Here is a 922,746-nt window from a genome sequence, read left to right on the forward strand (position 1 = left end):
GTGCGCTGCTCTGGCGTCAGGCCGCGAGCGATCGCGCGGAAGTGATCATCCGTCCACCGGCTAGGTGGCTCGGGAGCGCCTTCTGGCACGGAACCGTCCAGCGCGCGGGTCCACCGCAACGTGCTCAACCACATGCACGCGGGCTCGTCAGCGGCCACGCCCTCGTTGGCCCATTCGATCGCTTCTAAGAGGCCATCGAGCACAGCGAAAGCGATCACCGTCTCGGGAAGAGTCTCGTGAGTGGCCTTGGCCGCCAAAGCTGGCAGAACGGAATGGGCTGGGTGTGGAGTAGCGCTAGAAGTCACCCCGATAGCCTATCGAGTTTCCACGGATGACAGGTTTAATGATCTAGGTGTCAGGGGTACTGCGTAGGGTGGAGGTATGAGATTTCTTCACACCTCTGATTGGCATTTGGGCCGGTCCTTTCACGGCGTTGACGTGATTGATCACCAGCGGGACGTTGTCCAGCAAGTCAGCAAGATCATTGCTGAGCATCATGTTGATGCGCTCCTCATTAGCGGCGATGTGTATGACCGTGCCTTGCCAGCGGTGGCTGTGGTGGAAATGTTCAATGAAGCGCTCGGCCTGCTCATGGACGCAGGAATTCCCATCATCATTTCTAGTGGTAACCATGACTCGGCGGTGCGGCTCGGGTTTGGAGCGCGCGCGTTTGAGCATGCGAATGTTCACATCCGGGCGAACGTGGCAGACCTCGACCGTCCCGTGGTGATTCCCGGCGAAGATTTTGATGCCGTGGTCTATGCCTTGCCGTATCTGGAACCGCGGCTTGTGGCGGATGCGCTGGGTGTGGAGACCTCGGGGCATGAACCCATTATTCAAGCGGCGCTTTCTCGAGTGCGTTCCAACCTCGAGTCGCGCCGTTCAGGTACTGACAGGCCGCAGATTCCGCTCGTCATGTCTCACGTATTTGCCGCCGGGGGAGCGCCGAGCGAAAGCGAGCGAGAACTCAGCGTGGGCGGCTTGGACAAGGTTCCGCACGCGGTATTTAGCGACTTCGCCTATACCGCGCTAGGTCATTTGCACGGCCGTCAGACGCTCGCGCCAAATGTTCGGTACTCGGGATCGCCGTTGGCCTATTCCTTCTCGGAAGCGAACCACCGCAAGGGCGCCTGGCTGGTTGACGTTGACGCCACCGGACTCGTGGAAGTTACTGAGGTGGACTTCGCGCAGCCGCGTGCGCTCAAGACGGTGAAGGGCACCATTGACGATCTTCTCCATGACGCGCAATTCGCGTCTGCGGAGGACGCATGGGTGCAGGTGACGGTAACGGATGTCGATCAGCCGCAGCGTGGCATGGATCGGCTCCGGGAACGCTTTCCAGGGATCCTTGTCTACCGCTGGGAACCCAGCGAGAAGCGCGAGCAGCGGCGATACGCCGAGCGCGTGAAGCCGCAGGCCTCTCCGGAAGAAGTCTGCGGTGAGTTCTTCGAACATGTGAGGGCTCGCTCGCTGGACGAGAGCGAAACACAAATCATGCAGCGGGTGCTCTCGCAAGCACTGACGGAGGGAACGAATCTATGAGAATTCATCGTCTAGAACTCAGCGCGTTTGGTCCCTTCGCCGGCAAGGAAGTCATCGATTTCGATGCCTTGGCAGATGCCGGCCTCTTCTTGCTCAATGGTGAGACTGGCGCCGGTAAGACCAGCATCTTGGATGCCGTCTGCTTTGCGCTCTATGGTTCGTTTCCGGGCGCCCGCGAGACGATGTCCAAAGAGCGCGTGCGCAGTGACCATGCCTCGGATGTCCCCGCCGCGTACCAACCCACCTATGTGACGTGCGAATTCTCGGTGGGAAACAAGCGTTTGCGGGTGCAGCGCACGCCTGCCGTCAAACGTCCTAAACTTCGCGGCGGTGGATTCACCACGGACCAAGCCAAGACCCTGCTTGAAGAGCACCGCGAGGGATCCTGGGTCTCGCTGACCAACCGTAACGATGAAGCTGGTCAACAGATCACCTCGTTGCTGGGACTGCAACGGGACCAATTCACAAAGCTCGTGATGTTGCCGCAAGGGGAGTTCGCCGCGTTCTTGCGCTCCAATGCGAATGAGAAAGACGCGATCCTGCGTCAGCTCTTTGACACACGCACCTTTGCGCGCGCGGAAGATCTGTTGTGGCAACAGTATGTACAAGCTCGCGATGCCATCAGCGAGGACGAAATCCGTTTGAGTGCGGATGAGACTCGACTGCTAGAGGCAGCCCGTAACGCCCTCGATGCTTGGAAGAAAACGCGACTTTCCGTGGGAATTACGGACGAGCTTCCTGTTCCTGATGAAACTGAGGCAGCGAGCCTGGACTTCTATGCAGGCCAACTGGAAACCGTCGAAGTCACCGCGAAAGAGTGGGCCAAGACGCTAAACAGCGCCTATCAGGAGGCTCAGAAAATCCACGAGCAGCGCAAGGAGCAGTTCGCTGATGCTTCGGCTCATGAGGCGTGGCAGCGGCGTCGTCAAAACGTCGCGGAGCGCGAAGGAAACGTTGCGGCACTGCGGGTAATTCTTGACTGGGACGCGAAGGCGCGTTCCCTCATTCCTGCGCAACAACAGCGGGATGCGGCATGTACGGCACAAAGTGTTGCAGAAGCAAAATTCGAGGCAGCGCGGGCTCAGCGCGCGAAGTCTCCGGTTGCTAGCGCCATGTATGAACGCTACAAAGGCCAACTGGACGAGATCGTGGAGGACTTGGCCCAGCAAATCGCTGTCCTCACCGAGCGGGCCAAGCAAGAAGAAGTTCTTCTGGAGAAGATTTCCAAGAAGCGGCAGGCCAGTGCATCTCTGGAGGCTTTGGGACAGAAGATTGCTGAACTGACCAAGGTCCGCGAGACGGTTTCGGCCACGTTGCCTGAGCTTCAGGAGCAAGAACTCTCCGCACAAAGCGGTGTGCTGAGCGTAGAAGCAGCACAGATCAAGCTCACGCAGGCTCACGACGTCTTGAAAGCAGCCACCCAGCTGGACGCCGTGCGTACCGAAGTTCAGCGGCTTGCCACTCAGTGGCAGAGCAAAAGCGAAGCGACTCGCTCGGCCCAAGAGTTCGAACGCCAGCTCACGGCGACGGCTCAACAACAAGTAGCGGCACGGTTGGCCTTGAGTCTTGAAGACGAGCAGCCTTGCCCGGTCTGCGGATCTGCGGATCACCCAGCACCAGCCGTGCTAGTGGACGGACGCATCGTTACGGATGAAGAACGGGAAGACGCTGCCGCACGCTCTGAAGAATGCCGTCAAGCCGAATCCTCTGCCGAAAAGGCACTGAGAAGCGCCCAAGATCGTGAAACACAACTGGCGGCGCATGCACGTGAGCAATCGCTTGAAGACGCGACGGCTGCGGTCTCAGAAGCCGAGCTCGCGGTGAAAACCGCCAAAGGCACCGTCGCTGCTCTAGAAGTGGCCAAGAAGAAACTTCAGGATGCACAGCAATTGCTCGCCAGTACTGACATGCAGCTGGAAACAACGCGCGTTCGTGAAGAGTCTGTAGCCAAAGAAGTTGAGACTCTCACCATCGAAGTGGCCGAGATAACGGAAGAGGTCGCTAAGGATCGCGGTGACTACGCGAGCATCAGCGAACGCGTTGCCGAAGAGAAGGCCGCTCGAGCACTCTTGGTTGCGGAAATGTCAAGCAAAAGCGAAGCCGACCGAGCCCTCATGGACATGGCGGAAGCCGGGAGGCTGTGGGGTGAACGTCTGCACGACGCAGGTTTCGTTGATCTGGGATACGGAAGCGAAAAGAAATTCCTTGAAGCGCTTCTTGACGAATCCGTGCGTGCAGCACACACGGGCGAGGTGACCTCATTTACGGATGAAGTCTCTCGAATTGCGGAGCTCGAAGGTTCTGCGCCAGTGGTTCGTCATAAGGCTCGTGTGGAGGCAGGGGAATCCTCAATCACCGCAGAAGAGCTCGAGGCCTCGTCGCAAACTGTCAACGCCTCCTTGAAACTCGAAAACATCGCCTCGAAGGCTCGAATTGTCTTGGTGAATCAGCGCGAGGGGTTCGTTTCTGGCGTGGCCCGCAATGCAAAAGTTCGTGAGGAGCTCGAACCTCGCCGTCTGGCAATGCGGGAGCTGGAAGGCCTTGCAAAGGTAGCTCGTGGTGAAGGCGATAACCGACTACGCATGCGCCTCTCATCCTTCGTTCTCGCGGCGAAGTTGGAGGCCGTCGCGGCGGCGGCAACCGTTCGGCTTCACGAGATGTCTGATGGTCGCTACCAACTGATTCACGTCGATGATCGTCAGGGACGAGGAAAGGGCGGCCTGGACTTGGCCGTGCTCGACTCCTGGACGGGACAACAGCGCGACACGAACTCGCTCTCCGGCGGCGAGACCTTCATGGTGTCGTTGTCGCTAGCTCTGGGTCTCGCGGAAGTGATTCAAGAAGAGTCCGGCGGAATCTCACTCGAGACGCTGTTTGTGGATGAAGGCTTTGGAACTCTTGACCAGAGCAGCCTTGAGCAGGTCATGAGCGCCATTGATGATCTTCGTGAAGGTGGCCGCGTGGTGGGCCTGGTCTCGCACGTTGAAGAGATGAAGCAGCGTATCCCAGCTCAAATTCAGGTGCGCAAGACTCCTCGAGGATCTACTACCAAGGTGGTACTGGACGGAGTGGCCTAAGGAATCGGGGTAATTTGCCAGAGAGCCTATAATGGGAGTTGCTTGAGGGTTGGGCGCGCCGGGAGGCTGGGACGGCGTGCACGTTCAAAGGAAAACCCAAAATGTCTGCGTCACACGTAGATTCATCTGGCCCTGCGCCTGAAAACTTCTCCCATGGCAACAGCGCCGGCCCCAATGATCGCGCTAAGAAGCCATCTGGGTCCGCATTCTCCGCACTCGGCAAACTTGCCGGACCTATCTTCTTCCCGCTTGCTCTCGTAGCGCGGCTGCCGCTCGGAATGCTCACCATCGGTTCGATTACCTTCGTGGTCTCCACGACGGGTTCCTACACGGCTGGTGGCATTGCAGCGGCGCTCGTGGGTATTGGCTCCGCAGTTGGTTCTCCGCTCTCCGGCGCCATTACTGATGCGCGCGGTCAGCGTGGAGTCCTCTTAGCTCTCGCGGTTCTGCATGTCGTTTCATTGGCGCTCTTGCTGGTATTCGGCTTCCAAGAAGGCGCTGCATTCACGGCCTCCGGGACTACCGTAGCCACTCCATGGATGACGTGGCTCGCTTCGCTTCTTGCTGGTGCTACCTGTGCCCAAGTGGGTCCCATGTCCCGGTCGCGCTGGGTAGGACTCACGAACGGCCGCGTTACTCAAGGCCGAGAACTCAATGTAGCCCTGGGCTATGAATCCACGGCTGATGAGATCACGTTCGCGCTAGGCCCGGCTATTGTGGGCCTCGTTGCCGCACTCGTCACGCCGTGGATGCCACTGGTCATCTCGGGTGCCATCACAGCGATCTTGGTTCCAGCATTTGCCTTGCACCGCACGGCTCTTGCCGCGCCGCGCCGCCAAAAGGGTCAAATGGCAGCAGCCTGGACCACTCGCCAAGCACTTGGCATAAGCCTCGCGACCATCACCATGATGGGCCTGGGAACCATCTTCGGCTCCACGGCGTCTGGCACGCTCGCCTTCGCAGATCACATGGGTATCCCTAGTGGTGGCGGTTTGATCTACGCCGCACTTGGCAGCATTTCCGCAGTAACGGCCCTCTCGGTGGTCGCATGGCCTGCGTCCTTCAAGCTCACCTCGCGATGGCTGGCGGCTGCGATCGTGCTGGTGCCAGCGACGTTGTTTTTGCAGTTCGCACACTCGGTACCGCTGGTGCTGATTGCTCTCGCCTGCATCGGACTGCCGATCGGCCCGATTCTCGTCACGATGTTTGCCTTCGGAAACACCATGACACCTCATGGTCGCTTGGGCTTCGTCATGGGACTACTCGCGTCAGGAATCACGATCGGTACTTCGATCGGCAACTCGTTGGCCGGGTTCTTCGCGGATACCTCAGGCTATGAAGCGTCCTACCAGATTGCCCTCGTGGCGGCCATCGTGATCCTTGCGGCAGCCGCGGCCGGCGTCGTAATTTCTGGAAAATATCGCCGCAAGGAACACGCCTAAAGAATCGTAAAACGCATTCTTCAGAAGCGGGCTACCATGGTGCAGGATGAATTTTCCTCGGTATGGTGAGGACCTCGCACCGCTCCGCCACACCTCTCATTCAAAATTGAGAAAGTAGTCAATGAAGCGCACTGTCTCCGCTCATCTGCTCGCCACGGCACAACCGGGTACCAAGCTGGTGTATGCCATCGCGCCGGTTAAGGATCCGGGCTATGACTCTTTTGAAGAAGAGTTGATTGCCACGGTTGATGGTGTGCCCATTGAGGTGAAAGAGGTTCCGGATTTCCATGGCGGACGTTTCCACGTGGTGGAGACGGAAGAAGGCGGCGTGATCCAGCTGGATTACTCGGCCACCGTGGTCGGCCAAGCCGAGGTGCCGGTCGTAGATGAGGCGGATCTGATTCGCTACATTCGCCCGTCGCGGTACTGCGAATCTGACACCTTGTTGCAGACTGCCTACGCAAACTTCGGAAAGATGACTGGCAAGGAACTCTTCAACGCCGCCCGCACGTGGGTGAATGAGGAGCTTGCCTACGTGTCTGGTTCATCCAGGGGCACGGATAGCGCCGTCAATACGTTGTTGGCTCGTCGCGGCGTGTGCCGGGATTTCTCGCATTTGCTCGTCTCGATGCTGCGCGCCAAGAATGTGCCTGCTCGTATGGTGGCCGTGTATGCGCCGCAGCTCACGCCGATGGACTTCCACGCAGTGGTGGAGGCCTACATTGATGGCGAATGGCGGGTAGCTGACGCCACCGGTCTGGCGCCGCGTCAGGGCCTCTTGCGCATTGCCACTGGTGAGGATGCCACAGATACGGCGTTCCTCAGCACGGTGCGCGGATCCATTGTCTTCGACAAGATCCGCGTCACCGCCGAGGCTGACGAAGAATTGACCGATCCGCCTCTCGACGAATTGGTCATCCTCCGCTAATTCGCGGAAGTACCTTACTCGGTGCACGCTTGAGCGTGGCTGAAATCAGCGTCCGCGATGATGGAGTTCAGCTGCTTGATTTGCTGCAGCTGCTCCACCGTGAGTAGCGGCTGCAAGAGCCGGTGAATGTGCCGCACGTGTTCGCGCCCCACGGAGGCTTGCTTGGCACGTCCCTCATCGGTCAGCGTGACCAAAACGGCTCGAGAATCGCTCGGATCCTTTTCGCGCGTGACATAGCCGCGCTTTTCAAGGCGTTCGGCTGTGCGTGACAGGCTCGGCTGGCTGATGAGCAAATGCACATTCAGATCAGACAGTCGTGAGGAACCGCCTGGACAGCGCGTCAGATTGAACAGAATGTCGTATTCGGATGGCGACAAGTCTGAAAACGCGCGGCCTTTCTGCAGTTCGCGCATGACCTTCACTTGCGCGCGGAAAATCGCTTCCCAGGCGTCGGCGCTTGCTCGTACGCTTTTTTGCTGGTCGGGACTCACGGTTGGCTACTCCTTGACTTCAGATTTTTCGGAGGACGACGACGCAGCTTCAGCCTGCTTCGCGGCTACCCGGTTGGCGTGGGTTGGGGGAGCAGGGTGGTCAGCTGGGGTGCGCGATTCCAGTTCCTTGCGGAGTTCCGGAAGCACTTTCTCGCCGAAGAGATCAAGCTGCTCAAGAACGGTCTTCAGCGGAAGGCCGGCATGGTCCACCAAGAACAACTGACGGTGGTAGTTGCCGAAGTACTCTTGGAACGTCAACGTCTTCTCAAGGACTTCTTGCGGGCTACCCACGGTCAGTGGGGTCTGTGACGTGAAGTCTTCAAGCGACGGGCCGTGTCCATAGACGGGCGCGTTGTCGAAGTACGGACGGAACTCCTTCACAGCGTCCTGCGAGTTCTCCCGCATGAAGAACTGGCCTCCGAGACCCACGAATGCCTGATCGCCGCGACCATGGCCGTAGTGCTCAAAGCGTTCGCGGTAGAGGTTGATGAGCTGCTGGTAGTGCTCCTTCGGCCAGAAGATGTTGTTCGCGAAGAAGCCGTCGCCGTAGTACGCGGCAATTTCAGCAACCTGTGGCGTGCGGATAGAACCGTGCCAGACGAACGGTGACACGTCATCAAGTGGCCGTGGGGTGGACGTGAAGGACTGCAGCGGCGTGCGGTATTTGCCCTGCCAGGAGACTACGTCTTCGTCCCACAAGCGGCGCAACAAGTGGTAGTTCTCCACGGTCAGCTCAACGCTGTCTTGAGGATTCTTGCCGAACCACGGGTACACCGGTGCGGTGTTGCCGCGACCCAGGACCAAATCCACTCGGCCATCGGACAAATGCTGGAGCATGGCGAAGTCTTCAGCGATCTTCACCGGGTCATTCGTAGTGATCAGCGTGGTCGCCGTGGAAAGAATGACGCGCTCGGTCTGTGCAGCGATGTACGCAAGAGTGGTGGTGGGCGAAGACGAGAAGAATGGGCGGTTGTGGTGCTCGCCAATGGCGAAGACATCCATGCCGATCTCTTCGACCTTCTTGGCAATGGCCACCATGGCTTTGATGCGCTCGTGCTCCGTTGGGTAGGCACCAGTGTTGGGGTCTTGAGTAATATCTGAGACGCTAAATACGCCGAACTGCATGTTTTTCTCCTAAGTTCCATTCCAGTTTATATGCAACTGAATATAAAACGAAGGATCGGCGCCGAATATTCCGGTGGCTTACATCACCCCTGAGTCTCAGGCTTCGGAAGCGAATCTCTTTTCACGGCGTTCACGGACGCGTTCCACAAGCTGGTAGAGCACAGGAACCAGAATCAGCGTCAGCAGTGTGGAGCTGATGAGTCCGCCAACCACCACGACTGCAAGCGGCTGCGAAATGAAGCCGCCGCCGCCGGTGAGACCCATGGCCATGGGGATGAGGGCAAAGATGGTCGCGGCAGCCGTCATGACAATGGGACGTAAGCGCTGGCGAGCGCCCTGCTCAATCGCCTCGTCGAGTGCCATAGCCGGTTGCCCGTCTCGCGGTCTGCGATATTGGTTGATCAGGTCAATCAGCACGATTGCATTAGTGACCACAATGCCGATAAGCATAAGCATGCCGATCAGCGAGGGGAGACCTAGCGGTACGCCGGTGAGGAGCAGCAAGCCGATGGCGCCAGTTGCCGCGAAGGGCACGGAGACCATCAGGATCAGGGGCTGAATCAATGACTTGAAGGTCGCCACCATGATGACGTACACAATGGCAACAGCTGCAATGAGTGCCAGGCCCAGGTCTCGGAAGGAATTGGCCTGCTGAACGGCCGCGCCACCGATCTCCGCGCTCGTGCCTGCTGGCAAGTTCATGGTTTCTAGGCGCTTATTGATTTCCGCGGAGACGGACCCCAAAGCATTTTCTTCGGGAGTGACCGAGACGGTGGCTATACGTTCACCGTTCGAGCTTGTGATCGTCGAGAGCGTGGTGGTCTCCTTGACGTTCGCGATATCGCTGAGACGAATGGTGCCGGAGGCCGTAGAGATCTCGATGTTCTGCAGCGTTTCTACAGAGCGGACCTTGACGTCGCCGACGATGACCACCGGATAGTCGTTGTAGCCAAAACGAACGGTTCCCGCAGGAACGGCTCCTAGCGTGGACGCGGCCAGGCCGCCGACCTGTTCCTCGGTCAATCCGTGCTTGGCGGCCTCGGCGCGGTCGACCTCTACCGTGACGACCGGAGTCTTGGTGCTCAAATTGGACTCGAGCGACTTCACTTGGTCGATCCCGTTGAGCCCATCCATGACAGTCTTGTTGGCTTCTGCCAGCAATTCAGGAGTTGGCGCGGAGACGTTAATGCTGACGCTGGAACCAAACCCTTGGCTCTGGTTGGAGCTGAAGTTGATGTCTCCAGCCGCGTTGGCTTTGCCAATGGCTTCGCGAGCAGCATCCTGGACGGCTTCCTGATCAGCGGACTCGTCCGTAGTCACGGTGAAGCTGGCTTGATCAGCAGTGGATCCGCCACTGAAGGCAAACAAGCCGCCGCCGGAGCCGATGGTCAGCTGGACGTCTTGAACACCCTCGACGCTGCGCAGGGCATCTTCGACTGGTGCGGCAAGTTTGGTGGTCTCTTCGAGTGAGCTACCTGCAGCTACTTTTTGCGTGAGGCGGAAAGAGTTCTCACCCGAGCTGCCCAAAAGGTTGGTGGGAACCAGCGGAATCATGGCCGCGGTGCCCACCAAAATGAGTACAGCCGTGGAGATCGTGATGACTGGATGCTTTTGCGAGGACTTCAGAACCGGGAGGTAACCGCGCTGCAGCCAGGACTTGCGCTCCTTGGCGTGGGCTTGAGCCACAGGGTCCGCATCGTCGCCAGGAAGGGAACCGCGGTGCTTCCCGTAGATAGCCTGTGAGGTACTGGCTGCCGCGGTGCGTCGGCCCAAGAACCAGTAAGCCAGCACCGGAACAATCGTGAGGGAAACGAACAACGAACCCAAGAGCGCGATAGTCATGGTGATCGCGAAGGGGCGGAACAATTCGCCCGCGATGCCCGTGACGAACGCAACCGGCAAGAACACAGCTACGGTAGTCAACGTCGCGGCGGTCACCGCGGTGGCAACCTCTCGCACGGCACGAAGAATGGCTGTGCCCTTGGCTTCACCGTATTCAAGGTGTCGCTTGATGTTTTCGATGACAACAATCGAGTCATCCACTACGCGGCCGATCGAAATCGTGAGGGCGCCGAGCGTCAACAGGTTCAGTGAATAGCCGAACGCCTGAAGACCAATGAAGGTCACGAGCAAAGACAACGGGATCGAGATGGCCGTCACCAGTGTCGAGCGCAAGGACATCAAGAAGACCAAAATCACGATCACCGCAAAGCCCAAGCCCAGCAGGCCTTCAACGGTGAGGTCCTTGATGGATTTCTCGATGAACGGCGCCTGATCAAAGACCGTAGTGATCTTGGCGTCATTGCCGAGCTCCGTCTGCAGCTCATCGACGAGATTCTGAACGGCATGGGAGATGCGGACGGTGTCGCCCTCAGGCGTCTTGGTGACGGACAGGCTCAGCGTCTCAACACCGTTGGTGCGGGTGATGGAGCTGGCCGGTGCATCTTCGAGTACTACCTCGGCTACATCCCCGATGACCGTCGTCTCGAGCAGTGGATCGGAAGGATCAAAATTTACGGTCGCGGGATCTTGCCCAGCAATTGTTTTGGCAGCAAGCGGAATCTTTTGGATGTCCTTGACGGAATTGATGGTGGTGCCGGCTTGCACGGGCAACGTCCGTTTTTGCTGGTCTAGTGAGCCCACCGGAAACAGGCCCGCGTTCTTGCTCAGCGCTGTCGTAATATCCTGCGTGGTGAATCCGCGGTCCGTCAGCTCTGCTGTCTTCGGGGTGATGGAAATGCGCTGATCGGCGCCGCCGGTCACGCCGACGGAACGCACGCCATCGATCTTGCTCAGGCGAGGAACGGTCAAGCGCTCAAGATCTGCTTTGAGCTCGCTGAGGCTCTTGTCTGAAGAAACCGCCATGTAGACCACGGGGAAGTCGCTGACGGAGCCGGAGAATGACTGCGGGTTGGCATCGTCCGGCAGCTGGCTGCGGACGTTGCTGATGGCGCGGTCTACTTGGCTACGCGCGCGGTCCAAGTTGGTGCCGTAGACGAAGGACAAGGACACGGTAGAGACGCCCTGGCGGCTCGTCGAAGACGAACTCTCAAGTCCCTCAACCGCCTGCAACGCAGACTCGAGTGGCTCGCTGACCTGCTTGTCCACTACTTCAGGCGAGGCGCCAGACATTTGCGTGATGACCGCAACCTGCGGGAACTCCAAGCTGGGGATGATCTCCTGCTTGAGTCCACCCATGGCGAGGACGCCAAAGACAGAAATAAAAACGGAGACCAGCGCGATGAGCGCCTTATTGCCGAGTGAAAATTGGGCAAGACGGTGCATGCGCTGGTCTCCTTGAAATCAACAATCGTGATAATTGAGGATGATCCTCAATTAGGCGAGTTCAAGAACCTTGTTGGTGTGGTTCGTGATCTCTTCCAGAAGCTGAACGTTGTCATTGAGCTTCTGGCCGTGGCTTGGAACGATCTCTTCGATCTTCTTTTCCCAGCCACCGAATTGCGTTGGGAAGCAACGCTTCAACAGACCAATCATGATCGGTGCTGCAGTGGAAGCTCCCGGGGAAGCGCCCAACAGGCCAGCGATAGATCCGTCGGCGCTGGTCACAACTTCGGTACCGAACTGAAGGATGCCGCCCTTGGCAGGATCCTTCTTGATGACCTGAACGCGCTGGCCAGCGGTGATGAGCTCCCACTGATCTCCGATGGCTTCTGGGTAGTAATCCTTGAGCGAATCGTCCTTCTTGCCGCGAGTCTTCAAGACTTCACTGACGAGGTAGGAGACCAAGCTCAAGTTGTCCTTGGCCACGTTGAGCATCGGGAACAAGTTGTGCGTGCGGATCGACAGCGGCAAGTCCATGATGGAGCCGGTCTTGAGGAAGTTCGTAGAGAATCCGGCGTATGGGCCGAACATGAGCGAACGCTTGCCATCCACAAAACGGGTGTCAAGGTGAGGAACGGACATTGGTGGAGCACCCACGGAAGCCTGGCCGTAGACCTTGGCATGGTGGCGTGCAATCACATTCTCGTCCGTGCAACGCAAGAACTGACCGGAGACTGGGAAACCGCCGAAGCCCTTTGCCTCGGAAATGCCCGAGTTCTGCAGCAAGTGGAGTGCTCCTCCGCCGGCACCGACGAAGACGAACTTGGCGTTGACCGTGAAGTCCTGCTTGGTGGCGCGGTTCTTGACGCCAACGGTCCAGCCCGTGCCGGAGCGCTCGAGCCTCGTGACGCGGTGGCCGAAGTGAAGATCAGCACCAGTGGTGCCCAAGTATGCGGTGAGCTGACGGGTCAGCGAACCGAAGTCCACGTCCGTGCCGCCTTCAACGCGAGATGCAGCAACGCGTCCGGCGCCGCGACCCTCGGCGACGAGTGGGGTCCACTCGCCAATCTTTGCGAGGTCTTCGCTGTACTCCATGGTGGAGAACAGTGGCTGCGCGCTCAAAGACTCGTAGCGCGTGCGCAAGTAGTTCGCGTGATCATCGCCCAGCACAAAGCTCATGTGCGGCAGTGCGTTGATGAAAGTCTTAGGGCTTCCCACGAGTCCTTGCTGGACCATGTGGGCGTAGAACTGACGAGAAATGTGGAACTGCTCGTTGATGCTCAGGGCCTTGGCAGGATCAACCTTGCCGTCTGCACCCATTGGCGAGTAGTTCAATTCGCAGAGGGCCGCGTGTCCCGTACCAGCGTTGTTCCAGGGGTCAGAGGACTCGAGACCCGCCTGGTCCAAGTTCTCGAACAGACCGATGCTCCAAGTGGGCTCGAGCTGCTTGATGAACGTTCCCAAGGTGGCGCTCATGATGCCAGCGCCGACCAATACGATGTCGTAATTTTTTGCAGGTGCTTGTGAGGACAAAATTCGTCTCCCTTTTATCTCTATTGGGCTAAGGCTATCGCGCCGCGTTGTCTCTCATATAATCCCGGGCGTTTGTGAGCAGACGGTGAGCGCGCATGAAACGGTCAGTGGGTCACGGGCTCGTAGGAGTCACCTCAACGCGTGTGAACGGTTCATCGAGGATGGGACTAACGGGGTATCGCACAACATCGTTGTTGAGCGCCAAAGCGGAAATGGGGTACAGCAGGGGATAAGCGGGCAGGTCAACGGCGAGAGTCTCGACGATGCGCGAATAGGTTGCAACGCGATCAGGGCCGTTTGCTAGCGAGCGGGCGTCTCGAATGAGAGTCTGAACCGAAGGCGAGGTATAGCCGAATTCGGGGGAGGACTGCCCAAAAAGAGAGGAGAGGAAATAATCCGGATCCCGGAACTCACCGGTCAATCCCAGGAGATGAAAACCGGGATTCTTTCCCGAGGTGACGCTCAGGACGTAGTCGCTTTGCCAGTCCAGCGGAACCGGCTTGATATTGAAGCCTGCCGCGGTGAGCTGCTTGCTGATGGCCGCATAAATGCGCTCAGGCTGAGGCAAGTAAGCGCGCGCGGTGTTGGTCGGGTAGGTAAACGGGATGGCTTCGCCGCGATAGGAGCTCGTGCTCAAGAGCTCCGTGGCGCGATTGAGATCAAAGTTGTACTGCGTGGTGGGGTCGGGAATCGCCAAGCTCTGCGGCAAGAAGCTACGGGCTTCGTTGGTGCCACGAAGGAAGAACTGGCTGGCGAGGCTATTGACATCAATTGCGTAGGCCGCGGCCCGTCGAACCTGCTGATCCTGAAGAACCGGATTGAGCTGATTCATGCCCATGTACAGCACCGCGAAAGGATCGCGCTGCAACATTTGCCGTCCTTCTTGAACGATTGTCTTGAGCTCTTCAACCGTCACCAGGTCGTAGCCGTGCACTTCGCCACGCTGCAGCGCATTAAAACGTGCGTGGGCCTGCCGGAATACTTTCACGGTGGCTTGGCCTACGGTCGGCTTGGTTCCCCAGTACGACGGCGCCGCGTTCAGGACAATTTCTTGTTCCGTTGCGGAGCCAATGCGGTACGGGCCAGATCCGTTAGGGAACTTGCTGTCCCAGGTTCCCGGCTCAATGATTCCGAATCCGGGATGCGTCAGAGCTTCGATCAGCAAAGTGAGTGGGCGACGTAGCGTCAGCTCAAATTCATGTTCGGACACAGCACGCGCGCCGGAGTAGAAGGAAGCGTTAGTTCCTTCGGGAGATGCTGTGGAAGAAGGAATTGCCGTCGAAGCGGTACTTGAGGATGCAGATGCACTCGGGGTTGCCGACTGATCGAATCTAGGGACTTGGTCTACAGGCAGCGTGGCGTGGTGATGGAACACCACCTCGAACGCTGTGCGGTTCGCAACGTTGGCAGCGGCCGGTGCTGCGGCCCAACGCTCGAAATTCTTCACCACAGCATCCGCGTTGAAGGCAGCTCCGGAATGGAACTTCACGTCGCGGCGCAAGGTAAAGCGGTAGGTCAGCCCATCTTGGCTGACAGTCCAGGACTCGGCGAGCTCAGCTTTGGGTGCTCCCGTGTCCGGATCTACGCCCACCAAGTTGTTAAAGACTTGGCGGGAAATGCGGAATGACTCAACATCGAGAGCCTGAGAGGGGTCAAAGGAACGGGGGTAAGACGGGACCGCAAACTGAAAGCGGGTGGTGCTTGGCGCCGTCGTACTGGAAGAAGAATTCACCGGTGACTGGGACGGCGTGCATGCCGTCAACGCTAGGGCCGGAAGTCCTAGGGCCGTCCAAGACAACACCGCCCGGCGGGGTACGCCTTGTGGCCGGGGATCGTCGCTGGACACCGCCAAAACCGACCTTTCCTTCCGAAAAGAGCAGCCCCCGGCAACCAATTGTTGACTGGGGGACTGCCATGAGTGCGGGCGGAGGGACTTGAACCCACACGTCCGAAGACACTGGAACCTAAATCCAGCGCGTCTGCCAATTTCGCCACGCCCGCAATTCTTGAACTCTTTCGATGCTACGACAATCAGTGATTGAAGCGCTCATCGTGATTCAAGCTCGTAATAGTCTAACCGAGACTTTTGAGGTCACGGAGCAACTTCTCAACGTGTCCTTTTGCACGTACGTTGTACTGAGCTAGTTCGAAGGTTCCGTCTTCGCCGATCACGAACGTTGAACGGATGAGACCTTGGTACGTGCGGCCGTAGTTCTTCTTTTCACCCCACGCGCCGAACTTTTCAGAGACTTCATGCTCTGGATCCGCGAGCAGTGTGAAATTGAGCGAATGCTTGTCCGCGAACTTGGAGAGCACTTCAACCGAGTCTGGAGACACTCCGTAGACCGGCAAGTCCTGAGAGCTGAAGTCCATCGCGTGGTCGCGGAAATCACATGCTTGCTGATTGCAGGCCGGCGTGTTCGCGGCGGGGTAGAAGTACATGACGTAGCGCGTGCCCAGAAGGCTCTTCTTTGAGACCTTGTTGCCTTGCTGGTCAACGAGCTCGAAATCGGGGGCTTCTTCGCCCACCATGAATCGAATGTTTGTTGGCTCTGGTGTTGCTGTCGTCATGATTTCCCCTTTGATGTTTGACCATGTTGGATAAATGACCGCGTAAACAAAAATTCCCCGATCAGTTGCCTGATCAGGGAATTCTCTGTTGTGTGCGCCCCCCGGGACTCGAACCCGGAACCTAATGATTAAGAGTCATTTGCTCTGCCAGTTGAGCTAGAGGCGCATTTTCTCCGTTGCATTTTTCTCTTTCAAGCGTTCCTGCAACGACAGAAAACTCTACCGGAAGATTGCCGAAAATCAAAAATCAAGGAGGGGGTGATACTGCTCACGCCGTTTATTGGTCTGATCTGGGGGTTTATGAAAGTGCGCTCATGAAGTTATCGACGAACATTCCAAAGTCCGCAGCGTCCGAAGTTTGCTCGAGCGGGATGAGGACTTCGTGAGGAGTGGAGTTGCTGGAATCTAGCCAGCGGACCAAGGGGACCGCTGGCACCGTGAAACGGAAAACTTTGCCCGTGGTGGTGGAGAGCTGCACTTGATTCATGCCGTCCACACCAATTTCGTTGATATTAGTGAGGCTCACAGTGCGGGCCACGCCGAGCGGTTCGCCGCTGAGCGGGTCAATGGGCGCAACAATGCATTCGAGCGGTTGGCTCCGGTACCCAATCAAAAAACAGCCCCCTGAACCGGCAAGTCCGGTGGCGTAAACCACGTTGTAGCTGCCGTAGTTGGGGATCTGAGAATCGAAGGATTCCCGGAGTCGACGTTTGAGTTCAGCGTCTGAAAATGACTCGTTGTGGGGATCCGTCATGCGCTCAATTCTAGGGGGAAGCGAATGCTTCATGAATTGGTCACACGTTCAGAGTGGTCAATCGGCAGACGTAGGATCGTTGCATGACGCAGGAACCTACAGTAGATATCAAGCCCCGAAGCCGGACCGTTACGGACGGTCTTCACGCGGCTCCAGCCCGCGGAATGTTCCGCGCAATCGGCATGGGAGACGACGACTTCGCCAAGCCTCAGATTGGCATCGCGAGCTCTTGGAACGAGATTACGCCGTGTAACTTGTCGCTGAATCGACTCGCCCAGGGCGCCAAGGAAGGCGTCCACTCTGGCGGCGGCTACCCCATGCAGTTCGGCACCATTTCCGTCTCTGACGGCATTTCGATGGGCCACGAAGGCATGCACTTCTCGCTCGTTTCACGCGAGGTCATTGCTGACTCCGTGGAAACCGTCATGGAGGCCGAGCGCCTCGACGGCTCCGTCCTTCTCGCTGGTTGTGACAAGTCCCTTCCCGGCATGCTCATGGCAGCTGCCCGTTCAAACCTTTCCTCCGTGTTCCTCTACGCGGGCACCATCATGCCGGGCTTCGCGAAGCTCGAAGATGGCACTGAAAAAGAAGTCACCCTCATCGACGCTTTCGAAGCTGTTGGCGCTTGCGCTGCCGGCAAGATGAGCAAGAAGGACCTTGACGCCATTGAGCGCGCCATCTGCCCAGGCGAAGGTGCATGTGGCGGTATGTACACCGCAAACACCATGGCGTGCATCGGCGAGGCCCTCGGCATGTCCTTGCCAGGCTCGGCAGCCCCACCATCAGCTGACCGGCGTCGCGACATGTTCGCCCGCCAGTCCGGCGAGGCCGTAGTTGAGTTGCTCCGCAAGGGCATCCGCGCTCGCGACATCATGACCAAGAAGGCTTTCGAGAACGCCATCGCCGTCACCATGGCTTTCGGTGGTTCCACCAACGCTGTCCTCCACTTGCTCGCGATCGCTCGTGAAGCTGAAGTTGATCTCACCCTCGAGGACTTCAACCGCATTGGCGACAAGGTTCCTCACTTGGGCGACCTCAAGCCATTCGGCCGCTACGTCATGTATGACGTGGACAAGATCGGTGGCGTTCCAGTAATCATGAAGGCTCTGCTCGACGCAGGCCTCATCCACGGCGACGCTTTGACAGTGACCGGCAAGACCGTTGCTGAGAACCTGGCCGGCATCAACCCACCAGATCCTGACGGCAAGGTGCTCCGCGCCATGGATAACCCGATCCACAAGACCGGTGGCATCACAGTTCTTCACGGCTCGTTGGTTCCAGAAGGTGCTGTCGTGAAGTCCGCAGGCTTCGACGCTGACGTCTTCGAAGGCACTGCTCGCGTGTTCGAGCGCGAGCAGGGCGCACTGAACGCTCTGGACAATGGCGAGATCAAGGCTGGCGACGTCGTCGTTATCCGTTACGAAGGCCCTAAGGGTGGACCGGGCATGCGCGAAATGCTCGCGATCACCGGCGCCATCAAGGGTGCTGGTCTCGGCAAGGATGTGCTTTTGCTCACGGATGGTCGCTTCTCCGGCGGCACTACGGGCTTGTGCATTGGCCACGTAGCTCCAGAAGCTGTTGACGGCGGACCTATCGCGTTCGTCAAGGACGGCGACAAGATCCGCGTTGACATAGCTGCTCGCACCTTGGACCTCTTGGTTGACGAAGCCGAGCTCCAAGCCCGCAAGGTGGGTTGGGAGCCGCTTCCTCCTCGTTACACCAAGGGTGTGCTTGCGAAGTACGCCAAGCTCGTTAACTCGGCAAGCAAGGGTGCTTACACGGGCTAAGGTCCGCGATCCGCAAGGAATGAGCGCAGGCTGAGCGGCGTCGTCGTCATTATTTTTTGATTACGACGACGCTGCTCGCCCAAAGCGTGCGTCCACAGAATGGACGCCGTGTCCAAATAATGAGATCGATGTAACGTCAATTGACGCGCTATCGATCGCGGGGGAAACTAAACACATGCAAAACCATGGAGTCGTCGTCCTAGTCATTAGCGAGCGCGTCGCTAAATGACCACTTCGTCGTAACCCGGTGACGCGCGAACCCCAACCGCCCAACGGCCGGAGGGGTTCTTTTTATGTGCAGGTCACAGAACAAGAAAAGGAAGAACACATGAGTCAGGTAAAACCTGTGAGTCCGCAGCAGGCAGCGAAGGCTGCCGGGTGGTCCAAGGAACCGACTCCGGTCTCTTCCGCCGTGGAAGCGTCGTCCCTTATCCAAGGGCCGAATAATATCGTTGCTCCCACGGAGATGACTGGCTCACAAGCCATCGTCCGCTCATTGGAAGAACTGGGCGTCACAGACGTCTTTGGGTTGCCAGGTGGGGCCATCCTCCCTACCTACGACCCGCTCATGGACTCCACCAAGATCAACCACATCTTGGTGCGTCACGAGCAAGGAGCCGGCCACGCAGCGCAAGGCTATGCCATGGTCACCGGACAAGTTGGCGTGTGCATCGCCACGTCTGGCCCGGGCGCAACTAATCTCGTCACTCCGATCGCTGATGCCCATATGGACTCGGTGCCCCTCGTGGCTATCACGGGTCAGGTCAACAGCGCTTTCATCGGCACTGACGCCTTCCAAGAAGCGGACATTGTGGGCATTACGATGCCCATCACCAAGCATGCATTCTTGGTGACTAACCCCAATGACATTCCGCGCATCATGGCGGAAGCCTTCTACTTGGCTTCTTCCGGACGTCCCGGACCTGTCCTCGTGGACATCTCCAAGGACGCTCAGCAGTCCAAGATGACTTTTGAATGGCCACCGAAGATCGATCTTCCGGGTTACCGCACGGTGATGCGCGGTCACTCGAAGCAGGTCCGTGAAGCTGCCAAGCTCATCGCGCAAGCCGAACGTCCCGTGTTCTACGTGGGCGGCGGCGTCATCAAGGGCCACGCTTCGCAGGAACTCCTTGAGCTGGCCGAATACGTGGGCGCCCCTGTTGCCACCACGTTGATGGCTCGTGGCGCGTTCCCGGATTCCCACGAACAGCATGTGGGTATGCCAGGCATGCACGGCTCCGTATCGGCGGTGACTGCACTGCAGCAGTCTGACTTGCTGATCACGCTGGGTGCTCGCTTTGACGACCGCGTGACGGGTGTCTTGAGCACCTTCGCTCCGAACGCCAAGGTCATCCATGCTGACATTGATCCGGCAGAAATTTCCAAGAACCGCACGGCCGATGTGCCGATCGTGGGTTCCGTCAAGGAAATCATTCCGGAGCTCCGTGAGGCCGTTGAGGTTGCTTTCGAAGAGTCCGGACGCCCGGACTTGAGCGCTTGGTGGTCCATGCTGAACCGCATCCGTGAGACCTACCCGATCGGCTGGACCGAGACGGCAGACGGACTTACGGCTCCGCAGAAGGTCATTGAGCGCATTGGTGCTTTGACCGGACCGGAAGCTGTCTATGTTGCAGGCGTTGGCCAGCACCAGATGTGGGCTGCGCAGTTCGTCAAGTACGAGCGCCCTCACCAGTGGCTCAACTCCGGCGGCCTCGGAACCATGGGTTACTCCGTACCAGCAGCAATGGGCGCCAAGGTTGGCAACCCAGACCGCGTGGTGTGGGCGATCGATGGCGACGGTTGCTTCCAGATGACCAACCAGGAGCTTGCTACCTGCGTCATCAACAACATCCCCATCAAGGTTGCTGTCATCAACAACTCCTCCTTGGGCATGGTGCGCCAGTGGCAGACGTTGTTCTACGACGGCCGCTACTCCAACACCGATTTGAACACGGGCCACGGCACCATCCGCGTGCCTGACTTCGTGAAGTTGGCTGACGCCTACGGCATGGTTGGTTTGCGGTGTGAGCGTGATGAAGACATCGACGCCACCATCCAGAAGGCTCTCGAAATCAATGACCGCCCAGTCCTCATTGACTTCGTGGTCAGCGCGGACGCCATGGTGTGGCCAATGGTTCCGGCCGGCGTGTCCAATGATGAAATCCAGATTGCCCGCGGCATGACTCCAACGTGGGAAGAAGAGGACTAAATATGTCTCGTCATACTTTGTCCGTCCTCGTGGAGGACGTGCCCGGTACGTTGACGCGTGTTTCCGGCTTGTTTGCTCGCCGCGCGTTCAACATTCACTCTCTTGCGGTGGGACCCACCGAAATTAGTGGCGTTTCCCGCATCACTGTTGTGGTGGACGCTGAAGGCGATTTGTTGGAGCAGGTAACCAAACAGCTCAACAAGCTCGTCAACGTTATTAAGGTCGTGGAACTTTTGCCGGATGCGTCCGTGCAGCGTGACCACATTCTCGTAAAGGTACGTGCGGATTCCGCTTCACGCTTGCAAGTAACGCAAGCGGCGGATTTGTTCCGCGCCCAGGTGGTGGACGTTTCTAACGATTCGCTCGTCATCGAAGCCACCGGTGGAGCCGAGAAGCTCAATGCTTTGCTCTCCGTGCTGGAGCCTTTTGGAATTCGCGAGATTGTGCAGTCTGGCACGGTTGCGGTGGCACGCGGCTCGAAGTCGATGTCTGATCGCGCGCTTCGTCAGGCTTCCGCGTAACTCCCGCGCGAATCTTCGACACGAATTTTTACCCTGTAAACAAATCTCAATAGTGTGTTTGGCAAGTGCTGACACACGCAAGATGAAGGACACATACTGTGACTGAATTGTTCTACGACGACGATGCTGATCTCTCGATCATCCAGGGCCGCAAGGTTGCCGTTATTGGATACGGCTCCCAGGGACATGCCCACTCTTTGAATTTGCGCGACTCCGGTGTTGACGTCCGCGTTGGTCTCAAGGAAGGCTCCAAGTCCCGCGCCAAGGCTGAGGCTGAGGGTCTGCGCGTTGTCTCCGTGGCAGAAGCTGCTGCAGAAGCAGACGTCATCATGATCCTCACCCCAGACCAAGTTCAGGCCAAGGTCTACGCAGAAGAGATCGCTGACAAGCTCGAAGAGGGCAACGCACTCTTCTTCGGCCACGGCTTCAACATCCGTTTCGGCTTCATCAAGCCCCCAGCAAACGTTGACGTTGCCTTGGTTGCTCCAAAGGCTCCAGGCCACACGGTTCGCCGCGAATTCGAAGCTGGCCGTGGTATCCCTGACTTGATCGCTGTGGAACAGGACTTCACCGGCAAGGCAAAGGAATTGGCTCTGTCCTACGCAAAGGCTATCGGCGGCACCCGTGCAGGCGTCATCGAAACCACCTTCACGGAAGAGACCGAGACGGACCTCTTCGGCGAGCAGGCTGTTCTCTGCGGTGGCGCTTCCCAGCTCATCCAGTACGGCTTCGAGACCCTCACGGAAGCTGGCTACAAGCCAGAAATCGCGTACTTCGAGGTTCTTCACGAGCTCAAGCTCATCGTTGACCTCATGTGGGAAGGCGGCATCGCCAAGCAACGTTGGTCCGTTTCTGACACCGCTGAGTACGGCGACTACGTTTCCGGCCCACGTGTCATCACGCCACAGGTCAAGGAAAATATGAAGGAAGTTCTTGCCGACATTCAGTCCGGCAAGTTCGCACAGCGCTTCATGGATGATCAGGCCAATGGCGCCAAGGAATTCCTTGAGCTTCGCAAGAAGGGCGAGGATCACCCGATCGAGTCCACGGGCCGCGAACTTCGCAAGATGTTCAGCTGGGTTGCCGCTAACGATGACTACCAAGAGGGTTCCGTAGCTCGCTAAGGCAGGCTCGATAATCGCATTTAGCGTTCCATACAGTAGTCAATGACGACGCCGCCGCTCCAGAAATACGGAAGCTGCGGCGTCGTTCTGTCTTGATTTTTTGAACCCCACCACCCCACAACCAAAGGTTTTCCCTCGTGACCGCAAAACCCATTGTTTTGATCGCCGAAGAACTCTCGCCCGCCACCATTGAGGCGCTTGGTCCAGATTTCGAGGTGCGCAACACGAACGGTGCAGACCGCACCGAACTCTTGCGCGATATCGCCGATGTAGACGCCATCTTGGTGCGTTCGGCAACGCAAGTTGATGCTGAGGCTATCGAAGCCGCTAAGAACCTCAAGGTCATCGCCCGCGCCGGTGTGGGCCTGGACAACGTTGATATCAAGGCCGCCACGGTTGCCGGCGTCATGGTGGTCAACGCTCCTACCTCCAACATCATTTCTGCGGCTGAACTCACGGTGGGACACATTGTGTCTTTGGCTCGCAACATCCCAGCTGCGAACGCCTCGCTGAAGAACGGTGAGTGGAAGCGCTCCAAGTACACCGGCGTTGAGCTCTTTGAGAAGACCGCAGGCATCATCGGCTTGGGCCGCATCGGCGCTTTGGTTGCCGCACGCTTGCAGGGCTTCGGCATGGAAATCGTTGCGTACGATCCCTACGTCACGCCAGCCCGCGCCCAGCAGTTGGGTGTGAAGTTGCTGTCCCTCGACGAGCTGTTGGAAACCTCTGACTTCATCACCATCCACATGCCAAAGACCCCAGAGACCCTAGGCATGCTCGGCGAGGATGCCTTCAAGAAGATGAAGAAGTCCGCGTTTGTTATCAACGTGGCCCGCGGTGGCCTCGTGGATGAGCAGGCGCTGGAAGCTGCCCTCGACGCTGGCGAAATCGCTGGCGCCGGCATCGACGTGTTCGTCAAGGAACCAGCAACGGATGTTCCTTTCCTTGGCCGCGAGAACGTCACCGTGACCCCGCACTTGGGTGCGTCCACGGATGAAGCACAGGAAAAGGCAGGCATCGCCGTTGCCAAGTCCGTGCGCCTCGCCCTTGCTGGCGAATTGGTGCCGGATGCTGTCAACGTCGCCGGTGGCGTCATCGCTCCAGAGGTTCGCCCGGGTATCCCGCTCATCGAGAAGCTTGGCCGTATCTTCGCCGCTCTCGCAACGGACCGCGTGGTCAACGTGGACATCGAAGTTGCTGGCGAAATCGCTGCCTTCGATGTCAAGGCTCTCGAGCTGTCCGCACTCAAGGGTGTCTTTATGGACGTTGTCTCCGATTCCGTTTCCTACGTCAACGCTCCTGTGCTTGCAGAGCAGCGCGGCATTGCTCACCGTCTCCTCACCACCTCGGTGTCTGAAGAGTTCCGCAACGTTTTGACCATCTCCGGCGCTCAGGCCAATGGCGATCAGATCTCCGTCTCCGGCACTTTGACCGGTCCTAAGCAGGTCGAGAAGCTTGTCGCTGTCGATGGCTACGAACTCGAAATGCCGTTGGCTGAGCACATGATTGTCCTCCAGTACCAGGACCGCCCAGGCGTGATTGGTAGCTTGGGTTCCTTGCTGGGCAGCGATGAAGTGAACATTGCTGGCATGCAGGTGTCCCGCAGCAAGGCGGGGGAGGCCCTCGCAGTGTTGGCCATCGACAACGCCCTTCCTGAAGGACTTCTCGAGCGCGTTCGCGAAAGCGTTGGCGCCACGGTGGCTCGCGAAATCAACCTGAGCGAGAAATAGCTACCTCGGTTCTTCGCTGAACGCTTCTTGTCAGGCCCGTTCTCGCCAGAACACTGAAGGCGCGGTGTGTACCGCTTGCCCAAAATCCCACTCTGTGAGCTGTGGGACGGACGGCATCCGCATACCGCGCCTTTGGCGTTTAAGGACCCTAAATTGAGCAGGTATGTGATGTTGCGGTCATGTGCGGCCTGAGCCGGGTGAAAATCCCTTTCCGGCCGCGCAATTGCGGTAGATTCTTAGGGTGACTGAGCAGCAAAAAACTTCCGCGCCAGAGCCGTTCTACATTACGACGGCGATTTCCTACCCGAATGGCGACCCTCACTTGGGCCATGCCTACGAGTTCATCGCCACGGATGCGATGGCTCGTTTCAAGCGGCTGGACGGCTATGAGGTGTTCTTCCTGACCGGCACGGACGAGCACGGCCAGAAGATGCTCCAGACGGCCACCAAGGAAGGCCTGACTCCTCGCCAGTTGGCGCAGCGAAATTCGGATCGCTTCCAGCGCGCTCAGCAGGGCCTGGGCATTAGCTTTGATCGCTTCATTCGCACCACCGACGATGACCACCAAGTGGCCTGCCAGGAAATTTGGCGCCGCATGGAAGCAAACGGCGACATCTACTTGGACAAGTACGCCGGCTGGTACTCGGTGCGCGACGAAGCCTTCTACATCGAAGATGACACGGAAGTGCGCGACGGCGTTCGGTACTCGAAGGAGACCGGTACCGAGGTTGAGTGGACTGAAGAGGAATCCTACTTCTTCCGCCTCTCGAAGTACCAGGACAAGCTTTTGGAGCTCTACCGCGACCAGCCTGACTTCGGCGCTCCCCGTTCGCGTTTCAACGAAGTCATCCGCTTCGTAGAGCGTGGCCTCGAAGATCTTTCGATTTCCCGCACCACCTTTGACTGGGGCATCCCGGTACCCGGTAATGACAAGCACGTGATGTACGTGTGGGTGGACGCGTTGACGAACTACCTCACGGGCGTGGGCTACCCAGATCAGGATTCGGAACTGTTCAAGAAGTTCTGGCCAGCGGACGTTCACGTCATTGGCAAGGACATCTCGCGCTTCCACGCCATTTACTGGCCAGCATTCTTGATGTCGGCCAAGATCGAGTTGCCCAAGCGCATCATGATCCACGGCCACCTGCACAACAACGGCATCAAGATGTCCAAGTCTTTGGGCAATGTGGTCTCGCCTGAAGATTGGGTGCGCTCCTACGGGCTAGACCAAATGCGTTTCTTCTTGCTCCGTGAAGTTCCTTTCGGAGCTGACGGCAACTACTCGCATGATGCCATTGTGGGCCGCATGAATTCTGATCTCGCGAACAACTTGGGCAACCTCGCGCAGCGCTCCTTGTCCATGGTGGCTAAGAACTTGGACGGCGTCGTGCCGGAACCTGGGGAGTTCACCACAGCGGACCAGGAGATCTTGGACAAGGCCGCCGAACTTCTTACGATCTCTCGTGGCTACTACGAGACGCAGGAATTCAGCCGTGCGCTCGAAGCAACGTGGGCTGTCCTGGGCGATACGAACGCGTACTTCGCCGAGCAGCAGCCGTGGGTACTCCGCAAGACGGATCCTGCACGCATGGCCACCGTGCTGTACGTGACATTGGAAGTTCTGCGTCGCGTGTCCTTGCTCGTTCAGCCAGTCATGCCAGATTCTATGAGCCTACTGTTGGACGCACTCGGTCAGGCCGAGGGTGCGGGACGCACGTTCGCTTCCTTCAATATCCCGCTCGCTGCCGGCACGCAGCTTCCTGCACCGCAGCCGATCTTCCCCAAATATGAGGAACCTGCTGAAGCAAAGTAATTATTGCTGACCTAGCATCATGAGAAGGGCCTGTTTACCGCGCCGTGAGGCGAAGCAAACAGGCCCTTTTCTTCGTGCACTGGCTCAGGCCACAGCCTCCCGCATGCCTGCGACGGGGCTGAGACGCACCGCGCGGCGGATCGGAACGACGGCCGCGAGCAATCCGGCGATCATTGCGCCCACGAGCACGAGTCCCAACATGAGCCACGGCAGGCTGATGACGAGCGGGGCAAAAGATCCCATGGCTGCTTGAGCTCCCGCGAGGCCGTACCCCACGCCCAAGAGCACTCCCAGGACGGCTCCGGTGACGCTGACCAGCAACGCCTCACGAGCAATCATGGAGCGCAGCTGGCGCGTGGTGAGTCCCAAGGCCCGCAAGAGCGAATTTTCTTGGGACCGTTCAATGACGGACAGGGACAGCGTGTTGGACACGCCAATCACGGCAATCAAAATCGACACCGCTAGCAAGCCGCTGACGATCATGAGCAGCATGTCGATGGTACCGCCAATCGAGGCGCGCATCATGGCCGCACCGCCGATATACATGGGTGGGATTCCCACAGCAGCAGAAATGTCATCGCGCAATTGGTTGATCGAGTTGGCGTCCAGTCCCTGCGCTGCCCGTGCATAAATCGTTCCGGAGTCACCGGCGGTCGGATCCGTAAACTTCATGGGTACAGTGAGTCCCAGGGCGCGAGCGGTTTCAGTGCTCATCATGGGTTGCAAGTAGTCTGCGCCAGCGTGAACCACCGGTACAGTGACCGAGCTGCCGTCGGTTTTCAACACGTCGAGGGTGTTTCCCGGCACCAGCTCCTTGCCAACAACCACGGAACCCTGAGGGGGAATGGTTGCTGGATCGTTGAGAACTTTCGCGAGATCGGTTGCAGACGCGGCCAAGACATTTCCCGAACCATCGGTAATCCCCACGGTTTGCATCAGAATGGCGGCTTCAATTCCTCTGATCTGTGTAAGTTTCTTGGCATCCGCTTCTGTCAGTGGTGTCTGTGTCGGGTCAACCGTTCCGAGGCTGAAATCGACGGGGTACTGACTGGACACGGAGCCGTCGAGGGTTGCCTTGGCCACGGTGCCGCCCGTTAGGAACATCGTCACCAGTGCTACGCCAATGATCAGCGCGGTTCCGGTGGCGGAGGTGCGGCGCGGTTGGCGCACGGCGTTGAGCGCGGCGAGCTGCGCGGGTGCGGACTTGCGTCCGGTCAACCCTCCCAGCGCGCCAACGGCACGCGGGATAAACACGGGAGCCAGTACGACGACGCCGCTCAAGGACACGATTCCGCTGAGGAAGGCGATGGTCAGGTTTGGGAAGAAGACCGAGAACACCACGAGGGCAGCCGTTCCCACCACGAACAACACGAGTCCGTAAGCAAACGTCCCCTTCGAGAGCCCCAGCGAGGGCCGCCCACGGTTGGAGCCATGAGCGAAGTCATGGGAGTCGGTGGACATGTCTTGCGGGCGCAAAGCTTCGAGAGGCGCGACGTTGGTAGCGCGACGCGCAGGGGAGCCGGCGGCCAAGACAGTCAGGATGGTGCCAACGAGTACCGGAATCCAGATGGACTGATGATTCGCCGCAAAAGTTGTATAGGCCGCGCCAGGAAGGGTCTTAGCCCATGTCACGAGGCCAAACATGACTGCCATGCCTGCAGCGACGCCGAGAATGCTTGCTATGAGTCCCAGCGCGAGTGCTTCGAGTCGCACCATGCGGCGTACTTGCTTTCGATCCGCACCGAGCGTGCGCAAGAGACCCAATTCGCGCGTTCGCTGAGCCACGATCACAGCAAAGGTGTTGCTGACCACTAGCGTCATGACGAAGAGCGCTACACCTGCGAAGATCAGGAGCACGGGGGTGAGCACATCGGTGCCACCGGAGAAGCGCGCAATGCTGTCCTTGACTGCGGCTTCTGGAGTCTTGAAGGTCACGAACGTGAGGTTTTCGTGCTGTGCAAGAGAAGTCAGGTTACCTTGAGCGGTGCTTGGCTGAATGCCGGGTGCTAGCTTGAGAGCAATGGCTTCAAAGCGGAGATCTTCTTTCTGCAGAGACTTGACGAGCGAAAGGTCTGCCCATACTTGTACGCCAAAGGAATTCGTGGGGTCGTTGCTGTTCGCCGCGATTCCCGTGACTTTCGCGGAGAGCCCGTCGAGCGTGAGAGTGTCGCCGATAGAGAGCTTGAGCCGGGCTGCTTGAGACTCGGGGACGGCAACTTGGGCGGCACCTTGAGGCGCTTTACCTTCAATGATCTTCATGGAGCCGAACTCAGGGTTCGACGGAGCAATGTTCACCGAGGCCATGTCAATAACCGTGCGCTGACCGCTTGAGCTGGCGGGATCCGGCTGGGTGATGTGAAGCTGCGCGGACGACGTGCCGATAGGCTGCGCCACACTCACCAAGGACGTTCCTTTGGCGAATGCAATAGAGGTCTCGTTGAGGGCGGTATTTCCGTCGGTGCTGACTGGTGTGCGTTCCAGTGCTTCAGCGTCAATCTGCATGACCAGGTCTGCTCCGCGATAGTTCTCACCGAGGCTGTTGCCGAACGAAGCCTGGGACACGGACTGAACCAAGAGGGTGGCGGTCAGGAAGGCGGCGCCCACCATAATGGCCAGACCCACGGCGACGTAACGTCGCCAATAGGCATTCAGTGTTGAAAGTGCAATGAGCTGCATGTTAGACACCCACTTCCGTGAGCGCGCCGGTGACGGACTGCACCGTAGGGGAGGTGATGGTGTCAACCAAGGAGCCGTCACGCATGACTAAGACTTCGTCGGCATAGGTTGCCGCAGCGGGATCGTGAGTCACCATGATGATGGTCTGACCTTCGTCGGCGCACGTCCGCAAGAAGCCCAAGACGCTTCGTCCCGAGTTCGTGTCGAGATTACCCGTGGGCTCGTCCGCGAAGAGCACGGCTGGGTCAGTTGCCAGCGCGCGAGCAATCGCCACACGCTGCTGCTGACCGCCGGAGAGTTCGTGGGGCTTGTGGCTCAATCGTTCCTGCAAGCCAAGCATCGTGGTGATGGATGCGATGCGTGAAGCATCCGGCTTCTTGCCATCGAGCAAGAACGGCAGCTCAATGTTTTGGCGAGCGTTCAGCGTGGCCACCAAATTGAAAGCCTGAAAAACAAAGCCGACGCGGCGTCGTCGTAATTCAGTTAACTGCTGGTCCTGCATCGCCGTGATGTTCTGGCCCTCAATGTAGACCTCGCCACTGGAAGGATTATCGAGGCCAGCGAGGCAATGCATAAGCGTGGACTTGCCAGAACCCGAAGGGCCCATGATCGCCACGAAGCGTCCCGAAGGAATCGACAAGGAAACATCGCGGAGTGCAAACACCACGTTTTCCCCGGAGCCGTACGTTTTAGTCAGTTGATGAGCGGAGACAGCGAGAGATTCAGTCATAGCATTCACACTATGAAGCTGTGCCCCCTCTAGGGATCAGCTCGGAGTTCCCTCTTGCTCGGAACTTTTGTCCACCCTTGGTATGAGAACCGCGGAGAGACCCCTAAGGGGAAACCACGCCTGCCTGATATGCGATGACCACTACGTGGACGCGATCTCGAGCGTTGAGCTTAGACAAAATGCGCCCCACATGGGTTTTTACAGTGGCCATGGACAAGAACAGCTCTTCAGCGATCTCAGGGTTGGACTTACCCTCAGCCACTTTGACGAAGACGTCATACTCTCGCGGGGTCAGCATGCTGACAAGCTCAGCAACGCCATCGGAGCACGCCTGGTTGCGAGACAGCAAGGGGGATACGTGCTCCAACAGTCGGCGCGTGGTACTCGGCGCGATGACAGCATTGCCCGTGTGAACCGTCCGGATACCGGACAAGAGATCCTCCGGTTGCACGTCCTTGAGGAGGAAGCCGCTAGCGCCAGCCTGGATGGCAGCGAAGGCGTACTCGTCATGGTCGAAGGTCGTGAGGACCACGATGCGCGGGGGAGTCGGGCGGCCATGAACAGAAGGCAAAGACAAGAGCTTCTCAGTGGCCTCGATGCCGTCCATTTCCGGCATGCGAACGTCCATCAGGATGACATCGGCGGAGAGGATCGCGGGGGACTGCAGTGCTTCACGTCCGCTCCCCGCTTCGGCGATCACCGTGAGATCCGGCTGAGAATCAATCAGCATCTTGAAACCGCTACGGACCAGCACTTGATCGTCCACAAGCGCCACACGAATGACGTCTGCGGCAGAGTGTTCATCAGTGGAAACGGTCATGAATTTAGCCTCGCATATGGAACTAGAACTTCTAGCCTGAACCCGCCCGCAAGATCCGGACCAGCAAAGACAGTGCCACCAAAGTGTTCCACGCGCTCGCGGACGCCGCGCAGTCCTTGGCCCAAACTGTCAGTGGAGGCAGTGAGTCCGCCGCGGCCGTTGTCCCGCACAATGAGTCGCACGCCGTCCACGCCCCACCGGATGATGACACGTGCGCTCGCAGCCGGTCCGGCGTGCTTGATGACATTTGTTAGACCTTCTTGAGTTGCCCGGTAGAGCGTGAGCTGGGAGCCTGCGGGCAACGAATGACGGCTGCTCGAATCGCGCAAGTGTTCTTCTTGGAACTCCACTTTGAGTCCGGATTGCTCGGCGTTGCGCAACAAATCTGGAATGTCCGCAAGAGTGGGCGCAGGACGCAGGGCGGCTTCGTCGTCGTCCTGTCTCAGAATTCCCAGCAGGGTACGCATCTCAGTGAGTGCACCGCGACCCGTGCTGGCGATAGTTTCGAGGGACTGCTTGGCGAGATCCGGGTGGGAATCGATCCCGTAGCGCCCGCCGTCTGCCTGGGCGATCATGACGGACAACGAGTGCGCCACGATGTCATGCATTTCGCGGGCAACGCGGTTGCGCTCATCCGCAGCGGCCAGTTCGCGCTCTACTTGGTTTTCGCGTTCCAATCGCTCGGCACGAGCATTGAGCGTAGCTACCATCTCACGACGATGCCGTGTCATTTCTCCCACCAACCAAGAGAGCCCCACAATGACGGCCAGTGCGCAAAAGATCACGACGGACTGCAGTAAGTCCGTCCGTGCAACCGGGGCATAAACGATCGTGGCAATTACTGCACCCAGAAGACCCAGACCTAGGCCTAACCACGACGCGAAGCGCGAGCCGTGAGTAGCTGCGGAGTAGACGGCGAGGGGAACTGCAATTTGAGACGGCAGCACTGTGAAGAGCGCAGCCACTTGAATGAGGCAGCCGGCCGCTACTAACAGCAGCATCAGTAACGGATACTTTCGGCGAATAGCCAGGGGTAATACTTGTAGTGTCACGGCGAGGGCGGTCACGCGGCTCACGTCATCCGTCCACCGCAGTCCGGCGCTCAGAATCAACACCACAAGCCACAGCAACACGGCGACGATCGCATCCAGCCACCATGGCCGGTGAGTCATCAATCGATCGAAAGTAGCGCGCCATCCCATGGGAATTAGCGTAGCGAACCCAGAAGCCACGGCGACGCGTTGCGCGAGTGAGAAACAAGAAGTTCACATATTGAGATCGGTTGCTCAGCATACGGGACGCAGTTCTAGACTTGAAGGCATGACGAAGAGCATCGATATTGCAGTAATTCCCGGCGATGGCATTGGCCCAGAAGTGATTGCGGAGGCAGTCAAGGTCCTCAAGGCGGCTGCGGCCGTGGATCAGCTCGATCTCTCTTTCACGGAGTACAAGCTTGGCGCCGCACACTGGCTCGAGACCCAAGAGACGCTCAGCGATGAGACCTTGGAGAAGCTGCGTGGCCACGAAGTCATCTTGTTCGGCGCCGTCGGCGCTGACCCGTCTGACAAGCGCGTGCCGTCCGGAATTATTGAGCGCGAACTGCTCTTGAAGCTTCGTTTCAGCCTGGATCACTTCGTGAACCTGCGCCCTGCCAAGTCCTACGACGGCGTGCCGACTCCGCTGGCAAACCCCGAAAAGATCGATTTCGTGGTGGTTCGCGAAGGTACTGAAGGACCATACGCTGGCAACGGCGGCGTCTTGCGCGGCGGCACCCCTCACGAGATCGCCACTGAAGTTTCCCTCAACACCCGTCACGGCGTGGAGCGCGTCGTGCGCGATGCTTTCCGCCGCGCTTCATTGCGTGAGCGCAAGCACCTGACCTTGGTTCACAAGCACAACGTGCTGGTTAATGCCGGCCGCTTGTGGAGCCGCACGGTGGAAGAGATTGCACCTGAATTCCCTGAGGTCACGCGCGATTACATGCACGTTGACGCCGCCACCATTTACATGACCACGGATCCGGGACGCTTCGATGTCATTGTCACGGACAACCTCTTCGGCGACATCCTGACGGACCTCGCGGGCGCCGTTACGGGCGGCATCGGCTTGGCTGCGAGCGGCAACATCAATATGGACCGCACCGCCCCATCCATGTTTGAACCAGTTCACGGCTCCGCTCCGGACATTGCCGGCAAGGGCATCGCGGATCCCACAGCGGCCATTTTGTCTGCTGCATTGCTGTTGGAACACGTTGGCCAGCACGACGCCGCAGCTCGCGTCGAGCGCGCCGTCGAAGCGGACATTGCTGCTCGCGCAGGCGGCGAACAGCGATCAACGTCACAAATTGGTGACGCGATCGCTGCACGCGTGGCGTAATCTGAACGTACTTAGAGGAGGAACCGTGGAAACACTGACATTTCGTCGCGACCTCTCGCAACATCCCAAGAGCGAGACGGAGCGAGCCGAAATCCTGGACAATCCAGGATTTGGCAACTACTTCACGGACCACACGGCAGTTGTCGATTACAGCGTCAATGCACAGGGCGAAGGCTCTTGGCATGATGCACGCATTGAACCGTATGGCCCCATTGCACTAGACCCATCCGCTGCCGTGCTGCACTACGGCCAAGAGATCTTCGAAGGTCTCAAGGCGTACCGCCACGCAGACGGAAGCATCTGGACTTTCCGTCCCGAAGCCAACGCAAAGCGCTTGAACACTTCTGCGCGACGTTTGGCGTTGCCGGAACTTCCAGAGTCCGTCTTCTTGGACGCTCTGCGCGAGCTCGTATCTGTGGACGCCGCTTGGGTGCCATCAGGTGATGGCGAGGCACTGTATTTGCGTCCGTTCATGATTGCCACGGAACCGTTCTTGGGCGTGCGCCCAGCGCGTGAAGTCTCCTTCCGCGTGATCGCTTCCCCTGCTGGAAACTACTTCGGCGGCGAATTGCACCCGGTCTCCATCTGGCTGTCTGAGCACTACGCTCGCGCTGGCCGTGGCGGCACGGGTGAGGCTAAGTGCGGCGGTAACTACGCTGCATCCTTGGCTGCGCAGCTTGAAGCGGAAGCCCATGGTTGCCAGCAGGTCCTCTTCTTGGATCCGTTCAACGACAACGCCGTGGACGAACTCGGTGGCATGAACGTGTTCTTCGTGTTCAAGGACGGACGCATCGTCACCCCTGAACTCAACGGCAACATCCTGCACGGTGTAACTCGTTCCTCCGTACTGGAAATCGCCAAGGAACGCGGACTCACCACGGAAGAGCGCAAGATCACCCTTCAGGAATGGAAGGACTCCGTCGCCGACGGAAGCCTTGCAGAGGTCTTCGCTTGCGGTACCGCTGCTGTGATCACGCCGATTGGTGAGCTCAAGACCACCACCGGATCCATCGTGACTCCGGAACCTGACGGCGAACCTCACTGGAAGGCAATTCGCGAAGAATTGCTGGGCATCCAGACTGGAACGCGCGAAGACACGCGCGGATGGCTCACGCGATTGGCCTAGCTTCACTTCGAGTGAAACTCCCATGATGAGCGCTTATCGCTAAGTGATGGGCAGACATTGTGTCGTAGTCGGTTCTTTCCATGCGAAAGAGCCGACTACGCTTTTAATGTGCGTATTTTAGTTACTGGGGGAGCTGGATACATCGGCTCGCATACTGTCCTGCAATTGCTCGTGGCTGGACACGACGTATGCGTCGTGGACAACTACTCGAACTCTTCGCCAAAAGCACTTGAGCGCGTCTACGAACTGGCCAGTGCTGAAACGGCAGGGGACCCGTCGCTACATGTCGCCGAGATTGATCTGAACGACGCCGACGCGCTGGATCTCTTGTTTGCTGATGTCACGCCGGAAGCGGTCATCCACTTTGCTGGCTTCAAAGCCGTGGGTGAGTCTGTGGCGGAGCCGTTGAAGTACTACCGCAACAACATCGTTGGAACCATCACGCTTCTGGAGACGATGTCTCGCCACGGCGTGAAGAATCTGGTCTTTAGCTCCTCAGCCACCGTCTATGGTGACGCGAAGGAGCTGCCAGTCGCCGAGGACGCGCCTCGCAGCGTGACTAACCCATATGGACGCACCAAGCTCATGATCGAGGAAATTCTCGAAGACTTGGTACAGGCAGATCCTGAGTGGTCTGTGGGAATTCTGCGCTACTTCAACCCCGTTGGTGCTCATCCATCAGGACAGATCGGCGAAGATCCGCAGGGTATTCCAAACAACTTGATGCCGTTCATCGCTCAAGTAGCGGTGGGACGCCGCGAGGCCGTCAACGTCTTCGGCAACGATTACCCCACACCAGATGGAACCGGCGTCCGTGACTACATTCACGTCGAGGACCTGGCCGAGGGGCACTTGCAAGCAGTCGATTACGTTGCCAAGAATTCGGGCTGGCGCGCCTGGAACCTTGGAACTGGCAAGGGCGTCTCGGTGCTGGAACTTATCGCTTCGTACTCCAGGGCATGCGGCCGCGAACTGCCGGTCAACATCACGGACCGCCGTCCAGGTGATATCGCAGAAAGCTACGCGGACGTGTCCCGAGCCGAGCGGGAGCTGGGCTGGGAAGCAAAGAGAAGCGTCGACGAAATGACCGTGGATTCGTGGCGCTGGCAATCTGCGAATCCGCAAGGTTACCGCGAAAGCTGAGCGGCGTCGTCGTACTAAATTTTTCACCGCATAGAATCTAAGCCATGCGTATTGCTCGATTTGTTGTTGACTCTGATCCTATGTACGGCGTGATTGAGGGGGACGAGGTCACCCAGATCGCGGGCGATCCCTTCTTCAACGGCGTTCAGCCCACCGGCCAAAAGTTTGCCCTTGACGATGTTCGCTTGGTGGCTCCCATCATCCCGCGCTCCAAGATTGTGTGTGTGGGTCGCAACTACGCCGATCACGTGAAGGAGCTCGGCAACGAAGTTCCAGCGTCACCGTTGCTGTTCTTCAAGCCCAACACCTCCGTGGTGGGTCCGAACGAGCCTGTCACCTTGCCTTCTTTCTCGGAAGAAACTTCCTACGAAGCAGAACTTGCTGTGGTCATTGGCCGCATTTGCAAGGATGTTCCGGTCGAAAAGGTCAACGACGTTATCTTCGGCTACACCTGCGCTAACGATCTGACCGCTCGCGATGCCCAGCGCTCCGACGGACAATGGGCGCGCGCTAAGGGCTGGGACGGCTCCTGCCCGCTGGGTCCATGGATTGAAACCGAACTGGATACGGATAACCTCCGTGTGACGTCGCGTCTTGATGGCGAAACCCGCCAAGACGGCAACACCGCAGACATGATTTGGGGCATCCCGGAACTCATTTCCTACATCTCCGAAGCCTTCACGTTGTTGCCCGGCGACGTCATCCTCACCGGCACTCCTGCTGGCGTGGGACTGGTGCGCGAAGGCCAGCGTTGCGAAGTGGAAATCGAGGGAATCGGCACGCTTCAGAACGTGTTCCGCTCGCACTAAGTCACTCTTAGATGACGACGACGCCGCGGTGTCGGGGATTTCATGTCCCTGTGCCGCGGCGTTGTCTGTTCTAGGGGACTAGAATGGCGAACATCATGGCTTCTGAAATTTCAATCCCCACCGTTGATGAATCTACCCCCGTGCGCGTGCGCTTTTGCCCGTCGCCAACGGGAACCCCACACGTCGGACTGATCCGCACCGCGCTGTTCAACTGGGCCTACGCCCGGCACACCGGCGGCAAGATGATCTTCCGCATCGAAGACACGGACCAAAAGCGCGACAGCGAAGAGAGTTACTTGCAGTTGCTCGACGCGCTGAAGTGGCTTGGTATCACGTGGGACGAAGGCGTGGAAGTGGGCGGCCCGCACGAGCCGTACCGTCAGTCGCAGCGCTCTGACATCTACCAGGACGTCATCGCCAAGCTTGTTGCTGGCGGACACGTCTACGAGTCTTACTCCACCCCAGAGGAAATCGAAGCCCGCCACAAGGCGGCCGGCCGCGATCCGAAGCTGGGCTACGACAACTTTGACCGCGAGCTCACCGCCGAGCAGATTGCTGCTTTCAAGGCCGAGGGTCGCGAGCCCGTCTTGCGCGTGCGCATGCCAGACGAGGACATCACCTTCAACGACTTGGTACGTGGCGAGATCACCTTCGCCGCCGGCACGGTTCCCGACTTCGTGGTGGTGCGCGCCAACGGGCAGCCGCTCTACACCTTGGTGAACCCGGTAGATGATGCTCTCATGGGCGTCACGCACGTGCTCCGTGGCGAGGACTTGCTCTCTTCCACGCCCCGTCAGATCGCCTTGTACCGCGCGTTGTACGCCATTGGCGTCGCGGAGTACATGCCGCTCTTCGGTCACTTGCCATATGTCATGGGTCAGGGCAACAAGAAGCTCTCCAAACGCGATCCAGAATCAAGCTTGTTCTTGCACCGCGAGCGTGGATTCATTCCAGAAGGCCTCTTGAACTACTTGGCACTTCTAGGCTGGAGCCTTTCTGCAGATGAAGATATCTTCACCGTGGAGCAGCTCATTGAGCACTTCGATATTCACGACGTGTTGGCGAACCCAGCACGTTTTGATGTGAAGAAGGCAGAAGCCATCAACGGAACCCACGTGCGCATGCTCGACGCGAAGGACTTCCGTGACCGCTTGGTGCCATACCTCCAGCACGAAAAGCTTGTGGGGGAGACGCTCACCGATCGTGAGAACGAAATCCTCGACGCAGCCGCTCCGCTGGTTCAGGAGCGCATTGGTCTGCTGGGCGAAGCTCCACACATGATGGCGTTCTTGTTCACCGCCGATGAAGACATTGTGGTGGCTCAGGACGCTCTGAAGGGCCTGCCTGGAAACACGGACGAGATTCTGGCTGCCGCTACCGAGGTTCTCAAGGGAATCGAAACCTGGGACGCTGCAAGCCTCGAAGCCGGACTGCGCGCCAAGCTCATCGACGAAATGGGCACGAAGCCACGTTTGGCCTTCGGCCCGTTGCGTACCGCGATCTCGGGACAGCGCATTTCTCCGCCGCTCTTTGAGTCGATGGAGATCCTGGGCCGCGAGTCCTCGATGAAGCGCATTGCAGCCTTCGGAGTGGACATCAACGAGGTTTAGGTCACATCTTTGCGGAGCAGGGCCTCTCGGTTTGGAATTGAGGCTCTGCTCCTGTAAAGTAGTTTGTCGTGCCGGGGCGCTGAAAGAACGGGTTTAGACCCACTTTCAAATTCGATTCCGGCGCATTGGGATATGGTGTAATTGGCAACACTACGGTTTCTGGTACCGTCATTCTAGGTTCGAGTCCTGGTATCCCAGCGATGAAGTTCCTCGGGATTTCACCGATAACGGGAAAGTAATTGAGTCTCCAAAAGATTCGAATACTTTCCCTTAATATATCGTGACGGCCCCATCGTATAGCGGCCTAGTACGTCGCCCTCTCACGGCGGTAACGCGGGTTCGAATCCCGCTGGGGTCACGGTCATATGCAGGACTTCGGTTCTGACGTATGTGTATCTTGGCCCCATCGTATAGCGGCCTAGTACGCCGCCCTCTCACGGCGGTAACGCGGGTTCGAATCCCGCTGGGGTCACTCTACAAAATCCTCCGGTCGCCCGGGGGATTTTGCTTTTGCGTAGCGCTTTTTGAATTCGCCACGCAATCTGCCTGAACATCTGGCGCATAACCGGGGTTATAGGACATTAAAGTGTGTCTGATGGGGCTTGGTTGCCTTTATCGGCGCGGCTAAACGGGTGTTGGCATACTTTTCGTTGTTTATTCGGGAAGCGTGGTTGACAACGAGCGTTTATGCGTCCTGTGTGGTGGCGGGCTGAAAAGGAACGGTTCCACGAGTGCTGGAGCTACCAGGTATCGCTGTAAATCGTGTGGCGCGAGTAGTTCTGAACGGATACAACGCGTCGACGTGCGTCGACGCCACGAGCTCTCCCGATTCCTGGAATGGCTGCTGGGAAACAAGACTCAATCCCAAGTCGCTCAGGGCGTGGATCCACGCTCGTTTCGTCGCTCCACACACTGGTGCTGGAACATTACTCCCGCGATCGAGGTCACCGGAGAGATCTATCCGGAAGTCCAGCTCGACGGCATCTATCTCGGTTCCTGGTGTTGCTTGATCGCGATCGCTGGCGAACACGTCATCGGTTATCAATGGTGTGACACGGAAAAACGCGTGGCGTGGGAACAGCTCCTAACTCGTTTCCCCGCACCAGATTTGGTCGTGATTGATGGTGGTTCCGGGCTGGCATCCGCGCTGAAACATTGCTGGCCCGAGACCCCTGTTCAACGCTGCCTGGTGCATATTCAACGCAACGTGCGCGTGCTGATCACGATGCGCCCCCGCACGACCGCGGGCCGCGAACTACGGGCTATTTCCCTTGCCCTGACACGGATCACGAGCCAGGATCAAGCGCGTGCATGGCTACTTGCACTCAACCAGTGGCACGGAAAACATCACCAGATGCTGAACGAGAAAACCTACCGTTCGCACCACCGTGGTTCGCTGCCGCAAAGCGTGAGGCCGCACCAGCGCTGGTGGTTCACACACGACCGGCTACGCAAGGCCTACCAACTCCTCGAGCGCGCCAGCCAACAAGAAGTCCTGTTCACCTATCTCAAAGACGAGCACCGCTCACGGAACGCCTCATCAACAACGAACAGGATCGAAGGAGGCATCAACGCGCAGCTACGCAATCTTCTACGCAACCATCGCGGACTGACCCCTGAGCACGCTAAACGAGCCGTGGAATGGTTCCTCTACAAGCACTCCCAGAACCCAGCACCAGCCCACCAACTCATCAAAAAAGAACACTACGAGCCCGTCGCCTACACGCAAGAAATCGAGGAACACATCGGACCCGCAGAACTCGGAACAGGACTCAACGCAAACGAAGGACTCTGGCACCGAAAAGGATGGGCCGGCCGCGCCTCCTAAAAAGACACGCCCGACCCAGACACACATTTATGTCCTATAACCCCATAACCGGGGCTGTCCTGACGCCGAGTTGCCACTTTAACGTCGTTATCCATGTCTTTACTGCGTTAAATTGGCAACTGGATGTGTCAAGAGTGGATTGCTGGACGCGTTGGATGTATTCGTCGTCTGTATGCGTCTCTCCTGGCACTTCGATCTATTTCAGAGTGCCAAGTCGGCGCAGGTCAACAAATGCCTTCTTTCCAAGCGCTCTAGTAATCTGATCTGGTGAGCTCTCTTCTTGTCACCGGCGGTGCCGGCTTCATCGGTTCAAACTTCGTCCGCTACGTTCTCGACAACACCGATCACCACGTGACGGTGCTGGACAAGCTCACGTACGCAGGGCACCGTGAGTCCTTGAGCGGCCTGGATCCGCAGCGTTTCACCTTTGTTCAGGGTGATATCTGCGACGCACCCCTCGTCGGTGAACTCATGACGCAAGCGGACGCCGTCGTGCACTATGCGGCTGAAAGTCACAATGACAACTCGCTCAACGATCCGCGCCCGTTCCTCGACACCAACATCATCGGCACCTACACGCTGATCGAAGCGGCCCGTAAGCTCGGCAAGCGCTTCCACCACATTTCCACAGACGAGGTCTACGGCGACCTTGAGCTGGATGATCCGGAGCGTTTCAAAGAGACCACGCCATACAACCCATCGAGCCCGTACTCGTCCACGAAGGCCGCCTCTGACATGTTGGTGCGCGCGTGGGTGCGTTCTTTCGGTCTCCAGGCAACGTTGAGCAACTGCTCCAATAACTACGGCCCTTACCAGCACGTCGAGAAGTTCATTCCTCGTCAGATCACGGAAATCATTGATGGACGCCGCCCCAAGCTGTACGGCAAGGGCGAGAACGTTCGTGACTGGATTCACGCAGATGATCACTCGTCTGCTGTGTTGACCATCTTGGATCGCGGAACCATTGGTGAGACTTATCTCATTGGTGCGGACGGTGAAAAGAATAACCGCGAAGTCGTGGAAACCATTTTGACGGCCATGGGCCGCGATTCTCAGGACTTCGAGCACGTGACGGACCGTGCCGGCCACGACCTGCGCTACGCGATCGATTCCACCCGGCTGCGCACCGAATTGGGTTGGCAACCGCGCTACACCGACTTCCAAGAAGGCATCTCCCGGACAATCGCCTGGTACCAGGACAACGAGCAGTGGTGGCGTCCGCAAAAGGAAGCCACCGAGGCGTTTTACGCAGCCCGCGGTCACTAATAACTCGCTATCACTTATAAGGGAATCCCCGTGGAATTTTCGCAACCATTGACGATCACGCCTGTCCCAGAGATCCCTGGCATATTTCTACTGAAGCTGCCCGTCCACGGTGACAACCGTGGCTGGTTCAAGGAGAACTGGCAGCGCGAGAAGATGCTGGCTTTGGGCCTCCCGGACTTTGGCCCGGTCCAGAACAACATCTCGTTCAATGACAAGACGGGCACCACGCGTGGCATCCATGCTGAGCCGTGGGACAAGTACATCTCGGTTGCTACCGGCCGTATTTTTGGCGCGTGGGTCGATTTGCGCGAGGGGGATTCCTTCGGTCAGGTGTTCACGGCCGAGCTGGATCCATCCACCGCGATTTACGTGCCGCGTGGCGTGGGCAATTCCTACCAGACCCTCGAAGACAACACGGCGTATGTGTACTTGGTCAACGATCACTGGTCCGCTGCAAAGCAGTCTGAATACACCTTCCTGAATCTGGCCGACGAGACCGCTGCGATTCAGTGGCCGATCCCGTTGAGCGAGGCGGAGCTATCCGCCAAGGACGAGGCGCACCCGCGTCTGGCTGACGTCACGCCGATGAAGGTTCCTTCGCAGAAATACTTGGTGATTGGCTCGAACGGCCAGTTGGGCCGCGCGTTGCGTGTTGCATTGACCGAAGATCAGGCCGTGTTCACCACTCGTGCGGAGCTTGATCTTGAACAGCAGGACGCGGACGCCGCCAATTCGCTGGCGCAATGGAACCTGAGCGATTTCGCGGCCGTGATCAACGCCGCCGCTTACACCGCGGTGGACGCTGCTGAGACCGCTGAGGGCCGCGTCGCCGCGTGGGCCGCCAACGCTGAAGCTGTGGCCCGATTGGCGAAGGCCTGCGCAGTTGCCGGGGTTCCGCTGGTTCACGTGTCTACGGATTACGTGTACGACGGCGCCGCTTCCGGAGAGCTGCCAGAGCAAGGACACTTCGCTCCCTTGGGGGTTTACGGGCAAAGCAAGGCAGCTGGCGAGCTTGCAGTATCCGTGACGGACAAGCACTACATTGTGCGCACGAGCTGGGTGATCGGCGACGGCAAGAACTTCGTGGAAACCATGAAGCAGCTTGCAGGCCGCGGCATCGAGCCATCGGTGGTGTCTGATCAAGTGGGGCGTTTGACCTTCACGGAAGACCTAGCCGCGGCGATCCTTCACTTGCTGAATTCAAAGGCGCCATATGGCATCTACAACGTGTCCAACGGTGGCGAGCCATGGTCTTGGGCCGATATTGCGCGCGAAGCTTTCGAAGCTGAGGGTGTCTCTCGCGACGCGGTCACAGGCATCACCACGGAGGAGTACTTTGCGGGAAAGAGCGCAGCTCCGCGTCCCCTCAATAGCGCCTTTGATTTGTCCAAGATTAGGTCCACCGGATTTGAACCGCGCGACCAACGCGAAGCTCTGAAAGCCTATCTAGGCGACTAGCCGTTAATTATTAAGGCAAGATAAACGAGTGACTACTTATAGTTCCTCGGAAGAGCACGAGTCGTTGGCACAGACGGCCATGCACGCGGTGACCACTCTTGAGACGGCGCGCGCTGAACTTTATGCAGCGTCATTCCCTCTTGAGCTAGGTTCCGCCGATCAGGCACGACGCGAACGCACGGCAACCATCCACCAAGTGGATGACTACGTGTTGCCACGCTACAGATCTCTCGATGCCCCACTGCTTGTGGTGGTTGGTGGTTCTACGGGTGCGGGCAAGTCCACGCTGGTCAATGCGCTGGTGGGACACCCTGTCACGCGTGCCGGAGCGATTCGCCCCACCACACGGCAGCCCATTCTGCTGCACCACCCGAGCGAAGAAGAGTGGTTTGCCACTCAGCGCGTGCTTCCTGGCCTCAAGCGCGTCAAGGGACGCCGGGCTCAGCCGGATGAGCGTATTCGCGCAACCGAGGCCGGCGACACGCCAGATCCGAAGGCCATTGGCTCCGTGATTCTCTTGGCCGAAGATCGAGTTCCTCAGGGCGTCGCACTGCTCGACGCGCCGGATATTGATTCCGTCTCCGATGACAACCGCGCACTCGCGAGCCAGCTTCTTGCGGCCGCAGACTTGTGGCTCTTCGTCACTACGGCAAACCGCTACGCCGATGCCATCCCATGGCGCCTGCTTGTTGATGCCGCGAGCCGCGACATCACCGTAGGTGTGGTGCTGGACCGTGTTCCGGCCGAAGCAAGCCAAGAAATCAGCACCCACTTGCGTTCCATGCTGAGCGCCGAGGGACTCGCGGACTCGCCACTTTTCGTAGTGGAAGAAGCTTCGCTTGACGCTCAAGGAATGCTTCCGGCAAGCACCGTGGCTCCGATTCACGACTGGCTGACCGAGATCGCCCAGACATCATCGGGTCGCGCAGATTTGGCCCGCAAGACGCTCAACGGCGCGGTACGCCATCTGGCAGATCGCATCAAGGTCATCGGCGATGCCGAACTGGATCAGGTCAATGCTGCCCAGCGTCTGCACGAGGATGTTGTCACGGCATACCAAGACGCCGCCGTGGAAATCGAAGGTGCTACCAAAGACGGCACGCTCTTGCGTGGCGAAGTACTGGCACGCTGGCAGGACTTTGTGGGAACGGGCGAGTTCTTCCGTTCGCTCGAGACGACCATCGGTCGACTCCGCGACCGCATTGGTTCGTTCTTTACCGGAAAGCCTGCTCCTGTCGAGACGGTAGAAGAGGCCATTGAAACCGGCCTCCACGCCGTGATCGTCAGTGCTGCTGCACGAGCCGCCGAGGTCTCCGAACAGCGGTGGAAGTCTGAGTCTGCTGGCCGTGCACTCATCGGCACCGAGGACCTCGCCACCGTATCGCCAGGCTTTAGCGAGAAAGTTGCCGAGGAAGTGCGTCTCTGGCAGGGCGACTTACTGGAGCTCATTCACCAAGAAGGTGAGGGCAAGCGCATGACCGCGAGAATGGCATCCTTCGGCGTCAACGGCGTGGCTGTTGCTCTCATGATCGTGGTGTTCGCTTCTACAGCTGGCCTAACGGGTCTTGAAATCGGCATCGCCGGCGGCTCCGCGATAGTGGGTCAAAAGCTTCTTGAAGCCATTTTCGGTGAGGACGCAGTGCGTCGCTTGGCGAAGACGGCCCGCGAGCAGCTGAACGGACGCGTCGACCGCTTGCTCAGTGAGGAATCTTCTCGCTTCACGCGTCGTCTTGATGACGTTCGCTCCGAGGCAGAGGTGAAGCAGCTGATTCAGGCAGGCCGCGAACTCACCGCGCTGTCGCAAGGCGCGGCACCTAAGTCGACGTCCGCACCGCTGAAGGAGAACGATGGTCAAGCATAGAGATCAAGTTCAAGACCAGTCGCCGCTCACTCTGCGGCTCGAGGCGCTCAATGAGGCTCGCGAGCTTGGTGAAGGACGCGTACAGGAAGCCACGCTCGAAGCGACGCTGGCGGTTCTGGAACGTGCTGCAGCGCGCCGTTCCTTGAGCGCCGAGCACACCGTCGTGGGCTTCTTCGGCGCCACGGGCTCCGGAAAATCCACGCTTTTCAACACCGTCACCGGTGAAAACATCGCACGCTCTGCAGCGACCCGCCCCACCACGAGCCAACCACTGGCTGGCATCTGGGGTTCCGAAGGCGCAGGTCCGTTGCTGGACTGGTTGGACGTTGCGGAACGTCACGTCCTCGATGACCCAGCGGTGGGAACTGGAGGTGGGGCGGCGTCGTCGTCCTCGGAAAATTCTGCGCAACCCACGAAGCGCGGCTGGTTCCGTAAGGATCCGGTAGCCCCCGGCGGTTTGATCCTGTTGGATCTTCCGGATTTCGATTCCACCGAGCTCAAGCACCGCGAAATCGTGGAGCGGCTGGCCGGCATGGTGGATGTCATTGTGTGGGTGCTGGATCCGCAGAAGTACGCAGATGCCACAGTGCATCACGACTTCATGCGCAAGTTCAGCGCGCACGGCTCCGTGACCATGGTGGTGCTCAACCAGATTGACCGCCTCGATGCTCGCGAGGTGCCGCACGTGATTGATTCCTTGCGTGGCATCATGGCCGACGACGGCCTGACCAAGGTGGATCTTTACGCGGTCAGCGCGCGCACAGGCGAGGGCGTGGACAAGCTTCGTGCCGCGATCCGTGGCGTCGCGAATGAACGCGCAGCCCTCTCGTCTCGTCTCCTGGCGGATGTTGAACGCACCTCGAATGCGCTGGCGGAAGGTGCCACGGGGGAGAAGCTCGCCAAGATCGAAAGCGTTGACGAGCAGCGTTTGGCGCGACAGCTCGCGCATTCTTCCGGCGTTGACGTGGTGGTTCGTGCCGTTGAGCGTTCCTATGCCCTGGATGCGGGTGCCAAGACTGGCTGGCCGGTGACGCGTTGGATGTCCCGGTTGCGTCCCGATCCGTTGCGCCGCTTGAACTTGAAGTCGAAAGACGTCAACCCGATTGTGAACCGGACGTCGCTTCCGAAGGCAGGGGCCGCCCAGCGCGCCGAAGCCGACGGGGCTGTGCGTGAATTCGCCGACCGTGCCAGCGCTGGCGCCCCAGACGCATGGCGTTCGTCCATTCGCCGTGCCGCGCGCGGGTCCGCGGAGATTCTGCCGGATCGCCTAGACCAAGCCATCGCCAGCACGGATCTGTCCGCGAATAAGGGCTCGTGGTGGTGGCCGGTTCTCTCGGTCATCCAGTGGATCGCGTTGCTTGCCGCCGTCGTTGGATTGGGTTGGCTCGGCGTGATCTTTGGCCTGCAGTACTTCCAAATTCAGCCGCCGGAAACGCCAATGGTTGAAGGGTGGCCAGTTCCCACACTGTTGGTGGCGTTCGGCGTGCTGCTGGGTATTGTTATCGGCATCGCGGGAAGCGTGTTCGCGCGTTTCGGGGCGAAATCGCGTGCACGGACGGCCCGCAAACGCTTGCAAGAATCCATTCGCGCCGTGGCCCACGAGTATGTTGCCGCCCCGGTCAGCGCTGAAATTGATCGCTACAACAGCTTCATCAGCGCAGTTTCGCGGGCCCGCGGCGAGAAGGATCGGCGCCGCTAGCGGATGACCACTTTTGAGAACGACGACGCAGCTCACCTCCCCGAAGAATCCTTAGCTGCCGCTGTGGTGCCGGATGCTTCGGTGGAGGACTCGGGTGAGGGTCGGCTCATTGGCCGCCTGCTGTCACGGTATCGCTCTGCTCCCGCGCTTTTGGGCCCGGGCGACGACGCTGCCATGATCGCCGCGCCCGATGGACGCTTCGTGATTTCCGTGGACACGCTCGTGGAGAATCAGGACTTCCGAGTTGTCTGGCCGAGCGGTATGCAAACTTCTGGGTACGACGTGGGCTGGAAGTCCGCGGCCCAGAACTTGTCAGACATCAACGCCATGGGTGCCGTTGCTACAGCTGCGGTCATCAGTTTGAGCCTGCCCACTGACACACCGATGGACTGGGTGGAAGGCATCGCGGAAGGATTCTCCGATGCTCTCGAGACATTGGGTGCTCGGCAGTGTTCGATTGCCGGCGGCGATGTGGGCCGGTCTGGTGAAATCTCCATCACCGCTGCGGTGACGGGAACTCTCCAAGGTGCCGATCCACGCGTACGTTCCGGTGCGCGGGCGGGGGACATCGTAGCTGTGGCCGGGAATTTGGGCGCAGCAGCCGCGGGATTGTCCTTGCTGGATCAGGCTCCGGTGAACTCTGTGGCAGTTCCCGAGACGTGGAGCGAAACCGAACGTCGTTGTGTGGAGCTGCAGTTGCGACCAGAACCGCCGCTGAGCCAGGGACCTGTTGCCGTTCAGCATGGTGCCACGTCTATGATGGACATTTCCGACGGCCTGCTCCGGGACGCGAAGCGAATTGCCCGCTCGAGCGGGGTGGTGATGTCCATTAGCTCCGAGGGCGTGGATTTCGACGCCGCCCTATTGAAGGACGCCGCGGCACGGTGTGGAGTGGACTCTCGTGCGTGGTCATTGACCGGGGGAGAAGGGCACGCTCTTCTCGCGACCTTCCCTCGCCTCACGGACGTACCGCAGGGGTGGAACGTGATCGGCGAGGTTCTTGCGGGCGAGGCGAGCGTGCTCGTAGACGGTATGGCGCCTCAAGAGCTCGGCTTCGACCACTTTTCGTCTTAGTGAACTTTCCTAGCGGTCTTTCAAAGCGTCGCTGAGATTGTGCGCTGCCTGGACAACCACTTCTGAGTACAACCGACCGGGCTGACGGGTCAGACGTTCAATCGGTCCAGAAATCGAGACGGCCGCAACTACTCTTCCGGACGGACCTCGAACCGGCGCAGACACCGAAGAAACGCCGGGCTCTCGTTCGCCCAAACTTTGTGCCCAACCGCGGCGGCGGACCGCCGAAAGAATGGTCGGCGTGAAGCGGGCGTTGGTCAGCCCTTCCAAAAGACGTGCATGGTCTTCCCACGCCAGCAGCACTTGCGCCGCCGATCCAGCTCTCATAGAGAGCTTGGTGCCCACAGGAATGGTATCTCGCAAACCTACTGGACGCTCAGCACTCGCTACGCACACGCGGAAGTCGCCTTGGCGGCGGAACACCTGCGAGGACTCGCCCGTGGCGTCTCGCAAGCTGATGAGAATAGGTCCGGCAGCCGTGGTGAGCCGGTCCTCGCCGGTAGCGGCGGAAAGTTCAACGAGTCGCGGCCCCAACATAAAGCGACCCTGCATGTCCTTGGCCGCCATGCGGTGGTGGACTAGCGCTTGAGCAATACGGTGCGCGGTGGGTCGGGCAATCCCTGTCGCCGACACCAATTCCGCGAGGGAGACTGGTCCTGCTTCGAGTGCGTTGAGGATCGCGATCGACTTATCCACAACGCCTACGCCGCTACCGCGAGTGAGCGCGTCCAGGCCCTCATCGCTAGAGGTGAGCTGCGGCGTCGTAGTTTCATAAGGGAAAGTCATACCGCAATTGTCGCTTCTCAAAATGTGAGATGCAAGTCCGAATACTGGAATGGAGCCAAGAATTGCGAGACAGTTAAACCAAGCAATTTCACTCTGGAGGAATCATGTCTGGCATTCAGCAGCCCAAAACCTTGGCTGAGAAAGTCTGGGAACAACACGTCGTGATGCACGGTGAAGGCGAGGGCGACGCACAGCAGCCTGACCTCATCTACATCGACCTGCATCTGTTGCATGAAGTGACTTCCCCGCAGGCTTTTGAAGGCTTGCGCCTTGCTGGACGCCCGCTCCGCCGACCGGACCTTACGATCGCTACCGAGGATCACAACACCCCGACCTTGGACATCGACAAGCCGATTGCCGATCCTATTAGCCGCAAGCAGATCGAAACCTTGCGCGCGAACTGTAAAGAATTTGGCGTGCGACTGCACTCGCTCGGTGACAAAGAGCAAGGCATTGTTCACGTCGTGGGACCGCAGCTTGGTCTGACGCAGCCCGGCATGACCGTGGTGTGCGGTGACTCCCACACCTCGACGCACGGTGCCTTCGGTGCTCTCGCGTTCGGCATCGGTACCTCCGAAGTTGAGCACGTTATGGCGACGCAGACGTTGAGCCTGAAGCCGTTCAAGACCATGTCCATCACGGTCAACGGAACCTTGCAGCCGGGCGTTTCCTCGAAGGACATCATTTTGGCGGTCATCGCGAAGATCGGTACCGGCGGCGGACAGGGCTACGTCCTGGAGTACCGCGGCACGGCTATCGAGAAGCTCTCGATGGATGCTCGTATGACCATCTGCAACATGTCGATTGAAGCCGGTGCTCGCGCTGGCATGATCGCTCCGGATGAGACCACTTTCGAATATTTGAAGGGCCGACCGCACGCTCCTGAAGGCGAGGATTGGGACGCTGCGGTTGCCGCGTGGCGCGAATTGCGCACGGACGACGGCGCAACGTTTGACGCTGAAGTGGAAATCGACGCCGACACGTTGGAGCCATTCGTGACGTGGGGAACCAACCCAGGCCAGGGTGTTTCCTTGTCTGACCGCGTTCCTTCGCCAGAAGACTTCGCCGACGAGAACGCCAAGGCATCCGCCGAAAAGGCCCTCGAATACATGGGCCTCGAAGCCGGAACGCCAATGAAAGACATCCGTGTAGACACCGTGTTCTTGGGCTCTTGTACGAACTCCCGCATGGAAGATTTGCGCGCCGCCGCAGACATCATCAAGGGACGCCAGAAGGATCCTAACGTTCGCATGATTGTGGTGCCCGGCTCCGCGCGTGTTCGGTTGGAAGCTGAAGCTGCCGGTCTGGACAAGATCTTCAAGGACTTCGGTGCAGAATGGCGCTTCGCCGGTTGCTCGATGTGCTTGGGCATGAACCCGGACCAGCTGGCACCGGGGGAGCGTTGCGCATCTACCTCAAACCGTAACTTTGAAGGACGTCAGGGCAAGGGCGGTCGTACCCACCTTGTTTCTCCTGTTGTCGCCGCGGCTACCGCCATTCGCGGCACGCTGTCCGCCCCGAGCGACGTGGCATAGTCCGCCGGATCTTGTTTTAGAAGAGGAATTATCACCATGGAGAAATTCACTACTCACACCGGAATCGGTGTCCCACTGCGCTCTAGCAACGTCGACACGGACCAGATTATCCCGGCCGTCTACCTCAAGCGCATCACGCGTACGGGTTTTGAAGATGCGCTGTTTGCCGGGTGGCGCAACGACCCCAACTTCATCCTGAACAAAGAGCCATACTCGTCCGGCACAGTGCTGGTGGCCGGACCTGACTTCGGTACGGGTTCCTCACGCGAGCACGCCGTGTGGGCGCTCAAGGACTACGGCTTCAAGGTAGTACTGTCATCCCGCTTCGCCGACATCTTCCGAGGTAACTCGGGCAAGCAGGGGTTGTTGGCCGCGCAGGTGGCTCAGGATGACATCGAGATCATTTGGAAAGAGATCGAAAACAACCCAGGCACTACCGTCACGGTTGATCTGGAATCGAAGACCGTGACGTGTGGCTCCGTATCCGCGCCTTTTGATATCGATGACTACACTCGCTGGCGCCTGATTGAGGGCCTTGACGACATCGACCTGACGCTCAAGCAGGAAGCGGACATCACGGCTTACGAAGCAACCCGCCCGGCGTTCAAGCCGACGACGTTGCCAGCGAAGAGCTAGATACTCACAGGTAATTTTAAGAAACATATATGTGTTTCGCTATGATTGGTCAGGCGTCAGTTGGCGCCTGACCTTTCTTTTTGGGTTATGGTGTTTCGCGTGGGGGAGAAATGTGTGGTCATTCGTATGAATGGATTACGAAGGTCGGGGTGTGCTCTCAGCCTGGCAATCGCAGCTGGGATTGTCCTGCCGGCGGTAGCAATCGCTGCTCCTCTTGACCCTTCCTCGACACTTTCCACCACTGTTACGAGCCCTTCACCCGATCAGCCCGCTCCCGTTGAGACTCTCGAACCAGCGCCGAGTGCGGATCCCACTACTGCTCCTGCAACGACTTCAGCGCCAGCAACGTCGCGTGCACCCGTGATTCGCCCCACGCCGAAACCTACCTATGTTGCGCCCGCTCCAGCGACAAGATCAACGAGCGCGCCGCAACAAAACAACACCCGGTATGACGCCACGACTGGCTTCCAGATCGATAGCGCCACAGGGTGGCAAATTCACCCGCGTACGGGTCTGCTTATTCGTCCGTCTGACGGCCGCCTCATCGAGCGCGGGACAATGGCACAGAGCGATTATTACTATGACTTTTCAGTGCGACTGGTTAAAGCTGTAGTTCCTACGCCTACACCGAAAGTGGCGACTAGCAGCGCTGCAGCACCCACTTCCGAGGCGCCAGCGACCGAGTCCAGCCTGAGCGCGTCACCGTCGTCTAGTGAAAGTTCAAGTGCCGACGCGTCAGCCTCCAGCACAGAGTCTTCGGTGGCGTCTGAGTCGGGCTCAGCAGCGGCTTCTAGCTCTGCAACCTCGGAGGTTGTCGCGACTGACGCATCTGCGGCCCAATCTGAAAACTCATCTCAAGTAGTTGTGAACCTTTTGGTCGGCGCCCTAGTAGTGGCGCTGGGCGTCTTCTACTACTCCAAAGTTTTCCGTAAGAGGCGTCCTTGAGGGTATCGCAATGGGCGTATAGAAATCACTGTCTAGCATTGAGGCCTGCTCAACTTGGGTTGGCTTGCGAAAGCGCAGTGTCATGCTAAAGACGTCGAAGACTTCTAAAAAGCAGGTTCGCATTAGCGCCGCCACTGACTGGCCATTCTCGCTGAAGAATCTGTGGGCTATGAGAGGTCCGCTGCTGGAGACTTGGCGCGCGGAACCAGTGTCGATGATTGTCAATTTGCATAGGCGCCGAGGGAATCAACGCACGGCCGCCGTTATTGACTTTGTCAGCCAGCGAAGCTCTGGTTTTCCCTTGGTCGGTGTCTCCGCGTTGACAGCGTTGCTAGCTGAAGATGCCGCAACGCTGGAAAAGCGTTTGAATGTGGCCAAGAGCGTTAAGCTCACCTCCAGAGGTGCAAAGGTCCTCGCTGACATAGCTATCACTGCCGGCCATGTGGGTCTTGCTGAAGTGTTTGCTGCGTCGATGACTAACTCAAACTCGGGTGCACGTGTCACTCGCGCAAAGCTTCTCTGGCATAACGGCGAGCTCTCGAAGGCTATTGAGCAACTTTCAGGCTCCAATCATCGGGAGAGCCGGTTACGCGAGTTCTACTCAGCCGAGCGGGAAGTTTTCGGAGGCTGGCGGCCACGGCTCGAAAGTCTTGAAGATTTCTCGCCGATTCCCAATGTTGTCCTTCATCTATTGACGAATTCGTTGCCACATACGGAGTCTGGATATACGCAACGCTCGCATTCCATTCTCTTGGAACAAGCCAAATCCGGTGTGGAAGTTCATGCTGTGACCCGGCTTGGTTACCCGCAGAGCATCGGCGTCCCACATGCTCACGGTGTCGACATTGTTGACGGCATCAAATATCACCGAATGTCTCTTGATGGTCCACGACTTAACCTGCGGGATCATCATCAGCAAGAAGCCGAAAAGCTGTTAGATCTCGTTAGTACCATTCGGCCTTCTGTGATCCACACCACCACCCACTTTGTTAACGGTCTAGTAGCAGGTGCTGTCTCCAGAGCTGCAGGTATTCCCTGGATCTACGAAATCCGGGGGCAACTCTCTGATACTTGGGCCTCGAAGCGAGGACCAGAAGCGGTAAGAAGTGAGCGGTACCTCTCGTTCAAACGAGAAGAATTGGCCGTAGCTCGTTCGGCAGACGCGGTGATCACCATTGGCGAGCAAATGAGAGAACTCTTGATTTCCCGTGAGATGGACTCCAGCTCCATTTCCATGGCTCCGAATGCGGTGGGGGAGTCGTTTCTTGTCTCTCCGAGAAGCGCGGAGATGGTACGGGCTGAACTGGGGCTTGAGGTGTCCCCGATATTCATGGGGACCGTGAGCTCACTTGTGGAGTACGAGGGTCTGGAGACCCTGATTCAAGCCTATGCCCTCCTTCGGTCTAGGAGGGACGATATTCGTCTCCTGATAGTGGGCGATGGCGCATCGGGGCTGCGTTTGCGACGCGCAGCCACAGAACTTGGACTCGATCCCGCAACGATCTTCACTGGACGGGTGCCTCGAGAACAAGCAGTTAAGTATCACCAGGCACTGGACATCTTTGTTGTCCCGAGACAGGACCTCTTGGTTACGCGCGCAGTTACCCCGCTGAAACCAGTTGAAGCAATGGCCATGGAACGGCCTGTTGTAGCTTCCGATCTGCCCGCCCTTCGCGAAATCGTCACCGACGGAGTGACTGGTGTCCTCGTACCTCCTTCAGATCATGTAGAACTCGCAAAGGCTCTGGAGGAATTGGTGGATGACTCGGAATTGCGCCTTCGAATGGGGCGCGCCGGGCGAGAGTCGGTCTTGCAGAATCGCACATGGCGCAGCAGCGTACAAGCTAGCCTCAAGCTGTACAAACAATTTTCTGAGAGAAACACCAGCACAATAAATGACTGAACAACAGAGTCAACCCAGTGAGTTCAATCAGGTGCACCTTGATCTTTCGGGAATGCGCCATCTTTACCACCGTCCGCGGCTTGGCGACTACATTTCGCAAATGTGGCGCGCACGCACACTGGCGTTCAGTGAAGCTCGAGCAAGCGTTTTGCTCAAGAACCAACGTAGCTATCTAGGTGGCGTCTGGCTGGTTCTGAATCCAATCTTGAACGGGCTCGTCTACTTCGCTGTTTTTGGGCTTGTCTTGCGTGTGGGATCCCGTGTGGAAAACTACTTAGGTTTCTTGTTTATCGGAATGTTCATGTTTCAGATGACTTCCGGAACTATTACCCAAAGTGCTGACTCTATTTTCTCTTTGCGAAGAGTAATCACGAGCCTTTCCCTGCCGGTAGCTATGGCGCCTAGTATCAATACGCTTCGGCGGTGGCTCGATGGCTTGCCTTCGTATCTTGTTATGGTGCTTTTGGTATTGCTCATTCCTCCAATGGAAACGCTGAGTTGGAAAGCACTGTTCATCATCCCTCTCATCGCTCTCCAATTCGTTCTGTCTCTGGGAATGGCTTACGTGGCCGCCTACGTTGTGTCTCGTGTCCACGACTTCACCAATATTTTGACTGTCGGAATACGCGGCTGGATGTTTGCATCGGGGGTGATGTTCCCTGTTACGGATATCTCCAATCTGCATCCAACGTTGGGGGTGCTTGTGCATTGGAACCCCTTGCATCACGTTCTCGAAATCGCACGAAGTGTGTTGTTATATGACACTTTTCCGAGCTGGGGTTCGTGGGAAATTCTGGGAATTTGGGCTATTGGGACGCTCGTACTTGGACTTTTCTTGATTTGGCGGAGGGAAGGAAAGTATGACTTCAATGACGTCTGATTCTGCCGAGAGACGGCCCACACTCGTTGTTAAAAACGTCTACGCAGAACACCGACAGAAAACCTCAGGCCGGCAGCAATCCGCAGGAGGTCCGCGACTAGAGGACGTTTCTTTTCACGTCGTTGAAGGCGAGTCGATCGGCATTCTTGGAACGACGGCCGACGGAATCGGGCTACTGAGCGAGGTGATTTGCGGCCGCCTAGAACCGGTCCAGGGCGACGTCTATGTTCGGCCCGGTGCCTGTCTTCTTGAAGCTCCGACTCCTGCTGAACTTCAACAGAGTCTTTACGAAACAATTGAACGTTTTGCAATGACGCAAGATGTTAATGGGCGTGCGCTCAAGAAAGCTGTCCAACGAACTGTTCGTCAATCAGCGCTGGATGAAAACCAATTGTTGACTCGAGTGGCGGATCTAGAGGCTTCGGTCGTAGATCTCGCAAAGGTTTCAGCAGCGTTGAACACATCCCCTTCCGTGTTACTTGCGACCTCAAGTGTTGCCACCGGAAACGCGCTTTTAGCCGACCCGGGCAATGTTTGGTTCGAGAGATACATAGCGCGTGGGGGAGCGGCTGTTATCTTCGGACAGACGACTCGAACCATGGTTCGTGCGTGTTCCCGCATCATTTGGTTACATGAGGGCCGGGTCTTGATGGACCGACCAGCCGTAGAAGTACACCGAGCAAAGGCTGCGCTCGACGAGAATAAAACCAATAAAACCCTAATGGGCCAATATATTCGGCGCTATCAGCAAGAATATGTAGCCCCAAGATTCGGCACTTTCTAGACGACTAATTGAAATTGGAGCCAAGGTAGTAGATGTCCCAGGAGATAGATGACTTGTCCCTCGTCGAGCGAGCGACAAGATATGCCGTTGTCCAGCAGCATGGCATTGAGGACAAGGGCCAAGAGGAGCTTCAACAGGTAGTCACGGAGCTACATTTTGAACTTGAGCGTTTGAAGCAGGAATTAAGCCAGACTGAAGACGCGCAGAGTCTTTCAGCTTCCCAGTTGGCTCAGTCGCAAAAGCAACTGGCGGACATGCAGCGAAAGATGCAGAAGCAGCTTGAGCGTGCCACGAAGTTTAAGGTTGCGTACGAGAATCTTAAGCATTCCCCAGACGTGCGTATTGGACGCGCAGTCGTTGGACCAATGCGCAAAATTCGTGCCCTTGCCTCAAGTCCTGCCAAGCCTGAACTTGAGCAGCAGAAGACCCCAACTAAATTTGTGGTTGCACATGCTGACACAGCTAAGTCCAAAAAGACCGAACCAATCGAATCGGCGGTAAAGCAGAGAATTGCAGAAGCTAAAAGGCGCTATGTTCGCAGCGGCGACGTGAGTGAGCCACTCAGCATTCTCGAAGAACTAACGGATCACCTGACATCGGCAGATAAACGATTGTTGGCTCAGATTCGGGGCACCGAGCGTGTTATGGAGGCGTCGCTTCCGGTTCCACCGCGCCAATTTACACCCGGATATATTCCGAAGAAGGGCCGAATTCTGTACTGTGCCCACAGCACAGGCCATTTCAATTCCAACGGGTACTCCACGCGCACGGCTGGACTGACAGGAGCGCTTTCGAAGATTTCCGACATTGTAGTTGCTGCGCGACCGGGGTACCCTTGGGACTCTTCAACACACCATCCCGCGACTCGGAATCGACGATTCATCAAGAATATTGATGGCGTTACCCATGTGTTCAACCCAGGACCGTCGCTTAAGAGCGATCCAATAGACGTCTTTCTGCATCGTTCAGCGGACATCTTTGTTCGCGAAGCCATTGCACAGCGAGCCTCGCTTATTCAGTCGGCTTCTAATCATCTGACCGCGTTACCTGCACTCATCGCCGCCAGACGACTGGGGCTTCCCTTCGTTTATGAAGTCCGGGGGTTGTGGGAAGTCACAGAGGCGTCTACAAACATCGATTGGTTGGACTCCGAACGATACTTGGCTGCAATTCAGCTGGAGACCCAAGTCGCTAAAGAGGCGGATAAGGTCCTCGCAATTACAAGTCAATTGAAGGACGAGCTTGTTCGCCGCGGGGTTTCTTCCGACCGCATTGAACTCTTGCCAAACGCTTCGGATCCGTTCGATTTTGTTCCCTTCCCGGCTTCGAAAGCGCTGAAGAAGAAGCATTCAATATCAGATGAAGATATCGTTGTTGGCTATGCCGGATCGGTCATCGCTTACGAGGGGCTGGAACTTTTAGTCCATGGTTTCCATCAAGCGCTTTCGACCGCTGAAAACCTTAAGCTTGTTGTTGTTGGCGACGGTGCTGGACTGTCGAAGGTCCGTGATCTCGTATCAGATCTTGGTATTACCGGGAACGTCCGTTTCGCAGGTAGAATGCCCGCTTCGAAGGTTCCTGACTATGTGAATCTTATGGACATCGTGGCGTGTCCACGACTTTCCAACCCTGTCACGGAGATGGTGTCTCCGATTAAGCCACTCGAGGCTTTTGCTGCAGGAAAGCCAGTGCTTGCTTCGAACGTGGCTCCGCTTGTGGATCTCATCGGTCCTGATCAAGAACGAGGTCAACTTTTTGAAGCAGGAGATGAATCTAGCCTTTGTAACGCACTGCTTGAACTTGCTGCAGACAGTGAACTTCGTGCCGATAAGGGCAGGTCTGCTCGAACCTGGGTCGAAGCGAATCGCAGCTGGGAAGTCACCGCGAGTTCACTAAAACTGATTCATGACGAACTGCTAGGCCTGGAGCGCAACGATAGCATCATTGGCACCATCGAAAAGAGCCAGAAATCGCTGAGTGAAGTAACAATTGCGCTCATCTCTGACGAATTTACTCGTCGTTCAATTGAGTCGGAATGCAACATTGTTTTCCCGGAACCGAACACATGGCGAGAAGAACTCGAAAAGCAATCGGTTGACGCATTGCTGATCGAGTCGGCGTGGGAAGGAAACGGGGGAGCCTGGCACCGAAAAGTTGGCTACTACGATGACGAATCTTTCGCCGATCTCACTGAATTAGTCGACTGGTGCCGTACGCAAAAAATTCCCACCATCTTCTGGAACAAGGAAGATCCGGTGCATTTCCAGCGATTCAAGAAGACAGCTGCTCTTGCGGATCATGTATTCACGACAGATGAGAACATGATTCCCAACTACTTTGCGACCTCCACAGGCCTAACGAAGACCTACTCTACTTTGCCATTCTGGGCACAGCCGTCGCTCCATAATCCTCTCCCGCCGGCCGGTGAACGAACTGAGACTATTGCTTATGGCGGCTCTTATTACGGTGATCGATATCCAGATCGCTCGCGTACGCTTTCGAGTTTGCTGGAGTCAGTCTCGTCCTTCGGCCTGACGATTTATGACCGTCAGGCAAATTATGCAGATTCTCCATATCACTATCCGGAGAATCTGCGCGCATTTGTACAAGGTGGACTGAGCTACCCGGAAATGGTTGATGCATACAAGCGTCACCCGGTTCATATTAACGTCAACTCGGTAGTCGATTCACCCACCATGTTTTCGCGTCGAGTGATGGAACTAGCTGCCTGCGGAACGCCCACCATTTCAGGTGCCGGTTTGGGCGTGCATAACATCATGGATGGACTGATTCCAACGACGTCCGCGCGAGCAACTGTAACGGCCATCGCTAATCTTTGGATGACCAATGAAAAGGAACGTCTGCGCGACGCTTGGAAATTGCACCGCCACGCTTACAGTGCTCATCTTTCTGAACATCGACTTGCACTGATGCTGCGCACGGCAGGTCTGGAGATCCAGACAAGTGAAGTTCCTACTTATTGCCTTAAACTAGCCCTGCTCACGGAGCGTGAGGCGGACCATATTCTGGCCCAATCGCTTCTGCCAGCCACTGTGCTGGTTTCTTCGATAGATGAAGCTGATCAATCGGCGGTCGACCGTCTTCGCAGTAACGGAATAGAGATAGAAGATGCTCAGAATGGTAACTCCTCAGAGCTCCCAATTCTAGAAGCTGACGGCTATATTTCTGATCCACTTATTGCAGAAGACCTGGTGAGAACAAGCAAATATTGGTCGGGTCCCATTGAAGCTGTTGCACCCACGAACTACAGCCAACGTTTCTCTCTGTGGGAACCGCTGTCCGCAAATGCTGAGCAGGCACACGAAACCGGTCGCGGGATCAGAGCAGTACTGTCTGGAAGCAACTTAACGGGAAACAGATTACGACTTTGGCGGCCCAACTTTGGTTCGCAACTTGTTCCGGACAACAAGAAGTCCAGAATTGAGGTCTTCAAACCACAGCGCATTGTGATCGCCGGCCATGACTTGAAGTTCGCATCTCAACTCATCAGTCACCTTGAGATGCAGGGTCATCAGGTGCGGCTGGATGAATGGACTGGACATTCTTCTCACGATGAGCAGAAGAGCAATGAGTTGCTCCAATGGGGACAAGTGCTGTTCTGTGAATGGTCGCTTGGCAACCTCGAATGGTATGCAGCACGTAGAAAGCCAGGACAACGATTAATAACGCGATTCCACTCGCAAGAGCTTTTCACGCCACATATGCAACGGCTAGATGCTAGAAGTGTCGACAAGTTCGTATTTGTTGGTGAACTGGTCAAACAGGTAGCTATCCGGCGGTTTAATATTCCGGAGGAGCGAACTGTCGTGATTCCCAATACGCTTGGCGTCGCTGCCGAGAGCTTCTCAGCTGATGCTTCACGTAGATTTACCCTCGGATTAGTGGGCATAGTGCCGCAACAGAAACACCTTGATCGTGCTCTTGATTTGTTATCAAAGCTTCGGACAATTGACGACAGGTTTATGCTGCGAGTCAAGGGGAAGCAGCCCGAAGACTACCCGTGGATGTCTAACCGGTCAGCCGAAATGGAATATTACGAGGCACAACGTCAACGAATTGCGGGAGAACCTCTCTTGAAGGGTGCTGTGTTGTTTGATCCTCACGGTAATGACATGGCCGACTGGTACAAGCAAATTGGAGTTGTACTTTCAGTCAGCGACTTCGAATCATTCCACCTCACCATTGCAGATGGTGCTGCTACTGCGGCATACCCGGCGTCTCTGGCCTGGCCCGGTGCGAAGCATATTTACCCTAATTCGTGGCTCAGCAATGATATTCACGAAATGGCGCAGAAGATTCTGAGCGTCACAGGAAACGAAGACGACTATCTGTCTGCGGCTCACAGCGCTCAACGCGTTGCAAGTGAATCGTTTGGCAACAACGTTACTGTGCGTGCATTGTCTAGTCTTCTCACAGACGACCAGTAGTAACTTGGGGCTACTTCTACGCATTAAATAGATATTCCTGGTGTGGTCTTTAAAGGACCACACCAGGAATACGTTTAACAGACTAGATCTCTGTCAACATATTTCGGACTTCTTGCACAAATACCGGAAGATCATAATTCTCTGAAACATAATCTTGGCCGCGTTTTGAAGATCGTTCAAAGTACTCAACATTGCGACCCTCAAGAATTTCATCCCGCATTGAATATATGTCCGCGTGAATGTACTCACTTGGGTAGATATATTCAACTCCTGGCCAAGGAAGAAACAGAGCTTGATTTCCGCTGGCGAAAGCCTCTGCCGGTGCAACATGGAAACTCTCGAAATCACTAAGCGACAAAACATATCCGTAGTCGCACAGTGACTCGCGGGTATCCACCCACCCACCTACATGTAAGTGCTGTTCCAAGTTATTTCGCTTTATGAAGTCATCACACTCTTCAAAATAGGCGCGTTCAGCCGGATCGTTATAAACCCACGGAAGCTCCTTGGGCATCTTGCCAAAAACCGTCAATGAATATCTGGAATCTATTCGGACAAGCGAAGCGAGTAATTCTAGTGCTTTCCGATATCCCTTCCTTGCTGGCAGAATTCCGACAATGGCGAGCCGGAAGACGCGGTCGGGATCTTCGCTAGAGTTATAGGCGTTTACATCAACAAAGTTCGGGATGACACGCACTTTCTCACGCGGAAAACGGAAGACCCGCATCATGTCCTCGGTCGTCGGGACAGAAACTGAGAAGAAACTGTCGACTTTGCGATTGTCGATCTTATTTCCAAAGTCCCGGGTAAGTTCAAACAGGTGGAGCCTAACAACTAGCTTTTGGTTCCATCGCTTGTGCGACGCATACCAGACAGCGTTTCCAAGCAACCACTCACACCAGACTATTTCGGCCCATCTAAGCAACTCAAGACTGTGCTTTTCATCATGAATGTCGTGACCCTTCCATTCATCGACACGCACTTGATAGTGCTGCTCCAAGTCAGGCACAGCAGCCAGGATGAACTTGAGATCATTCCCGGCGATCAGAAGGCGCGGCTTGATGTCCAATAGAAAATTGGCATAATCGCCAGCCATGATAAAGCGGAAAGTTCCCGCAATTCGTGGCGCAAACTCATAGTTCGCCGTCACGTCGGAGTGCTGGTTCAAGAAGCGGGAAAGTTGCAGAAATGACTCTTCGCTAATGTCTCCAACATAGTGCTTGTGAAGAGATTCAATAGCGAATTTGAGCGCGACCTGCCCCCGAATCTTTAGATAGCTGGATCCGATAGAAGACAACAGAGACTCTGCCGTCTGCCATACATTGAGATGGGACTCTAACTCCCGCGCTCCATATTGCTGGGTTGCAGATTTCGTTTCCGTTATTGCCCGGTTGTAGATGATCGCTGGCTCTTCAACATAACCAATCTTCTCGGTATGTGAGAGCGCATTCAGCAGGAAAATTGTGTCTTCGCCCATATGAAGATGTTCGGGCCATCGAATATCCGAATCTAACAAATGAGAACGACGGATAAGCGTTGAATTGGTCGTGCTCTGGTGACGGACAATCGATTCAATTTTTTCAACCGCGTCACCGTCGTGGGGGAATGACGGAATTTGATTTGTTTCAAAAGGCAATTTCCCTCGTTCGCTGACGACTAGAGGTGCCCTCACAACATCCAAATTGAGTTTCTCTGCCACCTCTAGCTGGGACGACAAGGAGCCCGGAATGACTTCGTCGTCGCAATCAAGGAAGAAGATGTATTCACCCTGCGCAACACTTGTTCCGACATTTCGGGGTTTTGAAGGGGACCCACTGTTCTCATCCAACTTGATGAGTCGCCAATTGCGATGCTTACGACAGACATTTGATAGAACTTCCGCAGTTCTGTCCGTAGAAGCATCGTCTACGAATATCACTTCGAATTCGTTGGGATCGAGCTCGAGTTTTTCGAGCGAGCGAATAGACGCGCCGACTTTTCCCTCGGCATTGCATGCGGGAACGATGATACTAAGTTTCATTTATGCGCCTACTCCTTAGACAAGATAGAAGCTGCCACGAATCTCAGTACCTGCGTTGAGTATCGCAGTTCCGAGATACCAATTTGGGGCGACGATATTTGCCACCGCAGCACGGGTTTCAAACTGATATTTCTTTGTGGCACCGTGAATGATCGGGCCATCAACGTAACTTAGATGCAGCGACGCTTTTCTAAGCACTTCCTTATCAGGGAAGTCATGCAGGCTGACCAACGCGAAGTTAGACGTCCCGAGCACGGATTCAGGCCGTACCGTCTGTTTTCGCCACAATGAACGAGAAACGACTAAGGTCCCAAGTTTGTTGTATTTCGTGTAAAAGTGACGAACTTCGGAATCTGGCACGTCGTCGACTAGGACTAGAACCAACTTGCTCGCAACATCTGAGTAATATCTGAAGCGAGTGATAAGTGATCGTATTTCGTCTTCCGTCGATACCAGGCTTACGAGCGCGATTTGATCGTCTTCTGGTTCATAGACAAAACCTATTTCATCGAGAATCTGCTTGAATCTTTTCGTGTAAGTGTGCTCACTGAGAACGTGGTGAAGATTTTCGTCTCGAATGCGTTCGACATCCTGATCTTTCAATTCGCTAAGCACACTAGAGTCGTCGCGAACAGTAATTACGTTGTCACCGAAGAACTTCTCAATGCCCTCTGCATAGTTGGATATGACAAGTGTGTTGCTAGACATCAACTCGAAGACTCGTCGAGCAAACATAGTTGTGGATTCGGTCACCGTATTGATGTTTAGGCCGAAGACGCTCGATTTGTATACCCGAGCTAATTCAGTATGTGAAATCGCCGGTTTTGTGTACTTGGTGAAGCGCTCAGGGAATAGGTGATGTTCATCTGTTGTGCCAAAGTACCTATCGAATATTTCAAGATTCAGACCCGAGTCCAATATCGAATCGAAAATCGCTTCCATATCTGCGCTTCGTTCAACGTGATTTGCATACCAGCTTCCGGCGAAGATTACATCGCTTGAGCGAACACCGTCTGAAATTGGATTGAATAGACGCGGCTGAGTAGCAAAAGAAAGCGCCGACACATTCTTGAAATTATGTTCCGACTTATACCGTTCTACACAGTCAGCGTCGGTTGTGAACGCAAAATCGAATTTTGAAGCAGTGTCTACGAAGTTATGTACTTTGTCATCGAAATGAGAAGGGTCCTCTTTGTTCCAGAAAACTGTGGGAATTCCTTTGTCCTTGCAGTACTCAAGAATCTTGAGCAGCTCGGTCCGATTTTCCTTGTCAAAATTGATGCTTGAGTAGATCTGACCTTTCCAAGGCCGCGTTTCAGAATCCACGCCCGACCAGGCCGATTCACAAAAGAACAAGTCGGGCTTTTCATTCTCAAAAGTTTCAAGCCACGTTTTCGGCTCCAGAATGATTGGCCGGAACTCGTACTTGAAGCTGTTATATGTGAATTCGTCACAAATAAGCGCAACTTTGAGTTCGTGCGCACGTTTCGGCTGTGACTTCGCTACTTTCCGTGCACGCGAAGTGCTCACTTTTGAAGCGTTCGACTTAGGCTTTGAAACGTTCGATCGTTTTGCTCTATGGCTGATGGACAATCTGTTGCGCAAACGAATTGTCAGAGGTTTAGCGGCCCATGTTTGAAAGCCTAACCGTACTTTGACGCACCCTTGAGGCGTTGTAAGTTCGTATTTGTATGTCTTCGGCTCAGTTGCGTCAACATATATATAGTCACCGACCCTGTCGCTGCGCTTAATAGGCGCTTCACCGGGGATGATGGCCCCATCAGCGCTGAGAAATTCAATGCGAACAAGGGCGCTCTTCAGCCGCCAAGAGTCGTGGGTTCCTTCGATGTTCAGGCCAAAGCGGAGATCATTGTTTTCAACCGGGACGGTCACCCACCGCGGCTTGCTGGTGAGCGGCAAGTATGAGTCCTGGCCGAGAGATGGCGCCAGCTTGTAGATCGAATCCGTTGGAACGGAGGCATCCTCAGTCGTTTCTAAATTGAGATATTTCTCGTTGAGTAGGCGAATGCCAATCTTGCTAGAAATGGTGACGGCACTTTTGTTCCAGCTCGATACGCCAGCTCGTACAAAGGCGGTGCGTGGTGGCGTTGTAAATGTGACTAAGTTTATTGCAGGTCGCGCGGCATCAACATAACGAAAATATCCGAATTTTCCGCTGGATAGCTGCCCTGGAACGGCAAGTGGCAAATGATCTGCGTCAAAGAAATTGAGCCAAACCACGGCTGTCTTTTCACGAAAATCACTCTGAACCTTCAGCGACTGAATTGAAAGTTCGATGTCAGCATCGGCCGGCGCTTGGAAGCTTGCCCACATAGGTAATTCGTCAAGAATTACCTCATCTTCAGCGCGAGGGGTAGATAGCTCGATTTCGCCAGTATTGTGAACGCCGTCCACTGGCTGTTCGATAAATTTGGAAAGCGACAGGTGGTTCGTGACTTTAACTAGGCACCCTTCGCGACCCCACTTTTGGAAGCCGATTTTGATCGTTACAGCATTTGGAGGTGTCGAAAATCGGAATTTCCTTTCGGAAGCTTCTGTATCGTCAATATAGAGAAAATCCTCATGAATGCCGCTGTAGAACCCGCCACCTGATCTAATTCGCTTTCTTGAGCTGTCAAAGAACTCAAAAAGTACTAACGCGACCTTTTCTGACAATTTGTGCAACTTAGGGGAAATGTCTGCAGAGAAGGATAATAAGTACTCAGACGAGCCGTCGACTGCGAATTCAGCACATAAGGGATCTTCATCGACTACTAGCCATGCATCCCCAGGTTCACTTGGCCTTATCGGCGAAACGGCTATTTGTGCCACTTTTGACTCTCCACATCCGTAGAATCAACAAACAAGATCTTGCTGGCACCAAACCCGTACAGATGAGACGATTGATACCAACTGTTCTCAAGCAGTTCTTCGACTTAGTCTTCGTTTGGTTAACTTCCTGCAGAAGTTTATGCCGAAATAAAAAGAACGAATGAAAACGTTTGTCTTGACTTTACGTGAATGGCTGTGCTGCTATTCGCTAGAAATTGGCCTTAGGGGAAAAAGTGACATTGAATAAGTCTTCTGTCGAAGGACTTGGGGAGATAAATCAAGATCTCACCAAGCTTGAACTTAATAGCCTGCACAATCGTAAAGTCACCATCTACGGTGTCTCCGACGACCACATCACAAAGACAATTCAAGAATCAAACACGTTTTATGAGTGGTTCCTGCTTACCGCGCTCCAACCATTTGTCAGCGCTGGAGGACTCGTTGTTGATGTCGGAGCAAATATTGGAAATCATTCGATTTATTTCGCTGCTTCAAAAGGCGCGAAAGTAGTCGCTTTTGAGCCTCAGCCTCAGATTGCCAGAATTCTCCAGCGAAATATCGAAGTGAACTTCCTGGACAACCTCGTAGAGATTCGTCGGTGTGCGCTAGGTGAAGCTCGGGCGGTCGCACATGGTCAACTTTCGAAAGGGAACTTCGGAGCGACCAAAATGATTCTTGGAGAGGGGGACATTCAGGTTTCAACCCTTGACGACGAGAATTTCAACGATCGTGTTCGAATACTCAAAGTTGATGCTGAAGGAATGGACCTAGCCGTCCTAAGGGGAGGGGAATCGCTAATTGAACGAGATCGCCCAGTAATCTCATGCGAAGTTTCTAGCGCAAGCGATCTCTCGGAACTGACTAAGTGGGTGGGGGAGGTCGGCTACACTTTTGCGGGAAAGTACAACGCAACACCTACTTTTTTGCTTCTACCTTTTCGTTCAGCCACGGAAATCGCGGCATATAACCGATATGTCAGCACCAGTATGGTGAACAGTAACTTGATGGCAAGAGATCAGGCCTACCGAATTAACGTTCTTGCAAGCCGTGTTTCGGCTTTGGAAGAGCGGATCAAGCAACTGGAAAATCGGTGATTGTTTTTGGTGCGTCTGGAGAGTGATTCATCTTCGAAACGCTCCCTTATCTTGGCCAACTTGGTTCGAGGATTGACCGCGAATAAACTTTTAGATTTATCGCGAGAAAATTCACAGTTCGCAACCAAATTGAGTAAGGAAGTAACTTGTCTTCATGACAACCTTCGCCAGTAACGATTACGAAGTCTGGGATCAACCGATCTTCGACTGGGCTTCCGCAGACGCTTTCGACGACGCAAGCGTAATTCAGAATGGCATTCATCGGATTGGCATCGGAGGAGGCCCTTCACTGGACTATCTCGTTTCTGTCAGTCCAGAAACTGATGAAAACGGACCTCTCTTAGTATTTTTCAACGCGGCGATTGCGAATCGTGATCAGAAGACTCCACCGTTCTTCTCCGGCAAGGTGCTGGCTAACCGGCTAAATATGGATTTCCTATCGATTTCGGATCCATCCACTTCTTTGGACGATTCTCTCGGTTTGGCTTGGTACACAGGGAATCAGTACGGCAACGTTGTAGGTGCTCTCGAACAGTCGCTTAAGACTATTGCGCACAGATTCGGTCGCCGTTTACTTTTGATCGGTGGCTCCGGGGGTGGATTTGCCGCCATTCATTTGGGTGGGCTCCTCGGCGAGTTGGCTACGGTAATCGCTTGGAACCCCCAAACCGATATTTTTGAGTACAACGCAGATTTCGTGCAACGCTACCTCGGGATTGCTTTCCCGGAGGAACTGGGCGATTCGCTTGATCAGTCTGAATGGAAGGTCGAAGCTAAGGAACGGTTGAACCGCAGGGGTGTTCAGACAAACTTGCTCTCAGTTTCTTCGAAGCCTATGCAAGCCATAATCTTTCAGAATTCAAGCGATTGGCATGTCGCTGCTCATTTAGCCCCACTAATCGAATCATGGGGAATGGAGAATTTAGGTCGCGGTCTTTACCGAACTGCTCCAGATGTCATCGCGCTAATAGCTAACTTTGGGGAAGGTCATGCTGCGCTTCCCGCTGAGTTGCTGATTCCAGCCATTCATGCTCTATCTGGAAGCAATACCTCAGTGATGGACGTTTTCAAGAGTCAGGAAGTGGTGACTAAATTGTCTGTCGCGGACACTCGACTTTTGCCTCGTGACCTGCGCGGTATCTCTGACGCAATTTCTGAAGATATGTCGTTGGAACTGCAGTTCCTCCCAACTGGAATACTCAAGGTTGAAGCATTACATCGCCATTCGCCGCAAGGCATTGGACGTATGCGCTACAGATACTTTACGGAGAGTCAAACAGGTGAACGTACCTATAGGGCTAATTCATTTGCAGCATCGGCCAACATCAAAGTCGATGGGACCGATGTTTGCGCTGGTGTTGAATTATCAGACGGATTCCAGCATCATCTCATCGAACTAAGTAGTGAAATTCCTTGGGCGCGTCAACAAGTATTTATTCTTGGATCATGTGTTTCTCGCGACTCGTTTGAAGATCCGCGTGCCCCAAAACTTGCGGGATATGTGGCTCGTACTTCCCTGGCTAGCGCATTCGCTGAACATCCGCATATCGCAGTTGACTTGTTGCAGAATCCAAGTCCTTTTCAACGGCGCATGGTCCAGACGGATATCAATAAGGAACTTAAGGATCGACTCCAATCGACGCATTTTGACCTACTTCTCGTAGATCTCATTGATGAACGATTGGGTCTAATGAACGACGCAGGGGGGTATTACACAGACTCCCCGGAGCTGCGTGCTTGCAAATTCATTCCTAGCCGCGAAAACAATATCCCGCTCGGTTCGCAAGAGTATTACGACGCCTTTGATCGGGGTCTAGGGCAATTGCTTAAGGCCGTTCCCAGCACCAAGATTGTTGTCAACGAGGCATATTGGGCGGCGGTAGACACAGTGAACCAGAGTGTTGCAGACCCCGAAGTCGTTGAATTCAATAATGGAGTTCTTAAAGTGCTCTACGACAAACTTAGGGCGATTCCAGGCGTTCGTTTTATCAGCCACGAAGCTGAAGTCATGCGCGCCGACCCAAGCCATAAATGGGGCGTTTCTCCTTTCCATTTCGGGAAGGACTTCGAGTCGAGTCTGATTGCAGGTCTACGCACGATGTCAATCAGCTAGTAGGAGTCTTTCGAGCTGAGGCGTAACTGCAACTGATGCGGTTACGCCATTGGCCGAACGAGTCTCCACACGAATAGGGCCGTCGCAACGTATCCTTAAGCGTGCTCTAGATCAGGGGCAGAAATTGAGGTTGTTCATTCAATGCAAAAGGTACTTACCATCCAGGGTGGCAAGCCACTAAAGGGCACTGTTCACGTTCGTGGTGCCAAGAACCTTGTACCGAAAGCAATGGTTGCAGCGTTGCTTGGTGACGGTCCATCGGTTCTTCGGAACGTTCCGGAGATCAAGGACGTCGAAGTAGTTACTTCGCTCCTTACTTTGCATGGAGTTCAGGTCACCAAGGATCCTGTGTCCGGAGACCTCACCTTGGACCCTTCAGGCGCGAAGACGGCGTCTGCTCGCGAGATTGACGCCCACGCCGGCGACTCTCGCATCCCGATTCTTTTGTGCGGTCCATTGATGCACACCATCGGTGAAGCCTTCATTCCAGATCTCGGTGGTTGCCGCATCGGCGACCGTCCCATCGATTTCCACCTTGATGCCCTCCGCCAGTTCGGCGCGGTTGTTGACAAGGTTGACGGTGGTATTTCCATCTCTGCCCGTAAGGGATTGCGCGGCACCAAGCTCGAGCTCGAGTACCCATCGGTGGGTGCAACGGAACAAGTTTTGCTGACAGCCGTGAAGGCTGACGGCATTACCGAGTTGAAGAACGCGGCAGTCGAGCCAGAGATTCTTGACCTCATCGCCATCTTGCAGAAGATGGGCGCACTTATCACTGTCCAGACTGATCGCGTCATTCGCATCGAGGGCGTCAAGCGTTTGGGCGGCTTCAACCACCGTGCGTTGCCTGACCGCAACGAAGGTGCAAGCTGGGCTTCGGCCGCGTTGGCGACCAAGGGCGATATTTACGTCCAGGGCGCAGACCAGCAGGACCTCACCTCCTTCCTCAACACCTACCGAAAGATCGGTGGCGACTTCGAGGTAGACGACAACGGCATTCGCTTCTTCCACCCAGGCGGCAAGCTCAATCCGCTGGTCGTTGAGACGGACGTGCACCCAGGCTTTATGACGGACTGGCAGCAGCCTCTCGTGGTGGCGCTGACGCAGGCTGAAGGCGTCTCGATCGTCCACGAAACCGTCTACGAGAACCGTTTCGGATTCACTGACGCTCTGGTGCGAATGGGCGCAACCATTCAGTTGCACCGCGAGTGCTTGGGCGCTGTTCCATGCCGTTTCGGCCAGCGTAACTTCCTGCACTCTGCAGTCATCACCGGTCCTTCAAAGCTTCACGGAGTGGACTTTGTGATTCCAGATTTGCGCGGCGGTTTCTCGCACATCATTGCAGCTCTGGCAGCAGAGGGCGTCTCAAATGCTTCCGGCATTGACATCATCAGCCGTGGCTATGAACACTTCATGGATAAGCTGCAAGGACTAGGCGCAGACGTCACCCTGTCCTAACGCGAAGGAGCATCATGGCAGAGTCGATCAAAACCCGGGCTGTCTTCGGAGCGTTGGCAGCAATTGTGCGCCCTTCGATGGCCGCTCTCATGTCCCAGAAGTGGACAGGGTTCGAAAAGCTTCCGAAGGACGGCTTTATCGCATGTCCTAACCACACGTCCGAGATTGATCCTCTCGTCGTAGCGCTACCACTGTATGTAAAGGGCTACCTTCCTCGGTTCCTTGCCAAAGACTCGCTTTTCCGCGTGCCTGGCTTGGGACAGATCCTGCGAGCCACAGGCCAGATCCCGGTGGAACGTACTGGTCTCAGTGCCAACCGCTCGCTCAAGGCGGCTCGTAACGTCCTGGACAACGGTGGCGCCATCCTCATCTACACCGAGGGCACGCTCACACGCGATCCTGACCTGTGGCCGATGCGTGGCAAGACGGGCGCTGCTCGTCTTGCGCTGCAAACGGGCGCTCCTGTTGTGCCCATCGTCCATTGGGGCACGAACGATTTCCTTCCTCGCTACTCCAAGAAGTTCAGCTTGTTCCCCCGCAAGACCGTTCGCGTTCATGCGGGTGAGCCGGTAGACCTTTCCGATCTCCGGGACCGTCCTCGCACGAAAGAAATTCTTGAAGAGGCGACAGCGCGTATAACTCGTTCGTTGACGACGGAATTGGCAAAGCTGCGTGGCGAAGAACCGCCGGCGGTCGTCTGGGATCCTGAACAGCACGGCCAAGCAGCAGTTGGGCGTGGATCGTTCGACCGTGAGACGCGTGAGACGCGTGAGGCGGGCACGCCGAAGGGTGTTCAACAGTGAACGCACCAGCGCGCCGCATCGCGGTTCTCGGCGCAGGTAGCTGGGGGACGACGTTTGCCAAGCTAGCGGCAGACTCAAACCGCGACGCACAGGTGATTTTGTGGGCACGACGCAACGACGTCGTGCAGGAAATCAACTCGAAGCATACGAATGCCCAGTACCTTGGCGACACCGTTCTGCCCTCAAATATTGTGGCGACTGACGACATCACGGCGGCCTTGAAAGATTCGCCGTTAGTGGTCTTGGCAGTGCCTGCGCAGTCTCTCCGGGAGCAGTTGCAATCCGTCAAAGGGCATCTCGCGGACGATGCATGCATCGTGAGCTTGATGAAGGGACTGGAACGCGGGACCGACCTTCGCATGTCAGAGGTCATTTCCGAAGTCTTGGAGATACCCATGGACCGCATCGCGGTCCTGTCCGGGCCAAATCTCGCGATGGAAATTGCACGCAAGGAACCCACTGCCTCCGTGATTGCGTGTTCCGACACCGATCGCGCTGCATGGATTGCCTCATCCCTGGTTCCCGACTACTTCCGCCCTTACACGAACAGCGACGTTATTGGCGTGGAGATTGGTGGCATCGTCAAAAACGTGATTGCCCTCGCCGTGGGAATCTGCGACGGCATGGGCATGGGGGACAACACCAAAGCTTCCGTTATCACGCGTGGTCTGGCAGAAACCACTCGATTGGCCATGGCCCTTGGCGGCAAAGCAGAGACGCTGTCCGGGCTTGCCGGGCTCGGCGACTTGGTTGCCACGTGCGCTTCGCCGCTGTCGCGTAACCGCACCGCTGGCCGACTTATTGGGCAAGGACACGCCGTCGATGACTTGGCGAACCACATGACACAGACAGCCGAAGGCACAAAGTCTGCTGCCGCGGTTTTGCACCTAGCTCGAAAAAATAATGTAGACATGCCTATTACTGAAGCCGTGGTGGCGGTACTAGAAGGTACTCTCACGGTGGACTCTATGGCGAACCGGCTTCTTGGTCGGCGATTGAAATCGGAAGGTATTCCCTCATGACCACAGCGAGCACCCGTGTCCTTTTGTTGTTCGGGGGCCGCTCGTCTGAGCATTCGGTCAGTTGTGTCACCGCTGCCGGTGTCTTGCGCGCAATCGATCGCGAACGTTTCGATGTCATTCCCGTAGGCATTACTCCCGACGGAGAGTGGACCCGCGTCGACTCGAACCCTGATGAATGGACGCTTCGTGGCACCACCATGCCCGTGGTTCCTCACAGCGGTGAAAGCATTCGCTTGTCAAAGGTCGGCAAGCATTTTGAGGTCTTGTCTGACCAGCTGGACGAGAATCATGAGAACGTTGTCTCGACTACTTCGCTCGGCACAGTTGACGTGGTCTTCCCACTCCTTCACGGGCCATACGGAGAAGACGGCACGCTCCAGGGCCAGCTTGAACTGTTGGACATTCCTTACGTGGGTTCCGGTGTCGCGGCCAGCGCCATTGGCATGGACAAGCACTTCATGAAAGTAGCGTTCGAGGCTGCGGGACTGGAAGTGGGGCCATACGAGGTCATCACGAATAAGCAGTGGTTGCGTTCGCCAGAAGAAGCCCTTGATCGCTTGGACGAACTTGAGTACCCATTGTTCGTCAAGCCATCGCGTGCAGGATCATCGGTGGGCATCACTCGTGTGGAATCCAAAGAGCAGCTCACTGCAGCCATCGAAGAGGCTCGTCGCTTTGACCCAAAGGTCGTCGTCGAGCAGGGAATTGTCGGTCGAGAAATCGAGTGCGGCGTGCTCGAAGGGCGTGGAAGCGATCACGCTCGAGCCTCGTTGCCAGGCGAAATCGTGGTTGAGGCCGGCGCGCATTCCTTCTACGACTTTGAGGCAAAGTACGTAGACGGCGCGGCAGCAAAGTTGAGCTGCCCAGCTGAACTGACGGAAGAGGCCACTAAGTCACTGCAGGAACTTGCCGTCAAGGCGTTTGACGCCGTCGATGGTGAAGGCCTTGGCCGCGTTGACTTCTTCTACACCCCGGATGGCCGTTGGGTCATCAACGAAATTAATACGATGCCCGGATTCACACCTGTCAGCATGTACCCGCAGATGTGGGACAAGACCGGAATGAGTTACCCAGAGCTGATCACCGAACTGATCGATCTCGCCCTGAACCGCAAGTTGGGCTTGCGCTAAGGAAGCGTGACGTCCTTATCAACACTCAGGCAACGAGCCTGTTGAGGTAATTTACTCGCCGCCGTCGTCAGTGCTACAAGCGCCGAGCTGGATGAGACCTTATTTGGATCCAGCAGGACTTCGGCGGCGGGAGTACGCCCATAAGTCGTGAGAGTCCACGCTGGGGAACCTTCTCGGGTCAGCCAATCAACCCCGTTAACAGTGGCGCAAGGATCAGTCGACGGTGGGGGAGACGTCACTCCGCACCGAATGATGATGCTGGCAGGGTCGCCATAAGCCGCTGTTGCTTGGCTGGTGGTGTCGCGTCGTTCCTCGCCAGCAAGTTCATCCGGGAGCATCACCATGAAGTCTGCACACGTCGGATTATTGGCATCTGGTGCGGAATCGACGCTCACGGCGCTTGCGCAGCCGCTGACCGTTAGCGTCGTCGCGACAGTTACGCAAATAAGTAGGCTCAAGCTCCGCCGTGTATCTCTCACCTAAATACTCTATCGATTCTCGGTAGACTAAAGCCGTCCCCACACGCCCCGCGGTGAAACCAACGTGAAAGTGCACCATGTCTCCATTTGAAGATTCGTCGAATACCGATCCGCAGAATATGGACGGTTCTCGTCAAGAACCGAGGCAGCGTCGCCGCAAAAAGAAAACTGGTCGAAATGTTCTTTTGGTGTTTGGTTCCATCGTGGTGATCGCGGCGTTGGTGGCAGGCGGGTTCGTCTTCAACCTCATCAACAGTTTCGACAACAAGTCCGGCAAGATTGCTGACGCGTTTCCAGTTGAGTCCTCACGACCCACGAAGAATGCGGACGCTAAAGATGCTGTGAATATTCTGCTTTTGGGTGCTGACTCGGGCGGCGGCAGCGGAGAAAATGAAAACCTAGCCAACGTTCCCAACGCGGGCCGTTCGGACACCATGATGCTGGTGCACGTTTCTGGTGACCGCAAGAATGTGTACGTCACCTCGATCATGCGTGATACGTGGATCGACATTCCCGGTCAGGGCACTCACAAGATCAATGCGGCCTTCTCGTACGGTGGCGTCGCACTAGCGGTGCAGACCATTGAAACGCTGTTGGGCACTCGTATTGACCACGTTGCTTCCGTGGACCTTGCCGGTTTCAAGGGGCTCACTGACGCGGTGGGCGGTCTAGACATTGACGTCCCGCTCACTTTCAAGTCGACGCATAATCCGGGATACGTTTATCAGAAGGGCGTTCAACATATGGACGGCGAAACAGCCCTTGCCTTCGTGCGAGAACGCTACGCATTTTCTGATGGCGACTACCAGCGTGTGCGAAACCAGCAGGTTTACATGAAGGCACTGGTCAACAAGATGCTGTCCCGGGATGTCCTCACCAACCCTGGAACCCTAACCGGTGTTGTTGACGAATTGTCTCCGTTTATCCAGCGAGACGATAGCTTGAACGCGGCAACACTCGGCCAGCTGGGGCTTTCCCTCTCCAACCTCCGGAGCAAGGACCTGCACTTCTTCACGCTTCCCACGAGCGGCGTTGGCCGTTCGGCGGATGGCCAGTCCATCGTGCTGCCCAACGAGGCAGCCATTAAGGAACTGGCAGATGCGCTCCAGAATGATGATGTAGCGACCTTCGTGTCCAAGCACGGACTCTAAGGTGTCATGAACAAACATAAGATCGTCAATGGCCCTGTCGCTGCGAAAGCGTGGCTCAAGAAAGTCGTCCACGAGCTCGGAAATCACTCCGATCGACTAGACGCCATCAACATTTATCCCGTCGCTGACGGCGACACTGGATCCAACATGTTCAACACGGCTCAAGCCATGTTGATTGCGGTGGATGAGGTGTCTGACACCGAGCTTGCGGACATGGACCTGGGCGCAATCTTGCGGCTAGCGAGCCGAGCTGGCATGGAAAAGGCGCACGGCAACTCGGGCACGTTGTTGGCTGTTTTCTTGGCCGGATTCGCGGAGCCACTCAACGGCGTGCCTCGTCTCAACGGTCCGGCTCTCGCCGACGCTTTGGAATCTGGCAGCGTGCGAGCATGGTCGGCACTCTCTGAGCCCGTACCTGGAACCATGCTCTCGGTCATTCAGGCGGCAGCGAAGTCTGCTCGTCACAGCCTGCGCGAATCGGTGGCTGATCCGTCGAGCCGCGCATGCCTGATCGAAGTCATGACCGCCATTTATGACGATGTGCTCGCAGCAGTGCTGGCAACGGAAACACAATTGCCGCAGCTCAATAACGCCCACGTGGTGGATGCGGGCGCCGTGGGAATGATGTTGGTCATGGATTCACTCTCTGCGGTGGTGCTCGGTGAGCACGTCGTGGAAGCGCGCTACCAGCCGCTGCACGGGTACGGAATTCAGGACCCCCACATTCATGCCGAGGCTACGCATGAAGAAGGCTTTGAAGTCATGTGCACTCTTGAAGTGGGGGCACTCGAGGCGGCAACCCTGCGCGCCAAACTGGACGCCATTGGCACATCGGTCATCATGAGTCCTATGAGCGCGCCGATTGTCGGTACGGAAAGCTACCGCTGGCGTGTCCACGTCCATGTTGAGGATTCCGATGAAGCGTTAGAAGTCATTCGCTCGGTGGGTGAACCTTCCGCCGTCACGGTCACCGAACTGTCCTCGGTGCATCACGACTAATGACCTCAACCTTTAGTGGCCTCGAACCGCTGTCACCGCTGGCACGAGCACTCGCAGACAAGCGCAACACCTTCGAGAAGACCTTCGGCTACACGACCGTTGAAGATCTCCTCTTCCACTTCCCGCGCCGATATTTGGACGTCGCGGATATCTCGCCGATTTCAGCATTGGAGATCGGTGAGGATGCGTCGGTTTACGCGCGCGTGGAGCGAGTTAGCGAACGGAAGATGAACACCCGCAAGGGCTTCATCTTGGAAGTGATTGTCACTGATCTGCATCCCACCTCAGACTCGTTGCTGGGGGAGTCAGAGGAACTGTCGCTTACGTTCTTCAATGGCTACCAAGCCCGTAAGGATCTTGTACCAGGCGCCGTCGGCGTGTTCTCAGGCGAACTGTCTACCTACCGCAACCAGCGCGTACTCACTCAACCCGAGTACACCTTGCTGGCTGACGAAGAAGAAGCCGCAGCGCGGCCATTCCCCATCTACGCTCGGAAGCAGAACATTGCGCAAGAGCGGATCCGTGCGGCTGTCTCCACGCTGTTGGATCAGATTGATCAGGACTCGTTCCCAGATCCGATTCCACAGGAAGTGCTCAGCAAACATGGATACCCGGATCTCGTGACGGCCCTCAAGACAGTTCACCGGCCGGACAACGTCAAGGACGCCTACCGCGCACGCCGTCGCTTTGCTTTCCAAGAAGCCTTCTACCTTCAGGCCACGCTCGCTGAACGCCGAGCAGCGAACAGCGAAGAGCGAGCCGTTGCCCGTGAGCTGAAGTCTGGTGGAGTGCTCGAAGCATTCGATGCCTCCTTGCCGTACCAGCTCACTCCGGGGCAGCAAGAGGTCGGCGACATCCTGTCGAGAGACCTAGCGAACTCGAAACCCATGAACCGCTTGCTGCAGGGTGAAGTGGGTTCTGGCAAGACACTTGTGGCCTTGCGCGCCATGCTCCAGGTCATCGACGCCGGCGGACAGGCCGTCCTCGTGGCACCCACCGAAGTTCTGGCGCAACAGCACGCCCAGTCCATCGCAGCAATGCTGGGCCCACTGGGCATGGACGGCCAACTCGGCGGAGCGGAGACAGCCACGAGCGTCGAGCTGCTGACCGGTTCCATGGGCGCGGCTGCCAAGAAGAAAGCACTCCTGAACATCGCGAAAGGTGACGCCGGAATTATCGTCGGCACGCACGCACTCTTCAGCGACAACGTCTCCTTCTTCGACCTCGGCCTCGTGGTGATCGACGAACAACACCGCTTCGGCGTGGAGCAGCGAGACACGCTGCGCAACCGCGCTGAAGTCACCGCTCACATGCTCGTCATGACGGCCACGCCGATTCCCCGCACCGTCGCCATGACGGTCTTCGGCGACCTCGAGCCACTGGTCCTCCAAGGCCTCCCTTCAGGGCGCAAACCCGTCAAGAGCTTCGTGGTTCCGACCTGGAACAAGAAGTGGCTCACCCGCATGGTGGAGCGCATGAGCGAGGAAGTCGGCGCCGGGCATCAGGTTTTCGTGGTCTGCCCTCGCATCACGGAGTCAGACTCGGCTAGCAAGAGCGCCGAAGGCAAGGGCGGAGACGCTGCTCAGGCCCAGCGCACCACGGTAGACCAGATGGTCGCGTACCTCTCGAGCCGCCCGGAGCTCAAAAGCGCCCGCATCGCCGCTCTGCACGGCCAGCAGCACAGCGAGCTGAAGTCCACCACTATGGACCAGTTTGCGCGCCATGAAACGGACATTCTGGTCTCCACCACCGTGATCGAAGTGGGCGTGGACATCCCGAATGCCACCATCATGGCGATTATCGACGCCGAAAACTTCGGCACGGCACAGATTCACCAGCTTCGTGGTCGCATTGGTCGTGGCGGCTTGGACGGAACCTGCTTCCTCGTGACGAGCCTCGAGCAAGACCACGCGAGCTTCGAACGACTCGATCGCATTGCGAGCATCAGCGACGGCTTCGTACTCGCCGAGGAAGACCTCAAGGTGCGCCGTGAAGGAAACGTCCTGGGCACCGAGCAGGCAGGATCGCGCTCCACGCTGAAAGAGCTTCGCGTCATGCGAGACGCCGCGCTGATCAGCCAGGCCCGCGCGGATGCAGAAGAGCTCATCAGCCGCGGTAGTTTGGATAGCTACCCTGGCTTGCGCGCGGCGATTGACCGCTGGTTCGATCAGGACACGCAAGAATATTTGGAACGCGGATAAGGAGAACAGATCATGGGACGCATTATTGCTGGCGCAGCAGGCGGCCGTTCGCTCTCCTCGGTCCCCGGCACCGCCACCCGGCCCACCACGGATCGCGTCAAAGAAGCCCTCTTTTCACGCCTCGAAGCGTGGGATGTGCTCACCGACGCACGCGTGATTGATCTCTTCGCCGGGTCCGGCGGACTTGGCGTTGAGGCAGCTAGCCGGGGCGCGCGCTCCGTGGTTCTCGTGGATCAGGCGGAGGCGGCGGTCAAGGTCTGCCGTGCGAACGCGAAGATTGTGAACCAAGCTCTTGCGCGCGACGCCGTGACGGTACATCGCGGGACGGCGAAGTCTGCGCTGGACTCGTCCACCTTGGGCTCGAGCTTCACGCTGGCCTTTCTGGACCCGCCGTACCCTATGACCGAGGAAGAGCTCGCGGACATCCTCGAGCGCCTCGCGCTTCGCCTTGAGCCGGAAGCCACGATCGTCGTGGAACGCTCGCAGCGATCCCCGGAACCGCGCTGGGCCGCCGGAATGCAACGCCGCGCGGAAAAGAAATACGGCGAAGCGCGCGTCTGGTTTGCCGACTTTGACGCAACAGAGGACGACGACGCAGCTCGCTAAAGCGGGTTAGCTCGGCTTCTCCGCTACTTTAGGAAATCCAGCTCTGCTCCCGAGAGCACGACGCCGGGGTGTGGCCCCCGTGCACGCACGCGGGCCAGGACATCGCTTGACCACGGAACATCGGTGGCCATGAGGATCATGTTTCCGGGATAGCGGCGCGTGAGCATGTCTTGAGACGTGGACATATACACGCTTCCGAAAAGGCTCTCGAGATGAGCCACTTGTTGAGCAGCGAAGGTCAGCGGTGGATCGTCACCCACATTCAGCAGCATGATGCCGTCCGGCGCTAGATGATCCTTGATGGATTGGTAAAAATCCGTGGTGGCCAAGTGCGGCGGCGAATCCCAGCCCGTAAAGATGTCCACGAAGACCACGTCGAACACCTCATCGGCGAGCTCATCGTCAAACGCAGCAGCGGCATCATTGACCACTAATCGCAGGTCCGTGCCAGCCGGCAACGGGAGCTCTTCGAAGACGAAGTCCATGAGTTCGCGCTCGATCTCCACCGCTACCTGACGGGAACCGGGCCGCTTGACGCTCGCGTACCGAGCGAGGGTCAGAGCTCCCGCACCGATGTGCGCAATTGAGAGTGGTGCGCCGGGCGTCTTGTCAGCATGGTGCTCGTCGAGCAAGTGCGCCACTCGGGCCAAATACTCATAAGCGATCTCGGTGGGCTGAGCGAGATTCACATGTGACTGCTCAAAGCCACCCATCGCCAAGATCTTGGATCCGGGCCGCAATTCGTCGTCGTAGATCTCGGCGTGGAGACCGCCGAGGGACAACCACCGGTGCACTCCGGGATGCGCAGAACCGGCCACTACTTGGGGCTCCGCTCTGATACGTGCCGCTGGGAATCCCGCAGTACTGCCGCTGTCCGCGGGAGGCCCACCTTAAGGCGAGCTACGGCGTCGTACAAGATCTCGGGACGTTTGCAGAACGCGAAACGCATCCACGAAGCCAAAGGTGCTTGATGCTCAGGGATCGCGAAGACTTCCAACGGAATTCCGGCGACGCCGCCATGCTCGGGCAATAAGCGTGCCAAGTCCGCAGCGCTGCTGACCCCTAGAGACCGCGTATCGGCGATCGCGAAGTACGTTCCCTCAGGTTCAAGGACCGTGAGGCCGGCTTCGCGAAGTCCAGACACCAAAATGTCACGGCCGGCTTGAAGCTCGGCTTTGAGGGCGCTGAACCAGGCATCGCCGTTGTCGAGTCCATGCGCCACGGCTGGCTGGTACGCCGGGCCGGAGCTGTAGCTCAAAAACTGCTTAACGGACTTCACCGCCGCGATGAGCTCTGCCGGACCGCTGGCCCAACCCACCTTCCAACCGGTCATCGAAAATGCCTTGCCGGCGGAGGAGATGGTGATGGTGCGCTCAAACGCGCCGTCGAGAGTGGCGATGGGTACATGTGGGACGCCGAAGGTGAGGTGCTCATAGACCTCGTCAGAAATGATGAGGCAATTGTGCTCAATCGCGGCGTCCGCAATGACGCGGAGCTCTTCAGCCGTGAACACCACACCGCAAGGGTTATGCGGAGAGTTGAGCAGAATGATGCGGGTCTTGTCCGTCACGGCTGCGCGGAAACGGTCAAGGTCCGGACGCGTTCCCGTCTCAGCCAGGGTGAGTGGAACCGGTACCAGCTTCGCGTTGGCCAGAGCGGTAATGGCGGCGTAGGAATCGTAGAACGGCTCAAAAGTCACTACTTCGTCGCCGGGGGAGAGGAACGCAAGCAGAGACGCTGCCAGCGCCTCTGTCGCACCCGTGGACACGAGGATGTCCACCGCCGGATCCAGCTGAATTCCGTAGTAGCGCTGCTGATGCCGCGCGATGGCTTCGCGCAACGGAAGTATCCCGGAACCGGGAGCGTACTGATTGCGTCGAGCTGTGGCGTCGTCATTCACGATGAAGGAAGCAGCAATGTCCGCAAGCTCCGCGGGTCCGTCCGTATCCGGGAAGCCCTGGCCCAGGTTGATTGCGTTATGTTGCATCGCGAGGCCCGTCATTTCCTCAAAAATGGTGGGACGCAACGCGCCGTGCGGATCCACTAGATTGGCGGCGGCGGAGGTTCGGAACCATGGGGAATCGGCTGGAGAAAGCGGTAAAACGGACATTTGATCAGTGTAGTGTTCTGAATCCTTGCGCAAGCGTGCGTGTAATGTTCACAGCATGCGACGCGCTGTATGCCCCGGTTCATTTGACCCTGTCCACAAAGGTCACATCGAGATCATTGCTCGTGCATCAAACCTCTTTGATGAAGTGATTGTGGCGGTCTCCACCAACTACAACAAGAAGCACCTGTTTTCCGAAGAGGAGCGGGTGAACATTTTGGCTGAATGCGTGGGGGGACTTCGCGGCGTCACCGTGGAGCCGATGGGTCAAGGGTTGTTGGCTGAGTTCTGCCGAGACCACGGTGCTGAATCGATCGTCAAGGGACTTCGTTCCGAAGCCGATTATCAGTACGAAGTTCCTATGGCCACCATGAACCGTCACCTTACGGGCGTTGAAACGGTGTTCCTGCAAGGCGACCAAACCTACGCGCACGTTTCTTCATCGCTGATCAAGGAAGTACACAAGTTGGGCGGCGATATTTCAGATTTCGTGCCAACGGCGGTCCTGAAACGGCTTGAAAGCCAAAAATTCGGCTCCTAAGTGCTCATTTGTGAGCAACGTCCCAACACGCCAATCGCGTGTATTTGGGGCGATGCGAGATAACCAGCTAAGATGGTTAGTCGGTCAACGTTCTAATAGGTGGTCTCATGAGTGGCAAAAATTCGGGCACTGTGTCTCATGGCACGGTAGACCGGACGTCCCCTCTTGTGTTTCAGGTTAAAGACTTGGTTCTGAACCCGGGAACCATGAGAGAGCTCAAGGAGCGAGTTGCAGCCCCCGCTGAATTGGGGACGGCGATGATCGGCGTACAGGAAAATTCAGATCTCGATCTGGACCTGCGCCTGGAGGCCGTGCACGAAGGAATCCTGGTATCGGGAACCGTTTTCGCCGAACTTGCTGGCGAATGCGGCCGTTGCCTTGAGCCCATCGCGGATGACCTCGAAGTTGATCTTCAAGAACTTTTCTACAAGAACGCATCTGAAGTTGAGGGTGCGGACGAAGAAGAGATCTTTGAGGTAGTCGATGACTTTATCGACCTGGAACCGGTAGTTCGGGATGCCATTGTGACGGCACTTCCGTTCCAACCTGTGTGCCGGGAAGATTGCGCTGGATTGTGTTCTCAGTGTGGCATTCGTCTTGACGACGAGCCCGGGCACCATCACGAAGTACTTGACCCTCGCTGGCAGGCCCTTGCAGGGCTCGCTGGCACTCCGAATCACGGTGGCGACACCAACGATGCGGATGAACCCCTAAACGACGAGAAAGAAAAGAGATAACCGTGGCTGTTCCAAAGCGGAAGATGTCTCGCGCCAACACCCGCGCACGCCGCTCCCAGTGGAAGGCTACCGTGCCTACCTTGGTTAAGACCATTGAAAACGGCAAGGTTGTTTACAGCCTTCCCCACCAGGCAAAGGTTGTTACCGACTCTGCTGGTACGGAATTGTTCCTTGAGTACAAGGGACGCAAGGTAGCGGACGCCTAATTCGTCCTATGCCTCAAACTGAAGAGCTTTTGGAGCGTCTCGGGGTCAACATTGATCCCGAGACGCTTCGTCTTGCACTCACACATCGTTCTTACGCGTATGAGAACGGTGGCATCCCCACCAACGAGCGCCTTGAATTCTTGGGTGACTCCGTACTGGGCTTCACTGTCACCGATCACTTGTACACGAATTACCCGGATCTTCCGGAAGGCGATCTGGCGAAGAAACGATCCGCCGTGGTGTCTACTCGAGCGCTTGCTCGGTTGGCTCGCGAGCTTGAGGTAGGTCCTCATATTCTGCTGGGTCAAGGAGAAATCCTGACCGGTGGTCAGGACAAGTCCTCCATTTTGGCGGACACCATGGAAGCCCTCATTGGTGCTACCTATCGCTCCAATGGGTTGAAGGTTGCGCAAGAGCTAGTGCTTCGCCTTGTATTGCCGTTGTTGGTTGAGGTTGAAGACCACGGTTTGGGAATGGACTGGAAGACCACCATTCAAGAGACCGCGGCCGGCCGCAAGCTCGGCCCCGTTGAATATCTCGTGGTGGGTTCCGGCCCAGACCACGCACGCCAGTACGAAGCGACGCTGAAGATCGGCGAAAAGACGTACCAGTCCGGCACCGGCCCTTCGAAGAAGGAAGCCGAACAAATGGCCGCTGCTGCATCCTGGCCAGAACTTCAAAACGAAGGTTTGTAGGTACCGATGCCTGAGTTGCCCGAAGTAGAGGTTGTTCGTCGAGGACTTGCTGATCATGCTTCGGGCCGTTCTATTCATCGGGCCATCGTCTACGACCGCCGCTCCGTTCGCCGTCACCCCGGCGAAATGGAAGCCTTTGAAGCCGAGCTCTTCGGCACGCGCCTCGGCAACGTGGTGCGTCGCGGAAAGTACCTCTGGTTTGAAATCCCGTCCGGACTACCGGACGAAACTCCCCGTGCCGCGCTCGTGGCGCACTTGGGCATGAGCGGCCAGTTCCTCGTTAAGAGCACGAAGGATCGCCGCGAGCCGCACCTCAAAATTTCCCTCGCGCTGGATCCGCTGGACCAGCTACCCAACGTGGTGCGCTTTATTGATCAGCGCATTTTCGGGGGCCTCTTTATTTCCCCTCTCGTTCCCACGCACGACGGCGCTGCTGGCGGCCTGGGCACGGACCTTGCGTTGGTACCGGATGCGGTAGCGCACGTTGGGCGCGACGTGCTGGATCCCGTTTTCGACGGCCCGTATCTTGCTTCGTTGTTGGCCTCGAAGCCGTCCGCTATCAAGCGTGTTTTGTTGGATCAGAGCGTGGTGTCAGGGGTTGGCAATATCTACGCTGACGAAGCTTTGTGGCGCGCGAAAATTCACTATTTGCGCTCTGCGAATGCTCTAAAGAAGTCGCAAGTTTTTGCTCTTGCGGAAGCTTTGAAAGACGTCATGAATGCGGCGTTGGAGGCTGGCGGTACGAGTTTTGATGCGCTCTATGTGAACGTGAACGGCGCTTCGGGCTACTTTGATCGATCCCTCAATGCCTATGGACGCGCTGGAGAGCCGTGCAAGCGATGCGCAGCAGAAGGCCGAGAGACTCTCATGAAGAGAGACGCATTCATGGGCCGCGGCTCCTATTGGTGCCCTAAGTGCCAGCCGAAACCTCGCCCACGATTGGGCGCTGATCGTTAGTGCCGACCCGGGCGTGTTCTTCAGCCGCCATGCAGGTTCTTCCCAAGAAAGAACAATAATATTGATCGGCTCCTGAATCTCTGGGGGACCGTCCTCACTGTCTGATTGCAGCTGCCCGCTGTAGTTACTGCGGGACGGGACAACGCAGTGAATGATCAAGCGGAAAGTAACCATCGCCCATGACGAATGAACCAGACGAGTTCGGCGCAGCGCAACCCTTGGCGTCGCCGGATCCGGATGCTCAACTGCCAATGCGCCCGCGCAAAAAGAAGAGCCGTCGTATTTGGTGGATCGCTGGAACGGCGATCGTCGTCGCCGTGGCAATTGTTGCTGGCTACTTGCTGAACCTTGCCAATACTTATTCGTCTAAGACCACCACCATCGATGTGCGTACTCAGGGACAGCTTCAGAAGGACCCTAACGACCACTCGCTGAACATCTTGCTCTTGGGCTCAGACACCCGCGGTGAGGGTCAAGACACGGCAGAGAACAAGGGCGAAGATGGGGCCCGAAGTGACACCATCATGCTGGTTCATGTCTCGGCAGACCGTAAAAAGATGTACGTCATGTCCGTGGTCCGCGACCTGTGGGTTGACATTCCGGGGCATGGCGAACGCAAGATTAACGCCGCGTATTCGCTCGGCAAGTACCCGCTTGTAGTGAGTACGTTTGAGAGCCTCTTCGGCGTCCCGATTGACCACGTGGTTTCCATAGATTTCGAGGGCTTCAAAGGACTCACGAATGCTCTGGGCGGCGTGACGGTCAAGAACCCCATCGCCTTCTGCTCTGGTCAGGTGAATCCATCGTGCTTTGAAAAGGGCACCATTGAACTGAAGGACACCGCGGCACTTCGTTACGTTCGCGAACGCAAGGCCTTTGATAACGGTGACTTCCAACGAGTGCAGAACCAGCAGCGCTTCTTGCGCGCTGTGGCTCGAAAGCTGTTGAATCAGGCCACTCTCAATAACCCGATTACCGTGGCGAACATCGTCAACGAAGTCAGCCCGTACTTGAGCGTTGATAGCAGCCTGGACGCGCAGACGGCTGGCTCGCTGCTTCTGCAGTTGAAGGACATCAAGCTCGATGACGTGAAGATGTTCACTCTTCCAACCGGTCCAGCGGCAACGGGTCCTGGCGGTGCGTCCATCATCGAGCAGGACACCGCAGCGATGACCGCAATATCCGAAGCGCTCAAGAAAGATGACGTTCAGGCTTTCTTGGACGATCCAAATCACGGCACGAACGCGTTCGGCGGATCGATCACGGATGAGAGCGACTCGAGCGATCCAGCTTCGCCGTCGTCGTCCTCAGCCTCGCCCTCTCCCAGCAACTAATGCCGGATGACCGCGCCAGTGTGCGCGCCGAACCCGCGGCGAGCACGGCCGCAGTTTAGGATCGAATGGTGCGTCTGCTTCTGATTACCCACTCATATTCGCCGGAAAACACGCCTCCGTCGCGTCGCTGGATAGCGTTCACGAAAGCGTTGCGGGACTTGGGCTGGGACGTTGACGTGGTTGCCCCGCACCCTTCCCAGTACGACGCCGCAGCTTCCGCCGAGCAGAAAGCGTCGCTTACGCTGGGTGAATTTGGGGAACGGATTCACCGTGTTCCGTTACTGGATTTCGGTGGGTCACGGTCTGGGAAGCTCGCGTCGAATCTGTTGAGCGCGGGCTTGAGCGTCCCTCTTTCACTGATTTTCACCAAGCCAGACGTGGTGGCAGTGACCGTACCAGCGCTTCCAACAATCGCCGCCGGATATGTGGCGTCACGTCTTCGCAATGTACCCCTCATCGTTGACATGCGTGACGCGTGGCCAGATCTTGCGCGCGAAGCTCGAATCGTCACTTCCGAGTCCCCAGGCATCATGGAGCGCGTGGTTTCGGGAGTTCAGAAACGCGCCGACTTGGTGATCACGGTGACTCAAGGATTTGCCGATGTCATGCGTGCGCGCGGATCGCGTCGCGTCATTACCATCCCTAACGGAGTGCACATCCACCAGTTACCGGCGCTCGGTGCTCCCGACCCACACGAAGGTCCGTTGCGGGTCCTCTATATGGGCAACCACGGCGAAAGCCAGAATCTCCAGCTACTGATTGATGCTGCGAAACTCGCTGGTGATGACGTGCATGTGCGCATCGTGGGACAAGGTACTCAGAAGAAGTGGCTGCAGGACTATGCGGCATCCATTGGCTCGCCCGTGGAGTTCTTGCCACAAGTTGATTCGGCTGGGGCCGTTGAAATGTATCGCTGGGCGGACACGTGCGTTGTGTCGTTGCGCCCAGACTGGCCAAGCTTTGAATTGACAGTTCCTTCCAAGACATATGAATTGCTGTCCATCGGCCGGCACATCACGGCGATCGTGAAGGGCGAAGGCGCAAACATCATTCAGGAAGCCCAGGCCGGCGACGTCGTCCCCGCGGAAGCCGATGCCGTGGTGGCGCTATGGCGAGAGCTAAAGAACGATCCATCGAAATTGGATCGGGGCGTCCGGGGACGAGCTTGGGTGCTTGAGCATGCCAACTTTGCGTCCCTCGCTCAGCGGTTCGCTCACTCCGTCGAGGAACTTGTGTCGCCTCAGAAAGTAGCCATGGTGGATCAATCTTCGACGCGCTCGTCTATCAAAGGTCTTCAGGGCAAGGCCCGAACCCTTGCTCGAAACGCGGCCGTCGCCGCGCGGACAGTCTCACAGCACGTTGCAGACGATCCCATGGTGCTGGCCCTTCAAGTAAGCCGACGCTTGCCCCGCACTGCGGTGAGCGCCACGGCCAAGGCGGGACTGAAGATTTTCACGGCTGACAATTCGGTGCCCGGAGCTCTGTTGCGCGCCATCGATGGTGATGAAAAGGGACTCGCGACACGCCTTGAACGGGTGGCGCAATCGCCAACCGACGGCAGCTACCGGGACGCTTTGCAACGTGCTCTCTTGGCGGACGCGGCCGTTGCTTCTGGGCTCCCTCAGCATGCGGATCGTTTGCTGGACGGTGCGCCCCAGAACAATAACTGGGTGCGTGCCGCCGTTGCGCGGCGCGCTGCCTTCCGCGGAGATATGGATGCTGCCGCCCAGGGCCGCGACGAGCGATTAGCCGCAGAACTTCGCGTGTTTGAAGGCTCCAAACTGGAACTTCCAAAACAACCGAATTACCGGCCGCTTGACCACAAAACGGTGCATTTTTTGACGAACTCGTTGCCGCACACCGGCAGCGGGTACGCGCAGCGTTCGCACTCCATCTTGCGGTCGCTGGTAGGCGCTGGCTGGGATGTTCGCGCCGTGACGCGCATTGGCTACCCAGTGGTGGTCGGGAAGCTGCTCGCCCAAGACGAAGACCGTGTTGGCGAAGTGACATATCACCGGTTGATGCCGCCAAAGTGGTGGGGGACCACGGGCAACGGACTCGAGGAGCAGCTTCAGCTCAGTGCCGAAATGCTCCTGGAGTACGTGCTGAAAGAACGTCCAGCGGTACTTCACACCACCACGCACTTCGTCAATGGCATTGTGGTGCGCGCCGTTGCTGAAGCAGTGGGAATCCCGTGGGTCTATGAAGTGCGTGGGCAACTGGCTGATACCTGGGCATCCACCCGCGAAGAGTCCGCACGCGAGTCACAGCGCTACAAACTGTTTGTAGAACGTGAGCAGGAGATTGCTCGAAGCGCGAGTGCCGTCGTGACGCTTGGCGCCGAAATGCGAGACACACTGATTGCTCAAGGCGTTGACCCGGAGCGCATCATCCTCTGTCCTAACGCTGTTGGCGGTCCGTTCCTCGAGGCCCCTGGCACACACGAGGATGCTCGGCGTGCACTCGGTCTGGACCCGGACGCTCAATACATCGGCACCATTTCTTCGATCGTCGGCTACGAAGGCCTTGACGATCTGGTGACAGCCTTCGCAAAAGTTCGCAAAACGAATTCCCGTGTGAAACTACTCATAGTGGGCGACGGCGTCGTCCTCCCTGCCTTGAAGCGCCAAGCGCAAGAGCTGGGTGTCAGCGAGCACTGCATCTTCCCTGGCCGAGTGGACCGAGCGCTGGCGCCGACGTATCACCAAGCCATGAATATTTTCGTTGTTCCGCGAAAGGACCTGGACGTCACGCGGAATGTGACCCCGCTTAAACCCGTGGAAGCGTCGGCAAGCGAAAGGCCCGTTATTGCAAGCAATTTGCCGGCTTTGCGCGAGCTGGTTCATGACGGCGATAACGGAGTTACGGTTCCCGCGGAGGATCCTTCGGCCCTTGCTGATGCAATCACGGATCTGCTCGAAGATCCCGCGCGCCAACAGGAAATGGGAAGGGCTGGACGCGCGTGGGTCCTTGCGGACCGAACGTGGACTGCGAATGCAGAAAAGTATGCCGCGCTGTATACCCGGCTCACAGCACAATAGCCGTTGCCTATACTTGCTCTAGTTGAACGCCCGGAGGAATGCCGGGAGATAGGTGAAAAATGAAATCATTTTCTCGAGTCGTTGTCGTCGGACTCGGCTACATTGGTCTGCCCACCGCAGCGATTCTTGCATCTCGCGGTATCAAGGTATCCGGCGTGGATGTCAACGAAGCAACCGTTGACGCCGTCAACGCTGGACGCGTTCCCTTCGTAGAGCCTGCACTGGGTGACTTCGTGGAGAAGGCCGTTGCAGATGGCATGCTGAGCGCATCTACTGAGACGCCAGCTGGCGAGGCATACATCATCGCCGTGCCAACTCCATTCAACGCTGACAAGTCGGCAAACTTGGACTACATCAAGGCAGCGGCCGGTAATGTTGCTCCACTCTTGCAGGGCGACGAGCTCCTCATTCTTGAGTCGACCTCCCCTCCAGGTGCCACCGAGATCATGGCCGAGCACATCTACTCGATCCGCCCGGACCTTCGCGAGAGCAACTTGTTGTTTGCGCACTGCCCAGAGCGCGTATTGCCAGGTCGCGTCATGGAAGAGCTCGTGACCAATGACCGCATCGTTGGCGGTATCACACGTGAAGCTGCTGAAGCAGCTCGCGATCTCTACTCCGTATTCTGCGAAGGCGAAATGCTTTTGACGGATGCGAAGACCGCTGAGATGGCAAAGCTCGTGGAAAACTCTTACCGCGACGTGAACATTGCATTCGCAAACGAACTTTCCGTGATTTCCTCCCGTTTGGGCATCAACGTCTGGGAACTCATTGAGTTGGCTAACCACCATCCACGCGTCAACATCTTGCAGCCGGGCCCAGGCGTCGGCGGACACTGCATCGCCGTTGATCCTTGGTTCATCGTGGCAGCCGCTCCTGAAGAGTCCTTGTTGATTCGCCAGGCTCGCGAGACGAACGATGCCAAGCCAAACTGGGTTATTGAGCAGGTTCGCCAAGCAGCTGCTGGCCTTTCCCGCACGCCGAAGATCGCTGCTTTGGGTCTTGCATTCAAGGCAAACATCGACGACTTGCGCGAATCCCCAGCGCTCTCCATCGCTGCTCAGCTGGCTGATGAGTTCCCTGAGAGCTCCATCCTGGCTGTCGAGCCACACGTTTCCGCAATGCCAAAGGCTCTCGCCGGGAAGTCCAACGTGACCCTCGAAGAGACGGACGCCGCTTTGGAGAACGCTGACATTGTGGTGCTCTTGGTTGACCACGATCAGTTCAAGGCTGTTCCAGCAACCGCACTTGCTGGCAAGGCAATCGTCGATACTCGAGGACTTTGGCGCTAATGCTACGTCGACTGCTCCAAGGAACTACACGAGCAACATTAGGTTCCTATGTCCTCATAGCCGTTGCTGGCCTGCTTTTCTTGGTGCAGTTCTTGGTGCTCGGCTGGTGGTTTGCTGCGATCGCGGTCATTCCACTAGTCGGCTCCGGGATTATCAATACCCGCAAAATCCATGTGGCGGCGCGTGCCGGTGCCCCGTCGAACCTGTCCTTCCGATCCGCGCCTCAAGCTGGCGCGTCGCGTCCAGCCGGGGGCGCAGTTGCTCGATCACACGCCACATCGGCCGGTCGACTCGCCGCCGCAATGGAAGAAGACCCAGAACGGTCAGCTCGGTTGTTTGAAATGACTGGCGGGATGGGTTCGAAGTCGGCTGCTCAATCAGGGCAGACGGTGCTTGGCGTTGCTCGAGACTCATTGGCCGTTGCTCTCAAGTCGTCTGATCTCACTTTCGTTCCGTTGAATCCGTCCATCGCATCCACCCAAATTCAGGAGCTGGAGCCGCGCTGCATCGTTGTCGATCTCGGCGCCTTTGCTGTTGGTCCGTGGGGTGGCACTCTGGACGCCGGTGGCACGCCGCTCATGCGCGAACTCTTACAGGCGTTGGACGTCGCAAAACGCGAGGACGTTGACGTAGTAGTGGTCTCGAGTGATGAGACGAACGATCACGTTGGTAGCGAATCGCTGCGCCAGCGCGCATCCCGAGTCATCCATGATGCAACTGACGAATCCGCACTGGCCGCATCCGTGCAAGCAGTTGCAAACGCAAACTAAGGAATTTCCTTCATGCCACGAGTTGTTCTCTACGGAGACGTCAATCTAAACGTTCTTGACGGCTCGGCAATCTGGCTTCTTTCGATGGCAGAAGCGTTGTCTCTGGGTGGCTGTGAAGTCACCATTCCGCTCAAGTCAATTGTCAAGACTGATCGACTCAGCGCAAAGCTCGCGTCCATGCCGAACGTGAAGGTCATTCCGGCCAAACCGACGCGCGGCCGTGACTCCATCATTCGTTCTGAAGTTCGAGCAATCATTGAGAACTTGATTCGCAAGAATCGACCGGATCTGGTGATCGCGCGAGGCATTGATGTCTGCGACAAGCTCGTGGAGTCGGACCCGATCTCCGAGATCTTGTGGTCCTACGTCACTGAATATCACTACCCCATTTGGGATATGGATGATCAGCAAGTGGACAAGATTCAACGAGTCTGCAGCCGCTCGCAACGTGTATTTGCGCAGACTGAAGAAGCGCGTGCGCACCTAGAAGCCACCATCCCAGAAGCCGCTGGCAAGACTCTGATCTTGACTCCCATGGTTCCTGACGAGTTCTTTGCAGATCTGTCAGCCGTTTCTACGCAGGTCTCTACTCAGGAGAGCCCACGTGTCACTGGTGATCCACTCCGACTCATTTACTCGGGCAAGTTCGCCAAAGAATGGCTGACGCTTGAAGCTCCGGAGCTAGTCCAGGCTTTGGCTGAGCAAGGTGTCAAAGCTAATCTGCGCATGGTGGGGGATAAGTTCCAAAAGTCCCCAGTGGATCCAGAGTGGCCCTTGCGCATGAAGGCTTTGGCGAATACGCCTCCAGACGGCGTGACTTTTGAGGGTGGCGTGTCGCGTGAAAAGAGTCGCGAGCTCATTTCCCATGCAGACGTGGGCCTGTCTTGGCGCTCTGCTGCTCTCGATCAGAGTGTTGAGATTTCAACGAAGGTTCTTGAATACTCAGCCTCCGGCGTTCCACCGCTGCTCAACCGTACTGCTGCGCACGAAAAGATTTTCGGGGCAGACTACCCTTTGTTCTTGGGCCCGAATGAGCGTTCCGTGGATGGTGCCGCGAAAGTTCTGGCGGAAGCCGTCAATGAGCTTCCACAGTTAAGATTGCGCGCACAGGCGGCCGTTGAGCCGTATCGACTGAGCAATCGCGCGAAGGTGATCCGCGGTTACATTGATCGTTTCTTGGGTTCCTACCTCAGCGCCCATGGCGTTGCCCAGACCGGTCCGAAGAAGCACAAGGTGCTCGTTGCCGGACACGATCTCAAATTCGCCGGTGAGCTTCTGGACATGCTCAAGGGGCGCCCTGATGTCGAGCTGCGCATTGACCACTGGGAAACCCTTCACAAGAACAATGAGGCAGAGTCTCAGAAGCTTCTTGACTGGGCTGACACGATCTTCTGCGAATGGGCCGGACCAAACTCTGTGTGGTACTCGCAGCGCAAGAAGAGTCATCAGCGTCTCGTGGTGCGCCTGCATATGTTTGAACTTGGTGGCCCATGGTTGGGCAACATCAACTTTGATGCGATTGATCAGCTCGTGACCGTGTCAGAGCTTTACCGTGACATCACGGCGGAGCAGACCAAGTGGGACAAGTCCAAGATTGTGGTCATTGCAAACGGCATTGACGTTCTAGATTTGGACCGTCCAAAGATCGAAGGCAGCGAATTCCGCATTGGGCTTGTGGGCATTGTGCCGTGGCGCAAGCGCCCGGACCGTGCCGTAGAAGTCTTGCGCCAGCTCCTGGACAAGGACCCTCGCTTCACGCTTCACATCAAGGGCCGCATGCCGTGGGACTACGCTCACGAGTGGAAGAAGGAAGACCAACGCAAGGACTACGAGACGTTCTTCAAGGGCCTCGGTACTGATCCTCGGATCGGCGAGCGAGTGGTGTTTGAACCATTCGGTGCTGACATGGGTAACTGGCTCTCCAAGATGGGATTCATCTTGTCGCCGAGTACTTCTGAGAGCTTCCATCTTGCGCCGGCCGAAGGCATGGCATCCGGTGCGGTTCCTATTCTGTGGGAGCGTGACGGCGTTCGTGGCATCTTTGGGGATCACTTTGTGGTGGCGGATAACGACGCCGCAGCCGCACGGATTCTTGCACTGGTTGCAGACCCAGCGCTCTACGCAAGCGAGTCTAAACTGGCCAAAGAAAGCGCCAAGAATTTTGATATTGAGTCAGTCAACGTCAAGTGGCAAGAAGCTCTATTTCCCACGCGATAAGTCCTCCCGGTGGTAGTGTCAGTACTAGTTTTAGCATCGTCATAAGAATGGAAAATCCGTGAAAATTGCCGTCATCGCCCTCGGTAAAATTGGGCTTCCACTTGCTGTTCAGTTTGCGTCCAAGGGACACGAAGTGGTTGGCGTCGACGTCAACCAGAACACGGTTGACTTGGTCAACGCAGCGAAAGAACCATTCCCGGGTGAAGCGCACCTGCAGGAGAAGCTCACCGAGCTCGTCGCTTCCGGCAATCTCCGGGCCACCACGGACTACAGCGACGCTGTTCCCGGTGCGGACGCCGTCGTACTGGTTGTCCCGCTCTTTGTTGACTCTGAAGCCCGCCCCGATTTCGGCTGGATGGACGCAGCAACGAAGGAACTGGCCAAGCACCTGACCCCGGGTACGCTGGTTTCCTACGAAACCACGTTGCCTGTTGGCACCACGCGCACGCGCTGGAAGCCAATGCTCGAAGAGGTTTCCGGCCTGACGGAAGGCAAAGACTTCCACTTGGTCTTCTCCCCAGAACGTGTCCTCACGGGCCGCGTATTCGAAGACCTTCGCAAGTACCCCAAGCTCGTAGGTGGCCTCTCGCAAGAAGGCGCTGACAAGGCCGTGGAGTTCTACAACGCCGTACTCGACTTCGACGAGCGTGCGGACCTCAAGCGTGCCAACGGAGTCTGGGATCTCGGCAGTGCCGAGGCTTCCGAGCTAGCAAAGCTCGCCGAGACCACGTACCGCGACGTCAACATTGGCCTCGCGAACCAGTTCGCCGTCTTTGCTGCGAACAACGGCATTGACGTCTACCAAGTCATCGAGGCTTCCAACTCTCAGCCATACAGCCACATCCACCGCCCAGGTATCGCCGTTGGCGGTCACTGCATTCCGGTCTACCCACGCTTGTACTTGTGGAATGACCCAGAGGCGACGATCGTTCGCACGGCTCGTGCAGCGAACGCCGCAATGCCGAGCTACACGGTGGGACTGCTTGAAGGTGCCCACGGCGCCCTCGCTGGTCAGCGTGTTACCGTGCTCGGTGCCGCATATCGCGGTGGCGTGAAGGAAACCGCATTCTCCGGTGTCTTCGACGCCGTCAACGCTCTTAAGGCTGCTGGCGCAGAAGTACTCGTTGAAGATCCGATGTACACGGATGAAGAGCTCGAGAAGTTCGGCTTCACCCCGTACCACTTCGGAGAGCCTGTCGACGCCGCGATCTTGCAGGCTGACCACGCGGAGTACAAGACGTTGACCAAGGAACAGCTTCCGGGCATCCGTACTTTCGTTGACGGCCGCAAGATGATTGATTCGGCCAACTTCGAAGGCGTGACGTTCCGCTCGATCGGTATCCCTTCGGATTCCAAGGCGTGAGCGCTAACGTGAGCCAAGAATTTTTTGCTGCTCCCGGCGCGGACGTCTCTGACAAAGCGAACATCGGGAACGGCTCCAAGATCTGGCATCTCGCTCAGGTTCGCGAAGAAGTCCAGATGGGACGCGATTGCATCGTCGGACGCGGTGCCTACATTGGCACTGGCGTTCAGATGGGCGACAACTGCAAGGTGCAAAACTACGCGCTTGTCTACGAACCTGCTGTTCTTGAAAAAGGCGTGTTCGTGGGTCCAGCCGTAGTTCTGACTAACGACACGTTCCCGCGGGCCATCACTCCTACGGGTGAGCTCAAGAGCGCTTCTGACTGGGAAGCAGTCGGCGTGACGCTCAAGGAAGGCTGCTCCGTCGGTGCACGGTCGGTGTGCGTAGCCCCCGTGACTGTGGGCCGCTGGGCTTTGATCGCTGCCGGCGCGGTGGTGACGAAGGACGTACCGGACTTCGCGTTGATGGCCGGCGTTCCTGCGAAGCGCATTGGCTGGGTTTCACGAGCTGGAAAGCCTCTGGTCGCCGATGGGGACAACCTGAAATGCCCTGACACGGGCGCGCTATTCCGCGAAGACAACGGCATTTTGATTGAACTTGAGGAGACGAACGCATGAGCGAGCTTGAATTCATCCCACCGGCAAAGCCGATTATTGGCCAAGACGAACGGGACGCAGTAGATCGCGTTCTTGCTACCGGCATGTTGGCTCAGGGCCCTGAGGTCAAGGCTTTTGAAGAAGAGTTCTCTAAGGTTCTTCTCGACGGACGAGCAGCCGTTGCCGTGAACTCCGGAACGTCCGGCCTGCACTTGGGCTTGGCGGCCTCGGGCATTGGACGAGGCGATGAAGTGATCGTCCCTGCGTTCACGTTTGCAGCGACCGGCAATGCCGTTGCTTTGACCGGCGCTACTCCGGTGTTCGCTGACATTGATCCGGACACTTTCTGCCTTGATCCGAAATCGGTCGAGAGCCTGATTACGGACAAGACCAAGGCCATCATGCCGGTTCACCTCTACGGACACCCGGCAGACATGGTGGCTTTTGAAGCGCTTGCTCAGAAGCACGGCTTGATGCTCTTCGAAGACGCCGCTCAGGCGCACGGTGCAGCTATCGACGGCCGCAAGGTGGGTACGTTCGGTACCTTCGCAATGTTCAGCTTGTACCCCACGAAGAACATGACCTCCGGTGAAGGTGGCATGGTTTCCACGGGTGACGCTGAAGTTGAGCGTCGTCTGCGTTTGCTTCGCAACCAGGGCATGGAAGTTCAGTACCAGAATGAGCTGGTTGGCTACAACAACCGCATGACGGATATTCACGCTGCTATCGGACGCGTTCAGCTCACCAAGGTGGGGGAGTGGACCGAAGTACGACGCCGCAACGCGGCATTCCTTGACGCTCACTTGCAGGGGGTCAAGACTCCGAAGATTGCCGAGGGCGCGGAGCACGTGTACCACCAGTACACCGTTCGTCTTGAAGGCTTCTCTGTTGCTGATCGCGATGCTTTCGGCAAGGAACTCAAGGAACGCTTCGCTGTGGGCTCCGGTGTCTACTACCCGGTGCCAACGAACGAACTTCCGTCCTTCCACCAGCCAGCTGACTTGCCTGAAACGGCGAAGGCCACGCACGAAGTGTTGTCCTTGCCAGTTCATCCGTCCTTGACTCAAGAACACCTGGACCGAATCGTTGAAGCGGTCAACACGGTGGCAGGAGCAGGAGCGTGAGCGAAACCATTCGCGTAGGACTGATTGGCCTCGGCATGATGGGACGCCACCACGCTCGCGTGGTGCGTGAAACTGAAGGCCTCGAGCTGGTTGCCATGGCTGATGCTATGGGCGATGCTCACAAGGTTGCCGGCAAATTGCCGCTTTACAGCAATGTCAGCGACCTGATCAAGCACGGCATCGATGCAGCAGTCGTCGCTGTTCCCACCGGCTTGCACGAAGAAGTGGGACTGGAGCTTGCAGCGGCCGGTGTTCACACGCTCGTAGAGAAGCCAATTGCTGCTTCCACCGAAGCTGGTCAGCGTATGGTCGACGCTTTCGAGGCGGCAACCCTCGTTGGCGCCGTTGGACACATCGAACGATTCAACCCGGCTCTGCAAGAGCTGCGCCGTCGTATCGACGAAGGCGAACTGGGACGAGTTCTGCAGATTTCCACTCGACGCCAAGGGCCATTTCCAGCCCGCATTGCAGATGTGGGAGTGGTCAAGGACTTGGGCACACATGACATCGACCTGACCGCTTGGCTTGCTCGCTCTGAGTATGTTCAGGTAGCGGCTCAGACGACGCTCGCGTCAGGTCGTCAGCATGAAGACATGGTGGTTGCTGTCGGAAAGCTCGCTAATGGCATCATCACGAATCACCAGGTGAACTGGCTTTCCCCCATGAAAGAACGCGTGACCGTAGTCATTGGTGAAAAGGGCGCGTTCGTCGCTGACACTTTGACGGCTGATCTGACGTTCCACGAAAATGGATCCGTCGCTACGGAGTGGGCCAGCATCTCCAACTTCCGGGGAGTTACGGAAGGAAACGTAACGCGCTACGCATTCCCTAAGGCTGAACCGCTGAAGACGGAACACGAAGCTTTCCGCGATGGAATTCTGGAGATCGACCAGCGATATGTGACTATGCGCGAAGGGCTACAGACGCTTCGTATTGCCGAAGCGCTGATCGAGTCCGCTCGTGAAGGCCAAAGCGTCAGGATCTAACGCAACGTAGTTAACAAGAACCGAACTAATAGAGAGTCTCGTGAAGAAGCCTAAAGTAATCGCCAAAGGAATTGTCCGCGAAGCTCGAAAGCACTTCCCAAAACCTACGGATAAGTTAGTTCGAACCTCAAAGGAAGTTCTCAAGCGTTCGCAAGAGACGGCCGCACTTTGGAGTGCGCCTGTACCGCATGATTCAGGCAAAGAATCCAGCAAATCACAGGAAAAAGAACGCGTTCAGCGTCATATTCCGCTTGACTTGTTTGGCTCAACGTACACAGACGAAGAACGTTCAACGATTCTTCTGACTGAACACGCCTACTTGCTTGAAGCGCATCTCGAAACGCTTAGAGAACAAGAATCTGAGCGTTGGGAGACTGTGTTTGCCGAGGCAGAGCGACTTCGTGAGACGCCTCAGGCAGCTCTCGTTGGTGGGATTGATGGCACCAGCGACGCCACGATCGAAGATGAACAGAAACTTACTCCTCAAGAGCTGACGACTCTGTATTTGGGACGTCGTGACTCTAAGAGGGATGGAGCGCGGCGCTTGCTTGTGGTGTCGCCAAGTTATCCGGCACCAGGAAACGAATACGGTGGAGGTTTCCTTCACCGGCGCATCAAGCATTACCAAAAGTCTGGCGTAGCGGTTGACATGCTCAAGCTTTCCCGCAACGAAATGCGAGGCTTCTACAGCTTTGACGGTGTGAACGTCCTGGTCAGCAATGGTCTGGAGGGCTCACTTCTTGTTGAGCAAGGAGAATACGACGCCGTCGCAGTGCATTTCCCGTCTGCATTTGAATGGACATGGCTGCGTAAGCACGCCAAAGATAACCGTTTCTTCTTCTTCATTCACGGTTTTGAGGCTCGACGTTGGGTGCGTGAGATTCACAACCTGACCTCCTTTAGCGCTGCGAACGCTAGCATTCTGGCGACTTTTGATCGGCAACGTTTCTGGCGAGATGTTTTGGCCGAACCATATGGACCGGAGAAATTCATTTTTGTGTCTGAACATGCTCGGGCGAACACGCTTGAAGATATGCACGTTCAGATGCCAAACGCGAGGTCAGCTGTCATTTCCAACGTGATTGACACGGACCTGTTTACCTTCCAAGAGAAGCCTGCTGAACAGCGGTTCAAGGTCTTGTGGGTGCGGTCTGCCGGAAACATGAACTATGGAGCAGACCTCGCTGTCAAAACTGTTCAACTCCTGCAAAAGAGAGAGATCTTCAAGGATCTTGAATTCCGGATTATTGGCGACGGTCGACTCTTTGGCCAGTTCAAGGAAGCACTCGGTGGGCTCGACAACGTCCAGATTGAACAGCGGTTTGCCACGCAAGAAGAGATTGCCGTTCTCCACAAGGACTATGGAATCTTCCTCGTTCCATCCAGGCTAGACACTCAGGGTGTGAGCCGAGACGAGGCCATGGCATCAGGACTTGTTCCTGTGACTAACCGTGTGAGCGCTATTCCAGAATTTGTCGATGATTCGTGCGCCATCATGGCCGATCCTGAAGACGCCCAAGGACTGGCCGATGGAATTGAGCGACTTGCATCCGATGCGGCTCTCTTCCAGCAGATGTCTAAGGCTGCGGCCGCACGGGTGCGTTCTCAAACCGCGCCCGAACACACAATTGCGAAAGAACTCTCAGTGATGAATTTGGTTGATCAGGAGGTGACGCGTTCATGAAACTAGCATTGTTTGCCGAGGGCGTTGGCCCTGCAGAGGCGATGATTATCGACAACGCGAAAGCGAACGGTCACGAAGTTAGTATTTTCCGGCCTGCCGATAACTTCTGGCTCACCTTTGCACGAGGTCGTGCTCCGCAAGTACACCCTCAAGTTTTTCAGACCATCGCAACGCTGCCGTCGTCCATAATCCGGCGGACGGAGATCCAACGAGCGTTGGAGACTCTCGAGGTCGACTTCGTGATTGGTACCGGACTGGCTGGTGCGTCTGTCACCGCGGCCACGGTAGCTGGACCTAGCGCTTCGGTCCTCTTCAGAGGCGACTTGGACTTCTCAAGCGCACGTGGAAGCTTGTCTTCAGCGTTTCAGATGCTCAATGACAATGGCACTCGAATCTTCTTGGACGATGAATTCGAGATGGACAAGGCTTTGGGGAAGGGCTCGCGTCTTCCTCATCTGCTAAACCCAAGACCTATTCTGGGCCGGTCTCGAGTACTGGCCCGTCGTGTCGGCAAGCATGTGGGCATTCTCTTTGATCCTCAGCTGTCAGAAGAGTCCATTGATATCTTTGTCGACAACTTGAAGGCTGTCGTTGGCGATGAAGTCGACGAGATCACACCGCTCGCCATTTCTTCTTTGTACTCTCGCCACGAAATTCGACGCAAGAATTCCTTGAGCGACAATTTGCACTCGCGCCTTGGGCAATTCACCCACTTGGTGTTCCTTGGTTCATCGCGAGATGCCGGCCCAGTGCTGGCCGCGCTGAAGCCTGATTGGGACAAGATTGCCGTTGAGGCAACCGTCGGTATGCGTGGTCTGTGCGAGCGCATTGGGTTCACCAACCTGGCTCGTGGAGTGCGCCTCGTTCAAGTAACGGCTGACGTCCTGCACCAGCCAGAAACAGATCTCGGCGACCTTCCCCCGGCTATCGAGGATTCGTCCAACGAAGTCTCTCGTGACTTTGCTCAAGAACTTTTTGAACGATGGGCAAAGCCAGTCTCCTGGGATTACGAAGAGCTTGCGGCGCTTCAATCCGATCAACCTTTGAACGTCTTCTACTCAGTGGGTAGCCTCAGCGACGACTCGTCTGGAGCTCGTCCACAGCGTGTCCGCAACATGGCGCGGGAGATGGAAAAACTTGGTCCCACCATTCGCATGTTTTCTACCGGAAACAACACTGCTCGTAGGAGCCGACTCGTTTCTCAAGCTCTGGCCAAGGGGCGCAAAGCCGGAGTGTTCTACGGCGAAAATTCCACGTCACCGCTTGCTGAAGAAGATGTGCTTGAAGATCTCGTTTCAACGATTTCCAAGTTCCGAGCGGCCGGCGGCCAAACGGCATGGTTTGTTCGCGACATGCACTGGCTTGAAGAAAAGTTCGATATTTGGACGGACTCGAAGCGGGCGGCACTGGTCCGTAGCGGCCGCCGAGAACTTGAACGCCTAGAGAGCGTCGTTGAAGTTCTAGCAGCACCAAGCAAGGACTCCGGCGAGGGCTTTAACGAAATGCTCAAGGAACACAATCATCAGGCGATCGATTGGCTGCCGTTGCCCCCAGGGGTGGCGTTGGAGAATGTTCCAGAGGGTCGAACAGCTATCAAGCGCGAAGGTACCACGTTGCTCTATGCAGGTGGCATCGGCGACATCTACGGTATGGATAATTATCTTGAGGCAGCAGCCAAGTTGGCTCAAGAAGGATATTTCCTTGATTTCGTTGTCCGTGCTCGTGAAGTAGATTCGCTCTTCGCACGTCTCCATGAATTGGGGCTCAAGGACGATTCTGCAGTGAGAATCATTCACGCTGATCTAGAGAACTACATTCCGCGTACCGAGCTGTGCATCGGCACGATTCTGCTGGATTCTGACTATGCGCGATTCGCTTTCCCATACAAGACGATGAGCATGATTGAGCGCCGATTCCCGATTCTGACCTATGCGGATATGAGTATCGCCTCATTCGTCGAAGAGGCGTCTGTAGGCGTGAAATGCGAGCGATCTGTTGAGTCCATCATGGATGGTGTGAAACGAATCGAAAGCAGCGACCACAACTTCACATTCGAAGAGGCCCAGAAATTGAACTCTTGGGGCGAGCGACTTCGGTCGGTCTTCCAGAGCTAGACCATTGAAACACCAGAAGCGCGTCGAGAAACAGGTTGTTACCTTTTCCGGACGCGCTTCTGTGTCTACGACTGCAGCCAATTTCGGTGTGGCCTGCAAGCACTGCGGACTCTAGAAAGATCCAAGGATCACGTCCGCCAGTCGTTTCGATACTCGGGATTCCTCAAAGCGCGATGCAACGAACTCCCGCGCTTCAGAACGTCGTGCATTCCAGATGTCTTCGTCACGGGTTGCGGCAATGATCTTGGCGCATAAGTCTGAGGCATCTGAAGCAAGCCAGGAGGCGGGATAAATCAGGTCGGCGCCGGGCCATGCGATAGACAGCGGAACTGCTCCGCGCACGGCACCTTCGGGGAGCGAATAGTGAAATGCCTCGAATTCACTCGTAGAAAGCACCACGCCCTGAAGTTCGTACCATTCAAATAGTCCGTCGCCGTAGGGAACGAAGTTCACGCCGTCTCGGAGCAATGGGCTGGACTCAATCCGGGCGAACTGTTGTTCGTAGTATGTCCGTTCGGCGGTCCGGCGGTTCATCCATTCGTAGCTAGATGGCAGACGTCCCCGAATGTGGAGACGATAACGATCATCGACCGCTCTTAGTTCTTCGAGAGTGTCGAAAGCCGTATGGATAGCCTTATTGACCGGCACCATGCCTACCAAGGCCAGGCTGAATCTCTGCTCTGGCGTCGATGAGAAGTTCTGTGGGGGCACCCCAACCATGTTTGGGACCACGAGTGTCTTTTCGGCCTCGACGACGTGATCGCGCAGAATCTCTTGACGTGCGTGCTCGGCAACGAAAACGAGTGCGCTCAATCGTTTCCAGTCCAGCTGATCAACATAGTGTACGGATCGCTCCTGCATGTGAAAACGCGAGGTCACACGAACGCCTGCCGGAGCGTGCTTCGAGTACCAGGATGCGTTTCCCAAAGTCCATTCGCAGAACACGGCGTCGGCGTGCCGCAAAAGTTCGCGGGACCGCGCTTCGTCATGCCGTGCATGACCCGTCCACTGATCGACTTCGTAATGGACTTCGCGCCTATCTAGTTCGGCCAAGAGTCCGTCTGCAAATTTGAGATCGTGACTTGCAATCACCAGTCGAGGGGACTGGCGAACACTTAGTCGGTCATCCTTGAAGCGCGGGGGAACGCGGAGTTCATCGATCTTGCCAGCGCCACTTTCCAGTCCAGCAAGGGTGAGGGCGGCGAGGCGCTGGGCACGCCCTAGGGCCTTGAGCTTTGCGGGGTTACCTGCAATCGACGCAATTGTTTCGATGTCCTGTGGGTCAACAATTGGCGTTGCGCTGGCCGCGGCAATTTCAGCCCAACCCGGTACACGGGTACGCGTAACGTCAAAGGTCAGCGGCGAGATGAAGAGCTTCGCGAGAGAGAACAACGCGGCACGCTTGAGCGCATCCAGGGGGTCAGGGACCACACTTACGTGTTGCCCTAAGCGGCGTGACTTCAGATCCGAAATGGTCGAGTCACCCGTTCCGACAACCAGCCAGGTGTGCTGCGTCAGCGCTGATTCTAGGCGGATGAATTGGTCCACGGTGAGCGCGCCCGGAGTCTGTGTTGCGTCAGCAGGACCAACAACAGCCAGTACAAGGCCCTCGGCCGGCACCGTTGATTTGAGCGCACGAACGAGCGACTGAGAAGGAGGCAGATCCTGAACTTCTTGGAACAGGTCTATCTGCGAGCTTGAGGAACTCAGATGCTTTCGTAAGCCGATAGGCCAAGCGCTTCGAGGTAAGTCGGACCCTAGGAAACCCGGTAGAACTCTTTCAAGCGGAGAAGACCTCAGTTGCTTCGATACGCGCGAGTACTCGTCAACCAAAAGACGTTTGGTCTTGCGTGACTCGTTTGCCGCGATAGCCGTGACTCGTTGCGTGGCTGATCGTAAGCGGGATGTGAGACTCGTCATCAGGATCAACGAGGAGGTGCAGATTGCCAGTTGATGACTGTGGGCTTGAGCGTTGCTTGCGCTTCCTCGCGAAGAATGCGTGATGCTTTCACTCGATTTCGGCCCATGGCGTTGCTGTACAGCTGATACTTCTCGGTGACTTCTTCAGGGGAGCCGTCCATCAAGAGCTGCCCACGCTCAATCCATAGGACTCGCGAACACATCTGCTGAATGGTGCCTAGAGAGTGTGAGACCAAGAAGACGCAACCGGCTTGTTCCCGGACTTCATCCAAGCGAGCCGCAGTGCGGTCACGGAACTGTGCGTCGCCCGTGTTCAAAGCCTCATCGATGATGAGGATTTCCGGATCAACGGACGTAGCAATGGCAAACTGCAATCGCGCAGCCATGCCCGAAGAATAGGACTTCAGTGGCAAATGCAAGGAATCTTGCAGCCCGGAGAGGTCAATAATGCTCTGACGCTTCTCCTCGACTTGAGCCAAGGACATGCCCATGGCAAGGCAGCCCAAAGTGATGTTGTCGCCGCCGGAGAGGGTGGAGACCAACGCCGCATTGACGCCCAGCATAATGGGCGTGCTCGTTGCGTAGACAGCGCCCTCAGTCGGAAGTATCTGGCCCGTCAGGATCTTCATGAGCGTGGATTTTCCGGAACCATTCGTGCCGATGACACCAATGCTTTCGCCTCGCTCTGCAACAAATGAAATGGGATTCAGTGCTTTGACCTGAACCGTATTCACACCTGATGCGGACCGGAAACGGTCCATCAGGCCTTTCTTCTTTTCTGAGGCGTCTTCGCTGGCTTTGACTGTGTACGTCATACCAGCGCGGTCAGCAACGACGGCGATTTTGGACTGGGAATCCATACGTGATGTTGATTGAGTCATGAGTTCTAGCTCTCCCGCCCGTAGGATTCCTCAGCTCGCCAGAACACCCAGGATCCGATGATGAGAAGAACTACAGTCCAAGCGATGAGCACAAGCCAACGGTTGAGCGCCGGCAGTGTGCCGTAGAGAAGTGCGTCTCGAGCAATCTCTAGAACGCAGTACATGGGGTTTGCGTGCATGAACGCCATCAGTACGGGGTGATCAGCGAAACGGTCTGCGGCGAAGAATACAGCGGACAAGTACAGCCAGATTCGCGTTCCAAACGAAATGATGTGGATGAAGTCGCTAAAGCGAGTGACGATGCGAGCAAGTACTAAAGAGAGCCCCAGGTTAAACAGGAACTGAACAGCAACGAGCGGAATGAACAAAAGCCATAGCCAGGTGATCTTCTCGACCGGGGGAATAGCGAGAATGAGGATGATCATCACCACATAGGCGGGTACATTCGCCATAAATTCACGGAGGTTCGCGGCGACCGGAAGTGTTGCTCGTGGGAAGTTGAACGCCTGAACAACTGACTTGTTGTTGTTGATTGAGCGCGCGCCGCTGATGATGCCCTGCGTGGTGAATCGGAACATGAATGTTCCGATGATCAGATACCCGAGGAAGTTTGGAACTCCGGAGCCGGTTCCCAAAAGGAGTCCGAAGACGAAGTAGTACGTTGCGCCGTTCAAAATCGGATTGAGTACCAGCCATACTTTGCCCAAGCGATCCTCGTCGTGTCCTGCTGCCACGCGAGCTTGCGAATCGAAGTAGATGAATGAGCGATAGCGCCAGATTTCTTTCAAGTAGGCCCAGAAACCGGGGCGTGCACCAACTCGAAGCAGCTTCGCCGGGTCAATCGAGTATTCCTTCACAGACGAGTTTGAAGATGACTCGTCTGGTTGGGAAGTGGTGGGGTCTTGACCCGTAGGACTCATTGATGAACCTTTCACGGAAATGAAACTGCCGCGCAGGCAACAGCCTGATGATTCTATCAGCGGTATGTCATCCGAACAGGGAAGCTCTGGCCTGCTGAGCTATGATCGAGTCGTCGCTTATCACCACTGTAGAGGATGAATCTTGCTCAAAGTCATGCCGATTTATGGCACGCGTCCGGAAGCTATCAAGATGGCACCTATTGTTAAGGCGCTTCAAGAGTCAGAGCACTTTGAGTGCATTGTCACAGTAACTGGTCAGCACCGCGAGATGTTGGATCAGGTGAATGACCTTTTCGGAATCAAGCCTGATCATGATTTGAACATCATTCAGCCGCGCCAGACGCTGAACGGTGTGATGACTCGGACGATCGAGGGCCTCGACAAGCTTTTCGAAGAGGACAAGCCCGACGCAGTCATTGTGCAGGGTGACACCACCACCTCGACGGCTGGAGCTATCGCGGCGTTCTACCGCGGCATTCCAGTGGTTCACGCAGAAGCCGGTTTGCGTAGCTTTGACATCTTCTCGCCTTTCCCTGAAGAGGCGAACCGCAAGATGACCAGCCAGATTACGTCCCTGCACTTGGCACCGACCAGCACCAGCCGTGCCAACCTCGAGCGCGAGGCAATTGACCCCAAGACCATCACCGTCACCGGAAACACGGTGATCGATGCTTTGCTGAACGTGGTAGAGAAGAAGGTTCCATACTCGGAACCAGTCTTGGAAGAGATCGAGGCATCCGGAAAGAAGATTGTCCTCATCACCACGCACCGTCGCGAAAACCAGGGCGAGGCAATGCGCGGTGTAGGTCGCGCGCTCGGTCGCTTGGCCGACGAAAACCCAGATGTTGTCTTTGTGCTCCCAGCACACAAGAACCCAGTGGTTCGCGAAGCAGTGCTTCCGTTCCTCGAAGGCAAGGCCAACGTCACCGTGACCGAGCCTTTGGCCTATGGCGAGTTCACCCGCATGCTGGCCGCGGCAAACGTCATCCTCACGGACTCCGGTGGAGTTCAGGAAGAGGCTCCAAGCCTCGGCAAGCCGGTACTCGTCATGCGCGAGAATACCGAGCGCCCGGAAGCACTCGAGGCCGGTACCGTGAAGTTGATCGGTACGGACGAAGAGCGCATCTTTAGCGAGGTTTCCGCTCTCTTGCACGACGCCGCAGCTTACGAAGCCATGGCAAATGCCGTTAACCCATATGGTGACGGTAAGGCCGCGGCGCGTACCGTTGCAGCGATTGCCGAATTGTTGGGCGTCGGCGAGCGCCTTCCTGATTACGGAGCGTGAAACTTTCGGAGCGTAAGACTCACGGCGCATAAGAGCTCCGGAGCATCGAGCTCCAACATGAATTACGAGTTGCTGTAGCTACTCACCACGAGATCAGAGACTTCGGTCCACAGGGGTTGTGCCCATGGACCGAAGTCTCTGTCCGTTAACACCACGGTGGCAACGCCGATGACTGGATCCACCCACAAGAACGATCCGGACTGCCCGAAGTGCCCAAAGGTTTCGGGGGAGTTTGACGTTCCGGTCCAGTGTGGCGACTTGTGATCACGAATTTCAAAGCCCAAACCCCAGTCATTTGGCTTCCGGGTGCCATAGCCGGGCAGCAGTCCATCGAGGCCCGGGAATTGCACTGTCTTTACCTCGTTGAGCAAAGACGGATCGAGAAGCTTGGGTGCCAAGAGCTCGGAGGCGAAGGCGGAAAGATCGGCGACAGTGGACACGCCGCCAGCTCCAGGAGCGCCTTCAATGGTGGTTGAGGTCATGCCTAGCGGCTCAAAAACGGCCTCGCGCACATAGTCGCGCCAAGGGATCTCAGTAGCGCGCTCAAGAGCCTCAGCGACGTACACGAACCCCTGATTGGAATACATGCGGCGCTCGGCCAATCCATACCGGACGCGCTCGGAATCGAAATCAAGGCCCGCCGCATGCGCAACCACGTGCCGGACGGTAGCGCCCTCCGGGAAGGGGACGGCGTCGTCGTACTCTAAGGCACCCTCTTGGACCGCCAAGGCGAGGGCGTAGGCAACCAGCGGCTTGGTCACGGATGCCAGAGCGAAGGTTCGCTGCTGCTCGCCGGTGGTCTCAACGACCTGCGGGGAGCCGTCCTTGAGGAGGAGCACCGAGGCGGCGCTGTGGTCTACGGGCCAAGTGGAAAGAGCGTCTAGAGCAGTCACCGTTCCAGCTTAGTGCCGGCATCAGTCAGCGCCCGGCCTTGCCGCCATAATGTTGGGCTAGCCGTGCGAATCCTTCGTCAATGCTGACGCGCGGCGACCACTCGAGAAGCTCTTGCGTCTCACGCTGATCAAACCAGTGGGACGTAGAAAGCTGTTCGGCGAGGAACTCGGTCATCGGCGGCTCGTCCTGCACCCAGCCGCGCTTGAGTCCTTGCAACCAAACTTTTTCCACCACGGATCCAGCTACACGCGCCACGCGCCCCGGAACGTTGCGGTGCGGAGCGTCGATGCCCGCCGCAGCACAAATGCCGGCGAGCATTTCGGAGACCGGTCGTGGTTCGCCGTTGGTGATGACGAGCGCGCGCCCGTGCACTACATCCATGCGTTCCAGCCCGCGGACGATGGCTTCCGCAGCGTTATCCACGTAGGTGGTGTCGATGAGCGCCCGCCCGCCATCAAGCAACGGCAAGCGGCCTTGAGCGGCGCGGTCCATGACGCGTTCGACGAGTTGCGTATCTCCCGGACCCCACACGATGTGCGGACGAAGTGCGACGACACGGAGCTCAGGCGAATCCGCGGCTAACGCCTCGAGCTCGGCGCTCGCCTTGGAGCGTGCGTAGAAGCCTCGAGCGTGAACGGGATCAGCAACGTCGGCGCCAACACCTGCAATCGAGGTACCAAGATGCGCCACGGACGGCGAGGAGACGAATACGAGATCGCGGACGCCGTGCTCGCGGCACGCAGCGATGATGTTTCGGGTGCCCTCAATGTTGGTGGAGACGAAATCTGACCATTCGCCGGTGAAGGAGACCTTTGCGGCGAGGTGGATGACGGCATCCTGACCGGCGATAGCTGCAGAGACGGCTTCAGCGTCAGCTACCGAGCCAGCGACAACGCGTGCGGCAGAAGCTCCGCGTGATGGGGTAACGCTGTGCGCTTGCGTCACGCCACGTTGGAAAGCCGTGACCTCGTGATCACGTTCCACCAAGAGCTGCGCCACGGCTCCGCCCAGCATGCCGCTAGCGCCGGTGACAAGGACTTTCACGAGCGAATCCCGCCAGCTCGCGGCAAACGGCGAGGAACTTTCCCTCCCGAGAGCGCTTCCGTGGCCCAAGCGGCAACTGCCGTCCGGTCCACTTTGGAGTTATGACGGATATCGGTGGGAATTCGGGTGGTAACTACAGCGGACACCGGCGCCGGATCCGCGACGTGCTCCGCAATAGCCGCACGAATTTCAGCGGCCAGCGCTGCAGAGGCAAGGCCATCTTTCGCGCCATCAACTTCCACGGCGATCACGAGCGCTTGCGTTCCCGCAGGTCCCACACCCACAGCAGCAGCGCGCTGGACTGAGGGCACACTTTCGGCGGCCAACTCATACGCAACCGGCGTGATGGGCCCAGATGCTGACGTCACCACGTGCTGGAGGCGACCTTCAATCCAGAGGCGAGCTGCGTCGTCGTAATGTCCAACGTCACCGGTGCGGTGCCATCCGGGAATCCGCGCGCTTTCCGCTTGCGTGAGCGCAAGGCGGTCATAGCGCTCCTTGATATGCGGCGCTTGCACCACCACTTCGCCGCTGACGCCTGGCTCGCTAGTGAGCGCGGCCTCGGCGATCTCGGCGTCGGGCGTGCCAAAAGGCAGAATCGCGATGGTGGCGCCGGAAACGGCAGTGCCTACGCAAACACCGTTGGCTTGATTTTTTGAGGACGACGACGCCGCTCGCAAAGCCTGCAGGTCAATGTCCGCGATCGGCAAAGCCTCTGTCATTCCGTAAGGAGTGTGCAGAGACGCCTTCGGGAAGATGGTCTGGACCTTCTCGAGTAGGGGAACGGGGATCGGCGCACCGGCGGAGAGCACCAACTCGACGCCAGGAAGTGAGGCTCCCTGAGCAGTCGCCACGACGTTTTCGAGGGCTGCGGGGGAGCAGAAGACGGCCGTCGCATCGATGGCGGCGACCGCATCGGCGAGGGCCCTGGCGGTCAGCGTGCGCGGTGCGGTGACGTCCATGTCCGGAGTGACGGAGACAGCGCCGAGCGCTGGTCCCAAGAGTGCGAAGGGCGCGAAACCCGCGACGAGACCTGTGCCAGCACGCAAGCCATAGGTCTGTTGGATGGTGTCTCGCAAGCCGGCGAGGCGGCGGTGAGTGTACACGACGCCCTTGGCAGGACCCGTGGAGCCGGACGTGAACAGCACGGCTGCGTCAGCGTCAGGATCGAGTTGCGGAGGCGTCCAGCCGTTCGCGATAGCGTCCTGGCCGCGGCGTTCGAGATCCGCGAGGTCCGTCTCAGCATTGAGGGCCCTGCGCTTCGCCGTTCCCTTGACGCCCTCGGGAAGCATGGCGGCGGCAATCTTGCGACCGGGCCAGCCGAAGACGCGAGCACCGCTCAGTGCACGGTCGATGCCAATCAGGAAGTCCGGCTGGGCGCCCTTGATGGCGCGACCCATGCCCTTGGTTCCCAGGCCGGCGTCGGCGACAACGATGATCGCACCGATTTTCAAACAGGCGTAGACCACGGACGTGAGCTCCGTGCCCGGGGGTACCAGCAGGCTCACACGGGATCCGGGACGGGCGCCGAGTTCGTAAAGTCCTGCGGCGAGACGATCTACCCGAGTGGACAGATCCGCCCAGCTCACTCGCTGGACGTTGCCGTCCGGAAGAATGTCGGCGCAGGCCGTGGTGGTGTCGCTGCTGCGATTTTCCAGCTCGGCGCTCAAGAATCGGAGTGGCTCCTGCGAAACAGGGAACTGCGAGTTCTCACGCGATGTTCCCAGACCCTCAACCCACTCGAGAAGCGGCGTGGCAACGTCCCGATCTTCGGGCAGCATGTGGCTGGCGCCTTCGTAGCGGTGCACCTGCGCGTGAGGAATGCGGTCGATGAGGTCGTTGAGATAGCGATCTGAAAAGACCGGATCCTTAGGACCCCATTGGAAGAATGCCGGAACCTTGAGGTCGCGCAGTCCCTCAGAGACCTCGATGAGCTTCGCGTGGGACGGATGCGCGGGCGTCGCCGGAATGTCGGCAACAAACTGGCGCACCGGACGGCGTCGTTCACGGCCACGGTACGGAGCCTTGTATGCGGCGCGGATGTCCTTGGAGAGCGTGGGCTGCGCGAGCGCGAGCGTTACGTCAATGAACGCTGAGGTGTCCTGAGTTCCCCAGCGGTGAACCGCCGGGTGAAGTGCCAACTGCAGAGCGGGTGGAAGCTGGAACCCAGCGGGATGCACAGCGGTGTTGAACAGTGACACCGCCTGCAAATTCTCGCGGTGCTGGAGTGCCCATCCCAAAGAGATGATGCCGCCCCAGTCGTGGCCGACTGTGACTACAGGTGAGCCGTCGATGCCCAGCGCGCGGCTAAGGTCACCAAGATCGTTGATGCGATCAGGCAGCGTGCGGTCTTGGTGGGTGTCTTCGGAATAGCCCATGTCGAGCTGATCCACGGCGATCACTCGCACGGACGGGAAACGCTCGTTGGCTGCGGCCAACACGGACCGGTAGAGGTAGGACCACGTGGGATTTCCGTGGACACAGAAAAGCGTGACAGAGACGTTCTCGATGGCCTCGGCAGACGCCTGCGCGTGCGTGTCCAGAACATGCCAAAGGTAGGTGGAGTTCTGGGGATCCACACTCGAGGTCGAAGGAACCGCGACGTAGCGATCCCACGCCGGGTTGACGCCAGGCAGATTCACTGAGGGAAGATGCGCGGCCGGGCTCACCAGGCAAGCTCCATCATGGTGGTGTTCAGGCCGGAGCCCACCCCCATGCACAGCACGCGATCTCCCTTCTTGAGAGTCGCAGATTCCTGAGCAAGCGTCATCGGTAGCGAAGCCGGTCCCACGTTGCCCCACTTCGGGAACGTGATGGGAACGCGATTGCGCACCAAATCGACAGCCTTGATGATGGCGTTGGTGTAAGAGTTCGAGACTTGGTGGGTGACGTAGCGGTCCATGTCGCGCCAGTTCCAACCGCTGTCCTGAGCTTCCGTCCAGGCATCCACTACGAGCTTGAGGCCGTTATCCAGCAGGCCCTTGGTGTCGGTGAACATGCCGTTGGGTCCGCCCACGCAGAGTTCGTGGAATTCGGTACCTGCCCGGGACACGCCGCCCACAATGCGGTGAGAATCAGGGTGAAGATCGTGGCGGCCAATCACGGCTGCCGCGGCGCCACTGCCGAGCGTCAACGTGGCGAATTCGCGCAAGTAGTCTTCGCGAGTAGAGGTCTCGCTGTTGAGACGCTCGAAGGTCAGTTCTTGAGTGGGGCGGGAATCTTCGGACGCCACAATGAGTGCGTAGTCGATCTGCCCGGAGTCGATCATGCTGGCAGCCAAGGTCATGCCGTTCACGAAGCCCAAGCACGCGTTAGCCACGTCGAAGTTGATTGCCGAAGACGGCAAGCCCACACCGTGGTGGATGCGCACAGCAACGGAGGGCTCCAAGTTGCGGCGGGTCACCGAGGTGTTGATCATGAGACCGATCTGGTGCGGTTTAATGCCCGCCTTCGCGATCGCGTCCTTGCCAGCCTGAATAGCGCCTTCTTCGAAGTCCACGTCCTCGGGCCACCAGCGGCGTTCGGAGACGCCAGCAACGCGCTCGAGCAGTCGCCTCGAAAGGTGAAGTCGCTTGAGGCTAGGAGCAAGCCGTTCGTCGAAATGGTTCGACGTCATGACAAGAGGAGCTTCGACTGCGCTTACAGAAACGATCGCCGCGTTTTCATGTCGAAACGTCGCATTACCTACCAACAGAGTGCCTCAAATCCGTTTTCGCCTTGCACAAGAGCTTCAGTCTAGTGCTCTTAAAGAGCCCAGCCGTTCTTAACTATGCCCTGTTTGCCCAGAACTTAAAGCATTGAAACGGTGCGGGAGTTGTTGGATTTCACACTGAATTGCTCAATTCTGGGGCGAAATCAAGGTATCTTGATTGCCAATACCCACCGCCAAGAAAGCCGGAAGAGTGCACCTCAAGACCCTGACGATTAGGGGATTCAAGTCCTTCGCTTCTGCGACGACTTTTGAATTCGAACCTGGCGTCACCGCCGTCGTAGGTCCTAACGGCTCTGGAAAATCCAATGTGGTGGACGCGCTCGCCTGGGTCATGGGTGAGCAAGGCGCCAAGCAATTGCGTGGCGGCAAGATGGAAGACGTCATTTTTGCCGGTACGACGGCGCGTGCTCCCTTAGGGCGCGCACACGTTGCGTTGACCATTGATAACTCGGATAACGCGCTCCCTATTGAGTACTCCGAAGTGACGATCTCGCGCACCCTGTTTAGGACTGGCGGATCCGAATACTCCATCAACGGCAATGCGTGCCGACTGCTGGATATTCAAGAGTTGCTTTCCGATTCCGGTCTGGGCCGCGAAATGCACGTGATCGTGGGCCAAGGTCAGTTGGACCGCGTGCTTCATGCGACCCCCGAGGAACGGCGGGGGTTCATTGAAGAAGCGTCCGGCATTCTCAAGCATCGGCGTCGTCGTGAGAAAGCGGTTCGCAAGCTCGATGCGATGCAAACGAATCTGCACCGTGTGGAGGATCTGACCAAGGAAATTCGTCGCCAGCTGGGACCCCTCGGACGGCAGGCTGAAGTAGCGCGCCGTGCTCAAACGGTGCAGTTCGATGTGCGAGACGCAAAAGCACGTTTGCTGGCCGACGACATTGATACTGCCGTCAACGAGCTCATGGACATTGAAGAGCGCAGCCAAGGTGCCGCTCTCGCTAGTCAGGAGCTTGAAGCGAAGCTCCGTGCAGCGCAGGCTGAACTGGAGGCCGCTCAAGCGAAAGTAACTGCGGCGAGCCCAGCTGTATCTTCCGCACGAGCTACCCACGAAGCCCTCAAGGTGCTGGGGGAGCGTTATGCCGCTCTGGTAGCCGTGAGCCAGGAACGCGCAAACTCTTTGCAGCAACAGCAAGAAGCGCCGCGCCGCGATGAGCTCCCACAACTTGAAGCAGCTGTAGAGAGGCTCGTCGCTGAACTCGAGAACCAGCAAGCGGACCTTGAGACGGCGCAAGCGCACCTCGAGTCCATGATTGCGTCCCGTGGTGCGGCTGAGCATTTGGCCGCCGAAGAGGAGAAGCGGCTGACCAATGCGTTGCGCGCGCAGGCCGATCGCCGTGAAGGACTTGCGAAGCTACGCGGAAACCTCGCAGCTATCGAAGGACGCCTGCAAGGAATTACCGAAGAGGAAGAACGCCTCGCGGCTGATGTCGCGGACGCTAATCAGCGACGGGTAACGGCCGAACAAGAATTCCAGGTGCTGGAGAACAGCGCCGTCACCGTGGAGTCCGGCGAACGAAACCTCGACGAGGCGTTTGAAGCGGCCGAAGCCGAATTTGTTGCCATCGATAAGGAACTGCGCGAGGAGCTTGAACACCACACCGCGAGCGAGAAGCAACGCTCTGCGCTGTTGGCGCGTATCGGTGCTCTCGAAGAGAGCCTAGAACGTGCTTTGCCAAAGACTGCTCAAGAGGTCGAAGGTGCTCGCCGGCTCGCAGCGGAGCTGACCGTTACTGCCGGTTGGGAAAAGGCTGTTGAAGTAGCTTTGGGTCCTGCCGCAGGTGCGCTTATCGCGGATACCCAAGCCACTGCGATTGATCACTTGAATCGGGCGACGGCCGATGGCGCGTCAGCAAAGTGGGTTGTTCAGCACAAACCCGCTGAGGGACTCGGCGCGGTATCGGGCAAGTCAGCCACGCCAGAAACGCCGCCCGGTATTTCGCCAGCACTGACTCACGTCACGGCGCCCGCGGAAGTGAGCGGCGTCGTCGTGCTCCTCTTGGAAGACGTCTATCTTGCGGACTGCCTGGAATCCGCCGTGGCGTTCGCAGCGGAGCATTCCGGGGCGCGCGTAGTGACACGCGAGGGAACGCTCGTCACGAAGGCCTTGCTGGCGACGGCGGCCGGGGGAGCGGGAGACGGCCACGGCGCGCTGGAGCTGAAGAACGCCATTGCGGCTTCGGGCGCTGAATACGATTCCGTCACTGCGACTCATGAACGTCGAGCCTTCGCGCTCGCAGGACTCAAAGACCGTCAAGCTGCCGCTCGAGAGCGTCGCGATGACGCGCTGTCCGCACTGCATGAATCAGACGCTGAAATCTCTGCGCTCGAGGAACGGCTTGCCCAGCTGGGTGCCATGATTCGACGCGCCATCTCCGACGCCGAACGCGCGACCGCCGCTCAAGAGCGCAACGCCCTACGTGCCGCCGAGGAACAAGATAAGCACCGCGACATCACCGAGCGACTGGCGCTCGCAGAAGCCGGTCCAGCGGACGATACCGAAGAGCCATCACGTGCTCGCCGTGACGAACTTGCTGGTGCCGCAGCTCAGGCCCGTGCCGCTGAAGTGGAAGCGCGTCTCGCCGTCCGCGGTCAAGAAGAGATCGTGAAGAACATCAGCGGTCGCCTGGACTCCGCGCGCCGTCGTGTTTCTGCCGAACGCATTGCAGCATCCGAAGAGCAACGACGCATTGCCGCGCGCACCCAACGAGCTCAGCGTGCCGCTGATGTTTCCGAAGCCGCACGTGTGATTGAAGAATCCGTGCGTGCCTCCATCGCGGAATCTGAGACCGCGCTCGCAGCAGCGGAACAGACTGCGGCAGCCCAGCAGGCTCAGGTTCAAACCCTGCGTCAACGCGTTGAGGATGCTCGCGCGGAGTTGGCTCAAGCATCGCAGTCCATCCATGCGTTCGAAGTGGACATCGCTCGATTGCGGGCCCGGACGGAGAATTTGGCAGAGCGCGCGCTCGAGGATCTGAGTATGAGCGCCGACTACCTCGTGGACAACTACGGTCCGGAGCAGCTTGTTGACGGCGCACCTTACGTCCGCGCTGAACAAGAAGCGCGGCTCAAGCGTGCCGAAAAGGATCTGGCGTCGCTCGGCAAAGTCAATCCTCTGGCTTTGGAAGAATTCGCGGCCCTCGAAGAGCGACACACATTTATCTCCGAGCAGCTCGCCGACCTTCAGGCGAGCCGGCGGGATTTGCTGGACATGATCAAAGACGTGGACCGGCATGTGGAGGAAGTGTTTGCCGAGGCGTACGCGGATACCGCTCGTGAGTTCGAGCGAATTTTCGCGCGTCTTTTCCCGGGTGGCGAGGGTTCCTTGCAGCTCACGGATCCTGACAACATGCTCACGTCAGGCATTGAGGTCAACGCGCGGCCCGCAGGTAAGAACGTCAAGCGGCTCTCGCTCTTGTCCGGTGGCGAGCGTTCACTGACGGCGGCAGCTCTGCTGGTTGCGATCTTCAAGGCGCGACCATCGCCGTTCTACGTCATGGACGAAGTGGAAGCGGCTTTGGATGATGCCAACTTGGGACGCCTCATCACGATCTTCGAAGAGCTTCGCGAATCCAGCCAGCTGATCATCATCACGCACCAGAAGCGGACCATGGAGATCGCCGATGCTTTGTACGGTGTGTCGATGCGCGGCGACGGTGTGTCTGCCGTGATGAGCCAGCGACTATCCCGTGACGAGGAAGTTTCCGCCTAGGTACTTTCCTGCTTGTGAGCTTTCCTGCTTGTGAGCTTTCCCGTTTACGCGCTCTGACGTGGTGGGGTGCGCACCCAGAACCACGTAGCTGCTCCCGCCAAGGCCAGAAGGCCGGTAATCAGGAAACCGGTGGAGTAGTTGGATGCTTCGGCGATCACGCCCACCAGGATCGGTCCAATAATGGATCCGAAGTCCATGGACATTTGATACATGGCCATGACGCGTCCGCCGTTGCGCTTACTGCTGATGGTGTCAGCCACTGAGGCCATGAGGGACGGATTCATGATGCCTGTACCCATGCCAGCGACGGCGCAAAGCACCACGAAAACAATTTCGTTCGAGACATAGCCCATGGCGATGGTGGACAAACCGCCGACGGCAAGACCAGCCATGATGGGGAACTTACGGCCATAGGTGTCAGAGAGCTTGCCCGAGACAGTAAGCGCGAGGGCATTTCCGGCGGCGAAAATCGCCAATGCAAAGCCAGCGATGGCGTCACCATGCGTGAACGCTTGAGCCGCGAAGAGCGGAATGATGGCCACACGAACGCCGAAGTTGTTCCAGCCGTGCGCGAAGCCGGAAAAGATGGACGAACGGAAGGATGGCACTTGCCATGCCTCGCCCAGCTTCATGATGGTGCGGTTGTCTGGTTCGCGCGCCACTCGACGCTTGCCTACGCCCGCCAAGAAGAAGAACACGGTGGCTGCGGCGATGATGAGTGCGCCGCCGTAGATAAAGAAGGCGAGGCGGTAGCCGAAGCCCGCCAATGCGGCGCCCAGTACGGGACCGGCAATGTTTCCGATCAAGAACGATGCGGAATACCGGCCCGCAATCCGGCCGCGCATGTTGTCGGGAGACAGCCGAGCGATCAAGGCCATTGCCGAGACGGTAAACATCGTTGATCCGACGCCGCCAAGGGCACGGAAGATCATCAGCTGTGTGTATGACTCCGCAAAACCGCAAAGAATGGTGGAGGCAGCTACGATGCTCACGCCCACCACATAAGTCACGGGCTCGCCCCAACGCTCCGTCAACCGGCCGCTCACCGGAGCAAACAGCAAACGGAACAGCGCAAAGATGCTGACGATCGCGGCGGCCGCAGCTGGACCTACGTCAAAGGACGCTGCGAACTGGGGGAGGATCGGCGCAATGATGCCAAAGCCAAGGGCAATGACGAAGGCGGCCACAATAATGACCCGAATTTGCGCCGGAATTTTCTGTTGGGATCCCTGTAAGGATTGGCCACTCGGAGTACTCATCGCTTCGGAGTGTATCCCGTTTATGAGAAGCTGGAACCGTGCCTATGGACCAGTTGATCATCATCATTGTTGTTGCAGCCGTCGTTCTCCTTGTTGGCGTGGGAGCGGCCTTCCTCTTGCGGGGCCGTAAAACTCCGCCCGGAACCTACACTTCTACCCGTGATTCGGACGATCCACCGCTGATCTCGAAGCCCGGATCCGCGCAGGGATCAGTAGATACCCTCGAGCGTCCTGGTGCCCCTGGCTCAACGGACACAATCACCGACGACGGAACGGAACTCGTCGATGATCTGGGTGGCAAGGTTGATCTTGACGTTGAGCGTCCAGCCCCGGTTCTTGGCCGTCTGGCACGCTTACGTGAGCGCCTTGCACGCTCCAACAACGCTTTGGGCAAGGGACTTCTTGCACTTCTGTCCCAGGACAAGATCGACGATGACGTTTGGGACGAAATCGAAGAGACTCTCCTTTTGGCGGACCTCGGAACCGAACCAACCCTCGAGCTCGTTGATAACCTCAAGCGCCGGGTGAAGGTTGAAGGCAGCCGCGATCCTGAGCAGGTGCGTCGCATGCTCAAGGAAGAACTCCTGGCACTTGTGGATCCCACCATGGATCGTTCCCTCGCGGATGATCGCCATGACGGCCGCCCCTCGATCATGATGGTGGTTGGTGTCAACGGTGTGGGTAAGACCACCACCATTGGCAAAGTTGCTCGCGTTCTCGTGGCCGAAGACAAGGATGTTCTTCTGGGCGCGGCTGACACCTTCCGTGCCGCCGCTGCCGAGCAGCTTGCGACCTGGGGTGCCCGTGTTGGTGTTCCAACCGTGAAGAGTGACATCGATGGCGCCGATCCAGCATCGGTCGCGTACGAAGCCGTGAAGGCCGGCATCGACCAAGAAGTCGACGTAGTCATGATCGACACGGCAGGCCGCTTGCAGAACAAGGTTGGCCTCATGGACGAGCTTGGCAAGATCAAGCGCGTCGTCGAGAAGCTTGCCGAAGTCGACGAGGTCCTTCTGGTGCTTGACGCAACCACCGGTCAGAACGGTCTCAACCAGGCCAAGGTCTTCTCGGAGGTCGTGAAGGTTACTGGCATCGTATTGACCAAGCTGGACGGTACCGCCAAGGGTGGCATCGTGGTGGCTATTCAGCGCCAGCTCGGCGTGCCGGTCAAGCTGGTAGGTCTGGGCGAAGGCCCTGACGATCTGGCGCCATTCGATGCTCAGGGCTTTGTTGACGCACTGATCGACTAAGGGTCTGTCGGCAAGATATTTACGGGTGTGGCGTGAGCGAGTATTCGCTCACGCCACACCTCTTTTGTTGACTCAATGAAGAAGACCTAAGCCATAAACAACCCGGTCGGGTACCAACGGGTTTATCCTCGGAGCAGAATAAATGTCTCACGATGGAGTAGAACATGGCTCGCATTCTGCAACGCAGCCTGACGACCGCGATCTTGTCCTTATCGCTCGTAATGACGCTCTGTCCCGGCTCAGCAGCCGAAGCGAGCACTGGGAGAGCGGCTTCAAGTACGCAGGTAAATTCAGCCACGATGGCCGGTGGCACCACAGCATCTAGTTCCCCTGCCGCAGACGACGACTTCACCCCTCGAACTGTCGAGCCTCGCTATGATTCGGTGCCCGGGGAAATTTCTGCGCCGGAGGACGAAATCGCGCCTCCGATAGTTGGCTCAAAGCCAGAGCAAGAGAGCCCGGACAGTTCGGAGAGTCCGACCGCCACGGCAACCCCTGTGTACCAATGCGACAACTATGGTCAGTTGCCTCGTTACAACTCCGTGGCAACGAATGCAGCCGACTATTACAACTGGAACATCTTCCCAAACACCAAGGTCGGTGATGGGCGGGGAAACATCAATTGGAAGTTAGATCCCTACGCTGATTTGGGCTGGACGCTATGGTTCAGTTCCCTGCGATGGATCGGCCCCAGCATTGAGGCCGCCCGCAAAGGTGATGGCACGGCCTTCATCAAAGCCGAAACGATCATCAAAGACTGGATCAGGGATCACCCAGTGAGCTGGCTGAGCGACCTGGATGACATTGAAGCGAATACGCATCGGCTCAACGTGTTGATTTGTTTCCGCGAAGTAGTGATGCTTCGCAACGGAGGCATCTTTCCCTCCAGCTACCAGTGGTTGCTTGACTCCCTGAATCTTCATGCCAAACACAACATTGCACGCTGGTCAGGCGCCCACAATCATGGAACATCCGAAAACAAGGCGCTGCTGGGTCTTGGCTGTCTCATCAACCGCAAGGACTACCAAGAAATCGCGGTGTCTCGAGTGGAAGAGGCATACCCGTATCAAGTGGATTCGCAAGGGCTGAGCAACGAAGCTTCGCCGATGTACGCAGACTTCAACTATCGACTTTTCCGGCAGGTTCGAGACCTCATGACTCGCTGCGGATGGACCTCGACTCTGGTCAACAGCCGTTTGGGGCTGATGGGAGACGCGATAGGTCACATGGTCAACGGCACGGGAAAGTTCTTCCAATATGGGGACACCGAAGTGTCCAAGCCCTTGTCACCAGGCACGCCAGGAATGCTGTGGGCAGCAACCAACGGCCTACATGGCAGCCACTCGACGCCCCGCATTCGGATTTTCAAAGCTGGCCCTGTGTTTGGTCGGTCGTCATGGGGTACTCGAGAAACAGGGTTTGCCAATGAAGTCGCCTGGATGCTTCGTGGCGGCACCGGAAAAGAAAAGAAGGCCCATCGCGGGGATCTTCTCCAGTTACTCTTCACCGCACGTGGCCGAGACATCGTCATTGATGCCGGACATCCAGGAATCGTCGGTGCGCCCTGGGAGCCGTGGGGTAGGGGAACGCTGGCCCATAACACCATCAACATCCCCACCCTCGATATGACCATTGGTGGCACCGCTAGCGTGACGAGATACAGCTTCCCGACCAACGGCAAGGGCGACTACCTGGAAATGACACAGAGCTTCGGGGCGAAAGGAAACCGCACCCGAGGCATCCTCATGATGAAGGGACCCGATGCTGCGGTGGTTCTGGACCGAACGGTCATTGTGGACTCGACCAAACGCCACACCATTCAGACGCAGTGGGCGGTGCCTGCGGACCAGACAACGACCGTTCCGGGACGGTCCGTGGCTCGCTCAGCTGCCCCCTCCAACACGCTGACCACATTTGTCCACATTCCCTTCTGGGGAGTTCAAGAGGTGCAGCGTGGAGAAACCCAGCTCTATCGCGGCGTCGTGGGGACTACGCCACGTGGCCACTGGTACCCCCTTCAACAACAACGGCAACCAACGGACCAACTGGTCTTTAGTCGGTTTGGAAATCGTGTGGGCACCATCTCCGTGATTGTCCCGGCGCGAAAGACCGCCGGAGTGGGAGTTACACGAAGCAAATATCCGGACGGAGCCACCAAACTGGTGATCCGCATCGGCACAGATGTCATCGAAGTGCGGATTACAGCAGGTGGTTACATGAGCCAAGTGCGCTAGTCAGAGCTAAATTATGCGGAATTGCAAGGGGATTCAAGGCAGCCGGAAACAAGGCTGAAATATTTCCGGAACCTGCTTTTTACGTGCAGCCCCTCCTTCGTCACATCGCGGTAACAAGCAAAGGAACTTGCTGAAACAAACCTGCCGGAATCTTGAAGTACGTAAAACACGTACCTCAAAAGAAAGGCGAGGCGATGGAACTAACTGCCACCCACATATGGATGATGGTGAGTGCGGCGTTGGTGTTCCTGATGACACCGGCGCTCGCGTTCTTCTACGGCGGCATGACGCGCGCAAAGAGCGTGCTGAACATGATGATGATGAGCTTCATCTCTCTCGCAATTGTGGGCGTCGTGTGGGTCCTCTGGGGCAACTCGATGGCCGGTGGCGGAAGCAGCATCGGCGGACTGGTCGGCTCTCCTTTTGAGCAGTTCGGACTCAGCGGCCAGATCGGCACCGAGGACTTGATCTCCATCGGATACGGCTCCACCTTCGCGATCATCACGGTCGCCCTGATTTCCGGTGCTGTTGCAGACCGTATGTCTTTCGGCGCTTGGAGCCTGTTTGTCCCTGTTTGGGTCACGTTCGTCTACGCACCCATTGCCTTCTGGGTTTGGGGTGGTGGACTTCTCAGTGCAGAAGGCGCAATCGGCTCATGGGCTGGCGAAGCAATTGACTTCGCTGGTGGCACTGTGGTTCACATCAACGCTGGTGTTGCCGGCTTGGTCTTGGCACTCATGGTTGGCAAGCGTTACGGCTTTGGCCGCGACCCAGGACTGCGTCCGCACAACATCCCATTTGTCATGCTTGGCGCTGCTCTTCTCTGGTTCGGTTGGTTTGGTTTCAACGGCGGCGCTGCAGGCACCGCTGAGCAGGCTGGCCTGATCTGGATCAACACGCTTGTTGCACCTTGTGCTGCGGTCATCGGCTGGGTACTCACCGAAAAGATCCGTGACGGCCACCCAACGTCCTTGGGCGCTGCTTCGGGTGTTGTTGCAGGCCTCGTAGCTATCACCCCAGCGTGTGCTGACGTTTCCCCACTCGGTGCAATCGCACTCGGTGTAGTCTCCGGTGTAGCTTCGGCACTCGCAGTTGGACTCAAGTACAAGCTCGGATACGACGACTCGCTCGACGTCGTTGGCGTTCACTTGGTTTCCGGCATCATCGGCACGCTGGCCTTGGGCTTCTTGGCTCTGCCAAACGAGGAATCCGCTGGCGGCCTGTTCTACGGCGGCGGCTTCGGACAGCTCATCGCTCAGACAGTTGCCGTGATCATTGCCGTTGCTTACACCGCGGTTGCTACCTGGATCATCGCACTGATCATCCAGAAGATCGTTGGACTGCGCGTCACCCATGAAGCAGAAACCAATGGCATCGACTTCCACGAACACGCGGAGACGGCCTACGAATTCGGCGGCTTGGGCACCACGGGTCAGTTTGTCCCACACCCAGCCACTTCCGGTCACCTGAACACCCGCTTGACCAACCGCTCGGAAGGAGCCTCGGCATGAAACTTGTGACAGCAATTGTCCGCCCAGACAAACTCAACGAGATCCGCAACGCTCTGGAATCCTACGGCGTGCAAGGTCTGACGGTCTCTGCAGCAAATGGCTACGGACGCCAGCGCGGACACACGGAGGTTTACCGCGGTGCTGAATACACCGTGGACCTGCTTCCAAAGGCCCGCTTGGAGATCTTGGTTTCCAACGAATGGGTAGATGACATCGTGGATGTCATCATCGCCACCGCAAACACGGGCCGAGCCGGCGACGGCAAGGTCTGGGTCACCACCGTTGACGAAGTCGTTCGAGTTCGCACCGGAGAACGCGCAGAAGCCGCGATCTAAAGCACCAAACAAAACTGAATAACAGTCAGCACTTGTGGCCAGAACGATTCACAACGTTCTGGCCACAGTTGCGTCTACCCCTATGCATTGCACTAAAAGAGGCGGACAATTCGACGTAAGCCTTCTTCGGTGACGCAAGCTGCGTCGTCGTACTCATTCAGGAGACCAGAATGTCCGCAACGTCGCAACAATCTCATCCTCAGTCTTCTTGGTGGCGCAAAATGCGCACCTCGCTTGCCGCGCTCAGCGCGACGGCACTATTGGGTGTCATTCCGGCAGCGCCCCCGGCTCAAGCCGCTGATATGTACGGTCATGACATTTCATGGCCACAGTGCACGGCTGCGGAGGGAGGCTACGCATTGCCGATGCCGCCGGAAAGCACCCAGTTCGTGATTATTGGGCTGACCTTCGGTCTGGCCTACACGGAAAACCCGTGTGTTTCGCGACTGAATTCGTGGGCTAAGGATCGCGGAAAGCCCACGCAAGCCTACGGAATGGCGACCTACCCAACGGCAGCGCAACTGAGCACCTATGGAGCGGCTGGACCTTGGAAGGGAACCGGGCTGCAGGCGCGATTGGCGAACGCCGGATACGCACAAGCCAAGCAAGCCATCGGCACACTCGCCAAAATTGGCTGGAAGCCGTCCACGGTGTGGATCGACGTGGAACCACGACCCAAGCAACCGTGGCCCGCGGGAACAACGCCAGCGACTGCGGCCAACAACCGCGCTGTGGTTGAGGGCTATATGCGCGCTCTGCGGGACAACAACTTCGCCTACGGCTTCTACTCGTACACCAACGGTTGGAAAGAAATCGTGAGTACGTGGCGAGTGCCAGCTGTGCCCGTCTGGGCGACCGCGGGAACCTTGGATTACCCGAACGAAGCGTTGGATCGGTGCACGCAGCCCAGCTTCTCGGGCGGCAAGGTCTTGATTTCGCAGTGGTACAACACCACTCAGGATTTCGACCGCACGTGCCCCGGCTATGCCTTCACCACGCCAACGAACGTCCGGAACACCGAGCTGTTCATGGAGAAGGACTTCGATTCCACCAAGACCAATGACATCATCGCTCGAACTCCGGCCACGGGGGAGCTGTGGCGGTATCCCGGCACCGGAACCGGCAGCGTCACTGCCCGTGTCAAAGTCGGCACCGGATGGAACGGCATGGGACTCGTGACGTCAGCCGGCGACTTCAATGGAGACGGCATCCCTGACGTCATTGCCCGCGCCAATGCCAGCGGCGAACTCTTCATGTATCCCGGCAACGGAAGCGGCGGCTGGAAGCCACGGGTCAAGATTGGGACGGGGTGGAGCGCCATTAACCTCTTGAGCGGCGGCGCTGATCTGACCGGCGACGGCAACATTGATATTGTCGCCCGACACTCCCAAGGCCAGTTGTACGTCTACCCGGGCAATGGCAAGGGTGGCTTCGGCACACGAATACTGGCCGGAACCGGATGGGGCGGCATGAAGGACATCGTGTCGACGGGAGATTTCTCCGGTGACGGAAGAGCGGACATTGTCGCTATTCGTAAGTCTGACGGACTGATGTTCCGCTACAACGGAGTTGGCAATGGCAAACTCGCGTCCGGCGTGCAGATCGGCAGCGGATGGTCCACCATGACGGAGCTCTTCTCGCCTGGCGACTTCAACGGAGATCGACGCGCGGATCTGCTGGCACGCCGCTCTACCGGCGAGTTGTATTTCTACCCAGGAAATGGAACTGGGAGCGTCGGCGCCCGAACACTCGTCAGCACCGGTTGGAATATCACCAACGTGCTGGACTAGTCAGCACTAACGCTCCCAGTGAAATCGGCAGAGCAGCCTACTTAGGCCGACGCGCCTTTCGTGAGCGGCTTCGTGGTGCCGGTCAAGCTGGCTTCCTCATAGGTCACCCAGTCCGTGGGGCCCTCGGAGCCGGCCGGGTATTCCTCGAGAGGAACCTCGTTGGCCTCCCACGCGGCAAGGACGGGCTCCACAATGCGCCAGCATTCCTCGGCGGCATCCGCGCGCACGGACAACGTCGGCTCACCCGAAAGCACGCCGAGCAGGACTTCACCGTAGGGCAGCATGCCCGCCTGATTGAGCTTCGCCGAAAGCGTCATGCGGTCTAAATGGAACGGATCGCCGGGGCCGTTGACGTCGATTTCGAGCGCGAGCGTGTCCGGACCGAATCCGATGCGCAGCTTGGTAGGGAAGTCACAGCCTGTGAAGCCGGTAGGTAAGTGGCTCACGGGCTTGAACGTGACAATTGCTTCCTTGCGAACCCGTTCCATGGCTTTGCCAGAACGAAGCACAAACGGCACGCGGTTCCAGCGCGCATTGTTGATGTTGAACGTCACTTCGGCCAGGGTCTCCGTATTCCGCGCAGGATCAACGCCCTCTTCTTCGGCGTATCCCACGATGCTGCGGTCAAGAGACGTCCCGGCGCTGTAGCGAGCACGGCGCGTGTTTTCCGCCGACGGTCCCGCGATCTTCGTGGCGCGCAGGACTTCCGAAATCTTGTCGCGGAGATCTCGCTCACCGAGCGTGGCCGGCGGGTCGATGGCAATCAGTGCCATGATTTGCAGCAGGTGCGACTGGATCATGTCCCGCAGGGCACCGGCTTTGTCGTAGTACCCGGCACGTCCCTCGAGCGCGAGTTCCTCGTCATAGATCAGATGAACCGATTCCACATGGTCTGCGGTCATGAGCGGCTCCAAGAAGCGGTTCGCGAAACGCAGACCCAAAATATTGAGGACCGTTGATTTGCCGAGGAAGTGATCCACTCGGTGAATATTTTGCTCTGGAACCAAACGCGTGAGCTTCTGGTTCAGGGCCTTGGCGGCCTCAAGATTAGAGCCGAACGGCTTTTCCAACACCAGCACGGTGCCCTCGGGAAGATCCTCCGGGGCGGCGGCCACGAGCGCCTTTTCCGTCACGGCTGGGGGAAGCGCGAAGAACACGGCTACGGGCCCGGGCACGGAAGAAACGAGCTTGCCTAATTCTCCGGGGGCGGTCACGTCCGCAGTCTCGTACGACGCCGCAGCTTGGGTCTCGCTGAGAACCTTGTGTCCGGCGCTACGTGCGACATCAGACGCGGTGGCTGCGAGGCTTTCGGCGAACGCTTTCGCAACGCGTGTCGAGAACTCTTCGGCAGAAACATCCGGGGTTCCCACTCCTTTGACATGGAGCTGATCGACTTTGCCCGTGGCCAGAAGGCTCGCCAGACCAGGCAAGAGGAGGCGCTGGGTGAGGTCACCAGAGGCGCCGAGAATCAGCAAAGATTTGATCGTTGTGTCGCTGTTTTGAGTGCTCACATGGATACTCTGCCACGCATGGCCCAAGGAATTGGTAACCTAGAATGCTGAGTCCTATTGCGGCGCCGTCATTTGTTCGGAAAGCTCTTGCCGCACACCGAGAACAACAAGGAAGCACAATTCACTGTGTTTAACTCTCTGTCTGACCGCTTGACTGCGACGTTCAAGAACCTTCGTGGCAAGGGTCGTCTCACCGAAGCCGATGTCGACGGCACCGTCCGCGAGATTCGTCGTGCCTTGCTCGACGCTGACGTCGCCGTGCCCGTGGTCCGTGAATTCACGGCCGCCGTCAAGGAACGTGCGCTGGGTGCAGATGTCAGCCAGGCCTTGAACCCGGGCCAGCAGGTCGTCAAGATCGTCAACGAAGAACTCGTGACGATCCTCGGTGGCGAGACCCGCCGCATCACCATGGCCAAGTACGGCCCCACCGTGATCATGCTCGCTGGTCTGCAGGGTGCCGGTAAGACCACCCTCGCGGGCAAGCTCGCGAAGCACTTCAAGTCTCAAGGTCACACTCCGCTCTTGGTGGCGTGTGACTTGCAGCGTCCAAACGCTGTGAAGCAGTTGCAGATCAACGGTGAGCGCGCTGGCGTTCCCGTCTACGCGCCGCACCCTGGCGTGTCCTCCGAATTTGAAGAAGCTACGGGCGATCCCGTAGTCGTTGCCCGCAATGGTGTTTCCGAGGCTCGTCAGAAGCAGTTCGACATTGTCATCGTTGACACCGCCGGCCGCCTTGGCGTTGACGCGGAGCTCATGAAGCAGGCGCGCGATATTCGCGAAGCCATCAATCCTCAAGAAGTTTTCTTCGTCATTGACGCCATGATTGGTCAGGACGCCGTCAACACGGCGCTCGCGTTCCAAGAGGGCGTTGACTTCACGGGTGTTGTCCTCTCCAAGCTCGACGGCGACGCTCGCGGTGGAGCGGCATTGTCCGTGGCTTCCGTGACTGGCAAGCCAGTCATGTTCGCGTCCACCGGTGAGAACCTGGATGACTTCGAGGTCTTCCACCCGGACCGTATGGCTAGCCGCATCCTGGACATGGGTGACATCCTCACGCTCATCGAGCAAGCGGAGCGCTCGTGGGACAAGGGCGAAGCCGAGCGCATGGCCCAGAAGTTCGTTGATCAAGAGGACTTCACTCTCGATGACTTCTTGGCTCAAATGCAGCAGATCAAGAAGATGGGCTCGCTCAAGAAGATGCTCGGCATGATGCCGGGTGCAGCGATTTCCCGTCAACAGCTTGAGCAGTTTGATGATCGTCAGATGGACCGCATCGAAGCGATGATCCGCTCCATGACGCCTCACGAACGTGTTGCCCCGAAGATCATCAACGGTTCCCGCCGTGCGCGTATCGCCAAGGGTTCAGGCGTCTCCGTTTCTGAGTTGAACCAGATGCTGGTGCGTTTCGGTGAAGCTCAGAAGATGATGAAGAAGCTCGCTCAGGGTGGCGGCATGCCGGGCATGCCAGGCGGCCGTCGTCCGGCTAAGGGCACCAGCAACAACAAGAAGAAGCAGAAGTTTGGTAACCCGGCAAAGGCTGCACAGGCGGCGCAAGAGGCAGCCAACCGCAAGGCGCAAGCGCCAACTGGTGCCGCCTTCGGTCAGGGCATTCCTAAGGACTTCGATCCATCCAGCATGAACCTGCCTAAGGGCTTCGATAAGTTCCTCGGTAAGTAAGCCAGTGAGGTATTCCACACACTCGCCGCAAATCGATGTGGCGAGTGTGCACGGAAGCGTGACTTTTCTGGCATAATAGACAGGTACTCGATGACACCGGCCCCTCTCTCCGTGTGATCATCTTGTCCTCAGAACCCCCAAGTATGGCCCGCCCCACGGGAGCAGAACGGCTGGTTCGGCAATTTTTACAGAAACAGGAGTGACCACAACCGTGGCCGTAAAGATCCGTTTGAAGCGCTTCGGCAAGATGCGCGCACCGTACTACCGCATTGTCGTCATGGATTCTCGCGTAAAGCGCGATGGCCGTGCGATCGAAGAAATCGGCAAGTACCACCCAACTGAAGAGCCTTCGTTCATCGAGGTCAACTCTGAGCGTGCTCAGTACTGGCTCGGCGTTGGCGCTCAGCCAACCGAGCAGGTTGCTGCGATCCTCAAGATCACCGGTGACTGGCAGAAGTTCAAGGGCATCGAAGGCCAGGAAGGCACCTTGAAGACCAAGGTTGCTAAGGAAGCTTTCGTTGCACCTGAAAAGGGCTCCGTCATCATCCCAGAAGCAATCACCAAGAAGGCTGACAAGGCTGAGGAAGCTTCTGCTGAAGAAGCACCCGCAGCTGAAGAAGCTCCAGCTGAAGAAGCTACCGAGGCTAACTAATGTTGGCTGACGCTCTCGATCACTTGGTTCGGGGCATCGTAGATGCTCCAGATGATGTAGACGTTCGAGTCCGTAACGGACGCCGCGGTGAGACCCTTGAGGTTCGCGTGCATCCTGAGGATTTGGGTCGCGTCATTGGCCGCCAGGGCCGCACCGCACGTGCATTGCGCACCGTGATGGGCGCGCTTGATGGTGGTCGCGGCGTTCGTGTTGATGTTGTCGACACGGATCGTCGTTCGAACTAGCGAAAGCGATCGACAGCGCAAGAGAGCTTCTCTCAAGTAACGTAGACGGCGGTTTGGTACCTCGAAAAGGTGACCTGACCGCCGTCGTACTTTAAACAGCCAACCCTTAACCGCAAGGAAGAAAAATGCGCGTTCGCGTTGCCAGAATCGGCAAGCCCCACGGAATCCGCGGCGAAGTCACTGTGGAAGTCATGACGGATGATCCTGCCGCACGCTTTGCTCCCGGCTCCGTCCTCGAGGCGGAAAAGGGACCTCACGATCGTTTGACGGTTGAGGGTGCCCGCTGGAACAAGGAAATTCTGGTGGTGGCGTTTGAGGAGATTCTGGACCGCAACGCGGCAGAAGCTGCTCGCGGCACCGTGTTGTTCTTCGATGGCGACCTGTCTGACGACGACTCCGAGGGCTACTACGAACACGAGCTCGTTGATCTGCCCGTCCTCATTGGCGAGGAAAAAGTTGGCGTGGTAACTGGTCTTCGCACCGGCGCTGCCCAGGATCTGCTGGTGGTCAAGGATAACGAGGGCGAAGAAGTCTACGTTCCGTTCGTTGAGCAGATTGTTCCTGAAGTGGATCTTGAAGGCGGCTTTGTTCGCTTGACCCCGCCAGATGGATTGTTCACCGTCAACAAGGGCCAGACTGAGCCTGACGACGGCCTCGAGGAGCGCTAATGCGCATTGACGCTGTCACTATTTTCCCGGAGATCTTCAACGTTCTCGACGTGTCTTTGCTCGGCAAGGCGCGCGAATCAGGGCTGATCGATTTCACCGCCCACAACTTGCGCGACTTCACCTCCGACGCACACCGCACTGTGGATGATTCACCGTACGGCGGCGGCGCCGGCATGGTCATGATGGCTGAGCCGTGGGCGCTGGCGCTGGAAAGCATCCGTTCCTCCGCTGCTACCGAAAGCACAGAGGACGACGACGCCGCCCCGGCTCCCGTACTCATCATTCCGACGCCGTCTGGTCACGTTTTCAACCAGAAGCTTGCGCGCGCTTTGGCGCCTGAAGAGCACTTGGTCTTTGCGTGTGGACGCTACGAAGGTATTGACGAGCGCGTTTACGAGTGGGCGGCTCCGCGGTTCCGCGTCCTGCCCGTCAGCTTGGGCGATTACGTGCTCAACGGGGGAGAGGTGGCCGTGTTGGCGATGATTGAAGCCATCGGCCGTCTCATCCCAGGAGTCGTGGGGAACCCAGAGTCTCTAGTGGAGGAATCCCACGAGGATGGACTGCTGGAATACCCCGTCTACACGAAGCCATCCACATGGCGCGAGCTCGAGGTTCCTGAGGTGTTGCTTTCGGGCAATCACGGGAAGATTGCACGCTTCCGCCGCGAGACTCAACTGCACCGCACGGCCAAGCGTCGCCCCGAGCTTATTCTGGACATCGATCCTGCCAGCACCAACCGCAAGGACCGTGATTTGCTGTGGCACGCAGGGTTCATGATTGAGGACGGTCGGTTCGTTCCGAAACCGGAAAGTATGGCAGAATAGACAGCTGTGCTTAGCACGTCGTTTTCTGCCGCAAGGGAAGACGGTTCACCTGCTAAGACGCTAGAAGATCATTCGATCAACTAGAAATCTCACTTCGGTTCGGCCGCATCCACTTTTGTGGACAGCGCTATTGCTGCAGCTCCTCGGAGCCGGCTTGGAACCGCGATGACGATGGTTGACTTGCGGCGGCCTCGTAGGAGTAGCAACTATGCATATTCTTGACTCTTTGGACGCAGCAAGCCTGCGCAACGACGTCCCAGACTTCCGTGCCGGTGACACCGTCAAGGTTCACGTCAACATCATCGAAGGCAAGAACACCCGTGTTCAGGTGTTCCAGGGCTTCGTGTTGGGTCGTCAGGGTGGCGGCGTTCGCGAAACGTTCACCGTTCGTAAGGTTTCCTTCGGCGTTGGCGTTGAGCGTACCTTCCCAGTTCACTCCCCAGTGATTGAGAAGATCGAGCTTGTGACCCGCGGCGATGTTCGTCGTGCCAAGCTCTACTACATGCGCGATCGCCACGGTAAGGCTGCTCGTATCCGCGAGAAGCGTGACTTCGGCCCTTCCGCCAAGTAAGGAACGCTGTAGTTTATGGCAGAGCAGGTTTCTGCCGCTCCGAGGCGCCGCTCTCAGTTTCGAGGGTGGCGCCTCGCCATTTTCTTACTCGCCTTCGCGGCGATTATCGCGATCATCATCCGTGCGACCGTCATGGATTTCGTGTACGTCAGTTCGGGTTCCATGGAGCCAACGCTTCAGATCGATGACCGCGTCTCCGTCAACCGGCTAGCGTACAAGAGCGAACCCATTCAGCGCGGCGACATCATTGTTTTTGATGGCCGCGGCTCCATGCTTTCCTACGGCACCTCGAACTTGGTGCTCGACGCTATTCGTGCCGTGCGCTTGGCCGGGGATGACACGCTCTTCGTAAAGCGCGTGATTGGTACCTCCGGCGATCACGTTTCATGCTGCACCGCAGATGGGCGCGTGAGCGTCGACGATCAGCCACTCGACGAGCCTTACCTTTTCCCTGGCAACGCGCCCAGCGAACAGAAGTTCGACGTGGTGGTGCCGGAGGGTCGTGTGTGGGTCATGGGCGATCACCGCGAGATTTCTGAAGACTCCCGGGCGCTTTTGGGACGTCCGGGTGGCGGCATGATTGACGTGACTCGGGTCCTGGGGCGCGTTGACCGCATCATCCTCCCGTGGGATCGGGCTCGGGACGTGAACCAGTAATGGCAAGTGAAATCGTTGCCGAGCACAATCACGAGGCGCGGCGTTCCCGTGGTTTCCTCGGCGCGCTGCGCGAGCTCGCTCTCATCCTCGTGGTGGCGCTGCTGTTGTCCTTCCTGGTGAAGACCTTCGTTTTCCGCACGTTCTTCATTCCGAGCGAATCGATGGAACCGACCCTCCAGGTGAGCGATCACGTTGCTGTCGGGATTCTAGGATTCTCGCCGGAACAGCTTTCGCGAGGCGACGTCGTCGTCTTCCGGGACGATCGCCAATGGCTTCCGCAGCTGCCATCCCAGCCTCACACCCCGCTCACATCCGCACTGCAATTCGTGGGTCTCGCGCCGGAGAATGCTGACCAATATCTCGTCAAGCGGGTTATAGGGCTGCCGGGCGACACGGTCAGTTGCGACGGTGATGGCGGACCCGTTCTCATCAACGGGCAACCCGTCGAGGAACCCTATTTGGAAGCAGGAGTATTGCCATCCACTATGGCCTTCGAGGTGACCGTTCCGGAGCATGAGCTGTGGGTGATGGGGGATAACCGGACTGACTCGGCAGATTCGCGATTCCACCGCGCTGAGAACGGCGGTTTCATTGACGATTCTTCTGTGGTGGGACGCGCGCAGGTCATCTTCTGGCCAATAGACCGTTGGGGTGCACCCTCATGACCGGTGCAGCGAAGCCGTCCTTGCGCGTTGAACGCGCGTGGGGGCGTGAAGGTGTAGATCTTGTCATCGGCTGCGATGAAGTGGGGCGTGGCGCCATCGCTGGTCCCGTTAGCGTCGGCATGGTGGCCGTCAAACCGCTAGCCGCGAAGTCTTTTCCGGGTATTCGCGATAGCAAACTCATGACGCGTTCCGCACGCGAACACATGTATGACATTGCCGCTTCGTGGGGCCTCGCTTCCGCAACGGGTAGCGCCACTGCCGCCGAAGTCGACGAACTCGGCATCATGGAAGCGCTTCGCCTCGCAGGCCTACGTGCGCTTACTGGTCTCTCCGAGAACCCCGAGTTCACTGAGCTAGTACTCAGTTCTCGCGTGCGGATTTTGCTGGATGGCAGCTTCAATTGGCTGACTCCCGGCCCACGCCAGGCGTCACTTTTTGACTTAGATTTCTCCGAGGACGACGACGATGCCGAGCGTCCCGATGCCGTCTTGCGGGAGCGGGGAATCATGCTTGAGGATTTGGAAGTGACCGTCCGGCCCAAGGCGGACCGTGATTGCACCTCAGTGGCCGTGGCTAGCGTCATTGCAAAAGTGGAACGAGACGCCTTCATGCGCGAGCTTGCTGTGGCTCATCCGGAGTATGGTTGGGACTCCAACGTTGGATACGGTAGTGGAGCGCACTATGCGGGGATTGAAAGCTCCGGAGTGACGCCCTATCACCGCGTTTCATGGCTCAAAAACGTGGCAACAGTGCAAAAGGAGGACTCATGAGTGCGGAAGATCTCGAGAATTACGAGACCGACATGGAGCTACAGCTCTACCGCGAGTACAAAGATGTGGTCAATCTTTTCACGTACGTCGTCGAGACGGAGCGCCGCTTCTATCTCGCGAACTCGGTTGATTTACAGGCTCGCTCAGCAGACGGCGAAGTCTATTTTGATGTCACGTTGAACGATGCGTGGGTTTGGGACGTGTACCGCACCGCTCGGTTCGTGAAGAACGTCCGCGTCATCACGTTCAAGGATGTGAACGTCGAAGAGATCGCGAAGTCTGACGAGCTGACCATGCCGCGGGACGGAAGTCTCGGCAACTAGTTTTTTTGACTTGATTTTCACCCACAAGGGGTCGTTGTTTAGATACAACGGCCCCTTGTGCACATGTGAGCGCTATTGCTGCGGTGGGTGTGCCGGAGTGCTGAATCCTGAATGCAGACAACTGCAGGAGGGCACATGGCACACAATCAACGCCTTGGCGCGCACGGCGAAGAGCTCGTCACCGAGCTGATCGAATCGCGCGGAATGCGCGTTTTAGATCGAAACTGGCGGTGCTCCGCTGGTGAACTCGACATCGTCGCGGAGCAGGACGGCGTAGTGGTCGCCGTAGAAGTGAAAACCCGCAATGGGGTGGGGTACGGGCACCCTGCGACCTCCGTTGGCAGAGTGAAGCTTGGCAGGCTGTATCGACTCGTGACCCTATGGTGCTTGGAGCACGAGAGGGAGCGCTCACGCCGCCGGATAGATGTTGCCGCCGTGACTCTTCGTCCGGCAGCGGATCCTGTGGTTGATTACTACGCGGGCGTGACCATATGAAGCTCGGCAGAAGTTTGTCCGTGGCGCTGGTGGGGCTCAACGGATATGTCATTGAGATTCAGGCGGATATCGGCGGGGGATTACCAGCGTTTGTTCTTTTGGGACTGCCTGATGCGTCGCTGACCGAGAGCCGCGACCGGGTGCGCTCAGCAGCGAGAAATATCGGGCTGCCACTGAGCCCTCGGCGTCTCACCGTGAATCTCATGCCGGCGGGTCTGCCCAAACGTGGAACTGCATATGATCTCCCCATTCTTTTGAGTGCGTTGATGGCTGACGGAACGGTTCACGTTCCACCGGATGTCGTGTTTCTCGGGGAGCTGACCCTCGACGGTTTCTTACGCCCCGTGCCTGGTGTGTTGCCCGCCGTCGTGGCTGCGCGTAAGGCAGGTGCTCGGCACTTCGTGGTGCCCACCGAAAATCTTGTGGAAGCCCAGCTAGCGGTAGACGTCGAGGTTCGTGCTTTCAGCCATGTGAGTGAGCTGCTGGTGATGCTCGGTGTCGACGAGAAGACCCTGACCTTTCCTGTCCGCCGAACCCAAGACTTGCTCTCACAACGCGTAGAGCCAGCCAATGGTTCGTCAGTCGAGGCCGTGCAACCTGACCTGGGAGATGTTCTTGGACAGGCACATGCGAAGTTTGCGCTGCAGGTAGCCGCAGCTGGTGCTCATCACTTGCTCATGGTGGGTGCTCCCGGCTCTGGGAAGACGATGCTGGCCGAAAGACTGCCTTCGATCTTGCCCGATCTAGACCATCCTGCATCCCTCGAAACAACATCCATCCACTCCTTGTCAATGGGTGGGCAGCCATTGCCGGGTCTGATTACCCGGCCACCCTTTGTGAATCCTCATCACTCGGCAAGCATGGCGGCGATGGTCGGTGGCGGCTCCGGGATTCCTAAACCAGGTGCCATCTCTCGGGCTCACAGGGGCGTGCTGTTTCTTGATGAGGCACCCGAGTTTCAAGCGCGAACCTTGGACGCGCTGCGTCAGCCCTTAGAGCAAGGGAAGCTGACCATCCACCGAGCCACTGGCGCGGCGGAGTATCCCGCACGATTCCAGCTGGTGCTCGCGGCGAATCCGTGTCCGTGCGGCCTGTACTCAGGCTCTGGCAAAGACTGCACGTGCCGCCCAGATGCGAGACGCCGCTACTTTTCACGGCTGTCCGGACCGTTGCTGGACCGCATTGACCTACGCGTTGACGTTCAACCCCAATCCATCGCTCAACAAAAGGTGGCCGCTAAGTCATCGTCAAAAATCACGTCGAGCCAGATCCGAGAACGTGTGAAATTCGCTCGCGACGCTCAGGCTGAGCGATGGGCTCCCTTCCAAATATCCACCAATTCGGAAGTTCCTGGAAGCTTCCTTCGCGGAGCATTCGGACTTGCGCCCAAAGCACGGAGCTCCCTGGATCAAGCGGCAGACCGTGGGTTGATCACGGGCCGTGGATACGATCGCGTGCTGCGCATCGCCTGGACCTTGAGCGATCTTGATGGCACGGAACGACCGGATCCTGACCATGTTCAACAAGCACTCTCACTTCGACAAGGAATGACGGCATGAATCCATCTCTATCGACCAACGTTCAAGAGCACCTATCCGCGAGACCACAACCGTCCGCTACTTCGATCGCGGCCGCTGGGCTGTCGCGGATGATCGAACCAGGTGACGTCATTGGTAAAGCACTGGTTGAAGTATCAGGGATGGTGGACGCCTACGCGTTCATCACGCATTCAACGCAACCAATCTCTGGATCCTTGTTACAGTCCATGTCAGAGCTGCTGGAAGCCTGGGGTCACCGTAAGGGGATTAAGTTGCTGCGCGAAGCAACAGAAAGGTGGCGGACCCGCACCAATCATGAGGCTGTCCTGCAGTCTTTGCGCTACATGGAGCAACTCGGGGGAGGGCTGCTCACTCCGGATGAACCGTTGTGGCCGCAACAGCTCTCAGACCTAGAGTTCAATGCACCTTTCTGTTTGTGGTGGCGCGGTAGCAAGCCGCCGCTGCTTTGGCCGTCGGCGGAACGAATGGTCAGTCTCGTGGGTTCGCGTGATGCAACGTCCTATGGAAACTCGGTAGCAGTGGAACTCGGAAGCGGTCTTGCACAGGCCGACGTCACCGTTGTCTCAGGTGGTGCATACGGTATCGACGCTATGGCGCATCGAGGAGCGCTCACGGCTGAGGATCCGGAAGCAGCGACATTTCCCACCATTGCCGTTATGGCGGGCGGTCTGGATAGGTATTATCCGGCTGGCAACACTGATCTGATGGACGAGATCCGCACCTGTGGTGTGCTCATCTCAGAGACTCCGCCCGGAACAGCACCTACGCGGTGGCGCTTCTTGCAGCGTAACCGGTTGATTGCTGCTCTGACCGCGGCGACGGTGGTCATCGAAGCGAGGTGGCGCTCGGGAGCGCTGTCCACTGCTCATCACGCGCTGCTATTGGGAAGGGGCCTCGGCGCTGTTCCAGGACCCGTCACATCAGCAAGTTCTCAAGGGTGCCTCAAACTGCTCAAAGATGGAGCAGAGCTGATACGCGACGCTCAAGACATCCGACTGTTGATGAATGACAGCGATGGTTATGCGCCTCAGGAAACGGACCAGTCCTTCATGAAATCAGAGCCACGAGCGCACGATCAACTCAGCGTGAATGACCTCATGCTGATGGATGCCTTGCCGATCCGCGGGTGGTCAACAGTGGATCACCTTAGCGAAGTGGCTGGACTCAATATTGGAGGCGTCCTGAGCGGTCTGGCTCGATTGCAGATTCAAGGGTTGGCCGTCACCCGAGAAGGAAGCTGGCAAAAGGCGAAGTGATCGCCTGAGTGTTGGGAATTCACCTCCCGCACTGACCTGCCCAAGATGGCTAGAGTGAAACGGTGAGAGAAAATGCAGAGTCGTGGCTCGTGGGATTCGAGAGGTTTCTATCGCTCGAACGCAACGTGAGTGCCAATACTGCCCGAGCATACTTGGGCGACGTCAAGCACTTTCAGTCATTCCTGCAGACTCATGACCGTGGTGCCTTCACCACTGTTTCGCTGACAGATCTTCGCGGTTGGCTCGCCGTGCAACAGACGTCCGGAGTTTCTCGGACCACGCTGGCACGCCGTCAATCATCGATTCGTAGATTCTTTGGGTGGGCCAAGCGCGAAGGATTCATCGAGCTCGATCCGTCCCTGCGGCTGCAGTCTCCCAAACTGGACAAGAAGCTGCCGCCGGTCCTCCGTGCAGATCAAATGACGCGCCTCATCAACGATCAAGAGCAGGCTCAACCGCGGACTCAGAAGCTCGCAAAGGAAGGCCAAAAGCCGACACCACGAGCGCTGAACGCCGTGGACCATTCGCCTGCAGAGCAGCAAGCGCCCTCTGAAACGGATCGGGCGGTGGCGCTTCGCGACCAGGCGATGATCGAACTGCTGTATGCCACTGGTATCCGTGTGGGTGAACTCGTGGGAATCGACATTGATGATGTGGATTTAGAACGCTGCGTCGTCAAAGTCACTGGCAAAGGCAACAAACAGCGGACCGTACCGTTCGGTCTTCCAGCCCGTGATGCGATCGGAGACTGGTTGGCCCGTGGTCGTCAATTCTTGATATCTGAGCGTAACTCTGAATCGTCGGACCGATTCGCACTGTTCTTAGGCAAGCGCGGCAAGCGAGTGAATCAGCGGCAAGTTCGTGAGGTCGTTTCGCGTCGACTCGAGCATCTCGGCGACACTTCAGCACGTGGTCCACACGTGCTCCGACACACCGCGGCAACGCATCTATTGGACGGCGGCGCGGATTTGCGTGCTGTTCAGGAGCTTCTTGGTCACAGCTCTTTGGCAACCACGCAGCTCTATACTCACGTTTCCATTGATCGATTGCGACAAAGCTTTTCTCAGGCGCATCCGCGCGCTTAGTCATACCTCGAGGAACCAACTTAGCCTATAGCGCATTGAGAATGCTCAATGTGAATTCAAAGTTGGTGATTTTTCTCATCTTCAGGCAGAATGATTACTAGTTCATTCTGATTCCATCCCAGAACAGTGGTCGTAGGGGAAGACGCACCACCGGTTCACAGGAGGAAACATGAGTGATGTCAAAACAAGGGGAGTGCTGTTTATCCACTCGGCCCCTACTGCGTTGTGCCCTCATATCGAATGGGCCATCGGTTCTATTACCGAGCAACGCACCCATCTCACGTGGACTCCACAACCTGCTGAACCTGGATCTTTCCGTGCCGAAATTGGCTGGACTGGACCGCAGGGCACTGGTGCTGTTCTCGCTTCTACCCTTCGCGGCTGGGCTCAGCTTCGTTATGAAGTGACCGAAGAGCCAAGCGCTGGCGTTGATGGTAGCCGCTGGTCACACACGCCTGAACTCGGCATTTTCCATGGCACCACGGACGCTGCCGGCAACATCATGGTGAGCGAAGATCGCATCCGCTACGCCTATGAGTCTGGCGCAGGTCAGCCTGCCGTCGTTTACCAAGAGCTGTCGTTGGCTCTCGGTGAAGCATGGGATGAAGAACTCGAACCATTCCGCCACGCTGCAGACGGTGCTCCTGTTCGCTGGTTGCACCGCGTCGGCTAGTCGATTCCTTACCCATCTGCTGAACGAGTAGGAACAAATATCCCGGTTTCTATTCGACTAGGTTTGTGAACCCCTAGTTGGATAGTCCACTAGTTCTACGGGTGCGCGGAAGCGCAAGAGGAAGACTCGGAGAACAAAAAGCGGAGGGCCTGTCCTCACCATCAAGGTGAAGGCAGGCCCTCCGGCTATGTAAGTGCTACTACTTCTGTGCGTAGCTACGAATCGCTACCACCGCGTTGTGGCCACCGAAGCCAAACGAGTTGTTGAGAGCAACGATCTCGCCTTCAGGAAGCTCGGTTGGACCCGTGACAACCTTCAAAGGGATATCTGGATCCTGGTTCTCCAAGTTGATGGTGACAGGAGCCTTGCGGTGGTAAATCGCCAAAGCGGTCAGCACGGATTCCACAGCACCGGAAGCACCAAGAAGGTGACCCATCTGGGACTTGGTGGCGGACACCCACACGTTATCAAGGTGGTCACCCAAGGCAGCCTTGAGGGCCGTGTACTCGGGACGGTCGCCTACTGGAGTGGACGTTGCGTGTGCGTTCACATGAACAACGTCGGTTGGCACGATTCCGCCATCTTCCATAGCGCCCTTGAGTGCACGGGTGGCTCCCAACCCCTCTGGGTCTGGAGCGGTGATGTGGTAACCATCAGAGGTCACAGCAGCACCAGCAAGTTCTGCGTAAATACGTGCGCCACGTGCAAGAGCGTGCTCTTCTGATTCGAGAACCAGTGCGCCTGCGCCTTCACCCATGACGAAACCATCGCGGTCCGTATCGTACGGACGGGATGCACGCTCTGGCTCATCATTGCGCTTCGAGAGTGCCTTCATTGCTGCAAAGGAAGCCATTGGCATCGGGTGGATCGCGGCTTCAGCGCCGCCCACCATCACTACGTCGGCTTTGCCGGAGCGAATCAATTCAAGTCCTTGCGCCGTGGCTTCGGTGCCAGATGCGCAAGCGGAAACTGGGGTCTGTGCGGAGCCGCGGGCTCCCAAATCAAGGCTGACGGCTGCTGCAGGGCCGTTTGGCATCAGCATCGGGACGGTCATCGGCATGACGCGACGAGGGCCGCTTTCACGCAGGGTGTCCCAGCCGTCAAGAAGCGTCCAGACGCCACCAATACCGGTCGCGAAAGAAACGGAGAAGCGATCGTGATCGATCTTCTCGGTGTCGATGCCGGAGTCTTTCCAGGCTTCACGTGCGGCAATCACGGCGTACTGAGTGGACGGATCCATGCGCTTCATTTCGACGCGCGAAAGGTAGTCGCTTGCTGGCGAAGAAGTCTTCGCGGCAATGCTTACGGGAAGATCGTATTTCTCCACCCATTCATCGGTCAGCTTGCGGACACCAGACGTGCCCTTCAGCGCGTTTTCCCACGTGGTGGGAGCGTCACTTCCAATGGGCGTGAAAGCCCCGAGGCCGGTAATGACCACCTTGCGTGTCATGGATTGTTCTCCGTTGTCTGGAATCTGGCTCGAGCTAGGGGTCGAGATGTGGGAGTGACGAGTGCGGTGCGGAGATAGACGAAGCTAGAGCCCCGCACCACACGCGTCTGGTGGGCGGTCGAAGGCCCGGTATGAGGGGAGGATGCCTTAGGCGTCCTGTGCCTTTGCGATGAAGTCAACTGCATCGCCGACGGTCTTGAGGTTCTTGACCTCTTCATCGGGAATCTTCACGTCGAACTTGTCTTCAGCATTGACGACGATGGTCATCATCGAGATGGAGTCGATGTCGAGGTCATCGGTGAAGGACTTGTCGAGCTGAACATCGGAGGTCTCGAGACCCGTTTCTTCGTTGACGATCTCAGCGAGGCCGGCCAAGATTTCTTCGTTGCTTGCCATGTGTGTTCCTTTTCTTGGGCCGGTTTCCCGGCGGTCTTGCGCCGAGGTCCGGCACGGATCCATTCGCGGTTGCGACATGGACGGTCATTTAGCGGTTTTCACCAAGCGTTATGGGAGAACCACTACTTGAGCGCCGAACACGAGTCCAGCGCCGAAGCCAATTTGCAGTGCGAGCTTTCCGGAAAGCTCAGGGTGTTCCTTCAAGACTCGGTGCATCGCGAGCGGAATCGATGCGGCGGAGGTGTTGCCGGACTCTGCGATATCGCGAGCCACAACTACCGTCTCAGGGATCTTGAGCTGCTTCACCATCTCATCAATGATGCGCATGTTTGCCTGGTGCGGAATGAAGGCGGCCAAGTCAGCGGACGTAATGCCTGCTTCTTCCAAGGCCTTCTTCGCCATCTTGGCCATTTCCCATACAGCCCAGCGGAAGACCGTCGGTCCGTCCTGGCGAAGCGTCGGCCACAACTTTTCGGTGCCTTCGGCCGCGATGGCCTTCTCACCAGGGTTTGCTTCGGCTTCGAGGGCGATAGCACGCAAGTCAATCATGGAATGGGTCATGCTGATGGTGTCCCACTTGGTTCCATCGGAACCCCACACGGACGGTGAGATTCCAGCGAAATCAGACTTACCAACGACGACGGCGCCTGCGCCATCGCCCAGCAAGAAGGAGATGGAACGTTCCGTGTTGTCAATGAAGTCAGAAAGCTTCTCTACGCCCACCACCAGGACATAGTCCGCCATGCCGGAACGAACCAAAGAGTCGGCCTGAGCAACGCCGTAGCAGTAGCCAGCGCAAGCTGCAGAGATGTCAAAGGCAGGAGCTGGGCTTGCACCCAAACGGCCAGCGAGTGCTGCAGCGGCAGAAGGCGTAGCGAAGGGGAACGTGACGGTTGAGACGATGACAGCGCCGAGCTGAGACGCTTCGATGCCAGCCTTCTCGAGAGCTTCGCGAGCTGCGCCTTCAGCCATGTCCAGGACCGAAGTCTCTGCATCGGCGCGCATGCGGGTGATGATGCCGGTACGTTGACGGATCCACTCATCAGATGAATCGATAGCTTCAACCAAGTCGTCATTCGGCACGAGGTTCGACGGGCGGAAAGCACCGACGGACAGAATGCGCGAATATTCGTTGGCTTTTAGCTGCTTGAGAGTAGCGGTCACTCTAGGCTTCTTTCTCTTGGTGTGCGGTGTGTTCCGCAGCAAAGGCCTCAGCGGCCTCCAAATCTTCTGGGCTCTTGAGCGCCATGGAAGCGACGCCCTTCATGCCGCGCTTGGCGAGGCCAACAAGCGTGCCTGCCGGTGGGAGTTCGATGATGCCGGTGACGCCCTGTTCCAGCATGGTGTTCATGCACGAGTCCCAACGAACGGGACGGGACACCTGGGCCACCAACGACTCGAGGTTCGCGGCACCGCCGGCAACGGCCTTGCCGTTGAAATTGCTCAACAGCGTGGCGGCAGGATCGGCAGGGGAGAGCGACTTCGAAAGTTCTTCAAGAACGCTCACGGCCGGCTGCATGTGGGAAGTGTGGAATGCGCCGGCAACCTTGAGCGGGATCACGCGAGCACGAGCAGGAGGCTCTTCGGTGAGGCGAGCAAGCTGCTCCAGCGTTCCTGCAGCAACCAACTGACCGCCACCATTGGCGTTTGCTGGCGTCAGGCCAAGGGATTCGAGGTGTGCACGGACTTCGGCGTCGTCTCCGCCAAGAACAGCGCTCATCCCTGTAGGCGTCACGGCAGCGGCAGCAGCCATGGCGTTGGCACGTTCGCGGACAAAAGTCACGGCGTCAGCTTCAGACAGCGCTCCGGCGATGGCGGAAGCAGTGATCTCGCCAACGCTGTGTCCTGCGACGATCGCGGACTTCACGATGTCCGAGTCTCCGCCAAAAAGGGCACGAGCTGCGGCCAAGCCAGCAGCGACGATCAGCGGCTGCGCGACGGCGGTGTCCTTGATGGTCTCTTCGTCAGCTTCGGTTCCGAGCTGAATCAGATCGCGGCCCACGACGTCTGAGAGTGCTTCGAGGTGTTCTCTAACGCCGGGGACCTCCAACCATGGCTGAAGAAAACCGGGAACCTGGGACCCCTGTCCGGGGCAAACAATCGCGAGCACCATTTCACCTTCTCAAATTTTGAGCTTGAAGGCGTGCTTTTCGGGCACCAAGCTCGTAAATACAGTTTGTAGCTTACCTACAATTTCGCAGTTTTCCCGATACGGGCGTTCTCATTGTTGCGGAAGCGCTAAACGACCCGCCGTGAGCGCGCAATGAAGCACAAATGCGTCGCGAGGAATGAGTGGATCCCAGCTCGTGATGTCCAGCACGCGCTTGAGTCGGTAACGGACCGTATTGGTGTGAATGAACAATTCACGAGAAGCCGCTTCGAGCGAATGGCCCAGTTCGATGTAGGCGGCGAGCGTCTCAATGAGTCCATTGCCGGCGGCTTGCAGCGGCTGATACACGGCCTCCACCAATGCTGTTCGAGCGCTAGCATCACCATTCATGAGGCGTTCTGGCCATAAATCCGTAGAAGAGACAGGACGCGGAGCTTCGGGCCAACCGTGAGCGGCGGCAAGCGCAGCCAGTGCTCCCTGTGCGGACTTGGTGGCATCCTGCAATGTCTGAGCGATGGTGGAATGTACCACTGGTCCCGGGCCAAAGTAAGTGGCGAGACGGACGTAAGCTGCGGCGTCGTTCACTCCGCCCAAAAGTAGAATCAGGCGGTCGCCTTGAATACCAACGAGGCAATCTCTCGCGTATCGCGCGGCGGCCCGGCGCACGTCATTGACGAAGCCGGCCCCGGGATTTTCTGGCGTGTCGCCGATCATCACCACGATGTCAGATTGAGATTTCCACCCAATGGCAGAGATGCGTGAACGCAAAGAATCGGGATCCTCGCCGCGCATGATGGCGTCCACCACGAGGGCCTCGAGACGCGAATCCCAGGCACCGCGAGACTCGGCGGCACGCGCGTAAACATCGGCCGTGGCAAAGGCGACCTCGCGCGAATAGATCAGCACGGACTCGCGTAAAACGGACTGCTCGGCCTGAGGAGCCAAGTGCGGAACCTGGCTCTCCACCACGTCAACGATCGCGCGAATGAGCTGAAGAGCCATCTGGAGACTGATCGAGCGAGTGAGCTCGCTCGGGGCGGCGCCGAAGACGTCGTTGACCACCCACTGAGGCGCGCTGGGGGACTCGAGCCAAGAAACGTAACTCGAAATACCCTGCTGGGCTACAAGTCCCAAGGCAGATCGTTCTTCCGGACGTAGACCGCGATACCACGGCAGCGACTGGTCCATCTGGCGCAAGGCAACGGTGGAAAGCTGCCCCAAGTTTGCTCGCAAGCGTGCAAGCGTCTCTTTGCTGGCAGTCGGGGCGGACGTCGCGACGGGGTTCGGCCTGTCAGTGGATCGAGTGGGAGGCCGCGTGGAAGTCATACTTCACAAGGATACGGATGTGAATCGCGGATCCAAATTTGTGGGAAGTCTACAAAGAAGAGGGCGGAACCACTGTTCGTGACTCCGCCCTCTTCAGGTGCGTCAGCCTAAGCCGCGCGATTGACGATCTTAAGCGTCGCCGCCTGCGTTTCCGCTGGTTCCAGCGTTGACGTTGTTGAGGTCGTACTTCTCAAACGCCTGGCGTGCCAAGTTCGCGTCGATCTCGCCGCGGCGACCCAGCATCTGCAAGGTCTTGACCACCATCGAGTGAGCGTCGATCTTGTAGTAACGGCGAGCCGCTGCACGGGTGTCAGAGAAGCCGAAGTCGTCGGCACCCAAGGTGGCCCACTCGTTCGGAACAAACTGACGAACCGAGTCAGGAAGCGCGGTCACGTAGTCGGTGGAAGCCACGATCGGTCCCGTAGCGCCAGCAAGCTGCTGAGCGATGAACGGAACGCGAGCCTCAGCACCGGGGTTGCTGAATGCTTCCATCTCTGCGGCTACACCATCGCGGCGAAGCTCGGTCCAGCTCGTGACGGACCAAACGTCAGCGGAGACACCCCACTCTTCGGCGAGGATCTGTTGTGCTTCGAGAGCCCATGGAACAGAAACGCCGGATGCAAGGAGCTGTGCGCGTGGGCCATCGATCTTGGCAGGAGCCAAGAGGTAGATGCCCTTGAGCAAGCCGTTGACGTCCAAATCTTCTGGCTCAGCAGGCTGAATGATTGGCTCGTTGTAGACGGTGATGTAGTAGATCACGTTTGGATCTTCATGCTGTCCGCCGTACATGCGCTCGAGACCATCACGCATGATGTGACCGATTTCGTAACCGTAGGCAGGGTCGTACGTCACTACAGCCGGGTTGGTGAGCGCCAAAAGTGGCGAGTGACCGTCTGCGTGCTGCAGACCTTCACCCGTCAACGTGGTGCGGCCAGCGGTAGCGCCGATCATGAAGCCACGGGTCATCTGATCGCCAGCTGCCCAGATCGAGTCACCCGTGCGCTGGAAACCGAACATCGAGTAGAAGATGTAGATCGGGATCAGCGGTTCGCCGTGCGTCGAGTAGCTAGAACCGGCGGCAATGAATGCAGCCATGGAACCGGCTTCGTTGATGCCGGCGTGCACAATCTGACCCTGAGGGGATTCCTTGTACGCGAGCACGAGCTCACGGTCCACCGAGGTGTAGTTCTGACCCTTCGGGTTGTAGATCTTCGAGGTCGGGAAGAAGGAGTCCATACCGAAGGTACGAGCCTCATCCGGGATGATCGGCACAACGCGCCTGCCGAATTCCTTGTCACGCATGAGGTCCTTGAGCAAACGCACAAATGCCATGGTGGTGGCAGCCTGCTGCTTGCCGGAACCGCGCTTGGCCACGGCGTATGCCTTGTCATCAGGCAACGCGAGCTTGGTGTGGCGGGAGCGACGCTCAGGAACGAAACCGCCCAAAGCGTGGCGACGCGTCATCATGTACTGGATCTCTGGAGCGTCCATCCCTGGGTGGTAGTAAGGAGGAAGGTAAGGATCCTTCTCGAGCTGCTCATCGGTGATCGGGATACGCAAGTGATCGCGGAACTGCTTGAGGTCATTCAGCGTGAGCTTCTTCATCTGGTGGGTCGCGTTGCGGCCCTCGAAGTGCGTGCCCAAGCCGTAGCCCTTGACGGTGTGCGCCAAGATGACGGTTGGCTGGCCCTTGTGCTCAACGGCCTGCTTGTAGGCGGAGTACACCTTGAAGTAGTCGTGGCCACCGCGCTTGAGGTTCCAGATCTCTTCGTCGGTCATGTCCGCAACCATTTCCTTGGTCTTTGGATTCTTGCCGAAGAAGTGCTCGCGAACGAACGCGCCAGACTCTGCCTTGTAGGTCTGGTAGTCGCCATCCGGGGTCTGGTTCATGATGTCAACGAGTGCGCCGTCTTCATCCTTTTCGAGCAGGGCATCCCACTCGCGTCCCCAAACAACCTTGATGACGTTCCAGCCGGCACCACGGAAGAAGGCTTCAAGTTCCTGCATGATCTTGCCGTTGCCGCGAACCGGGCCGTCGAGGCGCTGCAGGTTGCAGTTGATGACAAAGTTCAGGTTGTCGAGCTTCTCGTTGGCAGCAAGCTGCAACAAGCCGCGCGATTCTGGCTCGTCCATTTCGCCGTCGCCCAAGAAAGCCCAGACGTTCTGGTCAGAGGTGTCCTTGATGCCGCGGTTGTGCAGGTAGCGGTTGGACTGTGCTTGGTAGATCGCATCCATTGGGCCAAGACCCATGGACACGGTTGGGAATTGCCAGAAATCTGGCATGGAGCGTGGGTGCGGATAGGACGGCATGCCGTTCTTCTTGGACTTTTCCTGACGGAATGCGTCGAGGTCGTCCTCGCTCAAGCGTCCTTCGAGGAAGGCACGAGCGTACATACCTGGGGAAGCGTGTCCCTGGAAGAAGATCTGGTCGCCGCCGCCTGGGTGATCCTGGCCGCGGAAGAAGTGGTTGAAGCCCACTTCGTAAAGGGTGGCCGCACCGGCGTACGTGGAGATGTGTCCACCGACGGAGATTTCGGGGCGCTGTGCACGGTGCACCATGACAGCTGCGTTCCAACGAATGAATGCGCGGTAACGGCGCTCAAACTGTTCGTTGCCCGGGAAGTGTGGTTCCTGGTCTACCGGAATCGTGTTCACGTAGTCGGTGGTCGTCACCATCGGGACGCCAACACTCTTTGCGCCTGCACGCTGGAGAAGTGAGCGGATGATGTATTGAGCACGCTCAGTGCCCTGAGTTTCGACGAGATCGTCGAATGATTCAACCCACTCTGACGTTTCTTCCGGATCCACGTCCTTGAACTGGGACGTCAATCCACTGCGGATGTCAGAGATATGTGGTTCTTCGTTGGCCACGCTGAATTCTCCTTGGTACGGGTAGTCGTGGAGGACACTTCTTCACAACCGATGGGCGCAAAGATACGTTGGTTTCCTACTCTAGTCTCACGCAGGATTGTTCACAGAGGAAATAGTCCTCTCTAGAGTGAATTACGACACGCATCATTACCTGAAGTTGTGCTCTATGACCGCGTTTCGCTTGATAAGGGACGAAAATGGGTATTGGCTTGTTACGAATACTCACGAGTGTTAAGGAGATGTTGTGGGCGACGCCGAGAGCGCGCAGGTAAACGTTGCGTCAAAGATGGGGTTTAAATCGGGCGACATAGTGCAGGAACTGGGCTATGACGACGACATTGATTTTGATTTGCGCGACGATCTTGAGGACATCATCGATTCGGAGCTACTGACCGAGGAAGACCATGACGTCGCAGACGCCGTCATCCTCTGGTGGCGCGCCGAGGACGGCGATCTAGTGGATGGGCTGGTTGACTCGCAGACCACGCTAGATGAGGGGGGACCCATCTGGTTGTTGACCCCGAAAGCTGGCCGCGCCGGACACGTGTCCCCGGCGGATATTCAGGAAGCTGCGCCTACCGCGGGCCTGCACGTCACCAAAACCGAAGGCGTGTCGTCTGAGTGGGCAGCCACGCGACTCGTAGCGCGCCGTAAGAATTAGCTGGAAACGAAAAAGGAGCCACCGAAGTGGCCCCTCATATCGTGGGTCCTACCGGGATCGAACCGATGACATCCACGGTGTAAACGTGGCGCTCTACCAGCTGAGCTAAAGACCCATCTTGTTGGCTTCATCAGCGCAACGAGTAATTACTATACATAACAATTAAGGAAAATTGCGAATGCTTGCAAACATCGGTGTCACGGGCCTTGCCGTGATGGGGGCCAACTTGGCTCGAAACTTCGCGCGAAATGGCTACACCGTTGCGATCCACAACCGTTCCGTGGAGAAGACCGACGCACTGCTTGAAGCACATGGCGAAGAGGGCAATTTTGTCCGCACCGAGTCCCTAGAAGAGCTAGTTAACAGCCTTGAGAAGCCTCGCCGCGTCCTCATTATGGTGAAAGCTGGCGCCCCGGTCGACTCCGTGATTGAGCAATTGGTGCCACTTTTGGACGAGGGTGACATCGTCATCGATGCAGGAAATTCGCACTTTGATGACACGCGTCGACGTGAGGCATCTCTCGCAGAAAAAGGTCTCCACTTTGTCGGTGTCGGCGTGTCGGGCGGCGAAGAGGGCGCATTGTTGGGCCCTTCGATCATGCCGGGCGGCTCTCGCGAGTCTTACGACGCGCTGGGCCCCATGCTGGAGAAGATTTCCGCTAAGTACGACGGCGAAGCGTGCTGCCGCTGGATCGGCACGGACGGCGCCGGCCATTTCGTCAAGATGGTTCACAATGGCATCGAATACGCGGACATGCAGGTCATCGGTGAAGCCTTTGATCTCTTGCGACACGCCGCAGGCATTGAGCCAGCTGAACAAGCTGCCATCTTTGCTGACTGGAACAAGACCGAGCTTTCTTCTTACTTGATCGAAATCACGGCAGAAGTTCTCGCGCAGGTGGATGCGAAGACCGAAAAGCCACTCGTCGATGTCATCGTTGACTCCGCAGGACAGAAGGGCACGGGCCGCTGGACCGTTATTTCGGCACTCGAACTCGGCTCGCCGGTTTCCGGCATTGCTGAATCGGTCTTTGCGCGCGGATTGTCCTCGCAGCGCGAACAGCGGGCCGTGGCACAGACTGCTCTTTCTGCAGGCGTGGAAGAGATTCGCGACTTGCCAGCAGACTTCGTCGAGGACGTTCGCCAGGCTCTGTTCGCCTCGAAGCTCGTGAGCTACGCGCAGGGCTTGGACATGCTTAGCTCCGCTGCAGGCCACTACAACTGGGACCTCAAGCTGGACGAGATTGCATCGCTCTGGCGCGCAGGCTGCATCATTCGTGCTCGTCTCTTGGACGAGATCATGAAGGCCTACGCCGATGGAGAAGCTCCCAAGAACTTGCTCTTCGCCCCAACGTTCTCCCGTGTCATCGCTGACGCTGTGCCAGCATGGCGTCGCGTCGTATCCACCGCGGTACGCCTCGGTATCCCGGTACCGGTGTTTGCGTCATCGTTGTCTTACTACGACGGTTTGCGCCGCGACCGCTTGCCGGCAGCGCTCACGCAGGGACTGCGCGACTACTTCGGCGCGCACACCTACCAGCGTGTGGACCAAGAGGGTACGTTCCACACGTTGTGGAGCGGAGATAAGAGCGAGATCGAAGCAGTAGACACGCACTAATCAGCGCACAAAAAGGCCGCGTGCCGAAGTCACTCAAGACTTCAGCACGCGGCCTTTTTATATAAGAACTTAGATCCACATAGCCGGATCGATGTACTCGGCTGGGTCAACGGCAGGCTTGTGCTCGTTGGCCAAACGTGGACGGTTCGTCGCCGGAATTCCGGTGATGATGGAGTTCGCAGGGGAGTCCTTCACCACCACAGCGTTGGCGCCCACGGCCGAGTCCGCGCCGATGGTGATCGGCCCCAGAATCTTGGCGCCGGCACCAACCACCACGCGGTCTTCAAGCGTCGGGTGACGTTTGGTCTTGGCTAGCGAGCGGCCGCCGAGGGTCACACCGTGATACAGCATCACATCGTCACCAATTTCGGCGGTTTCACCGATCACCACACCCATGCCGTGGTCGATGAAGAATCGCTTACCAATGGTGGCTCCAGGGTGGATCTCAATGCCCGTGAGGAATCGCGCAAACTGCGAGATCAAACGGGCTGGAAACTTGAGCTCTTCCTTTTGCCACATGGCGTGGGTCAAGCGGTGCGCCCAAATGGCGTGGAGGCCGGAGTAAGAGAGAAAGTTCTCGAGATCGCCTCGAGCGGCGGGATCATGCGCCCGTGCCGCTTCGAGGTCCTCTTTAATGCGTGAAATGAAGGACATTATTTCCTTGTAAAAGGTAGATTAGCCGCGGATGTCGTCGTACAAGACGGTGGAAATGTAGCGCTCACCGAAGTCAGGAACTACAGCCACAATGAGCTTGTCGCGGTTTTCTTCGCGCTTGGCAACCTCGAGGGCGGCCCAGACGGCTGCTCCGGAGGAGATGCCGCCGAGGATACCTTCAAGAACGCCCATGCGACGAGCCGTTGCAACAGCCTCTTCAAGAGGTGCATCCATGACTTCGTCGTAGACGTTCTGATCAAGGATTTCTGGGATGAAGTTTGCGCCCAAGCCCTGGATCTTGTGAGGACCTGGCTTGCCGCCGCTCAAGATGGGGGAGTCCTTAGGCTCAACAGCAACAACCTTGACGCTTGGCTTGAGCTCCTTGAGCAAGTTGCCAACGCCGGTGATGGTTCCGCCCGTGCCGATGCCGGCAACGAAGATGTCTACCTCGCCGTCCGTGTCATCCCAGATTTCCTGGCCCGTGGTGGCGCGGTGAATCGCAGCGTTTGCTTCGTTGGCGAACTGACGTGCCCAAATGGCGTTGTCGGTGCTGGCCACGATTTCCTTGGCGCGCTCAACGGCACCACGCATTCCATCGGCACCTGGCGTCAAAACAATTTCGGCACCAAAAGCACGCAACATCACGCGACGTTCGGTGGACATGGTTTCTGGCATGGTCAAGATGACCTTGTAACCGCGAGCCGCGCCAACCATCGCCAAAGCGATGCCCGTGTTGCCGGAGGTGCCTTCAACAATGGTTCCGCCTGGCTTGAGTTCGCCAGCCTTTTCAGCGGCGTCAACGATGGCCACGCCGATGCGGTCCTTGACGGAGTTAGCTGGGTTGTAGAACTCGAGCTTGACGGCAACGTTGCCCGGGAGACCCTCGGCAATTCGGTTCAGGCGCACCAACGGAGTGCGGCCAACAACTTCAGCGATGTTGTTGTAAATATTGCCCATGCGGACATCCTCCAATGTTCTTTGGAAACTAACTACTTTGGAAAACTTCGTGGAGAGCAGCGATGCGTACTGGTGACGCAGCATCGTGGGAACGTCTCATTATCACTAGCCTATCTATGCACTGGCATTTGAGCGCTAGATCAAGCCACGGAATGTAACGTCCGATTATTGGGCGGTGGCCGGTTCCGTGATCCACGGAGAGAATTTCTGACGCGCCTTGGCGAGCTTCGGGTCAATGATGACCTGGCAGTAGCCTTCGCCCGGCTGCCGTGCGTAGAAGTTCTGGTGCACGTTCTCTGCAATGTAGAACGGTCCTACAGGCTCAATGGTGGTGACGATCGGGTCAGCCCACAGCTCGGAAACGCGCTCAATGGCGCTTTCAAAGTCAGCCTTCTGGCCGTCGTTCAGCGGGAACATCGCGGAACGGTACTGAGTTCCAATGTCGTATCCCTGACGGTTCAAAGTGGTGGGGTTGTGCATCGTGAAGAACATGTCCAAGATGACGTCGCCTGGAATCACGGACGGGTCAAAGCTCACGGCGACGGCTTCAGCGTGTCCGGTAGTTCCGGAGCATACAGACCGGTAGTCAGGATTATCGAGGTGACCGCCCGTGTAGCCGGAGACCACTTCAGCTACGCCGCGCACCTTTTGGTACAAAGCGTCAAGACACCAGAAGCAGCCACCTGCCAGAACATAGGTCTCGAGGTGTTCGGTTGATGTTGATTCGTCAATAGGCACGTCTATTACAAGTTAAAGTCGCGCCAAAAGATTCCTGAGATCCTCGACTACGTTAGACGTATGACTTCCCAGGCACCTTCAACTCCCACGCTGCGCCAGATTATGGATGGCATTGAACAGCTGTGGCCAGCGTCTTTGGCTGAGACATGGGACGCGGTGGGACTCGTTGCCGGACGGCCGGAACAACCCATCAATCGGATCATTTGGGTGGTGGATCCAACCCTCGAGGTAGTTGAGGATGCCATCGAGCGTGGAGCGGATCTGATCATTGCCCACCATCCGTTGATGCTGAAGCCTGTCAATGGCGTTTCGGCGCTGACTTCCAAGGGACGCGTGGTGCACCGACTGATCGAGAGCCAGTGCGCGCTCTTGACTGCCCACACGAACGGCGATTCGGCAGTGGGCGGCGTGAGCGATGTGCTTGCGGACATTCTTGGGCTCGTGGATTGTGAGCCGTTGACTCGCGCGGCGAATGGGCTTCCCGAAGAGGGGATTGGTCGTGTGGGACGGCTAGAGAGTACGACGACGCTGGGCGACTTCGCGGGCAAGGTTTACGGAATACTGCCGAAAGTTGCCGGTGGCGTGCGGGTTTCCGGGCCGCGGGACGCGATGGTGAGCCGTGTGGCAATCTGCGGTGGCGCGGGGGATTCGCTGTTTGATGCGGTGCGTGCAGCCAACGCGGATGTTTACGTCACTGCAGACTTGCGCCACCACCCAGCACTCGAAGCCAAAGAGGCGACGCTTGATGGCCGCCCCTACCTCGTGGACGTCTCCCACTTCGCGAGCGAATGGATGTGGCTGCCGGCGGCAGCGCAGTCCTTGATCAATTTTGCAGAAGACTCCGGCTGGGAAGTGGACATCCTGGTCAGCAGCGTGAATTCAGATCCTTGGGACTTCTGCCTCAACGGCTGATACTCAGTTGCCTTTGCCGAGATGAGCCCGGAAATTGACCCTCTCTTTCTGAGTCAAACGAGGCTATGGTTGGAGAAGGTTCTTGCATAGGAGGCATCATGGCCAAGGCACCAGTTGAAGACCAATTTAGGCTTCTCGAGCTGCAGCAGCTAGACAACGTTCTCGATGTAGCAAAGCGGACCTTTGAACAGACCCTCAAGCATCCGGACTTGGCCGCCGCTCGCGAAAAGTTGAGCGAAGCGAAAACTGTTTTGGACGCCGCTCGCGCGAAAGTTGCCGAAGAAGCACAAGCGGAAAAGGATCTGGAACATGAGATCGAGACCATCCAAGCTCGCATCAACAAGGATCAGACTGCTCTAGACCAAGGCAACGGTTCTGCATCGACGCTGACCAACTTGCAGCACGAAATCGAGACCCTGCGCGCCAAGAAGGCGGACTTGGAAAGCTCCGAGCTGGAGATCATGGATTCCTCAGAGAAGCATCACGAGGAACTGAAGAAGGCGGAAAAGCATTTCGCGGACGCGGAAAAAGATCTCAAACTCACGGAAGACAACTTGAGGATTACGTTGTCAGAAGTCCAAGAGCGTGGTCGGCATGCTCAAGAAGAACGCAAGCGACTCGCTGACACCATCGACTCCGGCTTGTTGACCATCTATGACAAGATCCGTGCTCGGAACATGGGCTTGGGCGCAGCGCGACTCTTCCAAGGCGTTTCCGAAGGCAGCAATGTGCGATTGCCACCGGGAGATCTGGCCGAAATCGCGAAAGCCGCGCCGGACGACGTCGTTCTCTGCCCAGATTCGGGCGTTATCTTGGTGCGATCTGAAGACTGGGAGTAATCCCTAGCTACTCGGCGGCCGGAAGCACAATGTGAATCTTGTGCTCGGCTTTTGCCGTGGCAGGTTCCAACGTGGAGTCTGGCCACACGGTCTTCACGAGCGCCAACAGTTCCTTCGGCGTGGTGGGCTCCTTGCGACGCGACGTTGCTAATTCCCGGACCAATTCACCGCGCGTGAGCTTGGCGGCGTGCGTGATGACCTTGAGCTTTCCGTCATGCCACTGCTTCACGCCGATGCTCACTGTTTGCTCGAGGGGCGCTTTCCACGCTGCCGCGTAAGAACTCGAGCGGCAGTCAATGATGAGCTGTCCTACGGCCCGGCGATCCATCGATTCCTTCATCTCCGAGCGCCAGTAGCTCGAGAGATTTTCGATGCGTCCCAATTTCGTCCCCATGGACAGGCGATACGCCGGGATACGGTCGCCGAAACCCACGGCTCCCCACAGCGCAGAAACTACGACGACGCTGCTCACCACTCGCTGTTTAGCTTTCGGACCCAGCGAACTCATGCTGAGCGCGTCGTAGAGAACGCCGTTGTAGATCTCATATGCTGGCGCCGCGGACGCTTCATGCAGCTCAAGATTGCGCCGAACCTCTTCTTCGAGCGACGCTCCCACACCCAAGAGTTTGAGTGCTTCCGGGTGCCGCGAAATCTCTTGAAGTTCTTCAAGGACGCGATGCCTGGCGGCGGAAAGCTCTGGAAATGAGAGCTCGTTCATTTCAAACGCTTGGCCAGTAGTGGCGACTTTCTTGGTCTCAGAAGGAGGAAGCAGGATCAGCACTGAGCCAGCTTAGTAGTTGACTAACGTAAACTAGGTGGTCGGATGGGTTGAGTGGACGGTCGCGTGTCGTAAATAACGACCCGAGGAACGTCCGGGCTCCACAGGACAGGGTGGTGGGTAACGCCCACTCGAGGTAACTCGCAGGAAAGTGCCACAGAAAACAAACCGCCGTTTCGGTAAGGGTGAAAAGGTGGTGTAAGAGACCACCAGCAGTTTGGGTGACCAGATTGGCTAGGTAAACCCCACTTGGAGCAAGGTCAAAAAGGCTGCGTTTGAGGGCTGTCCGCCCGAGCAACCAGGTAGACCGCTCGAGGTTGTCGGTAACGGCAATCCTAGATGGATGATCGTCACGGCTTCGGCCGAACAGAACCCGGCGTACAGCTCAACCCATCCATTCACCGGCGAGCCGCATCAAGGCGCCATGTTGTCATCATGTGAGCAAGAACTCACCTGATTCTTCAAAAAGCAGCGACTTCTTCTGAATGTATTTATCGCCTACGCCACTGGGTTGCCTATGATAAACGTGGGCTGTCAACCGAAACCCATCGGCTTGACCCCACCGTATGTGCAATGGTGCTTTCACGGTGCCAACCGGGAGATCCCGGCTGAAATGGAAGGATTGCCAATGACCGAGCAGTCTGCTGCCGCCCTCGCTGAGTGGAGCGGTCGCGAACAAAGCGCTGAAGAGATGATTCCGGTAATCGGCCGTCTTTACCGCAATAACAACGTCGTGTCGTCGCTTTACGGCCGCAAGCTCATCAACAAGTCCGCCGTCGACATCTTGAAGGCCCACCGTGCGGCCCGTCGCGTAGACAACGTTGACTTGCCAATTGCTGACACCCTCGCGCTGCTCGAAGGCATCGAAAAGCTTGATGTTGGAGCTGCTTCTGTTGACTTGGCGCGCTTGAACCGCAAGTTCAAGGAATCCGGTCAGAGCGATCTCGACGCCTTCTTGAAGGAAGAGTTCGCAGATGTCGCTGGTAAGAAGGGCGCTCACGAGGCAGAGCCTGTTGACGTTGTGCTTTACGGCTTTGGTCGTATTGGCCGTCTGCTGGCCCGCATCCTCATCGAGCGCGGCGGCTATGGACTTCGCCTTCGCGCCGTCGTAGTTCGCAAGGGCTCTGAAGATGACCTCGTCAAGCGCGCTTCGTTGCTCCGCCGTGACTCCGTGCATGGTCCTTTCGAGGGCTCCATCACGGTTGACACCGAGAACAACACGATGCTTGCTAACGGCACGTTGATCCAGTTCATCTACTCGAATGATCCAACGTCCGTTGACTACACCGAGTACGGCATCAAGGACGCCATCGTCGTGGACAACACGGGTAAGTGGCGCGACGCAGAAGGACTTGGCCAGCACCTTCAGGCCAAGGGTGTTTCTCGCGTTCTCTTGACTGCTCCAGGTAAGGGCGACATCAAGAACATCGTTCACGGCGTCAACGACTCTGACATCACCGACGATGACAAGATCCTCTCCGCAGCATCTTGCACCACCAACGCCATCACTCCAGTTCTCAAGGTTTTGAACGATGAGTACGGTGTGAACCACGGACACGTGGAAACCGTTCACTCGTTCACGAACGACCAGAACTTGATCGACAACTTCCACAAGGGCACACGTCGCGGCCGCTCCGCAGCACTCAACATGGTGCTCACGGAAACCGGTGCTGCTAAGGCTGTCGCGAAGGCACTTCCTGAGTTCGCCGGCAAGCTCACGGGTAACGCTATTCGCGTACCAACCCCGGACGTTTCCATGGCAATCTTGAACCTCAACTTGGACAAGGACGTCACGAAGGAAGAGCTCAACGAGTACCTTCGCACCACGTCGTTGCAGAGCGAGCTTCACCGCCAGATCGACTACATCGATTCCCCAGAAGTTGTTTCCACTGATTTCGTGGGATCCCGCCGCGCAGGCATTGTTGATGGTCTCGCGACCATTGCCAGTGGCAAGAACGCTGTTGTCTACGTTTGGTACGACAACGAGTTCGGCTACTCCTGCCAGGTAGTTCGCGTCGTTGAGACGATGGCCGGCACTAACGCGCCGACCTTCCCGAAGGCGTAACTTCATCAGGTTCAGGTCTTAGACCTCTCAAAAGAGAACTCCTCACGTTGCTCAACTGAGCAGGGGAGGAGTTCTCTTTTTTGTTGTGGAAAGTTTTAGTGGCCGAAAGGATCCGGATCGACGCCAGGCATCCAGGTCTTGTTGGGGACGCCCCAGCCGAGATTCCGCTTGGCCTTGGCCCAGCGGCGGTTCCACGGGCTCACCAAGCGGTCAACGTAGAGCGTGCTGTTGAGGTGGTCGAACTCGTGCTGCATGATGCGAGCGAACCAGCCAGTTGCCTCGAAGTCCACAGGATTGCCGTTACCGTCAAAACCCTGCACGCGGGCGTATTCTGCACGCTTGAGGGGGAAGCCTAAGCCAGGGACGGACAAGCAGCCTTCTTCTTCCTCGTCAGGATCAGGAGCGGCGCCGGAAACCTTGGAAAGAGTCAGCACCGGGTTGACCACCACGCCACGCGGAGCCACGCCGTCTTCGTTCTCATACTCGTAAGTGAAGATGCGCAGGCCAACGCCGATCTGAGGCGCTGCCAGACCCACGCCGTGGGCGGCGTCCATGGTCTCGAACATGTCGGCAATCAAGGCACGCAGCTCGTCGTCGAATTGGGTGACTTCTTGAGCGCGAGTGTGCAAAACAGGCTCGCCGTAAATGGTGACGGGACGAATACTCATGGATAAATCCTAACTAAGAAGAATCCTTGATTCGGGGGTTATAGGCACGAATGTGTGTACAGATTAGGCTTGCTTGCCTTGTGGGAGTAGGCGTGTAGGGTCCTGCTTATGCTTTGAAAGCATATGGGGTGCCTGTTGCTTCTCATCGGCCACGTTGTGGTGTATGTGATTGTGTTCTGGTCAAGAACGGTAAGACCTCGGCTGGTCGTGCTCGGTGGCGGTGCAAGTCGTGTGGTGCTTCGCAGGTTCGTTCACGATCTGATGTCACTCGTAAGAGCGAACTGACTCAGTTCTTGACATGGATCCTGGGTACTCAGTCGCAGGCAGCCATGGCAGGTTCAGCGCGTGGTTTCCGGAAGCGTATTCAGTGGTGCTGGCGCGTTGAGGTTCCACCGCCTGTGCCCACCGGCGTAGTGCATCATCAGCTCATGCTTGATGGCACCTATTTCAACGGGTGGTGCGTGCTGATCGCCTATAACGGCAAGTACGTGGTGGATTGGCAATGGTGCGATCGAGAGAAAAAGATCGCCTGGCAAGTCCTACTCGAGCGGATCCCGGCACCGGCGGTGGCGATCATTGATGGTGGTACCGGGCTACGTGCCGCGTTGAAGGAAACGTGGCCGGAGTCGAAAGTTCAACGCTGCTATTTTCATGTGTTCCAGAACATCCGTCGCGAGCTCACCTTCCAGCCACGGCTACCAGCCGGTAAAGAACTCGCAGCCCTGACGAGGGTCTTGATGAAGGTCAGCACCCAAGACGAAGCCATTGCGTGGTTGCGTGAATACGCCGCGTGGGAGGCGAAATGGGACGAGTTCCTCAAGCACCGAACCAAAGCGAAAACCGGTCAGGAACGCCCCTCAAGCGTCTCGAGAAACAGTCACTGGTGGTACACGCATCAACGCTTACGCCGAGCCCGGAACGTGTATCGACGCCTCATCCAAGAACACTGCTTATTCACGTGGTTAGACACTGACCTGCAACCAGACACCGGCGAGAAAATTCACCGGACCACATCCCCGTTAGAAGGCGGACCGAACAAAGCGATCAAAGAGCTCTTACGGCTGCATCGAGGACTCCCCGAAGAGCACGCCAGAACCGCTGTGGACTGGCTCCTCGAATCCCTCACCGAACACCCCAGACAACCCTGGAGCCTCGTGAAACCAGAACACCTCAACCCGGCCCAACGGACCAAAAACGCATCAATGGAAAGCGATGAATCGCAAGCCCCAGAAACCTACAGCAACCACTTCAGCTGGGAAGACGGAAACGGCATCCAAACCGGCTGGGCCGGCAGAAACCAACCATGACACGCCGAAACCTGTACACACATTTGTGCCTATAACCCTGATTCGGAAGAGATTCCGGAAACACAAAAGGTGGGAGGCGACTGCCTCCCACCTTCATCGTGAGGGTGAGTAACGGGGGTTGAACCCGCGACCTCCTGGACCACAACCAGGCGCTCTGCCAACTGAGCTATACCCACCATGGCTCTCAAAGAGCCGTTGTCAACAGTAGATTTTTGATCATCCTCTGTCTGAGCAACAGAGAATATCTTACACAGTTTTTGCAGGAATTTCTAAACGAGACTCCGCTGGGCCTGAGATGTCCGTCACGAACGCAAGCTGCGGCGTCGTCGTCATCAGGAATTCGCGTCCTCACTGGGCACCATAATGGCGCCACGGTAGTACGCCAATTCGGCAATGGAATCCTGAATATCGCCGAGCGCGCGGTGACCGCCTGTCTTCTTCGGGGACGCAGCGTAAGCGGCCGGGTACCAGCGTCGAGCTAGTTCCTTGATGCTGGACACGTCCACGATTCGGTAGTGAAGGTGCTCCATGACTTCTGGCAAGTCCCGGGTCAAGAACAACTTGTCTTGGCCTACGGAGTTGCCGGCAAGCGGAGCAGTGCGAGGCTCCGGAACCCATTCCTTGATGTAATCGAGGACCTGGCGGGTAGCTTCCTCCATGCTGATGCCACCTTCGAGCTCCGTGATGAGACCGGAGGAGGTGTGCATGCTGCGGACGAAATCGTCCATGTTCTCGATCGCAACGGCGGACGGCTTGATCACCACGTCAACGCCCTCACCCATGACATTGAGCTCTGAATCGGTCACCAACACGGCAACCTCAATCAGGGCGTCCTCGACAGCGTCGAGTCCAGTCATTTCACAATCGATCCACACGAGCATTTCTGAAGAATTGGCCATATGGACAATTTACCGTGCCGGGGGAGTGCCGCGGCCTGAGGAGAAGTGGCCGGTGCTAGCATTTGTAAAGACTTTGTGGCGGTGAGGAGGCGGTTTGGGGACCAGCAATGGCGCAGTGGCTCGCCCGAAATTAGCAACCGCCGGTAGTTTGCGCTGGAACATTGTTGAAGGATTCATCGGCGCAGTCCTCATCTTGATCGGTTCTTGCGGAGTCGGCTGGCTCGCCATCGTTTCGCCGCTCAACCGTCAACCATGGCTCATTAACCTGCGCACCGAAACGTGGGGCGTGGCGCTGTCCACCATTCTGCTCACCCTTGGCTGTTGGGTACTTTTCCGTGCTTGGCTCCGTTTGCGGCAGCTGCTGAGCGGCTGGCCAGAAGGAAGCCTGAAAGCGGTCACTCTTGCGGGCGGCATCTGGACCATACCAATGCTGTTCTGCGTGCCGATCTTCAGCCGCGACGTCTTCGCCTATATCGGTCAGGGTCGCTTGGTGGCCTCCGGGCAAGATCCGTATGTGGACGGCATCTCGACGTTGTCCAACTGGTTCCAGCTCGGGGCCGACCCACGGTGGGCGCAGTCTGAAACTCCGTACGGACCGTTCTTCTTGTGGATCGAATACCTGGTAAATCAGGTGGCCGGTACCTCGCCGGATATTTCCGTCTTCCTGTACCGCCTAGTGGCGCTGCTTGGCGTGGTCCTCTTGGCAATCTACGTGCCGAAGCTCGCGGCCCTGCACGGCGTTGAAGGCGCCAAAGCTCAGTGGATTACGGTGGCGAATCCGTTCTTGCTGGTGAACTTCGTAGCGTCCGCCCACAACGACGCACTCATGGTGGGTCTGGCTGTCGCCGCAACGTACTACGCGGCGACGAAGCGCGGATTCCTCGGTGTGGTGCTGTTGACGGCCTCGATCGGCGTCAAGCTCATCACTATTGTGCTGTTGCCGTTTATTGGACTGTTGTGGGCCGGTGCAGGCGCTAGCTGGTGGAAGAAGTTCCGCTATTGGGCGTACACAGGCCTCATTGTCCTTGCCCTCATGACTCTCACCGGAATTTTGAACGGCTACGGTTTCGGCTGGCTCAAGGTCATGCTGATTACCGGAACTGGTTATACCGTCTTCGCCCCGTTGGGCATGTTGGTGATGTTCTTCGAAGGCGCGTTCAACGCTTTGGGGTTGGACTCGAGCGGTGTCCTTCCCACCATCAAGCTCATCGGCCGCCTCTCTTCAGTCCTCGTTGTGCTGTTCGTAATTTTCCGTGGCAAGCACTCTCACTTGGTGCAGCGCATGGGCATCGCTTTTGCGGCTCTCGTGGTGCTGTCTCCGGTGATTCAGCCGTGGTATTTGCTCTGGATTCTGCCGTTCTTCGCCGTGACCGGGATTCGCGACGACTGGCAAATGGTCTTCACCATCTTCACGAGCGCGTTCATGCTTGCCTACGGCGCGGCTGACCAGATTTTCGTCTGGCAGTTCTTGAGCGATTCCGAGTCCTGGATCAAGCACATGTCCACGCTGATTTCGTGGGCGGGGATGGCGTACCTCGCGTTCCTGGATCCGCATACCAAGCACATGTTCCGAGGGGTCTTGCCGCCGCTGCGCCGGCCTAAATCAGAGCGACCCACCACCATCATTTCGCGCGATCAGGATTCCTGAGACCTCATGCCCCAGTTCCTGACTCAGCTCACTGATGCGCTCACCCGCGCCGAAGAGTGGCTAGCAAGTCGCCCTGTTTTCCGTCGCATTGCAGGTGGCGATGAGTCACATGCGGCCGTCGCGATTGCTCAGGGCATCATCGCTTCGATCATGGTCACGTTGGGCTCGTGGGGCGTTGGCTGGCTTGCTTCTGCGCAGAACTCGCTCTTTGCCCGCACCACGTTCCTGAATCCTCTGCGCGTTGAGCCTTTTGGCGTGATTGCGTGTGCGTGTCTCTTGGCGCTGGGTTCGCTCATTTTGGTTCGCGCGTGGCTACGACTAGGCCAGCGTTCGGGCAAGGATCACCAGCATTCGGTGCCAGTGATTCGCCGGGCGATCCTGTGGTGGTCGCTGCCCATGTTCTTTTCATTCCCAATTTTTTCGCGGGACGTGTACTCGTATTTCGCGCAGGGCCGGCTCATGCACTCGCGTCTCAATCCTTACGAGAATTGGGTGTCCCAGCTGCCGGGTTGGTTCGCGGAGGGTTCGGACGGTCTGTGGGCCGAGTCCGCTAGCCCGTATGGCCCCATCTTCTTGCTGTTCGCTCAGTTCGTCTTCTGGATTTCCGGCGGTATTCCGGAGATCGGCGTCTTGCTGTTCCGCGTCTTCGCAGTTGCTGGCGTGGCGCTGTGCGTCTGGGTAATTCCGCTACTCGCCGAGCGCCTGAAATCCAATCCAGGCTGGGCCCTGTGGGTGAGCGTCGCGAACCCCTTGTTCCTACTCATCATGATTCCCGGCGTCCACAATGACTCCTTCATGATGGGGGCCATTCTGTTGGCATTTTGGTATGGATTACGACGACGCCACGCGGCTTCCGTGATCTGGGCACTGATCGCTATTGGCATCAAGCCGATTGTCTTGATCGGTTTGCCGTTCTTGGGCCTCTTGATGGCTGGACAGGGTGCTTCATGGGGCCGCCGGATCAAGACGTGGGTGCTGTTGGCACTCAGCGTGGGTGTTGGACTCACGATCATGGGAGCCGTGACGCGTCTGTGGTTCGGTTGGATTCCCGGCATGGCGAGCTCCGGCTCCGCAGCCTTTCCTTTTGCACCCATCGGTTTGGTGGGGCAGGGACTGGGCTGGGTGGCATCGCTCTTCGGTCTGGACCATGCCGTGGTGGCTGGCGTGTTCTATACGCTGTGCCGCGTCCTCGCGGTCTTGTTCATCCTGTACTTGGCGCTGTTCCGCAATGATCTGCACCCGATGTTAGGCTTCGCATTAGGGCTGAGCGCAGTGGTGCTACTGGCGCCGATTATTCAGCCTTGGTACTTGCTGTGGATTGTGCCACTCTTTGCCGTGTACCGCGTGTATCGCGGGCTTATTGAAGAGCTTTTCTTCTTGCTATCCGCGATCCTGGTGCTTGTGGGAGTGGTGGATCAGCTCAGCGTTGCACAGTGGATTGACTTGACCCTCGTTCGCATCATTACGGGTATCCTAGGTCTCGTCTACATGGCGGTGTTGATCTTCGTTGATCCGAAGACGCGACATCTGTTCCCGTTCAACCGCTCCTCTTGGCTTCAAGCGCGGCTTAGCGCCACCGAGGAACGCCTCTAGGGTGCTGGTGTTTCGTCTGCTTCGGCAGCGACTTGGCGCTTTCGCCGATTGCCGACAGCCGGGATGAAGATTAGGGACAAGAGCAGTGATAAGGCTGGAAGCCAGAGCCCCGCAAGAATTCCCCAAGAATGCGCAAAGAGGCCCAAAATTGGAGGACCGGTCAACATGGAGGCATATCCGAATACGGATACCAGCCCCACGCGACGAGCGGAATCGGTGGGATGACTTGCAGCAGCAGAGATCCCGAGCGGGAAGCCAAGCGAGACTCCGAGTCCCCACATGACGGCACTCATGAAGAGCGTGAAGACATCGCTCGAGAAGATGAACAGAGCAATTCCGGCAATTCCTACAATCGTGAGCGCAAGCAGTGCAGCGGCGCGGCCCACGAGGTCCACAAAAGGCCCACCGAGTAGTCTGCCAACCATCATCGCGCCAACGAACGCGCCATAGACGAGGGCGGCGTCAGCGTCTGGTCGCTGGTGTCCTTCGTGAGCTGCGAGGGCAATCCAGTCGTTTCCAGCACCTTCAGCAAAGGCCATGAAGAGAATCAGCATGGCGATCATCCAGAGACTGTAGTCGCGTTTCAACGGGGTCGGCGCGGAAAAATGTTCGTCTAGCGTCAGGGGAGTGACGGTGAATGAATGAGAGGAATTGAGGGCAGGGACTGCCAAGATCGCAATCAAGATTCCCAGCGCAGCGATGATGACGAAGTGCGCAAAGACGCTGATGTGCTGCATGCCGACAAACCAGCCGATTCCAGCGCCAACGACGTTTCCGAAGCTATAGAAAGCGTGGAGTAGGGGGAGGAAGGTGCGCTTCAGGCTGCGTTCAATGCGGGCGCCTTCAACGTTCATCAAGACGTCCGTGCAGCTAAGACTCGCTCCATAAAAGAACAGCACAATGCAGACCAGGATGACGTTGGCCCAGAGCGTCGCGGCTCCGAGAGCAAAGATGAAAAGTGAAGAGATGAGAACGGTCCAGGCCAGTCCACGCTGGGCACCAAGGGAACTCTGCACTTTTCTGGCGACTAGGAGGCCGCCAACAGTTCCGGCTGCCATGCAGAACAAGAGAAGACCAATTTGGCTGATGTTGACGGACAAATCACTCTTGACGACTGGAAGTCGTGCGACCCACGAGCTAAAGAAGATGCCAAGCAGCGTGAAGATTGCGATGATCGCGCGAACTTCGAAGCGGATGGGGATGGTCGGATCAGCCGGTGTCGCAGAGCGGTATTTCTCATTTTGAAAGCGCAACAACAGGACGAATCTTAGAATAGAGGTGCGAGACGTAAGTAGGGGGCTCTCATCGGTATTACGCGAAGGATTACCGGACATCGATTCCACTAAAGGTCCGCCAAGCTGTCGTTTATCTAAGTCGCTTTGACAATATCAGGGTAATTGAACGATCGAATTGTGGTGCCCCCGGCGCGGCTCGAACGCGCGACCCGCAGCTTAGAAGGCTGCCGCTCTATCCAACTGAGCTACGGAGGCCAGTGCCAAAGGCACCCGTACATTGTAGAACATCACGCACAGGTCTTTGACACTTCGTGAGTTCTCGTGAGTTATCCCCAAAAACTGCCGTCCTCCCAAACGCCGTGCTGACCGCTTCGCAGACTGGTCATGTACCGCAAAACGTGCGGCGACAACTTGAGAGGAAAAAGCAATGAGTGAAGTGATGACGGTCCGCGGTTTCGTCGCGACGGATCCACGGTTGAAGAAGCTTGAAAACGGAACAGATGCCACTGACTTCCGGTTGGCCTGCAGCGAGCGCTGGTTTGATCGCGAGAAGAACGAATGGGTGGACGGCCAGACCAACTGGTTCTCTGTCACGGCCTACCGTGAGCTCGCAAAGAACTCGGTGTCGAGCATCAAGAAGGGTGAAAAGGTCATTGTGGTGGGACGGCTCAAAGTGCGTACCTTCACGCGTGAAGACTCAACCGTTGGCGCCTACGTCGGCTTGGAAGCCCAATCCATTGGCCATGACCTCACGTGGGCCAGTAGCGCCGTGATTCATAAGTCCTATCCACCGAAGTCATCCAACGACACAACTCAAGCGTCTAGCCCAGAGAGCGCCGGCGCTGCAGAAGAAGGAAACAGCATCACTGCTGAAGAAGAGTTGTGTGCCGACGCCGACCAACAGTTCGAAGCGGAGGACACCGACGATCGTGAATTGGCCATGCGCTGAACCCGCCTAGGCGGTCCTGCCCGTCACCAGAAAAGGGCTAAAAAGTCTTTCAAACCGGGGTGAGAACGAATTCACCAGGCCGGAGTGACCGTAAAACGCTCTCTAATAGGCTGCCGAATACAACTAACCCCGGTTTGGAAGATAGCCTAGAAGGCATGGCCGAATTTATTTACACCATGACCAAGGCGCGCAAAGCTGTTGGCGACAAGGTCATCCTTGACGATGTGAGCATGTCGTTCTTCCCTGGCGCCAAAATTGGCGTTGTGGGTCCGAACGGTGCTGGTAAGTCGACGATCCTTAAGATCATGGCGGGACTCGATACCCCGTCCAACGGTGAAGCACGTTTGAGCCCCGGATACTCCGTGGGAATCTTGCTGCAGGAACCACCTCTCAATGAGGAAAAGACTGTTCTTGGCAACGTCCAAGAAGGCGTGGGCGAGATCTACGAAAAGATCACTCGCTACAACGAGATCTCGGAAGAGATGACCCAGCCCGATGCTGACTTTGATGCTCTCTTGGAAGAGATGGGCAAGCTTCAGGAAGCAATCGACGCCGCTGACGCGTGGGACATCGATTCCCAGCTCGAGCAGGCAATGGACGCGTTGCGTTGCCCGCCAGGGGATAGCCCAGTCACCAACCTTTCCGGTGGTGAACGCCGTCGCGTTGCTTTGTGCAAGCTTTTGCTGCAGAAGCCTGACTTGTTGCTCCTCGATGAGCCTACTAACCACTTGGACGCCGAGTCCGTGTTGTGGCTCGAACAGCACTTGCAATCCTACCCGGGCGCTGTCCTTGCCGTCACCCACGACCGGTACTTCCTCGACCACGTCGCGGAATGGATCGCTGAAGTGGACCGCGGCAAGTTGCACCCATACGAGGGCAACTACTCGACCTACCTTGAGAAGAAGCGCGAACGTCTTGCAATCCAGGGCAAGAAGGATCAGAAGCTCGCAAAGCGACTCGCTGACGAACTCGACTGGGTGCGCTCCAACTCCAAGGGTCGCCAGACCAAGTCGAAGGCTCGTTTGGCACGCTACGAAGAGATGGCTGCCGAGGCGGAGAAGACTCGCAAGCTCGACTTCGAAGAGATCCAGATTCCACCAGGACCACGTCTTGGCTCTCTGGTGATCGAAGCCAAGAACTTGCAGAAGGGCTTCGACGATCGCACCTTGATCGACGGACTCTCCTTCACGTTGCCACGCAACGGCATCGTCGGCGTTATCGGCCCGAACGGTGTGGGTAAGTCGACGCTCTTCAAGACCATTGTTGGACTTGAAGAACTCGACGGCGGCGACCTGCGCGTTGGTGAAACGGTCAAGATTTCTTACGTTGACCAGAACCGCGCCGGCATCGACCCAGACAAGTCCCTGTGGGAAGTTGTCTCCGACGGTCTCGACTACATCAACGTTGGACAGGTTGAAATGCCGTCCCGCGCTTACGTTTCTGCGTTCGGCTTCAAGGGCCCAGATCAGCAGAAGCGCGCTGGCGTGCTCTCCGGTGGTGAGCGTAACCGCTTGAACCTCGCGTTGACCCTCAAGCAGGGTGGAAACCTCTTGCTCCTTGACGAACCGACTAACGACCTCGACGTGGAAACTCTTTCCTCGCTCGAAAACGCGTTGCTCGAATTCCCGGGCTGCGCCGTCGTGATTTCCCACGACCGTTGGTTCCTTGACCGAGTGGCTACCCACATCCTCGCGTACGAAGGCACCGAGGAAAACCCGGCCAACTGGTACTGGTTCGAGGGTAACTTCGAGTCGTACGAGCAGAACAAGATTGAGCGACTCGGCCCAGACGCGGCGAAGCCTCACCGCGTGACGCACCGCCGGTTGACCCGCGACTAAGCGCGAAACCAACGGTTGGCTGAAGTAGCCAACTAAGAGCAAGGCCCACAGGAGCATCGGTTCAACCGAATCCTGTGGGCCTTTTGCTGTCTGCAGCGTATTTTTGGTGCCGAATTAGATGCCGGCTTACTCGCCGGTGGCTTGTTCCTGCTCATCGGAAAGCTGAGGGATGCGAATCATGCCTTCCTGGGCAACCGTTGCCAACAATTCACCGTTGCGGGAGAAGATACGTCCCGTTCCCAAACCTCGTGCCTCGGAAGCGCTCGGCGATTCCTGCACATAGAGCATCCACTCATCGACGGCCACAGGGCGGTGCCACCACATCGCGTGGTCCAAGGACGCAATGCTCATGCCCGGCGTGGTCCACACCAGCTTGTGGCGACGCATGACTGACTCGAGCAGCGTGTAGTCAGATGCGTACGCGAGAGCAGCGCGGTGAACTGCCTGCGGTGTACCGGCTGGCAGGGGATCGCGAGTCTTGATCCACACCACGGTGCCTGCGAACGGATCGGCCGCAGGCTTGAAGAAGATTGGCTCGTCCACATAACGGAAGTCGAAAGGACGGTTCTCGCGCCAGTCCTTCGCCATCGGGTGGTCAATTCCCTCAAGCCACTTGGACGCAGTCGGCAAAGTCTCCGGATCCGGAATGTTGGAGGGGAAATCCATCTGGTGCTCAATGCCAACGGCAGGCACCTCGAAGGACGCGATCATCGAGAGGATCGGCACACCATCTTGATAAGCGTGAACCCGGCGAGCTGAAAAGGATCGGCCATCGCGCAAGCGCTGCACGCCGAAGGTGATGGGCTTGGAAATATCGCCTGGGCGAAGGAAGTAACCATGCAATGAGTGAATGGCACGGTCTTCCTGAACCGTACGCGAGGCCGCAACTACCGACTGGCCCAATACTTGGCCACCGAAAACGCGACGGTTCGGTTGTTTTGGCGAGTGACCTACGAAGATGTCTTCGTCGGTGCGCGCTTCAGGATCTCCATCTACATCCAAAAGATCGATGAGTCGTTCTGTTGGATTCATATCCGACACTATTTCGCTCCTTGCAGCTCAAACTACCTCGCGAGGCACAACACTTTCCCTAGAGATTATCCGTGGGATCCAGTGTCACCAAACATATTCACCGAGGACGTCGTCAACTGGTGGCAAGATTGAGGGGTGCCTTTCCCAAATCTCGAGTTCATCGACTCCGAATCCGTCCGTGACCTCGGTCAATTTCTCGCCCGTGCTCGTTCCATCAATGATGACGGCGTCATGCTTCAAACGGTCGGAACCGCGCTAGCAACCTATGTTCCGCTTCTTTCCGTGGGCAACTTTGGCCTTCAATTACTGGGAAAGAACGACGACGCAGCTTCAGCAGGAGAGCAACCAACGGACGCGATGCTCCTGTTGGGCATGCGAGTTTCTCGACTGGCTCGCGATCATGAGAGCCAGATTGGTGTTTACAGCATCGGCGATATTACGGATAGAACTGCACGGTTGGATGATCCGGTGTCTGCCGGTGCAGCGCCGGTCATCCCCGCTCCACCCGCAGAAAAGGTGGCATCATGGGCTCGACATGTTCCACCTCGCAGTGGCTGGGAACTGGTAGCGGAATTCTCAAGCGAGGAAATCGAAGAGCACGCAAATCAGGCGATTGAAGCGGTTGCGAAAGCTTTGCCCGCGAACCCGGGCGGCGCCGTCGTACAAACTGTGCGTGAACGCATTTGGACTTCCCGGCTGGAACAAACCTCGCTTGCGCTGGGAGCCGCAATCGCCATGAAAACTCTGGGATTCCTCACGCCCGGGGAGCCGGTGAGGCACACACGAACTGGTGCATGGCAGCGGTTGAGCGCCAGCAAGGGTCACGTGCTGGTTTTCTCGCGTTAACCGGGAATTCGCCTAGATTTTTCTTCGCGCAAGTAGCTTTCGATCATGCGTAAATCACTCACCGCCGCTGTAGCGGCGTCTCTCGTACTGTCCGTTCCTTTCGCCGCAACCGCTGCATCCGCGGCACCTACAAACAAGAATGCCGAGAAATCTGCTGCCAAAGCTGACCAGCAGCAGTCTCTCAAGGTCGCTACCTATAACTCGTCGCTCAACCGGAATGCCGAAGGCGATCTGGTTCGCGATTTGTCGACCCCAGACAATGTGCAGGCTAAGGCTGTGGCTGAAGTGATCCAGATGAATCAGCCAGACGTGCTGCTCATCAACGAATTCGACTACGACGCCGAACACCGTGCCGCAGATTTGTTCCGCACTCATTACCTTGCAGTCTCTCAAAACGGTCAGCCAACCGCAGATTACCCGTACGTGTACACCGCGCCGGTGAACACCGGTGTGCCTTCGGGTTTTGATTTGAACAACAACGGCGCTGTGGCCGGTGGTGACGATGCGTGGGGATTCGGACTGTTCCCCGGTCAGTACGGCATGGTGGTCTACTCGAAGTATCCGATCCTCGAAGATCAGGTGCGCACCTTCCAGAACTTCCTGTGGAAGGACATGCCAAACCACGCCATCCCTGAGAACTGGTACTCCGCGCAAGAGCTCGAGCAGTTCCCTCTGTCTTCCAAGAGCCACTGGGACATCCCGGTTCAGGTGGACAACAAGGTAGTCCACGCGCTGACCTCGCACCCGACCCCACCCACCTTCGACGGTCCCGAGGACCGCAATGGCCGCCGCAACCATGACGAAATCCGGTTCTGGGCTGACTACGTCGCCACCTCCAAGAAGCAGTCGTCATACATCTACGACGACAACGGAGAGTTCGGCGGACTCAAGGCTGGCGAGCGCTTCGTGATCCTTGGCGATCAGAACGCGGATCCGAAGGATGGAGATTCGTTGGATCAGGCGATTCAGCAGTTGCTCAACCACAACCGTATTCAGGATCCGTTGCCAACGTCCGAGGGTGGCCCGGAAGCGGCAGTCTTGCAGAACGGCGCAAACCTGACTCATGAGGCTGATCCTGCCTATGACACGGCTGACTTCGCAGATGGCGCTCCGGGCAACTTGCGTGCCGACTACGTTTTGCCATCTCGCAATTTGGTAGTTGAGGATGCCGGCGTTTTCTGGCCTAAGAAGGGCGAGCCTGGCTCAGAGCTAACTGGCGAATACCCGTTCCCGACGTCCGATCACCGCTTGGTGTGGGTTGAAATCAAGAAGTAGTTCAGCACCTTAAACCAAAAGCTGCGGAGGTCCTCGCCATGAGAACCTCCGCAGCTTTTAGTTGTCTGGCGTGTTCTGCAACGAATGCGCGGCACGCTCGAAGTAATCCCACAACGTCGCGTCCTGAAGCTGGGGGAGTGCCATCTCGTCAAGGGCTGTGCGCATGAACGCAAGCCACTTATCGCGGTTTATGGAATTCACCGGGAACGGGTGATGGCGCATGCGCAAGCGCGGGTGACCGCGGTGCTCACCGTACGTGGTGGGTCCGCCCCAGTATTGCTCCAAGAACAATTGAAGTCGTACTTGAGCGGGACGCAGGTCTTCCTCCGGATACATGGCGCGGAAATCGGGATCCTTCTCCACCTCGCGGTAGAAGATCTCCGTCAATTTCTTGAACGTTTCCTTGCCGCCCACGGAGTAATAGAACGTACCGGCGTAATCCTCGAGGCGGTACTCCTCAGCTTCTTTGGAAGCGCCCGCAGAGCCTGAACCAGTGGGTCGCAATTGCGAAATCTTCTGGCCCATATCGTCGCGGCGGGGGATCAGTGGAACATCATTCATGATTCGAGTTTAGGAGGTGCTTGCTTGCTTCCCGAATCGTGAGTGGCGAGAGTTCGTCACGGTGGGTTTTCAGGAAATCCTTGACCCAGGGCTCATTTGATTTGGCGTATTCACGCAGCGCCCAACCTGCGGCTTTGCGGATAAAGAAATCCTTATCAGCCGCATTCTCGGTGATGGCGTAGGCGAGGAGCTCGGTATCAGTGGATTTCTTGAGCTTCAGTTGGGCGATGATAGAAGTACGACGACGCCACTTATTTTCGTGGTGCACCCACTCCCGTAGGAGTTTAGTAAGTGCTAACTGGTGGGTGGTCAAGAGTTCGGAAAAATGGCCCTGAACTGCGTCCACCAATTCCCACCACTGGCCTGTGTCGATCATGTGGGTAAGCAGCGGAAGGACTTCGATGTTCCCGCGAATGGAAGCGATATCCAGCGTGTCTTGGGCGGCATAGAGGTGGTCGCGATGAGTGGCCTTGTTCCAGACGAATTCCGCGGCGGCAATGCGCTGCAGGGGATCGGTGCCGAAGTGCTCTTTCGCCAGCTGCATAGTGAGCTTGCGGCTCTGCGGTTTCGGGACGCCGAAATGCGGAATGTCAGACTTCATGTAAGCCTGCATCTTGGCAGCACGTTCTGGGTCTTGAAGAGCTAGGTGAGCCTCGGTGATTGCCTTGTAGAAGTCCTCAAGGGCTTCGTCGGATGGGGCTGTCGGCGCTGTAGGTTCTGTGGCCCTGTTGCTTCTCATGCCGGTGGCGATTCTGGCTCATGGTGGACGGGGAAATTCACGGATCGGGCGATGAAACATACGTCGCGTGCTTGATCGTGAAGTGAATCGGCGAGGGCACGCTGGGATTCATCGGCCAAGGAGACTCGTGGTCGCAACGTCGCGGAGGTGAGCTCACCGCTGCCGTCAGGATTCACGTTCAGTGTTGCGGTTGCATGGTCGTCGTACGCGGTGACCACCACGTTGTTCATCACGGCGACGTGAAGGTAGGACAGCATGTGGCACTGTGCCAGGGCAGCAAGCATGAGCTGCTCTGGGTTCCAGCGTTCTGCATCTCCCCGGAAGGGTCTAGCCGCACTACCCAGAATCTCGCCGGGACCGTCAGCTAGGACGTTGTGGGAGCGCGAGTAGTCACGGTAACCAGAGGTGCCAGTTCCCTGGTTCCCGGTCCAGTGCACGTCGAGTTCAAAATGATGCTCGTTAAAGGACATGTCTTCAGCCTACTTTCACGCTTATTACTCAGGTGACTGAGACCAAAAAAGAACTGCGCCGGAGTGGTGTCGTTGCGACGTCCACTCCAGCGCAGTTCAGATGTTGACTAGTTACCGATGTGGGCTGTGTCCAGATTGCCGAAGGATCGGTTATCTGGATAGCCGTACTACTTAGTGGTCAGCGGCACGAGCCGTCAACGCACGAGCAATTCCATCGCGGCTCTCGAGCACCAGGCGACGCAATGCCGGGATCTCGTCTCCGAGGTTCTTCAAGAACTCATCCGCGCTAGCAAGCGTGGATTGTGCAACTTGCGTGACAGGGAACAGGCCGAGGACGATCTGCTCTGCCGTATCAAACGACTTGGATTCCCAGACCTTGCGGATGGAACCGAAGTATTCCTCGGCAAAGCCAGCCAGCAGCTGCGAGTCGTGTGCTCGGTTGAAGCCCATGATGGCAGCACGTGACTGAGCGTTGGAGAGCTTCTCGCCGGAGCGAATCTCCTCGAACATGGCACGCTTTGCTTCAAGAGTTGGAAGTGCAGCACGAGCCGTGTGCGCGGACAAGTCACCGTTGGCGGTGTCATCCGTGGCCAACATCGCATCGATGTCGGCCTGGCCCTTGCGGCCGCCAGCAACAAGCGCGGTCAAGAGTGCCCACTTCATGTCAACGTCGAGGGACATTCCGTCGAGCTCTTGCGTGCCGTTCAACAGTGCTTCGACAGTGTCGAGCTGCGATGTCGTGCGGGAGCGCAACGCGAATGCCTTGACGAACTGAAGCTGAGCGTCGGATCCTGGCTGAGCCTGCTGAGACAGTTCCCACAAGCGGTCAGCGGCGCGTTCGGAAAGTTCCTTGCGAGCGTCGTCCGCAACGTAGGAATCCAACGTGGTTCCCAGCTGGCGCAAGAGCACCATGATGACGGTCGAGTCGCTCTCGTTGCCGATGTTGTTGAGCACAAGCTCTACATACTGGCGAGCTGGCGTCTCAGCGTCACGCGTGGCATCCCATGCGGCGCCCCAGATGATGGTGCGGGGGAGTGAGGATTCGAAGTCCTTCAAGTGATCAACTGCGAAAGCAAGAGACTTTTCGTCGAGACGAATCTTTGCGTACGCGAGGTCGTCGTCGTTCACCAAAATAAGTGCGGGACGTTCGATGCCTTCGAGCTCCACCACGGTGGTGTCTTCGCCATCCAAGTCCAACTCCACGCGGTGCGTACGAGTCAGCTTGCCGGAGGCATCCAGATCGTACGTGCCAACAGCCAAGCGGTGTGGGCGTAGCGTGTTGTGGTTTTCCGGTGCGGACTGGCGAATGGTGAAGGAGGAAATCTTTCCTTCGGCGTCCTCTTCAATCCTTGGCTCTAACTTGTTGACGCCAGCAGTCTCGAGCCACTGTGCGCCCCAGTTAGAAAGGTCACGGCCCGAGGAAACCTCAAGCTCGGAAAGCAGATCCTTGAGCTCGGTGTTCTTCCATGCGTGCTTTGCGAAGTAGGAACGAACGCCGGCCATGAACTCTTCCTGACCAACCCAGGCAACGAGCTGGCGAAGGACGGAAGCGCCCTTGGCGTAGGTAATGCCGTCGAAGTTCACCTGCACGTCTTCAAGATCGTTAATAGGAGCAACGATCGGGTGCGTGGATGGCAGCTGGTCCTGAGCGTAAGCCCATGACTTCTCGAGCGAGGAGAAGGTGGTCCAAGACTGCGTGAATTCGGTGGCTTCTGCTGCCGCGAGCGTGGACATGAACTCTGCGAAGGACTCGTTGAGCCAGAGATCGTTCCACCACTTCATGGTCACCAAGTCGCCGAACCACATGTGAGCGAGTTCGTGAAGGATGGTGATGGCGCGGCGCTCAACAAGCGCATCCGGCACCTTGGAACGGAAGACGTAGCTTTCCAGGAACGTGACAGCGCCAGCGTTCTCCATAGCGCCGGCGTTGAACTCCGGGACAAAGAGCTGGTCATACTTCTCAAATGGGTACGGTGTGCCGAACTGCTTCTCGAAGAATTCAAAGCCCTGACGGGTGATCGTGAAGATGTTGTCAGCGTCCACGAATTCCATGAGGGACTTACGCGCGAAGACACCGAGTGGGATGACTCGTCCGTCAGAGCTGGTGAGCTCGGAGCGGATGTTTTGGTACGGGCCGGCAATAAGTGCAGTGACGTAAGAAGCCAAACGTGGAGTCGGTGCGAAGGTCCAGGTCTTCTTGGTGTCATCAACAGCAACAGGCTCAGGAGTGGTCTGGTTTGAGATGAGATCCCAGTGAGCAGGAGCGGTCACGGTGAACTGGAACGTTGCCTTGAGGTCCGGCTGCTCAAACACAGCAAACATGCGGCGCGAATCTGGAACCTCAAACTGGGTATAGAGGTATACCTCTTGGTCTACGGGGTCCACGAAACGATGAAGGCCTTCGCCGGTGTTCGTATAAAGGGCGTCTGCCTCAATGGTGACGACGTTCTCTGCTGCAAGCTCTGGAAGCTGAATGCGGACGCCATCAGAGTTCTGCTCTGGATCAATCTCAGCGCCGTTGACTGTAATGCGGTGAACTTTGTCCGTCACAGCATCGATGAAAGTAGAGGCTCCAGCTCGCGCGGAGAAGCGCACGGTGGTGGTCGAGCCAAAAATTCGCTCGCCACGGGTAAGGTCAAGGGAGACTTCGTAGCTGTCTACAGAAATGTGTTCTGCACGCTCGCGAGCTTCCTCGCGGGTGAGATTTAGTCCGGGCACGTTTGCACCTTTCGAAATGAAAGAGATCTTTGAGACTTTTATTGTGTCACTCGTCACGCGACTTTGAACAGTACGAAACGAACAATGGATCCAAAACGGTAATCTGATGGGAAATATCAGAACCATTCGAAAAGGATCACTATGCGTATCCACATTGCCACGGATCATGCTGGACTCGAGCTAAGCCACCACCTCATTAAGCATTTGACGGAAGCCGGCCACGAAGTCACGGATCACGGACCGCAAAGCTACGACCCACTCGACGACTACCCAAGCTTCTGCATTAACGCTGCTCTTGCGGTGGCCGCAGACCAGGCAAATGGCGTTGAGGCACTAGGAATTGTCCTTGGTGGCTCCGGAAACGGCGAACAGATTGCTGCAAATAAGGTCAAGGGCATCCGTGCTGCATTGGTCTGGAACCAGAACACGGCAAAGCTTGCGCGTGAACACAACGATGCAAACGTTGTAGCTGTGGGTGGACGTCAGCATTCTCTAGAGGAAGCAACTGCCCTTATTGATGCCTTTATTGCTGAACCATTTTCAAATGACGAGCGTCACGTTCGTCGAATTGGAAAGATCGCAACGTACGAAAACACGGGCGACGTGGTTTTGTGACGCGATAGCTTCATGAAAGATCCGTCTAGGCCTTGAGTAAAAGTTCTAGACGGATAAACGAAAAGAGCGGCCAAATGGCCGCTCTTTTTTCTTTATTTATATGGAGGGGACGACGGGAATCGAACCCGCGTAATCAGTTTGGAAGACTGAGGCTTTACCATTAAGCTACGTCCCCATTCCCGGATAAGTTCCGGAAAGGACTTGAAAAGATTAGCAGGGCTCAGCGTCGCCAGCAAATCGGAGATCAGGCGACGCGCCGAGACATGCCCGATTTCTTTTTTTGGGCAATGTCTGCGTAGACTATTCAAGCACCGAAACGGGGTGTAGCTCAGCTTGGCTAGAGCGCGCGCTTTGGGAGCGTGAGGCCGCAGGTTCGAATCCTGTCACCCCGACTCTGAACAAGACACCGCTCGGACCCTTCAAACGATGTGGTCCGGGCGGTGTTCATGTTTGGTCGTGTAGTTATCAACTATCCCAATCTCAGGAGTACTACGCCGTGAAGAGCGCCGTTGAAACACTCAACCCCACCCGCGTCAAGCTCGAGGTTGAGGTTCCACTAGAAGAACTCAAGCCGGAAATCGACAAGGCGTACAAGTCGATCGCCACGCAGATCCAGGTTCCTGGTTTCCGTAAGGGCAAGGTTCCTTCTCGTTTGATCGACCAGCGCGTTGGCCGTGGCTACGTCATTGAGACGGCCATCAACGAAGGCCTGAACGGTTACTACCAGCAGGCAGTGCTTGAGAACGAACTCGTTCCACTGTCTCGCCCAGAAGTTGAGATCTCCGAACTTCCTGATCCAGAGAAGAACGAAGGCCAGCTCAAGTTCCACGTTGAGATTGACGTTCGCCCAACCATTGAACTTCCTGACTACAAGGGTCTTGACATCGAAGTTGATGCAGCCAAGACCTCTGACGATGATGTTCAGGCTCAGCTCGACGAACTTCGCGGCCGCTTTGGCACGTTGAAGAACGTTGATCGCCCAACCGCCGATGGCGACTACATCACCATCGACCTTGGCGCTTCCGTCGAGGACGAAGAAGTAGATTCCGCAACGGGCCTTTCCTACCTCGTAGGCTCCGGCACTATGCTCGACGGCTTGGATGAGGCTGTTATCGGCCTTTCCGCTGACGAGGATGCAACCTTCACCACTGCTTTGGTGGGTGGCGAGCACGCCGGCAAGGACGCAACCGTCAAGGTTAAGGTCACCGCAGTCAAGGAGCGCGAGCTTCCTGAGGCAAACGACGACTTCGCCCAGTTGGCTTCCGAGTTCGACACGATGGACGAGCTCATGGCTGACCTCAAGCGCGTTGCTGACGAGTCCAAGGTGACCGAGCAGGGCATCCAGGCTCGCGACAAGGTCATGGACCGCCTCGTGGAAATCATCGAGGTTCCAGTTCCTGAGTCCGTCATCGAAGAGCAGGTTGCTTCTCACTTCGGCGACCACCAGCACGATCAGGAAAACGATCACGACACCCCAGAGCACCGCGCTGAGGTTCGTGAAAACACCGAGCGTGCTTTCCGCAACGAGATCATCCTTGACGCTATTGCTGAAAAGGAAGAAATCGGTGTCGAGCAGGCTGAGCTCATCGAATACATCGTTCAGGCTTCCCAGCAGTACGGCATCGACCCGAACCAGTTCGCTCAGATGCTTGACCAGCAGGGTCAGGTCTCCATGATGGTTGGCGAAGTTCGCCGCCGTAAGGCACTTGCTCACGTTCTTGAGCTTGCAGCCGTCAAGGACACCGAGGGCAACGAGGTTGATTTGACCACTTTCGTTCGCCCAGCCGGTGAGCTTGCTGAAGAGAACGACGACGCAGCTGAGGTGTCCGAGGAAACTGAAGAAGACGCAAAGGCATAAGTCTTAGCCTCATAATTTCTCACTCGCGAGAGTGAAATGTCCGACGCCGTGGCCCGCGAAAGCGAGCTGCGGCGTCGTTCTTTATTCCCCAAAATCACCCACAGCTGAACCATGAAGCGGGGGTATGCGCCAACAGCGAACAGTAGGCGCGGAAACCCCACATCAGGCGTGGATATGAGTAATGTCAAAGTCAATCAATTCGTCCGTCACGAGTGGTGTGCGGACACGATGGAAGAGGTACTCGGATATGTCTACGGAATCCCGTCCCTCGATGGCGTCGGTCGATCCGGCCGCGCGCGAGGATTACATTTACAACCGGCTACTCAAGGAGCGCATCATTTGGCTGGGCTCCGAGGTCGCTGATGAAAACGCAAACGCCATTTGCTCGCAGTTGTTGCTGCTCTCGGCCGAGGATCCTGTAAAGGACATCTACCTCTACATCAACTCGCCTGGCGGCTCCATCACCGCCGGTATGGCCATTTACGACACCATGAAGTTCATCCCGAACGACGTGGTCACCGTGGCAACCGGCTTGGCTGCATCCATGGGACAGTTCCTTTTATCCTCGGGTACGAAGGGCAAGCGCTACGCAACCCCGAACGCACGTATTTTGATGCACCAGCCTTCTGGTGGCATCGGCGGTACGGCTTCTGACATCCGTATTCAGGCTGAACTGATCCTTCACATGAAGAAGGTCATGTCTGAGCTGACGGCAGAGCAGACCGGCCAGCCACTCGAGCGAATCCTCAAGGACAATGACCGCGACAAGTGGTTCACTGCTGAAGAGGGTCTCGAATACGGCTTCTTCGACAAGATCGCAACGCACTCGACCTCCGTCTCTGGCGGCGGCGGAGTGAAGTAGCAGCGGCACACGGTTTATTAGGAGCAGGAATGAACTTCAATCCATCAAACATTGGCACCTCTGGTGCCTCTAACATGCCGTCGGCTCGTTACGTTCTTCCACAGTTCGAAGAGCGCACCCCGTACGGTTTTAAGCGCCAGGATCCTTACGCGAAGCTCTTTGAGGATCGCATTGTGTTCTTGGGCAACCAGGTTGATGACGCGTCTGCAGACGATGTCATGGCGCAGTTGTTGGTTCTCGAGTCCATGGACCCAGAGCGCGACATCACGCTGTACATCAACTCCCCAGGTGGTTCTTTCACCGCGATGACGGCCATCTACGACACCATGTTGTTCGTGCGTCCCGAGATTCAAACTGTTTGCTTGGGCCAGGCTGCATCTGCAGCTGCTGTGCTCTTGGCAGCCGGTGCACCAGGCAAGCGCTTGGCGCTTCCAAACGCTCGCGTTTTGATCCACCAGCCAGCAATGGGTGGCGGCGAACGCGGCACCGCAACGGATCTGCAGATTCAGGCTGAAGAAGTTATGCGCATGCGTTCATGGCTCGAGAACACCTTGGCGTTGCACACCAACCGTGCACCTGAGGAAGTCGGCAACGACATCGAGCGCGATCTCTACATGACCGCCGAAGGCGCTAAGAACTACGGCCTGATCGACGAAGTGTTGGCACCTCGCAAGGTCAAGCCACAGGCAATCGCAAAGTAAGCGCTCGGCATTTCGCCCACGGGTAAGTAATGAACGCGAAGGGGCGTGTCTTTTACAGGCACGCCCCATCTTTTTCACCTAAGTGTCCGTGTCCTGATCTACAGTTGAAGATAGTTTCCGCGGGCTCACGCTCGTTTGACGAGTCCGCACCATTTTTTGGAGGTTGAACCACATATGGCACGAATGGGTGAAAGCTCAGAACTGCTCAAGTGTTCCTTCTGTGGCAAGAGCCAAAAACTTGTTCGCAAGTTGATCGCCGGTCCAGGTGTCTACATTTGTACAGAATGTATTGAGCTGTGCAACGAGATCATTGAAGAAGAACTCGGTGAAGTCACCGAGCAGGGGGAGATGACCCTCCCTTACCCCAAGGAAATCTTCGACTTCCTACAGGAATACGTCATTGGTCAGGAAGGCGCCAAGCGCGCTCTGTCTGTCGCTGTGTACAACCACTACAAGCGTATCCAGACGCTCAATAGCTCCAAGACCATGCAACTGGGAGAAGAGCCTCATCCACTGGATGAAGTGGAAGTCTCCAAGTCCAACATTCTTCTGATTGGCCCAACTGGTTGCGGTAAGACGTATTTGGCGCAGACCTTGGCTAAACGTCTGAACGTGCCGTTCGCGGTGGCAGATGCAACGTCGCTTACCGAAGCAGGCTACGTTGGCGAAGATGTTGAGAACATCCTGCTCAAGCTCATTCAGGCTGCTGACTATGACGTCAAACGTGCCGAGCAGGGCATCATCTACATTGACGAGATTGACAAGATCTCGCGTAAGTCGGAGAACCCGTCCATTACCCGTGACGTATCAGGCGAAGGTGTTCAGCAGGCACTGCTCAAGATCCTGGAAGGAACGGTCGCCTCCGTACCACCACAGGGCGGACGCAAGCATCCTCACCAGGAATTCCTGCAGATAGACACCACGAACGTGTTGTTCATCGTTGCCGGCGCTTTCGCTGGTCTCGAAGACATCATTGGTTCGCGTGCTGGCCGCAAGGGGATTGGCTTCGGAGCTCCGCTCGCAAGCCTATCCAGCGAGACCGCGTCTTACGGCGACGTTCGTCCAGAGGACCTCTTGAAGTTTGGTTTGATTCCAGAATTCATTGGCCGTCTGCCGATCATCACCACCGTAGAAAACCTGGATAAGGAAGCTCTCATCCAGATCCTCACGGCTCCTCGCAATGCGCTCATCAAGCAGTACCAGAAAATGTTCATGCTGGACGGCGCTACCTTGACGTTCACAGAGGACGCGCTGGACGCCATTGCTGACTTGGCAATGGACCGTGGCACGGGTGCTCGTGGTCTGCGAGCAATTCTCGAAGAGACGCTCGGCCGCATTATGTTCGACCTTCCGGGACGCACAGATGTGGCAGAAGTGATCATTGACCGAAACGTCGTGATTGACCACGCAGAGCCAACCTTGATTTCACAAGAAGTGGCACGCAAGCGTCGGAATAAATCTGCATAATTTTGAGCTATTGCTCATAACGGGGGCAGGATGAGCAAACGTTCATCTTGCCCCTTTGCATGACGTCGCTAAACGCGGCGCACTATTTTTGATCAACCTCTGAGGAGAGACTTGTGACTGAGACCGTAGCTACAGAGCATTCCGTTGTTGATTTCTGGTTTGACCCAACCTGCCCGTTTGCCTGGGCCACCTCGCGTTGGATGCTTGAAGTGGAAAAGGTCCGTTCGGTCAAAACGAACTGGCACGTCATGAGCCTTGCCGTATTGAACGAGGGCCGCGACGAATTGCCAGAGGACTACAAGGCACACTTGAAGACCGCATGGGGACCAGTTCGCGTTTTGATCAAGGCTGCTCAAGAGCACGACGATGACGTCATCGGCAAGCTCTACACGGCCATGGGCACGCTGATTCACCAGGAAAAGGTTCAGGACCGCGACGAGGTTGTCCGCCGCGCACTCGAGATCGTCGGACTTCCGGCCAACCTCGCTGACGTCGCTCACACCGACGAGGTTGACGACGCCCTTCGCGTCAGCCACTCCGAGGGTATCAGCCGTGTGGGACAGGACGTTGGAACGCCAATCGTTGCCTTCAATGGCACCGCATTCTTCGGTCCCGTCATCACGCGCGTTCCTAAGGGAGAACTCGCTGGCGAGCTCTTCGATGCTTCGGTGACGCTGGCTTCGTACCCGCACTTCTTCGAGATCAAGCGCAGCCGCACCGAGTCCCCAGTGACTGAGCTCTAGTCACTGATCATTATTGACTGAGGTTTAGTTACTGATCTCTATTCACTGAGGTCTAGTCTCTGAGATCTGTTCACTGAGCTCAAGGTATTGAGGTCGACAGCAAAAAGTCGCCCGCACCTCCTCTTTCGAGGAACGTGCGGGCGACTTTTCTATTGCAGCCTGTGCGCGGACTGACTACTCGGCTGGAACTTCAGCCTCAGCCAAGACCACGTCGGAGATCGTCAGTTCTCCGTCAACGTTGGCGAAGTGCAGATCCTTCGCGTTACCGGCGGCAAGCAGATCGCCCAAGCCGTTGCGAATACGCTCGACCTGTTCGGCCGGAGCATTCACGGTGGCGCTGGTAACTTCGGTGCGCTGCTTAACCTTTGCCTCGGACTTGGCCTTACGCAGGCCACCCAGGGCCAACGCGACATCGGTCAAGACACGAGCGTCGGCGTCGGCAACGGCGTTCGCGAACGAATCGGCGGTTGGCCAAGCGGCACGGTGTACAGATCCTGCACGCCACCAGCCCCAGACCTCTTCGGTCGCGAATGGCTGGAACGGTGCCAAAAGACGCAAGAGTGCATCGAGCGTCGTGGCCAAGGTGGCAAGCACGCTGGCTTGCTCCTCTTCACCACGAGCACCGTAAGCACGGTCCTTGATGAGCTCCACGTAGTCGTCCGTGAAGGACCAGAAGAAGGACTCGGTGATCGCAAGGGCGCGAGCGTAGTCGTACTGCTCAAACGCGCGGGTGCTCTGCTCGATGACCTCGGCGAGGCGCACCAAGAGCGAGCGGTCCAGAGCGTTCGTGACTACGGCGGCGTCGTCAACAATAATGTTGGCTTCGGTGGCGCCGAGGTTCAGTGCGAACTTAGAGGCGTTGAGAAGCTTGATGGCCAGACGACGACCAATCTTCATCTGAGCCACTTCATACGCGGTATCCGCGCCGAGCTTGGCAGATGCTGCCCAGTAGCGCACGGCGTCAGAACCAAACTCGTCAAGAATCTCGTTCGGGACCACCACGTTGCCCTTGGACTTGGACATCTTCTTGCGGTCCGGGTCAAGGATCCAGCCGGAGAGTGCCGCGTGCTTCCACGGTGCGCAGTTGTGCAAAGAATCTGCACGAACGGCGGTGGAGAACAACCACGTACGGATGATGTCGTGGCCCTGTGGACGCATGTCGAACGGGAAGACCTTCGAGAAGTAGTCCTCGTCAACGCCCCACTTGCCCACGATCTGCGGGGTCAAGGAAGAGGTAGCCCACGTGTCGAGCACGTCAGGATCGCCCATGAAGCCGTTCGGCTGGTCGCGCTGAGACTCGTCAAAGCCTGGAGCAGTCTGAGCAATCGGGTCAACAGGAAGCATGTCTTCGGTTGGAAGAATCGGAGCCTCATAGCGTGGCTCGCCGTTCTCGTCCAAGGCGTACCAGACAGGAATCGGGACACCGAAGAAGCGCTGACGGGATACCAGCCAGTCGCCGTTCAAGCCAGCAACCCAGTTCTCGTAACGGGAACGCATGAAGCTTGGGTGGAACTCGATCTCGCGACCGCGCTGGATCATCTGGTTACGGCGCTCTTCGGAGAGGCCACCGTTGCGGATGTACCACTGGCGAGACGTGACAACCTCAAGAGGCTTGTCACCCTTCTCGTAGAAGTTCACGGCGTGCATGATCTTCTTTGGCTCTCCGTCAAGGAGTTTACGCTCGGTCAGCATGGAAACCACGGCTTCCTTAGCGGAGAACGCCGTCTTACCAGCCACCTGCGCGTACGCTTCGCGGCCGGCCTCGGTGGTGATCCACTCAGGAACGTCGCCGCTGACGCGACCATCGCGGCCAATGATGGCACGCGTTGGAAGCTGAAGTTCACGCCACCAGGTCACGTCGGTCAAGTCACCGAACGTACACACCATGGCAATACCGGAGCCCTTATCAGCCTTAGCCAATGGATGCGGGTGAACCGTAACAGGAACCTCGAACAACGGAGACGTCACCGTCTTGCCGAAGAGGTGCTTGTAGCGGTCATCGTCCGGGTTAGCTACGAGAGCTGCACACGCTGGCAAAAGCTCAGGGCGCGTGGTCTCGATGAAGACCTGCTCGCCGTCTTCAGCAGTGAAGGGGTAGCGGTAGTAAGCGCCAGCAACTTCGCGGTCCTCAAGCTCAGCCTGAGCCACAGCGGTGCGGAACGTGACGTCCCACAGCGTTGGGGCCTCGGACAAGTAGGCGTTTCCTGCGGAGATGTCACGCAAGAACGCGCGCTGCGAGGTGGCACGCGAGTGGTTGTCAATGGTGCGGTACGTGATGTCCCAGTCCACGGACAAGCCGAGGGTGGTGAACAAGTGCTCGAAGACCTTCTCGTCTTCAGCAGACAACTTTTCACACAGCTCAATGAAGTTCTGGCGGGAGATAACATCCCAGTCGCGCTGGTTCTTGGCTGGCTGCGCTGGTGGCTGGTAGTCAGGATCGTACGGCTTGGTTGGCTCGCAACGGACACCGTAGAAGTTCTGCACGCGGCGCTCGGTGGGCAAACCGTTGTCATCCCAACCCATGGGGTAGAAGACGTTCTTACCGGTCATGCGCTGGTAGCGCGCCAAAACGTCAGTCTGGGTGTAGGAGAAGATGTGTCCTACGTGAAGAGAACCAGACGCCGTTGGCGGGGGAGTGTCGATCGAGAAGACCTGCTCGCGCGTGGTGTTCTCATCGAACTTGTAAGTGCCCTCTGAACGCCAACGGGCGGTCAAGGACTCCTCAAGCCCTTCAAGAGCTGGTTTGTCTGGAACGGATACGGAAGTGGGCGTGTCTGTGCCCGGAATATTGGAGGACATGCCTTCTATTCTTCCACGTTCACATGGCGAGACTGGCAACCGCTCGCGCGCTAGGGTGGATTTATGAGTGAGACCACGTCAAATCTTGAAAACACTTCGTCCACCCGTGCAGCAGTTGTCACGGGAGCAAGCTCCGGAATCGGCGCCGCCAGCGTTCGTCAGCTGACCGCACAGGGCTGGAAGATCTTCGCTTTTGCACGCCGCGAAGACAAGCTCAAGACAATTGCCGAAGAGACTGGCGCCATCGCCGTGGTGGGCGACGTCAGCAAGCAAGAAGACGTAGACAACCTCCTCGCAATCGTCACGGAACAGGGCGGCGTAGACACCGTCATCAACATCGCCGGCGGAGCACTCGGCGTGGACACCGTGGGCAACGCAAAGGACGAAGACTGGGAGCACATGTACGCCAGCAACGTGCTGGGCACCATGAAGGTCACCCGCGCGTTCTTGCCCATGCTTCGCGCTAACGGCGAAGGAACCGTGCTGAACCTGACCAGCATGGCAGCGCTCGTCTCCTATGAAGGTGGTGGCGGATACAACGCTGCTAAGGCTGCCGAACGCGCAATGACGCAAGCACTCCGCCTCGAAGAAGCAGAGAACAACGTCCGCGTGATGGAAGTTCTCCCCGGAATGGTTTACACGGAAGAGTTCTCGCTGGTCCGTTTGGGCTCCAAGGAAGCAGCGGAGAAGGTCTACCAAGGCGTCGAGAAGCCGTTGCTTGCCGAAGACATCGCGGACATTGTTTCCTACGCCGTCAACGCACCTCATCACGTCAACCTTGATGAGATCGTCGTGAGGCCTGTAGCACAACCGGCGGTGCATAAGGTGATACGCAAAAAGTAGCGGTATCATAAAGAGAACTGCGTTGACCCGGCTATCACCGGTGAGCATTCGGAAGAACGGAAGCGCTCGCGTTTCTTATTAGACCCGAACGGGATCGCCCGACATAGCGAAAATCAAGCGGCGTCGTCGTACTCAAATATGGGTACGCATGACGCAAGCGGGGTGGTACCGCGACCCTTTCGCCAATGCGAAGGGAGCTCGTCCCCGCATCGAAGCGAAGACCCCACCGGGTCGCCGATGCCAGGACCGATCATGAGCTTTTACCCCAAGGCCACTACAGATCCCGAACGTGGAACTCCCGCGTCCCCACGATTCCCAGCGATGGAAGAGCGCACGCTCGCATACTGGGACAAGGACGGAACGTTCCAAGCCAGCATTGATCAGCGCGCCGCCGGTGAGAATGAGTTCGTCTTCTATGACGGACCTCCCTTCGCCAACGGCCTTCCGCACTACGGTCACTTGCTGACCGGCTACGTCAAGGACCTCGTAGCGCGCTACCAGACCCAGCAGGGCCGCCGCGTTGAGCGCCGCTTTGGTTGGGACACGCACGGTCTGCCTGCTGAGCTCGAAGCGATGAAGCAGCTGGGTATGACGGATAAGAACGAAATCCTTGCCATGGGCATCGACAAGTTCAATGACGCTTGCCGCGCGTCCGTCTTGAAGTACACCGACGAATGGCGCGAGTATGTCACGCGCCAGGCGCGCTGGGTGGACTTCGACAACGACTACAAGACCCTCAACGTTGAGTACATGGAATCCGTGCTGTGGGCGTTCAAGAACCTCAGCGATCAAGGCCTGACCTACAAGGGTTTCCGCGTTCTTCCATACTGCTGGAAAGACGAAACGCCGCTGTCAAACCATGAATTGCGCATGGATGATGACGTCTACAAGAACCGCCAGGACCCTACCGTTACGGTGGCTTTCGAGCTGGCGGGGGAGAAGGCTGATGCGCTGAGCCTAGGCGGAACCTACGCGCTCGCATGGACCACGACGCCGTGGACCCTTCCTACGAATCAGGCTCTCGCGGTTGGTCCTCAGGTCACCTACGTGACCGTTCCGGCTGGCCCCAACGGCGCTGGCATTGGCGAAAACTTCGCACCGAAAGCATTCTTGCTTGCGAAGGATTTGCTGGGTGCGCACGCGAAGGATCTTGGGTACGACGACGCAGCTGCCGCAACAGCCGCTGTCACTGGCGAATTCCAGGGCACCGACCTTGAAGACGTGGCCTACACGCCGCTGTTCGATTACTTCACGGACGACGAGACCTACGGCACGGGAACCGCTTGGCGCATCCTCGTGGCTGACTACGTGACCACCACGGACGGTACCGGCATTGTTCACCAGGCTCCAGCCTACGGTGAAGATGACCAAGCCATCTGTGAAGCGGCCGGCATCCCTGTGGTGCTGTCCGTAGATGAAGGCGCGAAGTTCCTTCCGCTCTTCGCCAAGCCAAGCCCCTCCGGCTCCACCGAGCTCGCCGAGATTGCTGGCGTGCAGGTGTTCGAGGCGAACAAGACCATCATCCGTGTCCTCAAGGACAAGGGTGTGCTGGCTCGTCAAGCAACCTACGAGCACTCCTACCCACACTGCTGGCGCTGCCGCACGCCGCTCATCTACCGCGCGATCTCCTCGTGGTACGTCTCCGTCACGAAGTTCAAGGAGCAGATGCTCGAACTGAATGAAGAGATCAACTGGATCCCGGGCAACGTGAAGCACGGCCAGTTCGGCAAGTGGCTCGAGAACGCTCGCGACTGGTCCATCTCCCGTAACCGCTTCTGGGGTTCGCCAATCCCTGTCTGGGAATCTGACAACCCTGAATACCCACGCACCGAGGTCTACGGCTCTTTGGCTGAGATCGAAGAGGCGTTTGGCCGTTTGCCGTTGAACCATGAGGGTCGGGTTGACCTGCACCGTCCGTTCATCGACGATCTGGTGCGCCCGAACCCGGACGATCCCACGGGACAGTCCATGATGCGCCGCGTGGAAGATGTCTTGGACGTCTGGTTTGACTCCGGATCCATGCCATACGCGCAGGTGCACTACCCGATGGAAAACCGCGAGTGGTTTGATACCCACAACCCGGCTGACTTCATCGTGGAGTACATCGGACAGACGCGTGGCTGGTTCTACACGCTGCACATCTTGGCTACTTCTTTGTTCAAGCGTCCTGCGTTCAAGAACGTCATCAGCCACGGCATCGTGTTGGGATCCGACGGACAGAAGATGTCCAAGTCCCTCCAGAACTACCCGAACGTCAACGAGGTCTTGGACCGCGACGGCTCTGACGCCATGCGTTGGTTCCTCATGAATTCACCGATCCTTCGTGGCGGCAACTTGATTGTCACGGAAGAGGGCATCCGCGAAGGCGTGCGCCAAGTGCTCTTGCCGCTGTGGAACGTGTGGCACTTCTTTAGCCTGTACACGAACGCTGCGAACAACGGCGCCGGCTACGAAGCCAAGCTGCGTTACACCTCGAGCGATCCGCTGGACTCTTACATGCTCTCCGCCACCGGAAACTTGGTGCGAGACGTCAAGGCCAACATGGACGCCTACGAGGTTTCGAGCGCTACCGAAGCCATCCGCTCCTACATGGAAACCCTGACGAACTGGTACGTGCGCCGTTCCCGCGAGCGTTTCTTTGCCGAAGACGAGCAGGCCTTTGACGTGCTCTACACGTGCTTGGAAACCTTGTGCCGCGTGGCTGCACCGTTCTTGCCACTCGTCACGGAAGAAGTGTGGCGTGGCCTCACGGGCGAGCGCTCGGTGCACCTCACGGATTACCCGAACGCCGAAGACTTCCCGCAGGACGTGGCCTTGGTGGAAACCATGGAGCTCACCCGCACCATCTGCTCCACGGGCTCGTCCTTGCGTAAGGCCTCCAAGCTGCGCGTGCGTTTGCCATTGCAGTCTTTGACGGCAGCCGTTCCAGAACCTGCACGCTTCGGCGACACGTTCGCGAACATCATCGCCGAAGAGCTCAATGTGCGCGCCGTGTCATTCGTGGACGCTGCCACCACGAGTGCCGCAGACTTCGGTCTTTCTCAGCAGCTCACCGTCAACGCTCGCGCGGCCGGCCCACGTTTGGGCAAGGACGTTCAGCGTGCCATCAAGGGCGCCAAGTCTGGCGACTGGAGCGTTTCTGACGCTGGTGTCGTGACGGCTGGCGGCCTGGAGCTTCAGGAGTCCGAGTACACGCTCGAGTCCGTGGCTGCCGAAGGCCCTGGAGCTGTGGCTGTTCTTCCTGCAGGTGGCTTCGTGGTCCTTGACACCGACGTGACCCCTGAACTGGAAGCTGAAGGCACCGCTCGCGACATGGTTCGCGCCATCCAGAGCGCGCGTAAGGAAGCTGACCTCGCAGTGAGCGACCGCATCCGCACCACGCTCACCGGACCGGCCAACGAGATCGGTGCAGTACGCGCCAACGAGGACCTGGTGAAGGGCGAAACGCTCACGCTGGAACTCGAATTGGTGGTTGAGGATTCCTTGGAGAAGACCGAGGTTTCTGTTCAGAAACTGAACGCACAGGTCAATGCCACGGAAGCTGGAGTCTAAGTATGAGTACGTATGACGAATACTCGGTAGCGAGTGTCTACACCGAACTCCTGGGCCGCGCGCCGGAGAACAAGATCGAGCCTCGCATGGAGCCGATGTTCCGTGCCATGGAGATCTTGGGGGAGCCCAACAAGGCCTTTCCGATCATCCACATCACGGGAACGAACGGCAAGACCAGCACGGCTCGCATGATCGAGTCTCTGCTCATGGCCCACAACCTCCGCACGGGCCGTTACACGAGCCCGCACTTGGCGAAGGTCACCGAGCGCATTGTCATTGACGGTGAGCCCGTGGACGATGAAACGTTCGTGCGCATTTGGGACGAGATTCGTCCTTACTTGCTCATCGTGGACGAAGAGCTTGAGGCTCGTGGCGAGAACAAGCTCACGTACTTCGAGGCCGTGACCATCCTGGGCTTCGCGATCTTCGCGGATCAGCCCGTCGATGCAGCGGTTATCGAGGTGGGCTTGGGTGGCATCACCGATGCCACCAACGTGGGCGATGGCCAAGTATCCGTAGTGACCCCAATTTCCTTGGATCACACGGATCTCTTGGGCGACAGCGTTCGCGACATCGCACTCGAGAAGGCCGGCATTATCAAGCCGGGCGGCTTCTTGGTGTCCTCCGAGCAGGATCCAGAAGCTGCACAAGTCCTTCTCGAGAAGGCCCGCGAAGTCGGCGCCGAGTTCCGGTTCGAAGGTGTTGAGTTCGGCGTGGAGCGCCGTGACGTGGCCGTGGGCGGCCAGGCGGTCTCCATTTCGGGACTGGCCGGACGCTACGAAGACATTGCTCTGCCACTCCACGGCAAGCACCAAGCTCAGAACGCAGCTGTGGCTTTGGCGGCAGTCGAAGCGTTCATCGGCGGCGGCGAGAAGATGCTCAACGAGGATCTGGTTCGTGCCGGCTTTGAAGCAGCTTCCAGCCCAGGACGCCTCGAGCTAGTTCGCAATTCTCCGTCCGTCCTGGTGGACGCCGGACACAACCCGGATGGCATTCGCGTTTCGGCGGAAGCTGTCAAGGAAGCTTTTGGCTTCAGCAAGCTGGTGCTGGTGGTGGGCATTCTTCAAGAGAAGGACGCTCGCTCGATGCTCGAGGAAATGTACCGTCAATACGGCGAACTGGTTGAGGACATCTGCCTCACGCAGTCCAACTCGCCTCGCGCTATTCCGGCAGGCGAGCTGGCCACGATGGCCATCGAGGTGGGCTTTGACGAAGATGATATGTTCGTCACCGAAAAACTGGATGACGCCATTGACTGGGCCGTTTCACGCGCTGACGAGGCTGAAGATTTTGGTGGGGGAGTTCTCATCACCGGATCCATCACGCTAGTAGGCGAAGCTCGAACGTTGTTGGGAAAGTAGGCCATGGCAAGAGAACGAAAGCCACGTCCAGCTCCGGGCACTCCTAAGCCTCGCCGCTCCACGCGCGTGCTCTTCGCATCCACCATCCTCACTTTCGAGGCCTTTGTGATGTTCTTCGCAGGCATCGCGATGGCCGGAACTCACCGAGACCAGCCAAGTGCACTTTGGATTCTTGGGGGAGCGTTCTTCATCGCGGCACTGTGCATCTACACGTGCACGCTGTTGAAGAAGCCTCTTGGCTACTGGATTGGTTGGTTGATCCAGATCGCCATGATCCTCTTCGGTTTCGTAGAGCCCATGATGTTCCTGATCGGCGTGCTGTTTGGCGTCACCTGGTGGTACGGCGTGACCAAGGGGCGCGCGGTGGATATCGAGAACAAGGAACGCGACAAAGCCCAAGCTGAGTGGGAAAAGGCCCAGGGCCTCAACACTCAGACCTCCGGGCCAGCCAGCACCGAGTCCTAACCCCGAAGCCAGACCCACTAGAATTTCCAGTAGAAAACACTATTCGTGAGGAGTTCAGCCATGTCCGCAGAACAATCCGTAGAACGTACCCTGATCTTGGTGAAGCCAGATGGCGTCAAGCGCCAGCTCAGCGGAGCCATCTTGGCTCGCGTTGAAGCCAAGGGCTACGCCATTGCTAACTTGAAGATGGTCAACGCTGACCGTGCACTCTTGGAAGAGCACTACGCAGAGCACCAGGGCAAGCCATTCTTCGAGCCACTCGTTGAGTTCATGCTTTCCGGCCCAGTCGTTGCCGCTATCGTCGAGGGTCACCGCGTCATCGAGGGCTTCCGTTCCCTCGCCGGCACCACGGATCCAACCACGGCAGCTCCAGGAACCATCCGTGGCGACTTCGGTCGCGACTGGGGCCTCAAGGTTCAGCAGAACTTGGTGCACGGATCTGACTCGGTTGAGTCAGCCGAGCGCGAGATTGGCATCTGGTTCAAGTAACCGCCTGGCCAAATTCGGCCAAGCATATATAAGAAATGCCCCGAGCAATACGCTCGGGGCATTTCTCGTTTCCGCAGCTATTCAGTCACCAACACCAACGAATTATGACGCTGGGAAAAACGCGTTCATAAAGCGGAAGAAAATGCTGGCCATAACAGCAATTGCGAGCAGCGCCACCAGCATCCACGTCCAGCCGGTGAAGAACCGCTTCACGCCATCGCCGGAGGGAATGACGTCCGTCAAAACATTGCGCGCCATGGTGGTGAAGAACAGGATGATCATCATGGCCCACACGATCATGCAGTAGATGCAGAGGGCGTTGATTTCGTAGACAGCTTGGCTCCAGAGCCACACGCAGAAAGCGAATGCCAACGTGATGCCGGTCTGGAAAGCAATCCAGTACCAACGTGGGAAACGCGCGCCGGAAAGCAGGGACATGCCGATAGAGATGACTACTGCAAAACCAATAATGCCGATGATCGGGTTCGGGAATCCGAAGAGCGCAGCCTGCCACGAACGCATGACGGTACCGCAGGAAACCCACGGATTAATGTCACAGCTCGTGACGTGACCGGGATCCTTGTACAGCGCAAAACGCTCGAGCACCAGGATGAACGACGCGATGAAGGACACGATTCCGGTGATCGTGACGATCCACCCAAATCCCTTGTCGCTAGCCCAAGCGGGAAGCGAGTTGTACGAAGAACGCACGCCGGCGCCGTCGTCCTCATGGTCTTGATACGTATCCGCTGCGCTCAAAGGCGTGGCATTTACGGAGTGAGACAAACGAAACTCCTCAGTCATCTTTTATCAATTGACAGGCTTGTTGATTGCCGCTGATTCTAGGTGATGAAGCTGGGCTTTAGATGGAAAACTTGTGACGTTATTCGATTGGTGATGCGAATAACTTGCAGGTATGTGAAAGAATAGCTCTTGGTCAGCAGTGGCCCCACACGTCACCACTGATCCAGCGACAGGCTTCCAGGATCCCTTGCGATGCAACGATTGAGCCGACGGACGAAGATTGAGGTCCGTGGCCCCGAAGACCGCAGGCATCCGCCGCATTTGTATCGCGGCCGGAAAAGCGCCGCTGTTCCTACGGACGGCCCGCGCCCACGAGTGAGCGCGAATCCGATGGAAAACCCAGACTTCCGAGGGTCGGAGGACATTAGTCCCGACCTCTCGACCGAGATGCCGGTGCTCTTGATGTGGCAAGGGTAACGGTAAGGAGTGCTATCCATGGACGAACAGTCCAACAGCTTGACCACACCCGAAAACGCTGAAGAATCAGCGGAAAACGTGAGTGTCGAAGCTACAGATTCCGTTAATACTGAAATTTCTGAGCACGACGACGCAGCTTCCGTTGCGCAGGAACCTGCGGAGACGACTGACGCGGCTTCCGAAGAAACCGTTGCCGAAGACGTTGCTGTTGAAGAAGCGCCAGTTGAAGAAACTGCCGCTGAAGAAGAGGCTGCTCAAGAAGATGCAGCTCAAGAGGCCGTCGCCGCAGAGACTTCTGCAGAGGCTTCGGTAGAAGCTTCTGCAGAAGAAGCAGAAAAGCCAGCGGACGAGGAAGCTGACAAGCCAGTAGATCCCGTTGCTGCTCTTGCTAGTCCTTTCGATTTGCCGGTTGCCCCAGGTGGCCTGCTGTTCCACGCTCCAGACTTGAGCGCGCTTCCACCGCTTCCATCCCGTGCGCCACAGTCGGCTAATGATGATGATGACGAAGACTTTGAGCCACGCGCCCCTCGCTCGCGTCGCCGTTCACGCGGTTCATCCAACCGCAGTTCCGCTGCGAAGGACAACGCCGTAGAAGGCAACGCTGACGCACCGGCGATCGATGGTGCTGACTCTGACGAGAACGAAACTGATGAGGCTTCCTCGAACGTGACGTTGCGCCGTCGTCGCCGTCGCCGTCGTGGAGACGCTGACATTGAACTTGAGGGTGGCTCGCAGGACGATCCGCCAAACACGGTTACTCGTGTGCGCGCTGCTCGTAGCGCCGCCGATTCTTCGACCAGCCAGCGGGTGACCGCTGTCAAGGGCTCGACGCGTCTCGAAGCAAAGCGCCAGCGCCGTCGCGAATCCCGTGAGGTGGGCCGCCGCCGTCACGTGATCACGGAAGCCGAGTTCTTGGCACGCCGCGAGTCCGTTGACCGCCAGATGATGGTTCGCCAGAACGAGGACCGCATCCAGATCGCCGTCCTCGAAGATGGCGTATTGGCTGAGCACTTTGTCTCCAAGACGCAGCAGGATTCCCTCATTGGCAGCGTCTACGTGGGCAAGGTCCAGAACGTTTTGCCTTCCATGGAAGCCGCTTTCGTTGACATTGGACGCGGTCGTAACGCCGTGCTCTACGCCGGTGAAGTGAACTGGGACGTCGCTGGACTTGATGGACAGCCACGCCGCATTGAGCACGCCTTGAAGTCCGGCGACACGGTCTTGGTGCAGGTCACCAAGGACCCAGTGGGCCACAAGGGCGCTCGCCTGACCGCGCAGATCAGCTTGCCTGGCCGCTACTTGGTGTTCGTGCCAGGTGGTTCCATGACCGGCATTTCCCGCAAGCTCCCAGACGTGGAGCGCAGCCGCCTCAAGAAAATCCTCAAGGATCACTTGCCAGAGAACGCCGGCGTCATTGTGCGCACGGCAGCTGAAGGCGCTAGCGAAGAAGAGTTGATGAATGACATCAACCGTCTGCGCGCGCAGTGGGAAGAGATCGAAGCCAAGTCGAAGTCCACCAAGACGCTCGCTCCTGAGCTGCTTTACGGTGAGCCGGATCTAACCATCAAGGTGGTCCGTGACGTGTTCAACGAGGACTTCTCCAAGCTCGTGGTCCAGGGTGAAGAAGCCTGGGACACCATCGAGGCATACGTTACGTACGTTGCTCCAGACTTGGTCAGCCGCCTCGAAAAGTGGGACGGCGACAAGGATATCTTCGCGAAGCACCGCATCGACGAGCAGATCAGCAAGGCCCTCGAGCGCAAGGTCTTCTTGCCTTCTGGTGGTTCCTTGGTGATTGACCGCACCGAAGCCATGACCGTGGTTGACGTCAACACGGGTAAGTTCGTCGGTTCCGGCGGCAACCTCGAAGAGACCGTCACCAAGAACAACCTCGAAGCTGCGGAAGAGATCGTGCGCCAGCTGCGCTTGCGCGACATCGGCGGCATCATCGTGATCGACTTCATTGACATGGTGCTCGAATCCAACCGCGACCTCGTGTTGCGCCGCTTGGTGGAGTGCTTGGGCCGTGACCGTACTAAGCACCAGGTTGCTGAAGTGACCTCGCTTGGCTTGGTCCAGATGACCCGTAAGCGCATGGGCACCGGCCTGCTTGAAGTGTTCTCCGAGAACTGTGAGGCCTGCGCTGGCCGCGGCGTCATCACGTATGACGAGCCAGTTGAGCACCGTCACCACTCGTCCCAAGAGCAAGTGAACAACTCCAGTTCGCGTCCTTCCCGAGCCGAGCGGCGTCGTCGTTCGCGTGAAAAGGACAGCACGACGGAACCGGCAAAGGACAACGCAACGCAGTCCGCTCCTGCAGGATCAGCTTCCAACAAGCCTGCAACTGAGCAGGTTGAAGCCGAGGATCCGGAGAAGACCGCACGCGCTCAGGCTGCCCGTAAGGCTCTCGCAAGCATTGCAGCGGCGACGCACGCAGCTCACGAGCACGAGGGTGAAGAGGCGCCAGCTGAGGAAGCTCAGGAGGCTCCAGCAGCTGCCGAGGCTCCTCGCTTCACGCAGACCTCGCGCCGTGGACGTTCGCGTGCCGCGGCTCAGGATGTTGCCAAGGCTATTGAAGTTCTTGCAGAACGTGGCAAAGATCGCACTGCGGATTCTGAAGAAACTGAGGATGCAGTGGAGACCGTCGTGGTCCATGGCGAGAAGATCGCTTTGCCACGCCGTCGCCGTAGACGTCGAGTTGCAAGCGTTCCTGCGCAGACACCGCAGCTCACTTTGGATGCCCTAGCAGCCGCTTTGGACGCCGTCACCTCGGCGCACCAGGATGACGCTGAGAACAAGGCGGAGGACAGGGCAAAGGACGACGCCGCAGCTCCAGCCGAGCGCGCTAGCTCGGTCACGCCTGAGCCGGCTAAGAACCCAGTTCCGGCAGCTGAAACCCCAGCTCTGGGCAAGGTTTCTGCGCCTGTAACTCCCGTCGTTGCTGAGAATTCGGGAGATTCGGCGGTACGCAAGCCTCGTCGTCGTCGTGTTGCCTCGAGCCAGCAAGGCGCCGGGGATACCGAGATTCGTCGTCACGATGGTGAGCTGTACGCACAGGGCTCTAGCTTTACCGCAAGCGTGGAGTCCGTCGGGAAAGATGCGAGTCCCGAAGCTCAGTCCGGACCGCAACCACAAGTATTGGGCACTGGCGTGCCAGCAAGTGAGCTGGCGAAGTAGTGTTCCACCAGGTGGCTCCGTCTGAAGCGCGGAGCCACCGCGTTACTTGCGGCGCGCCGGGGCGTGTTGTATTTGCCCAGGTGGCCGTCAGTAGCGTAAAGTAGAGCTTCGGTGCAAAGGCCTGGGCGCGAATTTTTCCCCTCGGCATTACGCACAAACCATTCCATTTTCCTCCATAGGTTTGGAATGGCGCGCATAAACGTTGCGCTGATTATTAGTTATAGATGTCGAGAGAAGTGAGTCCCAAGTGGTGTACGCGATTGTCCGCGCTGGCGGCCGCCAGGAAAAGGTTTCTGTGGGAGACCTCGTAACCCTTGACCGCGTCCCCGCCGAAGCAGGCAGCACCATTGAGCTTCCCGCTCTGTTGCTGGTTGACGGTGACAAGGTCACGTCTGCAGCGAGTGACTTGGCAAATGTCAAGGTTACCGCTGAGGTTGTCGAGAACCTCCGTGGACCGAAGATTGTTATTCAGAAGTACAAGAACAAGACCGGTTACAAGCGTCGTATGGGTTTCCGTTCCGCTTTGACCAAGGTGAAGGTGACCTCGATCGCCTAAGGCGAATCGAGCATCGATCCATCGATTCTTAAGGTAGGCATAATCAATGGCACATAAGAAGGGCGCAAGCTCCACCCGTAACGGTCGTGATTCCAACGCACAGCGCCTCGGCGTGAAGCGCTTTGGTGGTCAGACGGTTTCCGCAGGCGAAATCATCGTTCGCCAGCGTGGCACCCACTTCCACCCAGGCGAGAACGTAGGACGCGGCAAGGATGACACCTTGTTTGCACTCGCTGCAGGCGCAGTCGAGTTCGGCACCCGCCGTGGTCGTCGCGTTGTGAACATTCTCGCTGGCCAGTAATTTGGCCCGTGACTCAAGTGTCGCGTAAGCGGTAGTTGAGACAAGATTTACTAAACTGGAGGGTGGACTACATGTCCACTCTCCAGTTTGCTTTTTAGCTAGGTCTTGCGGAGATTTTCCGCCTGACTCGGCACCATTCTTTGATTTATAGGAGACACACTCATGGCAGCATTCGTGGACCGCGTGGTCCTTCACGTGTCAGGCGGCACGGGTGGCCATGGCTGCGTTTCCGTCAAGCGCGAAAAGTTCAAGCCACTTGGCGGACCAGACGGCGGCAACGGTGGTGATGGCGGCGACGTCATCCTGCGCGTTGATGACCAGACCACCACGCTTCTTGATTACCACCACTTGCCACACCGCCACGCAACCAATGGCGAAATGGGCCGCGGCGATCTGCGCCACGGCAAGAACGGCGAAACGCTGATTCTTCCTGTGCCAGATGGCACCGTGGTAAAGACCCGCGATGGCGAGATCATCACTGACCTCACGGGTGTTGGCGCAGAATACGTCATTGCCCGCGGTGGCATGGGTGGCCTCGGCAACGCGTCCTTGTCCTCGCAGAAGCGCAAGGCCCCAGGCTTTGCTCTCTTGGGCATCGATGGTGACTCGCGTGACGTGGTTCTTGAACTCAAGACCGTTGCTGACGTTGCTTTGGTGGGTTACCCCTCCGCTGGCAAGTCCAGCCTCATTGCGGCGCTCTCGGCAGCTCGTCCGAAGATTGCTGATTACCCATTCACCACCTTGACGCCGAACCTCGGTGTTGTTCAGGCCGGCAACGTCCGCTTCACCGTGGCTGACGTTCCTGGTTTGATCGAAGGCGCGTCCGAAGGCCGCGGTTTGGGCCTGGACTTCTTGCGCCACGTTGAACGCTGCGCCGCGTTGGTTCACGTCTTGGATACTGCGACACTCGAAGCGGACCGCGATCCTATTTCTGACCTTGAGACGATCGAAGCTGAGCTCGCGAACTACGCCGTTGACATGAGCTTTGCTGGCGCCGACGGAACCGTGGTGCCGTTGAACGAACGTCCACGCCTCGTTGCTCTCAACAAGACCGATATGCCTGACGGCGCTGACATGGCCGAGTTCGTGCGCAAGGAACTGGAAGGCCGCGGCTACCGCGTCTTTGAAGTTTCCGCATTGACGCGTGAAGGCCTGCGCGAGCTGTCCTTCGCCATGGCCGAGCTGGTCCAGAATGCTCGTGACGCTGCACAGACCGCACCAGCTGTTGCTCCGGTTGAGGTAGTGCGCCCACGCTCCGTGAACAAGGCTGAGTTCGTGATCCGCAAGGAAGAGCGCAACCTCGAGCCACTGTTCCGCGTCTTGGGTGAAAAGCCTGAGCGTTGGGTCAAGCAGACTGACTTCACCAACGATGAAGCTGTGGGCTACCTTGCTGACCGTCTTGCCAAGCTCGGCGTGGAAGATCAGCTCTTCAAGTCCGGCGCCAAGCCAGGCGACGCCGTAGCTATTGGCGAGGACAACGCTGTGCTCTTCGACTGGGAGCCAACCATGGCTGCCGGTGCCGAGCTCTTGGCTTCGCCTCGTGGTACGGACCTTCGCCTCGGCGAATTCACGCGTCCAACCCGTGACCAGAAGCGTACCGAGCACCAAGAGCGTCGCGATGCGAAGGAAGCCGCGCGCATGGAGCTCGAAGCGGAACGTAAGGCCGGCATCTGGACGGAGTCCGTCAACTACAAGCACCAACAGGGAAAAAAGTCCGAATGAGCGTAGCGAAGAAACGTCCATCGCCCGTAAGGTCTCGACTGGACATTCCTTCTGCCGATCTTGTGGTGGTCAAAGTTGGATCAAGCTCCATCACTAGCGTGAGCGGCGGCATTGATTCAGACGCCATCAAGCGGCTTGCAGACAACGTAGCTGCTGCCGTGAAGAACGGCACCAAAGTGGTTCTCGTTTCTTCGGGCGCTATTTCCGCTGGCCTGAAGCCGCTGGGTTTTGATTACCGTCCCGGTGATCTTGCTACCCAGCAGGCTGCAGCCAGCGTGGGTCAGGGCTTGCTCATGGCTCACTACACCGGTGCCTTTGATAGCCACGGACTTACCACCTCTCAGGTCTTGCTGACCGCCGAAGATCTCATTCAGCGACAGCAGTATGCGAATGCTTTCCGTGCTTTGACTAAGCTCTTGCAGCTTGGCGTGGTGCCGATTGTCAACGAGAACGACACCGTGGCGACCCATGAAATCCGTTTCGGCGACAATGATCGCTTGGCTGCTTTGGTAGCTCACCTCGTGAACGCCGACGCCTTGGTGTTGCTCTCTGACGTTGATGCTTTGTATGACGGTCCGCCGTCCGAAGGTGCGCAGCGCATTCCACACGTGAAGTCCGCGAAGGACTTGGCTGATGTTCGCATCGGTTCTGTGGGATCCGCTGGAGTAGGTACCGGCGGCATGGTCACCAAGGTTCAGGCCGCCACTATGGCCTCTGAATCTGGCATCCCGGCACTCATCACGTCCACCACCAACGCGGGTTCCGCTTTGGGTGGTCAAGACGTGGGCACGTGGTTCGACGCTTATGGAAAGCGCCGTCCGCTGCGTCACTTGTGGTTGGCACACTTGGCCAACACGCACGGCCGACTCACCTTGGACGCGGGCGCAGTGCGTGCCGTGGCCAAGGGCAAGGCATCTCTGCTGGCAGCTGGCGTGCGCGAAGCTCACGGTGCGTTCGAGGTGGGCGACCCCATCGAACTGGCTGACATGGACGGCGTCGTGTTTGCACGCGGTTTCTCGAGCTACTCTTCGGACGACATTCCGGAGATGCTGGGACTGACCTCGCAGCAGCTTCGCGAGAAGTTCGGTACGCAGTTTGAGCGTCCTTTGGTTCACGTGGATGACCTCGTGATTATGACGAACGGCGTTCGGAAAATCTCTGCTCCTAAGGCAGCCCACTAAACTAGGTGTCATGACTGACGCAGCACTTGAGAATTCACCTGAGACCGTGGCCGCAACTGCCGAGGAATCTCAGAACCCAACCCCGGTTGAAGAATCTCAGGCGTTGTCTCCGGAACAGGTCGCCGAGATGGTTGCAGCCCTCGCCGACCGTGCCCGCGTTGCCTCTCGTGTTCTCGCTAAAGCTGACCGTGATTGGAAAGACTTGGCCCTTCGCGAGATTGGCGCTCAAGTCAACGCTCGCCGTGCAGCCATCCTTGCCGCTAACGCACTTGACGTGAAGCGCGGTCAAGAAGACGGCACCTCCGACGCCATGATCGACCGCCTGCGCCTTGATGACGCTCGCATCGACGGACTCGTGGCGTCCCTTGAAGAACTTGCTGGCCTTCCTGATCCTGTAGGAGAAGTTCTCCGCGGACAGACGCTTCCCAACGGACTGCGTTTGCGCCAGGTGTGCGTGCCTTTGGGCGTTATCGGCGTCATCTACGAAGCCCGTCCCAACGTCACGATCGACATCGCGGGCCTTGCCCTCAAGAGTGGCAACGCCGCAATCTTGCGTGGCGGAACGGCGGCCGCCGAAACCAATAAGACCCTCGTTGGAATCATCCGCGATGCTTTGGGCAAGGTCGAACTTCCTGAAGACCTGATTCTCAGCACGGACGAATACGGACGTGAAGGCGCCAACGCCATGATGGGCGCACGCGGCAAGATCGACGTGCTCATTCCACGCGGTGGCCGTTCCCTTATCCAGTCGGTGGTCCAGAACTCGAAGGTCCCTGTCATTGAGACCGGCGAAGGCAACGTGCACATCTACGTTGACGAATCCGCGGATCCCGAAATGGCAACGGACATTCTGGTCAATGCCAAGACGCAGCGTCCTTCGGTCTGCAACACTGTGGAGACGTTGCTTTTGCACGAAAACGCCACCACCGCGGGTTACGAGATTTTCCGCGAACTGAACCGCCGCGGCGTCGTACTCCATGTCGACGAGAAGGCGAAGGAAATCGCGAAGGAAATCCCTACCGTCCCAGCCACGGAAGAGGATTACCAGACCGAGTACATGAACCTGGACATTGCGGTACACGTGGTGTCTGACATGGACGAGGCTATTTCTCACATCCGCAAATACACCACGGGTCACACCGAGGCGATCCTGACGAACGACCTCAAGAACGCCAACCGCTTTGTGGAAGAGATCGACGCCGCAGCCGTCATGGTCAATGCGTCAACTCGTTTTACCGACGGCGGCCAGCTAGGACTCGGCGCTGAGGTTGGCATCTCCACCCAGAAGATGCACGCGCGCGGCCCTATGGGCTTGCGCGAACTGACCACCACCAAGTGGATTGTGAACGGTGACGGACACGTCCGCAACTAGAACAAAGAGTTAGATACAGCGAAGGCCGGCCAAAAGAACTTGGCCGGCCTTCGCTGTATGAATTTTCAGAAGCGCGTTACTGCAGCGCCTTGATGACTTCCTTGGCAACGTCCTCGCTGGACTGTGGGTTCTGACCCGTGATCAGGTTGCCGTCACGAACAACGTTGGAACTCCACGGCGTGGAATTCTCGATGACTGCACCCTTGGCAGCGAGCTCGTCCTGAACGAACCACGGGGTGTTAGGACCGGTTCCTCCGCCGAGTTCTTCATCGTTGCTGAATACGGTGAGACGTCGGCCGGCAAAAGCGAAGGCGCCGTCGTCGTCTATTGCGCTCAACAAAGCCGCAGGACCGTGGCAGAACGGAGCAACAATCTTATCGTCCTTCGTGGCAGCAATCAGCAGCTTGCCCAAGTCCTTGTCCTTGAAGAGATCCTGCATAGGGCCGTGGCCGCCAGGGATAACGATGCCATCGAAATCAGCAAGATCAACGTCAGCCAAAACGAGCGGGGACGAAAGTTCGGCGTCGAGAGACGCGATGTAATCACGGAAGCTATCGGCACGCTCCTGACCACCTGCGGCTGCGCCGGAAAGGCTGACCTGATCGACGGTGGGCTTGACGCCACCGGGGGTCGCGATGGAAACGGTGTGCCCGGCTTCAAGCAAGGTCTTGTGCGAGACGACGAGCTCTTCGGCCCAATAGCCGGTGGGGTGTTCGGTGCCGTCGCGCATGGTGAGGGAATCAGCTGCGGAAACGACCATCAAAATGTTTGCCATGGTGTTGCTCCTGTCTTCGTGGTCTAAGCGGATCCATATGATCAACTTTCGACTGACGTTGATCACGGTATCCCGGGTCCCTAAAGGTGAACTGAAGAATACATCGGAAAATTTCCGAGTGTGGGGAGTGTGGTGCGGAACTCACCTGAATAGCCGCCTAAAGCCACGACACAATCCTGTGCCCGGTGCGTTGGAGTACTTTGGGCCGATAACATAGTGTGTATTCAATAAGAGCCGGTGTAACTGGCATGCTTTTTTGCACTATAGGGAGAAAAATGTTGAATATTGTCACCGCTGCAACGGCCGCAGCCGAAACTGAGAGCAACGAATCGTTGGCGTACTTGGTAGGCGGCGGCATCTTTATCTTCTTCATGATCCTCCTCTTCGTCACGTTGTCTTTCTCCCGTGTTGGCCTTCGCCATGACGCGCACACGCAGTTGCCTGACCCGCACAAGCCTGTCCCTCACCACCACCAAGACCAGGTTGAAAAGCGCGACGGACACTAGGATTCGCGGGATGGGCGCCAAGCGCCAGCGAATTGGTGTGATGGGCGGAACTTTCGACCCCATCCATCACGGACACTTGGTGGCAGCTAGCGAGGTTGCCGCCAAATTCGACCTTGACGAAGTGGTATTCGTGCCAACCGGTCAGCCGTGGCAAAAGAGCGGGACAAATGTTTCCGACTCCGAGCACCGCTATCTCATGACGGTCATTGCCACCGCATCGAACCCGCGGTTCACGGTGAGCCGCGTGGATGTGGACCGCGAAGGTCCTACCTACACGATTGATACATTGCGAGATCTGCACCGGCTCCGCCCCAACTCGGAGCTCTTCTTTATTACCGGCGCAGATGCCATGGCTCAGATCATGTCCTGGAAGGACGTTGACGAGCTGTGGTCCTTGGCTCACTTCGTGGGTGTCACGCGTCCGGGGCATGAACTCAACAGCATGGGACGCAAAGACGTTAGTCTTCTAGAAGTGCCGGCAATGGCGATTTCTTCTACGGACTGCCGTGCACGCGTCAAGAATGCACTGCCGGTCTGGTATCTGGTACCGGATGGCGTAGTGCAGTACATCGCCAAGCATCGGTTATACAGGTCCGCTTCAGATAGCGAGAAGGGGAATCCGGAAGGAGCATGAGATGAGCGGCGAAGAACCACAACCACTCACTCGACGCGAACTGCGTGAGCGTCGTCTTGCCGCGGAAGCAGGGAAGGACGGCGCAAAAGCCGCGCCCAAATCCACGGTCAGCACTCCCGAAGAAAAAGCTCCTAACGCACAACCCGTATTTTTTGCTCCGGAGGACGTTCGTCCTTCGGAACCTGAACACAATTCTGGTCCGGCCACCCGCCGCCAACGCCGGATCGATGCCGCCAAGGCCAAAGCTGCCGGAGCGCCGCCTCGAGCCGACAACGCCGAGAAGTTGGATGCCAGCCACGTTGACTTGTCCAAACTCAAGCAGGACGGTCCGGTCACGAATCACTTTGCCAAGATTCGCGAGAAGTCTCGTGGCGATGAGCCGAAGAGGATCGTGCCGGCGAATGACGAAGACGGTCACGACTCTGACCCGAAGGCCACGCCAACACAGGCGGAGAAGGACCTGTTCAACACGGGGCTGAATTCGCCGGACACGCGTTCCGTGCATGTGGTGATGCCAAAGCCTTCGGCGGCGCAGCAAAACTTCGACGCCGAGGATGACCCAGAACCATCGGACGAATTCGGAGCATCCAAGGCTCGCTATGAGACGCGCGCCCAGTTGCGCCAGCGTCAAGCAAAGCAGAACCGCAAGGACCTCAAAGCGTCGTCGACTGCGCCTGATCGTACAGAGACGGCAACGCCGTCTCCCGCTAAACCCGTTGCGGTAACGAACACAGGAACCCCAGAGCCTTTCAAAGCATCTGGCGCTCAAGGTTTGGAACCGCTTGGCTTCATGGACGGTGGGGGAGCGAGAGCTCGCCGCCAGTACGTGTTGTCCGTGTCAGCGCTCAGTCTGGGCGTTCTGACTTTCATCGTGGGTCTCATCATGATGTTGACCCGCTAATAATCATCTCTATTCAAGGAGTTACGTGACTGCTGCGCAATTTTCTATTGACATCATGCGAGTCGCCGCTGATGCCGCTCGCGACAAGAAGGCCAACAACATTGTGGCCGTTGATGTCAGTGAGCGCTTAGGTATCACGGACGCATTCCTCATCGCTTCCGCTGACAACGAGCGTCAAGTGAACGCTATCGTTGACGGCATCGAGGATGTCATCGCCGAAAAGTTTGACCTTCATCCTGTGCGCCGTGAAGGCCGCGGCGAAGGTCGTTGGGTGTTGCTCGATTACCAGGACGTCGTTGTTCACGTCCAGCATGACGAGGACCGCGTGTTCTACGCGTTGGATCGCTTGTGGAGTGATTGCCCGCTCATTGACGTCTCAGAGAGCACGACGACGCCTGCTTCCGTTTCAGAGGAGCCTGCGGAAACGCCTGAGGCTGAGTAAGTACCGATTAGTTGCAAGATCGCTAGTTCGCTGTTGCGAGCGCGGCTTGATGTTGTCTTCTTGAGAAGCCCCCTTCGTTGGAACTTCCACGAAAGGGGCTTCTGTGTGTCCAGAGTCTGGCAAGATGATGCCGCCACCATGCAGCCACAATGGCGACACGCCGAGTTTGAACGACACGCATGTGAATTCCGATTGTGCATTGCGAACACACAGCCTGTGGATAGTCGCCTTAAAAGGGTCTTAAACCGCAGAAAGACGCGGGTGCTTCATCCACAGGTCTTGTGGACTTCCTGTGGGCACGAATAACATTGATGTAAGACATGATGTTGGGGTTGATTGCGCAAGCGACCACTAGATGTAGTATTGAATCCAGTGAGGCGGTCAGCCGCTCAACGAAATTTTTTCGCTTCAGATGTTGTTTTAACTAGTGTCTGAGCGGCCCACGGATAGCAACCAAGGAGAAGGTCATGGCAGTAACGGTTTACACGAAGCCGGCATGCGTTCAGTGCAACGCGACGTACCGCGCCCTCGACAAGAAGGGTGTCGAATACAAGAGCGTTGACATCTCCCAGGATCCCGAAGCGCTTGAGCGCGTTCGCGCTATGGGCTACATGCAGGCACCTGTTGTCATCACGGACAACGATCACTGGTCCGGCTTCCGCCCAGACAAGATTGCTCAGATCGATGAGTCTTCAGCTGCAAGCTCCGTCGCCTAATAGCACGAAGCAACTGCCACCTTCTGAAAGCTTTACGGCGTCCCAGCTGGTCTACTTTTCCTCCATCTCGGAGAACACCAAACGGTTTGTAGACAAGCTGGGACACGAAGCGGCTCGGATCCCGCTGTATTCGAGCGAACCGCATCTCGTCACCACAGCACCCTTTGTCCTCTTGCTCCCAACGTATGGGGGAGAAGAAGGCAAGCACTCAATCCCACCCCAGGTCATGAAGTTCCTGAATGATGTCAGGAATCGCGAGAACATTCGCGGAGTTATTGGGGCGGGTAATACGAACTTTGGCACCGCCTACTGCCTCGCAGCGCGAAAGATCGCTGCCAAGTTAGGAATCCCGGAGCTGTACCGCTTCGAACTCATGGGGACGCCGGATGACGTGCGTCGCGTTGATGAAGGATTGGAAGAATTTTGGAAACAACAGTAATGGACAGCAACACCATCACGGATCCCAAGGAGTTGCCGGCCGCTTATCAGGGTCTGGGGTACCACGAGCTCAACGCTATGTTGAACTTGTACGACAACCAGGGCCGCATTCAGTTCGGTGCTGACCGCGCCGCTGCACGTCAGTACTTCTTGCAGCACGTGAACAACAACACCGTGTTCTTCCACGATCTTGACGAGAAGCTCGAATACCTCGTGAAGAACGACTACTACGAGCGCGAAACGCTCGATCAGTACACGATGAACTTCATTCGCGATCTCTACAAGCGCGCGTACCAGAAGAAGTTCCGCTTCGAGACCTTCTTGGGTGCGTACAAGTTCTACACCTCTTATACGCTCAAGACGTTCGACGGAAAGCGTTACCTCGAGCGCTATGAAGACCGCGTCTGCATGGCCGCTCTCCACTTGGCTCGCGGCGACGAAGATCTCGCCATGAAGCTCGTCGACGAAATCATCGACGGTCGCTTCCAGCCAGCTACGCCTACCTTCCTCAATGCAGGTAAGAAGCAGCGCGGCGAATTGGTCTCCTGCTTCTTGTTGCGCATTGAAGACAACATGGAATCGATTGCTCGAGCCATCAATTCCGCACTTCAGCTCTCAAAGCGAGGCGGCGGCGTCGCACTCTCCCTCACGAATATCCGTGAGCACGGCGCACCAATCAAGCAAATCGAGAACCAGTCCTCCGGCGTTATTCCGGTGATGAAGCTTCTTGAAGATTCCTTCTCCTACGCAAACCAGCTCGGTGCGCGCCAGGGTGCCGGTGCCGTGTACTTGCACGCTCACCACCCGGACATCTACCGCTTCTTGGACACCAAGCGCGAAAACGCTGACGAGAAGATCCGTATCAAGACCCTGTCTCTTGGTGTAGTCATCCCGGACATCACGTTCGAGCTCGCGAAGAAAAACGAGGACATGTACCTCTTCTCTCCATACGACGTGGAGCGCGTGTACGGCGTACCTTTCTCTGACATTTCCGTCACTGAGAAGTACTACGAGATGGTGGATGACGCTCGCATCAAGAAGAGCAAGATCAACGCTCGCGAGTTCTTCCAGACTCTTGCAGAGATTCAGTTCGAATCCGGTTACCCGTACATCATGTTCGAGGACACCGTGAACCGTGCGAACCCGATCGCCGGCAAGGTCACCATGTCCAACCTGTGCTCTGAGATCCTTCAGGTGTCGACCCCGTCGATCCTCAACGAAGACCTCACCTACGGCACCGTGGGCAAGGACATCTCCTGCAACTTGGGCTCGATGAACATCGCCAAGACCATGGATTCGCCGAACTTCGGCCAGTCCATCGAGACCGCAATCCGCGCTCTCACTGCTGTTTCTGACATGTCCTACATCAACTCGGTGCCATCCATCGCTGAAGGCAACGCGAAGAGCCACGCCATCGGCCTGGGTCAGATGAACCTTCACGGCTACCTTGCTCGTGAGCACGTCTACTACGGCTCCGAAGAGGGCATCGACTTCACGAACATCTACTTCTACACCGTGCTGTTCCACGCTTTGCGCGCTTCCAACGCCATCGCGATCGAACGCGGCGAAGTGTTCGGTGGCTTCGAGAACTCCACCTACGCTTCCGGCGAGTTCTTCGACAAGTACGTCAACCAGGAATGGGCACCTCAGACGGATCGTGTGAAGGAGCTCTTCGCGAACGTTGAGATTCCTACCCAGGCTGACTGGGTTGCGTTGAAGGAATCCGTCATGAAGCACGGTATCTACAACCAGAACCTGCAGGCTGTTCCGCCAACTGGATCTATCTCTTACATCAACAACTCGACCTCGTCGATCCACCCTGTTGCTGCCAAGATTGAAATCCGCAAGGAAGGCAAGATCGGCCGCGTGTACTACCCGGCTCCGTACCTTACGAACGAGAATCTGGATTACTACCAGGACGCGTACGAGATCGGCTACGAGAAGATCATTGACACCTACGCCGCTGCCACGCAGCACATCGACCAGGGCTTGTCATTGACCTTGTTCTTCAAGGACACCGCAACCACGCGCGATATCAACAAGGCACAGATCTACGCATGGCGTAAGGGCATCAAGACACTCTACTACATCCGTCTGCGCCAGCTTGCACTCGAAGGCACTGAGGTTGAAGGTTGCGTCAGCTGCATGCTCTAAGCATGTGAACCACTGACTCACACCATTCACCACACAGGACAAAGGGAACGAATCATGACTGAGAAAGTCAAGCTGCTGAGCCACGTTGAGGCCATCAACTGGAACCGCATCCAGGACGAAAAGGACGTAGAAGTCTGGAACCGTCTAGTCAACAACTTCTGGTTGCCAGAAAAGGTGCCGCTCTCTAACGACGTACAGTCTTGGGCAACCTTGACGCCAGAAGAGCAGCAGCTCACCATGCGCGTCTTCACGGGTCTGACCTTGTTGGACACCATCCAGGGCACTGTTGGTGCCGTGTCGCTGATTCCAGATGCGGTTACCCCGCACGAGGAAGCTGTCTACACGAACATCGCGTTCATGGAGTCCGTCCACGCTAAGAGCTACTCGTCGATCTTCTCGACGTTGGCCAGCACCAAGGACATCGACGCTGCCTTCCGTTGGTCGGTAGAGAACGAGAACCTTCAGAAGAAGGCCCAGATTGTCACCGATTACTACTACGGCGACAACCCGCTCAAGAAGAAGGTTGCCTCCACGTTGTTGGAGTCCTTCCTCTTCTACTCGGGCTTCTACTTGCCGATGTACTGGTCTTCACGAGCCAAGCTCACGAACACCGCTGACCTCATCCGTCTCATCATCCGTGACGAGGCCGTGCACGGTTATTACATTGGCTACAAGTACCAGAAGGGTCTTGAGCAGGTTGACGAAGCGACCCGCCAGGAGCTCAAGGACTACACGTTCGAGCTGCTCTTCGAGCTCTACGAGAACGAAGTTCAGTACACCCACGATCTCTACGATCCAGTGGGCTTGAGCGAAGACGTCAAGAAGTTCTTGCACTACAACGCCAACAAGGCACTCATGAACTTGGGCTACGAGGCCATGTTCCCGTCTTCAGTCACGGACGTGAACCCAGCCATCCTTTCGGCGCTGAGCCCGAACGCGGACGAGAACCACGACTTCTTCTCTGGCTCAGGATCTTCCTACGTGATCGGCAAGGCCGTGAACACTGAGGATGAGGACTGGGAGTTCTAGATCGTCCGGACTTTGGATTGGGTTTGAGCTGAATATTGCTCTGGACCCGCAACTCTAAGCGGGTCCAGAGCAATTCTGCTTAACCGAAGAGGCTATGTCCCTTTTAATTGATAATCAGGGCTGCGCGCAGTGCATTGACCTGCTGTTGCCAAAAGTCTTTGACCACATTTGCATCAGGAAAAACTTGATCAAAGCCGTGGGTCGCGCCAGGAACAACAAACGACTCGCAAGGCACGCCCGCATCATTGAGCCGACGGGCGTACTCGATGTCCTCGTCTCGGAAGAGATCGAGCGTGCCAACGCCAATCCATGCCGGCGGCAAGCCAAACAAGTCCTCGCGGCGGGCTGGTGCCGCATATTCGGAGACACCTGAGCGGCCAGGCACGCCGCCAGTGTAGGTGGTCCAGCCACGTTTGTTAGCCTTAGCGGTCCAGGCTCGGAGGTACTTTGAGGCTGCCTCTGGTTTGAGAACTGTTCGGTCGTCGAGCATCGGGTAGACCAACAGCTGAAAGACGGGCTGAATGCCGCCCTGATCAAGTGCATAGAAAGCTAGTGCGGCAGCCACACCGCCGCCTGCACTGGCGCCTCCCACGGCTATGCGCTCTGAATCGATTCCCCACTCTGAATCACGATCGGCAAGTGCTTTGAGGGCGACATAGCAGTCTTCAACTGAGACGGGTGCAGGCGCGTCGGAGCCGAGGCGGTATCGGACAGCTGCGACAGCGATTCCGAGCTCACGCACAAATGCAATGTTGTTCCGGTCATCCTGTTCCGGCACACCGAATAGGTGGCCGCCGCCATGCATCCACAACAGTGCAGGGATGGTTCGAGAAAACCTAGCAGGACGGAACAGACGGATGGAAACGGTGGGGGACAGAACGATCTCATCAACGGTGACGTCCGGACTTGGATCCAGTCCACGTGGCATCCGGCTTCGGATGAACTTCACCATCAGCTTGTTCGTGGGAATGCTTGGCATGAACCGGACTCGCGCGAGTTCCGGGTGATAGGGGAAACCCGACACGATAAGTCCTTAGATAGTTGTGGGGATGTCTGATTACTCGACGAAGACAGCTTCAACGCCGGAGGGCTTGAGCATTCCGGTGATCATGGCTTTGGTGTTCTCTGTGGCGCGGTCACGCAACTCAGATTCTTCTGCTGCAGAAGCGATGCGAGTCTCGGCCATCTCAAAGAACTTTGACTGGTCTGGAGTGGAGAAGGCATCGGAGATCGCCTTGCCTACGCCACGGCGCTGGTCGTAGATGTATGAGTCTTTGACGTTGAGGTTCGGCTTGTCCAGCTGTGCAGCAGGAAGCCGAATAGATGCCTTCTTGCCGTCCTCAGAGAGCTGGTAATTCTCACCCGTCAGGCCGCCAAGATCTACATACGCATTCACGGTTCCTTTGGCAAGGAACAACGTGCGCTCGCCCGAAACGAAATCAGGCAACCAGGAAATACCGTTCTCTTGGGAATCGATGATCACTTCAAAGTTGCCGACGGCCGCGTGATACTGGCTCATGTCCTGAATGGAGACCAGGAGCGATGGACGCTCAGGCTCTTTTGCTTCTGCAGCTGGACGGAACGGATTGACGCCAAAATAGTTGGCCGCCAGCAACGCCAGAAGGAGAGCAAGGGCTATCAAGCCAAACCCGCGCGAACCACGCCTTGAAGATTTTTCTTTCACTCGCTCATGCTAAAGCGTGAGTTGAAAGTTTCACGTATTCGCGTAAAAGAATTCGGGCGTCGCCTCAGAGGCCTCTAGTTAGAGCCGCCCAGTTCGCCTGAGAGCTTCGCATGGAAGCTTGAAGAGAACTCGTTCATGCCCACAAATTCAACGGTCTTTCCGTAGCGCTGATACTTGGTCTCGATGGCATCGAGCGCGGCCACGGTAGAGGCATCCCAGACATGGGAACGTGAGAAATCGATAACCACGTGATCGGGATCTTCTGAATAGCGGAACATTGTGGTCAGGTCATTGCTCGAAGCAAAGAGCAGCTGTCCTTCGACGGTGTAAGTAGCGACGTCCTGCCCGTCTCGCTCCACGACTGTCCGATCCACGGAGACCAAGTGCGCCACCCGGCGGACAAACATCACGCTGGCAACGAGAACGCCGAAGATGACGCCGGCGGCTAGGTTATGCGTGAGGACAACAACCAGCACGGTGGACAGCATGACCGCGGTCTCGCTCTTGGGCAATCTCTTCAGCGTGGACGGCGCGATGGAGTGCCACTCGAACGTCGTAATGCAGACCATGATCATGATGGCCACGAGAACAGCCATGGGGATCTGGGCAACGACATCGCCGAATGCCACCACAAACACCAAAAGGAAGAAGCCGGCCAAGAATGTGGAGATGCGCGTCCGCGCGCCGGAGACTTTTACGTTGATCATGGTCTGCCCAATCATCGCGCAGCCACCCATGCCGCCGAATGCGCCAGAGACAAGGTTAGCTACACCCTGACCCCAGCTCTCTCGAGTCTTGTTGGAACGGGTATCCGTGATGTCATCAACCAGCTTCGCGGTCATGAGAGATTCCATGAGTCCCACCAAAGCCATCCCGAGAGCGTACGGCGCAATGATCTGCAGCGTCTCAAGTGTCAACGGAACCTGGGGAATGAAGATCTCGGGCAGGCTGCTGGGCAGCTCGCCCTTGTCACCCACGCGCGGGACGTTGATGGCGAAGAGGATGACGGGCACGGTGACCAAGACGATGGCGATGAGCGGCGCGGGAATGACGGTGGTGATGCGCGGCATCAGAATCAGGATCACTAAAGAGACAGCCACCAGCGGATAAACCATCCACGGGACGTTAATGAGCTCCTTTAGTTGAGCAATGAACACCAGGATGGACAGCGCATTCACAAAACCAACCATGACGCTGCGCGGTATGAACCGCATGAGCTTTGCAACGCCTAAGACAGCCAAGAGGATCTGGAAAACGCCAGCCAACAGCACGGTGGAGACGAAGTAGTCCATTCCGTAGTCCCGCATTACGGGCGCAATAACCAAGGCAACCGCGCCGGTAGCGGCGGAAATCATCGCAGGGCGTCCGCCAACGAAGGCAATGGTCACCGCCATGATGAAAGCAGAGAACAGCCCCACTTTGGGGTCCACGCCGGCGATGACGGAGAACGCAATCGCTTCGGGGATCAAAGCCAGCGCCACCACCAGTCCTGCGAGAACTTCACGCGTCAACAGTCGCGGCGAGCGCAGCGCGCTCATCACGGAGTCGGCGGAGACTCGTGGTGTATGTGGCGCGATCGGCGAAGTCAAAGACGGCATGAAGAGGCTCTCGGAGAGGTGGGAAAGACGGTTGGCTGCAAAGCAATGAGGTGCAAAAACTTCGCCGCCAAGAGGATGGAGCAACTGACGTGCGCCGGAATCAATTTTAGGTGAGGTCAGGCGCCCAAAGACGCGCAGATACAGTCCAAATTCACTGAAACGCCCAGAATTGATATGTTGCAAGTGTGACTGCTACCACTTCAGAACTTCCAGAACTCGCGGTTGGCCCTTTCTTCTACGAAGACTTGGGCAATCACCGCTACCGCTCCACCGTCCACGCCCAAGGCGCTTGGAACGAACACGAACAGCACATGGGTCCAGCTACGGGCCTCCTCGTTCATGAGCTCGAAGCCTTCCAGCCCCGCGAAGATTTGCGGATGGCACGCGTGAGCCTGGACATTCTGGGAATCATCCATGGTGGCGAGTTTGAAGTGCAGACCCGCATGATTCGCCCCGGCAAGACCATCGAGCTGATCGAAGCTGAGATGATCAGCGGTGGCCGGACTGCAATCATTGCGCGGGCTTGGCGCTTGAAGACCGGCGATTCCACGCCTGTCGCCACCCTCGAAGATGCATCCGTAGAGCACCCTGAGAATCTTCCAGAGTTCACGGGTATGCAGGTGTGGCCCGGTGGCTACATTCAGTCTTTAGAGTTCCGTCAAGTAGACGGCCACCGTCCGGGCAAGGGCGTAGTGTGGCTGCGCAACCCGTACAAGATGGTTAGCTCGGACACCGTGACGTCTGACGTCGTGCGGATCCTTGGCATGGTGGACACTGCCAACGGTGTTGCGCCGCGCGTTGAGCCAGGACCGGAGTCCTGGATATTCCCCAACGTGGATCTACAGATTCATATGCACCGGGCGCCAGCCGGTGAATGGCTAGGACTCGAGGTCCAGCAAAGCTACGGCGATGACGGAATCGGCCTCACATCGGCAATCCTTCATGATGTCCACGGTCCCTTCGGCCGCAGCGAACAGATTCTCACGGTCCGCCCCATGCCAGGGTCAAAGAGAGCTAACGGGAATTAGGCAGCGAGGAAAGATAGGACTTCAAGTCCGGCTTGTTCATTTCCTGGAACCCCGCGCCCAAGTACCGGTTGCGCACGGAAGCCTCAGCCCGCCACAGGCTCAACCCCCGCTTGACGAGGAACGGCACTGGTTTGCGGCTTTCGGAAACGTCGCGCGCGAAGCGACGCAGCGCCGTCGTACTGGAAGGTTCTCGCACGTAAATTCCCTGCACCGGCACCTCTAATTGGCGCAACGGCTGCAGGATGCGGTCCGCGAAAATGCCTTCGGCAATGATGGGTCCTCCTGCGAGTTCCACTACTTCGGAGCCCACGTAGGAGGACGTCGAGATGTCGTAGGCGGGCACCGTGGTGCGGCCGTTTTCGAGCAGTTCCATCATGGAATCGAGCGCGGCGGAATCGTTCCAAGTTTCGTGGTGATCCCAGTCAATTTCGCCGTATGGGGTGCGCGGGAACGGGCGGTGCGCGTCCTCCGCGATCTCCCGGTAGTAGTTGTCCAGCTGAATATGGGGTGCGCCAAAGCGCTCAGCGAGGTAGGACTTTCCTGAACCGGAAGGGCCGCCGAGGATAATAAATTGAACGCCACTGGACTCAGACACGTATTCCATTATGTCTTGCCCCCACCCTTCGTTTTAGGATCGACTCATGTCTGTCACCGTTGATCTTGATCTCCTTCGCGAAGAACCTAGTGCTGATCCGGTGGCGGATCTAGCGCGCGGCATCGATTTGCTGAACGAGGTCAAGGGCAGCGAACGCGGCGCCACACTACGCATTTACCGGCCCTCACCCACCCTCGCTTTTGGGCAGCGTGACGTGCGCTTGCCCGGTTTCGAGGCTGCCCGAATGGCCGCATTGCGCCACGGTTTTGAGCCGGTGGTGCGGAAGGCCGGCGGGCGCGCGGCTGCGTACCACCAGGGCACCCTCATCATCGATCACGTGCAGCCTGAGCCGGACGCAATGCTGGGTCACACCCGCCGCTTTCAGGACTTCGGGGCGCTCTTTGCGGACGCGCTGCGCTCCCTGGGCGTCGACGCTCACATTGGCGAACTGCCCGGCGAATACTGCGCGGGCGAATACAGCGTCTATGGCACTTCTCACTCGGGTACCGCTAGCCAGTACGACGACGCAGCTTCCGTTAAGTTGGTCGGCACCGCTCAGCGGGTGGTCACCGGGGCATGGCTGTTCACCTCAGTTTTGGTAGTCACTGACAGTGCGCCGCTACGCAGTGTATTGGACGAGGTGTATCAAGCCATGGAGATTCCCATGGACCCGCGCACCGTGGGAGCCGTGGAGGATCTTGTTCCCGGGGTGAATGTGGACGCCGTGACGGAAGCGCTCTTAAACACGTATCGAGGCTCCGGAAAGTGGAACCTCGATACGTAGTGCTGTGATCACCAGCGGTGGTTAGTGTCTGCGGCGCTAGTGACCCCGGCTCTAGTGACCCCGTGCGATCCATTCTTGAAGGTGCGGCTTCTCTGCGCCGATGCTCGTGTCATCGCCGTGACCCGTGCACACTCGCGTGGTGTCCGGGAGGGTGAGGAGCTTTTCGCGGATGGACTCGATGATGGTGCCGAAGTCGCTGTAGGAGCGGCCTGTGGCGCCTGGTCCGCCGTCGAACAACGTGTCGCCGGAGAACACCGTGTCCAAGTCCTTCGCATAGAAGCACGTGGATCCGGGGGAGTGTCCCGGCGTGTAGATGGCATTGAGCGTGATGCCGGCGATCGGGAACTCTTCACCGTCCACAATCTCGTGATCCGGTGCCTGATCTGGGAACACTGCGTCCCAGAGCATGCGGTCCGCGGGGTTCAAGTGCAGTGGTGCGTGGACCAGCTGTGCGAACTCCTGAGCGTAGCGAATGTGGTCATCGTGGCCGTGGGTCAGCAGAACTGCAACTACCGTGCGCTCGCCCACCTTCTCGGCGATAGCCTGCGGGTTGTGGGCCGGGTCAATGACGATCACCTTGGAGTCGTCGCCGACGATCCACACGTTGTTATCGACGTCCCACGTTCCACCGTCAAGAGAGAACGTTCCGGACGTGACGAGGTTTTCGATGCGTGCGCTCATGCGATTTCCACCACTGAGCGAAGCACCGTGCCGTCGTGCATCTTTTGGAAAGCGTCTTCAATCTGGTCCAAGGAGATGCGCTCGGTAACGAATGCATCCAAGTCCAGGCGGCCCAAGCGGTACTGGTCCACGAGCATCTTGAAGTCGCGGGAAGGGAGGCAGTCGCCGTACCACGAGGACTTGAGGGAACCGCCGCGGCCGAACACGTCCAGCAATGGCAATTCGAGGGTCATCTCCGGGGTAGGAACACCCACCAGAACTACACGGCCGGCAAGGTCGCGAGCGTAGAACGCCTGCTTGTAGGTCTCAGGGCGGCCCACGGCGTCGATAACAACGTCTGCTCCGAAGCCGTTAGTGAGATCCTGGATGGCCTTGATGGGATCCTGTTCCTTCGAGTTCACGCCGTGCGTTGCGCCGAGCTTCACGGCCTGGTCAAGCTTGTTCTGGTCGATGTCCACGGCAATGATGGTGGTGGCACCGGCAAGTTTTGCGCCCATGATGGCGGCTACGCCCACGCCACCGCAACCGATGACGGCCACGGACTCGCCACGCTTGACCTCGCCGGTGTTGATGGCTGCGCCAATACCTGCCATGACGCCGCAACCCAGCAATCCAACCGCAGCAGCATCGACGTCGTCGTCAATCTTGGTGCACTGTCCCGCAGCAACCAACGTCTTTTCCGCGAAGGAACCAATGCCAAGCGCAGGGGAGAGCTCAGTGCCGTCCTCGAGGGTCATCTTTTGGGTGGCGTTAGCGGTGTTGAAGCAGTACTGCGGCTGGCCCTTTTGACATGCGCGGCACTCGCCACACACAGCGCGCCAGTTGAGGATCACGCGATCGCCCACCTTGACGTTGGTGACGTTTTCGCCGATCTGGGAAACAACGGCAGTGGACTCGTGGCCCAAGAGGTACGGGTAATCGTTACCGATTCCACCCAGCTTGTAGTGAAGGTCCGTATGGCAAACACCGCAGGTCAACACGTCTACAACAACTTCGCCCGGACCTGGATCCGGAATGATGATGTTCTCGACGACCACTGGGGCGTCTTTGGCCTTCACAACAACAGCACGTACGGTTTGTGGCACTTTTTCTCCTCTAATGGGAACGCTCGGGCAACGGTTGGTCACTGTCGCTTCGCGTTCGGCTACACAGTGGGGCGTATACGTTCCAGTCAATCACGAGCGCCCAAGGTGAGGTGACCTCTTGCTACTTTGTGTCACTCTTTAAGCATGTGTGGACGGTATGTCATGGCTCGGGCCATCGGTGACTTGGTAGCGCTCGCGGAAGCCGAAGCGGATGAGAATCTGGAACTTCGCCAATCGTGGAATGTTGCACCCACCACTGATGTGCCCATCGTGTTGGAACGTTTGGTAGATGACAAGATGACTCGCCGCATCGAGGTGGCGCGCTGGGGATTGATTCCCGGGTGGGCCAAGGATCCATCAGTGGGCGTGCGGGCTTTCAATGCGCGCAGCGAGACCATCATCGAGAAGCCCACGTTCCGTTCCGCCATCAAGTCCAAGCGCTGCGCCGTCCCCGTGGATGGCTATTACGAATGGCTCAAGCCAGATACGCCCAAGGGCAAGAAGCGGCCGTTCTATATTCACCCGGCAGACGATTCGATGATCTTCTTTGCAGGAATCTACGAATGGTGGAAGGACAAGTCCGCCGAAACTGTAGAAGGCGAAGAAGCCTGGGTGCTCTCGTGCAGCATCATGACCATGGCATCGCCATCTGCTGACGATGCTGATCCCGTCCTTGCTGAGCTGGGCAATCTCCATGACCGGCTGCCGGTGCCTCTGGGGGCTGAGGCCATGAACGAGTGGCTCAACCCGGCGAACAAGGATGCCGTAGCCCTGGTGGAACTGGCGACAAGCCAAGCCTTTGAGGTTGCCTCCGGCTGGAACCTGCGCGAAGTTGATCCTGCCGTGGGCAACGTTCGCAACAATTCTCCCGAGTTGATCGAGCCTCTTCAGAGCCTGTTCTCGGAGTAATCATCCTCCGCAGTCTTCAGAGGAAGTCCTAGCCGAGTGATTCCATCTTCCCGCGAGGAAGAACCTTGATATATGCCAAGATCGCGGCAACAAAGAACCCTAGGAAGCCAAGCAACCCGGCGCCCACCGAAGCATCCGAAACGTCGTCGGGGGAGAGCCCTGCCGAGCTTAGGATCGTAGCCAGCGCTCTGCCAATCACCCCGTACCCCACGGCCAGAATGCTGACTGCGATTCCCGTTTCCTTTTGATTCCAGTGATCGGACGTCAGGAACTCCCGCGCGGTAGCCCCTCCAATTGCGAGCGCAGCGGCCGCAACAGCCCACATGATGAAAATGATCAATCTTGTGGAGCTATACCCCACGCCGTCCGGCCCCACATGCAGTGCTAGGTGTTCGGGGATCTTGCGGACCGATCGTTTTTCAATTCAGTCATTTGACCCGTTCACCGCTGTGAGTACATGTGCAGAGTCCCGAGTACGCTTTAGCTGCTGAGCCTGTTTTCTTAGTCACCCACCGTACGTACGCAGTTTTGCGTATAGAAACCAGGCGGCCGCATCGCTTGACTTAATACATCCGCACATTCCTGTGAACGGCACGTCACTTCAAGGATGAAAAATGTTCAAGCCATCTCGCCGAAAAATAATGCTAGCTGGCGCTAGCGCCACTATGGTCGCCGCTTTAGCTTTTGCCCCATCTGCCTCTGCCCACGAATGCTTCAAGAAGCAATGGAGCGATGCTGCCTACGCGAAAGCGAGCACCAGCGATAAGTACATTTCGCTTGCCACCATTGCCGATTTTGCTTTCGTCAACTCAATTGCACCGGATTGTGTTGGTGTTCTCGACTATGACAGTTTGTGGGCCACTTGGATGGAAGAGAACGGCATCTCTCATATTCCTTTGATCTGGATCAAGGAGAATCCAGAAACGTCCTTCAAGGCGTGGGAAAACGAGAACGGTAATTCCGGGCCGGGTCTGCTGGGAAGTGGTAAAGAAAGTTCTGCACTTGGATATCTGGGAAACCATATCCCGGTGTTGGAATCCACCATTATCGCCGGACTTCAGGAGGCCGTCGCGAGTGACCTCTGCGAGTTCCCCGGGGACTAGCTCATCGAGTTCGGCCGTTGGGGGTCTGAACTCTTGAGAATTCCCATCGATTGGGCGCGCAAGACTGCTGAAAGGCGGTCCTGGGCGCCCAGCTTTCTATATAGATGCTCTTGATGCTTATGAACCGTACGCGGCGAAATAGCCAAACGAGCAGCGATGCCCGTGGCTGTCTTTCCCTGCGCAATCATCTCTAAGATCAATATTTCGCGAGTGGTCAGACTCTGGTGTGGCGCGTCCTGCGCTGTGTTGGCCTGCGCTGCGTCCGTGGGTCGTAGGTCCTGCAATTCCCGCACCAGCCGGATGTGCGTTTCTAGCCCCACAATTAGCCGTTGCAGTTCTTTTGCGTCCTCGACGTCGCGTTCCTTGAAAGGCTCATCGCGGACCAGTCCGTAGGACGTGGTGTAGTGGCGAGTGACTACTGGCAAGGACAAGTGGTGCCGCCCTAGGTGATATTCGTCGAAGAGATCACGAGCGGTTTGAGTCATGTCTTTGCCGCGGTGGGTGACGTCAATCAGCAGGCTCGGTTCGAGGTGGCGTAGATCCATGTGAAATTGGGTCAGAGGATGATGCGGGGCCACGGTGCGTACGGCCGCATCCCAGTGTGGAGCGCGATTGAAAGAACTCGTGTCCGCGATAACAGCGGGGGATTGTGCGGTGGCGTTTCTCCAACTCACTCGTGCACCCATGAACACGTTGAAGGTGTCCGTGAGCCCGGTCGTGAGATGTTCCAAGGCGTGCGCGGGTTCTGGTGAGGCGAGTATTTCCGCGGCGGTGTCTAGCCACGTTCGCCGGGCGGTTTTATCCACGATGTCCTGCCTTGAAAGAACGCGAGTCTTTCCTGCCAAAGTCTACGGTTCGCGGGAGTTTTTCACGAGGGGTAGGGCACCCAGTTCTAAGTGTCAGGGGCGATTTATAGCTTGTTGGTTGTCGAACAAAGGTTCGATACACTAGTGAGTGACCGCCCACCGCTTCCCGGGGCGGGAACTTCCCACCAAAGCCGAGAAGGCTCACGCTCGGCTATGCGATGGAGGTTTTCATGGGTCTTTTTACACAGTCGGTCGAGGTCGAATGCACCCCGGCAGGGCAACCGCTGCGAGTGCATTGGCAGGGCCGTGAGTACCGTTTAGCTGCTGAGCCGGTGCGTTGGTTTGAACGCCGCAAGTGGTGGGCTGAGGACGTCCGCGCAGAGCGCGCTCGCGGCGCGGGCATGGTTGATCATGAGATCTGGCGCCTCCAAGTGCGCCTCGTAGGACGCGGCCCGTTGCAAACCCTTGAACTGAGCCACCACGTAGAAACCGGCCGTTGGCGATTGATTCAGGTAGGTGACGCCGCCCTCCGGCAATCGGCATGACCTTTACGCACCTTCACGTTTCCTCTGCCTACAGCGCCCACTACGGCGTCTCGTGGCCCAAGGATCTTGCAGCAGCTGCCGCGTCTCATGGCGCGGACGCTCTTGCGTGCACGGATCGCGATGGCCTCTACGGTTCCATCAAACACCTCAAAGCTTGCATGGAGCACGGTCTCGATCCCATTTTGGGGGTGGACTTGGCGCTCATTGAGGACGAAGAAATCCGCACCCCGCACGGCACGCAACTGGTCCCGGTAACGGTAGGCCGCGTCGTCGTACTGGCAAAAGGACACAGCGCCGGAGCCGGGTACCGCGCGCTCTGCCGCACGGTGTCCGCCGCGCATGAGGGCAGCGGTTCCGGGTCCAGCCGCACGCGGCCCGTGGGGATTCGGCTGGAGGAGCTTGCACGGCTGTCCCGAAATGACGACGGCGAAGCGGTGCTTGCCATCCTTGTTGGCCCGCGGTCCGATGTAGGGCAGGCTGCGCAGCGCCGCCAATACGGGCGAGCGCGCGCCTTGTTGCAACGGTGGAAGACGCTTTTGCCCGCGGGCAGTGTGTACGTGGAGGCCGTGTCTCATTTGAGCCGTCCGGGGGAGCGACTCAGCACGGCGCATGCGGTACGGATGATCAAAGCCGCACGTCAAGTGGGTGTTCCGTACGTGTTGAGTAATGCCGTGCGGTACCTGGACGTGGAGGGTGCCGCGACGGCGGATGTGTTGGATGCCGCGCGCACGCTGACTTCGCTGGATACGTTGCCGGAGAGTCAGCCCAACGGCCAAGGGTGGCTGAAGACGCCGGAGGAAATGAAGCATTTAGCGCGGGAGATCGGACGGGATCTCACGGATGCTTCCGGCGTGGCCAGCACCATGCTCAGCACTACGGAAGCGCTCGCAGATTGGTGCCGCATAGATCCGGTGGCGGACTGTGGCTACGGCATTCCCGTGGTGCCTGAAGCGCGCATCATCGGCATCACAGGTGACGCCAACCGGGAGCTTGCGGCGCGATGTGAAGCCGGGATTACCAAGTTCTTCCCGCCGCATGCGGGTCAGCAGGTCTTCGGTAAGCGCGGCCGGGTGGAATTGCGGGAACGGCTGGATGAAGAACTGTCCGTCATTCAGGATCTGGGTTTCGCGTCTTACTTTTTGACGGTCGCGGAAGTCACCAAAATGATCAACGGCATGGGGGTGCGTACGGCGGCGCGTGGCTCCGGCGCCTCGAGCCTGGTCAACTACCTCACCGGCATCAGCCACGTGAACCCGCTCATGCATGAACTGCTCTTTGAGCGTTTCCTCTCCCGGGACCGCAGCACGCTCCCGGACATTGACGTGGACGTGGAAAGCGCGCGGCGCCACGATGTCTATCACGAGATCTTCAAGCGCTTCGGCGCGCAGCGGACCTCGCTCATGAGTATGCAAAACGGGTATCGGGCGCGCGGTGCCGTGCGGGACGCCGGGCTGGCACTGGGGATGCCGGAGCCGGAAGTGGACGCCATCGCAAAACAGCTCTGGCGCTTCTCCGCGTCCAGTTTCCGCGAAGCCATGGAGCGCATGCCGGAGCTCAAGAATTTCTCCGAGCGCGTGGAATCCGGACGTTTGAGCGGCAATCAGCAACTGGATTTGTTGGTTGACCTCACCGAACGCTTGGACCGGCTGCCGCGGCACATCTCGATGCACCCCTGCGGTGTGATCCTGGGGGATGCCACCTTGCTGGATCGCACCCCGGTGGAAGCCTCCGGGATGGGACTGCCCATGAGTCAGTTCGATAAGCACGACATGGACCCCATGGGCATGCTCAAGCTCGATGTGCTCGGGGTGCGCATGCAGTCCGCGATCGCGTACACCCTCGAGGAAATTCAGCGCATTCATGGCACCGGTGAAGCGGTGGCGGAGGCCGGCGTGCACGGGGCTGCGGATTTCGTAGCCAGTGACGGCAAGATTGCGCTAGAAAAGGTCCCGTACGACGACGCAGCTACCTTCGAGCTCATACGCTCCACTCATACCTTGGGTTGCTTTCAGATTGAATCTCCTGGGCAGCGGGAGCTGATTGGCAAGCTGGCGCCGTGGGAGTTTAACGACCTCATCATCGATATCTCGTTGTTCCGGCCTGGTCCTATGCAATCGGACATGGTGCGGCCGTTCTTGGAGCAACGCCATGGTTTCCGCGAAGCTGTGTACCCGCACCCGGATCTAGAACCCGTGCTCGCGGAGACGCACGGCGTCACGGTGTTCCACGAACAAGTGCTGCGGATGATGCACGTCATGACGGACTGCGGTCTCGCGAAAGCGGATGTGTACCGGCGCCTCTTGGGGAACCCAAAAGCCGAACCTCAAGTGGAGGCGTTCTTCCGGGAGAAGGCGCTCGCGAAGGGGTATCCGCTCAGTGTCATCGACAAGGTCTGGCAGACCCTGCACGCGTTTGGCAGCTTTGGTTTTTGCAAAGCCCACGGCGCGGCCTTTGCCGTGCCCACGTACCACTCGGCCTGGCTCAAAGCGCACCACCCAGAAGCGTTTCTTGCCGCTCTCTGGGAGCACGATCCCGGCATGTATCCGCGGCGCCTACTAGTGGCTGAAGCCCGGCGCATGGGGATTCCCATCCTTCCTCTCGACGTGAACCGCAGTACCTCGCACTTCCGCGTAGAACGCGTGGGTCCCGAGGGAACGGATGGCCGCGGCAAGGACGCTGGCAAGCTAGGCATCCGCATGGCGTTCACCGTGGTGCACGGACTGAGCGAGATCGAGGTCAAGCGTCTCGAAGCGCACCAGCCCTATACGTCTGTAGCTGACGTGAGAGACCGCGCCCGCCCTACGCGCACCAACTTGCGTCGCCTCGCCGAACTTGGAGCGCTAGATCGCTTCAACAAGAAAGAACGCGTGAGCCGCACGGACCTGGTGCATCACCTGGATATGCTGCGCCGACCCATCAAGGGCAAAAAGGTTCCCGTGCTCGAAGGACAGTTGCCGTTGCCGTTCGAAGAAGACGTGGAGACCTCCAACCTCACGGCCGTCTTCCCCGAACCCACCCAAGCTGAAAAGGTGCGCACCGAGCTAGACCTCACCGAGATCGACGTCTCCGCACACCTCATGGAATCTCACCGCAAACTCCTAGACGCCTACGGGGTCACCTATGCGCGCGACCTCTTGAGCCTGCGCTCGCAGACACGCGTGCTGGTGGCCGGCGTGCGCGTGGCCACTCAAACGCCGCCCATGCGCAGCGGCAAGCGCGTAGTGTTCATCAGCCTCGATGACGGGACCGGCTGCGTAGACGCGTCCTTCTTCACCGAAGCCCAACACGAAAGCGGCGAGATGCTGTTCTCCACCCGACTCATGCTCATCGAAGGCACCACGCGCCGTACCGGCCCACGCGCCGTCTCCCTCCAAGCCATCCGCGCCTGGAACATACACCAACCTGAGACCCTGCCACCCGTGACCTACTTGAAAGACACCGAAGAGAAGTACTGGCAAAAACGCCGCGAAAGCGCCCGAAAGTTCCGCGAAGAAAAAGACCAAGAACGCTTGAGCGAACTAGCACGCGCGCTCGCAGGAACCCGTGCGGGAACCCCCGGAAGTAAGAGGGAGATTCCGCATCATGACACGGGATGGCCGGTGCGGGGGATTGAGGCTACGGAACAAGCGCCGTCGTCGTCCTCAAAACCGTACTTCCCGCCGGTGCCGGTACCGCACCCGGAAACGTGGGAGCTCATGCCGACGCCCCAACGGTAGCGGCGCCTGCTTGCCATGCAGACCGCACGCCACGTGCGCCGATGAAGAAACGATTTCACGTAGAATCGTGAGCGGCTGGCTGTGATCAACGTACGTCACAAGCTATGAAGCCGATACTGAAAAGAGGAATACGTGTCTGAGCAAATCTCGATCGTCGTCGACGGGCAAGAAAAATCCGTAGACGCCGGCACCACCGGAGCACAACTGTTTTTTGAACAGCGAGAGGTGGTGGTGATGCGAGTCGACGGTAGCCTCCAGGATCTCAGCCGCGAACTCGTCGCCGGAACCACCGTTGAATCCGTAGACATCAGCTCCGAAGATGGCCTCAACGTTCTCCGCCACTCCACGGCACACGTCATGGCGCAGGCCGTTCAGCAGCTCCGTCCCGACGCAAAGCTCGGCATTGGCCCGTACATCAAGGACGGGTTCTACTTCGATTTCGACGTAGCAGAGCCATTCACTCCTGAGGATTTGAAGACCCTCGAGAAGATGATGCTCAAGATCGTCAACCAGAACCAGCAGTTCCAGCGCCGCGTGGTGACCGAAGAGCAAGCTCGCGAAGAAATGGCGAACGAGCCATACAAGCTTGAGCTCCTCAACAAGTCCAGCGAAGCGGACACCGCAGGCGAAGGCGTCAGCGTTGAAGTGGGCGCCGGCGACATCACTATCTACGACAACGTGGACCGCAAGACCGGCGAAGCCGTCTGGTGTGACCTCTGCCGTGGCCCGCACTTGCAGAACACCAAGATCATCTCCAACGCTTTCGCGCTGACCCGTTCCGCTGCCGCCTACTGGTTGGGCAGCGAGAAGAACAAGCAGCTGCAGCGCATCTACGGCACGGCATGGCCTACCAAGGAAGACCTCAAGGCATACCAGGAGCGTCTCGCCGAGGCTGAGCGTCGCGACCACCGCAAGCTCGGCGCCGAGCTGGATCTGTTCTCCTTCCCGGATGCTTTGGGCTCCGGTCTTCCGGTGTTCCACCCCAAGGGCGGCATCATCCGTAAGGCCATGGAGGACTACTCGCGTCAGCGCCACACTGAGGCTGGCTACGAGTTCGTCTACACGCCGCACATCACCAAGGGTCATCTTTACGAGATCTCCGGCCACTTGGATTGGTACAAGGACGGCATGTTCCCTGCCATGCACGTTGACGAGGAACTGAACGAGGACGGCACGGTTCGCAAGCCGGGTCAGGATTACTACCTGAAGCCCATGAACTGCCCCATGCACAACCTCATCTTCGATTCACGCGGCCGTTCGTACCGCGAGCTTCCGCTGCGCCTCTTCGAATTCGGTAGCGTCTACCGCTACGAGAAGTCCGGCGTGGTGCACGGCCTGACGCGCGTGCGCGGTATGACACAGGATGACGCTCACATCTACTGCACCAAGGAGCAGATGAAGGATGAGCTCACCTCAACGCTGAACTTCGTCTTGGGCTTGCTCAAGGACTACGGACTCGATGACTTCTACTTGGAGCTCTCCACGAAGGATCCTGAGAAGTACGTGGGCGGCGACGAGATCTGGGAAGAAGCTACGCGCACCCTCGCCGAGGTTGCTGAGGCTTCAGGTCTTGACCTGGTTCCGGATCCAGGTGGAGCTGCGTTCTACGGCCCGAAGATCTCGGTCCAGGCTCGCGACGCCATTGGCCGTACGTGGCAGATGTCCACCATTCAGTTGGACTTCAACTTGCCAGAGCGCTTCAACCTCGAATACCAGGCCGCGGACGGCACGCGTCAGCGTCCGGTCATGATTCACCGTGCACTGTTCGGTTCCGTGGAGCGCTTCATGGGCGTTCTCACCGAGCACTACGCTGGAGCATTCCCGGCATGGTTGGCTCCTGTTCAGGTGGTCGGCATTCCGGTGGCGGAGGCGTTCAACGACTACATGCAGGGCATTCTTGATGACCTCAAGAAGCGCGGCATCCGCGTGGAGGGTGACTACTCCTCGGACCGCTTCCCGAAGAAGATCCGGAACGCGTCCAAGGACAAGACTCCGTTCGTACTCATCGCCGGTGGCGACGACGCGGACGCGAACGCTGTGTCCTTCCGCTACCGCGATGGAAGCCAGGACAACGGCGTGCCCGTGCAGGAAGCAATCGAGCGCATTGTTGCCGCCGTTCAGTCCCGAACCTTGCAGGACGGACCAGTTCGTTCTTCGGAGAACGACGACGCCGCTGCAGTTGCGCAGGCCGGCTCGGAAAGTGCCGCTGAGGCAGCAACGGCCGACGCGGTTGCCAGCTCAGCTGCGGTTGAGTCCTAAATAGCTACGCTGGTGGGGGAGTTCAGAGGAGATGGAGACGAGATGAGTAACCACGATCAGGACGTCACGGACGATTTCGAATCAGCCGGAGTGCCTGACTCATTCGGCCGCCTCTGGACCCCCTACCGCATGGCGTACATCAAGGGCGGTCAAGACCAAGTCAAGACTGAAGCTGACTGCCCGTTTTGTGCAGGTCCATCCCGGACCGACGAAGAGGCGCTCATAGTTCACCGTGGTGAACACGCTTACGCGCTCTTGAACCTCTTCCCATACAACCCTGGGCACTTGTTGGTGTGCCCGTACCGTCACGTTCCTGACTACACGGACCTGACGCAAGAAGAGACCATGGAAATCGCGCAGATCACGCAAAAGGCCATGACGGTCATTCGCGCGGTCTCGTATCCTCACGGTTTCAACTTGGGCATGAATCAAGGTGCTTCCGGTGGAGCCGGCATTGCCGCTCACTTGCACCAGCACTTGGTGCCGCGCTGGAGCGGTGACGCAAACTTCTTCCCGATCATTGCCCAGACCAAAGCAATACCCGCCACCTTGGGCGAGATTCGTCAGCAGATCGCCGAGGCTTGGGACGAGGTTCATGCTTAATCGCCATGCTCGTGAGTTCTTCACGAAGCTGTTTACGCCTCTGGCCAAATGGCTCCTCAAACGCGGAGTGACTCCAGATACCGTGACCGTTGTGGGCACGTTCGGCTCCGTGCTCGGTGCGCTCATCCTGTACCCCATGGGCTACCTGTTTTGGGGAACCGTGGTCATCACCGCCTTCATCTTCTCCGATGTGGTGGACGGAATCATGGCGCGGTTACCCGAGCGGAAGACCACCAACGATGGTCGCTGGGGAAACTTCCTGGACTCCACGATGGACCGCTTGGGCGACGGCGCAATCTTCACCGGCGTAGCCATCTGGTTCTTCACAGGTGGTCACAATCTGGCCATCGGTATCGCCGCCTTGACGTGCTTGATCAGCGGTTCCTTGGTGTCCTATGCCCGCGCCAAGGCGGAAGCTTTGGGCTTCGATGCCAATGTAGGAATCGCGGAACGCGCGGAACGACTCGTGGCAACGCTCGTCTTCACAGGATTGACGGGACTCGGTCTCAACGAATGGGTGCTGTTTGGCGTCTTCGTGTTGCTAGCTCTTGCTAGTGTTGTCACGGTGCTCCAGCGAGTCTGGAAAGTACGCACTCAGGCTCTAGTATGAGTCGGTAATAAAAACCCCTCGAATTTGTGAAAGGACCACTCGTGTCCGCAAATGAATCCAACGCTTCTACGGGCGTGACCGGCAGCTCGCGCGTCAAGCGCGGAATGGCAGAAATGCTCAAGGGCGGCGTCATCATGGACGTTGTTACGCCTGAGCAAGCTCGCATCGCTGAAGATGCTGGCGCTGTTGCTGTCATGGCTCTTGAGCGCGTTCCGGCTGACATCCGTGCTCAGGGCGGCGTATCGCGTATGTCTGATCCGGATATGATCGACGGCATCATCGAGGCTGTGTCGATCCCCGTCATGGCCAAGGCGCGTATCGGCCACTTCGTGGAAGCTCAAATTCTTCAGTCGTTGGGTGTCGATTACATCGACGAGTCAGAAGTGTTGACCCCAGCTGACTACTCCAACCACATCGACAAGTGGAAGTTCACGGTTCCTTTCGTCTGTGGCGCCACCAACCTCGGTGAAGCATTGCGTCGCATCAACGAAGGTGCCGCAATGATCCGCTCCAAGGGTGAAGCTGGAACCGGCGACGTTTCCAACGCCACCACCCACATGCGCCAGATCCGCGCCGAGATCAGTCGCCTCAAGTCCATGGCAGAAGACGAGCTGTACGTCGCTGCTAAGGAACTTCAGGCTCCTTACGAACTTGTCAAGGAAATCGCCACTACCGGCAAGCTTCCAGTGGTGCTCTTCACCGCCGGTGGCATTGCAACCCCAGCTGACGCTGCAATGATGATGCAGCTCGGCGCCGACGGCGTTTTCGTGGGCTCCGGCATCTTCAAGTCCGGCAACCCTGCCGAACGCGCTGCCGCAATCGTCAAGGCCACCACGTTCTTCGACGATCCAGATCAGCTCGCCAAGATCTCCCGCGGTCTCGGCGAAGCCATGGTGGGCATCAACGTGGATGAGATCCCTCAGCCACATCGCCTCGCAGAGCGCGGTTGGTAAATAGAGCGCAGCTGGTAAACAGAGCGCAGCTGGTAAACAGGGCGCAGCTTGTAAACACTCCAGCTCGAAGCTCAAACAAGCTCAAGCCATAAGGAGCGACGCCCGGACGGATTGAAAGATTCCGTTCGGGCGTCGCTGTGTTTGGGTGATTTGTTCCACCAAGCGCCTCGCCCCAAACGCACCTAGTATGCGCGGCCAATTCTCTACAAGTTTTTTGAATTTTCTTGTAGAGAATTGGCCTCACATGGTGGGGCTTGGGGGCTCAGACGTCTCTTGGCGCGCTAGCGCTCTGACGTTCTGGCGATCAATCGCTCTGACGTCATAGCGCTGCTTTGGCTCTAGCGCGGGATGCGGAGCTTGAGCTGACGGCCTACGCCTAGGGGCTGGAGGCCCAAGGAACGAAGAAAGGGCTGCGCGAGTGGTCCGGCGGCCGCGACAATCGGAAGCCTCGTGACCGAGTTTCCTGCGTCGGCGCCGTTCAAGGACTCGCCGTTGGCCTCGTCCGTAGAACCGAACTCGTTCAAGAGCCGCCGCACGAGAGCGGTACCTACGCGGCGTCGTCGTACATCGGAGGCCACGGCGATACTGTGCAGCGAAACCAGACCGGACGGCCCGCGTCGCGCAAAGCCGCGACCCACTGGCTGGCCAGAAGCGTCCAACGCGAGTGCATGGCGAACGGGCCACGCGCCGTTGGCGACATCGAGTTCATCAACGTCAGCACCGCGAGCACCAGGCACCGACGAAGCGATGGAGATGTTGAAGTCGGCCAACTTGTCCGTCGGCGTGGGCTGCAAGAGGCCATGCGTCCACATGAGCGGGGGACCGGGCTGGAAGCCAAACTCCTCAAGCACACCCGGGCGGACGCTCGCGTTGACCCACGCATAGACATCGCGAGCGCCGAGACGCACGCCTTCGGCAAGTCCCGGGCGAAGGCTCGAAGCCGTGGGCTTCTCGGGGAACATCAAGTGCAGGCGATTGCGTGCAGGCAACCACACCCATTGGCAGCCGCTGCTGGTGTAAGTGCGGCCGCCCGTGGCTGCAGCAAGATCGCCGTACCAAGCGGTCAGCGAGGATTGAGCATCGCGAATTGTGGTCACGCGACAAGCCCCCGGCGTTCAAGAAGGAACTGAGGGTTGACGTCGCGGCCGCGCAGGTTGCGGAACAACGAGAGCGGATCCAGGGAGTTGCCCGGTGCCAAGAGGACGTTGCGGAAGGTGTCTCCGGCGTCGCGGTTCAGTCCACCGTTTTCGGTGAACCATTCCACGGTGTCAGCGTCCAGCATTTCGCTCCAGATGTAGGAGTAGTAGCCGGCCGAGTACATGTGCACAAAGATGTGCTGGAAGTAGCCGGTGCGGTAGCGCGGCGCGATGATGGATGGATCGAAGCCCACCTCGCGAAGTGCTTGCTCTTCAAAGGCCAGCGGGTCCTCGACGGTCTGGCCGGGAGCCAGCTGGTGCCAAGCCCAGTCCAAGATTGCAGCGCCCAAGTACTCGGTGGTCGCGAAGCCTTCGCCCCATAGGGATGAGGCCTTCAACTGCTCGAGGATTTCGGTAGGAAGTGGCTCGCCGGTTTCTACGTGGTGGGCATAGTTCTCAATGACCTCTGGCCAGTGTGCCCACATCTCATTGACCTGGGACGGGTACTCCACGAAGTCGCGAGGAACGGCCGTGCCGGACAGCGATGGGTACTTGGCCACGTTGAACAGGCCGTGCAGAGCGTGCCCAAACTCGTGGAACATCGTGTTGACTTCGTCCAACGTGAGCAAAGCAGGCTGTCCTGCTGGCGGACGAGGAATGCCCATCGTATTGGTGACCACCGGCTTGTCGCCCACAAGCTGGGAGCCACCACGAATGCTGTTCATCCAGGCGCCACCGGTCTTGGTGGAGCGGGCGAAGTAGTCGCCGAAGAAAAGTCCTAGCGCCGATCCGTCAGCGTTGGAAACTTCCCACACGCGGATATCCGGGTGGTAGACGGGGATGTCATTGCGTTCGGTGAACGTGAGGCCGTAAAGCTTGTTGGCCGCGAAGAAGACGCCCTCGGTCAGGACCTTGTTCAGCTCAAAGTAAGGCTTGAGCGCGGCGGAGTCTAGCTTGTATTCGGACGCGCGAACCTGCTGCAGGTAGAACGGGAAGTCGCTCGCTGCAATCTCGCCGCCAGCAACGTCTTGGAGCTTCTCGCGCTCAGCAAGCGCATTGGTCCATGCGGCCTTTGCGAGAGTCTTGAGCTGCTGGTCCACGGCTGCGGTCGAGGGAGCCGTCTGCTTCGCTAATGCCAGTTCGGCGTAGTTCGCGAAGCCCAAGAGGCCTGCCTTCTCCGCACGCAGCGTGGCGATCTCCTGAGCCAAGGACAACGTCTCCGTCTCCTCGGTAGCGTCACCCACAGGCTCAATGCCGCCAGAATTCGGCAAGCCACGCGCAATGGAACGCTCAAACAAGCGAGCGCGCACAGCGGCGTTCTTCAACGAAGACAATGCAGGCTGCGCAGAGAACAAGGACAACGTCAGCAACCAGCCGTCCAGGCCCTTGTCTTGGGCAGCATCGCGAGCTGCAGAAATCTGGGACGCATCGAGGCCATCAAGTTCGGCCTCATCCGTCACCAACAAAGCGTGCTGATTCAAGCCAGCCAATACTCGCGCAGAAAACAGCGCGGACAACTCAGCAACCCGATCATTGATGGCACGGATTCGATCCTTCTGCACCTGATCAAGTCGCGCGCCGGCCAGTTCAAAGTCCCGCAACCGCTCGCTCGCCAAACGAGCATCCTCGCCGGTCAAACCCGAAGTGTCTACGGCAGAAATGCGCTCAAACAGCGAGGCGTTCTGCAGCACATCGTTCTGATGAGCCGTGGTCAGTGCGCTGATCTCTTTGTACGCGGCCTGGATCTCCGGCGTGCTGTGCGCTGGGTAGACATTTGAGAACGCCATCTCGGCATCCCGCAACAACGCACCCGAGCGCTCGAGCGCAACAAACGTGTTCTCAAAAGTCGCTGGCGAACTATCCGAAGCGATGTCAGCAATCTCGGCACGCTGGCGCCAAATGCCTTCCGTGATGGCTTCCACGTAGTCAGCGGCAAATAGTCTGCCAAAATCTGGAACCAAATAGTCGTTGGTGGGTGCTTCGAAGAACGGGTTGGTCATAAGCTCCAGCTTTTCACACAGAGTAGACACGCGCCATGAACGCCACAGGCCAGCTTGCATCGGACTACCCTCGGCAGTGTGACTGTCACCTCTCGCGCCGCCCTCGCCACCGCGGTTCTCCTCACCACAGCGCTCACGGGATGCTCTGCGGGGACGCAAGCTGCGCCGTCGTCCTCCGGAATTGCTACTCATTACGACGCCGCCAGCTCCGCTCCCAGCGCGGCCTCCGCTACCAGCCCAGCCGCGGAGGATTGCGCGGCCAGCTCGTGTGTCGATGTGGTGCTCTCCGGGGATGTTTTGCTTCATCCGGCGCTGTGGGAGAACGCCAAACAGTCCGATGGCAGCTACGACTTCGCGCCGCTGCTGGCCGGGTTGAAGCCGTTGCTCCCGGAGAATGCGATTGGCGTGTGCAACATGGAGACCCCGCTCGCGGAACAGGGCGGGCCGTATCGGGGCTATCCGAGTTTCACGGTGCCGCCGGAAATTGCCACGGCGTTGAAGCAGGCTGGCTATGACGTCTGCTCTACCGCGTCCAATCACACCGTTGATGCGGGCACTGAAGGGGTAGTGAGAACTCTAGAGACGCTGCACGAGGCCGGTATTGCGACGACGGGTTCATACGCGACCGCTGAAGAGGCATCGAAGCCGCTTATTGTCGAATCCAACGGCGTGAAGGTGGCGTTCGTGGTGGGCACCTACAGCCTCAATGGCTTGCGGGCGGATACCTCGTGGCGCGTGGACATGATTGATACCGAAGCGATGATCGCGAAGGCGAAAGCGGCGCGTGCGGCCGGTGCGGACGTTGTGCTCGCGGGTACCCACGATGGCACGGAATATGTGTCCATGCCTTCGGCCTCTCAAGAGCGCACTATGAAGAAGCTCGCGGACTCGGGCGAATTCGATGCGATCTATGGGCATCACACGCATTCGGTGCTGCCGATTGAGAAGTATGAAGACACGTGGCTGGTTTATGGCCTGGGAAATTCGGTGGCTCGGCACGCCACGAATCTGGCCGTTAACCGCGAAGGTTTGACGGTGCGATTCCGCTTCGCAAAGGATGCTTCCGGCGCGTGGAAAACGGATGCTCCGGCGTGGACGCCGCACATCATGGCGCGTCAGCCGGACCGCTGGTGCGCGCTGGGAACCTCGACTGTTTGTACCTCGCCAGAAGAGGACGCTGCGAGCCTCAAACGCACCACGGATACCGTGAACAAGCTCGGTGCAGATAATGACGGCGCGAGGAAGGATAATTATTCTTCATGACCACCATTGGAGTACTCGCTCTGCAGGGCGATTTTCGCGAACACATTAACGCCATTGAGGACTTGGGACTTTCTACCGTTCCCGTCCGGCGCGCCCGTGAACTACACGGGCTGGATGGACTCATCATCCCTGGCGGGGAGTCCACCACCATTGACAAACTGAGCCGCATCTTCGAGATCGCCGAGCCCATCAAGGAAGCCATTGCGGGCGGATTGCCGGTCTATGGGTCCTGCGCAGGCTTGATCATGCTGGCGGACCGCGTGGTGGATCCTGCCTATGATTTGCAGGGTAATCCGCAACAAACCTTTGGTGGAATTGATATGTCCGTGCGGCGAAATGCGTTTGGCCGTCAAGTGGATTCTTTCGAAGAAGACATTGAATTCAAGGGACTGGATAAGCCATTAAAGGCCGTCTTTATTCGGGCGCCGTGGGTGGAATCCGTGGGGGAGAACGTCGAGATCCTCGCGAGCGTCCAGGTACCGTCGCTCGATGCGACTAGAATTGTTGCAGTCCGTTCGCGGAATTTGCTCGCGACGAGCTTCCATCCCGAAGTTTCGGGGGAGCGCCGCGTTCACGAACTATTCATTAAGATCATACGAGGGGAAGCTTAGGCATGTCAGGCCATTCCAAATGGGCAACCACTAAGCACAAGAAAGCTGTTATTGACGCGAAGCGCGCCAAGTCTTTCGCCAAGCTCATCAAGAACATTGAAGTTGCAGCACGCGCCGGTGGCGCCGATATGGCTGGCAACCCTGCGCTCGAATTGGCAGTGCAGAAGGCGAAGAAGACGTCTGTTCCCAATGACAACATTGACCGCGCCATCAAGCGCGGAGCTGGTCTGACCGGCGAGTCCATCGACTACCAAGAGATCATGTACGAAGCACGCGGCCCACAGGGTTCCGCGCTCTTGATCGAATGTTTGACGGACAACAAGAACCGCGCTGCATCCGAGGTTCGCGTGACGGTTACCCGTAACGGCGGATCCATCGCTGACCCAGGTTCTGTTGCCTACCAGTTCACCCGCAAGGGCGTTGTCGGCTTGCCGAAGAACGACTTGACCGAAGACGACTTGCTCATGGCAGTCCTCGACGCTGGTGCTGAAGAGGTCAAGGAATCCGGCGAGAACTTCGAAGTTCACTCCGAGCCACAGGACTTGCGCGCCGTAGTTGCCAGCCTGGACGAAGCCGGAATCGCTTACGAGTCTGACGAAGTTGAATTCGTGTCCTCGATGAACGTCGAGCTCGACGCCGATGCTGCCCGCAAGTTCTTGAAGCTTGCCGACGCTTTGGAAGAACTGGATGACGTCCAGAACGTCTACTCCAACGTGGACATTTCCCCAGAGGTTATGGCCGAGTTGGAAGAAGACTAATTCAGTGACTCTTCGAGTGGTCGGGGTGGACCCCGGTCTCACTCGCTGCGGTTTAGCGTGCGTCGATGTCGAAACGAATCGGCGCACGCAACTCGTTGGAGTGGAAGTCATTGGCACCTCAGCCAATCAACCTTTGGATGAGCGGCTCTTGCGCATTGATCAAGGCATTGAGGCGTGGCTAGATAAGCACAAGCCAGACGTCGTGGCTATCGAGCGCGTCTTCGCCAGTACGAATGTCTCAACGGTGATGGGTACGGCTCAGGCCTCCGGCATTGTGATTGCCGCGGCCGCTCGCCGCAAAATCCCGGTGGCTCTTCATACGCCGACCGAGGTCAAAGCTGCCGTCACAGGCAGTGGCCAGGCATCCAAGGATGCCGTGGGAAAGATGGTCACGAAGATTCTTCGGTTGACCGAAGTCCCTAAACCGGCTGACGCCGCGGACGCCTTGGCACTCGCCATTACGCACGGTTGGCGAGGCGCGGCCCCTGGTTCTCAAGCAAGCGCATCCTCACGATCAGCCAGTGCGCAAACGCCTGCGCAAAAGGCCTGGGCTGCCGCGGAAGCGGCGGCGCGCCGCACACGCTCCCGCTAGTGGACGCGTTGTTGCAGTACCTTTTTCGTAGATGTGTTCTAAACTCTTGAGTGAGTACTTTCGAAAGGTGAACGGGTGATTGCAACGCTGACAGGCACGGTGGCGCACGTTGGGCTGTCCCATGCAGTGATCGATGTCAACGGTTTTGGAATGTTCGTCCACTCTGTTCCCAGCACTTTGGCCTCCCTGCACGTAGGGGAGAGCGCCACTCTTCACACGCACATGGTGGTTCGCGAAGACTCGATGAATCTCTATGGATTCGCTGATGCAGGTTCCCGAGATGTCTTCGAAGTCTTGATCAGCGTCTCCGGCGTGGGACCCCGCATTGGCTTGGCCATTCTTGCGGTGCATTCCGCCGAAGCCGTCCGCGTGGCCACCACCACCAAGGACGTCAATGCCTTCACTAAGGTCCCCGGCATTGGTCCTAAGGGCGCGCAGCGCATTGTCCTGGAACTGGCTGGAAAGCTCGCACCCACTGGCGAAGACCAGGGTGCCATTCCGTTAGCCATCGGCGAGAACGTGTGGGAGCCACAAGTCACCGAAGCGCTCGTTGGATTGGGCTGGTCTGAGAAGGACGCCAAGCGCATGCTCGCCAAGTTCCCAGAGACAGAACCAGAACTTGCCGAACGCGGTTCGGTCCCAGAAATTCTCCGCGCCGTGCTGCGCACGCTCGGTAACTCTGTAGCAGGTCGTAGCGCATGAGTGGAGAAGGTCCACTCACCACTGCCGGTGCTGAGCCAGACGAGCGCATCATTGAGGCCGCTCTTCGCCCAAAGAACCTGGATGACTTCGTAGGCCAGCCTCGAGTGCGTCAGCAGTTGTCCTTGGTGCTCGAAGCCTCGAAGATTCGCGAACGCGTTGCCGACCACGTGTTGCTTTCAGGCCCTCCAGGCCTCGGAAAGACCACGCTCGCCATGATCATTGCGGCCGAGATGAACTCGCCGCTACGCATCTCGTCCGGTCCTGCGATTCAGCATGCCGGCGACCTTGCAGCAATTCTGTCCTCGCTCAGCGAAGGCGAAGTGCTGTTCTTGGATGAAATCCACCGCATGAGCCGTCCTGCAGAGGAAATGCTCTACATGGCGATGGAAGACTTCCGCGTGGACATTGTGGTGGGTAAGGGCGCTGGCGCCACGGCCATTCCACTGGATCTGCCGCCGTTTACGTTGGTTGGCGCCACTACGCGAGCCGGCTTGTTGCCTGGCCCACTACGCGACCGTTTCGGTTTTACTGGCCACCTCGAGTTCTACTCCGTTGAGGAACTCGAACTCGTGCTGCGCCGTTCCGCGATGCTCATGGATCTCAAGGTCAATTCGGCCGGATTCTACGAAGTCGCATCCCGCTCGCGTGGCACGCCCCGTATTGCCAACCGTTTGCTGCGCCGCGTTCGCGACTGGGCGCTGGTTCACGGCATCGAACAGATTGATGCACGTACGGCCTCCGCCGCGCTCGACATGTATGAGGTCGACGCCAGGGGTCTCGACCGTCTTGACCGAGCCGTTCTTCATGCGCTCTGCACGAAATTCGGCGGGGGACCGGTCGGTCTTTCCACACTCGCCATTGCTGTGGGTGAAGAGACCGAAACCGTAGAAACTGTTGCCGAGCCGTTTCTGGTGCGTGAAGGCCTCTTGGGCCGCACACCACGTGGACGTATCGCCACCCCGCAGGCCTGGGAACACCTTGGCCTCACCATGCCGAAGGACGCGGTCTTCTCAGGTCAAAGCTACATTTCCTTTGACGACGAAGAATCGCCCATCGTTAGCGAGGACTAACCGCAGGCGGTGCGCGTGGCCGAGTTGCGTCGTCGTACTAAGTGAGCCTTCAAGGAAACTGTGAGATAAGACCTATAGAATGGCGAAGGCCGTCCTCTGCTTTTTGACCCGGACGGCACGCCGACGATTGACGAATAGGTACATTCTTGACTTCCCTTATGGTGGCGCCACTCGCCGTTGTAGCCCAGGCTGCTCAGCAGCAAGCAACCGGATTTGATCCTTTTACCTTGGTGCTTTTTGCCGCGCTGGCACTCATGATTTTCATGATGTTCCGCGGACGCAAGAAGGCTCGTGAGGCTCAGGAAAAGATCAAGTCCAGCTTGGCTCCGGGCGCACAGGTCATGACGACCTTCGGCCTCTTCGGAACTGTTGTTTCCGTGGATGAAGCCAACAACAAGGTGCAGCTGGAACTTTCCCCTGGAAACATCGCCACCGTGCACACGCAGGCTGTTGGCCAGGTTGTTACGCCTGACGAGGCCGCCGCTGTTGCTCAGGATGAGAACGTCGTTGTTCCGGATGACGCCTCTTCGCTGGATGCAGCACCGCGCACCGAAACCCCAGCACCGCGTGCCCAGGAAGACCAGCCACTTGATGGAACCCTCAACGACGAACAGCGTCGAGACGGCGACAACAAGTCCTTCTAATCTTTGAACCGAGCGCACTGTTTACCCAAGCAGTGCGCTCGTGTCCGTAATTGTGAAAGTTGTTTCTAGATGGCATTGACTCAACCAGTCCGCCACGCGCGTGCCGGGCTCACCTGGTTGGTGGTCATCCTCGTTGCTTTGAGCGGTCTGCTCACAGCGGGAGTGCTCACTAACCAGACCACGTGGGCCCCGAAGCTCGCGCTGGACCTTGAAGGCGGCACCCAGATGATCCTGGCTCCGCGCGTTCAAGGCAATTCGCAAGTCTCTCAAGATCAGCTGGACCAAGCTGTTGAAATTATTCGCCAGCGTGTGGACGGCACGGGTGTTTCCGAAGCGGAAATCACCACGCAGTCCGGCCGCAACGTGGTGGTTTCGATGCCCGGTACTCCGGACACGAAGACTCGCGAACTCATTCAGGCTTCCGCCAACATGGAGTTCCGCCCGGTCATCACCGGCGCAGCATGGACTGCAACTCCTGAGGCATCCCGCACCGCGGACAAGGACATTCCTGCTCCAACGGCTGAGCCGAAGAACGCCTCTGACACCAACTGGGTCTCCAAGGATCTGTTCAAGAAGTTCGAGGCCTACGATTGCCCCACTGAACTTGCCAAGCCGGAGCGTCCGCAGAACGATCCCACCAAGCCTGCTATTACGTGTGATCCCAACACGCAGTACAAGTACATTGTGGGACCGGTAGAGGTTCCTGGTACGGATATCTCCAACGCTTCCTTCGGCATGGCCAGCAACTCGCAGGGTATGAGCACGGGCCAGTGGGCCGTCAACCTTGAGTTCAACGGCGAAGGCGCCACGAAGTTCCGTCAGGTGACGGAGCGTTTGGTTGCAGCTACCGGCTTCCAGAACCAGTTCGCTATCCTCTTGGACGGCACTGTTCTCTCGGCTCCTACCGCCAACGCAGTGATCGCTGATGGCCGCGCACAGATCACCGGTAGCTTCACGGAAGAGTCCGCTCGCGCGCTCTCTGAGCAGCTCAAGTACGGCGCTCTTCCTATTAGCTTCGAGATCCAGTCCGAGCAGCAGATTTCTGCAACCTTGGGTCAGGATCAGTTGAAGATGGGTCTCATCGCAGGCCTTATTGGTCTGCTCTTGGTGGCTATCTACTCTTTGTTCCAGTACCGCGCCCTCGGCTTCGTGACCATTGCGTCGCTCATCATCGCCGGTATCTTGACGTACTTGGCTATCGCGATCCTCGGCTGGCTGCAGAACTACCGCCTGTCACTCGCTGGCGTCGCCGGCATCATCGTGGCAATCGGTCTGACTGCCGACTCCTTCATCGTGTACTTCGAACGTGTGCGTGACGAGTTGCGTAACGGCCGGCCGCTCACCGCCGCCGTGGAAACCGGCTGGGACCGTGCTCGCCGCACGATTCTAGCTTCCAAGGCAGTGAACCTTTTGGCTGCTGTGGTTCTCTACATCGTGGCCGTGGGTAACGTGCGAGGCTTCGCCTTCACTTTGGGTCTGACGGCAATCGCCGACCTCATTGTGGTCTTCCTCTTCACCCACCCGATGCTGCAGTTGCTGGCCCGCACGAATTTCTTCGGCAATGGCCACCGCCTCTCCGGCATGGATCCGCGCCTCTTGGGCGCTGAGCCGTTCTACAAGGGAGCGGGCAAGTTCCGCGAACCGGTCACGGTACCTGCAGGCAAGGGCTCTTCGGAGGACGACGGCGCAGCTTCAGTTGCGAAGGAATCGTCCCGCAAGGCTCGTGGCGCCGCAACCAACGGTGAACGCCTGACGATCGCCGAACGTCGTCGTCTTCAAGAAAATCAATCAGCGTCCGCAACCGCGGATCACGAATCGGGAAAGGGGGCTGACAATGCCTAGTCTCGCTCAATGGGGAAATGATCTCCACTCCGGCAAACGCTCTTACCCGTTCGTTGAAAAGCGCAAGCTTTGGTTCATCATCACTTTGGTGCTGGTGGCACTGTCCATCGTCGTTCCGGTGATCAAGGGCGGCTTCAACTTGGGAATCGATTTCCGAGGTGGATCTGAGTTCACGATCTCGCAAGTGCAGCACACCGATGTTGCACCGGGCGAGGAAGTGGTTCGCGCAGTTGCTCCGAACGTGGAGCCTCACGTCACGAACATTGCACCTGGCACCATGCGCGTCCAGACGGACCGTTTGTCTGACGACCAGACGCTCTCCGTCGCAAAGTCCCTAAGTGACGCCTACGGCGTTCCGGCATCCAACGTGACCTCGACCTTCGTGGGTCCTACCTGGGGACAAGACGTTTCCCAGCAGGCGCTCCTTGGTTTGGTGGCGTTCGTGGTGCTCGTGACCATCTTGATGGCGCTGTACTTCCGTACGTGGAAGATGTCCGTAGCTGCTGTGGTGGGACTCTTGGTAGTCGTCATCATTACGGCCGGCATCTACTCGCTGTCTGACTTCGAAGTGACGCCTAGCGCGATCATCGGCTTCTTGACCATCTTGTCCTACGCCTTGTATGACACCGTGGTGGTCTTCGACAAGATTCGTGAGAACACCGAGGACTACGAGAACCAGACGGAACACACGTTTGCTGACCGCGTGAACCTCGCGATCAACCAGACCTTGGTGCGTTCCATCAACACCTCGATGGTAGCGGTCCTTCCAGTGGCTTCCATCTTGTTCATCGGTGCATACTTGCTAGGCGCCGGTACGTTGCGCGACTTGTCCCTGGCACTGTTCGTGGGCATCATCGTGGCAACTCTGGCAACGATCTTTGTGCAGGCTCCGTTGTACGCAACTTTGCGTAGTGGCGAACAGGCCGTCAAGGATCAGGCTGCACGAGTCAAGGCTGCACGCGAGAGCTGGCCTGCTGAGGCATAGGCATTACTGCTGAATCGCAGGGGCTGTTTCACTCCGTAGTTTTCGGGTGAAACAGCCCCTTGTCTTTTAAGCGTCCGTTCTGGGGATGTTGGTCCCAGGCGGCAGATTTTGAGCGCCGTAGCCACCCGATTCCTGCGGCGATCATGGTTGTGCTTGCGGCGACCCACGCCACCAGTGCAACCCAGATCATGACGTGTCCAATGTCCGTCATGAAGTCCAACCCCTGGACGCTTCAAAATTTCATGCTGGCACTTGCATACATCCCCAGCGGGAAGACGATGCTCCAATAGCTCATCTCATAGCGCAGGGACTGACGCTTCATGAGGTGTCGCCAGACGCCGAAGATCAGGAGCAGTGGGATCAACCAGAGTCACAGCGCCCACAGCATGTAGCTGATACCTGAAACTATCGGCGCTGTTGCGGCCATAACCGGAAGCTCTGACGGTAGATGCAAGATCTGCGCTCCTGCGAGAACTGAGATCGCTGTGGCGCCCATGTAGATCCAATAAGTGGGGCTCAACGGCTCTTGCTCGATGGCATGAAGAAGCAGCCTGATGGTCACCAAGGTAGCCAAGATCAGATACAGGGCGACGCCCACGGCCCACAGGCCTACGGCTGCAGCAGCCATGAGGGCTGATTCGTAAACGCGTGCTGCCATGGTTGCGGTCAGCGCAACGGACTGCGTACCGACGGCCCACAGAAACCAGCTGCCGTTGATGTCTTCGATGATGGATCTCTGGCGCTCCGCGAAGAGCAACTGTGTCGGTACAGCGTAGGTGAGAATAAACCAGAGCAACGCGCCGAGAACCGCTTGCGTCAAAGCGGGAGCGCGCCATCCGAAAAGATCGAACCTGGTGCTCAGCATATTCGCCGCGGCAACGAGGGTGAAGAATCCAAAAGCTCGAGCTGGTGCGCGGAGGTCCGCCATCACGTCGCCGAATGATCGACCGAGCCGAATCATCAGTCCAACGGCCAAGATGGCGGCACCAAGGACTGCGATGACAAAGAGGATTCGCGAAGGTAACTCTGCATCAGCGAGCTTTAGTCCCGTAGACACAATTCCGGTGGCCATCACGAAAGCGAAGGACGCCGGAGGCATGCTGGCGAATGAGCGAGCTATTGACGTCTTACCGTCACTACTCAGCGTGCTGCGTGAGCTGAGTGGTCCTTGAGTAGAAGCGTCTGGCGAATGCATGACTTCACTTCAAGCGGCTAGCGGGACTCGTGCTCATACTCGCGTAAAGACAACTCTCATCTCGAGAAAGTGAGATATTGTTTCACCTATTCATGAATAGTTGAAACAGTTTTCGCGTTTGATAAGGGAAACTGCACAGCGAAAGGGTGTGATGTTCATGGCTGAGACCAGCTCGCCTACGAATCCGCCTCGCCGCGCGACCGGCCTGTCACGATTCGTTCGGTTCGCCGGACGCACCGCGCATGAGACGCCTCCTATTTTGGAACCTCTGTTGCGAACCGTCCGTGCCAACAGCCCGCGCGAAGATCTCGATCTCATTACTCGTGCTTACACGGTGGCTGAAAAGTGTCACACGGGCCAGAAGCGCAAGAGCGGCGATCCCTACATCACCCACCCTGTAGCGGTGGCTACCATCCTTGCGGAAATGGGCATGGGTGGAACCACTCTCGCGGCCGCGCTTCTTCATGACACCGTGGAGGACACGGAGTATTCACTCGAGAATCTCAAACGGGATTTCGGTGAAGAAGTGGCGATGCTGGTTGATGGCGTCACCAAGTTGGACAAGGTTCAGTTTGGTCAGGCCGCTCAGTCGGAGACTGTTCGCAAAATGGTCATCGCGATGTCCAAGGACATCCGCGTCTTGTTCATCAAGCTTGCCGACCGCCTACACAACGCCCGTACGTGGCGCTACGTGTCCCCGGAGTCGAGCGCCAAGAAGGCCCGCGAGACCCTAGAAATCTTTGCACCGCTGGCTCACCGCTTGGGTATGAACCAAGTGAAGTGGGAGCTTGAAGATCTCTCGTTCGCAGCGTTGCACCCCAAGGTTTATGACGAGATCGTCCGCTTGGTGGGGGAGCGAACCCCCGAGCGCGAAAAGTACCTCGCGAAGGTTCGTCGGGAAATCGACGATGATCTTTTCCGTGCCAAGATTCGGGCAACTATCACTGGCCGCCCCAAGCACTACTACTCCATCTACCAAAAGATGGTGGTGCGCGGAAAAGACTTTGATGAGATCCATGACCTCATGGGCGTCCGCATTCTGGTGGATACCGTCAAGGACTGCTACGCCGCTTTGGGTGCGTTGCACACGCGCTGGAATCCTTTGCCTGGGCGGTTTAAGGACTACATCGCCATGCCCAAGTACAACACCTATCAGTCGTTGCACACGACCGTGGTTGGTCCTGAGGGCAAGCTCGTAGAAATCCAGATCCGTACCCATGACATGCACCGCCGCGCTGAGTACGGCGTCGCCGCGCACTGGAAGTACAAGCACCGCGTCAGTACTAGCTCGGGCGACACGAACGACAGCGCGAACATCAACTGGTTGCGGTCGCTCGCCGACTGGCAGCGGGAATCGCGTGACCCGGAAGAGTTCCTCGATGAGCTTCGTTACGAGATCGGCTCGGACGAGGTTTATGTTTTCACGCCTAAGGGCGACATCATGGGTCTGCCAGCCGGTTCCACCCCGGTGGACTTCGCTTTCGCCGTGCACACTGAAGTGGGTTACCGAACCATCGGTGCGCGCGTCAACGGCAAGCTAGTTCCGCTGAGCTCAACGCTTCATCACGGCGACTGGGTAGAGATCTTCACGTCCAAGGCCGAAGGCGCTGGACCTAGCCAGGACTGGCAAAACTTCGTCAAGAGCGCCCGCGCTCGCACGAAGATTCGTCAGTGGTTCACCAAGGAACGCCGCGAAGAGTCCATCGATCGCGGTAAGGAGCTGCTGACCAAGGCACTCCGTAAGTCCAACATGCCGCTGCAAAAGATCATGTCTCATGACACGCTCACCGCGGTGGCTCACGAGCTACATCTCAATGACATCGCGAGCCTCTATGCGGCTGTTGGCGACAACAATGTCTCCGCGCAGAACGCCATTGAGCACCTTCAAATGTTGGTGGGTCAGCAAGATCCGCAAGAGGCCGAAGAAGAGATCTACCCGGTCGAGGCACCGAAGCGTCCCCGCATCGAGTACTCAGACTCGGGCGTCATGGTTCGTGGCGCAGGCGATGTGCTGGCAAAGCTTGCTCGCTGCTGTACTCCGGTCCCACCGGATCCTATTCGTGGATTCGTGACGAAGGGTTCCGGCGTCTCGGTGCATCGCGAGGATTGCCCTAACATCCTCCAGCCAGGACTCGATCCGGCACGTCTCGTGGACGTCGAATGGGCTCCTACGAAAGAATCTGTGTTCCTCGTGGAGATCCAGGTGGAAGCCTTGGACCGTAAGAGTCTTTTGTCTGATGTCACGCGCGTTCTCTCCGAGAACCACGTGAACATCCTTGGTGCCAACGTGCACACCACTCGCGAGCGTACTGCCTTGTCCCGCTTCTCCTTCGAGATGACGGACACGAAGTATCTTGACCACGTGCTCAATGCGGTTCGTCGTATCGACGGCGTGTATGACGTGTATCGAACCTCCGGCGGTACCAGGCGCGCGTAGACAAGCTCTGTCTGTCGCTGAGGCTCAGTTACTCGGTGAATCGTTGTGAGTCGCGTACAGCTGCGATCAGGTGCTTGTGAATCGATGCTCTGCGCTGCGTCACGAGATTTGAGAGCAGCCGGTCCGTATCGAGCGTCTCCGGGTACTTCCTGATCAGCCGTACCAACGCTTGGTGGCTATCCTGCCCCTCAGGGTAGGCCGCCAGGTCTAGAGCTGTACGCCGCAAACTCGTGACGGACAGCTCTCCTAGCACCCGTTTGCCCCTCACACCGACCGGCGCTTGCAACGTCAACAGCGGCAACGGAGAGTTATTCGGCAGGGGCCGGTGATATTGCTCTACATGGAGCGTCAACCGCTCGGGCAAAGGTGCACACCCAAAAACCCAGGAAGCCGTCAGTCGCGCAAAGACGCCTGCTCGTGCCGCCTTGAGACCCACAGAAGCACCAAGCGCGCGAAGCCGGACGCTCGGGTCTATCTGTGTATGACTAGCGACGAAGGTTCCCGGCAAGATTTCGTAGACGTGAGCATCAAGGGACAGCGCGGCCAATTCATGGGAGGTGTGCCCGTGCTTGGACGCGGCATAAAGCTCCACCGGTTCGGCAGTCATTGCCTCACCCGCGGATAGTGCGTGAACAGTCATGGTTTGCCCTTCGCCCCAGAAAGCTTGTTGCCCTCAACCATGCCAAAAAGAACCAGACGTGAGGCCAGAGCCGGCAAATGTGTTGATAACTCACGAAGACGGGGTGGCTTGTGAAAAAGTGGAATATCCGACGCTAAGGTTTTGTCGAGTGAAGCGCACTAGGTTTTTTGCCGCTTTCATGCGGGTTGCGGCTCTCGGTTGAAGGTCGCGTAGTGGGCGGTTTCGAACTCCATAGGGGGAATATATCCCAAGCTGGAGTGGAGGCGTCGGTTGTTGTACCAATCGATCCAGCCGGCGGTGGCGTATTCGACGTCGGCGAGGGTTTTGTAAGGAGCTGAGTGGAAGATCGTGGTGCGGATGCACTCGGCCTTGTAAAGGCCGTTGATGCTTTCCATGAGCGCATTATCGTAAGCGTCCCCGACGGACCCGATCGAGGGCTGGATCTGCTCGAGCGCAAGGCGTTCGGTGTAGCGCAGCGACGTGTACTGGGACCCGGCATCGCAGTGGGCCCGAAACGAACGGGGCTGGATCGGGTGACCGTCTCGCTCACGCTGCCATACAGCCATCCGTAACGGGATGAGCACCAGATTCGTGTGCATGCTGGTAGCGGCATGCCAGGCAATAATGCGTTGCGAGAACACGTCAACGATGAACGCGACGTAGCAGAATCCTGCCCAGGTCCTCACGTAGGTAAAGTCCATGACCCAGGTGTGGTCTGGCCGTGGGGCGGTGAAATCCCGGTCGAGCAGGTCACCGGCCCGAGTGCCGTCTTTGGCCGGTATCGTGGTGCGGATTCCCTTGTCCCGGCGTACCCCAGCGAGCCCCAGAAGGGTCATCGCCCGATCAACAGCCCCTGCGGAAGCGTTCACGAAACCGGGCTGACGGCGCACCAGTGCGGTCATTTTCCGCCGACCGTAGAGGCCCTCAGGCGTCATCGTGCGCTGCCCGGACGCAGTGGTGGTCCATGCCAGGTCGCGGACCTTGTCGACCACGAGCGCGTCGGCCATCGTTCTGGCCGCCACCGCATCCTGTTTCCAGTAGCGGTAGGTTCTCGCGGCGATCTGGTAGCCCTGCTCGCGCAAGACCCGGCAGATCGACTCGACCGCGAACCCAGCTGCGTTCATCTGATCAATGCACGCAGCCATCAACGGTTGCGGGGGTCGAGTTCCCCCGCGAAGAAAGATGTTGCCGCTCGAAGGATCGCCACGTCTTCTCGCAGCCGCCGGTTCTCGGCCTTGAGCCGCTTGATCTCAGACTGCTCGTTCGTTGTGACGTCTCTGCGTTCGCCGGTATCGACTTGGGCTTGGATCACCCAACGACGCAACGACTCCTTCCCCACACCGAGCTGCTTCGCTACAGCCGTGACCGCGGCCGTCAACGACGGATACTCCGGCGAGTGCTCCGTGACAAGACGCACGGCGCGCGCTTTCACTTCCGGATCGATGATCTTAGACATACTGCTCATTCTCCTAGACTCAAACAGGAGCGGCATCAAACCTAGGACGCTTCACCCTTGGCGGGGTTCGGGTCGATTCCGGAACTCATCGCGAGGACTGCCGCCAGCGTTGGCCCGATGCAGGGAGCCCAGCCCAGGCCGAAGGTCACCCCGAGCACCGGCGCCCCCCAAAGCCCTGCGGGTGGTTTGCGATGGATTTTCGCATCGCGTTGCATGAAGGAAAAACCGCCCATGAACACCACGCCCATGAGGATCACCAGCACGCCCAGGAGTTGGGTGACCCAAGAACCTTCGAATCTCATCCAGACGGCGATCTGTGAAAAGACCACGCCCGCCAGGACAAAGACGGCAGTGAAACCGAGGATGAACAGCCCAATGCCCGCGACCATGCGACCACGCTTCTGTTCGGCGAGGTCGGCGCCGGACAGGCCGGTGACGTAACCCAGGTAGCCAGGCACCAAGGGCAGCACGCACGGGGACAGGAAGGAGACCAGTCCCGCAAGGATGGCGACGGGGACCGCGAGGATCAGCGAACCGTCCTGCACAATCTCTGCAAACTGGTTGCCCCCCTGTGCAGGAATTGCGAGGCAGGCAACGAGCGATGAAAGCATCACAGGGCCTCGGTGAGGGCGGTATCGATCAGGGCCTTGAGCGTACTTTTTTCTGCAGCACCCAGAATGCGTGCCGCGACCCTGCCCTGCCTATCCAGCACCAGGGTGGTGGGCACCGCTTGCAACGGAACGTACTGGGTCATGGCCAGCTGGATCGCGCCCTGGGTGTCCTGCACCGAGGGGTAGGTGATGCCGAAGGTGCGCTCGAACGCCTCGGCGGCCTCCTTCTCGTCGCGCACATTGATGCCAATGAACTCGACCTTGCCCTCATATTCGCTGCTGAGTTCCACCAAGTGCGGGGCCTCGATCCGGCACGGTGCACATGCCGCGTACCAGAAGTTCAGCACCGTTGCCTGGCCCACCCAGGTGGCCGAATCAATGGTGGTTCCGTCGTAGGCCACCGCGCTGATCTTGACCGGTGCGGTGCGGGATTCCGGACCGTATTCCTCCACCGAGCCATCGCCGGCTATGTAGTTCTTGTTGTTTCCCTCCCGCGCCTGCTTGGCCAGGGAGTCCTCATCTCCCACACATGCCGCCAGTGGCAGGACAGCGGCGCCAAGCACGGCTGCACGCAGGAAAGCGCGGCGTCCCGCATACTTCAAGGGGGACGGAAGGTGGTCGGCCATGATTTCTAGCTCCTGGGATGTTAGCAGCGTTGGCCAAGAGGTCCACGCTGGGTATATACATTGCGGACTGCGAGGCGGGTTCCGGTATTACCGGCACCGTCCCCACCGTGGATTGCTGGGGTTATGTGGCAACCTGTTCCAGTTCGGTTTCGGGGTTCGGGGATTGCGGTGACGAAAGCGTGCCGGCCCTGTCCTTGCCGGAGGTGGACTTGTTAGAGTCCAAAGGCCCCTCCCTCGACGAGGATGAACACCCCGAGGCCGATGAGGACGAGAGGGAACAAGATGTCTTCCCAGCGTTCCAGGACCTCGGCAATCGGCCGGCGCGTGGCAAGGAACTTGGCCAGCACCACGAGAACTGCAACCAGTGCGAGGAAGGCGATGCAGTATGCCACCACGGCGGTCGGTCCCACGCTGAGGAAAACCGGAACATAGACCCCGATGTTGTCCCCGCCGTTGGCGAAGGTGACAGCCGCGACAGTCAATACCCCCACGTTCTTGCCAGCGACTTTGGCATCATCGTCGTCGTCGGCTGCCCGCCAGGCTCGCCAGGCTCGCCATGCCGCCCACAGGCCGAGGAACAGGGGGATGAGGCCGAAGTAGGGGATCGCCTGGGGAGGGAGGAATACCCCTGCGCCTAGCGCCACGAGGACGGCCGCGGCGAGGATTCCGCCAAAGCCGAGATACTGGCCCGCCAGGATCCGGGCCGTTGTCCCGCGCTGTCCGGCACCGCGGGCGAAGAACAATGAGAGCACGATGATGTCGTCGATGTTGGTGGCCATGAACAGGCCGATGGCCTGCAGGATGGAGGGGATGAGATCCATGGTGTCCTTTCAGGGTGGGGGATCGGTGGCGCCACCGGTATTTTGTCCGCGCTGCGCCGGATTGCGGCAGGGCGAGTCGGACGGACTATCCGGGATTTTCTTCCGGTTGGCGCCTGAACGCCCCGAGGACCATCAAGGCGGCACCCCCGGTGACGAAGACGTCTGCGAGGTTGAAGGTGGGGAACCATCCGCTGTGCAGGAAGTCCACGACCCCGCGCCCGTCCAGCCGGTCAATGAAGTTCCCCGATGCGCCGCCGAGCAACAGGGCCGCCCCCGTGCGGGAGAGCCCGGTCATGGCCGGTTCGGAAGCCAGCAGGAACCAGAACAGGGCCGCGATAATCAGCCCGGTCGCGGCCGCGACCGTCCAGGGCGGGAGGGACGCGCCGAGGCTGAAGGCCACCCCGGTGTTGTAAAACAGCCTGATGTCCAGCGGCCCCAGGCCCAGGGACTCGCCCACGGTCAGGTTTCTCTCCGCCACCCACTTCGAGACAAGGTCGGTGGCGGCGAGCAACGCCGCCCCGCCCAGCATCACGGTCCGGGACCGGGACCGGAAGTGGCCGGACCGCCCTCCTGTGGTCCGCTCGGCTGCCGCGCTCATGCCGCAGGCTCCAACACGGGGCCGGGCTGCCGGGCGTCAAGCTGGTTTTTCCGTGCTATCCGTCCGGCACGAACGCCGTTGGCGATGACAAGGATCTCGGCCAGCTCGTGGATCAGGACCACGGCCGCCAACCCGAGGATCCCGAACAAGGCAAGCGGGATCAGGAGGGCGATCAGCAGCAGGGACAGCCCGACGTTTTGCAGCATGATGCGGCGGGTCCGCCGGGCGTGGTCCAGCACCTGGGGCAGGTGGTTCAGGTCCTCGCCCATCAGTGCGACATCGGCGGTCTCGATGGCGACGTCGGTGCCCATGGCACCCATGGCGATGCCGGTGTCGGCCGTGGCCAGGGCAGGGGCGTCGTTGACGCCGTCACCGACCATGGCGGTGGGCCGGTTCGCCTTGAGCCGGCGGATGATGTCCGCCTTGTCCTCGGGGCGCAGATCGGCGTGGACCTCGGTGATGCCGGCGTCCTTCCCCAGGGCGTTGGCGGTGATGGTGTTGTCGCCGGTGAGCATCACTGTCGTGTAGCCGGACCGGGTAAGCCGGGCGATGACTTCTCGGGCTTCGGGGCGAAGCTCGTCGCGGACCGCCACGGCTCCCACTACCTGGCCGTCCTGTTCAATCAGCACCGCCGTGGCACCGGCCCGTTGCATGCGCTCCACATCCGCGGCCAGTTCACCGGGCTCGATCCAACCCGGGCGGCCCAGGCGCACCTTTTGCCCGTCGAGCAGGCCTTCCAGTCCGGCTCCGGGGACCGTGTCCACGTCGGTGACGTTGGCCCGGTCCGGGGTCGCGGCGAGGATGGCGCGCGCCAGCGGGTGCTCGCTGCGTTCTTCGAGCCCGGCGGCCAGCGCCAGCACCTGCGTGCGGGTCGCCGGGCCGGCGGTGGCGACGTCGATGACGGCCGGTTGGTTGCGGGTGAGGGTGCCGGTCTTGTCCAAGGCGATGGTGCGGATCCTGCCCAGGGTTTCCAGCGCCCCGCCGCCCTTGATCAGCACGCCGATGCGGCTGGCCGCACCGACGGAGGCCACGACGGTGACGGGCACGGAGATCGCCAGCGCGCAGGGCGAGGCGGCGACCAGCACCACCAGGGCGCGTTCGAACCAGAGCACGGGTTCCCCGACGATGAACCCGAAGACGATGATCAGGCCCGCGACGATGAGGATACCCGGGACGAGCCGCTTGGCGATGGAGTCGGCCAGGCGTTGGCCGGGGCCCTTGCGGGACTGTTCGGCCTCCACGATGTGCACGATGCGTGCCAGGGAGTTGTTCTCCGCGGTGCTGGTGACCTCGACCTCCAGCGGGCCGGTGCCATTGATGGAACCGGCCCAGACCTCGGTTCCCGGACCGGCTTCGACCGGCACCGATTCGCCGGTCAACGCCGAGGTGTCCAGGGAGGTGCGCCCGGTGACGATCCTGCCGTCCGTGGCGAGCCGTTCCCCCGGGCGCACGACCATCCGATCCCCGGGGACGAGTTCTGCCGGGGATACGGTGAACTGGGTGCCGTGGCGCAGCACCGTTGCCTCGGCCGGGACGAGGTCCAACAGGGCGCGCAGACCCCGCCGGGTCTTGGCGAGGGAATATTCCTCCAGGCCTTCGGAGATGGCATAGAGGAAGGCGAGCATCGCTGCTTCCTCGATTTGTCCCAGCAGCACCGCGCCCACCGCGGCGATCGTCATCAGGGTGCCGACGCCGATCTTGCCCCTAACCAAGCTCCGCAGCGTGGAGGGAACGAAGGTCCAGGCCGCGACCAGCAACGCGATGATTTCCAGCGGCAAGGTCAGCCACTGCGGGCCCCCGACCAGGGAAGTGATCCAGCCAGCCAGCAGCAGCACCCCGGACACGGCGGCGGCACGGACCTCTCTCACCTGCCAGAAGCCTTCCGCTTTCTCTTCGCCTGCCGTGCCGGGGGCCATTGTTTCGTCGCTGCAGCCGCAGGCGTCGCTCATCGGGCACTCTCCTGGATGGTGTCGTTTTCCCTGGCGGCGGTGCCATAGGTCGGGCACAGGCTCACCGCGTTGCCGGTCGCGGCCAAGAGGATTTCGGCCTGGGCCAGCATGTCCATGAGCTCGGGACGCGTCAGCGAGTAGTAGACACTGCGGCCCTCTGCGCGGCCCTCGACGAGTCCACAGTCCCGCAGGCAGGCCACGTGCGTGGACACGGTCGATTGGGCCAACCCCAGCTCATGGGTCAGTTGGCTGACCCTGACCTCACCATGCGCCATCCGCTTGACGATGGCGAGGCGGGCTGGATCGCCCAGGGAATGGAACAGGGCGGCTGCCGGGTCAAGCCCCTTGCAGCCGTCTTCACCGCTATATTCAATCGTCATACATCGATCATATCGTAAATTACGATATATCGAGTTTGATGAACGCAGTGGAGGCTTCCAGGGCACGCTCCTGACCTCGACTGACGGGAGCGTCGGGGATCGAGAAGGCGTAGTCGGGCCGAATGCTGGATGCCGAGTGAGGTGGCTTTCACCCGACCTCGGAAATGGATCACTATACATTGGATCATGTACCGTGGTGTTTGATGAAAAGCGCAACCCCCACGCATACCTCGGCCTTGACGCAATTGGGCCACGCCCTGTCGGACGGGACCCGGACCCGGATCCTGTTGGCCCTGCGTGACGCCCCCGCGAGGCCCTCGGACCTGGCCACGGAGCTGGGCGTCTCCCGGCAGTCGATGTCGAACCAACTCACCTGCCTGCGCGGATGCGGACTGGTTGCGGCCCAGCCGGAGGGCCGCAACACCTGGTACCGGTTGGCCGACCCACGGCTCGGATCGGCCTTGGGTGATCTGCTGGAACTCGTCCTCACCGTGGACCCGGATTGCTGCACCCCCGAAGGATGCACCTGCCGGTGACGGGACAGCCGATCATCAGGGAACCGCATTCCTCCTTGCCACGGTGCACCGAACAGCCGCGCCCGGCTACGGCCATTCCACCCCACACTCCCCACCCGTCCGGCCTGCCCTAGTGCACGCCGGCCACAGAACGGAACACCACGTGAGCACTCCGATCCCTCCCAGCACCCGATCCCCGAAGAAACCCAAGATCGTCGTCTGGATCCTGCTGGCCGCCGCCGTTGTCGCTGCGATCATCGGCTACGCCGTCGCCCAGGGAAACTCCAAGGCCGCTTCCCCCCAAGCAGCCGACGCCGCCACCACCGAACAGCAGGTCGTCCGGGAGAACAGCCGGGTGCTTTCCCAAGCACCAAGCGAGAAGGCGGTCCTGGTGGAGTTCCTGGACTACGAATGCGAAGCCTGCGGTGCGGCCTACCCGTTCGTCGAGGAGCTGCGCGCCGAGTACTCGGAGAACGTCACCTTCGTCCACCGCTACTTCCCGCTGCCAGGGCACCTGAACTCCACGAACGCCGCCGTGGCCGTGGAGGCCGCAGCCCAGCAGGACGCCTACGAACCGATGTACAAGAAGATGTTCGACACCCAAGCCCAGTGGGGCGAATCCGCCGACAATAAAAGCGCCCTCTTCCGCACCTATGCCGAAGACCTGGGACTGGACATGGCCGCCTACGATGCCGCCGTCGCCGACCCGGCCACCGAGGAACGCGTGAAGCTCGACATCGCCGACGGCAAGGCCCTGGGAGTCAGCGGGACCCCGACGTTCTTCCTCGATGGAAAGATGCTCAATGTGCAAACCCTGGAACAGTTCAGGGCCGCCGTCGCAGCAACGGCCGCCAACTAATCCGCCGTCGCAGCAACGGCCGCCAACTAATCCGCCGTCGCCAGATCCGGAAGAAGACTCCATGAGCACACCGGCCACCGCTGATCCCGTAGCCGGCCCCCGGGACCCGGCGATCCGGGTACCCAGCTTCGCCCGCCCCCGCACCTTCGGCCTCGTGCTGCTGGTCACCGGGGCCGTGGGCTGGGTCGCCTCGGCCATCCTCGTCCTGGAACGCCTGGCCCTGTATGAGAACCCCGGCCACGTGACCAGCTGCGATGTGAACCCCTGGGTGTCCTGCGGGCGGGTCATGGGAACCTGGCAGTCGGAACTCTTCGGCTTCCCCAACCCGCTGATCGGCATCGTCGCCTTCGCCCTCATCCTGGCCACCGCCATGATGGTGCTCTCCGGAGCCTCCCCGGGGCGCTGGTACTGGGCCGGGATGCAAGCCGGAGTGACCTTGGGCGCGGTGTTCGTGGCCTGGCTCTGGAGCCAGGCCCTGTTCGAGATCTACATCCTGTGCCTGTACTGCATGGTGGTGTGGGCGGCGATGATCCCCTTGTTTATCCTGCTCACGGTCCGCAACCTCGTCCACGGCGTCATTCCCGCGCCCCGGGCCGTGACCAGGCTCGCCGCCGAGTGGGCAGGCACCCTCGTGGCCATCGCCTACGTCTTGGTCGCAGGGTCGGTCTTTCTGCGATTCCTGCCCGCTTTCATCGGCTGACCGGTCAGCCAGACAATCGGGGCCGTCAACCGCATTTTCTGCCAACCCATGGAGAGCCTAGAGATGTCCGTCGAATTAAACTCCGTGGTGTCGTGCCCGTCGTGCGGCGTAGCCACTTCCGTTCAGATGCCGACCGACGCATGCCAGTTCTTCTGGGTATGCCCCGGCTGCGGGGAGCGTCTACGCCCAGCGGTGGGGGACTGCTGCGTTTTCTGCTCCTATGGAACGGTTCCCTGCCCACCCAAACAGCAGGAGCGGGGTCTGCTCTAAGCGGGATACACCGCGACTGGACGTAGCATGTCGAGAAACGGTCATTTGACGACATCCCGAACCTGTCGGCGACACGCCGCGGAAACAATGTCTGAAATCCGTGCCGGAAATCAACGTCGTCAAACCATGCAGCACCGGTATTATCGACACATGTTGATCGGATACGCGCGGGTCTCCACCGCCGACCAAAACCCTGACCACCAAACGGATGCCCTGGCCCGCGCCGGCGTCGACCCGGCAAACATCTACCTCGACCATGCCAGCGGTGCCAAGGCCAGCAGGCCCGAGCTCGACAAGGCCCTCGCCTCGGCCAACCGCGCAGGCGACCAGCTGGTCATCACCCGCCTGGACAGGCTCGGACGCTCGGTGCTCCACCTGGTGACCCTCGGTGCGGCCCTCCGCGAGCGTGGTGTGGGATTACGTGTCCTTGAGCAGGGCATCGACACCACGACCGCGGAAGGACGTGCGATGTTCGGAATGCTCTCAGTCCTGGCCGAACTGCAACGAGAACTCATCGTCGCCAACACCCGCGACGGACTCGCCGCCGCCCGCGCCCGCGGGCGAACAGGAGGAAGACGCCCGAAACTCACCCCCGACCAGGCCCACCACGCCCAGCAGCTCTACGACGCGGGGACCCATACGGTCCAACGCATCGCCGACCTCCTCCAGGTCCCGCGCTCCACCATCTACGGGCACCTCGACAAGGCAAGCATCGGACGGCGCCCCACCGCCAAAGCGACCCTGGAGGCTTAGCGCTCAATCCGTCCCCATTACTACCAAGACCCCGTGTCAGCCTCGGTGAAGGCGGGACAGTTCCCCATGGTCCAAGACGTGCCGTCGCCGTCCCACTGGACCGGAGCACAAGGGTTTTTTCAGTCTGGACGAAGCACGACGCGTGGGACGCAGCGGGTCCCAGGCGCGGCATGAATCAACAAACCATCCCAGAAAACCCACACAGAAGCAGCCGCCTAACTCCCACTGGCCCCATTCACCTTGAGAAATTCCGTAGCGCCGCACTCCACTCCGAACACGCCTAGGGGCTCATGTTTCCGCGTCGGGCGCCAGCTTTTATCACTAAGCTGGCAATGACCATACCTACGAAGGCGTATGAAAGCATGGATTGCGAGCTCGCTATTACGACGATTTCCCACCAGGGCACTACCCCGATATTGCGGTAGTACTGCTCGTCGTACTGGAGTCTTCCCACGACGATGACGGCTACTGTAATCGCTCCCGCAGTGATACGTCCGGCGACGGGCGCCCACCAGATTTCCTGTGATGCAAACAGGAGGGCTGCGGCAGCACAAACGACCAAAGCTGGCACCACAGCTGGAGCAGAGCTGCTAATCGTCTAAGTACCATTTGCACAAGCTCCATGAGTTGCTATAAGGAGCATGCGTCATGGTTACCGGTCCTCCATATTGGCCTACGGCATAGGCAAGGATGCTGTAGGTGCTGGCGGATCGGGTCTCGACTTGCGCGTACAAGAGGGATGCGTTGCCAGAGACGAACCCCCGCCCACCAGTGTGCGACCCAATTATGCTTGAAGCGGCGTATGAATCTTCAATACGAGATGTTGAATTTGCGTATTGTGACTCTGCAGCATATGCGGCTATTGGAGCGGCAAAAAGGGATAAGGCGAGAGCGCTTGTCAAAGCGATTGACGCTCGACCGGGCTTTGATCGCTTGGGTTTTTCGTTCACGTCCTGAACCACTGATCCCCCTCATCATGTGATCCACCTCACTGTGGATTGGAACTGATTACCTTCTGAAGTGGCAAGTCTTGTCAAGGCGATTGGATGAGGATGTTCCCGCGGTCCGCAGACGATCGCATGGAAGACGCCGCCCGAGGCGCGGATGTAGCCCTGGATTGTAGAGGTTCTTGATGTATCGCCTGTCGTGTACGCCAAAGTAATGGCCTCCGGGCTTTGCAATAAACAAGGCCTACGAAGATCAGGCCCAGCGCTACAAGCCGGAAAGAATGCTGGTCAACGGCTGCACTTGGCAGGAAATCGCACTATCGTCGGATATTTCACTTTTTCACAAGCCACCCCAAGACAACGCCGCGTTGGAAACAGGGTGTGCATAGACAAAAAGAAGCGGGCCCACTCAATGAGTGAACCCGCTTCCGCAGTAGCTAAGTGACGCTGACGTCTCTTGCTACAGGACCTCTAATAAGGCTTAGGCAAGATCCTTGGCAGAACGCGTCAAGGTTTCCAACCAAGAACGGCGAGCGGCAAGAGCCTCTTCTGCCTGCTTGATCTTCTTCTCGTTGCCCTGAGCCTTAGCCTTCTGCAAATCATCTTCAAGATCTGCAATGGCATCTTCGAGCTGGGACAGCATGGAGTTGCTGCGAGCCTTCTTCTCAGGGTTGGAACGGCGCCACTGGTCGTCTTCGACGCCCTTGATTTCGGCCTCAACCTGGCGAAGGCCGGCTTCGATGCGCTGAATGTCCTTACGAGGAACCTTGCCAGCAGCTTCCCAGCGCTCACGCACGGAATCAAGCTTCTTCTTGGCCTCGTTGAGGTTCTTCACGGGAAGGATGGCGCGAGCCTCTTCCAACAACGCTTCCTTGACCTTCAAGTTGACTTCGAACTCTGCCTCGACAGCCTTGTTGGCAGCCTGGCGAGCCTCAAAGAAGACATCCTGCGCTGCGCGGAAACGGGACCACAAAGCGTCGTCGTCCTTGCGGGACGCACGCTTGGACTGCTTCCACTCATCCATGAGCTTGCGGTACTCGGTTGCCGTAGCAGCCCAGTCCGTGGAGTTCTGGAGAGCTTCTGCGCGAGCAATCAAGGATTCCTTCTTTTCCTTGGCTGCCGTGTTGTCAGCATCGAGCTGGCTGAAGTACGCGCGGCGGTGACGGTCAAACGTGGTGCGTGCACCACGGAAGCGCTTCCACAGCTCGTCCTCGGTGGCCTTGCCCAAGCGCAGGCCGGACTTCTGAGCCGTCTTCCAGGCATCAAAAAGCTCCGTCATGCGAGCGCTAGCGTTCTTCCACATCATCTGCGATGGGTCCTTGCCAGCAATCTCTTCAGCCTCGGAGACGATTGCTTCGCGGGACTCAAGTTCCTTCGCGCGGCGCTCTTCAAGATTCTTGCGCTCTTCGTTGTGAAGGTTGGAGATCGCCAACTTCACATTTTCCAAACGAGATTCGAGAGCGGCGATATCGCCAACCATCAAACGCTCTGCCACCAAAGCGGACAGGTGCTCGGCTGCCTTGTTCATGTCGCCAGCTGGAGCCTTGGCAACAATGCGCTGCTCCAACAACATGACCTGAGAAACGACGTCGTCGTGCTTACGCACAAAGTAAGCGAGCGCCTCTTCCTTGGTTGCGTCCGGGTACTGGCCCACAGGGAATTCCTGACCATCGACGATCACGAAAACGTGGCCGTCCTCGGTAACGCGGGCGAACTTCTCTGCTTCGTCAAGAGGCGTGGAGTAAGCCGGTGGTGCGGCCACGGGTGCCTGCGCGGGCTTCTCTTCTGCTGGCTTGACCGCAGCAGGCGACGGGTGAGGGGTTGCAACTGGCTTCGCTGCAGGCGCCTCGGTCACCTCTTCAGTTGCGGTGGCCTCTTCAGGCTCCGTCGCTACGGGCTCCGCCACAGGAGTCGCCTCTGGTGCAGATACTTCTTCGGGGGAGGACGACGCCGCAGCTTGCGTTTCCGCTTCTGCCGTTACGTTGGTCTCTTCTGACGTCGGCGATTCCGTCGACGAAGCTTCGTTCGACTGGTTGAAATCGTCGGATTGCTGACTTGTAGTCACCGCTATAACTCTCTCATTCTCGGAAGGCTCACGAGTTCGTGTGCCAACTAACACGCCCACTTTACCGATTCTCGGCGCTTTATTCTCGCTTGTTGTGAGAACAGTCTTTAGTTCGTCACCGGAAGTGCCAACTTCAAGAACAATCGCAGGCTGGACATAGAATGGGGAGGCCGAAAGACGACGACGATAATGTCGCATGTAAGGAGCATCAATTTAATGGCACGCAAAGCCTCCCTGTCAGGATTTCCCGAATGGTTGCCAGCAGAGCGCCTCGTGGAACAACATCTCTTGGACGTCTTGCGTCGCACCTTTGAGCTCCACGGTTTCTCCAACATTGAAACTCGAGCAGTGGAACCCGTTGGTCAGTTGCTCCAAAAGGGCGAGATCGACAAGGAAGTGTACGGAGTTGGCCGTTTGCAAGCCGGCGAAGGCGAAGCGATCTCGGCAACGGACCCGAACGCTCTCGCCCTCCACTTCGACCTCACGGTGCCGTTCGCCCGTTACGTCGTAGAGAACGCCGGCTACTTGGCGTTCCCGTTCCGCCGTTACCAAATGCAGAAGGTGTGGCGTGGCGAGCGTCCTCAGGATGGCCGATTCCGCGAATTCACGCAGGCAGACATCGACATCGTGGGTGACGGCTCGTTGCCATTCCGCTATGACGTTGAGCTCGCCCTCGTCATGATCGAGGCGCTGACCAACCTCAACATCGGTGACTTCACTGTTCGTGTGAACAACCGCAAGCTCTCCGAAGGCTTCTATTTGGGTCTTGGTCTCACTGACACGGCGGGCGTGTTGCGCAACATCGACAAGCTCGAAAAGATCGGTGCCGAGAAGGTCAAGCAACTCTTGATGAGCGAAGTCGGTGCTACGGACGAGCAGGCTGAGAAGGCTCTGGCCCTCGCAAGCATCCGCACTCCGGACACGAGCTTCGTAGAGCGCGTTCGCGAACTCGGCGTTTCCCACGAGGTCTTGGATCAAGGTCTTGCCGAGCTGGCTGAAGTGGTGGGCTCCGCCGCTCAGCGTTCCCCTGGACGCATTGTGGCCGACCTCGCGATCGCTCGCGGGCTGGACTACTACACCGGCACTGTGTACGAGACGATGATCACCGGTCACGAACAGTTGGGCTCCATCTGCTCCGGTGGACGTTATGAGTCCCTCGCCAGCAAGGGCAGCAAGACGTATCCAGGTGTGGGACTCTCGATCGGCGTGTCCCGTTTGGTGTCCCGCCTCTTGGCTACTCAGACGCTCTTGGCGAACCGTTCGGTTCCAACCGCCGTCTTGGTGACGCTCGAAAACGATGACTCATGGAACCAGGCTCAGGATGTAGCGACCGCTCTTCGTGAACGCGGCATCCCGGTTGAGGTTGCCCCGAGCGCCGAGAAGTTCGGAAAGCAGATCAAGTTCGCTGACCGTCGCGGCATTCCGTTCGTCTGGTTCACGAGCGCTGAGAAGGGCCACGAGGTCAAGGACATCCGCTCGGGTGAACAGGTTCAGGCTGACCCGGCCACCTGGATGCCTCCAGCTGAGGACATGCACCCGCAAATCCTTCGTCCAACCACGGACTCGGCCACGGCCTAGACCATTGACGGACTAGACCGCTGACGGTTTAGCCCTCTGTCGGTTTTGGGCTGCGTTGCAAAAGCCAGCGCAACCCAAGACCGACCGCAAAGACCATTACCATCACCAAGATGCTGGTCAGTGGCAACGTGATCACGAGCGCCAAACACAGCGCCAAGCCCAGAACATTGAGCCACTTCGGCGAGAAGCGTGGACGTTCGCTGCCCGAGAGCTTGAGCGCCGAGGCATTGGCAATCGCGTAGTACAAGAGCACGCCGAAGCTTGAGAAACCAATGATCGTGGTGGGATTCGTGGCAATAATCAGCACTGCCGCAAGAAGTGCCACCATGATCTGTCCAAACCACGGCACATGATGTGACGCGCTAATGCCGCCAAACGCTTGAGGGAGATCTCCCTCGCGAGACATTGCAAGTGCGGTTCGAGAAATACCGGCAACAAGAGCCAACAAAGCCCCGAAAGCCGCAACGCCAGCAGCGACCGGTACCAACCACTCGGGCCAGCCCACAGCGCGGGAGACTTCTACCAATGGGGCCTTGCTCTCTCCAAGAGCCACGATGCCCACCCGGTGCACCGACGCTATCCACACCAGCGCATAAATCACGAACGTGATACCCAAGGCGCCGAAGATGGCCCGCGGAATGTTCCGGCTGGGATCGCGCACTTCTTCACCCATCGTGGCAATACGTGCGTAACCGGCAAATGCAAAGAACATCAACCCCGCGGCCTGGAAAACCAGCCACGGCGATCCGGCCAGTGAGGCAGTGAGTCGAGCTGCGTCGTCGTACTGGAAGGAAGGCCCTGTCAGCGCTACGAGAGCCAAGGTCAATAGAAGTAGGAAAACCGGGATCACCACGAGGCGGGCGGCGAATGCGGTGCGCGTGATGCCGAGCAAGTTGATGGCTGTGACCACGAGGATGGCCGCAAGGCCGAGGTAAACGGCATAGCCTGGCGCCAAATAGAGGCCAACCGTGTAGGCCATCGCGGCGCAAGAGGCAGTTTTGCCGGTGACGAAACCCCAGCCCGCAATGAATCCGGCAACCGGGCCGAGTTCACGGTTGCCATAGAGGTACGCGCCACCGCTACTGTGGTGCTTCATGGACAGCGCCGCCACGGCCAGTGCGTTCGCCACCGCCGTGACCGCAGCGAGCAACACGGCGATCCACCAATTCCATCCAGCCAGTGCAGCGACCGGCGCGAGCACCACGAAGATGCCGGCGCCCACCATGGACCCCACCCCCAAATTGACGGCGTCGAAGAGTCTCAGGCTGCGGTCGAGGGAGGGAGATGTAGTGGTCACGAGGGTCATGATACGGAGTAAGAGTGGCCCCAAAGTGAACCGTGGGAGACTTACGGGTCCTCGAGAACCGGTAAACTCATGGGAAACTACTGCAACGGCAACTTGCGCGCGCCAATTTTGCGCCCTGTTGCTTCCACTGTTTCGAAAGGACAGCTTTGCTGCGCACTCATGGCCTGGGCACACTCCGGGCGGAGAACATTGGGGAAACCGTCACTCTTGCGGGCTGGGTAGCCCGTCGTCGCGACCATGGAGGTGTGGCCTTCATCGATTTGCGCGACGCCAGCGGTGTGGCTCAGATCGTGATTCGTGATGAGGCGGACTTCCACCACTTGCGCAACGAGTTCGTTCTGAAGATCACCGGAAAGGTGGAGCGTCGCCCAGAGGGCAACGAAAACGCTGCCCTCGCTTCCGGTGACGTTGAAGTTATCGCTGACGAAGTTGTGGTGTTGAACACTGCAGCTCCATTGCCGTTCCAGGTGGACGAGCACGTAGAGGTAGGCGAAGAGGCTCGCTTGCGCCACCGCTACCTCGACTTGCGTCGCCCCACCCCGCACCGCAACATGTTGCTTCGCTCCGAAGCCAACCGGGTGGCACGCAACTTGCTCCACGAGCAGGGCTTCGCCGAAATCGAAACCCCAACGCTGACCCGCTCCACTCCAGAAGGCGCTCGCGACTTCTTGGTTCCAGCTCGCTTGGCTCCGGGATCCTGGTACGCGTTGCCCCAGTCTCCACAGCTGTTCAAGCAGCTCTTGCAGGTGGGTGGCTTCGAGAAGTACTACCAAATCGCTCGTTGCTACCGCGACGAAGACTTCCGTGCAGACCGTCAGCCAGAATTCACGCAGTTGGATATTGAAGCCAGCTTCGTGGATCAAGAAGACATCATTGCTTTGGGCGAGTCCATTGTGAAGGCACTCTGGAAGCTCATTGACGTTGAGATCGAAACCCCGATCCGCCGCATGACCTACGCCGAGGCCATGGAGAAGTACGGCTCTGACAAGCCAGACCTCCGCTTCGGACTCGAGCTCACCGAGCTGACCGAATTCTTCAAGGACACCACCTTCCGTGTGTTCCAGGCTCCATACGTTGGCGCCGTGGTCATGCCAGGCGGCGCTTCCCAGCCTCGCCGTACGCTCGATGCGTGGCAGGAATGGGCCAAGCAGCGCGGCGCTAAGGGCCTCGCATACGTGCTCATCCAGGAAACTGGTGAGCTTACGGGCCCAGTGGCCAAGAACCTCACCGATTGGGAGCGCGAGAACCTCGCCGCAACCGTTGGCGCCAAGCCAGGCGACTGCGTCTTCTTCGCAGCCGGCGACGCTTCCAGCTCCCGTGGCCTCCTCGGCGCAGCCCGCGTGGAGATCGGTCACCGCACCGGTTTGATCGACCCCAAGGACTGGGCATTCGTATGGGTTGTTGACGCACCGCTCTTCGAAGCTGCTGACGCTGCTCGCGCCGCTGGCGACGTTGCCGTGGGTGCTGGTGCATGGACCGCTGTGCACCACGCGTTCACGTCCCCGAAGCCAGAATTCATGGACACCTTCGACACCGATCCAGGCTCCGCACTGGCCTTCGCTTACGACATCGTCTGCAACGGCAACGAAATTGGTGGCGGTTCCATCCGTATCCACCAGCGCGAAGTTCAGGAACGCGTCTTCAAGGTCATGGGAATTGACGAGGAAGCAGCGAATGAGAAGTTTGGCTTCCTGCTCGAGGGCTTCAAGTTCGGTGCTCCTCCTCACGGCGGCATCGCTTTCGGCTGGGACCGTGTAGTGGCTTTGCTCGCTGGCGAAGAATCTATCCGCGAAGTCATCGCCTTCCCGAAGACCGGCGGTGGTTACGATCCGCTGACCGCAGCTCCAGCTCCTATTACGCCACAGCAGCGTAAGGAAGCCGGCGTTGACTTCAAGCCTGAGGTCAAGAAGTCCGTCAAGACGGACGAGGCTCCAGCAGAAGCAGCTGACGCCAAGTAGGCATAAATGATGGGCAGGTTCCCGAGTTCATAGTGAACTTGAGAACCTGCCCATTGTTGTCTCTTGATACTTTGGGAAACATGGCGGGCTATGCCGGAAGGTCGTCCGTATCCACAATCAGCGTGAACGGCCCTGAGTTCACGAGTGACACTTCCATCTCGGCGCCAAATACGCCGGTTTCCACGCGCGCGCCGAGCTTGCGCAGGTATTCCACAAAGTATTCGTACAGCGGTTCCGAGTGATCGCGCCCGGCGGCCTTCGTCCAGGACGGCCTGCGGCCCTTGCGCACATCGCCATAGAGCGTGAATTGGCTGACCACCAGCAGGGGAGCGTTGGTCGAGGCGCACGATGCCTCATCCTCCAGCATCCGCAGATTCCAGATCTTCTCCGCCAGCACTTCCGCCTGACGTTGCGTATCCGCGGGCGTCACGCCCAGCAGCACCAGCACGCCCGGTTCATCGATCGCTCCAACAACTTCTCCCACCACGTTCACCGACGCTTGGGTCACTCTTTGGGTAACAGCTTTCACCCTGACACGGTATCGAATATTTTCCGTGCGCCGGTGCCGATAGGGTTGAACGGTGAGTGATTTGTTTTCGTCGGATATTGAGGATGAGGATTACGACGACGCCAGCTCGGCTTCCAGCGCCAGCACTACGTCCCGTAGGCCTCGCTTGCCGCTGCCTGTGCGCATGCGCCCCAAGTCCATGGACGAAGTTGCGGGCCAGCGACACTTGCTCAAGCCAGGCGCTCCGCTTCGCCAGCTAGCGGGTGAAGACACCGGGGGACCGGCAGGACCGACGAGCGTCATTCTTTGGGGTCCTCCAGGCACGGGAAAGACCACGCTTGCTCACGTCATCGCAAACCGCGAAGGCCGTAAGTTCGTTGAGCTCTCCGCCATCACCGCTGGTGTGAAAGATGTTCGCCGCGTCATGGATCAGGCGCTCCAAGACCGCGACCTGCGTGGCATCACCACCGTGCTGTTCCTCGATGAGATCCACCGCTTTAACAAGGCGCAGCAAGACGCGTTGCTTCCGGGCGTCGAGAACCGCTGGGTGGTTTTGGTGGCGGCCACGACGGAGAACCCCAGCTTCTCCGTGATTTCTCCCTTGCTCTCGCGTTCCCTGCTGCTCACACTCAAGCCGCTTGAAACTGCAGACATTCATGAACTGATTGAGCGCGCCGTCACGAGCGAACGCGGGCTAGCGGGAAGCGTCCAACTAACTCCCGAGGCGCTCGAACACATTGTTCGGCTCTCCGGAGGCGACGCTCGACGCGCCCTGACCGCGCTCGAAGCCGCGGCCGGCGTCGCGTGGGGCGAGGCCCATGCCAACGGAACGCCTAAGAGCGCGGACGCGAGTGGCGTCGTCGTAGTGGAAGTCACCGCCGAGCACGCCGAGCGAGCCATGGATGCCGCCGTGCAGCGCTACGACAAGAACGGGGACGCGCACTACGACACCGCAAGTGCTTTCATCAAGTCCATCCGCGGCTCTGATGTTGATGCGGCGTTGCACTACACGGCGAAAATGCTGGAGGCGGGGGAGGACCCGCGCTTTATTGCGCGGCGCCTCATGATTAGTGCTAGCGAGGATATTGGCATGGCTGATCCCACCGCACTGCAAACAGCCGTTGCGGCGGCCCAAGCGGTACAGCTGGTGGGCATGCCCGAAGCACGGATCATTCTGGCGCAAGCCGTGGTTCATCTGGCCACCGCGCCGAAGTCGAACGCGTCCTACAACGCCATCGGTGAGGCCATCAGTGATGTGCGCGCGGGGAAGGGCCGCGGAATTCCGGCCCACTTGCGGGACGCGCACTATCCGGGTGCCAAACAATTAGGCCACGGGAAGGGCTACATTTACTCGCACGATGAGCCTCACGGCATCGCTCATCAGCAGTACGCGCCGGACGATTTAGTGGGCAAGGACTACTACCAACCCACCGCGAATGGAGCCGAACGCGCCATTGGGGAACGGCTCGAGCGCATCCGCCAAATCCTGCGTTAGTTTCTGGTAAGATTGATCCTCGGCTGGCAAGCAAATCCCCTTTTTTGAAGGTGGCATTGTGCTGTAGTACGAGGGCAGCGGTTGTCCCTCACTCTCCGTACGGGAGGCCAGATATGACACACACCGCAAGTACAGAAAAGGAAACACGTGGCTAACAACACCCGTGCCCGCCGTAAGGTTCGCATTTCGCGTGCCCTCGGTCTTGCCTTGACTCCTAAGGCAGAAAAGTACATGGAGCGTCGCCCCTACGGTCCCGGCCAGCACGGCCGTGCCCGCAAGAAGGCTGACTCCGACTACGCAGTGCGTCTTCGCGAGAAGCAGCGTTTGCGTGCTCAGTACGGTATCCGCGAAGCTCAGATGACTCGCGTGTACGAAGAAGCAAAGCGCACCGCTGGCTTGACTGGTGAAAACATCATTGAGCTTTTGGAAATGCGTCTCGACGCCTTGGTGCTTCGCGCCGGCTTTGCTCGCACGATCTCCCAGGCTCGTCAGCTCGTTGTGCACCGCCACATCATGGTTGACGGCGCACGCGTGGACATCCCGTCCTTCCGCGTCAAGCCAGGCCAGATGGTTCACGTTCACGAACGCTCTGAGACCATGACCCCATTCCAGGTTGCTGCCGCCGGTGCACACCGCGACGTTCTTCCTGCAGTTCCGGGTTACCTTGACGTCAAGCTTGAATCCCTTCAGGCTACGTTGGTTCGCCGTCCAAAGCGCTCTGAGGTTCCTGTAACCTGCGAAGAGCAGCTCGTGGTCGAATACTACGCTCGCTAAAACTGAGCTTTTTAGCGTCATCTTTGATGATGCAACCCTGATAATGGAGTTCGTGGCACGTGCCGCGGGCTCCATTATTATTTTTACTAAAAACCTGCTGAACCCGGAGGCGGTAAGGTGGGATAGCTACAAGTGTGCCCGCGCGCGCTGAGCTGGTTTTGTTTAACGATTGGGTCCCGACCCCCGAAGGATCACGACTACACATGAAATCGCAAGAAATTGCACAGCGTTGGATCGACTTCTTTGTCGCTAACGGACACCGTCACGTGCCAAGTGCCTCGTTGGTGTCTACGGACCCTTCGTTGTTGTTCACGGTGGCGGGCATGGTTCCGTTCATCCCTTACTTGACCGCACGTGAAGAGCCTCCGTACCCACGCGCAGTTTCGGTGCAGAAGTGTATTCGTACCGGCGATATCGACGAAGTGGGTAAGACCGTTCGTCACGGCACCTTCTTCCAGATGGCCGGCAACTTCTCCTTCGGTGATTACTTCAAGCGCGAAGCCATTACTTTTGCCTGGACCTTGCTGACCACGCCGGTCAGCGAAGGCGGTTACGGTCTGGAAAAGGACCGCTTGTGGGTGACTGTTTACCTCGACGACGACGAAGCAGCCGCACTCTGGCAGGAAATCGCCGGACTCCCTGTTGAGCGCATTCAGCGCATGGGCATGGAGGACAACTACTGGTCCACCGGCCAGCCAGGCCCTGCAGGTCCTTGCTCCGAGATTTACTACGATCGTGGCCCTGAGTACGGTCAAGACGGCGGCCCTGCCGTTGACGACACGCGCTTCATTGAAATCTGGAACCTCGTATTCATGCAGTACCAGCGCGGCGAAGGCACCGGTAAGGATAACTTCGAGATCCTGGGCGAGCTGCCGAAGAAGAACATCGACACTGGTTTGGGCCTTGAGCGTCTCGCCATGATTCTTCAGGGTGTCGAGAACATGTATGAGACGGACCAGGTTCGTCCCGTGCTCGATAAGGCTGCTGAGCTGTCCGGCAAGACCTACACCTCCACCGAGGATCCAGCCGATCCGAACCACGCCGACGACGTTCGCATGCGTGTGGTGGCTGACCACGTTCGTTCCTCGCTCATGCTCATCAGCGACGGTGTTGTTCCATCCAACGAAGGCCGTGGTTACGTGCTGCGCCGCTTGATGCGCCGTGCCATCCGCGCCATGCGGCTCATGGGTGTGCAGGACATGGTGATGCCGGTTCTCTTGCCAGCATCCCGCGATGCCATGAAGGGCGTCTACCCACAGGTGGAGACGGACTTCGAGCGCATTTCCCGCATTGCCTACGCCGAAGAACGTGCCTTCTTGCGCACCATCGCTTCCGGCACCACGCGTCTTGAAGAAGCTATTGGCGCTTCCAAGTCCGCTGGCACCAAGCTTTCCGGCGAGGATGCGTTCACGCTTCACGACACCTACGGCTTCCCGATTGACCTGACGTTGGAAATCGCTTCTGAAGCTGGCTTGTCCGTGGATGAAGAAGGCTTCCGCTCGCTCATGAAGGAACAGCGCGAGCGTGCACAGAAAGACGCCAAGTCCAAGAAGGCCGGCCACGCCGACCTCACGGTCTTCAACAACCTTCACGCCACCGGCGACACCGTCTTCACCGGCTACACCGAGTTGGCTACCGAATCTAATGTTCGCGGCATCGTTCGCAATGGCGAGCTCGTTGACTTCGCAACGCAGGGTGATGAGATCGACTTGGTCTTGAACGCCACGCCGTTCTACGCCGAGGCCGGTGGCCAGGCAGCTGACGTGGGACTCATCAAGGGCGACGGATTTGTGGTGGAAGTTCTTGACGTACAGGCACCTATCAAGGGCCTGAGCGTTCACAAGGCTGTAGTCCGCGAAGGTGAACTTCCTGCAGACGCTTCGGTGCTGTCCGAGGTTGACCGCATTCGCCGCATGGCTGGCGAGCAGGCTCACTCCGCAACGCACATCATTCACGCCGCTCTCCACGAGATCCTCGGCCCCGATGCTTTGCAGTCCGGCTCCTTCAACAAGTCCGGATACTTGCGCTTCGACTTCACGTGGCAGGACCAGATCTCTGCGGCTGCGAAGAGCGAAATTGAAGAGGTCGCCAACCTCGCCATCCGTAACAACTTCCCGGTGACCACCAAGGTCATGAGCCTTGATGAAGCAAAGGCCATGGGCGCTATGAGCCTCTTCGGTGAAAAGTACGGCCAGACCGTGCGCGTCGTCGAGATCAATGGCGAGTGGAGCCGCGAACTCTGCGGTGGTACCCACGTGGGTGCCACTTCCCAGATCGGCTCGCTGACCCTCTTGGGTGAGCAGTCTGTGGGCTCCGGAAACCGTCGTGTGGAAGCACTCGTGGGCATGGAAGCATTCCGCCACGGCGCCGCAGAACGTGCTCTCGTGAGCGAACTCTCCGAGATGTTCCGTGCTCCAGCTTCCGAACTGACGGACCGCATCGGTCAGACCGTTCAGAAGCTGCGTGCCGCTGAGAAGGAACTTGAGCGTTTACGCGCTGCCCAGTTGGTGGCTCAGGCTGGCGAACTCGTGGCTTCCGCGAAGGATGCCAATGGCGTCAAGATCGTGACCCACCATGCGGGCGAGATCTCTTCCGCAGATGACCTCCGCACGCTTGCCATGAACTTGAGGGATCGCCTCGGTTCTGAACCAGCTGCTGTTGCCCTCACCGGCGTCTCGAAGGACCGCCCTGTGGTTCTCGTGGTCACCAACCAGGCTGGCCGCGATGCTGGTCTCAAGGCTGGCGCCTTGGTCCGTACCGCATCCGGCGTTCTTGGCGGCGGTGGCGGCGGCAAGGATGACATGGCTCAGGGTGGCGGACAGGATGCCACCAAGGTTGAAGATGCTTTGCAAGCTATCTACAACGCCGTGCGTGATCGCTAAGTCCTCGAGACAGCAACGATGACATCATTTTCCGCGAACGGTCGAGGGGACGAATCACTGTCCAGTGAGGTCCTCTCGACCGACGCTCGCGCTCCACGCGCTGGCGTTGACGTTGGCCTCGCCAGAGTAGGCGTCGCCTTCAGCGACCCCGATGGTCTCTTGGCCAACCCGTGGAAAACGTTGAAGCGTAACGCTTCCAAAAATCAGGACGTACACGTTCTCGCGCGCGAAATTCGGGCTCGAAACGTCAATCGCGTTTATGTCGGCCTGCCGCGCTCTCTCAAGGGCAACGACACGGCTTCCACCGAGATGGCACGTGAATATGCCAGAATTCTTAACGAATACTTGAATTCCCCTTCAAGTGTGTTGAGTATGGGGCAGAGCGCCGAAGATGATAATCTCCCGGCACAAGATCACGATGAGGCGCAAGCCAGCGTCGTCGTCATTCCCATTTTCTTGATAGATGAACGCCTCTCGACAGTGTCCGCACACAAGACACTTCGCGAAAGCGGCATCGAAACCCGTAAGCATCGTGCAATTATTGATCAAGCCGCGGCAGTCAATATCCTTCAGCAAGCCTTGGATATGGAAAAGTCGCAGCACCGCATTCCCGGCGAGAGAGTTCCTTCTCCCGAGATTGCGGGTGTGAGGCATGATGCGCCTGAAGCGAAGGACACTTAACTGTGAGCGATCCGAATGCTGACGAAAGTCAGTTTGTGAGCCGACGAGAGCGTCGCGAAGCTGAACGTCTTCACCGTGAACGCGATGCTGCACGCTCTGGCGCTCCCGAGGAGCTCAGCGACGCAGTGGTAGCACCGTTGCCCGACGATGCTGCTGAAGAACTCCCGCACGACGACGAAGCGCGCACGGAACTTCATCAGGTGGTCTCATCAGCTGATTCAGAAAAGCATCCTGCCATCGAGCCTTATATTGAAGCCGACGAGCGCCAGTACCCTGAGCGCGAAGACGTTGATCACAACGAGGGTCACGTCCTTTTCGACAAACTGCCTCCAACGGTAGTTCCAGTACCCACGGGAACCGCTCCCACCACGAACATTCGCCAGCAGCGCCGCAAGCGCCGCAATAAGATCATGAGCATCACCTTCGGCATCTTTGCCGTGGCGCTGGTTGGCGTGATCTTCCTAATCCAGAGCCTTGTGGCTGGCACGCAACCCGCTGACTATGCCGGCCCTGGTACCGGTGACATGACCTTCGAAGTTAAAGAGGGTTGGGGTCCTATCCAGATCAGCCGTCAGCTACAGCAAGAGGACATTGTTGCTTCTGACAAAGCGTTCCTGAACGCACTCGAAGAAAACACTTCTGGTTCCAGCGAAATCCACCCGGGTACTTACGATCTCAAGAAGCAAATGAAGGCTTCTGACGTCGTCGGCGTCCTGACCGCGGTTGGTCCGAAGTTGAGCTACATAGCTCTCAATGAAAACTCGCGTAAGAACGAAGTTTTCCAGAAGATTTCTGAAGCTACCGGTGTCCCAGTTGAAGACATCAGTGCTTTCGATACAAAGGGCACCGAGTTTGGTCTGCCTGCAACCGTCAAGACCCTTGAAGGGTACTTGCACCCAGGTGAGTACCGCTTCCCAGTGGATACGCCGATCAAGGACATGCTCCAGCAGATGATCACGGCGACCACTGACGAGCTCAAGCGAATTGGCATCACGGATCCAGCGCAGCAGTACCGCGTTCTGACGATCGCTTCCATCCTCCAGGGTGAAGCCACGGCCAAGGATTACCCGATTGTTGCTGGCGCCATCGAGAACCGTTTGAATCCAAATAACCAGGAGACCTACGGTTTGCTGCAGCTCGACTCTACGGTGACCTACGGTCTTGGTACTCGTAGCTTGCAGTTCACGGAAGAGCAGAAGAAGGACGCCAGTAACGAGTACAACACCTACGTTCACAAGGGCTTGCCTCCAACGCCAATCGGTAGCCCGGGCAACTCGGCTATTGACGCCGCTGCCAAGCCACAGTCGAACGAGTTCTACTACTGGGTCACGGTGAACATCGAGACCGGTGAAACGAAGTTCGCGAAGACGTATGCCGAGCACCAGGGTTACCAGCAGCAGTTCCGCGACTACTGCGCCGCGAACCCAGATAAGTGCAAGTAGTGGCGGGACAGGAATTGCGACGGGCGGCCGTGATTGGGTCGCCCATCGCTCACTCCAAATCTCCGCTTCTTCATAACGCCGCCTACCGCGCTTTGGGCGTGGAGCTCGACTATTCGCGCATTGAAGCGACCGAAGGCGATGCTGCGAAGCTCAATGAGATGCTGCGCAATGAACCGGGCTGGGTGGGTTTGTCTTGCACCATGCCCATGAAGCAAGCGCTCATTCCATTCATGGACTCGCTGTCACCACGCGTGGCTGAACTTGGTGTCCTCAACACTGTGGTGGTTCACCGCAGTGAAGACGGAACTGTCACGCTGTCCTGTGAGAACACCGATGTTGATGGCCTCATGATGTCCATCGCTGCGATGGGCGCTCACAAGCTCGAGCGCGTCGTCATTTTCGGAGCTGGCAACACAGCTTATGCGGCAATCATGGCTATGGCCGAAGCTGGGGTCTCCCACGTTGACTTCGTGGTGCGCAGCGTCGAGCGTGCAGCCAGCGCTATTGAGCTCTCGGAGCACTTTGGCATGACGGCGTCCGCAATCTTGGTCCCTGAGTTCGCGCAGAGCGTCTCCCACTATGACGCCGCCATCAGCACTCTGCCGCCACACGCGGCGGATGGCTTTGTAGCGGATTTAGGTCTCGAGAACCTGACGCCTGGCACGCCGCTCATGGATGTGACGTATGACCCGTGGCCCAGCGCCCTCGCTGATGCATGGATGAGTAACGGGGGAGTAGCCGCAAACGGGCTGACCATGCTTTTGTACCAAGGAATCGGGCAGGTAAAGCTTTTCTCAGGCGTGACGGAAGCCGATTGGGCACACGTCACAAATGTGATGTGTGACGCAGTAGGCTTGCCGCGTCCCGTCAACTGACCGTTGAACGTGGCAAGATATGACGCATGCTTCGTTGGTTAACTGCGGGTGAATCACACGGTCCCGCACTAGTAGGAATCATTGAGGGGATGCCAGCCGGCGTCCCCTTAATCACGGATGACGTCAAAAAGGCGCTCGCTCGCCGCCGTCTCGGCTATGGCCGTGGCGCCCGCATGAAGTTTGAGCAGGACGAAGTCACGTTCCTCGGCGGTGTCCGCCATGGCCTCACTCAGGGCGGCCCCATCGCCATTCAGGTGGGCAACACCGAGTGGCCCAAGTGGGAAAAAGTCATGTCCGCTGATCCAGTGGATCCCGCTGAGCTCGCCAACATGGCACGCAATGCGCCTTTGACGCGTCCTCGCCCTGGCCACGCCGATTTCACCGGCATGCAAAAGTACGGTTTTGATGACGCACGCCCAGTGTTGGAGCGCGCCTCGGCTCGTGAAACCGCTGAACGCGTTGCCCTTGGCACTGCCGCCGCAAACTTCTTGCGTGAAGTGAGCGTTGAGTTGGTTTCCCATACGACGGCGGTGGGTACCGTTGCTGCACCTGTTGACGCCGCGCTCCCGCTTCCTTCGGATGTTGAGGCGTTGGACGCTGATCCACTGCGCTGCTTCGATGCCACCACCTCGGCCGCAATGGTTGCTGAAGTGGACGCCGCTCACAAGGAAGGCGAAACCCTCGGCGGTGTAGTCGAGGTACTTGCCTACGGCATGCCTCCAGGAGTCGGCTCCTACGTACATTGGGATCGCCGCCTTGACGCGCGTCTCGCAGCAGCTCTCATGGGCATTCAGGCCATCAAGGGCGTTGAAGTTGGCGACGGCTTCCTCACGGCATCTCGCCGTGGCTCTGCCGCTCACGACGAATTGCAGCGCAACGAAGACGGCACCATCGTTCGTACCTCGGGCCGGGCCGGAGGTATTGAAGGCGGCATGAGCATCGGAGAAACCCTCCGCGTGCGTGCTGCGATGAAGCCAATTGCAACCGTTCCCCGCGCGTTGAAGACCATTGACGTGGCCTCTGGTGAAGCCACCACGGCTCACCACCAGCGGTCGGACGTCTGTGCGGTGCCCGCTGCGGGTGTCGTAGCAGAAGCGATGGTGGCTTTGGTTCTTGCCCAGGCGGTGCTCGAGAAGTTCGGCGGAGACAGCTTGGCTGAGGTCAAGCGCAACATCGACTCTTACCGGGCAGCCATCCCAGGGAACCTTTCGTCGTTCGGCATCGCTTCTGAGGACAACGAAGAATCGTGAATCGCGGGCCCATCTTTTTGATCGGACCCATGGCGAGCGGCAAGACGTCTGTTGGCAAGGCTCTTGCCAAGCTACTCGGCTGCGAGTTCATCGACACCGATAAGATCGTGGTGCAACGACATGGCACCATCGCGGAAATTTTCGCGCGCAGCGGGGAAGCCGAGTTCCGACGTCTCGAAACGGAGACGCTCAAGGAAGTGGCGGCGTCGTACTCCGTTATTGCTACGGGAGGCGGCTCGATTCTAAGCCCGGAAAACCGCGCGCTCATTTCGCACAGCGGCACCCCGGTGTACCTGGAGATTGACGAGGCAGCTGTTACCCCACGCTTGCGAGGACAGGGCGCCCGTCCGTTGCTGGCCGGAGATGATCCGGTGGTCCGGTGGGTTTCCATCTTTGCGGAACGCGAGCAGATCTATCAGGAGCTCGCGGAGCTAGTGGTGGATGCGCGCCGTAAGCCGCCGCGCGTACTGGCCCGAGACATTGCCGAGCGCTTGGATCTTTTGCCCGGCACGGATCTGAACACCGATGCTGACCTGGACAACGCGGCGCCTGCTGGCAATGACGAACAAACGAACTGAACTAACGAGGATTTTTTGATGACTGACGCGGTAAGCACTATCAAGGTCACGGGCAACCTGCCCAACGAGAACTACGACGTCTTGGTAGGCAGGGGATTGTTGGGGCGCTTGGCTCCGTACCTCGGTGAACGCGTGCGCCGTGTTCTCATCATTCATCCACGTGCCTTGCGCACCACCGGTGAGGCCGTCCGCGAGGATCTTGCGGCTCAAGGCTTCCAGTCCTTCACGGCAGAAATTCCTGATGCCGAAGAAGGCAAGCACCTTCAGGTTGCCGGCTTCTGCTGGCAGGTTCTGGGCCAGAACGACTTCACACGTTCGGACGCGATTGTCACGGTTGGCGGCGGCGCTGTCACCGACTTGGGTGGCTTCGTAGCAGCGACGTGGCTTCGCGGTGTCAAGGTCATTCACATTCCAACGAGCCTTTTGGGCATGGTGGACGCAGCCGTTGGCGGCAAGACCGGCATCAACACGGCTGAGGGTAAGAACCTCGTGGGCGCTTTCCACCCGCCGGCTGCTGTGCTCGCGGACTTGGACGCTCTCAAGACGTTGCCAGCCAACGAACTCGTTACCGGCATGGCCGAGTCCGTGAAGAGCGGTTTCATCGCAGACCCACGCATCCTCGAGCTGATCGAAGAGGACTTGGCAGAAGCAACGAACGCAGAGTCTGACCGGCTGCGCGAAATCGTGGAACGCACCATTCAGGTCAAGGCAGACATCGTCTCCACGGACCTCAAGGAAAGCGGCCGCCGCGAATTCTTGAACTACGGCCACACGATGGGCCACGCAATTGAGCTCACGGAGCGTTACCAGTGGCGCCACGGTGCTGCGGTTTCCATTGGACTCGTTTTCGCCGCAGAGTTGGCACGCACCATGGGCCGCATCGACGATGACCTCGCAGCCCGCCACAAGAACATTCTGGACATGATGGGCTTGCCGACCACGTACCGCAATGACCGTTGGGCAGCTCTTCTGGACGCCATGCGCCGCGACAAGAAGTCCCGCGGCGACTTGTTGCGCTTCGTGGTGCTCGATGGTCTAGCCAAGCCAGCCATGCAAGAAGTGCCTGACACCGCCATCTTGTTCGCGACATACCAGGAGATCGCCTCCTAGTTTTAGCGCTTTTCATGTGGTGTCCGCGAGGATTTCCGGCATCCTGTAGAATTGCGTTTGGTTTTTTGACACAAAAGGTCAGCGCTTGCCCGCAACTTCCATACTGTGAGTCGATTTCGTGACTGTGAGATCGCGGCGGGGCAGAGCCTGACGTTCAACGGAAAGGTGCCTCGTGGCAACGAGTAACGACATTAAGAACGGTACTGTGCTGAAGATTGATGGCCAGTTGTGGACCATCACGGAATTCCAGCACGTGAAGCCGGGTAAGGGTGGCGCATTCGTCCGCACGAAGATGCGCAATGTCGTTTCCGGCAAGGTTGTGGACAAGACCTACAACGCTGGTGCAAAGATTGAGACCGCGACGGTCGACCGCCGTGACTACACCTACCTGTACCAGGACGGCGCTGACTACGTCTTCATGGATACCTCTGACTACGATCAGATCACGGTTCCTGCTTCCGTAGTGGGCGACGCAGCAAACTTCATGCTCGAGAACCAGCAGGCAGTTATCGCTATGCATGATGGCGCTCCGCTGTACATCGAACTTCCACCATCGGTTGTTCTCGAAATCACCTACTCTGAGCCAGGCCTTCAGGGCGACCGCTCTTCCGCTGGCACCAAGCCAGCTACCTTGGAGACGGGTTACGAGATCCAGGTTCCACTGTTCGTTGAGCAGGGCACCAAGGTCAAGGTTGACACCCGTACGGGCGACTACCTCGGTCGAGTCACGGAGTGAATGCCCGCACCAAAGCGCGAGTCCGCGCTGTCGAGGTATTGTTCGAGGCCGAGGCTCGCAATGTTCCAGTGGTCGACGCCATGGAATTGCGCCGCCGGGTAACGGACCAGCAGATTGCTCCTTACACGGAGAGCATCTTGCGCGGCGTTGATTCGATGTTGGATCAGATCGACGAGTACTTGGAAACTTATTCCAAGGGCTGGTCGCTGGATCGCATGCCGGCCGTGGACCGCGCCATCTTGCGCGTTGCCACATGGGAGCTCTTCTACAACGATGACGTTCCTGACAAGGTTGCCGTAAAGGAAGCTGGCGACATCGCTCGCGAGTTGTCCACGGATGACTCACCGGAGTTCGTCTCCGGCTTGTTGGGCCGTTTGCTGGAGCTCAAGCCAACGCTTTTGGCCTAGGTTTAGGCTTGCCTAGTTTGTAAAAACCGGAGGGTGAAGCGATTCGTTCGTTTCACCCACCGGTTTCTTTTTTTAAGTACGACGCCGCCGCCTAGCGTTTAGTTCCAAAGCTGCGGTGCGCTTGTACTTGCGCAAAGAGCTGCTGCCGTTGACGGACCAAGAGGCTGAGCATGCGCTGTTCCTCGGAGGCGTCTTGCGGTAGCGCGTGACCTCGCACGATGCGGTGCCGCGTGGCACCCAAGCGAGTGGCGGTACTCGTGAAGTCCTTCATAATCCCGCCTGCGCCAGCGGCAACTGCCCACAGCCGCGCACGGCGGCGACCCTGCGGCGTCGTAAACATCTCCACTTCCTCACCAGAGAGCCAACCGGCCTGTGCGTAGTCAGCGAGGCGCGTGGCCAGAAGCTTGCGCTCCACGCGGCGCATGTACCAGACACCCACGATCGTCAAGATGAAAAGCGGCACCTGGAAAAGGAAATAGAAGGAGAGGAAGTCAGAGAAGAACAGGCTCAGCCCGCCGTTCCAGAAGAAGTGGGCGATCATTGCAGGGATCAAGCCGGCGAGGAAGTACCAGAGCCAGTGAGCGCGCTTTCCGCGTTGCACAGCCAGACCCAGCATGAAGCCCGTCCACGCGGTGAAGAGCACGTGTGCGAACGGCGAGAAGAGACCGCGAAGAATAAAGATCTGCATGAGGCTCGCGTCATGGTCTTCGAAAGAGCTCATGAAATAGAGAATGTTCTCGGTGAAAGCGAACCCAGCGCCCACCAGACCTCCGTAGACAACGCCATCCACGGTGCCGTCGAAGTGGCTCTTGCCGAGCATGAAGATCAACAGGACGCCCAGGCCCTTCGAAATTTCTTCGATGATGGGCGCTTGAACAATGGCGCCGAAGAGTTCTGGATCTTCAAAAGGGGAAAGGCCGCCGAACGCCGCTTGAAAAACGCCGCCGAAAACCAGCGCCATAATCACCGAGACGCCAGCGCCCCACAGCAAGGCGATCGTCACAAAGACGCGTGGTTCCGGATCCCACCGGTCCACCCAGCGCAGACCCACGAGGCAAATCACGAGAGGAATCAGTGCCAGCAAAGTCGTGAGCGTTAGCCCGGTGGTCCCGTAGCTCGACCACAAGAAGAAAGCCACAACACCCAAGAACATGAAGAGCGCAATGAGAGCGATGGTGACAGCGACACCGGATCCGGCGGGTCGCGGAGATTCTTGCAGAGATGAGTAAGGCGATTGTGAGGGAAAGCTCATGATACCTAGCGTAGTGTCCTGCTACCGAGCTCTTGCCACGTGGTAGTTTAGAGGTCGTCAGACAACCTTTAAAGTCCGTCCTGTGAGGCGGGGAAGGAGTCGGCATGAAGGAATACAACACCGAGTCCACGGATTCGAGTGCACCCTCGCCGCGCAGTGAACGAGTAGTACTCAACGGCTCAGATATTGAGCGCGTTTTGAAAAGAATCTCCTACGAGATTATCGAGGCCAATAAGGGCGTCGATGACCTCGTCATTCTAGGAATCCCACGCCGCGGCTTCCCGTTGGCACAGCGCATCGCGCGCAACATCGCTGCTGAAACCGGAATCGATGCAGAGTCCCTCGTGGGACAGCTCGATGTCACGATGTATCGCGATGATCTTCGCCGCAGCAAATCCCGCACCCCGGCACCCACAAAGCTTCCTGCTCAGGGAATTGACGGTAAGACAGTAGTTCTCGTGGACGACGTCCTGTTCTCCGGTCGCACCATCCGCGCCGCCCTGGACGCCATGGTGGACTTGGGCCGTCCCCACGTAGTTCGCCTAGCTGTCCTAGTTGACCGCGGCCACCGCGAGCTTCCTATCCGCGCGGATCACGTCGGCAAAAACCTTCCCACGGCCCAGTCCGAGCGCGTGGAAGTTCATTTGGAAGAGACCGATGAGATCAATGGCGAGCCCGTCAACGAAGTGGTCATCGTGAGCGCAGGGGAGCAGCACTAATGAAGCACCTGTTATCCACCAAGGATCTGTCGCGCGATCAGGCCATCAACATTCTGGACGTCGCCGAGGAAATGGCCGCCGTCTCTCAGCGGGAAGTCAAGAAGCTTCCCGCCCTGCGCGGCCGCACCGTGGTGAACCTCTTCTTCGAAGACTCCACCCGTACCCGCATCTCTTTCGAAGCTGCGGCAAAGCGCCTCAGCGCAGACGTCATCAACTTCGCCGCCAAGGGTTCCTCGGTCTCCAAGGGCGAAAGCCTCAAGGACACTGCACAGACTCTCGAAGCTATGGGCGCTGACGCCGTGGTAATTCGTCACTCGGCATCTGGTGCACCAGCTCGCTTGGCTGTCACGGACTGGATCTCCGGTGCCGTGGTCAACGCAGGCGACGGAACCCATGAGCACCCAACCCAGGCACTCCTGGACGCCTTCACGTTGCGCCGCCACTGGTCACAGAAGTCCGGGAACGCGTCCACCGGAAGCGCCCTTGAAGGCATGCGCGTCACGATTGTCGGCGACATCCTTCACTCGCGCGTGGCTCGCTCCAATGTCTGGTTGCTGACCACCCTCGGCGCCAAGGTGACCCTGGTTGCTCCGCCAACCTTGGTTCCGGTGAACGCACAGTGGCCATGCGAGATCAAGTTCGATCTCGACGAAGCTCTTGCCGAAGAGCCGGACGCAGTCATGATGCTGCGTGTTCAGGCCGAACGCATGAACGCAGCGTTCTTCCCGAACGAACGTGAATACTCACGCCGTTGGGGACTCAGCGATGACCGCTTCACGCAGTTCATGAATGCCACCCAGCAAGAGTCCATCATTTTGCACCCGGGTCCTATGAACCGTGGCTTGGAAATCTCCTCTGCCGCGGCGGATGCCAAGCAGTCTCAAGTCCTTCAGCAGGTCACGAACGGTGTGTCCGTGCGTATGGCCGTTCTCTACCTCTTGCTCAGCGGCGAGCTCGACGAATCGTAAAGGTGAATCAATTGACCACGTACCTCGTACAGGGCGCCTCCATTCTGGACGGCGAAACCCAAGACATTCTCATCGCTGACGGACAGATCCTTGCTGTTGGCAGCGAAGCAACAAACCACAAAGACGCTAAGAACGCGCAAGTCGTCGACGCTGCTGGACTCGTCGCCCTCCCAGGCTTCGTTGACCTGCACACCCACTTGCGCGAACCAGGCCGCGAAGACGCAGAGACGGTGGAAACCGGAACTCGCGCTGCGGCGCTGGGTGGCTTTACCGCCGTGCACGCGATGGCCAACTCCCTCCCGGTGGCTGATACCGCCGGCGTCGTCGAACAGGTCTGGAGCCTTGGCAAGCGCAGCGGCTGGGTGGATGTCCGCCCGGTTGGTGCTGTGACCGTTGGCCTCAAGGGCGAGCGCTTGAGCGAAATGGGCGCCATGGCTGATTCCCGTGCTCAAGTTCGAGTGTTCTCCGACGACGGCATCTGCGTCTTCGACCCCGTGCTCATGCGCCGCGCGCTCGAGTACGTGAAGGCTTTCGACGGCGTCGTCGCGCAGCACGCTCAAGAGCCACGCTTGACCGAGGGTGCCCAGATGAACGAAGGCACCGTGAGCGCCGACCTCGGCCTCGCCGGATGGCCTGCAGTCGCGGAAGAAGCAATCATCGCCCGTGACGTCCTGCTCGCTGAGCACGTGGGATCTCGCTTGCACGTCTGCCACGTCTCCACCGCCGGTAGCGTCGAGATCATTCGCTGGGCCAAGTCCCGCGGCGTCAACGTGACCGCGGAAGTCACCCCGCATCACTTGCTCCTCACGGACGAACTCGTCCGCACTTTCGATCCTGTCTACAAGGTGAACCCACCGCTTCGTGCGGACAAGGATGTTCAGGCACTTCGCGCTGCTGTCGCCGACGGAACCATCGACATCATCGGCACGGACCACGCACCGCACCCCAGCGAATCCAAGGACTGCGAATGGGCGCAGGCAGCCATGGGCATGACTGGTCTCGAGACGGCCTTCGCGATCGTCAACGAGACGCTCGTGAAGACTGGCCTCATTGGCTGGGATACGGTTGCCCGCATCATGTCCGAAACCCCGGCAAACATCGGCCGCGTGGCCGATCAGGGCCGTCCGCTCGCAGCTGGCGAGCCAGCCAACATCACGTTGGTTGATCCGCAAGCATCCTGGACGGTCGATCCAGAAGCTATGGCAACCAAGGGCCGCAACTCACCGTTCAGGGACATGGAAGTTCAGGGCGCCGTCCGCCACGTGTTCTTCCACGGTCACCCGACGGTGCTTGATGGCGCGCTCAATGATCCGCATCCTGCGGCTACTCGCGAAGGGACGTCCGCGTGACGGAACCAAATTACGGTCCCGCGATCTTCATAACCCTCGGAATTATCGTGGTGTTGATCGGGCTCATGGCACTTGGCTGGCGAAATCGCCTCAAGCGCCAGGCTGACGTTACAGCGCCACCGGCAGCTCCGGCTGATCTTGGTGCCGCTATCGCAACGGGTGAAGGCACCTACATTACGACGACGACTGCTCACGATTACTTGGATCGGATCGCAGTACACGGCTTGGGAATTCGGACGACTGCCGTCTTGTCCGTTCATGAAAGCGGTGTGATCTTCGACCGATCCGGAAGCGACGCCCTGTTCATTCCGCGGGAGTCGCTGCGAGACGTTCGTCTTGATTCCGGCATGGCTGGAAAATTTGTTGAAAAAGACGGCCTGATCGTGATCGAGTGGAACATTGGCGCGCACGAAGGTGCCGCAGACTCCGCAGAGACCAACGTGGACACTGGATTCCGCGCTCGGTATCACGAGCAACAAGCAGAACTTTTCGCGGCAATTGAATCCATCTTGCCGCGCACCACACAGAACGAGAGGAAGTCGGCATGAGTACCGCAACCTTGCAACCAGCAGTTTTGGTGTTGGAGGACGGCCGCACTTTTCGTGGACAGTCCTACGGCGCTACCGGCACCACGTTGGGAGAAGCAGTCTTTAACACCGGCATGACCGGCTACCAGGAGACGCTCACGGACCCTTCGTACGCTCGTCAGATCGTGGTGCAGACCGCGCCACACATCGGTAACACGGGTGTGAACCAGGTCGACAACGAGTCCCGCAAGATCTGGGTGGCAGGCTACGTGGTGCGCGATGCAGCGCGTCGTCCTTCCAACTTCCGCTCAGAGGGTTCCCTCAATGACATGCTTCAGGCTCAGGGCATCGTAGGAATCCAGGGCGTCGATACGCGCGCTTTGACCCGTCACTTGCGTGACCGTGGCGCGATGAAAGCCGGAATCTTTTCCGGCGAAGCCGCTCAGCGTGCGGAAGCCGATCTCCTTGAAGAGGTGCGTAACCAGCCAGCGATGGCCGGTGCCCGCCTCGCGGAAGAGGTCAGCGCTGACGTAAGCTACGTCGTCGTACCTTCTGACCACGGATGGGAAGGCGAGCCGATCTTCAAGATTGCCGCCCTCGATCTGGGCATCAAGGGAATGACGCCGCAGCGTTTCGCCGAGCGCGGCGTCGAAGTCCACGTACTTCCTGCGAACTCCACCCTCGCCGATATCGAAGCCATCAACCCAGACGGCGTCTTCATGTCCAACGGGCCTGGTGACCCGGGAACTGCCGACGCTCAAGTCGAGCTTCTTCGCGACGTCTTGCGCAAGGATCTGCCGTTCTTCGGTATTTGCTTCGGCAACCAGATTTTGGGCCGTGCACTCGGCTACGGAACGTACAAGCTCAAGTTTGGACACCGCGGCATCAACCAGCCCGTCATGGATCACACCACGGGCAAGGTGGAAATCACTGCGCAGAACCACGGCTTCGCCGTCGACGCGCCGGTAGGGGAGCCCACCACGGCACCACTCGCCGAATTTGGACGCGTACAGGTCAGCCACACCTCGTTGAACGACAACGTGGTGGAAGGCCTCAAGTGCCTCGACATCCCAGCGTTCTCGGTGCAGTACCACCCAGAGGCCGCAGCCGGACCGCACGACGCCGCCTACCTTTTTGATCGATTTGTAGACACGATGCGCGCGCATCACACCGCCACGAATGTTTCTGGCCAGCAGGAGGACAAGAACTAATGCCCAAGCGCAATGATTTGAAGTCGGTTTTGGTCATTGGATCCGGACCGATTGTGATTGGCCAGGCCGCAGAGTTCGATTACTCCGGCACCCAGGCACTCCGCGTTCTGAAGGAGGAAGGCATCCGTGTCATCCTCGTGAACTCCAACCCCGCCACCATCATGACGGACCCAGAGCTCGCGGACGCTACCTACGTTGAGCCCATCACGCCAGAAGTGGTGGAGAAGATCATCGCCAAGGAACGCCCTGACGCGATTCTTCCAACTCTGGGCGGCCAGACCGCGCTGAACACGGCGATCGCTCTGGACAAGTCCGGCGCGTTGGAAAAGTACGGCGTGGAACTCATTGGCGCCAACATCGCTGCCATTGAGCTCGGCGAAGACCGCGAGAAGTTCAAGGGTGTTGTAGAGCGTTGCGGCGCCGAAAGCGCGCGCAGCCACATTGTGCACTCGATGGAAGAGGCTCTCGTAGCCGCTGCAGACCTCGGCTACCCGCTGGTGGTTCGTCCGTCCTTCACCATGGGCGGTCTCGGTTCAGGCATGGCGTACAACGAAGAGGACTTGCACCGCATTGCCGGCGCCGGCATCCAGTACAGCCCAACCTCCGAGGTTCTTCTCGAAGAATCCATCTTGGGCTGGAAAGAGTACGAGCTCGAGATGATGCGCGATAAGAACGACAACGTAGTGGTTGTCTGTTCTATCGAGAACTTCGATCCGGTAGGTGTTCACACGGGCGACTCCATCACCGTGGCTCCTGCCATGACGCTGACGGACCGCGAGTACCAGAACCTTCGTGACATCGCGATCGCCGTGATCCGCGAAGTGGGCGTTGATACCGGCGGCTGCAACATTCAGTTCGCGATTGAGCCGTCCACCGGCCGCGTTGTGGTCATTGAAATGAACCCGCGCGTGTCCCGTTCGTCCGCGCTGGCTTCCAAGGCCACGGGCTTCGCCATCGCCAAGATCGCCACGAAGCTCTCCTTGGGCTACACCCTGGACGAGATCCCGAACGACATCACCAAGAAGACCCCCGCGTCCTTCGAGCCAACCCTCGACTACGTAGTGGTCAAGGTTCCACGCTTCGCGTTCGAGAAGTTCCCGGCAGCTGACCCAACGCTGACCACCACCATGAAGTCCGTTGGCGAAGCCATGGCCTTGGGCCGCAACTTCACCGAGGCTCTTCAGAAGGCACTGCGCTCGCTCGAACAGAAGGGTTCCGAACTCACGTTTGATGCCCCAGCTGCGGAAGAGATTCCAGAGCTCGTTGCCAGCACGCGCATCGGCACCACAGGACGCTTGCGAAACGTTCAGCGCGCGCTCTTGGGCGGAGCTTCCCTCGAGGAGCTCTACGAAGTCAGCGGCATTGATCCATGGTTCTTGGATCAGTTGGTGCTCATCAACGAAGTCGCTGCTGAAGTTCGCGCCGCACAGAACCTCACCCCAGAGGTCCTGCGTCTTGCCAAGCGTCACGGCTTCTCGGATGCACAGATCGGTGCTCTCACCCACACCGCAGAGGACGTGGTGCGCGGAGTGCGCCACGCTCTCGGTATCCGCCCGGTCTTCAAGACGGTGGACACGTGTGCTGCTGAGTTCGAGGCCTACACGCCGTACCACTACTCGAGCTATGACGAAGAGACCGAGGTTGGTCAGCACGAGGGCAAGTCGGTCATCATCTTGGGCTCCGGTCCAAACCGTATTGGTCAGGGCATCGAGTTCGATTATTCATGTGTTCACGCCACGCTCGCTTTGCGCGAAGCCGGCTACGAAACCGTGATGGTCAACTGCAACCCTGAAACTGTCTCCACGGACTACGACGTCTCCACGCGTCTCTACTTCGAGCCGCTGACCCTCGAGGATGTCCTCGAAGTCATCGCAGCTGAAGAAGCAACCGGCGGCGTCCTCGGCGTCTTCGTACAGCTCGGCGGTCAAACTCCGCTCAAGCTTGCACAGGACCTTGCAGACGCTGGCGTGACCATCCTTGGTACCAGCCCAGAAGCAATCGACCTCGCAGAACACCGTGGCGCGTTCTCTCGCGTTCTCGAGCGCGGCAACTTGGTATCGCCTCGTAACGGCACGGCAGTGTCCTTCGAGGACGCCAAGAAGATCGCTGACGAGATTGGCTACCCAGTCCTCGTACGCCCGTCCTACGTACTTGGCGGCCGCGGCATGGAAATCGTCTACGACGAGGCCAACCTTTCCCGCTACATCGAGAACGCCACGGAGATCACCCCAGATCACCCAGTTCTCGTGGACCGTTTCTTGGAAGACGCCATCGAGATTGACGTTGACGCGCTCTTCGACGGCACCGACCTCTTCGTCGGCGGCGTCATGGAGCACATCGAAGAAGCCGGCATTCACTCCGGCGACTCGGCGTGTGCACTTCCGCCGATCACCTTGGGCCCAGACACGATCGCCCGCGTGGTGCAGGCAACTCGCGTCATCGCCGAAGGCGTTGGCGTCCGCGGTCTGATCAACATTCAGTTCGCTCTCGCTTCTGACGTTCTCTACGTCATCGAGGCCAACCCTCGCGCGTCCCGCACGGTGCCGTTCGTTTCGAAGGCAACGGGCGTTCAGCTCGCGAAGGCAGCGGCTCTCATCGGCGTGGGTGCAAAGATCGCCGAAATGCGCGGCAGCATGCTCCCAGTAGTCGGCGACGGCTCCACCTTGCCTGCCGATGCTCCGGTTGCTGTCAAGGAAGCCGTGTTGCCGTTCGCTCGTTTCCGCACGATCGATGGCCGCGCCGTTGACTCCTTGCTGGGCCCAGAAATGCGCTCCACGGGCGAAGTCATGGGCATTGACGAGAGCTTCGACATCGCCTTCGCGAAGAGCCAGGCCGCAGCGAACAACCCATTGCCAACCTCCGGCAAGGTCTTCGTCTCCGTCGCTAACCGCGACAAGCGCGCCATGGTCATGCCAGTCAAGCGCCTAGTGGATTTGGGCTTCGAAGTTGTCTCCACCGGCGGCACCGCCGAGGTTCTGCGCCGCAATGGCGTCAAGGCCACGGTTGTTGCCAAGGTCCACCAGGAGACGGGCGAGCAGACCATCGTTGACCTCGTCACGAGCGGTGAGATCGACATGATCCTCAATACGCCATCCGGTGGCGATTCCCGGATCGACGGCTACGAGATCCGTGCGGCAGCCACGAGCGTGGGCACCCCGATCATCACCACGGTCGCCGAGTTCTCGGCAGCCGTCCAGGCGATCGAGTCCATGCGCAAGACCGAATGGGACGTGCGGAGCCTTCAGGAACACGCAGCCCGTCTGGCCGCCTCCACCGAGGCAATGCTGGCAGGAAAGCAAGCCTAATGAGTAACTCTGCTAGCGAGCGGCGTTCGTTCGGTGCCCGGCTGACGCAGGCAATGCAGGATCGCGGCCCACTGTGTGTGGGCATCGATCCGCATCCAGCCCTGTTGGCACAGTGGGGATTAGCGGACGACGCCGCCGCCTTGCGGACATTTTCACATTCCGTTTTGGAGGCCACGGCTGATATCGCTGCGGCGATCAAGCCTCAAGTGGCCTTGTTTGAGCGGCATGGTTCGCGCGGTCTCGGCGTGCTGGAAGAAATTCTTGCCGAGGCCCGTGAACTTGGAGTCTTGACCATTGCCGACGCGAAGCGTGGAGACATCGGTTCCACCATGCAGGCATACGCCGAAGCATGGCTGGCTGATGGCTCTCCGCTGGCCGCCGACTCGTTGACGGTCAGCCCGTACTTGGGCTTTGAGTCTTTGCGTCCCGCACTTGATCTTGCAGCCGAAACTGGCCGCGGCATCTTTGTGTTGGCGCTGACCTCAAACCCTGAAGGTGCCTCGGTACAGCATGTTGGGGGACAGGACTCAGTTGCTCGGCGCATCATCGAGGCCGTGGCCCAGGAAAACTCGAGGGTGACAGCAGGTCTGGGATCCGTGGGCCTCGTGGTGGGCGCCACAGTGGCTGCAGTAGCTCGGGATCTTGGAATCGACTTGCCTGGCTCATTTGCTCCGCTTCTTGCTCCAGGGCTCGGAGCGCAAGGTGCCACCGCAACGGACATGCGTGAAGACTTTGGTCATGCTTGGAGCCAGGTTCTGGCCAGCAGCAGCCGCGGAATTCTCAAAGCGGGCCCCTCGGTAGAGGGCTTGCGAGCAGCTACTTTGGAGACAATTTCGAGCCTCCAAGGCTAGTGAAATCAGTGGTGTACTGGCGAGTTCAATAAATTAGACCTGAAATTCCTAAAATTGTTCGGAAAATGGGTTGATTAGGGACGATGAATTCGCTAGGTTCAATTCATGCTTTGACGTACGCAGTACTTTGCGTTATTGCATCACCGTACCGTCACCACGGATTACATTTGAGGAGCTGCCAATGGTACTTAAGGACCTCTCAGACGAGGACCGCGCCAAAGCTCGTGCTAAAGCATTGGAAGCGCGTACTCGGCGGGCAAGCATCAAGAATGAATTTGCTACCGGAAACCTCACAATTTCCCAGATTCTGGAATTGGTGCCATCGGATGAGGCAGTTGGACGGCTCCGTGTCGGCGAACTACTCGAAGCACTCCCTGGCGTCGGTACCGTTCGCGCTTCAACCATCATGCACAAGTTGGGAATTTCAGAGTCCCGGCGCATGCGTGGATTGGGTCGCAAGCAAAAGAATGCGCTCACCGAGTATTTCAGCACCGATTCGAAGTCGAATTCCCGCGCCCGCTAGCGTACTGTTGACGATCTATAAGTTCGCGTCAGTAAGAGCGCGGTAGGTCTATTGGTGCGCGCCGAGGAGTAGAAGTGAGCCAGCAGGATTCCACAACGTCACACCCCGATTCTTTGCCTCAGGATTCTTCACAACAGGGTGAGACGTTGCCCACGGACACTTCTGTATCTCGGCGCGTGCCAGTGACTGTTCTTGCCGGACCCACGGCCGTGGGCAAGGGCACTATTTCTACCTATATCCGGGAGAACTACCCGGAAGTGTGGCTGTCCGTTTCAGCCACCACTCGTCCAGCACGACCAGGAGAAGTGGACGGCGTCCACTACTTCTTCGTGGGACACGATGACTTTCATCGCATGGCCGAGAACGGTGAGATGCTCGAGTGGGCCGTGGTTCACGGCCGCAACTCCTATGGCACTATTCGCAAATCCGTTGAGGACGCAGCCACTCAAGGCAAGGCCGTTCTCCTGGAGATCGATCTCCAAGGCGCACGGCAAGTCAAAGAGACCATGCCGGAAGCCAAATTTGTCTTCCTCGCCCCTCCAAGTTGGGACGAATTGGTCCGCAGGCTTGTGGGACGCGGCACGGAAACGGCCGAAGAACAGCAGCGACGGCTAGAAACAGCTAGAATAGAACTCGCTGCTGAGCCGGAGTTCGATGTCACCATCATTAATGACGACGTTAAACGCGCCGCTGATGAACTGGTCACCCTCATGGGATTGACTCCGAAGAGCGATCACGAAGAACACTCAAAGTAGCTAGCAGCGTGGTTCGCCGCGGACTGCAGCAGCACGAAACACACTAAAGAAGGTATGGAGACGTAGTGCCCAACGAACTTGAAGGCATCATCAACCCGCCGATCGACGATCTCTTGACTCGCACTGATTCCAAGTACGCCTTGGTGATCAACTCTGCGAAGCGCGCACGTCAGATCAACGCGTACTACTCGCAATTGCACGAGGGACTCTTCGAGTATGTTGGACCGCTCGTAGACACCAAGCTCAACGAGAAGCCACTCTCCATTGCACTTCGCGAACTCAACGAAGGCATGCTTGACGTCAAGCCCAAGGCACCTGTTGCCGAGGGTGAAGAGTCCAACGAAGCCTAAGAGTCTGTAGACGTATCGTGGCGGCTCGCATTGTCCTAGGTGTAAGCGGCGGTATTGCCGCTTACAAGGTTGCTTCATTGCTTCGCTTGTACCGCGAAGCCGGCCACGAAGTCGACGTCATTCCTACCCCGAACTCTTTGGAGTTCGTGGGTCGTGCCACGTGGGAGGCCCTTTCTGGCCGCCAAGTCACTGAATCCGTTTTTCAGGAGATCGATTCCGTGCGTCACGTGCGCTTGGGACAAGAAGCTGACCTTGTGGTGGTTGCTCCGGCAACCGCTGACATTCTCGCGCGAGCAGCGACCGGCCAGTCCAACGATCTTCTGACGGCTACGTTGTTGACCGCGCATTGCCCGGTGGTCTTTGCACCCGCGATGCACACTGAAATGTGGTTGCACCCGGCCACCCAAGCGAATGTCGCCACGTTACGTTCACGAGGAGTGACGGTTCTTGATCCTGCCGACGGTCGCCTCACCGGTAAGGACTCTGGCCCAGGGCGTTTACCCGAGCCAGCTGAACTGTTTGAGAAGACGTCCGCCATCTTGGCAGCGTCGCTGAACCAGCGCGCAACGGCGACGCACAATCAGTCCGGGGCTGCGTCGTCGTCCTCAGGGATCGATGGCGCTGAATCTTCTCCCGATGCGGCACGTCCGCTAGAGGGCAGAATCGTCACGATTTCCGCAGGCGGTACGCGTGAGCCGCTGGATCCAGTGCGATTCCTCGGCAACCGTTCGTCTGGTCGTCAAGGTGTAGCAATCGCGCAAGCTGCACGGGATGCTGGCGCGGACGTACGTTTTGTTGCGGCGCACATGGATATTCCTACCCCAGATGGCGTGATTCTCACCACTGCCTCCACGGCGCTGGAGCTTCGAGATGCTGTCTTCGAAGCGGCTCGTGGCGCAGATATTCTCATCATGAATGCGGCCGTCGCGGACTTTAGGCCCAGTGAGTACGCAGATACGAAGATCAAGAAGAAGGATGACGTGGCTGATCCCGTCATTCACTTGGTGCGTAACCCGGACATTCTGGCAGAGGTCGTCGCCGAGCGAAACGCGAATGATTTCTCAACGCTTCCCCCGTTAATTGTGGGTTTTGCCGCGGAAACTGGCGACGCTGAAACCTCCGTTGTGGAGCATGGTGCCGCGAAATTGGCACGCAAGGGCTGCGAAATGCTGGTGGTGAATCAAGTTGGTTCGTCGCTGGTCTTCGGTCAAGACACTAACTCGGTGACCATTCTCTCGGCTGACGGCACACAACCCGTCGAGTTCTCGGGAACCAAAACTAGCGTGGCTCAAGTTCTCATCGAAACGATCGCGGCACGGGTAGACTCGCTGGACAAGTAAGCGACTGTCACGCCCACTTCTTCCACAGCCGCGATCTATCCACATTGTTGGTGACCTCAAACAGAGGTTGCTATCTGAGCTATTAGGATTGGTTCGTGATTTCCCAAAAGCAAAACCTGCGATTGTTCACGTCCGAATCGGTGACTGAAGGTCACCCGGACAAGATCTGCGATCAGATTAGTGACGGCATTCTTGATGCCCTCTTGGCACAAGACCCCGAGGCCCGCGTGGCCGTTGAAACGTTGACCACCACTGGGTTGGTCCATGTTGCTGGTGAAGTCACCACGAGCGCTTACGTAGAAATCCCGCAAATCGTCCGCGAGACCATCCTCGGCATTGGCTACGATTCTTCCGCCAACGGATTCGATGGCGAGCGATGCGGCGTTTCGATCTCTATCGGCCAGCAGTCCGCAGAAATTTCCGACGGCGTGACCCACTCTTTGGAAGTCCGCGAAAGCGGCTCCGTGGATCCTATGGATGCACAGGGCGCTGGCGACCAGGGCCTCATGTTCGGTTTCGCGAGCGATGAGACGCCGACGCTCATGCCGATGCCGATCTTCTTGGCACACCGCCTTTCTGAGCGACTCACGCATGTCCGCAAGCAGGGCATCCTTCCTGAACTGCGCCCCGATGGAAAGACTCAGGTCACCATCGGATACGACGGCGACAAGCCTGTCAGCATCGATGCCGTCGTGGTGTCCGCTCAGCACGCCACCTCTTACGAGCTGGATCGTCTCAAGGCAGACCTCAAGGCTGAAGTCGTTGATCCCGTGATCTCCCAGTCCGGACTGGACATCAGTGACACCAAGATCATTCTTAACCCGGCCGGCCGCTTCATCATTGGCGGTCCCGTGGGTGACGCTGGTTTGACCGGCCGCAAGATCATCGTTGACACCTACGGCGGATTCGCTCGCCATGGCGGCGGTGCGTTCTCCGGTAAGGATCCTTCGAAGGTGGACCGCTCTGCTGCGTACGCCATGCGCTGGGTAGCAAAGAACATCGTGAGCGCAGGCCTTGCTCGTCGCGCCGAGGTTCAGGTTGCCTACGCCATTGGCCAAGCCGCTCCTGTGGGACTGTACGTCGAGACGTTTGGCACAGAGCAGATTGACCCGTTGCGGTTGCCAGAAGCAATCCGCAGTGTCTTCGACTTGCGCCCGTTGGCGATCATCCGCGACCTTGACCTCAAGCGTCCTATTTACCAGCGCACGGCAGCTCACGGTCACTTCGGCCGCGAAGAGCCTGACTTCACGTGGGAAAACACGGATCGCGCCGACGATTTGCGATCCTTCTTCAACGCATAGTTGTGGCACTCGAGGCGCGCGGTACACCGGAGTCACTTCCGGGGCTTGACGTCGTTTCCACCACCCCGGAAACGAAGCAGTCGACCTCCGGTGTAGCGCTCGCGCCCGAACTCCCGTATGCCCGGGTGGTGCTGGATCAACCGGTTCCGCACTTGGACCACCCCTTTGATTACTCGGTTCCGCTTTCCATGCACGACGACGCCGTTCCCGGCGCCCGCGTGAGCGTCCGGTTCGGTGCCCAGAAATTGAATGGCTACATTCTGGAGCGTCGCGCTGACGTTGAAGCCGGAGTGTCGCCGATCCCGCTGCTCAAAGTCCTCACGCCGTTCCCAGTCCTAAATCCTCTCGTGGCAACGGCGGCTCGGGCCGTCGCAGATCGCTACGCAGGAACGCTCTCTGACGTGTTGCGTGCGGCAGTACCGCCGCGCGCCGCGAGCGTTGACAAAGAATTTCGTACGGAAGCCGAGGTCTCTGAAGCGGAGGCTGGTAGCCGAGCTGCGTCGTCGTCCTTTGATAGTTCCGAATCCGCATGGCGGCACTATGAAGGCGGCCCGGATTTCCTGGCCCAACTGGCGGCGGGCGAATCTCCGCGAGCCGTGGTGACGGTGCTTCCGCAAGCGGCGGGGGACTGGACTCAGCTTGTCACCGACGCGCTGACGGCCACTCATGCCTCCGGTCGCGGCACCACAGTGGTGGTGCCCGACGCCCGCGATCTTCAGCTTCTCGAAACGCGCCTTGCCGAACACGAGCCTGCGATCGATGTTGCCCGCTTGAATGCGGAAGATGGGCCGACGCCGCGGTATCGAAATTTCATGAGCGTCGCGCTGGGACGAACCAATGTTGCCATCGGCACGCGATCTGCCGCGTTTGCGCCGCTGAAAGCGCCGGGGCTGTACATCTTGTGGCAAGACGCGGACCAGAGCCTGAATGAGCCGCGAGCTCCGTATCAGCATGCACGCGAAGTACTGCTGCTGCGCGCGAGTCTTGAGGGCGCTGGCCTGTTGATTCTGTCTACCAGCCGAAGTGCCGAAGCCCAACGCCTCGTGGCGACTAAGTGGGCGCTTGAACTCGCTGCTGCGCGCGACGTGCGCCGCTCGTTTTCGCCGCGCATTGTGGTGACCGGTGATGACTTTGAGCGTGAGAAAGATCCTTTCCTGCACGCCTCACGTCTGCCGCGTGCGGCGTGGACTGCTGCGAAGGACGCGCTCGAAAAGGGGCCCGTCTTGATTCAGGTGGCCCGGACCGGGTTTGTGCCCACGACCTCGTGTGAGCGATGCCGTGCTGCCGCTTCGTGCAAGCACTGCCACGGGCCGTTGTCGCTCTCACACGCGTCTGCCGTGCCGACGTGCCAGTGGTGTGGCCGCGTGGCCAACGCCTGGAGTTGCGATGTCTGCGGCTTTACCAAGCTACGCGCTCGAGCTATCGGCGCGGACCGTACTGCCGAAGAATTGGGTCGGGCCTTTCCGAAGTTCCCGGTGGTCTCGGCGACCGGCGCGCAACCCAAGTATGAGGTCTCGGATAAGCCCCAACTCGTGGTGGCCACGCCTGGTGCGGAACCACGCGCACATGGTGGCTATCAGGCCGCTTTGCTGCTCGATGGCGATCGATCCCTCATGCGCGAAGGACTGCGTGTGAGCGAAGAAGTGGTGCACCGCTGGTTTGATGCGGTGTCTCTCGTGAAGTCAGCCTCCGAAGGCGGACGAGTGGTCATTGCTGCGTCACAGACGGACGCCACTCAGGCACTAGTTCGAATGGATGCTCCGGGGTTTGCGTGGCGCGAATTAGAGCAGCGCCGCGACGTGAATCTGCCGCCGGCATGCCGTTCGGCTGTTCTTGAGGGCCCTGCGCGTTCGACGGATGAATTCGTGGAGTCTTTGTCTCTGCCGGAGACCGTGTCCGTCTTGGGACCAGTAGCGTTCGAGAACCCAGGAACTTCGGGGGACTACCTGCACCGGTGGCTGCTGTTCTTCACGTACGCGGACGGCCCCAACGTTGCCAAGGAACTCAAGAACGCGAAGATTCGATCCAGCACGCACCGCAAGCCTGTAGTGTCCGTGCGGGTGGATGATTCGCGCGCGCTCTAGTTTGTTTGGCAGTTGCTACTGCAGGAATCCGCGAATTGCGGCAGCGGCTGAAAACGGGGTCTCGTAGTGAATCAGGTGTCCCACGTCTGGGATCACGTGTAGCTCTGAACGTTCAAAGAGGGTGGCCAGGTGCTGTTGCTTCGCGACGCTTCCCAGCTCATCCAACGCACCCGCGATGAGCAGGGTGGGGACTGAAATATCGGCTGCGAAGTCCTTCACCGAGTCAGTAATGGATGACTCGTAGCATTGGCGCAATACGTCCAAATTGGCGAAGCCGCCAAAGTACGTGCGGTGCTGATTGACCACGTACTTGCGGATATCTGGATCCTTGGACTTCGTCATGGCCAGCGACGTTAAATCCGTGGCCACTCGCAAGCGAATGAAAGCCTCGCCCAATTCTCGGGGGAGCAGGCTCGCGAAACCGTAGTACCCCTGTGCCACGTAGCTGAGGAGCCTTTGATCGCTCTCCAGCGCGGGCTCGCAAATGGGGTTGATGAGAATCAGCGATTGAAATGCGTCCGGGTGCTTCGCCATATAGGACGAGGTCACGATGGAACCGTAGGAGTGTCCCAGCAAAATTGAATTGTCGCTGATGCCGAGGACCTTCTTGAGGGCCGTGATGACCAAGCCATATCCGTCGGTGTCATGGTTGGTTCCCCAAAACGCGCTCGAGGCGCCGAAGCCTGGGAGGTCGGGGACCACGAAGGTGTATTCGGGAAGCGCGTTGATGACGCGGCGCAGCCCGTGGTGATCTCCGCGGAAACCGTGGATTGCCAGAATCACGCCGTCGCTGTGGGCCGCGAAGGTCTGCGTCTCTTCGTTGAAGCGCGCTACCGGGTGTTGAACAGTCGCGGGATAGGTGAAGACGCGGACATCCGATTCTTCGATCCTGATGGTCGTGGCGAGAGCAGGTCGATCGTCGTTAAGAGGCTGATCAGGTTCCACATTCACAGCCTACGGTGTTTCTGTCGTTGACTCACAGGCGTGCTCCGCATAGTTTCGGAAGTATGTCCTCCTTCATGCTGGCGATTGATCAGGGAACCACTTCCACGCGTGCCGTCATCTATGACGTCGCTGGTGAATCAATTGCGAGCGGTCAGAAAGAACACCGCCAGATCTTCGCGCATCCAGGTTGGGTTGAGCATGACGCCACCGAAATCTGGAACAACACCCGCGCCGCCGTGGGACTGGCACTAGCGCAGGCCAACCTCACGCGCCACCACATCGCAGGCGTGGGCATCACGAATCAACGCGAAACCACCGTGGTGTGGAACAAACTCACGGGTGAGCCGCTGGCACCCGCGATCGTGTGGCAAGACACCCGCACACAGGGCTTCGTAGCGACCCACGAAGCAGACGGTTTGGCGACAGTCATCAAGGACATCACCGGTTTGCCGCTGACCACCTACTTTTCCGTTTCCAAACTCGCATGGATCCTAGAGAACGTTCCCGAAGCACGGGAGCTTGCCAATAGCGGAGCGGCGCTGTTTGGAACCATCGATTCATGGCTGCTGTGGAACCTGACGGGCGGTCCTGATGGGGGAGTGCACGCAACGGACGTCACCAATGCGTCCCGCACTGGCCTCATGGATATCTACAGTTGCCAGTGGTCCACAGAGATTTGTAGCGAGCTGAACATTCCGCTGTCGATGCTCCCGGAGATCAAGACATCGTCCGGTCACTCTGGAATCTGCCACGACGATCAGTTGCTTCGCGATACGCCCATTACCGGCATCCTTGGCGACCAGCAGGCGGCAACCTTTGGTCAGGCCGTCTTCACCCCGGGCGCCGCGAAGAACACGTATGGCACCGGCTGCTTCCTCAACCTTGTCACCGGCAATGAGCCAGTGACGTCGTCCGAGGGTCTTCTGACCACCGTCGCGTATCAACTTGAGGGTCAGCCTCCGGTCTACGGTCTCGAAGGATCCGTAGCGGTAGCGGGTTCTCTGGTCCAGTGGCTGCGCGACAATCTCGGGATCATCTCGACGTCCGCTGAGGTTGAAGAGCTCGCCGCGTCCGTCCCGGATAACGGAGGCGTCTATTTTGTGCCGGCATTCTCTGGCTTGTTCGCGCCGTACTGGCGTCCTGAGGCGCGCGGTGCCATTCAGGGGCTAACGCGCTTTGTGACGAAGGCTCACATTGCGCGGGCGGCTCTGGAGAGCACTGCGTATCAGGTGTACGACGTCGTAGCTTCCGTTCAGACGGAACGCGGAGAGGACACTGGGGCCCTGAAAGAGCTCCGTGTTGACGGCGGAATGTGCGTGAACGATGGACTCATGCAGTTCCAGGCTGACGTGCTCAATCTGGACGTTATTCGGCCAAAAAATGTTGAGACAACGTCCTTGGGTGCCGCGTATGCCGCCGGTTTGGCGATCGGTTTTTGGGACAATCTTGAAGCCCTTCAGAGCCTCTGGAAAGAAGAACGCCGCTTCACTCCCAATATGGATGCGGATCATCGGAAAGAACTGTTGGGCCGGTGGAATCGCGCGGTGGGGAACACAGTGGGATGGCTCGAACCGCTCGCGTGAGACAGACTTTCGCGAAATAGCGCCCTTCACCCTAGTATTGAAGGGTGAATCGACACGTCCTTCTACCGTAAAGCGCGCTTCAACGCGTGCATGCCCTTGCACTTTCTGCTTAGCGGAAGGCAGGGGTTTTTCTTTGGATAAGGATTGCGGCACCTACGGCACGTCATTTACCAGCACCAAAGTGAACGAACACTCGTTCTCAGGATTTTCAGGAGTCACACGTGAGTACGGAAGAGACCGGCACCTACGATTTCAAAGCGGCCGAGTCCAAATGGGCACAGGTTTGGGACGATTTAGGCGTCTACAAGCCGCTAGATGACGGGTCTAAAGAGCGTCGCTACGTGCTCGATATGTTCCCGTACCCATCCGGTGACTTGCACATGGGCCACGCAGAAGCTTTCGCTATGGGCGACGTCGTAGCTCGCTACTGGCGCCAAAAGGGATTCGACGTCCTGCACCCCATCGGCTGGGACTCCTTCGGTCTTCCCGCAGAGAACGCCGCTATCAAGCGCAACGCTCATCCTGCCGAGTGGACCTACAAGAACATCGATACCCAAGCTGCGTCCTTCAAGCGTTACGGCATTTCCGTTGACTGGTCACGCCGTCTCCAGACCTCTGATCCGGAGTACTACCGCTGGACCCAGTGGCTCTTCATCGAGCTCTTCAATCGTGGTTTGGCGTACCGCCAGAACTCTCCGGTGAACTGGTGCCCAAAGGACCAGACTGTGCTCGCAAACGAGCAGGTCGTCAACGGAGCGTGTGAGCGCTGTGGCACCTTGGTCACCAAGAAGGAATTGAACCAGTGGTATTTCAAGATCACTGATTACGCGCAGCAGTTGCTCGATGACATGGAACAGCTCGAGGGCCACTGGCCAGAGCGCGTGTTGGCCATGCAGCGTAACTGGATCGGCCGTTCCGAAGGCGCCCACGTGAACTTCGTGATCGAAGCTCTCGAAGGCTCCGAGGACACCGGGCGTCAGGTCACGGTCTTCACCACGCGCCCAGACACCTTGTACGGCGCAACCTTCTTCGTGGTTGCAGCTGACGCTAAGTTGGCGGCCGAGATCGTGGCTCCTGAGCAGGCAGCTGCCCTCGAGGAGTACCGCGAGCAGGTCAAGGCTCTGTCTGACATTGATCGTTTGGCCACGGATCATGAGAAGACCGGCGTTTTCTTGGGTCGTTACGCTATCAACCCGCTCAACGGCGAAAAGTTGCCTGTGTACGCAGCGGACTACGTGTTGGCCGACTACGGAACCGGCGCCATCATGGCCGTTCCTGCACATGACCAGCGCGACTTGGATTTCGCGAAGGCCATGGGCTTGCCTGTTCGCGCCGTCGTAGATACTGGCGAAGAGGATCCTGCCGTCACCGGCATCGCAACCTCCGGCACTGGCACCCTCATCAACTCGGGCGATCTGAACGGATTGACCAAGGAAGAGGGCTACGCGAAGGCCATCGAAATGGTCCGCGAGCAGGGTACCGGCGACGCTTACATCAACTTCCGTTTGCGCGACTGGTTGGTTTCGCGCCAGCGCTTCTGGGGTGCTCCGATCCCGATCATTCACTGTGACTCCTGTGGCGCAGTGCCTGTCCCAGACGAGCAGCTTCCAGTTCGTTTGCCTGAAGACATGCGTGGTGAGCAGCTCGCTCCGAAGGGTCAGTCGCCGTTGGCGTCCAACGCCGCTTGGGTTAACACCGAATGCCCAAGCTGTGGCAAGGCTGCCACGCGCGATACGGACACCATGGACACGTTCGTGGATTCCTCGTGGTACTACTTGCGCTATATGTCCCCGAACAACTCGGAAGCGGCATTTGACCAAGAAGCCATGAAGAACTGGATGCCGGTTGACCAGTACGTGGGCGGCGTGGAACACGCCATCCTGCACTTGCTGTACTCCCGCTTCATCACCAAGGCGCTTGCCGACTTGGGACACATCAACTTCACGGAGCCTTTCAAGGCGCTCTTGAACCAGGGCCAGGTCCTCAACGGCGGCAAGGCGATGTCCAAGTCGCTCGGCAACGGCGTGGACTTGGGCCAGCAGCTGGACGAGTACGGCGTTGACGCCATTCGTTTGACCATGGTCTTCGCTTCTCCTCCAGAGGATGACGTGGACTGGGCCGACGTTTCCCCGTCCGGTTCCCAGAAGTTCTTGGCCCGTGCCTGGCGTTTGGCTCAGGACGTGACGAGCGCTCCAGGCGTGGACTTCGCAGCGGGGGATAAGTCCCTGCGCTCCGCGACTCACCGCACCGTCGCCGAAGCTCAGGAGCTCTTGGACGCCGGCAAGTTCAACGTGGTGATCGCACGCATCATGAGCCTCGTGAACGCGACTCGTAAGACGATCGACTCCGGTGCTGGCGCAGCGGATCCTGCCGTCCGCGAAGCCACCGAAGCCGTCGCCATCTTGCTGAGCCTTGTCGCTCCGTACACCGCGGAAGACATGTGGGCGCAGTTGGGTCACGAACCATCCGTCGCGCTCGCCGGCTTGCCAGCAGTGGATCCTGCCCTCTTGGTTGAGGACACGGTCACGGCTGTCGTCCAGATCCAAGGCAAGCTTCGCGATCGTCTTGAGGTCTCCCCAGATATCTCGGAAGAGGATCTCAAGGCTGCAGCTATGGAATCGGCGAACGTGCAACGCGCGCTTGAGGGCAAGGAAATCCGCACTGTGATTGTCCGTGCTCCAAAGCTCGTGAACATCGTGACGAAGTAACTAGCGCAGCCGCGAAAGTAACTGCGTAGGCTTTTACGATGACCGAGAAGAACCCTAAGACTCGAGTACCGAGCTGGCTTGAACGCCTGCGTCAGTCTCGAGCTACTGGGCCGGACAATTCTGATGGACCAGAGCATCCGTCACCGCGCATTGCCGTGGTGACGGACTCTGGTGCGTCGTTGCCGTCCGAATTCGTGTCACAGCATGCTGACCGTCTCGTCGTCGTGCCAATGCCGCTCATGATTGACGGGCAAATCTACGCTCACGATCCAGAGAATATCGAGCGCGAACTCGCGTTGGCTCTCGCCCTGGGAAAGCCCGTCAAGACCTCGCGTCCGGCACCGGGCCAGTTCTCGCAGATCTACGAAGAGCTCGCGAATCGCGGCTTTGATGGCATCGTTTCGCTTCATCTTTCAGGAGAGCTGTCCGGTACCAGTGATGCCGCGCGGCTAGCTGCGGAGTCCGCTCGCATTCCCGTCCAGGTCATCGACACCCGCACCGCAGGTCTTGCGGAGGGCTACCTGGTCATGGACACGGTGGATTTCTTAGAGAATTACGACGACGCAGCTTTCGCAAGCGCCACATCCCCAGGAAAAGGTGCTTCTGATAGCGAGCCGTCTGAAGATGCTCGTGCGTCTTCGAAGTTGCAGTCGTCTGAATCACAGGCGTCAGCTACGTCTGTGCCGACCGATGTTTCCGGAGCATCGCTCGAAGCGGCAACCGTAGCCGATCAAAAGAACCAGCCAAGCGATCCTGTTCAGCGTGCGTTTGCTGGCGTTCGGGCTTTGACTGGTTCGCTGGTTCCAACCATCGACTTCGCCGTTCCGTCATTGGATCAGCTCCGTGCGGGCGGTCGTATCTCCATCGCCGCCTCCGTGCTGGGGTCACTTCTTTCGGTCAAGCCCATCCTCAACATTGTTGATGGAAAGCTGCAGGTAAGAGAGCGCGTGCGTACCGCTCCCAAGGTCTTTGCCCGCTTACTGGAACTGGCGGTTCAAGAGGCTGAGAAGCGGGGCGTTCCGTGCCGCTTTGGCGTGCAGTCTTTTGGCAACGAGGAGATGGCTCGCCAGCTAGTGCGAGATCTCGAGGCTCACACCACGTACCCGGTGCTACTCACTAGTGTGTCGACGGTTCTTGCTGCGCACACCGGCGCCGGCGTGCTCGCCATTTGTTGCGCCCCTGCGCGGTACTGATACCCCGCAAAACACGTCAAAAACACCCACAGGCAATCCTTTCGCGCGCCGTGGGCGGACTTTTCAACATTTCATTAGCTCCAGGGCATCTGCCTCTTCCATGACTCCTAGCCTTGAAGCATGGGGCGACATCTTTGGGAAGAATCCAGACCATCATCAGCAGTCCAACCACCTCCAGACGACCACCAATCAGCCGATCTCGACGAGCACACTCCTGTCCTCTTCACGACGGGCTCACGGTTCGCTGGCTTGCGCGATCGTCTCTCTGCGCTCTTTCGGGTTGCTCCACATCAGGGAGACGAACCCCGGGGCGTTGACATCGCGTGGCGGGTCAAAAGAGGGGCGGTTCTATGCCTTCTGGTCGGAGCTTTGCTGTGGATTGGGGTGAGCTTGTGGATTCGTCCCCTTCCGCAGGCTCAGGACCTCGGCAGCATCAAACGCGATGACCCGCCCATAGTTTCTGATGCCCCAGAAGATCAAGCGTCCGCGGCAACAGCAGCAACAGCAACAGCAACAGCAACAGCGTCGTCGAAAACAAGCGCAACCACAAACGCATCCGCGTCTGAAAATGCGTCCGCCTCCGCACCAGGATCTTCATCTGGCTCTGGCTCCACGGTGACGGTTTCTGTTCAAGGATCGGTGAAACATCCAGGCCTCTATACAGTTGCGAGTGGAGAACGCTGGGGAATGGTGCTCACAAAAGCAGGCGGTGTTCTCAAAGATGCAGACATCCGATCCATCAACCTTGCCGAGCAGGCACAAGATGGCCAGCAGCTCTACGTTCCCAAGGTCAACGAGACCGTTGCACCCGCTGCTGCGCCCACTACGGGATCGCCCGCCCATGTACCAGGCGCACCAGCGGCTGCGGATGCTACTGTCGGCGCCACTCGTCAGGTGACGTCGACGGTAGTCAACATCAATCTTGCTACTGCAGCAGAGCTGGAAGCCTTGCCCGGCGTGGGTCCCGCGTTATCCCAACGCATTGTCGAGTTCAGAGAACAAAATGGCCCGTTCAAATCAGCTGCTGAACTCGATGCCGTCTCTGGCATCGGCCCCGCGATGCTGAAGAAGCTCGAAGGCCTCATCGGTTTCTGATGAAGGAGAAACTTCCCAAGCTCGAGCTGCGGACTGCATGGCTGGCCATCGGCTCTTGGATCACGGCGCTCATACTCTTACCTTCGTCGCTAGAAGTCACCATCGCTGTCTTCATTGGGGGAGCTCTTTCCAGTGCGCTGTCGATCTGGGTTCTTACTCGTGGAGTAGGGCTCGTTTCATGGTTCGCTCCGCTGTGGTCGCCGATGGCACTAGCTGTCGCCGGAGCTACCGTCATTGCCGGAGTCATTTGCCTGCATCAGCAGGATGCCCGTAACTCGCCGCTAACTGGGCTCATTCAGAACTCAACCGTGGCGCGTCTTGAGATCGAACTTCTGGATGCTCCACGAGCCACCACTATGAACACTCCAGGTGGCAGGGAAAGCACGGGGCTCGTCAAGGAGCTCTCCGGCAATGATTCTTCAACGCTGTCGGGAGATCCGCACCACGATAGTTCGAGTCCAGCACGTGCCGGTGAAGGAGCCCACGCCGGTGAAGGAACCCGTGCAGGTGAAGAAGCCCGTACAGGTAAAGCAATGAGTCCCGGCACGCAAAAGAAGCCGAACGCGTGGCTCGCAAACGTTCGAGTGCAGAGGTTCTCCCAAGAGGGACGGTGGTTCTCCGCTCATCAATCGGGAACGATATTGCTCTCGGGTGCGAGCATCCGAAATCTCGATGCTCAGGACCTTAAAGTTGGGGATCGTTTCGAAGTACTAGCTAAGCTCTCAGCGGCTGAGCCCGGAAGTCGAAGTGCGATGTGGATCAGGCCGCAAACGGAACCAGAAGCACTCGGACGAAATGAACCATCGAGCTTTCAGACGTGGGTCGAAGGGATTCGTTCCACCTTCGGCACGAGCTCGCAACAACTTCCCGGAGATGCTCCTGCACTCTTACCAGGAATGGTCATGGGGGACAGGTCAGGCCAGAGCGACGAGCTAGAACAAGCAATGAAGGACGCAGGACTAGCTCACCTCACTGCCGTCAGCGGTGCGAACTGTTCGCTCATCCTCGGTTTCATCGCGCTCTTGTTGCGATCCATGTCCTTGCCGCGGTGGGTCGTCGTCCTCGGCTGCATGCTGGGTCTGTTGGCGTTCGTGTTCATCGTGTACCCCGAACCAAGCGTCGTTCGAGCAGCGGTCATGGGCAGCATTGCCGCCCTCGCCGTATTCGCGGGCCGTTCTCAGCAAGCTCTAGCCGCATTGAGCGTTAGTGTGACAGTTCTGCTGATGATCGATCCTTTGTATGCCAACGAACCTGCATTCCAGCTCTCCGTGTGTGCAACGGCAGGCATCGTCATCATAGGTCGCCCATTAGCCGCACTCATGGCCAGATTCTTACCCGACTGGCTCGCACAAGCACTCGCGGTGGCCCTAGCGGCTCAGATTGCTTGCCTTCCAGTACTGACGCTGCTCGCTCCGCAGTTTTCTACATGGTCCACCGTCGCCAATATTGTGGTGAGTCCACTCATCCCCTTCATCACGGTACTTGGAACGCTTGCTCTGCTCCTTGGCGCACTTTCGCCGGCTCTGCCGCTACCGCTCATCTGGGTGTCCGGGATTCTTTCAAGCATCGTGGGCGCCATCGGCAGGTGGTTCGCTGGACTCCCATTTGCCGTACTGGAATGGCCGGAAGGGACACCAGGAGCGCTCGTCGCGTGCACCATCACGGCACTTCTGGCGGTGGGACTCTGGAGTGTTCATAGACCAATGCTCCGTGCCCTCCTGATCACAGGATCCGCCGCAGTGCTCCTTGCGGCACTCGTGCCGCTGTCGAAACTCGTTCCTGTATCCGTTGGGGAGTGGAGCATCGCGATGTGCGATGTTGGTCAAGGCGACGGGTTCGTCATCAGGACTGGCCTACAAGAAGGAATCGTGATTGATTCTGGCCCGGATCCGGCGCTCATGGATCAATGCCTCAAACAGCTGGATATCACCACCGTGTCAGTGCTGTTCATCACCCATCTGCACGCCGACCATGCTGGAGGCATCAGCGGTGTCATGCATGGACGTACGGTCGAGAGGATCTATTACTCGACGGCAGAACCGCTTGGGCTCGCGTCAAACGAAAAGCCAGGCACCACCGTGATTGAGCAGATCCACGCAAGATCTCAGGGAGGAATCGCAAATGTTTCATGGACGGTGATCTCGCCAGAATCACCCGCCAGCACTGAAAACGATGCCTCCTTGGTCATCCAATTCAGCATCAGAGGTTGGCAACTCTTGGCTACTGGGGATATCGAGGCGGACGCCGTGCAATCGATCATCCGGAGCCAACCGGATGGAACACTGAAAACCAACATCTTGAAGATCAGCCATCATGGGGCACGAAATGGGGGAACAGCAATCTTGGAGGCGGCCCATCCTGGGTTGGCGCTCATCTCGGTCGGCGCCGATAACACCTATGGACACCCGGCACCCAACATCTTGGAGAAACTCGAACAACTAGGAATCCCAGCAGTTCGAACAGACCTTCAAGGGTTGGTCTTGCTGACCATCAACGATGAGCAGAGTCTGAATTATCGCTCCGTCCCAACTCGAACTAGGATCGAATAACACCAGTAGAGGAGAGCTTTCGTGACACCCGCGCCCGCTTCACGCGGCAAAGCTAAGGCTTCTGATGCCATGAACTGGCGCCAGGCAAAGCCAGCGCCGATCATCTTATTGAGTGGCTCTGATGACTACATCGTCTCGCGAGTGCTGGATCAGTTGCGCAAGGCTATCCGCGAGTCCCATGAAGATCCTCAACTCGTCTCTCTCGACGCGAGCAAGTATCAGTCCGGTGAGATCCTTTTGTCGGCCTCGCCGTCGCTCTTCAACGATTTCACCATCATGGAAGCCAGTAACGCAGCGACCATGACGGACGCGTTTCTTGAGGATGCTCTCGCTTATCTCAAAGCACCGTCTGACGATGTCATGTTCGTCGTTCAGCACAGCGGAGGAAACCGCGGAAAGAAGTTGCTGGACGCTCTCAAGAAGGCCAAGACTCCAGTCATCGATTGCACGGCCCCAAAGTCGGATGCCGAGAAGTTCGACTTCGTCGCCCAAGAGTTTCGAGCGCATCAGCGGCAAATCCATCCAGAAGCCGTCCGCGCGTTGGTTGCAGCATTGGGCAACGAGCTTGGTGACCTAGCGGCCGCGTGCCGTCAGCTCGCCGAAGATGTGGGACGCGACATCACTCTGGAAGATGTTGATAAGTACTACGGCGGACGCGTCGAAGCCACAGGGTTCAAAGTAGCTGACGCTGCGTTGGCCGGCCGCTCCACGCAGGCGTTGAGCACTCTTCGACATGCACTGTCTACCGGAACTGATCCGGTTCCGATCATCGCATCGGTGGCAATGAAGCTTCGTCAGGTGGCGAAGGTTGCCGGGCGTCGAGTCAGTAGCGGCGAACTCGCCAGTGAGCTCGGAATGGCTCCATGGCAGGTTCGTCAGGCACAAGAGCTTGCCAACTACTGGACTCAAGAAGATCTGATCAAGTGCATTGCTCTGGTCGCCGAAACCGATGCGATGGTCAAGGGGGAGTCCCGCGATCCTGAGTACGCGGTGGAACGTCTCGTCACGCAGATCGCCCTCGCCGCACGTCACTGACCCTTCTCCGCTTCGTTTATCGGATAGGACTCGGTCCAACGAAATTCAGTACCTACAGAAGGTCGTTGATTTATAGACAATCTGCACAGAGAGTCGGCGCAGCGCTGATGTAGGACGCCAAACAAAAAGTGACCGCCTCCCGAAGGAGACGGTCACTTGAAGTTCTAAAGAACGTAACTGCTTAGAGAGCAGCAACCTTCTTGGAGATCGCAGACTTGCGGTTAGCAGCCTGGTTCTTGTGGATAACACCCTTGCTAACAGCCTTATCAAGCTTGCGGTTAGCAGTGCGCAACGCCTTCTCGGCGGCTTCCTTGTCAGCGGCAGTTACTGCTTCGTTGACGGCGCGGACGAGGGTCTTGAGTTCGGAACGAACTGCAAGGTTGCGAACGCGGGACTTCTCGTTGGTGAGAATGCGCTTCTTCTGGGACTTAATATTGGCCACGAATGAATTTCTCTCTGATGATTCGGACAGGATCGTGAGGGTTCCAAGCCGACACTGGACCGGCTGCGTGGGGATGCAGTTGAAAGGTCGGCTCGGGTGCCCGTCGATCTGCGCGGACACACAGCTGTCAATATTAGCAGGAATTACCCACGGTTTCCACTGAAACGGAACGCTTGCGGCGTGTCAGCGAAGACTGCGCAAGGCGTGAGCAACGTCGTCGTACCGTTCTTTGCCCAAGACCGCACCTTCGCGACGAATGCCGTCCTGACGAAGTCGAATGACGCGATCAAGCTTCGCCTCGCTCGGTCGACCCTTGGAATCCCAACCGCCAGTGCCTACATCCATGTAGTTGCTGTTGTGACTTTGCGAGTTATCGCGGTCCTTCGTGGTGAGCATGAGACCCAGCAACAATTCGCCGTCGCGTCCCACGATCAAGACCGGACGATCCTTACCGCGGGAGTAGTCCTCTTCATAAGGAACCCAAGCCCACACCACTTCACCAGGATCGGCGTTGCCGTTCGGGTTAGGGGAGTAGCTCGCCACCGAGTTAGCGGCGTCGTTCGCGGAATAATCACCGGGGTAGCCGCCGAATTGCCAAGAACCGCGGGGAGCGTCGTCGTAATTAGAGGACGACGACGGCGCTGAATTGGGCGTCGTCGATTGAGGCCGCGAGGTTGGCGCCGAAGATCGCTTGCCGTCGTTCATCCGCTCCCGAATGATCGGTTCGGCAATGCGGAAAATCTGGCGGGCCACGCGGAAGATGGCGTTCGCATCAAATTTCATGTCATCACGGTACCAGCGGTGCAACGAACAGATGGTGCTTCATGGGACAATAGGAAATCTGCCACCTCCACAACGGTGCGCGGAATCCATCAAAAATTCGTCGCAAGCGAGGCTATTTACGTGTCACCTCAGGCCCGCACCGCACCGGTGCCCGCCGCCACCGATCCGGCGCTCATTCGAAACTTCTGCATCATCGCGCACATTGACCACGGTAAGTCCACCCTGGCCGACCGCATGTTGCAGCTCACCGGCATCGTTTCGCAACGTGACATGAAGGCTCAATATCTTGACCGCATGGACATCGAGCGCGAGCGTGGCATCACCATCAAGAGCCAGGCCGTGCGCATGCCGTGGGAAGTGGATGGCACCGCTTACGCCCTCAACATGATCGACACGCCGGGCCACGTGGACTTCACCTACGAAGTCTCTCGTTCGCTGGCCGCGTGCGAAGGCGCCGTATTGCTGGTGGATGCAGCTCAGGGCATTGAAGCCCAGACGCTTGCCAACCTGTACTTGGCGATGGAAAACGACCTCACCATCATTCCGGTCCTGAACAAGATTGACCTTCCGGCAGCGCAGCCAGAGAAGTACGCGGCTGAATTGGCCAACCTCATTGGTGGAGATCCTGAGGACGTGCTCCGCGTGTCTGGTAAGACCGGCGAAGGCGTCGAGGCCTTGCTGGATCGCATCGTGGGAACGCTGCCAAGCCCTGTGGGTGACGCCAACGCGCCGGCCCGCGCCATGATTTTTGACTCCGTCTATGACACCTACCGCGGCGTGGTCACCTACGTTCGCGTGGTCGACGGCAACCTATCTCCGCGCGAGCGCATTCAGATGATGTCGACGCGTGCTACCCACGAACTCTTGGAGATCGGCGTCAGCTCGCCCGAGCCCGTCCCGACGAAGGGCTTGGGCGTTGGCGAAGTGGGCTACCTGATCACGGGCGTGAAGGACGTACGCCAGTCGAAGGTGGGCGATACCGTCACCAACTTCGCTAAGCCAGCCACGGAATCCCTCGGCGGCTACGAAGACCCGAAGCCAATGGTGTTCTCCGGCCTGTACCCGATCGACGGCTCTGACTACCCAGCACTGCGCGATGCACTGGACAAGCTCCAGCTCAACGACGCTGCGCTTGTCTACGAACCAGAAACCTCTGTGGCTCTGGGCTTCGGCTTCCGCGTTGGCTTCTTGGGCTTGCTGCACCTTGAAATCACCCGCGAACGCCTCGAGGCAGAATTCGGCTTGGACCTCATCTCCACCGCACCAAACGTGGTGTACCAGGTGAAGACCGAGGACAAGAAGATGACCACCGTGACGAACCCCAGCGAGTTCCCGTCCGGCAAGATTTTGGAAGTCCACGAACCAATGGTGGCAGCAACCATCCTTGCCCCGAACGAATTCGTGGGCGCCATCATGGAGCTGTGCCAGTCTCGTCGCGGCATCATGCGCGGCATGGACTACCTGTCTGAAGATCGCGTGGAGATCCGTTACCACTTGCCGTTGGCTGAAATCGTCTTCGACTTCTTCGACGTCTTGAAGTCCAAGACCCGCGGCTACGCCTCCCTGGACTGGAAGGCCGACGGTTCGCAGATCGCCGACCTCGTCAAGGTGGATATCTTGCTTCAGGGCGAGCAGGTGGACGCCTTCAGCGCCATCACCCACAAGGACAAAGCGTATTCCTACGGCGTCATGATGACCGGAAAGCTGCGTGAGTTGATTCCACGCCAGCAGTTCGAGGTGCCCATCCAGGCTGCCATCGGTTCCCGCATCATTGCCCGCGAATCCATCCGCGCTATCCGCAAGGACGTTCTTGCCAAGTGCTACGGCGGTGACATCTCCCGTAAGCGCAAGCTGCTCGAGAAGCAGAAGGAAGGCAAGAAGCGTATGAAGATGGTGGGCCGCGTCGAGGTTCCTCAGGAAGCCTTCATCGCAGCACTCTCTTCCAGCGACAGCTCCAAGGACAAGAAGAAGTAATAGCGAATGCCATCCATTTTGCCTGACGGGGATCCGGCTCCATCTGACGGTCGGCTCCCCGAAGGCACTGCCGCGCGCTCAGCCGGTCGCGACTTCTCGCTCTACGTGCACATCCCTTTTTGTGCGGTTCGTTGCGGCTATTGCGACTTCAACACCTACACAGCTAGCGAGTTGGGCGGCGGCGCGTCTCAAGCGACGTACGCCAACGCGGTCAGCCGTGAACTGGAGTTTGCTCAGCGTGCGCTGACAGAATCTGGTATCGAATCGCGCCATCTGTCCACGGTGTTCTTTGGTGGCGGTACGCCAACCCTCTTGCCAGCCAATGACCTCGCCAGCGTGCTGCGCACGGCCAAGGACCTGTGGGGCTTCAAGGACGGCGCAGAAATCACCACCGAGGCCAACCCTGACTCCGTAACCAAAGAGTCTCTGAAGATTCTCAAGGACGCCGGCTTCACGCGGGTTTCTTTTGGCATGCAGTCGGCCGTTCCTCACGTGCTGAAGGTGCTTGACCGCACCCATCAGCCCGAAAACGTGGGTCTCATGGTTCAGGCAGCCAAGGACCTTGGACTGGATGTCAGCGTAGACCTCATCTACGGAACGCCGGGGGAGTCGCTCGAGGACTGGAAGACCAGCCTCGAGACCGCCATTGGCTACGAGCCGGACCACATCTCGGCATACTCGCTCATTGTTGAGCCCGGAACGAAGCTAGCGGCTCAGATGCGCCGCGGCGAAGTGCCGGAAGTGGACGAAGACGATCACGCCGAAAAGTACGAACTGTCTGACCGCATGCTCGCGGCAGCTGGCTTCACTTGGTACGAAGTTTCCAACTGGGCCAAAACTGAGGACCAACGCAGCGAGCACAACCTTGCCTATTGGCGCGGCAACGATTGGTGGGGCGCAGGCCCTGGCGCGCACTCACACATTGGTGGAACGCGCTTTTGGAACGTCAAGCACCCGACTGCATATCAGGGGCGCGTTGACGCATTGGTGTCGCCTGCGGCTGCCCGGGAAATTCCGGACGAAGATGCCCAGTATCTGGAAGAACTCATGCTGAAGGTGCGCATCGCCGAAGGCTTGCCACTGTCTGCTTTGCGGGATGATGCACGACGACGCGTGGCCGGCTTGATTGCCGATCGCTTAGTTGAGCCGGGGCCTGCATTGGGTGCGTCGGGGGAGAAGCGTTTGGTCTTGACGCTCAACGGTCGCCTTCTGGCGGACCGCGTGGTCAAGATTCTTGCCGACTTCTAGTCGATCAGTCGCAGGTTGAAGCGGTAGCGGTAAGGGCGACCCTTGTTAACCTCGATGCCTGCGATGACACCGTTGATGGTCAAGAAGAGCCACAGCAGAACTGCGATGAAGGCAAAGAATCCACCGATGATGGGGATCATCGACAAGAGGTTCGCGACGATTGCCAGAAGGGTTGGTGGAAGCGTGAAGTTGAACGCTTCCTTGGACTCCTGAGCCGTGAATGGTCCACGATCGCGGAAAACATAGTGAATGATGCCGGAAGGCACACATCCCAAGATCGAGCCGAAGTGAGCAATAGTGGCCCACTGGCGATCTTCACTTGGAGTCAAGTGGCGTGGCTGTTGCGCAGACGCTTCAAAGCGGGAATTGTCCTGAGGATTCCTAGGGTTCCCACCGCCGTTGTTTGGCCCGCCGTTCACCGTTGTTGACTCCTTGAAAGTGTTTTCATGTATCAAAAATGCTCGGCAGGTGCCGATGAATTCTCGCCCATCTTAACCTGCCAGCACCGCAATAACCGCATGGCTCGCGGAAACCAGGCGCATCTTTGCCTCAATTGCCGCGGGAAAGCACGACGACACATAGCCGCCGCCTTTTGGATAAGGACATGCAGATATGTGAATATCTACAAGTGAAACTTGTTACGGCACTTCAATCTGAAGCTGAATCCAGCTGTTCGAGCCAAATGGTTCGGGCCGCCGTGGATGACTCAGCATCCGCAGATCTCGCAAACACCTTTAAGGCATTGAGCGATCCTTGCCGCGTCCGGCTCCTGTCCATCATTGCCGCCCACGAAAACCAAGAAGCCTGCGTGTGCGACTTGAACGAGTCCTTCGAGCTTTCGCAACCCACCATCAGCCGTCACTTGAAGATTCTTGCCGACGCTGGTCTAGTCACTCGCGATAAGCGTGGTGTCTGGGTCTACTACCGCGCTAACAACGACGCGCTCGTCAAGCTGGCCGACTTCCTCTGGCCAAGTCAGCCTGCCGAACCGGTATCGAACCGTCGTACAGCTGCCCCTGCAAAGTTGGCGGCAAGAGCGTGACACCTACGGGCCTTCAGCGCGTCGTCGCAGAGTTCCTCGGCACAGCCTTCCTCGTGATGGGCGTGATCGGCTCGGGCATTTATGCCTCGAAGCTATCCACTACCGATGACGGACTAGCGCTTCTCGAAAACAGCATCGCCACGGGTGCAATTCTGGTTGCCTTGATCATCGCGTTCCAAGGAATTTCTGCCAGCTTCAATCCCGTAGTGACCTTGGTGGACCGTTTCCTGGGACATCTGGACACGAAACTCATGTTTGCCCTCATGGGTGCGCAAATGGCAGGTGGAATCACCGGCACGTGGCTCACGCACACCATGTTTGAAAAGCCAGCGTTCACCATTTCCACGAATGATCGCTTCGGCGGACATCTTTGGATTTCCGAAGTCATTGCGACGATAGGGCTCTTGCTCATCATCTTCTTGACGATCAAGAGTGACAACGCGAGATATGTCTCCGTGGCCGTGGGTGGTTACATCGCTGCCGGGTATTGGTTCACGTCATCCATGAGCTTCGCCAACCCAGCCGTGACGTTCGCTCGCGTTTTCACGGACACCTACGCCGGAATCACTCCAACTTCCGCGTGGCCCTATATCGCTGCGCAGCTAGTGGGCGCCGCCCTCGCAACCGGCCTCATTGTTTTCCTCATCAAAAAGCCAACCCACTCTTCGAAGGAACTCTCATGACTGACAACTCTGCAACCGCTGAAACCGCTAACCAGGCTGACCGCCCCAGCGTCCTTTTCGTCTGCGTGCACAACGCGGGTCGCTCGCAAATGGCCGCAGGCTACTTGGAACATCTCGCCCAGGGTGCCATCGAGGTTCGTTCGGCAGGCTCTGAGCCAGCAGACAAAATCAACCCTTCTGCAGTAGAAGCCATGCTCGAAGAGGGCATCGACATCCGCGATCAGAAGCCGAAGATCCTGACCACTCAGGCCGTCAAAGACTCAGACGTGGTCATCACCATGGGCTGCGGCGATACGTGCCCCATCTTCCCGGGCAAGCGCTACGAGGACTGGAAACTGGAAGATCCAGCAGGCAAGGGCGTCGATTCCGTGCGCCCCATCCGTGACGAAATTCGCGCGCGCATCGAGACGCTGATCAGCGAACTTCTTCCCACGCGCTAGTTATCCACTTCCGTCAGGAAGTCGATAATCTCCTCGACGCGACCCAGCAGGGCGGGTTCAACGTCGGCGTAGTTGGTTACGCGCGACAGAATGCGCTGCCACGCCAGGCCCAGGTCTTCGGGCGTGGAAGCTGGCCATCCAAACGCGGTGACGATTCCGTTCTTCCAGTCTTGGCCGCGGGGGATAACTGGCCAGGCGGGAATTCCCAGAGCGCTGGGCTTGACCGCCTGCCACACGTCAACGTACGGGTGACCCACAATCAGGACATTGCCGGCCGCGCCGGGAACTTTCATGGCGCGCTCGGCGATCTTCTGCTCCTTGGTGCCCATGACCAAGTGGTCTACAAGAATTCCCAAGCGACGCTGTGGGCTGGGCGCGAAGTCGGCGATCACCGCAGCCAAATCGTCGACGCCGTGGAGCGGTTCCACCACAATGCCTTCCACGCGAAGGTCGTGGCCCCACACTTTCTCCACCAGCTCGGCGTCGTGCTTACCTTCAACCAAGATGCGGCTGGCACGTGCGGTGCGCGCTTTCAATCCCTGGACCACTACGGATCCGGAGGCAGAGCGCGCGACGGGAGGCAGCGTCGTCGTCTTCACGGGAGCAATGATGCGGACGGGTTCGCCATCCAAGAGGAAGCCGTAACCGGCCTTGAAGGAACGGGTCTTTCCGCCGCGGCCCTCCAAGTGGAGCACCAACATGCCGCCGGATTTCTCAATCCGCATAATTTCACCCACAAAGCCGGTCTCGACGTCCTCGATGACCATGCCTTGCGCGGCGGGCACTTCTCGCAATGATTTCCGAACCGGCTTTCCAATTGCTTGCGGTCCCCATGAGCTGTAGTCCACATCTCTCCTCTCCGGCCCTTGATGCTAGCAATGCCTCAAGAAGTATTAGACTTAGCACTTGATCGTGTCGAGTGCTAAAAGTATGAGCACTAGAGGGAGGTGCCGCATGGATCAGTTCAAAGCTAGCCGACGAGATACGTCCAAAACGGAACCTCGTCGCCTCGAAGTTCTCCGGGCGATCGTTGAGGATTTCGTGCAGACCCGTGAGCCAGTGGGCTCCAAGGCTCTCGTGGAACGTCATCTCTTGGACGTCTCTGCTGCCACCATTCGTAATGACATGGCGGCGCTTGAGGACGAGGGCTTCATCGTTGCACCACACACGTCGGCCGGCCGCATTCCCACGGAAAAGGGCTACCGCCATTTCGTGGACATGATTGAGGAAGTTCGCCCGCTCTCGGCGGCGGAGCGACGTGCCTTCCAGGTCATGCTCGAGGGCGCTGAGGATGTTGACGAAATCCTGGACCGCACGGTTCGCATGCTGGCTCAGATTACGCAGCAGGTTGCGGTTTTGCAGGTTCCCATAGTGAACGACGACGCTGTTCGGCATCTCGAGCTCGTTTCGTTGGGTGCCACTCAAGCATTGATCGTGCTCATTTCTTCGACCGGCAAGGTGGAGCAGCGCGTCATTGTGGCTCCAGCGAGCACCACGGACGAGTTGTTGAGCGAAGTACGCACGGCCATCCTGAGCACCATTCAGGGCAAGCCGATGATGGTCGTGGGAGCCGAGGCTCGCGTGGGCGTCACCACGTTGCCTTTCCCACTGCGAGAGCTTGGCGAGCTGGTTGCCGCCGGGCTCGAAGTCATGGCGAATCAGGGCAACAGCTCGCGCTATTTGGTAGCTGGCACTGGAAACTTGGCACGCTCTACAAGCGACTTCCAGCAGACCATCACACCGATCTTGGACACCCTTGAGGAACAAGTTGTCCTCTTGCGGTTGTTGTCAGAACTAGAACAGGACGCGCATGGAATCGCTGTGTCCATTGGACACGAGAATTCCTACGGAGGACTCTCCGAAGCTTCCCTCGTGACGTCCTCCTACGGACCCGGGCAGCTCGCGAAGCTCGGCGTCCTTGGCCCGACGCGCATGGATTACCCCGCAAGTATGGCTGCCGTGAGAGCGGTAGCCCGATACTTGTCACGAATTTTGGCCAGCTAGCACCTAGCTGAATCGCTAGAAAGGAAACTGCCACCACATGGCAACCCACTACGAGGTATTGGGCGTCTCCCAGGACGCCACCGCGGAAGAAATCAAGAAGGCGTACCGCAAGCTCGCCCGTAAGCTCCACCCGGACATCAACCCGGGCGCTGAGGCTGCTGAAGAGTTCAAGCTCGTCACGCGCGCGTATGAAGTGCTCTCCGATCCGGATAAGCGCAACATCTACGATCAGACGGGTAACGAGAACGGCACGTCCCAAGGCTTCGGCGGCGGCGCTGGTGACTTCGGTTTCGGCGATATCTTTGAGCAGTTCTTCGGTGCTGCATCCGGCGCCGGTCAGGGTCCCATCCCACGCACCAGCCGTGGACGCGATGCACTCATCACGGCAACCATCGAGCTCAAGGACGCCGTGCAGGGCACGGTTTACCCCTTGGACATCGAAACCGCCGTCACCTGCCCGGTCTGCGATGGCTCGTGCTGTGAAGCCGGCACGCAGCCGGAAACCTGCACCATTTGCCGCGGCCGCGGTCAGGTTCAGCGCCCGGTTCGTTCCTTCTTGGGACAGATGATGACCCTCGAAACCTGCTCCGCTTGCCGCGGACACGGCACCATCATTCCTAGCCCGTGCCGCGAGTGCCAGGGCCAGGGCCGCATCCGTGAGCGCGTCACCAAGCAGCTCAAGATTCCAGCAGGCGTCAGCACGGGCACGCGTATCCGCTTGGACAGCCAAGGCGAAGTCGGCCCCGGCGGCGGACCAGCCGGTGACCTCTACGTGGAAATCGACGTCAAGCGCCACGCCGTCTTCGAGCGCGAAGGAAACGACCTTCACGCCGAAGTCACGTTGCCAATGACCGCTGCTTCGCTCGGAACCACCGTCAAGTTGGACACCTTCGATGGCTCGAAGGACGTCACCGTGGATCCAGGTACGCAGACGGGGCACACGGTCCGCTTGCCAGATCTTGGTGTGCCTCGTTTGCGTGGCTCGGGACGCGGAAACATCGTGGTTCACATCAACGTCGAGACTCCTACCAAACTCGACGACGAACAGCGCGAGCTCCTCGAAAAGCTCGCCGCACTGCGCGGCGAAGAGTTCGCTGAGGGCCGCGTGGAACAGCGCGGTGGCTTTTTCTCCCGCATCAAGGATCACCTGAACTCTCGCTAGAGCCTTCTCAAGAGAAGAGAATCATGAGCAACCAGGCATTTTGGTTCGGTTCGTCGCTGGAGGACGTAACCTCCGGCGACGAGCTGGACCTTGAAGGCCCCGAAGGACACCACGCCGCCACGGTGAAGAGAATTACCGTGGAGGAATTGGTGGACCTCTTGGACGGTGCCGGTCACCGCGCCGAGTGCACGGTGTTGAGCACGTCCAAGACGGGCCTTCACTTGCGGGTTGAAGAACTTCGTACCGAAGACCCACCGCGCTTTCCCATCACGCTCGTGCAAGCACTAGCTAAGGGAGACCGCGATCTGCAAGCCGTGGAGTCCGCGGTGGAGCTCAATGTCAGCCACGTAGTGCCCTGGCAGGCCGAGCGCAGCATTGTGAAATGGCCAGCAGATCGCGCCGCGAAGGCACTCGCCAAATGGGAATCCCTCATTTTGGCTGCCACCAAACAGTCGCGCCGCAGTTTCCGACCCAGCATTGAATCAGCGCTGACGACGCCGCAGCTCACCCGCCGCATCGAGGATTGGGTTGCGAACGGCTCACTTGTGGTGGTGTTGCACGAGGCCGAAGAAAATGCCTTGGGCGCGGTAGTTGGCACTTACGTGCGCGAACCGCGGGAAACGAGCGGCGGCGTCGTACTCATTGTGGGTCCTGAAGGCGGTGTCTCACCGCAAGAAATCGAAAAATTCACCCAAGCGGGAGCCGTTCCAGCGCTACTCGGCAAGAACGTTTTGCGCAGCTCGAGCGCCGGTCCGGCGGCAATGGTGCTAGTGCGACACCTCGCCGGTGAGCTCTAGACGCTAACGAGCTCTAGACCCTAACGAACCGTGAAGGTCTTGGTGTCCGTTGCGATATGGATGTCAGAATCCTTGTTCTGCCCCCACACTGACAGCTGGTAGGTGCCCGGCTTCAGGGTGACTTCAAACCGGAATTCGCCATCATTAGGAAGCTGATCTGGTTCAGCAAGGACGCCGTCTGCAACTTGAGCGCCCACCGTCCCGTTGTTCACCGTCGCCACGCTATAGAAGGAACCGCCACTGAACTTGGAGGTAACGCCGAAAGCCTTGATGGGGGAGCCGTAGGAGGAAGCCTCGGACGGATCGACCAGCCAGACCGGCGCACGCATGCTGTCGGTGCGGGCCAATGGACGGTCAAGTTTCACGAGGCCCCACGCGTCATAGCCTTGGCGGCCATCCACCACAATGCTCACGGCTGGCTTTTGCTTGCCGGTCAACAATCCCGAGTTCGCGGCAGCGGCAGTGGCCGTGTACACCAGCTGCTGAATACTGCGCTCGGCGAGGCCCTTGTCCACGGACTTGTCGAAGGCATCGGAGGAAATGTCCACCGTGATCACGTTCTCGGCAGAAATGGTGGCGCCAATGCGCTTTGCGGAAGACCAGACGTTGAAGTAGTCCGGATCCGCGGGCTCCGCCTCAAGCATGTGCTTGACGCTGGTAACCACGGGATCGCCTTGGTCCGCTACCGGCAAGAACTCGCGGTACAAAAAGACGTTGTCCCCGTTTTCGCCCAACCAATAGACAGGCGAAAGCTGATTGACGCCGAGATCTTCGAGCTTGGCGTCCGTCGCCGTTGGGACGGCAACCGATCCTGACGCAGAGGATTTGGTAGGCATCGAAGATTGGCCACCAGGCAGGGTTGAATCGCTGATTGAGCAACCGACAGCAGCAAGCAGCACTGTTCCGGTAGCTACCGTTCCCGCAATCACAATGCGGGCACGGCCTTTCAACGATGGCATCAACAAATAATCCTCTTTAACGGTCACTGCGCTGGGGGAGGCGCGTCCTTTAGGCTACACACGAGTAACAACCAGAAACAGTGTTATCTGTAAACGTAATCATTCCTTAATCAATTCTTGACCGTTTGAGCATTGCTCCAAGTGCGCACTTGCCCAGTGAACTACAATCAAAAAGGCGCGAATTTATTCGTTAAATCAGAGAAGATAGGTGTCCATCACGCATGGCAGATGAGCTCGAAACTCCAGAGAGCTTCAGTGTTCCATTCGATTCCACCGCAGAAATGGTTGCGGCACTCGGTGCGCAAGACCAACTTTTGAGGGTGCTCTCGGGCGTATACCCGAACGTCAGCGTTACCCCGCTTGACCAAGAACTCACCGTTAAAGGACCTCGCTCTGACGCCGCTATGGTGCAGTCAGTCTTGGAAGACGCGCGGCAATTGGCCCGCACCGGCACCACGGTGACGCTGGAAATTATTGAAGAGCTCGTCCGGCACCGCACGCGATCAGCCGGTTTTGCCCCTGAGACGACGTCTCGCATCAAGCACGACGCCGCAGCTCACCTGCCGACGACACCTTCGGCTTTCAGCGGGCTTCCGACCCAAAGCTACGGCCTGAATATTTTGACAAGTCGCGGCCGAAGCATTCGCCCAAAGACAGTGAACCAGCAGCGCTACGTCGACGCGATTGACGAGAACACGGTCATCTTCGGTATTGGCCCTGCAGGTACCGGCAAGACCTACTTGGCTATGGCGAAAGCCGTCCAAGCATTGCAGGCCAAGGAAGTCTCGCGCATTATTCTGACGCGACCGGCCGTTGAAGCCGGCGAAAAGCTGGGCTTCTTGCCGGGCACGCTCACGGACAAGATTGACCCTTACTTGCGGCCTTTGTATGACGCGCTACATGACATGGTGGATGCGGAGACGATCCCACGGTTGTTGGCGGCCGGAACCATTGAAGTGGCCCCGCTGGCCTACATGCGAGGCCGCACCCTCAACGATGCGTTCATCATCTTGGACGAAGCACAGAACACCACCCCTGAACAGATCAAAATGTTCCTGACGCGTTTGGGCTTCGGAGCGAAGATGGTCATCACGGGTGACATCACTCAAGTGGATTTGCCGGGCGGAACTCGCTCGGGGCTGCGCGTGGTCACCGAGATTCTTGAGGACGTGGACGGAATTTCGTTCCAGTACCTCGAGGCATCCGACGTGGTGCGACATCGTCTCGTCTCCGAAATTGTGAGCGCGTACGAAAAGTGGAATGACCAGCAGGGTTCTCTGCCTGGACCAGGATCACGAGGAACACGGAAGAGCGGGATGAAAAATGTCAATTGAAATCAGCAACGAGACGTCGGTTGACATGGATCTCGACGAAGTCCGCAAACTAGCTCGCTTTGTCCTCGACAGCTTGTGGGTTCACCCCGAAGCTGAAGTGGGTATCACGCTCGTGGATGAAGAGGCTAGCGCCCGCCTTCACGTGGAGTGGATGGATCTTGAGGGACCAACGGACGTCATGTCCTTCCCCATGGACGAGCTGACTCCCGGCACTCCCGGCAACGTGAGCAGCGCCGGCATGCTGGGCGACATCGTGATTTGTCCTGAAGTGGCAAAGCAGCAGGCCCAGGCCGGCGGCCACTCGTACCTCGATGAAGTCCTGCTCTTGACCACGCATGGTCTCTTGCACCTGTTGGGCTTCGATCACGAGGAAGCGGAAGAGCGCGAGGAAATGTTCTCCTTGCAGCGTGAGCTCTTGGAGAAGCACTTGGGCCGCCCTGCGCCCAAGGAGACCATCGCATGAGTCCAGCATTACTCGCACTCGGTGCAATTGCTTTCCTATTGATTGCCGGTCTACTGACCGCCGTTGAAGCTGCCTTCCTCTACTTGAGCCGCCAAGAAGCCGAACAGCTGCTAGCCAATAGGCCCAAGCACAAGCTACGTGCCATCCTGGATGATCCAGTGCCACACACGAATGCATTGCGTTTGTGGCGACTGTGGTTTGAAATGGCATCTGCGGTTGCTGTGGCGCTGTTCTTCTATTTCGTCATCGCGAACATGTGGATTGCGGGTCTCGCCGCCACACTCACGATGGCTGTCATGGCCTTCGTAGTGGTGGGCGTATCGCCACGACGAATTGGCCGGAACCGTGCTGCATCCTTCGTTTCCGGAACCGCATCTCTCATCCGCTTCTTGCGCGTCATTCTTGGACCAATTCCACAGTGGCTCGTCGGCATTGGAAATCAGCTCTCCCCAGGGGAGACCGCTGCAGACGAAGCGTTCTTTTCCGAAGAGCACTTCCGCGACATGGTGGACCGCGCCAACGAAGCGGACATGATCGAAGACGTGGAAGCCGAATTCATTCACTCCGTGTTTGACCTCGGCGATACCCGAGTTCGCGCCGTGATGGTGCCGCGAACAGACATGGTGACCGTGGACTCCGGCACCTCGCTCGCGGAGTGCATGACGCTCTGCTTGAAGTCCGGCTGCTCGCGCATCCCCGTCATTCAGGAATCGAGCGACCACATAGTGGGCATCGTTTACCTGAAGGACATCGCTCGGGAACTGCACTTCCACGACGATCCGCAGTCTCCCGTGGACAACATCGCACGCGATGTTCGCTATGTCCCTGAATCCAAGTCCGTTGCTGAGCTCTTGAAAGAGCTACAGATCGAATCGACCCACGTGGCCATCGTCATTGACGAGTACGGCGGAACCGCCGGTCTTGTGACGCTCGAGGACCTCATCGAAGAAATCGTGGGCGAGATCGACGACGAATACGACCGTTCGCGGCCAGACATTGAAGAAGTACGTCCCGGCGTCTTCCGCATTAGCGCACGCACGCCGTTGGACGATCTTGGTGAACTCTTCAACAAGGACCTCGAAGACGACGAAGTCGACACCGCTGGCGGTCTTCTCGCCAAGCACTTGGGCCGTGTGCCGATTGTGGGCTCCGAAGTTACTGTTGAAGGCATTCACTTGCATGCAGAAACCCTCGAAGGTCGGCGCAACCGTATTGGTTTCTTGCTGACGTGGTTTGAGCCAGACACTGAAGACACTGACGATGAACCGCAAGGGTCCACGGGACGCCGTGACTCTGATGACCTCCACCAGCACGAAAGTGGGCAACACTCATGAGCTTGACGCCAGAAAATTACCCGAAGGATTACCGGGCGGGCTTCACCTCGTTTGTGGGACGTCCGAATGCCGGAAAGTCCACCCTCACCAACGCACTCGTGGGTCAAAAAGTAGCGATTACCTCGAGTAAGCCACAGACCACGCGCCACACGATTCGTGGCATCGTGCATCGTCCAGAGCACCAGCTCGTCATCGTCGACACTCCAGGCCTGCACCGTCCGCGCACGCTTCTTGGTCAGCGCCTCAACGACCTCGTGGCCGAGACCTTGGGCGAAGTGGATGCGGTGGGCTTCTGCTTGCCAGCAAACGAGAAGATCGGCCCCGGCGATAAGTTCATTGCCCAGAAGCTGGGTGGACTGCCACCACGCACTCCGATCGTCGCGCTCGTCACCAAGACTGACCTCGTGACCCCGGCGCAACTGGCAGAGCAATTGCTTGCCGTCAGCCAGCTGGGAGACGAACTCTTGGCACCTAAGGGATTTGCCGCCGTCGTACCGGTATCCGCGAAAGACGGGTATCAGGTAGAGGAAGTCATCGGCGTTCTTGCGAAGCTCATGCCACAGTCGCCACCGCTGTACCCAGACGGTGAACTCACGGACGAGCCTGAGATGAAAATGATCTCGGAGCTCATTCGCGAGGCCGCGTTGGAGGGCGTCCGTGACGAGCTTCCGCACTCGCTCGCCGTCGTGGTGGAAGAAATAATTCCGCGCGAAGACCGCCCGGCTGACAATCCGATGGTGGACATCCACGTCAACGTTTTCGTGGAACGCCCCAGCCAGAAGTCGATCATCATTGGCAAGGGCGGATCGCGTCTGCGCGACGTTGGAACTCGTGCTCGTAAGGAAATCGAAGCGCTTTTGGGCACCAAGGTGTACCTGGATCTCCATGTGAAGGTTGCCAAGGAATGGCAGCGCGACCCGAAGCAGTTGGGTCGTCTAGGTTTCTAGCGAGAATTCAAACCGGTTTCAATTTTTACGACAAGCGACCGTCAATAAATCGCTAAAAGGCGGTAGGGGAGTGTTAGGGTCGAACCATGCTTTCGGGATTGCTACTTCTTAGCCGCCGCGGCGGGGCCTAACGAGCCATTGTGCTCGGGCCGAATCCCCGTTGCGGAGCCTGCGTACCCGGCCATCGCCTCGAGCGATCGTAAATTTCTCAGAAATAGAAGAAGGCAAAGCCATGCAGAATTTTCAAAAGCCCTCCGGAATGCCCATCCACAAGTATGTGCCGTTCCAGGATCAAATCTCCACGAATCTTCCTGACCGCACGTGGCCAGACAAGGTCATCACGAAGGCCCCACGCTGGTGTGCGGTTGACTTGCGTGACGGCAACCAGGCTCTGATTGAGCCCATGAGCCCAGAGCGCAAGCACAAGATGTTTGATCTCTTGGTACGCATGGGCTTCAAGGAAATTGAGGTCGGTTTCCCGTCCGCTTCCCAGACTGACTTTGACTTTGTTCGTCAGCTGATCGAGCAGGATCGCATTCCTGAGGATGTCACCATTCAGGTGCTGACGCAGGCTCGCGAGCACCTCATCGAGCGCACGTACGAAGCGATTCAGGGATCCAAGCAAGCGATCGTTCACTTGTACAACTCCACTTCGATCCTGCAGCGTCGCGTGGTCTTCGGCGAAGATCAGGACGGCATCATGGACATCGCCACCTCGGGTGCGCGCTTGTGCAAGAAGTACGAAGAAGAGCTCGCTGGCGACACCAAGATCACCTACGAATACTCGCCGGAGTCCTTCACGGGAACCGAACTCGAGTTTGCTGTGCGCGTGGCTAACGCCGTCGCCAACGAATTTGGCGTCACCCCTGAGAACCCAATGATCTTGAACTTGCCGGCAACGGTGGAAATGGCGACGCCTAACGTCTATGCCGACTCCATCGAGTGGGTACACCGCAACATTGCCAACCGCGAGTCCATCATCATCTCGCTGCACCCACACAACGACCGCGGAACCGGCGTCGCCGCTGCCGAGCTCGGCTACATGGCTGGCGCAGACCGCATTGAAGGCTGCTTGTTCGGCAACGGTGAGCGCACCGGCAACGTTGACTTGGTGACCCTCGGCATGAACTTGTTCAGCCAGGGCATCGATCCAGAGCTGGACTTCTCCGACATGGACGAAATCCGCCGCACCGCCGAATACTGCAACCAGCTGCGCATCCCAGAGCGTTCGCCATACGGCGGCGACTTGGTGTTCACTGCCTTCTCCGGCTCCCACCAGGACGCCATCAAGAAGGGCTTCGAGCACATGGAGCGCGATGCCGCAGCGGCCGGCAAGACCGTGGATGAGATCGTCTGGGCCGTTCCTTACTTGCCGATCGACCCTAAGGACATCGGACGTAGCTACGAAGCAGTGATCCGTGTGAACAGCCAGTCCGGCAAGGGCGGCGTGGCGTACTTGCTCAAGAACGAACACCAGCTGGACTTGCCACGTCGTGCGCAGATCGAGTTCTCCTCCGTAGTGCAGCGCCGTGCTGATGCCGAAGGCGGAGAAATCTCCGGCAGCGAACTCTGGGGCATCTTCAAGGATGAGTACTTGCCATCCGCTGATGCTGACGCGCAGTGGGGCACGTACCGCCTCGGCGGCGTGAAGACGGACACGGGAGAAAACGGCGAGTTCGAGCTCTCTGTGAAGCTGTTCGTCAATGGCGAAGAGTCCGTTCGCACCGCCACGGGCAACGGTCCTATCAGCGCATTCGTGAATATCCTGACGGAAGACGGCGTGGACATTCGTGTCCTTGACTACTCCGAGCACGCACTCAGCCAGGGCGGAACCGCACAGGCTGCCGCATACATTGAGGCAGCTGTGGGCGAGCGCGTCCTGTGGGGTGTTGGTATCGACACGAACACGGGGACTGCTTCTTTGAACGCCGTCATCTCTGCGGTGAACCGCGCGCTTCGCGAATCCGCTTCCACGGCATCGTCGAAGTAAGTAAGGGCCGTACCGCCCTCAGTGACCACCTCTGTAATGTCTCGCAACGCGTCCTTCGCGGCACGCTCTTATCGAACCCACGGGATTGTGCTTCGCACCTACAAGTTAGGCGAAGCTGATCGCATCATTGTGATGCTCAGTCCCGAGTATGGGCAGATTAGGGCCGTCGCGAAGGGCGTGCGGCGGACATCCTCCAAGCTGGGAGCAACGCTAGAACCGTTCATGCTGGTGGACGCGCAGATTGTGCATGGCCGGACACTGGATATCATCACTCAAGCGCAGCTTCAGCGGCCCTACGGTCAGTTGATAGCCGCGGATTACACTCTCTTTACGACGGCGAACGTCATGGCCGAGACCGCCGAGCGTCTGACCCAGACTGACGACGAATCCTCTGCGGTCCAGTACCGGCTCTTCCACGGCGCCTTGGCCGCCTTGTCTCGAAACCAGCACAATCCTTCACGCGTGTTGGACTCTTATCTTTTGCGTGCGCTTGCCGCCGAAGGCTGGGCGCCGAACTTCTCCGAATGCGTCAAGTGCGGACGCCCTGGACCGCATGCTTCCGTCAACATCGTGTTGGGCGGCAGCGTCTGTGTAGATTGCAAGCCATCCGGTTCGTTGTCTCCTGGTCCATCCGCGGTAATGCTGCTCGCGGCGCTCTTGGCCGGCGACTGGGATCTGATTGACGCAGCGGACATGGCTGACCAACGAGCTGCCTCCGGAATCGTCACAGGTTACGTACAATGGCACCTCGAACGCGCACTGACGTCGATGCGTCATATTGAAAGGACCACCTGAGTGACCGGCACCTACCAAGCTCCTTATACGCATCCTTCGGGTGCGACGGTGCCGAAGATGGATCCACGCTTCGTACCTCAGCACGTGGCAATTGTTATGGACGGCAACGGTCGTTGGGCTAATCAGCGCGGCTTGCCACGCACCGAGGGTCACCGCGCCGGCGAGGCCGCTTTGCTCGACGTCATGGCCGGTGCCGTGGAAATGGGCATCAAGTATGTCTCCGTCTACGCGTTCTCCACCGAAAACTGGAAGCGCAGCCCTGAAGAAGTCCGTTTCCTCATGGGCTTCTCCCGAGACGTCTTGCGACGCCAGCGCGACACCTTGAATTCGTGGGGCGTCAAAATTCGATGGGCTGGTCGCAAGCCGCGCTTGTGGTCCAGCGTCGTCAAAGAACTGCAAGACGCTGAGAAGCTGACCGCAAACAACACCGGCACGCAGCTGACGATGTGCGTGAACTACGGCGGACGGGCCGAGATCGCCGATGCCATCTCCAAGCTGGCCGAAGACGTCAAACGTGGAAAGCTGTCTCCCAACGGCATCACCGAACGCACGCTAAACCGATACTTGTACGCGCCCGAAATGCCGGACGTCGATTTGTTCTTGCGAACCTCGGGGGAGCAGCGCACTTCCAACTTCCTGCTGTGGCAGTCGGCTTACGCCGAAATGGTGTTCATGGACGTGCTGTGGCCAGACGTTGACCGCACCACACTCTGGGCGGCCGTGGAACAGTACGCTCAGCGCGACCGTCGCTACGGCGGGGCCGTTGACCAGGCGAGCCAAAGCTAGCGTAGGTAGCCGTCCGCCCACCTCGTGATTTCTTCATAGGCGCTTTCTCGAACGAGAGCGGTTGAGCTGAAGATGTCATGCATGCCGTCAGAGATACGCACCACCGTCACCCTGCGGCCGAGGCTGAGCACCCGTTTGAGGTTCACGTCCACATCCAGCACCGAATCCGCTGACATCATTTCGGGGACAAAACTGAGCCCCAGCTTGGACCGCTCCGCGTAGAGCGCCAAGATGGGCACCTCAATATTGAGACCTTTACTGACGAGCGTGTGCCCGTTGAGAATCGCCAAGAGCCACCCTGCTCGAATGGGGAAAGCCAAGCGCGGTCGCCAAAGTGGATGAAGGTCCCATTCACCTTCTGCTTCTTTACTCAAGGAACGCCAATAGTGGTCCACTTCGGGAAGTTTCACGAGCTGCCGCGGATTCCTCCGCGCTAGGGGAGTCAGCACGGAGGCCACAGTGTTTCGCAGGGGACTGGAGCCATAGAACTCGAGCCATGGCGAGTTGAGGATCAAGGCTTTAAAGATCTCTGGATGTCGCGAAGCAAAGAGCGAAAGCACTAGTCCACCGGTCGAATGCGCCATGCCAACGATTTCCACCGATCCTTGGTCCGCGAGACTCTCACGAATGGCGGATATGGCTGCGCTCAGATCCTCGTCGTACTCGCTGAGGTCCGTGATGAAGCCGGGCGTGGACCACTCCCGCAGACTCCTTCCAAAACGGCGCAAGTCCAGCGCGAAGAAGTGATAGCCACGCGCATGCCAGTATTCGGCGAGCCGCCGGTGGTAGAAGTAGTCGCTCCATCCATGGATGTACAGAACCGCCTGTACACGTGTGGAGTCCGTCTCTTGCGGTGCGTCCGGACGGTACCGGACGATCGTTGCGGAAACCGGGCCTTCGTCGTCGTCCTGAAAATGCAGTGAACTGTACTCAAAATCCTCACCCAAAATATCGGGGCGCCATTCGCCCGCAAGAGTGTCTGCGGCAAAGCTTCCGCCGACAACCTCCTCAGGAACGGAGTTTGCATCACTGGAATCTGACATACGTTGAGCCTACTGGCGACGGCAACGTATTTGGATGCATTCGGGCCCGCTGGAAGAATACAGAGCATGCGTTTTTATCCCACGTTCTTCAAAGTTTTCTTTTCCGGCATGGATCCTGAAAAGGCTCACCACGTGGGATTCTCCATGGTCCGCGCAGCAGAGAAAGCTGGCGCTTCAGCAGTGCTGCGCCGCCTGACCTCACCAGACCAGTCCCTCGAGCGCACCGTCATGGGCCTGCGATTCCCGTCGCCTTTCGGGTTGGCCGCCGGCTTCGACAAAGAAGGACACGGAACCACCGCCTTGTGCGATCTCGGTTTCGGCCACATCGAGGTAGGCACCGTGACCGCTATTGCGCAGCCGGGTAACCCACAGCCACGACTCTTCCGCCTCGTCGAAGACAAAGCCGTCATAAACCGCATGGGTTTCAACAATCCAGGTGCCGTCGCTGTAGCCCCGCGCATCAAAGAGTCCCTCAAGCACCTCTCACGCCGTTTCGGGGGAACCCGCCCCATCATCGGCATCAACATTGGCAAGAGCAAGGTGGTGGAGCTCGAGGACGCCGTAGAAGATTACCGCCAGAGCACTCGCACTCTCGCTCCGCTCGCCGACTACATGGTGGTGAATGTTTCGTCGCCGAACACTCCCGGTCTTCGCCTCTTGCAGTCCGTGGAAAGCTTGCGTCCCATTCTCGATGCTGTGCGCGAGGAGTCTTCGCGCAGTGCCGGCCGACACGTCCCGCTGCTCGTGAAGATCGCTCCGGACCTGGCCGACGAAGACATTGCGGACGTCGCACGCTTGGCAACGGAGTTGGAGCTGGATGGCATCATCGCCACCAACACCACCATTTCTCGTGAAGGCCTGAAGAAGGACGCTCAAGAGGTAGCCGAAATCGGCGCCGGCGGACTCTCCGGTGAACCGTTGAAGGCCCGCTCGCTCGAAGTACTGAAGCAACTCCGCGCCGTTCTGCCACGTGAAACCACCGTTGTCTCGGTTGGTGGTGTCACGAGTGCAGAAGACGTGATTGAGCGCCTGCAGGCCGGCGCCAACTTGGTTCAGGGTTACACCGCGTTCCTCTACGAGGGTCCATTCTGGGCATGGCGCATCAACGCCGGACTCAAGAAGGCGCAGCGAACCGGACGTCTCAACAGCAACAAGGCGCTGTAGCGGCGCGAGGCAGCGTCGTCGTACTCAAAAAATTAGCCGGATCGCTCATCAACGAGCAGGTCCGGCTAATTTTCTATCGAGCCAAATAGTTACTGAGGGTATTCGCCGCGCGCAACCTGTGGCTTCGGCAAACGGAGCTTGCGGAACTGCATGCCGCGGGTAGCCGCGTACCAGAGGACGCCGCGCTCTACCTGGCCGAACTTCTCGATCAGGCGCTTCTTGAGCTTGCGGGTCATGATGAACGTGTCCACCACGGTAATGAGCAAGACAGCCCACATAGCCAACGTGATGTAGGTCTGGACGTTGATGTCCTGAATAACCAAAGCAACGATGATGAACGCCAAGAGAACGAACATCAAGTACTCAGAAATCATGTAGCGGGCGTCAACGAAAGCACGCGCGAAACGGCGCTGCTCGCCGCGGTCCTTAGGCAAGAGGTAACGCTCGTCGGCGGTCTCGTTCGCGAGGCGGAACTGGCGCTGGCGCTCTTCGCGTTCCTTGAGGCGCTGCTCTTTGCTGAGCTTGCGATCGCTTGGAACCAGCGGACGCTTGTTTTGAGCCTGCTGCACAGAGCGCTTAGGCGTGGGTGCACCCTTTCCAGCCTGGGCGTCACGCTGCGTGACTACCGGCTCAGGAGTGACAGGGGAATCGGTCTCATTTTTCTTACGTCCAAACACCCGGCAATCCTACCGGTCAGTGGATAGAGTGAAGAAATGGCATTGAATCCTGTTAACCCTGACACCACTGTAGATATTGACGCCATCCGTCAGATCGTGTCCCAAAATTTCCCTGAGAGCTTGGACCAGCTCATTGCGCTCGCGCGGATTCCGTCCGTCGCGTGGGAGTCTTTCGACGCTTCCAAGGTGCAAGAGAGCGCCGAGGCCGTTGCCGCCCTCGCGAAGTCCGTCGGCTTTGACGATGTCCGCATTGCGACGGCCCCTACTGACGAAGGCAAGCAGGGATACCCCGCAGTCCTCGCTCGCAAACCAGCCGCAGAGGGCAAGCCCACCATCCTGCTCTACGCGCACCACGACGTGCAGCCGCCGGGGGATCGCGCCCTCTGGGATTCCGAGCCCTTCGAGCCAGAACTCCGCGGTGATCGCTTGTTTGGTCGCGGCGCGGCTGATGACAAGGCCGGCGTCATTGCTCACATTTCTGCGGTGCGAGCGCTTGAAGTTGCGATGCCAGGCCACGGTCTGGGCATTTCACTCTTTATCGAGGGTGAAGAGGAAGCCGGCTCGCCGTCCTTCCGCAATTTCTTGGAGGAGAACCGCGCTGACCTCGCCGCTGACGTCATTGTGGTGGCCGACTCCGCGAACTGGGCCGTTGGAACGCCGGCACTGACCACCTCGCTGCGCGGAATGGTTGCCGGGGAGTTCGAGATCCGCGTCTTGGAGCACGCCGTGCACTCAGGCATGTTTGGCGGTCCCGTTTTGGACGCGCCGCTACTCGCCGCGCGTTTGGTTGCTTCCTTGCACGACGACGATGGCAACGTCGCGATTAAAGGCTTGCTTTCGAAGGAAGAAGCGGACGTTGATTACGACGACGCTCAGTTCCGTTCCGATTCATCCGTAGTGTCTGGCTATCAGTTGGCGGGCACCGGAAAGCTCACGGACCGCTTGTGGAATAAGCCAGCGATCTCTTTGATCGGCTTGGACATGGTGAGCGTCGCAGAATCAGCAAACGCATTGATTCCGAGCATTCGAGGCAAGCTCAGCATGCGCCTTGCCCCCGGCCAGGATGCCGCCGCAGCTGGCGCCGCATTGAAGAAGCACATTGAGTCCTTGGATCTGCGCGGCGCTCACGTGTCGTTCAAGCTGACGGAAGAGGGCAGCTCCTACTTCCAGGACGCAGAGAACGACGCCGCAGCTCGCCTCATGAACGACTGCTTGCGGGACGCTTGGGGAACCGAGCCCGTGAACACGGGTATTGGCGGAAGCATCCCGTTCATCGCGGACCTCAAGGAACTGTACCCGTCGGCGCACATTCTGATCACGGGCGTTGAAGATCCGGACTCGCGTGCCCACAGCGCTAACGAGTCGTTGCACGTTCCGGAGTTTGAGAAGGCGATCGTCGCGGAATCACTCTTGCTGGCGCGTTTGGCCAACAACGGTCTCGGCGAATAGTTCATCCCAGAACTAGCGCGAGCTAGTACGGGAACAAGCCGCTGGGTCGAGGTGTTACACACTATGCGAAGGTTTGGTGCGGCAACTCGACCCTTGCGGACGTAAGATTGATGCAACAACGCGGCCTTTGATTTATGGGCCGTGAGAAAGAGAGTGAACTAGATATGAGTACTGTCACCAACGATGTTCAGGCCTCCGCTGAGGAGATGCCAACTCACGAAGTACAGCTCTCCGAGGTAGCAGCTGACAAGGTACGTAGCTTGCTCGAGCAGGAAGGTCGCACTGACCTCCGCTTGCGTGTAGCTGTTCAGCCTGGCGGCTGCTCTGGCTTGATCTACGAGCTGTACTTTGACGAGCGCGTCTTGGATGGCGACGCCGTTCGCGACTTCGATGGCGTAGAAGTCATCGTGGACAAGATGAGCGTTCCGTACCTCAACGGCTCATCTATTGATTTTGAGGACACGATCAGCAAGCAGGGTTTCACGATTGATAACCCGAACGCAGGCGGATCGTGCGCTTGTGGTGACTCATTCCACTAAGCGAACCTGACTTGGGACTACGCTCCGGAATGTCATTTAGGCGTGCCGGAGCGTTGTTTTCCTTTTTCTGCGCGCAGAAGAGGGTAAGCTCTACAGGGAGTAGTAGAAGAACAACGAACGATTGAAGATTCCAACGAGTCAGGGAGTGGGAAAGTTCCCACGGTCTCGCTGGGAACTTCATCGGAATCGCCGCACCAACGAAGAGGAAGGGCCGTCTGTGAGTTCGCAAGATCGAACCGGTAGCCGCCGGACGGTAGCAAAGGTCACCGCCATTGCCGCCGCGGGCACGCTGCTGTTGACGGGTTGTTCGGAAGAAGTTCAGCGAGGCTGGCTTCCGAACGTCGTAAAGGACACCACAAACCACACTGGAGCAATTCAAGAGTTATGGGTTAACTCATGGATCGCGTCTTTGATCATCGGTTTGCTCACTTGGGGTTTGATGCTCTGGTGCATCATCGCCTACCGTCGCCGTAAGGGTGACGAAGGCTACCCACGCCAGTTGAGCTACAACCTGCCAATGGAAATCTTCTACACGGCAGTTCCGATCGTCATCATTCTTGCTTTCTACAGCTTCTCCAACTCGGTTCAGCACAAGATTGACGCTCCTGTTGACTCGCCGCTCGTCATCGACGTTCGTGCAAAGCAGTGGGCTTGGGACTTCAACTACAAGTACGAAGGCGAAGAGAAGTACTTCGCTGGCGTACAGGCACACTTGGATGGCACTGAAGGCACCAAGGAAAAGCTCCCAACCTTGTACTTGCCAGTGAACGTCCCAGTGACTTTCGAGTTGAACTCGCGCGACGTCATTCATTCTTTCTGGATCCCGGCCTTCTTGCAGAAGCTCGACATGATCCCAGGCAAGACCAACCACATCTACCTCACTCCTCAGACCGAGGGTACGTTCGACGGTAAGTGTGCAGAGCTTTGCGGTGAATACCACTCGGAAATGCTTTTCAACGTCAAGGTTGTCTCTGAAGAAGAGTTCAAGCAGTACTTGGCAACGCTTCCTGACGGACAGATCGGTGAGGAATACGACCGTAAGCCGGACGTCGTCAACAGCACTACCCAAGGCGAAGGGGAGTAGACACAATGACTACTTACGAATACGCCACGGATGAAGCGAAGGCCATCTCGCCTCGCGTTGTCCCGGTGTCGAAGGGTCGTATCGTCGTTGACTGGATCACGACGACAGACCACAAGAAGATCGGTTACCTCTACCTGATCACCTCGTTCTTGTTCTTCTGCATCGGCGGTGTCATGGCTCTCATGATCCGTGCCGAGCTGTGGGAACCAGGAATGCAGATCCTTCAGACGAAGGAACAGTACAACCAGCTCTTTACGATGCACGGCACGATCATGTTGCTCATGTTCGCAACGCCATTGTTCTCGGGCTTTGCCAACGTTTTGATGCCACTTCAGATTGGTGCTCCTGACGTTGCGTTCCCACGTTTGAACGCTTTGGCCTACTGGCTGTACTTGTTCGGCTCTGTTATTGCAGTCGCCGGCTACATCACCCCCCAGGGTGCTGCATCGTTCGGTTGGTTCGCATACGCACCGCTTGCCTCCACCACCTTCAGCCCTGGCGTGGGTGGCGACCTCTGGGTCTTCGGTCTGGCACTGTCCGGTTTCGGTACCATCCTTGGTTCCGTCAACTTCATCACCACGATCATCACGATGCGCGCTCCTGGCCTGACCATGTGGCGTATGAGCATCTTCACGTGGAACACGCTCATCACGGCATTCTTGATCATCATGATCTTCCCGCCGTTTGCTGCTGCACTGTTCGCGCTAGGTGCTGATCGCCGCTTCGGCGCACACGTCTTCGACCCTGAGCACGGCGGTCCAATCCTCTGGCAGCACTTGTTCTGGTTCTTCGGTCACCCCGAGGTTTACGTGTTGGCCCTGCCGTTCTTCGGTGTGGTTTCTGAAATCTTCCCGGTCTTCTCTCGTAAGCCAATCTTCGGCTACAAGGGTCTGATCTTCGCGACGATTTCCATCGCTGCACTGTCCGTATCCGTATGGGCACACCACATGTACGTCACCGGCGCCGTCTTGCTTCCGTTCTTCGGATTCATGACGATGCTCATCGCAGTTCCAACCGGTGTGAAGTTCTTCAACTGGATCGGCACCATGTGGCGAGGATCCATCACCTTCGAAACGCCAATGCTTTGGTCGATCGGCTTCTTGGTGACCTTCCTCTTCGGTGGTCTGACCGGTATCACGCTCTCGGCTCCGCCACTCGACTTCCATGTCTCTGACACCTACTTCGTGGTTGCACACTTCCACTACGTGGTCTTCGGTACCGTGGTCTTCGCAATGTTCGCTGGCTTCTACTTCTGGTGGCCAAAGTGGACGGGCAAGATGCTCAACGAGCGCCTTGGCAAGATCCACTTCTGGCTCTTGTTCATCGGCTTCCACATGACGTTCCTCATCCAGCACTGGTTGGGCGTTATCGGTATGCCACGTCGCTACGCCGACTACATGGTTGAAGACAACTTCACGGCAATGAACCAGGTTTCCACGGTGGGCTCCATGATCTTGGCGCTCTCCATGGTTCCGTTCTTCTGGAACGTCTACACCACGGCTCGCAATGGTCGGAAGATCGAAGTTGATGATCCATGGGGCTTCGGTGCCTCGCTGGAATGGGCAACGTCTTGCCCTCCACCACGTCACAACTTCCACTCCATCCCACGCATCCGCTCAGAGCGTCCTGCGTTGGATCTGCACCATCCTGAGTTGTCGGCTTTCCGTTCGACTCCAACGAACCCCGCCGCGAAGATCTTCGGCCCAGCTGATCAGGGAGACAAGCGCTAATGAAAGTTGAAACTGGCATCTTTTTGGGTGGAGCCCTCTTCTTCCTTCCGATCGGAATCGTTTACGGTTTCTTGACGGACTTCAAGGAATGGGTTGGCTTCCCGGCCATCTTGATGGTCTCGATCATGTCGGCCTTCATCGGCTTCTACTTGTACAAGACCGCCAAGAGCGTCGGAATGCGTCCAGAGGACCGCGCTGACGGCGAGATTCACGAGAATTCGGGAATCGTCGGCGCGTTCAGCCCTTGGAGCTGGTGGCCAATCGCCCTCGCCGGCGGTGCAGCTATCGGATTCCTCGGATTGGCAGTTGGCTGGTGGATTCTCTTCATCGGCGCTGGCTTCTCGGCGATCGGTCTTGTCGGCTGGGTTTACGAATACAGCCGCGGAGATCACGCACACTAAGAATTCCGCAGTAAAGGGTGGGGCCCTGACTCAATAACGAGTCAGGGCCCCACCCTTTTTCGTACCCCGACAAAGTCAACTGCCATCCGCCAGAGAAGCAGTCCTTCAGTCACACGTCCATCGCCACACGTGGGCTGTAGATGATCAATAAAAGGGGAACGCCACTAGGGGAGTAGGTGCCCTTAGGATTGATGCATGCCATCCTCAATGCCGAAGTATCAACGTATTCGCCTTGAGCTCAAGCAGATGGCCGAGGAGCGCGCTACAAGTCGCGATCCCATTCCCAGCGAGCGTGATCTCAGCGTTCACTTTGCTGCAGCCCGTATGACCGTCCGCCGAGCTATTGACTCACTTGTTGAAGAAGGCGTCTTGGAACGTGTGGTAGGCGTTGGCACGTTCGTCTCCAGACCGAAGGTCGATCTACACGCGCGACTGACCTCGTACTCCGAAGAAATGCAACGACGTGGCATGGTGCCCACGGCTCGAGTGCTCCATTTCGACGAACGGTCCGCAAACACGGTTCTAGCGCGCGAAATAGAACTCACCGAGGGTGAACCCGTAATTCGCCTCCAGCGCCTTCTACTGGCCGATGGAGAGCCTATGAGCCTCGACGAGAACTATCTGCCGGCCAAGTACGTGCCGGGGATCCTCGATGAGCCTCCACCGTCGTCCCTCTATAACCTGCTGGAGGTCCGCTACGGCATTGTTATGCAGTGGGGTGAGGATCAGGTCGAGGCGACCGCTGCAACGCCCTCAGAGGCGCGTTTGCTGGGTATCGACGTAGGCATGCCACTCATGCGCATTCAACGCCATGCATTCGTGGGCCAACGGCTCATGGACTATTCCGTATCGCTGTACCGGGCTGACCGCTACAAGCTCTGGGTGCCACTCGAGCGCGTGAGGACAAGCACGCGGCGGCCTGCAGCCAGCCGCGATCTGTAAGCCCGTCTCAGAGCTGTATTTCTAGAACACGAGTCTTCCCTGACCCGCTTCGAGTATTTGTTGGTGTTGAGCTACGCCGGTGCAACGTAACGGGGTGGCTTGTGAAAAAGTGAAATATCCGACGATAGTGCGATTTCCTGCCAAGTGCAGCCGTTGAACAGCATTCTTGCCGGCTTGTAGCGCTGGGCCTGATCTTCGTAGGCCTTGTTTATTGCAAAGCCCGGAGGCCATTACTTTGGCGTACACGACAGGCGATACATCAAGAACCTCTACAATCCAGGGCTAGGGGTCTTGGTAGTAATGGGGACGGATTGAGCGCTAAGCCTCCAGGGTCGCTTTGGCGGTGGGGCGCCGTCCGATGCTTGCCTTGTCGAGGTGCCCGTAGATGGTGGAGCGCGGGACCTGGAGGAGGTCGGCGATGCGTTGGACCGTATGGGTCCCCGCGTCGTAGAGCTGCTGGGCGTGGTGGGCCTGGTCGGGGGTGAGTTTCGGGCGTCTTCCTCCTGTTCGCCCGCGGGCGCGGGCGGCGGCGAGTCCGTCGCGGGTGTTGGCGACGATGAGTTCTCGTTGCAGTTCGGCCAGGACTGAGAGCATTCCGAACATCGCACGTCCTTCCGCGGTCGTGGTGTCGATGCCCTGCTCAAGGACACGTAATCCCACACCACGCTCGCGGAGGGCCGCACCGAGGGTCACCAGGTGGAGCACCGAGCGTCCGAGCCTGTCCAGGCGGGTGATGACCAGCTGGTCGCCTGCGCGGTTGGCCGAGGCGAGGGCCTTGTCGAGCTCGGGCCTGCTGGCCTTGGCACCGCTGGCATGGTCGAGGTAGATGTTTGCCGGGTCGACGCCGGCGCGGGCCAGGGCATCCGTTTGGTGGTCAGGGTTTTGGTCGGCGGTGGAGACCCGCGCGTATCCGATCAACATGTGTCGATAATACCGGTGCTGCATGGTTTGACGACGTTGATTTCCGGCACGGGTTTCAGACATTGTTTCCGCGGCGTGTCGCCGACAGGTTCGGGATGTCGTCAAATGACCGTTTCTCGACATGCTACGTCCAGTCGCGGTGTATCCCGCTTAGAGCAGACCCCGCTCCTGCTGTTTGGGTGGGCAGGGAACCGTTCCATAGGAGCAGAAAACGCAGCAGTCCCCCAACCGCTGGGCGTAGACGCTCCCCGCAGCCGGGGCATACCCAGAAGAACTGGCATGCGTCGGTCGGCATCTGAACGGAAGTGGCTACGCCGCACGACGGGCACGACACCACGGAGTTTAATTCGACGGACATCTCTAGGCTCTCCATGGGTTGGCAGAAAATGCGGTTGACGGCCCCGATTGTCTGGCTGACCGGTCAGCCGATGAAAGCGGGCAGGAATCGCAGAAAGACCGACCCTGCGACCAAGACGTAGGCGATGGCCACGAGCGTTCCGGCCCAGTCGGCGGCGAACCTGGTCACGGCCCGGGGCGCGGGAATGATGCCGTGGACGAGGTTGCGGACCGTGAGCAGGATAAACAAGGGGATCATCGCCGCCCACACGACCATGCAGTACAGGCACAGGATATAGATCTCGAAGAGGGCCTGGCTCCAGAGCCAGATCACGAACACCGTCCCCAGGCTCACCCCAACCTGTAGCCCTGCCCAGTACCAGCGTCCCGGGGAAGCCCCGGAGAGCACCATCATGGCGGTGGCCAGGATGAGCGCGAAGGCGACGATGCCGATCAGCGGGTTGGGGAAGCCGAAGAGTTCGGACTGCCAGGTGCCCATGACCCTCCCGCAGGAAACCCACGGGTTCACGTCGCAGCTGGTGATGTGGCCAGGGTTCTTGTACAGGGCCAGGCGCTCCAGGACGAGGATGGCCGAGGCGACCCAGCCCACGGCCCCGGAGATCAGCAGCACGAGGCCGAAGGCACGGGGGAGGGCGAATCGGGGAACCCGGACGGATGGTTCCCGGGGGCCTGCCGCGTGGTCATCGGTTCTCGGTGTGGTCATGGTGTCTTCTTCCGGTTCCAGGGACGGGGTTTAGTTGGCGGCGGCTTCGGCGATGGCGGCCTGGAACTGTTCCAGGCTCTGGACCGTGAGCATCTTGCCGTCGAGGAAGAAGGTCGGGGTGCCGGTCACGCCCAGGGCCTTCCCGTCGGCGATGTCGAGCTTTACGCGTTCCTCGGTGGTCGGGTCGGCGACGGCCGCGTCGTAGGCGGCCATATCGAGTCCGAGGTCTTCGGCATAGGTGCGGAACAGGGCGCTCTTGTTCTCGGCGGATTCGCCCCACTGGGCTTGGGTGTCGAACATCTTCTTGTACATCGGTTCGTAGGCGTCCTGCTGGGCTGCGGCCTCCACGGCCACGGCGGCGTTCGTGGAGTTCAGGTGCCCTGGCAGCGGGAAGTAGCGGTGGACGAAGGTGACGTTCTCCGAGTACTCGGCGCGCAGCTCCTCGACGAACGGGTAGGCCGCACCGCAGGCTTCGCATTCGTAGTCCAGGAACTCCACCAGGACCGCCTTCTCGCTTGGTGCTTGGGAAAGCACCCGGCTGTTCTCCCGGACGACCTGCTGTTCGGTGGTGGCGGCGTCGGCTGCTTGGGGGGAAGCGGCCTTGGAGTTTCCCTGGGCGACGGCGTAGCCGATGATCGCAGCGACAACGGCGGCGGCCAGCAGGATCCAGACGACGATCTTGGGTTTCTTCGGGGATCGGGTGCTGGGAGGGATCGGAGTGCTCACGTGGTGTTCCGTTCTGTGGCCGGCGTGCACTAGGGCAGGCCGGACGGGTGGGGAGTGTGGGGTGGAATGGCCGTAGCCGGGCGCGGCTGTTCGGTGCACCGTGGCAAGGAGGAATGCGGTTCCCTGATGATCGGCTGTCCCGTCACCGGCAGGTGCATCCTTCGGGGGTGCAGCAATCCGGGTCCACGGTGAGGACGAGTTCCAGCAGATCACCCAAGGCCGATCCGAGCCGTGGGTCGGCCAACCGGTACCAGGTGTTGCGGCCCTCCGGCTGGGCCGCAACCAGTCCGCATCCGCGCAGGCAGGTGAGTTGGTTCGACATCGACTGCCGGGAGACGCCCAGCTCCGTGGCCAGGTCCGAGGGCCTCGCGGGGGCGTCACGCAGGGCCAACAGGATCCGGGTCCGGGTCCCGTCCGACAGGGCGTGGCCCAATTGCGTCAAGGCCGAGGTATGCGTGGGGGTTGCGCTTTTCATCAAACACCACGGTACATGATCCAATGTATAGTGATCCATTTCCGAGGTCGGGTGAAAGCCACCTCACTCGGCATCCAGCATTCGGCCCGACTACGCCTTCTCGATCCCCGACGCTCCCGTCAGTCGAGGTCAGGAGCGTGCCCTGGAAGCCTCCACTGCGTTCATCAAACTCGATATATCGTAATTTACGATATGATCGATGTATGACGATTGAATATAGCGGTGAAGACGGCTGCAAGGGGCTTGACCCGGCAGCCGCCCTGTTCCATTCCCTGGGCGATCCAGCCCGCCTCGCCATCGTCAAGCGGATGGCGCATGGTGAGGTCAGGGTCAGCCAACTGACCCATGAGCTGGGGTTGGCCCAATCGACCGTGTCCACGCACGTGGCCTGCCTGCGGGACTGTGGACTCGTCGAGGGCCGCGCAGAGGGCCGCAGTGTCTACTACTCGCTGACGCGTCCCGAGCTCATGGACATGCTGGCCCAGGCCGAAATCCTCTTGGCCGCGACCGGCAACGCGGTGAGCCTGTGCCCGACCTATGGCACCGCCGCCAGGGAAAACGACACCATCCAGGAGAGTGCCCGATGAGCGACGCCTGCGGCTGCAGCGACGAAACAATGGCCCCCGGCACGGCAGGCGAAGAGAAAGCGGAAGGCTTCTGGCAGGTGAGAGAGGTCCGTGCCGCCGCCGTGTCCGGGGTGCTGCTGCTGGCTGGCTGGATCACTTCCCTGGTCGGGGGCCCGCAGTGGCTGACCTTGCCGCTGGAAATCATCGCGTTGCTGGTCGCGGCCTGGACCTTCGTTCCCTCCACGCTGCGGAGCTTGGTTAGGGGCAAGATCGGCGTCGGCACCCTGATGACGATCGCCGCGGTGGGCGCGGTGCTGCTGGGACAAATCGAGGAAGCAGCGATGCTCGCCTTCCTCTATGCCATCTCCGAAGGCCTGGAGGAATATTCCCTCGCCAAGACCCGGCGGGGTCTGCGCGCCCTGTTGGACCTCGTCCCGGCCGAGGCAACGGTGCTGCGCCACGGCACCCAGTTCACCGTATCCCCGGCAGAACTCGTCCCCGGGGATCGGATGGTCGTGCGCCCGGGGGAACGGCTCGCCACGGACGGCAGGATCGTCACCGGGCGCACCTCCCTGGACACCTCGGCGTTGACCGGCGAATCGGTGCCGGTCGAAGCCGGTCCGGGAACCGAGGTCTGGGCCGGTTCCATCAATGGCACCGGCCCGCTGGAGGTCGAGGTCACCAGCACCGCGGAGAACAACTCCCTGGCACGCATCGTGCACATCGTGGAGGCCGAACAGTCCCGCAAGGGCCCCGGCCAACGCCTGGCCGACTCCATCGCCAAGCGGCTCGTCCCGGGTATCCTCATCGTCGCGGGCCTGATCATCGTCTTCGGGTTCATCGTCGGGGAACCCGTGCTCTGGTTCGAACGCGCCCTGGTGGTGCTGGTCGCCGCCTCGCCCTGCGCGCTGGCGATCTCCGTGCCCGTCACCGTCGTGGCCTCCGTCGGTGCGGCCAGCCGCATCGGCGTGCTGATCAAGGGCGGCGGGGCGCTGGAAACCCTGGGCAGGATCCGCACCATCGCCTTGGACAAGACCGGCACCCTCACCCGCAACCAACCGGCCGTCATCGACGTCGCCACCGCCGGCCCGGCGACCCGCACGCAGGTGCTGGCGCTGGCCGCCGGGCTCGAAGAACGCAGCGAGCACCCGCTGGCGCGCGCCATCCTCGCCGCGACCCCGGACCGGGCCAACGTCACCGACGTGGACACGGTCCCCGGAGCCGGACTGGAAGGCCTGCTCGACGGGCAAAAGGTGCGCCTGGGCCGCCCGGGTTGGATCGAGCCCGGTGAACTGGCCGCGGATGTGGAGCGCATGCAACGGGCCGGTGCCACGGCGGTGCTGATTGAACAGGACGGCCAGGTAGTGGGAGCCGTGGCGGTCCGCGACGAGCTTCGCCCCGAAGCCCGAGAAGTCATCGCCCGGCTTACCCGGTCCGGCTACACGACAGTGATGCTCACCGGCGACAACACCATCACCGCCAACGCCCTGGGGAAGGACGCCGGCATCACCGAGGTCCACGCCGATCTGCGCCCCGAGGACAAGGCGGACATCATCCGCCGGCTCAAGGCGAACCGGCCCACCGCCATGGTCGGTGACGGCGTCAACGACGCCCCTGCCCTGGCCACGGCCGACACCGGCATCGCCATGGGTGCCATGGGCACCGACGTCGCCATCGAGACCGCCGATGTCGCACTGATGGGCGAGGACCTGAACCACCTGCCCCAGGTGCTGGACCACGCCCGGCGGACCCGCCGCATCATGCTGCAAAACGTCGGGCTGTCCCTGCTGCTGATCGCCCTCCTGATCCCGCTTGCCTTGTTCGGGATCCTCGGGTTGGCGGCCGTGGTCCTGATCCACGAGCTGGCCGAGATCCTTGTCATCGCCAACGGCGTTCGTGCCGGACGGATAGCACGGAAAAACCAGCTTGACGCCCGGCAGCCCGGCCCCGTGTTGGAGCCTGCGGCATGAGCGCGGCAGCCGAGCGGACCACAGGAGGGCGGTCCGGCCACTTCCGGTCCCGGTCCCGGACCGTGATGCTGGGCGGGGCGGCGTTGCTCGCCGCCACCGACCTTGTCTCGAAGTGGGTGGCGGAGAGAAACCTGACCGTGGGCGAGTCCCTGGGCCTGGGGCCGCTGGACATCAGGCTGTTTTACAACACCGGGGTGGCCTTCAGCCTCGGCGCGTCCCTCCCGCCCTGGACGGTCGCGGCCGCGACCGGGCTGATTATCGCGGCCCTGTTCTGGTTCCTGCTGGCTTCCGAACCGGCCATGACCGGGCTCTCCCGCACGGGGGCGGCCCTGTTGCTCGGCGGCGCATCGGGGAACTTCATTGACCGGCTGGACGGGCGCGGGGTCGTGGACTTCCTGCACAGCGGATGGTTCCCCACCTTCAACCTCGCAGACGTCTTCGTCACCGGGGGTGCCGCCTTGATGGTCCTCGGGGCGTTCAGGCGCCAACCGGAAGAAAATCCCGGATAGTCCGTCCGACTCGCCCTGCCGCAATCCGGCGCAGCGCGGACAAAATACCGGTGGCGCCACCGATCCCCCACCCTGAAAGGACACCATGGATCTCATCCCCTCCATCCTGCAGGCCATCGGCCTGTTCATGGCCACCAACATCGACGACATCATCGTGCTCTCATTGTTCTTCGCCCGCGGTGCCGGACAGCGCGGGACAACGGCCCGGATCCTGGCGGGCCAGTATCTCGGCTTTGGCGGAATCCTCGCCGCGGCCGTCCTCGTGGCGCTAGGCGCAGGGGTATTCCTCCCTCCCCAGGCGATCCCCTACTTCGGCCTCATCCCCCTGTTCCTCGGCCTGTGGGCGGCATGGCGAGCCTGGCGAGCCTGGCGGGCAGCCGACGACGACGATGATGCCAAAGTCGCTGGCAAGAACGTGGGGGTATTGACTGTCGCGGCTGTCACCTTCGCCAACGGCGGGGACAACATCGGGGTCTATGTTCCGGTTTTCCTCAGCGTGGGACCGACCGCCGTGGTGGCATACTGCATCGCCTTCCTCGCACTGGTTGCAGTTCTCGTGGTGCTGGCCAAGTTCATTGCCACGCGCCGGCCGATTGCCGAGGTCCTGGAACGCTGGGAGCACGTCCTGTTCCCGATCGTCCTCATCGGCCTCGGGGTGTTCATCCTCGTCGAGGGAGGGGCCTTTGGACTCTAACAAGTCCACCTCCGGCAAGGACAGGGCCGGCACGCTTTCGTCACCGCAATCCCCGAACCCCGAAACCGAACTGGAACAGATTGCCACATAACCCCAGCAATCCACGGTGGGGACGGTGCCGGTAACACCGGAACCCGCCTCGCAGTCCGCAATGTATATACCCAGCGCGGACCTCTTGGCCAACGCTGCGAACATCCCAGGAGCTAGAAATCATGACCGACCCCCTTCCGTCCCCCTTGAAGCATGCGGGACGCCGCACCTTCCTGCGAGTCGCTGCCCTGGCCGCCGCCGCACTGCCCTTGGCCGCATGCTCCGGTGGCGAGGACTCCCTGGCCAAGCAGGCGCGGGAGGGAAACAACAAGAACTACATAGCCGGCGATGGCTCGGTGGAGGAATACGGTCCGGAATCCCGCACCGCACCGGTCAAGATCAGCGCGGTGGCCTACGACGGAACCACCATTGATTCGGCCACCTGGGTGGGCCAGGCAACGGTGCTGAACTTCTGGTACGCGGCATGTGCACCGTGCCGCATTGAGGCCCCGCACTTGGTGGAACTCAGCAGCGAATATGAGGGCAAGGTCGAGTTCATTGGCATCAATGTGCGCGACGAAAAGGAGGCCGCCGAGGCGTTCGAGCGCACCTTCGGCATCACCTACCCCTCGGTGCAGGACACCCAGGGCGCGATCCAGCTGGCCATGACCCAGTACGTTCCGTTGCAAGCGGTGCCCACCACCCTGGTGCTGGATAGGCAGGGCAGGGTCGCGGCACGCATTCTGGGTGCTGCAGAAAAAAGTACGCTCAAGGCCCTGATCGATACCGCCCTCACCGAGGCCCTGTGATGCTTTCATCGCTCGTTGCTTCCCTCGCAATTCCTGCACAGGGGGGCAACCAGTTTGCAGAGATTGTGCAGGACAGTTCGCTGATCCTCGCGGTCCCCGTCGCCATCCTTGCGGGACTGGTCTCCTTCCTGTCCCCGTGCGTGCTGCCCTTGGTGCCTGGCTACCTGGGTTACGTCACCGGCCTGTCCGGCGCCGACCTCGCCGAACAGAAGCGTGGTCGCATGGTCGCGGGCATTGGGCTGTTCATCCTCGGTTTCACTGCCGTCTTTGTCCTGGCGGGCGTGGTCTTTTCACAGATCGCCGTCTGGATGAGATTCGAAGGTTCTTGGGTCACCCAACTCCTGGGCGTGCTGGTGATCCTCATGGGAGTGGTGTTCATGGGCGGTTTCTCGTTCATGCAACGCGATGCGAAGATCCACCGCAAACCGCCCGCAGGACTCTGGGGTGCCCCGGTTCTCGGTGTCACCTTCGGCCTGGGCTGGGCACCGTGCATTGGGCCCACGCTGGCGGCAGTCCTGGCGATGAGCACAGGCATTGATCCCAACCCCGCCAAGGGCGCCTTGTTGACGTTCTTCTACTGCATGGGCTTGGGCCTGCCGTTTGTTTTCATCGCACTTGGTCTGCGCCGCGGAATGGGCACCATGAAGTTCTTCCGCCGGCACCAGCTGGCGATCATGCGCTTCGGCGGCGGCATGTTAATACTGCTGGGACTCCTGATGGCCACCGGCCTGTGGGGTTCGTGGGTCACGCAATTGCAGGACTGGTTCACCAACGAGGTCAGGTTGCCCATCTAATGGCGAAAAAAGTTTCTAAAAAAGACATTGCGGTCCCGGCCCTCGGGTTCCTTGGGATGCTCCGCTGGGCCTGGACCCAGCTCACCAGCATGCGCACCGCACTCTTCCTGCTGCTGCTCCTGGCGGTGGCGGCGGTGCCCGGCTCGCTCTTTCCCCAGCGCTCGGTGAACCCGGAGCAGGTGACCACCTATCTGGCCAACAAGCCGGTGCTTGGCCAGTGGCTTGACCGCTTCCAGCTCTTTGATGTCTATTCCTCGGTGTGGTTCTCGGCGATCTACCTGCTGCTGTTCATCTCCCTGATCGGGTGCATCCTGCCCCGGGTCAAGAAGCACGCCAAGGCGCTGCGCACACCGCCGCCACGGACGCCTTCGCGGCTGGACCGCCTGCCGCAGAATGGAGCCATCCGGATCCAGCCGGCCTCCGAGTCCGGTCTCAGCGACGCGCAAATCGCCAGGGAAGCCGCGGCGCTCTTGAAGAAACGCGGATACCGCTCCGAAGCCCGCACCGAGGGGGCCAACCCGTCGGTCGGCGCGGAACGGGGATACACCCGGGAAATCGGCAACCTCCTGTTCCACACATCTCTGGTGGGACTCCTGGCCTCGGTGGGTATCGGTGGGGCGTTTGGCTACAACGGGCAGCACCTGTTGGTCGAGGGGGACACGTTCGTCAACTCCCTGGTGTCCTACGACGCTTTCACGCCCGGCACTTGGTTCCAGGAAGACTCCTTGGACCCCTACTCGGTGAAGCTCGAGAAGTTCAACGTCACCTTCGACCGCGAATCGACCACGCACTTCGGCCAGCCCCTCGATTTCACCGCCGAGGTCGAAACCCGTCGCAGCCCCGGTGCGGAACCCGAAAAGGAAACGATCCGAGTCAACCACCCGCTGCGCATCGATGGCGCGGACATGTACCTGGTCGGCAACGGCTACGCACCGGTGGTCACCGTACGTGACGGCAACGGTGACGTTGCCTTCAGCGGCCCGGTGGTCTCCGTGCCGCAGGATGGCATGTACACCTCCCTGATGGTCATCAAGGCCCCCGATGCGAAGCCGGACCAGCTGGGGTTCCAGGGATTTCTGCTGCCCACCGCGATGACGGACGAGACAGGGTTCGCGATTTCCGGGGACCCGAACGCCATTAACCCGCAGCTCCAGCTGAATTCCTACTATGGGGACCTGGGGCTGGATGACGGCATGCCGCAAAACGTCTACGTGCTGGAAACCGACCGGCTCACCGAGATGAACAACCGCGACCTCGAGGCCGGCGGCATCGTGCTAGGTGCCGGGCAGACCTACGAATTGCCCGACGGCAAGGGAAGCATTTCCTTTGACGGACTCAAGCGCTATATCGGCGTGGACATCGCCTACGACCCGAGCAGGCGCCCCGTCGCGGTCTTTGCAGCCCTTTCACTGTTGGGATTGGGCATCTCGCTCTTCACCCCGCGTCGCCGTGCTTGGGTGAAAATCAAGACCTCCGTTGACGGCTCGGGCCGTGAAGAGCGGGTCATCGAATACGGATTGCTGGCCCGCGGAGAAGACCACGGACTTGAATCCGAGGCCAAGGAGCTGCGCAAGCTCCTTGAACAGCAGTGGCCCGCCGTTGAGCGAGCCGGAGTCTAGGAGACCGAATGGAAAACGACATGCCCACGATCAACGTGGCCCTGGGACAATACAGCGACCTGTTCATGTTGCTGTCGGCTCTTGTGTATGCGGCAGCCTTCGTCGCCTTCGCGTGGGACCTTGCGAAGTCAAGCAAGCTCATCCGGGAGATCGACGCCGCCACCCTCGCCTCGGAAAAGAAGGTGCTGGTCGCGGCCGGGGCGACCGACTCCCCGCCTGCGGACAGATCGACCCATGAGTTGGTCAACGATTCCATGGACTACACCGTCGCTTCCACAAAGCGCATGGCGGCCAAGGTCGCGGTCTCACTGACCTGGCTCGGTGTGCTCATGCAGGGCTTTGCCGTGGTTGCCAGGGCCATTGCGGCGGCCCGGGTGCCGTGGGGCAACATGTACGAATTCTTGTCCACCGGCTCCTTCCTGGTCGCCCTCGTCTTTTCGCTGGTGCTGGTGAAGAAAGACCTGCGCTTCATGGGCACTTTCGTCATCGGCCTGGTCACCGTGATGCTGTGCGGCGCCACCATGGGCTTCCCCACCCCGGTTGCCCACCTGGTGCCCGCCCTGCAGAGCTACTGGCTGATCATCCACGTCTCCATTGCGGTGTTGGCCTCGGCCCTGTTCACCATCACCTTCGCCATGAACGTCCTTCAGCTGGTGCAACACGCCAGGATGGATGCGCTGGCTACCGGCAAGAGCGACAAGCTGCCGTTCATGCGCCTGGTCCCCGGTGCCGCCGCCCTCGAAAACTTTGCATACCGCATCAATGCCGTGGCGTTCGTGATGTGGACGTTCACCGTGATGGCCGGTGCCATTTGGGCCGAGGCCGCATGGGGTCGCTACTGGGGCTGGGACACCAAGGAAGTCTGGAGTTTCGTCATTTGGGTTGTCTACGCCGGCTACCTGCACGCCCGTGCAACCGGCGGCTGGACCGGTGCCCGCTCGGCATGGCTGAGCATTATTGGCTACCTTTGCTTGGTCTTCAACTTCACCGTCGTGAATCTCTACTTCAACGGGCTGCACTCCTACGCCGGCGTCTAAATGCCCTCGCAGCGCTCACCAGGGGCTCCGGATCCCCCGACAACGGGTCCGGGCCCATCGGTGCGCGAGGCCACGCTCCCGAGCGTGGCCTCGCCTAGCAATCGCAGGCCAATCAGCATCATGCCTTGGTCCCCTTGGTGGACTTCACCGCCCGGAAAAGTGTCATGACACAGCGAGCGTAGGCAAAGCTGTCCCGTTCAAGGTTCCCCTTGCGGGACTGGTTACTTTCAGAGCAACGTTGGTCCATACCAGTATCAGACCCCGCTACCTATGGTTCAGTCAGCACTATCAGGGGAGATACGCAGGGGGCGGAGCCCGCTTGGTGTGGTGGTGGTGAAGGCGTAGCGACCGAGCATGTTGACGTGTTGATCGCCGAGCGGGGACAGGCGGGCGATATCGGCGTCGTCCACGAGGTTGCCGGCCTCGCGCAGTGCATTGATGGAGGCATCGGTGTAGCGGGTGTTCCAGAGCACGATGGCGTTCAGGACCAGGCCGAGTGCACCGAGCTGGTCTTCCTGGCCTTCACGGTAGCGCTGGTAGATCTGTCCGCGCCGCCCGTGGAAGATCGCGCGTGCCAGGCGGTGGCGTGATTCCTGGACGGTCTGCTGCGTATGGGTCGTTCGTCGGTAGGTTTCCTCGAGTGGGTCGATGAGGGCGAGCAGGTGGATGGTCTTGTCCATGCGCCCATATTCGGTGATCGCGGCACCGAGTGGGGACGGGCTGCCGTCACGGGAGAGCATGCGCAGCAAGTCGTAGGCGCGCACCGTCCCTGTCGCCAGAGACGCAGCGACGCGGGTCATGTCATCCCAGTGTGCGGCGATCCTGGCTAAGTTGATCCGGTTGCGGGCGACATCGTTCAGCGACCCGTAATCGGAGTCCGTGGTGCCACGCGGGGTTGCGCGCCAGAGGCGTTGGTCGGACAGGTTGGCGATCCGTGGCGAGAACCGGTAACCCAGAAGGGCGAAGATCCCGAAGACCATGTCGGAGTAGGAAGCCGTGTCCGAGGTGATCGTTTCTGGTCGGGGACCGCCGTCGAGGTTCAGTATCGTGTCCAGCGCGTAGAGTGAATCACGCACGGTGCCGGGCGCGACAGTGGCGCCGATGCCGGCCACCTGGTCGTTGACCGCGTTGAACCACGTCAGCCCGCGTCCTCGGCCGAAATACTTCGGGTTCGGGGCAGCGTTGATCGTGCGTACCGGGACCACGAACCGCAGACCATCGACGGAGGCCAGCAGCCCACCACCCCACACCTGGGCGACAGGGATCTCACCCTGGGCCTTGATTAGGGTCGCGTTTGCGGCGGAGTGGGTCTCGCTGCGCAGGTAGTTGGCATCCACGTGTCCGAGCCGAGCGCGCGTCAGGGACGGGTGTCCCTCGGCAACCACGGGTGTCAGGCCAACTTTGCAGGCCTCTGCGACCAGCAGCGCCGCAACCGAGCGCGGCAGATCATCCATGCGGGCCTTGGACTGCCCGATGTGGGTGTAGGCGTCGAGGAACCCGGTCCAGGAATGAACCTCCAGCAGCAGCTCGGGAAGATCCACCCGTGGCAGCATCGAGGCGACCTGCCCACGGAGTTCACGCAGCGAGTCCGGGATCTCCAAGGCATCCAGACGGTCAACCTTCAAACGTGTGCGCCCGTCCGTACTTGAGGGTTCCAGCCGTACCGAACCGTTCGGGCCCACTTCCTCGAGGCTTGCCGTCAAGCTCCTCCAGGCCGTATCCAGCACCTCAACACGATCGTTCATGTGCTCGGCAGCCGGCCCTTCCAGGCCCAAGCTGGTCAGCGCCCGATCGCGTACCTGCTCCCACTGCTCACCATCGAGCAGCTGGGCGCGTGGGTCGCCCCACCGGGTCGATGGTGTGGCAAACACGTCCCGACGGCGCAGGCAAACGCGTAGCTGCTCCAACACGCACAAAACCCATGCTTCCCGGTCAACTTCTACCCCGTCGCGACAGAACACCGCCGCGCGCCAGGCAGCCGGTACCAAGGCCTCGGTAACGTCGTCCTTGTGGAGCTGCCGGCGGCCACGCAGGGCTTCCAATCCGGCCAGGGCATCAAGCACAGGCTGTCCCGTTGCCGTTGCCCGCAGTGGCAACACGGTAGCCAACAACCCCAGGAATGGGGCAACCGTCCGGTATCGGCGGGCCACCTGCACACGCATCGCGCCCTCCAGTCCCGAGGCGTCCGGGATGAGAGCACCGACCGTGTCGGCGTACTGCGCGATCTGATCCCTTGCGGCGACCTTCTCCAGCCGGGCCCATACCGTCGCTACATCGACTTGCTCGCCCGCTTCCTCCAGCAGGCAGACCAATTCACGCCCGACACGGGCAAGAACAGCCGAGGCTTTCTCCAGCTCCGGCAGTGTCTCCAACCGTGCCGCGACCGCAGCCCTCTTCGAGGGTCCCAATACCTTCGAGGCCATCAGTGCATCGAACAAGTCCAACGCATCATCGACCGCCGCCACTGACAACGCTTCCACTGTCGCAACCAACGTGGCCGTGCGGCGCGGCTCCGCCAACCGGCGCAGCGACTGCGCCTTTGCTTCCACCCCATACCGTGCCAGCGCCCGTAACCGGGATGCCGGCATTCCTGAAGTCTCCACCGCGCCAATACCCAGGGCCCTGACTTGCTCGACCCGCGCCAGGGCCTTGTTCAAGGCAGGCCCGGACAACCTCACAGGCCCTGCGCGTAATGCTTCTAACCTGGACCCACGGGCACCCTCATCAACGGCCAGCAATCCAAGCAAACGTCCCGGCAACTGAGGATCCGCGGCCATTGCTGCCCCAGCCAGTCGCTCGTACAGCTCCGACCCTGCACGTTCACGGGCAGCCTGAACCGACTTCAATAGTCTCGTCACTCCAGGAAGGAGTATCTGTTTCCGACGCAACCAGGCCACCGCATGGGCGAACAACGCCTTCGGCCCCTCACCGTGCGTCCAGGCGCGCGAGTAAACGAACTCGCTCAGATCCTCGACCGCAGCTCCCGAGAAGTCCCCATAGCCATAGAGCCGGCGGATCTCCCGCGCATGAGCGTTCGGAGTCGCAACCCGCTCGGGGTACCGCTTGATCACCGACGGATCATTGATTCGGAGCTGTGCCGCCAAATATTCCACCACGGACCACGGAACATCCAGCGGATCCGACAGGAACGCCCCCAGGAACCGCACTGTCCCAACCTGAAGCGCAAAACCGAGCCGATTATGCTCACCGCGACGCTCAGCAATCCCTTCCAGGTCAGCCGCGTCGAGATAGAAGAACTGCTCCAGCTCCGCCGGAGATGGTTCGCCTACGAACCGCCCGAACACCACCGTTTGTTCCTCGGTCAAATATTGATCAGTCGGCATATCACCACGCTACCTCGCGCCCGAGCAGGGCTTAGCGCTCAATCCGTCCCCATTACTACCAAGACCCCGGCTACATCCGCGCCTCGGGCGGCGTCTTCCATGCGATCGTCTGCGGACCGCGGGAACATCCTCATCCAATCGCCTTGACAAGACTTGCCACTTCAGAAGATGATCACTTCCAATCCACAGTGAGGTGGATCACATGATGAGGGGGATCAGTGGTTCAGGACGTGAACGAAAAACCCAAGCGATCAAAGCCCGGTCGAGCGTCAATCGCTTTGACAAGCGCTCTCGCCTTATCCCTTTTTGCCGCTCCAATAGCCGCATATGCTGCGGAGTCACAATACGCAAATTCAACATCTCGTATTGAAGATTCATACGCCGCTTCAAGCATAATTGGGTCGCACACTGGTGGGCGGGGGTTCGTCTCTGGCAACGCATCCCTCTTGTACGCGCAAGTCGAGAGCCGATCCGCCAGCACCTACAGCATCCTTGCCTATGCCGTACGCCAATATGGAGGACCGGTAACCATGACGCATGCTCCTCATAGCAACTCATGGAGCTTGTGCAAATGGTACTTAGACGATGGAAAAACAACAGCGGGCACACTGAATCTGACTTGTTGGAGGTCATACTAATGAAGACACGAAGAGTTGAGGTAGGGGGTAGGCGAATAGTGTTCGCAGGCTGCGCGCTCCTGGTCGGATCTTGTCTTATCTGGGGTGGGGCGAGCGTAGCAAGTGCCAACTCTCGATCAGCAATTAGTGAGAAATTCACTGTTCTGAACGAGGCGCGGAAAACTGTAGATATTCCTCCAGCGTCGGTTTTCCAGGAACAAGGCCACGGTCAAGGCGGTGTGAAGTCCGACACCGCCCGGTTGATAGGCGAAGTTCAAACAACTAACTTCTATGTCGCTACAGATGTCGTAAATAACGTCTGCCTCATAGTGGTCGACGATATTCAGCAGTTCACAGCGTCGACCTGTGCACCCCCCGACTTTGTCTCTCAGGAAGGACTAGCCCTAAAGTCCGTGTACCTGGGAAAGAGCACCGAGGCGTTCTTGGTCCCTGATGACGTGACCGTGCAACTTCCCGCTATGTGGAAGCGCATCAGCGAAAACCTTGTCGTAGTGACTGGCGCAAACTCACAGGACCGCCGAGCGACAGCGGCTACCTCTGACGGGAAAAAGTTCGAACTGAAAAGGTACGACGACCCTGCCTCGACTGAGAAGCTACCAATACCGGCAAAGCCATGACCACGATGACGGGCCGAAACCGGAAGTTTCCGCTGTATGCATTGTGCGCTGCCTTAGTCGCGTGCCTACTGATACCCGCAACCACTGCATTCGCGTATACCGAGGTTCAATACGCGTATGGCACTCAGTCAGGATGGGGGGTCATCCGTGCCTCTACACAGGGCACCATCGAGGGCGGACGAGTTTACACTGCGGGCTCGCTCTGGACCGTTCAGGTCGACACATGGAGACCCTTCCCTTACGACTCGGTTGCGTGGTCTGCCGTGGGCATCCGGTCAGTAGCGGGAAGCCACCTCCCTGTTTCATCTTCTAAGAGCCGCTGCTGGTGGACCTACGGACACTACGTCTCAGGTACTCAGCCGCTCTTTTGCTGGAAACGGGTTTAAAGCCCGTGAGTGAAGACCGAACCGTGGAAGCAAGCCCGACCTCGGAGAACCGTATAACTACCACTAGGGCAATCCTGGGTGGGGCCGTGGCAAGCCTCGTGATTGCTGGAGGCTTCGGAATTGCCGTACTTATCGCGACGGGACTCAATATGGGGCTCGTGTTAGGTATCGACGGTAGAGCCCAGTCGGTTAGCAGCTCTGCTCCAGCTGTGGTGCCAGCTTTGGTCGTTTGTGCTGCCGCAGCCCTCCTGTTTGCATCACAGGAAATCTGGTGGGCGCCCGTCGCCGGACGTATCACTGCGGGAGCGATTACAGTAGCCGTCATCGTCGTGGGAAGCCTCCAGTACGACGAGCAGTACTACCGCAATATCGGGGTAGTGCCCTGGTGGGAAATCGTCGTAATAGCGAGCTCGCAATCCATGCTTTCATACGCCTTCGTAGGTATGGTCATTGCCAGCTTAGTGATAAAAGCTGGCGCCCGACGCGGAAACATGAGCCCCTAGGCGTGTTCGGAGTGGAGTGCGGCGCTACGGAATTTCTCAAGGTGAATGGGGCCAGTGGGAGTTAGGCGGCTGCTTCTGTGTGGGTTTTCTGGGATGGTTTGTTGATTCATGCCGCGCCTGGGACCCGCTGCGTCCCACGCGTCGTGCTTCGTCCAGATTGAAAAAACCCTTGTGCTCCGGTCCAGTGGGACGGCGACGGCACGTCTTGGACCATGGGGAACTGTCCCGCCTTCACCGAGGCTGACACACGCCGCCTGAAGGCTGGGTGTGGGTTGGGTCGGTCACTCCAGCTCCCCCAGAGGAGGAGTAGGGGCGCCTTGTAAAAAAGTGAAATATCCGACGTTAAGGTTTCGCCGCGCGTCGCAGCGGCCATTATTTACCGGACTTGATCTGGTTGGCCCGTGAACGTATCCAAAATCGCCGCGCACTGTTAGACATGATCCGCGTCACTGCGTCCCTCGCTATCGGGACAGCGCGCGCCGATGACTTGCTCCGCATTCTCTCCCGTGACGGCAGCGCGCCTCCGCCCGATGAAATATACCGACGAATGGACTACACACAGCAGACAATCCAGGAGTCCCGCCACCGACTGGCCCCTGCGATCTTCCACGGTCGCTGCGGACAGATCTACCCAGCGCTGCCGTGAAGGCCAGGAATAAGACCAGTTCTGCGCGCTGGGCCTAGTACCGAGAACCATCGTGCTCTGGAGCACCCTCTACACCGACGTCGCCATCATTACGCTGCGAGGTTGGAAATCACGTTGATGAAACCGATGTCGCTCGTATATCATCGCTCGGCGACCAAAACATCAACATGCTAGGGTGCTATGCCTTCACTGCATCCCCGTCGACCGGACTCCGGCCTCTCCGTATGTCTCGAGTCAGCTTGCAATTACACCGTACCGTCTCAATTCCAAGTTCTGCGCGGTGTCGTTGGCTATGTCGATTGCCTCTTCAACATGTACGGAGAAAAGTCTCAGTTTTCCCTCCAGAGGTGAGGGATCGTCAGGTTGGGATAGGACTTCACCATCGGTTTGCTCCACAGCTGCGTAGAGTTCATCGAGGCTCGCCAAGAAGGTGAGCCGGCGCCCCAGAGGCGTCACAAAAGCAACCTTGGCTTGACCGTTACTGCCGTCGACTTCGATGGCACCTACTGGAGAAAGTACTGCCTTTAGGGCGCGTACGAAATAGTCATAGTCTCGCACGCCCGTTACCTGACGTTACTCGGGTAGGCGGTGATGATTCGATAGTCACCTGCGGAGACCGCAACGACTGGGTAGAAGGTGTGTACGGTGCGGCCGTCAAAGCGTCTCAGCTCTACGACGCCGCGGTATTTGTATGTCTGGTTAGTTGGGTTGTAGACGCCACTGTAGACGTGCTGGAGCGCATCAGTGATGGCAAAATCAGCCATGTCACGCCAATTCGCACCCACATAGATAGCCTTGTTTGCCCAGTCATTCATGTGAGCGTCTTTGATGTGGCGGTATCCCCACCCAGTGGTCCCGCACTTCAGATAGATGGCGCGGTAAGCATACGGAACCGAGTTCAGGTAAAAGGTTCTGACATTTTTGGTAGATGCGTCGAATGCGCCACAGGCACCCCAAGTAGTTGGTACATATGCTGCTGTGGTGGACATTGCTGAAATGGAACGGATACCACCAGGTGCCGACGCTTGCACGGACCCGGGATCGAGTTGTTTTCCGTTCACCCAAGCGGTCAGTTCGCCGTTTTCAAGTTCCGCATCAAGGCTCTCCAGTTCATCTTGGGAGAGGCCGCTTTCAGTAGACGCTTCTTCGGAAAGCTGGTCGGCAATTTCTGTCATTTCCCGGTCCGTCAGCGGGTGAGCAAGTGCCTCACTGTCCGCCTGCGCGATGACTTCCGGCGTGATGGGGACGACCTCGGCGGCCGACGCTTGCGTAGCACCCGAAAAGGTCAGTAATCCGGCCAAAAGCGCAGCGGCAAGTGATGTCGCAAATCTACCTGATTTCAATTACTTCTCCTCACAGTATTCGTATTATTACTGCACCGCCAATGAGGTGTGATCAGTTTCGCATAAGTTGGTCGCAAATCACTGCATTGGCGGTATAGATCTCCAAAGCCGGATATGGTGGACTGCAGATTCTGCTGGCGATCATGAATACTGGTGGGTAGTCCTGGTCGTTGTCCTATTCCCGCGGGCTTGCCAGCCGTCATTCCAGCTTTCAAGGAGCTGCACCCCCCGGCGGTCGGCCCGAAACGCTAATGCCATCCGGCTCTGGCGACGAGCACTGCCCTGCCAAGTCGGCCTTCCTCGCCATGCAACCACAAATCCGCAAAAGCCTCGCCTTCGGCAAGGCGGTCATAGAGGCGGCGTGTGAATCCTTCGGATATCCGACGCCAAGCCTTCGCGATGTCCGGTAACGATGCTCTGTGCGCCAATCCTCGGATTCACGACGCCCATCGCCAGGGTGCACAAAAAAGTCCGCCCCCACATCAACTAAATGTTGAGTGAGGGCGGACTTTCTAGGTGACAGAAGAACTGTTAGTGCTTCAATTCCTTGGCGTCGTCGTGGCCAGCTTCAACTGCATGGTGACCATGAGCCTTAGCTTCCTGGAGTTCGCGTGGAGTAACTGGAGCAACGCGATCTTCGAAGAAGAAGCGAGACAGCTTGCCGCGTTGCTTCTCCCAGAAGGTGACCTTGCCATCAGCGTTTGGAAGGGCTGGGATGACCTCTGGGGACTCCCAAGCAACCAACTTGTAGCGCTTGTACTCATCCAAGTCCTCGTGACGCTCGGAGTAGCCACCAACTGGCGACATCTCGATGATGCCAGCCTCGCGCCCGTGCAAGACGATCTCACGATCCTTGCGCTGCAGCGAGAGGCAAATGCGACGAGTGATGATGAAGCCGAGGATCGGGCCGAGGAAGAAGAGGACGCGCAACCAGTAGGTGACGTCATTCAAAGCAACGTGGAAGTGCGTTGCGATCAAGTCGGACGATGCAGCTGCCCACATTACGCAGTACCAGATGAAGCCAGCAACGCCGACGCCGGTACGGAATGGAGCATTACGTGGACGTTCTGCGAAGTGGTGTTCGCGGTTGTCCTTGGTAACCCAGCGTTCGATCCATGGCCAAGCCATCATCGTGCCGATGAGGATTGCAGCCGGAATCATAGGAGCCAAAACGTTCAGGATGAGGTTGTTGTGTCCCCATGGAAGCGGAAGGATCCACTCGAAGGAGAAGTCACCCAGAACACCTGGCATCAAGCGAAGTGCGCCGTCAACCCAGCCGATATACCAGTCAGGTTGCGTACCTGCGGAAACAGGGGATGGGTCATATGGACCGTAATTCCAGATCGGGTTGATGGTGAAGAAGCCCGAGATAAGAGCAACAACACCGAACACGATGAAGAAGAAGCCGCCAGCCTTCGCACCGAAGACAGGACCAACAGGAGCGCCAACAACGTTCTGGGCGGTCTTGCCTGGGCCTGCGTACTGGGTGTGCTTGTGCAAGACCACGAACATCATGTGCAAGACGATCATCAAGATGATGAGAGCAGGAACAACCATGACGTGGAGAATGTACAAGCGGCCGATGATTGCCGTACCTGGGAACTCCCCACCGAAGAGGAAGAACGAGATATAGGTACCAACAACCGGGATGGCCTTGATAACACCGTCGATAATGCGCAGACCGTTACCGGAAAGCAGATCATCGGGGAGGGAGTAGCCGGTGAAGCCAGCTGCCATGCCCAGAATCAACAAGACGCAACCGATAACCCAGTTGAGTTCACGAGGACGACGGAACGCGCCCGTGAAGAACACGCGCAACATGTGCACAGACATTGCTGCAACGAAGAGCAGAGCGGCCCAGTGGTGGACCTGACGTGCGAACAAGCCGCCGCGGATCTCGAAGGAGATATCCAACGAAGATGCGTAAGCAACAGACATCTCTACACCCTTGAGTGGGTTGTAGGAGCCTTCGTAGATCGTCTCTGCCATCGAAGGGTTGAACCAGAACGTCAAGAACGTACCGGAGAGCAACAACACGACGAACGTGTAGAGAGCAACTTCACCGAACATAAACGTCCAGTGGTCAGGGAAGACCTTGCGGCCAAATTCCTTGACGAGTCCAGAAGCCGCGACACGCTGATCAACGAAGTTCGCGATCTTGCCTGTCTTGGTCTTCGGCTCGAAAACCTGGGTGCTAGTACTCACCGCTCACCACGCTCCCAATAGCTCGGGCCAACAGGGGACTGGAAATCGCTCTGTGCAACCAAGAAGCCATCTGGATCGACGGTGATTGGGAGCTGTGGAAGAGCGTGACCGGCAGGGCCAAAGATAACCTTGCACTCCTGGGTCAAGTCAAAGGTCGACTGGTGGCAAGGGCACAACAAGTGGTGCGTCTGCTGCTCGTACAAAGCAACCGGGCAACCAACGTGCGTGCAGATCTTGGAGTACGCAACGATGCCGTTGACGTGCCAGTTTTCACGACCTGGAGAGATCTGCATCTTGGAAGGATCGAGACGCATCAAGAGGACGACGGCCTTAGCCTTTTCGTTCAGCTTGCCCTCGTGCATTTCATTCAAGCCCTCTGGGATGACGTGGAATGCAGAACCGATCTGAACGTCAGACGCCTTGATCGGGAGACCGGAAGGGTCACGGACCAAACGAACGTCCTTGTCCCACATGGTGTAACGCAGACGATCAACCATCTCGTTGGCGCTGAGCTTGGAGGTATCCAAGTCGCGGAACATGAAGATTGCCGGAATCGGCGCAAGAGCCATAGCACCGATCAAGGTGTTACGGATCAATGGACGACGCTTGATGCCAGACTCGTCAAGAATGTCGTTGACCATCTGTGCTGCTTCAGCACGATCTTCTTCTTTGGTGATCTCGTGACGCTCTTGTACCCACTCGTGGTCAGGCATCAAGGTCTTCGTCCAGTGGACGATACCTACACCAATGCCGAGCATTGCGAACGCGGTGCCCAGACCGAGCAACATGTTCTGCAAGCGAAGGTCAGCAATGGAGGTGGTGTGTCCAATTACGAAGTAGGACACAAAGAAGAGGAGTGTGCCAAGAATCGAAACGATGAACAACAGGGAAACCTGACGTTCTGCTCGTTTCTCGGCTACTGGATCGGTGTCCGCAAGCCGAGGCCGGTGCGGCGGAAGACCCGGATCCCGGAACTGCTCCGGGTTATCCTGGCCAGCCGTAGCAACGGTGCCAGGCTCGTTCGGCCCCCCGTGACTATGGTTGCCCATATTCTGTCTCATCCTTCTCTCAATAGGAATGTTTTCAAGTGATGTTGGTAGTGAGACTACCGAAAGTGCAAGGAATTACGAGGAGCGCGAGGTGATCCAGATGGTGAAACCAATGATCATCGCAAGACCAGCAGTCCAAATGAAGAGACCTTCAGACACTGGGCCGAGCGATCCGAGCTTTTCTCCGCCGGGGGAGCCCTGAGCTTCAATTTCCTTCAAGAAGGTGATGACGTCACGCTTCTCTTCAGGGGTGATGTTGGAGTCATTGAAGACCGGCATGTTCTGCGGGCCGGTCGCCATTGCTTCGTAGATGTGCTTTTCCGATACACCAGCAAGGGTTGGAGCGAACTTACCGCGGGTCAATGCACCGCCAGCAGCTGCTGCGTTGTGGCACATTGCGCAGTTCACGCGGAAGACGGTTCCACCGTTTGCCGAGTTACCGCCGTTGTCCAAGTACTTCTCCTCTGGGATGGCTGGGCCAGCACCGAGGGAAGCGACGTATGCAGACATCTGGGAAATCTGCTTTTCATCAAACTGAACCGGCTTGGCCTGAGCCTGCGGTCCCTGCATCTGCATCGGCATACGGCCGGTGCCAACCTGGAAGTCAACAGCAGCAGCGCCAACGCCAATGAGCGAAGGTCCGGAATCAGAGCCTTCGGCGTTCAGGCCGTGGCAGGTAGCGCAGTTTGCTGCGAAGAGCTTTCCACCCTCCTCGACATCCTGAGCGGAGGCCGTGGTGGACGCTTTGGCGCCACTCAAGCTTGTTGCGGCGAAATACAAACCACCGGTGACCAACAGACCAATCATGAGAAGCGCAAATGCGGCGAGCGGGTGGCGACGCCGTTGCGAAATAGCCTTCACGAGCTTTTTCCTTACCTAGTGCGAGCGATAGCAGTCTTGAGTGGGCTTCTACTTCAAGAAGTAGATGATTGCGAAGAGCGCAATCCACACCACGTCGACGAAGTGCCAGTAGTAGGAGACAACGATGGCTCCGGTTTCCTCAAACTGGCCGAAGTTGCGTGCCAAGAACGCGCGGCCGATGATCAGCAAGAACGCGATCAAGCCGCCAGCAACGTGAATTCCGTGGAAGCCAGTGGTGAGGTAGAAGGCAGATCCATAAGCGTGGGAGCTCAGGGAGATGCCATGGCGTACGAGTTCGACGTATTCAAAAGCCTGAACAGATACGAAGATCGAACCCATAATGAAGGTGAGTACGAACCATTCGACCATTCCCCATTCCTTGAACTGGAACAGGCCGCCAGAACGGCGAGGCTTATGACGCTCAGCTGCCCACACGCCAAACTGGCATGTGACAGAGCTGAGAACAAGGATGATTGTGTTTAGAAGAGCGAACGGGACGTTCAGCTTCGCCGTTTCCGATGCCCACAATTCGGGCAGGGCTGCGCGCAAAGTGAAGTACATAGCGAACAGGGCGGCGAAGAACATCACCTCGCTTGAAAGCCAAACAATGGTGCCTACCGAAACGAGGTTCGGACGATTAGGCACCGGATGGGCCGGGGCATTTAGGGCATGAGTTGCAGTGGTCACCCACCTATTATGGCTGTGACACGCCCAAACTCCCAACGCAATTTGCTTCGCGTCGTGTGTGTTTCTTCGCTTATATGGGGGTAATCCGCGAAATTCCGCGGGAGAAACAATTCCTCTGTTTCTACGAAACGTAGATAACCTATCGGTGTGTCAACGATTCAAGCCGCTCAGAAGTTTCCGAATTGGTCAACCATCATCACTCGATTGATCTCTCACGACGATCTTTCGACAGATGAAGCCAACTGGGCAATGGCCGAGATTATGGCCGGAAATGCCTCAGATGCTCAGGTTGCTGGCTTCCTGGTTGCCCTGCGGTCTAAAGGCGAGACGGTAGACGAGCTCACCGGTTTGGTCGAAGCAATGGTTGGCGCCGCCCGGCCTCTCGATATCGGGGGAGAGAAGCTGGACATTGTCGGCACCGGTGGCGATCGACAAAACACTGTGAACATTTCCACAATGGCTTCACTCGTGTGCGCAGGCGCAGGTGCGCGAAATGTTAAGCACGGAAATCGCGCTGCTTCATCTTCGTCGGGTTCAGCTGACGTCATGGAGGCACTTGGCATTCGCCTCGACGCCCCGGTTGAACATCTTGAATCCATCTTGGATTCCTCGAATATTACTTTTTGCTTTGCTCAGGTATTCCACCCGTCAATGCGATTTGCGGCTCCTGCACGTAAGCAGCTTGGCGTTGCGACCGCATTCAACTTCATGGGTCCATTGACGAATCCTTCCCGCCCCACGGCCTCTGCCATTGGTTGCGCAGACGCCCGCATGGCTCCTCTAATGGCTGGCGTGTTGGCGAAGCGCGGTTCACGCGCACTGGTCTTCCGCGGTGCGGACGGGCTTGATGAACTCACCACCACGGCCGAGAACACGGTGTGGGAAGTTCGCGATGGCGCCGTTCAGGAATCCACCTTTAACGCTCAGGACATTGGAATCGCTCGCGCAACGCTCGATGATCTGCGCGGCGGCGACGCTCAGCACAATGCCCAGGTAGTTATTGACGTGCTCAAGGGCGCCCACGGACCGGTGCGAGACGCCGTCGTACTCAATGCCGCCGCCGGACTGGTTGCTTTCGATGAAACCGCAACCGGAGGCCTGACTGAGCGACTTGCCGCCGCCGCTGACCGTGCCCGAGACGCGATTGACTCCGGTGCCGCGCTTCAGGCCCTTCAGCGCTGGGTTGAGGCCTCTTCAGCCGCAGCTCCCACCTCGTAGCTACAAACTCTAGGGCTTGTAAACCTTAATACAAGGTTTTAGACTTGTTGAATGATTGTTCTGACGATCGACCAACGAGGCTCCCGTGCGAGCGAAGATAAAGTTCAAGCACTTCTTGAACAGCTTCGTGGAGTTCAGACGGTACGGCCCTTCCAGCGAACTGCCGGCGACGAACTCCAGGCAGTCCTCAAATCTGCCCCTGACGCGATGGGCATTGCCCTGCATCTCGCGCAATCAGGGGACTGGAGCGTCGGCATTGGCGTTGGCCCGGTGAATGAGCCGCTCCCGAAAGAGACTCGCGCCGGTTCCGGCGATGCCTTCGTGTATGCCCGCAGCGCCGTCGAGGCCGCAAAGAAGAGTCCCGCCAACCTCTGCCTGCGTGCCTCAGAGCATGAGTCCGCAGGGGAGCGGCTTGATGCCTCGCTCCAGTTGGTTTCGCTTCTAGAACGACGACGCAGCTCGCCTTCCGCGGAAGCCGGTAGATTGCTCGCTAGTGGACTCACGCAACGCGAGATCGGCGATTCGCTAGGAATTTCACAACAAGCCGTTTCCTCGCGGCTCTCGAGCGGATTGTGGAATGAGGTCGAGCGCATGAAAGCATGGATCGCCGACGACCTTCAGGAGCTCAGCCAATGACGTGGATAGCGCTAATCATCTTCGCCCTCATCATCCCGGCTTCCATACCGCTGGTTCTCAAGCGCTATCAAGAGTCTTCTCGCATCTTGGTCTTCGGAAGCGCCTCCCTCATTCTTGCGCTGGGCCTCGCTGCCGCGGCTCTTGGCGCGCTTGACCCAATAGCCTCAAATATCCCGCTGGCACTACTCGTCGTGCTGGGTGTCCTAGTGTCAGCCTTCGGCGGCGGACCCATGACGGTCGCCATTTTGCGCGCTTCGCATCGCGTTGACGTCGAGCAGAGCACTGAACCCACGGTTCCTGCGGTGTCTCAAACCGTTCCTGGCGCCGAAAGCATCTCCGTTCCAGAACTCGAGTCTCTGGCCGAAGACAATACGGAACACGACCCTGTGCTGCGCGGCGGACTCTGGATCGGACTCCTGGAGCGAATTGCCGTCACCACCACCTTATTCATGGGGTGGCCCGAAGGAATTGCGCTAGTCCTCGGCGTCAAAGGCCTTGGACGGTACAAGGAACTCGGCAAAGAAGGTGCCGCAGAACGATTCATTCTGGGCACCTTCGCAAGTGTGTTGTGGGCGTGCGCTTGTTACGGCATCGTCCAGCTTTTGATTTAGGAATAGTTCTTTTGGGATCTGAAGCTGAGGGCTCGTCTTACTCGAGGCCCAAGGAGAAGGCAGCTTCGAGATCGTGCTGGGAGTACGCGCGGAAAGCGATCTGAGTATTCGTTTCCAGCACACCCTCGGCCTTCGACAACTTGTTTGCAATGACCTCAGCGAGATCTTCATGCTTCCGAACGCGTGCAATGGCAATCAGGTCCCAGTCGCCAGCCACTGAATAGACCTCGCTGATGCCCTGGATCTCGGAAATTTCCTGCGCGCACTCTGGAATGCGATCTGCCTCAACCTGAATCATGACAAAAGCGGTAATCATGAGAGAGCCTTTCTACGTCGAAAAATCTACTTCGAGCTTATTGCAGAACGGCGAGATTTCGCCCGAATAAGCGCTCGTATTGCGGCATGCCCCACGAGGAAGAGACCCAAAGTCACAAAAGTGACGATCTGGAACGCCGGAGCCGCCGTGGCACCAAACAAAACTCGAAGGATCAAGCCGAGCCCCGCCGTCGTAATCCATACAACGACAGCGTCCGGCCAAATTGAACCCACGCGCGACGGCCACGCAAAGTGTCCCACCACGCGGATGATGAGATAGGCCAAGAGGAACGGGGCGGCCGTCTGTGCAATGCCTAGGGGAGTGAGGCCGTGTTCGTGCGTCTGACGCCCAAGCATCGTGAACACCACGATCAGCACGACGTCGATGAGATATCGAGATCCTTGAGAAAGCTTCATGACTCAACTCTAGAGAGCAAAACATCACCGAAGCTGACAGCCCCACTCAGTGCTAGCACTTAACACGGTTATGTTACTCATTAGTTCGATCCGCCGAAGTAAAGAATTAGTGGTCAGGCTCTCGAAAATGTATTGACTGCGCGAAATTAAGGGCGCACCATGGGCATGTTGATTCGTCTCTCACATTGCACTTTCGAGGTATCACTTCACCGAAAAGAGGCAGCGATGCGTATCGCTTCCACCACGGTTGGCACCACCACTTCACCCAGCCTTCCTCAACGGCCACTGCTGATAGTCACCTTCTTCGCTGGACTTTGGATTGCGCTCGGCGAAGTAGATCGACTCATCACTATGGTTCCGGCCGGAGTTTTCTCAGTCAGTTTCAATGCGGCCAGTTCGTTTCGCCTCTCACTCTCAACTCCCAGTGAAACGGCAAGCCCGTGGGCGAATTTTCCTGCGCTCGAACCCATTGCTCACCCGTTCGTATGGGCTTATTTCTGGCTCGATCTGCTGTTCATCCTCACGTATGTCCTGGCATTAGTTCTTGCCGCGCGATTCGTTCGCGCCCTGACGCCTGGCAGCCCACGGTTCACTCTGCTCACCCGACCGCGGTGGCAATTTGCGATTGCCGCCGGAGCCATGGACCTCGTAGAGAACATCGCGCTGGTGCTGTTGGTATTTAGTGATCCCACCATACCGGCGCCACACGCATTCATCATCATCGCGTCACTGTCCACCACGCTGAAGTGGATCCTCATTCTGCTGGCACTGCTTCCGAGTCTTCTGGGTCTCCTCGGAACCCGCGAAGGCAAAAAGTGGATGTCGCCACGAGCCAAAGCGCTGCTGGCTCACCGTTACTCGTTGCTGGCCTTCCTTCCCATCGCGGGAATGGGGCTTATTCCGGCTTCTGGGGTTCTCGAGCAGCTACCCGACGTGCAGCGTTCTTGGTTCGACTTCACGCAGGGAACCGGCGACTACGTTGGACTGCAACACGCGGGCGCTGCCGTCATCACGCTGCTCATGGTCATATTGGGTGTTTTCATCATGGGTCGCATAGTCACTGACCTCATAGTTCGCCGCTCGGTGTCCACAGAAGTCCGCCGAGAACCCACACCACTTTGGCAGTGGCTCTACGCGCCTTTGATTGTCGGTGGGCTGGCGCTCCTGGTACTTGCCTCCGGTCGCGGCGATGTTCGGTTCCTGTCGCTCGCTGCGTTTCTCCTCATGCCACTTGGGATAGCCGGTCTCTCTAGAGTTCTTCGTGGTCGCCTCGGTTTTCGTCCAGAAAATGGGCCGGATCCACGGCGATATACAGCCGATGAAGCACGCCTTGTCTGGATCGTGGGGGGGCATGCTGGCGTTGGCTACCGCCGTCGTCGCTTCCCTGACTCTCATTCGATCCCACGCAGTGTTTACGATGCTCGGCCACGGCTCCCTTTTCCAGGCGATGATTCCCGTTCTTGGATTCGCTTTGGCCGTTGCCGCGTGGCCCTCAGGCCGGCCTGCACTCGAAAAGGTCTGCGAACTGGCCCACATCACGGCGCTGACTGATCCCAACCAACGCCCAGACATCACGCTCAACATGCCTCACGGCGATACCTCTGGCGCTCTTCGCATTCCCGCCCAGCGTCAGCAAAGGAGAATGTGGGGCACGGCGTGGTCACTCATCATTCTCAGCACTGTGGGCCTCGGCGCGGTGTATATCCGGCCTGTCGACGTTGCTGATTCTCTCGGTGTTTTCGGTTCACTCATGTTTGCGTTTTCACTCGTTGCGCTTCTGATTGGAGCCACGGTGATTGTTCACACCTTCTACGCTCCGCCGGAGGTGTTCTGGTCCAAGTGGTTCCGGCTTCGCGAATCGCCAATCGCCACCCTGTTTGGTGCGTTCGTCGTCGTGGCCCTCTTCGCCGGTAGTAATACAGAGGTTCACGGAGTTCGAACCTTCTCCGAATCTGCAAGCCCTCAATCCGCAACCATCCAGCGACACACCCCGCAAGAGACGATTGACGCATGGTGGAGCCGGACCGAGAAGTGTCGCGTTACGCTATCTGACGGTGTGACCAGAGCTCGGCCGCTTGTCATGGTGGCTTCGAAGGGTGGTGGCATTCGGGCCGCTTATTGGACTGCTATAGCTCTTCAGCGCATGTCTGAAACGAATCCCTGTGCTTTGGCTTCGATTGCGGTGGCATCGGGTGTATCCGGTGGCTCGATGGGACTTTCCATCAGCCGATTCAACGGGGCTGGTCAGGCTAACGCCGTGGACGAAGTCCGTTCGATGGGCCAATCGAGCGCTCTATCTCAAGCGACTCTTGGTCTTCTCCTGCGAGACCCTCTGTACACCGCTACGGGCGTTCCTGCGCTGACTGGTTTCGGTCCGAGCGATGGCGGATGGAATATCACCGACATACCTGAAGCTCGGTGGGTCGATCGAGCCGGACTGATGGAACTCGACTGGGAAAAGCGCTCGGCAACGTCTCTATCGCAGGATTTCTGGAACCCACCCACCGAAAACCGCGAAGACAAGCTCAGCGCAGACCTGATCCTCAACTCAACTGACGCCATTACCGGTTGCCGAGTCTTGGTCTCCCACATCAACGCGACAGAGCCTCAGCGCTCAGCCGATGAAGTCGCCACCACTACGCGAGGGTGCTCAAACAGCTCGGCTCCGTTGCCTTTTTCCATCGATTTCTATCGCCAATTCGTGCAGAGTCCCACGCAGGTGCTGGATCGCTGCAACGGAACCCTGACGGCCGCCACGGCTTCCATGCTGTCCGCTCGTTTTCCATACGTGACCCCCTCGGGCGTCGTTGGCCCATGCCACAGCAGTCCTCAAGCGCAGCTGATTGATGGGGGATACGCGGAGGTGACGGGCTTGGGATCCATTATTGACTTGGGCCCGGAGCTCCTTGAGGCCGCCGCGCAGAAATCACAGGTCGAAAATGGTGACCCGGTCATACCGATCGTGATCTATCTGGATAACGACCGTGGCGGAGACTTGCTCCCTGCCCCACCCAACGCGATCTCCGAATTGATGATCCCGATTACTGGCAATTCGAATGCCGCAACCTCGCAGGTATCTGCCGCTTCGCTGCTTCAGCGGGCCGCACACTTGGTTGGTTTTCAGTCCCAGAACGACGACGCCGCTAAGGTCAGCGAAACAGCTTCGGCATTATTGCAAGGCAGCGTGATTGTGGTTTCGCAGCGTTCGGAGCCATCGGTTGCCGCACCCTTGGGCTGGATTCTTTCCTCCGCAAGTACGAAGCAAATGGATAAGTCACTCGAGCAAGAAGTCACTCGTGGCTGCAGCGTTGAATCGAACAACGTGAATGGATATCCGAGCCTCGGTTATCTCGTGAATCTCTTTGGAGCCTGCCCTGCTGGGGTGCCAGATGGGGGCGCGGGGAGCGACACTGCTATCGAAATTTGGCCCCCTAGTGCTTTTTTTGTCCGCAAATACCCCCACTGAATTTGAGCACCCCATATAGGCACTCGCTTTTTTCGACTCAATGATTTCCACATGTCAGAAATACGAGCGAAAAACCATTGCCGATCTACGGGAAAACTGCTTGGATCAGTTAAGTCCCTATGGGTTTAGTGAGATTCATAGCGGGCTGATCTATTAGTTCAACAATGGAGTTGTCATGACACAGCAGTTGGCAGGTCAAGCGGTCCACACAGATCTTTACATCAACGGAGAGACAGAAGGCGCGGAAGGCGGACTGACGATCAAGGATCCCGCGAATCCAACAGAAGTCGTTGGTGTTGCAGCCGCAGCGACGAGGCAGCAAGCCCTAGATGCCGTTGCAGCCGCAAAGAAGGCGTTCCCAGCTTGGTCGGCATTGGAACCCGAAAAACGTGCTCGATACCTCAGCGAAGCAATCAAGGTTCTAGCGGAATTCCAGATGGAAGACGCCGAAGTATTGTCTCGAGAGAACGGAAAGATCCTCCAAGAAGGCATTATCGATCTCATCGTCTTCAACATTCGATTCCAACTGGCCTGCGGCCTTGCCGATAAAGTCAACGAAACAACCGTGCTTGCAGGCCCGCCCACCGAGACCGTCGTCGCCTACAAACCACTTGGCGTCGTGACGTTGATCGTGCCTTTCAACTGGCCGCTCGCAATTTTGGCCGCTTCGCTTCCTTACGCCCTGGTCGCCGGCAACACCGTGGTGGTCAAGCCACCACCATCTGCACCACTGGCAACAGCGCGTGTACTTCAGCGCGTGGCGCAGCAACTTCCCGCAGGCGTTCTCAACGTTATTACCGGGGAAGATGCCGTCGTTGGAGAACCTCTCATTGCTAATGATGATGTGGCCAAGGTGTGCTTCACCGGAAGTAGTAACGGTGGAAAGCGCATCATGGAAATGGCCTCACGAAACCTCACGCGAGTGGCGTTGGAACTCGGAGGAAATGACCCTGCGCTCATCCTTGAGGACGCCGAAATTGACGACGCCTCATTAGACCGCTTGTTCCACGGCACATTCGACACCACGGGCCAGGTTTGCATGGCAGTGAAACGCCTCTATGTTCACCGGTCTCGTTACGAGGAAGTCGTGGAAGGATTGAAGGCACGGCTCGAGAACACGGTTCTTGGCCGCGGCACCGACCAAGGAACCACCATGGGACCACTGCATTCGCCACTCCAGAAAGCACTCGTTAATGAGTTGGTTGAAGAAGCTAAAGCCTCCGGAGCAGAGGTTTTGGAGTTCGGAAGTCTGCCCGAAGGTGAACTTGCCGCAGGCAACTTTGTTCGCCCATCATTGGTGCTGAATCCAGACCCATCACTGCGAATCGTCACTCTGGAGCAATTTGGGCCAACACTACCGATCTTGGTCTTTGACGATGTTGAGGAAGCAATAGCTGCCGCAAACGACACCTGGGCAGGACTCTGCGCCTCAGTGTGGACCAAAGATGACGCGAAAGCACGCAGCATCGGCTCTCGACTCGAAGCAGGCTATGTCTTCGTCAACTCACACGGTCCAGCCACGCTTGATGAGAGAGCCCCATTTGGAGGCTTCAAGGCGTCTGGCATGGGACGAGAAATGGGCACAGAAGGCCTCCGCGAATTCATGGATACTCGCAGCGTAGGTATCAACGTAGGGGGATTCGAAGCCCACTAAATGTGCATGGGAGCTACACGAACCTAAATTGTGTAGCTCCCGTCCATCTAGACAGGTAAGGATCTGGGGGAGCGGCGCTCATTTCAAGATGCCCCAATCAGCAGTTCAAGTGGTCTGACCAAGGCAGCCCGATACTTGGGTCCCACACAAGAAAACTGCTAGCAGTGCTGCACAAATGAACAGCTGAGTTCTCAAGATTGTTTGAGGTGCTTTCATCCGGAGAGTCATGAGTTATTGACGGCGTCTAGGAACCGACAAATGCAAGGGGACAAATGCGTGGGTCTCGGTTCCAGCGCCTCGCAGAAGATATGGAATAGGGGCTACAGGTCAGCCGACCCCACTCAGTCAGATTCATGCTAGTTGACATAATGTATATTATCGGCGCTCCAATATAGTCTCTAGACATGTACAACTAAGTGGCTTGGATGCCGGTTACTCTAAGTGAATCTAACGTCTTACATCGAGCAAAGACTGAGCAACATCACCATGGAACTTCGACAGATCGAAGCATTCATCGCCGTCGCCGAAGAATTGCACTTCGGACGCGCAGCTCAACGCTTGCACATGGCTCAGTCGCCACTCAGTCAATCCATCAAGAAACTTGAGAAGGATTTAGGCGCACAACTCGTTGAGCGCAATACACGGACCGCCTCATTGACTAAGGCTGGACAGTCTTTTCTGCCACATGCTCGAAATGTACTCACAGAGCTGGATCTCGCGCGACGATCCACGAACTCTGACGATGGTGCTATCTACGGTCAGCTGTCCATCGGATTCTCCGGCGCGTTGAACCATTCCACATTGCCACCTCTGACAAGGGCTTTGCGCGCCTACTACCCCGGCCTGGATTTAATTCTAAACGGTGGGCTTTTGACTCAGGATGCTCTAGATCAATTGCGCCAAGGAAGCCTCGATCTTGCCTCTGCGCACTAGCCCAGCTGGATGCAGGTGCCTTCAGAAATGACGGTTCGTTCTCCGTTCACCACCGAGACGGCCGACTGGTCATCGAGCGCATATGCGTCATTGTCGATCTGCTGAAACCATTTCTGAGCGGCGTCGAGGGTGTTCGTCGGCATGTCCGGATGATTCAGATGTGGGAAAAGTGAGAAATTCACAAGGCCCAGAGTTTGATCAGCGGGCGCCGACGGATCCTCGACGCTTGCTTCAAGGCCCTTTGATCCAGAGGTGACGAACTCGCGCCCAATGCGCGGCGTCAGAACCATACTGCCGGCGCTCACGCCGACCCACACGAGGTCTGGGAAATTCAGCAGCTCTTCCCACAGGCCGGATGCGTGCAACCAGTGACGCAAGTACACGGCGTCGCCACCATCCACCAGCAGGACGTCGGTGGCATCCAGCCATGGGAGCCACCGACTCTTGTTCATCGTCGGCAAAGCCAGCAGCTCCAACAAGCCCACAGATGACCATCCGAGCCCCGTCATATGAGTCGCTTCCTGGCCCGACACAAAATTCCACATGGTCTTCGGCGTGCACCACGGATGCCCGTATTGAGCGGTAGGAATGCACAAGGCTGAAGATTCAGAGATGGTCTTCCCTAAGAGGTTTTCGAGTCCGGTGCGAATGCTGCCGTTCGTCACTCCACCCGAGGTCAACAGCAGTTTCATGCTGCACCACCTTGAAAAATCGAGTCCAGCTGGGAGCGGCATTCGCGGAAGACCAGAATAGGATCCACGGCCTCACCCTCAGCCGCCAACTCCCCCCAGCGAATCCAACTCGTTCGCCACAGCGCCAGGTAAACCTCGGCTACCAAAAGTAAGCGAGCGTCGTCGTGCTCCGGAAAATTTCTTTGGAGTGCCACCCTCAAGGCCTTGCTTAAGTCTTGCTCTTGCGCCGCGGCGAGCGAGCGCATGTCACCTTCCATTGCAAGGAGACGGGCAATGCGACGGTGCTCCCCCAGGCTCGCCGTATTTTCAGAAAGCATCACGCGTTCAGCAGCATCGGCAATGAGATGCATCGGATCGACAGGACGCGGCATGGCGCTCACATCAAGGGACTCAATGACGTCCAACATGCGGCGATGTCCAGGCAACGCGGCCTGATCTTTGCTCGCAAAGTATCGGAAGAAAGTACGCGAGGAAATGCCGGCGCGGTCCGCAATGTCCTGAACCGTCGTTGCGGCGACGCCCTTCTCTTCAAACAGAGAAATGGCCGCCTCGTGGATCTCGGCCTCCGTCTGAAGACGACGCCTCTCACGCAATCCAAGTGGCGCGTCCTCAACTGCTCCGGGGCGCATTGCCCCTCCCCTCACATCGTTGTGTTGAAAAACACTATTCTATGACACTTATGCCAAACTGTCACAGTATGCCATAATTTCGAAGCGGAAACTTTCGTTGTAACCCATGATGACACCCCTTTGCACAGAAATAGGTAACTGTATGCCCTCGTCCCTCGCACAAGAGGAATCCGCTCCACCACAAACGAAAGCGGAGCAGCAACTCAGCACTAAGGGTGTCACCACCATCATCACCGTGCTGGCGCTCTCCGCGTTCTTGATGATTCTCAATGAGACCGTGCTCTCCGTGGCACTTCCCAACCTCATGGCCGAATTCAACGTGAATGCCGTGAGCGTTCAATGGCTGACTACCGGCTTCTTGCTCACGATGGCCATCGTCATTCCCACCACGGGTTTTTTGATTCAGCGCTTCACCACTCGAAGCCTGTTCACCGTGGCCGTTTCACTTTTCCTCGTGGGCACGTTCGTGGCCGCCATTGCACCGAATGTTGGTGTGATCCTGGTGGGCCGCATCATTCAGGCAAGCGGCACGGCCATTGTTCTTCCGTTGCTCATGGTGACCACGTTGACGCTCGTTGCACCCGCCCGTCGCGGTGCGGTCATGGGATTGAACTCCGTGGTGATTTCGGTTGCGCCGGCTATCGGCCCCACCCTTTCCGGCCTCGTTGTTGAAGCCTGGGGCTGGCGTTGGATCTTCGGCGCGCTGGTCCCTCTGGCTGCCATCTTGCTTATTGCGGGTTTCGTAGCGCTCAAGCACAAGACTCCAACCCGTCGCGCTCCGCTGGATATTCTTTCCGTCATTGTTTCGGCTATCGGATTCGGCGGCTTGGTCTACGCACTCGCTTCTATCTCCGAAATCATCCACGGCTCGATAGCTCCTCTGATCGCCTTCGTCGTGGGTCTGGCTGCTCTCGCCATCTTCGTGAAGCGTCAGATCGCACTGAACCGCGACAACGGCGCCACGCTCTTGAACTTGATGCCTTTCACGCGTCACAACTTCCGCCTATCCGTGGCACTTCTCATGATCGCGATGGGCACCATGCTGGGAACCGTCATGATTCTGCCAATCTATCTCCAAAACGGACGAGATATCAGCGTTCTCGAAACTGGTCTCATGCTGCTCCCGGGCGGCCTGATCCAAGGTATTGCTTCGCCGTTCGTCGGCCGCATCTTCGACAAGGTGGGTGCACTCCCCCTCGTTCTGCCCGGCTCGATTCTGCTTGCAGGAAGCATGTGGTGGCAGACCACTTTGAGTGCTGACACTCCCCTTCGTCTGGTCATCGCGATGAACGTGGTCTTCTGCTTGGGTCTGGCCCTACTGATGACCCCATTAATGACGACGGCGTTGGGTGACCTTCCGCGCAACATGTACGGACACGGTTCCGCAATTTTGAATACGCTCCAGCAGTTGGCTGGCGCGGCGGGCACGGCGGCTTTCGTCGCAGCGCTCTCGATTGGTTCGGCTACCGCAGCGATGCGCGGCTCGAGCGATGCCGATTCCGTGATTGCCGGCGCTCACGCCACGTTCACTTTTGGTGGCATCTTGGCCACGTTGGCAATCGTGCTGGCGTTCTTCATCAAGAAGGCGGCTCCAGCCGAGAAGCACTAGTCCGTTATTTCAAGGACACAGCTGAAATAGAGCAGACAGAAGGGATCTCCACCCTCCGTCACCAGAGCGGATGGGCCGGAGATACCTTCTGTTTAGGCCATAAAAGCCAGCCGATAAAGGAAGGCTAAGCGCCCACATACTCCTTCAAGTACTTACCCGTGAGCGTTGACGCATCTTTGACGATCTCAGCCGGGGTTCCTTCGAAGACCACCTTGCCGCCTTCGTTACCTGCACCCGGACCCAGATCAATGATCCAGTCCGCATGGGCCATCACCGCCTGATGATGCTCAATGACAATCACGGACTTCCCGGACTTTACGAGTCGATCAAGCAGTCCCATGAGCTGCTCAACGTCTGCCAAGTGCAGGCCCGTTGTGGGCTCATCCAGAACGTAGATCTCACCCTTATCCGCCATTTGGGTTGCGAGCTTGAGTCGCTGGCGTTCACCGCCAGAGAGCGTGGTGAGTGGCTGGCCCAGGCTCAGGTAGCCGAGACCAACATCGGCCAAGCGCTGCAGAATCTTGTGCACCGCCGGAATTTTCGCGTCCCCGGCTCCAAAGAACGCCTCGGCCTCATCCACTGGCATGGAAAGAACTTCGTCGATGTTCTTGCCGGCCAAACGGTACTCAAGGACCTCGGGCTGGAAGCGCTTGCCCTCGCAGTCTTCACACGTGGTGCCCACGGTCGCCATGAAGCCAAGCTCCGTGTAGACCACGCCGGCACCATTACAGGTAGGGCATGCCCCTTCAGAGTTCGCACTGAAAAGCGCGGGCTTCACACCGTTCTCTTTGGCGAATGCCTTGCGGATGGGTTCGAGCATCCCGGTATAAGTCGCGGGATTGCTGCGGCGCGATCCACGGATGGCGGTCTGGTCGATAGATACAACGCCCTCATTCTTGGCGATTGAACCATGGACCAGCGAGCTCTTTCCCGAACCAGATACACCGGTGACAGCCACAAGAACGCCCAACGGAACGTCGATGTCCACGTTCTGCAGATTGTTCTCCGAAGCACCACGAATCTTGAGCGACCCCTTGGGCTTATTCACGTTCGGCTTGAGCTGAGCACGATCATCCAGATGCTTGCCGGTGACAGTGCCGCTCTTCCGAAGATCCGCCACAGAACCCTCGAAGCAGATCTGTCCGCCGTGAGAACCCGGGCCAGGACCCATGTCCACTACGTAGTCGGCGATCTCGATCATCTCCGGCTTGTGCTCCACCACGAGGACGGTGTTGCCCTTGTCCCGAAGTCGTTGCAACAGCTCGTTCATGCGCTGAATATCGTGTGGGTGCAGTCCCACTGAAGGCTCATCAAATACGTACGTCACGTCCGTAAGCGCGGACCCCATGTGGCGGATCATTTTCACGCGCTGGGATTCACCGCCGGAGAGAGATCCAGAAGGACGGTCAAGGGTCAGATATCCCAAGCCAATCTCCACGAACTGATCCAAGGTGTGCTGCAGGTTCTCGATCAAGGGCGCCATCGACGGTTCCTTGAGATCACGAATCCAGGCAGAAAGTTCATTGATCTGCATGGAGCACAGATCGGCGATGCTCTTGCCGTTGACGAACGAATTGCGGGCCGGTTCAGCAAGTCGAGTGCCATCGCATTCCGGGCACTTCTTGAAGGTGGCAATGCGGTCCACGAAAGCTCGAATGTGCGGTTGCAGGCCGTCGCGATCTTTGGACAGAAAGGACTTCTGAATCTTCGGGATCAGGCCTTCGTAGGTCAGGTTGATGTTGTCGACCTTGACCTTGGTTGGTTCCTTGTGGAGCAGGTCGTTCATTTCGGTGGCGTTGTACTTCACGATGGGCTTGTCCACATCGAAGAATCCGGAGCCAGTGAAGATCCGCATGGCCCAGCCGTCCGCCGTGTAACCGGGGATCTTGAACGGTCCCTCGGCCAGAGACTTCGAAGAGTCGTAGAGCTCGTCGAGATCAATGTCGGAGACCTGACCGCGGCCCTCGCACTCGGGGCACATGCCGCCGGTCTGCGTAAAGGTCTTCTTTTCGGCGACCTCCTTGCCGCCCTTCATGACCTTCATAACACCGCTCGCGCTGACGGATGGCACGTTGAAGGAGTAAGCGTTGGAGGAACCAATCCGTGGCTCCGCGATGCGGCTGTAGATGATGCGCAGCATAGCGTTCGCGTCCGTCACGGTGCCCACGGTCGAGCGCGGGTTTGCACCCATCCGCTCTTGATCCACGATGATGGCGGTGGTCAGGCCTTCGAGCAGATCAACGTCCGGCCGGCCAATATTGGGCATGAAACCTTGCACAAACGAGCTATAGGTTTCGTTAATCATGCGCTGGGATTCCGCAGCGACCGTCCCAAACACAAGCGATGATTTACCGGATCCAGAAACACCCGTAAACACCGTGAGCCGGCGCTTGGGAATCTCCAGTGAAACATTCTTGAGGTTGTTCTCATTCGCTCCGTGAACGCGAATCATTTCGTGGCTATCCGCCAAAGGCACGGTGGTCATGGACGCTCCAAAAGTTCAGCTAAAACGCGGTCTGGTCTGGGGAGTGATCCTACCGGCAGCCACCCTGAGATCTCACCATTCACCCGCATAAACAACCACCGGAATGCCGGTTCGGCTGACAGTCTCACGATCAACCTGCATGCCAACCTTTTCCGCGACGCGGCGGGAGGCGATGTTGTCTGGATGAATGATTGAAATCAGCCGTCGATGACCTAGCGAAATCGCGAGATCACGGCTCGCTTGCGCGGCTTCCGTCGCAAGCCCTTGCCCCTGTAGTTCCGGCCGCACGTGATACCCGATTTCGAGATCCTCGTCTCCGTCGATGCGCTGCCAGGTCAGTCCGCAATCGCCTATAAAGTACGACGACGCAGCTCGGCTTTTCGAGTTCTCCTTCAGTGCCGCGAGACGCGCCGAATTCACGGTGTCGCTCGCGGGATCTTTCAAGCGCAGAGTCCAGAGTCCCAGCCCATCACGGGCGTAGTTGCGTTGATTCCAGCTGATCCAGTCGAGCGCTTCGTCGCGAGTCCTGGACCGCGGATAGAACTGCATGGTGGTTGGATCGCCCAAGAGTTGCGCCAACTCGTCGAGGTCCGAGTCCTGCATGCGCGAGTATTCAATGCGTTCTGATTCCGGCAACACGATGGACTCGCTCATATACCGAATGCGGCCGCGTAACGGACAGTTCCGCACGGGAATTCTTCCTGGTCTTGCAGGCTCAGGACCATGAACGCTTCTTCTGGGATTTCGATGGAGAGACGGACTCCGTGGTCCACCGCCCGCTTGAAGCCAAAACGTGGGTAGTAGTCCGCATGGCCCAGGACCACCACGAACTTCTCCCCCATCGCTCGGGCTGCGTCGAGGGCACCGTTGATCGCTGCCGTACCCGCACCCGTGAATTGGAACTCGGGCAAGACTGCGCACGGCGCCAGCGCCAGTGCCGGAACGTCATCAATGTAGCAACGCGTCAACAGCGCATGACCCACAGGACGGTCTCCATCAAACGAGAGCATCGATAGCCCGTCGATCCATGCATCAGGATCGACGCGAAGGGCGTCGACGAGCTCAGCCTCTTCGAGCGTAGGAAACGCTGCGGCGTTGATCCCGTGCACGTTTGCTTGGTCGCCTGCCTGTTCTGGACGGACGGACCAGATTTTGTGCGCGCCTTCTTCCACGAGGTCCTCGCGATGGAGCATCGCTTTGGCTGATTCGTCGTCAATCGGTGCCGAGGTGTGTTCGTGGACAATGAGCCACTGCCCGTCCACGCGTTCCAGCACCCAAGTGATCCGGTTGTCCTGATGCCGGACGGGAGTGAAGTGACCGTTCGCATCAGGCGTGCAACCGCTAAACCGGACGTAGGCACTCACTAAGGCAGCGTCGTCGTACTCCCGAATGTGAACGTCATAGAAGGAGGCCGCGACCTTCTCCCCTGCCGGAATGCTCGCAAACCAGACCGATGAAAGCGTTCGCGCGCCGTCGTGGCCCAGCAATTCCCAGGCCTTCCACATCTCAAAGATGCGCACGTTCGGGCTATACAGGGCGATGAAAGCATCGACGTCCTGGTCGTACACCGCATCGCGGTATCGTGCCAGGACGTCGTGAACTTCTGTGATCATCACACCACAGTAGCGATCTCTGCCGAGGCGAGCACCTAAGCCACCGGCAGGTGACGGTTCCACCACTCAAGAATTGCCTCGAAGCGCTGTTTACGGTGCCATGGCGTACCGGCGCGTGAGAGCTCGTGGTTCTCGCCCGGGAACACCAAGAGTTCAGCCTCGGTGCCTTGGAGCTTGAGCTTGGCAAAGTACTGCTGAGCCTGCTCAAGCGGACAGCGGTAGTCCTCTTCGGAGTGGATGATGAGCGTTGGCGTCTGGTTTTCGTCAGCCGCAGCGAAGGGGCTCTGCTGGCGCTGCAGCTCAGCGTCGCGTCCCATGTATTCGCCCAAGAAGAACCATCCGATGTCTGAAGAACCCTGGAACGCGTACGGTTCCAAGCATCCGCGCTCCACGATGGCCGCCTTGAAACGGTGGTCATGACCGATCAACCACGCGGAGAGATAACCACCGTAGGAACCACCCATGACGCCCAAGCGCTCGCCGTCCAGCGACGCATTCGAAGCAACTGCCTGTTCCAAGAACGCGAGCACATCGCTCGCGTCCACGGTTCCCATGGCGCCCTTGATGGCCTGACCGTGCTCGATGCCGTAACCGGCGGACCCACGCGGGTTGCAGTGAAGCACTGCGTAGCCGGCGTTCGCGTAAACCTGGGGCTCGTCAAAGTAGGCCCAGTCATGCGCACTGAATGGACCACCGTGAATGTTGAGCAGAACCGGGTGTGGCCCATCTCCTTCTGGCACGAAGATCCAGCCGTGGACCTCATGGCCGTCGGCCGCAATTGCGGTGAATTCCTGAGGTGCGATGACGGTGCTCTGTTCGCGGAGCTTGGCACCGAAATCCGTGATGCGTGTGAAGGCACCATCTTTCACGAGAGCCAGATCGCTTGGCGTTTCAGGATCTGAATACGTCACCGCAACGCCTGCCGGCGTCTCCACGGCGGCCTTCACCACTCGCTGTCCCACGTCGAGTCGCTGAGCACCCTCCGCCGTCACGTGGAGCGGCGACGAGCTTCCCCGGTGGCGGCTCAGCGCCCAAACACCGGCGGTGGCTCCACGTTCCAGCTTGGGGGTTTCCGTGGCATCGTCTTCACCAAGATCCGTCAGGAGCTTCAACTCGGCACCGGGCGTGCCGTCGCCCAGCGAATACACGCCCGCTGGCTTACCGACGAACTCGACGCCCGTAGCCCCAAGGTCCCCGCCCAGCCCGTACAAGACGCCGTCAACTCCAAAACGGACCGCGTCAATAGCGACGTCGCCGGAACCTGTGGTCACCAATTCTGGATGAGTGAAAGTTGCGTCAGCCGTTTCGGAGCCACCGAGCACACCGGAGACATTCACGCGGTAGACATCGGCGCGAAGGTCGGCCTCGGAGCCCTCGTGAAGTTCGGCGGTGAAGTACAGCCACTGGCCGTCGGGGCTAAATTCAGGAGCCGAAGCATCCGCATCAATGCGCGTGACCAAGGTTGCCTTCGGCATGCCCTTCTCGCCACCCAAAACGCCCAAGTGATACTCGGCCTTGGACGCAGCATCCGCGGATTCGTCAGCGGCGTTGCCCTGATCTTTGCGCTGATCCTTCCCGAGCTTGGCTGCACGGCCAGTTGGCTTCACGTACGGCACATCATCAACGGCGGGAATTTCCATGACGTAGATTCCGCTGCGCTTGTCCACGATGAAGCCGGCACCATTCATGCGGTATTTCAGCGTGGTGATGTGCCGCGGATTCTCTTGAGCACCGGAAACACCTTCCGTGGTGCCATAGCGATCCTCTTCGGGTCGGGCTGCCTCAAAGGCGATAAAACGACCATCGCGGGAAAACGTGAACGAGCTAATGCCGAGCGGCGCCGTCGTAATGATGCGAGCTTCTCCCCCGGTGCCGGGCGCGATCGCAATCTGCGGCTTGCCGTCCGCGTCGCGGCGTACGAAGGCCAAAATGCTGCCGTCTGGCGAAAATTGTGGCGCACCGTCCGCGGTTCCTTGCGTGATGCGGCGTGCGCCCGAGCCGTCCAGCGCCACATCCCACAGCTGACCTGTGTAGGAATCGTTGTCAAAGTTTGGACGCTTAGCGGCAACCACTGCGCGCGTTCCGTCCGGATGCACGGCTGGCGCGGATAGGGTGGTCAGTAGATCGATGTTCTCCGGTTTCATGTCGCGAGCCTACTCGATCACCACCATTTATGAAACAGTTATTGAACGGTATTTTGTGACTTCTTTGAACGTGACCAACTGGTCCGATTGCCTCGTCTGCCCCGTGTGTGGAGATGAGATGTTGCTCAAGGGCGAACGCACCTTGCACTGCGTCAATGGTCATGAGTACGACGCCGCTCGTCAGGGATACTTCAATCTCTTGACCGGCCGGGGTACAAAATTCCGCGAGGACACTCCCGAGATGGTTGCCGCGCGCTTGCGGTTCCTCGAAGCCGGGCACTACTCCCCCATTGCTGATGCGATCGTTGCCGAGGTGCCTCGCGAGGCTCAGTTCGTAGTGGACGCAGGTTCCGGTCCCGGCTATTACCTGAATTCCGTCGTGTCTTCGCTTGAAGATTCCGGGCAGTCGTCGCAGTCTTCAACTCAGCCGCGAGCAGTCGCCCTGGACATTTCCCGTGCCGCCGCCAAGCACGCCGCGAAGATCTCCAACACCCTCTCCTTGGTGACGGATTTGTGGAGCGTCTTGCCGCTCGCGGCCAACACGGTCGATGTAGTCCTCAACGTGTTCGCTCCGCACAACATTGAGGAATTCCGGCGCGTCCTGAAGCGCGGTGGCCGAGTCATCGTCGTGACGCCGGCACCTCACCACTTGCAAGAACTGCGCGACGCTGAGACAGGTCTCTTGGGAATGCAGTCAGGAAAGCAGGAGAAGCTTCACCACACCTTCAGCGAGGGATTTACGCTGCTCCACGAAACCAATGTGGATTTCAGCCTCAGCCTTGATACTCAAGCCATCGCCGATCTCGTCGGCATGGGACCTGCGGGCCATCACACATCGGCGTCGCCTGACGAGGAATCTCCCACTGAAAGTGCACAGGCAACTGACGGCGAACCGCGCACGGTGAGCTGCGGCGTCGTCCTTTCTGTCTTCCAGAAATCCTGAACCTCAGACGCCCCTTTTTGAGAACTGCAGGATAAATACGCCCCAAGGCGGACGGAATCGCGCGCCTGAAACGGCATAGTAGAAGCAATGACCTCAATCTCGCGGGGTCGATTGATGCAAAGGACCAAAATGTTTGAGTGGATTGTCGCCAACGGATGGGTGTTTTGGCTTGTCCTGTTTTTGGTGCTCGCCGTGATCGAGATGATGTCCCTCGATCTGTTCTTCCTCATGTTGTCCATCGGCGCTTTGGGCGGCGTGGCAACGGCACTCATCGGTGGCGAATTTTGGCTTCAGACAGTCGTGTTCTGCGTCCTGTCATTGCTCCTGATTTTTATGCTCCGACCGGTCGCTTTACGGCACCTGCGGAAGGCTCCGGAATCTCACCGCACCAACATTGACCGGCTCATCGGCGAAGAGGCCCTCGTGCTCGAGCCCACCAGCCGTCTCATGGGCAGCGCCAAAATCGGTGGCGAAGTCTGGACGGCCCGTGCCGAATCAGGCGCACCACTCCAGCCCGGAACTTACGGTTCCGTGGTTCGCATTGAAGGTGCTACCGCGTACCTCGCGCCCCGCGACACCCACTAATTTTTCATCACCAACAAACAATCGAAAGGGGGACGGATGTTTCAGAACGGAAACGGTACAGCTACCGGCATTGTTCTAGCGGTACTTGCGATCTTCGTGATCGTGGTCCTCATCCGGTCAGTTCGAATCATCCCGCAGGCGCGCGCAGGAATCGTGGAGCGCCTCGGAAAGTATCAGCGCACGTTGGGCCCAGGCCTGACGCTGCTCATTCCATTTGTGGACCGACTCTTGCCACTGTTGGACCTGCGCGAGACCGTTGTGAGCTTCCCGCCGCAGCCCGTCATCACGGAAGACAACCTGGTAGTCAGCATTGACACCGTGGTCTACTTCCAGATCACGGAGCCACGGGCCGCCACGTACGAAATCGCGAACTACATTCAGGCCGTGGAGCAGTTGACCACCACGACGCTTCGTAACGTTGTGGGTGGTTTGAACCTTGAAGAGGCACTCACGAGCCGCGACCAGATCAACGGCCAGCTCCGTGGCGTTCTTGACGAAGCCACAGGCAAGTGGGGCATCCGCGTGTCACGCGTGGAGCTCAAGGCCATTGATCCGCCACTCTCCATCCAGGACTCGATGGAGAAGCAGATGCGCGCTGAGCGTGATCGCCGCGCCGCCATCTTGACCGCTGAAGGCACCAAGCAGTCTCAGATCCTCACGGCCGAAGGTCAGCGCCAGGCGGCGATCTTGGCCGCTGAAGGCGACGCCAAGGCTGCGATTCTGCGTGCAGACGGTGAAGCTCAGGCCATTCAGAAGGTCTTCGACGCCATCCACGCTGGACGCCCTGATCAGGAACTTCTGGCCTACCAGTACTTGCAGACGCTCCCGAAGATCGCCGAGGGAACCGCAAACACTTTGTGGATCATCCCGAGCGAAGTCGGAGATGCTCTCAAGGGCATCGGCGGGGCTCTAGGAAACTTTGGTGGTGTCGGCGGTGCTGGCGCTACCAGCGGTGCGGGTGCTACGGGCGTTGCGGGCAATGCCGGTAACGCAGGAACCACAGGCAATAATCCGGCCGGTTCTGCCAACTCATAGTCACGCAAGCTCAAAGGCTCTTGCTTTATCGGCTTACATACCCGGTAAAGCAAGAGCCTTCGCTATACTTGAGTGTCTTTGCGGGAATGATTCCAGGATCTTGCTCGTTGACTAAGGACGAGTAGTTTATCTATCGGAGGGAAGACAGTGAGCGATCGCAGTTTGCGAGGTATGCGTCTTGGCGCACAGAGCATGGAGACGGAAGCTGGCGTAGAACCAGCTCCACGCCAGCGCGTTGAATACCGTTGCGAAGACGGAGAGCAGGTCTTCGTGATGTTTGCAGCCGAGGCTGAGATTCCGCCGACGTGGACCTCTAAGACCGGCAAGGAAGCCGTTCTTGTCAATGGCGAAAAGCCAGTTGATAGCAACGAAAAGCCAGTGCGTACGCACTGGGACATGCTGTTGGAGCGTCGTTCTGTAGACGAGCTTGAGCAGATTCTTGAGGACCGCCTCAACAAGCTTCGCGAATCGCGCGGGGAAAAGGTTTCTGCAAAGAAGTAAGACTTCTCTGCAGTAGGTAGCTAAAGAAGCAATAAAGGAAGGCCGGGGCATTTCGCCCTGGCCTTCCTTTTGCGTATGTGTCGGCTACGTACTACTTGCCGAGCTTCGACTTGATCTTGGCGCTCAGGGTTTCTGCACGTGCAGAAAGTCCCCAACGAACCACGTTCACCATGGCTTCGGTGACAATGTTGCCGCTCATCTTGGAGACGCCAAGTTCGCGCTCCACGAAGGTGATGGGAACTTCCACGATGCGGCGGCCCATACGTGCCACACGGAAGGTCATGTCCACCTGGAATCCGTAGCCCACAGAATCAATCTCGTTGAAGTCCATAGAACGGAGGGTGTCAGCGGTGTAGGCGCGATAGCCGGCCGTGATGTCGCGCAGCTTCAATCCCAACATGATGCGGGAGAACTGGCTGCCACCCAGGGAGATGAACTTTCGGTGGAGTGGCCAGTTCACCACGGAGCCACCCTTCACCCAGCGGGAACCAATGACCAAGTCGGCGCCGCGAGGAATCTCCGCCAAAAGACGTGGGAGCTGTTCTGGCTGGTGGGAGCCATCGGCGTCCATCTCTACCAGGACGTCGTAGTCGCGATCGAGTCCCCAACGGAAGCCGGCGATGTACGCCGCGCCCAGTCCTTCTTTGCCCTTGCGGTGCATGACATGGATGTTGGAGTCCTGTGCAGCCATCTCATCGGCCAGCTGGCCGGTGCCGTCCGGCGAATTGTCATCGGCGATCAGGACATGAACGTCGGCCGCAGCGGCGCGAAGACGGTTCACGGTAATCGGCAAAGACTCCCGCTCGTTATAGGTGGGAATAATCGTCAGTACCCGCACGGGCGGAATCCTCCTGATGAGACAAATACACTTCGCCCGGCAGCGTTAAACCAAGACAGGGCACTAGATACCCTACAGGTTGAAACGAGGGAGTCCGCGAAACTTCGGGCCAAGGCGTGACAGTGTGACACAACTTGTTTTCTAAGGTTCCGCGGACTTCCTCGTAGATTGCTGGCTTTTTCCAGCTTGGAAAGCCAAAAAGGCTTCCCGTGAACTTCCACATTAGTGGCTCTGTGGAGCCTGTCAACCCTTGGCTGACTAGGTGATAAGTAAATACCACCTAGTCACCACGGCGTGGCGATGGGATTTAGTCTATTACTTCTACAATTTATCGAACAGCGTGACGCCGTTCTTGACCGTCCGGAGGCACTCAGGGCTTCCGTGCTCAAGAGTTGGCAGCACTGGCGTGCCTGCGCGCGTGTCCGTGCTCCATGCCGAGACGCGCTCATCTGGCGTCTGGACGGAAAGCTCCCACGGCTCCCAGATTGCAAAAGTCGCTGGCGAGCTTGGACCCAACTGGCCAAGCAACGGGTTGCTTTCGCGCACCGCACGGTAGCCAGCACGAGTCTGGGCAATGAACGCAGCCTTCGACGAAATCCGAGCGCTCGAGGCGTGCAGGTTAAACGCCGCGGCCGCGATTTCCCACGGGCTGTGATTGGTCACTGGCGCATCGGATCCGAAGGTCACCGGAATGCCAGCAGCAAGCATGGTTCCTACGCGGTTCATGATGGACGCGCGCTCTGCGCCAACGCGTTGCTCATACATTCCACCGGGAACGCCCCAGTAGGCGTCAAAGAGCGGCTGCATGGACACCGTCACGCCGAAACTCGCGAGCGCTTCGATGTGGGCGTCGTCGGCCATCTCCACGTGCTCAAGACGGTGATTAGCACCCTTGAGCTTCTCAATTCCCACAATTCCGGCAGCCTTCTCAAGCGCCTCGATGACTACGTCCAAGCCACGTTCACCGATGACGTGGAGGCCGCCCTGGACGCCGGCCAAGGTGCAAGCAACGAAGTGAGCTGCGGCGTCGTCCGCGGAAACGTACAACTGGCCGGTCTCGCCGGGTGCGTCAACGTAAGGCTCGCGCAAAGCGGCCGTGCGGGAACCGAGCGATCCATCGATCCGCAGGTCGCCAGCGAGGCCGCGCACCACGCCAGGTCCGAAAGAGTCCACGAGTTCGCGAGCGTGCTGTTCGTCGCGAGCCAGCTCGCCCCACAGCGCGTACACGGTGGGAAGGCTCTCCCCTGATTCGCGAGTCAGTGCTGCCAGAGATTCGAGGTCTTCACAGCCAGCAATGTGAGGCGCGGCGTTCTCCACGACGGCGGCAAAGCCACGCGAAGCGAAATGCTCCAGAGCCAACTTCTGCATCTGTGCGCGCTCGGCGGCGGTGTAGTTGGCAATGGACTGACGTGCAGCCACGTGCTGCTCGCCGGTCAGCGAACCGGTGTCCGTGGGAAGGCCCAGCTTGGCGGCAAAGCCAGCGCTGGCGATTCCGGAATGTGCATCAACGCGGGTCAGGTACACATCCTTGCCGCCCGAAGCGCGCTCGAGTTCTTCAGCGGACGGCACACGGGCTTCGTCCCAGCCGGATTCATCCCAGCCACGTCCCACGACGCGCTCATGCTGAGCTGCATGCGCGGAAACGCCATCCAAAACGTCCTGGACGCTACGCGCAGAGCCGAGGTCAAGACCAGAGATGGAATGCGCGGTCTCCGTGACATGCACATGCGAATCCACGAACGCCGGCGTAATCAAGGCGCCGTCAAGGTCGATCACATTCATGCGCGCATCTTGTAGCGAATCCGCGGCCGCTTCCCCACCAATCCACGCTACTTGACCGTTCTCCACGATCATGGCGGTTGCATACGGGTCCACGGTCGAATAGACGGAACCGTTGCGGTACAGCGAAATCTCACTCACTTTTTTCTTGCATCACTTTCGTTAGGTGGCTTAGTCCACTTCACCTAAGCCGGTATGGGTTACGACGCCGCGGCGCACCAGATCTACTGCCTTGCGGCAGGTCTTGGCGAACTTCGGCGAAAGACCGGGCACCTTCGCGAGCTGGTCGAGCGAATCGATGACCTGCTTGGCCCACCGGACAAAGTCGCCGGCAGCGAGGTCAGTGCCGTTGAGCGCATCGCGCAAATCCTTGCCGCGCGCCCAATGGAACATGGGCCAGACGAGGCCCAGCTCAGGGGCGGCCGTCTGCGGCAAATGGTGTACTTCTTCCAAATCAGTCAGCTCAGACCACTCGCGGACGGTGATGTCCCACGCGTCGTGGATGGCTGGGCTAGGAAGCTTGACATCCACCAAGCGTTCTTCGCGCTTGGCCTGGAAAACAAGGGTGGTGATGAACGCGGCGAGTTCTTCTGGATCCAGGTTTTCCAGCACGCCGGATTCAAGAACCAACGAAGTGAGCATGTCGCGTTCGCCGTAGATACGACGCAAGCGCTGCCCGGCCTGAGAAATCAGTGCGGCACCATCGGCAGCCAAAGCGGCCTCCGCCGTTGCTGCAGATTCCTCTGCTGCACCACCGGGGTTGTTGAGCCCCAAGTAGCCTTCGTTGTCGAGTTCGTGATCGAGCTTCAAATAGCCGTAGTGGTTAAGCACGGCGCACACACGATCATAGGTTTTCGCGATGGTGTTGGTGCGGCCGCCAATTTGAGCCTTGATCTGGTCCGTTTCTTTGCGCAGCGTCCACCAGCGTTCGGCCCAGCGAGCATGGTCCTCTCGGTCCGAGCAGCCGTGGCATGGGTGCTGGCGAAGTGCCCTCTGAAGACGCGCGATTTCGGCGTCGTATTGCTCGGAACCAGAGAACTTGAACGCACGGTCAAAGTTCTTCGGGGGGCGCTTGTCTTGCAGGAGGTTGCGCAGACTTGATGCGAGGTCGCGGCGCTCGCGCGGCGAACGGCCCGTGAAGTTCTTGGGCATGCGCAAACGCTCATGGATCACCACGGGCCCGTCGATGTCCATGGGGCTCAATCGCTTGATCTTGCCGTCGTCCGTAAGCACGGTGGGGCGTGGGTCCCGCAAAGACTGCGAAGTCTCAATGACTACACAACGTACGACGCCGCGTGGTCCCTTTGCGAGGAGAACGTCGCCTCTCGAAACACCTTCGAGGCTTGCGGCTGCCGCTCCCCTACGAATCCTGCGTTCCGAAGAGCTTGCGTTCTTTTCAGCATTGCTCAATTGGCGGCGCAGCTCTGCATACTCCGAGAAGTCTCCGAGATGGCACTGCATGGACTCCGCGTAGCCAGCCAAAGACTCCTCGCGGCTGCGTACCTTGCGTGCAAGGCCAACCACGGATCGGTCGGCTTGGAACTGAGCGAAGGACGACTCAAGGATCCCGCGACCGCGTTCACGGCCGAACTGCGCCGTGAGGTTGAGGCTCATGTTGTAGGTAGGGCGGAAGCTCGAGTTCAACGGGTACGTACGCTTCGAGGCAAGACCGGCGACAGCGGCAGGGTCTGTGCCTGGCTGCCACAGCACCACGCCGTGGCCTTCCACGTCGATGCCGCGTCGGCCAGCTCGGCCAGTCAGCTGTGTGTACTCACCAGGGGTGATTTGTACGTGTTCTTCACCGTTGAACTTCACGAGCTTTTCAAGGACCACAGAGCGGGCTGGCATGTTGACGCCGAGCGCCAACGTTTCCGTGGCAAAAACGGCGCGGATGTAGCCCTCAGCAAAGAGCTTCTCCACGACTTCCTTGAAGACGGGAAGCATGCCTGCGTGGTGGGCGGCGAAACCATTGATGAGGCCGTCGCGCCATGACCAGAAGCCGAGGACATCGAGGTCGCTCGGGTTGAGGTCTTTTGCCGCGTCGTCGACGATGGCGGCAATCTCGCGAGACTCGCGATCAGTCGTGAGCTTGAGTCCGGAACGGACGCATTGGCTCACCGCTCCGTCGCAACCCTTACGGGAGAAGATGAAGACAATGGCTGGGAGCAGTCCTGCTTTGTCGAGCGCACGAATCATCTGCGGACGCGACACGTTGAATCGTGGGGACTCTTCAGTGGCCTCCCACGAATTGCCGCGCTCGCCCTTGTCATAGCGACGATCGTTGCCAGGGCGTCCACGGTCATCTCCGCGACCGCCTCCGCGTCCCCCGTTCCGGGAACGGTCATACGCTTTTCCACCACGCGAGGCGCGGAATTCTTCACGGTCTCGGCGGGACGATCCGCCACGGCCACTCCGCGTCAGTGTGGTGGCACGGTCATGACGGGCAATGCGCAGCAGCTCTGGATTCACCGTCAGGGACTCACGGCGTTGCTCCGTGCCGGCTTCGTCGAAGGAGACATCTTCAGCGAAAAGATCAACAATGCGTCCGCCCACCATGACGTGCTGATACAGCGGAATGGGGCGGTGCTCGGACACGATAATCGCAGTGTCGCCGCGGACGGCGTCGAGCCAGCCACCGAATTCTTCGGCATTGGAAACTGTCGCGGACAGCGATGCCACCTGCACGGTCTGTGGCAAGTGGATGATGACTTCTTCCCAGACGGCGCCACGGAACTTGTCCGCCAAATAGTGGACTTCATCCATCACTACGAAGGACAGGCCGCGAAGCGTGTCAGAGTCTGCGTACAACATGTTGCGCAGCACTTCGGTGGTCATGACAACAATGTCGGCTTCGGAATTGATGGACGTATCGCCGGTCAGCAGGCCTACGCGGTCTGCGCCGTACTTCTCCACGAATTCCTGGAACTTCTGGTTAGAGAGCGCCTTGATGGGGGTGGTGTAGAAACACTTTCCGTCCCGTTTGAGAGCAAGATAAACAGCAAACTCACCGACGACGGTCTTACCGGCACCAGTCGGTGCAGCAACCAGAACGCCGCGGCCCTTCTCGAGTTCTGTGCAGGCTTGAATCTGAAAATCGTCAAGCTCGAAAGAGAGTTGTTGGCGGAAACCGTACAGTTCGGTTTTGGCTTCAGCAGCGCGTTTTTTCGCAGCTGCGTACCTTTCGGCCGGAGAGGACATGTGTTTCCCTTTCCGGTCCGGGCGAGGACCTGATGTGTGCGCGATCCATGAAGTGATCGCTGTAGTTTGACCCTACCCGTGGCCACGCGAGGTTGAGGGGATTCACTCGCGGGCCGCGGCTAGTTAGTCAATTGCTTCCGGTGCCGGAAGGCTGGAACCTTGGCCTTTAGCCATGCGCTCATTCTCTGCTTCTTGAGTGGCGCGCTTCTTTGCAACACGCTTATCACGAACCAAGCAGAAGACGGTGGCGCCGAAGAAGAGCAACAGCAGCGGACCGGCCAAGACAAACATGGTGAGCGCGTCGCCGCCTGGTGCGGCCATTGCTGCAACCAAGCAGATCAGGAAGACCGTGATGCGCCAGTTTTTGACGATCACCTTGCCCGGCAAGATACCAATCATGTTCATACCGACCATCAGGACGGGAACGATCATGGCCAAGCCGAAGGCCAAGAGAAGTCGGAGGACAAACGGCAAGTAAACGTCGATACCAATGATGTTCGTGGCGTTTCCAGGCGTTAGACCCATGAAGAACTGCAACGCATGAGGCAGTACCCAGAATCCCAAGTACAAGCCCAACAGGAACAGCGGCAACGCTGCAGCGATGAAGCCGAGGGCATACCGCTTCTCGTTCTTGTGTAGACCCGGGACAATAAATGCCCACACTTCATAAAGCCACACTGGAGCCGAGAGCACGACGCCCAAGAAGACGGAAACTTGGATCATCGTGTCAAAAGGCGACACGGCGGTGGTGAAGTTAACTTCGCCGCCGAAGCTCTTGACAGGCTGAATCAGCAAGTCCAATACCGGGAAATACAGGAAGAACCCGGCAATCGTTGTAACAAGAAGCGCACCCAGAGAGACGAATAGCCTGTTGCGGAGCTCAATCAAGTGCTCCTTAAGGGCCATCCGCCCTTCGGGGTTATCTACACGCTCTTTACGCGAGGCCACCGAGACTTAGAGGTTAGGGGTGTCGCGCTTGCGCTCAGGGTCAAGAACTTCGCCCTGAACGGTTTCGCCGTTCTTGGCGCGGGTTCCATCTGAGTCCACGCCGTCCTTTTGATCTTCGTCCTTCATCTGACGTACTTCAGACTTGAAGATGCGGAGCGACTGGCCCATCGAGCGAGCTAGTCCTGGAAGTTTTGGCGCGCCAAAAAGCAAAAGTGCCAAAACGATGATGATGACCAAATGCCATCCCTGAAGTCCACCCATTGCGCAGTCCTTTCGTCGTATTCAGTTTACGCCACAAAGCTATGTCTAAATAACGTACGCGCTCCGTGGTGTAACGGTGTTGTGATTCAGCTCTCGGCGTGCGTCGCCAGTGCAATCTCAAGCCATTCGATGATTTCCGCGCGTTCTTCGGCGGGCGCAATCACTTCAAAATGTCCCGCGTGCGAGGTCACCAGATCTCGCATCGCCTGGTCCCCCGCGCTGGAGATTTCGGCGATCACGGAACCGTCCGGCCGTTTCGTGGTCACTCTGGTCGGAGAGAATTCCGGCAACAGAGGACGCAAGCGCGCCGCAAATTTCGCCTCAATCAAGTCTGCATTCGCAAGCGGCGAATACAGTTCGGTGGGCACCTTAGCCAGCTCGGCGGCGTCGTGCTCAAAATGTTCATCCTGAACCGTCAGCGAACGCACCCGATCCATGCGGAAGACGCGCGGGGCATTCGCCGTGGTGCACCAGGCCTGGAGGTAAATGCGGCCGGTCTGTTCTTTGAGGCGCACCGGCCAAATGACGCGTTCGGTCAGGGCGTCGCGGCCACCCACGATGTAGTGAAGTTTGACCACCCGATGATGTTCAATCGCATCATGCAGCTGCGCCCAGCGCTCCGGCTCTTCGCTCGCCACAAACCGTGCGGTCACGGCGTTGGACAAGTTACTGAAGTGACCCGTCGCGACCTCAATCTTGGCGCGCGCACTCGCCACCACGGAATCGTCGCCGACCCCGGGCACCGCGCTCATGAGATCCAGCGCCACCATGAGCGAAAAAGCCTCTGCCAAGTTCAAGCGCACCTTATGGCTCAAGTGCTCGGCATTTTCGATGTTGACGTAGTCATCGTCGATGATCACGTCAAGAAGCTCATCCGGCAGACCTTCAGGTAGACCACAGAGCGAGAGCCGGTCCAGCTCGCGTTGCAGCGCTTTGCGATCCAGGTCAAAGCGCTCTTGAAGCTCCCCGAAGGTCGCGCCGCCGCGATCATGAATGAAGGAAACCATGTCCAGCGCGCGGGCGACCTTGACCGTCTCTGGCACTTTGCCTGCGGCTTTCTTCGGCTTACCCAGTTCGTAAGCGGGCACCGGCTCGCGGTGCGCTTGAAGGGCTCGTTCCAATAACGACGCCGCAGCGCGCCTCAGATTTGTCGGCTCGAGGACACGCACATTACTTCCGAGCGCGGCCACGTCTTTGGCCATGTCCTCAAGGTTCACGTAGGAGACTTTGACGATGTCCCATGACTCGTCGAGAGCCTGAATTTCCTCGGCACGTGTGCGTAGCGCGTAGCCGCGACCCTCGCGCAGGTGCAACGTGGCGGTGCTCGTGACTGAATCCAGCTTCATACGATTGAGCGCTTCACTCATCGAGAACTGGGCTGGGCGATCGACGGTAGGAGCACCGTCAACGCGTTTGACCTCATCGAGGATGCGCGAAAGCCGAAAGATGCGCTGAGCTTCACGATCGCGATCAAAGCCCGTGACGTACCAGTGACCGAAACGCTGGCCGAGGCCCCACGGTTCAATCACTCTCTTGCTTTGCTCCCCCACGGGATTGGCGTACGTGAAGGTGACTGCGAAGCGTTCCGTGATGGCATCCAGAAGCTGCCCGAAGGCCGGCTCCGAGCTCGAGACACGTGGCTCAAAAACCGAGTTGTCGAGTTCAGTGGCTGCCACGCCCAGTCGAGCGAGAGCTCGCTGAGCGGCGTTACCCAAAGCATCTTCACCCCAATAGCTGGCGGCCATGGCAATAGCGGCGGCCTCTGGCGGGGTGAACTCGATTTCTTCGAGGCGATACTTCTCCGGCAAGATCCGGTAGTACGTGGTGTTGGTGCCGGCCGCGTCTTCGCGAATGACTGTCTCGATGGGAATTCCCAGGCGTTCAAGTTCTTCTTTGTCGCGCTCGAAGTAGCGCTTGAAGGTCTCGGACTCGAGGCCCTTGTAACGATCAACGCGCGTTCGCAAATACTCAGCAGAGAAGCCGTTCTTCTTGCTGAGCAGCGTATAGACGAGGCTTACTAAAACCTCAGTTAAATCAGCAGGCACGGATCCCACCTTACTAGGGATCCGTGCCTGACTAGGCTTATTTACGCCTTCGAAATTAGCGCACGTCGACGAGGTCAACCACGAAGATCAACGCTTCGTTCGGGCCAATAGCAGCGCCGGCGCCACGGGAGCCATAAGCCATCTCGGAAGGGATTTCCAGACGACGGCGTCCTCCGACCTTCATGCCCAAGAGGCCCTGATCCCAACCGCGGATAACCTGGCCGATGCCAACGGTGAAATCAAGTGGTGCGCCACGATTCCACGAAGCATCGAATTCTTCGCCGGTGGACCAAGCAACACCCACGTAGTGAGTGGAAACGGTCTTCCCTGGAACTGCTTCAGCACCATCGCCCACGATGATGTCTTCAATGACGAGTTCTTCCGGTGGGTTCTCCCCCGGGAACTCGATTTCTGGCTTCTGGCGATCGTATTCACGCTGACCGAAGGACATGTTCACTCCTAAGTGGGTGGTGTTCTAACTTTGCTACGCAGGCAAGATTACTTGACGTCGGTGATGTCCACGTAGAACACCAGCGGGCCAGCCGGACGGCCGTTAGCGCCGGAGTCTCCGTAAGCCATCAACGAAGGGATGGTCAGCATGACCTTTGCACCCTTCTTCATACCGGTGAGGCCCTGGGTCCAGCCCGGGATCACCTGGTCAAGGCCGAACGAAGTAGGCTCGCCGCGGTCGTAGCTCGAGTCAAAGACTTCGCCGTTGGACCACTGAACGCCCGTGTAGTTTGCGGTCACCGTCGAGGTTTCCGTGGCAACTACATCGCCGGTGCCTTCCGTGATGACCTGAACTGCGAGGTCCTTAGGAGCTTCCTTGCCTTCAGGAATGGTGATGGTTGGTTTGCCCTTGGAATCCGTCTTCACGGTAGGAAGAGCGCCTTCGTCAGAAAGCTTCTTCACATCTTCGTCAGACATCTTCTTGGCAGGATCCTGGGCCGCAGTCACTTCCATGATCAGCACCTGAGTAGCTTCTGGAGAAGCGCTGGCAGATGCCGAAGCACTTCCGGATGCGCTACCTGAAGCATCGGCGGAACCACTCGGCGCGACGGAGGACTCAGCAGCTGCCTCGGTGGGACGCGTGTAGGCGATCCATGAGCCGACCTTGCTACCTACCAAAACGTTGTAAATCTCAGGGTCAGCAGCCTTAAGTTCTTCGCTCAACTCAATCTGATTAGCGGCCTGGCTAAAGGTGTTGCCAATCTCGGAGCCATCTTCGGTCTTGTATCCAGCGAGCTTGTAGGAAACTAGCTGTCCCGCTTTGATCTCTGCACCTTCGCCATTCTTGATCACCTTGGCGCCGGCCTCGGTGGCCTTGAGCGGGGTATCGAATTTCACGGCGGGTGGAGTGGTGGCATTCGCGCTAGGCGAGGTGATCTCCACGGAGTTCAATGGCGTGGGATTGCCTGCGGTCTTCGTCTCCTGGGCAGCACAAGCCGTCAGGGACAACATTCCAATGACGACGGCGGAAGCGAGAACTTTTCGCACAAAAACAACTTTCGACGGGGACGGTTTCGGCCAAAGGCCTCATTAAGCGTAGCGGCCAAAACTGTGTATGACCTGAGCAGCACTGCTACCGCAAGGCATCGATAAGTTCAGTGGCCGCAGCATTTTCTGTCTCGAAAGGATCCTTCAAGACCACGGTGGCGCCTTGAGCGTCGTTGACTTTCAAGTGCAGCCAATCAGCAGTCACGTCTCGGCCGGAGGCCCGTGCCACCTTCATGAATTCACCGCGAATCTTGGCGCGCGTGGTTTGAGGGGCAACGGTTTTCGCCTCTTCGATGCTCTGTGGATCCACCACTTGAGTGGCAGCCCCACGGCGCTCCATTACATGGAACAAGCCGCGTTCCAATGAGATGTCATGGTAGGTCAGGTCCAGTTGAGCCACGCGAGACGAATTGAGTTCCACACCGTTCTTGGCCATGTAGGAATCAATGAGGCGCTTCTTGATAGCCCAGTCAATGTCTCGGTCAATCAAAGAGAAGTTCTGCGTCTCGATAGCGTCGAGAGCGCGACCCCAAATTTCGAGAACACGGGACACGTGATCGTGGTGCGCACCGTTCTTCTCTACAAAGGCAGTCACGGCGTTGAGGAAGAAGCGCTGGATTTCCAGGGCCGTCATGGTGCGCCCGGATGCCAACCGAACCACTTGCTGTCCGGTCAGGTCACGAGAGATTTCACGAATGGAACGAATGGGGTTCTCGAGCTTCAAATCGCCGAGAATCGCACCGGATTCAATGAGTCGCAGCACCAAATCGGTGGCCCCGACCTTCACGAGCTGCGTGGTCTGGGACATGCTTGAGTCGCCAACAATCACGTGCATGCGACGGTATTTCTCGGCATCGGCATGCGGCTCGTCGCGCGTGTTGATGATGGGACGGGAGCGCGTGGTGGCGCTTGAAACGCCTTCCCACACATGATCAGCGCGCTGGGAGAAGTTGTATCCGAAGTACTCCCCCGCCACATTGACCTTGCCCGCGCCGCAAATGAGCTGGCGCGTGACGAGGAACGGGATCATGAGCTCAGACAAGCGAGAGAACTCGAGCTTGCGCGGGATCATGTAGTTCTCGTGGCAGCCAAAGGAGTTTCCGGCCGAGTCGGAGTTGTTCTTGAAGAGATAAATAGAGCCTTGGATGCCATCGGCATGCATGAGCTCCTCTCCGCGTTTCACGAGGTCCCGCATGATGGACTCGCCGGCGAGGTCTTGAGCGATGAGGCTCAAGAGGTCATCGCACTCAGCTGTTGCATATTCGGGGTGGGATCCCACGTCCAAATACAAGCGGGCACCATTGGTCAGAAAGACGTTCGAGCTACGCCCCCACTCCACTACTGGCTTGAACAAGTAGCGAGCGATTTCTTCAGGCGTGATGGAACGAGCACCCGGGTGCGAGTGCGCAATTCCATATTCGGTCTCAATGCCAATGATGCGACGATCCAAAACTTACTGACCGCCCTTTTGCACGAAGCCACGCACGAATTCTTCGGCGTTGGTTTCTAGCACTCCGTCGATTTCAGCAAGCAAGTCGTCAACTTCTTGCACTTGTGCCTGTGTGGCAGCGGATGCTGGGGCTGGAGTCGGGATTCCCGGCTCAGCGACCTCGTCCTGCTTCTGCGGCTGAGGCTTGATTTGTTCTTGTGACATCGTTGCGTACCTTTCCTAGACCACCATCATGCCCCGCGGTCACCGCGCGGCAAAGCATCAACAAATTCGGCAATATCGTTTTGCATCTCAAAGAGCTTTTCAACGGTCGCGCGCGAACCCCAGTACGGATCCATGAGCGAGCGGCGCTGAACGCGAGCTCGGCCCGGAACGCTAAAACTCAAGGCGTCCCAGTTCGCTCCCACCACATGATCCGGGAACGCGCTCACGGCACGGCCGCGCAAATACGCGCGAGTGTCCTCTGGCGGGTTCCCGACGGCTCGCTCAATCGCGGCGTCGTCGAACAAGCGCTCCACGCGACCACGGCCGGCCAGTTTAAAGAACAGTCCCTTGTCACTCCGTAGATCAGACCACTGCAGGTCCATCATGGCGAGTCGGGGATCGTCCCAGTCCAGCCCATTTCGGTCACGATACGCGGACAGCAATTGGTACTTAGCCACCCAGTCCACTGTGCTGGCGACTTCGAGTGGATCACGCGCGAGAGCATCCAACGTGGCGCCCCAACGCTGGAGCACGTCCGCCGTCTGGGGTTCCGTGTCCGCGCCGGTATCCGCACACAGCGAGGCTGCGGCGTCGTAATAAATTCTCTGGATATCGATGGCAGTCAGCCTGCGGCCGTCCTTGAGGCGTACGACGGTGCGAGCTTGCGGATCGTGGGAAATCGTTTGGAGCGCTTCGACCGGGTCGAGCAACCCAATTTCTGGTGCTCGGCCAGCCTCGATGAGCGCGAGCACCAGGCTCGTTGCGCCCACGCGAAGGTAGGTCGAGACCTGACCCATGTTGGAGTCGCCGATGATCACGTGGAGGCGGCGGTATTTTTCCCAGTTGGAGTGCGGTTCATCGCGCGTGTTGACGATGGGGCGGCGGACCGTGGTCTCAAGGCCGATTTCGGCTTCAAAGAAGTCCGCGCGCTGGCTGATCTGAAATCCGGGATACCCGCTGCGCATGCCGATTCCCACGCGTCCCGACCCACAGAAGACTTGGCGGGTTGCGAAGAACGGAATGAGCGCAGCTGCAGCCTTATCGAAGTCCACCGAGCGAGGCATGAGGTAGTTCTCGTGGGCGCCATAGGACTGGCCCTTGCCGTCAGTGTTGTTTTTGTACACCAACAGCTCGCCGAGACCCCATACGTCCCGCACGTGGTCGGCGGCGCGGCGGGCAATGACGTCTCCCGCTTGGTCCCAGAGCACCGCGTCCGCTGGCCACAGCGTTTCGGGTGAAGAGTATTCGGGGTGCGCATGGTCCACATAGAAGCGCGCGCCGTTGCCGAGCACCATGTTCATGCGGACATGCCCCACATCATTGGCGTCTTCGCGATACATCGCGGCCAGCATGGAGGCTTCTTCTTTGAAAATTTTGCCCGGTTGAGCATCCGTGCTCAGCGCAATCTCCTCGGCCGTCAGTTCGCGCGGGGTATCCGTGAGCTGGCTGGGGTGCGCTTGATCGCGATCCATCTCGAAACCACGCGCGTCCTGCAACGGGCGTTCGTCCGTGTAGTCCCAACTGGTCGCTGCGACGTGATGGCGCTCGCGCGCCACCAAGTCCGCGTGCGCGTTGATGAGCCGCGCCGACAGCACGGTGGCGTTCGCGGTCAGGTCTTGCGGGGCCAGGATCCCAAATTCGGTTTCGAGCCCCGCGAACCGTTTGACCGTCACGGCGTGACGACCGTTGGCTGATCGGCGGCGTTGACGGCCGGATGAGCAGCGGGTTGCGAGTGATCGATAGTGCGCAAGTGCGCAATGCGCTCACCCTTGCGGCCCGAGATACGCGCCCATTCGTCCGGGTTCGTCGTGTTGGGCAGATCCTCATGTTCGCGGAATTCGTCCGTGACAGCGGTCAGCAAGTGCTCGCGGGTGATGCCGTGTTCGCCGGTAGACAGCAAGCTCTTGATCGCGGACTTTTTGGCGCGGTCCACCACGTTGCGAATGACCGCACCGGAGGTGAAATCACCGAAGTAAAGCATCTCGTGGGAGCCGTCCACATAAGTGATTTCAATGAACTGATTCTGCTGCGTCTCCGCATACATCGCGTCCACCGTCTCATCGATGAGCGCGTTGATGGCCTGCTGCTTGTCGCCACCGAAGCGAGCAATTTCCTTCTCATGCACCGGCACCGCTGGAGTGAAGTGCTTCGAGAAGATGTCCGCTGCGCCGTCACGGTCTGGGCGGCGAATCTTGATCTTGACGTCCAAGCGACCCGGGCGAAGGATCGCCGGGTCAATCATGTCTTCGCGGTTGGAAGCACCAATGACAATGACGTTGTCCAGCTTTTCGACGCCATCAATTTCGCTCAGAAGCTGCGGGACAATCGTAGTTTCGACGTCCGAGGAGACACCGGTACCGCGGGTGCGGAACAGCGAATCCATTTCGTCGAAGAAGACGACGACGGGGCTGCCGCCACTGGCCTTTTCACGCGCGCGGCTGAAGATGAGGCGAATATGACGTTCGGTCTCGCCCACGTACTTGTTCAAGAGCTCTGGGCCCTTGATGTTCAAGAAGTACGAACGAGCTTCGCCAGTGCCTTGGATCTTGGCGACATTTTCAGCGAGCGAGCTCGCGACCGCCTTGGCGATCAACGTCTTACCGCAACCCGGAGGGCCGTAAAGCAAAATGCCCTTGGGCGCTTTGAGGCCGTGATCGCGGTACACGTCTGCGTGCAAGAACGGCAGTTCCACAGCGTCGCGGATTTGGTTGATCTGCGGGCCCAGGCCACCGATGTTCTCGTAGGAGATGTCCGGAACTTCTTCGAGAATGAGGCTCTGGACTTCGCTGAGGTGCAAGCGCTCCACGGCATAACCAGACTTCGGTTCGAGCACCAGGGAATCGCCCACGCGGATCTTTTCACCCTTGAGGGCGCCACCGATCTTGACCACCTTCTGGTCATCGGCTTTGCCGACGGTGAGAACTCGATCAGCGTCGAGAACTTCCTTCACGGTGGTGACTTCGCCGACCTTTTCTGGGTCAGCGATAGCCACAATCACGAGTGCTTCGTTGAGGAGAACTTCAACGCCAGGCTGCACGGCGTCCCACGAAATCATGGGGCTCACGCCGACGCGAAGCTTTCGTCCGGCCTGAAGAATGTCGACGCTCTTGACATTGGCAGCGTCGATCGAGTGTGTGGATTTGGCGTGGCCGCGCTCATGCTTGGCAATGACCGTTCCGTACCCGAAGGGGAAATCACCGTCGCGCTGCAAAGCGCTCTTGAGTTCAATGATTTCTTCACGAGTACGCTCGAGAAGCTCAACCATCCGCTTGTTGTTGACGCCGGCTGCCTGCAGCTTGGCGTCAATCTCTCGCGTGCGGTCTCGCTGTTGAGCAAGCTGTCGCTCGGCAACGATGATTTGGTTCTCTAGTCTTGCGAGCTGATCCACCTTGGGGTTCCTCTCACCGTCACCGTTTGTAGCGGGTTGGTTATCGGCCATCGCTATCACCCCTTCTTCAGTTGTCCTTCAGAATTCACGCGTCGTGAGGACTAGTTAATCCTAGTCATCCTGTGGCTCTTCGAGATGCCTCAAAGCGCCACGTTGCGTGGTGGACGCGGCATCCTTGGCGGCGCGACGGAGCTTTCGATCCGAGACATTACGTTCGCCGAGCCCTTCGGCGTTCCATGCCTCGGGGTCGTGACCCGCGGTCCAGGATGCAAGATCCTCTGCAGAAAACTCGGTGTTCTTCACGCGCTTCTGACCTGGAATGCCGCTCATGCCATCGGCCAAGCGACGCGTGGTCATCAAGAAGCCCGTGTGAGCCACCATGCGGTGATCCGGACGAACAGCAAGACCTTCAACGTGCCAACCGCGAACCATTGACTCCCACGACTCAGGCTGAGTGAAGCGACCATCCTGGCGGATAGCTTCAACGGTGCGGGACAACTGCGTCACGGTAGCGACGTAGTTCACCCAGACGCCGCCCGGAGCCAAGACTGTGGCCACTGCGTCAACGCACTCCCACGGTGCCAACATGTCTAGCACTACGCGGTCGATGCTGCCGGGTTCTTCGAGTTCAACCACACGGTCCTGGAAGTCGCCGATGGAGATCTGCCATGCAGGATGTGGACCGCCAAAGATGGTCTCCACGTTTCCGCGTGCGATGTCAGCGAACTCTTCGCGGCGCTCGTAGGAGTGCAGGTAGCCCTGGTCTCCCACTGCACGGAGTAAAGAAATGGAGAGCGCACCGGAGCCAACGCCGGCTTCCACCACGCGAGCACCCGGGTAGATGTCACCCATCGTGACAATCTGACCGGCGTCCTTCGGGTAAACCACGGTGGCGCCGCGCGGCATGGAGAGCACAAAGTCTTTAGCCAACGGGCGGAGTGCTTGGTAGCGCACGCCCATGGAGTTCTCCACGATGCTTCCCTCGGGAGCGCCGATCAACAAGTCATGCTTGAGGACGCCCTTGTGGGACTCAAACTGACCATTTTCCGTGAGGGTAATGGTGTTGATGCGTCGTTTTTCATCCGTCAACTGCACGCGATCGCCCGCGCGGAATGGACCGCGTCGGTGTGCTGCGCCTACTGGCTCGCTAATGAGAGTCTCCTTATTTCTTTCCAAGAACGGCATCAACAATACGTTCTTGCCGCATGAGTCCGCATACTTTGCCCGCTTCGTCCACGACTGCAATCTCTTGAGCATCGAATTTCGCGAGGAAATCCACCATGCTGCGCCCCGATGAGGCCGCTGGAACTACTGGAATGCGGGACGGGAAGCGAGAGACTGATGCGAGCGGCGTCGTCGTCCTCAATGCTGTGGGAACGTTGCCAGCGGCAGAGGGATCCACCACTGCAATGGGTTGATTTTGCGGGCTGACCAAGAACACCGTTCCGGCAAATGCCCCGTAGTTGGCGTCCAGCTGGGCCAGCGAAACGTCTTGAGAAATACCGACAGCCGGTTCCATCAGGTCGGCGGCACGAATGCCATCCACGCGGCCGCTGATTCCTGCGAACTTGATCGCCTGGCCAGCGCCCATCCAGAGGAAGCCGCAGACCAGCAGCACGATCAGCAGGAACTGCAATTGAACTGGCTCATTCATCAGTAGAGGCCAGACCAGGAAATATCCCACCAACCCCACCACGATGACGCGACCTGCCCAGCCAGCCGCCACGGTGCCCTTTGATTGGGAGCCCGTAGCGCTCCAGACAATCGATTCCACGAGGCGTCCACCATCGAGGGGAAGACCGGGAAGCAGGTTGAAGATCGCCACCAAGAAGTTGGCCCACACCAGTACGCTCAGCAACAAACCGCCCGGACCCGAAGGCTGCACGGTAATGCTGACCAAGTGGCCAATGCCCGCGAGGACCAAGTTTGCTGCCGGACCAGCAAGAGCCACGGCGAGCGACTTCCACGGAGTGGCATGTGCAGAGGTGAATTGAGTGTGGCCGCCCCACAACGTCAAGACAATCTCCGAAGCGCGCCAACCGAACGCACCCGCGGTCAGCGCGTGTGCAAGCTCGTGAATGAGCACAGAGACAGCCAAGAAGACCGCGTACAAGAACGCAATTCCGTAAGCGCCCACGCCCAACGTAGGAAAGAGCCGCTGGATGTCCGGTCCGAACATGAACACGATGATGGCCGCGATCACGAACCATGACGGTGCCAAATACAGCGGGACAGAGCCAACTTTGCCCAGCGGAATATTGAAAGATCTTCTTTCGACGGTCTCGCTACTCACTAGCAACCAAACCTGCGCGGGAGCGCACCAGTTCGTCGAGGTCAGCGATGGTCTTGCCATCCAAGGTGTCCCACGTCGACCAGGTGTCGCCCGCTGGAACAGGAACGTGGTGAGGTACGCTCACGGTCACTACGCCGCTGGCGACTGCGGAGGCTACGCCTGGGACCGAGTCTTCGATCGCCACCACGGTGTCCTTGGTGATCTCGTCATGAGCTTCAGAGAGGAGCTCGAAGGCGGTGTTATACGGCTCTGGGTCAGGCTTACCCTTGGTCACCTGTTCACCGGTCACCAAGAACTCAAAGGTTCCATTAGGAAGCGCTGCGGCAATGATGCGCGCGAGCGGGCCTTCGGACATGGTGACCATGGCGCAAGGAACGCCAGCCTGGTAGAGCTCTGCCAGCAACTCACGGGCACCCGGACGCCACGGAACTTCAACCGCAACATGGGCGCTGACGCGATGAGTGAGCCAGTCGATGATCTCGCGAACTTCCATTTTGACGCCGTGAGCCTGCAGGTACTCGGCGCTCTTGGGCAAGGCGTTGCCTACCAATTTGAGACCGTCTTCTTCGGTCCACGTTCCACCAAACTGCTCTACAAGTTGGCGTTCTGCATCGATCCAATATGGCTCGGTATCAACGATTGTTCCGTCCATATCCCACAACACGGCACGAACTTCACTCATGACAGGTCCTCTCCGTGAGGGTCCAGTGACGGCTGGGTGTCAACCGTCTGCTTGGCAAAAGTCTACGGTGGGTTACCTAGGACACGCCTGTGCTTTGACTCTAAGTGGACAAAAAGGAGTTGATAGTCACAGGGAGTACTAGTGTGGATATCGTGGCAGATGAATCAATGGATAGCACTGATTTCCTCGCTTGGATTGCCGGACGCGGCACGGAAAGCGAGAAACGAGCCGCCGTCATGTTGGTGGCGTTTGAAGGCTGGAATGACGCCGGTGAAGCCGCATCTGATGCCGTCCGGGCGTTTTCCGACACGTGGCACGCCCAGCTCATTGGGCAAGTACCTGCCGATGATTTTTATGACTACCAGTTCTCGCGACCAACGGTTCGGCGTGACCGACACGGCAAGCGTGTGGTGTCTTGGCCTTCTACTCAGGTCTACCGCACCACAATCCCAGATTCGCCCATTGATGCCGTGATCATTCGAGGAGTCGAACCTACCTACCGCTGGCAGGCATTCACTTCCTACCTGTTGGGCATTGCGCAAGAACAAAACGTTCAAGCCATTATTTTCGTGGGCGCGCTCCTTGCGGACGTTCCCCATTCGCGACCTATTCCGACGACGCTGTCTAGCGAAGAGCCCGAGCTGCGGGACATGCTGGGTGCGCAAGAGGCAACCTACGAAGGACCTACGGGGATTATTGGGGTGCTCGCCGAAGCATCAACGAACGACGGAATACCTGGACTGTCCTTGTGGGCAGCAGTCCCCCACTATGTGGGTCAGTCACCGTCTCCCAAGGCCTCGCTCGCACTGGTCAAGAAGATCGAGAAGATGCTGCACGTCAGCATCGATGAGACCGAAATGCGTGAATACGCGGAAGCATGGGAACGCGGCGTCAACGAACTCGCGCGCGAAGACCCAGAGGTCGCAGCTTACGTCAAACAGCTCGAGGACAATCAAGACGCCACTGAACTCCCCGAGGCCAGCGGTGAGTCGATTGCGCGCGAATTTGAGCAGTACTTGAAACGACGCGACAAGAATCGGCGTGACAATTGGGGAGACAACGGACCGGGCGACACCCGGCCGTCGTCGTAATCAGTTTTCTCTCGAAAACTAAGCCCTATCCCTCTACAGAGCCAAGCCCAACAGGGAATCGAGTGCCGTGCGGACCACGGCGCTGCCCTCGGAATCTGGCACTTCACTGGAATCAACCGAAGATGCCCACGCATCGATCGCGGCCAAGGCTCTTGGAGCGTCCAAGTTGTTCGCCAAAGCTCCACGAACATCAGCGATCAGCTGGTGAGCAATCTCTACGCTGCAACCCTTCTCCATGGCGGCACGCCAGGTCGCGACGCGCTGCTGCCCCACAGCCAACTTCTCGCCAGTCCAGAACCAGTCACTTGCGAAGTGCTCAGCCAGCAACGTCGCACGAATAGCCACAGGCTCTACGCCTTGCTCGCGAAGCTGCGAGACGAGGACCAAGTTGCCCAGCGACTTGCTCATCTTTTCGCCGTCGAGGCCCACCATTCCGGTGTGCACGTAGTGGTTTGCGAGCGGCTTGCCATCAGATGCGGACGCATGGCCGGCGGAGAACTCGTGGTGCGGGAAGATCAGGTCACTACCGCCACCTTGGATGGTGAACGGCGCTGGCAAATACGTGCGAGCAATGACCGAGCATTCAATGTGCCAACCGGGACGTCCTTCACCCAGCTGTCCACCCTCCCAGTAAGGCTCTCCTTGACGGGCTGCGCGCCACAACAGTGGATCGAGCGCATCATGCTTGCCTTCACGCTGCGGGTCTCCGCCGCGCTCCGCGAAGAAGCCCATCATTTGCTCTCGGTCGTAGCCGCTGACGTCCCCCAAGGTCCAGCCTTCGGAGGCTGCTCGCTCTGAATCGAAGTAGAAGTCGTTGGCGCCTTCGTGCACGGCAGTGCCATTCGTGACAGGCACGGCGTAGGCGATTCCACGGGAAAGCAGGTCCTCGAGAACCGGTGTGATGGTGGGGATAGCTTCAACTGCGCCGATGTAGTGGTTTGGCGCGATGATGTTCAGCGCCTTCATGTCAGTGCGGAAGAGCTCCGTCTGATCCTCGGCGAGCTCGCGCCAATCCAAGCCACGATCGTTAGCACGTTCCAACAGAGGATCGTCGATGTCCGTGACGTTCTGGACGTACGTAACCGTCTTGCCCTGGTCCATCAGCTGACGGATCATCAGGTCAAAATTCAGGTAGGTCGCAGCATGGCCCATGTGCGTTGCGTCGTAAGGCGTGATGCCACAAACGTAAACGCCAGCAGTGTCCCCCGAAGTCTGAATTTCGGTGACGGCCATTCCGCGCGAAGAGTCCTGAAGTGCGAGCGCCGGAGCAGTGCCCTCCACCTTAACTACCGGTCGAGTTTCCCAAGCGTGCACGATTTTCCCTTCGTAGAAAGAACAAGTTGACGGAGGTGATGCTGGCAAAACAAAGCCGCACCCCTTCCGTCGTGAGGAGCGCGACTCAGTCTAATGACTAATAAACAAGTTATCCGATTACGCGGAGATGACGCCGGTCGCCAACAAAATGTAAAGGATGACGCCCAACGCAATGCGGTACCAGACGAAGGCCTTAAACGAGTGCGTGGAGATGTAGCGCAAGAGCCATCCGACCATAACGAAGCCCACAACGAATGCAATCGCGGTTGCCAAGAGGGTCTCGCCCATGCCGTACGGCCCCACGATGCCCTCGCCTGACAGCGTCTTGTAGAGCTTGTACAGACCTGAAGAGAAGACTGCCGGGATGGCAAGGAGGAACGAGTACCGGGTAGCGGCTTCACGGGTGTAGCCCATCAAAAGTCCACCGGTGATGGTGCCGCCGGAGCGTGACACACCCGGAATCAAAGCTAGGGCCTGGAACAAACCAAAGAAGATGCCGTGCTTGAAGGTCAGGTCCTGGAGGTGACGCTCTTGCTTGCCGATTGCATCCGCGACAGCCAAGAAGAGGCCAAAGACAATGAGCATGGTCGCCGTGATCCACAACGAGCGGAAAGACGTGTCAATGAGGTCCTGCAACAGGATGCCCAGGATGCCGATGGGAATGGAGCCGATGATGACCAGCCAGCCCATGCGTGCGTCTGGGTCGTCGCGAGAGACCTTTCCGGTCAACGAGCCGAACCAATGGCTAATGATTCGTACAATGTCGCGCCAGAAAAAGATGATGACGGCCAGTTCAGTACCCAGCTGCGTGATTGCAGTGAACGCGGCTCCTGGGTCCTGCGCTGAAGGCAAGAACTCACCAACAATGCGCAAGTGTGCACTCGACGAAATGGGCAAAAATTCTGTCAGGCCTTGTACTAGACCCAAAATAATGGCTTCGATCCAACTCACACGTGAACACTACTGCACAACCATGGAGAAATCGTTGACATAAACCACAGTCAGAAAAATGCTCGGGGTGTCTTCGCGCACAGTCTGCGAAAACACCCCGAGGTACTACCTAAAAAACTAACAAGTGACGCTAGGCCTTGACGTCTTCGTCGAACAAATCATCAGGTTCGTCGAGCTCATCGACGTCGTCAGAGTCGTCATCGTCCGATTCGTCGTCGTTCTCATCCGAATCGTCATCATACAAATCCAACGGCGTGACTTCTCCATACGCCTCGTACAGTGCGTCCTCATAGTCCTCGAAGGCGTCAGCAATTCTCAAGAACGCCGCGTCAACTGCCGGGTCATCTTCGGCTCGACGCGAAACAATTGCCGAGAGATGCTCTTCAAGCGAGGACACTAGTACTTCTAAAGCAACACGCGGATCCTTGGTCATGTACTAGACGTTACTAGGGTTTTGGGCAGAATGGACAGGTAATGAAAGAAATTGCTCATCCACAGACGCAACTGAAACGGGATCCTTCGAAGCCGTTTGAGTATTTGATCGTTACTGCGCGCCCCGATCACGACCTCGAAGCGGTGCGTCGACAGCTCGCGGAATACGCCGAATATGGCAAGTGGGATCTACACCGAACGCGTTTGTACATGGGCGGCGCACGCCGTTATTGGATGCGCCGCCGCATTCTGCGCGTCGAACGGACGCTACCTCCTATTCAGTAACAATGGGGCCTACGAGCCAGTTCGCGATCGTATTGTGAGCGGACTCGGCATCTGACGGATGATAAAGGCTCGCTAGAACGTCGCGGTAGAGACGTTCCAGCTCGCTGCCACGGTAATACTGACCGCCTCCGGACACCTGCAAAGCCAACTGCACGGCTTCGCGTGCCTTGTTGCCTGCATCCGTACGGAACGCCACGAGTCGCGGGAACCAGGATGCGCCATGGTCCACGCGGTCGTCGAGATCGCGCGCGATCATGCGAGCGTGAGCGTCCAGCGCCAGCTTGAGGAGTCCCGCATCCGCGATTTGCCAGCGTATCGTGGGATCGTTTGAGTAGGCCGCTCCCCCATTGACTAGAGAACGACGACGCCGCGGGATTTCCGCTGCCAGCTCGGTAGCGCGGTCCACAATTCCCACATACACGGAGGCCGTCAGCGTCAAGAAGGATGCAAAGATTCCGAAAATCAACGGATCAGCATTGGGACCCACCGGCAGTTTCGAGTGAATGCGACCAGCGGGGACTCGCGCGCCGTTGAGCTTGGTGGAGTGCGACTGGCTAGCGCGCATGCCGAGCGTGTCCCAGTTTTCGATGGTTTCGACGCCTGGATCTTCACGATCAACGAAACCGTGAATCAAGCGTGGTTCGCCGTCCTCCTCGGACTTTCCAAAGATTCCCAATTTCGTCCAGGCCGGGGCAAGGCTCGTAAAGATCTTGAGCCCAGTAAAACTGTAGGAGCCATCCTCGGCGAGCTGCGCCGTCGTCATGGAATCAAACAGCACCGCATCATTTCCGGCCTCAGAAATGCCGAACGCCATGATCTCGCCGTCCGCAACCCATTCGTTGACCATCGCGAGCCGGGAATCCCCGCGCTCCGCGAGCAAACGCGCAACGCCCGTCCACACCAAGTGCATGTTGACCGCCAACGCGGTAGCCGGCGCATGCGAAGCGAGCAAGCGCTGGGACTCCACCACTTCGCTCATCCCCCAGTCGAACCCGCCCATGTCGGTGGGCAACATTGCTTTGAGGTAGCCGGCGGCTTTGAGTTCCTCGAAATCCTCCGTGGGGAAAACGTTGGCGGAGTCGTAGCCCGCCGCGCGTTCGCGGATTCCGTTGAGGAGTTCAGGGGTCAGTACTTCGGAAATTGGTCTCCGGGAATTCACAAGTGCCTCACTTCGTAGTGTCTCTAGTAGGTGGACAACAAGCGATGCAGCACTCGCATTCCAAAGCGCAAAGATTCGATGGGTACTCGTTCGTCGACGCCATGGAAGAGGCCCGTGAAATCCAATTCCTTGGGCAGACGCAACGGAGCAAAACCGTAGCCAGTAATTCCCAATCGCGAAAGTGACTTGTTGTCCGTGCCGCCGGAAAGCATGTACGGAAGGACTACCGCGTCAGGATCCTCCTTACCGAGCGCAGCCACCATGGAATCCACGAGGTTTCCGGAGAACGTCGTTTCCAGAGCAACGTCCTCATGCACTGAACTCAGGTCAACGCCCTCGCCGGCCAGCTCGCGAATCTTCGCAATCACGAGTTCTTGCTGCTCCGGCAGAGTGCGAGCGTCAATGAGCGCCTCTGCGGTTCCTGGAATGACGTTGTGCTTATAGCCAGCCGTCAGGACCGATGGGTTTGCCGTGTTCTGCAGGGTCGCGCCGACGAATCGGGCAACCGTACCGAGCTGATCGAGCAAGACCTGCGGATTGGACTCGTCGAAGGCCACGCCCGTGAGCTCAGAAACTCCCTCGAGGAAAGCACGGGTGGTCTTCGTGTAGGACAGCGGCCATTCATAGGCGCCGATCCGCGAAACTGCACCAGCGAGCTTCGTCACCGCGTTGTCGTCGTTGACTTGCGATCCGTGGCCCGCACGCCCATGTGCCGTGAGCTTGAGCCAAGCTATGCCCTTCTCAGCAGTCTGCAAGAGGTAGGTGCGCTGACCGTTGATATCGGCTGAGAATCCACCGACCTCACTGATGGCTTCCGTGGCGCCCTCAAAAAGGTGTGGATGCTTCTCCACCATGTAGCCGGCGCCGTACTCACCGCCCGCTTCTTCATCAGCAAAGAACGCAAGGATGAGATCTCGGCGCGGCTTTTCCTGGTTTCGAACCATGTGACGGACGGTGGCCAGCATCATGGCGTCCATGTCTTTCATGTCCACCGCGCCACGGCCCCAGATCATGCCGTCTTTGACTTCAGCCGCGAAGGGATCAACGCTCCAGTCATCTGCCATGGCAGGGACAACGTCGAGGTGACCATGAACAATCAAGGCCGGAAGAGAAGAATCCGTTCCCTCGAATCGTGCGACAAGTGACGCGCGGCCCTTCTCAGACTCCTCGATGGTGCACTCAAAGCCAACCTCGGAGAGCAACTCTGCGACATACTCAGCCGCCTTGCGCTCACCCTTGGTATTATTTCCACCAAAATTCGTTGTGTCATGACGAATTAGTTGTCTACAGATATCAACAACTTCATCATCAGCAATCGAATAGTCTGTTTGGTTCTCGGCCATCGGAGCACTCCTTCGATCAAGCGGGGTATCCCTAACACTATCGAGCTTTTGCCTGACTAGGTCTTAAGACGCAAATGTGCCGCTTTTCGTGATGTGCAGCACAAGTAGCCCCAAAGGGACTCCTCGAATTGGAACCTCACCAAAAGCTGTGTTAGAGTTTTACTCGCTGCTTTCGAGCCGCAGAGTTGAAATAAACAACTCCACGGAACGAAAATCATCACCTGCGCGGGTGGCGGAATAGGCAGACGCGCTAGCTTGAGGTGCTAGTCCACGTATAGTGGGTGGGGGTTCAAGTCCCCCCTCGCGCACAAATGAACGGCCTCCGATTTTGGATGAAATACCCCAAGATCGGGGGTCATTTTTGTATTTCCGGAAGTTTTTAAAGACTTTTATGGGTTATAGGCCAAAATGTGTGTAAATGTCTGGCGTGTCATTGGTGGCGTCGGCCTCCCCATCCGTTTTGTAGGCCGTTTCCGTCTTCCCAGCTGAAGTGGTTGTCGTAGGTTGGTGGCGTGTCAGTTTCTTCGTTGACTGCTTGTTTTCTTGGTGGGTTGAAATGCTCTGGCGACACTAGGGTCCATGGTTCTCGTGGGAATTCGGTGAGTGAGTCTAGGAGCCAGTCCACCGCGGTTCGTGCGTGGGCCTCGGGTAGCCCGCGATGAAACCGTAAGAGGTCTTTGATGGCCTTGTTAGGGCCACCCTCTAGTGGGGAGGTCGTGCGGTGAACTTTCTGCCCCGAGTCTGGTTGAAGGGTGGTTTCTAACCACGTGAACAAACACTTGTCCTTGATCAAGCGTCGGTAAATGTTCCGGGCTCTGCGGAGGCGTTGATGCGTGTACCACCACTGGCTGGTTTGGGGAACGCTCGAGGGTCGTTCCTGCCCGGTACGCGCGTAGGTGCGGTGGCGTAAGAACTCGTCCCATCTCGCTTCCCATCGCGCGTATTCACGCACCCACGAGGCGGCTTCTTCCTGGGTGCGTACTTTCATCAGCGCGCTCGTGAGAGCGGCAAGCTCTTTCCCGGCAGGTAAACGTGGCTGGTAGGTGAGTTCACGGCGGATGTTCCGAAAGATATGGAAATAGCAGCGCTGTACCCTCGTGCTCGGCCATGAATCCTTCAACGCAGATCTGAGCCCGGTACCACCGTCAATGATCGCGATTTTTGGTGCTGGGATGCGTTCGAGTAATGCCTGCCACGCGATCTTTTTCTCGGTATCGCACCACTGCCAATCAATCACGTGCTGACCGTTGAATGCGATCAGCACGCACCACCCGTTGAAATACGTGCCATCAAGCATGATCTGATGATGAATCTGTCCCGTCGCGGCCGGTGGCGGTACCCGAACATTCCAGCACCAACTGGTGTCGCGTCGAAAAGAGCGGCTCGAAGACCCAAAATCGGATTGAGAGCGGGAGCTCAAGATCCAGGACATGAACGCAGCCAATTCGGCCTTACGGGATACATCAGAACGAGTTCGAGTCGTTGACGCCCCACAGTCCAGACAACGCCACCGCGTTCGGCCGGCCGTCGTTTTCCCGTTTTTGACCAACACACGATCACATACACCACAACGTGGCCGATTCGAAGCAACAGGCACCCCATATGCTCCCAAAGCATATGCACACCCGTCTTGCCCTACTCACACAAGGGAAGCAAGGCTATTCGTTACACACTTTCTGGCCTATAACCCACTTTTATAGGTTCGCTGCGTTTTCGTCCAGCCAGTCTTATCAACAAAACGGTTGATCTCTTTTTCAGTCGACTTTGCGATGATGTTCGGCGCCATCCTTGATGAACTAGATGCATTGGTAATAGTTCTGCTTGGAAAGGCACCCACAATGCGTCGACTCTATTTCGCTTCACTCGCCTACATGATCACTGGAGTTCTCTCCGGATTGTTCTACCGCGAGTTCACCAAAGCCAATGACTTCCCTGCAGGTCAGTTCACGCAGCTCGGTTTAGTCCACACGCACTTGTTGACGCTCGGGTTCATCGTGTTGCTCATCGTGCTGCTGCTCGAGAAGGTCTTTGCTCTGAGCCAGCACGGCAAGCTCTTTGACTGGTTCTTCTGGCTCTACAACGCCGGCCTCATTGTCACCTCCGGAGGCTTGGTATGGCACGGCACCCTGACGGTCCTCGGCCGTGAGTCTTCTGCAATGACTTCGGGAATTGCCGGCCTCGGTCACATGCTTCTGACCGCCGGAATGGTCATCTTCTTCATCATCCTGGGCCGCAGCCTCAAGACCACCACCATCGCCGCCCCTGCCGCACAGCGAGTGGAGGCCTAGCAAACATGTCTTCACCTGAAGGATTGACGATGGATCGCCAAGCGGCGCCTTCACGTCGCGACTGGTTGGGACTGGGTGTTCTCTCAGCCGGATTGGGACTAATCGTCCTCGACGGAACGATCGTTGGCGTTGCACTTCCCAACATCATGGCTGATCTTCGCTTGACGTTGAGCGATGCTCAATGGGTCAGCAGCATCTACGCCGTGATTTTGGCGGCGCTGCTTTTGACCACCGGTCGCCTCGCGGATCGCTGGGGCCGCAAGCGCGTCTTTCTCGCAGGCCTCGTGGTCTTCGCGGCGGGTAGCGCCTTAGCTGCGGCAGCGGCGTCGTCGTCCTTCCTTCTCTCTGCCCGCGCCCTTCAGGCTGTCGGTGCGGCACTCATCATGCCGTCGACACTGTCCACTGTGAATGCGGTCTTCCGCGGCAAGTACCGGGCAACGGCCTTCGGCGTCTGGGGTGCGGTCATCTCTGGCGCCGCGGCGATTGGCCCCCTCGCGGGCGGTGCGCTGACGCAGTGGCTTTCGTGGCACTGGATCTTCCTCGTCAATATCCCGCTCGTTGCACTGATCATCGGGCTCGCGATCTATGCCGTTCCGGAAACATCCAGCGATCGCAGCGAACACGGCACGGATGTCCTCGGCGCGGCACTGAGCGCCCTCGGTTTTGGACTCCTAGTCTTCGGCATCATTGAAGGACCGGATATTGGATGGTGGGCACCTACCGCTTCCCTCCCAATTTTCGGACTTGAATGGAGTACGACGGCGCCGCTCTCCCCCGTGCCTATTGCCCTGATGGGTGCCGCCATCAGTTTGGTGACGTTTGTAGCTTGGGAGTCGCGTCGAGCAGAGTTTTCACGCACAGCGATCCTCAACGTTCGTCTCTTCAAGTTGCCGACGTTCTCGTGGGGCAACCTCACCGCAACGATCGTCACTATGGGCGAATTCGCACTAATCTTCGTATTGCCACTCTTCCTCATCAACGTTCTGGACTACAGCGTCCTCAAGGCCGGCGCCGTTCTCGCTGCATTGGCCATCGGCGCTTTCTTGTCTGGCGCAGCTGCGCGTCACTTGGCTGCGAAGTTCGGTGCACCCGAAACCGTCCTAGTGGGTCTGGCACTCGAAGTAGCCGGCGTGGTAGCGCTCGGCCTGTTCCTCTCCGCTGAAATGTCCGTGTGGGTGTTGGCCGTGACGCTGGCAATCTATGGGCTGGGGCTGGGGCTGGCTTCCGCTCAACTGACCGGAACCGTTCTTCGTGATGTCGATGTTGCAGAGTCGGGTCAGGCCTCGGCAACGCAGAGCACCGTTCGGCAAATTGGTTCAGCAGTGGGAACGGCAATTTCTGGCGCGGTCCTGTCTCTTGCCCTAGCACTCGTGGTGCCGTCTGCACTTGCGAGCGTCGCCGTCGCCGATCCCGTGGCGAATCAACTGACGGACACGGTGCGCCAGTCTGCTGGAGCCGTCATTGTGCAGCTTCGGGCGCAGGGGTCAGCTAGTCCATTCGGCGATAATTCCGGCGACGTGATTCGCGTCCTTTCGGATGCATTCGCGAGTGCAACTCAGTGGTCTCTCGCGGTATCGGCCATCATTTTGTTCATCGGTTTGATCGGTGCTTGGAAGCTTCGTCAGGCCAGCCGAATCGGTGCCACCGAAAGTTAACGGTTTTGTCATCAGACATTCATCAAATCGCTACCTTTTTGTCGACGGGAAGCATAAGCTGGGTGAGTCGGGCCGGTCGCTGATCAAGTGAGCGACTGGACCACGAATACCGGGAATTCAGCCGAATTCATGGGGCCGGAGATGTTGGGACACTGCAGAGATGAATGAGTACGTCGCCGTCACGGACGCGACCACCTCAGTACGCATCAGTCGATCGCGAGCTTTCATAGTTACTGGCGCCATCGCTTTGGGTGCACTTGTCCTCCCCGTGACCGCAGTTTCGGCACCGTATCTCTTTTCAGAGCAGTCCCGCCGCGATGTCCTTCCGGAACCAGAAATCGCAACCACTAACCTTGTCTTCAACACTCTCGAGAGCGCCCCAAATCTCCAAAGCGGCGTGGACAACAGCTATCTTGATCCGCTGCTGGGACGCAGTAGCGTTAGCTCCGCCGCTGCCGCAGCCGCCGAAGTCAATTCGGATGGTTCGGCGGCGGACGGCGAAAGCGTGGTGCAGGCCGCGAAGGTCAAGGTGGATCTCAGTCCGCAAGTGGCGGATATCGGCGATCATGGTCGGTTCCAGCACCCGGTCTCTAACATTCATCTCACGAGCGTTTTCGGTTGGCGGCATAACCCCACCGGCACCGGTGTTCAGTTGCACATCGGCCAGGACTATGGAGTTGCCTGCGGAACTCCCGTCACGGCAGCGGCGGATGGAAAAGTTATCCAATCCGCATGGGCAGGTCACTCCGGAAACCGCGTCACCCTGCAACACAAGGATGATTTCCGGACTGCGTACAGTCACAACACCACGTTGTTAGTTCGTGTGGGCGATACCGTCCGACGCGGCGATGTGATTGCACTTGCTGGCACCACGGGAAACTCCACGGGTTGCCACGTTCACTTCGAAGTACAGAAGAACGGCAAGTGGGTGAACCCAGCGCTCTTCTTGCCAGTGGTTCCCGGGCAGCCGGTCTCGTTGGAGACTCCTGAGTCGATTTCCATGGGTGCCGCCTATAACAATCTCGGCGAGTATGGCCGAGATTCTGGCAAGATCATCAATCCCGAGGACGACGTCCTGGCTGCCAGCAACAAGATCGAGAAGAATCCAACGAGTCGTAGCAAGAAGGACGTAGCCGCGTCCGCTGCGCCAGTACCGCCAAGTGCCGCGTCCAACGCTGATTCTGATGTTCTAGCTAGCCCATCGTCTGTGATTCCGAGCGCCACGAATTCGCCTGCGTCTGAAGCTCCGGCATCGCAACAGCCTGCTGAGCCAAGCGCAAGTCCTTCTCCAAGTGCTTCCCCAACGCCTTCGCCAACACCAACCCCTTCGCCTTCTCCTTCGCCGTCGCCAACTCCAGCTCCGTCTCCGAGCCCAACTCCGGAGCCAGAACCGACACCCGCGCCTTCACCATCTCCAACACCAGCTCCGGAGCCGACTCCAAAACCTGAGCCGAGCCCAACGCCAAAGCCTGCTCCTTCACCGGAGCCCGCACCGGCGCCTAAGCCTTCACCGAGCCCAACGCCGACTGCCAGCCCTTCTCCATCGCCAAGCCCGGAGCCAGTGCCAGTGCCAGAACCATCGACGACACCAGCCCCTTCGCCGAGCCCGACGCCTGCCCCTTCGGCAACGCCGACTCCCAGCGCTACAAATGATCCTTCTCAGCCAGCAAAGGATCAGCCAGCAAAAGTTTCACCCGCTGAGGTCTTGAGCCCGGCTGTTTTCGCAAATCAGTGCGCGGCGTTGGAGGCAGCATCGCCAAGTGACCAGTTGGCCATTCATGATGCGTTTTCGCAGGAGTATGGCTTGGAGTTCAGCTTGAAGGCCTTCTTACGCGCGTGTGGTCTAGCCTGAGTCTCACTCAGAATTTGAGTGGAAGTACCTCTCGTCACGATCCTTCCTCTCAACGTATACAACACTTCAGGTGGCGTGAAGCTGAGATAGTGTCTAATCGTGAATGATTCGGGTGAGCTACCAACATTGCGCATTGCCATGGTGTCTCTCCACACGTCCCCTTTGGATCAGCCAGGACGTGGGGATGCGGGCGGACTCAACGTCTACGTCCGTCAATTAGCCACGGCCCTGCATGCTGCTGGCCACCACGTTGAAATTTTCACGCGCGGCGAGGGCGATCCAGACTTCTTGAGTCCAGAGATCCCCGTGCACTATTTGCCGGCCGGTCCCCCAGGTCCGCTCGAGAAAGAACGACTTCACGAGCACCTCGACGAATTTGGTCGTGCACTCTGCGCCGCCACTCACGGCCATTTCGATGTCATCCACACGCATTACTGGATGTCAGCGGACGCAGCCCTTTGTTGCCGCGATTCTTTTGCGATCCCCATTGTTCACACCATGCACACTATGGGCCGGGTCAAGCTTCACGATCATCCGGAATCCAGCGAGCTGCAGGAACGGCTCGACGCCGAAGACAACATCGTGGACCTAGCCACCAGGCTGACCGCAAATACTCCTGCGGAACGCGCCGAATTAGTGCGTTTCTACAACGCTCCGCTGGCCAAGATCGACGTGGTCCCGCCAGGTGTCAACCTCGAAATTTTCAATCCACACGGCGACCGCGCCATCTGGCCTTCAGCCTCGAGTTCTTCAGCCCTCAAGGTACTCTTTGCCGGACGCATCCAAGAGTTCAAGGGCCCGCAGGTTCTCTTCAACGCGCTCCTCTTAGCCAAGACGAAGAGCCCGAATGCGTCCATCCACGCGGTGTTCATTGGAGACAACAGCGGTCCGGAGCAACTCAACCTGCCGCAGATGGTTGAGCGGCATCACATGCACGACGCCGTCTCCCTCCTCCCAGCGCAGCCTCCAGAACGCTTGGCTGACTGGTTCAGGGCTGCGGATATCGTTGCCGTACCTTCGTTTTCTGAGTCCTTCGGATTGGTGGCGATGGAGGCGCAGGCCTGCGGCGTACCAGTAATCGCACATGCGTCTGGCGGGCTAGCCCACACGGTGTTGAACAACGTCACGGGCGCACTCATTATGGACCTCGATCCGAATCACTGGGCGGACAAGCTCGTGGAACTAGAAAGCGACGGCATTCCGGAGACTTGGTCTCAGAATGCCGCCGCTCACGCACGCGATTTCAGTTGGGAACGAACCGCAACCAGCGCTGTTGCCAGCTACCGGCGTGCCACCCAACCCACGAAGTGACGTCGCTGGTTCTTGGCGTTCCAACCTGAGAATTCGGTCTTCCCAGCCTCACCTGACGCGTGTGCTTCAAAAGCCACAATTGCGGGGAGGAACACGGGAGCCTCGAACTCGATGGACCACTCGTATGGCTGTCCATGTGGAGCAGTTGCAGCGAGAGCCCTGCCCGCGGAATACATGCCGTGGACAATCGCACCCTTCATGCCAGCGATCTTCGCCGGGATGGTTCCCAAATGAATCGGGTTGAAGTCACCGGATACCTCTGCATAATCGCGTCCCGTGTCACCCGATAGTTTCCACGTAGCGATGGACTGAGGAGTGTCGGTGTCCCGCGCTTCGCGCTCCGGGCGTTCAGGCTTGCCTGCGAGGAACGTGCCCTTAGACAAATACGTCGAGACACCACGCCACACAACCTCATCCCCCACCGAAATCTCGGCGACGGCATCAAACTGCGTTCCGGCATAATGTGCCTGAAGGTTTTCAGTCCATGCGGAAATATTGAGAACTTCCTCAGGAGCAACAACACGGCGATGCTCCACCACGTTCTTGAGGTGAACCATACCCATGAGCGGGAGCGGGAAGTCCGCCGTGCTCATGGCGGCCAGCGCCACCGGGAAAGCGGCGGCGTGCAAGAACACCGATGGGAGTTCATCGCGCACGGTGTCCTTCATGAGTCGCTGGTAGCTTACGAGCTTTTGGCGCTCGATCGAATGACCCGAAACGCTCACGCGCTCGGTCGGCAAGACTGCGTTTCCGTGAGCTTTGGAAGATCCACCCAAGGGAACCTTCTTGAGCAGGCCGCCAAGTGGCGTTCCCGTGAGAGCACTTTTGAGTTGATGGCTTGCACCCTTAGCCGCCGCTTGTGCGTACAGCTTGGGGATGGATGGCATCGACGTCAGTTCAGCCATGTTTAGGCTCCGATCAGGCTCTGACCACACACGCGAAGCGTCTGGCCGTTGATTCCGGATGCTTCGGGTGAGGCTAAGAAGGAAACTGCTTCAGCTACATCCTGCGGCAATCCGCCTTGCATCAGCGACGGCATGAGGAGGCGACCCACGGCACGAGTAGCCACCGGGATCTTCGCCGTCATTTCAGTCTCGATGAAACCTGGAGCGACGGCATTCATGCCACCGCCGCGAGCTTCAAGAGCCGGTGAAGTTGCCGCGACAACGCCCATAAGTCCGGCCTTGGACGCCGCGTAGTTGGTCTGACCACGGTTGCCTGCAATGCCACTGGTGGATGCAAGGGTCACGATGCGCAGACCCTGAAGATCAGCTGCCAAGAATGCTTCATTCATGCGCAACTGAGACTCGAGGTTCACGGCAATGACGGAATCCCACTTCGCCTGATCCATGTTGGCGAGCAGCTTGTCGCGCGTAATGCCGGCGTTATGGATGACGATGTCCAGTCGTCCGTGACGGCCCAGAGCATGCTTGAGGATCACGTCGCCGGCATCTTCACGCGTGATGTCCAACTGCAATGCGGTTCCGCTGAGCTCGTTCGCGACCTTCGTGAGAGCGTCGCCTGCGGCCGGAACGTCCACCACTACGACCTTCGCGCCGTCACGGTGCAAGACGCGAGCAATAGCAGCGCCAATACCGCGAGCTGCACCCGTGACCACCGCAACTTTGCCCGCGAGAGGTGCGCTGGCGCCGTCGTAATTGAGGGTGCGCACATCCGGAACCGTGGATCCGGACGCTTCAACGCTCAAGAACTGGCCGTCAACGTACGCGCTCTTTCCGGAGAGGAAGAAGCGGATAGCGCCGAGCAGTGACGCGTTGTGTCCGTCGACGCCGTCGCCCAAGAACAGTCCGTTGGCCGTTGCGCCGCCGCGTAGTTCGCGAGCCACGGAGCGGATGAAGCCCTCGAGGCCGCGACGTACTGCAGCTACGGATGGCTTGTCCTGCTCGGTGGCCTGCTTGGACAACGAGATCACACGAGCCCCTGGCGCCAGAGTCTTCAGCGCGCGGCCCATTTCAAGTGCTGGCTCGCCCAATTCGCTGGGCGATTCGAAGGAATCAGCCACGAGGAAGACGGCACCGTAGCGCACGTTGTCCGTGAAGTGGCGGCGGACATCCAGTTCCCATCCCAGCAAGACGTCGGCAAGCTGTTGAGCCGTGGCTCCGCTACCGAGCAACAGGACAGGTCCGGGAGCAATCGGCTCACCGCTCTGGTATCGACGGAGTTTCGGCGGCTGCGGCAAGCCCAGCTGTTTCGCGAGCACCTTACCGAAACCGCTGCCGACAAGATCCATGTATGCGTCTGCCATTTAGCGTGCCTCCAAAATTGCGACGACGCCCTGGCCACCGGCGGCGCACACGGAGATCAAACCGCGTCCGCTGCCCTTTTCGTGGAGCATCTTGGCGAGTGTTGCCACGAGGCGTCCACCGGTTGCGGCGAAGGGGTGACCTGCGGCCAACGAAGAACCGTTGACGTTGAGCTTGCTGCGATCGATCGAGCCGAGTGGCTGATCCAAACCGAGCTTGGTGCGGCAGAACTCTTCGTCTTCCCAAGCGGCAAGCGTGGAGAGCACGGTGCCAGCGAAGGCCTCATGGATCTCGTAGAAGTCGAAGTCCTGCAGGGTGAGGTTGTTGCGCTTGAGCATGCGGGCAACGGCGTAGGCCGGAGCCATGAGGAGGCCCTCTTCGCCACTGACGAAGTCAACGGCAGCGGCTTCGAAGTCAACGAACTCAGCAAGGATCGGTAGGTCCTTGGACTTCGCCCACTCTTCGGATCCAAGAAGAACTGCCGAAGCGCCATCCGTCAAAGGCGTGGAGTTGCCGGCTGTCATGGTGGCCTTGTCGCCGAGGGACTTGCCGAAGACCGGCTTGAGCGTGCCCAGCTTCTCAACCGTGGAGCCCGGACGCATGTTGTTGTCCTTGGTCAGGCCCGCGTACGGGGTGACGAGGTCATCGAAGAAGTGGCGATCGTAAGCGGCAGCGAGGTTGTTATGGCTTGCTGCTGCCAACTCGTCCTGAGCTTCGCGAGTGATGTTCCACTTCGCGGTGGTCAAGGCCTGGTGCTCGCCCATGGACAAGCCGGTACGTGGCTCGTTGGTGCCCGGAGCAACCGGAGCAAGATCCTTAGGGCGCACCTTGGAGAAAGCGGCAAGCTTCTGTGGAAGGGTCTTTGCGCGGCTTACTTCGAGGAGTGCGTGGCGCACGCCGTCAGAGAAAACGATGGGTGCGTCAGAAATGGAATCAACGCCGCCGCCGATCGCGGATTCTAGCTGGCCCAGCTTGATCTTGTTCGCGAGGGAACCGAGGGCTTCCATGCCAGTTGCGCAGGCCATCTGGACGTCAACCGCTGGAGTGTCCTTGGCAAGGGCGGTGCCCAAGACGGACTCGCGGGTGAGGTTGAAATCCTTGGAGTGCTTGATGACCGCACCGGCTGAGACGAGGTCAATACGCTCGCCCTGCAAACCGAAGCGGGCCACAAGGCCATCGATGGCTGCGGTCAAAAGGTCCTGGTTGCTGGCGTTCGCGTAAGCGCCATGCGAGCGGGCGAAAGGAACGCGGTTACCGCCAATGACGACGGCGCGGCGTACGGTCTGCGGGGAAGCTGGGGTCTGGTTCTGCTCGGTCATGAGTAACCCTTTCGGCGAGAGTTGTTGGCGACTTGCCAGAAGGTCTAGCGAGGCGGTGCCCCACTAACCAACGTACCAAGGTCGGTGTGACTTTAGTTACTGAAACCAAGCGTACCTGATACGCTAGGTATCGTGAACTCCGCCACAACAACTACTTATCCTTATTCACGTCCAGTGGATGGCCGTTCTTCCCGTTGGGAAGAGCACCGCGCCCAGCGCAGGCTCGAGCTCATTGCGAGTGCGCGCAAGGCTGTGCACCGCATTGGACCTTCCGCGTCGATGGAAGACATCGCCGCCGCCTCACACACCAGCAAGTCTGTGTTCTACCGATACTTCGGCGACAAGGACGGACTGCGGCACTCCATGGGTGAAGTGGTCATCAATCAATTGCGCGAAGCAGTGATTGAAGCCGGTGAGTCTAAGGACAGTCCGGACGAGGCACTTTTCAGCATGGTTCACGCCTATTTGGCTCAAGCAGAACGTTCTCCGAATACCTACGAGTTCGTGACCGCCAATTTGGAAACCGGCGCCTCCGGAGCATTGGCGCACTTTTTCAATGAGCTCACCGTCATGATGCGCGAACGCATGGCTGACTACCTTCGGGTCAATCGCACGCAGAACGCGTCTATGGAGTCCTTGAAGTACTGGCCGGACGGCGCGCTCGGGATGATCCGCTCGGTCGGCGAGTCCTGGTTGCGCGTTTCCCCTCATGACCCCGCACGTCCCAACGCCACTGAGCTCGCTCGCCAAGTCACCGCCTGGCTGGTCTACGGCATCTCTAGCGTTCATCGCACAGCGCGACAGCCGTAAACGCTGTCGACCCACACCCATCAACAAATCTTCTTTTAGACATTCACAGCGATTTGAAAGGTCTCACGATGTCACACCCAGAAGCCACTATTCCGGTTCCCGACCTAGCCCACGGTTCCATCAATAAGGAACTGTTGGCCGAGGCCCAGCTTGGAAAGTGGGGAGATATTCGTAAGCAGGCTCGCGCTATGGCAGCCAAGCCGGAACTCCATAAGGCTGAGGGCGCCACGATGGCAGAACAGCGCGCTCGCGTCTTTGAGCAGCTCGGCATCCTGGTTGAAGCCCAGTCCGTACACCGTGCTTTCCCGAAGCAGTTCGGTGGCGAGGACAACCACGGCGGCAATATCGCCGCTTTCGAAGAATTGGTGATCGCTGATCCTTCCCTCCAGATCAAGGCTGGCGTGCAGTGGGGCCTCTTCGGCTCCGCCGTCTTGCACTTGGGTACGCAGTCCCACCACGAGCGCTGGTTGCCCGGCATCATGTCGCTGGAAATCCCCGGCGCCTTCGCCATGACGGAGACGGGTCACGGTTCGGACGTTGCGAGCATTGCGACGACGGCGACCTACGATGTCGATGCTCAAGAATTCGTTATCAACACCCCGCACCGCGCGGCGTGGAAAGACTACTTGGGTAACGCTGCGATTCACGGCAAAGCCGCCGTCCTGTTCGCACAGCTCATCACCAAGGGCGTCAACCACGGCGTGCACGCGTTCTACATCGACATTCGCGATGCAGAAGGAAACTTCTTGCCCGGAATCGGCGGCGAGGACGATGGCCTCAAGGGTGGCCTCAACGGCATCGACAATGGCCGTCTCCACTTCAGCAACGTGCGCATTCCACGCGACCACCTGCTCAACCGCTACGGCTCGGTCGACGAGGACGGCACGTACTCCTCCCCCATCGAATCCCCGGGTCGCCGCTTCTTCACGATGCTCGGTACCCTGGTTCAGGGCCGCGTTTCCCTCGATGGTGCTGCAGTGACGGCCTCCAAGATGGGCCTCGCGATTGCCATCACTTACGCGAACCAGCGCCGCCAGTTCAACGCGAGCTCTGACACGCATGAAGAAGTCCTCATGGACTACCAGCGCCACCAGCGCCGCCTGATCCCACGCTTGGCTCAGGCCATGGCGGCGGGCTTCGCACACGAAGTACTCCTCGAGAAGTTCGATGAGGTCTTCTCCGGCGCTCACGACACGGACGAGGATCGTCAGGACCTCGAAACCCTGGCGGCAGCCCTCAAGCCATTGAGCACTTGGGGCGCATTGGACATCTTGCAAGAGTGCCGCGAGGCGTGTGGCGGTTCCGGCTTCTTGGGTGAAAACCGCATGACGAGCCTGCGTGCTGATCTGGACGTCTACGTGACCTTCGAAGGCGACAACAACGTGCTCTTGCAGCTCGTCGCTAAGCGTTTGCTCTCCGACTACGCCGCGGAGTTCCGCAACTTGGACGCTGGCGTTCTGGCCCGCTTCATGGTGCGCCGCGCAGAGAGCCTCGTCATCAACCGCTCCGGTTTGCGCCAGCTTGGTCAGACCGTGATTGACTCCGGCTCCGAGAAGCGCTCGGCAAACTTCCTCAAGGAAGAACGCAGCCAGCGTGAATTGCTGACCTTGCGCGTTCAGGACATGATCGCCAACGTTGCTGATGACATGCGCGCTGCTGCGAAGTTGCCACAGGCAGAAGCCGCAGCAGTCTTCAACGAGCACCAGGACGATCTCATCGCTGCCGCTCGCTCCCACGCTGAGCTCCTCCAGTGGGAGGCCTTCACGAAGGCCATCAGCACCATCGATGACAAGACCACGCGTCAGGTGATGACGTGGTTGCGCGATGTCTTCGGTCTGACCGTGATCGAAAAGAACCTCTCCTGGTACTTGATGAACGGCCACTTGTCGATGCAGCGCGCACGCACGCTCACGCCATACATCAACCGCTTGCTGACCCGCTTGCGTCCGCACTTGCAGGACATCGTGGATTCGTGGGGCTTCACCGACGATCACTTGCGTGCTTCGATTGCCAGTGGCGCCGAAGCAACCCGCCAGGATCAGGCAGCCGAGTACGCTCGCAAGATGCGTGCATCCGCTGATGCGCCTATCGAGGAAAAGGTCTTGCTGAATCGTCGCCGCGCCGAGCGCAAGGCCTCTGAGAAGGGAACCGTGAAGGCCTAACCTGGCCCCACACGCTTTCTCACCAACTCAATACAACAACGACGCCAGCTGCGGATTGTCCGCAAGCTGGCGTCGTCGTAATAACTATGCTGAGGCGATGGAATCCGCCTCAGGGGGCTACTTCTGGCGGTCGGCGAATCGAGCCTGCGCCGCGCGATAGACCTCAATGGTCTGATCCGCGATCGCGTCCCAGCTGAAGGACTCGATGGCGCGCTTGCGGCCGGCCTCGCCCATTTCCTGAGCGCGAGCCGGATCAGCCAAAGCCTTGTTGAGCGCCGCCGCGAAAGTGGCCACGAACTCGGCCTCGTCGAGCGGCGTGCCCGTGCCATCCTGAACCTGTTCGAGCGGGACCAAGTAACCAGTCTCGCCATCGACGACCACCTCAGGAATGCCGCCCGTGGCGGAAGCGACAACGGCGGTACCGCATGCCATGGCCTCAAGGTTCACGATGCCTAGCGGCTCATAAATCGACGGGCACGCGAAGACCGTGGCGTTGGTGAGGACCTGCAGGAGCTCGCGACGCGGCATCATCTTCTCAATCACTACGACGCCTTCGCGCGTGCTCTTGAGTTCTTCGATGAGGCCATTGACGTGCGCGGCCAGTTCCGGCGTGTCCGCGGCCCCAGCGCACAGTACGAGCTGAACTTCGGGCGCGAGTTCACGAGCGGCCTGGAGAAGATACGGGACACCCTTTTGGCGAGTGATACGGCCGACGAAGACCACGGAAGGCTTTTCCGGATCAATGCCGTAGCTCTTGACCACATCAGTACCCGTGTCCGGCTTCCACGTCTCAGTGTCCACACCGTTGTGCACTACATGGATCTTGGACGCATCCACCGTGGGGTAAGCGCGTTCGATGTCTTGGCGCATGCCATCGGAGACAGCAATGATGGCGTCGGCTGCGTGATACGCCGTGGACTCAACCCACGAGGACAGCGCATAGCCGCCGGCCAACTGCTCGGCCTTCCACGGACGCAGAGGCTCCAAAGAGTGCGCAGAAATGACATGCGGAACGCCATGCATCAAGCTGCCCAGATGACCGGCGAGGTTCGCGTACCACGTGTGCGAATGGATGACATCGGCCCCAGCCAGATCATCCAGCATCAGCAAATCTGTGGCCATGGTCTGCACGGCTCCATTGGCGGCGTCGAATTCCGCAGGCGCCGAATAGCTCGAGACTTTGGCCCCGTGGTAATCCTCAGGACGTGGATCTCCGAAGGCCCGCACGTGAAGATCTAGCTTGGGAGCTAGCACTCGCGAGAGCTCAGCGACGTGGACTCCAGCGCCGCCATAAATGGTCGGCGGGAATTCTTTGGTAATAATGTCAGTTCGCACGCTTCCAACGTAGTCGCAAAGTGAAAGTTGTCATAGTGTGAAAGCACAAGGTTAACCCGTTGATTGTTGGCTAGAAAAGGCGCGCAGTCGCGCCGGTTGCACTATGAGGGGATATAAATGTCCGGCCGTAAAGTACTAGCAATCGTTCTCGCCGGTGGAGAAGGCAAACGCCTCATGCCACTCACCGCCGACCGCGCGAAGCCCGCCGTGCCATTTGCGGGTAATTACCGTCTCATTGATTTTGCGCTCTCCAATGTTGTGAATTCCGGCTTCTTGAAAGTTGTTGTACTGACTCAGTACAAGTCGCATTCTTTGGACCGCCACATTTCCGAAACCTGGCGCATGTCCACGTTGCTGGGCAATTACGTCGCTTCCGTGCCGGCACAGCAGCGCTTGGGCAAGGATTGGTTCCTGGGCTCCGCGAACGCTATCTACCAGTCCCTGAACTTGATCCATGACGCGCGCCCCGATTACGTCGTTGTAGTGGGCGCCGACCACGTGTACCGCTTGGACTTCTCAGACATGGTGCGCGAGCACATCGAATCTGGCTTCAGCGCCACCGTTGCCGCCGTCCGCCAGCCGATGCGCATGGTGGACCAGTTTGGCGTGGTGGAAACGGATCCGAACAACCCTCGCAAGATCCAGCGCTTCGTAGAGAAGCCGAAGACCACTACCCCGCTGGCTGATGATCCAGACTCCTTCCTGGCGTCCATGGGTAACTACGTCTTCAACGCCGATGCCCTGGTCCAAGCGCTCCACGAGGACAATCAGCGCGAAAATACCAAGCACGACATGGGCGGAGACATCATTCCGTCCTTTGTGGAAAACGGCGACTGCGGTGTTTATGACTTCTCGGCGCACCCGGTTCCCGGCGAAGCGCCGACCACCAACCGCTACTGGCGCGACGTAGGTACTCTCGATTCCTACTACGACGCTCACATGGATCTCATTGCGCCGATCCCAGAGTTTGACCTCTACAACCGCGAGTGGCCACTCTACACTCGCCAGCACAGCTCTCCCCCGGTGAAGCTCGTGCGCGGCGAAGACGGAACTCAGGGTGAGTCCCACAACTCGATCCTGTCCCAGGGCGTCGTCATTTCCGGTGGTCTCGTCGAAAACTCGGTGGTCTCCGTAGACGTCACCGTTCGTCAAGGCGCCCACGTAGACGGCTCCGTCTTGCTGGATAACGTCTACATCGGCGAAGGCGCTCAAGTGCGCAAGTCCATCATCGACAAGAACGTCATTGTTCCTCCGGGAGCTCGCATCGGCTTTGACCGTGAGGCTGACCTTGCTCGCGGTTTCACCGTGACGGATTCCGGACTGACGGTCCTTTCAAAAGACCAGATCATCGCGCCATAGCGGTACGAAAAGAGACCGGTGGATCGCGGCCAGCTTTCCACCGGTAAAATTGGTGCGCTATGCACAATGACTTATCCAACGTCTCCTTCGACGATGTCCCCTTTAATCGCACTGATCTCGAGGCGTGCCTCCGAGTCCTCGGTGGGATCCACACGCTGGACAATGAAGATCCCCGCTTCATCGCCGTGCGGCGAGCTACCTCCAGCATGTTCAAGGACGTCAAGAAGCATCGGCGTCGGGAAGCGCGCGAGGCCATTCTCGTTGCGGACCGCGAGACGATGGAGCGCACCGCAACTGGTGCGGCGGATCGCTTGGACGACGAGACCCACGGTCGCGACCTGCATAGCTCGCTGCCGGACGAGGTCGCCGAGCGCGGCGCCACGGTAGGCACCTATATTCAGCCGCGCGGTTGCTACATCTGCAAAAAGGACTTCGTCGAGGTGGACGCGTTCCATCACGCACTCTGCCAAGACTGCGCGACGTCCAACCGTGCGCGCCGCAAGGATCACGCTGATCTGACTGGAAAGAAGGCCGTTCTCACGGGTGGCCGCGCGAAGATCGGCATGCATATTGCCTTGCGCCTGTTGCGCGACGGCGCGCATTTGACCATCACCACGCGCTTCCCCAAGGACGCCGCACGTCGCTTTGCGTCCCTCGAGGATTCCGCCAATTGGCTGCACCGCTTACGGATTGTGGGCATCGACTTGCGCGATCCAGGCGCCGTCACCGCTTTTGCGAAGCGGATCGCCGCCGAGGGTCCGCTCGACATCCTGATCAACAACGCGGCTCAGACGGTGCGTCGCACGGCCGGTTCCTACTCGCAGCTCCTTGCGGGCGAAGACGTTCCGCTCACCCCCGAACTCGAACCCGGAAACGGCGGACCGGAAATTTGGGGCGCGGAAGCACCCCCACAAGAACACCCGCGCTCACTTGCGGCAGCTTTCCATCTGAGTACGACGGAGCCGCAACTTTCCAGCGGGACTCTTGCGGCGGCGTCGTACTCCATTAATAGTCCCGAAGCGCGAGCGAGCGCAGACCGCGCGCAGCAGGTCGCCGATCTGGCCATGACCCCGGGTGCGGCTTCGATGGAGCGCATTGCGGCTGGTACTGCGATCGACGCGGGCGGGCTTATTCCGGACATCGTGACGCAGAATTCGTGGACGCAAGTGATCGGCGAAGTGGACGCACTCGAGATGCTCGAAGTGCAGCTGTGCAACGTCACGGCACCGTTCTTGCTGAACTCGATCCTGCGGCCAGCGCTCGCTGCATCGCAGGCACGACGCAAGTACATCGTCAATGTGTCTGCGATGGAGGGACAATTCTCGCGGCGCTATAAGAGCGCGGGACATCCTCACACCAATATGGCAAAGGCAGCCCTCAACATGATGACGAGGACTGCCGCCGAAGAACTTTTTGAAACGGACAGAATTCTCATGACGGCCGTGGATACCGGGTGGATCACCGACGAACGTCCGCACGATGCGAAGCTTCGCAAGGCGGACGAAGGATGGCACGCACCCCTTGATCTCATCGACGGAGCCGCCCGCGTCTACCATCCGATTGTGGATGGTGAGCGCGGAATCGACCTCTACGGATGCTTCATCAAGGATTACGTGCCATCACCGTGGTAAACATCTGGGCCTAGGCGACCCTCGTCACGAGAACGGAAACCGTCAGTGACGAGTGGCGTCCGCCCGTCTGAATGCCCTTCAATGGGGTGACGTCGCGATAGTCGCGGCCACGAGCCACAGAAACGTGCATGTCAGAAGCGGCTTTGTGGTTCGTCGGGTCCCACGAGCGCCATTCACCATCAAACCACTCGAGCCACGCGTGCGACTGGCCGGCAACTTCTTCGCCGATCGCAGCGTCTGGGCGCGGGTGAATGTAGCCGGAAACGTAGCGGGCTGGAATGCCGAGCGAGCGCAAAGCACCGATACCCACGTGGGCAAGGTCCTGACACACGCCACGCTTTTCTTTCCATGCCGACTCAGCGTTCGTGTGCACGCCGGTCACGCCCGGGACGTACTCCATGTGCTCGCGCAAGAAGCTCATCACCGCGTGTGCTGCAGCGTGCGGGGTGGGCAAGGAGCGGTATTCCGCAACGATTCCCCGAACGTCTGCTCCGGGATCGCTGAGCTTTGACTGCGGCAAGAAGTCAGACTGTGCGTCCTGGGTTTCATCCGAGGCAAGCTCTTCCCAGGACAAGGTCTCGTCCGGGTCAACAGCCCGTTCTACGCGGTGCACCTCAACCGTTGCCTGTGCGTCCACTTCCAGGTAATCGTGAGATCCGGACATGTCGAATCCGGTCACGCGCGTACCCCAATAGTCACGATAATTGCTGACCACCGCGATGTTCGGGCTGACCTTGATGTTGCTTTCCAGCACCACCTGATGGGTGTCCGTGAGCGGGGACATGCGCGCCTCGTTGTAGGACAGTGAGACGCGGCCCTCGTAGTCGTAGCGCGTGCGGTGACGAATGCGTAAGCGGGTCATGCTTTCTCTCCAACCCATGCGTTGTCTGCCATATGCGAGAAGTAGCGACGCGTGACGGCGTCACTGGCCTGAGCAACGGTGCGCTGCACGCGCTCCATGTGCTCCGGCAATTCATCCAGGATGTTCTCCGAGTGGTGGAACTCCAAGAAGGATCGAGCCTGACCCACAATGCGGCGTGCGTCGTTGTCGAAACCGACGCGGTGCACGCTGGGATCCAGCTTGATGAGGCAATCTTCGGCCATCGCGAAAGAAGACACGATCGAGCGTGGGAACCAACGGTCCATCAACAAGAACTCGGCCGCGCTCTTTTCACCGAACGCCACATCCGGAGTGCGCAAAAACGACTCGTAGGCACCGGCAGAGCGAAGCATCGTGACCCAAGACAGACCGCTGGACTGCGTATCCACGGCGGCCAACATACGGGCCGTCATATCGGCGGTCTCGAGCGAACGTCCCAACTGCAAGAACTGCCAGGAATCGTCCTTACTCATGGTCGAATCGCTGAAGCCACGCATCATGGCGGTGCGTTCCAGAACCCAGTGGCAGAAGCGGAACGCGCCTACGACGTCCTTACGGTGCTGATTCAGACCGTAGTAAGTGGTGTTCAGCGTTTCCCACAAGTTCGACGACACGGTTTCGCGAGCACGGCGCGCGTTTTCACGAGCCTGAACTAACGCGCCAGCAATGGACGCGCCGCTCTTGCGGTCATACGCCATGTACTGGAGAAGGTCCTGCAATCCGTACTCTTCATCTGTAGGCCACGAGCCCATGATGGTGAGCATTTCTTGAGACGCTTCGCGCTGCTGAGATTCCGGCAGCTGGTTCAAACGTTCCAAATGCACGTCGAGAATACGCGCGGTTCCGTCGGCACGTTCTATGTAACGGCCAATCCAAAAGAGAGATTCGGCAATACGGCTCAGCATCCTGGGACCTCCTGAATCTCTTGCTGCTGCTGTTCTTCTTGAACTTGGTTGCGGGCGGCGCGACCACCCGTTTCAAGCGGCCAAACCTTGGTGCGTTCGCGCAAGTGCGGGACGCGCTCTTCGCTGTTGTTGCGTGGCAAGCGGTTCTCGCCGTCCACCACCCAGGTGTCCTTCGAGCCGCCACCTTGCGAAGAGTTCACAATGAGTGAGCCCTCCGTCAATGCGACACGAGTCAAACCACCCGGCAAGACCCACACGTCTTCGCCGTCGTTCACGGCAAACGGACGCAAGTCCACGTGACGCGGCCCGAATTTATCGTCCGCAACGGTAGGTACGGTGGACAGCTGCAGCACCGGCTGAGCAATCCAGCCACGCGGGTCCTTGATGACTCGCGCGCGCAACTCGTCCAGCTCCTGCTTAGACGCCTGCGGGCCAATCACAATGCCCTTACCGCCGGAGCCATCTACCGGCTTCACTACGAGTTCGTCGAGGCGGTCGAGGACTTCCTCCCGAGCTTCCTTTTCCTCAAGGCGGTAGGTATCCACGTTAGGAACAATCGGCTCTTCGTTCATGTAATAACGAATGAGGTCCGGCACGTAAGAGTAGATGAGCTTGTCATCGGCAACGCCGTTGCCCACTGCGTTTGCGATGGTGACGTTGCCGGCGCGGGCCGCGTTCACAATGCCCGGGCAGCCCAACACGGAGTCTGCGCGGAATTGCTGAGGATCCACGAACTCGTCATCAATACGCTTGTAAATCACGTCAACACGGCGCTCACCCGAGGTGGTGCGCATGTAGACGCGGTTACCGCGGCAAATAAGGTCGCGGCCTTCCACGAGTTCAACGCCCATGAAGCCTGCCAACAGCGTGTGCTCAAAGTAAGCGCTGTTGAAGACGCCCGGCGTGAGCACTACTACCGTTGGATCATCGATGCCGCCGGGAGCGGTCTTGCGCAGAGCCTGCAGGAGCCGGCGAGGATATTCCTCAACTGAGCGGATATTCTGTTGCACAAACGCTTCGGGAAGACCCTTCTGCATAGCGCGGCGGTTTTCGAGAACGTAGGACACACCAGACGGCACGCGCACGTTGTCTTCGAGAACTCGGAAGGTACCTTCTTGGTCTCGCACCACGTCAATACCGGAAATGTGGACACGCACACCGCCGGCGGGCCGGAAGCCTGCTACTTCGCGGTGGAAGTGGGCTGAAGAGGTGATGAGCTTGCGCGGCACCACACCGTCAGAAACCACTTTCATGCGGTCATACACGTCATCCAAAAACAGCTCAAGAGCTTTCACACGCTGTGCGACGCCCCGCTCCAGCACTTCCCATTCCGTACTAGGAATAATGCGGGGCACGAGGTCCAGTGGGAACGGGCGCTCCTCGCCAGCAAAATCAAAAGTGACGCCTCGGTCAAGGAACGTACGCGCCATCGAATCGGCGCGAGCCGCTACGTCATCTGGTCCCAGTTCTCGAAGCGCCGCCGCCACATGCGTGTAGGCGGGACGCACCGAATGATCGCGGTCGAACATCTCGTCCCACGCCTCGGATCGCCCTTGAGCGGCTGGATATCCTTCGAATAGATCTGCCATTCCCATACCTTGTCATGAAGTTACTCAGCAAGAAAAACCAACCATCACGTGGCAAGCTACTCACCATGCATCAAAATGTACCGGGAGTCATCGCCGCCGCCGTTGGAGTGACGTGCGCGTTCCTGGTACATCAACTCGTTCCTGCCATCCCTGCGATGACGTGGTGCGTCATCGTCGGAATGCTTGCGTCCAATGTTATGGCTTTAGTGCCAGCTAACCTACGTTTTCGCGATTTGTTGACTCCCGGTATGTCATTTTCCGGAAAACGATTGATGCGCTGGGGAATTGTGTTCCTCGGTTTCCAACTGGTCTTCGCGGATATTGTGCAGTTGGGCTGGTTATCCGTTGCCCTCATTGTCGCTTTGGTGGCCGTCGCTTTCGGTCTGACCTACGGAATTTCGAAGCTCTTCCGGCTCCCCGGAGACGAGCCATTTCTCCTCGCGAGCGGTTTCGCTATTTGCGGAGCCAGCGCCATCGGAGCTGTCTCTCATGCGCGCGGAACTGAGAAGGACGCTCCGCTGCCCGTAGGTCTCGTCACGCTCTGCGGAACGCTGGCGATCTTCGTCTTGCCCGCCCTGAACGGGTTCCTCGGTCTGAGCCCGCAGGAGTTTGGCTGGTGGGCGGGGGCGTCCGTACATGATGTCGGGCAAGTCGTGGCTACCGGCGCCACGCTGGGCTCGGTGGCGTTGAGCACCGCCGTAGTAGTTAAGCTCGTTCGCGTCCTGACCCTAGCGCCCGTCGCAACCCTTGCGGCCCTTTCAGTACGACGACGCAGCTCCACTCACGCTTCCGCAGCTACTTCCAGCGGGGCAGGAAAGATGCCGCCGCTAGTACCTGTCTTTATTGCCGGTTTTATCGCAGCTTTTGCGGCACGCTCGTTGGGACTGGTGCCAGAGGCCGCTCTCCCCTTCCTGAAAATTGTTCAGGAGGTCCTTTTGGGCAGCGCACTTGTTGGATTGGGTTTTGGCATCAACCTCCGCACGCTCTTTACGAGCGGAGCGAAAAGCACCGCCGCGGCGCTTACTGCGTGGTGCGCGCTCATGGTGGTTTCTTTGGGAGCTCTCCGGTTGGTCTTTCCGAATTGATGCGTTCGTGACTGTTAGTATCGCCACGTGCGTAACGAAAATTTGACTCGAGACGAAGCCGCTAGCCGATCCCGCAGCCTTGAGGTGTCCACTTATGACGTCACTGTCGACGTCAGCAACGCGACCCAAGCGTCCGAAGAAACCTACCCATCCATCTCCCGCATTTCCTTCACGTGCTCGGCCCCTGGTTCCAGTACCTTCCTGGACTACATCCACGGCGGCATTGAGTCCGTCACGATCAACGGCACCGAGTATGCAGGCGCGGAGCTGAGCGACATCGTCGACGGCGCCCGGATCCATCTGCATGATCTGCAGGCTACTAACGAGGTGGTGGTGACGGGCCAGTCCGTCTACAGCACTTCGGGTGAGGGCCTCCACCGCTTTGTGGATCCCACCGATGAGCTCACGTACCTCTACACGCAGTACGAGCCAGCCGACGCTCGCCGCGTCTTTGCCAACTTCGAACAGCCTGATCTCAAGGCAGAGTTCACCTTTCACGTCCGTGCCCCGAAGGAATGGCACGTCGCCTCAAACGAGGCGATCGTGTCCGTCGATGAACATGACGACGGCACCTCGACTCGCCACTTCGCGCCGACCAAGCGCATGTCCACCTATATCACCACGATCCTCGCCGGTCCGTACTTCGAAGTGCGCGACGAGTGGCGCGGAACCGTCAACGGCGGCGAAGAGCTCGTCATTCCGCTCAATGCCACCGTGCGTCAGTCGCTGGCTCGCCACCTCGATCACGAGGAAATCTTCACCGTCACCAAGCAGGGACTGGACTACTACCACCAGAAGTTCACGTTTCCTTATCCATGGGGCAAATACGATTCCGCCTTTGTTCCGGAATACAACTTGGGCGCCATGGAAAACCCGGGCCTCGTGACCTTCACGGAGCAATACATCTTTGAATCTCATGCCACGGAAGCTCAGCACGAAGGCCGCGCGGGAACCATCCTTCACGAGATGGCGCACATGTGGTTCGGCGACCTGACCACCATGACCTGGTGGGACGATCTGTGGCTCAAGGAGTCCTTCGCGGACTACCTCGGTACGCTCGCAACGGACCGAGCCACCGACTTCGAAACCGCGTGGATCAGCTTCGCTAACCGCCGCAAGGGTTGGGCCTACGTTCAAGACCAGTTCCCCACCACGCACCCAATCGTCGCTGACATCACCGATCTTGAGGCCGCGGACCAGAACTTCGACGGCATCACCTACGCCAAGGGCGCTTCCGTGCTCAAACAGCTCGCTGCGTTTGTGGGCGAAGATGCGTTCTTCGACGCTGCGAACACCTACTTCGAGAAGCACGCTTTCGGGAACACCTCGCTTCAGGACTTCCTCGACGCGCTCGCCACGGCATCCGGTCGTGACATGAACGCGTGGACCGAGGCATGGCTGAAGACCAGCGGCCCGTCCACTTTAGGAATCGAGCTTGAGGTTGAGGGCGAGGGCGCTGGCGCCGTCGTATCCCGAGCCGTCCTCAAGCAGCACGGAACGGACCCCGCAACCGGCAAGGACATCGCCCGACCGCACGTCATCAAGGTGGGACTGTTCTCCCCTCAGCCCTCGCACGGCGGAATGCTTGAGCTCACGGAAACGCTCGATGTCCGCCTTGAAGGAAGCGAAATAGAGCTTCCCGAGCTCGTGGGTAAGCCGCGTCCGGCGCTGATTCTGCCGAACCACGAAGATCTCACCTACGCGCTACTCGAGCTCGATGAGGCCTCCCAAGCTGCGTTCATCGAGAACGGCGTCGACGATGGTCTTGCCCGCGCCACCATCTGGGCAAGCCTTTGGAATCAGGTCCGCAGTGGACGTCTAGACCCGGTGATGTTCGTTCGCACCGTGGCTCGCCATGGCGCGATGGTTCCCGAAGCCGGCATTCTCAGTGGCATCACGCTCAACGCCACCACTGCCCTCGAGAACTACGTCGCCGCAGATCGCGTTGGCGAGGTCGCCGCGCTCTTCAACGACGCAGCATGGGAACTCACGCAACGTACCTCCGGTGACATCCGCCGTATTTGGGCCCGCACTTTTGCCCGCTCGGCCAAGGCTGTCCCGGAAGCCACGGAAGAATTGGTGCACCGCCTCGAACTCATGGTCAGCACGGATCAGGACTTCGCTCCGGACGAGCGCGCCGACTCGGAACTGCGTTGGTTGGCTCTCATCACGCTGAGCGTGCACGGTGCGGCCGATGTTCAAGATTTCGAGCAGGAAATTGCGCGCGAAGATTCTGCGAAGGCTCGTGTGAACCGCACGCACGCCGTCGCAGCGCTCCCCGATCCTCGTTCGAAGACCTCGGCATGGACGCAAGCCATGTCCGGTGTTGATGGATCCGGCGCCAAGCTATCGAATGATCACCTCAGCGCGGTAGCAGCAGGCTTCTCTGAAGGATCGTGGACCCTTCGTGCTCCGTTCTACGCGTCCTTCTGGTCCCGTTTGGAAGAAGTCTGGGACACCATGACTCAGTCCAACGCCACACGCGTCATTGAGGGTCTCTTCCCGCAAGGCGTCGAAGGCGACCGTGAACCGCTCGAAGCAGCGGGTGCATGGCTCGATGAGCATCAGGATGCCCCTCAAGCGTTGCGTCGCATCATCATCGAGGAAAAGGACGCTCTCGAGCGCGCGCTCAAGGGACAACAGTTCTCCGAAGCCTAAGAAAAGTGGCCCCTAGTCCCCCGCGTCACAGCGGAGGCTAGGGGCCACTTCTTTTCAGTTCTGAAACGCGCACCGCCGCTACGGCAAACGGTACGTCCATTCGTGGGTACCGAACTTGGATTCCACGAGTGCCTCAGCCTTCGCAAGGGATTCTTCGCCAATGGTGGATGGCGTCGCGTCGTAACGCTCCGTGAAAGTCTCCATCATGACGTCTATGATGGCGTCTCGCGTCATGCCCGTCTGTCTCTTCAAAGGATCCACGCGCTTCTTGGCGCTCTTGATGCCCTTGTCTGAAATCTTCTCCTCGGAGACTGTGAGGACTTCGGACATCTTGTCTGCGTCGATGTCGTAGCTCATGGTGACGTGGTGCAGTAGCGCACCTGAAGCCAAGCGCTTCTGAGCGGCTCCGCCGATCTTGCCCTGCGGCGTCGCAATGTCATTGAGCGGCTTGTAGAAGGCTTCAATGCCCACGCGCTCGAGTGCTTCCATGACCCAGGCATCAAGGTATGGATAGGAGTCAGCGAAGGATTTTCCGTCTACGAGTGACGGAGGAGCGTAGAGCGAATACGTGATGCAGTTGCCCGCTTCCATGAACATGGCGCCACCGCCCGAGATGCGGCGAACCACGCGAATACCGTGGTGCTCGGCTGCCTCGAGGTTCAGTTCATTGTGAACGGCTTGGAAGGATCCAATGACGACGGCGGGAGTGTCCCAGTTCCAGAAGCGGATCGTCGGCGGACGGGTGCCTGCAGCGACCTCGCGAGTCAGTACTTCGTCGAGGGCAACGTTCATTTCAGGAGACATGACGGACTGCGGAATGATGTGCCAGTCGTGATCGCGCCAGCGGGTTGCATGACCCAACGCGCGGCGCACGCCCATCGCGACAGCTTGAGCGTCGAAGCCAATCAGGTGGGTGCCTTCGGGCAAACCGTTGTGGATTGCTTCGCGGATGGTCTGGTGATCAGCGTTGACGCTGAGTCCAATCAAAGACCGGTTGAGATCTTCAAGGGCAGTGTCCGGCTCAAGAAAAAAGTCGCCGTTGATGCTCGCAGCCGAAATCACACCGGATTCCGACTCGAGATCAACGACGACTAATTTGCCTCCCGGAACCTTGAATCCACCGTGGTGTTTTTGAGGTTCTTGTGAAGAGGCGTTTGAAGTCATTACCTCAGTATATTTACTTCTTGCCGCCGAAGCCCTTGAAGCGCTGGTTGAAGCGCTCAACGCGACCTGCGGTGTCCATGATGCGCTGCTTACCGGTGTAGAACGGGTGCGATGCAGCGGAGATTTCCACGTCAACGAGTGGGTAGGTGTTTCCGTCTTCCCATTCGATGGTGCGGTCAGTAGAAACCGTCGAGCGGGTGAGGAACTTTTCGCCGGAGGCAAGGTCGTGGAATACAACCGGGCCGTACTGCGGGTGGATATCAGCCTTCATTTTTAAACCTTCGCGTCAAGGCCACTGGATTTTGCCAGTGGCCATTGGGGACGATACTGCCCTACGAGTGCAGGGCCAGCTAACAATCTTACACGAAAATGCCCTGCAGAGCGCATCTGCGCGCCGTGCCTTAGCCCGTTGGATTACCGCGGTATCGCAGCTCCCACATTGCAACGGACGACGCCGCAGCTACATTGAGCTAATCAACGCCCACTCGCATGGGGATTTGGAGGGCAACGTCCGCCAGGTCTAGCGTGCGTTGCGAAATTCCCGCGCCTTCAGTTCCGAGAACGAGGGCCAAACGTTCGACGACTCCGGAGTCGAATTCATCAATGTTGATTGAGTGGGGCGTGAGCTCCATGGCGGCAATGACGAAGCCAGCGTCTTTGAGCTGGCTCAGTGCTTCATCCCACGGACCGGTGCGCGCCCACGGGATCTGGAAGACGCCGCCCATACTTACGCGGATGGAGCGACGGTACAGAGGGTCTGCGCAGCGTTCACTGACGAGGATTCCGTCCACCCCAAGCCCGGCCGCACTCCGGAAAACAGATCCCAGATTGGTGTGTTCCACGATGTCCTCAAGTAGGACGATCCGACGAGCGTTGGCCAAGACATCCTGGACCGTCAAAGGCTCGGGCCGATTCATCGCTGCCAAAGCGCCGCGGTGCAGATTGAAGCCTGCGATCTCTTCCAGGATCTCTGGCGACCCCATCAAGACGGGCACGTCCGGGAACTGCTCGATTTCGGTACGAAGTTTGGGCAGCCACTTCTCTGTCAGAAAGAAGCTACGAGGAGTGTGGCCGGCGGCGATGGCACGCTTGACCACGTTCGTGGACTCGGCGATATAGAGGCCGCGTTCAGGGTCCGTCTTCTGGCGAAGGGCCGCGTCAGAGAGGGCAACATAGTCCTTCACTCGCGGATCCGCAGCCGATTCCAAACGCACCACGTTAGGCGGCATGAACGGTTCCCCGTCCGCCTGGACGATGGTGGGATTTGGTTCGCTCATGGACTAGGAACCGTTGATGAGCTTGATGATCATGTTGATGAACGCCACGGTTCCGAGTAACACGATCACGAGGCGCAAGAGATTCGGAGAAAGCTTTCGGCCGATCTTCGCGCCGACGAAACCGCCAATGAGGCTGCCGACAGCAATGAGCAGGACGGCCTCCCAGTGAATACGCTCCCACGCGAAGAGCAAGTACGAGATCGCAGCAACGAGGTTCACCACGAGGGAGAGGATCACCTTGACGGCGTTGGACTGTTGCAGGTTCGCATGCAAGAACACGCCAAACAAGCCCATGAGGATGACGCCCTGCGCCGCTGTGAAGTATCCCCCGTAGATACCCGTGAGAAACACCAGGATGTAGAGGATCAAAGGCAACTTTTGGCGGTCCGCATCTGCCGGGTCAAAGTTCCTCTCACCGGCACGCTGTCGCGCCCAGGCAGAGAGCGCTGGCTGGAAAATCACCAAGAGCACTGCCAACAAAATCAGTGCGGGAGCCACGTATCCGAAGACGGTGTCCGGCAAGTGCAAGAGCAAGTAGGCGCCAATCAAGCCACCTACCAAGGACACTGGCAAGAGCTTCAACAACACCGTCTTGACGGACGCGGCTTCGCGCCGGTAACCCCAGGCGCCGGAGAAGCCGCCGGCGACGAGACCCATGGCGTTAGAGACCACGGCGTTAACAGGCGCGTAGCCCAGCGCCACCAAAATCGGGAATGTCACGAGTGAGCCGGAGCCCACGATGGTGTTGATGGTTCCTGCCCAGAGTCCACCGAGCAGGATGATGAGTTCGCGCCAAAAATCCATTACTCGGCGGCGACCGCCATGAATCGACCTTCGGTCTGCATCAAGCGCAGCTTCGTATCAAAGGTCTTCGAGAGGTTCTCTTCGTTCATGACCTCGCCGAGCGGTCCTGCCGCGACAACTTCGCCTTCACGGATCATGAGCGCGTGCGTGAATCCCGGTGGGATTTCTTCGAGGTGGTGCGTGACCAACACGAGAGTCGGCGATGCCGGATCCTTGGCAAGCTGGGTCAAGCGCTTCACGAGGTCTTCACGGCCAGCAAGGTCAAGGCCAGCGCCTGGCTCGTCCAAGAGCAAAAGTTCAGGGTCCGTCATGAGTGCGCGGGCAATCTGCACACGCTTGCGCTCACCCTCGGACAACGAACCGAACGTGCGGTTCATCATGGTGGACATGCCCCATTCGTGCAGCAAGCGGAAAGCACGGCGCTCATCGAGCTTCTCGTACTCTTCACGCCAGCGGCCGGTCATGCCATAAGCAGCCGTCAACACCACGTTGAGTACACGCTCGTCTTCACGAATGTGAGTTGTGAGAGCTGCAGAGCTCAGGCCGATCAGCGGGCGAAGTTCAAAAACATCAACCTTGCCGAGCTGCTCTTCAAAGACGGAAACAGTGCCGCGAGTCGGGTGCATTCGCGTGGCAGCAAGCTGCAAAAGCGTGGTCTTTCCGGCGCCATTTGGGCCCAGAACTACCCACCGCTCACCTTCGGCAACATCCCATGATAGGGACTTCAGGATCTCTTTGCGGCCACGGACCACGTCAACGTCAGCGAATTCAAGCACTTGCACCATGATCAAAACAGTAGGCTAGTTGGCACCCATACCGCGAAATTTTGAGGTGCGGGTCATAAATCTTTTATGCAGATCACATGCACCGGAGAATGAATTGATGAGCACCGATACCAACTTCACCGCACCTCGCACGCCGCAAACCATCGTGGCCTGGAAAATTTCGGAGGTTGGGGAAATCTCCGGCACCCGTTGGGATTACGACGCCGCAGCTAGCGACGCGCAGATCACTTCGGCTCTCGCAGAATTTGGGGTGGGCGGAGAACATTCCTCATTCGACGGCTTCGCTCAGGTGCCGACGAGCCTGCTTGCCGCCGAGAAAGTCCTCGTGGTGACGGACGTCGACTCCACGCTGATTGAGCAAGAAGTCATTGAGATGCTCGCAGCTCACGCTGGCAAGGAAGCCGAAGTCGCTGCCGTCACGGATGCTGCCATGCGTGGAGAGCTGGACTTTGCAGAGAGCCTGCGTGAACGCGTCGCAGTACTGGCCGGGCTTCCTGCGAGCATTATCGACGAGGTCGTGGCCAAGGTTGAATTCACCCCTGGTGCTGCACAGTTAGTACAGGCGCTCCACCTGCAAAACAACAAGATTGCCGCTGTATCCGGTGGTTTCAATCAGGTCTTGGCTCCCCTTGCCAAGAAGATCGGTCTTGACGCATTCGCCGCCAACGAGTTGGAGATTGTTGATGGAAAGCTGACCGGCCGCGTGGTGGGTGAAATCGTGGATCGCGCCGCCAAGGCCCGCTACGTCCACCAATGGGCCGAGGAATTCGGCACTCCATTGAGCGCAACCATCGCGGTAGGCGACGGCGCCAACGATATCGACATGATCGAAACTGCCGGAACCGGTGTGGCGTTCTGCGCTAAGCCTGCCCTCGAAACGGTAGCCGACGTCGTCGTACGTCAACGACGCCTCGATATCCTGCCGCTACTCTGGGGAATCTAAGCGAACCTCCCGGGAGACCAAAAAATAACAGTGTGGTCTCATTTGGGTGGCACCCGGCAAATTGACACGGATCGTTCGTTACAGGGTTTTATCCTGAAACGAACTGGACACCTCGCCGTCCCCAATCTGTAGAAAAGCGTTTGTAACAATATGACTTCACACAACAATGCATCCGATGCCGCTGCTGGCGCTCCGGGGCAAAAGTCCGAAGCGTTAGGTACCAACGGTGACTACGGGCGCGGATCGCGCAAAAAGAGCGGCTGGATCATTGCCGGTGCCACCATCGCACTGCTAGCTTGCGGTTATGGCGGTGCCGCCTACGCGCTGCAAGACCGCGTACCTACCGACGCCAAAGTTGAAGGCGTCGAAGTGGGTGGCATGTCTCGGGCGAAGGCCGTCGAAAAGCTCCAAGAGTCTTTCGATCCCGTCACGGAAGAGACCTTTGCCGTGGTGGCTGGGGACAATCGCGGGTCAGTCACACCAAAGGATGCTGGCCTCAGCTTTGACTACTCCGGCACGTTGGACGGACTCACTGGTTTCACGCTGAATCCGGTCACGCTCTATCAGCGCGCTTTCGGCGGTGCGGAATTGCAGCTCAAGAACGCCGTTGACACTGCTGCGTTGGAGAACTCGCTCAAAGAACTTTCTGGCAAGCTCAATCAGAAGGCAGTTGAGGGCTCGTTGTCTGTGGCCGGCGCTCACGTGACGTACAAGGCCCCCGTTCCAGGTCATCAGGTTGATCTTGAAGAAACCAAGGACGCCATCTCCCAGCAATGGGGCACATCTACTGAAGAGATTGAAGCCGTGGTGGACACGTTGAAACCCGCTACCCCGGAATCCGCTTTCACGGAGGCAAAAGAGTCTGCTGAAAAACTGCTCTCCGGGAACATTACCGTTGCCGCAGGTGACTACAGCTCCGTGCTGACGCCTACAGCTCTCGCCAATGCCACGTCCTTCACCACGAAGGACGCTGAGGTGAATTTGGTGCTGGACAACACGAAAATCAATAACGCCGTGGTTGCCGCCAATTCCAAGCTCAAGTCAACGGCGCGCGATGCCTCCGTACAGTTCAAAGATGGCGAGCCCGTTGTTGTTCCTGGCCAAGTAGGACGTGCCATCGATAGCGACGGCCTCAATGAAAAAGTCTTGACCGCGAGCACTACTAGTGAGCGCAAGACCACTGTTGACTTCAAAGAAGTGAAGCCAGAAGTCACTACTGAAGAGGTTGAGAGATGGGGACTGACCAAGAAGATCGTGGAATTCTCCACGCCGTACCCCACCTACGACACCACTCGCACCAAGAACCTCGTTGCCGGTGCCAAGAAAATTACAGGCGACATTGTCCAACCCGGCGAAGTGTTCTCTTTGTCTAAGGCTTTGGGGCCAATTACCAAGGAGAATGGCTACTTCGAATCCGGTGTAGTGGAAGACGGTTTCTCGTCCAAAGCTGTTGGCGGCGGTTTGTCTCAAATCTCCACCCAGATGTTCAACGTGGGATTCTTGGGCGGCATGGACGATGTCACTCACCAGCCTCACTCGCGCTGGTTTGATCGTTACCCCGCAGGCCGGGAGGCCACCTTGTGGTCCGGACAGATTGATATGAAGTGGCGTAACTCCACGGACCACCCGGTACTGATCCAGACCTTCGTCACGGACTCACGCGTGGTGTCAGTTCTTTGGGGAACTAAGAAGTGGGACGTCAAGGTCTCCTCGTCCGGTCCGTACAACCAGACCAACCCCAAGACGGTCTACAACTCCTCGGACAAGTGCGTTCCGGAAAGTGGTGGCCAGAAGGGCTTCACCATTGACACCACGCGAACGCGAACCAACGGTTCCACGACGTTGCCTAAGGACAGGCTCCGCTGGACCTACCAGCCATGGAACAAGGTGGTCTGCGGCGAGGACCCCAACAAGAATTAGCGTCTTCGCTCCCTAACGAAAAAGTTCTTTAACGAACTGTGGGGCGGTGTTCACCCATCAAGGTGAACACTGCCCCACTCGTTTGAGAAGCAGAAAGCTCTAGAGCTACTCGGCGGAGTGCTGCTTCAAGAAGTCCTCTGCGCCACCCACGTATTCGGTATGTCCGCTCTGAACGTCTGCCGTGACCATCTTGGCGACCTCAGCAGCGAACTCCTCAACAGAGTAGAGCTTGCCGGCAGCCTTGCGACGCTCTTCGATAGCACCTGGCTCGGCACGGTTCAAGAGAGTCGCGGTGATGGTTCCTTCGATCATGTCGCCGGAGACAACCACAAGCTTGACGCCAGCCTTCTCGAATTCCGGAGCCATATTGCGAAGTGCAACTTCGCCGGCACGCTTGGAGCGAGCAACTGGCTCGTAGGCATCCATCGTGGCGACCTTGTCAATGAAGTGCGCCTGGTGGCTCGTGACGAAAACAATGCGTCCGCCGCTCTTCAACGCTGGAAGAGCCGTCTTCACCATGGCCACCTGCGCGTCGCGGTTCAAGCGCATTGCGTAGTCTTCGCCAAGGTCAGATTCCATACCGCCGGAAGCGTTGAGGATCAAGATATCCAAGCCACCGAAGTTCTTCACGGCAGCGTCAACGAGTGCCTGCGAACCTTCGGGAGTGGTCAGGTCTGCACCCACGGCCACGGCGCGGCCGCCAGCCTCGGTGATTTCCTTGACGATCTTGTTGGCACGCGGTGCCTTCTGGCGGTAGTTGATGACCACTGCTGCGCCGTCCTCGGCGAGAAGCTTCGCAGTTGCGGCGCCAATGCCGCGCGAAGAACCAGTGATGATGACGGACTTGCCCTCGAGAGTGCCCATGAATTTCCTACTTTCTTCAGTCAAAAATTTGCCGCAGTGCGGGTGTGGTTAGTGGCCCATTCCCAGTCCGCCGTCAACAGGAATCACGGCCCCGGAGATGTACGAGGCTTCATCCGAAGACAACCAACGCACCACCTTGGCCACCTCGGAAGGATCGGCAAAGCGACCGGCTGGGATGCTCTGCATGTACTGCTTCTTGGTGTCTTCTGGCAGAGCAGCCGTCATATCCGTGTCGATGTAACCCGGAGCCACAACGTTCGCCGTGATGCCACGGGAGCCAAGCTCGCGGGTCAAGGAGCGTGCAATACCAATGAGGCCGGACTTTGACGCCGCGTAGTTGATCTGTCCTGGTGAACCAAAGAGTCCCACCACGGAGGAAATGAGCACGATGCGGCCCTTCTTGAGGCGAATCATGCCCTTGGAAGCGCGCTTGATGACGCGGAAAGCGCCGGTGAGGTTGGTGTCGATGACCGAGGTGAAATCGTCCTCGCTCATGCGCAACAACAAGGTGTCCTTCGTGATGCCAGCATTCGCAACCAGCACCTCAACGGGGCCGTGCTGTGCTTCGACTTCGCTGAAAGCTGCGTCGATCGACTCGGCATCCGTGACGTCAGCTTTGACGCCGAGCATGCCTTCTGGGACGTCGCCGGAGCGGTAAGTCACTGCCACCTTGTCGCCGTTCGAGAGGAACGCTTGTGCGATCGCGAGACCGATTCCGCGGGTTCCTCCAGTGACGAGGACGCTACGCCCCGATTGCTCTTGATCGTTAGCCACAATTTCCTCCTCTGAGTACCGCAGTCGCGGCGATTCACTGAGCCATCCTACAAGTTGAGGACTTCACACGTGGTGAAAGTGCGCGGTGGGTTAAGAGAGTGAGACAATGGATACTCACAGTTGGAAGGCCCATGAACAGAATTTCACGACCGATACGCGCGCGCTCCGCGGAGCAAGACTCGGCATTTCTGATCACAGATGCCCGTCCTGGTGCTTCCGTCGACGAACATTCGCGAATCGTCAAGTACAGCATTTCCATGGGCGTTCGTGTGCTCTGCTTCGTCTTGGCGTTCTTTGTCCATGGCTGGCTCCAGATTCTGTGCTTGGTCGCCGCAGTGGTGCTCCCCTATTTCGCCGTCATTATTGCGAACGGTCGTCCCAGCGTGGGACCGGAAGAGCGGAACGCTCGCTTCATGGATGAACTTCCTGAAGAGGACGACGACGCCGCGGCTCACGAAATACTCGTTGGCGAAGTAGTGCCGCCCTCCGAAGAATCCCGTCAGGACAAAGCATGAGCTCCTTCGATATTTTGGGTTCGCTCGGATCCCTCGGATCTTTAGACGCGCCTCTACCGTCAGCCCCCGAAAAGTGCAGCCGCAAGGGTTGCCGAGCGGCGGCGTCGTACCAAATTTTGTGGAACAACCCGAAAATTCACACGCCCGAACGCCGCAAGGTGTGGCTTGCTTGCGCGGAGCATCGGGACTGGCTCGCGAACTATTTGAAGCAGCGCGGCATGCTTAAAGACGTTGTGCCTTTCGAGGCATCACCTGACACGGAAGGAAACCAGGCGTAGGTGTACCGGTTTTTATTATCGACTCGCTGGTTTGGCTGGTTCATTCTGGTCTGCATTCTGACGACGATTTTTGTTTCCCTTGGAAATTGGCAGCTTGACCGACGCAACTCGGTGGTAGCCGAAATTCAGAAGGTCGAGAACAACTACAACGCCAGCCCTGTTCCGCTGAGTAGTGTGCCAACGATTTTCGAATCGCTTCCGGCCGAGAAAAAGTGGACGCCGGTGACGTTGCGTGGTGAGTACCTCACCGAGAAGACCACCCTCGTGCGTAACCGTCCGCTCAACGGAACCCCGGGCTATGAAGTGCTGGTGCCCTTCAAGACCGAAGACGGCACCATCATTGTGGTGGACCGCGGATGGCTGCCGATCGGTAACAACACCGCAGGCCAGCCGGACACCGTGCCTGCTCCACCGTCCGGAACCGCAACTGTTGTGGTTCGCGCGAAGGAAGGCGAGCCGTCTGTGCCTCGCGAGGCTCCAGCCGGTCAGATTGCTTCCATCGAGCTCCCCAAGCTCGCTGAGCAACTCTCCCTGCCCATCGAAACGGGTGCGTACGGAATCGTTGTCTCCGAGTCACCTGCCGTGTCCAACATGCCGACGGCGCTCCCGAAGCCGGAAACGAGCGAGGGCACACACTTGTCCTACGCTGCTCAGTGGTTCGCGTTCGGTGTCTTGGCGTTCATCGCCCTGTTCTACGCGGCACGCCAGCAAGTCCGCATCAATCGTGAGGACCGCGAGGAAGCCGCGTTGGCAGCAGAACTGGGCGAGGAAGCTCCCGTGGTGCACTCGGCCTACCGGACGCGGCGCAAACCCACCAAGGCACGCCGTGATGGAAAACTCTCTGATGAAGAGGCTGAAGATCAATGGGTGGAAGAGAACTTGTCTTCCTAGTACTTGAGCCCACACAACAGAAAAGCTCCGCGAGCAGTGCGTCGCGGAGCTTTTCTGTTTCCTCGGCCTTTAGGCGAGGGTTACCAAATCGAGGTAGTCGTCGTTCCAGAGGTCCTCGGCGCCATCAGGCAAGAGGACCACGCGTTCTGGATTGAGAGCTTCCACGGCGCCTTCGTCGTGGCTCACCATGACCACAGCGCCGGTGTAGCTGCGCAAGGCACCCAGGATTTCGCGGCGCGATGCCGGGTCCAAGTTGTTGGTGGGCTCATCGAGGAGCAAGACGTTGGCACTTGAAGCCACGATGGTGGCCAAGGCCAAACGGGTCTTCTCGCCACCGGAGAGCACGCCAGCAGGCTTGTCCACGTCATCGCCGGAGAACATAAAGGAACCCAAGATGCCACGCACATCTGCGTCACCCAGGGACGCCGGAGCGGCGGAGCGCATGTTTTCCAGAACCGAACGATCATGGTCCAGGGTTTCGTGTTCCTGCGCGTAGTAGCCGATCTTCAGGCCGTGACCCGGAACGAGCTTTCCGGTGTCCGGCTTGTCCACGCCAGCCAGCATGCGCAAAAGCGTGGTCTTACCGGCACCGTTGAGGCCCAAGATCACAACGCGTGAACCGCGGTCGATCGCCAAATCCACGTCCGTGAAAATTTCGAGGGAGCCGTAGGACTTCGAGAGACCTTCGGCCACGAGAGGCGTCTTGCCACACGGTGCTGGATCCGGGAAGCGCAGAGCTGCAACGCGATCGGTGGCACGCTCTTCCTGCAAACCGGAGAGCATCTTCTCGGCACGCTTGATCATGGACTGAGCCGCAACAGCCTTCGTTGCCTTGGCACGCATCTTGTTGGCCTGGTCCATGAGGACCTGAGCCTTCTTTTCCGTGTTGGCACGTTCGCGCTTACGCGCACGCTCATCCGTCTCGCGCTGCAAGAGGTAGCGCTTCCAGATCATGTTGTAGATATCGATTTCGCCGCGGTTAGCGTCGAGGTGAAGCACCTTGTTGACGGTGGCTTCGAGGAGGTCGGTGTCGTGGGAAATCACGATCAATCCGCCCTGGTAGTTCTTCAAGAACTCGCGCAGCCACGTAATGGAGTCAGCGTCCAAGTGGTTGGTGGGTTCGTCAAGCAGCAGCGTGTCGGCGTTCGCGTACAAGATTCGCGCGAGTTCAACACGGCGTCGCTGACCACCTGAGAGAGTCTTCAACGGCTGCTCAAGGATGCGATCCTCAAGGGCCAAGTTGGCGCAAATCGTTGCTGCTTCGGACTCGGCAGCGTAACCGCCGCCCGCAAGGAACTCAGCTTCCAGCCGGTCATAGCGGCGCATGGCGCTATCGTGAACTGACTTGTCATCGCTAGCCATATCGACCTGCGCCTGGCGCAGATCGCGAACTACACGGTCCAGACCGCGCGCCGAAAGAATACGGTCGCGAGCGAGCTGCTCCATGTCTGGCGTGCGAGGGTCCTGTGGCAAGTAGCCGATGGTGCCCGTGCGAGTGACGGTGCCGTTAGCCGGCAACCCCTCGCCTGCGAGCACTCGCGTCAAAGTAGTTTTGCCTGCGCCATTGCGGCCCACGAGACCGATTTTGTCGCCTTTGTCGATTCGGAAGGAAACATCCTCCATCAACAAGCGCGCACCAGCGCGCAGCTCCAAGCCGGAAACGGAGATCACAATATGCCTTTCGAACGGAAGTCAACCTGTCTAGTCTACCGAGCGCAGCCCCTTACCACTTCTCCACGTGTCATAGGGCACCTTTTGCTTCTCCGTCACCTCGGTCATCTGCTCGGGGAATGTGCCACATCTCATTATTGAACAGTGATCAAGTATGCTTTCCGCATGACTTCAAGCACTCCTTCCACCACGCGATCTTCCGCTACGAACCGCCGCCGTTTCGGCGCGCAGGACATCGCCCTCATCGCTGTTTTCGCGGCGCTCATTGCCGCTCTCACCCTGGTTCCCGCCATCCCCGTCGGCCCACTCGGCGTACCCATTACTTTGCAGACCTTCGGCGTCGCCGTGGCCGCGCTGGTTCTCGGCGCGTGGCGTGGTTTTTGCGCCGTGGGCTTGTACTTGATTGCCGGCTTCGCTGGCCTTCCGGTCTTCGCGAAGTTCTCCGCTGGTCTCGGCGTTCTTGCAGGACCGTCGGCTGGCTACCTCATTGCGTTCCCCATTACCGCTTTGATCACGGGCGCCTTGGCGACCTACTACTTGCGCCGCACGGGCTCCCTCAGCCGCATCATGCTATTCGTCGCAGCGATCGCCGGTTCCATCATCTCCACGCACCCGCTGGGCATTCTCGGCATGAGAATCAACGGCCACATCCCCTTGGACAAAGCATTCCTCGTGGACATGGCGTACTGGCCAGGTGACATCATTAAGTCACTTCTCGCGGCATTGATCGCCGCGATGGTCTTCAAGGCATTCCCGCGATTTGCCCACCGTACCTTCAGCTAACCCCGCGGCGAAAGCCGCTCAAGGATCATGAGTCACTTTAGATTTTCCGGAGTTTCTGTCACCACACCTGCAGCAATGGACTCCCCCACGTCCGGCGATACTTCCGTTCGGGACCAGGTCATCCTCGCGCCCTTCGATCTGGAACTGACGGAAGCACGCGTCGTCGTACTGGGTCCTAACGGCTCCGGAAAATCGACGTTCCTCCGCCTCCTGAACGGGCTGAGCGCGCCGTCAGCTGGCACGGTATCGGTAGACGGCTTCGACACCGTGGACGCGGTGCGTGACGTCCGCCAACGCGTCGCGTTCCTCTTTACCGATCCCATGTCCCAACTCGTGATGCCGCTCGTTCGCGAGGACGTGGAGCTCTCACTCAAGGCCACCATCAAGAATTCCGCGGCTCGGCGCGAGGCTGCGCTGGCCGCGCTGGATTCCGTGGGAGTCGCGCACTTGGCTGAACGCAGCGTCTATGACCTTTCTGGCGGCGAACGGCAACTAGTAGCGCTCGTGAGCGTGCTGGCGGCCGGTCAGCGCGTGCTCGTCGCGGATGAACCCAATACGCTGCTGGATCTGCGCAACACAAATCGCTTGCGCAGGATCTTCCGCTCACTCCCCCAGCAAATTATTTTTGCCACGCATGACTTGGACTTCGCGCAAGATGCGGACCGCGCTTTAGTTTTTGACGGCGGAAAGATCGTGTACGACGGCGCCGCGCCCGGCGGGCTTGCCGCTTACCGTGATCTGTGCTCGGCTGAGGACCTCGATGCGCGGTAACGCTATGAAGATCGGGCTGTTTGTGCCCGGCAACAGTGTGGTGCACCGGGCGCCGCTCTGGCACAAGTATGTGTTCGTGCTTGGCGTTGGCGTGCTGTTGCTCGTGTGGCGCAACCCGTGGGTCTCTCTGGCCCTCGTAGTGCTGTCCTACGTTTTCTTCGCACTCGCTGGCTCGCGGATTCGCCGGAGCTGGTGGGTACCGATGCGCGCACTCTGGTGGATCTTCGTCCTGTTGGGGATCTACCAATGGTGGCTCAACGGTTGGCAAGACGTGATAATGGTGCTCGGGACCATGATTGCAGCTATGCACTGGGCGCGACTGCTGGTCCTAACAACACCGCTTTCAGAACTCATGGAGGGACTGGAGCGAGTGCTCTCGCCGCTGCGCTATGTAGGACTGCGTCCCGCCGTGTTTTCGTTGGCCATCGCCATCATGATCAGATCTATTCCGATGATCATTGGCGCGGCCCAAGATACGGTCGATGCGGCCAACGCTCGGGGACTCGGAAAGAACCCCATTGCCCTCGCCGCCCCGACCATCATCACCACTATTGCCACCGCTCGCACCACGGGCGACGCGCTTGCGGCGCGCGGAATTTTAGAAAGCGATTACTAATAGGTAGTTTGGCCGCTACTCTTTCATCATGAGCTTCAATGACAATGCACAACTAGACCCGGGACGTGTCAACGATTCTCGTGGCCGATCTGGCGGCAAAATTGCTGCCGGCGGTGGCGGAATCTTGGTGCTTATCTTGGCTGCACTCTTTGGTATCAACCCGCAGGTTCTGAACGATTTGGGACTGGGCGGTACGTCTTCGTCGCAATCGCAGACGCAGAGCACTGATGGCGCACAAAGCCAGGACTGCAAGACCGGCGCTGACGCCGACCAGCGTTCTGACTGCCGCATCATCGGTACCGTACAGAGCCTAGATGCCTTCTGGGGCCCCTACCTCGCAAAGTACAAGGTAGAGCACGCTGATCCAGACATCGAGATCTTCTCCGACGCCGTCAACACTGGCTGCGGTCAGGCCTCCTCTGACGTTGGACCGTTCTACTGCCCAGCTGACCAGACCGGCTACTTCGACGTAGGGTTCTTCGATCTCTTGCGTGATCGCTTTGGCGCAAGCGGTGGACCGCTCGCCGAAGAATACGTAGTTGCCCATGAATACGGCCACCACATCCAAAATGAGATCGGAACGCTCCAGTACTCACAGCAGGGCGGCACTGGCCCAACCTCTGGCGCCGTACGCGTAGAGCTTCAGGCTGACTGCTTCGCTGGCTTGTGGGCCGCCTACGCTTCCGAGACAAAGGACTCCCAGGGCAATAGCTTCTTGGAGCCGTTCACGAAGGCTGACCTTCAGGACGCACTATCCGCAGCTCAAGCTGTTGGCGACGACCGTATCCAGGAAGCATCCACCGGCCGCGTGATGCCGGAAGCGTGGACGCACGGCTCAGCAGCCCAGCGTCAAGCATGGTTCATGCAGGGCTACGAAACCGGCGACATCAACAAGTGCAACACTTTGGAATCCAAGGATCTCAACAATCCTGCCTAATAGCTTGTCTTGAGTCTTGCATAAACTGGGGCGCTGCATCCGAGAAAACTCGATGCGGCGCCCCAGCTTTTTTGTGTCTCGATTGGGGCCCGGTTCGACACTGTTTAGTAGAAGTGTGAACCGTGATGGCTCTTAAACCACTTCGGGCTGGTCAACACTCGCGAAAGTGCTGACCAGCCCGAAGGATGAAACGATGGACTTAGATGTTGAATCCAAGCGCGCGCATCTGATCACGTCCGTCATCAGTGATGCGCTCCGGACCCCATGGTGGCATCCAAACCCAGTTGAGACGCCATTCGTCCACGAGGGACTCAATGTTGGAGCCGACCTGCTCTTCGATCATGTCCGTCAACGGGCACGCGGCCGTCGTGAGGGTCATGTCGATCAGCAGCGCGCCATCCTCGGCGTACTTGAGGCCATACAACAGGCCCAAGTCCACCACGTTGACGCCCAATTCGGGGTCAATAACTTCTTTGAGAGCCTCTTCGATGTCCTCGAGAGGCGTCTGCTTCTGTGCAGTGTCACTCATTGATTAGGCCTTTGCCAAGTAACGGTCGTAGCCCTCTTCTTCAAGACGGTCGGCCAGTTCCGGCCCGCCTTCTTCTGCGATGTGGCCGTCAACGAACACGTGAACGAAGTCAGGCTTGATGTAGCGAAGAATGCGGGTGTAGTGGGTGATGAGCAAGGTGCCCATGTTGTTCGCTTCGTGAGCGCGGTTGACGCCTTCGGAAACGATGCGCAGTGCGTCAACGTCAAGGCCGGAGTCGGTCTCGTCGAGGACTGCGAACTTCGGCTTGAAGAGTTCGAGCTGAAGGATTTCAACGCGCTTCTTCTCGCCACCGGAGAAGCCTTCGTTCACGTTTCGGTTCGCGAAGTCGGCATCGATCTTGAGGTTTTCCATGGCGCTCTTGACGTCCTTGGTCCAGTGACGCAAAGAAGGAGCTTCGCCGTCGATGGCCGTCTTGGCGGTGCGCAAGAAGTTGGTCATCGTGACGCCTGGAACCTCAACTGGGTACTGCATGGCCAAGAAGAGGCCGGCGCGAGCACGCTCGTCAACGGACATCTCGAGGACGTTTTCGCCGTCAAGGAGGATTTCTCCGCCGGTGATGTTGTAGCGAGGGTGGCCAGCGATGGACGAAGCCAAGGTGGACTTGCCGGAGCCGTTAGGGCCCATGATGGCGTGGGTCTCGCCGGACTTGATCGTCAAGGTTACGCCCTTGAGGATCTCCTTCGGGCCCTGCTCGGTGTCGATCGATACGTGGAGGTCTTTGATTTCAAGTACAGACATTGTGTTCTTTCCTCAGGTCTGAAAGTTAGTGAAGTGTGCTTTAGGCCTTGGCAGCTGCGGCAGCGGCGACGGCGTCAGTGGCTTCCAATTCCTTATCGAGCGAAGCAATGATTTCTTCCTCGATAGAAGCAACACCGATCTGCTGAACGATCTCGTTCAAGAAGCCACGGACCACCAAAAGGCGGGCCGTCTTCTCGTCGATGCCACGGGCCATGAAGTAGAACAAGTGCTCGTCATCAAAGCGGCCGGTGGTGGATGCGTGTCCTGCACCTTCGATAAGACCGGTTTCGATCTCAAGGTTAGGCACGGAGTCTGCGCGGGCGCCGTCCGTCAACACGAGGTTGCGGTTGGCTTCGTAGGAACTCGTGCCTTCAGCCTGCTTCTGGATCAGCACATCGCCAACCCATACCGTGCGTGCGCCAGCACCCTGGAGAGCGCCCTTGTAGAGGACGTTCGAGGTGTTGCGTGGAGCGTTGTGGTCCACGAAGCTGCGGTGCTCGAGGTGCTGGTGTGCGTCTGCGAAGTAGAGGCCAAACAGCTCGGCTTCGGCGCCTTCGGCGGCAAAGCGAACGTTGGAGTTCAAGCGAACCACTTCGCCACCCAGGGAAACAGCGACGTGACGGTAGGTCGCATCGCGGCCCACAACCGCATCCGTCTGTCCTGCGTGCCTGGCGGTGTCATCCCACTGCTGCAGGGTGACGACGCGAACATTGGCACCGTCGCCGACAATGATTTCCACATTTTCGGTGAGGTTTGCGGAGCCACGGTGATCGAGTACGACGACGGCACTTGCGTGGTTGCCTACCTCGATGACATAGTGCGCATTTCCGCGACGACCAGCGCCCTGACCCGTAGCGGTGATGATGACAGGCTCGGTGAGCTCGGCATCCGCTGCGATCTTGACGTGGAGAGCGTTTTCAACGTTCTTGGAAGCAACAACAGCCGGGCGATCCGCAGGAACCAAGACGGTTCCGCGCGGTGCTTCGCCGATGGCGAGCGTAGAAACGCTCACGCCATCGATGTTTTCGGAAACAAAGTAATCAACTGCTTCCTGGCCATCCTGAACATCCGTAGCGGCGTCTTCGAACAACGGAGCAAGCTTCTTGAGAGGGCTAAAGCGCCACTCTTCTTCGCGGCCCTTCGGCAACGGGAAGTCTGCAACGTCGAAGCTTTGCACGCGCTCAGCACGCGAGTTCATGAGTTTGACGGCTTCCTTGGAGTTGCCGATCAGACGCGCTGCCGGATTGTCTTTTGCGGCATGCTCGATATCAACATTCGCCGAGTTGAGCTTCTCGCCCTCTTCGGTCATGCCATCAATCATTGGCTTTGCGTGAGTAGTCATGTCCTTCTCTGCAATAACGTTCGTCATTGTTAGCCCACCGACCCTTCCATCTGAAGTTCAATGAGTCGGTTGAGTTCAAGCGCGTATTCCATTGGAAGCTCGCGAGCGATTGGCTCGATGAAGCCACGGACGATCATCGCCATTGCTTCGTCTTCGGCCAGGCCGCGGGACATCAGGTAGAACAGCTGCTCTTCGGAGACGCGGGAAACCGTTGCCTCGTGGCCCATGGTGACATCGTCTTCACGAACGTCAATGTATGGGTAGGTATCGGAGCGCGAAATGGTGTCCACCAACAAGGCGTCACACACTACCGAGTTCTTGACACCCTTGGCGCCTTCGCGAACCTGGACCAGACCGCGGTATGCGGAACGGCCGCCGTTACGAGCCACCGACTTCGCCACGATGGAGGAAGAGGTGTTCGGAGCGATGTGGACCATCTTGGAACCGGTGTCCTGGTGCTGATCCTTGCCGGCGAATGCAATCGAGAGGGTTTCGCCCTTCGCGTGCTCGCCAACCAAGTACACAGCTGGGTACTTCATGGTGACCTTGGAGCCGATATTGCCATCGATCCATTCCATGGTGGCGCCTTCTTCGCAGATGGCGCGCTTGGTCACGAGGTTGTATACGTTCGTGGACCAGTTCTGGATGGTCGTGTAGCGAACGCGAGCGTTCTTCTTCACGATGATTTCCACAACAGCAGAGTGCAAGGAGTCCGACTGGTAGATCGGAGCCGTGCAGCCTTCGATGTAGTGCACGTAAGAATCTTCGTCAGCAATGATGAGCGTGCGCTCAAACTGACCCATGTTCTCCGTATTGATACGGAAGTATGCTTGGAGTGGGATTTCCACGTGAACGCCCTTAGGGACGTACACGAAAGAGCCACCGGACCAAACGGCCGTGTTCAGCGAAGCGAACTTGTTGTCGCCAGCAGGAATCACGGAGCCGAAGTATTCCTGGAAGATCTCCGGGTGCTCGCGCAGACCGGTGTCGGTGTCAAGGAAGATAACGCCCTGAGCTTCGAGGTCTTCACGGATCTGATGGTATACAACCTCAGATTCGTACTGGGCTGCCACACCAGCAACCAAGCGGGAACGCTCAGCCTCGGGGATGCCCAGCTTTTCGTACGTGTTGCGGATGTCTTCCGGAAGGTCTTCCCAGCTCTGGGCCTGCTTCTCGGTAGAACGCACGAAGTACTTGATGTTGTCGAAGTCGATGCCAGAGAGATCTGCGCCCCAGGTTGGCATTGGCTTCTTTTCGAAGTACTTCAGGCCCTTCAGACGAAGATCCAGAATCCACTGGGGCTCGTTCTTCTTCGACGAAATGTCGCGAACAACTTCTTCGCTCAAGCCACGACGAGCATTGGCGCCGGCGTCGTTCTTGTCAGCCCAACCGTATTCGTAGGTACCCAAGCCCTGTAGCTCTGGGTTCTTCTCAAGGATTTCGGCGATAACGCCAGGATCCTGAGTGTCCTGTGCCAACTGATCAGTCATCTCAGTTTCTCCTGCCTGGTGGACTTCACTCTGACTCTCTTCTCCCGCGCGTTAGCCGTGTAAAAGCGCCCGACGGGGATATGGGTAGTGCACACATGTCCCCCGGTGGCTAACGTGGAGAGTCTTCTCACGTCAACACCAAGAAGCCGGGAAAACATCCCCGTTTCGTGTTCACAAAACTGTGGGAACTCTTTCGCGAGTCCCAAAACCGGGCAATGCCCTTGGCACAACTGCACGGCAGCCATGGCCGCTTGCAAGGCCGGGTTGATGGGTTGATTGAGGTTATTGAAACCGATCAACCCAGCTTCGCGGGTATAGCCCACAAATCCATCTGCGGACAGTAGTTCCGCGAGTTTCGTGGCCCGATCCTCGAGAGAATCGATGCCTTCAAGCTCACGAGCGTAACGCGTTTCGAGATCTTCAAACCGCCTCGCGACAAACTCGTCAACTGCTTCTGATCCACCATACTTTTGGAGGTCCCGCAGAGCGTCGACCGCGATATGGAGATAATCGTCACCAAGGCGGGCTTGACCACCCTGGGAAACCACGTAGCGACGTGCTGGTCGACCAGCACCGCTCGCTTGGCGAGCCATAGATTTCACTTCAACCAGGCCAGAATCCGTCAGTGCATCAAGGTGCCTGCGGACTGCAGCGGGAGTCAATCGGAGGGCTTTGCCTAATTCGGCTGCAGAAATTGGTCCGTCTTCAAGCACCATCGAGAGGACGCGATCGCGAGTGCGATCCTCCCCCGCGGGCGCGTCAGTGGAGCCCTGAGGGCTGTCTGCGGCCGAGGCTGAAGATGAATACACAACACAAGTATGATCTATTTGCCCTCAAAGTTACTAGTAAGGCGTCGCTAACCTCACTACTACGAGAGGTAGAAGACAAATTAGTCAATCTCTACGTCACGTAGAATCGATGGGTGCTTCAACCGTCTGTACTCGTCCGGGACCTTCACAAGGACTTCGGGCCAGTCCCCTCCCTCAATGGCCGCATGGTCAAAGTCCTGCGTAGCGTGAATTTCGAAGCAGCAGCTGGCGAGGTCACCACGCTTCTAGGATCCAACGGCGCCGGTAAGTCCACGACGCTCGCTTGCGCTCAAGGTTTGCTCAAGCCTGATGGTGGGACTGTCTCTGTCCTCGGCCAACAGCCGTATCGCTCTGGAAGCGCCTTGCGCTCCCGTGTCGGCGTCATGTTGCAGGACGGCGGACTGCCGCCGTCGGCCAAACCGCTCGCTCTTTTGGGCCTGGTTGCCAAGATGTATCAGAACCCGGCGTCCATTGATGATCTTGCCGAGCGTCTCGGGATCACCGGCTTCGCGCACACCAACATCCGTCGCCTCTCGGGTGGCCAGAAGCAGCGTGTCGCCTTTGCAGCCGCCTTGCTGGGCCGTCCAGAAGTCTTGTTCCTGGATGAGCCGTCCGCCGGCCTTGACCCACAGTCGCGCCAAATTGTCTTCGACATGATCCAAGAACAGCGTGCACAAGGCACGTGCATTGTGTTGACCACGCATCTCATGGATGACGCAGAGCGACTCTCGGACCGCGTGTTCATCATTGACCGCGGCCAGACCGTCGCCGAAGGCACCGTTGCACAGCTGACCTCCTGGAACGCGGACGCCGCTGATTCCGCTGAGTTGGACTTCGAGGCACGTCCCGGTCTTCCGGTTGCCGAATTCACGACGCCGTCCGGTGGCGTTCTCACGGAAGTTTCGTCGGGTTGCTATCGCCTATCGCGGTTCATGGCACCGTCCGATCTCACAGCGTTGAGCTCGTGGCTCGAGACCGAGCACGCCATGGTGTCCTCTATGTCCATGCGCAAGCGCACGCTTGAAGATGTCTTCTTGGAAATCGCAGAAAAGAGTCGCCATGAGTGAGATTGCCGCAACCACTCAGAATTCAAGCAACGCCGCTTCCTTGCTCAAGCGCATCGCGGCTCAAGGTGGCTACGAAGCCGGCATGATGTTGCGCAATGGCGAACAGCTGTTGCTTGCGATTATCTTGCCGCTGCTCGCCATGATCGGCTTGGTTCTCACGCCACTCATTGACGGCGTCTCTGACACTCGTATCAACGCCGTGGCGCCAGGCGTCCTGGCGCTGTGTGTCGTCTCTACGGCTTTCACAGGACAGGGCATCACCACTGGTTTTGATCGCCGCTACGGCGTGCTGCGCTTCTTGGCAACCACTCCCCTTGGCAAAGCCGGTCTGATTGCTGGCAAGGCACTCGCTGTTCTTATGGTCGTAGCCATTCAGGTCGTCGTTCTAGGCGCCGCCGCGTTGATCATGGGTTGGCAGCCATTCGCCCACGGAGACCCAGTTTCCATCATCGCAACGGCGATTGTCTTCATTCTGGTGGGGGTCCTGACGTTCACCGCACTGGGACTCTTGATCGCCGGATCGGTTCGACCAGAAGCCACCTTGGCCATCACCAACTTGGTGTGGGTTCTCTTGGCGGCTGTCGGCGGATTGCTCATGCCTGTCCGTCACCTCGGCGGTATTTGGGGTCCGATCTTGGAGTTCCTCCCCTCAGCTGCGCTCGGCGACGGATTGCGTTCGGCGTTCTATCACGGGGAATTCAACGGGATTGCATTACTTTCCCTCGTTATCTGGGGTGCAATCGCTACCCTTGGAGCATCACGTTGGTTCAAGTGGGACTAACAACCATGCCCACTGAGTCACGCATGAAAAAACAACTAGGAGTCATCCGATGAGTACGGTGTCAGCGAATCGATCCTCGTGGACGGACCGATTGCCGCTCGAAATCACGCGAGTCAATCACCGTCTCGCAATCGCTTCCCTCGTTTCACAGATCGGCATCATCATCACTGGTGGTGCCGTGCGACTCACGAAGTCCGGCCTCGGTTGCGCCAACTGGCCCAACTGCATGCCCGGATCCATGACGCCTACCCCCGAGATGGGCATTCACGGTGTCATCGAGTTCGGCAACCGACTTTTGACCTTCGTGTTGATCGTCATTGCCGTTGCGATGATCATCTCTGTGTGGCGCATGCGCCGCACACAACGCACCATCTACTTGTTGTCGCTCTCACTTCTTTCCGTCATCCCGGTGCAGGCTGTGATCGGCGGCATCACCGTATGGACCAAGCTCAACCCGTGGGTCGTGTCTTTGCACTTCCTGGCGTCTGCCGTACTCGTCGGCCTGGCAACGCTCTTGGTCAACCGCACGGGCATGCAGCTCAAGGGTGAGCGCGAAATCATCGCCATACCTTCGTCCGGAACTCAGCGTGCTCTCGGCTGGACGATTTTGATTGCCGCGGCAGCCGCCGTCGTACTGGGAACCATCGTCACCGGAACCGGACCGCATGCTGGCGACGCCGCCGCCCCGCGCCATAATTTCAGCGCGGATCTCGTGACGCGCATTCATGTGGTGCCCGTGTATCTCCTCGTCGCCGCGACGGCTCTGGCTGTCTTCACAGCCTACCGCTACAACACTGCTAAGCACCTCAAAACTGCACTTTTGCTGTTGGTTGCGACCGTCCTCGTGCAGGCCGCGATTGGTTACATTCAGCACTTCAACGGACTTCCGATTCTCCTAGTGCTCTTCCATATGCTCGGCTCCGCGCTCCTGGTCAGCGCCGCGACCAACGTGTGGGATCGCTCTACGGGACGCTTCCCCGTCTAGGCGGGCACAACTGCCCTGAAGCACAGAGAGCGGCTGCCCGGACTTGAATCCGGAACAGCCGCTCTCTTCTTTGTGCGGAATTACTTCGCGAGGGCACCCTCGAAGAATGCCGTGAGCCCCGCGGTATCTTCAAGGCTGAAGACACCAGAAACATACTGATCAGGGCGTACGACGACTACCGCACCGGAGCGCGAAATTCCTCGCTTTTCAAAGATGTCATCTTCCGGAAGCGCCGCATACACGTTTTCGAGAACGTCCAGCTTGAACGGGCCACACTGCGGGACGAACGCCTTCGGCGCACTCGTCACTTCAATTTCCAGGTGAGGCTGCTGGTAGATGACCTTCGTGTCGAATATCGCATCCTCATCGCCATCAGCCGGCGTGAACTGATTCAGCGGCGACGTGGCGTCTTCCTTGAACCACTTCGCCCACGCATTGAGCTTGGAGGTTTCGTCCGTTTGAGTAGCGTCGTCAGCGAAGACGTAGATACGCCAGCGACCGTCAGCCGTGTGCTGGTGGCCGATCTCGAGCGGGTTGGCATCTCCCCTGCGCACGGCACGAGCCGAATGGAAACGCTTGCCCACTGGGAATCCGGAGGCCAACTCTTGGTGTTCCTTGGTGCCGGTGATCATGGACTCGGTGTATTCAGTCATGAAGCCAGCGGGGAACTCGGCCGTCTTGACGTAGAACTCTTCAAGGTACTGAGGGTCTGGAAGGTCCTCAGGCCGGGTAGCCATGAGCGTGGACCATTCCTTGTCGAAGTCAATGAGGTTCTTCGCGATGACCTGACGTTCGCGCGAGTAGGTGTTCAACAAGCGCTCCGAGCTACGTCCGGACAAGACGTTGCCGAGCTTCCACGCGATGTTCCAACCGTCCTGCATGGACACGTTCATGCCCTGGCCGGCCTTGGCGGAGTGCGTGTGGCAAGCATCGCCCGTGATGAAGACGCGCGGGGTCTCGTCATCGGTCGAATCATTCGGGAGGTCATCGAACTTGTCCGTGAGGCGGTGGCCCACCTCGTAGACCGAGTGCCACGCGACGTTCTTCACGTCGAGCGTGTATGGCGCGATGATCTTGTTGGCGCGGGCAATGATCTCGTCGATGGTGGTCTGACGGATGGTCTTGCTCTGCTCTTCAGTCACCACACCGAGATCCACGTACATGCGGAACAAGTGGCCGCCTTCGCGTGGGATCAACAGGATGTTGCCGCCCTCGTGGGACTGGATGGCGCACTTAAGGCGGATGTCTGGGAAGTCCGTGTTGGCCAAGACGTCCATGACGCCCCAGGCGTGGTTTGCCTGGTCACCTTCGAGCTTGCGGCCGATCGCGCGGCGAACACCGGAGCGAGCGCCGTCGCAACCGATCACGTACTTTGCGCGAACGGTGCGCTCCTGACCCTCGTTGGGGCCCGCGGTGTAGCGCAAGCGAGCCTCTACCGGGTATTCCTGGCTGCGATCGATCGTCAGATCCAGGAACTCGTAGCCGAAGTCCGGCTCCATGCGGGTCGGTGACATCTTCATGTACTCAGCGAAGTAGTCCAAGATGCGAGCCTGATTCACGATCAAGTGAGGGAACTCGCTGATGCCCGTGGGGTCATCCTTCGGCTGAGCCGTGCGAATGATGTTTTCTGGGTTCTCTGGATCTGGCTTCCAGAACGCCATCTCGGTGATCCAGTAAGCCTCATTGATGAGCTGGCGAGCGAAGCCGAAGGCCTGGAACGTCTCCACGCTTCGAGCCTGAATGCCGTCTGCCTGACCGATTTCAAGGCGGCTAGCGCGGCGCTCAATGATGCGCGTGTTGATGTTCGGGAACATGGACAACTGAGCTGCTGCGATCATGCCGGCAGGACCGGTGCCAACGATCAGAACGTCCATTTCATCCGGCAACTCTGCCGAACGATTCAGACCGATTCCTGCGGCTGGCTGGACTCGTGGGTCTGTTGAGACGTACCCGTGATGGTGAAACTGCATTGTTACTCCTCAAGGTGTGTGGCGGAGCCACTAAATCTTTATGTATGTCGCCTATTCGCTACGGAAATCGGCCAATAATTGCTGCGAAGCCTTCGCCAGCAACTGCACGTCCGCGGCGATCAGGATGAAGTCAACGCCCATGTTCACGTAGTCGCGGGCTTGAACGGGATCAAAAGCGTTGATGCCCACCTTCTTGCCTGCGTCTTTTGCGACCTGGATGCAGTGACTAATGGTTTTCACGACCTCCGGGTGGTTTTGCTGGCCGAGGTAACCCATGGACGCCGCAAGATCAGAAGGGCCGATGAACAGCGAATCCACGCCCTCGAGGGTAGAGATCGCCACGATGTTGTTCACGGCTTCCACCGACTCGATCTGTAGCGTGAGCGAAATGAACTCGGGTGCCCGGTTCAAGTAATCGTTCACCAGATTCCAGCGGGACGAGCGCCCCAGTGCACTACCCACCCCACGGATGCCATGAGGCGGATAGTTCACGGAAGCGACCGCAAGCTCGGCTTGCTCCACGTTGTCGATCATGGGAATGACCAGGTTCTGCGCGCCAAGGTCCAAGAACTGCTTGATCAGCACGGGATCGAGCGCTGGCAGCCGCACCACTGACGTTGCAGGGTACGGTGCCATGGCCCTCAGGAGGTCGAGGGTCGATTCCAAGCCAACTGGTGAGTGCTCGGCGTCGATCATGATCCAGTCAGGTCCTGAAGCAGCCAGAATCTCCGCCGTCGTAGGGGAACCGGCACACGCCCACATACCGACGAGCGGTCCGGTGGCGTCTTCGAGGCGCTGTCTGAAGTTCTGCGGAAGTTCTACACGAAACGACATGTCACACTGCCCAACTCTCGGTAATCGGCGTGAACGGTGTCGCCTGGATAAACCCACATGGGGCGGGTGAACGAACCTGCAAGCACGATTTCTCCGGCTTTTAGCGAATCGCCGTGCTGTGCAAGTTTGTTGGCCAGCCACACCACACCGGAAGCCGGGTGGTTGAGCACGGCTGCTGCCACGCCCGATTCCTCGATCGTTTCATTGCGATACAACAAAGCCGAGACCCACCGAAGATCGACTTCGTCAACCTTCACCGGCCGACCGCCCACCACCATGGCTCCCATGGCAGCGTTGTCGCTGATGGTGTCCACGATGGTGCGGCCCTGCATCTCGATGCGAGAGCTCAAGATTTCCAGAGCCGGAACCACGTATTCGGTGGCTCGCAGGACGTCGTACAGATTGACGTTCGGCCCGGCCAGCTCCTCATTGAGAACGAAGGCTAGCTCCACTTCAATGCGCACGCCGGTGTACTGGCCGTGTTCAATGACGGAACCGTTCTCGTACACCATGTCATCGAAGATGGCGCCGTAGTCTGGCTCCGTGATTCCCGTTGCTTCTTGCATGACCTTGGAGGTCAAGCCGATCTTGCGTCCCACGAGGCGGCGACCCGCGGCTTCACCGCGACGTCGCCACTCGTTCTGGACGGCATAGGAATCTTCGATGGTCATCTCTGGATACCGAGCGGTCAAGCGCGGAACCATGCTCCGATTGCGCTCGGCTTCCGCGAGCTCGTCGGCGATTGCAATGATCTGATTCTGATCCATGTGTGCTTCTTCCCAGCGCCAAAAGGCCTAGAGCTGATTCCCCAGCTTGTATTCGCCCTTCTTCCAGTCTGGCATTTCCTCTTCGTCCGTAGCACGGGTGTAAGAGAAGCCATCTGCACCGATGGTGACAGCCATTTCGGAAGCGTCTTCGCGCTTTACGACTGGGACTGGGTTGCCGTCGAGGTCAAGCACCACCGAGGCTTCGGTGTACCAGGACGGGACAACCGGAGTGCCCCACCAATCACGACGCTGGTTGTCATGAACGTCCCACGTCACCACGGGATTGTCAGGGTCACCGGTGTAGTAGTCCTGCGTGTAGATTTCCACGCGGTGCCCATCGGGATCACGCAAGTACAAGTAGAATGCGTTCGAGACGCCGTGACGACCTGGACCGCGCTCGATGTGGTCAGACATGCGCAGCGCGCCGAGCTTGTCGCAGATGGCCAGAATGTTGTGCTTTTCGTGGGTTGCGAATGCGACGTGGTGCATGCGCGGGCCGTCGCCACCGGTCATGGCCGTGTCATGCACGGTTGGCTTGCGACGCATCCATGCCGCGTAGACGGTGCCGTTTTCGTCCTGGATGTCTTCCGTGACACGGAAGCCCAAGTCCTGCATGAACTTCGTGGCGCGTGGGACATCCGGCGTGACCTGATTGAAGTGGTCCAAACGCACCAAGGCGCCTGGGGTGTAGAGGTCGTAGCGCCAAGCCAAACGCTCCACGTGGTCGACGTCGTAGAAGAATTCGTAAGGGAAGCCCAACGGATCTTGCACGCGAACCGAATCACCAATGCCCTTGGTGAAGCCATCAGCCTTGCGTTCCACGCGGCAGCCGAGCTCCTCATAGAAAGCAATAGCCTTGTCCAAATCCTCTGGAGTGCGAACGCGGTAGGAGAACGCTGCCACCGCGGCAATGTCACCCTTGCGAAGCACGAGGTTGTGGTGGATGAATTCCTCGAGCGAACGAAGGTAGACAGTGTTTTCGTCTTCTTCAGTCACCGTGAGGCCCAAGACCTCCACGTAGAACTTGCGAGACTTCGCGAGGTCCGTGACGACAAGCTCCATGTAGGCGCAGCGCAGGATGTCTGGCGCTGGCACAGAAGGGGTCTTCACCGGATTGTCGGTGTGGATGGGAGCTTCTTCCGTGACGTAGAAGCCGGATGAGGTGGGGGTTCTATCAAGCATGTTCAGCGTCCTTGCTATCGATGAGTTGGCTCGTCAGTGAGCGAATTAGTGTGAGGAATCGGCGTCGGCTTTGCCGAACGTCGGGTTATGGACCTTGCCCAGGGTGATGTGGACTGCCTGCTGGTCCGTGTAGAAATCAATCGAGCGGTAGCCGCCCTCATGTCCCAGACCAGAAGCCTTCACGCCACCGAATGGAGTGCGCAGATCACGGACATTGTTCGAGTTGAGCCAGACCATGCCGGCCTCGACCTTCTGCGAGAAGTTGTGGGCCCGCTTGAGGTCGTTCGTCCAGATGTAAGCGGCCAAGCCATACTTCGTGTTGTTCGCAAGGGCGAGTGCTTCTTCGTCGGTGTCGAACGGGGTAATGGCGACAACGGGTCCGAAGATTTCCTCTTGGAAAATGCGTGCGTCCGGCGAGACATCTGCGAAGACGGTAGGTGCCACGAAGTTACCGGTCTCGAAGCCTTCTGGACGTCCGCCACCGGCGACGAGGCGGCCTTCGGACTTGCCGATCTCGACGTAGCTCATAACCTTGTCGTAGTGCTCAGGGTGTACGAGCGCACCGACTTCCGTCGCGGGATCGCTTGGAAGACCAACCTTGACGCGCTTTGCTTGGGCGGCGTAGCGCTCCACGAAATCGTCGTAGATATCGCGCTGTACCAAAATGCGTGCACCAGCCGTGCAGCGTTCGCCGTTGAGCGAGAACACACCGAAGATCGTGGCGTCCACAGCTGCTTCAATGTCAGCGTCGGCGAAGACAACAGCTGGAGACTTGCCGCCGAGTTCCATCGACAGGCCCTTGAGGAATGGAGCGGCGTTGCCGAAGATGACCTGGCCCGTGCGGGACTCGCCGGTAAAGGAAATCAGCGGCACGCCTGGGTGCTTCACGAGAGCGTCACCAGCGGTCTCACCAAAACCATTGACGAGGTTGAAGACGCCCCGCGGAACGCCAGCCTCTTCAAAGATTCCGGCCCACAAGGATGCGGACAGCGGCGTGAACTCTGCAGGCTTCAACACCACGGTGTTACCGGTTGCCAGAGCAGGTCCCAGCTTCCAGGACTCCAACATGAACGGGGTGTTCCATGGGGTGATGAGGCCGGCGACACCAATTGGCTTGCGGTTCACGTAGTTGATCTGGCGGCCTGGCACTTTGAAGGTGTCATCAGACTGGGCAACGATCAAATCTGCGAAAAAGCGGAAGTTTTCTGCGGCACGGCGAGCCTGGCCCAATGCCTGCGCGATTGGCAGACCGGAATCAAAGCTTTCCATTTCGGCGAGCTGCTGGTCGCGGGACTCCACGATGTCTGCAATCTTGTGCAGAACGCGGGAGCGTTCGCGTGGCAGCATGGTCGGCCATGGGCCTTCCAAGAAGGCAGTTCGAGCTGCAGCAACGGCTGCCTCGATGTCTTCCTTCTTGCCGGATGCCGCCTGAATGTAGGTCTCGTTTGTGACCGGATCCAGCACATCAAAGGTCTCGCCATCGATCGAGTCAACAAATTCACCATTGATGTAGTGACGGATCTTATCTGGCAGGTTTGCTGGTCTTACGGAGAGGTTGTTTTCCAAGATGGTCTCCTAGATTTCTGCGGAATTGGACTTAGTGTTTTGGCGGCTTGCGAGGTAACTGCGCAGGGTTGCCGCGCGGTGCTCTCGAGCCAAGTTTTCTATGACCGCTGCCGGGGATCCGGCGGTGATGGCATCAAGAATGAGGTAGTGCTCAGCGACAGAGTTTCGGGCTCGGCCAGGAACGAACGAGAACGTCGACTCTCGAAGATTTCCCAGACGGTCCCACTCGGAAGCGACGAGATCGCATAAGCGGTTGTTGGGGCAACGGTCGAACAACACTTGGTGGAGTTTGTGGTTGATCTCGGTAAACGCATGGGCGTCGAAATCATCCAAGAGCGTTTCCAGCTGCTTGTTCAGCTCTCGCGCTAGGGCGATGTCTTCTGCGGTCACGAACGGGGCCGCCAAGGCCGTAGCCGCTCCTTCCAGAATTCCGAGCGTCTCCATGCTGTGCTCGTAAGCGGAAGCATCCAGCATCGAGACGTGGGCGCCAATGTTCTTCTCGAAAGTGACCAGACCTTCGGCCTCCAGCTGGCGAATTGCTTCGCGCACTGGAACCACGCTGATATCGAGCGAATCGGCGATCGTGCTGAGCACCAAACGGTGACCCGGCATGAATTCGTGAGTGGAGATGCGCTCTTTGATCCACTGGTAAGCAAGCTGAGCCTTGCTCAACCGTGGATTCACCAAGTCCTGCACCGAGGATTTCGAGTCCATGGTTAATTCCCTGACTGCTGGTCGCGGTAGGCCTCGAACTGTGCTTTCCACTCACCGGTCGGCGGGAAAAGTCCGTCTACTGGGTGGCCTTCAGCAACACGCTCGGCGACCCACGCATCTTCAAACTCCTTGGCGTGAGCGGCCTCAACGACTTCCTCGACCATGCCTCGTGGAATGACGATGACACCGTCGTCGTCGCCCACGATCACGTCACCCGGAACCACCGTGGCGTTGCCGCAGGCGATAGCGATGTCGTAGTCCCAAGGCACATGCTTCCGGCCAAGCACTGCAGGATGAGCGCCGCGAGTGAACACCGGCAGGCCGATCTCCGTGACAGCTGCGACGTCACGAACGCCACCGTCAGTCACGACGCCGGCGGCACCATTGAACTTGGCACGAATCGCGAGGATATCCCCCAGCGTTCCTGAGCCAGACTCGTTGCGAGCCTCAATGACCAGAACTTCACCGGGCTTGACCGCATCAAACGCGCGCATTTGAGCGTTGTAGCCGCCACCATGTGACTTGAACAGATCTTCACGGCCCGGCAAGAAACGCAACGTCTTGGCGAGACCTACCAGCTTGGTGCCCGGAGTCAGTGGGCGGACTCCTTCGATGACAACCTGGTTGAGGCCGCGAGCACGCAGCTGAGCGGAGAGGCCGGCCGTGGGGGTGGACTTCAACTTCTCAAGAATCTCTGGAGACAAAGCGTCTTCAGCCGAAGCCGCGGTTTCTTGATCAGCCGACGTCTCATCAGCTGCCGCAACAACTGGCAATCCGGCAGCTTCGCGTGAACCCCATGCCTCTTCGCGCTGCTTGTCGTCGACGAGCGGCAGGTTGCCCAGCGATTCATCGAACTGAGCAGGGGCTTCCACCACAGCGGTCACCAACTTTCCGGAGGAAAGTCCCAAGTCAGGAGCGTCAACTTCGACTTCCACCACGTCTCCGGGGACCACCACGGATGAGCCGGCGGGGGTTCCGGTAAGAATGACGTCTCCCACTTCAAGCGTCATGTGCTGGGACAGATCCGCAACGAACTGCGCAAGCGGGAAAATCATGTTTTCGGGACGAGTGACATCTTCTTGAGCGATAGCACCATTGACCCACGTGCGAACCCGAAGATTGTTGGGGTCTACCGACTGGGCGTCGATCAGCGAAGGCCCTACAGGCGTGTAACCATCGCGCCCTTTGGATCGAACATTCGAACCTTTATCTGCTGCGCGGAAATCGTATATTCCAAAGTCATTGGATGCAGTCACCCAACCAACATGGCCCCACGCCTCGTCGAGCGAAACATTACGAGCGGTTCGGCCAATGATGAGCGCGATTTCGCCCTCAAAGGCCAATAGTTCGGTGCCGGCCGGACGAGCAATGACATCGCCAGACCATGACAATGAACTTGAAGTTTTCAGGAAATAAGAGGGTTTTTCGGGTCGGCGTCCCCGCTGAGCAGCCCGGGATTCGTACGCGACATGAATCGCGATGATCTTGCCTGGGCGGGTAGGCAGTGGGCCGAATGCGGCCGAATTTTCTGCCTCTGTGAACTCAGTATTCATGGAGCCTCCTCGTTGATGCTCTTGCACGTTTGGAAAGATCGTATACGATAGTTCACGAATGAACAAGTGCTCCATTTCACATTTTGAGGCGCGCAGTTACCCCTGCAAATTCGCCCTCGAGCACCAATCCCGCCACCCATCTCTTGGCAGTACATTCACCACGCTCAATCCCCCGCTCGCAGATTGAACTCATCAATAACCGCGCCTGACAAAGGAGTCTTCGTGCCAGAAATCTATTCGGCCGAGTCCAAAGACATCAGCCCATCCAGTCCCAAAGAACAACGACGCGTCATTTTCAGCACCGTTGTTGGTACCAGCATCGAGTGGTACGACTTCTTCCTCTACGCTTCAGCCGCCGGCCTCGTCTTCAATGAGCTGTTCTTCAAGGGTCTCGGCGCCCAAGGCTCAGTCATCGTCTCCTTCGTGACGGTGGGTTTGAGCTTCCTGTTCCGCCCTCTCGGTGCGTTCCTCGCCGGACACTATGGCGACAAGATCGGCCGCCGCAAGGTTCTCATGATCACGCTCATCATGATGGGTGTGGCCACCACGCTTATTGGCGTTTTGCCAACCTTCGGCCAGGTCGGCGTTATCGCGCCGATGCTGCTGATCCTCCTTCGCATCCTCCAAGGCATTTCGGCAGGTGGCGAATGGGGAGGCGCGGTCTTGATGGCCGTCGAACATGCCCCAGTGAACCGCCGCGGTCTCTTCGGCGCGAGCCCACAGGCTGGCGTACCTATCGGGTTACTTTTGGCTTCCGCAATGTTGGCAATCATGGCAGCCGTTGCTCCAGGGGAAGCCTTCATGCAGTGGGGCTGGCGCATTCCGTTCCTCTTCTCGATCGTTCTGATCGTGGTGGGCTACTACATCCGCCACGGCGTCGAGGAGTCACCCGTCTTCAAGGAAATTGCCGCTCGCGCTCAGCAGACCAAGCAACCAGTGGGAGTTCTCTTCAAGAACCACTGGCTTCTGGTGATCATCGCTGCGCTCGTCTTCGTGGGAAACAACGCCGTGGGCTACATGACCACCGGCGGCTTCGTCCAGCGCTACGCAACGGATCCCAACGGCCCAGTTGCCATGGACCGCGGTTCAGTTCTGTGGGTCGTTACCGCATCCGCCGTCGTATGGCTCATCACTTCGGTGCTTGCTGGTTGGGTTTCTGACAAGATCGGCCGCCGTAATACGTACATCCTCGGCTACGTCATGCTGTTCGTGGGCGTCTTGCTGTTGTTCCCACTCGTGAATGGCGCAACCACCACGTCCCTCTTCTGGGCACTCGCAATGCTGTCGGTTGGTCTTGGCTTCACTTACGGCCAACAGTCGGCGCTTTACACCGAGCTCTTCCCAGCGTCGATCCGCTTCTCCGGCGTTTCTATCTCCTACGCCATCGGCGCCATCTTGGGCGGCGCTTTCGCCCCGACCATCGCAGCAGCACTGTTGACGGCCACAGGTTCCACGACGTCCATCACCATCTACTTGGGCATAATGGTGCTCATTGGACTGGGTGCCGTCCTGATGCTTCGCGACCGCACCGGCATTCCGCTGGGCCCGGACCACGAAGCCGAACAAGCCCAGAGCCCCATTCGTGGAGTATCCCGCGTCTAGGGTTCGCGCCATCAGTACTTAGACTTCCCACGTAGGAAGCACAGCGGCGAGGCTGGGATTTGTCCCCAAGCCTCGCCGTCGTACTTTAAGCGGGAACCAATCCCCCGCTTACATAAATTCGCGCATGTACGGCGCAACAATGTCCTTCGAAACGCGGCAATCCAGCACAAACACGCCGTCTTCGTCCAGCGCCAGCCAGCGCTCAAAATCAGCGAGATCGCTATGGCGGCGGATGATCGAGGACCGCGCGCCGAGGGCTTCCAACATCCCCGCGAAGTTCACATCCGGAATCAGCACCGGCCGTTCCGCGAGACCCTTCGAGACATACTGGTGAACTTCCGCGCCGTACGCGCCGTCGTTGATCACCACTACTACGCCGCGCTGCGTCAGCCGAATGAACGTCTCGGCATCCGCGATTCCCATCAGACCGCCGCCGTCACCGCAGAAGAGGACGGGAAGCGAATCCGGACGGCCAATCACTGCGCCGGCTGCGGACGGGAACCCCAGCCCAATCGATTGAAACGCCGTGCCCACCATGACCATGTGATCAGCGTCCGGCAGATCCAGATAAGTGTTTGGCCAGCCAATAAAGTGCCCGCCGTCCACAATGACCGTGCGCTCTCGCGGCAAAGCCTCATTGAGCTGAACCATCAGTCCGCGCGGATCCAGCCGCCCGTCCGGCGCCACTTCCTGACCCGGATCGCGTTGCGTCAGTTCATTTGTCTTTGAGTACGACGACGCTGCCTCGCGCCGCGCTTCAAGCGTCGCGGTATGCGATTCATTCGTCAGGCGACGGGTGTGGCTCAGAATCGCGGTAGCGGCGAGGGCGGCGTCGCTCGAGTAGAAGTTGGTCACGGAATCGTGGGTGGCTTCGTTCTTGAGGTCGACCTGGATCAGGGTCGCTTGGGGCGAGAACGCGTGACCCAGAGCGCGGGTGAACTGGTTGAGACCAGCTCCCACCACCAGCACGAGGTCCGCGCTGTGAATTTCGGCGGCCGATTGCTCTGCGGCGAAACCGCCACAGACCCCAAGATCGAGGAACGTGTCTGATGGCTGCTCAACGTTGAACAGTCCCCTTGCCGGAGCGGAGGTTGCGACACCAGCACCGAGGTGCGCAGCGAGTGCACGAAGTGCTGCTCGAGCTTGCTTGGCGCCACGACCCGCAAGGATCAGTGGACGGTCAGCTAGGAGCAGTTGGCGTGCAATGTCAGCGGCCTGCGCCTCATTGAGCGAGGGCTTTGGAGCAACGGCTGGAAGTTCGTGCTGCGGAGTCTCGGTGCCGGAATAGGTCGCTGCCGGAATGTCATACGGGATGGACAGAACCACGGGAACGCGCTCGTCCCAGGCAACCGTGAGCGCTTCGCCGGTGACGCGAACGGCGTCTTCGCGAGTCACCGTCAGGAATCGAGCCCCTACGGATTCGGCAAGTCCGCGCTGGTCAACATCCCATGGACGGCGTCCCGTTCCTGGCTCATCACCCACCACCAAGACCATGGGAATTCCGGCCTGCGCAGCTTCTGCGAGAGCCGTCAAAGTGTTGGTGTAGCCGGCACCGTAGGTGGTGGTAGCGACGGCAAGCTTGCCGGAGACACGGTAATAGGCGTCAGCCGATGCGACGGTTGCTACCTCGTGACGGACCTCGATAATAGGCTGACCGATGCGCTCTAGCGCATCAACAAAGTAAGCATTTCCGTTGCCCATGAGCCCAAAGAAAGCATCAACATGCTGCGCGAGAGTTTGGGCAATTGCCTCGGATACAGAAATCAAAATGAGCCACCTCGATGACAAATATGAGCTAAAAATCGTCCATATTTGTCTCCCCGCTCAGACGTGCTGAAAGCGGTTAAGGTCCCCTTTTGAGAGCCCCAGCGTCAGTGACGCCGGACACCTCAAAAATAGGTTGTCGCCGTGATTTTGGCAAGCTGGCTAGAGCAAGGGGATCCGGTTGACCCGGTGGCGGACCGAGGTGCTGCCCTGTGTCTTGGTGACCGAAGTCTTAGTGACCGACGCCTTAGTGCCCGAAGAGCGGCTGTCCTACGAAAGGATCGATTGCGAGGGCCACAAAGAGAATGGTCAGGTAGGTAATCGAGATGCCGAATACTTTCATGGCCTTCTTGTTAATGACCTTGGGTTCGTGATCGCGCTGAGCCTCGCGGTACAACACGTGGGACTCGTAGATGAACCACGCGCCGGCAACTGCGCCGAGCACGGTGTAGACGATGCCTGCGTAGCCAAGCGGCGTCAGCAAGAGCGAGCACACCACGGTGGCCCATGCGTAGAGCACAACCTGAACGGAGACGGTCCGAGCGTTAGCGATGGCGCCAAGCATTGGCACATCAGCGTTCTGGTAGTCGTCTTGGTACTTCATGGACAGCGGCCAGTAATGAGGTGGCGTCCACAAGAAGATGATGAGGAACAGGATGATGGCTGGCCATTCAATCTTGTTCGTGACTGCAGCCCATGCAATAAGCACTGGCATACATCCGGCGAGGCCGCCCCACACAATGTTCTGAGAGGTACGGCGCTTCAAGATGAGCGTGTACAGCACTACGTACAAGAGAATGGCGACGACGCCGAGAGCAGCCGTGAGTGGGTTGGTGCCGATCCACAACACCGCGATCGAGATGATGCTGAGAACCCAGGAGAAGACCAGAGCTTCGCGGTCCGTCACATCACCTGTCACCAGAGCACGCGTCTTGGTGCGGTCCATGACCTTGTCGATGTCGCGGTCAATGTAGCAATTGAAGGAGCTAGCTGCAGCTGCAGCGAGAGCGCCACCGACCATCGTGGAGAGGATCAGCCAGATGTCTGGGAAGCCACGCTGCGCAAAAATCATGGTGGGCAACGTGGTGACGAGCAAGAGCTCCACCACGCGAGGCTTGGTCAAGGAGATGAATCCGTTGAGTCGACGCTTGGCATAAGCGCCCGCCGATTCCCCGGGTTGACGCACGTGTCGAGCCCTCTCAGCTGGAGAGTGCGTTTCCTCGACATGAGGAGCGGGGGAATTTACAGACATTAAACTCACGGTTTCGCTTGAAATAAGTCAGACCTATCCATCATACCCAGTCAAAACGAAGCAACATCAAAGCTGTGACTCACGTTTCGTGTGATAGAAGGCATCACTGGCCAGATTTCAGTCTCTCCATCACTCACATTTCACAAGTTCGCCAAAGCGTGAAGAAAAGTATGCGTCTCGTGTCCATCAGGGGCGTGAGTCACGCTAGTGTTGAAGACGATCAATAAAGATCCACTCCACCGCCTGTATTTGTCGGCGCTTGGACGTGCGATCTCCGTCGCGTAGGTATGGAACCTCCGTAGGAAAGTAGGAGCCTCAGTGCAGCAACCCGCCAGCGAAACCCCATTCGAATGGACGGAACTCGACGAGCGCGCAGTAGACACCATTCGCGTCCTCGCCGCTGATGCCGTTGAGAAGGTCGGATCCGGACACCCGGGTACCGCCATGAGCCTCGCTCCCGTTGCCTATCTCTTGTTCCAGCGCCACTTGCGTCAGGACCCTACCGATCCTGAATGGATTGGCCGGGACCGCTTCATCCTCTCCCCCGGTCACACCTCGTTGACCTTGTACTTGCAGTTGTTCTTGTCCGGCTACGGCTTGGAAATGAAGGACATTGAGGCTCTCCGCACGTGGGGCGCTCTGACTCCAGGTCACCCTGAGTACAAGCACACCAAGGGCGTTGAAATCACCACCGGTCCTTTGGGCCAGGGCTTGGCTTCAGCTGTCGGCTTTGCGTACGCCCAGCGTCGCTACCGCGGCATGTTTGATCCAAACGCTGCTCAGGGCACCAGCCCGTTCGACCACACGGTCTATGTCATTGCTTCCGATGGCGACCTTCAAGAAGGCGTCACGAGCGAAGCATCCTCGCTTGCTGGCCACCAGCAGCTTGGCAACATGGTGGTCATTTACGACTCCAACCACATCTCCATTGAAGATGACACGGACATCGCGTTCAGCGAGGACGTCCTCAAGCGCTACGAGTCCTACGGCTGGCACGTCCAGACTGTTGATTGGACCAAGACTGGCAAGTACGTCGAAGACGTTGCCGAGCTCGATGCCGCTATCCGAGCCGCAAAGGCCGAGACGGATAAGCCGTCCATCATCTCCCTGCGCACTGTCATTGGTTACCCTGCTCCGAACAAGCAGAACACCGGCGGCATCCACGGCTCCAAGTTGGGCACGGATGAGGTCAAGGCGCTCAAGGAGCTTTTGAACTTCGATCCCGAGCAGCACTTCGCTATCGAGGACAACGTTTTGGCTCACGCTCGCGAGGTCGTGGAGCGTTCCAAGGCTGCCCGCGAAGCGTGGGAACATGATTTCTCCGCTTGGAAGACGGCGAATAACGACGCCGCAGCTCTCCTCGAGCGCGTCGAATCCCGGACACTTCCCGAAGGTTGGGACAAGTCCCTTCCGGTCTTCGAAGCTGGCAAGGCTGTTGCCACGCGCTCGGCATCCGGCAAGGTCATCAACGCAATTGCCGAAGAACTTCCTGAGTTGTGGGGCGGATCCGCGGACCTCGCTGGTTCCAACAACACCACGATCGAATCTGCAAAGTCCTTCGTTCCTACCTCGCACAGCACCAGCACATGGTCCGGCGATCCGTACGGCCGTGTGTTGCACTTCGGTATCCGCGAGCACGCTGCCGCTGCCATCGTCAACGGCATCACGCTGGGCTCCAAGACGCGTGCCTTCTCCGGCACCTTCTTGATCTTCTCGGATTACCAGCGCCCAGCCATCCGCTTGTCTGCTCTCATGGGCATTCCGAGCATCTACGTGTGGACGCACGACTCCATTGGTTTGGGCGAAGACGGTCCAACCCACCAGCCAGTCGAACAGCTTGCAAGCTTGCGCGCCATCCCGAACCTCGACGTGGTTCGCCCAGCTGATGCCAACGAAGTTGCTGTCGCTTGGAAGACCATCCTGGAGAACACGGAAAACCCTGCGGGCATCGTCTTGACGCGTCAGAACGTTCCGACGTTCGACCGTTCCGAAGAAGGCGGCTTTGCTAGCGCCGATCTCGTAACTCGCGGCGGATACATCTTGATCGACGCTCAGCGCGATGGCCAGACCGTCACTCCAGACGTCATCCTCATCGGCACCGGTTCTGAAGTTCAGCTCGCTGTGGAAGCACGCGAAAAGCTGGCACAGGAAGGCATCGCTGCTCGCGTTGTCTCCATGCCAACCGTGGAGTGGTTCCACAAGCAGGACGAGGCATACCGCAACGAGGTTCTGCCGGCAGAGATCACGGCACGTGTATCTGTTGAAGCGGGAATTTCCATGCCATGGCGTGAGTTCTTGGGTTCAACGGGACGCGCTGTAGCCCTCGAGCACTACGGTGCATCCGCTGATTATGAAACGCTGTACCGCGAATTCGGAATCACCGCAGACGCCGTCGTCGCAGCTGCCAAGGAATCCATCGCCGCCAGCAACACCTCGAAGTAAGTCGAGTCAAGGAGAAAACATGAGCAACAAGAACACTCAGGCACTGTCAGACGCTGGCGTTTCCATCTGGATCGACGATCTTTCTCGCGGACAACTCAACGATGGCTCTTTGCAGAAGCTCGTTGACGATTACAACGTCACTGGCGTGACCACCAACCCCACGATCTTCGCGAACGCGCTGAAGAACGGCCATGATTACGCGGAGCAGGTTGCAGAACTCGCTTCCACCGGTCTGTCCCTCGATGAAGCCGTCGTGGAAATCACCACTCGCGACGTCGCCAACGCCTGCGATCTCTTCTCCGGCATCTACGCCTCCACGAAGGGCGTGGATGGCCGCGTGTCCATCGAGGTCGATCCTCGCTTGGCTCGCAAGACGCAAGAGACCATCGACGAGGCACAGAAGCTCTACGCGAAGGTTGCCAAGGAAAACGTCCTCATCAAGATTCCGGCAACGGTTGAGGGCCTCGAAGCCATCACGGCAACCACGGCCGCTGGCATCAGCGTCAACGTGACCTTGATCTTCGACCTCGAGCGCTACCGCGCCGTCATCAACGCCTACATGCTGGGCCTCGAGCAGGCTCGCGAGGCCGGCCATGATCTGTCCAAGATCCACTCCGTGGCATCCTTCTTCGTTTCCCGCGTGGACACCGAGATCGACAAGCGACTCAACGAGATCGGCACGGATGAGGCAAAGGCTCTCTTGGGCAAGGCTGGCGTTGCTAACGCGCGTCTCGCGTTCCAGGTATTCGAGCAGTCCCTCGAGACCGAGCGTTGGAAGACTCTCGCCACACAGGGCGCAAACCCACAGCGTCCGCTCTGGGCATCCACTGGCGTCAAGGATCCTTCGTACTCAGACACGCTCTACGTAGATTCCCTCGTTGCTGCGGGCACGGTCAACACCATGCCTCACAAGACGCTCATGGCTGTCGCCGACCACGGTGGAGACGGATCTGACGCGGTTGCCGGTTCTTACGAAGAGTCGAACGATGTCTTGGACTCGGTGGCTCGCGTTGGCATCAATTACGACGACGTCGTGTCGCTTCTTGAGGCCGAAGGCCTTGAGAAGTTCGATGCTTCGTGGGAAGAGCTTTTGGACGGCCTCCAGCAGTCGCTCGACGCCGCACGCTCCAACTAATCCCGGCTCTGGCCTAGGTCTTCTTGACCTAGGCCATCACGAGCTAGCTCATTACTAGTCAGTTCGAATCAGATGGTTGGTCAAATGAAGGGACCTGTCATGGCATCACTCGGTTTCAAAGCATCCGGTGCCGCACAAGTAGCTGTCGAGAACAATGTTTCCCATATGGTGGCCGATCAGGTTGCCAGCAAGATTGCCGCAAAGGACGCCACGCTGTGGGGTCCCGAGGCTGAGTCCGAAGCATCCATTCGCTTGGGCTGGGTTGATCTCTTCGAGGCATCCCGCGCTTTGGTTCCATTGATCGCTCAAACGCGTGACGAGCTCGCTGCTCAGGGCGTGGACCGCATTGTGCTTGCTGGCATGGGCGGTTCCTCCTTGGCTCCCGAGGTCATTACCAAGACCGCTGGCGTCACGCTCCATGTGCTCGATTCAACTGACCCTGACATGGTGTCTTCCGTGCTGAGCCAGGACCTTGAGAAGACCGCCCTCGTGGTCTCGTCAAAGTCCGGCTCCACGGTAGAAACCGATTCACAGCGCCGCGTCTTCGAAAAGAACTTCAAGGACGCCGGCATCGATCCTGCCGAGCGCATCATCGTGGTGACGGACCCAGGTTCGCCGCTCGAGGCATCCGCTCGCGAAGCGGGCTTTCGCGTTTTCGTTGCTGACCCCACTGTTGGCGGACGTTACTCTGCGCTGACGGCGTTCGGTCTCGTTCCTTCGGGACTGGCCGGAGTCGATCTCGATACCTTGCTCAACGAAGCCGAACAGGCGTCGTCGTCCTTCGGAGAAGACAGCGAAAGCAACGTAGCGCTGCAGCTCGGCGCCGCTCTCGGCGGCACCCGTCCGCTGCGCGACAAGCTCATCTTCGTCGACGAAGGATCAGGAATCGTAGGATTCGCCGACTGGGCCGAACAGCTCATAGCGGAATCCACCGGCAAGGAAGGCACCGGTCTGTTGCCGGTCGTTGTCAACGCCACCGATCCAGAGTCGCTTCAGCCACAGGCCGATTTCCTTGAAATCCGTCTGGTAGCGAACGTCGATGATCACGAAGCCGCCAACGAAGCCGCGGCTGCAGTCGAAGTATCCGGCAGCCTCGGCGCGCAGCTGGTGCTCTGGGAGTACGCCACGGTCATCGCTGGCTACCTCTTGGACATCAACCCGTTCGATCAGCCAGACGTTGAGTCCGCAAAGATCGCCACGCGGGGTCTCCTCGATGCGCAGCCTGGACCTGAGCAGCCACTGTTTACCGACGGCGGCATCGAAGTTCGCGCGACCAAGGGACTGCTCCCAGAAGGCGCTGCCACGGTGACGGATGCCGTCAACGCGCTCCTTGGAGAACTGTCCATGAGTGGGTACCTCGCGGTTCAGGCCTACGCCGATCGACTCCACATGACGGATCTCGAGAAGATCCGCCCTGAGCTCGCTCGCATCTCGCGCCGCCCGGTCACTTTTGGCTGGGGACCACGGTTCTTGCACTCCACCGGTCAGTTCCACAAGGGTGGACCGGCAGTTGGCGTGTTCTTGCAGATCACCGCTGATAGCGACGCAGACATGGAAATTCCAGGACTTCCGTTCACGTTCAGCACGCTCATCAACGCTCAAGCCACGGGCGATGCTTCGGTTTTGGCCGAGCTCGGTCAGCCGGTACTTCGCCTTCACTTGAAGGATCGCACGGGCGCCGTCGCACAACTGATCGCCGCTATTTCCGCAGCGCAGGCAGCGCGCGGTGAGCAGGCGTCGTCGTAATCAATATCTATTGAGGGCCTGACGCGTACGCTTCGGCGTCGCGTCAGGCCTAAACTCATGGGGCGGACCCGCCTCCCCCTCACAGTGAAAGCCGTATTAGATGCCTTCGAGCTTCAACCGCTCCCCTCTCGGAACGAGCTCCTCCATTACCGACAATCCGCTCAGAGACACGCGTGACCGTCGCCTGAGCCGCATTGCCGGCCCCAGTGCCCTCGTATTTTTCGGCGTAACCGGTGACCTCGCGCGCAAGAAATTGCTGCCCGCCGTCTACGACCTCGCACATCGCGGACTATTGCCTCCAGGATTCTCGGTGGTCGGCTTCGGCCGCCGCGACTGGACGAATGAAGACTTCGTCGCGCAAGTCCGCGAGTGGGTCACCAAGAGCGCGCGTACCCCGTTCAACGAAACCGTCTGGCGCCAGCTTTCCGCAGGCTTCCGTTTCGTGTCCGGCGGATTCGACGACGACGCCGCCTTCGAACAATTGTCAGAGGTCCTCGACGAGCTCAAGCAGTCCCGAGGCACGCGCGGAAACCACGTCTATTACCTGTCCATCCCACCAAACTCCTTCGACAAGGTCTGCGGAAAACTCTCCGAACACGGCCTTGCCTCGCGTGACGATCTCGCCAAGAGCGACGAGATTCCGGACGAGGGCGAAAGCGGCTGGCGCCGTGTGGTCATCGAGAAGCCATTCGGACATGACCTCCAGTCGGCGCGTGCGCTGAACGAGATCGTGGAGTCCGTCTTCCCGCCTGATTCGGTGTTCCGCATTGACCACTACCTCGGCAAAGAAACCGTGCAGAACCTCTTGGCGCTGCGCTTTGCGAACCGGCTGTTCGAGCCGCTGTGGAATTCCCACCACGTGGATCACGTCCAAATCACCATGGCGGAGGACATCGGCATTGGCGGACGTGCGGGCTACTACGACGGCGTAGGCGCGGCTCGCGACGTCATCCAGAACCACTTGCTGCAACTCCTTGCCTTGACGGCCATGGAAGAGCCCATTTCTTTCGATGCCAATCACTTGCGCTCCGAGAAAGAAAAAGTGCTCGCGGCCGTCAGCTTGCCGGAAGACCTGTCCAAGCATTCTGCCCGCGGTCAATACGCCGGCGGCTGGCAAGGCGGCACCAAGGTCAAGGGCTTCTTGGAGGAAGAGGGATTCAATCCAGATTCCCAGACTGAGACCTTCGCAGCCATCCGCGTGGACATCAACACGCGTCGCTGGGAAGGCGTGCCGTTCTATTTGCGCGCCGGCAAGCGCTTGGGCCGTCGCGTCACGGAGATTGCAGTGGTGCTCAAGAAGGCGCCGAACCTGTTGTTCTTGGACTCCGTCATGAGCGACTTCGGCCAGAACGCGATTGTGATCCGTATTCAGCCTGATGAAGGCGCCACCATCCGCTTCGCGTCCAAGGTTCCTGGAACCCAGATGGAAGTCCGCGATGTGACGATGGACTTCGGGTACGGCCACTCCTTCACTGAGTCCAGCCCTGAAGCGTACGAGCGCCTCATCTTGGACGTGCTGCTCGGCGAGCCGCCGCTCTTCCCTCGGCACGAGGAAGTTGAGCTGTCTTGGAAGATCTTGGATCCATTCGAGCAATACTGGGCCTCACTGGACGAGCAGCCCGAGCAATACGCTCCCGGAAGTTGGGGACCCTCCTCCGCCGATGAACTTTTGGCTCAAGATGGAAGGACGTGGCGTCGTCCATGATTGTTGATTTGCCCAACACCACCACCGGCACCGTAGCCAAGGAGCTCGTCAATCTTCGAGACCGCGGCGGCGTCGTTGCTCTCACCCGCGTGTTGACCCTCATTGTGGTCACCAAGCCCGAGTCTGTGGAGAAGGCCGTGGCGGCCGCAAACTTCGCAAGCCGCGAGCATCCGTGCCGCGTGGTGGTCATCGTTGAAGGTTCCCCCACCGCCGAGACGCGTCTTGACGGTCAGATCCGTGTAGGCGGTGACGCAGGTGCATCTGAGGTTGTCATCCTGCACACCTTCGGCGAACTCGCCGTGGCTGACGAATCCCTCGTCGCCGGCCTGCTCTTGCCGGACGATCCCATTGTGGTGTGGTGGCCAGACGAGGCCCCATCCAACGTTCATCTCACGCCTTTGGGCAAGATTGCTCAGCGTCGCATTACCGATGCCGCGTCGGAAGCGAACCCCCGTGAAGCGCTCTTCCGCATTGGCCAGTGCCACGTGGCAGGCGATACGGATCTCACGTGGACGCGACTCACGCTGTGGCGTGCTCAGCTGGCTGCCGTTATGGATCAAGAAGACGCCGGCAGGATCACCGGGGCTACTGTTACTGGGGCCGTTGATTCGCCGTCCAACGTCTTGTTGGCTGCTTGGCTCACGCTCAAGATGGACATCCCTGTCACGCTTGCATCCGCTCCCTACGGCACCGGAGTGCAGAGCGTGCGTTTGACCGGACTCGATGGAGACATCGTCTTGGCTCGCCCCACCGGCGAAGTCGCCGAGCTGTACCAGCCGGGCCGTCAGATGCAGCGCTTGTCGCTCCCCCAGCGCAGCCTTTCAGAATGCTTGGCTGAAGAGCTCCGACGTCTCGATCCTGATGAGGTTCTTGCTGAGGTTCTCCGCGATGGGCTGCCTCGCACGAACCTCCGAGCCGTTCGCCCAAGCCAGCGGTAATTGCGGCTCGCTCACAACAGCTCACAAAAGTAGTTCAGAACAGCGGATTACAAAAGAGGAGGCTTGTTCTTGCACCGTAGCGGTGACAAGAACGAGCCTCCTCTTTGTTGAGAAGTCGTTGCCTCTAGCTCTCGATGTTGAATCGAAGAATCAGGCCGAGGGCAATGATCACGGCGCCCCAGAGGATGCCGAGGAACACGGTAATGCGATTGAGGTTGCGCTCCGCCACACCCGAGGATCCGAGTGAGGACGTCATGCCGCCACCGAACATGTCTGACATACCGCCACCGCGACCCTTATGCAGGAGGATGAGAAGCGTCAGCAAAATGCTCGTAATGCCAAGGACTACTTGGAGAACCACCGTTAGTACGTCCACAATTACCTTTCACAGTGCACGCGGCGAAAGCCAGCATGCTTGAAACTCCGCTTGAGCCTGACTCAAACGATGAAAACTCGCGTGTCGAGACCAGCTAACGCGCTATGCGCTTCCGAAGTGTTTCTCGAACCTGACAATGTTAGCAAACTCGCCTGCGTCCAAGCTGGCGCCACCAACGAGCAGGCCGTCAACGTCCTTCTCCTGCATGAGCGCTGCGGCGTTAGCCGCCTTCACGGATCCGCCGTACAACACGCGCACGCTTTCACCAGCGGCTTCTCCGAAGAGTTCCACGAGCTCGGCACGCAGTGCACTAGCCATTTCTTGAGCGTCTTCTGGACCCGCTACTTCACCGGTTCCAATAGCCCATACCGGCTCATAAGCCACCACGAGTTTTTCGGCTGCGGACGCCGGGTAGCCTTCGAGGGACTCACGGAGCTGTTGCACCGTGAAAGCCACGTGTTCACCCGACTGGCGCACTTCGAGACCCTCGCCGACGCACAGAATAGGCGTCAACGAGTGCTTCAAAGCAGCCGCAAGCTTCGAGGCGACTACCTCGTTGGATTCACCATGGATCGAGCGGCGTTCGCTGTGACCCACCAAGACGTAGGAGCAGCCCAAGCGGGACAAGAACTGTCCGCTGATGTCGCCGGTGTAGGCGCCTTCATCGAACGGCGAGAGATCTTGGGCGCCGTACACAACATCCAGATCATCGCCAGCGACGAGCGTCTGCACGCCGCGCAGATCGGTAAACGGTGGGAAGACCGCTACCTCAACACGCTTGAAATCATGCTTGGCATCATCGAGCGTCCACTCCAGCTTCTGCAACAAGGTGATGCCCTGGACATGGTCCATGTTCATCTTCCAGTTGCCAGCGATAAGCGGGCGACGTACGAATTCTTTGTTTCGAATAATTGCCATGAATTAGTTGCCTTCAAGAGCCGTCAGGCCAGGCAATTCCTTTCCTTCAAGGTATTCTAGGGACGCGCCGCCACCCGTGGAGATGTGGCCGAAGTTGGACTCGTCGAATCCCAAAGCACGGACGGCTGCAGCGGAGTCGCCGCCACCCACCACGCTGAATGCGGCGGAGTCGGCTAGTGCCTGGGCCACGCCGCGGGTTCCGCCAGCGAATGCCTCTATTTCGAAGACGCCCATAGGACCGTTCCAGAACACCGTCTTGGCGTTCGTGATTTCCTGAGCGAATGCTGCGGTGGTGTCCGGTCCAACGTCCAAGCCAAGGCCGGAAGCGCCGAACGTTCCGCCTTCGAGGTCATCCGAAGCACGAACCTCAGACTCGGCGTCGGCGCCGAACTTCGAAGCCATGACGATGTCCGTTGGCAATACAATCTCGGTGCCCTCAGAAGCTGCACGGTCCAAGTAACCCTGAACCGTCTGCAACTGGTCCTCTTCCAACAAGGAAGATCCCACAGCGTGTCCCTGAGCCTTCAAGAACGTGAACGCCATACCGCCGCCGACCAGCAGCTTGTCAGCCTTGCCAATCAGGTTGTCGATCACAGCGAGCTTGTCAGAGACCTTGGAACCTCCCAAGACCACCACGAATGGGTGCTCGGTGTTTTCGGTGAGCTTCTTCAGAACCTGAACTTCGGTGGCCACGAGGTCGCCCTGGTATGAAGGCAAAAGAGCAGCGATATCAAAGACGGACGCGTGCTTGCGGTGGACGGCGCCGAAAGCGTCATCGACGTAAGCGCCGTTTTCACCCGTGAGGGCCTTCATTTCCTCGGCAAGTGCGGCACGGTCGCCAGCATCCTTACTGGTCTCGCGAGCATCGAAGCGAACGTTTTCCAAGATCAAAACGTCACCATCAGCCAGTTCGGCAGCCAGCTTCTGAGCCGACTCGCCCGTGACATCATCAGCAAGAACAACGTTGAGTCCGGAAAGTTCACGCAAACGATCAGCTGCGGGCTTCAGGGAGTACTTAGGATCGGCTTCACCCTTCGGACGGCCCAAATGAGCCATCACGATGACCTTTACGCCAGCTTCCGCGAGCTTCTGGATCACCGGCAAGGAAGCGCGAACTCGGCCGTCATCCGTAATGGTGGAACCATCCAACGGGACGTTGAGGTCGGAACGGACAAGGACAGCGCGTCCGGAAACGTTTTCGGACAGCAGGGCGTCAAGTGTCTGTGCAGTCATACCTTCAATCTATACGAAATCCCCGGTCAATGACCGGGGATTCGCGGGGTGTGAAGCGGGATTTTTTTAGTACGACGATGAAGCGCGGCTTAAGCGGCTGAGTTCAGCTTTTCTGCCACGAGCTTCGTGAGGTCTACGAGACGGCAAGAGTAGCCCCACTCGTTGTCATACCAGGCAATAACCTTGACCGTCTGACCAATGGACTTGGTCAACGGAGCATCGAAGATCAAAGAAGATGGATCCGTGACGATGTCAGAGGAAACAATCGGATCTTCGCTGTACTTCAAGTAACCCTTGAGCGGTCCTTCTTCAGATGCCTTCTTGAACGCGGCGTTGACCTCTTCAACTTCAGCGTGACGCGTCAGCTCAACCGTGAGGTCCGTTGCCGAACCCGTGATGACAGGAACGCGCATCGCGAAGCCGTCCAGCTTGCCCTTGAGCTCTGGGATGACTTCGCCGATGGCCTTCGCAGCACCGGTCGAGGTAGGGATCATGTTCTGAGCGGCTGCACGAGCGCGGCGCTGGTCCTTGTTGTGCGCGTTGTCGTGCAGGTTCTGGTCGCCCGTGTAAGCGTGGATGGTGGTCATAATGCCGCCCACGATTCCAAAGTTCTCGTGAAGCACCTTGACCATTGGGGCCAAGCAGTTGGTGGTGCACGATGCGTTGGAAATGATGTGCTGCGTGGCGCCGTCGTACTTGTCATCGTTCACGCCCATGACGAACGTTCCGTCAACGTCCTTACCGGGAGCGGACAGAACGACCTTCTTGGCGCCAGCGTCAATGTGCTTCTGCGCATCGGCGCCCTTGTTGAAGTGTCCCGTGCATTCCAGCACGATCTCGACAGCCAACTCGGCCCATGGCAAGTTTGCGGGATCTTTTTCTGCGGAAACCTTGATCGACTTGCCGTCGAGAACCAAGGTGTCCCCTTCAACAGCGATGCTCTTGCCGTAGGCACCCAAGATGGTGTCGTACTTTACGAGCATGGCAATGTCATCGATGTCGGTGAGGTCGTTGATGGCGACAAGTTCCAATTCCGGCGCGTACTTCTCAAGTACTCGAAGTACGTTTCGACCGATGCGGCCGAAACCATTGATGGCGATACGGGTGGTCACTAATATCTCTCCTTGAAGAGTTGAGGATGGCAATCAATAAGAAAGGCCCTGCCCTGAGAAAACTCTCAGAGTCAGGGCCTCGACGCCTATGTACATCCTACGCTAACGAATGACGCAGGATATGACCAGCGTCACAAAAATTACTTAACTGGGACGATCAGCTGCGATGCACCGTTGCGGGCTGCTTCGAAGCGAGCAGAAACGTCTGCCCAGTTCACGATGTTCCAGAATGCCTTGACGTAGTCAGCCTTCACGTTGACGTAGTCGAGGTAGAAAGCGTGCTCCCACATGTCCAGCATGAGCAACGGGGTGGTTGCTACTGGGACGTTGCCCTGCTGATCGTAGAGCTGCTCGATGACAAGGTTGCCGCCGAGGCCTTCGAAAGCCAAGAGTGCCCAGCCGGAACCCTGGATACCGAGGGCAGCCTGGGTGAAGTGGTTCTTGAATGCGTCGAACGAACCAAAAGCATCGTCAATCGCTGCTGCGAGCTCGCCTTCTGGCTTGTCGCCGCCTTCTGGAGACAAGTTGTTCCAGAAGATCGAGTGGTTGGTGTGTCCACCCAAGTTGAATGCAAGATCCTTGGAGAGCTTGGCGATGTTCGCGAAGTCATCCTTCTCGCGAGCTTCTGCGAGCTGCTCAAGTGCCTTGTTGGCGCCAGCAACGTAGGTTGCGTGGTGCTTGGAGTGGTGAAGTTCCATGATGCGTGCCGAGATGTTTGGCTCGAGCGCAGCGTAGTCGTAAGGAAGTTCTGGAAGTGAATACGTAGCCATTCTTTTCTCCTGTACTGCCTCGCCAGTGCGGGGCTCTTTTCTTACCTTACTGACAAGTGAACTCACTTCTCCACTGCATCGCAACGTACTTTGCGCAACGTCTCTAGCGAAGACTCAGTTCACCGTACAGTCCAACAATGGGCGGCGCCTTAGCCGTCCATTACATCTAAGGGAACGCTATCTTCGGTGCCCGGTATTCCCAATTCAGCTGCGCGCTTATCTGCCATAGCCAAGAGCCTGCGAATACGGCCAGCAATAGCGTCTTTGGTCATCGGAGGATCCGCCAAGCGACCCAATTCGTCCAGGCTGGCTTGCTTGTGCTGAACGCGCAATTCGCCCGCATATTTGAGGTGGTCTGGAACGTCGTCGCTCAGGATCTCCAAAGCGCGCTCGACGCGAGCACCGGCCGCAACCGCAGCCTGGGCCGAACGACGCAAGTTGGCGTCGTCGAAATTGGCAAGACGGTTAGCGGTAGCGCGAACCTCCTTGCGCATGCGGCGTTCTTCCCACGTCAACAACGTTTCGTGGGCACCCATGCGGGTCAAAAGTTCAGCGATAGCATCGCCGTCACGGATAACCACGCGGTCAACGCCGCGCACTTCGCGAGCCTTCGCAGTAATGCCCAATCGGCGAGCGGATCCCACCAATGCCAACGCAGCTTCCGCGCCAGGGCACGTGATTTCAAGGGCAGAAGACCGGCCTGGTTCCGTCAAAGAACCGTGTGCAAGGAAGGCACCACGCCAAGCAGCCTCGGCGTCTGCAACAGAGCCGTTGACAATTGCCGGCGGCAAGCCACGAACAGGACGTCCGCGAGCATCGAGAAGTCCGGTCTGTCGGGCCAAAGCCTCGCCGTCGCGCACTACGCGAATGACGTAACGGCTGCCGCGGCGCAAGCCGCTTCCGGTGACGACAACAATATCTGCGGTGTGCCCGTACATCTCGCCAATAGCCTGACGAAGACGTCGAGCCGTTGCGGCGAGATCTACCTCGGCCTCAATAACAACTCGACCGGAAATGATGTGCAAACCACCAGCAAATCGGAGAAGAGTCGATATCTCGGCCTTACGCACCGAAGATTTGGTGACTTCCAGCCGGGACAGTTCGTCCTTGACTGAAGCAGTCAATGCCATGTACTTACTCCTCTTCTGGGGCTGATTACTCCCCCTGACAGCCATCTCACTCTAGACGAACGCGGTAAACACGTTGTGATATGCAGCCGTCAACCTTAACGGATCATGAATAGCACTGCCCAATCCAACCCCCACTCTATCGAAGAACACTCGAGCGCAAATGCCCTCGGCTGCCTTCTCAAAAGCGTCAACATCTTCGACTGCAGAATTATCTGCTAGCACCGCATCTACCCGCAGGTCAGGCGCATAACGATGAATCGTCTGCAAGTGCCCGGCCGCGTCCATGCCAACGGTTTCTTTGGTATCTGTGGTCAAATTCATCGTGACCAAGATTCGCGCATTCGTGTTCTGGAGCGCTTCGCGAATACCCGGCAACAAGATGTGGGGCATGACCGAGGTGTACCAAGAGCCTGGGCCCACAACGCACCAATCTGCATTCATGATCTCATTGACCGCTTCTTGGCATGCGGGTGCGTCGGCGGGAATCAAGTTCACGTCCGTGACGGTTCCTTGGTTGCCGGCCTTGGCCAATTGTGCTTGACCCGTCACTCTTGTCTGCTTGAGCTGGCCGTTGCCGGCATCACCCATGATGACGCCTGAAATCGCTAGCGGCTCCACGCTCATGGGAAGCACTTGGCCGCGAGCTCCGAGGAGCGCGCCAGCCCATCGCAGACCCTGAACCGGGTCGCCCAGAAGCTCCCACAATGCAGTGATCAGCAAGTTGCCCATGGCGTGACCGTCCAGGCTCCCCTCAGAACCTGGCTTGGACTTGAAGCGGTGCTGCATCACGTCGCGCCACGTGCGGCCCCAGTCCGTATCGTCACACAGCGCAGACAGCGCCATGCGCAGATCGCCGGGCGGCAAGACATCAAGCTCTTCGCGAATGCGGCCCGAAGAACCGCCATCGTCGGCAACGGTGACCACAGCGGTCAGTTCGCTGGTCAAGCGTCGCAGGGCTTTCAACGATGCAGACAAGCCATGCCCGCCGCCAAGCGCAACCACCTTGAGAGGATCTGAATCTCCTCGAGGGGTCGGCAAAGGCACGAGTGGCATCATTCCTGTCATGAACGACAAGGCTACTCCCGCCCTAGATCGCGGTGAGCAACCGTCACGCGGACCGAGGGCAAAGCGGAGAGGCGTCGACCAAGTTCTTCCGCGATAGCCACTGAGCGGTGCTTTCCGCCCGTGCAGCCCACGGCAAGCGTCGCGTAGTGCTTGTTTTCACGGCGGTAGCCCTCGAGCACTGGCTCAAGCGCTGCTACGTAGTGCTCAATGAACTGCTGCGTTCCGTGGCCTTCCAAGACGAACTCGGCCACCTCTGGATCTTGGCCAGTGTGGGCACGCAGTTCTGGGACCCAGTGCGGGTTCGGCACAAAACGTACATCGGCGACGAAGTTGGCGTCCGTCGGCAGTCCGTATTTGAATCCGAAGCTCATGATGTTCAGACGAAGCACAATGGGCCCATCGTCGGAGAACAACTGGGTGATCTCACGATTCAAATCATGGACGTTGAAATTCGAGGTATCGAGGACAACGTCGGCACTCGAGCGGATTTCTGCCAAAAGCTCGCGCTCCGCGGCGATGCCTTCAGAGATGCGGCCAGATCCCTGCAACGGGTGCGGCCGGCGACCCTGTTCGAAGCGACGAACCAACACAGGTTCCGAGGCTTCCAAGAACAGCACCCGGTACTTCACTCCAGCGGCCGTCAGTGCGTTGAGGCTCTCACGAATCGACTCAAAAAGATGCTTGCTGCGCACGTCCATGACCACCGCGAGACGCGGGATGGACATGGGGTTACGCGCTACGAGATCAGCCAAAGTACCGATCAGCTGCGGCGGCAAATTCTCCACCACATACCAACCATGATCCTCAAGCGCGTGCGACGTTGTAGTACGTCCTGCTCCTGACAACCCAGTCACTATGAGCAATTCAGACTCCTGTGGTTTCTCAGCCACTAGCTCATTCGCGGTACGTTCACTCGACATACAACAACCCTATCCCGATATTCGGCGCATCATTCCGAAATTTCTTGAGCGCTCTCGGTCTCCTCTTCAGCCTCTCCAGCGTTGGACTGTGCCACGCGTTCGTGCACGTTCGCGGCGAGCTTAGGGCCGAAACCTGGCACGGCCAGCAGCTCCTCGAGGGAAGCAGCCCGGATCTTCTTGACGCTGCCAAAGTGCTTGAGCAGAGCTTGCCGCTTCGCTGCGCCCAAACCAGGGATGTCGTCGAGCACGGAAGAAATCATGGACTTGGCACGACGTTCGCGGTGGAACGTGATGGCAAAACGGTGAGCCTCGTCGCGGATTCTCTGCAACAGATACAGGCCAGCGGAGGCACGCGGGAAGATCACGGGGAACGGATCCTCCGGAACCCAGACCTCTTCCAGACGCTTTGCAAGCCCGATAACCGGCATATCCATGATGCCCAAGTCAGCCAACGCGGCAACGGCGGCGCTCACCTGTGGTGGACCACCATCGACCACCACAAGGCTTGGCGGGTACGCGAACTTCTTTGCGGGCGCCTGCCGGGCTTCCTCCACGGAAATCTGACCGGATGCCTGCTCTTCGTTGGCAGAAAGATCCGCGAGGTAGTGCTGGAAGCGTCGCGAAATGACGTCATACATCGAGGCGGTGTCGTCCCGAGCGGCGTCGCCGGTGATCTTGAACTTTCGGTACTCGCTCTTCTTCGGAAGGCCGTCTTCGACCACCACCATCGACGCCACCACGTTCGTGCCGGACACATGCGAAATGTCGAAGCACTCAATGCGCAGTGGAGGTTCGGCAAGTCCCAGATTCTCTTGAAGTTCTTGAATACCTTGGGATCGCACAGTGATGTCGCCAGAGCGGCGAGACTTGTGCAACGCCAGCGCCTGGACTGCGTTCTCTCGAACCGTTTCCATCAGGATGGCCTTCTCACCGCGTTGCGGAACCCGAAGCGACACCGCAGAACCACGCAGGTCGCGCAACCACTGAGTAACGTCCGCCTCGTTAGCGGGCAGGGTCGGTACGAGAACCTCGCGAGGTATGCGATCGGCGTCGTCCATCTCGCCATAGACCTGCTGTAGCAAGTGCTCAATGAAATCTTCCGGCGCCGCGTCCTCGACCTTCTCCACGACCCAGCCGCGCTGCCCGCGAATCCGCCCGTGCCGCACATGGAACACTTGCACGGCGGCTTCCAATTCATCTTCCGCGACGGCGAAAATATCCGCTTCGGTACTGTCATCCAGTACGACGGCGTTGCGTTCAAACACGCGGCGAAGTGCGGCAATTTCATCGCGCAAGCGGGCGGCAGATTCGTAGTCCATGACTTTCGCGGCCGCGGCCATTTTCGCTTCCAATTCGCGAATGAATTTGCTGCCATCACTCGCCATGAATTGAACAAGGTCTTCGGCGAGTTTCCGGTGCTCTTCTTCGCTGACACGGCCGACGCACGGAGCGGAGCACTTGCCGATGTAACCCATGAGGCATGGACGGCCCGCACGCTCGGCACGGTTGAAAATCCCTCGCGAACACGAGCGGATCGGGAAAACTCTCAGGACGGTATCGAGGGTTTCGCGAATGGCCTTCGCCGGGTAAAACGGGCCGAAATACTTGGTGCCCGGTAGCTTGTCACCGCGCATGACGAGGGCACGCGGGTACTTGTCCCCCATCGTGATGGCCAGGTAGGGGTACGTCTTGTCATCGCGGAACACGATGTTGAAGCGCGGTGAATACTCTTTGATCCAGGTGTATTCGAGCTGGAGCGCTTCGAGCTCACTGCCAACCACCGTCCACTCCACCGAAGACGCGGTATGGACCATCGTGTACGTCTTCGTGGACAGCTGGGCCGGGTTCGCGAAATAGCTGTTCAGTCGTGAGCGAAGGTTCTTCGCCTTACCCACGTAAACCACACGTCCGCTGGGGTCACGGAATCGATAAACACCAGGTTGGGTAGGGATCTCCCCCGTTTTTGGTCGATAACTCGACGGATCAGCCACTCTCGACTCGCTTAAATGGGTGTCTGCGGCGACTGGTTGTAGTGCTCCACTCGCTCTTGACCGGTGATGGCGGCAATGGCGTCCATGATCTCGTCCGTAGCCTTACGGCGCATCGGCAACGGATGCTTGGCGCCAACATGTTCGAACTGCAGGGGCTTGCCAACAGTCAACGTGAACTTCGAGAACTTGATGCCGTTGCTGCCTGCGGGCTGGAGCTTCTCAGTACCAGCAAGTCCAACAGGGACAACAGGTGCGCCCGTCGTGAGGGCCAGCCAGGCAACACCCGTGCGACCACGGTATAAACGACCGTCGCGGGAACGTGTGCCCTCGGGATAGATGCCAACGCCTTCGTTGTTTTCCAAGATGTCTACGAGCGACGCCAACGCAGCAACGGAGGCTGCTTGTTCACCGCGCTGCACGGGAATGGAACCGACCGACTCAAAGAAGGTCTTCATGAGCTTGCCTTTGAGGCCCGGACCCGTGAAGTACTCAGCTTTCGCGAAGAACGCCACTTTTCGAGGCATGAGTGCCTGAATGATCACACTGTCCAAGAAGGACAAGTGATTGCTGGCGATGATGAAGGGGCCGTCCTTGGGAACGTTCTCCAAACCCGTCACGGTAGGGCGGCACGTCAGCTTAATCGTGGCAGAAAAAGTCGCACGAACTGCATCAAAAGTTTCCACGAAAGCTCCTTGTGCTCCTTTGCAGCTTATGAGGAATGGGCGGGAATGAGCATATCGCGCAATTCGGCTGCAGTGGTGACAATTGCGTCCGGGTGACTTGCTTCGAGTTCGCCTTCGGGCGCAAATCCCCACTTCACGCCGACCGTGACCAGCCCGAGTTCGTTGCCGGCATCGAGGTCGAAATGACGGTCGCCCACCATGACGGTGCGTTCCGGTTCAGTTCCTAGAGCGTCGAGCGCTGCTTGCACAATGCGGAGCTTGCCGGGGCCATGACTCCGGATCACCGACTCATCCATTTCAGCGCCGTGAAGGGTCGTGAAGAACGGTGCCAGATCCAGGTTGTTGATGATCATGGTTGCAGGAACGATTGGCTTCGACGTGGCTAAAGCCACCTTGATGCCATGTTCGTGAGCGTCCTTGATGAACGCTTCCATTCCGTCATACGCTCGAGCAATTTTGAGGCCCTCATTCCAGTACCAAGCTCGGTACTCTTTCACGAGTTTGTCAGCCATGTCAGCGTCCACACCATCGAGGCTCGAGAACCCGTAAAACAGCGGCGGGCCTACGAGATTTTCGAGCTCCTCCTCAGACGGAACCGGCAAGCCGCACTGCTCCAGCGCACGAGCCATGCCATACGTAATGGCGCCCGCTGGGTCTGCAACGGTGCCATCCAAATCCAAGATGACGGCGTCGTAATTTCCCGGCGCTTTCCCGGCTGCACTCTTCATGTCCTGCTCAACACCCATTTCCAAGCTGATTGTCTACTTCTCTCGCACTACTTTTTGGCAGGCAATAGCTCTGCAAGGAACTGACCCGTGAAGCTCGCTTCGTTCTTCGCGACTTGCTCCGGGGTTCCTTGGGCGATGACCATACCGCCACCAGATCCGCCTTCAGGACCCATATCGATGATCCAGTCAGCGGACTTGATCACGTCAAGGTTGTGCTCAATTGTGATGACCGTGTTGCCTTTATCCACGAGTCCTTGAAGGACCAGCAGAAGCTTTCGAATGTCTTCGAAGTGCAGGCCGGTGGTGGGCTCGTCGAGAACGTAGACGCTACGTCCGTTGGATCGCTTCTGAAGTTCGGCAGCGAGCTTCACACGCTGTGCCTCACCACCGGAAAGCGTGGTTGCTGGCTGGCCCAACCGGACGTAGCCCAATCCCACGTCAACGAGCGTGTTCAAGTGACGCGAAATCGGAGTGAATGCTGCGAAGAACTCAGCGGCTTCTTCAATTGGCATATTGAGCACTTCAGCGATGTTCTTGCCCTTGTAGTGCACTTCCAACGTTTCGCGGTTGTAGCGCGCGCCATGGCAGACCTCGCACGGAACGTAGACGTCCGGGAGGAAGTTCATCTCGATCTTCAGCGTGCCGTCGCCCGAGCAAGACTCGCAGCGGCCGCCCTTGACGTTGAAGGAGAAGCGTCCTGGCAAGTAGCCGCGGACCTTCGCTTCATTCGTCTCGGCGAAGAGCTTACGGATGTTGTCGAAAACGCCCGTGTACGTCGCCGGGTTGGATCGTGGCGTACGGCCGATCGGGCTCTGGTCAACGTGAATGACCTTGTCCAGCTGGTCAAGACCTTCGACGCGCTTGTGGCGTCCAGCCACTTGCTTTGCACCGTTGAGCTTGTTGGCGAGCGTCTTGTACAAGATGTCGTTGACGAGCGTCGACTTTCCGGAACCACTCACGCCCGTGACGGCCGTCAGCACGCCTAGCGGGAAATCGACCGTGACATTTTGCAGGTTGTTTTCGTGGGCGTCGATGACACTCACGAAACGGTCCTTGTCCGTCTTACGACGCTTCTTAGGAACCTCGATCGACTTGCGGCCGGACAAATAGGCACCCGTGATGGATTCCTGGTTCGCTTTGAGGTCCTCGAGGTTTCCCGAGTGAACCACTCGTCCACCGTGCTCGCCTGCGCCCGGTCCAATATCGACGATCCAGTCCGCCTCGGCGATCGTGTCTTCGTCGTGCTCCACAACAATCAGGGTGTTGCCCAAGTCGCGCAATCGCGTGAGCGTCTCGATCAAGCGACGGTTGTCGCGCTGGTGCAAACCAATGGATGGTTCGTCCAACACGTACAGCACGCCCACGAGTCCAGAACCAATCTGCGTAGCCAAGCGAATACGCTGTGCTTCGCCGCCGGACAGTGTTCCTGCCGCCCGCTCCAGGTTGAGATACTCGAGGCCAACGTCCAAGAGGAACGTCAATCGAGCCAAGATCTCCTTCAAGACCTGAGCTGCGATCTGGGCTTCGCGGTTGGTGAGTTCGAGGTTGGAGAAGAACGCTTCGCAGTCACGGAGCTGAAGTGCGCTGACCTCGGCAATGGACTTGCCGTTGATGAGAACGGACAACGACGTGGGGTTGAGCCGCGCGCCTTGGCACTCAGGGCACGGCGATAGACGCATGTATTCTTCGTAGCGGTCACGTGCACTGTCAGATTCAGTCTCTTGGTGCTTGCGCTCGATGTACTGAATGGCGCCTTCGAAGCCGGTGGAGTACTTGCGCTCACGACCAAAGCGGTTGCGGTATTGCACCACAACCTTGTGATTGCGGCCGTGAAGAATGGCAGTCTGCGCTTCCTTGCTCAGGTCCTTCCACGGCGTATTGAGATCAAATCCCATTTCCTCGCCAAGGCCTTCGAGAAGACGATTCCAGTACTCGCTTGTGGCCTTACCAAGGTTCCATGGCGCGATTGCGCCTTCGGCCAGCGTGGCATCGTGGTCAGGGACCACCAGTTCCTGGTCCACCTCAAGGCGAGTACCAATACCAGTACAGACCGGGCAAGCGCCGAAGGGATTATTGAACGAGAAAGACCGCGGTTCAATCTCATCGATCGTGAGTGGGTGTTCGTTCGGGCAAGCCAAGTTCTCGCTGAAGGAACGGACGCGTCCTTCGTCAGACTCATGGAGATCAACAAACTCGATGAGAACGCGGCCATCCGCTAACTTCAAAGCCGTCTCTACCGAGTCAGTCAAGCGCTGACGAACACCGTCACGAATAGCGAGACGGTCAATGACTACCTCAATCGAGTGCTTGTACTGCTTCTTGAGGGTTGGAGGGTCGCTCAGCTGAACAGTCTCTCCATCCACACGAGCTCGCGAGTAGCCGCCCGCTGTGAGCTCCTTGAAGAGATCAACGAACTCACCCTTACGTCCGCGAACCACAGGTGCCAGCACCTGGAAACGGGTCTTTTCTGGAAGCTCCAACAGCTGGTCCACAATCTGCTGCGGAGTCTGCTTAGTAATCGCCTCGCCACATATAGGGCAATGCGGACGACCCACGCGAGCCCACAACAGACGCATGTAGTCGTAAATTTCGGTGATGGTGCCGACGGTCGAGCGAGGGTTCTTGCTCGTGGACTTCTGGTCGATGGACACCGCAGGAGACAGACCTTCGATGAAGTCCACATCTGGCTTATCCACTTGCCCCAAGAACTGACGGGCGTACGCAGACAAAGACTCAACGTAACGACGCTGGCCCTCGGCAAAGATAGTGTCGAACGCGAGCGAAGACTTGCCCGAACCGGAAAGTCCGGTGAACACGATCATCGAGTCGCGCGGCAGATCCACGTCGACGTTTTGGAGATTATGCTCGCGCGCACCTTGAACCAGAATGCGCGTCAGGTCCGGCTTGTGCAGCGGCGCATCGCCGCCACCTAGAACGCTGGATGATCCGTTCTTCGAAGGTGCGTGGACCTTCGGGCTCTCGGCTTGCCCCTGGATAACTTCTTCAACACGACTTCCCACGCGTGCAACAATATCCGGTTCGCGTTCGAAAATCTGTACGAATCACCTGAAAGCGAAAGAATTTGCGAGAAAGCGAGCCAGCGTCGTCGTAATCTCGGCAAATTGAGATGAGCGGTTAGCTGCGGGCCTTCGCCGAAAATGCCGCCGAAAGATACAGAATTGCCCGCTTTTCATCCACTCCGCAAGCCAGGGCTTCGTCCACAAATTGCTCGGCCGCTTCGCGCATTCTGTCAGCAAATTCGTCCACGCTTGCGCGCACAAACGAACCCAGGCGACCATTCGTTTCAATGATCCGTTGCTCTTCCAGTTCCTTATAGGCACGCGCCACGGTATTGACCGAAAGTCCCAAGTCGCTCGCCGCTTGGCGCACGGTGGGCAGCTTCGTTCCGCTCAACAGTTTTCCGTTGCGCACTCGAAGAATTATCTGATTTTTCAATTGCTCATACGGGGGCACCGATGACTGATGGTCGATGACCCCGAAATCGAAAGTACCGGTGCTCTTCATAATTCGAGCCTATGCCATTTATCACAACGATTGCGTGAAGCCGCCCTAGAATGGGCTCATGGATACCCTTTTGGAGAACCGCGAACTTGTCACTTTGCGCGGCAGTTCCGTGAGCGAACAGGACAACCGCAGCTACGTCATCACGTCGAAGCAGACGGGCGCACAGGTCCTCGTTGACGCGGCGGACAACATCGATCAAATCAAGGCGCTACTAGCGTCGGCGCAGGATGACTCCCCCGAGCCGTTGAATCTCGTCATGATTGCCACGACGCATCAACATTGGGATCACGTTCGAGCGCTGCGCGAGCTTGCGGAAGACACCGGCGCCACGACAAGCGCCGGCGCGGCGGACCTCGAAGCGATTGAAAAAGAGTCCGGCTTGCGTCCCGCGCATGCTCTTGAGCACGACGACGTGGGCAACTTTCCCGGTTTCGACCTCCGCGCGATTCACTTGCGAGGGCATACTCCCGGCTCGATCGCTTTCGTCTACGAGGATCCTTCCGGCAGCCCAATTATTCTCAGTGGCGACTCGTTGTTCCCCGGCGGAGTCGGCAACACGTGGGAAGACCCGGAGCGATTCACGTCCCTGTTTAACGACGTACGCGAACGCCTCTTTGACCGTTACCCGGACGACTCCGCGGTGTACCCGGGGCACGGCAACTCGACCACACTCGGCGCCGAACGTCCGCACTTAGACGAATGGCGCGAGCGAGGTTGGTAACTACTGTGGGCTAGTTCTTTTGCCCGACGACGAAAATTCGACGGAAGAAGAACACAGCCTCACCGGTCTTGGGATCGAGCGGGTAGGCGTCCTTGAGATGGTGCTCGTACTCGCTCTCATAAGTTTCGTAGCCCATTCCCTCCGGGAGCTGGCCACTTTCTTCAAGCTTCTGGAAGGCTGCCATGAGTGGCCGGAGCGTGGTGCCGCGAGTCCATTCGAGGACAGGATGGCGCTCCTTGTTGGCCGGGAGAATGTGCGAGTACGTGGTCTCCCAGACGTCGGCCGTCATGCCGTGGTTGCGCAGCAAGTGGAGGTATTCATCGGGCTGGTGCACAACATCTTTATGGCGAAGCACGCCACTAACGAGCGGGCGCCAACGCGGCGACTCCGCGAGATCATGCATGATCACGTGTGACTGAGCACCAAAGTTTCCGGGAATCTGAACGGCAAACCAGGCGCCCTCAGTGAGGTGGTCCAGCCACTTTGCCATCAGATCTGCGTGTCCTGGAATCCACTGCAACATGGCATTGGAGACCACTCCGTCAACATCTGAGTCCGGGAGCCACGCATTGGCGTCAACCACGTCAAAGCTCAGGTTTTCGATGTCGCTGAAGCTATGGCGCGCCTTCGCCACCATCTCTGGGGAGGAGTCCAAGCCGAAGACCTGCGCCTCCGGCCAGCGCTCAGCGAGCGTCTTGGTGAGATTTCCTGGGCCGCAGCCAAGGTCCACGACTTTCCTCGGCGAATCCGCAAAAACTCGCCCCGTGAGATCAAAGTACGGGCGGTCTCGGTGATCTGAAAACTTGAGATATAACTGAGGGTCCCACTTCATAGTCTCAGCCTAAGTCTTGTAGTGCAGATCACGCACAGCCGTCGGCACATAGCGAAACGTAGCATTGATATGCCCGTGTTCCACCGTTGCGAGAAGTCGGTGGAAGGTGTTTGGGAATAGGGTGGAGACATCATGAATCTCGCTGAACTTGTGCCTGCCGCCCCATCCAACGAAGTCCTTCCCGAAGCCACCTATGAGAAGTTCTTGGAATGGGTTTCCTCACGCGGCCTGACGCTGTATCCGGCTCAGGACGAAGCTGTCATGGAAATCGTGCAAGGCAACCACGTCATCCTTGCGACGCCTACGGGCTCAGGCAAGTCAATGGTGGCCATTGGCGCGCACTTCCACGCGTTGTCACGCGGCGAGGTCTCCTATTACACGGCGCCGATCAAGGCACTCGTGTCTGAGAAATTCTTTGATCTCTGCAAGATCTTTGGCGCCGAGAACGTGGGCATGGTGACGGGCGATTCTTCCGTCAACCAGGACGCCCCCATCATTTGCTGCACGGCCGAGATTCTCGCGAACATTGCCCTGCGTGAGGGCACCAAAGCAGACGTCGGCGTCGTCGTCATGGATGAATTTCACTTCTACGCGGATCCGCAGCGTGGCTGGGCTTGGCAGGTACCGCTCCTTGAACTGCCCCAAGCGCAATACTTGCTGATGTCTGCGACCCTTGGTGACACGAGCTTCTTCGAGGACGAGCTGACGAGCCGCACGAATCGCGAGACGGTCACCATTGCACACGCGGAACGGCCTATCCCGCTTCACTTCTACTACTCCGAAGATCCCATTCACGAGGCGATCCAAGAGCTACTCGAGACTCGTCAGACTCCCATCTACGTAGTCCATTTCAGCCAATTGGCAGCGATCGACCGTGCCTCTGACCTCATGAGCATCAACGTCTGTTCGCGCGAGGAAAAGGACCGCATCGCCGAAATGATTGCCGGCTTTCGGTTTGGGGCTGGCTTCGGCAAAACCTTGAATCGATTGGTCCGCCACGGCATCGGCGTGCACCACGCGGGCATGCTTCCTAAGTACCGCCGGCTCGTCGAGCAACTTGCGCAGGCCGGCTTGCTCAAGGTGATTTGCGGAACGGATACTTTGGGCGTCGGTATCAACGTTCCCATCCGTACCGTCCTGATGACGGCACTTACCAAGTACGACGGCGTTCGCCAACGTTTACTCAACGCGCGCGAATTCCACCAGATATCGGGACGTGCCGGCCGCGCAGGTTTCGACACCGCTGGCACCGTGGTGGTGCAAGCGCCCGAACACGATATTGAAAACAAGCGAGCTATGGAAAAGGCCGTCGCCAAGTTCGGCGACGATCAGCGCAAGCTCCGGCAAGTAAACAAGAAGAAGGCTCCAGAAGGCTTCCTTACCTGGAGCCAGAAGTCCTTCGACAAGCTCGTCGCTTCTGAGCCTGAGAAGCTCTCATCTTCCTTTACTGTTTCTCACTCCATGCTCTTGAACTTGTTGGAACGCGAAGACGATTCTTTCGCAGCGGCACGCAGGCTTCTCACAGAAAACCACGAGCCACCGGCAAAGAAGCGCCAACTCCTGCTGCGTGCACTGGGCATCCTCCGCGAGCTTCTCGCTACGGGCGTCGTCGAGCGCCTTGAGACGCCGGATAAGCACGGTAATCGACTGGCACTGACCGTGCATCTTCAGCCGAACTTCGCTTTAAACCAGCCGCTCTCCCCCTTCGCTCTTGCAGTTCTTGATGTGTTGGATCCTGAGGCACCTTCTTATGCGTTGGACGTCGTGTCCGTGATCGAAGCGACCCTCGAGAACCCACGCCAAGTGTTGAGCGCCCAGGAGAAGAAGGCCCGCGGCGAAGCCATCGAAGCGATGAAGGCCGAGGGGCTCGACTACAACGCGCGCATGGAAGCGTTGGAAGACGTCACCTACCCGCAACTACTGTCCGAGCTCCTTGATCAGTCGTTCGAAACGTACCGCAAGGGTGCGCCGTGGTTGGCGGACTTTGAGCTTGCCCCTAAGTCGATCGTGCGCGACATCTACGAACGTGCCATGAGCTTTGGTGAGTACGTGAACTTCTACGGCATTGCGCGTTCCGAAGGTGTGCTGTTGCGCTACCTGACGGATGCTTACAAGGCGCTCCGGCAGACCGTACCTCGCGATGCTCTGCGCGAGGACCTTGAGGATCTCATCGACTGGCTGGGCGAAGTGGTTCGACAGACTGACTCGTCCCTCCTCGACGAATGGGAGCAGCTCACCGGCGATAACGTCACAGCTGACTCTTTGGTTGATCCGTCCGAGGTCCTACCACCTGCTCCCCCACGCGTCACCGCTAACGAGCGCGCTTTCCGAGTCATGGTGCGCAACGAGATGTTCCGTCGCGTTCAGCTCTTTGCCAACGAAAAGGCCGCCGATTTGGCCGACCTCGATGGCGCGGAAGGCTTTGATATCGATCGTTGGAACGACCTTCTCGATGACTACTTTGACGAACACGACGACATCGACGATGGTCCTGCCGGTCGCGGACCAAACCTGCTCATCATTGATACCGCGCCTGCGAACAAACCACGCACATGGCACGTTCGCCAGATCTTCGCAGATCCTCGTGGCGACCATGACTGGGGCATCGAGGCAGACATCGATCTGGATGCTTCGGATGAAGCAGGCCAGGCAGTCGTTCGGCTGACATCCGCGGGTCGACTGGGATAGCACTGCCATGAACGACGGCATGAACTACGCCTTGAACGACGCCAAGAATGATGACATGACGAAGACCATGCAGGGCATGGAGGGCACAGAGGGCACTATGGAGCACGTCGCGGAAGACACTGTAGGCGAAGTCGGAGAGACAGCAGACGAACTCGGAGAGACAGCAGCGGAGGACATCCTGGAATCCACCGTGAAGGTGCCACATCGTCAAGAGGCTCCCATTCAGCTGCGCGGCATGACGGCCATCAGCCATCGTTTTGAGGTTCCGCTTGATCATCTCAATTCCGGCTCGCGGACTTTGGAAATCTTTGCGCGTGAAATCAACGCTTCAAGCGATGTCGAACGCGAATCAAAGAAACCATGGCTGTTGTACCTGCAAGGCGGACCAGGTTTTGGCGCGCCTCGGCTGACCACAAATTCGGGCTGGCTCAAAGAGGCCACCGAGTCGTTCAGAGTGTTGTTGCTTGATCAGCGTGGAACGGGCCTCAGCTCGCCCGTCAATCATCAAGTCTTAAGCGGCTTTGCCAGCGACGACGAACGTGCCGAGTACCTCGCGCATTTCCGGGCGGATTCGATCGTGAGGGACGCCGAGCTCATCAGGCTGACCTTGGGCATTGACTCGTGGTCCACTCTGGGACAAAGCTTTGGTGGCTTCTGCACTCTCACGTATCTTTCACTGTTCCCCGGGTCCCTCAATCGCTCGATCATTACCGGTGGACTCGCGCCGCTGCATGGTTCGGCAGACCGTGTCTATCAGGCCACGTTCGCCCGCATGCGGGCGCGCAACGAGGAATACTTCGCGAAGTACCCAAGTGATCGTGTGATCCTGGACCGCGTCATTGACCACGTGAGAAACCGTGAAGAATTCTTCAGCGACGGACGGCGACTGTCGGTCGGTGCAGTGCAGATGTTAGGCATGTTCCTGGGCGGCAACACTCGTGTGGACCAACTACATTTCCACCTTGAGGGCGCATTCATAGAGACTGCGAACGGCCCCGTTTTGAGCGATGCATTTAAGGAAACGATGCGCTCAAACGCATCCTTCCTCGGAGGCCCGCTCTATGCCGTCCTGCACGAAAGCATCTACGCGCAAAAGGATGCAACGCGGTGGTCGGCCGCTCGAGTTCTCGCTGAGAACCCAGACTTTGATCCCGCGTCTGAGTCTCCACTGCTGACGGGCGAAATGATCTACCCCTGGCACTTTAATGAAGATCCGGCGCTCACCTCACTCAAGGGCACGGCGGAAATTCTGGCCACCAAGTCAGATTGGCCGGAGCTCTACCGGCTGGATACGCTCTCCAACAATTCTGTTCCCGTGGTGGCAGCCGTCTACACGGACGATGTGTATGTGGATCGTGATCTGAGCCTAGAGACCGCCAACGCCGTCAACGGTTTGAAAGTCTGGGAGACCAAGGATTTCCACCATGACGGTCTCGCGGACGACGGTGCCAGCATTTTCAAGCGTCTACTCGCCATGACCAACGACGAAGACGTTACGCCGTAACAGCCTGCTTCGTCCTGTCGCGCTGTGAGGACAGAATCCATAGTGCTACAGCCGCCGCAATCCCCAGCCCGATCCACGCAAGTCCCCCAAACCCCCAGGTAGCCAACACCAGACCAGCTAGACCTGATCCGGCCGCTCCAGCCACGCCCATCATGGTGTCGCTCAGGCCCTGAACAGGGACGCGTGATTCTTCGGTCACGGATTCGCTGACGAAAGCTGATCCTGCCACCGTGGCGAGCGACCAAGCCAAGCCCAGCAGCACCAACGCGACCGTGATGGCTGCTTCGCTATCTCGACCGAACACCGCGGTCACTGCGCACAACACGAACACGGCTTGGGCCAGGAACATCGTTTTTTTGCGGCCCCATCGGTCAGCCAACATTCCAAAGACCGGCGACAGCGCAAACATTCCCGCGATGTGCAACGAAATGATGAAGCCAATAACCACGAGAGTGTCCAACTGGCTTCCGGACGCATTAGCGTCAGCGCCGTGCATCGCATGCTCTTGAACCGACAGATGCTGAACATGCACCGGGGTCATCGACATGATGCCGACCATCGTCAAGTGCGCGGCAACAATGACGCCAATGCCCAAGCGCGCGTCCGGTAAATGTTTGAGGGCGAGAAGCCCGTCTTTGAGAGATGAGCGACGCTGTGGCGGCTGTGAGCTCTCCACTGCGTCGTCTGATTCAGAACCAGACTGGGCGTCTCGGAGGTCTCGAGCGTAGAGCAATGGGTCGGGTCGAAGACCCACATTGAGAACAATGATTGCTGCGATCATGCCCAGCAACGAGAAGACAAAAGGTCCGCTCATATCGGGAAGACCTAAGAACGCGCCGACAGCTGCGCCTGGCCCAATAAGGTTAGGTCCCGTCACGGCTCCAATGGTGATGGCCCAAACTACGAGCCCAAGATCACGGGCTCGATGTTGAGGCAGCGCCAAGTCAGTTGCTGCGAAGCGCGCTTGGAGATTGGCAGCATTACCGACACCCAACAAGAATGCGGACACCATGAGCAGAACGAAACTTTGGGTTGGCGGAGTGAAAATCATACCCACTGCCCCGAGCGCCGCAAGGCTATAGCCCAAGTTGAGCGAGCGTCGTCGTCCTCTCTGAACCGCAAATGACGCTAGCGGCAATGCCGAAACGGCACCCGCAACGCTAATGGCCAGCGTGGCGGCTCCCGCAAACGCTTCCGAACCAGTGACCTCAACGGCCAGAAGGGAGCCGACGGCGAGGCTCGCACCATTGCCGATGCCGCTGAGTAGCTGAGAAACGGACAAGGTACGCACGACGCGTCGTTGCGCAGAGCTCTGCTCGATGGGAGGTGTTGATAAGGGGCTTTCCACCACCTGAGTCTAACTGCGCCATGGCACTCGGTGAGGGATCCACTGAGCCGAAAAACAAGAAGGGCCGGAACGCGGTTTGTACACCACGTTCCGGCCCTTCGAACTCGATTTATGAAACCGAGAACTGAACCTGAAAAGGAACTACTGGTCGTCGCTGAGAACGCGCTCGGCGTCGGCCTTGAGGCGCTCGTCGACGCGAGTTCCCTTGCTTGCAACAAGGCTCGCAACAATCGCGATGACCAAGATGCCCACGATGATGCCGAGGGATACGAAGGTCGGGATTTCTGGAGCCCATTCGATGCCGTGACCGCCATTAATGAACGGAAGCTCGTTGGCGTGCATCGCATGGAAAATGAGCTTGACGCCAATAAAAGCGAGAATCGCGGAGAGTGCGTGCTTCAGGAACACCAAACGTTCCATGAGTCCACCGAGCAAGAAGTACAACTGGCGAAGACCCATCAACGCGAAGATATTCGCGGTGAAAACAATGAACGGGCTCTGCGTCAATCCGAAGATTGCCGGGATGGAGTCGAACGCGAACATCAAGTCAGTCATACCGATGGTGATGAACACGAGCACCATCGGAGTGAACAAGCGCTTTCCGTCAACGGTGGTGCGCAGCTTGTTGCCATCGTAGTTCTCAGAAACTGGAAGGCGCTTCGTGAGCTTGGCAATGAAGCCTGGCTCAGTTTCATCTTCTTCGTCTTCACCGGAGTCAGTCGCTTGCTTCCATGCGGTCCACAGCAAGAACACGCCGAAGAGGTAGAAGATCCAGCTCATGTGCTCGAGTGCAACAGCACCAACGGCAATGAAGATACCGCGCAGGATCAGCGCGATGATGATGCCGAACATCAAGACTTCTTGCTGGTACTTACGTGGAACAGCAAAGCGAGCCATGATGATGATGAACACGAACAAGTTGTCCACGGACAGCGAGTACTCTGTCACCCAGCCTGCAAGGAACTGTGCGCCGTAATCCGGGCCAGCTTGCCAGAACATGAGACCGGCAAAGATCAATGCCAAGGCCACATAGAAGCCAACCCAGAGGCCGGCTTCCTTCATGGATGGTTCGTGTGGTCGCTTGACGACATATAGAAGGTCAAAAAGAAGCACAAGACCAAGCACCACAAACGTGATGATCTGGAACTGCGCTGAAAGCTGGTCTGTCAAAAGACTGGCCTTTCGCTCTTGGCCGCGCGACAGAAAGAATAGCGCGGGTACGAATGATGGTCGCAAGTCTCTCCGCCGCTAAGAATCGCGGCTACTGCGTCCGGCTTCGCTCCACGATCAAGATCATGAGCTCAGCGTGTTGACGTTCACAGTATTGGGATACTCCCCTACGCTGTTGAAAATCATACCCGGTTCGTCCGCGCGCAAAAGACATAAGTAACTAACGAACAAGCGGTTTTTGGCCACTCGTTTCGCAGTCTTTTGGCAGTATTTCCTCAGGATTCCGGCGCTGGCGGGCTGCGGCGTCGTACTGGAAAATTTCTTTAAACTACGACGACGCAGCTCACCTTTTACGCGTGGCCCGCCTTTTGCATTTGGCGAAGTTCCTTCTTGAGATCCGCAATTTCGTCGCGCAGGCGGGCGGCGAGTTCGAACTGCAAGTCCTCTGCCGCGCCATGCATCTGCTGCGAGAGCTGCTCAATGAGGTCCACGAGGTCCTCAGCGGGAACGGCAGCGAGGCCATCGCGCCTGATACCTTCGGCGGCCTTGCTGGCACTAGCGGACGATCCGCGGGACTTCTTGTTTCCTTCGAGAAGTTCCTTCGTATCCGCATCTTCACGAGCCAACTGATCCGTGATGTCCGCGATGCGCTTGCGCAACGGCTGCGGATCGATGCCGTGCTCTTTGTTGTGGGCGACCTGGATTTCACGGCGGCGGTTGGTCTCTTCGATCGCCTTCGCCATCGAGTCCGTAATCCGGTCCGCATACATGTGGACTTCACCAGAGACGTTACGGGCGGCACGACCAATGGTCTGGATGAGGCTCGTTGCTGAACGCAAGAAGCCTTCCTTATCCGCGTCCAAGATCGCCACGAGGCTGACTTCTGGCAAGTCGAGGCCCTCACGGAGCAGATTGATACCCACGAGGACGTCGAAGACGCCGAGGCGTAGTTCCCTCAGGAGCTCGACGCGACGAAGCGTGTCCACGTCAGAGTGCAGGTACTGGACCTTCACACCATTTTCCGTGAGGTAGTCCGTCAGGTCTTCCGCCATGCGCTTGGTTAGCGTGGTGACGAGTACGCGCTCATTCTTTTCCGTGCGCGTGCGGATCTCGTCGAGAAGGTCATCGATCTGGCCCTTTGTGGGTTTGACGATGATTTCAGGATCCACCAGACCTGTGGGACGAATGATCTGTTCAACGAAACCATCTGCTTTGGCGAGTTCGTACTTGCCAGGGGTGGCGCTCAAGTAGACGGTCTGACCGATGCGGTCCAAAAACTCGTCCCATTTGAGTGGTCGGTTATCCATGGCGCTGGGCAGGCGGAAGCCGTGCTCAACAAGAGTGCGCTTACGGGACATGTCGCCTTCGTACATGGCACCGATCTGCGGAACGGTCACGTGGGACTCGTCGATCACGAGGACAAAGTCATCCGGGAAGTAGTCCAAGAGACAGTGCGGCGCGCTTCCCGCGTTACGACCATCGATGTGTCGAGAGTAGTTCTCGATGCCGTTGCAGAAGCCCATCTGCTGCATCATCTCGAGGTCATAGGTGGTGCGCATCCTGAGCCGTTGAGCTTCGACGAGCTTGTTTTGGCTTTCGAGTTCTTGGAGTCGCGTCTGAAGCTCGTCCTCGATGCTGGTGATCGCACGATTCATGCGGTCTGCGCCGGCCACGTAGTGCGACGCCGGGAACACGTACATTTCCTCTTCTTCTCGGATGATTTCACCGGTTAGAGGGTGGAGCGTGTAAATGTTTTCGATCTCGTCGCCGAAGAATTCAATCCTGATGGCCTGCTCTTCGTACATCGGGATGATTTCAACGGTATCGCCGCGAACTCGGAACGTACCGCGGTGGAAGTCCATGTCATTGCGCGAATACTGCATTTGAACGAACTGCCGAAGCATGACGTCCCGATTGAGCTCGGCACCCTTTTTCAGCGTGACCATGCCCTTGATGTACTCTTCCGGCGTGCCCAAGCCGTAAATGCAAGACACGGTGGCAACGACTACGACATCGCGCCTAGTCAGAAGGGCGTTTGTGGCGGAGTGACGAAGGCGCTCAACCTCTTCGTTGATGCTCGAGTCCTTCTCAATGAAGGTGTCCGTTTGAGGAACGTAAGCTTCCGGCTGGTAGTAGTCGTAGTAGCTCACGAAGTACTCCACCGCGTTATTCGGGAGAAGTTCGCGGAACTCATTGGCCAGCTGCGCTGCCAGAGTCTTGTTCTGGACCATGACTAGCGTGGGGCGCTGAATCTTTTCGATCAACCATGCGGTGGTAGCGCTCTTACCGGTACCGGTGGCGCCCAGTAGTACAACGTCCTTCTCACCATTGTTGATGCGTTCAGCAAGTTCCTTGATGGCTTGAGGCTGATCGCCTGCCGGCTCATATTCACTAATGACCTCAAAGGGTGCAACGACGCGGTTAATCTCTTGGGCCAGACTCATGTATCAAAGGCTACGCCTTTCCCCCGTTGGAGATCCCTCACAGGTGGGGCTTTTCGCTGAGAGAGGGGAAGTTTTCCACAAAATTCTCCTGTCCTCGCTTTGGGGTTTTGATTGTGGTCAAAGCTGTTTGTATGAATGGTCACGAGAACACGGAGCAGGCCGGTGAAGACTCATCCGAAAACTCATCCGCCCCTGTTGAAGACGCACTGAGCGTCGAGTTGTTCGACGAGCTATTTGCCGCTCTTCGAGATGCGGAGGTAGCTCGCCGCAAAGCTGATGCTGCACTCTTCGGCATCACCGCTGAAATTGTCGAATTGAGCGCGCGCTATTCCTCGCAACTGAACGAACGTGGAATTCCTGACTACGAACGGCTGGCCATCCCTCCCCGACCAGGAATGGTCACCTCCGTGAAGTCCGGAGTGGGCCCCGGCCGGATCGCCGAACTCGCCGTGACGTACCACCTTGCTCAAGAGCTCGAAGTTTCGGAGTACGCCGCAGCCGCACTTATGCGGCACGCCTACACCTCCGTGCACAAGTACCCGTTATTTCATCAGAAGATTGCGTCTGGCGATGTGCCGCGAGGCGCAGTCGAGCACGCGCTAGATGAAATCGACAAGATCACTCCCGAGGTAGTCGAACGTCCGTTGCCTGATGAGTCGGGCGACGTCAGTAGTGAACAAATGGCCGAGTACGAAAACGAGGTTCGACTTGCGGCGGAGCGCGCTGATGGCCTCAAGGAAGGGCTGGCAACGTATCTGGATCCGCGATTTGCGGGAAAGACGGCGTGGCAGGTCAAGAAGCTGGCCGAAAATTGGCGCAAGCGTCATCACCTCAAGACCCCCGCTGCCGCTCATAAGGTCGCTCGAGAGGGTCGATACGTGAATCTGCAAGCGAGTGACGATGGGATGTCATACCTCAACGCATACATTCCCACAGTTGCTGCAGAGGCGCTTCAGCGTCGTCTCGACAAGGCCGTCGAACAATCTCGCGCTCAGGACCGCAAAGATGCACGAACCACCGATGAGATCCGCACCGATGCCTTTCTCAATCTCCTACTGCCGCGCCCAGCAACGCGAAGAGAGCAGACAATTCAAGAGGCAGAAGGGCACGACCCTGAATGGGTCACCGACGACTCCTGGCTCCAGCAGATCACCGCGAACATTGCCGTCTTGATCCCAGCGTCGGTGCTGAGCGAGGGAAATATGGGCTTGGAAGGTTTGAGCAAGCGAGTATCGGCCGAGCGATTTGCAGCCGAGGGTACTGCAAACGAGGGTTCTCCAGCCAAGCATCCTGTCGACGAAGGAGCCGTGGACAAAGGTGCGGTCCATGAACTTGTCGCAGACGAACTCGCCGCGGACCAACTCGCAGTGGACAAGTCGGGGCTTCCCGGGATGGACATTGAACGTTCAACTCTTTTGGACCATGAAATATCGCGAGCTACTAGTACTTTGCCGCAGGTTGCCTCTGTCTGGGCCGAAGGAGAACGATTTGGTGCTATCGACCCCGAGTCAGCGCGCGAACTCGCCCGACGCGCAAAGGTATGGCGCAGGCTGATCACAGATCCACTAACTGGCACGATTCGCGATGTTGATACGTACCGACCCTCGCGGGAACAACGAGAAGCGCTGGTATGGAGAGACCGATATTGCCGCATACCTGGTTGTCAGCGACCCGGCAGATCCTGCGACGTCGACCATGTCCAAGAATTTCAGGATGGCGGACAGACAACCCTCGAGAACCTCACGCTGCTGTGTCGAAAACACCATCGGCTCAAGTCTCTAGGACACCTGCGAATCAGATTTACCGAGAATGGTGAACTACGAGTGACTGATCGTTTTGGACTCAGCGTGGTTAGCGTGCCCTGGGAATCTGCCAACGCCGGTGGTTCGAAGGTCTTTCAGCGTCAAAGAATGAGCTCGCGAAATGAGGCCGCATAGCGGCTTCGACAGGACACTTAACGCGAACGCCTTTTCGAGCCCTTCGGGTTGAGGAGAGGCCCTTCTGAGAGACGTTCCATCGTGGCGCCTGCCAGACTCTGCGCAAAGGTCAAGGCACTGGCGACAGCAAAAATGAGTCCAAGACCAGCCAAGATTGCGCTCAGGTAGACGGTGATGGAGTAAGGTCCTGGCCCACCGACGAATTCGGCTCTTCCTCCGAGAAAGAGCCAGAAGATGAGTGCAATGGCCCAGCAAACAGTCATCGCTGTGGCGAAGCGGCGGACCCACTTCATGCTGGTCAGCTTGTAAGGTCCCGGCGCATTATTACGACCGGGCACTACTGGTTGCTGCTGGCTCACGCGCCTTGGCTCCTTGTTTTCGACGTCTCTAAATATTCAACAACGTGTTGGTTCCAAAAGTCGTCAACCTGTTCCAGCAGAGACTCAATTGTCGTGGAATTGTCCAAGACGACGTCCGCGACTTCGGCTCGCTCGGCGTCTGAGGCTTGAGCTTCAATCCGAGACAGCGCTGCATCGCGTGTCATCCCGCGGTCCTCGACCATACGTCGGATTCGCTCCTCGAGTGGTGCCTGGACTACGAGCACCTTGTCGAAATTCTTTGCCTGCCCCGTCTCAACAAGAAGTGGAATGTCTTGGACAATCACCGATCCCCTTGGAGCTTCGGCGATCCGTCGAGCCGACTCGGCACGCACTCGCGGATGAACAATTGAATTGAGAGCTTCGCGTTTCTGCTCATCGGCAAAGATCAGTGCACCGAGCGCAGGACGATTTAGGTCTCCGTTCTCAGTGAGAATGTCCCGTCCGAAAACTTCAGCGATCTCTGCCAGCCCTTCGGTGCCCTTCGCCACGACCTCACGAGAAAGCTGGTCAGCATCAATGAGAACAGCCCCGAGTGACTCGAGATAGCGAGCGACAACAGACTTACCGGAAGCGATGCCACCGGTAAGGCCGATCATCAAGGGTTTCTGAATCTGAGATTCGGTATTCACTCAATAGACTCTAAGGCATGTCTTCTTCGAATCTTCCTGCAAGTGCGAACCTGTACTGGGTTCCGAAAGCCTACGAAGAAGTGGTCCATGAGATTGAGATCAAGCGGTCACGCTTCATTGCGTACGCAAACAGGATCGATAGTCCGGAAGATGCGAAAGACATACTTGAATGCTTGAGGCGCACCCACTTCGACGCACGGCATCATTGCAGTGCGCTCGCAATCGGCCCGCGCCGAGAAGTGCAACGAAACTCCGACGACGGAGAGCCTTCAGGCACTGCCGGCGTTCCTATGATGGAGGCCATCATGCAGCGTGACATGCCGGATGGTTCCAATACCTTGAGCGACGTATCTGTGATCGTTGTTCGATACTTTGGAGGCACTTTGTTGGGCGCAGGCGGGCTCGTTCGTGCTTATTCAGAGGCTGTATCTCGCGTGCTAGATGGAACACCACTGGCAAAACGTGTTCTCATGCAGAAGTTCGTGGTCACCACTAATGCGGCAGATGCAGGTCGACTGAATTTCGATCTGCGGAACCACGGAATCGAAGTCTTGGACACGTCTTACGGTCCTACAAGTGTCGATATTCAAGTCGGTGTTCTCCACCAACCTCAGGCGATATCAAAGCTCCATGAGACCGTCGCCCACGTCACGTCAGGATCCGCAGAAATCACCATGGCTGACTCCGATTGGGTCGATGAGGAAGGACAAGCAGTCTGATGGTTCCTAAACCTACTGATATTGATCTTGACCTCTTTGCCAGCGATATACCGCGTGGCCAAATTTCAATGGTGTTCGATTTCGATTCGCTTCGTCGCTGGCCCGAACCGGAATCGGAAAACTTGCAAGCTCACGATGCCACCGATGAGCTACTACTGGACGCGGCTGAGGTTCTAGGTGCTTTTACCCATGCCCCAATTGATGGTCCTCTCAAGGTCGTCGCGCTCAATGACAATTTCGGTGCACTGGCCCTTCCGATCCAACAATTTGCGGACAAGGGCGCTCTTCCCTGGCGAATCACTTCGTGGAACGATTCGCTCTCCCGTGAGCAAGCATCGAACAGTAACGCCGAAGCATTCGGCCTGCCATCGCCAATTGCAGCGCAACCGAGCTTGCTTGAAGTCTTAAGCGGCGCCGTCGTCATCCTCATTCAGGCGCCACGCTCTCAAAGCGAACTGCGGCAGTTCATCCAAGCAATCCACTCTGCCGCGCATCCGAATGCGTTGGTCCTGATCGGCGCAAGACTCAAATACCTCACGCCCTCCGTCAACGACATATTGGGCGAGTACTTCACCGCGCTTCGCGCTTCCCGAGCTCGAAGCAAGTCGCGAGTGATTGTTGCCAGAGGGAAGAAGCCCACTTCGACAGCTGAATCTGCATTTCCCCTTCATGCGACAGCCAAGGACTTGGCTGGTGTCCCTTTGCAGCTAGCTTCCTACGGGGCCACCTTCGGCGGAACGAATATTGATCCGGGAACCCGATTCTTTCTGGAAACGCTCCCCCGCAAGTTTTCCGAACGAGCGAGCATCACAAACTCGATCGTCGATTTAGGTTGCGGCAACGGCACCATCTCGAGCTACGTACCTCTCAAATTCAAAGAGTTTGTTGGAACGATGATCGCTACCGATTCATCTCGTGACGCAGTGGCCGCCACCGCCGAGACGGCAAAGCGAAATGGTGTGGACAGCAGAGTTGACGTCATTCGGGATGATGCAATGTCTACTTTTGCCCCGGCATCACAGGATTTGATTCTGCTCAACCCACCATTCCATGTGGGGAACACCGTAGACCCGCAGATCGCGCTCAAACTCTTCCGGGCTTCGGCCAGAGTCCTTACCCAAGGCGGAGAGCTATGGTGTGTTTGGAATTCTCATCTTCAGTACAAGCGAGAATTGAATCGAATCGTTGGGCCGACAACAGAGGTTGCGCGAAACCGGAAGTTCACGGTGACTCGTTCCGTACGGCAGGGCTAATCCCCCGTCTGTCCGTCGATTCGCTCTCTAAGGAGATCCGCATGGCCGGCGTGCCTCGCGTACTCCTCGATCATGTGAACCAACACCCAACGGTAGGACATGTCTTCTTGGCCGTTGATAGGCTGTACAACTTGGGCATCCAGATCCGAAGTATCAAGTTGGACCTTCCGCGAAGCATCGACACTCTCGTCATAGAGCGCCATTATTTCTGCTCCCGTATCAGTAGCAGCTGACGACCAGTCCCAGTCAGGATCGTCGTCCCAGGGTGCACTTCGCCATGGCTCCGATGGTTCCTGTCCAAGAAGCCGAAACGAGAACCAATAGTCTTCGACGAATGCAAGATGCTTGAGAAGGCCGCCAAGCGTCATGGTGCTTGGCGAAATAGACTGCTTCAGCGCTTCATCCGATACACCTTCAACCTTCCGTCGAATCACTGCTCGGTAGTAGTCAAGAAACTCCGTAAGCATTTGACGCTCACCTGAGCCGACATTGGGATCAGGTGGCAAATCTGTGACTTTAGGGATCGAGACTAATCCGGTTTCCTGATGCATATCAAGAACTCTGCATCAACGTGAGCGCATCGTCAAAAGCGAATTGAGGCACCATCCGCGCGTGCAAAGTCGAGTACAAGCACATCAAGGTCGGGCCCACCGACAAAAAGTGACCGCTTAAACGATTGAGGGTCACCCGGAAACCGGATGACCCTCAATAGATAATTTGGAAATCTGCCTCAGCGGCAGATCAACAATTAGTTGCCCGTGAGCTTCTCACGAAGTGCTGCAAGTGCCTCGTCAGATGCCAAGGTGCCCTGTTCTGCGGCTGGAGCGTCAGAAGAGTAGCTGGTCTGAGCTGGCTCGGAGGAACCGGACTCAGTCGTAGCTGCTGCTGCATCTTCAGCGAGGTGCTGTGCAACCTGCTTCTTGTGGGATTCCCAGCGTTCCTGAGCCTCAGCGTACTGCTGCTCCCAAGCTGCGCGCTGGGTCTCGAAGCCTTCGAGCCATTCGTTGGACTCTGGGTCGAAGCCTTCTGGGTACTTGTAGTTGCCCTCTTCGTCGTACTCTGCGGCCATGCCGTAGAGAGCTGGATCGAATTCGGTGCCTTCTGGATCGACGCCTTCGTTTGCCTGCTTGAGGGAAAGCGAGATGCGGCGACGCTCGAGGTCAATGTCGATAACCTTGACGAAGAGCTCGTCACCAACGGAGACAACCTGCTCAGCAAGGTCAACGTGGCGAACTGCAAGCTCGGAGATGTGAACAAGGCCTTCGATTCCGTCTTCAACGCGAACAAATGCGCCGAATGGAACGAGCTTCGTAACCTTACCTGGAACAACCTGTCCAAGAGCGTGGGTACGAGCGAAGGTCTGCCAAGGATCTTCCTGGGTTGCCTTGAGGGAAAGCGAAACGCGCTCGCGATCCAAGTCAACCTCGAGAACCTCAACGGTAACTTCCTTGCCAACTTCGACAACCTCAGATGGGTGATCGATGTGCTTCCAGGAGAGCTCGGAAACGTGGACGAGACCGTCTACGCCGCCAAGGTCCACGAATGCACCGAAGTTGACGATGGAGGAAACGACGCCCGGACGAACCTGGCCCTTCTCAAGCTTGTTGAGGAAGGTGGAGCGAACCTCAGACTGGGTCTGCTCGAGCCATGCACGGCGGGAAAGAACAACGTTGTTGCGGTTCTTGTCGAGTTCGATGATCTTGGCGTCGATCTGCTGACCGATGTATGGATCAAGATCGCGAACGCGGCGCATCTCAACAAGCGAAGCTGGGAGGAAGCCACGAAGACCGATGTCCAGGATGAGGCCACCCTTGACAACCTCGATAACGGTGCCGGTAACAACACCATCTTCTTCCTTGATCTTCTCGATGTCGCCCCAGGCACGCTCGTACTGTGCGCGCTTCTTGGAGAGAATCAGGCGGCCTTCCTTGTCTTCCTTGGTAAGAACAAGGGCCTCGACGGAATCGCCGACAGCTACAACGTCATCTGGATCAACGTCGTGCTTGATGGAAAGCTCGCGGGAAGGAATAACACCCTCGGTCTTGTATCCGATGTCGAGCAGAACTTCATCGCGGTCAACCTTGACGACGGTGCCTTCGACGAGATCGCCATCATTGAAGTACTTGATGGTTGCGTCGATGGCGGCGAGGAAGTCTTCTTCGGTTCCAATGTCGTTGACTGCGACTTGTGGAGTACCGGTCTTCTCGTTGGTGGTGATGGTCATGTAGTAGGGGCTCCGATATGGATAGGATTGGTCAGTCGGTAGCCGGAAGTCCCGGCATCCCGAGGTTGGATCATGCATTGTGCACGCGCGCGAAAAGACGCACTTTGTGCCTTTCCAGTCTAGTTACAACTGGCAATACCCGCAAATCGCCAATATCCGCAATTTTCCTGAATTACGACGGCGCAGCTCGCCTCACGCGAGCCGCCGCGGACACTCAAATTGGCAGGCTTAGCCGTCGGTGCAGCCGATAGCTTCTGGATTCGCGATGCAGTCTTCTGCTACTAGGTATCGCTTGGTTTTCCAGACTTCCATCGACTCCGGAGCGCTGGAAACTCGAGCAACTCCGTCGATGGGAATCCAAGGTCCACCATTGACCGAAAACTGGCCCGTGTAGACCGTCGTCAGGTTGATCGGAAATGAACCGGTCTCTTCAAACTGATGCGAAGTTTCGGTCTCAACGTCGAATGGATCGCCACCGATCGCTTCTCCCGGTTTCCATGTCCGACGAGTTGTTCCGTCACCGTAATCCCAGATGTATTCAATGGGGATCGCTCGAACCCGCACGGGCTGCCCGAGAACGGTGGTGTTCAACATCTTCACGCCGGCGTTTGCATAGATATTCGTGTGAGCAGTACGGAGCGTATTTCCACCTGTGTCCAGCTTGATCGTGGAAGGCGGGATAACGAGTCGCTGGAAATCAGCAGCCGTCACCACGATCACGACAGGGGGTGCAGTAGTTCCCGTTGCTCCAGCGTTTCCGCCAGCCGGAGCTGCAGCCGCTGTTGCTCCGCCAGTGCAACCATAAGAACCCGTCTCTGAAGCGACACCAGCAGCATCGATCGAAAGAATCGCGCCGTAGTACTCACCAGGAGGACAAACATCTGGCGCAGCTACCGCGCAGGCAATGCTGATGTTTCCGGAGGAATTATCGGCGCAGAGATGTCGCCAGGTATATGTTTCCTCCGTTCCACCGGCACTTTCGCTCGCTGCCGGTGCACCGGTATTGCCGACTGTATCGACGATGCTGTCTTTGGGTCTTGTGCCAGCTGCACCTGGGGAGACTTGAGTTTGATTCGAAAGGTGTCCACTAACTTCGATGCCGTTATCGTGGGCGACACCACCCCATGAACTATCTCCGTTTTCAGCTACGGAACTGTTTGAAAAAGTGACAGCTATCCCAACGATGAGGATCGAAACCAGAAGAAAACTTAAGAGGCGGTGCGCACGGTTTGGGAGCAATATGGTCGAATTCATTTTTTGTATTCAACGCCAGCGATTGACTTTATGCCCAAGTACTTCCACGAGCCGTTGTCCCAGTATGAATAGGACTCAAAATGATCCTTACTAGCTGGACGATCAGCTTCGGGGACGTGACCGTGACTCTGATAGACCGTACGCGCCCGTTGATCAAGTTCAACAAGTGCATGGATGTAACCGCCTGGTGTCTTATTCATCTGGGTATAAAGCGTGCCGATATGCGCGTCGCCGCCAGTCATCCACGCTTTACGATCTGAAAACTGGTCGATCGACTTTTTTCGTTCCTCACAAAATGCACTGTCTTCAATACAAAGCGCCATCATTTGCTTGGTGTCGCCGGTTTTTTGCGCGTAGTTGTGAACCTCGAACCAGTACCTCGTAAACGCCTCCAGACCCTTAGCCGAATGCTCTTTCGCTTCCTTCGGCATGACAGGCTCCGGAATGTTCTTCGCCGGCGAAGTTGGCGTGGCTTCTTGCGGCGAAGCAAAAGCGGTGCTGGAAGAAGCGGCACTGGATGCAACCCCGGAAGACAAAGCACTCGCGTGACTTGAACCATTCGATGCAGCGCTGGTTGGGTTCTCCCCGTTCGCACTGGCGCTGCACCCGGTCAGGGCCACAGCACCACAAAGTGCAAGTACAGAACCAATAGGCACGAAATTCTTGCTGGCCGCATGTTTTAGAGACGTCACGCGAGCCCCTCCCCTAATTCGGAATCGATGACCCTTTCACGGTATCGGAACCAATTGGAGAAAAAGGAGTTATCCACAGGACATCAAAGAAAGTTCGGAAAGAATCCGCCTGTGAGTTACCTAGAGTTCACCTACGAAGCAACAAACAACTGCGAGTCACTAGCGGCGCATTCTCGCGCCCTAGAAGCAATAGCCAAACGTCTAAAAACCGGTGCTGCAGAACGGACGACGAAGCGTCGACCACATCATGTCCAATTCACGAACAGATCCAGCTACGGAAACAAGCCCAGCCCGAACCAATTGGCTGATGCTAACTTCGCCTAGCAAAAGCGATCCCAAAGCGGATATGTCAAGAGACATATCCGCCTGACGCTCATCGCCAGATTCAAGCGAGACAGTCGCAACGCCATCAAGCACGGAAACGACATAGAACCCCGCCGCATAGTCCAACGAGTCCTGGACAGAAAGGCTGAACGTGCCATCCCGGAGCCAAGAACGTGAAGACAAAGTCCGCGGTACGTCCAGCACGCGCACCCAAAGATCGTGACCCACAGACACGGTGCCCAAAGCTTCGGAATCCTCCAATGCATGGAAGAGTGCCGTATCAACCGGCCCCTTCGGCCACACGACCTTCTCAATCAGATCCATGTTGGTCAGATACCGGAACAGTTCACGCTCGGCCGTATCGCTCGCCGCCACAAGATTTCGGATAGATACCGTCGGCGGCTTCCAGCCCCAGCCGTTGAAGGCGTAGGTGGCTAAGCCCTCCGGCGCACCGGACTCGCCGCGATAGATGAGGGCCCTCAAGGACTTGTTAGGCATCGTGATGTCGTCGCTCCACGCACCGGTCTTGTACTCGCGGTACGACGATTGACGGTCAACGGAACCCGGAGTCGCGGCGTGATAAGCCGCAAAAATCTCAGCAGCAACATCGCCGATCTTCGAAGGGTCCACATTAGAAACAGTTCCTACACGCGGAGCTTTGAAACCCAATCCGCGCGCAGTGCTGAGTTCGTACTTCGCCGCACGCGTCGCGATTCCAAAACCAAACCGCCCGTAAATCACGGATTCCGAGGCCGTCAGAAGAGCGACAGGCCGATCAGCTGCAACAGCCGTCTCAAGACTTTCGCGCATCATAGCTGACAGAATCCCCTGACGCCGATGCGTTGCGGCAACCGTCACTTCGGTAATCAAATGCGCCGGGATCAGCGATTCGCCACCAACGTTGAAGGACTTTTCATAGTGACCGAACGTCGAAATCGGATACGGCCCCGGGTAGGAAAATTCTTCGGCTTCGTGAAAAGCGTCATCGTAGACAGCAATGAATTCCAACGAATCCTTGGACAGCGCAACAGCCTTCCGGCGCATCTCTTCTTGAGAAGGCTGCTTTTCGTGGAACCCGGCGCGCATGGCTCGGATCAGCCCCACGGTTTTCTCGGTAGGTTGCCCATCCGCTTGGAACTCCATACCGAGTTTCTCTAGCCGCAGACCCTCACGGAGCGCTGGCTGAGATGAGTTGTTGGCAAAATCTTGGGTGGTCTTTTCGGTCATTTCTGAAATTTCCTCAATCCTCATCATTCGCAAATCTGCCTACGGAACGGAAGCGGCGGCGTCGTACTGAAAATTTTTGAGCACGACGCCGCAGCTCACCAAAGTGCCCAACCTTAGTTGAAAGCTACCTGCGACGGTAAAGGCTTTAGTGCCCTGCCGCGTTCCAGTTCTTGCCGATTCCAATATGCACTTCGAGCGGAACGGAAATCTCCACGGCATCACCCATTTTGGCGGTGACGATTTCGCGAATCTGTTCCAGCTCGCCTGGTGCAATCTCGAATACCAATTCGTCATGGACCTGAAGAAGCATGCGCGACTTCACTTGCTGCGCGTCAAATTCCTTCTGAATGTGCAACATCGCGAGCTTGATGACATCCGCGGCGGAACCCTGAATTGGCGAGTTCAATGCCACGCGCTCGGCAATTTCGCGAAGCTGGCGGTTGTCGCTCGTGAGGTCCGGAAGATAACGACGGCGGCCCAAGATGGTCTCCGTGTACCCCTCAGAACGAGCCTTCTCAACGCCGGAGCGGAGGAAGTCCCTCACGCCACCGAAGCGCTGGAAGTAGTCCTTCTGCAAAGTGCGCGCTTCGTCGACAGAGATGCGCAGCTGCTTGCTGAGACCGAACGAGCTCAAGCCATACGCCAAGCCGTAGGACATGGCCTTGACCTTGGAACGCATCGCCGGAGTAACCTCGTCAGGCGAAACATTGAACACACGCGAACCCACGAAGCGGTGCAAGTCCTCGCCGGAGCGGAACGCCTCAATCAGGCCCTCGTCTCCTGAGAGGTGCGCCATGATGCGCATTTCAATCTGCGAGTAGTCGGCGGTCAGCAGAGTTTCGTAACCTTCGCCGGCCACGAAGATTTCGCGGATGCGTCGGCCTTCTTCGCTACGCACCGGAATGTTCTGCAGATTCGGGTTCAGCGATGACAAACGTCCGGTCGCTGCAATGGTCTGCCCATACGTGGTATGAATGCGCTTGTCATCGGCGATGGCCTTGGCCAAACCGTCAACCGTCTGCTTCAACTTCGTGGCGTCGCGGTAGTCCATCAAAGCACCCAAGAACGGGTGGTTCGTCTGGGCATAGAGCTCAGTGAGAGACTCAGCGTCCGTGGTGTAGCCGGTCTTGATCTTCTTCGTCTTCGGAAGTTCAAGCTCCTCAAAGAGCACCACCTGAAGCTGCTTCGGCGATCCCAAGTTCACTTCGTGGCCAATCGCCTCAAACGCCCGAGACTTCGCATCGTCAATAACCTTGGTGAAGTCCTTGTTCAGCACCTCGAGCTGCGGCAAATCAATGGCGATGCCTGCCCGCTCCATACGCGCCAGAACGCGAGACAACGGGAGCTCAAGATCATCAAGCAAGCTCGCAGCGTTTCGCTCCGAAACCTGTCCGGCAAGCATCAGGCTCAGTTGACGCACCACAAAAGCGGCACGCGTCGCCTGTGCCGAGTAGTCCTTGGTCTCGAGTCCGAGGTCCAGTTCGCCCTTGCTCTCCGCTTCGGAGAGGTCCAGGGACATCTTCAAGTAGTGCTGAGCAACGTCCGGCAAAGCGTGGCTTCGGCGGTCAGGTGCAATCAGGTACGCGGAGATCATGGTGTCATCCACCACGCCGCCCAAGGTCAAGCCGCGCTCCTGAAGTTGCTTGTACGCGAGCTTGTAGTCGTGTACAGCCTTCTTGTAGCTGGCCGATTCCAATGCAGAAGCAAGAGCCTCATCTGCTGCAGGATCCAAGTCCGCGAGCTTGATGTACGCGAGCTGATCTTCAGACGCAAGGCCCAAAGCAAAAACATCATCCGGCATTCCCGGGTTGTTCTCGGCGGGCGCCTCCGTCACGAGATGCACGCCAATGACGTGGGAGCCCTCGGTGTGGAACCACTGAGAAATCTCATCGGCCGTTGTCAGCGTCTGAGGCTCTGGAAGTTCCTCTTCTTCAACCTCTTCTTCTGGCTCAGTAAAGACATCCCAAATGCGCTTTCGAAGTGAGTTGAATTCCAGCGTGTCGAAGATTTCCTCAATCGCCTCGCGGTTTGGTGCTTCCAGCTCAAGCGCTTCGAGCGACACCGGCAAGTCAAGATCACGCAAGAGATGGTTCAAGCGGCGGTTTCGCTTGACGTTGTCGAGGTGCTCGCGGAGCGAGTCGCCGACCTTGCCCTTGATCTCGTCGACGTTCTCCAGAATTCCTTCGAGTCCGCCGTAGAGGTTGATCCACTTTGCGGCCGTCTTTGGACCCACACCGGGAACGCCCGGAAGGTTGTCCGCAGTTTCGCCAACGAGTGCGGCAAGATCCGAATACTGGTGAGGCTGAACGAAATACTTCTTTTCGATAGCTGCTGCATCCATCGGCGGAATCTGCGAGACACCCTTGGTTGGATACAGAACCGTGGTCTTCTCGGTGATCAGCTGGAAAGCGTCGCGGTCACCGGAAACCACCAGTACCTTCAAGTCTGCAGCCTCGCCAATGGTGGCAAGCGTCGCGATGATGTCGTCAGCTTCATACCCGTCCATCGAAATGGTGGGGATGTTCATGGCCTCAAGAACCTTGCGGATCAGGTCAATCTGGCCCTTGAACTCTTCTGGAGTCTTGTTACGGCCAGCCTTGTATTCGTCATATTCCTGTGAACGGAACGTCGGAGTATCAAGGTCAAAAGCCACGCCGACATAGGTGGGATGATGCTCGCGAATCATGGTCAGCAGCATGGAAATAAAGCCATGCACGGCGTTGGTGTACTGGCCTGACGCGGTTAAGAAACTCTCCACTGGCAAGGCATAGAACGCCCTGAATGCCATGGAATGACCGTCAATCACGATCATTTTCTGTGTCTTCTGGTCCGCTTCTTGAATTTCCGGTTTTGCTACATCACTCACAAGTGCAAGCCTAGTTGTCATGAGCAAGAATCACACGACCGCCCCAGAGGCCAACGAACTTTCGTCTTCGGAGCACGCTTCAGAAGTTTCCACAGATTCCAGTACGACGGCGCAGCATCCGTTCGCGGATCAGCTCACTTACCACGGGGTTCCGGAAGAAATGTGGACCCGGTTCTCAAAGTTCGGTGTGGGCACCCTCGTGCCGAAGCTCGACATTATCTTCAAGGAGATGACCGCGGATCGCGTGGTCGCCACAATGCCCGTTGAAGGCAATACTCAGGTTGCTGGAATTCTTCACGGTGGAGCGAGCGCGGCACTCGCGGAAACCTTGGGTTCTTTCGGCGCAGCACTGCATGTCATGGACCGTGGAATGAACAAGAAGCCGGTTGGCGTGGATTTGAACTCAACGCATCACCGTGCCGGCGTTTCAGGCCTCGTGACCGGCGTCTGCACGCCAATCTTCTTGGGCTCCCGCATCACCACTCACGAGATCGTGATCACCGATGAATCAGGCAAGCGAGTCTGCACGAGCCGCATCACCAACATGCTGATCGACTAAGGCTGATCGACTGAGATAGATCCACTGAGTAGAACTAACGAGATCAACTCAGTCGTCTGCGCCCAATCAGCAGATTAGGCACCCACTCAATGTAGGCAGTCACTCAATGTCGCCGCCTACTCAGCGTCAGCGTTGCGCTGGTTGGCGCGCCAGCGGATGCCTGCGTCGATGAAGTCGTCGATCTCGCCGTCGAAGACAGCCGAGGTGTTACCAACTTCATGATCCGTACGCAGGTCCTTGACCATTTGGTAAGGGTTCAGCACGTAGGAGCGCATCTGGTCGCCCCAGCTTGCCTTCACGTCGCCGGCTAGGGCTTTCTTCTCCGCGTTTTCTTCTTCTTGCTTCAGCAAGAGCAAACGCGACTGGAGCACGCGCATGGCGGCAGCACGATTTTGAAGCTGGGACTTTTCGTTCTGCATCGACACCACGGTGCCCGTAGGGATGTGGGTCAAACGAACAGCCGAGTCAGTCGTGTTCACGGACTGACCGCCAGGACCCGACGAACGGAAGACATCTACGCGGATCTCGTTTTCTGGAATCTCGATAGAGTCCGTTGATTCGATGAGTGGAACTACTTCCACAGCGGCGAAGCTGGTCTGGCGACGTCCCTGATTGTCAAAGGGGCTGATGCGAACCAAACGGTGCGTACCGGCTTCGACAGACAATGTGCCGAAAGCGTAAGGCGCGTTGACTTCAAAGGTGGCGGACTTCAAGCCAGCTTCTTCGGCATAGGACGTATCCATGATTTTCACGCTAAAGCCGTGCTTTTCGGCCCAACGCGTGTACATGCGCAGGAGCATTTCTGCAAAGTCAGCGGCATCGACGCCGCCCGCGCCTGAACGAATGGTGACCACGGCTTCGCGCTCGTCGTATTCGCCGGAAAGCAACGTGACAACTTCCAATTCGGCAAGCGCCTTTTGGAGACTTGTCAGTTCCTTTTCCGCATCACGCAAGGCTTCGTCGTCGTCATCCTCTTCGGAAAGCTCGACCATCAGCTCGACGTCGTCAATGCGCTCTTCGAGCTTCTCAAGGCGTTCGAGCTCCGACTGCCGGTGTGAGAGCTTTGAAGTCACCACCTGAGCGCTGGCCGGATCATCCCAGAGGTTTGGCACGCCAGCCTGAGCGGAAAGTTCAGCGATGTCCGCTTTGATCTTGTCTATGTCTGAGACTGCCAGAATCGATGCGTACGTATTTCGAAGAGCCGCGATCTCCGCGGGAAAATCAATGGAAGCCATGGTCTAACTAGGTTACGCCACTGCCTAGGTGTTTATCACTTAGGTGTTGGTCATGTGGATGTTGCTCACCCAGTGGTTGCCCGCGCAGGTGCAACTCACGCTGGCGATACCCCGCGCAGGTGCAACTCACGCTGTCGATACCCCGCGAAGTTGCGACTCACGCACGCTTTACGTCTGGAAGTTCGCGACTCATTGTTCGAGATGCACTCGCGCATCTGACTCAACGCTGACGGTCACGCCTTCCGGGACAATCCAGTTGACTAGCGGCGGGTGAACTCGAGCGCTGAGTTTAAGGTGCGCGGTGCGCCCGTCCGGACTGGCCGAGGCTTCTTGAATACTCAAACCAGAAAAGTAGGTACCCGCTCTCGTTTGAGAAAGGTACTTAGCAGCGGACTCTCGGACGGTTGCATCTGTCAGTTTGAGGCTTAGATCTCCGCCGCTCAGTTGGACCAGATAGTCATCGGCAGCAGCTGTGGACGCGCCATCGGCGACTCCAAGAAGACGCCTGGCCTGACCGTTGATCTGGGTGGCTGCCAGCATGACGGTCACAGCCAAGAGAGCAACAGCGATCAGACCAATGATCAGCGGTGTCGCTTGACCAGATTCATTGGTACCCACTTCGCCGTTGCAGTGCTCATTAGTGTCCGTCTTTTGGGGTTGCATCATCCGAACCGATCTACTCGGTGCGTTGCCTCTGAGCTGGTGGTCATGACGCTAGCTCCCACACCTTCCGGCAACATCGGCAACGGAACGTTGATATGAACTGAGACTGTGACGGTGCTTCCCGGCTCTAGACATGCTTCTGAACAAGAAATCGACGTGGTCGCATTTTCAGCCGGAACGCCCATATTCGTCAGTGCTGTTGAGACAGCGGAGGAGGCTCGTGCTCTTGCTTCTCCCTCATTTTCTGCGCCAACAAACACCTTGGCTGCGTGATCAGCCGCACCGATAGCCGCGAGTGAGGACGCTTGAAGCTGAGCGACGGACAGAATGACGTAAATGATGGGGATCATCAGACCTATGGAAAGGAAGATGAATTCGACAACAGCCGACCCTTCTTCGTCGTCTCGTAGTCGCTCCGCTAGTGACATCACTCGTACCTGACAGCCTCTCCCACCACGCTGATCTCTCCGCCGACGGAGAAAAACCCCAACAAAGGGAATCCCGCAGAAATGTGAATCTGAAGGCCCGGCTGTCCCCCGACACTGGTTTCTTGGGCCCCGATGTTCGCGGCGAATCCAGATCCGAGCGACGTGCTGAGAAGCTCGCGAGTCCGCTGCGAGCCATCTGAGGCGTTTCGGTCTGCAAGAGTTCCGTAGCGCGCTCCGGTTGCAGCGGCATCCAACATGACGTTTCGGACGTGAAGAACCAGCGTTAGCTGAAGGATTGAGATGAAGAGGGCAATGATGAGCGTGCTTACCATGACGAACTCAGGGATGCTTGATCCCTCTTCATCTCGAATCGCGAGGTGCCTGTCTGCTCGCTTTGCAAAGAGAGAACGAGGAGCCTGAATCTTCATCACGTTTTGGAGCGAACAGGGTGTCTAGCCCAAGCCCGCTACGTTGTCGATGGCCTGGTTGAAGAGCTGGATCAAACGTGGTCCGGCGATGGCCAAGAGACCGGCAACGAGCAATGCGGACATGATTGCCAACATCACCCAGCCCGGCACGTCGCCGCGTTCCTGGGTGCGAACTTCGTTCGAGGTTCCCTCGATAAATACTCGGATAGAAGCAAGTACTGCTAGGAATGCGACTGACAACTTTTGAAACGTAACCATGATGGTCCCCCGTGGTTTCTGATGGTGTGAGAGCAGTAAATTGATGTGGTTTCTGAAGTGGATGCGTGGCGTATTTGCCAGACTTCACGAACCTATCGATCAAAGGTTAAGTTTTGGCAAACTAATAAATAATCTTCGGCAACTAAGTGGTTGGTTCGCGTGAATTATGGGCATTTAGCCATACCCACGCGCTGACGTTCATAGGCTATTGAAGAAATCGAACTCGCGCTTGAGGAACTCTAAAACTGTGGATAAGTCACTTTCCGACTTCGGTTCACTGCCCCTGCGCGTGAAACAGTCCCCCTGCGATGTAGCTAAACAGCATCGGCAACTTCTTAGAAGCTGAAGTCAAACAACGTAATTCCAGGGAAGACCGCGAAGATGACCGTCAGCGGAAGAATTCCGAAGACCACGGGAAAGAGCATGCTGAGCTCCTTCTTGCCGGCCGTTTCCATGAGTTCGCGTTTGGCCGCATCTCGCACATCTTGCGCTTGGTCACGCATGACCTGAGCCAAAGGTGTTCCACGATCAGTGGCCACCAGCATCGCATCGACAAAACGCGTCATGATGTCCTGATCCACACGCTTGGCCATTGATCTGAGTGCTTCACCTAAACCTCGTCCGGACCGAACGTCTGCCAGCACTCTTCCGAACTCTTCAGAAAGTTCGCCGTCGGTGCTTCGCCTGACTCGTTCGAGTGCTCCAAGCGTGGACTCTCCCGCAGCAACGGATAGCGCCATCAATTCGGCGACGTTGGGAAACTGCCCCAGGATCTTCTGGGCGCGGCGAGAAATGGTCTCCCCCAACCACCAGTCCCTGAGCAAGAAGCCGCAGATGGGCAAACCAATGACGAGCACGAGCGAGAGCATCGGGTTGAAGTTCTGATTGGGGACCGAGACGATCGTGAAGAAGATCGCTAGCCCCAGTCCGATGCCTGCCCACATCAACTGCTGGGCACGGAACTCGGAGACTGAAAGTTCTAGTCCAGCCTTTGCGATCCGCCGTTTGAGCTGTTCGCCCATCGGACTTATGCCCGACGACCGGCGAATCAGGTCCTGAACGAATGGGGCAAGAATTCGACCTAGCGGTCCGAATGATCCGCCCACGTCGCGACTGCTGAGCAACGCGGAGTGCATTCTGCCGGCACGAAGTTGGGGTGCGATTCTGTCCGCAAAAGTTGACCGACGGAAGCGTGGAATCCGTGTCAGGAACAGAAACAGACCAGACCCAAGACCAAGACCGCACAGCAGCCCGGCAAATTCGTTTGCGCTCACTTGAGGATCCTTTCCTCGTCAGGCAGTTCGCCAAGTCGGATCATGAGCTGATAGCAGACCACCGAGACAATGAGTCCGCTGATCAGCACCAACCCGCCGAAGCCACTCGAGTAAGCTTCAGCGACTGGCCGTTGAGTGGACATCAACAACAGAACAATCCATGGCGCTGCCACCGAAAGTCTGGCGGCATTCACGGTCCACGACTGACGTGCCTCCAACTCCCCACGCGTTCGAACGTTGTCGCGGAGAAACTGTGCGAGTGTCGTCAGCATGTGTCCCAAGTCGGACCCACCAACCTCACGTGTCAGCTTCAACGCGCTCACGATCTTGTCGGCGACGGGATCAGCAAGACGGATGCGCAGGTTTTCGATCGACGTATCGAAGCGACCGCTCACGCGATAGTCTCGCGCGAACTCGTCAAAGGCTGGCCGCAATGCCACGGGTCCTTGCTCGCTCAGCTGCGATAGCGCCTCTGGCAATGACATTCCTGCTCGGACGCCGGAACGAAGATGATCCACAACGTCCGGCCATACTTCGCGCAGGCTCTTGGTGCGCTGATGTGCCCGCCAATTGACCAGAACCAACGGCAGAGCAGCCCCGAAGATGCCAAAGATCAGTGAAATGAGCGGCGCGCCCGTGAAGATGAAGACCACCAGCATCGTGATGAAGCTGGCGATTCCGCAGGCCATCATGAGCCCAGATGGCGTGACATTGTCCAATCCGGCTCGGAGCAAGAGATTTCGGACTCGTTGGCTCTTTGCACGCGTCGACTCGGGCTGAGGCTCGTGCCAAAAGGACCAATAGACAAGAAACAAACCTAGGCCGAGGGTGAGTCCAAGTAAGGCACTCATGCAGCCTCCCGCAGGATGGAGTTGACGTCATATCCAGCATGAGAGAACTTCTCGATGGGCACGTCCGCAGAGTCCTTGAGGACCAACTCACCATCTTCTCGCCCAAAAATGATGGAGGTTTCGATAATGCCGTTTTCGACTCGTTTGCCCAAGGCCAAGATCTCAGAGATTCGACGTTGTCCCGTCCGCGAGCGCTCACAGTGAATGACTAGGTCAATGCTGGAGGCGACTGTTTGCGTAACGAAGTGAGGCGAGATGTTGTCGCCGGCGAGCAGCGGGAGAGTGCAGATCTTGGTTACTGCGTCGTGTGCACTGTTGGCGTGCACACTTGCCATTCCAGGTAATCCTGAATTCAGTGCGATCAGCATGTCCAAGCTCTCCGCTTCGCGGACTTCGCCAACGATGAGCCGGTCCGGCCTCATGCGGAGGGACTCTTTGACGAGCCGTCGCATGGAGATCTCGCCTTCGCCTTCAAGATTGGGCTGCCTGCACTGGAGGCCCACGACATCTCGAAGGGGCACTTGAAGCTCAAAGATCTCTTCCACGGTAATTACTCGTTCGCGACTTCCGATCGACGCTGATAGGCAGTTCAGCATCGTTGTCTTGCCGGCCTGAGTTGCACCGGACACCAGGATATTGAGCCCGGAAGCTACCGCAGCATCGAGGAAGGCCGCGGCTTGTGGAGTCATTGATCCCAGCTTCACGAGCTGCTTGAGCGAAGCTGCTCGCGCAATGAACTTTCGGATGTTGACTGCCCAGTCCTTCCGCGTGACATCCGGGATGGCGACGTGCAGTCGGGAACCGTCCGGAAGAGCCGCATCAACGAACGGCGAGCTCAGGTCCAGCCGTCGTCCAGAACTCTTGAGCATTCGCTCCACAAGAAGACGTACGTTCTCTTCTTCGAGCCGGATCGACGTCAGCTCGGAGGCGCCGCGCCGTGCGGAGAAGATCTCCTTCGGTGAGTTGATCCAGATTTCTTCAACTTCCGGATCATCAAGTAGTGGTTGGAGCGGCCCAAAACCTGCGACGGAATCAAAGATCAGCTGAATAGTCTGATCAAAGTCGATGATTGGCGGCAGATTGCTGCGGAGCGTGCGCTCTTCGTAGTCCAGGGCAGCTGCCAAGATCAGGGATCGTACATCGTCCGGTTGTGTGAATGGATCCAGTCCGCGCCGACGCAGGATCTCGCGAACTTCCTCTTCCAACCATTCAATTGCTTCCACGTATCCCCCTCGATGGATTACCCGATCGTCGAGCAGCGAGTTCAGACCCGTCACTCGGTGTCACGCTAGATGACTATTTCGGATGCTCTCAACCCCACACAGAATTCTGTGGACAAGTGAATGAACGAGTTATCAACAGAAAGTGAATTATTGGAAAATCAATCTTGAGTTCGCCCTATCCTCAAGCTAGGTCGTCACAGTGGAAAGGATATTTGTGCGAACTTTGGTAATGATCCGCGATTCGGATCCGCGAACGAGCGATCCGCAGTTCGTGGAGATTGTTGGCGAGCATGCGCCTCTCCCCCGCGCGGCCCTTTCACTTGCACTGCAAAATGACGACGACGCAACTGACGAACACGGTCAGCTCTATTGGGGGCGTATTTCGGAATCTCTTCCTGATCCGTTGCCTTCAAGCGGTTTGATTGATCTAGATCTAGCGCCCGAGTGGAACTCCACTAGCCCGGCTGATTCTGACTCTTCGATCGGGTCATCGCGTTCTGACCGTAGCGTGTGTTTGCTGACAATTTCGGGACCTGACGCTGGTCGACGCTTTCATTTGCCACGGGGAACATTCACCGTTGGCCGTCGGGCAGCCGATATTTGTGTTCGGGACGTATCAATCCCGGCGCAAGCTGGCGTCGTCGTACATTCGGCGCAAGGATTCAGCGTAAGCGAATTCGAAACCACCACCGACGGCGTACAACCCGGAGCACCCAAGAAACGACACCTCGTCTTTGGAGAGTCATTTCGACTCGGCGAGACCGTCTTTCGGCTTGAAGACACCAGCACACCACTCGATGATGCTAATGATCTGGGAAGCTGCGCGTGGCCGCCTCCGCCGCTCAAAGTGACGGGAGCTCAGCGTCCCGGTCGCCCATTCATGATGCTCACCGCAGCGCTTATGCCAGTAGTTCTGGGACTCATACTGGCCATGGTCATGGGTTCGTGGCTATTTATGCTTTTTAGCCTGATGAGCGTTGTGACAGGCGGCGTGCCGGCAATCCTTCAATGGCGCGACAAGAAAAAGCTAGAGCGGCAGATCGACGACGCGCTGGCGCAGGATCGACGGCACAGAGAGCACTCGGCCCCCGATTGGGGAATGGTGAGGCGGAGTCTTACGTCCAATCCTGCGTCCTACTTCGCTTCTCCCCGCATGCCCTCACCACAAAGTGTTCCTAGCTCTGCGGCCGCAGTAGCAGGAAAGCGTCCGGCCGATGTTCAACCGTCCTGGGCCTTGCCGCTTGGAATGGCATCGGAAATTCATGTGTCCGTTGACCTTGGATCCGCCAATGAACTGCGAGCGCGAACCCATGTGAACGTCCCGGCCATCGCGACTCTTTCTCCACTTTATCGAACACTTATTCGAGGTAGGCTTTCGAGAGCGACCGATGTTGCACGGGCGATGGTGGTGCGAGCCCTACTACTGGCACATTCTCACCGAATCAATGTCGGTGTTCTTGGCGACGGATCCTGGGTACCAACACCCGTCCGGGCGCTACGTTGCTTTGAGTACTTCAGCGATGTCCCACAACTCCTGCAGTTTCTTGAGGCAAGCCCTGACATCCCACTGATTCTCTTTACGAGTCGTGGAATGGACTGTGAGTATTTGGCTGGGTCCGCTATCTCGGCTCACCGTGACGCGTTAGCAAGATTGATCCTGGTTGAGATCGACCACGTGGAAGACGAAGCTTGGGGCTCAACGTCTCCATCCAGCGATCAGGAATCAGGGGGTTTCGATGATCTGGACCACCGGTATTCACACGAGATACTGGTGGATTTGGGGGTTTGGCGAGAAGAGACATCCAACGGTGAGACGCAGGACATCTTGACCGACGTCGACTTCGATGGCCTGTCATTCGAGACTGCCCAGGTACTGATCGAACATATGGCAATGATCGCCCTGCCCAGCACCGTTGGTGGCAGCACTGGTCGAGTTCTCGATTCAGGTACTGCCAGCGCGATGTTGGTTCAAAGTGGCGACAATGCGAATAATCACGCGGCTGTATCGACGCATCAAACAGCGTCCTATTTGTTAGTCGATACCGGGACACTGCTTTCGGCGGACAGCGGCGCCACGAGACCTGACGACGTCCTATTCACGGGTGGTTCCGCATCACCCGATAGTGGATCAGTGGTCACCATCGACTTGGTGGCGGACGGCCCTCACATGTTGATTGCGGGCACTACGGGTTCGGGTAAGTCTGAGGCTCTCAAGTCCATGTTGTGGTCCATCGTCAATCGCTATGCGCCAGAAGAGGTCTCCTTCTTGCACTTTGATTTCAAGGGTGGCTCCACGCTTGGCGAATTCGCCTCCCTTCCCCACACCATCTCCGTGGAGACTGACCTGACACATGCAGATGCCGCTCGCATGTTGCGTGGAATCAGAGCGGAGTTGTCCCGCCGCGAGTCGATCTTCCAAGGGATTGGGGCCAGCGACTATTCGAGCTGGCGTTCGCTCTCGGCCGGTGACGACTCGCTTCCTCATATTGCCCGCTTGGTCATCGTTGTTGATGAGGTGCGCATGTTGTTGTCGGCGCTGCCTGAGGCAATGATGGAATTGGCGTCTATCGCCACGATCGGCCGTTCATTGGGAGTTCACCTCGTCTTGTCGACCCAACGCCCGCTGGGTGTCATCTCCCCTGAGATACGGGCCAATATTGGCGTGTGCGTGCTGCTGCGGGTCGCAAGTGTTCAGGAATCGCAGGACGTCTTGGGATCTTCGGCGGCGGTGTCTATTTCTCACAAGAATCCGGGCCGAGCGTTTATCAAGGCCGGCGCTACGGTTCCCCTACCTGTGCAGTTTCCCTCGCCACTCGGTGCTCGCAGGAGCTGGGTTATTCATCGATATGGCGCCAGGCTTGGTCCCCCTAGTGCGTCCCTCTTGCTCTCAAGCGAAAACGAAGAGAAGAGCCCGTACGAGCGCTGGCTTCGAACTCACGGACACATGCAGCATCGACGCGCACCGCAGACAGCCTTTCCTGCCAGACTGCCCGAATCAGTGCATCAGGAAGACCTCAACAACGTGGCGGCGCAAACTTCAGATGATTCGATGCCCTTCGAAGCAGGACTGGTTGAATCGAGCCCTAATCTTCTCGACCAAAGAGGACACCTCGGATTGGGGATCGGCAACCACCCCACCCTGGGGCATCTAGAAGTTGTGGCATGGAATCCGGAGACGCTCTCCCGCTTCGCCATCATTGCGGGCCGTGATTCCGGCGCAGAAGAGTTGGCAGCCGGCCTCATCAATCAGCATCAAAGTATCGGCGGCACAACGTGCATTATCGACGGCAGTGGCCTGCTCGCTGGATATGAGAAATTGCGAACCGTATTCGCCTACGGATCCCTCGATGACGCGCTCTCAATTTCCGAGATCCTGAACCATCTCCTGAACGAACTCCAGACGGAGGCATCACGACTTTCAGATTCAGATACAGCTACATCCTCCGACTCAGGTTTAGACTCCGAATCCGACTCGGCCCCACACATAGACCCTTTGTCGGGCGGTATTCGTCCCGCAGTTCGACGTCTGGTGGTCATCACCGGCTGGAGCCATATCCTGACGCGAGTCGGACCCCATGAGGCAGCAGCGCTCGAGCAAATGATGACGTCTCTCATGAGAGCTACCAGTGCTCAGAACCTGGCAATCGTCGCGATCGGAGCCAGAGATCTCACCGGAACATCGCTATTCACTCTCCTGGAAACACGCCTCTATCTTCCGTTTGGTCTCGGGCCGGAAATCACCGCGTTGTGGCCACGGATCGTTGAAGTTCCCGAACATCGTGGACGTGGTGTACTCATGATTCCCGGAGAGAGTCCTCAAGGCCGCGAAATCCAATGCCTTCAGGCAAGCCCCGATGAGCTCGAAAGATCATCCATGCATGAGCATGCCAATCCCGCGGAAGTGCTCCGTGGACTTCCACGAAGAGTCTCCGGCGAAACAAGAGCGGCGATAGTTCATGACCTGCAGCTCAGTACTGAGCTCGCCACAGCGCAGACACATGGACTGTCGGAATCCGATGGACTCGTGTTGGGAGTCTCTTCGCCGGATGGTTCCCCTTTCACCTGGCATCCGAAACAGATCGGGTTGATCATCGGAGGACCTGGGAGCGGCAAGACCCGATTGCTGGAGAACATGGTGGACATGATCAACGGCGTATCGAAGAGTGCGGTCAACAAGAGCGAAACGAACGAGAAGAACTGGGCGGCTGAGAAGAGCGGTACTACGGAGAAGAACGCATCAGCTGAGAAGACCTGTTCAGCCGAGGAGACCTGTTCAGCCGAGGAGAAAGAGGCGGCAACTGAACTGAATCGTTGCAAACTCGTCAACGGGCCCGATCTTGATGCCAACGACATTTCGCAGCTTCAAGACGCTACCCCGCGAATTCTGCTCGTCGACAACGCAGACATGGTCGAAGATTCGCTCAAACCAGCACTCGAACGATTAGTCGATTCGGGAACACAGTTGATCATGACCGTGAGCGCGACCTTCAAGTCAATTCAGCGCATTCCGTGTGCGCATCGCCAGCGAGGTGAAGGCAGCGAAATCTTGCTCAGCCCTCGGACTCCGCAAGAGGCCGACGTACTGGGATGGCACGGCTGTCCAGTTGATCCTGTACCGGGTCGCGGAATTGTGAGATTCCACGGTGGGTTCAGACGTTTTCAGGCTTGGGGCTGAATACCGTCCAAGTTCGCGGCAAAGAAGTCATGGGTCGGCTTGATAAACATCAACAACAAGGCCAACGCCGCAGGAATGATCAGGAACAGACCAATCGGCCAGTCGAGAGAGAACAAGATTTGCGTGGCAAGAATAGTTTGAAAGAGGTGCCACATCACGATGAACGCCCGAGTCCAACGTCGGGCCTTCAAGATCTTGAGTCCTGACAGTGCAGCAAACACTCCGGCAGCGAGTGGCAACAGCAAGAAGAAAATTCGACCACCCATCGGGATGGGGCTGCTGGACGAGAAATCCAGAACATACAAAACGACAACTGCCAACATGACAAGCGCCATGAGGAACATGACGCCCGAAATCACCTTGACCGTCCACGGTGGGCTCATCAGAAGCTGCTCTTCTTGCCGAGCACCACTTGGCTCTGCCGAGTTTTGCCGGGCACCATGTGCTCCAAGCCCGTCGCGATTCGCCTGCACACGGCTATTCGGCTTCTTTGTCGAATTATTCTCCTGAGAACTCACACTGAAAACCTACCCGAACTTCCTGACAGCCACTGTGGAAACGGCCGGAATTCTAAGCCCAAAGATGCTCTGGTGACAAAAACCACACAAAGATTCAACATATTTCTGTGTGAAACCTCTTGATTACATCATCAAGTCATGAAACCCTAGTTTGGCAGTTGACGCGGGAGTAGCAAGCTCCCGCTTTCGCGTGTTTGAGGCAATGTGCATCAAACAAACGAACTCCGGGAATACTTCGGAGCAACTATGAGTTTTCACGTTCTACGTAATTACTGACCATCAGAAGGAGCACTAACGAGCATGAGTTGGCGTAGCCGCGCAGCATGCCTGGACAAGGATCCCGAACTCTTTTTCCCTGTGGGAAACACGGGTCCGGCATTGCTCCAGATTGAAGAAGCTAAAGCTGTTTGTCGCACGTGTCCTGTCATTGACACTTGCCTCCAGTGGGCCATCGAAACCGGCCAGGACGCGGGCGTCTGGGGCGGAATGAGCGAAGACGAGCGTCGCGCTTTGAAGCGTCGCGCTGCCCGCGCACGCCGCGCTTCTTAAGGGGTCAAACCCAAGGTTCATCCGTTTGAACCACACTTGAAAACGAATATAGCGATAGCTTCAACGAAGTTGTCGACTCGCTATCAGGGCGGGGCTGAACCGTGTTGCTTCAGCCCCGCCCTTGCGTATCTGGCTACTATCGGAAAGGTGGAAGAGAGAACCGTGGATCCGCTTGAAGGCCAGCTCATAGATGGCCGGTACCGTGTTCGTCGTCGACTCGCTCGCGGCGGCATGTCTACCGTCTATTTGGCTACCGACGAACGTCTCCACCGTGATGTCGCCTTGAAAGCGCTCTACCCCTACCTCGCGGAAGACCAACGAGTGGTCCGTCGTTTCGAGGAAGAAGCCATCACTGCAGCAAAGCTTTCCCACCCTCATGTCGTCAACGTTCTAGATCAAGGCGTTGATGGGGACACCGCGTACCTCGTCATGGAATACCTGAAGGGCAAGACCCTCCGCCACGTCCTAGAACAACAAGGGCGTCTCACGCCGCGTCAAGCACTCAAGGTGCTCGAAGAAATTCTTGACGGACTCGCAGCCGCTCATAGCGCCGGACTCGTGCATCGCGACATGAAGCCGGAAAACGTTTTGCTGACCGAAACGGGTCGCGTCAAGGTGGCTGATTTCGGTTTGGCGCGCGCGGCATCCAACCACACGCAATCAGGAACGCTCGTAGGAACAGTGGCGTACGTCAGCCCCGAACTCGTGACCGGCGGCAAAGCCGACAAGCGCAGCGACCTTTATGCCATCGGCATCATGCTCTTCGAAATGCTCACAGGTGATCAGCCATTCCGCGGCGAGAGCTCTATGTCCATTGCTTTCAAACACGTCAGCGAAACGGTTCCGCCGCCCTCACGATTGATTCCCGAGCTCTCTCAAGATCTCGACGAATTGGTGGAATGGTGCACGGCGAAGGATCCTGAAGCTCGACCCGTCGACGCGAGCGCACTCTTGGGCGAATTGCGTCATGTGCGCGCCGCCTTGAGCGAAGATCAGCTGGATCTGGGGGCTGCCGAGATTGCCACTTCGCAAAAAAATTACGACGCCGCAGCTGCCGCAGCCGCTCCAGTCTCGGTTGATCGTGACGTGGAGGAAAAGTTCGCAGGGTATTGGGATGATAGCGAGCAGGCGCCGTCGTACTCCGAAGAAGCGGACGTAGACGAGGACGCGACCACCGTTATCCCCACGCACCACAACGAAACCCAAGCTTTTTCGCGGCTCGACGAACCGGACGTGGCGCCAAATCAGTACACCGAAATTATCGATGCTCATGACATCCCGGCTCATGAGACTGGCGAGATTTCCGCGGTGACCAAAGCTGCGCCGGCCCCGCGGCCGCTCAGCCCAGCCGCTGCCGCGAAGCAAGCCAAGAAGGACGCGAAGATCGCGCAGCGCGAATGGAAGCGAGATGCGCAAAAGCCTCTCGTCAATCTAGACAAGAAGGGCTCGCGCGTTCGCAGGTGGATCCTGGCGATCGTCCTGGTGATGCTCGTGGCGTTGGTGGCCGCCGCTGGCTGGTTCTTTGGCTTAGGGCCAGGTGCGCCGGTGAGTTTGCCGAGCGTATCGGGGCAAACCGTCGCGCAGGCGACGCAAACCCTCGACAACGTGGGGGTAGCAGCGCGCCCAAAAGAAGTATTCAGTGACGATGTAGAGCGCGGGCTCGTCGTCGGCACTGAGCCGAGTGATGGCACCACCATTCGCCGCTTCGAAGGCGCCGATCTCCTGGTATCTAAGGGTCCTGAACTCTTCGAAGTACCTAAACTTGCGCAATTGACCACTGCGGAGGCGAACGAGCAGCTCGATGAGCGGTCTTTAGCGCTCGGGAAAGTCACTGAGGAATATAGCGAGACGATCGACGACGGAAAGATCGTCGAGCAATCTGTGAATGTCGGCACTCAAGTGCGTCGCGGCACGGCCATCAACGTCACCGTATCCAAGGGCCCTGCACCCGTTGCCGTTCCTGACCTCAGCGGTATGACGGTCGAGGAAGCGAGCGCCGCACTGGAAGAGATCGGGCTTTCGTTGACGGAAGACGGCGAAGAATTTTCCGCCAAGGTCCCAGCAGGCGACGTGTCCTCACAAGGTGTGAAGACGGGCGAGAAAGTGAATCGGGGAACCGAGATCCCGGTGACGGTTTCGAAGGGACCGCGCATGGTTGAAGTGCCGCGCGTGGTGGGACAGCAGCTCGACGAAGCGAGTGCCACCCTCGAGGAGCTCGGCTTCAAAGTAGAGGTCAAGTACCCGCTGGGCAACATCTTCGGAACCGTTCACGGACAGAGCGTTTTCGGTGAAGAGGTACCTGAAGGATCAACGATCGTTCTGACGGTGGTCTAGGCAGGACAAAAAGAAGGGCTGGAACCGAATAACGGTTTCAGCCCTTCTAGGTTTAAGAGATCAACCTACTTGCGGTGTGCCAACGAATCAGCAACCAAGAACGCCATCTCCAGAGACTGGCGGTGGTTCAAGCGAGGATCGCAGACGGACTCGTAGAGTGCGTCGAACTGGTCTTCGCGGATTGGGTCGGAGCCGCCGAGGCACTCGGCTACATCGTCGCCGGTCATCTCAACGTGCAAGCCGCCAGCCACAGAGCCAAGCGAGTTGTGGACTTCGAAGAAGCCAGCAACTTCGTCCATGACATCGTCGAAGCGACGAGTCTTGTAGCCGTTCTGGCTGGTCACGGTGTTGCCATGCATTGGGTCCGTCACCCAGACAACCTTCGCGCCTTCGCGCTGGACTGCCTCAACGATTGCCGGAAGCTTCTCGCGGATGTTGCCGGCGCCCATGCGAGTAATGAAGGTCAAACGACCTGGCTCGCGGTTTGGATCCAGCTTGTTGATCAAAGCGATAGCGTCATCACCAGTGGTGGTTGGGCCAAGCTTCACGCCGATCGGGTTGCGCACGCGAGACAGGAAGTCCACGTGAGCAGCGTCGAGCTGGCGCGTACGCTCGCCGATCCACAAGAAGTGTGCGGAGGTGTCGTACGGAAGTCCCGTGCGGGAATCGGTGCGCGTCAAGGCACGCTCGTAGTCCAGCAACAGAGCTTCGTGAGCGGCGAAGAATTCAGTGCGCTTGAGTGCTTCGAAGTCAGCGCCGCATGCAGCCATGAAGCTCACCGCCCGGTCGATTTCGCCTGCGAGATCGTCGTACTTGGAGTGAGCAGGGTTGGCCATGAAGCCTTGATTCCACTGGTGCACCGAACGTAAATCGGCGAAGCCGCCCTGCGTGAAGGCACGGATCAAGTTCAAGGTGGAGGCAGCTGTGTGGTACGCCTGCACCATGCGCTTCGGGTCATGGCGGCGAGATTCTTCGGTGAATTCGTAGCCGTTCACAATATCGCCACGGAAAGCTGGCAACGTCACGCCATCGCGGGTCTCGACGTCGGAAGAGCGAGGCTTCGCAAACTGTCCGGCCATGCGGCCCATCTTGATGACGGGCATGGATGCGCCATAAGTAAGGACTACAGCCATCTGCAAGATGGTTTTGATACGCGCAGAGATCTTATCTGCCGTTGCGCCGGCAAACGTCTCGGCGCAGTCACCACCTTGCAACAGGAATGCTTTGCCTTCAGCTGCGGCTGCCAAGCGCTCTCGCAAAACGTCCACTTCACCGGCGAAAACCAGTGGTGGGAGTGATCCGAGTTCGGCGACAGCCTGCTCATACTCTTCCGTGCCGTGCCACGAGGGCTGCTGGGCGATAGGAAGATTGCGCCAGAGATCGAGCTGTGGGTCTGCGGCTGGTCCGGAAACCGTGCCGGTTGGCGAAGAAGATGAGATGTCGAATTGAGGTGCTGTCTGAGTCACCCCTCAAGGGTAATGGTCAGCACTTCACACTCCTAAAGCATGTCCACAGAATGAACAATGCGAAGTCATACGGAGCGGGCTTTAGCCCCGCTTGTGTCCGTGTGCCGCGCGTGCCTTGATCTTCTGCGCGTACTCGTCAACGTACTCTTGGCCGCTCAAACGCATGATGGCGTCCATGATTTTGTCCGTGACTTCGCGCTGGGCAAAGCGGTCTTCTTCGCGTCCTGCATACGCAGAGAAGTCCAACGGCTCGCCCACAATCATGCCCACTCGGCGAATATTCGGAACCGTCTTGCCAATTGGCTGAACCTTATCCGTTCCGATCATCGCGATAGGAATGACGGGCACACCCGTGGCGATCGCCAGGCGAGCAACGCCGACTTTGCCCTTGTGAAGCTTTCCATCAGGGCTGCGCGTACCTTCCGGGTAGATGCCTAGGAGCTTTCCTTCACGAAGCGCTTGCTCGCCAGCCGCCAGTGAATTCATGGACGCGGTTCCGCCGGAGCGGTCCATCGGCAGCTGGTTGCTCAAGCGGAAGAACGCAGCGGTCAGGCGACCCTTGAGACCCTTGCCAGTGAAGTACTCCATCTTCGCAAGGAAGACCACGGGGCGATCTACGGCAACCGGGAGGAACACCGAGTCGGAGACTGACAAGTGGTTAGACGCCAGGATGGCGGCGCCTTCCTTGGGGATGTTGTCCAACCCTTTCACCCAGGGGCGAAACAGCACGTTAGTAACAGGGGCAACGACGAACGTCTTCATAAACCAGTAGAACACTCTGCAAGAATACTGGGCAGGGCAGTAAAACGCTGGCTTCTGACCCACCAAGCTGACAGGACATGGAATGGCAACGCCTCTTCCCCAACAACAACCGCCACTTGACCCCACTCAACCCTTCACGGTGTTGCGGCCCGGCGACACGGCTGTCCTGGTCATTCATGGCTTCACCGGCTCACCGTTGTCCATGCGCCCACTCGCGAATGCTTTTCTCGACGCTGGCTACAGTGTGAGCCTTCCGTTGCTTCCCGGGCACGGCACGAAGTGGGAGGACCTCAGCAAAACCAGCCACAAGGCACTGTTGAATTCCGTCACGTCGAATTTTGATCGTCTCCAGCGGGAGCATCAGCACGTGTTCGTCGTCGGTTTGTCGATGGGCGGAACGCTCGCGCTGCGTCTCGGCGAAGTCCGCGAGCCCGCCGGCATCATCGTCATCAATCCTGCACTGACGTTCGCCTCCCCCGTGGCGCACTTTTCGCCGGTTCTGCGGCACTTCGTGAAGTCCGTGGACGCAATCCGCGATGACATCTCCAAGCCAGGCATGACGGAGAACGCGTACCCGCGCACGCCGGTGGGTGGCGTTGCTGAAATCAAGGCACTCATGGCGCTGACGCGCAAACATTTGAGCGAAATTAAGGCACCCATCTTGGCCTTCCGCTCCGCGACGGATCACATAGTTCCGGATTCCAGCATGAAGGCGCTGAGCCGCGGCCTCGCCAAAAATACGGCGAAGGGCAGCAACATCACGGTGCAGCCGCTGGAGAACAGCTTCCACGTTGCTACCTTGGATTACGACGCCGCAGCTATCGAAAGCGGCTCCGTAGAGTTCGTGAGGGGTTTGATTAAGTGACGCAGGGTCGCTCACCGTCAGATGACGAGTGGAACGATTTGGTTCAACGATTCTTTGAGTCCTCGGACGAATCACCTGAATCGCGCGGCTCGCACAGAGAAAATGAGCCATCACCACAACGTGATCTCTCGGAGTATTTTGCGGACCAGAACTCGCTGGCCGGCGAACCGGAGCAACTGCGTGGGCAGTCGGAATTGCAGGAGCCTGCTGAGCTCGAGGAATACCCAGACGAACTGGAAGAGCACTTCATCCCACCTGAGCCACGGCCCTTAGGAACGGGAAATCCGTTGACTGTTCTCGCCTGGATCGGTGCCGCGGGCGGACCGTTGCTCTTGGTGCTCTTCGCCATCGCATGGCGATCAGCTCCGTTTGTGGCGTGGTTTGGCGCCATCGCCGTCGGAATCGCTGGCATCGCCTATTTGTGGTGGAGCCTTCCCGCCGAAAGAGATGATTACGGAAACGGCGCCCAACTCTAATTAAGTGGGCCCTGACGCGAACTCACGAGAGTTCCAAGAGATCTTAGATTTCCAAGAGCGAAAGCAAAGCCGCTCCCAGAGCACCAGCCTCCGCACCGAGTTGAGCAACTTCGATACCCACAATCGGTCGAGACTCCGGATGAGGTGCGAGTTGCGCATACTGGCGACGCAGGGTCTCCAAGAAGTACTCAGAAGCGGACCCAAATCCTCCACCGATGACCAGAACGCCTGAGTCCAAAGCACCCACCACCATCGTGAGCGCTTGAGCCAACGGCGCAGCGACTTCGTCGAGAACCGCTTGAGCGTCACTCCGGCCAGCCGCGGCCGCAGCCACGAGCTCGCGCCCTGTCATGGTTCGCTGGGAATCAACATCGCTGAGTAGTCCTGCCCGCTGCGCCGCCCGCTCAGCACCAGTTCCTGAAGAGAAGATTTCGAGGCACCCGGTTCCACCGCACGGGCACTGCGGCCCGGCAGGATCAATACAGATGTGGCCCAGTTCGCCAGCCATTCCTAGATGTCCGCGAACCAACGTGCCGCCCGCGATGATGGCCGAACCCAACCCCGTTCCCAAGGTGAGGCACGCGGCGTCGTCGTACTCGCGCGCAGCGCCCAACTGGAATTCCGCCCAACCGGCAGCGTCCGCGTCATTCGCAACCACCACGGGACGCCCCAGCTGAGCTTCCAGCTCGGCACGGATGTGAACGCCGGTCAGCGGCAAGTGCGGGCTGAATCGCACGTAGGTGCTCTCGCGGTTGAGCCAACCTGCCACGGCAACCCCAATACCGCACTGCGCGCGCATCTCGAGCGGCACACTTTCAAGCAAACTGAGCGCCATGCCGGAAATCGTGGTCAGCAAGGCATCCGTGGAATCTTTCGCCACGAGGACTGTAGCGCGGGTCACAATTTCTTTGTTACCATCGAGTAACAAACCTGCGATCTTGGTTCCACCAACGTCGATCCCTATAGAGAATCGCTCGTCCGCTTCTTGCGGAAGATCGATTCTTTGTGCGTGAATTTCGTGGTTCTTTATCATGCTGTGATCCAAGACATATAGGGTTAGATAAACGGCATTGCAGGTTCCCATTTCCCGCCAATGCACCAACGCTGACAGCACCGCCAGTGACAAAAGGAGACCCCGTGCGCGAATTCAGAGTACCCGCCCTGATTGAGTCCTCGCCTGAATCTAACGCCACCGACTTCGTGTTGGTTCATGCGCGAAAAACCCCAGACCTCACGTTGTTCTCCGTCCGCAAGACGCAGGCCACGCCAGGCGAGTCCGAGTGGTCCCCAATTTCTGCGGTGCAATTTCGCGACGACGCGATCGCCATCGCCAAGGGCCTGATCGCCAGCGGCATTGAACGGGGCGCACGCATCGCCATCATGTCTCGCACGCGCTACGAGTGGGCACTCGTCGACTTCGCTGTCTGGTTCGCCGGCTGCACGTCCGTTCCCATCTACGAGACCAGCTCACCAACGCAGGTGGCGTGGATCGTTGGAGACTCCGGCGCAGTGGCTGCCATCGTGGAATCCGGAAAGCACGAGAACGTAGTGCGCACCGCCGCGCACAACGAAGGCTTGGATCACCTCAAGCACGTGTGGCTCATGGAAGACAATGGCCTGGATATGCTCCGCGAAGCTGGCAAGGACGTCAGCGACGAAGAGCTCGAAGCACGACGCACCTCCATCAAGCTTGATTCGCTCGCCACCATCATTTACACCTCCGGCACTACCGGACGCCCTAAGGGTTGCGAGCTCACCCACAAGAACTTCGTGGATCTATCCAAGAACGCGCAGCTCGAGTTGCCTGAAGCGGTCAACTCTAATGCGTCCACCATCATGTTCTTGCCGCTCGCACACGTCTTTGCGCGCTTCATCTCCGTGCTCGCTGTCGCAGCCGGCGTCAACGTGGCGCATACGCCTGACGTCAAGAACCTGTTGCCTGATTTGCAGAGCTTCTCGCCTACGTTCATCCTCGCCGTGCCCCGCGTCTTCGAGAAGGTCTACAACTCCTCGATGCTCAAGGCCGAGGACGGCGGCAAGGGCAAGATCTTCCACGCCGCTGCAGACACCGCAATCGAGTGGTCCCGTGCCACCGAAAAGGGCTCCGTGCCACTTGGCCTGAAGCTCAAGCACGCGGTGTTCGACAAGCTCGTGTACGGCAAGATCCGCGAAGCCATGGGCGGCCGCGTGAAGTACGCGGTGTCCGGCGGCGGCCCGTTGGGTGAGCGCTTGGGCCACTTCTTCCACGGCATAGGCTTGCTTGTTCTGGAAGGCTATGGACTGACGGAAACCACTGCGCCTATCACGGTGAACACTCCAAAGCGCATCAAGATTGGCACCGTCGGCAAGCCGCTTCCGGGCAACGGCGTGAAGATCGCTGACGACGGCGAAATTCTCGCCACCGGCGTCTGCGTCATGCGCGGTTACTACAACCGCCCCGACCTTCAAGACGAGACGTTTGACGGCGAATGGTTCCGCACCGGCGATATTGGCTCGCTCGATGAAGACGGCTTCTTGAAGATCACAGGCCGCAAGAAGGAAATCATCGTCACCGCCTCCGGCAAGAACGTGGTTCCGTCCATGCTCGAAGACCAGATCCGCGCCGACGCTCTCGTGTCCCAGTGTGTGGTGATTGGTGACAACCAGCCGTTCATCTCGGCGCTCATCACCCTTGATCCTGAAGCACTTCCGGGCTGGTTGCAGCGCCACAACATTCCAAGCATGTCTGTGGCTGAAGCGTCCAAGTTGCCTCAGGTTCGCGCAGAGCTCCAGACGCTCATCAACAAGGCCAACGAGACCGTCTCACGCGCTGAAGGCATCCGCGAGTTCCGCGTTGTGGAATCGGACTTCACGGAAGAGTCCGGCCACCTGACGCCGTCGCTCAAGATCAAGCGCGCCCAGGTCCTCAAGGACTACCAAGCTGAGGTTGACGCGATCTACGGAGCGCAGTCCAAGGAATAGTAGCTAGCTAGAAACGATTCCGGGGAACTGGGGCGAGAGCCTACAGGGCCCCGGAATCTTTCGTATTCAGCGAAAGAAGCGCGTTCTCCACGACCTCCATGAGGGCAGGGTGGATCCAGAATGGTGCGCGCGCAAGCGAATGTGCGTCCGTGCCGAAGACCATGGCCTGAACGAGTGGCTGAATCAGGTTCGACGCTTCATGACCCATGAGGTGCGCACCGAGAATCTCGCCCGTTGAGCGACGGGCAATGAGCTTCACGAAACCAGTCTGATCCTCCATCGCCCACCCATAAGCGGTGGATCCGTAATCCTGAACGGCAATCGCGAGTTCACCCTCGGGCCATTGCTCTTGGGCTGCGAGCTCTCGCGCTTGCGGCTCGGTCAGCCCGACGCTCGCAACCTGCGGATGCGTAAAGACGGCCGATGGGACAGCCCGGTGATCCGTGGCACGCAAGTCATCGGGGTGCTCCAGATTGTGAATGACCACGCGAGCTTCGCGGTTGGCAACGTGCTTGAGCTGGTAATCATTGGAGACATCGCCGAGCGCAAAGACGCCCTCGAGCGGTTCTCCATTAGAAAGCACGCGCTGGAAGTCATCGACGCTCAGGATGCCGTCGGCGACATCGAAGCCCGCGGCTTCTGGATCAATTCGATCCACGTTGGAAACGCGGCCAGTAGCGAAAAGAACCACGTCAGCGGGAATTTCGCTCGCCTGGCTTGCGCCGTCGCTGGGGTCTTCATACCGTACGACGACGCTGCCATCCGTTGCGCTCTCAATGGCAGTGGGCGTTGCGTGACGTACGGACCAGCGCTTGCTGGCATCGGCCGTGTAGCGCTCGGAAATGAGTGGATCGTGACCGCGTAGGAGCTGGCCGGAGCGCGACAGCTGAGTGACGTTGGCGCCGAGGCTGTGGAAGATATTGGCGAACTCCGCCGCGATAAAACCTGAACCCACCACCACAACGCGCTGCGGGAAGTCCACTCGCATGATGGTGTCAGACGTGTGAACTTGAGGCAGATCGATGCCCGGAATATCTGGCAAGACTGCGCGTGAACCCGCAGCAATGACTACCTTGTCTGCCGTGATCTCTTTGCCGGTGGCGGTGACCATCGACTTTGGCGAGGTGAAGGTGGCGAACTCGGCGTAGAGGTCAACGTTCTCAAGCTCTACGCGATACTTCCGGCCGCCTTCGGAAATCGCGTCAATGCGTCCGAAAATGCGGTCTCGGATCTCTTCCCAGCGGGCGCCTTTGAACTCAAGATCGACGCCCAATCGCTTAGCTTCAGCCGTGCTGCCAGCCAGCTGCGCTGGGTATACGAACATCTTGGTGGGGATGCATCCCACGTTGAGGCACGTACCGCCGAAGATGCCCCCGTCTACGATCGCTACTTTCTTGTCGTCCCAGTACGGGGTGATCAATGAGTTTCCTGAACCGGATCCAAGGATGAGCAAATCGTAGTGAGTCATAAAAATAGGCTAGCCGCCTCTCGCGAAAGAGGCGGCTAGCCTATGACATCGTGACGCTCAAATTTTCTTGAAGCGTAACCTGTGATCTCTTGTGTTGCTGGTCAGCGTCTACTCGACCACGAGGATCAAATCGCCACCTTGCACCGGTTGCGTTCCGGAGATGGCGATACGCTGCACCGTTCCACCGGTCGAGCACGTGATAGCAGCTTCCATCTTCATGGCTTCGATCGTCGCGATCGTGCCGCCTGGAGCCACCACGTCACCCTCAGCAACAGTCACAGTGACGGCACCCGCGAACGGAGCAGCCACATGGTTCTTGTTGTTGGTGTCAGCCTTCTCAGCGGACTTGACGGTGGACTCGACCGAGCGGTCACGCACGGTGATCTGACGCATCTGGCCGTTGAGCGTGAGCATGACTGTACGCATGCCCTTCTCGTCGGGTTCGGAAATTGCCTGCATCGTAGCCAACAAGCGAATGCCCTTGCCCAGCGAAATCACGTGCTCGCGGTTCTTCGTCAGGCCGTAAAGGTAGTCGCGCGTGTGGAGCACGGAGATGTCACCGAAGTCGGCCACCGTCTTCTCGTAGTCCCGCGTTGGGCCAGGGAAGAGCAAACGGTTCAGGGTGGCTCGGATCGTCTCCGAATCACCGTTGAGCGCAGCAGAATCCTCTGGGGAGAGCTCTTCGACGTGCGGCTTGATGGTGCGGCCTTCAAGCGCCTTCGAACGGAATGGCTCGGGCCATCCTCCCGGAGGATCGCCCAGCTCGCCCGAAAGGAACTGGATGACGGAATCCGGAATATCGAATGCTTGCGGATTTGCCTCAAACTCGGCAGGATCCACGTTCATGCCCACGAGCTGCAAAGCAAGGTCGCCAACGACCTTGGACGAAGGCGTCACCTTCACCACGTTGCCCAGCATCTTGTTAGCGGCCGTGTACATGTCCTCGATAGCTTCGAAGCGCTCGCCCAAGCCAAGTGCAATCGCCTGCTGACGCAGATTGGACAATTGTCCACCTGGGATCTCGTGACGGTACACGCGACCAGTTGGGGACGTTAGGCCGGACTCAAACGGCTTGTAGATGGTGCGCACGGTCTCCCAGTACGGCTCCAAAGAAGCAGCGGCGTCCAAATCAATGCCTGTATCGCGTTCGGTATTGGCAAGTGCCGCAACCAGCGCGGAGGAGCTGACCTGCGACGTCGTACCCGCCATAGAGGCAACGGCAACGTCAACCGCGTCAACGCCCGCATCAATCGCGGCCATCAACGTAGCGAGCTGTCCGCCAGCGGTGTCATGCGTGTGCAAGTGCACCGGGAGGTCGAAGCGCTCCCGCAGAGCAGTGACGAGCTTCTTCGCAGCCATCGGGCGAAGCAAGCCAGCCATGTCCTTGATCGCCAAGATGTGCGCGCCGGCCTCGACAATCTGATCCGCAAGATTTAGGTAGTAATCCAGCGTGTACAGCGCCTCGTTGGGGTCCAACAGATTGCCGGTGTAGCAGAGCGCAACCTCAGCAACCGCGGTGCCGGTCTCGCGAACGGCCTTGATCGCCGGAGCCATCTGGTTCACGTCATTGAGAGCATCGAAGATACGGAAAATATCGATTCCGGACTTCGTGGCTTCCTTGACGAACGCGTCGGTAACCTCGGTGGGGTACGGCGTGTAGCCCACCGTGTTACGGCCACGCAAAAGCATCTGAAGCGGGATGTTAGGAAGTTCAGCGCGCAAGAGCTCGAGTCGCTTCCACGGGTCCTCGCCCAAGAAGCGCAAGGAGACGTCATACGTTGCCCCTCCCCAGACTTCCATCGAGAACAGCTGAGGCATCACGTGAGCGTACGCTGGAGCTGCAGCGAGGAGCTCACGCGTACGAACGCGCGTGGCCAAGAGCGACTGGTGCGCGTCGCGGAACGTGGTGTCCGTGACGGCAACGGCGGTCTGCTCGCGCAGTGCCTGCGCGAATCCTTCAGGACCCAGCTCATCGAGCTTTTGCTTCCAGCCCGCTGGTGGCACGTGGGTGGACGGGCCATCGAATGGGCTGCGGTCCGGCTCGTCGCGCTTGTCGCCTGGGTAGTGCGGAAGCTTGTCGCGCGGGTCAATGCCTTCTACGCGATCACCGTTCGGCTTGTTCACGGTGACATCGGCCAAGAACTGCAGAGCCTTAGTACCGCGGTCTTGAGACCTGTTGCCTTCCAACAGATCCGGGCGAGAGTCGATGAAGTCCGTTGCCACATCGCCGGCCACGAACTGAGGATCGCTCAGCACGTTCTGCAAGAACGGGATATTGGTGGACACGCCACGCACGCGGAACTCGGCCAGCGCACGGCGGGCACGGGCCACAGCCGTCTGGTAGTCGCGCCCACGGCAAGACAGTTTGACCAGCATGGAGTCGAAATGAGGGGAAACTTCAGCGCCTGCGTAGATGGTGCCACCGTCGAGGCGCACACCGGAACCGCCAGCAGAGCGGTAAGCGGTAATGGTTCCCACATCTGGGCGGAAACCGTTCTGTGGATCCTCGGTGGTGATACGGCACTGGAGGGCCGCGCCGCGGATGCGAAGATCCTCTTGGCGAATGCCCAAGTCTTCGAGAGACTCGCCAGCGGCAATGCGCATCTGAGCGGCCACCAAGTCAACGTCCGTGATTTCCTCGGTGACAGTGTGCTCCACCTGGATGCGTGGGTTCATCTCGATGAACACGTGCTGTCCAGCGCGCTCACCCACGGTGTCCACCAAGAACTCCACGGTGCCGGCGTTCTGGTAACCCAGTGCCTTTGCGAACTTCACGGCATCGGCGTAGAGCGCCTGGCGAATGTTCTCGTCAAGGTTTGGTGCCGGAGCAATTTCAATGACCTTCTGGTGGCGACGCTGCAAAGAGCAGTCGCGCTCGAAAAGGTGCACCACGTTGCCCTGCTTGTCAGCAAGGATCTGAACCTCAATGTGGCGAGGGCGCAGGACAGCCTGCTCCAAGAACACGGTGGGGTCACCGAAAGCGGAATCCGCTTCGCGCATGGCAGCGGCGAGAGATTCTGGCAGAGCGTCGCGAGTGTCCACTCGGCGCATGCCACGTCCGCCACCGCCTGCAACAGCCTTGACGAAGATGGGGAAACCAATCTTGTCCGCTTCAGCGATCAGGAAGTCGGTGTCTTTACTGGGTTCAGAGGATTCCAGCACTGGAATGCCGGCTTGGCGCGCAGCTTTGAGCGCCGCCACCTTGTTTCCCGCCAGTTCAAGAACTTCTGCAGGCGGACCCACAAAAGTGATCCCAGCTTCAGCGGCAGTACGCGCGAGATCTGGATTCTCGGAAAGGAATCCGTATCCCGGATAAATAGCGTCTGCCCCAGACTCCTTGGCAACACGAACAATCTCGTTCACATCGAGATAAGCGCGGACCGGGTGCCCTTCTTCGCCAATGCGGTAGGCCTCGTCGGCCTTCTGGCGGTGGATGGAATTACGGTCTTCATAAGGAAAGACGGCTACCGTCTTGGATCCTAGTTCGTAGGCTGCACGGAAAGCACGGATTGCGATTTCTCCGCGGTTTGCAACCAAGATCTTGGAAAACATATGTCCCCTAAGGTCTGGAGTCTCAATATTTGCATCAACGCGTTTACGCCCTGTTGGGTCGTCATTGATCCCTGCACAGGCGGGAGCCTAGTGCTTCCAGTCACGTTATCGCGTCAGCCGGATCACACCTATTTCATTGCGTCGCTTGTTACACGGCAGACACTTTGCCCGTCTCGTCCCGGGCTTATCAGAGGCTAATGAGAGGAAGAACTCGCGAAACGACCCGAGAATTTCCCTCGAAATGCGCGGCGCCATGACTACCATGGGGAAGGTTTATCTGTGAACGTCCCGCGATATTGGCGGGTTCCAAGCGAAGGGCGTGGTTTATCCCGTGCAGGTTGTTAGCATTTCGAGTCTCAAAGGCGGAGTCGGCAAGACGTCCGTGACCCTCGGCTTAGCATCTGCAGCTCTTGATGCTGGTCTGCGAACCCTGGTTGTTGACCTTGATCCGCATGCGGATGCAAGCACCGGCTTGGGCATCAATCCTGCAGGCCGCGAGCCCATTGGCCTGATGCTGAAGAACGTTCGCCGTTCTTCGATCAACGCCAACGCCGTTCCGAGTTCGTGGACTGAGCGTCATCAGGAAATCGTGCGCTCCGTTCAGGCGAGCCAGTCGGATTCAAAGGACGACGCCGCAGCTTCAGACAGCGAAGAAGCTGCCGCTGGCGAGTCCAAGACTGCCGGATTGGCCGAGGGCCGTTTGGATGTCGCTTACGGTTCCGCTTTCACCGGCATCTACGATCGCCCGGACCTGCGTTTGCGTGATTTGAAGCGTCTCAAGACCGTACTCTCGCGAGTGACCGGTTACGACTTGGTGCTCATCGACTGCCCACCGTCACTCAATGGCCTGACCCGCATGGCGTGGTACGCATCTGACAAGGTGCTGCTGGTAGCTGAGACGTCCTTGTTCTCGGTAGCTGGAACCGAGCGCACCATGCGTGCATTGAACATGTTCCGCCGCGAATTCGCGCCAAGCATTCAGACTGCCGGCGTCGTGGCCAACAAGTACCGCCCGGAGTCCGGTGAACACCAGTTCCGTCTTCAGGAAATGTCAACCATGTTTGGCGATGCCCTGCTCTCCCCTGTTCTTCCAGACATCCCAGACTGGCAGCAGATCCAGGGCGCTGCGCACGCAGTGCACCAGTGGCCTACCGAGTCCGCCCGACTGAGCGCCGTACTGTTGAGCGAGCTGCTCGAGGCTGTACGCAACAAGTAATTTTCAGCCCGCATCTTTGCGGAATAGAAAAACCGCCGATCACCTGCGATGTGCAGAGGATCGGCGGTTTTTTGTTAAGTCTTGAATTCGCTCTAGCGCGTTTGACTTAGCTCGCGGACTTCTTCGCCGCGCGGCGCTTCGAGAGTTCGTCTTCTGGGTATTCCTGAATTCCTTCGGCGTCTACGCGCTCGGAAGGAAGCTCAGCAAGGGTACCTTCAACTTCACGCCAGACGCGGCCCACGGCAATGCCGAAAACGCCCTGGCCACCCTGCACGAGGTCGATGACTTCGTTGGCGGACGTGCACTCGTAGACCGAGGCACCATCGCTCATGAGCGTGATCTGCGCAAGATCTTCAACGCCGCGTTCGCGCAAGTGGAAGACAGCGGTACGAATCTGCTGCAGAGATACTCCGGTGTCCAAGAGTCGCTTGACGACCTTGAGCACCAAGATGTCGCGGAAGCTGTACAAGCGCTGCGATCCAGAGCCCTGTGCGTTGCGAACGGTGGGTTCTACCAACCCGGTGCGTGCCCAATAGTCCAGCTGTCGGTACGTGATTCCGGCAGCGCGGCACGCCGTTGGTCCGCGGTAGCCAGCAGTCTCATCCAAGTCAGGAAGGTCGTTATCGAACAACAGGCCTTGGCCGTTGCTCAAGCGCACTGGGACCAATTCAGGCACGGTAGGGCCGTTCTCAGTGCCGCGTGTGCCATCCGTGGGACTCACGTGGACCTCCTTTGTTGGCTCTTCTAAGGCTTCGCCTGAAGCTTTCGTCTAAACATTCACCCAGTCAGGTGTGGTAATGCAATTACTAATAAAGACGGTAAGCTCCTTTGGGCCTTCCGTCAAAGACCTTCGACCTTAACTTGAAGGCGTGTCGCTCACAAAAGTCAGCGGGCACCGAATTTGGCCACATTTACGACGCGAAATCGTCCGGATCGATCGTGTCCAAAAACTCGCGAAATTCCTTGAGTTTCTCTTCATCTTCAATCACGTCGTCACTCACATGCTCTGGGACGATGCCCGTTTCTTCCATGACCTCCTCGTCACAGAACACCGGAATATCTCCACGCAGAGCGAGCGCCAACGCGTCTGAGGTTCTTGAGTCTACGCGCGCACCATTGGTCAGCACGAGAGATGAGTAGAAAACGGCGCCCTCGACGCGCGTGATCTCAACCCGCTCAATGGTCACGCCCGTGGCGGCCAGGGTGGTGATAAAAAGGTCATGGGTCAGCGGGCGCTCGGTTTCAATGCCCTGCTGCGCCATGGCAATCGCAGACGCTTCAGGAGCACCAATCCAGATCGGGATCTGACGCTCGCCGTCAGCCTCTCCCACCAAAACGACAGGTTGAGTAGAGGGCAGTTCCACCCGGACACCGGTGACATTGACGCGAATCATGCTCTAAGTCTGCCGCTTAATGGGGTTCTGTCGCTAGCGACACCGTGCCAGCAGACCAGAACCTTGCGCGAAATCAGTGATCCAGCTCTGAAATGGCAGAATCCACGAGCGACGAGTGGATGGTCAAGAAGGCTTCGCTGATTTCACGAGCCGTTTCCGCAGTGCGTGCGCGTGAGGCGACGTCGCGGCGGCCGGCCAACGGAGTCACAGCGTGCTGCACGAGGGCCACTTCGCGGTCCGCGGACTGGCGGAAGATACCCAAGTGGCGCGGCTCAATTCCGTGCTGCACCAAAGCGACACAGGAACGCGTGATCTTCACCGAATACTCGCTGAAGCGCCCTTCAGGCGTCTCCTTGATCAAGCGGTACTGCAAGAGTGCGTCGACCAGGTCTCCGGTGGCGTTAGTGGCCCCGATCAGTTCTGAGCGTGTCAGATCACGACGGCGCTCGGTTGCTTCTTGAGCGATCGTTTCCGTGACAGATTGCGGGCTGAGCTTCAAGCCGCCTGGAAGCTGCTCGGGCTCTTCGCCACGATCAACTGCATCGAGGTAGTCCTTGATGACGCGCAACGGCAAGTACTGGTCCCGCTGAAGGGCAAGAATGAAACGCAAGCGATCGGCGTCGTTCTTGGTGTATTTGCGGTACCCAGCAGCCGTGCGCTGCGGAATAATCAGACCCTTTTCCTCAAGGAATCGGATCTTGGACGCCGTGATCTGCGGAAAGTCCTCTGCCAGAAGGGAGAGGACTTCACCAATATTCAGTACGGAATTTTTGGACGCGATAGCGCCTTGGGATGCGGCGCTCGCGTGGCGCCCGCGAGCCGCAGCAGAAGAACCCATAGTGGCCATCTCGCCCCCGTTTCTGAACAAAATAAATAACAGCGCTGACTAACAACGCACAAAGGCACACCCCATGCCCTTGGCGTTGCGAAAAAGAAAAGATCTAGCTATGAACCAGCGTAGGAATCGCTGGACTCATTCTAGCCGTTGACGACACCCTGACGTGCGGGACGAGTTCCCACGTAGAACGTCAAACGGAACTTGCCGATCTGCACTTCAGCACCCGTGCGCAATCGTGCCGCATCAACGCGGTCGTGGTTGACGTACGTGCCATTGAGCGAACCGGAATCAACTACTTCGAACTGGCCATTTTCGCGGCGGAACTCTGCGTGACGGCGGGACACCGTGACATCGTCCAAGAAGATGTCAGCAGATGGATGACGACCAGCACTTGTAATGTCCTGGTCCAACAAGAAGCGAGCACCGCGGTTAGGACCAGAGTGCGCAATCAACAACGCCGAACCTTCGGACAAAGCGGCAACGAACTCGCGCTCAGATGGTGAGAGCTGGTAGTCAGCAACCTCTTCTTCCTGATGAAAAGGAGGCAAGGAAATGCTGGTGGTCTCGGAGGCGCTTTCGGGGCTCACGGCCGAGTTGCCGTAAGTCTCTTCGCTCATGATGTGCTGTCCTTTCCCCGCTGCGGGGGCTTGTCCTTGAGATGATTCGGTGGTGCGCTCATGCGGCATCACAGAACGTGGCGTCTTATCACCGGAGGCTTTATTGGCAGGTGGTACAGGCCAACAATCCGTGATGTTTGTTTCCCAGCCCTCCTTGACCTCTGGAGCGGGGTCTTTCGGGACGAGTTTGAGCTCTTTATTGTCCTGCGAATCCATCAACGTATGCTACCTCCTTTACCGGAATGTTACCTAAGAACAGCGCGTCGTGAACACCCTTGTGGAAAGCAATTTTCGATTGCCGTCCAAATATCAATCCGAATTAGAGATCGTTCTGCAAGAATTTGAGTATGACTCAAGGCTCAGCACAGTCCTCAGGCGCATCGACGCCACCAGCTCGCGAACCCCGAACTAACTGGGGAATGCGCATCATTATCGGCATCGTCTTGGTAGTTTTCGCCGCGATAGCCTTCTGGCTGCTGTCGGCGTTCCTACCGATTTGGTGGGCAAACACCATTGCACAGCAAGTCGGTGGAAATCTGGGCGGCGGCGTTTTGCTCGGTTTGATCTACGGCTTCGCTTTCACCTTCGTGCCCTTGTTGGTCCTGTGGCAGATTCGGCACCGTCGCGTATCCTGGGCGTGGAAGGGTGTGCTCACCGTTCTGGCGGTACTGCTCTCTTCGCCTAACCTGCTCACGCTCGGCATCATGGTGGGCAACTCGGAAGCTGCTCACAACGCCCAGCGCATCATCGGCACCAGCGCAACGTGGTTCCCACAGTGGACCATGACCGGCGCCATTATCGCCGGCGTCTTGTTCTTCATCTTCATGATCTGGTCGCTCATGTGGTCCAAGCGTGGCCGCGATATGCGCAAGCTCAAGGAGCAGAAGCACGCCGCCGAGCGAGATCGCGATGAACTCCGCGCTAGCGTAGCCACCCGAGAGGAATCTGCACCCACCACGGCGCTCCCGGAAACGCAGACGCGCCCAGATACGGCCCGTAACAGTGGATCGCCGTCGGCTTCAGATTCCGCGCCTCAGCGCGACATTGAACTCTAGCCTGCTCCCGAAATATGGCTCGAAGCTGGTCCACCTGAGGTGAACGCTTAGTTCGCAGCTCGCCTCAGCGCTTCGTTCACAGAACGAACCCAGCCTCACCTTGCTGGAATACCCCGTCCATCCTTGGTAAACCTGAACCATGGGCGGGGTATTTTCATTTCTCAAGCGGTATCCATTCGTGCTTGCCACAGTGCTGGTAGCGATTTTCGCTGGGATTCTTGCTGTTGGCCCAGCCGCTGAAGTTGTTCCATGGGTCCTAGGGACTTTCGCGCTCTTGATGGCTGGCCGCTCTTTCGTTGGCATGGTGCGGGAGCTTCGGTCGGGCTCCTTCGGAGTAGACCTTCTCGCGATCACGGCCATCTCGGCCGCCGTGGCCGTGGGCGAATACTGGGCGGCTCTCGTGATTGTCCTCATGCTGACCGGTGGCGAAGCGCTTGAAGACTATGCCGCGCATCGCGCTAAGAAAGACCTCACCGCTCTACTCTCAAAATCCCCGCAGTCCGCCTCGCGAATCAACGCGGACGGGAGCGTGTCCGTAGTACCCATCAATGAACTTGCCCCCGGAGACGAAGTCCTGGTTCGCGCTAACGAGGTAGTCCCCGTTGACGGAACACTGACCTCCGCGACAGGCGAGTTCAACGAATCATCGCTCACCGGCGAAAGCTTGCCGGTTGAGTTTGTCCGAGGCGAAGAAGTACTTTCCGGCGTCGTCAACGGTTCTGGCTCCGTCACGTTGATCGCCACGCGCGCCGCAAAAGACAGTCAATACCAACAGATTGCTGCGCTCGTCGAAGAAGCTGCAGCCAGCAAAGCACCGATGGTGCGACTTGCCGACCGATTCGCGGTTCCTTTCACGCTCATCTCTTTGCTCATCGCAGGACTTGCCTGGTGGTTCTCTGGTGATCCGGTGCGCTTCGCCGAAGTCCTGGTGGTTGCCACGCCTTGCCCGCTGATCATCGCTGCGCCGGTGGCATTTATGGCTGGCATGAGTCGCTCCGCCCGAGGCGGCGCGATCGTCAAGAGTTCGGCCACTTTAGAGAAGTTCCACCGCGCCCGCTCGATCGCCTTCGATAAGACCGGCACCCTGACCTATGGTCAGCCGTCGTTGACGGCAGTCCGAACCACGCTGGCACAGTTCGGGGCAGGCATGAGCGAGAATCGTTTGCTGCAATTGGCGGCCTCTGCCGAGCAGACCTCCGCTCACACCCTCGCCGCTGCCGTCACTCGTGGCGCGAAAGATCGTGGCATTTCTTTGATCACGCCCGAGAAGTCAGAGGAGTCGACCGCCAACGGCGTCATTTCCGTCATTGATGGCCATGACGTGTGGGTAGGAAAACGCTCGTTTATCGAAGAAAAAGTTGGAAAACCCCTGACCCGCACGGAGCTGGTCCCCGGTGAGCTCGCCATTTACGTTGCGGTCGATCGTCAACACGCAGGCGCGCTCGTGTTAAAAGACGAGGTGCGGGAAAACTCTGGCTCCACGCTGGAAGTCCTCAAAGACCAAGGTATTGAGCACTTCACGATGCTTACGGGTGATGACCAAGCCACCGCGAAGCATGTGGCCGCCGAACTGGGAATTGACCGAGTTCAAGCGAACTGTCTCCCAGCAGACAAGGTAGCCGCAGTCCACGGCATCAAAGAGCGTCCCGTGATCATGGTGGGCGACGGGGTCAATGACGCCCCCGTTCTTGCCGCAGCGGATGTTGGCGTGGCGATGGGCGCCCGCGGCGCCACAGCGGCCAGTGAGTCTGCGGACGTGGTGATCCTAAGAGACGACATTTCCCGTGTTGCCCACGCGGTGGTCGTGGGCCGCGAGACCGTCAATGTCGCACTGCAGGCCATCGCGGTGGGAATCCTGCTGAGCCTGGTCTTCATGACGATCGCTGCGTTCGGTAATCTCCCGGCAATTGTTGGCGCATGGATGCAAGAAGTCGTGGACGTGGTCGCGATCTTGTGGGCGCTTCGCGCTTCGCGTGGCAAGGAAGTGGTCCCCGAGCTCAAAGCGTCCTCCTGGAAGAGTCCGGCTGTCACTTCTCAACCAAAAGTTTGATCGCAAGAACCACCACCTAGGCGATGTTTGGGACACCGATTTTCGGTGGAATTGAAAGCATGGAAAAACTACGTGCTCTCCCCCGGACACTCTCGTCCAAGCGCGGATCTTGGATCTGGCTAGGAATCGTCCTCATTGTCTTCGTCGCGATGTTCGGCGCCTTTGGCCGCGCCACCGCGCCAGCCCTCAACGCCACCGCGCCGGCGAACTCGGAATCAACGCAAGTCGCTGAACTGCTCAAGCAATTCCCGAACGCTGACCAGCAATCCGTCATTGTGGTCAGTACCGCGAACGACGGCGCCGCGCTCAGTCCCGCTCACTTGTCGGCTATGAAGGGCTTGCTCCCCGCTATCGAAAAGGAAACGGGACTTGCGCCGAGCGGCCCGGTTCCCAGCGAAGACGGCAAGGCTGCGGTCATCATCGCACCGATGACGCTGACCTCTGACAACTCGGAGAATGCCGATCACCTCAAGGCACTGCGCGCGGTGATCGCAGATAAGAAGACCTCCTCATCAGACTTGAACGCCATGCAGCTTCAAGTCACCGGCGGCCCCGCCTTCGGCGCGGACATTGCCGGAGCGTTTGAAGGTGCAGACATCCAGTTGCTCTTGGTCACGATCGCGATCGTCGCCGTGCTGTTGATGCTCACCTACCGCTCCCCCGTTTTGTGGCTCATTCCGCTCATCGTGGTGGCATTCGCTGATCAGCTCGCGGGCAAAGTCACCGCATGGCTCGGTACTCAAGCAAGCTTGCAGTTTGATACCGGAATCATCAGCGTTCTGGTCTTCGGCGCCGGCACCAACTACGCCCTGTTGTTCATCTCTCGGTACCGTGAAGAACTCCCCCGCTTCGCCGACCACCGTCAGGCGCTGGCAGAAGCATGGAAGCGAACGGCACCCGCAATTCTCGCTTCCAACGTCACCGTCGTAATCGCGCTGGCCACCTTGGTCTTTGCGGCAATTCCCGGCACGCGCGGACTGGGCATCGCCTCGGCCGTCGGTCTCCTCATCGCCCTTGCCGCGGTGCTCTTTGCCCTTCCACCAGTCCTGGCGATCTTCGGACGCAAGATCTTCTGGCCATTCATTCCACGCTTCACCGAGTCCACGGTTGAATCCGTAGTCGAGCTCCCTGGCGAACTTCAGGAAGAGAAGCCAAAGGAGTTGGGTAAGCTCTGGCGCTCCATTGCCACCAACGTGGTTCGCCGACCGGTAGTCTGCTTGACGGCAGCACTTGCCCTCTTGGCCATCATGGCGACAGGTCTGATCGGCTCATCCGTAGGCCTGAACCAGATCGAGAAGTTCCGCGTTCAGTCTGAATCTGCCACGGGCCTTCAGGTTCTTTCGGAGCACTTCTCACCCGGCGAAGCGCAGCCGATGATGATCGTTTCCAATTCAGCCCAAGCGAAAGCTGTCGCTGATCGCGCGGCTGAAGTTGGCGGCGTCGTACGCTCCCAGATTGCGGGAGAAACGGAAGACGGAAAGCTCACCAAGATCATGGTCACCAGCGAATACGCCCCGGGCACCCCGGAGAGCTTGGCCCAGGTGAATGACCTGCGCAACGCTGTTCATGATGTTCCGGAGGCGAACGCGCTAGTTGGTGGAGCCGTGGCGACGGACGCCGATGCTCGCACGGGTAACATTGCAGACTTCCTCTTGGTAGCGCCCCTTGTCCTCGGTGTCAGCTTCTTGGTCCTGCTCATCCTCTTGCGGTCGCTCGTGGCTCCGGTCTTGTTGTTGGCAGCAAACATCGTCAGCGCAACGGCAGCAATTGGAGCCGGCGCATGGTTGAGCCGCTCGCTCTTCAACCAGCCCGCTTTGGATCTGCAGGTTCCGCTGTTGGCCTTCTTGTTCTTGGTTGCCCTCGGCATCGACTACACGATCTTCTTGGTGCACCGCGCTAAGACGGAGGCCGCTACCCACGGAACCCGAGAAGGCATGGTTCGTGCCGTGGCGAGCACGGGCGGCGTCATTACGAGCGCCGGAATCGTGTTGGCAGGCGTCTTCGCAGCCCTCGGTATCCTGCCGCTCGTGACGCTTGGACAGTTGGGCCTCATCGTGGGCATCGGCGTAGTGGTGGACACCCTCGTGGTCCGCACCGTCTTGGTGCCCGCCATCTTCAGCCTGCTTGGTGACAAGATCTGGTGGCCAGGCAAGGTGCCGGCACAGGCAGTCGACGCTGAGGAAGCATCCGCTCCATTAGGCTCAAATGCAAACCTGACCGCAGCTCGCAGCGCTCACCCCGCCGCAGCAAACGAATGGATACGCAGTCCCATGACGAGTCCGCGCGAACCAGTGAGTTCATTGACCGCTAAGAATGCGCATACTGCTGTCACCAGCACCGTGACGCCGTCCGCGCCCTCCTCCCAGGGCCGGGCGGTGTCCGCCATGCAGTGGGGTCAGCACGTCATCGCAGTGGTGCTCTCATCCGTTGCCGCGATCCGCGCCGTCACCGATGGCACGCATCCGGGGCTGGCCATCGGCGCAGCCGTCGCCTTGCTCGCGTGGTACGCCGTGGGTATTTTGAACACCCGATTCCGTCAGGACCGCAAAGCCTCTCAAATCTGGTTGCTGGTCTTTACCGCGATCTGGGCCGGCGGCGTAGTGGTGTCAGCTGAGTTCATTTGGCTGGCCTTCTTGTTGTGGTTGTTGGCTGGGCATTTGTTCCGGTGGCGTTCGTCCATTTGGTACGCGTTGGTGGTCTTTGCCGTGGTGGTCCTGGCGCCCGTCATGCACCACGGCACCACGAGCTACGCGAATGTCCTGGGCCCTCTGATTGGCGGCATCTTTGCACTCGCTATTTCGCGCGGATACCTCGAGCTCCTCAAGGACGCCCGCGAGCGCGAAGCGTTGGTAGCTGCCCTGCAGCGCACGCATCATGAGCTATTGGATGTTCAAGACGAGTTGGCTCTCTCGCAGCACCATGCTGGCGCGATTGCCGAACGTACCCGCATTTCGCGCGACATCCATGACACTGTGGCGCAGTCGTTGACCTCTATCCGCATGCTGGCGTTGGCGCAGGGCACGAAGCTCGCGGACGCCGATGGTGCCTCTGCAGAAGCTCGGGCGACGCTCCAGCAGATCGAGACGATTTCACGCGAGAGCATCGCTGACGTGCGACGTATCGTGGCAGCGCTGGCTCCGGCCGAGCTCGAACACAACGCGCTCGGTGAAGCGCTCGAGCGCATTGTGTCGCGATTCCGCGAGGAGACCGGCCTCCGCGCCGATCTCACCATCGACGCAACGCTCCCCGCTCTTTCTACGGAATACGACGTCGCGCTCTTGCGTGTCGCCCAATCAGCCCTCGCGAATGTGAGGCTCCATGCGAAGGCGAGCCGCGTCGTCGTCAGCTTGCTTGATTCTGATGACAGCGTGCGCCTCGATATTCTTGACGATGGTCAGGGAATGGACGTTTCGTCGGTGAATAATGCGCCGAGAGATGCCGATTCCAGTTTTGGTTTGGGATTTATTCGCGCCCGTTTGCGCGAGTTGAGTGGCGGTTTGGACCTCGAGAGTACACCCGGCGAGGGCACTGTCCTGAGCGCCCATTTGCCGTTGCGGAGGGAGTTTTAATGTCCGCGAAAGTCATGTTGGTCGATGACCACCCGGTGGTGCGCACGGGATTGCGCGCCGTGATTGAGTCGCACGAATCCGTGATCGTGGTGGGAGAAGCCAGCACGGGCGAGGAAGCGATTGAACTCGCGCGCGAGGTCCTTCCGGACGTCGTGCTTTGCGACCTGCGCTTGGGGGAGGGTATTGACGGAATTACGACGACGGCCGCCTTGCGTGCGCTGCCTCATCCCCCGGCCGTGCTCATCCTGACGACGTTCGATCGTGATGCCGAGGTGCTCGGTGCCATCGAGGCCGGTGCCGCCGGGTACCTTCTCAAGGATGTGCCGCCGGAGACGATCATCCGGGCTATCGAGGTCGCAGCACGCGGCGAGGTCTATATGCCGCCGGAACTTGCGAGCCGCGTCATGCGTGGACTGCGGTCGCCGTTGCCGAAGCTTACCGATCGCGAGCTCGAGGTGCTGCGGCATCTGGAGCAAGGCAAGTCCAACCGCGATATCGCGAAGGCGCTCTTCGTATCCGAAGCCACGGTGAAGAGCCACTTGGTGCACATCTTCACGAAGCTCGATGTGGACAGCCGTGCCCGCGCCATCCGCGTCGCCCACGACACCGGCCTACTCTAGGTGTCCGAATCCCTGAAAGACCGCCTCGAGGCGCACCATGTGTGGGTGTATCTCCTCGGGGCGGCTTGCGGAGTGGGATTGTCACTCCTGTTCCCCGGGTTCTCTGCCGTGGCGGACTTCCTGGTGTGGCCACTTCTCGCAGTGCTCTTGCTGGCGACCTTCGCGCAGACCCCGCTCGAACGAATCCCCGAAGCGTTCACGCACCGGAAGTTCTTAGCAACAGCACTGCTCGCGAATTTCGTCCTGGTGCCCGCATTCGTCTGGATACTGCTGCGGTTGATGCCCGCCGATCCGGCGATTCGATTAGGCCTCGCATTGGTTCTGGTGGTGCCCTGCACCGACTGGTTCCTGACGTTCACCCAATTGGGCAAAGGGAACATGCCGCTTGCCCTCTCCCTCACGCCGGTGAATCTTGTGGTGCAGCTGCTCCTGCTGCCGCTCTACGTTCCACTCCTCGTTGGAGAGGACCTGCCGCCGCTAGATCTGTCCGTCATTCTTCCCGCGGTCTTGGTACTTCTGATACCGCTGGCCGCATCAGTCCTTGCAGAATTCACCCTCTTCAAGACACCCGCTGGTGCGTCCGTCCGAGAAGGACTCAGCTGGCTGCCCGTCCCGCTACTTGCTGTGGTCTTAGCTTGTGTCACGGGCGCGAATGCGTCACGGTTGCCCCTCGCGGCAAGTGCCGCGCCCTCTGTGGTGGTGGCAACCGTGACGTTCGCTCTCTTCGCCGTCGTGGCGGGTGTGGCGCTGACGAAAACGCTGCGTTTGCAGGCTTCTCACGGGCGCACGTTGACCTTCACGCTCATGAGTAGGAACTCCTTTGTGGTGCTACCGATCGCACTCGCACTCCCGGCAGGCTGGGAGCTGACGAGTTTGACGATCGTGACGCAGTCCTTTGTAGAGCTCTTCGCGCTAGCGCTCGCCGTTCACCTCATTCCACGCTTCATCAAGGCGTAGCACCGGACGTAGAGTCTTCGGCGAATAGCGTCTCCCCTACGAAGCCACCCTCCTGACAGCCCGGAAGAATCGCGAAGACTGCGGACCCTACAGGCGCGGTCCACTGATTCAGCAGATCCAGCTCATCCAGTCGCCGTTGAATCGGCACATATTGCCGGTCCACATCCGCTTGGAAAGAAACGAAGATCAAGCCTGCGTCAGAGATCTGCGAACCGGTGGCGGCGTCGTCGTAGTTGTAACCGCGACGCAGGATCCGCTCACCTGGATCCGAACTGCGCGACCGGGCCACATGCGAAAATTCCGGAATGATTTTCAGGCCGCCCGCTGTTGTCGCGTCGAAGTCCGGCGCATCAAACTCCGCCTCGGGTGCCTCCGGTGAACTCGTTAGCGGCGCCCCGTTGGAGAGGTACCGCCCCACGGATTGTTCGCGGCCGTGCCGGTCCAGTTCGTCCCACGTGTCCAGATTCATCTGAATTTTGCGTACGACGACGCTGGTTCCGCCCCGTAGCCAACCTTGCGGTTCCCATATGAGTGAGTCAAAATTCGGGTCACTCGGTTGCGGGTTGCTAGTGCCGTCCACTTGTCCGAAGAGATTGCGCATAGTGGTCCCGGACGCGTGCGATCCGTATGCCTGCCGGAATCCGCGGTGAGACCATTTGATGGTTGCGAAACTTCTCGCATCCTTGAGCAACATGCGCGCGGCGTGGGAAAGCGTCACAGGGTCATCTGAGCAAATCTGGATGAAGACGTCGCCGCCGGAAAGATCCTCATCAAGCTTGTCGATGCTGAACTTCGGTAGCGGCTTGAGCCAGGTCGGCACCTGTTGGCCCGCCAGTTCCACTGCTTTGGACCCCACACCGAACGTCACCGTGAGATTCGCCGGTGTCGTCGCCAGCTCCGGTTCGGAGTCCGCAAGAGCGCTGCGGCCTTGCGTCAAGGTGGCGGCGTCGCCGGAGAGCACTTTGAACATGCGCCGCACGGAGTCCTTATCCGCGTCTGGAAGCAAATTCAGTCCAATGAAGAGCGCGTGCGCCGGTGCCGCGATGGTGATCCCCGCTTGATGTTCTCCGTAGAACGGGACTGTCCCAGCCCCATTCAGCTCCGGCTGCGTCGCAACGGCCTCAGCTGTCGAAACGAGTTGGTGAATTCCTAGCGCTGCGACGGCGCCGAGGCCGGCAGCTCCTCCTCCCACAAGGAGCTGACGGCGCGACGTTCCACGACGAATGGGGGTGTTACTTGGTGCCATGGGAGTACGACTCGTTCGCACCGGCAAAGTCCTTGACCGGGGCCGTGAACTCGAACGTTGACGCATCAGCAAATTCAAGGGTGACGGTGACGTCATCGCCTGGCTTGAGCGCCGTCTTCACGCCCATGAACATCAAGTGATTCGCGCCTGGCTCCAGGGTCAACGTGCCATGGGCAGGGATGGTGAAACCGCCTTTGACTTCGCTCATCATCATGGCGCCGTTGGAGTCGGGCTTGGTTTCGTGAAGTTGCACTTCTCCGGCCGCGCTCGAGCGAGCGGCGACAACCTGTATTGGCTGATCGCTCGAATTCTCGATCTCGCCGAAGGCCGCAGTCATGCCACTGCTTGCCGCCTTCACCCACGCGTTGTGAATGACAAGAGCGGCCGTCTTGTCCGCTGCGGCAACAGTCGTAGATGCCGTAGATGGTGAGGCCTGCTCACTCGACGCAGCTCCACATGCCGTCAACGCGAACGCAGCTGCCGTCGCCAATCCCAACACTCGAACGAGTCGCGAAGGACGGGAAACAGTGGTGCCTGAATTGATATTGAAGTACTGCAAGGTAATGCCTTTCGCAAAGTTTTTGGCGCACCAAAGAGAGAAATGTATGTGGTGCGTTTTAGCCAGAAGAAGATGTGACTAAATGGAAATAACGTGTACGGAAATTAAGCCGCGAGTGCGAAAGGTGGGCCGCGGCGTCGTACTGCATGAAAAACGTCTTGAGACGTCAGCGGGTGTTCTGCAAACTTCGAGTGTGCGCGGGGAATCGTAGGAACTGGAGTTACCACTAGCACTACGAGCCAGCGGAGGTCCGCCAGCAAATCGCGCAGGCCAAGAGCAAGACGCTTGACGTGCATCGCCAGCTGAGCACCGCAGTGAAGGTACGCCACGGTGATTATTCCCGCAATGACGTGCCACAACCACATGACCGCGCCAGCGTGAAGCAAATTGACCGAGCCCTCCGGAAGGCCTGGATAATAGGCCGCGTGGTGCGCGTGCTGTTCCAGCAATGCTGCGCGAACAGCCGAAGCAGGAGGCAAAGGCGTACCCAGCACAAACAGACTGTGGAAGAGACCTTGACTTACTGCAACCGCAAGGGACAGCCGGAAAAGAGATAGTTTCTTGACAGTTAATGCCAAACAGAAGGGCAGAGAAATGACCAGCGGAATAATGATGCCCGCAGGCCCCGGCAAGTCACCGCCGCCAAGAATGTGAGAAACGAGCGCTACAAATGTCGCTCCGAAGGCAGTGACGAACCCACGAAACACTCGAGGGGACGTCGCTGATTGCACACGAATATTATTCCAAAGAAATTCCCACTACCGAAATTGCGAATTGTTACATGTCGAACCGTGAGTGACGCGTCCATCCTTCGGCGTCGAGGCACACGGATCGCCTACAGCAAACCGAGTTTCTGCATGGCGCGGCGAACGGCTTCCCGGTCATCGCCTTGCAACCCACGGATGGGCAACGGCAAGCATGGCGAGGACACCAGGTCTAGCTCTTCAGCAATCGCTGCGATGACGCGCAGGCTGCCGAAGCGCGCGTTGAGATCCCACAGCGGCTGAAGCTGTTGCGACGCCTTGACGGCACCTTCAACATCCCCTTGCGCAGCGGCGCGCACGATAGGCACGGCGAGGTCCGGCAGCGTAGCGGCCATAGAGGAATACCAGGCATCGCAGCCCGCGTTCAGGCCAGTTGCTGCGAACATGTCGCCCGAGACACCGAGCGTCACGTCTTCTGGCAAGATGCTCCGCAAGTGGTCGATTCGTGCCTTGGCTTGAGCGGCGTCTTCCGGGACTCCCGGAATTTTGAAGGATCCGACATTCTTGAGCGCCGCGATAGATGCATAAAGCTCATCGGTGAAAGTGAAGTGCGTGGTGGTCGGGTTGTCATACACAATGACCGGCACGGAGACCGCGGCGTTCACATCGGAGAACAGCCCGAAGACATCGTCATTTGTAAGAACTTGGTAGGAGACGGGAGCCAGCAGCAACGCGTTCGCGCCAGCTGCCTGCGCGGACTCAGCGTTCTTCAATACGTCCTTGGTCCGCAACGCTCCGATTCCCACGATGAGAGGCTTCTCACCCACATTCTGAGCGGCAATTTGCGCCACCTCAGCGCGTTCGTCGGGGTTCAAATACGTGTAGGAACCGGTGGATCCCAAGACAGCGATCGAATCGACTCCGGATGCAGCTGCTCGGTTCACGAGCCCAGCGAAAGCTGCCTTATCAACACCGTGACCGTCGAAGGGCGTTAAGGAGAAAGCACTTAGTCCAGTGAGCATTCGGGATCCTTCCAGAGTTTCCATGTTAGTAGTACAACACAGTACGACGCCGCAGCTAGGGTCGTGCGGTTCGGTCTAGGGAGCGCTCGGGTGACGGAGCGGAGTCTTGAGTCGCCGGCTGGACCGAGTTGCGGTGCTTGAGTTCCCGAACGACCGTGGCGACCGCCGCGCGGCCGGCCCGGTTAGCACCGACGGTCGAGGAGGACGGGCCGAAGCCAATCAGGTGAATGAGTGGCTCGCTCACGGGGTGAGTGCCCTCAAGGTGAATCCCGCCGCGTTCATTCGTCAGTTGGAGTGGTTCCAGATGTTTGATGGAAGGTTTGAAACCGGTGGCCCAAATAATCGCGTCAACGCTCGTGAACGTCCCGTCCGCTTCGCGCACGCCAGAGGGTTCAATCGCCACGAACATAGGACGCCAATTGAGTGCGCCATTGGCCTGCGCTTGTTTTGCGTAGCGGTTTTGGAGCGAGAGTCCTGTGTATGAAACAACGCTTCCGGTGGGTTTTCCTTGCTCGACATCCGCCACAACTTTCGCGATGGTCTCGCGGCCTGCGAATTCTGACTCAAATTTTCCCGTGCGGAAGTTAGGTGGCCTACGGACGTACCAGAGCGTCGTCGTCATCTCTGAAACCTCCGCAAGATGTTCAACCGCTGAAATTCCTGCCCCGACGATGGCAACGCGTTTGCCGCGGAAGTGCTCGGCTGAGACGTACTCGCGGGTGTGGAACTGTTCGCCGGTGAACGATTCGGCTCCCGGGACGGAGGGACGAATGGGGTTATCCCACGTTCCCGTGGCGTTGATGATGGCCTGCGTGCGCCAAGTGCCATGTGAGGTTTCCACGATGAATTCGGCCTCTGGTGAGTCCCCTTCACGAGTGACGTTCAGGACCTTCACCGGCCGCTCGATCGGTAGCTGGAATTCCTTTTCGAAAGCTTCAAAGTAAGCAGGAACGGCTTGGTTGCTCGGGGTCTGCGGATCCACCGGTGGTTTGGGGTATCCGGGGAGATCGAAAATTCCGTTCACGGTGTCCATGAGAAGTGAGTCCCACCGGTGCTGCCACGCTCCGCCTGGTCGTGAGCCGGCATCGAACATGACGAATTTTCGCTCCGAATGCTGAACCGCGTTATTCAGGATCGCATTCGTCTGAGGCACAAGCGCGCTGACGAAGCCACGCTTCTTGAGGTGATAGCCCGCCGAAAGTCCAGCTTGGCCAGCGCCAATAACAATGACCGTGGCAAAGCGGACAGGTTCATTCGACGATTGAGACTCCACGAGTCGAGGTTATGTCATCGGGAATGAAATTGAGTGGTGCGGCGCTTTTGAGTGCGTGGCATAGTAATCCCAAACGCTCGCCTCCGATTAAAGGAAAACCCATGACCGTTGTTGCGTTTATTCTCGTGGCCATCGCCGCACTCTTGCACGTCTATATCTTCACGATGGAATCGGTGACGTGGACGCAACCAAAGACCCGGAAAACTTTTGGACTCACGGAAACCCAAGCCGAAGCCACGAAAGAAATGGCGTTCAACCAGGGCTTCTACAACTTGTTCCTAGCCATCGTTGCAGGCGCAGGCGTGGTGTTTTACATGGTGGGCAAGACCGACGTGGGCATTGCCCTCATCTTTGCCGGTGCGGGATCGATGCTTGCCGCGGCTCTCGTGCTGGTGTTGTCCAGCCCAGACAAAGCCGCGGCAGCCATCAAGCAGGGAACCATCCCTCTCTTGGGATTGGTAGCCCTGACGATCTCCCTGTTGGTCTAAAGACCGTCACGCGTGCTTACGGGCAAGGCTTCCATGTTTGTCCGCCTGGCGCGTAGCAACGAGGTCCCGTGTAACCCGGGTACGGGTTGCTGCTGGACTTCTTCGGCTTCTGCTGCTGTTGCTGGCGCGCCTTTCGCTGCGCCTCTGCACGAGCCGCTGCCTTTCGGTTTGCCTCGGCAACAGCCGCCTTACGAGCAGCTTCCGCCTTCGCGGCCTTACGGGCGGCTTCAGCTTGAGCCGACTTGCGGGCTGCCTCAGCCTTAGCCGCCTTACGGGTTGCCTCAGCCTGAGCGGACTTTCGTTCTGCCTCCGCCTGAGCTGCTTTTCGATTGGCTTCCGCTTGTTCTGCCTTCCGGCTAGCCTCAGCTGCTGCTGCCTTGCGCTCAGCCTCATCCTTCATGGCTTGCTCAGCCGATTTAAGTTGCGTCAGCTTCGCATCCAAATTGACACGCTTCTCACGGGCCTGTTCAAGTGCCTTCTCAAGGTTCTTGGAGTCTGTCCCCTTGAGCGCTTGGTGCACCCAATACAACGGACCATTCTTGGCATCGATGTTCGGAACGACCTTGCCAATGAGTCCTAGCAACTTATTGCCGCTCGCGATAGCCGCATTTAAGGACGCGAGTGCGGCAATGGTGCCTGCGATGTCCGCTGGATCCACCGGCGGCTCCGTCAAAGGTGCCAGCGGGCCTGCAAGCTGACCTGGCAAGGTGCACTCAATTGCAGGGTTGAAGAGCCCCTGTAATTGATCCTTCGCCTTGTTTTGTGCGTCCAAGACCTGCTGGTAGAACCGCTTGTTGGGCTCGAAAAGAACGGCCACACCCAAACCCATCGCGGCGATATCAGCGTTGACAAGCGAGTTCGATTCGTAAACTCCGGCGAGCGTTCGGCCGTAGCGATCAAGGCGCTCGATGTCATATTCGAGGCCAATCTCATCGCCTGGCTCGAGACGGCTCTCCAAGTACGCAGTCGCTTCAGGACCCAAGCACTGAATCGGCTCGTTTGGATGCTTAGTCTCTGGAGTATCGATGTTGAGCAGACGGATGGTCTTCTCTTCACCGTTCACCGTTGCGGCGATCGTGTCGCCGTCGATCACGCGAACAACTACGCCAGTATCGGCATAGTTTTGCTGATTGTTGTTTGCAGATTTCTGTTCTCCTGCAAGTGCTGCCGCAGACGCGGTCTGCGTTTCTGCAGACGCGGACCCTCCTGAACAACCGGTCAATACCAGAGAACCGATTGCCATAGCGGCAAGAATCTTCGCACCAAATGATACAGAAGTTGATCCCACATTTCCCCCATTTTTGTTTTTCACACGACTGACGACGCCGTCAGCCACAACAATGTATCAACATTCAACTATCGACTGTAATTAGTGATCCCAGATGTCACTTCTGGAACTGTTACCTAGTCCAGTCAATAAGTTCTTGAAGAAATGGAGAGTCGCCTTCCACAAGTTCCATGTGTCCACGACCGGGATAGGTGCGGAAATCGACCTTCTGCCCGTCTTCCTTCAGTTGAGCGACGTAATTCTCTTGGATCTCAGGCTTGATCAGGCCGTCGGCTTCGCCTTGAGCCACCAAGAGTGAGTCAGAAATCAGAGCGCTCGGTTAGTTCTGGTTGAGTCGCTCCCCCAAGGCTCCTGCCAGTGGATCGCGATAAAAGATCTGTGGATCGCGACTCATCGAGACGGCGTCCAAGAGTGACACCAGCAAATCTGGGCTGGCCAAGCACCGCTCCGCCATGCTTCGAATGAAAGGTTCAAAGCCCGGGCGCACATACTCGTGGAACGTAACGTCTGGGTAGATCTCGGTAAACGCCATGATGGCAAAAGATGCGACGACGCTATCGCCGGTAATACCGCTGAGGCTGCCGATGAGCGCCTTGAGATCGCTCGCTGGAGCCATCGCGGCCACGCCGCTCAGTGGTACGTCTGGGGCGTAGGTAGGAGCGATCTTGCCAGTCCACAACGCTGATCCGCCGCCTTGAGAGTGTCCCCACGAAACGGTTTTGTTGCTCAACTTGAGGTCTTGAAGCTGTCGAGCTGCGCGAACTGCGTCCAGTTCAGCCCGAGCAGACTCGGGTCCCATCAAATACGGATGCAGGCCAGGCGTTCCCAAACCGGTGTAGTCCGTGGCCACCAGAGCCCACCCCTGGTCGATGACCTGCGGCATGACCCTCAAGCCGCCAGATTCAAAAGGTTCTACTTTCAACGACGATGCGCTTTTGCGCGCAACCCGTAGTTCCATGGCTCCACGCGATGACCTGAACCGGGTCGGAGCTGTTCTCCGGCGCAACCACCAGACCACTGGCTACGATTGCGGTGCCGTCACCCATCGTCGTCGTATACAAAATCCGCCATGCCTTCGCGCCGGAAGGAATCTTGCGGGTGAATTCTTCGGCGCGAATCAGCGAGCCCGGAGTCTCCGGCACATCGCGCGGTGCGGCGTAGAACTCGTCAACGACAGGGGCTCCGCCGCGCACGTTGAATGTGAAAACCGCGGCAGCGATGACGACCGCAAGGGTGACGATCGCCGTCGTAGTCCGGGCGAACCGACGCCAGAATCCATGTTCCTTCGGCGCTTTCGGGGTACGCGTAGCAATGAGCCGCCGCGCTTCACGGATGCAAGTCAGAATGAGCTGCGCACCGAAGACGAGCGACTGCACCAGCAAGGTGACGCCAATCCAGAACAGAGACAAGATGCCAAAGCCGATGAATGAAACACCGAAAGCACCGTTGGCGATGCGTGCGTCCAGCGAATCGCCCTTTGCGAAGGCTAGAAGGCGCCGGATGCCATTGATGACGAGGCCCACGGCAATAGAAATGACCAAAAGCCGGACGGTCAGGCCCGAAAACAGCAAGATGAAGAGGCCGCCCGCGCTTCGGAACCACGGTGAGACCCACTGATCTCGAGAAGCGGGATAACAGCAGTTCCAACGGGCCGGTGCCTCGATACCGCGTCCAGAGGACCGAATAATTCTTGCTGAGATCGACGACATTGACGAAGCTCAAAAGCAGCAAATAAAGCGTGAGGGCCATGGGTCCCATTGCCACAAACAGGCTCAACCAACTCAGACGATATTTATTCAAGATCAGCACTAGGCCCGAGACGAACACGGACACTCCGGCGCTATAAGCAAGAGCGAACGGTAAATTTGTATGAGGTGCAAAAAGGGCCAGCCGCACCAAGGTGGTGAGGTGAACCTCGCGTCCCGCCCTCTAAGGCAGTCGCGTCAGGAAACCCAATCACCGTTTCCCGAAAGATCTCAATCATAGTTTGGGGGGCCACAAGCTCATCCGCTCCGAAGATGCTGCGCATTCCGCATCATCTTCGGAGCCATTCGACGTGATGCTGAAGAGTTATCCCAGCTCTTCAACGTACGGATCTACCGCATCACTTTCGCCATTCAAATCTGCGGTGATCCCGCAGAGGACTCAAATACTTACAGCGTAATCTACGGGTATAAAAACAATTAATTGTTTGTCAAGTTAATGGTCAAATCTGTGACTGGAGTTCGACTGAATATCAAGTCAACGAGGAAAGACTCAAGATCATGGATTCGACTTGAACGCCCTACTTTTATCAGGCTATTCCTCTATTAGGTGACGTGAGAGCGCCAATCGGCATCCGCCTTGCGGAAAAGGCGATTTAATAACGTGGATCCGGAAGTGGCCGATCTGGAGTTACTCGGCAAACAAAAAGTCCTGAGCCACAACTCATTCGAAAATGATGTCGTGGCTCAGGACGAAATGTCGGGCTAGCGGGATTTGAACCCACGGCCTCTTGACCCCCAGTCAAGCGCGCTACCAAGCTGCGCCATAGCCCGCGGTTGTCTACGCTCGAAATTTTCTCAATTCCGGCGAAACAACTTCACAAGTCTATATGACCTGCGAATTGTTCGCGAATTCGTAGACGGTCGATTGCAACACTTTTGACAGTGCGAATTACTTCTTACGGGAGCGCTTTTCACGCACGCGCATAGAAACTTCGATCGGCGTTCCTTCGAAGCCGAAGGTCTCGCGCAAACGACGCGTGATGAAGCGGCGGTAACCAGGATCCAAGAATCCGGTGGTGAACAGCACGAACCGTGGCGGACGTGCGGATACCTGCGTTGCGAAGAGGATACGAGGCTGCTTGCCGCCACGAACCGGGTGCGGATTTGCAGCTACGAGTTCGCCAAGGAACGCGTTGAGCTTGCCGGTTGGAATGCGCTTGTCCCAAGACTCGAGCGCGATATCCAAGGCAGGAACCAAGCGGTCCTTGTGCCAGCCGGTCTTCGCCGAGATGTTGACGCGCGGCGCCCATTCAACGTGCGCCAAATCCTGTTCGATTTCGCGCTCGAGGTAACGGCGACGGTCCTCATCCATGAGGTCCCACTTGTTGAACGCAAGAACGATGGATCGTCCTGCTTCAATCGCCATGTTCAAGATACGGATGTCCTGTTCAGACAAACGCTCGTCGACGGCCAAAAGCACCACAGCAACTTCTGCCTTTTCCAAGGCAGCCTGGGTACGCAAGGATGCGTAGTAGTCGGCACCCTGGGCCATGTGCTGACGGCGGCGAATACCTGCGGTATCCACGAAGCGCCACACTCGGTCACCGAGCTCGATGAGTTCATCCACCGGGTCACGCGTGGTGCCGGCCATGTTGTCCACGACAACGCGGTCAGAGCCAGCAAGCTTGTTCAGCAAGGAGGACTTACCCACGTTCGGGCGGCCAATCAGGGCCACGCGGCGCGGTCCGCCGATAGGGATCATTCCACCGTAAGCGGAGTGCTCAGGCAGCTTCTCCATCAAGTCATCAAGGAAGTCGGCAACGCCGCGGCCGTGAATAGCGGAGACCGGGTATGGCTTGCCCATGCCCAGTGCCCAGAGAGCTGCCGCTTCTGGTTCCTGGTTGAAATCGTCGATCTTGTTGGCGATCAAGAAGACTGGCTTCTTGATACGGCGCAACAACTTCACGACGCTTTCATCGGTAGCGGTGGGGCCAACGGCTGCGTCCACCACGAACACCACAACGTCGGCAAGATCAGCGGCGATCTCGGCCTGTTCGGCAACGCGAGCGTGGATGCCCTTGGCATCGTGCTCCCATCCACCGGTATCAACGATGGTGAACTGGCGTCCGGCCCACTCAGCAAGATAGGAAACGCGGTCACGGGTCACTCCCGGGACGTCTTCTACAACGGCTTCGCGGCGGCCCAAAATACGGTTAACCAGCGAAGACTTACCAACGTTCGGGCGGCCAAGGATGGCAACGACCGGCGGGATAACTGCTTCGCGCTCTTCGAATTCGTCGCCGTCAGCAGCCCACAAGAGGCGCGCGTCGTCTTCTTCGAGTTCGTAGTCTTCAAGACCCGCGCGCAGGGATTCGGCGCGTAGGTTGGCTTCTTCGTCAGAAATGGCTTCGAGTCGCTCAGCAAGCTTGTCATCCCCCTCCGGGACGTACTCCTCGCCAGGCGCGTCGTGGAACGTCGAGTCGGTCATAAGGTGTCCTTTGGATGTTGGAAGGGGTAATACGTCAGCTGTTCGGGTTTTGAACAGACCTTCTAGTCTACCGGTTTTTCGCGGCCACTTGGTGCGCTACTGAGTTGAGCACGGCCTCAACCGTCTGCCCAAAATCTAATTCAGTGGAATCCACCGTGTCCACACCGTCTGCGGCCTCGGTGAAACTTGTGGTGGCGGAGTCCTTCTTGTCCCGTTCGGTCACAATTTTCTTCAGGTCCTCTTCGGAGTACGACGACGCCAGCTCACCTTCAGCGGACTCCGTTGCGGTGGTATTCAACTGCAGTCCGCGACGAGCTAAGCGAACTTCTTCGCTTGCGGTCAGGAGAATGCGCGCTTCGGCGTCCCGGGCCACCACGGTGGTGATGTCTCGGCCTTCGGCAACGATGCGTCCGGCGTTCGTGATGATGGCGCGCTGTTGCGCGATGAGGAACTGGCGCACTTCGTGGATGCCGGCAACGGCAGATACGTTCTGGCTCACGCGTTCCGAACGAATGGCTTCGGTGATGTCCGTGCCATTCATGACCACGCGCTCAACATCGGGATCCGTGGAGAGCTCCAGCTGGCCGGCGGTGACGGTGTCGATGATGAGCTGCTTGGTGGATGCGTCGGTAGACGTGAGGTCGATGCCCTGTTCGAGGCACAGCCACGTGGCGGCACGGTACATCGCACCGGTGTCCAAGAATTGAGCGTCCAGGCGACGCGCAGTCTCCATGGAGACGGACGACTTGCCAGATCCCGAAGGACCGTCGATGGCAACTACTAGCGTGTTGAGTGCTGACAATTCGCTCATTACTTCACAACTCTCCACTTCAATTTCTGCAAAACGGCTTCAAGCTCCGCCTCTTTGCCTGGCAGCACGGAAATTTCCACCATGCCCACCGGACGGCCACTCGCGTGATCCATGCGGAGGTCTTCAAGGTTGATGTTGGCGTCGCCCACATCCTTGAGCAAGCGCGCAATCTGACCGGGCTTGTCATCGACAAGCACTGTGACAACGGCAAAGGACTGCGGTGGAGCGCCGTGCTTGCCTGGGATACGTGCGTGGCCTGCGTTTCCTTCGCCGAACAATTCGGCCAGGTCCAGCAAGGCGCCGTTCGCTTCGGGGTGGTGCAAGGTCGAGATCAGACGGTCAATGTCTTCGCGCATGCCCTCAAGGTGACCCACGATTTGAGGAGCGTTGTGCGCCAAGATCTGGATCCACAAACGAGGATCGCTCGCCGCGATGCGGGTGGTGTCCCGCAAACCGTTTCCTGCGAGCGCCAACTGAGTGGACTCGGCGTTGAGCAGTCGGCTCGCCAGGAGCGAAGCGGTAATCTGCGGCATGTGAGAGACCAGCGCTACGGCGTGGTCATGGCTCAATGGATCCATGTAGGTGGGAACGCCACCGAGGTCTGCCACGAGTGAGCGTGCCGTACGAATGGCTCGTTCGCTGGCGGTGTCATGGGCCGTGATAACCCAGGGGTTGGCCACGAAGAGTTCACCGCGGGCGGCAGCGGGACCGGACTTCTCACGGCCGGACATCGGGTGCGTGCCGACGTAGCGGGTCAATTGTTCTGCGGTCAGTGAGTCATCGGCCAGCAAGGTGTTCAGAATGCTGGACTTCACGGACGCAATATCAACCACAACGGCGTGTGGGTAATCCTTCAGGGCTTGGGCTACTGCTGCCGCCGTCACATCCGGCGGAGCTGCACACACCACGAGTTCAGGCGAGAGAGTCTCCCCCGACTTGAGGATGGTGCCGGCCCCTACGTCCTGAGCAATCTGCTGGGCGCTCGGCGAAGGATCCTGCAGGCGTACGTCGAGTCCAGCTCGGCTCAAGCCCAATCCTACGCTGGCACCCAAAAGGCCGGTGCCGATCACGAGGATCGGCCCGTTTAGGTACGTTGCGGCAGTCGGCACAGCGGAAGAAGCAGTGACAGCGGAAGTCGCGGCAGCGGCGTCGTCGTCCTTGAAGATCTCACCCACTGCAGGCTTACAACCCTACGGAAGCCAACAAGTGGCCTACTTCTTGTGGGCCGAGTGGGCGCACGTTGCCGACCTTCTGGTTGCCCAGGCGGATAGGTCCAACCTCGAGACGAACCAAGCGGACAACCGGGTGGCCTACGGCGTCAAACATGCGGCGCACAATGCGGTTCTTGCCGGAGTGCAGCACTACTTCGCACAGCACCTTGCCCGGGGATGAGTCCACGAGCTTGAACGAATCAACCTGTGCAAAGCCGTCTTCCAGATCGATGCCTTCGCGAAGCTGCTTTCCAATGCCGGGGCCCATGGGTCCCTTGCACTGCACCAAGTAGGTCTTCGGCACTTCGTAGGACGGGTGCGTCAAACGGTTTGCAAGCTCGCCATCGTTGGTGAGCAAGAGCAAGCCTTCAGTGTTCTGGTCCAGACGACCCACGTGGAAGAGACGATCGGCCTGGTTCGGCTTGAGGAAGTCGGTGATCGACTTGCGGCCCTCAGGATCGCCCATCGAAGACACCACACCCTTGGGCTTGTTGAATGCGTAGTAGCTCAAGCGCTCATTGAGCTGCACGCGCATGCCATCGACGTGGATGACATCCTTTTCAGGATTGACCTTGGTGCCGAGCTCCATGACGATCTCGCCGTTCACTTCAACGCGACCAGCGGCGATGATCTCTTCACACTGGCGGCGGCTAGCTACGCCCGCGTTGGAGAGCACCTTCTGCAAACGAACGCCTTCTGAAGAATCCGCGCGGGAGTCCCAGTTAGGCTCGGTCTTGCGGACAGGACGCTTCGCGTTGGGAGTCTGTGGGGTCTTGGCAGGGCCGAGATTGCGGCCGAAGCGCTCTTGGCCGAAAGCCTTAGGTCCCTTCGGACGGCTTGGGCGGCCAGCGCCAGCCTTGCCACCAGCACCGCCCTTACCTCCGGCGCTCGACGCACCCTTTCCGGCACCTTTGCCCGCGCCGAAACCCGAGCCCTGACCATTTCCGGCAGGCTGACCTCTGTGTCCGCGTCCTTGACCGGATGCGGAGTTGGAGCGTGGTCCTTGGCTCATGAGAATTGTCCTTCAGGGTTGTCTTCGAATTCGTCGAGTGCATCAAGGCCCGGCAAAAGCGGGGAGATGGGAGGCAACTCGGAAATACTGCTAATACCTAATCTTTCCAGAAAAGCTGGAGTTGTTTGGTATAACGTGGCGCCGCTCTCAGGATCGGCCCCCGCTTCGGTCACTAAACCGCGCGTTACAAGGGTTCGGATCACCGAGTCAACATTGACTCCGCGAATGGCCGCAACACGACTGCGGCTGACAGGTTGACGGTACGCCACAATCGCTAATGTTTCGAGTGCCGCCTGTGTCAGGCGGCTTGTCTGGGCTTCAAGAACGAACTTGCCGACCACGTCACCGTATTCGGGACGAGAGAAAATTCGCCAGCCGCCGGCGATTTCTCGCAGTTCAAAGCCGCGTCCTTCGTAGTCCTGGACAAGCTCTCTCAGCAAAACGTCAATCTCGTTCGCCGGAGCTTCGAGAACTTCGGCAAAGCGATCCGTAGTGACCGGAATGTCTGTGACCATGAGGATTGCTTCAAGAGCGGGTTTGAGTTCACTCGCCATCTGGGTCTCCTCCTTCGTTGGTCCCTGCTTTGTTGGTCTCCACTGATTCTGCCTCATCGAATTCGTCTGTCACCGCGGTGGCATCGAATTCCTTCTCGCCAGCGCTCCACCGCACTACGAGGTCACCCAGCGGTGCGGCTTGATCAAAGGAGATGAGCGCTTCTCGGAACAGTTCCAAAATCGCGAGGAATCGGCCCACTACAACTCCCAAAGAATCCGCATCGGCCACGATTTCGCGAAAGGCCATGGGGCGGTGGCCGCGGAGCATCCCTGCGATGATCTCAGCCTGCTCTCGAACACTCACTTTCGGAGCGTGCAAGTGCGTCAGGGACACGTGATCCGGATGAACTGGTTTGGGCTCAAGCGCCTTGCGTGCGAACTCCCCAAACTCTTCAAGGCTGAGCTTCCACACGAGCTCTGGAAGTAGGTGAGCAAAGTGCGGTTCAAGGCTGACGGACCGCGGGAAGCGCACGGATTCTTCTTGGAGCCGAAAAGACATGAACCTGGCTGCTTGCTTGAATGCCTTGTACTGAAGAAGCCGCGCAAACAACAAGTCCCGTGCTTCAAGTGCCGCGACGTCCTCATCATTTTCCGTCTCGCCGCCCGGGATGAGCCGGGCAGCTTTGAGGTCCAGAAGCGTCGCGGCAATGACGAGGAACTCGGTGGTCTCATCAAGAACCTTGGTCCCCCACTGATCTCGCATCGCACGGATGTGGGCAAGAAACTCGTCAGTGACCCGCGCAAGCGCTACTTCAGTAACGTCGAGCTCGTGTTTGCCAATGAGGTTCAGGAGGACTTCAAACGGACCCTGAAAGTTTTCGAGCGACACACTAAAAGCCGGAGCTTTCGGTGTCTCCTCTACCGTCATCGAGCTGTTTACGGTGCGCCGCCGCGGGAAATGAGTTCCCGTGCCAGCTGGCGATACGCGGCTGCACCAGTGTGGTTAGACGCGTAGGAGGTAATCGGTTCAGCAGCAACGTTGGCGTCAGCGAACTTGATGGTTCGGCTGATCACGGTTTCGAAGACCTGATCACCGAAGGCTTCTACCAAGCGGCCAATCACTTCACGAGAGTGCAACGTACGAGCGTCATACATGGTGGCCAAGACGCCATCGATCTTGAGGGCAGGATTCAAACGATCCTGAACCTTCTCAATGGTTTCCACGAGTAACGCGACAGCACGCAAGGCGAAGAACTCAGCGATGAGCGGGATAACCACGCCGTGAGCAGCCGTCAACGCATTGACAGTCAAGAGACCAAGAGAAGGCTGGCAGTCGATCAAGATGACGTCGTAGTCATCGGCGACCTTGCGCAGCGCGCTCGAGAGCACCTGCTCACGGGCCACTTCGTTAACCAACTGGACTTCAGCAGCAGACAAGTCAATGTTCGCGGGAAGAATGTCGATGTTCTCGTATTCAGTCTCGAGAATGGCATCGCGGATACCGACCTTGCGGTCCATCAGCACGTTGTAGACGGTGACGTCCAGCTCGTGAGGGTTGGTGCCAAAACCTGCGGACAAAGCGCCCTGTGGGTCGAAGTCCACCAAGAGCACTTTGCGTCCATACTCGGCGAGTGCCGCGGCCAGGTTGATGGTGGAGGTGGTCTTACCAACGCCACCCTTCTGGTTCACCATCGCAATAACGCGAGCTGGCCCGTGGGACTCAAGAACTGGGGGTTCTGGGAACGTCGTTAACGGCCTGCCGGTAGGTCCCATGACAGGAGGCTCCTTCAGGAGACCGGCTTTCCGCTTTCGCGTTGTCGTAGCCGTACCCTCCGTCATCGTTTCCACCACGTTTCCATCGCTGTTTTCTACGCTCATTTGCCAACAACGTTAGTCCGTTTTCCGCAGGACGTATGGAAATTCAGAAAACTCACGGCGAGCCTTTACCTTAAAGCTGAGGTGGAAGGTTGAGCTTTCTGCTCGTGATGCTTTTCCACCCACTATCCGCGCGACGCCAACGAAACCGCCGGAACTATTCGCCACCCAAAAGACGTTGTCAGCGAGGACTCCTGTCATCGTTCCGCGTAGGTTGCTCAAAGAGAATGTGACACAACTAATAGGACAACACGTTGCCTTGCCAGCATCCCTGTCATTGAGCAACGAAGCTCACTCCACCATGGTGGAGAACTCCAAGTACCTCCACCAACACCCAGAACTCTCCATGGGCGAATCGGCAACCGCCGACCGGCCGGATGAACAGTTCAGTGCGATCGGTTCCGAGACATTCCGCTGTGGCGGCACTGGCGCGGTGGCGGTCATGTCACGCACATGTCGATGGCCCTAGCGACGGCACCAGGCCGTGTTCTCCTTGAACGGGTGTACGTTTGAGCCCAAGGTTCGCACCAAGGTGCTGGAGGCAATTACGCGAATCATCAACGCGGAAGCTGCGGCGTCCGGCGCACCGAATCCACTCATGGAAGAGATCAATGCGTTTCCGCTGCGCTTCAACCACGTGGAGGAATCGGAGAAGTTTCTTTCGATCGCTCGCGAAGAGCTAGGCGAAGAAAACGCTTCAATTTGCCAGTCCCTCATGGGCCCTGAAGACGTCGGGGCGCTCGCGGCGGCCTTGGACGTGCCGCACGTGTATTGGGTGTTGGGCGGATTCGAGCTGGATCAGCATTCGGAGGAAAATCCGGTTCCGGGAAATAACAGCCCGTTTTTCGCCCCGGTCATCGATCCAACCTTGCGCACCGGCGTTCGCGCAGCGACTGCAGCCATCTTCTCCACAGTGAGCGCGTAACCCTCTCCCCTACGGAAATTTCCGTCCCTCACTGAACTCAAAACAAAAAGTACGACGCCGCAGCTTGGGGGCGGATTCTAACGGTCGTTGCAACACCTTGAATTTTCAGGAGTTGCAACGACCGTGTCTGTTTTTTCCGAGAACCGTTTAACGAGGTCGTTAAGATCGCGTGGGGCCAGGATCACTGTTGAAGAGAAGCAGCGCTTCGCTGTTGTCCTTGGTCAAACTGGGCGTGTTAAGGACGCTGCCCAAGTTATCGGGATATCGTTGCCCACGGCGTACCAGTTGGCTAGGAAATATGGGTGGGGATCTTCGGGTCCGGGTTCCATTGGTCGGTCGCGTTCGAAGTACACGCCGGAACAAAAAGCTGCGTTTTTCGCTGCTTTTGAAAAACACCAGAACGTCAGTAAAGCGGCTGGCGAAGTGAATATTCCTTACCCTACTTGTTACCTGTGGGCCGCGGAAGCCGGGTTGAAAACTATCAGACGCGGTGCGCGTCAACGCGAAGAGTTCGTGCGTTTACGAGCCCAAGGCATGAGCCGTCGTGAGGCTACCGAACTGGTAGGCATTCATCCCAGCACGGCCAAGGACTGGGATAACGGTGTTCGCAAGAATGGAAACGGGAGGGTCTATCCCGATGGTCGTGTAGTGAACTACAAAAGTGGGGTGACCACCTATACCCATATCGCCGGCCAGCATCAAACGAGTGCCAGTCCGAGCTTGCGTGCGTTGGAGCAACAGATTGATGCGCGGTTCCTGTCCATGACTGAACGGGAGGAAATCTACGCGATGACCGTTGCAGGACATTCATATCGTCAAATCGCCGTGAAGCTACAGCGTTCACCGTCCACCATCAGCAGAGAGGTCCGCAGGAACTGCTCTATAGGCGGTGCTTACTATCCTCATACTGCGCACCGGCAAGCGGTCGCTCGCAGGTCACGACCGAAGGAAGCAAAACTTGCGCGCCCAGGACGGCTGCGTGATTACGTTGCTTATGGTTTGCGCCTAGGGTGGTCTCCGGAACAAGTCTGCCGTCGGATGGTGGCTGATCACCCTGATGATTTGGAGATGCAGGTGTGTCAGGAAACGGTGTATCAATCGATCTATCTGCAGGCTCGTGGCGGTCTAAAACGGGAAGTCACGCAAGCGCTACGTTCTGGCAGAGCACGACGTAAACCACAGAAAAAGATTGATGAACGTCAGCCGCGTTTCCGCGATGGAATGATTAACATCAGCGAACGACCCGCCACTGTCGAGGACCGTGCGGTGCCTGGCCATTGGGAAGGCGACTTGATCATGGGCGCCGGGAATCTGTCCGCGATCGGAACCCTAGTCGAGCGCACCACCCGGTTCGTGATGCTCGTGCATTTACCCAGAGATCACACCGCCCAGACGGTGCGCGACGGTCTGATCAACACGATGCTGAAGCTACCTGAAGCCCTACGCGGTTCACTGACATGGGATCAAGGAATCGAAATGGCGTTACACAAGTCATTCAGCGCCGCTACAGACATGGACGTGTATTTCTGTGATCCCCACAGCCCTTGGCAACGTGGTTCGAACGAAAACACCAACGGGCTACTACGCCAGTATTTTCCAAAGAGTACAGACCTAAGTCAGTACGGTCCGGAAGATCTCGAACAAGTGGCGATACTACTCAACGGGCGCCCAAGAAAATCGCTCGACTGGAAAACTCCAGCCGAGCGATTACATGAATTACTATCAGAACCCTAGACCGCTAGTGTTGCAACGACCGATAGAAACCGCCGGGTGAGCTGCGGCGTCGTACTTTATTCAGTGGCCCCGAAGGGGACGATATTAGTGCTCGTTTTCAGGAAGCAACGTGTTCTCGTCGAATGGCGAGGTTCCAGCGAGCGTGGCGCGGGCCTGCTCGATGTCGAGTTCGCCGGTCCACTTTCCAATGAGGAAGGAAGCGACTGCGTTACCGGTGAAGTTCGTCAAAGCGCGAGCTTCAGACATGAACTTATCGATACCCACGATGACGCCCATGCCGTCGAGCAACTCGGGGCGGTGTGCCTGAAGGCCTGCAGCCAAGGTGGCCAAACCAGCGCCGGTGACGCCTGCAGCGCCCTTGGAAGCGATGATCATGAAGACCAAGAGGCCAACCTGCTCGCCGAGGTTCATCGGCATGCCCATGGCGGTAGAGACGAAGAGTGCTGCCATCGTCAAGTAGATCGCGGTGCCATCAAGGTTGAAGGAGTAACCGGTAGGAACAACGATGCCGGCAACCGGCTTGGAAACACCTGCGTGCTGCACCTTGGCGATGAGTCGTGGCAAGGCAGACTCGGAAGACGAGGTGGAGAAGATGAGCAAGTATTCGCGGCCCAAGTACTTCATGAGCTGGAAGATGTTCAGGCCCGTCACGAGGCGGAAGAGCGTTCCGAGGACCAAGACGATGAACAGTGCACAGGTGATATAGAAGGCACCCATGAGGATGAGCATCGAGCCGATAGCGGCCCAGCCGGTAGCACCGACCACTGCTGCGATAGCGCCGAAAGCACCAATCGGAGCAACCCACATGATCATCATCATGAGACGGAAAACAACGCCCTGGATGTGCTTGATGCCGGTAAGAACAGGCTCACCAGCCTTACCCATGGACTGAAGTGCGAAGCCAACGAGAAGAGCCAGCACCAAGGTTGGAAGAACTGGGATGTCACCTGGGATCAGGTCAAGCAAGAACTGGACCGTAGGATCCTCGGCACCGCCCGTTGCGCTCTTGTATGGCTGAAGCTTGAGGCCCTCACCTGGGTGGATGAGGTTGCCGACGAAGAGGCCGATAGCCAATGCGAAGGTGGACATGGTCAGGAAGTACGCGAGGGCGAGGCCGCCGACCTTACCAACCGTGGCTGCCTTAGCAACAGAACCAACGCCCAAAACAATGGTGCAGAAAATGATCGGGGCAATGACCATCTTGATCAGTGCGATGAAGCCCGTTCCCAGCGGCTTAAGAGCCTTGCCGAGATCCGGTGCAACGAGACCAACAATGGCACCTGCCACCACGGCGACGATGACCATGATGTAAAGCCAGTGCGTGCGGTCTACATTTTTCTTAGAATTTTCGCGGGTAGGTTCCGCATTCATTTCGGGATCTAATGCTTCCCGCTGATCGATATTACTCAAAGTTACTCCTCATTGAGACAGCAGTGATGATGATCTGCAATGCAACTATCTTCATGCGGAGTGGGGCTCGAAGTACCTTTGCGGTCATAATGGTCATGATCCAAATCACTTAAGGACGGTGTTGTGCACCCCTGGAGCATCGCCCGTCGGCTTTTCGTCGGGCAACTCATGTTCATTGTCTTTGCCACCATGCTGGTGACATGGGCGGTTTTCGTGCACAACCGGGACACGGTCTTTAACCTCGAGCAAGACCGCATGCTCCACACCGCTCGCCTCATGGAAGGCGAGACGGAAGTGATCCGGGCGTATTCCTCCGACAATCCCACGGAAATCTTGCAGCCGTACTCGCTGCGCATCATGAAGAGCGCCAATCTGGCCTTTGCAACCTTCATGGACACCAAGGGCACCAGACTTACCTACTGGGATCCGTCATGGATCGGCACGCAGTACCCCGGAACCATTCAGCCGGCGGTCAACGGTCAGGAATTCACCGAGGTGAGTTCCACTGGTCGGGCGGGGCTCTCAGCGCGCGCGGTAGTCCCCATTCGAGTGGACGGCAACGTGGTTGGCATCCTGACCGTGGGTTCGCGAGTCTCCGAATTGGATATCTTGGCGCAGTCTCAGATTCCCGCCATCCTGATTGGTGCCGGGGTTCTCTTGATCTTTTCCTCGCTCGCGAGTTACTTACTCTCGCAATATCTCAAGAGAGTGACCTTTGGGATGGGGCCAGAACAGATGAGCGCATCCTTCAACTTCATTGACACTGCTCTCCACAACGTCACTGAAGGCATTGTGCTCATTTCCCAGCACGGTCGGGTCCGTTTATATAACGACAAAGCCGCCGAACTGTTGCGCTGGCCCATCATTCAAGCTCGCGAGCCAGGCTTTGATCCTCAACGCACCACGGTGTCCCCCAATGCTTCAGCCACGGGAGCTGTGGGACTACTCGTCAATGACATCGACCTACCCGAAGCGCTCAAAGCGCTCATGATTGAGGGCCGAGATGCCGAAGACGAACGCTACTTCGCCAACGGCCGCATTCTGGTGGTCAACCAACACACGATCGATCCGTCCTCGCGCGGAGCCGTGCGCGGAGCCGTCTCCGGAACCGTCATCACCCTCCACGACGCCACCGACGTTCAAGCGCTCTCCGGCGAACTGGAAAACACTCGCTCTCTCACGGACGCGCTGCGCTCGCAGACGCATGAGCACGCCAATCGACTCCACACGGTCCTTTCCCTTCTGGAGCTGGGCCATACCGAGCAAGCCAAGGGTGTAGTCAGCGAAGCCGTCGGTGCGAGCGACCAGCGTGAGGGATCCGCGGGCGTTGCGCCCGTCATGGAAGCCGTACTCACGGGCAAGGCGGCACAGGCTCGCGAACGCGGCATCGACTTGGACTTCTCGATTGAGCTGACCCGGCGCACGAATTTGGGTTCCCACATCCTCATCACCATCTTGGGCAATCTGGTGGACAACGCGATGGACGCCATCGATTCCATTGGTTCCGTTGGTGCCGCTGACTCCGTTGGTTCCGTTGACGCCGTTGTTGACTCCACAGTGAAGAACGCTGCGCAGGACGGAGCGCAGGACGGAGCGCTGGACGCTCAGAACACCGCGGATGTCGGCGAAGAACAACAACGCTGGATTGAAGTAGACGTCTACGACTCCCCCGCCGAAGAAGGGCGCTGGCTCACCATCATGGTGGCGGATTCAGGCCCGGGCGTCCCGCAAGCGTTGATCGACAGGATCTTCGAGCGCGGCTTCTCCACGAAGGATCGCGGTGAGACGGGCCGCGGCCACGGACTGTGGCTCGTGAATTCAACAGCGAAGCGACTGGGTGGAACGGTGTCCATAGCCCAAGACTCAGGCACTGTCTTCACCGTGGAAATCCCGATTCCGGACACTTTGACGCCGGCCGCCACAACGCGTCCGGCCGTGGTCAGTCACTCCGGTCAGAACTTGGACGAAGAACTCGCTGCGAGCGCCGCCTCCACCAAATCTGTCGACGGAAGCGACTACCGTGGGTGACATGCGCGTTTTAGTGATCGAGGATGATCCCACCACGGGTGCCGCGTACGTCGAGTACTTGCGGAGAGTGGATGGCTTTACGCACGAGTTCACGGCAGGCTCCGTGGCTGAGGCCCAACGTTTCCTTGGTGCCCGGTTACGAGAGACGGGTTCGTTCGGCATTGAACTCGTGCTGATGGACGTTCATTTGCCCGATGGCACGGGCCTCGAAGTGGTCCGCTCGATGCGCAATGTTGGCTACGAAGGTTCCGTGCTCGCCATGACGGCTGCGACGGACCGGGCAACGATTCTCTCGGCGCGTAATCTGGGGGCCGTGCAGTACCTCATCAAGCCATTCACCTTCGCCGACTTTGAATCCCGCCTCGTCGCCTTCAGACGGCTCTCGAGCGAATACATCGGCGGCGGAGAAATCTCAGACCAAGCCGAACTCGACCGCATGTTCGGCGCCTCGACGGAAGCTGCGGCGTCGTCCTCTCTGCCCAAAGGGCTCACGGAAGCAACGCTGGTAGCCGTCAAGGAACTGCTGGCCAACGCCACCACGCCGCTGTCCGCAGGCGAGGTGGGTGAAGCACTCGGGATCAGCCGCGTTACCTCACGCCGGTATTTGGAGCATCTCACCCGCCGTGAGGAAGTAACGAGGCAACCTCGCTACGGCACGCCGGGGCGTCCAGAACACGAATATTCGAAGAACCCCGAGCTCTAGCCGCGGCGGCCAACCACAACAGCTACCCGCGCAAGACGTCCAAGAGATCGTCGATGACGGATGCGTCCTCAATGGTGGACGGCACCACGTACTCTTCGCCATCTGCGATCTGACGCATAGTTTTGCGTAAGATCTTGCCGGAGCGAGTCTTGGGCAGGGCTGCCACCACGGCGACATCCTTGAAGTCAGCAACCGGCCCAATGTCTTGACGCACCAGCGCGATGAGTTCCTTGCGCAAGTCCTCCTCGGCAATATCCACGCCGGATTTCAGCACCACGTAGCCGGACGGACGCTGACCCTTGAGCGGATCCGAAACACCAATCACGGCGCATTCGGCAATGGCCGGATGGCTCGCCACAACTTGCTCCATGGCGCCGGTGCTCAAGCGGTGACCGGACACGTTGATGACGTCGTCCGTGCGGCCCATGACAAAGAGGTAGTTCTCATCGTCCTTGAATCCGGAGTCGCCCGTGGCGTAGTAGCCAGGGAACGCGTCCAGGTAGGAGGACTTGTAGCGCTCGTCGCCGCCCCAAAGGGTCGCGAGTGTGCCCGGAGGCATGGGGAGCTTGATGGCGATATTGCCTTCCGTGTTCGGCTCCGTCAGCTCTTCGCCGAAAGCATCCAAGATGCGGACGTCGTAACCCGGCACCGCAAAAGTTGGCGAACCAATCTTGCGCGGCAGCTCTTCCAGACCAAACGGATTGGACGCGATGGGCCAGCCCGTTTCCGTCTGCCACCAGTTATCGATGACAGGAACTGCGAGCGCGTCTTCAATCCAACGGCTCGTGTCCGGGTCTAGGCGCTCGCCCGCGGCAAAGAGCGCCTTGAGCGTTGGCATCGGCGTGGACTTGATGAACTCGCCGTGAGGATCGTTCTTACGGATAGCACGCAAAGCGGTCGGGGCCGTGAAGAGGACCTTGGCACCGTGCTGCGCAACCACGCGCCAGAAGGCGCCGGCGTCCGGTGTGCCTACAGGCTTGCCTTCGTAGAGGACGGTGGTGGCACCGGCAATGAGCGGCGCGTACACGATGTAGGAGTGCCCCACTACCCACCCGACGTCCGAGGCCGTAAACATGGTCTCGCCAGTGCCCACTCCATAAATGTTCTTCATGGACCACTGCATCGCCACGGCGTAACCGCCGGAGTCGCGCACCACGCCCTTCGGCTTACCCGTAGTACCGGACGTGTAGAGAATGTACAGAGGGTCCGTCGCCAGCACCGGCACTGCCGCATGCGGGGCAGCCGCTTGCGTGGCGGCGTCGTAATCAATCCACTGCGCGCCCGCCTGATCAATGTTCTCCGGGGAATGCTGGAATCCTTCGCGGGCTTTTACGACGACGTAGCTCACCTTGTGTGCGGACGTTGCGATGGCCTGGGAGACATTTGGGAGATATTCGACGCGGCGCGCCGGTTCGATGCCGCCGGTGGCGGTCACGATCACCTTCGGAGTGGCGTCTTCAATGCGGGCCGCGAGTTCCTTGGGAGCGAAGCCGCCGAAAACCACCGAGTGCACAGCGCCGAGGCGAGCGCAGGCCAGCATGGAGATGAGAGCTTCCGGGATCATCGGCATATATATAATGACGCGGTCGCCTTTGACCACGCCAAGTTCTGCGAGCGCGCCGGCTGCCTTTTCAACTTCACTCAAGAGTTTCTTGTAGGAGTACGTCTTGACGGTACCGAGGACGGCGGAATCATAGATCAGCGCTGCTTGGTCTCCTCGTCCGGCGGCAACGTGACGGTCCAGCGCGTTGGCAGCCACGTTGAGCTCGGCACCCGGGAACCAGCTGTACATCGGGGCTTTGGATTCATCGATGGCCACCGTCGGCGGGACGGTCCATTCGATGTCTTGCGCGGCATCCAGCCAGAACTGGCCGGGGTCTTGCTGACTGCGCTGGTAGGTGGCTGCGTAGGTGGTCATGAAACCCTCCGTGGTGATCTAGCGCCATTGCTAAAGAACTGCCTCTTTCTGAGAATTACTGTATGACTCCCGTCACAGACAAACAAGAGTTCTGTATACACAATTAGCCGCTTTGCGCCGAAAGGTAGGTGAAATGGGGTAAAAGGTCTAGACGTTTCACCGTCGATGTATACAATGGATGTCATGAGAGCGAGCGATAAGGCGTACGAGCAGTTACGCGACGAGATCCTCGACGGCGCCATCTCGCCCGGTACATTGCTGGGCGAAGTGGAGCAGTCTGAGCGACTCGGCGTTTCTCGCACGCCCATCCGCGAGGCTTTCGCTCGATTGGCTGCCGACGGCCTCGCCGTCCAGCAACGTGGACGCGGAACGGTTGTCACCGACGTATCTCTGGATCACGTCGAAGACCTCTTTGAACTGCGCACCGCACTTGAAGTTCAAGCCGCACGCTTAGCTGCGGCCCGCGTTTCCCCGGAGCAGGCCGACACCTTCATTTCGCTCGCTGCACGATTCCGTGCGGCGTCCCATGTGGAGGCTGGCTTCGTTCCCACCGATTACTACCAATTGGCTTCCTCGCTGGATACCGCCATCGACGAAGCCGTCCACAATGACTACCTGGCCAACGCACTACGTGGCCTGCGTACCCATCTGGCTCGAGTCCGCCGACTAGCTCAAGACAACCCGGAACGGCTGGCAGCATCCTCGAACGAACACGCGCTCATCGCTGAGTCGATCGCCAAGGGATCACCGCAGCTGGCCGAAGCTGCCACGCTAGTGCATTTGAGCCAATCGCTTCAACACATTCAACATCAGCAACATCCTCGGCAAGCCGCCGCCGTCTAGACATCTTTTCCAAGCTTTCAACCCTTACGAAAGGCAACCATGAAACTGCACGAAGTTCGCGTCTACAAGTCCGAAGAAAACCTGCCCCGCGAGGAGCAGCTTGCGCACAAGATCGCCGAGGTCGCCGCTGACCCCGTAGAGGTCTCCGCAGAAGTAACGGACATGATCATCAACCGCATCATCGACAACGCTTCGGTTGCCGTCGCCTCGCTGAACCGCGGACCGATCATTGCCGCTCGCGCCCAGGCCATCACGCACGCTCCATCCACCGGCGGACAGGGCGCGTCCGTTTTCGGCATCACGGAAAAGGTTTCCCCTGAGTGGGCTGCTTGGGCCAACGGTGTAGCCGTTCGCGAGCTCGATTACCACGACACTTTCTTGGCAGCCGAGTACTCCCACCCTGGCGACAACATTCCGCCGATCCTTGCAGTCGCTCAGCATGTTGGTTCTTCCGGCCGCGACCTCATCCGCGGTATCGCCACTGGCTACGAAATTCAGGTGGATCTGGTCAAGGCCATTTGCTTGCACAAGCACAAGATTGACCACGTAGCTCACCTCGGCCCATCTGCATCCGCAGGCATCGGCACCTTGTTGGGCTTGCCGGTTGAGCAGATCTTCCAGGCTGTTGGCCAGGGCCTCCACACCACCACCGCCACGCGTCAGTCCCGCAAGGGCGAGATCTCCACGTGGAAGGCTCACGCTCCTGCATTCGCCGGCAAGATGGCCGTTGAAGCAGCCGACCGCGCAATGCGCGGACAGACCTCTCCAGTGCCGATCTACGAAGGCGAAGACGGCGTCATCGCCTGGTTGTTGGACGGACCGGACGCTCGTTACGAAGTGCCACTTCCTGAGGCCGGCGAAGCCAAGCGCGCAATTCTCGATACCTACACCAAGGAACACTCCGCCGAGTACCAGGCTCAGGCATGGATTGACTTGGCCCGCAAGCTTCACGGCGAACACCCTGAAGCCACGGATCCGAACAACGTGGAATCTGTCCTCATCAAGACCAGCCACCACACGCACTACGTCATTGGCTCCGGCGCCAACGATCCTCAGAAGTACGATCCAACCGCATCCCGCGAAACCTTGGATCACTCCATCATGTACATCTTCACGGTGGCATTGCAGGATGGCGCTTGGCACCACGTGGACTCCTACGCTCCAGAGCGTGCAGGCCGCGCCGACACGGTGGAGCTGTGGCACAAGGTGACCACGGAAGAAGACAAGGAATGGACACGCCGCTACCACTCGCTGGACATCAGCGAGAAGGCCTTCGGCGGTTCCGTAGTCATCACCCTCAAGGACGGAACGGTTATTGAGGATTCCATCGCCGTTGCCGACGCTCACCCGCTGGGCGCCCGGCCATTCGCTCGCGAACAGTACATCAACAAGTTCCGCACCCTGGCTGAGGGCCTCGTGGAGCCAGCTGAAATCGAGCGCTTCTTGGACACCGTGCAGCGCTTGCCAGAACTGAAGGCTGGCGAACTGGATCAGCTCAACGTGGTGGCAGCTCTTGGCGTCATCAACCTCGAAAACGCCCCGAAGGGACTTTTCTAAAATGCTGTACTCCACCAAAACGCCGAACGAGAAGCGGAAAGCTTTTCGTGACGCAGTGAAGCCGGGAGCTGCCGTGCAGTTCCCGGGAGCCTTCACTCCCCTATCCGCCAAGCTCATTCAAGAAAAGGGCTTCCAGGGCGCCTACATTTCCGGTGCTGTTCTAGCGAACGAGCTGGGTCTTCCGGACGTTGGCCTCACGACGCTCAGTGAAGTCGCTCAGCGCGGACGCCAGATTGCTGACGCCACGGATCTGCCCACCTTGATCGATGCCGACACCGGATTCGGCGAGCCCATGAACGTGGCCCGCACCATCCAGGAGCTCGAGAACGCTGGCTTGTCCGGCTGCCATATCGAGGACCAGTTCAACCCGAAACGGTGTGGTCACTTGGACGGCAAGAACATGGTGGATCTGAAGACCGCCACCATGCGCATCAAGGGTGCCGTGGATGGCCGCCGTGACAGCGACTTCGTCATCATGGCTCGCACGGACCTGCGTGCTGTTGAAGGACTGGACGCGGCGATTGCCCGCATGAAGGCCCTCGTGGACTCCGGCGCAGACATGATTTTCCCGGAGGCTCTCAAGGACCTCAGCGAATTTGAGCGTGTCTGCAACGAAATCGACGTCCCCGTCCTCGCCAACATGACAGAGTTCGGTAAGAGCGAGCTGTTCACCAAACAGCAGCTCGCGGACGCCGGCGTTGCGATGGTCATCTACCCGGTGACGTTGCTTCGTATCGCGATGGGAGCCATCGAGCGTACGCTGGACACGATTGCCACAGAGGGAACGCAGGACAGCAAGGTCGAAGAGATGTTGACGCGTTCACGTCTCTACGAACTCGTTGACTACGAGGCCTACAACCAGTTCGATTCCGGAATCTTCAACTTCCAGGTTCCGAGCTCCGATATTCAAACGAACAACGCGAACCTCTAAGGCCGCGGAACAGCTATAAGGAGAAATCATGACTGAAACTGAGGAGATCAGGAAGGGTCTTGCGGGAGTCGTCGTTGACTACACCGCGGTATCCAAGGTCAATCCTGAGTCGAACTCGCTGCTCTATCGCGGCTATCCGGTTCAGGAATTGGCTGCGCAGAAGTCCTTCGAAGAGGTTGCGCTCTTGCTCTGGAACGGCGAGCTTCCAACGGAAGCTGAGCTTCAGGAGTTCGTGACCTTCGAGCGTTCCAACCGCGCGCTTGATGAGAACGTGAAGGCAGCCATCGACTTGTTGCCAAAGAATTGCCACCCGATGGATGTGGGACGCACCGCCGTTTCCGTCATGGGCGCCAACCACCCGAAGGCCGAGGATTCCTCGCCGGAGGCTGAGTTGGAGAAGGCAAAGCACCTGTTTGCGAAGTTCCCTGCTGTGGTGGCCTATGACCAGCGCCGCCGTCGCGACCAGGATGTCGTTGAGCCGCGCGAGGATCTGGATTACTCCCAGAACTTCTTGTGGATGACCTTCGGCGAAGAAGCTGCGCCAGAAGTCGTGGACGCCTTCCGCGTCTCCATGGTCTTGTATGCGGAGCACTCCTTCAACGCTTCCACGTTCACGGCTCGTGTCATCACCTCGACGCTGTCTGACCTTCACTCAGCTGTCACGGGTGCTATCGGCGCTCTCAAGGGCCCACTCCACGGTGGCGCCAACGAGGCCGTCATGCACACCTTCCACGAGATCGGCATCCGCAAGGAAGAGTCTCGTGAAGAGGCAGCTGCCCGGGCCAAGGCGTGGATGGAAGACGCTCTCGCGCAGAAGAAGAAGGTCATGGGCTTCGGCCACCGCGTCTACAAGAACGGTGACTCCCGCGTGCCAACCATGAAGGCTGCGCTGGACAAGATGATTGAGTACTACGGTCGAAGCGAAATGCTGGGCCTCTACGACGGGCTCGAGCAGGCCATGGGTGAGGCTAAGAACATCAAGCCAAACCTTGACTACCCTGCCGGCCCTACGTACCACTTGATGGGCTTTGACACGGAAATGTTCACGCCGATCTTCATCGCCGCTCGCATCACCGGCTGGACTGCTCACATCCGCGAGCAGCGTGCCGCCAACGCGTTGATCCGCCCGCTGTCCGCCTACAACGGACCGGAAGAGCGTCACCTTTCGTAGGTCGCACCGCTTTTCTTAAAAGTACGACGACGCAGCTCGCCTGGGATTTCCGGGCTGAAGCTGCGTCGTCGTACTTATTTATGGGCTCAGTTGCCGCGCAAGCTGCGAGCGAACTGAACGACGTCTTTCCAATATTGCGAATTTGCGAGGTAGTTCTCCACGCCGCTGGTCATCGTCATTCCGCTGTCGACGAGTTCCGCCCGGATCTTTGCACCGTTGGGCAACTCGACGTCAGTGAGAAGGTCTTTTCGCTTGCCTTCGTCTGGCAGGTCTTGAGGAATCAGGGAGAGCATCACGTAGTCCTTCATTTCAGCCGTCTTCTGAACCAAAGCCACGGCGAGAGGTCCTTGAGGACTACTGAGCTCGATGTTTTCCCGTCGGAGAACCTGATAAGGGGCATCCCCGAAGATCTTGTCCGTCACTTCGTTTCCGGATTCCGGCCGAAGCGCAACGGCCATTCCGCCGTAGGTATCAAAGAAGTAAGCGCTGTCCTTTTGGGCATCGTTCAGGCCACTCGCTTTAGTGACTAGCGTCCAATCACTCCGCTTCTCAGCAGTCAGCCCCAGCCCCTCGCTCAAATCAACGGCTTGCCATGATGCCGCAGCCTTGGTTGGCGCCCACGTTGGAATGTTTGGACCTAGCAGATTCCAAACGTTGTCCACCTCCACGTCCATTGCTTTCAGCGTGGCATCCACCCAGCTGCTCATGTTGGGGTAGGGATCCGCAAATGGCTGAGCACGAAGATCCGGGTATGCCGGAATCCAGTTCGGGTAGGTCTGCTGGCTACCGATGTCCTGATAAGCACCTACAGCCCACTTGCCCTCTTGCCAGGTAGCGATGAAGAGACTCCGATTCCCTTCGATGATCCCACCCACCAAATCCTTCGCAAAGTAATCACGGTCGGTGGTCCCGACAAAGGCTGCGTATCCCTGATAACAGCCCACCACTGGATGTTCCTCAGGGGTACCTTCCACCAGCTCAGTCTTGTTGGTATCCGGGTTGTCGATCGTTAGCTTGCTGATCTCGAACGCCTTGCACGCCGTGGAATCTTCCCAGAACACGTTCTCGTGCGCTGGCACTAATCCGTTCGGCAAGGACGAAGCTCCCGGCGCCGGCGCCGTGGACCCGCCTGAGCTCGCCGGAGCCGACGAAGTTGGCGACTCGGAATTCGTTGGAGCTGCTGAAGAGCCCGACGGTGTACTCGAACCACTGGACGGCGACTCTGACGCTTGCGTCGGAGAAGCGCTGGTGCTCATCTTGGTTGCGTCCGGCGCGGTGACGCCAGGTAGCGGATTGTTGACACGTGATTGGAACGGGTTGATCACCAGAACCAGTCCAACGGCGGCTGCAGCCGCAACGCCTGCAATCCACACAGCCGGCTTCTTGAACCAGACCACGTTGTTCTTTGTATCTTCCGGCGCCTTGTCGGCCGTCTCAACAAAAGTTGGGGCGAAAGTTGGCGCGTCAGAGCCGTCGGGTCCCGTGAAGGACAGATTCAGCGGTCCTGGAGCTGGCAAGCCTTGCGCCGGGTCCGACTGTTTCATCAGATCTTCAATGCGTCTCATGGTGTCACGCCTCCTTTCCGTTGGTGAAGTGCTTTCCTGATGGTTGGTTCATCAGATGTGGTGGGGCCAATTTGGCGAATGCCTGACGTGCCCGCGTCAGTCGCGTAGCAGCCGAGGCCTCCGAGCATCCAAGTACCTTGGCTAGATCGGAGCCGCGAAGTCCGTCCCAGTAAGAGAGGATCAGCACTTCGCGATCCTTCTCCCGCATTTGGTCCAGCACTTCTCCAACGTCTGCACTGATGCCAAAGTGATCGGGGCGGCTCGTCAGAACTACCGATTCCCTCAGCTTGTCGCGAAGCCGGACTTGGCGCTGCGAACCGCGGTGCTGATTCAAAATCATGTTCTTCGCGGTCACAATGAGCCACGCGATATCAACCGCCGTGCCGTCCTGAAGTTTTTGCCATGCAACGCGAAAAACATCATTTGTCAGTTCATTAGCGTCTTCAAGATTGAAGACGCGTCGATAAATGAATCGCTGAACGGTGACGGCATGCAGGTTGTACAACGTGTCGATCTCTTGCTCTATCTGCATGCGCATTACCAAGCCCCCTTTGAAGCACTACGTCGACGCGGACCGCAATTTGCCGCATGACCTATTTATCGAGAATCCGAATTCCTCACGTTGTCCGTCGGTCCTTCTATTTGATTCATGTCCAGTTGAAACGAAAACTTGTCACAAATCCAGAAACTTTTTTCGAGGGGTTTTGCACGCGACCGCTAATGAAAGCGACCTTTGGCATTCAACCTACCGACGCATAAGTCCATTGTCTAGATTGAATTGGGGAATATCGCGGAAAAGTTCGCCTGACATGCATCAAGACGTGCCTCCAAATACGACGACGCAGCTCGGCTCGATTTCTCAAGCTCGGGCTGCGTCGCGCTTTCCTGAATTTCTGCGCAGTTCCTGGCGGAAGTTACTTCACTTTCAGTCCCCCCGCGAAGTCCACCAGGTCTGTCCAGTACTGAGAATTCAGGAATTCTTGCTGCTCGTTTGCAGTCTCAAATCCCAGAACAGGTGTGATTGAAAATTCCAGTGATTTCCCGTTGGTCAGCTCGATCCGTGCCGGGAGGTCACACGCTTTGCCGGACTTCGCGGCATTGCGGTCTACGAGGCTAACCGCACTCAGCTCTCTTCCCGACTCGTCTGTGCTCGTGACGAGAGCAACCGATAACGCTCCGGCCTTGGCCTTGAGATCGATGTCTTCGCGCGCCAGGATTTCGTACGTCGTACCCGGGTCATAGCACTCGGCCTCTGGCGATGGGCTCCAGACCGTAAGTGATGCCGCAGTGGCGCCGTATTGGTCAAAGAATCTGAGTTCGTCAATGATGGTGTCGTCCTGTTTGCGGTCGCGCGTCACCAGCTTCCAGTCACTTCGCTGATTGCCGCTCACGCCCGATTCGTTGAAGTCAGCCGTACTTGCTGCGGGTTCGGTGGGCGCCCACGCGGACCTATTCGGACCGAGAAGCTTCTCAGGATCGTCGACGGAAACTTCCAAGTCATCAAGTGTCTTCTGTATGACCACTGCCGCGGTCCGTCCTTCCGGATCAGGGAACGCTCGAGTAAGCGGATAAGTGGACAAGCCGATCAAGGACTCGACGCCGTCCGTTTCGTCCATGTGGTTCACGAGCCAGCGTTTGCCATCCCACTTGGCCACATACAGGCCAGTGAAAACATCCGACAGCTCCTTCTCGTAGAGAACCCGATCAGGCAAACTCACGTACGTGGCATAGCCTCCGTAGCAGCCAGCTACCGGATTGTCGGCAGGTTTCCCGTTCAGCGGTTCAAACTCTTTGGCGCTGAAGCTGTAGACCATCACTTTTTCTACGTCGAAGGCTTTGCACTCCGCCGAGTCTTCCCAGTAGACATCCGGGTGGGCAGGTTTGAGTCCGTTGGGAAGGCTCGACGTACTGTTAGTCGACGAAGCTTGGGTTGAAGTCGATGCACCGCTAGAGCCTGAAGGACTCACTGACGTGGAGGACGCCGTACCCGACGCGCTTGATGCGCTTGACGAGCTAGAAGCACCGGATGGTGAACCAGAGACTCCTGGCAAGTGGTTGTTCGCTTGTGGTTGGAACGGGTTGATGACTAGGACCAACCCGACTGCGACTGCCGCTGCAACCCCAGAGATCCATACGGCTGGCTTCTTGAACCACACCACATCTTCTTTCGTATTTTCCGGCATGTTGTGAGCTGCTTCCACATAAGTAGGGACAAAGTTTGGGGCTTGAGCGCCTTGGGCACCAAGAGAGGTCAGATCCGGCGGTCCCAACACCGGTAGGCTTTGGACCGCTAACTAAAACTTCGGTGAGAGGAAGACGCAGCTCGCAACCCACCCTCAACTGAGGTTGCCTCATGGCCGCAAGCTGCGTCGTCGTCATCAAAACCGCACCGAATCAGCTGAACTGCAAGCTGCCCGCGAAGCGAACAATGTCCTTCCAAGCCACTGACTTCGTGAAAGCGTTGATTTCCTTTTGAGAAACAAACCGGAAATTCCCCTTGATCATGGGGTTCAGGTATCCGTTACTACCGACGCTCAGCCACTGGTCAATATCACAGAGCAGACCCGACTTTGAAGCCGATTCTGGTACCAGCATGATGCGGTATGAAATTTGGCCCAATTCAGCTAGCTCGACAATGGCCACGTTGAGCTTTTGGCCATTAGCCGTCATCTCTGTGGATGATGCCTTCTTGATCCGGTAGGTCGAATCAGCCAAATAGCATTCGCCAGGTACCTCGTCCGTAGTAGTGGTGTAGTCCAGGGACAAGTGAAAATTCCCGAATCGATCCGTAATCATGTCAGGAGAGTCGTCGAACCAACGGTTTTCGTAGATCTTCCAGTCGTCACGAATTTCAGCCGTCACGCCTGGCTGCCCGGGGAGCTTTTGTCGTTCCCACGATTCAGCGGGAACGTTCGAAGTCCAAATAGCAGCATCTGGGCCCACTAGGTGCTCAATATTTGAAACCCACACTCCTTGAGGTTGGAGTTGGCTGCTCATTTCCTCTTGAAGGGCCGCACCCGAGGCGTTTGAGAAGACGCGCAATTGCGGATAACTCCACGCACCGTCGTAGTCAGAAAGGAGAATCCATCGAGATCCATCCCACGCGGCAAACATGGCGCCTTCGTAGCTTCCGTCGATTTCATCCTGCGAAAGCTGGATGTAGTACTCGTCGCTCTTGTTATAGAAAGCAACAAAGTCTTCAGAGCAACCGAGTACCGGGCTAGACGCGTTGGTGTATTCGACCGGCTCCTCGTCGAAGCGCTCCAACGTATCGAAGGAGAATGAGGCACACGCTTCTGAGTTCTCCCAGAAGACCGATTCGTGTGCTGGCTTCAGTCCATCCGGCAAAGGAATGGTGTTTTCTTGCGGCGCCGGCTTAGCGGCCGCCGTTACTGCAGGAGAGAGAGTTGGAGCGGCGGTGGGCGTAGCCGTTGCCGCCGAAGGGAAGAAGGACGCTGCGAGAAGCGATGATGCCACCGCTCCAGCTAGGGCATAACGCGCGCGCCGACTTTGAGTGGATCGTTCCGTCATGATCTTGCCTTTCAGAGAGTGCGGAAGACCTTGTGTATCCCCCGTCACTTTGTATATGTCTGGCGAAAGTACTTTTCTGACAGTTCTCAGAATATTTTTTCAAATACAACGACGGCTCTGGTGGCGGCAGAGAACTACTTGGTGTTCTGCAGGGAATTGGCAAGTCGAATCAGATCAGCCCACTCTTGGGAGTCAACGAACTGCTCGATTTCATCGTTTGACTTGAATCCGAAGAAGCGGCCAAAGTCTGCCGTCCACGAGCCGCTTGAAGTCTCGATAAGCCCAGGGAGCTCGCAGCCTGATCCCGTCACGGACTGATCATGCGGTACGAATCGTAGATTCGTACGTTCGTTGCCATAAGTGTCCTTGAGTGTCACAAGCGCGAGATCAAAGGACGCGGCGAGACCCTCGGTCAGCGGTGCACGCGCGACCACTCGGAAGGTGAGATCCTCACTAAAGCACTGATCCTGGCCGTCGGGTTCCGGACCCATGAACGATGCCACTTTGGTACCGTGTGCATCGAAAATGAATATCTCTTGGCGACCAGAATCGGCGATAGGAGCCGGGGTTAAGACGCTCCAATCAGCTCGCTTTTCTCCCGCGATTCCAGCCTTCTCACTGGAGAATCCTTCCCATGCAGCGTCGCTTGAATACACCCAAGATGGAATGTTCGGCCCCATGAGATGTGCCAAATTCTCGGGCTGCACACCGTAATTCTTGAGAACCTCCAAAGTGCGTTCTTCTGGAGTTTGACCTTCCATGGCGTAACTGATCCGAAGGGCAGGGAACGGAAGGAGCTGAAGTGGAACCTCGGTAGTGGAGTCGGTCGATTCTTCAAGCTGAATCCAGCGTTCGCCATCCCACTTTGCAACGAAAGCGCCCACAAAACTATCGTTTGGCTGTTCATAACTGATTTGATTCGTGACATTGAGGTAACTCGCAAAGTTGCCCGAGCAGCCAATCACCGGACGCTCTTCGGTGGGACCGCTAAAGGGTTCGAGCTTGGAGGAGCCTAGTACAGCAGCCAAGACAGTTTTCACGTCGAAGGCACGGCATTGAGCCGAGTCACCCCAATGCACGTAGGGGTGCGCAGGAACAAGACCATTTGGAAGTTGATCCGCTCGTGAAGTGGCGGTGGAGCTGGAGCTCGATGCTGCCCCGGAAGAAGTCCCCGCCGAAGAACTGGACGACGGACCAGCAGATGAAGAGTTCAGCGTCGAGCTAGACGACTGCGTGCTCTGCGTTGGCGAAACGGCCGGAGGCCTTTGATCTTGTTGCGGCGCGAAAGGATTGGTGATGATCACTCCGGTGACCACTGCCGCAGCAGCGGCACCAGCAATCCAAACTGCTGGCTTCTTGAACCACACCACGTTATCTTTCGTGTTCTCCGGCATGTTGTCAGCTGCTTCCTCATAAGTAGGGACAAAGGTTGGGGTGTGTGTGTCATCAGCACCTAGAGATGACAGGTTGAGAGGACCTGGCGCTGGCAAGCCTTGGGCCGGGTCAGCCTGGTTCATGAGTTGTTCAATGCGATCCATGCTCCTCACACCTCCTTCGTGCCGTGGGTTGATTCTGAGCCTGGGAAGTGCTGCACCAAATGGGCTGGCGCTATTTGGGCAAATGCTTGGCGTGCTTTCGTCAGTCGTGAAGTTGCTGACGCTGCGGTACATCCCAGCACTTTGGCGAGATCGTCGCCGCGCAGCCCGTCCCAATAAGCAAGGATGAGGACTTCTCGGTCTCTTTCGCGCAGTTTGTCTAAGACATCGGCTACTTCGGAGCAGATACCTCCGCTCGAGGCTTGCCCGTCTTGATTGGCCGAATCCTTCATCTGTTCGGCCAACTTAAGTGCACGCCCGGATCCAGGATGGAGGTTTTGAATCAAGGTCTTGGCGGTCACGATGAGCCAGGCGATATCTACTTGCCGGCCCGCTTGGAGGGTGCTCCACGCAGCGCGAAAGACGTCGGTGGTCAGTTCGTTTGCGTCTTCAAGATTGAAGACTCGGCGATAAATAAAGTGCTGAACGGTCACAGCGTGACGTTGATACAACGTGTTGACCGCTTGCTCATATGGAACGCTCACTGCTCCCCCCTTCATGGGCAGCTGGCTATCCCCATCGATAACCACTCTTAGCTTTACTGATGATGTGTCCAACAACCATGAAAATCTTTCAGTTCAACCAAAAGAATCTTGGAAACACTGCACATCAGTGCAAGACAGTGAGCTAAAGACGAGCGCGCGGGTGAGCGGAAGCGTAGATTTCGCGCAGTGTATCCACGGTGACGTGCGTGTAGACCTGTGTCGTAGTGACGGAGGCGTGGCCCAGAAGTTCTTGGACCACACGGACATCGGCGCCACCTTGCAACAAGTGGGTTGCGAACGAATGTCGCATCGTATGCGGCGAAACCTCTTTGCCGATCTGAGCCCGTTCCGCCGCTTGCTGGATGATGGTCCACGCCGACTGTCGAGAGAGCCGACCGCCGCGCAGGTTCAAGAACAAGGCAGGCGTCCCACGACCCTTAGTCACCAACAACGGACGCGCGCGCACCAGATAGTTGTCCAAGGCCTCCACCGCGAACTTTCCCATGGGAACAATGCGCTCTTTGGAGCCTTTACCGCGTACTCGAACCATTCCTGGTCCATCGTTAGATCGATCCACGAACAAGTCATCGACGTCCAACGAGGTCGCTTCTGAGATACGCGCGCCAGTGGAGTACAAAAACTCCAGTATGGCTCGATCACGTAATCCGGCAGGTGTCTCCGGCTGCGTCGCTTCAAGTATTCGGCGTACTTCGTCGATGGTCAGGGCCTTGGGAAGTCGCTGACCTACGGCTGGTGGTTGCACCTCCGCCGCAGGGTTGTCCGTCGTCGTACCTTCAAGGACCCAAAATTTGTGCAGCCCACGGACCGCGACCACGGCGCGTGCCGCAGATCGAGGACTGAGCGGCGCTCCCCCGTCAGCTCCGTCCCGCACGTCTTGCGAATACGTGGTGACGTCTTTACGAGTGATATTTTCGGCGCGCTGAATTCCCCGACCTTCAAGGAAGTTGATGTATCGCTCCAAGTCACGGCGATATGCGGCAACAGTATTCTTGGCGAGCCCTCGTTCAATGGCCACATGTTGCAGATAGGCCTCGAGCTCTTCTCGGAGCAGCGGCATCAGTCGCGATAGAGATTGGTGGCTTCGGCCCGAAATTTGGGGTGTGCATTCCACTCAACGTGCGCGTCCCGCAAGGTCTCCATGCCACGCTGACGAGCCACGGCCAAAGCCATGATGCCGCTGACTGCACTTGGATTGTGGATACGCCCTTCAATGACAGCGGTGAGCGCTTCGTCGAACGGTACCCATTCGATCTTCATGCTGGCTTCTTCGCCGTCGCGCACGTGGCGCTTATCCTCCGGGATTTCATGAATCCCCTGGGCAAGGAAAATGCGGAGTGCTTCGGCAGATGCCCCTGGCGAATTGAACTGATCCACCAAGACATGCCACGTGTCAGCGCGGACGTCTGCCTCTTCAAACAGCTCCCGTTCGGCAGCCGTGACGGGATCTTCACCGTCAATGTCCAAAAGACCAGCCGGAACTTCCCACAAGTACATGCTCACGGGGTGCCGGTACTGCTCGATCATCAAGATGCGGTCGTCATCGTCAAGAGCGACGACGGCTACCGCACCCGGGTGATCGATGTAATCTCGCCCCAAGACTTCGCCGGTCTCGGGGAACACGAAGGAGTCGTGGACGATGTCCCAGACTCGTCCCTCATAGACGACGGACCGCGAGGTCACGTCTAAGGTCACCGCGCGGTCCTGAATCGTCATGAGGAGCTTCTCTCTGGGAGGATCTTACTTCGTGGTCTTTACTCGGCTCTTCTGGTGAGCCAAGCCTGCCTTGATGAGGCCAGCGAACAACGGGTGAGGACGCGTTGGACGCGAGCTCAACTCAGGGTGGGCCTGCGTTGCCACGTAGTACGGGTGCTGGTCCGCAGGAAGTTCCACGTACTCCACGAGCTTGCCGTCAGGCGAGGTTCCGGAGAACACCAAGCCGGCTGCGGCAATCTGATCGCGGTAGTCGTTGTTGACTTCGTAGCGGTGACGGTGGCGCTCAGAGGCTTCAGTCTTGCCGTAGGTGTTAGCTACGACAGAACCCTTGAGGAGCGTTGCTGGGTAGAGGCCCAAACGCATGGTGCCGCCCAAGTCGCCGGCGCCTTCCACGAAGGACTTCTGCTCAGCCATTGTGGCGATGACAGGAACCTTGGTCTCAGGATCAAACTCGGTGGAGCTTGCACCCTTCAAACCAGCTACCTCGCGTGCGTACTCAATGACCATGCACTGAAGACCCAAGCACAAGCCAAGGGTTGGAATGCCGTTTTCGCGCACGTACTTCAACGCGCCCAGCTTGCCCTCGATGCCACGGATGCCGAAGCCACCTGGAACGCAGACTGCGTCAACGCCCTCGAGGGCAGCCTTCGCGCCTTCAGGCGTCTCGCACAAGTCAGAAGCAACCCAACGCACGTTGACCTTTGCGGAGTTGGCGAAACCGCCAGCGCGCAAAGCTTCCGTCACGGAGAGGTAAGCATCTGGCAGGTCGATGTACTTGCCCACCAAGGCCACGTCGATCTCGTGCTTCGGGTTGTGAACAGCGTCGAGGAGTTTGTTCCACTTGGTCCAGTTAACGTCCTTGAACTTCAAGCCGAGTGCTTGGACGATGTAGGCGTCAAGGCCCTGGCGGTGAAGTTCCACCGGGATGTCGTAGATGCTTGGAGCGTCTGCAGCGTTGACCACAGCTTCGGCGTCAACGTCGCAGGTGCGGCCAATCTTTTCGCGCATATCGTCTGGGATAGGACGGTCAGAGCGGATGACCAGAGCGTCTGGCTGGATACCAATCGAGCGAAGCATCGCGACGGAGTGCTGGGTCGGCTTGGTCTTGAGTTCCTGGGATGGGCCGATGAACGGAACCAAGGAAACATGCAAGAAGAACACGTTGTTGCGGCCAATGTCCTGACGCACCTGACGTGCCGACTCGAGGAATGGCTGGGACTCGATGTCGCCTACGGTGCCACCGATTTCCGTGATGATGACATCCGGAGCCTTCTTGCCTTCGGCAGGGAGGCGCATACGGCGCTTGATTTCGTCGGTGATGTGCGGGATGACCTGAACGGTGTCGCCGAGGTAATCACCGCGACGTTCCTTCTCGATCACCGTCGAGTACACCTGACCGGTGGTGACGTTTGCAGAACCATCGAGGTTCTCGTCGAGGAAACGCTCGTAGTGTCCAATGTCGAGGTCAGTTTCGGCCCCATCATCCGTGACAAACACTTCACCGTGCTGGAAAGGATTCATTGTGCCTGGATCCACATTCAAGTACGGATCAAGCTTCTGCATTGTGACAGTTAGACCGCGAGCGCGGAGAAGATGTCCAAGGCTAGAGGCGCTAAGCCCCTTACCGAGGGAGGAGGCAACGCCTCCCGTGACGAAGATGTGCTTCGTCTGCTCGTTGGAACGGGAAAACCGGGAATTAGTTCGTTGCACCACGGAGTTCGAGCCTATCACTTAACGGTCTCAGCGCGAGCATCACTCAAGAGCTCTTTTGCGTGTGCTTGCGCGGTTTCTGAGTCTTCTTGCCCGGCAAGCATGCGGGCAAGCTCACTAACTCTTTCATCTTCGTCCAGCAAAGCAATGTCGCTGGCGGTAACGCCGGTCTCACCGGAGGACTGTTTCATGACGCGAATGTGTCGATCCGCGTACGCTGCCACTTGCGGCAAGTGCGTGACCACAATGACTTGCACGTGCTCAGCGAGCCGCGCCAGACGCCGTCCAATGTCCACTGCAGCCTTGCCGCCAACACCGGAGTCAACTTCGTCGAACACAAACGTCGGAACAGGATCAGTGCTCGCGAGCACCACTTCGATTGCCAGCATCACGCGCGACAGCTCACCGCCAGAAGCACCCTTGCCGAGCGGACGCGGTCCCGCACCTGAGTGCGGCTTGAGAAGCATTTCAATGCTGTCCGCTCCGTAACGGTGGGGTTCCGTTTCTTCCAGTACGACGACGAGGCTTGCGTCCGGCATAGCAAGGCCGTGAAGCTCGGTGGTCACCCGGGCTGACAGATCCTTCGCAGCGGACGTCCGTAGTTTCGTGAGGCTTGCGGCGAGCCCGTCCCGCTCAGCGGTCAGAGTCTCGATGCGCGCGGTCAGTTCATCGATGCGCAGAGTGTCATCGCCGAGCTCCAAGGATCGCTCGCTCGCAAAGCTCGCCCACGCCAACACCTCGTCAATCGTGGGGGCATACTTCTTCGTCAAAGAGTTCAGCGCAGCGCGGCGAGCTTCCACCTCAGCCAGGCGTGCCGGCCCCTCGGAGTCCAGCGAGCTCGCGTAGCTCGCCAGATCACTCGAGAGATCGGACATGAGGTAGCCGATCTCCGCGAGGCGGTCCGCCAACGCCTTGATGTCCGGATCATCGTCACTCACCATCTCGAGCGCACGATGCCCTTCGTTCACGAGCGTCGAGGCGTCAACCGAGGTGCCGAAGTCTTCAGAAACCAGTGCCGAATGCGCTGCCATGGCGGCCGTGCGCAGGCCTTCGACGTTGGCCAACTTCGTGGCTTCAGCTTTGAGGGTTTCGTCTTCGCCAGGTTGCGGATCCACAGCGTTAATCTCTTCGAGAGACACACGCAAGGTCTCCGCTTCAAGTGCGCGCTCCCGAGCCTGCGTCACGAGTTCATCGCGCTGTTGTTGCGTCTGGCGCAGCTCGTCCCACACCGCTTGGTAATCGGCGAGCGTCGAGGCAAGTTTTGGACCGGCAAAACGGTCCAACGATTCCCGCTGCTCCGTGGCGCCTTTGAGTCTCAATTGGTCGGACTGACCGTGCACCGCGACGAGAGCGTCGCCCAGCTCCCCCAGCACGCCAACGGGAGTCGTTCGCCCGCCCACGGTGGCCTTGCTTCGTCCCTCGGACGAAACCGAGCGTGAGAGAACGAGGTGAGCTACGGCGTCGTCCTCTTCGGAATCCGTATCGAAGGAACCGCCCGCATCCGCAGCGCGCATAGCGACGTCGCTGTTGGCGCGCGTTTGAACGATGGCCTCCACGGACGCGCTCTTGGCTCCGTGACGCACGGAGCCAGCGTCTGCACGCTTTCCGGTCAACAGACCAAGCGCCGAGGTGACCATGGTTTTACCGGCGCCGGTTTCACCTGTGACAACGGTGTATCCAGGGCCCAGCGGCAGCACAGCGTGCTCAATGACGCCGAGGTCCCAAATGCTGATTTCTTCGATCATGGTTAGTCGTTGTGATGCCCTGGTAGGAATTGCAGTCGTTCGGTGTTGTGCGGCGGCTCCACCACTTCGGCTTCCCGAATGACGGGAATGGCTGTGGTTTCGGTGTCGCGCGAAGTCGGCGGGACGGGGCCGCGCCAACCCTTGATAGGAAGTTCGAATTTGCGCACCAGACGCTCGGCGAATGGCGTCTCGCTAATGCGGGCGAGTCGTACCGGGAAATCCGAACGCGTGACTTCCACTCGGGATCCCGGCGGCAAGTCCACGGTGCGTCGGCCATCGCACCACAGCACGCCCTGAGCGTCCGTGCGGTTGAGGACTTCCACTGCCATCGTCGAGTTCGGGGAAACGACCAGCGGCTTAGCGAACAGAGCGTGTGCGGCGATGGGAACCATCACCAGCGCGGAAACTTCGGGCCACACCACGGGTCCGCCAGCGGAAAATGCGTAAGCCGTGGATCCGGTGGGGGTTGCCATGACTACGCCATCGCAACCAAAGGTGCTGATGGGGTTCGCATCCACTTCGATGACTACTTCGAGCATGCGCTCTCGGCTAGCTTTTTCCACCGTGGCCTCATTGAGCGCCCATGTGTGCGCGATCTTGGTGTGATCCAGCCAAACCTCAATATCGATGGTCATGCGCTCTTCCACCGTGTACTGGCGGTTCACTACCCATTCCACGGCCTGGTGTAGCTCTGTGCGCTCGCTTTCTGCAAGGAAGCCCACATGGCCCAGATTCACGCCGAGGAGGGGAACGTTGGCGGAACGAACAATTTCGGCGGAGCGGAGGATGGTTCCGTCGCCGCCCAGCACCATGCCCAGCTCAATTTCCTGAAGGCCAACATGCTGATCCAGCACGCGCACTTCATTGATGAGTTCAGGGTGCTCCGGCAACAAATTGGCAAGATCAGGCTCGCGAAGTACGGGCACCAATCCAGCGGTCACTAGTTGGTGGCACGTATCAACGGCTGCCTCCACCGCCTCGCTTCGACCAGTGTGAGCAAGGACCAAAATGTGCCGCATTCGTGCCTTTCCATTCGAAGCTACGTTCCAAACCTACTGAAACTCTATCCCGTCAATGTTTCGTCTCTGGAAATCTATTGCGCGTTGATTCGAGGTCAAGAGTAATCAAGATTATCGAGCAATGCGGCGATCCGCTCCGTGGCGACCGCTTCTGTGGATACCGTGAACCACGCAAAGAATTCGCGGTTGCCATCTTGGCCCGGCAAAGGGCTCCGCTCCAGCCGATTCACGCGCAAGCCCACCGTGTTCGCATGGTTCACGACCTTCTCCACGGCTCGCCTGCGCTCGGTTGGGCTGCTGACTACGCCGTCCTTAGCGAGGGATTCGCGGCCCACTTCGAATTGGGGTTTGATCATGAGTACGACGTCGCCGCTCGGCTTGGTTGCCTTCGCTAGCAGCTCTAGGACAAGCGTGAGCGAGATAAAAGACAAATCACCCACAGTGAGGTCTACCGGTCCCCCGATGTCCTCAGGAGTCATGTAGCGGACGTTCATTCCTTCGAAGACGTGGACCCGAGGATCGTGGCGCAGCGAGTCGACGAGCTGGCCGTGGCCAACGTCAACGGCAGCTACTTCTTTCGCACCGCGCCCCAAGAGCACCTCGGTGAATCCGCCGGTACTGGCGCCAGCGTCGAGGCAGCGCTTTCCAGTCACGGTCACTTCAGTAAATGCTTCGAGCGCGCCGTGAAGCTTATGGCCTGCTCGTGAGACGAATTCTGTGGTTTCACTGTCGGACACGGTGATGGTGTCCGTTGCGGCGACGGACTGAGATGGTTTCGTGGCCACGTCTCCATTGACGCTCACGGAGCCTTCTGCGACGAGCTTGGCGGCCACCGTGCGAGAGCGCGCTAATCCTCGCGCCACGAGCGCTTGATCGAGGCGTTCTTTCACTGATGTACCTTTGCTGCGAGTGGTTCTAGCTCTGGCTTGGCAGGCCAGGAGTTTGAGGGTTTCGATTCAGGTGAGCTTGGAGCTCGTCGAGGATCTTGTGATATTCCTCTGGGCGTCCTTCAAGAGGACTCTTGCCCAGCTCTTGAGCGCGGTCGATCAGTTCATTGAGTACTGGATCGTTGATACGAATCGCTTCCTTTTACTGCGAGTTATTTGTTGGGAAAACTAACGTGCGGGACGTGCTGTTCTTCCTGCTCGGGCACCGCATGCCAGTACGCGGCACACGCTGCGCGCCACGCACGAACATCCGGATCGTCCGAGTTGTCAGAATTGCTCGTCATCGCAATCGTGTCACTCGAGGCATCGAATTGGGCTGTCCACGGGCCGCATGTCCAAGAATTACCGCCATTTTCTGACGACAATTCTGGCGTTTCATAAGGCTCGAAGAGCGAGTCCAAAGTCTTCACCATGAAGGTAGGACGTTCCGCAGTCAAGGCACCCAAGGCGGTCTCCACCGTGTCGATGCCGGTGAGAACCAGAATCGTGGGAATGCTCGCGGCATTTCCGCCACGGATGTCAGTATCCAGGCGATCACCCACCACTACTGGCTGCTTGGATCCCAGCTGCTGTGAGGCTTGCTCAAACATCACCGGAGCCGGTTTTCCGGCAACCACGGGGTACTGGTTGGTTGCCATCGCGACAGCATTGACAAGGGATCCGTTGCCCGGAGCAATGCCTTCAGCGCGAGGAATCGTGTAATCCGTGTTGGTAGCCACCCAGATGGCACCGCGGTTGATGGCATAGGAGGCGTTCGCAAGGTCAGACCACGTCAACGACGGATCAAAGCCTTGGATCACCGCACCGTAGGTGCCATGTCCGTCGGCGTCCTTCGCCCGAAGGGCAGTGAAGCCTGCTGCCTGCACCTGTTGCTCCAAATACGTGGAGCCAGCTACGAGCACCGTGCCAGTTCCATCAGGCGTCAGCCCACGTTCGGTGACGACATCGAGGAGCAAACGAACGCCGGCGTCAGCAGAACCAAAGACGTTGTCCGTGGTCGCGGGAGCGCCAAGTTCTTGCAAGTGCTCCGCGACTTTTTCAGGCGAGCGGGAAGCGTTGTTGGTGATGAAGGCGACCTGGAGGCCGCGCTTCACGCACTCAGTCAACGCTTCCGGGGCGCCGGCAATTGCACCGGCACCCGCGTAAACAACCCCATCCAGATCAGACAGGATCGCGTCGAAGCTCAGTAAGAGAGCGTCAGCTCGGGTCACTTTTCAGTAGACTCCGGGTCTTCGTCATTCTCTTCTGCGTCCTCTTCATCGTCTTCGTCAGACTCTTCCGACTCGTCTTCTTCATCATCAAGGATGTCGAATTCGTCGTCTTCGTCCTCGGAATCATCGGAGCTGCCGTTGTCTTCTGGACCATCGCCATACTTCGACGGTTCGTCACGATCGGAAGCTCCGGCGTCGTCATCCGGCTCGCCCGCAATGTCCTGAGCGTTCTCGCCTTCGGAAGCTTCGTCGTCGTCCTCAATCAAATCCAGAATTTCTGGCTCTGCAGAGTCCTCGTCGATGCCGAGGGCAACTTCGGCGACCTTGATCTGGTCACGCCACTTCTGCGCTTCCTCGGTACGGCCAGCCTTCTCGAGTACGTCTGAGTACGCCTCGAACAAGCGTGGGCTGAAGGAGAACGCGCGGTTGATATCCAACTGCGGGATCTCCAACTCAGCGATGGCTGCCTCGATGTTGCCGAGGTCCTGCTGGGCGCCAGAAGCAACGATCGCAAGCTCAACGCGAGTTGGCACGTCAAGGTCTTCCGCAGCGTCACTGTGGATGGTTTCGAGTGCCTTTTCTGGGCGTCCGAGTCCACGTTCGCAGTCGGCCATGATGGCCAAATGAATGTTGGAACCGCTGATACGACGGAACGTACGCAATTCGCGCAAAGCCTCATGGTAGTCGCCCTTGTTGTAGGCGGTCAGGCCCACAGCTTCGCGGACAACAGCCACACGGCCTCCACGACGGCTCGCTGCTAGTGCGTGCTGGTAGGCAAGCTCCGCGTCTTCGTCGATAAGGCGTCCTGCCATGACGAGGTGCTTCGAAACCCACTCGGCGTTCTTGTCATCGAGGTAGCGCAGCTCGGCACGCGAGAAGCGGTCGAGCTCCTTGCCCGTGACGTCAGCGTCGATGTCTGGCGACTTTGGACGGTCTGGACGGTTAGACGCGCGCAAGTCCGCTGGATTGTGCGGACGTTCGCCGTTAGCACCGGCCTCGAGCTTGCTGAAGTCTGGGCGGTCCTCGCGAACCACTTCACGCTTGTTGTCAGAGAAACGGCCCCGCTCGCGACGCGGTTCGCGGTCGCCAGAGAAGCTGCGGCGGCCGTTGTCTTCGCGCGGCTTGAAGGAACGCTGACCACGGTCATCGGAGCGCTCAAATGGGCGGCCCGAACGCTCGCCGGAACGCTCTCCACGATCATCGCGACGCTGGAAGCCACGGTCTTCACGGTTCTGGAATGCTGGGCGTTCGCCACGGTCGTCGCGACGCTGGAAGCCGCGATCTTCACGGTTCTGGAACGAAGGACGATCCCCACGGTCATCGCGACGCTGGAATGCTGGGCGTTCGCCACGGTCTTCGCGCTTCTGGAACGCGGGACGATCCCCACGGTCGTCGCGACGCTGGAAACCACGATCGTTACGGTCACCGAAAGAACGGCGCTCTCCACCGTTCTCACGACGGTCGCCGCCACCAAAGCCACCACGGCTTCCACCGGCATCATCACGACGCTGGAAACCACGGTTCTCGCGATCGCCAAACGAGCGACGCTCGCCGCCCTCGCTACGTCCCTGGAAACCACGGTCATTACGGTCACCGAACGAGCGGCGTTCTCCGCCACCGAAACCTCCGCGGCTATCGCTACGGTCGTCGCGACGCTGGAAACCACGATCGTTGCGATCACCGAACGAATGACGTTCCCCACCATTCTCGCGACGGTCGCCGCCGCCGAATCCTCCACGGCTTCCACCCGCATCATCGCGACGCTGGAAACCACGGTCATTGCGGTCACCGAACGAACGGCGCTCTCCACCGTTCTCGCGACGGTCGCCACCACCGAAACCTCCGCGGCTGTCGCCACGGTCATCACGACGCTGGAATCCGCGGTTCTCGCGATCGCCAAACGAGCGACGCTCACCGCCTTCGCTACGTCCCCGGAAACCACGGTCATTACGGTCACCGAAGGAACGACGTTCCCCACCGTTTTCACGGCGGTCGCCGCCACCAAAAGCACCACGGTTTTCGCCGCCAAATTCACGACGTTCACCGCGTCCTGCGCTGAAGTCGCGACGGCCTCGGTTGTCACCGTCACGCTGTGGCCGATCACCACGGGCCACAAATTCTCGGCGTGGTCGCTCGGAGCGTGATTCGCCAGACTCGCGTCGTCGCTCGTTGGCGGCGTCGGAGTTGTCAGAATCGTGACGTGACATGTAAAACCTTTCGAAGAAAACACAGGCAAGATGCCCGGTGAACTCCATAAATTCTAGTGCACTCGGCCTAATCGCGCCTGAGTGAGCCTAGATCACAGGGATGCAAGCCGAATCCACCGCTATGTCCGATTTCCGCTAGCAAGTGGTGTACCCACCAAGGCACACTATTGAGGTGAGGGAAGATTCTGGACTCGACCGCGATGTTTGTTATGTCGCCGTAGACAGTCGCGACGCGCGTTGGGACGGACGCTTCTTCCTTGGCGTACGAACTACCGGAATCTATTGCCGCCCATCCTGCCCGGCCCGAACTCCGCTGCCCCACAATTGCGAGTACTTTCGTACGTCGGCGGCGGCCGTATCGTCGGGGTATCGGGCATGTAAGCGGTGCCGCCCGGATGCACTTCCTGGGTCGAGAGAATGGGATTCAGGAACCGATGTAATCAGCCGTGCCGTTCGCGCCATTCGCGATGGCTATATCGATGAGCATGGAGTTTCTGGACTTGCCGCAAAACTGGGGTTGAGCGAAAGGCATTTACATCGTCTCTTTATTGAGAAGATGGGAGCCTCGCCATCCGAGCTCAATCAGACACGCAGATCTCAAACAGCTCGGCTTCTCATCGAACAGACATCGCTGTCGATGGCGGATATCGCATTTTCGGCCGGATTTGGAAGCATTCGTCAGTTCAATGATGCGGTGCTATCGGAATACGGTACGACGCCGACGCTCTTACGTCGTGCGGCCATCGCTACGAAACCAGACACTCACCAGCGCAACGAGAGTAGCGACCATCTCTCCCTGTCTTTGCGCCTGAAATTCCGGCCACCGTACGACATTGACGTTCTATTGGGGTTCTTGAACAGGCACCTTGTTGCCGGCCGAGAGCAACTTTCCGTCAATACTGACACCGGCGAAACCGACGGGGTGATCCGTGCGTTGGACACGCCTCATGGGCTAGGCAGCGTCACGGTTCCATCAATGCTCGACGCTCCAATGTTGACGTTGCGACTGAACCTGCCGACGCTGGCTGATCTGACAAATGTGTTGCCTGCACTACGGCGTTGGCTGGACCTAGACACAGATCCAGCCACCATCAACGAGTCGCTTTCCAGCTCGGAAAGAATGGCATCCATCATTCACCAGCACCCTGGAATACGAATTCCAGGAACTCTGAATCGAAATGAGACGGCCATATTTACAGTGCTGGGACAGCAGGTATCCCTAGCGGCGGCCAGAACATTTCAATCAAGATTCATGGAACGCTTCAGTGAAACTGACGCTACAGGCCTTCGTGTATTCCCACAGCTGCAGGACTTACAGCACATAAAGGCCACCGACTTTCAGTCGGTGCTCGGACTCACGAATACTCGTGCCTCAACTCTCGCGACACTCATAGCCGCTTTGGCCAATGATGTATCGCTCGATGACTATGAGGACAGAGACCTCATCAAGTCCAACTTGCTGGCGCTCAAAGGAATCGGCCCCTGGACCGTGGAATACATCGCCTTGAGATGCCTGGATGACCCAGACGCATTCCCTTCCGGCGACCTCGTTCTCAAACGAGCCTTAGGTATCAGCGCCGTGAAGGACGTGGAACGACTGGCCGAACAGTGGCGTCCCTGGCGAGGATACGCACTCATGCACTTATGGAACCAAGAACTTTCCCGAGAGAAGAAGCCTGTATGAAAAACCTAGAAATAGTCACCGAAGAAATCCTGGGTCATCCCTTCCACGCCGTCATGCTGCGACCGGACAACGCGGTAGTAGCTTCAGGATTTGGAGATCTGGGCGACCTGATCGCCAGGCTCAGTCCACAGGATCAATCCTTAGCGCAGACTGAGGCTAGCGAAGAAGCTATTGAACGCCAATGGCTCAGAGAATACGCCTCAGGGAACATGGATTCACTGAAGAAATTCTCCGTGCAGCAAACTGGATCCGAGTTCTACCAGCTCTGCTGGCAGACGCTTCGGGACGTCGCACCGGGCCAACCATTGTCCTATAGCCAGTTTGCTCAGGCAGCCGGCCGACCGTCGGCTGTTCGTGCAGCGGCAAGCACGTGCGCCAGGAACCTCGTAGCGCTCATCGTTCCGTGCCATCGCGTCATCAGAACCGATGGAAGCGCCGGCAATTACCTCTTTGGCACAAAGATCAAAGAAGAACTGCTGAAATTCGAATCGGAATCAGCAGCGTAACTAGTGGCAGCTCCCCCACGATTCTCTTAAACAAGCATGGGCCTACACGTCAAAGGATGTGTAGGCCCATTGCTCATTCCAGTGCTACTGAGCTCACTCAACTGGACTGTTTTTCTTGTTAAGTGTTGGAAGACCCGCACGTCGTTGTGTGGGTCTTCCTTTTTAAGGGGTGTCCGGCGGTGTCCTACTCTCCCACACCCTCCCGGGTGCAGTACCATTGGCGCTGTGGGTCTTAGCTTCCGGGTTCGGGATGGGTCCGGGCGTTTCCCCCACGCTATGGCCGCCGTAACTTTGGCGAACCAGCAACGTCCACAATTGTTGTGGTGTTGGGTTCAAGTATTTATTTATGGTTGGTGTCTGCCCCTCTACAACCGCCAGGTTATTTCGTTGGTTGTGGGGGGTGTTTTGTTGTTTCGGTGCTGTATGGTGGACGCGGCAGTTTCTGCTGTTTTGTTCTTCCCCACTCATAATCAACCAGTCCTGTTTTACTAGGGTGGTGTGTGGTGGGTGTGTTGTAAGTTGTTGGCCTATTAGTACAGGTCAGCTTCACGAGTCTTTAGTTCTCGCTTCCACATCCTGCCTATCAACCCAGTGGTCTAGCTGGGGGCCTTCAACACTTATGTGTATGGAAATCTTATCTTGAAGGGGGCTTCCCGCTTAGATGCTTTCAGCGGTTATCCTGTCCGAACGTAGCTAATCAGCGGTGCACTTGGCAGTACAACTGACACACCAGAGGTTCGTCCGTCCCGGTCCTCTCGTACTAAGGACAGCTCTTCTCAAATTTCCTGCGCGCGCAGCGGATAGGGACCGAACTGTCTCACGACGTTCTAAACCCAGCTCGCGTACCGCTTTAATGGGCGAACAGCCCAACCCTTGGGACCTACTCCAGCCCCAGGATGCGACGAGCCGACATCGAGGTGCCAAACCATGCCGTCGATATGGACTCTTGGGCAAGATCAGCCTGTTATCCCCGAGGTACCTTTTATCCGTTGAGCGACGGCCGTTCCACAACGTGCCGCCGGATCACTAGTCCCGACTTTCGTCCCTGCTCGAGATGTCTCTCTCACAGTCAAGCTCCCTTGTGCACTTACACTCGACACCTGATTGCCAACCAGGCTGAGGGAACCTTTGGGCGCCTCCGTTACTCTTTAGGAGGCAACCGCCCCAGTTAAACTACCCATCAGGCACTGTCCCTGACCCAGATTATGGGCCGAAGTTAGGAATCCGGTACGGTCAGAGTGGTATTTCAACGATGACTCCACGAGCACTAGCGTGCCCGCTTCACAGTCTCCCACCTATCCTACACAAACCGCACCGAACACCAATACCAAACTATAGTGAAGGTCTCGGGGTCTTTCCGTCCTGCTGCGCGTAACGAGCATCTTTACTCGTACTGCAATTTCGCCGAGTTCATGGTTGAGACAGCGGGGAAGTCGTTACTCCATTCGTGCAGGTCGGAACTTACCCGACAAGGAATTTCGCTACCTTAGGATGGTTATAGTTACCACCGCCGTTTACTGGGGCTTAAAGTCTCCGCTTCGCTTGCGCTAACAGGTCCTCTTAACCTTCCAGCACCGGGCAGGAGTCAGTCCGTATACATCGTCTTGCGACTTCGCACGGACCTGTGTTTTTAGTAAACAGTCGCTTCCCCCTGGTCTCTGCGGCCCCGATCCGCCTCCACCCAGCAAGTGGGTTTCACGGTTGGGGCCCCCCTTCTCCCGAAGTTACGGGGGCATTTTGCCGAGTTCCTTAACCATGATTCTCTCGATCGCCTTGGTATTCTCTACCAGATCACCTGTGTCGGTTTGGGGTACGGGCGGCTAAAACCTCGCGTCGATGCTTTTCTTGGCAGCAGAGGATCACCGGATCACCCACGATTGTGGGCGCCTATCAGGTCTCAGCCTTATGTGAGTCACGGATTTGCCTATGACTCGGCCTACACCCTTGGACCAGGTCATTTCCATTGCCTGGCCCGGCTACCTTCCTGCGTCACACCTGTTAATACGCTGACCTCACATTCCCGGGTCCCACGCCGCGAATACAACCATCTCCCGAAGGAGAAGAAAGTATCTTTGGGGTGGTTAGCAGAAAACGATATTGGTATGGGACGGTTTTTCGCCGGTACGGGAATATCAACCCGTTGTCCATCGACTACGCCTGTCGGCCTCGCCTTAGGTCCCGACTAACCCAGGGCAGATTAGCTTGACCCTGGAACCCTTGATCATTCGGCGGACGGGTTTCTCACCCGTCATTCGCTACTCATGCCTGCATTCTCACTCGTGTACAGTCCACCACATCGGTTACCCGGCAGCTTCACCCCATACACGACGCTCCCCTACCCATCCAACAAAAGTTGAATGATGCGACTTCGGCGGTGTGCTTGAGCCCCGCTACATTGTCGGCGCGGAATCACTTGACCAGTGAGCTATTACGCACTCTTTCAAGGGTGGCTGCTTCTAAGCCAACCTCCTGGTTGTCTAAGCAACTCCACATCCTTTCCCACTTAGCACACGCTTAGGGGCCTTAGTCGGCATTCTGGGCTGTTTCCCTCTCGACTATGAAGCTTATCCCCCACAGTCTCACTGCTACGCTCTCACTTACCGGCATTCGGAGTTTGGCTGACGTCAGTAACCCGGTGGGGCCCATTAGCCATCCAGTAGCTCTACCTCCAGTAAGAAACACGTAACGCTGCACCTAAATGCATTTCGGGGAGAACCAGCTATCACGGAGTTTGATTGGCCTTTCACCCCTACCCACAGCTCATCCCCTCCATTTTCAACTGAAGTGGGTTCGGTCCTCCACGCGCTCTTACACGCGCTTCAACCTGGCCATGGGTAGATCACTCCGCTTCGGGTCTAGACCGTGCCACTCAAACGCCCTATTCAGACTCGCTTTCGCTACGGCTTCCCCTCACGGGTTAACCTCGCGACACAGCACTAACTCGCAGGCTCATTCTTCAAAAGGCACGCCATCACACCTACAAGGATGCTCTGACGGTTTGTAAGCACATGGTTTCAGGTACTATTTCACTCCCCTCCCGGGGTACTTTTCACCATTCCCTCACGGTACTAATCCGCTATCGGTCATTGGGTAGTATTTAGGCTTACCAGGTGGTCCTGGCAGATTCACACGGGATTCCTCGAGCCCCGTGATACTCGGGTATCACCACAAAAACCTGTACACACAGACCAGTTACCGGACTCTCACCGTCTACGGTCGGGCTTCCCAACCCATTCACCTCAGTGCATACACATTTCACGACCCAAAACGGTGATCGTACGTGGTAACCCCACAACCCCCATGATGCAACCCCCGTCAGGTATCACACACCACAGGTTTAGCCTCTTCCGCGTTCGCTCGCCACTACTAACGGAATCACTTTTGTTTTCTCTTCCTACGGGTACTGAGATGTTTCACTTCCCCGCGTTTCCCCCAATACCCTATGAATTCAGATATTGGTTACACGTCATAACACGTGCAGGGTTTCCCCATTCGGAGATCCTGGCATCAACGCTCGGTTATCAACTCCACCAGGCTTATCGCAGATTCCCACGTCCTTCATCGGCTCCCAATGCCAAGGCATCCACCATGCGCCCTTAAAAACTTACAAACACAAAAAGCTCATAAGCAAGAACAAACACTAAACAAACACAAGAACAATCAAAATTATTACTCGGATATATTTGCAGAAAACAACAACCACAATAAATTGTGATTGTTAGATGCTCGCGTCCACTATACAGTTCCCAAACAACAACCCACACACCCCACACCAGAAGAAACACTATGGTTTCAACCGTGTTAGCAGCATGCAGACACCTTCAAAACAACAACCCTCCACACACTCAAAAACCCCAAAGGATTCTCTTGTTTGTGGATGGCCTGTTGTTTCAGGCCCCAATAATGTGTCATAACCACCCATCCATTCACCAGCTCGTCTTGTGTTCCTCACCCTGACCTCCCACCGAAATGGTTGGTCCTGGTTGTACTAACAAAGCGTGCCGGCACGAGAATGCGCAGCAAATTTGTTGATATTCCACCCATGAGCACCACGCCCTCGCAACACAAGTACGAGATAGCGGGTAACTTCTACCACCACACACAAACATCATGTGATGCTGTGTGACAGGTGTTAGATGCTCCTTAGAAAGGAGGTGATCCAGCCGCACCTTCCGGTACGGCTACCTTGTTACGACTTAGTCCCAATCGCCAGTCCCACCTTCGACAGCTCCCTCCCACAAGGGGTTAGGCCACCGGCTTCGGGTGTTACCAACTTTCGTGACTTGACGGGCGGTGTGTACAAGGCCCGGGAACGTATTCACCGCAGCGTTGCTGATCTGCGATTACTAGCGACTCCGACTTCATGGGGTCGAGTTGCAGACCCCAATCCGAACTGAGACCGGCTTTTTGGGATTAGCTCCACCTCACAGTATCGCAACCCTTTGTACCGGCCATTGTAGCATGCGTGAAGCCCAAGACATAAGGGGCATGATGATTTGACGTCGTCCCCACCTTCCTCCGAGTTGACCCCGGCAGTCTCCTATGAGTCCCCACCATAACGTGCTGGCAACATAGAACGAGGGTTGCGCTCGTTGCGGGACTTAACCCAACATCTCACGACACGAGCTGACGACAACCATGCACCACCTGTGAACCAGCCCCGAAGGGAAACCGCATCTCTGCGGCGATCTAGTCCATGTCAAGCCTTGGTAAGGTTCTTCGCGTTGCATCGAATTAATCCGCATGCTCCGCCGCTTGTGCGGGCCCCCGTCAATTCCTTTGAGTTTTAGCCTTGCGGCCGTACTCCCCAGGCGGGGCACTTAATGCGTTAGCTACGGCGCGGAAAACGTGGAATGTCCCCCACACCTAGTGCCCAACGTTTACGGCATGGACTACCAGGGTATCTAATCCTGTTCGCTACCCATGCTTTCGCTCCTCAGCGTCAGTTACAGCCCAGAGACCTGCCTTCGCCATCGGTGTTCCTCCTGATATCTGCGCATTTCACCGCTACACCAGGAATTCCAGTCTCCCCTACTGCACTCTAGCCTGCCCGTACCCACCGCAGATCCGGAGTTAAGCCCCGGACTTTCACGGCAGACGCGACAAACCGCCTACGAGCTCTTTACGCCCAATAATTCCGGATAACGCTCGCGCCCTACGTATTACCGCGGCTGCTGGCACGTAGTTAGCCGGCGCTTCTTCTGCAAGTACCGTCACTTTCGCTTCTTCCTTACTGAAAGAGGTTTACAACCCGAAGGCCGTCATCCCTCACGCGGCGTCGCTGCATCAGGCTTTCGCCCATTGTGCAATATTCCCCACTGCTGCCTCCCGTAGGAGTCTGGGCCGTGTCTCAGTCCCAGTGTGGCCGGTCACCCTCTCAGGCCGGCTACCCGTCGTCGCCTTGGTGAGCCACTACCTCACCAACAAGCTGATAGGCCGCGAGTCCATCCCCAACCAAAAAATCTTTCCAACACCCACCATGCGGTAAATGTTCATATCCAGTATTAGACCCAATTTCTCAGGCTTATCCCAGAGTCAGGGGCAGGTTACTCACGTGTTACTCACCCGTTCGCCACTAATCCACCTAGCAAGCTAGGCATCATCGTTCGACTTGCATGTGTTAAGCACGCCGCCAGCGTTCATCCTGAGCCAGGATCAAACTCTCCGTAAAAAAATACAGACACCACCAACACAACACGGGAAAACGCGTTGCACGATGGCACCAAATTCAAACCCAGCAATAAAAAACCCAACAACAAACAACCCCTAAAGATTGTTCACCATCAGGCAGTTATTACCGATATAAAACAATCGGTATCAACAAACATGACACACTATTGAGATCTCAAACAACAGACACCTACCAAACATTCACGAAATCTTTATTTCGTTTCCGCGTTGGCGACTTATCTAATCTACAACCCTTTTTCTCTTCGGTCAAATTCACTTTATGTGATCCTGACCGCATCGAATTTCTTTCAGATTTCCACCTCGGTCGCAGCAAAGCGACGATGTTTTCATCGTAAGAAATTTGGGGGCTGGCCACCCGATTCGACTTGCCTCTCGGCCCGTCCTCATCGCGGCGACAAGGGAATACTTTACGCAGGTTTCCAGCACTCCACAAATCGGGCTGCATCCCGGGCGTGTCGCACTTGACTTGAAGCGTCCGGTGTTCCCGAAATCCGCGGAATCTTGCGGAATTGGGCAGGAACGGATGAAGAGAGCCTAAGGCGAGCTGCGGCGTCGTACTGAAATATGTAGGCCTGCGAACTGGCTCACATCCCATGGCTCTGTTGGGACTCCCCCCGCAGGCGACCTGGAGCCGAAAACAAAAAAGGACTGCGGCCGGCGAGAGAATTCCCGCGACCGCAGTCCTTATTTGAATTTAATTCAATTATTGATTCCTGGAAAAAGAAACCTCTTAGTTATTTGCATCAGCTTCTTGAACTTCAACGAATGCCAGATTCTTCTTTCCACGGCGAACCAGCAAGTACTTGCCATGCAAGAGCTGTTCATCAGAAATCAGCTGCTCTGGATCAGCGATCTTCACGTTGTTCACGTAAGCACCGCCTTCTCCAACCGTGCGGCGTGCTTCGGACTTCGATTTCGAGAGTCCGGAAGCAACCAACAAATCAACGATGCCCGTTTCAGACGTGGAGACCGTGGCGAAAGGAAGCTCCGACGTAGCGGACTTCAGCGTCTCTGCATCAATTCCCGTGAGGTCACCCTGGCCGAAAACGGCGGCAGAAGCAGCGATCACGTTTTCGGTTGCCTCGACGCCGTGAACAAGCGACGTCACCGCAAATGCGAGAGCGCGCTGCGCTTCACGAGCATGCGGACGTTCGGCAACAGCCTTCTCGAGCTCTTCGATCTGTTCACGAGTCTTGAACGTGAAGACCTTGAGACGGGAAATCACGTCAGCATCGGAAGTATTGAGCCAGAACTGGTAGAAGGTGTACGGCGAGCACATCTCGGCGTCGAGCCAAATGGCGTTGCCTTCGCTCTTGCCAAACTTGGTTCCATCCGAGTTGGTGATGAGCGGAGTGCCCAGAGCGTGAACGTGCTTTCCTTCAACCTTGCGGATGAGCTCGGTTCCGGAAGTGAGGTTGCCCCACTGATCCGAACCGCCGGATTGCAAGACGCAACCGTACTGACGGTGCAGCTCCAAGTAGTCCATGCCCTGCAGGATTTGGTAACTGAACTCGGTGTAGCTGATGCCCTCGTCAGAATTCAGGCGAGCAGCAACCGTTTCCTTCTTGATCATGGTGCCCACGCGGAAGTTCTTTCCGATGTCACGCAAGAAGTCCAAAGCAGAAAGCGGTGCGGTCCAGTCAAGGTTGTTCACCATGCGTGCCGCGTTCTCTCCCTCGAAGGAGAGGAAGCGCTGCACTTGTGCCTGAAGCTTCGCGACCCATTCGGCCACGGTTTCTTTCGTGTTGAGCACGCGCTCTGCGGTCTGGCGCGGGTCGCCAATGAGTCCCGTGGAACCGCCGACCAAACCGAGTGGCTTGTGGCCAGCCAGCTGAAGCCGGCGCATCACCAAGAGCTGCACCAAGTTGCCCAAGTGCAAAGACGGAGCGGTGGGATCGAAACCGCAATAGTAGGTAATGGGGTCTCCAGAGAGCGCTTCTTCGAGCGCGGCCTCATCCGTGGAAACGTGGATCAAACCACGCCACTTGAGTTCCTGCCATACATTCGCAAATGAAGGATCATTGCGAATTTCGTCTTCTACTAATTGAGTTTCAATCACTGACACGTCTCCAAGGGTACCAACGCGGTCCCCCAATCTCGCTAATCCTTAACGATGCCTGACGGGATCTCCCGCTCGGCGATCAAGTGCAATCGTTGCGTAGGTCGCGTCATAGCGACATACAGAGATCCAACAGATCCGCCGGACTCTTCCACGATGGCGGCCGGCTCCAAAATGATGACGGAGTCATACTCAAGACCCTTGGCATCGTTCGGTGAAGTCACCACGATGTCCTGGTCCAAAGCACCGGATCCGCTACCGACGCGCTTTCCGTAAAGCTTGGTCGCTTCAACTCGAGCTTCTTGGAAGAGATGCTGCGGCGCGATGATGGCCACCATGCCGCCCTCGACGATCTCCACTTCGGCAGGCAGCTTTTCACAAAGCGTTGCCATGAGTTCGCCTTCGCCAACACGAGTGACAACTGGTGGCCACTCGCCCTTGCGGACAGCTTCTGGCGTAGAGACGGAGAGTCCCGCTGCTCGAGCCATACGGGTAGCCGCCTTCGCAATCTGCTTCGGGGTACGGTAGTTGACCGTCAACTCTTCAAGACGGAAGCGTTCATCCACGAATGGCTTGAGCGCTTGTTCCCAGCTCTTCGACGCGCTAGCGGAGCTTGCCTGCGCAATATCGCCAACAATCGTGAAGGACTTCATGGGGCAACGGCGCATGAGCAACCGCCACTGCATCGGTGAGAGCTCTTGAGCCTCATCCACCACTACGTGTCCATATGCCCAAGTGCGGTCCATGAAGGCACGCTCAGCGGCAGTCAGTGACGTCTCCGTGACCTGGTTGAAGGCAGCCAACTCTTCGGCGGATAGCACGCCGTCAATTCCGTACTCAGCGAGCATGGCGTCAACGTTCTTGAGCGTTTGCTCAGCGTTCGCGAGATCGCGAGCGTCCTCGCTTTCCTTCTCGGCTTTCTGGCGGCCGTTGGATGGATCGAATTCACCCAGTAGCTCGGCGGCCTCGTCCAAGAGAGGAACGTCCGCTTCAGTCCACGCACTTCCCCGCTCGCGATACAGCGCTGCGCGCTCCTTCTTCTTCAAGTGCGGAGCGGTCCATGCAAGGCGTTCAGGATTCGCGAAAAGATCGGACAGCAACTTCTCTGGCGTCATGGGCATCCAGCACAAGTTCAATGCAATGCGCACGTCACGTGAAGCCCGTACGTCTTCGGTCAAGTACGAACGGTCAACGTTGTTGCCGCCACCTGAGGACTGTTCGAGCTTGTCTTTCATGTGCTCGGCGAGCTCGCGCACCATGATCTTCACGAACGTCTCGCGAGCCTGGTTGTACGGTTTGCCGGTGGCGCGGGCTTTATCACGCGCGCGCTTCACGAGCTTCGGCGAAATCTTGAGCGTGGTGCCTTCGACATTGACGAGTCGCGGTGCGGAGAACGTGCGCTGACGTTCCGCCACGGCGTTCGCTACAAAATCCACCATGTCCAGACGGCCCTTGACGCGAGCGGTTAGACGGTTGGTTTCCGGCACCGCACGGATACCCGGCATCAGTCGACCCACGCTCGCCATCACCACGCCGGTTTCACCCAGCGACGGCAACACGCGCTCAATGTACGTCATGAAGGACGCCGAAGGTCCCACCAACAAGACGCCGGCAGACTTCAAACGATCACGGTGTTCATAGAGCAAATACGCAGCACGGTGCAGCGCAACTGCCGTCTTACCCGTACCGGGACCACCCTGGACCACCAGCACGCCGGGTTGCGGCGAGCGAATGATGCGGTCCTGCTCGGACTGAATAGTGGCGACGATATCCGCCATGCGTCCCGTGCGTCGCTGCGTCACGGCGGCCAAGAGGGCTCCGCCGCCCTGGAGCACTTCACCGTCGGCAAGCAACGAGGAGTCAAGGACATCGTCCTCAACACCAATCACTTCGCGGCCCTTGAGAATCAGATGCCGGCGACGTCGCACATTGCGGCGATCAAAAGCCGTGGCCTGATAGAACGCGCTGGCTTCCGGGGCACGCCAGTCCACCATGAGTCGCGTCTGATCTTCGGAAGTCAAACCAATGCGGCCAATATAGCGCGGGGTGACCGCAGCGCCGTCGTCCTTTTGATCGAAATCGAGGCGCCCAAACACCAAGCGATCTTCAACAGCATTGAGCTGCGCCAAACGATCTTCATACATCGTGGCAAAGGCATCACGCTCGGTGGCGTTCTGCATGGTGCCTACTGCGCCAGCTTTGCGAACCTTCGCTAGTTGGTCCGTCTTCTCCGCTCGCAATTCATCGAGGCGTTCATAAAGTTCGTGAACATAGACCCGCTCGCCCTCAATCGATCGTGCGTGATCGGTTGGCAAACTATCGGTGCGGTCCATCGCTCCCCTTTGCTTATGCTCGCGGACAGTCAATTTTACGTTCTCTACACTGCGCTGAGGGAATGGACATGCCTGCCGGACAATCTGCCGCGGCCACCCAAATCTTCAAGTTCAAGCACCACGCCGATTCCCACGACGATTCCGCCTGCTCGTTCTACGAGCTTGGTGGAGGCTCCGAGGGTGCCGCCGGTGGCTAGCACGTCGTCCAGAATGAGGACGCGGGTTCCGGTGGGCACGTCGTCGCAATGCACTTCGAGCGTGGCCTCGCCGTATTCGAGTTGGTAAGACTCGGCGAAGGTTTCGCGGGGCAGCTTGCCCTTCTTCCGAATGGTGAGCATGCCCGTGCCCGTGGCATAGGCGGCTGCGGAGGCGAGAATGAATCCTCGAGCCTCGAGACCGGCAATAACATCAAAGGTTCCGCGGAACGGATCGACGATGGCATCAACGATTCGCTTGAAGCCCTGGGCGTCCGCGAAAACCGGCGTCAGGTCCTTAAACGAGATTCCTGGCTCCGGATAATCCGGAACAACAGCCGCCAGCCGATCAATCAGCTGCGAAATAGACTCAGTCTCCAATTGCACCCGTCTACCCTACAACCTCAAGGCAAATCGGCTGTTTACCTTGGATTCACCCGGAGGTCGCTTGCGTGGGGTAATTGACTGAATTTTTGAGTACGACGACGCCGCTTCAGTTGGCTGCGAGGGCTCGCTCTTCGTCTGGGGTGAGCAAGACGGGCTTTGGCCAAGGCAACAATTCGGGAAGGGTCACACCGTCCGCAGCTGCCGTGGCACGCACCTGACCTGAGGGTTGACGGCCCGTGAGCCACGCGGCGATGTCAAAGTCCATGCCTTGAACCACGATGGTCCGAGCACCCGTGCCGATGGTGTGTGCTTGTCCGCCGACTGGCTGCAGGTTGAGCTTGAGTGCTTCCGGAACGCGTGCCTGCGCGAAGTCGAAGAAGTGCCGCACCATGTCCTGAGTCCAGTCGATAGGCTGCGCACCCTTTGTGAGGTCGATCGAGTGCACCGCGTATTCGCGAATGCAGGCAAGCATGATCCGACGCACCGAGCCCTGAAAGCGGGTGGGTGTATCGAGGAGTGCATCATCGGCATCGCTGAGCTGTGCGGCAACCCCGTTGAGGGACTCGAGTGCGCGTTCGCGCAGTGCCTCGGGCTGCATGAGAGCACCCAGTTCGATGCGACGATTGCGCTCGTCTTGGCCGCCTTCGTAGAAGTCCCGGAACTCATGGTTCGCGATGGCGTCGAGCTGGTTCAGCACGCCTCGGGAGAAACCGTCCACATGCGCGATGACATGCGCGTTCGTCCACTCAGGCAACGTTGACTTCTGCCCGAATCCTTCCGCTGGGTACCGTTCTAGGTACTTCTTATAGAGCCCGAGGGCATCCCGAAACGTGCTGATCAAGCGTGCGGTGTCCTGCGCATCGAAAAGTGGTGCCGAAGTCATGCACACAGCCTAATCAATCCGCACTGTGATGTCCGCAACGTGCTCGCGCGAGGCGAGCTGCGTCGTCGTACTTCGTGGAAATTATTCGCCCACGAAAGAGCGCACGGCATCCAACTGGGCAGTCAGCTCAGCCAACTGCAGCGCTACTGCGCTTGGAGCGGTACCGCCCTGACCGGCGCGCGCGTTAAGCGAGCCCTCGGTGGACAGCACGCTGCGAACCTCTGGGGTCAAGTGCGCGGAAACGCTCGCGAATTCTTCATCCGTGAGATCCCAGAGTTCTGCGTTGCGCTGCTCCGCAATGCGGACGCAGGCGCCGGAGAGCTCGTGCGCCTCGCGGAATGGAACGCCCTGGCGAACCAACCATTCGGCAATATCTGTGGCAAGCGCGAAGCCTTGAGGCGCGAGATCGGCCATGCGCTCCGTGTTGAAGGTGAGGGTCTCGATCATGCCGGAAACCGCAGGAAGCAAGACCTCGAGGGTGTCAGCGGAGTCGAAGACCGGTTCCTTGTCCTCTTGGAGGTCGCGGTTGTACGCGAGCGGAAGCGCCTTGAGCGTGGCGAGCAGGCCGGTCAGGTTGCCGATGAGACGGCCGGACTTGCCACGAGCCAGCTCGGCGACATCCGGGTTCTTCTTCTGCGGCATGATGGACGACCCCGTGGAGAACGCGTCATCGAGGGTGACGAAAGAGAATTCCTTCGTGGCCCAAATAATGATTTCTTCGCTCACGCGGGACAGGTCCACGCCCAGCATGGCCGTGATCCATGCGAACTCCGCGTAGACGTCGCGGGAAGCCGTGCCATCAATCGAGTTCCAGACGGCGCTGTTGAAGTTAAGGTCCTTCGCGACGGCGACTGGGTCCAAGCCCAGCGTGTTGCCGGCCAATGCGCCGGAACCGTACGGGCTGATGCCAGCGCGCTTGTCCCAATCCTGGAAACGCTGCACATCGCGCAAGAGAGCCCATGCGTGCGCGAGCAAGTGGTGGGACAACAGCACGGGCTGAGCGTGCTGCAAGTGGGTGCGGCCCGGCATCGCTGCATTCGGATGGGTCTGAGCCTGGTGAATCAGAGCCTCGATGGTGGCGACGACGCCGCGAGCGATGATGCGTGCGTGGTCGCGCAAGAACATGCGGCCCAGTGTGGCGATCTGGTCATTGCGGGAGCGTCCGGCGCGGAGCTTGCCGCCGAGCTGCGCGCCTGCGCGCTCGATCAAGCCGCGCTCGAGGGAGCCGTGGACGTCTTCGTCGCTCTCCGCGGCGGTGTAGGCGCCACTGACGACGTCCGTTTCGAGCTGATCAAGAGCCTTGATCATGCCGTCGAGCTCTTCGTCCGTCAGGAGGTTGGCACGGTGCAGCACGCGAGCATGAGCGCGCGAGCCTTCGATGTCATAGCGAGCAAGGCGCCAGTCAAAGTGCGTGGACTTGCTCAAGGCAGCGAGAGCGTCCGCCGGTCCCCCAGCGAAACGTCCGCCCCACAAGGAGCCTTCATTGGTGCTGGCTGATTTCTGGCTTGCATCCTGCATGCGGGCTACTACTCCTGAAAATTCGTGGGTATTGCGGCGTTACGTATAAGTTACGCCTCGACGCAGCTGCAAATATACAGTGCGTCGAGGCGTGACCTAGGTGCGCTGTGAAGCGCTGTTGAACTACTTCGCTTCGTTAGCGGCGACGCGCTCGTCGCGCTCGGTGGCGACCTTGGAAGAGAGACCGAAGATGTCGATGAATCCGCGGGCGCTCGCCTGATCGAAGGCATCGCCTTCGTCGTAGGTGGCCAAGTTGAAGTCGTAGAGCGAGCTCGAAGAGCGGCGGCCCTGAACGGTAGCGCGGCCACCGTGGAGTTCAAGACGGATTTCGCCGTTCACGTGCTTCTGGGTGTCTTCGACGAAGGCATCGAGCGAACGCTTGAGCGGCGAGAACCACTGGCCGTCGTACACCAGCTCGGTCCAGCGCTGACCAACGGTCTTCTTGAAGCGAGCCAACTCGCGCTCAACGGTGACGTTCTCGAGTTCCTTGTGGGCGGCGATGAGTGCCATCGCGCCAGGAGCTTCGTAGATTTCGCGGGACTTGATGCCTACAAGGCGGTCTTCCACGATGTCGATGCGGCCGACGCCCTGAGCGCCTGCGCGGCGGTTCAGTTCTTCAATAGCCTGCAACGGAGTTACCGGGTTGCCGTCGAGAGCAACAGGGATACCCTGCTTGAATTCGATGGTCACGACGTCCGGAGCCGGTGGGAACTCTGGGCTCGCGGTGTAGTCGTAAACGTCCTTGGTAGGACCGTTCCAGATGTCCTCGAGGAAGCCGGTCTCAACTGCGCGGCCCCAGACGTTCTGGTCAATGGAGAAAGGGTTCTTCTTGGTGGTGACGATCGGGAGGCTGTTCTTCTCCGCGTAATCGATAGCCTTTTCGCGGGTCAGCGCGAGGTCACGAACCGGTGCGATGCACTTGAGGTCTGGGCCAAGAGTCTGAATGCCGACCTCGAAACGAACCTGGTCATTACCCTTGCCGGTGCAACCGTGGGAGACCGTGGTGGCGCCGAATTCCTTAGCAGCCTTCACGAGGTGCTTGACGATCACTGGGCGGCTCAACGCCGAGACCAGCGGGTAGGCGTCCATGTACAGGGAGTTCGCCTTGAGTGCTGGCATGCAATATTCTTCAGCGAATTCATCGCGTGCATCAGCAACATAAGCTTCTACAGCGCCGCAGCCAAGGGCGCGCTGGCGAATGGTTTCGAGCGACTCTCCACCCTGTCCCACGTCAACTGCAACAGCAATGACTTCAGCGCCGGTTGCTTCAGCAATCCAGCCGATGGCGACGGACGTATCAAGTCCACCCGAGTAAGCGAGGACAACGCGATCCTTCACTCCACACCCCTTTGATCAGTAGTAAATTTCGTGACCTCAAGGCCACCGTATGGTTATGCACGATTATACATATATATGCAGTGGGGGCGTCAACTGGCACCCGAAGAGGGCGTAATCTGAAGATATGAGCACAGCGGATACCCAGCACGATTCACAGAACGATGACGACTATGAGCGCGCAATTAGCATGCCTGCCGACAATCCTTCCGGCCTCTCAGAAGAACAACTAGCTTTCGTCCAAACCACTTTCGACATGGCTCGGGCCGGCGACGAACGCCTCGCCGAGCTCATTACTCAAGGTATACCCGCAGATATCAAGAATGAGAAGGGCGATACCTACCTCATTTTGGCTGCGTACAACGGCCACATGTCCTTGGTTCGCGCTCTGGTTAAAGCAGGCGCCGACGTCAACGAACTCAACGCCCGGGAGCAGTCGGCACTGACCTGCGCGGTCTTCCGCAAGGATCGTCCCATGATGCAGTTCCTCATGGATCATGGAGCGGATCCAGCACTCGGCGCCCAAAGCGCCCGTGCCACGGCTGCCGCTTTCGGCGTCGAGGCCAGCGACATCATCGGCGCCTAATCAGCGCGTCATCAGTGTGGCGCTTCTTGAGCTACGGAACTGACGCAAGCTGGCGTCGTCGTACTTAAAGAAGCGCTACTGAACCGCAGCCATTTCGAGGAATCGATTGGCCACGGCCTCGCCGCCGTTGGGATCGCGAGTGATAACCATGACCGTGTCATCGCCGGCGATGGTGCCGAGGATGGCCGGCAGGACTGAATGATCGATCGCGAGCGCCAGGAAGTTGGCGGCGCCCGGCGGGGTCCGCAACACCACGATGTTCGCGGAAGATTCTGCGGTCACGAGCAGTTCGGCGCAGAGCTTCGCCAAGCGAGCATCCAGCACTTCTTGAGCCACGCCCGCCTTCGGCGTGGGGTCGCCGCCTTCGGAGCGCAGCGCATAAACCAGCCCGCCGTCCTCGCCGCGCACTCGAATGGCACCCAGCTCCACGAGGTCCCGCGAAAGCGTTGCCTGCGTGACCTGCACGCCTTCTAGGGCGAGAAGCTCCGCGAGCTCCGACTGCGAGCGCACATACGTCGCTTTGAGGAGCGCCTTGATGCGGGCCTGCCGTGCAGTCTTGGTAGCGGGCTGCGCATTCGCTGCCGGGGCATTCATTCCCAAGCCGAGGCTCGGGAAGTTTCCGAGGTTATCGTTGGCTTTCATCGCGCGAGACCCGACTTTTCCATGAGCCACACCATGAGCGCCTTCTGCGCGTGCAAGCGGTTTTCAGCTTCGTCCCAGACCACAGACTGTGGGCCGTCGATGACATCTTCCGAGATTTCATAGCCGCGGTATGCAGGCAAGCAATGAAGTACGACGGCGTCTGCTTTCGCGTGCTTCATCGCTTCGGCCGTCACGGAGTAGTCGCCGAAGAGGGTGAGGCGGAGTTCTTTTTCCGCTTCCTGGCCCATGGAGATCCAGGTATCCGTGGCGACGACGTCTGCGTCCTTGAGGGCTTCGACCGCATCCGTGGTGATCAAGACCGATCCCCCGGTTTCGGCGGCACGCTGCTGAGCAGCTTCAACGACGTGCTCTGCAGGCAGGTAGCCCTCAGGGCCAGCGATACGAACGTGCATGCCTGCGGTGACGCCAGCAAGCAAGTAGGAGTTGGCCATATTGTTGGCGGCATCGCCCAGGTACGTCATGGTGAGGCCCGCGAGTTCGCCCTTGTGCTCACGGATGGTCAAAAGATCCGCGAGGAGCTGGCACGGGTGGTAGTCATCGGTCAGCGAGTTGATGACGGGAACCGTGGAGTACTGCGCCATTTCCTCGACGTTGGACTGCTCGAACGTGCGCCACACGATGGTCGAGACCATGCGGGACAGCACGCGTGCCGAGTCGGCGATGCTTTCCTTTTCGCCCAGCTGAGCTTCGCCCGGGTTGATGATGAGCGGCTGGCCGCCCAGGTCTGCAACGCCTGCGGAGAAGGAGACACGAGTTCGGGTTGAGGTCTTGTCGAAGATGATCGCAACCGTCTGCGGTCCCTTGAACGGAGTGCGCGACCAACGATCTGCCTTCAGCTCCGCGGCGAGATCCAAGACTTCGCGCTGCTCTGCCGGGGACAAGTCCGTGTCAACCAGGAAGTGCCGAACAGTGGTGGTGTTCTCGGTAGTCATAGTGGTCTCCCTTACTTGGACTCAGCGGTAGTGGACGCGGGTGCGGGTGCGGAAAGGTTCGCAGTCGCGCGGCGGTAAATGGTGGGCAATTCAGTAATGAAGGTTTGCGCTTCGTCTTGCGTCAAGATGAGCGGTGGCGCCAAGCGAACGGTACGTGGGGTTGGCGCATTGACGATGAAGCCGTGCTCCAGAGCCGCGGTGACCACGGCGGCAGATGCTTCAAGATCCAGATCGAAGCCGATCAACAGGCCACGGCCGTGAACGCTCGTGACGAAGTCCAGCTGTTCGAGTTCTGCCGTGATCCATTTGCCGAGCTGCTGCGCGTGATCGACGAGACCGTCTTGCTCAATGGTGGTGAGCGTTGCGAGTGCGGCGGCTGCTGCGAGCGGGTTGCCACCAAACGTGGTGCCGTGTTGGCCCGCAGTAAGCAAGTGGGAGTTCGCGTCGCCGAAGGTGACGAGGGCTCCGATGGGGAAACCTCCACCGAGTCCCTTAGCCAAGGTCATGGCGTCCGGAGTAACTGATGACGATGCAAACCACTGGCCGGTGCGGCCAATGCCCGTTTGGACTTCGTCAACGATGAGCAGCGCGCCAGCGTCACGAGTCAGCTCGCGGGCAGCCTCCAAGTAGCCCTCCGGAAGTTCCACGACGCCCGCTTCACCCTGAATGGGCTCCACGAACAGCGCTTGAACGGTGTCATCCAGTGCGTTCTTGAGCGCTAGGATATTGCCGGCTTCAATGAACTCCACGCCACCAGGGAGTGGCTCAAAGGGAGCGCGGTACGCTTCCTTCCACGTCAGCGAGAGCGCGCCCATGGTGCGGCCATGAAAAGAATTCTTCAAGGCAAGGATTCGGGTGCGTGGCTTCTCAGGAGTTCCGGCGTTGCGACGGGCCAGCTTGAAGGCGGCCTCATTGGCCTCGGTGCCGGAGTTCGTGAAGAAGACGCGGGAGCCTTCTGGAGCCTGAGCGAGCTCAAGAATCTTGTGGGCCAGCTTGATCTGTGGCTCCGTGGCAAAGAAGTTGGAGACGTGAGCCAGCGTGGCAGCCTGCTCCGTGACGGCCTTGACCCAGGCGGGGTGCGCGTGGCCCAAAGCGTTGACGGCGATGCCGCCCAACAAGTCCAGGTACTTGTTGCCGTCGGCGTCCCAAACATGCGCGCCCTTGCCCTTGGTCAGGACACTTTGCGGCGTTCCGAAGACGCCGAGAAGGTTGTGCTGGTACTGCTCGGTGAGGTCAGCGTTGGTCATGCTTGTGCACCACTTTCTGGCGTCGTCGCTGGGGCTTGTGACTCTGGGGAGCCGGGGACCAAGAGGGTTCCGATGCCTTCGCTCGTGAAAATTTCCAAGAGGATCGAGTGCGGTTGGCGCCCGTCCACAATGTGGGTCTGCGGGACACCGGCGTCAAGTGCCTTCAGGCACGCAGCCATCTTCGGGATCATGCCGGATTCAAGAGTTGGCATCATGTCTCGCAACTCGTCGGCGGTAAGCATCGAGATGAGCGAGTTCTTGTCCGGCCACTTGGCGTAGAGACCCTCGACGTCCGTCAGGATCACGAGCTTCTCGGCACCCAAGGCTGCGGCAAGCTCGGCCGCTGCGGTGTCCGCGTTGACGTTCAAGACGTCCCCGGTCAACTGACCGTCGTCGCCAACTTCTGGCGCCACGGAAGAAATGACCGGGATGCGGCCAGAATCCACGAGATCCACGATCGCGCTGGGATCAACTGCGGTCACTTCACCAACGAGTCCAAGGTCAACTTCTTCGCCATCCACGATGGTGCCGGTCTTCTTGGCGCGCAGCAGCCCAGCGTCTTCACCGGAGAAGCCCACGGCATAGCGGCCGTGAGAGTTGATGAGTCCCACGAGTTCGCGGCCTACTTGGCCCGTGAGCACCATGCGGACCACGTCCATGGCCTCGCTCGTAGTGACGCGCAGGCCGCCCTTGAACTCCGACTCGATACCGAGACGATCCAGCATGGAGTTGATCTGCGGCCCACCGCCGTGCACCACAATCGGGTGGATTCCAGCGTGGTGCAAGAACACGATGTCCTCAGCGAAAGCTCGTCGCAGGTCCTCGTTGATCATGGCGTTGCCGCCGTACTTGATGACCATGCGCTTTCCGGAAAAACGCTGGATCCACGGAAGTGCTTCGATGAGCGCTTGCGCTTTCTTTTGCTCTTGCGTTTCGGGGGAAATTTCCATACTGCTTTCCTGAGGGTGTGAAGAGTGGTGCCTGAAGATCGGTCCGGGCAGGTTAGCTCGAGTACGCGGAGTTCTCGTGCACGTATTCGTGGGTGAGGTCGTTGGTCCAGATGGTCGCTTCGGCATCGCCGACGCCGAGATCGATATCGACAGTCACCGTGCGTCCGGTGAGGTCCACGTTGGAACGGTCCTCGCCGAGTCCGCCGTTTCGGCACACCTGGACGCCATTCATGAAGACGTTGAGGTTCTCCGGCTCAAAGGCTGCCTTGGTGGTGCCTGTTGCGGACAAGACGCGGCCCCAGTTGGGGTCATTGCCGAAGATGGCCGTCTTGAACAGGTTGGAACGGCTCACTGCGCGAGACACCTCGAGTGCGTCCTCTACGGAAGCAGCGTTGAACGTACGCACCGCGACCTCGTGGGAGGCGCCTTCGGCGTCGTGCATGAGCTGCAACGCGAGATCAACGCACGTCGACGTCAGGCCCTTGGTGAATTCTTCGAGATCCGGGGCGACTCCAGAAGCGCCAGAGGCCATCAAGATCACGGTGTCATTCGTGGACATGCAACCATCGGCATCTGCGCGGTCAAAGCTCACGGCCGTCGCGGCACGGAGCGCCTCATCAAGCTGCGCAGGTTCCAGCACGGCATCCGTGGTGATAACTACCAACATGGTGGCCAGAGCAGGCGCCAACATACCGGCACCCTTGGCCATGCCGCCGATGCGGTAGCCGGCGCCTTCAAAACCAGCACGCTTGGACACGGTATCCGTGGTCATGATGCCCGCGGCAGCGCTTGCACTAGCGGCCTCACCGGAGGCCAACTGTGCGTGAGCATCCGTCGCGCCAGCGAAGATCTTGTCCATCGGCAGCTGCTCGCCGATCAAACCGGTGGAGCACACCAAGACGTCGCCGGCGGAAATGCCCAAGAGCTCCGCCGTCTTCTCTGCCGAAGCGTGGGTGTTCTGGAAGCCCTCGGCACCCGTGCATGCGTTGGCTCCACCAGAGTTCAAGAGCACAGCGTCCGCACGACCGTCAGAAACAGCCTGCTTCGACCACAGCACAGGTGCTGCGGCAACGCGGTTGGTGGTGAAGACGGCTGCCGCGTTGTGCAGTGGGCCATCGTTGACCACGAGGGACACATCCGGCTTACCCGTGGACTTTAAGCCTGCAGGAACGCCGGCGGCGCGGAATCCCTGCGGATCCGCAACGCCCAAGAGGACGGTGGAAGGCAAGTTGTTGTCTGCAAGAAATGCTTCTAAGAAACTCATGGGGCGAGTCCTACTCCGTTCAGGCCTAGAGTCTCTTCGAGGCCCAGCGCAATGTTCATTGATTGGACGGCACCGCCAGCGGTGCCCTTCGTGAGGTTGTCGATGACGGTGGTGACGACGACGCGTCCTACGCGCGCATCCACGGCAAGCTGCAAAGCGACGTGGTTGGAACCGATGACCATCTTGGTGCTTGGCCACTGACCTTCCGGCAACACGTGCACAAACTTCTCGTCGGCGTACGCATCCACCCATGCCTGACGCACGCGGGCTGGGTCTACTGACTTGTCCTTAAGGCGAGCAGTCGCCGTCGTAATAATTCCGCGAGGCATCGGCGCAAGAGTAGGCGTGAAGGAAACCGTCACCGGCTCCCCCGCTGCGGCGCTAAAGCCTTGCTCCATTTCCGGGGTGTGGCGGTGCACGCCGCCCACGCCGTACGGGCTCATGCCGTTCATGACCTCGGAGCCCAGCAAGTGCGGCTTGAGAGATTTGCCGGCGCCGGAGGTTCCGGACGCGGACACGATCACGACGTCTGCGGGTTCCAGCAATCCGGCTGCGAAGCCTGGGACGAGCGACAACTGAGCGCTCGTGGGGTAGCAACCAGGAACGGCGATTCGCTTCACACCGCGTAACTTGTCACGCTGGCCGGGTAGCTCGGGAAGTCCGTAAGGCCACGTGCCAGCGTGCTCGGAACCGTAGAACTGCATCCAGGCGTCGGCCGATTCGAGACGGTGATCCGCGCCGGCGTCAATGATCAAGGTGTTCTCCGGAAGCTGCGCGGCGATTCCGCCGGAGGCTCCGTGCGGCAGCGCCAAGAAGACCACGTCGTGACCCGAGAGAACCTCGGCAGTGGTGTCTTCAAGCACTCGATCCGCAAGGGAGAACAAATGCGGTTGGAGCGAGCCCAGTTTCTGGCCCGCGTTGCTATGCGCGGTGATCGCGCCGATTTCTACTTCAGGGTGCTGCGAAAGCAATCGCAACACTTCGCCACCTGCATAACCAGAGGCACCTGATACAGCCACCCGTAATCTCATGAACAAACCTTATCCGAATTTATGCACGACCACTAATATTTATGCAGTGCGCGACATGTCATTCAATGCTTCAACGAGGCGGCTCGGATAAGTTGGGATCATGAAAGCTATTAGCGTGTCCCAAGCGGGCGGACCCGAGGTTCTTCAATACACCGACGTTGCCGATCCGACCCCCGGCCCCGGCCAGGTCCTCATTGAGACCTTCGGCACCGGCGTCAACTTCATTGAAACGTATGAGCGCAGTGGCGTCTACAACATTTCTTACCCGGCCATTTTGGGTACGGAAGGCGCCGGACGCGTGGTGGCGCTCGGCGAGGGCGTGACGAACGTTCAGGTTGGCGATCGCGTGGCGACCGCGCAGGGCATCAGCACGTATGCCGAACTTTTCTTGGCTGAGGCCGGGCGCGTTGTGGTTGTTCCTGACAACGTCAGCGACACCGTGGCCGCGGCGCTCCCCCTCCAGGGCATGACGGCGCACTACCTGACCAATTCCACGTTCCCCGTTAAAGCGGGAGACGTCGCGTTGACGTACGCGGGAGCCGGCGGCGTGGGATTGCTGCTGACTCAGATCCTCAAGCTCAAGGGCGCAACCGTGATTACGACTGCGTCTACCCCGGAAAAGCGCGAGCTCGCGAAGGGCGCTGGCGCGGATTACGTACTCGAATATGACGACATTCCTGGCAAGGTGCGCGAAATCACGAATGGTCGCGGCGCCGACGTGGTGTACGACGGCGTGGGTAAGGATACGTTCGACGGTTCACTTGCGTCTTTGCGCACGCGAGGCATGCTAGTTCTCTTTGGTGGCGCTTCAGGACAGGTGCCTCCAGTGAACCTGCAACGCTTCAACGCGGCAGGCTCTTTGTTCTTCAGCCGCCCCACCCTCAAGGACTACCTTTTGGACGCCGAAGAGGTCTCCTGGCGCGGGAATGAGCTGTTTTCCCTAGTGGCACAAGGTAAACTGGATGTCCGCGTCGGTGGTTCGTATCCACTGAGCGACGCGAAGAAGGCGCATCAGGATCTTGAGTCACGTGGCACCACGGGCAAACTAGTCTTAGTTCCGTAACCATTTCTCCACGACTTTCTTGAGCTAGTCCCCCGGCCCTTGGTTAGGCCCGCTGGCTGGGGTTTCACTTCTTTCGCTAAACCGTGATCCCCAACTGGGGCTGTTTACACATTCCCTCAATGTGAAGCGCTACCGTACGGGACCTTGACCAAGGACTTGTTTTCGTGACCACTTCGCCCGTTTATCCACCACAATTTCCGGGTTCTGAGCGTGCACCAGAAGAGCGCACGCTCGTTGACATCCTCGCAGCGACTGCGAGCGCATATCCTGACGCAGCGGCCCTTGATGACGGCCAGACGGAATTGACGTATTCCGAACTTCTGAGCGCCATCAAGGCCACTGCGCGGAACCTACATGAGGCTGGCATTGGAGCTGGCGACCGCGTGGGTATTCGGATCCCCTCGGGGTCCAAGGAGCTTTACATCGCCATTTTGGCGACCCTCTGGATTGGCGCGGCCTATGTTCCCGTCGATGCTGATGATCCTGACGAACGCGCCAAGACGGTGTTCTCCGAGGCAAATGTTCGCGGCATCATGCGCGGAAGCTCCGCAAAAATCGTGGTGCCAAAGGGCCTTCCGAAGCCACACCCCTCTCCTCGTTTGCCACGCCTCGATGACGATGCGTGGATTATTTTTACGTCCGGTTCCACGGGCACGCCGAAGGGTGTTGCCGTGTCCCACCGTTCGGCAGCGGCGTTCGTTGACGCCGAGGCTCGCATCTTCCTGAACAAGGAACCTCTGGGCCCGGGCGACCGAGTTCTCGCCGGCCTCTCCGTAGCTTTTGATGCTTCGTGTGAGGAAATGTGGCTGGCATGGCGCCACGGTGCGTGCCTGGTTCCTGCCCCACGCTCGTTGGTGCGTTCCGGCATGGACTTGGGCCCATGGCTCATCACCAAGGGCATCACTGCGGTGTCTACCGTTCCTACATTGGCTGCCCTCTGGCCGGCCGAGGCTCTCGAGAATGTTCGCTTGCTGATTTTCGGTGGCGAAGCATGCCCTCCTGAATTGGCTGCACGTTTGGCTACCGAAGACCGCGAACTGTGGAACACCTACGGCCCTACGGAAGCAACCGTGGTGGCTTGTGCCGCGCGGATGAACGGCGACGGACCTATCCGCATCGGCTTGCCGTTGGATGGTTGGGACCTCGCGGTAGTCAACGAAGAAGGCATCCCGGTGGCTGACGGTGAATCCGGTCAGCTCATCATCGGCGGCGTGGGTCTTGCGCGCTATCTTGACGCCGAAAAGGACGCTGAGAAGTACGCGCCGTTCCCCACCTTGGGCTGGGAACGCGCCTACCGCTCCGGCGACTTAGTGGTCAACGATCCCGAGGGCTTGCTGTTCTTGGGCCGCATGGATGAGCAGGTCAAGCTCGGTGGACGCCGCATTGAACTCGGCGAAATTGATGCCGCTATGCAAGCCTTGCCAGGCATTCATGGCGCGGCAGCTGCCGTGAAGACCACGGCGGCGGGTAACCAAATCTTGGTGGGCTACCTCGCTCCGGAAGCATCTTTGATCGACTCCTACGATGTCGGCAGCGCGCGTGATCAGCTCTCCGAGGTTTTGCCAGCACCGCTGATTCCGCTGCTCACCGTGGTGGATTCCTTGCCGACCAAGACGAGCGGCAAGGTTGATCGCAATGCGTTGCCGTGGCCGCTGACCGGCGCAGCTCAGACGGATACGTCTTTTGATCTGAATAGCCTCGACGAGTCCTCTCGATTCGTTGCCGAATCTTGGGGCAACGTCCTGGGCACCCCAGTTGCTAGCCTCGACGATGATTTCTTCACCGCGGGCGGCGGCTCGTTGTCCGCGGCTCAGTTGGTGTCCGTACTGCGTCAGCGGTACCAAGAAGTCACCGTGGGCGATATCTACTCGCACGCTCGGGTGGGTTCGCTCATTGAATTTGTCACCGGTAGCGCGGCATCTGCCCCAGTGGAACCTCGCGATGTTGCCCGCACCGAGCGCAAGGCCCAGTTCTTCCAGACGCTCATGAGCGTTCCGCTCTTCGTCCTGGTTGGCATGCGCTGGCTGACATATTTGATGGCTGGCAACAACCTGCTGGCCATGTGGGGCATCTTGCCGGCGGCACCGCAAGTGTCCTGGTGGTGGGTCCTGGCTCTTTGGGTTGTCTTCGTATCTCCTTTCGGACGCATGGGAATGGCCGTTCTTTCGGCTCGCCTATTGCTACGCGGACTCAAGCCCGGCACGTATCAGCGTTCCGGAAAGTGGCACTTGCGCTTGTGGCTCGCCGAGCACATCGCAGACCTCATTGACCCGGTCTCTCTCGCGTCTGCTCCTTGGGTTCCGTATTACGCTCGGGCGCTCGGCGCGAAGATTGGCCAGGACGTCAATCTGCACTCCGTACCGCCGGTCACCGGAATGCTCACGGTAGGCCGTGGCGCCTCGATCGAGCCGGAAGTTGATCTCTCCGGTTACTGGATCGACGGCGACAAGGTTCACGTGGGTGCAGTCAAGGTTGGCGCTTTTGCTAACGTCGGCACGCGCTCCACGCTGATGCCAGGATCCGTTGTTGGAGACTACGCCGAGGTCCATCCCGGCTCCGCCGTTGAAGGCCACATCAAGGGCAGCTTCGCCTACGCTGGCTCCCCTGCCCGCCGCGCAGGCAAGGCAAAGACCCCGTGGCCAGAAGAAGCCGTTCCCACCGGTTGGTGGCGCACCGCGCTCTTTGGCGCAGCCTCCGCAGTGTTCGCCCTGTTGCCTTTTGTCTCGGTCGTTGCAGCCGTCGCCGTTATCCTCCCGTTCTTGGACGGAAACCTGTCCTTGGCTCACTCTTGGGCACGAGTCTTCGCCGTGGTTCCCCTCGCCGCTGTGGTGTGGTTCTTGACGAATCTCGTGGTCATCATGCTGACAGTGCGCTTCTTGGGACTGTTCATCCACGAAGGCTGGCATCCCGTACGCAGCAAGACCGGCTGGGCAGTCTGGGCCACCGAGCGTTTGCTGGACATGGCACGCGACTTGTTGTTCCCGATCTACGCTTCGCTCTTCACCCCGATCTGGCTCCGCTTGCTCGGCGCCAAAGTCGGCGAGAACGTTGAAGCCTCGACGGTTCTTTTGGTTCCAAAAATGACCACGATTGGTTCCGGCGCCTTCTTGGCCGACGACACCATGGTGGCGTCCTACGAACTCGGTGGCGGCTGGATGCACGTGGCTCCAGCGAAGGTTGGTAAAAAGTCCTTCTTGGGCAACTCCGGCATCGCTGCCGCAGGTCGCCGCGTTCCGAAGAACTCCCTCGTGGCGGTGCTTTCAGCAACGCCGAATAAGGCGAAGGCCGGTTCCTCGTGGCTCGGTTCCCCTCCCACCCGTTTGCGCCGTACCAACGTCGAAGCGAACGTGGAGCTCACGTACAAGCCACCAATGAAGCTCAAGCTCATGCGTTCCGCGTGGGAGCTGTGCCGCGCTATCCCGATGATAGTCACCGTTGCCATCGCCGCCGGCGTACTGATGGCCATTGACCTGATTGCCGAACGCACCAACTACTTGGTGGCCGCATTGCTCTCCGGCGCGGTATTGGTCCTCGCGGGTGCCGTTGCGGGCCTCATCGCGGTCCTCGCGAAGTGGCTCTTGGTAGGCCGCATCAAGCCAGGCGAACACCCACTCTGGAGCTCCTTCATCTGGCGCAACGAAGTCGTCGACGTCTTCATTGAAATGGTCTGCGCTCCATGGTTCGCTCGCACCGCGTCCGGCACACCTGCACTCGTGTGGTGGTTGCGTGCGCTCGGCGCGAAGATTGGTCACGGCGTGTGGTGCGAAAGCTACTGGCTCCCCGAGGCTGACCTCGTCACGCTTGGCGATTCCAGCACCGTCAACCGTGGCACCGTGGTGCAGACGCACCTCTTCCACGACCGCGTCATGGCCATCGATACGGTGGTCTTGCAAGACGGCGCCACGATGGGCCCCCACGGCGTGATCCTTCCAGCCGCCGAACTGGCCAGCTCCGCCACCGTGGGTCCTGCTTCGCTCGTCATGCGCGGAGAATCCATTCCCGCTTCCACTTACTGGATGGGTAACCCTGTCCACCCGTGGGCCGGTCCTACATACATCAACCCTCAGACGGGAGCTCCGCTTCACAGATGAGTCCTAAGAAAAAAGCAACCCGAGCCAACAACGCACCGTTGATCCCTGACCCGTACCTGCCCACAGCCGGTAGTAACGGGTACTCGGTAGCGCACTATGACATCGAGCTCGAAGCCTCGCTCGCCGGCAACCGCCTCGACGGCCACGCCGTCATCACGGCGCGCGCCGAGGAAAAGCTCACGAAGGTCGAACTCGACCTCGTCGGCCTGACCGTGGTGCGAGTGAACGTGGACGGCAACAAGGTCAAGAAGTTCTCCACCAAGAATGACAAGCTGGTCATCCAGCTCCCCTCCGCGTTGAGCGTGGGCGAGAAGTTTGTGGTGGACGTTCGTTACGGCGGCAACCCGCAGCCGCGCCGCGGTAAGTGGGGCGAGGTCGGTTGGGAAGAGCTGACGGACGGCGTGCTGGTTGCAGGCCAGCCCAATGGCGCTCCCACCTGGTTCCCGTGCAACGACCATCCGAGCCAGAAGGCGACGTACCGGATCTCCGTTTCCACGGATGCTGATTATCGTGCCGTCGCCAACGGCAAACTGGTCAACCACTCGCGCAAGTCCAGCCGCGAAGTGTGGACCTACGAGGTACGGCATCCTATGGCCACGTATCTCGCGACCATCCAGATTGGCCGCTATAACCTCGTGGACATTGGCCGCACCCAGGTGGGCGCGAAGACCACCGTTCAGCGCGCGGCCGTTGCGCCGTCGCTCTTGGCCGCCACGAAGCGTGCTTTCGCGAAGCAGCCGGACATGATTGCTGCCTTCTCCAAGATGTTTGGCCCATACCCCTTCACGGAATACCAAGTGGTCATCGCCGATGATGTTCTCGAGATCCCCCTCGAGGCACAGGGCATGTCCATTTTCGGCCGCAATCATTTGACCACCGGCTGGGAGTCGCAGCGCCTGATCGCTCACGAGCTATCCCACCAGTGGTTCGGCAATTCCCTCACGGTGAGCCGCTGGGATGACATTTGGCTCCACGAAGGCTTCGCGTGTTATGCCGAATGGTTGTGGTCTGAGGCTTCTGGCGACGTGAACGCTCACACGCGCGCACGCCGCGCTTGGGCTGGCCTCTCGGTTCTGGAACAAGACATCACCGTGGGCGATCCAGGCCCCGAGGATCTCTTCGACGACCGCGTCTACAAGCGCGGCGCTCTGGCCCTCCACGCGCTGCGCCGCAGCATGGGTGACCAGAGATTCTTCGGCATGATGCGCGACTGGACCCGCCGCAAATTCCATGACAACGTCACCTACCGGCAGTTCGTCAAGCACGTCGATTCCCACGGTCCGCGCGGTTTCTCTGCGAAGGCCGTCTTGAAGCCGTGGCTATTTGAGGAAAAGTTGCCGCCGTTCCAGTTCTAATTCGCCGGATTTTTCATACAGTACGACGCCGCAGCTCACGTGCCCGGGCACGCTTGGCATGGCGGGGCTCACGTGAGCGCGGTTGATGTCTGCAGGGGTGAATCCACCGGGATCGAAGATGTTAGGGACGGTCGGCACGATGCCGGTTCCCCGCGCCTTCCCGAGGGCTTCTTTCATGGCCCACCACTGCGCGCGCGTGGGAACGGACCAGAGGCCCTCCTCCTCGAAGAAAGAAACATCGAGTGCTCGTAGCGTGCTCTCGCCTTTCGTGTCAGTGCTCGTCAGGTCAACGCCGATGGACACGCGGCCATCTAGTTGTTGGCGAGGCGTCGTCACCAGGCCGACGAGCACATGGGTCTCAGAGCGGGATACGCTCATGGCCCATCGCGGTGCTTGGTACTTAACGAATCCTGGGGCGTCAGATCGTGTCAGCACTAGCTCCGGCGTCCCGTGGAGCGTGGAACTGCACGTGGCACACGACGTCTGAATCGTGAGCTCTTCGGCCGGAAGCTGGAGCATCGTGCTCGCCAGCTGGCGCGCCAACAAACGGCCTGCGACGAATCGTGCCCCGGAAGCGCCCAAGGAAGCGGCACGTTCCTGTTCGGCCCGGGTGAGCCACGTGTCCGGAAGCTCGCGAGCTAGGACGAGAGCTGCGGCGTCGTATTGGGAAACCGGGAAAATTTCCGCGTCGATGTTCACCTTTTGTTCATGTCCTTTTTCTACGATCTGGCTTGTGACTGAGACTAAAACTATCGCGCCAACCTTGGATCCCAAGTTCTTGGGCTACACGGTGGTGGATGATGACGACGACGATCCCATCCTCCTGACGCCTGAAGGCAACATGGTGGAGACCTGGCGCGAAGACTATCCGTACGAGGAGCGCATGGCGCGCGACCAATACGAATTCGAGAAGCGGCAGCTCCAAGTCGAATTGTTGAAGCTACAGAACTGGGTCAAAGAGCACGGCCACCGCATCATTTTGGTGTTCGAAGGCCGCGACGCCGCCGGTAAGGGCGGCACCATCAAGCGCTTCCAAGAGCACCTTAACCCGCGCGGCGCACGCGTGGTAGCACTCGAAAAGCCCAGCGAGCGCGAGTCTACGCAATGGTATTACCAGCGCTACATCAAGCACTTCCCATCCGCCGGTGAAATGGTCATGTTTGACCGTTCTTGGTACAACCGTGCCGGGGTGGAGCGCGTTATGAATTTCTGCACGCGGGAAGAATATGACCTCTTTGTGCGGCAGACTCCAGCTTTCGAGAAGCTCATTGTTGACGAGGGCATTTCGCTCATCAAGTTCTGGTTCTCCGTGTCCAAATCAGAACAGCTCACGCGCTTCACCATCCGCCAGATTGACCCCGTGCGCCAGTGGAAGCTCTCTCCCATGGACATTGCGTCTTTGGACAAGTGGGACGACTACACCGAGGCCAAAGAGAACATGTTCGTCCAGACGGACACGCAGCATGCTCCATGGATTGTGGTGAAGTCGAACGACAAGAAGCGTGCCCGTCTCGCCGCCATGCGTCACGTGCTCAGCCAATTCGAGTACACCGGCAAGGACCACTCCGTCGTCGGTTCGCCAGATCCTAAGATTCTTGGCCCAGCCGCGAACGTGATTGCCGAGGGCGAAGAGTTCTAGGCGTTCGCGTTTTTCGCGACACTCACAATTTCTTGTATTGAAACTGAAGAAGCCGCTCACCACCACGATTGCTTGTGGTGATGAGCGGCTTCTCTATGCCTTGCTGAGCGATTCAGCAGCGAGCGACTAGCGCTGCACTGCTCCGAAGCGCTCGTTGGCCAGAGCCACAGCTGCGGCGCGGGATTCTGATGCTTCGTCAGCGGTCAGGGTGCGATCGTTAGCGCGGAAACGCAGACCGAACGCAAGGGACTTCTTGCCTTCGTCGATGCCTGGGCCTTCGTAGACGTCGAACAATGCCACGTCCTCCAAAAGCTCGCCGGCTCCTTCTCGCAGGGCAAGAAGGACGTCCTGTGCCACAACGGAGCGGTCCACGACCAAGGCCACGTCCTGCGTGGTGACAGGGAAGGTGGACAGCGGCTTGGCGACGATGACGTCAGCGGCCGCATCAAACATGGCATCTGCGTCCAGCTCCAGCACCACGGTGCGTGCAGGCAAGTCCAGCTCTTCGAGGATCTTCGGGTGCATTTCGCCCGCGTAGCCCACCACTTCGCCGCTTGGAAGCGAGAGCTGTGCGGTGCGTCCTGGGTGGAATGCGTGGTGCTGACCTTGCGAAACCACCAAGTCAACACCCAAAACGTCGCCCAAGCCGAGAGCGGTGTCGAGTGCATCGGACCATTCCCACGCGCGTGGCGTCACGCCAGCGCCCGGTGCAGAGTCGTGGCCGATCAGTACGGCGGCAACGCGCCAAGGCTGGTCAGGAACACTCGAGAAGAGGTCTTCAAGAACTTCCTCAGATGGGAGTTCACCCAACACTGGAAGCGTCGGGGTGCCCACGGTCTCTCCCGGCAAGAACACGAGTCCGCCCTCGTAAAGAGCAAGATCGCGGAAGCCACGCGAGTAGTTGCGGCGCGCGGTCTCGAGGAGGCCCGGGAGCAAGGACGTGCGCATGAAACCGAACTCAGCAGAGATCGGGTTAGCGAGCTTGATCGCCTTGACCGTTTCACCCGCGGTAGGCGTGCCGAAGAGGTTGTTCTGCGCGGTCGAGACGAACGGGTAAGCGAGGGTTTCCGTTAGGCCCGCGTCTGCGAGCGCTTGGAGAACACGACGACGCTGGGTCTGGACGCGCGTGAGGCCACGGCCTGGAGGGGCCGTAGGTAGCGTCGAAGGGATCTTGTCGTAGCCCACAAGGCGTGCGATTTCCTCGACGAGATCTTCACGGGTCTCAAGGTCTGGACGCCAAGATGGCGCGGTGACCTGAAGCGTGGTGCTCGAGGCATCACCCTCCACCGTGGCTCCCAAGGAGGTCAGCACGTCGATGATCTGCTGCGTGGTGTATTCGATGCCGATGAGCTTTCCTGGGAACGCCGTATCCAAGGAGATGACGGTGGCCGCTGGGCGCTCGCCTGCGTCGGTGACAGCCACATCTGGAGTACCGCCAGCAAGCTCAACGAGCAAGTCGATGGCGCGCTGCGCTGCTTCGTCCGCGATCTCCCAGTCCACGCCGCGCTCGTTGCGCTTAGAGGCTTCGGAAGGAAGCTTGTGACGACGACGCGTGCGTCCCATAGAGACAGCGTCAAAGTGCGCCGACTCGATGAGAACGTTGACCGTAGAGTCTCCAACTTCGGTTTCAGCTCCACCCATTAGGCCGGCGAGACCGATAGGCCCGCGGTCATCCGTGATGAGTAAGTCCTCGGTGTGGAGCTCGCGCACCTTCTCATCGAGGGTGGTGAGCTTTTCACCAGCGTTTGCACGACGGACCACGATGGGGCCCTGCAGCTTGTCAGCATCGTAGAAGTGCAACGGCTGACCGTATTCGAGCATGACGTAGTTGGAGATATCGACGATCAAGGAGATCGAACGCATTCCTGCCAAACGCAAACGAGATGCCATCCATGGTGGGGTTGGCTTGCTTGGGTCGACGCCGCGCACCACGCGTGCGACGAAGCGGTCGCAACCTGGAACTCCGTAGATCTGGTTCTGGTCCTCAAGACGAACCTGGTAGCCGTCGTTCGTGGCGGCAGGAGCACTGACCTGTGCAACAGGATCCGTGAACTGGGTGTTCGTGGCAAGAGCGTATTCACGAGCGACACCACGGATGGAGAAGCAGTAACCGCGGTCTGGGGTGACGTTGATTTCTGCAGCTTCATCACGAAGACCCAGAAGTTCAAGAACGTCCGTGCCCAGCTCTGGATCAAGACCGATGCGCGACAGCACCAAGATGCCGTCGTGGTCATCGCCGATGCCAAGCTCGCGCACGGAAGCGATCATGCCAGCGGACACGTGACCGTAGGTCTTGCGAGGTGCAATGCGGAAGTCGCCGGGAAGTACCGCTCCGGGAAGCGTGACAACGACCTTGTCCCCGACCTCGAAGTTGTGAGCACCGCAGACGATGCCCTGAACGCCCGAAGGATCGATGCCGTCACCGGTGAGCGTCTGCTCTTGGCCTTCTGGAACCACGCGAACGTGGCACCAGTTGATGGTCTTGCCGTTGCTCTGTTCTTCCTTGACGAGGTCAAGAACCTGACCCACCACAATGGGACCAGACAGCTCGTCCATGGGACGGTGCACGTCTTCTTCTTCGAGGCCGACCTTCACGAGGTCTGCCATCACGTCTTCAGCAGTAGCGTCTGCTGGAACCTGCGCGTATTCGCGCAACCAAGAAAGTGGAATTCGCATGAATTAGATCTCCATCCCGAAGTGCTGGCTGAAGCGGACATCGCCTTCGATCATGTCTCGCATATCAGAAACGTCATTGCGGAACATGAGCGTGCGCTCGATGCCCATACCGAAAGCGAAGCCGGTGTACACGTCAGGGTCGATTCCCGAAGCGCGCAACACGTTGGGGTTGACCATGCCGCAGCCACCCCACTCAATCCAGCGTGGTCCGCCCTTGGCGCCTGGGTGCCAAATGTCGAGCTCCGCGGAAGGCTCCGTGAACGGGAAGTAGGCGGGACGCAAACGAATCTTGGCTTCTTCGCCGAACATCTGACGAGCGAAGTGCTCGAGCGTACCGCGCAAATCTGCCATGGTGAGGCCCTTGTCTACGGCAAGGCCTTCGAACTGGTGGAAGACAGGGGTGTGCGTGGCATCGAGTTCGTCGGTGCGGAAGGTGCGGCCCGGGCACAGTACGTAGACCGGAAGTTCACGGTCCAGCATGGAGCGGGTCTGCACAGGAGAGGTGTGTGTGCGGAGCACCAAGTGTGCTTCCGGTGGATCCACGAAGAACGTGTCCTGCATTTCGCGTGCAGGGTGATCCGGCTTGAAGTTCAAGGAGTCGAAGTTAAACCATTCGTGTTCTACTTCTGGCCCCTCGGCAATTTCCCAACCCATACCCACGAAGATGTCGGAAACACGCTCTTGCAAAACGGAAAGTGGGTGACGGGCACCTACACGACGACGGCGAGGCGCAGCCGTTACATCAACGGTCTCTTCAACCAGCATCTTTTCCGCGTGCTCGGCTTCGAGCACTTCGGTGCGTGCGGCCAAAGCCTTCTGCACGCGTCCACGTCCACCGCCCAGCAGCTTGCCGGCGATGGCCTTTTCTGACTTATCGAGCTTGCCGATCTCACGGTTAGCGAGAGTCAGTGGGGCTTTCTCCCCAGTATGTGCCAGACGAGCCGTCTTGAGTTCTTCAAGATCGCTCGCCGCGTCAAACGCCGCAATCGCTGCTTCGACCGCAGCGTTGATGGCGGACTCGTCAGTGGGATGCGGAATTAATGCTGTGGGGTTCTCAGACATGCGTCATTAGCCTTTGAGACGTGGATAGGTGCGTTTCAAGTTTAGTCGCGCAAAGTACCGGCGCTAAATTCAAGCGCTCTGAGAACACCAAATGGTTATGGGGTGTTCTTCTCCGATGACTCCGCGCGCCGAGGCTCATGGTCCGGCAATGCCGGAATGTCATCGCTCACCACTGCGGTATTTCCGTCGGCCTCCGCTGGGATGGAAGCTGCGGCGTCGTCCTTCCTATTACGGCGCAAGAGGAACCAGACCAAGCCAGCAATTAGCAGTACTGCGAGCGCACCGAGTACCCACCACAGCAACGTGAGGTTAGGGCCGGTGCCGTCTTCGGCCTCGATCTTGAGCACAGTGCCGTTGGGAAGATCGAAGATCTGATAGGTCACCTTGTTGCCCTCAATGACGCCGCCTTCTGTGGCATTGACGATCTTGCCGGGGAAGGCAAAGGACATGGTGGCCTCGGAGAACATCGTCTTGGCTTGACTAGCGTTCTCACCCATGTCGAGCGACGTGGTTTCCACAAAGAACTTGCCATCGCGATGTTCAATCTTGCCGTTGGCGTTGGTAGCGGACTCGTTCATGACGTCCTTCAATGGCTGATTCAACATGCTGACTTTGTAGCCCTCATAAGTGTCATCCGAATACGTTTCCCTTTTCGCCTCGGCAGGAAGGTCTTCAAAAGGATCGGCACCGTTGCCAAATTGCTGCAAGAAGTCATCAACGGATTGACCGTTCAGCACGTCTTTCTTAACGGCCATCACCATGGCCAGGTCAGCCGTATCATCGGCGCGAACCACAAAATCCATGTTGAGTTTGACGCAGCCAGTCAATAGGAACATCACCGCCACAAGTAGTGGGAGGATTTTCGCCGTCTTTTTCATGATTCCCCCTGTGAGCCACCTAAAGGGTGCCTTGGAGTTTCCACACTAGTGGACAAGCGGCTTAAGTACACCCCCTGTGGATACTGGATGTTTAGACTGATCACGTGCGCTTTTCACATGTGCTGCGGGCGGGATGCAATACGCTCAACCTGACAACGCCGCTGGGCACGATCCTCGCGTCGCTCACGCACTGTGACCTGGAGCTTGGGCCCGATGGGCTCATCTTGGCGAAAAATTATGAGCGCCGCTTCCCCGTCGCTGGAGCGTTCACCGTGGGAAACGTCATCTTCTTTAGGCCGCACTACACGGACCCTCGCGAAGTTCCAGAACTCATGGCACACGAAGCGCGCCACTCGTGGCAGTACGTCTTTTGCCTCGGCTTACCGTTCTTGCCACTGTATTTCGCGTCGGTCGCGTGGTCCTTGCTCCGCACCGGAGACCCCGCCTCCAGGAATCCATTTGAACGTCATGCTGGACTTCAAGCCGGCGGGTATCGTGAACAACCCACTCGAAGTTTGGTCGCGGCCCTGCGGACCCGACGTCACCCCACCTCAACAACAGGCCCCTCTGAAAGGCGACCATTATGAGCCCCAACATTTCAACAGCACCGGCAAACACCATCACCGTGCGAGGCACCGGATTTGCCATGTCTGCACCTGACAAGGCCACTGTTTATATTCCGTTGGAAGCTCGTGCGGACAATGCCGCAGCCGCCTACGAAAACGTGTCCAAGGTGGCCCAACAGGTAGTTCCAGAAATCAGCTCGGCCGCGCCAACCGCGAGAATTTCCACCGCCTCGATCGCTTTGAACACAGACGTGCAATGGATCGATAACAGCTCTGTGCTGGCGGGCTACATTTCCAATGTCACGGTGACGGCAACGGACGTGCCATTGACGGGCGTCTCTCAGGTCCTGTCCGCCGTGGTGCGTTCCGGTGGTGACGGTGCACGAATCGGTGGAATTGAATACTCCTCCTCAACAGTGGGCGAGGTACTCAGTGAAGCCCGCGAAGAGGCGTTTCAGGATGCTTTCCGCAAAGCCGAACAGCTTGCTGGTCTGGCACAGAAAACGCTCGGCGGTGTGGTGCGAATTCTTGAAGACGTGGAGCCATCCTCCCCTATCCGCTTCGCCAGGGAATCTAAGACAGTTGCGAGCTATTCAGCGGACATGCCCGTACTGGGTGGCGAACTGACCCACAGCGTTGATCTGCAGGTGGAGTTCGAGCTGCTCTAGTGTTCGGCACCAGCTGAGACTTTGAGGTCCTTGAGCTGGGAGCGCCGGGCGCGGAGGGTCGTTTCAACCAGCGCTACGAGGGCTGTCGCCGCATCCTGCGCGCTCAGCATTTCCGCAACCGGAATATGCACGAAGCCTGCCGGGATCTCTGGCTGGTCCCGCAGCGCGTGCATGAGTTCATAGAACACGTGGTTACAGACGTAGGTGCCCGCCGTATTGGAAACCTCAACGGGAATACCTGCCTCCTGAATCGCCACGAGTCCACGCTTCAGAGGCAAACGTGAGAAGTAGGCATCCGGGCCGTCCGCAGCAATTGGCTCATCGATGGGCGAAGCGCCGTCGTTGTCAGGAATACGTGCATCATCAACGTTGATGGCCACGCGTTCCAGGCTCACCTTGTCGCGTCCGCCGGCAACTCCCACGCAGACGATAAGTTCCCAGTCGCGCGAATCCACGAGTTCGCGAAGCACTCGGGACGATCCCTCAAAAGTGACGGGCAAAATTTCAGCGCTGACGTCAGTACCGCGCTGAGCCAATTCCCTGGCTGCGATCTGCACTGCTTGGCGGCTGGGGTTCGTGTCATGTTCGCCGAAAGGCTCAAATCCTGTCAAAAGAATCACTTTTGAATACTACTGACTGCCACTCCGGTGTCGAGATTTTGGACGTCTGACGTTAGATACCAAGCGACGATCCCGCTGACAGCCAAGGATGGAAACAGCTCAAAGGTAGGCCTCGTCCCGTAGTAGCCCGGACATCCAGCCGATGGCGACGATGAAGCCAAGCACGAAAACTGGTACCCACATTGAGACGGAACGAGAGGCGTCGGAGAGCCATATCTTGAGTTCGCGTGTGAGTAGTGTCAGAGACATCACGATCCCCAGTGGAGCAAATGCCCAGAATAGCCAGTCCGTCTATTGGCTTCCAACAGTCGATGCGCGAATGAGAACTGGGCCCAGAAAAAGCACTAGAACGTCGGCTAATATTCCTCGTCCATGATGAATTGCGGCCTGGCAGCGGTTGCCGCTTTTAGCACAAGAGCACAGGACAATACGACAACAATCAGCACCCACATATCATCGATTCTTCCCGGATCAATCGTGGCCGGCTGACGTTGAAAAATTCCCATTGAGATTTGTGATTCAAGATTCGCGACTAGCCCCGCGACAAGAGATATGAAGAGCACGAAGCCCATCCGCGCTATCCTTGGACCATTAGGCATCGCCTTGGTCATCGCACGCTCCCTCCTAGAGGTTGCTCACTACTGATGCGAAGCACTCTAGTAGTTTTCATGCCGGGGCACACGAGCTATTCGGTTTCAATCTCTCGTTGCAGGAGCGCTGAAACTTGAACATAGCCCGCGCCATTCAAGTGCAGACCATCCAAGGCATGAAGATTTCCATTCTGGAAGATCTCGGTGACATCGAGAACGGTCGCTCCGTGCTTTGCCGAGACGGATTTGATTATTGCGTTGACCGAGCTGACATCCAGAAGCGTTGTTGGTGGTGCCGTTATGGCAATGATCCGAGCGTCGGTGGCGGCCTCAATGGTTGAAAGTAAGCGGTCATAATCGTTCGCAAAAGAATCATGGCCCGGTGCATCGTTGGTGCCAGCCCACACAACCACAGTCCTGGTTTCCTCTTTGATCTTCGAGGCCCAACTCGTAATTTCTGCTGTTCGTGCCCCGTACATCCCACGGTTGGCGACCGGCCGGTCAAGTAACTCGCTCCAGCGACCTTGTTCGACGAGCGAGTCACCAATGATCAGAATGTCTGCACCAGGGAGATCGTTGAAGCGTTCGTCTGCATATGTTTGAAATGCTGGACGACGCGGTTCTAAGATCCCCGCTTGCTCCGCTACGGTGCGTGGCCCTACGTGCGAAACATACATAACGACGGCTATGAGTCCAAGTGCGTTGAAAACCAACGAAACGGCTAACACGATCTTCCCCAACTTACCCATGAGACAACAGTAAGCGAACTCTTGTACCTTGCAGCCAGCAGGTTACGTTGCTCAGCCCCGCTGCTCTGAAAGAGAATCCCCGAACTATCCACATCAGAATCTTGTTCTAATGAGGGTTGACTTTGGCTAGTACACTTGTTCTAATAGAAGTGTGAGAAGGGAAGCTCAGCTTCGAAGGATCTGATCCTTCGAGCCGGCGGCGGGTCCTGTCATTTACCGGTTTTTCCGGGCTGACAAGACCCGCCGTTGCACGTTAAAAAGTGAACTTGTCGTGAATTCATGTAGAACACAGGCCATATGTGCGCCAGTGACGGAATGCCTGACCTAGGCTCACAGTATGGCTATTCTGCAATCCTCAGCAGCTGTCTTTCCGGTGTCTGATCTTGAGCGCGCCGTCAAGCACTATGAGCTCCTCGGCTTCCGCGTCACCACTTACGCAGGCGAAGAGGCATACGCGTATGCACGCCGCGATCACATCAATCTCCACTTCTGGGAGTTTGACGAACTCGACCCACTGAAGAACTTCTCGTCAGTCTTCGTCTACGTCGATGACGCGGATCGTCTGGCCGAAGAATGGCAAAACGCCACCTCAACACTCGAGTACGAATGCCCCACCATGTTGCCGCAAAACACGGAGTACAACCTCCGCGAGGGCGCTCACGTGGACGGGGACGGAAACCTCATCCGCTTTGCGCACTCGCTCGAAGCTGACTAAGAGCAACGCAGACTCAGCGGGTTAACGCGTGATGGCGCTCAGCTCACGCGCCGCAATAGCTCCCGCAGAATCGGATAGTCGGCAGGGATCCAGTCGAGTTCGAGAACTTCTTCTGTCTCGAGCGAGAGCCACCGCAGTTCATCGTGATCTTCAAGTGGCTCGGGAACGCCCTCGTCAGCAATCTCGGCAAACCACACGCGCATGGCCGCGCCTGGATTCAGTTGCCAGCCTTGTTCTAGCGGACCTTCGAGTTCAGAACCGAGAGTCACGGCCACACCGAGCTCTTCGCGAATCTCGCGCTCCAACCCGGCTTCGCAGGTCTCCCCCGGTTCCACTTTTCCACCAGGGAATTCCCACATGCCCGCAAGGGACGGCGGCGCAGAACGGCGTGCTACCAATAAACGGCTTGGCGCCGCGAGTGAGTCAACAATCGCGGCGCCAACAATCTGTTTGAGATTAGACATTCTGTGCTGCGATATCCTCGCGCTTGATGTCTGGCTCTAGATAAATAATGCGAGCAATCGGTACCTCGTCACGAATACGCTTCTCGGCGTTATCGATCGCTTCCGCAATCTGCTGTCCACTGGCATGAGCCGGAACAGAAATCTTGGCCGCTACCAAGAGCTCCTCAGGACCCAAGTGCAGGGTTTTGAGGTGAATGATCTCGGTGCCGTCCGCCTGAATCGCATTCTCGATGGAGCGCACGTTTTCCTTAGTTGCAGACTCACCGAGCAACAATGACTTTGTCTCCACTGCCAAGACGATCGCGATGATCACCAGCAACACACCAATCATGCCGGTGCCGAGAGCGTCAAAAATGCCGTTACCCGTCACGAGCGTCAGCGAAACACCTGCCAGTGCAAAGATCAGGCCGAGCAACGCACCGAAGTCTTCAAGCAAAATCACGGGAAGTTCGGGAGACTTGGCCGTTTTGATGAACTGCCCCCACGTCCGCTTACCGCGCACATGATTGGACTCGATGATGGCCGTACGGAAGGATAGGCTCTCCGCGATGATCGCACCTACCAGAACGGCAAGCGGCACCCACCACCATTCACCTTCAATACCGTGCGGATGCTGCCACTTCTGGTAAGCCTCATACAGCGCAAACAGGCCGCCCACAGAGAACAGCACGATGGCGACGATGAACGAGTAAATGTAGCGCTCGCGACCGTAGCCGAACGGGTGTTGCGGGCTGGCCTGCTTGGTAGCCCTCTTGCCGCCAACCAGCAAAAGCACCTGGTTACCGGAGTCAGCGACCGAGTGAATAGCTTCCGCGAGCATCGATGACGAGAGCGTCAAGAAATACGCAACGAATTTAAACAGTGCGATCGTCAAGTTAGCGGCGAGTGCCGCGACAACCGCTTTGGTGCCCCCTGAAGCAGCCATGTGTAATCCTCAATTTTGTTACGAAAAAGTTATTTACTACCCAATATTATCGGCTCGCAACACATTATTTGTTTGCACGGCGCTGAGCGCGCGCCGAGGCATAGAGGCACACGGTTGCAGCGGTACCCACGTTGAGAGATTCCGCGATTCCGTACAAAGGCACGGCCACGCGTGCGTCAGAAAGTGCCAATTCTTCTTCGCTCAAACCACGGGCTTCGTTACCGAAGAGCCACGCGGTTGGATTATCGAGGACGACGACGCCACCCTCCTCCGCCCCTCCCCCTGCGTCCGGAGCGGACTCGCTTGAGGTGAGCCAGCGTCGTCGTACGCTCTCTTCCTGTAGCTCATCCAAATCCAAGGACCCGTAACCGTCCGCGGCAAGAATCTGAATGCCAGCGGGCCCGAACACTGCCGCTAGGTCAGTCACGCTCACGCCGGTGGCCACAGGAACGTGGAACAACGAACCAACGGTGGAGCGAACGGCCTTGGGATTGAAGATGTCCACGCTCTCGCTCGTGATGATCAGGGCGTCCGCGCCGGCAGCATCGGCGGCACGCAAAATAGTGCCAGCGTTTCCGGGATCCTGCACGCGGCACAGCACAGCAATGAGCTTGGGCTTGCGCGCCACGAGCTCTTCGATAGAAATCGTCTCTGTGCGGCACACCGCAACCATGCCCTGCGGCGTGACGGTGTCAGCCATGGCAATGAGCACTTCTGGCGTGACTTCACGAACCAGCGGACGGTTCCGCAGATCATTCAGCTCATCCAGACGGTCCAACCCCACGCTCGTGGCATAGACAGCCTGAACAATGCCCGGCTCCCCGGCGGCCTCCAACGCGTGGTGACGGCGCAGCGCTTCACGGATTGCCTGCGGGCCCTCAGCCAGGAACTCGCCTCGCTTGGAACGCTCCTTCGCCGTGCTCAATCGCGCAACATCCCGGACGCGATCAGCGCGAGGATTGGACATCACTTCATGATTTCCGAAAGACATAGTTCCACCTTAGGTGTTGGGCCTGCATAAAAGTTCCGGACATAAGTGAAGGACGAAATCCTGATGCGGATTCCGTCCTTCACCGTGAGCGCTATAGCGCTCTAAACATCAGACTAAGACTTGAGGTCTTAGGCCTCTGGCATCTGCTGGCGAGCTTCGCCACCGGCTGGCTCGAAGCCAGCAGCCTTGGCGGCTTCGATGGACTCGAACCAGTACTCAGCCTGGGTCTGCTCGTACCAGGTGGAGCCTGGAACGTGGTACTTGTTGGACTGAGAGTTGCCCTTGACGACGAATCCTTCAGGAGCTGCTTCACCGTCAACAGCCTTGACGGCGCCAGCGATCTCAGACTTGGTGGACGAAGCTGCAGGAGCCTCATCCTTTACTTCAGCCTTAGCAGCAGGAGCTGCGGAAACAACCTTGACGGCAGCAGCCTTCGTTGCCTTAGCGGAAGAAGCCTTCATGGCGGTCTTGTCAGCTGGAGCGTTAACGTCTGCTGGAAGAGCGTCCTTTGCAATCTTCACCAATGCGGTGAAAGCGTTGGCGTCAGAAACAGCCAACTCAGCAAGCATGCGGCGGTCAACCTCAACCTCAGCAGCCTTGAGGCCCTGGATGAGACGGTTGTAGGTCATGCCGTTGGCGCGGGATGCAGCGTTGATGCGCTGGATCCACAAGCGACGGAAGTCACCCTTACGCTTACGGCGGTCATTGAAGCTGTAAACGTACGAGTGGAGCAACTGCTCCTTAGCCTTGCGGTACAAGCGGGAACGCTGTCCGCGGTAGCCCTTTGCGCGTTCCAGAACGACGCGACGCTTCTTGTGGGCGTTGACCGCCCGCTTCACACGTGCCACGTGTGTACTCCTTTACTCCGGCCTACTCGGCTTCGCTGCTTTCAGCGATAGCCCTCGGCGATCGATTGAACTGGGGCAAACACCCCAAAAATGGTGGTTAGAGACCGAGCATCCGCTTGATGGTCTTGGTGTCTGCCTTCGAGACGATGCGATCGCTCGCAAGACGACGGGTCAACGTCGATGGCTTGTGCTCGAGGTAGTGACGACGGTTAGCCTGCTGGCGCTTCAGCTTGCCGGAACCGGTGAGTTTGAAGCGCTTCTTGGCGCCACTGTGGGTCTTGAACTTCGGCATATCCGCCGTTCTCCTTACGTGTTCTCAATACTGCTCGCAGTACCGAGGATCTTGAGCGGCTCTCATGCGAGGACCGCTTGGTCTGGCGAGGGTTTCCCCTCGGGCAAGTCTTTGACTCCAGAATCAACTCCTGTGCGAGCACAGGTTGCGTTGACTCCTTAGGAATCAGACTTTGGCTTAGGTGCTGGCTTCGAGTCCGGGCGAGCAGCAGGCTTAGCTGCGGCTGCTGGCTTCGGGGCCGGCTTAGGAGCTCCGACTGGCTTAGGAGCCGCTGGCTTCGCTGCGCTAGCCGAAGGCTTCGGCATGGCGCTTGAATTCGATGCGACGCTTGGCTTTGGCGCTGCAGCCGGGCTAGCAGATGCTGCGCTGGCTGGACGTGGAGCCGATGCCGGACGCGGTGCACTTGCCGGACGCTCAGAGCGGTCCTGACGTGGTGCGCTTGCCGAACGGTCCGTACGATCCGAACGCTCTGGACGATCGGAACGTTCCGGACGATCTCCACGTGGACCACCCGTCGATGGACGCGATCCCGTGGAACGCGGTCCGGACGAGCGTCCGCCGCCTGGAGCAGCCTTGGTGACGCCTGCTGCACGCGGTGAAGCGGCAGACGGACGAGACGAAGGACGCGTCTGAGCGCGAGGAGGCAAAGGTGGCATCGACGGATCGAGCTCGAACTTTGGAACCTCAAACGCCTTTGGCTTTTCTTCCTCAGCCTTAGCTTCTGCTGATGGTGCCTCTACCGTTTCGGCAGGGGTCTCAGTCTCAGTGGCTTCAACTGCGGTGGCATCTGCAGCTTCGGTTTCAGCAACCTCAGCGTCAGCGCCGGACACAGCTGCGAGCTTCGCCAGCATGTCCTCAGACAGCGAATCTCCCATGGTCTGCCCGATGCTTTCCGGGTTTTCCGTGTCGATCTTCGCCTTTTCGCCATTTGCCTTTGCGCGATCATTTTCGCGCTGAGCCTGACGACGAGCTTCAGCCTTAGCTTCGGCCTTGTTCTTGAGCGGGCCGATCACCATGACCATGTTGCGGCCATCGATGCGCGGGCTGGACTCAACAATGCCTACCGAAGCAACGTCTTCAGCAAACTTTTCAAGCAAGCGAATGCCCATCTCCGGACGCTGCTGCTCACGGCCACGGAACTGAATCATGGCCTTGACCTTGTCACCGGCGCCCAAGAAGCGCATCGCGTGACCGGTCTTGGTCTCGTAATCGTGCTTGTCGATCTTCAGACGGAAACGGATCTCTTTGAGGATCGTGTTCGTCTGGTTCTTACGCGCCTCGCGCGCCTTGACAGCGGCTTCGTACTTGTACTTGCCAAAGTCCATCAACTTGCACACAGGAGGGTTGGCGTTAGGTGCCACCTCCACCAAATCAAGATCAGCCTCAAGGGCCAGGCGAAGAGCTACTTCAATCGGCTGGATGCCGGCCTGCTCGCCGTTTGGCCCAACCAATCGAACCTCTGCGGCGCGGATTCGATCGTTAATGCGTGGATCGCTGATGTGAACTCCTGATGTTCGGTACAGTTTGAGTGCTTTCTGCAACGGAAAAAGGCCCCCGCTGCAGTGCAGACGAAGGCCTCAAATATCGGTGGTAGCTCAAAATTCTACCGCCAACGTGAACGTTGGTCCGAATGACCCGGACGCCCTGAGGCGACTGCGGGTGGGAGAAGGCCTCCACTTGCTCGGTCAATTCTACACAAGACGGTTCTTACGCGCGAATCGGCGGTCTCTGGCGTGCCGTAGGACACCTTCATTCATATTCATGGATTGAGTGTGAAAAACTTGGGCTCATGACTTCACCTTCCGAATCCCGTTTTGAGTTCGACGCCGCAGCTCACCAAGAGACGCACGCTCACACCGCTCCACACCCGTCTGCATCCGCTACGGATGCGGACAAGATCCGCGATATTTCGGAGGTGCCCGCTGTCGAGGTGATTACGACGGCGGCAGTGCACTTGATGAGCGCCGCAGCAGTGAAGCTCGGTCTTGCCGAAGGCGCAGACGCTGAAGAGCTCAAGGACCTCGACGAGGCTCGCAAGCTCATCACCGCCCTCGCTGGCCTGATTACCGCTGGCGCTCCTGAAGTTGGAAACCAGCACGCACGTCCATTGCGCGATGGCCTGCGCACGCTGCAGCTCGCCTTCCGCGAAGCCTCGATCATCCCTGATGAGCCAGGCAAGGGTCCCGGCGAAAAGTTCACCGGTCCTGTCAACTAACTGATTTCCCTAACGAGCTATCGCGCTCGTTAGTCTCTTATTTCTGATAGCCCTCGACGCCGTCGGTTTCGCTCACGAAGCGAGCCGGCGGCGTCGTGCTTTACCGGCAAAAATGGCAACCAACGCAAGAATGACGCCCGCGACGCCTACCGCCATGAATCCGTGACCGGGACCCAAAGTATCGATGAAGATGCCAGCGCCTGGAGCACCGATCGCTGAACCTGCCGTCATGGCCGAGCCGTACCAGCCCATGGCCTCGCCCCGACGTTCTTCGTCCACGATGTCCGCGAGCTTCTCAGAGGCCGAAGACAACAGTGGTGCGCACACCAAGCCGGGCAAAATGAGGAGCAACCCGAGCTGCCAGACGTTATCGGCCATCAGCGCGGGAATAGTGAAAGCGGCCATCGCCAACAGCAACCACACGGGGTTGATGCGCCGCGACTGTGCCCCATAGATCAGGCCACCAATGAGGGAAGCGCCGGACCAAAAGACGAACACGATCCACAGCTGGGACGACTGATTCGCTGCACCACTGACGGCTACGATGTCCACGTCGGAACCTGCGAAGAGCAGTCCCGCGGCGGCGGAAATGACCAAAAGTCCCAGGACGGCAGGCGTCACCCAACCAAACTGCGACGTCACCTTGCTACCGACTTGGCGACGCACTCGATGCCGCATCTTCTGCAAGCGGCGCTGCCGTGGAGAGAGTGGGCGTTGCACGGGGATGGTGCCCGTGACCGCTGCGACTTCGTCAGAAACATCGGCGCTAGCGGTGGCTGCACCGCCCATCGTGGTGGATGCCGTGACCTCGTTGAAGGCGCCCTGATCCGCGGTGTCATCCTCTGGGAAGGTTCCGTCACCGGAGCGCATCGGCGGATTGGCGATCATGAGAACCACGCCAGCGAGCGAGCTGGCGATACCGATTGCCGTCAGGCCCACCACACTGGAGATCATGGTGGCCACGAGTGCGGCGACTCCGGGGCCGGTCATGAAGACAATTTCGGTGACGATCGCGTCCAACGCGTAGGCGGAGCGGCGCTTGTGACCGCGCGCCATGATGCTGAGCGCTTGGCGCATGACGGAGAAGACCGGCAGGGCAAAGACGCCGCCTACGAAGACCAAAAGCAAGAGCCACTGGAAGCTGACGTGCGGGGCGATGCTCCACACGGTGACTTCAGAAATGATGGACGGGATGAGCGCTTTGCGCAGTCCCTTCATGTCGATCGAGCGGCCGCGCCATGGGGAGCCGATTGCGATGCCGATCGTAAAGATGGCACCGGCCAGTCCAGCACTCGCCCAGTCCATGCCGAGCGTCTGCGCGACATGCAGCGTGAGCATGACGCCGGCGGCCGCGTGTGGGAAGCGTGCAATGAGACCCACGAACAACAGCAATGGAACGCCGGGGATGGCGAGGACTTCTTTATAGCGCTCGAAATTCAACGAACGACTCCACATTTCTCCCCAGGATATTGGGGTTCGATCTTCCTTGATCAGGGTGTGAACGAGGACGGATTGCTAGTGAATAACGCTGCGGGAAGCTTAGAGATGCGAAGAGGTGCCGCGAGCCAAGCTGAGCTCCACGGTATCCACGGCGAGTGCGAAGTCTTGTTTCTCACCAAGTTTCCGAGCGACCGATTGCGCAACAAGCTGAGCCTGCTCCGCGGTGATTCCATCCATGACGTGAACTGTGACCATCACTTCTGGGCCCGGACCGCCACCGAGAAGCACCTTGCCAGCCCGGTCTTGAGAGGTCACTCCGCGCCCCGGAGACAACTCTAATCCCTCCACAAGAGGCTCGCCCTGTGCCAGATCTTGGAGCGTTTTCTGTAGCTGGGTGTCCGCGTAGCTCGGCGTCCAGTCCTGCTGCTGGGCAAGTGCCCACATGGCTGGTCGGCGGACTACGAACGTTGCTTCACTCGCGGGGTCAAGCACCAACAATTGCGCTTCTTCCGCGACAGCACTCAGGGCTGCACGCGCCGCATACACCGCCACGGGACGTGCCTCCGGGTGCCACTGCGTGAGCTTTGCGACCTCGGAGAAAATCGGAAGCGCTTTGCGGCCGTCCGGAGCATTCAGCCAGACCAGAGCCATATCGGCTTGCTTGTCTTCGGCAAAGCCGTGTTCGCCGAGGCCGCCTTCAGCGAGTTGAGCGACCACGGGAACAAAGACTCGTGCACGTGCGAGCGCTTCAATGACCTTCTTTTCAGCGGCGGCAACGCCCTCAATGCTGAACGGCGGCTCACCGCCTTCAAGGTTGGCGATCGCTTCCGCGAGCTGCTGATTGGCGAGGCCGTTGTCATTTTCGAACTGGTGCTGCGGATCCGCGCTGTCTGAGAGATCTCGACCCGCCCATGGCACACCAGCAGAGTCGGTAAACTGACCAGCCTTCGCAAGAGCAGCCGCAATGTGGCCCGGGAGGTGACGCTGCGCGCCCTCGCCGTTCTGACCGTGGGCATGACTCTGGTTATGACTGTGCCCTTCGGCATGGTCATGGCCGTGATGATGACCGTGGCCTGAGTTGTGGCCGTCGGTGCGGTCAGCGTTGTGGTCAGCGTGCTGATCAGCTGATGATTGGTGCGACATTGCGGCTTTCGTAGCGACGGTGAAGCGAGTGCCAGTGGCGGGAAGTGCTAGCGGCCAGCCAAGTTAGCCGCCGCTAGCGGAATTAGCGACGGCCAGCGACGTCGAGAGCCTCGGGAAGCGTGAAGCGGCCGGCGTAAAGCGCCTTGCCCACGATCGCGCCTTCGACACCGAGTGGAACGAGTTCGCGCAGCACGCGAAGGTCATCGAGGCTGGAGATGCCGCCGGAAGCCACGATTGGCTTGTTGGTGCGTTCGGTCATCTGCTTCAAGAGTTCAACGTTGGGTCCGCGGAGCGTTCCGTCCTTGGTGACGTCCGTGACCACGTAGCGAGCGCAGCCTGCATCTTCGAGACGCTGCAGCACGTCCCAGAGGTCGCCGCCTTCCTTGGTCCAGCCGCGAGCGGAAAGCGTGGTTCCGCGAACGTCGAGGCCCACAGCGATCTTGTCGCCGTAACGCTCGATGGCGCGAGCAGTCCACTCTGGGTTTTCGAGAGCTGCCGTACCCAAGTTCACGCGCTCCGCACCGAACTCGAGAGCGCGGTCCAAAGACTCGTCATCGCGAATACCGCCGGAGAGCTCCACCTTGATGTCCAGCTGGTCAGCCACGCGACGCAAGATCTCAGTGTTGTTTCCGCGACCAAAAGCGGCATCCAAGTCAACCAAGTGAACCCACTCGGCGCCGTCGTTCTGCCAAGCCATGGCAGCTTCCAGCGGATCGCCGTAACCGGTCTCGCTGCCAGCTTCGCCCTGTACAAGGCGTACGGCTTGTCCGTCCGCGACGTCAACGGCGGGGAGCAATTCAAGAATCGAGGTATTCATAGTTCTTCCGTTCTATCCGATGCCGCCGAGCACTCAAATGTTCGGCGACTTCTCCCGGGAATACCCGGTTCTGCTTCTAAGGTCTGTTGGTAATCAGGTGGTGTAGGTCAGTGCCCACGCTGCGGCAAGCGCTGCGATAGCCAGTACGACGGCGGTGATGATCCAGGAGATGTGAGCCTTTTGCTGTTTCAGCGACCACGCTCCACCGAGGAGAATTCCACCCAGAGCCATGAGAACGATTGACCACATTAGAGCGTCTCCAGCCAGTTCTTCAGGAGTTGAGCTCCGGCGTCGCCCGACTTCTCAGGGTGGAACTGCACAGCGCTCAGAGGGCCGTTTTCAACACCAGCGATGAATCGGCTCTCTCCGTGCTGAGACCACGTGACAGCCGGCGGCTTCATGCGTGGCTGAGCAACAGAGAAGTTCCATTCCTGCACCGCGTACGAGTGGACGAAGTAGAAGCGCTCGTTTTCGACGCCCTTGAAGAGCTGAGAGTCGGCCGGAGGCTCGACGGTGTTCCACCCCATATGAGGGACAACGTCTGCCTTGAGAAGTTCAACCGTTCCCGGCCACTCCCCCATACCTGGCGTTCGAACGCCGTGCTCCACGCCTTCTTCGAACAAGATCTGGTGTCCCACGCAGATGCCCATCACGGGACGGTTGCCGGCAACGCGGCGACCAATCCACTTCAGCGCACCAACGCTCTTGAGAGCATCCATGACGGCTGCGAACGCGCCCACGCCGGGAACCAAGAGTCCCTGAGCGTTGAGGACATCATCGGCATCGCGGCTGAGCTTGACCTCGGCGCCGACGTGCTCGAGCGCGCGGACGGCAGAGCGCACATTTCCGGAACCGTAATCAAGAACGGTCACCGTTGGCTTGGACATCTTAGAGCGCACCCTTCGTGGACGGAATGGCGTTGCCAATGCGTGGATCCAACTCAGCGGCCTGACGCAATGCGCGAGCAAATGCCTTGAACTGAGCCTCCACGATGTGGTGCGGGTCGCGGCCGGCGATCACGGTGATGTGCATGCAAATGCCAGCGTGCAAAGCGATCGATTCAAAAATGTGACGGGTCAGCGATCCGGTGAAGTGTCCGCCGATGAGGTGGTATTCCTGGCCAGCAGGCTCTCCCGAGTGAACAATGAATGGACGTCCCGAAATATCCACGACGGCGTTGGCCAGCGCCTCATCCAAAGGAACCGTTGCTTCACCGAAGCGACGGATACCGGCCTTGTTGCCCAGTGCCGACTTCAAGACCTCGCCCAGCGTGATGGCAATGTCTTCTACCGTGTGGTGAACGTCGATGTGAGTGTCGCCAGTCGCCTTGACCGTGAGGTCAATCAGGGAATGCTTCGAGAGCGCCGTGAGCATGTGGTCGTAGAAAGGCACGGACGTATCGATGTTGGACTGTCCGGTGCCATCAAGGTTCAACTCAACGACGACGCTGGATTCGCTCGTGGTGCGTTCCATACGGGCGCTGCGGCCACTCAACAATTCGGCAGACATGGATTCCTTTGGTTGGTTCGGTCTGGCGACCGATGGTTCTCGCGCTCTAATACTTCTGGCGTCGACAGCTATGGCTATTCTATCGGCGCCTCTTCTATCTCAGTTGCGCCGTCTAGTTCTCGCAAAAACGGAGAGTTGCCTAGCCGGGGCTAGCTCTTGGCTGACTCGTTCAAGATCTCTTCGAGGCTGGTCAAGAACGCGGTGGTTTCCGCTTCCGTACCGGCCGTAACGCGAAGATGGCCGGGAATGCCCACATCGCGAATTAAGACTCCACGGTTCAGAAGCTCTTGCCACACGTGGGCTGGATCTTCAAGGCCTCCGAAGAAGACGAAGTTTGAATCACTCGATGCCGGGTGCAGCCCCATGCGCTTGAGCTCATCAACGATTCGGTCACGCTGCATCTTGATGTCTTCGACGTTCGCCAAGAGAGCATCAACGTGCTTGAGGGCTGCGTTGGCGGTCGCCTGAGTGACAGCAGAGAGGTGATACGGCAAGCGAACCAAGCGCATTGCGTCGGCGACGGCTGGAGCAGCTGCCATGTAGCCGAGGCGTGCGCCGGCCAAAGCGAAAGCCTTACTCATGGTGCGGGAAACGATCAATCGTTCGCGACCTTCGAGCAAAGTGAGCGCCGACTGCGTGCCCACCTGAGAGAACTCAGCGTAGGCCTCATCAACAATCACCATGGCGTTCGAGGCGGCTCCGGCCTCGTAGACAGCCTCAATGACGTCGAGTCCCAGGGCGGTTCCTGTCGGGTTGTTCGGGGAGCACAGGAACACCACGTTGGGCTGAGCCTCAGTAACCTGGGCCGCGGCAGATTCGGCGGTGAGCTCGAAATCGTCAGCGCGGAAACCTTTGATGTACTCGGTGTCCGTTCCGGCTGCCAACAGCGGGTACATCGAGTAGGTGGGAGGGAAACCCATGGCACTACGGCCCGGGCCACCAAATGCTTGGAGAATGTGTTGCAGGACCTCGTTGGATCCGTTGCCAGCCCAGATGTCGGCTGCAGTGAGATTGTGGCCCAAATACTGGGCAAGACGTTCGCGCAGTTCGGTGAACTCGCGGTCCGGGTAACGGTTGAGTCCGGCTGCGGCCTCGCGAACGTCGGCGGCAATCGTGTCACGAACAACGTCCGGAAGCGGATGAGTATTTTCGTTGACGTTCAGCATGTTGACGACATCAAGCTGAGGCGCGCCATACGGCTTAAGGCCTCGCAAATTGTCGCGAAGAGGAAGTTGGGCAAAAGGATCCATCGGCTGACTCACCCGTCAATTCTAGGCAACGGTCTTGGTACGCCGGAATTGGAAGACGTCATATCTGGACTTCCAGCCCGTGATTTCAGTCGCTAATAGCGTCAGTCCAGCCGCGAAGCTGCCTGCGCCTGGACTAAATCGCTAGATCCTGATGGGTGAAATCGTTATGGGTGAACAGGAACAAAAATCTCTTGGCCGGCCTTGAGGTGCTTGCCGTCGATGGAGTTCAGTTCTTGAATCTGCTCGATCGTGGTGCGTGGATCCTGATTAGGAGATACGGACTTGGCGATGCTCCACATGGAGTCACCTTCCATGACAGTCACCTTGACGGCCTCGACCGTCGAAGGAGCGTCCGTTCCTGCGAAGACGGGCGTGGTGAACATTCCAACGAAGGTCAGAACAGCCGCAGCCAACAGCATGAGCGGAAGGCCGATCAAGACGAGACGGCCACGACGCGTGAGGTGCAAGTGCCGCTGGGATGCGCGAGGAGCGCGACGGGCATTCGAAGATCCTGCGAATGACGAACGGCTAGCGGTCACCTGGAATGGAGACGAAATTGCGGCGATAGTCATTGTTCTTCCTTTCATCCCTTCGAACACTTTGGCGAGTGATGACCTTGTGTCGAAGACTGGTTCGAACTTCTTCGTATATTTGTAGCACGTATCTTCGAAGAATGTCGAGACACGCTCGAACAAATCTTTTATAGCTACCTTCAGATGCCGTAGGGTTGGTCTTACGAAATCCGATAGAACTAGTGTCCTGATCAGCTCTGACACTTAGAACTGAGGATGAGAGATCAGCAGCATCTCAAGGGGATATTCGCCGGGATTCGAAGAGTTGTTTGGCGATAAAGAGACGGGACCAGAACATGACACGACGGACCATGACCAAGATCCAGGAGCGCGCCAACGCGCACTTTCCTGGCCTATCCAGCCGACAGCTTCAGATCATTGATGTCATTCATCGGCTCATGGAAGAAAAGAGCTACCCGCCCACCATGCGAGAAATCGGAGACGCCTCCGGACTCGCATCTCTTTCGAGTGTCACGTATCAGTTGGCACAGCTCGAAGAGCGTGGAGTGCTCCGCCGCGACCCGAACCGCCCCCGTGCCATTGAGCTGCTAATCGATAAGGCTGAAGCCAAGAAGTGGGCGGCTGAGCAAAAGGCTCTCGCCAAGGAAGCGCCCGTCGCTGAGACGTCAGCCCCGCTGTCTGCTGCCGAAGAGAAGCTTGCCGCTTTGGCTCAGGACAACCTGGTTGAGGTTCCCCTCGTTGGCCGCATTGCGGCAGGTGGCCCGATTCTTGCCGAGCAGTCCGTGGAAGACACCATGCTCTTGCCACGCACTCTGACCGGCCAAGGCGAACTTTTCATGCTGAAGGTCGCTGGCGACTCGATGGTGGACGCAGCTATCGCTGACGGCGACTGGGTTGTAGTGCGTCGCCAGAATTCGGCGAACAACGGCGACATCGTGGCTGCATTGCTGGACGATGAAGCCACCGTCAAGACCTTCCGCCAGCGCGACGGTCACACTTGGCTCTTGCCCCAAAACACCAACTACGAACCGATCCTGGGCGATCACGCCACCATCATGGGTCGCGTCGTGTCAGTTCTCCGAGCGCTCTAGTCTTCTTCCCCAAAGTTCTGTCTCTGAGGACAGCGGCTGTTGCTAAGTTCTAGTTTCTAGTTCTTAGCGGCAGCCGCTAGTCGTTTAAGCACTCCGGTCACTACATCCGGATCCGTCGTTGACCACATCGGTGGAAGCGATGCCTTGATGAAGCCGCCATAGCGCCGACTCACCAACCGTGAGTCCAAAATCGCCACCACTCCCCGATCGTGAGATGAACGGATGAGTCGTCCTGCGCCCTGCGCAAGTTTGATGGCCGCGCTAGAGACGGAGACGTCCATGAATCCGCTGCCACCGCGACGGTCCACATCTTGCGAACGGGCCTTGATCAGCGGCTCGTCAGGTCGAGGGAACGGAATGCGGTCGATGATCACTAAACGGCATGAGGTTCCCGGAACGTCAACGCCTTGCCACAAGGACATGGTGCCGAAAAGACACGTCGCTTCGTTCTCCGAGAACTCTTCGACAAGGGCTTTCATGCTTGATTCGCCTTGGCACAAGATTTTGTAGTCCACGCGCTTGCGTAGTTCGGCCGCGGCTTCGTCGGCGGCGCGGCGCGAGGAGAACAGCGCCAACGTTCCACCCTCAGAGGCGTTGATGAGGCGCTCGATTTCGTCGTAGGTCCGCGGATTCACATCGCGCGTCGGCGCATCGAGATGCTTCGCGACATACAAGACGCCTTGTTTTGCGTAGTCGAACGGGCTTCCCACGTCGATTCCAGACCACGACGGCGCACCCTCGCCTCGCAACCCCAAGCTCCCGGCAGCGTTATCGAACGCAGCGCCGATCGCTAGAGTCGCGCTGGTGAGGACCACCGTGCGGTCCTCAAACAGTCCTTCGCGCAACTGAATACCAACAGACAGCGGGGCAACGTACAGAACCCCCGGCGAATCTTCCGCTGCGGTCTGATACCCACTACCGGGCACAAACTCGCGCGGACGAGCCGCCCAGACGACGTCGTACTGTGGGGACGCTTCCAACAAGCGTTCCGCTTGCTCAATGACATACAGGACCTGCGACTTTGCCATTTGCATGGCGCCATCCGCAGCGTTCGCGTCGATCTTGATATCCGAGGCGACCACGCGAGCGGCTTCACGAACCATCGTGAGCGCTTCGCGTTGCTCGTCCGTGACGCCACGAATCAGCAAGCCGTCCGAGACGTTGGAGACCGAAGCTTCAAACGCACGATTCGCGCGCTCCAAGGGTTCCACGATGACCTTCGCGTGCTTGCGGGCTGCACTCGCGGCAGCGGCGATCGTGGCGACAGACAGTGGCTTGGTCACCGAGTTGGTGACGCGGTCCTGCAGCTCATGGGCTTCGTCGATCACGACGGTGTCGAATTCGGGAAGGACCGCCAGACCTTCGAAAGCGGAGATCGCGAGCAACGCGTGGTTGGTCACCACGATGTCCGCTTCAGCTGCCTTCTTACGTGCAACTTCACTGAAGCAGGCTTCGGCGACTGGACACTTTTGCGCGCCGAGGCATTCAAGAGCGCTCACCGACACTTGCCGCCAGGCCCTGTCCGAGACGCCCGGAATCAGTTCGTCGCGATCGCCGGTGTCCGTGTTCTCAGCCCACTCTCGCAAGCGCACAATTTCCTGACCCAGCTGGCTGGTGGGTGAGGCCGCCTGATGAGGCGCGGCTGCGCCACCGTCCACCCACTCGAACAAAGCGTCGCCCGGTTCTTCCGGATAACCGCCTTCGAGCTTGTGCTGGCACACGTAGTTGGAGCGGCCCTTGAGCAGCACGGCGTCTACTTCGCGGGGAAGATCGGGTTCCAAGTGCTTAAGCAACCGCGGCAAGTCACGACCAACAATCTGGCTTTGGAGCGCCAACGTTGCCGTGGAAATGATAATGGGCTTCTCGGCGGTGAGCGAGTGATAAATCGAGGGCACGAGGTACCCCAAAGACTTTCCGGTTCCCGTTCCAGCCTGGACCAGCAAGTGACCGCCTTGTTCAAAGGACTCAATCACTTTGCGGGCCATCTCATGCTGGCCGGGACGTTCTTGACCGCCCATTTTGGAGACAGCAGTCTTCAACAATTCATCGACGCGCTCAGCGCCGTTCAGCTCCTCTTCATTCATGCCTGCGCGCCACCCGATTCATGCGGCACCACAAACTGCTCGAGATCCGCAGCCAGGTCCTCACGAACCTTGACCTTCATGTGCGTGCCTTCAGCCAAATGCTCCGTCGAGAGAATCTCAGCGGACTGCGAGTGCAGCTTGCTGACCAGATCTCCGCGATCGTAAGGAATCACCAAATCCAGTTCCACACCAGGGCGCGGGATGGACTCGGAAACCACCTGAAGCAGCTCGTCGATGCCATAACCCGTGCGGGCAGAGACCACGATGGTTCGTGGCTCGTGGTTCTTGATGCGTTCCAGCACGTATGGATCCGCGGCATCAGCCTTGTTGAGCACGATAATCTCAGGGATGTTCTGCGCGTCAATGTCCCGAAGAACCTCACGCACAGCCCGAATCTGTCCTTCAGGATCCGGGTGGGATCCGTCCACGACGTGCAGAATCAGGTCCGCGTCGCCGATTTCCTCGAGGGTAGACCGGAAAGCTTCCACGAGCTGGGTGGGCAACGAACGCACGAAACCGACGGTGTCCGTCAGCGTGTACTCGATGCCGTCTTCGGTCTGCGTCCGACGCACCGTGGGATCCAGGGTGGCAAAAAGCGCGTTCTCCACCAACACGCCAGCGTTGGTCAAGCGGTTGAGCACCGATGACTTTCCGGCGTTAGTGTATCCAGCGATCGCCACTGACGGTACGTCGTTTCGCTTACGGTTGGCACGCTTGGCTTCGCGAGCAGGCTTCATGCCAGCAATTTCGCGGCGCAGCTTCGCCATGCGGGTTCGAATACGACGGCGATCGAGCTCGATCTTGGTTTCACCAGGACCACGTGAGCCGATGCCGCCGCCGGCAGCACCTACTCGGCCACCAGCCTGACGAGACATGGAGTCACCCCAACCACGAAGACGTGGCAAGAGGTATTCCAGCTGTGCGAGCTCAACTTGAGCTCGACCTTCACGACTCTTAGCGTGCTGGGCGAAGATATCCAGGATCAGCGCGGTGCGGTCAATGACCTTCACTTTGACGATGTCTTCCAAGCTGCGTCGCTGGGACGGTGCCAGCTCCGAATCCACGATCACTGTGTCGGCGCCTTCGGCTGCCACGATTTCGCGCAGCTCTTGAGCCTTGCCCGAACCAATGAACGTGCTTGGATCTGGCTTCATTCGACGCTGGAGCACGCCGTCGAGCACCTCGGAGCCAGCCGTTTCAGCCAGCGCCGCAAGTTCGCGCAACGAGTTCTCAGCGTCTTCAACAGTGCCATCAGACCAAATACCGGCAAGCACCACGCGCTCGAGGCGCAACTGGCGGTATTCGACTTCGGTAACGTCTTCGAGTTCGGTGGACAGACCGGCAACACGGCGCAAAGCACGACGCTCTGCAAGATCTTGCTGATCGCCGTCCCACTCGGAGTGCTCGCGGTCTAGGTGTGACAGAGCCTGCGCACGGCCGCGAGACAACGCGGATCCGTGTGCACGGTCGTCGCCTTCCGCGGACGCACCCTCTAAGGCTTCGTGCGAAACCGGGGCTGCGTCGTCGTTCGCCAAAATGCGGTCAATGACCGCTTGGATGTCACGTTCTGAACGCTCTGCCGCTTCATTCGCGGCCTGAGAATCAGAATTCTGAGAAGAATTTTGGGAGGTCATGGGGTCCTTTGTGATGCTGCATTTCAGGATACCGGCGTGGGCGGCACGAGAGCCGTTGACAGCCCGGGAATGAATGAGAAATGCAGGGGTCTAAGAAAAATGTGTGGACAAGTTTTTGCAGGTCCAACGCCCGCGAGAAACCCGAGTGATGCGTGTTCGTTTATCAATGAGAACCACGCAAAACCGTGAGTTGTGCCCCGAAATGGAGCGGAAAGTGATGGCGCCGGATGCGGCGCACATGACTGCGGCGCCGCGCTAACCTACGAATCGGATGCGGATCAATACGCGCTGAGTCAAAATCATAGAGAAAATTCTATCACTGCCGTCCTAGACGCGTCCATTCATTCTGTTCGCTCTCAGCCCCTCTCTGCGGGGCGAAGTGGGCTAATCTGAAACAGCTATGAGTCAGGAACATTACTTCTCGGATCAACCGAACGCCCCGGAAAAACGCCGCACCATCACTGCCGATCTCGGTGGCGGTCATTCGGTTGCCGTGCAGACCTCGAACGCCATCTTCTCTCCGGGTGGAGTGGATAAGGGCACCGCGATCCTTCTCAAGCACGCACCTCAGCCGCCGTCCGACGGACATTTCCTGGACATTGGTTGCGGATGGGGTCCGCTGACGTTGCGCATGGCGTTCGAGTCTCCCTCGGCTACCGTCTTTGCGGTGGACGTCAATGAGCGTTCCCGAAAACTGACCGCTGACAATGCGGCGTCTTTGGGACTGACTTCGGTGAAGGTGTTTTCGCCGGAAGACTTGCCTGCTGACGAAACCTTCGACCTGATCTGGTCCAATCCCCCGATTCGTGTGGGCAAGGAAGTGCTTCACGCGATCTTGCTGCAGTGGCTCCCTCGACTGAGCGTCGGTGGAATCGCTTACCTGGTGGTGCAGAAGAACCTGGGATCCGATTCCTTGCAGCAGTGGATCGCGACGACGCTCGGGATGTCATTCACCGTGGATCGTCTGACGACAGACAAGGGATTCCGCATCATTTCCGTGCTCCGAAACGCGTAGCTTCACGCCCTTCAAGGGACGGCTATGCGCCCGCGATCACGCCGCGCGCGACGATCTGCGCAGGACCGCTGAGCTCAACGTGCTCGCGCCCGTCCGGCGACGGAATGAACTTCACCACGACGGTTCCACCGGGAACCTGAACGTTCCACTCATCGGCCTGATGCTGGTCCGGGCCATCGCCGGCAGCCCAGCGACGCGTTGCCACGACGGCAGCGCACGCGCCCGTGCCACAAGACTGCGTCTCCCCCACGCCACGCTCGTGAACACGCATGGAAATGTTGCCAACGCCGTCGGTCACAAGGGGCTCGGAAGGAACCACAAACTCGACGTTCGTGCCCTGCGGCGGGACCGGTCGCACGCTAGGGATATGTGTGAGATCAAGCTCTTTGAGTTCATCGTCATCCGCCAGCGCCACCACGGTGTGTGGGTTGCCCATAGAGACGCTCAGGGCCGGACGGTTCACATCCAGGCCACGCGTCTGCACGAGGGAGTCGATGGCTTTCTCTTGGGCTGCCTCCGGGAAGACGAATTCCCAGGGGCCCATGTCCACGGCGTAGCCGTTGTCCGTGCGGGCTACCTGCTTCACGCCGGCACGGGTACCAATGGTGAGTGCGTCGCCGTGTTCGAGCGTGACGTGGCCCTGAGCGATGAGGAAGTCGACGAAAACGCGGACTCCGTTGCCGCACATTTCCGCGATACTTCCGTCGCCATTGCGGTAATCCATGAACCATTCGGCGCGCTCGTCCGCTGACAAGATGGCTGCGCCTTCGGGGATGCTGTCAGAGCGCACGGCGCGGATCAACCCGTCGCCGCCAATTCCTTGGTGACGATCGCACAGCGCCGCGACGGCGGATACGCCGATCGTGATTTCTCCGCGCGGATCATCCACTAGCACAAAGTCGTTTCCGGTGCCGTGGCCTTTCGCGAAAGCGAGACCGGCGAGCTGGTTCAGTTCGTGCTGTGGAGCGGAAGTCATGAGCCCAAGTTTAGCCATGTCACCCGAGGGTCCGCTTTGAACCAGGTCACTTGACGACGTGCAAACTGCCGTGTCGCCACGATCGTGGACTCGATGGCGGCATCCACGCTCATCTCCCCGTCCAAAACCGAGAGGAACTGTTGGTAGCCAATCGCGCGACTCGCGGTCTTGCCGTCACGCAGGCCTTGCTTTCCCAGCCGCTCGACTTCGTCCAGAAGCCCAGCCTCGGCCATGCGGTGCACGCGCAGTGCCAGCCGTTCGTGCAGTGCCGCGCGGTCCATGTCGAGGCCAATCTGAACCGTGTCACGCAAGTATTCGCGCTGCGGCATGAACGAGGTGAATGGGCGTCCCGTCAGTTGGAAGACTTCAAGGGCACGAATGATGCGGCGTTCATCGCTCAGCCTGCTCGCTGATTCAGGATCCACCTGTGCCAGCTCGGCTTTCAGTACGTCTAGACCTTCGGCTGTCGCCCGGTCCTGCAGCGTGGCTCTGACCTCGGCGTTGGTGGGCGGGAATTCGAGATGGTCGATCGCCGCGCGCACATACAGCCCCGACCCACCCACCAGAATCGCCCGCTTGCCACGCGCAACAATGTCATCGATGGTCTCGCGCACTTGCGTTTGGAACGTCGCAACTGAGGCTTCTTCAGTGACGTCAAGAATGTCCAAAAGGTGATGCGGTAGCCCGCGCCGCTCGGCAACCGAAAGCTTCGCCGTGCCAATATCCATGCCGCGGTAGAACTGCATGGCATCCGTATTTACGATCTCGCCGTCAAATTGCTCGGCAAGATCCAGCGAAAGATCAGATTTCCCGGTACCGGTTGGACCCACAATGACGACGACGCAGCTCGGGTTGAGCGCGATGCGTTCAGTGAGTTCGGGCGTGAGTGCGGGACGCACGAGTCCTCCTTGCGGCGCTATTTGCGCACCGGGATGGTTGGAAGACCCAGCGACACCTTGACCGGTCCGCCGTCGGAGTTTGCAGAGCCAGTGGAAGGTACTCCACACGACGCAGCCTGCGCGCGATCCCATGCGTCGCCAGCACGCGTGCGGCGCAAGTGGTATTCGGCAGGGGTCGCAGGATCGGCGATGAGGTGGAACGGTGCGGCCTGCGTGATCTTGGTGGTGACCATGTCGCCAGGGCGTGGGATTTCGGCACCTTCTGGAACGCTGAAGTGCACCAAGCGCTGGTCCTGCGAGCGGCCGCTCAAGCGGTGCGTCTGTTCAGCCTTGCGGCCCTGGTTTTCGGTTACGAGGATCTCCACCTCGGTGCCCACCTGGCGCTGGTTCTCCTCGGCAGAAATGCGGTCCTGCAGAGCGGTCAGGCGCTCATAGCGTTCCTGGACCACTTCCTTGGGTAACTGGTGTTCCATGGTGGCAGCCGGCGTTCCCGGACGCTTTGAGTACTGGAACGTGAAAGCGCTCGAGAAGCGAGATGCTTCCACGACGTCGAGGGTTGCTTGGAAATCTTCTTCGGTCTCTCCCGGGAAGCCCACAATGATGTCCGTGGTGATGGCAGCGTTCGGAATGCGTTCGCGCACCTTGTCCAGGATGCCCAAGAACTTCTTGGATCGGTAAGAGCGGCGCATCTCTTTGAGCACCTTGTCGCTGCCGGACTGCAATGGCATGTGAAGCTGCGGCATGACGTTGTGAGTCTCGGCCATCGCCTCGATGACATCATCCGTGAAAGCTGCTGGGTGAGGGCTCGTGAAGCGCACGCGCTCCAAGCCTTCGATTTCACCGCACGCGCGAAGCAATTTGCTGAACGCTTCGCGGTCGCCGAATTCGACACCGTAGGAGTTCACATTCTGGCCAAGCAACGTAATTTCCACGGCGCCGTCGTCAACGAGGGCCTGAATTTCGGCAAGAATCTCACCTGGACGGCGGTCACGTTCCTTGCCACGAAGAGAGGGCACGATGCAGAACGTGCAGGTGTTGTTGCAACCTACGGAGATGGAGACCCAACCGGAGTGCAGGGAATCGCGCTTCGTTGGCAAGGTCGACGGGAAGACGTCGAGAGACTCAAGAATTTCGAGCTGCGCCTCGTTGTTGTGACGAGCGCGTTCGAGCAACACCGGCAGAGCGCCAATATTGTGGGTACCAAAGACGACGTCCACCCAAGGCGCCTTCTTCAGGATGGTGTCCCGGTCCTTTTGCGCGAGGCAGCCGCCCACGGCGATCTGCATGTTGGGACGCTCTCGCTTCAACGGTGCAAGGATGCCGAGGTTTCCGTAGAGCTTGTTGTCGGCGTTCTCACGAACCGCACAGGTATTGAAAACCACAACGTCAGCGACGCCGTCGTTGGGGTCGCCCAGTTCCAGCCCTGCGTTCTCGAGCAGGCCAGAGAGTCGCTCGGAATCGTGAACGTTCATTTGGCAGCCGTAGGTGCGCACTTCATAGGTGCGGGGGCGGCTGTGGTCAACGTCTACAGATTCAGACACGTCAGGCACTATCAGGCTCTCAGAAGTAGGGATGGATGTGGAAGTCACCGATCTATTCTAGTCGGCTACACGTATTCGGAGACTACGGCCATGGCGAGCGAACCAGAGTAGCCCTTACGCATGAGCATGGAGACCAAGCGTCGAACTTGTTTCTCGCGCTCCTTGAGCTGCGCTTGTCGAGTTTCCCACGGAGCTGAGTCGTCGACCTGCACTCGCGTGGATTCCTCAGGAGACGAGACTCCGAGCTTCTTCTGGACCAGAACATGGCAGGCATCGCGTTCGTCGTCTTCACTGACGTTCTCGAGTGCCTGTTGTGCCAGCTCTTCGTCGATGCCCTTTTCGCGCAGCTCCCGCCGCAGGGAACGTTTGCCGAGTTTCCGGTTTCCGTGGCGGCTCTCCACCCACATGTGGGCGAAGGTCTCGTCGTTGACCAGATGAACTTCTTCCATCCGGTCCAAGACTTTGATCGCTACGTCTTCTGGAACATTCTTCTCGGCGAGCTTCTTCGCCAGCTGCTGCCGCGACTTCATCGACATGCTGAGCTGTTGCAACACGATGTTCTTCGCGAATCGTTCCTGCCGCTCCGGCGTCATCTCTGATGGCTCTTCACGGCCCTCCGCTTTCTCGCCGCCAAACGAACCAGCACGCCGCCGTCCGCCAGCGCCTCGCGATGATCCCCGGCCACTACGTGCTCGGTCACTTACTCGGCCACTCGCTTTGCTACCCGCTTGGCTACTCTCTTGCCCCGAGCCGAGCGAGTCGCTCAGCGGATCACCAAACAACGAACCTTCGAACAGCGAGGACCCGTTGTCTTCATCCAGAAGATCCAGCGCAGGTTTTTCGCTCTTGCGAGACCGGCGAGGCTTCCGGGTCTTCTCCGAAGAGTCCTCCGCAGCTACATTGACTCCCCAATCCACGGGTCCGTCATTAGCCATGTTGTTTCCTCCTCGAATCCTTCAGTCGGCCCCTCTCGGGGCTGACTCCTTCACGCCTGCATCGCGTTCATTCACGCTTGCATCGGGTTTTGCTCGTGCACGCCTGGTCAAACCCGATGCAAGCGTGGTTATAAAAAGAACAACGCGGTGTTGCTCGGAGCCGCTTTCACGCTCTAGGAACAACACCGCGCTGCGCAGTGAATCTACTTATCGCCAACAGCCTTGAGCGTTGGTTCGCCCTCAGCGGCGTTCGCTTGGACACCAATGCCGAGCTTCTCGCGGATCTGGCGTTCCAGTTCGTTGGTGAGGTCTGGGTTGTCCTTCAAGAACTGACGGGCGTTTTCCTTACCCTGACCCAGCTGGTCGCCGTCGTAGGTGAACCAAGCGCCGGACTTCTTCACCAAGCCGTGTTCCACACCCATGTCGATCAAGCCGCCTTCGCGGGAGATGCCCAGGCCGTACAGGATGTCGAATTCTGCCTGCTTGAAAGGAGGAGCCATCTTGTTCTTGACGATCTTGGCGCGCGTGCGGTTACCCACGGCGTTCGTGCCATCCTTCAAGGTTTCAATACGGCGAACGTCGATACGCACCGATGCGTAGAACTTCAGCGCCTTACCACCGGTGGTAGTTTCAGGTGAGCCGAAGAAGACACCAATCTTCTCGCGGAGCTGGTTGATGAAGATGGCGGTGGTCTTGGTCTGGTTCAAACGACCCGTGATCTTACGAAGCGCCTGGCTCATCAAACGTGCCTGAAGTCCCACGTGGGAATCGCCCATGTCGCCTTCGATTTCAGCCTTAGGAACCAACGCGGCAACGGAGTCAATGACCACGATGTCGATAGCGCCAGAGCCAATCAGCATGTCCATGATCTCGAGGGCTTGTTCACCCGTATCTGGCTGCGAAACCAAGAGCGCATCCGTGTCCACGCCAAGCTTCTTGGCGTATTCAGGATCGAGAGCGTGCTCGGCGTCGATGAAGGCTGCGATGCCGCCGTTGCGCTGCGCGTTTGCTACAGCGTGAAGAGCGACGGTGGTCTTACCGGAAGATTCCGGACCGTAGATCTCCACGACGCGACCGCGTGGAAGGCCGCCAATACCCAGAGCGACGTCCAGCGCAATGGAGCTCGTGGAAATGGTTTCGATGGGTGCACGAGTCTCGTCACCCAGGCGCATAACGGAGCCCTTACCGTACTGCTTATCAATCTGCGCGAGTGCGGCTTCAAGAGCCTTTTCGCGATCTGGTGCTGCTGCCATGATTCACCTCTGTTGGGAAGGGGCGTGATGCCCTGTTGCGATCTGTGAACCACGCTACGGGTTTCGTCTGACACTTAGAACCAGCGATGCACTTCTGTGGAAAAGTACGGTCCGGTGGGCGTGAATTCCTTACTTGTGTATAAGAATATGCTTCCCGTACATATTTTCGAATAAGATGGTTCCGCGTGTCTTACATTTTCTACAAAAACCGCGCCGTCGTGCAGGCTATCCGTCAATAATTCGGTCGCGACCACTTGCCGGCGGGACGTCTTTGCCGAGCCTGCGCTGCTGCGGAACATCCTGGGCGTCGCACACAGCTTCCCATATTTCGCGAGGCTCAAAATGATCGCCCAACGCTTCATTGACGGTTCGTCCACCCAGGCTCGTCAACGCCAGCTGATTAGCCAAAACGTAGGCGTAGCCGCTTCCGAACTCGTCTTCCATCAGGGACCAAAAGTTACTTACTCGCACCCTGCCAGTATTTCACGCAGTCTTGAGCAACAGCCGCACAGACCCCACCCCAAGCCCCAGTGCGCTTAGCCACAAACAACAATGGGCCCACCTCGTTTGCGATGAACCCATTGTTTACTGCTAACCCGCGCTACACCGGTCGCGGTCGCTTGATGTCTTTGAGATTAGTGACGTGCTGCGAGGTCCTCAGAGAATTCCTCTGGAAGTTCGTCAGGAATAACGGACGTGAATGCCTGCGTCATTTCGGCAGGAACAGTATCCGGAATCTGCAGTCCTTCAGCGATCGCAATACGGTCAGAGACCATACGCAACATCACTGAGACGGGCACGCTGAGTGCCTCGCAAATGGAGGACAGTAGCTCGGAGGAAGCTTCCTTCTGTCCGCGTTCGACTTCTGACAAGTATCCCAGCGAGACACGCGCGCTGTGCGATACCTCGCGCAAAGTGCGGCCCTGACGCTGGCGGATTTCGCGAAGAACATCTCCGATTTCGTGGCGAAGTACAACCATCTTCTTCTCCTTTGGGTGGTTGTTTTCCGGAACCGTCATAGCCACATCACGCCAACGGACAATGCCGTTTACGGATACTGGCTGCTTGACCATCTGAATAGTCGTCTCCTCTGTCGGTCACCTAAGTGACTGTAGTACAGCGCGGGTTGCGCCTACTTGACTCAACTCTCGAACTGACTGTTTTGTTCCCTACATACTCCATCACAGGAACTTATGAGAATCCATTGAGGTTTTTCTCAACTACGAGTTTGCTAGCAAACTCCCAGACTTCATACGTTCCCGGAGAACGGTGAGCGCGGCATCCCGGCTTTGTCGCCGAATACTGGCCCGGTCCCCCGAGAAATGTTGCTCCACACTACCTGAGCCAGAGGCGTCTGCCCACCCTATGTAGACAGTTCCCACCGATTTCCCATCATGCGCATCAGGTCCGGCAACACCGGTGGTGGAAATTCCGAAGTCGGCGCCGCACTTGTCCCGAGCGCCGGCAGCCATCTCTTCAGCGACTTGAGGATCCACGGACCCGCGCTCCGCCAGCAGGTCAGTCGAGACGCCCAACAAATCAGCCTTGACCGCGTTGTCATAAGACACCACACCACCGCGGAGGACAGCGGATGCTCCAGGAATATCGGCGATGGTGGCGGCGACCAGTCCCGCGGTGAGGGATTCGGCAGTTGCCACGGTTTTCTTGAGTACGACGCCGCAGCTCACCACGTCTGCCGCAAGTTCAGTTGCGCTGAACTGGTCCGCGCGAGGTACTTCAGGAGCAGCGTCAGTTGGCTGGGCGGTGGTCATCTGTTTGGTCCTTGCTGATCTTGATGGCCTGGCGCACGTAGTCAATGCCCGTGACCACCGTGATCGCCATAGCGATCAGCATGATGATGGTTCCGATCCACCAGAGCCACGAAAGGTCGTGGCTGATGGGAAGCAAGAGAATCGCGATACCCACGGTCTGCAGAACGGTCTTGAGCTTGCCACCCTTGTTGGCTGGCATGACGGCACGGTTCAGCATCATGAAGCGCATGAGGGTAATGCCCCACTCGCGCACCAAGATCACGATGGTGACCCACCACCACAAGTCGTTCGTGATGGACAGCATGATGAGCGCAGCTCCCGTGAGGAGCTTGTCAGCAATCGGGTCAGCGACCTTGCCGAAGTTCGTGATCAATCCACGTGCCCGCGCAATATCGCCGTCGAGCTTGTCCGTGTACATGGCCACGGCGAACACTGCGAGTGCCCACCATCGCCACGGACCGCGCTGCTCCGCGTCCAGAATCAAGAACCAGACGAAGAACGGCACCAACACGATGCGAAGCGTCGTCAGGATATTGGGAAGGTTGAGAGCCGACGGTTCAGTGTTCTGCTGCTCCCCCGCGGGAACGTTTTGGTTCGTCACAGTCTCAGCCTATCGGCCCGTCAGATTCCACGCGTCTTCGCTGTCACCGTCGTCGTCCCCGTCGTAGTACTCCTCGACAACGGGAAGCGAATCGAGATCTGCAGCGACGGCGTCGTACGGGATAGCCGTAGTCTCGGCGCTGTCGAAGTCATCGCCCGAATCGCGCGGCGCAATGTTGTGGTTGACGTTGGCGTTATCCACCAAAGCGCTTTCGCGCGCGTCAGCGGGACCGGACACCGACGTGGGGTCCCCGCCCTTCATCGCGGCGAGCACGGCAGGAAGATCATCCGGCTTGACTAGCACATCGCGCGCCTTGGAGCCTTCGGACGGCCCCACGACGCCACGAGATTCCAGCAAGTCCATCAAGCGGCCCGCCTTGGCAAAGCCCACGCGCAGCTTGCGCTGCAGCATGGACGTGGAGCCGAACTGCGAGGTCACGATGAGCTCGGTGGCCTGCAGCAAGAGCTCGAGATCGTCTCCGATGTCGTCGTCGATCTCCTTCTTCGGCGCTTGAACCTCAATGTCTTCACGGTATTCAGGCTGGAGCTGCGTTTTCACGTGCTCCACCACGGCGTGCACTTCAGATTCTGTGACCCAGGCGCCCTGAACACGCATCGGCTTGGACATGCCCATCGGCAAGAACAGTGCGTCACCTTGGCCCAGCAGCTTTTCGGCACCAGGCTGATCCAGCACCACGCGGGAGTCAGTCACAGAGGACGTCGCAAACGCCATACGGGATGGAACGTTGGCCTTGATCAGACCAGTCACCACGTCCACGGACGGACGCTGCGTTGCAAGCACCAAGTGAATACCGGCGGCACGGGCGAGCTGGGTGATTCGAACAATCGAATCTTCCACGTCTCGCGGAGCCACCATCATGAGGTCGGCGAGCTCGTCCACGATCACCAAAAGGTACGGGTACGGCTTCATGACGCGCTGGCTGCCAGCTGGCGGACGCACCTTGCCAGCACGCACGGCCTTGTTGAAGTCGTCGATGTGCTTGAAGCCAAAGTTCGCGAGGTCGTCGTAACGCGTGTCCATTTCGCGGACTACCCACTGCAACGCCTCGGCGGCCTTCTTGGGGTTCGTGATGATCGGCGTGATGAGGTGCGGGACGCCTTCGTAGGCGGTCAGTTCCACACGCTTCGGGTCAACCATGACCATGCGCACTTCGTCAGGCGTCGAACGCATGAGGATCGAGGTGATCATGGAGTTCACGAAGCTCGACTTACCGGCACCGGTTGCACCGGCCACGAGCAAGTGCGGCATCTTCGCGAGGTTTGCCACCACGAAGCCACCCTCAACGTCCTTGCCCACACCCATCACCATTGGGTGATCAGTCTTGCGGGCAGCGTTGGAGCGAAGCACGTCGCCGAGCGCCACAATTTCCTTGTCGACGTTCGGAATTTCAATACCGATTGCACTCTTACCAGGGATCGGGCTCAAGATACGCACGTCGCTCGAAGCCACCGCGTACGCGATGTTCTTGCTCAGCGCGGTAACCTTTTCAACCTTCGTGCCCGGCTCGAGCTCAATCTCGTAGCGCGTGACCGTTGGGCCGCGGCTAAAGCCGGAAACCGTAGCATCCACCTTGAACTGGCGAAGGGTCTCCTGCAGGGCTTCAACCACAGCGTCGTTGGCTTCCGTACGTTCCTTATGGACCGGACCGGTAGGCAACAGTTCAGCGCCTGGCAACGTGTAGGTGACGTCGCCGGAAAGCTGCAATTGCTCGCTGCGCTGCGGGATAGGAGGACCGAACGACGGCGACGCAGCGATCGCTTCGCTGCTCTCTTGCGCAGCGCTTGGCTGAGCATTTCCGGCACCGGAGCCGAGCCCTACCTGACGCTTGATGTCTTCCATCGCTTGCTCGTCGCGCGTGGGGCGGCGAACTCCCGGCGGAATGGCAGGGGCTGCAGGAGCCTCGTCTTCGCTCTCACCAGCGGAATGTTCGAAGTCATTCGCGCCGTCGTAAGCTTCGTCGTCGTAATCCTTCGTGTTTCTCGGCGTACGGCCCAACACCGTCGTGGGAGCCTCTGAACGGCGCGCGTTGAGGGCCTGGGTGGGAGCGTCGTCGTCGCGATCGTCGATCACGGCACGGTCATATGCCGGCGTAACCTCACCGTCGACGGCGGAAATCGATGCGTCGTCGTCGTCAGAATCCTTGCCGAACCACTTGAACTTCTTGCGTGGCTTCTGCGGCTTCTTGCCATCCTTGGCGTCGTCGCCGTAGAGGTAAGACTGATCGTGCGGCTCCGTGCCGTCAGCGTTGAGCGCTTCGTCGCCGTTCAAGTCGCTGCGCGCACGGCGGCTCTCGATGTCCTCAGGGCTCTGGCCCATGATGCGCTCGTAGCCCGCGCGCAAGCGGCGCGGAATGTGGCGGAAAGGCGTGGCTGTGACAATGAGAAGGGCCAAGAACGCCAACACAATGTTGAGGACCAGAACGCCCCATTTAGTGATCAGCGCACCAAGCGGAACGGTGGCGAGATAGCCCACCACGCCGCCACCTTCAAGCAAATTCAAGAAGGAATCGGAGATGGACAACATGCCGCCGTTGACGTGGGCGATGCCAGCGCCGGCGATGGTGCCCAGCGTGAGGCCGATGCCAATGCGGTTGTTGGCGGCGTGATTCTCCGGGTAACGGAAGAGTCGGGCAGCACCAATGAAGAGGAAGAACGGGACGACGACGGCCATCCAGCCGAGCGTGCCAGCGGCAACGTTGTGAACGCCCTGGCCGAACCAGCCAACGCCACGCAATCCCCACCACTCGACGAGAGCGATGAGGACAGCAATGACCACGAGGAACAGAGCGGTGCCGTCACGGCGGACGTCAAGATCAGGACGGACGTCTCGGCCGATCTGCCGGAACGCACCGCCCACCACTCGAGCTATGCCCAGCCAGAGGGATCGGATCCATCGCAAAACCAATGGAAGATCATGCTGGTCAGCGGGCATTTCAGTCACCTTCGCGGATCGGGATGACGTGCTGCGCCCCGCGGACCCGCCTGAGCCCGACGCATTTTTCGCGCCGGAACGTGACGTGGAGCCGCGCGAAGAGCCAGCGTTCCCCTGTCGAGAAGCTGGTGTTTTTCGCTCAGCGGTTCTGGTGGAACCGTTAGAAGTAAGCGTCGCCATACGCGCCACGCTACCCCTGATGGCAAGTATTTCCGCGAATTTACACGCCCTTCGAGCGAACTCTCAGGGCATGCAAGCGGCGACTAGACCTCGAGAACAACCGGCACGATCATTGGGCGACGGCGCAATTTGCGAGCCACCCAGGTGCCGATCGTGCGGCGAACCACTTGCTGCAATTGGTGCGCGGTGTGGTCCGGATTGTTGGTCACAGCCTCTTCGAGAGCCTGTGCAATCTTCGGCTTGATCTCATCAAAGACGGAATCGTCTTCAGCCACGCCACGTGCGTGGATGTCTGGGCCGGAGACGATCGTGCCGGTCTGACGGTTGACCACGGAGATGACCGAGATGAAGCCCTCTTCGCCAAGCGTGCGGCGGTCCTTGAGGTCATCATCCGTGATGGAACCAACGTTGGAGCCATCCACGTAGATGAAGCCGCAATCCACTTGACCCACCAGGCGGGCGTTGCCGTCCTTGAGGTCAATGACAGAGCCGTCTTCACACAAGAGCACGCGTTTGGGATCGATACCTGATTCCACGGCAAGCTTGCCGTTGGCGGCCAAGTGACGGGTTTCGCCGTGCACTGGCATGACGTTCTTTGGCTTGAGGATGTTGTAGCAGTACAACAGTTCGCCTGCCGATGCGTGACCGGAGACGTGCACCTTCGCGTTGCCCTTGTGAACAACGTCTGCGCCCAAACGAATCAGACCGTTGATCACGCGGAAGACCGCGTTTTCGTTGCCTGGAATCAACGAGCTGGCCAAGATGACGGTGTCGCCTTCATTGACCTGGATCTTGTGATCGCCGTTGGCCATGCGGGAAAGCGCGGCCATCGGTTCGCCCTGAGAACCCGTGGACATGAGGACTACTTGCTCGTCCGGCAAGCGATCCACGTGCTTGAGGTCAACCAAGATATTCGCTGGGACGTGCAGGTAGCCGAGCTTCTCGGCGATCTGCATATTACGGACCATCGAGCGGCCCACGAATGCAACCTTGCGGCCATGCATGTGAGCGGCGTCGAGCACTTGCTGCACGCGGTGTACGTGAGAGCTAAAGGAAGCCACGATGATGCGGCGCTTCGCGCGGCCAAAGATGCCCTGAAGTACTGGGCCAATTTCCTTTTCGGCCGTAGTGAAGCCGGGGACATCGGCGTTCGTGGAGTCCGGCATGAACAAGTCCACGCCTTCTTCGCCGAAACGAGCGAAAGCGCGCAAGTCAGTGATGCGGCCGTCAAGAGGGAGCTGGTCCATCTTGAAGTCGCCCGTGTGCAGAACGGAACCAGCCTCGGTGCGGATGAGCACGGCAAGAGCGTCGGGGATCGAGTGGTTCACCGCGGCGAACTCGCACTCGAACGGGCCGAACTGCTCCACATCGCCTTCACGCACAGTAAGAGTGAACGGACGAATCTTGTGCTCTTGAAGCTTAGCTTCCACGAGTGCAAGGGTCAGCTGGGAGCCCACGAGTGGGATGTCTGCCTTGAGACGAAGCAAATATGGAACCGCACCGATGTGGTCCTCGTGGCCGTGCGTCAGAACGACGGCGACGATGTCTTCGAGACGGTCGTGAATGTAGGAAATGTCCGGCAGGATCAAGTCCACGCCGGGCTGATATTCCTCGGGGAACAGCACGCCGCAGTCAACGATGAGCAGTTTTCCGTTGAGCTCGAAGACGGCCATGTTGCGGCCGATCTCTCCGAGACCGCCGAGCGCAACGATGCGCATGGTGCCATTTTCTAGCTTTGGTGGCGCGTTAAGGCGACCGGTGTCGGCGAAACCCGCAGCGGTTTGTGTCATTCGAGAGAATTACCTTTCTAGATCTCCCATCCGGCCTCACGTAGGTCAGCCAGAACGGGTTGTAGTTCCGCGTCCGAAGGTTGCACAAGCGGCAACCGAACCACGGCGTTCGGCAACACGTGCTGCCGATGAAGAATAGTTTTGGCAGCGACAGCACCCTGAATGTGGGTCATGATGGCGCGCTGCACGGGGTCAAGCTGGAAGTGCAGCTTGCGAGCGGTTGCAAGGTCGCCAGAGTGCATGGCGTCAACCAGCTGGCGGTACTGCTGCGTAGCGACGTGGGCCGTCACACTGACGAGGCCTACGGCGCCGGCTGCCATGAGAGGCAATGTGAGTCCGTCGTCTCCCGAGTAGTAGTCGAGATCCGTCTGGGCCATCACGCGGGTGGTGGCGAGGTAGTCCGCCTTCGCGTCCTTGACGGCCTTGATGTTCGGATGCTCGGCCAAGCGAATAAGGGTTTCCGAGCTGATCGCGATGCCGGAACGTCCCGGAATGTCATAGACCATGACGGGGAGATCCGTGGCGGATGCGATGGTTTCGAAGTGCGCCTGAACGCCAGCCTGGCTGGGCTTGTTGTAGTACGGCGTCACGATCAACAGGCCGTGAACACCCAAGTCAGCAGCTCTCTTAGACAAGCTCACGGAGTGGGCCGTGTCATTGGTGCCAGTTCCCGCAATCACCTTCGCGCGGTCACCAACAGCCTCAAGGACGGCCTTGAACATGCCGAGGTTTTCTTCGTCGGTCAGGGTAGAGGTTTCACCCGTGGTGCCCGTGACGACCAGCGAATCACACCCGTCATCGACAAGCTTCGACGCCAACTTCTGAGCCTCGTTGTAGTCAACCGCACCGTCAGTGGTGAACGGAGTGACCATCGCAACCGAGAGGGTGCCAAAAGTGTAGTCGTACTTGATCGAAGAAGTTTGAGAATCGGCCATGACTCCAACGTTACACGGGACCGCCTCCAATCTCCCGCACCAGAGCCGCCCTTGTGGGACGTATTACGGCGGCATTCTTCACTACAGTAGTGATGTGGCTACCTCGAGACTGACCGGCGTTGATGTTGCTCGAGGTCTCGCACTGATCGGCATGTTTGCCACGCACGTGATGCCACTCGTGGATATGAGCGGCTCGGAAAAGACACCCACCTGGGTGGCGTACCTATTCGCGGGCAAGTCCGCGGCACTCTTTGCAACGCTCGCCGGAGTGGGCCTCGCGCTGCTTACAGCTAGAGCTTGGAGAGCCCGAAACAGCGCCAGCAAAGGCAAAGCTGGCAGATCCTCATCACGCAATTCTGCAAGTACATCGCCCACCAGCCTTAGTGCAGCGCGAAAATCAATTGCCGTTCGGGCGCTCAGCATCATGGTTCTCGGGTTCCTCGCCGGCGAGTTCTCCAGCGGAATCGCCGTCATTTTGGTGCACTACGGCGTGCTGTTCCTCATGGCGTTGCTCTTGATTCAATGCAGTATCAAGCAATTGCTGTGGCTGGGTTCGGGGTGGCTATTACTCTCCCCCATCGCACTGTTTTTTGCCCGGGCGTGGGCCTATGACAATGTTGCCCCGTACCGCACTTCCGGTCCGGTCCTCATGGATCTCCTCCGTCCGGAAACGCTGCTGGCAGATCTCTTCGCCACTGGTTACTACCCGCTGATCGTCTGGCCGACGTATCTCATAGCCGGGCTCGCGGTGGGGCGGTTGCTCCACGAAAACCCTGGTTCATGGAGGCTGCCTTGGCAGCTTGTCCGTGTGGGATTCGCGATGACATTTGTTGCATACCTGGCCTCATGGACCATCGTGAACCGAAACTGGGCTCACGTCGCGGAGGCTGCCGAGGTGAGGAGCCAAGACCTTCAATCAGCCCTTGTCTCAGGTCAAGGACTCAACTCGCTCGAATTTACTCCGTGGTGGTTCATCTCCTCCGCGCCGCACGCTGGTACGCAACTGGAGCTGCTGCTCACCCTCGGCACCTCGTTGTTGGTCTTGGGCCTCTGCCTCATCCTTTGCCGATCTCTGGAGACAGGTCTCAAACAAGTCGGCGACGCACTCCTATGGCCATTAGCCGGAGCTGGCACTACAACGCTCACTTTGTACGTGGGCCACATCGTTGCCCTTGACGTCTTTTCCACGGGTTTCGCGTCCCTGGAACCGATTCATCGCTGGATCTTGCTGGTAGTGATCGCCCTTCTCTTCGGCGTCTTCGTGAAGGCAAAACAAGTGCGAGGGCCGCTGGAGTGGATGATCCACTCACTCGCGACCCTCGCATCTGGTCAAGACACCGGCTCAAAAACTCGCCGGGGATAGTTCCATACGTCGTCAGTTAGTTCCGTACGCATAAGGTTAGTTCCAGACATAGTCGGTGCCTACTGGGCCTGGCCGGCTGAGTCTACGCGAACGCTAAGCCTTCCGAGCCACATCCGGGCTAGAGAGAAAATACCCAATGGCGTCCTTCATCACGGAGCGTGCCCGCTTACGATCGCCAGCGGCGTCGTACGCCAAAGCCAAGCGGTGCAAACTGCGCCACGAATCCGGGTTCGCCTCCGCCTCCGCGCGGTACTGCTCGAAGTCCGCATCAGCCGCGGCCTTTTCGATGCGACCGGACGGAGAGCGCGGCAGATCATCCTCTGGCAAGAGGCCTTCGGATTCCAGAATGCGCGCCATGCGTTGGGTGCGCGTGCCGAACAGGATCTCGCGAATCAGGATGTACGTGCCAACGATCGGCAAGATCAGCGCTGCGTAGCCAATAATCTTTGCGGTTGGCTCTTCAGCTTGAATGAAGCTGAGCGAGGAGCTGAACGAGGCCCATAAGTACAAGACCATCAGCGCAACGATGGCACCGACCCACACTTTTGTCTTCACGCTTTAGAGCCCCAAATCCAAGTAGCCGTCGAGTCCGTAGGTCAGACCCGGGCGGGATGCGACAGTGCGCAGGCCCAAGAGGACGCCCGGCATGAAGGATGCGCGGTCGTACGAGTCGTGGCGGATGGTGAGCTGTTCGCCCTCGCCGCCGAGAAGAACTTCCTGATGAGCCACGAGCCCGCGCAAGCGCACTGCGTGCACGCGAATGCCGTCAACATCGGCGCCACGAGCGCCGTCAAGCGAGGTTTCGGTGGCATCCGGGCTGAGGCCAACGCCGGCGGCAGTGCGCGACTTCGCGATCAGTTCCGCTGTGCGGACGGCCGTGCCGGATGGAGCGTCCACCTTATTGGGGTGGTGCAGCTCGATGAGCTCCACAGATTCAAAATACTGGCTGGCTTTGGCAGCGAAAGCGGTGGCGAGCACGGAACCCAAGGCAAAGTTTGGAGCGATCAGAACGCCCGTCTCAGGGTACTGCGCGAGGAGCTCCTCCAAGGATGCACGCTTGGCGTCATCCCAGCCCGTGGTACCCACGACGGCGTGCAAATTGTGCTCTACTGCGAAGCGGACATTGGCCTCGGAAACAGCAGGAACCGTCAGGTCAACAATGTGCGTGGCGCCAGCTTCCAGAACGGATTCAATCGAATCCTTGCTCCCGAGGGCTGCCACGAGTTCCATGTCTTCGGCGTTGTTGACGGCCGTAACGGCTTCACTGCCCATTCGGCCGTGCGCGCCAAGAACGGCAACTTTAAGAGGAGGGGTCATAGGTTCCACTTTATCTTTCGAGGTTTCAATCAATGGTCAATCGCGTGCACGGTTGGTCACACAAGGACGTCCGCCACGTAAATACTTAGGCTGAGCCAACCCACTCCGAGGTGCCGTCTGCGAAGAACTGTTCTTTCCAGATGGGAATGCCGTGCTTGATGGTTTCCACGAGGTCCCGGCACGCCTCGAACGCTTCTCCGCGGTGAGCCGCCGCGGCCGCTGCCACCAACGCAGCGTCGCCGATCTGCAATTCACCAATCCGATGAGCCGCCCACAGTCGCGTTCCCGGATGCCGCGCCGATACCGCGTTGATGAGCTCGGCTAGGTGCGCATCCACGTCAGGGTGCGCGGTGTAAGACAGCCGCAGTACGTTCCGCCCGCCGTCGTGATTACGCACAATTCCGCCGAAGGTAACCACAGCGCCAGCGGTTTCTGATTCCACCGCGTCCCACGCTTCATCCTGCGTGATGGGGGTGTCCCGAACTCCGCAGAAAATAACCTCGCCGGCGGAAGCGGGGATGGAAGACGAAGAATCAGTGACCATGCCCGCCCTCGATCTGCTCGCAGATGTGCCCGATCAGCGGATCCAGGACTGCGAGCGCATCCATGACGCCGCGCGGGGAACCGGGAAGATTGACCACAAACGTGCTTCCAGCAACGCCAGCAATCCCACGGGACAGCGCCGCGTACGGCGTCTTCGAGAGCCCCGCAGCGCGGATCGCTTCAGCAATTCCAGGGACTTCCTTATCCAAGAGCGGCCTGGTCATTTCCGGCGTCTTGTCATCGGGAGCTAGGCCCGTGCCGCCGCTCGTAATGATGACGCGCGGCTCAACGTGCAGGAGCGCTCGCAGCGCCTGCCCCACGGGTGTCCCGTCCGGAACGATCACCGGTTCAGACACGATGAATCCGTGTTCAGCCAGCCAGTCGCTCACCACAGGTGCCGTCTGGTCCTCGTATTGCCCGGTTGCAGCGCGCGTCGAGGCGATGAGGATCGCTGCGGTGCGCGGCGCGGGCGCTGGCTCGCACGCGGTCATGCGCCCGCCTCCCAGTCGCCGCTCTTGCCGCCGGATTTCGCGAGCACACGGATGCCGTCGATGATGGCGGCCTTGTCAACAGCCTTAATCATGTCGAAGACGGTAAGCGCGGCGACACTCACAGCGGTCAGCGCTTCCATTTCCACGCCGGTCACGCCGCGCGTCTTCACGAGCGCTTCAATGCGAATGGTGCCGTCGGCGGCGTTCGGCTCAAAGTCCACCGTCACCTTGGAAATCGGTAGAGGATGGCACAGCGGCACCAGCTCGGGCGTCTTCTTAGCCGCCATAATCCCGGCGATGCGGGCCACGCTAAGTGCGTCACCTTTCGGCAGATTTCCTTCAGCAAGGAGTACGACGACGTCGCCCCGCGTCCGCACGATCGCTTCAGCGCGTGCCACGCGAGTGGTCTCCGACTTTTCGGAAACATCAACCATGTGCGCGGAGCCGTCCGCCCTCACATGAGTCAGTGATTGTTGTTCTTCCACTACCCTCTTACCCTTCTTCAAGCATCAAAACTTTGACGATCTCGCCGTCGGAAACCTGGTCAATACTTTCGGGAATGCTCACGAGCGCGTTGGCTTGAGCCAGCGCAAACACCAAATGCGATTGCTCCGATCCAATCAAGCGCACGTGCTTCTCCCCCGTCGCCGAGTCGCTGGAGACGATCCCGCGCCGCCACTGAGACTTCTCTCGAGGCGAGGTGATGAATTTCTGCGCACCGTCGAGCCGCAAGACGGCGTCTCGTAGCTCTCGCGGGCGCACAGCGTGGGACTCGGTAAAGAGCGAGACGAGAATGGGGCGCACAAACATTTCAAAACTGATAGCGGTGCTCACGGGGTTTCCCGGAAAACTCAAGAGCGCTACCGGAGTAGAAGCTGTCGAATCTGCTCCTTGCAGGACTCCACAACCTTGCGGGCCGCCAGGCTGCATCGCCACTGATCCAAAGTCGATCCCGCGCTCTTCCAGCGCCACCTTAACGACCTCGAACGCACCCTTGCTGATGCCACCGGTGGTGATGACTGCGAGCGCGTCCGGGTATTGGGCAAGTGCTGCGTCGAGGTGCGCCTCGAATTCGGCGACCGTGTCTGACGAGATGCTCACACGCACGGGATCTATGCCGATTTCGCGAAGCGCGGCAACCAAGAAGGCGGAGTTCGAATCATAAATCTGTCCAGGAGCTAGCGCCTCCCCCGGCGTTTTCACTTCATCGCCGGTCACGAGGACCAGCACTTGTGGCATGCGCTCCACGGTGACTTCGGGAATTCCGAGCGCCGCCAGCAGTCCAATGTGCCGCGATGTCAGCCGGGTGCCGGCCTCGATGACAAGAGTTCCTTCGGCGACGTCCGAGCCAGCCTTGCGCACAAACTGTCCGGCTGGCGGCCGTGGCAAAGTCACTGTAGATCCAGCGAGGTAGTCGTCCGTGGAAAAGTCGGGGAATGACTGCGGGTCGGTACCGGTCGCAGCGATGACGGCTTCAATGGGTACGACGGCGTCTGCTCCCGCAGGCACCATGGCACCAGTCATGATGGGGGCCGCGAAACCAGATTCAAGAGGTGCCGGAGCAGTTCCGGCAGGAATCACCGGAGCGAACTGCAGGGTCTGAGACTCACCGGTGAAGTCAGCACAACGCACGGCATAACCGTCCATTTGCGAGTTATCGAAACCGGGAAGCGAGGTAGGCGCAACGATAGGCTGTGACGTGCGCCGAGCGGCGGCGTCGTACACCGAAACGACTTCAGTGACGTGTCCCGAGCGTTGCGCGAGAACGCTAGCGAAAATTCGGCGGATCTCCTCACGATGCTGCGCGACGGAGCGGCGAAAATTCTGGGCCATTCGTCCATATTAGCCGCGCGAGCTAGCCGGGGCGCCGGAGCGTGAAGTCATCACGAAGCGCAGCGCCCAGCCGGACACGATCACGACCACCAGATACATAGCGATCAGCATGAGGGCGATGCCGAGTGCTTGTTCGGGATTGTTGGAGTTCAGTGCGAGTTCAATCTGCAGTGGAAGCGTGCGCGTGCGGCCTTCGACGGATCCCGCGAACGTGATGGTGGCGCCGTATTCGCCGAGTGCCCGTGCGAAGGCGAGCAACGTGCCGCCGAGGATTCCGGCGCCAGCGAGCGGCAGAGTGATGTGGGTGAGGATTTGGCGCGCGTTGGCGCCTGCGTTGGCGCCGGCGAGTTCGAGGTCGCTGTCCACGCTTTCGAGCGAGCCGAGGGTAGCGATGACGAAGAACGGGAGTGCCACGAAGACCTGAACCAGCACTACGGCAACGGGCGAGAAGCCCACCTGGATGCCGAGGTGGTTGAGCAGCTCGCCGAACATGCCGCGGCGGCCCCAGAAATACAAGAGCGCTAAGCCTGAGACCACCGGGGAGAGCACTAACGGGATGACGAGAAAGCCATAGATCAGGCTCTTCGCGAGGCCGCTCAGTCTGTGCAGAAGAACCGCGAGGGGCAAACCGAGCACTACGCAGAGAAGCGTGGAGACGGCTGCTGTGCTCAGCGAGAGACCCAGTGAGGTTTGCACTTTGGGATCGCTCAGGACGGTACCGAGCTGGCTCCACGGGGCGACGGCGGTGAGCGCCACGAGCGGACCCGCAAGCAGGATGAGCGCTAGGCCAGCAGGTATCCAGAGCCAATGAGGCGTGGCGATGCGGAAGAGGAGCTTCTCAGACATGGGGCTCCATGGTCCGCTCCATGGCTCGCGCTGTGGCGGTCGATGTAGTGCGCGTCGTCGTGCACGTCCCAATCGTTGGCAATCGCACCTCTGCTGCTGTATTCGACGGTGCCATGGGCGTCTCTATCTTGGGCGTCTTCATCATGGCGTCTCGAATCCGGCGTCTTGGAAGATTGCCCGGGTGTCCTTGCCAGTGAGCCATGTAGCGAAGGCTCGCCCGGCTTCGGACGCGTCTTTTCTCACGAGGAGCGAATACGTATTGGTGGGTGCGTCTTGTAGTTGCAGTGTCTTGACGTTCTCCCCTGCACTCTTGGCATCGGTGGCGTAGACGAATCCGGCGTCAACTTCCCCGCTGCTGACTTTCGAGAGCACCGAGCGGACGTCCGATTCTTCGGAAACATTGGTGAGGTTGAGTTTTTGCGCGTCCACGAAGGTTTGGGTGGCGCGGCCGCATGGAACATCTGAAGCGCATCGCGCGACGCGAGGTTCCTGCCCACTCGAAAGGTGGGCCATGAAGTCTTCAATGCTGTTGAGGGAAGAATCATGAGGGACCACCAGCACCAGCGTGTTTTTGGCAATGATGCCCTTGTTCTCGAACGCGGCTTGGTCCTCAATAGCTGCGATCGATGCTTCATCCGCGGTGATGAGGACATCCGGCATAGTGCCGCCATTGACTTGCTGAACGAGGCTTTGCGAGCCGGCCACGTTGGAAATGAACTTCACGCGCGAAGTCGTGGTTGCTGTTCCCGGACTCGATGACGCTCCTGGACTAGTTGCCGTTCCAGGGCTGGTCGAAGTTCCCGAGATATAAGACTCGAAGGCTGCCTCAAGCTTTTCCAGAACGTCGGTGAGTGAAGCCGCCGCGAAGACGCTGACATCGCCAGACACTGTTTGCGTGCTCGAACGAGTTTGGCCCGTTGAAGAGTGCTCACTCGATGGTGCGCTCGCAAAAGCACAACTCGTCAAGACGCAAAGCCCTACCGCCCCCAGCGCCGCTGACTGCAAAACCTTGCGGCCCATCGCTGCGGAAGAACGCGAGATCACCACGCCTTCTCCTGCTCCGCCGACTCAATGACCACATTGGTGCTTTTGACGACGGCTGTGGCAATGGAGCCGGGCTCCAGACCCAGCTCATGCGCTGCCTCGGCGCTCATGAGAGAGACCACTCGGTATGGTCCACACTGAAGCTCCACTTGCGCCATGATCTGATCCGCGCGCACCTTCGTCACGATGCCCGTGAAGTGATTCCGGGCGCTGGATTGCACACCGGTTTGGGTTTTCGGCAGGCGCGCACGTTCGCGCAAGAGCGCCGCGACCTCGGCACCGGGAATCACTGTCCGGCCAGACCCATCCTTATCGGCGGTCAACGTCCCACCATCGATCAGACGACGAACCGTGTCATCGCTGACACCTAAGAAAATAGCGGCTTCAGAAATCCGCAATTGCGACATGATTACAGGCTATGTTTCCGCAGATGCTGAAGCAAGTGCTAAATCCTCTCCTTTTAGACCCGAATTCGCGTAACCTCGAGGAATGACTGTTCATTTGGGTCTCCCCGCGATTCCAGGCGCGAGCTCAAGCGACGCCTCCGTTGGATCTGTGGTGCCCCGAGCCGAACATCAGGAGAAGGCACTGCTTGATCGCTATGGTCGCCGCGCAACGGACCTCCGCATTTCCCTCATCGACAAATGCAACCTCCGCTGCACCTACTGCATGCCGGCAGACGGACTCCCCTGGCTCGCGAAAGAACAGCTCCTCACGCTCGAGGAAGTCACGCGAATTGTCCGCGTGGGCGTCCGTGATCTCGGCATCCGCGAATTGCGCCTCACTGGCGGCGAACCAATGGTCCGTAAGGACTTAGTGGACATCATCGCGGCGATCCGCAGCGAACACCCCGACCTCCCCATCTCCATGACCACCAACGGCGTGGGCCTGGATACGAAGGCTCAAGCTCTCAAAGACGCTGGCCTCACGCGCATCAACGTCTCGCTGGACACTCTCCACGCAGAAGTATTTGCCGAACTCACACGCCGCGACCACTTCCCCCGTGTCCTCGCTGGCATCGATGCCGCGCTCGCAGTTGGGCTGACGCCGGTCAAGATCAACGCCGTCCTCATGCGAGGCGTCAACGATCACGAAGCCGGCCCGTTGCTCCGCTGGGCGCTCGAGCGCGGGCTTGAACTGCGATTCATCGAACACATGCCGCTCGACGCAGACAAGAAGTGGGTGCGCGACGGCCTCGTCACCGCAGCCGAAATCCGCGAACAACTGAGCGAAGAATTCCATCTAAAAGTCTCCCCCGAGCATCGCAATGGCGCTCCCGCTGAACGCTTCATTGTCACGGACGCATCCGGCCAAAAACTCGGCACCGTGGGCATCATCGCGTCCGTCACCGAGCCCTTCTGCGCCGATTGCACGCGCACGCGCATCACGGCCGAAGGCAAAATCATGAGCTGCTTGTTCTCATCGGACGAGATCGAACTCCGCGACGTCCTACGCAGCGGCGCCGACGATGCCGCACTCGCGCAGCGCTGGAAAGACGCAATGTGGATCAAGCCGCGCGCGCATGGCGCCGACGAGGGCATCGCCCGCGATGAATTTGTCCGGCCAGATCGCTCCATGAGCGCCATCGGCGGCTAGACGCAGCTATTGCCTCAAACTTCGAATTTTCCAGCTGACCGTTTTTCCAAACGCAGACTGACTTTCCACACATTGACCCGCGATTTACCCAAGGATTGAGATTGCGCATTCGCTACTTCGCCGCGGCCGCCGCGGCCGCTGGCACCAAAGAGGAACAGTTCGATTTGTCGTCACTGCAGTCTGAAAATACTGCTGATTACGACGACGCTGGCTCACCATCATCGGCAACGCTTGGTGCCGTCTTGGCATACTTGAGCGCCCACCGTGCCCCGGAAACGGTCAAGGAGACCGTAGGTGGCGATGGGCATCCGGTGCTCCAGCGCATTCCGTCACTTGCCCGGGTTCTTAGTCAGAGCACGTTCCTGATCAACGGCAAAAACGAGCGAGATCAGAACCGCATCCTCGTAGACAGCGACGTACTGGACATCCTGCCGCCGTTTGCGGGCGGGTAAAGGCCGAGTTAGGCAGGAACGATTTCGCTGCCGGTCTTGAACGGACCCACCACGGTAATGGTGCGCGGTCGAGCAGCGAGCTCTTGAGCCAATGCCTGAATGTCTTCACGCGTCACCGCACGCAAACGCTCGAGGGACTCGTCGATGTCGCGGAATTCGCCAAGAATCAGTTCGGCAGTGCCCAATCGGGACATGCGAGATCCTGGATCTTCAAGCGCTAGCACCAAGCCACCGGACAGCTGTCCAACGGCCTTCGCGAGCTCTTCTTCCGTGACGCCTTCTTGGGCGAGAAGATCGAATTCACGTCCCAAAATCGAGATCGCCTCTTCAACCTTTGCTGGGCCACAACCGGCGTACATGCCGAAGTATCCGGCATCCGAATAGCCCGCTGAGAAAGAGTACGTCGCATACGCTAGGCCGCGCTTTTCGCGGATTTCCTGGAAGAGTCGCGAGGACATGCCGCCACCGAGGATCGCGTTGAGCACGTTCATAGTGAAACGGCGTTCGTCAGTTGCCACAATGCCCGGGCAGCCCATGATGATGTGGGCTTGCTCTACGGGTCGGTGGTAAACGTCGAGCATGTGCTGTCCGTGAATCTCGGCCGGCTCCTGCGGACGACGTGGCGCAGGATCTGCGCCTTCGTCGAGTTCCCAACCACCGCGTTCGAGCGCTTGCTGCACCAGTGTGCAGACATCGTCGTGATCAAGAGAACCTGCAGCGGTAATGACCAGCTCTGACGGCACGTAGTTGCGCGCGTAGTGCTTGAGGACGTCCTCGCGGGACACGGCGGTGATGATTTCAGGGGTTCCGCCGATCGGGCGGCCCAAGGGGTGGTCACCGAGGACGGCGGCCACGAATCGCTCGTGCGCATAGTCGCCAGGATCGTCAGCGTCCATCGCCAATTCTTCGAGGATGACGTCGCGCTCTTGCTCGAGGTCAGCCGGATTGATCTTGGCGGAAGTAATCATGTCGGCGATGACATCGATCGCCATGGGGAGATCGGAATCAAGCACACGCGCGTAGTAGCACGTGGATTCCTTGGCAGTCGCGGCGTTTGATTCACCACCGACTTCGTCAAAGGCCTGCGCAATTTCCAGAGCGGAACGGCGCTCAGTGCCTTTAAACAGAAGATGTTCAAGGAAGTGCGTGGAACCAAACTGGCCCGGCACTTCGTCTCGCGAACCAACTCCAATCCACAAACCAATGGTTGCGGAGCGCTGACCGGGCATCGCTTCGGTGAGAACTCGGACGCCGCCGTTAAGCACGGAGCGTCGAACTACCGAGCCGCCTGGCTCGCCATAAATCAGAGTGGGATCGCCCGCTTCGATCGGGGCGGAAGCACTTGAATCAAGTACGTTCCGCCCCGCCGTAGCATCGGCAATTCCGGTGCCCCTGAGGGGCAAAGGAACAATAGCCATTGAGTGTTACGAGACCTTACTCAGCTGCTGCCGGGGTGGTCTCAGCGGACTCTTCGTTGCCGGAAGCTGCTTCGGTGGAAGCATCTTGGTCAACAACTGGAGTCAAGGAGAGCTTTCCGCGGTCATCGATCTTGTTGATTTCAACCTGGATCTTCTGGCCAACGGAGACAACGTCTTCAACGTCATCCACGCGCTTGCCACCGGCGAGCTTACGAAGCTCGGAGATGTGCAACAGACCGTCCTTGCCCGGGGTCAAGGAAACAAACGCACCGAAGGTGGTCAGCTTGACGACAGTACCAAGGTAACGTTCTCCAACTTCTGGGACCTGTGGGTTCGCGATCGCATTGATCATCGAACGAGCGGCCTCAGCAGAAGAGCCTTCGGTTGCACCGATCAAGACGGTTCCGTCATCTTCAATCGAGATGTCAGCGCCGGTCTCTTCCTGGATCTGGTTGATCATCTTGCCCTTCGGGCCAATGACCTCGCCGATCTTGTCCACTGGGATCTTGACCGAGATGATGCGTGGAGCGAATTCGCTCATTTCATCTGGGGTGTCGATCGCAGCGTTGATGACAGAGAGGATGTGCAAGCGAGCTTCGCGAGCCTGCTTCAAAGCAGCAGCCAAAACGGATGCTGGGATGCCGTCAAGCTTCGTGTCCAGCTGGATAGCCGTGACGAACTCGGAGGTACCGGCAACCTTGAAGTCCATGTCACCCATAGCGTCTTCGGCGCCAAGGATGTCGGTCAATGCTGCGTACTTGGTCTCGCCATCAACCGTGTCAGAGACAAGGCCCATTGCGATGCCAGCAACCGGTGCGCGCAGTGGCACACCAGCGTTGAGCATGGACAAGGTGGAAGCACATACGGAGCCCATCGAGGTGGAGCCGTTGGAGCCCAATGCCTCGGATACCTGACGGATGGCGTATGGGAATTCTTCACGCGAAGGCAACACTGGAACCAAGGCGCGCTCAGCAAGTGCACCGTGGCCGATTTCGCGGCGCTTTGGCGAACCAACGCGGCCGGTCTCACCGGTGGAGTATGGCGGGAAGTTGTAGTTGTGCATGTAACGCTTCGTCTTTTCAGGCGAAAGCGAGTCGATCTGCTGCTCCATCTTGAGCATGTTGAGCGTGGTAACGCCCAAGATCTGGGTCTCGCCACGTTCGAAGATGGCGGAACCGTGCACGCGAGGAAGAACCTCAACCTCGGCAGTCAGCTGGCGGATGTCAGCCAAGCCACGTCCGTCGATGCGGACCTGGTCGCGAAGGATGCGCTGGCGCACAACCTTCTTGGTGACGGAGCCGTAAGCCTTAGCGATTTCCTGAGCACGCTCAGAGAAAGGCTTGCCTTCCCCAGCGAGTTCTTCAGCAACTTCGCGGTAGTAAGCGTCAGAAGCGATTTCGCGCTCCTGCTTGTCAGCGATCGAGAAGATCTCGGTCAAGCGAGCTGCAGCCAAAGACTCAACAGCGTCGAATGCGTCCTGTTCGTAGTCCTTGAAGACTGGGAACTCAACGGCTGGCTTTGCAGCGCGGGAAGCCAAGTCAGACTGAGCCTCGCACAACACGCGGATGAACGGCTTAGCCGCTTCAAGACCCTCAGCAACAACCTCTTCGGTTGGAGCCTGAGCGCCGCGCTCCTTGATGAGTGTCCAAGAGTTATCCGTAGCTTCGGCTTCAACCATCATGATCGCCACGTCGTCGCCAGCGATACGGCCAGCAACAACCATGTCGAACACAGCGTTTTCAAGCTGCGAGTGCTTCGGGAAAGCAACCCACTGAGCACCGTTTCCGTCATCGATCAAAGCAACGCGAACGCCACCGATAGGACCGGAGAACGGAAGGCCGGAAAGCTGAGTGGACATCGAGGAAGCGTTGATCGCTACGACGTCGTACAACTCGTCAGGGTTGATCGCCATCACGGTGACAACAATCTGAACTTCGTTGCGAAGACCCTTGACGAAGGCGGGACGCAATGGGCGGTCCATCAAACGGCAGGCAAGGATTGCTTCGGTCGATGGGCGGCCTTCGCGACGGAAGAACGAACCTGGGATGCGGCCAGCTGCGTACATACGCTCTTCGACGTCCACGGTGAGTGGGAAGAAGTCGAAGCCCTCGCGAGGGGACTTGCCGGCGGTGGTTGCGGATAGAAGTGCGGTGTCATCATCGATGGTCACCATGGCAGCACCTGCTGCCTGCTTGGCCAAACGGCCGGTTTCAAAACGAATAACTCGCTGTCCAAAGCGACCGTTGTCAATAACGGCCTCAGAGAACTGAAGTTCAGGGTTTTCCAAGTGAAAATCCTCCATGTTGGGTGGAGACACCTAAGCGTTGCGGTTCCCGAGTGGAACAATCGGCAACTGGTCTTCGATCGAGGCCCGCCGGTCCACTTCGCAGATGCGAAATGTCCAGAAAGCCACTACCGAGGACCGCGTTTGCCTGCCGCTAGGTCTCTCACGGTGTTTATTTTTGTGAGCTCTAAGGAGCCGAAACTAGCGAACTAGCTTCGATTCAAGCCTAAAGCCCTTTTAAGACTAAAGGCGGTATTCGAAACGGTGAATTTCCCGGATCAAATACCGCCTCGGGTCTTAAGCGATTGCCAACTTATCGGCGCAAGCCAAGACGCTCGATGAGCGCACGGTAGCGTTCGATGTCGGTGTCCTTGAGGTAACCGAGCATACGACGGCGACGGCCCACAAGGCCCATCAAGCCGCGACGAGTGTGGTGATCATGCTTGTGCATCTTCAAGTGCTCCGTCAGATCGGAGATACGGCGCGAAAGAACAGCAATCTGTACTTCCGGTGAACCCGTGTCGCCCTCGTGGGTAGCGTATTCCTTGATGATGGCAGTCTTTACTGCGGCATCCAATGCCATGAAACTCTCCTAGAGTTTGTACCGCGAACATGAAAAAAGCGCCGCCACCGCGGACTGCAGCGGACACCAACGTTCAGTCTAACATTTTCGAGCGGCCCATGCGTGCGTATGGTACGGAAGCCCTACCTCGCCGCCTGGCGCAAACGCCAAATTCTCGTACAAGTACCAGCGCAGGTTCGCTTCCACCTTGGCGCGGATCGCTTCCGAAGAACGCAAATAGTAACTCCGCGTTTTCGCGAGCTCGATAATACTTTCCGGCGTCATCGCTTGCTCCCAGCGCTCCTCGTAAGAGGTCAGCTCACCGAACTGCTCCCCCACTTCTGGGCGAAAGTCCGGGCGGTGCACATCACCGGCATGCATGATCCGAGACAACCTGTGCACCCAGGGAATGGTGACGTCGAGCTGATTCCAGATCAGTCCCAGCGCGCCGTTCGGCGTCAGCACGCGGGCAGCTTCGGCGCTCGCTTGCACCGGATCAACCCAATGCCAGGCCTGGGCGTAGGTCACGAGGTCAAATCTCTCTGCGGCAAAAGGCAATTCCTCGCCGCGCGCTACCACGCGCTCCCCCACTACGTTCTCGCCGGCTCCGGCAGGAGCCTCCGGAATTTCCGACAGCATCTCGGCGGAAGGATCCACAGCGGTCACCCGGAAACCGGCCTCAGCCAATTGCGCCGAGAAAATTCCGGTCCCCGCGCCAACATCCAGCGCCGCCCGCGAAGTGGCGGGAAGCGTTTCGGGAGTGGACAGCGGGAGGCGAGCTGCGTCGTCGTCCTCCAAAAAATTTTTCAGAAAGAGTACGACGCCGCCAGGGTAGTCCGGACGTATCCTTGCGTAAGCGCCCGCCCCGGCACCGAAAGAGGTGCCAAATTCGGCGCGGTGAGTCGCGCGAATATCCGGCGCCGTACGCGGAAGTGGCGGGATGTTTGCGGCGGGACGAGAAGTGGGTTCCACTTACTGACCGGGAGCCAGCACGTCGCGCGTGCGCTCCACGTCCTCCGTCATTTGCTCAATGAGCGCCTCGATGCCGCGGTAAGCGACCATGGGGCGCAAACGCTGCACGAATTCCACCACCACGCGCTGGCCGTAGAGGTTGAAGTCCTCGACCTTCGCGTCAGTGCGGTCAATGACGTGAGCTTCCACTTGGCGCGGCACGTCTTCGAAGGTGGGGTTTGAGCCCACGGAAATCGCTGCGGGCCAGCGGCGACCCTTGTCATCGACCAGCCAGCCGGCGTATACGCCGTCTGCAGGGATGAAGCCTTCGGCTTCCGGGCTCAGGTTCGCCGTAGGGAAACCGAGTTCGCGACCGCGCGCGGCGCCGTGAATGACTTCGCCGACCATGCGGTGCGGGCGGCCCAAAATCTCTGCAGCAGCTTCAACTTCGCCATCGGCCAAGGCCTCACGGACCCAAGTGGACGAGCAGCGGCGATCCTCGCCGAAGTCGTCGATGCCAATGACATCGAAGCCCAGCTTCTTGCCGAGTTCTTGCATGCGGCGGAAATCGCCTTCGTTGTCGCGCCCGAAGCGTACGTCATGCCCCACCACTACGGCGCACGCGTTGAGCGGCTCCGAGATATAACGGGTCACAAATTCTTCAGCTGTCTGCGAAGCGAATTCCAGCGAGTAGTGCAGGACCAACAGGGCGTCGACACCCACGCTCTCAATGAAGATCTTCTTGTCTTCCAGACCCATGATCTGGCTGGGCGCAGCGTCCGGGCGGTGCACCACGGCAGGGTGCGGGTCAAAGGTGATAACTACCGAGGTGGCGTTACGTTTCTTTGCTTCTGCCACTACTCGGCTCAGCACTTCACGGTGGCCGCGGTGCACGCCATCAAAATTGCCGATCGTCACTACGGACGGTCCTGAGCCGGCCGGAATGCCACCCAGATCTTCCCAGTAGTCCACGATTCTCCTTTGCACGCGAAAATAAGCCCTTCCCATTATGTCCGAAGTTTGGCGTTCGCTCGATCTGCCGATCTCCGCTAGTGTTCAGTTCTAGCGGGGTGTGATATGCGATACACAAATCACGTTCCACACGAGTTGAAAGTTTGAAGCAAGAAGCAGTAACTCGACAACAGAAAGATCATGATTATGTCTGAACTCAATGACATCTTGAGTCTTGTCCCTACGGACCAGGTTGCCCAAGCACTTGGCGTCGACGAGCAAAGCGCCGAAGCAGCCATTCGTGCCGCCGTCCCTTCGCTTCTCGCGGGACTGCAGTCCAACGTTGGTTCGTCCGAAGGCGCCGACTCCTTGGCAAGCGCCCTTTCTGATCACTCCGGTGATCTTGCCAGCGGCTCCGTGAACATCGGCGACATCGATACGCAGGACGGCCAGAAGATCGTGAACCACGTGCTGGGCGATCGCGAAGAATTGCTGGCCAACCAGCTCTCCGGCGCCAACACGGCCGCTGGTCTGGACTTGGGTTCCCTCGTCCGCAAGGCATTGCCGATCATCGCTCCTATTGTCTTGAGCTACCTCGCCAAGAAGTGGTCTGAGCGCGGCGGCGCCACCTCTTCCCCAGTGGACGCGGGCCAAGGTGCCGGCGGCGGCTTGGGCGATTTGCTCGGTGGTCTCTTGGGCGGCGTCTTGGGCGGCACTGCTGCTGGCCAGAGCACCACTCAGAGCGGTCAGGCGTCCAGCAACCCGCTCGATGACCTTTTGGGCGGCCTTCTTGGCGGTGGACAGTCCACGCAGTCGGCTCCGTCCCAGACCAACGTGACCGCTGAAGAGACGGATCAAAACGGCGGCTTCTTTGGCGATCAGCCAAACGTCAGCAGCAATGATCCGCTCGCGGGTGCTCGTGGCCAGAGCGGCGCAGGCCAGCCTGCCAACACTCAGTCCAGCGCGGGCAGCATCGACCTCGGCTCCATCTTGGGTGGCTTGTTCGGCGGTCGCTAAGCCCTGAGGTAACTACCTCAATCGCGGGTTATAGGCACGAATGTGTGTACAGATTAGGCTTGCTTGCCTTGTGGGAGTAGGCGTGTAGGGTCCTGCTTATGCTTTGAAAGCATATGGGGTGCCTGTTGCTTCTCATCGGCCACGTTGTGGTGTATGTGATTGTGTTCTGGTCAAGAACGGTAAGACCTCGGCTGGTCGTGCTCGGTGGCGGTGCAAGTCGTGTGGTGCTTCGCAGGTTCGTTCACGATCTGATGTCACTCGTAAGAGCGAACTGACTCAGTTCTTGACATGGATCCTGGGTACTCAGTCGCAGGCAGCCATGGCAGGTTCAGCGCGTGGTTTCCGGAAGCGTATTCAGTGGTGCTGGCGCGTTGAGGTTCCACCGCCTGTGCCCACCGGCGTAGTGCATCATCAGCTCATGCTTGATGGCACCTATTTCAACGGGTGGTGCGTGCTGATCGCCTATAACGGCAAGTACGTGGTGGATTGGCAATGGTGCGATCGAGAGAAAAAGATCGCCTGGCAAGTCCTACTCGAGCGGATCCCGGCACCGGCGGTGGCGATCATTGATGGTGGTACCGGGCTACGTGCCGCGTTGAAGGAAACGTGGCCGGAGTCGAAAGTTCAACGCTGCTATTTTCATGTGTTCCAGAACATCCGTCGCGAGCTCACCTTCCAGCCACGGCTACCAGCCGGTAAAGAACTCGCAGCCCTGACGAGGGTCTTGATGAAGGTCAGCACCCAAGACGAAGCCATTGCGTGGTTGCGTGAATACGCCGCGTGGGAGGCGAAATGGGACGAGTTCCTCAAGCACCGAACCAAAGCGAAAACCGGTCAGGAACGCCCCTCAAGCGTCTCGAGAAACAGTCACTGGTGGTACACGCATCAACGCTTACGCCGAGCCCGGAACGTGTATCGACGCCTCATCCAAGAACACTGCTTATTCACGTGGTTAGACACTGACCTGCAACCAGACACCGGCGAGAAAATTCACCGGACCACATCCCCGTTAGAAGGCGGACCGAACAAAGCGATCAAAGAGCTCTTACGGCTGCATCGAGGACTCCCCGAAGAGCACGCCAGAACCGCTGTGGACTGGCTCCTCGAATCCCTCACCGAACACCCCAGACAACCCTGGAGCCTCGTGAAACCAGAACACCTCAACCCGGCCCAACGGACCAAAAACGCATCAATGGAAAGCGATGAATCGCAAGCCCCAGAAACCTACAGCAACCACTTCAGCTGGGAAGACGGAAACGGCATCCAAACCGGCTGGGCCGGCAGAAACCAACCATGACACGCCGAAACCTGTACACACATTTGTGCCTATAACCCTCAATCGCTTCATCAAAAAAGTTTGCCCCCGTACCTGTGAAGGTGCGGGGGCAAACTTTGTTGTTGCGCGGTATTTCTATTTCGTCAGGCGAGGCCGCGTGCGGTACAGCCACCACAGTCCCACGATCGGCAAGATCAGCGGAATGTATGCGTAGCCCTGACCAAAGTGAGACCAGACGGCTGGATGCGAAAAGTGCTCCGGAATGATGTAGCTCAAAGCTCCCACTACCAGCACGCCCACCAGCTCAACGAGCACGGCATAACGGGACACTAGCCACGAGCGAACACTCGATGAACCCAAAGCCACGGTCGCCACAATGTAGACCACTGCGGCCAGCGCAGAGAGCGAATACGCGAGCGGCGCTTCCTCAAACTTCGTCAGGATTTGGTAGCCCGCACGCGCGGTCGAGGACAGCGCAAAGATGCCGTATACCGCCACAATGATGGCGCCCAGTCCCTTGTTCTTGCGGCTCTTCGCCGCCGGGACGGTACCTTCGCTAACGGACGACGACGCAGCCTTGCGCGCCGCAGCACGCTCAGCAATGCGTCCGGTTGCGGGGGTCTGAGAGTTTTGGGGTTCAGGAACGCTCATTTACTGTCCAAATCCAATTCCGTACCAAATCTGATTCATGCGGAAGAGCATGACGAACACGGTGGCCGAAGCCGCCGCCATAATGATGTTTGAAGCGCGCGACTTATCCGCAATAGCCCACCAAAACGCGATGGCCGGGACAAACAGAGCCGTCAAGAGATAGCCCCAGAACTCCCAGATCTCGCCGCGGATGGTCTCACCGTTGGCTAGATGGACCGCAGCGGCGATGCCATACGCCACGAGGTAGAGCTCCACGATTCCCATCGCGATGATCGCGAAATCATCTGGGTACGTGCGAATAATGGCGGCAATAACGCCCACCACAACGGCAATGCCACACAAGATGGCACCGATCGTGAAAAACAATTCCATGCTTAGTGCGCCTCGAAAACAATCTCCGGAACGGCCTTTGAGCCCTTGTTCTTGAGCAGTGCTACCAATTCGCCATCGGGCGAGAAAGCAGCCGTAGTCTCATCCGACTCATTACGCGGAATGCGACGGCCGAAGGACAGCTCAGTGGTTTCTTCTTCCGTGAGCTCACGGTTGGGGAACAACGCGCGAGCCGCATCCGCCAACGGCAAGTAGTCCACGTGCTCAGCAAGCTGCTCGAGGGTACGGGCTCCAGAAATGTCGTACGGTCCCACTGACGTGCGACGCAGCGCGGTCAAGTGACCGCCAACGTCGAGGGCAGCGCCCAGGTCGCGGGCCAACGCGCGAATATAGGTGCCGGATGAGCACTCCACCGTCACGTCAACATCAACGATCTTTCCGGCTCGCTCGCGGCGCACATCGTGCACCTCGAACCGGTGGATCGTCACGGGACGGGCAGGGATTTCCACTTCTTCGCCCGAACGCACGCGCTTGTAGGCACGCTCGCCGTTGATCTTGATGGCGGAGACAGAAGATGGCACTTGAAGAATGTCGCCCGTGAGCTTTGCGATCTCGCGGTCAAGGTCTTCGCGAGTGACCGCGGCAGCAATACGTGATTGGGTGATGTCGCTCTCGGCGTCATCCGTCACGGTGGACTCGCCCAAACGAATGGTGGCCTCATAGACCTTCGAGGCTCCCACAATGTAGGTTAGCAGGCGCGTGGCCTTGTTCAGCCCCACAATGAGCACTCCGGTAGCCATGGGATCCAGAGTTCCGGCGTGGCCCCACTTGCGGGTCTGCGCGAGGCGTCGCATCTTCCCGACGACGTCGTGGCTCGTGAAGCCTTGAGGTTTATCAACGATGACAAGGCCGGACCCGGGAGCAGTTTCCTGCCCCGAGTCCGGCGTTGTTGCGGTGTGGTTCGAACGCATTAGTTCTTGTCCGCGTCCTCGTCACCGTCGTATTCAGTGACGTCCTCATCGGCGTCATCGTCCAAGTCATCAGCGTCAGCTGGCTTCTTGTACGGATCAGCGTCGCCCGCGTGCTTCGCGCGCTTTGCCAATTCAGCCACTTCGGCGTCCTTAGCGCGAGCCTCCCGCAAGACTTCCTCAAGGTGGGAAGCGTTGACTGGGATCTCGTCAGCGACGAATTCAACGGTGGGCGTGAGGCGAGCCGTCAGATTACGGCCCACTTCCTTGCGGATCGCGCCACGAGCGCTGTTGAGCGCTTCCGCGGCATCCGCCTTGGCAGCCTCGTCGCCAAAGACCGTGTAGTACAGCGTTGCGTGCTGCAGGTCATTCGTGACGCGAGCGTCCGTGATGGTGATGTTTTCAACCCGAGGGTCCTTGATGATCTTGCCCAGAGCCTGAGCTACAACCACCTTGATGCGTTGCGCCATCCGTGCGGCGCGTGCTGGATCGGCCATTTGTCCTCCTACGTCAGCACAGAAAAATTGAGGGGTACTGCAGTGGTGACGCGGCGTCGTCGTCCTCTAGAAGAAATTATTCCTCAGAAGGACGACGACGCCGCTCACCTAACAATCAAAGCGTGCGTGATTAGACGCGCGGCTTCTCCTGCATTTCGAAGGTCTCGATGATGTCGCCTTCCTTGACGTCGTTGAACGAGCCAAGACCGATACCACATTCGAAGCCTTCGCGGACTTCGGTGGCGTCATCCTTGAAGCGACGCAACGAATCAATGGTCAGGTTATCGCCGACAACGTTTCCGTCACGCACCAAGCGCGCCTTGGAGTTGCGCTTGATGGTGCCCGAACGCACGATCGAACCTGCGATGTTGCCCCACTTGGAAGAGCGGAACACTTCGCGAACCTCTGCGGAACCGAGCTGAACTTCCTCGAATTCCGGCTTGAGCATGCCCTTGAGAGCAAGTTCGATGTCGTCGATCGCCGCGTAGATGACCGAGTAGAAGCGCATGTCGACGCCTTCGCGGTCTGCCAATTCGGCAACGCGCTCGGCTGGGCGAACGTTGAAGCCGATGATGATGGCGCTGTCCACGGTTGCGAGGTTGACGTCGTTTTGGGTGATCGCACCAACGCCGCGGTGAATAACGCGAAGCTGGACGTCCTCTCCCACATCGATCTTGAGCAAGGAGTCTTCGAGTGCTTCGACAGCACCGGAGACGTCGCCCTTGAGGATGAGGTTGAGGGTATCGATCTTGCCTTCTGCGACTGCCTGATCGAAGTCTTCGAGGGTGATGCGCTTACGACGCTTAGCAAGCATCGCGTTACGGTCAGCAGCCTCACGCTTTTCAGCGATCTGGCGAGCCGTACGCTCATCGCTCGTGACCAAGAAGGTGTCACCAGCACGTGGGACCGAGGACAAGCCAAGGACCTGGACGGGACGCGATGGAAGCGCGATGTCCAAGTTCTCGCCGTTCTCGTTGAACATGGCACGAACACGGCCATGAGCCGCACCGGCCACGATCGAGTCACCCACAGCAAGCGTTCCGGACTGAACCAGAACGGTTGCCACGGCGCCACGGCCACGGTCAAGGTTGGCTTCAATGGCAACGCCACGAGCAGCCTTGTCCGGGTTGGCCTTCAGTTCGAGAGCTGCGTCAGCGGTCAGCAAGACTGCCTCAACGAGGTCGTCGATGCCCTGGCCCTGCAATGCAGAGACCGGTACGAACATGGTGTCGCCACCGTATTCTTCAGGAACCAAACCGTATTCGGTGAGCTGGCCCTTGACCTTTTCAGGGTTAGCGTCTGGCTTGTCGATCTTGTTCACGGCCACCACGATCGGCAGGTTAGCTGCCTTCGCGTGGTTGAGAGCTTCAATCGTCTGCGGCATGACACCGTCATCAGCAGCGACCACGAGTACGGCGATGTCCGTCACGCGGGCACCACGAGCACGCATAGCGGTAAACGCTTCGTGACCCGGGGTGTCAATGAACGTGATGGCACGATCTTCGCCTTCGTGTTCGCGGTGGATCTGGTAAGCACCAATGTGCTGCGTAATGCCACCGGCTTCGCCAGCAATCACGTTGGACTTACGGATAGCGTCCAAAAGGCGCGTCTTACCGTGGTCAACGTGACCCATGACCGTCACTACTGGAGGACGAGCCTCAAGCATGTCCTCGGTCTCTTCTTCGAGCTCGTTTTCGAGGTCGATATCGAAGGTCTCGAGGAGCTCGCGCTCTTCGTCTTCCGGCGAGACAATCTCGATCTTGTAGCCGATCTCAGCACCAAGGAGCTGGAACGACTCTTCGTCGAGGGACTGAGTGGACGTTGCCATCTCACCCAAGTGGAAGAGGATCTGCACCAAAGATGCTGCATTTGCATTGATCTTCTCAGCGAAGTCAGCGATCGAGGCACCACGGCGCAAACGAATGGACGTGTTGCCGTCGCCGCGAGGTACGGAGACGCCGCCTAGCGATGGCTCATTGAACGTCTCAAACTCTTGGCGCTTTGCGCGCTTCGACTTGCGCTGCTTGCCACGGCCACCTGCGCCGCCGCGACCAAAAGCACCCTGAGCGTTGCCACGGCCACCGGCGCCGCCGCCGCGAGGACCGCCGCCACCGCTACGTGGGCCGCCACCTGGGCCGCCAGTCGTGCCACCCGGACCGCCACCTGGGCGTCCGGCGCCGCGACCTGGACGGCTACCAATTGGTGCCGTGTTGTTGCGATCGATCTGTTTAGGCATGTTGCCTGGCGTTGGACGGTTTCCGCCGCCTGCACCAGTTCCAGCGCCCGCGCCGGAGCCCGCACCTGGGCGACCTGCACCCGGACGTGGAGCGCCTGGACGAGCGCCACCCTGGCCGCCCTGACCTGGAGCACCTGCACCCGGGCGTGGACCGCCTGGACGTGGGCCACCTGGGCGTGGTCCAGCCGCGCCTGCAGAACCTGAACGCATGCCCTGCTGGGAAGAGAACGGGTTGTTACCTGGGCGTGGGGCACCTGGGCGTGGACCGCCTGGGCGTGAGCCGGAGCCGGCATCGCCGGAGCGCATGCCCTGCTGCGGAGCGAAAGGATTGTTTCCTGGGCGCGCGCCACCTGGCTTTGGTGCACCCGGACGTGGGGTGCCTGGGCGTGGAGCGGTCGCAGAGTCAGTGCCACGAGCCGTTGGCGGCTTCGGTGGGCGAGCCGTATCAGCGGCTGGCTTCTCCGTTGCTTTGGGAGCTGACGAAGCAGCTTCCGGAGCCTCGAACTCTACGGCTGCGGAAGCGCCGTCCTGAGCAGCTGGACGTGCTGGGCCTGGAGTTGGAGCTCCGGGACGAGCAGATGCTGGCTTAGGTGCATCGGATCCACCGGCAGGCTTTGCCGCTGAAGACGTTGCTGGCTTGGCAGCTGGCTTTGCGGAAGCGCTTGGCGCTGCCGTTTCTGCTGCACTTGCACCGGTAGACGTTGCGGCACCTGCAGCAGCTGCTGTTGGTGCGGACGCTTCGGGGCGTGCTGCCGGCTTGGATGCCGGCTGTGAAGCGCTGGCACCTCCCGCTTGAGGGAAGGCGCTGCGAAGTTTCTTAACTACGGGAGCCTCAATTGTTGAAGAGGCTGAGCGAACGAATTCGCCCATTTCTTGCAGTTTTGTAACCGCTTCCTTAGAGCTAATTCCGAGCTCTTTTGCGAGCTCATGAACGCGGAGCTTGGCCACATTTCTCCTGTCTCGGCCCGCGTCCCAGACAGGAAACGAACCGTCGTTATTCGTGAATCGGCTTAACGCACAAAGACATGGTTAAGCCCTGATTGCCGCTCAGTTGAGTTTTCATCACTGGGCGTTCATCGCTTGGTACTCATCGGGTTTCCATCAGTTTTCTGACCCGCTTTCATATCGGACGGTGGTGGTGTGAGCTATTGCGGTATTGAGCGCGTCTTCCGGTGGGCTAACAACGTTAGTTCGGAAGGCCCGCGCAAAGGCTCGCTTTTTCACGGCGAGCGCTACACACTCCGGGGTGGGGTGCAACCAAGCACCCCGCCCGGACTTGCGGCGGTCAGGATCAGCAACCACTTGCGGCACACCACCGCGAGCGTTGTTCTGTTCTGATCCCGGTTGCTCCTCAAAGGCTTCTTCGAGGACCCATCGCATCAAACTCTGTTGGCTCTCCACGACCCGGCAACCGATGCAGGTGCGGCGAGGTTCAACCTTCGAACTCACGCCAAATCTCCCTACGTCAAAAGCCGGCCCGCTCATGGAGCCGCAGTCCAGTCTATCCCTTTTTACTCTTGAGTTCTTTCAGGACAGGCTGACATGCACTTGGTGCTACTGTTCGCGGACGGTTGCCGGATCAGCACCGATGTCGATTCGCCAACCGGTGAGCTTCGCGGCAAGACGCGCGTTCTGGCCTTCTTTACCGATGGCCAGCGAGAGCTGTCCCTCAGGAACCAGGACGCGTGCAGAACGCGTTGCTTCGTCGACGACCGTGACGTTGGTTACGCGTGCCGGAGACAATGCGCTAGCAATGAACACAGCCGGGTTGTCCGAGTAATCAACAATGTCGATCTTCTCGTCGTTGAGCTCGTTCATGACGGCTCGCACGCGGGAACCCATTTCGCCGATGCAAGCGCCCTTGGCGTTGACGCCCTGCTTACGCGAGCGCACCGCGATCTTGGAACGGTGTCCGGCTTCGCGAGCCAAGGACACGATTTCCACCGTGCGGTCAGCGATTTCCGGAACTTCCAATTCGAAAAGCTTCCGGACGAAATTCGGATGCGAACGGGAAACGGTGATGGAAGGACCCTTCTGGCCCTTACGTACGTCCACGACATAGGCGCGCAAGCGTCCACCGTGTGGGTACTTCTCCCCCGGAACCTGTTCTGGTGGCGGCAAGATCGCTTCAACGGTGCCCAAATTCACCAAGACGGTGTGAGAGGACATGCCCTGTTGAATCTGACCGGAGACGAGTTCGCCTTCCTTGCCACGGAATTCGCCCAAGATGTTGTCATCTTCGGCGTCGCGCAGCTTCTGAAGGATGACTTGGCGCGCCGTGCTTGCGGCAATACGGCCAAATCCGGTGGGGGTGTCGTCAAACTCCCCTACCTCTTCTTCGTTCTCATCGTATTCCATCGCCCAGATGGTGACGTGACCGGTCTTGCGGTCTACTTCGGCACGAGCCTTGTCGATTGCGCCAGGGCTGCGGTGGTACGCGAGTACTAGAGCCTGCTCAATCGTGGGCAAGAGCACATTAATGGGAATGTCGCGATCGCGCTCCAGCTCGCGCAATGCTGCCATATCAATGTCCATTGCTGTCCTCCTCAGATTCGAGCGTGTCCAAGTCTTCCTCGTCCAACGCTTCTAGGTCTTCATCACTCACTTTATCCGCAGCGGAGAAATCAATCTCTACGTTGCCACGGCGGATGTTTGCGAAGTCGATGACTTGTGGTTCTCCACGCTTGGCCTTCATGCCCTTCTTGGGCGGCTCAATCGTGGGGATGATGGTGATTCCGGTTTCAGACACCTCGGTGAGTTCGCCCGAAAGGTTGTCTTGTCCCATGACATTGACGCGCACCGTGCGTCCCACGTTGCGGCGCCAGTGGCGTGGCTCGGTGAGGGGACGGCTGACGCCGGGGGTGGAAACTTCGAGTTCGTAAGGGCTCTGATCGAGCGCCGTGTCTGCGTCAAGAGCAGTAGAAATTGCTTGGGAAACTTCGGCGATTTCGTCGAGGGTGACGGCCTGTGTGCCCTCTTCGTAGTCCACCAAAACCTGCACAATGCGGTCCTTGCCTTGACCTTTAATGTCAACGGCTTCAAGGAAGAGGCCAGCTGCTGTGACGGTTGGGCGGAGATAGTCCGCGATTCGATCTGATTCCGTCTGATTCATTCCGGCCTCCCGCTATGTTGTTGTGAAAATTCTAGGCACAAATCATGTGTAAAACGGCCTAATCGGAGCAGTTCAGCATACCTGACGCCGCTGTTACCGGGGAAATCACTGGATTTCTGCCAGAATCGAGGAGATGACAATTCCTCCACGCCCTGATCGCGCCCCTGAAGTCGCTCGTCTCACGCGAGGCGCCCGGCTCAGGCGCACTGCAGTGGTATTTGTGGCTGCCGTGGCCGTGGGGGTTTCAGTTCCTTTGGTGTACGACGCCGCGGCTCAGCAAAGTGCCGCCGCGGAGCGCTCCGCTGCCGCCGCGAAAGAGACGGGGCCTGCCGCGTCCAACCCGGACAATTACTTGGTTCATCTGCTCTCTTCCGTCGATGCCCTCAAGGCATCCGGGACAGTGACCGATAGTGCGTCGATCGCCAAGTTGGATTCTTTGCGCGCGTCCCTGCGCGATTCTGCAGGTTCGCTGCTGAGCGATTCCGCGCTTCGAGCTCTTCAGAACTCGGAGCAGCCGCCAGCTTCCGATGAGGGACAGGGACAGGGTCAAAACCAGAACGCTCAGCAATCGTCAGCTGCGGCGTCGTCGTCCTTGAATAACTCAACCCCAGCGCCAACCGCGGATCCGCTGGAACTGCGCGTGGCAATTGCCCAGGCCTCACAACCTGCCTACCGCGAAGCGCTGACTGCCGAGCCTGGACGCGCGCTGCCGTTGGCTCGGCTTGCGGAGAATCTGCGTTTTGCCGCTCGAGATCTCGGGAAGAAGCCGTCCATTGGTGGTGCCCCCGCCGCCGATCAGTCGGCGCTGTTCAAAGATCCACTCAAAGAGTTTTCGCCGCAGGGATTCACCGCGGAGAAGGTGAACGCCGTGCTGGCTTCGCTCCCTCAGGGTCGGCTGAAATTCCCAGGAGACGCCAACGCGACGGATCCGTGCGCGGCGACGCCGACGGCCGACATTGCGTATCGGCTGGAGTACGCCTACAGCGTCGCCGCGGCCGATGCTCGCGGAACCACGCGTGAACTCTACGTGTCCCGCACTCAACCGTTGACGCTTTTGGGTCATGGTTTGGAGCAGCACAACGACGAGTCGTGCGGGCCGGTTCGTAGCGGCGGCTATGTGTTGCCGAAGGATTTCACGGAGAATTCTGGTACCAGCATTGACGCGGGCCTCAAAGAACTGTCTGCAGCGCTGACCGATCTCGCGAGTGGGCAAGAAGCCAATTCCGAGTCCCGCAAACAGTTGCTGGGTTTGGCCTTGCAGGTGCAGGGAATGGCGATGGGCGCCTAGCCAGCAATGACGTCCCAGCCTAGGCGGACGATCAGCACTGAGACCACCACCAAGAAGATCACGCGCACAAAGTTCGCACCCTTGGAGATGGCCATGCGCGCACCAATGTAGCCGCCCACCATGTTGCTGAGGCCTAGAATCAAGCCCATTCCCCACAGCAAGTGACCGCTGGGCAGGAAAAACATGAGGGCGCCGGCGTTCGTGGCGAGGTTGACGATCTTTGCTTTCGCGGAAGCCGCGAGAAACGAATAGCCGAGGAACATGACCATCGCGATAATCAGGAATGAGCCAGTTCCCGGACCCAAGAGTCCGTCGTAAAAGCCCACCGAAAGACCAATCAAGGCTGCGATCGAAAGGTGCTTGGCGCCGTCGTACTTCAGCTCAGTCAGTGTGCCCGCGGTCGGTTTGAGCGCAGTGAAAATGAGCACCGCTATCAGGGCGACGACAATCACTGGTTTGATGACCGAAGCCGGGAGCATGGTCGCCACAATGGCGCCCGCGAAAGATCCCACGAGTGCGATGACCGCCATGGGAATCGCGGTTTTGAGGTCAGGATGCGCACGTCGGTAGAACGTGATGGCCGACGTGGTAGTTCCAAAAATGGAACCCATTTTGTTCGTTGCCAGCGCTTGTACCGGGGTAATTCCCGGTACAAGCAGCAACATGGGCAACTGGATCAAGCCGCCACCGCCCACGACCGCGTCCACCCAGCCTGCCGCGAGACCGGCAAGAACAACCATCAGCACAGTGCTGAGTTCGATGTTTTCGAGGCCTGAACCTTGGAGACTGGTGAGCCACTCGATCATGGGGAATGGACTACTTGATGAGGTCGGTCAGGAAGTCGCCGATCTTCTCCAGCTCGACATTCTGAGCTTCGCCGGAGAGACGATCCTTGACTTCCACGACGCCGTCGGCGAGGCCGCGGCCCACCACGACGATGGTTGGAACACCGACGAGTTCGGCGTCGGAGAACTTCACGCCAGCCGAAACCTTTGGACGGTCATCGTAAATCACGTCGAGTCCGCGCTTCTCGAGGTCTGCCACGAGGTTGTCAGCGGCAGTGAAGAGCTCTTCACCCTTACCCGTGACCACGACGTGTACGTCAGCCGGAGCCACAGCGCGTGGCCAGACAATGCCCTTGTCATCGTGGCGAGCTTCGACGATCGCAGCGACCGCACGGGTCACGCCAACGCCGTACGAGCCCATCGTGACGGTGGTGAGCTTTCCGTTCTGGTCAAGCACCTGCAGGCCGAGCGCCTCAGCGTACTTGCGGCCCAGCTGGAAGATGTGTCCCATTTCCATGCCGCGAGCCAGCTCAAGTGGGCCGGAGCCGTCTGGAGCCAAGTCGCCTTCGCGAACCTCGGAAGCTTCAACCACGCCGTCCCAGGTGAAGTCGCGTCCGGCGATGAGGCCGAAGACGTGCTTGTCCTGCTCGTTGGCGCCGGTGATCCATGCGGTTCCGGGAACCACGCGTGGATCCACGAGGTAAGGGATCTTGGTCTTCGAGCCTTCTGCACCAAGCAAGACGTTGTCTGAGCCCAAGGCAGGGCCGAGGTAGCCCTTGACGATGAGTGGCTGCGTCTTGAGGTCTTCTTCGGTTGCTTGCTCAACGGCAACTTCGCCAGCAATACCCAAGATGTCGCCAATGGTGGCTTCCATGCGCTTGGTGTCGACGTTACGATCACCTGGCAGGCCGACCACCACGAGGCGGCGTTCGCCTTCCGGCGTGACCACGGCAAGAACCACGTTCTTCAACGTGTCAGCGCCAACCCATGGGCGGTCCTCGCGAGGCTTGACCTCGTTGGAGGCAGCCACGAGGGTCTCGATGGTTGGGGTGTTCGGGGTGTCGTGAACTTCGAACGCAGGAGCGTTGGTGAAGTCGATCGATTCAGGCACCACAGTGGTGACAGCTTCAACGTTGGCTGCGTAGCCACCCGCCGAGCGAACGTAGGTGTCTTCGCCGGCCTCAGATGGGTGCAAGAACTCTTCAGACTTAGAGCCGCCCATAGCGCCAGCGGTTGCCTTGACGACGACGATCTCAAGACCCAAGCGAGCGAAAATGTTCAGGTAAGCATCGCGGTGTGCTTGGTATGCGGCGTCCAGACCCTCGTCATCAATGGTGAAGGAGTAGGAATCCTTCATGACGAACTCGCGACCGCGGAGCAGACCTGCGCGTGGACGTGCCTCATCGCGGTACTTGGTCTGGATCTGATACAGGTAAACCGGCAGGTCCTTGTAGGAGCTGTAGAGGTCCTTCACCAAGAGGGTGAACATTTCCTCATGGGTTGGAGCCAAGAGGTAATCCGCTTCCTTGCGGTCCTTGAGGCGGAAGATGCCGTCGCCGTACTCGGTCCAGCGGTTCGTGGCTTCGTAAGGTTCCTTCGGCAGCAACGCTGGGAAGTGAACTTCTTGTCCACCGATCGCGTTCATTTCTTCGCGGACGATGTTCTCCACCTTGCCGAGCACCTTCAAGCCCAGCGGCAACCAGGTGTAGATCCCTGGTGCGGCGCGACGGATGTAGCCGGCGCGAACCAGGAGCTTGTGGCTCGCTACTTCGGCGTCAACAGGATCGTCTCGCAGAGTGCGCAAGAAGAGTGAGGAAAGGCGTAGTGCCACGATGAGTTAGTCCATTCTGCGATGCGTCCATCGCGTCAAATGTTTAATGCGTGCAATGCTCGGGATCAACGGTAGTTAGAGCCCTAGCGATTCACGCGGCGCAATGAGAACTACTTTAATGCAGTTTCGCCGATACACCGCCACGGGGAACGCGCTACACCGATTTTGCGGACTGCTCTGCACTGTTTACGGGGAAGGCTCTGCAGCGATTGCGGGAAGCGCGCAACGCGCACGGTGCCCCCGGAGGAAGATCTGCTCGCGGCAGGGCGCCGTGAGAAGAGCGAAAGGAACATCTCTATGTCCCAGCAGGAAACTTCCATGGCAAGTGTCGAAGTGACCGGCGTTTCGGAGGGTCGAACAATCACCGTTTTCGACATGCCAGTACACGATTGCATCTCATACAGAACCGGGCACAATGTTCATTTCATCCAGGCACGTCTTGCCATGTCAGAACCCTTTATACCAGCGGTGAAAGACATCGAGATTCTGGGAAAGCATTCGTTTCCTGCTCCGTCAACGGTGAGCGCGAGGTCTTTTTCACCCACGATGCACAGTCACTCCCCCTCAACCACACGGCCGTGCTCCGCGGTCACTCGGTCATCTAGTTTCTAGATGAGGCAGGAAGCTCGTCAGTCATGAGCTACACAAAGCCTGACAAATGGGAGCCGTGCATGGAGAAAACTGCTGACTCGTAGGAACTCAGCTATTCAGGCCATGCCGGAAGTGCTGATTTCGAAGTGGTTTTTGCTCGGGGTCCACAGATTTGGGCGGAATCCAATAAGGAACGCCCTGCGCGATGTTGATGATCCAGTCAGACTCGTGGACTAGCTGGTGATGGTGATGGCACACGAGCGCACCGTTGTCGATAGTGGTGGGCCCACCTTTCGACCATTCCAAAACATGGTGGGCATCGCAGCCATCTGCTGGGACCGTGCACCCTGGCGCAGTGCAACCCAGGTCCCTCGCATACAGGATTCTGCGTTGCTGCGTAGTGAACAATCGTTTCGGCTCTCCGACATCGAGCACTTTGCCTTCGCCGTTGAGCATCACCGGCAACAGTTGCGCGTTACACGCGAGCTGCCGAATCATGCCTGGATCCACCGGACCTAGCTGCGCCGAATGGGAAAGGAAAGTTCCTTCCGCGGCGAGACGCCCTTGGAGAGTGTCTAGATCGATGGCGACCATGACTTGCGGCCGCAGTCCACCGTTGAGCGGCAACTTCGCAGATTCCAGCGCCACCTTGACGCTACGAACCAGCCCGTCTGCAAGTTTCTGCGGACGAGTACGACGATCCTTCAGGTCCTCCGGCACGTCTTCGTCGCCACGAAAGCATGCATCCGAAGCACCCTCGGCATCTCGATCAGCCCCAGCAAGTGAATCGGAATCCGGATCCACAACAGCGCCCTCGGAATCAAAGTTGCTCTTAATGCGCGGATTCGCCTCGAAAGAGGACCCGGCCATGAGCGTGGCCCACTGCTCGTCGTCAAGATAGAACTCTCCGTGGTTGAGCCCATACTTACGTCCCAACCAATGCAGACCTTGGAACTGCCGCTTGATCTCCTCAGTGGGTTTCATATCCGGCGTGTTGAGCCGGTTCAACCAGTTCTTAGCGACAGTGTTCACCAATGGGCACCCGCCAGTCTTGTGTGCACCGACGAGAGCAGCTTCCATTCCTTCACGCGTTGCCTCAACGTCTACGCCCTCAACCCCATCGGCCACCGTCGCTGCTTTGTTAATTTCACGAACCATCGTGGATGCCGCCAAGAGGGACATGTCCCCGTTCATGAAGACGTCGGCAACGAGGGGCAACCGTGACCCCACGGATTCGCCATACCCGTCCAACCGGTCTCGCAATCCTTCGGCCACACCCAGTCGGCGTCGAATTTCAGATTTGGATACACCGAGATGCGCAGCGAGCTCTTCTTCTGGCGACTTAGTTCGCAAACGGCTACCGATTCCAGCCGCCGCTTCCTGCGTGGCTATATCAACGAACTGATCGGCCGCATGAACCTGGCCTCGCGCAATTTGATGCGAAATCTGCTCGATCAACAAGGCGCACTCTTTCCACGTCGCCCTACTCATGGATTCGTTCATCAACGAGTCCATCGCGGATCGCACCGCGTCGTGAATGAAGCGGTACCGATCCAGCCCTTCAGACCCCGTACCCGCGTCCGCAAAAACACCGCCCGGCGCGGTGTCTAAAGTCGTCCCAGTAGTCATGTCGATCAGGCCCCCAGCCCTCGAACCATTCGATATCAAAATTCTACCGAAAATAAATTCGAGACAACCACAAAGACACGCAACTGTTGAAAACTTTTATCCTGTGCGTGAAACCAATAGAACATAAAAACGACGCCGCACACACTCCCGGAAATCGCCCCCCACAACGAAAGGGCAACTTCGGAAGCCGCTATGCGGCGTCGTACTAAAAAGCGGAAATTTACTTCAGTTCAGCAACGGCAGCGTCCACGAGCTCTGCCAACTTCTTGGCGCCTTCCTTCGCGTCAGCTCCGGTGGTGGTCGCCGAAATGGACACGTTGCCCTTGGAAGCCTGCGCAATGAAAGTGCTAACCTTCTGCCCCATGATTTCCAAGTCCTGCTGCAATGCTTCGGTCTTGTCTGCGGTGCTGGAAACATCGAGCGTCGAAACATCCGCCTTGACGGAAACTCCAGACATTTCCAGCGTGTAGGACTTGCAGTCTGTGGCCATTCCAGAGAACTTGGACGCATCACTATCGAGCGTTCCGGTGTCCGGGTAAGAGGTCAAAGTAATTCCGGAGGACTCCCCCGTGGTCTCGTCGGCGGCTTGGTAGCCCGCGAGATTAACCTGGTTCAGCTTCGAGGTGATGTCCGTCATTGCCTGCAAATCAGCGCACTTGGCTGGCGTGATCTTCATGCTCTTGATGAGTTCTTCGCTCTGCTTCGCCGTAGAAGCAAGCTTGGATTCACTCATCACCACAGCGCCCGTTGCACCCTTGGAAAGCTTGGTCACGATGGCTTCCAGTTCATCCGCCGTGTAACCACCGATAGAGTCACCAGCGGACGCGGACGACGACGCAGCTGCAGTCTCGCTGGATGCTGCGGATGAGGAGGTGGCTTCGGAGGCGGAGGACGACGACGCAGCAGTGCTGGCCGCAGACGAGGCCGTGGAAGCCGATGTAGAGGACGCGGACGAATTTCCGTTTGAGCTACAACCGGTCACGGCGAGTGCCACAGCAAATGGGACTGCCAGAAAGAGTTTCTTGTTCATGATTCCCCCAAAAAGACGTTGAGATGACCCTCACAGCCTACTGGAAACCACACCCGCCGCACTTAAAAACCTGCTGACAAATCGCAGAATTAAAAGAGCACAGTGGCGAATTCGCCGATCTCCTCAAAGCCCACGCGACGGTACACGTTGAGGGCTGTGCGGTTGTAGTCGTTCACATAAAGGCTCACCACAGGCGCCACTTCGAGGGCCATATCCACCACAGCAGACATATAGGACTTCGCAAGGCCCTGACCGCGAACGGATGGGTTCATCCAGACACCCTGAATCTGGGTGGCGCGCGGCGACACATTGCCGAGTTCAGCCTTGAAAATGACGCGGCCGTCGGGGTCGCGATCTACGAGCGAGAACCCTCGCTCAATGAGAGTGCGCACGCGCTGTTCGTAATACGCGCGCCCAGAAATCAACGGCGAATAGCCGAGTTCTTCTTCAAACATGGCCGCGCACGCGGGCAACATGACGTCGAACTCGTCAGGACGCGCACGGCGCAGGGTCGGCTCAGGAGGAATATCAGATGGCGCAGAACGCGCCATGAGCGGCTGATGAGGCCGCACATCCAATGCTTGTTGATGACCGCGCTGCAACGTGGACCAAATGCCCATGACACCGTCGGACGGCCCAAAGATCGAGGAATACCGCAACCCCACGCGCAACAGAGCCGCGCCGTATTCCGCACCGGAATCGTAATCCACGTTGACCGGAACCACGTTGGATCCCACCCAGCAAGCGGAACGCAAGCCGGCGTTGTCGTACTGGCCAAGAACCATGGCCCGTCCACCAGAGCGGTTCATGGGGTGGCCGTTACGAAGGTATGAATCGAGGAAGATGTTAGAGACCGGATCCAGCGCCACCAGGGCTTCTAGATCCGGGCGCTCCAACTCACTGAGCACACGAACGCTGGGGGTAACCTGCTCACCAGGTTCGCCGCGGAACCTAGTGGATCGTGACCACGGGGCCACCTTGGACAGTATCTTCGCCATCCGTTCCCCCGCTTTCCTCTGCAATTCGGAGTGCTTCTTCGATCAAAGTCTCCACGATTTGGTCCTCAGGCACCGTCTTGATGACTTCGCCCTTCACAAAAATCTGACCCTTGCCATTGCCCGAAGCAACACCCAAGTCCGCTTCGCGAGCTTCGCCGGGACCGTTCACAACGCAGCCCATGACCGCAACGCGCAGCGGAACCGTCATGCCTTCAAGGCCGGCAGTCACTTCTTCAGCCAGCTTGTAAACATCCACCTGAGCGCGGCCGCACGAAGGGCAGGACACAATCTCGAGGCGGCGTTCACGCAAATTCAAGGACTGCAGGATCTGCAAGCCCACCTTGATTTCCTCCACGGGAGGCGCGGACAAAGACACGCGAATGGTGTCGCCAATGCCCTGCGAGAGCAACGCACCAAAAGCCACGGAGGACTTGATGGTTCCCTGGAACGCCGGGCCGGCCTCGGTCACACCCAAGTGCAACGGCCAATCGCCGCGCTCAGCCAACATCTCATACGCGCGGACCATTACTACCGGGTCATTGTGCTTGACGGAGATCTTGAAGTCGTGGAAATCGTGCTCTTCAAACAAGGACGCTTCCCACACCGCGGACTCCACGAGGGCTTCGGGGGTGGCCTTGCCGTACTTGTCCATGATGCGCTTGTCCAAAGAACCGGCGTTGACGCCGATGCGGATGGAGGTGCCGTGATCCTTGGCAGCCTTCGCAATTTCCTTGACTTGATCATCAAACTTGCGGATGTTGCCCGGGTTCACGCGAACAGCCGCGCAACCGGCCTCAATCGCCGCGAAGACGTACTTCGGCTGGAAGTGAATGTCCGCGATCACCGGGATCTGGGACTTCTTCGCGATGATCGGCAACGCCTCAGCGTCATCGGCGGAAGGGCACGCCACACGCACAATGTCACAACCGGCAGCGGTAAGTTCCGCGATCTGCTGGAGCGTGGCATTGATGTTCGTCGTAGGCGTGGTGGTCATGGACTGGACGCTGATCTGCGAGTCCGAACCCACACCCACCGAACCAACCTTGATTTGACGCGTCTTACGGCGCGGAGCCAAGACGGGTGGTGGTAAGGACGGGATGCCAAGGTTGACGGCTGTCAAAATTCCTCCGAAAAAGACTGACTGAGTATCTAAAGTTTACGCGTACTGGGAAAGCTCGCCAGTGACGGGCTCCCACTCAGTGACCCGGAGATTCTTCACAAATCCAAGCCGGTTGAACGGATCCTGGGCCAGCACGTCGCGAAGCTTTTCTTCGGTTGCGGCGGCGAAGAGCAAAAGCGCTCCGGAACCATCCGTGTACGGACCAGATGCCACCAATTTCACGTTCTCAATATCCGTCAACGAGGCCAGCAACGCGCGGTGATCTGCACGGTTTTCGCTGCGGCCTTCTTCAGATCCGGGCTCATAAACGTATTCGACTGCGTAAACACTCATGCATCTAGGCTACTGGTAAGAGACAAACCAGGGCTTCGGTGTGACTGTTTCAAAGGTCTCTTCAGGGGTAAATGTGGGCGAATCCTCATCAATGAAGTTCTTCCAGGCCAGCCATATGCCGTCCGGCAGGTCCTTCTGCAGCGCATTCCACGTAGCGAACTTGGACTCATGCGTGCCATTGCCATCCGCGTGCATCACCGTGGCAAGTTCAGGATGATCCACCTTCACCTGATCACGGTTTTTTATCATGGAAAGCCGGAATTGGTGCAACACAAGAATCTTCTGCGGGAGTTTGTTCTCACGCGTCAGTGTGGCGAGCCACTCAGAAACCTCGTTGACCTCCGCGGCTTCCACGGACCCGATTTGCACCATGTGCTTCTGTCCCGGTCCCAGTCGCCATTCCGGATCCAGAGCCAGTCCCACATGAGGTTTCTTCAGAAGCTCCTCATACAGCTTCGCTTGCGTGAGGAAATCATTGCGCCCCGGTTGCAAATCCAACACCGCATACACACCGGCTTTTTCAGCCGCGTCAATGTAGGGCATGAGCTTAGAAATGGGCGTTGCCGACGAGTACTGTCCGTCTGCTCCCGGCGCGGCTGAAGCGATGGTGGTGATGATCTCGAACGCGGGCTGCACTGGTTCGGTGCTGAACGGCTGATATTCGGCGGCCAGCTCCTTGACCCGCGCTACGGATTCCTCGGGGCCCTGCTCGCCGAGCAGCCCCAACGCTCCCGTTCCCGGGTGCCCATAGAGCGCTACAAAGCGACGGTAGGGGAAGACCACTTGCCCGCCTCCGGGCAGTTCCACTCCTGCGATTGCGCTCTCGGCGAGACCCGCGAATTCCTCAGAAGACGCGAAATCAGTTCCCACCGCAATCGAGTGTTTATCGCCCACGTTTTTGATTGCCTCGATGGTGCCGCTGGTGGCGCGCGGATCGGCGGATTCCAGCTCCACGAGTGTGCCACCTGCGCCTTGCAAGCTGCCCAACGCGGCCGCCGTGCCCACTTCCTTGCGGGACGCGGCGGTGGTGAAGATGGTAAATCCATCCGGCCCGGTGGCAGCGGAGGCAGAGGCGCTGGCCGAAGACGTATCCTGCGCGATCGCTACCTCATTCACGCTGGCATCCCCAAAGAGCGCCTTTTCGGCGTCAGAGAGATTCGAGTTCTCAGGGAGAATTATTTCTGTTGCTTTGAGTCGCTGAATTTCGGTTTCCAACGCTTTTTGCGCCGCGGAGGAGGAATCCAGGAGCAGCATCGGCGCACCCTGGCGCGCAGCTTCAGCGGCAAGGATTACGACGGCGTCTGCTTGGCTCGAGCGCGCCACATACACTTTGGGGCTACTTGCGAAGACGGCCTTGCTCGCGGCGATTGAGGCCGCGGAGCCCTTCGAGTTGATGCTGGAGAAAGCCGCTGAGGGCTTCTGTGTCATGGCGCCGGCGGCGGTGACGTGGTGATCGCGGGAGAGCTGACTTTGGGTCTGATTCTGCTTTTCCGAGGTCTCGTCAATTCCCCCGGTGCAGCCGCTGATTCCCAGCGCGGCAACCAGAGCAATGCTGGTCAAAAGTACAGATTTTCGTGCCACGATCTCCCCCTTGAAACGTTCACCATTCACGCTACCGGCAGGGCCAGATGAGGCGAAGGCGGCGCACCGCTTATGACAAGAATGGCAAGAACGACGAGATTGGGACGCCTTCTCAGAAGCGAGAGATGACTCTAGAAGAGCGAAATCGGCTTCACGATGTCTGCGTAAATCAGCAGCCCACCCATAGCGAACAGTGCGATGGCCACCACGTAGGTCAGCGGCAGCAACTTGGCGATATCCACCGGTCCCGGGTCCTTGCGCTTGAAGAGCTTTGCGAAGAAACGGCGAACGCCTTCCCACAAAGCGCCCAAGATATGCCCACCGTCGAGAGGCAGCAGCGGAATCAGGTTGAAGACAAACAGGGCAATGTTTAGGCTGCCAACTAGGCTCAGCAACGTAGCAAAACGATCCTTGAGCGGGATTTCCTCCATCGCTGTAATTTCACCCGCAATGCGTCCTACGCCCACCACGGACATGGGGCCGTTGGGATCGCGAGGGGCAGATGAGAAGGCCGCATTCGCCACCGCTACCAAGCGTGCCGGCAAGTCCAGCACGATTCCTGCCACCGCGCTGACGTTTTGCCCCACCATGGCGGGAACTTCGGTAATAGGTAGCGTCATCAGTTTGGTTTGAGACCCCATTCCTACAAAGCCAACGTTCACGGTTTGGTAAGAACCGTCGGCGTTGGTAATGGCCCGCCCGTTGATGTCCACAGCGGGACGTTCGGTGAGCAACGGCTTGATGGTGGTCTCGTGAGAAACACCGTCACGAACGTAAGTAATAGGAACGGACTGACCAGCAGCGGGACGAATGAGGGACGTCAAGGCATTCCAGTCCCGCTCCCCGACGCTCACACCGTTAAAGCTGGTAATCACGTCCCCGGGCCGCAGGCCTGCCACGTAAGCAGGTGCAGCTGGGTCGGACGCTAAACACTCAGAGGAATCCCCGGCAGCTTGTCGCTGCTGCTGCTCTTCTTGCGTCACCACGCACTTGAAAACTTCAGAGACGGTTGTAGTGCTTTGTGCCGTGCCAAAACCGGTCACCACAATGGCAATAAAGATGAACCCCAAAATGAGATTCATCAGTGGCCCGCCCAGCATGATGATGATGCGCTTCCACACCGGGAGCTTGTAGAACATCCGGTTCTCATCGCCGGGCTGCACGCGTTCGGCTTCGGCTTTGCGGGCGTCATCGGCGAGCTGTTGGAACAGTCCCGTTGACGCCTTGCGAACGGCTCCGTCCCGGGTTGGCGGATACATGCCCACCATCGAGATATATCCGCCCAAAGGAATGGCTTTGAACCCGTATTCTGTCTCACCCTTCTTGCGGGACCACACGGTGGGACCAAAACCGATCATGTATTGCGGCACGCGCACGCCAAAGATTTTCGCCGGCACCAGGTGCCCCACTTCGTGCAGGGCGATGGACACCGCCACACCTATGGCGATAACAAGAACACCGAGAATAAACAACAAAACCGTCACAACGTACCCCAACGTTCGTGGGCCGCATTTCGTGCCCACCGCTCAGCCTCTAGCACCGCGGCAACTGATAATTCGCGCCCAACTATAGCGGCGTCGTCGTAATTACTGACAACCTCCGCCACGGTATCCACGATGTCAAGGAAACCAATTTTCCCGTCATGGAACGCATCCACGGCTTCCTCGTTCGCCGCGTTGAAAACCGCCATGTGCGTAGCGCTGGTTTGCGCGGCCTGCTTCGCCACCGTGATTGCCGGAAAAGCCTCGTGATCCACGGGCTCAAAAGTCCACGTGGCAGCTTGACTCCAATCGCACGGCGCGGTGGCACCTGACACGCGATGCGGCCAGCCCATCCCCAACGCAATCGGCAAGCGCATATCCGGCGGGCTCGCTTGGGCGATCGTGGATCCGTCCACAAATTCCACCATGGAATGCACCACGGATTGCGGATGCACTACGGGCTCAATTCGGTCCAACGGAATATCGAACAAGAGATGCGCCTCAATCAGTTCCAGCGCTTTATTCACAAGCGTGGCCGAATTGGTAGTCACCACCCGGCCCATATCCCACGTGGGGTGCGCGAGTGCTTGTGACGGAGTAACCTGCACCAAGTCGGCGCGCTTTTTTCCGCGGAAGGGCCCGCCGGATGCCGTCACGATCAGCCGGCTCACTTCAGCGTGGGTCCCGGACGTGAGCGCTTGCGCCAACGCCGAATGCTCCGAATCAACGGGGACAAGCTGCCTAGGCGCGGCCGCCTGCTTGACTAGCGCGCCGCCCACAATCAGCGATTCCTTATTAGCGAGCGCCAACAATTTTCCAGCGTTGAGCGCGGCGAGCGTAGGTGCCAAACCAATGCTTCCCGTAATGCCATTAAGTACGACGCCGCCGCTTCCCTCCCGCGCAATCCTTTCCGCCGCGTCGGGGCCCGCGAGAATTTCGGGACGATAATTAATTGCCCCAGCCTGCTCGCTCGCTTCCTTGATGGCTTGGGCCATTGCGTCCGTGGAAGCACTCGCGGCACCAACGAGGGGCGCTTTGGTGCTCACTGCTTGTTGCGCCAAAAGCGGCAAGTTCGAGCCGCCGGCTAGGGCGGCCACCGTGAATCGCTCAGGATTTTTGGCAACAACGTCTAGACCTTGCGTACCAATGGAGCCCGTGGACCCTAGAAAAATGACGCCGCGTTGGCCGGAACTAGATTCGGGAGCTTGGAAAGTCACTCACCCATTATCCCTTTGTGGCTGCCCACTCTTTTCCCTTACGTTCAATGTCCATGGGTTTGGGTTGAGGGCACGCGCGAAGTGCGGCATCGGCATCCCCGCCAGTGTTCATGATTTCTAGCCACGGATACCAGGAGGTTCCACTATATGTTTCAACCCAGACGTCCTCGCTGGGTGCTTCCGAAACACGGAATCCCTTGCTTCTAAGACACGTTGCGCTTTCTTGAAGTAGCGCATACAGACCATGGAAATAGCTTTCGTCAGCGGGCGGAAGTGGCGGCTCTTTGCCCACTTCTTTGATGCAGTCCGCATCCAAGCCTTCTTCGGAAAGAGGCCGCCCCTTTGCATAGGGCTTATCGATGCCTTCGCCGTCCGCAGATATTTTTGCATCCGCTCCGTATCTTCTGGCGCACTCAATGTATTTTGTTCGCCAATCGGCGTAGAGCGCATTGTATTCGTCGTAGTTGCTGGGAGTGGTGCTCGCCGCCTTTTCTTGGGGTGCAGAGCAACCAGTCACCGCAACACCAGCGGTGGCAATGGCCACGAATACAAACGCAAGCTTTTTCGCGACTCCTTGCAGTGGAAATCTGCTCATCGACTCTTCCCTTCACCTACGGCACTCGAAGAATTTTGACCGGGTCCATATATGCAGCACGAACTGCAGGCGGAATCGATCCAAAAATCGCGGCCAACACCATCAAGATGCCAACTCCCACACTGAATCCGAAAGATGGAATTCCGCCGGCGAGCATCAACGTCAGGATGGATCCGGCGACGATTCCGAGGAAGGCTCCTAACACCCCAGAAAGTCCTGCGTTGATGAGAATTTGGGCCACCACAGCACTTCGAGAACCACCGAGCGCCCGTGTTCTGCCGATATCTTTTGCAAGACCCGACACGCGCCCAAACTGGACTGCGCTCAACAACAGAGCTGAAGCTAACAGAAGGCCGGTCACCGTCTGTCTTGCGGTACTCGCCATCTCGTTTTGAACGTCCTGGCTCAACCTGGCAAGCTCGCTTGTCATGGTTACGCGCAACTTTTCCGGCTGGGTGGACACCAGTGTTTCCATCACGGCTTTGGATGTCATTTCCAAGCTACGAACGTCTTTGACGCTGACCCAAAGAGTCATAATGTTGCTACCGCTTGATTTGCCGTCCGAGACCACCAGGACATTCTTGTTGAGCGCTGTCAATGGCGATTCGGCATGAAATTGACCAGCAATGTCTCCCGTCAGCGTGCGGCTGGAGACCGTTCCCACGTCATCCGCCATACCTAGTTTCCTCAGCACTTCAACAGGCGCAACGGCCTGACCGTCCTTCAGGTTCATGGCAACCGGCGAGTCAATGACAGGCGGGAAGTCACCAAAAACCCGCCGCGCTTGCACTATTTCGCCATCAGAAACGTTGAGGTTATGGACATCTGTTGCCGGCCCCATCCCAAATACCCATTCCACGTCTTCCAGGCTAGAAATTAGCCGAAGAGATTCCGTGGAGATCCCGGCACTTCCTTGAGAGTCAGTGATAGTGATAAGACGTCCCTCTGGGGAATTGATGTTGTCCAGCGCTCGTTGCTGACTCGCCATTGCCAAACCAGTGGTGGCAAAAATTGCTAGCGTAGCCGCGAAAACAATGAAGATGGAAACGATCGTCGGGACAAGAGGTCGACGCAGTCTCAAAAGCGCGTCGCGGACAAAATAGCTCGGTTGAGGGTGACCTGAACTTGATTTTGCGCTCATTCGCTGAGCCTCAAGTGATGCGTATGCTTTTCCGCCCGGTCCCTGTCATGGGTGGCGACGATTACCGTTGCACCAGCGTCGGCAGCTTGATGAAGCGTATCCCAAACAATTTCGGCTGATTCAGAATCTAGATTTCCCGTGGGTTCGTCGGCGAAAATGATATCCGGATCTTTGACCAGAGCCCTGCATAATGCAATTCGTTGAGCCTGACCGCCTGATAGCTCAGCGGGCCTGTGCTGGGCGCGATGCGCGACGCCGAAGCGTTCTAAGAGACGGGACGCATCCTCAACGGCCACGTTGTGTGAGATTCCTGCGATCCGAGCGGCTTCCACAACATTGTCCAAAGCTGTTCTAGACAAGTCCAGCATTGCGTCCTGAAAAACAAATCCCGCGTGCATAGCCCGCAATCGCGAACGTGAAGCATCGTTGAGTTGCTGGACTGATGTGTTTCCCCACTGAATAGTTCCGGCACTGGGAGTGAGCATCAACGCCATGATGTAGAGCAGAGTAGATTTTCCAGACCCAGACGGCCCAGTGATACATGTCAGGGTACCTGGTTCAAAGGTATGTGAGATCGCGGAAATCGTTGGAGTCATACCAGGCTGATAGCGGTGTTCGAGTGTAGAAATGCTGACCTTCAAGGCGTTTGCTCTTCGCTCGCGTCACCAAGCAGGACTCGATTCCCCACATTAATTCCTTCAACAATGCTCTTTCCTTGGTCCGAAACTTTAAGCGTGATGTCACGACGAACGCCATCGGAAATGAAGACAAAGGTCTTGTTGTTAGCATCCGTTCGTACTGCTGCCGTAGGAATTTGAACGCCAGTCTGTTCTGGAATCAATTCAATAATTCCCGGCAAAACTGTCTTGTCTCCAAGCTTCACCGCTCTAGAACACTCACCCCCACAGATGGAGGCTTGTCCTTGTTCTGGCTCCAGTATGGCCACGGTCTCGGACACGTCGCCGGCGGTATTTTCCAAGCGAGAAACACGTCCGGACCACTGCTCGCCGGAAGTATCGATAACCACCTTGAGCCCGGGAGTGATCTTTGAAACGTTTTCGGGAAGCACCCGGAAACTGAAGACGGGATCCGCCACAGGTCCTTGAAGTAGTTCTTGACCTTGTGAAATTTGCGCTCCCACACGAAGGGATTCCAGAGGAACGAGGACCTTTGGGAGATCTGGCACATAGATCACTCGCCATCGCGGTAATGTGCCGTCATAGCTGAATCCCGCATCCTTAGCCCACTTGGAAACAGCAGTATTGGTGGCATTGTCGAAACGCGTTCTTGTAAAAGTTGTACCGAGGTATCTCTTGCTGACAAGGAAATCCTGAAGCTGCTGAACGTCCGCTCCGCTTACCCCGCTCGAGAGATCACGGAAGGACGGAATCTTGCCATTAATGACAAAGATTGGTTGCAAATCCACCGAAAAGACGCGGCTACCGGATACCGTTGACTGACCGTCCAACGGCATATCGATTGTAGTTATTGTGCCCGTGTTACCACCAGTCGCCACAACTGATGAAGCCCAAGACGCATCAATTCCGTAGGACTGTCTCACGCTGACGGAACCGTTGACCGCTTCGACACTCGCTCTCGTATGAGCGGGTGCGGCAATAGTAGGAGGATTTGTTGCCTGGAGGGCACCCCACCATCCAACCCCGAGAGCAACTACAAGTGACAGCGCCCATGCGATGCCAACCTTCCACCGTCGGGAGGTACCTCGGCGGACTGATTCCCCGCTTGTCGTCATGAGCTTTGGCCTGCCAATTGCTGACCTTTTTCTTCAGCTTCGCGCGGTTTCGGCTGCGGACAACTCCGAAGAGCCTCATCAAGATTTCCGCCGCTTTCTACATGGACCGCATACATACCCTGCCAAAATTCGGGTGACGAAGGTGGCAGCTCGGGCGGAGCGCCCACTTCTGAAACGCATACCTGGTCGAGCCCGTCTTTCGAGGTTGGGCGCCCCTTGATTATGGCCCCCACAATTCCTTCATTGTCTGCGGCTACCTTCGCATCTCCACCATATTTTCGGACCCACTCAATGAAATTAGACCGCCAATCTCCGTATTGAGACTCGTACCCTGCGTAGTTTGAGGGACGCGTGGAGTCCGTAGCAAGTTTAGGAGCTGCGCTAGATGCACTGGCTACAAACGCGACAAAAGCGAGACCGACCCCACCTGCAAAACAGTGCTTTTGCATATAGCGCTCCCCCAATTTGAAACATTCAAGATGTGATTCACATCATAGAATCCAAAGCGGGGATCGTCAAAGAAATGCAATAACAGTTCGCTTTTCAGCCGTTTCAACGATTCAACGGCACGCCGCTGGGTGTTCCGGAAATCGGAAATTTCGGCACCCCCGTTCAAAGGTTCCTCAGTAGACACCGACTGAATCCCAACAACGGGTGATCAAACGCACTCTGTCTTCAAGCCAATATCCGATGGTAACCGCGACAGACAGGAACGCCCAGTATTCGAACACAAAACAACCATCAAACCACATGCGGCTCACTGAATATTAGGCCACGCGGAGCTCACGGATGGGATCGCGTCGGGCCGCCGATAGTGCTGGAAGTACGGCAGCGATGAGCGCGGTGATGACCGCGAGTATCGCGACTCCTGCAAAGTACGGGGTCGGCGGAAGAGGGTCGCCTGTTGAAGACAGCCAAAGTGCCGAAACCAAGGAGCCGAGCACGGCACCGCCCGCTGCCAAAATTCCTATTTGAATCATGATGAGCGCCAAAATGAGGGTTCGGCTAGCGCCGAGGGCGCGTCGTCGTCCAAAATCCTTGCGCCGCAAGAAAACCAAAGCGTAGAGGACCGCGGCAACCAGCACCCCTGTGAGGCCAAATATTGCCGCGACCAGCCCCGAACTGAAGCTGCCCAACTGATCGTCTACCGTAGCCCGCAATTGCGCGACAGACGCGTCTTTTTGAATGCTGACACCCTGCATTGATTGCACACCTAAGACCGTTGCTACATATTCTTCGACCCGATCAAGGTCCGCCACAGATCGGGCCGTGATCACAAGCGTCGCGATCCTCTCATTGGCGTTTGCATGCTTTTCAGACACTAACAGCGGTTCAAAAGGCTCTGTAAATACGGACTGTTCGAAAGAGCCAACTACGCCCAGCAGATCACCGGAAGCGGTAACAACCGCGCCTGCAGGAAGCTGCATTCCCAAAGTTTCTTGAGCTGGGGTCGACACCCTGGCCGAACCAAGTGCGTCATTTGCGCTGTGCGTTGCTGACGGCTGAAAAAGGACGCGGAAAGGGACGGCATCTCCTCCTTGAATTACCGTGTTCCTTGCGTCCACAGCAGGGCCAAAAGCAAATACTTTGGACACTAAGCTGTACTGCGCAATGCGGTCGATGACGGTGGAACGCAGCCCGGCGTCCTCCGGAGCCGTGACAATCAGTTGTCGAGCCGAAATGTTATCAATGCTGCCCAGTACGGACTGTTGCGCACCCACGGCACGCCCCGATGTCAAGAGCACCGTCACGCACAAGCCTGCGATGAGCAGAATTGCTAGTAGCGAGGGCACCTTCTGGCTACGTGCGCTCCTGAGCGCCTCCCCGAAGAGCGGACCAAGTTTCATGTCAGCTCCACTCTTCGGTCGCAATGGTCCATGAGAAAAGGGTCATGGGTTGCAATGATGACTATGGCACCGCTGGCAGCGTGATCTCGAATGCCGCTGATAACAGAGGATGCCGAAGCAGCGTCCAGATTTCCGGTTGGTTCGTCGCATAGCAACACTTGAGGGGTGGGCAAGAGCGCGCGACACAGAGCAATGCGCTGTGCCTGACCACCTGAAATTTGTCCTGGTCTATGGGTAGCTCTCAACGAGACTCCAAAAGCGTCAAGAAGTTCTAACGCGCGCGGCGTCTCCTCTTCCCGGCTGACACCACGATACAAAGTTGTTTCCAGCACGTTGTCCAGGACTGTTCGAGTGGGATCTAGTGCAGAGTCTTGAAAGACAAATCCGTATTTTTGGGCTCGCCGAGCGGCTCGTTCGGCGTCGTTGAGGGCACCTACGTTTTCACCGTCTAGCACAATGTGGCCGCTCAAAGGACTGAGCATCAGGCCCAAGAGGTACAGCAAGGTGGATTTGCCTCTGCCGCTAGGGCCAGTCAGTGCTACTACTTCTTTGCCCTCGAAGTCTTGCTCCCAGTCGCGAATAATGAGGTCCTGAGAGGTGTAGCCAAAGTTCAAATCCCTAACGGTGAGCTGTAAGGCGTCCACTACGGCGCAATCCGGGATGGAACTTTGACTTCTTGTCCTTCACGAGCCCCCGTAATCAACGATATCCCGTTGGCTTCTTGGAGTACCGAAACTTCTAGAACCTCTCCGCCCACGGTTTCAAGAACAGTCTTCCCTGTTGGCGTGCTCATCAGAGCAGCTGTTGGAACAGTCAGCCCATCTTGTGACGGAAGAACTAAGACTTTGGCCTGTAACTTGGTGACCTCGGTAGAAGGAAAGGCACTGCAGTTGTCTTCACAAACGTTTTTGGCGTCACCTGATGAAAGGACCGTGGCCTGACTATTTCCAGCTTCTTGATTTTCGCGCGCGGGACTCAAAATGCCTTTGAAGTCATGTCCACCAAATTGGAAAGTGACTTCCGCTTGTTCAGGTAAACGCGCCAACTGAGCGGACGTTCCCGATATTGTGAATGTTGGCTGGCTAGATATTGCTGCCAGCGGGTGCTCTCCACCCACGAGGCTGGATCCAAGTTTCAACTCGTCCGCCCCAGCACGAAGAGTCACCGGCAACTGCGGAAGAAAAATAATAGATTCACGAGACACGGTTCCAGTTTGCGGTTGTTTGTGGGCCTTTTGCCACTGTTTGACGGCCGTGACAGTGGCTCCATCTGCGGAACCACTTTGTGCTTCTCGAGTCAAAAATCCAGCTTCCTGCAATAACTGCTGAAGCTGGCCCACGTCACGTCCCCGCGTGCCAGGAACAATGTCTCTAAACATGGGGATCACGCCCTGAGCTGCAATGACCGGCACCTCGTCAACGAGGTACAGCACATCATTTGCCGATGCTGTGTCACCGTCCTTCTTGGAGATTTCGGTAACCACCCCAACGGCTTGGTTGACGCCTACTTCTTGCGACTCCCACGCCACGTGCATTGGCAACAAGACCGCTGAGCCAACGCTACCTTGCTGGACCGTGACTGTTGCTTGATCTGCAGTGTTTGCTGTCCTGTCTGAACCGAAGACTTGTTGGAGAGACCAGCCTCCTAACAAACCCAGCGCTAAGAGCGATACAGAAAAAAACGCCGTCGTAGCCCAACGTGAGGGGAATTTACGCAAGGTTAACCCCAAAACTCATCCTGAGAAATGGGGCAAGCTAAGTATGCTTTTTCCTGCTGTTCGGTAGAGAGTAGCTCATGTGGCGTGGAATTGAGCGTCTTATCGCGAAACTTGTCTCGAAAGCTTGCCTCAGTGAGACGGCTACCCACGTCGTATCCCTGACCAGCTAAGCAATCCCAGCGTTCTATCCATTTTCTATAGAAAGCCGAAACTTCTGCGTCGGTGTCTACCACCGGACGCGGGGCAAGTTCATTCGTGCATTCTTGCATTGCGTCAAAAAACGCTTTTGACTCTTCCCGCGTATTAATTCCGACGGGTACAACGACTGACTCGGGGCGACCTTTAGCGTCCCCCGCTGACACTTCATACCCCTTGCCACGTAAGCATTGCTCAAAATCAGCCTGGTACTCGACGGCGGATCCGGTGAATTCAGCGTCACGTATCGTGGTGGACTGGGCAGGAGCGCAAGCTGCGATGCCAAAGGTGAATAAAGTGGCGAGAATCACCCCGGTCAAATTTGGCGATTTCAAAATTGGAATCATCCGAAAGTTTGGCAATAGCCAGAAGTGTAAGCGTTGTCGATGGCCGTTGAAGAATAGACCTCCCAGTATCCTCCGCGCACCGGAACGGAGACTGCCTTCATGGACGCGAACAGAATGGCAACTGTGGAATTAGCGGGTCGCTTTTTCACTGAGGCCTCCATGAATCTCCAGGAAATTACATTGTGATTGGAATCATACACATAGTTCCAGAAGAAAGGTCGAGGGTTTGATTATTCATTGCAAAACCAATCCGATTAGCACACAGTAGATCAATGGTTGACTGGCGAGTCTCTCATAGTTCGGAAGTTATAGGACACTGAGAGTCGGGGCCAGATTGCGACTCGAAAGACGGACAATCTGACACGCTCCACCCAGTCCAGGGTCGCGATTTCGACGACCTGCGTTGATGGCCATATATTCGGGCGTGAATGATTTCAGTCTTATAGAGTCCATTAACTGTTTCCGCTAACGCGTTATCGTACGAGTCTGGCACCGTTCCTACGGGCGCAGAAACCTGGTGTTGGGCAAGCGCCTCAGAATAGGTCACAGACACGTATTGAGTGCCCCTATCCGAATGATGAATCAGTTGACCGTCTCCACGCCGGTGCGCACCAGTATTTACGAGAGCATGTTCTAGAGCTTGAAGAGGCAACGATGCCGTCGTCAGTGATGAAGAAACGGACCACCCCACGATCTTGCGAGTGAACACATCAGTGACAAACGCAGTGTAAGCAAACCCAGCGAGAGTTTGCACGTACATCACGTCCGCAACCCATAAACGATGGGGGCCTAACGCCGTAAAGTCACGCTTCACCAAGTCCGGACGATTATCAAGCGTGGCCGCGGACGTGGTGGTGGTGATTGTCCGGCGACCGCGTTGAACTCCACGAACCTGGGCCAGTTTCATCAATCACGCAGTTTGATCGCGTCCAATGTCCCAGCCGGCTCGCCGCATCGCGTGCATCATTTTTCGGTGCCCGTAGACACTGTGGTTCTCGGCATGAACGCGTTTGATTTCCTTGATAAGAAACTCATCTCGCTGCGCACGCGACGAGACAGGACGGCTTTTAGCGGCCCGATAACCGCGAGAGCTGATAAATCCACACTCCGTGGCACCGAGCGTGCGACAGATGGCCTCGACCCCGAAACGGTCACGATACATATCAATGAACCTGATCATCTCGTCGTAGGGGCGCCTCGAGTTCCACTTACGAAAAAAGCCGATGCTTTTCTCAAGATTTCATTCGCTCGTCACGCTTCAGTGAGTGGAAGTTCACGACGCGCCCAACAGTTGTAGCCAACGCCTTCTGAATTATTTTCAATTAGCGACATTATGCTGAAAGAGGAAATTCCGCTCTTTCGGATTCTGGCCAACCCTCGAAGTTCACGCAGGAAGTTACTAACCGACAAGCTTCGGCTCGACCATAAAGAAGCAGAACAAGACGAGATACGGTTCACCGATGACGATCAGGCAATGGGAAGCCCCTGGGATCATGTCAAGTAAAGGTTCAGTGAAGATAATTAAAAGTCTCTATTGGATCTAGCCAGCGTATCTTGAGGCTGAATAAGAGCCCGAGGAGTTCATCAAAATACTCCATGTCCCAAATTCCTTCTAAGTCTTCTGTCACAGATCTCAGACTGAATGGCAAGTCGAACTCTGTTACGACTCTAACCTCAACTCCGCTAGGTTTCTTAGACTTTTGATTAAAATAAACATCGCACAGACAATACGCCGTTTTGCCACCATCGAATTCATAAACTCCAACAAATTCGCTTCGGCCTTGTTTCATTGCAGCTAAGGTCGGACCCCATCCACCGAACGGCTCACCAGCCCTCTTAAGACTAAGCGAATTTCTTAAAATACTACGTGTTCTCCGAGACAAAAAGGCCAAGACTACCACTACCTATCGCGATAATTCAGGCGGACATTGACATATGTGGATTTTCCGTTTTTGCTCACGCCTTTATCCCGACTCTGAGGTTTGACGAGTAGCCTTGGCTACTATTTCTTTTGGCCGATCGATACTCCCGATTGTTATTGGTGTTCTTGATTCACCGAGCACCATTTTTGGCACGCTCCCGAAACACTGTGTCGTACCTCACTGCGTTGGGCATAACTCATTCTCCAATCAATCATGAGTGCCTACAAAGCCCAACACGGTTCACCTAGCTAGAACGACTATCACGTACAGTATGGGACCAAAAAAGACACACAGGAAAATTAGGATTGTCGCCAAGAGATAACTTCGTCCCTCTTGCTTCACTACCACCCAGGCATAAACCTTGCTGTCAAACTCCTTCTTCGGGAAAACGAGCACTCGTTTCGAGAAATAAATGACCACGAGGCTCGTATAAATATGATGCGCCCATCCGATCCAGCGAAGTGATGGATCGGTAATTTTGATACTTGCACCATAGGACATTCCTGCCAAAATAGCCAAGAAGAATACAGTATAAGAAAATATTTGAATCGCATTTAAAATGCCATTACGTCTGTCAAAAACTATGATGGCGATGAGTGAACTGATCAATATGCAAGCCACTAGTGCACCGGAAATTAGGGGAAGAAACTCCTGCCATCCCACAATGCGTTCCACTGTTTCTCACCGTCCCTTCTGGGCACGTTTCTCGGCTTCGATTTACGCTACGTCAGGGTTCCGACGGAATAAGACACGGCTCCAGACCCAACTGCCGACCACGTATCGGCCCGATCCTGTGTTGTATTTCACTCCACAGGCCGTTGCTCATTCTCTTATCAATCATGAGAGTCCACCAAACCCAGCAAGGTTTTTGAAGGCTGAGGACAGTCGCTTCCACCCCCAGTCCGAGGACTTAGCCCGCCAAGCGTCGGGCCCGCTTCAACACCACTTCATCCACCATTTCGCCCTCAAAACGAAAAGCCCCCAGCTCATTCTTCGCAGCATCCAAGACCCGGTACGCCCACTCGCGCTGCTCACGGCTCGGCCGAAACCCGTCACGAATCACTGCTACCTGTCCAGGGTGAATACACGCTTTCGCCACATACCCCGTCGCAAAAGCATCCCGGCTCTCCCCCAAAAGTCGCTCATGATCAGCAATATCGAGCACCACAGAATCAATGGACTCCTTACCGAACGCTCGAGCCGCCACATGAACCGCAGCGCGACCATAACGAATAACGCCACGGAAGCGGCCGTCGTCGTACTGGGAAGAAAACCCGCCCAACGACGCCACCAAATCCTCCGAACCCCACATCAACGCCGCCACGTTCTCCGCCTGCGCAATTTCCTGCGCCCGCGTCACACCCAACGCGGTCTCGCACAACGCCACCACCGAAAATCCAGCCAACAATTGTGTTTGCGCAGCCGATTCCGTCTTCGCCAGCATCACCCACCGATACTGCGTGCGACGCAACGCATCAAGATCCTTCTCAAAATCGTCCGAGCCCACGGGATTCACCCGCACCACCGTGCGCTCCGGATCCAACGGAGTAGACACCACGTGCTCTCGGGCAGCACCACGCGCTTCCGGAAGCACCGCATCTTCCAGATCAATAATCACGGCATCCGCACGCTCCGCGGCCTTCGTGAAACGCTCCGGACGGTCCGCCGGCACAAACAACATCGCCGGACCCAACGAGAACTTAGAACTCATGACCCCTCCGCTTTCGGCTCCGCACCCATAATCGAAGCCTCATGCGCAGCCTTCGTCCACATCAAACACACCCGGCTAGCTTTCGCCACCACGTCCCCGTGCTGATTGAACCCCGTGTGAGCTAACGTGGCGATCCCCTGGCCCGGGCGCGAAGACGACTCCCGCAACGCCACCACCTCAGTCTGCGTGGTCAGCGTGTCCCCATGAAACAGCGGATGAGGGAACGCAATGTCCTGCAAACCCAGTTGCGCCACCAAAGTTCCTTGCGTCACCTGACCCACGGACTGCCCCACCATGACAGAAAGCGTCATCATAGAATTGATGAGCCGCTGACCGAAGGGTTGGTGCTCGGCGTATGCGGCATCCAAGTGGAGCGCTTGCGTGTTCATAGTCAGCGTGGTGAACAGGACATTGTCCGCTTCCGTGAGCGTGCGCCCCGGCTGATGGACGAACACGTCCCCCACCACCAACTCATCAAAATACAAGCCGCGCTGCACAAAACGCTGCGGTTCCCGTGGGTGTGGCGCGCTCATATTAGAGCCCCAGCTCGCGGGAGATCAGCATGAGCTGCACTTCGGTAGTGCCCTCGCCAATCTCAAGAATCTTGGAATCGCGATAGTGGCGGGACACCACAAATTCGTTCATGAATCCGTAACCACCAAACACTTGGGTGGCGTCACGCGCGTTGTCCATGGCGGCCTCGCCGGCCACGAGCTTGGCGATGGCGGCTTCCGTTTTGAACGGCTTGCCGGCCAGCATCTTGGACGCGGCGGCGTAGTAGGCCAAGCGAGCACTGTGAGCGCGCGTCTGCATGCGCGCAATCTTGAACTGAATGGCCTGGTACTCACCGATGTTCCGGCCAAACGCTTGACGCTGCTTGGCATACTTCACGGACTCATCCACGCAACCCTGCGCGGCCCCCGTGGCAAGGGCGGCAATCGCGATGCGCCCCTCGTCAAGAATGGACAGGAAATTCGCGTAGCCGCGGCCGCGTTCGCCCAGCAGGTTTTCTTCCGGAACCGTGACATTGCTGAAGCTCAGCGGGTGGGTGTCCGAGGCGTTCCAGCCCACTTTGTTGTACGCCTTTTCCGCGGTGAACCCTGGCGTATTGGTGGGTACCAAGATGGTGGAGATTTCCTTCTTGGGCTTGCCGTCTTTGCCGATGGTCTCGCCAGTGACAGCAGTTGCGGTTACCAGCTTGGTGATGTCCGTACCGGAGTTGGTGATGAACTCCTTGCGGCCATTGATCACCCAATTTCCGTCCCGCAATACCGCTGTAGTCTTGGTGCCGCCCGCGTCAGAGCCCGCTTCTGGTTCCGTCAGTCCGAAGCCCGCGAGCGCCTTCGCTGACGTAAGCTGCGGGAGCCATTCTTCTTTTTGCTCTTGCGTGCCGAACCGGTACACCGGCATGGCTCCGAGGGAGACTCCGGCTTCGAGGGTGATGGCCACGGATTGGTCCACGCGGCCCAGTTGCTCGAGCGCGAGGGCTAGGGCGAAGTAGTCGCCGCCTTGTCCACCGAATTCTTCGGGGAATGGCAGACCAAACAGGCCCATCTCGCCCATCTGCGCAATGACTTCATACGGGAAAGAATGCTCTTCGTCATGCTTGGCGCTTACGGGCGCCACTACCTGGTCCGCAAAGTCGCGCACCATGTCAGAGAGGTCCTGATAGTCCTCTTCAAGTTCAAGATTAGGCATGATTCTTCTCTTTCAGCTGGTTACGCGGCCGGTTCAATCCGGGCCAGGACTTGGTTCTTGCTGACTTGGTCCCCCATCGAGACCAAAATCTTGACGGTGCCGGATACTTCCGCCACCACGGCGTGCTCCATCTTCATGGCTTCCACTCCCACGAGCGTCTGACCTGCGGAAACGGCGTCGCCGTCTTGCACCGCAATGGACACCACGGCACCCGGCATCGGCGAGCGCGCCTCCGGGTCACCTGCACTGGTTTCGCGTGCCTTGGCTGCTCGGGAGCGCGCTACGGCTTGCGTGCGTGTGAGCTTACGAATTTCGAAGGTCCCGGACGTGCCGTGCGCCCAGACGGTGCTGGGGTCAGTTGGATGAGGGAGTACGACGACGCCGCTCACTTCCTGCTCCCCCGGCACGGATACTTCCACGAGGTTGTCATCAATCTCGAGAGCCAGGCGCGTGGGATAGGACGCGCCGGAGATGCGCCAACCGTCGCCGAGTTGCCACGGTGAAATCCACTCGCCGTGTGTCGACGGTGATTGGTAAGGGAACGGGGACATGGATGGGGACGTGGATGTTGACCGCAGCGAGTACGCCACCTCAGCGAGATCCTCCGGTGATATTCGTTGCCGTTCCGGCTGGCCGGCGTCGTCGATGAGCTTGGTGTTAAGGGCACCTGCCTGCACGTCTTTTCTCGCCAACAGTTGGCGCAGGAAGTCAATGTTCGTGCGCACGCCGAAGACCGTGGTGTCTGCAAGCGCGGCGTCGAGACGCTTGAGGGCTTCGCTGCGATCAGCACCCCATGAAATGAGCTTGGCAATCATGGGGTCGTAGTACGCAGAGATGGTTCCCGGGCCATCCAGCGCGCTGTCCACGCGCACGTGTTGGCTCTGCGGCGTGAGGAACTCGAAGATGTCCCCCACCGACGGCAAGAAACCACCGGCTGGATCCTCGGCATAGACCCGTGCTTCTACCGAGTGTCCTTCGATGCTCAGATCTTCTTGCTGGAAGCCGAGCGTCTCGCCTGCGGCCACGCGGACTTGCCATTCCACCAGATCCAAGCGTTGGCCGTTGGCACGGACCACTTCTTCGGTGACCGGGTGCTCCACCTGAAGGCGCGTGTTCATCTCCATGAAGAAGAACTCATTCGGCCGATCATCCGAGACCAAAAATTCCACGGTGCCAGCGCCCACATAGTTCACGGAGCGAGCGGCGTTGACGGCCGCTTCGCCAATACGGGCGCGAATCTGTGCGCCCTCGCTCAAATTCTCGAAGAGTGCCGAGGGTGCTTCTTCAATCACCTTTTGGTGGCGACGCTGCAAAGAGCATTCGCGTTCGAACAAGTACACGGTGTTTCCGTGGGTGTCCGCCATGACTTGCACTTCTATGTGGCGGGGGTTCTTGACGAGTCGTTCAATGAAGAGGGTGTCATCGCCAAAAGCTGAGGCTGCAGTGCGGCGAGCACTTGCGAGTGCCGCGGGCATGTCTTCGAGGCGATCCACCGCGAACATGCCCTTGCCGCCGCCACCGGCTGAAGGCTTAATGAGCACCGGGAAACCGATGTTTTCCGCGGCGCGCAAGAGAGCGTCGTCGTCCAATCCCGGCTCAGCGATACCCGGAACCGTTGGAACCGCGTGGGACTCGACGTGTTGCTTGGAGCGAATCTTGTCACCCATCGCGTGGAGCGATTCGATGGACGGACCGATGAAGACGATCCCAGCCTCCTCAAGTGCCCGAGCGAAGTCCACGTTTTCTGAGAGGAATCCGTAGCCAGGATGCACGGCTTCTGCACCGGACTCGAGGCATGCCTGAATGAGGGCAGGGATAGAAAGGTAGCTTTCCGTGGCGGCAGCACCACCGATGTGGACGGCGAGGTCAGCCTCGCGGACATGCGCGGCGTCCTGATCAGCGTCCGAATACACGGCGACTGATCGAATGCCCATCTTCTTCAGCGTGCGCATGACACGGCGCGCGATTTCTCCGCGGTTAGCAACAAGGACGGTGGAGAACATGTGTCACATCCTGAAGAGACCAAAAGAGGTCTCGCGTAGAGGGGTGCGGGAGACAACGTCTAGTGCCAGGCCCACCACGCGGCGCGTGTCTGCGGGATCGATAATGCCGTCATCCCACAATCTGGCCGTGGAATAATAGGGGTTGCCCTGGTCTTCGTACTGTTGGCGAATGGGTGCACGGAAGGCCTCTTCTTCTTCAGCGCTCCACGTGGCGCCCGTCGCTTCAAGGCCATCGCGCTTGACGGTGGCCAAGACGGAACTTGCCTGATTGCCGCCCATGACGGAAATGCGGGCGGCGGGCCACATCCACAAGAACCGTGGGCTGTACGCGCGGCCGCACATGGCGTAGTTGCCTGCGCCGAAAGAACCACCAATAATCACCGTGAGCTTGGGGACGCGGCAGGAGGCCACGGCGGTCACGAGCTTCGCGCCATCCTTGGCGATGCCGCCGGCTTCCGCGTCCTTGCCCACCATGAATCCGGAGATGTTCTGGAGAAACAGCAGCGGAATGCCGCGCTGATCGCACAGCTCAATGAAGTGCGCACCCTTGAGTGCGGACTCGGAAAACAACACACCGTTGTTGGCCACAATGCCCACGGGAAAACCGTGGATATGGGCGAATCCGGTGACCAAGGTTTCTCCGTAGTTCGCCTTGAACTCGTGGAACTCGGAACCGTCAACCAGGCGAGCGATGACCTCGTGAACGTCATAGGACGCGTTGACGTCCGTGGGCACCACACCGTAGAGCTCTTCGGGATCAAACAGCGGAGCTTGGACCGTCTTCACGTCGATGACCGGGGCTGGCGTCTGTGGAAGTGACTCCACGATATTCCGCACGATTTCCAGTGCGTGCTCGTCATTGTCTGCGAGGTGGTCTGCAACCCCGGAAACTTTGGCGTGCAGGTCGCCGCCACCCAGCTCCTCTGCCGTCACCACTTCGCCAATAGCCGCTTTCACCAGCGGAGGACCACCCAAGAAAATGGTGCCTTGATTGCGGACAATCACGGTCTCATCACTCATGGCCGGCACATACGCGCCGCCAGCCGTGCAGGAGCCCATGACTGCTGCGATCTGCGGGATCTTTGCTGCCGAGAGATTGGCCTGGTTATAAAAGATGCGGCCGAAGTGTTCGCGATCCGGGAAGACTTCATCCTGCTTGGGCAAGAACGCGCCGCCGGAGTCCACCAAATAGATGCACGGCAGCTTGTTTTCGAGGGCAATTTCTTGAGCGCGCAAATGCTTTTTGACGGTCATCGGGTAATAGGTGCCGCCCTTGACTGTGGCGTCATTGCACACAATCATGACGTGGCGACCTTTGACCAGACCGATGCCCGCGATGACGCCGGCTGCGGGAGAATCGCCGTCGTACATGCCCTCCGCTGCCAACGGCGCTACTTCAAGGAAGGGCGAACCGTCATCCAGCAAGCGATTCACGCGCTCGCGGGGCAATAATTTTCCGCGCGCTACGTGACGCTCGCGCGACGCCTCCGAGCCACCGAGCGCAACGCGAGCCAAGCGTTCCTTCAGCTCGGCGACGAGACCGCGCTGAGCGGCGTCGTTCACCAGAAATGCCTCGCCAGCGCTGTCAACGCTAGATTCGAGCTGTTCCATGGACCCTCCGCGGATCTCTTGAAGTTAATCGTCATTTACTGAGATCATGTTAGTCAGCATTAACCGAGAATGTAAAGTGGGTCACACTTTGCAGGAGGATTCATGAGCGATACACCAGTCACCAAGCGCGGCACCGCCAAACTCGAGCGCCGCACCGAGCTCTTGCGCGCCGCCGGAGAACTTTTTGGGCGCTCTGGTTTCGCGAACGTGTCCCTTGAAGACCTCGGCAAAGAAGTGGGCATCAGCGGACCCGCTGTGTATCGTCATTTCCCCAACAAGTCCGCAGTGCTCGCCACCCTTTTGATTGACGTCAGCGTTCACTTGCTCGAAGGCGGCCAAAAAGTCAGCGAGTCCGGCAAGCCGCCCACAGAAACGCTTGAAGATCTTGTGGCCTTCCACGCGGACTTCGCGTTTTCCTCCCCCGAAGTTATCCGCATTCAGGACCGCGAATGGCGCAATCTTGAGCCAGCCGATCTAGAACGCGTGAGGGATCTGCAGTTGCGCTACATCTCTCTCTGGGCGGATCAGCTCGAAAAGCTCCACCCGAACGAGACCGCATCAGACGCCCGCTTTCGCGCCCGCTCCGTCTTTGGCCTGCTCAATTCCACGCCGCACACCGTCGGCGGAACCGAGACGAAAGTTAGCGCACGAAAGAAACTGCTCTCCTCGCTCGCTCTCGCAGCGCTAACCGCCGACGCTTGAGCGCTGATCTGGCAGGTCTCCGCGTTTCATGTGCGCGAAACAAGTAACCTAGAGAGCAACGTATGTGTCGGGTCGCCGTCGTATGTCAGATAGTTGAACGTCATCTATCGGCGCCGAAATTTGGAGGTAAGCAGTGAAGCTTCGCGAAGTACAGTCCTCAGATCTTGAGAGCTTCTTTGAGCACCAGCAGGATCCCGAAGCCATGGAGATGGCTGCCTTTACCGCCAAAAACCCGGCGGACCGCGGCGTCTTCAACTACCACTGGAGCCTCATGCTGAAGGACCCAGAGACTTTCATCCGCACCATTGAAGTTGACGGCGAAGTGGCCGGCAACATCGTGGCGTACCCCTACGAAGACGCCTACGAAATCAGCTTCTGGACGGACAAGAAGTACTGGGAGCAAGGCATCACCACCTCCGCAGTAGACGCTTTCTTGGCAGAATTCACCAAGCGCCCACTACGCGCGCGTGTAGTCACAGACAACGTAGGTTCCAAGAAGATCCTGGACCGCCGCGGCTTTGTAGTCATCGGTGAAAACGAAGACTTCGCGAATGCCCGCGCTGCCGTGGTCAAGGAATACATCATGGAGCTTCGGTAGAAAAGCCCCACACTTAGACACAAAGGAACTCGTCGCCGAGTAGTGATTCACAAATACTTCCCCCATGGGGAACCACTTTTCAGCGACGAGTCCTCTGGTGAGCTCGTCCCGAACGGTTAGACGAGCGTCATGAGCGATGCCGGATCTTCAAGAACCGCCCCCAGTTCGCTCAAGAATTTCGAGCCCTGCTCCCCGTCCACCAGTCGGTGATCGAAGGACAGGCTCAACGTCATGACCTCGCGCAGCTTGATCTTGCCCTTGTGCGCCCACGGCTGTTTCCGCACCTGACCCATGGCGAGAATCGCTGCCTCACCTGGGTTGATGATTGGCGTACCAGCATCCACACCAAACACGCCTACGTTGGTGATCGTGAACGTGCCCTGAGTGAGTTGCTCTGGCGACGACTTGCCTTCGCGCGCAGTGACCACGAGATCCGTCAACGCATCCGCAAGCTCGCGAAGAGACATGCTCTGCGCGTCCTTGATGTTCGGAACCATCAGTCCGCGAGGAGTCGCCGCGGCAATGCCGAGATTCACGTAGTTCGGGGTGACGATTTCGCCAGCGGCTTCATCCCAGCGCGAGTTGAGTTCCGGGTGCCGCATGAGTCCCATCGACACCACCTTCGCCACGATGGTCATGGGCCCCAGACGAACGCCGGCGAACTCCTTGTTCTCCTTGAGCGAGCGAATGAGCTTCATGGTTTTCGTGACGTCTACCGTCAAGAACTCCGTGACGTGCGGCGCGGTGAACGCGCTGCTCACCATCGCGGCGGCGGTAGCTTTGCGCACGCCCTTGATGGGCGTCCGCGTCTCGCGTGCGCCAGCTACACCAGTAGCCGTCACGACGCTTGGCGCCACTGTTGTTGCAGTTGCCGCTACAGTCGCTGCGGCCGGCGAGGCCGCGGGGGCTGCGGACGGCTTGATGAAGTTCTCCACGTCCTCCCGCGTGATGAGTCCCGCGGGGCCGGTTCCAGTCACGAGTTCCAGATTTACCCCGGAATCGCGCGCAAATTTGCGCACCGGTGGCGTCGAGCGCGGACGCTCCGTCACGGTTTCGCGAGGCCTTTCCAGGACGACGACGCCGCCAGCTTGCGGAGCGCTGTCCGCGGCACCGACTGCAGCACCGACCGTGGCACGAGCACGTCGTTGCGGGCGACCCTTCTGGGCCACCTCAGCACCGTAGCCCACCAGTGTGGGTTGGCGGCGCTCTTCTTCTTCCTCCACCACTGCGTTACCTGAGGCGGCGCTAGAACCGGGAGCTGCGGCGTCGTGCTCAGAGGAAATCTGGAACGAAACGATTGGATCGCCGACGGGAACGGTCTGGCCAGGCTCGGCGAGCAAGTCCGCCACGACGCCCTCATAAGGGGACGGCAGTTCGACGACGGCCTTCGCGGTTTCGACTTCCGCAATGACCTGATTCAACTGGACGGAATCGCCGACGGCGACCTTCCAGCTCAGCAGCTCTGATTCGGTGAGGCCTTCGCCAAGATCGGGAAGTTTGAATACTTGAAGCACGGTCTACTTCCCTTCGAATCGAGAGTAAGAATTGGGACGATCGAGCGCGCGGTCTACACCGTCAAGGATGCGGTCAAGATCAGGGACATGATGCTTTTCGAGCTTGGATGGCGGGTATGGGAGGTCCCATCCGGTCACGCGAACCGGCGCGTGTTCGAGGTAGTGGAAGCAACGCTCCGTGACGCCCGTGGCTATTTCCGCGCCGAGACCGCCGGTGAGGGCAGCTTCGTGAGCGATCACCAAACGGCCCGTCTTGCGGACGGAGGCTTCGATGGTGCCGAAGTCGATAGGTGAGAGCGAGCGCAAGTCAATGACCTCGATCGAAATGCCTTCATCCTCGGCGGCCGTTGCGACGTTGAGGCACGTCTTGACCAGCGAACCGTAGGAGACGAGCGTGACGTGCTCGCCCTCTCGGGCCACACGAGCGGCGCCGAGTGGCAATCTGTCCTTGCCTTCTTCGATCCCGGTGAGGTCTTGCTTGTCGTGATAGTGGCGCTTTGGTTCGAAGAAGATCACAGGGTCTTCGCACGCGATGGCGTCCTGAATCATCCAATACGCTTCCGCCGGGCTCGACGGGCTCACCACTCGCAGACCCGGGGTGTGCACGAAGTACGCCTCGGGTGATTCGGAGTGGTGCTCCGGTGAGCCGATGCCGCCGCCGAAAGGAATGCGAATGGTCATGGGGATAGTCACGGCGCCGCCCGTACGGTAGTGAATCTTGGCGACTTGGGAAACGATCTGATCAAACGCCGGGTACACAAAGCCGTCGAACTGGATCTCCGGAACCGGCCGATAGCCACGGTACGCGAGGCCTACTGCGGTGCCGATGATGCCGGACTCTGCCAGCGGTGAATCAAGGACGCGGTGCTCACCGAACTCGGCTTGAAGTCCGTCCGTGATGCGGAAGACGCCGCCGAGCTTTCCAATATCCTCGCCCATGAGCAGGACCTTTGGATCATTCGCGAGGGCAGCGCGCAACCCCGCGTTGAGGGCTCCACCGAATGTGGTCTTGCCGAGTTTTTCAGTCTTCTGAAGGGCGGTCATCATGCACCTGCCTGAGTGCCGTCAAGAGTCTCGCCAAACTGCTCAAGGTAGGCGCCGTAGTGATCGCGCTGTTCATTGATGCGTGGGTGCTCGTTGACGTAGACGTTCTCGAAGAGGTTCCGTGGCGTTGGCTCGACGGTCTCCTTGAGTTCCTTACGGACCACTGCGGCAATCTTGTCTGCAGCTTCCTGCGCCCTACGCTGGATGGCTTCCATGTCTGCGCCGGATTTTTCCAAATACTTGGAGAGACGATCTAGTGGGTCGCGCTCTTTCCAGTGCTCGAGCTCGGCCTGATCGCGGTAACGGGTAGGGTCATCCGCCGTCGTATGTGGACCCATGCGGTAGGTTACGGCTTCAATGAAGAACGGTCCCCCGCCATTGCGCGCCTGATCCAGGGCGCGACGCGTCACGGCGAGCACCGCGAGAACGTCATTGCCATCTACGCGAACGGCAGGGATACCGAAGCCGCGAGCACGCTCAGCGATATGCGTCTGGGACTGCAAACCCACCGGTTCAGAGATGGCCCAGTGGTTGTTCTGGCAGAAGAACACTGCCGGTGCATGATACGTGGCGGCAAAGACCATGGCCTCGTTCACGTCACCCTGGCTCGTAGCGCCATCACCGAAGAAGCTCACTGCGGCGGCGTCCACGCCGTCCATCGCGAGACCCATCGCGTAGCCCACAGCATGGTGAGTCTGAGCGCCAATAATGATCTGTGGAGACGCAACGTTCATGTCATACGGATTCCACGAGGTAGCACTGGAACCGCGCCACACGCGCATCAAGTCAGTGGGATTGACGCCGCGCAACACCATGACGCCGGACTCGCGATAAGACGGGAAGACGAAGTCATCCTTCTGCATAGCCCGGGCTGCGCCCACTTGGGAGGCTTCTTGGCCCAACAGTGGTGGCCAGAGCGCCAATTCACCTTGACGCTGAAGCGCCGTTGCTTCAGTGTCAAGACGCCGGATGACCACCATGTCTGTATAGAGGTCGGCGAGGTCTTCTTCGCTCAGATCGTTGACCCAAGGGTCATTGAGAGCGTTCGGAACACGATCGCCGCAAGGCTTGAGCATCTGCTCAAAGTGGTCGTCTCCAGCGGAGCTGAATTCCATATGTGCTGATCGATCAATTTGTAGGGACACGGTAAGCACCCTTCTTCAGGTCGGTTCCGTCTCGCCGCTTGTAAGCGAAGAGACAGTCGCAGGTACGCGGGGGTACCCGCGATGAGTGTGACCTTACTCACTATCCGGTCAGTAATCAACGACTCCCGATCTAGCAGCACGAATTCTTAGGCAAAAGAGAACCGTCGCAGCATCCCCCCAAAGGATGCTGCGACGGTTCAGTCGTGTCGGCGATGTGCCGCGATTCGATGTGCTGCTTGAGGCTAGTGAGAAGTTGCCTTCTCTGCACCAACACCGGTGAGTGAACGAACTTCCATTTCGGCCTGCTTCGCTGGATCTTCGCCCGTCTTGTCGAGAACAGAGACCAACCAGCCCACGAAGAATGCGAGTGGGATCGAGACGATACCTGGATTCTTGAGCGGGAAGATCGCGAAGTTCGCGCCCTGGATCATCGACGTTGCATCGCCGGAGACCACTGGGGAAAGCACGATCAGCAAGAGTGCCGAGATCAAGCCCGTGTACATCGAGGCAACAGCACCCTTGGTGGTGAAGCCCTTCCAGAACAACGAGTAGAGGATCGTCGGAAGGTTAGCGGACGCTGCCACAGCGAAGGCAAGTGCTACCAAGAAGGCGATGTTCTGCCCCTGAGCGCCAATGCCACCAATGATGGACAGGACACCGATAACAACCACCGTGCGGCGGGCAACCTTGACTTCAGTCTCTGGGCTGACCTTGTCCTTGGCGATCACGGACGAGTAGATGTCGTGAGCGAAGGACGCAGCTGCCGTAATGGTGAGGCCAGCAACCACCGCAAGGATCGTCGCGAAAGCCACGGCGGAGATGATACCCAAGAGGATCGGTCCGCCAAGTTCGAAGGCCAACAATGGGGCCGCCGAGTTCACGCCGCCTGGAGCCGCCTTGATCGTGTCTGGACCAATCAAAGCGCCAGCTCCGTAGCCCAACACCAAGGTGAACAAGTAGAACGCGCCGATGAGCCAGATAGCCCAAACCACCGAACGACGAGCTTCCTTAGCGGTAGGAACCGTGTAGAAGCGCATCAGAACGTGTGGGAGACCAGCGGTACCGAGAACAAGGGCCAAACCGAGCGAGATGAAGTCCAACTTGGTGGTGGCGTTCTTGCCGTACTGCAGACCTGGGTTGAGCAAGGCCTCGTTGCCACCGGCTGTTGCAACTGCGTCGCCAAGCAAAGCCGAGAAGTTGAAGCCGTACATGGCCAAAACCCAGACAGTCATGACGGCAGCGCCGGCAATGAGCAAGCATGCCTTGATGATCTGAACCCACGTGGTTCCCTTCATGCCACCAACGAGCACGTAGAGAATCATGAGTGCGCCGACCACGGTAATAACTACAGACTGGCCAGCCTTGTCATTGATGCCCAACAAGAGGGACACGAGTCCACCTGCGCCAGCCATCTGAGCGAGCAGGTAGAAGAGGCAGACAGCAAGCGTGGTGATAGCCGCTGCGATGCGGATAGGACGCTGCTTGAGACGGAAGGACAGAACGTCCGCCATCGTGAACTTGCCAGTGTTACGCAGCAACTCGGCGACGAGCAACAGGGCTACGAGCCAAGCCACCAAGAAGCCAATGGAATACAAGAATCCGTCGTAACCGTTGACGGCGATAGCGCCGACAATGCCGAGGAAGGATGCAGCCGAGAGGTAGTCGCCAGCGATCGCGGTACCGTTCTGTCCGCCAGAGAACGAACGTCCACCAGCGTAGTAATCAGCGGCGGTCTTGTTGGTGCGGCTTGCGCGAAGCACCACGAACAGCGTGACACCAACGAACAAACCAAAAATCAACATATTCAGCCAAGGTTCTCCAACCTGGGCTGGAGCGCCTGCGGCGAGAAGACGAGAAGCGTCCATTTACTTTCCTTCCTCAGCCAAACGAGCTTCGAGATCGTGGCGAATCGCCGTGGCCTTAGGGTCCAACTTCTTATTCGCGAAGGACACATACATGGCGGTAATGATGAAGGTGGTGACGAATTGCAACAGCCCCAGCACGATGCCGAGATTGATGTTGCCTAGAACTTTGATGGCCATAAACTCTGGGAAGTAGGCGGCCACAACGACGTAGGCCAGATACCACACCAAGAAGAAAACGGTCATCGGGAAAACAAAGCTGCGGTGTGTGCTCCGCAGGTCTTGAAACTCAGGGGTAGCTTGGACTTCTTGGAAGTCCACCCCCGTGGTGGCATTCACGCCGTTGTGGATCTGGGCCATGTTTCCTCCTGATAGGCACTGTGATCCTTACCACAATGCGGCATGACGCACCTCACAATGAACACTTTGGGGCTGGTTTCCGGCGAACGGATTAATGTGTGCGCTAAGTGGTCGTCAAATTCGATGAACGGCGCCGCAAAAGCGCATCGGTTCGGCTTAGGCTGAAGCATGCCCGAATCCGCTTTTCAGACCATCCTGCTGCTCTCCGTAGTCACCATCGCCGTCGCTTTGGTGTCCCTCGTGGGCTATCACGTGGTGAAGTCGCAGCGCGATTTGGGCACCGATGCTGACCGCGCCACCTTCGAAACTCTGCACCTCGTCTCGCTCGCCGCGCCGCACTTTCGCAGCGGCCTCACGAGCGAAGGCGCCGGCCGCGCCATCAAACATTTGAAGATACTTCTGGGTGCTGACGGCGTCGCTGTGACCGATGCCGCGCAAGTACTCACGTTCGAGGGAAACTTCCCGTCCGACCTGCGCGCGGACACGAATTCCTTGCCAAACGCACTCTTCGGAATTGCCCGCAATACGTTGGAAGGCGGCCGCACTCGCGTTGCACGCAATGATCATTACGACGCCGTCTGCGCACCTATCCAGGTCCAGGATCGGCTCGTGGGGACGATCGTTGCGATAGCGCACCGGGCGGACCCCGGCTTAGTTCGAGCGGTGACGGAAACAGCCGCGTGGGTGGCTTCGCAAGTCGCGGTGGCCGAACTCAACGAGTCCCGCGCGAAGCTCACAGAAGCCGAACTCAAAGCACTGCGAGCCCAGATCAGCCCGCACTTCATCTATAACTCGCTCAACGCCATCGCGTCCTTCATCACCACGGATCCGGACCGCGCTCGAGACCTCGTAGTGGAGTTCGCTGATTTCACGCGGTATTCTTTCCGCCGTCACGGAGACTTCACCACGTTCAAAGAAGAACTCGAATCCATTCACCGCTACCTGCTTTTGGAACAAGCGCGATTTGGCGATCGCATCAAGGTCAAGCTCTCGATCGCCCCTGAAGTCCTACCGATCGTGATCCCGTTTTTGAGCATCCAGCCGCTCGTGGAAAACGCCGTCCGTCACGGACTGGAGAAGAAGCCAGAGGGTGGCGTGGTCACCATTACCGCCCATGACGTGGGTGAATTCGCCGAAATCTCCATCGAAGACGACGGCGTGGGAATCGACCCTGCGGTCCTTCGCGCGACGCTCGCCGGCACCACTGAAGGCGTCCACGTGGGACTGCGCAACGTCGACGTGCGGCTGCGCCAAATCTATGGGCCCAAGCACGGACTCGTGGTGGAGACTGCTCCCGGACACGGGACTCTTATCAACATGCGCATCCCGAAGTTCCATCCTGAAGCTACTCCGGCGCTACCCTAATATTTATGATCAATGTGATCGTCGCTGATGACGAGATTCCTGCCGTTGAAGAGATCAGCTATCTCTTGGCCCAGGACTCACGGATCGGAGAAATCCACCGTGCCACCAGTGGTGCCGCCGCGCTCAAAGCGCTCGAAGAATTTCAAGTGGACGCGATGTTCTTGGACATCCATATGCCCGCACTTTCCGGTCTCGACATCGCCCGCGTCATTTCACGTTTCTCCAATCCACCGGTCATCGTTTTTGTCACCGCTGATGAGGCCCAAGCGCTTGAAGCGTTTGAGCTCGCCGCCGTGGATTACATTCTGAAGCCGGTCCGCCGCGAACGCCTGTATGAGTCCGTGCGGCGCATCTCGGAAATCGTTGCCGATAGCGCACCCACCAAGTCGGACATGGTCACGGTGGATCAAGGCGGCATGACCAAGATGATCCCCCGCTCCGAAATCCGCTTTGTCCAGGCTCAAGGCGACTACGTCCAACTGCACACGAAGGACGCGAAGTACTTAGTGCGCGTGACACTCAACGATCTCGAAGAACAGTGGGCGTCCCGCGGATTCTTGCGCATTCACCGTTCGTTCCTGGTCTCGATCGACCACGTTGACCACATCCGCATCCGCGACGGCAAGGCAACAGTCGCGATCAACGGCGCTGAATTTCCCGTGAGCCGCCGCTCCTTGCCGAGCGTGCGCGAACGTCTCGAAGCCACGCGCGTGAGGCCTTCATGACCGCCCCCTCTCCCGAGCATGCCCCGCAGACTGAAGCTGCGTCGTCGTACCGTGTGCGCGTAGTGGCCCCGCCGGACTACTTCCCCGCCGCCCCCGCGAAATCCGCCAGAGTAGCCGCGGACTATTACTTTGTGCAATCGCTGGTCCGCGCGCAATTGCGACTCTCGATCATGGTGGCAGTGGGGTTCATTGTGCTGCTGGTGGGGATCGCGCTGATTGTGGCTTTTTGGCCGGAAATTCGCGAGTTGCGGCTGTTCCATATTCCACTCGCATGGGTGGTGCTGGGCGTCGGCGTGTACCCAATTTTGATGCTAGCCGCGGTGCTCTTCACGCGCGGGGCGAGCAAGAATGAGCGCTTGTACAGCGACCTCGTCAAAGACATCGCGAAGGACGATCCCCAGAATCCGGTGCCGCGGTGACGCCGCAAGGTTCGCTCATCGCCATCTTGGTGGTGTGCGCGTCCACGGTCATCATCGCGGTCTACGGACTGCGATTCTCGCGCACTACCAGCGACTTCTATGTGGCCTCTCGCACCGTCAAACCCTGGTGGAACGCTAGCTCGATCGGCGGCGAATACCTCTCCGCGGCGAGCTTCCTCGGCGTCGCTGGCCTCATCATGCTTACCGGCCAAGACGCGCTCTGGTTCCCAATCGGTTATACGGCCGGCTACCTCATGTTGCTACTTTTCGTGGCCGCTCCCCTGCGCCGCTCCGGCGCCTACACGCTCCCGGATTTCGCGCAGATTCGCTTCCACTCCATGGCCATGCGCACCATGATGAGCGTCTTCGTGGTGCTCGTGGGCTGGCTCTACATCATTCCGCAATTGCACGGTGCGGCGCTCACGTTCCGTGTGGCTACCGGCTTGCCTGGGTGGGCAGGAACCCTCTTGGTCTCTGTGGTGGTGTGCGTGACGGTGCTCGCGGGCGGCATGCGTTCCATTACTTTCGTCCAGGCGTTCCAGTATTGGCTCAAACTCTGCGCGCTCGCCATTCCCACGTTCGTCATTTTGGCGTCCCTCGGTGCAAGCCAGAAGCTCGAAACCGTGCTTCGCGACGGCTTCGGACCGAACGCCAGCAACGAAGACATGGGCATCTTCCGTACCATCTCGCTCATCATCGCGCTGTTGCTGGGAACTTTGGGTCTCCCCCACGTCCTCGTGCGCTTTTATACCAACCCAGATGGCCCTTCGGCACGCCGCACCACCTTGATTGTGCTGGGCCTCGTGTCCTTCTTCTACCTCTTTCCAGTCACGCTGGGGACCTTGGGCCGCGGGCTACTTCCGGGGCTTTCCGCGGACGACGCCGATGCTACCGTCCTGCTTTTACCGTCCGCTTTGTTCGGTGGCCCGGTAGCGAACGTGCTGTCCGCGATAGTGCTGGGCGGCGCTTTTGCGGCGTTCTTGTCCACCAGCTCCGGGCTGGTGGTGTCCCTCGCCGGCGTACTGAGCCAGGGGTTGTTCAAGGGAACCGTCAATGGTTTTCGGATGGGTGCGTTGATCGCCGTCGTGGTTCCTACTGGTCTGGCCCTGCTGGCCGAAACGGCTGGGCTTGCTGGCGCGGTGGGTGCAGTTTTCGCGTTTACGGCATCGACGATCGCGCCCGTTTTGGTGTTGGGCATTTGGTGGCGCGGGCTCACAAGTTTGGCCGCGATGTGCGCCATGGTCACCGGCGCGGTCACGTGTTTGGTGCCGTTGGGGCTCTCTGTGCTGGATCTCGGGTGGGATCCCCGCGTAGTGGACACCCTGACGCAGCCAGCAATTTGGTCCGTTCCAGCCGCATTCGCGGCGGCTGTACTGGTCTCGAAGTTCGGTGGCGGGAAGAAGCTTGCACCGGAAACAGTCGACGCCGTGATGCGCCGACTACACGTCCCGGAGGATTCGAACGTTCGCGGCTAGAGCTGGCCGTCGATTTCTTGGATCACGCGCTCGAGGAATGCATCCACTTGGGCTTCCTCGTAGCCTTCATCTCCGCGAGTGACACGGAAGGTGACATCGCGCAGCGCTTGCGTATCTAGGGCGCGCGGATTAAGGACGAGGCGATCGCAAAGGGCGTCGACGTCGTCGCGGTTGTAGGACATCGCTCCCGGATTGCTTGGAGCACGGAAACGCTCGCCACGTGGGCGATCAAGACGGCCACGAACCAGGTCGCTAAAGTCCAGGGGTTCTCCATCGTCCGGGAGTTCGGTGACGGCGGGAGGTGCGGCAGCGACGTCGTCGTCATCCATCCGCGCCGCAGCGGTCTGGCTGGGAGGCACTGTGGCGACCGCGACGGTGCTTTCCTCGCGGCCCGCGAACGCCTGCTCGAGGCGATCGAGCGCCTCGTCAACTTCAGCGGCGTCGTAGCCGCCCTTGGCAGGTTCGAAGGTGGCCGAACGAATATCCTCAGCGGTCATCGCCTCAGGACCGGTCTCGTTCGAGGCGAAGCTCTTGCGTGCGCGAGCAATGAAAGCGTCCACTTCTTGAGGCGCGTAGCCATAATCATCGGCGCTCACGCGTGGGAAGGAGGCGCCGTTGGTGGCGGAATTTTCAGTGCTCACAAGCTCAACTCTCTCGAAAAAAGTGATCGCAGGCAATACAAAAAACTAAACGGAACCCGGCATGGTCAGCAGCGCCAGAACGTAGGCGACAGGCGAAGCGAACACGATGGAGTCCAGCCGGTCCATCACGCCGCCGTGTCCCGGGAGGATGTTACTCATGTCCTTGATACCAAGCTCGCGCTTGACGAGGGACTCAGCCAGGTCACCGGTGGTCGCGGCGGCAACTGTCGCGACGGCCAAAAGTAGGCCAGTCCACCACGGCGTATTGAGCAAGAAGAGGCTCGCTGCAATGCCGACGATGATGGCGCCGCCCACGCTTCCAGCGAACCCTTCCCAAGACTTCTTAGGACTGATCTTTGGCGCCATCGGGTGCTTGCCGAACATGGCGCCCACCAGGTAGCCGAAGGTGTCATTGGAGACCACCAGCAAGAGCAAAGTGGCGACCTTGAGGTGACCGTCCTGCTCGTTGAACAAGAGCACGGCGAAGCTGATCATCAGCGGCACCCACAGGGCCGTGAACGTGCCCGCCATCAAGGACCGCAGCAAGTGCGCCGGTCTGGACATGACATTCCAGAACAACAGCACGGTGATGGACGTGATGGTGGCGAAACCCAGGCCTTCCGGACCCGCTAGCGCAGCCGAAACCGGCAAGGCGGCAGCCGCTAGCACCAGCGGAATCATGGGGACGTGCGTGTTAGAAAGCTGGAAAGCCCGGGAGACTTCCCAACAACCCACCACGGCAAACATGGTCACCACCACAATGAACGCGATGGGGAACCAAAACAGGCCCACCAGCACCACGCCGAGAAGAAGTATGCCAACAAGAATCGCGGCGGGAAGATCTCGGCCGGCCTTCGACGCTCGCCCGCGTTCGGCGCGAGCGTCGCGAAGAGCCTCGTACTCATGGACAAGGTCCATGGGTCCAGTGGGATGGTGCTGTGGGCGCTGTTGTGGATCGGTCATGCTTAGACCTCGAGAAGCTCGGCTTCCTTCTTCTTCAACATCTCATCGATCTGGTCGACGTGCTTCTTGGTCAAGGCATCCAAGTCCTTTTCGCCACGAGCGCCATCGTCTTCACCGATTTCGCCGTCCTTGACGAGCTTGTCGATGCCTTCCTTGGCCTTCCGGCGGTGGTTACGGATGGCAACCTTTGCGTCTTCACCCTTGCCCTTGACGAGCTTCACGTATTCCTTGCGGCGCTCCTGGGTGAGCTCCGGCATGACAACGCGGATGGTCTTGCCATCGTTGGATGGGTTGGCGCCGATTTCCGAGTCACCAAGGGCCTTTTCGATTTCACGCAATGCCGTGACGTCGTAAGGGGTGATCAGAATGGTGCGTGCATCCGGCGTTGCGAAAGACGCGAGCTGCTGCAATGGCGTTGGCGAACCGTAGTAGTCCACCATGACCTTTGCGTACAGGTTAGGGTTGGCGCGACCAGTACGTACAGAGGCGAAATCTTCGCGAGCCGCCTCCAGGGTGCGTTCCATCTTGTCAGCGGCTTCGCTGAGAGTCTCCTCGATCACGATTTCTCCTTTTGCCCGTTTCTTGGGCGCTACTTCAACTTAAAAGATTCTTACTTCATCCTAGACGGTGACGCGCGTTCCCATACGCTCGCCCTTGATGGCGCGGGTGACGTTGCCCTCACCCTCCATGCCGAAGACCATCATTTCCAGCTTGTTGTCTTTGCACATGGTCATGGCGGTCTGGTCCATCACGCGGAGGTTGCGCTGCAGAGCCTCGTCATAGGTGAGGTTCTCGATGAGCTCGGCATCCGGGTTGGTCTTCGGATCCGCCGTGTAGACGCCGTCTACACCACTCTTGGCCATGAGCACTACGTCAGCGCCGACCTCAAGGGCGCGCTGGGCAGCAACGGTATCGGTGGAGAAGTATGGCAAGCCTGCGCCAGCACCGAAGATAACCACGCGGTCCTTTTCCATGTGACGGATAGCGCGGCGTGGGATGTAGGCCTCAGCAACCTGAGCCATGGAAATGGCGGACTGCACGCGGGTGTCCACGCCGGCCTGCTCCAAGAAGTCCTGAAGGGCCAAGCAGTTCATGACGGTGCCGAGCATGCCCATGTAGTCAGCGCGGCTGCGGTCCATGCCGGCCTGGCTGAGTTCGGCGCCACGGAAGAAGTTGCCGCCGCCAACGACGATTGCTACTTCAACTTCACCGACGGTTGCGGCAATCTGTTCAGCGATGTTGCGAACCGTCGCGGTGTCGAGGCCCACCTTGCCGCCGCCGAAGACTTCACCGGAGAGCTTGAGCAGTACGCGACGACGCTTTCCCCCAGCCTCGCTGTTCTGCGCGAGATCTTCAGTGTTTTCAGTGGTATTCGTAGCTGCCGTGCTCATTAGATTCCTCCCGTGCCGCGTAATTGCGGCCAAACATGCTGATAGTGCGCAGAGAAAAGGGGCGGTCACTTTCGTGACCACCCCTAACTCTTACATATTTTTATTCGTGACGATGCTGTTGAACCAAAGTGATTCGTCAGTGTCTCCGAACGTGTGTGGCGTTGCTAGATAATTAGGCGCCAACGCGGAAGCGAACGAATGCCGTAGCCTTCGTGCCAGCTGCCTCGAGAACGGATCCAACGCTCTTCTTGGCGTCCTTTGCGAACGCCTGGTCAACGAGAACGCCTTCCTTGAAGAAGCCGGTCAAGCGACCTTCAACAATCTTGGTGAGGGCAGCTTCTGGCTTGCCTTCAGCGCGGGCGGTCTCTTCTGCAATGCGACGCTCGTTGTCAACCAAGTCAGCAGGAACTTCTTCGCGGCTGAGGTAAGTAGGAGCCATTGCTGCGGTGTGCACAGCAACGTCGTGTGCAACTTCGCGAGCAGCCTCAGAGTCAGCGTCAACAGCGACGAGAACGCCAACCTGTGCAGGAAGGTCCTTGGAGGTCTTGTGCAAGTAAGCCTCAACAGCTGCGCCTTCAACGCGAGCCGTGCGGCGAACCACAATCTTCTCGCCGAGAACGGCGCCTTCTTCGATCACGTAGTCAGCAAGCTTCTTGCCTTCAACGTCAGCTGCCAAAACGGTCTCAAGGTCGCCGGAGCCGGAAGCTACAGCGGTCTCGAGAACCTTGTTTGCAAGCTGGATGAACTTGTCGCTCTTAGCAACGAAGTCCGTCTCGCAGTTAACTTCCACCAGGTAGCCAACCTTGCCGTCAACAACCTCAGCGGCAACGAGGCCTTCTGCGGTCGAACGGCCTTCGCGCTTGGTAGCGCCCTTAAGACCCTTGATACGGATGATCTCGATTGCCTTCTCAGCGTCGCCATTGGCTTCGTCGAGTGCCTTCTTGACATCCATCATGCCGGCGCCGGTGCGCTCGCGTAGTTCCTTGATGTCTGCTGCCGTGTAGTTGGCCATGTTCAACCCCATTCGTTGAAAGTAGTAACTGTGGGGCCGCACCCCGCGAGCGGCGAGGTCCGGCCGGTCCGCAACTGCGGGCGCTTCACGGATAAGTCAAGCGCCCGCAGTCAACGGTAGGTAGTTGGGTTTTCGCTGGTTACTTTTCTTCCGCGGCAGCGTCGGCAGAAGCCTCAGCAGCTGGTGCGGCCTCTTCTGCAGCTGCGGCTGGAGCCTCAGCTGCCTTTTCGTCAGCTTTGCCCTCGAGCAATTCGCGCTCCCACTCAGCAAGTGGCTCTGCAGCCTGCTCGGTGGAGTTGGAGTTGCGGTTGTGACGAGCAATCAAGCCCTCAGCAACAGCGTCAGCGATAACGCGGGTCAACAAGTTGACGGAGCGGATGGCGTCGTCGTTGCCCGGGATCGGGAAGTCGACTTCGTCAGGATCGCAGTTGGTGTCGAGGATAGCGACAACAGGGATACCAAGCTTCTTGGCCTCGTCAACGGCGAGGTGTTCCTTCTTGGTGTCAACAACCCAGAGGATGGAAGGCGTCTTGGTGAGGTTACGGATACCACCAAGGTTTGCCTGCAACTTCTCGAGCTCGCGGTTGAGGAGCAAGAGTTCCTTCTTGGTGTGGCCGGAGCCTGCAACGTCCTCGAAGTTGATCTCTTCGAGTTCCTTCATGCGAGCAACACGCTTGGAAACGGTCTGGAAGTTCGTGAGCATACCGCCCAACCAACGGTGGTTGACGTATGGCTGGTTCACGCGGGTAGCCTGCTCAGCAATTGCTTCCTGAGCCTGCTTCTTCGTGCCAACGAAAAGAACGGTGCCACCGTGGGCAACGGTTTCCTTGACGAACTCGTAAGCGCGGTCAATGAAGGACAGCGACTGCTGAAGGTCAATGATGTAGATGCCGTTGCGCTCGGTGAAGATGAAACGCTTCATCTTCGGGTTCCAACGACGGGTCTGGTGACCGAAGTGAACGCCGCTATCGAGGAGCTGGCGCATAGTTACGACTGGCATGTCGCATTCCTTTCGGCAGTAGCGGCCGACTCAGTATTGAGCCGCGGTAACTGCACTGTGTTTAGTGGTTGAACGGTGACTCCTGGTGGAGCACCCCTAGCTAACGTCCTCGAAGAATTCGAGCGCACCACCCACCGGATGAACCGGACCACGGGAGGCACGTAGCATCGATCTGAATTCAGGTTGAATTTTCAATCTCTGCTCGCCATTAGCGCGAAGTCAGAATCCTTCGTTTGTTGCGCCCCTGAGGGCACGACTCATCCAAGGAAAACTGCTGTATCCATCGTACTACAGCCAACGGTCACCCACAGCACGGTGGGAAGTGAGATTTTCGCCTCCGTTCTCCACGGATTCTCGCTTTCCCACACGATCCAACGACGCTGCTTGCCAGACTTCCTTGAGAAGGAATCGAAGGAGGCGCTGACTTTTGTTCAAACTCTTACTTGCAATCTCATTTTTGATGACGACGGCGCAGCTCGCCTTCCCGGCGTCGCTTTCCGAAGCGCCGGGGTCTTGGAGATGGCCTGTGCCAGTTGTGGGGCACGCGGCCGGATCTACGACGCCGGGCTATCTCACTCCCGTCATTCTTGAGCCCTACGAACAACCGGAATTCAAGTGGTCACCTGGTCATCGCGGGATCGATCTCGGCGGAACCTCTCCCCAAGAAGTGACTGCTCCTGCATCAGGGCGCGTGTCATTCCGGGGCACTGTGGTGGACCGACCAGTGATCTCAATTGATCATGGCGACGGACATGTCTCTTCTTTTGAGCCTGTTTCTTCAGAGCTCAAGGTTGGGGACGTAGTCACACTGGGGCAGGTCATCGGCACCATTGCGGACGGCGGGCACTGTTCGCAGCGCTGCGTTCATTGGGGTGTGAGGCTCAACGGTGAATACGTGGACCCGATGCTGTTCATCGTGGATACGCGCCCATCGATCCTGTTGCCATGGGAGGACGGCTAGCTAACAGAGGAACGGCTAGCTGAAGGAAGCGACGCTAGCTAGTGCTTGCGCGCTGCCCGAGGGCCTCGCGATACAACTCAAGCATGAGCTCGGTCTTGGCGCTCTGGAAGAAGCTCGTGGGGTCATAGGCCGCGGTCGAGGGGCCAGAACCGTTACTGATGTCAGCTGTCGCTGTCTCGAGGGCGTGTGCAAGACCGGCGACGTCATCGCTCGTGGTCAGCCACATGCTGCCCTCGGGAAGATCGGCAGCAATGCGATGGTCCGCCAAGATGGACGGCGTGCCCAAGGCGGCTGCCTCGAAGACCGTCATGCCTTGGGATTCGAAGCCAATCGAGGTCTGCACCAGAGCGTCCGCTAGCTGGAGCTCGCGCAACATGGTGGGGTACGGAACCGATCCGCGGAAGTGGACGGTCGCCGTCGTAATGGATCCGGCAATCGCCTCTGCCTGTTTCTGCAAAGCGCCACCGCCGAAAATATGAATATCGGCATCGATGCCACTGAGCTTCACGGCTTCTAAGAAGGGCAAGAGTCGCTTTTCCTGGCTGAAGCGTCCTGTCCAGGAGAGGCGTGGTCGCGCACGCTTTTCAGCTTCACGTGACCCAACGCCGTTTGAGGAGATGGGAAAAGTCGTGGACGCTTGGGATGAAGCGCCAGAGAGCAGTTCGGTGGCGATGTCGTCATCGAGCCCGTTGGAGACCACGCGAACGGGCTGAAAAACTTGCTCGTCTTCCAGGAGCTGAGCAAAGTGGGACGACGGCGCTGTGACCGCGTTAGCCCGCTGGGCGAAGTTCCCCAAGAACTCCCATGCCGTCGAAGCGGCCGGGCCACGCAATCCCAGCGAACGCTTTTGCCATTCGCCGAGTCCTCGAACGACGACCTTCGGCACGGGCATGGTCGCTTCGATTCCCACATGGACGTTGTTATGCATCGTGTGAACCACGGGAAGTCGTCGGCGATCTGCCAGCTGGTAGCCGGCGATCGCCGCCCAAAAGTCGCCCTGAATATGAATCAGATCCAGCGGCGGACGCTTGGCGAGCTCTCGGTCAAGGACAGCACGAGTGAAGCCGTTCGGGACAAACATCGCGTACTCCCCCGGACCAGCCGGAATGGACGGAAGTTCAATGATGTATGGATCCGCGTCGTGGCGATGTCGCAGCGCCGGTGACACGAGCGTCACGCGGTGGCCTAGGCGTTCAAGGAATTTCTTCTGCAGCCGTACCGAGGTCTGCATCCCGCCCAGCGTTTCAGAGTGTTGATCAATGAAAATCGCGACGTGAAGGGGCATGTGAGTCCTTCCAGACGGGAGGAGAACGTGGCGATTCTGGCCGTTTCATCCTCTGTGGCTCGCGTGTCCCGGTGCGGCGCCTCTTGCGGTTCCGCACCGGGATAGTTCGTAGGGAGTGCGGGGCTTGAACCCGCGACCAAAGGATTATGAGTCCTCTGCTCTGACCAACTGAGCTAACTCCCCTTGCGAGATCGCACACCGCCTACCGGCGATAATGCGACCTCCATACTATCGGCAATTAGGACGCCGCTGGCTCGCTAGGGCTGTTCGGGTCGTCGTTCAAGAATGGCTGCGCGCTCGAACCCCGATACAGCGCTTCGAAGGTTTCGATGGTCTTCTGCATTGAGTGGCGAACGGCCTTTTGGTGACCCTTTTCGCCCATCTCGGCACGCTCGGCTGGAGTCTTACCCAAAATCGCATCGATCTTATTAGCCAAGTCCTGCGGATTGCCTGGTTCAAAAAGGTAACCGTTGACGCCTTCGTCCACCAAGTGCGGCAATGCCATGGCGTTCGCAAGCACCACGGGACGCGACGCAGAAAGCGCCTCGAGTGTCACTAGCGACTGCAATTCGGCAGTTCCTGGCTGACAGAAAACATCGCATGCCAAGTACGCCTCGCGCAGCTCTTCGTCAGAAACGTGACCACGGAAGTGGACGCGATCCGTAACACCCAGATCAGCGGCCTTCTTCTCCAAATTGGGGCGCTGCTCACCGCCGCCTACCACCACAAGGTGAGGCTGCGGCGTCGTAGTGGAAAGCGAAATTGCCTCGATCAACTGATCAACGTTTTTCTCCACCGCAAGGCGTCCCGCGAACAGCACCACCGGGTAATCCGGCTTCGGGATGACTTCGCCTTCGTGCAGTTCGTAATGGCTAGAGTCAATGCCGTTAGACAGCGGCAGAACTTCCTTGAGGCGCGCCTTCTCTCGCATTGCTTTCGCAGCGAGAGGGGTGGGGGTCGTGACGACGTCCGCGCGTCCCATGACCTTGCCCATGTCCTTCCACGAGTTCTTGGAAATGATGTCCAAGAACGGCTGAGGGAATGGCAAGAATGGTTCCAAGTTTTCTGGCATGAAGTGATTAGTAGCAATCACTCGAATGCCGCGGCGCTTAGCTTCCTTGATGGCCGCATGGCCAATCATGTAGTGGCACTGCGCGTGAACAACGTCAGGCTTGACCTCGTCCAAGATCTTCGCGATATCCCGTGTGGCAGTCCACGGCAAGCAGAGTCGGTAGGACTCATGCGTAAACGCGCGCAGGGACTTCAAACGGTGCACTACGGCTTCAGGCTGTTCCACCGTGGTGTTGGGGCCGGGCTCGTTACGAGCGGCAATCACATGAACTTCGTGACCCCGGGCGTGCATCGCAGTTGCAAGCCGGAAGCAAAAGACTGCTGCACCGTTGACGTCTGGTGGGTACGTGTCTGCGGCAATCAGAATCTTCAGCGGTTTCTTGGCGATCACGAGTGCGTGCTCCTGGTGGCTTCTTGAAAAATTTCAACGCCGCGATCTCTCATCACCCGTGTGAAGCGGGAAGAACCTAGTCTTCAGCTCGCAGAGTCGTAACCGGCTGATGCTCGGCCTCGCTGCGACGCCGTTGAATGTCAGGGTGATAACGAGCCAGCGCGGCGACTCCCACGATAGCAACTAGACCCGCCGCAACCATGGATATTGATACCCACCACGGCACATTTGCCCCAAGTTCACCCAAAATGATGATGCCGATCATGATGCCCACCATGGGATCAATGACGGTCAAACCCGCAATCACAAGCTCCGGCGGTCCGCTCGAATACGCATTTTGAACGAAGTAGGAACCCAACAGGCCTGCGACCGCGATGGCCACGTACTCCCACCAGCTGACGTTGCCGAACATGAGGCCGTTCGGATCCGTCAGCTCCATGGACATGGTGCGAACCATGACAGCGCAGAAGCCAAAGAGCACGCCGGCGGCAATGATGTAGAAAATCGGGTGATGCTTGTGACGCACCATCAGCCACACCACAACGCTCGCCACGACAACAGCCGCGAGAATGCCCACGGTGATGAGCTCTTGCCGGGACGTGATGTGGTGGACGTCCTTCGTGGCCCTCAGCGCCAGCAGCACAAAAGCAACGGATCCCAAGAGACACAAACTAATGGCGCGGACGGTTCCGCGATTGATTTTCAGGCCTTGGTCTTTGGCGTTGACCACGGTAGCGATCACCAAGGCCACGGCACCCAAGGGCTGCACCACCGTCAGCGGCGCGGTGGCCAACGCGTAGACGTTCAGGACCATGCCCAAAACAGTGAGGCTCAAGCCAAAGAGCCACCGGGGGTTCCGCAAGAGCTGGAGGAAGTGTGATCCACTCACACGCAGGCTTGAGGAGCCTAACCGGACGGCCTTGCTCTGCTGTTGTGCACCAAGCGCCAAGAACACGGCGCCGATCAGCGCGCAGCCAATGGCCACGAGCATGGCTATGCGTTCAGGTGACACTAGAGCTTCTCTCGCTGAGCTTTGGCGCGGGCTTTCACGAAGTAATCTATCGATGCCACCCAGTGCAGGACACACGCGATAGCCAAGAGCGTTAAAGCAATGTTGCTAACCGAAGGCTGATGGATGCCGTCCACTTGCCCCAGCATCAGCAACGGTACGGCCAGCATCAAGAGCGCGGTGCGGATCTTGCCGATGTTCGTCACGGGGAGTTCTGGAGAACCGCGGAACAGCAACCACGAGTTGATGGCCAGAATGATGTCTGGAATCAGAATGGCCCAGACCAGCCACATCGGCGCAATGCCGGTGAGCACAAGCGTGGCGGTAACGATAATGAGGGACAAGCGGTCCGCGAGCGGGTCAAGCCACATGCCCACGGTGGAGATCATGTTGAAGCGCCGGGCCACGAAGCCGTCCACCCAGTCGGTGGAGAACAGAATAGCCAGCACCCACGTGGCTGGTAGGTAGTCCACGGCGAATGCCGTGAGGTACACGAACACGGGGACCAAGAGGAATCGGACCACGGTGATGAGGTTGGGAATGGTCCAGAATTTGTTCGTCACGGTGTACTCAAAGCCGTCACGTGTGCCCGCGCCTATGAGTCGCATGGTCCTCCTCCCCCGTCTGTCCCTGCTCCTGGAACTAATTTTACCGGTCCACACGTCATTCGAGATGAGCCAGATGGACAAGCATCTGCGTCATAAAGAATCGTGCCATAACAAAAGTGGTGGATCATCCCGAAGGATGACCCACCACTTGGTTGTTAATGCTTGAATTACTTCTCGCCGAGCTTCTTCAAGAAGTAGGCCATAGCGGCAAGCGAGCCACCCATGACGGCTAGCGGCTGCCAGCGTTCCTTGAGAACCTTGGCTGCGTCATCGCGCAAAGGCTGCGAGTTATCGGTGAAGGCTACAACTCCGCGGTCCAACTTCTCCTGGGCGGTGCCCACGAGTGCGGATGCGCGCTGTGCAGCGGATGGGCCAGACTTCGGTGCGGCTGCCGCCTTGTGAGCGGAACGATCAGCTGCGAAGCGAGCCTTGGTGTCCGCGATCTGTGCCTTGACATCGATCTTTTCGCCAACGCCATCGCGAAGTTCAACCAAGTGCTGACGGCGGCGGTTAGCGCGCGTCAACAAGTCGTCATAAGAAGGGCCTTGCGGCTTAGGCTCGCGTGCTTGAGCGGCCTTTTCGCGCTGCTTAGCGGCCTTCTTCTTGGCCTCCTCTGCAGGATCCTTGTCAAGGGTGCGAGGATCGAACGCTGAGCCTTCCTTAAGGACGCCGAGGTCATGCTTGATGCCTCGAATAGCGTCTTCCGGAACCAACGGCAACGCTGCTTTGACGCGCGATGCTGCAATGGCCCCCAGGATGGCGGCGATGATCAAGAACACGCCAGCCACGATGAGCGCGGCGGCCCAAGGCTGGAAGATGTTCGAAAGTCCGGCGATGATTGCCACGATGAGCGCAATGGCCATGAACAAGAGAAGGACCGCCGCAACGGCACCGATGGCACCAGCTACGCCAACCTGAACGCCCTTCTTCTTCATCTGCTGAAGAGCGAGCTGCCCTTCATCGATCAGTTGCTTCGGGGCGAGCCGTCCAGCAACTTTCACCATCGAGGGCAGGGATAATCCCAATCGCGACTTCCGTGATGGGCTGCTTGCCATGTGTAAGTCCTCCTGAAACTCCCGGTCCTTTGGCAGACCGGCATACGTAGCAAAACTATCACTAAGCGGCGCACGAAATATCACTTTTGGGCCTCTTGTCAATGATCAGTGCCTCTAAATTCGCTTTTTCCATTCAACTCAGAGCTTGTTTGTGGTGAGCTTGATGCATGTTCCACGATCAGCCCACGCCGTTTTTGTCCGTTGATAAAGCCGTCATGACGGCAAATATTGCGCGCATGGCCAAGTTCGCCGCGGCCCGGGGGGTATCCCTGCGCCCGCATGCGAAGACCCATAAAAGCTGGGATATTGCGCGCCTCCAGGTTCAGCACGGCGCGGTGGGGCTGACGGTCGCGACCGTCTCGGAGGCGGAAGCCTTCGCGCGCGGCGGCTTCAGCGATCTTTTGATCGCCTATCCGCTGTGGATTGATGAGGCGAAAGCAGCCCGGATTGTTGCGCTCTTAAGTACGACGACGAAGCTCGCCATCGGCGTCGATTCCACCGTGAGTGCCACTCGTCTCGGCGAATACTTAAGCACGGCGGAGCATGCGGACCGCTTACGAGTACTCGTGGAAGTCGATTCTGGACACCATCGCTCTGGGGTGACACCCGAGCGTGCTGGCGACGTGGCGCTCGCTGCACAACGAGCAGGGTTGGTTGTCGATGGCATTTTCACGTTCCCCGGTCACGGTTATGGGTTAAGCGAGAGCCGCGAGCGCGCCGCGCAGGACGAGGTTCGAGCGTTGGCTATTGCCCGGGATTCGCTATTGACCTCCGGCGTGAATTGTCGCGTGGTCAGTGGCGGTTCGACGCCCACGGCCGCTTTGGTGAATCCCCAGTTCTCCGGGGCCGATCCCGTCATCAACGAATTGCGTCCTGGCGTTTACGTCTTCAACGATGCGCAGCAGTGGGAAATCGGTTCATGCCAACCAGCAGAGATTGCCTTGAGCGTCGTGGCAACCGTGGTCAGCATGCGGGATAATCGTGTGGTGGTGGATGCCGGTAGCAAGGTTTTGGGAGCTGACCGAGCCGCCTGGTCCACGGGTCATGGACGTCTTCTGGACTACCCAGAAGCCCGCATTGTGGCGTTGTCCGAGCATCACGCCACCATCGAATTCGGTGGCGTACCCGCCGGTTCCGAACAGCCACTTGAATACGGCGATCGCTTGCGGCTGGTGCCAAACCACGTGTGCAACGCCGTCAATCTTGTAGACCACTACTTTGTTTCCTCGAGTGCACCCGACGCCCCACACCTCGAAGAGCAATGGCAGGTTCACGCGCGCGGCGCGAATACCTAGACGCGAACACCTCATCGCGGATATCTAGTGCTGAGCACATAGTGGGCAACAGCTAGGGCCCGCCCTTTTTCACCGTGCTTCGCGTGCTTCTTGACTGCCGCAATTTGGCTCACTTCATCTGTTTACAGACTGTTGACGCGTGCCCACTGTTCGTATATTCTGAACGAACGGTCGGTAATTATTGGAACGCTTGAGTTCCCCCGTCAAACATCTGTGAGGAAACCATGGCTGCACACCACGAATCAGGCGCTGACCTCAGCGCTGTCCTTTCCCCGGAAGATCTTGCCGGGCAAGCGAACTTTGATCGCATCATCAGCGAGGACTCACGCATTGAGCCACGCGACTGGATGCCCGCCGCGTACCGCAAGTCGCTCACGCGTCAGGTATCGCAGCACGCACACTCCGAAATCATCGGCATGCAACCAGAGGCCAACTGGATCACTCGAGCACCGTCGCTCAAGCGCAAGGCCATCTTGATGGCCAAGGTTCAGGACGAAGCCGGCCACGGTCTCTACCTCTACTCGGCAGCCGAAACTCTCGGCACCCGCCGCGACGAGCTCAACAACCAGCTCCTCGAAGGCCGCGCGAAGTACTCCTCGATCTTCAACTACCCTGCACGCACGTGGGCTGACATGGGCGCCATCGGCTGGCTCGTGGATGGCGCTGCCATCGCCAACCAGGTCCCACTTTGCCGCGCTTCGTACGGCCCTTACGGCCGCGCGATGGTTCGCATTTGTAAGGAAGAGTCCTTCCACCAGCGTCAGGGCTGGGAGATCTTGTACGAACTCTCCAACGGCACGCCGGAGCAGAAGAAGATGGCGCAAGACGCTGTCAACCGCATGTACGCCCCGGCACTTCAGATGTTCGGCCCACCGGACTCTGACTCCCCTCACTCCCAGCAGTCCATGAAGTGGAACGTCAAGCGTTTCTCCAACGATGAGCTGCGTCAGCGCTTCGTGGACATGATCGTGGTGCAGGCTGAGGCCCTGGGTCTCACCCTTCCCGATCCTGACTTGAAGTGGAACGAAGAACGCGGTCACTACGACTACGGCCAGCTGGACTGGGAGGAATTCTCTTCTGTCATCGCTGGAAATGGCCCTTGCAATACCCAACGTATGCAGCGCCGTCGTACTGCCCATGAAGAAGGCGCCTGGGTCCGCGAAGCTGCGGCCGCCTACGCCGCCAAGACTGCAGCCGCCGCTGCTGCAACTGAATTGATCGGAGCTTAAGACCTCATGACTGAATCACTATCTTCTGCCGAGTGGCCCCTCTGGGAAGTTTTCGTGCGGTCCTCGCGCGGCCTGTCCCACGTGCACGCAGGATCTTTGCACGCACCGGACGCCACCATGGCGTTGCGCAATGCGCGCGATCTGTACACGCGCCGCAACGAAGGCACCTCCTTGTGGGTTGTTCCTTCGGACGCCATCGCAGCCTCTGATCCAGATTCCAAGGGCGGCTTCTTCGAGTCGGCCCAGGGCAAAAGCTACCGCCACGCGGTGTACTACACCAAGAGTGAAGGAGTGAAGCACCTATGAGTTTTGCTTCCCACGATTCCGCTACCAAGCAGTCCGCTGGCGTGGCGATTACCGCTGAAGAAATTGGCGAATCCGGCGCCGTCGCATCTGAAGATGTGGCTAACTACGCACTGTATTTGGGCGACGATGCCCTGATGCTTGCGCAGCGTTTGGGCTGGTGGATTTCTCGCGGCCCTGAGCTCGAAGAAGACATCGCTCTCGGCAACATCGCACTGGATCTCTTGGGCCACGCCCGCTTCTTCCTCACCTACGCTGGCACGGCATGGGGTAAGTCCGAGGACGACCTCGCATACTTCCGCGACGAAGAAGAGTTCCGCTCCGTGCGTCTCGTGGAACAGGAAAACGGCGACTACGGACAGACCATTGCGCGCCAGTTCTTGTTCTCCTTCTACCAGCGTGAGCTTTACTCGCGCTTGGTGAACTCGAAGGATGCCACGCTCGCCGCAATTGCCGACAAGGCACTCAAGGAAGTCCAGTACCACCAGGACCACGCGTACCAGTGGGTGCTTCGTTTTGGCATGGGCACGGAAGAGTCCATGCGCCGCATCAAGGAAGGCCTCTACTACATGTGGCCTTACGTTGAGGAACTCTTTAACGATGACGAGCTCACGGTGCGTCTCGCCGAACAGGGCATCGCCGTTTTGCCATCCAGCATGCGCGAGTCCTACATGGAGACCATCACGCGTCTCTTGGGCGAAGCCGACCTCGAAGTTCCTACCGTGCCGTTTGCTCGCGGCGGGGATCGCTCCGGCGAATACTCGGAGCAGCGCGGTCACATCTTGACGGAAATGCAGGTACTTGCGCGCCGCCACCCTGGGGCGAAGTGGTAATGAATACCCCGGCTGTTGATCCCACTTCGGAGCCTGCCGGCGATCCTCAGGGATCGTTGGCGCTCCGTCCCACGGACCCGGCTCACCGGGCCGTGTGGGACATCGCTTCTCATGTTCCCGATCCGGAAGTTCCCGTCCTCACGATTGAGGATTTGGGGATTTTGCGCGGGGCATCTGCAGAGGGTGACACCGCTCGAGTGGTCATTACGCCGACCTACTCCGGTTGCCCTGCCATGGGAACCATTTCGGCTGACGTCACGGCAGCGCTCAAGGCGGCCGGATACCAGGATGTTCAGATTGATTTGGTGCTCCAGCCAGCCTGGACCACGGACTGGATGACGGAATCTGGAAAGCAGAAGCTCGAAGAGTACGGCATCGCCCCACCCACCGGACACAGTGCTGTTTCCCGCGTGGGCGTTGGCCTTTCGGTGAAGTGCCCTCGTTGTCACTCCCGCAACACAAAAGAAATGACTCGCTTCGGTTCCACCGCGTGCAAGGCGCTTTACCAGTGCCTGGACTGCCTCGAACCGTTTGATTACTTCAAGGTGCACTAATGACTGAAACCACCACGGCTACTGCTTCTACGTCGAAGCGCCGCGCCTCTTTCAACACGCTCACGGTCTCCGAAGTGCGCAAGCTGACCACGGACGCCATTGAGGTCACGTTCGCGATCCCCGAAGAACTCGCAGATGACTACGATTACGCGCCAGGCCAGTACGTTGCTCTCCGCACCGAACTGAACGGCCACGAAGTGCGCCGCTCTTACTCGATCTGTGCGGAGCCTGTTCGCGGTCAGATCAAGGTGGCTATCAAGCGCGACGTCGGCGGCCTGTTCTCCAACTGGGCCAATGACAACCTCGCAGCCGGTGCCACCCTCGACGTCATGAACCCGCAGGGCGCGTTCACCTCCCGCTCCCACATCACTTCTCTCAACGACGCTGAGAAGCTTGCGGCTGAAGAGGTGGAGAAGAAGCAGAACATTCACTTGGTGGCATTCGCTGCTGGTTCCGGCATCACGCCAATCATGGCGATCGCCCGGGCAGTCCTAAAGGCCTCCCCCGTGTCCTCCTTCGACTTGGTGTACGCCAACCGTTCCGCAATGGACGTGATGTTCGTTGAAGAACTCGGCGACCTCAAGGACAAGTACCCGTCCCGCCTCGCAGTGCACCACGTGCTCTCTCGCGAACAGCGCGTCTCCCCCATCATGTCCGGCCGCATTGACCAGGAAAAGCTGGATCAGATCCTCGATGAGGTCATCCAGGTCAACAAGACGGACGAATGGTTCTTGTGTGGTCCGTTCGAGCTCGTGCAGATGTGCCGCGATACCCTCGCAGCCCGCGGCATTCCCGAGGACAGCATCCGCTTTGAGCTCTTCACCACCGGCCGGCCGGAAAACCCAGAAGGCCAGCAGGGCCGCGTAGTTGAGGTGGATCCAGCGGGAGAGAACTTCGAAATTGAGTTCACCCTCGATGGCCTCTCCGCGAGCGTGAAGTCGCCAAAGAATGCCCGCGAGACCGTCCTCAACGCCGCATTGCGCGTCCGCCCGGATGTGCCATTCGCATGTGCTGGCGGCGTCTGCGGAACGTGCCGCGCAAAGGTGGTTTCCGGCGACTTCGTGATGGAAGAGAACTACGCGCTCGAGAAGGAAGAGGTCGATGCCGGCTACGTCTTGACGTGCCAGACTCGCGCAGCCTCTGACAATCTCGTCGTGAATTTCGACGCCTAATCCCCACGCACACAAGTTCGTAGGTCAAGGAGAATCATGATCGATCTCAAGATCACCGGCGCCGTTGCCGAAGTGGTGCTGAATGCCCCGCAGAAGATGAACGCGCTGGACGAGTCCGCATTGCAGGAACTACATTCCGCGTACGACGACGCCGCTCAAGCAGGCGTGCGGGCTTTGGTGCTGCGCGGCGAGGGCCGGGGATTTTGCGCAGGTCGCGATATTTCCAACGTCATTCCCGCGACGGACGATGCATACGACTACCTCGCCAACAAGGTCACTCCCCTGTTGAAGAAGATGGCTGCGTTCCCAGCGCCGACTTTCGCAGCAGTTCAGGGCGCCTGCTTGGGCGTGGGACTGGGCCTGGCTATCGCCACGGACGTCGTGTACGTCGGCGAAAAAGCGAAAATCGGTTCTCCTTTTGCGAACCTCGGCGCCACGCTGGATTCCGGTGGACATGCATTGTTCACCGAACGCTTGGGAGCTCACCGCACGCTGGACTTGATCTACACCGCTGAGCTCATGAGCGGCGCCGACGCTGTCCGTGCCGGCCTTTTCAGCCGGGCGATTCCAGATGAAGAGCTGCTCGAATTCACCCTTGCGAAGGCACATGCCGTTTCCGAAGGTGCCACGAAAGCGTTCCTTGCCTCGCGTCAGCTCGTCGCTGAGATTCGCGATCAGCGCTTGGGGCTGTGGGAATCCATGGAGAACGAGAACCGCGTTCAAGGTGAATTGTGCAGTTCGAGCGACTACTCGGAGGGCTTTGCCGCCTTCCAAGAAAAGCGAAAGCCGAACTTTTCAGGGAACTGAAGCGGCGTCGTCGTCCTCTAAATATCGAAAATAACCCCGGAATCCCGCAAGATTTCCGAGGTTATTGCTACGCCTACAGCCCCAGCAATACGGCGTAAAAATTTCTCAAGAAATTCCCAGTCTTAACGTGACACGGCTCACCTAAGCGGCTACTATTTTATTTATTGACCGAACGGTCAGTTGACAAACATATCCCTCAGGATCGCCGGTCACCACGCAAGGTCCGCACCGCAGCCCCTTGCTACTACGCCGATCCGCGGCCATGGAGATGCCATGACTACTCACTACCCCACCGCTCCCGCGGAGCCAGCTCGTCGCGTGACGCGCGAAGAGCGTCGCGTTCTCGCCGGCACCCTCGTGGGCACGACCATCGAATGGTACGACTTCTTCATCTACGCACAGGCAGCAGCGTTCGTCTTGACGCCACTGTTTTTCGCCCCTATCGCTTCTCAGAACCCCGGACTTGCTCAAGTGTTCTCCTGGGCATCGCTGGGTATTAGCTTCCTCTTCCGTCCACTCGGCGCCATCATCGCAGGCCACCTTGGCGACAAGTTTGGCCGCAAGATGGTTCTCGTTTTGACGCTGTTCGGCATGGGCGCGGCGACGGTCCTCATTGGCCTCTTGCCGACCTACGCCCAAATCGGCGTTGGTGCACCGATCCTCTTGGTGCTCTTGCGCATCCTCCAGGGCTTCTCCGCCGGCGGTGAATGGGGCGGCGCTGCCCTCATGGCCGTGGAGCACGCACCTCGCAACAAGCGCGGCCTCTTCGGTTCCTACCCTCAGATTGGCGTGCCGATCGGCATGATCTTGGCGACGCTCTTCATGTTCGCCGTAACCAACCTGACCACCAAGGAACAGTTCTTGGCTTGGGGATGGCGTATTCCATTCCTCTCATCCGTCGTCTTGATCCTGGTGGGCTACTGGATCCGCAAGGCCGTTGAAGAGTCCCCAGTCTTCAAGGAAATGCAACTTCGCAAGAAGGAGTCTTCCGCTCCTTTGAGCCAGCTCTTCAAGGGCAACACCAAGGAAGTTGTTCTTGCCGCTCTGATCTTCGCCGCCAACAACGCCGCTGGCTACTTGGTGATTGCATTCTTCGCGTCCTATGGCGTGAAGACCCTGCACATGCAGCAGTCCACGACTCTCGTCGCATCCCTCGTCGGCGGCTTCGGCTGGCTGGTCTTCACCATGCTGGGTGGCTGGATATCGGACAAGATTGGTCGCGTCCGCACCTTCCAGATTGGCTACGCGATCATCATCCTTTGGGCCATCCCTATGTGGTTCCTGCTTGATACCGCATCCTTGCCGCTGTTCACGCTCGCAATCTTGATCCTGACGATGGGCCTTGGCCCGTCCTACGGCCCACAGTCCGCTCTGTACGCAGAAATGTTCCCGGCACGCATCCGCTACTCCGGCGTTTCGATCGGCTACGCACTCGGCTCCATCATCGGTGGCGCATTTGCTCCAATGATCGCCGAAATGTTGCTCGGCGGCACCGGAAAGTCGTGGACCATCGGCGTCTACATCGCAGCCCTTGCTCTGGTCTCCTTCATCGCCGTCTCCATGGTTCCGAAGTCCCTCCAGGAATCGGATCTACACGTGGAAGAAGTGCACGAAGAGTTCTTGGCAGCTCACCCTGAGGTTGAAATTCCAGCCACCGTGGCTGAGAAGCTCAACCACAAGTAGTTTCTTCGCAGTACCTAGGTGGCCGTCGACTCCATTCGTGGAGCGACGGCCACTTCTATATGCATCGATCCCCCGAAGCCGCCTTTTATGACACCCGCTCTTCGGGCAATTGACGGCCGCTATTGACCCACTCGGCAGATCGTGTCAAAGTAAAGTGAACGATCGGTCGGTAATTATATTTGAGGAGCCTCATGACTCAGCCCCAAGCATTCCTTGTCGGCGGAAATCGCACACCTGTAGGACGCTACGGCGGAGCACTCTCCAGCGTTCGTCCCGATGACTTAGCAGCACTTGTGGTCAAGCACGTCGTGACCTCCGCAGGCATTGACCCCGCCGATGTTGACGAGGTCATTTTGGGCAACGCCAACGGCGCCGGCGAAGAGAACCGCAACGTGGCCCGCATGGCTTGGTTGTTGGCAGGTTTCCCTGACACGGTTCCAGGCATCACAGTCAACCGTTTGTGCGCTTCCGGAATGAGCGCCATCACCATGGCTTCCCACATGATCAAGTCCGGCGCTGCTGACATCGTTGTGGCTGGCGGCGTCGAGTCCATGTCCCGCGCTCCGTGGGTCATGGAAAAGCCCAGCACGCCATTCGCAAAGCCCGGCCAGGTCTTCGACACCTCCATTGGTTGGCGCTTCACGAACCCCGTCTTCGCCGCACAGGACAAGATGACCTTCTCGATGCCAGAAACGGCCGAGGAAGTTGCTCGCGTCGACAACATCACCCGCGAAGAAGCAGATGCGTTCGCCGTCGCTTCCCACGAGAAGTCCCTCGCCGCGATTGCCGCCGGCCGCTTGGCCGAAGAAATCCTTCCCGTCACCGTGACCGGGCGCAAGGGCGCGCAGACGGTGGTGGACACGGACGAAGGACCACGCGAAGGCACCACTCTTGAAGTCCTCAGCAAACTGCGCCCTGTAGTTGCTGGCGGTTCCGTGGTGACTGCCGGAAACTCGTCCACGTTGAATGACGGCGCCTCCGCGGTCCTCGTGGTCTCCGAACGTGCCGCTGAGAAGTACGGATTGAACGTCCGCGCTCGCATCGTCGATGGCACGGCCGCCGGCCTCGCTCCAGAGATCATGGGTCTTGGACCTGTTCCTGCCACCGAGAAGCTCATGGAGCGCACCGGTTGGAATGTCGGCTCGCTTGAAGCAGTAGAGATCAACGAAGCCTTTGCCACGCAGTCGATTGCGTCGATCCGCCGCCTCAACCTTGATCCGTCGATCGTCAATAACGACGGCGGAGCCATCTCCTTGGGACACCCGCTGGGATCCTCAGGTTCTCGATTGGTAGTGACCCTCATGCGCCGCATGGAGCGCGAAGGCGCGCAGCGCGGCCTCGCCACGATGTGCATTGGCGTGGGCCAGGGTGCCGCGATCGCGATCGAGGCGGTCTAAGTCGATGCTGGTTGATTCCTACTCTCACGCATTCGAGGCCCTCGCAATCGAAGAGCGCGAAGATCGCGTCCACGTCTCGCTGAACCGGCCCGTAGTCCGCAACGCGATCGACGCCACCATGGTGGCCGAACTCCACGCCGTATGTGCCTACCTTGAGCGCACACCGAAGATCCTCATCATTTCGGGAACGCCGGCCGACGAAGCCACCGGGCGCAAGGGAATCTTCGCGTCCGGCGCGGACATTGGACAGCTGCGCGAGCGCCGCCGTGAAGACGCCCTCGCCGGCATCAACTCGCAGATCTTTGACCGCATCCACAAGCTCCCGATGCCCGTCATCGCGGCTATCGACGGCTTTGCACTTGGCGGAGGTGCCGAACTCGCGTACGCCGCGGACTTCCGCATCGCCACCGAGAGCGTCAAGCTCGGCCAGCCGGAAACCAACCTCGGCATCATCGCCGCGGCTGGCGCGCTGTGGCGCCTCAAGGAACTCGTGGGTGAACCCGTTGCCCTCGAGCTCGTTCTCGCAGGCCGAATCCTCGACGCTCAAGAAGCCCTCGAGCTCAAGCTCGTGACCGAGATCCACCCAGCGGCAGACCTCGTCAACGCCGCGCATGCACTCGCTGATCGCATCGGAGCACAGGATCCGCTCGCAGTCCGCATCACGAAGCGCGTCTTCCACATGCCACGCGAAGCACACCCCCATGTGGACGAACTCGCTCAAGCGATCCTCTTCGAGTCGCAAGCGAAGTTTGACCGCATGCAAGCATTTTTGGACAAGAACGCCGCTAAGAAAGCGGCTAAGGAGCAACAGTGAACACTTCGGAACCAGTAGTTCCAGCACACGTTGGCGTCTTGGGCGGCGGCCGCATGGGCGGTGGCATCGCGCACGCGTTCCTCACGAAGGGCGCTAGCGTCGTCGTAGTGGAGCGGGACGAGCCCTCTGCAAGCGCCGCGCGCGAACGCATCCAGAAGGATATTCGCGCCTCTCTCGAGCGAGGCAAGATTGAGGGCACGTTTGAAGATTGGGATGCCAAGCTTGCAGTCACCACGTCCTACCAGGACTTCGGCCCGTGCGAGCTCGTGGTTGAGGCCGTTCCTGAAATCTGGGATTTGAAGGTCGAATCACTACAGGCCGTGGAGAAGCAATTGAGCGAGACCGCATGGCTGGCCACGAACACGTCGTCGCTGTCCGTCGATGGCCTGGCCGAGCAGTTGCAGCGCCCCGATCGCTTCGTGGGCCTGCACTTCTTCAACCCGGTTCCAGCCTCGAAGCTCGTGGAAGTTGTCATCTCCAAGGACACGGGCGAGGAGCTGCGCGGACTGAGCGTTGCGTGGGTCAAGGCTCTCGGCAAGACGCCGGTGGTCGTCAACGATGCGCCTGGTTTCGCGTCCTCACGCTTGGGCGTAGCGATTGCGCTTGAGGCCATCCGCATGGTCGAAGAAGGCGTGGCCTCCCCCGCCGACATCGACGCCGCGATGGTTCTGGGCTACAAATTCCCCGTGGGACCGCTCGAGCTTACGGACATCGTGGGCTTGGACGTGCGCCTCGGCATCGCCGAATACCTCGAATCCACGCTCGGCGAACGCTTCGCTCCCCCGCAGCTCATGCGAGACATGGTGGCGCGCGGCGAGTTGGGCCGCAAATCCGGCAAGGGCTTCTATAGCTACTAACGTCGCCGTCCGCGGTGCGGCGGGCTGCCGTGTTCTCTTGAGGACGACGACGCAGCCCTGCCGCTACTTCCGGTCTTTGATGAAGTTGGTAATGCGCACGGTGCACAAACGAATGCCGTTTTCGTGCTCAATGATGACTTCGTGACAGGTCACCGTCCTGCCCAGTGAAATGGGTGTGGCGGTGGCCTTTACCATTCCATCCGTCGACGACTTGTGGTGCGTGGCGCTAATGTCCATGCCGACGGCGACTTTGCCCATCGTGGACGCGTGAATCACCGCGGCCCAGGAACCCACGGCTTCGCCGAGCGCCACCATGGCGCCGCCGTGCAAGAGGCCGAAGGACTGGCGGTTACCCGCGACGGGCATCGTCGCCACCACGCGTTCCACGGACTCTTCAAGAATCTTGACGCCCATCTTTTCATCCAACTCGCCCAAATGTATCCGCCAGAGTTCGGGCGTGAGGCGAGCTGCGTCGTCGTCATTTCTTTGATTCATATCTGCCTCCTAGTGGCTTCACTCACAGCAATACGCTAACCTTGAGTATATTACCGACCGAATGGTCAGGATTTATTTTTCGATGAAGGACGGTCCATGAGCGCCGAGGTTCAGAACCCCCAGACGGCAATGTCGATTCTCCCCAGCTACGTGCAAGGCGCGTGGTGGACGCCGGAAAATCCAGAACGAGTTGTAGAGGTCACGGATGCCTCGACGGGCGCTCTGGTAGCGCGCGTTTCCACCGATGGTCTCGACACTGAAGCCGCCATCAACTACGCCCGCACGGTGGGTCAGGCCGCCTTGGGCGAGCTCACCATCCACGAGCGCGCACTCAAGCTCAAGGAGCTGGCGCAGTACCTCACGGAGCACAAAGACGCGCTCTATGACTTGTCCTTCGCTACCGGTTCCACGCAGCGCGACCACTACATCGACGTAGATGGTGGCATTGGCACGCTCTTCACGTTCTCTTCCAAGGGCCGCCGGGAGCTTCCGAACTCCAACGTGGTCATTGACGGCTCCACCGAAGTCTTGTCCAAGGACGGCTCCTTCATCGGTGAGCACATCTACCGGCGCATGACCGGCGTTGCCGTAGAAATCAACGCATTCAACTTCCCCGTGTGGGGCATGTTGGAGAAGTTCGCTCCTGCATTCGTTGCCGGCATGCCGAGCATCGTGAAGCCAGCGACACCAACCGGCTACGTCACCGAGGCGTGCGTGCGTTTGATGGTGGATTCGGGAATCGTTCCAGAAGGCTCCATCCAGCTCATCTCCGGCTCCGCTCGTGACTTGTTGGATCACCTGGATTACCGCGATCACGTGGCATTCACCGGTTCGGCCGCGACGGCAGAATCCCTGCGCAAGCACCCGAACGTTGTCACGGGCGGCGTGAAGTTCACGGCCGAGACGGACTCGCTCAACGCGGCCATCTTGGGTCCGGACGCTACGACGGAGACCCCTGAATTCGACGCGTTCGTGAAGGCGATCTTCACCGAAATCACGGCCAAGGCTGGCCAGAAATGTACTGCAATTCGCCGCGTGATTGTGCCCCAGGCAATGGTTGAAGATGTGGTTTCTGCGGTGGCGACTCGCGTGACCGAGAAAGTTGTCATTGGCGATCCTCGCACCGAGGGCGTCACGATGGGCGGCTTGGCCTCCAAGGAGCAGCAGTCCGAGGTTCGCAAGGCCGTGCAGCGCCTCATCGACGCGGGCGGCTCCGTGCGCTTGGGCGGACCGGATGCTTCCGTGGGTTCCGCCGACGCCGAAGCTGGCGCGTTTTTCCCTGTCACGATCTTGAGCTTCGAAGAAGCCGACACCCCAGAAGTGCACTTCGTTGAGGCGTTCGGCCCCGTCACCTCCGTGATTGGCTACTCTTCAATCGAGGACGCCATTCGCTTGGCTGCTTTGGGCGGCGGTTCGCTGGTAGCCACCGTTTGCACGAACGACGGCGCCGCTGCCGCAGAGTTCGCTGCCGGCATTGGAGCCCACCATGGTCGCGTTCACTTCTTGAACCGTCAGACGGCGAGGACGTCCACGGGACACGGTTCACCGATGCCTCACTTGATCCACGGCGGCCCTGGCCGCGCTGGTGGCGGCGAAGAACTTGGCGGCGTTCGTGGCATCAAGCACTACATGCAGCGCACTGCCATCCAGGGTTCACCTGACATGCTCACGGCCATCACGGGCGTGTGGCATTCCGGCGCAGCGGCTCAGACGGTCACTCGTGCATCCGTGGATGCGGGCACCGGCGAGCACCCGTTCCGCAAGTCCCTCGAGACGCTTCAGATTGGCGATCAGTTCGCGTCCGAGCTGCGCGAGGTCAAGCTCGAAGACATCTTGAAGTTTGCCGAAGAGACCGGCGATAAGTTCTACGCGCACACGGACGAAGAGGCCGCCATGGCCAACCCATTCTTCCCACGCCGCGTGGCCCACGGCTACTTGTTGGTGTCTTGGGCAGCTGGCCTGTTCGTGGACGCCGCTCCAGGTCCCGTGCTGGCCAACTACGGTCTTGAGAACCTGCGCTTCATCACGCCGGTTACCTACGACGATTCCATCCGCGTCACCTTGACCGCCAAGAAGATCACTCCGCGCGTCACGGACGAATACGGAGAGGTCGCCTGGGACTGCGTCATTCACAACCAGAATGACGAGCTCGTGGCCAGCTACGACGTCCTGACGCTCGTTGCCAAAGTGTGGCCAATGCCAACTATCGCCGAAGACGCAGCCAAGGCCGAGCTACAGGCTTAAGACGGAAACACTAGGACTGCATCAAGACTGACGTAGTTCCAGAAAGACGTGTGGCGCCCCGATTCGTCGGGACGCCACACGTCTTTTGAGTTTTAGAGGTATCAGTTGCCGAACGGCAACGGACACTTCACGGCAACGGACTCTTCTACGCCTTGAGACCGTTGAAGGTCATGTTGACGATGCTGTTCTGCACGTCCTCCACCGAGTAGCCGCCGTTAGGGCGGTACCAGTCAACGAGTGAGTTGATCATGCCGAGGATCAAACGAGCGCCGGCGCGGTTGTCGATTTCGGAGCGCACGGCTCCGGATGCTTGAGCCTGCTCCACAATTTGTGCAAAGGTCCGCGTAAGTTCACGACGGCGCACTAGCGCGCGTTCTTCAACTTCCGAGTTGCCGCGCAAGCGAAGCAGCAGCGTGACGGACGGAAGCTGCTTGATGAGGGCATCGACCGTGCCACGGATAGCGCGTTCGAGGTGCTCTCCCCCATCGCCTTCTGAATTCAGCGTCTCTTCCAGCACCAATTCAAGGGAGTCCAGGGCGCGGTCCAGCGCTTGCTCGAGGATCTCTTCCTTCGAGTTCACGTGGTGGTAGATCGCGGACTTGGAGATCCCGAGTGCCTCTGAGAGTGCTTCCATGGAGGTCGCTTCGTAGCCGCGCTCGTTGAACACCTTGACGCAGATGCTCAGAAGCGTTTCCCGGTCATAGCCGGGGCGTCCGCGGCGCGGGGCGGTCTTCTTCGTATCGCTAGTCGAGGTCACAATCTTTTCCTTATACGGACTACGGACATTCCTAGTGGACAACGTCCAGGCTAGAAAGTCTTGAGGTTCGAGAGGGGGGGGCCGGCCCTGAAAGCGGCCTCATCGATAATACAGTGATGCCGAGCCGGGGCTCCTCATACTTTTCGCATGAAGTCCGCGACTCGGCATCCTCTGACTCAGGAGGGTCTCATCGACCCATTCCTACTTACTTATCCCGCATGTCGTAGATGCGGCGAAGCTTTCCGGAAGAACGCTCGAGAGATCCCGGCTCACAAATCTTGATGGTGGCGCTAGAACCAATCTTGGTCTTGATCTCCTTGAGCAAGACCTTGCCGCCTTCTTCAGCATCCTCGAAGCTGTACTCTTCGCGGCGCTCGATGTTGATGGTCATCTGGTCCATGCGAGCTGGACGGGTGATTTCCAAAGTGAAGTGCGGCGACAAGGACGGCACCTGAAGCGCCAATTCCTCAATCTGAGATGGGAACAAGTTCACGCCGCGAAGGATGATCATGTCATCCGAACGTCCCGTGATGCGGCCCATGCGACGGTGGCCCGGACGCGAAGTACCGGGCAACAAACGAGTGAGGTCGTGCGTGCGGTAGCGGATGATCGGCAGTGCTTCCTTCGTCAACGACGTGAAGACCAGTTCGCCGGGGTGACCGGTTGGCAGGACCTCATCCGTGAACGGGTCGATGATCTCCGGACGGAAGTGATCTTCCCAAATGTGAGATCCGTCCTTCGTCTCAGCGGATTCGCCAGCAACGCCTGGGCCCATGACTTCGGAGAGACCGTAGATATCGCACGCGGTGATGTTGAAGGTCTGCTCGATCTCGCGACGCATCTCGTCGGTCCACGGCTCGGCACCGAGCACGGCGTACTTCAAAGAGGTCTTGCGCGGATCTAAGCCTTGCTTGCGGAAACCGTCAGCGATGGTCAGCAAGTAAGTTGGCGTAGACAAGATGGCCTGAGGCTCGAAGTCCTGAATCATCTGGACCTGCTTCTCCGTCTGACCACCGGACATCGGGATGACGGCGCAGCCCAGACGCTCAGCTCCGTAGTGCGCTCCGAGTCCACCCGTGAACAAGCCGTAGCCATACGCGTTGTGGACCTTGTCGCCGGGGCGAATTCCGGAGGCGCGGAAACAGCGGGCCACAAGAGTTGCCCACGTCTTCAGGTCATTCTCGGTGTAAGCAACCACGGTTGGCTGGCCGGTAGTTCCCGAAGACGCATGAATGCGGCGGATGTCCTTCATGGGCACCGCGAACGCCTTGAACGGGTAGTTCTTACGCAGGAATTCTTTGTCCGTGTAAGGGAACAGCTTGAGGTCTTCGAGCGCCTTGAAGTCGTTCGGGTGCACGCCATGAGAGTCATAGAGCTCGCGGTACGCAGGAACGTTTTCGTAAGCGTGGTGCAGCGTCCAGCGCAGTCGTTCGAACTGCAGTTCCTCAATCTGCTCACGCGTCATGAGCTCTTCAGGATCCGGTTGCGAAGGATCCTCGGAAAAGAGTGCTGGGGAGTAAGGGTTGGCCACAGTGGTCATGAGGTTGTCCTTTGAAGCTGGCAATGAATGCAATAGGTGGAAGAAAAGTGCGCAGTTTTAGGCTTTAGGCGCGGGGATGGTGCGTGATCGTCCTCGGAATTCGGCAACAACCTTGTCACCGGAAAACACCTGAATGTCGTAGAGGCCGCTTCGCCCCTGCTGGGCTCGAACGGTTCCTACCGCGCGTAGCTCTTGACCTTCGTAGGTGGGAGCAATGAAGTTCACGTCAACGCCAGAGGCCACGGTCACCGTGGTGCCGTCGCCTTCGGGATCGTTGCAAGCGAGCGCAAAGCACGTGTCCGCAAACGCGAAAATCATGCCGCCGTGAGCGATTCCGAAACCGTTGAGCATCTCTTGCTTGAGCGTCATACGAATTTCCGCACGCCCATATTCGACGTAATCAACTTTGATCCCCATCCACTCAGAGGTGTAGTCATCCTTGAGGATGGGATGCGCAAAATCCTGCACAGTATCTCCGCTCTTTTTTATACCGAACGATCATTTGGTAATTCTACGGTGTGACGGACGTCAAGTCCATCCATCTTTCAAAGGCGGGCATTAAATGACGACGCCGCAGCTCACCACTTCTCCCCTCCTCGCGGACACTTGGGGGAAATGTCCGAAAGGAAAAGGAAGAAGGTGAGCTGCGGCGTCGTACTTTTGAGCGGGTTCTTTACGCCTTGACGGCCAGAACCGGGCTTTCGGCCTGGAGCAAAATGCGCTGCGCGGTTGAGCCCATGATCAGCTTGCCGACCGGAGAGCGCTTGCGCAGACCGATCACGATGAGCGATGCGTTCCGGCGGGCGGCGAGCTCAATGATCTCGTCGGCAGGATCGTGTCCGCGCATCGGCTGCAAGATCTCGTGATCAACGCCAGCTTCCTGGAGACGCTGTTCAACGTTCGCGAGCTCTTCTTCTTGAGCAAAGCGTGCGTCCACGAGGCGGTCGCCACGAGTGGTATTGAGCACCAAGAGCTTGTCGCCCGTGAGCTTCGCGTGACGAATGGCTGCCTCGAATGCGGCCTCGCCTTCGTCAGTGGAAATGTAGCCAACCACGATGGTCATCGGTTGTCCTCCTCAGGAGTGTTAGAACCAGCTGGGGAAACGTGCGTCTCCTCTGCCGTGACGGATCCATCCCCAGGAACTTCGCCAGCAGCGACAGCTGCGAGCGCGCTCTGCGGACGTGCCTTGCGGTACGCCTTGATGAGGAACGGAGCAATAAGGACCAGCACGATGATGATGTAGCAGATGATTGCTACTGGCTCATTGAACAAGCCAGCCACATCGCCAGAGCTGAGCATGAGCGACTTGCGCAACTGCTCTTCGGCACGAGGGCCAAGGATGACACCGATGATCAACGGCAGAACCGGAAGACCAAAGCGTCGCATCATGAAGCCAAGCGCACCCAAGACAATCAAGATGATCAAGTCGAAGGTCTGCAAGTTCACGGCGTAGGCGCCGAGCGTTGCGAAGAACAAGATGCCTGCGTACAAGTACGGGCGAGGAATCTGGAGCAAGCGAGCCCACATTGGAGCCAGCGGCAAGTTCACGAGCAAGAGCAGCGTGTTACCGATGAACAACGAGGCGATCAGAGCCCAGATCAGATCTGGTTCCTTTTCGAAGAGCAACGGACCAGGCTGGATGCCGAACTGCACGAAAGCTGCGAGCATCACGGCGGCCGTAGCGTTTGTGGGCAAGCCAAGTGCGAGCATAGGCGTTAGGGTGCCGGCTGCAGCTGCGTTGTTTGCAGCTTCTGGACCAGCAACACCTTCAATGGCGCCGTGACCGAATTCTTCAGGGTGCTTCGAGAGCTTCTTTTCCGTGATGTAGGAAAGGAACGTTGGGATTTCAGCGCCACCTGCAGGCAGGGCACCGAAGGGGAAACCGTAAGCGGTACCGCGAAGCCATGGCTTCCACGAACGCTTCCAGTCTTCCTTGCCCATCCAAGGACGACCCACAGGGATGGTCTTGAGCGGGGTGCGGCGCAAGTGAGCGGCAATCCAAAGTGCTTCACCGATGGCGAAGATCGCCACTGCGACCACCACGATGTCCATGCCGTCGTTCAAGAGCGGAATGTCGAAGACCAAACGCTGCTGGCCAGTCACCTTGTCGATACCGATGAGGCCGATAGCCAGACCGAGTGCCAGCGAGGCGAAGCCGCGGATCTTGGAGGAACCAAGCACTGCGGTCACTGCAACGAGGGCCAACATCATGATGGCGAGGTAGCTCGGCGAGCCGAGGCTCACGGCGAACTGCACCACGAGCGGCGCAAAGGCCACCAAGAGTGCGGTACCGATGGTGCCGGCGACGAACGAGCCGATAGCGGCGGTGGCGAGCGCTTGAGCAGCGCGGCCAGCCTTCGCCATCTTGTGGCCTTCGAGGGCGGTAATAACCGTTGCTGATTCACCAGGGGTATTCAGCAAAATGGAGGTTGTTGACCCGCCGTACATGCCGCCGTAGTAAATACCGGCAAACATAATGAACGCACTCGTGGGCTCCATCGCGTAGGTGATGGGAAGCAACAGTGCGATAGACATTGCCGGGCCGATGCCTGGCAACACACCAACAGCCGTACCGAGCAAAACGCCGATAACAGCAAACAACAAGTTCATGGGGGTCAGCGCGGTGGCGAACCCGTCCATCAATAGTCCCCAGGTATCCATTAGAGAATTCCTTCCAAGGGGCCGGCCGGGAGCTTAATGCCCAGGCCCAAATAAAAACCGTAGAAAGACGCCAGTGCCAAGACGATCGAAATGATCGCCATGCGAATGTAGCTGCGTCCACCGAGAGCCCATACCGATGCAAAGAACATGATGGCTCCGGAGATCACCCATCCCACTGTGTCAATGATCAAGATGTTCAATACGAAAGCGCCGACGAGAGGAATAAGGGTCTTCCAGTCCGTGCCGCTTTCGAGGTCAACGTCTTCACCGTCTTCTGCTTCGCCGTGTCCGCCGCGCATCACATCGACCGCCAGTAGGACCGCGACCAGCACAAGCATTCCGCCAATAATGAACGGGAAGGTGCGCGGTCCTACTGGATCGGTGTGAGAGAAAGGGGCCGACATTGTGGCCCCGTTCCAGAGAACGACGGCGCCCACGATTAAGAGGAACGCCGCCACTCCCAGCTCGGACCGGCCTTTGAGGCTGGTCGTTGCGTTTGTCATCCCAGGCCCAATTCCTTCAGGACGTCAGCTACGCGCTTGTCCTGATCGGTCAAGAAGGTCTTGAATTCGTCACCGGTGATGAATGCGTCGGTCCAGCCGCGAGTCTTGAGCTCGGCCTTCCACTCATCGGAATCGTGCATCTTGGTGAGTGCGTCGATCCACTTCTTGGAGTCTTCTTCAGAGATACCTGGAGGGGCAACAACGCCGCGCCAGTTGGTGAAGACCAAGTCGATGTTGGATTCCTTCAAGGTTGGGGCGTCGATGCCCTCAAGGCGCGAATCGCCAGAAACGGCCAACACGCGGATGGAACCCTTAGCGATCTGGTCAACGAACTCGCCGGCACCGGAAGCTGCGAAAGCAACCTTGTTGCCGAGGATGGCTGGGAGCAAGTCGCCGCCACCGTCGTAGGATACGTAGTTCACCTTGGTTGCGTCGATGCCAACAGCCTTAGCAAGCTGCATTGGCAACAAGTGGTCCGGTCCACCAGCGGAGGAACCGCCACCTACGGAGATCTTGGAAGGATCCTTCTTCCAAGCTTCTACGAGGTCGGTGATGGTCTTGTATGGGGAATCCTTTGGAACCATGATGGCGCCTGGCTCTTCGATGAGCTTAGCGATCGGGGTGGTTTCCGTAAGCTTGGCTGGGGACTTGTTCGTGTAGGAAGCACCTACAACGCCGAGGCCCATGAGCATGCTGAGGTCGCCATTGGCCTTTTCGTTGACCAAGCGAGCGAGGCCAACAGTTCCGCCTGCGCCTGCAAGGTTGAAGACCTCAACGCTCTTGGCGATGTCAGCGTCTTCCATTGCCTTAGCGGCAACGCGAGCGGTGGTGTCGTAACCGCCACCTGGGGTGTTAGGAACCATGATGCGCAGATCGGTCACAGGACCAGCAGCAGCAGAGGAACCTGAATTGTTTGCGGAGCCCGAAGCGGCTCCACCGCCTGTGACGCCACAGCCGGTGACGGCCAATACCAGCGCCGACGCAACGGCAGCAAGCCGAAGCTTCTTACCAGCGATCATCTGATTTCCTTTCAAGGGAAGTGAGTGAGAACACAAGAAAGCTATCCCGCTTTGTGATTGAGGTCATACTTGCGTTCGCAATGATCGTTTTGGTCATTGTGTAAACGCGATCTATGTCACTAAGTCGCGGTAATCTCAGTAGGCCATGTCTCCCACTTCAGCCCCAGCCAACGAACCGTTTCCCGCTCACCGCGAGCTGCGGCGTCGTCATCCCCGCCATCTCACTCTTGCGAGCCAATTTCTGCTCTTGCAATTGCTGATTGTGGCGGCTGTTGTGGTGGGAACTATGGGTTTTTCATTCGCGCAATCCACCGCAGCCTTCGAGCGGACCGAGAGCCGCCGCGCTCTGGCCGTCGCGGAAACCCTGGCCTCGATGCCTACAGTTCGCGCCTTGATGCCGGATGAAAACGCGCGGCACGGGGCCGCCCTCCCAGCGGTCACGCAATCTACTTCTGGAACTTCTGGTTTTGACTACGTGTTTCTCGCGGACACCGTGGGAAACATCGTGAGCTCTTCCCAGCCCACCCTGCTTGACGACAGACTGCCCGTCCACGAGTGGATTGAAACCATGGGACGCGCGGTCACCGGTCCACTGACCATCGACCATACGGACATCTTGATGGCTCGCGTGCCGATCATGGATGACGGTGGCAAGCTCGTGGGCATCGCGGGGGTCGCGCGTGTGTATCCCACGGTGCTCGAGCGCATTGAGCAGTCTTTGTCCAACGTCATTGTGTACGGCGGGCTGGCGCTCGGCAGCGGTGCGATCGGCTCGCTGCTTCTCTCCAACCGCGTGAAGCGTCAGACCTTCGGCATGGAGCCTCAGGAAATTGCCGAGCTCGCCAACCACCTCGATACCGTGGTCAACGGTGTCAAAGAAGGCATCGTGGCCCTCGATTCCGAACGACGCATCACGCTCATCAATCAGCCGGCCGAAGAGCTCCTCAACCTTCCCGCGCAAGTGATTGGCGAGCGAGTAGAGGACATCGCCCCGAATCCACTGGTAGCGCGTTTGCTCACGTCAGATCAGGAAACGCCGGACCGCCTGGTGATTGTGGGGCAGCGCTTGTTGGCATTCAACCGCAAGATGCTGGTCTCCTTCGGAAAGCCGGTGGGATCCGTCACCACTATCCGCGACCACACCGAATTGGCCACCCTCGAGCGCGAGCTGGGCCTGCAAAGCACCAGCACCGAAATGATGCGCGCTCAGACCCACGAGTTCGCCAACCAGCTACACACCATTTCCGGGCTCATCCAGCTCGAAGAGTATGACGAAGTGGTCAATTTCGTGGACGGCGTGCGCTTGTCCATGACCAAGCTCAACGAGGAAGTCACCTCCACGATTCACGATCCGTCCATCGCGGCTCTCTTGATCGCCAAAGCCAGCATCGCGGCCGAGCGAAACATCGACTTTGACCTCACCGAGGATTCCTCCTTGCCGCGACTGCCTGACGTCATTGCGCGCGAATTCACCACCGTTATTGGCAACCTCATCGACAATGCGATGGACGCAGTGCATGACATGCAGGACCGCCACGTCAGCGTGACCGTCGTGAGCGAAGCCGCCCCGGACGCGGAGAAGGAACAGGTCATTCATCTGACCGTCCGCGACTCCGGAAACGGGGTTTCGGAAGAGCTGATGGACAAGATTTTCATTCAGGGATTCTCTACCAAGGACGACGACGCCGCTCCCCACTCGCAGCGAGGCTTCGGCTTGGCATTGACGAAGCTTATTTGTGAGCGGCAAGGCGGTAGCGTTACGGTACGAAACGGGGGTAACTTACGAACAACGATGTCGCGCGGCCCTGGTGCCGTCTTCGAAGCACATATCCCCTGGAGCCCTTCAAAGATGATTGAGACCCCATAGCCATGATCAAGGTACTAGTAGTCGACGATGACTTCATGGTGGCCAAGGTCAATGCGGGCTTTGTCAAGCAGGTTCCCGGATTTTCCGTCATCGGAGCCACTCATACGGGCGCTGCCGCGCTCGAGGCGGTGCGCAAGTATGAGCCGGACCTGGTGTTGCTGGACATTTATTTGCCCGACATGAGCGGGTTGGAACTCCTGCAGAAGCTGCGCGAAGTGGACCCCGAGCTGGACGTACTGATCATCAGCGCAGCCCGTGAAGCAGATACCGTTCGCAAAGCGTTGCGCGGCGGCATTGTGCACTACCTCATGAAGCCTTTTTCAGCCTCTGACCTGCGCGAACGCTTGGTGCACTACCAAAACACCTACCACCCCTTGTCTCAAGTTTCAGAGACCGCGGATCAGCAAGACATCGACAAGATTTTCGGCTTTGGCGTGCAGGACAAACGCCTGCCCAAGGGCTTTAGTGCAGAAACCCTCGAAAAAGTCATTGAAATTCTCCGATGTTCTGAAGCCAATATCTCCGCGGCCGAAGCGGCGGAAGTCTTGGGAACGTCTCGCGTGAGCGCACGGCGCTACCTCGAGTACCTCAACGAGCAGGGCAAGGTCGAGATCGATCTGCGTTACGGTATGGGCAGACCAGAACGTCGATACGGCTGGAAACCGTAATTCTCTCCGCAAATAGGCCGGCAAAAACTCCTCATTCAGCAGCTACATCGTCCTCCCAGTACCCCACGGGTGTGCTTGAAGCACTGGCTCTCCGTCGCTTGAGAGCACTAAAGCGTAGGCCGGGATGTCCTGCCGTTCTTCGGCGAGACGCCGCTGAATACACCGGAGCACCCTCTGCCATTCGAGGGACTGCCACCGAACCCGGTCTTTCAAAGAGTCCATGAGCGACTCAAACAGTGATGGGTCCGTTGATCTCCGAGTAGAGCAAGTTATGGATGGCACAACGGCCTGCTTCATTGGTCTGCGTCGAGCGAGCGAGAATCACGTCTCGAATCTCGTTCCAACGCGCAGTCAGAAACTCGATGAACGCGGGGCCATCAGCAGTGTCGAGAACCCACATCAGGCATCGGGAGCTGAATCCTCGTCGGAAACGGTCTCGCCGGAGAGAAAGCGTGCAGCTGCAAACACGGGGTTCGGTTGGCGCTCAATCTGTGGAAGCTCTGCGATGCGCTCCTGTGCCTGCGGCGAGTTCACCACCGCCATGAACCAGTCCACAAATACCGGCGCGTTAGTGATCTTACGCTCGGCAAAACGTCGGTAGCTCGAGGCAACATCCTCGAAATCCATGTCCGTAGTCAGACTCTAACCGCGCACGGATCTTTTACCTCGGAAGGCCAAGTTTCGAGACAAAACAACGAACGAAGGAACAGAGCTTCGCCGTCGTTATTGAGAAGACGGAAACCGTCAGGGATTGACGACCTCGTGCCGAAGCAGCACTGGCAGAGACACCGCCACAATGCTCTTGACGGCCTTGCGAATCTCGCTGCGCGTCGCGTTATCAAGGTCATCCCAAGCGCGTGAGAGCTTCATGCCACGCGAATAATTACTGGCAATCTCATCGATCATTTCAGGTGAAATTTCATCCATGAGCACTTGAGGATTCGAGAAGAACGCTTCCTGATCTTGCAGGAGAGCGCCATCAGTCTCGGTATAGGTCAGCGCCTTGATCCCTTGGTTCATGATGTACTCCCATCGAGTGTCAACACAAAGTCCGGGGGAAGAACTTTGGGTGACTCTGTGAACCCCAACACACCTAGCCTATCGGCGCCTTCGCGAGAAATCGTTGGCCATTTGGCTAGAGTTTCGCGAGGAGCGCAGTGCTACAGGGCCTACCGGCTGCTGACCTTTCCAAAGAGACGAGCGATGGGCGCCAGGACCATCGGCCGGGCCGCAAACCAAGCGCCAGCGATCACCACAAGAGACGCCACAAAGATCCAGAATCCCAGCCAATTGCCCGCAAACACCGAAGGATCCGCCGATCCCTGCGCAGCAAACATGTGGTTCAAATTCCGCAGCGCACCGGTCGCGAAGACCAGCGCCACGTGCACCACGATGAACGCCACGAAGTAGATCATGACCGGGAAATGCAGCTTGCGGGCCAGCTCCGCCGGGAACAGCCGGTTGAGCGTCTTGTTCTTCTCCGGCCACACCGTGCTCATCCGGAATCCAGTGAGCACGGAGAGCGGCGCCGCGATAAACACCGTGATGAAGTACGCGAGCAGCTGGAGCCCGTTGTAATTCACCCAACCGTTTTCCGTGGGCCAATCGAGCGAAGCGTATTGCAGCCCTGCGGATAGCGCGTTAGGGAAAACGTCCCAGCTCGTGGGCACAATCTTCATCCACTGCCCCGTCGCAAAAAGGAGAACCACAAAAATCAGGCCGTTCACGAGCCACAACAAGTCCAGCGCTTGATGGAACCAAATGGTCAGGCTGACCTTCTTGGAGCTTCCCTTCGGCGACCAGAACGCGGCCGGTTTTGTCTCCCGCCGCACCTGCAGACCGGAACGAATAATCAGCACCATCAGGAACATGTTGAAGAAGTGCTGCCAGCCCAGCCATGCGGGCACGCCCACGGGAGCGCCTTCCGGCAGCTCCGAGTGACCCGGGTACGTGCGTACAAAGTCCTGCACTGCATCCAGTTGCAGCAGTCCACGAGCGGCCAACACCACCACGAGCGCCAGAATCTCTAGCCCAATGATGACGGTTGCGATGGTGCCAATCCATTGCCGCAACGTGTATGCGCCGTAGCGCTTCGGCTCCGCGCTCTTCGCAGCTGGTTTGGTGGCAGCCGGTTTTGCACCTGGTTTTGCCGTCTGCTGCGGCGGACGGCTCACATTTGAGGACGACGACGCAGCTTGCGTCGCGGAAATCGGCTTAGCCAGTTGCGGTGCTGGTTCTGCGACCTTAGCGGCCGGCTGCTCCGCGATGAACTCAGGTTTAACTGCCGTTGGTTTCGGTGCCTCTGGCACTGCTGCTTCAGGCTTTGAAGCCTCAGGCTCAGCAACGGCCGACGTCATGACAGCTGGCTCCGACTTTGGTTCAGACGATGCCTGGTTTGTTACCGGAGCGGTCGTAGCCGCAGTCGCCGGCGTAGCGGCAGACGCATTGGCGGCCACAGCTGGCGGCCATGGCTCGCCGTTCTTCACGCGCGGAAGGCCGCGCCGCAGTGCAGTCGACACGGCAGCACCGCTCGGCACGGTGGCTGCGGAAGTTGCTGGGGACTCTGCAGACACAGCACCGGCAGGCGCTGATGTGTTCCTTGCCGCTGCCTCAGTAGCTACTGGTGCAATAGGAACTTCAGCTGTGCTTTCGCGCGTTTGAAGAGCGGAGCCATCGAGCGGTGGCCACGCCTCTCCCTCGGCAACCCGAGGCAAACCTTGCCGCAAGGTGGTGTTTGGGAGTGGAGCGGCGGCGTCGTACTCAGAAGGACTTTCCTGAAGCGGAACGTCGGCGAGCGGCGAAACCGAACCGGTGACAACTGGCCACGGTTCGCCGCCTGGCGTGCGCGGGAGGCCGCGACGAATGTTTGGTGTGCTCATGGGGTTACTTCCGGCGCGCGTCGAGGGCTTCGATGAGCGCGGGAACCACCGTGAACACGTCACCCACAATGCCGAAGTCGGCGATCTCGAAGATCGGGGCTTCGGCGTCCTGGTTAATCGCAACAATGGTCTTGGCGGTCTGCATGCCAGCGCGGTGCTGGATAGCGCCAGAAATTCCAAGCGCTACGTAGAGCTGCGGCGAGACCCAAACACCCGTCTGGCCTACCTGCGCAGTGTGCTCGACGTATCCGGCGTCAACCGCGGCGCGCGAAGCACCGACGGCTGCACCTAATGCGTCGGCAAGCTGTTCGGCGAGCTTAAAGCCTTCTTCCGAGCCCAAACCACGGCCGCCAGAAACAACCTTTTGGGCGCCGCGAAGATCGGGGCGCTTGGAGTTTGCCTCAGCCTTCTGAGCACTCTCAACGGTTGCGACGCGGCGCCGGGTGTTCTGGATGGTGAGCTTTTCGATGCTTCCGGCAGCAGCGTTTGCGCGGTCCTCCACCGAGCCCTGACGAATGGTGATGATCGGGGCGCCGAAGGTGACGCTCGAATCCACGAGATAAGTGCCGCCGTACGCCGAGTGATGAGCCAGAATGCCCTGATCATCGCGGGAAACGTTGACGGCATCCGTGATGAGACCGCGGCGCTTGCGGGCAGCAAAACGGCCGGCGACTTCGCGGCTCTCCACCGAATGCGAGACCAGGATGGCCTGTGGGTTTACGAGCTGATCCGCTGCTTCGAGCGCATCCACGAGCGCGTTGGGGTTCTTGATGTCAGCGATGTCAGCTGTGAGAACGTGCTCGGCGCCTTGCTGGCCCAAGTTTGCGGCGGCATCCACTGTTTCCGAAGTGTGCGGGAAGACGGCAACCGGGGTTCCGAGTAGCGAAGCCGCACCGAGAAGCTCCGCCGAAGACTTTGCCGGCTGGCCGTCGAGAGTGGTGTCCACGAGGACAAGGATGGAGTTAGTTGGGAACTCAGTCACGGTGTCCTCCTAGGCCAAACGGTTCTTGACAAGGAAATCTGCAAGCTGTGCGGCGGCATCGCCTTCATCGACAATCTTCACGCCAGCCTCGCGTGGCGGCCGTTCGGAAACGGCAGTCATGATGACATGAGGAACGCTGAAGTCCTCTGCATTCACGCCCAAGTCAGCAAGGGAGAGCACCTCGAACGGCTTCTTCTTAGCGGCCATGATTCCCTTGAAATTCGGGAAGCGGCCGTCGGGGAAGGATTCGGTGACAGAGATGATCGCGGGAAGGTCCGCGCGAAGCTCGTAAGTTCCGGATTCCGTGGCGCGGGTGGCCTTGAGTGCGCCACTCTCGAAGTCGACGGTAGTGAGTTCGGTCAGCGCGGGAAGATCCAGCAGTTCGGCAAGCATCGACGGAATGACGCCGCCGGAGCCGTCTGTGGACTGATTGCCAGCGATGATCACGTCGAACTCTTTACGCTTGAGCGCAGCTGCCAGCACCTCGGCGGTGAGGTTGGTATCAGCGCCTCTAAGCGCAGGATCCACGATCTGCGTAGCCGTGTCTGCACCCATCGCAAGTCCCCTGCGAATCACGGTTTGGGCTTCCTCTTGCGCCATCGAGAGGAGCTCCACCGTGGACTCAGGTTCTTTCGCGGCCAACGTGAGGGCGGCTTCGACGGCGCGCTCACTAATCTCGTCAAGGACGGCGTCGCTCGCAGCGCGGTCGGTCAGACCCGTCTCGAGCTCCAATTTTCGGTCCCCATTGGTGTCGGGAACACTCTTCACCAGCACGACGATGCGCATCGTCGCTCCTTTCCGCAGTCAGTACGTCAGGTCCACTGTCTTGGACCACACACATGACTCAACGGTGATCCAGGCACACGTGGAGTCTATCCTTCCAAATTCTTGCCAAGTGAGGCGAATCTTCACGATGACCGGTTGAGCAAACATAAAATCATAGAAATTCGGTCAGGCACCCGCGGGCTCGGGTTATAGGCCAGAAAGTGTGTAACCCGCGGGCTCTCAAGCAGGGGGTCCAGAGGAGGGTTATAGGACATTAAAGTGTGTCTGATGGGGCTTGGTTGCCTTTATCGGCGCGGCTAAACGGGTGTTGGCATACTTTTCGTTGTTTATTCGGGAAGCGTGGTTGACAACGAGCGTTTATGCGTCCTGTGTGGTGGCGGGCTGAAAAGGAACGGTTCCACGAGTGCTGGAGCTACCAGGTATCGCTGTAAATCGTGTGGCGCGAGTAGTTCTGAACGGATACAACGCGTCGACGTGCGTCGACGCCACGAGCTCTCCCGATTCCTGGAATGGCTGCTGGGAAACAAGACTCAATCCCAAGTCGCTCAGGGCGTGGATCCACGCTCGTTTCGTCGCTCCACACACTGGTGCTGGAACATTACTCCCGCGATCGAGGTCACCGGAGAGATCTATCCGGAAGTCCAGCTCGACGGCATCTATCTCGGTTCCTGGTGTTGCTTGATCGCGATCGCTGGCGAACACGTCATCGGTTATCAATGGTGTGACACGGAAAAACGCGTGGCGTGGGAACAGCTCCTAACTCGTTTCCCCGCACCAGATTTGGTCGTGATTGATGGTGGTTCCGGGCTGGCATCCGCGCTGAAACATTGCTGGCCCGAGACCCCTGTTCAACGCTGCCTGGTGCATATTCAACGCAACGTGCGCGTGCTGATCACGATGCGCCCCCGCACGACCGCGGGCCGCGAACTACGGGCTATTTCCCTTGCCCTGACACGGATCACGAGCCAGGATCAAGCGCGTGCATGGCTACTTGCACTCAACCAGTGGCACGGAAAACATCACCAGATGCTGAACGAGAAAACCTACCGTTCGCACCACCGTGGTTCGCTGCCGCAAAGCGTGAGGCCGCACCAGCGCTGGTGGTTCACACACGACCGGCTACGCAAGGCCTACCAACTCCTCGAGCGCGCCAGCCAACAAGAAGTCCTGTTCACCTATCTCAAAGACGAGCACCGCTCACGGAACGCCTCATCAACAACGAACAGGATCGAAGGAGGCATCAACGCGCAGCTACGCAATCTTCTACGCAACCATCGCGGACTGACCCCTGAGCACGCTAAACGAGCCGTGGAATGGTTCCTCTACAAGCACTCCCAGAACCCAGCACCAGCCCACCAACTCATCAAAAAAGAACACTACGAGCCCGTCGCCTACACGCAAGAAATCGAGGAACACATCGGACCCGCAGAACTCGGAACAGGACTCAACGCAAACGAAGGACTCTGGCACCGAAAAGGATGGGCCGGCCGCGCCTCCTAAAAAGACACGCCCGACCCAGACACACATTTATGTCCTATAACCCCCAGAGGAAGTTAAAGGGCAAGAAAAAAACCCCGGAAATCCTTAGATTTCCGGGGTACTCGCTCCCCCGACTGGACTCGAACCAGTAACCCTTCGATTAACAGTCGAATGCTCTGCCAATTGAGCTACGGGGGAAAGCAACAGAGAATACTCTATCTCAAAATCACGCCAGAATAAAAATCGAGGGCTCCTATCTCGACGTGGCATCCATCACTTTTTCTGGCGGAGTTGGCTCTGAGTAGCAAGAACCTACGCTTGATCCGCTTGATGAAGCGCCCGACGCTCCAATTCGAGCGCAAACAACTCTCGATTCAACTGCGTGAATTTCTCACCATCTACCGCAGGATCTAGCCGCTGCAATCGCCCCAACAGGTCCTCCTTGCGGTGGCGGATCTGTAGTTCTTGCAATCGAGACATGATGTCGGAGCAATAGCGTGCGAGCGCGTCCTCGTTGCGAGCGGGCAAAGGGCGCACGGCAAGCTCGGAAATGTAGTTTGTCAGCTCCGGCGGAGCGGCCTCACGAATGGCCTCAACCCACAGCGCAGCCGCGGTACCGGCAGCAGCCGCCACCTGGATCGCCGTATGAATTGCGGTGTGCGCAGGCGCTACAAAACGCGAAGCATAGAACGCGTGCCATTGCGCTTCCGTCACCAGTCCCGGCTGCTGCAGCACCACCTCGAGCGACTCCCGCTCCATCCGGATCATGGGATCCCGCGCGTCCGGCTTCTCAAACGTCTCACGAGGGCTCTCCCCCGCTACCTGGGGCACACTCTGTTCTTCGCTGACGACGACGCCGCTCGTCTCCGCAGGCTCGCTCGGTTTTGCAGGCTGTTGCGCTGCAAGGTGGACGGCACGGTTAACTTCGTTGAGATCCATGCCCAGCCAGCTCGCAAGCTCACGGGCGTATGCAGGGCGCATCGCGTGATCGCGGATGGCGGCGACGATGGGAGCCGCGGCACGCAGTGCGTTGACGCGACCTTCGACCGTGTCGAGGTCGTACTTCTTCAGGCTCACTTTGATAGCGAACTCGAACAACGGACGCTTCGAGTCGATCAGTTCCCGCACCGCCAACGCTCCGCGCTCTTGGCGCAGGTCGCACGGGTCAAGGCCGTTAGGTTCAACGGCAACGTAGGTCTGAGCCAGGAAGCGCTGGTCTTCGTCGAAAGCGCGTAGCGCGGCCTTCTGGCCTGCAGCGTCGCCGTCGAAGGTGAAGATCACGGAGCCACCCGTGCCGTCGTCGGAGAGCAAGCGGCGCACGATCTTGATGTGATCCGTGCCGAAAGCGGTGCCACAGGTAGCCACGGCGGTTTCGATGCCGGACAGGTGACACGCCATCACGTCGGTGTAGCCTTCCACGACCACGAGCTCGCGGTTCTTGGTGATGGCTCGCTTGGCCAGATCCACGCCGTACAACACCTGGCTCTTCTTATAGAGCTGGGTTTCGGGCGTATTCAGGTACTTAGGACCCTTGTCATCCTCGAACAGCTTGCGCGCACCGAAGCCGATCGTGGCCCCCGTGAGGTCGCGGATAGGCCACATGAGGCGTCCACGGAAGCGGTCGTAAATGCCACGCTGGCCCTCGGAAAACATGCCGGTGGACTGAAGCTCTTCGCGAGTGAAGCCTTTAGCGGTCAAGTGCTTGAGCAAGGCGTCCCAGCCTTGCGGCGCGTAACCCACACCGAACTTGGCGGCGGCCGCCGGATCAAAACCACGCCCCGCAAGGAATCGCTGAGCGGTGACTGCACGGCGATCCCGCAACTGAGACTGGAAAAATTCTTCGGCGACTTTATGGGCATCGAGTAGCCGCTGACGGCGTCCATAATCCTGCTTCGAAGGGCCGCTTCCGCCGTCTTCATAGCGCAGCTCCATGCCAAGGCGGGCCGCGAGACGTTCGACGGTTTCGGAGAAGGTGGTGTGGTCCATCTTCATCACGAAGGAGATCACGTCACCAGATTCGCCACAGCCAAAGCAATGGTAAGTGCCCACTTGAGGACGGACGTGGAACGACGGCGAGCGCTCGTCGTGAAAAGGGCACAGTCCCTTGAAAGAACCGATGCCAGCGGATCTCAGGCTGACGTAGCCTTCGATGACTTCTTTAATGTCAGAACGGGTGCGGACTTCATCAATGTCTTCTCTCTTGATTAGTCCAGCCATGTTCCCCAGCTTAGTATCGCCCCAATAATGTTCTTGTTATACCAAATACTGAACGCTTCGAAACGAAGAATTCTGATCAAACCTTCTGATTAGAAGAGCTCCGCACGGAAGCTCTTGCCTTGTACCAAAGTGGAATGCCATTCAATGGCGCTCGCGTCTGTCAACGAAGCTACTTGGTCGATGATCGCTCGCAAGCGCGCTTCGTCCGTGTCTGCCTCGTTCCAGTCGGCTGAAAACATGGGTTCCAGATACTGGTCCCCCGTGTCAGTCAACAACGTCACGAGATCCTGCAGTACTTCGCGCTGGCGCACGTAGATCGGCTGACGCTCTTCCGAGGTCATCACGTAGGCCGTAGCCAGGCCCTTCATCGCGGCAATCTCAAACTCGGTCTCGCGCGGCACAATCAGTTCGGCGTTGAAGCGCGTCAACGGCTCGTCGCCATACTGCTTGCGCGTCGCCACTAGTGCGGCGGTGCTGAAACGTCCGATGAACTGGCTCGTCATGTCTTTCAATGCTGCCAATGAGCGGCGCGAGCCATTCACGGCCGGCACCCACTCAGGGGTGGCTTCGAGACGTTGGAGTGCAGCGTTGATTTCGTCGTCGTCCGCTCCCGGCAAATACCAACGGCGCGTGTACTCGATGACGCGAGCCCGCTGGTCCGGATCCGTAATCCAGCGCAACTGGAAGCGGCCCGCCACCACTGAGTCTTCGACGTCGTGTACGGAGTAGGAAATATCATCCGCAAGGTCCATGACCTGCGCTTCCAAGCAGCGATTCCCGGCGAACTCTTCGTTGCCCTGGCGTAGCCACTCGAAAACCGGCATGTCATCGGCATAGACACCGAACTTCTTAGACTGTTTTCCGTCTGCGCGCATCGGCGCATTCTCACGAGTCCACGGGTATTTGCAGACCGCGTCGAGGCTCGCCCGGGACAAGTTCAGGCCGGCGGACTGACCGTTAGACCGGAACTTCTTGGTCTCGAGGCGCGTCAGCAAACGCAATGTCTGCGCGTTACCTTCGAAGCCGCCAATCTCCTGAGCAGCGGCGTTCAAAGCCTTCTCGCCGTTGTGACCAAACGGAGGGTGTCCGAGGTCGTGTGACAAGCACGCGGCGTCGACCACATCCGGATCACAGCCCAAAGCCGCACCCAATTCGCGACCGACTTGAGCTACTTCGAGGGAGTGCGTGAGGCGTGTGCGCACAAAGTCGTCGCTGTAAGGCGCCACTACCTGAGTCTTGGCGCCCAGTCGGCGCAAGGCTGATGAGTGCAAAACTCGGGCACGGTCGCGCTCGAAGGAAGTCCGATATGCCTTCTTTGGCGGCTCTTCCACCCAGCGCTCTTCATCGGCCGCGGTGTAGCCCGGTATGAAGCGGGGGTCAGTTCTCATGGGCACTGACTAACCGCCCGAAACGTCGAGCTCGGCAGCGGAAATCATGGCGCGGTGGTTCTCATCCAGCTCGCGAGAATTCAACCAGCCATCCGGCAGTGCGGGGCGCTTTGGAGTGCCAGCACGGCCGCGTGGACCTTCGGCGTCCTTGCCCGGGTACGGAGCTTCTGGATCCAGCTGGCTCAAGAGCCCCCGCAACACCTCGAGGCTCGGCACGGTAGCCAAAGCCGCGCGCAAATCGCCGCCGACTTGGTAACCCTTGAAGTACCAGGCCACGTGCTTGCGAATGTCGCGCAGTGCCTGAAGCTCGTCACCGAAGTAGTCCACCAACAATTCGGCGTGACGGTAGAACGTCTCGGCGACCTTCGCGAGGCCCGGCGTGTAGCGATCATCGCGGCCTTCAAAGGCAGCTTGCAAATCACCAAACAACCATGGACGTCCCTGGCAGCCACGGCCAATGACCACGCCGTCTACGCCGGTTTCCCGCACCATGCGGACGGCGTCCTCGGCGCTCCAAATGTCGCCGTTTCCAAGCACCGGCATGTCCGGCAAAGCTTCGCGAAGAGCGGCAATCGCGGACCAGTCAGCGGTGCCGGAATAGAACTGATTTGCCGTACGACCATGCAAAGCAACAGCAGCGACGCCGTGATCGCGCGCAATTCGGCCAGCCTCGAGGTACGTCAAGTGATCTTCATCAATGCCCTTGCGCATCTTGATGGTCAACGGAATTTCGCCCTTGGCGGCTTCCTCCGTTGCAGACTTGATGATGGACGTGAACAGATTCGTCTTCCACGGCAGCGCGGATCCGCCGCCCTTGCGGGTCACCTTCGGAACGGGGCAACCAAAGTTTAAGTCGATGTGGTCGGCGCGGTCTTCTTCCACGAGCAGTCGCACGGCGGCACCCACGGTCTTCGGATCCACGCCATAAAGCTGTACAGAACGGACCTTCTCATCATCGTCGTGAGAAATGATCCGGAACGAGGTCTTGTTCCGCTCCACCAAGGCGCGGCTCGTCACCATCTCAGTGACGTACAGACCGCCGCCGTATTCGCGGCACAACCGGCGATACGCCTTGTTAGTAATGCCCGCCATCGGCGCCAAGACCACGGGCACGTCAACAGTGAGCTTCCCCAATTTCAATGGTGGAAGCTCGAGTCGGGTGGCGCTGGCGGATTGATCGGCGGTTAAAGTCACCTATCCATTCTCCCAAACAGCACCAAATCCTTCACCGTATCTAAGGTCTCCGGGGAAAAAGTGGTGCAAATTACCAGTGCAGCGGCGCCTGTGCGTGAACATTTTCAGGCGTTTCGCGATTCCGGAACACAGCATAAGTTCTAAGTGTCAGAGGCATCGGGGAATCTTTCACTGTGACCGAAAGAGCACAGAGATCACTCAGATCACTGAACTCTCGAAGCCACGCTTCCCTTTTCATATCTCTCAAGAAGGAGGATCAAGTGTCTAACACTTCGCTCCCCGCCGGCCCTCAGGTGCCGGATACCCCGGAGAACCAGCCGTCCCCGTACGCGCCGGTTTCCAACCCGCAGTATGCCTCGAGCGATCAGTACGCTGCGAACAACCAGTTCGCGGCTAACTCGCCGTACAACTACAACTCGCCTGTGCAGGCGCAGACCTCTGACAAGTCATTCATCGTGACGTGGCTGCTGTCTTTGATCATCGGTTTCTTGGGTGCCGACCGCTTCTACCTTGGCAAGATCGGAACGGGCCTGGCCAAGCTGTTCACCTTTGGCGGTTTGGGCATTTGGTACCTCGTTGACTTGGTCATGACCCTTGCCGGCGCCACAAAGGATAAGTACCGCCGCCCGCTCGAGGGCTATGACAAGCACAAAAAGATCGCGTGGATTGTCAGCGCTATTGTCCTGGTCTTCGGCATGATTACGGGCCAGCAGAACATGAGCGGCGGAGTTACCTCGAACTTTGGTTCCGCTGGTTCTTCTTCCAGTACGACGGCGCCAGCTACAGCAGCGTCGTCGTCCTCCGAGAATGCCGTCCCGGCTGCCGCGGAAGTAACTGAAGCCACGGCTGCCGCAGAAACGACCGCTGCTGCCGAGACCACCGCTGCGGCAGAGACTAAGCAAGCCGCCGAAGAACCGCAGGCCAGCGGTGCATCTGCGTGGGCCGCCGGCAAGTTCGGCGAGTTCGAGACCATCTCGAAGAAGGGCACGGGCGATTCCATCGTCAAGCTGCCCGCTGGCGTCACGAATGCCATGGTCACGTCCACGCATAACGGCGCAGGAAACTTCGCCATTATCGGTTTGGACGAATCGAACGAATCCGTGGATCTGCTGGTCAACGAGATTGGCTCCTACAAAGGCACCACGGCACTCGGTGTGAACGCGTTCCAGGAAGTCAAGAACGTTCAGATCAAGGCGTCCGGTGCGTGGACCATCACCATCGAACCACTGGCCAACGCCAAGCCGTTCGCATCTAAGGGTTCCGGCGACCAGGTCATGCTGTACGACGGCGACGCCTCCATGCTCACACTGACGAATAAGGGCAAGAGCAACTTCGTGGTCTACGAGGAGAACGACGAGCTCTTCAACATGGGCTTGCTCGTCAACGAGATCGGCAACTACAAAGGCACCGTTCCGATGTCCGGTGGACCGTCCGTGATCATCGTGAAGAGCGACGGATCCTGGACGCTAGCCGCTGAGTAGTACGTCGGCTGAGCGGCAGTGCCGCTCAGCACAAGACGCTTCAACAGAAGCAAACACGCTCTAGATAACTGCATAGAGTTCATGCCGTGAGTGACCGGGTTGGGGTGCGGCCACTCACGGCACCTCGCTGTCTCCAGTTACATCTCGACGGTCGCTGCAGGGGGTCCGAATAATCCAGCATCAGATTCCAGCATTTCGAATATTCTGCGAATGACGACACTCTTTGTCACAAACGCGCGAACATTCTTTGATATGGGGGATTTTTGTGTTCAAATTATTTCACCATCCCGAGCGGCCGAGAGATCTGGTTCTATGACGCCGCAGCAACTCCCGGATCATGCCGGGTCAGTGCTACCGCCAGAAACGATGGAGAAAGCTCACGCTTTCGTGGACGTGTCATCGCTAGCTGTGCACGCTCACCGTTGTACGGGATTCCTCACGAATATTGCCCCACCAAGGAATCAACCATGAGCTCAATCAATGTCACCCCTGAAGCTGACCTCGAGACCCCGCTGAAGTTCGCGTACTGGGTACCGAACGTGTCCGGTGGTCTGGTCATTTCCACCATTGAACAGCGCACCAGCTGGGACTTTGAATACAACAAGAAGCTCGCGCGCATCGCAGAAAATTCGGGCTTCGAATACGCGCTCTCCCAGACCCGCTACACCGCCAGCTACGGCGCGGACAAGCAGCACGAAGCAACCGCATTCACGCTCGGTTTGCTCGGCGCAACTGAGCGCCTCAAGATCATCGCCGCCGTTCACCCCGGCATGTGGCACCCAGGCGTTCTCGCCAAGTGGCTCATCACGGCTGACCACATCTCCAACGGCCGTGCAGCCGTAAACATCGTCTCAGGTTGGCTCAAGGACGAATTCACCAACTTCGGTCTGCCATGGCTCGAGCACGACGAGCGCTACGTCCGCACGGAAGAATTCATCACCGTCCTTCGTGGCTTGCTGACCGAGAAGGACTTCTCCTTCAGCGGCAAGTACTACAACATCAAGGACTTCACGCTCTCCCCTGCGCCGCTCGAGATTCCAGGCCGCGCACATCCAGACATCTTCTTCGGCGGAAATTCCACGGCTGCTCAGGCTGCCGCTGGCCGCACCGCCGACTGGTACTTCTCCAACGGCCGCACGTTCGAGGGCTTCCGCGAGAACATCGCCGGCGTCACCGCTGCCGCGAATTCGGGCAAGCGAACCGCCCCGGTCAAGCCACGCTTTGGCATCAACGGATTCGTGATCGCTCGCGATTCGGAACAAGAAGCCAAGGACACGCTGCGCGAGATCGTGGCAAAGGCACACCGCCCAGCCGTGGACGGCTTCGCCTCGGCGGTCAAGGAAGCCGGCCAGTCCACCAAGGACGGCAAGGGCATGTGGGAAGACTCCACGTACGAGGATCTCATCCAGTACAACGACGGCTTCCGCACCGGCCTCATCGGCACCCCTGAGCAGATCGCAGAGCGCATCGTCGACTTAAAGAAGATCGGCGTAAACCTCATCCTCACCGCGTACCTGCACTTCCAGGAAGAGGTCGAGGCATTCGGCCGCGACGTCCTCCCGATCGTCCGCGAACTCGAAGCTGACCTCGCCCGCAAGAACGGCAAGGAACTCAACACCAGCCTTCTTCCGGAAACCTCTTTCGAGGGTGCTTCCGCCTAACGCGGGTTTCGCTTCCGAATATTTACTGAGTACGACGCCGCAGCTCGGCTCCTAGGGCTCGGGCTGCGGTCAGTCGTACCCTCTTTCACCCCAAACAACGCCTCTTCCTTCAGTGCGCCCATTTTCCGGTTCAACCGAAAGCTCCCACCATGATTAGTCTTCATCAACTCACCAAGGTCTATGGCCAGGGTCCAGATGCTGTGACCGTGCTCGACAAGCTCGATATCGAAGTGCAAGCGGGCGAAATCTTGGCTGTGGTCGGTCCCTCCGGCGCCGGCAAGAGCACGCTGGCGCAATGCATCAACTTGCTCGAGCGTCCTACGTCCGGGCAGGTCATCGTCAACGGCGAAGAGCTCTCCGGACTGCCCGAGAGCAAACTGCGGGTAGCCCGCCGTCGTATTGGAACGGTGTTCCAGTCAGCCAGCTTGCTTTCGCGCAAGACGGTGGCGGAGAACATCGCGTTGCCGCTCGAGTACTTGGGCGTGACGAAAGCCGAAACCAACTCGCGCGTCAACGAACTGATCGAGCGCGTGGGACTCTCCCACCGCGCCAATCACTACCCGTTCGAACTCTCCGGCGGTCAGCGTCAGCGCGTGGGTATTGCCCGCGCTTTGGCACTGCGTCCGTCCGTACTGCTCTCAGATGAGGCCACCTCGGGACTCGATCCCGAGACGACGCGCTCCGTCGTCCAGTTGCTGCGAGAGCTACGCGATGACCTCAATCTCGCGGTCGTCTTCATTACCCACGAGATGGACACCGTTCTGCAGGTCGCTGATTCGGCTGCGCGTTTGGATCACGGCCGGATTATCGAACAGGGCCGCCTCGTGGACTTGCTGACCAACCACGAATCCGCGCTGGGCCGTGCGCTCCAGCCGAACTTGAATCCTTCGGCGCCGCTTCCCGGAACTCGTTCCTGGGTCGTCACCTACGACTCTCGTGACGTCCCGGCCGACTGGCTCCAGCGAGTGTCATCGGAGCTTGGCGAACCAGCAGCATTGTTGGCCGCCACCATTCAGAGCATCGATGGCGTCAGCACGGGCAACGCGACGGTCGGCGTTTCCAACGAAAACGATGCGATCGTCAAGGACGCATTTGCCCGCCACGGACTGCGCGCATCTCTGCCCAATGTGTCCCGCGAATCCATCTCAATTTCGTCAGTTCAAAACTCAGCACAGAAGGAGGCCGCGCTGTGGGCGTAGCAACCACTACACACTTGATTCTCGCGGGGCTTCCCGCCCTGCGTCCTGCGAGCGCGCTCTCGGATACCGCTTTGAGCGACCTGCCTGGACTGTTGATTCCGGCCCTGGGCGAAACGCTCACCATGGTGGGCATCGTGATGGTCCTGGTGGTGGCAGTCGGCACGGTGATCGCCGTGTGTCTGCACAATATGGCACCAGGCGGGCTCTTCGAGAACGCGAAGATCTACAACGTCCTGAGTTGGATTGTGAACGTGGGCCGATCCCTTCCGTTCCTGGTCCTCATGGCGGCCATTGTTCCGTTTACCCGGCTCATCACGGGAACGAACATCGGCATCGCAGCTGCTGTGGTCCCCATGACGATTGCGGGAATCCCGTTCTTCGCTCGCATCGTGGAGAACTCGTTGCGAGACGTTCCGCACAGCGTCACCCAGGCTGCCAAAGCATCCGGCGGCTCCACGTTGCAGATCATCCGCACCGCTCAATTGGGAGAAGCCATCCCAGCGATCATGGGCGGCTTGACCATCAACACCATCGCGATGATCGAGTACTCGGCGATCGCGGGAACCATCGGCGCTGGCGGCATCGGCTACGTCGCTGTCACCTACGGATATCAGCGCTTCGACAACACCGTGATGCTGGCAACCGTCATCTTGCTCATCCTTCTCGTCACCACAGTTCAGCTCATTGGCGACGGACTGGTCAAAGCCACTACGCCGCACTTACGCCGTCGTGCTTAAGACCGCCTGAAGAACTCTCACCCAACCTCCTAGCTTTACCCCTCTCTTCTCACCCACACCCGAAAGGCTTCATCATGACTATCACCGAAGAACGCACCACTCCGCCCGCTGACGGGCACGGCTTCACCATCCAGAAAAAGAAGAAGTGGCCGTGGGTGGCCGGCGGTCTCGTCGCCGTCGTTGCCATCGCAGCAGCCGTGGGCATCAACGCCAACGCAGGCACCAAGTCCCCCAATGAAATTGCGGGCGCAACCCTCACCGTCGTGACGGCTGAAGGCAACCAGGCTGAGCAGGCCCTCGTGAACTTCGTGGCCGAGGAAGTTGCTCCGAAGTACGGCATCAAGGTGGCCTTCAAGGGCTTGGCTGACTCCACCACGTTGAACCGCGCAGTCTCAACCGGCGAAGTCGCAGCCACCGTCTACCAGCACAAGTTGTGGCTCAGCCAGGTCCTTGAAGCCAACCCGGACTTCAAGGAAGAAGCGGCCACGCCAGTCTTCCGTTGGGGCTTCGGCATTTGGAGCGATAAGTACAAGTCCGTGGAAGAGATTCCAGACGGCGCAACGATCTCGCTGTACTCGGATCCAGCGAACGAAGCTCAGGGTCTTTGGCTTCTCGAGCGCGCTGGCCTGATTACTCTGAAGGACGGCGTCAACAAGTGGCAGGCCACCCAGAAGGACATCGCCACCAACCCGAAGAACATCAAGTTCAAGCTCTTGGACTTCGCGGCTCAGTCCCGTTCACTCCCGGACTTGGATGCTGCAGTCGGTTACACCGAGTACTACGTAGCGGCGAAGATCGACATTTCGAAGCAGATCTACGCGCCACCAGCACCGGACGAGTTCGCCGGCCAGCTGACCATCGGTTCGAAGTACAAGGACACCGAGAACATCAAGAACCTCGTCAAGGCCTTCCAGGATCCAGCCGTTCAGGAATTCCTGCGCACAGATCCTTCCGTCAAGGACCTCTTGTTGCCAGTTGATAACTAAGAAAAACTAGAAGCGGTCAGTCGCGGCACGAGGTGCCGTTGGCTGGCCGTTTCTGCTTAACAGCACGAAGATTGCCTTCGGAACGGCAACCGCGACGACCGCCCAGGTTAATTGCGTGTTCCAATTCACGGGCGCCCAAGGCCGGGCAAACATTGCACCCAACATCCAGACGCTCAGCCCCACCAGAGCGAGAGCCCGCTAGCGCGTCATACGAATAAGCACCACGGCCAAGACGAACCAGAGCGTGTACCAAGGCTGAACCGTGCGGCCCAACAAGAAGTAGAACCCGAATGCAACGATATTGACTTCCACCGGTTACTGCGGTCCCCACACGAGGAACAAACACACCGCGAGCAGGATGACCAGAACCATGGCCGCTGTTGGAACAATTTCCGGCACAGCGCTTCGGAATTTATCTCCGCCGAGAGCAATGGAAAGGCTGCTCGCAAGCTCGTAGAAGTATCGCAACGGAGTGGATCGGCCATAAGCGGACAGGCCCGTGGCCGTAGTCCATCCGAATCCCCAGCCGCTGACCCAGCCAGGCAGCAAAAACGCGGTTAGTCCTACAATTCCGGCGATGATTCCGGCAAGGATGAGCCGCCGCCAACGCGCCCAAAAACCGGTGGTCAGATGAGCAACGCTCAGTACGGCAACTGCAAAGAGGAACACCAAGACGAGCTGTTTGATGGCACCCGCGAGTCCCACCAAAAACCCGCCGAGCAATAGCCCACGAAGGCCCTTGAGCCTTCCGGCCAACGCGACGCCGAACACCGCGAGACCACTTGCGAGCGCATCATTATGCCCATGGGAGTCACGTAGGGATTGTGGCCTTGGAGAACTGCCCAGCCTTGTTCTACATAGTTGAACAGATCAAAACTCACGCTCGGCAACAAGGCACGCCGCAACGGCTAAACGAGAAGACTGATTAGCGCGCTGCGGCACGTCTTGTCACGACACCTAGAGTTCTTCAGTCGATGGTGCGGAGGTCTCCGCGGACTCAGTCGAGGCACCGTCTTCGGAAGCTTCCTCAGAGGATTCAGCCGTCGGCTCTCCCGTCTGAGGATCCACGCCGGACGCCACAATGATGGTGGTAGCAATGACCGTGGCAGATCCGCTAACCAGCAGCGCATCCACGAGGTCAGCCAGCGGCACCATGGAATCGTCCACCTCGAGCTGCACCGGATACTGGTGCACCAGCATCGCGAGCAGTCCGCGCACGCTGTCACGAATGTCAGCGTCCGGAAGTGACGGGTCCCAGCCAATGAGAACGTCAGCTGGAGCATCCACGCGGGCCGACTCATATGAGACTGCAAACGTCAGGATGCGTCCGCCCTGAGTCTTCGGCTTGTCGCGCAGCACAATGCAGCCCTTGGCGCCCGTGTGGTCGCCCAGCAGCATGGTCTGTGCACGGCCGAGCGTCATCTCGGAGCGGTCCCAGTCGTGCGTCGCGTTGTAGTAGTCAGCCACCACACGCGTCAGCTCTACGGAACCGGTCGCGATTTCCTCGAGCGTGAGCCCGTTGTCATCAAACACCGGCAGCGGCAGCGCTTCAGGCTCCACCACAACCAAGCGCGAGCGCATGATCGGGTTGAGCCCCATCGCCATCGTGAACGCCTCGGCCGGGTTCGCATCGGCACTAGTGCCGGCGGCGAACGTAAAGCGGGTCTTCACTTCTTGAGAGGACGACGCCGCAGCTTCAGCCCGGAGCCGACGCGTCAGTTCCGTACCAATTCCTTGGCGACGGTGCTCGCGCGCGACCTCGACGTAGATCCAGTTGCGTTCTGGATGAAGCGAGGACTCGTAAATGGTGCCCGCGGCGATGGGAATTCCTTGGTCTTCCACCACGAGGGTGCGGGCCCATGGCTCGTTCGAGTTTTCACGCAACATGGTGCGTGCTTCGTGCGCTTGCGGGCTCGACGGGTCTCCCCAAATTTCGAGGAGTCGAAGGTCATCGCCTTCTTCCCACGAACGAATGGACAGGCCCTCTGGCAGAGTTTCAGAATTCATCATCGTCACCTACTTAGCGCCACCTACCAGTCTTGCGGCCAGGTAAGACTGGACCTGATCCAAAGCGACGCGCTCCTGAGACATGGTGTCGCGCTCGCGAATCGTCACAGCCTGATCATCCAAGGTGTCGAAGTCAACGGTGATGCAGAATGGCGTGCCAATCTCATCCTGACGGCGGTAACGTCGGCCGATCGCGCCAGCGTCGTCGTAATCTACGTTCCACAACTTACGCAACTGTGCCGCCAAATCCTTAGCCTTCGGCGACAAATTCTCGTTACGGGACAACGGCAAGACCGCAGCCTTCACGGGAGCCAAGCGTGGGTCCAACTTCAAGACGGTGCGCTTGTCCACGCCACCCTTAGCGTTTGGAGCCTCATCCTCGGTGTAAGCGTCCACGAGGAACGCCATCATGGAACGGGTCAGGCCGAAGGACGGCTCGATAACGTACGGCGTGTAGCGCTCGCCCGTGGTCTGGTCGAAGAACGCAAGGTCCGTGCCGGAAGCCTTCGAGTGGCTCGAGAGGTCAAAGTCCGTGCGGTTCGCGACGCCCATGAGCTCGCCCCACTCGGAACCGGTGAAGCCGAAGCGGTACTCAAAGTCGATGGTGCCAGCGGAGTAGTGCGCACGCTCGTCCTCAGGGACGTCGAAGCGGCGCATGTTCTCTTCTTTGATGCCCAAATCAAGGAACCAGTTCCAGCAGTCCTCGACCCAGCTCTTGAAGTATTCGTCTGCGTCGGCAGGAGCGGTGAAGTACTCGATTTCCATCTGCTCGAACTCGCGCGTACGGAAGATGAAGTTACCTGGCGTGATCTCGTTACGAAACGCCTTACCGATCTGGCCGATGCCGAAGGGTGGCTTCTTGCGGGACACCGTGAGCACGTTGTTGAAGTTCACGAAGATGCCCTGAGCGGTTTCGGGGCGCATGTAATGAAGGCCGGACTCGTTGTCCACGGGGCCCAAGAAGGTCTTCATGAGACCGGAGAAGAGCTGTGGTTCGGTCCATTCGCCGCGCGTGCCACAGTCCGGGCATACGATTTCTTCCATGCCGGTGGCAGCGCGCTTCTTCTTCGCCTCGAAGGCCTCCATGAGGTGATCCTGGCGGTGGCGTTTGTGGCAGCTGGTGCACTCGACAAGAGGATCCGTGAAGGTGGCGACGTGTCCGGATGCTTCCCAGACAGCCTTTGGAAGGATGACCGAGGAATCAAGGCCAACCATGTCTTCGCGTCCGCGCACGAAGGTCTGCCACCATTCGCGCTTGATGTTCTCTTTGAGCTCGGTACCAAGCGGACCGTAATCCCACGCGGAACGCGAACCACCGTAGATCTCACCAGCCTGGAACACGAATCCGCGGCGCTTTGCCAGCGAGATAACTAGGTCAAGGGTGGACTGAGGTGCCATGTAAATTCGCTCCCATGGGTAACGCGGCCGCTGGATGCGGTCCGTTTAGCGGATGATGTGGCCGGTTCTTCGCGGAGGTTGATCCTCGTGAACACAGACCAGCGCCAATGCGGCGCCGCATTAAGACTAGCGTTTCTGTCTCGTCGCGCGATCTTTCGAGGGCAAACTCGCAACGATCACGGCGACCAATGTGAGAAATGTCCCCGAAATCGTATAGAAAGTGACGCTTGAGCCCTCCACCGGGACCAGCAGATCCAGCGCGATACTTCCCAACAATTGCCCCGCCAAGAATCCCAAACCAGTCAGGAGCGTTCCCATGTAGCGCACCAACACCGCACTGGCGGCAATGAAGACGGCGCCTAACAGGCCGCCGGTGTACATCCACCATTCACTTGGGAAGTGCCCTGGCACCGGTTCAACGAGGGTGCTAATAAGTACGACGACGCCGAGCGCCACAGTGCCGGAGGCGAAATTGAAGAATGTGGCTGGGATAGGGGTTCCGTAGTACTTGGTTTGGGTGCCATTCATCGCTTGTTGGAAAGCAAAGAAGAACCCTGCGGAGATAGGGAAAAGAATCGGCAAGAGCCATTCGGTGCTGGCGCCGTGGGAAATCAGGCTGGGCCACACCGCCCAGATCACGCCGATGATCGCCAAAACGGAACCCAAGACTTGAAGGAAAGTGATTCGCCGTTTGTCTCCCCCAGCGAAACCGGTGGAGTCGGTGAGCAGCCCAGAGACAGTACGGCCAGCAATGTTGGCCACCGTGAAAAGTGCAACGCCGACGATCGGCACGGTGATGGTTTGAGCCAAGACGTAGTACGCGCCGATCAAACCCGCGAGCATGTACCACCACGGGAACGTCTTCTCGCGAATCATCGTGGGAAGTTCGCGCATGGACTCCCGGCCGCTTCGAGTCAGGACCAGCACGAGTGAAACGGCTACCAGACCAGTGACGAAGCTGATGAGCGCGGCGGGCATACCGTCGCCCAGAGCGGTGGAGAGCGCTCCGTTCACGCGGCCTTGAGCTGGGGCAAACATTCCCGCGAAAACAGCAGCGATCAAGCCCACCGGAGTTGAAAACTGGGTAACTCGGCGCTTTGTTTCTAAACTCTTAGACATGAGCTCCTCTCACCCTGATGACATTTCTATCCGTGACGAATCCATTCGCCTTGGTCAATTGCTGAAACTCGCGAACCTCGCAGAGGACGGCCACCAAGCCAAAGAGTTCGTGGAGCACGGCATGGTGACAGTTAACGGAGAGGTAGATACGCGCCGCGGCCGTCAGGTTCGCCACGGTGATGTGGTGGAAATCGACGGCCACGCGGTTCGCGTTGTGTCTGAGGCTTCACTCTAAGTCTGAGACCTAGCCTCACAAAGGTTCTCGACTAGGCAGCGAGTACTTTCACGCGTAAGTACTCGTTGATGTGCGCGATCTCCTGTGCGGAGATGGAGTGCATCATGTTGGAGTAGTTGATCTTGGTCAGATCAACGTGGCTGCGCGCCCACGTGTTGGTGAATTCGATTTTGTCATGAGTAATCACAGGATCCTGCTGGTCCCGGCCCCAGAACATGGCTGGCTTGCGGGCGGCTACGGCGTCGTCGTCAAAGAAGGGATCGCCAGCCGCGTCGATCGCGAAACCGGAGCACCCGATCACTGCGTCGTATTCGTTTGGACGGCGGCGCTGCAAGGAAGTAGCCATCGCCATGCCCATCGAGAAGCCGAAGAGCACCACCTTGGTGTGGTTCTTCTTGACCTCGTCGAGCCAGGTCAACACCAATTCCACAGAAGCCTTGACCTCGTCGAACGAGTAGTCCAAAGAGTTCATGAGGTGGAACCACTTGTAGCCCATGCCTTCGCGCATCGGCGCGCGCAAGGAGGCGATCGTGAACTCTTGCGGCAAGCGCGGCGCCAAGCTGATGAGATCAGCCTCGTTAGAGCCGAATCCGTGGAACATCACCAACAGCGGCGTGCCTTCACGTTCAGATTCTGGCTTGGACCACTGGACAACTAGTTCGTTGGATGCGGACTGAGTGTTTTCAAACATGTTGAATATTCAACCATTCTTCCCGTGGCCTGGAGATCTCGCGTTACGTTTCGTGCCCATTCTCACGCACTTCCCGCACAGAATGCCAACCTGACTTCGGCGAGTGTCTTGATTTCCGGCGGTGAACTGGGAGTATGGAGATGTGAGTGAAGCTGTAGAAATTCCTGTCAACGAACACCCTTGGCGCCGATATGTGGCGATCGGAGATTCCTTCACGGAAGGCATCGGCGATCCAGACGAGAATTCGGTAGGCGGAAACCGCGGCTGGGCGGACCGTGTGGCAGAAGAGCTCAGCCAAGACGTCGAGGATTTCTCCTACGCAAACCTGGCAATTCGCGGCCGACTCTTGCAACAGATCATGGATGAGCAAGTGGCTCCGGCCCTGGAACTCAAGCCAGACCTTATTACTGTCTGCGCAGGCGGCAACGATTCCCTGCGCCGAGGCGCCGATCCAGATGCCCTCGCCGAACGCTTTGACACCATGATCCGCATCTTGGGAACGTCTGGCGCCACCATTGTGATTTTCACCGGTCCCGACATTGGAAACACTCCCGTTCTGGGATCCGTTCGTGGTCGCGTTGCTATCTATAACGAGAATTTGCGCGCGGTAGCTCAGCGTCACGACGCCGTGACGGCTGACATGTGGGCGCTCCGAGAGCTGCAGCGCCCCGAAATGTGGGCGGATGATCGCTTGCACTTTTCCCCCGTGGGTCACCACACCATCGCCGCGATGGTCTTAGACTCGCTCGGCGTGGAGCACACTCTCAAGCCGTTTGAGCCGAAGCCTGCAGTTGTGAAGAGTTGGCGTACCGCGCGAAGCGAGGACTTAGTGTGGGCACGCACGCATTTGGTTCCGTGGGTTGTCCGCCGTATTCGACACCAGTCCAGTGGTGATGGCCTTACGGCCAAGCGACCCTCGGCAAGCCCGGTCTTTGGCGGCGCCATGCCTCCAGGCCACGAGATCGCGGACCTCTAAGGCCAGGCGTTCTTAGACTCCGGCCGGAAATCCCGGGCGGCAGACTCCGATTTAAGGAGCAAAGCACATGTTTAACCAAGATGGAATGTACGGCCAAATGGCCTTCTGGTTCCCGATTCTGACCGGAATCTTCATCATCTTGTTCGTGCTCGCCGCAGTTTTTATTGTGGTCTCGATCGTCCGCAATAGCGCTACCGCCCGCCGCCAAGGCTATGACCCCATGACCATGCAAACGGACATCGTGGGGCAGTTCGGCCAGAACTTACGCGCGTCAGCACCGAAAACCTCGCAGGAACGCCTCGATGAACTCGAAGCCTTACGTACCTCTCAAAAGATTACTTCCACGGAATACGACGACGCTCGCGCGCGTATCCTGCGCGAATTGTAGGCTTCCACGACGGGTGGGTTCCCCAAAGTCACAGGAACCCGCCCGGTGGTGAAGTCTTGGCCTTTGAGAAGTTAACCGCCCGTTGAAGAAGCGGTGACAACCCAGTGACCCTTGTAGTCAGCAGAGTTCGTCATGGCTTTGTCTTCGATCGTGACTAGTCGAAGATATGGCGCCGCAGCGCCCACTTGTGACCACACTTCGTTGAGATTGTTGGTGACTTCCGGGACCGTCAAGATATCCGCGCCGGTCATCGCCTCGCTGGTGGTGACCGTAAAGACGCGCTGCTTGGTGCCCTCGAAGTACGTGATGGTGTCGCCCGGGACAAGCTTGAAGATCTGGCTGAAGTCTTCTTTCGAGAACTCACCGCCTTCGTCAGTTCCAGCCGCATGACCGAACACCAACATGGGGTTCTGTTTCAGGCTGACATCGATGAGTCCGCCGACGTTTTTAGCGACATCAATCTCATCGCCAGGTTCCGCGGTGACTGGTTTCAACTGAACCGTCGTCAGCACCGCACCTCCATGGGTCACCACAATGGAGCGCGACTCATTCGTCGCGGTATCTGAGCTTGACGCTCTCGCGCCCGCACTCGACGTATCCGTGGTTGAAGTGCTCGCAGATGAACCGGCGGAGGTTGAATCGGCTGAGGTTGAACCGGCGGAGGTTGAATCGGCTGAGGTTGAACCAGCCGAGACCGAAGCGCCAGACGTGGCTCCCACTGACGACCCCACTTGAGATCCACCCGCCGAGCCCGGTCCAATGCGTACAGCACTAGAGTCGGTGGAACACCCGCTGAGGGCGATGGCGAGTGCGACCCCAAGCGCACTCCATCGCGCGCGATGAATCAGTGTGTGTGAACCGCTAGCCGTGTGTGTTGAGCTAGCTGCGTTCCTGATCCCCGCGCGCCGTAAAAACGTGTTCATTCAGCACCGGCCCGAGTTGGTGAATATCGGTCAAAAACCCATCATGCCCGATCGGCGAGTCAATCGTATAGACGCCGTCACCTTGATCTACTCGTTTGACGATCTCTTCCGACTGCGCCGGCCAGTACAAGCGGTCCGAATTCACCGCGGCCACCAAGAACTTCACGTCCGCCGCGCTTGCGAGTGCAGCGTCTACTCCCCCACGCGAACGGCCAACATCGTGGCTCATGAGAGCCTCGGTCAGCACCACGTAAGAGTTCGCGTCGAACCGGTCTACGAGCTTGTCTGCTTGGTGATCAAGGTAGCTTTCCACTGCATAACGACCGCGCTGGTGCGAGATGGACGCTCCGCCAAATGGATTCTCTTCACCCTGGTTCGCGCGGCTGAACCGCGTCTCCAGCTCAGGCTCCGAACGGTACGTCACGTGCGCAATTCTCCGGGCAATGCCGAGGCCTGCGGCAGGTGAGCTGGCGGCGTCGTAATAATCTCCGGAACGGTAATTCGGGTCCAAACGAATCGCCGCGGTCTGAGCTTGCGCGAACGCAATTTGCTCGGCTGAGGATTGCGCGCAGGCCGCTACGACGACGCAGTGCGCTACCCGCTCAGGTGCCGTGACGGCCCACTCAAGTGCTCGAGCGCCGCCCATTGAACCGCCGACCACGGCATGGAATTTTTTGATGCCAAGATCGTCGGCGAGACGCAGTTCGAGGTTCACAGAATCGCGAATGGTCGTGAATGGGAAACGGCTACCCCACGGGCGACCATCCGGCGCGATCGACGCCGGGCCGGTGGAGCCGTAGCAAGAGCCGATCATGTTCGGGGCCACCACAAAGTACTTGTTGGTGTCCACGATTCCGCCAGGACCAACGAGCTGATCCCACCAGCCAGGCTCGTTGGACTCACCCTTCGCGACGTGCGTGTCTCCGGTCAGGGCGTGTAGTAGCAGCACCGCGTTTGAGGCGTCTTGATTCAACGTGCCCCAAGTTTCGAAGGCCAGCGTGACGCTCGGGAGGTATCCGCCGGTCTCGAACGTATACTCGCCAACGTCAGCGAATTGCACGTGACCGTCAGGGACGGGACGCTGCTGCGAATCTAGCTCTCGGACAGTCAAGGTCACGCGCGCTCCCCTGCAGCGACCGGCTCGGCGTCGATGCCCTGATCGCGTCCCGCAAGAACCTTCTGGAAGCCCTGCTTGAGGTCGTTGATGATGTCCGTGATGTTCTCGATGCCCACCGCGAGACGCACCAGACCTGGCGTGACGCCGGCTTTCAATTGCTCAGCTTCAGTGAGCTGGGCGTGCGTGGTGGATGCTGGGTGAACCACGAGCGAGCGGACGTCACCGAGGTTGGCAACGTGCGAGTGAAGCTCGAGAGAGTCGACGAAGAGCTGGCCTGCGTCCTTGCCACCCTTGATATTGAAGGCAACGATGGCGCCGGAACCGTGTGGCGCGTAGTGCTGGCCAAGTTCGTACCAAGGGCTGGACTTGAGGCCCACGAACTGGACGCTCTCGACCTGATCGTGGCCTTCGAGGAATTCTGCAACCCTCTGGGCGTTGGCGACGTGGCGCTCCATGCGGAGGCTCAGCGTTTCCAGACCCTGCTCGATGAGGAAGGCGTTGAATGGGCTGATCGAGGAGCCGAGGTCGCGAAGCAACTGGACGCGGGCCTTCAGGATGTAGGCAAGGTTCGCGCCGAGGATGCCGTTGACGCCAAGGTCCTTCGCGAACGTCAGACCATTGTATGACTCATCCGGGGTGTTGAAGCCAGGGAACTTCTCTGGATCCTTGGCGAAATCGAAGTTACCGGAGTCGACAATGACGCCGCCGATGACCGTGCCATGGCCACCGAGGTACTTGGTGGCACTGTGCACCACGATGTCTGCGCCGTGCGTAATCGGGCGGATCAAGTATGGGGTGGCCAGAGTGTTGTCCACGATCAGCGGGACGCCCGCCTCATGGGCGACGTCCGCGACCTTGCGAATGTCCAGGACGTCCTGGCGTGGGTTGGACACGGATTCTGCGAAGAATGCTTTGGTGTTTGGCTTGACCGCGGCCTTCCAGGACTCAATGTCATCTGGGTTCTCAACGAAGCTGACCTCGATGCCGAGCTTCTTGAGGGAGTGCTTGAATAGGTTCTGGGTTCCGCCGTAGAGCGATGGGCTGGCAACAATGTGGTCGCCAACTTCGGCCAAGTTCAAGATCGAGTAAGTCGTTGCGGCCTGACCGGAAGACAGAAGAAGTGCGCCGACACCGCCTTCAAGTGCGGCAATGCGTTGCTCAACAACGTCCTGAGTGGGGTTGCCGATGCGCGTGTAGATCGGTCCGAGGTCCTGCAGAGCGAAACGTGCTGCAGCTGTGGAGGCGCTTGGGAATTCGAACGACGTGGTCAAGTAGATAGGAAGTGCCCGTGCACCCGTGCTGGGATCTGGCGTCTGACCTGCGTGAATCTGAAGCGTTTCGAAGTTCCATTGCTGGGACATGTTCATCTCCTCAATATTTTGAGGGTGCGCCAAATAAAGGCAACACCGCGCTTGCCCTGCACACTTCGTACAGGACCTGGTCTTCACCCGGGGCACCCCACCGCGGTTGGAGGGTTGCCGGCCAGCAAGCCGGGGCTATCTGCTGGCACTCATGACCTAGTTCATTTTCTCTGGTGTGGTCGGTCTTTTCAAGCCAGCATCTTCTTGGCTTCATACTTGTCAACGTTTCGACGTTGAGACCCTGCGCTTCCTGATCTCTGATGGGGCTTCTTCCTGAGGTGACGACCTGGTGCGCCTTCCTGAAGTGATGCACTACTGCGCATTCCGGGCTAGGCACTAGTTGCGGACAGCCAGCCTTCCTACACCCACGGCTACAAGATTGAGGACTCCCCTACATAAATAGAGCATCGAATGTAACTTAGGACACCCTAATTCGAACCTGAATTGCCAAAGTGCCAAGATGGAGCAATGAGGCTTGATCACGTTTCCTACGCATGTGGACCAGACGGACTAGAGAAAACAGCGAACCGGATTTCTGAGGCTTTGGGTCTCGAATTCGTCAAGGGCGGTGTTCACCCACGCTTTGGTACGCGCAACGTGATTTTCCCGCTCAAAAACCGCCAATACCTTGAAGTCGTTGAGGTTCTGGATCATCCTTCCTCACTCAAGGCACCTTTCGGTCAAGCCGTTCGAGCCCGCTCCGAAATGGGCGGCGGCTGGATGAGCTGGGCTGTTTACGCCGAAGATCTGGCACCCTTCGAGGAGCGTCTTGGACGTGGATCCGTTCCAGGAAACCGTCGTTTCCCTGATGGCCGCGAACTCTTGTGGCGCCAGATTGGCATCAACGATGTCATCGCCGATCCGCAGGTTCCTTACCTCTTGCGTTGGGACGACAACATGGAGGATCTGCACCCTTCCCAGGCACTTGAGCCGACTGGCAGCATTGACCGCATCACCATTGCAGGCTCGGCCGCTCGCGTTCGCGATTGGCTCGATTCACCAGCTGATGACGTTGTTGAAGACGTCTCCATGGACTTTGTTGCACCGTCCGGCGCTCCAGGCATCTTGTCCGTCGAATTTGAGACCCCCAAGGGCAAAGTCACAATCTAGTTTCTAGCGTTCGGCCGCTTTCGTGTTCCGCTTCCCGAGGTCCGGACAAACGGTTCACGAAACGCGCGCTCTGATCAATGCCGCCTTCTTCGTTTCACTTTGACGTCGATTGCTGCCAGCTCCATGAATGTTTGCTGGCACCAATCGACGTCAATTTTTAGTTCCACGTGGACCAAAATGACGTCAAAGCTTTTTGGGTAGGGCTCGAGCACTAACGAATAGATAACCAGGTGTCGTCTTAGACGAATGAATCAAGCAGGCGAGCGATGTGCCTTCAATGTGTGCAGGTGGATTTTGGGTGCCACGCTCATTGGGTGCAGGTGGATTTAGGGCGCCACGCTCAATGGCTGCATTTGACCTTAGGCCGCTACCATCAATTCGGTCCGACGTTCTTCAATAACCAGTCGCAGTCGTTGGCAGAAGGTTTTGAAGCCCTCGTTGAAATCCACGGCGCTGCACCGAAGGTTTCGCCATCCCGCCTTTTCCAAGTAGTAGTCCCGACTGTTATCACCATGGTGTTGTGCAGCGTTGCGGTGATCTCGGCCGTCATAGTGAACGGCAATTCGGAGCTTCTTGTAGCCCATGTCCGCGCTGAAACCAGGTATCCCAATGTGACCAAAGGTCAGCTGGAGCTCAGGTTCCGGCAGCCCTGAGCGAATAATCTCCAATCGAAGCAATGACTCGGCACGTGAGTCCGAACCGATGCGCGCCTGCTTCGTAGCGACAACCAGCTTCTTCTTTCCAGTTCCGTGAAAAGTGTCAAGTTCCGAGTTCCACTCAGCCAGCGTCATGAGTGGACGCTCAATACCTTCAAAAGCGAGTCGCGGCAGGCGGATGAGTTGGTCAATGAGCGCTGTCAGGTCATCAGTTGATAGGAAACAAGCTAAGTCCATCACAGTTCTGGCCGGGCTGGTTATCCGCAGAGGCCCAAGGTCAATGAGATTGCGACTGACTCGGGACTCATGAGACACAAGACCGGCACGGCGGATACGTGAATGCGGATACTCGACAGACACGTGTATTTGGTCTTGCGGCAACTCCCTCGGGATCCAGAGCCCATGAACTCGCGCTGCAGAGTAATAACTCACCCAGGCCCGCGGGTACTTCCTACAGACCGCTCGCAGAACATCCATCTCATCGAACTTTGTTTCCGCCGCAAAATACAGTCCATTCATCTTTGCGCGCTTGATGGATTTGGATCGCAGTTGCCGTCTGGACATTCCAATTTCAGGCAAGTCTGTGCTGAAAAACGGGCCAGCTTGTAGCTGCGCTGGCAATTGAAGTCTTTGGCTCACACCTCGATCTTTGCTGACTAATTGTGGCAAGCCTGAGTTATCCACAGATCCAGGTTGCTGATACGGCCCCAAAGCTGACGAAACCTGCCGGTTGGACGCTCCCCCAAACTTTGACGTCGATAAGTACCAAATGAAGGCGAATTTGCAGGACTCGATCGACGTCAATGAGGGGTGACTGAGATGAATCTCCCCGCAACCTGGTGCATTTTGACGTCAATGTCGCCGTAATGGCGGGGAATCGTGGATGCACTTGGCTGAAATTGACGTCAAAGGGCCTGTGACTGCGTGTCAGCAAGGACTCGCTTGGCCTAAATCGACGTCAAAGTGACCGTTGCTGAAGTTCGGCGAGGCCTCACGTGGCCTAGGTTGACGTTAAAGTGTGTGCGTCGACGCAGCGAATTCCAGAGAATCCGAAAGCTAGGATCCGATTCCGATCATCGGCCCGAGCAGCGCAAACCCCACGAAACCAACGGCGTCAAGCAAGAAGTGAGCATAGACGAGCGGCATGACTCGGCGGTACTTCAGATAGAACGCACCGAAGATCAGGCCCATCGCGAAGTTGCCGATGAACGGACCCACGCCTTGATACAGGTGGTAGGACCCGCGGACCACAGCACTAATCAGCACCACCCACATCGGGCTGAAAGACAATCGGTGAAGCCGGTCAAAGAACCAGCCCACCACCACAACTTCTTCCAAAATGCCGTGCCGAAGCGCGGACAGCAGCAGCACCGGCACGGTCCACCAATAGGAGTCCAGAGCCGAGGGCACAATCGTGGTGGTCAGTCCAAGTGCACGCCCGGCTGCATACACGGCCAGGGTCCCCAGCCCCATGGCCAGAAACAGCAAGAACCCCCACAGGGCATCGCGGCCAATGCGGGCAAAGTCGAAGCCCAATAACTTGAATGGCGACACTCGCAAAGACACATACAACAAGAACAGCACCAGAGCCACCGGCGCCAGTGTGAAGAAGATGTCCAGCAGCTGATACGTCAGATCAAAATACTCGCGCGAATTCAGCGAGTTATTCAGCGACGTGGTCTGCGATCCCAGCGGCGCCCGCGTTGCCTTATCCAAGAGATTCACCAGAGCATAAATGCCGGACTTTCCCAGGGACAACGCCAGGACTATGAAGATTTCAAACCAGAGAACACGCCGAATAAATCCAGCAGAAGCTCCAGTAGAAGACGACAAACCCCACACATCCATGATCGAAGAACGTGGCTGCATGGGGTGAGTCAAGCGCAACGCAGGGCTTAGTTCAGAGCTGCGAGAGCGGCGTCGTAATCAGGTTCAGAGGAAATCTGCGGAACCAATTCGCTGTGGATGACCTTGCCGTCTTCGTCGAGCACTACGACGGAGCGGGACAAGAGGCCTTCCATCGCGGAGTCAACGAGGGTCACACCAAAGTCTTCACCGAACGAAGAGCGGAACGAGGAAGTCGCTACGACGTTCTCGATGCCCTCGGCACCGCAGAAGCGGCCCAAAGCAAACGGAAGGTCTTCGGACACAGTGACCACGGTGGTGTTCTCGAGGCCAGCGGCGACCTCGTTGAACTTGCGCACCGAGGCGGCGCAAACGCCGGTGTCGACCGACGGGAAGATGTTGAGCACTACGCGCTTGCCGCGGAGGTCTTCAGAGGTGATGGTGCCGAGGTCGGCTCCGGTCAGCGCGAAAGAGGGCGCTTCCTGTCCAACGGATGGGAGGTCGCCAATGGTGTTTGCGGGCGTGCCGCGGAAATCTACTGTTGCCATAACTCTTTACTATCACGTCTCCTGACTCTCAAGCTGAGAGGTGGCAGGATGGCGTCATGAAGACCACCAAGGCACTAGTGATTGTTGATGTCCAAAATGACTTCGTCGAGGGCGGCGCGTTGGGCGTTGCTGGCGGCAACCGGGTGGCCGCTGGAATCGTTGATTTTCTGCGGCTGCACCCGGATGAGTACGCGCTGATCGCAACCAGCCAAGACTGGCACATTGACCCCGGCGAGCATTTCAGCACGTGGCCCGTCCACTGCGTCGCGGGCACGCCCGGCGCTGCGCTCGTTACTCCCTTAGCGGAAGCGCTGGCCGCACTTCACGTGCCCGTCCTTCATTTTCACAAAGGCCAGTACGACGACGGCTATTCAGCCGCGCACGCCACCCCCGCGGGTGCCACTGACGAGGGCGACGCCACGTTGGCGGAACTCTTGGAGAATGAAGGCATCACTGAGGTGGACGTGGTGGGCATCGCGACCGACCATTGCGTCCGCGCCACCGCTACAGATTTGGCTGCCGAGAAACGTCCATATGCACAGCGCGTCAAGGTTTTAGCTGACCTCGTGGCAGGGGTTTCACCCGAGGTTTCGCAGCAGTTGTTGGATGAAGGATTCGCCCAGGCGAACGTGGTCGTGCGAGTTTCCGGAAACTAACGTCGATTAAAAAACGTTGACTAAAAAACTAGGGTCAGGCGGTCGCCGTCGACCGTCTCACACTAGCGATCATTCACCTTGCGCCGTGAACCAGCTGGCCGCGCTTCCACGTTTGGTGGGTCAGCGGCATGCCGGGGCGGTACGCGATGTGGACGGCTGATGGTGCATTAAGAATGTGCAGGTCCGCGTACTTCCCCACTTCGAGCGAGCCGGTTTCCTGCTCAATTCCCAAGGCAATGGCACCTGAGTGCGTCGCCGCCCGCAGAGCTTCCGCCACCGTCAGCTTCATTTGAAGCACCGCAGTGGTCACGCAATACGTGACCGAGGACGTAAAGCTCGAGCCCGGGTTGCAGTTGCTCGCGATAGCTACCACTACGCCGGCATCCAGCAACTCACGCGCTGGAGCGAGTGGCTCGCGCGTAGAGAGATCGCATGCTGGCAAGCACGTGGCCACCGTGCCTCGAGGTGAGGACGGGTCCGTCAACGAGAAGCTGCTCCAGGAATCTGCGAGCGCACGAACATCAGCGGCGGAGAGATGGTTCACGTGATCCACGCTCGCAGCGCCGAGCTCCACAGCAAGCTGCGTTCCAGGGCCTTCGCCCAGCTGATTGCCGTGAACGCGCAATCCAAGACCCGCTGCCTTGCCCGCTTCCAAAACGGCCCGCGACTGTTCGGCATTGAACGCGCCGGTCTCGCAGAAGACATCGATCCACTCCACGTATGGTCGCACCGCGTCCAACATGGGTCCAGTCACCAATCGCGTGTACTCATCCGCGTCGGTTCCGGCGGGAACAACGTGGGCGCCCAGGAACGTGACGGTGTCGGCGATGGTCGAGGCCAATCGCGCGTGACGTGCTTCTTCCTCTACGTCCAGGCCGTAGCCGGTCTTTGTTTCCAGAGAGGTGGTTCCGCCAGCTGCGGCTTCGGCACGCCGACCCAACAGCAAACGCGTGAGGTCGTAGTCGCCCACGGCATGCGTGGCATCCGTGGTCACGCGAATGCCGCCGGCCGCGTACTTCTGACCCGCCATGCGCGCTTCAAACTCGGCAGAACGGTCGCCCGCAAATACCAAGTGCGAGTGCGAATCCACCCAGCCAGGCAAGACCGCACGCCCACCGACGTCCACGAGAGTGTCAGCAGCTGGCGCCTCAGAGGCACGGCCAATCCACGCGATGCGCTCGCCTTCTACCACCAGCGCTGCGTCACGCAGCACGGTGTCTTCGGCGTCAATGGTTCGAAGTTCGGCGATGTTGGTAAAGAGAATGCTCATTGAAACTCCGGGTTGTCAGTCATGAACGCGCAGTACAGTTCGTCCACGCTACCGAGGGTGGCGTGGACGCCGTTCGTAGCGACCAATTGATCGTTGATGACCACCTTGTGCACGTCCGCGGAGGTAGCGGTCAGCGGCAACTGGTCGTCACGCGAACCAAAAGTCCTGATGGATTCGGTATCCACCAAAACGTAGTCGCCGGTTACGGGGTTCAAGCCATAAGAAGGCATGCCCAAACTCTTCGCGCCGCCAGCAACGGCGGCCTCCATAAGTTCGGCCGGCTGGAAACGCCCGCGCTGACCCGTGGCCAAACGTTCGCCATATTCCAGTCCGCGCATCTCCAAGTACGGGTCAATCGAGGCGTGCTGATCCGTGCCCAAAGCAATCACCGCACCAGCGTCTGCGAGCTCCCGAGCCGGGCCAATGCCGTCAGCGAGGTCCGCCTCGGTGGTTGGGCACATGACCACAATGGACTGAGAGGCACCCAGCAGTTCAATGTCATGCTCGGTCAGATGCGTCGCGTGCACGGCACTAAAAGTCGGCGACAACAAGCCCGCCGAGGACAACAGCTCCACCGGCGTCATGCCGTACGCCGCGAGGCATGCCTCGTTTTCGGCCGGCTGCTCGGACACATGGGCGTGCAGAACCGCGCCAGGCTCCAGCTCGGCGCCGATGCGTTCAAGTTCCTTGCGTGGGACAGCTCGCACGGAGTGCACGGCCGCACCGAGCGTCACGAGCGGCGCACCCCCTGAAGGCGCCAGTTCGGCGTTCAGTTGGTAAACGCGCTCACGCAACTGGCTGCGTCGTCGTAGCCAAGAATCCGCGGTGCCGTCAGAGAAGCGAGTCTGCACTTCGTTGAGCGGAATCGCCTTGCCGGTCGCGGACAATCCGCCCTGGAGGTAGCACGTATCGAGGAGCGTCATGCGGATTCCGGCCGCGTAGGCCGCGCGAATGATCGCTTCTTCCATCGCGAGCGGGTCGCTCAGACCCGTGCCGCCAGGCTCGTTGAGCCCGCGGTGCACGTAGTGGAATTCGCCCACGGCGGTCCAGCCGCACGTCACCATTTCGGCGAACACGGCGGTGGCGAGCTGCTCATAGGCTTGAGGGCTTAAGTACGACGCCGCCGCGTACATTTGCTCGCGCCACGTCCAGAAATTATCAGTTCCGTGGGAGACGGACGCCGCGGAGCGCTCATGCGTCCGGCCGCGCAACACGCGGTGGAACGCGTGCGAGTGCGCGTTGATCATGCCCGGAATACGGATCAAGCGTGAATTCGTTTGTGCGTTCATTGTGCTGCCTCCTCACTCAATAACGCAGCCAACGCGTCCGTCAACGCGTTCACGCCGGCTTGCGCATCGGCATCTTCTACGTGTTCTTCGGGCGCATGAGAAATCCCGCTAGGGTTCCTCGTAAAAATCATGGCTGATGGCAAGTGCGCTGCCAAAATCCCGGCGTCGTGGCCGGCACCTGACGGCAACATCTCCACGCCAGACGTGGTGGCTGACAACGACGTCACAAGAGAACGAGACAACGAGTCGTCGAAGTGCACGGTCCCGGACATGGACTCTTCCACCATGTCCATGGTGCAGCCTTCGGCACCGGCGGCGGCCACCGCGCGGTCATAAATGCTCTGCACCAAGGCCGCCGTCACGGTGTCTTCAGGGTGGCGAACGTCGAGCCACACATCCACGCGCGAGGCCACCACGTTCGTGCCGCCAGGGACCGGTTCGAGCCGGCCAACAGTTCCGCGCGCGTCAGCCTGCGCGGCCACGGTTTCGCGAACGGCCAGGACGAAGGCCGCCGCTGCAACCATGGGGTCACGACGGTCCACCATGAGCGTGGTTCCCGCGTGGTTTCCTTGGCCAAAGAAGCTGAAACGCCAGCGGCCGTGTCCCAAGATGGAGCTGGCAACCGCCACGGCAGGGCCCAAGGGATTGTTGCCCAAGAACTTGCCTTGCTCCACATGGAGTTCCACGAAAGCATCGAGACCGGCCAAACGGGCGCGGTCCGCACCCATGAGGTCCGGGTTCAAGCCGGTGGCACGCGCGGCGTCTGCGAACGAGTTGCCTTCGCGGTCCGTCAGGGACAGCGCACGCTCGGGCGTGATGGCGCCCGTAATGAGCCGCGAGCCGAGGCAAGCCACGCCGAAGCGTGAGCCTTCCTCTTCCGGGAACACTGCCAGCACCAATGGCTTACGACGACGCAGCTCGCCCCTAGCTTCACGCTCTTGCAGTTGGTCGAGGCTTGCGAGGGTTGAGGCGACTCCCAGCGGGCCATCGAAGGCGCCGCCACCCGGGACCGAATCGAGATGCGATCCCGTAGCGATGGCGTGTTCACGTGCTGAGGTTTGATCAGCAGTTCGCTCGGCAGTCTGCTCGGCGGGTAAATCCCACCACGCCCAGGTGATGCCGTTCTGGTCGCGCTCCACGTCCAGCCCGCGGGCCTTCGCTTGAGCGACGAACCACTCGAGCATCGTGAGCTCATGCTCACCGAATCCCGGTCGTGAGTAACCCCCTCGAATGGGGTCACGGCCGATGTTCTCCAGATCTTGCATGAGCCGCACGACGGTTGAAGTCATTGCCCGAGTGGTCCTTCGCTGTGGTGACTAATTGGGTGTGCTTTTTTGTAGCGGGTGACTACTGAACGCGGTTGTTGATCATCGGAACCTTGACGCCGCGCTCGTTAGCAACGTCGACGGCACGGTCATAGCCGGCGTCGACGTGGCGGATGACGCCCATGCCTGGGTCATTCGTGAGCAACGCACGGAGCTTCGCAGCGGCGAGCTCGGTGCCATCAGCCACGGAGACCTGGCCGGCGTGGATGGAACGGCCGATGCCCACGCCACCACCGTGGTGGATGGAAACCCAGGTTGCGCCAGAGGATGCAGCGGTCAGGGCGTTCAAGAGTGGCCAGTCGGCGATAGCGTCTGAGCCGTCCTTCATGGCTTCGGTCTCACGGTAAGGAGATGCCACGGAACCGGAGTCCAAGTGGTCGCGACCAATAACGATTGGAGCCTTGACCTTGCCTTCAGCGACGAGCTGGTTGAACAAGAGGCCAGCCTTGTGGCGTTCGCCGTAGCCCAACCAGCAAATACGTGCTGGCAAGCCCTCGAACTCCACGAATTCTTCGGCTGCATCGATCCAGCGGTGCAAGTGCTCGTTCTCTGGGAAGAGCTCCTTGATGGCCTGGTCCGTGACCTTGATGTCTTCTGGATCGCCAGAAAGTGCTACCCAGCGGAATGGGCCAAGCCCTTCGCAGAAGAGCGGACGGATGTAGGCAGGAACGAAGCCTGGGAAGGCGAAGGCGTTCTCGAAGCCACCCTTGCGTGCTTCGTCGCGAATGGAGTTGCCGTAATCAAAGACCTCGGCGCCGATTTCCTGGAAGCCCACCATTGCTTCAACGTGGCGAGCCATGGCGGCCTGAGCCTTCTTCGTGAAGCCGATGGGATCAGACTTAGCTTCTGCGTCCCACTGGTCAATGGTGAATTCAACCGGGAGGTAGGACAGTGGGTCGTGCGCGGAGGTCTGGTCCGTCACGATGTCGATGGCGATCTCGCCGGCCTGCTGGCGGCGCAAAAGCTCTGGGAAGACCTCGGCAGCGTTGCCGACGTAGCCCACGGACAGCGCGCGCTTCTCTTCCTTGGCCTTGGTGACCTTGGCAATTGCGGTATCGAGATCAAGTTCAACATCGTCTAAGTAACGCTTGCCCAAGCGGCGGCGGAGGCGCTCTTCGGACACGTCAACGATCAGCACAGCGCCACCGTTCAAGGTCACGGCGAGCGGCTGAGCGCCACCCATGCCACCGCAACCACCGGTGAGGGTCAAGGTGCCGGCGAGGGTTCCGCCGTAGCGCTTGTCAGCAATTGCGGCGAAGGTTTCGTAGGTACCCTGCAAGATGCCCTGGGTACCAATGTAGATCCAGGATCCGGCCGTCATCTGGCCGTACATCATGAGCTCTTCGGCTTCGAGCTTGCGGAATTCTTCCCAGTTTGCCCAGTCGCCCACCAAGTTGGAGTTGGCGATCAACACGCGTGGAGCCCACTCGTTGGTGCGGAAGATGCCAACGGGCTTTCCGGACTGAACCAAGAGGGTCTCGTCAGCTTCGAGGTCCTTCAAAGACTCCACAATGGCGTCGAAGGATTCCCACGAACGAGCAGCACGTCCCGTGCCGCCGTAAACCACGAGGTCTTCTGGACGTTCGGCAACCTCGGGATCAAGGTTGTTCATGAGCATGCGCAAAGGGGCTTCGGTCTGCCACGACTTCGCGGAGAGTTCGGTGCCGCGAGCTGCACGGATGGTACGGGAAGGGTCATGCTGCGTGAATGACTGGTGACGTGCCATGGTGGTTCCTTTCCACAAAAATTTTCACGAAGAATTTCAAGAGGCGTTGATAGAGAGTTTTTGGGTGGCGCCGGCAAGTACTTCGCCGTACTGACGGGCCGTTTTTTCGGCAGTGCGGTAGCTCGGTGCCACGATCGACAGCGAAGCCACCACGGTGTCGCCGATGGTGACGGGAGCGGCTATAGCGGTGACATCGGCTTCCACCATGTCCGCTTCCATCACAAAGTCACCGGCAGCAACTTTGTTTTGAAGCACCCGTCCGGATGCGGACCCCTGCAGGGGGAAGCGACGTCCCACCCAGTTGATGTGCCGCACGGATTGAGTGCCTTCCTCGATGGCCACATACAGGCCATGCTCGGAATCGGCGCGCACGGAGAGGTAGCAGGACTCCCCCGTTGCGGCCACGACAGCTCGCATCATGGGCCGGCATGTTTCCACCAGGGCATCGTGGCTTAGTGCCGAAACACCTAGTTGCACCATGCGGAAACCGGGACGATATTCACCCTTGTCTTCGCGACGCATCACAAACCCCTTGGCTTCCAGAGTGCGCAAGAGACGAAGTGCCGTCGATGCAGACAAGTCGGTGGCTTTCGCAGCGTCCGCTAAGCGGATGCCCTCAACCGATTCGCAAACCACTTTCAGGAGGTCCAACACGCGATCCGCGGCGCGGGTGGTCGCGTCTGGCTTTTCTTCCCCCATGGTGGCTCCCATCCAGTGATATTGCGAGTGTTGATATTGCATCTAATAAAACATGGATTTCACTCTATGGCAAGAATTTTTCAAAAAAATCTTGACGTGGGGCCACTAGATAGGGTGTCATTTAGTGACACACACATTTTATGCTGTGAAACTCTCTCTTGGAGCTTTGGATAGGACCCACCATGCAGAACAACTCTCAAGCATTTACCCGCCGCGCGTTCGGTGCAATTAGTCTGTCCGCTGTCAGCGCCGTGGCGTTGGCTGCATGCGGCCAGGGCTCACCATCGGCTCCCGGAAGCAGCGCAAGCTCCGCTTCGGGAAGCGCAAACCTCACCAAGATCACCCTCGGCGTCCTGCCCATCACGGACGTCGCCCCCATCTACTTGGGCCAGAAGCAGGGTATCTTCGCAAAGCACGGCCTCGAGCTGGATATTCAGATCGCTCAGGGCGGCGCCGCGATTCTGCCCGCTGTCACCACCGGCGAATACGTGATCGGCTACTCCAATGTGGTCTCACTCCTGATCGCTCAGGACAAGGGCCTGCCGATCAAGGTGGTCCACAACGGCTCTAGCTCCACCAATAAGGCTGGCGCCGATGTGACCGAGGTTGCCGCTAAGGCGGACAAGGGCATTGCTAGCCCTAAGGACCTCGTGGGCAAGAAGATCGCGGTCAACGCGCTCAACAACTTCGCCGACATCACCATCCGCAACGCCGTCAAGAAGGACGGCGGAGATCCAACCAAGCTCAGCTTCGTAGAGATCCCCTACCCACAGATGCCAGCGGCGATTGATCGCGGCGACGTGGACGCTGCCTGGACCACGGAACCATTCCGTACTCAAATCCTTGAGGCCGGCGGCAAGATTGTTGCTAGCCCCATGACGGACATGGCCCAGAACTTCGACTCCGCATTCTTCTTCACCTCACAGCAGTCCCTCACGGATAAGGCTGACGTGATTACTAAGTTCCGCGCTGCCCTCGACGAGTCCTTTGATTACGCGAACGCCAACGAAGCCGCATTCCGCGAGATCATTCAGGACTACGCGAAGGTCACGCCTGAGCTCGCAAAGAAGGTTGTCATGTCCAAGTGGAACAAGAAGGTCAACCAGGACGCGTTGAAGACCCTCGGCGCAGCCGCTAAGGAGTTCGGTGTCATCTCGAATGAGCCGAACATCGCTGGACTGCTCGCCGAAAGCTAAAGCCGACGTGGCGTCGTCGTACTCAAATAGAAGGACGACGACGCCGCTCACTTCCCACACCCCACCCCCTCTACGCTGCGCTTAAGAGCGCGCCACCGCGCGCTAGTAACGGCTAATCGAAAGAATCATGGAAACGCTGCTCATCTCCCCCTCCCCATTGACCGCTCAAGAATTGTTAGAGGTGGCGCGCCTTGATCGCAAGATCGAGCTGTCCCCCGAGGCATTGAATGCAATGGAGAAGTCTCGTGCGGTCATCGATTCCCTGATTCACGACGAAAAGCCGCATTACGGCGTCTCTACCGGCTTTGGCGCGCTTGCAACCATGCACATTCCTGTGCCGATGCGTGCTCAACTGCAGCGGTCGTTGATTCGTTCGCACGCTGCGTCTAGCGGAGCTGAGGTGGATCGCGAAGTCATTCGTGGACTCATGCTTAACCGTTTGCACACCATGGTCACCGGTCACACCGGCGTTCGTCCCGTGGTGGCGGAAACGTATGCGGCGCTCCTGAACGCCGGCATCACCCCTGTAGTGGGCGAATACGGTTCGCTGGGTTGCTCCGGCGATCTCGCGCCTCTCTCCCACTGCGCGCTTGCAGTCATGGGCGAGGGAACAGTGCGCGATGCCGCCGGTGTTTCGATGCCTGCCGCTGAAGCCTTGGCAGCCGCCGGAATCACGCCTGTTCAGCTTGCTGAGAAGGAAGGCCTCGCGCTCATCAACGGCACCGACGGCATGCTCGCGATGCTCGCCATGGCATCCTTGGACATTGCACGTTTGATCGACATTGCAGACCTTGCCGCGGCCATGAGCGTTGAAGGCTTGCTGGGCACGGACGGCGTTTTTGCCGCCGACCTGCACGCATTGCGTCCGCAGTTTGGACAGGCCGAGTCTGCCGCCGCGATCGCTGGGCACTTGGCTGGTAGCAAGTTGATTGAGTCCGTCAAGAGCGGCGAGCACGCGTTCACCCGCGTTCAGGACGCCTACTCCTTGCGTTGCGCGCCTCAGGTTCACGGCGCCGTGCGCTCCACGTTAGCTCACGCTCAGTCTGTGGCGGTTGCCGAGTTTGGCTCCGCGATCGACAACCCAGCCGTCACTTCCGATGGCCGCGTGGAATCCAACGGCAACTTCCACGGCGCACCTGTAGGCTACGTCTTGGACTTCTTGGCCATTGCTATTGCCGATTTGGCCTCGATGTCCGAGCGCCGCACCGACCGCTTCTTGGATAAGGCTCGCTCCCACGGACTCAACCCGTTCTTGGCGGACGATCCAGGCGTCGACTCCGGCCACATGATCGCTCAGTACACGGCCGCCGGCATTGTCTCCGAGATGAAGCGCCTTGCCGTTCCTGCTTCGGTGGACTCTATTCCTTCTTCCGCCATGCAGGAAGACCACGTGTCCATGGGCTGGGCCGCCGGCCTCAAGCTTCGCAAGGCCGTTGACGGCGCCGAGCGCGTGCTGGCGATTGAACTGCTGACCGCCGCGCGTGGCTTGGATATGCGTGACGGTGGCGTTGCGAAGTCTCAGTCTTCGCCGTCCATCACCGCGGCCCGATCCGTGATCCGCACCGTGGTTGAGGGCCCAGGTCCGGACCGCTACATCTCCCCCGAGATCGAAGCAGTGACGCAGCTCGTCAAGACCGGGGCTGTGCTGGGGAAGTAGAACTTCCTCGTTTTGTTCGTTGAGAGGGGCGCCAGCTCAAGCCAGTGCCCCCTCTTTCGTTATTCCTAGTTATCCAATTCTTCGAGGGTCTCGGCAGTAATTACTTCAGCCTGGCCAGAGTCCACGATGGCAATCATGTGGAGAGCATCTATCTGCAAGAAGAGCGCTTCCTCCTCACCTTCTTCGGAGTGATTGAGCCTGGCGTCTTCCCTGGCGATAACCGCTTTTCTGATTGCATCCTGAAAATACGACAGCGACGAGTTTCCCAAAGAATTCTCGATCCTTCACGCTTCAAGGCTGAGCCTCGCGGCGAGCGCCGCGTCGTCGTCCTTCGCGCCGCTAAGCCCCTCAAACAGTTCACGGGCCTCAGGAAATTTGCCTTGCAGCCCGAGCGGGCGCGCTGCCTGCGTCCTCAACACTGCCGCGTCAAGTCTCATGCTCTTGGCTGCAGCGGCAGTGAAGCGCAGTAAAGAACTCGCGGAATCAGCGAAGCCCCACAGTCGGTCCAAATGTCTTTGAACAATCGTCATCTCAGAGAAGGTAGCTGACATTCCGTCCAGCAGATCCGTACTTTCGGATCACTCGGAGACTTCTAACGAACAAAGCGTGAAAACCTGAGCGAAGGCTTCTCTACCAGATGCCAGGAAGCACAAGCGGTAACGCTTGCCACCAGAAGAGCGATCACAATATGTCCGAAAATCCCCGCGGATGTGCCTAGCAGTAATACGACCAGCTGTTGAGACGGCCACCCATAAAGATAGATTCCGTAGGAAATGTCATTACTGGCTCCCAAACGTATAGGCAAACTAGCTCCCAACCCCAGCACCAAATAGGTGAGCGGGATGTGTGCAAACCATCCGGCCTTATCCCAACCAGCAAGGTTCCAGAGTAAGACAATTGTGACCGCTGAGATCAGAATCAATGTCGAATTCACTCTCACCCAGTTTTTGCCGAAAAATGCGACAGAGCCAACCGCAAAATACGCACCCAAGCGAATGAAATTCTCAATCGAATCCGGTGATGCCCCGCTTGCAGCGCGCATAGCAACGGTCAAACCGACCAAGACAGCTGTCAAGAAACCCATCGCCAGCAGACCGTTACGTCGCACCCACGCAATTGACAAGAAGGAACCGAGCAACAAATAGGCAACAAACTCATAGAAGAGGGTCCATGCTGTTCCGAGCCACACATGTGGAATTGGGAGACTCGTGAGCGTATTCGCAACTTCATCTTGCACCTGCCACAAGAGTGCATTTCTTATGGGAAAGCCGAGAGCTGATTTCACCACGAGATTGTCCGGCGTGAAGGCGGCGACCATCGGGGCAAGCACAAATGCGACGACCAATAACGCGACCCAGTATGCAGGGAAAATTCGCAAAATCCGGCGCCAAAGATACGACCACCAGTTTGAACGAAGTCGCGAACCGGTGATCAGGTAGCCGGAAGCTATAAAGAATCCATTAACTGCCCAATTGCCTAATTCGGTCAGCAAATGTCCGGTCGGATCTGGGATTCCCATGATGGGTGTCGTGTGAGCAACGATTACTAATGAGGCGAGGACCAGGCGAACGAAGTTCAGCGCGTTGTTTCGATCCGCAAGAGCAGTGCCCAGGTTCATGGTCCGATCCTGGCGGCCTCGTGTCGTCTTGATGAAACGTGGAAGTGACAACTGTGTTCATACCGTTCAGTTGTTGGAGATAGTTACTTCATGCAACCCTGAATCCTGCGGTGAAATACACGCGACCACAAAATTCTCTTTGAGAGCAAATTTTGTCCTACGAGAATCCCACTCTGTGAATTTGGAGCTTGGAATCGAAGGTTCAGGGTCATCCTTCTTCAAGGCGAAACCTCTTAGATTTGGCCATCCGATTCTTCAATTGCGCACGTTTCCGACGGATCGACGCCAAATACGATGAGGGTGCGTGCCACCATCGCGAACCATGGATTGGCCCCAAATTACGGTTTGTCTTCTCCAACTCATCTAGGCGCATAAGTTGAAACTCTGGAGAACTACTAGTCACGCTAATGTCGGTCTCAAATCGCGTTCCGCGAATTACGGCATTCGGCCGCTTCTGTGACAGGAATAAGTAGTCGTCTCCACCCCAGATTTTCATTTCATCGGGAATGGTCACATAGTTTTCGCGTCGCAAAGCCATGAACATCCCGAATCCGATGGCAACGTGCTCGTAGGTTGCCAGGCGGTGAGTTATTCTTCGTGGTCCGCCCTTGTTGATTATCGAACCGTCGATTCCGACCATCCCGAACGTCCCCCTACGAAGAAGCTTTCGAGCGTATTCGAATATTTCGTCATCGAATCTGACATCGTCATTTATTATTGCCAGGTATTGCCCGCGAGCCTCACCGGCCCCGAGATTCCACGCAGGATTGACGTAGATGTTCTCGTCTTGCTGAATAACCCGTACCTTGGATGACTCACTGGTCAGTGGATCGGTTGAGTTATTTATGATGAGCACTTCCAGAACCAAAGGATTCGCGGCGCATTGCTCAATTAGAGTGCGCAGGTCTGGGGAGCGTTGAAGTGTAGGGATAACAACCGAAAACACGGGCAACGGCAAACTGGCGCTCATATCTAGAATCTAGACGGAACATGGCACTTGCATCTTTAACTGTTACGCAGGCACTATGAAAATGTCGCCTCGAATTTGGATCTTTCCAAAGCCGACTCAGAGTCAAACTTAATTAGTTGCCGAAGGCAGCCAAACGATGGCGTTTGGAAGACCCCTACGAAGTTAGTTACCAATACTTTGGCTCTGATCTCGAATATTACAGTTCAAGTTTTTTCGCACCGCTACCTAGGTGGCCGTAATTAGTCTTCAACATTCGCTGAGAACGCCAAAAGAGGTGAAGCCTCACCCATGAAGGGTCGCATCGCAAGAAAACGTAGCGACGTCTCTCAGCATTTGGTTTCGCAACGTCATTGCTGATCTCCCCTGCCAGCAAACCAGCTTGGACCTGGTAGTGGGCATCCAGAACACCAAGCGTTTGGAGCTAACCAATAAGGCGACGCTACGTAACTGCTGAACTACTTCCACAATCCATGGATAATCTCTAATGGGCTCGTCCGGCTGAAGCTCAATAACTGCCATCACTGAATCTTGGCTTAGTCTTTATAAATGAACGTAAGCGTGAAAAGCCCAGTGTTTTCGGTCATCATTCCAACCCTTCAAAGGTCGGCAGATCTGGATCCGCTTGTAACTCAATGCGCTTCACACCCCCTTGTCATCGAAGTCTTAGTAATTAATAATGCTTCCGCACCACTTTCTTGGGACTCTCCCAAAGTCCGCGTGCTACAGCAAGCGGAGAACATTTACGTAAATCCGGCCTGGAACCTTGGAGTAGTTGAAGCAAAAGGCGAGCTTCTCGCGATATTAAACGACGATCTGTCATTTGATCTCAAAGTTTTCGAGTACTGTGCCGAAGTTCTGGAACGTGGCCGGTTTTCGATACTGGGTCCTTCGCCCAAGGCTATGAATATGTCTCCGAGGGGGAAGCTGAGGCATCGGTTGACAAGCCTTCATACGGAACCCTTTGGCACGGCAATGTTTATGAAACGGGAAAACTACGTCCCCATTCCTGAAGATATGAAAATCTGGGGCGGCGACGATTGGCTGATGCTGAATCAACGCAAGCCCGTAGCAGAGTTACTGGGAGCGGCGTTTCGAACTGAAATGTCCACGACATCCGGTTCTCCTGAATTTCAACGTATGAGAGCAGATGCGAATCGAGTATCCGAAAGGTACCTCCTACCTCTGCGGGGAAGCCAGCCGTGGCATTTTCCAGCGCGACTAATGACAAGATTGAGAGTATTGCGAGAGAAGAATTTCGGTCGGTAAGATAGATAGTCATTTACCTTTGAAATACCTTGAGTCTTCCGGCGACTATGCCGTTCTCGATAAGAGGCGTCTTCATGCCAAGTACAACGTTTCGGTTCATAGGCACTCTTACTCTCATTCCATCGTTGCCAAGAAGCCCGGCGCGAAAGTCTCGTGCGGTTATTCGAAGAATGAATGATTTCGAATGAGAACGCCATAACGCCGGTTTAGCTCATTTGTACTACCCAAAGGCTCCTCCGTCGCGTCCTCGAGCGTGCAGCGGGTAATGATCAGCAAACGCAGGAATAATGAAGATTTCTTCGCGACGAAATTCCGCCAAGCAACCCGCGTCATTTACGCCGTAGCATTCCGCGCTAAGGATGGAAGCGCAATCTTCGCGGACCCAGCCGCAATGGGTTACCGGTTTTCTACATATGAAGACGTTGTACCGAATGATGGGATGCATACAACTAAATCAAGCATTTCATTCTAGCCAAGAGCGTCTTGCTAGCTTTTCGTTCTCCTAAGCTCAGCCCCGGGCTCTCATCATCTCAATACTGAGCCTTGTTACCTCGCCGGAAATCAAGTCACAGTCGACTTGAAACTTCATTCCACGCACATTGAAAGGCGACATACACATAGGCGATTCGAACAATGCACCTCACGTGATAGGCACTGGATGCCTCGGAATTCTGAGCGGATACGCCTGATCATTGGTCGCGGATCTGACGTAAAGGTCGACGAAATGAAACCTTATTCGACACAGCGTCGACTTCTAACCTTCAGTGGAACCAGATGCTCTCGAAACCACACTTGGCGCTAACCAAATTCCCAATATTCCGCGTTAACTAGTAAAAATCTCCACGAATAATCCGCCAGTTTCTACGTAGTTGATGTGCTCGACCATTATTCCAAGACCTGCCAAAGAACCATGGGGCAATAACTTCGCGGCCAGGGTTTAGCTCATCTCCTATGTATCCGCCCCAGTACGAAAACGTCGAGTTTGATATCAGGAGGCGAGGCGCATTTACGATCGCATTTAGGTCGTGGGCTACATCTCCATCTTCGTAATCGGCTGGCGCGTACGGCGAAAGAATTGGGCCAAGCTCCGCACGACACCAATCAAGACCGTCTGAAATGATCAAAAATCTATCGGGTGCTCCATTTGCTTCTACGGATGCTCGAAGTGCATGACGAACATATGAAACTTGATCCATGCCGAATTCTTTTTCATTGGCCGCTACGGAAAAGTAGTCGCCGCGTCGGACGTTAATGACCATTGAATTTGACTGTTGAAGTACCGGATCTTCGACGATCACGCTGTTCGGGAGAAGCATCTGGCGAATATATGGTCCATCAATTTCGGCAGAAGTGTAGGCGTCAGCGCTGGGCTTTTCGCCTGACCACGGCATGACCCGCTTGTCAGTAAATTTGACTTGATTTCGGGTGACAGAGAGTTGGTCTCGGAGTTCTGGGAAAAGACTCAACGACTCCCTCTGCTTGTCATCGCTCAGAACACGACGCCCTTCCTCGGAACCCTGGAACGCCCACTCTCCCACATATAGAAGATTTCCAAGGCGCATCCATTCGGGGGTCCACGCTACTGGGCGACCATTTCTGACAATGCCAAGGGCCGTGGACTTCGCTTTTTGGACGAGACTCATAGGTACAAATTATCGTCGATAACCCCACCCCACTCGATGTATTACGAAGGGACGTTCTAGACATTAGAGAAGAAACTAGCTCTCAGCTCCATTGCTATAGTGTCCGTGAGCTCATCTAATGAGCGCAAAGATTATTGGATAGTTCTGATTGCCGCAGCCGATCGAATGAGTTTCAGGGAACTAAGGAGACTTTCAGGCACTAGTCGAGCGCACGTCCGAGGTCATCGATGCCTTGAAGAGATCCAGCCTCGTTATGGGGATAGGCGCATTTCCAACTCGCAAGTTCCTTGAATCAGCGAGTCCAACTAACCGAGAGAATTTCACACTGCTAAACGCAGAATCTGAGGACCCACTGCATTGTGCGAGCAAAGCAATTAAGGTTTTTCCGGAGGTACGTTGCACTTCTTTCATTGCGCCGTGGCGATGCGAGTTTGAGTTGTTCCAAGGGACTCGCATCAACTAGGTAAATTGGCGTGCAAAAAGTTGCAGGTGGGATGCTAGCCAGTGATGAGAATAGCATGCTGAAAATCAACGATATTCGTGCTCCGGGTCACTTTCCCAGTGCAGGTTCTCGTCAATAATCAGGCGCTGCTGAAACTTAAGGCAAAGCGGTTCAAATACGTTTCCCATGATTGAAAACCAAGAAATCGGATAGCCCTCGTTAGTGCCGAATGGATTCGTGGGTAACTACTGACCTAAAAGTGGTTCAAAATAGTTGAGCCTTCTCTCAACCTCTGAGAGCCACTCCCCTGTAAACGGGTTATTCGGTCTAAAGGCAAAACAACTGGCATACACGTGGCGGCTGAAGTTTGCGCGCTACTCCCGCGGGAGCTTCCCGCCTAAAGCTGATCCGACGTTGTGAGATCCCAGCTCTTTCATCCCTCCGCCATGATGGTAAGCGAAATAGGCACGCAAATAGTCGGAACGATGGATTATTGACAGGTTCTCATACGCGGAATGCAAGGGGTATGACGGGACAATCCAATCATCCAGATTGGCTGGGCTAACGAGTATTACCTCGGCGGTAGAACCCTTCTGCAAGCGCTCCAGAGATTTCAGCCTATTTTCTGACATTTCATTGGTTCCGGTCCGAAAAAAACAAAAACGCGACGGGGTGCCGGCTTTGGGAAATCCTCGATTGGTAAGGCTGAGTCATACATCAAGTGATTGACCGGAAAAGTACTGGATGCGGGAATTTTAAGCGCCCCGTCGCCAAAGTGTGACGTGTGGCGGGCCAAATTGAACTTGTACTCAGTCCGACTGACACGAAAGGTCCACCATTTGTCCTTGGTTGCATGAGCCGAGCGTTTGAGATTTCGCGCTCCCAAGTAAACCTCGTGTTTCGCCGTCCGTAGCAGCTGGAGAGGATTCATGTAGAGATTCTAGATGTGCCCTATGTAAGGAGTTCATTTTGGGGCAACTTGTGAGCAGCAGCAGAAGGTTGAGGCTCGACAAGTATGCGGATGCTGGGACGATCTTTGTAGAGAGAAAAGTGTTGAATTCACTTCAATGTGAATGAAGTAAATCACTCTATTGACTACCTTTGGTCCCATGGTACTTGGAATCACCCATTGAGTCGCAAGCACTTACGCTATGCCAACCGAGGCCGTACTCTCAAGCGCCGAATTCGTTAAGGTCACAAAGTCTTCGCCACCTGTCTGCCAAACGTTTGAACAGCACCAGCGTTCTGAGGGCTCACATTAAGCGTGGAGTCAAAAGCCAGTCCAGTGGTATTTTTCCGGCAACCCGTCTCGCCGTGTTCCTTATCGGTACGAGAGCACATCTTCCGAGTTCACATTGCGTTAGTGGATCAATCGGAAGTGCGTGCTGTCAAAAGCCACCCCGGTTTGAATCTTCTTTTCAGCTACATGACAACTGGGCCGTGTATCGCAAGGTTTATCAAAGCTGATTGATAGCGACAGTACAACTACCTGTCCAGGAGACCTTAGAACTCCACCCAGCCCTCGACTTGGTCATAGCACTTTCGGATTGAACTGAGGAGTGAGATCAGAGGAATTCTCCCTAGAACTTGCTCGCCGGCGCCTAAATGGCGTACCGCGAGCAATGAGCCCGGACTGTTTTTCGCCTCATCGATACTGGCGACTAAGTGGCATAGCCCCTACAGCCAATCATATAAGAGCAAGACATCCACCCATGCTCTAACTTCTATTCAGCTTGACTAGAAACAGATCGTGACATCTCCAATGCCCGCATACTGGAAGTTGCTGCTGGCTACCAGCCGAGTCGTAGACACGTTCGCATAAGTAATCGATGGCGTCGCCGAGGACGGTTTCAAGGTGATTGGAATGTAGTTACCGCTCGTCGTCGACGTATTAGTCTCCGTCGAAGATGTCGATGTCGTTGTCGTTGTCGTGACATAGGTTTTTGGCGTCCCGACTGCCGTTCCGTATCTATCCGTTGCGCCACTGAAAGACAGCTGGTCTGTGTAGTAGGCAGCGTTGTTCATGTTGGCCTGCTGACTCGTGATGTCGTAAGCGTTGAAAGAGATTGGGACAGGCGTCAGGGCTTTGCCTGTGCTCGAGGCAAACGAGAAAGTCAAAGTTTCAGAGCCCCTCGTTGTTCCCTTGGCACTCGATGATGTTCCTTGATTGAAGTTGAGCACAGACGTTGTTGTACCTGACGGCACCACGTATTTGGTTGACTGATCGCTGGTGACGCCATTGGCCCAGGCTTTCTGTGAGCCAGCCGAGGTCGCGCTGAAATCGCCATAGTTAGGCGTGGGCTGCTGGCCGGAATCGATTTTGCGACCCGGCTGCCCTCCGGTTCGGTATTTACGAACGGCGACTGTGACCTGCTCCCCGCTAGACAGCGTAATGGTGTCGACGCGCGTCGCATCTGTTCCTTGCGTTACAGCCAGAGTGGCTGACGTCCAAACCAGTTTTCCACAGCCTTCTCGGGGGGGCAGCCATGGCAGGAGCAGCGGTAACAAGAGCGATCGTTGGAACCGTCCAAGCGATATTTCGGGCAACGGCTCGGCGAGCATGGGGGGGTGTTCTTTTCAATATTAGTCATGGAGAATTCATCTAGAACGGTGTGTGGAAATGGGACGACTGCTTAAAAGCGGATTCAAGCTAGACCAAAGATTACCCAAATCATAGATTTGATCACGACGACCGTTATCGGCGCGATATTTATACCGTCATTATGCTCGTTGTGCCTCGCCTTACCGATCGATAAGTTAATATCGATCCATCCCAGAGAGGCAACAGCGGAATGGTCGTACGCAGGCCCCAATCAGGGTACAGTTCCAGACCGACGGCAGGCACAAGGTCTCGGCTTGCCCTCAGAAAGCAGGGATGTGATTCCACAGAGACGGTATTAGAGAAATGGGCACGTATATCCTGAATTACGATGTCAACACGTAGGAAATAAGTGACAACTGCACTGATTCCAAACCAAAAGAGTCAGTGCAAAATAGTGGAACTAGGAGTTCTCGCAAGCAAATCGGAAGTCGCTGATCGCGACGCCGTCAAAAGCCGGATTGCTGGTTGTGAGCGCTACCAACTTTCAAAGAAGTCGACAGCGGATACATTGCGAAACTCCTCAAGCAGGCGATGAGGACACCGATCAATTCGTCAAGCACCCCTCAATCACCCAAGACAAAATGAAATTTTGCATAGATGCGATCTTCGAGCTCAATCCATCTGGAGTCATTCGCCCGTCCACAACGAGATGGACAAACCTTCACGCGATGTAGCCTTTCGGAAGTCTGCGAGTTTTGATGTTTAGAATGGCGGCATGACCATCCACGCGCCTCGGCCAGTTTTCTCGGTGATAGTCCCAACGCTTCAACGCGCGAAAGAGCTACAGCAACTAGTGCAGGATTGCGCTGATCATCCCTTAGTCCTCGAAGTTCTCGTTATCAATAACGCCAAGGACCCACTCTCGTGGAACTCGCCCAAAGTTCGCGTCCTCCAACAACAGGAAAATATCTACGTCAATCCAGCATGGAATCTAGGGGTTCGAGAATCTCGAGGAAAATATTTAGCCATCCTAAATGATGACGTATTGTTCAACCCCAATCTTTTTGACTTAATCCTTAGATGGTTAAGAGTTCCTGGAATTGGAATCATCGGCCCAAACAAAACGAGTTTCCACCCCTCCACTGGACGACCTTTTATTCGCCCCAAATATCAGCGACCATACGGCTGGGGCACGGCAATGTTCATGCGCCGCGATGCATACACTGCGATTCCGGAGGAATTGCGCGTTTTTTACGGTGATGATTGGCTATTTCTCCATTCGCCGCGAAGAAACTGGACATTTTCCAATTTTTTCATTTCAACGAAAATGTCAACAACCGCTGGCGATTCAAAATTCAGCCCAGTCATCACTCATGATCAAGAAGTCTGGGAAAGTTTCGAAAAGGTTCCAAATCATCCTCGAAAGTTGGACCGCAAAGTATCCGAAATCTCACGAGCAATTCGACACAAAAGGGAACCCGGGAAATATAAAAGGCAATGAAATCTGTAGAAATACCGAATAATATTCGGCTCCCAGTCACATGAAGGAACCATGACGGTGTCGGGGGTAGCTTCGGAGCCAAATATTGACTCTATAAAGTTGCGATCTTCGACCTCAATCCATCTGGAGTCATTCGCCCGTCCACAACGAGATAGGCAAACCTTCACGCGATGTAGCCTGTCTGAAGTCTGCGATTTTTGAAGTTTAGAACGGCGACATGACCATCCGCGCGCCTCGGCCAGTTTTTTCGGTGATAGTCCCAACGCTTCTACGCGCGGAAGAGCTTCAGCAACTAGTGCAGGATTGCGAAGATCATCCCTTAGTTCTTGAAGTTCTCGTTATCAATAACGCCACGGACCCACTCTCTTGGAACTCACCCAAAGTTCGCGTCCTCCAACAACAGGAAAATATCTACGTCAATCCAGCATGGGATCTAGTGGTTCGAGAATCTCGAGGAAAATATTTAGCCATCCTGAATGATGACGTATTGTTCAACCCCAAAATTTTTACATTTATTGCGAAGTGGCTTGGTGTCCCAGGCATCGGAATAATTGGCCCTAATAATTCATGCCTGATCGCCCCAAATGGGCAGCCCATACTTCGGCCAACGAATGAACGGCCAACTGGTTGGGGTATAGCAATGTTCATGCGTCGCGATGCATACACTGCGATTCCGGAGGAATTGCGCGTTTTTTACGGTGATGATTGGCTATTCCGCAATTCGCCCCGAACAAACTGGACACATGGAAATTATCCGATTCCAACTGAGATGTCCGTGACGTCGGGCGATCCAAAATTCAACCCAATAATTGCGGCCGACGACGAGGTATGGAGGAACCTTGAATTTAGCCCGAGTAAACAACCAAAAATCGCACGAATAGTCATCCAACTTTCACGCGCATTAAATGCGCATATTCGCACCCAAAAGCGCAGCGCCATATCCTTGCTAATCAAAGCACAAGACTAGAATTTTTTCTCACAACTACGTGTAGAAGCCTTAGTACGACTTAGTTCAAGCTTACGTTTTCGGCTCGAGGCAATGCGCGGGTTGCACGGTGTTTATCCGAGTGGTGGGATAGTCGAATGAAAGCTCTTCTCAAAGCTCAGCCTCAACCCGGCTTCGAGCTGACCGACGTTCCGGAGCCAGAGACCCGCCCTCATGACGTCAAAATTCGAGTCCACACGGCCGGCATTTGCGGCACTGACATTCACATCCTGAATTACGACGCCGCCGCGCAAGACATGATTAACACTCCGCTGATCCCGGGCCACGAGTTCTACGGCGAAGTGGTGGAAGTCGGTAGTCTCGCAAGCACTGTCAAAGTGGGAGATCGAGTCTCCGGCGAGGGCCACGTGGTCTGCGGTATGTGCCGTAATTGCCGCGCGGGTCGCAAGCACATGTGCATCAACACTTCGTCCGTCGGCGTCCAGCGCAACGGCGCGTTCGCCGAGTATGTCGTTATCCCCGAATCAAACGTATGGGTTCACAAGGATGAGAACATCACGCCGGAACTCGGAGCCATTTTTGATCCACTCGGCAACGCCGTCCACACAGCCCTTTCATTTCCTCTCGTCGGCGAAGATGTCCTCATCACCGGGGCTGGTCCTATCGGCCTGATGGCAGTGGGCGTTGCCCGTCACGCGGGCGCACGGAAGATCGTCATTACCGATGTGTCCGAAGAGCGGCTGGCTTTAGCGCATGCAATGGGTGCTGACCTCACGCTGAACGTCGCCGAGCACCACATCAAAGAAGCCCAAGCACAGCTGAAAATGGTTGAAGGCTTCGACGTAGGACTTGAAATGTCCGGCCGTGGAACCGCGCTGCGCGAAATGATCGAGAACATGAACCACGGCGGCAACATCGCACTTCTGGGATTGTCGAGTGAGACAGCTGAATTCGACTGGACCAAGGTTGTCACTCATATGCTCACCCTCAAGGGCATATACGGCCGCGAGATGTTCGAGACCTGGTACGCGATGAGTGCCATGCTCCAGTCCAACGAGACACTTCGAAACAACATCGCAAGCACCGTGACTGACGTATTTCTTGCCGAATCGTGGGAAGAAGCTTTCGCTACCGCGAAGGCCGGACACGGCGGCAAAGTCATCATCGACTGGAGGTCCTAATCTTGAGCAAGCAATCAATTCTTGCCAGCGTCAGCGAAGAAATCGCTGGGATACGCGAAGCAGGACTCTACAAGAACGAACGCCATATCGACACACCTCAGGATGCATCCATCGAGGCCGGTCCGCTCGGGGTAGCAGCAGCTCCTGTTCTAAACTTCTGTGCCAACAATTATCTAGGTCTCGCGAACGATTCACGGCTCATCGAAGCGGCCCACGAGGGTCTCGAAAACCACGGCTTCGGCATGGCTTCAGTGCGCTTCATTTGCGGCACGCAGGACATTCATCTTGCGTTGGAGTCCGAGGTCTCTGAATTTCTCGGTACCGATGCCACCATTTTGTTTTCAAGTTGCTTCGACGCCAATGGCGGCGTTTTTGAGACTCTTTTCGGCCCTGAAGATGCGATCTTCTCCGATGCCCTAAACCACGCGTCCATCATCGACGGCATTCGCCTATCCAAAGCCAACCGATTCCGCTATGCCAATCAGGACATGACGGATTTGCGAGTCCAGTTGGAGGCCGCGAAATCACTGAACGACGGCGCCGGACCACGTCGGTCCGTCATTGTGACGGATGGCGTGTTCTCGATGGACGGTTTCATCGCTCCGGTCCGGGAGATCTGCGATCTGGCTGATGAGTACGGAGCCCTAGTCATGGTCGACGATTCCCATGCGGTGGGATTCATGGGAGCAACCGGCGCCGGAGTTCCCGAACATCTGGGTGTGGGTGACCGAGTGGATATCTACACCGGCACGTTCGGCAAAGCTCTCGGTGGTGCTTCCGGTGGCTACGTTTCAGGCCACGCAGAGATCATTGAGCTGATGCGCCAGCGAGCACGTCCATATTTGTTCTCCAACTCGTTGGCACCAGCAATCGTCCAGGCCACGCGTGAAGCACTGAAGTTGGTGACCGGTTCTGGCTCCCTACGCGAAAAACTTTTTGCCAACGCCACCCACTTCCGCACTTCCATGACGGAAGCCGGGTTTGAACTCTTGCCTGGCGAACACGCAATCGTGCCCGTCATGTTCGGCGACGCCCACGTTGCGTCGAAAATTGCCGATGCGATGCTGGAGCACGGAGTGTTTGTCACAGCCTTTAGCTACCCGGTAGTACCGAAGGGTGCCGCACGTATTCGTGTGCAACTCTCCGCAGCGCACTCTACCGAAGACATCGAAATTTGCGTGAAGGCCTTTATCGCCGCACGAGGATCGTGATGAAGCCTTGCGACTTTGAGATTCCAAGTCCACTCATAACTTGACCTTCTTCATGGTTAGCCTTCGTACTCAAGACTTGGGTGAAATGACTCTGGAATAAATATCCTTTCATGCGAAGATCGTTCATAACGAAGGTCTACTAAGTTAAAAACCGAAGAGGGTAAATTCTTGCCTCAGCCAGCTAACCGACCAACACTTCATGCCAAACTGAGCTCCTCAGACAATGCCCTAGGCGCCGTTCGTCTAATGCTGGCGGTCCTGGTCATTTTCGGGCATGCCTTCCCTCTCGGCGGATTTCAGTCATTCCAGTTTGGCCCCTTCATTCACAGCGGCCTCCATGGTGCTGCAGTTGATGGATTCTTCGTGATCTCGGGGTATTTGATATTTGCGTCAGCTTTGAGGACTCGAACACTGGCATACTTCTGGCGCAGGTTCCTTCGCATCTATCCTGGCTACTTAGTGGCCATACTCGTAACGGCATTCCTTTTCGCGCCTCTCGGCAGCGTTCTGGAAGCGGGCACTAAATGGGAAGCGGCTTCGGCAATCCATTACGTTACTGGTGCACTTGATCTCAAGCCCTCGCAGGATGGCATTGAAAACACATTGAATCAAGTTCCGTGGCCACACACATGGAACGGAAGTCTCTGGACACTTTTTTACGAGGCGTTGGCATACGTCGGCGTTGCAGTCCTATGTGTGGCAAATCCAGTTCGAACGAGAGTGCACATAATTGTGCCAGCATTGACCCTGATGGCAACTCTCGCTTATGTCACGCTTCCACCGACGTTCTTCTCCAGCACCTTCTCTAGTGCGTTTGGCGCAATTGCGGACAACGGTCTCCGTCTTTGGACTCACTTTCTATGGGGAATGTTGGCCTACGTGGCTGGGAAACATATTAGATTCAACCGAATTTCCTTTTTCGGATCAACTGTATTGTTTCTGTTTTTGACTCACACGTCCGTACTTCCTGAGACCTCTGGAAAGATTGTCGGGCTGATCTCGCTAGTTGTCGCCGTTCTTAGCGCAGGATCAGTTCTCAAGACTCGCATTGGGTCCAACACAGATCTGTCGTACGGCATCTACATTTACGCTTTTCCGGTACAACAGCTTCTAATATTGTGCGGAATTGCCAATTTTGGCTGGCTGGTCACAGCCCTTAGTTGCGTTAGCATAACGGCGGTATTGGCGCTGCTTTCGTGGAAATTCGTGGAACTTCCTGCCATTAACCTCAAGCATCTGGTTCCTGCGCGGCATTGGTGACATCGTAGCGCCGTCCAACATATCTCTATATTTGAGGCTAATATCGCAATTTCCTGGCTCCAGTCTAGGAGGGTCAATCTCCAAGGAGCTCTCGGTGTGACACGCGGTAATTGACGGCCCAAGTAGCGAATGCTCATTTATTAGGGGCAATGAGAAATTGTGGTTCGTCCCAGCCTTTGTACTTACCAGATATGACGCCCACCAAGTGGCCTGCAGCAGTCACGCCCGAGCGCGCGTGCCCCTTAAGTGAATTCGACCGGAACCCAGTTACAGCATGAGTCGCCGATTTGAAGTTCTCGAGAATAACGGAACGAAGCTTATTTCTTCCGGGAAATTCGTCTGGATGTCTCGCCCAAACTCGTACTTCAGCTTTTCCAGAATTGTATATTTTCCTGAGAACGTTCTTGAAATCAGTCGTAGGCGTGAACTCAATTCTGGCGCTCGGGACGTAGGCAATGCGAAGTCGGGCTTTTCGAGCACGGATCATGAATTCATAATCCTCACAGCCATAAGTGCGGAACGACTCATCATAGCCGCCGAGTTCCAGGAATCTGTGCCTTCTGATGGCCGAATTTCCACCCAAGTGAACCGGGGCACGGAAATTCTCAGATTCCTCGTAAATAGCAGTTACGTCAAGATCACTTACGCGATCTTCGTACTCCTCCAGGAATCCGCCCACGACATCAACATCACTGCTTAACGCCCAAACAAGAGTGTCGAGCCAATCTGGCTCCACTCGGTCATCAGCGTCACAGAACGCGACAAATTTCCCTCGTGCTACAAGGACTCCGGAATTACGTGCGTGTGCGGCACCCTGAGTCTTGGACGCGTCAACGAGTGACAATGGCACTGGGAAGCGGCTCTTGAAACTCTCAATGACTCGAACAGTCTCATCTTTCGAACCGTTGTTCGCGACTATTACTTCCCAAGAACCGTCGAATGTCTGACAGGCTAAAGAGTCCAGCTGTCTTCCAATCGTTGAAGCAGCGTTATATGCAGGAATAACTACAGACACGTCCATGTTTGCGCCGTTTCCTCTCTCTGAGTCAGTGACTAAGACCAAAAGCCAGAAACGACTACTAACTCCGCCAGAACAATTGCCTTTTAACCGATCGTAGGCGGGGCAGATATCATTGCCAACTTGTGACCTACGAATAAGGAGATGGAAACCTGCATCCTCGCCCATAGACGCCGGAGTGGTCGCCAATCTTTATCCGGCCACCACTCCGCTGTCTGTACGAATCTAACCGTCAACACCCAGCTTCTCGAGCACAATCTCGCGGACACGAGCCGCGTCAGCCTGCCCACGGGTCGCCTTCATGACGGGGCCAATGAGTGCGCCGATGGCCTGCACCTTGCCGGACTGGATCTTTGCCACAACATCTGGCATCTGAGCCATGGCTTCGTCGATAGCCGCGCCGAGGGCAGAGTCATCGTTCACCACGGCAAGACTGCGCTTTTCAACAACCTCAGATGGGGTTCCTTCGCCGGCGAGGACAAAGTCCAAGACCTGGCGGGCGATCTTGTCATTGATCTTCTTGCAATCGATAAGTCCCTGAAGTTCAACAATGGTTTCCGGCGTGACACCAAGTTCAGCAGCGTCAACGTCCTGGGTCTTCGCAAGACCAGAGACAACACCCATCCACCATTTACGAGCAACCGCTGGTGAAGCGCCTGCTGCGATGGTGTCAGAGATGAGGTCCGTCATTCCAGCATTTACGACGTCACGGAATTCTGCGTCCGAGTATCCCCACTCAGCCTTGAGGCGCTTGCGGCGCTCGGCTGGCGGCTCTGGCAGACGGGCACGAAGCTCTTCAATCCACTCTGGCGTCGTGACAACAGGAACCAAGTCCGGCTCTGGGAAGTAACGGTAATCGTCGGCGTCGGACTTCGGACGGCCAGATGTGGTGGAGCGAGTGTCTTCGTGCCAGTGCCGGGTCTCTTGGACAACCTTCTGACCTGATTCGAGAACAGCAGCGTGACGCTCAATCTCGAAGCGAACAGCATGCTCAACTGCGCGCAGCGAGTTCACGTTCTTCGTCTCGGAACGAGTGCCGAACTTGTCAGCGCCCTTGAGCATAAGGGAAACGTTGGCATCGCAACGCACGTTGCCGCGCTCCATCTTGGCGTCAGAGACGTCAAGGTTCTTCACGATTTCGCGGATCGCTCCAACGTAGGCACGCGCCAGTTCAGGGGCACGCTTGCCAGCGCCAACAATAGGCTTCGTCACGATTTCCACGAGCGGAACACCAGCACGGTTGTAGTCAACCAAGGAGAACTCGGCGCCCTGAATACGTCCGGTGCTACCACCCATGTGGGTGAGCTTTCCGGCATCTTCTTCCATGTGAGCGCGTTCAATTTCAACGCGGAACACTTCGCCGTCTTCCAGCTCAATGTCGATGTAGCCGTCGTAGGCGATCGGCTCGTCGTACTGAGAGGTCTGGAAGTTCTTAGGGGTGTCCGGGTAGAAGTAGTTCTTGCGGGCGAAACGGCAGGATTCTGCAATCTTGCAGTTCAGCGCCAAGCCAATGAGGATCGAATACTCCACGGCCGTCTTGTTAACTACCGGCAAGACACCAGGCAAGCCAAGGTCAACCGGCGTGACGTTCGTGTTCGGCACGTCACCAAAGGCGTTCGGAGCATCAGAGAACATCTTGGTCTTGGTGTTGAGTTCAACGTGAACTTCAAAGCCAAGGACTGGATCGTACTTTTCTAGCGCCTCGTCAAAGTCCACGAGTTCTTCAGTCACTGCCACTTAGGCCACCTCACCCTGTCCTGCAGCTGCGATGGCAGCTTCAACGTCTGGAGCCTGAGCCAGCAACGGCCCGCCCCACTGCTTTTCCAAGAGGGCTTCCAGCGCCGCACCCGCACGGTACATGCGCGCGTCTTCATGAGCTGGAGCCAAGAACTGGATGCCTACTGGCAACCCTTCAGAGAGACCACCAGGGACCGAGATGCCTGGGATGCCAGCCATGTTTGCTGGGATCGTGGCGACGTCGTTCAAGTACATTGCCAGCGGATCATCCGTCTTCGAGCCGAACTCAAACGCCACAGTCGGTGCCGTTGGGGAAATGAGAACATCTGCCTGCGCAAACGCGGCTTCGAAGTCACGCTGAATGAGCGTACGAACCTTCTGAGCCGAGCCGTAGTAGGCGTCGTAGTAGCCAGCGGACAAAGCGTAGGTGCCCAAGATGATGCGGCGCTTTACTTCGTCACCAAAGTGTGCGGCGCGAGTAGCACCCATAACGCGTTCAATAGTTACCGGACCGTCGGTTGGCACCACGCGCTGCCCGTAACGAACACCGTCGAACTTCGCGAGGTTAGAAGAGACCTCAGAAGGCATGATCAAGTAGTAAGCAGCCAGCGCGTACTTGAAGTTCGGGCAAGACACTTCCACGATGGTCGCGCCAGCGCCGCGCAAAAGTTCCAGTGCTTCATCGAAGCGCTGCTGAACGCCGGCTTCGTAGCCTTCGCCTTGAAGTTCACGAATCACGCCGACGCGCACTCCGCTCAAATCACCGGTTGCGCCCTGCTGAGCAGCAGCCACGAGATCCGCGACTGGCTCGTTGAGAGAGGTGGAATCCTTTGGATCGTGTCCACCGATGAGCTCGTGGAGCAACGCGGCGTCCATGACCGTACGGGACACAGGGCCAATCTGGTCCAAAGAAGATGCCATGGCGATCGCACCGTAACGCGAAACTCCGCCATAGGTTGGCTTGGAGCCCACGGTGCCGGTAACAGCACCTGGCTGGCGGATGGATCCGCCAGTATCCGTACCCAACGCAAGAGGTGCTTCAAAGGCAGCAACGGCTGCAGCAGAGCCACCGCCGGAACCGCCTGGGATGCGGCCGAGGTCCCACGGGTTGCGGGTGTTGCCATATGCAGAGTGCTCCGTGGAGGAACCCATGGCGAACTCATCCAAGTTCGTCTTGCCAAGCATCGGCAGCTTTGCGGCACGGATCTTTTCGATCACGGTCGCATCGTACGGAGACATCCAGCCCTCAAGCATCTTGGAACCAGCCGTCGTCGGCTGGCCCTTCGTGACAATGAGGTCCTTGATCGCGATTGGCACACCGGCGAGTGGGTGCAGGGTCTCCCCCGCAGCGCGCAGGGCGTCCACTTGTGCGGCAACAGCCAAAGCTTCCTCCGCGTTCACGTGCAAGTAGGCGTTGACGCCATTCTCGCCACCGTCAACGGCAGCAATGCGGTCCAGGTGTGCCTGTACGGCCTGTACCGAAGTGACCGTTCCGGCTTGCAACGCGGCGGCCAGCTCGGCCGCACTCATACGAATGATGTCCAAATTCTTACTCCCCATCCAAAATCGCAGGAACCTTAAACCGGCCATCCTCAGAGTCCGGGGCATTCTGCAACGCCTCTTCTTGAGTCAGCGTCTGTCCCACTACGTCTTCACGGAATACGTTTTGAAGCGGAATCGGGTGGCTTGTCGCTGGGACGTCTTCGCCCGCGGCTTCGCTCACTACCGCAATTGAGTCCACAATGACGGCGAGTTCGCTCGCCATGGTCTCAAGTTCGGCGTCGGACATTTCCAAATGCGCAAGACGGGCCAAGTGGGCCACGTCTTCACGGCTGATGGCAGACATGAATCTCCCGGTATTAGACGGTTGGATGTTGGCTTCCAGTCTAGTGCTCACGTATTTCGTAAGCGTAAACGACTAGCTTGATGTCAGTTCCGGGAACGTACCAATCTCGGTCAGGAACTCGCTGGAATCCAAGCTGGTTGTACAAAGCGTGCGCAGGGAGCCAATCGGATCCCGTCGTCAAACTCACGCGATTTACGTCCGGCAGAGTCTTCGCGTACGCCAAAATGCGCTCCACTAGGGCACTTCCGGCCCCGCTGCGTTGAACATTGGGATCCACTGCGAGCAGCCGGAACTCCAATTCGTCTTCGCGAGCGATGTCCGCCCACTTCTCCCCTGCGCGGGCCAGCGTGACGGAACCCACTACTTGGCCGTCGCGCTCGGCGACCCACATGAGCGCATCTTCGTGACGATCTGCCACGTTGCCCACGCGCTGCATGTACGGCTCTTCAGCTGAACCAAAGTAACCACCGGTGACATAGGCGTCGTGTGTGATGCGCCGGATTTCCAGATAGTCGTCCGGTAGTGCGTCTCGCACAATGACGACGCCGGCGCTCGATTTCCCTGCCCCAGCTCGGTGCTTAATGGGGTCATCCAAGATGGACTGTGGGTCTGGAGTGCGGCGCGGAGACCTCGGAACATTCACCTCGCCAGCAACCATCCAGTCAGGCCAGCGCGTGCCGTCGCCGCTCGAGGGTCGGCGTACGGGGGTTCCGGACTCCTCGGCAATCAGCGCACCGGCTGCCCAGTCGAATTCTTGAGTTCCAAACTCGGCGTAGGCATCAAGCTTCCCTTCGGCAACGAGGCACAAGTCAAGAGCGGCTGATCCCAAACGACGGATGTTCGCAAAGTCTGGGAGCATTTCTGCGAGCGCCGCCACTTGGTACGCACGGCGTGCGGCGTCGTAGCCCAGGCCAGTGGCCAGAATGCGAGCATCGCTCGAAGCGTCCGGGCCGTGCAATCGAACCGCAGCGGCGTCGTCGTATTCTGTGTTTCGAACGTCAATGGAGCGCATCCAAGCGCCGCCTCCACGCGTGGCGAAGTATTCGACATTCAGTGCGGGCGCAACCACCGCACCAGCTAGCCAGGCGCCCTCGGGAGCGTTGTCGGCGGAGCCGAAGACGGCCACCGAACACCCGAAGAACGGAATGCCACGCACAAAGTTCACCGTGCCGTCGAGTGGATCGATGGACCAGCGGTAACCGCTCGGGTTCTCCACCGTGGTGGTTTCATACTCTTCGCCGCTGATTTGGTCCTGCGGGCGTGCGGCACGAAGGACCTCACGCACGGCCTGCTCTGCGTTGCGGTCAAACTCTGTCACCCAGTCCCCTGCAGCTGACTTAGAGTCCGTGGCAATGTGCCCGGTGGCTGGGGAAAAACTTGCCCGAGCTGCGAGGACGGCTGCTCCTGCTCGTGCCGCCTTGAGAGTGAGCTCAAGGAAGTCTTCTGGTTTCATGCGGTGGTGACTCCTTCGGGGCCGTCGGCCAAGAGCACCCGGAAACCGTCTTCGTCTAGGACGGGAACGCCGAGTGCTTGTGCCTTGTCGAGTTTGGTGCCAGCTGCTTCACCGGCGACCACGTAGCTCGTGTTTTTAGAAACGGATCCCGCGGCTTTTCCGCCGCGGCTAATAATGGCTTCTTTGGCCTCGTCACGGCTAAAGTTCGGCAGTGTTCCGGTGACCACCACGGTGAGCCCTTCAAGGGTGCGCGGCACGGATTCGTCCACTTCATCTTCCATCCGCACCCCGGCATTCGCCCACTTCGTGACAACCTCTTGGTGCCAGTCCACGGTGAACCACTCCTTGATGGACTCGGCGATGATGATACCTACCCCGTCCACGCTTGCTAGCTCCTCAACGCTGGCCTCGCGAATCTTATCCATTGAGCCGAAGGCCGTGGCCAGAGCACGTGACGCAGTAGGGCCCACGTGACGAATGGAGAGTGCAACCAGCACGCGCCACAGCGGCTGTTGCTTGGCTTTCTCCAGCTCGGTGAAGAGCTTCTTGGTGGTGGCACTTGGCTCGCTCGGCTTTTTCGCTGTGCCCTTCGTGTAGAAGTACGGCACCAGCTCCATTTCGCCGGTGGCGACGCCGCGTGATTTTTTCTCACGCTCGATCATGACATCGCGCAAGTCTTCGGCCGTGAGATCGAAGAGATTCGCTTCGTTGACCAAGGGGCCAGGAACTGGTGATGCCGGCTGGGTCAAAGCACGAGCGGCTTCATAGCCCAGCGCTTCAATATCGAAGGCACCGCGCGATCCCAAGTGAGCAACGCGCTCCGTGAGCTGCGCTGGGCAACTGCGAGCGTTGAGGCAACGGATATCGACGTCGCCTTCCTTCGCCGGGCTCAGCGGCTCACCACAAGATGGGCAATTGGTCGGCATGACGAATTCACGGAGCTCGCTTTCGCGGCCTTCGCGCAGCGGCAGAACGGGTCCCAAGATTTCGGGGATCACGTCGCCTGCCTTACGCAGGATCACGGTGTCGCCGATCAGCAAATTCTTGGCCTTGACCACGTCCTGGTTGTGTAGGGTGGCCATTTCCACGGTGGATCCGGCAACCTTGACTGGCTCCATCACGGCGTAAGGAGTGACGCGTCCGGTACGGCCCACGTTGACCAGAATGTCCAGCAACTTAGTGTGGACTTCCTCGGGCGGATACTTGTACGCGGCTGCCCAGCGCGGAACGCGGGAGGTGTAGCCGAGGGCTCGCTGAACAGCGAACGAATCAATTTTGACCACGATGCCGTCGATCTCATGCAGCAAGTCGTGGCGGTGTTCACCCTTGTCGGCGATGAACGCCAGAACGTCCTCGTAGGAATCGAAGGACTCCCAGTACGGCGAAATAGGGAGTCCCCACGAACGCATGAGCTCGTAGGTTTCCGACTGGCTCTCTGCAGCTAAACCTTCGCGAGAACCTACGCCGTGGACGAACATCGAGAGCGGGCGCTTGGCCGTCTCGTGGGGATCCTTTTGCCGCAAGGAACCGGCAGCAGCATTGCGGGGGTTGGCAAGCGGCGCTTTGCCGTCCTCAATGAGTGAATCGTTGAACAGCTTGAAATCTGCTGACGGTATGAAGATCTCACCGCGCACTTCAAGCTGGGCAGGCCATCCGGAACCCGCGAGTTCGGTGGGGATGGACTTGATGGTGAGCACGTTGTGGGTGACGTCTTCGCCGGTCACACCATCGCCGCGAGTTGCGGCGCGCTTAAGCTTTCCGTCTTCGTAGAGAAGGTTGATGGCCAGGCCATCGATCTTGACTTCGGTCAGCCACTTAATAGAGTCATCCGGCGCTTGGATGGCCGCGTTCTTCTCCGCGCGGCGCGCCCACTCGTCGAGCTCTTCGAGGGAAAAGACATCCTCGAGTGAGTACATGCGCGTGACGTGTTGGGCCGGGGCGAATGCCACGGATACTTCGCCGCCTACCTCTTGAGTCGGCGAATCGTTGGTTACAAGCTCCGGATGAAGTGCCTCGAGGTTTTCGAGCCTGCGGTACAGCTCATCGAATTCTCCGTCCGAGATTAGCGGCGCATCTTCCTGGTAGTAGGCGGTGCGGTGCTTTCGGATCTCGTCGACGAGGGCATCGTATTCATCACGGAGACTCTCCGATGGGACTACTTGATGCGCTTCGAGCTCTTGAAGGTTCTCATCCGTTGATTCGTTGCTCACGAAACTATCTTGCCGCATCACTCGGGGTTCGAAGTGCTTTCCACGTCCAGCACAATGACGGAAATGTTGTCCCGACCGCCGGACTCAATAGCCAATTGGATCAGCCGGTCTGCTGCGGTCTGCGGATCCGGAATGACAGAAAGCACTTCATTGATGGTCTCGCCGTGCACTTCGCCGCTCAGTCCGTCAGAGCACACGAGGTAGCGCTCTCCCCCGGTTACCGGACGCAGCCACATGTCCGCTTCCGTGGTGTCACCTGTACCAAGAGCGCGGGTGATGACGTGGCGGCGCGGGTGAACGTCTGCTTGTTCTTGAGTGAGCTGCCCCAATTCCACCAGCTCTTGCACTTGAGAATGATCGCGGGTGATTTGAGTGAGCGGCTTCCCCTCGCTCATGACGTAGGTGCGGGAGTCTCCCACGTTGAAGACACACCATTGAATGCCATCGCCTTCAGCGCCGTCGTCAATCAACGCCAGCCCGCTGACAGTGGTGCCTCCACTACCGCCAATGGCCGTTCTGATTTCCGAATCCGCCATATCTAGGATCTCGGCAAGTCTCTGGGATGTCACTACATCTGGTTCCTCGCGGTAACCAGCACCGAGAATTCGCGCGCACATGAGGCTGGCTACTTCGCCCGCTTCGTGACCGCCCATGCCATCACACACGGCAAAAATGCCGTCATCGACTAACAGTGAATCTTCGTTGAGTGGACGCACTAGTCCTCGGTCGGTTCGAAAACCAACGCGCACGGCGTATTTACTGACAGTTTCTGGAGGCACGCTTCCATCTTTTCAGATTCTGCAGTGAATAAGGACCAACTCAGAAAACTATTCACTCCTAGTCGAGTGAGAGGCCTTCGCCTTCGCCTCGCGCCAAGATGTAGGGAGTGATTTCGCCGAAGCCTCGAACCTCGTGGCTTTGCTGGCGTTCCACGATGTAGCGCTTGTCACCGGACAGCGTCGAAGCCGTCAACGCATCACAAAGCACCGTACTCGGTTTAGCCAATGCTGTGAGTCGCGCCGCGAGGTTCACAGTTGGGCCGTAAATGTCACCCAAGCGAGACAACACTCGTCCCCAAACCAGAGACACACGAGCGTCCGGCAGGAACTCGTCCGCCTTGAATTCTTCTGCGAGCGCCAGCGAAATCTCAGCGCCTGCCTGCGGAGTTTCCGCGACAAACAACACTTCGTCGCCAATCGTCTTCACAAGACGTCCGCCACCCACGGCAATGATTTCGGCACTCTTTTGCTCGAACCGCTGCACCAGTTGAGCCAGCGTACGTTCGTTCATACGGCGAGACAGTGAAGTGTAGGAGACCAAATCGGCAAAGCCCACGGCTCGAGCCAACGGCAGCGGTGCGTCGTCTTCCTCGCCGGTTCGACCCTCGGCAGAAGCCAACAGCCCGGATTCAACCCGCAACACCTGACGCTGAATCGCAGCATTCATTTGGCGCCGCCACGTATAAAGAAGAACATTTTCAATGGGCTCAATGAGCCTAGGCAAGAGCTCAAGAACGTGCTCGCGCGCTTCCCGATCTGTCATCTTCCGGTTCTGCACGAAGTCCTCCACGAGGGCTTCGATCTGCCAAATCACCATGCGGTCAGTCATCTGGCCAATTGAGCGCGTGATGGAAATGGCGGTTTCCTCAGACAAGTAGCCTTCACGAACGTTCTCAACGATGGTCAAGATGGCTTCGAGGTCACGCTCGGTGAAGGCAACTTCTTCGTCGTTTACGTTGGGGAACCCCAATGCTCGCCATAGCTTCTTGGCTGACAACAAGGAAACGCCAGCACCGGAAGCCACCTCGCGACGCTTGAGGGTACGTGGGCCACCGAGAAGTCGCCGCTCCAGATTTCTAGATGCTTCACGATCGTTCATGGTTCGCTCGGCCACAGGCGCTACTTCCGGAACTGATTCCGGCTCAGGTGTGGGCTCCGGCGTCACTTCAGGAACCTGAACAGCTGGTTCCTCCGGGGCATCAGATTCCTGCACAGTGACGGGTTCCGGCACCGCTGCAGGTTCCGAATCAGCTACCGGCATGCGGTTGCGGAAATTCTCAAAGGGATCAGAAATCACAGTGCCCACCGTTCAACGGGTAAAGCTCGAGCAGGGAGGGCATCGCGGTACTCCACCACCAAATCGGCGACGGTGCGTACGGCGGGAACGTTGTAGATAATGCCATTTCCTGAAGCTGTTCTGAGGATCATTGTCCCTGACTGGTTCATTTTTTGCGCCACGGATTGCCGCAGGTCAACTCCAAAAATACCGTCAAGAGGCACTTCGCGGTCTACACCTTTACGGTGGACCACTACGCGTTGCGTAGTGAGGATGATCCACGTGGTGAACCATCGGAAGATCGGGAGGACCCCATACTTGAACGCCAAAAGCGCGCCGACACCCACCACAATCCAATGCAGTACAGGTGCCATGGTGGCGAGAGGCTCAGTGTGTTCGCGGTTCAAAAATCCTGCGCCGTAGCTTGCTACGAGAACTATGAGGAAGAGCCGAATGGTGGGCCACAGAATTGTCCGCAGGTGCGGTCGCGTACGCACTACAACGCGTTCATCGTCGCGTAACCGAACTCGCACACTGACTCCTCTCTGTTCTTACGTCTCATCTTTACAGCTCACCCTGAGAAAATCTCAAGAATGACCGTCTAGGCGTAGGCCCCGTCGGAGCGACGCAGATGGACGATGTCACCAGCACTAATACGATGCGATTGCCCGTCCGCCGTTTCCACAATGAGCGCACCGTCCGGATCCAGGTCCACACACTCGCCAATCACGTGGCGACCATTAGGAAGCTCTGCACACACGTCTAGACCCAGCGAACTCAATTTTTCCTTGACAGCGCCGCGCAACCACACCGACGTGCGGTATCCAGACGCCTTGAGCTTCTCGAAATCCGAGCGAATGTGCGATAGGAATACTTCGCACACTCGATCGATGTCCGCTTCGATACCTTCGAGCGCAAGGCTCGTGGCAGTGCGAACCGGAAGTTGTTCGTGAGTCAGCGAAATATTCGTTCCAATTCCCACTACGACGCCGCTGCTCGTCTCCCGCTCCCCGCTCGCAACGGCTTCTCTTGGGTTGAGCACGGAATGGAACTGCGCAAGAATTCCGGCAACTTTCTTGCCGTTGAGCAACACATCGTTGGGCCACTTGAGGCGAGCTGCATCCGACGCCGCACCAAGTTCCTCAATGGTGCGAGTCAAGGACAGCGCGCAGAGCACCGAAAGCCACGCGGCTTCGTGGGAGGGAATTTCGCCAGGCTCGTCGACGCGGAAGAACACGCTCAGAGCCAAGCTTGTGCCGGTGGGTGCCACCCACGCCCGGCCTAATCGACCGGTCCCAGAGGTCTGGTCGCCGGTAGCGGCCCAATCCAAGGTGTTCCATGATGCTGGGTCGGCGCGAAATTGCTCGCCTACAAAGGCGTTGGTTGAGGAGCAAGATTCCAACATCATGAGTCAATCCTAACGATGCAATCCGCCTCATGAGCGTCGAGAAACTCCCCCCCCCAACGTACTCCTTAGAGGAAGATGTCAGGGATCAGATCCGTATTACCCGGCGTCGTCGCATAGCGTCCAAGGTCCTCCTCACCCTTGAGCGTCAAGATTTCTTCATCCACCAAGAATTTGCCCGTGAGTTCTCGAGGGTCTGACGTCAGGATGGCGTGAGCCGCGTCGCCGACGATCTCAATGGAGCGCCCCTTGGACGCCAAGAGATCACCGTGAGGCATCGCGCGGATGGCTGCCGTATCAATGAGCGTTGCCGGCCAAAGAGAGTTCACACCGATTCCATGCTCCTTGAGTTCTTCCGCGAGCCCCAGCGTCACGAGGCTCATGGCGTACTTGGACATGGTGTAGCCCACGTGCATGCCAGCCCACTTCGGATCAAGGTTGAGCGGCGGGGACATGGTCAGGATGTGCGCATGGTCAGACTTCATCAAATGTGGCAACGCCGTCTTTGCCATGAGGAACGAACCACGAGCGTTGATATCCAGCATGAGGTCGTACTTCTTCATCGACAGATCAGGCGTCTTGCTCAAGTCAATCGCGGAGGCGTTATTGATCACGATGTCAATGCCGCCGAAGGTTTCAACCGCTTCTGCAACGGCGCGAGCTACGTCGTCGTCATTGCGAACGTCACCCACCACGGGAAGTGCCTTGCCGCCGGCTTCCTCCATTTCCGCTCGGGCCGTGTAGACGGTGCCCTCCAACTTGTCATGCGCTTGCACCGTCTTGGCAAGGAATACAATGTTGGCGCCGTCAGCCGCCGCTCGCTTGGCGATCGCCAACCCAATTCCGCGGCTGCCGCCGCTCATGAGGATGGTGCGGCCCTTCAAAGAGAAAGTTTCAGTAGTCATGAAGTCAGAATAGTGGCTTCCGACACATTTTGTTACCCATGAGTAACAAGTATTTTCTGATTCATTCCACGACTTTGTAGGTTTCATACCAGCGATGTCCGTAAATGGCTCACTAGACTAGCCAAGTTGCAGGTTCTTGTTGTGGAATCTCTACAAGCACACCGGCACTTAGTGAATCGATGATGGGAGCACCCAACCTATGACCGCACCAGCTGCGAACGCCAATGCTGCTAGCTCAGGCGAAGAGAGCCCCATCGATCTCACCACCACTGCCGGAAAGATTGCAGAATTCCGGCGCCGCGAAGCACTTTCCCAGCTGCCGTCCGGTCAAGCAGCCGTCGACAAGCAGCACGAGCGCGGGAAGCACACGGCCCGCGAACGCATTGATCTTTTGTTGGACGAGGGTTCTTTCGTTGAGTTCGACGCCCTCGCGATCCACCGCACCTCCGCTTTCGGCATGGACAAGAAGCGCCCTCTCGGCGACGGCGTAGTTTCGGGCTACGGCACCGTAGACGGCCGCCTCGTCGCCGTTTACTCCCAAGATTTCACTGTCTATGGCGGTTCGTTGAGCCAGGTCAACGGCGAGAAGATCGTCAAGGTTCAGGAATTCGCCCTGCGCAACGCATGCCCCGTCATCGGTATTAACGACGGCGGTGGCGCTCGCATCCAGGAAGGCGTTGCCTCGCTGGCCATGTTTGCGGATATCTTCCGCAATAACGTTCACTCTTCCGGCGTCATCCCGCAGATCTCCCTCATCATGGGCCCCTGCGCAGGCGGTGCCGCCTACTCCCCTGCTTTGACCGACTACGTGGTCATGGTGGATAAGACCAGCCACATGTTCATCACCGGCCCGGACGTCATCAAGACCGTGACCGGCGAAGAAGTGGACATGGAGACGCTCGGTGGCGCTCGCCAGCACAACGCTGTGACGGGTACGGCAACCTACCTTGCAGACGACGAAGAAGACGCAATCGACTTCGTCAAAGAGCTCCTGGACTTCTTGCCATCCAGCAACCTGTCCCCCACCCCGATGGAGGGCTTCGAGGAGAATCTTGAGATCACGGAAGAGGACGAGGCGCTCGACCTTCTCATTCCTGACTCCGCAAATCAGCCATATGACATGCGCGAAGTCATCGAGGCAATTGTCGACGACGGTCACTTCCTCGAAATGCAGTCTCTGTACGCACCGAATGTCCTCATTGGATACGCACGCGTTGAGGGCCGCCCCATCGGCATCGTGGCGAACCAGCCGATGCAGTTCGCTGGCACGTTGGACATCGCTGCTTCCGAAAAGGCCGCCCGCTTTGTCCGTAACTGCGATGCATTCAATATTCCAATTTTGACCCTCGTTGACGTTCCCGGCTTCTTGCCTGGCACGGATCAGGAGTTCCAGGGCATCATCCGCCGCGGCGCCAAGTTGCTCTACGCGTACGCAGAGGCGACGGTCCCGAAGATCACCATCATCACCCGCAAAGCTTATGGCGGCGCCTACATTGTGATGGGCTCTAAGAAGCTCGGAGCTGATCTGAACTTCGCGTGGCCTACCGCGCAGATTGGTGTCATGGGCGCTCAAGGTGCGGTCAACATTCTGTACCGCCGCGACCTAGCAGCCGTTGAAGCCGAAGGCGGCGACGTTGAGGCGCGCCGCACCGAGGTCATCGAAGGCTACGAAGCCGAGCTGCTCAATCCTTACCAGGCTGCCGAGCTTGGCTACTTGGACGCTGTCATTGCTCCTCAGAACACGCGACTTCGTGTAGTTCACGGCTTGCGAGCATTGCGCGACAAGCACGTTGCCAACCCTGCTAAGAAGCACGGAAACATCCCACTATGAGTCCAGCAGCAGCCGCACGCGGCACGCGTACATGGGAAGGCGATTCCGAAGAACAGGAAGCGCCGATCTTCAAAGTGGTCTCTGGCGATCCATCGCCGGAGGAGCTTGCTGCTCTGACGGCATGCCTTCTCGCGACGACGAGCCAATCGGAGGAAGAGCCGGAGGCACCTACGCGCAATGACTTGGTGCGTGAAGCCATCAAGCGTGGCCGGCAGTTCATGCAGCTACCGGGAATCTGGCGCGGACGACACTAAGTAGCTGATATTCAGCGACTATTTCACGTTGTAATGTTGTCTCATGACCATTGAGATGCCCATCACACGTACCCCGAGCGCCATTGACGAATCTTGCGAGAAGTTCTTTCAGGAATTCCTGAAGCTCTCCCCTGAGACTGGAGCCTCGCTCGGTATCCCCGGATACGAAGAAGGATACGAAGACCGCTCCCCTGAAGGCCGTCAGAAGCTACGCGATCTCATGCAGCGCGCGCTCGACGACATCATGGCTGCTACGCCCGTCGATGACATCGACAAGGTCACGCAGCACTCTGTCAACGAGCGACTGAGTCTCTGGATCGAAAACATCGACTCCGGCTGGACCGACCTCAACAATATTGCCTCGACACCGCAAAACGTTCGTGCAATCTTGGACCTCATGCCCACCGCAACTGCCGAGGACTGGGACCACATCGCCGGGCGTCTTGCGAATATCCCCAAGGCACTGACGCAAGCTACGGCGTCGTACAAAAAGAGCGCAAGTGAAGGCAAAGTGGCCGCGCGCCGCCAAGTGGACATTGTCCTAGGCCAGATCGCTGACTACACCAAGGACGTCGGCTTCTTCGACAGCCTCGTGGAGCGCGCGCCTGCGATCTTCTCGACCGTTCGACTCAAGGAAAGCGCGGCTGCCGCGAAAGCCGGATACGACGAGTTCGCGACGTTTCTGCGCGAAGAACTTCTTCCGATCGCACCAGAGAAGGACGCCTTTGGCCGCGAGCGCTACTTGCTAGCGAGCCGCGAGTTCCTGGGCACCACGATCGATATTGACGAGACCTATGAGTGGGGCATCGCTGAGCTGGACCGCATCATTGCGGAACAAGAGCGTGTTGCCAATGCCATCAAGCCTGGCGCTACCATCGCCGAAGCGAAAGCACTTCTCAACGAGGACTCCACGCGCGTTTTGCACGGTACGGATGCCCTAAAGGCGTGGATGCAAGAAAAGTCTGACGCGGCAGTGGCCGAGCTCGGAGAGAATCACTTCGATATTCCGGAGCCAGTGCGCAAGCTCGAATGCATGATTGCGCCGACGCAAGAAGGAGGCATCTATTACACCGGTCCGTCTGACGATTTTTCACGTCCAGGCCAAATGTGGTGGTCCGTGCCGGCCGGCGAGGAAAAGTTCCTGACCTGGTCAGAAACCAGCACGGTGTATCACGAGGGCGTGCCCGGACACCATCTGCAGGTAGCGACGGCTGTGTACTTGAAGGACACCCTCAACTCGGTGCGCCGAAACCTGATTTGGGTATCCGGTCATGGTGAAGGCTGGGCGCTCTATGCAGAGCGACTCATGCAAGAGCTGGGGTACCTCGATGATTTGGGCGACTACATGGGCATGCTAGATGCGCAGCGCATGCGTGCGGCCCGTGTGGTCTTTGACATTGGCGTCCACTGCGAGCTCGAGATTCCTGAGCAGTGGGGATCCGGCACGTGGACCCCTGAGCTGGGCTACGAGTTCTTGAAGAAGAACTTGGACACCTCCCCCGGCCAGTTGGATTTTGAGTTCAACCGCTACCTTGGCTGGGCCGGTCAGGCTCCTGCCTACAAGCTCGGCGAGCGCCTGTGGAATGAGCTTCGTGAAGAGGTCAAGCAGCGCGAGGGCGATGCGTTTGATCTCAAGAAGTTCCACAAGGACGCCTTGGCACTCGGCTCCGTTGGACTCGACACCTTGAAATACGCCTTGACGGAAGTCACAGTCGCGTAATATTTCGCAATTTAGGCTTGGACGGCAGGATAATTCGCCCCACACTCGTTAGGTGAATAATCCTGCCTCCTACGCAACTGCCGTGCGTCGTCTGCCTAAATGGGCGACCTCGTTCGGCCCTCAAATCATTGCCGCCCTCATTCTTGGCCTCATCCTAGGTCTCTGGGCGAAGCAAACCGGCCACACCACCGAATCGCCGAACGCGCTAGGAACCACGCTTCAGGTCATCGGTTCCAGCTACGTCAGCTTGCTGAAGGCCGCCGTTGTTCCACTGGTGTTCTTCGCCGTAGTGGCCTCGATCGCAAACCTTGCACAAGTCACCAACGCCGCCCGCTTGGCGTGGAAGACACTTTTGTGGTTCTGCATCACGGCGTTCATTGCGGTGATGATCGGTATTGGATTGGGAATTGTCTTCCAGCCAGGCGTCGGCACCGGCCAGTCAGCCCCAGCCGACTACACCGGCAAGACTGGCTCTTGGTGGGCCTTCTTGCAGGGACTTATCCCAGCTAACTTCTTGGGCCTTTCCGCCTCGAGCAAGGTTGCAGAGTCCGGCGCCGTTTCCACTTCAGTGTCCTTCGACGTACTTCAGATCCTGGTGATCGCTATCGCCGTAGGCGTTGCCGCACTCAAGGTTGGTGCTGCGGCCGAACCGTTCGTTTCCTTCAGCCGCTCGATTCTGGCCATCATCCAAAAGGTTCTTTGGTGGATCATCCGCATTGCACCAATCGGCACCGTGGGACTCATCGGCAATGCTGTGGCAACCTACGGCTGGGACACCATGGGATCCCTCGCCAAGTTCGTTGTAGCCATCTACGTTGGCCTGGCACTCGTGCTGTTTGTGGTGTACCCGATCATGGTTCGTGTTCACGGACTTTCGGTACGCCAGTACTTCTCCGGCGCATGGCCAGCCATTCAGCTTGCCTTCGTGTCCCGCTCTTCCGTGGGAACCATGCCGCTGACTCAGCGCGTGACGGAGCGCAACATGGGCGTCCCTAGTGGCTACGCATCCTTCGCAGTTCCGCTCGGCGCTACGACCAAGATGGATGGCTGCGCAGCCATCTACCCGGCAATCGCCGCCATCTTCGTGGCTCAATTCTTCGGCATTGACCTGAACTTCAGCCAGTACTTGTTGATTGTGATTGTGTCCGTTCTGGGCTCCGCAGCAACAGCAGGCACCACGGGAGCTACCGTGATGTTGACTCTGACCTTGTCTACTTTGGGACTGCCACTCGCCGGCGTTGGTCTGTTGCTCGCCATCGATCCGATCGTCGACATGGGACGCACCGCCGTAAATGTGGCCGGTCAGATCCTGGTGCCGACCATCGTGTCTAAGCGCGAAGGAATCTTGGACGAATCTCTGTACAACGCTGACCGCGAGGGGGATCCGTTTAAGGATGAGTTCTCGGAGAAACCGGAGACAGTCGACGCGTAAAGACTTTCCTCACAAGTGAGGGTGGTGTCGAACGAGCCAATTCGTTCGACACCACCCTCACTTCTCTTCCGCCAAGCTTGCGGATCCGATTCTGACCAGCTCCGCGAAATCCATGTTTGACTGCTGAAGGCTTTCGAAGGACCCCTCGCCAGCTATCAGTCCATTCTTCATGAAGAGGATGTTGTCCGCATTCTTCACCGTGGAAAGTCTGTGGGCAACGATGATGATTGTTCGTTCACCAGCCAGAGATTTCATGGTTTCAGAAATTTCAAATTCCGTGATGTTGTCTAAGGCTGAGGTGGCTTCGTCGAGTACCAGAACATCGGGATCCCGATATAGCGCTCTAGCAATTCCAACACGTTGCCGTTGACCGCCCGAGAGTCGGACGCCACGCTCACCAAGTCGTGTCGCGAGCCCGTCGGGAAGCTGCGCTACTGCTTCATCTAACTGTGCCAGCGAAACTACATCTCTGACTTTCTGCATATCTATCTCGTTGTCTGGTAGCCCATAAGCGACATTCGCGGCCAGGGAGTCATCCAGAATAAAGATGTCCTGAGACACCACTGCTACCCGTTCATACCATGATCCGAGCGCACCGTGGATGCTTTGGCCACCGTAAGTCACAGTTCCACTAGTGGGCGTAAACAATCCGAGAATGATGTCTAGCAATGTGCTTTTACCTGCACCGCTAGATCCTACAAAAGCGACCGTGGATCCGGCTTGTATATCTACACTAACGCCCTTCAGGACGAACTCATCTGAGTCGTCAAATTTGAAGCGCACATCAGAAATCCTTATAGCTTGCTTCTCTGCGAGCTTCGGTTCATCGTCAAGCTTTACAGGTCCGGACGCCTCCAGCTGGTTGATTTCAGATACAACAATTTGCAAGCCTGCATTACTCATACGAACTGATCCCAAAGTACCGGTAAACCGATTCAACGTTGGCAGAAGTCTTGTTGCAGCAGCCACGAAAACTCCGAGTACTGAGAGCGCTTGCCCTTGGTCTTGGGTGCTAAAAAGAAGAACAGACATAGCACCTACACCAATGACGAAAACAATCTCCAAGACGTATCTGGGAATTTCGGAGATCAGAGCCATCCGGCGGTGAGCTTGAGCCTGCTCGCTCCGCGACGCGAAGAAGCGGGAAACAAATTCGGTTGATGTCTTGGTGACTCGGGACTCCCGAAAACCATTAATGCCAGGAAGGACCGCGTTCCATGCCCCGGCCTCATACTCCGCAATTTCTTCGCCAATCCTTTGCTGCCGCTTTCTCAGAAGAGATTGTGTGACAAACATGGTCGTACCAAAGAAAACTATGACTCCAAGTGTTGTCCACGGAGACACCAAAAAAAGCACAACTAGAATCAGCGATATCGTCAAACCATCGGTAAGAAGTGAAATCAGCCCAAGCAAAACTCCACCAAAAGCCTGAGAGACTGCGTGACCGATGTTGCGGTGCATCTCTGACATCTTTCGGCCTCGATGATCCGAGTATGCGGAATCCACATATCGTCGAAATAGCTCCGTTGAAGCCTCCGCCTCGAGCCTCGAAGTATGGCCCGACAGCCACCACTTGAACGTAAGTTGAACGAGAGCTTTGGTCACAAATGAGAGGGCAACAAGACCCGAAATAATTAAAAGAAGACGCTGAAGATCCTGAGTCCCGAAAACTTCAGAAATCGTAGAAATCGCCACGTTATCCGTTGATCCCGTGACTAGTAACATCAGCGGAAGCATCGCAGCAACGCCAAGCATATCTAGCCCAGCAACCAACAATGATCCGAGCACAGCGGGAATGAGCCAAACCAGTCGCTCATTCTTGAGCAGTCTGCTTACAACTCTTAGATCTTTAAGCAAAAATAGCCCCCAGCGCGATCGAAAACGGCGACGCCTAACAATATGCCGGAGCCGTCGCTGAATTATGCTGTTATAGATCTTAGGTTGATTTAACTGTGAACGAATAACGCGTTGCGGGCACCCGATTGAAACGCCCTAAACCCAGTTCACCTTTGTTGTCGTGTCGTAACTAGTGAGGTGGCTCCCAGGATGAACCGGATCAGGACTTCTGATATCAATGCCTATACCTCAAACATCACGCGAAATGGCTTAACAACGATTCGCGACTATGTTGGCTTCTCTAGGCGAGTCGCTCATCGCAATATCTCAAAAGAACACACTCGTCGAATGAGACTCATAACCTCAGGCTTAAGTCTTCCGCAACCGCTACCCAAGTTACCGAAGGGCTCCGTTGCAGCTGTGACGATGGTTAGGAATGAACAAGACATCATTTCAAATACCGTAGGCCACTTGCTTTCGCAGGGAGTCGATTACGTACTCGTTGCAGATAACAATTCCACTGATCAGACCCCCGAAATCTTGAAAGATCTTGCAAGGGACCCGCGGGTTGATATTGCCTTCGACGCTGTCGACGCCTATTACCAGTCAGAAAAGATGACAAACTTAGCACGAATTGTCAGAAACTTGGGTGCTACTTGGATCATCCCCTTCGACGCTGACGAATACTGGTTCTCCGAGCACGGAGCTCTTGCCGATTTCCTCCGTGCATCCGACGGCAAGCGGTTCCCCGCGGCTGTCCACAATGCTTTTCCTTCCAGCACTGATTCAGAAAAACTGTGGGTGGATCTGGGGCACGAAATCCAACCAAAGACGGCATTCAAGAAGTTTCCATTTGCCTTTCCGACTATGGGAAATCACTACGTGATTCGGCCTGGAAAGTTCCAAGGTGGCTTGCACATCGTCCATCATCCGTGGCGGTCAAAAGCGCAATTGCGCCGAAAAGCTCAAACAGGGAGCCTGGCCTTGAGACTCGCTAACGCCGATGCAGGAATTGGCGGTCAGTGGACCGGCATTCAATATGAAAATGAAGCCGTAGTGGACGGTATTTGGGAGTCCATATTGAACCACAAACCTGATCCCGTTCTGGGCCTCAAAGCGAACGGGCCATTTCGCCTAATGGACCCACGAGAGATGACAACTTGGGACCTTTCAGAAATCTAGAAAACAATTTTGAATTTGCACTGAATGCAAGTTTGCACGTAGTGTAACCATGTGCTTGTTTCCCGCCGTGACATCAATAAGGCTGAAACGCGAGCCGCTATCGCTGAATCTGCTCGGAAAATCCTCAATCTCGTTGGGCTTGAAGGACTGACCGCTGAAAAGATCGCCGAAGCCGCTGGCGTCAGCCGCCGTACTTTTTTCAACTACTTCCCGAGCGTGGACTCTGCGCTGAATGTACCGATTGAGCACTTCATTGAACGTGTCTTGACTGCGGTTGAAGAAGTTGATGATTCAGCATCTCTCGCGGAAGCCGCCGTCCAGGCGGTCCAGGAGTTCGAGGACATCGAATCGTACCGCTCGGTCGCCGAAATGTTTGTTCTCGCGCAGACCCATCCCCCGCTCGCAAGACTTCAAACTGAAACTTGGGACTCTTGCGCTTTCCACCTAGCGGACTTTGTTGAATCACGATATGGCCAGCCTCTGGACCTTGACGCTTACGCATTTGTCTTCTCCATTACCGGCGCAGGAAAAGCCGCATTCGCCTACTGGGCACAGGAATCAGCTGGGGATCTGAGCGACGATTCCATGAAGAAACTCCACAGCTATCTAGTTGACGCACTCGCTACGTTGCGCGATGGCTTCCCTACAATCCGCAATTTCTCTCGAGGTGCATAGCATGGCTTCTTTTCTCTACCGTCTAGGAAAGTTTGCTTACCGCAAGCGCTGGTTCGTGGTTTCCGCATGGCTTGTCGCGCTCCTAGCCATCGGCGGCAGCGCCGCAATGTTCATGGGCAAGCTGAGCAACGAATTCAGCATTCCAGGCACAGAAACACAGCGCACGCTGGACCGCCTCAAGCAGGAGATGCCCGAAGTCTCTGGAGGAAATGGTCGAATCGTCTTTGAGACAGCCAACGGTCAACCCTTTACAACTGCCCAACGTGAAGCCGCCGAGGACGCCGTCAAACAGCTCGACGAGCTCACTTTCGTGCGCAGCGCAATCGATCCTTTCAGCACTCAAGATGAGCTTGACTCAGCTGCACAGAAAGTAATTGATGGCCAAAAAGAACTCGACGATGCTCGCAAGAAGCTCGAAGACGGTCTGGCCCAACTCAACGACGGCAAGCAACAGTTGACTGACGGCCAAAAGAAGATCGATGACGGTCGTGCCCAGCTAGAAGACGCCACCCAACAGTGGAAGAGCGGTTCCCAGCAGCTCGCGGATGCTCGCGCACAGCTCGCTTCTGGACGCACTGAGCTAAATTCCGCAAAGGCCCAGCTGAAGGCGGGCCAGGAGAAGTTTGCGGCGGGCGAAAAGAAGCTTGCGGACGGCCAGAAGGAATACGACGCCGGGCTCGCGAAATTGCAGGCTGGCGAAAAGCAATTGAAGGACGCGCAGCAGACGATCGCCGCTAAGGAAAAAGAGCTTGCTGCAGGACAGAGCCAGTTTGATGCTGGCGTCCGCCAGCTCACCAGCGGTCTGGGAGTCTCGGAACTAAGCCAAGTTCCTGCCGCTATCACTTCAGCCGAGTCGCAACTTAGCGATGCGAAGAAGCAGGTTTCCGACGGTCAGGCACAGCTCAACGCCGCGAAGAAGGAACTCGATTCCAAAGCGGCTGCTCTGGCAACTCAAGAGACGCAACTAAAGGAATCCCTGACCAAGGTAACGGCCGGCCTTGAAGCCCTTGACTCGCAAGAAGACGCGATCAACGCCGATACCTCCCTCACCGCGGACCAGAAGGCTGCCGCTCTCGCCGAAATCCAGGCGAAGCGTCAAGAGCTCGAAGGTCAAAAGGCTCAGCTTGATGCCGGCCTTAAGCAAGTTGCTGACGGTAAGACACAGATTGCGGCTGCGCTCAAGCAGATCACTCAGAAGCAATCGGAACTAGATGCCGCACAAGCAAAGATTGCTGCTAGCGAAAAGAAGATCGCCACCGCGAAATCCGGCTATCAACAGCTAGTCTCGGCGAAGTCAACCATCGATTCTGGCAAGAAGCAGCTTGACGCCGGGAAAGCGACTTTAGCGACTAAGCAGAAGGAGCTGGACGCCGGTAAGGCAAAGCTAGAGACGGCCAAGCAACAGCTCGACGCCGGATATGCCGAAATTGCGGCGAACCGAACGAAGCTCGAACAAGCAGCAGCAAAGATCAGTTCAGGCGCCGCTTCTCTTGCTGAAGGCGAAAAGCTTCTTGCCGCAAATCAAGCCAAGGCAGACGCTGGCGCACAGAAGATTACTGATTCGAAGAAGCAGCTTGAGGCTGGACAAGCCGAGCTGGACAGCAAATCGGCCGAAATCCCCAAGGCTGAGGAGGAACTAGCGGAGGGCGAAGAAAGGCTTAAGACTGGCGAATCGGATCTGGCACTCGGGCAGCGAAAAGCCGAGTCCACCCATGGAATGCGCTTCGTTTCTGAAGACGGCAGTATTGCAGCCTCTCAGTTAAGTTTCACTTCCTCTGCCGATGCGCTCACGTCTGCGAACCGAGCAAAGATCCAAGAGATCGCAAACGCAGTCAATGCGGATGGTGTGAACGTCTACTATTCCAAGGAAATCGTCAGCGACTTGAATTCCATCTTTGGAATCGCTGAGATTTTGGGTCTTTTGATCGCAGCAGTTGTTCTGTTCGTCATGCTTGGAACTTTGGTTGCCGCTGGCCTTCCACTCTTGATGGCAGTGCTTGGCGTTGCGGCCGGCGTCGGTGGAACGCTTGCGTTCTCGTCATTGATTTCGATGGCGTCGATTACGCCTGCACTGGCACTCATGTTGGGTCTCGCTGTGGGAATCGACTATTCGCTCTTCATTGTTCACCGGCATAGGCGTCAACTGCTGTCCGGCATGGATATGGAAGAGTCAGTTGGCAGGGCTACTGGTACTTCTGGCAACGCTGTGGTGTTTGCTGGATTGACCGTAGTCATCGCACTCGCTGCCTTGGCTGTTCCAGGTCTGCCATTCCTCGCCGTTCTTGGAATTTCAGCAGCCGCCACAGTGACGATCGCTGTTTTGATTGCCTTGACGCTGACTCCAGCTCTGTTGGGAATTATCGGCAACCGCTTGGTCAGCAAGCGCGCTTGGGCCAAGGCAGCTAGCGCGGATGAGACACCTGCTCATGCTGAACAGCAGGCCACAGGTAGCCGAGGCTGGGGTGCACTTGTCACTCGCTTCCCCTGGGTTGCATTGGGCATTGGCGTAGTCCTACTTGGTCTTCTGGCTATTCCAGCGGCCAGCATGCGTACGGCTCTTCCGGACGGTTCCGCTGAACCGGCAGGCTCCAGTGCATTCACGGCTTACGAAAAGCTCGGTGACGCCTTCGGTGCAGGTTACAACGGTCCTATGTTGGTAGTCGCTGATTTGCCCGCCGGCCTTGACGACCGTGCGGCGGAGATCCAAACTCTTGATGTTGCCGATCAGATTCGTTCTATCCCTGGCGTTGTCGCCGCGGTTCCTGCTGGAACGAACGACGCTAAAACGATCGGAATCATTCAGGTCATTCCTCAGGCTGGCCCATCCTCCGCGGAAACCGAAACTTTGGTTCATACCATCCGTGACGAGGCGGCTTCTATTGAGGAAAATACCGGATCCCACATTGCTCTCGCGGGTCAGGTAGCAGCCCAGATCGATGTGTCTGAGCGACTAAATGAAGTGTTGCCGCTCTACCTCGGTATCGTTGTGGGCCTTTCACTGGTACTGCTATTGCTGGTCTTCCGTTCCGTCGTAGTGCCTCTCTTGGCCACCGCAGGCTTCCTGCTTTCACTGGCTGCTGCCTTTGGCGCGACCGTCGCGGTGTACCAGTGGGGTTGGCTCAGCGGCGTGTTTGACGTCAACGTTCCCGGCCCGATCATGAGCTTCATGCCAATCCTGTTGACAGGTATCCTGTTCGGCCTGGCGATGGACTACCAGGTGTTCTTGGTTTCTGGCATGAGGGAGTCTTTTGCCCACGGCCAGGACGCGCGTTTGGCGGTGCGAACCGGATTCGTCCATTCAGCACCTGTGGTGACGGCAGCTGCGCTGATCATGACCAGCGTCTTCGCCGGCTTCATCTTCAGCCACTTGACCATGATTCGCGCCATTGGCTTCTCCTTGGCGATCGGTGTACTTCTTGACGCTTTCGTAGTGCGCATGACCTTGACTCCGGCAATCATGCACCTGCTGGGTGATAAGGCTTGGTACATTCCACGCTGGCTGGACAAGATCTTGCCGGACGTTGACGTTGAAGGTGCCAAACTAGAAACTCGTCAGACCACTGCATCTCATCAGCTTGATGAGATGCAACTCGAGAACAGGACATGATCAACGCATGACGCAGACGGCACTCGCAGTCATCCTTGCTTCAACGAGCCCAGCTCGTTCTCGCATCCTCACCAACGCCTTGGTTCCGTTCACCGTGAGCCCGTCGGCGGTAGATGAAGAAGGAGAGCTTTCGCAGCTTATTGCCAAGAGCGGTAAGCCAAGCTCAGCAGAAGAAGCTGTCTTCCTCGCTGGGTTAAAAGCGGAGGCCGTGGCAAGAGACGCTGCGGGTGCCATCGTCATTGGTTGCGACTCCGTGTTTGAAGTCGATGGCGTGAGTTACGGGAAGCCGTACACGGTAGAAGAAACGGTGAATCGTTGGTCCATCATGAGCGGCAAGACCGGAACTCTTCACACCGGCCAAGTGGTCATTGATACTGCCAACGGCAATCGGCGCAGCGCGCGAGTAGTTTCGACAGAAGTAACCTTCACCGAGGTATCTCCGGAAGAAGCCCGTGCTTATGCCGAGACCGGAGAGCCTCTCCAGTGCGCTGGCGCCTTCACATTGGATGGGCGAGGCTCCGCATTTGTTGCGGGAATACAGGGTGATGCCAACGCCGTCATTGGCATTTCCACTGCCGCCTTGCGTGAACAATTTGCCGAGCTCGGTCACATGTTGCCACTGGCAGCCTTGTAGAACCCATACAAAAGCAAAACAAAATATCGACGCGAACGACGTGAATTACCGTGGGATTCACACAAAAGGGGTAGGCTCCCAATGTACTAAAAGAAGGAGCCTTCCCCTCGATGTCGTCATTGACCAAAGTTCTGATCGCTAACCGTGGCGAAATTGCCGTTCGTGTTATCCGGGCGGCCAAGGATGAAGGCATCGCCTCCGTCGCCGTATATGCAGATTCCGATCGCGATGCTTTGCACGCTCGACTTGCCGACGAAGCGTATGCGTTGAACGGCACCTCCGCTGCAGAGACCTACTTGGTGGGCGACAAGATCATCGAGATCGCTAAGCGATCCGGCGCCGACGCCATCCACCCGGGATACGGATTCCTTTCCGAGAACGCCGACTTCGCACAGCAGGTCATTGACGCCGGCCTCATCTGGATTGGCCCTTCCCCCGAAGCTATCTCGACTCTTGGAGACAAAGTTGCTGCGCGCCACATCGCCGGCAAAGTCGGCGCTCCTCTCGCGCCAGGCTCCCCTGGTCCCGTAGAAACCGTTGACGAAGTACTGAGCTTCGTTGATGAATTTGGTCTTCCCCTAGCTATCAAGGCTGCCTATGGCGGCGGCGGACGTGGCATCAAGGTGGCACGCACTCGCTCAGAAGTACCTGAGCTGTTTGAATCCGCAGTGCGCGAAGCCAAGGCAGCCTTCGGCCGCGGCGACTGCTTCGTAGAACGCTTCCTTGACGCACCGCGCCACGTCGAAACCCAATGTTTGGCAGATACGCACGGCAACGTCGTCGTGGTTTCTACCCGCGACTGCTCACTGCAGCGCCGCAACCAGAAGCTCGTAGAAGAGGCACCAGCTCCATTCTTGACGGATGACCAGCGCGAGCGGCTCTATGAGGCGTCCAAAGCGATTCTCAAGGAAGCAAAGTACACGGGCGCTGGCACATGCGAGTTCCTCATCGGCCAGGATGGCCTGATCACGTTTCTTGAGGTCAACACTCGACTTCAGGTAGAACACCCTGTCACCGAAGAAGTCACCGGAATTGACCTGGTACGTGAGCAGTTCCGCATCGCTCGCGGCGAAGAATTGGGCTACAAGGATCCTGAGATTCGTGGCCACTCCTTTGAGTTCCGCTTGAACGGTGAGGATCCAGGACGCTCGTTTATGCCGACTCCGGGCACCTTGACGAAGCTTGCGTTCCCGTCCGGCCCCGGCGTTCGAATTGATTCGGGCATCGAGCAGGGCGACACGGTATCCGGCAACTTTGACTCGATGATCGCGAAGATCATCGTTACCGGCCGAACCCGTAACGAAGCTGCCCAGCGCGCCCGCCGCGCTCTTGAGGAGTTGCAGGTCGAAGGTATGCCAACCGTGGCACCATTCCACCAAGCCGTCATGGCAGACCCTGCTTTTGTGCCGGAGGCTGATGATCAGCCGTTCTCCGTTCACACGCGTTGGATTGAGACCGAGTTCAAGAACACGATCCCGCCATTCTCAGTACTTGAAGCTGGCGAGGCCGAGGACGCTGAGTCGACGAAGTACACCGTGGAAGTTGGCGGAAAGCGCATCGAGGTGCTCTTGCCGGCTGCGCTCACTTCTGGTGTATCCATGAGCTCACGCAACAGCACCTCCAAGCCCGCCAAGAAGCGCAACTTCGGTGGACGCCGCGGAGGTGCCTCGTCTGGCGCTTCTGGCGACGATTTGAAGTCCCCTATGCAGGGAACCATCGTCAAGGTAGCCGTCAAGGACGGGGACACCGTCAAGGAAGGAGATCTGGTGCTGGTCCTTGAAGCTATGAAGATGGAGCAGCCATTGTCCGCTCACAAGGACGGTGTGGTGTCCGGCCTCGACGCGACTGTGGGATCCACCGTGAGCGCTGGAACGACGTTGGCGGTTATTCGCTAGTTCGAACGAATCTTGGCCTTCAGCGGCTCAAGAACTCGATACTTCGCGATTCCCTGAAGAGCGCCAACGTTGCCGCCCAGAATGCGGATGGCTCGCAGTCGTTGCGCCGATTTTTCCGGCCGCGGATCGAGTCCCTGAGGCAAGTACTTAGCGATTTCCGTCAGCGAGTACTTGACGCTTGGTCCGCTCATGCTCGTCCCCTTGTATTGGGTCCAGAGAAAGACACGCGCGTACTGTTGAATTCTCTGTTGCCTAAAAATACCCCGTCCGCCCTGACGCAACCGGTATTGCACTAGGGCGCGCGGTGCCGAAACTACTCGAACACCACTGAGCTGTACGCGCCATGAAAAATCCGTTTCCTCTGATCCGCCAGGGAAGTCTGGATTCATACCGCCAACACTGAAATAAGTGCTCTTTAGCGCTCCGAAGTTATTTCCCGCTACGGTTGGCAAGTAATTCGCGAAAGGGGCAGGTTTCCAATCAATCCGAGGAGTTTCATCCGTGAGCTGAGGGTCTTCCGGGACATCGTATGCCGCAAGCAGGTCTCGGCTATTAAATCGATCATGCCTTAACGCACCGGTGACCAACGCCCCGCCAGAATTCTCAACGGCATGACTCAATTCTGCGACCCAATTTTCATCCACGATGTCGTCTGAATCGCAAAAGAGAAGGATTTCCGCAGTCGAGGCTGCCGCTCCGACATTCCGTGCGTAGGAGGCACCTGGCTTTGCTGAAGAGTCGACGAACCTCAGTTTGAATGGCCAGTGTCGGTAGTTGGCACACTGGAGTGTGTTGTCGATACTGCCATTGTCACTAACGACGACGTCGAAAACCGGCGCATTCTTCTGAGTAGCCAATGCCTCAAGCTGCTCCGGCAATACACTTGCCACGTTGCGTGCTGGAATGATGACGCTGATTTCCACCATGTTGCGTAGTACCTATTCTTATTCGTTGCCGTCCGGCAAGTCCCGGACCCGTTTGGCAGGAGAACCGACATAGAGTCCGTGGTCTTCGCAATTCTTAGTGACCACTGAACCCGCGCCAATAATGCAGCCCTTTCCAATGGTCACTCCCGGCAAGATGATGGCGCCCGCACCAATCCATGTCCCATCGCCGACAGCGACGGGTTTGACGATCCCGTCACCTGCTCGTCTGTCAGGACTACCAATTTCATGAGTCACGGTGATAATCATGGTCCTTTGACCGATGTAGACGTTCTTACCGAGAGTCACTTTTCCATAATCAATAAACACACCCCGATTAACATAACAACCCTCCGAAAACACAAGCTCATCAGGTGAAACAATCTCGACGTTCGGCCCAATAAAGCCTGATTGGAATTGTTGGTACCCCATCCGAGCGAGGAGTCTTGTTCGCTTTGTGTTCGGGATAAGACTGGAGTAGGCAATGTTCCAACCCAGCCGCCGAATGAACCCTGCGCCGATGACCTTCTTCATGGTTGGGAACCTTTGTCTTCGTCATTCATTCCGACCCCGATCAGCGTCTGGGGAATACGTCCGAATACTTTGTATTGCGTCTTGCCAGCTATTAGTCCGGCTAAGATTGCTGCCCTAGATGAAAGTCCAGACCAATTTCTTTCCTTCTTACCGAGAGCCATCAAAATCGTGGAACCCGAAACTCGCACTAGCTCACGATGCACTCGCGGCATTGGCGATTCACTCCATGCTTCGTAACGGGTGGCGATGAGTGTGTGCGCTTTTGCCTGCCGGAAGGCTAGCTTTCGAATGAACTTGGAGTCCCACTTACCCCGGTAGCCGATTCTCACCGATGGTGCATTGGGATACGCGTAACCGGCCTTCCGAAGCCGGAATCCCAGATCGTTATCCTCGCCCGCTCCAAAGAACGACTGATCAAATCCCTGGACTTCCTGTAGTACTGACTTGGTCGCTCCAAAATTTCCACCCATAAGAACTGGAAATGCGCTTGACGCGGCGGCCACTGGCTCTTCGAAAACGGGTGAATCACCAAATTCGGCACGGATTTGGTCTACGGTCCCCTCGAACTGCTTGTCACTGAGCAGAATTGCCGCGCCATTCCAAACTGGTGAGCGTTCAAAGCACTGATTCCCGTGGCTGATCCACCATTGGGAAACCACATCGTCCGCATCGCAAAACATGATTCGATCGGCAATGCTACGGCTGACTCCAACATTGCGAGCATATGAGGCGCCTTGGTAGCTGTGAGCCTCTATCACTCGAAACGGCACGGAAGCGTGTTTGGCGAAGTTCTGGACGATTTCGCGGGACTTATCTGTTGAACCATTGTCGATAATCAAAACCTCGAACTTTGGTGCGTCCTTTTGCGTCTCCAGTGCTTCCAGCTGATCTGCAATAGTGCGTTCGGCATTAAAACACGGAATTACTACGCTCACTTTTGGTTCTTCCGAGGCACTCATACTTAGGATGATACTTGGAACTTTGGATTGACTTACACACTTTGCCTGAACGATACGCCTTACATCAGGAGCAGAATTTGAACCCTTTTCGGGCAATTTCTAACCATGCACTTTCATTGATCAGACGTGGCGAAAACGGCGTCATCTGGGCTGGCGATGGAAAACGCGGCGGGAATTACCTGTACGTGTGGTTACGCGCAGACTCTCGGCTAGCTAGCGGCCGCCGGACTCCGTTTCTGTACAAGGAAAATATGCGCGATTGGCTACAGGAGTTTCCTGCGCTCAAGGAACTAACCATCTCCCGCGAAGAGGTGAAATTCACGATGCCCCGTTTTAGCGAATGGCCGATCAACTACGGTGAGGATTTCACGGAGTCCGACCTCAATGAATTTCTCGAGAGACGACTCCTCAGTTCCGAAGCGTTTGGAGCAAAAATCTCAGCTGCATCGAGCGCGATCGACCAACATCAGTTGACGATCAACATACGACGAGGTGATTACTATTCAACGCCCTTTGAAGAAATTTACGGTATCGATATTGAGTCCTTTGTCGCTGAGGCAATAACCCACTTCGATCACTTCACAAGCATTCGGGTGATCTCCGACGATCTTGAGTGGTGCCGAACCCATTCAGATATGTTCCCCAGTAATCTTCCGATTCACTTCGGCGGGGTCACACCGGGCGTATTCGGTGATTTGGCTGCACTCGCTTGCTCCTCAAAACTGATTCTTCCGAATTCCACATTCTCTTATTGGGGTGGATTCCTTTCAGACCTTCTGAGCCAAAAAAGAAATAAAATCGTCGTGCCGGAGATCCATGAAAGGTATGTGGATGAAAGCCGCGCGTGGCCTCTACCTGCATGGTGGACGCGCGTGAATGCAATTAGCAGTTTGCACTCCGGTGCAATGCCCGATGAGCTAGATGACTAGAGCTAGCCTAGCCTGCTAGAAAGTTGCTTCAGCTGTTGAATTTCCTCCTTCAATTGACGCGACCCAAGGTCTAGGTGGGCATCGATTGAAGCCAGTCTGTACCGCCAGTCCAGGTGGTCTACCGCATGCTTTCGCAATACCGATGCTTTATCCTCACTCCAACTTTGAAGCCAAGAACGCACCTCACCGAGACCACGGCTTCGATCTAGCGCGTTCACATCGAATCTGCCAACCTCGGGTACAAGTGACCGGGAAGTCTCCGTGTTGGGAAATGCTCCACCGATTGCAGCCCCGCTAGCCAACGCATCTAACCATCGACCGGTGACATACTCCTTTGTAGGATGCGTGTATTTTGACCCATCCACCAGGTTCGAAAATGCGAGAACAGACTTAGTGGTTGCAAGCGCACGGTACAGGTTACGTTGAGATTCACTCTCATCACTGCCGAATGCGGGCCTGCCTGCGAAGTTGATGCCTAGCTGAGATGCGTCACTCAACGTAAGCACATCGTCGTCGTATTCCAGCGGTTGCCGTCCAACTCGCAACAAGTCAATGTGCTTTGAAGCAACCGAATACTCTGTGTTGATTCGAAGCGCATCCGTACCCCATGGGAGCACCCCCACACGATTACCGAAATGGGACTTCCAGTCAGGTACATCGTTGGAGTCAGTAACCCAGATCCAATCGATTCGCCTCGTCCCGCGAAGAGCTTTCGGAATGCGCTCATTCCAGAAACTATCGATGACCCAAACAGCTACTTGCTCGTACCTGCCCAACCACAGCGGATCTTCAAGCAGTGCAAAAAGTTGGCCCGGGACGCCAACGATCAAGAGCGCGCTTTTTCCCGAGTCCTTTCCCTTGTTGCGAGGAACCCCGGCTTTGGCCCAGAAGAGTCGGGAGACAGACTTCCTCGCTGGAACCGTGATGAGCTGCGCTGAGAATACTTCAGCGGCCAGCGTTGATAGGCGCTCGATTGGCCCCCAACCGCGAGTTGCATTTCCAACAGTGATCACATCTAGCGATTTTGGCAAAGCCTCCCCCATTCCTCGAACATGTCAAGGCTAAGCCCTCGCCCGATTCTCTAACCACGTTTCAGTATTCGGTTCTAACGGCAGCTCTATCAAATTCAAAGTGACTTCTCATGAAATCTAGGCCAATGCCAATCCAATAAATACACACCCCCCAGAATGACAAAAGTGGGTGTCTACTCTCAATAATAGAGAGTAGACACCCACTGTCTGACGATCGGTGCTAAGCCAAGTTGTCCTCAAACTCTTGATCGCGAGTCTCGCGAGTCATGAAGAGAGCAATGAGCGTGCAGATACCAGCCAATGCGAGATAAACGCCAACCCAGACCGTGTTTCCGCCGCCAGCCTGCCACAATGCGATGGCAACGAACGATGCCGGCGCTGCGCCAATGACGGACGACAGGTTGTAGGCAACGGCCGATCCGGTGTAGCGGACGTTGGTTGGGAACAGCTCGGGTAGGAAAGCGGCCATAGGGCCGAACGTTGAACCCATCAATGACATACCGATGATCAGACCAACCATTGCCGGAGCCTTGCCTGGTCCAAACATGGTTGTCCAGCTGCAGCCAAAGATCACGATGAGCACCGTGACGATGATCAAGAACTTCCGGCGACCCAGCTTTTCAGACAGCGGACCCGAGACCAGAGTGAAGATCGCGAAGAACACGACGCCGATAATCAGCATGGTAAGGAACTCTGGGCGTGCAATGCCCAGTCCAGGCACGAAGCCATCCGGGTTGAACGCCTTGCCGGCCTTAGCTGCTGCAGCGGCTGCCTGTTCAGGCGTGGCTGGTGAAGTTCCATAGGTCAATGTGAAGGAAGTCATCAAGTAGAACAGCACGTAGGTTGCAAACATGATGAACGTGCCAGCAAGCACAGCGCGCCAGTGGAGACGGAAGGTGTCCGCTACAGGGTTCTTAGAAACCTTGTCCTGCGCAATGACCTTCTGGAAAGAAGTCGATTCGACGAGACGGAGGCGTACCCACAGACCGATTGCGACCATGACAATGGAGAACCAGAACGGAACTCGCCAGCCCCAAGCCATGAATTGTTCTGCAGTCAGGCTGTTCTGGAGGAAGACGAACATCGTGTTAGCAATGATGAAGCCGAGAGGCGCACCGAGCTGCGGGAACGTGCCGTAGATGGCGCGCTTGTCGGCTGGAGCGTTTTCGATTGCCACCAAGGCTGCACCCGACCATTCGCCACCCAACGCAAGGCCCTGAGCAAAGCGCAGAAGCACCAAGAAGAGCGGTGCGAGGATAACCCAAGCGCCTTGAGCCGCCGGCAGGAATCCAATGAGGAAGGTTGCCAAGCCCATGGTGAGCAGCGATGCCACCAAGGTTCCCTTGCGGCCCAGCTTGTCGCCGAAGTGGCCAAAGAGCACTGAACCCAGCGGACGGGCGATAAACGCGACGCCGAAGATTGCGAACGCGCTCAGAATAGCGTTGATATTAGTTGCGTTCGGGAAGAACAGCGCGGGGAAGACCAGAACCGATGCCGTTGCATAGGCATAGAAATCATAAAATTCGATAGTGGTGCCGATGAGCGACGCAAAAAGAACGCGGGAACGCGTGTTTTGCCTCGCTGGCACTGCGTCAGTGACTGCCACTTTGTAGTTACCTTTCTCAAGCGCGAGTGTGCGCACTGAGGAATACTACGCCGTGGTAATAACGGAACTTCAGCGCCAACGAGAGATGTCCACTATTTGAGACAATGTCTCACAAGTGAACGTGCAACCTTCGCGCAGCTTCAGAAACAGATCCAGACAATGATGGATACACAGTGAAGGTCTCGGCAAGGTCATCCACGTGGAGTCGCTTGTGAACAGCGAGACTAATCGGGAAGATCAGTTCGGAGGCACGTGGCGCAACAACTACGCCGCCAATAACGGTTCCGGAGCCCCTGCGGGAAAAGATCTTCACGAAGCCTTCCGTTACGTTCATCATTTTGGCGCGAGCGTTCGTGGCCAGATCCAAACGTAGTACGTCGGCCTGGTAGACACCTTCAGCCACCTGCTTTTCGGTGACGCCAACGGTCGCGATTTCTGGCGACGTGAAGATGTTGGACGAAACTTCGTTGAGCTTGAGCGGACGAACGCCGTCGCCTAGCCAGTGAGCCATCGCGATCCGGCCTTGCATGGCCGCCACGGATGCCAAAGCAAATACGCCGGTGCAGTCGCCAGAAGCGTAGATGTTCGTTGCCGTGGTGCGGGAAACACCATCAACCTGGATGTAGCCAGCTTCATTGACCTGAACGCCAGCAGCTTCCAAGCCGAGCCCCTCGGTGTTAGGGATACCGCCAACAGCCAAGAGGCAGTGACTTGCTTCAAGGGTCCGGCCATCGCCGAGCGTTACCAACACGCCGTTCTCCGTGCGCTCCACCGCTTCAGCACGAGATTTGCTCACCACGTTGACGCCGTTGCGCTGGAAGACCTCTTCCAGAACTGCTGCGGCGTCCGGGTCCTCGCCCGGAAGCACGCGGTCGCGTGAAGACACCAGCGACACCTTGGTGCCCAAAAGGTTGTAGGCCGAGGCAAACTCGGCGCCGGTCACACCAGATCCAACCACTACAAGATGCTCAGGCACCTCAGTCATGTTGTAGACCTGAGTCCAGTTGAAGATGCGTTCCCCGTCTGGCTTAGCGGTCGGCAATTCGCGCGGGTGAGCACCCACGGCCAGCAAGATAGCGTCGGCCTTCAAGACCGTCGTGGAGCCATCGTGGCGGGTGACCTGTACTTCGGAAGAACCCAGAAGTTTTCCGTGACCGTCATAGATCTCCACGCCGTTGCGCTCCAGTGCCGCACGGATATCAGCAGACTGGGACGCCGCAAGATCCAAAAGACGGGAGTTCACCACGTCGAAGTCAGCCCAAGCGACCGCGTCCTTCTCGCCGGTGGCGGCGTTGCCAATATTGACACCCAGCTCACGCGCACTGTTCACACGTCGCATTGCATCCGCGGTGGCGATCAATGTCTTGGACGGAACAACGTCTGTGAGAACGGCCGCTCCGCCCATGCCACGGGCCTCCACGACGCTCACTTTGGCGCCGAGATGGGCTGCTACAAGCGCCGCCTCATAGCCGCCGGGGCCGCCGCCGATGATGACTAGATGCTTTTTGCTGATGTCCATATGGTTGGTCACGTTCCCATTCTTCACTAAAGCCACCAAAAGTTGCCATTCGCCAAGCCGCTACGCCTAAGTTCAGAATGCAAAAATCAAGTGGTGCCTGTAGGTTTTTGTATGTGAATAACGAACCGTTTGACCTTGCCCGCGACGCCGCCGATGCCATCGCGAAGATCACTGGAGTAGCTACCCACGATATTTCCCTCACTCTGGGATCAGGCTGGGGCGGAGCCGCTGACCTTATTGGTGAAACCACGCACGAGTTCGCGGCCGCTGATATCCCTGGATTCTTCTCTCCTGCCGTCCACGGCCATGGTGGAACTATTCGCTCGATTCTCACCGAGAGCGGAAAGCGCGTGCTCGTTATTGGCGCCCGCACGCACTTCTACGAGGGCAAAGGCGTTCGCGCCGTCGCCCACGGTGTCCGTGTTGCGGCCGCTGCCGGTTGCAAGATCGCAGTCCTGACCAACGGCTGTGGTGGCTTGAATCCCAATTGGGCACCCGGCACCCCCGTGCTCATCAAGGACCACATCAATCTCACGGCTTCGTCCCCGCTCGAGGGCGCTACGTTCGTGGATCTTACGGACCTTTATTCCTCACGCATTCGCGAGATCGCCAAGACTGTCGACAGCTCCCTCGACGAAGGCGTCTACGCACAGTTCACGGGACCTCACTACGAGACCCCGTCAGAAGTGCAGTACGCGAAAATCATCGGCGCCGATCTAGTGGGCATGTCTACCGCTCTCGAAGCAATCGCTGCCCGCCACGCTGGCATGGAGGTCTTTGGCATCTCACTCGTGACCAACCTTGCTGCCGGCATTAGTGATCAGCCGTTGAGCCACGAAGAAGTACTTGAAGCTGGACAGGCCGCTGGACCAAGGATTTCTCAATTGCTCGCCAACATCGTTGGTCAGCTTTAGGCCCTTTCACTCCCCCACCAAGAAAGTTTCAAGGACATGAATTCCCATTCCACTCGCGAAGCACTGCTGCAGCGAGCGCGGGTCTGGGCCGCTGAAGACCCAGACCCTCAGACACAACAGGAACTTCTTGACCTCCTCGCAGGTCTTGAGAATCCGGACGCCTCTCTCGAAGAGCTCGAGGACCGCTTCGCCGGCACCCTCGAGTTCGGCACCGCCGGATTGCGCGCCGCCCTTGGTGCCGGTCCTATGCGCATGAACCGAGTCGTGGTCCGCCGCACCGCAGCTGGCCTCGCTCGATTCCTCGCAACGAAGGCTGGAAGCGCGTATGTACCGCGCGTCGTCGTAGGTTACGACGCTCGCCACAACTCGCTGGAATTTGCAAAAGACTCGGCAGCCGTCTTTACCGCGCACGGGTTCGAGACGTTCTTAATGCCATCTGCGTTGCCAACGCCCGTGCTCGCTTTCGCAGTGCGCCACCTTGATGCCGACTGTGGCGTCATGGTGACCGCTTCGCACAATCCTCCACAGGACAACGGCTACAAGGTGTACCTCGGCGGCCGGGTTGTCACGGACGCTGGGCAAGGCGCTCAGATCGTTTCGCCGCTGGATCAAGAGATCGCCGCGGCCATCGATTACTCCACTCCGCTCTCGAGCATCGAGTTGGCAGATTCGGGATGGACGGTACTTCCAGGCAAGGGAGAGGACGACGACGTCGCCGCGACTTACGCGCGCGCCGTTGCGGACGCCGTGGCTCAGAAGGTGACGGATGAGCCTTCTGACAAGTACTTGCCCATTGTCCTCACTCCCCTACATGGTGTGGGTGGCGAAACGATGGAGAGCGTCCTCCGCGGCGCTGGATTCACGAATCTTCATGTGGTTCAAGAGCAATCTGCTCCTGACCCTGATTTCCCGACCGTGACCTTCCCAAATCCGGAAGAGGCCGGCGCCATTGATATGGCTCTCGAGCTTGCGGATCGTGTCGATGCCGCGCTGGTGATTGCCAATGATCCGGACGCAGACCGTTGTGCTGTGGCGATTAAGTCGACTGACGGATGGCGCATGCTTCGCGGTGACGAGTTGGGATCCGTGCTCGGCAACTTCCTCGCCACGAGTCTGGCCGACTCCGCCGAAGGCGCTGTGTTCGCCAACTCGATTGTGTCGTCCCGCCGCCTTGCAGGCATCGCTGCCGCGCACAACATTGCTCACAGCAACACGCTGACGGGCTTCAAGTGGATTTCCCGTGTCCCAGGGCTGACTTTCGGCTACGAAGAGGCGCTAGGCTATTGCGTGGCGCCTGAATTGGTTCGTGACAAGGACGGCATTTCGGCCGGATTGCTCGTGGCCGAAATCGCCGCTCGCCGCCATGCCAAGGGTGAGAACTTGCAGCAGGACCTTGACGATCTCGACCTCAAGTACGGTCTATACGCTACGGACCAGTTGTCCGTCCGTGTGAGCTCGTTAGACTTGATCGGCGCCATGATGGGACGCATTCGCGCGCAGGCGCCTGAGTCCTTGGGAGGTTCCCCTGTTGACTCCGTAATTGACTTGTCCCTCCCCGGCGGCGACCTACCTCCGACAGATGGCGTCTTGTTTGCCACGGCGGATGACACACGAGTCATCATTCGTCCGTCTGGCACAGAGCCCAAGCTGAAGTGCTACTTGGAAGTTCATTTGAACGCCGATGCACCAGGAACGCTTGACGAGCAGCGTCTAGCCGCGCAGGAACGCCTAGCGGAGGTTCGTAACGACGTCAGCGAAGCACTCGGACTGTAGAGCCCGCGGCTTCTCGACCATTTCATCCCTCAACTACAGGACAGCAACAATGACTATTTCTCCCGCCGCAGAGCTTTCGGCAGCCGAGCTCGCTCAAATGATTGACCACACGCTTCTCAAGCAGAATTCCTCCCGGGACGACATCCTGCGAGTCTGCGATGAAGCGCGCGAATTCAAGTTCAAATCCGTGTGCGTAAATCCTTTGTGGGTTTCCACCGTCAGCGAAGCTTTGGAAGGTAGCGGCGTCCTTACCTGCTCCGTCATTGGATTCCCATTCGGTGCCTCCCCGACGGCCGTCAAGGTGTTCGAAACGAAGCAGGCCATCGCTGATGGTGCGAACGAGATCGACATGGTCATCGACATTGCCTCTGCCATCCGCGGAGATCGCGACGCTTTGGTTGCTGACATCTCCGCTATCGCTGCGGCCGCTCATGAGGGCAACGCCATTCTCAAGGTGATCTTGGAAACGTCCATGCTTGACGACGCCGCCAAAGTACTCGCTTGCGAAGCATCCGTCGAAGCGAAGGCAGATTTCGTGAAGACCAGCACTGGTTTCGGTGGCGGCGGCGCGACGGTTGAAGACGTTGCTTTGATGCGCAAGACGGTCGGACCGACCCTGGGTGTGAAGGCATCCGGTGGTGTGCGTTCCCGCGAGGATGCGCTCAACATGATCAAAGCTGGCGCAACAAGGCTCGGTGCTAGCTCAGGAATTGCTATTGTTAGAGGAGAACTGGGCGAAAGCTCGTACTAGTCGTAGCTCGTCCAGATTCAGTCGCACCTTCAGGAGGAAAAGTGTATTCACAGGGTAAGAACAAGGCCTACTCGGGTCAGGGCAACTTCGCAGGTAATTTCCTGACGCTGATTGTCGTCTTTGTGCTTTTCGCAGCTGCAATCTTCATGACCACGTTTTGGACTCTCTCCAACGCATGGTGGCCAACCATTGCACTGTTGGTGTTAGTTTTGATCGCACTCATTGTCCCCCAGCACATCCTGGGTCGCTCGGATGCTCACCCGGACAAGACGGCGAATGAGAACTTCGCCCGCGCTTCTGTGGATGCTGAATACCGCGACGCTATCAACGCTGAGTCGTCCAAGCACTAATTCGTCTTAACGGCCCTTTCGTAATAAGCTTTACACTGTAAATCACGCAAGTTAATCACTTTAAGCACGACTGGAGGAATCATGCGACTCTTCACATTCATTGCAGGTGCAGTAGCGGGATATATTTTCGGAACCCGTCAGGGCCGGGAATCGTACGAGAACATGAAGTCTAAAGCGAAGCAGATGTGGGAAGACCCTCAGACGCAGCAGAAGATCACAGAGTTCACGGATAAGGTCAAAGAAAAGGCGCCTGAAGTCAGCGCAGCCGTTTCTTCGGCCGCATCCAAGGTGACCACTCAGGTCAAGGAGAAGGTCTCGCACTCGGACAACGCCGAGAAGGATGTTCCGGTTGCAGATGACGTCATCTCTGACCCAGCTCAGGATGACCAAGTTGGATCTGACTGGGCCGCCGAAGGTGGATCCCCTCGTCCTCAGCAGTAGGCGAGAGTCCCTCCAGGACTAATGGAGTTTCTCAAGGAGCTGGTGTCGTAACTATCATGTTCGGCACCAGCTCCTTTTTCTTCTTTAATAACGCTCGAAATAGGATGAATACATGAAGGGCATCATTCTCGCCGGCGGTTCCGGAACGCGACTACATCCGATCACTCAAGGAATCTCCAAGCAACTGGTGCCTGTCTATGACAAGCCCATGATTTATTACCCGCTTTCAACCTTGTTGTTGGCTGGTATTCGAGAAATCCTTATCATCACCACACCCCACGATGCCCCACAGTTCCAGCGCTTGCTGGGCGACGGCTCACAGTTCGGCGTATCCTTCTCCTACGTCCAGCAGCCCTCCCCCGATGGTTTGGCACAAGCATTTGTCTTGGGCAGAGACTTTATAGGCGATGACAAGGTTGCTCTTGTACTTGGTGACAACGTCTTCTACGGCCCAGGCATGGGCACCCAGTTGACCAAGAATGTTGACGTCGATGGCGCGGCCATCTTTGGTTACTGGGTCAAAAATCCGCGCGCCTACGGTGTGGTGGAGTTTGACGCCAACGGCAAAGCCATATCGCTTGAGGAGAAGCCTGCGGAGCCCAAGAGCAGCTACGCCGTCCCGGGCCTCTATTTCTATGACAACGAAGTTGTAGACATCGCGCAGTCCCTTAAGCCATCAGCCCGCGGAGAGCTCGAAATTACGGACGTAAACCGTACATACCTAGAGCGCAAGAAGCTCAGTGTCACCCTTTTCCCGCGTGGAACCGCCTGGCTCGACACCGGAACCATCGACGACCTCAACGACGCTTCCACCTTCATCCGCACCATCGAGCACCGCCAGGGACTCAAGATTGGCGCCCCGGAGGAGATCGCCTGGCGACAAGGGTTCCTCAGTGACGCTGAATTAGCCGAACGCGCAGAAAAGCTCGTGAAGAGCGGATACGGAAGCTACCTCCTTCAACTATTAGACATCGATCGAAGTTTGTCCGTTGACTAATCAGGCACCTACCGTCGAGATTCCGCAAGCGACTCGCGTGAGAATTGCTCACGCTTTGGTTGCGGCAATTGCGCGCGAAAACCATATCGACGTGCTCCATGTCAAGGGATATGCCGCGCCTGACGATCTCTACCACGAAGGCCGTCTCAGCACTGACGCTGACGTTCTTGTACGCCCCCACCAAGCAAACGCTCTCGTCCAATGCCTGCGCGGAAATGGCTGGCGCACGGTCACGTCATTCGAATCTGGCTCAATTTTCAAGCATGCGGCTGCCTTATGGCATGACACGTGGGGCTATGTTGATGTACACCGATCGTTTCCGGGCTTCACAATTGAACCAACCCAGGCGTTCGACCTCTTGTGGCGCCAGCACAATCAAAAGTTGATTGCGAATCAACTTTGCAAAGTGCCGAGTCGACTAGATCATGCTCTGATCATTGCCATCCATGCTTCTCGAGATCCAGCGCGGGGCGACAGTGACACGAAGTTTGTCCTCAACGCCATCTCGGATGAGAAACAGGAACTGCGAAAACGGGCAATTCTGTTCGGCGCAATGACTCCGTACGCTATTGCCACCAATGATGAATTAGGACTCGCTGAAGTTCAGCAGCACCCGGACTTCAGGCTCTGGAAGTCGCTTGCCTCTGGCGGTGATCGACTTGAACTCTTCCGTGCGCGGATACACGCTGCGACCTCACCACAAGAGAAGGTGAAAATCGCCTTAGGTTCCCTCCTGATCAACAAGGACCATCTCCAAATGCGGCTCGATCGCAAACCCTCGATCACCGATTATCTAAACGAGTTCCGCGCTCGGGCAGCATATGCATTCTCGATGTTCACCCAACGGAAAACAGACGGCAAACCATGATGACGACAATCCGATACAAGATCATGCCTGACTGTGCTTTCGAATACTTCAAATCCGAAACTCCAACCGCTCTAGTCGTTTGTGCCACGCCTGGATCTCGGGCGATGGTTCTCAGCAGTACTGGAACCTTGATTTGGGATGCTTTAACGCGAGAGTTTCAAACTGAATCGGACATTGTCATTGCGATTTCGGAGCAGGCAGGCGTCAGCCCGGATGTCATCAGTGACGATGTTCGAGAGACACTCACTAGCCTCCATGAATCCGGGCTCATTGAGCAGGGCTAGCACCGTGCGCTTACTATGCGCCAAGAACAGCAATCGCATCACTTATGATCGCTAAACTTTAAGACGGCATCTCGAATTTCATCGATGAAGCGCGCCTCGGAGAAGTCGTCGGCGTGCGATCTAATCGTCGAGCTGTCCCACTCTCGAGCGAACATTCCCTGAATTGCTTCAGCAATCTGATTCGGTTGCGGCTCATCGAAGAAGAGACCCGTTTCATTCTCAACAATTGTGTCGAGATATCCACCCTTCCGTAGGGCGACCGTCGGAATGCCCCAAGATGCTGCTTCAAGTGGGGTGATACCAAAATCTTCATGGCTGGCGGCGATCAGTGCTTTAGCTCCCGAGTAAACCGACCGAAGTTGGGCATCCGTCAGGTCACTCAATAGGACTGTTGTCTCCCCCGCCATGCTCTCGAGCGCGCTCTTTTCTGGCCCCGACCCCACAATGACGAGAGGTACACCCAACGCTGATGTCGCTTCAATAATCTTGTCGACGTTCTTGTATTTCATCAGGCGGGCCACGACTAAGAGGTACTTTCCGCGAACAAGTTGCGAAATTTCCGGAACAGACTCTTGGACCCCTCCCGTGTCTAAGCTATGCGGCGGAAAGATGATGGGCGCATGAATCCCGTAAGTGGATTCAATTCTTTGCTGCACCACCGTGGAGTTAGCCAAGTATTTGTTTCGTAGATTTTGAGCATGTTTCTGATCCCACTTCTTGAGAAATGGTGCGAGGAAGTTCAGTGCGATTGATTGAGGACTACTGCGATTGCCATCTCCCAGATAGTGATCCCGCAAATACAGCCATCGCGCAGGTGTATGACAATAGACAATCTTCCGTCCGGAACCTGCAAAACCATGAGCCCAGCCTGACGACGACGTCAAAACGATGTCAGCAGGCACATCAAACGAGCTCGAAATGGGTGCCAGGAGCGGGAGTGCCAGTCGATGGTCCCTGCGAAATAGAGGAATTGCATTGAGCGGTGATGTGACTATATTTGCGTTCGCAAACTCGGGAAATGTCTTCTCTGGATCGTAGAGAGTCGTGTAAATGGTCGCCTCTGGAAATGCCTTGTGCATCGACAGCACGACACGTTCGGCTCCGCCGCGCTGTGTCAAGTAGTCATGAGCTATTGCGATGCGAGGAGCATCCATAGGTTCGTTCACAGAAGCTCTTGCCATCTAAAAACTCTGTTTCGCTCTAGAAGGGTATCGGACGCCCGCCAGCCCTGAACTTTCAACCATTAACGCCACGAGTTTTCGTCCGACAGCGGATGGGACTACTGGCAGCACATGGTCAATGAGGTTAGACGCGATTGAAATGGAATTCTCGTTTGAAACTTCGGCAACTCCGGAAACGAGTCGATTCCAAAGAGTAGTTCCGTATGCCTGTGGTAGTACGTCCTCACCGTGGAGCTCTACAAATTTGTCTCGCGCGGCACCTGAGTGAAGCGCCCGTAGACTACGTATTTTGGTGGTTACTGCAGCTGCATGATGTGGCGTAGTGAGTTCTGGAGCAATGACGATTGGGTAACCTGCCCTGTGAATTCTGTAGCCGTAATCGACATCTTCCCATCCATAACGACGATAGGAAATGTCGTACATTCCTACTTTGGACCAGATAGATCGTGGAATTGATACATTCCCGGCCCAGTGTCGCCATCGGAGGCCGGACGAGATGTCAAGCGCCGCTTTCTCGGCCAATCGGTCCGCCTCGTTCCCGTAAGCACGAGCATAAGGAGTATCCGGTAGGACGTTTCGCGTCAACCCTACGACGCCCTGTACCAGTCGCTCATGGCGATCGATATGATTCTGGATATAGCCCGGGTTTGGCTCCAGATCGTCGTCACAACGGATGAGGATCTCGCCATTTGATGCGCTAAAGCCCTCGTTGAGAGCTACAGATCTTCCCCTATTCTCCGAGAAAGTTATGACTCTAGAGTGCGTCAACTTGTCTTTAACTAACGAGCTGGATAGATAGTCACTAGATCCGTCCAGATCACCGTCAACAACAAAAATTACCTCGAATTCCTGCTGACTTTGGCTAGCAAATGCCTCAACAAGCCGTGGCAGTCGACTAATTCCCCCACGCGTCGGGACCACCACAGAGGCCCATGGTTTCAAAATCTCGTCACACTCCTTCTAGCTCTTTGAGCGTGGAATCTAGGCTCCGGCGGCCTGCTTCCGGTGAGAATAGTCGTTGCCAACGCTCGAATGAATCGTCGACTATTGATATCTTCTCGCGGGTGGGCGTTCCTATTGCTTCAAGAAGCACTTCGGACAAGGACCGCGCATCTCCAGCTCTCGCTACCCACGGGTATTGCGGCCCAACTATGTCAGGAAGAGCGCCGGCATCGGAGACAATGACAGGAACTCTTGCTGACATTGCTTCCGAGGCAACTAGGCCGAATGGCTCTTGCCAAACGGATGGCACTACGGCGAAATCAATCTGAGAAAAGAAGTCCTCCGGAGCTACCCAACCTAGCTGCTGGATATGGACAGATGAGCTAGATATCGCTTCTGCGACAATCTGCTGATCACGGTCGTCAACAAATCTTGGCTGCCCTGCAAGAACCAGTCTCAGCGGCTTAGAAATTTTCGCCTGCGCAAGATTCACTGCCTTAATTAGATTGGGTAGTCCCTTATCGGATGAAAATCGACCGATAAACCCAATAATAATTTCATCCGTATCATCGCGATCCTCTCGCACCCCTATTGGACTGCTCCAGTTAGGAAGAATCTTCGCGGCACCGATTTTCACTTGCATGTGCGCGGAGGGAACAACCACACGCAAATTGCGGAACAACGCCAGTGGTAGAAATGGCTTCAACTTAACGCTGGGAATTTGGTGCAGATGTACAACACGATTTCTCATTCCAGCGGTTGCAACGGCTGGTAGGAGTCCATTGCACCACAAGAGATCCGAACTATTTTCCTTCCACCATTTACGCAACGAGATCATGTACTGAAGACGACCAGAGCTTGGCAGCGATTCGACGCCGAATCCTTGATCCTTAGCTACCCTAAGTAGCTCGTCAGGTTCCTTCGGGGCGAGGACAACTAACTCATGCCCTAGAGCTCTTGCTTCACGTGCAATCGCCAAGAGCATGACTTCCCCACCCCCCATATTTCCGTTATTGGCCGCGATAGCTATCTTCATCGCAAAGCCCGAATATTCTTCGTTTTTTCCAGGTGACGCACGGCGAATGCGCATCCGAGCACAATGGCCGCCGGAACGGTAATAAAGACCTCCCCAAGTCTTGTAGAGCAAGTCATAATAATGATGACGCAAGACTCCACAACAAGCGTGTACCACGGACGTCTTGCGTTCCTTAGGGGATTTAACCCGATCCAGACAAAGGCAAACAGGATCATAAGCAAGAAGAACCAACCGCCCTCGGTGATCAGCCCCCAATACGAGTTATGGAAGAAGAAGGTTCGATCTTCGACGTGTACAACCGCTGTTCCCAAACCATTTCCATACCAAGGCGCGGTGTTGACCAGTTCCAAAGACGCGGCATCAATTCTTGCTCGAAGCGCATCCGTTCCGGTTCGGTCTGCAAATATCCAAGCCTGCGAAAAACGCTCCTCAACAAAATTGAGCAAACTGACAAGTCCAATAACTAGTGCGGCTCGAAGCATTGGTCCAATTTTTCCGGCGATTGCAAGCCAGATCAGTGCACAAGCAAGGGCGCCTAGCGAGGTTCGGGAACCGGTCAGAAACGTCGCGCCAAGGGCAAACAAGATGAGCAAGAACCTTAGCCAACGTCTTCTTACTATCAGTAGTGCCAAAATTGGAATCAGCGAATAGTAGAGGCCTGCGACATTCTTATCACCGAGATAGCCAGTCAAAAACCCCGGGTAATAATCGGGTGCAATTCCGGTGTAGTACAGAGGAATGTTGACAACCAACGCTATGACTAAACCGATCAATCCACTTCTTACATCCACACGACCGGTTGCGATCATCCAAACGAAGATGCCCAACAACGCGATGCGAATAAGTCGTCTAGACCAGGAAACCTCATTTACTTCAGATTCAACAAGGAGGTAAAAGAGCAGTAGGGTCAGCCCAAGCGCGAATCCGCCCAGGCGGATATTTCTAATTCGAGGCGCACGAAATAAACACAAGAATATTAATACAATCATCGTGAATTCCGGGGCAGGGATGTTCGCCGGAAACAACGGAAGCGCCACGCCATCAGAAACAAATATCGCAAAAAGGAGCGCGTCGATAAGCCAGGTTCGAGTACGCCGACTAAAGATATCGGTGGAGTGAGTCCGAACCTTCATCGAAGGTACCTGCTGGGGTTGCGTCACTGAGCCGCCACCAGCATCAAGGCTAGGAGAGGTTGTCATATAGCTCCTCGATGCTTTCCAACATGTCTCGAATGCCCGGCCAGGTGGTCTCCAACACTGGTCGCTTTTTCACGCCAGTGAATTGATCCAGAATCAGGCGAGCAATTCGCTCAGTGTCCTCAGCGTCCGTCAAATACTCGGCGTCGAGAATTTCGGGGTTACCGCCCACTGGAGTAGCTACAACACCAAGTCCGCTTGCAACCGCATCCAGGAGTGTGTAGGAACAGTTCTCCCACGAGGAAAGCTGAACTAGAACGTCGTGCTCTTTCATAGCCCGCTGTGCATCGACAAACCCTGCAAAAGACACAACCTTGTCGAGGCCCAACGTGTGGGTAAGCTGTTCAAGTTGCGATTGCTCTAGTCCCGTTCCCGCGACGGTCAACGTCGCACCGGGCTCCTCGGACAGAATCCGGGGGAATGCTCGGAGCAACTGAACAATTCGCTTTTCAGGGGAGAGCCGTGACAGGGAAAGTACCCGTGGCCCGCCTGCCTGAATATCTGCGGACGCTGGAGCCGGGGCATCGTCATTTTCACGATCCACACCGTTCAGAATGACCTTCAGTCGCTCTGGTGCGCGCCACTTTCGTTGCATCTCTCGCTTGGTGGACTCAGCGACGGCAATGAGCGCATCGGCGCGCTTGAGCCGCGCGGCATGCGCCCAGGAACGCGCCTGTGCCTTGAGCTGGTTCTTGTGATAGATCGAGTCATCCCCGGCAATGCCATGCTCGCTACTGACCAGCTTGACGCTTCGGTCGGCAGCCAACACGGCAGCGGCCACGAAGTCTGCGTAAGCCAAGTGTGTATGGACGATGGCCGGTTTGAGGGACTTGATCACGCCTCGTAGGCTGCGCGCAGATTGCGCAAAGCCGTAGTCCGGTCCAAAGCTTCCCGTAATGACGGCTCCGCCGAGCTCGCGAACTCGCTCAGCCAATAGCCCTTCCGGGCAAAAAAGCACCAACCGGTATTTCGCCATGCCCGTTCGGAAAACGTCGAGGACATGGCGAGCCACTCCCCCGAGATCCGCCACAGGGATAACCCACAGCGCGATCGGCTTCACGTCCCGAGCTGCGCTGCCGATTGAAACCGACGGAGATACGGCACTCACAGCCACTTCTCCAAGCGATCAAGCGCGGTCCAGAAGCCTTCGCCGTTGTTGACGTGCCCCTGCCAGATTTCCGGGATAAAGCTGACATTCGGGGACAGGCGGTCCAGCTGTTGGGCAAGGACCGGCCAGTCCACATCGCCGTCGCCAACCTGAACGCCTTCGCCGTCGACGCCGGTGGCGTCCACGAGGTGCAAGTGAATAGTGTGCGGAGCCATGAGCTCCACGGCCTCGGAGAATGGGATGTTCAAGAACGTCGCCGCGAGTTTCGAGTGGGAAACATCCAGGCAGAGCTTGGTGCCGGTTTCCTCTGCAAAGGCAGCGGTATCCACCGGGTCCAGGAACAGGTTGTGATATTGCTGCCCACCCATGAGCCATGGGAACGGAGGCAACGTCTGCGCGGCGATGCGCACGCCGGAGGTATCGAGCTTCTTCAAAGCATCAGCAATGCGCTGGTACTTCGGTTGACGCTCGGCCGGGGAAATATGGCGATCCGTAGTAAATCCGCCCATGGTTACTACCATGACAGGATCTTCGTCTTTGGTAAACCACTTCTTGAGATCACGCGTGATGTCAATGGTGCGCTGGACTTCGGCGATGGAACGTTCCCAATGGGCCTGATCCATAGAAGCAAGGTCCACGAGGAAGTCACCTGCGAACAAATCAGGAAGGTGGGTAGTGAACCCCATCTCGAGCGGCTTCGTGAAGAAGCTGTCCATATCCACGTCGAGATCTTTGTAAGAGAAGTGGAACTCCAAGAAGTCCGGCTTGCAGTCCTCGATCAAAGCAGCGTGGTCGTGGTAGCGGACCGGCAATCCCCAGGGACGGTTGAACTCGAACTGGCGTCCCTTCGGCGTGGACTCGTTGAGGTCACCTTCAAAGAAGAAATCGCCTTCGGCCATGGCGCGGTGCACCTTGCGGCCCACGAGCTGGGGCAAGGCGTTCGGCTGCAGGCCACGTCCGGGACTCTTGACGGCTACATCGGCCTCAGAAATGACGTCGCCAACGGCGAGCGGTCGAGCGGCGACCAAGGACTTAGCAAGGTTGACGCGGTTCATCATTTCGCCGGTGGAGACTACGCGAGCGGTACGCTGACCGATCGCTTCCTCTACCTCGCGGATGTTCTTGACCATCTGCTTGAACTCGTCCGGAAGCAGGGAGACCTTGTGGTCATTGCCCTCCATGGACTGGTCGACGGTGAAGTGCTTCTCCACAATTTTCGCGCCACGCGCCACAGCGGCGACAGGAACGTGGATGCCGCGCTCGTGACCTGAGTAGCCCACGATGCAGTCACCAATTTCGGCGAGGCGATCCATGTAGGCAAGGTTTACGTCCTTGAACGGTGCTGGGTACGTGGACTGGCAGTGCAACAGCGCGAACTGAGCGCCGAGGGAGCGCACGAGGTCTGCAGACTCCTTGATCTCGTCTTCACGGGACATGCCAGTGCTCATGATGAGCGGCAAGCCACGGGATGCGGCATCGCGAAGAAGCTCGTGGTTGGTGAGGTCGGCAGAAGCGATTTTCAGCCCAGGAATTCCGTAGTCAGCTAGGTCGGTGACGGACTTGGAATCCCAAGGCGTGCACATCACCGTGATGTCACGTTCTTTGCAGTGGTCAAAGACCTCAAACAAGGATTCGGCCGGCAATGAGAACTTGGAAAGCAGATCCAGGGTGTACTGAGCGCCGAGGTCCTCCCCTGCTGTGCTGCCGCCGGACTGGCGATACAACGAATCCATGTCTCGCAGCTGGAACTTGACGGCATCCGCGCCAGCATCCGCGGCCAGGTCTACGAGCTGCTTAGCGAGCTCCACGGAGCCGTTATGGTTGTTGCCAATTTCGGCGATGATGAACGCCGGGCTGTCTTCGCCAATTTCGTGCTTGCCGATGCGCAGGACGTCAGACTTGTTGATGGCAATAGCCACCAAGTGACCGCGCTCGTCAACCAGGGGTAAGTGAGAAATACCCTGCCCCATGAGCGCACCGAGCTCCGATGCAGGAGTGCTGCTCGGTGCCGACTTCGCGTTCTGGTTTGCCACATTGATGCAGCTGGTTTCCAAATCTGCAGTCGGGTTCTCCACAATCCAACGGCGGAAATCGCCGTCGCTCAGCGCGCCCTGCAGGATGCCGTGGGCGTCAACGCAAAACACGATGCGCTCTTTGTTAGCGCTGATTTTCCGGAGCCCGTTGATGATGGGATCCTCGGAGAAAACAACGTACGGTGCCAGATGCCGCTCAATAATCATGGTGTGTCAGAGACCCTTCCCAAGCGAAGCAATTTGCTGCTCCGCCAATGCAAAATCTAGTTCCGTATCAATGTCTACGCCTTCGAGCTCGTCCAAAATGAACAGCCCGATCTTTCCGCCCAAACGATTGTTATGACCCAAATATAATTCCGGTTTTGACACATACAGCGATCCGTTCTCGCGATATGGAATTTGTTCCGGCGTCAGTTCCTGACGACGGGGACGATTCTCGTAGTCATACTCCGCCGACACCGGAGTGCCAGCGGCCTCATTCCCGAGCCGCCAGAGGAATGGAGGGGTGGGGACTACGCCCACGAGCGAATCGACTCCTGTTTCCAAAAATTGGTTCACGGCTCGGTCGAGGGTGTCCGGGTGCCGCAGCGGTGACGTCACCTGCAGGAGTACGACGGCGTCTGGCTTGCGTCCCTGCGCCGTGCGGAAGTTAATTGCGTGGGCAACAACGGGCTCGGTTGCCGTGGTCTCTTCAGCTAGTTCGGCCGGGCGCATGAACGGGACATCGGCACCGTAGCGACGTGCGACGTCGGCCATCTCTTCGTCGTCCGTGGAGACCACCACGTCAAGGCCGATCTTTGCGTTGACAGCTTGCTCAACAGTCCAGGCCATCAGGGGCTTGCCGCCGAGGTTGCGCACGTTCTTACGTGGAATTCCTTTGGAGCCGCCACGAACGGGAATGACGCACAAGATGTTCATGAGGTCTCCTTCAAAAGTTCGGCGATAGCTCGCGCAGGTTCGGTGGGGTTGAGCTGCGGAATTGGAGTGGGTTCCGAATCCAAGCTGGTCCAACGGCTCAAGCCGTAGCGTTCCCAAAACTCACTCAACCACTGGGGTGGGTTGTAGTACGTCACCCAAGCCGGTAGCCCTCGCACGGCGGACTCCAAGACACCAGTGGAGAAAACAGAAGCCACTGGTCGATCAAGTGACTTCAATGGTGCACCGAAGCGATCGATGGGAATTCCTTGACGCTCCCACAGCGCACGCTGGATCAAGGACAATTTGTCCTTTTCCGCAGGATGAGGACGGTAAGTCGCCTTGGTCTCGTAGCAAAAACGAGCGGCAGCAGATGCAAATCCAGTACGCGGAAGCTCGGCACCGTGCAACTGCCCCAGGAACACGGGCCTCTTTGAAAGTGCAGCATTCACGTCCGCCGGCTCTTGAGCGGCTTGCCACAATAGCTGGGAACCCACCACGTCATACGTAATGTCCTGATGGGCACCATTCATCCAAAACGCGGCGTCGGATTCAGTGAAGGCCAACAAGTGAGCCCCGGGTGGCAGTGGCGGAGCCTGCGGAGCGAGCAGTCCGTGTTGAACCACGTTGAACCGAATAGCGAAGCGTTCGGCCAGCTCAAATGCGGCCGAGCCTGCGGGCAAGAAGTGTCCCACGGCCACAATGTCCGTGAGTGACTCGCCGAGGCGAGCTGCGTCGTCGTCCTCAAAGGAGCCAGAGACCCAACCGGTACCCGGAAGTGCCCCGGGGTCCCCCAGCGAGAGAACCGCCAGCGATTCCTCAGGCAAGTACTCGAGTGGGCGAATGAGCGACGCGATCTGGGTTGGCGTACCAGCCTCAAGCGCCACGAGAATGCGCGGGTTCTCGCCGCGCGTGCTGAGGGTCAGCTCGATTGCGCCGGGCGCGGACTGACGCAGGCTCCGAACCTTGGAGACCAAGCGTCGCGCGCCGGATTTTTGGGACGCTTGCCAGTCATGCCACTGCTGGATGTCGCGAGGGTGGAAGAGGCCGCTCATTCCCACCGCCGGTCGAGATCGTTGATGCGGTGAACGAAGGTGTGCTCCGCGAGGGTGCGCTTGCGCCCGGCTTCGCGGATGGATTCGGCCCATGCGTGATCTTTCAGCGCGCGGCGCGAAAGGTCAATGAGCTCTTCCGGCGACTGGAAGAGAAGCACCTCGGTGCCGATGTCGTAGAAACGGTCCACGTCAGGGCGGTCTACCAGCTGCAAGCCGCCCATGCCGGGGACCTCGAAGGTCCTCATGGCCAAACCTGCTTGAAGGCCGTGGACATTGATGGCCGCGGCGGCGATGGCTTGCACCTGATAAGCCTCTGAGAGCGGAATGTCCCTTTCAGCGGGAAGCTGGGGACGGCTGAGTTCCCAAGTGCGTAGCTTGTCAATGACATGATGGGACCACTGGCGACCGTACGCGCGCACGGGAACACCTGCGTCGCGAAGCCGTTCCAGAAGCATTTGGCGGTTGTCGTAGCGAGCGCCAACGAACACCACTTCTTGGCGGCGCTGTGTAGGCGGAGCTGCGAGCTCAGGATCAAATGCGTTAGGCAGGTACGAAGCGTTGACGCCCTGGTTCGCCAACAATTCAGCCTCGTCCATGCTGTAGCTGAGCACGGGGCCAATGTTTTTGAGGAAGTCCACAGTGTAGGAGTGACGCTTGAGGTCGTCATACAGCCACAGGATGCGTGGGAGCTGGCGCTTCTCTACCTCGGACCAGAAGTCATCGCCGAGGGTGTCCCCCTTGATGACAATCAGGAAGTCTGGATTGACTTCGATCAGCGCTTCAAGGGCCCGTTTTGTGGACCAGTCTTCAGCCTTGGAGAGGTGGTCCATGCCGATTTTCGCCGGCAGTTCGTGAAGGACCTTGTTACGCACCTTCGACGCAACGGAATCAAAACCGTCATACCGGTGGGAAGCCACCTGATAACCACGCCGTTCCAGCGCGTTGGCAATGGAACGGTAATAACCATGAAAAGTGGGAGTGACTAGGAGCAGCTTGCCCTTAGATGTTTCCGAAGCGCTAGTTGACATCAGCACCACTTACAGAGCGGTTGCCCGTCTTTTCATCCTTCAAATAGCTCAGCTCTTCCTGCAACACGGCGCTCGCATCAATGTCTCTGCCCGTCAGTTCCCGAACTTTGTTGACACCAAAGTTCGCGTAGGAGGCGGCCGTCAACGCAGTCTTCAGCGCCACGGGGTTGCCCCACTTCTGTGCATACAGTTGTCGCGCTTCTACGAGCCACTTGCGGCGGCGCGTCGGATCACTGGAACCACCGCCAATATGGGCTACGGAAACGGTGCCCAGGTAAATAGACGGAACTCCCATGTCCCGAAGGCGCTTTTGAAGGTCAACTTCTTCTGCATTCATGAAGAAGTCCTCATCAAAGCCGCCAATACTCTTCACCGCGTTGACGGGCAACATCATGGCTGCGCCGAAGACCCAATCAACAGGGAGCACCTTGCCCTGCTGGGCGCGAGTGTCATGGCCAACCGCTTCATGTAAGAGCTTGTGGTGGCGAAAACGTGCCAGCGGGCTGAGCCACTCCGTGACTTGATGGCCAATAGTTGGGAAGTGACGGGCCGTCCATTGGGTTGCTCCGTCTGTTCCGGTGACTTCCGGACTCATTACGGCAGGATGCCATGGTGCTGCAGCGCTCTGGAGGTCTTCGATAAAGCGGTCCGGCAAGACCAAATCGCTGTTGAGCACCAAGGCCACTTCAGTGCCGATGACGTTTAGGCCGGTGTTGACGGCTGAGCCGAATCCACCATTGGATTCACGGCGTACAACTGTGAACTGAATTTGCGATTCGTTCGAAGGAGCCCACTCTGCGGGGAAAGGCGTAGGTGAAGCGTCGTCAACCACCACAACCTGCTTGAGGCAGTGTGCATTCTCTGAAAGGAGCGTCTCGACTAAGTGCTGGACATCGCTGGGATCGCCATAATGAGGCACGATGACACTCAGCGAATTGTGTGTGCACAAAGCCAACTAGTTCATCCCCCTCAGATAGAACAGTAGGTCTCCCCAGAACACCGAAGTATGCATCGGCTCCCTGAACTGACCACCGTAATTGTATCGGATGGATCAACGGCTCCCTATTTGTGTGGCGCCCTGAGCGCATAGCGACCAGTGTCACTCATGTGTCCAAGTCACATGCGATTCAAAGACCGATAACATCTTTATAATTTGAATAGTTTGCTGTTGGGGAGCGCAAGAATCTTTCTCCAAAGCCAAGTCTTTGCTATTCACTTACACATGCAACATTCGCGCTGAGGGATTCATGGAATATACAACGGAGAGCCAGCCGAAGGCTTTGAACGAGCAAGTTCGACGCATCGTGCGGGTTGCACTGAGCAACTGGAAAGGCGCTCTTGCCATCTTCCTCTTGTCCGTCCTTGCGAGCGTGGGCCTGTTTTTCCTCTCACCCAAGACCTACACCGCTACCAATACCGTCATGGTGGTGGCCGGCGGCGGCAATAACTTGGGTAGCTACTTGTCTTCAGAGACTCTCGCAACGACTAAGGCCGAGACCTACCTAGCACTTGGAAGCGCACCGGAAGTTGCTGCACTCGTCAGCAAGCATTTCGCTGAGCAAGGAAAGAGCGTCAGCTGGACCAGTGTTGCGTTCGCCAAGGATCCCAGCAACTCTCAGATCCGTGTGAGCGCTCAAGCATCCACACCGGAGAACGCAAAAGCGGCAGCTGATGCATTCGCGCAAGCTCTTTCGGACGAAGCCGCTCGCGTCGAAAAGGTGATGGCTAGCGGTGGAACCGACACGACGTCTACCATCCCTGTGGTTCAGATCATCCCGATCTCCTCGGCGCTCCTGCCTACCGCTCCTTCAGCCCCTTCGCTTCGTAAGAATCTGATGAATGGCGCCATCGCTGGCCTGATTCTTGCGGCGCTCTACATCTTTATCAAGCACCTCTTCGATGTGCGTATCCGCTCCACGGAGCAGGTCGAGGAAGTCACCGGCCATGCAGTTCTCGGCACGATTCCTCAGGACCCACGCTTGGGCGATCACCGTCAGGTGGTCACGATGGTGGAAGCTGGCGACAAGCGTGGTTGGGCGACGGCTGAAGCCCTTCGCGATCTACGCACCAACCTCACTTTCTCTCGCGTGGATAATCCACCCCGCGTCATCGTGGTGACGAGTGCGTTGGCTGGTGAGGGTAAGTCCTCGATCGCAGCCAACTTGGCCGTTGCCATCTCACAGTCCGGCAATAACGTGGTCCTGATCGATGCCGACCTTCGCCGCTCCGTCCAGACGGATCTATTCCATCTGCAGTCGGGCGCTGGCCTAACGGACCTTCTCTCCGGCGCTGTAGATCTTCAAGACGTTCTCCAGGATTGGAGCGCGGACCAGCGGCTTCAAGTTCTGGGCGCAGGCCGCACGCCGCCGAACCCGTCTGAATTGTTGGGTTCGCGTGCCATGAAGCGACTGCTCGCTGACCTCTCCCGTGACGCAGTGGTGATCGTTGACTCGCCGCCGCTGTTGCCAGTGACGGATGCCTCCGTGCTGTCCACCTCCGCCGACGGTGTGCTGGTGGTTGCCAAGGCCGGTAAGACCAGCATCGAAGACCTCAAGAAGGCCACCGATCGACTTCAGCGCGTCAACGGACATGTCTTGGGTGTTGTGCTCAACCACGTCCCGCGCAAGGGTTCAAGCGCAGGTCAATACGGCTACTACTCCGACACTTACTACTACTCCTCAACAACCGGCGAGCGTACTCGCCGCACGCAAGGAAAGCGACGCGCAACCGCTTCCGCGTCCAACTAGTCGTTTCAACCAACCAGCGTGTTGAGCAAATAGTCGAGAAACAAGAACTGCGGCCCCACCAAAAGGTGGGGCCGCAGTTCTTTAAGGTCGATGTCTGGCTCTAGGCCTGAACTTTCTCCTGCACGAAGATGTTCGAGACCAAATCCCGAGCCCAATCGATGATCTCCTGATCAACGAGATCCCGACCCGCTACGCGGGCCGTCTTGGGCTTAGGGATAAGCGCCATATCCATGTTCGGCTTGAGCAGCGTTCCAGGATACATACGGTTCAAGCGCACCTGGCGAGACTCCGGCAGGTTGGCAATCGGTGATACTCGTACGAAGTTGCCCTGAACGGCGAGGTCCGTGAGGCCAGCACTCGTCGCATGCAAACGTAGCCGAGCGATATCAATAAGGTTCTTGACGACTTCAGGCAATTCGCCATAGCGGTCCATGAACTCTTCCACCACGTCTTGAATCTGAGTTTCATCGTGGGCTGCCGCGAGCTTGCGGTATGCCTCGAGGCGCAAGCGCTCGCTCGGCACGTAGTCGTGCGGCAAGTGGGCGTTGACGGGAAGATCGATGCGCACATCGGCGGTGACTTCTTCCTTGTCGCCGCGATAATCGGCCACGGCCTCCCCTACCAAACGCAGGTACAAGTCGAAGCCCACGCCCGCGATGTGACCGGACTGTTCGCCACCCAAGAGGTTACCGGCGCCGCGGATTTCCAAGTCCTTCATGGCCAACTGGAAACCGGAGCCCAGCTCGTTGTGAGCGGCTACTGCTTTCAAGCGTTCCAAGGCCACTTCACCCAGAGGCTTTTCCGAGTTCCAGAGGAAGTACGCGTACGCGCGCTCGCGACCACGGCCCACACGGCCACGCAGCTGGTGGAGCTGGGACAGGCCATAGTTGTCAGCACGGTCCACAATCAGGGTGTTGGCGTTTTGGATGTCGAGGCCCGTCTCGATGATGGTGGTGGACACCAGCACGTCGAACTTCTTCTCCCAGAAGTCCACCATGATCTGCTCAAGGCGAGACTCGGTCATCTTGCCGTGAGCCACTTCCACGCGAGCTTCAGGAACCAGCTCGCGAAGCTGCGAGGCCACCTTGTCGATCGAAGACACGCGGTTGTGCACGAAGAAGACCTGGCCTTCGCGCATGAGCTCGCGTCGAATTGCGGCTGTGACTTGCTTATCCGTGTATGGACCCACATAGGTCAACACCGGATGACGCTCTTCAGGCGGCGTCGCCAAAGTCGAGGTCTCGCGGATGCCGGTCAAGGACATTTCCAACGTACGCGGGATAGGCGTCGCGGACATGGCCAGCACGTCCACGTTGGTGCGCATCTTCTTGAGCGCTTCCTTGTGCTCCACGCCGAACCGCTGCTCTTCGTCCACAATCACGAGTCCAAGATCCTTGAACTCAACCTCCTTGGACAGAAGACGGTGCGTACCAATCACCACGTCGACGGAGCCATCTTTGAGCCCCGCCACAATCTCCTTGGACTCTTTCGCCGTCTGGAAACGGGACAGCGCGCGAACACGCACCGGGAAGCCCGCGAAACGCTCGGAGAACGTCTCAAAGTGCTGGCGCGCCAACAGCGTGGTGGGTACCAGAATCGCTACCTGCTTGCCATCCTGCACCGCCTTAAACGCCGCACGCACAGCAATTTCCGTCTTACCGAAGCCCACGTCGCCGGAGATCAAGCGATCCATCGGGATCTCTTTCTCCATGTCGGCTTTGACGTCATTGATGGCGGTGAGCTGGTCCGGAGTCTCCGCGAACGGGAACGCATCCTCGAGCTCGTGCTGCCACGGCGTATCCCCCGCAAAAGCGTGACCACGTGAAGCCATACGCGCCGAATACAACTTGATGAGCTCGCCAGCGATTTCCTTGACGGCCTTGCGAGCCTTGGATTTGGTCTGGGACCAGTCGGCACCGCCCATCTTGGACAAGGTCGGCGTCTCACCGCCCACGTACCGCGTGAGCTGGTCCAGCTGATCAGTCGGAACGAACAACCGGTCCCCCGGCGCACCACGCTTGGATGCCGCGTACTCGAGCACCAAGTACTCGCGCATGCCGTCAGAACCGGCGATCTTGCGTTGAATCAGTTCAATGAACTTGCCGATGCCGTGCTGCTCGTGCACCACGAAATCGCCTTCGGTGAGCTGCAGAGGATCCACCGCATTACGACGACGTGCGGCCAGTTTCTTGCCACTTTTTGCGGAATACGCGGACGAGCGGCCCAATAGATCGGCTTCCGTCAGGAGCGCGAGTTTTAGTTCAGGGAAGACGAAGCCGTGACCGGCTTGAGCGGTGGTGATCTCTACCAGGTGAGTGGTGGGTTCGTCTTTCAAGAACTCCACGCGGTGGGCCGGGATCTGCGCGTCATGCAGCAGCTCGGCGATGCGCTGCGCAGGGCCAGGACCGTCCGTGACCACCACAACGCGCCAGTCGTCATCAATCCGCTCGCCCAAGAACGTGAGCATCTCCTGCACGTTGCCAGCGAAACCACGAGGCTCCGTCGCATTGACGCGCAAAGATCCGGCCTCAGGCAAGAGCTCCGAATCGGCACCCAAAGACGTCATGGACCACCACGAAATCTTCGCCTTGTTCGCTGCTTCGCGCGTCTCGCCGAGAGAAGCGAAGTTGCCGGAAGACAACGCGCTTTCCACGGAGCCAACACCCGGCTTGACAGCTGTGATGTCTACGGCGGAAATATCCACCGGGGCGGCGCCACCATGCGCGGCGGTGTTCCAGGCTGCTGCCAAGAATTCTTCGTTGGTCGCCGCCAAGTCATGCGAACGGGCACGCACGCGCTCTGGCTCCATGACCACCGCGATAGATCCTGCCGGGAGCTCTCCCACGAACGGAACCATGGAATCCACCAGGACGGGTGCCAGAGATTCCATGCCCTCTACGGCGATGCCGCCGGCGATCTTCTCGAGCATCTCGGCCGCGCCCGGCAACACGTCCTTCAATCGCGCTGCGCGAGACATGACGGCCGGAGTGATGAGCAGTTCGCGGCATGGAGGCGCAATGATTTCGCGCGGCCCTTCGCCCGAAATGGATCGTTGATCCGCCACCGAGAAGTAACGCATCTGATCCACTTCGTCGCCAAAGAAATCGATGCGGACGGCGTGGTCAAGCGTCGGCGGGAAAACGTCAATCATGCCACCGCGCACAGCAAATTCGCCGCGATGTGTCACCAAATCCACGCGCGCGTACGCGGCATCCGCGAGCGCCTTCACGAGGGCACTGAATTCGTATTCGTCACCCACAGCCACGCGGACGGGACGCAGTTCGCTCAAGCCGTTCACGAGCGGCTGAACTACCGCGCGTATCGGTGCGACGATCACCTTAAGGCGAGCTGCGGCGTCGTCCTTCCCATCATGCAAGCGACGCAAAACGGACAGCCGTCGGCCCACCGTATCCGAGCGAGGTGACAGGCGTTCGTGGGGCAACGTTTCCCAGGAGGGAAACTCCGCGACGGAATCAGCGGGAAGGTACGCCTCGAGCGCTGCGGTGAGGTCTTCAGCCTCGCGGCCGGTACTGGTAATTGCCAGTACGACGCCGCCGCTCGGGTTCACTGCGTCCGCTAAGTCAGCACACACAATAGGCCGCAAGCCCGTGGGCGCGGCGATCTCTAGATTTTGCGTGCGTTCGGCGAAGCTCCGTGCTGCGACGGTTTGCAACACGGGGAGAGTTCTATCGGCGGATAGTGCTCGACGGAGTCCATCAAGAGCGAGGGCAGGGAGCGCGGCAGAAGTCGTCATGATCGTTCGTTAGTTTACTCTTCTAGGGCTAGTTGGCCTTTAGGATGTGGATATGGCACTTAACGCAAGCACTTCATTGCCCTTTACTCCTCAGCAGGTCCTCGAGACCTTCACCAACCGCGAGTTCGTGGAGCACGTCTCCAATCGCGTGGGTGGATCCCTTAAGGCATTCACCGTCAATGGTGACCTCGCCGGAGCGTTCACCACGGAAATCGTGCGTGAAGTACCCACGGCACGCCTGCCGGAAATCGCGCGCAAGGTGGTTGGCCAGACCATCACCATCACGCAGAAGGAAAACTGGGCCGCTCCAGCAGCGGACGGCTCCCGCGCTTCGACGGTGACGATTGACGTTGCCGGCGCACCTGTCTCCGTGAACGCAACCCAGAACATCCTGACCGCCGACGGAGGATCCCGCGTGGATCTCGCAGGCGAGGTCAAGTCCTCTATCCCGTTCATGGGTGGCAAGATCGCCGCTGCCGCTGAGCCATTCGTGGCCAAGGCGCTGAACCTCCAAGCCCGCGAAGCGAAGGCTTGGCTGGAGCGCTAAAACCCGCACCGCATTCATGAGCTGGGCCGCGACACATCTGTTGCGGCCCACTTTTGTAGGTGTACCCTAGATCACGGTGTGCCGGGAAGTCTGGTCGGCGATGTACTGTTTGGCGCCTACTGAAAGGCTCGTATGAGCAACTCACCCGCACCGTCCCCTCAAGGGTTCGACGGCAAGCCCAGCTCCAATGTCCTAGGGCGCTCTTCATGGGAAGAGAATGTCCGCATCGGCGACATTCTCCGCAAAGAGACCGTGGGCGGCATGGTGCTCATCGCCGCCGCTCTCGTGGCCATCATCTGGGCGAACTCGCCGTGGGCCTCTTCTTACTTCGCAATTCGCGACTTCCACATCGCCATCCCCTGGGCCAACATGGATCTTTCCATCGGTCACTGGGCTGCAGATGGTCTTCTGGCGGTCTTCTTCTTCCTGACGGGTCTGGAACTCAAAAAGGAATTCGTAGCGGGCGATCTCGCCGATTTCTCGAAAGCAATTGTGCCGGTGACAGCTGCTTTCGGCGGCGCACTGGTTCCAGCGCTCATCTTCCTGGGCTTCAACATCGCCACCGCCGGCGAAACGTTGCGCGGCTGGGCCATCCCCACCGCCACAGATATCGCGTTTGCCGTGGCTGTCTTGGCCGTGGTCGGCTCACACTTGCCCTCTCCCCTGCGCATCTTCTTGCTGACGCTCGCCGTCGTGGATGACCTCATTGCCATTGTCATCATCGCGTTCGTCTACACCGCTGATCTGGTGCCGATGTACGCACTCTTGGCACTCGTTCCCATCGCGGCCTACTTCCTCATCGCTCACAAGGCTCGCGTCTTTTGCGCCGAGCACAAGTGGGCGCCATGGCTGATCTTGCTACCGCTCGGCATTCTGGCTTGGTGGTGCGTGTTCCAGTCCGGCATTCACGCGACGATCGCCGGCGTGGTCCTGGGTTTCTGCGTCCCGGTCCGCCACCGCGACGGCACGTCTGCACACGGCCTCGCCGAAGTCTTTGAGCACCGGTTCCGCCCCATCTCCACGGGCATCTGCGTACCTGTCTTCGCGTTCTTCTCAGCTGGCGTCACTGTGGTGGGCGGCTCCGGTGGCTTTGGCGCAATCCTGTCTGATCCAGTGGTGTGGGGCATCGTCATTGGTCTGGTGGTCGGCAAGCCGATCGGCATCCTGGGCTCCACCTTCCTCATCACCAAGACCCGTCACGCCAACCTTGACCCGGACATCAAGTGGATCGACCTCTTCGGCATGACCCTTTTGGCCGGAATCGGCTTCACGGTGTCTTTGCTCGTGGCAGAGCTGAGCTTCGGTTTGGAGTCGGCGCATAGTGATCACGCGAAAGTTGCTATCCTCGCCGGCTCCTTCATCGCCGCGATTTTGGGAACCCTGATTCTTAAGCCTCGTGACAAGCATTACCAGCTAATTGCGGCGCGAGAGGCGATTGATGAGGACAAGGACGGCATTCCTGACGTTTATCTGAAAGACTAGGGAAACTACCGCCGCTCGGAAAGGAATCTCTGTGCCACAGGACGTGACACCGGACCCGCTCTCCCCTTCCGTAGTCAACCCAGATTTCCAGTACGACGGCGATGCCCCTCTAGTCCGCATCAATGCTTTGCGCGGGACCCTCGACGTTTCGGGACTCTCCGAGGACGAAACGAATGTGGTGCTCGAGGCATGGTCACGCTGCGATGCGCGTGTCATCACTGCCGCTGAGGCTGCAGCGACTCCTGCCGACCAAATGTTGCGCCGCGATGACGCAGGCTCTTGGAATGTCTTTCACGAGAACCTCGTCTACAAGGCAACGTCCACCGCGATCATCTCCGGTAAGGGCGATTTGCTCATGTTCCATGGTGCCGCCCTGAAGGACCCAAATTCGTCCAAGACCTTCGTGCTCGTTGCCGAGTCGGGTGGCGGCAAGACCACCGCCACCCGCGAACTCGGGAAGTCCTTTGAATACCTCACGGACGAAACCGTGGGCGTGGATACGGAACTTTCCATCTCCCAGTTCCCCAAGCCGTTGTCAGTTCTTGAGGGCGACATGGTGCGGCCGAAGGTCCAGTACGGTCCGGACAGTTTGGGATTGCTGGAGCCCACGGGCCCGGCTTCCTTGTCCGTGATCTGCTTGCTTCATCGGGACAAGAGCGGTGAATCGACGGGCGCTTCAGCTGAGCGTATCTCCACGACGGAGGCCGTGGCGCTCGTAGCGCCGCAGACTTCGTCTTTGTCCCGCTTGGATCGTGGCCTGGTGCGTTTGTGTGAGGCCATCGACAGCACCCGTGGTGTTTTGCGAATTCACTACTCCGAGGCACGCGATTTGTCTCGCCTCATGTCTGACGTGTTGCATTCGCATCCATCCAAGTGCCCAGCCGCGAAGAGCGCTGAGACGACGCCGGATGATCGATGGGTGCCAGCAGAAAACCTGCGTCCTCTGGACAATCCTCGCTTCACTCCAGTCGGCGATGAATACATGCGACTGAACGTGGACGACGCCATCTACTTCAACGATGGATCGCTCTGCTTGTTGGTGGGCGAAAAGTTCACCACCTTGCGCGGTGTGGGTCCGTTCATTTGGGAAATGCTGGAAACACCGCTGGTGTTCGAGGATCTCGCCGAAGAAGCAGGCGGTATCGACGGTTCGCCGGAGAACCTAGAACAGATTCTCCGAGAAGCGCTTGACTCCATGATCGCCAACGAGATCATCACTCGCGGCGACCTCATCGAGGCTAAATAGCTAAATTCGCGGAACGCGACGCTGTGGTCGTCGTTGCCGCTAATGGCCGAGTCTAGAAACCGCGCCAGTCAGTGATCGGCCAGAGTTTGAAGAACACTCGGCCTATGACGTTTTCCTTTTTCACGAATCGTGCACAGGATTGATCGCCTTGCTCGAGATCCGCATAGCGACAGTTGATGACGGAGTCACTAGAGGCTGAACGGTGATCGCCCATGACCAATACTTCACCTTCAGGGACGGTAATGGGTCCGAAGCATCGGTAGGACTTGTTCTGTGAAGAGCAATCCAAGCTACCTGGCGTGAAGGGGATGTCCTCGAAAATGTAGGGCTCGTTCACGGCCTCGCCGTTGACTTTGAGGGCACCTTCAGCGGTGCAGCACTCAACAGTGTCTCCGCCCTGAGCAATGACTCGCTTGACCAAGAACTTCTCATTCGAAGGTCCGATGCCCGTGAGGTCGCCAAAGCCCTTCGCAATGGTTTCAAGGATGCTCTGGTTCGTATCGGGAATTTCTTCTTCCCACGCGCTATCAGCTTTGAAAACGACCACGTCTCCGCGAGGAGGCTCGGCGCCGTTGTAGGCGAGACGGTTCACCACAATCCGGTCCCCCACGTTCAACGTGGTTTCCATGGACCCAGACGGCACTTGGTAGACCTTGACGAAGAACGCTTGAACCAGCGCCACCACAGCAATCGCGATGATCAAGTTCAGGCAGGTAGACAAAATGACCGAAGGCCACGAGTCTTTCTTCTGCGACTTCTTCTCCGGATCCGTCTGAGGTTTTGCCGCAGTGGTGGATTCGTCGGGGGTCTCTTCAGCCATGAAGAACATCCTATGTGGAAAGTCTGAGCACCGCCGGGGCAGGGGTGCAGCGGAACCATGAGCCAGTGTTGCTTACTAGAGATTCGCAGCCTGATTGACGGCGTCCTCGGCCGCGACCCACGCGAGCATCGCGCACTTCACGCGAGCCGGAAACTTGGAGACGCCAGCGAATGCAGACGCGTCACCCAGCAGTTCTTCATCCGGGGTCTCCGTGCCGCGCGAACGCATAACAGAGCGGAATGCTTCGAGCTGTTCGGTGAACTCCTCGCGTGGCTCTCCCACAGCAAGTTCAGTCAGCACGGAAGCGGACGCCATAGAAATGGAGCAACCCTGCCCCTCCCACTCCAGCCCGGTCACCTTGCCGTCGGCGAAGGTTGCGCGCACACGAATCTCGTCGCCGCACGTGGGGTTGTACTGGTGCGATTCACCGTGTGGATCGGACTCAGCGATCTGTGCAAAACCCTCGCCCACGCGGCGCTTGGAGTGATCCAAGATCACTTGCTGGTACAGCTGCTCTAAGCCGTTCATGAGAATCCTTCGTCGATCTAAGACAAGCCAAAGAAGGGACGCACTTCGGCGACGCGGCGCACCAGTTCATCGACTTCGCTCGGCAACGAATACAAGTAGGTAGAGGCGCGGCTGGTTGCAGCAAGCCCCAGCTTGCGGTGCAGCGGCTGCGCGCAGTGATGGCCCACGCGGATCGCAATGCCGGTGGAGTCCAGGTACTGCCCCACATCGTGTGGGTGAACACCTTCAACATCGAACGCGGCCACGCCGATGCGCGGAATGTTCGTGGGACCCATGACGCGCACGCCAGGGATGGCAGAGAGCCCGTCAACCAATTGCTGGCCGAGCTGGTGCTCCCATGCGGAGATGCGCTCAATGCCCACTTCGCTCAAGTAGTTCACGGCGGAGGCAAGAGCAATCGTCTGAGAAATGCGCTGCGTGCCCGCTTCAAACCGAGTAGGTGCGGGCAAGTATTCGGCACCTTCCATGGTGACCTTGGTGATCATGGACCCGCCGGTCAAGAACGGCGGCATAGCATCCAACAGTTCACGACGTCCATAGAGGCCACCGATTCCGGTGGGACCCAACATCTTGTGTCCGGAGAACGCGGCGAAATCAACGTCCAAGGCCTTGACATCCAACTTCATGTGAGGAGTGGACTGGCATGCATCGAGCACTGTGAAGGCACCCACGCTCTTTGCCAGCGCAACCAACCGCGCAACGTCAGTGACAACGCCCAAAACGTTAGACACGTGGGTGAAGGCGAAAATTTTGGTGCGAGGCCCTACGAGGTGAGCTGCGGCGTCGTAATCAATGGAGCCATCCTCCAGGACGGGCACGTAACGGAAGGTAGCGCCCGTGCGGGCCGCAAGTTCCTGCCACGGAATGAGGTTGGCATGGTGCTCAATTTCGGTGGTGAGGATTTCGTCCCCCGGGCCCAAGCGGAACGGCTTCGCGGCATCCCCGCCGCGGCCAGCCGAAGCGTTGGAGAAGGAGTACGCAATGAGGTTGAGCGCCTCGGTGGCATTGGACGTCCAGACAAGCTCGCGCTCGGTGGCGCCGATGAACTTCGCGACCGTTGCGCGGGCTTCCTCATACAAATCCGTGGCTTCCACGGCAAGGGTGTGCGCACCGCGATGCACGGCGGCGTTGAAAGTTTCGTAGAACTGCTGCTCGGCGTCCCACACCCACTGCGGGGTTTGGGACGTGGCGCCAGAGTCCAAGTAGATGAGCGGGTGGCCGTTCATCTCACGGGAGAGAATCGGGAAATCAGCCCGCAATCGTGTCACTTCTTCAATGGTCAACGATGGGGCAAGCTCTTCAGCCACAAAACTCCTCTAAAGGGGCCCGATTACTCAGGCCTTTGATGCTTGATCGGCTTTGCCGTGAAACTTCTGCTGCGCGGCCACAAGGCCTTCTTTGATCAGCAATTCGGTAGCGTCAGCGGCATCGTCAATCAAGAAAGGAAGATCTTTCACTTCCGTCTTACTAAAATTCTGGAGCACCCAGTCCGCGGTGTCCATGCGTCCGGGCGGGCGGCCCACGCCTACGCGAACGCGCAAATAATCACGCGAGCCCAGAACCTGAGACACGGACTTCAAACCGTTGTGTCCGCCTTCGGAACCGCCGCGTTTGAGCTTAATGCTCGCGAACGGGATATCAATTTCGTCATGAACCACAATGACGTTTTCCTCAGTGACGCCAAAGAACTTGGCAATCTGGCCCACGGGGCCACCTGAGACGTTCATATACGTGGTGGGTTTGACCAGCACTACGCGGGGCCCACCAATCCCTAGACGGCCTGCCAGCACATTGGCTTTGCGAGGCGCATCGAGGGTAAAGCTACCGCCAACGCGGGCCGCAAGTTCATCAAGAACCATGTGGCCCGCGTTGTGACGGTTTCCGGCGTAGTTGGGGCCGGGGTTACCCAGCCCCACCACCATCCAAGAATCAGCCATAAGACTTCAGCAGAATTACTCTGCTGACTCTTCTTCCTTAGCTTCTTCAGCAGCCTCAGTAGCTTCGCCTTCAGCTGCTTCGCCCAAGTCAACCTCAACTGGGATGGAGACGGTTGCAATAACGGTCTCTGGGTCGATCAGCAAGGTGGTGCCAGCTGGGAGCTGGATGTCGCTTGCAAGAACGTTCTCGCCAGCTTCGCGGCCTTCAACGTTGATGACAACGTTCTCTGGCAAGTTAACAGCCTCAGCCTCAACGGAAACCTGTGGGTGCTCAAGGTTGAAGACTGCGCCTGCAGCAACTTCGCCCTCAACGTGAATGTTGACGTCAACGTTGACCTTTTCGCCACGGCGAACCGTGAGGAGGTCGAGGTGATCAACGGTCATCTTGAGTGCGTGGCGCTGAACGTCCTTGACGAGTGCCATGTGCTCTTCGCCGTCCACCTCGATGGTGAGGAGAGCGTTAGCGGTACGAACAGCAAGGGTGGTCTGCTGAGCCGGGAGCAAAACGTGGATTGGCTCTGCACCGTGGCCGTAGATCACTGCAGGGATCTTGCCGGCGCGGCGGGCCTGGCGTGCTGCGCCCTTGCCGAAATCGTCGCGAAGTTCGCCATTCAGCTTGTTGATATCAGACATGTGTCCTCCATAAGAAGTTGTGTTCTTTGCCAGGAGGGGTGGGCTCAACAGATCTCTGGAGCCAGAATAATAACGACGCCGCAGCTCGCTTTCGCGGAATAGCTTGCGGAGTGTTTCATCCTGCCTCGTCGATCACGGTGATTCGCTGGGAGTCACCCTCGCCTTGGCACTTAGGGACAATCTTACCACCTGAACTACACTAAGAAATTGTCTAACTCAAAACCGTATCTGGGGGATATAGTGCCGATCGAAGAAGACCAGCGACAGGGCGAAGGCCTGCGCATAGTAATGTCGGTAATACGGCGATTTTGGCCAATATTAGTGCTTACCACTGTTGCTGGCACTTTATTAGGCCTAGGTTGGAGCGCCCTTCAACCGAAAATGTATGCGTCGACGTCTTCTGGGCTGATCGTCACTCCCAAGTCTTCCTCCATTGGAGAAGCCATTGCTGGCAAAACCCTAGCCGAGGACAGAGCTGCCTCCTATAGTGTGTTGGCAAATTCACAGCGCACCGGCGAGCGTGCAGTCAAGAAATTGACGGAGCAGGGTCTGACCAACCTTCCTCCAGCCGCCACTCTCGCGGGAATGATCACTGCCGAAGTTCCTGCTAACTCAAGCGAGATGCGGCTCACCGCACGTGCATCTCATCCAGCTTTTGCCCAGCAACTTGCGAACGTGTGGGTTGATGCCCTGGCCGAAGAAGCCAAGGCGATTGAGTCAACGAGCATTGACGGCGAAGATCCTGACTTCCAGCCTGCTGTTCAACTCCTCCCCATGACCAAGGGTGCACTGCCAACCGCTCCTTACGCGCCAGACGTCGAGCGGGCGCTGATGATCGGCGCGGCCGCGGGCTTGTTCTTGGGTCTTGTCTGGGCAGCCATCAAGCACTTGCTGGATCGCCGTGTCCGTTCCGTTGAAGCCATTCAAAAGGTGGGACTGTCCGCCATCGGCACGCTCCCTTCTGACCCTCGCTTGTCTAAGGGTCGTCAGGTACTCCCAGTGACCGCCACCAATTCATCGCGCGCTGACCGCAGCAACCACGCTTACGCTGAGGCGCTGCGCGAATTGCGTACCAACCTGGCATACATGGATGTCGACAATCCGCCTCGGGTCGTTGTGATCACCTCGTCAGTTCCAGGCGAAGGCAAGTCCTCCCTTTCCGCTAACTTGGCTGTCACGATCGCCCAGACCGGCCGCGACGTCATTGTGGTGGATGGTGACTTGCGCCGTCCCGTCATCGCAGAGCTCTTCTCGCTTCCGGGAGACGCCGGCTTGACTGACGTTCTCGCGGGCCAAGCCGATCTTGAAGATGTCTTGCAGGACTTTGGCCCCATTCCGAATCTGCAGGTGCTGGCTGCCGGCCGCATCCCTCCAAACCCTTCTGAACTTTTGGCGTCGCAGTCCATGCGGAACCTGTTGGACGTATTGTCTGAGCGCGCTTTTGTCATCATCGATGCGCCACCGCTCTTGCCGGTGACCGACGGTGCCGTCTTGGCCAAAGCGTCCGATGGCGCCCTGATTGTCGTCAAGGCCGGAAAGCCCACCATCGATGAGCTCGCCAAGGCAACAGAAAATCTTGATCGCGTAGGAGCAAACAGGCTCGGCGTCATCCTGAACCAGGTACCAACCAAGGGCGCCGATGCATCCCGCTACGGCTACTACGGAAAGTACTATTCCAAGACGGAGACAAAGGCGAAGGTAGCGAACAACAAGCGCTCAGTCGCTGTTGCACCCCAGCCCATCTTCTCGGAATTTGAAGGTCAGGCCATACCGTCGCTTAAAGATGGCACTTCTGCTGGCAACCATGCGGCACCGCAGCAAGCATCTCGCGCCGTAGGAGGAACTGACACCGCCACGGATCAGATTCAGGCTGTACATCCACGCCAAACAGCCAAGCCCTCGTCCTCAGCAAGCAGACGAGCTACACACCAGGAGTCAGCAAATGGGGAGAACTTCGACGACATCCTGTTCGGTGGGGCCCACGTCCGTAAGCCTCACGACAAGAAGTAAACGTCATAAGTGAAAGATGCCGGGAGGAACAAGAAAGTTCCTCCCGGCATCTTTGTGTCTAGATCCTTGCAGATACCTACCTAGTGACCTCCAGGATCCTGTGTGCTGACAAGCTCCTCAGTGGCCAAGATTCGGTAGATCGCTGGCTTGAGGGCCGCTTCCATGCGGTCGTAGGCATCGTCTTCGAGTTTGTACGGGTCAGGAACGTCGAAATTCGTGACGTCTTCGAGAGGGATTCGGGAACGCACTCGAGACGCAAGCACGCCGATTCCTTTCCAACGCTTGGACACGCTGGCAGGGTCTCCCCCACGAACCAACTCCGAGGCTGGATCCGCGGCAAGCATGTCAAAAAGCTCAGCAAACATCATGATGGAGTACGCGCGCTTGAGCATGCGAGGCGACTCCTTAACGGCATCCGCACGATGCTCTTCGGCCATGGCAAAAACGATGTCATAGGGCACGTTCATGACGTTGTGAAGAACCCGTGGCTGGTGCCCCGTCGGGTCACCGCCGGCCGCGATCAGACGCTCGCTCGAACGACGATCCATCTCGTGCCCCAGCATCGCCATAGTGCCGGCCGAAGTCACGTTGAATTGTCCTGGGTGAAGCGAATCAAGGCCCGCCTGAAGCAAGCGCTCGGCGTATGGAGATCGGCAAATATTGCCAGTGCATACCGTGAGCAGAATGATCATCGTGCCACTTGCTCGGCGTCGTCTGAATCATCAGCATGTGGAGCAGCGGTTTCCTGCTCTTCAAAACCCTCTTCGGCTGCTTCGTTGAGCTGCGCTTCAAGATCATCTACCAAGTCAAAAATGGCCTGAGATCCCGCCACCGGCCCTGCGGCCAAGAGCTGGTCGGCACCGAAGACCACGCCCCACGGTGTCCCAAACTGAGCAAAGAGCTTGCTCAGTGAGCCGCTTTCATCGATCAGTGGCATAGGGATCCTGGAGGTATCATGCCCCACGAGCTCAGCAGGAATCGTGTTGGGATCGCCAACTACGGCTTGCAATTTGAGCGGATGAATGCGCTCCGCGATTTCCTCCCATCGATTCATCACCATGACGCACGAGCCGCAACCCGGGCTGAGTTTCACCAAGAACACGGCGCTGGAAGCTGCCAATTCGCGCAGGGTGACGTCCCCGCCGTCGGTGTTCTTGAGCGTATGGAAAGGAATAGGGGTGCGGATGTAATCGAGCAGTTCGTCATCCGACAGCTCCCCCACGGTACCGGGGTTCTGCGAGACGGGAGCAGGTTCGCTTGAGGCGAGCTGCGGCGTCGTACTGCGAAGCGAATCCCACAAAATGACGGAAGCGACCGCGGCAGGAATCAGCAAACCGAGCGCGTATAGCCAGCCGGAGCCGCCCAGTTGCTGGACCCACGAGAAATTCCACGCGTTCGTGGACAACGAGCCAACCACCGCGAGAAGCGCGACGCCGACCAAAACGTAATTACGGAGCAGCGTGGAGCCAGAAACCGTGGCCTGGGACCACTCGCCGAAGCAATTGCAGGAGGCGCCATCGTTGCGCTTCACGGCCTGAGCCACGAGGACAAGGTACGCCACAAACAGGGCCAAAGCTGCCAGCGTCACCAGCAACTGCACCCAGCCCCACGTCACCAACAAGAGAACGCCAAGAATGATTTCCGCCCACGGAAGCCCGCGGCGGAACAGCGCACCAGAGAACGCTGAAGGCACCTGCAGGGACGTGAAAGCGGCGTCCGTAGACGCGGGAGATTTGAGTTTCGAAATGCCGCTGACAACGAGCACCACGCACAGTGTTGGAATAGCGGCGAACCACAAAATGCCCACAAGACCCCCTAGTCAGTGACGGAATGGTCCTGAGGGCTGGGAACGTCCCGCAAGGCCATAAAGCGGAGTATGACTACCCCTACCACGCCGCCCAACACTGCTCCTGCACTATTGGACAGAAAATCGGTTAGATCCAGTCTACGGTGTGGAAGTACAAGACCTTGAGTAATTTCTATACCCGCGCTCGCGAGGATCGCCAGAAGCGTCCAAAACCACGGCTTGGCCTTGTAGAAAATGATGCAGAAGGCGAGGACCGGGATAAAGAAAACGATGCCGTTGGCAAGGATTTCAGCCTGGTCCGGGCCGAATCCCGGTGGATTGCCAAGCAGTGTGCGCATCTTCCACCAGAAGTCCAGATTGATGCGATGAATGCGGCCGCCGTTGGGCCAGAAGAAGAGGAAGAACGCGGCGCCCAAATAGGCGAGCAAAAGAACTGACCCCACGATCCGCGCGATGCGGGGTGGGGTCAGTTTCAGAGACATTTTCTCGGCGATAACGGTTAGGCGTTTCCGTCGAAGAGCGAGGTCACGGAGCCGTCTTCGAAGACTTCCTTGATAGCACGCGCGATGAGCGGTGCAATCGAGAGAACCGTGAGCTGTGGGAAGCGCTTTGCAGCTGGGATTGGAAGCGTGTTGGTGACAACTACTTCCAAGGCGCCGCATTCGGACAAGCGCTGCGCTGCTGGGTCAGAGAAGACACCGTGCGTTGCTGCGATGATGACGTCCTTAGCGCCAGCTTCCTTGAGGACGCGGACTGCGCCGGCGATGGTTCCGCCGGTGTCGATCATGTCGTCGATGAGCACGCAGGTGCGGCCTTCGATGTTACCCACCACGGTCTTGGAGACAGCCTGGTTAGGAACCGTGAGGTCGCGCGACTTGTGCACGAACGCGAGCGGAACGCCGCCCAAACGGTCTGCCCACTGCTCGGCCACGCGCACGCGTCCGGTGTCTGGGGAAACCACGGTGATGGGGGAATCGCCCACGCGGCCGCGGATGTAATCAGCCAAGAGCGGGATGGCGAAGAGGTGGTCCACGGGGCCGTCGAAGAAGCCCTGGATCTGAGCGGTGTGCAAGTCCACGGACATGATGCGGGATGCGCCAGCGGTCTTGTAAAGATCAGCGATCAAACGAGCAGAAATCGGCTCGCGGCCACGGCCCTTCTTGTCCTGACGAGCGTAAGGGTAGAACGGGGAGACCACGGTGATACGGCGAGCGGAAGCGCGCTTCATGGAGTCCACCATGATGAGCTGCTCCATGAGCCAGTTGTTCAGTGGAGCCGGGTGCGACTGGATGATGAAGACATCCTTACCGCGGACGCTCTCGCCCGAACGGACGTAGATCTCGCCGTTGGCGAAGTCGTAGGCTCCCATGGGAAGCAACTCCGTGCCTAGCTCCTTGGCGATTTCCTCAGCCAGTTCAGGGTGCGCGCGGCCAGAGGCCAGCACCAATTTCTTGTCTACGTTATGGCTGATTTCACTCATGCGTTAGGCTCCTGGGCGATCTGATTTTGAGGGGTTTGTGCTCGCTGGGCGGCTTGCGCTGCTGGCGTACCGGGACGCTTATCTTGCGTCCAGCCTTCCATATTCTTTTGTTGAGCAAACGTGATGGCCAGGGCTCCGGCGGGGACGTCCTTACGTACGACGGCGCCTGCCCCGGTATAGGCTCCATCCCCTACGGACACGGGTGCCACGAAGACGGAGTTCGAGCTGGTGCGGACATGGCTGCCGATCTGCGTACGGTGCTTATTGACGCCGTCGTAATTAGCAGTGATATTTCCGCAACCAATGTTCGTGTATTCGCCGATTTCTGCGTCACCCATGTAACCCAAGTGGGAGAGCTTGGAGCCCTTGCCCACGGTCACGTTCTTGGTTTCGTAGAAAGCGCCGATCTTGGCTTCTTCGCCCAGCTTAGTCCCCGGACGCACGTATGCGAATGGGCCAACCGTTGAGTGGTCTGCAAACTCAGCGTCCGTCGCAACAGATCGCGTGACGTTGGCGCCTTGTCCCACGCGCACGTTGGTGAGCGTGGTGTCTGGGCCGATCACAGCGTCCGTGCCCACAATCGTGTGGCCATGAAGCTGCGTGCCTGGCTTGATGGTGACGTCGTTGGAGAGGATGACCTCTACGTCGATCCACGTGGTGTCTGGGTCAATGATGCCCACGCCCTGCTTCATCCACTCATCGAGGATGCGGCGGTTCATTTCCTTGCCCAAGGTTGCGAGCTGTCGGCGATCGTTAGCGCCTTCAACCTGCCAGCGGTCCTGCGTGGCAACAGCGGCGACGCGGCCGCCGGCTGCGCGAGCCAACCCCAGGACGTCCGTGAGGTACTTTTCCTGCTGCACGTTGTCCGTGGAGACCTGCGGGAGCGCATTGCGGAGGATCTCGGCGTCGAAAGCGTAGATGCCCGAGTTGACCTCGTTGATCTTGCGCTCTTCTTCCGTGGCGTCCTTGTGTTCGCGGATGCCGGAGACAGAGCCGTCTTCTTCGCGGATGATGCGACCGTAGCCGGTGGGATCATCGAGGACTGCGGTCAGTACGGTGACGGCATTGCCATCCTTCTTGTGGACCGCAACGAGCTCTGCAAGGAGTTCGGTGGTCAACAGCGGGACGTCGCCGTAGGTCACCACGACGGTTCCCTGAACCGGTCCCCCGTTAGCCGCGTCAACGGCTTCGAGTCCCTGTTCCACGGCACGGCCGGTGCCTGGGACGTCATCCTGATCGGCAATGATGATGCCCGGAAGGATGTTGGTGATGTGCTCTGCAACGCGGTCGCGCTCAAAGCGGACGACGGCGGCAAGATGCTGAGGATCGAGTCCTTGGGCCGCGGCGAGAGCGTGTCCCACCATAGAGCGGCCGCAGATCTCATGCATGATCTTTGGCTTGGCGGACTTCATACGTGTTCCGGCCCCTGCGGCCAGCACGATGACGGCGGCAGGCGAGTGGTTGTCCACGGTCAAGTTATAACTCCCGAGTACGGTTCTCATGTGCCTCAATAGTTCACGTCATGAGTCATGCTCGCGAGCTGTTGGGGCCAGTCATCGTGACTGGTTCCGCCCATAGGACTCGAACCTATACTCCACAGCTCCAAAGGCTGGGGTGCTGCCATTACACCAGAGCGGAATGTGCTCGAACCAGTCAAGCACAGTCATTCATTGTGCCATATTTGCGAGTTGGTTTTGTGCATCGTGTCTTCCAGATCACTACTGCCGTTCGGTTCCGGACGTGTGCTCTAAAGGCGTTCCGCCGGGCCAAACCGAGCGAAGTTTCAGCGCTAGTCTTGCGCTTGGCTAGTACGCGCCGTCCGAGGTCAGGACCGCACGAACGGTCTTGAAGAGGATCACCATGTCCTGAATCAGGGACCAGTTCTCCACGTAATACAAGTCCAAGCGAACACTGTCTTCCCAGCTGAGCGCAGAGCGCCCGGAGACTTGCCAGAGGCCTGTGATGCCGGGCTGGACCAGGAACTTGCGGTGCACGTGCTTTTCGTACGCTTGCACTTCATCCGGAACGGGCGGGCGTGGGCCCACGAGGCTCATTTCACCGACCAGGACGTTCCAGAGCTGCGGCAGCTCATCGATGCTGTAGCGGCGGATAAAGGCGCCGACCTTGGTGATCCGCGGATCCTTCACGATCTTGAAGAGCACACCATTGCCTTCGTTCTGGTCCATGAGATCTGCCTTCTTGGCTTCAGCATCAGGAACCATAGAACGGAATTTGTGCATGTGGAAGATTTCGCCCCCCTTGCCCACGCGCTTTTGGTGGAAGAAAATCGGTCCACGCGACTCCATCCGAATGGCGATCGTCGTCACGAGAAAGAGTGGAGAGAGCAAGAGGAGGCCGACTCCAGCACCGATGACATCAGACGCTCGCTTGGCAAAGCCTTTGATGCCCTCGAGCTTCGGGGTGGAGACGTGGATGAGCGGCAGGCCGTTGACGGGCTGCGTGTGAATTCGGGGGCCGGCCACGTCCGTGAGGGCTGGCGCCATAATGAGGGAGATTCCGCGGTCCTGGAGTTCCCAACCGAGACTACGCATCACACGCGGGCTCAACATGGAACCAGAAGACACTGCAAGGGCTTCAACCTCGTACTCATCCACGGCGGCCAGGATGCCGTCGATGTCACGCGAAACTCCAGCCACCGGAATGGGCAGTTCGTCACCGCTCGGCGAAGACACGGCATAGCCAGGCATGTAGGCCGCGACCGGGACGTAGCCGGCTTCGGGAGTCTCGTTCAGGTTGTTATAGAGGTGCAAGACCGTGGACGGTCCGCCGACAATCATGAGCTTTCGGGTGAAATACCCCTCGTGGCGCTTTCTCGAGAGATGCCGCCGGTAGAACCAGCGTCCAAGGATCAAGAACAGCACACCAGCCGGAAGCGCGAGGCCCACGTAGCCTCGAGCAGTTTGAATCCCGAAGGCGTAAGAGAAGATGGCGATAGCGCCGAAAAGATAAAGCGAAGCAACGGCGATGCGTTTGTATTCCTCGGAGCCAATACCAATGATCTTGACGTCGCGGGAGCCCCAGAGGTCCAAGAGAATCAGCCAGAAAATCGCGATTCCCGCGGACAGCCAGCCGTAGTCAGCCGGTATGGTGCCCTCGAGTTCTGCACCAGAGAAGCCACCGAAGCGATATACCTGAGCCACGGCCATCGCAAGAGCAATCGCGACGGCATCAATGATCGCTAGGACCGTGGGAATGCCAATCCACCACGGTTTGCCTAAGACTTTCACCGACTATCAGCACCTTCAACGGAATCATTCAACATGGGAACGAGAATCGAATGGTTGGAGGGTCGATCTGTGTGTGGAACGTAGATCCCCCAAATCCGCTTCCTTGCTGAATATTAGTCCTTTGAATGCATTTTTCCCAAAGGCTGAATTTATTGCTTCGACTTTTAAGCAATTGTGACACTTCACCATTGGGAACACCGCGTCTCGCCGGTTTCGGAACGCCCTAACCGACGATTTCCGACAGCTCTAGCCAGCGCTCCTCGAGCGTCGCAACTTCGTCCTCAAACTCACGCAGTTCCTCGTTGAGGGCGCGCAGTCCATCAAAGTCACTCTGATCATGAGCAGCCATCTTCGCGTGCACCTTTTCAATGCTTTGCGAGAGCTTCTGAAGTCGGCGATCGATCGTCGTAATTTCCTTTTGCGCCGCACGACGCTCGGCCCCGGATACCGCAGGGGTATCTGCGGAGGCGGGCTGCGTCGTCGTACTGGATTTTGAGGACGACGGCGCAGCACCAGTCAGTGCCTCTTCCTCCGTGCGCAGGCGCAAATACTCGTCGACGCCGCCGGGCAAATGCCGCAGCTTCCCGCCGAAGAGGGCGTATTGCTGATCCGTGACACGCTCGAGGAAGTAGCGGTCGTGCGAAACCACTATCAGCGTGCCCGGCCACGTATCGAGGAGGTCCTCCATCGCGGCGAGCATGTCCGTGTCCAAGTCATTGGTGGGCTCGTCCAGGATCAGAATGTTCGGCCGTTCCAAGAGGATCATGAGCAGCTGAAGACGGCGCTTCTGGCCACCGGAGAGGTCCTTAATGGGCGTTGACAAGTGGTTTGTCGAAAAGCCGAGGCGCTCCAAGAGCTGGCCAGGGGTCAGATCCTGCGCCTTCGAACCGGAACCGATCGTGTAAGACGTGCGGAGTCGGCTGATGACTTCACGCACGGGGCTGTTGATGAAGTCCGCGAGCTCGTCGAGCTTCTGCGAGAGCGTGGCGACCTTGACGGTCTTGCCGCGCTTCACGCGGCCGGCCGTTGGCTCAACCGTTCCATCAATGAGTCCTAGGAGCGTGGACTTGCCGGCGCCGTTGACGCCGAGAATGCCCGTGCGCTCCCCGGGAGCCAGGCGCCATTCGATTTTCTTGAGGACGTCCTTGCCCGGGTAAGACACGGATGCGTCGAGGATGTCTACAACGTCGCGGCCCAAGCGGGTAACAGCGAGCGATGCGAGTTCGACCTTGTCGCGAATCTCGGGAACGTCCGCGATGAGCGCGTTGGCGGCATCGATGCGGAACTTCGGCTTAGAGGTTCGAGCTGGGGCGCCGCGGCGCAACCAAGCAAGTTCCTTCTTCGCCAAGTTCTGGCGCTTGGATTCGATGGACGCAGCCTGACGGTCGCGCTCCACACGCTGCAGAATGTACGCCGCGTAGCCGCCTTCGAACGGTTCCACGATGCCATCGTGAACTTCCCATGTCTTCGTGGAGACTTCGTCGAGGAACCAACGGTCGTGAGTGACTACCAGCAGGCCGCCCTGATTGGCGCGCCAGCGGTTCTTGAGGTGGTTGGCGAGCCAGTGCACGCCTTCCACGTCTAAGTGGTTGGTGGGCTCGTCGAGCATGAGGACATCGTGCTCACCGAGGAGCAGCTTCGCGAGCGCCACGCGACGCTTCTGGCCACCCGAGAGGTCCTCAACCTTTGCGTGCCAGTCGACTTCCTTGACGAGGCCGTCCATGACATCGCGCGCGGTGCGGTTGGATGCCCATTCGTGTTCGTCGGCGTCACCCACAATGGCTTCACCCACGGTTATGTCACCGTCGAGGACGTCTTGCTGGTCTAGATAACCGACCGTCAGGCCACCCACCCAGGTGACGCGGCCGCTATCTGCCTCACTGCGCTTAGCGAGCAAACGCATGAGCGTGGACTTGCCGTCACCGTTGCGGCCCACCATACCGATGCGGTCGCCCTCGTTCAGGCCCAAGCTGGCGCCATCCAAGATGACTCGACCGTTAAACGCGATCGAAAGATTCTCTGCACCCAACAAGTGAGCCATGTATGTCCTTTGTCCTACTCTTGCGGTCTAGTTGCCGCGAAATACAGCGTGGTGGTTAACTACCGCGGCGCCATTGGCTGGGCCGCTGACCACCAACGCGTCAACATCAAGTTCTTCATTAATCAGCGTGCGCAGTTGCTCCGCGTGAGTCTTGCTTTCTGCGAGGAAAGCAATGGTGGGGCCAGAACCGGAGACAATTCCCCGAACAGCGCCCAAGCGCTCACCGGTACCAATCACGGTGTCGATCTCCGGCGCCAAGTGAATGGCGGCCTGCTCCATATCATTGCGCAGATTCAGGCCCAGTGCGTTCACGTCTGCCGTGACGAGGGCCTGCACGGTGTCGATATCCACCTCGTGCGGGGCTTCAACGTCTTGATCAGCGCGCAGCTTGTCCAAGGTCCGGTAGACCTCTGGAGTGCTCAGGCCGTAGCTTGCGGGAACTAAGACCCAGTACGTCGAGCGACGAAGGAGCATGGGCGAAACTTGGTCACCGATCCCCAATCCCACAGCCGCTCCCCCGAACAGGGCAAACGGAATGTCAGCGCCCAACTTGGCGCCAACTACCGCAAGCTCTTCGCGATTCAAGCCGCAATCCCACAAAGCATTGCACGCCACGAGCGCGGCCGCCGCATCCGCGGAGCCACCACCCATGCCGCCAGCAATAGGAACGCGCTTGGTCACTTCAAGATCAGCACCCATGGTCACACCGGTGTAGCGTCGCAGCTCATCGGCCGCGCGCACCACAAGGTTGTCCTTGCCCAGAGGGAAGGTCTCCGGATCCGCAAACGGTGCGGAATCGGGGTGCAGCGAAATGGTGAATTCGGAGTCCATGCGTTCGCTCGCGCGAACGTCTTCGAACAAGCTCACGGCAAGATAGATGGTGGCCACCGAGTGGTACCCATCCTCACGCGGCGGACCGACTTCGAGAGACACATTGATTTTGCCGGGGGCTCGCGCCACCACGCTTTTCAGGCCGATCATTTCCCGATCCCTTGGACTCAAGGCTCCGTGGTTATTCACTACCAGCCGTGGCTTAGTCATGCGTCACCACCCGATGTTGGTTCCGCGTCTGCGCCGGGGGGAGCCTCACCCGAGGTCGTTTCGGCATTCGTACCCGAGACAGCTCCAGCACCCGCACCCTCACCAGACCCTGCCCGGGCGATAGCCGCGAACTGCTCGATGCTCAGCGTTTCACCACGTGCTTGCGGGCTGACACCTGCGGCCACCAGAATCTCTTCGGCTCGGGCTGCAGAACCGGCCCACGTCGCGAGAGCGGCGCGCAAAGTCTTGCGGCGCTGCGCGAAAGCAGCATCAATCACGGCGAATACGTCTTCGCGCTGCACGTCCCCAACGAGCGGCTTCGCGTGACGTTCAAAAGCAACGAGACCAGAGTGGATCTTCGGCGCCGGCCAGAAGACGTTCATGCCAATGACGCCGGCCTTCTTCACATCGGCGTACCACGCGGACTTTGCAGAAGGGACACCGTAAATCCTGGTGCCGGGACCTGCAGCAAGTCGGTCCGCGACTTCGTCCTGCACCATCACCAGACCGTGTTGGATGGACGGGAAGTGTTCAAAGAAATGCAACAACACGGGAACCGCCACGTTGTATGGGAGGTTCGCGACGAGCGCGGTGGGCTGCGGATCGGGCAGCTCGGTCACGTCCATGGCGTCGCTGAGGATGACGTTGAAGTCCTGCTCGCGCCCCGGACGGTATTCAGTCACGGTGCGCGGCAAGCGCTCGGCGAGCTTTGTATCAATCTCCACAGCCACCACAGACTTCGCGGCATCGAGCAGTCCAAGAGTCAGCGATCCGAGGCCGGGTCCGATCTCCACTACCGTCTCGTCAGGGCCTACTTTCGCGGCCGCGACGATGCGACGGATGGTGTTTCCGTCGATCACAAAGTTCTGTCCGAGGGTCTTGGTAGGCCGCACACCCACCTCCTCCGCGAGACGACGAATGTCGGTGGCTCCAAGGAGCTGGGCGGAGTTCGGGGCGTCAGTCACGCAGTCCATCCTAATGAAACAGAGCCGGAGCGGTTTAATACCACCCCGGCTCTGTGGAAGAGCACTCGCATTATTGCGAATATTTTTTAGCGCAAGCCCAACTTGGACGAGCATGCTGGCCAGTGTCCCCATCCACCGGAAGCGCGAAGCTTCTCGGCTGCGGCGATCTGCTGCGAAGCGGATGCCTGGTGTGGGTAGGCGGCGTACTGCGTGCCGCCGACTGCCCGCCAGCTAGAGAGCGAGAACTGCAGTCCGCCGTAGTAACCGTTGCCAGTGTTAGTGGCCCAGTTTCCCCCGGATTCGCACTGAGCCAGGGCGGCCCATGCACCGGAAACGTTGGTAGGTGCAGTTGCGGTCTTAGAGGACGACGACGCAGCTTGCGTTTCCTTGGCAGCTGCAGTCTGAGTTGCAGCCTTCGTGGCAGTTGCGGTCTGGGTTGCAGCCTTTGCGGCAGCTTCCCTAGTAGCGGTTTCCTTAGCAGCAGCAGCCTTAGCGGCGGCGGTCTGAGCAGCGGCGGTCTGAGCAGCGGCGGCCTGGCGTGCAGCTTCAGCAACCTTGGCGGCTTCAGCCTTCTTGGCGGCAGCAGCGGCCTGAGCGGTGGCAGCCTTCTTAGCAGCAGCCTTCTTAGCAGCAGCTTCCTTGGCGGCGGCAACCTTCTTGTCAGCCTCGGCCTTTTCAGCAGCAGCCTTTTCAGCAGCTGCGTCGGCAAGAGCGTCAGCCGTGGTGATGGTCAGCGTCGAGTTGAGGCTGGTCAAGGGGGTGTTCTCGTCGAGGGAGATCTTGGAGCCGGACTCGATACCCAGCTGCTTGATGAGATCTTCCACGGTCAACCCGGTGGTGCTCACAACACGGCTAGAGCCGTCGATGGAAACCTCCACACCTTTTTCGGTGAGGACGTTGATGGTCTGGCCAGCTGCGATAGGAGCATCCAGGGCCGGTGAAACTTGATCTTCGGCGCCAACCGTGACGTTAGCAGCGGTGAGAGCGTCTGCGACGGTCGATCCAAACATGGAGACGGTGCGCTCTTGGCCATCTACCGAAAGGGCGACGGTCTTCTGAAAAGAGGTGACGTAGAACAGGCCACCAATGAGGGCTAGAACTACGAGGGCTTGTACTGAGAGCTTTACCCAGCGGTTTTTTGCGGCATGAAGCACGAGATTCCAAACGACGGTGAATCCGGGCACGGGGGGTGGGTATGCACACTCAACCGCACCGCTAGAACGTCGATGCATAAGTTGCTTCGAGACAAGGGCACAAGGCGCTAGGCAACATTTTTTTAGATGGGCGAACGGGCCATCTAAGAGCAGTTGCTTATACCCGGAAACTTCCCCGATCCCGGCTACTGACGTTCAATTGTAATCGAATTGTTATCAACCCTCGAATTGGCCGTAGACCTCTTCAGTGTTCTGAGTGAGCTGGTGGCAGAGTTCTTCCACGTCAACCCCCAGATGTTTCGCCATGTATCGGACGGTGTACGGGACCATGTAAACAGCGTTCGGACGGCCTCTAAACGGGTGTGGAGTCAAGAATGGGGCGTCTGTTTCCACCAAAATCAGCTCTTTTCGCGCAATTGCCAGTGCAGCCTGCTGATTTTTGGAGTTTTTGAACGAAACTGTGCCCGCAAATGACATGTACCAGCCGTGCTCATTGCAGATCTTCGCGAGAGCTTCATCACCCGAATAGCAGTGGAAAACCACCTTTTCCGGAAGTTTGATGCCACTTGTTAGCACTTCAACTACATCATCGTGGGCATCGCGGTCGTGAATCTGCATCGCCTTGCCGGCGCGCACCGCGATGTCGATATGACGCTCAAATGAGTAGCGCTGAGCGTCACGCCCTTCTTCGCCGGTTCGGAAGTAATCCAATCCCGTTTCACCGATCGCTCGGACGCGTGGGTGTGCAGCCAACTTTTCGATTTCTGCGAGCGCGGCTTCAAGTGGGTTATCGAAGCCTTCGAGGCTCAGTTCGCTTTCGTCATCATGGCCGTGACCGCTCTCTGGGTGGAGCAAGCGGGGAGCATCGTTCGGGTGAATAGCGACAGCGGCAAGTACGCGCGGATCAGACTCGGCTGCTTGAACAGCCCAGCGGGAGCTCTTGACGTCGCAACCCACCTGGATGGCGCCCTTGACGCCCACGGCGTTGGCTGCGTCCATGGCGTCCTTGACGGACACTTCCACCCAACCGTCACGGAAGTCCATGTGGGTGTGGTTGTCGATGACCGAAACCGGCAACGGCTTTGGTGCTGGCGGATAAGAGGTATCGCGACGCTTACCATTCTCCGCTACTGCGCTCCGGGCCCCATGCACAAGTGGCACGCCGCTGGAGTGGCGAGATACGGCGTCGTCCTTTGTAGGAATCTGTACTTCCTCGGGAACGTAGGCTGCCGGCGTTACTGAATGGAAATTCTCATCTTGCACCCCATTAGACTAACCACAATGGCTCGATGAATAAGTACGCTAGAACGAGCAATAGCTCGAGGGGACGTCGTGACTACTCAACAGCAAGACCTAACACTTGGTGCCGATTTCCATGACGCGTGCCAGCGTATTTTGGATGCGATCGATGGCGTACTGGACGGCAAACAGTCTGTCGCGCGGACGGCGCTGACCGTATTGCTCGCGCAAGGACACCTGCTTCTCGAGGATGTGCCGGGCGTCGGTAAGACTCTGCTCGCGAAGGCTCTCGCCAAAACCATCGACGGCGATATCAAGCGCATTCAATTCACGCCTGACCTGCTGCCTTCCGATGTCACGGGTGTGTCCATTTATAACCAGGACACGCACTCGTTTGATTTCCGTACCGGCCCGGTGTTCGCGAACATCGTTATTGGTGACGAGATCAACCGCGCCTCCGCAAAGACTCAGTCGGCTCTTCTGGAATGTATGGAAGAGCGGCAGGTTTCCATTGATTCCGTGACGCATCCGCTGCCAGACCCGTTCATGGTGATTGCGACGCAGAACCCCATTGAACTTGAGGGCACCTTCCCGTTGCCCGAGGCGCAGCGCGACCGCTTCATGGCCCGAATTTCCGTGGGTTACCCGGACCGGCAGGCCGAGATGGACATGCTGGAATCCCACCAGTCCACCAATCCTTTGGACCGCGTCTCCCCTGCGCTTAATACCGGCGAGCTGCGAGCGCTAATCGACGCAGTGAAAACAGTTCATGTGTCAGAACCGATCAAGGAGTACATCGTCTCGATTGGTCGGGCCACGCGTGAACACCCTGACGTCAATTTGGGCGCCTCGCCGCGATCCTTGCTTCAGCTACTGCGGGCCGCTAAGGCGACGGCAGCGGTATCCGGGCGAAACTATGTGGTTCCGGATGACGTGAAGTCCATTGCCCACGACGTCCTCGTGCACCGCATTGTCCTTGACCGCAAGACTAAATTCTCCGGCCGCCGCGTGGACTCGTTGCTGGATAGCATTTTGGCGTCGATCCCCGTCAAGGCTGACGGTCGCGACGTAGCGGCTGGCAGCTAGCTCTTCGCGAGCCACGGATTCTCATGAGCGCACCTACCCCAGTCACCCCCGGAGCCTTTTCCGCGGATGATGCCGTGGCGCAACGAAAGCTGCTTTCTCGGCAAGAACGAGCAGAGCGTCGTGAAGCGCGCAAGAAGTTCTTCCAGCGGATTCCGCTGACCGCTCGCGGGATAGGCATGTTGGTCGCCGGTGTCCTGAGTTTGGCTCTGGCTGGAGTGCTCGGTAGACGTGAACTCCTAGCGATTTCCCTCTTTCTCATCGCACTGCCGTTGACCTCCATCGCCACCGTGTATTTGGGACGCCGTCAGATTTCGATGCAACGCACCTTCACGCCGCATCCCATCACAGCCGGCCAAACAACTCGCGTATCAAGCCGAGTCATCTTCCCCTCAACGCGCGGCTCCGCACTGCTCGTGGAGGAGCACCTTCCAGCATCGTTTGGTGCCAACCCCCAATTTACTGCGGCCCCTCATGACTCAACCGCCTTCAGCTACCGGCTTCGTCCCTCACAGCGCGGCACCCACACGGTTGGCCCGGCGACGGCTCACTTCACGGACGTCTTGGGGCTCGCAAAACAACGCGTCACGTTCGGGGAGCCCAGCGCTTTGTGCGTGCTGCCGCGAACCAACGAGACCACATCTGAGACCTCGTCCGGCGCCCAAGTAGGCAACGACAATGCCCCTACCCTGCGTCACTCCTCGCCAGACATGGATGACGTCATGGTCCGCGAATACCGCGACGGCGATCCGCTACGCCGCATTCACTGGCCGGCAAGTGCCCGGCACGGCGAGCTCATGGTCCGGCAAGAAATCTTCTCGGTGAGGTATCACGTGGCGATCATGTTGGACGCTGCGCGTACTTCTTATGGTCTCGACGTTATGCGCACGGAATCATCGTCCGCTGGCGCCGAACGGTCGGCAACAGAGCTCACCGTCCCCCGTTTCGACAGCGAACCCGGCACCACTACCGAGGACTTCAACCGGGCGCTGGAGCTGACTGCCACCCTTGTGAGCCAGATGCAGGACAACGGCGTCACAGTAGACGTCTTTGACCACTCCGGAACTTCGCTCAACGAAGGCCTCCATTCGGTGCGTGGCTACGTGTCTCGATCAGATGACGACAGCGTGACCTGGATCCTGTCAGAGCTTGGACTGAACGAACACCCGGCAGCTGAGCGCAATCACAACTTGCCCATCACGGAAAATCAAACGCTCATGCTCATCACGCACCGGCCCACCACGGAACATGCCGAACGCTTGGTGCGCTGGTTTGAACAGCATCGCAAGGTCACCGTGGTCATGGACACCACTGCTCCCGCCAGAATGGTCTTCGAGAACGCCGGCTGGACCGTCACCTCCGAACAGAACCTCCCGGAGGAAGTGTGACCACTACCGTCCCCATCGAAACCCCTCCTGAAGCCGCCGAGAAGCGGCCTAGGCGAGCTGCGTCGTCGTCCTTTGTGCCACGGCTACTGGCGCAGAATCTCGCCGTGTTCCTCGCAACGTGCGCTGTGATGATTGCTGCCGCCACGAGCCTTGAGGGAATGTACAGCGGCTGGTCCTGGATGTGGGATATCGGTGTTGTGGTACTGGTAGTGGCCGGTGCGATTACCGGGACGCGGACTATCGGATCGCTCGTCTCGAAGGCGTCCTGGCTGGATCAAGAACCGAGTAATCCGCGAGCCAACGTGTGGGTGCGGTCCTTTACGCCCTCGCTCGCAGGGCTGCTGGCGCTGATCGGCGTCACCATCGCGAGGTTCATGCCTGAGACCGCACTTTTGAAGATCTTCCCGACGACGCTCACCCTCGACACGTTCCAGGGGATGGTTCGTTTCGCGTCCGAAGAAGTGATGTCCCAAGTCACCCCAGTCATACCAAGCTCAGCTCTCATTGCGCTGACTTGTCTCGCGGTGGGTCTGCTGGTGATCTTGTTTGATCTGCTGGCATTCGGGGTAGGGTTCCCTGCGATTTCTGGAATGATTCCGGCATCCATGCTGGTGGTGACGTCGCTCGTGGAGCCGAGGGGCGCCGGCATGATGTCTATCGCTGCAACCGCGGTGGGTTACATGTTGGTGTTGGCCGTGGCTCAGTGGGTGGCCACATCGCGCGTACAGGGTGCACGGCTTCCCCAGTTCGTGACGGTGGTGGCGGCTGGCCTGGCGGCCCTGTTGCTGGTACCCGCGGCTATTCCGGGCTTCAGCTCGGGCTTTCTTCCGGAAGGTAAGCGTCTCTATCTGTTCGGCGAGCCCACTGGCGTGAATCCGGTCCTCAATCTCGGCGCAAATCTCAGCCAGCCGCTGGCGCTGGATTCGATTTACTACTACACGAATTCAGAGAAGCCGGTATACCTGCGCACCGCTGTGGTCTCTGACTTGGCGGATTCTCGATGGGCGCCTAGTGATATCGATGAGGAGCGCTTGGCTCTAGACCCAGGCGGCACCTTCTTGCCCCAGCAACGCGTGAGCAGTTCCGAAGAACCCTCCGAATCCGAGGATACGAAGATCGTGGAAATCCACACCGGCAATTACAACAGCCCATGGCTGCCGATTCCGCAGGATGCGAGCTTCATCAACGGTATTTCCAGTGCGTGGGGCTGGAATCCGACGACTTCCACAATCTTCTCCAGAGAGAATGCTCAATCCTCTGACTTGAACTACCAAGTCGCTACTGAGACTCCCGCGATGGACGCCAACGAAATGTCGTCGATCGTACAGTCGGAGCGCCTCGAAAATTACGTCCTGGAACGTCGTTTCCCGGACGAAACGCAATCCAGCGACTCCGCCGTGGTGCGATCCACCTTTGAAACGGCGCTATCCGAAGCCAAGATCTCCACCGACACGGCTGACAAGTTCTCGGTTGCCGTGGCCCTCCAGAACTTCCTGCGCTCCACTCGCTTCACCTATTCGGAGCAAACACCACTCGAGCAGGGTTATGACGGCAACGGGCTTTCCGTGGTGGAAGAGTTCCTTCGCGTGGGCGCCGGATACTGCATCCACTACTCCTCCGCGATGGCCCTCATGGCTCGCGAGGCTGGCATCCCGTCCCGCATTGTGGTGGGCTACTCCCCCGGCCGTTCAACGGGAAATTCGGTGAACCGTAACGGTATTGAGGCCCGCGAATACGCCGTGTCCGCACGGAACGCTCACGCCTGGCCAGAACTCTATTTCGAGGGCCTCGGCTGGATCCCGTTCGAACCGACTCCGGGCCGCGGCACCACTCCTGATTACGCACCCGAAGCCTCCGCGGCGGCCGCGTCAACCTCCACCTCCGAATCGGTCCCCACACAAAGTGCCCCCAGCACGGAGAGCGTTGCCTCGTCCACCGTTGCTGAAGTTCCACCGGTCGATGCCCCACCAGGTACCGGTTCCAGCGGACTCGTTCATCAGCCGGCATTTCGGGTTGTCCTGGCTGTGCTCGGCGCGCTGCTAGTGGTCGCACTGTTGTTGCTTATTCCATTCTTCATCCGCTCGAGTCGTCGTTCGCGCTCGGCACGGATCTTGAACGATCCGAACACCGATGCGTCCGAACGCGCGCTGACTGCCTGGCGCGAGCTCACCGACACCGCGAAAGATTTCGGCTACCCGATGCGCCGCGAGGAGTCTGCTGCTGCCTTCACCCAGCGGCTTGGGGTCGCGTTGCAGGCTGACGGAGAGCCTTCCTCTTCTTCTCGCCCGTACGACGCCGCCGCTCCACTTCAGCGCTTGCGCTCGGCTTTCGAGGTGGCGCGGTATGCGCGATCAGGGTCTGTTCTTGATGACTTCGACGCTTCAAAAGACATCGATTCCCTCAAATCGATTTTCATGGATCGGGCCGATTCTCGCACTCGATTCAGAGCCAAGTTCTGGCCTCCTTCCGTCTTGGGAGCGTTCCGCAAGCACTAGCCAGTCACTTATGCACCGCGTACATTGGGGTTCATGACTGGACCAGTGCCATACCTGCAATTTCCCGGAACCACTCGCGAAGCTCTCACCTTTTATCACGAGGTTTTCGGAGGAAAGCTGGAGATGTACTCGCTCCAGGACATGAACCGAACTGACGGTCCGGCGGAGAACATCGGTCATGGCCAGCTCGTTGGAGACGTTAATCTGTTCGCCACCGATAGCGATAGCTCAGATTCTGCTCTCACTATTCACGGCATCATGTTTTCATTACTGGGCAGCGCGGAGCCCGCGACACTTACAAAGTGGTTTGAGGCCCTCAGTAATGGCGGCCGAGTGATCGATCCCCTCACAGCCAAACCGTGGGGCGATACCGACGGTCAGGTCGTGGATCGCTACGGACTCCACTGGCTGATTGGTTACCAAGGCACCGACAGCGCAATGTCCTAAAATTCTGCACAAAGTAGGCGGATGGCCGCCAGTCATCGTAGCGGTGATGACAGGCACCACATCACGACGAGGTGATTCATCAGCTCACCTATCACTTTCGCCTACGCGACTGCTCTGAGTGGTAGAAATTCTCCGTTCCGTGTTGAAAAGTGCGCAGTAACTCATCACTGAACGTAAGCAGTTTGAAGGCGATCACCCAAGCAGTTTGCGGGCGATCAGATGCTCTCTAGGACACGGCGCAATGTCTTGTCGTGCTGCCGACTGTCGAAGGTGAAGTGCAGTTCGGGAGGGTATGCGTGGAATAGCTCCTCCGCTCCGCCTCCGTGCACCGCAAAGTTGCTCCAAGTAACAGTGCTACCCGAGCGACGGACGCGAGTGGTTATCACTCCGCAAGGAATGTCCAAGCACTCTCCAACTAGAAGGGGGACCCGGCCTGGCAATTCGTCCCAAATTAGCTCGCCTAATAGCATCCGCAGCGTGTTCCGCCCATCTTCTATGTGGCTGACCGAGTACGGCTGGACTACCGAGTAATTAAGATCGGACGATAGCTCGCGGAACACCTTGGGTAGTTCGTTGGCTGCTGTCTGTAGTAACTGCGCCAGCCGACGACTGTCGACTGTCCATTGCAGCCTCGTTTTCTCGTTTGTTTTGCTCTCGCGCTTGTCCCGACGAAAAGCCAGGCTCTCTAATCCCAGAGTGACGGTGTCCAAGTGATCGGCATTCCGCCAAAACGCGGAGAATGCGCGATCTAATGCCTCAGCCGTCCGAGACAAAGCTTCCTCGTATTCAGTACGGTCGAAAACAAAGGGTCCGAGTCCGCGGATCATGTCATCCTCCTCGAAGAATTCCGATTCGTCGTCAGTATCGGGTTCCGAGTCGTATCGGAAATCGCTCCACAACACACGGTCGGTTTCAATCTGAATTCGAACGCTTACTCCACCACAGCCCTCGTCATAGCACTCGGGGCAGAAATAGAGCCACACACGGTCGCTGAAAAACGGGCCTGGTAGCTGCCCTCGGAGCCGATGGAACTGCTCCTCTAGCTCGTCGGAAGCAATGCCCCTGCGCAAAAGCGAAATCGGAATACCCCCACGGTCAACGTCCTGAAAAATACGCGCTCGAAGAAAATGTCCGTCCACCACGAAATCGAAGCCACCTGTGGCATCAGGACGCAGTTCAAAAGTATTCAATGCGCACTTCCTAGTTCATGACCATTCCCTTTTCTCATCATCCCATCCGGGCCTCACCTCAGCAGCAAAGAGGGACTTCTTATCGTCCAATCATCGAGACGGGTGTTCGTGGGGATTTAGTCATCGAGATACAAATCGGCTCTTCCCAGATGAGGGTGTAGGTCGGCCGGACGCATCGGTCCGCAGATAGACGTCGAGGTCTCCCGACGATGGAGGTTCCTACGCCATCCATCCGAAAGACCTCGAGGTGTCCGACGCTACCCCGCCTGCCGGCTTCGGCCGCCCTGACCTGACCGCCTTCGCGTCTCATCCCAATCGACCCTGATCGGGTCTGCTGATCCTCTCGACGAGAACGCAGCGACATCACAGCCACCCAACCCCGACCGTCCGGGAAGCCGGGACACGTCGCATGGCCTGTGCTGCGGGCGTGTCGAGTAGGTCGTCCAGGGGCGACGCAGGAGCGTCGACGCGACGTGCTGAAAGGTGGTTCTAAGGCATGGCGATAGGTCAGGAACGGCGTCGCTCCCTGCGCAGGAGGGAGCGCAGAGTCTCGGCGTTCGCGTAGCCGACCCGTAGCGCGATCTCGGCGGAGGTGAGGTCCGTGGTTGCTGAGAGGTGCCGAGCTCGTTCGATGCGAAGCCGTTGGACGAAGCCGAGCGGAGTGAGGTTGAGGGCCGCACGGACTCGTCGTTCGAGGGTGCGCCGGCTGGTGCCGAGCGACTGCGCGACGAAGGCGACGTTGAACGGTTCGTCCAGGCGGGCGCGCACGAAGCGTTCGAACTCGACGACGATCGGGTCCTCGTGCCGGAGATGTTCGTAGGCGACGAAGGCCGCTTGCGACGGGCGCTCGTCGATGATGAGGAGCTTGGCGACATGTTGGGCCAGGTCGGGGCGGATCGATCGCACGAGTGAGAGCGCGAGGTCGATGTGGGCGAAGGCGGCGCCGGCGGTGACGAGGTTCCCGTCGACCACGACCATGGTGTCGAGATCGAGGGCGACGGTCGGATAGCGCTTCAGGAACTCCGGCCCCAGGAACCAGCTGGTCGTCGCCCGCCTATGATGCATCCGTCCGGTCTCGGCGACGGCGAACACGCCGGTGCACGCCGCGGCGATCCGGGTGGTCGCCTCGTCGAGGCGCCCGAGCGAAGCGATGACCGAACGAGCATCTCGGCTCTGGAGGGCGTCGTTGGTAGCGGCGGCCGTAAGGGTTCCAAGCGCAGGGACGACGACCACGTCGAACTCTCCGGACTCCGACAGCGGGTGGTCCACCGACAGGGTCATCGATGCCGTCGTGGTCACTCGCCGTTTCGGTCCGAGGATGGCGAGTTCGATCGGGTCGATCCGCGGGTCGACATCGCCGCGGGCTCCATCGGCCACCCGCACGATGTCGATGATCGACGCGATAGCCGAACCGAAGCAGCCGTCGATCGCGATCAGTCCAATACGCATGACGTAAACAATAGCAATACTGCCGTATACGCCACTTCTCATATGCCCTTGCTCGTCATAGACTGAACTCGCTTCACCAAGAAACCTCGACGCCTAGGAGAACCCCTCATGTCAACACCCGCATCACTTCCGTATGCCTTCGTCGCCAAGATCGTCGCGGCCGATGGACAGCACGACGCGCTCGCCGATCTGCTCGCCGGCGCTGTCGCTCTCGCCAACGAAGAAGTAGGAACGATTGTTTGGTTCGCGGTCAGGACCCACGCCGACACCTTCTGGATCTTCGATGCATTCCCCGACGAGGCCGCTCGCGACGCCCACGCCAACGGCGCCATCGTCGCAGCCCTGATGGCCAACCAGCACCTCCTCGGCGCAGCACCCGAGATCCTGGCGGCCGACGTCCTCGCGTCCAAGCTCCCGTAGTCCGCCAACGCACGAGACGATCGCGCCCCGCCGAGCCGTCGCCAGGTCGCGACGCAACGCCACGCTGCGTTGCCGAGCGGTGCGAGGCCTATCGGCACACGGACAGGATGCCGGCCGCGAGCGCTCAGCCGGCGAGGGGTCCGTCGCAGAGGAGAGCGACGTCGGTGTCGGGCAGAGCCGTGAGGCCAGCGCATCGCGCGACCACCAGAACCGAACAGCCCCTGCCCTGCGTTTCCGCAGGTCAGGGGCTGTTCGCCGGAGCCGCTTGTCGGAATCGAACCGACGACCTCATCACGTCGGCTTTGCGTCTATCGCTTGATGCGCCCACTGGGCGAACGAGCCGCTGACCTGCGCAAACGCCGAGCGTGGGGGACGCCGCCATCCGGTGGTGACCGACGACGACCGACCAGTACCGACCGTTTCACCGGAGCTTGCGGCGGCGTCGAAGCCGAGCAAGCTCCATTCCTTTAGCGCACCGCGCCCTCCTCCTCGCCGGTTCCGTCGTCGTCGAAGACGTTTCAGGGGTCTTCTCAGATGAGGTTGTAGGTCGGCCGGGCGCATCGGTCCGCAGATAGACGTCGAGGTCTCCCGACGATGGAGGTTCCTACGCCATCCATCCGAAAGACCTCGACGTGTCCGACGCTACCCCGCCAGCCGGCTTCGGCCGCCCTGACCTGACCGCCTTGGCTCGACTCGACGGCCTCGGTCTGAACGTGACCGGACAACGACTTGAACCGGATCGTGCGGTCCTCGCGTGCCGCGTGGTGGAACCAGATCAGTGGTGCCGACGGTGCGGCAGCGAAGGCGCTGCTCGTGACACCGTGATCCGGCGGTTGGCTCACGAGCCGCTGGGCTGGCGACCGACCTTGCTGGAAGTAGTAGAGCGCCGCTACCGCTGTGCCGACTGCGGACACGTGTGGCGCCAAGACACCAGCGCCGCGGCGGAGCCACGCGCGAAGCTCTCGCGCACCGGGCTGCGGTAGGCGCTGGAAGGGATCGTGGTCGCACACCTCACCGTCGCCCGTGTCGCCGAGGGACTCGGGGTCGCGTGGGACACCGCCAACAACGCGGTCCGGGCTGAAGGCAAGCGGCTGCTGATCAACGACCCCACGCGGTTTGAGGGCGTGAAGGTCATTGGCGTCGATGAGCACGTCTGGCGCCACACCAGGCGTGGCGACAAGTACGTCACCGTGATCATCGACCTCACCCTGGTCCGCGATGGCGCCGGCCCAGCAAGGCTGCTGGACATGGTCGAGGGCCGGTCGAAGGCGGCGTTCAAGACCTGACTCGCCGACCGCGACGACGCCTTCCCTGACGCGGTCGAGGTGGTCGCGATGGACGGCTTCACCGGGTTCAAGACCGCCGCTGCAGAGGAGATCCCGGACGCGGTCACGGTGATGGATCCCTTCCACGTCGTGCGCCTGGCCGGTGACGCCCTCGACAGGTGCCGGCGCCGGGTCCAACTCGCGATCCACGGGCACCGTGGGTTCAGGGACGACCCGCTCTACAAGTCGCGGCGCACGCTGCACACCAGCGCGGACCTGCTCACCGACAAGCAGAGCGACAGGCTACGCGCGCTGTTCGTTGATGACGCTCACGTCGAGGTCGAGGCGACCTGGGGTGTCTACCAGCGCATGATCGCCGCCTATCGCCACGAGGACCGGCAACGTGGCCGCGAGCTCATGGAGAAGCTGATCACCGACCTCAGCGCCGGCGTCCCCAAGGTGCTCACCGAGCTCACCACCCTGGGTCGGACCCTGAAGAAGCGAGCCGCTGACGTGCTCGCCTACTTCGAACGACCCGGCACCAGCAACGGGCCGACCGAGGCGCTCAACGGACGGCTCGAACACCTGCGCGGCCCCGCACTCGGGTTCCGCAACCTGACCAACTACATCGCCCGAAGCCTGCTCGAGACCGGCGGCTTCAGACCCCAACTCCTACACCCCCGATTGGGATGAGCCTACAAATCCAGCCGGCTTCTGGCCCAACGCTGTGGTTTAGCGTTGGGCCCTTCTATTTAGTTTTCAAGATCAACAGGTTTCCTCTGCCGTCACTGGATGTGGAGGCAGGGATCTCCTAGTTGTTGTCGCGGGCAGGATGAGCCCCTTTCGGCGGCTCTCTTTTTGCGCATGGATGTGCTGTTCGTGCGCGGGATACGACTCCTTGGTTGCGGTGGTTTTCCTGACAAATCTCTTGGTGATGCGGCTAGTTCAATTCATGGCGCGGCTCATCACCGCCGGAGCCGGTTTCTAAACTCGCTCACGTTCCCGAGTCAGCTCCGACCAGTTCGGGGTGGAAGTGGTAGTTCCGTCGTGGTTTCTGATCGGGGTCGACGGCTTTCGGCGGAACCCAATACGGCACACCTCTGCCCATGTCGATCTTCCATGGGGTGTCATGCACCAACTTGTGGTGGAAGTGGCAGACGAGGACACCGTTTTCGATGGTGGTTGGTCCGCCTTTGCTCCATTCCTGAACATGGTGGGCTTCGCAACCATCGGCCGGAACCGTGCAGCCAGGTGCCGAACACCCAAGATCCCTCGCGTAGAGAATCTTCCGCTGCTCCGTCGTGAACAATCTCTGCGGAACTCCAACGTCCAGGACTCGTCCTTCACCATTCAACACAATCGGCAAAAGGTCCGCATTGCAAGCAATGCGCCGGATGAGTCCTGGATCAATCGGTCCGACCTGCGCCGAATGCGATTGGAACGTCTTGTGCGAAGCAAGCCGACCCTGCAGCGTCTCGGCATCGATCGTCACCATGACCTGCGGACGCAAACCACCATTCTGTGGCAGCTTGTTCGTGGAAAGACCAGCCTGGATCGTGCGCATCAGCCCATCGGCAAGCTTCTGAGAACGCGTGCGGGAGTCCTTCAGTTCCTCCGCGACGGCATCTTCGTCTGCTGGGCTCGAAACGGCGTCGTCGAAGAGCATTTCGGATGCCGTGTCCGATCCACCGTTGCCGCCATTGGTGGTCTTGATGCGTGGATTCGCCTCGAAAGAAGAGCCCGCGACGAGGGTCGCCCACTGCTCATCATCAAGATAAAACTCGCCATGATTCAGGCCGTACTTGCGGCCAATCAAGTGGAGTCCTTGAAACTGTTTAGCCAGCTCCGATGTTGGCTGCACGTTCTTGGTGTTCAACCGGTTCAACCAGTTCTTACCCACGGTGGTGACCAGAGGTGCTCCGCCTTGATGCTGGGCCTGGACGAGAGCGGCTTCCATGTCCCGCCTCACCCGTGCCGTATCCAAGTCAGGTGTGGCATTGGAGAGGACTGTGGCCTTATCAAGCTCACGGATCATCGTCGAGGCAGTCGAGAGACTGGTGCCACCACTGTTGAACAGTTCGGCCACTGCCGGGTACTTGGGCTCAACAGCCTGGTCGTATTCGTCCGTGCCGGATTGAAGCGCATCGGCAAGGGCCACTCGTCGTCGGATCTCAGACTTCGTCACGCCAAGCCGCTCAGCCAAACGCTCCTCGGGGGTTTTCGTGCGCAATCGCGTACCAACACCAGTTGCTTGAGCGTCCTGCGCCGCACGAACAAACGCGGCAGCGGCATGAACCTGAAATCGCGTGAGAAACCGGGACATGGCCTCGACGGCGTCGGCATAATCAGCCCACTGGTCATCGCTGAGTCGGGTCAGCTGGGTGTCAGTGAGGGAGTCGAACTCAGTCCGCACAGCGTCTGAATAGGTGAGCATTCGTTGGAGTAGTTGCGTGGTGGTCATGCGATCAGCCCCCGTAGGCTCCGGATCGAATTGATAACTCCAGCCTATCGAAGATACAAACGAAGCACCACGAAATACTCGAATTTGTGGAAAAGTATTTTTCCTTCACCCACAGTTATAGATGAGATATTCGGTTATCCACAGAAGGAGAAAAGACAGGGGTTATAGGCACGAATGTGTGTACAGATTAGGCTTGCTTGCCTTGTGGGAGTAGGCGTGTAGGGTCCTGCTTATGCTTTGAAAGCATATGGGGTGCCTGTTGCTTCTCATCGGCCACGTTGTGGTGTATGTGATTGTGTTCTGGTCAAGAACGGTAAGACCTCGGCTGGTCGTGCTCGGTGGCGGTGCAAGTCGTGTGGTGCTTCGCAGGTTCGTTCACGATCTGATGTCACTCGTAAGAGCGAACTGACTCAGTTCTTGACATGGATCCTGGGTACTCAGTCGCAGGCAGCCATGGCAGGTTCAGCGCGTGGTTTCCGGAAGCGTATTCAGTGGTGCTGGCGCGTTGAGGTTCCACCGCCTGTGCCCACCGGCGTAGTGCATCATCAGCTCATGCTTGATGGCACCTATTTCAACGGGTGGTGCGTGCTGATCGCCTATAACGGCAAGTACGTGGTGGATTGGCAATGGTGCGATCGAGAGAAAAAGATCGCCTGGCAAGTCCTACTCGAGCGGATCCCGGCACCGGCGGTGGCGATCATTGATGGTGGTACCGGGCTACGTGCCGCGTTGAAGGAAACGTGGCCGGAGTCGAAAGTTCAACGCTGCTATTTTCATGTGTTCCAGAACATCCGTCGCGAGCTCACCTTCCAGCCACGGCTACCAGCCGGTAAAGAACTCGCAGCCCTGACGAGGGTCTTGATGAAGGTCAGCACCCAAGACGAAGCCATTGCGTGGTTGCGTGAATACGCCGCGTGGGAGGCGAAATGGGACGAGTTCCTCAAGCACCGAACCAAAGCGAAAACCGGTCAGGAACGCCCCTCAAGCGTCTCGAGAAACAGTCACTGGTGGTACACGCATCAACGCTTACGCCGAGCCCGGAACGTGTATCGACGCCTCATCCAAGAACACTGCTTATTCACGTGGTTAGACACTGACCTGCAACCAGACACCGGCGAGAAAATTCACCGGACCACATCCCCGTTAGAAGGCGGACCGAACAAAGCGATCAAAGAGCTCTTACGGCTGCATCGAGGACTCCCCGAAGAGCACGCCAGAACCGCTGTGGACTGGCTCCTCGAATCCCTCACCGAACACCCCAGACAACCCTGGAGCCTCGTGAAACCAGAACACCTCAACCCGGCCCAACGGACCAAAAACGCATCAATGGAAAGCGATGAATCGCAAGCCCCAGAAACCTACAGCAACCACTTCAGCTGGGAAGACGGAAACGGCATCCAAACCGGCTGGGCCGGCAGAAACCAACCATGACACGCCGAAACCTGTACACACATTTGTGCCTATAACCCAAAGACAGGGCTCCGCCGTCGTAGTCAGTGCTTAAATACAAAGCGCGCCGCGTCCCCGAAAGGAAGCGACGCGCTATTGCGATGGAAGCTAAGAACTACTTAGCGTCAGTGAAAGGATCAGCAATGCCGATGTACTGCACCGTGGTGTATTCGTCGATACCCTCGGCGCCGCCCTCGCGGCCCAAGCCGGACTGCTTGACGCCACCGAATGGCGCTGCAGCATTGGAAATGACGCCAGCGTTGAAGCCAACCATGCCGAATTCGATCTGTTCAGCCACGCGAAGAAGCTTCGAGAAGTCCTTCGTGAAGACGTAAGACGCCAAGCCATACTCGGAAGCGTTTGCGAGCTTGATAGCGTCTGCTTCCGTCGCGAACGTGGTCACAGGAGCAACCGGTCCGAAGATCTCCTGGCGGAGGATCTCGGCGTCGTTCGGGACGTTGTTGAGGACGGTTGGCTTGTAGAAGTAGCCGTCGCCCTCGAGCTTCTCGCCGCCCGTTACTACGGTGGCGCCAGCGGCAACAGCGGAGGTCACGAGCTCGTGGATGTCATCGCGAGCGCCCGAGTCGATGATCGGACCAACCTGCGAATCGTCTTCGGTACCGCGGCCAAGCTTCAAAGCGGACAACGCAGCAGCGAACTTCTTCGTGAACTCTTCAGCAACCGTGTCCTGAACCAAGAAGCGGTTAGCGGCGGTGCAAGCCTCGCCCATGTTACGCATCTTGGCAGCCATAGCGCCTTCAACAGCCTTGTCCAGGTCAGCGTCTTCGAAGACGATGAACGGAGCGTTGCCACCAAGCTCCATGGACGTGCGCAAAACGTTGTCGGCAGCATCCTTGAGCAACTGGCGACCCACTGGAGTGGAACCGGTGAAGGACACCTTACGGAGGCGGTGGTCCTTCATGATTGGGCCGGAAATTCCGGAAGCCGACTTCGAGGAAACGATGTTCACGACGCCAGCAGGAACGCCAGCTTCAAGCAAAATCTGGCCGAAGAGCTGCGAGGTCAACGGGGTGAGCTTCGCAGGCTTCAAGATAGCCGTGCAACCCGCAGCAATCGCTGGGCCAACCTTGCGGGTAGCCATCGCAAGAGGGAAGTTCCAAGGCGTAATGAGCAGTGCTGGGCCAACCGGCTTGCGCTGTACCAAAATCTTGTTCTTGCCTTCAGGCGTGGTGACATAGCGGCCGTAATCGCGGACTGCTTCTTCAGAGAACCAGCGCAGGAACTCGTTGCCGTAGGTCACTTCGCCCATGGCTTCATTGAAAGGCTTACCCATTTCAAGGGTCATGATGAGGGCGAAGTCCTCGGCGCGTTCCTGAATGAGTTCGAAAGCGCGGCGAAGGATGTTGGAGCGCTCGCGTGGAGCGGAAAGTGCCCATGCGGCCTGTGCCTTGTCAGCAGCGTCAAGAGCAGCAAGCGCATCTTCAGAAGTTGCGGATGCGAGGGTTGCAAGAACCTTGCCGGTGGCTGGATCATGCACGTCGTAGGTGCTGCCATCGGAAGAATCGCGCCACTCACCGTTGATGAGCAGGCCCTTCGGGATCGAGGCCAGCAGTTCGGCTTCGCGTTCGGGAGTGATAGTCATAGTGACCTCCACGGTGTATACGGATTAACGGCGGGAATTTGGTTCAACGCTAGTGCACGGCTATTTCAAGTCCAATTCAAGGGCGCACAATTACACCCCCATGACGTTGTGAGCGTGCACAACGTCATTTCTTGCGCGACTCCACCACGGCGGCATACAGCTCGCGTTGCGGGACGCGCTCTCGTTGGGCCACCGCTTGGACAGCTTCTTTCAAGCGCAGTCCGCTTTCAATCAGCGAATTGACGCTTTCCACAAGGTCTAGCGCCTGCGCCTTTTGCTCCGGCGGGGCGCCGCCGAGGACCACCACAATCTCGCCACGCACCTCATTACTTGCGGCCCAATCATGCACTTCGGCAAGCGATCCGCGGATGACTTCTTCGTGAAGCTTCGTAAGCTCGCGGCACACGGATACGCGGCGTTCGTCGCCGAATGCGTCCTGCATGGCGCTCAACAAAGTCTCCAACCGGTGCGGCGCCTCGAAGAACACCATGGTGCGGCGTTCAGTCGCTAGCTCACTCAACCGTTCGGCACGTTCGCCGGCCTTGCGCGGGATGAAGCCCTCAAAAGTGAAGCGATCCGTCGGCAGACCAGACACTGCGAGCGCGGTCAGCACAGCACTCGGCCCCGGAATAGTGGTGACGGAAATTCCCGCTTTCATCGCGGCATGCACCGCACGGAAGCCAGGATCGGACACGGTGGGCATCCCGGCGTCGGATACAATCACAACGGATTTCCCGGACGACGCCGCAGCCAACAGTTCCGCTGCCCGCTCCGCTTCGTTGTGCTCGTGATAGGAAACTACGTCCCCAGTGAGCTTCAAGCCCAGGGCGTTGACCAAGTGGTGAAGTCGGCGGGTATCTTCCGCGGCCACAATGTCCGCAGTCTGGAGCGCGTGCTCAAGCCGCGGCGTCGTATCCCCCAAATTTCCAATGGGAGTGCCAGCCAGAACTATTTCACCCGGGCGCAGCGGGGACAACGAACGATCCATAACTCTAGCCTACGCACCGCTGGGCATGTCGAGATGCGTCATGTACTAAAACATGCGGCTGACCTGCAGATATGCTAAATCACTTCCCATTTGGGAAATCCCCGACCTTCACCATCACTGGAGCAATTCACCTTGTCCCGTTCTCTCTCTTCATTTCGTGCCTTGATCGCCACGGCGGCCTCCACGATCGCTATCGCTGTCATCGCTATTGGCGGCGCAGTTCCGGCTGAATCTGCCACCACCTATAGCGCGCCATTGCGTACCGCAGTGAAATCTCTACCCGTGGCCGCCGAATCAAATTCCGGCTATGACCGTGACCGCTACTTCGGTCAGTGGAAAGACCTCAACAAGGATTGCCAGAACACTCGGCAAGAAGTCCTTCTGCAAGAAACCCGCATCACGGCGCGCTACACCTCAACGAAGCGCTGCAACGTGAAGAGCGGTAAGTGGATCACCTCATGGGACAACCGCACTCACACGAGCGCCACCACGGTGCAGATCGATCACACTGTGCCAGTTCACGAGGCTTGGGGTTCCGGAGCTAAGAAGTGGACGCAAGCAAAGCGTGTGGCTTTCTACAACGACATCACGGACAAGCGCACCTTGAACGCTCAGACCAGCGCATTGAATTCAGCGAAGGGCGCACGAGGCCCAGAGCAGTGGTTGCCTCCCAAGAACCGCTGCGCCTATGTGACCAGCTGGGTTGCCGTCAAGAAGCGTTGGGGATTGACCGTTGACGCCACGGAGAAGGCTGCGCTCACCCGTTTGGCTGCCGCTTGCCCTAACGTCACGGTGACGGTGGTTCGCCAATAGGAAGCACAGCTAATCTCCCCTTCGAAATTTGATACGGCGAGATCTGCAGTCGATAGAGCAGGCGATCCTTCACGGGGTTGCCTGCTCTTTTGTCTTTGATCAACCATGCAGGCACCGGGAACCACATACATTCGTCTGCGAGTCCGCCCCTACCTTCGGGTTGACCGATTTACGGCGTAATTGCCGGTAAAGTGCAGAGGGTGAGCCTTGTGAAATCGGACGCTGCGCGTCGCGTCGTAGATCCGAAGGAAGCGTTCACTGAAGAATCTTTGCTCTCCCGGCTCCTCGAGTTACCGCGCGGAGTCCAGAAGTGGTCCGCCGGGCGCATGGGATGGATTGTCCCGCTCGTCATCACGATGCTCGCCGGCATCATGCGGTTTGTGAATCTTGATCACCCGCACGCGCTCATTTTTGATGAGACCTATTACGTCAAAGACGCCTACACCATGTTGCAGGCTGGCTACGAACTGCAATGGCCGGACGATGCGAACCCCGGCTTCCTTGCTGGCAATCCCGTCCTGGCTGGCGGCCCTGAATATGTAGTTCACCCCCCGCTCGGAAAATGGCTCATCGCTCTTGGCATGTTGGTGTTCGGCTGGGAAAACGGGATGGGCTGGCGTTCCGGTCCGGCGCTCTTTGGCACGCTCTCCGTGCTGTTCGTGACTCTCATTGCCCAGCGCATGTTCCGCTCGGTGGGACTCGGCGCGATGGCCGGCCTCTTCATCGCCGTAGACGGTCACCATCTGGTGCTTTCCCGCACGGGCCTGCTGGATATTTTCTTGATGTTCTTTGCCGTCGCGGCGTTCTACTTCTTGCTGATGGACCGCGATTACGGGCGGCGCAAGCTCGCCGTCAAGGTGGCAACCGTGGCCGCGGCGAACGGCGGCATCCCCACCAAAAAGCACCTGCTGTACGGCCCCTGGATTGCGTGGCGCCCGTGGCGACTCGTGGCCGCCGCGATGCTCGCCGGCGCCGTTTCCGTCAAATGGTCCGCCCTCGCGTTCATCGCCATCTTCTGCTTGCTCGCCGTCTGGTGGGACACGCAAGCCCGCCGCCAGGCTGGCATCAAGCACTGGCTCTCCGCCGCAATCTTCCGCGACGGACCACTCGCTTTCATCACCATGATCCCGCTCATCGGCGTCCTGTACCTGAGCACGTGGACCGGTTGGATCCTCTCCGCTGACGGGTACAGCCGCCAATGGGCCGCCGAAAACCCGGGCCAGGGACTCTCCTTCTTGCCGAACTGGCTCAACTCGCTTGCCGAGTACCACCGCAGTGCCTACGCTTTCCACCAGTCGTTGCAGTCTGACCACGACTGGGAATCCGGACCCTTCTCCTGGCTTGCTGCAGGCCGCCCCGTGCTGTTCTATCTAGAGACGCGCGGCGTTGGCGTCGACGGTTGCACCGCAGCCGAAACCTGCCGCCAAGCCATCACGGACCTGCCCAACCCCTTGTTGTGGTGGTCGGGATCCATCGCCATGGTGGTGCTTTTCATCGTGTGGCTCGGCAACCATGATTGGCGCGCAGGCGCAATTCTCGCTGGCATCGCGGCCGGCTACCTGCCGTGGTTCATGTACCCCGAGCGCACTATGTTCTTCTTCTACACGATCGGCTACGAGGCATTTCTGATCCTTGCGATCGTGTACCTTGCGGGCCGCCTCATCAGCCGCCACTATCAGGATCCCGTGCGCCAATCGGCGGGGATCATTGCGGTTGGCCTGTTCGTCGTGGCAGTCCTCCTCATCTCAGCTTTCTTCTGGCCGGTCTGGACGGGCGAAACCATCCCGTACGATCAATATCGATTGAGAATTTGGATGCCGAGTTGGAGTTAATTCGGTTTTCATACGCAAATCAAGGAGTTTCCCATGCGTGAATCAACAAGTCCGTTGGTCATGGACCTACCGGACAACTACTCTGTCACCCAATTGCTGATGGACCGCGTCAAACGCGGCGGCCAGGCTCCGTACACACTGCGCAATCCGGAGAACCGCTCCGAATGGATCGATGTCAGCGCCAATGATTACCTCTCGCTCGTACGAGCTGGCGCCAAGAAGCTCATCGAAGCTGGTCTCAACCCTGGCGAGGCTGTGGCCATCATGTCCAAGACGCGTTTCGAGTGGGCACTCGCCGAGATGGCCATCTGGTTCGCCGGCGGCATCTCGGTGCCCATCTACGAGACCAGCTCCGCGTACCAAGTCGAATGGATCCTCAAGGATTCTGACGTCCGCATGATTTTCGTTGAGGACTCTCACCGCGCTGAGGTCGCCCGCCAAGCCATCAAGAGCGGCGGCTTGGATGTTCGGGTTTTTCTTTTTGAGGACGACGACGATGCCAAGTTCGCACTCGCCGGAGACTCCGGGGTTCCCCTTGGCACTGGCTTAGCGAAGTTCATCAACGAGGGCTACTCGGCGCGCGTTGCCGATGCCGAAGTGGAATCCCGCCGTGCTCTCGCGGGTCTTCAGGACACTGCGACGATCGTCTACACGTCAGGAACCACGGGACGCCCGAAGGGCTGCGAAATGACGCATGCCAACTTCTGCCTCATCGCTGTGAACCTCAAGATCACCATGTCTGAGGTTGTCCCGCCGCACTCGCGACTCTTGATGTTCTTGCCGCTCGCCCACGTTCTCGCGCGCGCCGTGCAGCTCATCGCTTTGTACACGGGCACCAAGGTGGCGCACTCCTCCCCTGCCACGTTGCTCCCGGACGTCGAGAGCTTCAAGCCAACCTTCGTGCTGGCCGTGCCTCGAATCTTCGAGAAGATCCTGTCCGGTGCTACGTCCAAGGCCGAGGCTGGCGGAACGGGCAAGATCTTCCATCGTGCGCAAGCGGCAGCCATCGATACGTCCATCCGCAAGGACGCGAAACCTCGCGGTTCCAAGCGCGCGTTCTCGGTTTTGAAGACCACATCTGTCATGACGCAGCACGCTCTATTCGAGAAGTTGGTCTACAAGAAGGTTCGCGGAGTCTTGGGCGGCCAGGTGGACTTCGCCGTCTCTGGCGCTTCCGAGCTCAACGCGACGGTGTCTCACTTCTTCCGCGGGGTCGGCGTTCCGGTGCTCGAAGGCTACGGTCTCACGGAGACCACGGCGCCTGCTGCGGTGAACATGCCGCAGGCGACACGCGTAGGCACTGTGGGATTGCCAATCGCGGGTACCACTATTCGTATTGCCGATAACGGCGAAGTGCTCATCAAGGGCATTGGTGTCTTCGCTCGGTATCACAAGAACCCCGAAGCTACCGTTGAAGCGTTCGATGCAGACGGCTTCTTCAAGACCGGCGACTTGGGCTTCCTGGACGAGGATGGCTTCTTGACCATCACGGGACGCACCAAGGATCTGATTGTCACGGCCGGTGGAAAGAACATCTCACCGAGCCAGCTCGAAGAGACTGTGCGCGCTAGCCGCATCATTTCCCAAGTAGTGGTGGTTGGCGACAACCGTCCATTTGTCGGCGCGCTCGTCACCTTGGACGCGGACGAGCTCAAGGCATGGGGCGCAAGCCGCGGTTTGGGAGAGCTGACCGTCCACGACGCCATCAGCAACCAGCAGGTTAAGGACGAAGTTCAGTCCTTCATCGATCAAGCGAACGCCACCGTTTCTCAAGCAGAGTCCATCCGGAAGTTCATCATTCTGGAAGACGACTTCACTGAGGATTCCGGCCACCTGACGCCGTCCCTCAAGCTCAAGCGGCAGTCCGTCATGGACTCACACGCCGATGTCATAGAGGGTCTGTACAACAAGAAGTAGTAGCAAGAAACGAAGGTGGGCGCCGGATATATCCGGCGCCCACCTTGTTTGGTAGCTCTAGTTCTTGGTTCCTCTATTACTCTGTCGCGTACCGCTCGGCCTTGAGCTGAGTGACCATGCGGTCATGCTCGCGACGGCGTCGCGAAGGCCACGTGGCGAGCAGCGTGATGAGGCACGTCAGCAGTACCAACGCACCGACGCCAATGCCTGCATCCACCCAGAACTGAGGCGGGTACAAGCGAATCAAGGTGTCCGAGTAGTTGAACGTCCAGGTGCCGTCCTTGAAGAACAGCTGGTGCACGCCCGTGAAGAAAGCGTCCCAGTTCAAGATGGCCACCGCCGCAAGTGCAATGATGCCCACGAGCGTGATGATGGAGCCGGCGAACAGTCCGCGCCGCACTCCCCCGGGTGCCACGGACTTGAGAGCAAACATCACCAAGACGGCGATGATGAACAGCCCGAGACCACCGAAGAAGACGGGCAGTAGGACGTTCTTGACGTCCACCATGTGTGAGACTTCGGTGTTCAAGAACAGCGGGTTCAGATTGCTGTCCACGAGTCCGCCCAAGTACTCCTCGCCGGCCGAGTTGCTCAGGTAATCCACGCCGTAGTTGCCGTAGGTGAGTCGTTCTTCGTTCGTGAAGCCGAACTCGTCCGCGGGGAATCCAGGGCGGTTATAGATGGCCCAGGCGAACCACGGAGTGGCCACGGCACGCACCGCACCGATCAAGACGAGGGCTGGGAACAGCACCGCCAAAATCACTTGCAAGAACCGGGCGCCAACGCTTTTGGACGGGTCCCGGAGAATGACGTCATCGCTGCGCGCCATCAACGTGTTGGCGGAGGCTTGAGTGTCGCCGTCGAAATCTTCCTCACTGTTGTGGTGGGAAAGACTACGCGACTCTTGGTCTTCGGTGCCGTAATTCTTCGCCGCTTCTACTGGGTTCCAGCGAGTGGCTCCGAAGGAGTCCTCGCCGCGCGGAATGCGTTCAGTCTTGTTGGGTTCAAAAAGGTTTTCCGACATCAACTAACTCCAAATTTTCCGGCGACGAGGAGCGATCCTTGGGATCGCCAGCGTATCTATTCGCTCAGGTGATAGATCCTAGTAGCGGTACATGTCCGACTTGTAAGGCCCAGCAACGTCGACGCCGAGGTAGTTCGCCTGCTCCTTGGTGAGCTCGGTGAGCTTCACACCGAGAGCCTTCAAGTGCAAGCGGGCTACCTTCTCGTCCAAGATCTTCGGCAAGACGTACACCTGGTTCTCGTATTCGAGACCGTTGCCGTCCACAGCTGGCTGGCCAGCCTTCGTGAAGAGCTCGATCTGAGCGATGGTCTGGTTCGCGAAGGAGTTGGACATCACGAAGCTCGGGTGGCCCGTGGCGTTGCCCAGGTTCAAGAGACGGCCTTCAGAGAGCACGATGATGGAGCGCTCAGATTCCGTGCCAGCGTCGAAGACCCATTCGTGGACCTGCTGCTTGATTTCAACCTTCTTGACCCCCTCGATCTTGGCGAGGCCCGCCATGTCGAGTTCGTTGTCGAAGTGGCCCACGTTGCCCACGATCGCCTTGTTCTTCATCTTGAGCATGTCTTCAGCCATAATGATGTCCTTGCCACCGGTGGTGGTGACGAAAATGTCGCCTTCGCTGATGACGTCCTGAAGCGTGGCAACCTGGTAGCCGTCCATCGCCGCCTGAAGCGCGCAAATGGGGTCGATTTCCGTGACGATCACGCGAGCGCCCTGGCCGCGCAGCGCTTCGGCTGCACCCTTGCCCACGTCGCCGTAACCGCAAACCACAGCAACCTTGCCGCCGATAAGAACGTCGGTAGCGCGCATGATGCCGTCAGGCAAGGAGTGACGGATACCGTACTTGTTGTCGAACTTGGACTTCGTCACGGAGTCGTTCACGTTGATGGCCGGGAAGAGCAAGCGGCCCTGTTCTGCCAACTGGTACAAGCGCAAGACGCCCGTGGTGGTTTCTTCCGTGACGCCCAAGATGCGCTCTGATAAGCGGGTCCACTTCTGTGGGTCCGTCGCAAGGGATTCGCGCAAACGATCCAAGATGACGCTGTATTCGTGGGAGTCATCGGCGGAGGTTGCCGGAACGGCTCCTGCAGCCTCGAATTCAACACCCTTGTGAACCAAGAGCGTGGCGTCTCCGCCGTCGTCAAGGATCATGTTCGGGCCAAGCTCAGGGTTTTCGGCAGCACCTGGCCACGTGAGGATCTGCTCTGCGGTCCACCAGTATTCTTCGAGGGTTTCGTTCTTCCAGGCGAAGACGGGGACACCCTGCGGATCCTCTGGGGTTCCCTTGCCGACGACGATGGCTGCCGCAGCCTCATCCTGCGTCGAGAAAATGTTGCACGAGGCCCAACGCACCTCAGCGCCCAGAGCCACCAGGGTCTCGATGAGCACGGCGGTCTGAACCGTCATGTGGAGGGAACCGGCGATGCGTGCGCCCTTGAGAGGCTGGGATTCGCCGAATTCTTCGCGCAAGGACATGAGTCCTGGCATCTCGTGCTCAGCAAGACGGATCTGGTGGCGGCCAGCCTCGTGAAGGTTGATGTCTTTGATCTTGTAATCGAAGCTCATGGGGTTATGCGTCCTCTCCGGAAGTGTTGACTGCTGCGTCGTTTGACTCTGAGGCGCCGTGGTTGGTGGGGCCTTGAGCAGGGATCAAACGCGGAATCGAGTTGATGATCGGGTATCGCGGGTAGGAACCATCTGGTCCCGGCACGGTAGCCACAAGTTCTTCGCCTTCCACACGCAACGCAGATTTCGTTACGGGGCAGCGCAAGACTGACAAGAGTTCAGGAGAGGGTAAAGCCATGCTGTCCATTCTATGTGGCATAGACACGGTGCATTTGCGAGTGAGGTAACCCCGGGGCTTTGAGATGATGAGCCTTGGACGTGGTTAGTCCTGCCAGCGATTACCCCTTCGGTGGCAAGATCCGCAAGTGACCACGACGTGGGCCATCAGCGGACGTGGGAGCAATAGGCTCTCCCGAGCCGGAACGCTCAAGCGCGCCCTCAGGGGAAAGTTCAGGTGCTTCCTTGGCTTCCTTAACGGCCGATGCCAACGCGTAGAGGTCGTTGTGGTCCATCGGCACTTCGGTGGAAGACCGGTCAATGTGGAGCACGGACCATCCACGAGGAACGCTCATGCGGTTGGCGTGATCTTCACAGAGGTCGTAACAATGAGGCTCAGCGTGCTGAGCCAACGGACCCAATACCGCCGTGGAATCCGCGTAAACATACGTCAATGTCGCCACTGCTGGCGATTGACAACCTTGCCGCGAACACTGCCTAACCGATCTCACGAAAATCCACCTTACCGTCAGTTCCTAAAGTTGAAGAGTAAGCTTTAGGTATGTCCGCTCGTTTCTTGTTTCCTGAACCGGATTCGGGTTCAGCTTCTCGAGGACGCAGTTTTGAAAACCGGCGTCGAAATCGTCACGGTCGCGGACTGCGCGGAGCACTCTTAGTTCAGTCGCTCCCCGGCAATCGCACTCGCGAAGAACGTTTTCAAGACCTCGTCTTCGAATCCGTCGAGGAAGCCCAGTCGCGCTTCACAAACGAACTCTCCGGAATGGTAACCAACATTGAGTTGGTCCCACCCATGGAAGGCATCATGCACGGTGCCGCGCTGGGTCGCGGAGTACCTGTAGGCCAGGCCTACGCCCGCACCCCGCGGAACCCACCCATCATCACGGTGTTCCGCCGTCCCGTCGAGGAGATGTCAGATTCCTCCACGGATCTTCCAGACATTGTCAATGACGTGGTCGCAGAACTCGTCGGTGAACTCCTAGCGGTCTCTCCCGAAGAAGTTGATCCACACTACGGCCGACCTCGTCGCCGCTAGTACTCGCTACGGCAAATTGACCGGAATTCCCTGAGCGGCGGTCGGGCTCGGCTGGATGGCAAAGGTAGTGATGCCCGTGGCGCCGGCAAAGCTCAAGCCGCCTCCATAGACCGCTCCACCGCTCGTATCCACAGTGAATGAGCGCACATCCCCCAAAGTCTTGGGGTCAAACATATAGGCAGAATTGGCCGGGATCAACTGCTCAAGCGCCTTACCCAAGCGCCCCTTCGAGTCGATGCTTCGCAGCGAAACTGTAGCTGCGGCGTCGTCCGTGGAAAACAGAACATACGGCTTGCCGCCAGCCGGAAGAGTCACGAGCTGACGCTGGCTGAGCCGCTGCGCAGAAGACGTGTACGCCGCATCGTGGGGCTGGTCCGCGGCCTTGCCACGCACCGAACGAGCGCTTGCCACGACAGACCGATCAGACGTCAGCCGCACCGCGTAGGAACCCGCGGGCAACTCAGCGAGCGAAATCGCCGTGGTCCGTCCAGCCTTCAGCGTTTCCGGCAGTCTGATGTCGTGAGACTTTCCATCCGAGCCAATGGCCTTCGCCGTGACCTTCGCATCTACCGCACCAGGAACAGAAATCATGAGCTGACTAGCGGAACTCTGACCGTCGCTCCCCTTGCCGAGGCTCGTGGAATCAGCCTGCGGCTGCACCCACACGAAAGGGATCACGCTCTTGGTGGCAGCGCGTGCGCCCGCCGAAATGTAGTCAATGCCCGCCGGGGTCAGTCCGCGCAGCGAGCTTTGCTGGATGCTCGCGCTGACGGCACCGCCTTGCGATTGAACGCGCAAGGTGACGGCTGAATCGTCCGGGGCTACGCCGCCAAGGAGCGTCGTGTAGTGCTCGCCCGGAGCAATCACGAGCCGGTCCAAGGTACCAACGTTCGGCTCGTTATCCGTGGATCCATACGCGCGAACACTGACTGTGGCAGCAGAGGATGAAGGGTTAGAAATCGTCAAAATGGACGTGTTCTCAACGGCCGTTGAGGCGCCCACGAGCCACTGATCATGGCTCGGCGACATGCATGGAGC

General features: G+C 58.2%; 793 protein-coding genes, 15 tRNA genes, 3 rRNA genes, 1 other RNA gene, 8 pseudogenes and 2 riboswitches (2 of these 822 running past the window's edge). Of the genes and pseudogenes, 379 read left to right on the forward strand and 441 right to left on the reverse strand.

Going from position 1 to position 922,746, the window contains the following annotated elements:
• Positions 1–305, reverse strand: partial view of a hypothetical protein gene (locus tag BKA12_RS02710; RefSeq protein ID WP_183640470.1) — the 5' portion only. 472 nt of this gene lie to the left of the window's left edge; only the first 305 of its 777 coding nucleotides appear in the window; the start codon lies at positions 303–305; its stop codon lies off the left edge, out of view.
• 76 nt (positions 306–381) lie between these two features.
• Here BKA12_RS02710 and BKA12_RS02715 point away from each other — a divergent pair, with 76 nt between their 5' ends.
• The 4 genes from BKA12_RS02715 to BKA12_RS02730 all read left to right on the forward strand — a co-directional run bounded on the left by BKA12_RS02715 (position 382) and on the right by BKA12_RS02730 (position 6,989).
• A complete protein-coding gene (locus tag BKA12_RS02715) occupies positions 382–1,542 on the forward strand; it encodes an exonuclease SbcCD subunit D (protein WP_183640471.1) in 1,161 nt (386 codons plus the stop codon).
• Positions 1,539–4,619, forward strand: coding sequence for an AAA family ATPase (locus BKA12_RS02720; protein ID WP_183640472.1), 3,081 nt, complete (start codon positions 1,539–1,541; stop codon positions 4,617–4,619). The genes BKA12_RS02715 and BKA12_RS02720 overlap by 4 nt, the downstream gene beginning before the upstream one ends.
• Positions 4,620–4,720: 101 nt before the next feature.
• The gene (locus tag BKA12_RS02725) at positions 4,721–6,061 is read left to right on the forward strand and encodes an MFS transporter (RefSeq protein WP_183640474.1); all 1,341 of its coding nucleotides are present in this window, start codon (positions 4,721–4,723) and stop codon (positions 6,059–6,061) included.
• 121 nt (positions 6,062–6,182) lie between these two features.
• Positions 6,183–6,989: a transglutaminase-like domain-containing protein gene (locus tag BKA12_RS02730; RefSeq protein ID WP_183640475.1), complete on the forward strand. Its 807-nt coding sequence runs from the start codon at positions 6,183–6,185 to the stop codon at positions 6,987–6,989.
• Positions 6,990–7,003: 14 nt separating this feature from the next.
• Here BKA12_RS02730 and BKA12_RS02735 read toward each other — a convergent pair whose 3' ends face one another.
• The 9 genes from BKA12_RS02735 to BKA12_RS02775 all read right to left on the reverse strand — a co-directional run bounded on the left by BKA12_RS02735 (position 7,004) and on the right by BKA12_RS02775 (position 16,745).
• Positions 7,004–7,480: a MarR family winged helix-turn-helix transcriptional regulator gene (locus tag BKA12_RS02735; RefSeq protein ID WP_338087408.1), complete on the reverse strand. Its 477-nt coding sequence runs from the start codon at positions 7,478–7,480 to the stop codon at positions 7,004–7,006.
• 6 nt (positions 7,481–7,486) lie between these two features.
• On the reverse strand, positions 7,487–8,605 hold the full coding sequence (locus BKA12_RS02740) for an LLM class flavin-dependent oxidoreductase (protein WP_183640477.1): 1,119 nt from the start codon (positions 8,603–8,605) through the stop codon (positions 7,487–7,489).
• A 96-nt stretch (positions 8,606–8,701) separates the two neighbouring features.
• Positions 8,702–11,890, reverse strand: coding sequence for an efflux RND transporter permease subunit (locus BKA12_RS02745; RefSeq protein WP_183640479.1), 3,189 nt, complete (start codon positions 11,888–11,890; stop codon positions 8,702–8,704).
• A gap of 51 nt (positions 11,891–11,941) precedes the next feature.
• Positions 11,942–13,420, reverse strand: a complete 1,479-nt coding sequence (locus BKA12_RS02750; protein WP_221228039.1) for a malate:quinone oxidoreductase — start codon at positions 13,418–13,420, stop codon at positions 11,942–11,944.
• A gap of 112 nt (positions 13,421–13,532) precedes the next feature.
• Positions 13,533–15,221 carry an ABC transporter substrate-binding protein gene (locus BKA12_RS02755; RefSeq protein WP_183640480.1) on the reverse strand — a complete coding sequence of 563 codons (1,689 nt, stop codon included), beginning with the start codon at positions 15,219–15,221 and terminating at the stop codon, positions 13,533–13,535.
• A gap of 118 nt (positions 15,222–15,339) precedes the next feature.
• Positions 15,340–15,421 (reverse strand) — tRNA-Leu (locus BKA12_RS02760).
• Between the two features lie 72 nt (positions 15,422–15,493).
• Positions 15,494–15,991 carry a thioredoxin-dependent thiol peroxidase gene (gene bcp / locus BKA12_RS02765; RefSeq protein ID WP_183640482.1) on the reverse strand — a complete coding sequence of 166 codons (498 nt, stop codon included), beginning with the start codon at positions 15,989–15,991 and terminating at the stop codon, positions 15,494–15,496.
• A gap of 93 nt (positions 15,992–16,084) precedes the next feature.
• Positions 16,085–16,157 (reverse strand) — tRNA-Lys (locus BKA12_RS02770).
• Between the two features lie 132 nt (positions 16,158–16,289).
• Complete coding sequence (locus tag BKA12_RS02775) at positions 16,290–16,745, reverse strand: hypothetical protein (RefSeq protein WP_183640483.1); 456 nt, start codon at positions 16,743–16,745, stop codon at positions 16,290–16,292.
• Between the two features lie 83 nt (positions 16,746–16,828).
• Here BKA12_RS02775 and ilvD point away from each other — a divergent pair, with 83 nt between their 5' ends.
• From ilvD to metG, 6 genes are all read left to right on the forward strand, one after another.
• On the forward strand, positions 16,829–18,532 hold the full coding sequence (gene ilvD / locus BKA12_RS02780; RefSeq protein WP_183640485.1) for a dihydroxy-acid dehydratase: 1,704 nt from the start codon (positions 16,829–16,831) through the stop codon (positions 18,530–18,532).
• A gap of 328 nt (positions 18,533–18,860) precedes the next feature.
• Positions 18,861–20,741, forward strand: a complete 1,881-nt coding sequence (locus BKA12_RS02785; RefSeq protein WP_183640487.1) for an acetolactate synthase large subunit — start codon at positions 18,861–18,863, stop codon at positions 20,739–20,741.
• Positions 20,742–20,743: 2 nt separating this feature from the next.
• A complete protein-coding gene (gene ilvN, locus BKA12_RS02790; RefSeq protein WP_183640488.1) occupies positions 20,744–21,262 on the forward strand; it encodes an acetolactate synthase small subunit in 519 nt (172 codons plus the stop codon).
• A gap of 98 nt (positions 21,263–21,360) precedes the next feature.
• Complete coding sequence (gene ilvC / locus BKA12_RS02795) at positions 21,361–22,386, forward strand: ketol-acid reductoisomerase (RefSeq protein WP_183640490.1); 1,026 nt, start codon at positions 21,361–21,363, stop codon at positions 22,384–22,386.
• 137 nt (positions 22,387–22,523) lie between these two features.
• Positions 22,524–24,116 carry a phosphoglycerate dehydrogenase gene (gene serA, locus BKA12_RS02800; RefSeq protein ID WP_183640491.1) on the forward strand — a complete coding sequence of 531 codons (1,593 nt, stop codon included), beginning with the start codon at positions 22,524–22,526 and terminating at the stop codon, positions 24,114–24,116.
• A 241-nt stretch (positions 24,117–24,357) separates the two neighbouring features.
• Entirely contained in the window at positions 24,358–25,929 is a 1,572-nt protein-coding gene (gene metG / locus BKA12_RS02805; RefSeq protein ID WP_183640493.1) for a methionine--tRNA ligase, read from the forward strand.
• Between the two features lie 84 nt (positions 25,930–26,013).
• Here the strand turns inward: metG and BKA12_RS02810 are convergent, their stop codons facing one another.
• The 4 genes from BKA12_RS02810 to BKA12_RS02825 form a co-directional block, all read right to left on the reverse strand.
• Positions 26,014–28,605: an ABC transporter permease gene (locus tag BKA12_RS02810; RefSeq protein WP_183640495.1), complete on the reverse strand. Its 2,592-nt coding sequence runs from the start codon at positions 28,603–28,605 to the stop codon at positions 26,014–26,016.
• Between the two features lies 1 nt (position 28,606).
• Positions 28,607–29,335, reverse strand: a complete 729-nt coding sequence (locus tag BKA12_RS02815; RefSeq protein ID WP_183640496.1) for an ABC transporter ATP-binding protein — start codon at positions 29,333–29,335, stop codon at positions 28,607–28,609.
• 103 nt (positions 29,336–29,438) lie between these two features.
• Positions 29,439–30,155, reverse strand: a complete 717-nt coding sequence (locus BKA12_RS02820; RefSeq protein ID WP_183640498.1) for a response regulator — start codon at positions 30,153–30,155, stop codon at positions 29,439–29,441.
• Positions 30,152–31,327, reverse strand: coding sequence for a sensor histidine kinase (locus BKA12_RS02825; protein WP_183640500.1), 1,176 nt, complete (start codon positions 31,325–31,327; stop codon positions 30,152–30,154). The genes BKA12_RS02820 and BKA12_RS02825 overlap by 4 nt, the downstream gene beginning before the upstream one ends.
• Before the next feature lie 148 nt (positions 31,328–31,475).
• On the opposite strand from BKA12_RS02825, the gene BKA12_RS02830 reads away from it, so the two are divergent.
• From BKA12_RS02830 to thiL, 14 genes are all read left to right on the forward strand, one after another.
• Entirely contained in the window at positions 31,476–32,531 is a 1,056-nt protein-coding gene (locus tag BKA12_RS02830; protein WP_183640502.1) for a 3-isopropylmalate dehydrogenase, read from the forward strand.
• A 34-nt stretch (positions 32,532–32,565) separates the two neighbouring features.
• Positions 32,566–33,657 carry a branched-chain amino acid aminotransferase gene (locus BKA12_RS02835; RefSeq protein ID WP_183644446.1) on the forward strand — a complete coding sequence of 364 codons (1,092 nt, stop codon included), beginning with the start codon at positions 32,566–32,568 and terminating at the stop codon, positions 33,655–33,657.
• 108 nt (positions 33,658–33,765) lie between these two features.
• Entirely contained in the window at positions 33,766–34,800 is a 1,035-nt protein-coding gene (galE, locus tag BKA12_RS02840; RefSeq protein ID WP_183640503.1) for a UDP-glucose 4-epimerase GalE, read from the forward strand.
• Between the two features lie 44 nt (positions 34,801–34,844).
• Positions 34,845–35,609 carry a fumarylacetoacetate hydrolase family protein gene (locus BKA12_RS02845; RefSeq protein ID WP_183640505.1) on the forward strand — a complete coding sequence of 255 codons (765 nt, stop codon included), beginning with the start codon at positions 34,845–34,847 and terminating at the stop codon, positions 35,607–35,609.
• Positions 35,610–35,704: 95 nt separating this feature from the next.
• Positions 35,705–37,219, forward strand: a complete 1,515-nt coding sequence (gene gltX / locus BKA12_RS02850; protein ID WP_183640506.1) for a glutamate--tRNA ligase — start codon at positions 35,705–35,707, stop codon at positions 37,217–37,219.
• A gap of 126 nt (positions 37,220–37,345) precedes the next feature.
• Positions 37,346–37,417 (forward strand) — tRNA-Gln (locus tag BKA12_RS02855).
• An 87-nt stretch (positions 37,418–37,504) separates the two neighbouring features.
• Positions 37,505–37,577: transfer RNA gene (locus tag BKA12_RS02860), tRNA-Glu, on the forward strand.
• A gap of 41 nt (positions 37,578–37,618) precedes the next feature.
• Positions 37,619–37,691, forward strand: a tRNA-Glu gene (locus BKA12_RS02865).
• A gap of 195 nt (positions 37,692–37,886) precedes the next feature.
• Positions 37,887–39,047, forward strand: a complete 1,161-nt coding sequence (locus BKA12_RS02870; protein ID WP_183639812.1) for an IS1249 family transposase — start codon at positions 37,887–37,889, stop codon at positions 39,045–39,047.
• Positions 39,048–39,314: 267 nt separating this feature from the next.
• Positions 39,315–40,313, forward strand: a complete 999-nt coding sequence (rfbB, locus tag BKA12_RS02875) for a dTDP-glucose 4,6-dehydratase (protein WP_183640508.1) — start codon at positions 39,315–39,317, stop codon at positions 40,311–40,313.
• Positions 40,314–40,337: 24 nt separating this feature from the next.
• Positions 40,338–41,771 (forward strand): sugar nucleotide-binding protein, encoded by a 1,434-nt coding sequence (locus BKA12_RS02880; RefSeq protein ID WP_183644449.1) that lies wholly within the window; start codon positions 40,338–40,340, stop codon positions 41,769–41,771.
• A 79-nt stretch (positions 41,772–41,850) separates the two neighbouring features.
• A complete protein-coding gene (locus tag BKA12_RS02885) occupies positions 41,851–43,632 on the forward strand; it encodes a dynamin family protein (RefSeq protein ID WP_183644452.1) in 1,782 nt (593 codons plus the stop codon).
• Entirely contained in the window at positions 43,619–45,331 is a 1,713-nt protein-coding gene (locus BKA12_RS02890; RefSeq protein WP_183640509.1) for a GTPase, read from the forward strand. Before BKA12_RS02885 ends, BKA12_RS02890 begins: the two co-directional genes overlap by 14 nt.
• 3 nt (positions 45,332–45,334) lie before the next feature.
• The gene (thiL, locus tag BKA12_RS02895) at positions 45,335–46,405 is read left to right on the forward strand and encodes a thiamine-phosphate kinase (protein WP_183640511.1); all 1,071 of its coding nucleotides are present in this window, start codon (positions 45,335–45,337) and stop codon (positions 46,403–46,405) included.
• A 9-nt stretch (positions 46,406–46,414) separates the two neighbouring features.
• On the opposite strand, the gene BKA12_RS02900 is transcribed toward thiL, so the two are convergent.
• On the reverse strand, positions 46,415–47,191 hold the full coding sequence (locus BKA12_RS02900) for an IclR family transcriptional regulator (protein ID WP_183640512.1): 777 nt from the start codon (positions 47,189–47,191) through the stop codon (positions 46,415–46,417).
• A gap of 104 nt (positions 47,192–47,295) precedes the next feature.
• Between BKA12_RS02900 and leuC the strand changes: the two genes are divergently transcribed.
• The 6 genes from leuC to BKA12_RS02930 all read left to right on the forward strand — a co-directional run bounded on the left by leuC (position 47,296) and on the right by BKA12_RS02930 (position 58,322).
• Positions 47,296–48,726: a 3-isopropylmalate dehydratase large subunit gene (gene leuC, locus BKA12_RS02905; protein WP_183640514.1), complete on the forward strand. Its 1,431-nt coding sequence runs from the start codon at positions 47,296–47,298 to the stop codon at positions 48,724–48,726.
• 36 nt (positions 48,727–48,762) lie between these two features.
• Complete coding sequence (leuD, locus tag BKA12_RS02910; RefSeq protein WP_183640516.1) at positions 48,763–49,362, forward strand: 3-isopropylmalate dehydratase small subunit; 600 nt, start codon at positions 48,763–48,765, stop codon at positions 49,360–49,362.
• A gap of 1,027 nt (positions 49,363–50,389) precedes the next feature.
• On the forward strand, positions 50,390–52,210 hold the full coding sequence (locus BKA12_RS02915) for a glycosyltransferase family 4 protein (RefSeq protein WP_183640517.1): 1,821 nt from the start codon (positions 50,390–50,392) through the stop codon (positions 52,208–52,210).
• Positions 52,203–53,090: an ABC transporter permease gene (locus tag BKA12_RS02920; RefSeq protein ID WP_183640519.1), complete on the forward strand. Its 888-nt coding sequence runs from the start codon at positions 52,203–52,205 to the stop codon at positions 53,088–53,090. Before BKA12_RS02915 ends, BKA12_RS02920 begins: the two co-directional genes overlap by 8 nt.
• Positions 53,080–53,874, forward strand: a complete 795-nt coding sequence (locus BKA12_RS02925; RefSeq protein ID WP_183640520.1) for an ATP-binding cassette domain-containing protein — start codon at positions 53,080–53,082, stop codon at positions 53,872–53,874. Before BKA12_RS02920 ends, BKA12_RS02925 begins: the two co-directional genes overlap by 11 nt.
• 32 nt (positions 53,875–53,906) lie before the next feature.
• Positions 53,907–58,322 carry a glycosyltransferase gene (locus tag BKA12_RS02930; RefSeq protein ID WP_183640522.1) on the forward strand — a complete coding sequence of 1,472 codons (4,416 nt, stop codon included), beginning with the start codon at positions 53,907–53,909 and terminating at the stop codon, positions 58,320–58,322.
• Positions 58,323–58,404: 82 nt separating this feature from the next.
• Here BKA12_RS02930 and BKA12_RS02935 read toward each other — a convergent pair whose 3' ends face one another.
• Together BKA12_RS02935 and BKA12_RS02940 are read right to left on the reverse strand one after the other, a co-directional pair.
• A complete protein-coding gene (locus BKA12_RS02935; RefSeq protein WP_183640524.1) occupies positions 58,405–60,342 on the reverse strand; it encodes a glycosyltransferase in 1,938 nt (645 codons plus the stop codon).
• A gap of 15 nt (positions 60,343–60,357) precedes the next feature.
• Complete coding sequence (locus BKA12_RS02940) at positions 60,358–63,174, reverse strand: glycosyltransferase family protein (protein ID WP_183640525.1); 2,817 nt, start codon at positions 63,172–63,174, stop codon at positions 60,358–60,360.
• 233 nt (positions 63,175–63,407) lie between these two features.
• Here BKA12_RS02940 and BKA12_RS02945 point away from each other — a divergent pair, with 233 nt between their 5' ends.
• The 6 genes from BKA12_RS02945 (at position 63,408) to BKA12_RS02970 (ending at position 70,794) form a co-directional block, all read left to right on the forward strand.
• Positions 63,408–64,268 (forward strand): FkbM family methyltransferase, encoded by an 861-nt coding sequence (locus tag BKA12_RS02945; protein ID WP_183640527.1) that lies wholly within the window; start codon positions 63,408–63,410, stop codon positions 64,266–64,268.
• 154 nt (positions 64,269–64,422) lie between these two features.
• Positions 64,423–66,381: a DUF6270 domain-containing protein gene (locus tag BKA12_RS02950; protein ID WP_183640528.1), complete on the forward strand. Its 1,959-nt coding sequence runs from the start codon at positions 64,423–64,425 to the stop codon at positions 66,379–66,381.
• A gap of 141 nt (positions 66,382–66,522) precedes the next feature.
• Positions 66,523–67,839: a UDP-N-acetylglucosamine 1-carboxyvinyltransferase gene (gene murA / locus BKA12_RS02955; protein WP_183640530.1), complete on the forward strand. Its 1,317-nt coding sequence runs from the start codon at positions 66,523–66,525 to the stop codon at positions 67,837–67,839.
• A gap of 14 nt (positions 67,840–67,853) precedes the next feature.
• Positions 67,854–68,642, forward strand: a complete 789-nt coding sequence (locus BKA12_RS02960; RefSeq protein ID WP_183640531.1) for a lysophospholipid acyltransferase family protein — start codon at positions 67,854–67,856, stop codon at positions 68,640–68,642.
• A complete protein-coding gene (locus tag BKA12_RS02965) occupies positions 68,639–69,664 on the forward strand; it encodes an NAD(P)H-dependent glycerol-3-phosphate dehydrogenase (RefSeq protein ID WP_183640533.1) in 1,026 nt (341 codons plus the stop codon). The genes BKA12_RS02960 and BKA12_RS02965 overlap by 4 nt, the downstream gene beginning before the upstream one ends.
• The gene (locus tag BKA12_RS02970; protein ID WP_183640535.1) at positions 69,661–70,794 is read left to right on the forward strand and encodes a D-alanine--D-alanine ligase family protein; all 1,134 of its coding nucleotides are present in this window, start codon (positions 69,661–69,663) and stop codon (positions 70,792–70,794) included. The genes BKA12_RS02965 and BKA12_RS02970 overlap by 4 nt, the downstream gene beginning before the upstream one ends.
• On the opposite strand, the gene BKA12_RS02975 is transcribed toward BKA12_RS02970, so the two are convergent.
• Positions 70,791–71,273 (reverse strand): DUF3515 domain-containing protein, encoded by a 483-nt coding sequence (locus tag BKA12_RS02975; RefSeq protein WP_338087409.1) that lies wholly within the window; start codon positions 71,271–71,273, stop codon positions 70,791–70,793. The two genes, BKA12_RS02970 and BKA12_RS02975, sit on opposite strands and share 4 nt — an antisense overlap.
• Positions 71,274–71,350: 77 nt before the next feature.
• Here BKA12_RS02975 and BKA12_RS02980 point away from each other — a divergent pair, with 77 nt between their 5' ends.
• From BKA12_RS02980 to rsmD, 4 genes are read left to right on the forward strand one after another with little or no spacing between them, the layout of a single operon-like run.
• Complete coding sequence (locus tag BKA12_RS02980; RefSeq protein ID WP_246361589.1) at positions 71,351–72,424, forward strand: LCP family protein; 1,074 nt, start codon at positions 71,351–71,353, stop codon at positions 72,422–72,424.
• Positions 72,425–72,430: 6 nt separating this feature from the next.
• Complete coding sequence (locus tag BKA12_RS02985) at positions 72,431–73,423, forward strand: DAK2 domain-containing protein (RefSeq protein WP_183640536.1); 993 nt, start codon at positions 72,431–72,433, stop codon at positions 73,421–73,423.
• Positions 73,423–75,624: an ATP-dependent DNA helicase RecG gene (locus BKA12_RS02990; RefSeq protein WP_183640538.1), complete on the forward strand. Its 2,202-nt coding sequence runs from the start codon at positions 73,423–73,425 to the stop codon at positions 75,622–75,624. Before BKA12_RS02985 ends, BKA12_RS02990 begins: the two co-directional genes overlap by 1 nt.
• Before the next feature lie 12 nt (positions 75,625–75,636).
• The gene (gene rsmD / locus BKA12_RS02995; protein WP_183640539.1) at positions 75,637–76,230 is read left to right on the forward strand and encodes a 16S rRNA (guanine(966)-N(2))-methyltransferase RsmD; all 594 of its coding nucleotides are present in this window, start codon (positions 75,637–75,639) and stop codon (positions 76,228–76,230) included.
• Between the two features lie 23 nt (positions 76,231–76,253).
• Here the strand turns inward: rsmD and BKA12_RS03000 are convergent, their stop codons facing one another.
• Positions 76,254–77,048 (reverse strand): fused MFS/spermidine synthase, encoded by a 795-nt coding sequence (locus BKA12_RS03000; RefSeq protein ID WP_183640541.1) that lies wholly within the window; start codon positions 77,046–77,048, stop codon positions 76,254–76,256.
• Positions 77,048–78,340: an aminotransferase class I/II-fold pyridoxal phosphate-dependent enzyme gene (locus BKA12_RS03005; protein ID WP_183640543.1), complete on the reverse strand. Its 1,293-nt coding sequence runs from the start codon at positions 78,338–78,340 to the stop codon at positions 77,048–77,050. The genes BKA12_RS03000 and BKA12_RS03005 overlap by 1 nt, the downstream gene beginning before the upstream one ends.
• A 55-nt stretch (positions 78,341–78,395) precedes the next feature.
• On the opposite strand from BKA12_RS03005, the gene coaD reads away from it, so the two are divergent.
• The 16 genes from coaD (at position 78,396) to BKA12_RS03085 (ending at position 97,994) form a co-directional block, all read left to right on the forward strand.
• Positions 78,396–78,878, forward strand: coding sequence for a pantetheine-phosphate adenylyltransferase (gene coaD, locus BKA12_RS03010; RefSeq protein ID WP_183640545.1), 483 nt, complete (start codon positions 78,396–78,398; stop codon positions 78,876–78,878).
• 206 nt (positions 78,879–79,084) lie between these two features.
• Positions 79,085–79,615: a YceD family protein gene (locus tag BKA12_RS03015; RefSeq protein ID WP_183644462.1), complete on the forward strand. Its 531-nt coding sequence runs from the start codon at positions 79,085–79,087 to the stop codon at positions 79,613–79,615.
• 2 nt (positions 79,616–79,617) lie between these two features.
• Positions 79,618–79,821: a 50S ribosomal protein L32 gene (rpmF, locus tag BKA12_RS03020; protein WP_183640546.1), complete on the forward strand. Its 204-nt coding sequence runs from the start codon at positions 79,618–79,620 to the stop codon at positions 79,819–79,821.
• Positions 79,822–79,829: 8 nt separating this feature from the next.
• Positions 79,830–80,516, forward strand: coding sequence for a ribonuclease III (rnc, locus tag BKA12_RS03025; protein ID WP_183640548.1), 687 nt, complete (start codon positions 79,830–79,832; stop codon positions 80,514–80,516).
• A 6-nt stretch (positions 80,517–80,522) separates the two neighbouring features.
• On the forward strand, positions 80,523–81,473 hold the full coding sequence (gene mutM / locus BKA12_RS03030) for a bifunctional DNA-formamidopyrimidine glycosylase/DNA-(apurinic or apyrimidinic site) lyase (RefSeq protein WP_183640550.1): 951 nt from the start codon (positions 80,523–80,525) through the stop codon (positions 81,471–81,473).
• A 179-nt stretch (positions 81,474–81,652) separates the two neighbouring features.
• Complete coding sequence (locus BKA12_RS03035; protein WP_246361591.1) at positions 81,653–82,807, forward strand: LCP family protein; 1,155 nt, start codon at positions 81,653–81,655, stop codon at positions 82,805–82,807.
• A gap of 65 nt (positions 82,808–82,872) precedes the next feature.
• On the forward strand, positions 82,873–85,848 hold the full coding sequence (locus tag BKA12_RS03040) for a glycosyltransferase (RefSeq protein WP_183640552.1): 2,976 nt from the start codon (positions 82,873–82,875) through the stop codon (positions 85,846–85,848).
• Positions 85,849–85,907: 59 nt separating this feature from the next.
• Positions 85,908–87,140 carry a UDP-N-acetyl-D-mannosamine dehydrogenase gene (wecC, locus tag BKA12_RS03045; RefSeq protein ID WP_183640553.1) on the forward strand — a complete coding sequence of 411 codons (1,233 nt, stop codon included), beginning with the start codon at positions 85,908–85,910 and terminating at the stop codon, positions 87,138–87,140.
• Positions 87,140–87,910: a hypothetical protein gene (locus BKA12_RS03050; RefSeq protein ID WP_183640555.1), complete on the forward strand. Its 771-nt coding sequence runs from the start codon at positions 87,140–87,142 to the stop codon at positions 87,908–87,910. Before wecC ends, BKA12_RS03050 begins: the two co-directional genes overlap by 1 nt.
• Positions 87,911–87,922: 12 nt before the next feature.
• Complete coding sequence (locus tag BKA12_RS03055) at positions 87,923–90,127, forward strand: glycosyltransferase (RefSeq protein ID WP_183640556.1); 2,205 nt, start codon at positions 87,923–87,925, stop codon at positions 90,125–90,127.
• Positions 90,128–90,185: 58 nt separating this feature from the next.
• Positions 90,186–91,490: a nucleotide sugar dehydrogenase gene (locus BKA12_RS03060; RefSeq protein WP_183640558.1), complete on the forward strand. Its 1,305-nt coding sequence runs from the start codon at positions 90,186–90,188 to the stop codon at positions 91,488–91,490.
• 8 nt (positions 91,491–91,498) lie between these two features.
• Positions 91,499–92,107: an acyltransferase gene (locus BKA12_RS03065; RefSeq protein ID WP_183640560.1), complete on the forward strand. Its 609-nt coding sequence runs from the start codon at positions 91,499–91,501 to the stop codon at positions 92,105–92,107.
• Positions 92,104–93,210: a DegT/DnrJ/EryC1/StrS family aminotransferase gene (locus BKA12_RS03070; RefSeq protein WP_183640561.1), complete on the forward strand. Its 1,107-nt coding sequence runs from the start codon at positions 92,104–92,106 to the stop codon at positions 93,208–93,210. Before BKA12_RS03065 ends, BKA12_RS03070 begins: the two co-directional genes overlap by 4 nt.
• Positions 93,207–94,196: a Gfo/Idh/MocA family oxidoreductase gene (locus BKA12_RS03075; protein ID WP_338087411.1), complete on the forward strand. Its 990-nt coding sequence runs from the start codon at positions 93,207–93,209 to the stop codon at positions 94,194–94,196. Before BKA12_RS03070 ends, BKA12_RS03075 begins: the two co-directional genes overlap by 4 nt.
• Before the next feature lie 40 nt (positions 94,197–94,236).
• Positions 94,237–95,880, forward strand: coding sequence for a glycosyltransferase (locus BKA12_RS12580; RefSeq protein WP_183640563.1), 1,644 nt, complete (start codon positions 94,237–94,239; stop codon positions 95,878–95,880).
• On the forward strand, positions 95,877–97,994 hold the full coding sequence (locus tag BKA12_RS03085) for a glycosyltransferase family protein (protein ID WP_183640564.1): 2,118 nt from the start codon (positions 95,877–95,879) through the stop codon (positions 97,992–97,994). Before BKA12_RS12580 ends, BKA12_RS03085 begins: the two co-directional genes overlap by 4 nt.
• Positions 97,995–98,105: 111 nt before the next feature.
• Here BKA12_RS03085 and BKA12_RS03090 read toward each other — a convergent pair whose 3' ends face one another.
• The 3 genes from BKA12_RS03090 to BKA12_RS03100 form a co-directional block, all read right to left on the reverse strand.
• Positions 98,106–99,614, reverse strand: coding sequence for a glycosyltransferase family protein (locus tag BKA12_RS03090; protein WP_183640566.1), 1,509 nt, complete (start codon positions 99,612–99,614; stop codon positions 98,106–98,108).
• A gap of 305 nt (positions 99,615–99,919) precedes the next feature.
• Positions 99,920–100,795 (reverse strand): ABC transporter ATP-binding protein, encoded by an 876-nt coding sequence (locus BKA12_RS03095; protein WP_246361592.1) that lies wholly within the window; start codon positions 100,793–100,795, stop codon positions 99,920–99,922.
• Between the two features lie 5 nt (positions 100,796–100,800).
• Positions 100,801–101,715 carry an ABC transporter permease gene (locus tag BKA12_RS03100; protein ID WP_183640568.1) on the reverse strand — a complete coding sequence of 305 codons (915 nt, stop codon included), beginning with the start codon at positions 101,713–101,715 and terminating at the stop codon, positions 100,801–100,803.
• 142 nt (positions 101,716–101,857) lie between these two features.
• Here BKA12_RS03100 and wecB point away from each other — a divergent pair, with 142 nt between their 5' ends.
• Complete coding sequence (gene wecB, locus BKA12_RS03105) at positions 101,858–103,000, forward strand: non-hydrolyzing UDP-N-acetylglucosamine 2-epimerase (RefSeq protein ID WP_183640570.1); 1,143 nt, start codon at positions 101,858–101,860, stop codon at positions 102,998–103,000.
• A gap of 62 nt (positions 103,001–103,062) precedes the next feature.
• On the opposite strand, the gene BKA12_RS03110 is transcribed toward wecB, so the two are convergent.
• The 4 genes from BKA12_RS03110 to BKA12_RS03125 are packed head-to-tail and all read right to left on the reverse strand — an operon-like array spanning position 103,063 to position 108,629.
• On the reverse strand, positions 103,063–103,893 hold the full coding sequence (locus BKA12_RS03110; RefSeq protein WP_183640571.1) for a serine hydrolase: 831 nt from the start codon (positions 103,891–103,893) through the stop codon (positions 103,063–103,065).
• Positions 103,894–103,918: 25 nt separating this feature from the next.
• Positions 103,919–104,938 (reverse strand): NAD-dependent epimerase/dehydratase family protein, encoded by a 1,020-nt coding sequence (locus BKA12_RS03115; RefSeq protein WP_183640573.1) that lies wholly within the window; start codon positions 104,936–104,938, stop codon positions 103,919–103,921.
• Positions 104,935–107,607, reverse strand: coding sequence for an alpha/beta fold hydrolase (locus BKA12_RS03120; RefSeq protein WP_183640575.1), 2,673 nt, complete (start codon positions 107,605–107,607; stop codon positions 104,935–104,937). Before BKA12_RS03120 ends, BKA12_RS03115 begins: the two co-directional genes overlap by 4 nt.
• Complete coding sequence (locus tag BKA12_RS03125; RefSeq protein WP_183640576.1) at positions 107,604–108,629, reverse strand: 3-oxoacyl-ACP synthase III; 1,026 nt, start codon at positions 108,627–108,629, stop codon at positions 107,604–107,606. The genes BKA12_RS03120 and BKA12_RS03125 overlap by 4 nt, the downstream gene beginning before the upstream one ends.
• Positions 108,630–108,840: 211 nt before the next feature.
• On the opposite strand from BKA12_RS03125, the gene smc reads away from it, so the two are divergent.
• Positions 108,841–112,371: a chromosome segregation protein SMC gene (gene smc, locus BKA12_RS03130; RefSeq protein WP_183644475.1), complete on the forward strand. Its 3,531-nt coding sequence runs from the start codon at positions 108,841–108,843 to the stop codon at positions 112,369–112,371.
• A 44-nt stretch (positions 112,372–112,415) separates the two neighbouring features.
• Here smc and BKA12_RS03135 read toward each other — a convergent pair whose 3' ends face one another.
• Positions 112,416–113,630 (reverse strand): MFS transporter, encoded by a 1,215-nt coding sequence (locus BKA12_RS03135; protein ID WP_183640578.1) that lies wholly within the window; start codon positions 113,628–113,630, stop codon positions 112,416–112,418.
• A gap of 44 nt (positions 113,631–113,674) precedes the next feature.
• Between BKA12_RS03135 and ftsY the strand changes: the two genes are divergently transcribed.
• The 5 genes from ftsY (at position 113,675) to BKA12_RS03160 (ending at position 120,750) form a co-directional block, all read left to right on the forward strand.
• Positions 113,675–114,880: a signal recognition particle-docking protein FtsY gene (gene ftsY / locus BKA12_RS03140; protein ID WP_183644478.1), complete on the forward strand. Its 1,206-nt coding sequence runs from the start codon at positions 113,675–113,677 to the stop codon at positions 114,878–114,880.
• Between the two features lie 164 nt (positions 114,881–115,044).
• Positions 115,045–117,114 (forward strand): heparinase II/III domain-containing protein, encoded by a 2,070-nt coding sequence (locus BKA12_RS03145; protein ID WP_183640579.1) that lies wholly within the window; start codon positions 115,045–115,047, stop codon positions 117,112–117,114.
• Between the two features lie 194 nt (positions 117,115–117,308).
• Positions 117,309–118,625, forward strand: a complete 1,317-nt coding sequence (locus BKA12_RS03150) for an ammonium transporter (RefSeq protein WP_183640581.1) — start codon at positions 117,309–117,311, stop codon at positions 118,623–118,625.
• Positions 118,622–118,960: a P-II family nitrogen regulator gene (locus BKA12_RS03155; protein ID WP_183640583.1), complete on the forward strand. Its 339-nt coding sequence runs from the start codon at positions 118,622–118,624 to the stop codon at positions 118,958–118,960. The genes BKA12_RS03150 and BKA12_RS03155 overlap by 4 nt, the downstream gene beginning before the upstream one ends.
• 170 nt (positions 118,961–119,130) lie before the next feature.
• Complete coding sequence (locus tag BKA12_RS03160; protein WP_183640585.1) at positions 119,131–120,750, forward strand: FG-GAP-like repeat-containing protein; 1,620 nt, start codon at positions 119,131–119,133, stop codon at positions 120,748–120,750.
• Between the two features lie 41 nt (positions 120,751–120,791).
• Here the strand turns inward: BKA12_RS03160 and BKA12_RS03165 are convergent, their stop codons facing one another.
• Positions 120,792–122,261 carry a glucose-6-phosphate dehydrogenase gene (locus tag BKA12_RS03165; RefSeq protein WP_338087412.1) on the reverse strand — a complete coding sequence of 490 codons (1,470 nt, stop codon included), beginning with the start codon at positions 122,259–122,261 and terminating at the stop codon, positions 120,792–120,794.
• Positions 122,262–122,387: 126 nt separating this feature from the next.
• On the opposite strand from BKA12_RS03165, the gene ffh reads away from it, so the two are divergent.
• The 15 genes from ffh to BKA12_RS03240 all read left to right on the forward strand — a co-directional run bounded on the left by ffh (position 122,388) and on the right by BKA12_RS03240 (position 134,381).
• Positions 122,388–123,938: a signal recognition particle protein gene (gene ffh / locus BKA12_RS03170; protein WP_183640586.1), complete on the forward strand. Its 1,551-nt coding sequence runs from the start codon at positions 122,388–122,390 to the stop codon at positions 123,936–123,938.
• A 211-nt stretch (positions 123,939–124,149) separates the two neighbouring features.
• Positions 124,150–124,590, forward strand: a complete 441-nt coding sequence (gene rpsP, locus BKA12_RS03175; protein ID WP_183644484.1) for a 30S ribosomal protein S16 — start codon at positions 124,150–124,152, stop codon at positions 124,588–124,590.
• Complete coding sequence (locus BKA12_RS03180) at positions 124,590–124,835, forward strand: RNA-binding protein (RefSeq protein WP_183640588.1); 246 nt, start codon at positions 124,590–124,592, stop codon at positions 124,833–124,835. The genes rpsP and BKA12_RS03180 overlap by 1 nt, the downstream gene beginning before the upstream one ends.
• A 125-nt stretch (positions 124,836–124,960) precedes the next feature.
• Positions 124,961–125,503, forward strand: coding sequence for a ribosome maturation factor RimM (gene rimM / locus BKA12_RS03185; protein WP_183640590.1), 543 nt, complete (start codon positions 124,961–124,963; stop codon positions 125,501–125,503).
• Positions 125,503–126,327, forward strand: a complete 825-nt coding sequence (gene trmD, locus BKA12_RS03190; protein WP_183640592.1) for a tRNA (guanosine(37)-N1)-methyltransferase TrmD — start codon at positions 125,503–125,505, stop codon at positions 126,325–126,327. Before rimM ends, trmD begins: the two co-directional genes overlap by 1 nt.
• Positions 126,328–126,535: 208 nt before the next feature.
• On the forward strand, positions 126,536–126,898 hold the full coding sequence (rplS, locus tag BKA12_RS03195) for a 50S ribosomal protein L19 (RefSeq protein ID WP_183640594.1): 363 nt from the start codon (positions 126,536–126,538) through the stop codon (positions 126,896–126,898).
• 15 nt (positions 126,899–126,913) lie between these two features.
• A complete protein-coding gene (gene lepB, locus BKA12_RS03200; protein ID WP_183640596.1) occupies positions 126,914–127,555 on the forward strand; it encodes a signal peptidase I in 642 nt (213 codons plus the stop codon).
• Complete coding sequence (gene lepB, locus BKA12_RS03205) at positions 127,555–128,220, forward strand: signal peptidase I (RefSeq protein ID WP_183640598.1); 666 nt, start codon at positions 127,555–127,557, stop codon at positions 128,218–128,220. Before lepB (BKA12_RS03200) ends, lepB (BKA12_RS03205) begins: the two co-directional genes overlap by 1 nt.
• Positions 128,217–128,990: a ribonuclease HII gene (locus tag BKA12_RS03210; RefSeq protein WP_183640600.1), complete on the forward strand. Its 774-nt coding sequence runs from the start codon at positions 128,217–128,219 to the stop codon at positions 128,988–128,990. The genes lepB (BKA12_RS03205) and BKA12_RS03210 overlap by 4 nt, the downstream gene beginning before the upstream one ends.
• Positions 128,987–129,313, forward strand: coding sequence for a DUF2469 domain-containing protein (locus tag BKA12_RS03215; protein ID WP_183640602.1), 327 nt, complete (start codon positions 128,987–128,989; stop codon positions 129,311–129,313). The genes BKA12_RS03210 and BKA12_RS03215 overlap by 4 nt, the downstream gene beginning before the upstream one ends.
• A gap of 135 nt (positions 129,314–129,448) precedes the next feature.
• A complete protein-coding gene (locus tag BKA12_RS03220; RefSeq protein WP_183640604.1) occupies positions 129,449–129,808 on the forward strand; it encodes a YraN family protein in 360 nt (119 codons plus the stop codon).
• Positions 129,805–131,367: a YifB family Mg chelatase-like AAA ATPase gene (locus BKA12_RS03225; RefSeq protein ID WP_183640606.1), complete on the forward strand. Its 1,563-nt coding sequence runs from the start codon at positions 129,805–129,807 to the stop codon at positions 131,365–131,367. The genes BKA12_RS03220 and BKA12_RS03225 overlap by 4 nt, the downstream gene beginning before the upstream one ends.
• Complete coding sequence (dprA, locus tag BKA12_RS03230) at positions 131,364–132,623, forward strand: DNA-processing protein DprA (RefSeq protein ID WP_183640607.1); 1,260 nt, start codon at positions 131,364–131,366, stop codon at positions 132,621–132,623. Before BKA12_RS03225 ends, dprA begins: the two co-directional genes overlap by 4 nt.
• Before the next feature lie 62 nt (positions 132,624–132,685).
• Positions 132,686–133,708, forward strand: coding sequence for a tyrosine recombinase (locus BKA12_RS03235; RefSeq protein WP_183640609.1), 1,023 nt, complete (start codon positions 132,686–132,688; stop codon positions 133,706–133,708).
• A 169-nt stretch (positions 133,709–133,877) separates the two neighbouring features.
• The gene (locus BKA12_RS03240; RefSeq protein WP_183640610.1) at positions 133,878–134,381 is read left to right on the forward strand and encodes a DUF3145 domain-containing protein; all 504 of its coding nucleotides are present in this window, start codon (positions 133,878–133,880) and stop codon (positions 134,379–134,381) included.
• 199 nt (positions 134,382–134,580) lie between these two features.
• On the opposite strand, the gene fabF is transcribed toward BKA12_RS03240, so the two are convergent.
• The 6 genes from fabF to aceE all read right to left on the reverse strand — a co-directional run bounded on the left by fabF (position 134,581) and on the right by aceE (position 142,534).
• Positions 134,581–135,831 (reverse strand): beta-ketoacyl-ACP synthase II, encoded by a 1,251-nt coding sequence (fabF, locus tag BKA12_RS03245; RefSeq protein ID WP_183640612.1) that lies wholly within the window; start codon positions 135,829–135,831, stop codon positions 134,581–134,583.
• A 147-nt stretch (positions 135,832–135,978) separates the two neighbouring features.
• The gene (locus tag BKA12_RS03250; RefSeq protein WP_183640614.1) at positions 135,979–136,227 is read right to left on the reverse strand and encodes an acyl carrier protein; all 249 of its coding nucleotides are present in this window, start codon (positions 136,225–136,227) and stop codon (positions 135,979–135,981) included.
• A gap of 108 nt (positions 136,228–136,335) precedes the next feature.
• Positions 136,336–137,391, reverse strand: a complete 1,056-nt coding sequence (locus BKA12_RS03255) for a beta-ketoacyl-ACP synthase III (RefSeq protein ID WP_183640615.1) — start codon at positions 137,389–137,391, stop codon at positions 136,336–136,338.
• A 1-nt stretch (position 137,392) separates the two neighbouring features.
• Positions 137,393–138,337, reverse strand: a complete 945-nt coding sequence (locus BKA12_RS03260) for an acyltransferase domain-containing protein (protein WP_183644487.1) — start codon at positions 138,335–138,337, stop codon at positions 137,393–137,395.
• A 111-nt stretch (positions 138,338–138,448) separates the two neighbouring features.
• Positions 138,449–139,663 (reverse strand): PucR family transcriptional regulator, encoded by a 1,215-nt coding sequence (locus BKA12_RS03265; RefSeq protein ID WP_183640617.1) that lies wholly within the window; start codon positions 139,661–139,663, stop codon positions 138,449–138,451.
• 129 nt (positions 139,664–139,792) lie between these two features.
• Positions 139,793–142,534: a pyruvate dehydrogenase (acetyl-transferring), homodimeric type gene (aceE, locus tag BKA12_RS03270; RefSeq protein ID WP_183640618.1), complete on the reverse strand. Its 2,742-nt coding sequence runs from the start codon at positions 142,532–142,534 to the stop codon at positions 139,793–139,795.
• Positions 142,535–142,820: 286 nt separating this feature from the next.
• Here aceE and BKA12_RS03275 point away from each other — a divergent pair, with 286 nt between their 5' ends.
• On the forward strand, positions 142,821–143,195 hold the full coding sequence (locus tag BKA12_RS03275; protein WP_221228172.1) for a DUF3052 domain-containing protein: 375 nt from the start codon (positions 142,821–142,823) through the stop codon (positions 143,193–143,195).
• Positions 143,196–143,237: 42 nt separating this feature from the next.
• On the opposite strand, the gene BKA12_RS03280 is transcribed toward BKA12_RS03275, so the two are convergent.
• Positions 143,238–143,310 (reverse strand) — tRNA-Val (locus tag BKA12_RS03280).
• A 63-nt stretch (positions 143,311–143,373) separates the two neighbouring features.
• On the opposite strand from BKA12_RS03280, the gene gndA reads away from it, so the two are divergent.
• Positions 143,374–144,813, forward strand: coding sequence for an NADP-dependent phosphogluconate dehydrogenase (gndA, locus tag BKA12_RS03285; protein WP_183640621.1), 1,440 nt, complete (start codon positions 143,374–143,376; stop codon positions 144,811–144,813).
• A gap of 69 nt (positions 144,814–144,882) precedes the next feature.
• On the opposite strand, the gene epsC is transcribed toward gndA, so the two are convergent.
• The 3 genes from epsC to msrA form a co-directional block, all read right to left on the reverse strand.
• Positions 144,883–145,467: a serine O-acetyltransferase EpsC gene (gene epsC, locus BKA12_RS03290; protein ID WP_183640623.1), complete on the reverse strand. Its 585-nt coding sequence runs from the start codon at positions 145,465–145,467 to the stop codon at positions 144,883–144,885.
• 21 nt (positions 145,468–145,488) lie between these two features.
• Positions 145,489–146,424 (reverse strand): cysteine synthase A, encoded by a 936-nt coding sequence (gene cysK, locus BKA12_RS03295; RefSeq protein ID WP_183640624.1) that lies wholly within the window; start codon positions 146,422–146,424, stop codon positions 145,489–145,491.
• 165 nt (positions 146,425–146,589) lie between these two features.
• Positions 146,590–147,162, reverse strand: coding sequence for a peptide-methionine (S)-S-oxide reductase MsrA (gene msrA / locus BKA12_RS03300; protein WP_338087413.1), 573 nt, complete (start codon positions 147,160–147,162; stop codon positions 146,590–146,592).
• 60 nt (positions 147,163–147,222) lie between these two features.
• On the opposite strand from msrA, the gene BKA12_RS03305 reads away from it, so the two are divergent.
• Together BKA12_RS03305 and BKA12_RS03310 are read left to right on the forward strand one after the other, a co-directional pair.
• Positions 147,223–148,074 (forward strand): Nif3-like dinuclear metal center hexameric protein, encoded by an 852-nt coding sequence (locus BKA12_RS03305; protein WP_183640626.1) that lies wholly within the window; start codon positions 147,223–147,225, stop codon positions 148,072–148,074.
• 98 nt (positions 148,075–148,172) lie between these two features.
• Entirely contained in the window at positions 148,173–148,913 is a 741-nt protein-coding gene (locus tag BKA12_RS03310; protein ID WP_183640628.1) for a zinc ribbon domain-containing protein, read from the forward strand.
• Between the two features lie 7 nt (positions 148,914–148,920).
• On the opposite strand, the gene BKA12_RS03315 is transcribed toward BKA12_RS03310, so the two are convergent.
• A complete protein-coding gene (locus tag BKA12_RS03315; RefSeq protein WP_183640630.1) occupies positions 148,921–149,694 on the reverse strand; it encodes a peroxide stress protein YaaA in 774 nt (257 codons plus the stop codon).
• Between the two features lie 43 nt (positions 149,695–149,737).
• On the opposite strand from BKA12_RS03315, the gene rnpB reads away from it, so the two are divergent.
• Positions 149,738–150,088: RNase P RNA component class A (gene rnpB / locus BKA12_RS03320), an RNA gene on the forward strand.
• A gap of 231 nt (positions 150,089–150,319) precedes the next feature.
• Complete coding sequence (locus BKA12_RS03325) at positions 150,320–151,756, forward strand: glyceraldehyde-3-phosphate dehydrogenase (RefSeq protein ID WP_183640631.1); 1,437 nt, start codon at positions 150,320–150,322, stop codon at positions 151,754–151,756.
• Between the two features lie 95 nt (positions 151,757–151,851).
• On the opposite strand, the gene def is transcribed toward BKA12_RS03325, so the two are convergent.
• Positions 151,852–152,424, reverse strand: a complete 573-nt coding sequence (gene def, locus BKA12_RS03330) for a peptide deformylase (protein ID WP_183640633.1) — start codon at positions 152,422–152,424, stop codon at positions 151,852–151,854.
• A gap of 128 nt (positions 152,425–152,552) precedes the next feature.
• Here def and BKA12_RS03335 point away from each other — a divergent pair, with 128 nt between their 5' ends.
• Positions 152,553–153,731 (forward strand): IS1249 family transposase, encoded by a 1,179-nt coding sequence (locus tag BKA12_RS03335; RefSeq protein WP_183639794.1) that lies wholly within the window; start codon positions 152,553–152,555, stop codon positions 153,729–153,731.
• A 103-nt stretch (positions 153,732–153,834) separates the two neighbouring features.
• On the opposite strand, the gene BKA12_RS03340 is transcribed toward BKA12_RS03335, so the two are convergent.
• A tRNA-His gene (locus BKA12_RS03340) sits at positions 153,835–153,907 on the reverse strand.
• A gap of 156 nt (positions 153,908–154,063) precedes the next feature.
• Complete coding sequence (gene orn / locus BKA12_RS03345) at positions 154,064–154,630, reverse strand: oligoribonuclease (RefSeq protein ID WP_183640634.1); 567 nt, start codon at positions 154,628–154,630, stop codon at positions 154,064–154,066.
• 94 nt (positions 154,631–154,724) lie between these two features.
• Between orn and mptB (BKA12_RS03350) the strand changes: the two genes are divergently transcribed.
• Positions 154,725–156,278 (forward strand): polyprenol phosphomannose-dependent alpha 1,6 mannosyltransferase MptB, encoded by a 1,554-nt coding sequence (mptB, locus tag BKA12_RS03350; protein ID WP_246361593.1) that lies wholly within the window; start codon positions 154,725–154,727, stop codon positions 156,276–156,278.
• Positions 156,279–156,284: 6 nt separating this feature from the next.
• Positions 156,285–157,871, forward strand: coding sequence for a polyprenol phosphomannose-dependent alpha 1,6 mannosyltransferase MptB (mptB, locus tag BKA12_RS03355; RefSeq protein ID WP_183640636.1), 1,587 nt, complete (start codon positions 156,285–156,287; stop codon positions 157,869–157,871).
• Here mptB (BKA12_RS03355) and BKA12_RS03360 read toward each other — a convergent pair.
• Both BKA12_RS03360 and BKA12_RS03365 read right to left on the reverse strand, forming a co-directional pair.
• Positions 157,868–159,124, reverse strand: coding sequence for an MFS transporter (locus BKA12_RS03360; protein WP_183640637.1), 1,257 nt, complete (start codon positions 159,122–159,124; stop codon positions 157,868–157,870). The two genes, mptB (BKA12_RS03355) and BKA12_RS03360, sit on opposite strands and share 4 nt — an antisense overlap.
• 160 nt (positions 159,125–159,284) lie before the next feature.
• Positions 159,285–159,361: transfer RNA gene (locus BKA12_RS03365), tRNA-Arg, on the reverse strand.
• Positions 159,362–159,533: 172 nt separating this feature from the next.
• Between BKA12_RS03365 and BKA12_RS03370 the strand changes: the two genes are divergently transcribed.
• Both BKA12_RS03370 and ettA read left to right on the forward strand, forming a co-directional pair.
• On the forward strand, positions 159,534–160,055 hold the full coding sequence (locus BKA12_RS03370; RefSeq protein WP_183640639.1) for a single-stranded DNA-binding protein: 522 nt from the start codon (positions 159,534–159,536) through the stop codon (positions 160,053–160,055).
• Between the two features lie 155 nt (positions 160,056–160,210).
• Positions 160,211–161,893, forward strand: coding sequence for an energy-dependent translational throttle protein EttA (gene ettA, locus BKA12_RS03375; RefSeq protein ID WP_183640640.1), 1,683 nt, complete (start codon positions 160,211–160,213; stop codon positions 161,891–161,893).
• Positions 161,894–162,019: 126 nt separating this feature from the next.
• Here ettA and BKA12_RS03380 read toward each other — a convergent pair whose 3' ends face one another.
• A complete protein-coding gene (locus tag BKA12_RS03380; protein WP_183640642.1) occupies positions 162,020–162,925 on the reverse strand; it encodes an acyl-CoA thioesterase in 906 nt (301 codons plus the stop codon).
• A 135-nt stretch (positions 162,926–163,060) separates the two neighbouring features.
• On the opposite strand from BKA12_RS03380, the gene BKA12_RS03385 reads away from it, so the two are divergent.
• Both BKA12_RS03385 and BKA12_RS03390 read left to right on the forward strand, forming a co-directional pair.
• The gene (locus BKA12_RS03385; protein WP_183640643.1) at positions 163,061–163,771 is read left to right on the forward strand and encodes a DUF8185 domain-containing protein; all 711 of its coding nucleotides are present in this window, start codon (positions 163,061–163,063) and stop codon (positions 163,769–163,771) included.
• A 45-nt stretch (positions 163,772–163,816) separates the two neighbouring features.
• On the forward strand, positions 163,817–165,046 hold the full coding sequence (locus BKA12_RS03390) for an endonuclease/exonuclease/phosphatase family protein (RefSeq protein WP_183640645.1): 1,230 nt from the start codon (positions 163,817–163,819) through the stop codon (positions 165,044–165,046).
• Positions 165,047–165,103: 57 nt separating this feature from the next.
• Here BKA12_RS03390 and BKA12_RS03395 read toward each other — a convergent pair whose 3' ends face one another.
• The 4 genes from BKA12_RS03395 to pepN (BKA12_RS03410) all read right to left on the reverse strand — a co-directional run bounded on the left by BKA12_RS03395 (position 165,104) and on the right by pepN (BKA12_RS03410) (position 169,534).
• Positions 165,104–165,571, reverse strand: coding sequence for a globin (locus BKA12_RS03395; protein ID WP_183644496.1), 468 nt, complete (start codon positions 165,569–165,571; stop codon positions 165,104–165,106).
• 28 nt (positions 165,572–165,599) lie between these two features.
• A complete protein-coding gene (locus tag BKA12_RS03400; RefSeq protein WP_183640647.1) occupies positions 165,600–166,346 on the reverse strand; it encodes a DNA alkylation repair protein in 747 nt (248 codons plus the stop codon).
• Complete coding sequence (locus tag BKA12_RS03405) at positions 166,343–166,816, reverse strand: OsmC family protein (protein WP_183640649.1); 474 nt, start codon at positions 166,814–166,816, stop codon at positions 166,343–166,345. The genes BKA12_RS03400 and BKA12_RS03405 overlap by 4 nt, the downstream gene beginning before the upstream one ends.
• A 171-nt stretch (positions 166,817–166,987) precedes the next feature.
• Entirely contained in the window at positions 166,988–169,534 is a 2,547-nt protein-coding gene (gene pepN, locus BKA12_RS03410) for an aminopeptidase N (protein WP_183640650.1), read from the reverse strand.
• A gap of 141 nt (positions 169,535–169,675) precedes the next feature.
• On the opposite strand from pepN (BKA12_RS03410), the gene BKA12_RS03415 reads away from it, so the two are divergent.
• Positions 169,676–170,149, forward strand: a complete 474-nt coding sequence (locus tag BKA12_RS03415) for a ribose-5-phosphate isomerase (RefSeq protein ID WP_183640652.1) — start codon at positions 169,676–169,678, stop codon at positions 170,147–170,149.
• 101 nt (positions 170,150–170,250) lie between these two features.
• On the opposite strand, the gene BKA12_RS03420 is transcribed toward BKA12_RS03415, so the two are convergent.
• A tRNA-Gly gene (locus BKA12_RS03420) sits at positions 170,251–170,324 on the reverse strand.
• A gap of 142 nt (positions 170,325–170,466) precedes the next feature.
• Between BKA12_RS03420 and BKA12_RS03425 the strand changes: the two genes are divergently transcribed.
• From BKA12_RS03425 to BKA12_RS03450, 6 genes are all read left to right on the forward strand, one after another.
• Positions 170,467–170,541: transfer RNA gene (locus tag BKA12_RS03425), tRNA-Pro, on the forward strand.
• A 104-nt stretch (positions 170,542–170,645) separates the two neighbouring features.
• Positions 170,646–172,007, forward strand: a complete 1,362-nt coding sequence (tig, locus tag BKA12_RS03430) for a trigger factor (RefSeq protein ID WP_183640654.1) — start codon at positions 170,646–170,648, stop codon at positions 172,005–172,007.
• A 271-nt stretch (positions 172,008–172,278) separates the two neighbouring features.
• Positions 172,279–172,869 (forward strand): ATP-dependent Clp protease proteolytic subunit, encoded by a 591-nt coding sequence (locus tag BKA12_RS03435; RefSeq protein ID WP_183644499.1) that lies wholly within the window; start codon positions 172,279–172,281, stop codon positions 172,867–172,869.
• A 29-nt stretch (positions 172,870–172,898) separates the two neighbouring features.
• The gene (locus BKA12_RS03440; protein WP_183640655.1) at positions 172,899–173,570 is read left to right on the forward strand and encodes an ATP-dependent Clp protease proteolytic subunit; all 672 of its coding nucleotides are present in this window, start codon (positions 172,899–172,901) and stop codon (positions 173,568–173,570) included.
• 174 nt (positions 173,571–173,744) lie between these two features.
• Positions 173,745–175,037, forward strand: coding sequence for an ATP-dependent Clp protease ATP-binding subunit ClpX (gene clpX, locus BKA12_RS03445; RefSeq protein WP_183640657.1), 1,293 nt, complete (start codon positions 173,745–173,747; stop codon positions 175,035–175,037).
• 113 nt (positions 175,038–175,150) lie between these two features.
• Positions 175,151–175,780, forward strand: a complete 630-nt coding sequence (locus BKA12_RS03450) for a mycothiol-dependent nitroreductase Rv2466c family protein (RefSeq protein WP_183640659.1) — start codon at positions 175,151–175,153, stop codon at positions 175,778–175,780.
• A gap of 174 nt (positions 175,781–175,954) precedes the next feature.
• On the opposite strand, the gene valS is transcribed toward BKA12_RS03450, so the two are convergent.
• The gene (gene valS / locus BKA12_RS03455; protein ID WP_183640660.1) at positions 175,955–178,579 is read right to left on the reverse strand and encodes a valine--tRNA ligase; all 2,625 of its coding nucleotides are present in this window, start codon (positions 178,577–178,579) and stop codon (positions 175,955–175,957) included.
• Positions 178,580–178,642: 63 nt separating this feature from the next.
• Here valS and BKA12_RS03460 point away from each other — a divergent pair, with 63 nt between their 5' ends.
• The 5 genes from BKA12_RS03460 to ndk all read left to right on the forward strand — a co-directional run bounded on the left by BKA12_RS03460 (position 178,643) and on the right by ndk (position 185,289).
• On the forward strand, positions 178,643–179,422 hold the full coding sequence (locus BKA12_RS03460) for an SDR family oxidoreductase (protein ID WP_183640662.1): 780 nt from the start codon (positions 178,643–178,645) through the stop codon (positions 179,420–179,422).
• 252 nt (positions 179,423–179,674) lie between these two features.
• Entirely contained in the window at positions 179,675–182,974 is a 3,300-nt protein-coding gene (gene ileS, locus BKA12_RS03465; RefSeq protein WP_183640664.1) for an isoleucine--tRNA ligase, read from the forward strand.
• Positions 182,975–182,976: 2 nt separating this feature from the next.
• Positions 182,977–184,335: a bifunctional folylpolyglutamate synthase/dihydrofolate synthase gene (locus tag BKA12_RS03470; RefSeq protein WP_183640665.1), complete on the forward strand. Its 1,359-nt coding sequence runs from the start codon at positions 182,977–182,979 to the stop codon at positions 184,333–184,335.
• A 3-nt stretch (positions 184,336–184,338) separates the two neighbouring features.
• Positions 184,339–184,800 (forward strand): DUF4233 domain-containing protein, encoded by a 462-nt coding sequence (locus BKA12_RS03475; RefSeq protein WP_183640667.1) that lies wholly within the window; start codon positions 184,339–184,341, stop codon positions 184,798–184,800.
• A 60-nt stretch (positions 184,801–184,860) separates the two neighbouring features.
• Entirely contained in the window at positions 184,861–185,289 is a 429-nt protein-coding gene (gene ndk / locus BKA12_RS03480) for a nucleoside-diphosphate kinase (RefSeq protein ID WP_183640669.1), read from the forward strand.
• A gap of 102 nt (positions 185,290–185,391) precedes the next feature.
• On the opposite strand, the gene BKA12_RS03485 is transcribed toward ndk, so the two are convergent.
• Complete coding sequence (locus BKA12_RS03485) at positions 185,392–186,075, reverse strand: vitamin K epoxide reductase family protein (protein ID WP_246361594.1); 684 nt, start codon at positions 186,073–186,075, stop codon at positions 185,392–185,394.
• A gap of 210 nt (positions 186,076–186,285) precedes the next feature.
• Between BKA12_RS03485 and BKA12_RS03490 the strand changes: the two genes are divergently transcribed.
• The 7 genes from BKA12_RS03490 to BKA12_RS03520 all read left to right on the forward strand — a co-directional run bounded on the left by BKA12_RS03490 (position 186,286) and on the right by BKA12_RS03520 (position 194,819).
• Positions 186,286–186,510, forward strand: coding sequence for a hypothetical protein (locus tag BKA12_RS03490; protein ID WP_183640672.1), 225 nt, complete (start codon positions 186,286–186,288; stop codon positions 186,508–186,510).
• Between the two features lie 18 nt (positions 186,511–186,528).
• Positions 186,529–189,687 (forward strand): Rne/Rng family ribonuclease, encoded by a 3,159-nt coding sequence (locus BKA12_RS03495; RefSeq protein ID WP_183640673.1) that lies wholly within the window; start codon positions 186,529–186,531, stop codon positions 189,685–189,687.
• A gap of 247 nt (positions 189,688–189,934) precedes the next feature.
• Positions 189,935–190,243, forward strand: coding sequence for a 50S ribosomal protein L21 (gene rplU, locus BKA12_RS03500; RefSeq protein WP_071893483.1), 309 nt, complete (start codon positions 189,935–189,937; stop codon positions 190,241–190,243).
• A gap of 46 nt (positions 190,244–190,289) precedes the next feature.
• On the forward strand, positions 190,290–190,544 hold the full coding sequence (gene rpmA, locus BKA12_RS03505; RefSeq protein ID WP_071893484.1) for a 50S ribosomal protein L27: 255 nt from the start codon (positions 190,290–190,292) through the stop codon (positions 190,542–190,544).
• A gap of 162 nt (positions 190,545–190,706) precedes the next feature.
• Positions 190,707–192,266 (forward strand): GTPase ObgE, encoded by a 1,560-nt coding sequence (gene obgE / locus BKA12_RS03510; RefSeq protein WP_183640675.1) that lies wholly within the window; start codon positions 190,707–190,709, stop codon positions 192,264–192,266.
• A complete protein-coding gene (proB, locus tag BKA12_RS03515) occupies positions 192,263–193,447 on the forward strand; it encodes a glutamate 5-kinase (RefSeq protein ID WP_183640676.1) in 1,185 nt (394 codons plus the stop codon). Before obgE ends, proB begins: the two co-directional genes overlap by 4 nt.
• Positions 193,448–193,457: 10 nt before the next feature.
• Positions 193,458–194,819, forward strand: a complete 1,362-nt coding sequence (locus tag BKA12_RS03520) for a glutamate-5-semialdehyde dehydrogenase (RefSeq protein WP_183640678.1) — start codon at positions 193,458–193,460, stop codon at positions 194,817–194,819.
• A 76-nt stretch (positions 194,820–194,895) separates the two neighbouring features.
• Here BKA12_RS03520 and BKA12_RS03525 read toward each other — a convergent pair whose 3' ends face one another.
• Positions 194,896–195,594, reverse strand: coding sequence for a type 1 glutamine amidotransferase domain-containing protein (locus BKA12_RS03525; protein WP_183640680.1), 699 nt, complete (start codon positions 195,592–195,594; stop codon positions 194,896–194,898).
• A 275-nt stretch (positions 195,595–195,869) separates the two neighbouring features.
• On the opposite strand from BKA12_RS03525, the gene BKA12_RS03530 reads away from it, so the two are divergent.
• The 8 genes from BKA12_RS03530 to nrdF all read left to right on the forward strand — a co-directional run bounded on the left by BKA12_RS03530 (position 195,870) and on the right by nrdF (position 202,414).
• On the forward strand, positions 195,870–196,100 hold the full coding sequence (locus BKA12_RS03530; protein ID WP_183640681.1) for a hypothetical protein: 231 nt from the start codon (positions 195,870–195,872) through the stop codon (positions 196,098–196,100).
• A gap of 10 nt (positions 196,101–196,110) precedes the next feature.
• A complete protein-coding gene (nadD, locus tag BKA12_RS03535; protein WP_183640683.1) occupies positions 196,111–196,734 on the forward strand; it encodes a nicotinate-nucleotide adenylyltransferase in 624 nt (207 codons plus the stop codon).
• A 1-nt stretch (position 196,735) separates the two neighbouring features.
• Positions 196,736–197,635: a hypothetical protein gene (locus tag BKA12_RS03540; protein WP_183640685.1), complete on the forward strand. Its 900-nt coding sequence runs from the start codon at positions 196,736–196,738 to the stop codon at positions 197,633–197,635.
• Positions 197,636–197,660: 25 nt separating this feature from the next.
• On the forward strand, positions 197,661–198,077 hold the full coding sequence (rsfS, locus tag BKA12_RS03545; protein WP_183640687.1) for a ribosome silencing factor: 417 nt from the start codon (positions 197,661–197,663) through the stop codon (positions 198,075–198,077).
• Between the two features lie 467 nt (positions 198,078–198,544).
• Positions 198,545–198,793: a glutaredoxin-like protein NrdH gene (gene nrdH, locus BKA12_RS03550; RefSeq protein WP_183640688.1), complete on the forward strand. Its 249-nt coding sequence runs from the start codon at positions 198,545–198,547 to the stop codon at positions 198,791–198,793.
• The gene (gene nrdI / locus BKA12_RS03555; protein ID WP_183640690.1) at positions 198,762–199,232 is read left to right on the forward strand and encodes a class Ib ribonucleoside-diphosphate reductase assembly flavoprotein NrdI; all 471 of its coding nucleotides are present in this window, start codon (positions 198,762–198,764) and stop codon (positions 199,230–199,232) included. Before nrdH ends, nrdI begins: the two co-directional genes overlap by 32 nt.
• Positions 199,232–201,385, forward strand: coding sequence for a class 1b ribonucleoside-diphosphate reductase subunit alpha (gene nrdE, locus BKA12_RS03560; RefSeq protein WP_183644502.1), 2,154 nt, complete (start codon positions 199,232–199,234; stop codon positions 201,383–201,385). Before nrdI ends, nrdE begins: the two co-directional genes overlap by 1 nt.
• A 54-nt stretch (positions 201,386–201,439) precedes the next feature.
• The gene (gene nrdF, locus BKA12_RS03565) at positions 201,440–202,414 is read left to right on the forward strand and encodes a class 1b ribonucleoside-diphosphate reductase subunit beta (protein WP_183640691.1); all 975 of its coding nucleotides are present in this window, start codon (positions 201,440–201,442) and stop codon (positions 202,412–202,414) included.
• A gap of 103 nt (positions 202,415–202,517) precedes the next feature.
• Here nrdF and BKA12_RS03570 read toward each other — a convergent pair whose 3' ends face one another.
• The 3 genes from BKA12_RS03570 to BKA12_RS03580 form a co-directional block, all read right to left on the reverse strand.
• Entirely contained in the window at positions 202,518–203,438 is a 921-nt protein-coding gene (locus tag BKA12_RS03570) for an alpha/beta hydrolase fold domain-containing protein (protein WP_221228045.1), read from the reverse strand.
• A 33-nt stretch (positions 203,439–203,471) separates the two neighbouring features.
• The gene (locus tag BKA12_RS03575) at positions 203,472–204,098 is read right to left on the reverse strand and encodes a DUF4230 domain-containing protein (protein ID WP_183640693.1); all 627 of its coding nucleotides are present in this window, start codon (positions 204,096–204,098) and stop codon (positions 203,472–203,474) included.
• A 74-nt stretch (positions 204,099–204,172) separates the two neighbouring features.
• Entirely contained in the window at positions 204,173–205,696 is a 1,524-nt protein-coding gene (locus BKA12_RS03580) for a SulP family inorganic anion transporter (RefSeq protein ID WP_183640695.1), read from the reverse strand.
• 185 nt (positions 205,697–205,881) lie between these two features.
• Between BKA12_RS03580 and BKA12_RS03585 the strand changes: the two genes are divergently transcribed.
• Positions 205,882–206,724: an acyl-CoA thioesterase domain-containing protein gene (locus BKA12_RS03585; protein WP_183640697.1), complete on the forward strand. Its 843-nt coding sequence runs from the start codon at positions 205,882–205,884 to the stop codon at positions 206,722–206,724.
• Here the strand turns inward: BKA12_RS03585 and BKA12_RS03590 are convergent.
• Positions 206,711–207,328: a uridine kinase family protein gene (locus tag BKA12_RS03590; RefSeq protein ID WP_183640698.1), complete on the reverse strand. Its 618-nt coding sequence runs from the start codon at positions 207,326–207,328 to the stop codon at positions 206,711–206,713. The two genes, BKA12_RS03585 and BKA12_RS03590, sit on opposite strands and share 14 nt — an antisense overlap.
• Positions 207,329–207,365: 37 nt before the next feature.
• Between BKA12_RS03590 and BKA12_RS03595 the strand changes: the two genes are divergently transcribed.
• Positions 207,366–208,103, forward strand: coding sequence for a lipoate--protein ligase family protein (locus BKA12_RS03595; protein WP_183640700.1), 738 nt, complete (start codon positions 207,366–207,368; stop codon positions 208,101–208,103).
• 51 nt (positions 208,104–208,154) lie between these two features.
• On the opposite strand, the gene BKA12_RS03600 is transcribed toward BKA12_RS03595, so the two are convergent.
• Both BKA12_RS03600 and BKA12_RS03605 read right to left on the reverse strand, forming a co-directional pair.
• Positions 208,155–208,784, reverse strand: a complete 630-nt coding sequence (locus BKA12_RS03600) for an MBL fold metallo-hydrolase (protein WP_183640701.1) — start codon at positions 208,782–208,784, stop codon at positions 208,155–208,157.
• Positions 208,781–209,869 (reverse strand): S-(hydroxymethyl)mycothiol dehydrogenase, encoded by a 1,089-nt coding sequence (locus tag BKA12_RS03605; RefSeq protein WP_183640703.1) that lies wholly within the window; start codon positions 209,867–209,869, stop codon positions 208,781–208,783. Before BKA12_RS03605 ends, BKA12_RS03600 begins: the two co-directional genes overlap by 4 nt.
• 162 nt (positions 209,870–210,031) lie before the next feature.
• On the opposite strand from BKA12_RS03605, the gene BKA12_RS03610 reads away from it, so the two are divergent.
• The gene (locus BKA12_RS03610; RefSeq protein ID WP_420826505.1) at positions 210,032–210,778 is read left to right on the forward strand and encodes an SOS response-associated peptidase; all 747 of its coding nucleotides are present in this window, start codon (positions 210,032–210,034) and stop codon (positions 210,776–210,778) included.
• A 28-nt stretch (positions 210,779–210,806) separates the two neighbouring features.
• Here BKA12_RS03610 and BKA12_RS03615 read toward each other — a convergent pair whose 3' ends face one another.
• Entirely contained in the window at positions 210,807–211,118 is a 312-nt protein-coding gene (locus BKA12_RS03615; protein ID WP_183640707.1) for a hypothetical protein, read from the reverse strand.
• A 274-nt stretch (positions 211,119–211,392) separates the two neighbouring features.
• On the opposite strand from BKA12_RS03615, the gene BKA12_RS03620 reads away from it, so the two are divergent.
• Positions 211,393–211,881 (forward strand): hypothetical protein, encoded by a 489-nt coding sequence (locus BKA12_RS03620; RefSeq protein WP_183640709.1) that lies wholly within the window; start codon positions 211,393–211,395, stop codon positions 211,879–211,881.
• Here the strand turns inward: BKA12_RS03620 and BKA12_RS12585 are convergent.
• Positions 211,878–212,687: a LuxR C-terminal-related transcriptional regulator gene (locus BKA12_RS12585; RefSeq protein ID WP_221228047.1), complete on the reverse strand. Its 810-nt coding sequence runs from the start codon at positions 212,685–212,687 to the stop codon at positions 211,878–211,880. The two genes, BKA12_RS03620 and BKA12_RS12585, sit on opposite strands and share 4 nt — an antisense overlap.
• Positions 212,688–212,917: 230 nt before the next feature.
• Here BKA12_RS12585 and BKA12_RS03630 point away from each other — a divergent pair, with 230 nt between their 5' ends.
• The 6 genes from BKA12_RS03630 (at position 212,918) to pdxS (ending at position 221,373) form a co-directional block, all read left to right on the forward strand.
• Positions 212,918–213,232 carry a hypothetical protein gene (locus BKA12_RS03630; RefSeq protein WP_183640710.1) on the forward strand — a complete coding sequence of 105 codons (315 nt, stop codon included), beginning with the start codon at positions 212,918–212,920 and terminating at the stop codon, positions 213,230–213,232.
• Positions 213,229–216,948 (forward strand): DNA polymerase III subunit alpha, encoded by a 3,720-nt coding sequence (locus tag BKA12_RS03635; RefSeq protein ID WP_183640712.1) that lies wholly within the window; start codon positions 213,229–213,231, stop codon positions 216,946–216,948. Before BKA12_RS03630 ends, BKA12_RS03635 begins: the two co-directional genes overlap by 4 nt.
• Positions 216,949–217,080: 132 nt before the next feature.
• Complete coding sequence (gene thrS, locus BKA12_RS03640) at positions 217,081–219,207, forward strand: threonine--tRNA ligase (protein ID WP_183640714.1); 2,127 nt, start codon at positions 217,081–217,083, stop codon at positions 219,205–219,207.
• Between the two features lie 42 nt (positions 219,208–219,249).
• Complete coding sequence (locus tag BKA12_RS03645) at positions 219,250–219,810, forward strand: HIT family protein (RefSeq protein WP_183640715.1); 561 nt, start codon at positions 219,250–219,252, stop codon at positions 219,808–219,810.
• The gene (gene pgsA, locus BKA12_RS03650) at positions 219,803–220,420 is read left to right on the forward strand and encodes a phosphatidylinositol phosphate synthase (RefSeq protein WP_183640717.1); all 618 of its coding nucleotides are present in this window, start codon (positions 219,803–219,805) and stop codon (positions 220,418–220,420) included. Before BKA12_RS03645 ends, pgsA (BKA12_RS03650) begins: the two co-directional genes overlap by 8 nt.
• 26 nt (positions 220,421–220,446) lie before the next feature.
• Positions 220,447–221,373: a pyridoxal 5'-phosphate synthase lyase subunit PdxS gene (gene pdxS / locus BKA12_RS03655; RefSeq protein WP_420826506.1), complete on the forward strand. Its 927-nt coding sequence runs from the start codon at positions 220,447–220,449 to the stop codon at positions 221,371–221,373.
• Between the two features lie 338 nt (positions 221,374–221,711).
• Here pdxS and BKA12_RS03660 read toward each other — a convergent pair whose 3' ends face one another.
• A complete protein-coding gene (locus BKA12_RS03660; protein ID WP_183640720.1) occupies positions 221,712–222,470 on the reverse strand; it encodes a GNAT family N-acetyltransferase in 759 nt (252 codons plus the stop codon).
• A complete protein-coding gene (locus BKA12_RS03665) occupies positions 222,467–224,509 on the reverse strand; it encodes a M3 family metallopeptidase (RefSeq protein WP_183640722.1) in 2,043 nt (680 codons plus the stop codon). The genes BKA12_RS03660 and BKA12_RS03665 overlap by 4 nt, the downstream gene beginning before the upstream one ends.
• A 78-nt stretch (positions 224,510–224,587) precedes the next feature.
• Here BKA12_RS03665 and BKA12_RS03670 point away from each other — a divergent pair, with 78 nt between their 5' ends.
• The 9 genes from BKA12_RS03670 to secF all read left to right on the forward strand — a co-directional run bounded on the left by BKA12_RS03670 (position 224,588) and on the right by secF (position 232,976).
• Complete coding sequence (locus tag BKA12_RS03670; protein WP_183640724.1) at positions 224,588–225,772, forward strand: CapA family protein; 1,185 nt, start codon at positions 224,588–224,590, stop codon at positions 225,770–225,772.
• The gene (pdxT, locus tag BKA12_RS03675) at positions 225,769–226,383 is read left to right on the forward strand and encodes a pyridoxal 5'-phosphate synthase glutaminase subunit PdxT (RefSeq protein ID WP_183640726.1); all 615 of its coding nucleotides are present in this window, start codon (positions 225,769–225,771) and stop codon (positions 226,381–226,383) included. The genes BKA12_RS03670 and pdxT overlap by 4 nt, the downstream gene beginning before the upstream one ends.
• Before the next feature lie 2 nt (positions 226,384–226,385).
• Positions 226,386–227,141, forward strand: a complete 756-nt coding sequence (locus tag BKA12_RS03680; protein WP_183640728.1) for a YebC/PmpR family DNA-binding transcriptional regulator — start codon at positions 226,386–226,388, stop codon at positions 227,139–227,141.
• A gap of 4 nt (positions 227,142–227,145) precedes the next feature.
• Positions 227,146–227,733: a crossover junction endodeoxyribonuclease RuvC gene (ruvC, locus tag BKA12_RS03685; protein ID WP_183640730.1), complete on the forward strand. Its 588-nt coding sequence runs from the start codon at positions 227,146–227,148 to the stop codon at positions 227,731–227,733.
• A 75-nt stretch (positions 227,734–227,808) separates the two neighbouring features.
• Positions 227,809–228,435, forward strand: coding sequence for a Holliday junction branch migration protein RuvA (gene ruvA / locus BKA12_RS03690; protein ID WP_183640731.1), 627 nt, complete (start codon positions 227,809–227,811; stop codon positions 228,433–228,435).
• On the forward strand, positions 228,432–229,505 hold the full coding sequence (ruvB, locus tag BKA12_RS03695) for a Holliday junction branch migration DNA helicase RuvB (RefSeq protein ID WP_183640733.1): 1,074 nt from the start codon (positions 228,432–228,434) through the stop codon (positions 229,503–229,505). The genes ruvA and ruvB overlap by 4 nt, the downstream gene beginning before the upstream one ends.
• A gap of 146 nt (positions 229,506–229,651) precedes the next feature.
• The gene (gene yajC / locus BKA12_RS03700) at positions 229,652–230,149 is read left to right on the forward strand and encodes a preprotein translocase subunit YajC (protein ID WP_246361596.1); all 498 of its coding nucleotides are present in this window, start codon (positions 229,652–229,654) and stop codon (positions 230,147–230,149) included.
• A 69-nt stretch (positions 230,150–230,218) separates the two neighbouring features.
• The gene (gene secD / locus BKA12_RS03705; protein ID WP_183640735.1) at positions 230,219–231,991 is read left to right on the forward strand and encodes a protein translocase subunit SecD; all 1,773 of its coding nucleotides are present in this window, start codon (positions 230,219–230,221) and stop codon (positions 231,989–231,991) included.
• Positions 231,984–232,976 (forward strand): protein translocase subunit SecF, encoded by a 993-nt coding sequence (gene secF / locus BKA12_RS03710; protein ID WP_183640737.1) that lies wholly within the window; start codon positions 231,984–231,986, stop codon positions 232,974–232,976. The genes secD and secF overlap by 8 nt, the downstream gene beginning before the upstream one ends.
• A gap of 370 nt (positions 232,977–233,346) precedes the next feature.
• On the opposite strand, the gene BKA12_RS03715 is transcribed toward secF, so the two are convergent.
• Complete coding sequence (locus BKA12_RS03715) at positions 233,347–234,171, reverse strand: tellurite resistance/C4-dicarboxylate transporter family protein (protein ID WP_183640739.1); 825 nt, start codon at positions 234,169–234,171, stop codon at positions 233,347–233,349.
• Between the two features lie 157 nt (positions 234,172–234,328).
• Here BKA12_RS03715 and BKA12_RS03720 point away from each other — a divergent pair, with 157 nt between their 5' ends.
• Complete coding sequence (locus tag BKA12_RS03720) at positions 234,329–236,608, forward strand: RelA/SpoT family protein (protein WP_246361597.1); 2,280 nt, start codon at positions 234,329–234,331, stop codon at positions 236,606–236,608.
• 28 nt (positions 236,609–236,636) lie between these two features.
• Here BKA12_RS03720 and BKA12_RS03725 read toward each other — a convergent pair whose 3' ends face one another.
• The 8 genes and pseudogenes from BKA12_RS03725 to BKA12_RS03760 all read right to left on the reverse strand — a co-directional run bounded on the left by BKA12_RS03725 (position 236,637) and on the right by BKA12_RS03760 (position 243,689).
• Positions 236,637–237,248, reverse strand: a complete 612-nt coding sequence (locus BKA12_RS03725) for a hypothetical protein (RefSeq protein WP_183640742.1) — start codon at positions 237,246–237,248, stop codon at positions 236,637–236,639.
• A gap of 176 nt (positions 237,249–237,424) precedes the next feature.
• Positions 237,425–238,704, reverse strand: a protein-coding gene (locus tag BKA12_RS03730; RefSeq protein WP_183640744.1) for an IS3 family transposase whose coding sequence is annotated in 2 segments (ribosomal slippage) — positions 237,425–238,431 and positions 238,431–238,704 — 1,281 coding nt in all. Because the reading frame shifts where the segments join, the coding sequence is not laid out codon by codon here.
• 53 nt (positions 238,705–238,757) lie between these two features.
• Positions 238,758–239,315, reverse strand: a pseudogene (locus BKA12_RS03735) (cytochrome c biogenesis CcdA family protein); the annotation flags it as partial.
• Complete coding sequence (locus BKA12_RS03740; protein WP_183640746.1) at positions 239,315–239,941, reverse strand: TlpA family protein disulfide reductase; 627 nt, start codon at positions 239,939–239,941, stop codon at positions 239,315–239,317. The pseudogene BKA12_RS03735 and the gene BKA12_RS03740, both read right to left, overlap by 1 nt.
• Before the next feature lie 212 nt (positions 239,942–240,153).
• On the reverse strand, positions 240,154–240,762 hold the full coding sequence (locus BKA12_RS03745) for a cadmium resistance transporter (protein WP_183640747.1): 609 nt from the start codon (positions 240,760–240,762) through the stop codon (positions 240,154–240,156).
• A gap of 85 nt (positions 240,763–240,847) precedes the next feature.
• Positions 240,848–241,360: a signal peptidase II gene (gene lspA / locus BKA12_RS03750; RefSeq protein WP_183640749.1), complete on the reverse strand. Its 513-nt coding sequence runs from the start codon at positions 241,358–241,360 to the stop codon at positions 240,848–240,850.
• Entirely contained in the window at positions 241,357–243,309 is a 1,953-nt protein-coding gene (locus BKA12_RS03755) for a heavy metal translocating P-type ATPase (protein ID WP_183640750.1), read from the reverse strand. Before BKA12_RS03755 ends, lspA (BKA12_RS03750) begins: the two co-directional genes overlap by 4 nt.
• A complete protein-coding gene (locus BKA12_RS03760; RefSeq protein ID WP_071214406.1) occupies positions 243,306–243,689 on the reverse strand; it encodes an ArsR/SmtB family transcription factor in 384 nt (127 codons plus the stop codon). The genes BKA12_RS03755 and BKA12_RS03760 overlap by 4 nt, the downstream gene beginning before the upstream one ends.
• Positions 243,690–243,892: 203 nt before the next feature.
• On the opposite strand from BKA12_RS03760, the gene BKA12_RS03765 reads away from it, so the two are divergent.
• The 5 genes from BKA12_RS03765 to BKA12_RS03780 all read left to right on the forward strand — a co-directional run bounded on the left by BKA12_RS03765 (position 243,893) and on the right by BKA12_RS03780 (position 246,786).
• Positions 243,893–244,225 carry an ArsR/SmtB family transcription factor gene (locus tag BKA12_RS03765; RefSeq protein WP_071214405.1) on the forward strand — a complete coding sequence of 111 codons (333 nt, stop codon included), beginning with the start codon at positions 243,893–243,895 and terminating at the stop codon, positions 244,223–244,225.
• Between the two features lie 142 nt (positions 244,226–244,367).
• A complete protein-coding gene (locus BKA12_RS03770; protein ID WP_338087414.1) occupies positions 244,368–245,063 on the forward strand; it encodes a DsbA family protein in 696 nt (231 codons plus the stop codon).
• A gap of 61 nt (positions 245,064–245,124) precedes the next feature.
• Positions 245,125–245,763: a vitamin K epoxide reductase family protein gene (locus tag BKA12_RS03775; RefSeq protein ID WP_183640752.1), complete on the forward strand. Its 639-nt coding sequence runs from the start codon at positions 245,125–245,127 to the stop codon at positions 245,761–245,763.
• A 63-nt stretch (positions 245,764–245,826) separates the two neighbouring features.
• Positions 245,827–246,033 carry a GDCCVxC domain-containing (seleno)protein gene (locus BKA12_RS12485; RefSeq protein ID WP_083411136.1) on the forward strand — a complete coding sequence of 69 codons (207 nt, stop codon included), beginning with the start codon at positions 245,827–245,829 and terminating at the stop codon, positions 246,031–246,033.
• Positions 246,034–246,120: 87 nt separating this feature from the next.
• Positions 246,121–246,786, forward strand: a complete 666-nt coding sequence (locus BKA12_RS03780; protein WP_338087415.1) for a recombinase family protein — start codon at positions 246,121–246,123, stop codon at positions 246,784–246,786.
• Between the two features lie 280 nt (positions 246,787–247,066).
• Here the strand turns inward: BKA12_RS03780 and BKA12_RS03785 are convergent, their stop codons facing one another.
• Both BKA12_RS03785 and BKA12_RS03790 read right to left on the reverse strand, forming a co-directional pair.
• Complete coding sequence (locus tag BKA12_RS03785; protein WP_183640754.1) at positions 247,067–247,360, reverse strand: hypothetical protein; 294 nt, start codon at positions 247,358–247,360, stop codon at positions 247,067–247,069.
• Between the two features lie 854 nt (positions 247,361–248,214).
• Complete coding sequence (locus BKA12_RS03790; protein WP_338087416.1) at positions 248,215–249,798, reverse strand: DUF349 domain-containing protein; 1,584 nt, start codon at positions 249,796–249,798, stop codon at positions 248,215–248,217.
• Positions 249,799–250,014: 216 nt separating this feature from the next.
• On the opposite strand from BKA12_RS03790, the gene hisS reads away from it, so the two are divergent.
• Positions 250,015–251,376, forward strand: coding sequence for a histidine--tRNA ligase (gene hisS, locus BKA12_RS03795; RefSeq protein ID WP_183640764.1), 1,362 nt, complete (start codon positions 250,015–250,017; stop codon positions 251,374–251,376).
• A gap of 28 nt (positions 251,377–251,404) precedes the next feature.
• On the opposite strand, the gene BKA12_RS03800 is transcribed toward hisS, so the two are convergent.
• A complete protein-coding gene (locus tag BKA12_RS03800) occupies positions 251,405–252,673 on the reverse strand; it encodes an APC family permease (RefSeq protein ID WP_338087417.1) in 1,269 nt (422 codons plus the stop codon).
• 155 nt (positions 252,674–252,828) lie between these two features.
• On the opposite strand from BKA12_RS03800, the gene aspS reads away from it, so the two are divergent.
• A complete protein-coding gene (aspS, locus tag BKA12_RS03805) occupies positions 252,829–254,640 on the forward strand; it encodes an aspartate--tRNA ligase (protein WP_183640768.1) in 1,812 nt (603 codons plus the stop codon).
• 88 nt (positions 254,641–254,728) lie between these two features.
• Here the strand turns inward: aspS and dtd are convergent, their stop codons facing one another.
• On the reverse strand, positions 254,729–255,169 hold the full coding sequence (gene dtd / locus BKA12_RS03810) for a D-aminoacyl-tRNA deacylase (protein ID WP_183640772.1): 441 nt from the start codon (positions 255,167–255,169) through the stop codon (positions 254,729–254,731).
• A gap of 52 nt (positions 255,170–255,221) precedes the next feature.
• Here dtd and BKA12_RS03815 point away from each other — a divergent pair, with 52 nt between their 5' ends.
• The 11 genes from BKA12_RS03815 to nusB all read left to right on the forward strand — a co-directional run bounded on the left by BKA12_RS03815 (position 255,222) and on the right by nusB (position 267,378).
• Positions 255,222–256,643 (forward strand): replication-associated recombination protein A, encoded by a 1,422-nt coding sequence (locus BKA12_RS03815; RefSeq protein ID WP_338087418.1) that lies wholly within the window; start codon positions 255,222–255,224, stop codon positions 256,641–256,643.
• Between the two features lie 147 nt (positions 256,644–256,790).
• Positions 256,791–257,417, forward strand: a complete 627-nt coding sequence (rpsD, locus tag BKA12_RS03820) for a 30S ribosomal protein S4 (protein WP_183640778.1) — start codon at positions 256,791–256,793, stop codon at positions 257,415–257,417.
• A gap of 203 nt (positions 257,418–257,620) precedes the next feature.
• A complete protein-coding gene (gene alaS, locus BKA12_RS03825; RefSeq protein ID WP_183640780.1) occupies positions 257,621–260,299 on the forward strand; it encodes an alanine--tRNA ligase in 2,679 nt (892 codons plus the stop codon).
• A 57-nt stretch (positions 260,300–260,356) separates the two neighbouring features.
• Complete coding sequence (gene ruvX / locus BKA12_RS03830; RefSeq protein WP_276510707.1) at positions 260,357–260,980, forward strand: Holliday junction resolvase RuvX; 624 nt, start codon at positions 260,357–260,359, stop codon at positions 260,978–260,980.
• Positions 260,981–260,982: 2 nt separating this feature from the next.
• Positions 260,983–262,422 (forward strand): endolytic transglycosylase MltG, encoded by a 1,440-nt coding sequence (gene mltG, locus BKA12_RS12590; protein WP_183640785.1) that lies wholly within the window; start codon positions 260,983–260,985, stop codon positions 262,420–262,422.
• Positions 262,422–263,297 (forward strand): shikimate dehydrogenase, encoded by an 876-nt coding sequence (locus BKA12_RS03840; RefSeq protein ID WP_183640787.1) that lies wholly within the window; start codon positions 262,422–262,424, stop codon positions 263,295–263,297. The genes mltG and BKA12_RS03840 overlap by 1 nt, the downstream gene beginning before the upstream one ends.
• 26 nt (positions 263,298–263,323) lie before the next feature.
• Positions 263,324–264,547, forward strand: a complete 1,224-nt coding sequence (gene aroC / locus BKA12_RS03845; RefSeq protein ID WP_183640789.1) for a chorismate synthase — start codon at positions 263,324–263,326, stop codon at positions 264,545–264,547.
• The gene (locus tag BKA12_RS03850) at positions 264,544–265,125 is read left to right on the forward strand and encodes a shikimate kinase (protein ID WP_183640791.1); all 582 of its coding nucleotides are present in this window, start codon (positions 264,544–264,546) and stop codon (positions 265,123–265,125) included. The genes aroC and BKA12_RS03850 overlap by 4 nt, the downstream gene beginning before the upstream one ends.
• Positions 265,126–265,143: 18 nt before the next feature.
• On the forward strand, positions 265,144–266,235 hold the full coding sequence (gene aroB, locus BKA12_RS03855) for a 3-dehydroquinate synthase (protein WP_183640792.1): 1,092 nt from the start codon (positions 265,144–265,146) through the stop codon (positions 266,233–266,235).
• 172 nt (positions 266,236–266,407) lie between these two features.
• The gene (gene efp, locus BKA12_RS03860; protein ID WP_183640794.1) at positions 266,408–266,971 is read left to right on the forward strand and encodes an elongation factor P; all 564 of its coding nucleotides are present in this window, start codon (positions 266,408–266,410) and stop codon (positions 266,969–266,971) included.
• Positions 266,968–267,378: a transcription antitermination factor NusB gene (nusB, locus tag BKA12_RS03865; protein ID WP_183640796.1), complete on the forward strand. Its 411-nt coding sequence runs from the start codon at positions 266,968–266,970 to the stop codon at positions 267,376–267,378. The genes efp and nusB overlap by 4 nt, the downstream gene beginning before the upstream one ends.
• 91 nt (positions 267,379–267,469) lie before the next feature.
• On the opposite strand, the gene BKA12_RS03870 is transcribed toward nusB, so the two are convergent.
• The gene (locus BKA12_RS03870) at positions 267,470–268,630 is read right to left on the reverse strand and encodes a PrsW family intramembrane metalloprotease (RefSeq protein ID WP_183640798.1); all 1,161 of its coding nucleotides are present in this window, start codon (positions 268,628–268,630) and stop codon (positions 267,470–267,472) included.
• 104 nt (positions 268,631–268,734) lie between these two features.
• On the opposite strand from BKA12_RS03870, the gene pyrR reads away from it, so the two are divergent.
• The 13 genes from pyrR to BKA12_RS03935 all read left to right on the forward strand — a co-directional run bounded on the left by pyrR (position 268,735) and on the right by BKA12_RS03935 (position 283,913).
• On the forward strand, positions 268,735–269,349 hold the full coding sequence (gene pyrR, locus BKA12_RS03875; RefSeq protein WP_183640800.1) for a bifunctional pyr operon transcriptional regulator/uracil phosphoribosyltransferase PyrR: 615 nt from the start codon (positions 268,735–268,737) through the stop codon (positions 269,347–269,349).
• The gene (locus BKA12_RS03880) at positions 269,349–270,317 is read left to right on the forward strand and encodes an aspartate carbamoyltransferase catalytic subunit (protein WP_183640802.1); all 969 of its coding nucleotides are present in this window, start codon (positions 269,349–269,351) and stop codon (positions 270,315–270,317) included. Before pyrR ends, BKA12_RS03880 begins: the two co-directional genes overlap by 1 nt.
• Before the next feature lie 11 nt (positions 270,318–270,328).
• A complete protein-coding gene (locus BKA12_RS03885) occupies positions 270,329–271,666 on the forward strand; it encodes a dihydroorotase (protein WP_221228051.1) in 1,338 nt (445 codons plus the stop codon).
• A 65-nt stretch (positions 271,667–271,731) separates the two neighbouring features.
• Positions 271,732–272,214 (forward strand): PH-like domain-containing protein, encoded by a 483-nt coding sequence (locus tag BKA12_RS03890; RefSeq protein ID WP_246361805.1) that lies wholly within the window; start codon positions 271,732–271,734, stop codon positions 272,212–272,214.
• A complete protein-coding gene (carA, locus tag BKA12_RS03895) occupies positions 272,211–273,404 on the forward strand; it encodes a glutamine-hydrolyzing carbamoyl-phosphate synthase small subunit (protein WP_183640808.1) in 1,194 nt (397 codons plus the stop codon). Before BKA12_RS03890 ends, carA begins: the two co-directional genes overlap by 4 nt.
• Positions 273,404–276,709, forward strand: coding sequence for a carbamoyl-phosphate synthase large subunit (gene carB / locus BKA12_RS03900; RefSeq protein WP_183640810.1), 3,306 nt, complete (start codon positions 273,404–273,406; stop codon positions 276,707–276,709). Before carA ends, carB begins: the two co-directional genes overlap by 1 nt.
• Positions 276,709–277,560 carry an orotidine-5'-phosphate decarboxylase gene (pyrF, locus tag BKA12_RS03905; protein ID WP_183640813.1) on the forward strand — a complete coding sequence of 284 codons (852 nt, stop codon included), beginning with the start codon at positions 276,709–276,711 and terminating at the stop codon, positions 277,558–277,560. Before carB ends, pyrF begins: the two co-directional genes overlap by 1 nt.
• 181 nt (positions 277,561–277,741) lie before the next feature.
• Positions 277,742–278,083, forward strand: a complete 342-nt coding sequence (gene mihF, locus BKA12_RS03910; protein ID WP_183640815.1) for an integration host factor, actinobacterial type — start codon at positions 277,742–277,744, stop codon at positions 278,081–278,083.
• Positions 278,084–278,259: 176 nt separating this feature from the next.
• Positions 278,260–278,838: a guanylate kinase gene (gene gmk, locus BKA12_RS03915; protein ID WP_420826519.1), complete on the forward strand. Its 579-nt coding sequence runs from the start codon at positions 278,260–278,262 to the stop codon at positions 278,836–278,838.
• Between the two features lie 65 nt (positions 278,839–278,903).
• A complete protein-coding gene (rpoZ, locus tag BKA12_RS03920) occupies positions 278,904–279,188 on the forward strand; it encodes a DNA-directed RNA polymerase subunit omega (protein WP_183640817.1) in 285 nt (94 codons plus the stop codon).
• 17 nt (positions 279,189–279,205) lie between these two features.
• Positions 279,206–280,528 carry a bifunctional phosphopantothenoylcysteine decarboxylase/phosphopantothenate synthase gene (locus tag BKA12_RS03925; protein WP_338087419.1) on the forward strand — a complete coding sequence of 441 codons (1,323 nt, stop codon included), beginning with the start codon at positions 279,206–279,208 and terminating at the stop codon, positions 280,526–280,528.
• 95 nt (positions 280,529–280,623) lie between these two features.
• Positions 280,624–281,829: a methionine adenosyltransferase gene (gene metK, locus BKA12_RS03930; RefSeq protein WP_183640819.1), complete on the forward strand. Its 1,206-nt coding sequence runs from the start codon at positions 280,624–280,626 to the stop codon at positions 281,827–281,829.
• A 2-nt stretch (positions 281,830–281,831) separates the two neighbouring features.
• The gene (locus BKA12_RS03935; protein WP_183640820.1) at positions 281,832–283,913 is read left to right on the forward strand and encodes a primosomal protein N' family DNA-binding protein; all 2,082 of its coding nucleotides are present in this window, start codon (positions 281,832–281,834) and stop codon (positions 283,911–283,913) included.
• Positions 283,914–283,928: 15 nt separating this feature from the next.
• On the opposite strand, the gene BKA12_RS03940 is transcribed toward BKA12_RS03935, so the two are convergent.
• A complete protein-coding gene (locus BKA12_RS03940) occupies positions 283,929–284,858 on the reverse strand; it encodes an alpha/beta fold hydrolase (RefSeq protein ID WP_183640822.1) in 930 nt (309 codons plus the stop codon).
• A 62-nt stretch (positions 284,859–284,920) separates the two neighbouring features.
• Here BKA12_RS03940 and glpK point away from each other — a divergent pair, with 62 nt between their 5' ends.
• From glpK to BKA12_RS03955, 3 genes are all read left to right on the forward strand, one after another.
• On the forward strand, positions 284,921–286,441 hold the full coding sequence (gene glpK / locus BKA12_RS03945; protein ID WP_183640824.1) for a glycerol kinase GlpK: 1,521 nt from the start codon (positions 284,921–284,923) through the stop codon (positions 286,439–286,441).
• 221 nt (positions 286,442–286,662) lie between these two features.
• Positions 286,663–289,149 (forward strand): leucine--tRNA ligase, encoded by a 2,487-nt coding sequence (leuS, locus tag BKA12_RS03950; RefSeq protein WP_183640826.1) that lies wholly within the window; start codon positions 286,663–286,665, stop codon positions 289,147–289,149.
• A 38-nt stretch (positions 289,150–289,187) separates the two neighbouring features.
• A complete protein-coding gene (locus BKA12_RS03955; RefSeq protein ID WP_183640828.1) occupies positions 289,188–290,342 on the forward strand; it encodes a DegV family protein in 1,155 nt (384 codons plus the stop codon).
• Positions 290,343–290,818: 476 nt separating this feature from the next.
• On the opposite strand, the gene BKA12_RS12595 is transcribed toward BKA12_RS03955, so the two are convergent.
• Positions 290,819–290,956 (reverse strand): hypothetical protein, encoded by a 138-nt coding sequence (locus tag BKA12_RS12595; RefSeq protein WP_183640830.1) that lies wholly within the window; start codon positions 290,954–290,956, stop codon positions 290,819–290,821.
• A gap of 1 nt (position 290,957) precedes the next feature.
• On the opposite strand from BKA12_RS12595, the gene BKA12_RS12600 reads away from it, so the two are divergent.
• From BKA12_RS12600 to holA, 3 genes are read left to right on the forward strand one after another with little or no spacing between them, the layout of a single operon-like run.
• The gene (locus BKA12_RS12600; RefSeq protein WP_338087420.1) at positions 290,958–291,437 is read left to right on the forward strand and encodes a ComEA family DNA-binding protein; all 480 of its coding nucleotides are present in this window, start codon (positions 290,958–290,960) and stop codon (positions 291,435–291,437) included.
• Entirely contained in the window at positions 291,437–293,986 is a 2,550-nt protein-coding gene (locus BKA12_RS03970; RefSeq protein WP_183640834.1) for a ComEC/Rec2 family competence protein, read from the forward strand. The genes BKA12_RS12600 and BKA12_RS03970 overlap by 1 nt, the downstream gene beginning before the upstream one ends.
• Positions 293,987–294,007: 21 nt before the next feature.
• The gene (gene holA, locus BKA12_RS03975; protein ID WP_338087421.1) at positions 294,008–295,021 is read left to right on the forward strand and encodes a DNA polymerase III subunit delta; all 1,014 of its coding nucleotides are present in this window, start codon (positions 294,008–294,010) and stop codon (positions 295,019–295,021) included.
• 181 nt (positions 295,022–295,202) lie between these two features.
• On the opposite strand, the gene rpsT is transcribed toward holA, so the two are convergent.
• Positions 295,203–295,463 carry a 30S ribosomal protein S20 gene (gene rpsT, locus BKA12_RS03980; protein ID WP_183640836.1) on the reverse strand — a complete coding sequence of 87 codons (261 nt, stop codon included), beginning with the start codon at positions 295,461–295,463 and terminating at the stop codon, positions 295,203–295,205.
• 183 nt (positions 295,464–295,646) lie between these two features.
• Positions 295,647–296,246 carry a type II toxin-antitoxin system PemK/MazF family toxin gene (locus BKA12_RS03985; RefSeq protein ID WP_183640838.1) on the reverse strand — a complete coding sequence of 200 codons (600 nt, stop codon included), beginning with the start codon at positions 296,244–296,246 and terminating at the stop codon, positions 295,647–295,649.
• A 120-nt stretch (positions 296,247–296,366) separates the two neighbouring features.
• Here BKA12_RS03985 and lepA point away from each other — a divergent pair, with 120 nt between their 5' ends.
• On the forward strand, positions 296,367–298,220 hold the full coding sequence (gene lepA / locus BKA12_RS03990; RefSeq protein ID WP_183640840.1) for a translation elongation factor 4: 1,854 nt from the start codon (positions 296,367–296,369) through the stop codon (positions 298,218–298,220).
• 6 nt (positions 298,221–298,226) lie between these two features.
• Positions 298,227–299,468, forward strand: a complete 1,242-nt coding sequence (hemW, locus tag BKA12_RS03995) for a radical SAM family heme chaperone HemW (protein WP_183640842.1) — start codon at positions 298,227–298,229, stop codon at positions 299,466–299,468.
• Here the strand turns inward: hemW and BKA12_RS04000 are convergent.
• Positions 299,465–299,887 (reverse strand): DUF4870 domain-containing protein, encoded by a 423-nt coding sequence (locus BKA12_RS04000; protein ID WP_183640844.1) that lies wholly within the window; start codon positions 299,885–299,887, stop codon positions 299,465–299,467. The genes hemW and BKA12_RS04000 overlap by 4 nt on opposite strands.
• A gap of 209 nt (positions 299,888–300,096) precedes the next feature.
• Here BKA12_RS04000 and BKA12_RS04005 point away from each other — a divergent pair, with 209 nt between their 5' ends.
• From BKA12_RS04005 to BKA12_RS04015, 3 genes are read left to right on the forward strand one after another with little or no spacing between them, the layout of a single operon-like run.
• Positions 300,097–300,510 (forward strand): ArsR/SmtB family transcription factor, encoded by a 414-nt coding sequence (locus BKA12_RS04005; RefSeq protein WP_333907805.1) that lies wholly within the window; start codon positions 300,097–300,099, stop codon positions 300,508–300,510.
• A complete protein-coding gene (locus BKA12_RS04010) occupies positions 300,507–301,193 on the forward strand; it encodes an aquaporin (protein WP_338087422.1) in 687 nt (228 codons plus the stop codon). Before BKA12_RS04005 ends, BKA12_RS04010 begins: the two co-directional genes overlap by 4 nt.
• Positions 301,190–301,633, forward strand: coding sequence for an arsenate reductase ArsC (locus tag BKA12_RS04015; RefSeq protein ID WP_183640846.1), 444 nt, complete (start codon positions 301,190–301,192; stop codon positions 301,631–301,633). Before BKA12_RS04010 ends, BKA12_RS04015 begins: the two co-directional genes overlap by 4 nt.
• On the opposite strand, the gene BKA12_RS04020 is transcribed toward BKA12_RS04015, so the two are convergent.
• Complete coding sequence (locus BKA12_RS04020; protein WP_183640848.1) at positions 301,630–302,481, reverse strand: DUF3097 family protein; 852 nt, start codon at positions 302,479–302,481, stop codon at positions 301,630–301,632. The two genes, BKA12_RS04015 and BKA12_RS04020, sit on opposite strands and share 4 nt — an antisense overlap.
• Before the next feature lie 106 nt (positions 302,482–302,587).
• On the opposite strand from BKA12_RS04020, the gene hrcA reads away from it, so the two are divergent.
• From hrcA to BKA12_RS04035, 3 genes are read left to right on the forward strand one after another with little or no spacing between them, the layout of a single operon-like run.
• Positions 302,588–303,637: a heat-inducible transcriptional repressor HrcA gene (gene hrcA / locus BKA12_RS04025; protein WP_183640849.1), complete on the forward strand. Its 1,050-nt coding sequence runs from the start codon at positions 302,588–302,590 to the stop codon at positions 303,635–303,637.
• Between the two features lie 37 nt (positions 303,638–303,674).
• Positions 303,675–304,799 carry a molecular chaperone DnaJ gene (gene dnaJ, locus BKA12_RS04030; RefSeq protein WP_183640851.1) on the forward strand — a complete coding sequence of 375 codons (1,125 nt, stop codon included), beginning with the start codon at positions 303,675–303,677 and terminating at the stop codon, positions 304,797–304,799.
• 23 nt (positions 304,800–304,822) lie between these two features.
• Entirely contained in the window at positions 304,823–305,596 is a 774-nt protein-coding gene (locus BKA12_RS04035; RefSeq protein WP_183640853.1) for a 16S rRNA (uracil(1498)-N(3))-methyltransferase, read from the forward strand.
• Positions 305,597–305,616: 20 nt separating this feature from the next.
• On the opposite strand, the gene BKA12_RS04040 is transcribed toward BKA12_RS04035, so the two are convergent.
• Positions 305,617–306,555 carry a GerMN domain-containing protein gene (locus BKA12_RS04040; protein WP_183640855.1) on the reverse strand — a complete coding sequence of 313 codons (939 nt, stop codon included), beginning with the start codon at positions 306,553–306,555 and terminating at the stop codon, positions 305,617–305,619.
• A 221-nt stretch (positions 306,556–306,776) separates the two neighbouring features.
• On the opposite strand from BKA12_RS04040, the gene BKA12_RS04045 reads away from it, so the two are divergent.
• The 7 genes from BKA12_RS04045 (at position 306,777) to BKA12_RS04075 (ending at position 314,204) form a co-directional block, all read left to right on the forward strand.
• A complete protein-coding gene (locus tag BKA12_RS04045; protein WP_183640857.1) occupies positions 306,777–307,889 on the forward strand; it encodes a PhoH family protein in 1,113 nt (370 codons plus the stop codon).
• The gene (ybeY, locus tag BKA12_RS04050) at positions 307,879–308,352 is read left to right on the forward strand and encodes an rRNA maturation RNase YbeY (protein ID WP_183640859.1); all 474 of its coding nucleotides are present in this window, start codon (positions 307,879–307,881) and stop codon (positions 308,350–308,352) included. The genes BKA12_RS04045 and ybeY overlap by 11 nt, the downstream gene beginning before the upstream one ends.
• Positions 308,349–309,686 carry a hemolysin family protein gene (locus BKA12_RS04055; RefSeq protein ID WP_183640861.1) on the forward strand — a complete coding sequence of 446 codons (1,338 nt, stop codon included), beginning with the start codon at positions 308,349–308,351 and terminating at the stop codon, positions 309,684–309,686. The genes ybeY and BKA12_RS04055 overlap by 4 nt, the downstream gene beginning before the upstream one ends.
• Positions 309,683–310,633 carry a GTPase Era gene (gene era, locus BKA12_RS04060; protein ID WP_183640863.1) on the forward strand — a complete coding sequence of 317 codons (951 nt, stop codon included), beginning with the start codon at positions 309,683–309,685 and terminating at the stop codon, positions 310,631–310,633. Before BKA12_RS04055 ends, era begins: the two co-directional genes overlap by 4 nt.
• Before the next feature lie 232 nt (positions 310,634–310,865).
• On the forward strand, positions 310,866–312,623 hold the full coding sequence (leuA, locus tag BKA12_RS04065; protein ID WP_183640865.1) for a 2-isopropylmalate synthase: 1,758 nt from the start codon (positions 310,866–310,868) through the stop codon (positions 312,621–312,623).
• A gap of 36 nt (positions 312,624–312,659) precedes the next feature.
• Entirely contained in the window at positions 312,660–313,418 is a 759-nt protein-coding gene (recO, locus tag BKA12_RS04070; RefSeq protein ID WP_183644535.1) for a DNA repair protein RecO, read from the forward strand.
• On the forward strand, positions 313,419–314,204 hold the full coding sequence (locus tag BKA12_RS04075; RefSeq protein WP_338087423.1) for an isoprenyl transferase: 786 nt from the start codon (positions 313,419–313,421) through the stop codon (positions 314,202–314,204).
• Here the strand turns inward: BKA12_RS04075 and BKA12_RS04080 are convergent.
• On the reverse strand, positions 314,201–315,247 hold the full coding sequence (locus tag BKA12_RS04080; RefSeq protein WP_183640867.1) for an alpha/beta hydrolase: 1,047 nt from the start codon (positions 315,245–315,247) through the stop codon (positions 314,201–314,203). The genes BKA12_RS04075 and BKA12_RS04080 overlap by 4 nt on opposite strands.
• A 66-nt stretch (positions 315,248–315,313) precedes the next feature.
• Between BKA12_RS04080 and BKA12_RS04085 the strand changes: the two genes are divergently transcribed.
• Positions 315,314–316,411: a quinone-dependent dihydroorotate dehydrogenase gene (locus tag BKA12_RS04085; RefSeq protein WP_183640869.1), complete on the forward strand. Its 1,098-nt coding sequence runs from the start codon at positions 315,314–315,316 to the stop codon at positions 316,409–316,411.
• 89 nt (positions 316,412–316,500) lie between these two features.
• Here BKA12_RS04085 and BKA12_RS04090 read toward each other — a convergent pair whose 3' ends face one another.
• On the reverse strand, positions 316,501–317,088 hold the full coding sequence (locus BKA12_RS04090) for a DUF3043 domain-containing protein (RefSeq protein ID WP_183640871.1): 588 nt from the start codon (positions 317,086–317,088) through the stop codon (positions 316,501–316,503).
• Positions 317,089–317,124: 36 nt separating this feature from the next.
• On the opposite strand from BKA12_RS04090, the gene BKA12_RS04095 reads away from it, so the two are divergent.
• The 6 genes from BKA12_RS04095 to BKA12_RS04120 all read left to right on the forward strand — a co-directional run bounded on the left by BKA12_RS04095 (position 317,125) and on the right by BKA12_RS04120 (position 323,233).
• Complete coding sequence (locus BKA12_RS04095; RefSeq protein ID WP_183640873.1) at positions 317,125–318,537, forward strand: dipeptidase; 1,413 nt, start codon at positions 317,125–317,127, stop codon at positions 318,535–318,537.
• Between the two features lie 164 nt (positions 318,538–318,701).
• Positions 318,702–319,076 (forward strand): HesB/IscA family protein, encoded by a 375-nt coding sequence (locus BKA12_RS04100; RefSeq protein WP_183640875.1) that lies wholly within the window; start codon positions 318,702–318,704, stop codon positions 319,074–319,076.
• Between the two features lie 217 nt (positions 319,077–319,293).
• A complete protein-coding gene (gene ctaC, locus BKA12_RS04105; protein ID WP_183640877.1) occupies positions 319,294–320,160 on the forward strand; it encodes an aa3-type cytochrome oxidase subunit II in 867 nt (288 codons plus the stop codon).
• Positions 320,161–320,165: 5 nt separating this feature from the next.
• Entirely contained in the window at positions 320,166–321,890 is a 1,725-nt protein-coding gene (gene ctaD, locus BKA12_RS04110; protein WP_183640880.1) for an aa3-type cytochrome oxidase subunit I, read from the forward strand.
• Complete coding sequence (locus tag BKA12_RS04115; protein ID WP_183640882.1) at positions 321,890–322,291, forward strand: cytochrome c oxidase subunit 4; 402 nt, start codon at positions 321,890–321,892, stop codon at positions 322,289–322,291. The genes ctaD and BKA12_RS04115 overlap by 1 nt, the downstream gene beginning before the upstream one ends.
• A gap of 195 nt (positions 322,292–322,486) precedes the next feature.
• On the forward strand, positions 322,487–323,233 hold the full coding sequence (locus BKA12_RS04120) for a GntR family transcriptional regulator (protein ID WP_183640884.1): 747 nt from the start codon (positions 322,487–322,489) through the stop codon (positions 323,231–323,233).
• A gap of 318 nt (positions 323,234–323,551) precedes the next feature.
• Here BKA12_RS04120 and BKA12_RS04125 read toward each other — a convergent pair whose 3' ends face one another.
• The 6 genes and pseudogenes from BKA12_RS04125 to BKA12_RS04140 form a co-directional block, all read right to left on the reverse strand.
• Positions 323,552–324,217, reverse strand: a complete 666-nt coding sequence (locus tag BKA12_RS04125; protein ID WP_338087424.1) for a recombinase family protein — start codon at positions 324,215–324,217, stop codon at positions 323,552–323,554.
• Positions 324,218–324,304: 87 nt separating this feature from the next.
• The gene (locus BKA12_RS12730) at positions 324,305–324,382 is read right to left on the reverse strand and encodes a GDCCVxC domain-containing (seleno)protein (RefSeq protein WP_460691977.1); all 78 of its coding nucleotides are present in this window, start codon (positions 324,380–324,382) and stop codon (positions 324,305–324,307) included.
• 49 nt (positions 324,383–324,431) lie between these two features.
• Positions 324,432–324,527 (reverse strand): annotated as a pseudogene (locus BKA12_RS12735) (hypothetical protein); the annotation flags it as partial.
• 48 nt (positions 324,528–324,575) lie between these two features.
• Positions 324,576–325,214, reverse strand: a complete 639-nt coding sequence (locus tag BKA12_RS04130) for a vitamin K epoxide reductase family protein (RefSeq protein ID WP_183640886.1) — start codon at positions 325,212–325,214, stop codon at positions 324,576–324,578.
• Positions 325,215–325,244: 30 nt separating this feature from the next.
• Entirely contained in the window at positions 325,245–325,940 is a 696-nt protein-coding gene (locus BKA12_RS04135) for a DsbA family protein (protein WP_338087425.1), read from the reverse strand.
• A 142-nt stretch (positions 325,941–326,082) separates the two neighbouring features.
• Positions 326,083–326,415, reverse strand: a complete 333-nt coding sequence (locus tag BKA12_RS04140; protein WP_071214405.1) for an ArsR/SmtB family transcription factor — start codon at positions 326,413–326,415, stop codon at positions 326,083–326,085.
• Positions 326,416–326,618: 203 nt separating this feature from the next.
• Here BKA12_RS04140 and BKA12_RS04145 point away from each other — a divergent pair, with 203 nt between their 5' ends.
• The 8 genes from BKA12_RS04145 (at position 326,619) to ccsB (ending at position 334,443) form a co-directional block, all read left to right on the forward strand.
• Positions 326,619–327,002 carry an ArsR/SmtB family transcription factor gene (locus BKA12_RS04145; RefSeq protein WP_071214406.1) on the forward strand — a complete coding sequence of 128 codons (384 nt, stop codon included), beginning with the start codon at positions 326,619–326,621 and terminating at the stop codon, positions 327,000–327,002.
• Complete coding sequence (locus BKA12_RS04150) at positions 326,999–328,951, forward strand: heavy metal translocating P-type ATPase (RefSeq protein WP_183640750.1); 1,953 nt, start codon at positions 326,999–327,001, stop codon at positions 328,949–328,951. The genes BKA12_RS04145 and BKA12_RS04150 overlap by 4 nt, the downstream gene beginning before the upstream one ends.
• A complete protein-coding gene (gene lspA / locus BKA12_RS04155; protein ID WP_183640749.1) occupies positions 328,948–329,460 on the forward strand; it encodes a signal peptidase II in 513 nt (170 codons plus the stop codon). Before BKA12_RS04150 ends, lspA (BKA12_RS04155) begins: the two co-directional genes overlap by 4 nt.
• Positions 329,461–329,545: 85 nt before the next feature.
• The gene (locus BKA12_RS04160) at positions 329,546–330,154 is read left to right on the forward strand and encodes a cadmium resistance transporter (protein ID WP_183640888.1); all 609 of its coding nucleotides are present in this window, start codon (positions 329,546–329,548) and stop codon (positions 330,152–330,154) included.
• A 212-nt stretch (positions 330,155–330,366) separates the two neighbouring features.
• Complete coding sequence (locus BKA12_RS04165) at positions 330,367–330,993, forward strand: TlpA family protein disulfide reductase (RefSeq protein WP_161448531.1); 627 nt, start codon at positions 330,367–330,369, stop codon at positions 330,991–330,993.
• Complete coding sequence (locus BKA12_RS04170) at positions 330,993–331,787, forward strand: cytochrome c biogenesis CcdA family protein (RefSeq protein WP_183640890.1); 795 nt, start codon at positions 330,993–330,995, stop codon at positions 331,785–331,787. Before BKA12_RS04165 ends, BKA12_RS04170 begins: the two co-directional genes overlap by 1 nt.
• Positions 331,787–333,406 carry a cytochrome c biogenesis protein ResB gene (resB, locus tag BKA12_RS04175; protein ID WP_183640892.1) on the forward strand — a complete coding sequence of 540 codons (1,620 nt, stop codon included), beginning with the start codon at positions 331,787–331,789 and terminating at the stop codon, positions 333,404–333,406. Before BKA12_RS04170 ends, resB begins: the two co-directional genes overlap by 1 nt.
• Positions 333,407–333,426: 20 nt before the next feature.
• The gene (gene ccsB / locus BKA12_RS04180) at positions 333,427–334,443 is read left to right on the forward strand and encodes a c-type cytochrome biogenesis protein CcsB (protein WP_161448681.1); all 1,017 of its coding nucleotides are present in this window, start codon (positions 333,427–333,429) and stop codon (positions 334,441–334,443) included.
• 275 nt (positions 334,444–334,718) lie between these two features.
• On the opposite strand, the gene BKA12_RS04185 is transcribed toward ccsB, so the two are convergent.
• Positions 334,719–337,787: a Tn3 family transposase gene (locus BKA12_RS04185; RefSeq protein ID WP_183640894.1), complete on the reverse strand. Its 3,069-nt coding sequence runs from the start codon at positions 337,785–337,787 to the stop codon at positions 334,719–334,721.
• An 856-nt stretch (positions 337,788–338,643) separates the two neighbouring features.
• Between BKA12_RS04185 and BKA12_RS04190 the strand changes: the two genes are divergently transcribed.
• The 3 genes and pseudogenes from BKA12_RS04190 to BKA12_RS12350 form a co-directional block, all read left to right on the forward strand.
• Positions 338,644–339,042, forward strand: coding sequence for a hypothetical protein (locus BKA12_RS04190; protein WP_183640895.1), 399 nt, complete (start codon positions 338,644–338,646; stop codon positions 339,040–339,042).
• Positions 339,043–339,514: 472 nt separating this feature from the next.
• Positions 339,515–339,931 (forward strand): hypothetical protein, encoded by a 417-nt coding sequence (locus BKA12_RS04195; protein ID WP_183640897.1) that lies wholly within the window; start codon positions 339,515–339,517, stop codon positions 339,929–339,931.
• 401 nt (positions 339,932–340,332) lie between these two features.
• A pseudogene (locus BKA12_RS12350) lies at positions 340,333–340,801 on the forward strand (Tn3 family transposase); the annotation flags it as partial.
• A 10-nt stretch (positions 340,802–340,811) separates the two neighbouring features.
• Here the strand turns inward: BKA12_RS12350 and BKA12_RS04200 are convergent.
• The 6 genes from BKA12_RS04200 to ctaE form a co-directional block, all read right to left on the reverse strand.
• Positions 340,812–341,135 carry a hypothetical protein gene (locus BKA12_RS04200; RefSeq protein ID WP_183640898.1) on the reverse strand — a complete coding sequence of 108 codons (324 nt, stop codon included), beginning with the start codon at positions 341,133–341,135 and terminating at the stop codon, positions 340,812–340,814.
• Positions 341,136–341,140: 5 nt separating this feature from the next.
• Positions 341,141–341,920, reverse strand: coding sequence for a hypothetical protein (locus tag BKA12_RS04205; RefSeq protein WP_183640900.1), 780 nt, complete (start codon positions 341,918–341,920; stop codon positions 341,141–341,143).
• Between the two features lie 531 nt (positions 341,921–342,451).
• A complete protein-coding gene (qcrB, locus tag BKA12_RS04210; RefSeq protein ID WP_183640902.1) occupies positions 342,452–344,125 on the reverse strand; it encodes a cytochrome bc1 complex cytochrome b subunit in 1,674 nt (557 codons plus the stop codon).
• The gene (qcrA, locus tag BKA12_RS04215) at positions 344,122–345,174 is read right to left on the reverse strand and encodes a cytochrome bc1 complex Rieske iron-sulfur subunit (protein ID WP_183640904.1); all 1,053 of its coding nucleotides are present in this window, start codon (positions 345,172–345,174) and stop codon (positions 344,122–344,124) included. The genes qcrB and qcrA overlap by 4 nt, the downstream gene beginning before the upstream one ends.
• Positions 345,175–345,249: 75 nt before the next feature.
• Entirely contained in the window at positions 345,250–346,035 is a 786-nt protein-coding gene (gene qcrC, locus BKA12_RS04220; RefSeq protein WP_183640905.1) for a cytochrome bc1 complex diheme cytochrome c subunit, read from the reverse strand.
• A gap of 48 nt (positions 346,036–346,083) precedes the next feature.
• The gene (gene ctaE, locus BKA12_RS04225; RefSeq protein WP_183640907.1) at positions 346,084–346,722 is read right to left on the reverse strand and encodes an aa3-type cytochrome oxidase subunit III; all 639 of its coding nucleotides are present in this window, start codon (positions 346,720–346,722) and stop codon (positions 346,084–346,086) included.
• A 147-nt stretch (positions 346,723–346,869) separates the two neighbouring features.
• Here ctaE and trpD point away from each other — a divergent pair, with 147 nt between their 5' ends.
• The 3 genes from trpD to BKA12_RS04240 are packed head-to-tail and all read left to right on the forward strand — an operon-like array spanning position 346,870 to position 349,187.
• Complete coding sequence (gene trpD, locus BKA12_RS04230) at positions 346,870–347,940, forward strand: anthranilate phosphoribosyltransferase (protein ID WP_183640909.1); 1,071 nt, start codon at positions 346,870–346,872, stop codon at positions 347,938–347,940.
• A gap of 51 nt (positions 347,941–347,991) precedes the next feature.
• Complete coding sequence (locus tag BKA12_RS04235) at positions 347,992–348,576, forward strand: hypothetical protein (protein ID WP_183640911.1); 585 nt, start codon at positions 347,992–347,994, stop codon at positions 348,574–348,576.
• Positions 348,573–349,187: a hypothetical protein gene (locus tag BKA12_RS04240; protein ID WP_183640913.1), complete on the forward strand. Its 615-nt coding sequence runs from the start codon at positions 348,573–348,575 to the stop codon at positions 349,185–349,187. The genes BKA12_RS04235 and BKA12_RS04240 overlap by 4 nt, the downstream gene beginning before the upstream one ends.
• A gap of 37 nt (positions 349,188–349,224) precedes the next feature.
• Here the strand turns inward: BKA12_RS04240 and BKA12_RS04245 are convergent, their stop codons facing one another.
• A complete protein-coding gene (locus tag BKA12_RS04245; protein ID WP_183640915.1) occupies positions 349,225–349,503 on the reverse strand; it encodes an Lrp/AsnC family transcriptional regulator in 279 nt (92 codons plus the stop codon).
• 26 nt (positions 349,504–349,529) lie between these two features.
• On the reverse strand, positions 349,530–349,919 hold the full coding sequence (locus tag BKA12_RS04250; protein WP_183640917.1) for a DUF3054 domain-containing protein: 390 nt from the start codon (positions 349,917–349,919) through the stop codon (positions 349,530–349,532).
• 225 nt (positions 349,920–350,144) lie between these two features.
• On the opposite strand from BKA12_RS04250, the gene BKA12_RS04255 reads away from it, so the two are divergent.
• The 4 genes from BKA12_RS04255 to BKA12_RS04270 all read left to right on the forward strand — a co-directional run bounded on the left by BKA12_RS04255 (position 350,145) and on the right by BKA12_RS04270 (position 355,972).
• Positions 350,145–351,470 carry a hypothetical protein gene (locus tag BKA12_RS04255; protein ID WP_183640918.1) on the forward strand — a complete coding sequence of 442 codons (1,326 nt, stop codon included), beginning with the start codon at positions 350,145–350,147 and terminating at the stop codon, positions 351,468–351,470.
• The gene (locus BKA12_RS04260) at positions 351,367–353,385 is read left to right on the forward strand and encodes a hypothetical protein (protein ID WP_183640920.1); all 2,019 of its coding nucleotides are present in this window, start codon (positions 351,367–351,369) and stop codon (positions 353,383–353,385) included. Before BKA12_RS04255 ends, BKA12_RS04260 begins: the two co-directional genes overlap by 104 nt.
• A gap of 175 nt (positions 353,386–353,560) precedes the next feature.
• Entirely contained in the window at positions 353,561–355,039 is a 1,479-nt protein-coding gene (locus BKA12_RS04265) for an aldehyde dehydrogenase family protein (RefSeq protein WP_183640922.1), read from the forward strand.
• A 486-nt stretch (positions 355,040–355,525) separates the two neighbouring features.
• Complete coding sequence (locus BKA12_RS04270; RefSeq protein WP_183640924.1) at positions 355,526–355,972, forward strand: LysR family transcriptional regulator; 447 nt, start codon at positions 355,526–355,528, stop codon at positions 355,970–355,972.
• Here BKA12_RS04270 and BKA12_RS04275 read toward each other — a convergent pair.
• Both BKA12_RS04275 and BKA12_RS04280 read right to left on the reverse strand, forming a co-directional pair.
• Positions 355,969–356,664, reverse strand: a complete 696-nt coding sequence (locus tag BKA12_RS04275) for a Type 1 glutamine amidotransferase-like domain-containing protein (protein WP_183640926.1) — start codon at positions 356,662–356,664, stop codon at positions 355,969–355,971. The two genes, BKA12_RS04270 and BKA12_RS04275, sit on opposite strands and share 4 nt — an antisense overlap.
• Positions 356,661–357,293 (reverse strand): TetR family transcriptional regulator, encoded by a 633-nt coding sequence (locus BKA12_RS04280; RefSeq protein WP_183640928.1) that lies wholly within the window; start codon positions 357,291–357,293, stop codon positions 356,661–356,663. The genes BKA12_RS04275 and BKA12_RS04280 overlap by 4 nt, the downstream gene beginning before the upstream one ends.
• 142 nt (positions 357,294–357,435) lie before the next feature.
• On the opposite strand from BKA12_RS04280, the gene BKA12_RS04285 reads away from it, so the two are divergent.
• Entirely contained in the window at positions 357,436–358,902 is a 1,467-nt protein-coding gene (locus BKA12_RS04285; protein ID WP_183640929.1) for an MDR family MFS transporter, read from the forward strand.
• A 124-nt stretch (positions 358,903–359,026) separates the two neighbouring features.
• On the opposite strand, the gene BKA12_RS04290 is transcribed toward BKA12_RS04285, so the two are convergent.
• The 4 genes from BKA12_RS04290 to BKA12_RS04305 form a co-directional block, all read right to left on the reverse strand.
• The gene (locus tag BKA12_RS04290) at positions 359,027–361,387 is read right to left on the reverse strand and encodes an ATP-binding cassette domain-containing protein (protein ID WP_183640931.1); all 2,361 of its coding nucleotides are present in this window, start codon (positions 361,385–361,387) and stop codon (positions 359,027–359,029) included.
• 72 nt (positions 361,388–361,459) lie between these two features.
• On the reverse strand, positions 361,460–362,041 hold the full coding sequence (locus tag BKA12_RS04295; RefSeq protein ID WP_183640933.1) for a GNAT family N-acetyltransferase: 582 nt from the start codon (positions 362,039–362,041) through the stop codon (positions 361,460–361,462).
• Entirely contained in the window at positions 362,038–363,000 is a 963-nt protein-coding gene (locus BKA12_RS04300; protein WP_183640935.1) for a GNAT family N-acetyltransferase, read from the reverse strand. The genes BKA12_RS04295 and BKA12_RS04300 overlap by 4 nt, the downstream gene beginning before the upstream one ends.
• A gap of 35 nt (positions 363,001–363,035) precedes the next feature.
• Complete coding sequence (locus BKA12_RS04305) at positions 363,036–365,144, reverse strand: S9 family peptidase (protein WP_183640937.1); 2,109 nt, start codon at positions 365,142–365,144, stop codon at positions 363,036–363,038.
• A 55-nt stretch (positions 365,145–365,199) separates the two neighbouring features.
• Between BKA12_RS04305 and BKA12_RS04310 the strand changes: the two genes are divergently transcribed.
• The 4 genes from BKA12_RS04310 (at position 365,200) to BKA12_RS04325 (ending at position 368,208) form a co-directional block, all read left to right on the forward strand.
• Positions 365,200–366,087, forward strand: a complete 888-nt coding sequence (locus BKA12_RS04310; protein WP_183640939.1) for a putative RNA methyltransferase — start codon at positions 365,200–365,202, stop codon at positions 366,085–366,087.
• Positions 366,088–366,216: 129 nt separating this feature from the next.
• Positions 366,217–366,672: an NfeD family protein gene (locus BKA12_RS04315; protein WP_183640941.1), complete on the forward strand. Its 456-nt coding sequence runs from the start codon at positions 366,217–366,219 to the stop codon at positions 366,670–366,672.
• Positions 366,673–366,708: 36 nt separating this feature from the next.
• The gene (locus tag BKA12_RS04320; protein ID WP_183640942.1) at positions 366,709–367,707 is read left to right on the forward strand and encodes an SPFH domain-containing protein; all 999 of its coding nucleotides are present in this window, start codon (positions 366,709–366,711) and stop codon (positions 367,705–367,707) included.
• Positions 367,708–367,854: 147 nt separating this feature from the next.
• On the forward strand, positions 367,855–368,208 hold the full coding sequence (locus BKA12_RS04325; protein ID WP_183640944.1) for an RNA polymerase-binding protein RbpA: 354 nt from the start codon (positions 367,855–367,857) through the stop codon (positions 368,206–368,208).
• Between the two features lie 91 nt (positions 368,209–368,299).
• On the opposite strand, the gene BKA12_RS04330 is transcribed toward BKA12_RS04325, so the two are convergent.
• The 15 genes from BKA12_RS04330 to BKA12_RS04400 all read right to left on the reverse strand — a co-directional run bounded on the left by BKA12_RS04330 (position 368,300) and on the right by BKA12_RS04400 (position 386,791).
• On the reverse strand, positions 368,300–369,046 hold the full coding sequence (locus BKA12_RS04330) for a glycosyltransferase (RefSeq protein WP_183640946.1): 747 nt from the start codon (positions 369,044–369,046) through the stop codon (positions 368,300–368,302).
• A gap of 321 nt (positions 369,047–369,367) precedes the next feature.
• On the reverse strand, positions 369,368–370,966 hold the full coding sequence (locus BKA12_RS04335; protein WP_338087427.1) for an amidohydrolase: 1,599 nt from the start codon (positions 370,964–370,966) through the stop codon (positions 369,368–369,370).
• Positions 370,967–370,996: 30 nt separating this feature from the next.
• Positions 370,997–374,023: a DEAD/DEAH box helicase gene (locus tag BKA12_RS04340; protein WP_183640947.1), complete on the reverse strand. Its 3,027-nt coding sequence runs from the start codon at positions 374,021–374,023 to the stop codon at positions 370,997–370,999.
• 123 nt (positions 374,024–374,146) lie between these two features.
• A complete protein-coding gene (gene tatC / locus BKA12_RS04345; RefSeq protein WP_333907834.1) occupies positions 374,147–374,971 on the reverse strand; it encodes a twin-arginine translocase subunit TatC in 825 nt (274 codons plus the stop codon).
• A gap of 6 nt (positions 374,972–374,977) precedes the next feature.
• Positions 374,978–375,232 (reverse strand): Sec-independent protein translocase subunit TatA, encoded by a 255-nt coding sequence (gene tatA, locus BKA12_RS04350; protein ID WP_183640949.1) that lies wholly within the window; start codon positions 375,230–375,232, stop codon positions 374,978–374,980.
• Positions 375,233–375,318: 86 nt separating this feature from the next.
• Positions 375,319–377,277, reverse strand: a complete 1,959-nt coding sequence (locus tag BKA12_RS04355) for a WYL domain-containing protein (RefSeq protein ID WP_183640951.1) — start codon at positions 377,275–377,277, stop codon at positions 375,319–375,321.
• A gap of 55 nt (positions 377,278–377,332) precedes the next feature.
• Positions 377,333–377,728 carry an FKBP-type peptidyl-prolyl cis-trans isomerase gene (locus BKA12_RS04360; protein WP_183640953.1) on the reverse strand — a complete coding sequence of 132 codons (396 nt, stop codon included), beginning with the start codon at positions 377,726–377,728 and terminating at the stop codon, positions 377,333–377,335.
• A 47-nt stretch (positions 377,729–377,775) separates the two neighbouring features.
• A complete protein-coding gene (locus BKA12_RS12605; protein ID WP_183640955.1) occupies positions 377,776–378,774 on the reverse strand; it encodes an FKBP-type peptidyl-prolyl cis-trans isomerase in 999 nt (332 codons plus the stop codon).
• Between the two features lie 85 nt (positions 378,775–378,859).
• Positions 378,860–380,224 (reverse strand): Pup--protein ligase, encoded by a 1,365-nt coding sequence (gene pafA, locus BKA12_RS04370; RefSeq protein WP_183640957.1) that lies wholly within the window; start codon positions 380,222–380,224, stop codon positions 378,860–378,862.
• A 3-nt stretch (positions 380,225–380,227) separates the two neighbouring features.
• Positions 380,228–380,428 (reverse strand): ubiquitin-like protein Pup, encoded by a 201-nt coding sequence (locus BKA12_RS04375; RefSeq protein WP_183640959.1) that lies wholly within the window; start codon positions 380,426–380,428, stop codon positions 380,228–380,230.
• Between the two features lie 26 nt (positions 380,429–380,454).
• On the reverse strand, positions 380,455–382,101 hold the full coding sequence (gene dop / locus BKA12_RS04380; RefSeq protein ID WP_183640961.1) for a depupylase/deamidase Dop: 1,647 nt from the start codon (positions 382,099–382,101) through the stop codon (positions 380,455–380,457).
• The gene (gene arc, locus BKA12_RS04385; RefSeq protein WP_183640962.1) at positions 382,098–383,867 is read right to left on the reverse strand and encodes a proteasome ATPase; all 1,770 of its coding nucleotides are present in this window, start codon (positions 383,865–383,867) and stop codon (positions 382,098–382,100) included. Before arc ends, dop begins: the two co-directional genes overlap by 4 nt.
• 60 nt (positions 383,868–383,927) lie before the next feature.
• Entirely contained in the window at positions 383,928–384,992 is a 1,065-nt protein-coding gene (locus BKA12_RS04390) for a tRNA (adenine-N1)-methyltransferase (RefSeq protein WP_246361600.1), read from the reverse strand.
• On the reverse strand, positions 384,979–386,169 hold the full coding sequence (locus tag BKA12_RS04395; RefSeq protein ID WP_183640966.1) for a site-2 protease family protein: 1,191 nt from the start codon (positions 386,167–386,169) through the stop codon (positions 384,979–384,981). The genes BKA12_RS04390 and BKA12_RS04395 overlap by 14 nt, the downstream gene beginning before the upstream one ends.
• On the reverse strand, positions 386,102–386,791 hold the full coding sequence (locus BKA12_RS04400) for an HAD family hydrolase (RefSeq protein ID WP_183640968.1): 690 nt from the start codon (positions 386,789–386,791) through the stop codon (positions 386,102–386,104). Before BKA12_RS04400 ends, BKA12_RS04395 begins: the two co-directional genes overlap by 68 nt.
• A 152-nt stretch (positions 386,792–386,943) precedes the next feature.
• Here BKA12_RS04400 and BKA12_RS04405 point away from each other — a divergent pair, with 152 nt between their 5' ends.
• The gene (locus BKA12_RS04405; RefSeq protein ID WP_338087428.1) at positions 386,944–387,882 is read left to right on the forward strand and encodes a proteasome assembly chaperone family protein; all 939 of its coding nucleotides are present in this window, start codon (positions 386,944–386,946) and stop codon (positions 387,880–387,882) included.
• Positions 387,883–387,915: 33 nt separating this feature from the next.
• Here the strand turns inward: BKA12_RS04405 and mshC are convergent, their stop codons facing one another.
• The 3 genes from mshC to BKA12_RS04420 all read right to left on the reverse strand — a co-directional run bounded on the left by mshC (position 387,916) and on the right by BKA12_RS04420 (position 390,544).
• The gene (gene mshC / locus BKA12_RS04410) at positions 387,916–389,196 is read right to left on the reverse strand and encodes a cysteine--1-D-myo-inosityl 2-amino-2-deoxy-alpha-D-glucopyranoside ligase (RefSeq protein ID WP_183640970.1); all 1,281 of its coding nucleotides are present in this window, start codon (positions 389,194–389,196) and stop codon (positions 387,916–387,918) included.
• Positions 389,197–389,313: 117 nt separating this feature from the next.
• Complete coding sequence (locus tag BKA12_RS04415) at positions 389,314–390,147, reverse strand: undecaprenyl-diphosphate phosphatase (RefSeq protein ID WP_183640972.1); 834 nt, start codon at positions 390,145–390,147, stop codon at positions 389,314–389,316.
• Between the two features lie 130 nt (positions 390,148–390,277).
• Entirely contained in the window at positions 390,278–390,544 is a 267-nt protein-coding gene (locus BKA12_RS04420; RefSeq protein ID WP_338087429.1) for a hypothetical protein, read from the reverse strand.
• 77 nt (positions 390,545–390,621) lie between these two features.
• Between BKA12_RS04420 and BKA12_RS04425 the strand changes: the two genes are divergently transcribed.
• On the forward strand, positions 390,622–390,864 hold the full coding sequence (locus tag BKA12_RS04425) for a DUF5703 family protein (RefSeq protein WP_183640975.1): 243 nt from the start codon (positions 390,622–390,624) through the stop codon (positions 390,862–390,864).
• Here the strand turns inward: BKA12_RS04425 and BKA12_RS04430 are convergent.
• On the reverse strand, positions 390,854–392,023 hold the full coding sequence (locus BKA12_RS04430) for an acyl-CoA dehydrogenase family protein (protein ID WP_183640977.1): 1,170 nt from the start codon (positions 392,021–392,023) through the stop codon (positions 390,854–390,856). The genes BKA12_RS04425 and BKA12_RS04430 overlap by 11 nt on opposite strands.
• Positions 392,024–392,046: 23 nt before the next feature.
• On the reverse strand, positions 392,047–393,366 hold the full coding sequence (locus BKA12_RS04435; protein ID WP_183640979.1) for a M20/M25/M40 family metallo-hydrolase: 1,320 nt from the start codon (positions 393,364–393,366) through the stop codon (positions 392,047–392,049).
• 223 nt (positions 393,367–393,589) lie between these two features.
• Here BKA12_RS04435 and BKA12_RS04440 point away from each other — a divergent pair.
• Positions 393,590–393,674 (forward strand) — tRNA-Leu (locus BKA12_RS04440).
• Positions 393,675–393,796: 122 nt separating this feature from the next.
• Here BKA12_RS04440 and BKA12_RS04445 read toward each other — a convergent pair.
• On the reverse strand, positions 393,797–394,963 hold the full coding sequence (locus BKA12_RS04445) for an IS1249 family transposase (RefSeq protein WP_183639878.1): 1,167 nt from the start codon (positions 394,961–394,963) through the stop codon (positions 393,797–393,799).
• Positions 394,964–395,204: 241 nt separating this feature from the next.
• Between BKA12_RS04445 and BKA12_RS04450 the strand changes: the two genes are divergently transcribed.
• The 4 genes from BKA12_RS04450 (at position 395,205) to BKA12_RS04465 (ending at position 400,472) form a co-directional block, all read left to right on the forward strand.
• Positions 395,205–395,654, forward strand: a complete 450-nt coding sequence (locus BKA12_RS04450) for a DUF2871 domain-containing protein (protein ID WP_183640980.1) — start codon at positions 395,205–395,207, stop codon at positions 395,652–395,654.
• 5 nt (positions 395,655–395,659) lie between these two features.
• Entirely contained in the window at positions 395,660–397,309 is a 1,650-nt protein-coding gene (locus BKA12_RS04455) for an MFS transporter (RefSeq protein WP_183640982.1), read from the forward strand.
• Positions 397,310–397,469: 160 nt separating this feature from the next.
• Complete coding sequence (locus tag BKA12_RS04460; RefSeq protein WP_183640984.1) at positions 397,470–399,161, forward strand: M23 family metallopeptidase; 1,692 nt, start codon at positions 397,470–397,472, stop codon at positions 399,159–399,161.
• A 99-nt stretch (positions 399,162–399,260) separates the two neighbouring features.
• Complete coding sequence (locus BKA12_RS04465) at positions 399,261–400,472, forward strand: glycosyltransferase (RefSeq protein WP_183640985.1); 1,212 nt, start codon at positions 399,261–399,263, stop codon at positions 400,470–400,472.
• On the opposite strand, the gene BKA12_RS04470 is transcribed toward BKA12_RS04465, so the two are convergent.
• Genes BKA12_RS04470 through BKA12_RS04480 form a run of 3 tightly spaced genes read right to left on the reverse strand, consistent with a single transcriptional unit; the run spans position 400,442 to position 404,055 of the window.
• Positions 400,442–401,377 (reverse strand): MaoC/PaaZ C-terminal domain-containing protein, encoded by a 936-nt coding sequence (locus tag BKA12_RS04470; protein WP_183640987.1) that lies wholly within the window; start codon positions 401,375–401,377, stop codon positions 400,442–400,444. The two genes, BKA12_RS04465 and BKA12_RS04470, sit on opposite strands and share 31 nt — an antisense overlap.
• A 2-nt stretch (positions 401,378–401,379) precedes the next feature.
• Positions 401,380–402,738, reverse strand: a complete 1,359-nt coding sequence (locus BKA12_RS04475; RefSeq protein WP_183640989.1) for a 3-oxoacyl-ACP reductase — start codon at positions 402,736–402,738, stop codon at positions 401,380–401,382.
• Entirely contained in the window at positions 402,739–404,055 is a 1,317-nt protein-coding gene (locus BKA12_RS04480; protein WP_183640991.1) for an acetyl-CoA C-acetyltransferase, read from the reverse strand.
• Between the two features lie 132 nt (positions 404,056–404,187).
• Between BKA12_RS04480 and BKA12_RS04485 the strand changes: the two genes are divergently transcribed.
• Positions 404,188–404,865: a TetR/AcrR family transcriptional regulator gene (locus BKA12_RS04485; RefSeq protein WP_338087430.1), complete on the forward strand. Its 678-nt coding sequence runs from the start codon at positions 404,188–404,190 to the stop codon at positions 404,863–404,865.
• 68 nt (positions 404,866–404,933) lie between these two features.
• On the forward strand, positions 404,934–407,027 hold the full coding sequence (locus tag BKA12_RS04490) for an acyl-CoA dehydrogenase family protein (RefSeq protein ID WP_183640992.1): 2,094 nt from the start codon (positions 404,934–404,936) through the stop codon (positions 407,025–407,027).
• Positions 407,028–407,144: 117 nt separating this feature from the next.
• Here the strand turns inward: BKA12_RS04490 and glgA are convergent, their stop codons facing one another.
• Positions 407,145–408,362 (reverse strand): glycogen synthase, encoded by a 1,218-nt coding sequence (gene glgA / locus BKA12_RS04495; RefSeq protein ID WP_183640994.1) that lies wholly within the window; start codon positions 408,360–408,362, stop codon positions 407,145–407,147.
• A 117-nt stretch (positions 408,363–408,479) separates the two neighbouring features.
• Here glgA and glgC point away from each other — a divergent pair, with 117 nt between their 5' ends.
• The gene (gene glgC / locus BKA12_RS04500) at positions 408,480–409,721 is read left to right on the forward strand and encodes a glucose-1-phosphate adenylyltransferase (RefSeq protein WP_183640995.1); all 1,242 of its coding nucleotides are present in this window, start codon (positions 408,480–408,482) and stop codon (positions 409,719–409,721) included.
• Positions 409,722–409,780: 59 nt separating this feature from the next.
• A complete protein-coding gene (locus BKA12_RS04505; protein WP_183640996.1) occupies positions 409,781–411,352 on the forward strand; it encodes an SDR family NAD(P)-dependent oxidoreductase in 1,572 nt (523 codons plus the stop codon).
• A gap of 10 nt (positions 411,353–411,362) precedes the next feature.
• Here BKA12_RS04505 and BKA12_RS04510 read toward each other — a convergent pair whose 3' ends face one another.
• From BKA12_RS04510 to BKA12_RS04520, 3 genes are read right to left on the reverse strand one after another with little or no spacing between them, the layout of a single operon-like run.
• Positions 411,363–412,214, reverse strand: a complete 852-nt coding sequence (locus tag BKA12_RS04510) for a transglutaminase family protein (protein ID WP_183640998.1) — start codon at positions 412,212–412,214, stop codon at positions 411,363–411,365.
• Positions 412,211–413,137, reverse strand: coding sequence for an alpha-E domain-containing protein (locus BKA12_RS04515; RefSeq protein WP_183640999.1), 927 nt, complete (start codon positions 413,135–413,137; stop codon positions 412,211–412,213). The genes BKA12_RS04510 and BKA12_RS04515 overlap by 4 nt, the downstream gene beginning before the upstream one ends.
• Positions 413,131–414,726 (reverse strand): circularly permuted type 2 ATP-grasp protein, encoded by a 1,596-nt coding sequence (locus tag BKA12_RS04520; protein ID WP_183641001.1) that lies wholly within the window; start codon positions 414,724–414,726, stop codon positions 413,131–413,133. The genes BKA12_RS04515 and BKA12_RS04520 overlap by 7 nt, the downstream gene beginning before the upstream one ends.
• Positions 414,727–414,791: 65 nt before the next feature.
• Between BKA12_RS04520 and BKA12_RS04525 the strand changes: the two genes are divergently transcribed.
• On the forward strand, positions 414,792–415,811 hold the full coding sequence (locus BKA12_RS04525) for a YeiH family protein (protein WP_183641003.1): 1,020 nt from the start codon (positions 414,792–414,794) through the stop codon (positions 415,809–415,811).
• 27 nt (positions 415,812–415,838) lie between these two features.
• Positions 415,839–418,469 (forward strand): aminopeptidase N, encoded by a 2,631-nt coding sequence (gene pepN, locus BKA12_RS04530; protein WP_183641005.1) that lies wholly within the window; start codon positions 415,839–415,841, stop codon positions 418,467–418,469.
• A gap of 78 nt (positions 418,470–418,547) precedes the next feature.
• Here the strand turns inward: pepN (BKA12_RS04530) and BKA12_RS04535 are convergent, their stop codons facing one another.
• From BKA12_RS04535 to BKA12_RS04555, 5 genes are all read right to left on the reverse strand, one after another.
• Complete coding sequence (locus BKA12_RS04535; RefSeq protein WP_183641006.1) at positions 418,548–419,633, reverse strand: lipoate-protein ligase LplAB; 1,086 nt, start codon at positions 419,631–419,633, stop codon at positions 418,548–418,550.
• Positions 419,634–419,646: 13 nt separating this feature from the next.
• Positions 419,647–419,904: a type B 50S ribosomal protein L31 gene (locus tag BKA12_RS04540; RefSeq protein ID WP_183641008.1), complete on the reverse strand. Its 258-nt coding sequence runs from the start codon at positions 419,902–419,904 to the stop codon at positions 419,647–419,649.
• A 199-nt stretch (positions 419,905–420,103) separates the two neighbouring features.
• Positions 420,104–420,862, reverse strand: a complete 759-nt coding sequence (locus BKA12_RS04545; protein ID WP_183644559.1) for a TrmH family RNA methyltransferase — start codon at positions 420,860–420,862, stop codon at positions 420,104–420,106.
• A gap of 51 nt (positions 420,863–420,913) precedes the next feature.
• Positions 420,914–421,714, reverse strand: a complete 801-nt coding sequence (locus BKA12_RS04550; RefSeq protein WP_183641010.1) for a sulfite exporter TauE/SafE family protein — start codon at positions 421,712–421,714, stop codon at positions 420,914–420,916.
• Positions 421,714–422,499, reverse strand: a complete 786-nt coding sequence (locus BKA12_RS04555) for an ABC transporter ATP-binding protein (protein WP_183641012.1) — start codon at positions 422,497–422,499, stop codon at positions 421,714–421,716. The genes BKA12_RS04550 and BKA12_RS04555 overlap by 1 nt, the downstream gene beginning before the upstream one ends.
• Before the next feature lie 97 nt (positions 422,500–422,596).
• Here BKA12_RS04555 and serB point away from each other — a divergent pair, with 97 nt between their 5' ends.
• Positions 422,597–423,442, forward strand: coding sequence for a phosphoserine phosphatase SerB (serB, locus tag BKA12_RS04560; protein ID WP_183641013.1), 846 nt, complete (start codon positions 422,597–422,599; stop codon positions 423,440–423,442).
• A 150-nt stretch (positions 423,443–423,592) separates the two neighbouring features.
• Positions 423,593–425,362 (forward strand): VanW family protein, encoded by a 1,770-nt coding sequence (locus BKA12_RS04565; protein WP_183641015.1) that lies wholly within the window; start codon positions 423,593–423,595, stop codon positions 425,360–425,362.
• 105 nt (positions 425,363–425,467) lie between these two features.
• Here the strand turns inward: BKA12_RS04565 and BKA12_RS04570 are convergent, their stop codons facing one another.
• Positions 425,468–426,226, reverse strand: coding sequence for an SDR family oxidoreductase (locus BKA12_RS04570; protein WP_183641017.1), 759 nt, complete (start codon positions 426,224–426,226; stop codon positions 425,468–425,470).
• A gap of 48 nt (positions 426,227–426,274) precedes the next feature.
• Entirely contained in the window at positions 426,275–427,000 is a 726-nt protein-coding gene (locus BKA12_RS04575) for a beta-ketoacyl-ACP reductase (RefSeq protein ID WP_338087431.1), read from the reverse strand.
• 131 nt (positions 427,001–427,131) lie between these two features.
• Between BKA12_RS04575 and BKA12_RS04580 the strand changes: the two genes are divergently transcribed.
• The 3 genes from BKA12_RS04580 to BKA12_RS04590 are packed head-to-tail and all read left to right on the forward strand — an operon-like array spanning position 427,132 to position 428,684.
• A complete protein-coding gene (locus tag BKA12_RS04580) occupies positions 427,132–427,515 on the forward strand; it encodes a DUF3099 domain-containing protein (protein ID WP_183641018.1) in 384 nt (127 codons plus the stop codon).
• Positions 427,512–427,793, forward strand: a complete 282-nt coding sequence (locus BKA12_RS04585) for a hypothetical protein (protein WP_183641020.1) — start codon at positions 427,512–427,514, stop codon at positions 427,791–427,793. Before BKA12_RS04580 ends, BKA12_RS04585 begins: the two co-directional genes overlap by 4 nt.
• Positions 427,794–428,684: an SURF1 family cytochrome oxidase biogenesis protein gene (locus BKA12_RS04590; protein ID WP_183641022.1), complete on the forward strand. Its 891-nt coding sequence runs from the start codon at positions 427,794–427,796 to the stop codon at positions 428,682–428,684.
• Positions 428,685–428,753: 69 nt separating this feature from the next.
• Here the strand turns inward: BKA12_RS04590 and BKA12_RS04595 are convergent, their stop codons facing one another.
• Positions 428,754–430,355, reverse strand: a complete 1,602-nt coding sequence (locus BKA12_RS04595; protein ID WP_183641023.1) for an ATP-binding cassette domain-containing protein — start codon at positions 430,353–430,355, stop codon at positions 428,754–428,756.
• A 165-nt stretch (positions 430,356–430,520) separates the two neighbouring features.
• Between BKA12_RS04595 and BKA12_RS04600 the strand changes: the two genes are divergently transcribed.
• Genes BKA12_RS04600 through ypfJ form a run of 4 tightly spaced genes read left to right on the forward strand, consistent with a single transcriptional unit; the run spans position 430,521 to position 433,462 of the window.
• Positions 430,521–431,138 carry a biotin transporter BioY gene (locus BKA12_RS04600; RefSeq protein WP_183641025.1) on the forward strand — a complete coding sequence of 206 codons (618 nt, stop codon included), beginning with the start codon at positions 430,521–430,523 and terminating at the stop codon, positions 431,136–431,138.
• Positions 431,139–431,165: 27 nt separating this feature from the next.
• Positions 431,166–431,909 (forward strand): energy-coupling factor ABC transporter ATP-binding protein, encoded by a 744-nt coding sequence (locus BKA12_RS04605; RefSeq protein WP_183641026.1) that lies wholly within the window; start codon positions 431,166–431,168, stop codon positions 431,907–431,909.
• A complete protein-coding gene (locus BKA12_RS04610; protein WP_183641028.1) occupies positions 431,899–432,525 on the forward strand; it encodes a CbiQ family ECF transporter T component in 627 nt (208 codons plus the stop codon). Before BKA12_RS04605 ends, BKA12_RS04610 begins: the two co-directional genes overlap by 11 nt.
• A gap of 28 nt (positions 432,526–432,553) precedes the next feature.
• A complete protein-coding gene (gene ypfJ, locus BKA12_RS04615) occupies positions 432,554–433,462 on the forward strand; it encodes a KPN_02809 family neutral zinc metallopeptidase (protein ID WP_183641030.1) in 909 nt (302 codons plus the stop codon).
• A 199-nt stretch (positions 433,463–433,661) separates the two neighbouring features.
• Here the strand turns inward: ypfJ and BKA12_RS04620 are convergent, their stop codons facing one another.
• Genes BKA12_RS04620 through BKA12_RS04640 form a run of 5 tightly spaced genes read right to left on the reverse strand, consistent with a single transcriptional unit; the run spans position 433,662 to position 438,391 of the window.
• Complete coding sequence (locus tag BKA12_RS04620) at positions 433,662–433,991, reverse strand: metal-sulfur cluster assembly factor (protein ID WP_183641031.1); 330 nt, start codon at positions 433,989–433,991, stop codon at positions 433,662–433,664.
• Between the two features lie 3 nt (positions 433,992–433,994).
• The gene (sufC, locus tag BKA12_RS04625; protein WP_183641036.1) at positions 433,995–434,750 is read right to left on the reverse strand and encodes a Fe-S cluster assembly ATPase SufC; all 756 of its coding nucleotides are present in this window, start codon (positions 434,748–434,750) and stop codon (positions 433,995–433,997) included.
• 40 nt (positions 434,751–434,790) lie between these two features.
• On the reverse strand, positions 434,791–436,092 hold the full coding sequence (gene sufD, locus BKA12_RS04630) for a Fe-S cluster assembly protein SufD (protein ID WP_246361601.1): 1,302 nt from the start codon (positions 436,090–436,092) through the stop codon (positions 434,791–434,793).
• A 29-nt stretch (positions 436,093–436,121) separates the two neighbouring features.
• Positions 436,122–437,582, reverse strand: a complete 1,461-nt coding sequence (gene sufB, locus BKA12_RS04635) for a Fe-S cluster assembly protein SufB (protein WP_183641039.1) — start codon at positions 437,580–437,582, stop codon at positions 436,122–436,124.
• Positions 437,579–438,391, reverse strand: coding sequence for a helix-turn-helix domain-containing protein (locus BKA12_RS04640; RefSeq protein WP_183641041.1), 813 nt, complete (start codon positions 438,389–438,391; stop codon positions 437,579–437,581). The genes sufB and BKA12_RS04640 overlap by 4 nt, the downstream gene beginning before the upstream one ends.
• Positions 438,392–438,504: 113 nt before the next feature.
• On the opposite strand from BKA12_RS04640, the gene BKA12_RS04645 reads away from it, so the two are divergent.
• From BKA12_RS04645 to BKA12_RS04655, 3 genes are read left to right on the forward strand one after another with little or no spacing between them, the layout of a single operon-like run.
• Positions 438,505–439,458 (forward strand): ABC transporter ATP-binding protein, encoded by a 954-nt coding sequence (locus BKA12_RS04645; protein WP_420826507.1) that lies wholly within the window; start codon positions 438,505–438,507, stop codon positions 439,456–439,458.
• Entirely contained in the window at positions 439,451–440,239 is a 789-nt protein-coding gene (locus tag BKA12_RS04650) for an ABC transporter permease (protein WP_183641043.1), read from the forward strand. Before BKA12_RS04645 ends, BKA12_RS04650 begins: the two co-directional genes overlap by 8 nt.
• Before the next feature lie 49 nt (positions 440,240–440,288).
• On the forward strand, positions 440,289–441,224 hold the full coding sequence (locus tag BKA12_RS04655) for a COX15/CtaA family protein (protein ID WP_183641045.1): 936 nt from the start codon (positions 440,289–440,291) through the stop codon (positions 441,222–441,224).
• Positions 441,225–441,304: 80 nt separating this feature from the next.
• Here BKA12_RS04655 and BKA12_RS04660 read toward each other — a convergent pair whose 3' ends face one another.
• Genes BKA12_RS04660 through BKA12_RS04690 form a run of 7 tightly spaced genes read right to left on the reverse strand, consistent with a single transcriptional unit; the run spans position 441,305 to position 449,810 of the window.
• Positions 441,305–443,194, reverse strand: coding sequence for an FAD-binding monooxygenase (locus tag BKA12_RS04660; protein ID WP_183641047.1), 1,890 nt, complete (start codon positions 443,192–443,194; stop codon positions 441,305–441,307).
• A gap of 51 nt (positions 443,195–443,245) precedes the next feature.
• The gene (locus tag BKA12_RS04665) at positions 443,246–444,028 is read right to left on the reverse strand and encodes an HpcH/HpaI aldolase family protein (protein ID WP_183641049.1); all 783 of its coding nucleotides are present in this window, start codon (positions 444,026–444,028) and stop codon (positions 443,246–443,248) included.
• Entirely contained in the window at positions 444,013–444,795 is a 783-nt protein-coding gene (gene hpaH, locus BKA12_RS04670; RefSeq protein WP_183641051.1) for a 2-oxo-hept-4-ene-1,7-dioate hydratase, read from the reverse strand. The genes BKA12_RS04665 and hpaH overlap by 16 nt, the downstream gene beginning before the upstream one ends.
• Positions 444,796–444,822: 27 nt before the next feature.
• Positions 444,823–445,977 carry a 3,4-dihydroxyphenylacetate 2,3-dioxygenase gene (hpaD, locus tag BKA12_RS04675; protein WP_183641053.1) on the reverse strand — a complete coding sequence of 385 codons (1,155 nt, stop codon included), beginning with the start codon at positions 445,975–445,977 and terminating at the stop codon, positions 444,823–444,825.
• Between the two features lie 45 nt (positions 445,978–446,022).
• Positions 446,023–447,543, reverse strand: coding sequence for a 5-carboxymethyl-2-hydroxymuconate semialdehyde dehydrogenase (gene hpaE / locus BKA12_RS04680; RefSeq protein ID WP_183641055.1), 1,521 nt, complete (start codon positions 447,541–447,543; stop codon positions 446,023–446,025).
• A 9-nt stretch (positions 447,544–447,552) separates the two neighbouring features.
• Positions 447,553–448,257 (reverse strand): GntR family transcriptional regulator, encoded by a 705-nt coding sequence (locus BKA12_RS04685; protein WP_183641057.1) that lies wholly within the window; start codon positions 448,255–448,257, stop codon positions 447,553–447,555.
• A gap of 2 nt (positions 448,258–448,259) precedes the next feature.
• Positions 448,260–449,810, reverse strand: coding sequence for a fumarylacetoacetate hydrolase family protein (locus tag BKA12_RS04690; protein ID WP_183641058.1), 1,551 nt, complete (start codon positions 449,808–449,810; stop codon positions 448,260–448,262).
• Positions 449,811–450,032: 222 nt separating this feature from the next.
• Between BKA12_RS04690 and BKA12_RS04695 the strand changes: the two genes are divergently transcribed.
• Complete coding sequence (locus tag BKA12_RS04695) at positions 450,033–451,412, forward strand: MFS transporter (protein ID WP_338087432.1); 1,380 nt, start codon at positions 450,033–450,035, stop codon at positions 451,410–451,412.
• A gap of 108 nt (positions 451,413–451,520) precedes the next feature.
• Here the strand turns inward: BKA12_RS04695 and BKA12_RS04700 are convergent, their stop codons facing one another.
• Entirely contained in the window at positions 451,521–453,179 is a 1,659-nt protein-coding gene (locus tag BKA12_RS04700) for a thiamine pyrophosphate-binding protein (RefSeq protein WP_183641060.1), read from the reverse strand.
• 244 nt (positions 453,180–453,423) lie between these two features.
• Positions 453,424–454,362 carry a heme o synthase gene (locus BKA12_RS04705; RefSeq protein WP_338087433.1) on the reverse strand — a complete coding sequence of 313 codons (939 nt, stop codon included), beginning with the start codon at positions 454,360–454,362 and terminating at the stop codon, positions 453,424–453,426.
• Positions 454,363–454,746: 384 nt separating this feature from the next.
• On the opposite strand from BKA12_RS04705, the gene tkt reads away from it, so the two are divergent.
• The 5 genes from tkt to BKA12_RS04730 all read left to right on the forward strand — a co-directional run bounded on the left by tkt (position 454,747) and on the right by BKA12_RS04730 (position 462,394).
• Positions 454,747–456,870, forward strand: coding sequence for a transketolase (tkt, locus tag BKA12_RS04710; RefSeq protein ID WP_183641063.1), 2,124 nt, complete (start codon positions 454,747–454,749; stop codon positions 456,868–456,870).
• Between the two features lie 19 nt (positions 456,871–456,889).
• Positions 456,890–458,005, forward strand: coding sequence for a transaldolase (gene tal, locus BKA12_RS04715; protein WP_183641065.1), 1,116 nt, complete (start codon positions 456,890–456,892; stop codon positions 458,003–458,005).
• Positions 458,006–458,104: 99 nt separating this feature from the next.
• The gene (locus BKA12_RS04720; protein ID WP_183641067.1) at positions 458,105–459,751 is read left to right on the forward strand and encodes a glucose-6-phosphate isomerase; all 1,647 of its coding nucleotides are present in this window, start codon (positions 458,105–458,107) and stop codon (positions 459,749–459,751) included.
• Positions 459,752–459,851: 100 nt separating this feature from the next.
• Positions 459,852–461,456 carry a glucose-6-phosphate dehydrogenase gene (gene zwf, locus BKA12_RS04725; protein ID WP_183641069.1) on the forward strand — a complete coding sequence of 535 codons (1,605 nt, stop codon included), beginning with the start codon at positions 459,852–459,854 and terminating at the stop codon, positions 461,454–461,456.
• Entirely contained in the window at positions 461,453–462,394 is a 942-nt protein-coding gene (locus BKA12_RS04730) for a glucose-6-phosphate dehydrogenase assembly protein OpcA (RefSeq protein ID WP_183641070.1), read from the forward strand. Before zwf ends, BKA12_RS04730 begins: the two co-directional genes overlap by 4 nt.
• Positions 462,395–462,518: 124 nt before the next feature.
• On the opposite strand, the gene secG is transcribed toward BKA12_RS04730, so the two are convergent.
• The 13 genes from secG to BKA12_RS04795 form a co-directional block, all read right to left on the reverse strand.
• The gene (gene secG, locus BKA12_RS04735; RefSeq protein ID WP_183641072.1) at positions 462,519–462,770 is read right to left on the reverse strand and encodes a preprotein translocase subunit SecG; all 252 of its coding nucleotides are present in this window, start codon (positions 462,768–462,770) and stop codon (positions 462,519–462,521) included.
• A gap of 102 nt (positions 462,771–462,872) precedes the next feature.
• The gene (tpiA, locus tag BKA12_RS04740) at positions 462,873–463,688 is read right to left on the reverse strand and encodes a triose-phosphate isomerase (RefSeq protein WP_183641074.1); all 816 of its coding nucleotides are present in this window, start codon (positions 463,686–463,688) and stop codon (positions 462,873–462,875) included.
• Between the two features lie 3 nt (positions 463,689–463,691).
• Entirely contained in the window at positions 463,692–464,921 is a 1,230-nt protein-coding gene (locus tag BKA12_RS04745; protein WP_183641075.1) for a phosphoglycerate kinase, read from the reverse strand.
• Between the two features lie 89 nt (positions 464,922–465,010).
• Positions 465,011–466,033: a type I glyceraldehyde-3-phosphate dehydrogenase gene (gene gap / locus BKA12_RS04750; RefSeq protein WP_183641077.1), complete on the reverse strand. Its 1,023-nt coding sequence runs from the start codon at positions 466,031–466,033 to the stop codon at positions 465,011–465,013.
• A gap of 140 nt (positions 466,034–466,173) precedes the next feature.
• The gene (locus BKA12_RS04755; protein ID WP_183641079.1) at positions 466,174–466,803 is read right to left on the reverse strand and encodes a superoxide dismutase; all 630 of its coding nucleotides are present in this window, start codon (positions 466,801–466,803) and stop codon (positions 466,174–466,176) included.
• Between the two features lie 149 nt (positions 466,804–466,952).
• The gene (gene whiA / locus BKA12_RS04760; protein ID WP_183641081.1) at positions 466,953–467,933 is read right to left on the reverse strand and encodes a DNA-binding protein WhiA; all 981 of its coding nucleotides are present in this window, start codon (positions 467,931–467,933) and stop codon (positions 466,953–466,955) included.
• A 51-nt stretch (positions 467,934–467,984) separates the two neighbouring features.
• Positions 467,985–469,007 carry a gluconeogenesis factor YvcK family protein gene (locus tag BKA12_RS04765; protein ID WP_183641083.1) on the reverse strand — a complete coding sequence of 341 codons (1,023 nt, stop codon included), beginning with the start codon at positions 469,005–469,007 and terminating at the stop codon, positions 467,985–467,987.
• Positions 469,008–469,009: 2 nt separating this feature from the next.
• Entirely contained in the window at positions 469,010–469,918 is a 909-nt protein-coding gene (rapZ, locus tag BKA12_RS04770; protein WP_183641085.1) for an RNase adapter RapZ, read from the reverse strand.
• 29 nt (positions 469,919–469,947) lie between these two features.
• Positions 469,948–471,909, reverse strand: coding sequence for an excinuclease ABC subunit UvrC (gene uvrC / locus BKA12_RS04775; protein ID WP_183641087.1), 1,962 nt, complete (start codon positions 471,907–471,909; stop codon positions 469,948–469,950).
• 11 nt (positions 471,910–471,920) lie between these two features.
• The gene (locus tag BKA12_RS04780; RefSeq protein ID WP_183641089.1) at positions 471,921–472,592 is read right to left on the reverse strand and encodes a lysophospholipid acyltransferase family protein; all 672 of its coding nucleotides are present in this window, start codon (positions 472,590–472,592) and stop codon (positions 471,921–471,923) included.
• A 26-nt stretch (positions 472,593–472,618) separates the two neighbouring features.
• On the reverse strand, positions 472,619–473,338 hold the full coding sequence (locus BKA12_RS04785) for an HAD hydrolase-like protein (protein WP_246361832.1): 720 nt from the start codon (positions 473,336–473,338) through the stop codon (positions 472,619–472,621).
• 29 nt (positions 473,339–473,367) lie between these two features.
• Complete coding sequence (gene uvrA / locus BKA12_RS04790) at positions 473,368–476,232, reverse strand: excinuclease ABC subunit UvrA (protein ID WP_246361834.1); 2,865 nt, start codon at positions 476,230–476,232, stop codon at positions 473,368–473,370.
• 223 nt (positions 476,233–476,455) lie between these two features.
• Positions 476,456–476,845, reverse strand: a complete 390-nt coding sequence (locus tag BKA12_RS04795) for a GntR family transcriptional regulator (protein WP_183641092.1) — start codon at positions 476,843–476,845, stop codon at positions 476,456–476,458.
• Between the two features lie 58 nt (positions 476,846–476,903).
• Between BKA12_RS04795 and BKA12_RS04800 the strand changes: the two genes are divergently transcribed.
• Entirely contained in the window at positions 476,904–477,566 is a 663-nt protein-coding gene (locus tag BKA12_RS04800; protein ID WP_183641094.1) for an MBL fold metallo-hydrolase, read from the forward strand.
• Between the two features lie 10 nt (positions 477,567–477,576).
• Here the strand turns inward: BKA12_RS04800 and BKA12_RS04805 are convergent, their stop codons facing one another.
• The gene (locus BKA12_RS04805) at positions 477,577–478,398 is read right to left on the reverse strand and encodes a methyltransferase domain-containing protein (RefSeq protein WP_183641096.1); all 822 of its coding nucleotides are present in this window, start codon (positions 478,396–478,398) and stop codon (positions 477,577–477,579) included.
• A 132-nt stretch (positions 478,399–478,530) separates the two neighbouring features.
• On the opposite strand from BKA12_RS04805, the gene BKA12_RS04810 reads away from it, so the two are divergent.
• Positions 478,531–481,086 carry a DEAD/DEAH box helicase gene (locus tag BKA12_RS04810; RefSeq protein WP_183641098.1) on the forward strand — a complete coding sequence of 852 codons (2,556 nt, stop codon included), beginning with the start codon at positions 478,531–478,533 and terminating at the stop codon, positions 481,084–481,086.
• A 7-nt stretch (positions 481,087–481,093) separates the two neighbouring features.
• Positions 481,094–482,590 (forward strand): alpha/beta fold hydrolase, encoded by a 1,497-nt coding sequence (locus tag BKA12_RS04815; protein WP_246361602.1) that lies wholly within the window; start codon positions 481,094–481,096, stop codon positions 482,588–482,590.
• Here BKA12_RS04815 and BKA12_RS04820 read toward each other — a convergent pair.
• From BKA12_RS04820 to uvrB, 3 genes are all read right to left on the reverse strand, one after another.
• Positions 482,580–483,938 carry an MFS transporter gene (locus tag BKA12_RS04820; protein ID WP_183641100.1) on the reverse strand — a complete coding sequence of 453 codons (1,359 nt, stop codon included), beginning with the start codon at positions 483,936–483,938 and terminating at the stop codon, positions 482,580–482,582. The two genes, BKA12_RS04815 and BKA12_RS04820, sit on opposite strands and share 11 nt — an antisense overlap.
• A gap of 141 nt (positions 483,939–484,079) precedes the next feature.
• Entirely contained in the window at positions 484,080–485,108 is a 1,029-nt protein-coding gene (locus tag BKA12_RS04825) for a TerC family protein (RefSeq protein ID WP_183641101.1), read from the reverse strand.
• A gap of 350 nt (positions 485,109–485,458) precedes the next feature.
• Positions 485,459–487,552, reverse strand: coding sequence for an excinuclease ABC subunit UvrB (gene uvrB / locus BKA12_RS04830; RefSeq protein WP_183641103.1), 2,094 nt, complete (start codon positions 487,550–487,552; stop codon positions 485,459–485,461).
• A gap of 131 nt (positions 487,553–487,683) precedes the next feature.
• Here uvrB and BKA12_RS04835 point away from each other — a divergent pair, with 131 nt between their 5' ends.
• Entirely contained in the window at positions 487,684–489,489 is a 1,806-nt protein-coding gene (locus BKA12_RS04835) for an HNH endonuclease signature motif containing protein (protein WP_183641105.1), read from the forward strand.
• 17 nt (positions 489,490–489,506) lie between these two features.
• Here BKA12_RS04835 and BKA12_RS04840 read toward each other — a convergent pair whose 3' ends face one another.
• A complete protein-coding gene (locus BKA12_RS04840) occupies positions 489,507–489,848 on the reverse strand; it encodes a DUF2975 domain-containing protein (protein ID WP_183641107.1) in 342 nt (113 codons plus the stop codon).
• Entirely contained in the window at positions 489,845–490,498 is a 654-nt protein-coding gene (gene coaE, locus BKA12_RS04845) for a dephospho-CoA kinase (protein ID WP_271395106.1), read from the reverse strand. Before coaE ends, BKA12_RS04840 begins: the two co-directional genes overlap by 4 nt.
• A gap of 17 nt (positions 490,499–490,515) precedes the next feature.
• On the opposite strand from coaE, the gene BKA12_RS04850 reads away from it, so the two are divergent.
• Both BKA12_RS04850 and BKA12_RS04855 read left to right on the forward strand, forming a co-directional pair.
• The gene (locus BKA12_RS04850) at positions 490,516–491,217 is read left to right on the forward strand and encodes an IMPACT family protein (RefSeq protein WP_183641109.1); all 702 of its coding nucleotides are present in this window, start codon (positions 490,516–490,518) and stop codon (positions 491,215–491,217) included.
• A complete protein-coding gene (locus tag BKA12_RS04855; protein WP_183641111.1) occupies positions 491,217–492,470 on the forward strand; it encodes a class I SAM-dependent methyltransferase in 1,254 nt (417 codons plus the stop codon). Before BKA12_RS04850 ends, BKA12_RS04855 begins: the two co-directional genes overlap by 1 nt.
• Here BKA12_RS04855 and BKA12_RS04860 read toward each other — a convergent pair.
• The 6 genes from BKA12_RS04860 to polA all read right to left on the reverse strand — a co-directional run bounded on the left by BKA12_RS04860 (position 492,467) and on the right by polA (position 501,003).
• On the reverse strand, positions 492,467–493,021 hold the full coding sequence (locus BKA12_RS04860; protein WP_183641113.1) for a DinB family protein: 555 nt from the start codon (positions 493,019–493,021) through the stop codon (positions 492,467–492,469). The two genes, BKA12_RS04855 and BKA12_RS04860, sit on opposite strands and share 4 nt — an antisense overlap.
• 197 nt (positions 493,022–493,218) lie before the next feature.
• Complete coding sequence (gene rpsA / locus BKA12_RS04865) at positions 493,219–494,694, reverse strand: 30S ribosomal protein S1 (RefSeq protein ID WP_183641115.1); 1,476 nt, start codon at positions 494,692–494,694, stop codon at positions 493,219–493,221.
• A gap of 228 nt (positions 494,695–494,922) precedes the next feature.
• Positions 494,923–495,948 (reverse strand): hypothetical protein, encoded by a 1,026-nt coding sequence (locus tag BKA12_RS04870; protein WP_183641117.1) that lies wholly within the window; start codon positions 495,946–495,948, stop codon positions 494,923–494,925.
• Positions 495,945–496,640: a DUF6318 family protein gene (locus BKA12_RS12360; RefSeq protein WP_183641119.1), complete on the reverse strand. Its 696-nt coding sequence runs from the start codon at positions 496,638–496,640 to the stop codon at positions 495,945–495,947. Before BKA12_RS12360 ends, BKA12_RS04870 begins: the two co-directional genes overlap by 4 nt.
• A gap of 201 nt (positions 496,641–496,841) precedes the next feature.
• The gene (locus BKA12_RS04880) at positions 496,842–498,191 is read right to left on the reverse strand and encodes a GNAT family N-acetyltransferase (RefSeq protein ID WP_183641121.1); all 1,350 of its coding nucleotides are present in this window, start codon (positions 498,189–498,191) and stop codon (positions 496,842–496,844) included.
• A 145-nt stretch (positions 498,192–498,336) separates the two neighbouring features.
• On the reverse strand, positions 498,337–501,003 hold the full coding sequence (gene polA, locus BKA12_RS04885) for a DNA polymerase I (protein ID WP_276510711.1): 2,667 nt from the start codon (positions 501,001–501,003) through the stop codon (positions 498,337–498,339).
• A 73-nt stretch (positions 501,004–501,076) separates the two neighbouring features.
• Between polA and BKA12_RS04890 the strand changes: the two genes are divergently transcribed.
• Positions 501,077–501,616 carry a hotdog fold thioesterase gene (locus BKA12_RS04890; RefSeq protein WP_183641125.1) on the forward strand — a complete coding sequence of 180 codons (540 nt, stop codon included), beginning with the start codon at positions 501,077–501,079 and terminating at the stop codon, positions 501,614–501,616.
• Between the two features lie 116 nt (positions 501,617–501,732).
• Here the strand turns inward: BKA12_RS04890 and prfB are convergent, their stop codons facing one another.
• The 8 genes from prfB to BKA12_RS04930 form a co-directional block, all read right to left on the reverse strand.
• The gene (gene prfB / locus BKA12_RS04895; protein ID WP_183641127.1) at positions 501,733–502,851 is read right to left on the reverse strand and encodes a peptide chain release factor 2; all 1,119 of its coding nucleotides are present in this window, start codon (positions 502,849–502,851) and stop codon (positions 501,733–501,735) included.
• A 189-nt stretch (positions 502,852–503,040) separates the two neighbouring features.
• A complete protein-coding gene (locus tag BKA12_RS04900) occupies positions 503,041–503,517 on the reverse strand; it encodes a hypothetical protein (RefSeq protein WP_246361603.1) in 477 nt (158 codons plus the stop codon).
• Entirely contained in the window at positions 503,514–503,942 is a 429-nt protein-coding gene (locus BKA12_RS04905; protein ID WP_420826520.1) for a hypothetical protein, read from the reverse strand. Before BKA12_RS04905 ends, BKA12_RS04900 begins: the two co-directional genes overlap by 4 nt.
• Positions 503,942–504,370: a TadE/TadG family type IV pilus assembly protein gene (locus BKA12_RS04910; protein ID WP_183644576.1), complete on the reverse strand. Its 429-nt coding sequence runs from the start codon at positions 504,368–504,370 to the stop codon at positions 503,942–503,944. Before BKA12_RS04910 ends, BKA12_RS04905 begins: the two co-directional genes overlap by 1 nt.
• Positions 504,371–504,394: 24 nt before the next feature.
• Positions 504,395–504,628 (reverse strand): hypothetical protein, encoded by a 234-nt coding sequence (locus BKA12_RS04915; protein WP_183641130.1) that lies wholly within the window; start codon positions 504,626–504,628, stop codon positions 504,395–504,397.
• A 335-nt stretch (positions 504,629–504,963) separates the two neighbouring features.
• Entirely contained in the window at positions 504,964–505,902 is a 939-nt protein-coding gene (locus tag BKA12_RS04920) for a type II secretion system F family protein (RefSeq protein WP_183641132.1), read from the reverse strand.
• Complete coding sequence (locus BKA12_RS04925; protein ID WP_183641134.1) at positions 505,899–506,753, reverse strand: type II secretion system F family protein; 855 nt, start codon at positions 506,751–506,753, stop codon at positions 505,899–505,901. Before BKA12_RS04925 ends, BKA12_RS04920 begins: the two co-directional genes overlap by 4 nt.
• Positions 506,750–507,976, reverse strand: coding sequence for an ATPase, T2SS/T4P/T4SS family (locus BKA12_RS04930; protein WP_183641136.1), 1,227 nt, complete (start codon positions 507,974–507,976; stop codon positions 506,750–506,752). Before BKA12_RS04930 ends, BKA12_RS04925 begins: the two co-directional genes overlap by 4 nt.
• A gap of 214 nt (positions 507,977–508,190) precedes the next feature.
• On the opposite strand from BKA12_RS04930, the gene BKA12_RS04935 reads away from it, so the two are divergent.
• Positions 508,191–512,651: an FtsK/SpoIIIE domain-containing protein gene (locus tag BKA12_RS04935; RefSeq protein ID WP_183641138.1), complete on the forward strand. Its 4,461-nt coding sequence runs from the start codon at positions 508,191–508,193 to the stop codon at positions 512,649–512,651.
• Here BKA12_RS04935 and BKA12_RS04940 read toward each other — a convergent pair.
• The gene (locus tag BKA12_RS04940; protein WP_183641140.1) at positions 512,636–513,169 is read right to left on the reverse strand and encodes a hypothetical protein; all 534 of its coding nucleotides are present in this window, start codon (positions 513,167–513,169) and stop codon (positions 512,636–512,638) included. The genes BKA12_RS04935 and BKA12_RS04940 overlap by 16 nt on opposite strands.
• Positions 513,170–513,469: 300 nt before the next feature.
• Here BKA12_RS04940 and BKA12_RS04945 point away from each other — a divergent pair, with 300 nt between their 5' ends.
• Together BKA12_RS04945 and BKA12_RS04950 are read left to right on the forward strand one after the other, a co-directional pair.
• The gene (locus BKA12_RS04945; RefSeq protein WP_071893698.1) at positions 513,470–513,718 is read left to right on the forward strand and encodes a WhiB family transcriptional regulator; all 249 of its coding nucleotides are present in this window, start codon (positions 513,470–513,472) and stop codon (positions 513,716–513,718) included.
• 147 nt (positions 513,719–513,865) lie between these two features.
• Positions 513,866–516,052: a protein kinase domain-containing protein gene (locus BKA12_RS04950; protein ID WP_183641142.1), complete on the forward strand. Its 2,187-nt coding sequence runs from the start codon at positions 513,866–513,868 to the stop codon at positions 516,050–516,052.
• Positions 516,053–516,117: 65 nt separating this feature from the next.
• On the opposite strand, the gene BKA12_RS04955 is transcribed toward BKA12_RS04950, so the two are convergent.
• Positions 516,118–517,518, reverse strand: a complete 1,401-nt coding sequence (locus BKA12_RS04955; protein WP_183641144.1) for a class II 3-deoxy-7-phosphoheptulonate synthase — start codon at positions 517,516–517,518, stop codon at positions 516,118–516,120.
• An 81-nt stretch (positions 517,519–517,599) separates the two neighbouring features.
• On the reverse strand, positions 517,600–518,295 hold the full coding sequence (locus BKA12_RS04960; protein WP_183641146.1) for a 1-acyl-sn-glycerol-3-phosphate acyltransferase: 696 nt from the start codon (positions 518,293–518,295) through the stop codon (positions 517,600–517,602).
• Positions 518,296–518,362: 67 nt separating this feature from the next.
• Here BKA12_RS04960 and BKA12_RS04965 point away from each other — a divergent pair, with 67 nt between their 5' ends.
• Entirely contained in the window at positions 518,363–519,145 is a 783-nt protein-coding gene (locus tag BKA12_RS04965; protein ID WP_183641148.1) for an alpha/beta hydrolase, read from the forward strand.
• Positions 519,142–519,621, forward strand: a complete 480-nt coding sequence (locus BKA12_RS04970; RefSeq protein ID WP_183641150.1) for a DMT family transporter — start codon at positions 519,142–519,144, stop codon at positions 519,619–519,621. Before BKA12_RS04965 ends, BKA12_RS04970 begins: the two co-directional genes overlap by 4 nt.
• A gap of 43 nt (positions 519,622–519,664) precedes the next feature.
• Here the strand turns inward: BKA12_RS04970 and BKA12_RS04975 are convergent, their stop codons facing one another.
• Entirely contained in the window at positions 519,665–520,654 is a 990-nt protein-coding gene (locus BKA12_RS04975; protein WP_183641152.1) for an ROK family protein, read from the reverse strand.
• A 104-nt stretch (positions 520,655–520,758) separates the two neighbouring features.
• On the opposite strand from BKA12_RS04975, the gene BKA12_RS04980 reads away from it, so the two are divergent.
• Positions 520,759–522,582, forward strand: coding sequence for an AMP-binding protein (locus BKA12_RS04980; protein WP_183641154.1), 1,824 nt, complete (start codon positions 520,759–520,761; stop codon positions 522,580–522,582).
• Positions 522,583–522,622: 40 nt separating this feature from the next.
• Here BKA12_RS04980 and BKA12_RS04985 read toward each other — a convergent pair whose 3' ends face one another.
• Positions 522,623–524,050 (reverse strand): mycothione reductase, encoded by a 1,428-nt coding sequence (locus tag BKA12_RS04985; protein ID WP_183641156.1) that lies wholly within the window; start codon positions 524,048–524,050, stop codon positions 522,623–522,625.
• A gap of 108 nt (positions 524,051–524,158) precedes the next feature.
• Complete coding sequence (locus BKA12_RS04990) at positions 524,159–527,602, reverse strand: pyruvate carboxylase (protein ID WP_183641158.1); 3,444 nt, start codon at positions 527,600–527,602, stop codon at positions 524,159–524,161.
• Positions 527,603–527,933: 331 nt separating this feature from the next.
• On the opposite strand from BKA12_RS04990, the gene BKA12_RS04995 reads away from it, so the two are divergent.
• Positions 527,934–528,818: an AAA family ATPase gene (locus tag BKA12_RS04995; RefSeq protein ID WP_183641160.1), complete on the forward strand. Its 885-nt coding sequence runs from the start codon at positions 527,934–527,936 to the stop codon at positions 528,816–528,818.
• Positions 528,819–528,924: 106 nt separating this feature from the next.
• Here BKA12_RS04995 and BKA12_RS05000 read toward each other — a convergent pair whose 3' ends face one another.
• The 4 genes from BKA12_RS05000 to BKA12_RS05015 form a co-directional block, all read right to left on the reverse strand.
• On the reverse strand, positions 528,925–529,494 hold the full coding sequence (locus BKA12_RS05000; RefSeq protein ID WP_183644579.1) for a MerR family transcriptional regulator: 570 nt from the start codon (positions 529,492–529,494) through the stop codon (positions 528,925–528,927).
• 235 nt (positions 529,495–529,729) lie between these two features.
• Entirely contained in the window at positions 529,730–530,212 is a 483-nt protein-coding gene (locus BKA12_RS05005) for a bifunctional nuclease family protein (protein ID WP_183641162.1), read from the reverse strand.
• A 73-nt stretch (positions 530,213–530,285) separates the two neighbouring features.
• Positions 530,286–531,050: a transcriptional regulator FtsR gene (gene ftsR / locus BKA12_RS05010; protein ID WP_183641164.1), complete on the reverse strand. Its 765-nt coding sequence runs from the start codon at positions 531,048–531,050 to the stop codon at positions 530,286–530,288.
• Positions 531,051–531,190: 140 nt separating this feature from the next.
• Positions 531,191–531,667 (reverse strand): FHA domain-containing protein, encoded by a 477-nt coding sequence (locus BKA12_RS05015; RefSeq protein ID WP_183641166.1) that lies wholly within the window; start codon positions 531,665–531,667, stop codon positions 531,191–531,193.
• 347 nt (positions 531,668–532,014) lie between these two features.
• On the opposite strand from BKA12_RS05015, the gene BKA12_RS05020 reads away from it, so the two are divergent.
• From BKA12_RS05020 to BKA12_RS05040, 6 genes and pseudogenes are all read left to right on the forward strand, one after another.
• Positions 532,015–532,722, forward strand: coding sequence for a hypothetical protein (locus BKA12_RS05020; protein ID WP_183641168.1), 708 nt, complete (start codon positions 532,015–532,017; stop codon positions 532,720–532,722).
• Positions 532,723–532,861: 139 nt separating this feature from the next.
• Entirely contained in the window at positions 532,862–534,772 is a 1,911-nt protein-coding gene (locus BKA12_RS05025; RefSeq protein ID WP_183641170.1) for a heavy metal translocating P-type ATPase, read from the forward strand.
• A 59-nt stretch (positions 534,773–534,831) separates the two neighbouring features.
• Positions 534,832–536,925: pseudogene (locus tag BKA12_RS12740) on the forward strand (MMPL family transporter); the annotation flags it as partial.
• Between the two features lie 795 nt (positions 536,926–537,720).
• A pseudogene (locus BKA12_RS12745) lies at positions 537,721–538,341 on the forward strand (sensor histidine kinase); the annotation flags it as partial.
• Entirely contained in the window at positions 538,341–538,961 is a 621-nt protein-coding gene (locus BKA12_RS05035) for a response regulator (protein WP_183641174.1), read from the forward strand. The pseudogene BKA12_RS12745 and the gene BKA12_RS05035, both read left to right, overlap by 1 nt.
• Positions 538,962–539,918: an arsenic resistance protein gene (locus tag BKA12_RS05040; RefSeq protein ID WP_183641176.1), complete on the forward strand. Its 957-nt coding sequence runs from the start codon at positions 538,962–538,964 to the stop codon at positions 539,916–539,918.
• Here the strand turns inward: BKA12_RS05040 and BKA12_RS05045 are convergent.
• The 5 genes from BKA12_RS05045 to BKA12_RS05065 form a co-directional block, all read right to left on the reverse strand.
• Positions 539,908–541,164: a Dyp-type peroxidase gene (locus BKA12_RS05045; protein ID WP_183641178.1), complete on the reverse strand. Its 1,257-nt coding sequence runs from the start codon at positions 541,162–541,164 to the stop codon at positions 539,908–539,910. The genes BKA12_RS05040 and BKA12_RS05045 overlap by 11 nt on opposite strands.
• The gene (locus tag BKA12_RS12365; RefSeq protein WP_246361604.1) at positions 541,151–541,723 is read right to left on the reverse strand and encodes a copper chaperone PCu(A)C; all 573 of its coding nucleotides are present in this window, start codon (positions 541,721–541,723) and stop codon (positions 541,151–541,153) included. Before BKA12_RS12365 ends, BKA12_RS05045 begins: the two co-directional genes overlap by 14 nt.
• A 104-nt stretch (positions 541,724–541,827) precedes the next feature.
• A complete protein-coding gene (locus BKA12_RS05055; protein WP_183641180.1) occupies positions 541,828–542,454 on the reverse strand; it encodes a hypothetical protein in 627 nt (208 codons plus the stop codon).
• 104 nt (positions 542,455–542,558) lie between these two features.
• Positions 542,559–543,449, reverse strand: coding sequence for a dihydrodipicolinate synthase family protein (locus BKA12_RS05060; protein ID WP_183641182.1), 891 nt, complete (start codon positions 543,447–543,449; stop codon positions 542,559–542,561).
• Between the two features lie 55 nt (positions 543,450–543,504).
• Positions 543,505–544,722 (reverse strand): NAD(P)-binding domain-containing protein, encoded by a 1,218-nt coding sequence (locus tag BKA12_RS05065; protein WP_338087434.1) that lies wholly within the window; start codon positions 544,720–544,722, stop codon positions 543,505–543,507.
• 101 nt (positions 544,723–544,823) lie between these two features.
• On the opposite strand from BKA12_RS05065, the gene BKA12_RS05070 reads away from it, so the two are divergent.
• Complete coding sequence (locus BKA12_RS05070) at positions 544,824–545,210, forward strand: DUF1304 domain-containing protein (RefSeq protein ID WP_183641184.1); 387 nt, start codon at positions 544,824–544,826, stop codon at positions 545,208–545,210.
• 16 nt (positions 545,211–545,226) lie between these two features.
• On the opposite strand, the gene BKA12_RS05075 is transcribed toward BKA12_RS05070, so the two are convergent.
• The 12 genes from BKA12_RS05075 to BKA12_RS05130 form a co-directional block, all read right to left on the reverse strand.
• Complete coding sequence (locus tag BKA12_RS05075; RefSeq protein WP_183641186.1) at positions 545,227–546,453, reverse strand: thermonuclease family protein; 1,227 nt, start codon at positions 546,451–546,453, stop codon at positions 545,227–545,229.
• Positions 546,454–546,610: 157 nt separating this feature from the next.
• Positions 546,611–546,787 (reverse strand): alpha/beta hydrolase, encoded by a 177-nt coding sequence (locus BKA12_RS05080; protein ID WP_183641188.1) that lies wholly within the window; start codon positions 546,785–546,787, stop codon positions 546,611–546,613.
• Positions 546,788–546,817: 30 nt separating this feature from the next.
• Positions 546,818–547,420, reverse strand: a complete 603-nt coding sequence (locus BKA12_RS05085) for a lipase family protein (RefSeq protein WP_183641190.1) — start codon at positions 547,418–547,420, stop codon at positions 546,818–546,820.
• A complete protein-coding gene (locus BKA12_RS05090; RefSeq protein ID WP_183641192.1) occupies positions 547,401–548,207 on the reverse strand; it encodes a hypothetical protein in 807 nt (268 codons plus the stop codon). Before BKA12_RS05090 ends, BKA12_RS05085 begins: the two co-directional genes overlap by 20 nt.
• Positions 548,208–548,961: 754 nt before the next feature.
• Positions 548,962–549,035: transfer RNA gene (locus tag BKA12_RS05095), tRNA-Pro, on the reverse strand.
• Positions 549,036–549,153: 118 nt separating this feature from the next.
• Positions 549,154–550,692, reverse strand: a complete 1,539-nt coding sequence (gene der, locus BKA12_RS05100; RefSeq protein WP_183641194.1) for a ribosome biogenesis GTPase Der — start codon at positions 550,690–550,692, stop codon at positions 549,154–549,156.
• Positions 550,693–550,759: 67 nt separating this feature from the next.
• The gene (gene cmk, locus BKA12_RS05105; RefSeq protein WP_183641196.1) at positions 550,760–551,503 is read right to left on the reverse strand and encodes a (d)CMP kinase; all 744 of its coding nucleotides are present in this window, start codon (positions 551,501–551,503) and stop codon (positions 550,760–550,762) included.
• Positions 551,503–552,612: a prephenate dehydrogenase gene (locus tag BKA12_RS05110; RefSeq protein ID WP_183644588.1), complete on the reverse strand. Its 1,110-nt coding sequence runs from the start codon at positions 552,610–552,612 to the stop codon at positions 551,503–551,505. The genes cmk and BKA12_RS05110 overlap by 1 nt, the downstream gene beginning before the upstream one ends.
• Before the next feature lie 73 nt (positions 552,613–552,685).
• Positions 552,686–553,726: a pseudouridine synthase gene (locus tag BKA12_RS05115; RefSeq protein ID WP_183641198.1), complete on the reverse strand. Its 1,041-nt coding sequence runs from the start codon at positions 553,724–553,726 to the stop codon at positions 552,686–552,688.
• Positions 553,723–554,280, reverse strand: coding sequence for an SMC-Scp complex subunit ScpB (scpB, locus tag BKA12_RS05120; RefSeq protein ID WP_246361606.1), 558 nt, complete (start codon positions 554,278–554,280; stop codon positions 553,723–553,725). Before scpB ends, BKA12_RS05115 begins: the two co-directional genes overlap by 4 nt.
• Entirely contained in the window at positions 554,270–555,109 is an 840-nt protein-coding gene (locus BKA12_RS05125) for a segregation and condensation protein A (RefSeq protein WP_338087435.1), read from the reverse strand. The genes scpB and BKA12_RS05125 overlap by 11 nt, the downstream gene beginning before the upstream one ends.
• 47 nt (positions 555,110–555,156) lie before the next feature.
• Complete coding sequence (locus tag BKA12_RS05130; RefSeq protein ID WP_246361854.1) at positions 555,157–555,993, reverse strand: ParA family protein; 837 nt, start codon at positions 555,991–555,993, stop codon at positions 555,157–555,159.
• Between the two features lie 379 nt (positions 555,994–556,372).
• Here BKA12_RS05130 and BKA12_RS05135 point away from each other — a divergent pair, with 379 nt between their 5' ends.
• From BKA12_RS05135 to BKA12_RS05145, 3 genes are all read left to right on the forward strand, one after another.
• On the forward strand, positions 556,373–556,564 hold the full coding sequence (locus BKA12_RS05135) for a hypothetical protein (protein ID WP_183641203.1): 192 nt from the start codon (positions 556,373–556,375) through the stop codon (positions 556,562–556,564).
• Positions 556,565–556,627: 63 nt separating this feature from the next.
• Positions 556,628–557,020 carry a zinc-binding metallopeptidase family protein gene (locus BKA12_RS05140; RefSeq protein ID WP_183641205.1) on the forward strand — a complete coding sequence of 131 codons (393 nt, stop codon included), beginning with the start codon at positions 556,628–556,630 and terminating at the stop codon, positions 557,018–557,020.
• A gap of 480 nt (positions 557,021–557,500) precedes the next feature.
• Positions 557,501–558,754 carry an IS30 family transposase gene (locus BKA12_RS05145; protein ID WP_338087527.1) on the forward strand — a complete coding sequence of 418 codons (1,254 nt, stop codon included), beginning with the start codon at positions 557,501–557,503 and terminating at the stop codon, positions 558,752–558,754.
• A gap of 84 nt (positions 558,755–558,838) precedes the next feature.
• On the opposite strand, the gene BKA12_RS05150 is transcribed toward BKA12_RS05145, so the two are convergent.
• Positions 558,839–560,125, reverse strand: a complete 1,287-nt coding sequence (locus tag BKA12_RS05150) for a cation:dicarboxylate symporter family transporter (RefSeq protein ID WP_183644594.1) — start codon at positions 560,123–560,125, stop codon at positions 558,839–558,841.
• Positions 560,126–560,287: 162 nt separating this feature from the next.
• Here BKA12_RS05150 and BKA12_RS05155 point away from each other — a divergent pair, with 162 nt between their 5' ends.
• Both BKA12_RS05155 and BKA12_RS05160 read left to right on the forward strand, forming a co-directional pair.
• Positions 560,288–562,192 (forward strand): ATP-binding protein, encoded by a 1,905-nt coding sequence (locus BKA12_RS05155; protein ID WP_183641207.1) that lies wholly within the window; start codon positions 560,288–560,290, stop codon positions 562,190–562,192.
• A gap of 1 nt (position 562,193) precedes the next feature.
• A complete protein-coding gene (locus BKA12_RS05160) occupies positions 562,194–562,895 on the forward strand; it encodes a response regulator (protein WP_221228058.1) in 702 nt (233 codons plus the stop codon).
• Positions 562,896–562,917: 22 nt separating this feature from the next.
• On the opposite strand, the gene BKA12_RS05165 is transcribed toward BKA12_RS05160, so the two are convergent.
• Positions 562,918–564,813, reverse strand: a complete 1,896-nt coding sequence (locus tag BKA12_RS05165) for an AMP-binding protein (protein ID WP_183641211.1) — start codon at positions 564,811–564,813, stop codon at positions 562,918–562,920.
• A 183-nt stretch (positions 564,814–564,996) separates the two neighbouring features.
• On the opposite strand from BKA12_RS05165, the gene BKA12_RS05170 reads away from it, so the two are divergent.
• The 4 genes from BKA12_RS05170 to BKA12_RS05185 are packed head-to-tail and all read left to right on the forward strand — an operon-like array spanning position 564,997 to position 569,315.
• A complete protein-coding gene (locus BKA12_RS05170; RefSeq protein WP_183641213.1) occupies positions 564,997–565,656 on the forward strand; it encodes a GntR family transcriptional regulator in 660 nt (219 codons plus the stop codon).
• A gap of 39 nt (positions 565,657–565,695) precedes the next feature.
• The gene (locus BKA12_RS05175; protein ID WP_183641214.1) at positions 565,696–567,213 is read left to right on the forward strand and encodes an MmgE/PrpD family protein; all 1,518 of its coding nucleotides are present in this window, start codon (positions 565,696–565,698) and stop codon (positions 567,211–567,213) included.
• 1 nt (position 567,214) lies between these two features.
• Positions 567,215–568,144 (forward strand): methylisocitrate lyase, encoded by a 930-nt coding sequence (gene prpB, locus BKA12_RS05180; RefSeq protein ID WP_183641216.1) that lies wholly within the window; start codon positions 567,215–567,217, stop codon positions 568,142–568,144.
• A 28-nt stretch (positions 568,145–568,172) separates the two neighbouring features.
• Positions 568,173–569,315, forward strand: a complete 1,143-nt coding sequence (locus tag BKA12_RS05185) for a bifunctional 2-methylcitrate synthase/citrate synthase (RefSeq protein WP_183641218.1) — start codon at positions 568,173–568,175, stop codon at positions 569,313–569,315.
• Positions 569,316–569,401: 86 nt separating this feature from the next.
• Here the strand turns inward: BKA12_RS05185 and BKA12_RS05190 are convergent, their stop codons facing one another.
• The 14 genes from BKA12_RS05190 to BKA12_RS05255 form a co-directional block, all read right to left on the reverse strand.
• Entirely contained in the window at positions 569,402–570,880 is a 1,479-nt protein-coding gene (locus BKA12_RS05190; protein ID WP_183641220.1) for a hypothetical protein, read from the reverse strand.
• Positions 570,881–570,884: 4 nt separating this feature from the next.
• Positions 570,885–571,418 (reverse strand): RNA polymerase sigma factor, encoded by a 534-nt coding sequence (locus BKA12_RS05195; RefSeq protein WP_183641222.1) that lies wholly within the window; start codon positions 571,416–571,418, stop codon positions 570,885–570,887.
• Positions 571,419–571,794: 376 nt separating this feature from the next.
• Positions 571,795–573,153 carry a hypothetical protein gene (locus BKA12_RS05200; protein ID WP_183641224.1) on the reverse strand — a complete coding sequence of 453 codons (1,359 nt, stop codon included), beginning with the start codon at positions 573,151–573,153 and terminating at the stop codon, positions 571,795–571,797.
• Between the two features lie 121 nt (positions 573,154–573,274).
• Positions 573,275–574,357, reverse strand: coding sequence for a hypothetical protein (locus BKA12_RS05205; protein WP_183641226.1), 1,083 nt, complete (start codon positions 574,355–574,357; stop codon positions 573,275–573,277).
• 188 nt (positions 574,358–574,545) lie between these two features.
• Positions 574,546–575,949, reverse strand: a complete 1,404-nt coding sequence (locus BKA12_RS05210; RefSeq protein WP_183641228.1) for a hypothetical protein — start codon at positions 575,947–575,949, stop codon at positions 574,546–574,548.
• 5 nt (positions 575,950–575,954) lie between these two features.
• Positions 575,955–576,491, reverse strand: a complete 537-nt coding sequence (locus BKA12_RS12615) for a sigma factor-like helix-turn-helix DNA-binding protein (protein ID WP_183641230.1) — start codon at positions 576,489–576,491, stop codon at positions 575,955–575,957.
• Positions 576,492–576,633: 142 nt separating this feature from the next.
• Positions 576,634–577,569 (reverse strand): site-specific tyrosine recombinase XerD, encoded by a 936-nt coding sequence (gene xerD / locus BKA12_RS05220; protein WP_183641232.1) that lies wholly within the window; start codon positions 577,567–577,569, stop codon positions 576,634–576,636.
• Positions 577,569–578,225, reverse strand: a complete 657-nt coding sequence (locus tag BKA12_RS05225) for an NUDIX domain-containing protein (protein ID WP_183641234.1) — start codon at positions 578,223–578,225, stop codon at positions 577,569–577,571. The genes xerD and BKA12_RS05225 overlap by 1 nt, the downstream gene beginning before the upstream one ends.
• A gap of 24 nt (positions 578,226–578,249) precedes the next feature.
• Positions 578,250–579,956, reverse strand: coding sequence for a CTP synthase (locus BKA12_RS05230; protein WP_183641236.1), 1,707 nt, complete (start codon positions 579,954–579,956; stop codon positions 578,250–578,252).
• Positions 579,953–581,680, reverse strand: a complete 1,728-nt coding sequence (gene recN / locus BKA12_RS05235) for a DNA repair protein RecN (RefSeq protein WP_183641238.1) — start codon at positions 581,678–581,680, stop codon at positions 579,953–579,955. Before recN ends, BKA12_RS05230 begins: the two co-directional genes overlap by 4 nt.
• A gap of 2 nt (positions 581,681–581,682) precedes the next feature.
• Positions 581,683–582,699, reverse strand: coding sequence for an NAD kinase (locus tag BKA12_RS05240; RefSeq protein ID WP_183641240.1), 1,017 nt, complete (start codon positions 582,697–582,699; stop codon positions 581,683–581,685).
• Between the two features lie 95 nt (positions 582,700–582,794).
• The gene (locus tag BKA12_RS05245) at positions 582,795–583,589 is read right to left on the reverse strand and encodes a TlyA family rRNA (cytidine-2'-O)-methyltransferase (RefSeq protein WP_183641242.1); all 795 of its coding nucleotides are present in this window, start codon (positions 583,587–583,589) and stop codon (positions 582,795–582,797) included.
• Between the two features lie 209 nt (positions 583,590–583,798).
• Positions 583,799–584,857 (reverse strand): HAD-IIA family hydrolase, encoded by a 1,059-nt coding sequence (locus tag BKA12_RS05250; protein WP_338087436.1) that lies wholly within the window; start codon positions 584,855–584,857, stop codon positions 583,799–583,801.
• Complete coding sequence (locus BKA12_RS05255; protein ID WP_338087437.1) at positions 584,854–585,891, reverse strand: tetratricopeptide repeat protein; 1,038 nt, start codon at positions 585,889–585,891, stop codon at positions 584,854–584,856. Before BKA12_RS05255 ends, BKA12_RS05250 begins: the two co-directional genes overlap by 4 nt.
• Here BKA12_RS05255 and BKA12_RS05260 point away from each other — a divergent pair.
• The 4 genes and pseudogenes from BKA12_RS05260 to BKA12_RS05270 all read left to right on the forward strand — a co-directional run bounded on the left by BKA12_RS05260 (position 585,826) and on the right by BKA12_RS05270 (position 589,254).
• Positions 585,826–587,001, forward strand: a complete 1,176-nt coding sequence (locus BKA12_RS05260; RefSeq protein ID WP_183641244.1) for a hypothetical protein — start codon at positions 585,826–585,828, stop codon at positions 586,999–587,001. The two genes, BKA12_RS05255 and BKA12_RS05260, sit on opposite strands and share 66 nt — an antisense overlap.
• Positions 587,002–587,236: 235 nt before the next feature.
• Positions 587,237–587,449: pseudogene (locus BKA12_RS12680) on the forward strand (Ada metal-binding domain-containing protein); the annotation flags it as partial.
• A 171-nt stretch (positions 587,450–587,620) separates the two neighbouring features.
• The gene (locus BKA12_RS05265; RefSeq protein WP_246361858.1) at positions 587,621–588,748 is read left to right on the forward strand and encodes a DNA-3-methyladenine glycosylase 2; all 1,128 of its coding nucleotides are present in this window, start codon (positions 587,621–587,623) and stop codon (positions 588,746–588,748) included.
• The gene (locus tag BKA12_RS05270) at positions 588,745–589,254 is read left to right on the forward strand and encodes a methylated-DNA--[protein]-cysteine S-methyltransferase (protein WP_183641248.1); all 510 of its coding nucleotides are present in this window, start codon (positions 588,745–588,747) and stop codon (positions 589,252–589,254) included. The genes BKA12_RS05265 and BKA12_RS05270 overlap by 4 nt, the downstream gene beginning before the upstream one ends.
• Positions 589,255–589,425: 171 nt before the next feature.
• Here BKA12_RS05270 and rrf read toward each other — a convergent pair.
• The 9 genes from rrf to BKA12_RS05315 form a co-directional block, all read right to left on the reverse strand.
• Positions 589,426–589,542: ribosomal RNA gene (gene rrf / locus BKA12_RS05275) — 5S ribosomal RNA — on the reverse strand.
• A 222-nt stretch (positions 589,543–589,764) separates the two neighbouring features.
• Positions 589,765–592,864 (reverse strand): 23S ribosomal RNA (locus BKA12_RS05280).
• A gap of 537 nt (positions 592,865–593,401) precedes the next feature.
• A 16S ribosomal RNA gene (locus tag BKA12_RS05285) occupies positions 593,402–594,925 on the reverse strand.
• Together the 16S, 23S and 5S rRNA genes form the textbook arrangement of a ribosomal RNA operon.
• A 750-nt stretch (positions 594,926–595,675) precedes the next feature.
• Positions 595,676–597,001, reverse strand: coding sequence for a tyrosine--tRNA ligase (gene tyrS, locus BKA12_RS05290; RefSeq protein WP_183644603.1), 1,326 nt, complete (start codon positions 596,999–597,001; stop codon positions 595,676–595,678).
• Positions 597,002–597,045: 44 nt separating this feature from the next.
• Positions 597,046–599,337 carry a HelD family protein gene (locus BKA12_RS05295; RefSeq protein ID WP_183641250.1) on the reverse strand — a complete coding sequence of 764 codons (2,292 nt, stop codon included), beginning with the start codon at positions 599,335–599,337 and terminating at the stop codon, positions 597,046–597,048.
• Positions 599,338–599,381: 44 nt separating this feature from the next.
• Entirely contained in the window at positions 599,382–599,918 is a 537-nt protein-coding gene (locus BKA12_RS05300) for an adenine phosphoribosyltransferase (RefSeq protein WP_271395178.1), read from the reverse strand.
• A gap of 106 nt (positions 599,919–600,024) precedes the next feature.
• The gene (locus BKA12_RS05305) at positions 600,025–600,801 is read right to left on the reverse strand and encodes a maleylpyruvate isomerase family mycothiol-dependent enzyme (protein WP_183641252.1); all 777 of its coding nucleotides are present in this window, start codon (positions 600,799–600,801) and stop codon (positions 600,025–600,027) included.
• 81 nt (positions 600,802–600,882) lie between these two features.
• Positions 600,883–602,319, reverse strand: coding sequence for an argininosuccinate lyase (argH, locus tag BKA12_RS05310; RefSeq protein ID WP_183641254.1), 1,437 nt, complete (start codon positions 602,317–602,319; stop codon positions 600,883–600,885).
• Between the two features lie 123 nt (positions 602,320–602,442).
• Entirely contained in the window at positions 602,443–603,657 is a 1,215-nt protein-coding gene (locus tag BKA12_RS05315; protein ID WP_183641256.1) for an argininosuccinate synthase, read from the reverse strand.
• A 124-nt stretch (positions 603,658–603,781) separates the two neighbouring features.
• On the opposite strand from BKA12_RS05315, the gene BKA12_RS05320 reads away from it, so the two are divergent.
• The gene (locus BKA12_RS05320) at positions 603,782–604,240 is read left to right on the forward strand and encodes an ankyrin repeat domain-containing protein (RefSeq protein ID WP_183641258.1); all 459 of its coding nucleotides are present in this window, start codon (positions 603,782–603,784) and stop codon (positions 604,238–604,240) included.
• A 75-nt stretch (positions 604,241–604,315) separates the two neighbouring features.
• Here the strand turns inward: BKA12_RS05320 and BKA12_RS05325 are convergent, their stop codons facing one another.
• The 6 genes from BKA12_RS05325 to argC are packed head-to-tail and all read right to left on the reverse strand — an operon-like array spanning position 604,316 to position 610,327.
• Positions 604,316–604,834 carry an arginine repressor gene (locus BKA12_RS05325; RefSeq protein WP_183644609.1) on the reverse strand — a complete coding sequence of 173 codons (519 nt, stop codon included), beginning with the start codon at positions 604,832–604,834 and terminating at the stop codon, positions 604,316–604,318.
• 44 nt (positions 604,835–604,878) lie between these two features.
• Positions 604,879–605,835, reverse strand: coding sequence for an ornithine carbamoyltransferase (gene argF / locus BKA12_RS05330; protein ID WP_183641260.1), 957 nt, complete (start codon positions 605,833–605,835; stop codon positions 604,879–604,881).
• An 11-nt stretch (positions 605,836–605,846) separates the two neighbouring features.
• On the reverse strand, positions 605,847–607,082 hold the full coding sequence (locus tag BKA12_RS05335) for an acetylornithine transaminase (protein ID WP_183641262.1): 1,236 nt from the start codon (positions 607,080–607,082) through the stop codon (positions 605,847–605,849).
• Positions 607,079–608,032, reverse strand: coding sequence for an acetylglutamate kinase (gene argB / locus BKA12_RS05340; RefSeq protein ID WP_183641263.1), 954 nt, complete (start codon positions 608,030–608,032; stop codon positions 607,079–607,081). The genes BKA12_RS05335 and argB overlap by 4 nt, the downstream gene beginning before the upstream one ends.
• A gap of 52 nt (positions 608,033–608,084) precedes the next feature.
• Positions 608,085–609,296: a bifunctional glutamate N-acetyltransferase/amino-acid acetyltransferase ArgJ gene (argJ, locus tag BKA12_RS05345; protein WP_183641265.1), complete on the reverse strand. Its 1,212-nt coding sequence runs from the start codon at positions 609,294–609,296 to the stop codon at positions 608,085–608,087.
• On the reverse strand, positions 609,293–610,327 hold the full coding sequence (gene argC, locus BKA12_RS05350; protein WP_183641267.1) for an N-acetyl-gamma-glutamyl-phosphate reductase: 1,035 nt from the start codon (positions 610,325–610,327) through the stop codon (positions 609,293–609,295). The genes argJ and argC overlap by 4 nt, the downstream gene beginning before the upstream one ends.
• 97 nt (positions 610,328–610,424) lie before the next feature.
• Here argC and BKA12_RS05355 point away from each other — a divergent pair, with 97 nt between their 5' ends.
• The 3 genes from BKA12_RS05355 to BKA12_RS05365 all read left to right on the forward strand — a co-directional run bounded on the left by BKA12_RS05355 (position 610,425) and on the right by BKA12_RS05365 (position 616,836).
• The gene (locus BKA12_RS05355; protein ID WP_416375668.1) at positions 610,425–611,390 is read left to right on the forward strand and encodes a quinone oxidoreductase family protein; all 966 of its coding nucleotides are present in this window, start codon (positions 610,425–610,427) and stop codon (positions 611,388–611,390) included.
• Between the two features lie 164 nt (positions 611,391–611,554).
• Positions 611,555–615,481 (forward strand): Pls/PosA family non-ribosomal peptide synthetase, encoded by a 3,927-nt coding sequence (locus BKA12_RS05360; RefSeq protein ID WP_183641271.1) that lies wholly within the window; start codon positions 611,555–611,557, stop codon positions 615,479–615,481.
• Entirely contained in the window at positions 615,478–616,836 is a 1,359-nt protein-coding gene (locus BKA12_RS05365; RefSeq protein WP_183641273.1) for a M1 family metallopeptidase, read from the forward strand. Before BKA12_RS05360 ends, BKA12_RS05365 begins: the two co-directional genes overlap by 4 nt.
• Here BKA12_RS05365 and BKA12_RS05370 read toward each other — a convergent pair.
• A complete protein-coding gene (locus BKA12_RS05370) occupies positions 616,801–617,535 on the reverse strand; it encodes a 4'-phosphopantetheinyl transferase family protein (RefSeq protein ID WP_183641275.1) in 735 nt (244 codons plus the stop codon). The two genes, BKA12_RS05365 and BKA12_RS05370, sit on opposite strands and share 36 nt — an antisense overlap.
• Before the next feature lie 34 nt (positions 617,536–617,569).
• Here BKA12_RS05370 and ppk2 point away from each other — a divergent pair, with 34 nt between their 5' ends.
• Positions 617,570–618,475, forward strand: a complete 906-nt coding sequence (gene ppk2 / locus BKA12_RS05375) for a polyphosphate kinase 2 (RefSeq protein ID WP_338087438.1) — start codon at positions 617,570–617,572, stop codon at positions 618,473–618,475.
• 126 nt (positions 618,476–618,601) lie between these two features.
• Here the strand turns inward: ppk2 and pheT are convergent, their stop codons facing one another.
• From pheT to BKA12_RS05390, 3 genes are all read right to left on the reverse strand, one after another.
• The gene (gene pheT / locus BKA12_RS05380) at positions 618,602–621,151 is read right to left on the reverse strand and encodes a phenylalanine--tRNA ligase subunit beta (protein WP_183641279.1); all 2,550 of its coding nucleotides are present in this window, start codon (positions 621,149–621,151) and stop codon (positions 618,602–618,604) included.
• A 3-nt stretch (positions 621,152–621,154) separates the two neighbouring features.
• The gene (pheS, locus tag BKA12_RS05385; protein WP_183641281.1) at positions 621,155–622,213 is read right to left on the reverse strand and encodes a phenylalanine--tRNA ligase subunit alpha; all 1,059 of its coding nucleotides are present in this window, start codon (positions 622,211–622,213) and stop codon (positions 621,155–621,157) included.
• A 95-nt stretch (positions 622,214–622,308) separates the two neighbouring features.
• Entirely contained in the window at positions 622,309–623,091 is a 783-nt protein-coding gene (locus BKA12_RS05390) for an LppM family (lipo)protein (protein ID WP_183641283.1), read from the reverse strand.
• Between the two features lie 104 nt (positions 623,092–623,195).
• Here BKA12_RS05390 and BKA12_RS05395 point away from each other — a divergent pair, with 104 nt between their 5' ends.
• The gene (locus BKA12_RS05395) at positions 623,196–623,678 is read left to right on the forward strand and encodes an eCIS core domain-containing protein (RefSeq protein ID WP_183641285.1); all 483 of its coding nucleotides are present in this window, start codon (positions 623,196–623,198) and stop codon (positions 623,676–623,678) included.
• On the forward strand, positions 623,675–624,325 hold the full coding sequence (locus BKA12_RS05400) for an SIMPL domain-containing protein (protein WP_183641287.1): 651 nt from the start codon (positions 623,675–623,677) through the stop codon (positions 624,323–624,325). Before BKA12_RS05395 ends, BKA12_RS05400 begins: the two co-directional genes overlap by 4 nt.
• Here BKA12_RS05400 and BKA12_RS05405 read toward each other — a convergent pair.
• The 3 genes from BKA12_RS05405 to BKA12_RS05415 all read right to left on the reverse strand — a co-directional run bounded on the left by BKA12_RS05405 (position 624,322) and on the right by BKA12_RS05415 (position 626,284).
• On the reverse strand, positions 624,322–624,945 hold the full coding sequence (locus BKA12_RS05405; protein ID WP_183641289.1) for a pyroglutamyl-peptidase I: 624 nt from the start codon (positions 624,943–624,945) through the stop codon (positions 624,322–624,324). The two genes, BKA12_RS05400 and BKA12_RS05405, sit on opposite strands and share 4 nt — an antisense overlap.
• Positions 624,946–625,301: 356 nt before the next feature.
• Complete coding sequence (locus BKA12_RS05410; RefSeq protein WP_183641294.1) at positions 625,302–625,556, reverse strand: hypothetical protein; 255 nt, start codon at positions 625,554–625,556, stop codon at positions 625,302–625,304.
• 74 nt (positions 625,557–625,630) lie between these two features.
• Positions 625,631–626,284: an SGNH/GDSL hydrolase family protein gene (locus tag BKA12_RS05415; RefSeq protein WP_183641296.1), complete on the reverse strand. Its 654-nt coding sequence runs from the start codon at positions 626,282–626,284 to the stop codon at positions 625,631–625,633.
• A gap of 337 nt (positions 626,285–626,621) precedes the next feature.
• Between BKA12_RS05415 and BKA12_RS05420 the strand changes: the two genes are divergently transcribed.
• The gene (locus BKA12_RS05420) at positions 626,622–626,999 is read left to right on the forward strand and encodes a bleomycin resistance protein (protein ID WP_183641297.1); all 378 of its coding nucleotides are present in this window, start codon (positions 626,622–626,624) and stop codon (positions 626,997–626,999) included.
• A gap of 38 nt (positions 627,000–627,037) precedes the next feature.
• Here BKA12_RS05420 and BKA12_RS05425 read toward each other — a convergent pair whose 3' ends face one another.
• From BKA12_RS05425 to infC, 6 genes are all read right to left on the reverse strand, one after another.
• Positions 627,038–627,463: a (deoxy)nucleoside triphosphate pyrophosphohydrolase gene (locus BKA12_RS05425; protein WP_183641299.1), complete on the reverse strand. Its 426-nt coding sequence runs from the start codon at positions 627,461–627,463 to the stop codon at positions 627,038–627,040.
• Positions 627,456–628,388, reverse strand: coding sequence for a cation diffusion facilitator family transporter (locus BKA12_RS05430; RefSeq protein WP_183641301.1), 933 nt, complete (start codon positions 628,386–628,388; stop codon positions 627,456–627,458). Before BKA12_RS05430 ends, BKA12_RS05425 begins: the two co-directional genes overlap by 8 nt.
• 64 nt (positions 628,389–628,452) lie before the next feature.
• Positions 628,453–629,379 carry a TrmH family RNA methyltransferase gene (locus tag BKA12_RS05435; protein ID WP_183641303.1) on the reverse strand — a complete coding sequence of 309 codons (927 nt, stop codon included), beginning with the start codon at positions 629,377–629,379 and terminating at the stop codon, positions 628,453–628,455.
• A 128-nt stretch (positions 629,380–629,507) separates the two neighbouring features.
• Positions 629,508–630,227 (reverse strand): 50S ribosomal protein L20, sunset domain variant, encoded by a 720-nt coding sequence (rplT, locus tag BKA12_RS05440; RefSeq protein ID WP_183641305.1) that lies wholly within the window; start codon positions 630,225–630,227, stop codon positions 629,508–629,510.
• 97 nt (positions 630,228–630,324) lie between these two features.
• Positions 630,325–630,519: a 50S ribosomal protein L35 gene (gene rpmI, locus BKA12_RS05445; RefSeq protein WP_183641307.1), complete on the reverse strand. Its 195-nt coding sequence runs from the start codon at positions 630,517–630,519 to the stop codon at positions 630,325–630,327.
• 158 nt (positions 630,520–630,677) lie between these two features.
• Entirely contained in the window at positions 630,678–631,970 is a 1,293-nt protein-coding gene (gene infC, locus BKA12_RS05450; protein WP_246361607.1) for a translation initiation factor IF-3, read from the reverse strand.
• Between the two features lie 338 nt (positions 631,971–632,308).
• Here infC and BKA12_RS05455 point away from each other — a divergent pair, with 338 nt between their 5' ends.
• Positions 632,309–632,734: a DUF1844 domain-containing protein gene (locus tag BKA12_RS05455; protein ID WP_183641309.1), complete on the forward strand. Its 426-nt coding sequence runs from the start codon at positions 632,309–632,311 to the stop codon at positions 632,732–632,734.
• 72 nt (positions 632,735–632,806) lie between these two features.
• Here BKA12_RS05455 and BKA12_RS05460 read toward each other — a convergent pair whose 3' ends face one another.
• The 8 genes from BKA12_RS05460 to BKA12_RS05495 form a co-directional block, all read right to left on the reverse strand.
• Positions 632,807–634,174 carry an MFS transporter gene (locus tag BKA12_RS05460; RefSeq protein WP_183641311.1) on the reverse strand — a complete coding sequence of 456 codons (1,368 nt, stop codon included), beginning with the start codon at positions 634,172–634,174 and terminating at the stop codon, positions 632,807–632,809.
• Positions 634,175–634,273: 99 nt separating this feature from the next.
• The gene (locus BKA12_RS05465) at positions 634,274–635,317 is read right to left on the reverse strand and encodes an SseB family protein (protein ID WP_183641313.1); all 1,044 of its coding nucleotides are present in this window, start codon (positions 635,315–635,317) and stop codon (positions 634,274–634,276) included.
• An 82-nt stretch (positions 635,318–635,399) separates the two neighbouring features.
• Positions 635,400–636,134 (reverse strand): bifunctional 1-(5-phosphoribosyl)-5-((5-phosphoribosylamino)methylideneamino)imidazole-4-carboxamide isomerase/phosphoribosylanthranilate isomerase PriA, encoded by a 735-nt coding sequence (priA, locus tag BKA12_RS05470; RefSeq protein WP_183641316.1) that lies wholly within the window; start codon positions 636,132–636,134, stop codon positions 635,400–635,402.
• Between the two features lie 93 nt (positions 636,135–636,227).
• Positions 636,228–636,383, reverse strand: a complete 156-nt coding sequence (locus BKA12_RS05475) for a hypothetical protein (protein WP_183641318.1) — start codon at positions 636,381–636,383, stop codon at positions 636,228–636,230.
• A complete protein-coding gene (gene hisH / locus BKA12_RS05480; RefSeq protein WP_183641320.1) occupies positions 636,383–637,021 on the reverse strand; it encodes an imidazole glycerol phosphate synthase subunit HisH in 639 nt (212 codons plus the stop codon). Before hisH ends, BKA12_RS05475 begins: the two co-directional genes overlap by 1 nt.
• Before the next feature lies 1 nt (position 637,022).
• Complete coding sequence (gene hisB, locus BKA12_RS05485; protein ID WP_183641322.1) at positions 637,023–637,643, reverse strand: imidazoleglycerol-phosphate dehydratase HisB; 621 nt, start codon at positions 637,641–637,643, stop codon at positions 637,023–637,025.
• Positions 637,644–637,792: 149 nt separating this feature from the next.
• Positions 637,793–638,893 (reverse strand): histidinol-phosphate transaminase, encoded by a 1,101-nt coding sequence (locus BKA12_RS05490; protein ID WP_183644615.1) that lies wholly within the window; start codon positions 638,891–638,893, stop codon positions 637,793–637,795.
• Positions 638,894–639,057: 164 nt separating this feature from the next.
• A complete protein-coding gene (locus BKA12_RS05495) occupies positions 639,058–639,465 on the reverse strand; it encodes a LysM peptidoglycan-binding domain-containing protein (protein ID WP_183641324.1) in 408 nt (135 codons plus the stop codon).
• 296 nt (positions 639,466–639,761) lie between these two features.
• Here BKA12_RS05495 and lexA point away from each other — a divergent pair, with 296 nt between their 5' ends.
• Positions 639,762–640,517, forward strand: a complete 756-nt coding sequence (gene lexA, locus BKA12_RS05500; RefSeq protein WP_246361608.1) for a transcriptional repressor LexA — start codon at positions 639,762–639,764, stop codon at positions 640,515–640,517.
• Between the two features lie 56 nt (positions 640,518–640,573).
• Here the strand turns inward: lexA and BKA12_RS05505 are convergent, their stop codons facing one another.
• Together BKA12_RS05505 and hflX are read right to left on the reverse strand one after the other, a co-directional pair.
• Complete coding sequence (locus BKA12_RS05505) at positions 640,574–642,601, reverse strand: ATP-dependent DNA helicase (RefSeq protein WP_183641326.1); 2,028 nt, start codon at positions 642,599–642,601, stop codon at positions 640,574–640,576.
• Positions 642,598–644,235 (reverse strand): GTPase HflX, encoded by a 1,638-nt coding sequence (gene hflX, locus BKA12_RS05510; protein ID WP_183641328.1) that lies wholly within the window; start codon positions 644,233–644,235, stop codon positions 642,598–642,600. Before hflX ends, BKA12_RS05505 begins: the two co-directional genes overlap by 4 nt.
• Before the next feature lie 400 nt (positions 644,236–644,635).
• Here hflX and BKA12_RS05515 point away from each other — a divergent pair, with 400 nt between their 5' ends.
• A complete protein-coding gene (locus tag BKA12_RS05515) occupies positions 644,636–645,250 on the forward strand; it encodes a class I SAM-dependent methyltransferase (protein WP_183641330.1) in 615 nt (204 codons plus the stop codon).
• Between the two features lie 22 nt (positions 645,251–645,272).
• On the opposite strand, the gene dapF is transcribed toward BKA12_RS05515, so the two are convergent.
• The 12 genes from dapF to dapA all read right to left on the reverse strand — a co-directional run bounded on the left by dapF (position 645,273) and on the right by dapA (position 659,084).
• On the reverse strand, positions 645,273–646,226 hold the full coding sequence (gene dapF, locus BKA12_RS05520; protein ID WP_183641332.1) for a diaminopimelate epimerase: 954 nt from the start codon (positions 646,224–646,226) through the stop codon (positions 645,273–645,275).
• Positions 646,223–647,125 carry a tRNA (adenosine(37)-N6)-dimethylallyltransferase MiaA gene (gene miaA, locus BKA12_RS05525; protein WP_338087439.1) on the reverse strand — a complete coding sequence of 301 codons (903 nt, stop codon included), beginning with the start codon at positions 647,123–647,125 and terminating at the stop codon, positions 646,223–646,225. The genes dapF and miaA overlap by 4 nt, the downstream gene beginning before the upstream one ends.
• Positions 647,126–647,142: 17 nt before the next feature.
• Positions 647,143–648,675 carry a tRNA (N6-isopentenyl adenosine(37)-C2)-methylthiotransferase MiaB gene (miaB, locus tag BKA12_RS05530; protein WP_338087528.1) on the reverse strand — a complete coding sequence of 511 codons (1,533 nt, stop codon included), beginning with the start codon at positions 648,673–648,675 and terminating at the stop codon, positions 647,143–647,145.
• A 56-nt stretch (positions 648,676–648,731) separates the two neighbouring features.
• Positions 648,732–649,601, reverse strand: a complete 870-nt coding sequence (locus BKA12_RS12375; protein ID WP_246361609.1) for a regulatory protein RecX — start codon at positions 649,599–649,601, stop codon at positions 648,732–648,734.
• A gap of 203 nt (positions 649,602–649,804) precedes the next feature.
• The gene (recA, locus tag BKA12_RS05540) at positions 649,805–650,854 is read right to left on the reverse strand and encodes a recombinase RecA (protein ID WP_183641336.1); all 1,050 of its coding nucleotides are present in this window, start codon (positions 650,852–650,854) and stop codon (positions 649,805–649,807) included.
• A gap of 225 nt (positions 650,855–651,079) precedes the next feature.
• A complete protein-coding gene (locus BKA12_RS05545; RefSeq protein ID WP_183641338.1) occupies positions 651,080–651,325 on the reverse strand; it encodes a DUF3046 domain-containing protein in 246 nt (81 codons plus the stop codon).
• A gap of 164 nt (positions 651,326–651,489) precedes the next feature.
• Positions 651,490–651,927, reverse strand: a complete 438-nt coding sequence (locus BKA12_RS05550) for a helix-turn-helix domain-containing protein (RefSeq protein ID WP_183641340.1) — start codon at positions 651,925–651,927, stop codon at positions 651,490–651,492.
• A gap of 147 nt (positions 651,928–652,074) precedes the next feature.
• Positions 652,075–652,626, reverse strand: a complete 552-nt coding sequence (locus BKA12_RS05555) for a CinA family protein (protein ID WP_183641341.1) — start codon at positions 652,624–652,626, stop codon at positions 652,075–652,077.
• Positions 652,604–653,227, reverse strand: a complete 624-nt coding sequence (gene pgsA, locus BKA12_RS05560; protein ID WP_183641343.1) for a CDP-diacylglycerol--glycerol-3-phosphate 3-phosphatidyltransferase — start codon at positions 653,225–653,227, stop codon at positions 652,604–652,606. The genes BKA12_RS05555 and pgsA (BKA12_RS05560) overlap by 23 nt, the downstream gene beginning before the upstream one ends.
• A 9-nt stretch (positions 653,228–653,236) precedes the next feature.
• Positions 653,237–656,179: an FtsK/SpoIIIE family DNA translocase gene (locus BKA12_RS05565; RefSeq protein WP_246361610.1), complete on the reverse strand. Its 2,943-nt coding sequence runs from the start codon at positions 656,177–656,179 to the stop codon at positions 653,237–653,239.
• Between the two features lie 263 nt (positions 656,180–656,442).
• The gene (locus tag BKA12_RS05570) at positions 656,443–658,149 is read right to left on the reverse strand and encodes a ribonuclease J (RefSeq protein WP_183641347.1); all 1,707 of its coding nucleotides are present in this window, start codon (positions 658,147–658,149) and stop codon (positions 656,443–656,445) included.
• Positions 658,150–658,166: 17 nt separating this feature from the next.
• Positions 658,167–659,084: a 4-hydroxy-tetrahydrodipicolinate synthase gene (gene dapA, locus BKA12_RS05575; protein ID WP_183641349.1), complete on the reverse strand. Its 918-nt coding sequence runs from the start codon at positions 659,082–659,084 to the stop codon at positions 658,167–658,169.
• A 94-nt stretch (positions 659,085–659,178) separates the two neighbouring features.
• Here dapA and BKA12_RS05580 point away from each other — a divergent pair, with 94 nt between their 5' ends.
• Positions 659,179–660,447, forward strand: a complete 1,269-nt coding sequence (locus BKA12_RS05580; RefSeq protein WP_183641351.1) for a heparan-alpha-glucosaminide N-acetyltransferase domain-containing protein — start codon at positions 659,179–659,181, stop codon at positions 660,445–660,447.
• Between the two features lie 93 nt (positions 660,448–660,540).
• Here BKA12_RS05580 and BKA12_RS05585 read toward each other — a convergent pair whose 3' ends face one another.
• From BKA12_RS05585 to BKA12_RS05625, 9 genes are all read right to left on the reverse strand, one after another.
• Complete coding sequence (locus BKA12_RS05585) at positions 660,541–660,963, reverse strand: hypothetical protein (RefSeq protein ID WP_221228227.1); 423 nt, start codon at positions 660,961–660,963, stop codon at positions 660,541–660,543.
• Positions 660,964–661,005: 42 nt separating this feature from the next.
• Positions 661,006–661,764, reverse strand: coding sequence for a 4-hydroxy-tetrahydrodipicolinate reductase (gene dapB, locus BKA12_RS05590; RefSeq protein ID WP_183641355.1), 759 nt, complete (start codon positions 661,762–661,764; stop codon positions 661,006–661,008).
• Between the two features lie 85 nt (positions 661,765–661,849).
• Positions 661,850–662,308 (reverse strand): molybdenum cofactor biosynthesis protein MoaE, encoded by a 459-nt coding sequence (locus BKA12_RS05595; RefSeq protein WP_183641357.1) that lies wholly within the window; start codon positions 662,306–662,308, stop codon positions 661,850–661,852.
• Positions 662,298–662,798 carry a MogA/MoaB family molybdenum cofactor biosynthesis protein gene (locus tag BKA12_RS05600; protein WP_183641358.1) on the reverse strand — a complete coding sequence of 167 codons (501 nt, stop codon included), beginning with the start codon at positions 662,796–662,798 and terminating at the stop codon, positions 662,298–662,300. The genes BKA12_RS05595 and BKA12_RS05600 overlap by 11 nt, the downstream gene beginning before the upstream one ends.
• Positions 662,795–663,232, reverse strand: a complete 438-nt coding sequence (moaC, locus tag BKA12_RS05605; RefSeq protein WP_183644627.1) for a cyclic pyranopterin monophosphate synthase MoaC — start codon at positions 663,230–663,232, stop codon at positions 662,795–662,797. The genes BKA12_RS05600 and moaC overlap by 4 nt, the downstream gene beginning before the upstream one ends.
• Positions 663,233–663,290: 58 nt before the next feature.
• Complete coding sequence (locus BKA12_RS05610) at positions 663,291–664,631, reverse strand: molybdopterin molybdotransferase MoeA (RefSeq protein WP_183641360.1); 1,341 nt, start codon at positions 664,629–664,631, stop codon at positions 663,291–663,293.
• Positions 664,632–664,640: 9 nt separating this feature from the next.
• Positions 664,641–665,477, reverse strand: a complete 837-nt coding sequence (locus tag BKA12_RS05615; RefSeq protein WP_183641362.1) for an ABC transporter permease — start codon at positions 665,475–665,477, stop codon at positions 664,641–664,643.
• Positions 665,478–665,618: 141 nt separating this feature from the next.
• Positions 665,619–666,524, reverse strand: a complete 906-nt coding sequence (gene modA / locus BKA12_RS05620) for a molybdate ABC transporter substrate-binding protein (RefSeq protein WP_183641364.1) — start codon at positions 666,522–666,524, stop codon at positions 665,619–665,621.
• A complete protein-coding gene (locus BKA12_RS05625) occupies positions 666,518–666,928 on the reverse strand; it encodes a TOBE domain-containing protein (RefSeq protein ID WP_183641366.1) in 411 nt (136 codons plus the stop codon). The genes modA and BKA12_RS05625 overlap by 7 nt, the downstream gene beginning before the upstream one ends.
• Before the next feature lie 82 nt (positions 666,929–667,010).
• Between BKA12_RS05625 and moaA the strand changes: the two genes are divergently transcribed.
• Both moaA and BKA12_RS05635 read left to right on the forward strand, forming a co-directional pair.
• The gene (moaA, locus tag BKA12_RS05630) at positions 667,011–668,117 is read left to right on the forward strand and encodes a GTP 3',8-cyclase MoaA (protein WP_183641368.1); all 1,107 of its coding nucleotides are present in this window, start codon (positions 667,011–667,013) and stop codon (positions 668,115–668,117) included.
• A gap of 101 nt (positions 668,118–668,218) precedes the next feature.
• Positions 668,219–668,569 carry a MoaD/ThiS family protein gene (locus BKA12_RS05635; protein WP_183641370.1) on the forward strand — a complete coding sequence of 117 codons (351 nt, stop codon included), beginning with the start codon at positions 668,219–668,221 and terminating at the stop codon, positions 668,567–668,569.
• Positions 668,570–668,577: 8 nt separating this feature from the next.
• Here BKA12_RS05635 and BKA12_RS05640 read toward each other — a convergent pair whose 3' ends face one another.
• The 5 genes from BKA12_RS05640 to BKA12_RS05660 form a co-directional block, all read right to left on the reverse strand.
• Positions 668,578–669,987 (reverse strand): M16 family metallopeptidase, encoded by a 1,410-nt coding sequence (locus BKA12_RS05640; protein ID WP_183641372.1) that lies wholly within the window; start codon positions 669,985–669,987, stop codon positions 668,578–668,580.
• A gap of 16 nt (positions 669,988–670,003) precedes the next feature.
• A complete protein-coding gene (locus tag BKA12_RS05645) occupies positions 670,004–672,274 on the reverse strand; it encodes a polyribonucleotide nucleotidyltransferase (RefSeq protein ID WP_183641375.1) in 2,271 nt (756 codons plus the stop codon).
• 310 nt (positions 672,275–672,584) lie between these two features.
• Positions 672,585–672,854: a 30S ribosomal protein S15 gene (rpsO, locus tag BKA12_RS05650; RefSeq protein WP_183641377.1), complete on the reverse strand. Its 270-nt coding sequence runs from the start codon at positions 672,852–672,854 to the stop codon at positions 672,585–672,587.
• A 78-nt stretch (positions 672,855–672,932) separates the two neighbouring features.
• A complete protein-coding gene (locus BKA12_RS05655; protein ID WP_183641379.1) occupies positions 672,933–673,805 on the reverse strand; it encodes a methyltransferase domain-containing protein in 873 nt (290 codons plus the stop codon).
• Entirely contained in the window at positions 673,806–674,756 is a 951-nt protein-coding gene (locus BKA12_RS05660; RefSeq protein WP_338087440.1) for a bifunctional riboflavin kinase/FAD synthetase, read from the reverse strand. It lies immediately after the preceding gene.
• Positions 674,757–674,942: 186 nt separating this feature from the next.
• On the opposite strand from BKA12_RS05660, the gene BKA12_RS05665 reads away from it, so the two are divergent.
• Both BKA12_RS05665 and BKA12_RS05670 read left to right on the forward strand, forming a co-directional pair.
• Positions 674,943–675,752 (forward strand): DUF937 domain-containing protein, encoded by an 810-nt coding sequence (locus BKA12_RS05665; RefSeq protein WP_183641382.1) that lies wholly within the window; start codon positions 674,943–674,945, stop codon positions 675,750–675,752.
• Between the two features lie 166 nt (positions 675,753–675,918).
• Positions 675,919–677,049 carry an IS1249 family transposase gene (locus BKA12_RS05670; protein ID WP_420826521.1) on the forward strand — a complete coding sequence of 377 codons (1,131 nt, stop codon included), beginning with the start codon at positions 675,919–675,921 and terminating at the stop codon, positions 677,047–677,049.
• Positions 677,050–677,163: 114 nt separating this feature from the next.
• Here BKA12_RS05670 and BKA12_RS05675 read toward each other — a convergent pair whose 3' ends face one another.
• The 8 genes from BKA12_RS05675 to BKA12_RS05710 all read right to left on the reverse strand — a co-directional run bounded on the left by BKA12_RS05675 (position 677,164) and on the right by BKA12_RS05710 (position 684,822).
• Entirely contained in the window at positions 677,164–677,679 is a 516-nt protein-coding gene (locus BKA12_RS05675; RefSeq protein WP_221228060.1) for a hypothetical protein, read from the reverse strand.
• Positions 677,680–678,051: a hypothetical protein gene (locus BKA12_RS05680; RefSeq protein WP_183641384.1), complete on the reverse strand. Its 372-nt coding sequence runs from the start codon at positions 678,049–678,051 to the stop codon at positions 677,680–677,682. It lies immediately after the preceding gene.
• Between the two features lie 2 nt (positions 678,052–678,053).
• Positions 678,054–678,980, reverse strand: coding sequence for a tRNA pseudouridine(55) synthase TruB (truB, locus tag BKA12_RS05685; RefSeq protein ID WP_183641386.1), 927 nt, complete (start codon positions 678,978–678,980; stop codon positions 678,054–678,056).
• Positions 678,980–679,474, reverse strand: coding sequence for a 30S ribosome-binding factor RbfA (gene rbfA, locus BKA12_RS05690; protein WP_183641388.1), 495 nt, complete (start codon positions 679,472–679,474; stop codon positions 678,980–678,982). The genes truB and rbfA overlap by 1 nt, the downstream gene beginning before the upstream one ends.
• Positions 679,475–679,604: 130 nt before the next feature.
• Positions 679,605–682,658, reverse strand: coding sequence for a translation initiation factor IF-2 (infB, locus tag BKA12_RS05695; RefSeq protein WP_183641390.1), 3,054 nt, complete (start codon positions 682,656–682,658; stop codon positions 679,605–679,607).
• Between the two features lie 153 nt (positions 682,659–682,811).
• Positions 682,812–683,159 carry a YlxR family protein gene (locus BKA12_RS05700; RefSeq protein WP_338087441.1) on the reverse strand — a complete coding sequence of 116 codons (348 nt, stop codon included), beginning with the start codon at positions 683,157–683,159 and terminating at the stop codon, positions 682,812–682,814.
• A gap of 105 nt (positions 683,160–683,264) precedes the next feature.
• Positions 683,265–684,245: a transcription termination factor NusA gene (nusA, locus tag BKA12_RS05705; protein ID WP_183641394.1), complete on the reverse strand. Its 981-nt coding sequence runs from the start codon at positions 684,243–684,245 to the stop codon at positions 683,265–683,267.
• Complete coding sequence (locus tag BKA12_RS05710) at positions 684,235–684,822, reverse strand: ribosome maturation factor RimP (protein ID WP_183641396.1); 588 nt, start codon at positions 684,820–684,822, stop codon at positions 684,235–684,237. The genes nusA and BKA12_RS05710 overlap by 11 nt, the downstream gene beginning before the upstream one ends.
• A 133-nt stretch (positions 684,823–684,955) precedes the next feature.
• On the opposite strand from BKA12_RS05710, the gene BKA12_RS05715 reads away from it, so the two are divergent.
• The gene (locus tag BKA12_RS05715) at positions 684,956–686,110 is read left to right on the forward strand and encodes a hypothetical protein (protein WP_183641398.1); all 1,155 of its coding nucleotides are present in this window, start codon (positions 684,956–684,958) and stop codon (positions 686,108–686,110) included.
• Here the strand turns inward: BKA12_RS05715 and BKA12_RS05720 are convergent.
• The 25 genes and pseudogenes from BKA12_RS05720 to BKA12_RS05845 form a co-directional block, all read right to left on the reverse strand.
• The gene (locus BKA12_RS05720) at positions 686,107–686,916 is read right to left on the reverse strand and encodes a sulfite exporter TauE/SafE family protein (protein ID WP_183641399.1); all 810 of its coding nucleotides are present in this window, start codon (positions 686,914–686,916) and stop codon (positions 686,107–686,109) included. The genes BKA12_RS05715 and BKA12_RS05720 overlap by 4 nt on opposite strands.
• A gap of 10 nt (positions 686,917–686,926) precedes the next feature.
• The gene (locus BKA12_RS05725; protein ID WP_183641401.1) at positions 686,927–688,726 is read right to left on the reverse strand and encodes a proline--tRNA ligase; all 1,800 of its coding nucleotides are present in this window, start codon (positions 688,724–688,726) and stop codon (positions 686,927–686,929) included.
• A 699-nt stretch (positions 688,727–689,425) separates the two neighbouring features.
• Positions 689,426–690,946 (reverse strand): HNH endonuclease signature motif containing protein, encoded by a 1,521-nt coding sequence (locus tag BKA12_RS05730; protein WP_183641404.1) that lies wholly within the window; start codon positions 690,944–690,946, stop codon positions 689,426–689,428.
• Between the two features lie 220 nt (positions 690,947–691,166).
• Positions 691,167–691,976, reverse strand: coding sequence for a hypothetical protein (locus BKA12_RS05735; RefSeq protein WP_183641406.1), 810 nt, complete (start codon positions 691,974–691,976; stop codon positions 691,167–691,169).
• Positions 691,977–692,065: 89 nt separating this feature from the next.
• Positions 692,066–692,974, reverse strand: a complete 909-nt coding sequence (locus tag BKA12_RS05740) for a GNAT family N-acetyltransferase (RefSeq protein ID WP_183641408.1) — start codon at positions 692,972–692,974, stop codon at positions 692,066–692,068.
• Positions 692,928–694,094, reverse strand: coding sequence for a flavodoxin-dependent (E)-4-hydroxy-3-methylbut-2-enyl-diphosphate synthase (ispG, locus tag BKA12_RS05745; RefSeq protein WP_183641410.1), 1,167 nt, complete (start codon positions 694,092–694,094; stop codon positions 692,928–692,930). The genes BKA12_RS05740 and ispG overlap by 47 nt, the downstream gene beginning before the upstream one ends.
• 36 nt (positions 694,095–694,130) lie before the next feature.
• A complete protein-coding gene (locus BKA12_RS05750; RefSeq protein WP_071893829.1) occupies positions 694,131–694,427 on the reverse strand; it encodes a YciI family protein in 297 nt (98 codons plus the stop codon).
• Between the two features lie 9 nt (positions 694,428–694,436).
• Positions 694,437–696,008: a cell wall-binding repeat-containing protein gene (locus BKA12_RS05755; RefSeq protein ID WP_183641412.1), complete on the reverse strand. Its 1,572-nt coding sequence runs from the start codon at positions 696,006–696,008 to the stop codon at positions 694,437–694,439.
• A 131-nt stretch (positions 696,009–696,139) separates the two neighbouring features.
• A complete protein-coding gene (locus tag BKA12_RS05760; RefSeq protein WP_183641414.1) occupies positions 696,140–697,492 on the reverse strand; it encodes a site-2 protease family protein in 1,353 nt (450 codons plus the stop codon).
• Complete coding sequence (gene dxr / locus BKA12_RS05765) at positions 697,489–698,706, reverse strand: 1-deoxy-D-xylulose-5-phosphate reductoisomerase (RefSeq protein ID WP_183641416.1); 1,218 nt, start codon at positions 698,704–698,706, stop codon at positions 697,489–697,491. Before dxr ends, BKA12_RS05760 begins: the two co-directional genes overlap by 4 nt.
• A gap of 7 nt (positions 698,707–698,713) precedes the next feature.
• Positions 698,714–699,301 (reverse strand): hypothetical protein, encoded by a 588-nt coding sequence (locus BKA12_RS05770; protein ID WP_183641418.1) that lies wholly within the window; start codon positions 699,299–699,301, stop codon positions 698,714–698,716.
• Positions 699,302–699,317: 16 nt separating this feature from the next.
• Positions 699,318–700,442 carry an ABC transporter permease family protein gene (locus BKA12_RS05775; RefSeq protein ID WP_183641420.1) on the reverse strand — a complete coding sequence of 375 codons (1,125 nt, stop codon included), beginning with the start codon at positions 700,440–700,442 and terminating at the stop codon, positions 699,318–699,320.
• On the reverse strand, positions 700,439–701,083 hold the full coding sequence (locus BKA12_RS05780; protein WP_246361611.1) for an ABC transporter ATP-binding protein: 645 nt from the start codon (positions 701,081–701,083) through the stop codon (positions 700,439–700,441). Before BKA12_RS05780 ends, BKA12_RS05775 begins: the two co-directional genes overlap by 4 nt.
• Positions 701,080–702,003 (reverse strand): efflux RND transporter periplasmic adaptor subunit, encoded by a 924-nt coding sequence (locus tag BKA12_RS05785; protein ID WP_183641422.1) that lies wholly within the window; start codon positions 702,001–702,003, stop codon positions 701,080–701,082. The genes BKA12_RS05780 and BKA12_RS05785 overlap by 4 nt, the downstream gene beginning before the upstream one ends.
• A 959-nt stretch (positions 702,004–702,962) precedes the next feature.
• Positions 702,963–704,042 (reverse strand): ABC transporter permease, encoded by a 1,080-nt coding sequence (locus tag BKA12_RS05790; protein WP_183641424.1) that lies wholly within the window; start codon positions 704,040–704,042, stop codon positions 702,963–702,965.
• Positions 704,039–704,686: an ATP-binding cassette domain-containing protein gene (locus BKA12_RS05795; protein ID WP_183641426.1), complete on the reverse strand. Its 648-nt coding sequence runs from the start codon at positions 704,684–704,686 to the stop codon at positions 704,039–704,041. Before BKA12_RS05795 ends, BKA12_RS05790 begins: the two co-directional genes overlap by 4 nt.
• Positions 704,686–705,771 carry a peptidoglycan-binding domain-containing protein gene (locus BKA12_RS05800; RefSeq protein ID WP_183641427.1) on the reverse strand — a complete coding sequence of 362 codons (1,086 nt, stop codon included), beginning with the start codon at positions 705,769–705,771 and terminating at the stop codon, positions 704,686–704,688. The genes BKA12_RS05795 and BKA12_RS05800 overlap by 1 nt, the downstream gene beginning before the upstream one ends.
• Positions 705,762–706,316 (reverse strand): hypothetical protein, encoded by a 555-nt coding sequence (locus tag BKA12_RS05805; protein WP_183641429.1) that lies wholly within the window; start codon positions 706,314–706,316, stop codon positions 705,762–705,764. Before BKA12_RS05805 ends, BKA12_RS05800 begins: the two co-directional genes overlap by 10 nt.
• 350 nt (positions 706,317–706,666) lie before the next feature.
• Positions 706,667–707,552: pseudogene (locus BKA12_RS12380) on the reverse strand (IS3 family transposase); the annotation flags it as partial.
• Between the two features lie 911 nt (positions 707,553–708,463).
• Positions 708,464–708,898: a hypothetical protein gene (locus tag BKA12_RS05820; RefSeq protein ID WP_183641434.1), complete on the reverse strand. Its 435-nt coding sequence runs from the start codon at positions 708,896–708,898 to the stop codon at positions 708,464–708,466.
• A gap of 235 nt (positions 708,899–709,133) precedes the next feature.
• Positions 709,134–709,934, reverse strand: coding sequence for an HpcH/HpaI aldolase/citrate lyase family protein (locus BKA12_RS05825; protein ID WP_183641435.1), 801 nt, complete (start codon positions 709,932–709,934; stop codon positions 709,134–709,136).
• Positions 709,931–710,467, reverse strand: coding sequence for a MaoC family dehydratase (locus BKA12_RS05830; protein WP_183641436.1), 537 nt, complete (start codon positions 710,465–710,467; stop codon positions 709,931–709,933). The genes BKA12_RS05825 and BKA12_RS05830 overlap by 4 nt, the downstream gene beginning before the upstream one ends.
• 1 nt (position 710,468) lies before the next feature.
• The gene (locus tag BKA12_RS05835; RefSeq protein WP_183641437.1) at positions 710,469–711,632 is read right to left on the reverse strand and encodes an acyl-CoA dehydrogenase family protein; all 1,164 of its coding nucleotides are present in this window, start codon (positions 711,630–711,632) and stop codon (positions 710,469–710,471) included.
• 20 nt (positions 711,633–711,652) lie between these two features.
• Entirely contained in the window at positions 711,653–713,635 is a 1,983-nt protein-coding gene (locus tag BKA12_RS05840) for an ATP-binding protein (protein ID WP_183641438.1), read from the reverse strand.
• Between the two features lie 3 nt (positions 713,636–713,638).
• Positions 713,639–715,246: a carboxyl transferase domain-containing protein gene (locus BKA12_RS05845; RefSeq protein WP_183641439.1), complete on the reverse strand. Its 1,608-nt coding sequence runs from the start codon at positions 715,244–715,246 to the stop codon at positions 713,639–713,641.
• A 102-nt stretch (positions 715,247–715,348) separates the two neighbouring features.
• On the opposite strand from BKA12_RS05845, the gene BKA12_RS05850 reads away from it, so the two are divergent.
• On the forward strand, positions 715,349–715,948 hold the full coding sequence (locus BKA12_RS05850) for a TetR/AcrR family transcriptional regulator (protein WP_183641440.1): 600 nt from the start codon (positions 715,349–715,351) through the stop codon (positions 715,946–715,948).
• Between the two features lie 133 nt (positions 715,949–716,081).
• Complete coding sequence (locus BKA12_RS05855) at positions 716,082–716,546, forward strand: GNAT family N-acetyltransferase (protein ID WP_183641441.1); 465 nt, start codon at positions 716,082–716,084, stop codon at positions 716,544–716,546.
• A 116-nt stretch (positions 716,547–716,662) separates the two neighbouring features.
• Here BKA12_RS05855 and BKA12_RS05860 read toward each other — a convergent pair whose 3' ends face one another.
• The 5 genes from BKA12_RS05860 to BKA12_RS05880 all read right to left on the reverse strand — a co-directional run bounded on the left by BKA12_RS05860 (position 716,663) and on the right by BKA12_RS05880 (position 722,471).
• Positions 716,663–718,060 carry a 2-oxo acid dehydrogenase subunit E2 gene (locus tag BKA12_RS05860; protein WP_183641442.1) on the reverse strand — a complete coding sequence of 466 codons (1,398 nt, stop codon included), beginning with the start codon at positions 718,058–718,060 and terminating at the stop codon, positions 716,663–716,665.
• A 3-nt stretch (positions 718,061–718,063) separates the two neighbouring features.
• Positions 718,064–719,104 carry an alpha-ketoacid dehydrogenase subunit beta gene (locus tag BKA12_RS05865; protein WP_183644635.1) on the reverse strand — a complete coding sequence of 347 codons (1,041 nt, stop codon included), beginning with the start codon at positions 719,102–719,104 and terminating at the stop codon, positions 718,064–718,066.
• Entirely contained in the window at positions 719,104–720,249 is a 1,146-nt protein-coding gene (gene pdhA / locus BKA12_RS05870; protein ID WP_338087442.1) for a pyruvate dehydrogenase (acetyl-transferring) E1 component subunit alpha, read from the reverse strand. Before pdhA ends, BKA12_RS05865 begins: the two co-directional genes overlap by 1 nt.
• A gap of 242 nt (positions 720,250–720,491) precedes the next feature.
• Complete coding sequence (locus BKA12_RS05875; RefSeq protein ID WP_183641443.1) at positions 720,492–722,114, reverse strand: solute symporter family protein; 1,623 nt, start codon at positions 722,112–722,114, stop codon at positions 720,492–720,494.
• The gene (locus BKA12_RS05880) at positions 722,115–722,471 is read right to left on the reverse strand and encodes a DUF485 domain-containing protein (protein WP_183641444.1); all 357 of its coding nucleotides are present in this window, start codon (positions 722,469–722,471) and stop codon (positions 722,115–722,117) included.
• Positions 722,472–722,639: 168 nt separating this feature from the next.
• On the opposite strand from BKA12_RS05880, the gene BKA12_RS05885 reads away from it, so the two are divergent.
• Genes BKA12_RS05885 through BKA12_RS05900 form a run of 4 tightly spaced genes read left to right on the forward strand, consistent with a single transcriptional unit; the run spans position 722,640 to position 726,455 of the window.
• On the forward strand, positions 722,640–723,836 hold the full coding sequence (locus BKA12_RS05885) for a sensor histidine kinase (RefSeq protein WP_183641445.1): 1,197 nt from the start codon (positions 722,640–722,642) through the stop codon (positions 723,834–723,836).
• Positions 723,837–723,841: 5 nt separating this feature from the next.
• Positions 723,842–724,561, forward strand: coding sequence for a LytR/AlgR family response regulator transcription factor (locus tag BKA12_RS05890; protein WP_183641447.1), 720 nt, complete (start codon positions 723,842–723,844; stop codon positions 724,559–724,561).
• A complete protein-coding gene (locus tag BKA12_RS05895; RefSeq protein ID WP_183641448.1) occupies positions 724,558–724,980 on the forward strand; it encodes a DUF485 domain-containing protein in 423 nt (140 codons plus the stop codon). The genes BKA12_RS05890 and BKA12_RS05895 overlap by 4 nt, the downstream gene beginning before the upstream one ends.
• On the forward strand, positions 724,977–726,455 hold the full coding sequence (locus BKA12_RS05900; protein WP_183641450.1) for a sodium:solute symporter family transporter: 1,479 nt from the start codon (positions 724,977–724,979) through the stop codon (positions 726,453–726,455). Before BKA12_RS05895 ends, BKA12_RS05900 begins: the two co-directional genes overlap by 4 nt.
• Here BKA12_RS05900 and BKA12_RS12495 read toward each other — a convergent pair.
• From BKA12_RS12495 to rpsB, 6 genes are all read right to left on the reverse strand, one after another.
• Positions 726,452–727,096 (reverse strand): DivIVA domain-containing protein, encoded by a 645-nt coding sequence (locus BKA12_RS12495; protein ID WP_183641451.1) that lies wholly within the window; start codon positions 727,094–727,096, stop codon positions 726,452–726,454. The two genes, BKA12_RS05900 and BKA12_RS12495, sit on opposite strands and share 4 nt — an antisense overlap.
• A gap of 45 nt (positions 727,097–727,141) precedes the next feature.
• On the reverse strand, positions 727,142–728,014 hold the full coding sequence (locus BKA12_RS05910) for a phosphatidate cytidylyltransferase (RefSeq protein ID WP_183644640.1): 873 nt from the start codon (positions 728,012–728,014) through the stop codon (positions 727,142–727,144).
• A gap of 47 nt (positions 728,015–728,061) precedes the next feature.
• Positions 728,062–728,619 (reverse strand): ribosome recycling factor, encoded by a 558-nt coding sequence (gene frr, locus BKA12_RS05915; RefSeq protein ID WP_183641453.1) that lies wholly within the window; start codon positions 728,617–728,619, stop codon positions 728,062–728,064.
• Between the two features lie 60 nt (positions 728,620–728,679).
• Positions 728,680–729,450 (reverse strand): UMP kinase, encoded by a 771-nt coding sequence (gene pyrH, locus BKA12_RS05920; protein WP_183641454.1) that lies wholly within the window; start codon positions 729,448–729,450, stop codon positions 728,680–728,682.
• Positions 729,451–729,622: 172 nt separating this feature from the next.
• A complete protein-coding gene (tsf, locus tag BKA12_RS05925) occupies positions 729,623–730,462 on the reverse strand; it encodes a translation elongation factor Ts (protein WP_183644643.1) in 840 nt (279 codons plus the stop codon).
• Positions 730,463–730,601: 139 nt separating this feature from the next.
• Positions 730,602–731,462, reverse strand: a complete 861-nt coding sequence (rpsB, locus tag BKA12_RS05930; RefSeq protein WP_183641456.1) for a 30S ribosomal protein S2 — start codon at positions 731,460–731,462, stop codon at positions 730,602–730,604.
• Between the two features lie 526 nt (positions 731,463–731,988).
• Here rpsB and BKA12_RS05935 point away from each other — a divergent pair.
• Positions 731,989–732,423: a M23 family metallopeptidase gene (locus tag BKA12_RS05935; protein ID WP_271395265.1), complete on the forward strand. Its 435-nt coding sequence runs from the start codon at positions 731,989–731,991 to the stop codon at positions 732,421–732,423.
• A gap of 34 nt (positions 732,424–732,457) precedes the next feature.
• Here the strand turns inward: BKA12_RS05935 and BKA12_RS05940 are convergent, their stop codons facing one another.
• The 6 genes from BKA12_RS05940 to BKA12_RS05965 form a co-directional block, all read right to left on the reverse strand.
• Positions 732,458–733,708 (reverse strand): glycosyltransferase, encoded by a 1,251-nt coding sequence (locus BKA12_RS05940; RefSeq protein WP_183641459.1) that lies wholly within the window; start codon positions 733,706–733,708, stop codon positions 732,458–732,460.
• 109 nt (positions 733,709–733,817) lie between these two features.
• Positions 733,818–733,891: transfer RNA gene (locus BKA12_RS05945), tRNA-Ile, on the reverse strand.
• A 55-nt stretch (positions 733,892–733,946) separates the two neighbouring features.
• Positions 733,947–735,170 (reverse strand): glycosyltransferase, encoded by a 1,224-nt coding sequence (locus BKA12_RS05950; protein ID WP_183641461.1) that lies wholly within the window; start codon positions 735,168–735,170, stop codon positions 733,947–733,949.
• A 76-nt stretch (positions 735,171–735,246) separates the two neighbouring features.
• Positions 735,247–736,161 carry a DMT family transporter gene (locus tag BKA12_RS05955; RefSeq protein ID WP_183644646.1) on the reverse strand — a complete coding sequence of 305 codons (915 nt, stop codon included), beginning with the start codon at positions 736,159–736,161 and terminating at the stop codon, positions 735,247–735,249.
• 20 nt (positions 736,162–736,181) lie between these two features.
• On the reverse strand, positions 736,182–736,787 hold the full coding sequence (locus tag BKA12_RS05960) for a CDP-alcohol phosphatidyltransferase family protein (RefSeq protein WP_183641462.1): 606 nt from the start codon (positions 736,785–736,787) through the stop codon (positions 736,182–736,184).
• 167 nt (positions 736,788–736,954) lie between these two features.
• Entirely contained in the window at positions 736,955–737,842 is an 888-nt protein-coding gene (locus BKA12_RS05965; RefSeq protein ID WP_183641464.1) for a phage holin family protein, read from the reverse strand.
• Positions 737,843–738,009: 167 nt separating this feature from the next.
• Here BKA12_RS05965 and BKA12_RS05970 point away from each other — a divergent pair, with 167 nt between their 5' ends.
• From BKA12_RS05970 to BKA12_RS06020, 11 genes are all read left to right on the forward strand, one after another.
• On the forward strand, positions 738,010–739,137 hold the full coding sequence (locus tag BKA12_RS05970; RefSeq protein ID WP_183641465.1) for an alanine racemase: 1,128 nt from the start codon (positions 738,010–738,012) through the stop codon (positions 739,135–739,137).
• 224 nt (positions 739,138–739,361) lie between these two features.
• Positions 739,362–740,366 carry a 1,2-phenylacetyl-CoA epoxidase subunit PaaA gene (gene paaA, locus BKA12_RS05975; protein ID WP_183641467.1) on the forward strand — a complete coding sequence of 335 codons (1,005 nt, stop codon included), beginning with the start codon at positions 739,362–739,364 and terminating at the stop codon, positions 740,364–740,366.
• A gap of 6 nt (positions 740,367–740,372) precedes the next feature.
• On the forward strand, positions 740,373–740,672 hold the full coding sequence (gene paaB, locus BKA12_RS05980; RefSeq protein ID WP_183641468.1) for a 1,2-phenylacetyl-CoA epoxidase subunit PaaB: 300 nt from the start codon (positions 740,373–740,375) through the stop codon (positions 740,670–740,672).
• Positions 740,669–741,502: a 1,2-phenylacetyl-CoA epoxidase subunit PaaC gene (paaC, locus tag BKA12_RS05985; protein WP_183641470.1), complete on the forward strand. Its 834-nt coding sequence runs from the start codon at positions 740,669–740,671 to the stop codon at positions 741,500–741,502. Before paaB ends, paaC begins: the two co-directional genes overlap by 4 nt.
• The gene (gene paaD, locus BKA12_RS05990; protein WP_183641472.1) at positions 741,502–742,056 is read left to right on the forward strand and encodes a 1,2-phenylacetyl-CoA epoxidase subunit PaaD; all 555 of its coding nucleotides are present in this window, start codon (positions 741,502–741,504) and stop codon (positions 742,054–742,056) included. Before paaC ends, paaD begins: the two co-directional genes overlap by 1 nt.
• On the forward strand, positions 742,056–743,228 hold the full coding sequence (paaE, locus tag BKA12_RS05995) for a 1,2-phenylacetyl-CoA epoxidase subunit PaaE (RefSeq protein WP_183641474.1): 1,173 nt from the start codon (positions 742,056–742,058) through the stop codon (positions 743,226–743,228). Before paaD ends, paaE begins: the two co-directional genes overlap by 1 nt.
• 36 nt (positions 743,229–743,264) lie before the next feature.
• Positions 743,265–744,035, forward strand: a complete 771-nt coding sequence (locus BKA12_RS06000) for an enoyl-CoA hydratase/isomerase family protein (protein ID WP_183641476.1) — start codon at positions 743,265–743,267, stop codon at positions 744,033–744,035.
• Between the two features lie 273 nt (positions 744,036–744,308).
• Positions 744,309–745,718, forward strand: a complete 1,410-nt coding sequence (locus BKA12_RS06005; protein WP_183641477.1) for an MFS transporter — start codon at positions 744,309–744,311, stop codon at positions 745,716–745,718.
• Positions 745,719–745,909: 191 nt separating this feature from the next.
• Entirely contained in the window at positions 745,910–747,115 is a 1,206-nt protein-coding gene (locus BKA12_RS06010) for a thiolase family protein (protein WP_183641478.1), read from the forward strand.
• Positions 747,116–747,119: 4 nt separating this feature from the next.
• The gene (locus tag BKA12_RS06015; protein ID WP_183641479.1) at positions 747,120–747,929 is read left to right on the forward strand and encodes an enoyl-CoA hydratase/isomerase family protein; all 810 of its coding nucleotides are present in this window, start codon (positions 747,120–747,122) and stop codon (positions 747,927–747,929) included.
• On the forward strand, positions 747,926–748,786 hold the full coding sequence (locus tag BKA12_RS06020; RefSeq protein WP_338087443.1) for a 3-hydroxyacyl-CoA dehydrogenase family protein: 861 nt from the start codon (positions 747,926–747,928) through the stop codon (positions 748,784–748,786). Before BKA12_RS06015 ends, BKA12_RS06020 begins: the two co-directional genes overlap by 4 nt.
• 63 nt (positions 748,787–748,849) lie before the next feature.
• Here the strand turns inward: BKA12_RS06020 and BKA12_RS06025 are convergent, their stop codons facing one another.
• Entirely contained in the window at positions 748,850–749,281 is a 432-nt protein-coding gene (locus tag BKA12_RS06025) for a hotdog fold thioesterase (RefSeq protein ID WP_183641480.1), read from the reverse strand.
• A gap of 96 nt (positions 749,282–749,377) precedes the next feature.
• Here BKA12_RS06025 and paaZ point away from each other — a divergent pair, with 96 nt between their 5' ends.
• Positions 749,378–751,525 (forward strand): phenylacetic acid degradation bifunctional protein PaaZ, encoded by a 2,148-nt coding sequence (gene paaZ / locus BKA12_RS06030; protein WP_183641481.1) that lies wholly within the window; start codon positions 749,378–749,380, stop codon positions 751,523–751,525.
• Positions 751,526–751,670: 145 nt separating this feature from the next.
• Here paaZ and BKA12_RS06035 read toward each other — a convergent pair whose 3' ends face one another.
• The 7 genes from BKA12_RS06035 to BKA12_RS06065 all read right to left on the reverse strand — a co-directional run bounded on the left by BKA12_RS06035 (position 751,671) and on the right by BKA12_RS06065 (position 758,005).
• On the reverse strand, positions 751,671–752,282 hold the full coding sequence (locus BKA12_RS06035) for a TetR/AcrR family transcriptional regulator (RefSeq protein ID WP_183641482.1): 612 nt from the start codon (positions 752,280–752,282) through the stop codon (positions 751,671–751,673).
• Positions 752,283–752,487: 205 nt separating this feature from the next.
• Positions 752,488–753,822 (reverse strand): phenylacetate--CoA ligase PaaK, encoded by a 1,335-nt coding sequence (paaK, locus tag BKA12_RS06040; protein ID WP_183641484.1) that lies wholly within the window; start codon positions 753,820–753,822, stop codon positions 752,488–752,490.
• A 57-nt stretch (positions 753,823–753,879) separates the two neighbouring features.
• Positions 753,880–754,239 carry a hotdog fold thioesterase gene (locus BKA12_RS06045; RefSeq protein ID WP_183644653.1) on the reverse strand — a complete coding sequence of 120 codons (360 nt, stop codon included), beginning with the start codon at positions 754,237–754,239 and terminating at the stop codon, positions 753,880–753,882.
• 256 nt (positions 754,240–754,495) lie between these two features.
• Positions 754,496–754,885 carry a universal stress protein gene (locus BKA12_RS06050; protein WP_183641486.1) on the reverse strand — a complete coding sequence of 130 codons (390 nt, stop codon included), beginning with the start codon at positions 754,883–754,885 and terminating at the stop codon, positions 754,496–754,498.
• Entirely contained in the window at positions 754,882–756,483 is a 1,602-nt protein-coding gene (locus BKA12_RS06055) for a tripartite tricarboxylate transporter permease (protein WP_183641488.1), read from the reverse strand. The genes BKA12_RS06050 and BKA12_RS06055 overlap by 4 nt, the downstream gene beginning before the upstream one ends.
• A complete protein-coding gene (locus BKA12_RS06060; RefSeq protein ID WP_183641490.1) occupies positions 756,483–756,986 on the reverse strand; it encodes a tripartite tricarboxylate transporter TctB family protein in 504 nt (167 codons plus the stop codon). The genes BKA12_RS06055 and BKA12_RS06060 overlap by 1 nt, the downstream gene beginning before the upstream one ends.
• Complete coding sequence (locus BKA12_RS06065) at positions 756,983–758,005, reverse strand: Bug family tripartite tricarboxylate transporter substrate binding protein (protein WP_183641492.1); 1,023 nt, start codon at positions 758,003–758,005, stop codon at positions 756,983–756,985. The genes BKA12_RS06060 and BKA12_RS06065 overlap by 4 nt, the downstream gene beginning before the upstream one ends.
• 145 nt (positions 758,006–758,150) lie before the next feature.
• Between BKA12_RS06065 and BKA12_RS06070 the strand changes: the two genes are divergently transcribed.
• The gene (locus BKA12_RS06070; RefSeq protein WP_183641494.1) at positions 758,151–759,872 is read left to right on the forward strand and encodes a sensor histidine kinase; all 1,722 of its coding nucleotides are present in this window, start codon (positions 758,151–758,153) and stop codon (positions 759,870–759,872) included.
• 2 nt (positions 759,873–759,874) lie between these two features.
• Positions 759,875–760,540, forward strand: coding sequence for a response regulator (locus BKA12_RS06075; protein WP_183641495.1), 666 nt, complete (start codon positions 759,875–759,877; stop codon positions 760,538–760,540).
• A gap of 229 nt (positions 760,541–760,769) precedes the next feature.
• Here the strand turns inward: BKA12_RS06075 and BKA12_RS12685 are convergent, their stop codons facing one another.
• The 6 genes from BKA12_RS12685 to BKA12_RS06105 form a co-directional block, all read right to left on the reverse strand.
• Positions 760,770–760,940: a DUF2332 family protein gene (locus BKA12_RS12685; RefSeq protein ID WP_183641497.1), complete on the reverse strand. Its 171-nt coding sequence runs from the start codon at positions 760,938–760,940 to the stop codon at positions 760,770–760,772.
• Entirely contained in the window at positions 760,940–761,167 is a 228-nt protein-coding gene (locus BKA12_RS06085) for a hypothetical protein (protein WP_183641500.1), read from the reverse strand. The genes BKA12_RS12685 and BKA12_RS06085 overlap by 1 nt, the downstream gene beginning before the upstream one ends.
• Positions 761,168–761,284: 117 nt before the next feature.
• Complete coding sequence (locus BKA12_RS06090) at positions 761,285–761,560, reverse strand: hypothetical protein (protein WP_183641502.1); 276 nt, start codon at positions 761,558–761,560, stop codon at positions 761,285–761,287.
• A 149-nt stretch (positions 761,561–761,709) separates the two neighbouring features.
• On the reverse strand, positions 761,710–763,419 hold the full coding sequence (locus tag BKA12_RS06095; RefSeq protein ID WP_183641504.1) for a cytochrome b/b6 domain-containing protein: 1,710 nt from the start codon (positions 763,417–763,419) through the stop codon (positions 761,710–761,712).
• Between the two features lie 4 nt (positions 763,420–763,423).
• On the reverse strand, positions 763,424–764,401 hold the full coding sequence (locus BKA12_RS06100; RefSeq protein WP_183641506.1) for an FAD-binding protein: 978 nt from the start codon (positions 764,399–764,401) through the stop codon (positions 763,424–763,426).
• Positions 764,402–764,410: 9 nt separating this feature from the next.
• A complete protein-coding gene (locus BKA12_RS06105) occupies positions 764,411–765,187 on the reverse strand; it encodes an electron transfer flavoprotein subunit beta/FixA family protein (protein WP_183641507.1) in 777 nt (258 codons plus the stop codon).
• 339 nt (positions 765,188–765,526) lie between these two features.
• Here BKA12_RS06105 and BKA12_RS06110 point away from each other — a divergent pair, with 339 nt between their 5' ends.
• The gene (locus tag BKA12_RS06110; protein ID WP_183639812.1) at positions 765,527–766,687 is read left to right on the forward strand and encodes an IS1249 family transposase; all 1,161 of its coding nucleotides are present in this window, start codon (positions 765,527–765,529) and stop codon (positions 766,685–766,687) included.
• Between the two features lie 104 nt (positions 766,688–766,791).
• Here the strand turns inward: BKA12_RS06110 and BKA12_RS06115 are convergent.
• The 4 genes from BKA12_RS06115 to dusB form a co-directional block, all read right to left on the reverse strand.
• Positions 766,792–766,864, reverse strand: a tRNA-Asn gene (locus BKA12_RS06115).
• A 114-nt stretch (positions 766,865–766,978) separates the two neighbouring features.
• Entirely contained in the window at positions 766,979–768,883 is a 1,905-nt protein-coding gene (gene dnaG, locus BKA12_RS06120) for a DNA primase (RefSeq protein ID WP_183641509.1), read from the reverse strand.
• 89 nt (positions 768,884–768,972) lie between these two features.
• The gene (locus BKA12_RS06125) at positions 768,973–770,271 is read right to left on the reverse strand and encodes a deoxyguanosinetriphosphate triphosphohydrolase (RefSeq protein WP_183641511.1); all 1,299 of its coding nucleotides are present in this window, start codon (positions 770,269–770,271) and stop codon (positions 768,973–768,975) included.
• A gap of 9 nt (positions 770,272–770,280) precedes the next feature.
• Positions 770,281–771,465, reverse strand: coding sequence for a tRNA dihydrouridine synthase DusB (gene dusB / locus BKA12_RS06130; RefSeq protein ID WP_183641512.1), 1,185 nt, complete (start codon positions 771,463–771,465; stop codon positions 770,281–770,283).
• A 260-nt stretch (positions 771,466–771,725) separates the two neighbouring features.
• On the opposite strand from dusB, the gene BKA12_RS06135 reads away from it, so the two are divergent.
• The 5 genes from BKA12_RS06135 (at position 771,726) to BKA12_RS06155 (ending at position 777,529) form a co-directional block, all read left to right on the forward strand.
• A complete protein-coding gene (locus BKA12_RS06135; RefSeq protein ID WP_338087444.1) occupies positions 771,726–772,946 on the forward strand; it encodes a TM2 domain-containing protein in 1,221 nt (406 codons plus the stop codon).
• Positions 772,947–773,225: 279 nt separating this feature from the next.
• Positions 773,226–773,319, forward strand: a riboswitch (SAM riboswitch).
• A 94-nt stretch (positions 773,320–773,413) separates the two neighbouring features.
• A complete protein-coding gene (sfnG, locus tag BKA12_RS06140) occupies positions 773,414–774,607 on the forward strand; it encodes a dimethylsulfone monooxygenase SfnG (RefSeq protein WP_183641514.1) in 1,194 nt (397 codons plus the stop codon).
• A 149-nt stretch (positions 774,608–774,756) separates the two neighbouring features.
• The gene (locus BKA12_RS06145; protein WP_183641516.1) at positions 774,757–775,806 is read left to right on the forward strand and encodes a methionine ABC transporter ATP-binding protein; all 1,050 of its coding nucleotides are present in this window, start codon (positions 774,757–774,759) and stop codon (positions 775,804–775,806) included.
• Positions 775,797–776,543 (forward strand): methionine ABC transporter permease, encoded by a 747-nt coding sequence (locus tag BKA12_RS06150; protein WP_338087445.1) that lies wholly within the window; start codon positions 775,797–775,799, stop codon positions 776,541–776,543. The genes BKA12_RS06145 and BKA12_RS06150 overlap by 10 nt, the downstream gene beginning before the upstream one ends.
• Before the next feature lie 74 nt (positions 776,544–776,617).
• Positions 776,618–777,529, forward strand: a complete 912-nt coding sequence (locus tag BKA12_RS06155; RefSeq protein ID WP_183641517.1) for a MetQ/NlpA family ABC transporter substrate-binding protein — start codon at positions 776,618–776,620, stop codon at positions 777,527–777,529.
• A 315-nt stretch (positions 777,530–777,844) separates the two neighbouring features.
• Here BKA12_RS06155 and BKA12_RS06160 read toward each other — a convergent pair whose 3' ends face one another.
• The 4 genes from BKA12_RS06160 to BKA12_RS06175 form a co-directional block, all read right to left on the reverse strand.
• Positions 777,845–778,300, reverse strand: a complete 456-nt coding sequence (locus BKA12_RS06160) for a hypothetical protein (protein ID WP_183641519.1) — start codon at positions 778,298–778,300, stop codon at positions 777,845–777,847.
• 186 nt (positions 778,301–778,486) lie between these two features.
• Positions 778,487–779,536, reverse strand: a complete 1,050-nt coding sequence (locus BKA12_RS06165; protein WP_183641520.1) for a GNAT family N-acetyltransferase — start codon at positions 779,534–779,536, stop codon at positions 778,487–778,489.
• A 9-nt stretch (positions 779,537–779,545) separates the two neighbouring features.
• Positions 779,546–780,934: a glycine--tRNA ligase gene (locus BKA12_RS06170; RefSeq protein WP_183641522.1), complete on the reverse strand. Its 1,389-nt coding sequence runs from the start codon at positions 780,932–780,934 to the stop codon at positions 779,546–779,548.
• 126 nt (positions 780,935–781,060) lie between these two features.
• Positions 781,061–782,053: a DMT family transporter gene (locus BKA12_RS06175; protein ID WP_183641524.1), complete on the reverse strand. Its 993-nt coding sequence runs from the start codon at positions 782,051–782,053 to the stop codon at positions 781,061–781,063.
• Between BKA12_RS06175 and BKA12_RS06180 the strand changes: the two genes are divergently transcribed.
• A complete protein-coding gene (locus tag BKA12_RS06180; protein ID WP_183641526.1) occupies positions 782,052–782,288 on the forward strand; it encodes an RNA-binding S4 domain-containing protein in 237 nt (78 codons plus the stop codon). The genes BKA12_RS06175 and BKA12_RS06180 overlap by 2 nt on opposite strands.
• Positions 782,289–782,319: 31 nt before the next feature.
• Here the strand turns inward: BKA12_RS06180 and BKA12_RS06185 are convergent, their stop codons facing one another.
• Positions 782,320–782,979 (reverse strand): alpha/beta hydrolase, encoded by a 660-nt coding sequence (locus BKA12_RS06185; protein WP_183641528.1) that lies wholly within the window; start codon positions 782,977–782,979, stop codon positions 782,320–782,322.
• Between the two features lie 142 nt (positions 782,980–783,121).
• Between BKA12_RS06185 and BKA12_RS06190 the strand changes: the two genes are divergently transcribed.
• Both BKA12_RS06190 and BKA12_RS06195 read left to right on the forward strand, forming a co-directional pair.
• Positions 783,122–783,955: a GDSL-type esterase/lipase family protein gene (locus BKA12_RS06190; protein ID WP_183641530.1), complete on the forward strand. Its 834-nt coding sequence runs from the start codon at positions 783,122–783,124 to the stop codon at positions 783,953–783,955.
• Between the two features lie 67 nt (positions 783,956–784,022).
• Positions 784,023–784,343 (forward strand): hypothetical protein, encoded by a 321-nt coding sequence (locus tag BKA12_RS06195; protein ID WP_183641531.1) that lies wholly within the window; start codon positions 784,023–784,025, stop codon positions 784,341–784,343.
• Between the two features lie 71 nt (positions 784,344–784,414).
• On the opposite strand, the gene BKA12_RS06200 is transcribed toward BKA12_RS06195, so the two are convergent.
• Positions 784,415–784,855, reverse strand: a complete 441-nt coding sequence (locus BKA12_RS06200) for a hypothetical protein (protein ID WP_183641533.1) — start codon at positions 784,853–784,855, stop codon at positions 784,415–784,417.
• Positions 784,856–784,877: 22 nt separating this feature from the next.
• Here BKA12_RS06200 and BKA12_RS06205 point away from each other — a divergent pair, with 22 nt between their 5' ends.
• Complete coding sequence (locus tag BKA12_RS06205; RefSeq protein ID WP_183641535.1) at positions 784,878–785,078, forward strand: hypothetical protein; 201 nt, start codon at positions 784,878–784,880, stop codon at positions 785,076–785,078.
• Between the two features lie 144 nt (positions 785,079–785,222).
• Here BKA12_RS06205 and metX read toward each other — a convergent pair whose 3' ends face one another.
• Both metX and BKA12_RS06215 read right to left on the reverse strand, forming a co-directional pair.
• Positions 785,223–786,383: a homoserine O-acetyltransferase MetX gene (gene metX, locus BKA12_RS06210; protein ID WP_338087446.1), complete on the reverse strand. Its 1,161-nt coding sequence runs from the start codon at positions 786,381–786,383 to the stop codon at positions 785,223–785,225.
• Positions 786,380–787,750: a bifunctional o-acetylhomoserine/o-acetylserine sulfhydrylase gene (locus BKA12_RS06215; RefSeq protein WP_183641537.1), complete on the reverse strand. Its 1,371-nt coding sequence runs from the start codon at positions 787,748–787,750 to the stop codon at positions 786,380–786,382. Before BKA12_RS06215 ends, metX begins: the two co-directional genes overlap by 4 nt.
• Positions 787,751–787,786: 36 nt before the next feature.
• A riboswitch (SAM riboswitch) is annotated at positions 787,787–787,901 on the reverse strand.
• Positions 787,902–788,212: 311 nt separating this feature from the next.
• On the opposite strand from BKA12_RS06215, the gene BKA12_RS06220 reads away from it, so the two are divergent.
• Entirely contained in the window at positions 788,213–788,854 is a 642-nt protein-coding gene (locus BKA12_RS06220; protein ID WP_183641539.1) for a VOC family protein, read from the forward strand.
• 359 nt (positions 788,855–789,213) lie between these two features.
• On the opposite strand, the gene BKA12_RS06225 is transcribed toward BKA12_RS06220, so the two are convergent.
• The 3 genes from BKA12_RS06225 to tpx form a co-directional block, all read right to left on the reverse strand.
• Complete coding sequence (locus BKA12_RS06225) at positions 789,214–790,194, reverse strand: hypothetical protein (protein WP_183641542.1); 981 nt, start codon at positions 790,192–790,194, stop codon at positions 789,214–789,216.
• Between the two features lie 372 nt (positions 790,195–790,566).
• Positions 790,567–791,358: a CPBP family intramembrane glutamic endopeptidase gene (locus BKA12_RS06230; RefSeq protein WP_183644666.1), complete on the reverse strand. Its 792-nt coding sequence runs from the start codon at positions 791,356–791,358 to the stop codon at positions 790,567–790,569.
• Between the two features lie 47 nt (positions 791,359–791,405).
• Positions 791,406–791,903, reverse strand: coding sequence for a thiol peroxidase (gene tpx, locus BKA12_RS06235; protein WP_183641544.1), 498 nt, complete (start codon positions 791,901–791,903; stop codon positions 791,406–791,408).
• 56 nt (positions 791,904–791,959) lie between these two features.
• Between tpx and BKA12_RS06240 the strand changes: the two genes are divergently transcribed.
• Entirely contained in the window at positions 791,960–792,559 is a 600-nt protein-coding gene (locus tag BKA12_RS06240) for an isochorismatase family protein (RefSeq protein WP_183641546.1), read from the forward strand.
• Positions 792,560–792,632: 73 nt separating this feature from the next.
• Here BKA12_RS06240 and hutI read toward each other — a convergent pair whose 3' ends face one another.
• Genes hutI through BKA12_RS06265 form a run of 5 tightly spaced genes read right to left on the reverse strand, consistent with a single transcriptional unit; the run spans position 792,633 to position 798,868 of the window.
• Entirely contained in the window at positions 792,633–793,829 is a 1,197-nt protein-coding gene (gene hutI / locus BKA12_RS06245) for an imidazolonepropionase (protein WP_183641548.1), read from the reverse strand.
• Complete coding sequence (locus BKA12_RS06250) at positions 793,826–795,118, reverse strand: formimidoylglutamate deiminase (RefSeq protein WP_183641550.1); 1,293 nt, start codon at positions 795,116–795,118, stop codon at positions 793,826–793,828. The genes hutI and BKA12_RS06250 overlap by 4 nt, the downstream gene beginning before the upstream one ends.
• The gene (locus tag BKA12_RS06255) at positions 795,115–796,407 is read right to left on the reverse strand and encodes an allantoate amidohydrolase (RefSeq protein WP_183641551.1); all 1,293 of its coding nucleotides are present in this window, start codon (positions 796,405–796,407) and stop codon (positions 795,115–795,117) included. The genes BKA12_RS06250 and BKA12_RS06255 overlap by 4 nt, the downstream gene beginning before the upstream one ends.
• Before the next feature lie 58 nt (positions 796,408–796,465).
• Positions 796,466–798,169, reverse strand: a complete 1,704-nt coding sequence (gene hutU / locus BKA12_RS06260) for a urocanate hydratase (RefSeq protein ID WP_183641552.1) — start codon at positions 798,167–798,169, stop codon at positions 796,466–796,468.
• Positions 798,170–798,205: 36 nt separating this feature from the next.
• The gene (locus BKA12_RS06265) at positions 798,206–798,868 is read right to left on the reverse strand and encodes an IclR family transcriptional regulator (protein ID WP_183641553.1); all 663 of its coding nucleotides are present in this window, start codon (positions 798,866–798,868) and stop codon (positions 798,206–798,208) included.
• Positions 798,869–799,050: 182 nt separating this feature from the next.
• On the opposite strand from BKA12_RS06265, the gene BKA12_RS06270 reads away from it, so the two are divergent.
• From BKA12_RS06270 to BKA12_RS06280, 3 genes are all read left to right on the forward strand, one after another.
• Positions 799,051–800,064: an ABC transporter substrate-binding protein gene (locus BKA12_RS06270; protein WP_183641554.1), complete on the forward strand. Its 1,014-nt coding sequence runs from the start codon at positions 799,051–799,053 to the stop codon at positions 800,062–800,064.
• 127 nt (positions 800,065–800,191) lie between these two features.
• Positions 800,192–801,721, forward strand: coding sequence for a histidine ammonia-lyase (gene hutH, locus BKA12_RS06275; RefSeq protein ID WP_183641555.1), 1,530 nt, complete (start codon positions 800,192–800,194; stop codon positions 801,719–801,721).
• Positions 801,722–801,858: 137 nt separating this feature from the next.
• Positions 801,859–802,191, forward strand: a complete 333-nt coding sequence (locus BKA12_RS06280) for a hypothetical protein (protein WP_183641556.1) — start codon at positions 801,859–801,861, stop codon at positions 802,189–802,191.
• 122 nt (positions 802,192–802,313) lie between these two features.
• On the opposite strand, the gene BKA12_RS06285 is transcribed toward BKA12_RS06280, so the two are convergent.
• Together BKA12_RS06285 and BKA12_RS06290 are read right to left on the reverse strand one after the other, a co-directional pair.
• Positions 802,314–803,339, reverse strand: coding sequence for an acyltransferase family protein (locus BKA12_RS06285; protein WP_183641558.1), 1,026 nt, complete (start codon positions 803,337–803,339; stop codon positions 802,314–802,316).
• A gap of 208 nt (positions 803,340–803,547) precedes the next feature.
• Positions 803,548–804,309, reverse strand: coding sequence for a glycosyltransferase family 2 protein (locus BKA12_RS06290; protein WP_183641560.1), 762 nt, complete (start codon positions 804,307–804,309; stop codon positions 803,548–803,550).
• A gap of 546 nt (positions 804,310–804,855) precedes the next feature.
• On the opposite strand from BKA12_RS06290, the gene BKA12_RS06295 reads away from it, so the two are divergent.
• A complete protein-coding gene (locus tag BKA12_RS06295; protein WP_183641561.1) occupies positions 804,856–805,575 on the forward strand; it encodes a glycosyltransferase family 2 protein in 720 nt (239 codons plus the stop codon).
• 827 nt (positions 805,576–806,402) lie between these two features.
• On the opposite strand, the gene BKA12_RS06300 is transcribed toward BKA12_RS06295, so the two are convergent.
• Entirely contained in the window at positions 806,403–807,218 is an 816-nt protein-coding gene (locus tag BKA12_RS06300) for an alpha-1,2-fucosyltransferase (RefSeq protein ID WP_183641562.1), read from the reverse strand.
• Positions 807,219–809,397: 2,179 nt separating this feature from the next.
• Positions 809,398–810,222 (reverse strand): hypothetical protein, encoded by an 825-nt coding sequence (locus BKA12_RS06305; RefSeq protein ID WP_183641563.1) that lies wholly within the window; start codon positions 810,220–810,222, stop codon positions 809,398–809,400.
• 755 nt (positions 810,223–810,977) lie between these two features.
• Between BKA12_RS06305 and BKA12_RS06310 the strand changes: the two genes are divergently transcribed.
• From BKA12_RS06310 to BKA12_RS06330, 5 genes are all read left to right on the forward strand, one after another.
• Entirely contained in the window at positions 810,978–811,703 is a 726-nt protein-coding gene (locus tag BKA12_RS06310; RefSeq protein ID WP_183641564.1) for a glycosyltransferase family 2 protein, read from the forward strand.
• A gap of 217 nt (positions 811,704–811,920) precedes the next feature.
• Positions 811,921–812,670 carry a glycosyltransferase family 2 protein gene (locus BKA12_RS06315; RefSeq protein WP_183641565.1) on the forward strand — a complete coding sequence of 250 codons (750 nt, stop codon included), beginning with the start codon at positions 811,921–811,923 and terminating at the stop codon, positions 812,668–812,670.
• Positions 812,671–812,786: 116 nt separating this feature from the next.
• Entirely contained in the window at positions 812,787–813,830 is a 1,044-nt protein-coding gene (tdh, locus tag BKA12_RS06320; RefSeq protein ID WP_183641566.1) for an L-threonine 3-dehydrogenase, read from the forward strand.
• Positions 813,831–813,832: 2 nt separating this feature from the next.
• The gene (locus tag BKA12_RS06325; RefSeq protein WP_221228062.1) at positions 813,833–815,041 is read left to right on the forward strand and encodes a glycine C-acetyltransferase; all 1,209 of its coding nucleotides are present in this window, start codon (positions 813,833–813,835) and stop codon (positions 815,039–815,041) included.
• Positions 815,042–815,209: 168 nt separating this feature from the next.
• Entirely contained in the window at positions 815,210–816,301 is a 1,092-nt protein-coding gene (locus BKA12_RS06330; protein ID WP_183641567.1) for an acyltransferase family protein, read from the forward strand.
• Between the two features lie 133 nt (positions 816,302–816,434).
• Here the strand turns inward: BKA12_RS06330 and BKA12_RS06335 are convergent, their stop codons facing one another.
• From BKA12_RS06335 to BKA12_RS06390, 11 genes are all read right to left on the reverse strand, one after another.
• On the reverse strand, positions 816,435–817,322 hold the full coding sequence (locus BKA12_RS06335; RefSeq protein ID WP_183641568.1) for a glycosyltransferase family 2 protein: 888 nt from the start codon (positions 817,320–817,322) through the stop codon (positions 816,435–816,437).
• Between the two features lie 222 nt (positions 817,323–817,544).
• Positions 817,545–819,050 (reverse strand): Asp-tRNA(Asn)/Glu-tRNA(Gln) amidotransferase subunit GatB, encoded by a 1,506-nt coding sequence (gene gatB / locus BKA12_RS06340; RefSeq protein WP_420826522.1) that lies wholly within the window; start codon positions 819,048–819,050, stop codon positions 817,545–817,547.
• 6 nt (positions 819,051–819,056) lie between these two features.
• On the reverse strand, positions 819,057–820,616 hold the full coding sequence (gene gatA, locus BKA12_RS06345; protein WP_183641572.1) for an Asp-tRNA(Asn)/Glu-tRNA(Gln) amidotransferase subunit GatA: 1,560 nt from the start codon (positions 820,614–820,616) through the stop codon (positions 819,057–819,059).
• Positions 820,606–820,902, reverse strand: a complete 297-nt coding sequence (gatC, locus tag BKA12_RS06350; protein ID WP_183641574.1) for an Asp-tRNA(Asn)/Glu-tRNA(Gln) amidotransferase subunit GatC — start codon at positions 820,900–820,902, stop codon at positions 820,606–820,608. The genes gatA and gatC overlap by 11 nt, the downstream gene beginning before the upstream one ends.
• Before the next feature lie 40 nt (positions 820,903–820,942).
• Positions 820,943–822,355, reverse strand: a complete 1,413-nt coding sequence (locus BKA12_RS12620; RefSeq protein ID WP_338087447.1) for an inositol monophosphatase family protein — start codon at positions 822,353–822,355, stop codon at positions 820,943–820,945.
• Positions 822,352–824,583, reverse strand: a complete 2,232-nt coding sequence (gene ligA, locus BKA12_RS06365; RefSeq protein ID WP_183641576.1) for an NAD-dependent DNA ligase LigA — start codon at positions 824,581–824,583, stop codon at positions 822,352–822,354. Before ligA ends, BKA12_RS12620 begins: the two co-directional genes overlap by 4 nt.
• Positions 824,583–825,281 (reverse strand): PP2C family protein-serine/threonine phosphatase, encoded by a 699-nt coding sequence (locus tag BKA12_RS06370; protein WP_338087449.1) that lies wholly within the window; start codon positions 825,279–825,281, stop codon positions 824,583–824,585. Before BKA12_RS06370 ends, ligA begins: the two co-directional genes overlap by 1 nt.
• A gap of 121 nt (positions 825,282–825,402) precedes the next feature.
• Complete coding sequence (locus tag BKA12_RS06375; protein WP_183644676.1) at positions 825,403–826,605, reverse strand: adenylate/guanylate cyclase domain-containing protein; 1,203 nt, start codon at positions 826,603–826,605, stop codon at positions 825,403–825,405.
• Positions 826,606–826,637: 32 nt separating this feature from the next.
• The gene (locus tag BKA12_RS06380) at positions 826,638–827,153 is read right to left on the reverse strand and encodes a PH domain-containing protein (protein ID WP_183641580.1); all 516 of its coding nucleotides are present in this window, start codon (positions 827,151–827,153) and stop codon (positions 826,638–826,640) included.
• A 68-nt stretch (positions 827,154–827,221) separates the two neighbouring features.
• Complete coding sequence (locus BKA12_RS06385; RefSeq protein ID WP_183641582.1) at positions 827,222–828,028, reverse strand: biotin--[acetyl-CoA-carboxylase] ligase; 807 nt, start codon at positions 828,026–828,028, stop codon at positions 827,222–827,224.
• Between the two features lie 65 nt (positions 828,029–828,093).
• Positions 828,094–828,930 carry an SDR family oxidoreductase gene (locus BKA12_RS06390; protein WP_183641583.1) on the reverse strand — a complete coding sequence of 279 codons (837 nt, stop codon included), beginning with the start codon at positions 828,928–828,930 and terminating at the stop codon, positions 828,094–828,096.
• A 199-nt stretch (positions 828,931–829,129) separates the two neighbouring features.
• On the opposite strand from BKA12_RS06390, the gene BKA12_RS06395 reads away from it, so the two are divergent.
• Genes BKA12_RS06395 through BKA12_RS06410 form a run of 4 tightly spaced genes read left to right on the forward strand, consistent with a single transcriptional unit; the run spans position 829,130 to position 834,167 of the window.
• Positions 829,130–830,761, forward strand: a complete 1,632-nt coding sequence (locus BKA12_RS06395; protein WP_183641585.1) for an acyl-CoA carboxylase subunit beta — start codon at positions 829,130–829,132, stop codon at positions 830,759–830,761.
• Entirely contained in the window at positions 830,758–831,015 is a 258-nt protein-coding gene (locus tag BKA12_RS06400) for an acyl-CoA carboxylase epsilon subunit (protein ID WP_183641587.1), read from the forward strand. The genes BKA12_RS06395 and BKA12_RS06400 overlap by 4 nt, the downstream gene beginning before the upstream one ends.
• Positions 831,016–831,058: 43 nt before the next feature.
• Positions 831,059–832,735, forward strand: a complete 1,677-nt coding sequence (locus BKA12_RS06405) for a DUF885 domain-containing protein (RefSeq protein ID WP_183641589.1) — start codon at positions 831,059–831,061, stop codon at positions 832,733–832,735.
• A 52-nt stretch (positions 832,736–832,787) separates the two neighbouring features.
• Positions 832,788–834,167: a dicarboxylate/amino acid:cation symporter gene (locus BKA12_RS06410; protein ID WP_338087451.1), complete on the forward strand. Its 1,380-nt coding sequence runs from the start codon at positions 832,788–832,790 to the stop codon at positions 834,165–834,167.
• A gap of 57 nt (positions 834,168–834,224) precedes the next feature.
• Here the strand turns inward: BKA12_RS06410 and BKA12_RS06415 are convergent, their stop codons facing one another.
• Entirely contained in the window at positions 834,225–835,922 is a 1,698-nt protein-coding gene (locus tag BKA12_RS06415; protein WP_183641591.1) for an ABC transporter ATP-binding protein, read from the reverse strand.
• 429 nt (positions 835,923–836,351) lie between these two features.
• Between BKA12_RS06415 and BKA12_RS06420 the strand changes: the two genes are divergently transcribed.
• From BKA12_RS06420 to BKA12_RS06440, 5 genes are all read left to right on the forward strand, one after another.
• Positions 836,352–837,185 (forward strand): glycosyltransferase family 2 protein, encoded by an 834-nt coding sequence (locus BKA12_RS06420; RefSeq protein ID WP_183641592.1) that lies wholly within the window; start codon positions 836,352–836,354, stop codon positions 837,183–837,185.
• Between the two features lie 51 nt (positions 837,186–837,236).
• On the forward strand, positions 837,237–837,860 hold the full coding sequence (locus tag BKA12_RS06425) for a TetR family transcriptional regulator (RefSeq protein ID WP_183641594.1): 624 nt from the start codon (positions 837,237–837,239) through the stop codon (positions 837,858–837,860).
• A 1-nt stretch (position 837,861) separates the two neighbouring features.
• Positions 837,862–841,467, forward strand: a complete 3,606-nt coding sequence (locus tag BKA12_RS06430) for an MMPL family transporter (RefSeq protein ID WP_246361613.1) — start codon at positions 837,862–837,864, stop codon at positions 841,465–841,467.
• Between the two features lie 7 nt (positions 841,468–841,474).
• On the forward strand, positions 841,475–842,101 hold the full coding sequence (locus tag BKA12_RS06435; protein ID WP_183641596.1) for a Maf family protein: 627 nt from the start codon (positions 841,475–841,477) through the stop codon (positions 842,099–842,101).
• Between the two features lie 110 nt (positions 842,102–842,211).
• Positions 842,212–843,996, forward strand: coding sequence for an acetyl/propionyl/methylcrotonyl-CoA carboxylase subunit alpha (locus BKA12_RS06440; RefSeq protein ID WP_183641598.1), 1,785 nt, complete (start codon positions 842,212–842,214; stop codon positions 843,994–843,996).
• Here the strand turns inward: BKA12_RS06440 and BKA12_RS06445 are convergent.
• Genes BKA12_RS06445 through BKA12_RS06455 form a run of 3 tightly spaced genes read right to left on the reverse strand, consistent with a single transcriptional unit; the run spans position 843,993 to position 846,412 of the window.
• The gene (locus tag BKA12_RS06445; protein ID WP_183641600.1) at positions 843,993–844,922 is read right to left on the reverse strand and encodes a glycosyltransferase family 2 protein; all 930 of its coding nucleotides are present in this window, start codon (positions 844,920–844,922) and stop codon (positions 843,993–843,995) included. The genes BKA12_RS06440 and BKA12_RS06445 overlap by 4 nt on opposite strands.
• Positions 844,923–844,940: 18 nt before the next feature.
• Positions 844,941–845,453: an acyltransferase gene (locus tag BKA12_RS12500; RefSeq protein ID WP_183641602.1), complete on the reverse strand. Its 513-nt coding sequence runs from the start codon at positions 845,451–845,453 to the stop codon at positions 844,941–844,943.
• Positions 845,450–846,412, reverse strand: coding sequence for a glycosyltransferase family 2 protein (locus BKA12_RS06455; protein ID WP_183641604.1), 963 nt, complete (start codon positions 846,410–846,412; stop codon positions 845,450–845,452). The genes BKA12_RS12500 and BKA12_RS06455 overlap by 4 nt, the downstream gene beginning before the upstream one ends.
• A gap of 14 nt (positions 846,413–846,426) precedes the next feature.
• Here BKA12_RS06455 and BKA12_RS06460 point away from each other — a divergent pair, with 14 nt between their 5' ends.
• Positions 846,427–847,341 carry an alpha-1,2-fucosyltransferase gene (locus tag BKA12_RS06460; RefSeq protein WP_183641606.1) on the forward strand — a complete coding sequence of 305 codons (915 nt, stop codon included), beginning with the start codon at positions 846,427–846,429 and terminating at the stop codon, positions 847,339–847,341.
• Between the two features lie 635 nt (positions 847,342–847,976).
• Positions 847,977–848,279 carry a hypothetical protein gene (locus BKA12_RS06465; protein ID WP_183641608.1) on the forward strand — a complete coding sequence of 101 codons (303 nt, stop codon included), beginning with the start codon at positions 847,977–847,979 and terminating at the stop codon, positions 848,277–848,279.
• A 313-nt stretch (positions 848,280–848,592) separates the two neighbouring features.
• On the opposite strand, the gene BKA12_RS06470 is transcribed toward BKA12_RS06465, so the two are convergent.
• Together BKA12_RS06470 and BKA12_RS06475 are read right to left on the reverse strand one after the other, a co-directional pair.
• Positions 848,593–849,978 (reverse strand): MFS transporter, encoded by a 1,386-nt coding sequence (locus BKA12_RS06470; RefSeq protein ID WP_183644685.1) that lies wholly within the window; start codon positions 849,976–849,978, stop codon positions 848,593–848,595.
• Between the two features lie 109 nt (positions 849,979–850,087).
• Positions 850,088–851,509, reverse strand: coding sequence for an NAD(P)H-quinone dehydrogenase (locus BKA12_RS06475; protein WP_420826508.1), 1,422 nt, complete (start codon positions 851,507–851,509; stop codon positions 850,088–850,090).
• A 65-nt stretch (positions 851,510–851,574) separates the two neighbouring features.
• On the opposite strand from BKA12_RS06475, the gene BKA12_RS06480 reads away from it, so the two are divergent.
• From BKA12_RS06480 to BKA12_RS12690, 8 genes are all read left to right on the forward strand, one after another.
• Complete coding sequence (locus BKA12_RS06480) at positions 851,575–852,411, forward strand: purine-nucleoside phosphorylase (protein WP_183641610.1); 837 nt, start codon at positions 851,575–851,577, stop codon at positions 852,409–852,411.
• Positions 852,412–852,447: 36 nt separating this feature from the next.
• Complete coding sequence (locus BKA12_RS06485; protein WP_183641612.1) at positions 852,448–854,184, forward strand: phospho-sugar mutase; 1,737 nt, start codon at positions 852,448–852,450, stop codon at positions 854,182–854,184.
• Positions 854,185–854,233: 49 nt separating this feature from the next.
• Positions 854,234–854,935 (forward strand): deoxyribose-phosphate aldolase, encoded by a 702-nt coding sequence (gene deoC / locus BKA12_RS06490; protein WP_183641615.1) that lies wholly within the window; start codon positions 854,234–854,236, stop codon positions 854,933–854,935.
• Between the two features lie 41 nt (positions 854,936–854,976).
• Entirely contained in the window at positions 854,977–855,285 is a 309-nt protein-coding gene (locus BKA12_RS06495; RefSeq protein WP_183641617.1) for a hypothetical protein, read from the forward strand.
• A gap of 81 nt (positions 855,286–855,366) precedes the next feature.
• Positions 855,367–855,726: a YtxH domain-containing protein gene (locus BKA12_RS06500; RefSeq protein WP_183641618.1), complete on the forward strand. Its 360-nt coding sequence runs from the start codon at positions 855,367–855,369 to the stop codon at positions 855,724–855,726.
• Between the two features lie 112 nt (positions 855,727–855,838).
• Positions 855,839–856,723, forward strand: coding sequence for a glucose-1-phosphate thymidylyltransferase RfbA (rfbA, locus tag BKA12_RS06505; RefSeq protein WP_183641620.1), 885 nt, complete (start codon positions 855,839–855,841; stop codon positions 856,721–856,723).
• A complete protein-coding gene (locus BKA12_RS06510) occupies positions 856,716–857,591 on the forward strand; it encodes a nucleotidyltransferase family protein (protein ID WP_183641622.1) in 876 nt (291 codons plus the stop codon). Before rfbA ends, BKA12_RS06510 begins: the two co-directional genes overlap by 8 nt.
• Positions 857,592–857,614: 23 nt before the next feature.
• The gene (locus BKA12_RS12690; RefSeq protein ID WP_420826523.1) at positions 857,615–857,875 is read left to right on the forward strand and encodes a PqqD family protein; all 261 of its coding nucleotides are present in this window, start codon (positions 857,615–857,617) and stop codon (positions 857,873–857,875) included.
• 38 nt (positions 857,876–857,913) lie between these two features.
• Here BKA12_RS12690 and BKA12_RS06520 read toward each other — a convergent pair whose 3' ends face one another.
• From BKA12_RS06520 to BKA12_RS06565, 10 genes are read right to left on the reverse strand one after another with little or no spacing between them, the layout of a single operon-like run.
• A complete protein-coding gene (locus tag BKA12_RS06520; RefSeq protein ID WP_246361614.1) occupies positions 857,914–859,056 on the reverse strand; it encodes a glycosyltransferase in 1,143 nt (380 codons plus the stop codon).
• Positions 859,057–859,980, reverse strand: a complete 924-nt coding sequence (locus BKA12_RS12695) for a glycosyltransferase family 2 protein (protein WP_420826524.1) — start codon at positions 859,978–859,980, stop codon at positions 859,057–859,059.
• A gap of 25 nt (positions 859,981–860,005) precedes the next feature.
• Positions 860,006–861,088, reverse strand: coding sequence for a glycosyltransferase family 4 protein (locus BKA12_RS06530; RefSeq protein WP_183641628.1), 1,083 nt, complete (start codon positions 861,086–861,088; stop codon positions 860,006–860,008).
• On the reverse strand, positions 861,031–862,233 hold the full coding sequence (locus BKA12_RS06535; RefSeq protein ID WP_183641630.1) for an O-antigen ligase family protein: 1,203 nt from the start codon (positions 862,231–862,233) through the stop codon (positions 861,031–861,033). Before BKA12_RS06535 ends, BKA12_RS06530 begins: the two co-directional genes overlap by 58 nt.
• Positions 862,217–863,338: a glycosyltransferase gene (locus tag BKA12_RS06540; protein WP_183641631.1), complete on the reverse strand. Its 1,122-nt coding sequence runs from the start codon at positions 863,336–863,338 to the stop codon at positions 862,217–862,219. Before BKA12_RS06540 ends, BKA12_RS06535 begins: the two co-directional genes overlap by 17 nt.
• Entirely contained in the window at positions 863,335–865,578 is a 2,244-nt protein-coding gene (locus tag BKA12_RS06545) for an N-acetylneuraminate synthase family protein (protein ID WP_183641633.1), read from the reverse strand. Before BKA12_RS06545 ends, BKA12_RS06540 begins: the two co-directional genes overlap by 4 nt.
• A 6-nt stretch (positions 865,579–865,584) precedes the next feature.
• Positions 865,585–866,289, reverse strand: coding sequence for an acylneuraminate cytidylyltransferase family protein (locus BKA12_RS06550; protein ID WP_183641635.1), 705 nt, complete (start codon positions 866,287–866,289; stop codon positions 865,585–865,587).
• A complete protein-coding gene (locus BKA12_RS06555) occupies positions 866,286–867,341 on the reverse strand; it encodes an RNA-binding protein (RefSeq protein WP_183641637.1) in 1,056 nt (351 codons plus the stop codon). The genes BKA12_RS06550 and BKA12_RS06555 overlap by 4 nt, the downstream gene beginning before the upstream one ends.
• Positions 867,338–868,369 (reverse strand): CgeB family protein, encoded by a 1,032-nt coding sequence (locus tag BKA12_RS06560; RefSeq protein ID WP_183641639.1) that lies wholly within the window; start codon positions 868,367–868,369, stop codon positions 867,338–867,340. Before BKA12_RS06560 ends, BKA12_RS06555 begins: the two co-directional genes overlap by 4 nt.
• Complete coding sequence (locus BKA12_RS06565; protein WP_420826509.1) at positions 868,359–869,288, reverse strand: glycosyltransferase family 2 protein; 930 nt, start codon at positions 869,286–869,288, stop codon at positions 868,359–868,361. Before BKA12_RS06565 ends, BKA12_RS06560 begins: the two co-directional genes overlap by 11 nt.
• Positions 869,289–869,616: 328 nt before the next feature.
• Between BKA12_RS06565 and BKA12_RS06570 the strand changes: the two genes are divergently transcribed.
• Positions 869,617–871,116 (forward strand): tyrosine-protein kinase domain-containing protein, encoded by a 1,500-nt coding sequence (locus tag BKA12_RS06570; protein WP_183641643.1) that lies wholly within the window; start codon positions 869,617–869,619, stop codon positions 871,114–871,116.
• A gap of 100 nt (positions 871,117–871,216) precedes the next feature.
• Here the strand turns inward: BKA12_RS06570 and mfd are convergent, their stop codons facing one another.
• Positions 871,217–874,870 carry a transcription-repair coupling factor gene (mfd, locus tag BKA12_RS06575; protein ID WP_183641645.1) on the reverse strand — a complete coding sequence of 1,218 codons (3,654 nt, stop codon included), beginning with the start codon at positions 874,868–874,870 and terminating at the stop codon, positions 871,217–871,219.
• A 52-nt stretch (positions 874,871–874,922) separates the two neighbouring features.
• Here mfd and BKA12_RS06580 point away from each other — a divergent pair, with 52 nt between their 5' ends.
• The 3 genes from BKA12_RS06580 to BKA12_RS06590 all read left to right on the forward strand — a co-directional run bounded on the left by BKA12_RS06580 (position 874,923) and on the right by BKA12_RS06590 (position 878,145).
• Positions 874,923–875,417 (forward strand): DUF2505 domain-containing protein, encoded by a 495-nt coding sequence (locus tag BKA12_RS06580; protein WP_183641647.1) that lies wholly within the window; start codon positions 874,923–874,925, stop codon positions 875,415–875,417.
• Positions 875,418–875,549: 132 nt separating this feature from the next.
• On the forward strand, positions 875,550–876,899 hold the full coding sequence (nhaA, locus tag BKA12_RS06585) for a Na+/H+ antiporter NhaA (RefSeq protein ID WP_183641649.1): 1,350 nt from the start codon (positions 875,550–875,552) through the stop codon (positions 876,897–876,899).
• A 31-nt stretch (positions 876,900–876,930) separates the two neighbouring features.
• Entirely contained in the window at positions 876,931–878,145 is a 1,215-nt protein-coding gene (locus BKA12_RS06590) for a hypothetical protein (protein WP_183641652.1), read from the forward strand.
• A 52-nt stretch (positions 878,146–878,197) separates the two neighbouring features.
• On the opposite strand, the gene lepB (BKA12_RS06595) is transcribed toward BKA12_RS06590, so the two are convergent.
• The 5 genes from lepB (BKA12_RS06595) to BKA12_RS06615 form a co-directional block, all read right to left on the reverse strand.
• The gene (gene lepB, locus BKA12_RS06595) at positions 878,198–878,965 is read right to left on the reverse strand and encodes a signal peptidase I (protein WP_183641654.1); all 768 of its coding nucleotides are present in this window, start codon (positions 878,963–878,965) and stop codon (positions 878,198–878,200) included.
• A 75-nt stretch (positions 878,966–879,040) separates the two neighbouring features.
• Positions 879,041–879,493: a Fe-S cluster assembly sulfur transfer protein SufU gene (gene sufU / locus BKA12_RS06600; RefSeq protein WP_183641657.1), complete on the reverse strand. Its 453-nt coding sequence runs from the start codon at positions 879,491–879,493 to the stop codon at positions 879,041–879,043.
• 17 nt (positions 879,494–879,510) lie between these two features.
• Positions 879,511–880,800, reverse strand: coding sequence for an aminotransferase class V-fold PLP-dependent enzyme (locus BKA12_RS06605; protein WP_338087452.1), 1,290 nt, complete (start codon positions 880,798–880,800; stop codon positions 879,511–879,513).
• A gap of 27 nt (positions 880,801–880,827) precedes the next feature.
• Positions 880,828–881,430 carry an aminoacyl-tRNA hydrolase gene (gene pth, locus BKA12_RS06610; RefSeq protein ID WP_183641660.1) on the reverse strand — a complete coding sequence of 201 codons (603 nt, stop codon included), beginning with the start codon at positions 881,428–881,430 and terminating at the stop codon, positions 880,828–880,830.
• A gap of 15 nt (positions 881,431–881,445) precedes the next feature.
• On the reverse strand, positions 881,446–882,063 hold the full coding sequence (locus tag BKA12_RS06615) for a 50S ribosomal protein L25/general stress protein Ctc (protein WP_183641664.1): 618 nt from the start codon (positions 882,061–882,063) through the stop codon (positions 881,446–881,448).
• Positions 882,064–882,555: 492 nt separating this feature from the next.
• Here BKA12_RS06615 and BKA12_RS06620 point away from each other — a divergent pair, with 492 nt between their 5' ends.
• On the forward strand, positions 882,556–884,073 hold the full coding sequence (locus BKA12_RS06620) for a tyrosine-protein kinase domain-containing protein (RefSeq protein WP_183641667.1): 1,518 nt from the start codon (positions 882,556–882,558) through the stop codon (positions 884,071–884,073).
• 80 nt (positions 884,074–884,153) lie between these two features.
• Here the strand turns inward: BKA12_RS06620 and BKA12_RS06625 are convergent, their stop codons facing one another.
• The 12 genes from BKA12_RS06625 to BKA12_RS06680 all read right to left on the reverse strand — a co-directional run bounded on the left by BKA12_RS06625 (position 884,154) and on the right by BKA12_RS06680 (position 896,961).
• Positions 884,154–884,765, reverse strand: a complete 612-nt coding sequence (locus BKA12_RS06625; protein ID WP_183641670.1) for an arsenate-mycothiol transferase ArsC — start codon at positions 884,763–884,765, stop codon at positions 884,154–884,156.
• Positions 884,762–885,880: a TlpA family protein disulfide reductase gene (locus BKA12_RS06630; RefSeq protein WP_183641673.1), complete on the reverse strand. Its 1,119-nt coding sequence runs from the start codon at positions 885,878–885,880 to the stop codon at positions 884,762–884,764. Before BKA12_RS06630 ends, BKA12_RS06625 begins: the two co-directional genes overlap by 4 nt.
• 8 nt (positions 885,881–885,888) lie before the next feature.
• Complete coding sequence (locus tag BKA12_RS06635; protein ID WP_183641676.1) at positions 885,889–886,362, reverse strand: VanZ family protein; 474 nt, start codon at positions 886,360–886,362, stop codon at positions 885,889–885,891.
• 17 nt (positions 886,363–886,379) lie between these two features.
• Positions 886,380–887,360, reverse strand: a complete 981-nt coding sequence (locus tag BKA12_RS06640) for a ribose-phosphate diphosphokinase (protein WP_183641679.1) — start codon at positions 887,358–887,360, stop codon at positions 886,380–886,382.
• The gene (gene glmU / locus BKA12_RS06645) at positions 887,357–888,835 is read right to left on the reverse strand and encodes a bifunctional UDP-N-acetylglucosamine diphosphorylase/glucosamine-1-phosphate N-acetyltransferase GlmU (RefSeq protein ID WP_183644698.1); all 1,479 of its coding nucleotides are present in this window, start codon (positions 888,833–888,835) and stop codon (positions 887,357–887,359) included. The genes BKA12_RS06640 and glmU overlap by 4 nt, the downstream gene beginning before the upstream one ends.
• Before the next feature lie 88 nt (positions 888,836–888,923).
• A tRNA-Gln gene (locus BKA12_RS06650) sits at positions 888,924–888,998 on the reverse strand.
• A gap of 167 nt (positions 888,999–889,165) precedes the next feature.
• Positions 889,166–890,608 (reverse strand): sugar transferase, encoded by a 1,443-nt coding sequence (locus BKA12_RS06655; protein ID WP_338087453.1) that lies wholly within the window; start codon positions 890,606–890,608, stop codon positions 889,166–889,168.
• A gap of 223 nt (positions 890,609–890,831) precedes the next feature.
• Positions 890,832–892,649, reverse strand: coding sequence for an ABC-F family ATP-binding cassette domain-containing protein (locus BKA12_RS06660; protein ID WP_183641682.1), 1,818 nt, complete (start codon positions 892,647–892,649; stop codon positions 890,832–890,834).
• A gap of 27 nt (positions 892,650–892,676) precedes the next feature.
• Positions 892,677–893,630 (reverse strand): 4-(cytidine 5'-diphospho)-2-C-methyl-D-erythritol kinase, encoded by a 954-nt coding sequence (locus BKA12_RS06665; protein ID WP_183641685.1) that lies wholly within the window; start codon positions 893,628–893,630, stop codon positions 892,677–892,679.
• A 56-nt stretch (positions 893,631–893,686) separates the two neighbouring features.
• Positions 893,687–894,664, reverse strand: a complete 978-nt coding sequence (rsmA, locus tag BKA12_RS06670; protein WP_183641688.1) for a 16S rRNA (adenine(1518)-N(6)/adenine(1519)-N(6))-dimethyltransferase RsmA — start codon at positions 894,662–894,664, stop codon at positions 893,687–893,689.
• A gap of 77 nt (positions 894,665–894,741) precedes the next feature.
• Positions 894,742–895,839 carry a transglycosylase family protein gene (locus tag BKA12_RS12505; protein ID WP_183641691.1) on the reverse strand — a complete coding sequence of 366 codons (1,098 nt, stop codon included), beginning with the start codon at positions 895,837–895,839 and terminating at the stop codon, positions 894,742–894,744.
• 186 nt (positions 895,840–896,025) lie between these two features.
• Entirely contained in the window at positions 896,026–896,961 is a 936-nt protein-coding gene (locus BKA12_RS06680; RefSeq protein ID WP_338087529.1) for a TatD family hydrolase, read from the reverse strand.
• Positions 896,962–897,141: 180 nt separating this feature from the next.
• Between BKA12_RS06680 and BKA12_RS06685 the strand changes: the two genes are divergently transcribed.
• From BKA12_RS06685 to BKA12_RS06700, 4 genes are read left to right on the forward strand one after another with little or no spacing between them, the layout of a single operon-like run.
• Positions 897,142–898,134 carry an AAA family ATPase gene (locus BKA12_RS06685; RefSeq protein ID WP_338087455.1) on the forward strand — a complete coding sequence of 331 codons (993 nt, stop codon included), beginning with the start codon at positions 897,142–897,144 and terminating at the stop codon, positions 898,132–898,134.
• Positions 898,135–898,157: 23 nt separating this feature from the next.
• On the forward strand, positions 898,158–899,519 hold the full coding sequence (locus BKA12_RS06690) for a DUF58 domain-containing protein (RefSeq protein WP_183641694.1): 1,362 nt from the start codon (positions 898,158–898,160) through the stop codon (positions 899,517–899,519).
• Positions 899,516–902,014 carry a transglutaminaseTgpA domain-containing protein gene (locus BKA12_RS06695; RefSeq protein WP_183641696.1) on the forward strand — a complete coding sequence of 833 codons (2,499 nt, stop codon included), beginning with the start codon at positions 899,516–899,518 and terminating at the stop codon, positions 902,012–902,014. Before BKA12_RS06690 ends, BKA12_RS06695 begins: the two co-directional genes overlap by 4 nt.
• A gap of 33 nt (positions 902,015–902,047) precedes the next feature.
• The gene (locus BKA12_RS06700; protein WP_183641698.1) at positions 902,048–902,461 is read left to right on the forward strand and encodes a VOC family protein; all 414 of its coding nucleotides are present in this window, start codon (positions 902,048–902,050) and stop codon (positions 902,459–902,461) included.
• Positions 902,462–902,676: 215 nt separating this feature from the next.
• Here the strand turns inward: BKA12_RS06700 and BKA12_RS06705 are convergent, their stop codons facing one another.
• Together BKA12_RS06705 and BKA12_RS06710 are read right to left on the reverse strand one after the other, a co-directional pair.
• Positions 902,677–903,651, reverse strand: coding sequence for a hypothetical protein (locus tag BKA12_RS06705; RefSeq protein ID WP_183641702.1), 975 nt, complete (start codon positions 903,649–903,651; stop codon positions 902,677–902,679).
• A 507-nt stretch (positions 903,652–904,158) separates the two neighbouring features.
• Complete coding sequence (locus tag BKA12_RS06710) at positions 904,159–905,100, reverse strand: GlxA family transcriptional regulator (RefSeq protein WP_183641705.1); 942 nt, start codon at positions 905,098–905,100, stop codon at positions 904,159–904,161.
• A gap of 108 nt (positions 905,101–905,208) precedes the next feature.
• On the opposite strand from BKA12_RS06710, the gene BKA12_RS06715 reads away from it, so the two are divergent.
• Together BKA12_RS06715 and BKA12_RS06720 are read left to right on the forward strand one after the other, a co-directional pair.
• Entirely contained in the window at positions 905,209–905,520 is a 312-nt protein-coding gene (locus BKA12_RS06715) for a putative quinol monooxygenase (RefSeq protein WP_003941073.1), read from the forward strand.
• A gap of 632 nt (positions 905,521–906,152) precedes the next feature.
• Positions 906,153–907,478, forward strand: a pseudogene (locus BKA12_RS06720) (ISL3 family transposase).
• 301 nt (positions 907,479–907,779) lie between these two features.
• On the opposite strand, the gene BKA12_RS06725 reads toward BKA12_RS06720, so the two are convergent.
• Positions 907,780–909,246, reverse strand: a complete 1,467-nt coding sequence (locus BKA12_RS06725; RefSeq protein ID WP_183641708.1) for an HNH endonuclease signature motif containing protein — start codon at positions 909,244–909,246, stop codon at positions 907,780–907,782.
• A 252-nt stretch (positions 909,247–909,498) separates the two neighbouring features.
• Here BKA12_RS06725 and BKA12_RS06730 point away from each other — a divergent pair, with 252 nt between their 5' ends.
• Positions 909,499–910,677: an IS1249 family transposase gene (locus BKA12_RS06730; RefSeq protein WP_183639794.1), complete on the forward strand. Its 1,179-nt coding sequence runs from the start codon at positions 909,499–909,501 to the stop codon at positions 910,675–910,677.
• A 133-nt stretch (positions 910,678–910,810) separates the two neighbouring features.
• On the opposite strand, the gene BKA12_RS06735 is transcribed toward BKA12_RS06730, so the two are convergent.
• Both BKA12_RS06735 and rsmI read right to left on the reverse strand, forming a co-directional pair.
• On the reverse strand, positions 910,811–912,298 hold the full coding sequence (locus tag BKA12_RS06735; protein ID WP_183641711.1) for an NAD-dependent succinate-semialdehyde dehydrogenase: 1,488 nt from the start codon (positions 912,296–912,298) through the stop codon (positions 910,811–910,813).
• Between the two features lie 124 nt (positions 912,299–912,422).
• Positions 912,423–913,286 (reverse strand): 16S rRNA (cytidine(1402)-2'-O)-methyltransferase, encoded by an 864-nt coding sequence (rsmI, locus tag BKA12_RS06740; RefSeq protein ID WP_183641714.1) that lies wholly within the window; start codon positions 913,284–913,286, stop codon positions 912,423–912,425.
• A 132-nt stretch (positions 913,287–913,418) separates the two neighbouring features.
• Between rsmI and BKA12_RS06745 the strand changes: the two genes are divergently transcribed.
• The 3 genes from BKA12_RS06745 to BKA12_RS06755 all read left to right on the forward strand — a co-directional run bounded on the left by BKA12_RS06745 (position 913,419) and on the right by BKA12_RS06755 (position 917,848).
• A complete protein-coding gene (locus BKA12_RS06745) occupies positions 913,419–914,099 on the forward strand; it encodes an HNH endonuclease family protein (RefSeq protein WP_183641717.1) in 681 nt (226 codons plus the stop codon).
• A gap of 200 nt (positions 914,100–914,299) precedes the next feature.
• The gene (locus tag BKA12_RS06750) at positions 914,300–915,931 is read left to right on the forward strand and encodes a dolichyl-phosphate-mannose--protein mannosyltransferase (protein ID WP_338087456.1); all 1,632 of its coding nucleotides are present in this window, start codon (positions 914,300–914,302) and stop codon (positions 915,929–915,931) included.
• Between the two features lie 33 nt (positions 915,932–915,964).
• Positions 915,965–917,848, forward strand: coding sequence for an AMP-dependent synthetase/ligase (locus BKA12_RS06755; RefSeq protein ID WP_183641720.1), 1,884 nt, complete (start codon positions 915,965–915,967; stop codon positions 917,846–917,848).
• A gap of 76 nt (positions 917,849–917,924) precedes the next feature.
• On the opposite strand, the gene BKA12_RS06760 is transcribed toward BKA12_RS06755, so the two are convergent.
• From BKA12_RS06760 to BKA12_RS06775, 4 genes are all read right to left on the reverse strand, one after another.
• A complete protein-coding gene (locus BKA12_RS06760; RefSeq protein WP_183641723.1) occupies positions 917,925–918,872 on the reverse strand; it encodes a TIGR01906 family membrane protein in 948 nt (315 codons plus the stop codon).
• Positions 918,873–918,950: 78 nt separating this feature from the next.
• Positions 918,951–920,438, reverse strand: a complete 1,488-nt coding sequence (gene ahcY / locus BKA12_RS06765; RefSeq protein WP_183641725.1) for an adenosylhomocysteinase — start codon at positions 920,436–920,438, stop codon at positions 918,951–918,953.
• A 4-nt stretch (positions 920,439–920,442) separates the two neighbouring features.
• On the reverse strand, positions 920,443–920,676 hold the full coding sequence (locus BKA12_RS06770) for a hypothetical protein (protein ID WP_183645132.1): 234 nt from the start codon (positions 920,674–920,676) through the stop codon (positions 920,443–920,445).
• Positions 920,677–920,776: 100 nt separating this feature from the next.
• Positions 920,777–921,166: a DUF3499 family protein gene (locus BKA12_RS06775; RefSeq protein ID WP_183641727.1), complete on the reverse strand. Its 390-nt coding sequence runs from the start codon at positions 921,164–921,166 to the stop codon at positions 920,777–920,779.
• 50 nt (positions 921,167–921,216) lie between these two features.
• On the opposite strand from BKA12_RS06775, the gene BKA12_RS06780 reads away from it, so the two are divergent.
• Entirely contained in the window at positions 921,217–921,708 is a 492-nt protein-coding gene (locus BKA12_RS06780) for a metallopeptidase family protein (protein WP_183641729.1), read from the forward strand.
• A gap of 6 nt (positions 921,709–921,714) precedes the next feature.
• Here BKA12_RS06780 and BKA12_RS06785 read toward each other — a convergent pair whose 3' ends face one another.
• Positions 921,715–922,746, reverse strand: the 3' portion of a protein-coding gene (locus BKA12_RS06785) for a DUF5719 family protein (RefSeq protein WP_183641731.1). Its footprint extends 609 nt past the window's final position; only the last 1,032 of its 1,641 coding nucleotides appear in the window; its start codon lies off the right edge, out of view — the gene reads right to left on this strand; the stop codon is at positions 921,715–921,717.

Source organism: Neomicrococcus lactis (assembly GCF_014200305.1).
GTDB classification, from domain to species: Bacteria; Actinomycetota; Actinomycetes; order Actinomycetales; family Micrococcaceae; genus Neomicrococcus; species Neomicrococcus lactis.

Excerpts from the sequence above, each read along its gene's own strand:
- BKA12_RS06665 (WP_183641685.1), bottom strand. The coding sequence starts at position 893,630 with ATGATCGGCCTGAAAAGCGTGGTGGCGCGAGCCCCCGGCAAAATCAAT.
- BKA12_RS12685 (WP_183641497.1), bottom strand. The coding sequence starts at position 760,940 with ATGTGGGTTCTCGACACTGCTGATGGCCCCGCGTTCATCGAGTTTCTG.
- recO (WP_183644535.1), top strand. The coding sequence starts at position 312,660 with ATGTCTCGCAACGCGTCCTTCGCGGCACGCTCTTATCGAACCCACGGG.
- BKA12_RS03085 (WP_183640564.1), top strand. The coding sequence starts at position 95,877 with ATGAAACTAGCATTGTTTGCCGAGGGCGTTGGCCCTGCAGAGGCGATG.
- BKA12_RS06240 (WP_183641546.1), top strand. The coding sequence starts at position 791,960 with ATGAAGACCACCAAGGCACTAGTGATTGTTGATGTCCAAAATGACTTC.
- BKA12_RS03720 (WP_246361597.1), top strand. The coding sequence starts at position 234,329 with ATGGCTGAGACCAGCTCGCCTACGAATCCGCCTCGCCGCGCGACCGGC.
- BKA12_RS05305 (WP_183641252.1), bottom strand. The coding sequence starts at position 600,801 with ATGACTTCGGCACCACTTTTCGATGCGCAGGACACCGCACGCTTGATC.
- BKA12_RS03015 (WP_183644462.1), top strand. The coding sequence starts at position 79,085 with ATGAGAGAGCTCAAGGAGCGAGTTGCAGCCCCCGCTGAATTGGGGACG.
- der (WP_183641194.1), bottom strand. The coding sequence starts at position 550,692 with ATGACCGACTCGACGTTCCACGACGCGCCTGGCGAGGAGTACGTCCCG.
- BKA12_RS03440 (WP_183640655.1), top strand. The coding sequence starts at position 172,899 with ATGAACTTCAATCCATCAAACATTGGCACCTCTGGTGCCTCTAACATG.
- BKA12_RS06165 (WP_183641520.1), bottom strand. The coding sequence starts at position 779,536 with ATGAATTCTGAAACTCTGCCAGAGGGCCTGTCCATTCGTTCGTGGGAA.
- BKA12_RS03765 (WP_071214405.1), top strand. The coding sequence starts at position 243,893 with ATGAAAAGCGCAACCCCCACGCATACCTCGGCCTTGACGCAATTGGGC.
- gltX (WP_183640506.1), top strand. The coding sequence starts at position 35,705 with ATGGCTTCTGAAATTTCAATCCCCACCGTTGATGAATCTACCCCCGTG.
- BKA12_RS04585 (WP_183641020.1), top strand. The coding sequence starts at position 427,512 with ATGAGCTCCTTCGATATTTTGGGTTCGCTCGGATCCCTCGGATCTTTA.
- BKA12_RS06580 (WP_183641647.1), top strand. The coding sequence starts at position 874,923 with ATGGCACTTAACGCAAGCACTTCATTGCCCTTTACTCCTCAGCAGGTC.
- leuD (WP_183640516.1), top strand. The coding sequence starts at position 48,763 with ATGGAGAAATTCACTACTCACACCGGAATCGGTGTCCCACTGCGCTCT.
- BKA12_RS06725 (WP_183641708.1), bottom strand. The coding sequence starts at position 909,246 with ATGACCACCACGCAACTACTCCAACGAATGCTCACCTATTCAGACGCT.
- dprA (WP_183640607.1), top strand. The coding sequence starts at position 131,364 with ATGAATCCATCTCTATCGACCAACGTTCAAGAGCACCTATCCGCGAGA.
- BKA12_RS04600 (WP_183641025.1), top strand. The coding sequence starts at position 430,521 with ATGACTTCAAGCACTCCTTCCACCACGCGATCTTCCGCTACGAACCGC.
- BKA12_RS06075 (WP_183641495.1), top strand. The coding sequence starts at position 759,875 with ATGATCAAGGTACTAGTAGTCGACGATGACTTCATGGTGGCCAAGGTC.
- BKA12_RS05020 (WP_183641168.1), top strand. The coding sequence starts at position 532,015 with ATGACTCAAGGCTCAGCACAGTCCTCAGGCGCATCGACGCCACCAGCT.
- xerD (WP_183641232.1), bottom strand. The coding sequence starts at position 577,569 with ATGCCGCTGCTCCGAGAAGAGCTCGAGGCCTATCTGCAACATGTGGCC.
- BKA12_RS06220 (WP_183641539.1), top strand. The coding sequence starts at position 788,213 with ATGAGGCTTGATCACGTTTCCTACGCATGTGGACCAGACGGACTAGAG.
- BKA12_RS04320 (WP_183640942.1), top strand. The coding sequence starts at position 366,709 with ATGTTTCAGAACGGAAACGGTACAGCTACCGGCATTGTTCTAGCGGTA.
- BKA12_RS05515 (WP_183641330.1), top strand. The coding sequence starts at position 644,636 with ATGAGTCAGGAACATTACTTCTCGGATCAACCGAACGCCCCGGAAAAA.
- gatA (WP_183641572.1), bottom strand. The coding sequence starts at position 820,616 with ATGGGGAGTAAGAATTTGGACATCATTCGTATGAGTGCGGCCGAGCTG.
- BKA12_RS03775 (WP_183640752.1), top strand. The coding sequence starts at position 245,125 with ATGAGCACACCGGCCACCGCTGATCCCGTAGCCGGCCCCCGGGACCCG.
- BKA12_RS06265 (WP_183641553.1), bottom strand. The coding sequence starts at position 798,868 with ATGGGGGAAGAAAAGCCAGACGCGACCACCCGCGCCGCGGATCGCGTG.
- BKA12_RS05675 (WP_221228060.1), bottom strand. The coding sequence starts at position 677,679 with ATGAGCGTTCCTGAACCCCAAAACTCTCAGACCCCCGCAACCGGACGC.
- BKA12_RS06205 (WP_183641535.1), top strand. The coding sequence starts at position 784,878 with ATGGAGCGCGACTCATTCGTCGCGGTATCTGAGCTTGACGCTCTCGCG.
- BKA12_RS04540 (WP_183641008.1), bottom strand. The coding sequence starts at position 419,904 with ATGAAGGCTGATATCCACCCGCAGTACGGCCCGGTTGTATTCCACGAC.
- BKA12_RS05790 (WP_183641424.1), bottom strand. The coding sequence starts at position 704,042 with ATGAAACTTGGTCCGCTCTTCGGGGAGGCGCTCAGGAGCGCACGTAGC.
- BKA12_RS12500 (WP_183641602.1), bottom strand. The coding sequence starts at position 845,453 with ATGAAGAAGGTCATCGGCGCAGGGTTCATTCGGCGGCTGGGTTGGAAC.
- rpsO (WP_183641377.1), bottom strand. The coding sequence starts at position 672,854 with ATGGCATTGGATGCCGCAGTAAAGACTGCCATCATCAAGGAATACGCT.
- rfbA (WP_183641620.1), top strand. The coding sequence starts at position 855,839 with ATGAAGGGCATCATTCTCGCCGGCGGTTCCGGAACGCGACTACATCCG.
- BKA12_RS05850 (WP_183641440.1), top strand. The coding sequence starts at position 715,349 with ATGAGCGATACACCAGTCACCAAGCGCGGCACCGCCAAACTCGAGCGC.
- BKA12_RS06560 (WP_183641639.1), bottom strand. The coding sequence starts at position 868,369 with ATGTCAACTAGCGCTTCGGAAACATCTAAGGGCAAGCTGCTCCTAGTC.
- BKA12_RS03970 (WP_183640834.1), top strand. The coding sequence starts at position 291,437 with ATGAAGGAGAAACTTCCCAAGCTCGAGCTGCGGACTGCATGGCTGGCC.
- BKA12_RS04255 (WP_183640918.1), top strand. The coding sequence starts at position 350,145 with ATGCGTATCGCTTCCACCACGGTTGGCACCACCACTTCACCCAGCCTT.
- BKA12_RS05895 (WP_183641448.1), top strand. The coding sequence starts at position 724,558 with ATGACCGCCCCCTCTCCCGAGCATGCCCCGCAGACTGAAGCTGCGTCG.
- qcrA (WP_183640904.1), bottom strand. The coding sequence starts at position 345,174 with ATGGGCAACCATAGTCACGGGGGGCCGAACGAGCCTGGCACCGTTGCT.
- pheT (WP_183641279.1), bottom strand. The coding sequence starts at position 621,151 with ATGCGAATTCCACTTTCTTGGTTGCGCGAATACGCGCAGGTTCCAGCA.
- hisH (WP_183641320.1), bottom strand. The coding sequence starts at position 637,021 with ATGTCCAAGCCAACGGTGACCGTTCTTGATTACGGTTCCGGAAATGTG.
- BKA12_RS06700 (WP_183641698.1), top strand. The coding sequence starts at position 902,048 with ATGACTGGACCAGTGCCATACCTGCAATTTCCCGGAACCACTCGCGAA.
- BKA12_RS06660 (WP_183641682.1), bottom strand. The coding sequence starts at position 892,649 with ATGGCTCACTTGTTGGGTGCAGAGAATCTTTCGATCGCGTTTAACGGT.
- hemW (WP_183640842.1), top strand. The coding sequence starts at position 298,227 with ATGCCATCCATTTTGCCTGACGGGGATCCGGCTCCATCTGACGGTCGG.
- BKA12_RS04140 (WP_071214405.1), bottom strand. The coding sequence starts at position 326,415 with ATGAAAAGCGCAACCCCCACGCATACCTCGGCCTTGACGCAATTGGGC.
- BKA12_RS05740 (WP_183641408.1), bottom strand. The coding sequence starts at position 692,974 with ATGGCGAAGATACTGTCCAAGGTGGCCCCGTGGTCACGATCCACTAGG.
- BKA12_RS05455 (WP_183641309.1), top strand. The coding sequence starts at position 632,309 with ATGACTTCACCTTCCGAATCCCGTTTTGAGTTCGACGCCGCAGCTCAC.
- orn (WP_183640634.1), bottom strand. The coding sequence starts at position 154,630 with ATGGCCAATTCTTCAGAAATGCTCGTGTGGATCGATTGTGAAATGACT.
- BKA12_RS05640 (WP_183641372.1), bottom strand. The coding sequence starts at position 669,987 with ATGGCTATTGTTCCTTTGCCCCTCAGGGGCACCGGAATTGCCGATGCT.
- BKA12_RS06780 (WP_183641729.1), top strand. The coding sequence starts at position 921,217 with ATGTCCGCTCGTTTCTTGTTTCCTGAACCGGATTCGGGTTCAGCTTCT.
- hisB (WP_183641322.1), bottom strand. The coding sequence starts at position 637,643 with ATGTCTGCCGAATTGTTGAGTGGCCGCAGCGCCCGTATGGAACGCACC.
- BKA12_RS06430 (WP_246361613.1), top strand. The coding sequence starts at position 837,862 with ATGGCTTCTTTTCTCTACCGTCTAGGAAAGTTTGCTTACCGCAAGCGC.
- BKA12_RS04170 (WP_183640890.1), top strand. The coding sequence starts at position 330,993 with ATGCTTTCATCGCTCGTTGCTTCCCTCGCAATTCCTGCACAGGGGGGC.
- BKA12_RS06155 (WP_183641517.1), top strand. The coding sequence starts at position 776,618 with ATGACTATCACCGAAGAACGCACCACTCCGCCCGCTGACGGGCACGGC.
- BKA12_RS05940 (WP_183641459.1), bottom strand. The coding sequence starts at position 733,708 with ATGCCCCTTCACGTCGCGATTTTCATTGATCAACACTCTGAAACGCTG.
- BKA12_RS05325 (WP_183644609.1), bottom strand. The coding sequence starts at position 604,834 with ATGAATGCCCCGGCAGCGAATGCGCAGCCCGCTACCAAGACTGCACGG.
- BKA12_RS04265 (WP_183640922.1), top strand. The coding sequence starts at position 353,561 with ATGACACAGCAGTTGGCAGGTCAAGCGGTCCACACAGATCTTTACATC.
- BKA12_RS04315 (WP_183640941.1), top strand. The coding sequence starts at position 366,217 with ATGTTTGAGTGGATTGTCGCCAACGGATGGGTGTTTTGGCTTGTCCTG.
- BKA12_RS03580 (WP_183640695.1), bottom strand. The coding sequence starts at position 205,696 with ATGCCGTCTTTGACTTCGCCGATCGCGCCACATACACCACGAGTCTCC.
- tdh (WP_183641566.1), top strand. The coding sequence starts at position 812,787 with ATGAAAGCTCTTCTCAAAGCTCAGCCTCAACCCGGCTTCGAGCTGACC.
- BKA12_RS05960 (WP_183641462.1), bottom strand. The coding sequence starts at position 736,787 with ATGCGACTCATAGGCGCGGGCACACGTGACGGCTTTGAGTACACCGTG.
- hpaD (WP_183641053.1), bottom strand. The coding sequence starts at position 445,977 with ATGCTTGATAGAACCCCCACCTCATCCGGCTTCTACGTCACGGAAGAA.
- BKA12_RS04055 (WP_183640861.1), top strand. The coding sequence starts at position 308,349 with ATGAGTCCAGCATTACTCGCACTCGGTGCAATTGCTTTCCTATTGATT.
- tatA (WP_183640949.1), bottom strand. The coding sequence starts at position 375,232 with ATGGGTGGACTTCAGGGATGGCATTTGGTCATCATCATCGTTTTGGCA.
- BKA12_RS04850 (WP_183641109.1), top strand. The coding sequence starts at position 490,516 with ATGTCTTCTTCGAATCTTCCTGCAAGTGCGAACCTGTACTGGGTTCCG.
- BKA12_RS05595 (WP_183641357.1), bottom strand. The coding sequence starts at position 662,308 with ATGGTCACTGATTCTTCGTCTTCCATCCCCGCTTCCGCCGGCGAGGTT.
- BKA12_RS06760 (WP_183641723.1), bottom strand. The coding sequence starts at position 918,872 with ATGTCGGAAAACCTTTTTGAACCCAACAAGACTGAACGCATTCCGCGC.
- BKA12_RS06295 (WP_183641561.1), top strand. The coding sequence starts at position 804,856 with ATGAACGTAAGCGTGAAAAGCCCAGTGTTTTCGGTCATCATTCCAACC.
- BKA12_RS04915 (WP_183641130.1), bottom strand. The coding sequence starts at position 504,628 with ATGGTTACGTTTCAAAAGTTGTCAGTCGCATTCCTAGCAGTACTTGCT.
- BKA12_RS06300 (WP_183641562.1), bottom strand. The coding sequence starts at position 807,218 with ATGAGTCTCGTCCAAAAAGCGAAGTCCACGGCCCTTGGCATTGTCAGA.
- ligA (WP_183641576.1), bottom strand. The coding sequence starts at position 824,583 with ATGCGGCAAGATAGTTTCGTGAGCAACGAATCAACGGATGAGAACCTT.
- BKA12_RS12375 (WP_246361609.1), bottom strand. The coding sequence starts at position 649,601 with ATGGCTAATGACGGACCCGTGGATTGGGGAGTCAATGTAGCTGCGGAG.
- BKA12_RS05555 (WP_183641341.1), bottom strand. The coding sequence starts at position 652,626 with ATGACCACCGCCCAGCCAACTGACGCTGCTCCTGAAGTACCTCGCGCG.
- BKA12_RS05600 (WP_183641358.1), bottom strand. The coding sequence starts at position 662,798 with ATGACCGCGTGCGAGCCAGCGCCCGCGCCGCGCACCGCAGCGATCCTC.
- glgC (WP_183640995.1), top strand. The coding sequence starts at position 408,480 with ATGTCCGGCCGTAAAGTACTAGCAATCGTTCTCGCCGGTGGAGAAGGC.
- coaD (WP_183640545.1), top strand. The coding sequence starts at position 78,396 with ATGCGACGCGCTGTATGCCCCGGTTCATTTGACCCTGTCCACAAAGGT.
- sfnG (WP_183641514.1), top strand. The coding sequence starts at position 773,414 with ATGAGCTCAATCAATGTCACCCCTGAAGCTGACCTCGAGACCCCGCTG.
- leuC (WP_183640514.1), top strand. The coding sequence starts at position 47,296 with ATGTCTGGCATTCAGCAGCCCAAAACCTTGGCTGAGAAAGTCTGGGAA.
- BKA12_RS06390 (WP_183641583.1), bottom strand. The coding sequence starts at position 828,930 with ATGACTACTGAAACTTTCTCTTTGAAGGGCCGCACCATCCTCATGAGC.
- BKA12_RS06270 (WP_183641554.1), top strand. The coding sequence starts at position 799,051 with ATGCAGAACAACTCTCAAGCATTTACCCGCCGCGCGTTCGGTGCAATT.
- ftsR (WP_183641164.1), bottom strand. The coding sequence starts at position 531,050 with ATGGGTTCTTCTGCTGCGGCTCGCGGGCGCCACGCGAGCGCCGCATCC.
- BKA12_RS03635 (WP_183640712.1), top strand. The coding sequence starts at position 213,229 with ATGACCTTTACGCACCTTCACGTTTCCTCTGCCTACAGCGCCCACTAC.
- BKA12_RS04080 (WP_183640867.1), bottom strand. The coding sequence starts at position 315,247 with ATGTCAGATTCCAGTGATGCAAACTCCGTTCCTGAGGAGGTTGTCGGC.
- BKA12_RS02960 (WP_183640531.1), top strand. The coding sequence starts at position 67,854 with ATGGCAGAGTCGATCAAAACCCGGGCTGTCTTCGGAGCGTTGGCAGCA.
- BKA12_RS06010 (WP_183641478.1), top strand. The coding sequence starts at position 745,910 with ATGACTCAGCCCCAAGCATTCCTTGTCGGCGGAAATCGCACACCTGTA.
- BKA12_RS06310 (WP_183641564.1), top strand. The coding sequence starts at position 810,978 with ATGACCATCCACGCGCCTCGGCCAGTTTTCTCGGTGATAGTCCCAACG.
- BKA12_RS04035 (WP_183640853.1), top strand. The coding sequence starts at position 304,823 with ATGAGCAACCAGGCATTTTGGTTCGGTTCGTCGCTGGAGGACGTAACC.
- BKA12_RS06445 (WP_183641600.1), bottom strand. The coding sequence starts at position 844,922 with ATGGTGGAAATCAGCGTCATCATTCCAGCACGCAACGTGGCAAGTGTA.
- BKA12_RS03610 (WP_420826505.1), top strand. The coding sequence starts at position 210,032 with ATGGCTCGGGCCATCGGTGACTTGGTAGCGCTCGCGGAAGCCGAAGCG.
- BKA12_RS06195 (WP_183641531.1), top strand. The coding sequence starts at position 784,023 with ATGTTTAACCAAGATGGAATGTACGGCCAAATGGCCTTCTGGTTCCCG.
- BKA12_RS06335 (WP_183641568.1), bottom strand. The coding sequence starts at position 817,322 with ATGGACGTGTCTGTAGTTATTCCTGCATATAACGCTGCTTCAACGATT.
- BKA12_RS05565 (WP_246361610.1), bottom strand. The coding sequence starts at position 656,179 with ATGCCCGCTGACCAGCATGATCTTCCATTGGTTTTGCGATGGATCCGA.
- BKA12_RS06070 (WP_183641494.1), top strand. The coding sequence starts at position 758,151 with ATGTCTCCCACTTCAGCCCCAGCCAACGAACCGTTTCCCGCTCACCGC.
- BKA12_RS04660 (WP_183641047.1), bottom strand. The coding sequence starts at position 443,194 with ATGCAGTTTCACCATCACGGGTACGTCTCAACAGACCCACGAGTCCAG.
- nrdH (WP_183640688.1), top strand. The coding sequence starts at position 198,545 with ATGGCAGTAACGGTTTACACGAAGCCGGCATGCGTTCAGTGCAACGCG.
- lepB (WP_183640598.1), top strand. The coding sequence starts at position 127,555 with ATGGCAAGTGAAATCGTTGCCGAGCACAATCACGAGGCGCGGCGTTCC.
- BKA12_RS02820 (WP_183640498.1), bottom strand. The coding sequence starts at position 30,155 with ATGACCGTTTCCACTGATGAACACTCTGCCGCAGACGTCATTCGTGTG.
- ilvN (WP_183640488.1), top strand. The coding sequence starts at position 20,744 with ATGTCTCGTCATACTTTGTCCGTCCTCGTGGAGGACGTGCCCGGTACG.
- BKA12_RS03715 (WP_183640739.1), bottom strand. The coding sequence starts at position 234,171 with ATGCATTCGCCAGACGCTTCTACTCAAGGACCACTCAGCTCACGCAGC.
- BKA12_RS04015 (WP_183640846.1), top strand. The coding sequence starts at position 301,190 with ATGACTGACAACTCTGCAACCGCTGAAACCGCTAACCAGGCTGACCGC.
- sufU (WP_183641657.1), bottom strand. The coding sequence starts at position 879,493 with ATGAACGGCTTAGAGCAGCTGTACCAGCAAGTGATCTTGGATCACTCC.
- BKA12_RS04605 (WP_183641026.1), top strand. The coding sequence starts at position 431,166 with ATGAGTCACTTTAGATTTTCCGGAGTTTCTGTCACCACACCTGCAGCA.
- BKA12_RS04470 (WP_183640987.1), bottom strand. The coding sequence starts at position 401,377 with ATGGCTGAACTGACGTCGATGCCATCCATCCCCAAGCTGTACGCACAA.
- BKA12_RS04125 (WP_338087424.1), bottom strand. The coding sequence starts at position 324,217 with ATGTCTGAAACCCGTGCCGGAAATCAACGTCGTCAAACCATGCAGCAC.
- BKA12_RS03305 (WP_183640626.1), top strand. The coding sequence starts at position 147,223 with ATGACTTCCCAGGCACCTTCAACTCCCACGCTGCGCCAGATTATGGAT.
- BKA12_RS06180 (WP_183641526.1), top strand. The coding sequence starts at position 782,052 with ATGAGCTCCTCTCACCCTGATGACATTTCTATCCGTGACGAATCCATT.
- recA (WP_183641336.1), bottom strand. The coding sequence starts at position 650,854 with ATGGCAGCAGCACCAGATCGCGAAAAGGCTCTTGAAGCCGCACTCGCG.
- rnc (WP_183640548.1), top strand. The coding sequence starts at position 79,830 with ATGCCTCAAACTGAAGAGCTTTTGGAGCGTCTCGGGGTCAACATTGAT.
- BKA12_RS04240 (WP_183640913.1), top strand. The coding sequence starts at position 348,573 with ATGACGTGGATAGCGCTAATCATCTTCGCCCTCATCATCCCGGCTTCC.
- BKA12_RS05165 (WP_183641211.1), bottom strand. The coding sequence starts at position 564,813 with ATGACCACCTACGCAGCCACCTACCAGCGCAGTCAGCAAGACCCCGGC.
- BKA12_RS05875 (WP_183641443.1), bottom strand. The coding sequence starts at position 722,114 with ATGGACGCTTCTCGTCTTCTCGCCGCAGGCGCTCCAGCCCAGGTTGGA.
- ahcY (WP_183641725.1), bottom strand. The coding sequence starts at position 920,438 with ATGAGCTTCGATTACAAGATCAAAGACATCAACCTTCACGAGGCTGGC.
- BKA12_RS02930 (WP_183640522.1), top strand. The coding sequence starts at position 53,907 with ATGTCCCAGGAGATAGATGACTTGTCCCTCGTCGAGCGAGCGACAAGA.
- BKA12_RS04990 (WP_183641158.1), bottom strand. The coding sequence starts at position 527,602 with ATGTTTTCCAAGATCTTGGTTGCAAACCGCGGAGAAATCGCAATCCGT.
- BKA12_RS03620 (WP_183640709.1), top strand. The coding sequence starts at position 211,393 with ATGTTCAAGCCATCTCGCCGAAAAATAATGCTAGCTGGCGCTAGCGCC.
- BKA12_RS05490 (WP_183644615.1), bottom strand. The coding sequence starts at position 638,893 with ATGGATCCTTTTGCCCAACTTCCTCTTCGCGACAATTTGCGAGGCCTT.
- BKA12_RS05735 (WP_183641406.1), bottom strand. The coding sequence starts at position 691,976 with ATGAACAAGAAACTCTTTCTGGCAGTCCCATTTGCTGTGGCACTCGCC.
- BKA12_RS03525 (WP_183640680.1), bottom strand. The coding sequence starts at position 195,594 with ATGGCAAACATTTTGATGGTCGTTTCCGCAGCTGATTCCCTCACCATG.
- BKA12_RS03145 (WP_183640579.1), top strand. The coding sequence starts at position 115,045 with ATGGCTCGCATTCTGCAACGCAGCCTGACGACCGCGATCTTGTCCTTA.
- BKA12_RS06090 (WP_183641502.1), bottom strand. The coding sequence starts at position 761,560 with ATGAACCAAGGGATCAAGGCGCTGACCTATACCGAGACTGATGGCGCT.
- BKA12_RS04490 (WP_183640992.1), top strand. The coding sequence starts at position 404,934 with ATGTCACACCCAGAAGCCACTATTCCGGTTCCCGACCTAGCCCACGGT.
- BKA12_RS06025 (WP_183641480.1), bottom strand. The coding sequence starts at position 749,281 with ATGAATCAAAGAAATGACGACGACGCAGCTCGCCTCACGCCCGAACTC.
- BKA12_RS05225 (WP_183641234.1), bottom strand. The coding sequence starts at position 578,225 with ATGACGATTCAGGACCGCGCGGTGACCTTAGACGTGACCTCGCGGTCC.
- rplS (WP_183640594.1), top strand. The coding sequence starts at position 126,536 with ATGCATATTCTTGACTCTTTGGACGCAGCAAGCCTGCGCAACGACGTC.
- nrdI (WP_183640690.1), top strand. The coding sequence starts at position 198,762 with ATGAGTCTTCAGCTGCAAGCTCCGTCGCCTAATAGCACGAAGCAACTG.
- deoC (WP_183641615.1), top strand. The coding sequence starts at position 854,234 with ATGACTATTTCTCCCGCCGCAGAGCTTTCGGCAGCCGAGCTCGCTCAA.
- mfd (WP_183641645.1), bottom strand. The coding sequence starts at position 874,870 with ATGACGACTTCTGCCGCGCTCCCTGCCCTCGCTCTTGATGGACTCCGT.
- ileS (WP_183640664.1), top strand. The coding sequence starts at position 179,675 with ATGAGCTTTTACCCCAAGGCCACTACAGATCCCGAACGTGGAACTCCC.
- BKA12_RS06290 (WP_183641560.1), bottom strand. The coding sequence starts at position 804,309 with ATGAGCGCCAGTTTGCCGTTGCCCGTGTTTTCGGTTGTTATCCCTACA.
- BKA12_RS04115 (WP_183640882.1), top strand. The coding sequence starts at position 321,890 with ATGAAAGTTGAAACTGGCATCTTTTTGGGTGGAGCCCTCTTCTTCCTT.
- BKA12_RS05830 (WP_183641436.1), bottom strand. The coding sequence starts at position 710,467 with ATGAGCGCGCCACACCCACGGGAACCGCAGCGTTTTGTGCAGCGCGGC.
- BKA12_RS02900 (WP_183640512.1), bottom strand. The coding sequence starts at position 47,191 with ATGACTTTCCCTTATGAAACTACGACGCCGCAGCTCACCTCTAGCGAT.
- BKA12_RS02775 (WP_183640483.1), bottom strand. The coding sequence starts at position 16,745 with ATGACGGATCCCCACAACGAGTCATTTTCAGACGCTGAACTCAAACGT.
- BKA12_RS03600 (WP_183640701.1), bottom strand. The coding sequence starts at position 208,784 with ATGAGCGCACGCATCGAAAACCTCGTCACGTCCGGAACGTTCTCTCTT.
- proB (WP_183640676.1), top strand. The coding sequence starts at position 192,263 with ATGAGCGTAGCGAAGAAACGTCCATCGCCCGTAAGGTCTCGACTGGAC.
- BKA12_RS03680 (WP_183640728.1), top strand. The coding sequence starts at position 226,386 with ATGTCAGGCCATTCCAAATGGGCAACCACTAAGCACAAGAAAGCTGTT.
- BKA12_RS06405 (WP_183641589.1), top strand. The coding sequence starts at position 831,059 with ATGACCATTGAGATGCCCATCACACGTACCCCGAGCGCCATTGACGAA.
- BKA12_RS04250 (WP_183640917.1), bottom strand. The coding sequence starts at position 349,919 with ATGAAGCTTTCTCAAGGATCTCGATATCTCATCGACGTCGTGCTGATC.
- obgE (WP_183640675.1), top strand. The coding sequence starts at position 190,707 with ATGGCAGCATTCGTGGACCGCGTGGTCCTTCACGTGTCAGGCGGCACG.
- BKA12_RS04985 (WP_183641156.1), bottom strand. The coding sequence starts at position 524,050 with ATGACTCACTACGATTTGCTCATCCTTGGATCCGGTTCAGGAAACTCA.
- BKA12_RS05025 (WP_183641170.1), top strand. The coding sequence starts at position 532,862 with ATGGGCGGGGTATTTTCATTTCTCAAGCGGTATCCATTCGTGCTTGCC.
- tal (WP_183641065.1), top strand. The coding sequence starts at position 456,890 with ATGAGCAACAAGAACACTCAGGCACTGTCAGACGCTGGCGTTTCCATC.
- BKA12_RS06015 (WP_183641479.1), top strand. The coding sequence starts at position 747,120 with ATGCTGGTTGATTCCTACTCTCACGCATTCGAGGCCCTCGCAATCGAA.
- BKA12_RS03890 (WP_246361805.1), top strand. The coding sequence starts at position 271,732 with ATGGCACTTGGCTGGCGAAATCGCCTCAAGCGCCAGGCTGACGTTACA.
- BKA12_RS04160 (WP_183640888.1), top strand. The coding sequence starts at position 329,546 with ATGGATCTCATCCCCTCCATCCTGCAGGCCATCGGCCTGTTCATGGCC.
- BKA12_RS06215 (WP_183641537.1), bottom strand. The coding sequence starts at position 787,750 with ATGAACATGTCCCAGCAATGGAACTTCGAAACGCTTCAGATTCACGCA.
- BKA12_RS04095 (WP_183640873.1), top strand. The coding sequence starts at position 317,125 with ATGGCATTGAATCCTGTTAACCCTGACACCACTGTAGATATTGACGCC.
- BKA12_RS06105 (WP_183641507.1), bottom strand. The coding sequence starts at position 765,187 with ATGCGCATCGTCGTGCTGGTGAAGAGTGTTCCCGACACCAATGGGGAC.
- BKA12_RS03400 (WP_183640647.1), bottom strand. The coding sequence starts at position 166,346 with ATGAGAAGCAACAGGGCCACAGAACCTACAGCGCCGACAGCCCCATCC.
- glpK (WP_183640824.1), top strand. The coding sequence starts at position 284,921 with ATGTCCTCCTTCATGCTGGCGATTGATCAGGGAACCACTTCCACGCGT.
- BKA12_RS02970 (WP_183640535.1), top strand. The coding sequence starts at position 69,661 with ATGACCACAGCGAGCACCCGTGTCCTTTTGTTGTTCGGGGGCCGCTCG.
- BKA12_RS05420 (WP_183641297.1), top strand. The coding sequence starts at position 626,622 with ATGGCTATTCTGCAATCCTCAGCAGCTGTCTTTCCGGTGTCTGATCTT.
- BKA12_RS04455 (WP_183640982.1), top strand. The coding sequence starts at position 395,660 with ATGTCTTCACCTGAAGGATTGACGATGGATCGCCAAGCGGCGCCTTCA.
- mihF (WP_183640815.1), top strand. The coding sequence starts at position 277,742 with ATGGTACTTAAGGACCTCTCAGACGAGGACCGCGCCAAAGCTCGTGCT.
- BKA12_RS05435 (WP_183641303.1), bottom strand. The coding sequence starts at position 629,379 with ATGTCTTTCGGAAATCATGAAGTGATGTCCAATCCTCGCGCTGATCGC.
- BKA12_RS06485 (WP_183641612.1), top strand. The coding sequence starts at position 852,448 with ATGAATTCCCATTCCACTCGCGAAGCACTGCTGCAGCGAGCGCGGGTC.
- BKA12_RS06400 (WP_183641587.1), top strand. The coding sequence starts at position 830,758 with ATGAGTCCAGCAGCAGCCGCACGCGGCACGCGTACATGGGAAGGCGAT.
- rpsB (WP_183641456.1), bottom strand. The coding sequence starts at position 731,462 with ATGCCAGTCGTAACTATGCGCCAGCTCCTCGATAGCGGCGTTCACTTC.
- fabF (WP_183640612.1), bottom strand. The coding sequence starts at position 135,831 with ATGACACGCAAGGTGGTCATTACCGGCCTCGGGGCTTTCACGCCCATT.
- BKA12_RS03215 (WP_183640602.1), top strand. The coding sequence starts at position 128,987 with ATGAGTGCGGAAGATCTCGAGAATTACGAGACCGACATGGAGCTACAG.
- BKA12_RS05615 (WP_183641362.1), bottom strand. The coding sequence starts at position 665,477 with ATGTCTGAGAAGCTCCTCTTCCGCATCGCCACGCCTCATTGGCTCTGG.
- BKA12_RS02980 (WP_246361589.1), top strand. The coding sequence starts at position 71,351 with ATGTCTCCATTTGAAGATTCGTCGAATACCGATCCGCAGAATATGGAC.
- BKA12_RS04855 (WP_183641111.1), top strand. The coding sequence starts at position 491,217 with ATGGTTCCTAAACCTACTGATATTGATCTTGACCTCTTTGCCAGCGAT.
- BKA12_RS05825 (WP_183641435.1), bottom strand. The coding sequence starts at position 709,934 with ATGAGTTCTAAGTTCTCGTTGGGTCCGGCGATGTTGTTTGTGCCGGCG.
- BKA12_RS04755 (WP_183641079.1), bottom strand. The coding sequence starts at position 466,803 with ATGGCTACGTATTCACTTCCAGAACTTCCTTACGACTACGCTGCGCTC.
- BKA12_RS05430 (WP_183641301.1), bottom strand. The coding sequence starts at position 628,388 with ATGGCTGCTTCAGGGGGCACCAAAGCGGTTGTCGCGGCACTCGCCGCT.
- BKA12_RS05475 (WP_183641318.1), bottom strand. The coding sequence starts at position 636,383 with ATGTGGTCAATCGTTCTCATGGCTCTGGGTGGAATTCTCCTCGGTGGA.
- BKA12_RS05585 (WP_221228227.1), bottom strand. The coding sequence starts at position 660,963 with ATGGTCTTGTACTTATGGGCCTCGTTCAGCTCCTCGCTCAGCTTCATT.
- BKA12_RS06710 (WP_183641705.1), bottom strand. The coding sequence starts at position 905,100 with ATGCGTATTGGACTGATCGCGATCGACGGCTGCTTCGGTTCGGCTATC.
- BKA12_RS06250 (WP_183641550.1), bottom strand. The coding sequence starts at position 795,118 with ATGAACGCACAAACGAATTCACGCTTGATCCGTATTCCGGGCATGATC.
- pyrF (WP_183640813.1), top strand. The coding sequence starts at position 276,709 with ATGAGTAACTCTGCTAGCGAGCGGCGTTCGTTCGGTGCCCGGCTGACG.
- whiA (WP_183641081.1), bottom strand. The coding sequence starts at position 467,933 with ATGGCATTGACTGCTTCAGTCAAGGACGAACTGTCCCGGCTGGAAGTC.
- BKA12_RS05910 (WP_183644640.1), bottom strand. The coding sequence starts at position 728,014 with ATGGACCTTGTCCATGAGTACGAGGCTCTTCGCGACGCTCGCGCCGAA.
- alaS (WP_183640780.1), top strand. The coding sequence starts at position 257,621 with ATGAAATCGCAAGAAATTGCACAGCGTTGGATCGACTTCTTTGTCGCT.
- BKA12_RS05880 (WP_183641444.1), bottom strand. The coding sequence starts at position 722,471 with ATGGCCCAGATCCACAACGGCGTGAATGCCACCACGGGGGTGGACTTC.
- BKA12_RS05570 (WP_183641347.1), bottom strand. The coding sequence starts at position 658,149 with ATGACACAAACCGCTGCGGGTTTCGCCGACACCGGTCGCCTTAACGCG.
- BKA12_RS03390 (WP_183640645.1), top strand. The coding sequence starts at position 163,817 with ATGCGTAAATCACTCACCGCCGCTGTAGCGGCGTCTCTCGTACTGTCC.
- lspA (WP_183640749.1), top strand. The coding sequence starts at position 328,948 with ATGAGCGCGGCAGCCGAGCGGACCACAGGAGGGCGGTCCGGCCACTTC.
- moaA (WP_183641368.1), top strand. The coding sequence starts at position 667,011 with ATGACTGTTCATTTGGGTCTCCCCGCGATTCCAGGCGCGAGCTCAAGC.
- BKA12_RS02720 (WP_183640472.1), top strand. The coding sequence starts at position 1,539 with ATGAGAATTCATCGTCTAGAACTCAGCGCGTTTGGTCCCTTCGCCGGC.
- BKA12_RS03645 (WP_183640715.1), top strand. The coding sequence starts at position 219,250 with ATGAGTAACCACGATCAGGACGTCACGGACGATTTCGAATCAGCCGGA.
- BKA12_RS04270 (WP_183640924.1), top strand. The coding sequence starts at position 355,526 with ATGGAACTTCGACAGATCGAAGCATTCATCGCCGTCGCCGAAGAATTG.
- dnaJ (WP_183640851.1), top strand. The coding sequence starts at position 303,675 with ATGGCAACCCACTACGAGGTATTGGGCGTCTCCCAGGACGCCACCGCG.
- BKA12_RS02950 (WP_183640528.1), top strand. The coding sequence starts at position 64,423 with ATGACAACCTTCGCCAGTAACGATTACGAAGTCTGGGATCAACCGATC.
- priA (WP_183641316.1), bottom strand. The coding sequence starts at position 636,134 with ATGAATACCTCGATTCTTGAATTGCTCCCCGCCGTTGACGTCGCGGAC.
- BKA12_RS03540 (WP_183640685.1), top strand. The coding sequence starts at position 196,736 with ATGAGCGGCGAAGAACCACAACCACTCACTCGACGCGAACTGCGTGAG.
- ndk (WP_183640669.1), top strand. The coding sequence starts at position 184,861 with ATGTCCGCAGAACAATCCGTAGAACGTACCCTGATCTTGGTGAAGCCA.
- rapZ (WP_183641085.1), bottom strand. The coding sequence starts at position 469,918 with ATGTCGAGTGAACGTACCGCGAATGAGCTAGTGGCTGAGAAACCACAG.
- BKA12_RS04460 (WP_183640984.1), top strand. The coding sequence starts at position 397,470 with ATGAATGAGTACGTCGCCGTCACGGACGCGACCACCTCAGTACGCATC.
- nhaA (WP_183641649.1), top strand. The coding sequence starts at position 875,550 with ATGAGCAACTCACCCGCACCGTCCCCTCAAGGGTTCGACGGCAAGCCC.
- BKA12_RS05270 (WP_183641248.1), top strand. The coding sequence starts at position 588,745 with ATGAAAAACCTAGAAATAGTCACCGAAGAAATCCTGGGTCATCCCTTC.
- BKA12_RS06755 (WP_183641720.1), top strand. The coding sequence starts at position 915,965 with ATGCGTGAATCAACAAGTCCGTTGGTCATGGACCTACCGGACAACTAC.
- BKA12_RS03725 (WP_183640742.1), bottom strand. The coding sequence starts at position 237,248 with ATGACTGTTCACGCACTATCCGCGGGTGAGGCAATGACTGCCGAACCG.
- BKA12_RS03745 (WP_183640747.1), bottom strand. The coding sequence starts at position 240,762 with ATGGATCTCATCCCCTCCATCCTGCAGGCCATCGGCCTGTTCATGGCC.
- BKA12_RS04285 (WP_183640929.1), top strand. The coding sequence starts at position 357,436 with ATGCCCTCGTCCCTCGCACAAGAGGAATCCGCTCCACCACAAACGAAA.
- BKA12_RS05045 (WP_183641178.1), bottom strand. The coding sequence starts at position 541,164 with ATGGCACCAAGTAACACCCCCATTCGTCGTGGAACGTCGCGCCGTCAG.
- BKA12_RS04130 (WP_183640886.1), bottom strand. The coding sequence starts at position 325,214 with ATGACCACACCGAGAACCGATGACCACGCGGCAGGCCCCCGGGAACCA.
- BKA12_RS05665 (WP_183641382.1), top strand. The coding sequence starts at position 674,943 with ATGTCTGAACTCAATGACATCTTGAGTCTTGTCCCTACGGACCAGGTT.
- BKA12_RS06315 (WP_183641565.1), top strand. The coding sequence starts at position 811,921 with ATGACCATCCGCGCGCCTCGGCCAGTTTTTTCGGTGATAGTCCCAACG.
- BKA12_RS03095 (WP_246361592.1), bottom strand. The coding sequence starts at position 100,795 with ATGACTCAATCAACATCACGTATGGATTCCCAGTCCAAAATCGCCGTC.
- BKA12_RS04685 (WP_183641057.1), bottom strand. The coding sequence starts at position 448,257 with ATGGACTCGAAATCCTCGGTGCAGGACTTGGTGAATCCACGGTTGAGC.
- BKA12_RS04280 (WP_183640928.1), bottom strand. The coding sequence starts at position 357,293 with ATGCGCCCCGGAGCAGTTGAGGACGCGCCACTTGGATTGCGTGAGAGG.
- argB (WP_183641263.1), bottom strand. The coding sequence starts at position 608,032 with ATGGAAATTTCCCCCGAAACGCAAGAGCAAAAGAAAGCGCAAGCGCTC.
- BKA12_RS03325 (WP_183640631.1), top strand. The coding sequence starts at position 150,320 with ATGACCGAGCAGTCTGCTGCCGCCCTCGCTGAGTGGAGCGGTCGCGAA.
- BKA12_RS04185 (WP_183640894.1), bottom strand. The coding sequence starts at position 337,787 with ATGCCGACTGATCAATATTTGACCGAGGAACAAACGGTGGTGTTCGGG.
- BKA12_RS06060 (WP_183641490.1), bottom strand. The coding sequence starts at position 756,986 with ATGACAAACGCAACGACCAGCCTCAAAGGCCGGTCCGAGCTGGGAGTG.
- argC (WP_183641267.1), bottom strand. The coding sequence starts at position 610,327 with ATGAGATTACGGGTGGCTGTATCAGGTGCCTCTGGTTATGCAGGTGGC.
- BKA12_RS06095 (WP_183641504.1), bottom strand. The coding sequence starts at position 763,419 with ATGAGCACACCAAACATTCGTCGCGGCCTCCCGCGCACGCCAGGCGGC.
- BKA12_RS04785 (WP_246361832.1), bottom strand. The coding sequence starts at position 473,338 with ATGGGTGTTGAGCAGGACATGAAGAGTGCAGCCGGGAAAGCGCCGGGA.
- pyrR (WP_183640800.1), top strand. The coding sequence starts at position 268,735 with ATGAAGGAATACAACACCGAGTCCACGGATTCGAGTGCACCCTCGCCG.
- paaA (WP_183641467.1), top strand. The coding sequence starts at position 739,362 with ATGGCTGCACACCACGAATCAGGCGCTGACCTCAGCGCTGTCCTTTCC.
- BKA12_RS04400 (WP_183640968.1), bottom strand. The coding sequence starts at position 386,791 with ATGAGTGAAGTTCGTGCCGTGTTGTGGGATATGGACGGAACAATCGTT.
- BKA12_RS06305 (WP_183641563.1), bottom strand. The coding sequence starts at position 810,222 with ATGCTCGCCGAGCCGTTGCCCGAAATATCGCTTGGACGGTTCCAACGA.
- BKA12_RS03225 (WP_183640606.1), top strand. The coding sequence starts at position 129,805 with ATGAAGCTCGGCAGAAGTTTGTCCGTGGCGCTGGTGGGGCTCAACGGA.
- BKA12_RS03055 (WP_183640556.1), top strand. The coding sequence starts at position 87,923 with ATGCCACGAGTTGTTCTCTACGGAGACGTCAATCTAAACGTTCTTGAC.
- BKA12_RS03395 (WP_183644496.1), bottom strand. The coding sequence starts at position 165,571 with ATGGGCCAGAAGATTTCGCAATTGCGACCCACTGGTTCAGGCTCTGCG.
- carB (WP_183640810.1), top strand. The coding sequence starts at position 273,404 with ATGCCCAAGCGCAATGATTTGAAGTCGGTTTTGGTCATTGGATCCGGA.
- rpmA (WP_071893484.1), top strand. The coding sequence starts at position 190,290 with ATGGCACATAAGAAGGGCGCAAGCTCCACCCGTAACGGTCGTGATTCC.
- BKA12_RS05170 (WP_183641213.1), top strand. The coding sequence starts at position 564,997 with ATGAGAGCGAGCGATAAGGCGTACGAGCAGTTACGCGACGAGATCCTC.
- lspA (WP_183640749.1), bottom strand. The coding sequence starts at position 241,360 with ATGAGCGCGGCAGCCGAGCGGACCACAGGAGGGCGGTCCGGCCACTTC.
- BKA12_RS04150 (WP_183640750.1), top strand. The coding sequence starts at position 326,999 with ATGAGCGACGCCTGCGGCTGCAGCGACGAAACAATGGCCCCCGGCACG.
- BKA12_RS02920 (WP_183640519.1), top strand. The coding sequence starts at position 52,203 with ATGACTGAACAACAGAGTCAACCCAGTGAGTTCAATCAGGTGCACCTT.
- BKA12_RS05400 (WP_183641287.1), top strand. The coding sequence starts at position 623,675 with ATGAGCCCCAACATTTCAACAGCACCGGCAAACACCATCACCGTGCGA.
- BKA12_RS04570 (WP_183641017.1), bottom strand. The coding sequence starts at position 426,226 with ATGGGCACTCTCGAGGGCAAGTCCGTCATCATCACTGGTTCTTCGCGC.
- BKA12_RS04245 (WP_183640915.1), bottom strand. The coding sequence starts at position 349,503 with ATGATTACCGCTTTTGTCATGATTCAGGTTGAGGCAGATCGCATTCCA.
- BKA12_RS04395 (WP_183640966.1), bottom strand. The coding sequence starts at position 386,169 with ATGGCAAGACCATCGCTGACCTCGACGAACTGGTGCGCTCCCGCGCAG.
- BKA12_RS06690 (WP_183641694.1), top strand. The coding sequence starts at position 898,158 with ATGAGCGCACCTACCCCAGTCACCCCCGGAGCCTTTTCCGCGGATGAT.
- BKA12_RS05210 (WP_183641228.1), bottom strand. The coding sequence starts at position 575,949 with ATGGATCGCATTGAACAACTCATGAACCAGGCTGACCCGGCCCAAGGC.
- BKA12_RS05295 (WP_183641250.1), bottom strand. The coding sequence starts at position 599,337 with ATGGACCGCACCGATAGTTTGCCAACCGATCACGCACGATCGATTGAG.
- BKA12_RS04525 (WP_183641003.1), top strand. The coding sequence starts at position 414,792 with ATGCATCAAAATGTACCGGGAGTCATCGCCGCCGCCGTTGGAGTGACG.
- BKA12_RS03135 (WP_183640578.1), bottom strand. The coding sequence starts at position 113,630 with ATGAGTACTCCGAGTGGCCAATCCTTACAGGGATCCCAACAGAAAATT.
- BKA12_RS04510 (WP_183640998.1), bottom strand. The coding sequence starts at position 412,214 with ATGACCCGCTTACGCATTCGTCACCGCACGCGCTACGACTACGAGGGC.
- BKA12_RS05130 (WP_246361854.1), bottom strand. The coding sequence starts at position 555,993 with ATGGGACCTACCGGCAGGCCGTTAACGACGTTCCCAGAACCCCCAGTT.
- tpiA (WP_183641074.1), bottom strand. The coding sequence starts at position 463,688 with ATGGCAATTATTCGAAACAAAGAATTCGTACGTCGCCCGCTTATCGCT.
- pheS (WP_183641281.1), bottom strand. The coding sequence starts at position 622,213 with ATGTCTGAGAACCCCACAGCATTAATTCCGCATCCCACTGACGAGTCC.
- paaC (WP_183641470.1), top strand. The coding sequence starts at position 740,669 with ATGAGTTTTGCTTCCCACGATTCCGCTACCAAGCAGTCCGCTGGCGTG.
- truB (WP_183641386.1), bottom strand. The coding sequence starts at position 678,980 with ATGCGTTCGAACCACACCGCAACAACGCCGGACTCGGGGCAGGAAACT.
- BKA12_RS05625 (WP_183641366.1), bottom strand. The coding sequence starts at position 666,928 with ATGTCGCAATTGCGGATTTCTGAAGCCGCTATTTTCTTAGGTGTCAGC.
- BKA12_RS04900 (WP_246361603.1), bottom strand. The coding sequence starts at position 503,517 with ATGATGCAACCCCAAAAGACGGACACTAATGAGCACTGCAACGGCGAA.
- BKA12_RS03370 (WP_183640639.1), top strand. The coding sequence starts at position 159,534 with ATGAGTGAAGTGATGACGGTCCGCGGTTTCGTCGCGACGGATCCACGG.
- BKA12_RS04305 (WP_183640937.1), bottom strand. The coding sequence starts at position 365,144 with ATGAAACCGGAGAACATCGATCTACTGACCACCCTATCCGCGCCAGCC.
- lexA (WP_246361608.1), top strand. The coding sequence starts at position 639,762 with ATGACACGACGGACCATGACCAAGATCCAGGAGCGCGCCAACGCGCAC.
- BKA12_RS02825 (WP_183640500.1), bottom strand. The coding sequence starts at position 31,327 with ATGACTCACCGGCCATGGTGGCTGGATGCGATCGTCGCCGTGTTGCTG.
- BKA12_RS04550 (WP_183641010.1), bottom strand. The coding sequence starts at position 421,714 with ATGGATTTTTGGCGCGAACTCATCATCCTGCTCGGTGGACTCTGGGCA.
- BKA12_RS05890 (WP_183641447.1), top strand. The coding sequence starts at position 723,842 with ATGATCAATGTGATCGTCGCTGATGACGAGATTCCTGCCGTTGAAGAG.
- polA (WP_276510711.1), bottom strand. The coding sequence starts at position 501,003 with ATGATCGTGATTGACGGTCATTCCATGGCATTCAGGGCGTTCTATGCC.
- valS (WP_183640660.1), bottom strand. The coding sequence starts at position 178,579 with ATGTCCTCCAATATTCCGGGCACAGACACGCCCACTTCCGTATCCGTT.
- paaD (WP_183641472.1), top strand. The coding sequence starts at position 741,502 with ATGAATACCCCGGCTGTTGATCCCACTTCGGAGCCTGCCGGCGATCCT.
- rpmI (WP_183641307.1), bottom strand. The coding sequence starts at position 630,519 with ATGCCGAAGTTCAAGACCCACAGTGGCGCCAAGAAGCGCTTCAAACTC.
- ypfJ (WP_183641030.1), top strand. The coding sequence starts at position 432,554 with ATGAGCTTCAATGACAATGCACAACTAGACCCGGGACGTGTCAACGAT.
- BKA12_RS06005 (WP_183641477.1), top strand. The coding sequence starts at position 744,309 with ATGACTACTCACTACCCCACCGCTCCCGCGGAGCCAGCTCGTCGCGTG.
- BKA12_RS02985 (WP_183640536.1), top strand. The coding sequence starts at position 72,431 with ATGAACAAACATAAGATCGTCAATGGCCCTGTCGCTGCGAAAGCGTGG.
- BKA12_RS03665 (WP_183640722.1), bottom strand. The coding sequence starts at position 224,509 with ATGACCAACCCGTTCTTCGAAGCACCCACCAACGACTATTTGGTTCCA.
- paaK (WP_183641484.1), bottom strand. The coding sequence starts at position 753,822 with ATGACCACTGTGGCCAACCCTTACTCCCCAGCACTCTTTTCCGAGGAT.
- BKA12_RS06185 (WP_183641528.1), bottom strand. The coding sequence starts at position 782,979 with ATGTTTGAAAACACTCAGTCCGCATCCAACGAACTAGTTGTCCAGTGG.
- argH (WP_183641254.1), bottom strand. The coding sequence starts at position 602,319 with ATGCAGGATGCAAGCCAGAAATCAGCCAGCACCAATGAAGGCTCCTTG.
- BKA12_RS06125 (WP_183641511.1), bottom strand. The coding sequence starts at position 770,271 with ATGAGAACTGACCCCCGCTTCATACCGGGCTACACCGCGGCCGATGAA.
- BKA12_RS04880 (WP_183641121.1), bottom strand. The coding sequence starts at position 498,191 with ATGACCGAAAAGACCACCCAAGATTTTGCCAACAACTCATCTCAGCCA.
- BKA12_RS03035 (WP_246361591.1), top strand. The coding sequence starts at position 81,653 with ATGACGAATGAACCAGACGAGTTCGGCGCAGCGCAACCCTTGGCGTCG.
- BKA12_RS02925 (WP_183640520.1), top strand. The coding sequence starts at position 53,080 with ATGACGTCTGATTCTGCCGAGAGACGGCCCACACTCGTTGTTAAAAAC.
- BKA12_RS04290 (WP_183640931.1), bottom strand. The coding sequence starts at position 361,387 with ATGACCACCGTGCCTTTGGCGGATAGCCACGAAATGATTCGCGTTCAC.
- BKA12_RS05335 (WP_183641262.1), bottom strand. The coding sequence starts at position 607,082 with ATGACCAACGCTGACCTCACCGAGCAGTACCAGCACAACCTTCTCGGC.
- BKA12_RS03070 (WP_183640561.1), top strand. The coding sequence starts at position 92,104 with ATGAGCGAGCTTGAATTCATCCCACCGGCAAAGCCGATTATTGGCCAA.
- carA (WP_183640808.1), top strand. The coding sequence starts at position 272,211 with ATGAGTACCGCAACCTTGCAACCAGCAGTTTTGGTGTTGGAGGACGGC.
- thiL (WP_183640511.1), top strand. The coding sequence starts at position 45,335 with ATGACCACTTTTGAGAACGACGACGCAGCTCACCTCCCCGAAGAATCC.
- BKA12_RS04655 (WP_183641045.1), top strand. The coding sequence starts at position 440,289 with ATGAGTACGGTGTCAGCGAATCGATCCTCGTGGACGGACCGATTGCCG.
- leuA (WP_183640865.1), top strand. The coding sequence starts at position 310,866 with ATGCAGAATTTTCAAAAGCCCTCCGGAATGCCCATCCACAAGTATGTG.
- ctaD (WP_183640880.1), top strand. The coding sequence starts at position 320,166 with ATGACTACTTACGAATACGCCACGGATGAAGCGAAGGCCATCTCGCCT.
- BKA12_RS05175 (WP_183641214.1), top strand. The coding sequence starts at position 565,696 with ATGAAACTGCACGAAGTTCGCGTCTACAAGTCCGAAGAAAACCTGCCC.
- BKA12_RS04815 (WP_246361602.1), top strand. The coding sequence starts at position 481,094 with ATGAACGACGGCATGAACTACGCCTTGAACGACGCCAAGAATGATGAC.
- BKA12_RS05610 (WP_183641360.1), bottom strand. The coding sequence starts at position 664,631 with ATGGCCCAGAATTTTCGCCGCTCCGTCGCGCAGCATCGTGAGGAGATC.
- BKA12_RS04545 (WP_183644559.1), bottom strand. The coding sequence starts at position 420,862 with ATGCCGCCTAACGTGGTGCGTTTGGAATCGGCTGCGGATCCGCGAGTG.
- BKA12_RS04665 (WP_183641049.1), bottom strand. The coding sequence starts at position 444,028 with ATGTCGTTTCGTGTAGAACTTCCGCAGAACTTCAGACAGCGCCTCGAA.
- uvrB (WP_183641103.1), bottom strand. The coding sequence starts at position 487,552 with ATGAGTCTGGCCCAAGAGATTAACCGCGTCGTTGCACCCTTTGAGGTC.
- ilvD (WP_183640485.1), top strand. The coding sequence starts at position 16,829 with ATGACGCAGGAACCTACAGTAGATATCAAGCCCCGAAGCCGGACCGTT.
- BKA12_RS06420 (WP_183641592.1), top strand. The coding sequence starts at position 836,352 with ATGAGACTCATAACCTCAGGCTTAAGTCTTCCGCAACCGCTACCCAAG.
- mptB (WP_183640636.1), top strand. The coding sequence starts at position 156,285 with ATGCCCCAGTTCCTGACTCAGCTCACTGATGCGCTCACCCGCGCCGAA.
- epsC (WP_183640623.1), bottom strand. The coding sequence starts at position 145,467 with ATGTCCTTCATTTCACGCATTAAAGAGGACCTCGAAGCGGCACGGGCG.
- hutI (WP_183641548.1), bottom strand. The coding sequence starts at position 793,829 with ATGAGCATTCTCTTTACCAACATCGCCGAACTTCGAACCATTGACGCC.
- BKA12_RS05035 (WP_183641174.1), top strand. The coding sequence starts at position 538,341 with ATGTCCGCGAAAGTCATGTTGGTCGATGACCACCCGGTGGTGCGCACG.
- BKA12_RS06625 (WP_183641670.1), bottom strand. The coding sequence starts at position 884,765 with ATGATCATTCTGCTCACGGTATGCACTGGCAATATTTGCCGATCTCCA.
- BKA12_RS05075 (WP_183641186.1), bottom strand. The coding sequence starts at position 546,453 with ATGGCAATCGGTTCTCTGGTATTGACCGGTTGTTCAGGAGGGTCCGCG.
- BKA12_RS04730 (WP_183641070.1), top strand. The coding sequence starts at position 461,453 with ATGATTGTTGATTTGCCCAACACCACCACCGGCACCGTAGCCAAGGAG.
- BKA12_RS05415 (WP_183641296.1), bottom strand. The coding sequence starts at position 626,284 with ATGGGTAAGTTGGGGAAGATCGTGTTAGCCGTTTCGTTGGTTTTCAAC.
- BKA12_RS06500 (WP_183641618.1), top strand. The coding sequence starts at position 855,367 with ATGCGACTCTTCACATTCATTGCAGGTGCAGTAGCGGGATATATTTTC.
- BKA12_RS06435 (WP_183641596.1), top strand. The coding sequence starts at position 841,475 with ATGACGCAGACGGCACTCGCAGTCATCCTTGCTTCAACGAGCCCAGCT.
- BKA12_RS03780 (WP_338087415.1), top strand. The coding sequence starts at position 246,121 with ATGTCTGAAATCCGTGCCGGAAATCAACGTCGTCAAACCATGCAGCAC.
- resB (WP_183640892.1), top strand. The coding sequence starts at position 331,787 with ATGGCGAAAAAAGTTTCTAAAAAAGACATTGCGGTCCCGGCCCTCGGG.
- BKA12_RS05775 (WP_183641420.1), bottom strand. The coding sequence starts at position 700,442 with ATGAGCGCAAAATCAAGTTCAGGTCACCCTCAACCGAGCTATTTTGTC.
- nadD (WP_183640683.1), top strand. The coding sequence starts at position 196,111 with ATGGGCGCCAAGCGCCAGCGAATTGGTGTGATGGGCGGAACTTTCGAC.
- BKA12_RS05195 (WP_183641222.1), bottom strand. The coding sequence starts at position 571,418 with ATGCGCATGCAGATAGAGCAAGAGATCGACACGTTGTACAACCTGCAT.
- prfB (WP_183641127.1), bottom strand. The coding sequence starts at position 502,851 with ATGGCTTCCATTGATTTTCCCGCGGAGATCGCGGCTCTTCGAAATACG.
- BKA12_RS04965 (WP_183641148.1), top strand. The coding sequence starts at position 518,363 with ATGGCAACGCCTCTTCCCCAACAACAACCGCCACTTGACCCCACTCAA.
- BKA12_RS06175 (WP_183641524.1), bottom strand. The coding sequence starts at position 782,053 with ATGTCTAAGAGTTTAGAAACAAAGCGCCGAGTTACCCAGTTTTCAACT.
- BKA12_RS05770 (WP_183641418.1), bottom strand. The coding sequence starts at position 699,301 with ATGAGCAGATTTCCACTGCAAGGAGTCGCGAAAAAGCTTGCGTTTGTA.
- BKA12_RS04505 (WP_183640996.1), top strand. The coding sequence starts at position 409,781 with ATGCACAATGACTTATCCAACGTCTCCTTCGACGATGTCCCCTTTAAT.
- BKA12_RS02990 (WP_183640538.1), top strand. The coding sequence starts at position 73,423 with ATGACCTCAACCTTTAGTGGCCTCGAACCGCTGTCACCGCTGGCACGA.
- BKA12_RS06555 (WP_183641637.1), bottom strand. The coding sequence starts at position 867,341 with ATGAGCGGCCTCTTCCACCCTCGCGACATCCAGCAGTGGCATGACTGG.
- aroB (WP_183640792.1), top strand. The coding sequence starts at position 265,144 with ATGACTGACGCGGTAAGCACTATCAAGGTCACGGGCAACCTGCCCAAC.
- BKA12_RS04260 (WP_183640920.1), top strand. The coding sequence starts at position 351,367 with ATGATTCCCGTTCTTGGATTCGCTTTGGCCGTTGCCGCGTGGCCCTCA.
- BKA12_RS05720 (WP_183641399.1), bottom strand. The coding sequence starts at position 686,916 with ATGATCGAGTGGCTCACCAGTCTCCAAGGTTCAGGCCTCGAAAACATC.
- BKA12_RS03240 (WP_183640610.1), top strand. The coding sequence starts at position 133,878 with ATGAGTGATGTCAAAACAAGGGGAGTGCTGTTTATCCACTCGGCCCCT.
- hutU (WP_183641552.1), bottom strand. The coding sequence starts at position 798,169 with ATGGCACGTCACCAGTCATTCACGCAGCATGACCCTTCCCGTACCATC.
- BKA12_RS04860 (WP_183641113.1), bottom strand. The coding sequence starts at position 493,021 with ATGCATCAGGAAACCGGATTAGTCTCGATCCCTAAAGTCACAGATTTG.
- BKA12_RS06545 (WP_183641633.1), bottom strand. The coding sequence starts at position 865,578 with ATGATTATTGAGCGGCATCTGGCACCGTACGTTGTTTTCTCCGAGGAT.
- BKA12_RS05970 (WP_183641465.1), top strand. The coding sequence starts at position 738,010 with ATGTTCCACGATCAGCCCACGCCGTTTTTGTCCGTTGATAAAGCCGTC.
- BKA12_RS04375 (WP_183640959.1), bottom strand. The coding sequence starts at position 380,428 with ATGTCACAAGAACAAATCAAGCCTCAGCCGCAGAAGCAGGACGAGGTC.
- BKA12_RS12620 (WP_338087447.1), bottom strand. The coding sequence starts at position 822,355 with ATGAAACCAGAAGACTTCCTTGAGCTCACTCTCAAGGCGGCACGAGCA.
- BKA12_RS05505 (WP_183641326.1), bottom strand. The coding sequence starts at position 642,601 with ATGAATGAAGAGGAGCTGAACGGCGCTGAGCGCGTCGATGAATTGTTG.
- BKA12_RS03435 (WP_183644499.1), top strand. The coding sequence starts at position 172,279 with ATGGCGTCGGTCGATCCGGCCGCGCGCGAGGATTACATTTACAACCGG.
- BKA12_RS03220 (WP_183640604.1), top strand. The coding sequence starts at position 129,449 with ATGGCACACAATCAACGCCTTGGCGCGCACGGCGAAGAGCTCGTCACC.
- cmk (WP_183641196.1), bottom strand. The coding sequence starts at position 551,503 with ATGAGCGAATTGTCAGCACTCAACACGCTAGTAGTTGCCATCGACGGT.
- BKA12_RS05465 (WP_183641313.1), bottom strand. The coding sequence starts at position 635,317 with ATGTCGCACCAATCATCAGCTGATCAGCACGCTGACCACAACGCTGAC.
- BKA12_RS05845 (WP_183641439.1), bottom strand. The coding sequence starts at position 715,246 with ATGGAACAGCTCGAATCTAGCGTTGACAGCGCTGGCGAGGCATTTCTG.
- sufC (WP_183641036.1), bottom strand. The coding sequence starts at position 434,750 with ATGTCTGTACTTGAAATCAAAGACCTCCACGTATCGATCGACACCGAG.
- rbfA (WP_183641388.1), bottom strand. The coding sequence starts at position 679,474 with ATGGCCGATCCAGCACGCGCCGCACGGATGGCGCAACGCATCAAGGTG.
- BKA12_RS04890 (WP_183641125.1), top strand. The coding sequence starts at position 501,077 with ATGAGCAAGAATCACACGACCGCCCCAGAGGCCAACGAACTTTCGTCT.
- gndA (WP_183640621.1), top strand. The coding sequence starts at position 143,374 with ATGCTTGCAAACATCGGTGTCACGGGCCTTGCCGTGATGGGGGCCAAC.
- pgsA (WP_183640717.1), top strand. The coding sequence starts at position 219,803 with ATGCTTAATCGCCATGCTCGTGAGTTCTTCACGAAGCTGTTTACGCCT.
- BKA12_RS04975 (WP_183641152.1), bottom strand. The coding sequence starts at position 520,654 with ATGATAAAGAACCACGAAATTCACGCACAAAGAATCGATCTTCCGCAA.
- BKA12_RS02740 (WP_183640477.1), bottom strand. The coding sequence starts at position 8,605 with ATGCAGTTCGGCGTATTTAGCGTCTCAGATATTACTCAAGACCCCAAC.
- BKA12_RS02785 (WP_183640487.1), top strand. The coding sequence starts at position 18,861 with ATGAGTCAGGTAAAACCTGTGAGTCCGCAGCAGGCAGCGAAGGCTGCC.
- BKA12_RS04520 (WP_183641001.1), bottom strand. The coding sequence starts at position 414,726 with ATGGCAGATCTATTCGAAGGATATCCAGCCGCTCAAGGGCGATCCGAG.
- BKA12_RS05015 (WP_183641166.1), bottom strand. The coding sequence starts at position 531,667 with ATGAGCGAAGAGACTTACGGCAACTCGGCCGTGAGCCCCGAAAGCGCC.
- BKA12_RS03155 (WP_183640583.1), top strand. The coding sequence starts at position 118,622 with ATGAAACTTGTGACAGCAATTGTCCGCCCAGACAAACTCAACGAGATC.
- BKA12_RS04165 (WP_161448531.1), top strand. The coding sequence starts at position 330,367 with ATGACCGACCCCCTTCCGTCCCCCTTGAAGCATGCGGGACGCCGCACC.
- BKA12_RS05265 (WP_246361858.1), top strand. The coding sequence starts at position 587,621 with ATGGGAGCCTCGCCATCCGAGCTCAATCAGACACGCAGATCTCAAACA.
- BKA12_RS03310 (WP_183640628.1), top strand. The coding sequence starts at position 148,173 with ATGGCCAAGGCACCAGTTGAAGACCAATTTAGGCTTCTCGAGCTGCAG.
- BKA12_RS06520 (WP_246361614.1), bottom strand. The coding sequence starts at position 859,056 with ATGGCAAGAGCTTCTGTGAACGAACCTATGGATGCTCCTCGCATCGCA.
- BKA12_RS04795 (WP_183641092.1), bottom strand. The coding sequence starts at position 476,845 with ATGAAGAGCACCGGTACTTTCGATTTCGGGGTCATCGACCATCAGTCA.
- BKA12_RS06535 (WP_183641630.1), bottom strand. The coding sequence starts at position 862,233 with ATGACAACCTCTCCTAGCCTTGATGCTGGTGGCGGCTCAGTGACGCAA.
- BKA12_RS03275 (WP_221228172.1), top strand. The coding sequence starts at position 142,821 with ATGGGGTTTAAATCGGGCGACATAGTGCAGGAACTGGGCTATGACGAC.
- def (WP_183640633.1), bottom strand. The coding sequence starts at position 152,424 with ATGAGTATTCGTCCCGTCACCATTTACGGCGAGCCTGTTTTGCACACT.
- BKA12_RS05885 (WP_183641445.1), top strand. The coding sequence starts at position 722,640 with ATGCCCGAATCCGCTTTTCAGACCATCCTGCTGCTCTCCGTAGTCACC.
- BKA12_RS04045 (WP_183640857.1), top strand. The coding sequence starts at position 306,777 with ATGGCAGATGAGCTCGAAACTCCAGAGAGCTTCAGTGTTCCATTCGAT.
- BKA12_RS03005 (WP_183640543.1), bottom strand. The coding sequence starts at position 78,340 with ATGTCCGTTTTACCGCTTTCTCCAGCCGATTCCCCATGGTTCCGAACC.
- BKA12_RS03740 (WP_183640746.1), bottom strand. The coding sequence starts at position 239,941 with ATGGCCGACCACCTTCCGTCCCCCTTGAAGTATGCGGGACGCCGCGCT.
- BKA12_RS05495 (WP_183641324.1), bottom strand. The coding sequence starts at position 639,465 with ATGACTATCGCCGCAATTTCGTCTCCATTCCAGGTGACCGCTAGCCGT.
- BKA12_RS04515 (WP_183640999.1), bottom strand. The coding sequence starts at position 413,137 with ATGCTGAGCCGTATTGCCGAATCTCTCTTTTGGATTGGCCGTTACATA.
- argF (WP_183641260.1), bottom strand. The coding sequence starts at position 605,835 with ATGACTACCGAGAACACCACCACTGTTCGGCACTTCCTGGTTGACACG.
- BKA12_RS04925 (WP_183641134.1), bottom strand. The coding sequence starts at position 506,753 with ATGAGTGCCTTACTTGGACTCACCCTCGGCCTAGGTTTGTTTCTTGTC.
- murA (WP_183640530.1), top strand. The coding sequence starts at position 66,523 with ATGCAAAAGGTACTTACCATCCAGGGTGGCAAGCCACTAAAGGGCACT.
- tsf (WP_183644643.1), bottom strand. The coding sequence starts at position 730,462 with ATGGCCAACTACACGGCAGCAGACATCAAGGAACTACGCGAGCGCACC.
- ftsY (WP_183644478.1), top strand. The coding sequence starts at position 113,675 with ATGGACCAGTTGATCATCATCATTGTTGTTGCAGCCGTCGTTCTCCTT.
- rsmA (WP_183641688.1), bottom strand. The coding sequence starts at position 894,664 with ATGGACTGCGTGACTGACGCCCCGAACTCCGCCCAGCTCCTTGGAGCC.
- BKA12_RS06285 (WP_183641558.1), bottom strand. The coding sequence starts at position 803,339 with ATGAACCTGGGCACTGCTCTTGCGGATCGAAACAACGCGCTGAACTTC.
- BKA12_RS05115 (WP_183641198.1), bottom strand. The coding sequence starts at position 553,726 with ATGAGCCAAGGACCACGCTCCAACTCCGCATCCGGTCAAGGACGCGGA.
- lepB (WP_183640596.1), top strand. The coding sequence starts at position 126,914 with ATGGCAGAGCAGGTTTCTGCCGCTCCGAGGCGCCGCTCTCAGTTTCGA.
- rsmI (WP_183641714.1), bottom strand. The coding sequence starts at position 913,286 with ATGGATCGTTCGTTGTCCCCGCTGCGCCCGGGTGAAATAGTTCTGGCT.
- paaZ (WP_183641481.1), top strand. The coding sequence starts at position 749,378 with ATGAGCGCCGAGGTTCAGAACCCCCAGACGGCAATGTCGATTCTCCCC.
- BKA12_RS06550 (WP_183641635.1), bottom strand. The coding sequence starts at position 866,289 with ATGAACATCTTGTGCGTCATTCCCGTTCGTGGCGGCTCCAAAGGAATT.
- BKA12_RS04450 (WP_183640980.1), top strand. The coding sequence starts at position 395,205 with ATGCGTCGACTCTATTTCGCTTCACTCGCCTACATGATCACTGGAGTT.
- BKA12_RS04235 (WP_183640911.1), top strand. The coding sequence starts at position 347,992 with ATGATTGTTCTGACGATCGACCAACGAGGCTCCCGTGCGAGCGAAGAT.
- BKA12_RS02830 (WP_183640502.1), top strand. The coding sequence starts at position 31,476 with ATGACGAAGAGCATCGATATTGCAGTAATTCCCGGCGATGGCATTGGC.
- BKA12_RS02745 (WP_183640479.1), bottom strand. The coding sequence starts at position 11,890 with ATGCACCGTCTTGCCCAATTTTCACTCGGCAATAAGGCGCTCATCGCG.
- BKA12_RS04275 (WP_183640926.1), bottom strand. The coding sequence starts at position 356,664 with ATGAAACTGCTGTTGACCTCGGGTGGAGTGACGAACGGCAGCATTCGC.
- BKA12_RS03985 (WP_183640838.1), bottom strand. The coding sequence starts at position 296,246 with ATGAAATTTGATGCGAACGCCATCTTCCGCGTGGCCCGCCAGATTTTC.
- BKA12_RS04690 (WP_183641058.1), bottom strand. The coding sequence starts at position 449,810 with ATGAATACTGAGTTCACAGAGGCAGAAAATTCGGCCGCATTCGGCCCA.
- BKA12_RS03475 (WP_183640667.1), top strand. The coding sequence starts at position 184,339 with ATGGCAAGAGAACGAAAGCCACGTCCAGCTCCGGGCACTCCTAAGCCT.
- hutH (WP_183641555.1), top strand. The coding sequence starts at position 800,192 with ATGGAAACGCTGCTCATCTCCCCCTCCCCATTGACCGCTCAAGAATTG.
- BKA12_RS06465 (WP_183641608.1), top strand. The coding sequence starts at position 847,977 with ATGGGACTTCCAGTCAGGTACATCGTTGGAGTCAGTAACCCAGATCCA.
- dapA (WP_183641349.1), bottom strand. The coding sequence starts at position 659,084 with ATGGCCGATTCTCAAACTTCTTCGATCAAGTACGACTACACTTTTGGC.
- BKA12_RS06050 (WP_183641486.1), bottom strand. The coding sequence starts at position 754,885 with ATGACCATCGTGGTTGGCTACATTTCCACTGACGAAGGCGAGGCCGCA.
- BKA12_RS03955 (WP_183640828.1), top strand. The coding sequence starts at position 289,188 with ATGACCGAGAAGAACCCTAAGACTCGAGTACCGAGCTGGCTTGAACGC.
- lepB (WP_183641654.1), bottom strand. The coding sequence starts at position 878,965 with ATGGCTGAAGAGACCCCCGACGAATCCACCACTGCGGCAAAACCTCAG.
- BKA12_RS04905 (WP_420826520.1), bottom strand. The coding sequence starts at position 503,942 with ATGTCACTAGCGGAGCGACTACGAGACGACGAAGAAGGGTCGGCTGTT.
- BKA12_RS05835 (WP_183641437.1), bottom strand. The coding sequence starts at position 711,632 with ATGCCTAATCTTGAACTTGAAGAGGACTATCAGGACCTCTCTGACATG.
- BKA12_RS06615 (WP_183641664.1), bottom strand. The coding sequence starts at position 882,063 with ATGTCTGATATCAACAAGCTGAATGGCGAACTTCGCGACGATTTCGGC.
- BKA12_RS03210 (WP_183640600.1), top strand. The coding sequence starts at position 128,217 with ATGACCGGTGCAGCGAAGCCGTCCTTGCGCGTTGAACGCGCGTGGGGG.
- nusA (WP_183641394.1), bottom strand. The coding sequence starts at position 684,245 with ATGGACATTGATATGGCAGCATTGCGCGAGCTGGAGCGCGATCGCGAC.
- BKA12_RS05005 (WP_183641162.1), bottom strand. The coding sequence starts at position 530,212 with ATGATTCGCGTCAATGTCACCGGTGTCCGGGTGGAACTGCCCTCTACT.
- BKA12_RS04360 (WP_183640953.1), bottom strand. The coding sequence starts at position 377,728 with ATGTCCTTCGGTCAGCGTGAATACGATCGCCAGAAGCCAGAAATCGAG.
- scpB (WP_246361606.1), bottom strand. The coding sequence starts at position 554,280 with ATGGCGAGTGAACTCAAACCCGCTCTTGAAGCAATCCTCATGGTCACA.
- BKA12_RS02815 (WP_183640496.1), bottom strand. The coding sequence starts at position 29,335 with ATGACTGAATCTCTCGCTGTCTCCGCTCATCAACTGACTAAAACGTAC.
- BKA12_RS06635 (WP_183641676.1), bottom strand. The coding sequence starts at position 886,362 with ATGTCTCTGAAACTGACCCCACCCCGCATCGCGCGGATCGTGGGGTCA.
- ruvB (WP_183640733.1), top strand. The coding sequence starts at position 228,432 with ATGAGTGGAGAAGGTCCACTCACCACTGCCGGTGCTGAGCCAGACGAG.
- BKA12_RS05185 (WP_183641218.1), top strand. The coding sequence starts at position 568,173 with ATGACTGAAACTGAGGAGATCAGGAAGGGTCTTGCGGGAGTCGTCGTT.
- rimM (WP_183640590.1), top strand. The coding sequence starts at position 124,961 with ATGCGCGTTCGCGTTGCCAGAATCGGCAAGCCCCACGGAATCCGCGGC.
- BKA12_RS05150 (WP_183644594.1), bottom strand. The coding sequence starts at position 560,125 with ATGAATGCGGAACCTACCCGCGAAAATTCTAAGAAAAATGTAGACCGC.
- BKA12_RS06375 (WP_183644676.1), bottom strand. The coding sequence starts at position 826,605 with ATGCCGGTAGCTGATTCGGAACCTGCAGCGGTGCCGGAACCCGTCACT.
- dapB (WP_183641355.1), bottom strand. The coding sequence starts at position 661,764 with ATGACCCCTCCTCTTAAAGTTGCCGTTCTTGGCGCGCACGGCCGAATG.
- argJ (WP_183641265.1), bottom strand. The coding sequence starts at position 609,296 with ATGAGTTTCTTAGAAGCATTTCTTGCAGACAACAACTTGCCTTCCACC.
- BKA12_RS02915 (WP_183640517.1), top strand. The coding sequence starts at position 50,390 with ATGCTAAAGACGTCGAAGACTTCTAAAAAGCAGGTTCGCATTAGCGCC.
- BKA12_RS05090 (WP_183641192.1), bottom strand. The coding sequence starts at position 548,207 with ATGTCGTCGATCTCAGCAAGAATTATTCGGTCCTCTGGACGCGGTATC.
- pdxT (WP_183640726.1), top strand. The coding sequence starts at position 225,769 with ATGACCACCATTGGAGTACTCGCTCTGCAGGGCGATTTTCGCGAACAC.
- BKA12_RS06455 (WP_183641604.1), bottom strand. The coding sequence starts at position 846,412 with ATGAGTGCCTCGGAAGAACCAAAAGTGAGCGTAGTAATTCCGTGTTTT.
- BKA12_RS04835 (WP_183641105.1), top strand. The coding sequence starts at position 487,684 with ATGAATGGTCACGAGAACACGGAGCAGGCCGGTGAAGACTCATCCGAA.
- BKA12_RS02730 (WP_183640475.1), top strand. The coding sequence starts at position 6,183 with ATGAAGCGCACTGTCTCCGCTCATCTGCTCGCCACGGCACAACCGGGT.
- BKA12_RS03150 (WP_183640581.1), top strand. The coding sequence starts at position 117,309 with ATGGAACTAACTGCCACCCACATATGGATGATGGTGAGTGCGGCGTTG.
- BKA12_RS04425 (WP_183640975.1), top strand. The coding sequence starts at position 390,622 with ATGAAAGAAATTGCTCATCCACAGACGCAACTGAAACGGGATCCTTCG.
- BKA12_RS03590 (WP_183640698.1), bottom strand. The coding sequence starts at position 207,328 with ATGGAATACGTGTCTGAGTCCAGTGGCGTTCAATTTATTATCCTCGGC.
- BKA12_RS03405 (WP_183640649.1), bottom strand. The coding sequence starts at position 166,816 with ATGTCCTTTAACGAGCATCATTTTGAACTCGACGTGCACTGGACCGGG.
- BKA12_RS05390 (WP_183641283.1), bottom strand. The coding sequence starts at position 623,091 with ATGAAAAAGACGGCGAAAATCCTCCCACTACTTGTGGCGGTGATGTTC.
- era (WP_183640863.1), top strand. The coding sequence starts at position 309,683 with ATGAGCTTGACGCCAGAAAATTACCCGAAGGATTACCGGGCGGGCTTC.
- BKA12_RS04040 (WP_183640855.1), bottom strand. The coding sequence starts at position 306,555 with ATGCCATCGTTGAAAGGCCGTGCCCGCATTGTGATTGCGGGAACGGTA.
- nrdF (WP_183640691.1), top strand. The coding sequence starts at position 201,440 with ATGACTGAGAAAGTCAAGCTGCTGAGCCACGTTGAGGCCATCAACTGG.
- BKA12_RS03490 (WP_183640672.1), top strand. The coding sequence starts at position 186,286 with ATGCAACGATTGAGCCGACGGACGAAGATTGAGGTCCGTGGCCCCGAA.
- BKA12_RS03040 (WP_183640552.1), top strand. The coding sequence starts at position 82,873 with ATGGTGCGTCTGCTTCTGATTACCCACTCATATTCGCCGGAAAACACG.
- BKA12_RS06230 (WP_183644666.1), bottom strand. The coding sequence starts at position 791,358 with ATGGATGTGTGGGGTTTGTCGTCTTCTACTGGAGCTTCTGCTGGATTT.
- moaC (WP_183644627.1), bottom strand. The coding sequence starts at position 663,232 with ATGGTTGATGTTTCCGAAAAGTCGGAGACCACTCGCGTGGCACGCGCT.
- bcp (WP_183640482.1), bottom strand. The coding sequence starts at position 15,991 with ATGACGACAGCAACACCAGAGCCAACAAACATTCGATTCATGGTGGGC.
- cysK (WP_183640624.1), bottom strand. The coding sequence starts at position 146,424 with ATGGGCAATATTTACAACAACATCGCTGAAGTTGTTGGCCGCACTCCG.
- secF (WP_183640737.1), top strand. The coding sequence starts at position 231,984 with ATGCCTAGTCTCGCTCAATGGGGAAATGATCTCCACTCCGGCAAACGC.
- BKA12_RS06045 (WP_183644653.1), bottom strand. The coding sequence starts at position 754,239 with ATGGGGATCAAAGTTGATTACGTCGAATATGGGCGTGCGGAAATTCGT.
- hrcA (WP_183640849.1), top strand. The coding sequence starts at position 302,588 with ATGGATCAGTTCAAAGCTAGCCGACGAGATACGTCCAAAACGGAACCT.
- BKA12_RS03050 (WP_183640555.1), top strand. The coding sequence starts at position 87,140 with ATGCTACGTCGACTGCTCCAAGGAACTACACGAGCAACATTAGGTTCC.
- rsmD (WP_183640539.1), top strand. The coding sequence starts at position 75,637 with ATGGGACGCATTATTGCTGGCGCAGCAGGCGGCCGTTCGCTCTCCTCG.
- BKA12_RS03495 (WP_183640673.1), top strand. The coding sequence starts at position 186,529 with ATGGACGAACAGTCCAACAGCTTGACCACACCCGAAAACGCTGAAGAA.
- ettA (WP_183640640.1), top strand. The coding sequence starts at position 160,211 with ATGGCCGAATTTATTTACACCATGACCAAGGCGCGCAAAGCTGTTGGC.
- BKA12_RS03160 (WP_183640585.1), top strand. The coding sequence starts at position 119,131 with ATGTCCGCAACGTCGCAACAATCTCATCCTCAGTCTTCTTGGTGGCGC.
- aroC (WP_183640789.1), top strand. The coding sequence starts at position 263,324 with ATGCTTCGTTGGTTAACTGCGGGTGAATCACACGGTCCCGCACTAGTA.
- BKA12_RS06065 (WP_183641492.1), bottom strand. The coding sequence starts at position 758,005 with ATGATCGCTGGTAAGAAGCTTCGGCTTGCTGCCGTTGCGTCGGCGCTG.
- BKA12_RS05730 (WP_183641404.1), bottom strand. The coding sequence starts at position 690,946 with ATGACTACTGGGACGACTTTAGACACCGCGCCGGGCGGTGTTTTTGCG.
- BKA12_RS04610 (WP_183641028.1), top strand. The coding sequence starts at position 431,899 with ATGCGCGGTAACGCTATGAAGATCGGGCTGTTTGTGCCCGGCAACAGT.
- BKA12_RS04745 (WP_183641075.1), bottom strand. The coding sequence starts at position 464,921 with ATGACTGCACAGACACTTGACGCCCTGCTGTCCGAAAACGTTTCCGGA.
- secD (WP_183640735.1), top strand. The coding sequence starts at position 230,219 with ATGGCATTGACTCAACCAGTCCGCCACGCGCGTGCCGGGCTCACCTGG.
- BKA12_RS04720 (WP_183641067.1), top strand. The coding sequence starts at position 458,105 with ATGGCATCACTCGGTTTCAAAGCATCCGGTGCCGCACAAGTAGCTGTC.
- BKA12_RS04805 (WP_183641096.1), bottom strand. The coding sequence starts at position 478,398 with ATGAAGTGGGACCCTCAGTTATATCTCAAGTTTTCAGATCACCGAGAC.
- sufD (WP_246361601.1), bottom strand. The coding sequence starts at position 436,092 with ATGACTACTCACGCAAAGCCAATGATTGATGGCATGACCGAAGAGGGC.
- BKA12_RS06000 (WP_183641476.1), top strand. The coding sequence starts at position 743,265 with ATGATCGATCTCAAGATCACCGGCGCCGTTGCCGAAGTGGTGCTGAAT.
- BKA12_RS05425 (WP_183641299.1), bottom strand. The coding sequence starts at position 627,463 with ATGTCTAATCTCAAACAGATTGTTGGCGCCGCGATTGTTGACTCACTC.
- BKA12_RS05410 (WP_183641294.1), bottom strand. The coding sequence starts at position 625,556 with ATGACCAAGGCGATGCCTAATGGTCCAAGGATAGCGCGGATGGGCTTC.
- BKA12_RS05070 (WP_183641184.1), top strand. The coding sequence starts at position 544,824 with ATGACCGTTGTTGCGTTTATTCTCGTGGCCATCGCCGCACTCTTGCAC.
- BKA12_RS03460 (WP_183640662.1), top strand. The coding sequence starts at position 178,643 with ATGAGTGAGACCACGTCAAATCTTGAAAACACTTCGTCCACCCGTGCA.
- dnaG (WP_183641509.1), bottom strand. The coding sequence starts at position 768,883 with ATGGCTGGACTAATCAAGAGAGAAGACATTGATGAAGTCCGCACCCGT.
- BKA12_RS03760 (WP_071214406.1), bottom strand. The coding sequence starts at position 243,689 with ATGACGATTGAATATAGCGGTGAAGACGGCTGCAAGGGGCTTGACCCG.
- BKA12_RS03380 (WP_183640642.1), bottom strand. The coding sequence starts at position 162,925 with ATGAATCCAACAGAACGACTCATCGATCTTTTGGATGTAGATGGAGAT.
- prpB (WP_183641216.1), top strand. The coding sequence starts at position 567,215 with ATGCTGTACTCCACCAAAACGCCGAACGAGAAGCGGAAAGCTTTTCGT.
- BKA12_RS03415 (WP_183640652.1), top strand. The coding sequence starts at position 169,676 with ATGCGTATCCACATTGCCACGGATCATGCTGGACTCGAGCTAAGCCAC.
- BKA12_RS05965 (WP_183641464.1), bottom strand. The coding sequence starts at position 737,842 with ATGGCAAGCAGCCCATCACGGAAGTCGCGATTGGGATTATCCCTGCCC.
- hpaH (WP_183641051.1), bottom strand. The coding sequence starts at position 444,795 with ATGGATCAGAATCAGATCATTGCAATCGCCGACGAGCTCGCGGAAGCC.
- BKA12_RS04475 (WP_183640989.1), bottom strand. The coding sequence starts at position 402,738 with ATGGCAGACGCATACATGGATCTTGTCGGCAGCGGTTTCGGTAAGGTG.
- BKA12_RS04145 (WP_071214406.1), top strand. The coding sequence starts at position 326,619 with ATGACGATTGAATATAGCGGTGAAGACGGCTGCAAGGGGCTTGACCCG.
- clpX (WP_183640657.1), top strand. The coding sequence starts at position 173,745 with ATGGCACGAATGGGTGAAAGCTCAGAACTGCTCAAGTGTTCCTTCTGT.
- BKA12_RS04120 (WP_183640884.1), top strand. The coding sequence starts at position 322,487 with ATGCCATCCTCAATGCCGAAGTATCAACGTATTCGCCTTGAGCTCAAG.
- BKA12_RS05680 (WP_183641384.1), bottom strand. The coding sequence starts at position 678,051 with ATGGAATTGTTTTTCACGATCGGTGCCATCTTGTGTGGCATTGCCGTT.
- recN (WP_183641238.1), bottom strand. The coding sequence starts at position 581,680 with ATGATCGAAGAAATCAGCATTTGGGACCTCGGCGTCATTGAGCACGCT.
- BKA12_RS06480 (WP_183641610.1), top strand. The coding sequence starts at position 851,575 with ATGCAAAAATCAAGTGGTGCCTGTAGGTTTTTGTATGTGAATAACGAA.
- paaE (WP_183641474.1), top strand. The coding sequence starts at position 742,056 with ATGACTGAAACCACCACGGCTACTGCTTCTACGTCGAAGCGCCGCGCC.
- BKA12_RS06530 (WP_183641628.1), bottom strand. The coding sequence starts at position 861,088 with ATGCGCATTCGCCGTGCGTCACCTGGAAAAAACGAAGAATATTCGGGC.
- dapF (WP_183641332.1), bottom strand. The coding sequence starts at position 646,226 with ATGACTTCCGCTCCACAGCACGAACTGAACCAGCTCGCCGGTCTCGCT.
- BKA12_RS06385 (WP_183641582.1), bottom strand. The coding sequence starts at position 828,028 with ATGATGTTGGAATCTTGCTCCTCAACCAACGCCTTTGTAGGCGAGCAA.
- BKA12_RS03595 (WP_183640700.1), top strand. The coding sequence starts at position 207,366 with ATGTCTGTCACCGTTGATCTTGATCTCCTTCGCGAAGAACCTAGTGCT.
- BKA12_RS05240 (WP_183641240.1), bottom strand. The coding sequence starts at position 582,699 with ATGCGGCACATTTTGGTCCTTGCTCACACTGGTCGAAGCGAGGCGGTG.
- BKA12_RS04340 (WP_183640947.1), bottom strand. The coding sequence starts at position 374,023 with ATGTCCTCTCCGGCCGAAAGGTACGCAGCTGCGAAAAAACGCGCTGCT.
- BKA12_RS05060 (WP_183641182.1), bottom strand. The coding sequence starts at position 543,449 with ATGCTCACTGGACTAAGTGCTTTCTCCTTAACGCCCTTCGACGGTCAC.
- BKA12_RS04555 (WP_183641012.1), bottom strand. The coding sequence starts at position 422,499 with ATGGTGCAAGTGCTTGAATTCGCTGACGTTGACGTGGTCCGTGGCCGC.
- BKA12_RS03880 (WP_183640802.1), top strand. The coding sequence starts at position 269,349 with ATGAAGCACCTGTTATCCACCAAGGATCTGTCGCGCGATCAGGCCATC.
- BKA12_RS03265 (WP_183640617.1), bottom strand. The coding sequence starts at position 139,663 with ATGACTTCCACGCGGCCTCCCACTCGATCCACTGACAGGCCGAACCCC.
- BKA12_RS04800 (WP_183641094.1), top strand. The coding sequence starts at position 476,904 with ATGGATACCCTTTTGGAGAACCGCGAACTTGTCACTTTGCGCGGCAGT.
- BKA12_RS06715 (WP_003941073.1), top strand. The coding sequence starts at position 905,209 with ATGTCAACACCCGCATCACTTCCGTATGCCTTCGTCGCCAAGATCGTC.
- BKA12_RS06440 (WP_183641598.1), top strand. The coding sequence starts at position 842,212 with ATGTCGTCATTGACCAAAGTTCTGATCGCTAACCGTGGCGAAATTGCC.
- ccsB (WP_161448681.1), top strand. The coding sequence starts at position 333,427 with ATGCCCACGATCAACGTGGCCCTGGGACAATACAGCGACCTGTTCATG.
- BKA12_RS02715 (WP_183640471.1), top strand. The coding sequence starts at position 382 with ATGAGATTTCTTCACACCTCTGATTGGCATTTGGGCCGGTCCTTTCAC.
- serB (WP_183641013.1), top strand. The coding sequence starts at position 422,597 with ATGAGCACCGATACCAACTTCACCGCACCTCGCACGCCGCAAACCATC.
- BKA12_RS02885 (WP_183644452.1), top strand. The coding sequence starts at position 41,851 with ATGCACGCGGTGACCACTCTTGAGACGGCGCGCGCTGAACTTTATGCA.
- zwf (WP_183641069.1), top strand. The coding sequence starts at position 459,852 with ATGCCTTCGAGCTTCAACCGCTCCCCTCTCGGAACGAGCTCCTCCATT.
- BKA12_RS05955 (WP_183644646.1), bottom strand. The coding sequence starts at position 736,161 with ATGCTCGTGGCCATTGGCTGCGCGCTGATCGGCGCCGTGTTCTTGGCG.
- pyrH (WP_183641454.1), bottom strand. The coding sequence starts at position 729,450 with ATGAGCACGGCAGCTACGAATACCACTGAAAACACTGAAGATCTCGCG.
- ybeY (WP_183640859.1), top strand. The coding sequence starts at position 307,879 with ATGTCAATTGAAATCAGCAACGAGACGTCGGTTGACATGGATCTCGAC.
- BKA12_RS05190 (WP_183641220.1), bottom strand. The coding sequence starts at position 570,880 with ATGAGACGCATTGAAGATCTGATGAAACAGTCGGACCCGGCGCAAGGC.
- BKA12_RS04910 (WP_183644576.1), bottom strand. The coding sequence starts at position 504,370 with ATGAAGATTCAGGCTCCTCGTTCTCTCTTTGCAAAGCGAGCAGACAGG.
- BKA12_RS04945 (WP_071893698.1), top strand. The coding sequence starts at position 513,470 with ATGAGTTGGCGTAGCCGCGCAGCATGCCTGGACAAGGATCCCGAACTC.
- BKA12_RS04295 (WP_183640933.1), bottom strand. The coding sequence starts at position 362,041 with ATGAGCGAGTCCATCGTGTTGCCGGAATCAGAACGCATTGAATACTCG.
- BKA12_RS04300 (WP_183640935.1), bottom strand. The coding sequence starts at position 363,000 with ATGATCACAGAAGTTCACGACGTCCTGGCACGATACCGCGATGCGGTG.
- BKA12_RS05715 (WP_183641398.1), top strand. The coding sequence starts at position 684,956 with ATGACAATTCCTCCACGCCCTGATCGCGCCCCTGAAGTCGCTCGTCTC.
- pth (WP_183641660.1), bottom strand. The coding sequence starts at position 881,430 with ATGGCTGATTCTTGGATGGTGGTGGGGCTGGGTAACCCCGGCCCCAAC.
- BKA12_RS05365 (WP_183641273.1), top strand. The coding sequence starts at position 615,478 with ATGAGTCCTAAGAAAAAAGCAACCCGAGCCAACAACGCACCGTTGATC.
- BKA12_RS04100 (WP_183640875.1), top strand. The coding sequence starts at position 318,702 with ATGAGTACTGTCACCAACGATGTTCAGGCCTCCGCTGAGGAGATGCCA.
- nrdE (WP_183644502.1), top strand. The coding sequence starts at position 199,232 with ATGGACAGCAACACCATCACGGATCCCAAGGAGTTGCCGGCCGCTTAT.
- hisS (WP_183640764.1), top strand. The coding sequence starts at position 250,015 with ATGGCACGCAAAGCCTCCCTGTCAGGATTTCCCGAATGGTTGCCAGCA.
- BKA12_RS04580 (WP_183641018.1), top strand. The coding sequence starts at position 427,132 with ATGAACAGAATTTCACGACCGATACGCGCGCGCTCCGCGGAGCAAGAC.
- hflX (WP_183641328.1), bottom strand. The coding sequence starts at position 644,235 with ATGACCTCCCAAAATTCTTCTCAGAATTCTGATTCTCAGGCCGCGAAT.
- BKA12_RS04085 (WP_183640869.1), top strand. The coding sequence starts at position 315,314 with ATGCGTTTTTATCCCACGTTCTTCAAAGTTTTCTTTTCCGGCATGGAT.
- rpsA (WP_183641115.1), bottom strand. The coding sequence starts at position 494,694 with ATGACCATCACCACCAACGAGAAGACCGGTACTCCACAAGTCGCAGTC.
- BKA12_RS06415 (WP_183641591.1), bottom strand. The coding sequence starts at position 835,922 with ATGCTTGGCGTTGCTGCGATGCTTCCGCTGATGTTACTAGTCACGGGA.
- BKA12_RS06255 (WP_183641551.1), bottom strand. The coding sequence starts at position 796,407 with ATGACTTCAACCGTCGTGCGGCTCATGCAAGATCTGGAGAACATCGGC.
- BKA12_RS05160 (WP_221228058.1), top strand. The coding sequence starts at position 562,194 with ATGCGCGTTTTAGTGATCGAGGATGATCCCACCACGGGTGCCGCGTAC.
- BKA12_RS02935 (WP_183640524.1), bottom strand. The coding sequence starts at position 60,342 with ATGAAACTTAGTATCATCGTTCCCGCATGCAATGCCGAGGGAAAAGTC.
- arc (WP_183640962.1), bottom strand. The coding sequence starts at position 383,867 with ATGGCCGATAACCAACCCGCTACAAACGGTGACGGTGAGAGGAACCCC.
- BKA12_RS03180 (WP_183640588.1), top strand. The coding sequence starts at position 124,590 with ATGTTGGCTGACGCTCTCGATCACTTGGTTCGGGGCATCGTAGATGCT.
- BKA12_RS05550 (WP_183641340.1), bottom strand. The coding sequence starts at position 651,927 with ATGGTCAAGCAGCCAGTATCCGTAAACGGCATTGTCCGTTGGCGTGAT.
- BKA12_RS06085 (WP_183641500.1), bottom strand. The coding sequence starts at position 761,167 with ATGGATTTCGAGGATGTTGCCTCGAGCTACCGACGTTTTGCCGAGCGT.
- BKA12_RS05710 (WP_183641396.1), bottom strand. The coding sequence starts at position 684,822 with ATGAATCAGACGGAATCAGATCGAATCGCGGACTATCTCCGCCCAACC.
- mutM (WP_183640550.1), top strand. The coding sequence starts at position 80,523 with ATGCCTGAGTTGCCCGAAGTAGAGGTTGTTCGTCGAGGACTTGCTGAT.
- BKA12_RS04565 (WP_183641015.1), top strand. The coding sequence starts at position 423,593 with ATGACTTCACACAACAATGCATCCGATGCCGCTGCTGGCGCTCCGGGG.
- BKA12_RS06055 (WP_183641488.1), bottom strand. The coding sequence starts at position 756,483 with ATGGATACCTGGGGACTATTGATGGACGGGTTCGCCACCGCGCTGACC.
- BKA12_RS02725 (WP_183640474.1), top strand. The coding sequence starts at position 4,721 with ATGTCTGCGTCACACGTAGATTCATCTGGCCCTGCGCCTGAAAACTTC.
- BKA12_RS03870 (WP_183640798.1), bottom strand. The coding sequence starts at position 268,630 with ATGAGCTTTCCCTCACAATCGCCTTACTCATCTCTGCAAGAATCTCCG.
- BKA12_RS03250 (WP_183640614.1), bottom strand. The coding sequence starts at position 136,227 with ATGGCAAGCAACGAAGAAATCTTGGCCGGCCTCGCTGAGATCGTCAAC.
- paaB (WP_183641468.1), top strand. The coding sequence starts at position 740,373 with ATGACTGAATCACTATCTTCTGCCGAGTGGCCCCTCTGGGAAGTTTTC.
- BKA12_RS04620 (WP_183641031.1), bottom strand. The coding sequence starts at position 433,991 with ATGAGTGACACTGCACAGAAGCAGACGCCTCTCGAGGACATCGAAGAG.
- BKA12_RS04535 (WP_183641006.1), bottom strand. The coding sequence starts at position 419,633 with ATGACTTCAAACGCCTCTTCACAAGAACCTCAAAAACACCACGGTGGA.
- BKA12_RS06395 (WP_183641585.1), top strand. The coding sequence starts at position 829,130 with ATGACCGCACCAGCTGCGAACGCCAATGCTGCTAGCTCAGGCGAAGAG.
- BKA12_RS03630 (WP_183640710.1), top strand. The coding sequence starts at position 212,918 with ATGGGTCTTTTTACACAGTCGGTCGAGGTCGAATGCACCCCGGCAGGG.
- sufB (WP_183641039.1), bottom strand. The coding sequence starts at position 437,582 with ATGACTGATCAGTTGGCACAGGACACTCAGGATCCTGGCGTTATCGCC.
- BKA12_RS05840 (WP_183641438.1), bottom strand. The coding sequence starts at position 713,635 with ATGTTCTCCACCGTCCTTGTTGCTAACCGCGGAGAAATCGCGCGCCGT.
- BKA12_RS02810 (WP_183640495.1), bottom strand. The coding sequence starts at position 28,605 with ATGCAGCTCATTGCACTTTCAACACTGAATGCCTATTGGCGACGTTAC.
- BKA12_RS03470 (WP_183640665.1), top strand. The coding sequence starts at position 182,977 with ATGAGTACGTATGACGAATACTCGGTAGCGAGTGTCTACACCGAACTC.
- BKA12_RS05750 (WP_071893829.1), bottom strand. The coding sequence starts at position 694,427 with ATGAGTGTTTACGCAGTCGAATACGTTTATGAGCCCGGATCTGAAGAA.
- BKA12_RS05320 (WP_183641258.1), top strand. The coding sequence starts at position 603,782 with ATGAGCACAGCGGATACCCAGCACGATTCACAGAACGATGACGACTAT.
- BKA12_RS04810 (WP_183641098.1), top strand. The coding sequence starts at position 478,531 with ATGAATCTCGCTGAACTTGTGCCTGCCGCCCCATCCAACGAAGTCCTT.
- BKA12_RS02890 (WP_183640509.1), top strand. The coding sequence starts at position 43,619 with ATGGTCAAGCATAGAGATCAAGTTCAAGACCAGTCGCCGCTCACTCTG.
- BKA12_RS02845 (WP_183640505.1), top strand. The coding sequence starts at position 34,845 with ATGCGTATTGCTCGATTTGTTGTTGACTCTGATCCTATGTACGGCGTG.
- gatC (WP_183641574.1), bottom strand. The coding sequence starts at position 820,902 with ATGTCTGCCATCAGCCGTGAAGACGTGGCCCACTTGGCCCGTCTTGCG.
- BKA12_RS06145 (WP_183641516.1), top strand. The coding sequence starts at position 774,757 with ATGATTAGTCTTCATCAACTCACCAAGGTCTATGGCCAGGGTCCAGAT.
- BKA12_RS06735 (WP_183641711.1), bottom strand. The coding sequence starts at position 912,298 with ATGACTATCACTCCCGAACGCGAAGCCGAACTGCTGGCCTCGATCCCG.
- BKA12_RS06640 (WP_183641679.1), bottom strand. The coding sequence starts at position 887,360 with ATGAGTGAAATCAGCCATAACGTAGACAAGAAATTGGTGCTGGCCTCT.
- BKA12_RS03100 (WP_183640568.1), bottom strand. The coding sequence starts at position 101,715 with ATGAGTCCTACGGGTCAAGACCCCACCACTTCCCAACCAGACGAGTCA.
- BKA12_RS04480 (WP_183640991.1), bottom strand. The coding sequence starts at position 404,055 with ATGACCGAGCAGAACCAGACCCCAGCTTCCCCGCAGACCGTACGCCGC.
- BKA12_RS04870 (WP_183641117.1), bottom strand. The coding sequence starts at position 495,948 with ATGAATTCGACCATATTGCTCCCAAACCGTGCGCACCGCCTCTTAAGT.
- trmD (WP_183640592.1), top strand. The coding sequence starts at position 125,503 with ATGCGCATTGACGCTGTCACTATTTTCCCGGAGATCTTCAACGTTCTC.
- BKA12_RS04650 (WP_183641043.1), top strand. The coding sequence starts at position 439,451 with ATGAGTGAGATTGCCGCAACCACTCAGAATTCAAGCAACGCCGCTTCC.
- wecC (WP_183640553.1), top strand. The coding sequence starts at position 85,908 with ATGAAATCATTTTCTCGAGTCGTTGTCGTCGGACTCGGCTACATTGGT.
- BKA12_RS06770 (WP_183645132.1), bottom strand. The coding sequence starts at position 920,676 with ATGGCTTTACCCTCTCCTGAACTCTTGTCAGTCTTGCGCTGCCCCGTA.
- BKA12_RS05865 (WP_183644635.1), bottom strand. The coding sequence starts at position 719,104 with ATGACCGCCCTTCAGAAGACTGAAAAACTCGGCAAGACCACATTCGGT.
- BKA12_RS12485 (WP_083411136.1), top strand. The coding sequence starts at position 245,827 with ATGTCCGTCGAATTAAACTCCGTGGTGTCGTGCCCGTCGTGCGGCGTA.
- tpx (WP_183641544.1), bottom strand. The coding sequence starts at position 791,903 with ATGGCAACAGTAGATTTCCGCGGCACGCCCGCAAACACCATTGGCGAC.
- BKA12_RS03755 (WP_183640750.1), bottom strand. The coding sequence starts at position 243,309 with ATGAGCGACGCCTGCGGCTGCAGCGACGAAACAATGGCCCCCGGCACG.
- BKA12_RS03520 (WP_183640678.1), top strand. The coding sequence starts at position 193,458 with ATGACTGACGCAGCACTTGAGAATTCACCTGAGACCGTGGCCGCAACT.
- BKA12_RS12690 (WP_420826523.1), top strand. The coding sequence starts at position 857,615 with ATGCCTGACTGTGCTTTCGAATACTTCAAATCCGAAACTCCAACCGCT.
- BKA12_RS06570 (WP_183641643.1), top strand. The coding sequence starts at position 869,617 with ATGGAATATACAACGGAGAGCCAGCCGAAGGCTTTGAACGAGCAAGTT.
- BKA12_RS06170 (WP_183641522.1), bottom strand. The coding sequence starts at position 780,934 with ATGGCACCTCAGTCCACCCTTGACCTAGTTATCTCGCTGGCAAAGCGC.
- BKA12_RS04435 (WP_183640979.1), bottom strand. The coding sequence starts at position 393,366 with ATGGCCGAGAACCAAACAGACTATTCGATTGCTGATGATGAAGTTGTT.
- BKA12_RS03530 (WP_183640681.1), top strand. The coding sequence starts at position 195,870 with ATGTTGAATATTGTCACCGCTGCAACGGCCGCAGCCGAAACTGAGAGC.